An 819,973-nucleotide genomic window follows, 5' to 3' on the forward strand; every position below is an offset into this window, starting at 1 on the left:
CCTTTTTCTCATCCAATTTTGCTATGGCTGATTTGGAGGACCATTTCAAGGAAACCAAAAGTTCAATTGAACCAGTGAAGGCTGCTAGAATAATGGAAAGAATACGTTCTTTAGCAACGGAAATAGTAATATCTGGACCTAATCGACGTCACTAAGTTATAAAAGATGCAAAATAATTTGATTTTTTAATGAAAATATACTTGCATTAAAAAATTATTGGGTTATAATTAAGTCCAATGAATGAACATGTTGCAACGCAACTCAGAGAGAAAAGCATTATTCTGAAAGCTTTCATTAGCGCTTGCAATCCACTCATTCATACCTAAATTTTGATAATGGGTTAGATTCCGTTAACAATCTATAACGAGATAGTTCATTTTCTTGAACTAAATTTTGGGTGGAACCACGTTAATTAACGTCCCAGTGCTTAATTGCACTGGGATTTTTTTGTTATAAAAATTTTGGAGGAAATAATGAGTTTTTCGATTACTTTGCCTGACGGCTCAAAAAAAGATTTTACAGATGCTGTTTCAATATCTGATTTAGCACATAGCATTGGTACATCTTTAGGTAAAGCAGCTCTTGGTGCAAAAGTAAATGGTCAAATTGTTGCTTTAGACTATAAGGTGAACAAAAATGCGGAAGTTGCAATTATTACCGACAGGGATAAAGAGGGCTTAGCAATTTTGCGTGATACCGTTGCATTCGTTCTTGAAGCTGTGGCCAAGAAGGCCTATCCTGAGATTCATTTTGGTGAACATGGAGCTGACGACGAAGGCTTTTACGTTGACACTGATAAAGAAAATCAAATAAAAATCAATGAATTACCTGACTTGGAAAAAGCGATCAAAAAAGCAATTAAAGCAGGAGAAAAGATTGAATCTAACTTAATGTCTAAAGATGAATTGGCTGCTGTATTCAATGAGGATCCTTATAAGAGTGAAATGCTTAAAGCTGAAAAAGGTGACCAAGTTCAAGTATACAAACTAGGCGACTTTATCGACTTTGGCTTTGATGCATTACTGCCTAACACAGGAAAAATTAAGCAATTTAAATTATTTTCAGTTGCCGGTGCTTACTGGAAAGGGCAATCTTCAAATCCTATGCTTCAAAGAATTTCAGGTACAGCATTTTTCAAGAAGGCAGATTTGGATGCGGACATTAAAAGACGTGAAGAAATTAAAGAACGTGATCATAGAACAATTGGTCGTGATCTTGATTTATTCTTTGTTGATCCAAAAGTTGGTGCCGGTTTACCATACTGGATGCCCAAAGGTGCCACAATTCGCCGGGTAGTAGAACGCTACATCATCGACAAAGAAGTCGCTGATGGCTACCAACACGTTTATACTCCAGTTTTAATGAACGTGGATGCTTATAAGACCTCAGGCCACTGGGCACACTATCGTGATGATATGTTTCCACCAATGGATATGGGTGACGGTGAGATGCTTGAACTGCGACCAATGAATTGTCCTTCCCACATTCAAATTTACAAACATCACATTCGTTCATACCGCGAGCTCCCAATTAGGATTGCAGAACTAGGTATGATGCACAGATATGAAAAATCTGGTGCTCTGTCAGGACTGCAACGTGTACGAGAAATGACTTTAAATGACGGTCATACATTTGTGACTTTAGATCAAGTTCAAAGTGAGTTCTCAAAAATCTTGACTCTAATTTTAGACGTTTACAAAGACTTTGACATCACTGATTACTACTTCAGACTTTCTTACCGTGATCCAAAGAATACTAAAAAGTATTTTGCTAACGACGAGATGTGGGAAAGAAGTCAGTCAATGCTGAAAAAGGCTATGGACGATATGGGACTTGACTATGTTGAAGCTGAAGGTGAAGCTGCATTTTACGGTCCAAAACTAGATATTCAAACTAAAACTGCTTTAGGTGCAGATGAAACAATGTCCACAATTCAACTAGACTTCATGCTGCCTGAAAGATTTAACTTAACCTATGTTGGTCAAGATGGTGAAGAGCACCGACCAGTTATGATTCATAGAGGAATTGTTGGTACTATGGAACGTTTCATAGCTTACCTGATTGAGATTTACAAAGGTGCTTTTCCAACTTGGCTGGCTCCAGTTCAAGTAGAAATAATTCCAGTAAATTTGGATGCCCATTCAGATTACGCCAAAAAAGTTCGCGACGAACTAAATAAACGTGGCTTTAGGGCTGAAGCAGATTTACGTAATGAAAAATTAGGTTACAAGATTCGTGAGTCACAAACACAAAAAGTACCATATACTCTTGTTTTAGGTGACAAGGAATTAAAGAACAATGGTGTAAACGTTCGTCGCTACGGTACTGAAGAAGAGGTAGCCAAGAGTTTTGACGAATTTATCAGTGAAATTAAGCAGGATGTTAAATCATATTCACGTGAAGAATAATCAAGTAAAAAATAGTAAAGATAAGTTTAATTTAATAGATTGCAGGAATAATTTGATGACTTAGACCTTAAATATAAAAACCGCTAAAATTTGCACGTCGAGTAACAAAATGTAGTGTTGACGGGATGCACTTTTGATTAATTAATCAATTGCTAAAAAAAGCTTGGTTTAAATAGTTGAATTAAGACTGCTAAAAAGGAGCATTAATTATGTCAATGGTAGAATTTCATGACGTGCAGAAATTTTATGGCAAATTTCACGCGTTGCATAGTATTAATTTACAAATCGATAAAGGCGAAACTGTTGTTTTAATCGGACCTTCCGGTTCCGGTAAGAGTACGCTTATTAGAACAATAAACCGCTTAGAGTCAATTCAGGGTGGAAAGCTGATAGTTAATAATCAGGATTTGTCCAATCCCAAGACTGACTCAAATAGGTTGCGCCAGGATGTCGGTATGGTTTTCCAACACTTTAATCTTTATAAAAACAAAAATGTTTTGGAAAATGTGATGCTGGCACCACGAATTGTCAGTCATATGCCTGAAGCTGAAAATAAAAAGCAGGCAATGCATTTACTTGATATGGTTGGAGTGGCTGATAAAGCCCAAAATATGCCAGCCCAAATATCTGGTGGTCAAAAGCAGCGTGTGGCGATTGCGCGCTCTTTAGCGATGCATCCCAAGTTACTGCTTTTTGATGAACCAACTTCAGCACTTGATCCAGAGATGATTGATGAAGTTTTACAAGTAATTAAAAAGATTACTTCTTCTAGCGATATGACCTCCTTGATCGTAACCCACGAAATGGGTTTTGCTAAGGAAGTAGCTAACCGTGTCATCTTTATGGATCAGGGTCAAATTGTTGAGGATGATGACAGTTCTTCCTTCTTTAAACAACCGAAAACAGAGCGGGCGCAACAATTTTTAAGCAAGATAATAGCGCATTAAGAGGGGGCAATATCATGAAAAAATTAATTTGCTCAATCTCGCTATTTTTGGGAATGTTCCTTTTATCTGGTTGTGGCAACAGTGTCACTGACCAGTCAGCTTTGAAAAATGTGCGCTCGTCCAATACCATTACTTGGGCCGTTGAAGGTGACAAAAAACTTTTTAGTCTAATCGATATTAGAGATGATCAAGAAAAGGGTTTCGATATTGATATGGCCAAAGCTGTTACCAGAGAAATTTTAGGTCCAAAAGGGCAGGCTCGTTTTACTCTTGCCACTTCACAGTCGAGAATACCTTTATTAAAAAATGGCAACGTTGACGCTGTAATCGCTACTTTGACAATTACTCCTGAAAGAGCTCAAGTAATTAGTTTTTCTAAACCATATTTTCAGGCTGGTAAATCCTTTCTTGTCCCTAAAGGGTCGAAAATCAAAAAGCCCAGTGATCTCAATGGCAAAACTGTAATCGGTATTGTTGGCGATAACTCTGTTGAGGCAGTAAAGAAAGTTGCCCCCAGAGCAAAAGTTGTCGCTATGCAAGATTATGGTCAAGCTGTATCAGCTTTGAAATCGCATCAAGGCGATGCTTTGACTAGTGATAATGGTATTTTATATGGTTTAGCGGCACAAAGTCCAGACAGCCTTGAAGTAACTGGAGGAACTTATACTAAAGAACCTTATGGTATTGCGGTCAATAAAAATCAAGAACCTTTTCACAGAGCTATTAATAGGGCGATAGATAAAATTCAAAAAAGTGGAGAATACAATCGCTTAATTAAAAAGTGGTTCGGTCAAGTTCCTGGTTTTAACTATAAGGAGATGTATATTAAATGATTCGTATCTTCAATAATTTTAGTAGTCAACTATTCGCTGGATTTGGCTGGACTATTTTATCAAGCTTGTTAACATTAGTATTTAGCCTAATTTTTGGAGTTTTATTAGCTCTTTTAGAGGTTATTCCTAATAAAGCGGCAAATAAAATCGGTAGAATTTACGTTGAGATTTTTCGTAATATCCCACTATTGATTATAGTAATGTTCTTTTACTTAATAGTTCCGAAATATTTTGTCAAAATAGACGGCTTTACTGCAGGTACAATCGGCTTGTTCTTGTATACTTCAGCATTTATTGCAGAAATAATTCGCTCTGGCATTCAGTCTGTTTCCCAAGGTCAGATGGAAGGTGCCAGATCTACAGGAATGACTTATAAGCAAGCTATGCGCTATGTAGTTCTTCCTCAGGCTTTCAAGATTGTTATTCCCCCATTAGGCAACCAATTTGTCAATTTAATCAAAGATTCGTCAATTTTGGCTTTTGTGGCTGGTTTTGATTTAATGTACCAGGCTAATGCAATTGCTTCTGTGACTTTTGATACTTTTAACAGTTATTTTGTAATCGGTGTGCTATATTTAATAATTACTATGCCGTTAAGTTATTATATGCAATATCTAGAAAAGAAAATGGCGTAGGGAGGCGACTAAAATGCAAACATGGATTAATGCCCTATCATGGTTAAACTTTGGTTTTCTATTAAAGGGGTTAGCAGTCACATTATTCATTTCAGTTTTTGCCATTGTGCTAAGTTTTGTTTTAGGATCGATACTGGGAATAATTCGCTATGCAAGAATTAAATTTATTTCAGCAATTGTTGGTTTCATTATTGACATTGTGAGAAACTTACCTTTATTATTGATTATCTTCTTTACCTATTTTGGTTTACCAAATATTGGTTTGAGACCAGGAGCAATTTTGTCGGCGATTATTGCAATGACAATCTTTGAATCAAGCATGATTGCCGAGATTGTGCGCTCTGGTATTCAGTCGGTTGCTGTAGGTCAAATTGAGGGAGCGAGATCTACAGGAATGACCTTTGTGCAGGCACTTTGGCACGTAGTTTTACCACAGGCATATCGGCACATGATTCCTACCATCATTGGTCAGTTTGTATCTTTGATCAAGGATACGTCATTAGCAACTATTATTGTCGTTCCTGAATTAATGCAACACGCACAGGTTATTTATGGTCAAAATGCAAACTATATTGTACCAATGTTTGCGGCCTTAACACTTTTGTACTTTATTGTTTGTTTTACTTTATCAGCTATTGGTAATAGGCTTAATAAACATTTAGCATAAATCAAAGTATTAAAAACTCATCTTATTGACACATTTGCAAAAGACGAGTATAATTACGAAAGTTGAGAACAAGAAGAAGTTTCCCGCTTCTCGCCTAAGTTAAGTTAACCTCTAGGCTGATCGATATTTTCTGTTGATTAAGGGCGGGTAAAGTTTACCCGTCTTTTTCTTGTCCTCAGATTAACACGGAGGTGAAGAATTATTCCAAGGAATTTGATATTGAACGATCAAATTCGCGCTCGCGAAGTTCGTTTAATTAATGAAGATGGTGAACAAGTTGGTGTTGTTACTAAAACTGAGGCTTTACGCCAAGCAAGTGTTGCAAATTTAGATTTAGTTCTAATTTCGCCTAATGCCAAGCCACCTGTTGCTCGTATCATGGACTATGGTAAATACCGTTTTCAGCAACAAAAGAAAGTTAAAGAATCTCGGAAAAAGTCTAAGACGGTTAGTGTAAAAGAAATTCGCCTAAGTCCAACGATTGAGGGTAACGATTTTAACACTAAGTTAAAACATGCGCGTAAGTTTATCACTAAGGAAGGTGCTAAGGTCCGCGTTTCGATCAGATTCAGAGGTCGAGCAATCACTCATAAGGAACTAGGTCGTGAAGTGTTGGAAAAAATGGCTGAAGCCACATCAGATATTGCTACTGTAATTAGCAAACCCAAGATGGAAGGCCGTTCGATGTTCTTAATGCTCGCTCCGAAGAGTGACAAAAATAATTAGTTAATTTGGAGGAATTAGAAAAATGCCAAAAATGAAAACCCACCGCGCTTCTGCTAAGCGTTTTAAGAGAACTGCTTCTGGTCAATTAAAGCGTCATCACGCTTTTACCGGCCACCGTTTCCACGGCAAGACTAAGAAACAACGTCGTCATTTGAGAAAGGCTGCAATGGTTTCACGCAGCGACTTGAAGCGCATCAAACAGATGCTCTCTCAAATGCGTTAATCAATACATAAAACGATATTTAGGAGGAATTTTAGATGCCAAGAGTTAAGGGTGGAACAGTTACACGTAAACGTCGTAAAAAGATTATGAAGCTTGCCAAGGGGTACCGTGGCGCAAAGCATATGCAATTTAAGGCTGCAAGTACACAGTTATTTGTATCTTACAGATATGCATTTCGTGACAGAAGAAGACGCAAGAGCGACTTCAGAAAGTTATGGATTGCCAGAATCAATGCTGCAGCAAGACAAAATGATATTTCATATTCTAAGTTAATGCACGGCTTGAAATTAGCTGGTGTTGATATTAACCGTAAGATGTTAGCTGATATTGCTTATAACGATTCAAAGACCTTTGCAAAATTAGCAGAAACTGCTAAAAAGGCTTTAAATTAACCAAAAATGGCGCTTATGGCGCCGTTTTTTTATGTCGAAATTTAGCACTTGCAGTAGATAATTTGGTATATTAAACTAGTGCAATGATAGATAAGAAGGAAATTGAATGTTATTCAGACCACACTATACAATTGACACGATTTATCATTTAGATATTAAAGTGCTAAAGCAAATAGGTATCAAAGCTGTATTTTCAGATCTAGACAATACTCTTTTAGCTTGGAATGAATTTGAAACTGCTGCAAAAATGAATAATCTCAATAAAAAACTAGCTCAAGCTAATATTAAATTAGTCGTGATTTCTAATAACAATGCGGAAAGAGTGGGCAAAGTTTTAAATCCTTATCACATTGACTTTGTAGCCAAATCGAAAAAGCCGTTGCCCTTTGCCATAACTAAAAAGAGAAAGAGCATGGGGTTAAAAAAAGACCAGGTTATGATGGTTGGTGATCAGTTAATTACAGATATACAGGCAGGAAATTTGGCTGGTGTAGAATCCGTACTAGTAAAACCGCTTATTCAAACTGATAAGTGGAATACGCGTATTAATCGTTTTTTTGAGAAAATTATTTTTTTCTTTTTAAACCTTTCACACCCGGTTACATTTAAGGAGACATTAAAAAATGGATGACCAAATTATTTGTATTGGTTGCGGAGCAGTTCTTCAAGCTGATAATGCAGAAGAAGCAGGTTATTTGCCTGCCTCTCGTTTAAAACAGGCGCAAGAGAGTGGAGCTGACGGCAACGATATCTATTGTCAACGTTGTTTTCGTTTACGCCATTATAATGAAATCATGCCAGTCAAGGCTGACAATGATGATTTTTTAAAATTATTAAACTCCTTGTCAGAGAAGAAAGCCTTAATTGTCAATGTCGTAGATCTATTTGATTTCACTAACTCCTTGCTTTCTGCAATTAAACGTTTTATTGGAAAGAATGATTTTATTCTTGTTGGCAATAAATTTGATCTTTTCCCGCAAAATTCGCGTCAAAGCAAAATAAAGGATTGGATGCGACAAGAAGCCAATCGTATTGGTTTACATCCTAAAAAAATATTTCTGGTAAGTGCAAAACGCAAGACTAATTTGCCAGAACTGATAGCGTATTTAGATCAAAACTCACATGATCAAGATGTTTATTTTGTAGGAACAACTAATGTAGGTAAATCCACTCTTCTTAATGCAATTATTGACCAGATGGGTGAAATTCAGAACTTGATTACCACTTCCCGCTTTCCGGGAACAACACTTGATAAAATTGAAATACCTCTGGCAAATGGTCATTTCTTAGTTGACACACCGGGTATAATAACGGAAAATCAACTGGCCACGCGTTTGAGCGCTCAGGAATTGAACCTGATTTCACCACAAAAGCAGCTTAAACCCGTAACTTTTCAGCTTAATCCAGGTAACACTTTATTTTTAGCTGGATTAGGCAGAGTAGACTTTTTAAAAGGGGAAAAAGCAAGTTTTACTGTTTATGCAGCACGGGGATTATATATTCACAGGACTAAAACGGAAAATGCTGATAGTTTCTATGCAAAACACCTTGGCGAATTACTTAATCCGCCATCACAAAATGCTGAGTTGCCGCCTTTAAAAGGACAGGAATATCATACTAAAGAAAAAAGTGATTTGCTCTTTGGTGGGATAGGTTTTGTTACCATTCCCGCAAATTGTTTGGTTAGAATATATACACCAGATAAAATTGGTTTAGGTATTAGACGTGCATTAATTTAGAGGATATAATGATTGCTATTGCTAAGAATTATCAAAAAACGCCAACTGTTGAAGTAGCCGAGGAAAAAATAGAGCCTAAAAAAGGCCGTCAAATCGGTATTTTTGGTGGAACATTTAATCCAATTCATTTAGGTCATTTAATAGTAGCGGAACAAGTATTGACTAAACTCCATCTTGATGAAGTTTGGTTTATTCCGACCAATGTTCCTCCTTTAAAGGATCAGCCAGTAGTTTCTGCCCAAGATCGTGCAAATATGCTTGAGTTGGGTACCCAAGATAACCCTCGGTTTCAAGTAAAATTATTTGAATTATATCGTGGAGGAGTTTCATATACAGTTGATACCTTAAGATATTTGCGTGAATCTCAACCCGAAAATCATTATTACTTGATTATGGGCAGCGATCAAGTTAATAATTTAGGAGAATGGAAAGAGCCTACTAAATTGGCCCAACTGGCAACTCTTGTTGGAGTTCAAAGAGCCGGATACCCCCAAAAAGCCAAATTGCCAATGATTTGGGTTGATGTTCCTGCCATTGCAATTAGTTCCAGCCTTGTGAGACAAACTATTGCAATTGGGGGCTCAATCAGATATTTAGTACCTGATACAGTGAGAAATTATATTCAGAAAAAAGGCTTATATCATGAATGATTTATTTTTCAAAAAGACTTATTCAACTTTATCTAGTGCTGAAATTGTGGCTAAGGAAAAAAGTAATATGACTGAAGATCGTTTCAAGCATTGTATTGGGGTTAGCAAAACTGCTCAAAAATTAGCCGAGCTAAACCAATATGATATAGATAAAGCCGCATTAGCCGGATTTATACATGATTATGCAAAACAAGTTTCAGTTGAGGAATATCGTGAAGTTATTAAAACCAAGGGTTTTGATCAAGATCTGTTAAATTGGAATCGCAGCATTTGGCATGGTATTGTGGGTACATATTTTATCCAGAGAGATCTGAAAATTACTGATTCAGAAATTTTAACGGCAGTACGCAGGCATACAACAGCAGACGTTGAAATGACGACTTTAGATAAAATTGTATTTATGGCTGATTACATTGAACCCGGCAGGTCGTTTCCAGGAGTTGAAGAAGCGCGTAAAATAACTTATGCTAATCTTGATGAGGGAGTCGGCTATCAATTAGCACATACTCTTGGATTTTTAATTGAGAAAAGAAATAAAATTTATCCACGTACTTTAGACGCTTATAATGTTTGGGGTATTAAAGAATAAGGAGAAAAATTGACTAGTAAAGAAATTTTGGCTTTTACTCTAAAGGCAATTAGTGATCGTCATGGAGAAGATACTGCAGCTTACGATATGCAAGGTCACAGTATTTTAGCTGATTATTATGTTGTGACCAGTGCTGGTTCAAACAGACAATTACATGCGATAGCTAATGCTATCATTGATGAAGCTCACAAGGTTAATTATTATGATTATCGCGTTGAAGGCACGAGTGAATCAAATTGGCTTTTGCTCGATTTAGGCGATGTTGTTGTAAATGTTTTTACTGAAGATGCACGTGATTTTTACAATGTTGAAAAACTGTGGGTTAACGGTAAAAAATTAGAATTAAAGGAAGATTAGCTAACAATGAGTGTAGTAGGGATCATAGCGGAATACAATCCCTTCCATAGTGGGCATGAATTTTTAATGAATCAGGCTCGATATATTGCAGGCAGTAAGGACCCAATCATTGTTGTCATGTCAGGCAATTATGTTCAACGTGGGGAAATGGCAATTATGGATAAGTGGTCTCGCACGCAAGCAGCGCTTGAAAGTGGAGCTGATTTAGTATTTGAACTGCCATTTTCCACTTCGGTTGAACCAGCTGATTTGTTTGCACTTGGCAGTATAGATCAATTGGTCAAAGTTGGCGTTACTGACTTAATTTTTGGTGTTGAAGATGCTACACAAAATTATGCTTATTTAGGTAGTAAGATTGCTGAAATCCCACAAAGTCATATGGACTTTAATGATTACAGTCAAACTTATTCAACCCAATATAACCAAATGGTAGCAAGAGAAGTTGGTCATGAAGTTAGTGAGCCCAATGCGATTCTTGCTTTGGCTTATGCTGTTGCTAATCATAATCTGGGAACTCCCTTAGTTTTGCATCCAGTTAATCGGATTGGTGCCGGACATGACGATGTTTTGCAGAGCAACAAAGTTGTTCAAAGTGCCAGTGCAATTCGCAATATGATTCTCCATAATGAGACTAATTATACTTTAGAGCAATGGCTGCCTAAAAAAGAGGTACAGCTTTTATTCCAACAGAAAAATTATCCAAATTGGAATCTGCTGTTTCCCTTTTTGAAGTATAGGTTGGAATCTTCTTCAGTTTCAGAATTGAGAAGAATATACCAAATGAGTGAAGGTCTGGAGTATAAAATGAAACATGAAATTCATGCAGCACAAACCTTTACGGAATTTTTGCGAAGAGTTAAGTCAAAGCGTTATACATATTCGCGCTTGCGCCGTCTTAGCCTTTATACACTTTTAAATGTAACTCAGGAAGACATGATTGATAGCTTTAACTATGAATCGCTTCTACTTCTAGGCTACAGCAAACTTGGGAGAAAATATCTTAAAGAAATTAGGAAAAAAACATCTGCGAATATTATTTCGAAGGTTGATCAAAAAAATACTAAAAATGGTTCAATGAAATTACAATTACGGGTTGATCGCTTTTTTGAGCAACTTATGGCAGTTGATCAAAACTTTGGTCAACGTCCGCTGGAGGTCTAAATGTTAACTTTAAATTTTATTCAAATAAAAAATAGTAATGAACCTCTGACCCATATTGAATGCGAGCTTGAATTAACAGAGGAATTTATCAAGCGAAGTCATGGCTTAGTTTATCGAGTTGATAATGTGACCGTTTCAGGTGATGCATTTTACAATCAACCATATGTTACAGGAGACTTTCAAGTCCAAGCCAGTCTGATTGTTCCTTCTAGCCGTAGTTTGAATCCTGTTGAATATACAGAAAATTTTCGCTTTAGTGAGAATTATACGGATGTAGATGTGGCTAAAGAAGAAATTGCTGAAAGTGACATCCCAATCGTAAAAGTAAAAAACGAAGTTATTAACTTGCAAAAAGCAATTGAAGACAATATTTTACTGAATATTCCAACTATAATTTTGACTGCAGAAGAAAGAGAACAAAATATTTATCCTGAAGGAAAAGGTTGGGCTGTGATTTCAGAAGACGAGTTTGATAAGAAAGAAAAGGAGCAAATAAACCCTGCCTTTGCTAAATTAAAAGATTTATTTAAAGAAAATAATGAGAACCACAATTAGTTAAATAAGAATAATTAAATATAATTAGAAATCAGTATTGTTGAAATGCTGGTTTTTAATCTTGTTTTAAAAGCATTTTTAAAGTATGCTTTACTTGTTGACAAGAATTAAATTAAATTAATCAAAATTAAGTTTTAAAAGGATGACGAAAAATGGCAAGAATATTAATTGTTGAAGATGAAAAAAATTTGGCGCGTTTTGTGGAATTGGAATTAAAACATGAAAAATATGATACCGTGGTTGAAAGTAATGGTCGTAAGGCCTTAGATTTGGCTTTAAAAGAAGACTTTGATGCGATTCTGCTAGATCTTATGCTTCCTGATCTTAACGGTTTAGAAATTGCCCGTCGAGTTCGTCAAGTTAAGAGCACACCAATCATTATGATGACTGCACGCGATTCTGTTATTGACCGTGTTTCTGGTCTTGATCATGGTGCCGATGATTATATTGTTAAGCCATTTGCAATTGAAGAACTTTTAGCTCGCTTACGTGCAGTTTTACGTCGTGTCAAGATTGAAAAAGATGCTTCAGACGATTCAGTTGAGAAGAAAGTGGTTAAATTTAAAGACCTTACTATTGAAACTGCTAACAGAATTGTTCGTCGTGGCGATGGTAAAGCCGTTGATTTAACTAAGCGTGAATATAACTTGCTCATGACCTTGATTAAGAATAAAAATAACGTTGTTAGCCGTGATCAGTTGCTCGCAAAAATTTGGGGTCCGGGCTCAAATATCGAAACTAACGTTGTCGAAGTTTATGTACGTTATTTACGCAATAAAATTGACGTTCCTGGCAAACAATCATATATCAAGACGGTTCGTGGAACTGGATACATGGTAAGAGATGAGGATGATGAAAAGAAGTAAAAATAGATCAAAAGAGACCAAGCACTCATCGCTTGTATTACGGTGGGTTAGTGTCGTTGCCTTGACGATTATGGTCTCTTTTATTGTTTTTTCCGTAATAATATATTCATTTGTTGGTCAGCAATCGATGGTCCAGCAAAAGCAGACATCTAATGAGATGGTAAGCAAACTCAATAGTAGTTTGAACAGAATTCCAAATCAGTTAGAAATTGCAAATGTTGTTCCTGCATTAACACCATCGACCAGAGAAGTATTAAAAGGCAATCCACCGATAGGTTCTGACGAACGCAAAAGCAGTGCATTTAATGACGACTTGTTGTCATCACTGACGAACCCTGATTTGAGTGTCGTCGTTTATAACCTTAGACAAGAGGATGTCTTTGATAATGGTGGCAAAATTTTACCTTTTAAAAAAATAAAAAGTGACTATGAGATGACTCGCGTTAATAAGAATCATAAACAAGAATTAATTACTTATCAAAAGGTTAGAGCTGCTCATTCAGGAAAAGTTACAGGATATATTGTTGTTGCCAATAAAATGACCTACTATAACGGGTTAATGAAAGACCTTTTAAAGTGGATGGTGAGAATTTCTTTAATTGCCATCGTATTTTTTACATTAGTAGCTTATATAATTGTTCGCGACATTGTTAAGCCTGTAAAAGAAATGTCCCGGGTTGCTATGGAAGTCAATGATGATCCTAATAGTACAGCCAGAATCAGGGATTTTCACCGTCATGATGAATTGCAAGAATTAGCAGTTTCTTTTAACCAAATGCTAGATCGGATGCAACGCTATATTGATCAGCAAAAAGAATTCGTGGGCGATGTGTCTCATGAGCTACGCACACCTGTTGCGGTAATTGAAGGTCATTTAAACATGCTCAAACGCTGGGGTAAGGACGATCCGGAGATTTTGGAAGAATCAATAGATGCCTCTTTACAAGAAGCTAAAAGGATGCAACATTTAATTCAAGAAATGTTGGATTTAACACGTGCGGAACAAATTAATGTGCAGTATCCTAATGCAGTCACCAAGGTTTCAGATGTTCTAAAACGGGTCGTTGGTGATATGTCACTTGTTCACAAGGATTTTGCCATCAGGCTGGACATGGATGATTTGCCAAGTGCTACGGAAATCCAAATTCATCAAGGGCACCTTGAACAATTACTTGTTATTTTAATTGATAACGGTATTAAATATTCTACAGATCGCAAGGAAATTAACGTATCAGCTGGCTTATCACAAGATGACGTGCATATTATAGTTCAAGATTTTGGTGAAGGTATTTCCGAAAAGGAACAAAGTAAAATTTTCAATAGATTTTACAGAGTTGATAAAGCAAGAACAAGGGAAAAGGGCGGTAACGGTTTAGGTTTATCAATCGCGCAAAAATTAGTTAATAGTTATCATGGAAAAATCAGTGTTGAATCTGTTGAAGGACAGGGTAGTCAGTTTATAATGCAATTTCCGGCACTTTCAAAGTCTCAATCCGAAAAACTGCATAAACGTGAACAAGCTGAAAAAGCAAAGAAAGATCAAAAAGAAACTAATTAAAAAAGACCTTTTAAGTCTATTGATTATTTGTTCAATGTAATCAAATTTAGACTTAAAAGGTCTTTTTGCTTCTGAATTTATAAATCAACAACTAGTGTCGTTTTTGTTGTTTTCCTTTGTTACGATTACGTAACTTTTCGTGCAATTCTTTCGTTTGCTCAGACTGAACCGGAGAAGCCGTTTTAACATTAAGAAGCTCGTCTACTTTTTCTTTTGTTACTACTTCTTTGATAGGTTCACGTTTTAATTCTTCATCAACCTCTTTTTTAACTTTAGGCATAATAACGAAGGAAACGATCAGTTGCTGAATAACAGAGAAGATGTTACCAGCTGCCCAATATAAAGCAACTGACCCAGAAACCGAAAGGCAGATGAAGAGCGTCATAATAGGATTCATGAGCATCATTGACTGCATTTGCTTTTTTTGCTCCTGCGGTATGCCAACAAGTGAAAGGTAACCTTGTAAGAATGCAAAAATAGTTGCGATAACAGTTACCGAGATGGATCTGCTACTTAATGAAATGCCAAAGAATGAAGAACTAGCCAAGCTTTGTGAGTACATCACTGCATCGTAAATTCCAATCATAATTGGAAACTGGATAATTAATGGCAAACACCCCATTCCACCTGTTAACGATAAGTGGTTACTGGAATATAGTTCACGCTGCCAGCCAGCCAATGTCATTTGTTGGTCCTGGTTGAGATCTTTGCGCTTCATAGTATCCTGAATTAGCTTCATCTGCGGTTGCAGGCGTGCCATTTTTTCTTGCTGGGTAGTTGATTTCTTTTGCTGATTAAGCATTAACGGCAAGAGAATCATTCTAACTACAAATGTCATTATGATAATGGCCCAGCCAGCCCCATTAGCTCCACCTATGAGGTTAGAGAAGTAGAGCATGATATTCTGCATCGGCTTACCAATAAACTTATAAATCGACCCGTATATAAAGCCTGTTGGCGGCTTATTAACTCCTCCATTTTGTGCACAAGCAGTCACAAATAACATGACTGCTAAGCAAACAGTAATTAATCCGATATATTTGCGAAATTTTTTCATTCAATTCACCCAATTATTATTTTTTGCCAATAACTAATATAATACATGAAAACCGCTCATTTTGCTTACTTTTGTTAGTTTTTCTTTTTTAATATTTGAAATTCGCGCAAATTGAGAAATATTCTTAGGCAACTCAGAACAAAATTGATTGACTCGGCTTAATTCAGCTTGTAAAGTAATTGTGACAGTTTCATCACTGTTATTGCGAACACTGCCAGTCATCCCCATTTTTTGAGCAAGGTTTAACACGCTCCAGCGAAAACCTACACCTTGAACGATACCTGAAACAGTTAACTGCCAAGTTTCTTTTGAATCATTGGTCGGATTGCTTTTTCTTTTGTTCATGTGCTTGTTAAAAAATCCCATAATAATCCTTCCTAGTCCTGCTTTCTTGATTTTAACATTTTATCAGCTTGAAATTAAAATAATATATTGATAAAGATGAAAGAAGAGATTTAGATGTCAGAACAAATAAGTTCCGTAAATAATAAGCTAATAAAAAATTTAACTAAATTAAAACAAAAAAAATATCGCCAAGAAAATGGATTATATATGATTGAAGGCTTTCACTTGGTTACAGAGGCCTTCAAAGCAAAAAAAAGCTACGAGTATCTTTTAGGGACTGAGGAAGCTTTAGCTGAGATCAAAGATATTTTTCCCCAATTAGTGACAAGCAAAAAAACTGTCATAATCAATTTTTCCGTTGCTCACCATCTTGCAAGTACCAAAAATTCTCAAAATATTTTTATGGTATTAAAAATTAGTCAACCGCAAAATTACCATTTTAATTTTGGTAAGTGGGTATTGCTAGATCATCTGGCAGATCCTGGAAATGTGGGAACAATCATCAGAACTGCAGATGCAGCGGGATTTAATGGAGTCGTTTTATCCCCTGAAAGTGTTGACATCTATAATCCCAAGACGCAACGCGCAATGCAGGGCAGTCAATTCCATATCAATGTAATTACTGAAAACTTATCAACGGTTATAAAAGAAATGCAGGATAATACAATACCAATTTATTCAAGTATGTTAGATAAAAATGCTAAGGAATTACCAGAATTTAAAAAAGTACCACAAGTTGGTATTGTTATTGGTAACGAAGCACATGGGGTTACTTCAGAAGTAGCAGAAATCTGTGATCAGAAATTATATATTCCTATCAAAGGTCAAGCCGAATCTTTAAATGCTGCTGTGGCAGCAGGTATCATTATTTACTATTTCTCTTAACTATTAATGCTTGTTTTTAGTAAGTATATTTAATATAATAAAAGGCGAAACAGACACTTTCTTGTGGGAGGGACGGTATCATGCCTCAAGGTATTAAGGACAAAAATTGTGCTAATTGTGGTGCTCCTAATTATGAGTACTGTAAACATTTTATTAACGCATTTAAAATTATTGGTAAAAAGTGGAACGGTTTAATTATTAGTTCACTCTGTGCCGGAGATTATATGCGCTTTAAAGATTTAGCACAATGTGTGCTGCCTTGCTCTGACCGTGTTTTAGTTGAAAGATTAAAGGAATTAGAAAAAGAAGATATTGTTAACCGTTCAGTTGACGGTAAAACAAAAATTATTTCTTACAGTCTGACACAAAAGGGTGAAGAATTAAAGCCCGTTTTTGATCAAATTCATGGTTGGGCCGATAAATGGGTCTAATTTGTCTAATCCTCTTGCATGTTTTTTAAAAAAGATATATTCTAATAACTAATTACGAAGAGTAAGACTAGTAGCAGCAATCATTTAGTCAGAGAGACCTTTTTATTGAGCTGAAAGAAAGGTTTAAACGGAACTGTGAATTTCATCTTACTAGTAGAATCTAATCCATTCCGGTATTCACCGTTAGCGAATTTTGAGTGTGGGCATTTTGGTGCCCAAACTAGGGTGGTACCGCGAAGCTTCGTCCCTTTTGGGATGAAGCTTTTTTATTTGATTTGAAAGGAAAAAGTTATGGACTTGTTTGACAGGTTAAAAGAACTGCGTGAAAAAGGTTTAGCTGAGATCAGTACGGCTAAAAATGAGAAAATGCTAAATGACGTTCGCGTCAAGTTAATGGGGCGCAAAAGCGAGTTAACTGAAATTCTTCATTCGATGAAAGATGTTGCCCCAAGTGATCGTCGTGAAGTAGGACAAAGAGTTAATAAACTGCGTGATCTTTTTAACAGTAGGCTTGATGATGCAAAAACTGAGATAGTAGAGGCCTTAGTTAAAGAACAACTGGAAAAAGAAAAAATAGATGTCACTTTACCTGGACGGGAAATGCACTTAGGTACCAAGCATCCTATCAATATTATTTTGGATGACCTTGAAAAATATTTTATTGGTATGGGTTATGAAGTAGTACAAGGACCAGAAATTGAAACAGACCACTACTGCTTTGAAATGATGAATTTACCAAAAGATCACCCAGCAAGGGATATGCAGGAAACTTTTTATATTGATGCAGAAGATTTATTACGTTCACAGACTTCTGGAGACCAAGCCCGAGTTTTGGAAAAACATGATTTTGCTAAGGGTCCTTTAAAAATGGTTGGACCTGGTAAAGTTTATCGCCGCGATGATGATGATGCTACTCACTCACACCAGTTTATGCAGATGGAAGGTATGGTAGTAGACAAAAACATTACGATGGGTGACTTAAAGGGTACTTTAGAGTTAATGGCCAAGCATATTTTCGGCCAAGATCGGGAAACCCGATTGCGTCCCAGCTACTTTCCTTTTACTGAGCCATCAGTTGAAATGGATGTTTCCTGCTTTAATTGCAATGGCAAGGGTTGCTCTATTTGTAAGTATACTGGTTGGATAGAAGTTTTAGGTGCCGGTATGGTTCACCCTAACGTTTTGCAAAATGCTGGGGTTGATCCTAATGTTTATGGCGGCTTTGCCTTTGGCGTAGGCTTAGATCGTTTTGCTATTCTTAAATATGGCATTGATGACATTCGTGATTTTTACACAAATGATGTCCGTTTCTTAGAACAATTCAGCAGGGAGGAAAGATAAATGCTAGTTTCATACAATTGGTTAAAAGATTTTATTAAGTTAGATCAAGATCCCAAGGATTTAGCTGAAAAGATAACACGTACAGGTGTTGAAATAGCCGAAGTCAAACATCCTGAAGAAGGTATGAAAAAACTGGTTGTTGGCCATATTATTGACTGTAAACCTATTGCTGGCACTCATCTAAATTTAACTCATGTCGATGTTGGTGAAAGCGAGACTCATCAAATTGTTTGCGGTGCACCAAATGTTGCCGCAGGAGAAGATGTTATTGTGGCACTACCTGGAGCCAGAATTGCCAATAATGTAAAAATTAAAAAAAGTAGATTACGTGGAACTGAATCTAATGGAATGATTTGCGGTTTACAGGAAATAGGATTTCCTGATAATGTCGTTCCTGAAAAATACGCCAATGGTATTTATGTTTTTCCGCAAGATGCAGGCTTAAAACCGGGGCAATCAGCCTTTGAGCCTCTGGGTATGGATGACTATATTTTTGACTTTGACATTACACCTAATCGCGCTGATACGTTATCAATGGAAGGATCAGCCTATGAGGTTGGAGCTATCAGCGACAAACCAGTCCAAGTTGAAGATGTAACTCTCAAAGAAGATGGTCCGGACTGGACCCAAGATTTCACAGTAGAAGTGGATTCCAAGCTTGCACCCAAGTTTTATTTGCGCAAAATTACTAATGTGAAAATAGGCGACAGTCCACTTTGGTTGCAAAGACGGCTATGGAACGCCGGTATTAGACCAATTAATAATGTAGTTGACGTAACGAATTATATTATGCTTTTAACAGGCCAGCCAATGCACAGCTATGATGCCCGTGCTTTTGCCTCTAATAAGTTGGTGGTTAGAAAAGCTAATGAAAACGAAAAATTGACGCTTTTAAACAATAAGGAGGTCGACCTTGATCCTGAAGACATTGTTATTACTAATGGCAAAAAAGTTGTGATGATGGCTGGAGTTATGGGTGGCCTAAATTCAGAAATTGAAGCTGATACTACTGATGTTTTGTTAGAATCCGCTATTTTCGATCCTACTTTAATTAGAAAAGCTGCCCTGCGTCATGCTAATAGAACGGAAGCTTCTAGTCGTTATGAAAAAGGCGTCAACTGGGATGCGACGACAAAAGCATTAGATATGGCTGCTTTATTATTACGTAACGACGCTTCAGGAAAGATTGACCAGGGCGTGATTACGGGTAGTGCTGAAAAAAGACAACCAGTACAAATCAAGACAACTATTTCTTACATTAATAAAGTTTTGGGTACTAAAATTACTCCAGCAGAGATAGCTGCTATTTTTAACCGCTTGAATTTCAAGGCTGAAATAAATAGTGATGAGCTAACTGTCGATGTACCTGCGAGGCGCTGGGATATTTCTATTCCGGCTGATTTGGTTGAAGAAGTTGGGCGCCTATATGGCTATGACAATATCAAGTCCACACAACCAGTTTTAGCTGAGACCCATGGTGGCTATTCCAAGACTGAAGAAACAATTAGACACATTAAAGATATTGTTCGTGGTCAAGGGCTAATAGAAGCAATTTCATATTCATTAACGTCCCCTGAAAAAGCAATTGCTTTTACAAAGGAGCCTAAGAAACTTGTTAAAGTGCAAATGCCTTTAAATTCAAGTCGATCAACTCTAAGGCAAAATTTAATGACAGGCCTGGTTGATGCTGCTAGTTACAATATGGCTCGTAAACAAAATCAATTGGCAATTTTTGAGCAAGGACGTGTCTATGATTACGAAAACAATACCTATAATGAACACGAGCATTTGGCTACACTTTATACCGGTAACGCTTTCTTTGAAAATTGGCAACACGATAATGAAAAAATTGATTTCTTCTTTGTTAAAGGTCAACTGACAAATTTATTTTTAGCAATGGGCATTGATTTAAATGATGTTGAATATAAAGCTGAAATAATAATGGCTATGCACCCTACAAGAACAGCTGGCATATACATTAAAGGCAATTATGTGGGTATGATTGGAATGATTGGTCGCCCAGTAACTGAAACCAGCAAAACAATGAAAGGTAGTGAAATCTACGGCTATGAATTGGATCTTGATACCATCGTGCCCCTGATATTGAACCCGCAAACAACTGCACAAACCGCACCAAAATTCCCTGCCGTTGAACGTGATCTTTCAATTTTGGTGGATCAAGATACTACTAATCAAGCCGTTGAAGCTGTCATCAAAGAAAATGGTGGCAAGTATCTCCATGATTTGCGCATTATTGATGTATATCGCGGGTCTCATATTGCTGATGATAAAAAGAGTTTTGCATATCGTCTAACGTTTTTAAATGAAAATGAGACATTAACTGATTCAGTTGTTAACGAGGCAATGAATTCTATTGATTCAAGTCTCACAAAGCTGCTTAAAGCGGAAATACGTTAATGGTTGACATTAAAAGTTTAAGTTAATATTATAGACCAAGCAGAAAGAATTTTAACTTTAAGGAGTAGAAAATTTTATGCCTGAAAAATCATATCCAATGACTGCTGAAGGTAAAGAGAAACTGGAAGCAGAATTAAAAAATTTAAAAGTTGTAAAACGGCCTGAAGTAATTGAAAGAATCAAGGTTGCTCGTTCTTATGGAGATTTATCTGAAAATTCTGAGTATGATGCAGCTAAAGATGAACAAAGTCATTTAGAAGACCGGATTAGTGTTGTTGAAGAAATGCTCAAATATGCTCATGTGGTTGATGCTAACTCTAGCGATCCAGATGAAGTTGCAGTGGGTAAAACCGTTACTTATACTGAAGTTGGTGAAGATGAACCAGAAACTTACACCATCGTTGGCAGCGATGAATCTGATCCAATGAATGGTAAAATCTCTAATGATTCTCCAATTGCCCAAGCGATTTTAGGTAAGAAAAAAGGCGAAACGGTAACTATTTCAACTCCTGGTGGCAAGTTTGACGTGGTAATTAACAAGGTTGAAGAATAGTTAGCAGCCTTTACATGAATGTTTTATTATTTGCAATAAATTAAAAATTAAGACCAGAACATATACGTTTTCGTAAATGAATATGTTCTGGTCTTTTTTTATGATTATTCTAGTGACTGGTAAAGTAGCGGTAATCTTTGCTTTTATCAAAGACCACACCACGAGCATTTTCACCGTTAGAAATTGAGAATTGTGCGTCCGGATATTTTTCCCGAACTTTGTTTTCAAGAAAATCTCGCAGCATATGGTTGTTGGCGAGTACAGAGCCGGTCAATGCAATTTTCATTGGTTTAGGGTCTTCATAACGATCCATGCCAATAATAATGTCACGTGCAAGAAGTTCTGCTTGTTCCTTGATTACTTTTAAAGCAAAAGAATTGCCGTTATCGGCTTGTTGAGCTACATTAACTGCCATTGAAGCAAAGTCAGCATTTGCTGTCTTATAAAATTTAGCAGTAGCGTCGTTGAGGTTGTCAACATTGAACAATTTATTGAACATTGGAATTAGTTCGTTTTTTTCACGTTTGTCCCAACTAAGCAAGGCTGACTTCAAAGCTGATAGTGCAATGGCGTATCCAGAACCTTCATCACCTAGAATAGCGCCATATCCACCAGTGGTGATAATTCTGCCATTTTGTAAACCATTAAAAACAGAACCAGTCCCTGCAATTACTAAACCACCATCTTCACCTTCAAGGCCATTATAAAGGGCTAAAAGGGAATCAGTAATTGCCCTAGTCGGTAAGTTATTAACTTTTGCCGAAATTTCAGCTGCTACTTCAGGTGCATGACCAACTACAGATAAGCCAGCCATTCCACATAAGATACGTTGGCAATCTCCGTCAATTTCATCAATTAACTTGTTTATAGTATTGGTAATATTGGTTATTGCACTTTCATAATTTGTGTTTACCTGACCTGGTCCTGCTTTAGCACGTGCCAGTTCCTGACCTTTTAAGTCATATGCAATTGCCATAGTATGGGTTCCACCAGCGTCAACCCCAATTTGATATTTAAGTGTCATAGTTTGATCTTCTTTCTAAATTTTTTATCCCACCAATATTTTATTACAAATGGAAAATTTACAGAAGATTTTTTCATAAAGTGTTTATAACCAGTTTATTATTTGCCTTTTACACGTTATCTATTAAAGTTTTTTCAAAAAGTTAACATCTCAATAGATTTGTCATCTAGTTTTTGCTAAAATTACACTAGTTTAGTGAGGATGAGTCTAATTGAATTTTTTTAAGAAAAAACTGAAGACTAAAAATGATAATTCCAAAAAACAAGCTTCTACTCCAATTAGAATGAAGATAATTTTGGGAATTATTTTTGTCCTTTTTGCTACATTAATTGGGCAACTGGCTTATTTGCAAATTGGCTATGGTTCACGCTTCAAGGCTGAAGTGCAAAAATCTAATTCTGCTGTTGTTTCCAGTCAGGTTCCTCGCGGAGTTATGTATGACAGTAAAGGACGCGTATTGGTAGGAAATAAAGCTAAAAATGCTATTACTTATACCAAAAGTGTTTCTACTACGAGTGAAGACATTTATACAATTTCAAATTCTCTTAGTCAATATATTTCAATTAAAGACGAAAAACCGACACAGCAGCAAGTAATTGATTATTATTTGGCTAATAAAAAAAATAGTGCTAAAGAAGCTGCTAAAGTTCCTAAATCTGTCAGAGAAACTCAGGATGATAATTTAATTAATAAAAGAATACAAGAGCAAGTTAGTGCTGAACATGTTAAATTAAGTGCACGTGAGAAAACAGCAGCTCTAATTTACAATAAGATTTCTGGTGCTTATACTCTTTCTACTATTTATATTAAAAATAATCATCTGACAGACAAAGAAATTGCAGAAGTAGGTGAGCATCTTTCAGATTTGCCTGGTGTAGGTATTGGTACTGACTGGCAAAGATCATATCCCAACGGTTCTTCTATTCGCAGTATTATTGGCTCTGTATCAACGGAGAAGGCTGGTTTACCTAGTGATAATTTACAATATTATCTAACCAATGGCTATTCTAGAAATGACAGAGTAGGTACGTCATATTTGGAAGAAAAATATGAACCACTGCTAAAGGGAACGAAAGCTACGAGTAAAGTTTGGACTAAAAATTCAGGCGATATTGAACAATCGAAATCGGTATATTCTGGTCAAGCCGGTGCAAGTTTGGTTTTGACTCTTGATGCTAAATATCAAAAAGAAGTCCAAAGTTCATTGGAAAAAATTTATGCTGGAGCTGTTGGTTCCGGTGCTGCTCACTATTCAAATGGAGCCTATGCTGTTGCCATGAATCCTAAAACTGGCGCTATTTTAGCTATGGCAGGTATCAATCGTGACCCTAAAAAGAATAAAACTACTAATAATGCCTTAGGCGTAATTAATCAGTCTTTTGTAATGGGCTCAGCTGTTAAAGGTGCAATGGTCGGTGGTGGATTAATTAACAAAATAATTACTCCAACAAATAATGTAATGCCCGATACACCAATTTATTTGCCAAGTACCCCTGTTAAAAAATCAGTTTATCCAATAGGTACATTTGGTGCACTTGATGCAGAAACTGCACTCGAAGTTTCCAGTAATATCTACATGATGCATTTAGCAATGAAATGGATTAAAGCTGATTATGTTCCCAAGAGTTTTATCCATATGCCCCAAACAGCGTTCGAACCTTTACGGCATAATTTTAATATGTTTGGATTGGGACAAAAGACTGGTATTGATTTGCCGGGCGAAATTTCAGGAATTCAAGGTAAATCATTTAATGATCAAGGATTAGTTCTTTCGGGGTCCGTGTTAGACTTGTCTTACGGCAACTATGATGCTTATACCCTGATTCAAATGGCGCAGTATGTTTCTACTATTGCTAACGGCGGCTATAGAATGCAGCCATACGTTGTGCAATCAATTGGTCGAACTTCAAATAATGGCAAAAAAATTTATGTGGATTACAATAAAAAGCCAGAAGTTCAGTTACGGATACCCTGGACTTCAGATGAACTGAATATTGTCAGACAAGGCTTTTGGCGCGTTGTTCATGGCACAAATTCATGGGGTACCGCACATAAATTAAAAAACGTGAAACCTTCTATTTCCGGTAAATCAGGAACAGCACAGACATTTTATTACGATCCAGATAATCCTAACCAAAAAAATCCGCCTGAGCTGGTTAATGCAACTTTTGTCGGCTATGCGCCATCAAATAATCCCGAAATAGCAACAGCGGTAATATTTCCGGGACTTGATCCCGAACTGGAAGGTTCCTACACACTACAAATGACGAAAGCAATGGTACAAGACTACTTTAAATTACATAAAAAGTAGAATTTTGTGAATATTACTGGTAATAATAAAGGAAAAATGCTAAGATAATACAGTCAGAATAAAAGCGTAGGTGGTGAAAGAAATGGCAGATAACATCATTTTGGAATGCACCGAATGTGGCGATAGAAGTTACTTATCTAAGAAAAACAAGCGTAAGCATCCGGAACGTTTAAGTTTGAAGAAGTATTGCCCAGTTGAAAGACATACTACTCTTCATCGTGAAACTAAGTAATTAACCAATATGGCAGGAGCCTATGCTCCTGCTATTTTTTATATGGAAGAATCATGACAAAATTAAAAAAAGAAATTAGACAACAACAAGTTGAAAAATTAAGCAGCTTTGCGGAAACCGCTGAAAAGAATGCTGAAGATCAGGTTCTACTAAAGAATATTATGAATTCTGAACTCCTTGACAAATGCCAAAGCATTGGGATAACTTCTTCTCTTACTTATGAGGTAGATACCTCAGGTCTAATTGCTCAGCTTTGGGATCAAGGAAAAGATGTTTATTTAGCACGGGCTAATGATAACAGTGAACGTTCACAAGATTTTATTTATTATAGTTATATGACTAAGTTAACTAAGTCCAAATTTGGTGTTGCTGAAGTAAGTGAACCGGACGCTCAGATTAATAATGATCTTGACTTAATTATTGTGCCTGGATTAGCTTTTGCTTTGGATTCGCATCAACGTTTAGGCTTTGGTGGGGGCTATTATGATCGCTTTTTGGCAAAACATCCTAGTTCAAAGACAGTAGCTTTGGTCAATTCGAAGATGATTTTTGAAACTGCAGCTTGGAAAATAGAAGCAACTGATGTTCCAATTCAAACAATTATCACTCCTGAAGCAATTTTATCGAAATAACTGAGGCTATTATGAACCAGCGACAAAACCTGAAAAATTGTTATATAACTGTCAGTATATTGGTTATTCTTTTTTTGGTCTTTTTAATTGAAACTGCAATAGGTGGCTCCGAAAATATTTATGTTTTAATGAAAATGGGGGCTATGAAAAATGATGCTATCATTATAGGTAATCAGTGGTGGCGCCTGTTTACTGCACAATTTTTGCATATTGGAATTATGCATTTAATATCAAATGCAGTGATGATTTATTACCTAGGTGTTTATATGGAAACCATAATAGGTCATTGGCGTTTTTTAGCCATCTATTTACTTTCAGGTATTGGTGGAAATCTTTTAAGCCTGGCTTGGGGAAATGATAACGCAATTAGTGCTGGAGCTTCAACGGCTTTATTCGGCCTTTTTGGAGCAATGACTGCTATTGCATTGCAAAATCGTACGAATCCAATTCTTGTTTATCTCGGCAGACAGTCATTCTGGCTGGCATTGATTAATATAGGCCTTGATCTTTTTGCTCCTAATATCGATATCCCGGGACATATTGGCGGTTTTATAGCCGGATTTTTAATTGCTGTTATTTTGGGTGAAAAAAATTTAAGAAATTATTCAATAAAAATGCGCGTTGTTGCAGTTTGTGCTTTGATAATTTATTGTGTGGCAGCTGTCAGAATGGGTATGGTAATCAACTTATAATGAAAACTCTGTATGATGTACAACAGCTTTTGGAAAAATACGGCATTTTTGTCCATGTAGGAAAGAGAATTTGGGATATTGAACTGATGGCTCTTGAACTAGATAACATCAATCGTTCGCATTTAATCGATAAGCATGATTATTTAGTTGCAAAAATAATACTGCGACGAGAATACGAATATGAAGAACGCAGAAAAGGCAATAAGCCTGACTCTTAAGCTTGATTAAGGGTATATTGTTTTTAGAAACTTTTAGTAGGAGAAATACAATTTATGTCAACATTTTTATTTATTCTAGATGCAGTTTTAATTATTGTAATTTTAGCCTTCATTGCAGTTTGGTTATGGAATAAAATACAGACTAAGCGCCTGGGCGGTGGAGACTTGTCTAATGATGAATTTAATAAGGGAATGCGTAAAGCTCAGGTAGTGGATTTACGTGAAAAAGAGCCTTTCAAGAGAAAACACATTGATGGTGCCAGAAATTTGCCATACACGATGCTTAAGTATCAATATACTGAATTAAGGTCGGACCTTCCGGTTTATTTATATTCCGATTCTTTATCAGTTACTTTACGTGCTGCCAGATTTCTACAGAAAAAGAACTTTTCGTCTATTAAATGGTTAAAAAATGGTTTTGATGAATGGGACGGTCGTACAAAAAAATCCAAATATTGATTAGAAAACATGTTTGTTGATTTTTCAAACGTGTTTTTTCTATATTATTAATTAAATGAGGAAAAAGATGCAAAAAGTTTTGGCAATCGTTGGGCCAACCGCAATTGGAAAGACCTCTTTGGCAATTCAGCTTGCTCAAAAAATAAATGCTGAAATAATTTCGGGTGATTCAATGCAGGTTTATAAAGAGGTGGCTATTGGAACAGCTAAAGCAACTCCAACAGAACAAAAGACGATTCGACATTATCTTGTTGATACTCGATCAGTTTTTGAGCCGTATTCTGTGGTAGATTTCATTGAGCAGGCGGAAAAGGCTGTTGAGCAAATCAGTGCCCAAAATAAGCTACCACTTTTAGTAGGTGGTACCGGTTTTTATGTCAATGCACTTTTAAACAAAATGCAATTAGGAGAACCATCTCACCAAGAAGCAGTGATTACAGATAAATGGGAAAAATTTTTGCAGGAACAGGGAAAAAATGAATTGTGGGCGGAATTAGATAAGCGAGATCCAGATGCCGCTCAAAAAATTCCTTTAAATAATACCCGACGCGTTTTACGGGCACTAACAGTAATAGAGCGTACAGGGAAAAAATTTTCTCAGCAGCAAAAAAACATAGAACCAAGATATGATTACCTTATCATTGGTCTCAATTCTAACCGCACTGTAATTTACCGTAGGATCAATGAGCGTGTTGATCAAATGATGAAACAAGGCTTGCTTGAAGAAGCAAATTTTATTTATCAAAATAGGGCTTATGAATATACGATCCTGCAGGCTATCGGTTATAAAGAATTTTTTCCTTATTTTAAAAAACAAGATAGCCTTGAAAATTGCGTTTCAAATTTAAAAACAGCTTCAAGAAGATATGCTAAGAGGCAGCTGACGTATTTTCGTCATCAATTACCTGTCACTTGGTTTGATCCACTTAAAGATCCGAATTGTTTAAATGAAATTAAACAGAAAGTTGAGGAATGGTTAAATGAATAACTGGCCAGAAAAATTAAATAAAATAGTAGCTGAGACGGACAAGCAGATAGCACCCCAATTAGCAAAAATTGATCAAAATATCTTATTTAATCAAAATAAAGTTTTAGAAGCTTTTAAAGATAAGGCTGTTGCTGAATCTGATTTAATTGGCAGCACTGGTTATGGGTCTGATGACAGCGGTCGAGATAAGCTAGATCGTATTTACGCACAAATTTTTAACACTGAAGATGCTTTAGTCCGTTCGCAATTTGTTTCTGGTACCCATACTTTAGCCACTGCAATGGCAGGCAATCTGCTCCCAGGTGATGAATTAACCTATTTAACTGGGATGCCTTATGATACATTGCAACAAGTTATTGGAATTGCCGGCAACGGTCGTGGCAGTTTGAAGCAATATGGCGTTAAGTTCTCTCATGTTGATTTATTACCTGACGGCAGTGTTGATTTTGCTTCTGCACGAAATTTGTTGACAAAACACCAACCTAAAATGGTTGTTATTCAGCGTTCACGAGGCTATAATACCAGACCGAGTTTTACAGTGGGAAAAATCAAGCCAATGATTAAAATGATCAGGGAAGTTTCACCTAAGAGCATCATTTTTGTAGATAATTGTTATGGAGAATTCTCTGAACAACATGAACCTACTGAATATGGTGCCGATTTAATGGCTGGTTCTTTAATTAAAAATGCTGGCGGCGGATTGGCCAAAATAGGTGGCTATGTTGTTGGTAAGCATGAACTAATTGAGAATACTGCGGTAAGGCTCACAGCAGGTGGGATTGGTCGCGAAGAAGGAGCCAGTTTAAACAATAATCTTGATTATTTTGAGGGCCTTTTTGTATCACCAAGTGTGACTGGTAATGCAATTAAAGGTGCAATTTATGCGTCAGCTTTATTAGAAAAGATGGGCTTAGAAGTTTCTCCTAAGTGGAATGAAAACAGAACTGACTTAATTCAAACAGTAATTTTTCATGACAAGGACAAAATGATCAGATTTGCCAAAACTTTACAGAAAAACTCGCCAATTAATTCATTCGTTGATCCTATTCCAAGTAATGATACTGGATATGAAGATCAAGTAATTATGGCTGATGGTTCATTTATTGAAGGTGCAAGTATTGAATTTTCTGGGGATGGTCCAATTAGACCACCTTATGCCTTATATATGCAGGGCGGATTAACTTATGCTCATGTAAAAATTGCGATTACCAATGCAGTTAATGAATTATTTTTCGAGAATTAATCAAAGATATTTATAAATGTAAAGTAAAAGTTTGGTAAAGTTTTGCTATTTTTTGTTAGACCACTTTACAAGGTTTTAATCATTTGCTAATCTTAAGTCTAGTTTTAAACAAGAATAAAATTTCTAGTTTAGACTGTACCAATTATTGTGTGATTTTTTAGGTGGAGAAACATGACAAAGAAAATTTCAGCAGATGACATAAGGAAAAGTGTCAAAGAAGATGATGTCAGATTTATTAGACTGGCTTTCACAGATATTAATGGAACATTAAAAGCAGTTGAAGTTCCAAATAGTCAGTTAGACAAGGTTTTAGAAAATGACGTGCGCTTTGATGGTTCTTCAATTGACGGATTTGTTCGTTTGGAAGAAAGTGATATGATATTATATCCAGATTTTTCCACCTGGTCCGTTTTGCCTTGGGGTGACAGTACAGGTGGTAAAATTGGTTGCTTAACTTGTTCTGTTCATACTACTGATGGTGAACCTTTTGCAGGTGATCCACGAAATAATCTTAAAAGAGTTATTGGTCAAATGAAAGAATTGGGCTTTACTGCTTTTGATATTGGTTTTGAAGCCGAATTTCATTTACTTAAACTTGATGAAAATGGTAATTGGACTACTCAGGTTCCAGACCATGCCTCGTATTTTGATTTAACCTCAAACGATGAAAGTGCAAGTTGTCGCCGAGATATTGTTGAAACTTTGGAAAGTATCGGTTTTGAAGTGGAAGCTGCACACCACGAAGTAGGGGATGGTCAGCAGGAAATTGATTTCAGATTTGATGATGCGTTGACAACTGCTGATCGTGTGCAAACTTTTAAAATGATTGTGCGTGAAATAGCTAAGAAACATCGGCTGTTTGCCACATTTATGGCTAAGCCCTTGCAAGGTCAAGCTGGTAACGGGATGCATACCAACATGTCTTTATTCAAAGGCAATAAAAATGCGTTTTATGATAAAAATAATAAATATCATTTATCCAAGACTGCTTTATACTTTTTAAATGGTATTTTGGAGCATGCACGCGCCATTACAGCAGTTGGCAACCCGACTGTTAACTCATACAAGCGTTTAATTCCGGGTTTTGAGGCTCCAGTATATATTTCTTGGGCTTCAAAGAATCGTTCTCCTATGGTTAGAGTACCTTCTGCAGGGGAATTAAATACTCGTCTTGAAATGCGCTCTGCTGATCCTACAGCTAACCCATATTTGCTTTTAGCCGCATGTTTAAGTGCAGGAATGGCCGGAATTAAGGAAGAAAAGATGCCTATGGATCCTGTTACGTGCAACTTATTTGATTTAAGTGAGGAACAACTTAATGAGATGGGAATAAAGCCACTTCCTTCAACATTGCACAATGCCTTAAAAGCCTTTAAAAAGGATAAATTAATTCAAGCAGCTCTGGGTGAACATTTGACTCAAAGTTTCATTGATTCTAAAGAATTAGAATGGTCCCAATACACTCAAACTGTTTCTGACTGGGAAAGAAATCGTTATATGGGCTACTAAAAAATTTTGTTTTAGTTTTATAATAAGAGCGAAATTTAAAAACTGGAAATTTATTAATTAGGGAAATAATGTAAAGTCTGATAAAGAACGGGCTAATTATTTTTCTTGCATGTGCCCAATATTATAATGTCAAGCTACAATTTAGCTTGACGTTTTTTATTTTAGAAAAGTTTTTTAACTAGACCAATTAGCCATTAAGTAATTTTTCAACTAGTTGAAAATAATTAGAATAACTAATATTCTCTTTAGCCGCATATAAATGGTATTTCTCTTCACTTTTTTAGCGGGAAGTTATTAAATTTAAAAAGTAACCGATATGTAATTGCTCAAGTATTGCGATAAATTTAGAAATCGTTCAAAAATACTTAAAATTATAGATGCAAGCATTAATTTTATTTAATAACAAATTATAAATATTAATTAACTGCTATTATGTAATTATTTTTTTATTTTATTATTAGAAATAATAGTAATAAAATAAGGATTAATTAGACATACAACTTTTTGTGTGCGTTTTCAAAATAATAATAAATATTTAACTTATTTTTATTACATATAATATTATTAGCGTTATTTATAATAAAAATATATGCAATTAAACTCTATAAAATACTTATTATATTTTATATTTATTTGAAAAATATAATATTTTTTGTTATTTAAATTTTATGTAAATTTATTTATAATATTTTGTAATGAAAACATATTTTTAAAATTTAATAATTTATTGACATTTAAGACTTCATTTATTAGGATTATATTATCTAATTAATTTAACATATATTAGACATAATATTAGAGAGGTAGTGTTATTTTAAATAATTTAGGATAGATATTTGAATTTAAAATTTTAATTAATAGTTTAAGAAAGGATATGTTATGTAGTAAAAAAAGCAACCTCAATGGAGTAATCAATTGAAGTTGCTTTCCGAAATACAATGTTAGGAATAAATTTATAAAGTGTTTAATCATGCTAAAGATTATATTTATCCTTAACGCAGAAATTAGTAGCGAGAGAAGTCAAATAAGGTAAATTCAACTCACTACTATAATTACTAATATTAAAGAAAGAAGTTTAAATTTGTAAAATTTTTGCCTTAATTAAGTAAAAATATTACACACATGTAGATTTAATTATAAAATTCTTCTATGAATAAACATCTTAAAATCACATATACACTAGTTTAAAGGTTGTATTGAACTCTCATACAACCTTTTTTGGCCAAATCATATGACTTTAAAAAGGATGTCAAATATTAAGCAAAATAACTCCTGGTCACATGTAATTGCATGTTTTAACTTAAGATCGTCTTTTTAGTTCATTTTGTTATATGCCAACCTTTAAGTGATAGAATAGATAAGTCAAGTTTAAAGTAAGTGAGGTAAAAATGACAAAAGGAAAAACGGTTTATACTAAAGATGTATTATTAGTTATGGCAGCTTCATTCTTTTTTATGTTTAGTACCATGTTTGTGAACCCTCTGATTAACGGCTATGCTAAAAGTTTGGGAGCTAGTAGTGGCTTTGCAGGCTTAATTGTGGGAATTATGAGTATAGCTGCAATGTTTTTACGACCGATTGCTGGCAATTTGACAGATAAATTTTCAAAATACCGTTTATCTTTTATCGGCGGAATTCTCATAGTGGTCGGTGTAACCGGCTACGTAATAGCACCGGCAAGCAATTGGTTGCTCCTTTTTCGGTTAATTAACGGTTCAGGCTATGTTCTTTGCACCGTTTGCATGACGACTTGGCTTGCCTTTTTGGTACCACGTGCTCACGTTGGTCAGGCAATGGGATTTTATGGTCTGATGAATGCACTTGCGATGGCTGTTGCTCCGGCACTGGCTATTAGTACTTATCAAAAAACAGGATACAGAACTGCTATTATTGCTTCTGCAGTTTCGGCCCTTTTAATGGTCATTATAATTCAATTTGTTGGCAATAAGGCAAAACCTAAAAAAGTTAAACAATCAGAACAGAAAAAATCATTTTTGCATCTTAAAATTATTCAAAAAAACGTATTGCCTATAGCAATGCTCACTACTTTGTTTGCCTTCCCTTATTTTGCCACACAAGCTGATCTGGTTACTTACGTTGAAGAGCGTCATTTGAGTGTAAATGTAGGCTCCTATTTTTTAATTTATGCTGTTGTACTATTGCTTATTCGAATAGTTTTAAAAAATCTCTTTGATACTGTTAAATTTGGCACTTGGTTTTGGTTTAGTGTTGCTGCCACCCTTATTTACCTGATTTTGCTGGCAACAATGAAAAATAACTGGATAATGGCTCTCGCAGCTGCTTTTATGGCTATTGGTTATGGTCTAATGTATTCAGTTTTACAGTCAACTGCAATGCTCTTAGCGCCAATTAGTGAGCAGGGCTTAGCAAGTAGCACATTTTACTTAGGTCTTGACTTTGGCATGGCTTTCGGTCCTATAATCATGGGATTTATAAATGACTTATTACCAGTTAAATACTTTTATTTAGTACAGTTAATTTTAATACCGTTTATGATATTGGTTTATTTCCATTACCGCGTTCGTTTGAACGGTGCAATAAGGCACCATTAAACCTTTTTAAATAAAAGAAAAACTGACTAATCTTGTCTTAGTAAAAGATTGGTCAGTTTTTAATATCTCATAATATAATTGGCTTTGCTTTTTATTGGAACTTTTTACCCCATTCCCAAGGATCTTCGTGCCATGTCTTTAAAGCTTCATATTCTGTTGAAGTTATGTATTTCATCTCTTTTTCTTTTTGCAATAGTTCAGGATATGTTAACAAAGGACTATAGTCAACGTTAGCTTGAGCAAAGTTAGCTTTAGTATCTTTTAAATAATAGGTAAATATTGAGCTTACGCCGATTACATTGCCGCCTTCTTTTTCAGTTGCTTTTACTGCATTAATAACTGAGCCACCAGTTGTAATTAAATCGTCGATTAGTACAATTTGATCGTTGCTATTAAAGCGACCTTCAATTTGTTTACCTTTACCATGATCTTTTGGCTTTGGGCGTACATAAATCATTGGCAAGTGCAATTTAGTGGCTACCCAGGCTGCATGGGGAATTCCGGCAGTAGCAACGCCACCGATTATACTTACATCTGGATATTTTTCTTTAATAAGAGCTGCTAAATCTGAAGCAATCCAGTTACGCAAGTCTGGATAGGAAACAGTTAATCTTAAATCAGTATAAATGGGAGATAACATACCACTTGCATAAGTGTAGGGTTTGTCAGGTGATATCGTAATAATTTTTTCTTCAACTAACTTATTAATAATTTGATCTTGATGCATTTTACTCAAACTCCTTTTTAATTTCTCGATAAACTAAAGCGGGATCTTCAGCCTGCGTAATTGGTCGACCCACTACAAGAGCACTTGAACCAAATTCTTTTGCTTTTTGTGGTGTGGCTATACGCTTTTGATCATCAGTGGTACTATTTGACAATCTGATTCCTGGTGTGACGTATAAAAAATCAGAACCAACCTGATTTTTAAGATTTTTCACTTCAAGTGGCGAACATATCACACCATCTGCACCTGCTTTTTTTGCAGTTTGTGCCAGACTAACTACTTGCTCTGCCATTGATAATGAACAGTTTTGTTCATTTGCCAAAATTTTTTCTGAAATTGAGGTCAATTCTGTAACTGCTAGTAATTTGGGAGTTTCATTTCCAGTTGGTGTTCCATCTATCAAGCCCTTTTTTGCGGCTAAAATCATTTCACTTCCGCCCAAAGCATGTACTGTTGTGCATAAAATACCTAATTGAGCAATCTGTCTTGCAGCTTGATAAACTGTATTAGGAATATCATGTAATTTAAGATCTAAAAAAATCTGATATCCTTGTTTTACTAAACTCTTTACAAATTCTGATCCATAATGATAATAAAGTTCCATACCAATCTTTAAGTATGTTTCTTGGGGATGACCTAGCTTTGTTAGCAATTCAAGAACATCATTTTGGTTGTCAAAGTCCAAAGCTACAAATACTGCTTTTTCCATTAAAACCTCCACAAAAAAAGCCTATTTTGGTACGAGAGTGCATCAAAATAGACCTTTTATTTAATTTAAGTCTTGTTTTTAACTTGCGGTCTCTCTGTACCGTTTAAAGTTTATCATTAATGAGATTACCATTTTTGTTTATAAAATACAATAAAAATTTTGTTTTTAAAAAGTAAAGAAATTGTGTAAAATATATCCAAAAATAATTGTATTGACAGTGAGCTTACATTTTTGGAGGGTAAAATGACAAACATCAGTGTAAAATTGCCTGGACTTAATTTGAAAAACCCAGTGATGCCTGCTAGTGGTACTTTCGGTTTCGCAGATGTGCCAGCGGCAAAAAAATTTGATTTGAACGAACTGGGAGCGCTAATTATTAAAACTGCTACTCCGAATCCGCGTTTAGGAAATCCTCAACCACAAATTGCAGTTTTAGATAACGGTGTATTAAATTCAGTTGGTTTGACCAATCCCGGGATTGATAAAGTTATCAGCGAAAAGTTATCTAATTTAAAAAAGCAATATCCAGCACTACCGATTATTGCCAGTGTAGGCGGTGAAAGTGAAGAAGGCTATATTGAAGTTGCTCAAAAGCTGTCAGATTCCAAACTGGTTAATGCTCTGGAAATTAATGTTTCTTGCCCCAATGTTGCTCAAGGTGGAATGGCATTTGGTGTTCATCCAAGAGTGGTGGAGAAACTGACTGCTGCAATAAAAAATACAGTTGATTTGCCCGTTTTTGTAAAGTTGACGCCTAATGTAACTGATATAGTTGCATTAGCGCAGGCTGCTGAAACAGGTGGTGCTGATGGCTTATCTTTAATAAATACTGTAACTGGTATGAGGATTAACATAAAGACTCGCAAACCTCTTCTTGGAAATAATTTTGGTGGTTACTCTGGTCCTGCAGTGAAGCCCATTGCCTTATATCAGATTAATCAGGTAAGACGGGTTACAAATTTGCCAATTATCGGTATGGGGGGAATTGCATCGGCTGAAGATGTGGTTGAATTTATGCTTGCTGGTGCTAACGCTGTTGCAGTAGGTAGTGCCCATTTTAAGGATCCCTTAGCTTGTCCGCATATTGTCCATGACTTACCGCAGGTTTTGAATAATTTAGGAGTCAATGATATTAAAGATTTAGTTGGTCAAGTTGAATATAACTAAAAAGCTAACATTAGCAATATCCAACTTTACTATTGACAATTTGAATTCGAAACAGTATATTTAAACAGATGTCCTTTAAAATTAGTCCCGTGAGGCTAGCAAGGAAAGCTCAATTAAGTATTGACTTTTACAAAGCATTTAGTCTCAAATAGATTAAGTGCTTTTTTCATGGGCAATGTACTACAGGAGAAAAAAATGACAAAAGAAATTTGGGATGCCTCAGCAATGAAAAGAGCGTTGACAAGAATTACTTATGAAATCATTGAACGAAATAAAGGCACGGAGAATTTGGTTCTGGTAGGAATAAAAACTCGTGGTGTATATTTAGCTCAACGCATTCATGATCGGATTCAGAAGCTTGAAGGTGTTGATGTTCCACTTGGTCAGCTTGATATTACTTTATATCGTGATGATCGTCACGATGCATCATTAAAACTAGATCCCGTTGTTAATTCGAGTGAACTCGGTGTTGAAATTAACAATAAACACGTGATTTTAGTTGATGATGTTATTTTTACCGGTCGGACAATTAGAGCAGCAATGGATGCTTTAATGGATAAAGGCAGACCTAGTTCAATTGCCGTTGCTGCTTTGGTTGACCGTGGTCATCGCGAACTTCCAATTCGAGCAGATTTTGTTGGTAAAAACATTCCAACTTCATCACATGAAGAGATAGCTGTTCATGTAGAAGAAATTGATAATAAAGACAATGTGGAATTAAAACCATTGCCACAATAAAAAATTAATTCAACCGTTTAATTGGCTCCAGAGAGGGTCAGAAGGGTTTGAGTTCATTTTATTGAGTCTCTGACTATACTAAAAACCCTTTTGCTAAACCTGGAGCTGAAAAGCTTTAGGTTTATTTTTTTGGAAGAGAGTAAAAATGAAAAATATTAATCTTGTTACCCTAAAATCATTTGTAAGTGTCGAAAACTTAACAGTTGAAGAAGTAATGGCACTTATTGAAAGAGCTGAGTTCTTTAAAAAAGGTGGTGCTCGTCCACACCTAACACAACCAGTTTTTGTCACAAACATGTTTTTTGAAAATTCTAGCAGAACTCACACGAGTTTTGAAATGGCAGAAAGAAAATTAGGATTAAGCGTAATACCATTTGACCCTGCTCACAGTTCAACCAAAAAAGGTGAAACGCTTTACGATACTTCACTTATCATGGCAGCTCTCGGGATTGATCTTGAAGTTATCAGGCATACTGAAAATGAATACTATAACCAACTGATACACCCCAAGCAAAACCAACACCTTGATATAGGCGTGATAAATGCCGGAGATGGAAGCGGTCAGCACCCATCACAATGTATGCTTGACATGATGACAATTCATGAGCATTTTGGCCATTTTAAGGGCCTTAAAGTAGCTATCGTAGGAGATATTACTAATTCTCGAGTTGCTAAAAGTAATATGGAACTTTTGACCAGGCTTGGAGCCAAAGTTTATTTCTCTGGTCCTGATTATTGGTATGACACACAATACGATAAGTATGGTGAATATAAACCAATTGATGACTTGATTAATAAAATGGATGTAATGATGCTGTTAAGAGTTCAGCACGAACGACACGCTGGTGATCCTAACGAAGCAAAATTTGATGCTCAAGAGTATCAAGCAAAATATGGAATTAACCAAAAGCGATATGAGCAAATGAAAGATGATGCCATTATTATGCACCCGGGTCCGATTAACCATGATGTTGAACTTAGCGGTGACTTAGTTGAAGCTCCAAAGTGTCGGTTTGTAAGGCAAATGGAAAATGGCGTTTTTATGAGAATGGCAATGATTGAAGCAGTTATGCGTGGACGCAAATTAGGGGGATTGTCTTGATGACAACTGTGATTAAAAATGGCTATATTTATACTGATGGAGAAATAGTACATGGTGACCTTTTAATTAAAAATGGTGTAATTTCTGCAATTGGTATTGGTTTAAAAGCAGAAAATATAATTGATGCCAAAAATCAATTAGTAAGCCCAGGACTTGTTGATGTACATGTTCATTACAGAGATCCTGGACAAACTGATAAAGAAAATGTCAGAACCGGTTCGCTGGCAGCAGCACATGGTGGTTTCACTACTGTTTGTGCAATGCCGAATGTAGTACCGGTACCCAATACATCAGAACTTATGAGTAAAATGGTACAAAACAATTGTGAAAATGGTGTAGTCCATATTTTGCAATATGCACCTATTACAGTTAATGAAGATACTAATGAAATTCCTGATTATGCAGCTCTAAAAAAAGCTGGCTGTATTGCACTGAGCAATGATGGCAAAGGTGTTCAGAATGCTGGCACGATGTATTTGGCAATGCAAAGGGCGCAGGCTAATAATTTAATTATTGCCGAACATGCTCAAGATGATTCGTTGTTCAAACATGGCGTTATAAATGAAGGTCAAAAGGCTAGTGAATTTAATTTAGCTCCAATTACTGAATTAGCTGAAACAACTCAAATTGCCAGAGATTTATTATTGGCGCAAAAGACTGGCGTTCATTACCATGTTTGCCATGTTTCTACTAAGAAAGGCGTTGAATTGATCAGAATTGCTAAAAGTAAAGGTATTAATGTTACCTGCGAAGTTGCTCCTCATCATCTTCTATTAGGAGAAGAAGATATTATCAGTGATAATGCTAATTTTAAAATGAATCCGCCTTTGAGAACCAAAGGAGATCAAAAAGCACTTTTAGCTGGATTACTTGATGGCACAATTGACATGATAGCTACTGATCATGCTCCTCATACTGCAAGTGATAAGCAAAATGGTTTTGCCACGGCTGCATTTGGTATTGTTGGCAGCGAAACGGCTTTTAGTGAGCTCTACACTAAATTTGTTAAAACTGGTATTTTTACTCTTGAGCAGTTATTAAATTGGCTCACTTTGGCTCCCGCTAAAACTTTTGGTTTGGAAAAAGCTGGAAAAATAGCTTTAGGTCAACCGGCAGATATTGCAATTTTCGATCTTCACAAAAAAGAAGCTATTAATGCAGCTAATTTTAAGTCTAAGGGAAGGAATACTCCTTTTAATAGTGATGCAGTTTATGGCCAAACTGTTTTAACAATGGTCGACGGCCAGATTGTTTTTCAAAGTGAGGAAAGTAAATGAGATATTTAATTTTAGAAGATGGCAGTATATTTGCAGGCAAAGGCTTTGGTGGAAGTCAAGCGACTAAAGGTGAAGTCGTGTTTACAACCGGAATGACAGGTTATCAAGAGGCAATTACCGATCAATCGTATGCTGATCAAATTTTAGTTTTTACTAATCCGTTAATTGGCAATTATGGGATCACGCTGGCAGATTATGAATCACTTGAGCCGGGCATAAAAGGAGTGATTTGCCATGAAGTGGCACGACACCCTGATAATTGGCGCATGCAAACTACTTTACCAGATTTTTTAAAGAGTCTAGATGTACCTGGTATTCAAGGAATAGATACCAGAAAACTGGTTAAAAAATTACGTGCCTACGGTACAATGAAGGGTCAAATTTGTGATTCTAAGGAGAATGCTGCTGCGATTGCAGAGCAATTAAAAGCAAGTCAACTTTCAAAGGACGTAGTTAAAAGAGTTGCGACTACAAAATCTTATCCTGTGCCGGGCTCAAAGCGCAATATTGTTGTAGTAGATTTTGGATTAAAAAATAGTATTTTGCGTGAATTAAGCAAACGAGATTGCAACTGTATAGTTTTGCCTTATACTACTTCAGCTGAAAAAATATTATCTCTTCATCCGGATGGCGTTTTGCTGTCTAATGGACCTGGAGATCCTTTAGAAATGCAGGGTGCAGTCAAAATGGTCCGAGAAGTAGAAAAGCATGTTCCTTTAATGGGAATTTGCATGGGTCATCAAGTATTTGCTCTGGCTAATGGAGCGAATACTTATAAAATGAAATTTGGTCATCGGGGATTTAATCATCCTGTACGTGAAATAGCCACAGGAAATATTGGCTTTACCTCACAGAATCATGGCTATGCTGTTAGCCGAGATTCAATTGATCCTGATATTTTAATGGTTACTCATGTTGAAGTTAATGACGGTACTATCGAAGGTTTGCGGCACAAGAAATATCCTGCTTTTTCCGTCCAATTTCACCCTGATAGTACGCCTGGCCCTCACGATGAAGAAGGCATCTTTGATTACTTTATGCAAATGATTGACCAAAGAAAGGATGTTGAAAATCATGCCTAAAAGAACTGATATTGAAAAAATAATGGTAATTGGTTCAGGACCAATTATTATTGGTCAAGCTGCAGAATTTGATTATTCCGGTACACAAGCATGCCTTGCTTTGCGTGAAGAAGGTTATGAAGTGGTTCTGGTTAATTCTAATCCTGCCACAATTATGACTGATACCACAATAGCCGATAAAGTTTATATTGAACCATTAACTGTAGAATCAGTATCACGTATTATCCGTAAAGAATTTCCTGATGCTATTTTACCGACTTTAGGTGGTCAAGTTGGTTTAAATATGGCTTTATCATTAGCTAAAAGTGGTATTTTAGATGAACTAAACATTGAATTATTGGGAACAAAGCTCAATTCAATTGAACAAGCCGAAGACAGAGAAAAATTTAAAGAATTGTGCCAAAAATTAGGAGAGCCAGTGCCACCTTCAACTAGTGTAAAGACAGTGCAAGAGGCATTAGATTTTGGAGACAAAATTGGTTATCCCATCATTGTTCGCCCGGCATTCACTATGGGTGGAACTGGTGGCGGCATTTGCAATGACAGGGATGAACTCGCTAAAATCGCCAAAAATGGCTTGGAATTATCTCCTGTTACTGAATGTTTAATTGAACGGTCAATAGCAGGGTACAAGGAAGTTGAATTTGAAGTCATGAGAGATCATGACGATAATGCCATGATTGTTTGCTGTATGGAAAACTTTGATCCTGTCGGTATCCATACGGGAGATTCAATTGTTTTTTCACCGTCTCAGACATTATCTGATAAAGAATATCAGATGTTGCGTGACTGTTCTTTAAAACTTATTCGGGCGTTAAAAATTGAAGGTGGCTGCAACGTTCAGTTAGCCCTTGATCCAAATAGTTTTAATTATGATGTCATTGAGGTTAATCCGCGTGTTTCCCGTTCTTCTGCCTTGGCTTCAAAGGCCACGGGTTATCCCATTGCTAAGATGGCTGCTAAAATCGCGGTGGGTCTTACTTTAGATGAAATAAAGAATCCAGTAACGGGCACTACTTTTGCAGAATTTGAACCAGCCCTGGATTATGTTGTTTGCAAAATACCGCGCTGGCCCTTTGATAAATTTGCCAAAGCAAATCGTGAACTTGGCACACAAATGAAAGCGACTGGAGAAGTCATGGCTATAGGCAGAACAGCTGAAGAAGCCTTTCAAAAAGCTGTTCGCTCTTTGGAAATTGACCAAAAAGACTTTTATTCAGCTGAAGCACACGATGCAAGTGATGAAGAACTGGAAAATAAACTGGTTAAAGCTCAGGATGACCGTCTCTTTTATTTAGCGGAGGCTTTTCGCAGAGACTATGCAATGTCAGACTTACATGAATTAACCAAAATTAATTTCTATTTTCTAGATATTGTCAAGCATATTGTTGATCTAGAAAAGACTATTGAGGCTAATCCAGATGATCTGGCTGTGCTCAAAAATGCTAAGAAATACGGCTTTAGTGACCATACTATCGCAAATTTGTGGCATGAGGATGAAGACCAAGTGCGAGATTTGCGCAAGCAGAACCATTTAGTGCCAGTTTATAAAATGGTAGATACTTGTGCTGGAGAATTTATCTCACAAACTCCTTATTTCTATTCTACTTACGATACCGAAAATGAGAGTCGGAAGAATAGTAAAAAATCAGTTTTAGTTGTTGGTTCAGGTCCAATTCGTATTGGTCAGGGTGTGGAATTTGACTACGCCACTGTTCATTGTGTCAAAGCATTACAAAAAATGGGTTATGAAGCTATTGTAATTAATTCAAATCCAGAAACCGTTTCAACCGACTTTTCTGTTTCTGATAAATTATATTTTGAGCCACTTACTTTAGAAGATGTCTTAAATGTCTGTGATCTTGAGCAACCTGAAGGTGTAATTATCCAGTTTGGTGGTCAAACTTCAATTAATTTGGCAGCTGGGCTAGAAAAGCATGGTGTTAAAATCTTGGGTACCAGTGTGGAAGACCTGAACAGAGCTGAAGATCGCGAATTGTTTGATCAAGTAGTAAAAGAATTGGGCTTGAAGCAACCGCAAGGAATTACGACTACCACACATGATGGTGTTATCAAAGCAGCAGACAAGTTGGGGTATCCGGTTTTAGTCAGACCAAGTTATGTTTTGGGTGGAAAAGCAATGGAAATTGTTTATAATCAGCCAGAACTTGAAGACTATTTGCAAAATCATGTGGATATTGCAAGCAGTCATCCAATCTTAGTTGATGATTATCTTGATGGGCGCGAGTGTGATGTCGATGCGATTTGCGATGGCGAAAGGGTACTTATTCCCGGAATAATGGAACATATTGAACATGCTGGAGTTCACTCCGGAGATTCCATGGCTGTTTATCCTGCTCAAACATTTTCTCCCACAATTAAACAAAAAATAGCCGACATTACTAAGAAGTTAGCGTTAAAGCTTAATTGTCGCGGAATAATGAATTTGCAGTTAATTGAGCGCGATGGTGAAATTTATATTATTGAGGTCAATCCTCGTGCTAGTCGTACTGTACCTTTTTTAAGCAAGATTACTTCTATTGAAATGGCGCAGGTGGCAACCAGAGTAATTATGGGTGAAAGTTTACAGGAACAGGGTTATGATGATGGCCTGGCACCAGAAACTAAAATGATTAGTGTTAAAGCCCCAGTGTTCTCATTTAGCAAACTTTCTGATGTTGACAGTTATTTAGGACCAGAAATGAAGTCAACTGGTGAGGTCATGGGTAGTGATTTTAGTTTTCCTAAGGCACTTTACAAAGCTTTCTCAGGTGCAAACATGCAGATCCCTGACAGCGGCAATATTTTATTAACAATCGAAGACCGTGATAAACAAGAAATTTTGCCTATTGCCAAAAGATTTGCCCAAATCGGTTACCGTATTTTTGCTACCAGTGGCACAGCAACATTTTTAAAACAAAATCATTTACATGTTGCTTTGGTAGATAAAATTCATGAAGACACTGACACAAATATCTTAAATGAATTGAAAACTGGCAAAATCGATTTGGTAATTAATACTATGGGACATGATCTGGCTAAAACATCTGATGGCTTTGTTATTCGTCAGACTGCTATTCAGCAAAATATTCCGCTAATTACCAGTCTAGATACTGCACGTGCATTATTGACTGCACTAGAAAACAGGTCGTTTGCTACAATAAACATCAAATAAAATTTGGTAATTTAAAAAGCAACTGTGTTTTTAACACGGCTGCTTTTTATGTTTAACTTTTAAAAGTTCTGGCATAAATAAAATTAGATTTATTTAGTACTAAATTTAATGGCAGTTTCAGACAGATCAATTGTGTAATCTGTATTTTCAAGAGGTCTTTTGGTCATTCCTTGATCAGTAGAATAAATAATTAAACAAAGTTTGCTGCCAGCAGGCATTGTGTAATAAGTTGGCTGTAATTTAAACTGCAAGTCATAAAACTCACCGGCTTTAATACTACGTGGCTTTTTCATATCTGCGTAATTCTGCAGATTCATGTGGGCTTTAGTAATTAATTTAGCATGAGTTAATTTGTCAGGCATAAATTCTTGCAAAGAGTCAAGTTGAAAATGAAAACCCAGTTCTTGTCCGCCAGACATTAAAATTTTGGGAGTAGGAGTTAAGCGCTTGCGATCAGCAATTTCTACCAGGGCGACGGAAATCTGTCCTTTGTTAAGACTTGATGAAACACGCAGACGTATTTCTGGTCGACCAACGATTGTTACTGGATGAATAAATTCATCCGTAGTAAAACGCAAACTAGCTTTTGACCATTTTTCTTCACCACAAATAAATTGGTATTGCCAGTCATTTTCAGAAATTTTTGCCTTTTTAAATTCAGTTCCACCAACATCGGTAAAGGAAAGTTTTTGTTTGCTGCTAGCATCTTTGGTTAACTCATTATCGTAATTAGGGAAATAAACAGTTTCGCTGCCAATGTCATTACACCAATCCTTTTCTTTGTGCCACTTATCTGCTTTTAGGTTATCCTGAATAAGCACAGTTGGCCACTGCTTGTATGCGTTATTTTCAATGCCCAGGAGTTCATGAACCAGCCATAAGTTCATTAGATCAGTAAAATCAATTGAAACCAAATTATTCATATTATAATGAGGTCCCTGATGCAAGAAAAGGTGATGTGCAACAGGAAGGTTTTTGACCTTTTGCCAAATTTTATAGACGTTCTTAGGCTTGACGTTCCAGTCATTTAGACCATGAACGCTAATCCAGGAGCACTTAATATTATCAGTATGATGGCGGTAGTTGCGTTTTTCCCAGAAATCTGAATACTGACCAGTTTTGCGATCAGCCTTTTTTAGTAAAATTTTCTGCATTTCGTCAAACTTAGGCTTAATTTTTAAATAATCTCCAGCATCCCACAAATTAGACTGACAAGTTTCTGCAAGCATATCCAAATCTTCACCTTGGCAATCTTCTGGTGCAATCACCAAGCCATGCTCGCGGTAATAATCATACCAGGAAGAAATGGCAGCTTCAGAAATGACTGTTTTTAAGCCAGCTACACCTGTAGTAGCAATGGCTATTTGCAGAGTCCCTAAATAGGAACGACCAGTCATCCCAATTTTTTTGTTACACCAAGTTGCTTTAGTTTCGTGTTGACGTGTTCTATCAGTGTAAGCAATGCGGTCTCCGTGCAACCATTCAATTATTTCCTTGGCACTTTCGGTTTCTTCCGGAGCACCAGTAATTCTGAGACCGTCGCTGCCCCGTGTTCCGATAGCGCCAGCAAATACGCTGGCAAATCCACGAGCCAACATATATTCATTCAGACCGTAAGAAGATTTGCCGACGGCTTGTTCTACCGGCCTAGATGAGCTTTCACTATCCAGCGGCTTTTTTGCTTTAACAATTGCAGAGGCCCGATATTGTGGATTAGTCCACTCAGTGGCATCAGTCAAATTTTCATCTACGTTGTGGTTGCGCTTTTCGTTATCAATGATACCGCCAAAATAGGGACTAGCAGTGTAAAGAGCAGGAACCGGTAAAGTTTCACTTTCAATTGGACGAAAAATTGTTGTTTGTAAAAGATCACTCTTCCCATCACCGTCTGTATCCAAATCACTTTCAACATAAACGACTTCTCGGATCACCTTGCTGGTATCAAAAACAGGCATACTTTTACCATTAAAAAAGAGAAACTCATTAGGTGCAAATTCCGTTTTTCTATTGTAAAAATAGCCTTGACCCGCCATGACATCTATTAGCAGTTGTCCATTTTTGGCACGAGTATTAAGCAAACGATAAAAAGCTTGAATAAGAGATTTCTTGTCGTTAATTTTCTCAATGTAAGGTAATGCCTGCTTTCCCATAAAAGCCAAAGGGTCATTTAGTTGATAATCATAGCCAACATGGTAGCCAAGAAGTTGCAATGCAACATTATAAAATTGGCTAGAAGTGATTTCCTCGGGATTGGTATCTAAAAAAGCATTAAGAGTCTGGACATCAGAAACTGCAAACTCAGCTAATTTTGCTTTACGGGCACTTTCGTCTCGTGGGTCAATCACTGCCACTGCATTTGCAGTAAGTTCACCTAAAAGATTTGAAAAAGAGCGTTTTTCATAATTCATTGGTAAAAATTTAATTTGCAGTAATTCTTTAACTTGTGTTTTGTAATCAGTTTTCACATAAGCATATTGATTATATTTCATAAAATTCTCCTTTTTGTATTATTTTACCTGTTATGCCAAATATTAGAAAGTCAGTGGTGAGAATAAAAAAAGAGGGTTACTAAATAATTAGAACCTTCTTCTTTCTTAGTTATCATTTTTCTCGGATTTAAGCCACACCTCTTGGTAATTTTTTTCATTAAAACCACAAGTGAGCTGATCATTTTCAACCACTAATGGACGTTTAATTAACTTACCATTTTTGGACATCATGTCAGCGGCATCTTCAATAGACATATCTGCTATCTGATCTTTGAGATGTAATTGACGATAATCTTGCCCGTGAGTATTAAAAAAGTACTTTAACCCACGGTCCTGATGTTGACTCATCCATTTTACTAGATCTTCTTTTTTTGGTGGCTTTTCAACCAAATCTTGAAATTCAAATTTAACATTGTGATCGGTCAGCCATTTTTGAGCAGCTCTTGAAGTTGAGCAGCGTTTATAACCATAGAATTTGATCATTTTCATACCCTCCCTATTTAATTATAGCAACAAGTTATTAAAACAAGAAGGATAGAGATTTTAAACTAACTGAAATCTAGTTCAAAGTCTTTGCTGGTAAAAAGATGAACTTTGTTATTAAAGAGGTAATTCATTGCGATACCTAATGCAATAGGTAACACAAAGAAAAGAACAGCAATCAGTAAAATATTAACCAAATTCGCTGGGCGATTTGCCATGGCGGCAATAGGGCCAATTAATCCCGAAAAGCCAAATCCCGCACTCATCGGTGTACCTTGAATTTGAAATACTGCACCTAGAGCACCCATTATACCGGCATTAATTAAAAGCGGGATAAGTAATTTGGGATTAGTCATTAAATTAGCCATTTGCATTTTAGGAGAACCCAAGAAGTGGGCTATTGAGGTACCAAAACTATTTGCTTTCCAACCGAAAACAGCTAAAGAAAAAGCAACAGCTGTAATACCTAAATTGGCAGAACCGGAAGCTATACCAGAAATGCTTATCGCGGTGGCGATACCGACTGAAGAAATGGGGGAAACTATAAGCAACCCAAATACTATTCCCATCAACATTCCCATAATAATTGGTTGCAATGCCGTCAATTTTTCAACACCGACTCCAATCAAACTGGTTAATTGACCAACAGGGATGCGCGTAAGACAGCCAATTCCTCCGGCAATTAGCAGAACAAGCAGTGGAACTAATAGAATTGTGTATGCTTTTAATTTCTTACCAAAAAACAAAACTAGGCCGTAAGCTATCATAATAGTGATGGCCGTGTTAATAACGTCACCACTGCCCATTACTGCAACTTTACCTTTGTTCATCACAAAGTTACCAGCTCCAGCTGTTGCCGCTAAAGCAATAGATGAGGTTTGGATTGGTGTTAATTTACCAGTCATACCGACACAGACAGCACTGATTGCTGGCAACAATGCCGAAGCAAAGGTGGTCAAAGCTAAAATAAAGCTTAATTGAGGCATGCTTGGCAGCAATGCTTTTACCAATTGATTAATTAGGGCTCCAGGAATTAAAGCAACAACTATACCCGTTGATAAGCCATTTAGTGTATCTAACGTAATTTTTTTCAAAGTATTCATTTTACTCTCCCAATAAAAAACTCACACAGATGACGACAACTGTGTGAGTTTTTAGAGAAGAAAGTACTTAAGTCTTTAAAACACACAATTGTCATGAAGATTGAACTGTGTGTCTAAGACAATGACAAACTAGGCACTCAGATCAAATAGCTGAAGTACCAGAAATAATATTTTACTTGCGGTTGATTAATTTTTTGAATTGCCGTCATAATCTTTACCTCTCATAAATATTTAAGAAATATCATAACTTAACAACATAAAAAAAGCAAGACTATTTTTAAAGAAAATTTTTCATTGGTATATCAAGCTTTAAACACTTAGTAATTATCTCGTTTAAAGAAATAAGGTTAGTTAATTATTAAAAAATTGGATATTCCTTTTGTTAAAACAGCTAGCGCAAAGTTGATAATATTTTTGAATAACTTTTTAATAACTACTAGAATAATGTCGAGTAAAATATTGAATAGGTTTTACAACAAATGATTATAGAAAGAAGTGTTTATTATCTCACTGTTTATTAATTGCATCAGTTTTTTAGGAGATTGGTTGTTGTTTGCCTTTCCTCTTTATCAGGGATTAATGGAACTTTATGATTATGAATGGTTTTTGAAAGAATTTAACCAATCGAGTAAAGCACAACCAAAAATTTCTCCTTTGTACTGGATTATACCTATCGTCAAAATTTATCTTGAAAAACGGCGTGCAGTCAAAATTCTAGGTAGTATTATCAAAAATGAATCTGATTTGCGTACAGCTATGAGTTTTATTGATAAAGCTACAGCTTGGTATTTTGTTTCTCTTGGTGGTTGGTTGAAGATGGTATCTTCTCTATATGAATTTATCGGAGAACTTCATGAAGACAGCATTTTATTGCTGGTTATCGGAACAGTTGTTTTAACTTTTTTGGGAATTTTCTCAGGTTATTACCGGTTAAATCCTAAACGGCAAAGGGTGCTGATATCAAAAATCAAGAAAAATTAGTGGCAAGCTGGTTAAATAGTAGAAAAGATTCTGTTTTTGATTAAAATGACTTATTATTTAAAAGAGTCTGGGAAAAAACTAGTTCTCAGACCACGAAAAAAGAACGATGATTTCATCGTTCTTTTTTATACTTTTAGCTTCTGCCTTGATATTATTAAATCGCCACAAAATAAAAACAAAAAGAAGATGTAAAAACGCACAACTGGGTAACACATAATTTGGGGAATACAGACTACAGCGATCCTTACGACTATTTGTCAAGTTTTGCTAGCTACGGCAGCTTGGACAGCTGTCTCCTCATAGGTCTCTACAATAAAAATATCTAACAGTTTGAATGGTATTTTTTGCTTCTTTTGAAACTTATTACCACATTTGCAACTCTATATTTTCCAATAGTTGACATGTATCAATATGTTATTGATAAAATAAAAAAAGAGCAAAAAATTGAAAAAGAAAAAATGAAATTTGATCATTATAATTATTTTTAATTTTTTAAATAAAAAAACTCCCAAATGGGAGCTATAAAGTAAAAGAAGTTTGAAAGTAACTTCTAAATTAATATTAACTTTTTTTAGAAAAAATTGCAAAACATTATTTGCGATGTACTCTAAAGAATGTATTACATAATATGTAAGGAGGTGAGAGACATGAAGAAAAAAAGAAAACAAAAAAAGTTCTAAAGCTTCAACTTTAGAACTTATAGGAACAGGTGCTTCAATCATATCAGCAATAATAGCACTGCTCGAGTACTTACATTTAAACCCTAGTAGCAAGGGGAAGCCAGACACTCCCTTATTGCTATAATATAAAACACTATAGAGGAAATAGCAATGAGTAAACGTACCTCGTGGACAATAATTTTAGTATGTGCAATTATTATAATTGTTTTAAGAGTATTAATGATGTTGAGAGGATAAAATTTATGGCAACTGATGCTAGAAAACGGGCTAACAATAAGTGGGATAAAAATAATAAAGAGCGTTTGTTGTACTTAAATAAGAGGTCGACTGCTAAAAATTTTATTTTAAAATTAGCCACTGAAGAAGACCTAAATAGTAATGAAAAATATGTGATTGAACGTAAAAAATTATTAAAAAGTTGTTGACAATATACATCCATAGGTATATTTATAAGGAGGTAAGGAGATGAAGAAAAAAAGAGAAAATAAAAAGCTACTATCGAGCTCCACTTCAAAATAAATCTCAGAATAATAGCTTTTAAAATCATCTATAAAAGATGAAAAACAGGGAAAAGGTTTCTCTTCTTTGCTTTTTATAAAAACATTATATTATAGAAAAGTATCTGTTACAATGAATAAAATTTATAACTTTGAAACTAAAAAAGGAAATTTGACAATTAAAACAAAGATTGACTTAAGACGCAAAACATTCTGTAAAACAATATTAGTTACAGTTATGGTAATTGTTTTAATTTTAGGAGTGATCAAATGGCTAAACTAACTGAGGCTCAAAAGCGAGCAAATAAAAAGTGGAATGATGCGCATAAAAAAAGAATGAATTATATTAGGAGAAGGTCAGATTCTAAAAATTTCATTCTTAAATATGCAGATGAAGAAGATTTAGACAAAACATTAGAATACATCAAGATAAGAAGAGAAGAGCTAAAACAGGATAATTGATCACTTTTTTAACATTTGGAGATCTTAAAAATCCCATAATGTATATTTATAAAGGAAATAGAAAAATAGCTCTAGCTTAAATGCTAGGGCTATTTCTATGTTAGCCAAAATGTTAGCCAACTTTAAATTTAATAATAATCAATAAAAACAAAATTATTGATATAACGGGATTTATAATTAGTAAAAACCAATAAAAACTATTTAGAATGATCCGGGTGAGATTCGAACCCACGACCCACGGTTTAGAAGACCGTTGCTCTATCCAGCTGAGCTACCAGACCGACAGTTTTGCGTATTCTCGCGCAAGAACATTAACTATTATAGAGAAAAGTTTTTGTAATTGCAACCGAAAATTTCTTTTTTGTCCAACTTATTTTTAAAGCAAAATAGGTGGCAAAGTTAAGGGAGTGAAAATTGATTTGTTAATTGTATTTCATAATCTGTATAATAAAGAAAAGTGAAGAACGAAAGATAGGAAAAATATGAAACATAAAATTCTAAAACTTGTATCTCTTTTGGGAATTCTATTATTTTGTTTTGTTTCTGGACAAGAAGTAAAAGCCGATGTTGATTATGATATTGCTAAAAACATTACTACAGCTAAAGTTAATTCAGACGGCTCGTTGACGATGAAAAGGGCAATTACGTATAAATTCAACAGTTCTGCACATGGAGTTTTTTATCGCCAAAATCTGCAATCGAATCAGAAAATCGCTGATGCGTCAGTAAAAGTGGCAGATGGCAACGACAAGGGCCGCAAAACTGATGATTATGATCTTAAAAGAAATAAAAAGGGCTACCGTTTTAAAGTATTTCACAATATAAAGAGTAATAGTCGCTTTACTGTTACTTATTTTTACCGTATCACTAATGCCATTACCAATTACCGTGATGTAGCCGAACTTAATTTTAAAATTATTGGCGACGGTTGGGACACCGACTTAGACTATGTTAAAGCAAGCGTGATTTTTCCAGGACCGGTGAAAGGTTTAAAAGCATGGGCCCACGGACCACTTGATGGTCATCTGCAAGTTAATCCTCAAAAAGGAAAAATTGTCATGACAGCTGAAAATCTTGCTGGTGATACCGGGATTGAAGTGCATACTATTTTTCCTCCTAAAATCACTGCCAATAATCAAAACGTCAAAAATAAGAATCACCGCCAAGCAGTGATAAAACAAGAGAAAAAATTAGCACAGTATACTTTATTAAATCAACAAAAAAGGGCAAAAAGGAGTCTTTTGCTAATTGCTTTGAGCTTAATTGCAGGACTTTTAGGCATCATTAAGGGTTTTAGAGCCAAAAAAATTGGTTTTATGCCCCGCAAGAGTCATGAATTAGCTCATAACTATGAAATACCTGACGTGGACCCAATATTAGCTCAAATTTTGGATACTGCAAAGCAACCGGATAATCGCGCGTTTACTGCCTATTTGATGGAACTGGCAGCACGGAAAAAAATTGAGATTGAAGATTATAAAACCCATCTTAAAACTTATTATCGGATAACTGCGATAGACGAAAGCATAGTTGACGAGAGCCGTTTAATGAAAACTCTTTTTAACAAAATTGGGGACGGAACTAGTTTTACCACCCAGGCCCTAAAAAAATATCATGGTAAAAAACTAGGAAGCGACTTTGATTTTTGGGCAGGAGATTATTTTGACAGCAAGGAAAAGCAAGTATATTTGCCCGATTCGTTAATAAACCGTAAAAATAGAAATTCTGCCATTATAATTTTAATGATGGTCATCAGTTTTGCTGCTTCTGTAATAGCTCTAATGAGCTCACTTAAGTTTATTTTAGTGATAGTTTTTGGCGAAGCTTTTATCCTAATTTTGAATTTACTGGCGCTGATTTTTAATGTCAAACGTACCGGTATTTATTCTGAAAAAGGAAAGATTGAAACCGAAAAGATACGTGGTTTCAAGAAAATGCTAAAAGATATCGGTAAGTTTAAGATGAAGGATGTTGGCGACCTCATTTTGTGGGAAGATATCATGCCTTATGCCGTAGCTTTTGGTTTAGCCAATAAAGTAATGAAAGAACTGAAAATAGAATTCAGTCAAGAAGAACTGGCTCGTAGTGATTACTTTTACTATGGTTTTGTTTCTAATACCGGCAAAGATAGCTTTTCTGCTAACTTTGATTCTTGTTTTAACGACAGTATATCTACCGGCTCAAGCAGCTTTTCCAGCGGCTCATCCGGTGGCTTCGGTGGGGGTTCCGGTGGTGGAGCTTTCTAATTTCTGACTTCAAGCCTGGCATTGAGCTAGGCTTTTTTGCATTTGCTATACTTAAGTAAATAACAAAAAGACAGGTAAAAATATGTTCGATTATCGCAATAATTTAAAAAGGATTCTTAATCAGACTGGTGGAGATGAGAAGAGCCTCAAGAATGGTTTGGCCGCAATAAAACTAATCCTGGGCATGACTGATAATGCAGATCAAAAAAATTCAACTGGCAAAGTTAAAAATACCATTGAAGTTGATTTACAGCAGCTTAATTTATTACTAACAAGTCTAACGCAGCTAATTACTAATCCCGCAAACATTTCAGCTAAAAATACAGCACTTTCGGCTGTACAAAAATTAACGCTTGCCCAAGGTATCAATAAAGAATACCGTCAAAATTTAGTTGCTTTAAAAGAAGCAATTAAGTCAATTGAGGTTTCTAAAGATTTAATCAATAAAAAAGTATTTGAGCAAGCTGTCGCCACACCTAAAAGACCTACTAGAGATTACCGCAAAGGAAAGCGATATACAGTGGTTCGCTTATTGTCAGGCTGTGATTTGATTAATGATAGTAATAGGACCGTTTATACGTTAAAAGAATCGCAGATCCATTCCTTGAATTTGAAAAGTGGAGATATTGTTGAAGCTGTGCCAGAAGGAAAAAATTCTCACTATGAAGCGACCATTTTAAGGATTGTTGGCTTTCGTGAACTTCCTAGTATGGAAGTTGATTCCATTTCAACATTCAAATATGCGGTAGTTCAAGGACGACCTGGACACTTGGCCATTTCACATAATGCTCAGGGCAAGAAATTGCGAGTTCATGGTAAAGCAGTTCTTTTATCAGTAGATTCAAGTAAATACTGGGATGAAAATATTAAGCTAGTTGATGGTTCAATTGTAGATTTAGCTTGGTACGATGGGGATGTGCGCTTGAGAAAGAACCCCGCTGAAGCTATTCAAATTCGCTGGGTTTATCAACTTAACCAGCCCCAGCAAACTATTGGCACCAAAAAGAAAAAAAGTACTGCTGAATCAAAGAAAGATGATTTACCTAAACTTGCGATGGACCTACATTATCAAAGAGTCGGAATTGCGATTGGTAATAACCAAAATGAGGCCATGCTAGAAGGAATAGTTAACAGGTATAATGGAATTCCAATTCCTGTTGATGCTTTTCAGGGCAGAAAAAAAGTTATTGAAAACCAAATTAAAGATTTAGACATCGTGATCTTGGTTACGGCTTTTGCAGCTCATGACAGTACCTGGAATATCAGTGAGTTTGCCAGCAAATACCACATCAAATTTGCTGTTAGTTCTAGTAAAGGCTATCAAGCGTTTGAGCGGGCATTATACCGCGCTGAAAAAGGTTTACCAGCATATGAAGGCAATCAGACGATTAGATACCAACTTGCTGATCAATAAAATTTATAATTTCTTAATAATTTAAGATAATATCCTTTTATTTTCTTATCCGTGCTCTTTTGGAAATAATTAAGCTTAACAAACCCCGTATTTCTTGCATAATCTAGCTATTTTCCTGTAAAATATAAAATAACAATTTTATGGAAGGAAGATGAGATGGACACACAAAAGCAAACTCACACGTGGCAATACTGGCTCTTTTTCTTAGCTGGTTTGGAAATAATTACAATTTCTGTTAACTTTTTTTATGCTCCGATAAATGTTGCTGCTGGTGGCTCCACAGGGATCTCAATATTGATTGAAGCCGTTTGGGGAATTAACCGATCAGTTTCGGTATTTGTAGTAAACGGCTTAATGTTAATTTTAGCTGCCATATTTTTAGGCAGGCAAACTTTGAAAAAAGTTGCTCTGGGCAGCCTTTTAGTACCTGTTTTAATGGCAATAACCCCCAGCTTTAAATTAACCTCAAATAACATGCTGGCGGTAATTTATGGCGGGGTTTTAATGGGTATTGGTGTTACAATGCTCTACCGAATTAACGCTTCATCTGGAGGAACTACAATTCCCCCACTAATTATAAAAAAATATTTTTATGTTGATCCTGCTATATCGCTAATGGTCATTGATATGTCGGTCATTGTGCTAAATATTTTTGTTGATGGCACTGAAGCTTTTTTACTGGCAGCTTTTTCTCAGGTCATTACTACAATTACTATGCGTTATACTGAGACTGGTTTTGACAAAAAATACCAAGTCCGCATAATGAGTAACGATAAATTAGATAAAATTAGGCAGATGCTTCAGCAGGATTACGATGGCTTGACTGTTTATAACGTTGTAGGTGGATACAGTGACCAGGACAAGCAACAGTTAGTAATAATTGTTGATACTAATGAATATGGTCAATTAGTTGCCAAAGCCCGCGAAATTGACAGTGAAGCATTTATTGTTACAGAAAATATTGCTAAAGTACACGGTGGCAAGTGGCAAATTTAATACTAAACGGTCTAGTAAAAAGGGCATTTTTTATTGCCAACTAGACTTAAGAGTAGTATTATGTAGTAGTTGTATTTGTGGATTCCTCCACATCTGCAACCGCACATTTCGGGGTAATAAGTCTTTTACGGAGCACCTCGATTGGCGAGTCTAAGTAAATTTTGGAGGGTAGTAAATGTACGCAATTATTAAAACCGGTGGCAAGCAATATAAAGTTGCTGAAGGCGATAGTGTTTTTGTTGAAAAGCTTGATGCTGCAGAAGGAAAAGAAGTTACTTTTGATGAAGTAGTTCTGACTTCGGATGGCAAAGATGTTAAAGTTGGTACACCGTTAGTTAAAGGTGCTAAAGTTGTTGCTAAAGTTGAAAAGCAAGGTAAGGAAAAGAAAGTAGTTACTTTCAAGTACAAACCTAAGAAGCACTCACATTCAAAATATGGTCACCGTCAACCTTATACTAAGGTTACAGTTGAAAAAATTGAATTAAACTAGAGGTGAAATAATGATGAATATTTTAAATCTTAAATTATTAGCCCACCACAAGGGTGGAGGTTCTACTGCTAACGGCCGTAATTCAGCTGGTCGTCGTTTAGGCGCTAAAGCTGCAGATGGTCAAACCATTCATGCTGGTTCAATTATTTATCGTCAACGTGGTACAAAGATTCACCCTGGTAAAAACGTAGGTCAAGGTGGAGACGATACTTTATTTGCCTTAGTAAATGGAGTAGTTAAGTTTGAGCGGAAAGATAAATACAGAAAGCAAGTTTCTGTTATTCCGGTTGAAGAAGAAGCTAAGTAATTTAGTTCTTAAACAAGAAGACGAAAAGCATATGCTTCTCGTCTTTTTTCTGTTTTAATTTGATAAAGAATAAGTTAGTAATATCTCTCTTTTTAGGGTTAAAATTAAGGTAAAGATTGATATACAGGAGATTATGGGTATGACTGAAAAGGATGAACTATTAACGCTGCTTAACCGGCGAATAAATAAGGTTACTGAACTAATTAAAGAGCGCAATGCCGATGGACTGTTAATTTTTAATCAAGCTAATTATCGTTACCTGACCAATTTTACTGGTGAAGAAGCTCAATTGATTTTAACTTCAAAAGGAGATCGAATTTTACTTTCCGACTCACGTTTTGATGACCAGATCAAAGCAGAGGCTCCGGGGGAAATTAAAGTGGTCATGAAAAAAGAGGGTCAAGACCTTGAAATTACTAAACAATTACAACAGGCAAATTTAAAAAAAGTTTTAGTCGAAGGCGAATTTGTTTCTGCAGTTGAGTTTGCAAACTTGCAAAGATTAAATTCCGGCATCGATTTCGAAATATGCGAAGAATTTGTTGAACAAGTTCGTAATGTCAAAGACGCACTTGAATTAGAAACTTTGCGTACGGCAATTAACATCTCAATGGATAGCTTTAATGAAATATTGCCTCTGATAAAGCCAGGTGCTGTTGAACGAAAAATCGGAGCAAAATTAGATTACTATTTTAAAATTAATGGCGGCGATGGCCCTAGCTTTGATACCATTATTGCCTCTGGGATGCGTTCTGCATGGGCTCACGGTGTTGCCAGCGACAAAATGATTGAAGATGGTGATATGGTTGTGATTGATTTTGGCGCGTTTTACCATGGTTATGCTGCTGATATTACCAGAACTGTTGCTGTCGGCAAAGTTGACCAGGAAATGCACAAAATTTATGAAATTGTTCATGAAGCACAGAGACGCGGTATTGCAGCAGCAGTTGCAGGTAATCATGGTAGCGATGTTGATCGGGCAGCCAGAAGTTACATTACAGAGCAAGGGTACGGAGAGTATTTTGGTCATGGTATTGGTCATGGCATCGGCTTAGAAATTCATGAATTATGTCAACCTGCTTTGCCTTTCGGCAAACAAGAACTAGTAAATGACATGGTTCATACAGTTGAACCCGGAATTTATTTACCGAATAAAGGCGGTGTCAGAATTGAAGATGACATTTTAATTCATAATCAAACCCCTGAGACACTATCTACTTTACCTAAAGACAACTTAATTTCTTTATAAAAGATAAATAATAATTATAGTAAAATCGCTTACTAATTGGTAAGATAATATTATGGAGATGAGGTACTCAATATGACAATGATTTCAGTTAATGAATTTAAAAATGGCTTAACTATCAAGTATAATAATGACTTATGGCGTATAGTTGAATTTCAACATGTTAAGCCTGGCAAGGGTAGTGCATTTGTTCGATCAAAGTTAAAAAGTTTAAATACCGGAGCAGTTCAAGAATATACTTTCCGTTCTACTGCCAAGGTAGAAACTGCCGAAATTGAAACCAAAGCTATGCAATACTTATATAATGATGGTTCCAGCTACGTTTTCATGGATACAACAACCTATGATCAATTGGCAATTCCTAATGAACAAGTAAAAGATGAAGCCAAGTTCTTGAAGGAAAATATGAACGTAAGTGTCATTATGCATGATGGTAAAACATTGGGAATTCAATTACCGAATACTGTTGAATTGACGGTTGCCAAAACGGAGCCTAATATTAAGGGTGATACTTCATCAGGTGGTGGAAAGCCTGCAACTATGGAAACAGGCCTGGTAGTAAACGTACCTTTCTTTATTAATGAGGGAGACGTTTTAGTAATTAATACGGTCGATGGTACATACGTATCTCGCGCAAATAAATAATTTTTCGAGGTAAAAAAATGGCAGATAGTTCAAAAATTGTCTTAGATGATCAAAATAACGGCGAAGAAATTGAAATCGATCCTAGTGTTCTTGAAGTTATTATGGGCATTGCTGCCGAAAAAGTAGATGGAGTTGCCGAAATGCACGGTGACGTCAAGTCCGGAATTAACCGCGTTTTAGGAAGAGAAGATCGTGGCAGAGGTGTGTCTGTTAATATTGATGATGAGCATAACTTGATTGCTGATGTTTATGTCAGTATTGAAGCCGGAAAAAATGTGCCTGAAATAGCAATGGATTTGCAAAAGACTTTAAAGCAACAGGTTTTGCAGATGACCGATTTAACTCTTAGTGAAATTAACGTGCATGTTACTGGGCTTGAATTTCCAGATGATGATAATGAAGATGGCAGCGGAACCTCTCAGCTATTTTCCGACATAGATGAAAAGGGTAAAAATGAATCAACACGAGAGTCGTAGAGTCGCAATGCAAGCTGTTTATCTGTCTAATCAGGACTTAAAATATACAGCTAATGAAGTTGAAGCTAAAACTGTCGCAATGCTTGATTTAAAGGTACTTTCCGCCTATTCAAAAGAATTAATTGAAGGTGTAATTGAAAAACGGGATGAATTAAAGGGTGAACTCGCCAGCTATTTGAAAAAGAACTGGCGTATTAACCGTATTAATCAAATTTCGTTGGCCATTTTGGAAGTTGCTTTGTATGAAATTAAATATAGTAAGGAAATTGAGCCAAAAGCTGCGGTAAATGAAGCTTTGAACTTATGTGATGAGTTTGCTGATCCTAAAGATAAGCCATTTATTAATGGCATGTTAGCAAACTTTATCTAAAATATCTTATAGTCGGCTTTAGGCCGACTATTTTTTTAGAAGAGGAAAAAGAAAATGGGTCAACTTTTAGATGGCAAAAAGTTAGCTAATATTCGTGCAGACATTCTTCAAAAACAAGTATTAAATTTGAAAAAGTCGAAAATACAACCACTATTTTGCGTAATTAATATTGGTCAAGACCCTAGTAGCAAAATCTACTTAAAAACCAAAAAAAGAAGAGCAGATCAAATTGGTATTAAGCAAAAATTATTTCAATTACCGTCTACTGTTTCACAGAAAGAATTATTAGAACTTATTGACAAACTTAATCATGACAAAAATGTTAACGGCATTATGATTCAACTACCGGTGCCGAAACAAATTATTTTAAATGAAGCCTTGGCAGCTATTGACCCTGAAAAAGATGTTGATTGTCTGACGCCAACTAATATAGGACGCTTGTGGCAAGGAGATCATTTTGTAGAACCAGCGACAGCACATGGTATTTTAGCTTTACTAGATCACTATCATATTAGTTTAAAGGGTAAGAATGCTGTAATTATAGGTAGAAGCAGCATTGTGGGCAAACCGTTAGCTGCATTGATGCTTGAAAGAGATGCAACTGTTTCTATTCTACATTTGAAGACTAAAAATTTGGCTGAATATACTAAGAGAGCTGATATATTAGTTTCGGCAACAGGCCACCCTAAATTAATAAAGGCGAATATGATTAAAAAAAATGCAGTCATTGTTGATGTAGGAATATGTCGAGTTAATGGCAACATAGTCGGCGATGTGGATTTTGCTAAAGTTGTAGCGATTGCCAGTTTCATTACACCTGTTCCAGGTGGAGTTGGTCCCCTTACAGTTGAATCCCTGATGGAACAAGTTGTTCAGTTAACAAGGAGAAATAATGGAAAACAGTAAGTACCTTACAGTTTCTGATTTAAATTATTATATAACTCAAAAATTTAAAAACGATCCTTATTTACATAAAGTTTTTCTTCAAGGTGAATTGTCTAATTTTCGTTATCGGCGCAATTCTCACCAATATTTTTCACTAAAAGATGAAAAATCAAAAATAAATGTGGTCATGTTTCGATCGTATTTTGATAAAGTGAAATTTAAGCCTGAAGAAGGCATGAAAGTATATGTAACTGGCTATGTGAGTGTTTATGGCCCACAGGGCTCCTACCAGTTTTATGCGGAATCGATGGAGCCTGCTGGATTAGGAGCATTATATGAACAATTAAAACAGCTGCAAAAAAAGTTGGCTGGTGAGGGACTTTTTGATCAAAGATATAAAAAGTCGCTTCCTCATTATCCAGATTATATTGCTGTTGTGACAAGTGCTTCAGGTGCAGTAATTCATGACATCTTAGTAACCGTGAACAGGAGATTTCCTCATGCTGAAGTTGATTTATTTCCAGCTCAGGTTCAGGGAGATTCTGCAGCTGATTCATTAATAGCATCAATGAGGCAAATAGCTCAATTTAAAGATAAGTATGATGTTATGATCATCGGTCGAGGTGGGGGCTCGCTTGAAGATTTATGGCCTTTTAATGAGGAAAGCGTAGTACGACAGGTTTTTGATATGAAAATGCCGGTCATTTCTTCGGTGGGTCACGAAACTGATACTACACTATGTGATTTAGTTGCTGATGTGAGAGCAGCGACTCCAACTGCAGCAGCTGAATATGCTACTCCGAATTTACCAGATGAATTGGTAAATATTCGCCAAATACAAAACAGTCTGGTTTCCAGCATGCAAAATATTATTAGAGCCCGCCGTGATGTTTTAAACCGTATCGATAATTCAGTTATCATGAGAGAGCCAGCAAGACTTTATGATGAGCAAGCACAAACTTTAGACCTTTTGCGAGACAGACTTCATAATGATATGGTGCGGCAGCTGGAACGCAAAAGGCAAAATTACCAGTTGGCTAAACAAAGTCTTGTTACAGTCAGCCCTAATAAAAAAATCAAGTATTTTTTGCAACAAACAGATTTTTATGATCAAAGATTAGTTGCTAATACAGAACATTTTTTACAGGCAAAACGTAACGCTTTAGGTCAAGCGGAACAACAACTTAACGATTATGATCCCGACAGAATTTTACGTAGAGGATATGCATATGTTAAAGACCAGAAGAATAAAACGGTCAATTCTGTAAGTCAAATTGCGGTTAAAGATGAAATCAGTATCAAATTTAAAGATGGTATAGCAACAGCAGTTATCAGTTCAATAAGGAGAGAAAAAAATGGCGATAAAGAAAAATAATTTTGAAGAGGAATTGACTGAATTACAAACAATTGTTAATAACTTGGAAAAAGGCGATATTCCTTTAGAGGATGCACTTGAGCAGTTTAAAACTGGAAAAAAATTAAGTAACGATTTAAATAAAAAATTAACTGAAGCAGAAGAAACAGTTGCTAAATTGATTGATAGTGATGGAACTGAACATACACTTGATCCTAATGACGCTGCAGCACCTGAAAAATAGAGAAGATTTGAAATGACTTTTAAAGAATTCAAAGAAAAATGGACTCCGATAGTAGATAACTATTTGAAAGAGCATTTAAAAAGTGAAGTTTCTGACAGTAAAATTAGTCAGATTATGTCTTATTCAGTAATGGCTGGAGGTAAAAGGTTGCGTCCCCTGCTTTTTCTAGCAACGCTTGATGCACTTGAAGTTAAGATAAATGACGAAGAAATCAGGATTGCAAGTGGAATTGAGCTGATTCACACTTATTCATTAATTCACGATGACTTGCCGGCTATGGATAATGATAATTATCGGAGAGGAAAATTAACGAGTCACAAAAAATGGGGTGAGGCTGAAGCTATCCTTGCTGGAGATGCTTTGTTACCAATGGGCATTGAATGGATTTCTGAGGGTAGTAATTCAGCTAAATTAGTTAAAATAATTACTCGAGCTGTTGGTCCTAACGGCATGGTTGGTGGACAATATTTAGACATTGATTCTACCAATAATGATAGCGTCGCAAACGATTCTGCATTTATTAATAAAATGGAATGGTTAAAAACAGGTTGTTTAATCAAAGCCTGTGTTGAAATGGCAATTGAATATGCTAACGCTGATTCTTCTCAAAAAAAGATGCTAATTCAGTTTGCTGAAGATTTTGGACGTTCATATCAAATTTATGATGATTTAGTAGATGTGGTCGAAACTTCTGCAGAAGCTGGTAAAAAAACGCATAAGGATTTAGAGAGCGGCAAGAATAATACTTTGACTTTGCTCGGTGTTTCAAGAAGTCGTAAAGAGCTGACTGACTTAATGAATGATGCTCAAAATTGCTTAAAATCTATTGATGCAACTGTTTTGGCTGGATTTCTTGATTTATATAAAAAGGTATTATAATGGTCAAAGAAAGAGCAGATGTATTATTAGTCAAACAAGGAATGTTTAATTCCCGGACCCAAGCTCAACGGGCAATAATGGCAGGTCTGGTTTCGGATCATAACCATCAGAGAATCGATAAAAGTGGCACTAATTTACCGGTTGATGAAAAGTTTTTTGTAAAAAAATCGGATAAAAAGTATGTATCACGGGGTGGCTTTAAACTGGCTAAGGCCTTAAAATCTTTTCAAATTGACTTGACCAATAAAATTTGTCTGGACATCGGTGCCTCTACTGGAGGTTTTACTGATGTCGCTTTACAAAGTAAGGCTAAGATGGTGTATGCCCTCGATGTGGGCTACAATCAGCTTGCATGGCAACTGCGTGATGATCCTCGCGTTGTAGTAATGGAAAAACAGAATTTTCGTTACAGCAAACCTGAAGATTTTACTCATGGTCTACCTGATTTTGCAATGACTGACGTTTCTTTTATTTCCTTAGATTTGATTTTGCCACCAATGTTTCAGATTTTAAAAGATAAATGTGAGGCTGTTTGTCTGATAAAGCCTCAATTTGAAGCTGGTCCGGAACATGTTGGTAAACATGGGATAGTACATGATCATGAAGTCCACTGTGCCGTTATTAGGCATACCATTGATCAGGCAAAAGCTGTTGGCTTCAACGTTCTCGGCCTTGATTATTCACCAATAAAAGGTGGTAAAGGCAATATTGAGTTTTTGATACATTTAAAAAAAGATGAAAAAGCTGGTGGTAAAGTAATGTGGTCTGGGAATCCAGAAGAATTAGTTGCCCAAGCTGTTGCCAATCTTTAGGAGAAAAAATGTTAGTTGAACTGGATATTAAAAATTTTGCAATTATTAAAGCATTGAAGGTTCGCTTTCAAGAAAATATGACTGTACTAATAGGTGAAACTGGTGCGGGTAAATCAATTATTATTGATGCAGTTTCATTATTAATGGGTGGTCGCAGTCAAAAAGAAATGATCCGCAGTGGTGAAAAAAAAGCTGTTATTACCGGCTTGTTTGATATTGACCACGAATCTAAAAAAATTGCTGCAATCTGTGATAAGTACGGTATACCTGATGCAGATAAGCAGTTAATCATTAGCCGTGAATTAGCTGCTAAGGGAAGAAATATTGTTCGCATAAATGGGCAATTGACCACCATCAATGTATTAAGGGAACTAGGTAATTTTCTAGTTGATATTCATGGTCAAAATGATCAGCAAATATTGATGGATCAAGATCGACAAATTGATCTGGTTGATAATTATGCGCCAGACGATTTTAAAGATGAACTTAATCTTTACCAGGAAAATTTTCAAAAATGGCAAAAATTAACTTCTCAAATTAATCATTTGCATAAAGATGCCCAGGAACTGGCTCAAAAACAAGATATATTATCTTTTCAGAATGATGAATTGTCCAAAGCTGATCTGCAAGATCCTCATGAAGACGATCAGCTAGAAGAAGAATATAACGAACTAAATAATTATCAAAAAATTGTCGATACAGCTAACTATTTAATGCAATTATATGACGATGAAGACCATGGCATTGAAACTTTATTGGGTAATGCCCAAAGTGCAGCAACTGAGTTAACAGAATATGGTGCTAAATTTAAAGATATTGCTAAAACTATAGATGATGGAGTTTTTGCATTAAGTGACGCCCGCAGCGAATTATCAAATGTACTTGATGAAATGGACTTTGATGAGGAAAGATTTCAGTACGTTTCAAACAGGTTAGATTTGCTTAATTCATTGAAGAAAAAATATGGTCCTTCTTTAGAAGATGTCTTCACATTTTATGCCAAAATTCAAAAAGAACTGAGTCAGTATGAGACAGGTGGACTCGATGAAGAGAAGTTGCAAAAGCAGCTTAAAGCTCTGGAAGAAAAGCTCCAGACTGAAGCAAAACACCTCCATGAGATGAGAAAAAAAGTAGCCGCAACACTTGAAAACAGAATCAAGCAGGAATTAGCAGATTTATATATGGCTAAAGCTCGTTTTAGTATTGATTTTTCGACAACAAAAACTTTCACTAACAAAGGTACAGATGATATTGTCTTCTTAATAGCACCAAATCCGGGTGAAGAATTAATGCCATTAGTCAAAATTGTATCAGGTGGTGAACAGTCACGGCTGATACTGGCATTAAAAGCAATCTTTAGCAAAGTTGAGCCTGTGGGTACAATGATTTTTGATGAAATTGATACTGGTGTTTCCGGTCGCGTTTCTGCAGCAATAGGTCAAAAATTACATTCAATCGGAGAGAATAAGCAAGTAATCGCCATAACACACTCACCACAGGTTGCTGCAGCCAGTGATCAAAAATATTTAGTAGCCAAAAAAGTTGAAGATGGTGCTACATACACCCAAATAGGCCCATTAACTCAAGAAGAAACTGTTACTGCAATTGCCGAAATGATGGCAGGTAGTGATGTAACACAAGCAGCTAAACAAAATGCCAAGGACCTAATGAAAAGTTTTAAAAGGAAGAAGAAATGATAATCGTTGAAAAAGTAAACTTAAATGAAAGAGAACAAAGGCAGGCGAATGAATTAACAGAAAGAGTCCAAAAAGCTGATAAAACATATTCAGATTTTTATTTGAGCAATCAATTTAATTATTTTCAAGATATGCCAACTTTTATTTTGGCTTATGATGGAAATAAGTTAGTTGGATTAACTATGCTATATGCAGATGAGGGACCTGAAGAAGAGGTGGAAGTCAACTTAGAAGTTGATCCTGAATTTCGCAAACAAGGAATTGCTACAAGAATGTTTGAGCATGCGAAAAAAATCATGGTGCAGTATGGTTATTACAAATGGGAGTTTGTGTCAGAAAAAGTTTTTTTAGAAAAAAATCCAGGCTTTTTGAAAAAAGTGGGTTTAAAGATTGTTCCAGAAGATTCTGATTATTACATGCGAACTGCAGAACCAGCACTAATTGAAAAGACTGACAAATTAAACCAAGTTTTAGTGGTTAAGCCTTTAACAATGAACTATGTTGATCAAGTTGCTGCAGCACACAGTAATGCTTTTGGAGATGCCATTGCCACATCTACTAAATACATTAAAAATTCCCTGTTGGATAAAAATACAGAAAGCTTTATTTTATTAAAAGGGATTGAAGTTGCCGGTTATTGTGCTGTTGATCAGGATGAAAATGAGGACTATTTCTTCGGATTGTTTATTGATAAGCCATTTCGTGGAAAAGGCTTTGGTACTTTTTTCATCAAAAAGATGATGATAATTTTGCAAAAAGAAGGTAGCAAAGTTTTTGCTTTAAATGTTGAAGTTAGTAATAAAGCAGCTATTCATGTTTATGAAAGAGCTGGCTTCAAAATATTAAGTGAAACACTGTATTTAAAAAGCCAGGAATCATGAAGATTCCCGGCAATGCTTTTTTATAATGCAATTGATTATGCAAAATCAATCCTAAATATAGTATCAATATCAACTATCTTAATTAGTTTTTTATTTGCTAAACGTAAGATAAAACGACCTGTAGAAATACGTTTTATGACTTGTCCGATTTCACTCGTTCCATCTTGATAACTTACCAATACATAGGAGCGATGAAGCAGGGCGCTATTAAGATCAGCTAATATTTCATAGTAGTATTGACTGTAAATACTTAATTTATCTTCATCATAATCGAAAAAATAGTGATAAATTTTTTTAAGTGAGTTTTTCATCAAGCCACCCCTTAGAGTTAACCGAACATTTGTTTGACAAGTTATATTATAAGAACATTTGTTCCAAAAAACAAGTATTTAAGCAAAATTTTTAAAGAGAATTTTGCTTTATTAAAAATGTCATAACTTGAAAATATTTTCATTTTAGTGCAAACTAGATACAATAGCTTTTTTTAAGGGAGTATGGCATGGCAGAAAAAGGTTTGTTACTTGTTCTTTCTGGCCCTTCAGGAGTTGGTAAGGGTACTGTTAAAAGCGCAATTGTGAAAAATAAAGTTTTTCCGTTTGAATATTCAGTATCAATGACCACTAGAAAACCCAGGCCTGGAGAAATAAACGGCAAGGACTATTATTTTGTTACTCAAGAGCGGTTTAAGCAGGCTATCAGCCAAGATGAACTTTTGGAGTATAATCAATATGTAAATAATTTTTATGGCACTCCTAAGGCACCAGTGGAAAAAATGCTGGATGAAGGTAAGGACGTGCTTTTAGAAATTGATGTCAATGGTGCCAAGAAGGTTAGAAAACAGATGCCTGATGGCGTCTTCATCTTTTTAACACCGCCTGATTTACATACTTTACATACTAGGTTAGAAAACCGGGGTACTGAATCCGAGGATGTAATTATGGGTCGAATAAAACAGGCTCGTCAAGAAATTCTGGTGATGCAGGATTATGATTATGCGGTAGTTAATGATACAGTAGCCAATGCAGTCGATCATATAAAAGCGATTGTTGAAGCTGAGCATGTGAGTGTTAAACGTGTCATTGATACATATCGGAAAATGGTTAAGGAGGATTAAATTGAGAGTTACATATCCATCTATAGATAAATTGCTGGCCCAGGTTGATTCGAGATATTCTTTATCGGTTCTTGCTGCGAAAAGAGCACACGAACTTGAAGACGGTGAACCTGAAGCCTTGAAAAATTACAAATCACAAAAGCCAGTTGGCAAAGCTTTAGAAGAAATTGAAGCTGGTAAAGTTACCGTTGATCCCAAGCATCGTGAGGTTAATCAGTAATTAATAAAGTTTTATGACCTCCATCCTAAGAAAGATGGAGGTCATTTTTTAAGGGTGATTAAATGATTGCACAGGTTATTGTTGATGTTGCAGCTAAGCAAACGGATCGCATTTTTGAATATCATATTCCTGATGAGTTAGGTGAAGTAGAAATTGGTTCCAGGGTTTTTGTGCCTTTTGGTCCGCGCAAATTACAAGGTTTCGTTGTTGGCTTGAGTAACAAAAGTCAATATCAGGGTAAATTAAAAGACTTGCTTTTGGTGGTAGATGAAATGCCACCTCTAACCTCCGAATTAATTAAATTATCAAAAGATTTAGCTGATCATGTCTATTCTTATCGAATTACTATTCTTAAAACAATGCTTCCTAGAGTAATGCGTGCTAATTATCGTAAAATTTTAGTACCAAAATCTTCTGAAGCAAAAAAAATGTCTATTTTTCAAGGAGAGCCGTTAGATTTAAATAAGATTAATGATAATAAACAAATAGCTGAAATTCGCACGTTGTTAAGGACAAATGCGGCCAAAATTGAATATGTTGTTGAAAACCGGGCTCAGGTCAAAACTGAAAATGAATATTCACTAACAAATGACAAAAACGAATATAAAAATATATATGAATCTTTGAGAAAAAATGCTGTTAAACAAAAGCAGCTCATAATGTATATAATTGAAAATTACGATAAATTTCCCCAAATGCAGAGAGAAATCGAAAATAATGCAAGTCTCAACACTGTTTCATTAACGAATGCTGTCAAAAGGGGCTGGCTCAGAAAAAAACCGTCTGAAATTTATCGTGATCCACTAACAATATATGATAAAGAGAAAAAAGCAGATAAAAAAATTAAACTTAACCCTGAACAAAGGAATGCATTAGCTAAAATAGAACCAGCAATCATCAAAAAAAAATCACGTACTTTTTTATTAGAAGGTGTTACTGGCAGTGGTAAGACAGAAGTATACTTAAATGCTATAAGTACTACTTTAGAGGCTGGAAAAAATGCATTAATGATGGTTCCTGAAATATCCTTAACTCCGCAAATGGTAAGCCAAGTGAAAAATCGCTTTGGTCAGCAAGTAGCAGTTCTACACAGTGGATTATCAGAAGGAGAAATGTATGATGAATGGCGTCGCATACGCCGAGGCGAAGCACGCGTTGTTGTTGGTGCAAGAAGCGCAGTCTTCGCACCTTTAAAAAATATTGGTTTAATAGTAATCGATGAAGAGCATGAATCTTCTTATAAACAAGAAGATAATCCACGTTATCATGCCAGAGATGTCGCAATTTGGCGCAGCAACTATAATTCATGTCCCCTTGTGTTAGGCAGCGCAACACCATCACTAGGGAGCAGAGCTCGAGCACAAAAAGGTGTATACCAGTTGTTACAACTGCCACATCGTGCTAACCAGCAAAGTTTGCCAGATGTTAAGTTAATTGATTTGAAAAAAGCACATTTTAGTGGTGGACAATTTGACCTTTCTATTCAACTTGTTGAGGCAATAAAGAAAAGGATTGCCAAAAAAGAACAAGTCATTTTAATGTTAAATAGAAGAGGCTTTGCCAACTTTATGTTATGTCGTGAATGTGGCTATGTTATGAAATGTCCAAATTGTGATCTATCTTTAACAATGCATAAAGATACAAACAAAATGCAGTGTCACTATTGTGGCTTTTCTACTGCGATTCCTGAAAAATGTCCAAATTGTCAAAGTAAAAAAATCCGCTTTTTGGGTACCGGCACCCAAAAAGTTATGACAGAGCTTGAAAAAATAATACCAGGCTGCCGTATTCTGCGAATGGATGTTGATACTACACGAAGAAAAGGATCATTTAAAAGGATTTTAGATGCCTTTGGCAATCGTGAAGCAGATATTTTGTTAGGTACGCAAATGATTGCAAAAGGGCTGGATTTTCCCAATGTAACCTTAGTAGGCGTTGTTAATGCTGACACGGGGTTATGGTTACCAGATTACAACGCCTCTGAAAGGACGTTTGAGTTGTTAACACAAGTAGCAGGACGGGCTGGTCGAGCTAAAAAGAAAGGTGAGGTAATTATTCAAACTTTTAATCCTGATCATTATGCTATTAAACTAGCTGAAACTCAGGACTATGAGCAATTTTATCAGTATGAAATGCGTGTTCGTCATGCTGGCAATTATCCGCCTTATTTTTACACTGTGCTAGTTTCTGTTGCGGCCAGAAATGAGCAAAATGCTGCTAGAGAAGCTTTTAGAATTAAAAAATGGTTACAACCAAAACTACACCAGTCAACAATAGTTTTAGGTCCAACCCCTAGTGCAATTTCTCGCTTAAAAAATCAATATTATTATCAAATACTGGTAAAATATAAAAAAGAAGATAATTTAAACAAGTTATTACACCAAATTCAAGACTCAGCGCAAAAGGTTAAAAAATATGGTTTATCTGTTTATATTGATAATGAACCAGAGCGCATAATGTAAAGGGGAAATGTTTAATGACATCAATTATTTTTTTAGGAACGCCTAAATTTGCTGTACCAATTTTAAAGGCTCTTTCAGAGAATGATTATGAAATAAAAGCTGTGGTTACTCAACCTGATAAAAAAGTTGGTCGAAAACAAAAAGTTACTGAAACTCCGGTCAAGCTTTTAGCTAAGAAACTGAATTTACCAGTTTTTCAGCCTGAGCACTTGGGAAAGTCTGCTGATTTGGCTACTTTGATAAAAATGCACGCCGATTTAATCATCACTGCCGCTTATGGTCAGTTTTTGCCTAGTAAATTTCTGCAATCGGCAAGAATTGCTGCTGTTAACGTTCATGGCTCTTTATTACCAAAATATCGTGGTGGTGCGCCAATTCAATATGCTCTTATTAATGGTGATAAACAAACCGGAGTTACCATTATGGAAATGGTTAAGCAAATGGATGCAGGTGACATATATTCCCAGCAAGCAATAGATATTCAAAAAGAAGATAATGCAGGAACTTTATTTGAGAAATTATCTCTTTTAGGACGTGACTTGTTACTCCAAACTTTACCGCAAATTATTGCTGATCCGCAGAAAAAGACAGCGCAAGATCAAAATAAAGTGGTTTTTTCACCAAATATCAGCAAAGGACAGGAACAAATAAAATTAAATATGACTGCAACCGAAGCCAATAATTTAATTCGCGGTCTTAATCCTGATCCAGGAGCTTATTTGCTCATTGATGGTAAAAGATTTAAAATATGGCAAGCTGAAGTTGCTGCCGACACGACTACATTTCCTGCTGGAGTTGTCGTTGATAATAAAAAACGATTTGCAATTAGTTTTGCCAATCATACCGTTTTGAATTTACTTGAAGTTCAGCCTTCTGGAAAGAAGAAAATGCCAGTTAAGAGTTTTTTGAACGGTCAGGGTAAAAACTTCAGTAAAGGTGATAAGATTGTCAGTTCATAAAAGTGCGCGTTCGGTAGCACTTGCAACCTTGATTCGAGTATTTCGTGATGGCTCTTATTCAAATATTAGTTTTAGCAATAGTTTGCAGAAAACGAAGCTGTCTCAGGCTGACCAAAATTTGGCAACAAGAATCGTGTATGGCACTATTCAGGAAAAGATATATTTGGAGTATCAGTTTCACGATTTATTAAAGACTGAACTTAAAGAAGATTACCTGTTGCCATTGTTGTTGATGTCTGCCTATCAGATATTGTTTATGAACAGCATACCAGATCGAGCCGTCCTAAATGAAGCTAATATTTTGGCTAAGGAATTTGGTAGAAAGCATTCTGCTGGATTTAAGATTGTTAATGGTATTTTGCGGTCTTTCTTGAGAAGAGGCAAGATTTTGCCCGATGCTAAAGACAAGGTATATTTTTTAAGTGTTAAAGAAAGTACACCCCAGTGGCTTGTTCAGTATCTTATTAATAGTTGGGGTGAAAATAGAACGGCCTCAATTTTGTCCAGCATTAATAAACCGGCTAAAAATACTGTTAGAATTTCCGGCCTGGCTGATTCCAATTTGGTTATTGAGGAATTAACTAAATTAGGATTTTCTCCTGTCAAATCTCAAATTGCTGAAGATGAATTGGTTTTAACACATGGTGGAGTTTTTAAAACTTCTTTATTTAAAGAAGGGAAATTGACAATTCAGGACGAAGCTGCTAGTTTGGCAGTAAGTGCTTTCACTTTCTCTGGCAATGAAGAAGTTCTTGATGCCTGTAGTGCACCAGGTGGAAAAACTATTCAAATTGCTGAAAAGCTAAAACAAGGTCATGTGACTGCTCTAGATATTCACAAAAACAAATTGCGTTTGGTTATGCAAAATGGTAAAAGAATGAATGTGGAGTCAAGAATAAACGTTAAAACGATGGATGCCAGAAAAGCTGATCAAACATTTAAAAAAGAGCAGTTTGACAAAATCTTGGTGGATGCTCCATGTTCTGGTTTAGGTCTTATTAGGAGAAAGCCAGAAATTCGTTATACTAAAACATTAGTCGATCTAACCAAATTACAAAAAGTACAATTGGATATTTTAGATCATGTGAGTACATTGTTAAATCGGGATGGCGAATTTGTTTATTCTACTTGTACTATTACTCAAGAAGAAGATGAAGACGTTGTTAAGGCTTTTTTAAAAAGTCATACTCAGTTTGAATTACAACCTTTCACTGCGGGTAAGCTTAAAGCAACAAAAGGGATGCTGAAAATTTTACCTGATAGTTATGGCAGTGACGGTTTTTTTATTGCTAAGTTTAAAATGCGAGGTTAAAGTTTTGATTAGAACAGCATTTGCATCTAGTATTGGACGAATACGCAAAAGCAATCAGGATTCTGTCCAGGTTTTCAAAAATAAAAAGAACGCTTTGTTGGCCATTGTTTGCGATGGTATGGGTGGACACCAAGGTGGCGATGTAGCGTCAACTATGGCTGTGAGTCATTTAGGTCATAATTTTGGCAGTACGGATTTTTATGATTCTGACAGTGCACGCCAGTGGTTAAACGTCCAGCTCAGTAATGAAAATGAAACTATACTCAGAACCGCAGATCGTTTTCCTGACCTAAATGGTATGGGAACAACTATTGTTTTAGCTGCCATTTTTAACAACGAAGCTTTAATTGCCCATCTGGGGGATTCAAGGGCGTATGGTTATTCTGAAGGAAAATTTATTCAGTTAGTTGAAGATCATTCTCTTGTTAATGAATTAGTAAAACTAGGACAAATTACGAAGCAACAGGCCAGAAATCATCCTCAAAAAAATATTATTACGCAGTCACTTGGAGTTTCCAGTACAATTGATCCAGAGTTTAAGCAGGTCACTTTAAATGATAACGATATTATTTTGCTTTGTACCGATGGATTAACAAATTCATTAAGTGACCCACAGATTCAGCAAATTCTTGCCACGAAAGATTTATCTTTGAAAAGTCGCTGTCAAAAGTTAATTGATGAAGCTAATCGCTTAGGTGGTGAGGATAATATTACCGCTTGCCTAATTCTAAACGAAGGCGGTGACAATAAATGATAAATAAGGGCTATTTGCTAGGTGATCGTTACCGCATAATCGACACATTGGGTGAAGGCGGCATGGCCAATGTTTATCTCGCTGAAGATATAATTCTCCAGCGAAAAGTTGCGGTTAAAATTTTACGCCTTGATTTGCAAAAAGAACCGCAAACTTTAGCTCGTTTTCAAAGAGAAGCACTAGCAACAAGCGAATTGAGTCACCCTAATATAGTAATGGTTTTAGATGTTGGCACTGATCATGGCTTACCATACATGGTTATGGAATATGTCGATGGGCCGGATTTAAAAGACTATATTAGAGCAAATTCTCCATTGCACTTAGGAGATATTATCCGCATTATGGACCAAATACTGAGTGCAATGTCTTTGGCTCATAAACATAACGTTATTCACAGAGATCTAAAGCCGCAAAATATTTTAATGGATAAACATGGAAATATAAAAATTGCCGACTTCGGTATTGCTGTGGCTTTAAATCAAAATTCAATTACCCAAACGAATTCAGCGATTGGTTCCGTTCACTATATGTCCCCAGAACAAACGAGGGGTGGACTCGTTACCAAACAGTCTGATATTTATTCTTTAGGGATAATTCTGTATGAATTGATTACTGGTCATGTGCCATTTAATGGAGACTCAGCTGTTTCAATTGCTTTAAAGCATGCACAAGAGCCTATACCTTCAATCAGAAAACAAGATCCCAATATTCCACAAGCACTTGAAAATGTTGTTTTAAGAGCAACTGCTAAAGATCCACGAGATCGGTATGATTCAGCTAAAGAAATGAAGGATGATCTTGATAGCAGTTTAGAGCCAGGTAGAGCAAATGAACCGGTTTTTAAGCCCACACACGGGAATAATGATGATGAAACAATTATTTTACCTAGTTTCAAGTCTAGCCCAAATAGCAGTAAGGTAACTGAAGAAGGCAAAACTCAAAGTAACGGACCGCTGAATGAATCTAAAGCAAATCGTTCTAGTTTTGCACAGGCTTTGCGTAAACATAAATGGTGGTGGCTTTTTGTAGGAATTGCTGCGGTTTTAATTGTTGGTTTAATGTTTTTTGTTCTTAACAGTAATAATCATAAAGATGTTCGTATTCCAGATGTTACCAATATGAGTGAAAAAAAAGCAAGAAACAAACTGGAAAACGTAGGATTGAAAGTAGGTAAAATAAGACACAGAAGTTCTGACAGTATAGATCGTGGTAAAGTAATTGAAACCTCGCCCACTGCAGGAGCAGAAATAAAACGAGGCAGATTTATTGATCTTTATATTTCGGATGGAGCTGGCATGGTAAGAGTTCCTGATGTAACTGGTGATGAATATGACATTGCAGTACAAAAACTCGAAAAACTAGGCTTTGAAATAATTCGTGAAAATCAGTTTTCTTCTAGCGTTCCACCAAATCATGTGATTTCTCAAAGCGTTGCAGCTGATGTTGAAGTAAAGCCGGAGCAAACAACAATTACTTTAACCGTATCTAAAGGAAAAAGTCATCGTGCAAAAGCTCATATGATTAAATTACCGGATTTATCTGATTATTCTTTAAAAGCAGCGCAAGAATTTGCGCATAAACATGGATTGACTTTACAAGTCAGTTCCGCATACTCAAATAAAGTTAAAAAGGGTAAAATTATTTCCATGAGTCCGGCAGCAGGTACAGAAGTACCGAATGGAAGCACTATATCAGTTAATGTTTCTGAGGGTCCCAAAAAACAACGTAATCTGACGGCAATCAAAAACTTCACAGTTAGTTACGAAGATACTGATGACGATGATTCCGATGATAAACGGGGCAATCATGTTCAAATTTATATTTCAGACGATAATCATTCAATTGACAATATTTATCGGGATTTATATATTAAAAAGGATATGAATTTTTCAATTCCATTTGAACTTAAAGACGGTCCAGGTCAACTAAAAGTAGTGCGCGACGGGCAGACTATTTTGAACGAGAAGGTCAAAAATGATTAAAGAAGATCAAGGAATTGTCATTGGTCTGATTGCGGGCTTTTATGATGTTCAGACAAGCACTGATATTGTAAGAACACGTGCTAGAGGAGTTTTCCGTAAGAATAATTTAAAGCCTGTTGTTGGTGATCACGTTAAAATACAAATTGATGATCAGGGCACAAGTTACTTGGTTGCAGTTTTGCCTCGTAAAAACCTGATTGGTCGTCCTGCCCTAGCTAATGTTACTCAGATTTTACTCGTAATGTCTGCTGTCCAACCGGACTTTTCGCTACAATTATTAGATCGCTTTTTGACTTTCTTTTCTTGGAAAAACGTTCCTGTAAGTATTTTTTTATCAAAAAGAGATTTAACAAACAGACTGGAATTAGCTAAAATTGAAGCAAATTTGAAGTATTATCAGGAAATTGGCTATAAGGTCTATTATAGTCAAAAAGAAGTTGCCAGTAATTTACCTAATGATATTGGTTCCGAACAAATATGGACATTAGCCGGTCAATCTGGGGCAGGCAAATCAACGTTAATTAATTCACTTAAAAAAGGCTTGAATCAAGAAACTGGAGTTATCTCAAATTCTTTAAATCGGGGCAAGCACACCACTAGAACTGTGAACCTTTTTCATTTAGGTAAAGGTTATCTTGCGGATACGCCTGGGTTTTCTGCAATTGATTTAACTCCAATAAAAATCAATGAATTACGTAATTATTTCATTGAATTTAAAAAAGCAAGTAAATATTGCAAGTTCCGCGGTTGTCAACATCTTAATGAGCCTAAATGTGAGGTAAAAGCACTAATTAAAAAAGGTAAAATAACAAAAAGCCGCTATGATAATTATTTATTATTGCGTAAAGAAATAGAAAATGGCAAATTACCAGAATATTTAAAGTGAGGAGATAACATTGATAGCACCATCAATATTAAATATTAATAATTTAAATTTAGAAAAAGATATTCAGACAGCTGTGAATGCAGGCATAAAAAGGTTCCACATTGATATCATGGATGGGCATTTTGTAGCTAATTTATCTTTTGGTCCACAACTTGTTTCAGATTTCAAAAAAACTTTTCCTGCTAGTGAGGCTGAGATTCATTTGATGAGCAATAATCCTGATGATTTGGTACCAGCTTTCACTAAAGCGGGGGCTCAAATTATCTTGCTTCATTATGAGGCAATGACTGAAGAAAAACTAAACTACTGGTTGGAGTATTTAAGAGAAAATCAGGTTAAAGCCGGGGTGGTTCTTAATCCTGATACTCCCATTTCTGTACTTTCCAAATTTATATCTAAAATAGATCAAATTTTGCTGATGACTGTTTTTCCCGGTTTTGGTGGACAAAAATTTATTCCAGAATCTCTTTCTAGAATCAAGGAAGCTTCAAGATTAGTTAAAGGTAAAGTTCCAATTGAAGTTGATGGAGGGATCAATGATCAAACTGCTAAAAAAGCTAAGGATGCAGGAGCAGAAATTTTTGTTGCTGGATCATATCTCTTTTGTCAAAATAGTGTTGAACAACAGATTGCTGAACTAAAAGGAATATTACAATGAAGGCCTGGGCGTTGTTAGGTGCTCCTAAACAATTATGGCCGAAGGATCTTAACCAGCAACTTTTAACAGCTAAAAAAAACGGTGATTTAATAATCGGCGTTGATCGTGGAGCTTTACTTTTAAAAGAAATGGGCATGAAAATTGATGTCGCTGAAGGAGATTTTGATTCATTACAAAAAAATGAATTAAGATTAATTGAACAAAATGTCAGAGATATCAGGTATTCGCTTCCAGAAAAAGATTTGACGGATACCGAAATGGCTGTTATATGTGCGCTTATAGATTATCATGTTTCTTATTTAACCCTTTTCGGAGCAACTGGAGGACGCTTAGATCACTTTTTATCTAATTTATTTATGGTTCTCAAACCTGAATTTAACCGGTTTGCTGAAAAAATTGAACTTATAGACCAACAAAATTCAATTAGATTTTACAACTGCGGACACCATGTGATTAAAAAATTATCGACTTATAAATATTTTGGAGTAATACCGTTAACAGCAGTTAAAAATTTAAAAATAGCTGGAGCTAGATATAATTTAAATGAATTTAACGGAATCAATCCTATTTCATTTAGTTCGAATGAATTTTTACTTAATGAAAATCAGTTTAGTTTATCTTTTGAAAAAGGTGTAGTAGCCGTTATTCAATCTAGGGATATTAATCGTTTTCAAAATATAAGATAATAAAAAACAGCAGAAATCTAATAAGAGCTCTAAAATTAGGACACTATTAAGCGAGGACTAACTGCCGATATTCTCTCGGACTTGGTCCTTTTTGTTTGATTTTGGCTATTTTCTGATTGTAGTAATGAAGTTTAGTTTCTAATTAAATACAAGGTCCAAAAATTAACAGATTTTGGGAAATAAAAAAACAGAAGAAAACTTCTGTTTTTTAAAACTTTATTATTTACGTTAGGCACGGGTAACTTTACCAGATTTTAATGTCTTAGTTGAAACCCATACACGCTTTGGCTTGCCATCAACAAGAATACGAACTTTTTGAAGGTTTGGCTTCCACGCACGACGTGATGAATTCAGTGAGTGTGAACGTGTGTTACCAAAAGTGGTCTTTTTGCCTGTGATATAATCTTTTGCCATTTGCTAAACCTCCTTTATTGTGTTTTCATACTAAGTTAAGATAGCATAAGTTTAAGATCATTGCAACTGCAAAAGTATTTTTTAAAAAGGGATTTTTGTATTTAAACTTGATTACTATGATAAAATAGATTCATAATATGAGAACAATGATACGGAGGTAAACATGGCTGTAAAAATCAAAACAAAAAACGGTTTGATTGATATTTCAAATGGAGTGATTGCAACTGTTGTTGGTAGCGCAGCTACATCTAATTATGGTGTTGTCGGCATGGCTTCAAAAAATGCTATCCGTGATGGTTTCGATGGAATATTAAATCGAGCAAATTATAAACGCGGTGTTGTTGTCAAGTCTGAGGATAATAAAATTACGGTTGATGTTTATATAATAGTCGGCTATGGTTTAAAAATATCTGAAGTAAGTCGCAACGTACAAGATAGTGTTAAATTCAATTTGAAAAATCAACTTGGAATTGAAACTAAAGCTGTTAATGTCATCGTTCAAAGTGTTAAAGTGCTTGATGAATAACTCAAGCGGAGGTTAGAAATATTGGTTTTAAAGGAAATAGACAGTAAAAAATTTAGAGATATGGTTCGCGTTGCTACACATAGACTTGGTCGCAATGCAGAGTTTATCAACTCTTTGAACGTTTTCCCAGTTCCTGATGGAGACACTGGAACAAATATGAATTTAACTATTGAAAGTGGTGCTAAAGCTGTTGCCCAAAATACTAGCAATAGTGTCGGTGATTTAACAGAAAGCCTTGCTAAAGGGATGTTAATGGGTGCTCGCGGTAATAGTGGGGTAATTTCTTCTCAGCTCTTTAGAGGAGTTTATAAGGCCACTCAAGGCATGAAAACTCTTAATGCACAAGAATTGGCAAATGCTTTTTCTAATGGAGTTGCAACAGCTTACAAAGCCGTAATGAAGCCAGTTGAAGGAACTATTTTGACTGTTGCTCGGATTGGCGCGCAAGAAGGTGCCAATAAGGCCAATGAAACCGATGATGTTGAAGAAGTTATGAAAGCCATTGTTGAAGGTGCAAAAAAGGCGCTGAAGACTACACCAGACTTACTGCCTGTTTTAAAACAAGTAGGTGTAGTTGATTCAGGTGGACAAGGATTACTCTTTATATATGAGGGCTTTTTAGAAGGACTTTTAGGTGAAGAGTTTGCCGATCGCTATCAGCCTGATGAAGGTGAAATGGATGAAATGATAAATGCAATGCACCACCAGTCAGTACAATCACAACTTTCAACACAGGATATTGCTAATGGCTACTGTACTGAAATTATGGTTGACTTAACTGCTGATGTTCCTAATAAGAAAACTTTCAATTTAGATGAATTTAGAGAACATTTGTCTCAATTGGGTGACTCACTTTTAGCTGTTTCAGATGAAGAAGTGGCCAAAGTTCATATTCATACTGAACATCCAGGAGCGATTTTTGCATATGGCAGTCAATTTGGTCAATTAGGAAAAATTAAAATTGACAATATGCGGATTCAACATGAAACAATAGTAAATAATAGTGAGGAAAACCAAGAAAACGTTGATTTTGCTGTTATTGCTGTCGCTTCAGGTAACGGTATTCGTAAATTATTTGAAAGTGAGGGTGTTAACCGCATTATTTCTGGCGGTCAAACAATGAACCCTTCTACACAAGATATTATTGACTCAATCAAAAAATCAGGTGCTAAAAAAGCAATTGTGATGCCGAATAATGGCAACATTATTATGGCAGCAAAACAAGCAGCTGAAGTAAGTGATATTCCAGTTGGCATTGTTCCTACTAAAACAATTTCGCAAGGTTTAACAGCCATGCTTTCATTTGATGCCGATGATTCTCTAGAAGACAATGTTGCCAACATGACTGACGCTCTTGATACTGTTGTTTCTGGGGAAGTTACTAAAGCTAACCGTGATACAACAATTAATGAAGTTGAAATTCATCAGGATGATTATTTGGGAATAATTGATGGTGATATTAAAGTGGCTGAAACTGATATCATTACTGCGGCTTCATCAATGGTTGAAAAAATGCTGGATGAAGATTCCGAAATCGTTACTGTGATGTATGGACGAGATTCTAATAAGAAAGAAGCTCAAGAACTGGTTGAAGCTGTTAAAGAAAAGCATGATGACCTTGAATTTGAGATTCATGACGGTGGCCAACCCGTATACAATTTCTTGATTTCTGTTGAGTAGTTATGATTGCCAAAAAACTATTTGCTCCTGTTAGTGACTTAAAAGGGGTTGGAGTTAAAACAGCTGCTGCACTGGGCAGCCTGGGAATTTATAGCATTTATGATTTGTTATATTATTTTCCGTTTCGTTATGATGAGCTGCAAACGATTCCTCTTGACCAGATCATGGATGGTCAAAAGGTAATGTTAAAAGGAATTGTAGCGACTCCTGCTTTTGTAACCAGGTTCGGCTATAAAAAAAGCAGACTTAGTTTCAAAATAAGAATTGACCATGATGTAGTCATGGTCAATTTTTTTAATCAGCCGTGGCTGAAAGAAAAAATTGAGGTTGGCAAAGAAGTTGCGATTTACGGCAAATATAATATTTCTAGGCAAAGTTTAGCTGCTTTTAAGTTCATTGCTGCTAAAGAAAATGATAGTGGTATGGCTCCCATTTATTCTGTGAACCGTCACTTAAAGCAGAAAAAACTGGTTGATTTAATTAAATTGGCTTTAGCTGATTACTTAACTGGTGTTGATGATGTTGTTCCAGTTTCAATTAGGAAAAAATATCATTTGCTTAATGAATCTGATGTTATCCAAAAAATGCATCATCCCCAAAATGCTACTGAATCACAAGTTGCCAAAAGAAGTGCTATCTTTAGGGAATTTTTTATTTTTCAAGCTGAGCTTGCCCAACTAACCGAAGTTAATCCTCGAAATAAGGGCTTTGCTAAAAAGTATGATTTAAGTGCAGTAGCTAAATTAACCAAGTCTTTGCCTTTTGACTTATCAACCGACCAAAAAAATGTTATTAATGAAATTTTTGCTGATATGTTTTCTCCAATCCAAATGCACCGTTTATTACAGGGTGATGTTGGTTCTGGAAAAACGATTGTAGCTGTCTATGCACTTTTTGCAGCAGTAACTGCTGGTTTCCAAGCTGCTCTCATGGTTCCTACTGAAATATTGGCTAGTCAACATTTTAAAAAGATTGATGAATTACTCAGGCCTCTGGGCGTTCGTTGTGCCCTATTGACTGGTTCGACTAAAAGCATGGAGCGCAGAGAAATTAACATGGAGCTTGCTGATGGCACTATTAATGTCGTGATTGGTACACATGCTCTGATCCAAAATACTGTTATTTTTAAAAACTTGGGATTGGTGATTATCGATGAACAACACAGATTTGGTGTCAATCAGCGGCAATCTTTGATCAATAAGGGAAATTTGCCCGATATTTTAGCTATGACCGCAACGCCTATTCCCCGAACTTTGGCTTTGACAGTTTATGGCAATATGGCCATTTCTGAGATACGACATCTTCCAGCTGGAAGGAAAAAGGTAGTTTCTTCCTGGAAAACTAGTACGCAAATGGAGCAAGTCTACCAATTGATGCGAGAGCAGCTTGCGCAAGGATATCAAATTTACGCTGTTACTCCTTTAATTACGGAGTCAGAAGCATTAGATTTAAAAAATGCAGAACAGCTTTATGCAAAATTAAGTCAAGATTTTCCTGAAGAAAAAGTGGTATTACTTCACGGTCAAATGCCTGGTAATAAAAAAGATAAGATAATGGCTGAATTTGCTGCTGGAAACATCAATATCTTGGTAACGACTAGCGTTATTGAGGTTGGAGTTGACGTGGCAAACGCTAATATGATGGTGATTTATAATGCTGATCGTTTTGGAATTAGTCAGCTTCATCAGTTAAGAGGGCGAATAGGCAGAGGAAAAACTCAGAGTTATTGCATATTTTTGGCTGATCCTAACACACAGGCAGGTAAAGCCCGTATGAAAATCGTGGCATCAACAACAGACGGTTTTAAATTGGCTGAAGAAGACCTAAAGATGAGGGGAGAAGGAGATCTTTTTGGTAAGGCACAATCTGGTTTACCCGAATTTCAGGTTGGTGACGTAGTTAACAACTACGATACTATGGTAGTAGCACAAAAAGAGGCCAGAAAATTAATCAAAAATGATCCATTCTTGCAAAATTCAGAAAATAAAACTTTAAAAGAAGTGTTAGAATATAAACAATTACAGCAAAAGAGAACATAGTAAAGGTTGAGGATACAATGAGAACTATTGCTATTGATGCTATGGGTGGAGAAAATGCGCCTGAGGCAATTATTCAAGCAGTCTTAAGGGCCAAAAAAGAGTTACCGGAAACAAAATTCGTACTTTTTGGTGACCAAAAAAGAATAAAAAAATTATTGGGTAGTGATAGCAGTCATATAGAAGTAGTTAATACTTCTGAAATTATTTTGGATGAAGATGAGCCAGTCAAGGCCATTAGATCTAAAAAAGATTCGTCACTTGTCGTGGCCGCACAATATGTGAAGCAGGGCAAGGCAGATGCACTTTTTTCATTAGGTAACACAGGCGCCATCTTAGCTTGTGGTATATTTATTATAGGACGCATTAAAGGAGTAGCCCGCCCTGGGTTCATGCCAACTCTCCCAGTAAAAAATTCAGATGATGGATTTAATATGATTGATGTTGGTGCTAATGCCAAAAGTAAACCGGAATATCTGCTTGCTTGGGCTAAAATGGCTTCGTATTATGCAGAAAAAGTGCGGGGAATTAAAAATCCGCGAGTTGGTCTTCTTAATAATGGGTCCGAAAGCGATAAAGGTGATGATGTTCATCAAAAAGCCTACCAGCTGTTATTAGAAAGCAAAGTTAATTTTATAGGTAATATTGAAGGAAATGAATTATTAGATGGTAAAGCTGATGTGATTGCAACAGATGGTTTTACTGGTAATGCAGTTTTAAAAAACATTGAAGGAACCTCAGGTGTTTTGATTCATCTATTGAAGGAAAACTTGCTTAATAACGGCCTTTTTGTTAAATTAGGCGCATTAATGATCAAAAAAGCTTTAAAAGGTTTAGTTTCAAAATTTGATGTTGATAAATATGGTGGTGCAGTTTTACTCGGAGTCAATGCTCCCGTAGTCAAAACACATGGTCGCTCAGGTCAACGTGCTGTTTATTTTACGATTAAACAAATTGATAAAATTTTACAGGAAAAAATAATTGATAATTTTAAGGTAGAGTTTGCTGTTGAAAATAAGAGGTAAAACTATGAGTAAAGAAGAAATTTTTACTAAAATTCGAGATATACTAGCAGATAATTTTGAAGTTGAAAAAGAAAAGATAACCGATGAAACTAATTTCAAAAGTGATTTGGACGCTGATTCCATTGACTTAGTGGAATTCATTTTACAACTAGAAGATGAATTCGGCGCCGAGATTTCTGATGAAGATGCGGAAAAAATTAAGACAGTTGGTGATGCAGTTATTTATGTAGCGGATCACCAAAAATAACTAAAAAATATTCATTATTAATTTGCATACAAAATGTTTCACGGTTATAATTAGAAATTAAATAAATTTATTAAATATCTTTAATAAATTCATTGAAGATTTGAGAGGGGAAATGACCTTTGGAAAAACAAAGTGATCTCTTGCTAGATATCCAGCATTTGCATACTGCATATCGTTTACATGGAAAGTTTTATGATGCTGCAGATGATATTAATTTAACGTTGAAGCGAAATGAAATTTTATCCATCGTAGGTGAATCTGGTTGTGGTAAGAGTACAATTGCATCGAGTATTATCGGCTTGTACGACCATAAAAATACAAAAGTAACTGGTGATATTCTATATAATGAGTTAAATTTAGTCGGATTGAATGAAAACTTGTTTAACAAAATACGTGGAAATAAAATTGGTATGATCTTTCAGGATCCTTTAGCCAGCTTAAACCCGCTGATGCGTGTTGGCGATCAGGTAGCTGAAACGCTTTATTATCATACGGATATGAATGAAAAAGAGCGTCATAATCGTGTGATTGAATTATTCAATCAAGTAGGAATGCCAAAGCCAGAAGAAACTTTTGAAATGTATCCTTTTGAATTGTCAGGAGGATTAAGGCAGAGGGTCGTAATTGCTATGGCAATTGCATGTAAACCCGAAATTATCATTGCAGATGAGCCAACTACTGCTTTGGACGTTACTATTCAAGCTCAAATTTTGGACTTGCTTGAAGATATTCAAAGACAATCACAATCTGGTATTATTTTAATTACCCACGATTTAGGTGTAGTTGCTGAAACTGCTGATCAAGTTGCAGTTATGTATGGTGGACAAATAGTAGAAAAAGCCGATGTAAAAACTATTTTTGAGCATCCACTGCATCCATACACTCGCTCCTTGTTAAATTCAATGCCTCAATCAGAAGACGAAGAAGAAGATTTACATGTTATTCAAGGAACAGTCCCTTCATTGCAAAATATGCCTAGAAAAGGCGACAGATTTGCTGCTAGAATTCCATGGATTCCTGCTAGTGCGCACGAAGAGGATCCGGTAATGCATGAAGTTGAGCCTGGTCACTGGGTAAGATGTACTTGCTGGAAGACGTTCCACTTTCAAGACGAAGTAGGTGGGGAGTAGTTTATGGCTAAAGAAATTATCCAAGTAAAAAACTTAAAAGTTCATTATCCCATTAGATCAGGTTTCTGGAACAGGATTACTGATTATGTAAGAGCGGTTGATGACATTAGTATTACCATTAATGAAGGTGAAACCTATGGTCTGATTGGTGAATCCGGTTCAGGCAAGTCAACTACTGGTAAAGCCATTGTGGGTGTTGAGCCTGTGACTAGTGGTAGTATCCTTTACAAGGGTGTTGATATTACCAAATCTAGAAATCGACGCAAACTAAACTACAATAAAGATGTCCAAATGATTTTTCAAGATTCAATGTCGAGTTTAAACCCGAGAAAACGAATCGAAGACATTATTGCTGAACCTATTCGAAATTTCGAAAATTTAACCACAGACCAAGAACGTGATCGTGTTCAAGAATTACTGGATATCGTAGGTATGCCTAGTGATTCAATTTACAAATACCCTCATGAATTTTCTGGGGGACAGAGACAAAGAATTGGCGTAGCTCGTGCGGTTGCAACTAATCCTCGTTTAATTGTTGCTGATGAACCTACTAGTGCTTTGGATTTGTCTGTGCAAGCTCAGGTTTTAAACTTTATGAAGCATATACAACAGAAATATAATATTGCTTATTTGTTTATTTCTCATGACTTAGGTGTAGTAAAGCATATGTCTGAAAACTTAGCTATTATGCACCGAGGACGTTTAGTCGAAATAGGCTCAAGAGAAGATATTTATGAGCATCCAATACATATTTATACTAAGAGATTGCTCTCTGCTATACCGCAAGTTGATGTTGAACATCGTGATGAGCATAAAAAACACCGACAAGAAGTTGAGAAAGAATTTCAAAATGATCAAAGCAAATGGTATGACAAGGATGGTCGTGTATTTCCTTTGCAACAAGTTTCTGGCAAACATTTAGTAGCTTTACCGAAAAAAGAATTGAACGAAGAGAAGATAAATGAAAAGGAGGGGGCATAATCATGTGGAAAACAGTTCTCAGACGAATTTTAATTATGATCCCGCAAATTATTATCTTGAGTATTTTGGTATTTTTCTTGGCTAAGATGATGCCAGGTGATCCTTTCACTGGACAAATTAATCCAAATACTGATCCTAAGCAACTTGAAGCTTTAAAAAGAGCGGCTGGTTTATATGATCCTGCACCAGTTCAATATGCACGCTGGGTAGGAAACCTGTTTAAAGGAGACCTGGGTACAAGTTATATCCAGCATGTGCCTGTTACTTCTTTAATTGCCGATCGTGCTGTTAATACTTTCTGGTTATCATTATTATCTACGGCTATCTGCTATGCTATTTCTATTCCTATGGGAGTAACAGCAGGTCGTCACCAAGATGAATGGCAAGATCAAGCAGTTCAGATTTTTAATTATGTTACTTTCGCTATTCCGCCATTTGTATTTTATATACTAGGAATCTGGTTATTTGGCTTTACTTTGGGCTGGTTCCCTATTTCTGGCTCTGTTTCACCAGGTGCCTCTGGTTTTTGGGGAACTTTAGGAAGCCAACTTTATCACATTATTCTACCTGCTATCCTAGTGGGATTAATTACCACTACATCAATTGTGCAATATTTAAGAACGGGAATAGTTGATAATAAGGTTGAGGATTATGTTCGTACAGCACATAGTAAGGGTGTGCCGGAAAAAGTTGTATTCAATAAACACATTTTACGTAATTCCCTTTTACCAATTGCCTCTTCTTTCGGTACAGTCATTACTGGACTTTTAAGTGGCTCGATGATTGTTGAATCAGTTTTTAGTTATCCTGGAATGGGTAAGTTATTTTTAGATTCTATTGGTCAGCGTGATTACACAACTTTGACTGCCTTAATATTAATTTTTGGTATTTTAACACTATTAGGTAATCTACTTTCTGATATTATCATGAGTATAATTGATCCAAGGATCAGAATTAAATAAAGGGAGGAGAAAATATGTCCGACAAGAAAGAAATTAAGACTAATTTGAAAGATAAAAAGAAAAATGTTTCTTCTCCTGAATCAAGTTTTAAAGTAATTATTAGAGAAATTGTAAAAGATAAGGTGGCATTAACTGCTTTTGTTGTAATAGTTCTAATATTGCTGTTTACCATGGTAGGCTCCTTATTTTTAAATTCTGCTCAGGTAACTGAAACAAATATAGTAGAAGCCTACAATCCATGGGGAACTGCTGGCCATATCTTAGGAACTGACGATGGTGGACGTGATATCGTCAAGTTACTAATAATGGGTGGACGAAATTCCATTTTGATTGGTTTAGGGGTAACCGTAGTTTGTGAAACTGTTGGTTTACTTGTGGGTCTAGTATCTGGATATTACGGTGGTAACATTGACGCCATAATAATGAGAATAGTAGATTTTGTTCAGGTATTGCCAACTTTCCCAATTGAAATTGTTTTAGTTTCTGTTATTCCGAACTACAATCCTATTAGTTTAATTTGGATTATTTCACTATTTGGGTGGCCCAAAACTGCAAGGTACTTTAGGGCCTTCATACTATCTCAAAGAGAAAGAGATTATGTTTTGGCTTCCAAAACTTCAGGTTCTTCAGACCTGAAAATTATGTTTCGTGAAGTTTTACCAAATATTACCTCAATGATTATTATTGATGTTGTATTAACTATTGCTGGTAATATTGGTATTGAAACTACGTTATCTTACATTGGCTATGGTTTACCAGCAACAGTTCCATCATTAGGTACTTTAATTGGTTTTGCCAATGATCCTGTAAACGTAGTAAGTCGTCCCTGGCTATGGCTTCCGGCTACAATTTTACTGTTAGCAATTTCGCTAAGTATAAATTACGTTGGTCGTGCCCTACAGCGTGCTGGTGATGCCAGACAACGTGAGAATTAATTCAATATTAGAATACAAAGAGCTTTGTCTAAAGAGACAAAGCTCTTTTAAATTAAAAATTATTATTATAAGCTTATTAAACTATTATGATATTTTTTGATAACATTTTTTTCTATGCTAGAATATGTTTGTTAGCTTATTCCAAGAATTTAGAGTTTATTCAATAAAAGATTGGAGTATGAATTAAAACATGAATAAAACAAAATTTTTATATTCTGCCAGTATCGTCTCAACTGTTGCACTAACTTTAGCAGCATGTGGCAAAGGTAATAACACTGGTAAGAATGAAAATGCTAAAACTGCAAGTAAATTTCCTCAATCTGTTCCAGTAAAAAATACCAAAAAGGGCGGGACTTTAAAGTATGCAATTATGACAGATACACCTTTTACTGGAATTTTTTCTGACGAATTATCAACTACAGCTATTGATAGTTCGGTTGCTGAACCGGGAGAGGAAGAATTATTTGATACTGATGATAACTATAAAATCACTAATAAGGGTCCAGCTACAATGAAACTCAATCGAAATGCTAAAACAATTACGATTAAAATAAAAAAGGGTGTGAAGTGGTCTGATGGAAAGCAAGTCAATGCTAAGGATATAGAATATCCTTATGAAATTTTGGCTAATAAGGAAAGCAAAGCACAACGATACAGTAATCAATTTGAAGAAATTGTCGGAATGAAAGAATATCATAATGGCAAGTCAAAAACAATTTCGGGAATAGAAATGCCAGAAGGTCCAAATGGACTGACTGTCATTCTGCATTTTAAAGAGATGAAGCCGGGCATGGTATATAGTGGTAATGGTTATTATTGGGAATACGCAGCGCCATATCATTATTTAAAAGATATTCCATTTGCAAAATTGCAATCTTCAGATCAAATTAGAAAAAAGCCATTGTATTTCGGCCCATACAAAGTTCAGAAAATAGTTCGTGGTCAGTCGGTAACTTGGATTCCAAATAAATATTATTGGCGTGGCCAACCTAAGTTGGATAAAGTGGTTTCACAAGTAATCTCACAGAATTCAATTTCACAAGCAATTAAAAGTCATAAATTTGATATAGCTCAGGTAGTTAATTCTCAATGGAACGAAGTTAAGGATACTAAAGGTGTTAATTTTGTTGCCCAAATTCCTCTAGGTTATCACTATATTGGCTTTAGAGTTGGAAAATGGGATGCCAAGGCCGGCAAAAATGTGATGAATTCTGAAGCAAAAATGAATAATCAAGCACTTCGTCAAGCAATGTCTTATGCCATAAATATTGATGAGGTTGATCAGCACTATACTGCAGGTTTGAGTTTTAGGGTTCCAACTTTAATTCCAGCACAATTTGGAGACTATTTCGATAAAAAAGCAAAAGGTTACACTTATAATTTGAAAAAAGCCAATCAAATTTTAGATAAAGCTGGTTACAAAAAGCAAGGTCAATGGCGTGTACAACCTAATGGTAAGCCGCTAACTATCAAATTTTTAGCAATGACAGGGAGTTCAATTCAATCACCGACTGTGCAGAACTATATTCAGCAGTGGAAAAAGATTGGCCTAAAAGTGAAATTAGTTGGAGGAAGATTAACAGAATTTAATTCTTTTTATGACAAGTTACAGCACGATGATCCTCAAGTAGATATGTTTATGGCAGCTTGGTCTTTGGCCAGCGAACCATCACCTGCGTCACTTTATGGTGAGACTTCACAGATGAATTATAGCCGATTTGCGACTCCAGAAAATAATAAGCTTTTGCAAGAAATAGATTCGCAAAAGTCATTTGATCACACATATAGAGTTAACAAATTCCATGAATGGCAGGAATACATGAATAAGCAGGCATATGTTGTTCCTGTGGATAATTCGTATAAAGTTATTGCAGTAAATAATAAGGTTACAGGTTATTCAACTAAACCTTCAGATAATTCTAATGGGCATCAATTGTGGTACAAGATTGGATTTGTAAAATAGTAAAATAAATTTTTAATTAATTGTTATATAAAAACAAAAATGGCTCTTTATCAAACATACTAAAGTAGGAAGCAGATAGAAGCATGATGATACTGAAGTGACACCCAAGTTTGTTCTAAGTTTAGCGGTCACTTCATACTTTTATAGCTATTTGTCAAATCCTATTGATAGAGATTAAATGAGTAGAATCAAGCAGCTAATAAACTGCTTGGTTTTTTTCTTTCACCTTGTTTTCTGCCAACCTAATCCTGGTTAGCAGATTGTAGATATTAGTGAGCTTTCACACTGAAGAAGTATGCCTTCGTCTACCAGGTGTAATTAAGCCATTGAGCGCTTATTGCAGGTGCGACACCAGACTCGCTGCTTAAAAAGCCTAATAATGAATGGCTGACTGGCATTGGCAGCAGGATAGCGGATTTCGGTTTTCAAGCGGCCATTGTGTCCGCAACCTGCGAGCCACAGAAAGGACAGCTGGGCTGCAATAAGACAGCTTGGTAAACTTTTTGCTTATGGCCGTTAACCAGGCGCAAGAAATAATCTTCAAAAACAATGTTTTGATCTTTAATATCAAGCGCAAATTTAATATAATTATCGAGAGAGGACATAATTCAAACCTTCTATAAAAAAATATTGGGTGAAGTTAATATTTTATTACACGAAGCAAGATGAAAATGTTCTCCTTTTTTTATGCAATAAAAAACCCATTAACAGCTTACCACATAGATAAGTCATCAACAGGATAAATTATAGAGGCCATCAATTTTCTTAAACATGTTTTTTGTATTTTTGCTAATAAAATAATATGATTTTGTAGAAAACTTTAATTAAGAATTAATAAAACTATTGTTTTTCTAATCTTTTTTGTTATTATTTGATTTAAGTTTTAAATCGTGTTTGTACTTTTGTAAGGAGAGAAGAATGATGAAAGAAAAAAATTTTTTATGCTCCATCGGTATTATAGCTACATGTGCCATGGCTCTGGTTGGTTGTAATAAAGGAAATAAAAGTAATAATGAGGACAGTTCGAAGGAAGCAAGTAGATTTCCCAATGCTTTGCCAAAAAAGCAAACAAAGCAAGGAGGAACTGTTAGAGTTGCCGTTGAAACAGATACGCCTTTTACAGGAATATTTACTGATGAATTAAGCGTAACTGCGACTGATGCAGATGTTGCATCGCCAGGTGAAGAATCTTTGTTTTATACGGATGATAACTACAAAATAAATGATAAGGGCCCAGCAACAATGAGGCTGGATCAAAAAAACAAAACTATAACTATTACAATCAAAAAGGGTGTTAAGTGGTCAGACGGCAAGCAAGTAGTTGCTAAAGATATGGCATATCCTTATGAAATATTGGCTAATAAAAATACTAAAGCTCAAAGATATTCTACTAAAATGGAAGTTTTAAAAGGAATGAAGGAATATCATGAGGGTAAAGCCAAAAAAATCTCAGGAATTGAATTGCCGGATGGTGATAATGGTCGCAAAATGATCTTGCATTTTTCCTATATGACACCAGGAATGGCCTTTAGTGGTAATGACTATTATTGGGAATCAGCTTCACCCTATCACTATTTAAAGGATGTACCTTTTAGTAAACTCGAATCCTCAGATAAAGTTAGAAAAAGACCAATGTATTTTGGTCCTTATAAGTTAGATAAACTAGTTCGTGGACAGTCAGCTACATGGGTACCAAACAAATACTATTGGCAAGGCAAACCAAAACTGGATAAAATTATTTACCAAGTTGTTTCTCCCAATTCAACTTCTCAGGCAATCAAATCACATAAGTTTGATATTGCCCAAGTTATTAATGCTCAGTGGAAACAAGTAAAAGATACTAAAGATGTGAGGTTTATTGCTGAAATTCCTTTATATTACTCATACCTAGGGTTTAAAGTCGGCAAGTTTGATGCTAAAAAAGGTAAAAATGTTATGAATCCTCATAGTAAAATGAATAATAAAGCCTTAAGGCAAGCTATTGGGTATGCCATGAATGTAGAGGATGTCAATAAACGCTACAATAATAATTTAAGTTTCCGGATTCCAACATTAATTCCAAAGCAATATGGTGATGTATATAATAAAAATGTTAAAGGATTTTCATATAACTTAAAAAAGGCTAATGAACTTTTAGATAAGGCTGGCTATAAGAAAAAAGGCAAATGGCGCGTTCAACCCAATGGTAAGCCTTTAAAAATCAACTTTTTAGCTATGTCGGGTGATGCTACACAAGGACCCATTATCCAAAATTACTTGCAGCAGTGGCATAAAATTGGGCTAAATGTAGGTCTTCTAAATGGCCGGTTGACAGAACGTAACTCATTTTATGATAAAGTTCAAAACGATAATCCTCAAGTAGATATGTTTCTAGGTGCTTGGGGTCTTTCTACGGAACCATCACCCAATGGATTATATAGTGAAGGTGGACCGGCGAACTATACCAGATTTGTTACTCCTGAAAATAACAAATTGATTAAAGAGATTGATTCTGCTAAAGCATTCAACCATAAATATCGTGTTGAAAAATTTCATGAATGGCAACAGTATATGTTTGATCAGGCTTATGTTATACCTGTTTTTAATGCATATAAAATTAAAGCGGTTAATAATAAGTTAACTGGTTTATCACTAAAACCTTCTGAAACAAATAACGGTCACCCAATATGGTACAAAGTCGGTTATATTAAATAAAATTCAGATTATTATTATTTATGGCCTTGTACACATCTCTTGATTTTAATAAAGCAAAATTAACATTTTATTAGTAAAACTATTGCATTTTTAATTTTAAGTGTTAACATTTAGTTATTAACTTGCTTCCAAAATTATAAATGATGTTGGAGAAGGAGAATATTGTGTTATGAAAAAAGGTAAACTAATAGGTTCGGTAGGAGTTTTAACTGCTGCAACCTTGACTTTAGTAGCTTGTGGTAAGAGTAACACCAAGAGTAATGAAGGTGCAAAAACAGCAAGTAAATTCCCAATTCAGACTCCCGTAAAAACCGCTAAACAAGGTGGTACGCTAAAGGTGGCAGAAGTTACTAATACGCCATTTACTGGTGTCTTTAATGAAGAGCTGCAAATGGATCAACCAAGTGCTGATGTTACCAGTCCAGGACAAGAATCATTATTTGATACTGACGATCACTATAAGATCAATGATAAAGGTCCGGCTACTTTAAAATTGGATCGTAAAGCTAAAACAGCAACTATTACTATTAAAAAGGGCGTAAAATGGTCCGATGGCAAACAAGTTACTGCCAAAGACGTTGAATTTGCGTATGAAATTATTGCTAACAAGGCAACTAAATCACAAAGATACGCGACTCAATTTAATATTATTAACGGAATGGCTGATTACCATGAAGGTAAGTCCAAGACTATTTCTGGGATTGAAATGCCAGATGGTCCTAATGGACGTGTTGCGGTGTTGCATTGCAAAGAATTAAAACCAGGTATGTACTATAGTGGTAACGGCTATATTTGGGAAATGGCAGCTCCATACCACTATTTGAAGAATATTCCTTTTGCTAAGCTGGAGTCTTCTGATGAGATTAGAAAGAAGCCACTGTTCTTTGGCCCATACCAAGTTAAAAATGTGGTCCGTGGTCAGTCTGTAACTTGGGTTCCAAACAAATATTACTGGCGTGGTAAACCAAAATTAGATAAGATTGTCTACCAAGTAGTATCTCCAAACTCTGCTTCACAAGCGATTAAGAGCCATAAGTTTGATATTACCCGCGTTACTAATAGTCAATGGAAACAAGTGAAGGATACTAAGAAAGTTAATTTTATTGCCCAGATTCCTTTAGCATATAGTTACCTGGCCTTCAAGGTAGGTAAATGGGATACTAAGAAGTCAAAGAATGTGATGAATCCTCATGCTAAAATGGGTAATAAGTCGTTACGTCAAGCAATGGCTTACGCTATGAATACTGATGCTGTATATAAGCATTATACAGACGGCTTAAGTTTCCAAATTCCTACATTGATTCCGGCACCATTTGGTGATTATTTCGATAAAAGCGCCAAAGGTTACACTTATAACATTAAGAAGGCCAATCAAATTTTAGACAAGGCTGGCTATAAAAAGAAAGGTAAATGGCGTACTAATCCAAACGGTAAGCCTTTAACAATAAATCTTTTGGCTATGTCAGGTAACGCCATTCAACAACCAATTATCCAAAACTATATTCAACAATGGAACAAGATTGGCTTGAATGTTAAACTTGTTGGTGGACGCTTGACTGAATTCAACTCATTCTATGATAAAGTTCAAAATGACGATCCAAAAGTTGATCTGTTTTTGGCAGGTTGGAATTTGTCCACCGAGCCTTCTCAGGAACAAATGTATAGTGAAGGAACAATGTCTAACTATTCACGTTTTGTAACTCCTGAAAATACTAAACTTATTCAAGAGATGGATTCACAAAAAGCCTTTGATCATAAGTACCGCGTTCAAAAATTCCATGAATGGCAGAAATATATGATTGATCAAGCATATGTAGTACCTACTACTAATGCATACAGAATTGATGCGGTTAATAATCAAATTACCGGGTACTCACTGAAGCCATCACAGACAAACAACGGACACCAATTATGGTACAAAGTTGCTTACGCTAAATAAAAGTTATTTAATTAAGTAGATTAGAAAACTATTGTCATTTGAGGACAATAGTTTTCTTTTTTAATGGTAAAAACTGGTATAATTTAGATTGTTAAGGAGTTGAAGAAATGGTTAGTACCAAATTCATTAAACGATTAGATACAAAATACAAAATTAAATTTAATAATCCCAAATTATTAGAAGAAGCTTTTACTCATTCTTCTTATGCCAATGAACATCCTGAAGATGGTGTTCGGGATTACGAAAAGCTGGAGTTTTTAGGGGATGCAGTTTTGGAATTAGCAATTTCTGATTACCTCTACCGTAATTTTAGAAATCTTAATGAAGGTGAATTAACTAGAATGCGGTCAAATATCGTTGATACTGAAGGATTTGCAGAATTTGCTCAAAAATTTGGTTTTCCGGCTGAGATTAATCTAGGTCATGGTGAGGAAAAAGCAGGTGCACGTTCTCGTAAGACTCTTTTAGAAGACGTTTTTGAGGCATTCAACGGTGCGCTTTTTCTTGATCAAGGCATGGAAGCAGTCGAGCATTTTTTAAGTTTAACAGTATACCCGTTAATTGATGCTGGCAAATTCGATGCGTCAAGGGATTACAAAACAGACTTACAAGAATTATTGCAAAAAGATGGGCCGGTTAAGATCGAATATGAAGTTTTAAAAGAAGAACAACTGCCTTCTAGTTTTATTGTACAGCTGGTTGTTAATGGAAAAGTATTGTCTAAGGGACAGGGTCATAATAAAAAAGCCGCTGAACAAGAAGCTGCAAAAACAGCTCTAAGTAAGCTCAATTAGGGAGATGAGTATGTGCCACTAACAGAACTGATAATTGACGGCTTTAAATCCTTTGCCGAAAAAACTACAATTAAATTTGACACTGGTATTACTGGCATAGTTGGTCCCAATGGTAGTGGTAAGAGTAATATTACTGAAGCAATCAGATGGGTCATGGGCGAATCCAGTGCTAAATCTTTACGTGGTTCAAACATGAAAGATGTTATTTTTGCTGGGAGTGAATTCCGCAAACCGGCAAATCATGCAGAAGTTTCTCTCATTTTTAACAATGAAAAGCATGAACTCAACTTTAAGGAAGACCAGGTAATTGTTACTAGGCGGATTTTAAGGTCGGGAGATAATGAGTATTTAATTAACAAAAAGAGTGTCAGACAACGTGATGTGCGTGCTCTATTTTTGGATTCTGGAATTTCACAGGACAGTTTAGCAATTATTTCCCAAGGCCGGGTGGATCAGATATTAAATTCTCATCCGGAAGAACGGCGTTCACTATTTGAAGAAGCAGCAGGTGTACTTCATTTTAAGAGACAAAAAGAAGAAGCAAAGGTTCAGTTGGAACAGACAACTGATAATTTAGTGCGCATCAACGATCTTGTCAAAGAGCTAGAGCAGAGGATTGAACCTCTTCATGAACAAAGTTCTTTAGCTAAAGAATATCAATTTCAGAAAAAAGGCTTGGATCGAGAACTAAAAACGTTATTGGCATTTGAAATTCAGGATCTAGATAATCAAAAAGAAAAAGAACAGGAAAAGGCCGATGAAAATCAAGGCCTTTTATCTAAGCTGGATCGAGAAGTAAAAGATTCTCAAGCAGCTGTGGCGAACAAAAGAAAAGAATATCAAACTTTAAATAGTCAAAGAGATAAGGTACAAAATGATTTACTTTCTTTGACTAAAAAGCTTTCTGAAATTAATACCAATTTGCAGGTTGCGGAACAATCTAAACAATATAGCGCAGCCACAAAAAAAGAATATGAAACTGAATTGAGTGACTTAAAAAAGCAATTATCGGCAATTGAAAGTGATAGGATTGATCTGCTTGAAAAAGAAAAGAATTTAAAGGGTGAGCAAGAGAAGTTAAATGATAAAAGAACTAAACTCTGCGCTCAGCTAAAAGAAAATCCTGAACAGCTAAACCGAAAATTAGAACAGCTCCGTTCAGCTTATATTCAGTTGTTGCAAGATCAAACTTCTAATAATAATGAAATAGTTTATTTGAATTCTGAACTGAAAAAACTTTCTGATAATAGCCAGTTTCAAACAGAAAATGTTGTTGAAGAACTAAGAAATGAAACTACTGAGCTTAAACGACTTAAATCTGAAGGTAGGTCACTTAAAGAAAACTGTCAGGTTGAAAAGCAGAAGATTGCAGATCTCATTAGGGAGCAAAAATTAAGTCAAAAAAATTTGTCATCTCTTCAAGAATCATTGGCGACCAAAAAACAACGTTTTAGTCAATTAAATGCGCGTTATGATGCTCTGGAGAATATACGCAAACGTCATGAAGGTTATTTTTACGGAGTCAAAAATGTTTTAAATAATATTTCCGCTTATCCTGGAGTAGTTGGAGCAGTGGGAGAATTAGTTACCTTTCCTGCCAAATATGAAGCTGCAATGGCTACAGCATTAGGGAATGGGGTTCAGGATTTAGTCACTAAATCAAAATTGGATGCTCGGGATGCTATTAATAAATTAAAAGAAAACCATGCGGGCCGTGCTACTTTTCTTCCTCTTGACGGTTTAAGAGAATATACAATACCAACTTCAACTATCAATACAATTTCTTCTTTTTCCGGATTTCAAGGTATTGCAAGCGAAATAGTTAAAAGTTTACCTAATCAAGATATTGCGCCTGCAATTAATTATCTCCTTGGAAATACTATAATAGTTGACACAATAAGCAATGCTATGAAGATAAGACAGAGAATTTCTCGCTATCGTATTGTAACTCTTGACGGAGATGTTATTTCACCTGGTGGTTCAATGACAGGAGGAGTGCGTAATCAAAAAAGCAATTCTCCACTTCAAACAACTGCTGAACTGAGGCAATTAAGACAAAATATTAATGATTTAAAAGCAAAAATTAAGAATGAACAATCTCAGTTAGCTGATGCTGTAAGCAAGAATGAAGTTTCAACTCAGCAGTTGAATGATGTGAGATCGAAATTTCAAAATCTTAAACAAGAATTAGGTGAAGCGGTTCTTTCGTATCAAAACCAAGAAAAAGAAGTGAACAGGTTAAAGGCTGCGAATAGTTTGTTTGAACAACAAAAGCAAGAACGCAACCAGGAAATTGCTGAAACTAAGAACAAGATTAAGTCTGCCGCAAAAAAGAAGGAAGAACTGCAGGAGAAAATACTTCAGCAAAAACAGGATATTAGTGAATTGCAATTACGTATTAAGAACTTTTCAGAGTTGAATCAAGAGGTTCAGGAAAAGTTAAGCGAACTTGATCCGCAAATAGCAGTTTATGCTAATAAGTTGGAGAACGTTTCAAAGCAAAAATCCGATAAAAAGAATGAATCAAAGCAGCATCAAAATCAGATTAGTACTTTGTCCCAAAAGTTGAAGGAACTTGATGAAAAAGATGTGCTCGGTGACGAAAAGAAGATGAATTTTGAACACGAAAATAAAGAGGGCATTGCAAAAAAGAAAAATTTGCAGGAACAGCTTAATACTTTAAGTTCTAAATTAGGGCATTACGATGCTAAAATTAACCAACTTGATCAGGTAGCGAGTCGTAATTATGAACTTCGTAAAGATGCTGCTGCTGAACAAAAAGATTTTTCTGTGAAAATAGCACAGTTGAATAGCCAAATAGATCAACGTTTAGATACTTTGAATACGGAATATTCGCTAACATATGAGGCCGCATTGAATCAAGCGGAAACAGAAAATAATGAGGCCAATAGGACACAACTTCAGAAGAATGTGAAACTGCATCGCATGTCTATTGCGGACATTGGTCCAGTTAATCTGAAGTCAATTGAAGAATATGAAAATGTTAAAAAACGTTACGACTTCCTTAATGCACAACAAAACGATTTGTTAAAGGGTCGAGACAATTTAGAAAAATCGATGTCGGAACTTGATCAAGAAGTATGTAGTCGCTTTAGTAAAACTTTTACTGAGATAGCCCATAGTTTTACTGAATTGTTTCCGGTGGTTTTCGGAGGTGGCAGTGCCAAATTAGTTTTGACTAATCCTGAAGATTTATTGAACACAGGAGTTGAAATTATTGCTCAACCACCGGGTAAAAAGTTGCAAAAACTAAGTTTGTTATCAGGTGGAGAAAGGGCACTGACAGCAATTACATTGCTTTTTGCTATGCTCAAAGTCAAACCGGTACCATTTTGTGTACTGGATGAAGTGGAGGCAGCGCTTGATGATGCAAACGTCACGCGCTTTGCACATTTCTTAGAAGAATATGATATGCATACACAATTTATTGTAATAACGCATAGAAGAGGAACAATGGAAAAAGCAGACCAACTTTATGGTGTTGTTATGCAAGAATCAGGCGTATCGCAAGTATTGTCAGTGTCATTAAAAGAATTAAAAAATGAGGTGAAATAACAGTGGGTTTATTTGATAAGATAAAAAAATCTTTATTTGGTGAAGAAAATAGTAAAGCTACTGATGATTCACAGAATCAATCAGAAAAAGAGCAACAAGAATCTTCTGAGGAGCTAAAAAACAAGGAAGAGATAACCTCTGAGGAAAAACAAACTTCAGAAAAGAATGAATCAGAAAACGATAATTCGACAGCTTTTCAGGAAGAAGAATCTTTAGAGCAAGAAACTGAGGATGAGCCTGATAACGAAAAGCAAAATGAAACTGAATTATATGAAAAAGGTTTAGAGAAAACTAATCAGGGCTTTGGGGCTCGATTAAATCGCTTTTTTGCCCAGTTCAGGACTGTTGACGAAGATTTCTTTGATGACTTGGAAGAGCTGCTAATTGAATCAGATGTCGGTTACGAGACTGCCGAAGAATTGACTGACGAACTGCGAGATGAAGCAAAATTGCAGAAAGCCAAGTCGCGAGATGATTTGAAAAAAGTTATTGTTGAAAAATTAGTTAATCTTTATGACCAAAGTGGTAATTCCGAAAATGAAAAATTAAAGTCTCATAACGATGGCAAGCCGAATATTTATCTTTTTGTAGGTGTAAATGGCGCGGGCAAAACCACAACAATCGGAAAATTGGCTAAAAGATTTAAAGATGAAGGAAAGTCAGTTCTTTTAGCAGCAGCAGATACTTTCAGAGCTGGTGCAGTTGAACAATTATCAGAATGGGGCGAAAGAGTCGGTGTTCCAGTAGTAACTGGAAAAGAACAAGCTGACCCTGCTTCAGTGGTTTATGATGCGACTGATAAGGCCCTTAAAGAAAATTATGATTATTTATTAGTGGATACTGCTGGTCGTTTACAAAATAAAAAGAATTTAATGAATGAGCTGGAAAAAATTGAACGGACAATTAAAAAGCAAGCACCAGAAGAGCCAACAGAAACTCTATTAGTTTTAGACGGCTCAACTGGTCAAAATGCACTCCTTCAAGCTAAGGATTTTGATAAGACTACCAAATTAACTGGATTGGTATTGACTAAATTGGATGGCTCATCAAAGGGCGGAGTCGTTTTAGCAATTAGAAATGAGATGAAATTGCCGGTAAAATTAGTTGGTTTGGGTGAAAAAGCTAGCGATTTGGCTGATTTTGATGCCGCAAACTATGCTGTCGGACTATTTCATGATTTAATTTAAGAATAGATTTTTTAAAGGGAGATATTGAGATTTAATGAAAGAATATAGTGCATGTACAACAATTTTAGTAGGTAAAAAGGCTTCAGTTGACGGTTCGACCATGATTGCTCGTAATGATGACACTTTTCGTCCCATTACACCGCAAAAATTTATTATCAGACCCGCTGCAAAAGATGAATCAGGTCGTAAAATTAAGTCTTGGTTGAATAAGTTTGAATTAGACTTACCTGAAAATGCTCAGGCCGTTCCAGCTGTACCAAATGTTGATTACAAAAACCGTGGTTATTACGATGAGAGTGGTATTAATCAAGAAAATGTGGCAATGTCTTGTACTGAATCAACTTATGGTAATGAGAGAGCACTCGCATATGATCCACTGGTAAAAGATGGGCTTGATGAAGATTGTATGCAGTCAGTTGTTTTGCCTTATATTCATTCTGCTAGAAATGGAGTTGAATATTTAGGCAAACTGATCGCTAAATATGGTTCACCTGCAGGTAACTCAGTTCTTTTTGGCGACAAAGATGAGATCTGGTATATGGAAATTGTCACAGGTCATCACTGGGTAGCGCAACGTATTCCAGATGATGCTTATGCAATTGCTGCAAATCGGGTTTCCATTGATCAAGTAGATTTTTCTGATTCAGACAACTTTATGTGGAGCGAAGGCATTCAGGAATTTGTTGCCGATCACAACTTAAATGTTGATCATCAGGGATGGAATTTCCGTCATATTTTTGGTACTTATAGTGAACAAGATAGGTTTTATAATACTAATCGTGTTTGGTACGGGCAAAAATATTTTAATCCCGAAATTGAACAAGATCCTACCGATGGTGATTTACCTTTCATTCGGCGAGCTGCTAAGAAAATAACCAGAGAAGACATTGAATTTGTGCTTGGTAGTCATTACCAAAACACTCCCTATGATCCTTTTGGTAAAGGCACGGAAGAAGAGAAACATCGTTTCCGTCCAATTGGTTTAAATAGAACGCAAAATTCCCACATTTTACAGATTAGAAATGATGTTGACCCTGATAAAGCAGCAATAATGTGGCTTTGTATTGGTGGACCAACCTTCACGCCTTTTGTACCATTCTTTGCTAATATGAACGATACAGATCCGTCTTACAATAACACATCAATGGAGTATAATCTTAGCGATGCTTGGTGGTACTACAAATCTCTTGCGGCACTTGTAGAAACGCATTACCCACAATTTGTGCAATTAGATACTGACTATTTAAATGAGCTTAACCAATACTATCGCAGACGTGTAGAAGATGTCATTGCTCAAGCTCAAGGCAAAACAGGTGCAGAATTGACTTCATATTTGACCAAGGCCAATCAAGAAACAGTTGCTTATACTAGAAAACGGTCAGAAAAATTGTGGGCACAGATGATGATTGATTCAATCAATATGTCAAAATTAACTTTTAATATGGATGAAAATCTGTAAGTTTAATTGTATTAAAAAAGTCTGGAAAATTTCCAGACTTTTTTGTTACGTGGATAATGTCAGTTATTTAATTTTTTTATTCATGGCTGAATGACGAATACCATAAAGCAAGTAAATTATAATGCCGATTAGAGACCAAATTAGCATGTATTTCTTAGCTTGCACATCTAATCCCCAAAATACAGCAAGGGATCCCAAGAATGCCAATAAGGGCAAGACAGGATACCATGGCATTTTAAATGCCGGATCAGCAATGTCTTTGCCCTCACGTGGACGCAGGCGATAAATTCCTAGCGAAACAAACATGAAAGCAATTAGAGTTCCTGCTGAAACTAGCTGTGTTAAAAATGAAAAAGGAATAAACGCTGATATGATAATTGCAATTACCGCGACAGTCCACAGAGAATTTGCAGGACGATGATCTTTATTCAATTTACCTAGTCCTTTAGGAATCATGCCATCGCGGCCAAATGAATATACCAAACGAGAGCTTGCCATACAGAGACCAATCAAAGCAGTAAACATTCCTAAAATAGCAACAGATTGAACTATAGTGGCAATATGACCAAAGCCCGTTTTCCTTAAAGCATATCCTACAGGTTCAGCGGAATTTAAATATTGTTGGTATGGCACCATTCCCACGAGCACCAAGCTAACAGCAACAAATAGCACTACTGCAATTAATAAAGAACCAATAATTCCTCGAGGCATGGTCTTTTGCGGATTAATAGCTTCTGCTGAGTTTGAAGCAATGGTATCAAAGCCTAAAAATGAAATATAAATCATTGATACACCAGCATAAATTCCTTGCCAACCACCAAAAGGTCCATGAGCTGTTGGGCGATAGTGAGGTATAAAAGGAATAAAATTAGTTTTTTTCACTACAGTCAGACCAACAAACACAAAAAGCAAAATTGCCAGCACTTTGACCACCACCAGCACATTCTCAACTCGGGAAGCTTTAGATACTCCAAAACTGACTAAAAAAGCTGCTAGTAAAATTGCCAAAAGTGCAACTAAGTCAAACATTCCCCCATTTACACCTAAAGGATTAGCTAAAGCCGCAGGTAATTTCCAACCTAAAGGAGCAATTAATGCCCGTAGATTTGCTGAAAGACCAGAACTTATAAAAGCCATGCCAATTAAGTATTCGGCTAAAAGAGCCCAGCCAGAGAACCAGCCCCAAAACTCGCCAAAAATAACGTTGATCCAAGAATAAACAGAACCAGCAAAAGGCATTGCAGCTGCCATCTCTGCATAGGCAAAGGCTACCATACCAGCTACTATTGAAGCGACTACACAGGATATTGCGACTGCTGGTCCTGTGTGTAATGCCGCTACTTCACCAGGCAAGGTGAAGATTGAAGTTGAAACAATGGTACCAACACCTAGTGCCAAAAAATCACGAACCCTAAGAGTTCTAACTAAATGACCGTCTTTTTCCTGATATATTCCAGGATCTTCTTTTCGGTTCATCAATTTCCATAAATTCACTCTGAATTGCTCCTTAAGAATAAATTTTTTAGTCATTTTAAAAGTACTTTTTACATTTAAAAAGTTCACACGAATATCGACTAAAGTGCGAACTTGTTTAATGATTATTTGGCTTAAACAACCAGTGTCATTTAACGCTTTAAAATACTTTTGAAAAAATGGCTGTTATTAAAATAAAAGACGGTACAAAATTACAAATATTCGTGTACCGCCTAGATTTATAATTTCAAAGAATTGTTGGTCTCCATGAGAGATAATAAAATTCCTAAAAATTAATTAAATTAATGATACAGATTTTGGCTACAAAAAGCAAGAAATTGCGGCAGACCTTAAGTAAAATTTTGGTTTTCAAGATCGTCATTTTCCGACATTTTTGCTATACTTGTTCAAGGTGAGGGTAATGGATGATCTCGAAAAAAATGAAATATTGGGTGATTTATACGCCTATTATGGTGGTCTTTTAACTAAAAGTCAGCAGAGTTATTTTGAAGATTATTATTATAATGACCTGTCCTTAGGAGAAATAGCTAGCAATCATCATGTTTCACGTCAGGCAGTTTACGACAATTTACGTCGCTGTCGCAAATTGTTAAAAAATTACGAAGACAATTTACATATGCAAAGAGACTACAATATGATAGAAGACAAATTAACTGAAGTTGTAGTTGCACTGAAAAAAAGCAAATCAAGCCAAGCTTTACAAATAACTACTGATTTAATAAATCAACTGAGGGGAGAGTAATTCCATGGCATTTGAAAATTTAAGCGAAAGAATTCAAAAGGCCTTAAAGAATTTAACAGGAAAAGGGAAAATATCAGAAGATGACATCAATAGTGCTAGTCGGGAAATTAGACTGGCATTACTAGAAGCTGATGTTAACTTTAAAGTTGTTAAAGATTTTATCAAAAAAATAAAGCAAGAAGCTCTCGGAAAAGAAGTTCAGGAAAGTCTTAATCCGGGCCAGCAAGTCATCAAGATCGTTAATGATGAATTAACCAAGATGATGGGTGAAAGTGCGGTTTCTCTAAATAAATCTAAGCATATTCCTACCATTATTATGATGGTCGGTTTACAAGGTACAGGTAAAACTACCACAGTCGGTAAATTAGCCAACAGGTTAATACAAAAAGAAAAAGCTAGACCGCTGTTAATTGCTGGCGATATTTATCGTCCAGCTGCTGTTGACCAGTTGCAGCAAATTGGTGATCAGCTAAAAGTTCCTGTTTATAGTGAAAAAGATCAAAAAGATGTAGCGCAAATAGTAAAAGACGGTTTGAGTCAAGCCGATAAAAATAAAAATGATTATGTCATTATTGATACAGCTGGACGTTTGGAAATTGATGAACCATTAATGGAAGAACTTGAGCGCGTCAAAGAAGTCGCCCAACCAGACAATATTTTGCTGGTAGTAGATGCCATGACCGGTCAAGCTGCAACAGATGTAGCTAAAGGTTTCGATGAGCGCTTGGACATCACCGGAGTTATATTAACTAAACTTGATGGTGATACTCGTGGTGGTGCCGCTTTATCTATTAGAGCAGTAACCGGCAAGCCAATTATTTATACCGGTCAAGGTGAAAAATTAACCGACCTGGAACAATTCTATCCTGATCGGATGGCCTCTAGAATTCTGGGCATGGGTGACATGCTGACTTTAATTGAAAAAGCCCAACAGGATTATGATGCTAAAAAGGCTGAAGAAGTTGCTGAAAAAATGAAAGAAAATACTTTCGATTTCAACGACTTTGTTGATCAGATTGAACAAGTTGAAAAAATGGGCCCACTTGACCAGCTGATGAAGATGATTCCGGGAATGGCAAATAATCCCCAGCTTAAGAATGTCAACTTTGATAAAAAACAAATTGTTTATGTGAAAGCAATTATTTCATCGATGACAGAAGAAGAACGAGAAAATCCAGAATTGCTTAATCCAAGCCGCAGAAGAAGAATTGCAGCAGGTTCTGGTCGACCAGTAGTTGAAGTTAACAGAATGATTAAGCAATTTAAACAGGCCCGCGATATGATGAGCAAAATTACCAAGGGTAATTTTAAGGGAATGGATAATTTGCCAGGAATGAATTCTCCAATGGGCCGGATGGCTATGAGACACATGGGTAAGAAATTCAAGAAAAACAAGAAAAAGCGCATGAAGGTCAAGAGATACCATTCATAAAAATCACCTGTTAAGTAAAAACACTTTACACCTTTTTAAATAAGTGCTATATTATTTAACGTAACTTTTAGGAGGAAATAAATTTATGTCAGTAAAAATTCGTATGCGCCGTATGGGTGCCAAAAGAAAACCTTTTTATAGAATAGTTGTCGCTGATTCCAGAATGCCACGTGATGGTCGTTTTATTGAAGAAGTTGGGTATTATAATCCAGTTTCTGTTCCTAAGGAATTGAAATTAGACGAAGACAAGATTTTTGAATGGTTGAAGAAAGGTGCACAACCTTCAGATACTGTACGTTCACTTCTTTCAGGTGCAGGTTTAATGAAGAAACTGCATGATTCAAAATTCAATAAATAGTGAATCGTTTGTTAAAAGTTTGAAGTTGACTGCTTCAAACTTTTTTCTTTGACTAGGAGAAACTATGCAATTTTATGATGTTGCGCGCATTTTATCTACACATGGTCTTAAGGGAGAAGTAAAGGTTGCTTTGATTACAGATTTTCCGGAGGAACGATTTGCTGCAAAAAAAGAATTAGCTTTAAAAGATAATCAACAAAAAAAGTTGACGGTTAAAAGCAGCAGGCCTTTTAAACAATTTTGGCTAGTTCAATTTAATGAGATCTCTGATATTGATAGTGCTAAGAAATTGGTCGGCGAAACTTTAGTTGTTAGTGAGCAAAATCAACATGAACTTCCAGATGGTGCATATTATTATCGGGATATTTTAGGCTGTGAAGTGATAGATAATCATTCTGGGGTTAAGCTGGGTCAAATAACTGGTATTGAGACTCCCGGTGCAAACGACGTTTGGGAAGTTACCGAACAAAATGGTAATGAATATTTAATTCCCTATATTGACAAAGTAGTTAAGAAAATAGATGTTGCACATAAAAAGATTTATGTAGAACTTTTGGAAGGGTTACGTAATGAAGATTAACGTATTAACGCTTTTTCCTGATATGTTTACACCATTGACGACCTCAATGCTTGGAAGAGGTCTTGAAGATGATAAATGGCAACTCAATCTAGTAAATTTTCGCGATTTTACCACTGATGTTCATCATCACGTTGATGATAGTCCATATGGTGGCGGCGCTGGCATGGTTTTGCAAGTCATGCCGATTAAAAAAGCCCTTGATTCACTTAAAAATAAGGGCAAAGTAATCATTACTGCGCCACAGGGTAAAACTTTTAATCAAAAAATGGCCCAAAGTTGGTCTCAAGAAGAAAATCTTACCTTTATTTGTGGACATTATGAAGGTTTTGATCAACGCATCTATGATTTAGCTGATGAAACTGTTTCAATAGGTGATTATGTCTTAACGGGTGGTGAACTGCCAACTATGAGTATGATAGACGCTACAGTCAGGTTAATTCCAGGAATTTTGGGCAATGATGCTTCACCAGTAGAAGAAAGCTTTGCTCACGGCTTGCTGGAATATCCCCAATATACCAGGCCGGAAAATTTTCAAGGAAAAAAAGTACCGGAAGTATTAACATCTGGTAATCACCAAAAAATTGCTGAGTGGCGTCACAAGGAAGCTTTGCGTGCAACTTATTTACACAGACCTGATTTACTTGAAAATTATATTTTAAGTGAAGAAGAAGAAAAAATGATGACGGAAATAAAACGAGAAGAAGATCAAACTTGATTTTACCTGTTATTTTTGCTAGTATGATTGAGGTGTAAATTTATATTACACTAATAGTTAGGGGTATTCCGCTTACGTAGAGAACGCTAATGAATGCCGCAGAAGGAGAAAATAAAAATGGATCCATTAATTCAAGAATTAACTAAAGAACAATTACGTGACGATATTCCTGACTTTCGTGCAGGGGACACAGTTCGTGTTCATGTTCGTGTTGTTGAAGGCTCACATGAACGTATTCAGATGTTTGAAGGCGTTGTTATTAAGCGTAAGGGCACTGGGATTGGTGCCAGCTACACAGTGCGTAAAATGGCATCTGGTGTTGGTGTAGAACGTACTTTTCCTGTAAACGATCCACGTGTTGCCAAGGTTGAAGTATTGCGTCACGGTCGTGTACGTCGTGCTAAACTTTACTACTTACGTGATCGTCACGGCAAATCTGCTAGAATTGCAGAAAAGCGTCGTTAATTCACGCTTAAGTAAAAGAGAATCATTCCGTAAAGGGATGATTCTCTTTTTTGTTTATGTTAAAATCTTCAGCAATATATTTTTATTGAGGAGAAAAATTATGAATGAACCGTTTTTGTTAAATTTTGATTCTGAATCGAGGGCTGTTTTAGAACCAGATCATGAAAAAGAAATTAATAACTTTCATTTTCAGCCCAAGCTGCTGTTTGCATTTTTAACTCCCGACGTGATCAGTAGTTTCTTGGCCCGTTATCCTCATAAAAAGCTCGGGTTCTTTGACTGTTTTGAAGGAGAAACCCCAATTTATCAGGTTGACTTAGACGGACAAAAAATTACTTTTTGTCAGGCAAAGATAGGTGCTGCAGCTGCTGTAGAGCTATTAGATTGGTTAATAAGTTACGGTGTTAAACAGATTTTAGCAATAGGATCAGCCGGCTGCTTAGTTGAATTACCAGAAAACTATTTTCTAGTGCCTACAAGAGCTATTAGAGATGAGGGCACATCCTTTCATTATATGAAACCAGGAACATACATTGACTTGAAGTCCGAGTTTCTAACGAAGACAAAAAAATTACTGAGTCAAGAGGGCTTTAAGGTTGAAGAAGTAACTACCTGGACAACTGATGGTTTCTTTAGGGAAACTGTCAAGAAAGTAAAGCAAGCTAAAGAATTGGGGGCCTCTTGTGTAGAGATGGAATGTGCAGCAATGGCTGCGTGTGCACAATTCAGAGAGGCAGATTTTGCACAAATATTATTTACAGCCGATTCACTTAAAGATTTAGAAAATCATGATGACAGAGGCTGGGGTAGGGATGCTCATGAAGCAGCAATTAATTTAGCTGCCAATATCATTAGTAAAATTTAACCAAGTTTGTGAAAAATTACTGCTGTGGAACCAAAGTGAAACAGCGTTATTATTCACAATCAAATAACAAAAAAGCTTTAGAAACAGCATTTTTAAGCATAATTCCAATATAAAGATTGTGAATTGATTTAAAGCATTAGTTGTGGAAAGTCAATTTCTTGCGATTATAACAGTATTTTGAGACGTTACGCTTGACTGCTAACAGGAATTTTGCTAGATAAATATCTAAAAATACTTAAAGTTCAAGCAAATCAAAATAATAGTCAAAATTAGTCTGATAAACCAGTGAGACCAAGTGATTTGGTGCTGGAGAGAAAAACCATTTGCTAGAGCAGTAAGTAAAAGTGCTACTAGAAATATAGTAGTTAAAAGTGGTATCTTTAGAATACATCCAGCAATAATACCTAATGCAAGCAAAACGTTAATCATGATCAGCCAAATTGGTAGACTAGTAATTAATAAAAGGCTGGCGCTAATCATCGTAACACCATATATAATAGTTAAAAAGATTGTTAGATATGACATTTTAATACCTCCTGCTATAATTTAATCATCGGGGGTCAACCCTACGTCAAGGAGATAATTATGTATTTGAAAGAATTTATGCAAAAGGAAAATACTACACGTGATACAGTTAGACATTATATCTACTTAAACTTAATAACTCCTGCTCGTAAGGGAAGAAACTATTGGTTTACTGAAAACGAATGTGATATTTTTGAAGCAGTTAAAGAGTTTCAAGACTTGGGTTTTTCACTGCAAGAAATTAAGGAAATAAAAAAACTACACGATGAATCGTGTAGCACTGAAAAACAGCGTAAGCAAAACTTAAAGTTAATTAAGGATAAAATCGCTGTTATAAATGCAAAAATAAACAAATTAAAAATGCAGAAAAAAGTATTGGCAGAAGTAAAAGAAACTTTGCAGAGAAAAAGCACTATTGAATCAAGAGAAAAATAGTGCAAATTTTCAAATTAAACTATGGAACTCCGATAAAGACCAACAACTTTGCCTAGGATATGTACACTGGACAAGATGATCGGATTCATCGTATCATTTTCAGGCTGCAAACGATAGTGACCTTTTTCCTTATAAAAGCGCTTGACAGTAGCTTCATTTTCATCAGTCATGGCTACTACTATCTCACCGTTAATTGCTGAAGATTGTTTGCGGACAATTACATTATCTCCGTTGAGGATACCGGCGTTAATCATACTTTCACCATGAACTCTTAGCATAAAGAGGTCTCCGGCATCATTTGCTAAATCAGGAGGTAAGGGAAAGTAATCTTCGATGTCTTCAACAGCCAAAATTGGTTGGCCGGCTGTGACATCGCCGACTACAGGAATTTTTTTCGGCTGAACGCCTATCGCTTTTTTTCCTTCATCGGTTATTTCCAATGCTCTTGGTTTTGTAGCATCCTTTATTAATAATCCCTTATTTTCAAGCCTTGACAAATGGCCATGTACAGTAGAAGTGGAAGATAAATCTACAGCATGGCAAATTTCACGAACAGTGGGAGGAAAACCTCTGTCTTCAACCGTTTCATATATATAGCGTAAAATTTGTAATTGCTTAGTGTTTTGTTTTGTAGTCATAGTTATCTCCAGTATTTTAAACGTTCTCTTATATATTTAATTTTAGCAAAATAAATCGTATACTACAAACAAACGTTCTGAAAATTTAAAACTTTTTTTCCTGCTGATAATAATGTAGACTTTTTTAATGAGAGGTGCTTAAAATGAATGAAGATCTTGAGAAAAAAATGATAAATCGAATAAATGAACTTTATCATAAAAAGGAATCTGTTGGACTAACAGAAGCTGAGGAAAAGGAACGAAAAAAGTTACATCGGGAATTTATTAAAAACTTTAGAGCAGGCTTTAAACAAGACGTTGAAAATTTGGTCATAATTGATAAAAATGGCAATGAAATTACATCTGAGAAAGCCAAGAAAGCTCAGAGAAAAAAAGGTTTAAGAAAAGATTAACTTTGATCTTTAATTTTATTGAATTTTTAGGTAAGATATACCTATTGGACAAATTGAGGTGATTACTTTATGAACTTAGGATTAGCGATTTTTCTAATAGTTATAGCACTATTGTTAGGCCTAGTGGGTGGTTTTTACGGTGCCAGAGCGTATATGAAAAAATATTTTAAGGATAATCCGCCAATCAGTGAAGATATGATTGTTGCCATGATGTCTCAAATGGGCCAAAAACCTTCAGCCAAGAAGGTAAACCAAGTGATGAACATGATGAAGCACCAAAAGTAAAAACTTACTAGATTGAAATAGTGTGGCGGAGAACGATATCTCCGCTTTTTTACTGAATTTTTTAGGTGAATAATGGGTATATTTTTTAAATTAGGCTGGTTTTTTAAAAAAGAGAAAAAGCGTTACCTCATAGGTATTACATTTTTAGCATTAACTTCAGTTGTGAACTTGGTGCCACCAAGGATTTTAGGCCTAATGGCTGATCAATTAGATAAAGGACATATTAGTTGGCAGGAATACGGTCTACTGATTTTGGCTATCGTTTTAGCGGCCTTATTACTCTATGGCTTTCGCTATTTTTGGCGTAGTCAGATTTGGGGTGGAGCAGCTGAACTGGAACTGCAATTAAGATCAAAATTATTTCGTCATTTCATGGCTATGGATCGCACTTTTTATCAACGTCACAGAACTGGTGATTTGATGGCTCACGCCACAAATGATGTTTCGGCGGTTCAGGAAGTTGCGGGTGAAGGTGTCTTAACATTAGTAGATTCACTCATAATGAGCGTATCCACTATGGTGGCCATGATTGCTTTTGTTGATTGGCGTTTAACACTTGTAGCTCTTCTGCCTTTGCCATTTTTGGCTTGGGGAGCATGGAAATTAGGAGACAGGCTACATGATGCTTTTGATAAATCTCAAGCAGCTTTTTCCAAATTAAACAATAAAACTCAAGAATCTGTTTCAGGTATCAAAGTTTTAAAAACTTTTGGACAGGGTAAAGAAGATACAGCCGCTTTCAACCAAATGATAGACAATACTATAAAAATCAATAAAAAAGTTTTTAAATGGGATTCTATGTTTGATCCATTAGGTACATTTCTTATTGGTTTGACATATACCATAACTATCATTTATGGCGGAATGTTAGTTTTTAACAAGGCTCTCACTATTGGCCAGTTAGTTTCATTTATAGCATATATCGGCAATATGGTCTGGCCAATGTTTGCGATTGGGTATCTTTTTAATATACTAGAGCGAGGAAGTGCTAGTTACGACCGTATTGAAAAGCTGCTGGAAGAAAAATCTGAAATCACTGACAAAAATGCTGATCAAAAATTATCTGCCAAAGATATTGCTGGGGATCTTATTTATCATGTTAAATATTTTGCATACCCAGATGAACCTAAAGTTCAAGTATTAAATAATATCGACTTTACGTTAAAGACAGGGCAAACTCTGGGTCTTGTTGGTAAAGTAGGGGCTGGTAAAACTACTATCATACAGCTTTTACTAAGGGAATTTGACAAATATGATGGTCATATTACCTTAAATGGACATGATATCAGGGAGATCCCGCTTAATGTTTTATTGCGCCAAATATCATATGTGCCCCAAGATAATTACTTATTTTCAACCAGTATTCAAAAAAATATTGCTTTTTCAAAAGCAGACAGTAATGAAAGTGCTATTGTTGCTGCAGCAAAGAAAAGTGATCTGCACAATGATATATTACAAATGCCTGGTGGCTACAATACTTTGGTTGGTGAAAACGGTGTTTCACTTTCCGGAGGACAAAAGCAACGTATGTCCATTGCCCGCGCCTTGCTGAAGCAAAGTCAAATTTTAGTTTTAGATGATGCACTGTCAGCTGTTGATGCCAGAACTGAAATGGCTATTTTACATTCTTTGAAAAAAGAACGAAAAGGCAAGACAACTTTAATTGCTACGCATAGACTTACATCAGTAATGAATGCTGATTTGATTTTAGTACTGAAAAATGGTCGGATTGTTGAACGAGGAACTCATGACCAGTTGCTAAAATTAAATGGTTGGTATGCAGATATGTGGCAAAGACAAGAGTTAGAAGATAAGGTAGGTAACTCCAATGGATGATGAAAACTCATTTCAATCAGTCTGGTCGCAAGAGATTCCAGTAAAAGAACAGCTTAGCATTTTTAAACGTTTATTGCGGTTTGTAATGCATTTTAAAAATGAAATGATTATTGCTGGTATAGGTGCCTTTTTAGTAAGTGTAATCAACGTTTTACTGCCATATGGTTTACAGTATTTTTTGGATAACTTTTTGAGTAAAACTGATGTTACAACACAAATAATTTTATTTGCGGGTTTTCTTTACGCATTTGGTTCTGTTGTCAAAGGGATTTTACAATTTACCTATGAATACTTTTTTGCTTTAGGATCAGAAAAATCGCTAGAAGGCTTGCGATTAGAACTTTATAAAAAATTGCATACATTAGGGATGCGCTACTTTGACCAAACTCCAGCCGGGTCAATAGTTTCAAGAGTAACAAACGATACTATGACCTTGAGTAATTTTCTAACTGTATTATCAAGTGTGGTAATTTCATTTTTCTCAATCATTTCAGCAATGGTAGCAATGTTCTCTACAAATATAATGGCTGGACTGATAGTACTTGCTTTTTTGCCCGTACTTTTAGTAATCATATGGCAATATTCTAAAAGGAGTTCTAAACTTTATCGTAGTTATCGTGAGCGATTGAGTCGCATCAATACTAACTTAAATGAATCAATTGAAGGTGTTTCTTTAATTCAACAATTTAAGCAAGAAGAGCGCATGACTAATCATTTTGAAAATGAAAATAATGCTTTAATGAAAACAAGATTTGATATGATTAATCTTAATTCATTTTTGCTGTCACCTTTAACTAGTCTATTATATTCACTTGCATTAGCTTTAACTTTAATGTATTTTGGTTTTCCGTTAAGGGAAACATTCGTGCCAGCGGGTGTAGTTTACGCATTTTCACAATATATTTCCCAGTTTTTTAATCCAATTGCCAATATGATGGATCAGATGACTTTCTTCCAAGATGGTATTGTAGCAGGTAAAAGAATTTTTCGGATATTAGATAATACTGATTACGAGCCACAACAAAAAGCTGAGGCAGGTTTAACAATTAATCAAGGAAAGATTGAGTTTAAGCACGTAAGTTTTTCATATGATGGTAAAAACGAAATTTTACATGATATTTCCTTCACAGTTAATCCCGGAGAAACTTTAGGCATAGTTGGCCATACAGGTTCGGGTAAAAGTTCAATTATTAACGTAATGATGCGTTTTTATGAATTTTATAAAGGTGAAGTACTAATTGATGGTGTTGACATTAAAAAGTATCCAAAAGCAGAATTACGCAAAAAACTGGGATTGGTATTGCAAGAACCCTTCATGTTCTACGGAGATATTAATTCCAATATTCGACTTTATAACAAAAACATAACTGATGAGCAAATAAAAAAAGCTGCAGAAACCGTTCAGGCAGATGGCTTTATTGAGAATCTCCCTGGAAAGTACCATGCTAAAGTAGGTGAAGGCGGCAGCGAGTTTAGTCAGGGCCAAAGGCAATTGATTTCATTTGCAAGGACTTTAGTAACAGATCCAAAGATATTGGTTTTGGATGAAGCAACTGCAAATGTTGATACTGAAACTGAAACGCTCATTCAGCAGGGACTAAAGAGATTGCGCAAAGGCCGCACAACTTTGGCTATAGCGCACAGGCTTTCAACTATTGTTGATGCAGATCAAATTATCGTTTTAAATGATGGCAAAATAGTAGAAAGAGGCAATCACGAAAAACTTCTTTCACAAAAAGGTTATTATTATAATTTATATACCTTACAGAATAGCCAAAAGTGAAAAAAAGCACAAAGCTAAAAACTTTGTGCTTTTTTATATTTGGTATTGACAGCGTTTACATTAAAGAGTAAATTTATCATGTTAGCAGTAGCTAAATTATGATTTTAGTAAGAAGGGAATTATAATGGAATATCATAAAATTAATCAAACTGATCTGGATAATTTAAGTAAGTTCATTTCAGATCCAGAAAGGTTTATTACTAAACCTACTAAACACTGGGATCATGACCAATTTGGCACAGTCAAAGCTATGCCTGATTTGGTAATTCAACCAACAAGCAATGAAGAGGTAATGAATGTTGTAAAATATGCAAGTGATCATTCAATACCTTTGGTTCCCAGAGGAAATTCAACTGGTTTAATGGGAGCTAACCTTGCTGTTGATGGCGGAATTTCACTGGACATGATCAAAATGAACAAGGTTTTGGAATATGATCCAGAAAGTTTGACCATGACTGTTCAAGCTGGATTGAGATTGAAAGACTTGGACGAATATCTGGCTGATAAGCCTTTCATGTATATGCCTGCTCCAGCCATGCACTGGGCAACTATCGGTGGTAATGTTTCCACCAATGCGGGTGGACTTAAAGCTATTAAATATGGCGTTACCAGAGAGCACATTCGTGAGATCAAAGTTGTATTAACTAATGGTAAATTATATAAATTTGGTTCAAAGGCAGTTAAATCATCTTCAGGCTATTCATTAAAGGATTTGATCATTGGTTCAGAAGGAACACTGGGTGTTGTAACAGAAGTTACAATTCGTTTATACCCAAGACCTCACAAATCTATCAATGCCATTATTCCATTTCCAACTTTGAATGACGCCATTAGATCAGTACCAGCTATTCTGAAATCTGGAGTTGTACCAACTACTGTTGAGTTTATGGGACGTAAGGTTGTTAAACTCTGGGAAACTTATGCTAAAGACGAATTTCCGATTAAGCATGGTGACGGCTTTATTATCATTGGAATTGATGCCTTTACAGAAGATGAGTGGAAAGCAGAGCTTAATGAAACTTTAGAAGTTGTTAAACCTTTTAAAGCTGAAAAAGCTATCGTTTTGAGTGCTGATTCTGATGAAGCCAAGAAGATCTGGAAATGTCGTGAAGAGTTATTGCTGGCCATTCAAAACTCTACTCCAAAGATGGATGAAATTGATGTTTGTGTTCCAATCAACCACATTCCTGTTGTTTTAGACCGGATTGAGGAATTAGAAAAAGAATTAAACATTAGGATTCCAAACTTTGGTCATGCTGGAGACGGCAACTTGCATATTTATCTTTGCTCTGACAATATGTCTGATGAAGAGTATGCTAAAACCAGTGATAAAGTTATTTCTGAATTGTATAAAACCGCTAAATCTCTTGATGGTAATATGTCCGGTGAACACGGAATTGGTTATGCAAGAGCAAATTACTATGAAGACTTTTACGGTAAAGATTATACCGACTTACTACGTAAGGTTAAAAAGTTATTTGATCCTAATTATATTGTTAATCCAGGGAAGATTTTTAAACCTTAACTCGAATTCTAAATCATAGTGTGGATGTAAATTTAAATTACTAAAAAAGCTGACAAAGTCAATTTGTCAGCTTTTTTGTATGGATGAAAATATTAATACTACTTATCTAACATATACATTCTTGTCATTGGTAAGTTCTTGCCAGATGGGCCTTTAGTAATTAGATATTGCACGACATCAATGTTGCCAGATTCAAAAGAAGCAGCGCAAGCCTGCAAGTATAAATCCCACATGCGGGTAAAACGTTCACCCATATTTTTTTGGATTTGATCTCGTTTAGCATTAAAATTTTTATCCCAAATTTCAAGCGTTCTTTGATAATGCCTTCTAAGCATTTCTAAGTCTGTCAATTGCATGTTGTTTTCGACGATATGACCGATGTTTTCAGTTAAACCTGGTACATAACCACCTGGGAAAATGTACTTGTTAATCCAAGCATTCTTGGCACCGCCTTGTTGACGAGTTATGCCGTGAATAAGGGCTACGCCATCTTTCTTTAAATATTTGGCTACATCAGCAAAGTATTGGCCTAAATTTTCTTTGCCAACATGTTCAAACATGCCTACAGAGGTAATATAATCCCATTGTTCATTTCCCAGCTCACGGTAGTCTTCCAACTTAACTTCCGCAATATCTTGCAAGTTCTGGTCGTATATTTTCTTTTGCACAAGTTTATACTGCTCTTCACTCAGAGTTACACCAGTTACTTTTAAGCCGTATTCTTTGGCAGCAACCAGCATAAGAGTGCCCCAGCCACATCCAATATCAAGTAATGTCTTTCCTTTTTCAGGATGTAATTTATTTAAAATATGATGGATTTTATTCAATTGTGCTGTTTCAAGGTTGTCATTTTCATTTTCAAAATAGGCACACGAATATGTTAAAGTAGGGTCAAGCCATAATTTATAAAAGTCGTTACCGATATCATAGTGACTTTGAACATCTTTTTCACTTTGTTCTTCAGTGTGTTTTTCTTTGGGTAAAAATTTTCTAAATTTACTGGATCTCATGAAACTTCCGGCGCTTTCATAAGCCCCGCAAATTAGTTTTTGCAAACTGCCTTTAATCTCAATCCTTTTATCCATATATGCTTCGCCAAGAGCCAGTGAAGCATTTCTAGAAATAGCACTTGTCGGAATCTTTTCGTTAAAAATTATCTCTATATTTGGAGTACCGTTTCCATATACCTCGCTTTTGCCATCCCAATATGTTACTTTGACCGGGAATGGAAAAGATTTGCTCAACATAGCTCTATAAAAACTTTTTTCTAACAATTTTAAAATCCTCCATCTAACTTTTTACAGTATTATTTTAACACTTGTTTATAAAGCTTATGTTTAAAGAATGATTTTTTATTTAGGTTGATAATGAAAATCCGGATTTTGTTCGTAATCAATTTTATCCCAGGCTTTTTTCAATTTATTATCTAGCATTGCTTCATTTTCGTGTGTGAGTCTAATTTTACGGTCAACCATAAACGGTTCTCCAAAGCATACCTCCAAAGGTTGGCGTTTTAACAAACCTGTGAAAGTTAGAGGGCCTTGGTAAACTACAGGCACTATAGGCGTATTTGACAGCTTGGCAATAGCAATAGTACCGCTTTTCATTTCAGTTGAATGCCTGGTACCTGAAGGAAAAATAATTAAGGAATAATTTCCCTTTCTTAATCCATTAATGGGGGTTTTTAAAGCTGAAGGTCCCGGATGTTTACGGTCAACTGGAAATGCATGAGCGTGTTTTAAAATGAATCGTAATATTGGATTTTTAAACAATTCTATTTTAGCCATAAACATGAATTCCTTAGGACTGGCAGCTAATGCAAACAAAATTGGTTCCCACCAGGTTCTATGTGGTGCTGCCAAGATATAATTGCCTGCGGGAATTCTTTCTTTATGATTAACGTGTAAATGTCCGTTTAATAACCAGACAATAAAGCGGGCTACCGGACGAATGAAATGATAAAACATAATTTCCTCCAATTGATGTAAAATATTATAACAGAGCTGCGAGAGAGGACAAATTTTTATGGAAAAATTATTGAAAAATGAACGTATTGATTATATGTACAGTGATGATTTAAAAATAATTCAAAATAAATCATCTTTCAGCTTTTCATTAGATACTCTGCTTTTAGCGGCAACTGCAAAGGACGCAATTAAAGATAATTCCAAGGTAGCGGATTTATGTGCGGGTAATTGTGCAGCAACAATGTATATGGCTTATTTTAATCGTGCTAAATATGATGCGGTTGAAATACAAGAAGAAGTAGCTTCACAAGCTGAACGTTCTATTGCGCTAAATAATATGGAAAATCGTATCCAGGTTTTTCAAAAAAACGTTAAAGATGCTCCTGCATTTTTACGAAAAGATTCATATGATGTAATTGTCGTGAATCCACCTTACTTTAAAGTTGCACAAAATCATAAAGTAAATCCTGATCCAGCAAAGGCTATTGCCAGGCATGAAATCTTAATTAATTTAGAAGAAATAATTTCTGTAGCCAGTGCCTTACTTAAAATGAAAGGCAAATTATTTATGGTCCATCGACCAGAGCGCTTAAACGAAATTGCCTATTTTTGTCTTAAGCATGATTTGAGTATTAAGCTTGTACAGCCATATGTTTCTCATCGAGGAGAGGACTGCAATTTAATAATTATTGAGGCAGTTAAACATACTGGTAGCGACGGTCTAGTATTAAGGGATGCCATTGAGGTACATGATAAAAACGGTAATTATCTTCCTGCGATCCAACGTATAATCAGAGAAACAGAATCGGATAAAGAAAAAAGGCAAAAGAGTAGGAGATATTATTTTTATGTACTCTTATGTAAGGATAATAGCTTCTATGGTGGTTTTACTGATGATTTACATAAACGACTGAAAGCACATAACAGCGGCAAGGGTGCCAAATACACGAAATCTCGCAGACCGGTTAAATTACTTTATCATGAAGAGTTTAAAGATAAAAAGCTGGCGCTTAAAAGAGAATACTGGTTTAAGCACCATAACAGGACATGGAAAGAAAAATTTCTAAGGGAGCATAAAGTTGATTTTTAACCTTGCATCTTAAGCAATAATCTAGTATTATTTTAACGTATGCCTTTAGGCATATTGTGTAATAAACATCAAGAGCGATCAGTATTTTGGTGCCACACAATGGTGAAATACTGAAATGACCGCTTGAGAGGATTAAAACCGTAGGAGGAAGTTAATATGTCAGTAGTTTCAATGAAACAATTGCTTGAAGCTGGTGTCCATTTTGGTCACCAAACTAGAAGATGGGATCCAAAAATGGCTCCTTATATCTTTACACAAAGAAATGGTATTTACATCATTGATTTGCAAAAAACTATCAAGATGTTGGATGATGCTTATTCATTTGTTAGAGCCGTTGCTCAAAATGGTGGCGTTATCCTATTTGTTGGTACTAAGAAACAAGCTCAAGATTCAATTGCTGAAGAAGCTACTCGTGCTGGTCAATACTACGTTAACCAACGTTGGTTAGGTGGTACATTGACTAACTGGAAGACTATCCAGAGCCGAGTACAAAGATTAAAAGATTTAAAGAAAATGTCAGAAGATGGCACATTTGATGTGTTGCCAAAGAAGGAAGCTTCTCTTTTGACTAAAGAAAAGGATAAATTGGAAAGATTCTTAGGTGGTATCGAAGATATGCCTAGAATTCCAGATGTTTTATTCGTAGTCGATCCTAAAAAGGAAAAGATTGCTGTTCATGAAGCTAATATTTTAGGAATTCCTGTAGTAGCTATGGTCGACACTAACACTGATCCAGACCCAGTTGACGTAGTTATTCCTGCAAACGACGATGCTATTCGTGCTATTCGTTTGATTTCAGGCGCTATGGCTGATGCTGTTATTGAGGGTAAGCAAGGTCAAGATGATGACAATGCTGAAGCAGAGATGGCTAAGGGTGCAGAAGAAAAACAAGCAGATACTGAAGCTGATGCAGAAAAAACAGTTGAAGCTGAAGAAACTTCTGACTCAGATGAAGACTAGTTTTAATTATTAATAAGTTTTTATTTGGAAGGAAAAATAATGGCAAACATTACTGCTAAACAAGTAAAAGAATTACGTGACCGTACCGGTGCCGGCATGATGGATTCCAAGAAGGCTTTGGTTAAAGCTGATGGTGATATTGAAAAGGCAATTGACATTTTAAGAGAAAATGGTGTTGCTAAAGCTGCTAAGAAGAGTGGCCGCATTGCTGCTGAAGGTTTGGCCGAATATGCTTTTGAAGGAAATAACGCTGTTGTAGTAGAGATTAACTCTGAAACAGACTTTGTTTCATCTAATGATAAATTTATCAAATTAGTTGATGATGTGACCAAGGCAATTTTAGCGGCTAAACCTGCTAACGTTGAAGAAGCATTAAAATCACCAATGGGTGATTCCACGATCGGCGAGGAAATTACCAATCTTACTGCTGTCATTGGTGAAAAAATCACTTTAAGAAGATTTGATCTAATTACTAAGAATGATGATGAAGTCTTTGGTGCGTACAAGCATAATGGTGGTGCAATTGTTGCAGTTGTTACTTTAAAAGGTAACAGTGAAGAAGCTGCTAAGAACATTGCTATGCACGTTGCTGCAATTAATCCAGAATACTTGAACAAAGATTCAGTACCAAAGGCTGATTTTGATCGCCAAAAAGAAGTTTTCACTAAGGAAACTGAAAATGAAGGTAAGCCTGCTAAAATCATTCCTAAGATTGTTGAAGGCAGAGTAAACAAGTACCTTAGCGAAATATGTTTAGTTGATCAACCATACGTTAAAGATGGCGATATGACTGTAGCTGAATACGCTAAGTCAGAAGGTTGCGAAGTTGTTGGTTACAAGCGTTATGAAGTTGGCGAAGGTATCGAAAAGAAGCAAGAAGACTTTGCTGCTGAAGTAAAAGAACAAATGAAATAGATATACATATTTTTATTGATTCAATTAAAAGCTCTTATCTGTACAGATAGGAGCTTTTTGTTTTATTTAAAAAAGTAAATTGTATATTGACAAAATTAAACAAAAAATTAGTTAAATTTTCCTTTATCTTTAGTTTTCTAACTCAATTAATTACTAATTTTGATTTATATTTGTAATTAATATAAATAAAGAAATGCAAGAATTTGTTAATTGGAAGTATCTATGGGTTTCTGGATTATGATTTTGGCTTTGGTATCTGGAACAGTACTAATCTTTCTTAGTTTTGCTAGTCAGTTTTCAAAACTAACCAAGAGAATTTCCTTTGTGGCAGGATGCATTTTGATAGCGAGTGCTATTTTCTTGGCTACACCAAGTGGGGCAGCCTTTGTCATGGATATTACATAGTTTCTTTATATAAAAATAGACCATTTTTATACTAAAACTGCACTGTTAAAATACAGCGCAGTTTTTTAATGTCAAAAATAATAATCGAATGTACTGAATAAAATTTGCAGGGAAAAAAGTTATGTTAAAAGATTTTTCTTCTTATGAGAGCTTGCCGATCCTGATAAATTTACTACAGAAACCTATTTGGACTAATATAAAAAAACAATATTATTTTCAAAAAAATCGGAATGAATATATAGCTATTAGACTAAAAAACGTAATTATAGCAAAATTTACTAATAATTATTATTAATAAAAACAAGTTTAACAATATTCTTTTCTATAACTGTAATATGTATTCTTAATTAGATCAAATAATGTTTCCATATTAATATCATATTGTATAGTATCTAAATAGCCGAATCCGAAAATAGTAGAAATGTCAGTAGCTAAAGGCAAATATAATAATGATTTATCCGTTTTGTCTACTCCATACTCAGGCAAAATACCTAAAATATTCTCAGATTTTACTAAAAGAGCCATTATCATCATATCGTCAGCATACTCTATATATTTTCCACCAATTTGATCAATGATTTTGTCATGAAGGCTTTGTTCAGTTGGTAAATATTGTCTAATGTTGCCTAATACTAATTTTTTGCTTTTTAAATCCGAAATCCTAACAATTTTTTTATTCTTAAATTCAGATTGTGGGGAAGTAATAACAACATATCTACTTTTAAACAGTGGTAAAAACTCAATATGACAATCATTTTTAAAACAGTCTTTCTCCCCAAAAACTATCATTGAATTGCCATGAATTAACCCATTAATAGTATCATCTAAAAAAACTTCATTAACATTTATATTCCAATTAGGGTATTTTTTTAAAATATTTTTAAGCAGCAATGGCATGAATATCTTGTCGGCATATGTATTTAAATATCCAATTGTAAAGGTTTTTGTCTGCTTTTTTAAATTAAGTATAGCCGAATCAATTGAATTAACCACATTTTTTGCAATCCCGTAAAAATATTGTCCTTCAGGGGTTAATCGAACACTCCGTGTTGTTCTCTGAAAAAGCCTACATCCTAGAAAGAGTTCAAGCTCTTTAATATTTTTAGATACACTTGATTGTGACATATTAAGTTTATTTGCTGTAATTGTAAAGCTGCTATTATTAGCAACTGCTAAAAAAACTTTGAATTGTTCTATATTCATTATTTATTCCTTTGGTAAATTGTAAAATGAAGTTGAATACTTGCGCTGATTAGAAAATGAAAAAAGTCCATTGGACTTCTTTGATAGAATGTAATTACCAACCTAATTCTAGAAAGAAGTTACCAATGAACTCCCTTAATTCTACCATATCTAGTCACCAAAAAGGCCAACATCTTGCTTTGCAAGACCGAGTGACGCTCCAGATTTTAAGCAGCCAATACCAGGAACACTGGAACGAAGTCTTTAAGACCATTACCACGGATAATGGTTCTGAGTTTGCGGATTTAGCCCAGTTAGAAGAAGCTGCGCAGACGCTGGTCTACTACGCGCACCCTTATACTTCTTATGAGAAGGACGGGGTTGAGCGGCACAACCGGCTAATTCGGCGCTTTATTCCCAAAGGCAAGTACATCAAGGATTATGACTTAATGCAAATCTACGGCATTGAGGAATGTGCAATAACCTGCCCCGCAAGATCTTAGCCTACGACACACCCGATGAATTATATGAAATAAGATTAGATTGCATCTATCAGATCAAGTAGGGTGTTCAACTTAAAATTGCAATTTTCATTATTTATTCCTTTTTCAAATAATTTATTCGAATTAAGATAAAGAAAGCTCTAAAAACTATGATAACTTATTCACTGGTAAATATCTAATTTGATTTAGGAGGATATGAAAATGAATAAGAAGCAAAGATTTTATCCTTGATTGGTGACTATTGCAATGGGTTTGATAATGTCGGCTATCGTCGATACATACTCTGGTGTGATAGGAGTGTTTTTGACCCCAATTGCTAATGGAATGAAAGTAAAACTTTCAGATGTCTCTTTTTTTTACACAGTTTTAGGATTAGTGATGGCTGTCACAATACCCTTTGTAGAAAAAATTATAAAAAAATTTAATCTTAGTATTGAATTGCTAGGAGTAGTTATAATTACTGCCTTTAGTGCATTTATTATATCAAATGCTAAAAATTTGGTAATCTTCTATATAATGGCTGGCATTCTAGGCATTTGTATGGCTTTCGGTGGCTTGGTTGTTCAAGGAATTGTAATTAACAATTGGTTTGAAAAAAGCAGAAATTTAGCTTTTAGTATTAGTTCAGTAATCGAATCAATTTTTCTAGTTATAGTAACGCCAATTACGTCTTTGTTAATACAAAAATTTAACTGGAAAGTGGCCTTTTTTGTCTTGGCGATAATGACACTAGTTTTAGGAATACCATCAGCTTTAATTGTCAAACTCAAACCTGAAAACTTAGGCATGTTGCCTTATGGAGCATCTGAAGAAAAAGTGGCTTCAATTAACGATAGCGAAAAACATACTGTTAAAAAAAGTATTTCAACTAAAGCATTAATTTTTTCTGGAGCTTTTGTTATTTCTGTGTTATTTACCATACTAGTTCAGTTTCCAGGGAACATTATTCAATTGTTTCCAACATATGGTGTCAGTACTGGTATTGGTGCAACTGCTGGAGCTTTGATGGTATCTGTAGTTTCTTTTGCTGGAATAATCATTGTTCCAATAATTGGTTGGTCATGTGACAAATTCGGACCGCAAAAAGCTTTGACTTTTTGGTTGGCCACTGGAATAGTTGCTTTTTTAGTTCTTTGTTGGGCAACAAAAGCCAAATCAAAGGACATATCACTATTTGGTTCCTTATTAATATGCGCTGCATATAACTTATTTGGTTCAGGACAAGAGATATTTGCTAGATATATGTTTGAAGATGAATTTGATCAAGGGTTTTCTTTAGTTACTTCTGTCTCGTATTTTGTCGGCTCTTTTATTATGCCAATTTTAACTGGAATATTAGAAATGACAAATTCTTTTGTAGCAGTTTATTTATTTTGTGGCTTAACGACAATAATAATGATTTTCTTAGTAATTATTGGAAAAAAATATAGGATCAATGCAAAAGGATAAAAATGAAGAATAAATATGATGTAGTAATTCTAGGAGCTGGATTATCTGGCTTTTGCGCGGCAGTTGAGGGAATAGATTCAGGTTTATCTGTTTTACTTATAGAAAAGGGTAAGTCTACAGGAGGATCAGGAAATTATGTTGAAGGAGTATTGCTGTAGATTCTGAATTACAAAGAAAACAAAATATTAAGATTAATAAAAACGACGTTTTAAAAGAAGAAATGAATTATTCCCATTATCAAGCTAATCATGATATGTGGAAAAAATATATTGACAATTCTAGTGAAAACATTACCTGGCTTCAAAATCACGGAGTTGAATTTGACCAAGTTGCTAGTCTGGGAACTGGTATTAACACGTGGCATTTGTTTAAAAACCTTGGCTATAATGCGATACATTCTGGTCTTGAACAATATGCAAAATCAAGAGGAGTAGTTATCAAAACTTTAACAAAAGCTATAGATGTACATCAGAAAAATAACCATGAATATGTAATAACTTATAGAAATCTCGATAACAATGTGGAAGAAAAAGTAATAACCAGTAACTTAGTTTTTGCTACAGGTGGCTATATTAATAACGATGAGCTGATAAAAGAAACTCTTTTTAAAACAAAAACTAATATCGTACCGATGAATTCTGGTAAGAGTACCGGTGATGGCCTGAAAATGGCTTGGTCATTAGGGGCTCAAAAATATTTTACGGGAATGAAAATGAAGTTTGGCGCTCAACTTGTAGATCCCAAAATTCCACCATATAAACTATGGGAGTCAAATCTTGGAGGGTTGGTTATAAGTGCTCAACCTTGTCTCTGGGTTAATGAAAATGGGGACAGATTTATAGATGAAAATCATGGTGTTGATGATTGGGCCAGCCAAGGAAATGCAATTAGCAGACAAGAAAAAGCTTTTGTCATTTTAGATCAAAAAATAATCGATTACTTAACAGATGTTTCAATAATTAAGGATATGCATCCTTTTTATACTAAGCCAACTATACCAAACCTAAGAGCTGAAATTGATGGGTATGTAAAAACTAAAGCTCAATTTATGAATGTTGCAAATTCAATTTATGATCTTCAAGAAAAAATTGAAGCCAATAATCTGGTAAAAACTATTAACAGATATAATGAATTGGCTACTAAGAAAAAGGATTTAGATTTTGGTAAGCCAGCAAAATATTTATTTTCGTTAGAAAGAAAGCCTTTTTATGCTGTAGAAGTAGCTTGTGGAGCTTATACAACGGGTGATGGCTTAAAAGTCAATCTTGAAAACCAAGTTTTAGATGAAAATGGAAAGGTAATTGAAGGAGTTTATGCAATTGGAAGTGACGGATCAGGCATTATGTATGGTGATACTTATGGAGTTGAAGTTCCTGGTAGCCATGCTGGATATTGTGTTTTTTCTGGTCGAAATGCAATAAAATCATTACTTTTGAATAAATAATGAACTTTTAGAACAAGAACCCAAGCTGCTTCAGCCTGATAGTCTAGCTTATAAATTAAGCACGTTGAAATGCAAAATCAATGTGCTTTTTGTGTAAATAAATATTTGTTGTTATTTACTTAAAATCTCTTTTGCCTTTGTCCACCATATATGTAGAAAATATGCTGAAGTAAAAGATAGTATCCATGTCAGGATCCATGTGCCAAAAAAAGTAAGGAATGGATGATATATAGCATGGTAGCTCATGTTTAATCCGCGCCAAATTAGTTGATTCCAAAATACATTTGACAAGTATGCGCGATAGGCATAAGTTGCTAAAAAGTGAAAGACTTTTAAATAAGTTTTCAATTTATGTTTAACATTAGCTAAATACAAAGTTGCTACTAATGCAATCACAGCCAAACAGTAAAACATCATTGACGGCTTATAATACGGAGCGTTAGCTAAGAGAACTGGATGACCAAATCCGTGTAATTCAAAATTAGTCCAGAAAAAACAAACGATAAGTGCAATTAGAATTAGCCACCAAAACTGGTATAGAAATGAATTAACATAATCTCTAAGTTGCCAAGCTAATACACCATAAATGCCATAAATAAAAAAAGAAATAAATATTCGATCTAACAAATACCAATTCTTTTCATGGGGGCCATGAAAAACATAAATATCATAAAATTGCAGCCATGCAAAATAGATAACAATTGTAATAAGAGCAACCATAACACCTTGTTTGACATTTGTGCCAACAAAACGGCTAATTTTCCAAAATATTGGAATTAAGATAATAAACTGCAACATCATGGTGTTGTACCAAAGATGGGGTGCAGCGTTACCGTTAACAAATTGCCAGCAAAAGGAACTAAAATTATTAAACCTATTTATCTGTTGTAGCCAGGGCATTCCCAACAAGTAAATAAGTGTCCACCAAAATGTAGGTACAAACAAATTTGACCAGCTTGATCGCATATGTTGCTTGTAAGAAAAAGTGCCAGCTAAATCATTTGTTCGAATTGTTGAGTATAAAATACCAAAAATAAAAGCAGGAGCTGTGTATTTGACTAAATTGTACATAATACCAAAAATATCTTGCGTACGAAAAGGTTGGCCCACTTGCATAATTAAAGCCATAATTGGTTGTGCCATTACAGCAGTGCAGGCGAATACTTTCAAATAGTCTCCGATATCAGCAATATTGGCTAATTCGTATGAATACTTTTTCATTTTTAGTTTAAAAATTCACTTTCTTTTTGATAATATTTATAAAATTTTCAATTTGGTGTAATGACAGTTTTTATTATAAAACTCAAAAAGATGATATCAATCAGACGATGAAGTTTTTACAATAAGAACTAAAATAAATTTTTGAATCTATTATGTTAGTTATATTATATATGAAGAGAGTTCTCATACTTACGTATAGTATTTATTTTTACTTAAATTAAGGAGACATAATGTTATCAAAAAGAATTGACTATGATTTAGTAGTAATTGGTGCAGGATTATCTGGTCAAGCAGCTGCAGCTGCCTCTGTTGAAAAAGGTTTAACCACATTAGTAGTTGAGAAAGGTCGAACAACTGGTGGATCTGGCAATTACGTGGAAGGAATATTTGCTGTAAATAGTAAAATGCAACAAGAGCAGGGAATCAATCTCTCTGAAAAAGAAATTTTGCATGACGAACAACAATTTTCCCACTTTGAGGCAGATACAATGATATGGAAAGACTATATTGCGCAGTCAGCTAAAAATGTTGAATGGTTAAACGATATTGGAGTTAAATTCGATGGAGTTGCCACACTTGGTGCAGGACTTAACACTTGGCATATGTTTAAGGGATTGGGTAATCATGCAATTCACGATGCAATGCAGCCTTATTCTGAAAAAAACGGTGTGGAATTTATCACTTCAGCTTCTGTAGTTAAACTCATTCAAAATAGCACTGGAAAAATTACTGGTGTAGTTATAGAAGATTTTGAAACCAAAAAACAAAAAGAAATAAAGACTAAAGCGGTAATATTGGCGACCGGCGGTTACTTAAATAATAGAAAAATGCTTTTAAAGTATTTTAATTCTAATGCAAACCGCATTGTTCCTATGAATTCTGGAAAAAGTGATGGCTCAGGTCTTCAATTAGCATGGAATGTTGGGGCCAAAAAATTTGGAATGGGAATGGCAATGATGTTTGGAGGACAAATAAAGGAAGATAGTGTGCCCTCATATCAATTTTGGAAAACAGATATTGGTATTGCGAGTTGTGAAATGGCTCCTCTTTGGGTTAATGAAGTTGGGCAGAGATTCGTTGACGAAAGTGTTTTTAGAATATGGGCGCACGCTGGAAATGCTATTATCAGGCAAGAAAAGGTATACGCAATATTTGATCAAAGTATCTTAGATGAGTTTGCTGATAAAAAATTACCTAGGAGCTTAAAGCCGCTTTCAGATCGTACTAGACTAGATAAGTTGAAAAGCATGATTTCTGAGGCTGAGAAAAAGAACATGTTGTTTTTGACTAAAGCTGACTCAATTGCCGACCTTGCTGAAAAACTAAATATGTCAAGTTTAACCAAAACAGTTAAACGATATAATCAGTTGGCAAACATTAAAAAAGATGAAGATTTTGAAAAACCCGCAAACTATCTTAAGGCTATCCAAAAAGGTCCTTTTTATGCTTTTGAATTGGGTGTAGGGGCTTATTGTACAATGGGTGGCTTGAGAGTAAACCGCAAAAATGAAGTTTTAGATGAGAATGGTAGGCAAATATCCGGCTTGTATGCAGTTGGATCTGATGCCTCAGCAGTTCTTGTAGGTGACACCTATGGTGTAAATGTTCCTGGTTCTGAGGCAGGTTATTGCATTTATTCTGGCAGAACAGCTGTCGATAATATTGCAACGTTAACTAATTAGAAAATCAAATTTAAAAAGACTAATGAAGTGCTCTATAATAGTTAGCTTTATGTCTAACTTTATAGTCGCACTTCACTAATAGTGAGAATTAATATCTATTTAATGTTGATCTTTTAGATATTTATTTAGCTTTTCCAAAAAATAGTTCTAATGTTCCTATTATTTGAACTTTTTCACTATTGCATACGTTAGCTGGATAATAATAAAATACATATGTTAAAAGCGTGGAAAATGATTTTCAGTGGCAAAATATTTTCCACGTTTTTGTTTTATTTGAATGCACCATAGATCTAACAATAAAACAAATAACTGATTTTTTAATTTGAATGTCAAATAGTTGTTTAAGGTTAATATTTGAGATAATGTAATATGGTTGTTTGCAAAAGTTAGAATGAATTATGTGAAAGAGTGTAATGAAAAATTATTTAAGTATTGATATTGGCGGAACTGAAATTAAATTTGCAAAATTAGATTATGCTGGAAATATAATCGAAAAAAACAAAATTGCTACTGTTAAAAATAAAACCGAGTTTTTGGAAAAAATAGATCAAATTGTAAAATATTATATTGCAGATATTAAAGGTTTAGCATTTTGTTCTCCTGGAAAAATTGAAAACACTAAAATTAGATTTGGCGGTTCATTACCTTTTTTAGACGGAATTGACTTTGCTGAAATTTATGGTAAAAGCTACAGAATTCCGGTGGCGGTAATAAATGATGGCAAGGCTAGCGTTTTAGCAGAAAATTGGCTAGGAAGTTTAAAGGGTGAGTCGAATTGTGCTGCAATTACGCTTGGAACAGGTATTGGTGGCGGCATCATAATTAACGGTCATCTATTGCGAGGCTCACACTATCAAGCTGGTGAATTAAGTTTTATGATTAATAATTTATCCTGCCCTAAAAATATGGAAGGCGCCGTTGGAAACAATGGTTCAGGTGTGAATTTTGTTAAAGCAATTAATCGTAAACTTGATCATAACAATGAAGATGACGGATTATATGCTTTTGATGCCATTAAGTCTGGTAAAGTAGAAGCCATTAGAATTTTTAATGACTATTGTTTAAAAGTGGCAACTTTAATTCTTAATATTCAGACAGTAGTAGATTTAGATAAAATAGCTGTCGGTGGCGGAATAAGTGCTCAACCAATTTTAATCAGTGGTATCAATAAAGCTTATGACAAGTTGGTTAATGACTATAATCCGATTATTGGTGATACCTTAACAAAACCGGCAATCGTTTCAGCTCATTTTAGAAACGATTCAAATCTATACGGATCGCTTTATAATTTATTACTTCAAATTAATAAAGAAAATAAATACTAATTTCATCAAAATCTCGAAGCTCATCCACTTCGAGGTTTTTTTAAGAAATTTCTCTCTTTTATTTCTAGGTCCACATTTGCCCTTTTTATATGGTAGAATAACTAAAGTTAATAGAGGAGGTTGTCATGACTAAAGTTAAGTATAAGCGAATAGTTTTGAAAATTTCTGGTGAGGCTCTGGCCGGTGATGAAGGAACGGGTATAAATCCTACAGTCATCAGTCATTTAGCAAAGGAGATTAAATCTGTTCACGATTTGGGAGTTGACATTGGTATCGTCTGTGGTGGCGGTAATATGTGGCGCGGGGAAACTGGCGCAAAACTAGGGATGGAACGTTCACAGGCTGATTATATGGGGATGCTTGCTACCATAATGAATGGATTAGCTCTTCAAGATGGATTGGAACATGTAGGTGTACCAACTAGACTGCAAACTTCAATTGAAATGAGGCAAATAGCTGAACCATATATTAGGAGAAAAGCTATTCACCACATGGAAAAAGGACGCGTAGTTATTATGGGTGGCGGCACTGGTAATCCATATTTTTCTACCGATACAACTGCTGCTTTAAGAGCTGCGGAAATAGGTGCTGATGTGATCCTAATGGCTAAAAATGGAGTTGACGGAGTTTACTCCGCTGATCCGAAGGTTGATCCTCATGCTAAAAAATACAGTGAACTTTCTCAACTAGATATTATTTCTAAAAACTTAAAAGTCATGGACAGAACTGCAAGCTCACTTTCAATGGACACCAACATTCCTCTAATCGTATTTAATGTTAATACTGAAGGTAACATTAAAAAAGTGGTATTAGGTGAGAATATTGGAACAGTAATCGGAGGAAAGAATAATGAATAATGACGCAATTAAAAAAGCTCAAGATAATATGAAGAAGTCAATTACTGTTTTTCAAAAAAACTTGAGCTCTATTCGTGCCGGTGTTGCTAACGCAGCTTTACTTGATGGGGTAAAAGTCGACTATTATGGAGCGCCAACTCCCTTGACGCAAATGTCTAGTGTGACTATTCCAGAGCCACGCGTGTTATTAATTACACCTTATGATCAAAACAGTCTTGATGATATTGAACATGCACTCTTAGCATCCAATTTAGGTTTGACTCCCGCCAATGATGGCAAGGTCATTCGCCTTGTTATTCCGCAATTAACTGGTGAAAGGCGTCAAGAAATTGCTAAAGAAGTCAACAAAATGGCTGAAGAGAGTAAAATTGCAATCAGAAATGTACGTCGGGAAGCTATGAATAGTCTGAAAAAACAGCAAAAAGACGATGAAATTACTGAAGATGAACAACGCAATTTGGAAAAGAAGGTACAAAAAGTTACTGACGATGCTACTAAGCAGATTGACCAAATTGCAGAAGAAAAACGTAAAGAGATTACCCAGGGCTAATTAAATGGCAGATAAAAAAAATCAGTTAAATCATTTAGCTATCATTATGGATGGTAATGGTCGTTGGGCAACAAAACAAGGCAAACCACGAATTGCAGGTCATTACGAAGGTATGAATAACGTGGAAAGAATAACTTTGGCAGCCAATCAATTAGGCATCAAAGTTTTATCTTTATATGCGTTTTCTACTGAAAATTGGGGTAGGCCTAAAGAAGAAGTAGCATATCTAATGAACTTACCTGTACGTTTTTTTGACAAGTTTATGCCAACCTTAATGAAAGAAAATGTCAAAGTGAACATTATGGGCTATTTAAACGAGTTACCTTCTAAGACCTATGATGTGGTGCAGAGAGCAATGGCTGAAACTGCTAATAATAATGGCTTAATTTTAAATTTTGCTTTTAATTATGGTTCACGAAGAGAAATTACTACAGCAGTAAAAGAGATTGCTACTCTGGTTGAAACAGGTAGTATTACCAGTGATGAAATTTCTGAAAAAATGATTTCGCAGAGATTGATGACTGCAAGCTTTGGTAAATACAGTGATCCAGATTTATTAATCAGAACATCTGGTGAGCAAAGAATTTCTAATTTCATGTTATGGCAATTAGCATATTCAGAGCTTGCTTTTAGTAAGAAAAACTGGCCTGATTTTACTAGAGAAGATCTGGAAAAATTTGTTATTGATTTTCAAAATCGTCATCGACGTTTCGGTAAAGTCGATGAATCGGATAGTTAGGTAAATATATGAAACAACGTGTAATCACAGCAGTTATTGCTTTAATTTTATTTATTCCTATCGTCATAGCTGGCGGACTTTGGATGGATTGGCTCACCGTTTTGTTTGCGGCCGTTGGTATCAGTGAATTCTTTTTAATGAAAAAGCAAATATTGGTGTCAGTAAACTTTCTGCTGGCTTTACTTGCTACCATTGTTTGGGCAGTTCCTGATAGCTTTCTTAAGTCAATGCCATTTCATTGGACAAAGTATGGCATTTATTTTGCTTTGATAATGCTAATGCTGACCTGGACTGTTTTAACTAAAAATAAAACTACTTTTGATGATGTAGCGGTTTATACCTTGGGTTCATTATATGTGGGAACCGGCTTTCATTACATGGCAAGTATCAGAAACGCAAATAATGGACTTGCTCTTCTTTGCTATGTTTTTGTTGTAGTTTGGTTGACAGATACTGGAGCCTACATGATCGGGCGTAAAATAGGCAAACATAAGTTGTGGCCTGTAATCAGTCCTAATAAAACCTGGGAAGGATCACTTGGAGGCACAATTTGCGCGGTAATTTGTGCTGCAATTTATGTTTACTTTGTGAACTTGAACCATTCGCAAGTTGAAATGATTATTTTTGCTCTTGTGTTATCAATAGTCGGACAAATGGGTGACTTGGTTGAATCAGCCTATAAGAGGTACTATGGCGTGAAAGATTCTGGTAAAATATTGCCAGGCCATGGTGGTATTCTGGATCGCTTTGACAGTATGCTCTTTGTTTTACCTGTTTTTGCTGCTTTAATGGGAATCATACACTAGGAGGATTCTTGTGAAAGGTATACTTATCTTTTTAGTAGTATTTGGAATATTAGTTTTTGTCCATGAATTCGGGCACTTTATTGTTGCTAAAAAGTGCGGCATTTTAGTACGTGAATTTTCAATAGGCATGGGACCAAAGCTTTTCCAAGTTAGGCGCAACCCAACTACCTATACGATTAGATGGTTGCCGCTAGGCGGTTATGTCCGTTTAGCAAGTAAAGATGACGAAACTGATCTGGCAGCAGGGATGAGAGTAGTTTTGCAACTTAATCAGCAAAAAGAAGTTGTAAAAATTGATGCTTCTGAATCAGAAATGCCAATCGAAGGAGTACCATTACAGGTTACTAAATTTGATTTGGTCGATAAACTTTTTATTTCTGGATATGAAAATGGTGAGGAAGATCGGCTAGTTACCTATAAGGTTAATCATGATGCCACGGTTATTGATCATTCAAAAACTGAGTTAATTATTGCGCCAAGGGATACCCAGTTTCAAGAAGCTAATGTCTGGCAAAAGTTGGCTACTAACATTGCTGGACCATTAATGAATATAATTCTAGGCTTTGTTGTTTTTTTAATTTGGACATTTACTGTTCCAGGGCCTGCAACTACAGAAATAGCTGAAGTGACACCTAATTCACCAGCTGCTATTGCAAAAATGGAACCGGATTCAAAAATTGTGGCTCTTAATGGTCACAAAATAACGTCCTTCGAACAAATTTCGGAAGAAATATCTCAGAACAAAAGTAAAAAAATCAGTATTTCTGTTATCAAAGATAAGCAAAAAAAAGTGGTAAGCGTTCAACCAAAAGTTGTTAAAGTTCAAGGCCAAAAAGTATACCAAATCGGAATTAGAGCAAAAAGTGATGAAAGCATCAGTGCTAAATTTAAACGCGGTTGGAATACGGCTGTTTCTACTACGGGAATGATTTTCAATGCAGTTGGTGGCTTATTCCGTCATTTTAGTTTAAATAAACTTTCCGGACCTGTGGGCATTTATTCTCAGACATCACAGGTTTCGCAAATGGGTTTTACCTATATCTTGGCCTTTTTAGCCATGATTTCAATTAACTTGGGAATAGTGAATCTAATTCCTATACCTGGTCTTGATGGTGGTAAGTTTTTGCTTAACCTTATTGAAATAGTTCGTGGTAAACCAATTTCTGAAAATCATGAAGCCATGGTAGAATTGATAGGTTTCGGCTTACTATTAGTGTTAATTATTGCTGTAACGGGAAACGATATTTACCGTTACTTTATTAAATAAAATATAAATTTGGGAGAGAGTTTTAATGCGACAATCTAAATTATTTATGCCGACTTTAAAAGAAGCACCAGCTGATGCTGTAGCTGAAAGTCATAAATTGATGCTGCGAGGCGGATATGTTCGTCAGGTTACGGCAGGCGTTTATGCCTATTTGCCTTTAGGGTACCGTGTTCTAAGTAAAGCTGAACAGATAATGCGTGAGGAAATGGCTAAAATCAACGTGCCAGAAATGGCAATGCCTGATCTATTACCTGCTACTTTATGGGAAGAATCTGGCAGATGGCAAAAATATGGTCCGGAAATGTTTAAACTTAAAGACAGACACGGTCGTCAAAGTCTGCTGGGACCAACTCATGAAGAAACATTTACTGATATTGTCGCAAAAGATTTAAAAAGTTATAAACAAATGCCGATAGCTCTTTTCCAAATTCAATCAAAGTTTAGAGATGAAAACAGGCCTCGTTTCGGTTTACTGAGATCGCGTGAATTTATCATGCTTGATGCTTACAGCTTTGCCGCTACTAAAGAACAGCTTGATCAACAATTTGAAGATGAGAAAAAGGCTTTTACGGCTGCATACCAACGTTGTGGCTTGAAAGTTACACCAGTTATTGCTGATTCCGGAACTATGGGCGGAAAAAATTCAACTGAATTTCAGGCTCCAGCTGCCATTGGTGAAGATACTATTGCTACAAATGAAACAGGTACATATTCAGCAAATTTGGAAATGGCTTGCAGTATTGATACGTTCAAGCAGGAAGAGGAACCGTTAAAACAAGTTGAAGAAGTAGCTACTCCCGATCAAGAAACAATCTCAGACCTAGTTGACTTTTTAAAAGTTCCAGCTACCAGAATTGTTAAAAGTATACTTTATATTGCTAATGAAAATGATAAAGTATTGGTTTTAATTCGGGGTGATAAACAAGTAAACGAAGTAAAACTGAAGTACCTATTAGATGCTGATTCACTTAGAGTAGCAACAGATGAAGAATTGGAGCAAATTACTGGTGTTACTAAGGGCAGCGTCGGACCAATTAATGCCGATTGGGCTGATCAGGTAATTGCAGATAATACAGTAAATAATCTTTATAACGTGGTTGTCGGGGCCAATAAGACAGGTTTTCAATTTAAAAATGTGAATTTGAAGCGAGATTTTAACCCTGATAAATTTGGTGATGTGAGAGTAGCTAATGAAGGTGAACCAGATCCGGTCGATCATTTACCTTTAAAATTTACTACTTCTATTGAAGTTGGTCATATTTTTAAACTGGGAACTTACTATACAAAAACTATGGGTGCAAACTTCCTTGATAAAAATGGTAAAGCTCAACCTGTTATAATGGGTTCATATGGTATTGGTGTGACAAGAGTTTTGTCTGCAGTAATAGAACAGCATTTGACCAAAAATGGCGTGGCGTGGCCTAAAGAAATCGCACCATTTGACCTGCACATTGTGCAAATGAAAATGAAAGATGAAGGTCAAACAAATTTGGCTCAAAAACTTGAAGAAAAATACAGCGCTACGTATGATGTATTATATGACGATCGTAATGAACGGGCAGGAGTTAAATTTGCTGATGCTGACTTACTAGGTGCTCCAGTGCGAGTAACAGTTGGTAAAAAAGCCAGTGAAGGAGTAGTCGAAGTTAAACGGCCTACTGATGAAAAAGCAACTGAAATGACAGTGTCCGAGTTAGACGATTTTATTAATAAAGAGTTAGGATAATTTTCGTGACTGATAAAAATAAACTATTTTTAAGGTTATTGGAGCAAATCAAGTTTCCGCAAGAGTTTGCAGATAATGATTTATTGCAGAAAGGCGAAATTGAGAACGTGGATGTTTACGCTAAAGAACATAGGTGGGATATCCATGTTCTTTTTACTACGCCACTAAAATTTGAAACTTTTAATGCTTTAAATAAAGCTATAACAGCTAGTTTTTCCTCTTTTGTCAATACTCGTTTGTTTGTTCGTTCTCAAGATGGAGCAGATGACTATTTGTCTGACTATTGGCAATTCGCAGTGCAAAATTCTCATGCTTTACAACCGGTAGCACGTGAATTTATTTCTAGTCATAAGCCTAAAAAGGAAAATGGACGTTGGATTATTCCGGTAGACAATTTAGTTGTTGATGGCCTGCTCGAGCAAAAAATGCTTGATGAACTAGCAGAAGAAATGAGAAATTTTGGCTTCTTTAACTTAAAGTTTGTAACTGAAATTGATGATGAAAATTCAGTAAATAATTTGGCTAGTCTTCAGGAATTGCAGGAACAGCATGAGCAAAATATGCAGGAAGAATACGATGCAGCCCCACCCCAAGAGAAACCTAAACAAGGGACTTATCCTACTAAAAAGACTCGCTATGGTAACCGCAAGTTGGATGAGAGTTTGCCAGTTACCCAAATAAAGGAAGTAATTGACGGTAGCAGAAATGTTGTCATAGAAGGCAATATTTTTAATATTTCTAGTCGCGAATTGAAAAATGGTTCAATCATTTTTACGGGTGAAATAACTGACTACACTGATTCAATTTCATTTAAAAAGTTTGTTTCGGATAAAGAACAAATTGAAAATATGACAAAAATCAAACCGGGAACTTGGGCTAAAATGCAAGGATCGGTTGCAGAAGATCAGTGGAGTCATGACACTGTTTTTAATATTTCTTGTTTTGAAATTGTTGAACATGTTGGCAGAACGGAAAAATATCAGGGTGATGAAAAAAGGGTCGAGCTACATCTACATACAAATATGAGTCAACTTGACGCCACTAATACAGCAACTGATTTTGTTATGACAGCTAAAAAATTTGGTCAAAAAGCGATAGCTATTACAGACCATGCTGATGTTCAAGCCTTTCCTGAAGCATATAATGCTGGTAAACAGAATGGCATCAAAATTATTTACGGCTTAGAAGCAAATATGATTGACGATCATGCATTACTAGTTCTTAATCCGGCATCAATGACATGTAAAGATCGTGAATTTGTTATTTTTGACGTTGAAACTACAGGTTTGTCGTCCGTTTACGACACCATTATTGAAATCGGTGCTGTAAAGATGAAAAATGGGGAAGTGCTGGAGAGGTTTGATAAATTTATCAATCCCCATCATCCATTAAGTGAACAGACCATTAATTTAACTTCAATTACTGACGAAATGGTAGGGGCAGCTGATGATGAGGCTGTAGTTATCAAGCAATTTCAGGATTTTTATGGCGACCGTCCACTTTGTGGTCATAATGTTCAATTTGATGTTGGTTTTGTCAACGCAGCTTTAAAACGAGCTAACTTAGAAGAAATTACTCAGCCGGTAGTTGATACGCTAGAAGTATCACGGTTGCTTCACCCAGAACAAACTAGACATACCTTAGATTCTCTAGCTAAAAAATATAATGTTGTTCTTGAGCATCACCATAGGGCTAACCAAGATGCTGAAGCTACGGGCTACTTAATGTTTAAGCTCTTGGATGCCTTTACTAAAAAGTATCACGAAGATAATTTAGGTAAAATGAACGATTATGCTGCTCAAGGTCAAGTGTTTAAGAGAGCAAGACCGCAACATATGACTATCTTAGCTAAAAATCAAGCTGGACTTAAAAACATGTATCGTTTAGTTTCTATTGCCAATACCAAAGATTTTTATAGGATTCCCCGCACTCCTAAATCTGATTTGGTTAAGAACCATGAGGGACTGCTATATGGCTCGGGCTGCTCCGAAGGCGATGTTTTTGTTGCAATGATGCAAAAGGGCTATGACGAAGCGCGTAAGAAAGCTCGCTTTTACGACTATCTCGAAATTCAACCACCAGCAAATTACTCGATTATGATCGAAGATCATCTGATAGCTGATGAAGCGGAACTTGAAGAAATTCTGACAAATATTTATAAATTGGGTAAGGAACTTGATAAACCAGTAGTTGCTACTGGTGATGCACATTATATTGAAAAACATGATGCAATTTATCGGACGATTCTAATTTCGGCTCAGCGTAGTAATCCTGACAGGAACAAAAAACAACCTGATATGCATTTTTACACTACTCAGGAAATGCTGGATGCTTTTAGTTTTTTAGGAGAAGATGCAGCTAAAGAAATAGTGATTACTAATCCAAACAAGATCGCGGAATCAACTGAGGAAATTTCACCTATTAAAGATGGACTTTACCCACCTCACATTGATAATGCTGATGAAGAAATGAAGCGTTTGACTTATGACAAAGCACATGAATTATATGGGGATCCATTGCCGAAGATTGTTCAAGATAGACTTGATATGGAACTCAATTCAATCATTTCTAACGGTTATGCGGTTATTTATTTGATTTCACAAAGACTAGTGGCTAAGTCGAATAAGGATGGCTATTTAGTTGGGTCTCGTGGTTCTGTTGGCTCTAGTTTAGTTGCGACAATGTCTGGTATCACTGAGGTCAACCCATTACCACCACATTATCGTTGTCCAAAATGCCAGTATTCCCAATTCTTTGAAAACGGTGAATATGGCTCTGGATATGACTTGCCTGATAAAAAATGTCCCAAATGTGGAACAGAGTTGGTTAAGGATGGACAAGATATACCATTTGCAACGTTTTTGGGATTTCACGGTGACAAGGTTCCTGATATTGATTTGAATTTCTCGGGTGACTATCAGCCAGTAGCTCATAACTTTATTCGGGTAATGTTTGGTCCCGATAATTCTTATCGAGCAGGTACAATTGCCACTGTTGCTGATAAGACAGCTTACGGTTATGCTAAACACTATGATGAAGAAAAAGAATTGAATCTGCGTGGTGCTGAACTTGATCGTTTAGCAGCTGGTGTCAGTGGGGTCAAACGAACTACCGGGCAGCATCCAGCAGGCATAGTTGTCGTTCCTGATGATATGGATATATATGACTTCACGCCGGTACAATATCCTGCAGATGATGTAAATGCTGCATGGTTGACAACCCATTTTGATTTTCATTCTATTCATGATAACATCTTAAAATTTGATATTTTAGGTCATGATGATCCAACAATGATCAGAATGTTGCAAGATCTTTCCGGAGTTGATCCTTTAACAATTCCACCCGATGATCCAGGAGTAATGTCGCTTTTTTCTAGTCCTAAAATTTTAGGTGTAACACCCGAGCAAATTCAATCAGAAACTGGTACTTTAGGCGTACCCGAATTTGGTACAAAATTTGTCCGAGGGATGTTAGAGGAAACAAAGCCGACTACATTCTCCGAGTTACTGCAAATTTCTGGACTATCTCACGGTACTGATGTCTGGTTAGGAAACGCAGAAGAGCTTGTTAACAATGGAACTTGCAAACTGAAAGATGTTATTGGTTGTAGAGACAACATCATGATGGACTTGATTCACTGGGGAGTTAAACCTGAAGTAGCCTTTTCAACTATGGAATCAGTTCGTCATGGTCGGGGAATAAGTGATGATGATATGGCAGTTTTACAGAAAAACGATAAAATTCCTGACTGGTACATTCCGTCTTGTCTCAAAATCAAGTATATGTTTCCGAAAGCTCATGCGACGGCTTATATATTAATGGCTTTAAGAATTGCCTGGTTCAAAGTTTACTATCCTGAAATTTACTACACTGCCTATTTCTCAGTACGTGCTGATTTATTTGATTTAGTAGCTATGAGTCATGGTAAAAACACGGTAAAAAAGGCAATGTCTGATATTCAAAATCAAGGTAATGACGCATCCGCCAAGGATAAGAGTCTTCTGACAGTGTTAGAAATTGCTAATGAATGTTTAGAGCGTGGAATAAAAATTAAAATGGTGGATATTAACCAGTCAGAAGCCACTAATTTTAAAATTATTGACCAGCATACGATTCTAGCGCCATTTAACGCTGTTCCCGGGCTGGGAAATAATGCTGCCAAACAAATTGTTGCTGCCAGAACTGAGCAGAAGTTTTTGTCAAAAGAAGACTTGGCAAACCGTGGAAAAGTATCCCAGTCAATTATGGATTATTTAGAAAATAATGAAGTTCTAACTGGAATGCCGGAGCAGAATCAACTTTCACTCTTTTAAAATTTTGCAGTATTAATATAAATGTGATATACTTGCTAAAGAAGTTCGAATAAATGATTCGGAGTGAGCAGCTTTGCTCACTCTTTTTATTACGGAGGAAAGTACTTGGCGAAAGTTAAAGATTCTGTTCTTAAAGAAATTAAACCGATTATTGCAGAACGCAATGATGAGTTTGTTGATATAGAATACGTTAAAGAGAAGGGTCAAAACTATTTAAGAATATATGTTGATCGAGAAAATGGTATTGATATGGATGAAATTGCAGGGTTAAGTGAATTATTATCTGCAAAGCTTGATCAGATACAACCCGATCCGTTCCCTGATCCTTATGTTTTGGAGGTTTCTTCTCCTGGTATCGAGAGGCCAATCAAAAATGAGACTGATTGGCAAAAAGCTTTAAATGAATATGTGCATGTAAAGTTATACCAGAAAGTTGAAGGTGGCAAAGAATATGAGGGGACTTTAAAATCTTATAATGATAGCGAAATCGAACTTGAAATAAAGGTAAAAACTAAAAAGAAAGTTTTATCACTTCCCCGTAAAACAATTGCAAGCATTCGTTTCGCAATTGAGTTTTAGAAAGGTTGATTAAAATTTATGTCTAAGGAAATGCTTGAAGCCTTCGCTACTCTAGAAAAAACAAAGGGTATAAAACAAGATGTAATTGTTGAAGCGATCAAAGCAGCACTGGTTGCTGCATATAAGAAAAATTATAATCAGGCAACAAATGTCATAGTTGAATTTGATGAACGTAAAGGCGACTTTAAGCTGATGACTGAAAAGACTGTCGTTGAAGAAGTTCATGATGAAAGGTTGGAAATCAGTTTAAAGGATGCTTTAACAATTAATCGGGCATATGAACTTGGTGATAAAATTCGTTTCGAAGTTGCACCTAAAAATTTCGGTAGAATTGCGGCACAAACGGCTAAACAAGTTATTATGCAACATTTGCGTGAGGCAGAGAGAAATCATATTATTGATGAGTATTCTCAGTACGAAGATGAATTAATAACAGGCACTGTTGAAAGACGTGATAATCGTTTCGTTTATGTTAAAATTGGTAATGTTGAAGCAGTTATGCCGCGTAACGATCAGATGCCAGGTGAAAGCTATAATCCACAGGATCAAATTCGAGTTTTGGTTACTCATGTTGGTTCAGATTCAAAGGGTGCACAGATTACGGTTTCACGAACTGCCCCTGATATGGTAAAAAGGCTCTTTGAACAGGAAGTACCTGAAATTTATGATGGAACTGTTGAAGTGGTCTCAATTGCTCGTGAAGCAGGAGACAGGACCAAGATTGCTGTAAAATCTAACGATCCTAATATTGATCCAGTAGGTACATGCGTTGGTCAAAGAGGAGCCAGAGTACAAAATGTAGTTAATGAACTTGACGGTGAAAATATTGATGTAGTTAAATACGAAGAAGATCCATCAGACTACATTGCTAATGCTTTGAATCCTGCTGAAGTAATTGCCGTGCAATTTGGAGATGAAGACAATGAAAAAAGTGCTTTAGTAATTGTTCCTGATTACCAGCTGTCACTTGCAATTGGTAAAAAAGGACAGAATGTACGTTTAGCTGCCAGATTGACTGGCTATAAGATAGATATTAGACCGGAATCTGAAGTGGAATTTGTCGATGAAAGCAGTGATCAAGCTGAAAGAGAAAATGAACAAGCTGAAGCTGATGATTCAGTTGAAGATAGTTCAGATTCTGCTGCAAAAATAAATAGTGACTTTGTTGAGGACGATGAATCAGATGCAGAGTCAACAAATTCTGAAGAAACCGAATCTGAAGATGAGCTACAAGATAAAGTTACTGATGGTGAAACAGTAGATTCTACTGAAAATTAAAGCAAGAGGTGAAACTTTTGAAAAAAAGAAAGATTCCAATGCGAAAAGACTTGTTAACTAATACTATGCAGCCTAAAAAAGAATTGGTGCGTATTGTAGTTGACAAAGAAAAGAATATCTCAGTAGATCCTACTGGTAAAAAACCTGGTAGAGGAGCGTATGTTTCGCTTGATCCTAGTCAGATCAAAAATGCTCAAGAGAAAGGTTTAATTGAGCGCAGTTTAGGAACAAAAGTGCCTAAAGAGTTTTACCAGGAACTTTACTCATATGTTGACCATCAAAAGGCGAGAAAAGAATTGTTTGGTGATAAATAGATTTGCAAAATAGACAAAAAGCATTGAACTTGTTGGGACTATGTCAAAAAGCTGGAAAATTAGTTTCAGGATCCGAAATTGTTACTGTGGGCACAAAAGCCAAAAAGGTCAAACTAATTATTTTAGCTCAAGATAGTCATGCAGATACCACTGCAAAAATATCTAAAGTTGGGAAACAAAATGACGTTTTTATTATTAACGAGTTTAATAGTAATGAAATTTCCCAAGCGATAGGAAAAAAGCGAAAGGTTTTAGGAATTACTGATACTGGTTTCTGCAAAGCATTGTTACAAAAAATAGATGAAGGAGTGTGATTTGATGGCTAAAACAAGAATTTATGAATTGGCAAAAGAATTAGGCATCGATAATAAAATTGTGGTCAATAAGGCTAAGGACCTGGGCCTTGATGTTAAAAATCATATGTCATCACTTGAAGATTCACAAGTAAATCAATTAAAAGATAGTTTTCGTAGCTCCGCTCCCGCGCAAAAGCAAGAGAAACCTGCGAAAAAGAGCAGTAAAATCAAAATTTCCGTTACCTCAATTCGCAAAAATGAAAAAAAGCATGAGGAAAATAAGGGTAACAAGAACAACAAAAGAACCAACAATTTTCACAGATCTAACAATAGATCAAGACAGGCTCAAGATCGTAATAAACAAGGTACTAACCCAAGTCAAAAGGCTTCAAAGCCGGTAGCACAGGATTTATTAAAACAGTTGAAACAAAAACAACGTGTGGACGAAAAGAAATTAAACCGTCAAAGTGAAAAAGTACAGAAGTCATATAATGAAGACCAAACTAAGGCTAAAAAATCTTCTGGTGAAGATAACAAAGTTGTTTCTAAATCAGAAAACAAAGTTATCAAAACCGAGTCTACTGCACCTAAAGTAACTGGTCCAAAAATAATTAAGCCTTCACCTGCCAGAATGAAGAATAAACAAAAGGCAAGTCCAGTTAATAAGCCTAAAGCCTTAGATACAAATAGTGCACCTGAACCAGCAAAAGAAGAAAAGCGTCGTGGTAATGGTCACGGCCGTAATTCTGGTAAACCTGGCAGAAAAGGTAAAAATCAAACTTTTGGTGCCAATAATTATTCTAAGCATCAAGAAAAACGCAAACGCAAGAATAAGAAAAAGCAATTTGAACAGGTACCAAAGAAACAGCCAACTCAGAGAAAAGAACGTCCGTTACCAGAAACACTGGTGTACGAAGTTGGTATGAATGCTCAAGATTTGGGTAAATTGTTGCACCGTGAACCAGCTGAAATAGTTAAAAAACTATTTATGTTAGGTGTGATGACTAATCAAAATCAGTCACTTGATAAAGATGCAATAGAATTAGTAGCTGCTGAATATAATATCAATGCCAAAGAAAAAGTTCATGAAGATATATCTGACATTGATACTCTTTATGATAAGAGAATGGCTGCTTCTAAGGAATCTAAGCATCAGACCAAGCGTCCGCCTGTAGTTACGATTATGGGACATGTTGATCATGGTAAGACTACTTTACTTGATCGTTTGCGTCATACTCACGTGTCTGCTCATGAAGCTGGTGGCATTACGCAGAAAATCGGTGCCTATCAGGTAAGAGTTGATAATAAGCCAATCACATTTTTAGATACGCCTGGACATGCAGCATTTTCTAATATGCGTGAACGTGGTGCTGAAATCACCGACATTGTTGTACTGGTTGTAGCTGCAGACGATGGAGTTATGCCACAAACTGTTGAAGCTATTGACCATGCTAAAAGTGCTAAGGTTCCAATTATTGTTGCAATTAACAAGATGGATGTACCAGGTGCAAATCCTGAACATGTTACTGAACAGTTAATGAAATACAATTTGATTCCGGAGAATTATGGTGGTGACACTATTTTTGTAAACATTTCTGCCAAAACTGGTGAAAATGTTGATGAACTTTTACAAATGATTCTCTTACAGGCAGATGTCATGGAATTGCAGGCAGATCCTACGCAAAAGGCTATCGGCACCGTTATTGAAGCTCGGCTTTCCCGTGGACGTGGACCAGTTGCTGACCTTCTAGTTCAACAAGGTACATTAAAAGTTGGTGATCCAATTGTTGTTGGAAATCGCTTTGGTAGGGTTCGTGTTATGACGAATGACCGCGGTCGTCAGGTAGAAAAAGCGACTCCATCTATGCCAGTTGAAATTACTGGACTAAATGATGTGCCTGAATCAGCCGATAAGATAGTTGTCTTTGATGATGAAAAGACAGCAAGAAGCGTTGGTGAGCAAAGAGCACAGCAAGCTTTACAACAGTCTCGTGAAAATGTCCAACATGTTACTCTTGATAACTTATTTGACACGATGAAGAAAGAAAACATGAAAGAAGTAGACGTTGTCTTAAAAGCAGATGTACAAGGTTCAGTAGAAGCTTTACAACAATCGCTTGAAAAGATAGAAGTTGAAGGCGTTCGTGTTAATATTATTCATGCGGGTGTAGGTGCAGTAAATGAATCGGATGTTACATTAGCAGGAGCTTCGAATGCCTTTATTATTGGCTTTAATGTTCGTCCAACCGCTACTGCTAAATCTCAAGCTGAAACAGATGGAGTAGATATCCGACTGTATAGTATAATTTATAAGGCAATTGATGATGTTAAAGCTGCTATGAAAGGTATGCTTGAACCAACTTATGAAGATAAGGTAGTCGGTAACTTGACTGTACGTGAAACTTGGAAAGTTTCTAAAGTTGGGACGATTGCTGGTGCATTTGTTGATTCTGGATATGTTTCAAAAGATTCTGAAATCAATTTGATTCGTGATGGAGTTGTTATTTATACTGGAAAAGTTGCGTCACTCAAACGGTTCAAAGATGATGCCAAGATTGTTAAGCAAGGATTCGATTGTGGTTTAACTATTGAGGGCTATAATGATATTAAGATTGGTGACGAAATGGAAGCCGTCGAAAAACAGGAAGTTAAGCCTGAATAAGTTAACTGGGAGGAAAGTATGAAACACAGAATAGGTCGTGTTGAAGGAGAAATCCTCCGTGAATTGACGAAAATTTTACGCAAAAATATTCGTGACCCACGAGTTAATGATGTTACAATTACAGCGGTTGAATGTACAAATGATCTCTCTTATGCTACTGTATACTACAGTATTTTTTCTGAAGATTCTAAAAAAGAAGAAGAAGCGGCTGCCGGTTTAAATAAGGCTAAGGGAATGATGAGGCATTTGTTAGGGCAAGTCCTAACTGTTTATAAAGTTCCCGAATTAATTTTTAAACGAGATAATTCAGTTAAATATGGAAGTAAAATTGATCAGTTAATCGCTGAAGTAAAAAAGCAGGATGCAAATCGCAATAATTAAGAAAAGCGCTGTGAAGCGCTTTTTTCATGGTTAAGGTATTAAAAAATGTTAAATGGTATTTTAGTGATAGATAAGGATAAGGGTATGACAAGTGCCGACGTAGTCTATCATTTACGCAAAGTGTTGCATATTAAAAAAATGGGTCATGCTGGTACCCTGGATCCTGATGTTACGGGAGTGCTACCAATTGCAATCGGTCAGGCCACAAAATTGATTGAACTGATGCATGAGGAAAACAAAAAATACATAGGTCAAGGAATTTTAGGCTTTGCCACCGATAGTTACGATATTAGTGGCAAAAAAACAGATTTTAAAAAAATTTCTACCGAAGTTAAAGCAAATCAAATTCAAAAAGCTATGCAAGAGTTTGTGGGCAAGATAGAGCAGGTACCACCTGTTTATTCGGCCGTCCGAGTAAATGGCAAGCACTTGTATGAATATGCAAGAGCAGGTATTAAAGTTGAAAGGCCTAAAAGGCAGGTTGAAATTTTTTCTTATAATCTTACAAATGAACCTGTTTTTGATAAAGAAAATTGTCAAGAGGTTTTTGATTTTGAAATTGAATGCAGCAAAGGGACCTATGTTCGTTCTTTAATAAATGATTTGGGAACAAAGCTTGGTGTGCCAGCAGTAATGAAAAATTTGCGCCGCACCTCTAGTTCTGGCTTTGATATAGATCAAGCTGTTAAATTGACTGAAATTACCAAAAATCCTAATTTGGTAACTGCATTGCTTCAACCGATCGATTCTTTCTTTACTAGTTATGTCCATGAGGATATTGATACAGATCTGTGGGTCAAAGTTAAAAATGGTGCAACGATTTCTTTGAAAACGAATGCAAAAAAGGTGGCATTACGGTACAATAATAGCGTTAAGGCAATTTATCAGAAAGATGGTACCATGTATCGCCCTTATTTAATGCTTTTACAAAATGAATAAGTGAATGAAGGTCTTATTGTGGAAATTATCCATTTAACTTACCCGTTTAAGGAAAATATTATTCCTCAAAAAATAATTCTTGTTTTAGGGTTTTTTGACGGCGTTCATCGTGGTCATCAAGAATTAATCAAAATCGCAAAAGAAAAAGCAATTCAAAAGCATTTACCATTAGTAGTAATGACATTTGATCGGCATCCTAAAGAAATTTATCAAAATAAAGAAGTTAGTTATATTGATACACTAGCTGAAAAAGCCTATAAAATGCAGAAACTAAAAGTTGATTTTTTGCTCGTGATGCATTTCAATGATGCATTTAGCAAACTGACTGCACAGGAATTTGTTGATAAGATTATTGTCAAATTAAATGCCGATACAGTTGTAGCTGGTTTTGACTATACTTATGGTCCCAAGCAGATTGCCAATATGAAAAACTTCCCTAAATTTGCCAAAGGAAGATTCAATATTATTGATGTTCCAAAGCAGTCGTATGATGGCCAAAAAATAGGCTCTACCGAAATTAAAAGGGCCATCACCAGTGGGGATATGGAATTGGCTGCGAAGTTATTAGGATTTCCGTATGTTATGTCGGGCTATGTGGGTCACGGTTTACGTAATGGTCATAAGCTTGGTTTTCCCACTGCGAATCTCGTTTGGCCTAAGGACAAAGTTGTTCCTAAAATTGGAGTATACGCTACTAAGACCAAGATTAAAGGTAAGTGGTATGACTCTATGACAAGTGTGGGCTATAACGTCACGATTAATGAAGGTAAAAAACTTTATATTGAATCAAATTTATTTGGATTCGATCAAGAAGCCTATGATGAAGAAATAATAATTAAATGGTATAAGTATACCCGTGGTGAAATTAAATTTGATAACTTGAAGGATCTAAAAAAACAAATGAGCGCTGACGAGTCAGAAATTAAGACTTATTTTGCAAATATTGATTAGTATAATTGATTTTAAAGAGATGAATGTTTTTTGTAAAAAAGTTAGCACTCAACTTGACATTCTGCTAAAAGCTAGTATCATATTAATTGTTAGCACCTAATAGGATTGAGTGCTAAAAGTGAGGGCGATATTTATGTTGACCGAACGTCAAGAATTAATTTTAAAAACTATTATCAATGATTTTACGCAGACACATGATCCTGTTGGCTCTAAGACAGTCATGAATCAGTTGCCTATCAAAGTTTCAAGCGCAACTATTCGTAATGAAATGGCGATTTTAGAAGATAAAGGTTTGATTGAAAAAACTCATTTGTCAAGTGGTCGTGTACCTTCAACTGAAGGGTACCGTTACTATCTTGACAATTTAGTTGAGCCTTTACAAATTTCATCTTCTGTTTACAAGAAAATCATTAATCAGCTTGATCAGCCGTTTCATCAAGTAAATGACATCGTACAAGAAGCGGTTAAAATTTTGTCTGACTTAACAAATTACACTGCATTTGCGGAAGGACCTGAAAATAGTGATTTAACTATTACAGGTTTTCGGATTGTGCCTTTATTTAGCAGACAAATTATGGCTATTCTAGGTACTAGTGATGGTGATGTTCATGACCAGGTTTATAGCTTACCAAACAATATTCATGGTGATGACATTGAGCGTGCCGTACGTATGATTAACGATGAACTGGTTGGAAAAACCTTAGATCAAGTTACACCAGGTTTTCTCAAGAAGACCTTAGGAAAAAAACTAAAAGCTGCTCATGTTTCTGAATTAATAGATTTAGTTGAAGATGTGATTAGTGATGCTGCCAGCGAGCAAATGTATGTCGATGGTCAGATTAATTTACTCAATAATATTTCTTTAAGCGATGTTTCTAATTTGCGTTCATTATATGAAATGATTGAGCATAATGATTTGATATCCAGTCTTTTGGATCGCGAGCAAAATTCTAAAAGTGACCGTTATCCTGTTCGGGTTAGCTTAGGATCTGAATTGTCCAATGATCTGTTAAAGGATTATAGTCTGCTTACGGCAGAGTACAGTGTTGGTACCCATGGGAAAGGTATAATTGCTCTACTTGGCCCTGATAATATGCCGTATTCTCAAGTTATAGGATTACTTGAATATTTTAGAAACGAGCTATCTAAAAAGCTGCTTGATTATTATGGTAGATTCAAATAAAGGAGGTTAGCCGTGAGTAAAGAAGAAAATAATAGTAAAAACTCAAAAAAAGAGCAAAAGGAAGCGGCTGCATCAAAAGAAACTAAAAAGGATTCTCAAGCTAAGGCTAACGAAAAAAAGAAACCTGAATCTTTAGAAAGTAAATTACAGCATAATTTGACTCAGTTGCAAAAAGAAAAAGACGATTTGGAAGATAAGTACTTGCGCAGTCAAGCAGAAATGCAAAATATGCAAAATCGTTATAATAATGAAAGAGCGCAGCTTATTAAATATGAATCACAATCCTTAGCCAAAGATGTTTTACCAGCGATGGATAATTTAGAAAGAGCTTTGGCAACAAAGGTTGATGATGAAGCTTCAAAGCAGCTTAAAAAGGGAGTGCAAATGACACTTGATTCTCTGGTTAAAGCCATGAAAGATCACGGAATTAGTGAAATCACTGCTGAAGGTGTGAAGTTTGATCCCAATTTGCACCAAGCTGTTCAGACAGTTGAAGCTGAAAATGAGGATCAAAAAGATCATGTTGTGCGTGTTTTGCAAAAAGGATACTTATACAAAGATCGTACTTTAAGACCAGCAATGGTTGTTGTAGCACAATAATTGAAAGGAAGCATATCAATGTCAAAAGTTATCGGAATTGACCTCGGAACTACCAACTCAGCGGTTGCTGTTCTTGAGGGTAAGGAACCAAAAATTATTACTAACCCTGAAGGAAATCGGACAACTCCTTCAGTAGTAGCTTTCAAGGATGGAGAAATTCAAGTCGGTGAAGTTGCTAAGAGACAAGCTATTACTAACCCAAATACTATTTCTTCAATTAAGCGTCACATGGGTGAAGCTGATTATAAGGTCAAGATTGGTGATAAAGCATACACACCGCAAGAAATTTCTGCTATGATTTTGCAATATATCAAGAAATTCTCTGAAGATTATCTTGGTGAGAAGGTTACCGAAGCAGTTATTACCGTTCCGGCATACTTTAATGATGCTCAACGTCAAGCTACTAAGGATGCCGGTAAAATTGCGGGCTTAGACGTTAAGAGAATAATTAACGAACCTACTGCATCTTCACTTGCGTATGGTCTTGACAAAGATGCTGAAGACGAAAAAGTTTTAGTTTACGACCTTGGTGGTGGTACTTTTGATGTTTCCGTTTTGCAATTAGGTGACGGAGTCTTCCAAGTACTTTCAACTAATGGTGATACTCACCTTGGTGGTGATGACTTCGATAACAAGATTATTGATTGGTTGATTAAGAACTTTAAAGATGAAAATGGTGTTGACCTTTCTAAAGATAAAATGGCTTTGCAAAGGTTAAAGGATGCTGCTGAAAAGGCTAAGAAAGATCTTTCTGGTGTGTCTTCAACTCACATTTCATTACCATTTATCTCGGCTGGTGAATCTGGTCCATTACATTTGGAAGCTGATTTAACTAGAGCAAAATTTGACGAATTGACTGCTGATTTAGTTGAAAAGACTAAAATTCCATTTGATAATGCTTTGAAAGATGCTGAATTAACAGTTAATGATATTGACAAGGTTATTTTAAACGGTGGTTCAACTCGTATTCCTGCTGTTCAAGATGCAGTTAAGAAGTGGGCAGGAAAAGAGCCTGATCACTCAATTAATCCAGACGAAGCTGTTGCGTTAGGTGCCGCAATTCAAGGTGGTGTCATTTCTGGTGACGTTAAGGACGTTGTTTTACTCGATGTTACTCCACTTTCGCTAGGTATTGAAACCATGGGTGGCGTATTCACCAAGTTAATTGAAAAGAATACGACAATTCCAACTTCGAAGAGTCAAATCTTTTCTACTGCTGCCGACAATCAACCTGCTGTTGATGTCCACGTCTTGCAGGGTGAACGCCCAATGGCTGCCGATGATAAGACATTAGGTCGCTTCGAATTAACTGATATTCCTGCAGCTCCTCGTGGTGTGCCACAAATTCAAGTCACTTTTGATATTGACAAAAACGGCATCGTTAATGTTTCTGCTAAGGATATGGGAACTGGTAAAGAACAAAAGATTACCATTAAGAGTTCATCCGGTTTATCCGATGAAGAAATTAAGAAGATGCAAAAAGAAGCTGAAGAACATGCTGAAGAGGATAAGAAGAAGAAAGAAGAAGTTGACCTTCGTAATGAAGTCGATCAATTAATCTTCTCAACAGAAAAGACTTTGAAGGATGTCAAAGGCAAGGTATCAGATGATGATACTAAGAAAGTTCAAGATGCACTCGATGCTCTGAAGAAAGCTCAAAAGGACAACAACTTGGATGAGATGAAGACCAAGAAGGATGAATTGTCTAAAGTTGCCCAAGACTTAGCAGTCAAATTGTACCAAGCTAATGGCGGGGCTCAAGGTGCACAAGGACAAGCTGGACCTCAGGCAGGACCACAAAATCCTGGTTCCCAAGATGGTAATTCAGGCAGTGGTTCCGCAGGTGAAGGCGAGTTTCATAAGGTAGACCCAGATAAGTAAAGGGTTTATAATTGAATAAATTAGAAAAGAACTGCCAAATAGTAGTTCTTTTCTTTTGTAAAGTTAAGGAGCTTATAGATGGCACAAGAAGATTACTATAGCGTTCTTGGTGTTGATCGCAATGCCAGTGATAAGGAAATTACCTCTGCTTATCGTAAACTTGCCAAAAAATACCACCCTGATTTAAACCATGAACCCGGTGCTGAGGAAAAGTATAAGAAGGTTAATGAAGCTTACGAAGTTTTGCATGACAAGCAAAAGAAAGCACAATATGACCAGTTTGGATCCGCCGGAGTTAATGGTCAGGGTGGCTTTGGCGGTGCAGGTCAAGGATATAGTGATTTTGGCGGCTTTGGTGATTTTGGTGATATTTTCAATGACTTCTTTGGTGGAGATACTGGTGGTAGTCAGCGTCGCGCCAACCCAACTGCGCCAACTCGTGGTGAAGACTTAGACTATACTTTGTCCATTGATTTTATGGATGCTATTACTGGTAAAAAGACTCAAGTTTCATACACACGTAGTGAAACCTGTCCTACATGTAAAGGTAATGGTGCTGAAAAAGGAACGCACCCGCTAACCTGTGATAAATGTAATGGTACTGGTTATATGACTATCACCCAAAAATCTTTGTTGGGAGTTATTCGTCGTCAGACAGTTTGCGACAAATGTCATGGTAAGGGAGTAATCATCGAGCATCCTTGCCAGACATGTCATGGTAAAGGCGTAATTGATAATAAAAATACCATTGAAGTTAATATTCCCGCCGGAATTGATAATGGTCAACAATTACGTTATGAAGGCCAGGGAGAAGCAGGTAAAAATGGTGGCCCTTATGGTGACCTTTATATCAGTTATCGCATCAAACCATCAAAAGATTTCGAGCGTAAAGGAACTACTATTTATACTACTGTTCCAATATCGTTTGCGCAGGCAACTTTAGGCGATGAAATTAATGTTAAAACTGTGCATGGAGAAAAGAAGTTGAAAATTCCTGCTGGTACACAACCTAACAAGAAATTTACCATACACGGTGAAGGTGTTCCGTATTTGCGTGGCAACGGTAATGGCGATCAAATTACCACTGTTCAAGTACAGATTCCAAAATCAATTAATGAAAAACAGAAACAGGCCCTGGTTGATTTCGTTAAAGCCGGTGGTGGTTCAATAACACCACAAGAAAAGGGATTCTTTGAGAGATTAAAGGAAAAGTTGCAATAAAAATATGCTATTATTACTTTAATGATGGTTCTCAAAGTGGAGAATTATGATGTTGAGTTGCCCAAAAGGTTATAAATACTGGTGTCAAAATGATACTGGTTTGTCAATAAAATCCAGTGCTCCTTGCTGGGCAAAAAAATTCAAAGATTATATGAGACTTTTTAAAGAAAATGGCAAGCCAAATAAAAATGGCATCGCAAGATATTATTAGTATTATTTGAAAGTTTAACTAAAGGACTAATTCTTCAAAATTGGAGGGATTAGTCCTTTAAGTTTGATAAGTAATTTCTTTACCCTAATTAATTTTATAGGTGCTTACGAATTTGTTATAATAATAAAGATAGAGTAAAGGGTGCAAATTATATATGGACATAAAAAAATTACAAGATTATCAGAAGCGTATTCGCAATTTTTCTATTGTAGCTCATATTGATCATGGTAAGTCGACGATTGCCGATCGAATTTTAGAGTTGACTGATACGGTATCTGAACGCCAATTAAAAAATCAGATGTTAGACGATATGCCGCTGGAACGCCAACGCGGCATCACCATCAAGATGAACTCAGTAGAAATTAAATATCATGCTCAAGATGGCGAAGACTACATTTTTCATCTAATTGATACACCAGGACACGTAGATTTTTCTTATGAGGTTTCCCGTTCCTTAGCGGCTTGTGAAGGTGCACTGTTAGTTGTAGATGCTTCACAGGGTGTACAAGCACAAACTTTGGCCAATACCTATTTAGCAATTGATGATGACTTGGAAATTTTGCCTGTTATAAATAAAATTGATCTGCCTTCAGCTAATCCTGAGCAGGCTAAAGAGGAAATCACAGAAATGCTGGGGTTAGATGCTTCCGACGCTGTCGAAGTTTCCGGCAAAACCGGGCAGGGAATTAAGGAGTTGCTTGAACGGATAGTTAAAGATATACCAGCTCCTAATGGGGATCTCCAAGCACCGTTAAAAGCGTTGATTTTTGATTCAAAATATGATGACTACCGCGGTGTTGTTTTATCTGTGCGGATTGAAGAAGGTACGGTTAAACCCGGCGATAAAATAAAAATCATGAATACTGGTAAGGAATATGAAGTTACTGAAGTTGGGGTTTCCAGTCCACACCCGGTTAAAAAAGATATTCTAATTGCTGGGGATGTTGGTTATTTAACTGCTAACATTAAGTCTGTTCGTGAAACTCGTGTTGGTGATACTATTACTTCGGCTGAGCACCCAACTGCTGAAGCACTTTCCGGTTATCGTCAGATACCACCGATGGTTTATTCAGGTATGTATCCCGTTGATAATTCTAAATACGATGATCTTAAAGAAGCTTTGCAAAAACTGCAGCTAAATGATGCTGCTCTAGAGTTTGAACCCGAAACTTCGACCGCTCTTGGGTTTGGATTTCGTTGCGGTTTTTTAGGTTTGCTTCATATGGATGTGGTCCAAGAAAGACTAGAACAGGAATTTGACCTAGACTTAATTATGACCGCTCCTTCTGTTGATTATCATGCCATTATGAATGACGGTACGACCAAAGTAATTGATAATCCTTCTGATTTACCGTCTGCAGGTGAATATAAGGAAGTGCAGGAACCTTTTGTTAAAGCAGAAGTGATGGTCCCGAATGATTTTGTCGGTCCGGTGATGGAACTATGCCAGCGTAAACGTGGTGAGTTTGTGACTATGGACTATTTAGACAAATATCGGGTTAACGTGATTTACAATATGCCGCTAGCTGAAATTATTTATGATTTTTTTGATGATTTAAAATCTTCCACTAAAGGTTATGCCTCACTTGATTATGAAATAACGGGTTATCGGGCAACTGATTTAGTTAAAATTGATATCCTGTTGAATAAACAAGTGGTTGATGCTCTCAGTTTCATTGCTCACCGTGATGAAGCTCAAAATAGAGCAAGACAAATGACATCAATGCTCAAGAAATTAATTCCCCGGCAGAACTTTGAAGTTGATATTCAAGGGGCAATTGGAGCAAAAATTATTTCTCGTGCCACTGTTAAGCCTTACCGCAAGGATGTTACTTGGAAAATTCATACGGGAGATCCTGATAGAAGGGCAAAACTGCTTGAAAAGCAAAAGCGGGGTAAAAAACGGATGAAAGCAGTAGGTCATGTTGAAATTCCTCAAGATGCTTTTATGGCTGTTTTAAAAATGAATGATGATGGCTTAAATTCAAAATAGAAAATAAATATAAAAAGGCTGAATTAAACATATGATTGAATGGCGTGAGCGTAAAGGTGAAGAATTAGCTCCGGAATTGATTGAAAAGTATCAGCTTAGCCCTATTACGGCTAAGCTGCTTTCTTTGCGCGGAATAAATACTGCAGCAAAAATTGAATTTTGGTTTAATGCCACTGAAGATGATTTAGCAGATCCCTATTTAATGCACGATATGAAAAAAGCTGTTGACAGGATTAACCAGGCAATTGATGCGGGCGAAAAAATTACCATTTATGGTGATTACGATGCTGATGGCATTACAGCCACTACTATTATGGTGGAAACACTGGGCATTTTAGGTGCCGATGTTCATTTTTTCATTCCCGATCGTTTTAAAGATGGCTATGGACCAAATCTTGAGTCTTACAAGAAAATTGTAGCAGATGGGACTAAGCTGATTATTACTGTAGATAATGGTATTACTGGAGTTGACGAGGTTGCTTTTGCCAAAAGTAAAGGTGTAGATACAATAATTACAGATCACCATAAATTTCAAGAGCAAGTTCCTGAAAGCTATGCGTTAGTGCATTGCAACTACCCTGGCCAAAAATATCCGTTTGATGATTATTGTGGTGCTGGAGTGGCCTATACTATTTGCCGAGCTTTAATGCAGGATTCAATGCCAGAATTATTGGAACTGGCAATGATTGGCACAATTGGAGATATGGTCAAGGTTTCCGGAGAAGGTCATATTATCGTTAAACGCGGTTTAAAAATGCTTAATGAGACTGAGCGGCCGGGCTTAAGGGCTCTTATAAAAAATGCCGGTTTACAAATGGGGCACATTGATGAAACAGATGTTGGCTTTAATATTGCACCAAGATTAAATGCTGTGGGCAGACTTGCCAATGCAAGTTTAGCCGTTGACTTACTATTATGTGAGACTGACGAGGAAGCTGAAAAAATAGCGGATAAGATTGAAGGATTAAACGATGAACGTAAAAATTTAACTGCTGAAGTTTATCAATCTTGTATTAATCAAATTAAAAATAATGGTTGGCAAAGAGATAAAACTTTAGTTTTATATAATCCCAAGTTCAATGAAGGGGTTTTGGGCTTGGTTGCAAATAAATTAGTTGAGAAAACTCATAAGCCAACCATAGTCCTGACAAAGAATGAAGAGGGAATTATCAAAGGTTCGGGGAGGTCTGTAGATGGTTTTAATCTTTTTAACGCCTTAGAGCCTTTAAAGGATAAACTTTTTCTGAAATTTGGTGGTCACGATTTTGCGTGTGGCTTGTCTATGACCGAAAGCAAAATTTCCTCTTTACGCAAATCATTTGAAGATAGTTTTACGGGTACTTTTAATCAAAATATTCGTTATTATGATTGTGAACTACCTGTTTCTCATCTTGATTTGCAAATTATAGCTGATATCAAACAGGTTGGTCCTTTTGGAACTGATAATGTCAAACCCATTTTTAGCATTACTCATCCGAAAATTAACAGCTGTTTTTACATGGGTAAAGATAAAAATCATATCAAATTAAGCATTAGTAAAGACCATAATAAAGTTGATGTTGTGGGATTTAACAAGAAGTTTCTTACAAAAATTCTTTTGCCATATATAGATCAGCTATTCATAGAGCTACAAGAAAATTGCTTTCGTAATCAGATAAAATTACAAGGCATTATAAAGGGGATCATTTTTGCTGCACCAAAATTAGCAGTTCCTGTGCCAGTGGTTGATCTGCGCAATGAAAAATATGTGATGGGTTTTGCAGACAGGTATTTGTTATTTGATAAAAGAAATAAAAACTCTGCTTCTAGTCTATTTGATATTGATCCTGCAAAAATTACATTGGTAAATGATTATGACAATGAAGGGGAAGTAGCAGTTTTTCTTGATGTACCTCACAATCAAAAAGAATTGGATTTTGCGTTGAACAATAGTTACGAACAACTTTATTTACACTTTCTGATGGATCAACTGCCAGTCCAACATTTGCCGCAAAAATCAGATTTTGAAATTTTGTTAAAATATATATACTCTCACCCCGGACTTACACTGCAGGACTATCGCAAAGTAGGTAATTTTATCAAAATAAGTTACGATAGCATTCTCTTTATTTTGCGAGTATTCTTTGAACTGCATTTTATTCAATTAGAAGAAAACAAAATATTTGGTGTCACTAATCCTGTTAAAAATAAATTATCAAATTCAAAATATTATCAAGCTGCTAAGTCTCAAATATTTTTTGTAAATGAATTGCGACAAATGCCAAGTCAAAAATTACTAATGTACGTGAATGGGCAATTAAAGCAACATTAATTTTTCTTGCTTTTAATGCTTTTAAGCCCAAAATTTGTTAGAATATAAAGGTCGAATAAGCTTTAGCAAGAAAGTTAAGTTTTGGAGGTTTTTCTTCTTATGGCAAACGATTTTGAGAAACATATTGCAAGTGTAAAGGATTTTCCGAACAAAGGAATAATCTTTCGCGATATTACACCTGTGCTACAAGATGGCAAATTGTTTCAGGCAGCTACGCACAAGTTAGCTGAATACGTTAAAAGTAAAAATGCCGATATAATTGTCGGCCCCGAAGCTCGTGGGTTTATAGTAGGTTGTCCTGTGGCAACAGAATTAGGTATTGGTTTTGTGCCAGCTAGAAAGCCACATAAATTGCCAAGGGAGGTCGAGCGTGCTTCATATGACCTAGAATATGGTTCGAATAGTTTGGAAATTCATAAGGATGCCATTAAACCCGGTCAGCGTGTTGTAGTTTGTGATGATTTACTTGCTACAGCAGGAACTTTAAGGGCGTGCAAGCAATTAATTGAAAATCTAGGTGGAAAATTAGTAGGTTCTTGTTTTTATATTGAACTACCAGATCTAAAGGGAAAAGAGAAATTACCAGGACTTGATGTCTATTCTTTAGTTAAATATCATGGTGCCTAATTTTTATTGATTAGATTTTTAAGCATCAAATTTTAAAAAAATAATAAATGTGCATGAAGTGCTCTTTAATAGTTAGATTTTTGTAATCTGCTGTTAAGAGCATTTTTTCATGATTAAATATGTTTCAGCGAATAAAAACAGCAAATGCTGTAAAGTAAAAAATCTTAAAATTCCATCTAAATAAAAGCGCTTTCCGAAATATGAAAAAACTTTGATTTTTGAGTCCAAATTTTTTACAAGCTCAGGTCAGGTATATATAATGATACAGTATTTTAAAAAAAGGAGAATAGAATAATTTGCAATTAAGAAAAGCAACAATGGCCGATTTTGACCAAATTATCGCTATTTTAAAAGATGGAGCAAATCAGTTGGCCGAGCATGGTGTCAATCAATGGCAAGGAGACTATCCTTCTAAAGGTCAAATTAAAGAAGATATTGAAAATGGCTGGGCTTTTTTAGCTGTTTCCGAGGATAAAGAAACTGTTGGTGCAATTGCCATAGTAGATGGCCCTGACCATGTATATGATCATTTGGACGGCAAGTGGCTGTGTAATACAGACAAATATGTTGTTATTCATCGTGTAGCGATTCATTCTCAGCATTCTGGTAAAGGTTATGCTACCAAGCTTCTACAGGCTGTTATTAATGATATAAAAACTAACCGTGACGATATTGATTCAATTCGAATTGATACTCATGAAGATAATAAAGCAATGCAGCATTTGATTGCAAAAATGGGTTTTACAAAAGTTGGCCTTTTACATGGTGTTTATCGTCCAAATGAAACGTCATATGTGTATGAATTAAAAAAATAAAGTTAAAAGATAATTGTTATTTAAATATAAAAAAATATTGATTTAAAAGTAAAAAAGTTGTACAAAATTGTTTACTTTGGTTATTTTATGTATTAATATAAACATAACGAATGTAATTTAAAGCATTTGTTATAAACGTACAACCAGTGAAAGGGGGGATTCAAGGGTCAATTAGCAAAATAACTATCTATCTTTGTTATTGGCTCGCCTCTAATCAAAAAATTAACTTTCCTGATTAATTTAACTATTTTTTCCTATTCTAAATTATTATACCAAATAGCATATACAAAACCTTTTTACCGGTGTGATGGAAAAGTCAGGAACTCATCGGTAAACCTTAAAAAACCTGATTACGGAAATTTTCCGCAATCAGGTTTTTCTTTATTTAAATTTAAAATTAACGATTCTTCATTATTGGTTGATAGAATAAATCAATAACAATTGCGGCTATCAAGGCAATGGCAAAGGTAAGTAATATATTTGTCCAGCTTATTTTTGTCATAGCTATACCAAATAATGCCAAGATGACAGTTAGAAGGACGTCTCCTAATTGCGTCAAACCAACTGCTTTAGAAGGATAATCCTGCCAAAAGTATTTCTTAGTTCTTGTAATTAAGACGATAAACATTGCACTCAAAACCAGGTAAACATAAACCATCGTTGATACAGTACCATGACTATAGCCGTGCATATTAAGATAGGCAATAGCAGCAATCCCAATAGCAGTCCAACCGAAAGCTAATGAAAAAGCAATTTTAGCTAATTTAGCCATATTCCAGTTCTCTGGTTTATAGGTGATGTGCGTTCTATCTGTACCAATCATCATTGTTACCATATTATTCATAATTGTGTAAATGACCATAGCGTTTAAGGCCATTGGAATATAGTTAAAGAAAAGGTAGCCAAATGTTAAGAGCATTGTTAATTGTGCAGTTCTGGCTAACTTTGTTAAGGACCAGGTAGTCATTCTTTGGTACACTCTGTGTCCAGCGTCAAGTATTTTTACTATTGAAGATAAACCGTCATTTAAAAGTACCATTTTACCAGATCGTTTGGCTACATCAGCTGCATTAGAGACCGCTATACCAACTTCAGCTTGCTTTAGAGCAGGAGAATCATTCACGCCATCTCCTGTCATACCTACTATATAACCTTTCTTCTGGAAGAATTTAACCATGCGCAATTTATCTTCTGGTAAAACGTCTGCAATACCGGCCAGTTTGCTGGTATCTGTTTGGTCAGTAAAATCACGAATAGAAATTACCTCCCCTTGCAAGTCAACCTGCTTTGCCACTGCAATAGCAGTTTTCTGATTATCTCCAGTCAGCATAATCGGCTTTACTCCCCGTTTTCTGAGCTCTTCGAGGGCAGCCTTGGAATCAGATCGTACCATATCTTGCAAAATGAAAACACCAGCCAGCTTATCATCAATTAACAAGGCTACCGAACGTCCAGCGCTGAAATCTATTTCTTTTGCCTTTTCGTTAGCATCTTGATCAATTAACGAAAGTTGTTTAAATGAACCTAGTTTAATATTATGGCCATCACAGACTGCCATAGAATAGCCGGTGCTTGAAGTAAAAGGCGTAAATTTAGAAGCTGACTTGATGCTTAATCCTTGTTTTTTAACATATTCATCAATTGCAGTATCAATAAGTTTTTTGTTTCTCTGATCCGTAGCAGCTGATGCTAATTGCAGAACATCATTATTATTCATTGAACTGAAATTGATCCACTGACCGACTGCCGTTTTATTTTCCGTAATTGTTCCTGTCTTGTCTAACAGGATCAAATTAAGGTTTGCTGCATCTTGAATACCAGTCAAATCAGAAGTTAATACACCTTCTTTACTTAAACGAGTTGCTTCAAAGGAGTTAGAAAGTGCAAATGTAGAAGGCATAGCAACTGGTATTGAAGCTATAAACATCATTGCTAAAAATGGCAGCATGTTAATCAGATTATTTAGGTCACCACCCTTAAAGAAAGAAGCAATGACAATTACTAAGGTTAAAATTCCGTCAAGAATGCATAGATAATAAATAATTTTAGTTAGCAGTTGCTGCAAGTGACCAGGAGCTGCAGAATTATTAATTAGATTAATTGTCTTACCGGAACGTGAATCTGCACCTGTGGCAGTAACGACGGCCAAACCATTTCCTTCAGTTACAGTAGTACCGGCAAAGGCTGTATCTTGTGGATTTTTTCGCACAGTTCTTGCTTCACCTGTAATTGAACTCTCGTCCGTAAAAATTTGTCCATCGATCAGCTTCACATCAGCAGCCAAGACGTCACCAGCTTGCATACTGATTAAGTCACCCGGGACTAAATATTTTGAATCAATATTTTGCCACTGCCCATCTCGTTGAACAGAAATGGTAGGAGTCAATTTGTGTGAAATATTATTTAGAACACGTCTTGACTGCTTTTTCTTAGAGGCACCATTCCAGGCGGCAAAAAGAAGCATCAAAAGCACAAATAATGATTGTATCCATTTTCCTAGCACACACTCTAAAAGTAGAGCAGCTTCAAGAATCCACGCTGATAAATTCCACAACTTGGATAGAAATTCTTTAAAAAAGTTGAATTGAGGCTCAGGCACCTCATTTAATCCTTTTTTCTGCAAAAGTTTATCTGCTTCGGCTTGAGTTAAGCCTTCAATTTTTTCAGACATAATTTTACTTCCTTAGTTATTAATACTTTATTTAAAGTAGCATAAAAAACTTACTTTTGCTAGCAAATTAAGATTATCATTTACAGGATTACTTTAATTTATTATTTAAAATAATCATAAAAAAGTGTAAAATAGGCATAGTAGTGTATTAGTACACTTGAATTTAAATATGTTTCCCAAAAGGAATTTCAAAAGAAAGTCCATTCCTAAAAGTTAGATAAAAGGAGATATCATGTTCGAAAAATTTTTGGTTCCAGTTTATGTCTTTTTTCTGATTATAACTAACCAAATTCCATTAGATCACAATTCTTGGATTGATAGAGCTAATCCTGCTATTCCAGAAGTAACTAGTTATGCTAAAGTCAAAAAAAATACGCAAAATTATCTAAACGTTCAGGCCTATAATCCTGAAACTGGTAAAAAATTACCATATAAAATTGAAAGAGTAGGTGGTTTTGATCCAAGTAGACAATATATTAAGATCGACCACAAGGGACAGTACGTGAGAAAAATTGTCTATATCTCCGAAAGTACTTACTTAAAAGCAATTAGTCAAAAAGACGACTAGCCATAAAAATGGCACAAAAAAAGCCTGCATTATTGCAGGCTTTTTGAGTTTAAAAACTAATCTTTGTCAACACTGTCTGGAAAAGTAGCTAGACGCTCGCCTTCACCAAGATCTTCTTCAATTTCGAGCAAACGGTTGTATTTTTCAACACGTTCTGAACGAGCAGGCGCACCAGTCTTAAGCTGACCACCGTTAACAGCAACGGCAAAGTCAGCGATGAATGTGTCACCAGTTTCACCGGAACGGTGAGAAATCATAGTGTTGTAACCGTTCTTACGTGAAAGACGGATAGTTTCCAAAGTTTCAGTAACAGTACCGATTTGGTTTAACTTGATTAATGAAGCGTTACCGGCACCTTCCTTGATAGCTTTAGTCAAAAGCTTAGGATTAGTACAAATGAAGTCATCCAAAACAATTTGAATTCTGTCCTTGTGGCTTTGAGTAAACTTAATCATGCCGTCAACATCGTTTTCATCATATGGGTCTTCAATTGAAATTAATTCTGGGAATTCGTCAAGTAACTTGTCGTAGTATTGAGCTAATTCTTCGTCATCAAAGACTTTACCTTCAAAGTGATACTTGCCATCTTCTTTGTTGTAGAAGTATGAAGCAGCACAGTCACAGGCAATAGCAATGTCTTCGCCTGGCTTGTAACCAGCCTTAACGATAGCGTCATGTAAAGCTTGCAAAGCTTCTTCAGAGTTCTTCATGTTAGGAGCGAAACCACCTTCGTCGCCGAGGCCAGTTTCGTAACCCATGTCTTCAAGAACTTTCTTCAAAGTATGGTAAGTGTTAACGATCTTTTCAAAACCATCACGGAAAGAAGTCTTCTTAACTGGGGTAATCATGAATTCTTGAACGTCGATACCATTGTCAGCGTGCTCACCACCGTTAATAACGTTATGGAAAGTTTGTGGCATTTCAAGATCGGTGCCGCCAAGGTATCTGTATAAAGGTTGGTGGCTGTCTTTTGCTGCAGCAGCTGCAGTAGCCATTGATACGCCTAAAATAGCGTTGGCACCAAGTTCAGCCTTGTTAGGGGTGCCATCTAAGTCGATCATTACACGGTCAATGTTTGGTTGATCATGTGGATCCAAGCCTTTTAATGCCTTAGCAATTTTAGTATTGACGTTTTCAACGGCTTTGGAAACACCTTTACCGCCTACACGACTGCCGCCATCACGTAATTCAACTGCTTCGTTTTCACCAGTTGAAGCACCTGATGGAACTTCAGCTTTACCAACAACACCGTTTGATAAGGTTACAAAAGCCTCAACAGTTGGGTTACCACGTGAATCATAGATTTCCAGTGCATGAACATTTTCAATGACTGATTTTAACATCTAAAAACCTCCTAAATAATAAATGCTGTACTAATTTTTATAAGTACATACATTAGTGGAGCAACTGCTCCATATCTACATCACAAATTTTAGCCTAAGTTTGTGATTATGTAAACATTTGTAACCGATTTCTAATGTTAAAAAATATTAAAAAATTTTTTATCGCTTTTTTTTGGTATTTGATTTATTATTTAGCTATATATTTTTTTAGATATATAGTTTATTTATATAAGGATACACAAATATGGATAAAGTAAAGTTAATAATAGACTCTGGCTCAAATGACAGAGCAAATGAAAATCTGACTGTAGTGCCATTAACAATGACAATTGCAGGAAAAGATTTTGTTGATGACGAAAATCTTGATATCGATGAGTTCATCAGCAGTATGGAGAAAAATACGGAGGAAGGAAAAACTTCCTGTCCCAGCATTAATGAATGGCTAGAAGCTTTAAAAGGAACTAAATTTGCAATAATGATAACAATTACTAGTGGCCTTAGTGGCAGTTTTTCATCTGCTTTTCAAGCTAAACAAATATATGAAAAAGATCACCCTGATAGCCATGTAATTGTGATTGATTCAAGGACTGCTGGCCCAGAAATTTCAGTTATTTTACAAAAAATTCGTAAATTGGCTAATAGCAAAATTCGTTTTGTAGATTTGGAACAAAAAATATCCGATTATAAGACACACACACATTTGTTATTCGTATTAAAATCACTGCATAATTTAGCACTCAATGGGCGAGTTAATATGGCTGTGGCTAAAGTCGCTAAAGTTTTAAATATTGATGTGGTTGGTACTGCTAGTGAGGAGGGTAAGCTAGAGCCTTTGGCAAAAGTACGAGGAATAAAGCGTGCTTTTAAAGAAGTCCTGAAATTAATGAGTGAAATGAAATACAAAGGTGGTAATTTAATTATTGATCATTGTAAAAATGAAAAAGATGCTGAAAGTTTAAAAGCAAAAATTTTAGCACTTTATCCAGAAGCAGAGATCAAAATTCGCTCAATGAGGGGACTTTGCACGTTTTATGCCGAAGAAGGCAGTTTGATGGTTGGTTTTGACGATTTGTAATTTATTTGCAAATAAAAAATTCCTTTTTTACACTTGTTCTCTATATAACAGAATATAAAAAAAGGTGATTTAGCCCTAACTTAATAAAGTTAGGACTATTTTTTATTTATTAATGTAAGCGCTTTATTATAAAAGATTGTGAAGTTAAATTCATCTTCAAAAGCGCTTAACATAGTGCTATAATGAAATTAGATAGCGCTTACATCACAAACTCATATAGTGTTGTCTAATAAGTTTTATCAAGTTCTATGTTAGAAAGTGAGAGAAATCAATCTGGTTTTTGCTAAATTGATTTCGTCGGAGGAATAAAAATGGATATACTTAAAACAGTCCTTGCGATCATCCCTATCGTTTGGCTGATACTTTCCTTGGGTGTTTTTCGCATTCGAGGAGATTTGTCGTGCTTAATCGGCTTTGCTTTATCAATAATTCTCAGTATTGTCGGTTTCCACTTTTCGTTTTCAAACAGTATTACCGCTGGAATTGACGGCATAATTATGGCTTTATGGCCAATAATTTATGTTATTATTTCCGCTCTGTTTATCTACAATATCAGTAGAAAATCAGGAGGAATGGATACAATAATGTCTATGTTAACTTCAATTACTAAGGATATGAGATTCTTAGTATTAATCTTAGCATGGGGATTAGGCGGATTCTTGGAAGCCATTGCCGGTTTCGGTACTGCGGTAGCGATTCCTGCAAGTATCTTAATTATGTTGGGCATGAGTCCTATTAAAGCAGCTGTGGTTTGTTTGGTAGCAAACACTGCTCCTACTGCTTTTGGTGCCGTTGGTTTGCCTGTAACAACTCTGGCTAAAGTAACAGGTTTGGGAGTTACTGAATTAGGTTATTTAATTGCTATACAATTATTTGTTTTAATGATGATAGTTCCATTCGTTTTGGTCATGATGACTGAAGGTAAGGGACTTAAGTCATTTAAAGGAAAAGGTGTTTTGGTTTGCACCCTGGTAGCTGGTTTAACATTTGCAGTTCCAGAAATTTTCATTACTAAATATTTAGGTCCTGAACTACCATCAATTGTAGGTTCAATAGTTTGTCTGCTATGTTTAGTAGTTATTATTAAGAAATACAGCAGCAAAGATGAAACTGAATCTGCTGGTACTGAAAAAGACGATAAGGCTCCTATTTCCACTGCTGATAAAATTAAGGCTTGGGTACCATTTATTTTGGTATTTTGCTTTATCATTTTCACTTCATCAATGTTCCCAGCAATTCATAATGCACTTGCAAGCGTTAAAACCAGTTTCCACTTCTATAATGGTGCAAATGCCAAGCCAGTTGACATTGACTGGTTGTCATCACCGGGTACTTTGATTTTACTGTCAAGTATCATTGGTGGTGCTATCCAAGGTTTGTCATTTAAGGAAATGTTTTCCGTTTTGACAAGTACGATCAAGCAATTAGTTAAAACAATTATCACAGTTTGTTCTATTGTGGGCCTGTCCAAAGTAATGGGTTACAGCGGAATGATTGATGTCATTGCAGTTAGCCTCGTAACTTTAACTGGTGCCTTTTACCCAGTAATTTCACCAATCATTGGTGTTCTAGGTATCTTTATCACTGGTAGTGATACTTCAGCTAATGTTCTCTTTGGTGAATTGCAAGTACAAGCTGCCCACGCACTGAAAGTAAGTCCATACTGGCTAGCAGCTGCTAACATGGTTGGTGCTACCGCTGGTAAGATGCTTTCACCACAGAACATCGCAATTGCTACAGGAGCTACTGGTCTTGAGGGTAAAGAAGGAGTTATTCTTAAGAAAGCTTTGCCGCATTGTGCATGGTACACTGCATTATTGTGTGTGATCGTGTTTGTGTTAGGAAAGATGCTTAGTTTCCTATAATTTAATTGTATAAAATAACTGTTGATAAGCAAAAAACAACCTCAAACCAAAAGTTTGGGGTTGTTTTGTTCTTAAATAACCATTAAAAGTAATTGTTGAGAAATACTAAAACAAAAGACGGCTAGAGAAGTGGCCCCGATAATATCTGATGGAAAGTGAGCCTTAAGACTGATACGAGAAATTACAACCATCAGCCAAATTGCCAGCAAAATCCATAAAAGTCTATTTCCTAATCGTCCTGCAAAAAGTCGCCAAATGATTAAAGCCATAACAGTGCTACCTAAGACATGACCACTTGGAAAACTATAGCCTTCTTCTAAATCTGAATGTAGGATTGGCCGTTTTCTGCGCATCCATTTTTTTAAAAAGATACCAATCAGATCAGTAAAGCCTAAAGTAAATAATGCCCAAAAAGCTAGTAAACTTTCATTATTACTGATTAAAAAACTTGCCAGAAATACATCCAAAACAACTAAAAGTTTGGGATCGTTTATAAATGCAATAATCTGCCAGCCGATTCCATCGCGTCTTCTGATTAATTTATGATGAAGCCAGTGATCAAATAAATTGAAACGTCGTGAATTTCTGACATTAAAGATAAGTAGTATTAGTATTAGAGCAGACAATGTTTCTACCCAAAAGTTAATATTCAAATCGAATCCCTACCTATAATTTGTATTCGATTATATTTTAACAGTAACGAGACAAAGCGTAGAAATTAAAATCTACTCTTGAGCAAAACTTAAGATTTGTAATTTAAAGGAAATTCAGAATTTGAACTTTACTAAAATTAGTTTTAGCAAGGTAATTACTTTTAAAAAAGCTTGACTTTAATTAAAACCAACTTAAAATTATCATTATCAAGTTAGGGCGTAATTTAGGAGGAAAAAATGAATAATAATCATACTTCTAAGCAAGAGACTGTGGGTGAAGCTATACGTGATATTGCTCACCATGAACATAACTTTGCTTTAGCTGATAATTCTACTAACCATCTTGGTGATCTCGTTATTTATGGCACCCTTTATCTTTTTACACTTTTATTTTCTGATATTTGGTTTGACTGGCTGTTTGTATTGTTGGCTATTGTTGCAATCATTAGCGTAATCCGTTATCAAAACTTCTTGCGACACAAGGTTAATTCCCAAAAAATGACTTCGTTTTTCGTAAATACTAGTTTGATTTCAACTGGTGTGAGGTGTTTTGTAATAGGAAACGCACCATTATTAGCTCTTAGTATGCATACTCAGGGAAAATTTAACTTCTCCATTTCTTTGCTGGTTGGCTTAATTACTGCTTTGATTGGAACAACTTGTCAATATCATTACCTGACTAATCATCAAGTCATTGACAGGCAAAAGGAATCACCAAGCGAGACCTGCAAAAAAGCTTTTGATTTTAGTATTAAAAGTTGCAAAAAGGGTTATGTCAACCAAGGCTTTTTCTTTGATATTGCGTGTGGTTTTGCCCTTTTGGCAAATCATTTTTCTTATGAAGAATTAATCTTAGTTAAATTTGAAGCTTGGCAATTTGTTTTAATTACTATTTTGATAGTAATGGGTACAGTTCTATTTCAAAGGTTTTTACACAATAAAGTTGTTACAAATAATATAAGTAAAGGCTTTAAGTGGGGTACTTTATTAATGACGGCTGCGCGCGGCTATCTGATAAGTATTGCACCATGGGTTGCAGTGTGTCTGTTCACGGGCAATTCAATCAATTGGTTAGCGGCAAACCTGTTAGGTATATTTGTTGCACTTATTGGAACTGGATTGCAATACAAATATTTACATAAAGTCAGAGTCTTTTAAATGCAGAGCTAAGTATGAATATATTTGACCATGAGGACACTGATACAAAGATAAGCCAGTAAAAGTAATTTCTTTTACTAGCTTTTTATATGACATAAAAAAACTCCATAAAGCTTGTTTAAAGCTTGTTTTTGTGCAATGCCTTAAATACTTAGCTTGAACAAAAAGCAAATTAGACAATAGAATAAAATTATTTTCATCAGAGAAAATTATGAAAAAAGAAAAAACAAGGTTTAAAGCTCTAAATGATATTGGGCATTAAATTGCTACATGTGTTAAACCTAATTTTACTTTGAAAATAGGTAATATCTTGCGGTTATCTGCGTTAATGTGCACGGATTTTAATTTAATTTGTTTGGAGGCAAAAATCCACATAAAAATGCAAGACTAATAATTTTTTAACTTGTCTCAATTACTACAATTGTAGGTATTTTTATCTGCCCGAACCACTAAAAAATAATACTGCTTTTAAAGTCACCACGGTAATAGAATGGACGAGCATTATTATGACTATATTGAAAAATTGTTTCTAATATAGTTTTTTGCGTATAATAAATATGATTTTGTTAAAAGGGATGTAGTAAAAATGAAGTGGTTAAAGAAATTAAATAAGCCCATCTGGATGCTTCATGAATTACTTGCTATTTTTATAGCAGTTTTATTATCATTTTTAATTCTGTATAACAAGTTTACTTGCTATCTTACTTCTCAATTTATAATTGCTTTTGGTATAAATACCTGTATTTGCTTTTTAAAATTTAGAAAAAATAAGAGATTAAATCAAACTTTTTTACTCACCATATTTTTTATTTTAAGTTTAACTCTTTGTAGTCTTTTTTATGGGATTATATTTAGTTTACTTTTCTATTATTTTTTTGCAAATTATATAGAAAATATATTTGGCTATCAATTTTTGTTTAGAATATATTTTACTATAAACATCATATTTTCAGGGATTTCTGGTTACGTTTTTTTAATATTAGTAAATTTTATTACAAACATTGGATTATTTACTGGTAAAAAAGATCCTCAAAAAATGATTAATATACTAACCGTGGTTTTTGCAATTATTAGTCCGATAACTGCAAAAATTCTCACATCAAATATGCTTTATGATTTATTAAATAAAAATTTTGCTAAAATACCTGATAATTATGTCTATGACAATATAAATGTCATAGTTTGTATAATTTCAACTTTATCAATACTATATTTTCTTTTGGTTTTGTATTGTATTCTTTTATTAAAGATAGTTAAAAAAAGTTCCATTGATAAAGGTAAAATTTTTGTGGTTTTTATAAGAAGCCTTATAGTTACAATAGTTACACTTATAGGACTTTATACTATTATTCAACCAGATGCTACTCTAAATTCTTATACTTTTGTTATCAAAGATAAATTAATAGGAAATAAATCTACTAATAAAATTACAGTGATTCCTAAAGGAAGTAAAAACAGAAAATCCGTACCAACAAAATACGATGAGGAAAAATTGTCATTTACTGCTGCAGCCGCAAGTGTTTACCCAATTCTTGATACATGGCAATGTGTAAATGATGAAATTAAATTAGAACTAAAGAAGAAAAAACGAAAAAAGAAAAAAAAACGAAAAAAGAAAAAAAAACGAAAAAAGAAGCTCGATAGTAAAAATTTAAAAAAATAAAAATTTTTATTTATTATACGTTAAGATTAAATCAATACTAATTTTCCCTTAATAAATTTAACTACATTACTCATGGTAGGACTAACCACATCATTTAATGATTTTTCACAAAAGAGGGTGAAAGAATGGATACTTATTTAACCAAAAAATCTGCAATTAAAGAAGCAATTCCAACAATATTCGGCTATATTGGCATTAGTACGGCTTTTGGAATTATTGGCAAAGCCAGTGGCTTTTCTACTTTGGAAGTTTGCTTGATGTCTATTCTGATTTATGCCGGATCCGTTCAATTAACCACTCTGAATATGCTGGTTGCGGGCAGCCCGATTGCTTCAATTGTTTTAGCCGCTTTCCTGGTCAATTCTCGAGTAATTCTTATGAGCACGACTGTAGCAGGTTACTTAAAACAAGAAAATTTAAAAAGTAATATTTTGATAGGAACTTTTCTCACTGATGAAAGTTTTGCTCTCGGTATGAATAAAATTAATTATACAAATGACAAGTTAAATTTTAACTGGTTTAACACAGTAAATATTGTTTCTTACATAACCTGGCAAGTTGGAACACTTTTGGGAGCAGTATTGGGCAGTTTTATTACTGATCCTAAAAAATTAGGGCTTGACTTTGCTATTGTAGCAATGTTTATCGGTTTGCTTTATTTGCAGGTAATTGGGGACAAAAAACTAAATAAAGTACTCCAAATAATTGTGATATTGATTTCTTTTGCGCTGACATATTTACTGACTATTATTTTACCTGCCAACTTAGTGGTAATAGTTGTAACCTTAATTGGTTGTAGTTTAGGAATGGTAATAAAGCATGTCTTCTTCTGAATACATTTTAACGACAATCATTTTCTGTGGAATCACCACTTTGTTATCTAGAGTGATACCTTTTGTCTTGTTGAAAAAATTCACCTTGCCGCCAAAATTAGTTGAATTTTTGTCTTTTGTGCCTATAGTAATAATGGCTGCTCTTTGGTTTAGTAACTTATTAATAGCAAAACCAGGTCATTTGCCTCAACTTAACATGCAGTATGCTTTGGCTTCACTGCCAACATTTATTTCCGCAATTATTAGTAAGTCACTCTTAATCATTGTGATAGTTGGTATGATTTCACTAGCAGTTCTGCGTTTAATTTAAAAAACGAATGGTACTGTGTAAATTAAATACTAAAGTCGATCACCATGTGAACATTTTTTATATTTTATAAATAGTTTGTAGTTTATTTATAATGTATAGAATAAGAAAAAACATGTAAAAAAGTATTGTGCCATATTGCTCAATGCCTTTTTGTAAAACAAAAAAATATATAAGATTATTTTCATAGTAATGATAAAAGAAGGGTGCAGTTTATTTTTATAAAAATAATAGAAAATGAAATCTAGTAATTAATTTTAAAGTTGGCGAACATTTTAATATGCTATTGACGATTTTTTCGATATTATCATCTTGCTGTGCTTTATATTCATCAAGCATATAGGCATATTCGCAGTTATTGTCATGTTTGAGTTTCCCAAACGTTTTGAAATGACATATAAAGCAATTCGTTTGCTGCTATGATAGAGAATGCAAAAGGGCATAACCCTGTTGTATTTGTATTACTTCTAAGAAATCTAAATTCGAGCAGTGATTTCTTAGAAGTTTTTTATTTTCAAAATATTTAAATCTTATTTTTTACTTAAGCCAATTAATTCTATAGTAGACAATATAACTTCTCCAGCAGTTAAATCAGCCGTTACTTTGCTGACTTGACCTTTTTCAGTATCTTTGCCTAATATTTCGTTTAAATTATCATCAGACCCATCTTCTGATATCAAGTTACCTCTGCCTTTTATTGGCCGTATGACATACCTTCCGGGTTTAATATCAAGTCCTACTAACCATATACCAGCATTTATTTTTGTTTTATATGTATATTTATCTGGTGTTGGCGTGAAGCTTGTAGACTCTATCCAGTCTAACTTGATTTTGTCATTTTTTACTAAGTTGGTAGTAAAAGAAGTTAACTGATCTCCTTTATCATCGTTTCCTAAAATAACGTTAATAGTGAAATCGCTGTTAGATAAATTACCACTGCCCTTGACAGCTTTAATAACGTATCTGCCCGGCTTTATATCTCTACCGACCTTATACTTACCAGCGCCTAAAGTAACTGCTTTAGCTGTGTTCTTCACTGGTATAAATTTGGAAACCTTTTTGGAAGCATAGGCAGAAAGCTTTTTCCTCTTTTTTACAGGAGATGGTTTTATTGGATGAGGTACGGTAGTTTTGTATGTTTCATTATGACTCTGGGCTTTATTTGAAGTTGATACAAAGAAACCACAAATTAAAACTAGTATTAGTCCCCATACCAACCAACGTTTCACTAATGGCTCATTTGATGGATTTTTACTTGGTGTTGGTGCTTCTTTATAATCTTTTCTATTTTTTAATTTTCTTTCACTAATAATCATGTAAATAACAAATATTATTAGTGCAATTACCCATAAAAATTTCATTTGCCTTCTCCCATTATATTTGTATCAGTATATTTATAATTTACCATTTTTATAAATGTCTTAAAAGAATAAATTTACATATGTTTTCAAGTACTATTGAACATCGTATTCTACTGGGATAACTTTACCTAAAATTTTTCCCGGCGTATCTTTTTTTAAAACAATCTAAATCATAGTCATTATTTTCAAAAATTAAGATGACTTTATCTCCAACAAGCTTTACATGTTTTATCGTAGCCTCATTATCTATTAAGATAGCTGTCAAATCAGCATTTTCAACAGTTGGTTTTTTTATAGGCGTTACTAATGAGACATCAGGAATAGTGGCGGCATGAAATTGCCTTTGCAATATAACATAAACAGCTTACAGAGGGCACATAGTCAAAAGCGTATTTTAATAAATCTTCCATTGTTTACTTTGATATCACTGTCCATTAAGTTACATATAACATCAAAACGCTATATAAGAAATTACAGCCTGACAATGTAAGACTGGTTAAAAGTTATGAGGGAGCATAAAATTGCTATCGTCGATAATGAAATAAAGTTAAGTAATACTAATCATATTGAAATACAATAAGCTTTTAAGTTAAACATTGGTTTATTAGGAATAAAAGAGCAGTTTTTATAACTGCTCTTTTATATTGGATCCTGAATTACTATAATTAAAAGGTTGGCGAACATTTGGCGATCACATAAATTAAAAATCCTAATATATCAAGCTCCAAGACAATATATTTAAGGAGAGTACAGGATTTGAACCTGCGCGCCAAGGAAAAACTTGGTTCGCCGGATTTCGAGTCCGGTGCATTACCACTCTGCCAACTCTCCATAACGAATAACATTATACCTTAACTGAAATTTTTTTCAACTTACCACTTACTCTAAATTGAACAAGTGCGTGTTTGTTGTGTATTTGCTTAATATAATATCGGAAAAAACAATTAAATCAGTATTCACATTAGATAGCAATATTACTCTTTTAAATCTCCAATTGTCTTGAGATAGGTTTTAATTTTTTGTTCTACAAACTTGATATTATTGTCAATCTTCTTTTCTTGTTCATGTAAATCATCGAGCTGATTAAACAGTAAAACTAGTCGTTCAGGGATGGTCTGGTCGCCTTTGTAGCGTAATTGGGCATATTTTTGCATTTCTCTAATACTCATGCCAGTCTTTTTTAAGCGAGAAATGAAACTAATCCAGGCAACATCTTTTTCAGTATAGATGCGACGATTATTTTCATCCCGATTTGGGAAAAGTAATTTTTGCTTTTCATAATAACGCAGTGTGTCAATTGAAAAGCCACTAAGTTTGGAAAATTGACCAATCGAATATTTCATCGTATTTCCTCCCTACAAATTCCAGCCAAATAAATGATACATTGTCATATTTTACCACTACCAAAAAATTTTAAAATAGTGGTTGACATGGACTACACTCCAGCAATTATTCTGAAAACTGTTGAAAATTAGATTACAGAATAAAAGGAGAAAACTATGACAAACGATGAACGCTATCAAAAAGGATTAGCAAATTTAAAAAAAGTTGACCGGGAAGGTGGCCAATCAGTTATTGATTCACTTGCTGGTTTATCTGAAGATGTAGGGCGCTACATTATTGAATTTGCATTTGGTGATGTATACGATCGTGGTGTCCTTGATCTGAAACAAAGAGAAATGATTACCATTACAACTTTGCTGACACAAGGTGACACTGAACCGCAGCTGAATGTTCATATCAATGGTGCCTTAAACGTGGGTTTAACGCCAGAAGAAATAATTGAGACATTTATTCAAACTATTCCTTATGTGGGTTTTCCGAAAGTGCTAAACGCGATTAATGTTGCTAAGAAAGTTTTCAAGGACCGAGGGATCGATTTCACAAAGACATCTAAAAGTGAATAATGTCATGATTAAACTAGTTGCTTGTAATAGGTAAACTAGTTTTTTAATCTAATATTTTAAACAGGGAGAGGACTTGGTTTTCAATAAACTAAGTCCAGCTTACGAAAATTTAAGTTAAAATTTTTTATTAAAGAAGTGTTATATGAAAAGTTCATTATCTAAACGTGCAGCCGTGACTGACACAATTCCAACTGTTTTCGGGTATTTAGGAATTGCGACAGCTTTTGGTGTAATCGGCCGTGCGACCGGCTTTTCGACCATTACCGTAATTTTAATGTCGATCATAATTTATGCCGGATCAGCAGAATTTACAGCTGTTAGTATGTTGGCAGCAGGTAGTCCGATTATTTCAATTATCTTTGCTACATTTATGGTCAATTCAAGGATGATTTTGATGAGTACGACCGTTGCACCCTATTTCAAAAAAGATAGCTTGGGCAAAGGTGTTTTAATTGGCACACTTCTAACTGATGAAAGCTTTGCTTTAGCGATGAATAAAATTAATTATACTAAAGGCAAAATGAGTTTTAGCTGGTTCAATACCGAAAATATGATTTCATATAAAACTTGGATATTTGCCACAGCGATTGGCGCCATACTGGGCAACTTTATTAAAGATCCAAAACAATTAGGACTCGATTTTGCAAATGTGGCAATGTTTATTGGTTTGTTATATTTGCAAGTAAATAGTGATAAATCTTTAAATAAGCTGTTACAAGTAATAGTAATTTTGTTGACATTGGTGTTGACTTACATTTTGACAATGATTTTGCCAGCTAGTCTAGTTATTATTGCTGTAACACTTATTGGATGTACATTGGGGATGGTAATAAAAGGTGTCTTCTTCTAATTATATATATTTAACAATTATCGGTTGTGGCGTTGCAACTTGGCTTTCACGGGTTTTGCCCTTTTTTCTATTAAAAAAATTCTCATTACCGCAAATAGTGGTTGATTTTTTATCTTTTGTACCAATTGTTATAATGTCTACTATGTGGTTTACTAACTTATTCGTAGCTCAACCAGGCCAATTACCAAAAGTTGATATTGAATATTTAATCGCGTCAATACCAACTTTGATAGCAGCCATTACCAGCAAGTCACTTTTAGTGATTGTGATAGTTGGAATAGTTTCATTAGCTCTATTAAGGTTAATTTTGTAAAGCTGCTAGTTGATTTACGTTTCTAAAAGTTTATCTTAAGAGAATTGTGAGTTATACTAGTAAAAGTTGTTAATTCATAACTATTAATCAAATTTGTTATTAAAAATAATATAAATATTTTGGTTGGAGTGAAAGACTTTCAAGAATTGTTCTCAGGTTTGGGTTGCCTGAGCAATTTTGAAGGCCTTTTTTGCTGTAGAAGGCGGGAATGTAAATGAAATTTTTAGGAATGCTAGTTGTTATCTTAATAGCTACCTTAATTGGCGGACAATTTAGTGCAAGGTTAAAATTACCAGCTGTTGTAGGAGAATTATTAGCTGGGATAATAATTGGCCCGGCTGTTTTTAATCTGGTGCAACCTAGCGGTATCATCAAAGTTTTCTCAGACATCGGTGTGATTTTTTTGATGTTTTTAGCCGGTCTTGACAGTGATATTAAAACACTAAAAAGGCTTTTACGTCCTAGTGTACTGGTAGCTGCCTTTGGTATGATAGTACCAATTATTATCGCTTATATGACTGGTATTCTTTTTAAATTTTCACTGGTTGAAAGTTTATTTTTAGGCTTAACTTTTTCAGCTACCTCAGTATCAATTTCTGTTGCTGTTTTGCAGGAGATGGGGCGTCTGGAAGGAAAAGAGGGCATGACAATTTTAGGCGCTGCAGTAGCAGATGACCTGCTTTCAATACTGCTTTTGAGCATTGTTAGTGGACTAACAGGTGTTTCTGAACCCGGATCAAATATGGGAAAAGATCTGGCTTTGAGCTTGCTTATTCAGGCAGCCTTTCTTATTTTATTAGTCCTTCTTAGCGTTTATGTCATACCTCGGTTAATCAACTTAAGTCAGCGTCTGACATTGCCCGTTCCAGAGACCTTAGTAACAATGATAATTGTGGCATTTGCTTCATGGGGAGCTGAAGAAGTGGGGCTTAGTAACGTAATTGGCGCCTTCTTTGCCGGATTAGCCCTAAATCGTACTTCAGCACAAAAAACACTCAAAAAGAATTTTACAGTAATTGGCTACAGCAGTTTTATTCCCATCTTTTTTGTCAGCATTGGTTTAGACATGAGCATTAAAGGAATATTGCACGACTTTATTTTATTTATTGTTTTGGTAATTGGCGGTGTTTTTTCAAAATTAGTTGGCGCAGGCTTGGGAGCAAAGATTGCGGGTTTTAGCAATTCAAGTTCTTTGTTAGTCGGGACAGGAATGGTTTCGCGTGGTGAAATGGCACTCGTCGTTGCACAAATAGGTTTAACCAACCATCTACTAGCGCCAGCAGCTTATTCAACAGTCATTGGAGCAATAATTATGACAACCGTAATTTCACCCTTTCTGCTCAAATGGTCAATATTAAAAATGGATAAGATGGATAAGAATGAATAAAGCAAAACAAGATACCTAAGATTAATATAGCGATCTGACCTTCTAGTTAAATTTCTTAAAGTCATTTAGAAGTTATGCTATGATTAAAACCGTGTTTTTTCACTGTTAAACTTAAACAGAAGGTAGGAAGGTCTGATGAAAATAAAGCCGAGTGCTGGGATCTTTAAATTAAGATGGTATATAGAACAGATGCGAGGTTGGAGCTTTAAAACATATTTATTATTAATGTTGGGAATAGGCATTATTGTTGGTACTACTGTAGCAGCACCCGTTACTCAAATTTCTTTGTTAACAATGGTAGCTGCAATTTTGGGATTTACATGTACACTTGCCATTACTAATGCCAGACAAATCAATGGTATTTTAGGTTTAATTTCTTCTGCGATTTATATTATAGTTTCCATATACGCCAAAAATTATGCCAATGTGATTTTGCAAGCTATTTATATTTTGCTGTTAGATTTACCTGTATTAATGTTGCCGTCTTGGTCTAAAGATACGGAAAAACATATTCATGGTTTGACACTGATAAAGTGGCTTCTTACTATTATCTTTTTTGCCATGGTGCTAGTTTTACTTTATCTGCTAGATACTAAACTTTTCACTAGTCCAAGACCCCTAATCGATGCAACAGCTGGAGCAATTGGAATTACTGGATCTCTTCTTTGTATGTTACATTTTCGCGAGCAATACTATTTTTGGACTATTCAGGGAATACTTTCAATTATTTTGTGGGGAGTTACCGCATTTCAAGGGGATGCTAATCTAACTTTATTTTTAACATATATTTTGTATTTAACTAATGATTTACTAGCATTTACCGATAAGCATATTAGCTGGTTTCACTAACAAAAAAGGAGTCTTTTATGTAAAGTGACCCCCAAATTTAGAACAAATTTGGGAGTTCACATCAATGTAAAAGACTCTTTATTTTGCTAAATGCTTTTTAACAATTCTGCTTAATATCTTGGTTGCACCTTTGCCAGCCTTATCATCATAATAAGATTGATAGCGAGTATCATTATCGTAAGCATTGACTATTCCTAAGTGGATTTTGCTGGAATAATTAGGCATAATAATTCGCAGCCAATTTTGATGCTTTGTAAAGACATCATCACTCAAGTCGGCTTCTTTAGAGGGATCTTTAACAATTGCTTGTAAATCTCGTACTAGATCAGCTTCAGTTTGCTTCATTTTATTATATTTTGTTTCAGTAAATTGACTTTTTTCCGCCATGACTTCCTCCTGTAATTTATTAAGATACTTAAATAACTATAGCAATATTATCTTGAAAAATCATGTCTAAATTTCTTCGTGGGAAAAAGCTGAATTTAAAAAGGCACAATTGGTAAAGTGGGGCAAAAGACAAGAAATCTCATAAATAAAGCGCTATAATTAAGGTAGAGGAGAACTAATGATCACTTTTGTTTGGGCAGAAGATGAAAAACACCAAATTGGTATAGATGGACATTTACCTTGGAAACTGCCTGCCGACTTACATCATTTTAAAAAAATAACATATGGACATCCCATTGTCATGGGGCGAAGAACTTTTATGAGCTTGCCTCATATTCTACCTGGTCGCAAGCATATTGTTTTAACAACTAGTCATGAATTGAAAAATAAATTTCATGCTGATCAAAGAGTTTTAATAATACCTACGATCAGTGAATTACAAAGTTGGATTGATAGACACAAAAATCTGGAAATTTGTGTTATTGGTGGTAACTCGGTTTTTGGTGCTTTGAAAAATCAGGTAGATTGCCTGGAAAAAACTGAAATCAAAGCCACTTTTACAGCTGATGTGACAATGACAAAACTTAATTATAGCGATTTTAAGCTAGTAAAAAGGGAATTCCAGCAGCCTGACAATTTAAATTTGTATTCCTATGAATTTTTAACTTATATGAGGAAGGAGAAGTAACATGAAACAAGTTATTACTTCAACCGTCGTTTTGATAATTTGTATATTAACTTTGATTAGCAGTTTTTTACTTGCAGAAAACTTAAATCATAATTATTGGTGGCAGGTAATTGGTATGGCCATTGTAACTTTTGCTGTGGGACAATATTTTTTAAAAATAATAAAATCATATCAAGCAACTAAAAAATAATTTATTTTTTGGTTGACAGGAAAATTTTTAGATGTTAAATTAATAAACAATTAAATAAATAATACATCTTGAAAAGCAGAGTAGCTATTATTTTTACTAATAAAGAGAGCTGATGTTTGGTGAGAGTCAGTTAGTAAGGTGTAGTGAACATGGGCTTGAAACGATGACTGCTAGTGATATTTAGCTAGTGGCGGAGTTGCATCCGTTAACTTTGCAAGCTATTGTTAGATAGCTGTTGAGGTTTATTACGTGAGTAATAAGCAAATTAAAGGTGGTAACACGAAGCACTCGTCCTTAGTTTAGGATGAGTGCTTTTTTTATTGAAAAATTGGGAGGTTTTTCTAATGACTAAAAAAAGTCGCAATATAATTATTGGAGTAATTGCAGCCATTGCAATTATTGCAATTGCCTGGTTTAGCTTTGGCAAAAAAGGGGATAGCAATCAAAAGAACCATGTTGTTACTGTAGGTATAGTTAGTGAGTCAAAACCAAAAGAGGTTATTTGGGATCACGCTGCGGCCTTGGCCAAGAAAAAATATGGTATTACGATTAAAATCAAGAATTTCACTGATTACAATCAACCAAATAAGGCCGTAAAAAGCGGTGATATCGATCTAAATGCTTTCCAACATTATGCTTTTCTTAAAGCTTGGAATAAAGCCAATCATGGTGGATTAGTAGCTATCGGACGCACAGATATCAATCCAATTAGGCTATATTCAAAGAAATATCATAAATTGAGCGAATTGCCAAAAGGTGCCACAATAGCTGTGCCAAATGACGCAAGTAATGAATCCCGTTCTTTACTCGTTTTGAAAAATGCCGGATTAATTTCATTACGCAAAGGTAAAGCTCTTGTGACTGTTGCAGATATTGTGAAGAATCCTAAAAACATCAAAGTTAAAGAAATTAGTGCCGATCAATGCGGACGGGTAATTAATTCAGTAGATGCAGCAGTTATTAATAATGACTTTGCTCGTCCTGCAGGTTTGGGTGAAAAACAAACAATCTTTGTTGAACCGGTAAATAAAGATTCTTACCAATGGATAAATATCATTGTAGCTAAGAAAGATCAAGCAAAGAATAAGGACTACCAGGCAGTAGTCAAATGTTATCAAACTGCTGAGACTAAACGGATACAAAAGAAATATTATGGAAACATGACTAGAAGTGCTTGGGACATTAAATTGAAGTAAAAATTTTAATGATCGGAGAAGATTGTAATGGGTATTATTGATTTAGAACACGTAAGCGTAGATTTTCCTGATAAGAAAGGCAAAATTGTACAAGCAGTTCATGATGTTAGTTTAACTGTAGAAAAAGGTGATATATACGGAGTCGTGGGCTTTTCTGGAGCTGGTAAGTCTACTTTAGTCAGAACAGTCAACCTTTTACAAAAGCCAACAGCCGGCAATATTAAAGTTAACGGAACTGATTTTGTTAAAGACGGTAAGCAGGTAATAGCTAATAAAGACTTACAACTAGCTCGCAGAAAAATTGGCATGATTTTTCAAAATTTCAATTTATTAAATGAAATAAGCGTCGTTGACAACGTGTCCTTTGCCCTGAAACATTCTGGATTAAAAGAAAAAGAAATTAAGGAAAAATCATTAAAATTATTAGACTTAGTAGATTTAAGAGACAAAGCAAATTTTTATCCGGTACAGCTTTCAGGTGGCCAGCAACAAAGAGTTGCGATTGCCAGAGCTTTAGCGAATGAACCAGACATTCTAATCTCTGATGAGGCTACCAGTGCTCTTGATCCCCAAAATACTCTCCAGATTCTGACACTGCTCAAAAAGCTCCAACAAGATCTTAATTTAACTATTGTCTTGATAACTCACGAAATGGCAGCTATTAAGAAAGTTTGTAATAAAGTCGCATTAATGCAGTCTGGGCAAATTGTTGAAAAAGGCAGTTTAAGGGATGTTGTGCTACATCCTAAAAATGATTTGACCAAAAGTTTCGTGGGTGGCTCTTTGGAAGTAATCAACACTTTGAAGTCTCTTAATATTGATAAACTAGACAATGATAATGAAGCCATATATCAACTTGTTTATAGTATGGCTAATGTCACTAAAACAATTGTTGTTGATTTGTATCGTGAAGTAGGGGTTGAAGCCAGCATGTTATACGGCAATGTTGAATTGCTTGATGATGAGCCAATTGGCACTTTACTTGTTCAAGTCAAAGGAGACAAGACAAAACAGCAGGAAACAGTTGCTTATTTAAGAAAAGCAGAAGTTGCTGTCACTCGTTTAAACGAAAAGGGGGATCTATATGAGTAGTTGGTTTAGCAAAGTTTTTCCCAATGTTGTGCAATTAGGTTGGCTAGGAGACACAGGCTGGGGCACCAGCATTATTCAAACTCTGTATATGACTTTTTGGGCCGGAATTTTTGGTGGCATTCTAGGAATGGTTTTTGGTATAGTTTTAGTCTTGACAAAGAGTGACGGCATCAGGCCTAATAAATTTTGGTTTAACCTTTGTGATAAAATAGTTTCAATTTTTAGAGCTATTCCATTTATAATTTTGTTAGCATTTATAGCTCCGGTAACGCAAAAAATTGTAGGTACCCAAATTGGCATTCAAGCGGCTTTAGTTCCTCTTACATTGGGCTGTTTCCCGTTTTATGCACGTCAGGTTCAAGTAGCACTAGAAAGTGTTGATCACGGGAAAATTGAAGCAGCACAGAGTTTAGGGGCAACGATCTGGGATATTATATTTAGCGTTTATTTAAATGAAGCCAGATCGGAACTTGCTCGTGTTTCTACCGTAACGGTTATCAGTCTAATTGGTTTGACTGCAATGGCAGGTGCAATTGGAGCTGGTGGATTAGGTAACACAGCAATTTCATACGGATATAATCGGTTTAATAATGATGTTACTCTTATTGCGACAATTTTAGTTATTATTTTAATATTTATTGTTCAAGTTATTGGTGATTTTTTCGCCAACAAATTAAATCATCAAAATCGTTAGAAATTTTGAAACAAAATAAAAACAACGAGTTGAATCTCGTTGTTTTTTCGTATTTAAATGTAGAGTTATTTAACTGCATCCTTCAATGCTTTACCTGGCTTGAATGCAGGTACTTTAGTTGCAGGAATAGTTAAAGTTTTACCAGTTTGTGGGTTTCTACCTTTTCTAGCTGCACGATTACGTACTTCAAAAGAGCCAAAACCTATGATTTGTACTTTTTCGCCTTTAGCCAAGTTATCCTTGATTGATTCGATTAAAGCATCGATAACTTTTTCTGCATCTTTTTGTTTAAGATCTGTCTTTGCTGAAACTTCTTTAGTAAGTTCAGACTTGTTAATTGAAGCCATAATTCTTCTCTTTTCTATAAAAAATATTACACATTCAATGCTATTAAATAGTTTGAACTTTTTCTATACCAATCCACCTAAAGCATTGTGTCGCTTGATATTCGGCAACTTTTATTATTTTAGCACAGATAGGGCAACCTTCAACAGTAAAAAGCTAAATGTTAGCTTAATTTTTGTTGTTTTAACAAGCGGTTGACCATTTGCAAATAATTAAGATAAAGTGGTTTAAACCGGGAATGTTTCTCCTTTTGCCACGGTTTTGGTTTACCGCAAAAGTGTAAAATTGAGGTGTTTTTCATGACCCACTCGGTATTGATTTCGCCTGTGCTCCTTGTTAAGTAAACTGAGAAAGCTCTGGCATCGTAATTCCAGCGAGTTTCTGGAATTTTTAAAATATCTTCGCCATATAAGTAATTGAGAATATCTTGATCTGGCAAAATTAAAGTATCATGATGCTCTTCAATTGCCTGAGTAATTTCTTCAATTTTAATTTTTGTACGCATTTGATCTAAATCCATTAACATTATTCCAGAGTTAAAGTAGCCGGTTGATGTGCCCAGCCTGATATTATTAATTGAACTCATAATGTCTGTTAACCCTTCATGAACTGAAGCTGCAAACATTTTTCCTTTAAGGTCTAACTCCCATAAAGGCACTATTGAATTAATAACTAATATGTCAGGATCAAGATAAATAATACGATGTAAATCAGGTGGCAAAATTTTACTTGAAAGTAATCTGAAATACATTTCTTTCGGATAATCATGCAAGTTGAGTAATGAATCAGGAAATTTAATATTCTTATTCATAGTTAAGGTGGATACTTTAATTCCTATTTTTAGCCCAAATTTTTTTAATTTATTCAGAGCGTGCTGGTTGATGTTATCGTAAATTAGCCAGACATGAAACTCTTCAGTCATATTGTTAAGCCTAAGGGAATACATCATAACTTCGAGTGGTTTGATATAGTTTTGGTCAATAGTGACTAGTATTTCAATTGGTTCTTTTTGCGACTTTTTCATGAATTTCTTCCTTTAATAACATTATTATGTTTTCACTATTTCTTAGTATAAAGCAAAAGTATGTAATGTACCTCATAATATAAGTTATGAAAATGATATATCACAAATCAAAGACGTAAATTAATTGTTTCGATTTTGTAAAAGAAATTATTTATTCAAAGTAGTAGAATGTATATAAATAAGTTTTTCAATAATGAGGTGTCAAAATGAAGAAAAAACTTTTGTTAAGTCTAGCTGGAATTGCATCTTTGACTTTGGGATTAAGTACCACTAAGCCAGTTTCGGCTGCAGAAACTGATGCAAATTCAACTAATCAAAGTCAGACTAATAATACAACTTCTAATACTACAAAGGGAGATTCGAATACGTCAAACACTACAGATCAAAGTAAAACCAATAATGAACAATCCAATACAACTAACAGTACAAATAAGCCTTCTATAACAGATACGACAAAGAAGCCCAAGAAAAATAATACTAATTCAAATAATGCAATAAAATATTTAGGCAAAACTGTCAAATTAAAGAGAAATGCCTATATATATGACAGTAAGGGTAAAAGAATTAAAAACAAAAAACTGAAAAAAGGAACAATTCTTTCGGTTATCGGTTTTACTACAGTTAAAAATAAGAGTTATCTGCAAATATCATTAAATGGCAAGAAAACTAAGAAGAAAGAATACGTAAAGCCAGGTAATGTAAAGCTTTTTAAAGTTGCCAGCTATAAAGTAAAACGCAATGCTAAAGTTTACGATAGCAAAGGCAAGCTTCTGGTAAAAGGAAATAAATATTCATACGTTAAAAAAGGTACAACAGTTTTTGTATATAGTACTAAGAAGATTAAAGGTAAAAAGTTAGTAGGAATATCTGAAACACAGTTTTTAAAATGGTCTGATTTAGTTCATAAGACTGGTAAAGCTGTCATTAAATAATTTGGGTTTTGTTTTTCATAGGGGGGAACATAAATGACTGATCCTGTTTTAAAAAGAGTAGCTATCAGAAAATATACGACTGAAAAAGTTGCTCAAGATGATATTGCTAAGTTGATCAACGCTTTTCAAGCATCTCCTTGTGGCATGCACCAAACTGACGTGATGCAGATGACCGTGGTTGAGAGTGAAGAATTATTAGCACAAATAGAACAAGTTACAAGTAACGCTTGCTATGATGCTCCTTTATTATTTGTCATCAATGTCAAAAAGAATAATGAGTTTGGTGAAAGAGACGCTTCTGTTGCTGCAGAAAACATAATGGTAGAGGCGGCAGAACTCAACCTGGGTTCGGTTTATCTAATGAATGCGGCTAGTGTACTCAATTCTGCTAAAAACTTGGAAGAAAAGTTAGGTCTTCCGCAGAATTTTGAAACCTGTGTTATTGTTGCCTGCGGTCATGCTGCTGAAGAACCAGACGATGATAGATCAAATAGATATAAAGTAGTAAGAAGATAAGATTTTAAGTATAAGAACCAAAGACTTTAGCTATCAGCTGTATTTTAATGATGCTAGCTAAAGTTTTTTATTTTGAACAAAATATTCAATTTATTGCAACACAAATGGTTTATATAAAGGTTACTTGGTATAATAGTTATGTAAGCGTTACATTTATTTATTGAAGGAGCTAATTACATGAAAAAAATTATTAATGATCCTGCTAATGTTGTACCAGAAATGGTTAAAGGTATGGTGAGATCTTATCCACAATTTATAACAAAAATAGAAGATGCTGAGGCTGTGATGAGAGCAGATAAAGAATCTATGACTGGTAAGGTAGGTATTGTCAGTGGGGGAGGTTCTGGCCACGAACCTACTCATGCTGGTTTTGTGGGTAAAGGGATGTTAAGTGCAGCTGTTTGTGGAGAAGTGTTTACATCCCCAACGCCGGATCAAATATACGCAGCAATCAAAGCAGTTGACCAAGGTCAAGGTGTCTTTTTAGTAATTAAAAATTATTCTGGAGACGTCATGAACTTTGATATGGCAAAAGATATGGCTGATATGGACAACATCAAAGTTAAATCAATTGTGGTTGACGATGATATAGCTGTTGAAAACAGTACCTTTACGCAAGGTAGACGTGGTGTAGCCGGTACTTTGTTTATGCATAAGATACTTGGCGCCATGGCTCAAAATGGTGCAAGTTTAGACGAAATTGCTGCAGCAGCTAAAAAAGTTTTGCCTAATATTAAAACAATTGCGGTAGCCCTATCAGCTGCTACCAATCCTGAAACAGGCAAACCTGGTTTTGTTTTAAAAGATGATGAAATTGAATATGGCGTAGGCATTCACTCAGAGCCTGGATACCGCCGTGAAAAAATTAAGCCTGCTAAAGACTTGGTTTCTGAATTGGTAGGTAAATTAAATGATGAAATGCATTTGGATCACAACAAGAAATATGCGGTATTGGTTAACGGCATGGGTGCAACTCCATTAATGGAACAATACATTTTTAGCAATGACTTGCTTGATAAATTGGCGGAGTTTGATGTTAAACCAGCTTTCATGAAAGTTGGTAATTACATGACATCATTGGATATGGCCGGTATTTCGCTCACATTTTTTGAAATAGCTGATGAAAAATGGCTCAAGTACCTTAATCAGCCCGTTGAAACCATTGCTTGGTAAAAGAAGGGAAGAATAATATGGGATTGACTGTAAACAATTTAATTGACTGGATGAATAATTTTTCTGCCAAAATCGAACAAAATAAGCAATATTTAAGTGACCTTGATACAGCCATCGGTGATGGTGACCATGGTTTTAACATGAGTCGCGGGATGATCGCGGTTAGTCAAAAACTTTCCACTAAACCTGAAACTATCACTGACGTATTCAAGCAAATTGCCATGACTCTAATTTCGACGGTTGGTGGAGCTTCAGGCCCGCTGTATGGCACCGCTTTTTTAGAAATGGCCAAGAAAAGCGCTACTAGTGATGACATTGGTGAATTACTGGATGCTGCTTTAGCTGGTATTAAAAAACGTGGCGGTGCTGAACCAGGAGACAAAACGATGGTTGATGTTTGGTCAGTGCTCGTACCTGAAGTAAAAGCGCATAATTTAACTCAAGAAAAAATTGATTCTGCTGTAACTGCAACTAAAGATTTGATTGCTAAAAAGGGTCGTGCTTCATATTTAGGAGAGAGATCAAAAGGTCATGTTGATCCCGGCTCGCAATCTAGTGGCTATCTCTTTGAAGCTTTACTAGAAACTGAAGGTATACTATGAGTTTAGGCATTACGTTAGTATCACATGTTCCTGAAATACCGACTGGATTGACTAAACTTTTAGATCAAGTTGCAAAAGATGTATCAATCACAACTGCTGGCGGAACAAATGAAGAAGATATAGGGACTAGCATGGACAAGGTTTTGCAGGCTTTTTCTGACAATAAAGCCGATGAAATTTTGGCTTTTTATGATTTAGGCAGTGCCAAAATGAATATTGAATTGGCTACTGAAATGACTTCCAAAAAAATTCACTTATATGATGTTGCCTTCATCGAAGGGGCATATACAGCAGCCACTCTGATTGAAGCCGGAGTTAATTTATCTGAAATAGAAAAACAGCTTGAGTGCTTAAAAATAAAAAAATAGGTTTAAAACAATATAATATTCCGCTTTGTCCTAATTTTTGGGTCATATCAAAATTTCATAGCTTACTTTTTTTATAAAAATAACAGATGCAAAAATATAGTGGCAATTTTTAAGAAGCAGAATACAAATATGCTAAAAGCAGGAATATTAAATAACAATTATCAAAAAAGGATTGCATTCACCATTTTATTTAAAGAAAGGGTTTACACAAGCAAGATTTTATAATATATTTTGTTTGGGAGTAATTTGCTACTAAACATTATTTTAGGTTTATTTAACCTAATAATCGAAGTAGGAGATTTTAAAAAATGAATAATAGCTTATCAATGCAATTAGTGGGAGAGTTCATCGGAACTATCATCTTAGTATTGCTTGGAGATGGCGTTTGTGCTGGTGTCAATTTGAACAAGTCAAAAGCAAAAGGCAGCGGCTGGATCGTTATTTCTTTTGGTTGGGGTTTCGCTGTAACTTTCGGTGTATTTTGTGTTAGTTGGCTTTGTCCGGGACACTTTAATCCAGCGGTTTCATTAGGAATGGCTATTGCAAATAAATTGCCTTGGTCTTCAGTTTTGCCATATATGCTGGCACAGACTGCCGGTGGCTTTATCGGCGGTATCTTAGTTTGGTTAACTTATTTTCCTCACTGGGAAGAAACAACTGATCAAGAAGGCATTCTAGGTTCTTTTGCAACTACACCAGCAATTAGAAACTATACGTGGAATTTCTTTACAGAAATGATTGCTACATTTGTTTTGGTTTTCGGCTTGCTCGGACTAACTAATACTAAATTGGCAGCGGGTCTCAATCCATTACTGGCAGGATTTTTGATCACAGCGATTTGTTTGTCCTTGGGAGGACCAACTGGTATCGCTATTAATCCAGCTCGTGATTTAGGACCAAGACTTGCTCACCAATTTATGCCAATTGCCAATAAAGGCGGTTCAGATTGGGCTTATAGTTGGGTGCCAGTCTTTGGGCCACTTTTAGGTGGAGTAATTGCAGCATTATTATTCAATGTGATTGCTTAGTTAAAAAGGCTTACGTTAAAAGGACGTAAGTCTTTTTGTTTGCCCAGAATTATTGATAGTCATCTGGTTTAAAATGTCGCAGTATCTCAATCCCTTTGCGCTGATACTTATTAGGTATAAAGCTTTTTCTCATTGCAATCTGCATGTATGCCCACAGTTTTTGACCCGGTTTTAACCGAATGACATGAATATCAGAAACCTCTTTTAAGCTGCTTTCCATAGCAAGAGCAATACCTACATTGCGTTTAACTAATTCAATCATCATTCTCATTGTAGTAGCAGTGTATGAAATCTGTGGCGTAAAATCCCCCAATTTCGCTTCCTGCTCCAAACATTCTCTAGTTAAATAGCCTCTTTTGCGAGCGACAAACTTGCGGTTGCGCAAGTCGGAAGCACTAATTTGATGGACATCCCGCCACTTGTCGCTCGTACTGGTAATAATGACTAGTTCAGTTCTTTGCAAGTTATGAATAAAATATTCAGGGTCATTGATAGGAACCATCCACGAATATATTGCTACATCGACGGTACCGTTAGTTAAGTCGGAAAACGCGTTAGCCGATCTTTCAATTCTCGAATCAATTAGATTGGCAATATTTGCTTGATAAAATTTTTGAATAATATCAGCAATGTAAAGGCTACCAGCTTCTCCAGAAAAGGCAAGCCGAATTTTCTTGTCACTGGCATGCATCACATCATAATTGATGCTTGCGATGTCCTGCAAAAGTATTTTCGCTCTTTTATAAAGCAAGTCGCCGGCATCGGTCAAAGTTATTTTACTTTTGCGATTTTTTTGCAATATTAGTGGATCATCGAACTTATCTGCCAACCGCTTTACTGCCATGGAAATTGTGGGTTGAGTAACGTCAAAGAATGCGGCTGTGGTCGTATAGTTACCAGTTTCGACTAATTTACAAAAATATAATAAGTCTTTTTCATTCATGAGTACTTCCTAAATAAATAAAATTTATAAATATATCTGATTAAATTATATTAAATTTAACTTTAATGTACAATAACAAGTTGCTGCAATAGCACTTTGTATTATGAAACTGTACTATTTCCTTTAAAAAATTTAATTAGACTTAAAAAGTTGGTCAAGATATATTTACGTTAAGAAAAGTTTATAAGAAAGTGATGGTGAAAAATTTGATCTACGATTCAACTCTCAAATGGGACGCCGTTTACGACGTAATTGTAGTCGGATTCGGTGGAGCTGGCGCTGGTGCAGCAAGATTTGCAGCAGATAACAATGCGCACGTTCTCCTAATTGACTCAGCTCCCGAAGGTCATGAAGGTGGCAATACCAGGTATGCTGGTGGTGCTTTTGCTTGGAGCGATAATTTTGATGATCTCCGTGAATATTACAAGCAAACTTATTATCCCTTTAAGTATGATCCAAAAGATTTAGACGCTTTTGTCAATAATGTTTTGAAGATGAAGGAGTACTCTCAAAAATATTTTGGCATTGAAGCACAATACACCGGCAGAAGACCTCAAGGAGAATATCCGGAATACAAGCATGCAGAAACTATGCGCTCACAAAGCATGACTGCTGGTATGTATAATGGCGGATTCTGGAAATTATTACGTAAAAAAGTTTACGAGCGTTTAGATAAAATCAATGTTTGGTTTGAAAGTCCTGCACAACATTTAATTCAGGACTCCAACACTAAAACCATTTTGGGTGTGCAAATTAAACATCAAGGTATAAATAGAAATGTAGCTGCCAGAAATGGTGTAGTTCTATCATGTGGTGGCTTTGAAAATAACCAAGATATGGTTCAAACATTTTTAGGTCAAGGTTCTTTAGCTCCAATTGGTACTTTATATAATCAAGGTAAAGGAATTGATTTAGCAGTTGAAGCTGGCGCTAGACTGTGGCATATGTCCAACTATGATTCACATGGTTTTTCTTTAAGAGAAGGGCAGCCAAGAGAAAAATTTGCCTATATGATCAACTGGAAAAGCTTGTTTAATGGCAGTATTTTCGTTGCTGGCGATGACGGCACACGGTATTACCGTGAAGACGAAGAGGACCGTCATGGATACAAATATAACCACGGCAACTGGATTATGCAGCCTAATCAAAATCATCCACATATCATCATGGATCAAAGGCAATTTGAGCAACTAGCTCATGACGATTCAGATAAGGCTGAACAAATTAAGAGCCTGATCACCTATGCCATAAAAGCTGAAACTATTGCCGAATTAGCTGACAAGATTGCCGCACCAAAATTGGCTGAAGCTGTCAGTGATTTTAACTTTTTAGTTAATGAAAAAAAGCGCGATATGTTTTTAAATCGCAAAATTGAAACAATGCGTGCCTTTGGAGCAGGCCCATATTATGCTATCCCAATTCGCCACAACATTCTGCACACGCATGGTGGCGCTCGTCGTAATGAAAATTGCGAAGTTTTGGACATGGAGAATAATATTATTCCTCATTTATATGAAGCCGGTGAATTAGGAGATATTTTTGCTACCAAATATGTTGGTGCAAACAGTATTGCTGATTTGTTAATTTCTGGCAAAATTGCGGGAGAAAATGCTGCATGGCCAAAAAGAAAAATTGCTGAAGTTGATGTAGTTACAGGTGCTTCAGAAAACCCTGATCTAAAATCTGACGCTCATGCTTCTTCAACTGATTTTGAAGCTGGACCCAATCAGGGAATCGGAATTAGTGAAAATGGCATTAATGATGTTCCAATTGTAGTACGCGTCACGATGTCAGGTGATAAGATTTCTCAAATTGAAACACTGCAAGAAAAGGAAACTCCTTATTTGGGAGGCAAAGCAATTCCCGTTCTAACTAATGAAATGATTGAAAAGCAAACTACAGAGGTTGATGCGGTCAGTGGCGCAAGTACAACTAGTGCTGCTTTTAAAGAAGCGGTCAACCAAGCAATTGAGAACGCTGAAAAGCAGTAAAGAAGTGCAAAAATGAAAATCAACGAAAAAACTAAGTGGAATGGTGTGTATGATGTAGTCGTTTTAGGTTTCGGTGGAGCCGGAGGCACGGCAGCTCGTTTTGCTGCAGAAAATGGTGCTCAAGTCTTATTAGTTGACGCTGCTCCTTATGGTCATGAGGGTGGTAACACTCGTTATTCAGCACAGCATGTTGCTATGGCACATGATAGAAAGAAGATTGCTGAATATTATGAGCAGCTGGCAGCGCCATTTAATTTTGATCAGAAAACAATGGCTGCTTATCTTGATGGCTTTGTTAATATGCCGCAATATTTTAAAAAGTATTTTGGTATTGATCCTTTTATCTGGTCACGTGATAATCAACCGGGTGACCATTTAGCAAAGAAAAAGAATTTATGTGAGTATCCTGAATATCGCGGCTCTGAAACCTTTGATTTTGCCCTGGTTCATAACCAAGACTTTGATGCTGAACTATGGAAAGTAATTCGTGCTCAAGTCGTCAAAAATGCTGCCAACATTGATGTCTGGCTTAATTCTAAAGCAGAGCATTTATTGCAGGACGAGGCAACTGGTGAAATAGCTGGAGTAAGTATTAATCGTAATAAGAAACAATATTATATTCATGCTCGCAAAGGAGTAATTGTTGCTACAGGTGGCTTTGAAAATAATAAACAGATGCAGCAGGATTACCTGCACGTCACTAAATTAACCCCGCTGGGCACTCTCTATAATAAGGGTGACGGGATTAAAATGACTGCAGAAGTGGGAGCAAAAATGTGGCACATGAGCAATTATGAGTCATTAGGCATCGTTCCCAGCTATGTAATTGCTGAAGGTGAAAATGAGCGTGGTCGGCAGGTTAGCGGTTGGCAAAATGTCAAATCAGGTGCAATTTTTGCGGTGGCAGATGACGGCACCCGCTTTATGCGCGAAGACGCTAAATTCAGACATGGTCATATAGCTGAACACGGGGACTATTTATTGCCTCACGCTTACGACAATGCATGGCTAGTCTTTGATAATCAGCAATATCAAAAGTTTGTCTTAGAACAAAAGCAAGGAAAGCTCAAGTACGGTAAGTTCTTTGACAAGGTTGTTAGTGCAGGTTCACTGACTGAATTAGCCCAAAAGATGAATGTACCAGCCGCAAATCTGGAAAATACTGTTTTGCAATTTAACGAGTTTGCCACTAACGGCAAGGATCTGGAATTTGGTCGTGCACCTGAGTCAATGACTAGTTTCGATTTAAAAGATGACGTCCATGCAGTTAAATTGGCTCCTGCAGTGCTTAATACCCAGGGTGGACCAGAACATGATGAGTTTGCCCGTGTACTTGATGTCAACAATCAACCAATCAAACGTCTCTACACAGCTGGTGAGCTTGGCGGAATGTGCGTCAATCGTTATCAGGGCGGTGGCAACTTAGCTGAATGTTTGATTTTTGGCAAAATTGCTGGAGAAAATGCTGCCAAGTTAGAGCCAATTGAGTATTCGATTAATTTAACGGAGAAATTGCCGCGAATTAATGATCTTTTGGATGGAGAAAAGGACGATCAAATTGAGCTGGGACAAAATCAGTTTCTAGGATCTTCTGAAGCAGGTATTGGCGGCAGGATTTTGGTTCGTGTTACTTATTTTGATAATAAAATCAAAAAAATCGAAGTACTGGAAAATCATGAAACGGAAGGAATTGGAGCTGTAGCCATTGACCGTATACCCCAAGAAATGGTAAGCAATAATTCTACGGATGTTGATGCAGTTTCAGGAGCTTCTACCACAACTAATGCTTTAAAGGAAGCCGTGAATGCGGCGATTAAGAAAGCACAAAATAGCTCTAAAGGAGAATAAAGAAATGTTAGATAAAATACAATGGAAAAAGTGGGTTTTGCCACTAGCTATTGGCATTGGCTTATGGCTGTTAACTCCATTAAAACCAGCGGCAATTAACGTTCAAGCTTGGCATCTTTTCGCCATATTTATTGCAACTATAATTGCCTGTGTAACTAAACCATTACCAATGATGGCAACTACTATAATAGCGGTAGTGATTGCTACATTAACCGGTATTTTTAAGATGGAAGAAGTCACTGCCGGTTTTGGTAATTCCACGGCATGGATGGTCGCTATGTGTATGTTTATGGCGGCCGGCTTTATTAAATCAGGTCTTGGTAAAAGAATTGCCTACTTCTTTGTCAAAACTTTTGGCAAGAGAACTTTAGGTTTGGCTTATGCCTTATCGTTAGTGGAAACTGTTTTGGCAATCGGTATCCCAAGTAACAACGCTCGTGTCAACGGTATTATGTACCCAATTATTGATAATTTATCAAGAGAAATGGGTTCAGATCCTAAAAAGGGAACTGAGCGTGACATGGGTTCATTCTTGGTCTTTACGGAATACGAAGTCAACATCGTTACATCCACAATGTTTCTAACTGGTTTAGCCGGTAACATGGTGGCATTAGGAATAGCAAAGACCCAAAACGTTACTATTTCCTGGATGCAATGGTTTGTAGCTGCAATCGTACCGGGCATAATTTCCTTAATATTAGTACCTTTTATTCTATATAAAATTTACCCGCCTAAGATCAAAGAAACACCTAATGCTCATGCTTGGGCAGACAAAAAATTACAAGAATTAGGCAAAATGACAGCTGCAGAAAAAATTATGGGTGTGGTTTTTGTCCTGTCAGTTGCATTATGGCTAATAGGTTCTAAGTTTGGCATTGACGCTACTTTAGTCAGCTTTATTGCAGTTGCATTACTATTGGTATTTGGCGTCATCAATGTTAAGGATATTTTAGGTCAGAGTTTTGCTTGGAACATCTTAACTTGGCTTTCAATTATCATGTTGATGTCTCAAAAATTAATGACTTTGGGCTTTTTCCCTTGGTTCTCAAAGACTTTAGGTAGTGCACTTCATGGTATGAACTGGGTTTTAGTACTGGTAATCTTATTCTTGGTTTACTTTTACCTCCATTATTTATTCCCAAGTGTTTCTACACAAATTTCTGCTCTATATGCAGGATTTCTCTCAATTGCGATCGGTGCCGGAGTGCCACCTATGATGGCAGCGTTAATGCTAGCTTTAGACGGTTCTTTATACTTGTCAACTTCAAGCTATTCGGCAGGTCCTGCCGCTTTGCTTTCTTCAACAGGCTACGTTTCTAATAAAGATTGGTGGAAACTAAGCGCCATAATTGGTGTTGTACTTAACATTATCTGGTTAGGCGGCGGTCTGGTTTGGACTAAAGTTATCGGCATGTGGTAATCAAAAGGGCTTTGATCTTGACTCAAGGCCTTTTTGTTATTCTCTAAATTTTTAGCGTTAGGTAGTTGTTAGTTTCACGACTCTAGTTTACTATTATTACTATACTGAATAAAAAGGAAGATCATAATGAAAAATTGGGCTGCAATATCTACTTGGAGTATGTCATATGATGGGCTGGTAAAAGCAGGTAATATGCTTAAAAAAGGCGCAAATGCTGGTGATGCTGTTGAAAATTTGATTATGGAAGTAGAATCATATCCCTTGTATAAATCTGTAGGTTATGGCGGTTTGCCGAATGAGAATGGTGTCGTCCAAATGGACGCGGCTTTTATGAATGGAGATACCTTGGCTCAAGGTTCAGTAGCAGCAATTGAAAATGTCAAACACGCTGTTTCAGTAGCTAGAAAGTTAAGTTTAAATAAGACTAACAGCTTTTTAGTAGGAGAAGGAGCTACAAAGTTTGCGATGAAAAATGGTTTTGAAATGACCAATATGCTGACAGAAAGAGCAAAGGCAATTTGGCAAGAAAAAGTCAAAGAGCAGGCTCAGCCTGGACTGCACCCTTATGATGGTCATGATACTGTTGGGGCAATAACACTTGATCAAAATAATTCAATGGCTGCAGCCACTTCAACTTCAGGTTTATTTATGAAAAAAGAGGGTCGCATTGGTGATTCGCCTTTGTCAGGGTCAGGTTTTTATGCAGATAGCAATATTGGTGCAGCTGCAGCCACTGGTTTAGGTGAAGATATAATGAAAGGGTGCCTTTCATATGAAATAGTGCGAAAAATGTCAGAAGGTATGTCTCCACAGCAAGCTTGTGATGCTGCGCTTTATCCTTTTTGCCATGATTTAAAACACCGCTATGGTCAGGTAGGAGAAATTTCTTTAATCGCCTTAAATAACAAAGGTGAATGGGGAGTAGCAACCAATGTTGAATTTCCATTTTGCGTTGCCTGTAATGACCAGGATGCAAAGATTTTAATGGCTAATCCTGGTAAAAACAATAAAACCCAAATTGAGCCTATATCGCAAACATGGCTGGATAATTATCAAAAAGAAATCAATGCTCCAGTCGGTGAAAAATTTTAAGAGATGGTTTTTTGATGCTTAAAGAAGTATGTGTAGAGAATTTTACTAATATTCCGCATGTTATTGAAAATGGTGCTGACAGGATAGAATTGAACAACGACCTTTCATTAGGTGGAACTACACCAACATTTGGTGTCATAAAAAGGTCAATAATTTATGCTAACAGGGTAAAAATTCCAGTAATTGTGATGATTAGACCTAGAGGCGGCAATTTTATTTATAATGAAGATGAAATTGCGATTATGGCTGATGATATGGCTGTTGCTGCTAAATTAGGCGCTCGAGGAGTCGCTTTTGGCTGTTTAACTGATCAGAATCAGTTAAATCGAGCTCAAATGGAACAATTAATTGTTTTAGCTCATTCCTTAAATCTTACTGTGGTGATGCATATGGCTTTTGACCAAATATCTGAAACAAGACAAAGAGATGAACTAAACTGGCTAATTGAGCAAAAAGTAGCAAGGATTTTGACACATGGGGGAGATTTGAAATTTCCCATTGAAGCCACAATTACTCACCTTAAGCAGATCCTTGACTGGTCAAACGGAAAGATAGAAATTTTACCAGGTGGCGGTATTACGACTAAAAATAGGGATGAAATAGCTGAAGCATTGCATGTTAATCAACTTCATGGGTCAAAAATTGTCTAGATTGGCCCTGAGAAATAATAAAGTTTAATAGAGTATACTAAAGCACTCTGACCTGTGGTATAATTTTGGCGCATTTAAATTGGTCTCCGATCTATTTGAGTTTGGTTAATAAATAATATCAGGGCTAAGACAAAATGTATACGAAAAAAGGCGTTGAATTCAACGCCTTTTTTGGTCTGGAAATACTTTTTTTCCAGACTTATTCTGTAGATATTTTTAAAGATTTTGGATATATTTCTCTGCGTTTTTAGCTGCTTGGCGTCCTGAATTGACGTTGTGTGCACAGGCTGAACCACCTAGAGTTATTGTGTAAACATCTCTATACTGCATGGTTGAATCCATACCAGAAGCATATAAACCGGGAATTTTTTCAAAATCATTGTTTATGACTTCGAATTTTCTGTTAGAACCAATGCCTCCTAGACCAATCAAGTTGGAAGGATCTAATCGAGCAATATAATACGGGCCTTCTTTCATCGAAATAAGCATATCTTGATCTTTATTAAACTCTAGGTCTTTACCATTGTCACAAAACGAATTATAATCATTCACTGTTTTTACTAATACATCTGAAGGAAGATTTACTTTTTCAGCTAATTCTGCTGTTGAATTTGCTTTAAATAATGAATTACCTTCGTTTTCTTTTAGTGCTTTAGCTAAAATTTCATCGGCTTTTGCAACATTCTGGGTTAGTTTGTCAAAAATTTCTTGTGTAAATATTTCATATGATACTTTGGTAGCTTTAATTGCCATTCTTTGATAAAGCAAATTATATTTTTTAACATTTTCATTTACAAAACGTCTACCATCTTGATTGACAAAAATTACCGGTCCTCCTGATGGCAAAGACATAAATCCGTTTATTGGATCTAGATACAAATGAACTCCTTCATGTGGGAAAGCTTGAATATAGTTCATCATGAATTCTGGTGATTCTTTTAGCATGTCTTTTGCACCGACTGACATAGCCATTTGGTAACCATCACCAGTGTTGCTAGGCATTGAACAGTAATGAATATTCTTTGTTGACCAACCCTGTTGTTCCAAAAGATCAGGGTTATGACCAACACCTCCAGTAGCCAATAGGGTTGCCTTTGCATTGATTTTTATATATCCATTTGGTGTTTTGGCATATACTCCTTTAATAGACCCGTTTTCTTCAATAATGCTCGTAGCTGATGTTTCCAGCAGAAATTTTACATTAAGCTCATCGGCCTTCTTTTTCATATAAGGTACGTATCCAACAGATGCAAAACCACCTTTAAACCAATGAAAAGTAGGAAACATGCAAGTACCATGATAATCGTCAACCTTTGTCAATTGCACTCCCAGATTAACCAGCCAATCGATATTAGCAGCAGAATTATTGATTAAATCAACCCAAAACGAACCATCAGCTCTATATTGTCCCAGTTCAGCTTCTTTGGCAATTATGTCTTCTTTTTCAGCGTGTATGCCCGCTGCTTGTTGCATTTTGGTATTAATTCCAAAAATACCTTCAACGCCGCCACCGTTTCCAGCTACAAAACCATTTTTGTCAATAACAATTGTATCCATTTTGAGTTGGCGAGCTTGAACTGCAGCAGCTAATCCAGATATGCCGGCACCGACAATTAAAAAGTCCGTACTATATTCTTTAATAATATGATTTGGCTTTTTTCGCCAAAATGAATAGCTATTATCTAAACGCTTTTTTGTGTTTACCTCTAGTGGTACAACTTTTTGATCAGCTTCAGTTTTAAAATCTTGGGGATTTCCTCCAGCCTGCTCAATTACCTTTTCGACTGCATCTAGTAAACCGTTAACTGAATGTGTCGCTCCTGAGATAGCATCAACTGATAAGCTCTGCTCATTTATAATTTCCTTAGGAATTTTTGTAAATACTGTTTCTTCCAAACTTCCTGGAATCATTGCTTTTTGAGTCTTAATTTTACTAATTTTGTTATTACTTATTTCTACCTTTATTGGCATTTGCTCATTTTCATATTCATGAGCAACAACTTGATAAGTACCTGATGTTAGATTTTTCACTTTAAATAACCCCTTTCAATAATCTATTTAAGCTACTATCTACAAAATTAAATATAACATTGTTCATTTGTTTACAAATAATCTAAAATATGATTGATTATCAGTTTCACTTATTAAAGAAAGAGAATAAAAAATGAATCTTGAACACTTAGAAGTATTCGTAAATTTAGCGGAGACTTTAAATTTTTCTCGAACGGCCATTGAAATGAACCTTTCACAATCAGCAGTATCACAAATAATTTCATCAATGGAAAAAGAGCTTGACTTTTTATTATTTAAAAGAAGCAGAAAGCAAGTGGATTTAACAGAGAGTGGCAAAGAGTTTTACTATTCTATAAAACCGCTATTAAGCGTTTATGATAAGTCGGTACAAAAGGCAAAATCAGCTGCAGCTAAAAAAAGAAATAATTTAACTATCGGTTATAGCGGAACGCCATATGAAATTTCAATATTACCAAAGATAATTAAATATTATGAAAGAACTCATAAAGAAAATGCCTTATCTATTTTTTTAGAAAATTACGCACACAATGAATTAAAAGACAGACTAATTAATGGTGATTGTGACATTATATTTACGATGCCGGATATCATAGCCAAAATGGAAAACGTTAAGTATATAAATCTAGTTACGGGGCAGTATTGTGTTAACTTTTATAAGCCTGTTTTTGATAAACAGAACTGCTTTAAAATTTCAGGATTAAGCAATTTTAGGTTAGTTTTTTCTGATAGTAAGTGGTGTCCACCGTCACAAAATGCTTTACAGAAATATATTATTGCCATGAATGAAAATGTTAATATTGCATATGCCAATAATATTTTAAGTGCTTATTTGATGGTCAAAGCAGGGCTGGGAATTGGCATTTGGGCAGATTTTGTCAATGCTTATCATGATGAAACAATTGTTAGTGTTCCTTTAAAATATGCTATTAAGCCCAATTATGGAATTGCTATGCTAAATTATGGTGAACCAATAAGTGCTAAACGTTTTGCCAATTGGCTCACTCAAAACTTTTCAGATTTTTGTTGACATGAAATAAGACATTGATTAAAATGTTATTAATATTGATAAAGCGATGAAAAGATAAGTAAACTTGCAGGTAGCGTCAAAGAGAGTCCTGTAGCTGTGAATGGACCGTGATGGCAAGTTGAAAGTAACTTTGAGCTATGTAGTGAATGAAGTAGCTATAATTGGTGACACCCATTATCGTGTTAGCGTATCGCATATTTGCCGTACGTGAAGCGACTGCAGTTATTTTAAGTAACCAAAGCAGTAATTTAGGTGGTACCGTGCCAAAGCACCCTTGATTTATTTCAAGGGTGCTTTTTTATTCCCTTAATAATGACCAGAGTTTTTTATCAATTTTAATTTATGCTTTATTTCATTTAGGAGGAACTAAAATGAAAGAAAATGAACAAGATCTTAATACTAAACCATTATCATGGAAACAGTATTTAATAGTTGCATCATTGTTATTTGGATTGTTTTTTGGTGCTGGTAACTTAATTTTTCCAATTCATTTGGGGCAATTATCCGGGGCAAACTGGGGAATGGCTACATTTGGCTTTTTAGTAACTGCCGTTCTCTTACCTTTGCTTGCTGTTTTAGCAATAAGTGCCAGCCATGCCAAAGGCGTTTATGATATCGGCACTCCACTAGGAAATAAATTTGCCCTTTTTTTTATGGTACTAATTCACTTAACCTTAGGGCCCTTGTTTGCGACACCAAGAACAGCAAGCATTTCCTTTTCGGTTGGCTTGCAGCCAGTGCTGCCTAAAGCTGTCGCTAAACCTGCATTACTGATTTTTTCAGCAATATTTTTTATCTTAGCTTTTATTATTTCTTACGAGCAGTCGACAATTTTGGATAGTATTGGACGAATTTTGAATCCTTTATTTTTATTATTATTGTTTTCTGTGTTTTTATTAGCTGCTATCTCACCGATGGGTGCTGCTAAAGATCAAACTGTTACTGCGGCTTATCAGAGTGCTTCCTTTTTTAACGGTTTTTTAGAGGGCTATAACACAATGGATGCTCTAGCAGGATTGGCCTTTGGATATACTATTGTTTCAGCTGTCAGGCAACTAGGAAAAACTTCAGCTAAAAGTAATGCAAAGGTTACTGCAAGAGCTGGGGTCTTGGCAACGGGTGCAATTGGAATTATTTATATTGGTTTAATCTGGCTAGGAGCAACAACACTAAATCATTTTAAAATTTCGCAAGAGGGTGGCACAGTTTTCAACCAAATTGTTACCTATTATTTGGGCGATTTTGGTCATGCTTTACTTGCCACACTAGTTACTCTTACTTGTTTAACAACTGCAGTTGGTCTAATAGCTGCTTTTGCTCAGGACTTTCATCGTAGTTTTAACAAAATAAGTTATCATGGCTGGTTGACTATCATGACTATTGTTTCCTTTATCACCGCTAATTTTGGCTTAGATACAATTATTTCCTGGTCAACGCCAATGCTCATGTTTTTATATCCAATTGCCATGGTTTTGATTATTTTGTCAATTTCTGGTTCTTTGTTCGACCGTGACGCAATCGTTTATTTTTGTGGGATACTTTTTACAATTGTACCTGCGATATTAGATATGATAGCTTCTTTTCCACCTATAATTAGTCACCAATCTTGGGCTCTACAGTTAAAAGCATTCCAACTAAAATTTTTGCCTTTTGCTGATATCGGCATGGATTGGGTTATTCCTGCGGTTATCGGCTTAGTTATCGGTTTGATTATTCATTTTATGAAAAAAGCAAAGAGCAAAAGCTAATATCAATATATTCTAGCTATTTCAGTTAAATTTTTTGACAACCTCTATTTATAAAAGTAGATTAAAGAAAAGAGCAATCTTGAGTATTATAAATAGATGGGACTGAGTAATTTGAATAATATGAACATGAACCATAATGAAAATATGAATCACTCAATGGATAACACATCGTCAATGAATATGGGTGGTCAGGATATGATGATGCATGGCGGACATATGATGCATATGAGAAACCTGAAGAAAAAATTTTGGGTATCAGTCGTTTTATCCTTGCCAATCATATTTTTATCACCAGCAATGGGTGTACATTTACCATTCCAATTTTCTTTTTCCGGTTCAGAATGGGTAGTTGCACTTTTTGCTACAATTCTCTATTTTTATGGTGGACAACCATTTTTATCTGGTGCTTATTATGAAATTAAGGCTAAAAAGCCTGAAATGATGACACTGATTTCTTTAGGCATTACTACAGCATATATTTACAGTCTATATGCTTTTATTAAAAATGATTTATTAAACAGCAAAGTTCATGTCATGGATTTCTTCTGGGAATTAGCTACTTTAATTTTAATTATGTTACTAGGTCATCTGATTGAAATGAATTCGGTAATGAATGCCAATAGTTCAGTGCATGACTTAGCCAAACTTTTACCCGATAAGGTTCACGTACAACATAATGGTCAAACAATGGACATGGCAATAAACGATGTTCAAAAAGATGCAGTAATTCTAGTCAAAGCAGGAGAAAGTATTCCTCTTGATGGTGTCATTCTAAATGGTTCCAGTCAGGTTAATGAATCTTTGGTTACTGGTGAATCGCGTGAAGTAACGCGGCAAAAAGACGATAAGGTTATTGGGGGTTCAATTAACGGCTCTGGAACGCTAACAGTTAAGGTTACTAATTCTGCTAATTCAGGCTTTTTAGCCAGTGTTAATAAACTAGTTCAGTCATCCCAGATGAATAAGTCTAAACTACAAAATTTGGCAGATCGGGTTTCCAGCTGGTTATTTTATGCAGCGCTAATTTTTGGTATTATTGCTTTACTCGTTTGGACAAGTTTACGTGGTATAGCTGGTGGTCTCGAAAGAATGGTGACAGTGTTGGTAATAGCTTGTCCCCATGCTCTGGGTTTAGCTATTCCATTAGTAAATGCTAAAAGCACATCAATTGGTGCCCAAAATGGCTTACTAATTAGAAATCGTAATGTTATTAGCATTAGTTCTAAAATCAATTATTTGCTCTTAGATAAGACCGGAACTTTGACGCAAGGTAAGTTTCAGGTGCGCAAGTATAATACTTTAAGTAAATCCTACAATGCGGATGAAGTTATTAAACTAATTGCATCATTAGAACAGGATTCCAATCATCCGATTGCACAAAGCATTTTACAATTTACTAAGGAAAAGAAGATTGAATTATATGCTTTATCCGACAGTAAAACATTGGCCGGAAAGGGCGTTTCAGGAACAATAAATGGACAAGAATATCAATTAGTAAATGAAAAAACTGCCAGAGAAATAGTTAAAAACTTTCCTCAGGTTGATTCCTTAAATTATACTTCAAGTTACTTGATTAAAGACAATGAGCTTTTGGGCTATGTTGCCGTTGGTGATGAAATTAAAAAGAATGCAGCATCGTTAATTAAACAGATTAAGGCTCTCAACATTACACCGGTAATGTTGACTGGTGATAACGAAAAGGTAGCGCAAAACATTGCCCAGAAGTTAGGTATTACAGAAGTGCATTCTGGTCTGATGCCAGCAGATAAGCAAAAAATCGTAGCTACTTTGCAAAATCAAGGTAATAAGGTGATGATGGTCGGCGATGGCATTAATGATGCACCTAGTTTGGCCAAAGCCGACATTGGAGTTGCCATTGGAGCTGGAACAGATGTGGCGGTGGACTCTGCGGATGTCATTTTGGTTAATAGTGAACCTTTAGATATCATTAGTTTTTTAAAATTGGCCCAGCACACCCAAAGAAAAACAGTCCAAAATCTCTGGTGGGGAGCTGGCTACAATATTGTGGCTTTACCTCTAGCTGCCGGTATTCTGGCTCCTGTGGGAATTTTGCTTTCACCTGCAGTTGGAGCAATTCTAATGTCATTTTCTACTATAATAGTTGCTATTAATGCAGAAACTTTAAAAATATAATACTTTTGCTTGAGCACTCATAAGGAGTGCTTTTTATATTTTTTAATAAAGTTTAAATTTTTAAAATGGTAGCCCTTTTATTTAAAAATATTGAAAAAAGTCTGGAAAAACTGTATTATGAATGAAAGAGTAATATAAAAGTTATTGTCAGAGAAATGTCAGCATTAAATAAGGAGACTGAACATGAGCAAAAAAGAATACCGTGTTGAAAGTGATACCATTGGCCCAGTAAAAATACCCAAAGAAGCTTTATGGGGACCCCAAACTGAACGCAGTCGCAATAATTTTCCTAGTGGCGAATTAATGCCTCTTGCAATTATCCGAGCATTTTTGCATTTGAAGAAAGCTGCAGCTGAATCAAATGTCGAAGTGGGGGATGAAACAGCTGATAAAGGTGCGGCAATTGAAGAAGCTATTGACCAGTTGCTAAAATTGAATGATAGCGAGCTTCGTAAAGATTTTCCGCTTCATGTCTTGCAAACAGGATCGGGAACCCAAAGTAATATGAACGTTAATGAAGTCGTTGCTAATTTAGCTAATAGACTTCATCCAGATTTAAACATTTTACCAAATGATGATGTCAATCGGGGACAATCTTCAAATGATACTTATCCTACTGCTATGAATATTGTAGCTGTTGAAGCACTGGATAAACTTGAACCGGCTGTACAACATCTTATTGAAGAACTTAAAATTAAACAAAATAAATATTGGAAAACTGTCAAGGTAGGCCGTACTCACTTGCAAGATGCTACGCCTATTACTTTTGGTCAAGAAATTTCGGGCTATATTTCCGCGTTAAAGCACGACTTGAATTATATTCAAGAACTCAAGCCAACATTGTATGAACTGGCAATAGGAGGGACAGCTGTTGGTACAGGACTTAATGCTGCGCCTGGAATGACTGCCAAAATTGCCAGTAAATTGTCTCAAGTATATGGACATGATTTTAAAGTTAATACCAATAAGTTCTGGGGCCTAGCTCATCATTCTGGTTTAGACGTTGTTCATGGTGCTTTAAAAACTTTAGCTGCTGATATGTTTAAAATTGCTCAAGACATCAGGTTTTTGGCTTCTGGCCCAAGAGCTGGCTATCATGAGCTTAATATACCAGCTAATGAACCCGGGTCTTCAATTATGCCTGGTAAAGTCAACCCCACGCAAGCTGAAGCTGTAACCATGGCAGCCGCAAAAGTTTTTGGTAATGATACTACTATTACTTTTGCGTGTTCACAAGGCAATTTTGAAATGAATGTCTATAAAACAGTAATGATTACAGCTTTTCTTGATTCTTGTGATATTTTAACTGGTACTATTACGGGGTTTGCTGATAAAATGATTGCTGGCTTAACAGTTAATGCAGAGAAGATGGATGATCTGCTTGAAAGCTCATTAATGACAGTTACGGCATTATCGCCTCATATAGGTTATCATGCAGCTGCGAAAATTGCTCAAACTGCAGATAAGGAAGGAACCACTCTTAAGGAAGCAGCGCTTAAAAGTGGTAAATTAACCAAAGAAGAATATGATAAATGGATGGATTATATGGCGATGACCAATATATCACAAACTAATCCTGAAAAATAATTTTTTAACATTTTAGAGGAGAAATTAAATGGGAAAATTTGTTTTTAGGCCTAACGGCAGTGCAGAAATTAAAGACCGTTATGATGCAGTAATCGTTGGAGCCGGTGGCGCCGGTTTAACGGCCGCAATTCAAGCAAAAGAACTAGGCTTGAATGTCGCAGTTTTTGAAAAAAATGCTGATCTTGGTGGAAATACTAACAGGGCTTCATCGGGCATGAATGCTTCTGAGAGTTTGGTTCAACTTAATGAAGGAATTATAGATAATAAAGAAGATTTTTATCAGGAAACCTTAAAGGGAGGAGGCAAATTAAATGACCGTGACCTCTTAAGATATTTTGTTGACCACTCTGCAGTAGCAATTGACTGGCTAATGAACCATGGGATTGAGCTTACAAATCTAACAATAACAGGTGGTATGAGTAAAAAGAGGGCTCACCGGCCTGCCTCAATGGCACCGGTTGGCAGTTATTTAGTTACAGGGGCTTTGAAGCAAATTCAAGAAAAAAATATTCCTATTTTTAATAATTCTCGTGTAATTAGTTTATTACAAGATAAGAAGAAAAAAGTTGTAGGAATTGAAGTTGAAACTGATTCAGGAATTAAAAAGGTTCAAGCTACAGCAGTTTTACTTGCCTCTGGTGGCTTTGGCTCTTCAAAAGATTTAATACAAAAATACCGTCCAGACCTTGCGAATTACAAAACAACTAATCAACCCGGAGCTACAGGTGATGGTTTAATGTTAGCTGCTAAAATAGACGCTCAATTAGAGCAAATGGAATTTATTCAGGTTCACCCTACTGCTCAAACAGATACTGATCACGTCTATTTAATAGGTGAAGGTTTACGTGGCGAAGGTGCAATTTTAGTTAACAAATCTGGTCAGAGATTTGTCAATGAGCTTAATACCCGAAAAATTGTATCGGATGCCATCACTGGTTTAGACGAAGATGGCGCATACCTCCTGTTTGACCAAACAATTCGTAATAATTTTACTGCTGTTGAATTTTATGATCACGTAGGATTAGTTAGCCAAGGTTCTTCTATTGAGAAGTTGGCGGAAAACATCGGTGTGAATAGTGATAACCTTAAGGAAACAATCGCAAAATGGAATGAGGCTGTGAAAAGCAAAAATGATAGTGAATTTCAGCGTACTACTGGGATGGATCGCACTATCAAGCAAGGTCCTTTTTTTGCTATTCATATTAATCCAGCTATTCATTATACTATGGGTGGAATTCATATAACTCCAAAAACTGAAGTTTTGGATTCAGACGGAAATATTATTTCAGGACTCTATGCCGCGGGTGAAGTTTCAGGAGGATTGCATGGCAATAATAGAATCGGAGGAAACTCAATTGCTGAAACAGTGGTATTTGGAAGGCAGGCCGGGATACAAATGGCAGAGTTTACTAGACAATATAAATAAATATTTGAAATGCTTAGAATTTCTAAGCATTTTTTATAATTTTAAAAATTAAAGTAATTTTATATTTTTAAAAAATTAAAATTTAAATTATTTATTTTAAATATTGAAAAATACTATAATAAATTTTATAATTATAAATGTAAAGGATTACATTTTTAAAAATTGAAAGGAAATGACGTTATGAATAAAAAGGTTTTACTAGTTGGTGATGGAGCAGTAGGTTCAACTTTTGCCAATGATTTATTACAACATACCAGAGTTGACGAGCTGGTTATTTGCGATGTGGTAAAAAAACGTCCACTGGGTGATTCAATGGACTTAGAGGATATACTGCCTTTTACCGGAGAATGTGATATTCATTCCGGAGAATACTCTGATGCAAAAGATGCTGATGTTGTTGTGATTACAGCTGGTGTTCCCCGCAAGCCGGGAGAAAGCCGTCTGGATCTGGTTAATAAAAACGTTAATATTTTAAAGAGCATTATTCAACCTGTAGTTGAATCTGGGTTTTCTGGCATTTTTGTTGTCTCTGCTAATCCAGTTGATATTTTAACAACGCTGACTCAGAAATTATCTGGCTTCCCTAAAAATAAGGTTATTGGCACGGGTACTTCCCTTGATTCAGCACGTTTAAAGGTTGACTTAGCCAGAAGACTACATGTTCCTGTTGCTGAAGTAAATTCAATGGTTTTAGGAGAACATGGTGATACTTCTTTTGAAAACTTTGATGAGTCAACAGTTAGTGGCAAGCCACTTAAAGATTTTGACGGTATTGACAACTCTGTGCTGGATCAAGTAGAATCAGGTATTCGTAAAAAGGGAGGAAAAATAATTGAAAATAAAGGTGCTACATTTTATGGCATTGCGATGATGTTGACCCAGATAGTTACTGCTATATTAACTAATCAATCAATTGCCTTGCCTTTATCAGCACCAATTAAAGGTGAATATGGAATTAAAAATGAGCTTTATCTAGGAACACCTACTGTAATAAATGGTGTTGGAATTAGTCAGGTGCTTGAGACTAAGCTTTCTGAAGCTGAAAAAACTAAGATGCTGAACTCTGCTTCCAAAATGCAGGAAGTCTTAGATAATATTACTTTAGATTAACCAAAAAGAAGGCATAACGAATGCAGGTTGGAAAAAGGATTTTTTTAAAAAGAAACCTTCCGCAAAAAGAAGTTATTGCTGCATACAAAAAATTGCCCTCATCAAATGTGGCTGATTGTATGAACAGAACCGGTGCAATGGCACCAAGAATTAAGCTTATGTCTAATCCTCACGAGGAAATGTGTGGTCCCGCTTTTACGGTTCATAATCGTCCAGGTGATAATCTAACAATTTATGCAGCTTTAAAATATTGTCATGAAGGCGACATCGTTGTCATTGATAATGAAAATGATAATACCAGGGCAGTTATTGGCGAAGTAATGATGACTTGGCTGCGCGATCAAAGACATGTTGCTGGAGTCGTAGTTGATGGACCTATACGCGACATAGATAGTTTGCGAAATTGGGATTTGCCTATTTATGCAGTTAGCACAACGCCCGACGGACCTTATAAAGAGGGCCCGGGAGAAATAAATGTGCCAATTTCTTGCGGGAACGTAAGTGTTAATCCGGGCGACGTAATTTTGGGTGATGCCGATGGAGTTATTAAAATTGCTTTAGAAGAAGCAGGAGAATTGCTTCCAGTGGTCCAAGATTTTCATAAAAAAGATGACGCAAAGGCGGCAAGTTTTCATGATGGCTCGGGAAATATTAATTGGCTAGATGAAGAACTGAAAAATAAAAATTATGAGATTATCGACGATGTCTATCGTCCGGAAAATTACAGGTAATTATAATGAAAACACTTGAGAAAGTTAATTACAGGGGGTTTATATTACCCTTAGCAGTTGGTATTATCCTTTGGTGCATCACGCCTTTGCGTCCTGCCGGTTTATCTGCTCCAGCCTGGGAAATGTTTGCGATTTTCGTAGCTACTATTGTTGGCTGTATCACTAAGCCTTTACCAATTGGCGGTACTACTTTAATTGGACTTATAACAACAGTTTTAGTTGGATTAGCCCCAGTTAAAGATATTGTTGATCCTAAAACGGGTAAAGTGACTACTGGAATTCTTAGTGCCTTTAGCAACTCAGCTTCATGGTTAATTGCTATGGCTTTCATCATGGCCTATGGTATTAGTAAAACTGGGTTAGGTAACCGTATTGCTTATTGGATGATTAAACGTTTTGGCAAGAAGTCCATTGGTATCGGTTATGCCATTACAGGTTTGGAATTAGTATTAGGGGCTTTGATTCCCTCAAACAGTGCTAGAACTGGAGGAGTCGTTTGGCCTGTAACTGAATCAATATCTAAAGATTATGATTCATACCCTAACGATCCTTCGCGAAAGAAAATCGGTGCCTATCTCAGCTTTATGGCTTTTCATGCTAATGTTCTTTCAACAGCTCTCTTTATTACTGGTGCAGCGCCTAATATGGTTGCTTCACAAATGGCAGAGCAGAAAAGTTATAACATGACTTGGATTAGTTGGTTCTCAGCTGCTGTAGTTCCTGTTCTCGTTGCAACTATTGTTATTCCCCTTGTAATTTATAAAATTTTTCCACCGGAAATAAAAGAAACACCTAATGCTGAAAAATGGGCTACTGATCATCTTAAGGAAATGGGGCCAGTTACTAAACCTGAAAAGATTATGTCAATGGTATTTCTACTAGCCATTATTCTATGGGTCTTATCAGGAGTTTTCAATATACCTCAGTTAGATTCAACTTTTGTTGCCTTTCTAGCAGTCGGTTTGTTGCTGCTAACTGGTGTTTTAACTATGAAAGACGCTTTAAACCAGACTGGAGCCTGGAATATCTTAATTTGGCTCTCAATTTTGGTTTTTATGGCAAGTAAACTTATTTCATTTGGTTTCATTGACTGGTTTTCAAAGACTATTCAAACGAGTCTTCACGGCATCAGCTGGCAAATAGTATTAGCGGTTTTGGTAATATTAATGTTTTATACTCATTACTTCTTTGCTAGTGGTACTGCTCATATGACCGCTTTATATTTACCATTCTTATCAGTAGCAGTTGCAACCGGTGCTCCCTTAGGGCTTTCTGCAATGCTGCTTGCATTTACAGGAGCCATCAATGCCTCAACCACCCACTATGCCAATGGGCCAGCTTCAATTTTAGCTACTACAGGTTACATTAAACAAGGTGAATGGTGGAAATACAACTTTATTTTAGGAATTATCTATTTACTGATTTTTGGTGTAATTGGAACTTTATGGATGAAAGTTATCGGAATCTGGTAAATGCTTAATGAGAAGAGTTTTATCACTAATGATGGTATACGATTAGTATATTATGATACTGAAAGAAGCGGACAACCTATATTGGCAATTCCCGGTATAGGAAGCACAGCAATATTATGGGAAGAAGTTGCTAAACTTTTCGCAGCTGATTATCGTTTTATTGTAATAGATCCGCGTAATCAGGGACGTTCACAAAGAACATTTAAAGGACAGCGTATCAGTCGTCATGCGGCTGATTTAGAGGAACTGATTACCAAGTTAAACTTGAAAGATATTATTACTATTGGCAATTCAATGGGCGCAGCAAATATTTGGGCTTATGTTTCATTGTTTGGCTATGATAGGCTACAGGCAATTATCGATTTGGATCAACCTCCCAAGATGATCAGAGATAGCTCTTGGGAGTACGGTTTTAAAGATTTAACTTGGCAGAATTACCCGGATTATTTAAAGGCGGATTTTGGCAATGGCATTTATGCTCATATTAATGATGAGATGTTTAAAAAAGCAAAAGCAGAGTCTGAAAAATTTCCTTATTTTGCTGAAGAGAATTATCTTTGCCGTATAGAACATGCAATGCAAGATTGGAGAGATGTTTTAATTGATTTAAAAATCCCAATGCTGGTTTTAGCAGGACAGAATTCTCCCTTTTTTGACTATCACTTCGCCTTTGCCATGGAAAAGTTAAATGCAATAATTAGCGCAAAAGTTATTAAAAATTGTGGACACTTAATTCAGGCTGAACAGCCTCCTAGCATGTATAAAGAAGTTACGAATTTCTTAAAAAAGATTTAACTCAAAGTGAGAATGAAACAAATGGATAAAACCGTAGAACTTTTTTTAACCTTGCCGGAAACCAAAAAAAGGTGGCAAAAATTCCTGATTAGTCAAGGAATTAACAATTTTAGCTCTCGTGAAGTTGCTGTGATTGATCATACAGTTGGCCTAATTGATGAAGATGGTCAGTTGGTAGGCACAGGTAGCATTGCTGGAAATGTTCTCAAATACATTGCGGTTTCAAATGATGAATCTATTCAGGGAGCAAGATTTAATCAAATAGTTTCAGCACTAGAAGAATACCTTTTTAGTCAAAAAATTTATCATTCGTTTGTATTTACTAAGGCAAAATATTCTGTCAGTTTTTCTCATTTAGGATTTAAGGAACTAGCTCATACTAATGAAGCAGCTTTTTTAGAGAGTGGCACGCCTAATGTTCAGGATTTTATAGCAAGGATTCCCAGAATAAAAGACCAAAGTCATAAAAAAGTTGCAGCAATTGTCATGAACGCTAATCCATTTACTTTAGGTCATCAAGGGCTGGTAAAACTTGCTAGTAGCGAGAATGATTTGGTATACGTGTTTGTTGTTGCTACGGATGCTTCGTTATTTAAAACGAATGAAAGAATGGAACTTGTAAAAAAAGGAACCTCTGAATACAAAAATGTGTTAGTAGTTAGTGGTGGAGACTATTTAGTTTCTCAATCAACTTTTCCGGCATACTTTTTAAAATCACCTGATGAACTGATCGCTACGCAAACAGAAATTGATGCATTAATTTTTAAAAATAAAATTGCACCGAAATTGGCAATAAAAAAGCGTTATTTAGGTACTGAACCATTTTCAAGAACAACTAATTTCTATAATCAAAGCTTAAAAAACACACTTAGTCCCAAAATTGACGTTGAAATTGTTAAGCGCTTTTGCAATAACGATCAAATAATTACAGCTACACGAGTCCGTCAGCTGATCAAAAGTAATAATTTAAAAGACATTTCAAATTTAGTTCCACCAACTACTTTTGATTTTATTAATAAAAACTATCAAATTTTACAGGAAAGAATAAAGAAAGGAATGAACATCAATGGAAATTAAAACTGTTGGAGTGGCAGGAACTTTAGAATCTTCAGATATTCAAATAATGGTATCCGCCGGTCAAAATGGTATTGAAATCGATTTGGAATCCGAAGTAGCCAAATCATACGGAGATCAGATTAAAAAAGTAATAGCTGATACTCTTAATAAATTCGGACTTGATAATGCAAAAGTCAAAGCTACTGATAAAGGAGCCCTTGACTGTGTGATTGCAGCACGGACATTAGCGGCAGCCCAAAGAGCAACCGAAACTACAGATAAACCAAGATTGGAGGTACTACAATAAATGACTTACGTAAAAAATCGTTTACGGCGAACAATGATGTTTGTACCGGGAAATAATCCAGCTATGGTTAAGGATGCCGGTATCTATGGTGCTGACTCTATTATGTTAGATTTGGAAGATGCAGTTTCCCTAACTGAAAAAGATGCGGCGAGAATGTTAGTATTTAATGCTATTAAAACTGTTGATTTTGGTGGTGCAGAAGTAGTTGTCAGAATTAATGGGCAAGATACGCCTTTTTATGACGAAGATGTAAAGGCAATGGTTCGAGCAGGAGTTGATGTTATTCGTCTGCCAAAAACAGAATCAGCTGCCATGATTAAAAAATTAGTAGCAGATATGGAAAAGGCAGAAGAAGAATATGGCGTCGAAAAAGGTTCTATTGGCGTAATGGCTGCGATTGAAAGTGCTAAAGGTGTTCTTAATGCACCGGAAATTGCAACGGCCACACCATTAATGATGGGCTTGGCAGTTTCTGGTGAAGATTATACTGCTGATATGCACACTCACCGTTATCCTGACGGACGTGAACTTGAATTTGCTCGTAATATGGTTTTACAAGCTGCTAGAGCTGCAGATGTTTATGCCTTCGATACAGTTTTTTCAAATATGAACGACACCGAAGGATTTTACCGTGAGACAAAATATATTTATGAACTTGGGTATGATGGTAAATCTTTGGTCAATCCACGTCAAATTCCAATGGTTAATAAAGTATTCAACCCAACTAAAGACGAAATTGAAAATGCACTTGCTGTCCAAAATGCAATTCAGGAAGCAAAAGCAAAGGGTTCTGGAGTAATTTCGATGAATGGTAAGATGGTTGACAAACCTGTAGTTGAAAAAGCTGATCGTGTTATTGAAACAGCAAAAGCTTCGAATTTAATTGATGAGGAGGGTAATTACATTGGAGAATAAAGTAAAGCGCAATTTGCCGGATGATTTGATGACTGATATGAATCTTAAACCATTTAAGTCTGTTGTAGTTGGCAATCCTGAAGTAAAGAGAGTTGCACCCAAAGTACAAGTTACCACCGGTGAATCAAAAGTGGTCGATTCTTTAGAAGAAGTTATCAAAAAGACGCTAAAAGACGGTATGACTATCTCGTTTCACCATCACTTTAGAAATGGCGATTTTGCTTTTAACAAAGTAATGGATTTAATCATTAAAATGGGTTACCAAAATCTGACTTTAGCTCCTTCTTCTTTAACTGGTGTTATGAATGATAAAGTAATTGAAGCTATTAAAAAGGGTGTTATTACCAATATTACTTCTTCTGGAATGAGAGGAAGCCTAGGAGATTTTGTATCCCATGGTGGACTGAAGAATCCGGTGATTTTCCGTTCTCACGGCAATCGGGCTCGTTCAATTGAAGAAGGTGAAATCAAAATTGATGTTGCCTTTTTAGGTGTCCCTAATTCTGATCCCGCTGGAAATGCTAATGGGCAAGAAGGAGATGCTGTATTCGGTTCTTTAGGATACGCATTGATTGACTCTCAATATGCTGATAAAGTAGTTTTACTGACAGACAACATTGTTGATTACCCGAATACTCCAGCTTCTATTAAACAAACGCAGGTCGATTACGTTGTTAAGGTTGATCAAATAGGTGACGCAGATAAAATTGGTTCTGGAGCTACTCGCTTTACTAAAGATCCGAAAGAGCTGAAAATTGCGCAAACTGTTAATCAGGTAATTACCAATTCACCTTATTATAAACAAGGATTTTCTTTTCAGACAGGATCTGGTGGAGCTGCTCTTGCTGTGACCAGGTATTTGAGAGAATCTATGTTAAAAGATGGCATCACAGCGTCATTTGCTCTGGGTGGCATTACCAAGCCCACAACAGACCTACTTGAGGAAGGCCTGGTCAAAAAAATTATGGATGTGCAGGATTTTGATAAAGGTGCTGCGGCATCAATGGCCAAGAATAAAAATCAACAAGAAATTGATGCCTCTTGGTATGCTGATCCTCATAATAAAGGGGCAGTAGTTAATAATTTAGATGTTGCCATTCTTTCGGCTTTACAGATTGATACAGATTTCAACGTTAATGTAATGACTGGCTCTGACGGTGTTATTCGTGGTGCTATTGGTGGCCACCAAGATGCAGCTGCAGCCAAAATGACTATTATTACTGCTCCATTAGTACGCGGACGAAATGCAACTGTTGTTCCAGCAGTTGAAACAGTTGTAACCCCTGGTGATTCAATTGATGTTTTGGTTACTGAAAGAGGAATTGCAATTAATCCACGCCGTAAAGATCTTATAGATGCTTTTGCCAAAGTGCCTGAACTAAAAGTGGTTGATATTAAGGAACTGCAAAAAATGGCTCAAGAGCAGGTTGGAGTACCAAAGCCACTGGCATATACTGATCGGACTGTTGCTCTTATTCAGTATCGAGACGGCACCATTATTGATACTATTAAGCAAGTAAAAGACTAATTATTTATTTTAAAAAAAGTGTGAGAATGAGCTGGAACTTGTTCTCACATTTTTTAGTTATAATATAAAAAGAAGTGAATACCAAAATGATAAAATCAATTTTTGATAAGGGTCAGCCTCAGAGTATAGATGAAGTACTGGAAAATAAAGACGAACGAGTCAAGCTTCAACAAGAAATCTTGCAAAAGTTTCCAAAGATTACACTATTGGATGTTAAATTGAATATTCCTGGACCTATTAAAAACAATTGTTATTTAGAAAAAATATTTGCCGAAGGTATTTTTGATTTAGAAAAAATTTTTCAAAGCAGTAATTTGCCTTTTATTCTTTATGAACACTGGGAAAAGGAAACGGGTCCCGAAAATTTTTACCTTGTTAATCGTAATTACAGAGTTGTAAAAGAAAAAGCAGTTGAATTTGAAGAGCATCAAAAATTAAATAGACTTTTTGATGCTGATGTGTTGATTAATAAACAAAAACAGGCTATATCCCGCAAAGAATTGGGTATGCCTGTTCGCAGATGTTTTTTATGTTCAAGACCTGCCAAAGAATGTGCTCGTTCAAGAAGACATTCGGTCACAGATTTACAAAATTATATTACTAATTTGTATAAGCAGGAGATATCCTCTGATTAAAACTAAAGAGTGTCATTCTTATGTAAAACTCTTTCGGCTATTCCACTAGTAGTAATCAAGTGAGTAATTACTCCAGTTCTTAAAGCTCCTAAAAGAGCGTCTTCTTTGAAGCGATTCCTGACAATTACAAAGCGATCAGGAACTGCAAAAATATTGGCAAGACTGATTCCTGAAATATGTGTTTCAATAGGACTATAAAAACGCCCCTTAATATCATAAGGCCTGCCAAAAATAATTCCCGCTAATTGATTTTTCTCTAGACCTGTAAATAGTTTATCTGCATAATAATCCATAAAGAATTGGCCTGATTCTAACGACTGGAATGTTCCGATACTTGCAAATACTAAGTCGAGCTGAGAAAAATATTTCTCTATATATTCATAGTATGGTTCTTTATGAACCTTTTTTACTAAAGTGGGATCAATCGCATAAAGAGGGGCAGGAAAAGTTAGACATTTTGCGCTGAACTTGTTTGCTGCGTGCTGAATTAATGGTTGTTTACGTTTACTGGCATTTACAACTTGGCCTAATAACTGCACAAATGTCAAATCATCACGTGTTTCCGTTGCAAAATCATCAATAATGTCTCTTAAGAGAGTTCCCCAAGTTAAGCCGACAACATGAGCTGAGTTAATATAATGCTGTATTTGTTTAGCTGCAAAGTTAACAATCATTTCATTATCTTGGTTTTTAGTCTCTTTATCTTCTAAAATATAGACTTCCTTTAAATCAAAAAGTCTTTGAAATTCACGCTCAAGTTTTTGTGATCGTTTAGGGCTTTGATAAATACTAATTTTTACAATTCCCTTATCTTCGGCTTCTTCTATTGCCTTAGCTATCAGATAACGAGAGAGATTATACTTTTTCGAGATTTCTGCAATGTTCAGCTTGCTCAAAAAATAGTCATGTGCGATATTCGCAAGTTGTTCATCTGTTAACAATGTCATTTGCTTTTTCCTATTCTTTATACTTTTTATTTGTTTTAATTATATTAGAAAGAACGTTTTAATACTATAACTTAAGCAACTTTTTAGAAGAAAAATTTTCGGAAGACGAAATTTAAATTCTGTTTTTATTCCAGTAAATCACAAAATTTTGCATGTGTAATTTTTTGCAAATCTTGAGGATCTAGAAACACGCTACGCCCGATTTTGCCACTGGAAACAGCAATTTCTTTTTCGCTGACCATGCTATTATCAAGGAAAATGGGAAAATGATGTTTAAAATAGATGCCGATGGGAGTATTTGCCCCATGTACATAACCGGTGGTTTTTTCTAAATCTTTTAAGGGTAACATTTCGCATTTTTTATTACCTGAATTTTTTGCTAATTTTTTCATGCTCAAATGCTCGGTTACTGGTATTACAGCTACTAAAGTGGGCGTCTTATTTCCCCAGCACACCAAAGTTTTGTAGACCAAATGTTCATTCTCGTTTAAAATGGATGTATCCATTTTTGCCACACCACCCGAGTCTTCATGTGTAGCAAACTCTGCTTGCCGATATGAGATTTTATCCCTATCTAATATTTTTTCGACAAGCGTCTTTTCAATCTTATTTTTCTTTTTTGACATAATGATCACCTTTTTAATGATAGCATTGATAAAAGGGAAAATAAAAGGGAGTTAAAAAAATAATGAAATTGTTAATTATTAAAATAGAAACTAGTCATGAAGTTGAAGATGCATTAAATATATATAGTCAGGATGTACTGCACTGTTTGGGCACAGAAACGCGGAAGCGTTCAGACTTCGAACAAGCAGGTTGGGAATCCGATTCAACAATTGTTAAACTTGACGAAATAAAAGACTTACCTGAAGATTTGGAATTTTTAGCATATTTTGATATAGAACAAGACAAGGCAGAATTAGTTAAAAAGTACCAAAAAAAGTTGTCTGAACTAGAGGGTTACGGTTTGAAAATAGGTGAGGCTGAAGTGAGTGCCTCTTATATCAAAGATGAAGACTGGAATACAGTGTGGCAAAAATTTTATCATCCAATTGACTTTTCCAGGCACCTGGCAATAGTTCCTGAATGGGAACAATATAAGCCGGCTTTTAAAGACCAAAACATAATTAAACTTGATCCAGGTTTGGCATTTGGCACTGGTTCGCATAAGACTACTCAACTAGCATTGTTAGGACTGGAACAGATTTTGGTCAGGCCAGAGACTGTTTGTGATGTTGGCACTGGTTCTGGAATCTTAGCAATTGCTTCGTCTATTTTAGGAGCGAGATCAGTTTTAGCAACGGATATATCTGACGAGGCAATAACTGCTGCTAATGAGAATATATCTTTAAATAATTTAACTAATATAAAAGTGCAGAAAACGAACTTATTAAATAAAGTTAAAGATAAGTATGATATTATTGTAGCAAATATTTTGGCTGAAATTTTACTTGATTTAATTCCAGAGTTGGATGAGCACTTGACTTCTAACGGAAAAGTGATTTTTTCTGGAATAGATTGTGATCAAATAAAAAAAATCAAGAAAGCTTTGACTGCAAATGGATTCCAAATTATATTATCAATGCAACAAGGACGTTGGATTGGGTTAATTATTGAAAGAAAAGATAACTAAATAGAGTTATAATAGATAATTAAATTAGTAAGGAACTGACAAGTTGATTGATAAACTAAAAAATATTCCTTTTTTTAAAAAGTTAAATAGCTATAAAATTACACCTGTAATCAGCTGGAGTATGTTAGTCATGATTTTGCCACTCATATTTAGCCTTTTTTCAATAAGGACTATTTATCGCGTGGGACTGTTATTTATAATGCTCAACAGCATAATCAGCTATCACATTGGCAAATTGATTAAAGCACTTAATTTAAGGCACTATTGGCTCTTGTTTATGCCAGGCTGTTTTTGCTTAATTGTTTTATTGAAATATGCTAATTATAACTTTTTGTTTGCGTTAATTTATCTCATTTTGGAAATATTTGGTTTAATGGATAATCAAATTTACGGTTAGTGCTAGAAGGGGCGATATTATATGTCAAAGTACATCGAAATGACACATGAACAGGTGATAGATACCTGTAAAAAATATATGAATGATGATCAAATTGCGTTTGTTGAAAAAGCATATAAATTTGCTGCAAATGCCCATAAAGACCAAAAAAGAGCCTCCGGACAGCCATATATTGTTCATCCCACCCAAGTTGCTGGTACTCTTGCAAAATTGAGTCTTGACCCCGATACAATTGCAGCAGGATTCTTACATGATACGGTAGAAGATACACCAGTTACCAATGATGATATCAAGGAAAAGTTTGGCAAAGATGTTGCTTTTATAGTTGATGGCGTTACTAAATTAAATAAATACCAGTATAAATCACACCAAGAATTTTTGGCTGAAAATCATAGAAAAATGTTAATTGCAATGGCAAAAGATATTCGAGTGATTATGGTCAAATTAGCTGACAGACTGCATAATATGCATACTTTAGAGCATTTGCGCCCTGATAAGCAGCGTCGAATTGCATCCGAGACTATGGATATTTATGCTCCCTTAGCTGACCGTTTGGGTATCGGAACAATTAAATGGGAACTCGAAGATATGAGTTTTCATTATTTGAACCCAAAGGCATATTACCGGATTGTTAATTTAATGAGTCTTAAACGCAGCCAAAGGGAAAAATATATCCAAGATGCAATCAAGACACTTAAGGAGAGTTTGGATAGTCTGGGCATTAAGTACGAAATATACGGTCGGCCAAAGCATATTTATTCTATTTATAAAAAAATGGTCAACAAGCATAAAGATTTTAATGAAATTTATGACTTGTTGGCAGTACGCGTAATTGTTAAAACAGTAAAAGACTGTTATGCAGTTTTAGGAGCAGTCCATACTAAGTGGAAGCCGATGCCTGGCAGGTTCAAGGACTATATTGCTGTTCCTAAGGTCAACGGCTACCAGTCACTTCATACCACTATTATTGGTCCTGGGGGCAGACCCCTGGAAATACAAATCAGAACCGAACAGATGCATGAAGTTGCGGAATACGGTGTCGCTGCTCACTGGGCATATAAGAGGGGTAATTTTAAAGGTGTAGAACAAACCAGCTCAAATGAAAAATTGGATATGGTTCGTGAAATTTTAGAGTTAAAAGATGAAACATCAGACGCTGATGAATTCATGAAAAGCGTTAAAAGCGAAATCTTCTCTGATCGCGTTTATGTTTTTACTCCTAAAGGTGAAGTTTATGAACTGCCAAAAGGGTCAGTGACCTTGGATTTTGCTTATGAAATCCATACTCAAGTGGGTAGCCATGCGGTCGGAGCCAAAGTCAATGGTAAGTTAGTACCTCTTGATTATAAATTGAAAAATGGTGATGTCATCGAAATAATGACGCAGTCAAACGCAAGCCCATCACGCGACTGGGTCGATTTAGTTAAGACCTCGCGCGCACGAAACAAAATTCGCAGATACTTTAGAAATCTTGATCGTGACCATAGTATTGAGCAGGGCGAGCAAATGGTTGCTGACAAACTGCGTGAGCAAGGACTTTCACCCAAAGTATTTATGTCAAAAGAACATATTGAGCCACTATTGGAGCAAATTAATTATCACACAGCAGATGAAATGTATGCTTCAATTGGTTTTGGTGATCTCTCCGCGATTGGTGTGGTCAACAGATTAACTGCAGATATACGGCACGAGAATGAAAAGAAGAAGCAAAAGCAGCTTGAAGAAGAAATTCTGAATTCAGGACAAAAAGCAGTTTCGGAAAATCCACCAAGTAAAAAAGATTCTAAGGCAATGAAGATCAAGCACAAAAATGGTGTCATGATTCAGGGCATAAGTGACTTGATGCTTCATTTGGCCAAGTGTTGCAATCCAGTTCCAGGAGACGACATTGTCGGCTATGTTACTAAAGGCCGGGGCGTGACAATTCATCGAACAGACTGTCGCAATATAGTAAATAATGACGAAAGTAAGGGCAGGCTGATTGAAGTTCAATGGGAGAATGTTGCAGAAAACAGTGCCCAAGCATTTAATGCTAATATTGAAGTTTTCGGTTACAACCGGGGCAAATTACTCACTGATGTCATTACAAAGTTGAACACGTTAACCCCAAATATTAATAATATCTCAGGCAAAGTCAACGAAAATAATATTGCACATATATATGCTACAGTGGCGGTGAACAATTCAGCAAAACTAGATGATATTTTAACCAAGTTAAGAGATATACCAGATGTATATCAGACAAGGAGAGCTGATAATTAATGCGGATTGTAATCCAAAGAGTAAATCGAGCCAGTGTCAAAATTGCTGGAAATAGAGTAGGACAGATCTCTAAGGGTTTGTTATTGCTGGTTGGGTTAAAAGAAGGTGATGAAGCCGATATTGTTAAAAAGGCAGCTGCTAAAATTGCCAAAATGCGTATCTTTGAAGATGAAAAGGGTAAAACTAATTTGGCAATTAAAGATGTTGGCGGACAAATATTAAGTGTTAGTCAGTTTACTTTACTAGCAGATACCAAAAAGGGTAATCGACCAAGTTTTATCAAAGCTATGAGGCCACCAAAATCAAAAGAGTTATGGGAACAGTTTAATAAAGAATTGGAAAATTTAGGATTAACCGTAGCAACAGGTGAATTTGGTGCTGACATGCAGGTTGATTTAGAAAATGATGGACCTTTCACAATCGTGTTGGATCTGTAAATATCGTGCATAAATAGTACTACAGGTTGACTTTTAACTGTGAAAACTATATTCTAAAAAAGAATTATCAATGACAAAGACTGAAGTTTAGTATTTTTATTCAGAGACCGCCTATTTTTGGTGAAAAGGTGGAAAAAAACTAACTGTGACCCCTTTACCAGATAATAATCGCATCGCGAGCGTTATTCGCAGCAGGTAAAAGGTGGTACCGTGCTAAATCAGAGCGCCCTTGATTTATTCAAGGACGTTTTTTTATTAAAAGGATGATTAAATGAGAGTTCAAAGACCTAAAGGAACAGTTGACATTTTGCCAGATGAATCTGGTTCATGGGAAAAAGTCGAACAAATATTACGCGACTTTTTTAAAGGGGCAAATTACCGCGAGATTCGGACACCCAGTTTTGAAAACTACAATGTTTTTTCACGTTCGAGTGGTGAAACTTCTGATGTAGTTGAAAAAGAAATGTATGACTTTAATGATAAAGGCGGCAGACATATTGCTTTAAGGCCTGAAGGAACAGCGGGGGTAGTGCGAGCTTACGTTGAGGATAAACTTTATGCACCAGAAATTGTTAAGCCTTTAAATGTTTATTATATTGAATCGACATTTCGCTATGAAAGGCCCCAAGCAGGGCGTCAACGAGAGTTTCACCAAATTGGCATTGAGAGTTTTGGTTCCGCAAATCCTTTGGCTGACGTGGAAACAATAGTTCTGGCTCATGATTTACTGGCCAAGCTAGGTGTGAAAAATTATGAATTGCATATCAATACATTAGGAAATTCACAAGTACGGCAAGATTATCATGATGCACTAGTTAATTATTTTAAACCAGTTAGAGACCAGCTTTCTGATGATTCAAAAAGACGGTTAGAAAAGAATCCTTTGCGTATTCTAGATTCCAAAGATGAACAGGATAAGCAATTTTTACCAAATGCTCCTAAAATAGTTGATTATTTGGATCCAGAATCAAAGGAAAATTTTGACCAAATTTTAAAGATGCTGCATCAATTAAAGATTAATTATGTGATCGATAATGATTTAGTTCGTGGACTGGACTACTATACTGGTGTAATTTTTGAATTCATGGTCGAAGATAAAAGCATTTGGGAATCTGCTTCAACAATTCTTGGCGGCGGTCGTTATGATAACTTAGTAGAGGAATTTGACGGACCAAGTACTCCAGCAGTTGGTTTTGGCATTGGAGAAGAACGCTTGATGCTGGTATTACAAAAACAAAATCCGGAACTTTTTGCAGATCAGGGCATTGATTTCTTTATAGCCAATATCGGTCAAGAAACAGAAGTAAAAACAGTTGAAATTGCTCGTTTATTGCGTAAGCAAGGGCTGAAAGTTCAATATGATGTTGAGCAAAAAAAGTTAAAAGCTCAATTCAAAAAAGCGGATAGAGCAAAAGCAAAGTTCGTTATTACACTTGGCGGTAAAGAATTAGCTGACAAAGTTTTAAATGTTAAAAGACTTGCTGATGCTAAAACTTTTAAGTTTAGTTTTAATGATCTCGAAAATATGAATGCGGTAATGGAACAATTAAAGGAATAAAAATGAAAAAAATGGAAAAAAGAACTGACTATTGTGGCAATATCACTCAGGACTACCTTAATCGGGATGTAAATTTATATGGCTGGGTTCAGAGAGTGCGTAATCTGGGTAATTTGGTTTTTATCGATTTACGCGATCGTGAAGGCCTTGTCCAAGTAGTAGTTAACCATGATTCAGGTCAAGAATTAATGGCTATTGCAGATTCACTAGGAAATGAATATGTAATTCAAGTCAAAGGAAAAGTAGTCAAACGTTCAAGTATTAATCCTGATATGAAAACGGGAGAGGTCGAAGTTGAGGCTGAAAAAATAATCATTTTAAATGAGTCTAAGAACCCACCATTTGAAATTAAAGATGACGTTGAGGTTGCTGAACAGACTCGGCTAAAGTATCGCTATTTGGATTTGCGTAGACCAAACTTGCAAAATGCTATCATTTTACGGTCAAAAATATTACGAGCCACACACGAATTTTTTGATCAAAATGGTTTCATTGACATTGAAACACCAATTTTAGGAAAGTCTTCACCGGAGGGTGCACGTGATTATCTAGTTCCATCCAGAATTTATCCTGGCAGTTTTTACGCTCTGCCACAATCTCCCCAGCTTTTCAAGCAGCTATTGATGGGAGCCGGTTTCGATAAATATTATCAGTTAGCTAGATGCTTTAGAGACGAAGATTTGCGGGGTGACAGGCAACCTGAGTTTACGCAGATTGATATGGAAACCTCTTTTACTGATGAGCAGCAAGTGCAGGACTATACAGAAGGTCTGCTCAAGAAAATCATGAAAGACGTAATGGGAATTGATCTAAAAACTCCAATTGACCGCATTTCTTGGACAGATTCAATGAATAATTACGGAACAGATAAACCAGATACCCGTTACGGCATGTTAATTCATGATCTAAGTGCAATCTTTAAAGATAGTTCTTTTAAGGTGTTCTCTGGTGCCATTGCAGATGGTGGTTTTGTTAAAGGGATTGCCGTTAAAGATGGTGCTCAAAAATATTCACGCAAACAAATTGAGAAAAAGCAGGACTATATTAAGCGTTATCACGCAAAAGGTTTGGCTTGGGTCAAATTTGAAGATGGTGAATTCTCCGGTCCCGTTTCTCGTTTCTTAACTGATGAAAATAAAGTTGCTTTAGTTAATGAATTTAACTTGCAAGGCGGCGAATTAGTCGTATTTATTGCTGACAAATGGAAAGTTTGCTGCGACTCACTTGACCATTTGCGTCGTGAATTCGCTAAAGAAACAAATATTATTCCAAAACATGTATTTAACTTTGTGTGGGTGGTTGATTGGCCATTATTTGAATATGATGAAGGATTCGGTAGATGGATTGCAGCACACCATCCATTCACTATGCCCGATGATGAAGGTATTAAATTATTGGATACTGAACCGCACAAGGCTCATGCTCGCAGCTATGATATAGTTATGAACGGTGATGAATTGGGTGGAGGTTCAATACGTATTCACAAGCGTTCAATTCAGGAAAAAATGTTTAAGGCCCTTGGTTTTACCAAAAAACGTGCTTATGAACAGTTTGGCTACCTTCTTGAAGCTTTGGATATGGGCTTTCCACCACATGCGGGACTTGCTATCGGGCTTGACCGTTTTGCAATGCTGCTTGCTGAAAAAGATAATATCCGTGATGTATTGGCATTCCCGAAAAATGCCAATGCTTCAGAACCAATGATGCACGCGCCTGCTCCTGTATCTGAACAGCAATTAACTGATTTGGGTATTGAGGTCGAAGATAAGTATCAAGACGATGTAGCTAAAATTGAAGCAAACTTGAAAGCACAAGCCGAAAAAGATGCTGCACAAAATACCACGTGGGATTAGGAAAGTTTAAAAGTATTTTTAACTAAAGCAAAAGAGCTGTGAAAATTATACACAGCTCTTTTGCTTTTTTATTTGTCCTCATTCAATTTTGATTGGGGACATTTTCTTATGATGTAGCGCTTACACAGACTTATATAATAAAAATGTCGGAAGGAGAAAAGAAATGGTTAAAGATTTGAATCAATCCATAATCAACTATTTAAAAGTAAATCATGGTTTCAATTCTTCGGCTAAAATTTCGCAAAAATTAAACGTCTCACGTAAAACAATAATTAGGAGGATCAATCAATTAAATCAGAATTTTCCAGAAAAAATAATTATTTCTAAAAGAAGTAAGGGATTTGAGTTAGTTTATCAAAATTATTTAAAGTACGAAAATAAAAAATCTGCTGCTTTTTCGGAAATCAATGAACGTCAAGAAAATATTTTAACCAGACTCTTAATTGCATCTCCCAAAGCAGTTTCAATTACAGATATCATTAATAGTTTATATGTTAGTGAAGCAGTGATTCAAAATGATGAAAAAATGATTTCTGCAAAAATTAAAAGATGGAATCTGTCATTAATTCGCAAGCAACGTTTTTTAAGCATCAAAGGAACAGAAAAAATATTAGAAATGCCATTATTGAAGTAGTTTTACATGTTAACAATACAACAGAAATTAGTAGTTTGCGAAATAGTATTGGACAATACGATGACCAAGATTTTGACTTCGCCTTAGAACAATTAAAACTGGCAATGAAATCTCTAAATAACAATCTTCCTTATCCTTATAATATTAATTTTTTTACACATATTTATATTCTGTTAAGCAGAGCAAGAAAATTTAAATCAGTAAACTATTCAGTTGAGTCAAAGTCCAGTATAACAAGAAAATCGAAGGCAAATCCTGAAATTTTCAAGATTTGCCAGAAAATTATTCAAAACATTGAAAATTATTTAAACGTACAGCCATTATCTTTAGAAGTTGAAACTTACTACTTATTTGAATATCTAATATCCTCAAGATTTAGTGAGAAAAAAAGTGAAATAACTTCTGATGATCATAAATTAGCGGAACGAGTTTCTCAAGAATACATTACATTGGTTTCACAATTTCTGAATACCGGTTTTAGCAAATATATATTAAATGATATTAAAAATCATATTTTTTCAATGATTATTCGTTTGAAAATGCAAGTTTCCTTGCCAAATGCTTTATTAAATGACATTAAATTGGAATATGAGAAAGTTTTTGAAGCTACTAAATTAGCTTCAAAACAGGTGGAACGTGAATTTCAGTTACCAGCAATTTCAGATAATGAAACAGGTTTTATATGCCTTTACTTCGTTAAATATTTAGAAGCTCAACCACATAGAAATAAAATGGTACGCGTTTATATTATTTGTACAACAGGGATTGGTACTTCAGAAATAATTTCAACAAAAATAAGAAAATTAATGCCTGATTTAAAGGTCATAGGCTTAGGTTCCAACCTCGAGATAGAAGACATACTAAAAAAACATAAAAATATTGACTTGCTGATAAGTACAGTTCCATTATCGGTAAAAACCAATGTACCAGTTGAACTAGTTAGTGCTTTTTTAACAAAAGAAGATGAAAAAAATGTTAGACAAGCAGTCTACAGAATCCAAAAGCAGCGATGATTTTTTTATAAAAATAAATGTTGACCAAAAAATTACTAAAAAAGAACTTTTTTCTCTGATATCCAAAAGCGTTGCCAGTCAAAAAAAATTATCACAAAAAGAACTTTTTAAAAGCTTGCAGGCCAGGGAACAGGTTAAAAACACTTCTTTTGGAAATGGTATTGCCTTTCCTCATATCATCTTAGAAGAAAATGTAATTCCTAATTTAATAATTTGTAAGTTAGCTCAGAAAATAGATGAATGGAAATGTCCAGATAGTACTGCTGTAGATACTTGTTTTATTTTATTGATTAGCCGTAAATCTCAAAAGAATAGTCCGAGAATCAAAAGATTGATCAAAATTTTCCGAAAATTTGCAGATAAAAACGTCATTTCCAAAATAAGTCAATGTCAAACAGCAGAAGAAATAGAAAAATACTTGTAAAGGAGGAAGATCATGAAAAGTGGACCATAAAAAGTTTGTTTTTCAGAAAATATAATTTATTAATTTTTGGAGGTAAAAATGGTTTTAGTAACAGGAAAAAGATTATTGGATGTAGCACATAAAAATCACTTTGCAATACCAGCTTACAACGCTGGATCTGGACAACTTTTTACAGCAACTCTGGAAAAGTGTATTGAAGATCAAACACCTTTTATAATGGCGATTCATCCCACCGAGCTGGCATTTCTGCGTGATAACTTTGTGGGGCAAGTTTTACAGGGCATTAATAAAACAGATTTGCCAATTGCTTTACATTTAGATCATGGTGCTAGTTATGAAGACTGCATTCATGCTATTCATCTAGGCTTCACTAGCGTTATGATTGATTGCTCTATGAAACCATATGATGAAAATATTGCCACTACAAAAAAAGTGGTTGAGGCAGCTCATGCCACTGGAATATCAGTTGAAGCTGAAATAGGAACAATAGCTGATACTGGTTATGATGTCAACGGCCATTTAACAAACGATGTACATTACACTACACCTGAAATGGCTAAGGATTTTGTTGAGAAAACAAATGTTGATTCTTTGGCAATTGCAATTGGTACTGCCCACGGTCTTTACCCTAAAGATGTACAGCCTAAATTGAAACCGGAAATTGCAAAACAAGTTTCAGAAGCTGTAGATGTACCGTTAGTTTTGCACGGAGCTTCGAATAATCCTGACGATAAAATTCAAGAAGCAATTGACAATGGTATCAATAAAATAAACATTTCAAGTGATATCAAAATTGCGTTTGCAACCGGTTTGCGTCATTTGCTAGATAACAGTGATCCAAATGAAATGCGCGAGCCAAAATTAATGTTTCCGGAAGCAATGATTGAAGAACAAAAAATTGTACATCATAAGAATGAACTCTGCAAGGCAACTAATAGAACCCATCTATATTTTGAACACGAAGAACCAGTTGAAGTACCTTACAAAATCGAAAACTTCCAGACTGAAACATTTAAGGCATAAAAGTATTTGGTTTTACATATGGAAAATATTACTTCTGTTTTGGATCCTAAGGTTATAAAAATTGGGCTTAATGCTAGAAATAAATATGAAGTTATAGTGCAATTAGCAGAGTTGCTCAAAAATGCAAATTATATTGATAAAGTTGACCCCTTTGTCCAAGATATTTATTTACGAGAAAAAGAAGGCTTAACCGGAATAGGTCAAGGCATAGCAATCCCTCATGGAAAAAGTGATGATGTCAAACGAATAGGTGTTGCTATTGGAATTTTGAAACATGGCATTGAATGGGAATCATTGGATAACGAGAAGATTAGAATAGTTATTTTGTTTGCTGTAAGCAATGATACCAATTCAGCAAAGAATCAATTAAAACTATTGTCAATATTTGCTGGGAGATTAGGACATAGGCAAGTTGTTGACAAATTAAAAAAAGCTGAAAGCATTCAGGAAGTGATTGATGCTTTTAAAGAATAAAGGAGATGTTTATGAATGAAAATTGTTGGCATAACAGCTTGTTCTGCGGGAATAGCTCACACTTATATTGCAAAAGAAAAACTGGAACAGGCTGCTAAAGATTGTGGGGACACAATTCATATTGAAACTCAGGGTACTATCGGTACTGAAGATGCACTGAAACCAGAAGATATTAAAGAAGCTGATGTTGTTTTACTAGCAGTTGATGTAAAAGTAACTGGAAGAGAAAGATTTAAGGGCAAAAAAATTGTCCAAATTTCCACTGATACTGCAATACAAAGTCCAAACAAATTAATGAAAAAATTGCATTCTGCATTAAATGTTAAATAGAGGTTTAAAAATGGCTGAAAATAAGATTATAGTCAAAATTAAAGAACCGGCTTTGACGGCAATCTCATATTTGATTCCCGTTGTTGTTGCGGGAGGATTGTTATTAGCAGTTGGAAATATCTTTGGCGGTAAAAACATTACCAACTTTACTGGTACTATTGGAATATGGGATGCTTTTAGTACAGCCGGGAGCTTAATTTTAGGACTTCTTCCTGTTGTTGTTTCAACCGGAGTTTCTTTTGCAATTGCTGACAAGCCAGGAATAGCTCCAGGATTTTTAGTTGGTCTTATTTCAAATATGATTAAAGCTGGGTTCCTGGGAGGTTTAATCGGAGGCTATGTTGCCGGTTGGTTTACAATTTTAATTGTAAAAACAATAAAAGTACCTAATTGGGCACAAGGTCTAATGCCGACTTTGATAATACCATTTTTATCATCAATTTTGTCAGCTGCCGTCATGTTTTACATATTAGGCGCGCCAATTGCCGAAGGGCAAAAAATGCTTACCAGATATCTAACTCAATTACCATCGAGTCAAAAATTCCTTTATGGTGCTATTATTGGCATTTTGGCATCAGTCGATTATGGTGGAGCCATTAACAAGACAGTCTTTGCTTTTGTATTAGCAATGCAGGCAGAAGGAGTCAATGAGCCAATCACTGTTCTAATTTTGGCTTCTATGGTAACGCCATTTGGTTTTACTTTTGCATATTTCCTTGAAAAACTATTTCATAAGAAGATTTACACACAAACGGAAGTAGACACACTAAAAACAGCTTTTCCCATGGGTATATGTGAAATCACCGAAGGGAGTTTACCTATTGTTTTAAACGATTTGTGGAGATCAATAGTTTCAACTGCTTGTGGTGGAGCAATAGGTGGCGGACTTCAATGCTATGGGGTGCAGATTCAAAAATTCCTGCTTCTGGAATATTTGCAGTTCCTACTATGTCGAAACCTGTTCAATTTTTAATTGCTCTTCTCATAGGTAGTTTAGTCACCGGTATAGTTTTCTTCATTTTAAAAAGACCTGTTAGCGCAGAAAATGAAAAGAAAGAAGAAAAAGATGTCGATTTAGGAGATATAAGTATAGGGTAAATGAAAAACGAGAATTCAGAAATATATATTGGCAATAAGGCTCAACTAAACTCTGTCAAATATATTCAATTTCTTGAGGGAAAAGCTACTGGATTAAAGGCTTTTGAAATAGCCACTGCCAGTGGCTTTTCACTTACAGTGGCATTAGACAGAGGCATGGATATAGTAGAATTAAAGTTGAATGGAAAAAACATATCGTTTTTATCGGCAACAGGTCTTGTAAACAGTACTTACTTTAATGAGGATGAAGATAAAGGATTTATGCGCAATTTCAATGTTGGATTTTTAACAACAGGTGGATTGGCATATATGGGAAGCTCTGATAGTAGGCGCGGTTTACACGGTACAGTTAGCAATACGCCTGCATATAATTTTAGTTATGAAATTTTAAAAAACAAAATTCAGGTTGAAGGTAACATTGCTGATTCAGTCATGTTTGGGCCACACTTAATATTACACCGCAAAATCACCGTAAGTACTAATGAGACAAGTATACGTATAGATGACACTTTAGTAAATGCCGGAGACGACACTGTACCATATATGCTTTTGTATCATAATAATTTTGGTTATCCATTTTTAACACCCGACACTGAAATATTTTTCCAGCCAGAAGAAAGTTTCAACCGTAAATATCAGAGAATAAAAGGTAGTTATCCGTTTAAATTAAAGAAACCTAATATAGGTGAGCCTGAACAGGTATATTTTCATACTTTAAAAAAATCTGAATATAGTTTAATTAGTCCAAGAACAAACCTTTCATTAAAAGTTAAATTTAGTAGTAAAACACTCCCGATTTTGAATGAATGGCGTTTGGAAAGAAACAAAAACTATGTTTTAGGATTAGAGCCTGGTACAAACGATGTGAATGGTTTTAGCCAAGCTAATAAAAATAATAAATTAAAATATATCAAACCAGATGAAAGAATTGAATTTAACCTACAATTTGATTTTAGTGAGGTAAAAAATGAAAAGATCGCAAATAAATAAAATCCTTCAAAAAAATATTGATTTTGCAAAAAAGCACCAAGTTTATTTTCCTCAGTTCGCAAGTTGGAATATTAATGATTGGACTGGACTCAATGAACGTTATCGCGAAATTGTTGATAATATGTTGGGGTGGGATGTAACCGATTTTGGCAGTAAAAATTTTGCAAAATATGGCCTAGTGGCTTTTACGTTTAGGAATGGCAATTATGAGCATACTGACATTTACCCAAAACCTTATTGTGAAAAAATATTATTCTTAGAAGAAGGACAAGAGCTGCCGTACCATTTTCATAAGCTAAAAGAAGAGGATACTGTTAATCGTGGTGGAGGAAATTTATTAATTAGAGTCTGGAATTCGACAAAAACTGGTGAAATTGATCATAAAAGTGAAGTTAAAATAGTTAAAGATGGAGAAAAACTAGTGGTTCCCGCTGGTGCAACCATCAAGTTAGAACCAGGTGAAAGTTTAACTGCAACACCCGGAATTTACCATAAGTGGGATGTTGAAGCAGGAACTGGCAAAGTTATGGCTTGGGAGGTCTCAAAAACCAATAACGATAATTTAGATAACCATTTTTATAAACCAATTCCTCGGATCCCAGAAATAGAAGAGGATGAGCTTCCTTATCGATTGCTATTCGGTGACTATCCAATTTGGTCAAAAAAACTAAATTTTCAGTTTAAACCATACGAGAATAAATGATGGAAAAATATGTATTAGGAATTGATTTAGGCACAAGTGCCGTAAAAGTCAGTTGTCTAGATCAATTAGGAAGAATAGTAGATCAAGAAATAGAAGATTATCCAGTCTATAATCCGGCAGAAGGTTTTAGCGAACAAAATCCAAATGATTGGGTTCATGCAACTTTAGATGCTGTTAAAAAAATTATGAGTAAGCTAAAAGACTTGGCTAAAATAGACGGGATATCATTTTCTGGTCAAATGCACAGCTTGGTAATTTTGGATAAAAATAAACAAGTAATCCGACCAGCAATATTATGGAACGACAGCAGAACAGCAAATGAGGCTGATTACATAAACAAAAATTTTGGAAAAGAAATAGTAGATATTACCGGTAACAAAGCTACTGCAGGTTTTACGTTACCAAAATTGTTATGGTTGCAAAAAAATGAACCTGATAATTTTGCAAAAATTAGATACTTTATGATGCCTAAAGACTATGTTAGATATAAAATGACCGGAAAAATAAATATGGATTATTCAGATGCTACCGGAACAATAATTTTAGACATTGCACAAAACCGCTGGAGTAATAAAATTTTGAATTTTTTTAATATTCCTAAGTATTGTTGTCCCACTCTCGTAAATTCCACAGACTTTATTGGATTTCCCTTGAAAGAAGTTTGTGAGCAAACTAGTCTGAATACAGACGCAAAGATTTTTGCTGGGGGAGGAGATAACGCCGTTGCAGCAATTGGATCCGGTATTTTAAATTCTCAAAATTTACTTTGTAGTATTGGTACATCAGGAGTTGTTTTAGCTGATGAGCAAAATCCTCACACACCATATGAGGGGACGTTGCAAATGGAACATCACGCGGTTGCTGATCATTTTTACTCTATGGGAGTAACATTAGCAGCAGGAGAATCCTTAAGCTGGTTTAAGGATACTTTCTTTCCCGAAAAATCTTTTAATGACTTGCTTTTAATGGCTCAGAATTCAAATTTAGGTGCAAATAAACTTTTTTTTACACCTTATATTAATGGTGAAAGGACTCCTTACTCGGATTCTTATATCCGCGGAAGTTTCACAGGAATTAGTAAAATATTGACGAAAAATGATTTTTGCCGAGCAGTGATAGAAGGAATTACATACAGTTTGCGAGATTTAATATCGATTTACGAGCAAAATAATAAGACTATTGAAAAAATCGTTTGTATTGGTGGAGGTGCAAAAAGTAAATTTTGGCTGAAACTGCAAGCTGACGTATTCGGTAAAAAAATTATTTCATTAAAAAATGAACAAGGACCTGGAATTGGAGCCGCTATGATTGCAGCAATGGGATGCCAATGGTTTAAAAATTGGGAAAGCTGTATTAATTTATTTGTGAGATATAATGATATCATTGTACCCGATCAACATAATTCTGTACTTTATAATAAATATTATAATCTTTATCAAAAAATATATTCATCCACGGCACCTTTAGCGAGAGCAGCAGCAGAGCTTTAAAAGCCTATTACTGAATAATTTAAAATTGCTTGCTTTTAATAATAAATAGTGAGAAAATTATAATCCATTCTCATTTTGATATTAGGAGGAAATCATATGACTGACAGGTTTCATCGAGCTTTTGGCTGTTATGGCATTATTGGTGATCAACAAAATCTAGTTGTAATCAAAAAAGAGGGTGGACTTTATATAAATCGCTACGACTTACCAGGAGGTAGTTTAGAAGACGGGGAATCATTAAACCGTGCAGTTATGCGTGAAGTAAATGAAGAAACAGGTCTAATAGTTCATGATTACAGGCAAATTGGTGTTACTTCATTTAAATACCCATGGGATTACAAACAATGGCATTTGAATCAACATATTTGTGTTTTTTATGAAATAAAGAAAGCAGTTGGCAAGGTTCAAGGAGAAGTTAAACAATTTACCGGTCAAGACTCATTAGGAGCAGTCACGATACCATTAGCAAAAATAAGTATTGCAAACTCTTCGCCTTTAGTAGTTAAAGCCAAGGAATTTTTATTAAACCCAGACAAATTTGATTTAGCAGATCAAACATTTGATAAGTGGACTGTACTTGATAAACCTGTTTTTTAAAGAAAAAAAGCGGTTAAGGAAATAACATCCTTAACCGCTTTTAACTAGATTATTTTAAATTTTGTAAAAAATCTAAAGCCTTATCATAATTAGGCTCGTTAGTTAGTTCCTGAATAAGTTCTTGATACAAAACTTTTTTATCTGCATCAACGATCCAAACGCTTCTGGAATCTAATTTATTAGCTTCAATAAATAAACCCATACTTTTACCAAAATCAAAAGAATCATCTGACAAAAGTTTCATTTTAGAAACGCCTTCTGCTGCACACCAGTTTTTTTGCTCGTCTGGAGTATTGGTAGAAATAGTATAGAAATTGATACCGTTAAACTTATCAACTTCACCACTAAACTTTTTAGTAGAAATACTGCAGACACTGGTATTAATATTAGGTACCACACTGATTAAAGTAGGCTTGTCCACTAATTCTTCCATTGAAACAACAGAACCGTCTGCCTGTTTTACCTTGAAACTTGGTAATTGTTCGCCCACTTTTGGTGGCTCACCATTTGTTGACAGAGGTTCATTTTTCATTGTTACTTGCATAATCTTAACCCTTTCTCTTGTTAAAAATATAAACGACTACTCTTTAAATTTTAAACTACTAGAGTTGAAAATCCCAAGAAATTAGCTTTTTAGTTATTATTAGTATAATCAGTTATGCGCTTGATAGCCTCTTTGAGCTTCTCTTCAGAAGATGCATATGAAAAGCGAACATACCCATGACCACCTGCACCAAAAAAACTGCCAGGGGTTACTCCAACTTTGGCTTTTTCAGCTAAATCTTTGGCAAAGGCGACATCGTCACAGCCGAATTTAGTTGGTATTTTAGCAAAAATATAAAAAGCTCCTTCTGGTGTAGCCATAGTATAGCCATTCTTCTTTAGACCATCTTGAAGAAGATACAAACGCTTTTGGTATTTTTCCCTGGCTTCAATATAGTCTTGATCACCGTGTTCTAATGCCTCTGATGCCGCAATCTGAACATTATCAGTTACAGAAGAAATCAAAAATGAATGTATTTTGATCATTGATTTCATTAGCTCGGCAGGCCCCGCGATATAACCAATTCTCCAACCTGTCATTGCAACGCTTTTTGATAACCCTGATAACAAAACAGTTCTTTCCGGAATAATCTGTGTCAGAGAGTAATGCTTTTTTTCACCGTAAATTAATTCCGCATAAATTTCATCACTTACAGCAAATATATCATATTTAGTGATAACCTCTGCTAACTCTTGTAAGTTTTGCTTTGAGTATACTCGACCTGTTGGGTTAGAGGGGTCAGTAATGATAACAGCTTTTGCTCCTTTACCTTCATTTTCAAGTGTTTCAGTCAGTTTTTTGGCTGTCAAAAGAAAATTATCCGCAGAAGTATCAACTTGTACAGGTATACCACCAGCCATTTTTATAATACCAAAATAAACTTCCCAAACCGGAGTAGGAACAATGATTTTCTCTCCCGGATTTAGCAAAGCCATGGCGGCAATATTTAGTCCCTCTGAGACACCTACAATAGCACAAATTTCACTTTTAGGATCATAGCTTACACCCAAACTCTTTTTTAAATATTTGCTGACGGAGCTTAAGTATTTTTCCTTACCAGCTTCTGGAGCATAATGGGAGTCGTTACTATTAATATCATCAATTGCCGCTCGTTTTATATGCTCAGGAGTATTTAAATCAGGCTCACCAATTGTTAATTTTATTATCCCGGGAATTTGAGAAATTTTTTGACTAAAAGATCTGATTTCAGAATTAGGCAAGTTTCTAATTCTAGAATTTATTTTTGCAGATAAGTTTTTTGCTAAATGTGGCATAATAAGATCCTTCCTATTTTTCTTGAAACCATATTATAACCCAGCCTGACCATAAATAAAATTAAGAAAAAGTATTATTTTAGTGAGTTTATAGTTAGTCCATGCTATTTATTTTTGTTATATTGAATATATCAAGTAAGGAGTGTGTGATTTATGGATCAAAATGAGAAAAATAAGAGATTGAAGCAGTTAACTCCGGATCAGTACCAAGTGACTCAGCAAGCTGCAACTGATTATCCATTCAAAGGCAAATACGATGATTTCTATCAAAAAGGAATTTATGTTGATATTGTATCAGGTGAACCATTATTTTCGAGTGAAGACAAATATGATGCAGGGTGTGGCTGGCCAAGTTTTACACGACCTATTAAAAAATTAGTCTACCACCGTGATCAGTCTCATAATATGGAGAGAACAGAAGTCAAAAGTCCTGAAGGTGACTCTCATTTAGGACACGTTTTTGATGATGGGCCATCAGATAAAGGGGGACTTAGATATTGCATTAATTCTTCGGCTTTAGAGTTCATCCCTTATGAGCAATTAGAGCAAAAAGGTTATGGAGAATATAAAAAGCTCTTTAAATAATAAAAATTATGTAAAAAAGAACATGGCTCTTAGTCATGCTCTTTTTGAGTCCCTATTAAACTATTTCTTGTTCCTTAAAACTGCCGTAAACCCGTTCTACTTCTGTTACACTCATAAAAGCGTAGGGGTCGCTTTTTTTAACAATATGTAATATGTCATACATATCATAGCGGTCAATCACAGTGATCAGTACTTTTTTCTCATTATGACTGTAAGCCCCTTCAACATCATGGAAAATCGTAATGCCGCGGTGCATTTTTTCCTGAATGCCATCAATAATAGCATGAGGTTGTTCAGTAACAATAGTCACCTGCAGCTTTTGGTGTTGAGTATAAACAGCATCTATTACGCGGCCGTTGATAAAAATTGTCAGAGCAGAGTATAATGCACGTGTCCATCCAAAAGCAAATCCAGCAGCAGCTATAATTATCAAATTTATTAAAATACTGATTTTACCGTAACTCGTCCCTGTTTTTCTTTGAATGACAATGCCTATGATGTCAAGTCCACCTGTAGATATACCGTTCTTAAGTGCAAAACCTGTTCCCAGGCCATTGATCATACCACCAAAAATTGCACAGACAAGTGGATCCAGATGCATGTTTAGTGGTTGAACTACCCGCATCATAATTGATCCCAGTATGACCGTAATGATGGTAAAAAACGTAAATTTATGTCCAATCTTTATCCAGGCAAGCAAAAGCAGAGGCAAGTTCAATACGAAATACAAAGCCGAAGTTGATAGAGTAACGGGTAAAAAGCGCTCACTCATGGTATTAATTAATTGGGCAAAACCGGTTATTCCTGAGGAATACATGTGTCCTGGAGTCCAAAAGAAGTTTAGAGCTACAGCTACGGCTAGCGAATAGAAAAATGAGGCAGAAATTTTAGAGAGTAGGTTATACCGTCGATTGAATGCGTCAAGCTGATCCATTATTTAATTATTCCTTTGCGAAAAATTGCTAATTAAAAATAATAAATACTAGTTTCTATATAAAAATAAAAACTAGTATTTTTCTTAAGTATACTAACACATTTCCGTGAAATTTAAAGAGTTTTTAATCTATCTTCGACTAATTTTGCCAATGTTTTTTGATGAAATCTTCTCTACCACCAGATTCTTCAAGACTATAACGTAGGGGATTTTTTTTGTAAAAATCCTGATGATAATCTTCAGCAGGATAAAATGGCTTGGCTGGTTCAATTTTTGTAACTATTGGCTCATCAAACCTGCCACTATTTTGGAGAGCTGTTTTTGACTTTTCCGCAGCTTCTTTTTGAGCAGGAGAATTGTAAAAAATTACGGGACGATAGTTATCACCGCGATCTTGAAATTGTCCTGAAGCATCTGTTGGATCAGTTACTTGCCAATAATAGTCAAGCAAGTTTTCATAAGGCATAACCTCGGGATCATAAGTGATTTCGACAGCCTCAGTATGTCCTGTCGTTCCTGTACATACTTGTTCATAGGTTGGGTTGGGCACATGTCCACCGGTATAACCCGAAATTACTTTTTTAATTCCAGGTAGGGAATCAAACGGTTTAACCATGCACCAAAAGCAACCTCCTGCAAATATTGCAGTATCTAAATTAGCCATTTGTTCATTTTTACTCATTTATTACACCTCTTTAATTTTTATTTAAACATAAATACCATAATTAGATGCCTCATTTGCTTTTAGCTTTGAACACCTAAATGATTCATAATAATTGCTGCAGTCTCTTCGATCGAGCGGTGAGCAACGTTTATTACAAAACAACCGAGTTGATCATAAAGCTTTTGGGCTGAATCCAATTCTTTTTTTATGGCATCGATATTAGAGTAAGAGGTATCGGGATTTAGACCATAAGAAATCATTCTTTCACGTCTGATTTCATTTAAGACAGAGAGGTCATTTGTCAAACCAATAATTTTTTTAGGATCAATTTGATAAATTTCTTTAGGAATATGGGTATCAGGTACCAAAGGTAAATTAGCTACTTTTAAATTTTTGTTTGCTAAAAAAAGCGACAAGGGGGTTTTGGATGTTCTTGAAACTCCTAAAAGTACCACATCGGCTTCTAAAAAGCCCTTAGGGTCTTTACCATCGTCATACATAACTGCAAATTCCATGGCTGAAATGCGATCAAAATATTTTTGATTCATTTTATGTTGGGCACCAATTCTTTGTTGCGGCTTAAGACCAGTCAATTTTTGAATCGATTCGATTGCTGGTGATAAAATATCCACACTTTGAATATGATGTTCTCTAACAAAACGAATAACCGGAATCTGCATTTCATCTTTTACCAAGCTATAAATAAGCAGTAAATTTGGATATTGTATTATTTCTGCAAAAGTATCTTCTAATTTCTCTTTATTAATAATGAATGGATATCTCCTATAATTAATCTGCGCATCAGGAAACTGGGCGGCTGCGGCAACAGCATTGTTAAAAGCAGTATCACCAGCAGAATCTGAAATTATTATTATGTTAACTTCTTTTTTTGGTGTTTCTTCAGCCATTATTTACTCCTTTTTTTCTTTAATTATACAATTTAACCAAAATCATTAACAGATTAAGTTTTTCCTGTGAAAAATTTGAAAAATATTGTTCGTTTGTATTGACCCACCGGTGATGTTTGATATAATTTAGTTAAATGTATGACGGTAACGTCAAGAAATGGAAGGAGGGATCACATATGGCCAAGACAGTCGTTCACGAAAACGAGTCTATTGATGATGCTCTTCGTCGTTTTAAACGTTCCGTTTCTAGAAGTGGTACTTTACAGGAATACCGCAAGCGCGAGTTTTATGAAAAACCTAGCGTTCGTAGGAAGCTGAAATCCGAAGCTGCTCGGAAACGCAGACATTATTAATTTAAAAGCGACTTTTATCAAGCTGATAGAAGTCGTTTTTTATTAACAATAATTAAAGTTTAATGTTTTATTTAATTTAAACTAGGGTGTAAATTTGTTATAATTTAGCTAGATTTTGTGAAGAAAGAGGGAATTCATTTGAGTTTATCTGAGCAAATAATGTCAGATATGAAAGAAGCGATGAAAGCTCGTGACAAAGTTAGACTGAACACCGTGCGCATGATAAAATCCGCATTGATGAATGAAAAAATTAAAGCTGGTCACGATTTAACCGCCGAAGAAGAACTGACGGTCCTTAGCCGAGAAAAAAAGCAGCGTGAAGAATCAATTGCAGAATTTACCAAGGCTGATCGTAAAGACCTGGCAGATGAAACTAAACAGGAACTAACAATTGTTGAAAGCTATTTGCCTAAGCAAATGACCCCTGAAGAGCTCGATCAAGCTGTTTCTTCAGCAATTGCAGAAGTGAATGCTCAAGGTAAGTCAGATTTTGGAAAAGTAATGAAAGTATTAATGCCTAAAATCAAAGGTAAAGCTGATGGCAAAGAAGCTTCTGCAGTCGTGCGCAAACAACTGAATTAGGCATAAGAAAAGGAGCAGAGTTATTTGGCCCAAACCAATTTTATTCCTAAAAATCCTGAGAATATCCAGAAATTAGTTGGTATTAACGATAACAATTTAAGCCTTTTATCTACCGGTTATAATGCTAGTGTAGTTGATACTGGCAATAGTATAGCTATTCAAGGTAATGACAATGACATCCAAAAAGTTTCAGCTGTCCTGAAAGCTTTAGACAACGTTGTTAATGCTAATATTAACATTGGTCCAGCTGACGTTGTTAGTGCGATGAAAATGGCAGATAAAGGAACAACAGAATATTTTCCTGATCTATATAAAAAGATTTTGATTCGGGATGCTAAAGGCAAGCCGATTAGAGTCAAAAATATGGGGCAGAAAAAATATGTCGAAGCCATTGAAAAAAATGATGTTGTATTTGGGATCGGTCCTGCTGGTACCGGTAAGACATTTATTGCCGTTGTTTGTGCTGTTGCTGCTTTTAAAAAGGGCGAAGTATCCAGGATTATTTTGACTAGGCCTGCAGTTGAAGCTGGAGAGTCACTGGGATTTTTACCTGGTGATCTCAAAGAAAAAGTTGATCCTTACTTAAGGCCCATTTATGATTCGCTTTATGCAATTTTAGGCAACAATACTACCGATCATTTAATGGAACGCGGTGTTATTGAGGTCGCTCCATTGGCGTACATGCGTGGACGTACATTGGATGATGCGTTTGTTATCCTTGATGAAGCACAAAATACTACTGACGCGCAGATGAAAATGTTTTTAACCAGGCTTGGCTTTAATTCGAAAATGATCGTTAATGGTGATATGACGCAGGTTGATCTTCCCGGTAAACAACGCAGTGGTTTAATAGATGCTGAACGTATTTTGAAGAAAATTGAACAAATTAAATTTATTTGGTTTTCAGCTAATGATGTTGTTCGCCACCCAGTTGTTGCTAAAATTATTAATGCCTACGAAAAGGAAGAAAAATAGATTTAATGGATTCAATAGACATTACTTTTAATGATGAAGTTGGTTTTCTTGACAATGAAAAACGTGATTGGCAAAAGTGGATTACCAATCTCCTTTTGCTTGCTAAAAAGGAAATAAATAAAAAGAACGACTTGGAAATGAGTATTAACTTTATTAATGAAAAACGCAGTAATGAAATTAATAAAAAATATCGCGGTAAAGATAGGCCAACTGATGTAATTTCTTTTGCTATTGAAGATGGGGAAGATCAAATTGATTTTAGCACATTTGATAATCCTGAATTCATTGAAGATATTGGTGACTTATTTATGTGTCCCAGCGTTATTATGCGACACAGTAAGGAATATGGTACCGGTTGGGACCGTGAATTTGGTTATACTCTAGTCCATGGCTTTTTGCATCTTAGCGGGTATGATCATATTGAACCAGGCGAAGCAAAAACCATGTTTAAAATACAAGGAAAGGTATTAGAAAAATATGGATTGCCCTTGTATCCCGATCAGTTAGATGAAGGCAGAGGTAAATAGTAAATAATGGTAGAAGAGAAGAAAATTAAGTCAGGCTTTGTTGCTCTGCTAGGAAGACCGAATGTTGGTAAGTCTACGCTCATGAATTATTTAGTGGGTCAAAAGGTAGCCATTACTTCTAGCAAACCGCAAACTACCCGTAATAAAATCTCTGGAATTTTAACAACTGGTGATATGCAGGCGATTTTTATTGATACTCCCGGTATATTTAAGCCGCACCTAGATTTAGATGATTACATGGATAAAGCCAGCTTGTCTAGCTTGAACGATGTTGATCTCATTTTGTTTATGGTTGAACCAGAAAAAATGGGCAAGGGTGATGCTTACATAGCAGAGTTATTGCAAAAAGCGACGGTTCCAGTTTTACTTCTAATTAATAAGGTAGATACAGTTAATCCCAACGAGCTTTTACCAATAATTGATCAATATCGTAAGCTAAACATTTTTAGGGAGTTTTTACCAGTTTCGGCAACTCAGGGAATTGGAATTAGTGATTTATTTCAGGTTTTACACCAGTATTTGCCTGAAGGGCCCAAGTATTATGGCACTGATCAAATTACGGATCGACCAGAATACTTTATGGTTGCAGAATTAATTCGTGAACAAATTTTAAAGCTTACAGCTGAAGAGGTGCCCCATGCTACCGCTGTTTGGGTGGAACAAATGAATAAGCATGAAAACAATAAATTGCAGATTGAAGCAACAATTTATGTTGAAAAAAATGGGCAAAAAGGCATAATTATTGGCAAAGGCGGTAAGATGCTCAAGCAAATTGGTATCAATTCCAGACTCCAAATAGAAGATTTATTAGGTGAAAAAGTTAATTTGCATCTTTGGGTAAAAGTACAGCACAATTGGCGTTCTGACCCGCAATTTTTAAGAAGAATAGGTTATAATCCAAAGGATCTAGCCTAATGGTTCGTGAACTCGAGGAAGTTAATGGCATAATTTTTAAAAGACAAAAGTATCATGAGGCTGATTTGCTGGCTAAAATTATGACTGAAAAAAATGGCATAATCACATTGCTTGCTCGTGGTGCACTAAAAGCAAAGTCTAAATTAGGTGCATCATTGCTTAATTTCTCTTATGGAACTTATGTCATTTATTCTTCTGGCCATGGCTTGAGTACTTTAAGGACATACAAAAATGTAAAACAATTTGATGGATTATATGACGATTTAATTAAAAATGCTTACGCTTCTTTTATTCTTGACCTGATAGATCACGCATTTATTGAATATCAAAATTTAGGCAGGTATTACGATCTAGCAAATTTTGCTTTGCAAAAAATTAACTCTGGTACTGATCCTGAAATGATAACTCAGATAGTACAAATGCAATTGTTAGCAGCTTACGGAGTAGAGCCAGAACTGAGAAGCTGTGTGATCTGTGGAGAAAAGCAGGGAGAGTTTGATTATTCAATCAGAAAAGGCGGTATTTTATGCAGTAAGCATTTTTATGCTGATCCAGCTCGTTTACATTTGAAACCAAAAGAAACAGCTGTTTTGAGAACTATTTTTTTACTCCCCTTTAACAGATTAGGTGATATTAAAATTAATTCTATTACCAAAAAAGCTACGCGCAGAGCTATTGATCGTATTTATCAGGAAACGATTGATCTCAATCTCAAAACTAAAAAGTTTTTGGATGAGCTGAAATTAACTGACTAGCTCTTCTGATTGAATACTTTTTATGATAAAATAATAATATGTATTAGCTATAATGAGGATAAAAAAGTACCAGTTAAGCGAGTGTTGAAGGTGAAAGAGCACCTGGGAAAAGGCACCTCTAGCTAAATTAATTAAGAGCAGGAACTATTTCCTGAATTAGGGTGGAACCGCGACTAAATCTCGTCCCTATGCATGTTTTGCATAGGCTTTTTTTATGGTCTTATGCAGGAAGGAAATATAAATGGCAAAGAAAAAATTAACTATTCAAGATATGATTTTTAAATTAGAAAAGTTTTGGTCTTCTAAAGGATGCATGGTAATGCCTTCTTATGATGTTGAAAAGGGTGCAGGAACTATGAGTCCTTATACTTTTTTGCGTGCTGTTGGACCGGAGCCCTGGGCAGCTTGTTATGTAGAGCCTTCAAGACGTCCAGCTGACGGCAGATATGGGGAAAATCCTAATCGTTTGTTTCAACACCATCAATTCCAAGTAGTAATTAAGCCAGCACCAGAAAATATTCAGCAGTATTATTTGGATAGTTTGAAGGAACTTGGGATAAATCCTTTAGAGCATGATATTCGCTTTGTCGAAGACAACTGGGAAAATCCTTCGATGGGCTGCGCTGGTGTTGGTTGGGAAGTTTGGCTTGATGGCATGGAAGTAAGTCAATTTACATACTTTCAAACTGTCGGCGAACTCGATGTTAAGCCAACAATGAGTGAAATAACTTATGGTGTTGAACGACTAGCTTCTTATATACAGGATGTTAATTCTGTTTTTGACCTTGAATGGGGAGATGGGGTTCTTTATCGCGACATATTTAAAGAAGCTGAGTATGAGAACTCTAAATATGCTTTTGAAGAATCAAACCAGGAAGATCTCTTAAAGTTTTTTGACACTTATGAAAGAACAGCCCAGGAATTAATTGGACTTAATTTGGTGCAGCCTGCTTATGACTATATTTTGAAATGTTCACATACTTTCAATTTGCTCGATGCTCGTGGAGCTGTATCAGTTACTGAAAGAGCAGGATATTTGGCCAGAATTAGAAATATGGCACATGAAGTAGCTGTATGTTTTGTAAAAGAACGTGAAAAAAGAGGTTTTCCTTTGTTAAAAAATGCAGAAGATAAGAAGGCAGGACTAGAAAATGGCTAAAGATTATTTATTTGAAATTGGTACTGAAGAAATGCCGGCCCATGTCGTTGAAAGGAGTGTTAAGCAGTTAGCTGAAAAAACCAGCAAGTTTCTTAAAGAAAACGGACTCAAATTTAAAAGCATTAAAACATTTTCAACACCTCGAAGGCTAACTATTTTAGTAGAGGAGCTTTCTGAAAAACAGGCCGATATTGATGAAATAAAAAAGGGGCCTGCCAAAAAAATTGCACTGGATCAGGATAAAAATTGGACTAGAGCTGCTCAAGGATTTGCTCGTGGTCAAGGAATGACTACTGATGATATTTATTTTGAGGAATTAAAAGGTACTGAATATGCTTATGTGCATGTTCAAAAAGAAGGTAAAAAAGCCACTGATATTCTTTTAGGTATGAGCGACATTGTCAAAGCTATGACTTTTCCAACCAAGATGCGGTGGGATTCTCATGATTTTGAGTTTGTTCGCCCTATTCATTGGCTAGTCTCACTTTATGGCAATGAAGTAGTACCAGTCAAAATTTTAGATATCACAGCTGGACGAAAAACTGAAGGTCATCGTTTTTTAGGAGACAGTGTTGTTCTAGCTAACTCTAGTGACTATGAAGATGCCTTAAAAGATCAGTTTGTAATTGTTGACTCAACAAAACGTCGCACAATGATAGTTGATCAAATGAACAAATTGGTTAAAAAGAATAATTGGCAAATTAAGCCAGATAAAAGTTTACTTGAAGAAGTAACAAATTTGGTTGAATATCCTACAGTTTTCACCGGCTCTTTTGACAAAAAATATCTGGAAATGCCTAAAGAAGTTTTAATAACATCCATGAAGGACAATCAACGTTACTTTGAAGTTTATGATCAAGATGATAAATTAATCAATCATTTTATAGCTGTACGAAATGGTAATAAAGACTATTTGGAAAATGTTGTTTCAGGTAATGAAAAAGTGCTAGTAGCACGGCTTGATGACGCGCAATTCTTTTACGATGAAGACCGTAAATACCCTCTGAGCCATTTTGTTCAAAAACTGGATAATGTTTCGTTTCACGATAAAATTGGATCAATGTCAGAAAAGATGAAACGCGTTCGGATTATAGGTGACTTCTTGGCTAACAAATGGCAACTAAATGACCAAGTGGTCAAAGATTTTGATCGTGCCAGTCAGCTTTACAAGTTTGATTTAGTTACCCAAATGGTGGGAGAATTTGCTGAACTTCAAGGAGTAATGGGAAAGCACTATGCCAAATTAGCGGGTGAAAAGGATGATGTTGCCGATGCCATTGAAGAGCATTACATGCCAACTACCTCTGAAGGAGAATTACCTCAAACAACGGTAGGTTCATTATTATCCGTTGCTGATAAATTAGATACTATTATTACTTTCTTTGCTGCTGGTATGATTCCTACTTCTTCAAATGATCCCTATGCACTTCGTCGCTATGCCTACGGCATCGTGCGCATTTTATTGAATCAAAAATGGTCATTACCATTTAACGAATTTCTACCGGAAATTGTTTCAGCTCTTGAAAATAAAACACCAGCTAAACTGCCTAAAAAAGCTGAACAGGAAGAGGAAATTTCATCCTTTATTCGTGATCGCATTAAACAGTATTTACAGAAAAATAACTATAAATATGACATCATTGATGCGGTTCTGGCTTCAAGTCAACAAGATCCCATCCAAATTTTGGCTGCAGCAAAAGTTTTGCAATTACATCATGATGATGATAAATTCAAACCAGTTGTTGAAAGCTTAATCAGAATAAATAATATTTTGCAAAAAGCTAAGTACAAGGGCCAAAACATAGTAAAAACGGAATTGTTTGAAAACGATACTGAAACTGAACTTGCTGATGGAGTTAGCAGCTTGAGCAAAGTTAATGATCTCTCAAAACTTTATGATGGCTTTGTAAAGCTGCAACCTATCATTGATGTTTACTTTGAGACAAATATGATTATGGATAAGAATGAAGCTATTAAAAATAACCGTTTAGCACAGCTTAATGGGATAGCACAACTTGCAAAACGGCTCGGTGATCTAAGCAAATTAGTTATTAAATAAAAGTAGGTGGAAAGATGGCTGGTCTTATACCTGAAGATACAATTGCTAAAGTTCGTAATAATGTCAATATTGTCAATGTCATAAGTCAGTATGTTTCACTTGAAAAGAAGGGCAAAGATTTTGTCGGTCTCTGTCCTTTTCATGAAGAAAAAACGCCTTCATTTACCGTTAGCGAAGGAAAACAATTTTTTAAGTGCTTTGGTTGCGGTAAAGGTGGCAATGTTTTTTCATTTCTGATGTATAAGGAAAATTTAACTTTTCCGGAAAGTGTTCAAAAAGTAGCTGATTTTGCTCATATTGATATTGGAGAATATTCCAGTCAAAAGCCAAAATTTTCTAATGTACTTATCAAAATAAATGAAGAAGCAGCCGACTTTTATCACAGAGTACTAATTTCTACTAACGCAGGAAAACCAGGGTATAGTTACGCAGAAAAACGTGGCCTTAATCAAGACATAATTAATCATTTCCGGATTGGTTATGCTCCCAAACAAAATAATTTACTTTTAACTTACCTTCGGGGACAAGATTTTAAAGATGAGGATCTGATCAAAAGCGGTCTGTTTGTTCAATCGCAAAATGGAGAATTATTCGATCGTTTTAGGGAAAGGTTAATGTTTCCGCTTAGTAACGAAGGAGACTATGTCGTTGGTTTTTCTGGCAGAAGGCTTTCTAATGATAAAACGGAAGCTAAATATATTAATAGTCCAGAAACCGAAATATTTACCAAATCAAAGACTCTGTTCCATTTTGCGGAAGCAAAAAAGGAAGCTCGAAGTGAAAAGCATTTAATTTTGTATGAAGGCTATATGGATGTAATTGCAGCATATAAAGCCGGAATAAAGTCTGGCATTGCTTCAATGGGGACCAGTTTGACAGATCAACAAGTATATATGTTACGCAGGATTACTAAAAATATCATTATCAATTATGACGGCGATGATCCGGGAATACATGCTGAAGAACGAGCAACTAGAATGTTTAATCAAGTTGGGGGCTTTAACTTAGGAATTGTTGTTTTGCCTGAAAAACTTGATCCTGATGAATATGTCAAAAAATATGGTGCTGCAAAATACCAAGACGAAGTCAAAGGTGCGTTGACACCGACAGATTTTTTCCTTAAAAGTCTAAAGCAGAAATACAATCTGGCAAATGATAGAGAGAAATTGGCTTACTTGGATGAGGCTATGAAAGAAATAGCTCAGTTATCAAATCCAGTTGAACAAGATTTATATTTGAACAAAATTGCCAAAGAACAAGGTGTGGCGCAAGATTCACTGAAAGTGAACTTGACAAAATACCGCAGGCAGCAAAACAAAGCAAAGAGGCATCAAGGCTATCCAGCTTCGAAAGAGCATGAGTCCTTTAATAGTTATGCTAATGCACCTATAGCTAAGGTTCAAAAAGAGGAGGTCAGCGATCCTATTCAAACACGCTTATTATATTTATTTATTCATTCAAAGCATGCTCAAGAATATTTACTTTCCCATCAATTTTTATTTCCAGATTCCAAATTTCAAAGATTAGCGGAATTATGGTTAAATTTTAGTGAAAATCAAGAAAATCCGACAGTTAATAGTTTCTTAGATTTTATTCCCAGCGAACTTCAAGGTATAATAGTTAATGCTGAAATGACAAACATGCCCCAGGATTTTTCAGACCGCGAAATTGATGAGCAAATAAACGCATTAAATATGCGCAAGATTAATATTAAACTGCAACATTTAATGAATGATTTACAAGACGCAAAACGAAAAACTGACACAGACGAAATATTAGATATTACTCGCAAAATTTTGCAGTTAAAAAGAATTCAGGGTTAAAGGGGGGCTTATTGTGGCAGATAAGGAAAAAGCAGCTAGCAACGAAAAATTGTCTTTAGACAAGATGGTTAAAAAGGTTGTTAAAGATGTTAAAAAAGATAAATCTATTACGGAAAAGGACTTTGTTGCTCAATTGATAAAGCCCTATAAACTACAGGGAAAAGCAGTTGACCAATTAGTTCAAGAATTTGAGGATAACGGCATCAGTATTGTTGATGAAAAAGGTAACCCATCGAGATTAGCCTTGAAAAAGCAAAAAGATGTTGAAAAAGCTGAATTAAAAGATATGTCAGCACCTTCAAGCGTTAGGATGAATGATCCGGTCAGAATGTATCTGAAAGAAATAGGTCGGGTACCCCTACTGAATGCAGATCAGGAAATTTCTTTAGCAAAAAGGATTGAAAAAGGTGATGAAGAAGCTAAGCAGGAGCTGGCAGAAGCTAACTTGCGTTTAGTTGTTTCTATTGCCAAACGTTATGTAGGTCGTGGGATGTCTTTTCTTGATCTCATTCAAGAAGGAAATATGGGGCTGATGAAAGCTGTAGACAAATTTGATTACAGCCTGGGTTTCAAGTTTTCAACTTATGCAACTTGGTGGATCAGGCAGGCAATAACTCGTGCGATTGCGGACCAGGCTAGAACCATTAGAATTCCAGTTCACATGGTAGAAACTATTAATAAGTTAATCAGGATTCAAAGACAATTACTGCAAGACTTAGGACGTGAACCAACTCCAGAAGAAATAGGAGCAGAAATGGACATGCCTACGTCTAAAGTTCGTGATATCTTAAAGATAGCTCAAGAGCCGGTTTCCTTGGAAACTCCAATAGGTGAAGAAGATGATTCACATTTAGGAGATTTTATTAAGGATAAAGATGCAACTAGTCCAGAACAACATGCTTCTTATGAAATGCTCAAAGAGCAATTAGAAGAAGTGCTTGACACCTTAACAGACCGTGAAGAAAATGTTCTTCGCTTACGTTTTGGACTTGATGATGGTCGCACGAGAACTCTAGAAGAGGTTGGTAAAGTATTTGGAGTTACAAGAGAGCGAATTCGCCAAATTGAAGCTAAAGCTTTACGTAAATTACGGCATCCAAGCAGATCAAATCAATTACGTGATTTCTTAGATTAACAAGATAAAATAAAGGCTATTTGGCAAACATCCTAAAGTAGGAAGCAGATAGAAGTATGACGATACTTTTATGGCTATTTGGCAAATCCTGTTGAATTAGAAACAAGCAGCTAATAAACTGCTTGTTTCTTTTTCTTTTGCCTTGTTTTCTGCCAATCTAATCCTGGATAGCAGATTGGAAAAATTGGCGTAGCCAAAAGCTGTGCGCTCAATTTGTTTAATTTTACGATTAAATCCTTCTAAGCAGCCGTTGGAATAATTCGATGTTATCCCGTTGATCACTGTTTTTAGATTATGCTTAAAAATTAACAGTGTTTGATGCATTTGCCAGCCAACATATGAATGACTTCTATAATTGCCTGCGGATCTTTGGCGGCTAAAGCATCATAAAATGACTGCAGCAGGTTGTAGGCATTAGTGAGATCCGTGCTGCAGCTCCTGCGAGCCACAAAAGGGACAACTGGGCTGCAATAAGACAGCTTGGTAAACCTTCTGCTTATAGCCGTTAACCAAACGGAAGAAATAAACTTCAAAAACAATGTTTTGATCTTTAATATCAAGCGCAAATTTAATATAATTATTGAGAGAGGACAAAATTCAAACCTTCTATAAAAAAATATTGGGTGAAGTTAATATTTTATTACACGAAGCAAGAGGAAAATGTCTTCTTTTTTTATGCGATAAAAAACCCATTAACAGCTTATCACATGGATAAGTCATCAACAGGATAAATTATAGAGCCGAAAAAAGTTCGAAAAGATTATTTAAAGACCTAAATCGTTCATGTAAATTCTTACTCTATTTCTACCTTCTGGAGTTGAATGTGTATAATGTCTCGTCATTGAAACATTAGCATGTCCCATTACGGCTTGTACATCAGTCATATCTTCTCCTTTATTAAGGGTAGCATAAGTGTGTCTAAAGCCATGAACTGTAATATGTTTTTTTAATTGAGGGTTAGCGGCACAACCGGCTAATCCAGCGCTTCATTCCTAAAGGCAAGTGCATCAAGGATTATGACTTAAGGCAAATCTATGGCATTGAGGAATGGTGCAATAACCTGCCCCGCAAGATCTTAGCCTACCACACACCCGATGGATTATACGAAAGAAGATTAGATTGCATCTATCAGATCAAGTAGGGTGTTCAACTTAAAATTGCAATTTTCGAATTTAAAAAATTGCAGTTTTTAAATTAAAAGTTTTGCTTAACTTAATGACATTGAACCCTTGTTTTGTCTAATTATACGTTGAAACGATAGATTGCCCCTCATCCGGAATTAATGTTTTGATGGCCGGACTAATCTTTTTACCTACTTGCTTTTGTTTAATAAAAATGTATTTTGAATCATTAGTAAGATTAAAATCTGAAAAAGCTACTGTCATGTCATGAGAATTTGTTTTATTCATTCTAGTTGTATAAATTTTCTTCCCATTATAATAAAAAATAAGAGTACTATTTTCATTGGCATTCACGTCAAAATAAATTGTACCATTTTTTTGTTCAATCTTATTGATCATCGGTTTAGGTGAAGCATAATTTTTACTGCTTAGTTTTCGTCTAGTTACTATTTCTTTACCAGACTTATTTAAACCACATAAGATAACATCTTTATAGCCACTAAATTTCAGATTTGAAGAAAAGCGTCCTTTTTTACTAATATTAACTGTTTTAATTACATTTCTATTATATAGTACCTTTAACTTTTTGATACCTTTAGCTTTACCTTTTAGTTTAGCTTCATTGTCATTCTTATTGAAAGTCAAAGTCGTTTTACTTATTTGAGGAACTGTTTTTGCATGAGATATTTGACTCCCAAAAATGCATAACCCTAAAAATATTATACATCCTAATACTAATTTTTCTTTGCTCAGTCGCATATTATTTTCAACTCCCTTCTGAAACCAACATAAAATTACGACTTTAAAAATGTCCTATAGTTAAATGCTTAATTAAGGGACAACGTGTGTAAAAGTAATTAAAAATCAATTAACCCATTACACTTACACTAACGATTGCTCTTTGGGACAATTTTCATATAAGTAATAACAGTTATAATATCTTCTGAATCTCTCACGGAGAATAGGGCAGATGTAGAATAGATTGCATTCATACCACGAACATCACAATCTTGAATACTATAAGATCTGTTAGCAGGGTTCACGTCACTATAGGCCTCTTTTTTGATCTGAAATTATTTTCAAATTACTTTTACAATCATATTTTAACACACTTATTATTATGCTATGAATAAAACCGGCAGAACTACTACTGCTCCAAGTCTACTCTTGGTTAGGGGGTTGATTTTGAAAAATAGCACAAGTGCCACAATAAGCAAAATTCTTGAACAATTATTTGTCCAGGGTGCCATCGTCTAATTAATTTATCAGAAAGCATTTCAAATACTCCTTAAAATAATTCGTCTCGCTCACCATCTAAGATATGCTCATCAATGTTTTCATTAAAATATACTAGCAAGTCGCGGTCAAAATTATATGCCAATTTATGTTTGAAAAGTTCTTCTTTAGTCATCCAGGTTAATTTACCTTCTCTTGAGGCCTTGACTTTACCGGTGAATTTAGTGGCAATATAAAAAAAGACAAGATAGCGGTGGTCGTTTTCATCATAAAATTGTTTAATTCCACAAAGACGAGGATTTTTAATATCTAAATTCGTTTCCTCCTTAACCTCGCGCACTACTGAGTCATAAAAAGATTCGTGATTTTCCACATGACCACCCGGAAAAGTCAATCCTGGCCAATAAGGGTCATTACGATCCAAAACTAAGATATTATCGTTTTTTTTAATCATGCACATATTTGTCAAAGTAACAGGTTCAGTTCTATCCATTAAGTCAAAAATCTCTTTCTTTTAAATCTTATTATCAATTATAAAATAGCAATTTAGAAAGAAAAAGAAAATTTTTCTCACTTTTTTGCCGGCAAATTAAAATTATACTAGGGATTTTGTGGCATTTATTAATTTGTTCCATTATACTTGTAATACTGTTTTAAGTTTTAGGAGGATAACATGGCTATCAAATATGCAAAGAAATGGAAACTTTTTCTTTTTCTAATTATTTCAATTCTTGATTCATTTCAGTCAGTATTTTTAGCTTATCTATTAAAAGTATTCATTTCCTTTGCTCAAAAGCCTACGGGAAATTTGCTCGGATTAACTTTATTCGCCATTAGCGGATTAATTATTTTCAGTATAATTGGAATACTTTTTCAGTATTCCTTTTTAAATTTGATCCATGATATTAACATCAAAATCAAAGAGATAGCAACAGATCATATCGTTAATATTAATGATCAAGCTAAACTTGATACTTCATTTATGACAAACGACCTTAAACAAATTGAGACTAGTAAAGTTGTTGCCGAATTAAAAATTTTTAATTACATCTTAAAATTTTTGACTGCTATTATCACTGCAGTGATTACATCTTGGTTTATTTCTTTGGTTTTTTTTATTGCAGCAATAATTCCAGCCTTAGTTCAAAATTTTGCCGGTAAAAAAATTTCTGCTAATTCTAAAAAATGGGAAAGGGCAAATAGTAATTATACCGCTACCGTTACGGAAACGATTAACGGCACAACCTTTTTTTCTTTATATAATTCAGAAAATTCTATTGCTAAGCGTTTAATAAAAAGCGCTCGCAAAATGGAGGACGCCTTACAATCAACGAATTTATCCAAGGGCATTGCAAACGAATTAACCTCTTTTGCCGCATATTGTTTTGGCATGATTATTCCATTTAGTGTTGGAGTTTATTTGATAACTATAGGAAATATTGCTTTGAGTACTTTTATGATGATTGTGCAGCTATCGAATAATTTCGTGAATCCGATAGTTAATATTTTTATGTGCGTTAATGATATTAAAACAACCACTCCCATTTGGACTAAATTTATAAAAATACAAAAGTATAAAAGACAAGCAAGCGATAATAGTTCAATCCCTGTTTTCAATAATTTGAGTTTAAGCAATGCCACAATCTATTTTGATAAACAAACTATTTTTCAAAAAGTAAATTTGGTAATCAAAAAGGGGGAAAAAATATTATTACAGGCTCCTTCAGGTTGGGGAAAATCAACTTTGCTCAAAGTCTTGATAGGAAAATATAAGCTGGATTTAGGCTCTTACCTGATAAATGGAGAAAAGGCTAGTGGTAATTGGAATAAAGACCATGAACTTTTTGCTTTAATCAATCAACAACCTTTTATTTTAAATGACACGATTGAATACAATATTACTTTAGGACAAAAGGCTACCAAACAAGAACTGAATAAGGCCGTTTCTAAAGCAGGCCTAGAAGAACTGGTAAGAAAAAAAGGGTATCAGTATCAAGTTGGTCTTGGAGGCAAAAATTTGTCAGGAGGACAAAATCAGCGCATAGAAATTGCCCGCGCATTACTCAAGAAAAGGCAAATTTTGTTAGCAGACGAAGCTACTGCCTCATTGGACACAAAATTATCTCGAAGAATTCACGCTACTTTTTTAAAAGAATTTTCCGGAACAGTAATCGAAGTTGCTCATCATATATCTACAGATGAAGCAAGCATGTTTGATCGTAAGATCGATTTAGAAGCTAATAAAAAAAGTATTTAAAATCGTTATTTTATCTTTATCTAATAAAAATTCATTATGCTAAAATTTTATTATGAAGAAAGTAGGATATAAATGAACTTAAGATTGAACTCATTGGCACAAATGGTTGACCAGAGTGCACGCATTGCAGATATTGGTACAGATCATGCCTATTTACCAATTCAACTAGTGAAAGAAAATAAGATTCAGTTTGCTATTGCTAGTGATGTTGCAGCTGGACCATTGGAGAATGCGAAAAAAGACATAGCAGCTGCTGGTTTAGATGGGAATATTGAAACTAGGCTTGGGGCAGGACTTGATACTATTAATTCTGCTGATCAAATTGATACAGTAATTATTGCCGGAATGGGCGGCAAGTTAATAACGCAGATTTTAAATGATGCTTGGCTAAAAGATTCTATTTTCAAAACTTTAATCCTTGAGCCAAATATAGGTGAGCCGGGTGTCCGAAACTGGTTAATGAATCATAATTATCAAATAAAAAGAGAAAAAATTATTTCTGAAGCAGGACACACATACGAACTAATTAAGGCAGAAAAAACTAATAAAATTGTCAAATTGACAGAAAAAGAATTATTTTTTGGTCCAGAAATCTTAACAAAAAAAAATGAAGTTTTTTATCAAAAATGGCGAGGTCAACTTGCATATCACAAGAAATTACTGCTTAATTTAAATAAGGCTAAAGAAAAAGATTTGGTCTATATGCACAAAATTGAGTCAGAAATAAAAATGATCGAGGAAGAAATAAATGACTAAAGTAGAAGATATAATAGCTGTTTTACAGCAACATTTTCCAGAAGAAATAGCTAGTAAAGGTGATCCAGTTGGTCTTCAAATCGGCTCGATGAAGCAAAAAGTGACCAAGGTTCTAACTACCTTAGATGTCAGACCGCAGGTAGTTGACGAAGCAATACAAAAAGGGGCAAATTTAATCATTAGTCATCATCCGTTAATGTTTCGTCCGGCTCAAAATCTTGATTTTGCTAATCCCCAATATGCGATGTATGGCAAAATTATTGCTCATGGAATTACCGTCTATTCTATTCATACTAATTCTGATAAAGCAGAAGATGGATCAAGCGACTGGCAAGCTGAAGAACTGGGATTAAAAGATATTGAACCATTTTGTCCTGATGAAGATGGCATAGCTATAGGGCGTAAGGGTAGACTAGCCCAGCCTCTTTCTGCTAGGGAATTTGCTTATTATGTCAAAGACAAAATGCACGTAAAAATGGTAAGATTAATTACTGCTGATAATGAGCAACTGATTTCTTCTGTCTGCTTTATTTGTGGTGACGGCGGAAAATATTGGCATCAAGCAGTAGAAGAAAAAATAGATGCATTTATCACAGGCGATGTATACTACCATACGGGACATGATATGATTTCAGCAGGTTTGACAGTAGTTGATCCAGGGCACTATACTGAAAAAATATTTAAACAAAAAATTTTTCAAAAGTTGCTTAAATGGAACAAAGAAAATTCATGGGATGTTGATGTCACAGAATCAAAAGTTTCTACAAACCCATTTCAAGATTTATTTTAATTAAGGAGAGACAATGAAATATCCAAATTTATTACCTAGATTTTTAAAATATGTCAAAGTTAATTCACGCTCTGATGAGCACTCTGATCGTTTTCCTTCGACAAAGCGACAAGAAATTTTTCAAAAAGAATATATTCTGCCTGACCTGGAAAAATTGGGTTTATCTGATGTGCATTATAATCAAAAATCAGGCTGCGTCATTGCTGAAATACCGGCAAATGTTGATTATGATGTTCCAGTAATGGGACTTTTAGCGCACTGCGATACTGCAGACTTTAATGCGGAAAATGTTAAGCCGCAAGTTCATGAAAATTATGATGGCAAATCTAAAATTCAATTAGGCGACTCTAATTTTTATCTGGATCCTGCCGAGTTTCCTAACTTAAAGAAATATGCGGGACAAACTATTATTACAGCTTCCGGAGACACACTGCTTGGCGGCGATGATAAGTGTGGAGTAGCAGAATTAGTTACTGTAGCAGAATACTTATTAGACCATCCAGAAATAAAACACGGTAAAATTCGCTTTGGCTTTACTCCTGATGAAGAGATTGGAATGGGCGCACAGCATTTTGATATTGATGAATTTGGAGCGGACTTCGCTTTTACAGTTGATGGTGGTGCTCCGGGTAAGTTAGATTGGGGTACCTTTTCTGCTGCAACCTTTACCCTTGATATTCAAGGGGTTAATGTTCATCCATCTGTGGCAAAAGATCAAATGATTAATGCAATTCAGATTGGTATTAACTTTCAAAATCAGCTTCCGCAAAATGAGGTTCCTGAAAAAACAGCTGGACGAGAAGGATTTTACCATTTAACCCATTTTGCTGGTACGGTTGACAATGCGCAAATGGAATACATTGTTCGTGACTTTGAAAGAGACGGTCTTGAAAATCGCAAAAATAAGGTTAAAACAATCGTTAACCAAATGAATAAGGAATTTGGCACCGAAAGAATTAAACTCGAAATGAGGGATCAGTATTATAACATGGCTGATGTGCTAAAAGACCATATGGAAATTGTTAACTTAGCTAGAAAAGCATATGAGGCTGAAGGACTTACGATCAACGAGGACCCTGTCAGAGGTGGCACTGATGGTTCACTTTTAACTTACAGAGGTCTACCTTGTCCAGATCTTTTTTCCGGACAAGAAAATATGCACGGACGCTTTGAATATACCGTGCTTGAATCTATGGCAAAAGCAGTAGATGTAATGATTAAAATGATAGAGTTGAATGCAAATAGCAATAAATAGTGAAACAAAAACGACTGTTTTTATTATTTCTTATTAAAATAATTAAAAGCTTAAATCTTGTTCTGATGGAGAAAATTTAACTTCTAAAAAGTTAGTAAAATTATGCACAATTAATAGAAATTTAAATTTAGGTACATAGGATCATTATCAAAAATGGTTTTATGTGCCTTTTTTCTTTTTAAAATTTTATATTGATAATTTGTGAAACACTTAAATTTTTCTAAGACAAAAGGCAAAAGACTCCTTGCAAAAGTTGATTATTTATTTTATTATACTAGTGTATTAGATAAATAGTTCACTATTATAATATAAGAGAAAGGATGAGTGATCATGCGAAGTTCTATTGCACTAAAAGTTGATAATGTTTGCACTTATGTGGGCAAGACAGTGCTAGTAAATAATGCTACTTTTGATGTTAAAGCTGGTGAAATAATAGGTCTAATAGGCCCAAATGGAGCTGGAAAAACAACTATTATGAAAACCATTTTAGGGTTAATGAAATTTAAAGGAAAAATAGAGGTTAATGGCAAAAATGTGTCTGAAAATGACCATCATGCTTTAACAAAGGTTGGAGCATTAATTGAACATCCAGCAATTTACCCATTTCTTACTGGTATGCAAAATTTGACCCTTTATGCTCACGATCAAAAAGATATGGCAAATTTGATTTCTGAATTACAAATGGATTCATATATTAATAATAAGGCTAAAGGATATTCACTAGGGATGAAGCAAAAATTAGGCATAGCCATCGCCTTATTAAATCAGCCCCAAGTTGTAATTCTTGATGAACCAATGAACGGACTCGACATTGAATCAACGATTCGAGTAAGAAAATTAATCAAAAGATATTCTGATCAAGGAACAGCTTTTTTAATTTCAAGTCATATTTTAAGTGAATTACAAAAGGTAATGACGAGAGTTGTCTTAATCTCCGGAGGACAAATTATATTGAATAAAGAGGTCAAAGAATTTGAAAAAATTAGTCACCAAAAATACCATTTGACTACTGAAAATAATAAACTTGCCAAAAAGATTTTTGCTGCTTACCAGATCACATTTACAGAAAATGAAAATTATTTGATAGTAAGTCAAAACGACATATACAAAATAGAAGATCTGCTATTTAACGAAGGTGTTCACTTAAAAGAAATTTTGCCGCTTGAAGCCAACCTTGAACGAATTGTAGTTGATGTCTTGGAAAAGAAAAGAGGCTAGACAAAATGCTTATAAGCTTTAAACAGGAAATCTATAAGTTCAGGCATGAAAACATTGCTCTGTATGGTCTGATTATTCTCATTGTAACAATGATTTACAACTTTTTTACTAATCCTATTACACGCCAATCCCTTGGCTACGGATTTGGTGCAAATGAGTGGATTTCTTTAATAGTTATTACCGTAGCATCTGCAATTTTTTCAATGGAATACAAGAATAACACGATTATCATGCTGGAGTATAAGACTTCCAGCAAGTTTCAAATTTACTTTTCCAAGTTTTTGGTTGTCTTAGTCTATAGTTTTCTCCTAACAGTGATTGCATTTTTACTTACCTTGATTTTAAGCATGTTCTTTAATAATGTCAGATATGATTGGTTAGTTAACAAAAATGGTAATAATCTTTTAAATGATCTGGTAACTAACCTGGCAGGAGCATTGATTTATTCTTTTTTTAGCATTGGCTTATCTTTTATGCTCATTATGCTGGTTAAAAATAATGCTGTAGTAGTTTGTTTTGGAATTGTACTAGCATTTTTTGGCGCCAGCTTTTCCAAAGGATTAATGCAAACCTTTCCCCATTTTATAAGTACTATTAAATGGAACTTTTTAAATATGATTTTTATTTCCCAGCAACTATCAAATTCAAGCCTTAGCTTAAAATCGAATTTATCAAGTCTTGAACTAATTATAGCCAATATCGTTTATGGCATAGTTTTTATGGTTCTAGGATATTATCTATTCAAACATCGACGAGTATAAAGAGAGGAGATCACTAAAATGATTTATAGTATTAAGCAGGAATTATATAAATTAGTGCACCGCAAAATTACTTGGATCGCAGCTATCATATTATTTTTTCTAATGCTTATTACCGGTTTCGCTTTAGCAGATGAAAGTAAAAAGCTAATTTTAACATTAACTTTTGATTCTTCTGATTTTATAATGTTTATCCTAGTGATAGTAGGTGCCACGTATTTTTCAATGGAATTTCAAAACAATACGATTTTAACACTTTTATATAAGTCTTCGAATAAAATATATGTCTACTTATCGAAGTATATTGTTTTGTTCTTATACGATGTTTTTCTGCATTTGCTAGCTCTTTTTTATACCATTTGTCTGCGTTATACCATATTTAATTATCGAGTTAATTGGTCAGAACTTTATCTATACCATCAGCCGGTATGGCTAAACATGGTAACTGCTTCTCTAGTAGATTTAGTAACTACAATGTTAATTATTGCTATTGTTTTTTTACTCTCGTGTCTAATTAATAGTAGTGCAATTGTAATTACAGCAAGCCTTCTAATTACATTTATGGGTCAAAGTATTTCTTCGGACCTAATGAATGGAGGCAAACTGGTGAATATTATGAAATGGAACCCTTTTAATATGGTGGACTTGACCAGGCAATATGGTAATTATGGCATGTATGTTTTAACTACCCACCTTAATAACCAAGAGCTTTTAGTGGGTAGTCTAGTCTATATTCTTATTTTTGTGATTGCCGGCTATTTAATCTTTCGCAGAAAATGATTTTAAGTAATTAATTGCATAACTTTTAAGTTTATTGTAATATTATAGTGTATTATAAATGTAATACAGTTAGAAGAAAATTATGAATTTTAGAGACGATTTACCGATATATATACAAATAAAAGAATATCTATGTCGCCAAATAATCACCGGCAAGCTTGAGCCAAATCAGAGGATTCCCTCTGTACGCCATTTAGCAACGCAGTTGACAGTGAACGTTAATACTATTCAAAAAGCACTCAAACAAATGACTACGTCAGGGCTTTTAATTACTAAAAGAGGAGAGGGTAATTTTGTTACTAGCGATAAAAAATTATTGGAAAAAATCAAAAGAGACATGATAGTTGCTGAACAACGTAAGTTTGTTCAGAACATGAAAAGCTTAGGAATCACGCCAAAACAAACTAATCTTATTTTGGCTAATCACTTAAAGTAGGGAGTAAAAAAATGGATAATCTTTTAGAAATCAGAGATTTAACTTACAAGAAAAATCTGAAGACGATTTTAAATAATATCAACTTAAATTTACAACCAGGAAAAATAGTAGCACTTTTAGGCGAAAACGGCGCTGGTAAAACGACCTTAATGAGGGTAATTAGTGGGATGGCTAAAAACTATCGTGGAACCGTAAAAATTTCTGGTGAAAGTAAAGAGGCTCAACGAAAAGCCCGGCTATCATTCACTGATAGTCTAACGGGTTTTAACAACTCAACTAAAATCAAAGATATTGTTAAATTTTATGAAATTATTTATCAAGATTTTGATGGTAAACAATTTGAGCAACTTCGTCAGTTTATGAAATTAGATCCTGAAATGCGGTTATCTGAGATGTCAAAAGGGATGCGAGAAAAATTAATTATTGCACTTGCATTTTCGCGCAAAGTTGATCTTTACCTATTGGATGAACCTTTTTCCGGTATTGATGCTATGGCTCGTAAAAAAATTATTAACTCAATCATTTTATGGAAACCAGAAAAATCAACAATTCTCGTTTCAGATCATTTTGTCAACGAAATTGCCAGTATGTTAGACGAAATAGTCATAATCAAAGACCAAACCATTTATACTCATAAATCAACTGAAGAGATACGCGAACACCATAAGAGCGTTGAAGACTACTATGAAAGTTTATATGAGGCGGAGGATGAATAATGGCTACTTTCAACCACTTATTTGGCAAACTTTTTGAAAAAAAAGCCAAATATGTTCATCTACTAGTTGTCCTGCAATTTATCAGTTCTCTGGCATCAGCGTTTTTTACTTATTTTAGTTTTTATTCTGGCAGGTTTCACTTAAATTTGAACAATAACCTTGAATTTTTTCCAGGATGGATGGCCTTATTTGCTTCTTTTACTTTCCTGTTTGGACCTATTTTATATATTTTAACTGTCGTTCAGAATGAACGCTTAAATAGAAGTCAGACATGGCGTTTGGCACCAATCAGTGATGGCAAATTCTATGCTGCTAATATCTTAAGTTCATTTGTTTCATTAATTTATTTTGTGTTTTTAGATTTTTTAATTGCAATTGGTTTTTTCCTTTTGTCATTAATAATTTACCCCCAATTTGGCAAAAATCTGCGGTTTGAACTCAATTTAGATACTGACACATTTCTTACCTTTATTTGTATCATACTGTTGGTAATTCTAACTTCTCTTTTTATTTATTTTTTGGTTAGTTTCCTCAACTTTTCCAGTCAGGCAATTTTAAGTTTTTTACCACAAGCATCAAGTCATATTTTAATTTCTTTTATTCGTATATTCATCATTATCATATTAATGGGACTGCTTGTTAAGCTCTATAGAGTATTGATAAACTCTTTTGTAAATCTTTTTTTACTAAAAGCTACTGATCTTGCGGGATTAGAATATGTTGTAGGTATGATGTTTGTTGCTAATTTGATAATGCTTGGCATCAACGTCTTTTTAATCAATCATTTCTTTGAAGCAGAAGAGAAGTAAATCATAATATTTTTTACAATATTTTCATAGTAGGGAGGAAGAGTATGACTTCATTTAAAAGTTTGTTTGGCAGATTCTTTGTCGAAAAAGCAAAAAATGTTTATTCATTTTTAATTATTCAAACAGTTGGTGCCCTTGCATTTTCTGTTTTTGGTCTGCTAATTGGGACAGGTAAGATAGGTGAATTTTTAAATTCTTATACTGAGCTTTTACCTGACTGGTTAATGGGCTTTTGTCTATTAGGTGTCTTTTTTGTCATTTTCTTTTTTATTTATATTATTGTTAAAAATGAAAAGATTAACCATAGTCAAACATGGCGTTTAACTGCGATTAGTAACGAAAAATTTTACATCGCTAACAGCTTAAGTACATTTGCAACGTTTGTTTATTTCATTATTCTTAACATCATTGTTGCTGGTATCTTGCTAACCGCTTCATTTTTTATGGACAAGGCTTTTCGTAATTCTTGTGAAAGAATGTTTAAGCAATTTAGACCAAATTTTGAACTAAATACAATTCGTTTTATTTTTGATATCACGCTACTCATACTTTTATGTTGCTTTTTCATTTCGTTATTGATCAGCTTTTTAAATTTTTCCAGTAAAGCCATCATGGATTATCTTCCTGTAGCTTCAAACGGCTTAATTGTGAAACTATTACATATTTTTATTGTTATTGTAATAGCATGGCTTTTTACTAAAGTAGAAAAAATTTTTGTCGATCAAGTTTTAGGCAGCCTCTTGAATTTTTTAAACTTAAATCCGGCTTATAACAACGCTTTACCATATGTTAATGTAATTGTTGTAGTTGTTAATTTAATAATGTACGTTATTAATATCTTTTTATTTAAGTATTTCTTTGAGGCAGAAGAAAAAAGTAGCTAGTAAAACAATATTTGTCACCAGTTAGAAATAAAAATAAGGAGTCAAAATGTCGGAATTTAGCAGACTATTCAATAGATTTTTTAAAATTAAAGCAAAAAAATTAAAAATATTACTGTCTTTTCAGCTAATTGCAGCTCTAGCATGTGCCTTTTTTACTTATTATGAAGTTACAAATTGGCATATTCAAAAAAATCTAAAAAATAATGTCGGTTTGATACCAGAATGGGCATTATATTTTGTCATCTTAGCCTTCTTTGTCATATTATTTGTATTTATTTTAACTCCTTTGCAAAGTGAAAAATTTAATCGAAGTCAAACCTGGCGTTTAGCTGGAATAAGTGATAGTCAGTTTTATCTAGATAATGTTTTGAGTACATTTGTATCTTTTATTTACATGCTTTCGCTTGAAGTAGTTGCTGCAGTTATGCTAGGTTTCTTATCTTTTTTGGTTGATAAAGATTTTCAACGAGGACTTCATGATTTCCTAATGGATCTACATCCTAATTTTGATTACAATGTTTTCTGGACTGTAATTGGTACGATTGTCTTAGCCATTTTAAGTTGTTTCTTTTTATACTTTGTTATCAGTTTCTTTAACTTTGCTAGCCAGTCCATAATAGATTTTGTACCCGCCAACGTTAATGGAGCACTTGTAAAGATATTCCATTTATTCATAATTTTTGTACTAATCTGGTTCTTTTTTAAAATTCAACATATATTTGTCTACAAAATTCTTTTATCAGTATTTAACCCAGCTAATTACGGACTTGCTTTTTCTAGTAATTTACCTTTTGCAATTTTGTCAACCACAATTTGCGATCTTATTTTGTTGGTCAGCAACGTTTTCTTATTCAATCATTTTTATGAAGCTAGTGAACGTAAATAGGTAGGCAAATAAAAAAATTAGTTTTACAATCTTGTAATTTCTCACAAAAAAGTAAGTTATTACAACAATTAAAAGGTTTGCGGAAAAAATAAATCTGGTTTATGATAGTGTATTATAGGTGTATTACGGCCAAAGGATGGTGGACTTGTGGAATTTAAAGATAACATTCCCATTTACTTACAAATTAAGCAATACCTATATCGACAAATAATTACCGGCAAATTGAAGCCAGGTAAAAAAATCCCTTCTGTACGTGAACTAGCAGTGCAACTCACTGTAAACGTCAATACGGTACAACGTGCCTTACAACAAATGAACTTTGAAGGCATTTTGTATACCAAGAGGGGAGAAGGTAATTTTGTCACTGAAGATACTACTTTACTTGAAAAAACGAAAAGGGAATTAATTGACGCTGAACTAGACAAATTTGTTCAGAGCATGAACTCCTTAGGGGTTTCTGATGAACAAATTCTCAAATCTTTAACTGAATATCTTAAAGAGGAGCGTAAATAATGGGCAATCCCTTAGAAATAACAGACTTAGTTTACAAAAAGAACCAGAAAAAAATTATTACTGACTTAAATTTAACCCTTAAACCAGGAAAAATTGTTGCTCTTTTAGGTGAAAACGGAGCGGGCAAAACTACTTTAATGCGAATAATTAGTGGCGTAGCTAAAAACTATCGAGGCACTGTTAAAGTTGCAGGTTTTGCCAAAGAAGCTGACAGAAAGGCACATCTTTCTTTTACTGATGGCCTGACAGGATTTGCTAATTCAACTAAAATCAATGATATCGTCAAATTTTACCAAATTTTATACCATGATTTTAGTCTAAAGCAATTTGAGCAGTTAAGAAAATTCATGAATTTAGATTCTGACATGCGCTTATCTGAAATGTCTAAAGGAATGAAAGAAAAGCTGGTAATTGCTTTAACTTTTTCCAGAAAAACAGATTTATATCTTTTGGATGAACCCTTTTCCGGCATTGATGCTATGGCTCGCAAAAAAATTATTAAGTCGATAATTTTATGGAAGCAAGAAAAATCCACTATTTTAGTTTCAGATCATTTCGTAAATGAAATCGCTGCGGTTTTGGATGAAGTTGTTATTATTAAAAATAAAACTGTTTGTATGCAAAAGTCGACTGAAGCAATTAGGGCTGATAATCAAAGTGTAGAGGAATTTTATGAGAGTTTTTATCAAAGAGAAGAGGATGAATAATGGCTATTTTTAATCGCTATTTTACGGTGCTTTTCAGATTAAAAACCAAATGGATTTCTATTTTGTTAATTATCCAGACTGTAGCTTCATTTGCGATGTCTTTTTTCAATTTTAATAACGGCCATGTATACATTAATAGAACTATTTTTTCTAATTTCTTTACCTTATGGCTGACTATTTTTGTGTTGTCAGCGTGGCTTTTTACCGGGATATTTTATTTAACCACCTGTTTTCAAAATGAACGTGTCAGTAAAAGTCAGACTTGGCGTTTAGTACCAATTGATGATAAAAAGCTGTATTTCGATAATATTTTAAGTTCGTTTGGTGCATTGCTTTTCTTTGTGATACTCGAAATAATTTGCACATTAATTTTAGGCGTTGTTACTTTTACTTTTGATAGTCAGTTTCACACTGTCATAATCGAAATGTTTACTGATATTGGAAGGCATTTGCAACAAGTTGATCTGGAAATTATGTTTAACTTCTTTGGTGCAATTATGATGGCTATTCTTTGCGCATTTTTTGGTTACTTCATTATCAGTTTTTTAAACTACTCCAGTCGTGCACTTTTGGATTTTCTTCCCCAAGCACTTAGCAAAGCTTACTTTCGGGTAATTGCAGTGTTTGTGATTATTTTAGTTGCCTGGCTTGCAATCAAAGCCAGTAACATTGGCCTACAAATAATTTCATTTCCGTTTAGATTTATGATGGGAGAAACCACAGGTACAAATGACGATTTAGCCCTAGCACTAATCTTAATGCTCGTAATCAATCTATTCTTTTGGCTCTTGGATACAATCCTCTTCAGTAAATTCTTTGAGGCTAGAGAAGGAAAATAAAAATTCGTATACTAAAAGACGCTAAAAATTTTTTAGCGTCTTTTTAACGGCCAAAAAAGACTCATGATACAAACAGCAAAAATACCAATGCGAATAAAGACAAAATGCAATAAAAGTTATAGCAGCAATTTTCTCAGCTATTAAACTACGCAAAAGCAAGATAATTAATTATTTTTTCGCAACACCGAAAATAAAAAGCCTGCAATGAAATGAGACGCATTGCAGGCTAAACTTTATAAATAACTTTTTAATGATTTGCAGCAAGGTAATCGTACAGCTGATTAATTTCTTCAGGAGTAAACTCGCCTTCGCCAGTTTTCATTGCGTGAATTTTTTCAACTGACAAATGACTTGCAAAAGCTAAATCCGTATCAGTAACATGATGTTTTACTTGAAAATCGATAATTGCATCGGATAATTCTTCTAATTGCTGATTCATAATAAATTCTCCTTTACAATTTATTTTAACGGAAAAATATTAAAATTCAAAGGAAATTAAAAACCCTGAATTTTATTAAATGGCCAATATCTGAATTTGACTTTGCCAACTAAATTTTGTCGTTTTACGGGACCAAATATATGTGAGTCCTTTGAAATGTCACGATGGTCGCCCATTACCCAATAATAACCCTTCGGAACTTTATAAGTAAAATTCGTCGTATATGTCTGGCCTTGAGCATTATTAGCTTTTTTAAAATGATTTTCTAGATATGGCTCAGGTAAAAGTTTGCCGTTGACATACATTTTATCATTTTTAGAAACAAGCTTATCACCAGGAAGACCAATTACACGCTTGATATAATATGCCCCGGGGACATCATTAGCTGCCTTAGGAGCAAGCAAAACAACAACATCATTGCGCTTAGGAGTAAAATTACGCACAGCAATCAAACGGTCATTATCTTCAAAAGTCGGTTGCATAGACGGTCCAGAAACTCTATCATTAGAAAGTACAAAATGGAATAAAACATAGAATACACCTAAAATAACTGCCATCATTATGACAACATCAAGAATAAATTTACCTAAGCTTTCTTCCTCTTCGTCTTGCTTTTTTGTTACTTTTTTCGCCATAAAATTTTTCTCCTTTATTATGCTACCTTTTATTATAACTGAAATCCTTCAGTTTGAATGTTAAAATCATTATAGGGATTTGATAATGATAAATTTTTTAAGTAAAATTAACCACTTAGATGATCAACTTAATATTAAACAAGTACATCATCAAGTTAAGGAAATTAATGATATTATTTCTATCGTGAGCCAAAGACAAGTTTTGAAGAAAGCGCCAGAGAAACTGGGGTTTTTACCGGACATATTTGAAGAAATGTGTGCTAGTCTTGCGCAAACTGAAATTAGACAATTTAGAACTATTAACCACATAATCAACAATTTTAGACAATTTCTGGCTATCAATTTTGGCGTTTGGTCGCTGCCTAATTTACAGACAGCTAAAGCAATTAAGGACAGGTTAAACATTAAAACCGGACTGGAAATTATGGCAGGTAATGCCTATTGGAGCAAGGCTTTATCTGATGTAGGTGTTAAAATGACAGTCACAGATAACTTAGATTGGTCAAAAACTTCAAACACTGGTTCCAAGTCATTTATGCCAGTCGCAAATTTTGATGCGGCTAAGGCCGTTGAAATGTTTGGTAATGTTGATCTAATAATATGCTCTTGGGCCCCCAATTTTGGCAACAGCGATACCAAAGTTGTTTCAACTTGGCAAAAGCTGAATACGCCAAGCCATCTGCTCTTTATAGGAGAAAAAAACGGAGCAACCAATTCAGAGGCTTTTTGGCAAAAAGGATTAGTACATCATTCAAAAGAATTAAAACAAATTAATCAAACTTTTCCTAGTTTTGATTTTATTGACGAACACATTTTTGAGATAGCACATGAAATTTAAAAAAACCATTTTAATCTTTATCATATTTTTATCTTTTTTAGGTATTGGCAGTATGTTGTCAAATGTTCAGTCCCGTGAAGCGAACCAGCTACTTGAGGCATATGGTTTAAGCAATAATACTCGCTATATTGAAGTTAAAAATGATCAAGAAGTTAGATCTTTTTTGATCTATCTGAAAAAGAAATTTCCCCATAATAAAATTCAAGTTCATATGACTTCTAAAGCTAAGAAAAATCAAACTCTCGTATGGTCAAATCATGATGTGTTAAAATTACCGACCGAATCTGGAAGGTACTTTACCAAAGATGATTTTAAAGGTCATGTTTCTTTTGCTGTACTAGGTTTAAATGCAGAGGTTCCTACTTTAAAAACACAAGGAAACGAATATATTTATATAAACCAAAAATATTATACAGTGATAGGAACTTTAAAGCATTATCGTCAAATGAAGCAAAACGGTTACTATTTGACTACTAGTCCAAAACAGCCAACAGGCAAATTTAAACTGCGTGATTATCAAATTATAATAGACAGTTCAAATAAAGTGATTCAACAAATCGCTAAGCATTATAAGGTAAAAGCTAAGACACCGGTTTTTGTAAAAAATCATCAAATACACCAGTTTTCAATTATTCGAGAAATTTTATTTATATTGTTGTTTTTGTTAATTGCTGCGGCAAGTAATATACTCTTAGCCTTTATGGACTGGAAAACTGTTAAACAAACAAACCTGAAGGGAAGTCTATTACGCAATTGGCTAATCAATCATGGTGTTAGAATTTTGCTTATTGAGCTTGTAATTACTTTTGGTGCTTATCTTTTTTTGATTTGGCGCAAATTCATTTCCAAACCACAACATTTAATATGGCTCTTAATGATAAGTTGGATTATAATTTCTATTCTGTACGGCATAGGTATTCTGCACTTATTACGAAAGGAACAAAACAATGCCAAAACTGCCTGAAGATTTCATCAAAAAATATACTAAGCTTTTAGGTAAGCAAAAGGCTGATCAACTTTTTAAGGCAATTAGTGAAAATTCCAAAAACGCATATCGGATTAATTCATTAAAAGAAAATCAAACTCTTTCTTATGATCAACGTGAAAAAATCCCATTAGTTCCTGGTGCCTATTACGGCAAAATAAGTGGAAAAGATCCTGAATGGGTAAGTGGAACAGTGTATTCACAAGAACCAGCTGCAATGTTTCCTGCTTTTTTTCTTGAAGCTCAACCTGGAGAAAAAATTCTCGATTTATGTGCAGCTCCTGGTGGCAAAAGTACTGCAATTGGCGCGCAACTAAAAGGTCAGGGACTTTTGTTAGCAAATGAAATTTCTCTTAGCCGCGCAAAAATTTTACGTGAAAATCTAGAACGTTGGGGAGTAACCAATGCACTAATCACGAGTGAAAAACCAGAAAAATTAACAAAATATTTTTCGCGGTATTTTGATAAAATTCTAGTTGATGCTCCTTGTAGCGGTGAGGGCATGTTTCGCAAAGACCCTCAAGCCATTGAGTATTGGTCACAGGATTACGTAATTTTTTGTCAGCAACGACAAAAAGAGATTTTATCTGCTGCAGTTCAAATGCTTAAGCCAGGAGGAGAACTAATTTATTCAACTTGTACATTTGCTCCAGAAGAAAATGAACAAATAGTTGCTTGGCTAACTAAAGCTTTTGGTTTTACAATATTGCCACTAAAAATAAACGAACAAAATATTGACCATGGTCATCCTGAATGGTCTGATAATAATATTGAGTTAGTTAAAACAGCACGATTTTGGCCTACTGCTAATATTGGAGAAGGACAGTATGTGGCAAAGTTAAGGCTTGATGAAAAAATTAAGGATCAAACTTTCACGTCGACAAGCAAAAAGTCAACACACAAAAAGAAACAAAGAAATGCTTTAACCAAATCGGATATGGATTTGATTTCAAGCGTGTTAGATAAATTTAAATTGCCTCCTGAGATCGAGAACTGGCAAGTAAGTTGTCAGGTACGCAATAATCACGTTTTTATTCCGGCCATAAATACAAATTCTGATACTCATCTTAGGATTTTAGCCAATGGTGTTGAGTTAGGTGTTTTAAAGAAAAACCGGTTTGAACCAGGACATCAACTGGCGATGGTTTTAGCAGAACAAAAACAAAATAGAGTAGTTGACTTAGATAATGACAATTATTTGAAGTATTTGCATGGAGAAACTATTAAAACTGACTCAGCTATAACTGGTTTTATTCTGGTCAGTTTTAAAAACTTTATCTTAGGCTTTGGCAAAATCAGCAATCATATTATTAAAAACTATTATCCTAAAGGATTACGAATTTAGAGAAAGAAAAAAGAATGATTAAACTAATCGCTACCGATATGGATGGAACTTGGCTAACAGACCAAAAAACTTATGATCAAGACTTATTTTTGCAAGAATTTCAAATAATGCAAAAAAGAGCTATAAAGTTTGTCGTTGCAAGTGGAAACCAATTTGAAAATTTATACTCCCGGTTTCCCCAAGTGGCTAATGAGCTTTATTACATCGCTGAAAATGGGGCACTTGTAGCTCAAGGAAGACAAGTAATTCATGTTGACTGCCTTTCTGAAAAGGACTGGCGGACAATTTTACAAATCATTCAAGAATATGATGAAAAAGTAACGGTTTCCGGTCTTGCCAGTGCATATATTTTAAAAAGTGATGGTCCTGAATATGCGGAAGATTTGACAAAATATTATGAAAAACTGACAGTTGTTGAGAGTTTTGATCATCTCGATGATCAAATCTTTAAGGTCACTTTTGATGTTCCAGAAAATAGAATGGTCAAGCTTTTAGAAGAACTAAAACGGAAATATCCGCAAATTGGTTTTGTTTCCGGTTCAGCGACATCCATAGATATGTCCACAAAAGGCATGAATAAAGCCCGAGGTTTGCAATATTTGGGCAGCAAATACAAGATTAGTCCAAAGGAAATGGTATCTTTTGGTGATAGTGGTAACGATGTGGGAATGTTAAAATATGCTGGCAATAGTTATGCCACTGGAACAGCTCTTCCGAGTGCCAAAAAAGCTGCCAACCACATAATAGGATCAAGTAATGATAGCGCTGTTCAAAAAGAAATATGGCGTTTATTAAATTAAATTATTGTCAAAATAAAAATGAGTACCGTAAATACTTCAAAATTTGGTACTCATTTTTATTTATAATAACTGCTCAATCATATTTTTCAGTGGTAAGTCATAATATTTATCAATCTTGATCAAATTAGAGAGATCGTTTTGGCCGTAAATTGCAAGAAGACAGGCAAGTTCGTATTGCCATTCTTCAATAAGATTTTGCAGGTAATCTGCATCGTGCTCAACTAATGCCTGTAAAAATACATTGGAAATTCCGACAAATTTTCCACCTAGGCAAAGGCCCTTAAAAACATCTAACGGATTGCGTACGCCACCAGAGACTGTGAATTCGACTCGCTCTTTGGCCGCCATTAAACTGGAAATAACAGTCGGCAAGCCGATATTATTTAAATAAGAAACATTATTAGTATTACGTGCATTTTCTATCTGGGCGAAATTAGTTCCGCCACTTCCTGCAACGTCATAAAATCTAAAGCCTTCTTTTTTTAATGAACGAATTGTTTCTCTGTCTAACCCAAAACCGACTTCTTTTATAATAATTGGAACTGTTACTTTTTGACGCAGCGCTTTTAAGTTATCAAGCCAATAAAAATTGCGATCTCCCTCTGGCATAGCTATTTCCTGTACCACATTTAGGTGTATTTGCAACGCATCAGCTTCTAACTCTGTCACAATTTTTTCAGCTTGTTCAGCTGAAGTCTTTGCATTTACGTTTGCTATTAAAGTGCCATCAGGATCTTGCTGCCTTGCAATCAAAAAGCTATCTAGTAAATCGGGTTCTTTGGTTAAAATACTGGCAGACCCTAATGCTAATGCGATATTTGTCTTATGGGCTATTCGACCTAATGCTTTATTAATCAGATATGATCTGTGAGATCCACCAGTCATTGCATTAATAAAAAAGGGGGCTGCAATCTTTTTACCAAACATTGTAGTTTGTATTGACCGAAGATCAACTTTAGTTTCTGGTAGTGCAGGGCGTACTAAGTGCATTTTATCAAAACTATTTGGTTTTTCATTTTGATAAAATTTTTGTGCCAAAGCTAAATGTTCTTCTTTACGATTAGATCTAATCGACATATTTTTCCTCTGTTTTTCTAATCAGCAACTCGAATTTGGTGTACACGAAAGTCCAAAGGCATGATACCGTTTTGACGCCATTTATCTTCAAGAAAAGCAGTATCTGTATTCCTGTCTGCAATTACAATGCCACAATCACCATTGCCGGCACCTGAAGTTTTTGCCGCACCACCAAATGATTCAGCAATGTTAATTAGTTTAGAAAGACGCGGTATCTCAATCGCAATTTGATTTATTTGTGCAAAATGTTGCAACAACTTCCGATTGACGCGTATTTGCTTTTTAATTAACTGAATATCATTATGTTCAAATCCGGCAATCATTTTGAGAACACATTTGCGAGAAAGCTTGAGAAATTCTTGGTATTGACCGTTTAAAGCGGCTTTATTTGCGTTAGTTTCATCAACTAATCTTGAGGTGGATGCTGGTTTTTGACTCCAACCAATCATTAATCTGAGACCGGCGGGAGGGGTCAAAAGCTGAATTTTCAGTCCAGGCCAAGCCTCGTTCAGTACTGCAGATAATGATTTATGTGCTAATTCATCAGCAAGCCATTGCTTATCAAAAGTTTGAAATGCAATCCAGCCACCATAAACGCTTGCAGCAATGTCACCAGCAGACCCATTACCTTGCACAGAATAATGTGAAATGGCTGATAGCTTATAAACTAATTCGTTACTGAAGGGCACGTCATAAAAACGGAGTATTGCTTTAACTGTGGCTACAGTCACAGCAGCGCTTGAACCTAAACCATACTTTTTGCCATCAGAAGAATCTAGATCAGAATTAACATATAAATCATAAACCTTCATCTTGACTTTTTGTTCTAAACAAAAACGTTCCGTGTAAGAAATTGCGGCCAAAATATATTCAAAAGGATTATCACGGTTGTCGATTACCATTTTGGCTCCCCGTCTAACCCAGTGAATCGAACTCTGAGAATATTGTTTAGAATGGATTAATCCAGTTTTCGATTTTGACTTAATAATTGAAACACGGATAAATTGATTAACTGCGACCAAGATAGCGGGACAATCCTGTTCCAGTACCGCGTATTCGCCAGCTATGTATAATTTTCCGGGTGCTTGTTCTGTTATCAAAAGAATTAAATCTCCTAATCAATTAATTTATATTAATTAGTTCAGACATGAAATACCTGGACCAAAACTTGCATTTATTATGTTAACATTATGAAATTCGGATACAAACCTATTAGTAATATCTTTTACATTTTTTAATTGACTTAAGATTTTTATATTAGGTCCGGCATCGATTGTAAAATAACATTCTATACCTAGTCGCCGTAAATCGGCTACCAGTTTGATTGCTTTAATAGTTGCGGGTTCAAAATATGTAAAACCTGGTTGGGCAGTTAAATTGACTGCATGCATCTCACAAGCATTCAATTCTGCCAGGCTGCCGATAGTTGAAAAATCATTTGCTTTAATTGCTGCAATCATTTGTTCCAATTCTGTTTGGTTACGCGCTATCCAAGGCATAAAAAAGGGCGATGTTTGCGCCTGCTTCATCCCTTGAGTGGAAGACAAATCTTTTTGGTGGTTATTCAGCTCAACCACAAGCAGCTGCAAATCTATGTCAGGCTTTTCATCTAAAGCATAGGCATAAGATGATTCATCATCGTGTCCTTTTTGCCAAATAGCAAAACCACCGTAAATTGACCTGCTGGCTGACCCTGAACCTAAACGAGCCAAACGAGAAAGTTCAACAGGGGACAAATTAAAACCATAATGTAGGCAAAAAGCTCCAGCTAAAGCCGCAAAAGCTGAACTAGAAGAGGCTAATCCTGCAGCTGTTGGAACATGATTATATGATTCAACTTTTAATTTGCCGGTCACAGCAAATTTATTTTGTAGCAATTTTAAGAAAGAAAAAACGCGGCTGCTGCTTTGTCCATTTTGTTTGACGCCATTTAGCCAAAATTGATTTTCTAAACTATCTGAAATTTTGGTATCAGTATAAAATTTATCAAGTGTCATTGACAAACTGGTCATCAGAGGTAACCGTAAACCTGAATTTGCTTTGCCCCAATATTTGATCAACGCAATATTTGTATGGGCACGAACTGTTTTTTCCATAAAAATTATATTTCCTCAATCCAACTATTTGCAGCTATTTTTTGACATTTATCGGCTATTTTGACAGCATCTTCATGCTCTGGGCACAAAGCAATTACAATTCCGCCCAGGCCGCTACCAGATAATTTAAAACCTAAAGCACCATTTGCAAGAGCAATTTTTTGCAAACGATCGATTTTGACAGTCGAAAGCTTAAACGAATGGAGTATCTCTTGTGCCCGATTAAAATATGAACCTATCTTTGCAGCATCTTTGTTCAACCAGGCGATTTTAGTCTCGTCTGCCAGTTTGCCTAGTTCTTTAATATTTTCTTTAACACGGGGAACTTTTATCATCAAATCATGAACCTGACTAACCGCTTTTTTGGTACTGCCTAATTCACCCGTATCCATTATAAGCAAAGTTGCGCCTAATTTAGCTTTAAGCGGTTTGGGACCTTCTTTTTGATTAAAAAAGATCAGATAATCTGAATTAACAGTTGCAGCATCAAGACCTGATGCTTTACCGTGATTGATCATTTCCGCATGATTAGTAATTTTAATTATTTCTTCTTCAGTTAAGTTAAGCTTGAAATAGGTATTCATTGCTCTGGTTGTAGCAAGAGCAACTGTTGCGCTTGAACCAAGACCACGTTCGATTGGAATCTCTCCTGTATAAGTTATTTTCAGAGTTTCATTACTGGCAGCTTTTGTGAGCATAGTTTTAACAACATATTTTAGTCCATCATATTCAGATGGAGACATAAAAAAAGGCCCCTGATAATGAGCCGTATCCATCCACATTTGTTCTGCCGGTTCAACAGTAGTTTTGATATGCAATGATTTGATTGGCAACGCTAACGCATCATAGCCGTAAACTACTGAATGTTCACCTATCAGAATAACTTTTCCGTGTGCTAAAAAACTTGATTTCATTTTATTTAAGATCCTTATTGTTTGTAAAAAATTTTGGTTCCTATGCTAAAATAATGACAAAGGAGAAGAGAACAGATGATCAAGATTTTAGTCGGTCGCCAAACCGATCCCATGCAAGAAAAAATTTTACAGGAAGCAGTACAAAATTATCAGCACTTTCCTGATCATAAAACTTTTGTCATCGTTCCTAACCACATTAAGTTTACCACAGAAGTCAGGGCAATAAATAGAGTGGCTACTAGTCAAAAGCATACTGAACAGTCTGTCAAAAATCTACAGGTTCTGTCATTTTCTCGCTTAGCTTGGTTTTTCTTAAAAGACGCAAAAAAAGGCTTGCCAACAGAACTTGATAATGCCGCTGCGGCGATGCTGCTTGCAAAAATCATTGACCAAAACAAAGAGCAGCTGCACCTTTTTCAAACTACCGACTTAAATCCAGGCTTACTAAAACAATTATACGACACCATTTTACAAGTTCGCGAAGGTAATTTGAATCTCGATGATATTGAGCTGGATACGCTTGAACTTGAAACCAAAAATAAAATTTCTGATCTCAAAGTTATTTATTCGGCTTTTATTGAAGCCATTACGGGCAAATTTTCTACCTCAAACGAGATACAGCTGCAATTAAATGAATTTTTAGCTACACAAAAAAATTTAGATCAAGCAGACTTTTACTTTAGTGATTTTTCTCATTTTTCGTTGCAAGAATGTTTAACTGTTAAATTATTGATGACCAAAGCCCATAGCGTCACATTGGCTTTTAAAACAAAACTGGGTGAGATTAACCCTAAGCCTGAACCGGGGGATTATGATTACGTCATTCAGAATACTATCAGTAAACTTTTACAGTATATTAAAAATCATAATCTTGTACATCAAATAATAAATACAGCTGTCAATTCCAGACCCAGTAAAAGAGAACTGCTCAACGAATTTTGGACTGGAGCTGTTAGCAATATTGGTGAGCTTAAGCAAGTGCAGCTCGTGCGTGCAGATAACAGGTATGCAGAGGCGTATTATGTAGCTCATACCATTTACCAGCAAGTAGCTTTACGGCACTACCGCTACCGCGACTTCTTGGTTCTGGCACCTAATCTGCATGAATATGAAACTTATTTAACCCCAATTTTACGACAGAATCAAATTCCTTTCTTTAATGATTTACAGCAAGAAATGAAGTATCATCCTCTAGTGGTCTTAATTGAGAATATTGCCCAGTTATTGACTAGACCTATGCAGACCCAAAACTTGCTGGCCATAATGAAAACTCGTTTAATAATACCTGACTGGTATCAAGATGAAACGGCTTATGTATATGATGTTGATCAATTAGAAAATTTTGTCCTCGCCCATGGCATCAACCATAATTTATGGCGGAGAAACTTTGCGGAATATATGGCAGCAGATGTCATAGGCTTAGATAAAATTCCTGAAGAAGTTAATAAAATAGAAAAATTAAAGAATTATTTTGTCAAACAACTTACCCAGCTTTTTCACAATTTAAAAGAAGAAAAGGATACCCAAAAGGCTATTACGACATTTTTTAATTTTTTGATTAATAATAGGGTCAATGAAGTTTTAGAAAAATGGCGTGCCGATGCCCAAGAAAGTGGTGCTTTACAAGAAGCTAGGCAGTCAGAACAGGTTTGGGATCTTTTGATCAATCTGCTGCACGATTATCTCTTGATTAACCCTGATGATTTTGATCTGGCAGGCTTTTTTGCAGTATTAATTAACGGTTTTAAGGAAGCTACATTTTCTCAAATTCCAGCTACTCTGGACGCTGTAAATTTATCCGAAATGGGTATTGTTCAAGTTAGTGGCTACAAACAAGTTTTTATTATGGGAACAACAGTTAACGGCTTACCACAAATGCAGAATACTCCGGGCTTTTTAAGTACTGAAAATCTGGATGAATTAAAAAAAGATTTTGGCGAGGACTCCTATATTGAAGACAAACAACAGCTAAGCAATTGGGATCAAAATTATCAGTTTGGTAATTGCCTGGCTTTAGCACAAGATAAGGTTTATTTATCGTATTCTTTAGCGACTGATGAGGGTAGCACTGCGCAGCCTTCAATTTATTATGAAAGGTTTAAAACAGCAGGTGCAGCAGAATTTTCGCAACACAATTTACCTGAAGAATACAGTCAATTGTTATCTTTTATAACCAATCCCCAAGCAAGTTTAGGATACTTAAGTTACCTTAACCGGGCAAAAAAAGACGTTGATGTTAAAGAATTGTTAAGGCTAACCGCTAAACTTTTACCGCAAAAAACCGCTAAAGTTATGGCGGGAAGTAGTTTCATAAACGAGCCCCAAAATATCGGTCCTGATTTGGCACAAGAATTATACGGGTCAAACCTCAATTCTTCAGTTTCTCAATTGGAAACTTTTTATGAAAATTCCTATGAATATTTTTTGACATATGGCTTACACCTTCATAAGAGATTTGAAAACGAATTTGATTTTATACAAGCTGGCAATTATTTTCACGAAACTTTTGACCGCTTAGTTAAGGAGTTAAATGACCGTTCACTTGATTTAAAAGAAATTGATGATGACACATTAGAGCAGTTACTTACAATTGCACGTACCAAAATGAAAAGTGAAGCCAGATACCAGCAATTATTAAATGACCCATTTAATGAGTTTTTATTTAAATGCCTTGATCAAACTACCAGTAAAGTAGCAAGTAACTGGCACCATGCAGTTGCAAAAACACCTCTGCGTGCTAAATATTCGGAGCTAAGTTTTGGAAAAGGTGAGCAGGTACAGGGACTTAACTTTAAGGTGCCGGACATTGAAGGCAATCATTACGTTAATTTAAGAGGAAAAATAGATCGAGTTGATTTGGCTCAGGTTCCTGATCAAAACAAATTAATTGCTCAAGTAATCGACTATAAGTCCTCCGCTAAAAAATTTGATCTGGGATTATTTTACGAAGGTATTTCGTTACAAATGGTTTCATATCTAGATGTGTTGATGCAAAACCACAAATTCTTTGCTGGTTCTGAGCCACTTTCACTTTTAGGTGCTTTTTACCAAACGGTTACCAGACAAACTGAAAGGCTAAATAGCAATAAATTGTATGACAGTAATTTGCAGATCAGAGATGCTTACTTAGACGGTCAAATTAAACTTAAATATACTGGTTTAATTAATGATGACCAGCTATTAATGCTCGCGGCTGAGCCTGACTTAAATAAAGCACGTAGTACTTCTTCCCTTTATGCTGGAGTCAGTACCACAAAAGATGGCTCTTTAAAGTTTGGCGGCAGTTATTTCAATAGTGATGAACTTGAATTATTGCTGAAATACGACGAAGAGCTTATTAAAGATGCCTCTAGTCAAATTTTAGCAGGAAAAATAAAGCTGAATCCCTATAAATATGGGAATGTAAAAAATGCCTTAACTTATTCAGATTTTCGTGATATTTTCTTTTTTGACGCCATGTTGAAAGAAAATAAATATCATCAAGTAGGAAGCCTGAAAAGGGAAGAACTACTGGCAAAGATAAAAAAACGGCTAAAGGAGAGCAATTAAAAATGGTTCAAGAAAAAGAAAAAACCCCATTTACAGCCGTTCAAGAAAAAGCTATTAATGATCATGGCCGCGACATACTGGTGTCAGCTTCCGCAGGTAGTGGCAAAACCACCGTTCTTGTGCAGCGCTTAATGAAAGAAATTCTTTCTGGCGTCAGTGTTGATCAACTGTTAGTAGTTACATTTACAAAAGCAGCTGCAGCGGAAATGAAAAAACGGATTAAAGAAGTATTAACAAATGAAATGCAGAAGTCTGCAAACAATTCATATTTGCGTCAACAGTTAAATTTGATTGACTCTGCTAATATCTCTACAATTGATGCCTTTTGTCTGGATGTGATTCATCGCTTTTATTACATAATTAATCTTGACCCCAGCTTCAGTATACTAACTGACGAGTCACAAGCGGAATTAATGCGTGAACGGGCATTAAAAGAAGTTGAAGGAGAGTTTTTAGAGAAAAAAGATAAGGACTTCATAGCATTTTATGACAATTTTGCGGGTGACAGGGACGCGGAATCACCACAGAATTTATTGTTAGACTTATATAATTACGCAATGGCTAAACCTGATTATCGCGAATGGCTGCAAGGGCTAGCCTCAAAATATCAGATGGGAGAAGAAGTAAGCAAATCTTCTTTGTGGCAGAATGAAATTAAGCCTTATTTAGTCAATCTTTTTCAAAATCTTGCTGATAAGTTAGAGCATCTGTGTCAAAATGCGGTCATGACTACTAAAGAACTGCATAAAGTTAAAGAAAGTTTTGACTTGTTTGAAAAATGTCTTAGCAGCTATTTGCATGAACTGAAAAATGACAGCACATATGATGATCAGCGAGAAAAACTACGTGCTTGCATTTTCAGGGGCAATCCGCGTAAAACTAAAAAATGGGACGAAGATATTATAGCTTTTTATGACAAGTGCTCGGATTTTAAAAAAGAGGCAAGAGAACAGATTTTTACTGCCTTTACCTCTTTTTATGCCACTGACGAAAAAGAGCAATTGTCGATGATGCAAAAAGGCCAGCAGATAATGACTGCAATCGTTAAAGCAGAACTGGCACTGATTGACCGTTTCAATGAGCTTAAAAGAGCAGAAAACCTGCTTGATTTTAGTGACATGGAACAGTTGGCCTACCAAATTCTCGGCCAAGACACTTCTGCATCCCAAATGGCACGAAACTTTTATCAAAATAAATTTAATGAAATTTTGGTCGATGAATATCAGGATATCAATCCGCTGCAAGAAAATATCTTGCAATTAATTAAAAAAGATGGTCAAAACAATCTTTTTATGGTTGGTGACGTTAAGCAGTCAATTTATGGCTTTAGGCAGGCTGAACCAAGTTTGTTTTTACACAAATATCAAGAAGCAGCCCTTAAAGAAAATCAAGCAAAAGAAGAAAGAATTTTATTGTCGGACAATTTCCGTTCTTCTCAGCCAGTTATTTCTGTAGTTAATCAAATATTTAAAAATATTTTGACAGCTGATTTTGGAGGTATTGATTATAACAATGAGAGTCAGTTGACTTATGGCGCTAAATATTACCCCGCAAATCTTCCTGATGCGACAGAAATACTACTTCATGAGAAAAATAAAAACGAAACCAACCCGCAAGATGAGGATCCTGATGATATTGATTCAGCTGAAATTGCAATGGTTATTAATCGAATTAAAAAATTCACAGAAGAAAATTTGTTAATTTATGACAAAAACTCCCAAAATAATAATCATCTAAGACCTTTTAAATACAGTGATATTGTTATCTTAACCCGAAGTCGCAGCAATAACCTTGAAATTATGCAAGAGTTTGCCAAAAGTCATATTCCGATAATGGTTACCGATGCGAAAAATTATTTTCAAACTTTAGAATTAACTATTATCATGAACTACTTGAGAATCATTGATAACCCAGATCAGGATATTCCGCTTGTTGCTGTATTAAGGTCACCTCTTTTTAATTTTACAGAGCCTGAGCTTAGTACTATTAGAATTCATACGCAGAATGCCAGTTATTACAATGCTTTAACTTCTTATGTTGCCGCGGGTGATGAACTAAGTCAAAAAGTTAAAGATTTTTTGAATCAACTCGAAGAATTGCGTAAATTCGCTGCAACACATAGAATTTCAGAATTGATTTGGAGTATTTATGAAAAGACCAGCCTGCTTGAAATTATGACCTCACTACCTAATGGCAAGCAGCGCAGAGTCAACTTAGAGGCTTTATATGAAAGAGCTGCTTCGTATGAAAGCGCTGGTTTTAAGGGCTTATATCAATTTATCAATTTTATTGAGCGAATGAGACGTAGCCAAAAGGACCTGGCGCAGCCACTTTTAACTAAAGAAGCTGGCAACTCTGTGCGTTTAATGACTGTACATAGTTCCAAGGGCTTGGAATTTCCCATTGTTTTTTACTTAGGCTTGCAACATCAATTTCAAAAGCGGGATTTAAGTGGCAATTACATTATAAATTCAGGTTCTGTAGGTTTAACTATCAAGCAAAAACATTATCGTGCTGATACCCTTGTTAAATCTATCGCCAATATATCCAAAAAAAAGCAGCTTTTAGAAGAAGAAGCTCGCATTTTATATGTAGGGATGACCCGAGCAAAGCAAAAGTTAATTTTGGTAGCTGATTTAAAAAATCTGCCTCGAACAATTGAAAATTGGCAAAATGAAGCTGATCAAAATGGACGTCTCACGTTGAGCAGTAAGCTTAACGCTTCAAATCCGATGAGTTTGATTGGTCCATCAATCAAATGGGACAAGCTTTTAAGTCAAAAAATTAATGATATAAATTCAGCGTTGGAAACAAGTCAGGAACTGCTTTATATCCAGTACCAAGATGAAAAGGTTTATCCTCAAGAAGATGCTGGTCCAGAGGAGAACAAAACTGAGAACATTTCATCATTAGAAGAATATACAAAAAAACTATTTAATTTTAATTATCCTTTTCAAGATGCCAGTCAGACAACTGCTTATCAATCAGTATCTGAAATTAAAAAAGCATTTAGCGATCCTCTTGATACCGAACTGGAAAATGCGCACCTAATTTCTTCAACTAATCGTTACTTGCAGCCAATAGATACTAAACCTGATTTTCTGTTTAAAACACGGTTTACAGGAGCAGAAATCGGTACTGCAATGCACCTGATCCTGCAATACTACGATTATCATGGATCGGGAAACATCGACCAAGTTAAAGAAGAAGTACAGGAACTAGTTAAGCAAAATAAACTTAATAACAATATTGTTTCCAGTTTAGATTTAGAAAAAATAAATTGGTTTGTTCATAGTGATTTTGCAAAGAAATTTTGGCAAAAGCCAGAAAACTTGCACCGTGAAATTGAATTTTCGAGTCTGTTGCCAGCCGATAGTCTATTTGATAATTTCAGTGATGCAGACGCAAAAATTTTAATTCATGGTACAATAGATGGTTATTTTACCGAAAAAGATGGCATAATATTATTTGATTATAAAACCGATCATATTGATCAAACTCATTTGCAATTAGCTATCAAAAACATAAAGCAAAAATATTTAGGTCAGCTGCGTCTTTATGAAAGAGCTCTTAATTCCTTTGCTGACAAAAAAGTTAAAGCAAAATACTTGGTTTTGTTAGATGCATGCAAAATTGTTGAATTAAATTAACAGAAAGGAGGGTAATTGCAAAATGAAATCATTCGAGCATACCGTTTTTGCTGTAGTGGATTTAGAAACTACGGGAACACAACGGGAAGAAAATAATCATATCATTCAGTTTGGCTGCGCTATTATTAAGAATATGAAAGTTGTCAAGACTTACTCTTTTATGATTAATCCTCACCGCGAAATTCCGATAGCGGTGCAAAATTTAACCCATATACACAACAAAGATGTAGCTCAAGAAAAAGATTTTGCTTATTATGCACCCAAGATTGTCAAAATCTTGAAAAATACTGTCTTTGTAGCTCATAATGTTAACTTTGATTTGCCATTTTTAAATTTTGAATTAGTGCAGCACGGCTATGAACCACTAACTAATCGCGCAATAGATACGGTAGAGCTGGCAAAAATTGCATTTCCTACTGAACCATCATACAAGTTAAGCGATTTGACAACTCGCCTGCAGATTAGACATTTAAACCCTCATAAAGCAGATTCTGATGCCTACGGCACCGCTGTTTTATTAATAAAAATAATTGAACGACTTGAAAATCTTCCTCAAGCTACATTAAATACGCTAAGTTCTTTGGCTCACGGCTTAATTCGTGACACTTCCTGGATTTTTACTACCATTGCTGATGACGCACGCAAGGAAAAACGACCATTACCGGCTCAATATCAACAAGTACGGCAAATAATTTTACGAAAACAGGAAAATGTAATTAATTCTGAGAATCAACAGTCTGGTCTTTTTCCTAAAAGTGACGCGGACAAGAAGAGATTATTTAAAAATAAGATTAATTACCGCCAGCCTCAGGTAGATCTCATCAATCGCATTGAGCAATTTTTGAATGCTCCTAAGCAAAAAGCACTATTGATTGAAGCACCTAATGGTACTGGTAAAACTTTTTCCTACCTGTTTTCATATTCCTATCAATTATATACAAATAGAAAATTAGTAATTGCCACTCCCACCAAAGTATTGCAAAGGCAGATAATAGAGCAGGAAATTCCCCAATTACTGAATGTAACCAAGTTGGATTTGAAAGCAGAAGAAGTAAAGGCCAGCAGCCATTACCTTGATTTAGATGGTTTTTACCAAAGTCTGTATCAGGGGACTCCCAATAAACTAACTCTGGTGTTGCAAATGCGCATTCTGGTTTGGTTAACTGAAACTCGAACGGGTGATCTAGATGAATTGCAGCTAACTAATTATCGTGCTCCTTTATTTGCCCAAATTGCTCACCCGGGAGATGCTCGTGTTGGCAGCATCTTTGCTGATGTTGATTTCTGGAATTTGGCCAGACAAAGGCAAGAGCAAGCTGACATTTTAGTCACGAATCATGCCTATTTAGCCAATCATTATAATGATACAATTTGGGGTCAAAATCCCTACCTCGTTATTGACGAAGCCCATCGCTTTGTGGACAATGTAATTACTTCAAGGAATGACTCATTTCAATTTGAATCATTGTGGGGCCTTCTTACTCACCTGCGTAATTTGCTTTATTATGCTGATGACAGTGTATTTAATCAGTATGGTAATGATGTACAGTTTAATTTTCTCTTAGAAAAATTAGATCCGGCAATACTTGATCTGATCAAAGTGATTAATCATTTGCAACGTTTGCTCTGTTCGAAAAAGAAGAAAGCTGTCAGTCAAAATACTCTAGCTAATGGCAATTTACTTCTCAGTTTTAGAGGTAAAGACCTATTTCCCAAGAATAGTCAATTTTTAACTAAACTGGCGGAATTACAACGAAAATTAGAAGGCATTAGGCAAAATACCAATCAAATTCTATTTAAGCTTTACAATGAAACTGACAATTCGAATATCGATAGGGATGCTATTTTAAGTGAAGTTTCGGATCAAATAGATCAACTTGACGACTATATTACTAAAAGCTATCAATTATCGGATCTGCTTCATAAAAAAGCTTATGTGGATTCGGAAGGGTTTATCATTACTTTAACTAATCCGCAAGATCCTTTAAGTGCCAACTTAAGCTGGTTAATGCTTGATGCAACGCCCGAACTTCATAAGATATATGATCGCTTCGACCATATTTCATTTGTCAGTGCTACCTTAACTAGTGGAAAAGGTTTTGATTTTATCACTAAGCTTCTCGGATTAACTGATTTAGCGCCACAAAAGTATATCGGAACAAGCACATTTAAGCTGGCAAAACATCTTGAAGTATTGTCTGTGACTGACTTTCCCGATATCACCGACCCAAAATATGATAAAAGTCTAACCCAGATTTTGGAGAAAGATCTGGCAAATAAAAATCATGTTTTAGTTCTTATGACAAACCTAGAACAAATAAAAAAAGTTTTTAGTGCCATTATAAATTCACCTAGTTTACGTGATTTTGAAATTTTAGCTCAGGGCGTTTCCGGTTCAAATAATCGGATTATTAAGAGATTTGCAATTGCTAAACAAGCACTTATTTTAGGAGCAGATAGTTTTTGGGAAGGAATTGATTTTCATGAATGTGGTGTTGATTTGGTAATAGCAACTAAGTTGCCTTTCGAATCACCTGATTTGCCAGAAGTTAAGTTGCGTCAAAGACAACTTGTTGACAGGGGTATAGATGTTTTCCATGCCGATACAATGCCGCGAGCAATTATTCGCTTTAAGCAGGGAATGGGCAGGCTAATTCGTGGAGAACAGGATAAAGGTCAATTTTTAATACTGGATTCAAGAATCTGGTCAAAAGATTATGGTCCGGTTTTTCTGGCAGCCGTTCCAGTTAAAGTCAAAAAAACATCTTTAAGTAATTTACAGGAAAAGCTAACAAACTATGATACAAGATGATACAAAGCAAACTTTTAAATTTTTAGCATGGGTATTTATAATTCTGATTTTTTTATACTTTGCTTTCATTGTTATTTTTTACAAGGCAGGTAATCCGGAACGTTCAGAAACTCGTGAACTCAACAGAATAGCCGTCGAAAAGACTCCTATCAAATATACAGAAAAAAACTATCATTTAAATCGCGGAGTTAATAGTTATGCACTTAAGGGTCTAACTAAAAACCATAAGACTTACTACTTTATCTATTTACCAGGATCTAAAAAAGCGTATCTTTATTCAGCAAGCAAAGGCGTAAATGAAGGGCTTATTCGAAATAAATATAGTGCAAAAGAGCCTAATGAAAAAATTACGGAAGTTAATCTGGGCTGGTATAAAAATAAACCCGTGTGGGAAGTAAGCTCTAAAAATATAGCTGGTGAATATCATTATCAACTTTATAATTTTAAAGATGGAAAATTAGTAGGTTAAGTCGCTAAATTGATCAAACTTTGGTATCATTAATTTGATTACGATAAGGAAAGTGGAATAAAAGTTTATGACAGAATTAATTTCAATAGAAGATTGCCGCAAGCATGTTGACCAAGAAGTAAAAATGCACGTTTGGTTGACTGACAAACGTTCAAGCGGCAAAATAGTATTTTTACAATTACGTGATGGTACAGCCTTTTTTCAAGGCGTAGTTCGTAAAAATGCGGTTTCTGATGAAGTGTTTGAAATAGCAAAATCTCTGCATCAAGAGGCCAGTTTTTATATTCAGGGAACTGTACACCAAGACGAGCGTTCTCATTTTGGTTATGAAATTCAAATTTCCGATTTAAAGCTGATAACTAACAATGAAGGCTATCCCATCGGCAACAAGGAACACGGGATCGAATTTTTGCTTGACCACAGGCATTTATGGCTTAGAAGCAAACGTCCTTTTGCAATTATGCGCATTAGAAATACTATTTTCAAAGCTACGGTTGACTTTTTTGAAAATGAAGGCTTTGTAAAATTTGATGCTCCTATTTTTATGCATTCAGCTCCTGAAGGAACTACCGAGTTATTTCATACGGAGTACTTTGGTGGGGATGCTTACCTATCACAGTCTGGGCAACTATACGGTGAAGTTGGAGCAGAAGCATTCGGTAAAATTTTTACTTTCGGTCCCACTTTTAGAGCTGAAGAATCAAAAACTCGTCGTCATTTAACTGAATTTTGGATGATGGAGCCAGAAATGGCATGGATGCATCAAGATGAATCTCTTGATTTGCAAGAACGTTTTTTGTCATACGTGACCGGACAGGTTCTCAAGCATTGTCAATATGAATTAGGAATTTTAGGTCGTGATCCCAAAAAATTAGAGCCTGCGGCTCAAGGTAATTACACTCGCTTGTCTTATGATGATGCAGTAAAAATTTTGCAAGACGATGGTCGTGACTTCAAATGGGGCGATGATTTTGGTGCTCCTGACGAGGCTTTTATTTCTGAAAAATTTGATCGTCCATTTTTCATTGTTAATTACCCGACAAGTATTAAACCATTTTACATGAAGAAAAATCCCGATAATCCTAAGGAATACTTGTGTGCAGATGTTTTGGCACCAGAAGGTTATGGCGAAATCATGGGTGGTTCTGAACGTGAAAGTGATTATGAAACTTTGCTTAAACAAATACATGAGGCTGGTTTAAATGAGAATGATTACAGCTGGTATCTAGATTTGCGCAAATACGGCAGTGTACCTCATTCTGGTTTTGGGATGGGATTTGAACGTGTTATTGCTTGGATTTGCAAATTGGATCATGTCCGCGAAGCTATTCCATTCCCGAGAATGATTAATCGTTTGGAACCTTAAATTAAAGTGAATAGTATAGTTGAAAGTTGAACTAAAGATTGATTTAGTTCAACTTTTTTAAAGGGAGAAGTTAATATGCGCTATAATGATTACCGCTTTTTAGGTTTCACTACCTTATCAAATGGTTTACTAGCTTATTATCCGCAACTTAATATTGATGATGCAGAAATGATGGTCATTATTCAGTTGGAATTGTTTGCTCAGAAAAACATTTTTTTCCCCACCAATGAACAGATTGCAGGAAATACCAACTTTTCTGTTACAGAAATCACTGCTTTAATCCAAAAATTGATTGAAAAAGATTTAATTGTGATTGATCAGGTTACTGACCAGAATGGCATGATTGGAAACAAATATAATCTGAATCCATTATATGATAAGCTGGATCAATTGCTGGAAAATAAAACTTTGGCAGCTAATAAAAAAATACCTGTTAAAAAATCAGAAACTGTTATTGATAACAGTCCATTAAATCAGTTAGTGCGGCAATTTGAAATTGAATTTGGCCGCTATTTAAGTCCAATAGAACGAGAAGAAATTGCCGCTTGGCTCAATGTAGATCACTACGATCCGGCCATTATTAAGCTGGCCCTACGCGAAGCAGTCTTATCTCAAGCATATAGTCTGAAGTATGTTGATCGTATTTTGCTCAATTGGCAAAGACATAATCTAAAAACAAGCAGTGAAGTCCAAAAGTTTTTGAGGAGGAACCGCTAAATGAAAGCAGAAAAAATACTTAGTAAAAATGAAGCTAGAAAGGTGCTAGAGTGCATCAACCGCATGTATCCTGATGCCAAAAGTGAATTGGTTTGGGACAATAAATTTCATTTATTATGTGCAGTGTTAATGAGTGCTCAAACCACAGACAAGATGGTAAATCGAGTGATGCCAAAATTTATGGAAGATTATCCAGAACCCAAGAATTTAGCCTCGGCAACAATTTCAGAGATAGAAAATCATATTTCCCAAATTGGACTTTATCATTCTAAAGCTAAGCACTTAAAAGAGACAGCAGAAATTTTGGTTTCAAAATATGATAGTCAAATTCCACCAGATAAAAAGGAGTTAATCTCTTTGCCTGGAGTTGGCGAGAAGACTGCTAATGTTGTTTTAGCAGAGGGATTTGGGATACCGGCGATAGCAGTTGATACACACGTGTCACGAATTTCAAAACGATTCCATATTGTGCCACAAAATGCCAAACCTCTTGAAGTAGAAAAAAGGTTAGAAGAAATTTTACCAAAAAACGAATGGATTCATACTCATCACGCAATGATTCTATTTGGTCGCTATTCCATGACAGCACGTGATAAAAACGATCCTTACAGTTATTTAAAAGAAAAATAGGGTTTAAAAAAGTTTAGTATAATTTCTTTATCAAAATAATATTAAAGGAATCTATACTATGAATAGTTGGCAAACGACTAACTTTAAAAGATTTTTGTAGGTTCTGCTTTATTCTTATTACTTCATCCCTATGATAGAACAGGCGTTCCTAATACTATGTATGTTAAATTTATTTACTTAACTGTTTTAGCAATGTTTTATGGCTTTGAAAAGCAGTTTAAAAATCTCACTGAACTGGAAGATGCGATTAGAGACTACATTGAGTATTACAACCAGAAAAGAATCAAGATCAAACTAAAAGGACTAACTCCGCTTGAATATCGGCAGTTAGTCCTCAGTTAATAGCTAATATAAAGTGTCCTAATTTGGGGTTCACATCAATTTTTCGACGTTTTTCTTAACTAATGGTCATTATTTTCATTGTTGGTATTTGTATTATTGCTTTCACCGCCAGGTTTGTTAGGCTTTTGCTCATGATCAGAACTGGTACCCGAATCGGAATTATTAGAGTCATTATTTTGACTTGAATTTGGTGAATCATTTTCACTTGTATGATTTTGCTTCTTATCTTTTGAACTTTTGGCTTTTCTTTGATTCTTATCAGGTTGCCTGGTTGAACCATTTTGATTATGTTGAACTGAATATCTTCCTTGAGTATTTGTTGAAGAAGAATCATTAGTATTAGTTTTCTCATCATCTTCATCATAATCGCTGCTATCATCAACTATACCAATAGGAGAATGACCACGAACAAACAACTGCCATTCACCTGTAGACGACACTTCAGGCGGATTTGAGTTTCTAGCAATTTTTGCTCGGATCACAGAGTCAGGCTTTTGCCAATCGACATTTTCTTTATTTCTCATCAGATAAGTCATCATGTTCTTGTAAAAAAGCTGTGCCGATTGCTGACCGATGCCGGAAATGGTTCCGTCTTTCAGATTATCATAGCCTGTCCAAACACCAATTGAATAACTAGGCGTATAACCTACAAACCAGGAATCTTTAGGTGTTGCAGCGTATGCTGGGTAGCGTGCTAAATCCTGTTCTGAATATTTAACAGAACCAGTTTTTCCAGCCTGATGCAAACCTCTAATTTGAGCGTTGGTACCAGAACCACGTTTAATTACTCCTTTCAGCATGTCCGTAATCATGTAAGCTGTAGACTTACTCATCACTCGAATGCCTTCAGAATCATAATTTCTGGTAAGTCCATCAGGAGTTTCAATTTTAGAAACAAATTGCGGTTTATGATAGATTCCCATCGTAGCAAATGCACTAAAAGCACCGGCCATCTGCAAGCTTGACGCATTGGCACCAATTGCCACTGACAAGCCTGAGTCCTTAGGAACATTGATATCCATTTTCCCAGCAAATTTTGCTGCTCGTTTAACACCAACTTCTCTCAAAGTTTTGACTGCAGGAACATTACGTGACTGTTCCAAGGCATGTCTCATTGTCATCATGCCATCATATTTATTATCCCAGTCATAGAGTTGCACATTCGTTCCTGGATATACATACTTGCTGTCATCTAGCATTTTTGCTGTTGACCAATTTAGATATTCAATTGCCGGACCATAATCTAAGACCGGTTTTATTGAAGAACCAGTAGATCTAGTGGTTTGTACTGCTCGGTCTAAGCCCAATTGAACTGAAGAGGGTAAGTGCCTGCCACCAAGTATAGCTACTACGTGGCCGTTACTTGGATCGACTACGGAAGCCCCAATCTGCATCTTGTCATTTGTGAAAGGAACTTGACCATTATTAGCCAGTTGATAAAGTTTCTTTTGAGCCTTTTGATCCATATTAATGGTAATCTTTAAGTTATCGCGGAAGGGGTCAAATCCCTTAGCTCTAACTTCGGCAATTGCTTCTTTAATGTAAGGATCATTAATTTTGCGTAAATTAGATTGTTTACGTTGATTATGAGGTTTTAACCCCTTTTTTATGCTTTCCTTCCTAGCTTCATCATATTGTTCTTGAGAAATTTTTTTATTGTTTAACATTGCTTTGAGAACAATATTACGCCGATATTTTGCATATTCTGGGTAGGTGTAGGGATTATAAACGGTTGGTCTGTTAGGCATTCCTGCAAGCATAGCTGTTTGGGCCAGGTCCAAATCTCCAATCTTTTTACCATAATAAAAGTTAGCAGCAGTGCCAATTCCAGTATTACCGTAATTCATGTAAACCTTATTAATATAAAACTCCAGAATTTCATCATGACTGTATTCTCTTTGAACTCGCATAGCCAGCCATGCTTCTTGTGCTTTTCTGCGTAATGTTCTTTGAGAGGCAGAAGTTGAAAATTTTGTCAATTTAACTAATTGTTGGGTAATGGTAGAGCCACCAGCAGAAATACTCTTGCTTTTAGCATTGGTTAACATTGAGCCTGCAATTCGAATAGGGTCAATTCCCAGCTTATCTCTATAAAAGCGCTTGTCTTCAACTGATACAATAGCATCTTTTAGTAGTTGCAAATCTTTGCTGTCTTTAACATACAACCTTTTTTCAGTTCCAAGGGACATGATAAATTTACCATTGGTATTATATAACCCTGAAGAGCCACCACTTTCAAGATCAGCTCGACTAATGTTAGGAGCATCTTTAGCATAAAAGGCAAACAAACCTACGCCAGCTACCAAAATTAAAAAAACACCTAAAAATGTCCACTTAAGTATTCGACGCCACAATGGTTTGGGCAGACTTTGCCTGTAGTCCTTACGTGATTCACGTCCATTATTTGAGTTTGAATTTTTATTTGTCATCGTGTATTTTCCTATCCGAGATGAAAGAATCTACAGCTTTCAGGTATGGCAGAGTGGGTTGAAAGCCGTTCTTAATCTCTACTGACCAATCCTCGACTTCTTTTAATGTTAACGAACTTTTATCTTTGGTCCACCAAGCTTTAATGATTGCGCTTGCTGGTGTTACAAAATAGCGGTTTAAACTTGTAAATCCTATTATTGTAAAGCATATTCCTTTTTGCTTCAAGCATTCTGCTAAGTGAATTATCTGATGCTCGTGAAAATTTTTTAAAGGAAAACTAGTTTTATTTTTGGTCTCTTTTGCTTCGAAGTCGAGATAGTATCCTTTATAAACACCATTATAATCCGTAGTTGATTCCTGGCGGAAATATGCTTCTTTTATTACTGCACGTGACCTTTTAGGGTAGTCTACCTTAACTATTTGAATTGGCGTTGGCTTTTTATGCACCACTGCAATTTCTTTGGTACGATAATATTTATTAGATTCATTAATCATCTGCTCAAGATTCATTCCCCGGTCAGAAAAATTAATATTTTTGTGTCTTCTTTTTTGGTGCTTTGCTTGAGGACTATAATTTAATTTACGAAAAGCGGCAGAACTGCCGGTTGGATATTTGACCATAAATATCACTCCTGCTAGCATTATAGCAATAAAGAAAAAGTTTTTGAACAAGGAGCTATCTGTTTCATTATGCAAAGATTGTGGGTAACTGGATATCGCAACTACGAACTTAATACGTTTGGAGACAAAGATCCTAAGATAAAAATTATTAAGTTGGTTTTAAAGAAACATATGGTTAACCTATTGGAAAATAATCAACTCGACTGGGTAATAACTGGAGCTAACCTTGGGATTGAGCAGTGGGCAAGCGAAGTGGCAATTGATTTACGACAAAAATATCCATTACGAGTATCCATTATTGTTCCCTATGAGGAGTTCGCTAGTAGATGGAACGAAAAAAATCAGGAAAAGTACCTTACTTTAAAACAACAAGTTGATTTTTTTGCCTCCACTTCTAAAGAAAAATATCAAAATCCTGTTCAATTGCGCAACTACCAAAATTTTATGCTTATGCATACCGATAGGGCCCTAATGATTTATGATCCGGAAAATCCGGGAAAACCAAAGTTTGATTATAATTTAATCAAAAAATACCAAGAGACAACAGCATATCCTCTGGAGTTAATTGATTTTTATGATCTGCAAGATGAAGCAGAAGAATTTCAAGAAAATCAAGATGACGAATTTCGAGAATAAGATAACTTTGATTTAAAATTAACATTTTAGTTTTAAGCCAGTCCAGTTTTTGCTAGAATAAAAGTGATAAAAAAAGGAGTTGTATATTATCATGGCAGATTTAAATGATATTCAACTATCCACTCAGGATATTTTAAAAAAACAATTTAGAACAAAGGTTAAAGGTTTGGATCCAGATGAGGTCGATGCTTTTTTAGATAAAGTGATTGCTGATTACGATACCTTTGAACAAATAATTGAAGATCTTTATGGCCAAATTGGTAAACTTCAGGGTGAACTAATGGAAGACCAACATAAAGAAGAATCCGTCCAAGCGCAAAAAACTAGAAGGGTAAGTCCAGCGGTTACGCAGGAAACCGTCAGAACTTATAAACCGACTAAAGAAAGTTCTACTCATAGCTTTAATTCAACTACCGAATCGGATTATCAAACGGAAAGTTCTACTAATATGGCTATCATTCAAAGAATTTCAACCCTTGAACGAAAAGTTTATAATCTGGAACAACGAGTTTATGGGTTACAAAAAGAGTAAGCTTTGATATAATTTTAAATGGTGCAAATTTTGAGCAGTCGCGGTTTGACCTGTAAAAAGGTCAGGCTGAGGAAAGTCCACGCACGCACGAGCTGCGATGCTTGTAGTGTTCGTATTTAGCCCAATAAGCTAAAGAATTTTTAATTACGGCGAAAAAAGTGCTAAATCATACGTAAATGACATGCATGAATATTCTGAAAAGTGCCACAGTGACGTAGCAGAGGTGGAAACGCTTCTGGTGGAACGAGGTAAACCCTGCGAGCGTGCAACCCAAACTTGGTGGGGGCGTTTCAATCTATGAAAATGAACTAAAGATTGGAGTTGCTAGTTATAGCAAAGATAGATGGCTGCTAAGGGTATTTATGCCACAAATACCTTAACAGAACGTGGCTTATAGAAATTTGCATTGGCAGCGTTGAGCTTTTCAAAGGGCTCAACGCTTTTTTTAAGAAAAGAAAGAATTAAGATGGAAAAATATCAACTATATACAACTATGGGCGCAGGATTTGAAAGTGTTGTCGCCAAAGAATTGCAGGCAATGGGCTATCAAACGCGTACTGAAAATGGCAGAGTATTTTTTGAAGGCGCGCAAAAAGATATTGTCAAAACCAATCTTTGGTTAAGAGCGGCAGATCGCGTTAAAATTTTATTGAAAGAATTTAGAGCAACTGATTTCGATACTCTTTTTAATCAAGTTTATGACATTGACTGGGCAGAATTACTACCTGTTGACGCGAAATTTCCTGTGAAAGGTAGATCAGTCAGGTCTAAATTGCACTCTGAGCCGGGTATCCAATCAATCGTAAAAAAGGCGATTGTAAATAAGATGTCAGATCAATATCATCGACGTGGCTTTTTGCCAGAGAATGGTAATGAATATCCTCTTGACATTCATATTAATAAAGATGTTGCCAGAATTTCATTGGATACTACTGGAGACAGCTTATTCAAAAGGGGCTATCGTATTGAACACGGTGGAGCACCACTAAAAGAAAACTTTGCAGCAGGACTATTAAAACTAACTCCATATGACGGCACTCATCCTCTTATAGATCCAATGACAGGTTCTGGTACTCTTGCTATTGAAGCTGCGTTAATAGGTAAAAACATCGCTCCTGGCAGTTGGCGCAAATTTGCTTTTGATGGCTTTGATTGGTTTGACAGTTCTATTCATCAGGAATTGCTAGCAGAAGCCAAGAATGAAATCAAACCACTTGAACAACCTATATGGGCAAGTGATATTGATCAGTCTATTCTTGAAATTGCCAAATTAAATGCCAACAATGCTGGTGTTTTACAAGATATTTATTTTAAGCAAGTTGCAGTAAAGGACTTTGCTACTGATCTACAAAATGGAGTTATAATTGCAAATCCACCATATGGTAAACGGCTAAAAGATCGAGAATCAGCTGAAAACCTTTATAAACAAATGGGCGAAACGTTGTTAAAATATGATAGTTTTAGTCAATATTATTTAGTTGGAGATCCTGCTTTTGAGAAATTTTTTGGTAAGAAAGCCACCAAAAAGCGAAAATTATTTAACGGCAACCTAAGAGTAGACTTTTATCAATATTGGGCAAAGAAAAATGATTACTGAAAAATCAAATACGGAATTTTGGGTTATTACGGACACACACTTAATTGCTGATAGCTTGCATGATGATGGGCAGGCATTTCAGAATATTCAGAATACTAGTCAGGGTAAAGATTTGGCTTATCAAGAAACAGCCTTACGTGCATTTGTTGACTTCGCCAATAAAAAGAAACCTGCCGCAATTATTGTCACTGGTGACGTAACTTTTAACGGGGAGTTAGTTTCAGCACAAAAATTTGCTGAAATATTTTCTCGTTTAAAAGCCACAAAATTACTTGTCATACCTGGTAATCATGATATTTATGATGGCTGGGCACGTGCTTTTAAAGGTCCCAATCAGCTCTATGCTCAACAAATAAGTCCAAAAAGTTGGCAGGAAATATTTAAAAATTCATATGACTGTGCACTGAGCATTGATCCTGATTCATTAGCATACAGTGTCCAACTAAATCAACGTTATCTTTTAATACTGCTGGATTCCAATATTTACGGTAAGCAGGAGTCTAATGGCGCACCGATGACCGAAGGACAAATAAATGAAGAAGAAATTATCTGGTTAGAAAAACAGTTGGAAAATGCTAAAAGAAATCATCTAAGGCCTTTATTATTCATGCATCATAACCTATATATTCATAATCAGGCCGTAAATCGAGGCTTTGTCCTAAATAATGCTCAACTTTTATGCCGCTTATGTCAGGACTACAATATTAAACTTGCCTTTTCCGGACATATACACGCTCAAAACATAGTTGGACCAGTAGGAAAAACGCCTGCAATAGAAATAGTAACTTCCAGTTTTTGTTCATATGATCAGGGGTATGGGGTAATCGATGTAAGTCCGAATCATATTAAATATCAACGTCATACATTTAATATGAAGCCGTTTCTAACTAAAAGAGAGCTGGAAGAAAAAAATTTGGCCCATTTTCACCATTATTTGAAGGAAATTCAGATTAAAAATTTGCAAGGAAATTCCAATAAGAAAGATCATTTGCATAGTGAACAATCTGAGTTCTTGCAAAAGGTAAATCATTTGTTTATAGAAATGAATTATCAATATTTTACTGGACATAATCATATCGAAAAAGAGCAACTGAAAAAGTTATATTCTTCTCCTGAATTTAAAATTTTGCTCAAACAAAGACCACGTTTTAGCAATTATATGAGAACTTTATTTGATACGACTAGTCATAGCAACCTTGAAGCAGAAATTTGGTATTGAAAAGGAGCCTTTATGAGAAAAAAGCATTTCATTATTTTAGGTCGCAGTGGATTAATTTATTTTAGCTGGGTATTAATAGTTCTTTTTTTATGTCTTATTTTCTTATATGAAAGTACAAAAGTTTTCAACTGGCCGGCTTTAATTTGTGCTTTAGTTTTCTTAATGTTATTAGTTAATACTTACTTTAATTCATATTGGACCGATGAAATATTTAAGCTGCCATTTCGTGCTAAAGCAAAATTGACATCTGAACCAGCAATTATTTTCGACTGGCAGCTGCTAAAAATTTACAAAATCAAAATTGCAGAATTTGGCCAGTACTATTTATTAAGATTTGAAAAATAAAAAAGGGCAGTTTCAGAAAATGATGTAACCTCAAAGGTTGGTAGTCATACTTAGTGGTGAGACTGTCTTGCCGTTTCAGAAGATTAAATTTAACATAATTCTTAATTTATGGCTGGCAATGCATAAAAATAGATCAATGTTTGTTATAATGACAATTGATTAACTAAAAGGTGGGACCTAAATTCTAATATGAAAAGGATATTATTTAAAATGAAGAGTTAGACTTTAAAATTTAAGAATATAGAAAGAGGCATGCGCAATGAAATCAGATATTCAAATCGCACAAGAAGCTCACGCATTACCCATTAAGGAAATAGCCGCTAAGGTAGGCTTAAGTGAAACAGACATTGAACCATATGGCAATGACAAGGCTAAAATTAACTGGCAGGCAATAAAGCATATAATGGCCAAAAAACACCTTGCTAAACTTATATTGGTTACCTCTATTTCACCCACTCCAGCTGGAGAGGGCAAGTCAACAATGACAATTGGTTTAGGAGATGCCATAAACAATCAATTACACCAGAAAACCATGATTGCTTTGAGAGAACCGTCAATGGGACCAGTTTTTGGCTTAAAGGGCGGCGCAACTGGAGGAGGCCAGGCACAGGTAATTCCGATGGAGGATATTAATCTCCATTTTACCGGAGATATGCATGCTTTAACTGCCGCTATTGATACTTTAGCAGCACTAGTAGACAATTATATCTATCAGGGAAATGAACTTAAATTAGATCCTGAGAGAATTCTTTTAAAGCGCGGAATTGATGTAAACGATCGCAGTTTAAGAAATATTACCGTTGGGCAAGGCTCAAAGTTTAATGGTGTTGAACATAAGTCCAGTTTCGCAATTACTGTTGCCAATGAATTAATGGCTATTCTTTGCTTGTCGACTGATATCGATGACTTAAAAAAGAGAATTGGATTAATGCTCGTTGGTTATACCATTGATGATCAACCTGTTTTCGTTAAGGATCTTGGGTTTGAAGGTGCAATTGCCGCTCTTCTTTCCAATGCCTTAAAGCCTAACCTTGTTCAAACAATTGAGCATACACCTGCTTTAATTCATGGTGGTCCATTTGCCAATATTGCTCATGGTGCCAATACAGTAATGGCAACAAATTTGGCTTTGCATCTAAGCGATTATGTTCTGACTGAAGCAGGATTTGGTAGTGACCTTGGTGGCCAAAAATTCATGGACTTTGTCTCCGAACATCTTGATAAAAAGCCAGATGCCAGTGTAGTTGTGGCTACTGTCCGTGCCTTGAAATATCAGGCAGAAGGGACTACTGATAACTTAAGTAAGGAAAATCTGTCTGCTTTACGCGACGGTTTTGGAAATCTTAAGAGACATATGAATAATATGCGCAATTATGGTATTCCTGTTATTGTTTTGATTAATCATTTCGCAACAGATACTGAAAATGAACTTAATCTTTTACAAAAGCTGATCAAAGAGCAAGGAATTGACTCTGTTGTGGTAGATTATCATGAACAGGGCTCAAAAGGTGGCATAGAAGCAGCAAAAGCAGTCCTTGACTTAGCAAATTCTCAAAGCGGTCATCTTATTCCTACTTACCAAAAAGATGATGACGTTAAAACTAAAATCGCAAAAGTTGCCCAAAAAATATATCATGCCGCACGAGTAGAATATAGTGAAAAAGCGGAAAAAGATATTCAAGAACTGGAAAAAATGGGGAAGGATAAGTTGCCTGTAATTATTGCCAAGACACAATATTCATTCACTGATAATCAAAAATTATTAGGTGCTCCAACTGATTTTACTTTACACGTTAAAGGCGCTAGTTTGAAAAATGGAGCTGGCTTCATTGTCATAACTACAGGCCATGTTTTAGACATGCCTGGACTACCTAAGCATCCTGCTGCATTAGATATTGATGTTGACAACAATGGCAAAATTAGTGGCCTATTTTAAGAGTAACAATGCAATTTTTATATTTAATTATTTCATTATTAATAGTGATCTCCGATCAGTCTTTAAAATCTTTTATTGCTGGTAATTATAAATTGGGTGAATCACACCAAGTTTTACCTCACATTTTCTCATTTACTTATGTGCAAAATGAGGGCGCAGCTTGGAATATTCTTCCGGGTCAAATGGGACTTTTTTATCTAGTTAGCATTATTGCTATCATAGTCTGTTTATATTATCTGTTTAGTAAAAAATTTCATAGTAAACTTTTTAGTATTGGGGTCGCATTAGTTCTTGGAGGAATCATAGGTAATTTAATTGACCGAATTCATCTAAAGTATGTCATTGATATGATTCAAGTAGACTTTATTCACTTCAATATATTTAATATTGCAGATTCTGCAATAACAGTAGGGATAATACTCGTTTTTATTTATCTTCTGTTTTTTGATGAAAGTGAAAAAAAATAATGCCTGATAAATATCAACTTGTCATTCAAGATGAAAAAGGCAGAATAGACAAAGTTCTGGCGACTAAAATTCCAACTTTATCTCGCTCAAGGATCCAAGAATTAGTACAAGACAAAAATATTCTAGTTAATGGCAAAAGGGTTAAAACTTCTTATAAAGTTCAAAAAAATGACTTAATTTCAGTTTTTATACCCAAATTAAAGCCTTTGGCCGTAACTCCAGAGGACATACCACTAGATATTGTTTATGAAGATCAAGATGTAATAGTTGTTAACAAGCCTCAAGGTATGGTAGTTCATCCAGCTGCCGGACATCCGGACCACACTCTTGTCAATGCATTACTTTTTCATACTAAAAATTTGGCTGAAAGTCCTGAGGGCTTTCGTCCGGGAATTGTGCATCGAATTGATAAAGACACATCTGGTTTGTTAATGGTAGCCAAAAATGCTTTTGCGCGTGAAAGCTTAGAGAAACAATTAGCAGAAAAGACAAACAAAAGACTTTATTTAGCAATTGTGCATGGGAATTTTTCTGAAAAATCTGGAACAATTGAAGCTCCGATCGGACGTGATCATTATAATCGTAAAAAAATGGCTGTAGTTGAAAATGGTAAAAATGCAGTCACTCATTTTACTGTCCTAGAACAGTTTCAAAAATATAGTTTAATAAAATGTCAGCTTGAAACAGGACGTACACACCAGATCAGGGTGCATCTTGCGTATATTGGACATCCCGTTGCAGGAGATCCATTATATGGACCACATCATACCTTAAACGGTAATGGTCAGTTTTTGCATGCTCAAGTTCTGGGCTTTAAGCAGCCACGTTCAGGTAAATGGCTGGAATTTGATGTGCAGCCTCCACAAATTTTTTTGGAACAATTGGCTGACTTAAGAGAAAAAAGTGATTAAATGAAACGATATTTGATTCTGGAAAATGGTCAATCATTTCCAGGAGAAGGATTAGGAGCTTCAATAATTTCCACAGGGGAACTAGCTATTCAAACCGGTAATTTTGGTTATCAGGAAGCTTTAACTGATCCAACAAACACAGGTAAAATTTTAGTTTTTACTGCTCCTATGATCGGTGGCAATGGCATTAACGCAATAGATTATGAAAGTATTAATCCAACTGTAAAAGGAATTATTGCCAATGATGTAGCTCAAAATATTTCAGATAGTGAAAACTTTCAAGATTTAGCTTCTTTTTTAAAGGAAAAAAACATACCGGCTATTTATAACGTTGACACCAGGGCTCTAGTTCATCTTTTAAATAAAGAGAAAACCATAAAAGCCTCAATCATGGACACAAACGACGAACATGCTTTTGATCAAATCAAAGCTTTAGTTTTGCCTAAAAACAAGTCTGCCACTGTTTCAACTAAAAATGCATATGCGGTACCTAACGTCGGTAAAACTGTGGCTATTATCGATCTGGGATTAAAGCATTCTATGCTTAGAGAATTATCTTTACGAAAAGTAAACGCTACTGTTTTACCTTATAACGTGTCAGTACCCGATATTAAAAATTTGCGGCCGCAAGGAATTATTATTTCGGGTGGTCCAGGAAAAGTGGAAGAACTCAAAGAGAATCTAAATCCTATTATGGCCGCATTTTATAGAAAAATTCCTCTTTGGGGAATTGGTCTGGGCTTTTTAGCCTTAAGTGAATTTCTTAATTTTGAATTAGTTGCTTTGCCGCAGGCCTATAACGGTATTAATTATCCTGTTATTGACCAAAATACGAATGAGATTTGGCAAGTGGCGATGAATATAGATCAATTAGTACTGCCAAACAGCGTCCAATTTGAAATGGAAAAAGAATTATACGATCTCCATAGTGAGTTATTAGCTGGTTACAGTAATAAAGCCAATAAGGTAATTGGTACAGCTTTTAATGCTGAAGGTGCGCCTGGAAGCCTTGATGCTCTTCCTATTTTTGATAATTTTGTAGAGATGATGGTGTAAAAATGCCTTTAGAAAATGACTTAGATAAAGTTTTAATCATTGGATCAGGCCCAACCTTGGTTGGTAAAGTGTCTGAAACTGATTTGTTAGTTGAAGATGCAATTCGAGCACTTTTTGAAGAAGATATTCAAGTAGTTTTGGTTAATCCTAATCCGGCAACTGTTTCTACTGACAAAAAGCCCGGTTTAACCGTCTATCTGGAACCAATGACATTGGAATTTCTTAAAAGAATAATTCGTATGGAGGAACCAAATGCTATTATTTCTGCTTACGGTTCAACTACAGGCTTAAAAGTTACCAGAGAATTGGTTCAAGACGGCATATTGCAAAAAATGGGAGTTAGGTTGCTAACACTGAATAAACAAACTCTTGCAATGGACAATCACCAAAAACTAAACGCCTTTTTGTCTGAGAACCAGATTGAAAGCAATAAATATTGGAATCTAACTGACTTTAATGCTGTTGATATTCAGAAGCAGCTATCTGAAAAAGTTCAGTTTCCAGTGATGCTTATCAAAGAAAATACCTCGACCAATAATACACAAATTATTTTTGATAACGTTTCCGATTTAAATGAATATTTAACAAAAGAAAGGCAATCTGAGAACTTTTCTTTTAGTAATTACCATTTGTCTGAAGATCTTTCTTCTTGGGGAGAAGTCATTGCTAACATAATTCGTGACAGCTCTGGAAATGTACTTTTCACAAATTTAGCTGATACTCTTGAATCCGTAGCTATCAATGCTGGCGATTCTGCTACTGTAATGCCAGCTTTAACGCTTAATAATGACCAAGTACAAAAAATTCGTGCCATTGCTAAAGTAATTGCTAACAAATTAAAAATAGTGGGAATATTAAATATTCATTTTGCTGTCAAACATGACGGCACCAAATTCTCAGTAAAAATTTTATCAATCAAGCCTCGGTTGACACGTAGTGCGATTTGGTCAAAAAGAGTAGGTTTGTATAGTTTAGGCTATATTGTTTGTAAAATAGCCATTGGCTATCGTTTAGATGAAATAACAGATCCATTATCAGGTCTTAATGCTGCTGTTGAACCAACTTTAGATAAAGTCGCAGTTAGAATGCCTTTCTGGTCCCTAACACAATCTGGCAGCAACCACTATTTATTAGGTACCAAAATGCAAGCCAGTGGGGAAGCCATTGGCTTAGGAACAAATTTTGAATCAGCTTTTTTAAAGGGACTTGCGTCAACAGTTAATCTGAAAATGGCACTTAATGTTTTTAAAACTGAAAAAGCAAAAGAAAAAAGTGAAATTGCAAGTGATTTAAAGCATCCCGATGAGTCACATTTAATTAAGCTTTTAGCCGCAATATCCAAGGGTTTTGATTATCATGAGCTGCAAAACATTATTCATATCCATCCCGTTTATTTTCAAAAACTGGCTCATATCGTGGCAATAGGTCAAAAATTAGCAGCTGGAAATTTAACAGATGAACTATTGATTGAAGCTAAAAAGAGAGGATTTCGCAATGCATTAATTTCTGAACTTTCTAATACTGATGCCAATGCAATTAAAAAGAAGCTTATAAAATTACATTTGAAGCCGGCTTATCAACAAATAGACGGATCTGCCGGAACAATTAAGCCTCTAGTTAAGGCATATTACAGCTCATATGGAGTTCAAGATGAAAGCCAAGCTCTAACTGCAAACAAAAAAGTGCTTGTGATCGGAATGTTACCTTCACAAGTTTCAGTTACAAGCGAATTTGACTACATGATTAGTCATGCAATTGACACTTTACATAATAATAATTATGCCACTGTTTTATTATCCAATAACGATGAATCTGTGGCAATTAGCTATAAAAGGGCAGATAAGGTTTATTTTGAACCTATAACTCTTGAAAGCATCCTTCACATTGCCGAAAAAGAAGATATAAAAGATGTTTTAGTTCAGTTCTCCGGCAAAGAAATGAATGCTTTATGTAAAAAATTAATAAAAAATGGCTTAAATATTTTAGGCAGTAAAAATATTAATCCGAAGGATCGTATTGACCAAGTTTTAAATAAACCATTGAAAAATTTAGGGCAAAATAAGCTTTTAACAACAGTTGATAAAACCGAAGCTAAGAATTTTATCAACGAACATGGTTTTCCAATCCTCATTGGCGGATTTAATAATATGGGCGTTAAGCAAAAATCTGCTGTTGTCTATGATTTGCCAGCTTTAAAGAAATATTTAAAGGAAAATCAATTATCCAAGGTCAGTTTATCTCATTTTATCGAAGGAAATAAATATGAAATTACTGCCATTTCAGATGGTAAAAATGTCACAATTCCCGGTATTATTGAGCATTTGGAACAAACAGGTTCTCATGCGTCAGATTCAATAGCTGTTTTTAAGCCACAAAATTTAACAAAAACAGGCAAAAAACTACTGCTTGAATATGCTACTGAATTGATTAAACGTATAAATATGCGTGGAATTTTTACCTTACATTTTTTAATTGTTGATAAGAAAATATTTTTATTACAAATTAAGCCCTATGCCGGACATAATATTGCTTTTTTATCTAAGGCACTGGGAAAAGATATTACCAAATGCGCAACGGAAGTCCTTATTGGCAAGAATTTACCTGATTTAGGCTATAAAAACGGTTTATGGCATTCAAATAATTTTATTTTTGTCAAAATGCCAGTTTTCTCATATATTGATTACCAAAGTGAAAATACGTTTGATTCAAAAATGAAGTCATCTGGATCCGTCATGGGGCGAGATACTGAGCTTGCAAAAGCTTTATACAAAGGATATGAAGCAAGTGGAATAAGAATACCTAACTTTGGTACAATTTTTATATCTGTTCGTGACGAGGATAAAAAGAAAGTGACAGAACTAGCTCAACGATTTTATCGTCTAGGTTTCAAAATAATTGCTACTGAAGGTACTGCTAATGGCCTAGCAGAAGCTGGAATAACCACAGGAATTGTTTCCAAAATTAGTCATGGTTCGCACAGTCTGTTAGATAAAATACGACAACATAAAATAGATATGGTGATTAACATTACTAACTTATCCGATTCTGCTAGTGACGATGCAACCAGAATACGTGATGAAGCTTTGAATCAGAATATACCTGTTTTTTCAAGTATCGAAACCACAGAACTTATTTTGGGTGTTCTAGAATCGCTGGCGTTAACTACACAGCCAATTTGACAATAAAGCGAAAATGAAACGAGGATGAACAAATCATCCTCGTTTTTTAGTTTATTCTTTTGCTTAATACTCGCTTTTTTTCAGGGGTTACCTCAATTGAATTTTGTCCAGTATAAATTACGAAACCAGGTTTCGCGCCATTAGGTTTTTTTACTCTTTTATCCTGCACATAATCAACCTGCACATGAGCTGAATTTTTAGCTTTAGAAAAATAGGCCGCAATTTCCGCAGTTTCTAAAATATCTTTTTCTGTTGGTTGATCAGATTGCAAAATGACATGCGAACCAGGAATATTTTTTACATGAAACCAAATATCAGTTTTATTAGCTTTTTTTAAGGTGAGCCAATCATTTTGTAAATTATTTTTACCAACTAAAACAGTTTTACCAGATGAAATGCGAAATTTATTGAGGTTTTTCTCAGTGATTTTCTTTTTACGTTTCGGTTTCTGGGGCTTTTTAATGTAGCCTTGATTAATTAATTCTTCGTTAATTTGATCGATATCTTGTGGTTCAGCATTATCGATCGCGGTTTGAATAGTATCAAAATAATTTAAATTGTCTTGAGCTATTTTTATTTGTTCTTTAACGTGTTTAATTGAATCGCGCAGCTTTTTATACTTGGTGAAATATTTTTGACCATTTCGAGCAGGAGAGAGTGCCGCATCAAGCTTAATTTTTAGTGGTTGATTATTATCATAATAATTAGGCAGGTCAATTTCAGTCATTCCCGGTTTAACTTGGGACAAATTTGCATTAAGAATTTCACCTCTAATTCTATACCCTTCAGAATTTTCAGCTTGGTCCAATTGCTTTTGGAGCTTAACTATTTTTTTGGTTAATTTTTTATGCTCGTTTTTTACAACGCGTTCAATTTGACTTGACTTTTGTCTCACCCAATCCTGATTTGATTGATATTGATAAAATTTATCTAAAGCATGATTAATATCTGGATCAGAACTTTCTTTAGTCAGGTTAAGATGGTACGGCAAATAAGGGAAAATTTTCCGTTTATTATTTGGTGTTTTCAGAATAAAAGCACCTTTTTTATTAAACTGACCCATAAACGTTTTAAAAGATGAATAAGAAAAATCGTCTTCCAAATAACCTGCAAGTTCTTGACGATCGTCTCGATCAAGCCCCCCAATCTGACCGGCGAATTTTTCAGGATCGGAATTCGAAGCCCTTTTATTAAACTCTGTTTCCGTCATCTTGAAACCATCAATACCAGATATAAGAGGAGGTAACTCATATTTAGCTTTAGGTAAGAGCAACCGCACTCTATTTTCATCAGGATTAATTCTTTTGAGCAAATCAATTATACGTCCATTTTTCTGGTCATAAAGAATAACATTGCTATGTCTGCCCATTAGCTCCAACGATAAGACTAACTGAACTTGATCTCCAAGCTCATTACGATTACTAAAATAAAAATTGACAATACGGTCAACTCCTAGTTGGTCAATTGACTGTAGAATTGAGCCTTCTAAATATTTACGTAACACCATAACAAAAGTTGGTGCCTTATCAGGATTAGCAATAGTTTGCTCAGTAATATAAAAACGTGGATACTGAGCATTGGCAGATAATAGTAATTGTATATTTTTTCTGTCTTTTCTAAAAGTTAGCACTAGATCTTGTTCAAATGGTTGATAAATTTTGGAAAGCCTGCCACTTTCTATTTTTGGTTTAACATCATTTAGCAGGCTATGTATAAACAAACCATCAAAAGCCATAATATCACCTCAAAACACGCTTTCTATTATACCAAGTATTAGGCGATAAGTGCTTGTTTAAAATATATTTTATTTATAATCTTAAAATAGAGTACCACTAATTATATAGTAATCATTTTTGAAATAACTAAAGAAATCATTGCAAAAAACTGATATACTGGTAATATAGATTTAAAGTTATCAGTATAAATATTTATAAGCTAAAAATAATAGTAGCAGTCAAATGTGAATGTTTCACAACTTTGCTTGGCATTTTTTATGTTCTTAATGTCACTTAAATTTTAGTTTATAAAATATTTTTATGATTTTGTTTAATCAGAAAAGGTAGTTAAATGGATGTTTTATCTTTTAGCACAATTGCTGGAATTATTAAAAACGAAATAAACAAAAAGTGTGGGTTAAACCTTTCGCAAACTAGAATTTTGCTTTATTTTTACCATAATGGCAATACAGCTTTAAAAATGGGAGATTTAGCTGAAAAATTAAAAATATCGCTTTCAACATTAAGCAGACAGTTGCAGCAGAAGAAAACAATGAGCTTTGTAACAATTAAAAGGTCAGAAAGTGACTCAAGTAAAACAGTTTTGTTAAATGATCAGGGATTGGAGAAAATTTCTGAATTGCGAAACGTTTTAAAAGAAATAGAAGAATCACTTTTACATGGTCTTACAGAGCAAGAAATAAAAGCATTTGACCAAATATTTACTAAATTAGTGCAGAAAACAGAACAAACAAGTTCTCTATAGTTGATAGTCGAAACACTTATTTTTTTATGCTATAATTCTTGTATGTTGTACAGACAAAAGCGAAAGGTAAATTAGATGAAGATTGCTTTAGTTACTGATAGTACCAGCGCCATAACAAAACAAGAGGCTGAAAAAAATAACATTATTGTTGTTTCAATTCCGATTATTATAGGTAAAAAAGAATATTTGGAAAATGTTGATATAACCTCTGATCAGCTTTTTAAAATGCAGAGGGAAGGAGCAGATTTTCCTAAAACTTCTCAGCCAAGTACTGGTGATTTAATTCGTCTTTTTGATCGCCTGAATGAAGAAGGCTATGAGGCAATTATTGCTATTACACTTTCCAGCGGGATATCGGGTTTTTATCAAACATTATGTAATTTTGCAGAAAATCACCCAAAATATAATTTACATGCGATTGATTCTAGAATGACTGTTCGTTTACAAGGAAATTTGGTTTTGGCAGCAGCCAAAATGATAAAAAATGGTCTAGATTTGGATACCATTTTAACTCGACTTGAAAAAATTCGTTCTACTATTGATGAAATATTTGTAGTTAATGATTTAAAAAATTTAAGTCGCGGGGGACGTTTAAGCAATGCTGGTGCTTTTATTGGTTCAATGTTAAACATTAAGCCATTGCTTACTTTTAAAGACGGCAATATAGTAGCTTTTGATAAGATCCGTTCTATGAAACGTGCGTTTATCAAAATTAAGAAATTAACTGTAAAGAAAATAGATCAGTTGCCTTATAAAGATAAAATCAAACTTTTTATTATAGATTCCAACGATAGTAGTCAGGTAGATGAGGCTAAAGTGTTTCTAAGAGAAAAGTTTCCGGAGCAAAATATTTCTGTTACCAAATTTAGTCCTGTTATTGCTACACATTTGGGAGAAAAGTCTTTTGCAATTGGTTGGATGATTGATATAGATAAAATTGATTTAACAAAATAAAAGCAACCCCTTGTAAGGTTGCTTTTTTTGACTCAAGAATGTGAGAATATATATGAAACAAATGGATCAAATAACAGAATGGGCAGTAGAATTGCAGAGCATTGCTCAAGACGGCATACAATATGGTCACGATCGCTTTGATAGGGAACGCTACGAACAGGTAAGAAAGATCGCTACTGAAATGATGGCAGCCAAAACTGGATTATCAATAAATGTTGTTAAAGGCTTGTTCAGTAGTGATGATGGTTACCAGACACCTAAAGTTTCTACTAGAGCAGCAATTTTTAATAAACAAAAAATCTTACTGGTTAAAGAGACTACAGATAATTTATGGTCAATGCCTGGTGGTTGGTGTGAACCTAATATAACCGTTAAAGAAAATTGTATAAAAGAAGCCGCAGAGGAGTCCGGGCATAAAATTGAAGTTGAGCGAATTATTGCAGTAACCAACCATTCAACTAACGTTTATGATAAAGAGCGAATTGAAAGAGCTATTAATGTTTGTAATGTCATTTTTTTGTGTAAAGACCTGGGTGGTAAATTTTCCCAAAATACAGAAACTGACAAGTGTTCATTTTTCGAATTCGATAATTTACCACCTTTGTCATTGCCACGAAATTCTTTAGCAGAAATAAAAATGTGTTTTGAAGGGAATCAAAATCCTAATTGGCAAACAAAATTCGACTAAAACAGACTCTGTACTATGCTTGGTTGTGATCACTATTCTTTTTATCGGCCTCTGAAATTTCATTCAATGCAGCACGTTGCTTTTTTTGATCAACGTGAGTATATAAATCGGTTGCTGAAGTTCCTTTTTGGCCCAGTTGCTGAGCTACCAGCACTTGGTCTTTGGTTACGCCATACAGTTCAGAAGCCACTGTATGGCGCAATTTATGGGGAGTGAGCGGGTGACCAAAAGCTGCTGAATATTTGTTGACCATTTTCTCAATAGCGCTTGTGGTGATCCGACGTGTTTTGTTATGCCAGCGAGTCAGAAAAAAAGCTGAATCTTTTTTTACCGCCAAATAGCGTTGTTTTCTGATCTTTTTATAGTCCTTGATGTAACCCAAAGTCCATTCAGCAATTGGTACGCTGTCTCGTTGGCCACCTTTACGGGTTACGTCCAATGTAGCCTTTTTAAAATTAATGTCAGACAAGTCAATTCCTGCACATTCAGAAACTCTGATTCCAGTTCCCAGAATTAAAGCAATGACTGCCATGTCGCGTTCTTTATTTGCTTTAAATCCCGGTAAAGCATGTTTATTGCATTTAAATTCATAATTATTTGCAATAAAATCCAAAAATTGGTATTTTAATTTTCCTGTGTACATGTGTGATTCAAGAACATGGGCCCGATAATTTAAAGTTTTTGTATTATTAAGAGAATCAATTTTGAGCATAACATTGCGCTCAAAGTATGGTTTGCCATTAATATTATCAGCAGTAATAGTTAAAAACTTAAAAAGAGACCTCAGGGCATTAATAGACCGATTGATTGTAGTAGGCGAATTCAAGTTGCCTTGCTTATTCTTAGTATGACCTAAATAATTAATATAAAGCATGATGTCGTTGCGTTGCAGGTGAGCTAAAGTTTGGGTTTCAATGCTTTTGTTATTTTCAGCTTTTGAAATACCTTCATGACGGAGCCAATCAAAAAATCTTCTGATTTCTGTCAGATACTGATAGGAGGTAGCTAAAGAGTGACTAGTACCAAAATTGTATTCTTTAACAAAATCTGGCATTTTGCTTAATTCTTCGTCAATTAGATCTAAATACTTTTTTGTTTCCACGTAATAAATTTCTCCTAGCTTAATTTAATAAGTTACATGCTTTATTATAAAACAAAACTAGAATGTATGTTTGAGTCGCATATACTTATTATGGAATGGAGAAGGGGGAAGCAAAAAACGGCTTTGTTATTTTTTAGGATAAATCTTTTAAAAAGTTTTAAATAGAAATTTCGGCTTTAATTTAAACTTATCAAAAAATTACATCCAGTTTTGCAAAAATCAATCAATGAATAAAAATATTTGAACTCGTTGATAATTTTAATATCTTTCATTAAAATTATAGTTTTAATGAAAGCAACTGAAAAAACTTCATAGCTGACCGTATTCAAAACCTAAACCAAATTATTCGATCAAACTTTAAATTCTCAAATTAAAACAATGTTGCTCAAATTGCTTATAGCTGCTTTTGATACAAAATCTACCAATGTTATCACTTTTAAAGTACTAATATTGGCTGATTCAAACTACTTGTTAATAAAAAATATTAACTAAACGAAAATTAGCTCTAATAATAATTCCTGGGAGACTCACAGGCAGCTAAATGATCAATTATACACTCATTCAGTTTTTAACGAACTCTCAGATGACTTGTGTCAATCTAAAGAATTAGAAATTCATTTAAACAAAAGAATTTCTAATTCTTTTTTACACGCTCTCCGTAATTTCTATTTTACTTTACATAATATATATTATACGAAGTTATATCTTACTAAGCTGCAACTACCTCTTATCAAAATTTCTTACTTTATCAGCTCCATTTAGATAGCTAAATCAATAATTTATAAGTACGATTTTTTATTTTGAATTTCTTCAAAAGTTTATTACGACAAACAAAAGTTGCCATTATTCCAAAAACTATAATTTTATTTTGTATAATGTAAAATGATTTTTATTACTTATAACTTTTTAAAATTAATATGATTAGCCAGCCCTTTTCTTATCCAGATTAATTGATTTATTTAAAAATAATACTTTATAAGTGTAAAAATATAAATAAAAGCGCTTTCTAACATTGATAAATATATAAAACAATTGAAGTTTAATTTTTTTACATAAACACTTTTCTACTTGCCTATCCAGCAAGCGAATACACGCTTTGATATAATATTTGCCACTCTTTCCTTTTTCACTTTAAGTTTAATTATTTGGAGCTTTTTTATTTTATTTTTCCAAAAAATAGCTTACAATACTATGTGGGGTATAGTTTAAAACATTTAGTTTGAGTATAATTTTGCCAAAAGCAAGTGTTTTATTCATTATTATTTTTGTTTTACTGTTTATTTCTATAATTAATCTGTTATTATAGAATATGGAATTATTTTTTTGAAAGGGTTGAATTTATTCCATGAGTATAAATTTAGGAAAAGAAATATGTCGCAGGCGGCGTGAACAAAAGTTGACCCAGGAAGATCTTGCTGAATTAAGTGATCTATCAGTTAACTTTATTTCTCGCCTTGAACGTACAAAAAATCAAAATATTAGTATTCAAAAGCTTGACTCAATTGCCAGAGCTTTAAATACAACTACGCCAGATATTATCATGAATGCTTACCGCTTTAAGGAAGTTAAGGTGGAAAATCACCAAGATAATACTCCTGTATTTATTAAGAAGGTTCTTAATGAACTTAGAAAAATGTCACCTGATAAGGCTGAAAGAGTATGTAAATCATTCATTATTTTGGCTAAGGAAATTAACAAAGATTAGAAAAAGCACGAAATAGATTTTAACTATTTCGTGCTTTTTAAATTACTTAAATGCTTCAGTTAACGGTGGAACAACTTGCTTTTTCCTTGAAACAACTCCAGGTAAGCTAATTTCTGAATCTTTAACTTCACCAAATGCTTTTTCAAATGATGCTAAAGCTTCATTTGAACCTATAACTAATGCGGTTGAGTCTGAATCGAGTACATTAGTTATAAGTAACATAAACAAATCATATCCCTCTGAATTTGCTGAATCTTTCATCGTCTTCAAGAAGGCTTCTTTGCGTTCCAGAGCTTCTGGCAAATCAACCACATTAATTTGAGCTACTCGTACATTTTTGCCATTTAATTCAAATGATTTGGCGTCTAAATCAATTAGTTCTGCTTCTGATTTGCTTGCTATGTTAGTCCCAGCTTTTAATTCTTCCAAGCCATATTTTTCGTAATCTACACCAGCAATTTCTGCAAGTTCCTTAACGGCTTTTTTATCTCTATCAGTAGTTGTAGGAGATTTTAGCAATAATGTGTCAGAGATGATGGCAGAGAGCATGATGCCAGCAATATTCTTAGGAATTTCAACTTTAAAATGCTTATAAAGACTAAACATAATGGTACTAGTGCAACCTACCGGTTCGGCAAGATAAAATAAAGGCATACTAGTGTTAAAATTCATAATTCTGTGGTGATCAACAACATGAGTTACAGTAACCTGATCAATGTCTGATACACTTTGCTGTGGTTCATTGTGATCAACGAGCATTACTTCTTTAACTTCATTTGCTGCGGTCTTGATTACTCTTGGTGCTTTAAAACCAAACTTTTTTAAAGCAAAAGCTGTTTCATCATTAGGTTCGCCTAAAGCAACCGCCTCTGTATTGTAACCAAGCTTATTTTGTAAATATGAATAAGCTATTGCTGTACCAATTGCATCTGTGTCAGGATTTTGATGACCAAAGACCAATTCTTTTTCCATTAGATTTCCTCTTTTTCTTTTTAAAATTTTACTTAATTATAGTTTACCTAATAAAGGTTATTCTTGACAGAATAAATTACAAATTTTTTGTCTGGCAGCAAAATTTTTACAAAATTATTTGACAACGTCAGTCTTCTAAGAATTTCTTAAATTCCTTCAAAAAGTTCTGTATGCGGGGAACCTCTTTTTTCCCCTTGCGATAGATAAGCGAAATAGTGAATTTTTTGACGCCTTTTAAAAATACAGGTACTAAATTAATTTGACTTTGATTTAAGCTATAGTAGGAGTTACTTACAATTGTGTCATACCCCGTGTCTTGTGCTGTATCAACCATTTCTTTAGTGGAAGTGAAAGTTAATGGAACATTCAGACCGTTTCTCGCATTCATCTTATTGCCCAGTTTTCCTTTAAGTATTTGAGTTAAATAAAAACTATCAGGATAAAGAACCCACTTTTTTCCTAAAAACTTAGAAACTGGATATGAATTACCTGCTTCAAGATTTTTATCATGAGTTAGAATAGTTAACCTGTCTTGAGTAACTTTCATTAATTCATACTGGCTTTTTATATTTGACTGACTCTTTTTGGTGGTTTCAGGGAGATAAAGCATTGCTAAATCAATCAAATTATTATCAAGATTATACCAAAGATCTTTACGATTAAAATATGATACGCTGATGGTTATATTGGGATAATTTTTATTGAAATCAACCAAAAATTTCCTAAGAAGATCAGAATTAATACTTTCTAAAACGCCAATTGCAATATTGCCTTTATCAGCTTGGGTAAACTCTTGTATATCACTAACAACAGAATTAATAGTCCCGAGCAGTTTGATTGCCCCAGTTTGCAACTGCTTTCCTGCTTCCGTTAAGTAAAGCTTTTTACCCATTTGGCCAAACAACGGGGTGCCAATTGCATGTTCAATTTTCTTTATTTGCTGAGTTAAAGCCGGTTGGGTAATACCAAGTATCTGAGCAGCTTGGGTGTAGTTCATGGTATCAATTAATTGCAAAAAATAATGTAAGGATTTGGTCGAGAGTATTGTATCTGTTTTAGGCATAAGATGATTCCTTCTATCTTAACAATAATATTGCTCTATTTATATGCTATTATCAATCAAAAACCCCTTTGTGTCAAAGTATTATTTAAAGCTGTTAAAGCACTTCCATAAATTATTGATATCATTAAATAAATAAAAAATTATTCAGCACTTAAAGGCACTCCCAATTTTATATTAACTGGCTGGCCATCACTTGTCGTATCCAAGACAAAGGAGCCATTAGAATACCTATCACCGAGCGGATAATCTTTAGTTGAAAGTTTTATGTGACGTTTACTTGTTGTTGTGATCAGCAAGGTATGTTCTTGACCATATGAAACAACAGCTGCAATACGGTGAGGCTTAGTTTTGAGTTCTCTTAAAACTAATAGCCCTCGTTTGGCACGAGATACTTTATTGACTAAGCCGGCTTTAAGCTGCTTGAATGCTCCCCTTTGAGTAATTATACCGACACGAATCAAGTCAAGATAATCAGGATTTATTACAACATATGAAACTACATAGTCGTCATCTTTTAAATTCACGGATTTTACTCCAAATGATTTGGCGCCTGATGCAGGAATTTCAGCTAAATTATAACGAACCGCATAAGCTTTATGCGTAAATAAAATGATTTCATTATTGCTATCAGGTTTTACTAAATCAACACGAACAATCCTACTGTCAGCTTTTTTCATTTTCATCGCAGTAATTGCGCGTGAACGATAAGTTCTAGTAGGCTGAAGATTACTTAGTTCCAATTGTTTTATATAACTATCATTAGTTGCCATTAAAAAGTTTAGTTTTTGATCTAATTGTTCAAAATCAAAGACACGAATGATATTTTCATCCCCGCTTAAGCCAATTTCTTGAGATAAGTGTTGGCCTGTTTCTTTCCACTTAGTTTCCACTAACTCATTTACTGGTCTATAAATGACATTACCGCGGTCAGTAAACAAGTATAGATTTGTTAACGTGGACAATGTCTTTTCAAAAACGACCTCATCCCCACTCGGCAAACCATTATCCTCATCATCACTTGACTGCCAGGAACGAAGAGACGATCTCTTCAAGTAACCATCACGACTGATTAAAACACGTACTTGCTCATCTGCCACTAGTGCTTTTTCATCAATTTGAATCTTAGCGGTTTCAGATGAAATTTCAGTGCGCCGCGGATTACCAAATTCTTTTTTGACTGTCGTTAATTCCTTAATTATCTCTTTATCTAAAGTCTTTTTATTAGACAAAAGTTCTTTAAAACGAGCTATTTTTTCGTTTAGTTCGCTTTGCTCTTTAACCAAAGCATCAACGTCAGTGTTAGTTAATCTATACAGCTGCAAAGAAACAATTGCTTCTGCTTGCCGGGCAGTAAACTTGAATTTATCTGAGATATTTTTCTTTGCTTCTGCTTTATTTTTAGATGCTCGAATTACCTTAATTACCTTGTCCAAAATATCCATGGCATGAATCAAACCCTGAATAATTTCCAGACGTTCTTCCGCTTTATTTAAATCAAACTTCGTCCTCTTGATTACTACATCTTTTTCATGTTCTAAGTAAGAAGACAATATATGCTTTAAACCAACTTGCATGGGAGTCATATGATCAATGGCAACCATATTAAAGTTATAGGAAACTTGCAATTCAGTATTCTTGAATAAATAATTCAGAATATTTTGTGCATCAGCACCCTTTTTTAACTCCACTACGATTGATAAACCATGACGGTCAGTTTCATCACGCACTTCCGCTATGCCATCAATCTCCCTGTTAAGACGAATTTCATCCATCTTTTTAACTAACAAAGCTTTATTAACAGCAAAAGGAATCTCAGTAATAACAATTTCTTCGCGATGGCCTCTAATTTCCTGAATTGAACTTTTTGCTCTTACCTGAATGCGTCCTCGACCCGTTTCATAGGCTTCACGTAATCCTTTTTGTCCTAAAACAATGGCACCTGTAGGAAAATCAGGGCCTTTAACAAAATGCATTAAATCATCAAGACTTGCATCAGGATTCTTTAACAAATAAATAGTAGCATCAATTACTTCTGCTAAGTTATGCGGTGGAATCTCGGTAGCGTAACCAGCCGAAATACCTGTAGAACCATTAACTAATAAATTAGGAAACCGAACTGGTAAAACCGTTGGCTCATACTCAGTATCATCGAAGTTCAAGACCATATTGACTGTATCTTTATCAATATCTTGTAACAACATATTGGAAATCTTGCTTAGACGTGATTCGGTATAACGCATTGCAGCGGGACCATCGCCATCCATTGAACCATTGTTACCGTGCATTTCAATTAGTGGTTCGCGCATTTTCCAGTCTTGAGAAAGGTGAACCAGGGCACCATAAATGGAACTGTCACCGTGGGGATGAAAATTACCCATGATATTACCCACCGCTTTAGCCGCCTTTTTGAATGGCTTGTCATATGTATTATTATCTTGAAACATAGCGTAAAGGATTCTTCTTTGCACTGGTTTCAAACCATCACGAATATCTGGCAAGGCACGCTCTTGGATAATATATTTGGAATATCTGCCAAATCGCTCACCCATGACTTGCTCAAGGGGCATTTCACGAATTCGTTCTTTTGTAGCCATTAATTAAAAACCTCTTTATTCATTTTCTTCTTCCAAAATTGAAGTATTATCCCCAAGTCTGAACTTAACGTTTTCTTCAATCCACTTTCGCCTTGCACCTGCTTTGTCACCCATTAATGTGGTCACACGACGCTCAGCCAAGGCAGCATCGTCAATTTTTACCCGAATAAGCAGCCTTGTTTGTGGATCCATTGTTGTTCGCCACAACTGTTCAGCATTCATCTCTCCCAGACCTTTGAACCGTTGTAAAGCATAACCACGACCCATTTTCTTTTCATCGGCAGCAAGCTCTTCGTCAGTCCAGGAATATTTTATCTGCGCCTTTTTGCCACGACCTTTTTGCAAGCGATAAAGAGGAGGCAAAGCAATATAAACTTTGCCATGCTCGATCATTGGTCTCATATAGCGGTAGAAAAAGGTTAATAATAAAATCTGGATATGGGCACCGTCATCATCGGCATCTGTCATGATGATTACTTTATCGTAATTGGAATCTTCTACTTTAAATTCAGCGCCTACACCGGCACCAATGGTGTAAATCATGGTGTTGATTTCTTCATTTTTAAATATATCTTGCAGTTTTGCTTTTTGGGTGTTTAAAACCTTTCCCCGTAATGGCAATATTGCCTGGAACTTACGGTCTCGTCCCTGCTTTGCGGAGCCGCCGGCAGAATCCCCTTCCACCAAGAAAAGCTCATTTCTTTTAGGATTACGTGATTGTGCCGGTGTTAGTTTACCAGACAGGACTTCTTTTTTACGACGCTTTTTGCCATTTCGGCTTTCGTTACGGGCTTTTTTGGCAGCTTCACGGGCATCTCTTGCTCTTTGTGCCTTTTTCACCAGCTCTTGCGCCAGTTCACCCTTTTCCATCAGGTAATAAGACATTTTTTCATAAACAATCGCGTCAACAACTGATCTAGCTTGAGGGGTACCCAGTTTACCCTTAGTCTGCCCTTCAAACTCCAGTAACTCTTCTGGAATTTTAACTGATAAAACAGCACTTAAACCCTCGCGATAATCGGAGCCGTCGATATTTTTGTCTTTTTTGCCTAACAATCCCTGCTTCTTAGCATAATCATTAAAAGCACGCGTAAAACCGGTCCTTGCACCTACTTCGTGAGTACCACCATCCGACGTACGCACGTTATTTACAAAAGAAACCAGGTTTTCTGAATAGCTGTCACTATACTGACCACTGAATTCAACTTCAATTTCGTCTTGTTTACCCGAAAAGTAAAAAATGTCGCTTAAAGAATCTTTACCTTCATTCAAATAGGAAACAAAAGCTTTAATACCTTCATCATACTTAAAATCATCATGATGTTGCGGTTCACGCTCATCTACTAAGACAAAGCGCACACCTTTAAGCAGAAAAGCCGACTCACGTATGCGTTCTTGAATAGTTTCATATTTATATTTAATAGTCGAGAAAATTTTTTCATCGGGTTTAAAAGTAATGGTGGTACCTGTAGGTTCCTTAGTTTTGCCTAAACGTTTTAAGGTACCAATAGGGTGTCCGCCATCTTTAAACTCTTCTTCGTAAGCGATCCCATCTCTGACTACCTTAACATCCATATAACTGGAAAGAGCATTAACGACAGAGGAACCTACTCCATGAAGTCCACCGGAAGTTTTGTAATTTTGTTCAGTAAACTTGCCACCGGCATGCAAGACAGTCAGGATAACTTCAATTGTGGGCTTGCCTGACTTATGCATACCTGTGGGCATCCCTCGACCAAAATCACGTACCGTCACACTGTTATCTTCATGAATCGTCACGTCAATTTCTTTACCAAATCCGGCCATTGCTTCATCTACTGAATTATCTACGATTTCATAAATAAGTTGATTAAGACCATGAACATCAGTTGATCCGATATACATACCCGGACGCTTGCGTACAGCTTCCAAGCCATGTAGAATCTGAATTGATGAGTCATCATAAGAATTTGTTTTTTTACTTGTTTTAGCCAAATAGACTCCTCCAGTTAAAAATCATTTATTATTTTCATCCTCATATTTTGTAAACTCTGATAAAATAGCATTAGACTTTAAGAGAGCAGGATATCAATGATAAACTTAAATTTAATTCTGATATTTATTCTAGCATATTTAATAGGTTCGTTTCCCACAGGCGTGATTGTCGGCAAGGTATTTTTTGCGGAAGATATTAGAAACTATGGCTCTGGCAATATCGGAACTACTAACTCTTTTCGCGTTTTTGGACCACTTGCAGGTAGCCTGGTCTTAATTGTTGATGTTCTCAAGGGAACATTAGCCACAAATTTACCCAGAATTTTCCATATTAATGCTCCTAAATATTTTTTGTTAATTTCAGGAGGCTTAGCAATTCTGGGACACACATTCTCCATCTTTCTCAAATTTAAAGGTGGCAAAGCCGTAGCAACCAGTGCTGGACTTTTTTTAGGCTACAACCTTAAATTCTTTGGTGTCTGTGCCCTTATTTTCTTGCCATTGGTTTTTATCACGTCTTATGTCAGCCTGTCCAGTTTAATTGCCGTAGTCTTAATATTCATTGTAACCTTCTTTTTTCATGATGTTTTTCTGGAGCTAATTGTGGGCTGCATCATGATCATCTTATTTATCCGTCACAGAAGCAATATTAAACGATTATTGCATCACCAGGAGAATATCATTCCTTTTGGATTATGGTACTGGTATAAGAAAAAGCATCATAAATTATAATTACATATCAGATAAAATGGCTAGCAATTTCAGCTAGCTATTTTATTATAATCATAAGAACATTTGTTCGCAAGAATTATTTTTGGTGAAATTAATAAGAACTGTAAAAAAGGAAGCCCGAGAGCTTCCTTTTTTAGTTTACTGATTAAAGCTTATTCATCTTGATCATGAAAGGCCATACTAAAGCCAGCAGTAAAAGTATCACCAGCTTCAAGGTGATTCATGCCATATTTGTCTTCCAATTTTTGATTAGTATCAGTGCGATCTGCAATGCCCCACCATGGTTCAATACAAACATAATCAGCGGTTTTGGGGTATTGGGACCACACACCTACAAAGGGCGCATCCCTCAGCCAAACGTTGACATGAAAATTGTTGGCATCCGTTCTTAAAGATACCCGGTTGTCATGACCCCGCATTTGAAAAATCAAAGCATCATCTTTAAACAGATGATCACTAAGGGTAATCAAACTATTGGTTGAAGCCAGCGAACGATTGGGCCAGTCTAAAAATGCTCCTTTAAGAGGAATACGAACGCGAGCACGAGAAGGTTTAGTACTAAAGTAAAAATCTTCCTTAGACAAGGTCTTGCTAGTAGGGATGTTAAAACCGGGATGTCCCCCAATACCAAAAATCATTGCGCCATCTGACTTATTAACGACTGAGAAATTTTCTTCCAGCAAATTATTAAGCAAGTTATAGTTCACACGCAACTCAAATTTGAACGGGTAAACTTCTCTGGTTTTGGCAGAATCCGTCAGCAAAAAAGTAATGCTTTCGTCCGTATGTCGCTCAACTTTAAACTCTGAATCTCGCGCAAAACCATGCTGAGTTAAGTGATAGGTTTTGCCCTGATAAGTATATTCATCATTTTTAAGTTTCCCCACAATGGGAAAAAGTACGGGAGCATGTCTTTGCCAAACTTCAGGATCAGCCTGCCAAATATATTCGTATCCGCTATGTAAACTTTTCACACTTTGCACTTCAGCACCCTTACTGGCAATTTCAACCTGTAAGATGCTATTTTTAATAGTGTAATTCATGCTTAATCATCACCTTTGTTAAAGAATGAACTTAGTTAAATCTTTATTTGTTATTATATCACTAAGTTTTTCGTTAACGTATGCCTCAGTTACTGTAATTTCGCCCATAGACATATCTGGACCCTCATACAAAACATCTTCCAGCAACTTTTCAAGAATTGTTGACAATCTTCTAGCACCAATGTTGTCAGTTCCCTGGTTTACGTCATAAGCAATTTGAGCAATCCGATCAACTGCTTCTTGTGTAAAGACTAATTTGATTCCGTCAGCTTTCATTAAGGCGACATATTGTTCTAAAAGTGAATCTTCTGGATCCTTGAGAATTTTAACAAAATCGTCTTTAGATAAGGCATTAAGTTCAACCCTAATTGGAAAACGACCTTGCAATTCGGGAATTAAATCGCTTGGTTTGGATTCAGAAAAAGCTCCAGCTGCAATAAAGAGTATGTGATCTGTTGCTACAGGACCATATTTAGTTTGAACCGTCGAGCCCTCTACAATTGGCAAAATATCTCTTTGCACACCTTCGCGTGATACTTCACCTGAAGTTTTCTTATTGCCGGCAGTAATTTTATCGATTTCATCAATGAAAATAATGCCGTTATTTGCCGTACGCTCAATAGCTTTTTGATAAACGGAATCATAATCAATCATCTTGCGAGATTCTTGTTGAATTAATACTTCCCGGGCATCTTTAACTGCCAGGGTACGTTTAATTTTCTTTTTAGGAACCAAATCATTAAGCATTGAGCTCATATCAATTCCCATTTGTCCCATCATGTCACCCATGGGATTGACTTTGGGAGCTTGTTCAACTTCGATAGTGACCTCCCGATTTTCCAGTAAACCTTTACTTAATTGCTCTGAAACAGTAAGACGCTCATTGCGGACATCATCGGTTATTTCTTCCTGGTCTGCTTCAGAAGACTGATCATTGTTTTGACCTCCTGACATGATCATTGACATCATATCTTGCCATTCCTGCATCTGATTTTTTCTTTTATCTTTTTTGATTCCGGGAACAAGCAGACGTACTAAAATTTTGTTGGCCTCTTTAGTTGCCTGAGCACGAACACGATCAAATTGGTCTTTTTCTTCCATGCGCACTGCTTCATTTACCAAATCGCGCACCATTGACTCAACATCACGACCGACATAACCAACTTCAGTAAATTTTGTTGCTTCCACTTTGACAAATGGCGCATTAACAATCGCTGCTAATCTTCTGGCGATTTCTGTTTTACCAACACCAGTGGGCCCCGCCATTAACAGGTTTTTAGGTGTGATATCTTCTTGCATTTTCTTAGGCAGCTGCATTCTGCGATAACGATTATAAAGAGCCACTGCAACTGCTTTTTTAGCTTCATCTTGGCCTATAATGTATTCATTAAGTAAATTAACAATTTGCTTTGGTGTTTTCGTTTCCATATTGTTTATCTGCCTCGTTTTTTACAATTCGTCAGTGATAATCTGGTTATCAGTAAAGATATCAATTCCGGAAGCAATTTCAACAGCTTCATGAGCAATTTCACTGGCACTCATATTGGACGAATGTCTAGTCATTGCGATGGCTGCAGCCTGAGCAAAGTTGCCACCAGAACCGATCGCAACCACATTTTCATCTGGTTCGAGCACTTCACCATTGCCGGAAATTAATAAAAGGTCCTTTTCGTTAAAAGCAATGAGCATGGCCTCCAGTTTTTGCAGGGTGGCGTCTTTTCGCCATGCCTGTGCCATTTCCACAGCAGCCCTGCGCAAATCGCCCCCAAAAGCTTCCAATTTACCTTCAAGCATATCTTGCAGACTGACTGCATCGGCTACGCCACCAGCAAAACCAATTACAACCTGGTCGTGATAAATACGTCTAATCTTTTTAGCTGTAGCTTTGGCGATTACTTTTTCACCTAAGGTTACCTGACCATCTCCCGCAATTGCGGTTTTTCCATTAAATTTGACTGAACATATTGTTGTCATTTTTTTGCCTCATCTTTCTTATCATTGCGAGTAAAGTACTTTTCATAATTTGCCTGTAAGTGGCTCATAGTCACATGTGTATATATTTGGGTAGTTGATAAATTATCATGACCTAAAAGTTCTTGTACACTGCGTAAATCTGCACCGTTATTCAACATTGCCGTAGCAAATGAATGGCGCAATTCGTGCGGGTGTACCTTACCATTAATGCCAGCCTTATTAAAAACCCTTTGCATAATATACTCGATGCCACGATCCGTTAATGGTTTGCCTTTATTATTTAAAAAGACATAATCTGAACTATCATCACCTTTTACAAGTTGATCACGACTGTTTCCCAAATAATTAACCAAAGCCGCTTTAGTTTTATCATCAAACGCAACGTACCTGTCTTTATTACCTTTACCGTGTACCAGAATTATCTTTAAATCTAAATCTACTTGCTTTCTTGTTAAGTTGCTTACTTCGCTAACCCTCATCCCAGTAGTATAAAACAATTCAATTAATGCTAAATTACGTAAAGTCAAGGGTTCATTCCCACTTAAAGAGTCAAATACCTGCTTCATTTCTGGTGCATAAAAAAACTGGGGTAACTTTCGTTCTTTAGTGCGCAAAACAATTGTTTGCGTTGGATCTATTTTAACAATTTTTCGTCTAGTTAAAAAGTGATAAAACGACCTGAGGCTAGACATTTTACGCGACTGCGTCGAGCGCGCTAAATTGCGTTCTGTTAAGTTTTGTAAAAAAATTTCAACATCACGTCTGTCTATTTTTGTCCAACCATTAAAGCCGCCATTTTCTTGCCAAAATTTTTCAGCCTCAAGCAAATCTGTTTGATAAGCCTTTATTGTTTTAGAACTATACTGTCTTTCATTACGCAAATAGGATGTGAACAGGTTTAGCAGCTCATCTTTTTTAGCGTCCATTATTGCAGCACTTCCAGTTGAAATTCCTTCAAACATTCTAAGCCGCGTTGACTAATCTTTAAGTGACGCTCTTTCTTATTGCGCACTTTAGGACCTTCAAGTCCTGGAATTAATGCAAAACTGGCATTCATAGGTTGAAAATGCTTAATGTCAGCAGTAGTTACGTAATTAGCCATTGATCCTAAAGCTGTTTGTTTAGGAAAAGCAACCGGTTCTTGGCCAATTGCTCTTCTAGCAGCGTTAATCCCAGAAACCAGGCCACTGCCAGCACTTTCAACATATCCTTCAACTCCAGTCACTTGTCCTGCAAAGAATAGACCTGGTTGCTTTTTGGTTTCATATGCGGCAGATAATACCGCTGGAGAAGCCATGTAAGTATTGCGATGCATTTTGCCGTATCTGATAAAACGAGCATGAGCCAGACCTGGAATCATGCCAAAAACTCGCTTTTGTTCACCATATTTTAGATGAGTCTGGAAGCCAACGACGTTATACATTGAAGCTACAGCATTATCTTGTCTAAGCTGAACAACAGCGTAGGGAGTCTTTCCAGTAGCTGGATTTTCTAGTCCTACAGGTTTAAGAGGACCAAAAAGCATAGTTTTCATACCTCTTTGAGCCATAACTTCAATCGGCATACAGCCCTCAAAAACGTCACTGTTTTCAAAGCTGTGAACTTCTGCAGTCTCCGCATTAACCAATTCCCGAGCAAATTTTTCATATTCTTCCTTTGTCATAGGACAATTTAGATATGCAGCTTCACCTTTGTCATAACGAGATTTCTTATAAACGATATCCATATCAATCGAATCGGCAGCAATTATAGGTGCCGCTGCGTCAAAAAAGTGCAGACTTTCATTACCTGAAAACTTCTGTATCTCTTCGGCCAGTTTATCACTAGTCAATGGACCCGTAGCAATAATTGCAATTCGATCGGTTGGAATCTGGGTAATCTCTTCAGTATGAAAATTAATATTTGGCAGTGCGTGTAGCTTATTTGTGACATAGTCACTGAATTGAGTTCTATCAACTGCTAATGCTCCACCAGCAGGTACCTGGGAATGGTCAGCAGCTGTCATAATCAGTGAATCAAGCTGACGCATTTCTTCTTTTAATAAACCTACAGCATTAGATAACTGATTTGAACGCATTGAATTCGTGCACACCAGTTCAGCCAGCCGATCTGTTTTATGCGCCGGGGTCATTTTTTTAGGGCGCATTTCGTATAAATCGACAGTGATACCACGTTTTGCAAGTTGCCAGGCTGCCTCACTTCCGGCCAAGCCGCCACCAATTACAGTTACTCTTTCTGGCATATGATCATATTCCTTTACTAAAATTATTTTACTTTATATACAAGAATATCATCAAATCATGACTGATCTGATGATATTAACATAAATTTAACTTTCTACAGTATCTTTTTCAGCACTCGTTTCTTCTTTATAATCGCCATTTGGACAAAGAACAACAGGTCCTTTTTTATTTCGTTTTTCAACTAGAAAATGACCACAGTTAGGGCAATTTCGGTTAATAGGCTTGTCCCAAGAAACAAAGTCACAATCAGGATAACGGGAACAGCCATAGAACTTGCGGTTACGTTTTGATTTTTTCTCAATCACGTCACCTTTGCCACATTTTGGACAAATAACGCCAACCTTTTTTACAATTGCCTTTGTATTGCGACAATCCGGAAAACGTGAACAGGCGTAAAATTTACCATAGCGTCCCATTTTAATAACCATCGGCGCCCCACAGATATCACAATTAAAACCAGCAGGTTCATCTTTAATCTGCACCTTTTTGATATCAGCATCGGCTTTATCTAGTTCTTTTTTAAAGGGATGGTAATAATCATCAATTACTTTGACCCAATTTTTCTTGCCCTCTTCAATACCGTCGAGATCATTTTCTAGTTGCGCTGTGAAGTCAATGTTGACAATATCCGGGAAAAATTTCTCAATTAAATTGTCTACAATTTCTCCCAGTTCAGTTGGGACAATTGATTTACCATCCAATTTGACATAATAACGACGTTGAATCGTATCAATAGTTGGTGCATAGGTCGAAGGACGACCAACACCATTTTCCTCAAGCGAATGAACTAAGCTGGCCTCCGTGTATCTGGCAGGTGGCATAGTAAAATGTTGTTTATTATCAGATTTGGCTAATTTAACCATATCTCCGTCATTTAATTCAGGTAATTCAACATTTTTTTCCTGTTGATTATCATAAACTTTAGTAAAGCCGGCAAATTTCATTTTTGAGCCCGTAGTTCTGAATATCACTCCATTTTGCGTAATATCTGCTCTTACTGTGTCGTAAACAGCGGGAGTCATTTCACTGGCCAAAAATCTAGACCAAATCAACTTATACAAACGATATTGTTCAGTAGTTAAAACAGACTTGAGAGACTCTGGGGTGCGATAAACACTAGTTGGCCTAATAGCTTCATGGGCATCTTGAGCATCCTCTTGATTTTTAAAATGGCGTGCTCCTTTGGCAGCATATTCTTTACCATAATTTTCATTTAAAAATTTAGATGCTTCGGCTTGAGCAACTGGGGATGTGCGTTTGGAATCAGTTCTCATATAGGTGATCAAACCAACAGTTCCCTGTTTGCCTAAACTAATCCCTTCATACAGTTGCTGCGCAATACTCATTGTTCTGCGGGTGCGATAATTTAAGCGTTTATTTGCTTCCTGCTGCATCGTTGAAGTTGTAAAGGGAGCGGCAGGCTGCCGCCTGCGCTCACGTTTAACCACATTTTCGACTTGAAAGCTTTTCTTTTTATCAATTTTAGCCAAAACTTTTTGGACAGAATCATTATCGGATAAATCCGTCTTTTTGCCATTAATACCCCAAAACTGGCCATTGAAAGTCTTTTTTAATTTCTTAAATTCTGCCTCAATTGTCCAATATTCCTGTGGCTTAAAGTTTTTGATCTCTTTTTCGCGATCAATGACCAATTTTAATGCGACTGATTGAACACGTCCGGCACTCAGTCCTTTTTTGACCTTTTCCCACAAAATTGGCGAAAGCGAGTAACCAACGATTCTGTCTAAAATACGGCGGGCCTGCTGTGCATTGACAGTGTCCATGTCGATTGTTCTTGGGTTTTTAAAGCTGTTTTTGACAGCGTCCTTTGTTACCTCATTAAAGGTAACGCGATTTTTATCTTTTTGATCTAAATTGAGCACATGAGCAACATGCCAGGCAATTGCTTCACCTTCACGGTCCGGGTCAGACGCCAAATAAACATCTTTGGCTTTTTTAGCTTCCGACTTAAGTTCCTTAATAGTGTCGCCCTTACCTCTAATAGAAATATATTTTGGCTTATAATTATTATCAAAATCAATTCCCATTTGCGACTTTGGCAAGTCACGAATATGACCTTTAGAAGCAATTACACGATAATTACGTCCTAAATATTTTTCAATTGTTTTAGCCTTAGCCGGAGACTCAACTATTACTAGTGTCTTCTTACGTTTCTTTGGCTTTGATTTAGTAGGCATCAAAAGCCTCCTCATTAAATTCTTTTTTTAAATACTCATTTGAGAATAGAATATTTAACTACTAATTGTCAAATCTTTCAAGTTGCAAATCAAAATCAGTGATCGGATAAGCACCTGCTTGAATTAGTTTATTGGGTCCTTGAGATAGTTCACTGGTAATAGGACCAGGTAAAGCATAAATGTCCCGATTTTCTTGTAGAGCTATGTTTGCTGTAATTAGAGAGCCTGACTTCTGCTTTGCCTCAGTAACAATTACACTTTCAGCTATCCCAGCCAAAATTCTGTTTCGCTGGGGAAATCTATAAGGCTTTGGTGGAGTATCAGGCAAATATTCACTCACTAATAAGCCTTTTTGAGCAATTTCTTCTTGCACCTGATGATTTATCTGCGGATAAAAATGGTTTAAACCATTGCCCACCACTGCAATTGTTTGACCATTAAATTTCAGTGCTGCCTTATGTGCCATAACGTCCACACCTTTAGCCAGTCCACTGGCAATAATAAAATCATCTTTTATTAGATTGGGCACAAGTTTATTCAAAACTACTCTGCTATAATTAGTGGCTTGACGGGAGCCGACAATTGTTATGATTTTTTGTTGAAGTAGTTCCCGATTCCCCTGTAAAAATAAAATTAAAGGTGGCTGGTATATTTGTCGTAGTTTTTCGGGATATTCTGCGTCAAAAAAGCTAATAACCCGACATTGCTTTTCTATTCTTCTGATCATTTTATCCGCATATCTGTCATTATAAGCATTCAGACAGACATTTATCAAATTACTGGTCAAATTCAAGTTTTTAATAGTTTGAATATCAATATCAGCAACTTGCAATTGACTAGCAACTTGTAACATCTTAACATATCCAATACCTTTTTGTAATTTTAAGCGCAAAAGAAAATTGGTAATCTTCATAAAAAACCTCCTAAATACAAATACGTAAAAAGGAGGAATATTTTTTATTTATAAAAAGAATTCACTGGTGCAAAAGTTTTACGATGAATTGGCGTTGGTCCATATTTTGCCAGTGCTTGAAGATGAGCTTGAGTGCCATAGCCAGCATTTTCATCAAAATGATACTCGGGATAAATTTTGGCATAGTCTGCCATCAAGTTATCCCTGAATACTTTGGCAACAATTGAAGCAGCAGCAATTGAATTTGATTTAGCGTCACCTTTTATTAACCGAACCTGCGGCAATTTAACCGGTACTTGCATAGCATCAACAAGCAAAGCATCAGGCTTAACGTCTAAATTCTTTACAGCCTCAGCCATTGCCAAACGATCTGCTTCATAAATATTTATTTCATCAATCACTTGCGGACTTTTTAAGCCGATTGCCACACTAACTGCTTCCTTTAAAATTAAGGGATATAATTCTTGGCGGCGACTGGCGCTTAATTTTTTAGAGTCATTGACATCAGTCAAATCAAAGCTGTCATCAATGATTACGGCGGCTGTCACAACAGGACCGGCTAACGGTCCTCTGCCGACTTCATCTACCCCTGCAACAATCTCTTTTTTTGCCCAAAAAGTTTTTTCATAGGCAAATCTTTTTATGAATGCGGCTTTTTTCTTGGCTAATTTTTGCTGACGATTATGATAACTTAGTAAGAGCTTTTGGACACCCACACGAGTATCATTTTCTAAAATACTCAAATCTTCATTATTGAGTGAGCCCTGTGCCAGTAATTTTTTTATTTCACCAATTGTCATAATCGATCCAAAGTAATCCTTCCCACTTTTCCTTTACGCAATCTTTGCAATAAATACATAGAAAACCGATCATAATCGTCACGCATACCATATTCTTCCGTTAGTCCCAGTAACAGATCAGTATCATTAATGTGTTGAATTTCTTCTTTGGAAGTTCTAGCAAACTTGCTTAAATCATTTAAATAGTGTTTACGTAAATTTGCTAATAAAAATAAGGCAACATCATCAGCGCTGAAAACAGTATCCTTAATTGCTCCAAGTGCCGCAAGCTTTAATCCGACTGTTTGATCTTCGAATTTAGGCCACAGAATGCCGGGAGTATCTAAAATCTGAATGTTATCGGCTGTTTTGAGCCAATTTTGCCCTTTGGTTACGCCTGGCTTATTACCAACCTGAGTCACATTGCGACCAACAAGACGGTTAATAATTGTGGACTTGCCACAATTGGGAATTCCAGCTATTGCAACTCTGATGACAGGACTAGTTGCACCTTTTTGTTGTAATTTTTTAATTTTCGCTGCAGCAGCTTTTTTGATCATCTTCACTAGCACTTGCATATTGGTATTATGAAGAGAATCCAGAGCCATCACAAACTTTCCTTTAGTGGTAAACTTTTTCTGCCACCTTTTAGTCATCACTGGATCTGCCAAATCAGCTTTATTTAAAATAATTAAATGCGGTTTGTCACCTACAAGTTTTTCGATCATCGGATTGCGTGACGATTGAGGAATACGTGCATCTAAAACTTCTATAATGACATCAATTAAATTCATTTTATCTTCAAGCTGATTCCGCGCTTTGTTCATATGCCCGGGATACCACTGAATATTAACCATTTTTTGCCTTTCTTACGTGAAAAGGGCCCCATAGCACCTAGGAGCCCTAATTTAATACGTCATCTTTTCACGATACATTTGATATGCTTTGTCAAAAATGCTCATGCTTGGTAAATAGCCAGCATTAAGTTCAAGATAATCAGATAATTTTTCATAATTTTGCTCTTGCTTAGGAAAAGTCTGATCATTTTGTGCATTGTTTGCAAACTGCGCAACTTCATCATTTGAATCAGCATTGCGCTGAGTCATTAGATAGCGATAAAAGCTTTCTCTATATGCCAATTTTTACTCCGTATAATACAAAACTGCATAAGCACCCATCCCTGCATGCGTTGCAATAATAGGACTGGTTTCTCGCACTAAAACGTCAATTTTGGAATTAATATCTTTAATTTTTTGGGCAAAATCGAGTAGCTTTTGCGGTGTGCTGCCTGTTGCAACGTATGAGATACCAACTTCCTTAATTTTTTCTTTGTTGGCCTCAATTTCATCTAAAATGCGCTTATCAAAAGCTAAAGAAAATTTTTTGCCTCTGCCCTTTTTAGCAATTTTCAAATGACCATTCGGCATCTGCAATTCAATGTGTATATTAAGCATGTTGACAATTTTACCAGCCAAAGGACCTAGGCGTCCACCTTTAACCACATTTTCTAAATTGACAATAAGTAAATGCAAACGCTGAGTTTTTTTAATTTTTTCAATATGAGCCAAAATTTCAGGAATACTTTTGCCAGCGGCAATATCTCGCGCGGCTGCCAAAACCTGAAATCCTTCAGAACGATCAGTTAATTCAGAGTCAACTATATGTACCAGATCTGATTTACCAGTTAGCTTAACTGCCTGACGAGCCGCATCAATTGTGCCGCTTAATACCTTCGCCAAAAATATGCCAATGACTTCGCTACCATCTTTAGTTAACTCATTAATCGTATCAACCATGGTTCCTATAGGTGGTTGACTCGTAGTTGGCAACTTTTTAGATTCACTCATTTTTTGGACAAATTGCTGTCTGGTTATTTCCACTCCGTCAAGATAAGTATCACCATCGATTGTGACCGATAAAGGCACAACGGTGATATGATATTTTTTTATTTCTTCCGGTGTTAATTGCGCGGAAGAATCAGTCAAAATTTTTATTTCTGACAACGTACTCGCCCTCAATTCTGATTTGATGTTCTCATTTATGATAGAATGTGAACTGTATTAATTATAATTATTATAGCAAAAAAACTAGTAAAAAAAAGAAAGCGAACAAACTGTTTCATAATGAAATTGCAAAAAATTTGGCAGGAACCTGCGCAGAGATCAAAAACATATTACTTAGTAGATAACATTCTTAGTGCTGTCACGCATGGAATTGGCTTTTGCCTAGCAGTTGCAGGATTAGTGCTACTAATTATTAAAGCCGTTTCAACTCATAGTCCCCTGAGAATTGTTACATTTACTATTTATGGTTCATGTTTGCTGCTGCTTTATCTTTTCTCTACACTTTTTCATAGTCTCATCTTCACTCGAGCCCGCAATGTTTTCCAAATTTTTGATCATTCATCAATTTTTTTGCTGATTGCAGGATCATACACTCCCTTTTCCCTGGTAGCGATTGGTGGCAAATGGGGCATAATGTTGTTTACTCTAGTTTGGCTAATTGCAATATTTGGTATCATTTACTACATTTTTAACCGAGGTAAACATGTCATATTAGATACTATTTTATATGTAGCCATGGGTTGGCTAGTAATTTTAGCTGGTAACCATTTGTATGTTCGGCTCAGTCCTGTTGGATTTTGGCTTTTAGTTAGCGGCGGTGTAGCTTATACGGTAGGTGCCCTATTGTATACAATGAAAAGAATTCCCTTTATTCACGTAATTTGGCACCTATTTGTCATTTTAGGCTCAACTTTAATGTTTTTCTCTGTGCTATTCTACGTCTAGGTTAATCTATTTGCTGCAAATAGTCTTGAATATCATCCTCAGAGTTGTTTAACTCACCTGCAATAACTTTTTGCTTAATTTGATTGAGGATTTGGCCCAATTTCGGACCAGGTTTTATACCGTTTGCAATTAAAAATTGTCCGTCAACAGCTAATTCTGACATTGACTTGATTGGCAAAGCAGTATAGCGGTCGACCAATGCTTCGGAATTGACTGGCTGTCCTAAAATATGCGCCACATCTATTGTGTTTAGCAAGATTTCCTTGCCAGCATTAAACAGTTCAAGATCAGAAGGCGATTTCTCAGAAATCAAATCAAACAGAGCCACAATTTTTCTAACTTTTTCTGTCATAGCATTTGAATTTTTCCAATCACGCATGAAACGAGCTATTTGGTCATCTGAAATTTTTAACAAAATAATAATTATAGACCATAGGCTAGTTTCCATACTGGGATTAAATTTCAATTTTGGATATATTGCCAATAAATCACTTTTACCAGCAAAATCTGGCACACTTTCACTTAATTTAGTTTGTAAAAAGATTTTGAAGGCATCCCGGGAATTTATTCCAGTACCCATTTTGACAAATTCATCACGAATTCTTTCGACTGAAATCTTGGACAATAACTGATGTAAGTCACTTACTGCTTCTTTAGTTTGAGATTCAATATCAAAATTAAGCTGACTCATGAAGCGGACTGCTCTCATCATACGTAAAGCATCTTCATGAAATCTTTTCATAGGATCTCCTACTGCTTTAATAAGGTGCTTTTGCAAATCCCCTAATCCATTAAAAAGATCGATTACTTCACCGGTTCTATTCATTGCCAATGCATTGATGGTAAAATCGCGCCTTTTCAAATCTTCAGCCAGATTTTGCACAAAAGTGACATGATCCGGTCTGCGAAAGTCTTGGTAGCCTGATTCTGTTCTAAACGTGGTAATTTCATAACTAGCGCCATCATTTAAAACAGTAACTGTACCATGTTTAATTCCCGTATCGATAGTTTTGGGAAAGAGTCTTTTTACTTCTTCTGGATATGCGCTACTAGCAATATCAATGTCATGAATGGGTCTGTTTAAAATCAAATCACGGATTGACCCTCCAACAAAATAAGCTTCATAGCCAGCTTGTTCTAATTGCTTAAGCACTGGAAACGCGGCTGTAAAAATCGGTGGTAAATTATTTATTTTTAACATTATTTTATCAACTCATTTATCTGTGTTTTTATTTTTAATTTGTGGTAGTTTTAAAGTACTAATTTAAAGGAAAAGTTCTATTATGCAAAAAAACAACAAAAGAATTATTTTTGAACTTATAATGATTATGATTGGCTGTGGCATTTATGGCCTCAGTCTTGACATGATCTCAGTGCCAAACCAGCTCACAGATGGTGGCATTAGTGGCATTACTTTGCTTTTGAGACACTTCTGGGGCATTAATATGGGCCTGTCATCTCTGTTATTAAATATCCCTTTAATTATTTTGGGCTATCGTTTCATGGGGAAAAGACTCTTAGCCTATACTATCTGGGGAACCTTATGGCTGTCATTTTTCTTATGGTTCTGGCGCTTAATTCCTATTATATATCAATTGAACTTAGAACACGACCTCTTCTTATCCGCGATACTTGCCGGAACACTTTCTGGTCTTGGTCTGGGCCTGGTTTTTCGATATAACGGCACTTCCGGAGGGACAGACATCATTGCCCGCATTATGCAAATGAAATATGGCATGTCTTCTGGCAAAGTTTTATTGTTCTGTGACACGATTATTTTATTGTCATCTCTATCATATTTAGACCTTAAGCATATTATGTATACCCTGGTAGCTGCATTCATTCTTTCCAGGGTGATGGATGCAGTGCAACAAGGAGCCTATTCTGCACGTGGCTTAATTATTATTTCGGATAATTATCAGCAAATAGCCAAAATGATAGACCTTAAATTAGACCGAGGCTTTACTTATTTTGAAGCTCGCGGTGGTTATAAAAAAACTAAGCGCCCTGTAATCTATCTGGTAGTTTCTCCACGAGAAATTCCATTAGTAAAAGAGTTAATAGCTGCAGAAGACCCTCAGGCTTTTGTAAGCGTCATTGAAGTACATGAAGTCTTAGGAGAGGGTTTTACTTATAAGCAAAAAAGCCATCATCTTTTGATTAGAAAATAATTTTTAACTTCAAGCTAATTCAGTGAGAGCTAGTAAAAAACAACAGGCTAATAAACCTATAATGATCTATTAGCCTGTTAAATTTTTAAATAGTGAAATTTGAACAAAAGTAAGAGATATTTTTTATCTGCTAACTGCTTGTGTACTTCCCATTATGTCCGTAATTCATCATATAAATCCTGCATTTCAGTATCTTCGGGTTCAAGTTTCAAATACGAATTTAGTAACTCACTGACAATCTCTTTAGCATTCGGTTCAGTATTAAAAAAGCGTATCATTTGCTTTAAAAAAGTACTATTGTTTTTAAATTCAGGATATGCCAGTAAAAATTCACTTTTGGCTTTTGCGCTCTGGTCTAAATTTTGGTAAGAAAGAGCTAAATTCCAATGAACTTGCGGCTCTAAATCTTCATCGTCAACTTTAGCAAAAAGAGCAATATTTTCTTCATTCTTATTTTCTTTAACATAAAGATTAGACAACTGGATGCGTAAGTCAAAACTTTCAGGAATATTTTTAATCCCCTTTTTTAGCAAGTTTTCAGCAGTATCTAATTCGTTTAGTTTAATTGCTGCTTGTGCACCCTTTTTGTATAAAACTGGATCTAGTTCATTGTAGGCAAGACCGGCCTGAGCAGAACGTAATTCCTGTTCATTATTGTTCTTGTGCTCGTATGCTGTAGTTAGCAAGCGGTACGCATTTACATAATCGGGACTCTGATCAATTACCTCATTTAAGTATTTAATTGCCTGATCGTCTTTATGTAAAGTTAACATAACTAATGCAGCCTGATATTTACTATCAATATCGAGAATATCATTGCCATTTTTAGAAATGATTTCGCCGGCTTCTTCATAACGTCCTAATTTTGCAAGAGTTTGAAAAAGGCGATCATTTAAATTCACTTCACTAAAGGTTTTATGTCGTTTTATTAAATCTTGGTATCTATTAAGAGCCCGTTCATAGTTACCACTAAGATAATCCAGTTCAGCTAAACCAAACTTGACGACATCCTCATCTGGGGCAATTTTTTCTGCTTCTAACAGTTTTTGATAGGCCGTCTCAACCAATCCATTGGTTTGATAATAATCGGCTTGAACTAATAGGCTGTCAAGATAAGAGGAAGAATCAGGAGCAATATTATAGAGCAAAGTTAGACCATCATCATCTTTGCCATCATTTAATAAAATCTCAGCTAAATAAATTTTAAATAGATCCTCTTGGGGAAAGCGTGCAATTAAGCTGCGATATATTTCTTTAGCTAAATCAGAAAAACCCAATCCCACTAAATTTTCAGCTAATGATGCTAAAATTTCAGGTTTATCATTCTCCAAAGCCTTTTTTAATAATATTTTTTCTTGAGAAAAGTCCTGCTGCTCAATTGCATCAAGAAGCTGTTCAGAGTAGCTCATTCTCATTCCTCCATTTTTTTGATCTAAGTATGCCAATCATTGTGGCAATTAATCATTATTAAATGATAACACAAAAAAAGATGATAGCGAATTAGCCACCATCTTTTTAGATAAAACTATTAAGCTATTTAACAGCTTCTTTAAGAGCTTTACCAGGTCTAAATGCTGGCACAACACTTGCTGGAATTTGAATTTCTTTGCCAGTTTGTGGATTACGTCCTTTACGGGCTGCACGCTTACGCACTTCAAAAGTTCCGAAACCAATTAATTGTACTTTTTTGCCTTTAGAAAGGTCATCTTGAATAGAACTAAAAATTGCATCAACAGCTGTAGCCGCATCTTTTTTGGTTAACTTAGTTTTTGATGCAACTTCAGTGACTAATTCTGCTTTATTTGCCATTGGGAATTCACCTCCTGAAACTTGAACCTTACTTTAAGATTCCTGATTAGTTCCTCAAATAAGGAACAAGGAATAAATGATTATTCAAATCACTATTTCCTTGATTTCAAAATAGCACAAAACCCTTGATACAACAAGCAATTTAATCTAAAAATGTGATTTTTATGCATTTGGTAGATACAAACTATTTTCTTTTTCGTGCAATTATCTTAATTGGGGTGCCCGTAAAATCAAAATTTTCCCGTAACTGATTGATCAAAAAGCGTTGATAAGAAAAATGCATTAATTCAGGATCATTTACGAAAACTACAAATGTTGGCGGATTAGTAGACACTTGGGTCATATAATAAACCCGCAATCTTTTACCTTTAATCATTGGTGTAGGCACCAATTTGCTTGCTTCTAATAGGAGATCATTTAATACACTGGACTTAATTCTCTGTTGTTGATTTCGATAAACTGTTTGTACTAGTTTCGGAATCTTTTCTATATTTTGACCAGTTTTAGCCGAGACAAACAAGATTGGAGCATAATCAAGATACTGAAATTCAGTTCGAATAGTTTCTTCAAAGTCTTTGCCACTATTGCTGGTTTTCTTTGGTAAGTCCCATTTATTAACCAAAATAATAAGGCCGCGTCCAGCATCATGAGCATAGCCGGCAACATGTTTATCCTGTTCCCTGATACCTGTACTGGCATCAAGAACCAAGCAGACAACATCAGAATGTTCAATTGCCCCCATCGCTCTCATTACTGAATATTTTTCAGTTTTTTCATAAACTTTTCCTCGCCGTCTGATACCTGCCGTATCTACAATTCTGAATTTTGTGCCGTCTTTAGTTTTAAACGGTGTGTCGACAGCATCTCGGGTGGTTCCTTCTTCGTTATTAACGATCACCCTTTTCTCGCCTACCAAACGATTAACAATTGAAGATTTACCTACATTGGGCCTACCAATAACACTAAATGATATCTGCTCATTATCGTTCACGCTCATATCTTTAGGCAAGCTAGCTACTATTTGATCAAGTAGATCTCCAATACCCGTTCCATGTACACTGGAAATTGGGATTGGATCACCAAAACCTAAACTGTAAAAGTCATAAATGTCCATGCGTTGTTCAGGATTATCTGCTTTGTTAACTGCTAAAATCACTGGCTTTTTAGTTTGATAAAGCATTTGAGCTATCCGTTCATCAAGATTAGTAACATGATTAGTAACATTAGTTAAAAAAACAATGACATCAGCTTCTTCAATCGCTATTTCTGCTTGCGCCCTGATTTCTTCTTCAATATTACTATTTGCCCATGTAATTCCGCCAGTATCTATTAGATCAAACTTATGTCCTAGCCACTCAGCTGGAGCATAATTTCGGTCTCTGGTTACACCTGGTTTATCTTCTACTATTGCTAAACGTTGATTAATAATACGGTTGAAAAGCGTTGATTTACCAACATTAGGCTGTCCTACAATTGCAACTACGGGTAAAACCATTTTTCAGCCTCCTTTTACAAATAAAAAAACCGACTCAAAAGTCGGCTTTTTTTATTAAATTAACGACGATCCTTTAATTGGTCACCAATGATGTCACCTAAAGCAAAGCCACTGTCATCATTATTCATATACTTCTTGTTAACAGAATTGTGATTATAAGAATTACGTGAACGATTTCCTTCATTTTCAGAATTCTTAGGTTCAGCAGCTTTCATAGAAAGTGAAATGCGATGTTCATTAGGGTCAATATTTAAAACTTTAACTTTAACTTTTTGACCAACTTTTAAAACATCACTTGGCTTGTCTACGTGTTTATATGATATTTCTGAAACATGAACTAAACCTTGAATACCATCAGCAACTTCAACAAAAGCGCCAAAGTTAGTTAAAGACTTAACTTCACCTTCAAACACATCACCTTCGTGTAAGTCAGCTGTAGCTTGTTCGAATGGAGAAGGTTCGGTCTGCTTAATTGAAAGGGAGATGCGATGTCTATCATCATCAATACCTATTACTTTAACTTTTACATCTTGGCCAGCCTTTAAAACATCGCTTGGCTTGTCAACATGTTTATATGAAATCTCGGAGATATGAACTAAACCGTCCACGCCGCCTACATCAACAAAAGCGCCAAAGTTAGTTAGACGAGAAACTTTACCTTCAACAACATCACCCACAACTAGTTGTGATGCAACCTTATCAAAAGCTTCTTCACGTTCTTCTTCAATCAAGTCTTTATGAGAAAGGATTAAACGATTCTTACTTGGATCAATCTCTGTAATCTTAAGTTTCATTGTTTTACCAATGAATGGCTTAAGGTCTGAAACGTAACGATTTGAAATTAATGAAGCAGGCAAAAATCCTCTTGTGCCTACATCAACTAATAAACCGCCACGAACAGAAGAGGTTACCGTACCTTCGATTGTTTTGCCTTCTTCAAAGTCTTTTTGCAACTCGTCGTAAGCTTCTCTTTCCTTTAAACGAGTAACTGAAAAGAAAAATTCACCATTTTCCTTATCACCGCCAGCTTTTCTTAAGACTAAAGCTTTGAGTTTATCACCTGGCTTAACTGCCTCACGTAGGTCAACGTTGCGATCCGAAGTGTATTCACGACGCGGAATTACACCTTCAATACCGGCATTTTCAACACCAACATCGATTTGACCTTCTTCAACGTCTAATACTTCAACATCTACAATATCTCCGACCTCAACTCCTTGCATTTGCTTTAATGCATCTAAAAATTGATTACTGTTTTCTGACATTATTTACCTCCCAATATCATACTCTAATTCTAAATGAAAGTTTGATATTTTTCTACTGTTTTATATTCTTTTTTATAGTTTTTTTTGACTTTTTTTAATTTCAGATAAAATTGCCTCGACGACCTGATCAATACTCATAGAAGTTGTGTCTATTTCAACTGCATCCTGTGCTTTTTTTAAAGGTGAAATTTGACGGTGTGAATCCTTGTAATCTCTTTCTGAAATGTCGTGCTCAATTTCTTCAAGAGTTTGACTGGTTTCAATCCCTCTTTCCTTAAAATCGAGCATTCTTCTCTCAGCGCGAGAGTGAACTGAAGCAACCAAAAAGATTTTAACTGCAGCGTGAGGTAAAACAGTAGTGCCAATATCACGGCCATCCATCACCACATTCATTTCACCAGCCATTTGCCTTTGGAGACTAACCATTTTTTCCCTGATGCCGGCTAATGCTGAAACTTGAGACACATTAGCTGAAATTTCAGGAGTACGTATTGCTTGAGTTATATCTTTATTACCGGCATATATTTTCTGCTGGCCATTGTTAAACTTAAATTCAATCTTTTCATGGTCAATTGCAGTCAAAATTCCCTTTTCATCACCATATTTAATGTTATTTTCTCGTGCAATCCAAGTCGATGCTCGATACATTGCGCCAGTATCAATATATGTAAAATTAAGCTTATGGGCAATAATTTTTGCTACAGTACTTTTTCCAGCTGAAGCTGGACCATCAATTGCTATTTGCATTCCAATAAAAAAGGGACCTAAGTCCCAATCCTTTCTAAATTATCTGATTCGTAAAGTTTGTCCTGTATCAACCTGACTATTAGGATCGAGTTGGTTCAATTCTGCTAAATGACCAACTGAAATGTTAAAGTGCTGGGCAATACTAGTCAAAGAATCCCCGTCTTGTACGACATATTGTTTAATCGTAACGCGTTTCTTTTTAGGCTTAGTTGGAGTTTTTTTGGATGATTTCGGCTTCGGCTTAGCCTTGGCTTTAATTTCTTTGTTTTTTACAGGCGCAACCTTAGCTTTTGTCTTAGTATGTGCTTTTTTGCTAGTCTTACGTACTTCGACTACTTTTTCATGTGAATTATTGTTTGCTGCCAAATGATGAACCACAGGCACAAGACTAATAAGAACAACTATAATCAGTATTATCAAAGCAATCCAGCCTTTTGATACAGAAGAATAAGTTTCTACTCTTGGCTTTTGTGGACGCTCATAGTGCTGATATGGTCCCTTAGGGTAATTATTCATCTAAAAAACCTCCTTACCTAACCTGTTTAATTTTAGCATATTTAACATTTAAGTGGACAAAAAAATCGGTCATTTACTAGACCGATTTGCAATATTTTAAAATTTAGTTTTTAAGATTGAAATTTTTTCTGACAAAAGGTTTGAAAGTTCTTAAAACGGTTTCAAACAGCAAATAAACTACAACACCGTTAATAGTTCCTTTTAACAAATTAAACGGGACTATTATGCCAAAAATGTATGCGCTCATTGAAGGAATATGCAATAATTTACCCAAGTAAACTTTTTCAGTAAAAGAAAGCAAACCAGAATATCCATGGATTGCCGGCAGGTTTGGCACAGTAGTTACTGCATAAAACGGTGTCAAAACTAATGCATTTAGTACGGATAGCACGAAGGCCATTGCTAAAATACCGAGAACAATACCTACAATTGGTTTTAAATATTTTTTAGAAAAATTTTTCTCATCTTTGCTAATATTTTTTGTTAAATAATAAAATGGCAAAGCAAAAGATATTGATGCCAGAAAAGCCGCAGACTGACCCACTAAACTAGGTAAAGCAAAACCTTTATAAATTAAATTAATCAGCATTCTGACAAAAGCAATAAAGATACCAGGTCCAGGCCCGAATAAAAATGTCCCAATAGTGATTACGACATCCGAGAAGTCAAATTTTAAAAAACTAGTTATTGGCAATGGTATCTCCAATAGCATTAATACATAGGCAATTGTACCAATTAAAGTATAAGCCAATATATTTACCAAATTATTTCTGCTTTTTTTTTGCAAAATTCTTACCTCCAAAAAACTCGGTCTGTTGCTTCTAGCAACAGACCGAGTAAAAGTAAGCTTTAGATCTTGGCTTTTAGTTTAGTCTGTCTTCTTTCATCTAGACTCTAACTATCGGTATCTCAATAGATTCCACCACTTGCGTGGGTCGTGGACTTGCACCACCGGTCGGGACTTTCACCCTGCCATGAAGACAACAAACTTATTTATCAAATTTCACATACTATACTAATCTACGTTTTTTAATCTGTCAACTTCCTCATGAGACAATTCTCGGTACATTCCTGAAATAAGAGAATCAAGTGTAAGAAAAGCATATTTCTCGCGAGCTAATTTCTCTACCTGGTGGTGAACAGCCTTGAACATTCTTTTTACCTGGTGATACTGGCCTTCATGAATTGTCAATTGCACTATTTGATTATTCTTTTTACGATCTGTTCTAATAACCTTAACTTTTGCGGGAGCACAGCGATGGCGATCAATTTTAACTCCATGCTTCAGCTGACTGATTTCATCAGGCGTAAGAATGCCAGAAATCTTAGCAACATAAACCTTAGCAACATTGTTTCGCGGATGCATCAGTAAATTGGCTAATTCACCATCATTGGTCATTAAAAGCAGCCCTGAAGTATCATAATCCAGTCTACCAATTGGATAGAGACGATAAGGCAAATTTTTAAAATAATCAACCACCGTTTTTCTGCCTTTATCATCATTAGCAGTTGAAACTACTCCTCGTGGTTTGTAAAAGAGATAAGTATGCAAACTCTCTCGTTCAATTGGTTCACCATCAACCGTGATGTTACTGAAGGTATCCACTTTAGTACCAAGTTTAGTTACCACGTTACCATCAACAGTGACTCGGCCTTCCGTAATCATTTTTTCAGCCTTGCGCCTGGAAGCAATACCCGCTTCAGCAATTACTTTTTGCAACCGTTCTAAAACCATTATTTTTCTCCTTTTTGAGTTTTGGCAATATTTTTATCAGCTTGACCCTTAGCTGCAAACAAATCTATTTCGCCTTCACTATTAATGCTATCATCTTCAAAATCTTCTATTAGTGGTAAATCAGCTAAACTATGATACCCGAAATACTGCAAAAAATACTCACTCGTTATGTATAAATTAGGATGACCGGGAGCATCTTTTTTTCCATTAATTTTTACCAGTCCACGCCAAATCAGCGTCTGTAAGGCTCCAGATGAATTAACACCCCTGATGTCATCTATTTCTACACGAGTGATCGGCTGGCGATAGGCAATAATAGATAAAATTTCTAGCGCTGATTGGCTTAAGCTCTTAGATAAATCTTTTTGAAAAAAGTTTTCAATTATCTTGCCTGCCTCTGGCCTGGTGGTCAGTTTGTAAATATCATTGAGATGCTGGATTTGTAACCCTGAATCAGGATTTTTTTGTAGTTTTTCCCGTAAATTTTTGCTGAGTTCGCGCAATGCAGGTTTACCAACCTGCAAAAGTTCGCATAAGTTGCTGGTGTCAATACCATTATCACCGGCAACATATAATAGCGCTTCTAACTGCGCCATTTTATTTATCATTACTTCCAACTCTTTCCAAATTCAGGTCACCAAACGTCCTCTTTTGTTTTACCCGAATTTCCTGATTTTTACAAAGTTCAAGCAGGGCCAAAAACAGACCAATAATATCAGATAAAGTTTCCATTTTTTGACAACAAGCAAAAAAGCTTATCTGCTTATTCCTCATCAATTCTTTTCGCAAAAAGGCACTCATTTCTTTGACAGAAGTTTCTTTAACTTCAACTGAAACAATATCAGGCTGTCTAATTTTCATCCTTTGTAAAACAATAACGAAAGTATTAGCTAACTCTATCGAAGTAATTTGTCCTTTGGGCAATGGCTGAATTTTTTTACTTTCTGGTACGCTTTCCTCTTTAGCGGCAGTGATCGGTACTTCCTCATTGCGCTTTTTAAAGTATGCTGATACTTTTTTAAAAACTGAATAAGTAATAAGCTGCTGCACTAACTCATCCCTTGGGTCTTCTTGTTCATCATTACCCTCAGTAAAGTCATTTTGCGGGAGAAGAGATTGAGATTTGATTCGCAAGAGCATTGACGACATAACAAAATATTCACCGGCAATTTTTAAATTAAGCCTTTGCATTTGATGTAAATAAGCCAGATATTGGCTGGTAATTTGAGCTATGGGAATATCATAAATATCAATCTTTTGCACTTTTATTAAATGTAACAACAAATCCAAGGGTCCTTCAAAGTTAGGCAGCTCAAGAGTAAGACTATCACTCATTTTTCAGTACCTTTTTTCAAATACTTAATAAGATAGATATATTCCGGAACAGCCGTAATAACTTTGCTGGGACTGTTTTGTGCCAACTCTTGAACGGCTCTGGCTTCGTATTTAGCTTGACGATAATCGGGAGCAAAAGAGATGTAACGAATAATTACAAAGTGTTTGCTTATCTGTGTACCTATTACACCGATAAAATTGGGAGCTTTATAACGATAGAGATACAAGCAAAACTCAGCGCTACTTTTGTTTAATTGAATTTCATCCTTGAGATTGGCCAGGTTTTTAAAATCAGGCAAATAAGATAGTAATCCCATAGCTACCTTTTCTTTATCATTTTTGCATTCAATTAGCATTTAATCACCTTATGTCCGCGGATGCGTTTTTTCGTAAACTTGTAAAATATGTTTCTGGGACAAATTTGTATAAATTTGAGTTGTACTGATGTCTGAATGCCCTAAAATTTCTTGGACAACACGTAAATCTGCCCCATTTTCCAGTAAATGTGTTGCAAATGTGTGTCTTAAAGTGTGTGGAGTGACATTTTTTTGAATACCAGCCATTTTACAGTAGTGCTTAATAATTTGCCAAACTGCTTGTCTTGTTAATGAAGTACCTCTGCTATTAAGAAAAATAAAATCATTATTTCTACCGCTCTTTAATATTAAAGGGTCACGAACCTTTTCTTTATAACTGTCAATCCAAGATAAAGCTACTTCGCTAATTGGAATCAATCGCTCTTTTGATCCTTTGCCAAAAATTTTGACCAATTTCAGTTCTTCATGCAAATCGGTAAATTTAAGATTAATTAATTCACTCACTCTTATTCCCGTAGCATACAGAGTTTCAAGTAAAGCCCTATCACGCAAGCCTAACTTCTTTTTAGTATCAGGTTGCTCAAGCAAATTATTAACTTCACTAACTGTCAAAGCCACGGGCAAAGTATGACGCTTTTTAGGAGAATCAATTTCGAGCATTGGGTTTAACTTTTGAATATTTTGTCTCACCAGCCACTGATAGAATTTACGCAAACTGGTTATTAAACGGCTAATAGAACTTGTGGCTTTATTTTGATCGCGCTGCTCTGCCAAAAAAGCATCAATGTCAAGGGCTTGAGTCGGCCAAGAAGTAAAATTTTCCTGTTGAAGAAAACGAATGAAAGAAGTTAAATCCTGCCTGTAGGCTGTTATCGTATTATTACTAAGGCCACGTTCAACCTGACTATATCTCAAATAATCTTCAACTTGCTCTGATAAATTAATCTTTTTCGGCATTTTCTGGATCCTTTATCAGGGAGATAGAGCCAGCAGCCTTATCCTCCACTATATATTTAGCTTTAAGTAAATGGCCTAAAGCTCGCTTAAAGGCCGATTTAGAAATACCAAAATAATTTTTGATATCCTGTGCGTCAGATTTATCGTAAAAAGGTAAGGTTTTATCTTTTTTCCTGCGCAAACTCATTAAAATCATTTGTGCATCATCATCAATTTCCTCGAAAGCTCGTGGCAAAGTACTTAGATTCAAGCGACCATATTGGCTAATACCAACCACCCTGCCACTGAATTGCTCGCCTAAACGCAAGGGACGCGTCATTTGTGTTGGATGGACAAAACCTAAATAATATTCTTTAGTGATTATAAATGCCCCTACTTCACGAGACGCATATACGGTACCAAAAATATCTTTATTTTTCATATCGTCAGGAAAATGAGCTGCTAACTGTTCGAAAATATTTTCGTCTGCCAGTTTTGCCCAAATACGATTTTTCTCATCTGTTTCCAGGTGAACCAAAAGCTGATCTTCAGGTTGGGGCCAACACTCTTTATCATAAGGTAAGTCGTCCATTGAAATTACAACATCTTTATCGGGTAAGCCAATATCTACGAAAACACCCAGGTTATATTTTACTTCAGTGACTTTACTCCAGCCATATTGATCTTGTTGAGCAAAAGGCAAAAATTGCGTCATTTCTCGATTGTGCTGCTTATCATCGTATAAAAATCCCCTGATTTGATCTCCAAGCTGTGGCTTTTCTTCCTGTGTAATTTCTTTTTTCTTCAGTTCATATGTAATTCCGTCAATTTGAACAAAAAAAGAATCTTCGTTTTGGTCTATTATTTTTCCAGTTGCAATTGTGCCAAGCATGATTTTTCTCCTACATCTAGAATGGGATCTGATAACAAGTATATCATTTTAAAGGAATAAATTGACATTAGTCAATCTAAATTTGCTTCTGATTTTTCCTAAAATTTAAATCATACAAAAATAGCCAGTAACAAGCACTGGCTATTTTAATGCTTAATTTTTAATTAAAGGTTTGAAACTTCACCTTGATAGATTGCGCCGCGACGAGCATCAACAGTAATAGTAATACCACTGCCAATCTTTTCTGTTGCATCAGTAACTCCAACTACAACTGGAATACCTAATGATAAACCGACAACAGCAGCGTGTGAAGTCAAACCAGATGCTTCAACAACTAAACCTGAAGCCTTCTTAATTGCAGGCATGTAATCAGGATCAGTAGTTTTTGCTACCATGATATCTCCCTCTTTAACCTTGCTAATAGCTTCTTCAGCACTGTTAACCACAACTGTCTTACCGACAACAGAGCCATTACCAACGCCAAGTCCCTGAGCTAACTTGCTACCGATAATCTGCAGCTTCATCAAGTTGGTGGTACCTGAGTCGCCAACAGGTACACCGGCAACGATAATAACAAGATCACCATCTTTAACGTAGCCTTGTTCTTTAGCAACTTTAGCTGCTACATCAAACATATCATCAGTAGAAGCTGGTTTATCAGTCAACAGAGGCTGAACACCCCAAGAAATACCAAGTGAGTGTTGGATCTTTTCATCAAAAGTTAATGCCAAAATGTTTGCGTTCGGACGATACTTGGAAATCATTCTCGCAGTGTAGCCAGAATTAGTAGCTGTAATAATAGTCTTAACGCCTAATTCTTGGGCTGTCCGCACAACTGATTCACCAATAGCCTCAGTAACGTTTGAACCTTTATATTCTTCAAATCTTTGAAGAGCTAAAGTATTACGCTTAAGAAGTTCTTGTTCAGTTCTTTCATCAATTTCAGCCATTGCAGAAACAGCTTTAACCGGGTACAAACCATTAGCGGATTCACCAGAAAGCATAGTGGCATCAGTACCATCAAGTACAGCGTTAGCTACGTCTGAAACTTCAGCACGAGTTGGACGAGGATTTTCTTGCATTGAGTCAAGCATTTGAGTAGCGGTAATTACTGGCTTACCAAGTGCGTTTGCCCTCTTAATTAAATCTTTTTGAACAAACGGCACATCAATAAATGGAATCTCAACACCCATGTCACCACGAGCAACCATCAAGCCATCTGAAACTTGTAAGATTTCATCGGCATTATCAATACCTTCTTGTGATTCAATCTTAGGATAAATCTTAACATAATCACAGCCAGCATCTTCACAGAGCTTACGGATATCAAGAATATCTTGCGCCTTGCGTGCAAACGAAGCAAAGATAAAGTTAATGCCGTGAGCCAAACCAAACTTGATGTCATCAGCATCTTTTTCGGTAATTCCTGGGAGGCGAATTTCTACGCCAGGTGCATTAACACCCTTCTTAGAACCGATAACACCCGTGTTTTGGGCTTCACAAACTAATTCTTTCTTTTCTTCATCTTTTTCTTTAATTAATAAGTCAACTAAACCATCATCAATTAAAACGTGACCACCAACGTGAGTATCACCATAAAGACCTTCGTATGTAACGTGAATCATGTCCTTGTTACCAGGCTTAGAATCATCCATTGACACCCGAATTTGATCTCCAGTATTAATGGTAAACTTGCCACCTTCTTGATCAGTGGTTCTAATCTCAGCACCTTTGGTATCCAATGCTATACCAAGTACTAAACCAGTTTCTTTTTCAACTTGGCGAACCATTTTCATCCGTGATAGGTGTTCAGCGTGGTCACCATGTGAAAAGTTGAAACGAAATACATTTACGCCTGACTTAGCCAAAGCTGTAATAGTTTCAATATCATTTGAAGCTGGCCCTAAGGTACTAACAATTTTAGTTTTCTTCATTATGTAAAATTCTCCTCAAAATCGACTAATTATTTAGTCATTTCTTCATTTATATCAATTAACGATTCTTCACTGGCATGTTTTTCATCAAAAAGATCAAGAATATCATGGGTTTCTAATTTTCCATTCTCCATGCCGACAGCTAAACCGCCTTTACCATCAAGAAGTAACTTGACCGCATAATTTCCCATCTTTGTGGCATTAATCCTATCAGTAACCGTTGGTGCACCACCACGCTGCATGTGACCAATTACATTTGCCCTGCAATCGAATTCGCCGTATTTTAAAAGTTCAGTTCTAAAATCAGCGGCATCCATCACACCTTCAGCTAATATGATAATGCCATTGTCTTTGCCATCTTTAAAACCGCGCTTTAATCTTTCAGCAATTGCTTTAATGTCATAACTTCTTTCTGGAACAACAATTGCATCTGCACCACTTGCTAAACCTACACGCATAGCAATGTCACCACAATTGCGTCCCATAACATTAACAACAAAAACGCGGTGATGACTGCTGGCAGTATCACGAATTCTGTCGATAGCTTGCATTGCCGTATTGCAGGCAGTATCAAGTCCAATAGTATACTCAGTATATGGAATATCATTGTCAATGGTTCCTGGCAAACCAATTGAGTTAATTCCCAACCGAGTTAATGCCAGCGCACCATGATAAGAACCATCACCGCCGATAACAATTACAGTATCAATGTCATGCTTTTTTAACTGTTCCACCCCTTTTTCTTGCACTTCTTTTTGTGCAAACTCAGGGTAGCGGGCACTGTAAAGAAAAGTACCACCAGCGCTAATCATATGGTCAACATTTTCGCTAGTTAAGGTAACAAAGTCACCTGCTACAAGCCCAGCATAACCATAACGGATACCAACAACACCAAGTCCGTGATGAATAGCAGTTTTTGTAACAGCCCTTACAGCTGCATTCATACCAGGAGCATCGCCACCGCTCGTTAAAATTCCAATTCGCTTCATGAATTCACCTCATCAAGATTTATTGTGTAATTTCTCACATCCACTAAATTTTAACATTCTTTCATGAAAAAATCTCACAAAAAATGATTAAAATTCTTGATTTGACGGTCTTTTTCAATGTTAGCGTTAACATCAACTATTTGTTTACGCTTACTCAAAAAATTACTCTTTTAAATTTACAACCTTTAAATTAGTTAGAATATATTGTTTTTTACTCGAGTCGAAACGATCATTTTGAACTTTAATACCTAATAGATAAATATTACCCTCCTTTAAATTCGATTGAATTTTATCATAAACATTAGGAAAGATTACAATATCCTGCTTACTGTTTGTATCAGCAAAACTACCAAAAGCCATTGTTTGACCTTTTTTGGTCCTCACAAGTTTTAATGACATCAGTTTGCCGACAGCTATTCCCCCATCATTTATTTCAAATTCATTTAGCGGCTTAGCATTAAACTTCTGAGCATATTTTTGCACGGTAATTAATGGAGAAGTGAGTGTAGAAAAACCTAAAGTTTTTTCTTCCATCAGAGCCATTTCTTGTTTGCTGGGTTCCTCAGCGGGCTTAATGGGAACGCCACCTAAGCCTTCTGATAAAGCAAGATTTTCTCCAGTTAATTTAACGTTCTCAATTATTTCAGAGCAATTTTGTAATAGCTCGTTACGATTTTTGTTAAGGCGGTCAAAACATCCCGATTTGATTAAAGATTCAACCACATTTGTAATGCTGTTGGTTTTAATAAATTTGGGATCAATCTGACGTAAAAAACCGCTAAGAGAATCAAAGGGTTGAGTTTGCCGCTTGGCAATTATTTCTTTAAGAAAATCTATTCTAATTCCTTTAATTGCACGCAAGCCCACTAAAATTCGCCCATCAATTACCTGATAAGCTAAGTCACTTTTGTTAATGTCAGGTGGCATAATTTTAACGCCATCTTCTTGAGCGCGCATTATATATTCATTCGCCTTATTTTGATTACCAATATTAGAATTAAGCATAGAGGCATAAAATTCAGCTGGATAATGAACTTGTAAATATGCAAGCCAAAATGCGATCATCGTATAAGCAACAGCATGTGATCGGTTGAAACCATAATTGGCAAATTGCTCAATATAGTCATATACACGGGTCGCAACCTGAACAGTCCTGCCGTTTTTTACTGCACCGTTGATAAATTTAGATTTTTCCTGTTCAATAACCTTTTGCTCTTTTTTTGACATTGCTCTACGTAAAATGTCGGCTTCTCCTAAAGAAAAGCCAGCCAGAACTCGGGCAGTTTGCATGACTTGCTCTTGGTAGACTAAAATGCCGTATGTTGAGGACAAAATAGGTTTTAAGCTGGGGTCAGGATATGTGACTTTCTGTGTGCCTTTCTTGCGTGCAATAAAATTCTTAATATTCTGCATTGGACCTGGACGATAAAGTGCATTGACTGCTACCAAATCTTCAAAATTATCTGGATGCAATTCACGCAGAACATTGCGAATTCCACCTGATTCAAATTGAAAGACGAGTTCTGTTTCACCCTTTTGAAAAATACTTAAAGTAGCTGGATCATCTAGAGGGATCTGACTAACATCGATCTTTTTTCCTTGCTCGCGGATCATTTTCTCCGTATCACCAAGAATAGTTAAATTTCTTAAACCCAAAAAATCTATTTTTAACAATCCCAATGACTCGACATATTTTTTGGTTTGCTGAGTTATGGGTATTCCCAATTGTCCTGATTGCAAGCCAGCAATAGCAGCAATAGAATTATCGCTAAGAACTAAACCGGCAGCATGGATTGAATAGTGGCGGGGCAAGCCTTCCAAGCCACTTGCAGTTTCATAAAGCAACTTATTGATATCATTTGCGTTCACCAGCATTTGCATTTTTTTGGATTCTTTATAAGCCTGAGCAAGACTAATTTTGCCCTTTGCAAAAGGTACGCTTTTAGACCATTCACTTAATTGCATTTCTTGGAGACCAAATACTCTGCCTGTATCTCGCAAAACTTGCTTAGCTGCCAGAGTCCCAAAAGTGAGGATCTGAGCAGCATGATCCATGCCATATTTATTAAACATATATTTTATCACGTCATCACGACGATTATCTGGTATATCCAAATCAATATCAGGCATTTCATGTCTGGCGGGATTTAAAAAACGCTCAAAAAGCAAGTTATATTTAATTGGATCAACCTCTGTAATATTTAAAGAATATGAAACTAACGAGCCACAAGCTGAACCCCTGCCTGGGCCCATCGTAATCCCTACTCGATGACAGTAGTTTACAACATCCCAAACAATCAAAAAGTAATCATTAAAACCCATTTTATCTATTACTTGTAATTCATAATTTAGCTGTTTTTGATAATTAGCAGGAACTTTATGTTGACCAAAGCGTCTTTGTAAACCCTTTTGAGCCAAAAATTGCAGATAATCTTTGGAAGTTGAAAATTGGTCTTGCTTAAATTTAGGCAAAACTGGTGTTTGAAATATAATTTTTGCATTGCACATAGAAGCAATTTTTTCTGTATTTTCTAAAGCTTCATCTAAACCTAATTTATGGTAGCGTTCGCTCAATTCCTCAATAGCAGGCAAATAATGTGAGCCAGATTGTTTAGCTAAATCTGTGATATCTTGCAAAACTGCGCCTTTTTTAATAGCTTGTAAAGTTTTTCGCAAGAATTGGTCACGAGGTTTTAAATAACAGGTATCCTCAACGCTAACTAATGGTAAATTAAACTGCTTTGACAGAGCTTTGATATAGTGAATATAATTTTCCTGCTTTTCACTGCCATATACTCCGATATATAAGGAACTAGATTTAGGAATCAAGTCAACTAACTGACGCAAAAAATCTGTTCCTAAAGACTCATTCTGCATCTGCAAGTTTAATAACTCACTGTGCAAATTTGCCGGTATAATAAATATCAAATCATTTAAATCCTTGGTCAAATCTACCATAGTTAAAATTTTTTGCTTACTGCCATTGTCTGTCAAAAGGTTAATTCTGCTGGATAAACGCAAGATATTGCGGTAACCCTCATCAGTCTTTGCTAAAGCAATAAGATCATATTGGTGAGCACTGTCAATTAATCCGTTTAATCTTAATTGCATCCCTAAGAGTGGCTTAATACCAACTTTTTGAGCAACTTCAAAAAAATTAACTAGTCCATAGGTTACATTAATATCAGTTAAACCCACAGCCCCATAACCTAATTTTTTTGCAGTAGTCAGTAAGTCCTTAATTTTTATTGGACTGTCTAAAAGCGTAAAAGAGCTAAGGTTTTGCAATGCAGCGAATTTCATATTCAGGTCACCTTCCATATAAATAAGTATACCAAAAACCTGTCTTTTGGATTGAAAACGTGCATAATATTTGTTAAAATTCAATGGTATGAAAGAAGGAAACGCTATGGGTCGTTATATCGTAACTATTTGCTGGAGCGTTGTTTACATGCTAATTGTAGGTTTTATTGCCGCTCCTTTAACCCAACATGTTTTTAATCTAAGTGAAGCTGCCGTTGTCGGTTTGATTTTTGGTTTGTTATTTGCAGCCATCATCCCCACAATTACGGCTCATTCTCATAAAGACAAAAGTAAGTATTCAAAACTTAAATAACTAAAAAAGTCATTAGCTGATAGCTGATGACTTTTTAATTATCTAAAACGATAATTTCGTGAAAAATTAACTTTTGGATGACCTTTAGTCAGAAACTCTTTGAACATTTCCACATAATCTTTAGCCAAAGTTTTTTCAATCTTGTTAACGCCGTATTCTGGATAGAAACCGCCTCCCATAGCACGATAATTATTAACGGCCAGGCGATATTTTTTTTGCTCTAAAATTGGTTGTCCGTTTAATTCAAACTTAGTTAAGCGATTCCCAACAGGTCTTAGAATATCCGCTTCATAATTAAGCGGGTAAAAAACATCAAAGTTAAAAAGCTGATTGCGATAATGAGGGTCAAACGTAATGTTGCCCCTGTTATCCTTGATTAAAAATTTTAGTGAATATTCGACAATATGGCGTAATTCTTTCCCGGTTACTTTAACTATACACAATTGATTAGCAAAAGGATAATTTAGCAAAATATCACGCATTGAAACATTTTTATTAAATCCATGAGCAGTTTCACTCATCAAAGCTGTTGCTGAAACATCAGCCTTTGTAAAATAAAGTTGCAGGTCTTGTAATAAATTAATAAATGGTGAACCCTTAATTCTTGCTTCATTTGCATTCAAAATAAGAGCAGGTTCATCTAAATAAGCAATTGGCTGGTCAAGCCATTTTTGTGCTTGCCGCTCCACAGATAAACTGGAAATATTAATTTTGCGATCGGGTTCATAGTCTTGAGCGTCAATTAATTCAGTAGACATTGACTTTATTTCTTTACTTTGCTGGTCAAAATCCAGCACTATCTTGCCAATGGCTTCCCCGCGATAACCTGGTTGCACAATGGCAGTTTTGCGTGCGACTAGACTTAGTCTACGGTGTTGATGTCCTGTCAGCATTACATCAATATCAGGAATTTTCTGTAAAATACGATATCCTTCATTTTCTCCTGTGTGTGGCTCCTTGCGTGTTCCTGTGTGAAGATCAGCTTCAAAGCCGCCATGATAAAGCACAGCCAAGACATCAACTTTAGGCCTTAAAAAAGCTGCTATCTGCTTAACCTGCTCAAAAGCAGATTTAAATTTTAATCCCGCAACGTGGTCTGCTGGCTCCCAAAACGGTACCCGTTGGGTAGTAATACCAACAATTCCCACCTTTATACCGTTTTTATTGATAATGATATAATCTTGTCCAAAGGCCGGCAGATCATTTTTTTCAGCCAATATATTGCTATTTAAAAAAGTAGCTTTACTATAAGCTAAATATTTTTTTAAATAGCCTAATCCAAAATTAAAGTCATGATTGCCTAAACATCTGACATCGTACCCGATGAGATTATAGCAATCTGCAAATGCTTTTAAATTAGCATCATTATTTGACTCATGTACATAAGCCGCTAAAGGTGAACCTTGAAGACAATCACCTGAATCGGTCACAATTACATTTTCAGCCCCATATTTATTGCGCTGCTGTTTTATTATGCTACTTACTCTGGCCAGTCCATAAGGAGCAGCATAACTATTTTTTTCTTGATAGTCCGTGGGAAAAATAAAGCCATGAATATCACTTGAATGTAAGAATACGAGTTTCATTTCACCTTTTCCTCTTGCTAGATAGGGAATTACTTGATTTTTTAGAATAAAAAAAGACACCCGCTTTTGGTGTCTTTTAATTATTGATTGTCATTTGCGTTAGTTTGACTAACAACTTGACGACCCTTGTAATATCCTTTAGGTGAAACGCGGTGGCTTAAGCGATATTCACCAGTGGTTGCATCATAGTGCATTGCTGGTACAGTTAACTTAATATGACCACGACGTGAACGTTTCTTTTGCTTAGAAGTATGTCTTTTAGGAACTGCCATTTAACTGATCTCCTTTTTTGTAGAATTACGATTTTAGGTTACTTAAAAGTACCCAAAATACTTCACGTTTGTTAATGATACTATTGTATCCCAAATAAATCAAGCTATATTAGTTATTCTTGTCTTGATTATGACCATAAGAACCCCAAAAATAGCCAATTAAAACTCCAATAATGATCATAACTACTAAAATAATGATCAAAGGTAATTTAAATTGGAATAAACCAAAATTAATGGCAACATTGTTAGTATTTAAAACCACGAAAATTACTGCCAATAAGGTTAAAATTAACGTAAAAATGAGCTTAATCTGTCTAGTTTTACTTTTCATACCTTGCACTACTTTCTAGAAGCAAACTTAAGCGACAATTTATCACCTATTGTTGGAAACAGGTTATATAATTTAGCTAATATTGCTAAACTAACTGGTAAATTAAGCTCGCGCTTATTACTGCCAAAGAAATGAACTACTTGCCAGGCAACATCATCTGGATCCAGTATAAATTTTTGTACGCTGTCAGCATAATGCCCGCTTTTATCAGCAATATTAAAGAAATTAGTGTAAACAGGGCCCGGATTAACCGTCATGACCTTAACTCCAAATGGCTTTAATTCTAAACGCAAAACGTTTGAAAATTGGATTACAGCTGCTTTTGATGCACTATATGCAGCTGACTTTACAGTCGGAACTTTTCCTGCAATTGAACCAATATTAATAATTTGACCAGACTTTTGTTCCATCATTAATCGACCAACAAGTCGGCTAAAATACATTAAGCCTAAAACATTAACTTGAAACATGGCTGTAACTTCCCGGCGGTTTGATTCCACAAAGTTTTCAAATTTGCCAAAACCCGCACAATTAACTAAATAGTCTACGTGTTTAGTTAATTTAATAATTTTTGTAAAAGCAGCATCTATCTGGTCGCTTTGACTCATGTCAGTCACTATAGTATAAGAGTCAGCTCCTGACAACTCATGTGCTTCAGAAGCAACTTTTTCCAGCTTTGCCTTATTTCTGGCAATTAAAATAACTGTTGCTCCTCTGCCGGCACTTTCCAATGCGATAGAATGGCCTATTCCACTTGAAGCTCCTGTTATTACAACTACTTTATTTCTAAGAGAATCACTCATCTTTTTCTCCTTTCATCGGGATTACAATTCGGTCGAAATCATTAGCTAATCTTGTATTTGCAAATATTTTTCGTGCCTGGTTTTCCAATTTTTTGGCTTTAACACCTAAATATCTAGCGGAAATATGATTTAAATATAAGCGTTTTACATTGTTATCACGCGCGATCTTCGCTGCTTCAACTGCCGTAGAATGATAATATGAATGAGCTAAATCAGCCTCATTACCGGCAAAAGTAGATTCATGTACCAAAACATCCGCATTCTGTGCAAGTTGAGCTATTGCAGGAGTGGCACGCGTATCATAAATAATAGTAACAATTCTACCTTTTTTGTTAGGACCCAAAAAATCATTTCCATCTAATATAGTACCATTATCCAGAGCAATTTTTTCACCATTTTTAAGTTTACCAAGTAAAGGACCATTAGGTACATTATATTGCGCTAGTTTATCCATTAAAAGTTCTCCTGGATGGTCAGCTTCAACTACCCGAAAGCCAAAACTAGGAACGCGATGGGCTAATTTTTCTGTATAAACCCTAAAACCTTTTCCCTGATAGATTAATCCGCCTTCATCTAGCACAACAAATTTAATAGGATAGCTAATTTTTGTTCGTGAAATTTTTAAAGCTGTCCTTACAAATTGCTCTAAGCCTGCTGGACCGTATATAGTAATCGGCCCAACATCCCCTTGAAATGATCTTGTTGCGAGCAATCCTGGCAAGCCAAAAATATGATCCCCATGATTGTGAGAAATAAATATTTTAGTGACTTTACGCAATCTAATATTTGTTCGTAAAATTTGATGCTGTGTTGCTTCTCCCACATCAAATAACCAAATTTCATTGATCTCATCAAGCATTTTTAGCGCAATACTTGATACATTACGTTTCTTTGAAGGTTGTCCTGCTCCAGTTCCTAAAAATTGTAACTCCATACTCTACCTATCTAATACTTAGCATTTTCCACTATTTTTTTGACAATTAAAGCACTGTAGTGCTTTGATCCTATTGGTGTTGGGTGCGTTTTATCTTCGTAAAACCAATTTGGGTGCTTTTCAGCATATGAATGCCAATTAATCACCTTAAAATTATGGTATTTTTTCGCAGCTTCATTCAATAAGTTATTAACCTGATTTTGCCATGGTTTGGCCGGTACATAGGTGTTTATCCAAAATACTTGTCTTTTATGTCCTAACTGTTTCATTAAATCATCTATATCAGACATTTTAAAGGGGCCATTGGTACCCAAACCTATTAATACATTCTTTCCTAAAACATTTTCATTCTGATAATGCTTTAATAAAGCGAACGAAACATTCAGTTGACGTGAAATAGCCGCATCAATCACAGCCTTAGGCATTAGATCTTTTAAATCATTGCTAGAGCCGGCCATAACTGAATCACCAATAGCAGTTAAATCAATTTTACGTGCTAATTGAATTTCAATTTGCGAAATACCAAATTGCTCAAAAGACTTTTTTATTGGATGTTTCTTGGCTGCTTGTTTAGCTTCCTTTATTAGTTTAGCCTTTTTTTGCTCTCTCGGACTAATCTTGTGGTATTCCTTAATTAACTCATTATTATCTTTTCTTTGTTGCTCGCGATTTGCTCTAATCCTGCGTGCCAACTGGCTTTGATTGAAATTTTGGGCCTTTGCAGCAGGAGAAATTAAAATTGCAATGCTACCGGTTAAAAAAATCAAACCTGCAAGAACCGCTTTCGCTTTTTGAAAATAATTTTTTGATTTTTCATCAAAAATTTGCTGCAGATATATTTTGATTTTTGACCAGGAAATTTTGCCACATGGTCGTTCTACCAATCTGTATGCCAGCTCACTTAAAATAACTATTAAAACTAGCTCAATAAAACGATAAAGTAAAACATGATCTGCCATATTAGAAACTTTATCCTCAAAAAAGATCATTACTGGAAACTGATAAAGATAAATTTCGTAACTTCTCGAACCAATCCAATTAAAAACAGGATTCGTTAACCATTTATTCCAGTGACTTCCTGGATGAGCAATCACACCCACCAATATTGTTGTAAACCACGTGAACAAAAACATTCCGCCCAAATAAGTAAATGCATTCTCTGCATTCATTACGGGAGAAAGAAATAAAAATATCATTTCACAAAAAGAAATCAGACCAATAATATCTAACGTAATAGAATCATTACGCTTGATATTGCTCTTCAACTTATCCAGTGGCCAAATCACAGCAAGTGCAGCACCCAGGCCCAAAGAAAAGAATCTGGTGTCTGTCCCATAATAAATGTGATTAATATCAACTCCAGTGCTAAACATTATTGCCATTTCAACTGCTGAAAGCACAGATAAAATTAGTAAAATACTAAAAATATTTTTTCTCTTTTTGCCATATTTCACTAACAAAAAAATAACTATCGGCCATAGTATGTAAAATTGACCGTTAATTGACATTGTCCATAAATGGACAAATGGAGATTCGTTAGCGGCAAAGCGTTCAAAGTAACTCTGACCATTTAAAATCTGCCAAAAATTATAAACGTTAAGCAGGTTGGCCATAACTATTTGACCAAGTTTGACAAGCAAATTACGTTGAAATAAAACAATATATGCTGCAGAAAGCCATAGTACTGCAATCAATGGTGGATATATTTTTTTAATTCTACTCAAATAAAACTTTTTATTGTTATAAAAGCCCTTTTCTTCATATGACTTTAGTATTTGGCAAGTTACCAGGTAACCTGATAAAACAAAAAAAATCGGTACGCCAAGATATCCGCCCACAAAAGTATTAGGATCGAAGTGATAAAGAATCACGCCGATTACTGCCAAAGCTCTAAGTCCAGAATATCCTGTAATATATCGATTTTTTGCCATTTTTTCAAAACTTTTCTATTTATTATTGGACAAATTCAAAGTTGAATGAGCCAATTATTACATCATCGCCGTCAACGGCTCCTTTTTCACGCAGAGCATCATCTACTCCCAGATTTTTAAGTTTCCGAGCTAATCTCATAACACCATCTTGATAGTCAAGATTGGTCCTTTCCACTAGCCTTTCCAGGTTTTCACCTTTAATCTCAAAAACATGTTCTTCCAGTTTGGTGATAGTAAAATCATTCTTTCGCCTTGCTTGATATTTATATTCTTTTACCTCTTGAACAGGCTTTGGTTTCTGCTTTGCTCGTTCTTTTTCAACCTGCTCTACCACAGTTGCAGTATCCTGCATTAACTGCTCAATTCCTTTATGCGTCACACTTGAAATAGCATAAACAGGTGTTTGAATTTTCTCAGTTTGCAAATCTTTCTTGAATTGCTTTAATTTTTCATTTGCACCGGGAATATCCATTTGAGTTGCGACAATTATTTCTCTTCTATTCTTTAGATCTTTGTCATAAGTCAATAGTTCCCGCCGAATTGTCTGGTAATCTCGCAGTGCATCCCTGCCATTAGCAGGATCCATCGCAACCAAGTGCAAAATGACCTTTGTTCTTTCAATGTGACGTAAAAACTGGATACCAAGACCAACGCCATGACTTGCTCCTTCGATTAAACCAGGTAAATCAGCCATCGAAAAGTCACGACCGTCAGGTAAAATAACCATGCCCAAATTTGGCGTTAAAGTCGTAAAAGAATATGCAGCTATCTTGGGTTTAGCTTTAGTTACAACTGATAACAACGTTGACTTGCCCACAGAAGGAAAGCCAACTAGACCAACATCTGCCAAAACTTTTAGTTCTAAGCGCAATACTCGGTCTTCACCAGGTTCACCATTTTCAGCTATTTCAGGAGCTGTGTTAACACTAGTTGCAAAGTGAATATTACCACGTCCACCTTTACCACCATGTGCTACAACCAGTTCTTGTTTATTTTCGGTTAGATCACCAATTTCTTCATTGGTTTCAAAGTCATAAACAGTCGTCCCAACTGGAACTTTAAGATACAAATCCTTAGCTCCCCGACCATATTGAGACTTTATGCGACCATCTTCACCATTTTCTGCCTTGAACTTACGGCGATAGCGAAAGTCCATTAACGTTCTCAAACCGCTATCAGCAACAAAAATAATACTGCCGCCGCGACCACCATCGCCACCGGCAGGTCCACCATTAGGAACATATTTTTCATGGCGGAAAGCAACCATGCCGTCTCCGCCTTTACCAGCTTGGACTTCAATCTTAGTTTGATCGACAAATGTAGGCATCTAGATTCTCCTTCCGTCTTTCTTAACCATATTACTATACCACAAAAAGTTTGGTCAATTGCGGTAAAAATCAATATTACAAGGTCAATTTAACTGTCTGAGCCTGGGGCAATGTTAAACCCGCAGAACGTAATTCATCAATTGAGGCCTCTTTAATTTTTTTCAAAGAGCCAAATTTTCGTAAAAGCTTATTTCTGCTTTTGGGACCGATTCCTTTAATTGAATCAAGTTTGCTCGATAAAGCATTTTTAGCATGAGTCCTTCTATGAAACGTAATTGCAAAGCGGTGTACTTCATCCTGAATTCTAGTCATTAAATAAAAGCCTTGAGATTTGGGATCTAAAGGTATTAATTTCAAAGGCACACCATTAATCGGATCCCCATACAAAAGATGGTTTGTTCTGTGCTTGTTATCCTTGACCATACCAGCAACTGGAATATTAAGGTTCAGCTCATTGCGTAAAATATCTTCACAAGCATCTACTTGAATTTGACCGCCATCCATCAAAATTAGATCTGGCATTGGTTTATGTTCCTTAAGTAGTCTGCTATATCTTCTGCGCACTACCTCACGAGTATTACGAACCTCATCGCCACCATTTTGGTGCTCAACTTCACCCTTTAATTTATATTTCCGATAAGAGTTTTTATCTGGTTCACCATCTTTAAAAACGACTAAAGCTGAAACCGGATCAGCCCCTTGGATGTGTGAATGGTCAAAACTTTCAATAACATGACCATAAGGTAAACCTAAAGAAGCAAAAATTTCTTTCTGTGCTCCTTTAGTTTTTCTATTGCCTAATTCCAGCAAGCGAAATTTTTCGTCCAGCTTGAGCTTGGCATTGTCTTTTGCCATATTTAATAAAGAGCGTTTTTGACCCCTCTTTGGCGTTCTCACAGGGACATGCAAAACTTCACTCAGTGCCTCATTGTCAATTTTGGCTGGTATTAAAACTTCTTTTGGCAGTATTCTATTCTTTTGCCCGTAAAATTGCACAATAAAGGAAGCAAATGTATCCTCAGGATCGTTAGTATCTGTCAGTGGATACATTCTAGTCTCACTTCTAAGCAACTTGGCTTGCCGTAAAAAGAAAATTTGAATAGCAATCCATGATTTATCAACATAAAAATTAAATATATCACGCTGAGTATTGTCATTCGAGATGATTTTTTGCTTTTCGACAGTTTCTTCAATGTAATTAAGCTGATCACGAATTTCAGCTGCCCGCTCAAACTCAAGATTTTTAGATGCAACTGTCATTTTTTCGTTAAGATCTTTCTTTACCCAGCCTATATCACCGTTTAAAAAGCTTTTAATCTTTTTTATTTGAGCATCATAAACTGATTTTGGTACCGTTTTAAAACATGCTCCCAAGCATTGTCCCATATGATAGTACAGACAGGGTCTGCCCTGTTTGCCATGACAACGTCTTAGAGGAAAAACTTTTTGAATAAACTTAAGGGTCGCCTGTGCGGCATAGACATTAGGATAGGGTCCAAAATAGTAGCCCCCATCTTTTCTAATAATACTGGTTAATTTAGTTTGTGGATCACGTTCATTAGTAATCTCAATATACGGATAGCCGGTTCCCTGTTTTAGCTGCACATTATAATATGGCTGGTATTTCTTGATGAGCGTGACTTCAAGCAAAAATGCCTCTTTATCAGTTGAAACAGTGATAATATCATAATCACGAATGTTTTCTACTAATTCAGCTCTTCTGCCAACTTGAGTACTTTTAAAATAAGAGCGCACTCTGCTTCTAAGATTTTTCGACTTGCCAACATAAATTACCTTACCATTTACATCTTTCATTAAGTAACAGCCAGGTTTAGCCGGCAAAAGCTTTAATTTATTTTCAATTAACTGAGTTGCCAAAAAATCACTCCCCAAATTCGCTATCATATTTTAACATACAATTTATAATTTGAAATTTGCTTTTGCTTAGTTGGACTTTGATTATTATAAAATTATAATTTCAAAATATAGCTTTACATAATTAAATTTATTTAGAATTAATAAATTAACGTATTTTCTGGCTTGTGCTTTAGTTTTTTATTATAATTAAGATCAGAAAGGAAATAATATTATGGGTTTAACTTTTAAAAAACAAGACGAATTAGAAAAATTATTCGACAAATTTGCCACTGTGCCTGAAGACAAAAAGAAAAAATTAGCAAAAAACAAAGATAAAGTAGTCAAAGATAAAAGCAATTAAAAATGGTTCTCCAATGAGAACCATTTTCTCTTGCAAATTTTACAGATTTTGTTCAATCCATTGCCACACTTCTTGGACATGCAATTTTTGGACAGAACTAAAAGTAAGAACAGCAACGTTATCATGATTTAAATCAAGTTTTCGTTTCAATATAGCAAGTGCTTTGTTTTGCTGACTTTTCTTAACTTTATCAATTTTAGTACAAACTACCAGAATGGGAATATTTAGATATAGTGCATAGTTATACATAGCTACATCATTTTTTGTAGGTTCATGTCTAGCATCCACCAAGATAATTATTCCCTGCAAGTTTGCCCTGGTTTCAAGGTAATCTTGAATCATCATACCAAACTGTTCGCGCTTTTTTTGCGAAACTTTGGCATACCCATACCCTGGCACATCAACCAAATAAAAGTCTTGATTTACTAAATAAAAATTAAGTGTTTGCGTTTTTCCGGGTTGTGCCGAAGTTCGCGCTAAATTTTTACGATTCAATAATGTATTTATCAAACTTGATTTACCAACATTAGAACGACCAGAAAGTGCAATTTCAGGCAAATTATCAGTTGGATATTGATCCTCACGTACAGCACTAACTGCATATGAACTATCTTTAATGATCATTAGCTGCCTTTATTTCGTCATTATTTTCCTGATCATCAGCTTTACGTCTTGTCACATTTGGTTCGGCATTTTTTTCAATGACATCTTTAGTAACTTTCACGTTCTCAATATCAGGCTCACTGGGCGTTTTATACATGATACCCATCATTGCATTTTCAATTATAGTTCGCAAGCCACGTGCCCCCATATTACGGTCAATGGCCAAATCTGCAATAGCTTTTAAAGCATCCGGTGTAAATTCTAAGTTAACCTGGTCAAGCGCCATCAATTTCTTATATTGCTTTACTAGTGCGTTTTTAGGTTCGGTTAAAATTCTAACTAAATCGTTTCTGTCTAACTTATCTAGGGTAGCGATAATAGGAATACGACCAATAAATTCTGGAATCAGCCCAAACTTAACCAAATCCCCTGTTGTTAAATGCTTAGTCCAAGAATCATCTTGCACTTTATTAAGCTCATTTTCAGCACTAAAACCGATTACCTTTTTACCTAAACGACTTTTGACAATTTGCTCTATTCCATCGAAAGCTCCACCAACTATAAATAAAATGTTGGTAGTATTTATTTGTATTAATTCTTGTTGAGGGTGTTTACGACCGCCTTGTGGGGGAACGGAAGCAATAGTACCTTCCAAAATTTTTAATAATGACTGCTGAACGCCTTCACCGGAAACATCTCTAGTAATTGAAACATTTTCAGACTTTTTAGAAATTTTATCAATTTCGTCAATGTAAATTATTCCCCGTTCTGCACGTTCAATGTCATAATCCGCATTTTGCAATAATTTAAGTAAAATGTTTTCAACATCTTCACCGACATAGCCTGCCTCAGTTAAGGTAGTTGCATCAGCTATTGCAAAAGGCACATCTAAAATACGGGCTAAAGTTTGAGCCAAGTATGTTTTACCTGAACCAGTTGGTCCAATCAAAGCAATATTTGATTTTTGCAATTCAGTCGAAGAATCTACATCCATTTGTGTAACACGCTTATAATGATTATAAACTGCAACTGATAAAATCTTTTTGGCACGCTCTTGGCCAATAACGTACTGGTCAAGCTGCTTTTTAATTTCCATTGGTTTAGGTAAATCCTGTGCCTTCTTTAAAGAATCAGATTTTAATTCATCGTCAATAATTCTTTTTGATAAATCTACACATTCATTACAAATATAAACCCCGTTGCCAGCAATCATTTTTTTAACTTGATCTTGTGTTTTGTCACAAAAGGAACATTTAATAACCTCTTGATCAGTAAATTGTGATGCCATTCTATTCCTCCTTGTATCTACAAGTCTAAGGTTAGCATAAAATACGGGTTGTATATGAATTATATGCTTATAAAATAAAAAGGCAGTATGACACCACCTTTTTACTAGGATTTTAAAACTCTACTTTTTATCAGACTTGTTTTCGTCCTTTTTAGTCTTAGATTTAGAAACTTGTTTTGCGTTGTCAGCGACAATATTAATAGCCTTACGTACATTAATGTCATGTGAAAGCATATCATCAGTCAGAGTATTACGGACAGTTTTTTCGTCCATGTTATATTCACTAGCCAAGTTTTTTATTTCCTTGTCAATTTCTTCTTTAGTGGCTTTAATGTCCTCTTTTTTGACAATTGCTTCAAGTACTAGGTTAGTTTTAACTCTTTCTTCAGCATCTTTACTGAATTGTGAACGTAATTGGTCTTCTGTAGTATTAGTTATCTTGTAATATGTCTCAGGGCTAATACCTTGACGCTGCATATTTCCTAAATATTGATTCATTTGCGTATTGATATCTTCTTGAATCATAGCATCAGGAATTTTATCAATAGTAGCATTGGCAACAGCACCTTCGATAGCTGCTTGTTCAATTTCGTCTTGTGCTGCTTCTTCCTTTTGGGCCTTTAAGTCTTTCTTGATCTTTTCTTTTAAATCATCAAGAGTTTCGACTGAGTCATCTACATCTTTAGCAAATTCATCATCTAATTTTGGCAACTGTTTTGATTTAACTTCATGAACCTTAGTAGCAAAATGAGCTTCCTTACCAGCTAAATCTTTTGCACCATAATCTTCTGGAAATGTTACAACTACATCTACATCGTCTCCTGCCTTGTGACCGATTAATTGATCTTCAAAACCCGGAATAAATGTATTAGATCCTAATTCAAGAGAGTAGTCCTCTGCTGAGCCACCATCAAAAGCTTTGCCATCAACTGTTCCTTTATAGTCAATGGTAACCGTATCACCCTTAGCTGCTGCACTCTTCTTCAATACTAATTCGGCGTTCTTTTCACGCTCTTCTTTTAATTTAGCATCAATATCTTTGGCATATACTCGGGTATTTTGTTTAGGTACTTCAATACCTTTATATTCGCCCAGTTTTACCTCAGGTTCAACAGTAATAGTGGCTTTCATTTGCCAATCTTTACCCTTTTCCATTGAAACAGGTAAAATTTGGGGTTGACCTACAGCCGCAATATCAGCTTCTTTAAGTGCTGACTCGTAAGCATCAGGTAAAACAATATTCAATGCATTTTCATACAATGATTCTTCACCATAATATTGGTCAAAAATCACGCGCGAGACGTGTCCCTTTCTAAAGCCAGGAACACGCAAACTGTTCTTTACCCTCCTAAATGCTTGATCTAGCCCACGTTTTACATCAGTTTGGGGAATATCAAAAGTAAGTTCACCGGTAGTTTTATCGGTCTTATTCCATTTTACAGACATTAATTAAATACCTCCAATGTCAAGTTAAATTGCATCTTTACATACTAAATTATCTTACATTAAACGGTCGCAAAAAACAAACTTAGGCAAAAAAAGATGTACTTCTATGAAGAAGTACATCTTTTTAAACTGTTTTTAACGAACTAGTCAAGAATTTCAGTAACCTGACCAGCACCAACAGTACGACCACCTTCACGGATAGTGAACTTAGTACCCTTTTCAATGGCTGCTGGTTTGATTAATTTAACAGTAAACTCTGTGTTATCGCCAGGCATAACCATTTCAGTACCCTCTGGTAATTCAATTTCACCAGTGATATCAGTAGTGTGGAAATAGAATTGTGGACGGTAGTCTGAGAAGAATGGGGTATGACGTCCGCCTTCCTCTTTCTTCAATACGTAAACTTGTCCTTTAAATTCGTGGTGAGTTTGAATTGAACCAGGTGCAGCTAAAACTTGTCCACGAACAACTTGATCACGGTCGATACCACGAAGCAATACACCAACGTTATCTCCGGCTTCACCTAAGTCCAAAGTCTTGTGGAACATTTCCAAACCAGTAACAACTGATTTGAGAACTTTGTCTACCAAGCCGACAATTTCAACTTCATCACCAATCTTAACTGTACCACGATCAATACGACCAGAAGCAACAGTACCACGACCAGTAATAGTGAAGACATCTTCAACTGGCATCAAGAATGGCTTATCAGTTTGACGTTCAGGAGTTGGAATATATTCATCAACTGTGTCCATCAACTTCATGATAACTTCTTCTTGTTCCTTGTCACCTTGTAAAGCTTTTAATGCTGAACCACGGATAACTGGAATATCATCACCTGGGTAATCGTATTCAGTCAACAAGTCACGAACTTCCATTTCAACTAAGTCAATCAGTTCTGGGTCGTCAACTAAATCAGTCTTGTTCAAGAAAACAACGATATAGTTAACACCAACTTGACGAGCAAGTAAAATGTGTTCACGAGTTTGTGGCATAGGACCATCAGTTGCGGCAACAACTAAAATAGCTCCATCCATTTGGGCAGCACCGGTAATCATGTTCTTAATGTAGTCGGCGTGACCTGGGGCATCCATGTGGGCGTAGTGACGATTTTCAGTTTCGTACTCTACGTGAGCGGTATTGATAGTAATACCACGTTCCTTTTCTTCTGGGGCTGCATCGATTTCTGAATAATCTTCTGCTTTAGCCAAGCCCTTTTCTGATAAAACTTTAGTAATAGCCGCTGTTAAAGTGGTCTTACCATGGTCAACGTGACCGATAGTACCAATGTTTACGTGTGGCTTTGTTCTAACGTAATGTTCTTTTTCTGCCATTAAAATGACCCTCCTGTAAATTTGCAAGAAGTCCGTTGAGTAAGTAACGGATAGTTCTCTGTTGAATATTGTACTACTTTCATTGGCAAATGCCTAGTATTTTAATGCATAGAGCCATGCCTAATGAAAACGTCCTTTGCTATTATACTAAATACTTTGAAAAAGTAAAGGCATTTTATCCAATTTTATTCGGATATATTATTATCGATTTTCTCAAACAGCTTTTGATTGCTTCTGCCATCGTGATTATCAATATAAGAAGCAATGTCACTAGCAAAACTGTCGGGATCATCAACATACTTATTTAGTTTAGGATAAAGGCTTCCTAAAATCAAATTAACTTCGCCTAACACAGCCGGAAGTTGACTGGGCTTATGGTAGTAACGTGAACCAATGCCTGAAATAGCTTCACGATATACCGGTTCCTTTTCAAGTAAATTTATTTTTCGGGGAATAAATTCCTCTTCCTGCCCTAATACCAGTACCTTAAATTTATCTTTTAGTCCAAGTCTGAATAAATCCTCACATAAAACCAGTCGCACCGCAAAATTTAAACTCGGATCGATCAATAAGCTCTGGGCAAAATTTTTAAAATTCGACAAATCAAGCTTAAATAGCTGGTCGTAGTCGTATTTTGTCGGTTTAGCTTTTTGCCTAAAAGTAACCATTATTTTCTGTTGAACTGATGAATTAACTGGTTCTACCGAACATGGTAATTCATAGTCAGTTATATTTTTAACTTCTAAAGCTTCAATAAAAAAATGATTTTCACTTAGAATTTTACTATATTTAGCAAAAATTTCAGAATCAGTGAAAAGGTCTTTTTCTTCTTTAATTAATTCATAGGCAGAATAATTCTGCTTGTTCTTAATATAGAAATCACACAAATTAAGAATAACTTCGTCACTGTGACCATCCCTTAAAGCTTCTTCAAGATTTTGAATGGCCTGCAGCAAATCGCCATTTGCCTCATTTCTTTTTGCCAAATTAATTAAATTTTTTTGACTTAGTGAAGTCATCATTGATCTTTCTTGATAATTCTTTGACCGGTCTTATTAACATCAACTGGGTGATGTATTTCCTTTTTTGGTGCATCATTTTTACTATTTCTCTTTTGCATTGCCCGATGCCGGTTTTGGTTTACTTCCATTACTACCGGCAAAACTACTGGCCGTCTATTTGTTTTGCGATAAAGAAACTTTTCCAAATCATTGCGTACATCTTGTTTAATCTCTGTCCAGTCAAATTTTTTGTGCTCGAAATTATTATTGATTGTCTTTTTAATCAGCTCAATGCTGTCACGCATTAATTGCTGATTGGCCTTAATATATACAAACCCTCTACTGGTAACCTGAGGCTGAGCAATAATTTTTTTCTTGCGCCGATCAATAGTCACGACTGCAATAAAGATGCCATCATCGGACAAAACTTCGCGATCGCGTAAAACAATATTACCGACATCGCCAATGCCGGAACCATCAATCATGGTGTCCTCTCCGGGAACAGGATCTGTCAAATAAAGTCGTTTTTGATTAAAGTCATAACTTAAGCAATCACCATTTTTAGTGATAAAAATATCATCTTTTTTGAGTCCTGCCCTGATTGCCAAATCTTTGTGAATTTCCAGTAATCGATATTCGCCAATTACCGGTATTAAAAATTGTGGCTTTATAATGTCAATAAGCAGTTGTAAATCACGGCCCGTCGCATGTCCACTAGTATGTTTTGCTTTACCTAGTTGAATTACAGTACCACCAGCGCGGTAAACCATATCACTAGTTTGAGCTACAATAGTCTCTACTGCGTGAGAAGGCGTTGTGGCAATGAAAACCAAGTCTCCCTTATGAATTGTAATCATACTGTGACGTTTTTTGGCCATCTTTTGTAAAGAATTTAAAGGCTCACCCATTTGACCGGTTTCAAGAATAACCGTTTTTTCATCAGGAGTCTCTTTTAAATCTTTAACGCGCATCAACAAGCCTTTAGGAACATTCAAATAGCCAAGATTCATAGCGGTGCGGACTATTTTGGCCAAATCCCTGCCCGTCAACAAAACATGTCTGCCAGTTTTATTAGCGGCATTTAGCACTTCCTGAATTCTAATCAGGTTAGAGGCTTTGGCAGCGACGATTACTCTGCCCTTGGCATTACGAAAAACATTTGTGACGTAATCGCCAATCTCCTGCTCGGCAACATTGGGCAAGGATGCCTCTGCATTTGAGGAGTCACTTAAAAGTGCCAAAACTTTCTTTTGTCCAATTTCTGCCAATCTGTCTAAATCCGTCCGGTATTTAGGGGCTGCTGAAGGATCAAACTTAAAGTCTCCAGTATAAACAACCTCTCCTGCAGGAGTATGTACATCTATTCCCAATGAATCAGGAATAGAATGAGTGGTCGGGAAAAATGAAATATTGGCATTTTTGAAATCAATCTCTGTTTCCGCATCAATAACATGAAAAAGATTGTTTTTACAACGCTTATTCTCCCTTTTAACTGTTATTTTTGCCAGTTCGATTGTGAGTTGTGACCCAAAAACAGGTATATCATACTTTCTTAAAATATAAGGCAAAGCTCCTATCGAATCAGCGTGTCCGTGTGTCAAAAAGATGCCGACCACCTGATCACCATATTGCTCAAAAAAGTCCAGATCCGGAATAACCAGATCAATTCCAAACAATGTGCTGTCAGGATATTTAAGACCAGCATCAAGAACAAAAATTTCATCATTAACTTGAACAGCGAACATGTCTTTTCCTTGTTCACGAACGCCGCTCAAAATCATAATTTTAACTTGATCAGTCATTATATTTCCTTTTCTTTAATTTGCTATTCAGTTGTTATTTATGGATCATGTGATCACAACGTAAAAAGTATCTTTTTTTATTCTAGCATAAAAAGGTATTTTGACAAAAATAAAAAAGCCGATTCCTAATTTGAACCAGCTTTTTTGACATTTCAATTAATTAACGACGCAAACCTAGCTTCTTGATTAATTCACGGTAACGATTAATATCCTTATTTTGTAAATAACGAAGTAAGTTACGACGGTGACCTATTTTCTTCAACAAACCAACATAAGAATGATGATCGTGTGAATGATTCCTCATATGTTCAGTCAGGTTGTTAATATCTGTAGTCAAGATGGCTACTTGAACCTCAGTTGAACCTGTATCACCTTCGTGAGTCGCAAATTTTTGAATTATTTCATCTTTTTCTGCTTTTGAAATTGCCATATTATTTTCACCTTTCACTAGAATAATTGCCGTTAACAACGTTAACCGTCAGGTGTGAGCGCGCAAACAGCGTTAACGGTTCACAACAATAGTATAATACAGACAATTTTTTTAAAAAGCAAGTATTATTTATCTTGCATCTACAATTATCTTTCAGTATAATCTATAAAGTAGAATTACGATCAATGGAGGTGAAATTTATGCCACAAATTAAATCAGCTATTAAGCGTGTTAAGACTCAAGATGCTACAAGAAAGCGCAATGCTGCTCAAATGAATCAGTTAAGAACTGCTGTTAAAAAGTTCAAGACTGCTCAAGCTGCTGGTGCTGATAACGCCTCCGAATTACACGTAGCTGCTGCTCGTGCATTAGATAAAGCTGCTTCTAAAGGTCTTATTCATAAGAATAAAGCTAACCGTGATAAGAGCCGTTTAGCAAAACTTGCAAAATAATGATCTTGCTTAATTAATAATCAAAAAGACAGAAATGAAATCATTTCTGTCTTTTTATTTACATAAATTTATACACTGAGAATAAATAGTTTTAAAAAATTGTTTTCTTGGTATTGTCCGCTCTTATAATTAAAATCCAACTTAATTGCTTGTTTTAATAGTTTTGCTACTTTGTCCAGTGCTAATCTATTTTTAAGAGCTAACTTCACGCGATAAGGATGAACTCCCAAAGTTTGCACAATCTCAGCTTCACTGCGGCCTCTCTCATTAAGTACCTTAACAATCAAAATCAATTCCAACTGATTTTCAAACACCGCAAGAATCTGTATTGGATTGTTGCCGTTGTGCAGCTGATTACTTAATCTTGCCAAAGCTTCTTGATAATTGTTGCTTAAAGCTGAATCCAATATAGCAAAAATATTTTGTGCCAAAGACAAATCAACATTTTTTTCGACTAATTCAGTCGTGATTTTTCTATTGTTCGCAACCATTTTCAGTTTATTGTAATTACTTAAAACAGTGTCTAGTACTTGATCGCTGCGTTCTAATAAAAGATTCAGAGCAGAACTCGTAATTTGATACCCTTCCATGGAAATCAAATTTCTGACAGTTTTACCCATTTCAAATGGTCTGATTTTGGTTTCCACCACATTGAAATTTTTGATAATAAGCTTAGTAATTTTCTTTCGCCGATCAATTTTTTCATATGAGGCAACAATTACTAAAACATCATCCAACTCTGCAATGTTTGCAAAAACATTCTGCAACTTTGAAATTTGCTTTTGGAATTTTTTAGGAGCTTTTGCAGTTAAAAAAAATGGGTTTTTAATTGTTATTATTTTTTTTTGACTAAAAAGGCTCGACTCAGTGAGATCAGCAATTAATTCATCTAAGCCATCTGAATCACAATCAACAGAAACTTTTTCATATTCAGAAAATTCTGCTTCATGAATATATGAATCAGCAAGATATTCATTTAAGAAAGCATCGTCGCCATTAATCAGCGTATGAGCAATTTTCTTATTAGAACCTTTAAACAAAGAAAGTAATGTCATTTTTTAATCACCGGTAAAAATCTCTTAAATTTGGGCCTCGTAAAAACACCATAAGTCCAAGTAATCATACCACAGTCTTGGGTCGATGCCCACGGAATATGTTGCTCCTGCAAAGTTTCAATTGTCTCCATGTGGGGATGACCAAAACGATTTTTGCGACCGGCAGAAATAAAAACTTTTTCTGGATGTAGTGCTTTTAAGAATTCTTTATTTGAAGCAGTACGACTACCGTGATGACCTAGTTTAAAGTAATCTGCATGCAAAGGATATTGATTTATAATTTCCAGTTCACCTTCTTGACCTAAATCGCCAGTAAAAAGCCACCTTTTACCTGCCAATTTAAATGTTAGAGAAAGAGAATCTTCATTTTTGCCTAAACCTGGCTTAAAAGGATAGACAGTCTGAAAAGATATTTGAGAGTCATTAACTCTATTCCCAGCTAATAATTGTATGATTTGGCTTTTCTTGATTTTACCAATGATCCTTTTTTGAAAAGAAGGATTTTGTATTAATCCTCGAGCTATATATAATTTTTTTACTTTGATTTGACTCAAAAGTGGTCTCAAATCACCTACATGGTCTGCATCTTGATGCGTAATAAATATCCCGTTAATTTTGCTTATGCCTTGAGCCTTCAAAAATGGCAACGTAATTTTATTAATTTGAGGGTTTATTTTCTTGCCGTTAAAATTAAGTTTTCCGCCGACGTCTATTAAATAAACTTTTCTGAAAAACGGAGTAGAAATAAAAATACTGTCACCTTGACCAACATCAATAAAAGTCACCTGTCCCTGCAACGGAAAATGAATTGTTAAAAATAGCAATCCATACATCAGTAAAAGGCAGCCTATGATATTCTTTTTTACTTTTTGATTGTCTGGCTTTTCATTTATCCAAATCAATATGATAGATGTCAACATTAATAAGAATAGGCATTGCCACCAGTTTATTTTGCCAAATGTTAAAAGACCAATTTTGCTGTTAGAAATTTGTGCAATTGCTTTTTCTCCTTGTTCAAGTATTCTTTCAAATAAAAAACTGCATTTTGGACTAAAACTAAAGAGAAACAAATTCAAAAAAGTTAAAGGCATTACGACCCAGTTGAAATATGGCACAATTAGTAAATTGAAGAAAACGGTTAATAGATTAAATTGAAAAAAATAAAATAGAAGCAAGGGCAATAAAAGACTATTTAAAGAAAATGACTGCTTAAATTTAGTCATATGGTTAGTCATTTCCAAACCCAAGGCTAAAATATAGCTTAAAATTGCACCAGTGTTCATCATCAAACGCGGAGCGAAAATTAAGTGCAAAACAGCAGTTAGACCAAGTAAATCACTCTTGTTAATTTGTAATTTATTTATACTAAGGAGCTGACCTAAAATATAGGTCAAACTTGCTCTGATAAAACCAACTTGACCATTACTGAGAAAAATTCCTATAAGTAAAATAATTAAACAAAAAACAAATGTCTCTTCTTGTGTTAATTTTAAAAAATAACAACATGTACTGATTAACAGAGTATAAATACCAACATGCAGACCGGAAATACTCAGAATATGAATTACACCAAGGTCACGATAATTATTTAGTATTGATTGAAATCTTTGACTGGGATTCTCACCTAATATCAGTTCACTACTGAAAAAAGATAAGATTGGTGGCATTTTTTGCAAAAACACTTTTAATTTGAACCGCAAATGATGTAAATAATTCCAGATGCCACGCTTTTCAATTTTAACTTTATAGTTGGTCAGTTTGACTTCTTGAGTAATATTTTTAAAGCGATAGAACCTTTGCAGATCAAATTGGCCATAATTAGAAGCAGGTTCAATCGGATTTACATCACCAGACAAATTATAAAGTACAACTTTGTACCCTAATCGTAATTGTTTTATTTGGCTAGATTTTATTTTTCCAGAAACTTTTATTTTGCCGTTTGCCACTTGACCATCAACTGTGAACCAATCGTCAAAAATTTCAACCTGGTCAGGATAAAAAACTATTACTGTCTTGGGACGGATGGTAAAGTTAGTTTGCTTTTTATCAATGTAAGAAACAAAAAAAGTTATGAAAAGAACGACGAGAGAAAACCATTTTAAAGAATTAAACTTATAAAAAAGTAAATATGAAAGATAAGATCCTATTAATAGACAAACGAGCTTTTGCATTAAGGTATTGCACTGGTAGTACAAGAAACTTAAATCAACCAGTAATAAAGCTAATACAAGAAAAAAGCCGGGTTTTAGGACATCAAACTTCCAATTGCTCTTTAAGGGCGACAAAAGTTTTTTCCCCAATTCCAGATACTTGTTTAAGTTCCTCTATGGATTTAAATTGACCGTTTTTTTGACGATAAGCAATAATTTGCTGTGCTTTTTTCTCTCCAATACCATTAAGTTGTTGTAATTGTGCTACATTTGCGGTATTAATATTTACTTTGTTGCTGGCAGTCGTTTGATCAGCTTTGTTATCACTATTTTCAGCAGAAACCGAGCCAGAGGAAGTAGATGAAACTGACTCTACCACTTGTTCTGCTTTAATTTTTTCACCTTTATAAGGAATATGAATTTTATCCTGGTCTTTTAATATCAAAGCTCGGTTAACCCTTTTCAACTGAGCGTTGCTTTTAATACCTCCTGCTGCAGCGATCAGCTCATTTAATCGTGCTCCATTTTTAAGTGTGTACACTCCTTGATGATTAACGGCACCTGATATATCACAAGTGACATTTTTGGGCTTAGCTGCAGCGATTTCTTTTGTTTTTGTTTTCTCTGAATTTGTTTTGTCTAACAAATTGTCAGTATTGTCTTTTTCACTTTGCAAAAGCTCAGTATTTTCATCGTCAAAATCATTAATATTTTCATTAGATTCCGATTTTTTTATTTCAAACACAAAAACAACCATTAAACATGCTAATCCAATGAAAAAATACGTTTTATGCTTATCAATAAAAGTTTTTAATTTTTCCCAATCCATGTTTTCAACTCCTATTTTTAAGTACGTAAAAAAGCCCAAAAACATTTGGACTTTTTTGATATTTATCAATAATTTTTTTGTAAATAATGGAGTGCATCCTCAAACGTGCGCACAGGAACAATTTTCATCTTTGTTCCAATTTGCTTGGCCGTCTTTTTAGCAAGCAGATAATTACTTGCACTTTTTTTCATTCCTGCCGTATCAGTAGGTGCAAAAAAGACCTCAGCACCAGCACGATCAGCAGCCACAACTTTTTTATCAACGCCACCAATCATACCCACTTTGCCTGATGGACTGATTGTTCCAGTTCCAGCAATCTTATGGCCTTTAGCTAGGTGCTTGCCTGAAAATACTTCATAACTAGTCAAAGTGAACATTAATCCGGCTGATGGTCCCCCTATTGCACCGGCGTTAATTGTAACTTTTGGCTTTGTCTCAACCTGTATATGTTCTACCAGCTGTATTCCAATGCCAGGTTTGCCTGTTCCCTCAACCTTAACAATTTTTCCTTTAAAATTGATCTTTTTCTGTTCTCGCAAGACATTAATTTCCGTTTTAGAGCCTATTCTCTTTTTTTGAAAATAACTGATCATTTCTTCTGTAGAGTGAAATTGATGACCGTCAGCGCCTAAGACAGTATCTCCTACTTGCAATTTGCCATTAAAGCTTGAACCTTTTTGCACCTGCATAACGTAAACACCTTTATAGTGGAGTTTAGGCTTTAGTCCCGCCTTTTTGGCCGCATAATAAATTGCATTTTGTTGACTAGTTTGCATATACCAATTTTGTAATTCTTGGTATTGACTGCTGTTTGAACCACCCAACAACTCAGTTTTTGGAATACGACTAGCATGCTTTTGAGTAAAACTGAAAAGATATTCCCATACTGTTGCCGGCTGACTTGTTTCACTGACTGTCACTAAATAAAAATTACTTGGCGGCTTAACCTTACTTTTTACAAATTGACCAATTGAAACAGCACTGCCTGGCATTTCAATATAATAATTGGTTGGCCAGTTTAAGCCAATAAAAACCAGAAAAAATGCCAAAATAATAAATAGCCATTTTCGAGCTTTTGAAAACTTCTTGAGTGGTTTCTTTTCATTATTCATGTTTGTTATAACCTATTTTTTCTTTTAAAGCCTGTGCTGCTTTAGTCGGCAAAAAACTAGCAAAATCACCATTAAACTGCGCAATTTCTTTTATAATACTTGAGGCAACAAAGCTATTTTCTGGCTCAGTAAAAAGCAAAACGGTACTTATGTCACTAGCCATTTTTTTATTCATTTCTGCAATCTGCTGTTCGAATAAAAAGTCTGTAGTATTTCTTACGCCACGTACAATTGTATTTGCTCTTAAATCGCGTGCAACATTAACAGTAAGCTGGTCAGGCTTTAGCAGCACTTGAACATTTTTCAGATCTTTGACGGCATCATTAATCAAGTCTTCTCTTTCTTCATTTGTGAAAAGATATTTTTTTGCCGTATTGACCATGACCACTACGTAAACTTTATCAAATATCGCAGCAGCCTGATTAATTATATCAACGTGACCGTTAGTGATGGGATCAAAACTCCCAGGAAATATTGCTACACTCATTAGTATTCCTTTCGATAAAAACGAACGATGGTTTTACCCAGGTGCTTTTCTTTAATTAGCTGAAAATTACTGCTTGTTTTTAAAGCCGTTTGATCATCAGTTTCAGCCACTACTACTGCCCCATTATTCAATAACTCAAGGTCAACCATTTTTGCCATATCCGCCGCAATTTTTTGCTTGGCATAAGGTGGGTCTAAGAAAACAAGATCAAATTTCTGCTTTTCTTTGGCAAATTTACTTAAAGCTGCATTACTCGGCATTTTATAGACTGCAAAACGTTCAGGCTCCTTTGTTAAAGCCACATTCTTGCGAATAACATTAACAGCCTGATAATTAATGTCAACTATAACTGCGTGAGAGCATCCCCGAGAAACAGCCTCAATTGCCAGAGCGCCACTTCCCCCATATAGATCTAAAACTGCTCCACCGTTAAAAAATTGACCTAACGAATTAAACAGAGATTCTTTAACCTTGTCACTTGTTGGTCTTGTAATTTGGCTTTTAAGAGTAAATAAATTGCGTTTAGCATACTTTCCGGAAATAATTCTCATAATAGCTGTTCAGTATCTTCCTGACGTTCTTGTAATGTTTTTTCGGCTTCTTGGGCTAATTCTGTAATTTGCTTTTCAATATGATCGCTTGAGAGATCGATTTGATTCCGATTTGATTTTTCCACTTTTTCAACAAAATCAAGTGAATTCAAATCTTGGCAAACTTGTTCAATGTCTTTTTTATTGACATATAAAATACAATAAGCAAATTTCTTAGAAAAATAAACAATATCGCCATATCGTCGCAATTTATATTGATCACTAATTGAATTCAAATAAACAGTCAGACTTTGCCTTTGAATAATATTTTTATTAGCTAAATCTTTTTCAACGCCCATTTGCAAACCTTTCTTCATTTTTAATTCGTTCATTTGCTGAAATATTCAACACAATTCCGATAGCAGCTGACAAAATTATTAAAGATGATCCACCATAAGAAATAAACGGTAGCGTGACCCCAGTTATAGGCAATAAGCCAAGCACAGCACCCACATTAAAAACTGTCTGGGTAAAAATAATTGTCGTTACCCCAAAACATACTAAGGCATTGAATTGGGAACTGGCATGAATACCAACTTCCATAATACTCCATATTAAATAAAAAATTAGACCTATTACTACTAGAGCACCAATAACCCCTATTTCTTCTGCAATTACTGCTAAAATGAAATCCGTATAAGGCTCGGGCAGATAGCCTCTTTTTTGCATGCTATTACCCAGACCTACACCAAATAAACCGCCATTATGAATAGCGTAGTATGAGTTAACCAGTTGTGCTCCTCCCTTTTGCTCCAGTTCAAACGGATGAAGAAAAGAAAGAAAACGACGATACTGATACTTATTTTGCAGAAATTCAGGATTCCATTTGATAATCAGAAAAACCAGCAGGTAAACTCCAACCGCTATTCCAATAAGACATAAAACTGCGTTTTTAGCGGGCACACCAGAAACTGAGAACATGACGATGACAATCATTGCTAAAACAGCGGTACCGCCAAAATCAGGCTCAAGGATAACCAAAAACATCATAAAAGCAGCTAAAATTGCAGGTCTGGACAAGTTTTGAATAATTTGGCCTTTGTTAAAAGAACCATCATGACGATCTAAAAAATAAGCCAAATAAATTATCAAGGATAATTTGGCAATTTCCAGTGGCTGAATCTTAATTATTTTTAAATCAATCCAACCTACAGAGCCATTGACCGCAGCAGCAGAGCCCTTGAAAATTTTTAGACAAATTAAATAAAAAAGTAATAAAATACTGATCCCGAGAAACCAAACAACAAACTTCCGACTCTTGAAAATATCAAGTTTTAAAAAAAAGCAGAGAGCACCAAAAACAAAAACCGCAAAAAAAGCGTACACGGCTTGGCGTTTACCGTAAAATGCCGGATTAAAGCCATTCACCAGCAAAATATCCGAGCTAGCAGAATAGACCATCACTATTCCAAAGACCACTAACAGGATATATGGTAAGAAAATATTGTAATTTAAATGGTGAAGTTTTTGCCGCACAAGCCGACCTCTCCTTCTATAATAAATTAACCTTTATTATAAGCATTATAAAACAAAAAGAGCACCACTTCATCAGTGAGTGCCCTTCTTAAAAAATTTATTTATTTCTTATTACGTCTTTTATCGGCTTTTTGTCTCTCAGAAGTGTTCAGAATTTTCTTTCTTAATCTGATTGAATCAGGAGTTACTTCACAATATTCATCATCATTTAAGAATTCAATAGCTTCTTCAAGAGTTAAAGTCTTAGGAGTTCTAATTGCAGCAGCGTGATCTTTCCCAGCAGCACGAGTATTAGTCAGGTTTTTACCTTTGATAACATTAACTGCGATATCACGGTCACGAGAGGATTGACCGACAATCATTCCTTCATAAACTTCGACTCCAGCACCAATAAACAATTCACCACGTTGCTCAACTGTTTGCAAAGAATATGTGGTTGATTTACCCTGGCTAATGGAAACTAAAGCACCATTTTGCCTTCCCGGTTCCCAGTTCTTAACAACGGGCTTATATGAATCAAAACTATGATTCATAATGCCGTAGCCACCGGTTTGGGACATAAATTCATTGTTATAGCCAATTAAGCCACGAGAAGGAACTAGGAAGTCAAGCCGAGTTTGATTGTTACCGGTAGATGCCATGTTCTTCATTTCGCCTTTTCTCTGAGAAAGTGAATCGATGACAGAACCAACATATTCATCAGGAGTATCCACTTGAACAGCTTCAAATGGTTCACACATTTTACCATCAATTTCACGATAGATAACTTTTGGTCTTGATAATTGCAGTTCAAAACCTTCACGCCGCATTTCTTCAACCAAAATTGAAAGGTGAAGCTCACCACGACCTGAAACTGTCCAAGCATTTAATTGGTCGGTTGGATCAACTTTCAATGAAACATCGGTTCTGGTTTGCTTAATTAAGCGATCTTCCAACTTCTTTGGTGTTACTTTATCACCTTCGCGACCAGCAAAAGGTGAATCGTTAGCGACAAAATCCATTTGCAGTGTAGGTGGATCAATCTTAAGGAGAGGCAAAGCTTCAGGATTTTCAGCTGAAGCAATAGTTTCACCAACAAAAATATCATTAATCCCACTAATGGCAATGATATCGCCTGCTTTAGCTTCCGTAATCTCGTTACGCTTTAAGCCAAAGAAACCGAACAGTTTGGTAACTCTAAAGTTTTGGGTAGATCCGTCACGTTTCATAACAGTGATATTATCGCCAACTTTAACTCGCCCGCGATAAATACGACCAACACCTATACGGCCAACATAGTCATCCCAGTCAAGCATCGTAATTTGGAATTGCAAAGGCTCATCCGAATTATCAATTGGTGCAGGAATTGATTTAATAATCGTGTCAAAAATAGGGTTCATAGTTTCTTCCTGCTTTGACGGATCAGGATCATAAGAGGAGGTACCATTTAAAGCAGATGCATAAACTACTGGGAAGTCAAGCTGCTCATCGTTTGCTCCTAATTCAATAAATAATTCCAGCACTTCGTCAAGAACTTCTTTAGGACGAGCACCAGGACGGTCAATCTTGTTGATAACGACAATTGGCTTAACTCCTGCTTCTAATGCCTTTTTAAGTACGAAACGAGTTTGCGGCATAGTGCCTTCATAAGCATCAACCAATAATAAAGCACCGTCGACCATATGCATGATTCTTTCAACTTCGCCACCGAAATCGGCATGTCCTGGAGTATCCAGAATATTAATGGTTGTATCACCATATTTAACCGCAGTGTTTTTAGATAAAATAGTTATACCACGTTCACGCTCAATATCATTTGAATCCATCGCACGATCTTCCAAAGCCATATGTTCAGGGAGAGTGTCGGATTGTTTCAACAATTGGTTAACCAAAGTAGTTTTACCATGGTCAACGTGCGCTATGATAGCTATATTCCTAATATCGTCTCTTCTTTTTTCTGACAAAAGTATTCCTCCTCCACTCCTCAATAAAAAAACTGTGACGTGGTCACAGTTTCGGCGGCACGTCAAAAACATGCTGATCGAAGTGTTTCATATCTGTATATTTACGCTCATTGATTTTACCACCTAACAGTTTAAGGGTCAACGTTTATCCCTCTTTTTCAAATTAAAAATTTAGTATAGAATAAAAAGCAGACAAATTAGTTTATTTTATGTTACAAATATAAATATAAACTTTTATGAAAGAGTGAATGTAATTGATTTTAATGAAAGATATTACCCGTGACGGTAACCCAGTATTGCGCAAAGTAGCTAAACCATTAACTTTTCCTTTAAACGAACATTATCAAAATTTGGCTAAAGAAATGATGGAATATCTAGTTAACTCGCAAGATCCTAAAATTGCAGAAAAGCACCAATTGCGTGCCGGAGTTGGTTTGGCCGCACCACAGGTTGGTGAAAGCGTTCAAATGGCCTCATTACTGGTTCCAAATGACAAAGGTGATATTGTTTTTAAGGAAACTTTTGTTAATCCTGAAATTTTATCTGAATCAGTCAAGCAAGCTTGCTTAAGTGAAGGTGAAGGATGCCTGAGTGTTGATAAAGTAATTGATGGTTATGTGCCACGACCTGACAAATTAAAAATTCATTACTATACTGTCTCCGGTGAAGAAAAGACCATTCGCTTAAAAGACTACCCAGCTATTGTTGCATCCCATGAAATCGAACACTTACGGGGACATCTTTTTTATGACCGTATCAATAAGCAGAACCCATTTAAATTAGATGAAGATACAGTAATAATTTATTAATTTTAGTAAAAAGATTTTTAGCCGTCATTTTATTGCTTTGACGGTTTTTTTAATAAAGCTGGCAAAACTTGATTCTATACTTGTTTTTGCATGTATGGTAAAATTTTACTAGCTATTGGATGCTTTATGTTATCCAAAATTTGAACGTTTTATTAACTGAATAAGGAGAATACAAATATGATCTATAAAGTTTTGTATCAAAAAGACAAGGTTGTCAACCCTAGACGGGAAACAACCCAAACTCTTTATCTTGAGGCCGACAACATGGTGGCCGCAAGAACAATGGTTGAGGAAAATACCCCCTATAATATTGAACTCATCCAAGAATTGGCTGGCAATTCGCTAACTTACGAAAAAGAGCATGCCGATTTTAAATTAACCACTTTTGAGAGTAAGAAGTAGTCTCTGTGCGTATTAAAAATAATGAAGTCGCTGTAGTTGCAATCGGGGGGTTGCACGAAATCGGCAAAAATATGTACTGTGTACAATACCAAGATGAAATCATCATTATGGATTGTGGTATTAAATTTCCTGAAGATGATCTTCTTGGTATTAATTATGTGATTTCAGATTATTCTTATTTAATAAAAAACCGCAAAAAAATTAAAGCTCTAGTTGTTAGTCACGGACACGAAGACCACATTGGCGGGATCCCCTTCTTACTAGAAAAGATCCCTGAAATTCCAGTTTACGCCACCCCATTTGCTTTAGCTTTAATTAAGGGTAAGCTTGAAGAGCATGGTATTTTAAGAACGACTGAGCTTCATGAAGAACATGAAGATACTGTACTAAAATTTAAGAAATTGACGGTTACCTTTTTCAGAACCACTCACTCTATTCCTGATACATTGGGTATAGCTGTTCATACACCACTAGGTGCAGTCGTTTTCACTGGTGATTTTAAATTCGATTTAACTCCGGTTATGAATCAACCAGCTCCAAACTTCCAGAGAATAGCAAAATTGGGCAACGATGGCGTTTTAGCACTACTATCTGATTCAACCAATGCTGAAGTCAGCCAGTTTACTAAATCCGAACGGTTCGTTGCTAAATCTTTACACGACATTATTACCGGAATACACGGAAGAATAATTTTTGCTACTTTTGCATCTAACTTGTACCGTGTTTCAACTGCCATTGAAGCTGCTATTGACACTGGAAGAAAAGTTGCTATTTTTGGTCGTAGTATGGAAAATGGTGTGCAAAACGGGATTGATTTAGGTTATCTCAATGTTCCTGATGGTTTGATTGTAGATGCTAATGAAATTAACCATACACCAGCAGAACAAGTAATGATTTTATGTACCGGTTCTCAAGGTGAACCTTTAGCCGCCCTTTCTCGCATTGCCAACGGAACACACCGGCAAATTAGTTTACAACCAGGCGACACAGTAATTTTTTCATCGAACCCAATTCCTGGAAATACATTAAGCGTTAACCACTTAATCAACAAGTTAATGGAAGGCGGCGCGAATGTTGTTCATGGCAGAATAAACAACGTTCATACTTCTGGACATGGCGGTCAGGAAGAACTTAAAATGATGGTTCGTTTGACCAAGCCGAAGTACATGATCCCTGTTCACGGTGAATACCGCATGCAAGTCATTCATACTGAATTAGCACAAGCAGCAGGCGTCCCTGCAGAAAATACTTTTGTCCTTGAAAACGGTGAAGTAGTTTGTTTTGGTCCTGAAGGATCAAGAATAGCCGGACATATTCCTGCGGGTGATGTCTATGTTGATACTTCAGGTACAGCTGATGTTGGCAATGTTGTGGTTCATGACCGTCAAGTCTTGTCTGAAGATGGCTTAGTGGTTGTAGTGGCAACGGTTGATTACAAACACAAACGAGTTTTGGCTGGTCCAGATGTTTTAAGTCGTGGATTTGTCTATATGCGGGAATCAACCGAATTAATTAATCAGGCCCAAAAGCATATTTATCACGTTATCAAATCTGAAATGGACAAGGTAGATCATCCTAAAGATAGTGTGATCCGTCATGCAATAGTTGATAATCTTTCAGACTTTTTATATTCAAAAACCAAGAGACGGCCAATGATCTTACCAATGTTAGTTGAGAAAAAATAGTAAAAGCCCGTTTTGAGGGACTTTTTATGTAACGAATGAAATTATATGGATAATAAATTAAAAATACATCTTTTAGTCAATGAAGTAGCTGGTAACGGTCGTGCTAAAAAAGTGCTTGAGCAGACAACTTCTTTGTTAATCAACCAAAATATTAACTTTGACCTGCAAAAAAGTAATTATGCTGGTGAAGCCATTCGTCTCGCCCAACATTATGGCAATCAACACCATTTGTCAAATGAAATTTTATTAGTGATTGGTGGCGATGGCTCACTAAATGAAGTGTTAAATGGGATTAAACGCTCGGAAAATCCTAGTACTCCTATTGCATACTTACCAGCAGGCACTGGCAATGATTTTGCCCGTGCCGCTGATCTGACCTCTGATCCTAAAGTATTACTAGATCACTTTAAGGAAAATTTTGAGCCAGATGAGATAGACTGTGGCTCATTTACCCTACCCAAAATAACAGCTGAACAAAAATATTATTTTGCTAATAGTTTTGGGGTTGGTTTTGATGCTTTTGTTAACCATAATAGTAATATTTCCAAGCTTAAAAAGCTCTTAAACCATCTTAGCGAGGGAAAATTTATTTATGGCCTTAACGTTGTGGCGAGTGTGACTAAACAAGATACTTTCGGAGTTGAAATTGAACGAAATGGTCAAAAAATCTACTTTGATGATGCTTTTATGGTTACTACAACTAATCACCCGTTTTTAGGTGGCGGCCTTCCCCTCTTGCCCAGTGCCAAAATTGATAGTCACAAAATTGACACTGTCGTAGTAGAAAAATTTAGTTTAGGCAAACTGATAAAGTTATTTATTAACTTATTAAAAGATGGCTCACACGTTAATGATCCACAATTTCATTATTTTGAAGCTGACAAAATTAAGGTTACTACCATGAAAAAAGAATATGCTCAAGTAGACGGAGAGGAAATTAAGCCAAACCTTTTTAATATTGAGTTTTCTGTCTCGAGCTTTAACCTTTTACGCTAATCATAAGAATTAAAATTTTTTTATTATAATAATTTAACAAACCAAGCAAGAGATGACTTGGCTTTTTTTGTATCTGAATTACATAATTAATTCACTTTTGTTAGTAAAAACAGATATATTAAAATAATTTACTAAAAGTTAATTTTTATTTATTATATTTAAAATTTAACTTTAATATGATATTATTGAAATTGTTACATCATTATAAATTAGTACTCATAAGGGATGAAAAATCATGAAAAAAAGCAATGTTTTAAGCTCAATTGGTATTTTGGCGGCCACAACCCTAACTCTTACGGCATGTGGTAAAAGTAACAATAATCAGGAAAATAATGCAAAAGAAGCAAGCAAGTTTCCTGCAAAAATGCCTGATAAGCCAATTAAACGGGGTGGTACGCTTAGAGTAGCACTGCAGACCGATACACCTTTTACAGGTATCTTTTCTGATCAATTACAAGTAACTGCAACTGATGCTGACCTTTCCTCTCCTGGATCTGAATCCCTATTTGATACAGATGATAACTACCGTTTCACTAATAAAGGACCTGCAACTTTGAAAATCAATCAAAAGAATAAAACTATTACGATTGAGGTTAAAAAGGGAGTAAGGTGGTCTGATGGTCAACAGGTAACGGCTAAGGATGTAGAATATCCCTATGAAATATTATCTAATAAAGGCACCGATTCTCAAAGATATTCCAGCCAGTTTGAACTTATTAAAGGCTTAAAAGAATATCACGAAGGAAAAGCTAAGTCTATTTCAGGCATTGAAATGCCTGATGGTGAAAATGGCAGAAAAGTCATTTTGCATTTTAAGCAATTAAAACCAGGAATGTACAATAGTGGAAATGGCTATTTTTCAGAATATACCGCTCCTTATCATTACTTAAAAGACGTCCCTTTTAACAAATTACAGTCATCTAATAAGATTAGGAAAAAGCCTTTGTATTTCGGAGCCTATAAGTTAGAAAAATTAGTTCGTGGACAATCAGCTGTTTGGGTGCCAAACAAATATTATTGGCGCGGTAAACCCAAACTGGATAAAATTATTTATCAGGTGATTTCTCCTAACTCATCATCGCAATCAATAAAGAATCATAAATTCGATGTCATTAATGTTGTAAATTCCCAATGGGATGAAGTGAAGCATACTAAAAAAGTTAAGTTTATAGCAGAAATCCCTCTTTCATACTGGTTCATTGGCTTTAAATTAGGTAAATGGGATGCCAAACACAATAAGAGCATTATGAATCATAATAGCAAGATGAACAATAAATCTCTGCGTAAAGCAATTGGTTATGCCATGAATGTTGATGAAGTTACCAAACATTATACCCACGGGCTAACTTTTCATATAACCACCCTAATTCCGCCTCAATTTGGTGACTATTTCAATAAAAATATTAAGGGTTATGATTATAATCTGAAAAAGGCCAACGATATTCTTGATAAAGCCGGATATAAGAAGAAAGGTAAATGGCGTGTTCAACCCAACGGCAAACCTTTAAAGATTACATTTATGGCCAAAGCTGGTGATCCAACACAAGGTCCAATTATACAAAATTATCTTCAGCAATGGCATAAAATAGGACTAAATGTTAATTTATTGAATGGTCGATTGACGGAAACAAATTCATTTTACGACAAACTTAACAAAGATGATCCGCAAGTCGATATGTTTGAAACCGGTTGGTATATGTCTACTGAACCATCACAGGATGGAATGTACGGTGACAGCACCGCAGCCAACTATGATCGTTTTGTGACACCAGAAAATACTAAATTACTAAAGGAAATGGATTCACAAAAAGCTTTTGATCATAAATACCGTGTTAAAGTTTTTCATGACTGGCAACAATATATTTTTGATCAAGCTTACATGATTCCAACAGTTAACTCATACAAAATCAGAGCGATCAACGACCACATTTCAGGTTATTCCCTTAAACCCTCTGAAAATAATAATGGGCATGTCTTATGGTATAAAGTCGGATACATTAAATAAATTTAAAAAGGATAATCAATAACTCAAGTTATTGATTATCCTTTTAATTTTTAAAATATTAACAAGCTATGGTATACATCAAAATAAACGTGTAATCTTTGTCAAAATAACTGTTTGTTTAATTATCTAGAAACAATTTTAAACTTATAGCAATTGAAACTCATTCGCTCCAGTAATTGACTTAAATTACGCTTTTTAAAGCTTTCATCAGAGCTTAAAATCGAATAGTGACCACCTTCATCGACTAAATTATCTTGAGTCAATTTGAAGCCATTATGCTTGTAAAATAATAATCTATTGATTCTCTGAGAATAATTCTTTGCTGTTTTTATAACTGGTTCAATGTCTAAAACAATTTCCTGGTTTGGATGGTTTTGTTTCATCAAATTTAAAATCTGACTGCCATAGCCCTTGCCACGCCAGATTGGGGCAACTGCCAAATAACCAATATAAATAATTTTTTCTGCATAAGTCCAAAAAATTAAACCAATAAAATTATCATGGTCATAGACAGCCTGCAAATTAACTCTTTTCTGCAGTGCCATCGCTAGCAACCCAATAAATGGAAATCGTTCATTTTTGGGAAATGCACTCAAATATAATTTTTTTACTTTAAAATATCTCTTTGTTCCCCATTTAACATTTTTGAACGTTAAAATAAATATCACCTTTCTTTAACTTAAAAAGCATCAAACGAGCCGTTTTTGCGCTCTTTTTTAATACAATAATTGAAAATCAAAATACCAACTAAGAACCAAACGACATTTACTACTATAAATATTAGCAGTTTTGGCAATGAAACTCCATGGCCCAGAAATATTTGCCGCACTATTTCCACACCACCGACATAGGGAATGAGCTCTTGAAACGCATTATATACTGGTAAATAAACATTTGACAACATTAATAATAAAGCCTGCAGTATAGTAGCCCACTGACCCATTCTTTTAAATCTAATTGAACCAGAAGCAAAAATCATTCCAATGCCAAACATTCCTAAATTCGAAATTAAAGAAAATACAAAGGTTAATAACAAAGCTTTTAATAATTCAACTACCGTGAATATTGAAAAAAATGAAGCTACGAAGCCTATGATTAAAAGATAGATCCAAACAAATAAGTTTTCTGCCAAAGTTTTGATAAAGTACAGAACCCATAAAGGAAAGATAGACTGAGTTTCACTTTCAAGCAGACCAGTTTGCTCATCAGTCTCCACCCCATTACTACATTCACCTAATGAAGAGATACCAATACTCCAAAACAAAAAGCCGACAATAGTAAATAGAACACCCTGCTTGGTACCATAAGCTCGGCCCAATTGGGCAGGCTGGGTGAAAAGGACAACAATTAAAAATGCACCGGCATATAAAACTAGCGAACTAATAGCTGAATTAACATAACGAACTTGCAATTTTAGCTGTAAATATAATTGCACCCAGAAAATATTAAATAGCTCTTTAACTTTTTTCATTTTGCTTCCTACCTTTACTTATAAATTTCACGGTATTCAGAAATCAGATCATTTTCAGCCATTTTATTTCCAATATTTTCCGCTATTTGCCCATGCTTTAAAAACAGATAATGATCAACAACTCCAGAAAGCATTTGAGTGTCGTGCGATGAAATAAAAATAGTATTCCCATATTTATTTTTTAAATCTAGAATAAAGGACGCTAAATCTTCTTGTGCAGCTATGTCAAGACCGTTTGAGGGCTCGTCCAAGAGTAAAACCTCTGTTTCCATTGCTGCTCCCACCAAGATAGCAGCCTTTTTCTTCAAGCCAGTAGACAAATTTTGAAAATAAGTAGCAAGTTCATTTGAAAAATTGAAATCCTGCGCCATTTTTCGAATATTGTTTTCTGTCTTTTTTATACTAATTCCTTTAAGTGAAGAAAAATACATACCGTTTTCAAGAGTATTTAGTCTGTACATGAGGCCTCTTTCACCTGACGCCACAAAACTAGTATGCAAGCTAGCCCATTTAACATACGGTTCATTAGCCTGGTCATTTTTGATCAAACCCGCGGTTGGTTCCAATACCCCTGCAAGCAACCTTAACATGGTTGACTTGCCCACACCGTTAGGCCCTACCAAACCAATTACTGCTGGTTCTAAAGGAATTTTAAAATTTAGGTTATAAAAAACAGGCTTCTTACCGTAATTTTTCTTTACCTTATCAAAGATAATTGCCATAGGCTCTTCTTCCTTTTATTTAAAATGATACCAATAATTTAATCATTATTTTTTAAAATTAGCAATAAAAAATAGTATTTAGTGATAGCTTTTTAATTAAGATATGAAACTTTTACTGCTAATTGTCCTAATTGCATAATGTTTTCAGCCAAAGTTTGCTCATCACTTTCACAGCTGATCACTCCATTTTCGACATTAAAAGAAAAGCCGCTAGCTGTGACTAAATCTTCGCTGGCAGCAATCAAATCCTCGTCACTTGCGCTAGGATCTAATTTAAAAAGAGTCCGACCATCATCAGTAACATTATAGGTTGCAAACCCAGTTTTTTCGATAAAGCAATATACAGCTTCGTCAAATGAATCTTTAAAAATAGTTTCAATTTCAAGAGTATCTGGACCAAAATTTAAAATATGAGTCTTAGTGGTAATCCATTTTACAATTTCTTTTTGCAAATTAATATAAGATTGTTCCTTTTTTATCTTTGCCATTGTTTAAAAAAGTCCCTTAATTTGTTCTTTCTGTTAATTTAATATCTTGCATCCCAATCATAGGATCAATTCGACCTGAATAAATCAACTCCGGTGTTAAGATATGATCCTGACTTAGATCTTCGAGCCTATCAGAATTTGCTTCTTCTGGCTCACTTTTACCAGGAATTTTTTCTGAGTCATCTTTATTTGGCACATTTAGTATTTTTTGTAATTTAACAGTTAATCCTGTCTGACGATCATTACCAGAAGTATTAAAAGCCATTTCATAAGCGCGAGGATCACCAATTAAAACCAAATTTTGCTCTGCGCGAGTAACAGCAGTGTACAATAAGTTACGTTTAAGCATGACATAGTTTTGCATAGTCAGACTCAAAATAACTAACGGAAATTCAGAGCCTTGAGCTTTATGGATGGTGATTGCATAAGCTCTGGTTAAATCAAACAGATCTTTTTTACTGAAAGTTATTTCTCTGTCATCAAAATCTGCCACCATGCATTTTTGAGAATTATCATTATCAATTGTCAGGATTTTACCGATTTGTCCATTATAGATATCTTTTTCTGGATTATTTTGCAATTGCAAAATGCGGTCACCAATGCGAAAAATTTCGTCGTGCACCTCTAAAGTTTTACTATTTTCCTTAGGTGGATTAATAATTTCTTGAATAACATTATTCAAATTGTTAACCCCACCATCGCCCTGGTACATTGCTCCTAGTACTTGAACGTCATCCGGATTAAAACCCTTTGCCAAAGCACGCTGGACTATTTGACTGACAACATGGGAAACTTCATGCGGTGGACATGAAATAAATGAGTAGTTTTTCGTCTTTTTAAATAATTCTTGGGGATTCTTTCCTTCATTAATGTCGTGCGCCAACGTAATAATGCTGGAATCGTCTCCTTGACGGTGAATTTGCTTAAGAACGGTAGTAGGAAAGGCCTGTGATTTGATTAAATCAGCAAATACATTTCCGGCACCAACTGATGGCAGCTGATCCTTATCACCTACGAAAACTATGTGCTTAGTTTCATTGATGCAGGAAACCAGTTGCCTAAACAAAAACATATCTACCATCGACATTTCATCAATAATTAAAATTTCACCGTTTAATTCATTCAGATCAGTTGCATCATTTTCACCAATCCCTAAACCCAGCAACCGATGGATAGTTTTAGCTGTGATTCCAGTAATTTCTTCCATTCTCTTGGCTGCACGACCAGTGGGTGCAGCAAGTAAAAATGGTGGATCTGTACTATAAAGAGACGATGATGGTATTTCTGCTAGCTCTTTCAATGCTAACAAAATACCGTTAATGATAGTAGTTTTGCCAGTTCCGGGGCCACCAGTTAAAATTGAAATTGGATTCGTCAGTGCGTTTTTAATCGCTGCTTTCTGTGTGTTATCATAGTGAATTTTCAACTTGGTTTCAGCGTGAGTTATTGCAAGATTTAATTCTTTTTCATTGTAACTTGAACTCTTTTGCTTTTTTTCCACCAAGTTTTTCATTGCGTTGGCAATATCAGTTTCAGTTTCATAAATTTCCTGTAAAGCCGCATTTTCTCCCATTACCACAACTTTACCTTGATGCTGGAGATTATTAACGCAAGTTGCTATCGTATCGTACTCATCAATTTGCAGTAGCTTGCTCGCTTCTTGCAATAGCTGCTCAAGTTTGACGTAAGTATTGCCTTCTTTAGCTACTTCATCAAGTAAAATTTGAAAAACAGCGCCATTAACTCTTTTGGGATCATCGAGTGCCATTCCCAATTTACTGCCGATTCGATCAGCACTCTTAAAAGCATAGCCTGTAACTTCCGCAATAGAGGCATAGGGATCCTCTTCAAGTTTAGCTAAAGTTTCACCATGATAAAGTTGATACAGTCTACTTGCTACTTTTTTGTTCAAGCCAAATTGAGCCAATTTTAATACAGTTTCAGAGTATGAATCCATTGAACTGACGCCGTTTAACAAACTTTCTTTTTGCTTTTTTGAAAGAGACAAAGTACCAATTTTTTCAGGCTTTTCCTTTAAAACTGTCAGTGCATCCATTCCCAAGTCTGAAATTATCGTATCAGCTGCTTTTTTGCCGATTCCGGGAAACTTGCTCGAACTTAAAAAATTAATTAGGCTCCCCTTTTCATGAGGTAAAGCTAATTTATAATTATCGCAACGAAATTGCAGGCCAAATTTATTATGCACAATTAACCTTCCTGAAAAGGTATAAGTTGCACCAACTTGGACATCTCCAAAACTGCCGGTCACTTTAATATCTTCACGATCATATTTTTCTAATTTTCCAATTATGGCAACATCAAGTATTTTATAAAGGTCTTGATCGTTTTCAAAAACTATTCGGTTAATTTTACCAGTAAATTCAGTCATTTTTCTTTCTCGCATCATTCACTAATTTTAATATTGAAGCATATTTTTTTTGCTCTTGTGCAAAAATTTTAGGATCTTGTTTTTTTGACTTTGCCAGATATTTTTCAGCTTCTTGGCGATTTCTGGATAAAATTGTGATACCCAGCATGAAATTTATTTTGGCCGACCTCTTTTTATGAGCTATTTTTTTATAAGCTGACTCTGCTTCCTGAGTTTTACCTAGGCTTAACCAAATATCCCCTATTAATTCCGAGACTTTTGCATCAACATTCTTAATTGTTAAAGCGTATGCCAATGCTTTTTGGCTTTGGCCAACTTTAAAAAAAACGAGTGCTTTTTGATATAAAACTAAATCATCATTAGGAATTTGATTAAGTATATTTAATGCTGTATCAAATTTGCCCTGTAAATAATAGCAAACTGCCAAATCATAATCTAAATCTTGAGGATGAGTAACTAACTTTTGGGCTTTTTCTAATAGTTCAGTGGCTTGGTCACTGCTGCCTTGCTCTATTAAAAAGGTTGCTAATTCTAAATAGTTCTCACTATTATGTGGTTGTTCATCAATTTTCGTTATTAATTCATGTACCTTTTTGTTTACTGCGCTTGTTTTAGCAGTCTTTTCTCTTTTTTTTATCATAATGAATCCGAGTCTTCCATTTTCCTGTCCAAAAATTTCGTTTCATTCCATACCAGAGCTTTAAAGGTTTTACCACTATCTTTTGTTTCCAAAATAGTCAGGCTGGTATTACTTAAACCACCATTCTGGCGGATGTCTGGTAAAGGATAACCTAATAATCCACCCATAATCGCTCCCAAAGCTGCCCCATGGCTCACTGCTAAAACTTTGTCGTCTGGTTTAAATTGTAAGCCAACGTCTCGACCAAAGTCTTTGCCACGTGCAATTACCTCAGGATAATTTTCACCTCCGATGCTGTGGCCATCGTATTTATCAGGTTTATCCCAAATATCAGTTACTTGCTCAGGATATCTGGCTTTGGCTTCAGTAAACGTAAGTCCTTCCATAGCTCCTAAATCAAATTCTCGCAAACGTTCATCTATTTTGATGGCAAAGGGATAACCCATTTCTTTAGCGAGTCTTTCTGCTGTTGTCCTGGCCCTTTTTAATGGACTTGAATAAATGCTTGCAAATTTAGTTTCACCTAAAAAACTACTTAATTTTTGAATATCAATTAAGCTTTGCTTTAAAAGTGGCGAATCACCGTGAGCTCCTTGAAAGCGCTTCTGTAAGTTCCATTCTGTTTTACCATGTCTGATGAAATAAATCTGCATTCATTAAATACTCTTTTCCGTAACTGTTATTTTCTAGTTTATCATTTAATAGTTTAAAAGAAAAAAGAACACAAATAAAAAAAGAAAATGCACATAAACATTTTCTTTCAAGTTTCTATTAAACTAATTGAAGCTGACGATCATTTTGATAGGCACAATCAATATTGCCACCACCAAGACATTCCTCACCCTGATAAAGAACAAGAGCTTGCCCAGGAGTAACGGCACGTGCTGGCTCATCAAAGTAAACTTTCGCCTTGTTTTTTGCTGCATCATAGGATACTGTTACCCCAACATCGGGTTGACGATAACGAAACTTGGCACTGCAATGAATTTTAAAATCGTGATCAGGCTGTCCGGTAAAGAATGACATATCACTAGCTTCCAATTCGGTGGCGTAAAGCAATTTGCTGTCATATCCCTGCTCGACGATCAATTGATTTTTTTGTAGATCCTTACCGACCACAAACCAGGGAGCAGTTGATTCTTTCGTTGAACCAAGTCCTAATCCCGATCTTTGACCAATTGTATAGTACATTAAACCAGCATGATGACCGACTACTTTTCCATCTGGTGTGACCATGTCTCCAGATTGGGCAGGCAAAAATTCACTCAAAAATTTACGAAAATTTCTTTCACCAATAAAACAAATGCCTGTAGAATCCTTCTTTTTGGCGGTAGCCAGGTCGTTTTTAAGCGCAATTTCGCGCACCTGTGGTTTAGTTAAATTAGCTAACGGAAAAATAACTCGACTAATCTGATTTTGGCTTAATTGGCTTAAAAAGTAAGTTTGATCCTTATTGCCATCTTTAGGGCGCATCATATGAGTGATACCATTTTTGTCAGTTATAGTTTTCGCATAATGACCCATTGCAATGTAATCTGCATCAAGATTAAGTGCAAATTCTAAAAATGATTTAAACTTTATCTGACTATTGCACATCACATCCGGATTAGGCGTATGGCCTTTTTTATATTCATTTAAAAAATACTCAAAAACGCGATGCCAATATTCTTTTTCAAAATTGATTGAATAGTAAGGAATCCCGATTTGATCTGCTACTCTTTTTACATCTTCGTAATCATCAGTAGCAGTGCAGACACCAGAATCATCAGTGTCATCCCAATTTTTCATAAAGACGCCAATTACATCGTATCCCTGTTCTTTTAAAAGGAGTGCCGAAACGGAAGAGTCCACTCCCCCACTCATGCCAACTACAACTCTGGTTTTTTTCTTTACCAAATTAATCAATCCTTCACAGCAACAATAATATTGCGCTCTTCTAAATCCTTTAATATATAATCTAAAAGTTCAACAGTAGGAGCTAATTTTTCGTTCTTAAAAATGTTGACCTTTTGTAAACCATTTTTGTCTGTGACAACCATGGTCAGATGAGTCATTTCTTTATTTATGGTCATCTTCAGTTTAGTTGGAGCATTATACGGCGAATCATTATAAAGTGGATGCTCATAATTAAAATTACCCTTAACTGTTTTAACAAAACCTGCATCAATCAATGCGTATAGTTTTAGTTCTGGACTAAGGGTAAACTTCCGTTTATCCCCATTAATAATAACTGTATTTGCCATAATTCTACCTCACTTACTAATAATAAGCATATTTAACTAAAAAAGCAATTAAATTTATTTATTTTGGATTTTACTTACAATATCAGTCAGTTCCTTTGCAAAGGCTCTAACTTCTTCTTCAGTGGTATAACGTCCAAAAGAAATGCGAATAGATTCATTTATTCTCGCAGAATCTTTACCAAAACAAGCCACTAAAACATGTGATGGCTCAATTGAACCTGCAGTACATGCAGAGCCTCCAGAAACTGCAAAACCAGCTAAATCCAAATTTGTCTGCAAAACAGTCGTTGAAACTTTATTAAAGTGCAGATTCAATACGTGATGAGAATCAAATTTTTGGGTTCCACCATTAACCTGATATTCAATTTTAGCTTGACTAAGTTCATGCAAAATAATATTTTGCAAGTTCTGATATTTAGTTTGCAAACTTTTTTTATCTATAGCTGCAATTTCACTAATTGCTTCACCGAAACCAGCAATTCCCGGTACATTTTCCGTTCCTGCTCTGCGCTTAGTTTCTTGTTCTCCACCATAAATAAGAGGTGGCAAATTGAGCGAGTTTTTTTCATATAAAAAGCCAAGGAATTTCGGACCATTAATTTTATGAGCAGAAGTTGATAACAAATCGATATTCATCTTAACAACATCAAGATCTATATTGCCCAGTCCTTGTACAGCATCAACATGAAAATATGCATTGCTTTTCTTTACTATATTGCCAATTTCAATAAGTGGATTAATTGTGCCCAATTCATTATTAACGGCCATGACGGAAACCAATGTGGTTTGCGGAGTTAGTGCATCTTCCAAATCTGCTAATGAAATACAACCATTTTCATCAACATCAAGGTAAATGACTTCATAACCCTCACTTTCTAAACGTTGCATTGGTTTTAAAACAGATGGATGTTCAATCTTAGTAGTAATTATACGTTTACCAATACTTTGGCGACTATGAGCAGTTCCAAAAATAGCAGTGTTATTACTTTCTGAACCACCAGATGTAAAAATTATTTCATTTTCCTTGGCGTTAATTGCCCTGGCAGCTTTTTGCCTTGCCTGATCAATCACATGACGAGCTTTGCGTCCCAGTTCATAGGTACTTGAAGCATTACCAAAATTGTTTTTCATTTCCTCAGTTATCACGTCGATTACATTGGGCGACATTGGTGTTGTAGCTGCATTATCCAGATAAATTTCTGTCATCTATTAATTCATCTTCTCTATGTAAGTACAAATAATTTTAGCAGCTTTTGCTCCTACCTTTTGAGCGAAATGATCAAAGTCACCGTTTGCATCTTGATTACCATTGTCAGAAATAGCCCGTAAAGCTATCAAAGGTTTTTTAAAATGATAAGCTACCTGAGCAAAAGCGGCTCCCTCCATTTCGACACCTAAAGCATGAGCAAAGTTTTGTTTAATTTCATCTTTTTGCTTCTGCGAGCCAATAAAGGAATCACCGGTAACAATTAATCCCTCTTTAAATTCAATCTTGTTTTCTTGCAAGAACTGTGCAAATTGCTTTCTTGCAGAAGAATTTAAGTCAAATTGGGCTGGTTCACCGGGTATTTGCCCTTCAACATAATCACCTGCCAACGTATTGTGAGCATCATGATATGCAAATGAATCAGCTAAAATCAAATCTTCTTTATGAACTTCTTTTTGCAAAGATCCTGCTGTTCCTGTCATGAAAACTAAATCAATATCGACTTTGCTTAACAAACTAGCTAAGTTCATAGCAGCCTGCACTTTGCCAATTCCGCTTAAACTAATATATAAATCATTGTGGTTAACGCAAAAATGCTCGAATGTAGTAGATCCGAACATTTCTTTGCGACCAGAGTGAAAATACTTATGATAATATTCAGCCTCAATTTCCATTGGGACAATAATTGCTATCTTCATTTTTACCCTCGTTTTTATTTTATAAGTGAAATAACGCTAATAATACCAAAACGATTAAAGCAGTGACAATCATAATTGCACGATTAAGTTTACCTTTCAGCTTTAATGCTTTTTCTTGACTAGTAGTTAACTGAGATTGAGATTTGTCCTCTTCTCTTCTCGGAGCCTGCTCCTGCTTTTTTACCCCATCGTTTTTAAAATCATTTGTTTTTACAATTTCATCATCATCGCGGGTAAAATCAGGGTTAACATCAACCTCTTCTTCACTATCGTCAAAAGCAGATTTTATTGTATTTAAAAAGTTTTTACTTTTTTTATGCTTTAATTTTTTTCGGTAATCAGATCGTTTTTCAGTCATTTTAATCCTTTGAGTCAGCACCCGTAAGTAGCATGTTTTCCCAGACACTCATTGCATATAATGTCTTGGCATCAACGATTTTACCTTGTGCCGAAAGTCTTTTCAATTCTTCCAAACTATACCAATGACTTGTTAAAAATTCATCGGGATCAAGTTCCCTTTTATCACTCAGCCTAGTTAAAGTGTCGCAATAGAATAAGTAGAGTTTTTCATTAGTAAAACCAGGAGACGAATAAAATTCAGTTATTTTTTCCCAGTATTCAGCACGATAGCCACCTTCTTCATTTAGCTCTCTTTTCATCGCATCCAGTGGACTAGCATCAGTTTCATCTATTAAACCTGCTGGAATTTCTAAAGTTAATTCTTTGATCGGTTCACGCCATTGTTCGACTAGCAGCATTTCCTGTTTATCATTTACTGCGATAGCAGCTGAAGCTGGTTGATGCTTAACTATTTCCCGCGAGGTAGTTTCACCATTAGGCAATTTAATCGTTCTTACGGAAAGATCGACAATACGACCCGTAAAAATTTGTTTTGAAGAGATTTCAGTTTCTGTTAAATCCATTATTCACTTTCCTGCTAATCAGCTAAATATACGTTGACACATTGTAAGCCATTTTTACCTTGAGCAAGTTGGTATTTAACTTTTTGACCAACTTGCAGGCGGCGATAACCTTCTTCTTTGATAGCTGTATAAAAGACAAAGTAAGATTTTTGATTCTCATCATCAGTGATAAAACCAAAACTGCTGTTTCGGTCAAACTGTTTTACTTTACCGTAACGCATTATTCTTCTAAACCTTCTTGCACTGCTTCGGGGTAATCTTCTTCAACTATCTTAGCACATCTGCCGCAAAGCATTGGAACTTCGCTATCAGCTCCAATATCGGTTCTAATCATACGGCAACGAGGACAAACTTCACCTGCTGCGTGTTCAACCACAAATGCACCATTCGGTAATTCTTCAGCATTTGCCGGTGCTTCACCGTCAGCAATAGTTAATTTAGAAACTATTAAAATTTGTCTAAAGTTTGCATCCAGATTGGCTAAGACTGCTCTCATCTCATCCGTCGGATAAACTGTGACTGCAGCTTCAAAAGACTTACCGATTAACTTTTGATCACGCGCTTCTTCTAAAACTTTCAAAACATCATCGCGGAAATTCATAAATTTCTTCCAGTTGTCAATGAGTTCATCATGATTTGCATAATGCTCAATTTCAGGCATTTCAGCAAGTTGGACATAATCTTCCTTTTCCTTTAAGAAAGACCAAACTTCCTCCATGGTATGTGGCAAGATTGGTGTCAAAACCTTAGCTAACTTAACGGTTGCGTCATAAATCACAGTTTGCATTGATCTTCTGGCATGACTATTTTTACTCTCAATGTAAAGAACATCTTTGGCAAAGTCAAGATAAAACGCTGACAGATCATTAGAAATGAAGGCAAATAACTTTTTATAAACATTATTAAAATCGTAACGTTCATAACTGTCAAGACAAATTTTAACCAAATCGTTAAGTTGAACTTCCATATACTGGTCAATAGAGTTTAAATCTTCATAAGCGACCCTATCTGTTTGCGGGTCAAAATCAGAAGTATTAGCCAGCATATAACGGAAAGTGTTTCTTATTTTGCGGTAACTCTCTGAAGTTTGACGCAAAATATTTTGCGAAACAGCAACATCAGAAGTAGTGTCTACAGAAGCTACCCACAAGCGAATAATTTCTGCTCCCATTTGTTTGATGACATCATTTGGTGAAATTACGTTACCTAATGATTTAGACATTTTATGTCCTTTTTCATCCAAAACAAAACCTTGAGACAAAATACCGCGATAAGGTGCTTTACCCGTGGCAGCTACAGCTGTAATCAGACTTGAATTGAACCAGCCACGATACTGATCACTACCTTCAAGGTATAGATCACATGGGAAATTCAAGTCTGGTCTTTTAGCCATGACAGCTTGATGAGAAGACCCAGAGTCGAACCAAACGTCTAAAATGTCGTTTTCTTTAGTAAATTTGCCATTTGGTGAATGCTCAGAAGTAAAGCCTTCTGGTAACAATTCCTTAGCACTTCTTCTATACCAAGCGTTTGATCCTTCTTTAGCAAAAATCTGCGCAATATGTTCAATAGTTTCCGGTGTGACAATTGCAGTGCCATCTTCTGCGTAAAAGATTGGTAATGGAACGCCCCAAGCCCGTTGTCTTGAGATTACCCAATCGCCACGATCCTTAATCATATTATGCAGGCGTAATTGACCCCAGGATGGCGTGAATTTAACCTGATCAATTTGATCAAGAATCTGTTGGCGGAATTTTTCAACCGAAGCAAACCATTGAGTAGTAGCCCGATAAATTACGGGTTTCTTCGTGCGCCAATCATGCGGGTATGAGTGGGTAAAGAAACTAAGTTTAAGTAAATTGCCAGATTTCTTTAATTTTTCGCTGACGACTTTATTGGCATCATCGTAAAACAACCCTACTAAATCGGGATCGTTAATATCTTCAGTAAAACAACCTTTATCATCCATGGGACTATATACCGGCAGACCATATTTTTGAGCAACATTATAGTCATCTTCACCAAAGCCGGAAGCCGTATGTACTAAGCCGGTACCATCACTAGCAGTAACATGCATCGCATTCATAAGCAGAGAATCACGGTCATATAAAGGATGCTTGGCTACCATATGATCCATTTCAGTACCCTTAAGGTGCTGAACGACTTGATAGTCTTCCCAACCCAATTCTTGAGCAACTGCTTCTAGACGGTCAGTGCCAACGACATAGCGCTTTGGACCCACTTGAACTACTGAATAATCAAAGCCCGGATTAACCGTGATACCTTGGTTAGTAGGAATTGTCCATGGTGTAGTTGTCCAAATTAAGAAATAAGTATTTTCTGGATCGAGAATGCCCTTACCATCTTTCACTGGAAAAGAAACATATATTGAAGGTGATTTAATATCATGATATTCAACTTCAGCTTCAGCTAACGTTGACTCACTTGAAGGGGACCAATAAACAGGTTTTTTACCTTTATAGATGTAACCTTTTTCATACATTTTACCAAAGACACGAATTTCTTCAGCTTCATATTCAGGCTGATAAGTAATATATGGATGATCCCAGTCCCCCATTACTCCCAAACGCTTAAAGTCAGTCATTTGCTTTTTTACTTCTTTACTGGCAAAATCTTGACAAAGCTGACGGTAATCCGCAAGATTCATTTTCTTACGGTCAACACCCTGTTTGGTCAACTGTTGTTCAATTGGTAAACCATGAGTATCCCAACCTGGAACATAGGGAGCATAATAGCCATTCATGTTCTTAAAACGAACAATTATGTCTTTTGAAACTTTATTCATAGCATGGCCAATGTGAATATTACCGTTTGCAAAAGGAGGCCCATCATGTAAATCAAATCTTGGTTTTCCTTTATTCAGTTTTAATCTTTGTTCATATAATTTATTTTCTTCCCACTCTTTTTGCCATTGTGCTTCGCGAACTGGCAAATTGCCCCGCATCTTAAATTTGGTTTTACCCATATTAAGTGTATTTTTCACTCTCATTTTTTAATCCTCCCTATAAAAAAATCCTCGTCCTAAAATTAGGGCGAGGTTAATATCGTGGTACCACCTAAATTGAGTTTTAAACTCCACTTATGAGTTACATATCGTGCAACTAACGTAACAAACCATCTCAAACAGCTGATCAACCTTTGAGCTCTTATATTAGCCTTACACCACCGCTAATTCGCTGAATTGCTCTCGAGTTTTACTGTCAGTTTGTTATTTGTGATTTTTATAGTCATTGGGAAAAATAACAGTAGGTCCAGAGCCGTTGTTAGAATCGTTAACATTTTCCGTGTTAACCGTTTCAGTATGCGGACTGTCACCCGACATCGGTTGGGGACTATCATTATTTTCATCAATGTTATGTTCAAAGTTTACTTCATCATCAATGTCATTGTCAAGTTCATCGTCAACTTCTTCGTCTTCATCAATATCATCATCGTCTTCATCAACATCTTCTTCTTCATCAGTAAGCATTATTGGTTCAGCCCCATCTGGAGGATAAAAGCGCTCAGTATCAAAGTATTGATCAAGTGCCTTTTGCCACTTTTCATCATTGAGATTTTCAATTGCTTTTTGTAAAAGATCTTGAATATAAGAGCGATAACCAGAAGCTTCTTTTTTCACACGTTCGTAATCAGACTTAATAGTTTCAAGCTGCTGACGTTGATAATCAGTGTCGATTTTTGCTTGTTCGGTAGCATTATTAGCTTGGACTGTAGCATCATTGATAATTCTTTCAGCCTTAATTTTAGCGTTACCCACTGCTTCTTTTGTAGCATTTTCGTTCTGCTTGAATTGTTTAACTTGCTTTTGTAAGTCTGAAACTTGTTCTTGTAAATGCACAATTTCATTTTTCAAGTCAACTGTTTGGTCTAGCGCATCACCATAATCGTTGATAATTTGATCTAAAAAACTGTCTACTTCATGCCTGTCATAGCCACTTAGGCCTCTCTTTTTGAATTCTTTGTTATGAATTTCAAGCGGAGTCAATTTCTGCGATTCCTTCTTTTCGTCTGCCATAGTTTATACACCACCTTATGTTTACCTTTTCTCGTAGTTGAAATATCCGTAATTTTGCATCTGCCAAAATGTCTTAAACTAAGGACATCATCTTCACAAATCATTATATTAGAATCTTTGACACTATGCCAATTTAATTTAACCAAATTATTAGAAATATTTGCTTTTATTTGTTGCCTGCTTTCATGTGTGATTGAAGCTAAAACTGCATCCAGTCTGAGTGATGAAACAATAGCAGTCGACACTTCACTTTCATCATCAACTATAATTACTTTTTGATTTAAACTGGGTCTTATCCTAACTTTTGTTTTGCCAATATGGTTTATTTCATGTTGAAAAAAATCTTTCAGCTCACTTTTTGCAAAAAATTGCCAGCGACCATCTCCATCAGTAATAATGTCACCAAAGGTTGAAGTTTCTATACCTGCATTAGCTAGACTTCCCAATATAGCGCTATGTGTTAAACAGGCAAATTTTTGAGGATATTCAATATTAAAAACAGTAATCTGATAAGAAGAAGGTGCAATAGTATTCCAATCTTCAGTTATAAATACTCTCTTTTTTTCAGCGTTTGAGTATCCTCCAAAGCTTTGTAAACAAACTTCAGTCCTAGCTATTTTTTTAAGAATATCTCTTTCGCCAGGATCCAAAAAATCTGTTAAAACTTCTTCATGTTTGCCAAGAACATTATTTATAATTCCGTTCATCTTATCCACTGTTTTTTGGTCAGACAAATCATCTTTAAATAAAACATTCTTGGCGTAAAAACTTCGTTTTGCCATATTTTTTGTCTTCACACAATTCCCCCTGCTAATGAAGGTGAAAGACAGATTGGCCTTTTCTTACACCATTATAGCATTAACTCTAAAAGTCATTCATCATAAAATGAACAAGCAATTTGTATTATTTAACAATAAATAAAGAGCTGATAAATCAATTTAGCGCTCTAAGGAAATTTATCAGCCCTTTATAAAAAATCAAATCAAACAAACAACCTAAATAAGATGTTTGCAACCCATTTTAAGACATAATATTGCACAAAATAAAGAAACAATAAGCCAATTAAAAATGAAATATCCAATCCAGTAGCATTAGATAGTCTGGCAATCGGTCCTTTACGAAAAAGGTTTAAATATGGATCAACTAACAAGTCGATTATGCGTCCAACAGTCGAATCACGTAAGGAAGGAACCCAACTTAAAATTGCATCGATTACCATAATGATGCTATAGATCCATATTATATAATCTAGAATATAAATGCCGTAATATATGATATTTGCTGCCATTAACTTAAAGTATCTTTCTTATCAACTAGGTCACTAATTTTGCCATTAGTAACGAATTTAGGAGGTGTTGCTAAAAATATTTTATCGCCAATACGCTGTATTTCACCATTTAGGGCATAAACTGTCCCTGTAATAAAATCAACAACTCTCCGAGCCGAAGCATCTTCCATTCTGCTAAAATTAATAATCACCGCTTTGTTATTCAACAAATTTTGTGCTACATCTTTAGCATCAGAATAAACCCGTGGCTCATAAAGAACAATTTTGCTTTTAGCTGCATTCATGCCAGATTTTATTGAAACTACATTATCACGATCAACAGCACCAGCAGAATAATTGTCCTCATTATTTAATTGTTGCTCTTCTGCATATTCGTCATCCAGCATTTCATCGTCATCGTTTGCAACACCGAAAAACTTACCTATTTTACTAAAAGCCATTTCTCTTGCCTCCCATTAGTTTTCACCACGATGCCTGAAAAATGGTATATCATCAGTATCATCGTCATCGAAAGCGTTGGTTTCGATTTGTGAAATACTACTTTGATCGTCGTCATCAAATGAACTTGATCTTTGCTCTTGATTTGAAGCAGAAGGAGTCGAGCGACGATTTCCTTCGTTATCATTGTCCAACCCCCAAACGCTTGTTGGATCAACCATGGGCCTATGCTTGGGCGCGGTTTGAACAGTTTGGGTGCCATCATCAGTTGAAGGCTTAGGTTCAATTGGTCTTTCAGCTGAATTTGTTCTAGGCATAGATGAATTAGTTTGACTAGGTTGTGACTTTATCTGGTGACTGTGACCAGGAAGCTGCTTAGAAGCTTCCTCCTCTGCTTGTGAATTTATTCCTGTAGCAATAACAGTGACAACAACCTCATCCCCTAGATTAGGATTGATGGATGTACCAAAAATAATATTAACATCATCGCCTGCAGCCTTAGAAACAATTTCAGAAGCATCCTGTGCTTCAAATAATGTCAAATCTGGTCCACCAGTGATGTTCAGGAGAACCTGCTTGGCACCATCAATTGAAACTTCAAGCAATGGTGAGGAAATTGCCAGCTTAGTTGCTTCAACAGTTCTGTTTTCTCCACTGGCACGACCGATACCCATTAACGCTGCTCCCTGATTTGCCATAACAGTTTTAACATCAGCAAAATCAAGGTTAACATAGTCAGTTGAAGTAATTAAATCAGAAATGCCTTGAACACCTTGTTTCAAAACATTATCAGCTTCTTTAAAGGCATCCATCATAGGCGTCTTTTTATCAACCATTTCTAATAAACGATTATTGGCAATGATAACAAGCGTATCAACATACTGCTTTAGTTGGGCAATGCCTTCGGCAGCATTTTTGGACCTTTTTGGACCTTCGAATGTAAAAGGACGAGTAACAACGCCAACAGTCAAAGCACCAGTTTCGCGTGCAATTTTGGCTACAATTGGTGCAGCACCAGTTCCAGTACCGCCACCCATACCGGCAGTAATGAAAATCATATCTGCACCTTTTAGTGCATCTTCAATGGTTTGCTCACTTTCTTCAGCCGCTTTTTGACCTACTTCGGGATGAGAACCAGCTCCAAGTCCCCTCGTCAATTTTGGCCCTAACTGAATTTTATTTTCAGCTTTATTACTATTTAATGCCTGTACATCCGTGTTAGCAGCTACAAAGGATACTCCCTGCACGCCATCATCGATCATTCGATTAACAGCATTACCACCAGCACCGCCGACACCAATAACTTTGATGACAGCATTTTTATTGTCGTCAGAATCGAATGTAAAATCCATCTAATTAACCACCTTTAATCAAAGAACTTTTTGAAGAAGTTCTTAAAGCCTTTATCTTTATTTTGTGTATTTTTTTTCGGTTTACTTTGCGTAGATCTTTCCCGCTTTAGTAACTCATGTCTATTATATTCTTCTTTTCTTTTAGTTTCATTAACAGCAGCTGTTCTTTTCGAAGTTTTTGTCTTTTCTTGAACAGTTGCTCCTTCTTGACCGAATGAATCCTTGCCATATATGGCGCTAATTACTAAAAAATCTATATCAGACATTTTATATGCATAGTTAACGACACCATATGCGGCTGAGTAGATTGGATTGCGCATTCCAATCTGGTCAGGTTGATAAATTCTGGCTTTTACATTTAAGGTATTGGCTATTATGCTATCAAACCCTTGTAATAGGCTGCTTCCACCAGTAATAATGACACCGCCAGGCAATTTTAAAGCATCATGCTTATCTAATCCTTTTTCAATTCTATCAATAGTCTGCATAACCCTGGCATTGATAATTTCACTTAAATAGCTTTCGTCAACCATCTGTTGACCATTTGAACCCACACTATTAACAGCAAATTTATTTTTAGCAGAAGCTAAACTCGGATCCGCATAGCCATAATCAAGTTTTATTTGTTCCGCATCTTTTTTGGACGTACTAAGAACAACAGAAATGTCATTGCTAATGTCGCTGCCACCCTCAAAATCAATATTGGCATATTTAATCTGATTATTGTGAATAACAGTAGCTGTAGTCACACCACCGCCTAAATCGAGAATAATTGAGCCAAAGTGCCGCTCACTTTCAGTTAAAGCTACGCTGGCAATAGCAAGTGGTGTTGGAACAAAAAAGTTATTAGAATAACCCGCACGCTCTATCGCCTTTTTAATATTATGCAAAGGACTTGCCGGAGCTGTTAACATGATGCCCTGTACCGACAGAGAATGGGCAATCATTTTACGGGGATCATCAACCTCAGTTTCACCATCAATTAAAAAGCGGCTTGGCAAAAAAGCAATAGGTTCACGTTCGTTTTTTACTGCAGACCTGATTGCAGCGCCCACTACGCGTCTGACATCATGGTTGCCAACTTCTTGACCATTATCGCTTACATTAACCAAATCGCTTGCAGTTTCCAGTTGAAGCATACCTACCGGTATGCCTGTTACAACCCGATAAATCTTTGCGTTTGTTTTTTTGGCTATTTCCTTTAAGGCTCTGCTGATAGCAGCTGCTGTTTCATCAATATCAACTATATTGCCATGGCGCATTCCTCTATTGGGAACTGCTACAGCTCCGATAACTTTTCCAGAATCTGCTACAACCGCTTTCACGCTCGTGGTGCCAATATCTAAGCCCACTAATAAATTTGTATTGTCCAAAATTTACCCCCTGTCGGTCCTCTTTACAAAAATTTTACCATAAAAGTAGCTTAAATTCAGCCTAAGTTAAGCCATAAGCTCTTTTTTCACTTGGTGTAAGCGGTCTGCTAAACGCGCCTACTTCCAAATCAATTAAAGTATTTTTCCCCACTTTAGTTTTTATTTTATTATAGTACTTTAATTTGCTTTTGAGGGTAGAAACGTTGCCAATGACTACATTTCCGTTTTTCATCAGAAAAATAACTTGTGACTTTCTCCTTGTGTTGCCACTTAATAATTTTATCTGCCTTTGGAAACTGACAGGCAGACTATTAAATAAATGAAGAGTTTCTTGCAACGACAATTCATGGTTATATCCCACAAAAACCGGCTTATCAGGACTTACTTTTGACCATGGAATTACCTGCGTACCTAATTTGCCAGGTGAAAGTATCTTCCGGTAGCCTTTGGCATTTTTAACGTAGCCGATCGTATGGTATTCGTCAATATTAAGAACTAAATTGTTAAAATTCTTAACATGGACATTTGTGTTTTTTATCTCAGAGTATCTTGAAGACAGCTTATGATCTATGCTGTTCTTATTCAACAGATGGTCAATTACTTTATCACTGGCTTTAATATCAGCTGTTTTTACTACTTCCCTGATTGGTAAATCATTTTCTCCTTTTATTTGAATACTTTTCACATTTGCCAAAGGAGAAATATAATACCCTAGTCCCAAAATAGCCACAACTGATACACCAACAATAAGTCCTAGACGCTTAAACAACGCAGACTTACGCTCACTACGTAATTTTGATAACGAGGCAGAGACTTTTGCTTTAGCTTTGAACTTTTTCTTCTGATTAGTTTCGTGGTCTAAATAAGGCGATAACTTTTCTTTGGGATCAATTTTTGTTACTCGCTTCTTAGTCAACTGCCTCACCTTCTTCTTACTTAGATAAATCTTGCATTACTTTAATTACTTCATCAGAAGCATCTGGAACGCCTAATTTCTTTGAAGCCTTGCTCATTTCTGTATAATATTTACGGTCTAAAACGATATGATCAATTGAGGAAATAAAATTATTGATATTAAGGTCGCTTTCTGCAATTACCGTGGCAGCGCCTGCTTTTTCCAAGTCAAGAGCATTTTTCATTTGATGATTATGAGTAACGTTTGGACTGGGAATTAATATGGCGGGAACACCTAAAGCCGTAAATTCCGCAATACTGGTTGCTCCGGATCGTGAAACCACACAGATCATTTTAGGCAAAAGTGCTGGCATGTCCTTAACATATGGCAAAATTTTAATAGTTTTACCATAATCTATTTTAGCCAGTTTTTCTTGGATTTCCTTATAATAATATGTTCCGGTTACCCAGATTATCTGATACGGCTTTTTTTGTAAACGAGTCAACGACTTAAGCATAATTCGATTGATAGCTAAAGCTCCACGAGATCCCCCAAAAACTAATACTGTAGGTATAGTTGGATTTAAATCCCATTTACTTTGCATGTCAACTTTTGTCGACGATAAGTTCAGTACTTGCTGAGAACGAGGATTTCCTGTTTTTACCAATTTTTTCTTCTCAGAAAACTGTTTAGCAGCGTCATCAAACGTATAGCAAATCTTATCTACATAGTGGCCCAAAAACTTATTAGCAACCCCAACTACTGAATTCGATTCATGAATCAAAGTTGGTATTTTCATTTTAGCTGCTTCGTAAACTACGGCACCACTTACATAGCCTCCAGTGCCCATGACAATATCAGGCTTAAAATCACTAATTATTTTTTGTGCCTTTTTAGTAGCTTTAAGAAACAACCTAATTGTAGCAAAATTACTCATTATATGTTTACGAGAAAACCCACGCATTTCGATTGTTTTGAAATTCACTCCAGCCGCCGGAACAATTTTTGCCTCCAAGCCATTTTTAGTGCCAACAAACAGAATTTCATCAGTTGTAGCTAATTTGCGCTCTTTTAAACGTTCAATGATAGCCATAATAGGGTAAATATGACCACCGGTTCCTCCACCAGTAAATATTATTCTCATTTTATTTCGTCTTCAATTCCTTTATAAAATTAACAAAATAGTCGCCACGTTCTTCAAAGGTCCTAAATTGATCCCATGACGCACAAGCTGGCGAAAACAACATTACATCACCAGGTTTGGTTAATTCATAAGCTTTCGGCACCGCCTCTTGCAACGTATTTTCAATTAAAATATGTTTAATCCCAGCTTTGCGTGCTGCATCAGCCAGGAGATAACGTGTTTGCCCGTACAGTACGACCGCTTTCACGTGCTTTTTTAAAAGAGGAATTAAAGAATCAAAAGTAAATCCTCGATCTAAGCCGCCAGCGATCCAGACTTCTGGATCTTCAAAAGCAGGAATTGCAACAGAAGCTGCTTCAATATTTGTAGATTTGGAATCGTTATATATTTTGCGGCCTTCTAGTGTCATCACGTATTGCAAGCGGTGCTTTGCACCAGCAAAAGTTGTTAAAACAGCTTTAATGTCATTGGTATCTGCACCCATTATTTGAGCAATTGCACTGGCAACCAAGGCGTTCTGCTGGTTATGGATTCCAGGTAATTTCATGTCAGAAGTCTTCATTATCTTTTCATGCTGATTTTGCAAATATCCATCAGCAATAAAATAATCAGCAGCTTGATCATTTTCAGAAAAAGTTATGAATTTAGCTCTAGTAGTTTTCCTCTCCTTTTCCAAGATATCTTTTTGATCAAAATTAGCCAAAAAATAATGATCTGGGCTCTGCGTTCTAGTAACATTCAATTTGGCATTAACATAATTTTCAAAAGTTTTATGATAATCCAAGTGAACATTGTGGTAAATATCGATGATTGTTGCTACCTTAGGATTAATATCTGTGACACCAAGCAACTGAAAACTGGAAGTTTCACAGACTAAAATATCATCCTTAGTTGCTTTTTCAACCACTTCGGATATAGGTACGCCAATGTTCCCAACTGCGTATGCATGATGACCCTTTTTAGACAAATGATGATCAAGAATTTTCTGGGTCAACATTACTGTAGTCGTTTTTCCATTCGAACCTGTAACGCAAATGTAAGGGGCCTCACTAACACTCAATGCAATTTCTGGCTCGGTAATAATAGGCAAGTTTAGTTTTTGGGCCTCTTGTACCATTAGATTTTCATAAGGGATGCCGGGATTCTTTACTAAATAATCAAAACTTTCTTGACTTAATAATTCAATTGGATGCCTGCCGTCAATCACTCGGACACCCCTTTTTTTCAATTCCTCTGCATTTTGGTTGTTACTCAAATCAGCCTGGTCATTTAAAGTCAGCTTTGCACCAAGTTTAAGCAGCAATATACTAACTGCAAAACCGCTTTTACCCAGACCTAAAACCAAAATATTTTTATTTTGATAAGTTTTAATCTGCCTCATTTACCTATTTTATCCCCATATTATTAAATATAAAAAACTACCAATTAATCCAACTATCCAGAATATAATATCTACTTTCCATTCAGAATACCCCAACATTTCGAAATGATGATGAATTGGGGTCATTTTAAAAATCCTTTTGCCTGTGGTCTGAAAAGAAATTACTTGCAGAATTACACTTGCAGTTTCACAAACAAACACAATTCCTATTAGCAAAAGAGACCAGGGTCTGTTTAAGAAAATGCTAACAGCAGCCAATCCACCGCCCAATGCCAATGATCCTGCATCACCCATAAAAATTTTAGCAGGTTTATGATTAAAAATAAAAAATGAAATTAAACCACCTATAACACTCATACAAAAGATCAAAACAGCAAAGTTCTTTTGTTTAAATGCAATATAAGAATAAGTCGCATAAGCAATAATTGAAAGTCCTGTTGCTAACCCGTCTAATCCATCTGACAAATTGACAGCGTTGGAAAAGCCAACTAACCAAAAAACTACAAAAATAGTAAATAAAATAGCGCTGTTCACAATACCAAAAAAAGGTATAAAAAGTTGCAATTGAAAATTATCTGTAGCAGCGATAATGACGATTAAAATAGCAACTAGTATTTGTAAGGAAAATTTTTGCCAAGCACGCAGACCTAGGTTGCGCTTAAAGAACAATTTAATACCGTCATCTAAAAAGCCAATTATTCCATAGCCTAACAAACTTATTAGTAAAATCCAAATTAATTTTGAAGTTTCATGTTGCCAAAAACTAACCCAAATAGTAGATACTGCAGCCGCTAGAACAAAGACTACTCCACCCATAGTAGGCGTTCCAGATTTCTTTTCATGCCATTTAGGACCTTCATCACGTATTTCTTGCCCTTCGTGATGCGTCCTCATGAAGATAATCATCCAAGGCAGAATGATTCCAGTCAATGCTAATGAACTTACTAATGCGATAATGCTAATGATCAGCATAAAAATGCTACTCCTTTAATTGTATTTTTATTTTTGTATCCGGTTTAACAGTCTCACCTTTAGCCAGACCTTGCTTAAAAACTATTCCTGTGCCTTTGATCCGTAATTTAGCTCCTGTTAAAGCTGCAAACTGATGTAACTCATCAATAGACCAGCCCTTCATATCTGGACATTTAATACTTCCACTAGTACGTACAAGCATTAATTTACCTGATTGCTGTTTTTGACCTGCTGAATATGACTGTTCAGTTATTTTATCACCCGTACCAATCTTAGCAAGTCTTAACCCAACACGCTGTGCTACCTTTTCGGCCTCTTTGTAGTTTAATCCTTTTAGGTTAGGTGTTTTAACAACCGTCGAACTGCTTAGACCATTTTTAGACATGAGAATTACTCTGTTCATCATTGGTTTGAAAATTGATGAGAGAATGACTTCAGCCGGTTTACTCATTTTACGCGGCTGTTTAACAGTGATATAAATGCAGTACCGCGGATGCTTAGCAGGGGTCACACCAACCACTGAAAAGATATAATTATTGTTACCTTTAAGATAGCCTCCGCCTTTAAGGTTTGCAATCTGAGCTGTCCCCGTCTTAACTGCAATGCTTTGACCTTTCATTTGGTAAGCCGCACCTGTGCCAATGCGTTTATTTAAAACTCGACGCATATTTTCAAGCACAGTAGCTGCAGTTTCTTTGGTATAAACGGGTTGGCCGACATTTTTAATTTGATAGCCAGTGATAGTGTGATTATCGGCATCCGTAATTTTTTCGACAAATTGCGGTTTAACCATTTGACCATCATTGGCTAGACTGCTAAATGCTTGCATCATTTGCATGACATTAACATCAACACCTTGGCCAAAACTAGTTACTGCTTGATCAATCGGAGAATTGAAAGCTATGGTTCCTGGTTGTTCACCGGGTAAGGTTACTCCCGTTTTTTCTCCAATATGAAATTTTTTTAGATACTTTTTCCAGGTCTTAGCACCCATTTGCTGCTCAATATGAACGAAGCCAGTATTGCTTGAACGTGGAAAAGCCTGTGAAAATGGGATACTTCCCCAGCCGTGAGGCTGCCAATCGTGAATTACGGATCCATTAACAGAAACAGATCCTGAATTATAGTATTGGTTAGGATGGTAATTCCCACTATTTACAGATGATGACAGCGTTAGAACTTTAAAAACAGAACCCGGTTCATAAGTATCTTGTACCAAAATGTCACGATATGAGTTTTTTAACCCTTTTTTCGTTTGCGGATTAAAAGTTGGCCTTTGAGAGGCAGCTAAAACTTTTCCCGTTTTAATATCTTCAACAACAGCTGTCATGGAAACAGGATTAAACGCATTTTGAACATAGGAAAGCCTGCTTTCAAGATACTCCTGCAGCTGAGAATCAATGGTTAGATAAATATTGTTACCATCGACTGGTGCCTTATAGGTATGCGTACTATTTGGTGTCTGAAAATTAGAAGCATCTACTGCTGAAACCTGATAACCATTTTTTCCAGTGAGTACGTCATCATACCAAGCTTCAAGTCCCATTGTGCCTTCGAGATTCTGCTGCTTGGTTTTTTTATCATATACTGGTGAAGCCATTCCTATTACATGTGAGGCAAAATTACCATTAGGATAAAGCCGAGACTGAGTTTCAAAGAATTTAATCCCAGGCAAATTCATCTTTTCAATTTTATCTTTTTGCTGTTTGGACAAATTAGAACCTGCAGTACCAAATTGTACCTGAAAAACAGGACGAGCAGGATTAAGATATTTTAAAATTTCACTCGCTTTAAGAGGTAAGACTTGGGCTAATTTATTAGCAGTTTTATTTTTATTAACAACATATTCAGGTTGATTTTTATAATTGATAGAAGATTTATCTAAAATAGCATAAATAGTATATAAATGAGAATCTTGAGCAACTGCCAAGCCATTGCGATCATAAATTGTACCGCGATTAGCCTTTAATACCTGATTACGCATGTATAATTGCTCAGTTTTAGCAGTTAGATTTTGACCATTAATAGTCTTGGATATGCCAATATATAAAAATCTTCCTATAAATACGAGAAAAACCAAAGCAACAGCTACCTCGAGAAATCTCCCGACTGTAAAACGGTATCCGTGAGCTTTGGAATTAGAGTTACTTATCTTACTAATGTGCTTTTTCATCAGCGTATAGTCCTAATATTTTTCTCATTCAAGGCTAACCCCTTGCTACGTGCAATTTTGTTCATGCGAGAGCTTGAGGTTAACTCACCTAATTCTTGATGCAAATCTCCAACTTGACTTTGCCCTTTTGCAACTGCACGTTGCACATTGGTAAGTTCATGTTGAGCTGAAGTAGCAGAAATACTGGAAGAAACTAGCATTGTCATTAAGCCAATGGTTATTATCGTTCCCAATACAAGCAAGGACTTTTCAAAGCCGGTCCAAGCAACGTTGTGATGATTGAGAACTTGACGTTGTCTCTTCTTTGGATCTCTTTGCTCATTAGGATTAAACTCTACTTTTCTTGCTAAATTATCAGCCATTGTTTTTCCTCTTTACAATTTTTCTGCAACTCGCAACTTTGCACTGTGTGAGCGATTATTATTCTTTAACTCTTCAGCTGAGGCAACAATGGGTTTGCGGTTAACTAAACGAAGCATTGGCTTCAAGCTGTCAGGTATAACAGGCATTCCCCTGGGAACATCAACTTCAGAGTATTTTTTAAAAATGTTTTTTACAATTTTGTCTTCATCAGACTGAAAGGTAATCACACTAATTCGACCACCAGGTTTTAACAAATGAACCGCTTCTTCAAGTGACTCACTTAAAACATCAAGCTCGTGATTTACAGCAACACGCAAAGCCTGAAAGGTCTTTTTTGCTGGATGCCCACCAGTCCTTCTTGCAAACGCAGGAATCGCTTCCTTAATTATATCAACAAGTTCAAATGTTGTTTCAATCGGCTTTTTTTGTCTTTTTAGGACAATTTTATGAGCAATCTGGCGAGAATATTTTTCCCCACCAAATTTATACAAAATATTTGCCAATTCTTTTTGACTTGAGTTATTTACTAGTTGATAAGCATCAAGACTTTGCTCCTGATCCATTCTCATATCTAATCTAGCATCAAAACGGTAAGAAAAACCCCTTTGTGCCTGATCAAATTGTGGTGAAGAAACTCCCAAATCATAGTAAATTCCATCTATACCATTATGATAACCCAGCTCAACCAGATTCTCTTTTAAATGGCTAAAATTATCGTGTACCAATTGTAATTTGGGATCAGCATTTTGAACAAGTAAATCAGCAAAGTTTAACTTAGCCGAATTTATTGCATATTCATCTTGATCAAAGCCAATTAAAGTGCCACTAGCAAGTTTGCTCAATAAATATTTTGCATGACCGCCACCGCCAAAAGTTGCGTCTACATAAAGACCACCATTTTTTAGTTTTAAATTATCGATTGTTTGGTGTAAGAGTACACTGGTGTGTTTGAATTCCATAATTATAGTTCAATATCGTCCAAATTTTCTGCAATATCATCATAGTTTTCATTGGCTTCATCACTAAAGCTTTCCCAACGTTCCTTAGACCAAATTTCAATTCGATCAGAAACTCCTACAATGACACATTCTTTGACAAGGGAAGCGTGTTTCTTCAACGTTGTGGTCAGATTCACACGACCTTGTTTGTCAAATTCGCATTCCATCGCACCAGAGTAAAACAAACGCGTAAAACTGCGCGCATTTCTCTTAGTTAGTGGAAGTTGCGCTAGTTTAGCTTCAATTTTTTGCCATGCCTCTGTGGTATAGCCAAAAATGCAGCCTTCCATTCCGCGAGTAAATATCATTTTGTCACCAATCTGACTACGCAAACGGGCAGGTATAATTAACCGCCCTTTGCTGTCGAGATTGTGATGATATTCACCCATGAACATGGCTTAGCCCCCTTCCACTAAATAATTTACCACAATTCACCACTTCCTACCACTTTTTAGTCAAAAAAGTTAAATATTTATTTTTTAATGACACAAAAAGAAAAAATCGCAAACCAATTCAGGTTTGCGACTAGACTTTTTTAAAAATTTTTATTAAAAAGTTTGACTATATCATCAAAAATAATAGACCCAGATACCAAAAAATAGTATTTACAGTTAAGTAATCCCAGATTTTACGCAGAGTCTTACTTAAAGAGAGATTTTTATTTTTAACAGCATCAGATATTGCTACGACTATAACCAGGAAGAAAAAGACAAAAAAACCATAAGGCAGAAACTCAGGCCTTTTTTGGTGCAGTGTAATTAAGTGACAGGCATATATAAAAAAGAAGGGTAATAAATCATATCCCCTAAATTGAGCCTTAGGAAACATCTTATTGACAATATATGCTAAAGCAAGACCTAGAACAGGTATCAATATAATTAAAAGCATTACTTACATCCTCTATCATTTAATATCTATTTTATCTTACTCTGCGATTGAAAAAAACTATTAAGTAGCATAAAATATTGTTCAAGTAGGAGGTCAATCAATGACACGTAGACATAAGAAAAAGAGATCTAAATTTCAAAAATTAACAATTGCCATGGCTTGGCTAATGGCGATTATTACTTTAGTGGCAATTGTGATGCAGGTTGTTGGTGCATTATCAAGCTTTGGCTTTTTTGAGTAAAAAACGTGAGATACAAATCTCACGTTTTTTATTTATTGTCGATAATTGTCTAAGTTAACCATAAAAGGATAGTTAAGAACCAAGTTCCACCATAATTTATAGGTAGCACAAACAAATATAAACACCCAGCACAATGTTGGCAAAATACTTTGCACCAACTTTAAGATACCTATGCTTGATAAGCCCGTCATATTTAAAATCAGCCATGTGTAGGCCTCAATTAGAACAGAAGCAATTAAAACTGCCAGAAGTTTGGCCCAAAATACTTCAGGCAGAATCCGTGCAGATTTTTGCAATAACCATGAAATTATCGGCAGGCTAATTGCATAGATGCCTATAATGCCAAAAAAATAAATATCACTAACTATCCCTGCACCTAAGGCCAGCCAAACTTCCTTGCTATTGGTATCATCAAAAAGTGCAATTAGCATCATACTAACAGGTACTAATAAGTTCGAAGCTTTACCAATTGAGAAAAACTGATGCAGATAAAAAGATAAGCTACCACTGATAGCCAAAGCAACGTATAATGCTAAGACAAGAGTAAATTTCCGCAGTGTCTTCATTAGTCGCTCACTTTCCTTTTGATAACTGTGACAATGGAAGGATCGTTCAACTCGCCAGCCGGATTGATCTTGATCAAATCAGATAAGCCAAAAGAATCATGTGTTGTAGCAGAAATAGTTCCTATCAGCAAACCTTTGGGTGAATTACCACCCATTCCACTAGTATATATTTTGGTACCACGCTTGAGCTTTTTACTATCAATTGCTTGGGTAAAAGCTAAAGTTTTGTCGCCAATTACTGTAATAATTCCATGAACTTTTTTACCATTTATGGCTTGTGCTTGTACTGCAAAGCGGTTTGCTGACTTGTCACTGGTAGTAATTAACTCCACTTTTGCCGAAGCTGCACTGACTTCTATTATACGACCGATTACTCCACCGCCTGACATCACAGCCATATTCTTGCGCAAACCGGACGTAGTTCCTTTGTTGATAACTAGAAGGTCTGTCCAGCTGTCAGGCGAACGCGAAATCACGGAGGCTTGAACCATATCATAGTCCGTTAACGTTTCTTTTAATTTTAAAGCAGATTTAAGTTGCTTATTTTCAGCTTCAAGACTTGAGTTACGAGCTTTTGTTTGTTCCAAATCGGTTATTTGGCTCTTAAGATAGTTATTTTCATCTTGCGTATTCAGTAAATCATGTACATTATTTAAACTGCCGGACACAAAACTAAGAGGAAAATCAATAATTCTTGATCCAACGGCGACTATATCATTACCAAAACTTTGGATAATCAATGGGGTGTTACGCTTGTTGCGCAAACTAACACTACCACCTAAAATTGTAAAAACTAAAATAACTGCTACAACTGCTGACAACAGTTTTTTATTCTGTAAAAATTTCTTCATTTGGAAACAGTCCCTAAAGAAAAATCGGCAATACCAGCCGACTTTTTATATTATCTGCGACTTTTACGCATTACTTCAATATTTTTCAGAGACTCACCTGTACCGACCGCAACACAATCTAATGGATCTTGCGCTATAAACACCGGAACTTTAGTTGCTTCGGAAATAACATCGGGTAAATTCTTAAGTAAGGCTCCTCCACCCGTTAACACAATGCCATGATCAATTACATCTGCTGCAATTTCAGGAGAAGTTTGTTCTAAAGTTTCTTTGATAGCAACAATGATATCTTGAACGACATCTTGAATTGCTTTTGAGACATCAACTGCTTTAACATCGACTGATTTTGGCAATCCTGTAACCAAATCACGACCACGAATATTGACAGATTCAATGCCTTCTGCTTTTTCAACCGAGGCGGAACCGATTTGGATTTTAATGTCTTCGGCAGTTCTTTCCCCAATTAAAAGATTAAAATTAGAATGTACATAATTCACAATTGCAGTATTAAACTTATCACCAGCTTGGCGAATTGATGTAGATGATACAATGCCACCTAGTGAAATAGTAGCGACATCTGTAGTTCCACCACCAATATCCACGACCATTGAACCAGTAGGATCCATTACTGGCAATCCAGCTCCAATGGCGGCTGCAAAAGGTTCTTCTATTACAAAGGCTTCACGCGCACCAGCTACACGAGCAGCATCAATAACTGCCCGTTTTTCAACTTCAGTTACTCCCGAAGGTACACAAATCATAGCTGAAGGTTTGGAGTTGCCTACAGTCTTTTCTATAAAATACTTAAGCATAGAGGCAGTTGTATCATAATCAGCAATTACGCCATCTTTCATTGGCCTGATAGCCACTATGCTTTCCGGTGTCCTGCCGATCATTTCTCTTGCTTCTGACCCTACCGCAATCACTTTTCCAGTATGGGTGTTTTTAGCCACAACAGAAGGCTCTCTTAAAACAATTCCTTTACCTTCCATATAAACAAGAGTATTGGCCGTCCCTAAATCGATGCCAATATTTTTTGCTCCTAATCCAAACACGTAAATCTCTCCTTAATTATTGCAGTCTCTAAATCTTGAATAATTATAGCATAAAGTGCAACTTAAAAAAGAAAATGAAATGTAACTTTAAGATGAATTTAAAATAATTGCCGTTCACGCAAACTCACATATTGTCCCTTCCCCACAATAAAATGATCAAGAAAGTCAATATGAAATAATTCAGAAGCTGCAAAAAGCATTTTAGTTAGCTCTATATCGCTTTTTGATGGAATTAAATTGCCACTTGGATGATTATGAACCACAAAAAAGCCTGCACAGGCATAAATTACTGCCCAACGGAAAATTTCCCGTGGATGAGCAATTGATTTATCTAAAGTTCCTTGAAATAATCTTTTTTCAGCAACAATGTGATTACTGTTATCAATATAAACTGCCCACAATTCTTCTTGTTTACGGCCCGCCAATTTGTCCAACAGATATGTGCCGACTTCATCACTTGAGGTCATAATGAGTTCACGGTCGGGAACCGCCGACCTTAGTCTTTCAAATAGTCCCTCACAAAGAACGGCTAAATTATTATCACATTGACTGCCTGAAATATATTTAAGCAAGTCATTAAAGTTTTCGATTTTTAGCTCTGTGAGTTTTGTAAAAAGTTCATCGAATTTCTCTATGCCATGTTCTTTCAACTCATCAAAAAAGTTGCTTAACATTTCCCAGTCAGTTTTCATTAAATAGTGATTAGATTTTATCAATTCCATAAAACCCTTCCTTTCACTATTAAATACGTGGAAAACTAGCAAACCTTTTTCAGAAATTCATAAAAATCGTGACAGACAAATACAGCATTCTGGTAATCTTTTTTACTTGCTGGAATTAAATCAGGCACCATCACGCATTTCAAATCGGCATTGACAGCAGCTAAGAGTCCTGGAGAAGAATCTTCGAAAGCTAAAATATTATTTTGAGGGACCTGTAATTTTTTAGCAGCCAAAAGATAAATATCTGGAGCTGGTTTAGGCTTAACGTTATTCTTTTTAACATCGTCATAATTTAGGTGAAATTGAAAATAATTGCGGCTGCCAGTTGCCCACAAGTTATGCTCTACCACATCTTCTGTATTGCTGGTAACTACTGCCATCGGCAAACCAGCTTTTTGAAAAAGATCAAGAGCTTTTTGCACGCCAGGACGCAATTTTAATTTACCTTCCTCAGTCCACTCCCAGACCAAGTCATCCGTACGCTTAATAAATTGGTCCCGCTGCTTCCTATTTTTAAAGTATTTGAGATAAAAATCGTCCATATCAGTAGTTGTCGAGCCGACTAATTTAAGATAGATATCATCAGGAGTACCTAAATCCGCCTCTTTTGCCGCCTGAATATTGGCTTCCCAGTATAAATTTTCAGAATTGACCAGCAATCCATCCATATCAAATAAAATTCCCTTAATTTCATCATCAATACCTTGAACCCGCATTTTTTGTCTCCATTTGTAAAATATTACCAACTAAATAAAAAGATCCTGTCACTAGCAGTATATCATTTGTCTGACTCTTCTGCTTTAAATTCTCATAAGCTGCCTGCCAATCAGACATAAATTGGTATTTTTCCTGAATCCATTTGGGAAAGTCTTTTTTCTTAGCTGCACGCGGATAATCTATTGTAGTTAAGTAGACTTCATCAGTAGCTTGGAGCTGGTCAAACACCTGTTCAATATCCTTATCTTTCATCATCATGATTAAAACTCTAAATTGGCCTTGCCTTTTCTTTTGTTCACAATGAGCATAATTAAGCAGGTTTTGCACAGCTTGAATATTATGTGCACCGTCAAGAACTATCAAGGGATTGTTTTGCATTACTTGATAGCGACCGGGCACAACAGTCCGATTAATTGCGTCACTAATATTATTTTGAGATAGTGGAAGACCTAACATGCTGAAGGCCTCAACTGCAATGCCTACATCGTAACCTTCAACAATAGGCCTAGGTAAAAAAGAAAATTTTTGGGTTTGAGTTTTCAAAGTTAAGCTTTCATTTTGGCTAATTTTAAAATCCTTTCCCAGTTGTTTAAGCGGTGCACTTTCTTCTTGGGCTTTTTGCTGAATAATGGACAGCACCTCTTTAGGAACATTGCCGATAATCACAGGACGATTTTTCTTGATCACCCCACTTTTTTCACGCGCAATATCCTGAAGTGTGGGTCCGATAATTTGTTCATGATCTAAACCAATCGTGGTAATTACGCTGATTTCAGGTGTAATCACGTTTGTCTTGTCATGCTCGCCACCTATGCCAACTTCTATGACAGCATAGTCACATTTTTTTCTTGCAAAATAGAGAAAAGCCATGACCACTTCATATTCAAAAGTTACCAAAGAAAAAGCCGGATTTTCTCTACGAATTTTTGCCAAAGCTGATTCTATGGCATTAGCTGTCTTTACTAAATCTGCGTCACTAATATTTTGCCCATTTAATTGAATACGTTCGTTAAATTCAAACACATATGGCGAAACAAAAAGGCCAGTCTTCTGACCGGCCTTTTGCAGCAAGCTGCTCAAATAGTATGAAGTAGATCCTTTACCATTAGTGCCCGTAACGTGAATTGTTTTAACTTTATCTTGGGGATTATTTAAAAAAGTCAGTACTTTCTTTATATAAGATAGATCTGCTTTTTCATGTAATTTTGGAAGTGAATATAAATAATTAATCACATCTTGAGCTTTAGTAAAAGTCACATTATTCACTCTTCTTTAATTCTTGAATTCTTTCCTGAACGCTTTGCAGTTGGTTTTCATAATCAGCCTTTTTAGCTTTTTCCTTATTGATTACCGCCTCTGGTGCGTGAGCTACAAAGCCCTGATTATTCAGTTTTTTGGTTGAGCGTTCAACTTCAGCTTGGAGATCTTTCTCCTCTTTTGTCATGCGCTTGATTTCGTCATCAATATTAACTAAATCGGCTAATGGAACAAAAATTTGTGCTCCTGCAATCACAGCAGTTTTAGCTAATTTCGGTGCTGTAACATCAGTTGCAATGGTCAAATTCTTTGGGTGCAAGAAATTCTTGACGTATTCTTCATTTTCGGTCAAAATTCGTTCGTTATTGCTATCTTCCAGTTGAATCATAATGTCAATCGGTGAAGAAAGTGGCGCATTAACTTCCATTCGAATATTACGTACAGCTTTAATAATTTCAATCAAGAAAGCCATATCGCGCCTTGCTTGGTCATTAACAAATTCAGCATGAGGTGTTGGGTATTTCGCAACCATGATAGATTTACCTTCATGAGGCATCGACAACCACAGCTTTTCAGTCACAAATGGCATAATTGGATGAAGCAAACGTAAAATTTGATCAAGAATCCAAATTAAATTGTCTTGCTTTCTAGTCTTCAGTTCTGTATCCGAACCATTGAGAGCAACTTTGGCCATTTCGATATACCAATCGCAGAAATCATTCCAGATAAAGTTATAAAGTTCGCGCCCAGCTTCACCAAATTGGTAATCATCAAATAAACGAATTACTTCGCTTACAGTATGATTTAAGCGGTCAAAAATCCAGCTGTCTGACAAATCAAACTTGCTAGTATCAGGCATATGAGCTGCTTGTGCATCTTCTGGTAAATTCATAATCACAAATCTGGCAGCATTCCAAATCTTATTAATGAAGTTCCATGCAGATGCCAATTGCTTAGGATTATAACGTGTATCTTGTCCCGGCGCTGTCCCATTGAGCAAGAACCAGCGTAAAGCATCTGCACCATATTGATCAATAACGTCCATTGGATCAACACCGTTACCCAAAGATTTACTCATCTTGCGACCTTGTTCATCACGAATCAAGCCGTGAAGAACAACATCATTAAATGGTCTCTTGTGGGTAAAATGCAGACTCTGGAAAATCATCCGTGAAACCCAGAAAAAGATAATATCATAACCGGTAACTAAGGCATTGGTTGGGAAGTAGCGTTTGAAATCAGCAGAATCTTCATCAGGCCAGCCTAATGTTGAAAAAGGCCATAAAGCACTTGAAAACCAGGTGTCTAGAACATCTGGGTCCTGTTTCCAGTTTTCAATGTCTTTTGGTGCTTCTTCGCCAACATACATTTCACCGGTCTTCTTGTTATACCAAGCTGGAATCCTGTGCCCCCACCATAGTTGACGTGAAATTACCCAGTCATGAACATCTTCCATCCAGTGATCTAAAGTTTGTTCAAATCTCTTTGGTACAAAATTGACTTTGCCTGCAGTTTTTTGGTTTTCTAAAACTTTATCTGCTAAAGGTTTCATCTTAACAAACCATTGAGTTGACAGGCGCGGTTCAACTTGAACACCAGAACGTTCAGAGTGTCCAACTGAGTGCACAATCGGCTTAACTTTAATTAAGTAGCCTTGCTCCTTTAAATCTTTAACCAATGCTTCACGGCAGGCAAAGCGGTCCATGCCTTCATACTTACCAGCATTTTCGTTCATAGTACCGTCGTCATTCATTACATTAATCCGTTTTAAGTTATGACGATTACCGACCAAGAAGTCATTAGGATCATGAGCTGGAGTAATTTTTACCAAACCAGTACCAAATTCTGGATCAACGTGTTGATCCTCAATAATTGGAATATGACGTCCTACTATTGGCAAAATTAGTTCCTTGTCCACTATATCCTTGTAGCGTTCATCCCCAGGAGCCACAGCAACGGCCGTATCACCGAACATGGTCTCGGGACGAGTAGTAGCAATCTCAACAAAACCGGAACCATCAGCAAAAGGATATTTAATATGGTAAAAAGCACCCTTATCGTCTTGGTGAACAACTTCAATATCACTTAAAGCCGTTTGCAGCTCTGGATCCCAGTTAATAATATATTCACCACGGTAAATTAAACCTTCATTATATAATTGTACAAAAACGCGACGAACTGCTTTAGATAAGCCTTTATCTAAAGTGAATCTCTCTCTAGAATAGTCCAGAGACAGACCTAATTTTGCCCACTGACTCTTGATAATAGCAGCGTATTCATCTTTCCAGTCCCAAACTTGCTTAACAAAAGCTTCACGACCCATTTCATGTCGGTCTTTGCCTTGTTTGCGTAATTTGGCTTCAACTTTAGCTTGCGTGGCAATTCCTGCATGATCCATCCCTGGAAGATACAAAGTATCGTAACCCTGCATTCTTTTAAGTCGAATTAACGTATCTTGAATTGCAGTATCCCAAGCATGTCCTAAGTGAAGTTTGCCCGTAACATTTGGTGGCGGAATAACAATAGAATATGGGTGTGCTTTTTTATCCCCAGATGGCTTAAATAAGTCTTGATCAAGCCACTTTTGATATCTGCCTTGTTCGACCTCTTTGGGGTCATATTTTGGTGCTAAATCTGTCATAATTCTCCTCCCAATAAAAAAGTCCTAGACAAAATGTCTAGGACGATATAATTAACCGCGGTACCACCTAAGGTTAAGCAGAATAAATTCTGCTTCTCTTAAAAATGATAACGGCACATTTGCCGGATTAGCTTACTCTCAGTTCAGCCAACCAGTCCAATCGAGCTACCAATTAACCTTCATTCGGCTTTTCACCATCAACGAGCCTTTCTCTATCTATAAGGTTAATACCTCTCAATTATTGCTTTGGGCGTATTATAACATACTTTTTAAAGTAGTGAAGCATCTTCTTCTGCTTTATCAGCTAAAAACTTATCATTTGGATAAATCGAAGTCACTTGTATGCCCGCCAGTGCACGTTCAATTAAGCCATCGACATCCAGGCGATTTTCAAATTCACGTGCTTTTTCAATTTTTGGTTTTGTTTTTGGACGAGGAGGTGCGAAAATTGTACAACAATCTTCAAATGGCTGAATTGACAAGTCAAATGTGCCAATCTTTTCTGCTAAATTGATGATTTCGGTTTTATCCATTGTAGCAACTGGTCTGACGACCGGTGTAGTGGTTACATCGTTAATTGCTGCCATTGACTCTAAAGTTTGTGAAGCGACTTGCCCAACAGACTCACCATTAAAAATAGCCAATCCTCTTCTTTTAGCCCTGATTTTGTCAGCCAGCTGTAACATAAATCTTCTCTGCACAGTCATCAAATAGCCTTCGGGAATTTTTTCCTTAATGGTTTCCTGAATTTCTGCAAACGGTACTGCAATGAAATTAATTTTACCAGCATAATTAGCCAAAATACCGGTTAATTCTTTAGCTTTATTCAAAGCTTTTTCGGTAGTATATGGCGGACTGTAAAAATGCACCATATCAATATCGACACCACGTTTTAAGGCCAGATAGGAAGCCACTGGCGAATCAATGCCTCCTGATAGCATCATGACGGCTCGACCACCAGTACCAACTGGCATCCCCCCAGCACCATGAAGCAGCTGGTTAGAAATGTAAACTGCATCTTTACGCACTTCAATTCTGAGTACAATGTCAGGATGTTTCATTTCTACTTTTAGATCATCCATGTGTGAAAAAAGGTAGTCACCCACCATTTTATTCAATTCATTAGTATCATATAAAAACTGGTGGTCACTGCGCTTAGTGTTAACTTTGAAAGTCATTCCTTTTTTAAAAGTTTCCTTCATTAAAGCAAGTGCAGTTTTTTCAATTTCCGCCAGCGTTTTTTCTACTTTAATTGTTGGTGAATAAGTTTGGATGCCAAAAACTTTTTTTAACCGTTGGTCGACTTCTTCAAAAGGAGCATCTTTTAAAACAATATGCATCCGATCATGGCGTGGGTGAATTTCAACCTGTGGAAATTCACGCAGCACTTTAGTAACGTTACCGGCTAAGCGACCGATAAAATCTTTTCGGTTCTTTCCTTTTGTTGAAAGCTCACCGTAACGCACCATTATTTCAGTATATTTCATAAAATCTATTCTCCTAAATGATTAATTGGGGCAAAATGACGGTAAATTTTGTCAAAAACTTTGATAAACTCATCGGCTTCCGCAAGAGTATTGGATTCATCAAAACTGAGACGAATTGCACTGGTAGCAATTTTATCATCAACATGCATTGCTACTAATGTGCTGGCTTGATCAACTTTAGTTGAAGAACAGGCCGAAGTAGTGGAAGTGTAGATGTCATATTCTTCAAGTGTGTGAACTAAAGTTTCTCCCCTGATACCTTCAAGTGCAAAACATAAAATATGGGGCGCAAAATTGTCATTGACAGGAGAAAATATAGTAATGCCAGGCTTGCCCTGCAAATAATTTACTATTTTTTCTTTAATAGCAGCCTCTCTTGCAGCCTTTTCCTGCTCATTTTCTAAAAGTAAACGTACAGCCTTAGCCATTCCTGCTATCGCTGGCAAATTTTCTGTGCCAGATCTAAGACCTTTTTCCTGTCCACCACCATCATGCAAAGGATCCAGCATTTTGCCCTCTTTTTTATAAAGAACACCGGTACCTCGTGGTGCGTGAAATTTATGGGCGGAAAGGCTGGAGAAATCAACTCGAGGAGTAAAAACTCGTGACCAAATATTTTTACCCAGTGCCTGGACATTATCAACGTGAAAACTTACAGTTGGATAGTTAGACAATAAATCACTGATCTCATCAATCGGCTGAATTGAACCAATCTCATTATTGACACCCATTATTGAAACTAATGTGGTGTCAGAATCAAGAGCGTTGCGCAAATCATTGACATTGACACGCCCTTCTTTATCAACTGGCAAGTGAGTTACGCGAAAGCCGATGTATTCCAGCGCATTAAAAGCATTAGCCACAGAAGCGTGTTCAACACTCGATGTAATGAGATGCTTGCCAAATTGCCGTTTTTGAAATGCTGTGCCTTTTATAGCCCAATTGTTTGATTCTGTACCGCCGGAAGTAAAGAAAATTTCATCCTGCTTTGTTCCCAAAAGATTAGCAATCTGTTTACGCGAGCTTTCCAAAAGTTGATAAGCACGGTCTCCCAATTTATGTAAACTAGATGGATTACCCCAAATAGTTTGTGCTACTTTATCATAAGTCGCTAAAACAGCAGGATCAATTTTGGTCGTGGCGCTGTTATCAAAGTAAATCACGGAATTTCTCCTCCAATACACTACAAGGTCAGCTATTAACTTATAAATTGTAACTTAAAATAAACTCAGCTTCAATTATTTATTCATTAGCAATAAAAAAGCCTTAAAATCATTTACAAATTTTAAAGCTGAAATCTTTCAACAAAAAGTTAGCAGTATTTATTCATTGTTTTTCTTATCAGAATAATATAAATTTTCTAAACGCTGATACGAACCCGGTTCCACTTTTTCAATAGCAGTTGCAATGGTATCAAGAGCATCCTTATAATTATAATCTTGCTCATAAAGATCCATTGCTTTTTTCTGAGCATTTTGTATTGAACCATTGTCAGAATATTTGTTTGAATACTGCAAGGTTAGTTGAACTAAATCTGCAGAATTAATGATGTCATCTGCTTCTCTTTTTAATCTTTCAACGTCATCAGAAATTTGGATTAATTCCTGAGAAATTTTTTCCATATTCAGACGAACTTGACCCAATTCTTTTGCTACATGGCCGATTTCATTAACAACTAACGTATACATTTGAACAAAAGCATCTGGATTACCCGGCAAATTTTTACGTTCTAACCGCCGGTAAACTAAAGACACTTCTTGTTTAAACCGATTGATTGAATCATTAGCGACATTTTCTGAATCATAAAGACCATCGACGTCTTGCGACATTGTCTTTTGCTGGTTGCTAATTTCACGTAGACGGTCGAGCATACTTAGCCATGATGCTTTAATTTGTGAATAAACGCCCTTGCCATCAGCAACATTCTGCGTGTCAACTGTATATTGCCGCTCCATGTCGTTGACTTCCTGCTCTAGTTGCCTACTGGTAGCAAGCTCATTATGCGTAAGCTCGTAACTCTCATCAATATGACGCAATTTAGCCACCAAGTTTTTGGACTCAACCTGTTCATGAGCAAGCAGTCTTTGGATTTTGTCCTGATTTTCTTCTACAAAAGGTCTTGCCTTATATTCATTAGCCAAAGTATCGTAAAGAGTAGCAATCTCTTTTTTAATTTTTGCGATTTCTGTGTTCAAATCAGATACTTTTAATTCCGTCAATAATTTGCCTGCATCGGCCACTTGACCGCGAATTTTTTTAATCTCGGCTAAAACGTCAACTTGAGTTATATAATATTTTGAAGACATCATCTTCTTATAACTATTAGAAAGTTCATCCAGTTGGTCTTTAAAAACAGTATCAATTTGGTGACGCCCATTTCTAACTTCAGGTAAAACTGAACTGATATTCGTCAAAGCTACTTTAATCTTTGACAAAATGCGTTTTGCTTCAACCTGGTCTCCTTGAGCAGTCAGACTCTTAGCTTCAGAAAAGTCAGTTTCCATATTAGTCAAATCAGTTTCAATTTTATCAAGTGCAGTGCCGTATTCGTACGAATTGGCCAAAACACCCTTACGCAATTCTTTAAACTGACTGAATAAGTCATTATACTGTTTTTGGTTTTCACGGTTGGATTCAAGCAATTCGGTAAAAACTTCCTTTGTGTTTTTAGCGTCTTTATAGGTTGAACCCATGATTTTCTGAGCCTGTTTGATATTTTGGTGGGCTTTGAAGAGCTGATAGTGTGAGGTTTGGTCAGCAGCTTGTTCAAGAAAATTCTGTACAGCAGGAATTTTTTTAGTGGATGCCTGCTCATAGCTTTTACGCCAGGTAGTCAGCGTGGTCAGACTCTCACCAGCTAAATCCATTTTATCCAGATTAATAATATCTGTTTCTAAATGCATTTTATCAATTTTAGTAATCAAATCGTCCAATTCAAGAATCTGCCTTAATTGGCGTCGATTGACTATGATCATAAGTGCTATAATTATAATAATGATTAAAATTGCAATGATTACAACTATGGATTGAGTCGGTGACATATTTTTCCTCCAAAACTACTCCAATTATACCAAACTTCTACATTATTGTGGGCATGAGTTTTTCGAACTAGTTCATTTCATTATTTTATAAGAATTGATATGTAGTATTGATAAATGCTATTTTACTTTTAAACAAATATTGACTTTTATATGTCTTTATAAACCAAATTTTCTTTTTCTTCCTATAATAATTAAAGCAATCAATGTTTTCCTTGCTTTAATAAGTCAATACAACTATAATATAGAACGTGTAAAATATTTGCAGCTATAAGTGGCAAGAACGTCAACATCTTAATACGTTTTAGTGAACGAGTAACCGACGCTGCAATAGGCGAAAATGAAAATTAAGATGCACGAATGTTAAGCTTATACGTAATTATTTTACTCCAAAAACTGTTATCAGATTTTATTGGAGGATTTTATGTCAAGATATACAGGTCCAAGTTGGAAACGTTCCAGAAGATTAGGAATCTCACTTTCAGGTACCGGCAAGGAGCTTAGCCGTCGTAACTACGCTCCTGGTCAACACGGTCCTAATTCACGTGGTCGTTTATCAGAATACGGCGAGCAATTGCACGAAAAGCAAAAGTTACGTTGGATGTATGGTTTAAACGAGCGTCAATTTAGAACTTTGTTCAAGCGCGCTGGTAAGATCCGTGAAGGTGAACACGGTACTAACTTTATGGCTTTGCTTGAATGCCGTTTAGACAGCATTGTTTACCGTTTAGGTTTTGCTACTACAAGAGAACAAGCAAGACAATTGGTTAACCACGGTCACATTACTGTTGACGGCAAGCGTGTTGATATTCCTTCATACGAAGTCAAGGTTGGTCAAACCATTGGCCTCAAGGAAAAGTCAAAGAACTTGCAACAAGTTAAGGATGCATTAGAAGCAGTTGTATCCCGCCCATCCTTTGTTTCATTTGATGATAACAAAGTAGAAGGTTCGCTTGTTCGTCTTCCAGAACGTGATGAAATGGAACCAGAAATTAACGAAGCTCTAGTTGTTGAATACTACAACAAGTTACTTTAATTTCTACATTTTCACAAAACCCCTTTCCTACTTGGAGAGGGGTTTTTTGCTACCCGAAAGGAAATTTCACTGATGACTGAAGATTTAAACACCAGAGTTTCAAATGCTGCACAAGGCATTACGCCACAGACAAAACCGGATGAACGCAGAAGATTTTTAGGGTCTCTGCGAGAACGAGTTTTGGTTAGAATGACTAATGCTGAAGTGCAGGATCCCAAATTAACCAACCTTTTTTTACAACATTTCAAGGACTATGCCGGTTACAATATCCTGATAAACGGTAATTTACATGATAATTTTGTTAATCAGGTAGAAACTTATTGTAGCAAATACGAAACTTCTTTTACCATTGTTAATAACGAGACAGCTAAAACGGGGCCTGATGATTCAGCAATTTTAGTGGTAGCTTCCAGTGCCATTAATAAAATGCGCATTGAAATAAGTCAAGTTTATCCACCAGAAATGCCTAAAGCCCAGCTTGCTGATCCAAATCAAAAAAAGGCTGGCTTTTGGCACCGGCTTTTCCACGGAGACAATTAAATGAAGCCATTAGCTTATAGAATGAGACCGCAAAATTTGAATGAAGTTGTTGGTCAACAACATTTAATTGGTCCCGGAAAAATTATTCGGAGAATGGTCGAAGCCAAAATGCTATCTTCTATGATTCTTTATGGCCCCCCTGGAATCGGCAAAACAAGTATTGCCAGTGCTATTGCCGGCTCCACTAAATATGCCTTTCGCCAGCTTAACGCTGCCACTGATAGCAAAAAGCAGTTAGAACAAGTAGCAGCTGAAGGAAAATTAAGTGGAACTGTCATACTGTTACTAGACGAAATTCATCGGTTAGATAAAATGAAACAGGATTTTCTCCTGCCACTTTTAGAATCAGGACAAATTATTTTGATAGGAGCGACAACTGAAAACCCCTATATTGCTATCTCCCCCGCTATTCGTTCTCGCTGTCAGATTTTTGAACTAAAACCACTGGCAAAAGAAGACGTAAATAAGGCAATTGACCGTGCGCTTATTGATGATAAAAATGGTTTGGGGAAATACCATGTAAAATTAACTAATGATGCCAAAGAATTATTGGTGCAAAAAGGCAACGGTGATTTACGCGCCACATTAAATGGACTGGAACTAGCAGTGCGCTCAACCAAGCAGGAAATGATTGCTGCTGGTAAAAGTGATAAAGATGAAATAACTATTAGTCAGGACGAGATGGCTAATTCGATTCAGTTACGCAGTCAAAACTTTGACGCCAAAGGTGACGGTCATTACGATTTAGTATCTGCTTTTCAAAAGTCAATTCGTGGTTCTGATACGGATGCAGCTTTGCATTATTTGGCCAGATTAATTGAATCAGGAGATTTAGTCGCAATCTGCCGACGATTAAGTGTAATTGCCTATGAAGATATCGGTCTGGCAAACCCTGCTGCCGTGCAACACACACAAATTGCCATTCAAGCAGCAAAGAATCTGGGATTTCCAGAAGCCCGCATCCCCTTAGCTAATGCAGTAATAGAATTGGCATTATCGCCAAAGAGCAATAGTGCTATTAGTGCCATTGATTCAGCCTTGCAAGATGTAAAAAATAAAGATTATGGCGCAATACCAGCAGACTTAAAAGATACTCATTACTCTGGTGCCACAAAATTAGGTCATGGCAAAGGTTATATTTACCCTCACTCTTTTGCAAGCGATTGGGTACCACAACAGTATCTACCAGATAAACTGGTTGGGAAAAAATATTTTCAACCTAAAGGTAATTCTAAAATTGAAAAAGGATTAAAAAAACAATACGAAACTTTGCATGAAATGCAAAAAAATGGTTTAAAATAATATAATTTTTTCTATAAAAAAATGCCGCAATTGTTATCTCAAACAATTGTGGCATTCTTTTTTAGTTAGGGAATTAACTATCCTTTAACATTTGCTTTCTTTATAAATTTACTGGTAGTAACAGTATAATACTTTTTACCTTTAATCCTGACTGGTGTTCCGTAAGTATTTACAGACTTATTCTTCTTCAGTACTTTCTTACCTAGACGATTACCATATTTACTGTATACATAGGCATTATGCTTCAATTTCAGTTTCTTGGCATCGATATTTCCTGCAGCTATATACAAGCCATTTTCTAGTGCATAATATGCTCTCTTATTTATAACTTTTTGGGTCGAAACATCAACCGTGGAACCAGCATTTATTACCAAGCCGTTTGCCCGAACACCATTTTCATCATAAAGATAGGCATTGTGCATTACCTTTTTGTTGATAATTACTTGAGATTGATCAGCTGCAGCATCTTCTTTTGCTTTCTTTACAGTTGTTTTTGCCTTATGACTTGTGAAGTTTGCTGCCTTGACGAAACGATTTTTGGCAACAATATAGTATTTCTTGCCTCGAATCATAACAGAGCTGCCATAAGTCCTAACTGCCTTACCGGCTTTAAGCTTACCATATTTTCCGACACGTTTGCCGTATTGATTATAAATGTAAGCATTATGATGTAATTGTTTAGCGGTACCTTTGACATTGCCAGCCGCAACATAGTATTTCTTACCGTTTGCTCCCTGGTCTACTAAAACATAATATTGTCTATTATTGATTGTCTCAGTACCAATCGTTTCAAGTATCGAACCAATCCCTAAGATAACTCCATTGGCACGATGAGCGCTATTATCATACAGATAGGCATTGTGGTTTAGAACAACTCTTACTGTCTTAGCTGTTTCCTTGCCGTTTTCTAGCGTATTAGGAGTCTGGTTGTTTTGATTGTTATCAGGATTAGTATTAGTTATATTCGTGATCTGATTGCTACCGCCACCCGAATTAATAATGTTGGTAACATTCACATTTGTATCAGTTGCATCACGATATAGTTGATCTATACCATCATTACGCTTTTGGGTAATGAGTTCGCTTACTGCTGGACTTTCTTTTATGCGATTATATGCTTCATCAAAATCTTTTTGAATTTGCTGCTTTATCTTATCCTTAACAGTGGAACTGTAATCAGTATTACTGTCTACAATATTGTCAGCAGCTGTCTTTGCATCAGATAAAGCTCCGTTAGCAATTAATTTTTCACCAGCGAGTTCAGTTGCTAAATCTGTTGGATTAGAATTAAGATCCTTTTTGGCTTCTTCATAATTCTTATCGGTCTGATCATGATTAACATTTGAACCAAATTTTTGTAACTTGTCAATTGCAGACTTATGAGCTTTAGCAAGACGTTCAAGCAAAACATCCGGATCATGCTGCAGAACATTTTCACCTTCTTGACTATCAGCAATCGATTCACTGATAATCTTGTTGACGGCATCATTACGGATAGTATCTATACCTTCTGTATCCGAAGGTTTATCTAATGTACCCGACTGATTTTTAGATCCGTTTGCTTCAAGTACATCTTTTTCAATTTGATTCTTTAAAGCCTTCTTTTCATTATCGGTATAATCAGTACCATCCTTATGTTTTAGACTATCAACTCGTGTTTTTGCGTTTGTACCGGTATCACGAACCTCGCCTTTAGCTAATTCCCTTTCGGCTGCTATTTCTTTTGCGTTAACCTCTTCAACCGATTTACCAGTGATGTCCTTATTAGAGTTAAATGCCTTATCAACTTCGGTGGTCGTAGCGCTATCACTGAATTCCTTCTTCAGTCTGGCAACAGCTTCTTTGTATTTTTTCTCAAACTCATCATTTGCATACTTAATAGCATTTTCTAAGTCTGTCTTTTCACTATCCTGAATTGCTTTTATCTTGTTAATTGCATTTTCAGTAATTTTTTCAATTTTTGCAACAGTTTCTGCGTCTTCAATATCACTATTAGCTTGAGTTACAATATCTGTAACGGCAGCTTGTCCCTTAGGACTTAAGACTTTATTTGCCTCTACAGCAGCATCGTGAATCTTATCTTTACCTGCTATTTTTGCAAAAGAGACCTCGGCATTAGTAGCAATTGTATTGAAATCTTGTTTTGCGTTACTTACTGCAGCATTAATAGCATCTACATTTGTAGCATTATCAATTTTATCTTCTGCAGCAATCCTGGCATCATTGATAGCTTTAATAGCAGCATCGTACTCATCTTTTTTAGCAGTTCTTTCAGCTTCGGTTAATTTTTCATAAGCTTTTTTGACACGATCAAGCGCGGCAGCTGCATCTACTTCAATTGTATCTCTGCCACTGCTTTTAGCATTAGACAAGTCATTATTTTCTTTATTGTCAGCTGCATTTTTAATTTGCTTAATTTCGTCGATAATATATTCCTGAATCTTGGTCACATCGTGAATGGTTTTAGCCCAGTCAACGGTTGTCTCCTTAATAACCTCATCAACAGCATTCCGATCTTTCGGGTCCTTTAAATTCTGTTTGACAATATCACTTATTTGTTGAATAATTTCTTTTGCTGCCTCCTTGGCAAATTCTAGTGAAGTATCATCTGCTACACCATTAATCTTATCAATTCCGGTTTTAGATATAGTGCTTACAGCATTTTTATCTGTAGCACTTGAAATTGCTGTTTCAGCATCATTTTTAACTTTTTCAATAGTTTCTAATGCAGTTTCAAGTTTGTCTTTTTCTTTATCTAGGCCATTAGTGTCCAAGTGATTAAATTCATCTCCAACTTTATTCTTGGCATTTTCGGCTGCATTTTCAACTCTTATTTTCTCAATAAGTTTAGCCCTTTCAAGATCAGTTAAATAAGCTGCTTGCTCAATCGCATCAATAGCAGCTTCTCCGGCTTTTTTAGCCGCATCCACCCTCTCAACAGTAGGTTGCTGTTCAACTATATTTTTGGCATCATCACGAGCCTGACTGATTGCATTTTTTGCTTTCTCTTTATCATCTTCTGATAAATTAGAATTATTGATATTTTCAGTTGCTTTTTGTGCATAATCATCAAGTTGCTTTTGGTCTGACGCAATTTCTTTATTCAGATTTTGAGCATCTAAATATACCGAATTTATTTTAACAATGCCATAATTTTTTTCCTCATCAGCTAAGCCTGAATCACCAGATTTTTCTATATTATTGATAGCAGTCTGATAATAAAGGTTAACTTTATCTTTCAGAGAACTCTTTCTTTCAGCACTAATATTTGGTAAATTGTCAATAGTCTGATTAACGTAGGTTTGAGCGGCAGTTAGTTCTTTAATATCAGCTTCTTTAATTGCATTCAATTCTGCTTGGTCAGCATCTGATTTTACATTATTAATTGCGTTAATAGTGTTATTTTTGATTGTTGTAACTGTGATTAGGTCAGTCGCTTTATCGATTGATGCATTAGCCTGCGTTAACAAATCACTAACTTTATTCTGGTCTTCACCACTTAAACCAGGAGTGACTTCATCAGCTGCTTCTTTGATTGCTTCTTTAGCATCCCCTTGGGCAAATGATAAGTAAGCTTGATTTTCTGAAGCAGTAATTTGTTGAAACCCACTATCTGCAGCAGCAACAATGTCTTTAACAGCATTGGCTGAATTGATATTCGCATCAGTTTTTGTTTTAGTCTGTTCGATATCTGATATAGCCTTGTTCAAAGCATCTTTTACTTTAGACTGCGTGTTTGCAGGCAAATTATTATAAGCATCATTGATTCTTTTTTCAGCGGCTGCAGCAGCTTTATCTATATTAGCAGTTTGATTAATTTTGCTAGTATCAATTTCTGCTTTTCCCACTGCATCGGCAACATCTTTAACATTATTTAACTCATTAATTGTTTTGTCCTTAATACTATTTACTGTTTCAACATCAGTAGCTTTTTGCAAATCTTGATTAGCAGAATTAACGATTTGTTTTACTTTTTCTTTATCAGTATCCTTTATTAAGGCTTCTGTTACTTCTTTTGCTTTACTTGTAATAGTATTAGTAGCTTTCTTTTGGGCAAAATGTAGTTCTGCAGCCGATGCAATATTTAAAAGGTCCCTTATAGCAGTTTCTGCTGTTGAATTTATTTCTTCAACACTTTTACCTGCATTGAGTTTAGCTAAAGCTTCATTATCAATTTTATCAATCTGAGCCAAATAATCATTTTTAGTGTTCAAGTCGTCTTGATCTTTTGAGGAAGAACTATATGCATTATTTACTCTAATTTGTACAGTTTGAACTGTAGATGTTATATCAAATTTTCTATTATTTCGTATTGATTCAATATCACCTTGATCGGATTCATCTTTTTTTAAGTGTTCTTTAGTAAGACTATTTTTTGCATCCTGATCAGTATCAGCTTTTTTAGCAACGTCTGTTTGAACACCTGAAACAGTATTATCAGATGCAGACTTTTGGACAGTGGAAGTGCTTGCGGCACCTTTCTTGTCACCATCAGTCCCAGTATTTTTACTAGAACCAAGTTTGATAACATTATCATTGACATGAGGTTTATCTGAAACTGATTCTATTTTATCATCGGCCTGCTGTGCAGTTGATTCAGTATCAGCTTTAACTGTTTGACTACCAGCTCCGAAAAAAGTGAATCCCAATAAAACAGAAGCCACTCCAACTGTTAATTTGCGAATTGAAAAATGATCCTGCTTTGCTTGCAATTCCCTTTTTCTTAATTTCTCATTATAGTTATTTTTACTTAGCATTATTAGTCCTTTCTTGTTATTTAAGCACATCCATATTGTATAACAATCGTTATTTGTTGTAAATATAATACATATTTTTAAGTATTAAATTATAAATAATATTTATTATAATATAAGTAGTACTACATCTGTTATATTTATTTTATCTTTTATATCAAAATTTAAAGTAAAGACAGCAGTTTTAATAATCGTATAAACATGAAAATTTGGTTTTTAATAAATATATTTATACAAAATTTTGTTATAAATTATATTAACATATAGATATATTTAATTTTTATTTTTAAATTTTTTTAGCTGATTTTTTAGTGTTAAAAAACCAGCTGAAATAGTGGGTTGTAGTTTTAAGGCGTTATTTATTGCTAAGTAAAAAATAATTAGCAAAAGAAAAAGTGCCACAATTGTTTTTTTACAATTGTGGCACTTCTCTCGTTATCAGCTAGTTAAACTAACCTTTAACATTGGCTTTTTTAACAAATTTACTTGTTTTTATAGTGTAGTACTTCTTACCTTTAATCTTTACTGGATTACCGTAAGTCTTAATTGATTTACGTTTCTTCAGTACTTTCTTACCTAGGCGATTACCATATTTACTGTATACATAAGCATTATGCTTCAATTTCAGTTTCTTGGCATCGATATTTCCTGCAGCTATATACAACCCGTCTTCAAGAATATAATATAGCTTCTTGTTGACAACTTTTTGCGAAACTACGTCAACCTTTGAACCAGCATTTATTACTAAGCCATTTGCACGAATACCATTTTGATCATAAAGATATGCATTGTGCATTATCTTTTTATTAATGATGATATGAGATTGGTCTCCTGCTTCAACAGCAGCAGTTTGATTAGCCGTTGCCGTCTTTAAAGGTACATTTTGGCTTGAGACATTTGCTGCTTTGACATAACGATTCTTGGCAATGATAAAGTACTTCTTACCACGAATCTTAACGCTACTGCCGTATGTAGCAATGACCTTACCTGACTTCAGTTTACCTGATTTCTTAACCCGCTTGCCGTATTGGTTGTAAATGTAAGCATTATGTTTCAACTTCTTAGCTGTTTTCTTAACATTGCCGACTGAGACATAGTACTTCTTATTATCGGCAACTTTGTCAACTAAAACATAATATTGTTCACCGTTAATTGTTTCAATACCGTAAGTATCAAGAATTGATCCGGCTCCCAAAGTAATGCCATTTGCACGTTTACCTTTACTATTGTACAGGTAGGCATTATGCATTAAGATTACTCTTTCAGAGTCTTCAGTCTTCTTATCAGTTTCCTTATCTTTATCATCAGTCTTATCAGGTTGAGCAGGTGCTATCGGTTGAACTTGCTGTCCGCTACCACCGTTTTCTATAATATTGGTTACATTAACATTAGACTCCGTGGCATCGCGTTTTAATTGATCAATACCAAGGTTACGCTGCGCAGAGATTACCTCACTGACTGATGAACATGCATTAATACTGTTCAAAAATTCATTGTAATCCTTCACAATATGCTCTTTGATTTGCTTTTTAGCATCAGAATCATAATTAGAATTACCATCAACAAGCTTATTGGCTGCCTTTTGTGCATCAGCTAAAGCTCCTATGGCAATTAACTTTTCACCTTCAAGTTCAGTTGCTAAATCGGTTGGCTTTGCGTTAAGTTTGGCAAGCGCATCTTCATATCTTTGCTGAATGGTACTATCATCAGTGTCAGGACCAAACTTCTTATCTTTCAAATATTTTGAAGCAGCTTCACGAGCTGCGGCTAGTCTTTGACTGAGAACGTCTTTATCTTGATTTATGATGTTGTTGACTTCCTGACTGTCAGGAACTGTTTCACCAATTATCTTGTCGATTGCATCCTTACGAGCTTTATCCACACCGGCTGAATCACTTGTTTGATCAATAGTACCATTCTTATCAATAGCTTCATGAATATCTTTATCAATTTGGTTCTTGATAGCATCTTTTTCAGCCTGAGTATAGTCAGTACCATCCTTGTGCTTTAAATCGTCAATTTTATTCTTAGCATTAGTGCCAGTGTCTTGAACTTCGCCTTTAGCCAATTCCCTTTCGGCTGCCAATTCGTGCTCTTTAACTTCATCAACCGATGTACCAGTGATGTCCTTATTAGTGTTAAATGCCTTATCTACTTCAGTGGTATCTGCATCTTTGCCAAACTTATCCTTCAGTCTTGCTACTGCATCATCATGCTTTTTACTCAATTCTGCTTTGGCATTTGAGATAGCTTGAGCTAAGTCTTTTTCATCATTACCTTTTAAGGCATTAATTTTATCAATAGCGGTTTGCTTAATTCTATCAACATTGGTAACAGTTTCAGCTGAATCAATATCAACACTTGCCTGTTTTGCTATCTCATCTACTCGATCCTGATTATCTTTACTCAAGCTTGGCTTAGCTGTAGAAGCTGCTTTATTGACTTCATCTTTGGCAGCCACTTTGCTAAAGGCCAATTCAGCTGTTGTCGCCGCAGAATCAAATTGTCTAGAAGCATTGTCAACTGCTGCTGCAACCGCGTCTGCATTAGTAGCACTGTCTATCTTAGTTTCGGCTGCTTTCTTAGCATCCTCAATAGCAGCTAGAGCCTTGTTATAATCAGCTTGAGTAGTTGCTTTTTGAGTGATATCAAGCTTGTTATAAGCTTCATCAACACGGTTTTTAGCTTTAGTTGCTGCCTGGTCAACATTTGTTTTATTAGTTGACTTGATAGCAGCTAAGTTATCTTTATCTGACTGGTCAGCAGAATTCTTAATACCCTTAATTGCAGTAATCGCTTGGTCACGAGTGCTATTTACAGAATCAATTGTAGTTGCAGCGTCAATTTCTTTATTAGCTTGAGTAACAAGATCGTCGACCTTGTTCTTATCCTCTTGTCTATTTAAGGCACTCTTGATATCTTCAGCAACTGCTTTAACTGCGTCCTTAGCTGCAGCTTGAGCAAAGGCTAATTCGGCATCGTTCTTGGCCTTGTCAATGTCAGTCTTAGCTTTATCAGAAGCATTGTTGACATCTTGCTTGGAAGTTGCTGAATCTATTGCTTTTTCGGCATCAGCTTTAGCCTGATCAATATCTGCTTTAGCTTTGTCATACTTATCTTTAACTTCCTTCTGCTCATCAAGAGTCAGCTTATTATAGTCATCATCAAGTTGTTTCTTAGCATTATCTGCCGCAGCATCGACTTTGGTCTTTTCGGTAAGTTTAGAATTTCCTAAATCTGTATCTGTAGCCGTTTTTTCAGCTGTATCAATTGCACTCTCTCCAACTTTTTCGGCTGCGTCTGCCTTTTCAACAGTTGGCTGTGAAGCAACAGTCTCTTTAGCATCATCACGAGCTTTATTGATTGATTCAATAGCCTTTCCTTTGTCAGCGTCAGATAAATCAGACTTATTAATCTTGTCAATTGCTGCAGAAGCATGATCATCTAATTTCTTTTGATCATTTGCAATAGCTGTGTCTAAGGACTTGACATCATCAAGAACTTTGCCCATGTTATCGATGCCTTCTTGTTTAGCATTGTTAACCTGGTCAGAAGTAGTTGTCCCTGCGTCTTTGATCTTATTAACTGCATCTTGGTAATAGCGATCTACTTTATCTTTTAGAGCAGCCTTGTTTTCATCACTGATGTTTTTCAAGGAGTCGATGCCATTTTTAACTTCAGTTTGTTTGTTAGTTAAAGCATCAATTGCAGCTTTCTTGTCATTATCAAGCTTAGTAGCAGCAGTTTGATCTGCGGTTGTCTTAACAGTATCAATGTTACTGATGGCTTGATCTCTAATATCATTGATCTTTTGCACTGTATCAGCTGTATTTAACTGAGTATTAGCTTCGTTGACAATGCCTTCAACTTTAGTCCTATCACTTTCAAGGCTCAAGCCTTTTTCGATCTTATCTGATTCATTTCTAACATCGTCTTTAGCAACTACCCGTGCAAAAGCGACTTCAGCCTGAGTGGCTGCCTGATCAAAGGCAGTATTTGCAGTTGAAACAGCTCCAGCTACTGCACTCTTGTCTTTTGCTTGCGCAATAGCATCATTTGCTGCTTTTTGTGCATTTTTAATAGCTGTAATAGCTGCATCATGATCTGCTTTAGTCTTGGTTTGTTGCTGCGAACTAAGCTTATTATATGCATCTTCAACCCGTTTTGTAGCGGCTGCAGCTGCAGCATCAACACTTGCCTGACTGTTGTCTTTAGCTTCTTCTAACTTAGCTTGTTCAGCGGTATCAACAGTATTCTTCACCTTATCAATATCATTGATGGCTTGATCTCTGATGTCATTGACCTTTTGCACTGTATCAGTTGAAGCATTGTCAATATTTGTCACTGCATCGTCAGCGATTTTCTGAACTGTTTCCTGATCCTTTTCATCTTTCAGATTCTTAATCACATTTGCAGCTTCAGCCTGAACCGCATCTTTAGCAGCTGTTTTTGCAAAAGCTACCTCTGCAGTAGTTGCTGCTTCGTTAATCTTGTTAACTCCCCCATTAGCTGCTGAAGTAATAGCATCTTTGCTTGTTGCTGCATTGACTGCATCAATGGCTGCAGTTTTGGCATTTTCAATTGCAGTAATTGCATTATCATGATCCAGTTTTGTTGCCGCCTGTTGACTTGAACTTAGTTTTTCATAAGCATCATCAACTTGCTTCTTAGCTGCTTCTGCGACATTAGTGATATTCTGAGTGCTGTCTTTGCGAGCTTGATCTAGCAAAGCCTTGTCTACTGCTGATGCAGTATTTGTAACAGCATTAATGGCATTTATAGCGTTTTCTTTGATGCTGTTTACTTTGTCTACCGTATCTGTTGCAACATCATCAAAAGCGGTATCTGCTTGATCAGAAATGTTTTGAACTTTTTGTTTATCATCAGTGTTCTTTAACTGACTTTGGGCATTAGCGGCTTCTTTGTGAACAGCATCTTTAGCTGCTACTTTTGCGAACGCTACCTCTGCTTTTGTTGCTTCCTGATCAAATTTTTGGTCTGCTGTTGCTGCTATGGCTACCGCAGCATCTTTAGTTTCAGCATTTTGAATATCGGCAATTGCTTTTTGAAGTGTATTGTCAATGGCAGTAATAGCATCATCATGAGCCTGCTTAGTTTTTTGTTGTTGATCTTTTTCTAGATCTCCATAAGCTTTTTCTACTCGAGCTTTAGCTGCGTCTGCCGCACTATTCACATTACTCTTTTGATTATTCTTAGTTTCTTCTAAGCTTGCTTGTTCATTACCATTAGCTGCGTCTTTAACAGCATCAATATCATCAATTGCTTTATCTCTAATGCTGTTTACCTCTTGCACTGTATCCGTATCGCTATCGTTAAACTGGATATTAGCTTGGTTAACAATACCATCAACCTTGCTTTTATCAGCTTGAGACTTCAGATCATTCTTAATCTTTGTTGCTTCCTTTTGAACAGCAGCTTTAGCTATCACTTTAGCAAAGGCTACTTCAGCTTGGGTTGCAATATCATTAAACTTGGTCTTAGCATTATCTACTAACCCATTAACTTCGTCAGCAGTTTGGGCTTGACCAATTTGGATATTTGCTGCATCTGCAGCGTTGTCAATTGCAGTAAGAGCATTTTGATATGCTTGATAATTATCATTCTTTTGGTCAGAATTAAGATTATTATAAGCATTTTCCACACGTTTTTTAGCATCTGCAGCAGCACCGTTAACATTGGACTTACCATTATCCTTAGCTTGATCCACAGTTGCCTGGTCAACAGCAATAGCAGTCGCTTTAACAGCATCGATGTCGCTAATTGCTTTATCTCTTAATTTATTAACAGTTGTTATATCGGCAGCAGCATCAATAGCTGTGTCAGCTTGCTCTGAAATTGCATCTACTTTTTTCTTATCAGTATCTTTACTTAAACTGCTCTTAACAGTATTTGCCTCATTTTGAACTGCTTCTTTAGCTGCTGCTTTAGCAAATGCTAATTTAGCGTCTGTTTCGGCCTGTGTGAAAGCCTGATCGGCATCTCCCGCAGCCTTACTTACGGCATCCCTATCCGTTGCTTTTTCTATAGCATCTTTAGCTGCAGCTTGAGCATTAGTAATAGCTTGAATTGCCTTGTCATAATCCGTCTTGGTTGCTGACTGTCCATTTGCACTAAGACTATTATATGCATCATTAATTCTTTGCTTTGCAGCTGCGGCAGCTTGATCAATACTCTGCTTAGTATCATCCTTAACTTTAGCAAAATCCTTTTGCTCATTTTCTTCAGCAGTATCTTTAACGGCGTCAATGTCTTTAATAGCTTGAGCTGCAATAGTATTTACATTATCTACGCTTACAGCTGCAGCAAGATCATTTTCTGCTCGTAACACTATGTTATCGACTTTTGTTTGATCAACTTCCTGCTTCAAACCTTTTTTGACTTTATCAGCCTCAGCTTGGATTGCAGTCTTAGCTGTCACTCTGGCAAATGCTACTTCAGCTGTTGTAGCAGCCGTATCAAGGGCAGTAGATGCTGTTCCGACCGCTTTAACAATCGCATCAGCATTTGTAGCGGCACTAATCGCATCATTTGCTGTTGCTTGGGCTTGAGTAATAGCATCCATGGCTTTACTGTAATCACTTGCAGCTAAAACCTTTTCGTCTTTTCCAAGATTGTCATAAGCATCTTGAACACGTTTTTTAGCAGCTGTAACTAAATCATCAACACTAGTCTTATTATTTTCCTTTGTTTTCTCCAGTTCTTTCTGTTCATTGTCATCCGCAGTTGCTTTTACATTACATATATCGCTGATTGCTTTATCTCTAATGCTGTTTACTTTATCTACAGTATCCGTTGCAACTGCGTCAATATCTTTATCTGCTTGATCAGAAATTGCTTGTACTTGCTTCTTATCATCAGTTTTATTCAACTGATCTATGATTGAATTGGCTTTTTCATGAACTGCATCTTTAGCTGCTACCTTGGCAAAGGCCACTTCTGCTTCAGTTGCTGCTGCATTAATCTTATTAATACCCTCAGTTGCTGCCTGAGTAATTTCTGCTTTTGAATTTGATGAAGAAATTGCATCGTTAGCAGCTTTTTGGGCACTTGCAATTGTGTTAAGGGCATCATCATGAGCCTGTTTGGCAACTGCTTGCTCATTTTCCGTCAGCTTACTATATGCTGCTTCAACTCTCTTCTTAGCTGTTTCAGCTGCTTCATTAATATTCTCAGAGCTGTCTTTGCGAGCTTCGTCAACAATAGCTTTATCTACTGCATTTGCTGTATTTTTAACAGCCTTAATAGCACTAATTGCGCTGTCTTTAATGCTGTTTACTTTGGCAACAGTATCTGTCGAATTTTGGTCAATTTCTGTAATAGCATTGTTAGCGATGTTCTGCACAGAAGTCTTATCTTCTTGACCTTTCAGATCGGCAATAGCACTCTTTTCCTCGGTCTGAATCGCGTCTTTAGCAGCTGTTTTGGCAAATGCTACCTCTGCTTTTGTTGCTTCTTGATCAAGTTCCTGCTCAGCTGTTGCTGCTATATCGCTTACTGCATCCTTAGTTTCAGCACTGGCAATATCGTTATTTGCTTTAAGGCGCGTATTTTCAATAGCAGTAAGAGCATCATTATAGGCCTGCTTTGTTGCATCTTGTTCAGCAGGTGTCAGCTGACCGTAAGCCGTATCAACCCGGGTTTTAGCGTTTGCTGCTGCTTTGTTAACATCACTAGTCCGATTATTCTTAGTTTCTTCCAGACTGGCTTGTTCACCACCATTAGCTTCAGCTCTAACAGCATCGATATCTTTAATGGCCTGATCCCTAATACTGGTTACTTTAGCTACAGTATCAGTATTAGTGCTATTAATACTGGTAGTAGCAGTGGTAGCAATATTGTCAACCCGATTCTTATCAGAATCAGCCTTTAGGTCTTGTTTAACCTTATTAGCTTCATTCGAAATATCTGCAACAGCTGTTATCTTAGCAAAAGCTACTTCAGCTTTTGTGGCTGCATTATCAAACTGAGCTTTAGCAGTGTTAACTATCTCCGATATCTGATCACTTGACTGTGCCAGTGCAATTTGATTATTCGCACTAGTTGCAGCATTGTCAATCGCATCATAGGCGTTTTGGTAAGTCTGATGATTGGCATTCTTTTGAGAATCATTTAATTTGTTATATGCATCATCGACACGTTTTTTAGCAGCTGTAGCAGCTTCATTAACATTAGCGGTGTTGTTTTTCTTGTTTTCATTTAGCTGTGCTTCTTTAACAGCATCTGCCACAGCTTTGACACCATTAATATCATTGATAGCCTGGTCCCTAAATCTAACCACGTCAGTTATAGTAGTAGCACTGTCAATGTTAGAATTTGCTGTAGTTACTATCTCTTGTACCTTTTGCTTTTTTTCATTATCAAGACCGTTAATGACAGCATCTGCTGCTGCTTTAACTGCAACTTTAGCTCCCAATTTTGCAAATGATAGTTCAGCTTTGTTAGCAATATCATTAACTGCAGAAATTCCTGTTGTAGCGGCACTGGTTGCATCATCTACTGTCTTTGCAGCTTGAATTGCCGCATCCGCAGTATTCTTTGCGTCATTAATATCGCTGAGAGCTTTATTATATTCTGACTTAGCCTCCTCTTTTTCAGGTGCATTTAACTCGTTATAAGCATTCTGAACGCGTTGCGTTGCATCAGCTGCAGCTTTATCAATATTAGCTTTATTAACTGTTTGGGAATTGTTAATTGCTGCATCAGCTGTAGCTTTAACGTTATCAATATCTTTGATTGCCTGGTCTTTAATGAAGTCAACTTTGGTAACACTGTCAGCATTGTTCAAATCAGTTTGAGCTCTGCCTACTATACTGTCTACTTTATTGAGATCAGCTGTTTGCTTTAAGCCTTGCTTGACATTGTCCGCTTCACCTTGAACTGCATCTATCGCAGCCACCTTGGCAAAGGCCAGTTCGGCGTCAGAAGCTGCCTGTGTAAAGGCTTTATTAGCATTATCAACAGCTGTCGTAATTTCTGCATTAGATTGTGCAGCAGCTATTGCAGTCTCTGCTATAGTCTTAGCTTTATCAATGGCATTATTAGCTGCGTTATAAGCAGTTTGGACTGCCGTTGTCTTTTGCTCATCAGAAGTGAGCTTATCATAAACATCTTTGACCCGCTTCTTAGCGGCATCTGCTTGGGCATCAACACTCGCCTTGCTTAATTCTTGTGCTTTTTGAATTGTTTGCTCTGCATTACTTTTAACGTTGTCAATTGCCTTGATTGCATTCTCTTTTATTCTATTTACATTATCAACGTTCTCAGCAGCACCAATGTCATCTTGTGCTTGACTAACAATTTCATCTACTTTATTTTGATCGGCTGTTTCTTTGAGGTTAGGTTTTACTTTTGCCGCTTCAGCTTGTACCGCATCGTTTGCAGTGATCTTGACAAAGGTTAATTCAGTTGCATCTGCCAGCTTATTAATGTTTGTTGTACCTTCACTGGCTGCGGCAGCAACTTCAGTTTCAGTAGTTGCGGCTGCAATCTTTGCTTCAGCTGCAGTTTGGGCATTCTTAATATCTGCAACAGCTTGGTCATGTGTGCCCTTATTGGCTGCCTTTTCAGCAGTTGTTAAGTTGTTGTAAGCAGCATCCACCCGTGCAATCGCTGCTTGAGCTGCTCCATCAATACTAGTCTTATTTAGCTCTTTTGCTTTATCAACTTTTTCCTTTGCACTTGAATCGGCTGTGGTTTTAACCTGGTCTATATCTCTGATTGCCTGATTTTTGATATTATTAATTGTTGACACATCAGTAGCAGCGTCTATCTTGCCATTAGCTGCAGTAACAATGCCATCAACCGTTTGTTGATCAGCTGTGCTTAAGCCAGGCTTAATCTTAGCAGCTTCATTTGCGATGGCTTCTTTTGCATCAGCTTGAGCAAAAGTAACTTCTGCTTTTGTTTCAATAGCAGCGATTGCCTGTGTGCCTGTTCCAGCTGCAGCTATAATATCTGCCACATTTTGTGCGTTCTGAATATTGTTTTTAGCAGTTTTAGCAGCTTTGTCTATATCATCTAAAGCTTTCTGTAACGACTGTTGGCAACTAGTTTGATTATTCGTTGACAGTTTCTGGTAAGCATCACTTACACGCTTTTTAGCTGCAGTGGCTGCCGCATCAATATTAGCTGTCTGAGCATCCTTGTTAGCCTTGATTTCGGTTTGCTTAACTACATCAGCAGTAGTTTTAACATTATCAATATCTTTAATTGCCTGATCTTTGATGCTGTTGACCTTGTCGACTGTAGTTGCTTTTTGGAAATCGCTATTAGCTGTTGCAACGATACCATCAACTGTCTGCTGATCAGTTGCACTTAAATTCGGCTTGACACTGTCAGCTTCTTTCTTGACAGCATCAACAGCTGCTATTTTGGCAAAAGCAACTTCAGCTGTGGTTGCCGCGTTGTCAAACTTGTCTTTAGCAGCATTAAAGGCATTAATAATTGCATCTTTGGTTGTAGCAGAGTTAATTGTTTCGGTGGCAGCGTCTTTAGCCTGATTAATAGCTGTAATTGCAGCCGCTTTATCGGCATCAGCTCTTTGCTGCTGACCAGCTTCTGTCAAACTATTATAAGCTTTATTCACACGCTCAATTGCGCTATCAGCAGCAGCGTTAAGGTTAGCAGTGTTAGAAGTTTTAATAGCTTCAATGTTGGCTGCATTTGCGTTGTCTTCAACTGCTTTTATCGCGTTTTCGCCATCATCTGCAGCCTTATCTGCATTTTCAGCCGTTAATTGTTTGCCCACATTTATCTTGGCATCATCACGAGCCTTGTTAATATCGTTTACCGCTTTTTGCTTGTCTTCATCAGACATGTCCGTCTTATTGATTCGGTCTGCTGCAGCTTGGGCGTAATCATCAAGTTTTTTCTGGTCAGAAACAATTTCCTTATCAAATGCCGTAGCTTTGTTCCAAACACTGTCAATGTTTCTAATCCCAATGTTCTTCTCAATGTCTACCTTTTCAAGACTTGCTGGCGTCGGATTATTAACTTTGTCAGCAGCATCTTGATAATAATCCTCAACTTCCTTATTTAATGCAGCTTTAGCATCAGTACTGATGTTTTTTAAATTAGCAATGTAATCTTCAACGTTTGCTTGTTCAGCTCCTAATTCTTTCAAAGCATTTTCTTTGGCAGTCTTTAAATCACTTGCAGCCTTATCAATAACTTGTTGCGCCTTAGCAACTGTTAAAGCCTGATCAATGTTTGCTACACCCTTACCTTGCTCTTTAGTGATTTCATCAAAACTTTCACAGTCATCAATAGCTTTCTTTGCAGCGTCATATGCTTTTTGAGCCTGATCTTGATATATCTTAACGTTGTCCTGAGTTAAACCACTATTTGTTAAATCGGCGATTTGGTTAACTACACCCGGCATCCCGGAAGTGCCATTACCATTGAGCTCATTATCAAGTGCTTGTTTAGCAGCTTCTTTGGCTGCAGCTAATTTATTTTGCTCATCTGACTCTTCATTAGCAATTTGCAAAGCTTTTTTTACAAGGTCAAGAGCCGTTTCTTTACGTCTATTGACCTCGGCAATGGTATCTGCACCATAAACTGTTGTGTCTTTATTAGTTTCAGTGACTGAATCTGCCATTGCCAATGCTTTAGCCAGATCATCTTCAAAGGTCTTTGATTGACTTTCTTTTAAATTAGTTGGCTTTTTACTTTCGGCATCTTTTACCGCATTTCTAATCGTAGTAGCAGCATCGTCTTGAGCTTCTGACAAAGTAAGAATATCTAAACTCTTTTGCACCGGACGAGCACCCGCATCAATGAGCGTTGGACTGTACTCAACAAAGTTGGCATCTGGTATTATTTCGACTTTATCACCCTTTTTCATGTTTAGGGTAACATCAGCCGGTATTGTTACTGCAAAGGTTCCATCTGGATTAATTTCAGAGGAGAATACATTGGGCAACTTGCTAATATTATCCTCAATACTTCCTCGATAGGTATCGGTAGTATTTACATAGGGTTTCAAATTTTCATCTTGGAGAATTTGTTTATCATAATTTGGATTGCTACTAATATATTTAACAATGACATACCCCTTAGTACCTTTCGGGAAATACTTATAAAAGGCATTGACATTACTTGGGCCATCTACCTCTTCACTGTAATTTGATACCTTTCCTGTGATAGTCCTAGAGCCATCATCATTTTTGATAACTTGCAAGCCATCTTCATCAATATCCAAGAAGCCGCTTGGGTTTGCCGGAACAAAAGCTATATTATTGTAGCTACTAGTATCTTTACTACTCAAAGCACTCTCTAAGGCATTTTTAACAATATTATCTAATGTACTTGTTTCTGGATTTTTAACGGCAGCTTCAGCGGCAGTTAAGAATGAAACAAAGCTCTTGTCATTGACAATGTTTTTTATTTCAGGGTCATTTTTAATCTCATCTAACTGCTCTTGCGATAAAGTTTTATTCCCATCCAGCATCTCAATCGTGTTTATAGTAATACCGGTATTAGTTTTCTGCATTTGCAAAACATGGAATGGTGGTAACGTAAAAGCTTTACCCGTACTGTTTTGTAGTTGTTGTCGCACATTGGTAATCGTGATCTTGTTATTACCGATAACGCTTGTATTAGTATTTTTGTTATTGTGGGCATCCAAAACAAATGATGTCGGGTTATTAACTTTGAATGTTCCTCCAGAGACATCAAGCAAAGTAATGTTTCCAGAACCAGCATTATCTCCCAATCGAATATTAAAGCTGCCGTTCTCAACGTCAGCTGTCCCCGTAACATAAACTAAGGTACCTGAATAATCACCCATGTCATTTCCCAAAATGTTCATTTCACCATTGGGATTAATAGTCAAATTGCCATTGTCAAAAAATAAATTATTGGTATCGCTATCACTGATATTACCATTAGTTTTTATGTTAACTTGACCATTTTGCATAACGTTAAACGTTGAACTAGCATCATTCAAATATACCGCTCTTGATCTGGCACCATTCCTCGTGTCTTTATAAGGCATGACTGTGTTATCACCAATGTTAATATTTAAGACGCCGGCAACCTGTATAGTTCCTGCGCCTTCCATATAGATGGCACTGTAAGGGAAACCATATTCACCGGTGGTAGCATTGCCATCATATGTTTGAGCAGGAATAAGATTTACTGTGGCGCCTCTATGAATTTTAAGAGTGTTGCCATTACTTTTCATCTCAATTATGGTTCCGCCATATGTTGAACCAGTAAATTCGCCATCCAGGAAGTCAATACTATTATTTTTTGTGTTTCTAAATTCAAACAGCTGTTGCTGATTATTATATGCGTTTGATGTCTTAATATTTTGACAATCATTATTACCCGTGAAGTAAATATGGGTATTATCACCAGAATATATTAATTGTGTACCTCTAAAAGTGCAATTGTTAAAAACTATATTAGTATGAAAAGAACCACTTACATATAGTGTATCCCAAACACCGTAAAAGTCGTTACTCTTGATATTTATATTTTGAAAAGTAACATTTGCGTTTGTTCCAGCCGTTTGTATAGGTGCATATCCAGTAAAATTCAAAGTATACTTGTTATTAGCATCAGATCTAATTAATAAATCACGTCCCGGAACGCTAAATGTAGTGTTCCAAATACCTGAAGCTGCACTAATATCATTCATTAAAACAATTTCAGTAATTTTTTGATTATACAGTGCATTTTGGAAATCTTGCCAGCTACTTACTTTATATGATATTCCATTACCAGCATCTTTTAATATTGGAATTTTATCATTTGCAACCGCTGTTTTATCTATATCACCATTTTGTCCGCCCTCAGAACTGGCATCATTATCAGGTTTATCAACACTACTCTGTGAATCTTCTGGCAACTTACTATCACTTGAAACATTATTTCCAGCCGTAATATTAGAGACAGTGTCTTTACTAATTGAGTCATTTTTTTCTGGGGCTGTCACGCTTGAATCATTTGCATTAGTTTCCGGTTGTTCAACAGGATTGGCTTGACCAGCGTCTTTAACATCTTTCTTTTCCTGATCTTTTGCAGTTTCCGTTTTGGTTACACTTTTTGAGGCCTGATCATTACTCTTCAAAAATGAAGTTAAACCGGAAAAAGTGGACAATTTTGGTTCTTTTTCTGTCCTCTCAGTTTGATTATCAACTTTATTAGATTTAAGTGTAGTTTCTTCTTTATTATCTGTCGCAGTTGTCTTCAAATCAGATTCGTTTGATTTGGTTTCAACTTTAGACTCTAAATTTTGAGCAGGAGTATCAGTATCGGCCTTTACTGTCTGGCTACTTAAACCAAGAAAAGTGAAGCCGAGCAAAACAGAAGCAGCACCGATTGTCAATTTTCGAATTGAGAAACGGTCTTGCTTTGCCTGCAACTCCATTTTTCTTAATCTCTCTTTATAGTTATTTTTACCTAACATAAGTTATCCTTCCTTGAAAATTTAAATACATTCAAATTTTATAACCATTGTTATTAATTGTCAATATAGTACATTAAGTACAATAATCAACTATAAATAACTGTTATTTAAATATCTATTATTTTCAAAAATAAATAACAAATATTCTATAAAATTATCCGTTAAATGCAGTATTTTATACTATTTAATAAAAATAACTAAAAAGTGATGTATAGATTTATTTTTTTGATTTTTTATTTTTATTACATTTTATATACAAAATTTCGAATTTTATTTTTAATTTAAAATAACATGAAAATAATAAATTAGCTATAATTAATATATCTATTTTTTATTTTTATGTTATGTTTAATTGGATTTATGCTATGCAAAAAGAAGCATCAATTATGATGCTTCTTTCATCTTATATGAATATATTGTATTTAAGCAAAGTTTATTAGAAGTTTGCCTTCTTGATAAACCTTCCTTTAGCTATAATAAAGTACTTTTTATGACCAATTTTGACTGGATTGCCATAAGTCTTAACAGCTTTATGTTTACGCAAAACTTTTTTACCTAAACGATGACCATACTTATTGTATATATAGGCGTTATGTTTCAGCTTTAATTTCTTGGCATCAATATTGCCGCTATTTACAAGCAATCCATCTGTTAAAACGTAATAGGTTTTACCGCTAATAGTTTTCTTAGCAACTGTTTCAATTTCTGAACCCAAGTTGATAATTAACTTGTTAGCACGCTTGCCATTTTCATCATATAGATAAGCATTATGCATTAGTTTCTTAGTCGTAGTCTCAACAGTTTGAACTGCAGCATTAATAGTTGCTGCAGCAACTTCTTCACCCGCTGATCCCGTAGCAGTTACTAATTTTACATTTCCTGCTTTGACAAAGCGGTTCTTTGCAATAGTGAAATATCTTTTACCACGAATCTTAACGACTCCACCGAACGTATTAAGCAGTTGACCCTTCTTGTAAACGCCAGTCTTCTTAACCCGTTTACCTAGCTGGTTATAAATATATGCATTATGGACCACTTTTTGCTTAGTGGCCTGGCCATTTGTTGCAGCAACATAATACTTCTTATTGTTATCATGTGTGTCAACTAGTACATAGTATTCACGGCCTCCAATAGAAACTGTACCATAAGTAGTAAGGATTGAACCGGCACCGAGTGTAACTTTGTTAGCACGTTTGCCAGAATTATCATAGAGATATGCATTATGCATTAAGGTCACATTAGTGCTTTCGCCTAAATCATTTGGCGCACCATTTGTTCCATTTTGTTTATCAGTTGATGGTTGATTAACAGGGTTAATAGGAATAGATGAAGTACTACCATTACTATCAGAATTAGAATTGCTGCCATTGTTGTCAGAATTATTATTGGTATTGTTTCCGTTATTATTGCCATTATTATTGCTGTTGGCACTATCTTTAATAATCTTATCAATGACAGTTGAATCTGATGAAGCCTTATTAATCGCTTCAATACCATCGTCACGCTTGCCGTCAATATCAGTTAAAGTATTATTTTGATTAATCTTTTCCTGAGCATCAGCTAAAATGCGGTCGATTTCAGTCTTAATTGCAGCTTTTTCATCGTCAGTATAGTTATCACCGTTTTCATGCTTGACCCTGTTATTATCAATTTTCTTCTTAGCATTAGTAGCAGCATCTGAGACAGCAGCTTTGGCAATCTCCCGTATCCCAGTTATTCTATTATTCAGAACTTCATCATAAGAATTACCAGAGATATCTTTATATTTGTCATGCTCACTATTAGTTGCATAAATCCATGCGGAATCACCAAAATATTTCTGGTTCTGGGCAACTGCACCTTTGTATTCAGCCTCAACATCCCTATTAGCAGAACTCTTAACTGCATATAATGCTTGCTGCATTAACTGATCAATTGCTTGCCTTGCCATGTCTATATCATGGTTCATCTGATTTGCAATATTCTCGTAAGATGCGTCAGCTTGAGCATCTTGAGTAAGCACACTATCTATACTTCCATGTATGCCATCAAGTCTATTTTTGAAATGATCTCTATCCTGAGGAAGTAGACTATCTATATTGTTAAGCTTGTCCTTTGCCTTATTGAACAAATCATTAACTTTTTCTTTACCCATTAGCTCATTATAGGCATTGATTCCATTGCTATACGCTTGAGATGTAGAGCCAATGTTGGTCGAATGCTTAATTGCATCAATTGCATCCTGGATAGCTTGAATGTTCCTTTGATAATCAGGATTGGCTTTTTGTGCTTCAGTTAAGCCATTGTATCCAGCTTCTAGGCCTGTTATTTCATTTCCGGCACCCTTCAAGGCATTAGCTTGATTATAATCAAACCATTCAGAAGTATTTTGATAAGTATCAGTTAATTTAGTACCAATTTGATTTTCGTCAGTCGGAATTTTGTTAATGTCAGTTTGTTGTTCTATACTTGCTTTTTCACTTGCATATAGATCATCAACTATCTTGTTTAATGCTTTCTTTTGATCAGCAGTTAGTTGAGATGACCCAATAATGTTGTGAGTTGTTGAATATTTTCTTTGTAAAATATCCTCTGCCTTTGCTTTGGCAGCAGCAAGATTAGTATCTTTTTCGACATCAGCAAAGCCAGGAATGTGACTGCCAGAATTGTTATCAGAATATCCTTGGGTTGCATTGTTAACAATCTGATCAACGTCTTTTTGGATGTCAGCACTAGAACGATCATTTCCGTTCTTATCTGTTGTCGGAACTGCGTTAATCTTTGCCTTGCTCTGATCATAAATATCTTGAAGCCTCTGTTTTTGCTTTTGTAAATCAGAGTTTACTAAGCCAGAGCCTTCAAGTTTTTTATCAGCTTCTGCTTTTTGCTCAAGAAGATTATTAATAGCATTTTGCTTAATTTGATAGATTTCTTCTTTATTTTGGGCTGTTTGGTAAAGCTGGTCAATCCCAGTTTCACCTAAATTGGTTGAGTGTCCCTCGCTATCCAGACCCTTCTCAATGTTTTGCAATTTTTGTTTAGCATTTTCGAGATCCGTTGTTGTCGGACTGCTTGGTAAAACAACTTTACTAATTTCATCCTTAGTCTTTTGAACCAACTGATTAAGTTGATCCTGTAAGTCAGCCTGTTGTTGATCAGTTAAATGACTTGCAACTTGACCAATACTGCCCTTATCTTTGACATACTTATCAATAGCAGCAATTTGTTTGTTCTTTTCACTTAGTACATTGGCTGGAATACCTGCTTGATCTATAGCGGCCTCACCAGCTTTTTCAACTTGACTTAAGTTTGCATTATCATCAGCGCCATATAAGTCGCTAATGCCTTTTTGCATTGCGTCATTTATTGCAGCTTCATTTTGACTTATTTCCGTTGGATCAAGTCCTGAACTTGGCAATTTTGTCTTAGCAGCTTCAGCATATTCTTTCAGAGTATTAATTTGTTTGTTCTTTTCTTCGAATCGCTGAGTTAAGCCACTAATTGCATCATTACCAGCTTGCGCTGCTTGATTAATTGCACTATTTGCATCAGTCGTATTGTTTTGAGCAGTTTGAATATTTTGAGCAGCTTTATCACGTTCTGACTTAATGCGATCTCTCATCTGATCTGCCAAACTAGGATTATCTTTAGCAATCTTATCTGCAGCTTCATTTGCCTTGTTCACTGCATCTTGCAACTTAGTTAATGCGTTATTGACAGATTCTGCCTTGACAATCTCATTATTAACTTTATTCAAATCAGCATTATTCTGACCTTTAGCATCAGACAATTGGTCCTGGTTGGTAGCAGAGTTAACTCTGGTTTCACCAGACTGGCGAAGTTGATCAATTTTATTCTTCAAATCATTATACTGGTCTTGACCTAATTTTTTATCGGCCAAATCTTGATCAATTTGCTGTTGTAATTTATTTGTTGAATTATCAAAATCATTTTTAGCAGATGTCTTAGCGTTAGTGAGGCTGGTATCCTTTGCTGTATCAACAATCGCTTCTATTGCTTTATTACCCTCATCTTGAGCCTTTTGCACATCATCTTGATTTTGAGCTTTATCAATATTTTCTTTTGCTTTATCCCGCTCGCTTTCAATCGTAGATTTATCATTAGCGTCACTAGCAATTGAAGTTTGGGCTTTATCATCTAAAGCAGATTTTGCCTTATTTTTAGCTGCTTGCAGTTTAGCATCAGACAAGGCCTGGTAAATATTGCTTAGACCGGTATTCTTTTCTGTATCAATGTTCTCTGCTAGAGCGCCACTGATGCTTGAAACGGCATGATCATAAGCATCCTGTGCTTGCTGTTTAAACTTAGCTAACTGATCTGAAGTTAAACCAGTTAACCCATTAATTTCTGGCAGAACACCGGTATCAGTTGAGCCTTTTCCAAGAGCTTTATCAAGTTCTTTAATTGCTTGATCTCTTTGGTTACGAATATCCTCTGCATCACTCTTACTTGCATTAGCAACTACGTTACTAATTCCCTGTAAGGTATTATTTTTGATTTTTTCAACTGTAGCGCTATCATTGGCCGCGCCAATATCTTTAATGCCTAAATCAGCCACTGCAAAAACTGCATTTTGGTCTCGTGAATCATTTAGTTTAGCTCGAGCCGCGTATGCTGTATTTTTAATCAAATCAGTGGCGACAACTTTATCACTAGCTAACTTGGCAGCAGATTCAATGTTATTAATTTTATTTAATGCATCTTGATAAATTCCAGTTAGTTGTTCTTTATTTGTGGCTGCGTCAATTTTACTATTTGCATCCGTTGGGATTGACTCAAGCTGACTAATTACATCATCAAATTGCTTTTTTACTTCATTTCTTTGGTCATTCGATAATTTGCTATAAATGTCACTTAAACGATTCTTGGCACTGCTTGCAGCATTGGCAATATTATTTTTAGTATCAGTTTTAGATGTATTAAAACCATTACCTGCAGCTTCTGCAGCATCAATAGCTGATTCGCCCTTTTTCTCAGCTGTATTAGCATCAGAGACAGCATTTGTAGAATCAATTATTGATTTTGCATTATCGCGTGCAGATGTAATGTTATTAATAGTTGTGGTCTTGGCATCATTTGTAATATCTGACGAACTATTAATTCGGTCAATCGCCTTTTGTGCATAATCATCAAGCTTTTGCTTATTAAGGATCTTATTAACATTTACGTCACTAATCACATCATCAATTGATGACTTACCATTTTGGACAATTTTATTAAGTTGCTCATTGGTAGTGGTGCTTTTATCATTAATGCCATTAACACCAATATCATATGTAGCATCCACTTTTGCACGCAATTCATCTTTGTTGGCACTGGTAATCTGATCCATATTGCCAATTTGCTCTTTTACTTTATTGCGCTCATCCATTAGAGCTGTTAAAGCCTGGTCTTTTGCAGATTGCAAGTTCGCTGCAGCTTGAATGTTTGCTAAATCATTTTTACCTTTAGTTAATGCTGCATCTATATCATCTTTACTTGCACCTTGAATGGCAGTTTGAGCCTGATTGAAGGCATTGGTAATCTGATTATAGTAGTCATTCTTTTCGGTTACTCCTAAATTAGGATCATTAGTAATCTGACTGCTTGCAGAATCACGCGCATCTTTTAATTTTCCAATTGCAGTTTGACGCTGTTGTTCTAAGGCCTGAGCTTCGAGATCAGGAGAAAGGGAATTAATAACAGAATTAATGGCATCAATTCCTGTTTGAGCATCAGTGTTAATATCAGTTACTGTATGGTCATTAGTGATCGCCTGGATTGCTTGATCATAACCTGCATCAATCTGATCCTGTTTTGCTTGAACTATTGCCGGATCAAGATGAGAATTTGCAAGAGTATTTTTGGCATTAGCCTTGGCCTGTTGAAGTTTGCTAATTGCCTGCGCCTTAGTGGCCGTGATTTGAGCAGCACCTAAATCTTTTAGAATATTGTTTTGACCATCTTGCTTAGCCGAAGTGATATCAGATACATTTTGAGCTGAAGCAATTTTGGCCTTCGCAGCCTGGGCATCTTGATCAATTTGGTCCTCATAATACTTCTTATTTGAAGGACTGAGTTGACTATCATCAATGCTTTCAATTTTAGCTTTTGCATCATTAACAGCTGTATCAACGTCTTGAGCTGCCTTGGTTCTAGCTTCTTCTACCTCTTTATTGGCAGTTCCTTGAGCATCGCTTACAATATTATCTATACTGTTTTTAGCGTTAGTGACTGTCTCAGCGATTTTAGAACTATCGACCTTGTTTAAGGTATCAATACTATCATTAACTACCTTGCTGATTTGATCATGATATGCTTTCTTTTGTTCAGCAGTCAGATTGTTGGTTTGATCGATTTGGTTATCAGCATTTGTTTGCGCTTGTCTGATCTGCTTGATAGCATCATCTAAGGACTGGTTACGTTCACCCTTAGCTTTAGCTGAAGCCAGTAAGCTGTTTAAGGCATTGATACCATCATTACGCGCTGAATCAATTGCAGTTAAACTATCTGCCTGATCAATCCGCTGGTTATAGCCAAGAGGAGTGCTTGAATTATTGAGCAGTTTCTGTGCATTTGCTACACTATCGTCAATATCATTTGCTGACAAGCCTGGCAAGCTACGCAATTGGCTTTCAATATTACTTTCAACTTGGGCAAGTTTAATCTTAGAAAGCTGTCTTAAAATTGACCGCTTAGTTGACTCCTCGGTTGTCGAAACAGTAGCAGAATCGCTGGCTTGATCAATATTGGTTAAACCATCAGTTACCGTTTTTTCGATTTCAGAGTTTGAAGGAATGCCTAGCGAGCTCTCATTAGCATTTGCATATCCCAAAATTTCAGCTTTTGCAGCATTTTGATCAAAAATAGTTTGTGCAGCTGCTTCTCTTTGTTTGATCGCAGTGTCGTCAGAAGTGCCATAAATTGACTTTTGCTCATCATACTTAGCACTTCCTGGTTTAGCAGTTGCAACTTCTGCTGCTTGATCAATTGCGTCTAGTAAAGGAGTTTGTTGATCTAAACTAATGCCTGAATTCTGTACTCGCTCTTTGGCAGCAGCTGCTGCAGCATTAATTTTGCTTGCTTCTTGATCAGCATTTATATCCTTAATAGACTCCTTACCCTTAGAACCATCAGGATCATCACCAGTGATAATGTCGTGAACTGCTTTATTATAGGAATCCTTTATTTCTGTAGTCTTATCGGCATGGTTTTTAATTTCATCTTGAGCAACAGCTTGTAAGTCTTTCAGTGCTTGAATTGTTTTATTAACTTTATCAATTATACCTTGTGCTTCTTTTTGGTGCCCATCTACTGATACTTGGTCAAGATCTTTTTCAATATCGCCTTCTGGTTGAGCGATAGCCTGAGCACGAGCCAGACGAGTAGGTAAATTAACTATTTCATCCTTCTCTTCTTTACTCAAGTTAGGATCGTTTGCTAGTTTGTAAGCGTCAACATAGACTTGATCAATTTTTTGCTTAAGATCAGTTTCAATACTCTTCTTATAACCATAAGCAGCTTGATCAATCGCATTGATGCCATTCTTCTCTGCTTCAGTAATATCTTTATCAGCTTGAATACCTTTAATAGTATTAATTGCTTTATCACGTGCAGCATTAATCGCATCCGTCATTGTAGGAAATCTCTTTGACTGCAACGTGGCTTCATTATTTAAATTTGTAATTGCATTATTACGAGATGCCTCAATCGTTGAAGAATTTTGTGCCTGACTTACGATATTCTTAATTGCATCAAGGGCAGCATTCTTACGATTGTTAACCTCTGTTAAAGTGTTAGCACTTGAAGCATAAACCGAAGTTTTTTCGTTGTCGGAAGTAATTGTCTTAGATGCAGCCGAAGCAATTTTATCTAGCTGATCATTAAACTCTTTGATCTGTGCATCAGATAAATTATTAGGCCTGTTTATTTTTGCATCACTAATAGCATCAGTGATTGCCTTAGCAGCCTGATCTTGCGCATCTGTTAAAGTTAGAATATCCAAGTTTTTAATTATTGGACGACGTCCAGCAGCAACACTAGACGGATCATAGCTAACAAAGTTAGCATTTGGAGTTAATTCTATAGAGTAGCCTTTATCAAACTTAATCGTTTGATCGGCTGGAATAGTAAAACTAAACGAACCGTCATCATTTACAATTGTTGCAAATTGTGTTGGTAAAGGATTTAAAGAACTGTTGCTTGAATCTCTAGTGGTGTCTTTTGTTTGTGCGTATGGATTGTCGATTATATTTTTACCATTTTGATCCTTTGGTGTCCATGCAGTTTTTACACCCATACTATCAATTAAATTGGCTATAATATATGCTTTAGTGGCAACAGGTAAAATCAAACTAAACGGGTTTTTCAAATTTTCTGGATCTGAATCTGGTCCATCAGTAGCAGAATTATAATTAATTACGCTACCTGCCTCACCGGAAATTGTTTGTGAGCCATCATCTTTTCTAGTGATTTTGACCTTTCCCGGATCAATATCTAAAAAGCCACTTGGATTGGCCGGAATAAAACTAATGTTGTTATAGCCAAAATTATTGCTATTATTGAATGCTTTTTGAATAATATCCGAAAAGATTTGATCGTAAGTCCAACCGTTCTTAATACCATCAGCTAAGGAATTCTGAACGTCAGCTGGTAATTTATCAAGTGAAATATGAGCCTTAGCAGCCTGTGCTTTAATTTCTGCTAATTTATCTGCTGTTAGCTTTTCTTGACCATTAAGCAACTCAATATTATCGACTGCAATTGTATTGTCAGTTTTCCTAACAGTTAAAACGTGAAATGGTGGCAATGTTACTTTACCAACCCCAGTTTGCGTTGAGCTCAAATCAAACTGCTGACGCACATTTGTTAAGGTAATCGGCATGGTGCCGATAATACTCGTAGCAGGATTGGTATTGCCCTGGACATTCAAAATTAATGAGGTAGGATTATTAACAAATAATTTTCCGCCTTGCACATCTACCAAAAGTATTTGGCCATTACCGCCATCTACGTATCTACCATTTGGACCTGGCTTTCCAAGAATGATGTTAAAACCACCGTTTTCAATATTGGCCGTACCCCTAATTAGGACCAAAGTACCAGAATAGTCGCCCATATTTGAACCATTAATGTTTAACGATCCCCTTGGCAGAATGTTAAAATTACCACCATCATAAATCAGGTTTCTGTTGCCCCAGTTATTAGCTATATCACCATTAGTAGTAATATTGACTTTCGCATCACTATTAATGTTGAAAACGGAGTTGCCATCATTGATCAGGATTGCACTGGATTGATCGTTATCATTTGTACCATTATAGTGATCGCTACCAGTTGTGATATTCAGCTCACCATCAACATTAACGGCTTCATTATTGCCTAACATGGCGATAGCTAAAGGAAGCCCGGTATGCTCAGCAGCGTTAGAGCCTAAGCTATTATTAGGAATATAGATCCGCGGTGAAAGTGATACCTTAGCGTTCTTTTCAATGTTAACAACATTGTTGTTACCCGCCATTTCTATCACATTACCACCAACGGTTTTACCAGTAAAAGTCCCACTAAAATCAAGTGAATTATTTGAACCAGTAAATTCAAAAAGTTGTTGAACATCACCACTTGAAATGGTAATTCCTGGATAAGGTGTATGCGTTACTTCCCCGTAGTTTGTTCCTGTAAAGTAAATTTTAGTATTATTTCCACAGTGAACCATTTGCGAACCATGGAAATTAACATTATTGAATGTGATTTTTGAAAAATGACCATCTTGGTTGTAATCATCAGTCATGATGACGCCCCAGATATCTGCACTCCATAAGTCAAGGTTGTCGTAGGTTATATCTAAATCCTGCGTACTGCCACTATTTAATTGGAGATGGTTACCTTTCAAATCAACTTTATACCTAGTACTACTGTCACCAGCGGATTTAATGAGCATTTTCCTGCCGTAAAAGTAGAACGCTTGTGATCCATTCTCTGGTCCGTCAGTAATATCGTTCATAACGTCAATTTCTGAAATACTATCATTTTGAAACGCACCTATAAGCTCATCAAAGGTATGGACCTGTGCTACACTAGCATCCCTAGTATTTATTTCTGTGTTTTCAGCAGCATTTGAATCATTAGCCACTGCAGCTGTTGAATCGACAGGCTTTGTTGTATCACCTTTAGCGGATGAGTCAGCAGCGGTATCCTGATTATGACTAGACTGTTGATCAGAATTATTCGTCGACTCGGGCATTGTCTTTTCTGATTCTGCTTGACCAGTTGCAAAACTGTGACTAGTCTTTGAGTCACTATCTTTTAAAAATGAACTTAAGCCAGAAAAAGTGCTTAAATCGTGCTTCGTATTATCTTGAAATGATTGCTTTTGTGTAGTTGCAGTTTTTGCCTTAGTCGCAGTTTGTTCAGTATTAGTTGTTTCATTTCCATTAGTTTGGGAATCTACTTCTTCACTTGCTGGATCAACTGTATCAGCTTTAACTGTTTGATTGCTTAAGCCAAAGAATGTAAAACCAAGTAAGACAGAAGCAGCACCAATAGTCAATTTACGAATTGAGAAGTGGTCTTGCTTTGCCTGCATTTCCATTTTACGTATTCTTTCCTTATTATTATTTTTACCTAGCATAATAATCCTTTCTCGAAATTATGATTACATATTAATTGTAAGTCCTGTTATTTTTACTGTCAATTTAGTAACACTATTATGCATTTTAATAGGTAATGAAATTCAAAAAAATATAATATAAAATAACCTTAATTTTAAGTTTTATGCTGATTCAATAAGTATAATATATATATAAATAACAATAATTTAATCAATAGAAATAAAATGTTTATTTTAAATATAAATTAATTTTACTGTTTTTATAAACATATTTATATATAATATACAAAATATAATTTGTACTATATATACATGAATATGTTTGTGATCTGATTAACATAGTCAATTAAGTAAATATAACTTTTTTCGGACTTGCTTAGATATTTAGATAGTATGGAAGATATGCCTGCTAGAGTTTTTCTCGCAGAAAAAAGGAGGAGACTCAGCCCCTCTTTTTCTAAAACTATAGATGATTTGAAAATGCAAAAGAAGTGCCACAAATGTGACACTTCTTTTGTGATATTTAAGCTGTAAATTCTAGAGTTTTTAATAATTAAAAGTTTGCTTTCTTAACGAACCTCCCTTTACTTAATGTGTAGTATTTTTTATGACCAATTTTGACTGGATTACCGTATGTATTCACGGATTTACGCTTCTTGAGTACTTTCTTGCCTAGACGATGACCATACTTATTGTATATATAAGCATTATGCTTCAGCTTTAATTTCTTGGCATCAATATTACCACTAGCTATATAAAGTCCATCAGGCAAAGCATAGTATTTCTGACCATTGATTGTCTTCTTACCAGTAGTTTCAACAACTGAACCTGCATTGAAGATCAGCTTATTTGCACGCCTGCCGTTTTCATCATAAAGGTAAGCATTATGCTTTAAGCTCTTAGCAACAGTGACAACAGGTTGTTCAGTAGTATTGGTATTCGTTGGCGCAACTTCTTCATTGGCTGATTTTGCAGAAGTTACTATCTTAACATTTGCGGCTTTGACGAAGCGGTTCTTACCAATAGTAAAGTATCTCTTACCACGGATCTTAACGACTGCGCCATAGGTATTTAGCAGTTGACCCTTCTTGTAAACGCCTGTCTTCTTAACTCGCTTGCCAAATTGATTGTAAATATAAGCATTGTGAGTCAATTTTTGCCTAGTAGCCAATACATTTGCTGTAGCAACAAAGTACTTCTTATTCTTAGCACCTTGATCAACTAAGACGTAGTATTCTTTACCATTGATCGTTTGTGTGCCATAAACAGTAACTATTGAACCAACACCTAAAGTGATCTGGTTAGCACGCTTGCCATTTTCATCATACAGGTATGCATTATGCATCAATTTGACTTGTGATGAATCAGACAAATCAACATCATCACCATTTTGAGGCTTGTCTTTACCTGCATCAACTGAGCCAGTTCCTGGTTTATTTCCAGGTCCTGGAGTTACTGTAGAACCGCCACCAGTGTTTCCACCGTTGCTAATGTTTTCAGTGTTTCCACCATTACCATTATTATCGCCGCCGTGAATAACCTTATCAATTGTTGTTGGATCGGAGCTATCCTGATGAATGACATCTATACCGTTATCACGATTCTTGTCAATATCGTCTCCGCTACCAGCGTGATCTATCTTATCTTTGGCATTATCTTTTTGATGATCAATCTCATCCTTGATCTTTTGTTTTTCATCATTAGTTAAATCACTGCCATCTTGGTGCTTGCCCTTATTATTGTCGACATCTTTTTTGGCATTCTTAGCAGCATCATCAACGGCACCCTTAGCAATTTCTTTTTCGGCTTCAAGCTTATTCTTTTGAATTTCATCATAAGAATTGCCCTCCGTGTTTTTATGTTTATTAAAAGCATTTTGGATTGAAGAAGTATCAGCGTTATCACCAAATTCTTTATGAATTTTATCGATAGCTTCTATTGCTTTATCAGCAACTTCCTGATCAGCTTTCTTCTTGCTGGCATCAATTGCCTTATTGACCTCAACTTGAATATCACCTTTAGCTGTGTTAGCAGCCTTGTCAATATTAGTCTTCTTACCGGCAGGATCATCACTAGGAGCATTAACTTGATCAATTGCTTCGTTACCTTCTTTAACATGTTCATTAACATTATTAATGAGGTCCAACTTAGTTTGACTATCGATATCTTTATTATTGATAATCTCAGTTTTAGCCTTATCAGCAGCGTTCTTAATTTCTTCCTTAGCTTTGAGTTTGTTCAAAGCTGTAATGCCTTGATTGTATGCAGAACTAATATCCGGAATATTGTCAGCTTTGTTGATATCGGCAAGACCTGCAATTATATCTTTAATATAGTCTTGATAGTCTGAATTTGCTCTCTGGTCACTAGTTAATTTATCATATTCACTTTGTAAACCATTAGTGCCGACTGTAGCATTCTGTTTATCTTTAACAACCCATTCAGAAGAATTCTGCCAAATCTTATCAATGCTAGTTCCAACGTGATCCTTATCTTTCGGAACTGTATCAAGGTCAGTAATAGCTTCAATGTTTTTCTTTTCAGTATTATAAGCATCATCGATAGCTTGGTTAGCTTCCTGCTTTTCGGAATCGGTTAACTGAGATTTGTTAATGATATCATGAGCCTGATTCTGCTTTTCTTTCAAATAACCTTCTGCCTTGGTTTTAGCACCAGCAAGAGCTGCTTGATCAATAACACTTGAAGTACCAGGCATCTGTTCTCCAGTTGTAGGATCTTTATAGCCATTCTTGGCCTTATTAACTATAGCTGCAGCATCTTGTTTGACATCATCAGCGGTCCTGTCTTTACCATCTTTTTTATCAGGAATATTATTAACATCAGTCTTACTCTTGTCAATGATATCCTTGATCTTTTGTCTTTCAGCTTCTTGATCTGTTCCTGACAAGCCAGAATCTTCAATCTTCTTATTAGCTTGATCCTGGATATCTTGTAACTGCTTAATAGCATCTTGCTTAGCTTGATAGATATCCGCTCTGTTCTTAGCTACATCGTAAACATTATCTACGCCTGCTTGACCGAAGTTAAGTGCTTCATTATTTTCTGGAACACCCTGTTCGATATTAGCCAACTTCTTCTTTGCGGCTTCTAAGTCAGACTGAGTTGGGTTATCAGGTAATTTGACACTGCCAATCTTGTCTTTAGTGTTTTGCACTACTTGATCGAGCTGCTTTTGCAAATCAGCCTTTTGATCATTAGTTAAATTAGTAGCAACTGAACTAATATCACCTTTATTTTTGACATAGTCATCGATAGCTGCAATCTGCTTGTTCTTTTCAGCTAGCAGATCGCTTGGCAATTTAGCTTGGTCGATGGCCTTTTCTCCGGCTCCTTCAATATCATCTAAATTGTCAGTATCTTTAGCACCATAAATGTTGCTGGTTGCATTTTGCAAAGCAGTATTGATAGCACTTTCACCTTGACTAATTTCATTAGCATCAAGATTATTGCCTTGCAGACCCTTCTTTACAGTTTCTGCATAGCCCTTTAACTTATTGATAGCGTCATTCTTAGCTTCATAACGGTCAGTTAAGCCAGTAATCGCTTTTACACCATCTTGTGCAGCCGTATTCATAGCATTATTAGGGTCTTGTGCATCATTTTTAGCATTTTGAATGATTTGAGCAGCTTTATCACGTTCAGATTTGATCTGTTCTCTCATTTGCTCAGCCAGATCTTTATTGTCCTTAGCAATTCCGTCTGCCGCAGCAGAAGCCTTATTGACGGCATCTTGCAGCTGAGTTAAAGCATTGGTCAATGATTCTTCTTTACCAATATCAGTACTGATATTATTGAGATCATTGTTGTTCTGACTCTGGGCACCAGTCAAACTATCCTTATCTTTGGCTGAGTTTATCCTGGTCTCACCATCTTTACGAGCCTGATCAATTTTTTCTTTTAAATCATCATATTGGTCTTGACCCAGTTTCTTATCAGCTAGGTCTTGATCAATCTTTTGTTGTAGCTTGTCTGCAGCATTTTTCAGATCATTTTTTGCTGCAACTTTATCATTGGCAAGTTGAGTATCCTTGCCTGTCTGCTCAATACCGTTAATAGCATTTTGGCCTTCATCTTTAGCTTTATTGACTTCATCGGTATTTTTAGCCTGATCAATTTTGTCTTTGGCTTTGTCACGCTCGTTATTGATTGAATCCTTGTCGTTAGGATCATTTTTACCAGCATCAGATGCTGCTTGATCCAAATCTGATTTAGCCTTGTTTTTGGCAGCTTGCAGCTTAGCATCTGTCAATGCCTGATTAATGTTGACTAAGCCCGCATTCTTTTCGTTTTCAATTTGATCTTTAGACGCTCCGCTGACCTTAGCAACAGCACGATTATATGCGTCTACAGCTTGTTTTGTGAAAGCAGTCTTTTGATCGTCAGTTAAATCATTCAGTCTATTAATTTGATCACGAACTCCAGCAAGATCGTCCTTCCCGTCTAAAGTATCCTTTAGCTCTTGCAGTGCTTCATCCCGTTGATTTCTAATCTGATCAGCTTGCTGAGAGGCAGCAATATCAAGAATGTTTTGTATGCTTTGAATAGTGTTGCCTTTGATCTTATTAACAGTTGCAATATCACTGGCAGCATTAATGTCATTTTGACCAAGATTCGTAACAGCTTTGACTGCGTCCTGATCTTTCTTATTTGTTAATTGGGTATTTGCTTTAGTACTTGCTTCATTAATTGCAGTTATTGCGGCAGCTTTGGCAGCAGCTAAGTCTGCACCTGTTTCTGCCTTATTAATAGCAGCTATTGCATCTTTAGTATAGCCATCTACCTGATCTTTATTAGTAGCCTTCTTAACGTTTGCAATTGCTGTGGTGGAAGCCTGCTGAATAGCATTGTTGGCCTGATCAAATACGTCCTTAACTTTTGCCTTATCATCATCGTTAAGTCCATTATAAATTCCTTGCAAACGTGAAGTGGCATTAGCTGCAGCAGTAGAAATTTGATCAATTGTGCTGTTCTTATATCCTTCAAGGCCATTGCCTTTGGCAGCAGCCGCGTCAATTGCCAGTTCACCATTTTGTTCTGCAAGATTAGAAGCTGGGATATCTTCTTGCTTATCGACCTTATCGACATTAGCCTTCGCCTCATCACGAGCAGCTTTAATTCCAGCAATAGTGGAATCCTTCACAGCTTGAGTAATATCGGTTGAGTTGCTAATGCGATCAATAGCTTTTTGAGCATAATCATCAAGTTTTTGCTTGTTAATAACTTTATTAATGTTTAAATCACTGATGACATCATCAATAGCTGCTTTGCCTTGTTGAGCTGCTTGGGTAACTTGTTGGATAGAAGATGTACTTGCAGAGTTAATATTCTTGACTGCTTGATTGTATTGCTCGTCAACTTTAGCTCGTAAATCGTTCTTATTGGCACTTGTAACTTGATCCATATTGCCAATTTGCTCTCTAATTTTGCTTCTCTCAGTAAGCAAGTCATTTAGAGCTTGATCCTTGGCAGATTGCAAGTTTGCAGCTTCCTGAATCTCAGTCAGTTTCCTAGTGCCATTGGTAAGAGCAGTATCAATATCGTCTTTGCCTGCTGCTTGAATAGCCGACTGAGCATTATTAAAGGCATTTGAGATTTGGTTATAGTAATCGTTCTTTTCGGTAACGCTTAAATTAGGATCAGTAGTTATTTGGGTATTCGCATTATCGCGAGCTTCTTTTAGTTTATTAATAGCATCCTGACGCTGTTTTGCTAAAGCTTGTGTGGCTTCGTTATCCGAGATACTGTCAACTATACTTTGGATACTCTTTTTGCCTTTATCCGCATCATTATTAATATCTGAAACATTAAAGTCGCCCGTTACAGCCTGAACAGCTTGATCATAGGCATTGTCAATCTGGTCTAATTTATCTACCCAGTCTTTGTCGTTAAGTGATTCTTTATCATGAGCGGTAGAAATGGTCTCTCTGGCTTCATTCTTAGCAGTTTGTAAATCAGATATTGCTTTGGCACGTGCTGCAGAAACCAGAGCATCGTTCAAGTCCCTGGTAATATTGTTTTCACCGTCCTGAACAACAGATTTGATACTGTCTTCATCTTGAGCTGCAGCAATCTTATCTTTAGCTGATTGTGCATCCTGATCAATCAAATCTTCATAGTGCTTTTTGTTTGATTGACTGAGTTGACTGTCAGGTATGCTTTCAATCTTAGCTTTAGCAGCCTTTGCTGCATCATCAACTGCTTGTGAAGCTTTTGCCCGTGCATCTTTGATCACACTGTTACCCTTATTTTGGGCATCAGCGACTATACTGTCTATCTTTCCTTTGGCTGTTGTAACAGCATCATCAACCTTTGAAGGGTCAATGCTGTTTAAACCGTTAATACTGTCATCTGCAACTTTTTTAATTTGGTTATGATATGAATCCTTTTCGGCGTCACTGAGATTTGTTATAGCATCAATAGCTTTATCAGCATCCTGTTGTTTCTGCCTAATCTGTGCGGCAGCATCAGTTAGTTGATTATTGCGTTTACCTAACTCTTGCTGCTTAGTCAACAGATTGTTAAGAGCTGTAATACCATCATTTCTGGCTCCGTCAATTGCTGCAAGTGAATCAGCTTGATCAACCTTCTGAGTATATCCCAGTGGATTAGTATTATTACTTAAAATCTTCTGAGCCTGCGTTTTAGCATCATCAATATTCTGAGCAGTTAAACCAGGAATATTGCTGATTTGATTTTCAACATCTGCTTCAACATCGACTAACTTCTGCTTGGAGATTGCTTTAAGCACATTCTTTTTAGCAGTATCCTCTGCAGTTGCAACTGCATTAGAGTCAGCAGAATTATCAATACTTGCCAAACCGTCACTAATTGCTTTGGCGATAGTGGTGGTTGAATTAACCGACAGACTATCCTCGATAGTAACAGCATATCCTGAAACTTCAGACTTAGCAGCAGCCTTATCAAAAGCAGTTTGCGTTGCTGCTACTCTTTGATCGATACCTGTAACATCTGAGGTACCATAAATTGATTTATTAGCATCATAATTTGAATCACCCGGTTTGGCAGTAGCTACTTTAGCAGCATTATCAATTGCATTTAAGTAAGCTACTTGATCTGCAGGAGCAAGACCAGAATTTTGGACTCTCTTCTTAGCTGCTGCAGCTGCCTTATTAATAGCGTCTGCTTCCTGATTTGCGTAAACTTGTTTGATTGCTTCTAGACCATTTGAACCGTCAGGATCGTCACCATTGATGACTTTATGTACGGCATCATTTAAAGAATCCTGAATATCAGTCGTTTTGTCACTATGCTTGGCAATTTCATCTTTGGCTGCTGCCTGTAATTTCTTAATTGCAGCGATAGTATTCTTAAGAGCGTCAATGGTATCTTGAGCTTCTTTTTGGTGATTTTTGACTGAAGCTTCATTAGTATCTTTATCGATGTCACCTTGAGTAGCGACGATTGCATCCGGACGTTTCAACCTGTCAATTAAGCCATTGACTTCATCTTTTTCTGTATTATTCAGGTTAGCATCTTTAGCAAGGTCAGCTATATCAGATTTTACTTGACCGATTTGCTGGTTAAGACCTGTTTTCACGGTGTTCTTATAGTCAAGACCAATCTTGTCAATTGCCTTTATTCCGTCATCCTTAGCTTTAGCAACATCAGTACTATTTTGTGCTGCCTTAACTTGGCTAATTGCACTATCCCTAGCGCCATTAATTGTCTGCGATTGTGAAGGATAGTATCCAGCTTGCTTGCTTGCTTCGTTATTCAGAGCATTGATGGCACTAGTCCTATCAGTTTCAACTTGAGCCGAATTTTGTGCTGCTGTAATGGCATCATTAATAATCTTTAAAGCATCATTTTTGCGTTGATTTACTTTAGTAATTGAGTCTGCACTAGGGTCATAGACTGAAGTTGACTTGTTAGCACTATTAATGGTCTTGGAAGCAGCAGCAGCAGCCTGAGCCAGCGCATCATTAAATGCCTTATTCTGATCGGCGGTCAGATTATTTGGCTTATTCGTTTTAGCAGTATTAATTGCATCAGTAATTGCCTTAGCTGCTTGATCACGGACTTCACTCAAGGTCAAAATATCCAAATTCTGTCTGACAGGTTTTGAAGTATCAGTTGGATCATAGCCAATGAAGTTAGCACTAGGTGATAATTCAATACCATAATTTTTATTAAATTTGACAGTTTGATCTGCCGGAATGGTAAAGGTAAATGAACCATCATTGTTGACCTCAGCAGCATACTGGGTTGGCAGCGGATTTAGTGAGCTATTCTTAGAGTCTCTATACGTATCATCAGTTGCAGCATAAGGATTGGGAACTCCATGATTCTTATCATCCTTATCTGGCCACGGAATTTTTTTGCCCTTATCGTCAATAATATTGGCGGCAATATAAGCTTTAGTAGCTACCGGCATAACCAAACTAAACGGATTCTTAATGTTTTTTGGATCGCCTTTAAGGTCATCTGGACCATCTGTATCAGGGTTATAACCTATTACGCTTCCTGCAGCACCTGTAATAGTATTTGATCCATCGTCATTTCTCTTGACAGTCACCTTGCTAGTGTCAATATCCAGAAAGCCACTTGGGTTGGCAGGAATAAAGGCAATATTGTTATAGCCAAAGTTCTTACTATTATTGAAAGCTCTTTGAATAATATCAATAAAGAGATCGTCAAAAGTTTTATTGCCCTTAGCAGTTTCAGTTAAAGATTCTTTCACATCGGTTGGTAATTTATCATAATCAATACCAGCATTCGTTACATTGGTTATTAATTCCTGTAATTTTTCATTATTTAGAGGCATTTTCCCATTCAGCAACTCAAGTTTGTCTACAAGAATGGTTCCTCCCCGTTTTTTTCTAACATTTAAAACATGAAATGGCGGTAAAGTGACTTTGTCAATTCCAAGTCCCAAGCCAGTAAGATCAAATTGTTGCCGGACGTTAGTTATAGTAATGTTATTTGTACCAATAATACTGGTGTCAGGATTTTTGTTAGCCTGCGCATTCAGAATTAATGAAGTAGGGTTATTGACAATTAAGGTACCACCCTGAACGTCTACTAATGTAATAGCTCCTTTTCCGGCACCCGTCCCGGCACCTTTTCCAGGACCTGCAGGTTTGGAATCGTCAAGACTGATGTTAAAAGCACCGTTTTCAATATCTGCTTTACCCTTAACTAAAACTAATGTTCCGCTATAGTCACCCATATCGTTACCAGTGACATTCAAGGTCCCTTTTGGTCTAATTGTGAAATTACCAGCATCATAAATAAGGTTACCACTGTCTGCATCACTAATGTTACCGTTAGTAGTGACATTTACTGTACCATTAGTTCCAATATTAAAACTGGAGTCATTATCCTTTAAAAATATAGCCCTACATTTGTTGCTATTGCGACTACCTTGATATGGATGTGAAGTAGAGTTATCGCCCATAAAAATATTTATCGTACCCGAAACATCTACTTTGCCCTTACCTTTAATGTAAATGACGGAGAATGGATACCAATGTTCACCATATGTTCGAGAAGCGTCATAATTTACAAGGGGCGTGAGATTAACAACGGCACCTTGATCAACTTTAACAGAAACATTATCACCTGTCATTTCGATCATACTGCCACCATATGTTGAGCCATTAAATACACCATCTACAAATTCAACGCTGCAATTTTTGCCATTGAACTCAAATAATTGTTGGTCGTTAGACTCAGTTGGTCCACCATTATAAGGTGTTTTAATCGTATTTATATGATTTGTACCATAAAAGTAGATGTGAGTATTTGCTTGAGCATATATTAACTGTGAACCGTAATAATCAACATTTTTAAATCTAATATTGACATTAACATTTTGGGAACCTCCCGTTCCAGAAAGTCCATAAGTGGAAAGAACGCCCCAATAGTCTGCACTCCATAACTCTAAATTTTCATAAGTTATGTCTGTTGAATTTCTCTTATCACAATCAGGATGATTCTGCTTAAAATCAATTTTATATTTTGTAGTTCCTGCGGATTTGATTAATAATTTCCTTCCCGGAACTGTAGCTAAAGTAGTATGCCAGCCATTACTGTCGGCAGAAATGTTATTCATGATATCGATTTCGCTGACGCTTGCATCACTATAAGCATTTTTTAGCTGTGTCCAATTTGTGACCTTTGCAACTGTACCAGTAGTAGCATCCCTCTTAGCATCTTTATCGACTAATGTGGGAGTCTGAGAATCAGTTTTTCCAGCACTATTTGTTTTTGAATTATCCTGATCTGTTGCACCATCAGCTTTAGCTGGATCCTTTGTGGCACTTTGATCCTTATCAGGAGTCTTTGCATTGTTATCAGCAGTATTCTCCTTGTCTTTTTGACCATCAGTCTTGGAATCAGTAGTTTTAGCTGTAGAATCCTTGGTAGAAGTGGTTGAATTTTCAGTATCCGTACTCTTTAAAAAAGAACTCAGACCGGAAAATGTACTTAAATTAGCATCTTCCTTCTTCGAACTCGTTTGTTTATTTGCGTTTGCAGAATCTGCTTTGTCTGCAGTCTGATCAGATTCAGTCTGGGACTTATTCGTTTCAGAACTAATTTCTTCCTTTGCAGGATCAATAGTGTCAGCCTTGGCAGTCTGGCTATTCAGGCCAAAGAATGTAAAACCAAGCAAAACAGAAGCAGCACCAATTGTCAATTTTCTAATTGAGAAGTGGTCCTGCTTTGCCTGCATTTCCATTTTACGAATTCTTTCCTTATTGTTGTTTTTACCTAACATAAATTAATCCTTTCTCAAAAATCATATTTACAGCAATATTCTAGTTCCAGGCATTTTTATTGTCAATATAGTATTTGATATTTACTTGTTGCAAATAACTTATATTTAAAAAATAAACTATTTAATTTATAAAATAACTTATATTTTATTATAAAATACACTTATATCATATTTAATTAGGATATAAAATAACATTAATAAGTTTTAAAAAAACAATAATTTTTGAATATTTATGTATATAAGAAATATTTCCAATAATTAATCTTTTCATATATTTTTATATACTATACAGTAGTTAAAACACTTTTTACTATATATGAATATTTTTATAAACCTTATACTAACTTGATTTGTGGGATTAATTTTAATATTTGAAAAAACACTATATAAAAGAATAGTTATATACTATGAGTTTTAAAAAAGCGCAAAAAAAGTGCCGGAAAATGTTAGAAATAACATTTTCCGGCACTTTATTTAAGCTATTTCAATTTAAAAGTTAGCTTTTTTAACGAAACGTCCTTTTGAAATAATGAAATATCTCTTGCCGTTTATCTTGACTGAATTACCATAAGTCTTAACTGACTTACGTTTCTTCAATACTTTCTTGTTTGCACGATGACCATATTGGTTGTAAACATAGGCATTGTGCTTTAACTTCAACTTCTTGGCATCGATATTGCCGGCTGCAATAAACATACCATCTGGAAGTTCGTAGCAAACCTTACCGTTGACTGTCTTCTTACCAACAGTTCCAACTTGAGAACCTGCTTGGAAGATCAACTTGTTAGCACGGTTACCATTCTTATCATAGAGGTAAGCATTGTGCATCAAAGTCTTTTCAACAGTAACTTGAGGCTTTTCAGCAACTGCACTGGTTGGAACTACTTCAGCCTTTGCAGTACCTACAGCTACGACACCTTTAGCAAAATTAGCAGCTTTAACAAAGCGATTCTTGCCAATGATGAAGTACTTCTTGCCACGAATCTTGACAACTGCACCAAAGGTCTTAATTAGTTTGCCCTTCTTGTATACACCAGTCTTCTTTACCCGTTTGCCAAATTGATTGTAAATATATGCATTATGCTTCAGCTTACGAGTTGAGTGATCAATGTTACCAGCAGCAACATAGTAGACCTTGTTCTTAGCACCTTTATCAACAAGGATGTAGTAGACTTTACCATTGATGGTCTTAGTACCATAAGTAGTCAAGACTGAACCAGCTCCAAGAGTAATCTTGTTAGCACGTTTACCAGTTTCATCATAGAGGTAAGCATTGTGCATCAGAGTTACATCTGAAGGGTCGCCAATAACACCTTTTCCACCATCATCCTTATTCGTGTTAGAAGTGTTGTCTACAGTTGGGTTCTTTGCTGGTATTACTGGTTGAATTGGAGTAGCTATTCCACCACCATTATTGTTGTTATCACCATGAAGAATCTTATCGATTGTAGAAGTGTCAGAGCAATCTTGGTGGATTTGGTGGATGCCATTATCACGAATATTATCAATATCAGTTACATTCTCAGCTTTATCGATCTTATCCTTGGCATCTTTAGCGTCCTTATCAATCTGCTCATTAATCTTATTCTTATCAGCATCAGTGTAATCAGTGCCGTCGTCATGCTTCAGATGGTTGACTTTATCTTTAGCAATATCAACTGCATCGTCAATTGCGCCTTTAGAAATTTCCTTATCAGCGTTGGTCTTATCAGAGTTGATACCATCTTGCGATGAACTATGAACATGCTTGTTCTTTTCATAAGCATCATCAGTCTTAGGCGTCTTGCTGTCATCACCAAACTCATTGTGAATCGTATCTACCGCATCACTATGGTTCTGGGAAATTTCGCTGTTAGCGTGAGAAACATTCGGATCACTTTCAGCATCAGCATCATTAATTACAACATTGATATCATTATGAGCATCTTTGTTAATCTGATCAATCTTATCTTGGTTAGATGCGGCTGTACCATTAGAAGAATCGATCTGGTTGAGCTTGTCCTTGGTGTCTTCAACAACCTTATCAACGTCACCCTTTAGACGATCCTTGGTATTTTCATCCAACTTATCATTCTTATCAATCTTATCTTTAGCCGTATTAGCTTCGTTCTTAACTTTTTGAAGAGCATTCAACTTATTAAGAGAAGTCATACCCTTGTCGTAAGCTGAACTTGCATCCTTAATGTTCTCAGCTTTATTAATTGCTGCAATAGCATTATTAATATCGTCGAGGTAGTCTTTGTAATCAGGATCAGCCTTTTGACCAGAGGTTAATTTATTAAGACCAGCTTGTAAACCAGCTACATCGTCTTTACCTGACAAAGCATTCTTTTGTTCATCATCGAACCATTCACTAGGTTTAGTGCAGATATCATTGATTGCTTTACCAATCTCGTCCTTATTAGTTGGAACATCCTTAATGTTAGTCTTACCATCAATTTCAGACTTCTCATCGGTAAAGGCCTTATCAATTGCTTCAGTGGCTTTTTGCTTCTGATCTGCAGTTAACTGTGAGCCCTTAATAATATCATGAGCTTGAGCACGTTTATCATTAAGTATGGTTTCAGCTGTTGTCTGAGCACCCTTAAGTTTAGCGTTATCGACAATATTGTTAATTCCTGGTACTTCTTTACCATCATTGTCTTGATCTTTAAAGCCATCAACAGTATTGTTAATAATTGTTTCAGCTTCTTCTTTTACCTGCTCAGGAGTCTTAACATTACCGTTATCATCTGTGTCAGAGATATTAATAATCTGATCCTTAGCTTTATCAACGAGCTTTTGTACTTGATCCTTCAAAGGTCCTTGATCAGCAGGAGACATGCCAGAGTTTTCGATATCGTTATTGGCATCTTTCTCTTTCTGCTCAAGTTCAGCAATTGCGTCATTCTTAGCCTTAATAATATCGGCTTTTTGCTGAGCAAGTTTCGTAACTTTGTCAATTCCAGCTTCACCAAAGTCAACTGTTTCGTTACTTTCAGCAACACCTTTTTCAGCCTTATCAACCTTGTCCTTAGCTTTGTCAAAGTTATCTTGGCTTGCGCCTTCAGCTAAAGTAACACCATTAATCTTAGAAATAGCCTTTTTCTTGGCAGCTTCAACTTGCGCCTTAAGTTCTGCGATAGTGTCAGCTGGTAGACCATCCTTATTCTGATCGGTTTGAGCAAATTTATCAATATCACTTTCAGCAGCAGTAGCATACTTGTTGATAGCATCAATCTGTTTGTTCTTTTCTGCAAGAAGCTTAGTTGGTAATTTAGCTAATTCAACAGCGTGTTCGGCATCCTTTTCAATTTTATCTAGATCATCGTCAGCAGATGCTTGATAAATATTGCTAATTCCATTTTGAACTGCATTGTCGATATCAGTTTCACCTTGAGCAAGTTCGTTTTCATCAAGGACATCATTGCCATTTTCATCCGTCTTAAGTTTGTTAAGGTCATCCTTAGCTTTATTAGCAGCATCCTTCAAAGTCTTGATGTGGTCAACCTTATTGCCGTAATTATCAGTCAGACCGGTAATAGCGTTGACACCGTCTTGCGCAGCATTTTCAATTGCTTTTATTGGATCTTTAGCATCATTTTGAGCATTTTGAATGTTCTTAGCTGCTTTAGCACGCTCTTTTTCGATTGCGTCCTTCATTTGTTTAGCAAGATCTTTATCATTCTTGCTTAGTTCGTCAGCTTTTCCATTAGCTACGTTAACTGCATCTGTTAGCTTGCCCAAAGCCTTGTTAACGGCTTCCGTCTTTTCTACATCTGAAGTGATTTCGTTTAAAGCATTATTACCATCATTTTGGGCTTTGTTAATAGTAGTTGGATCTCCAGCTTGGGAAATAGCTCCTTTGGCTTTATCAACAGCCTCTGTTACCTTATCCTTAAGAGCTTTGGCTTGATCGTGATTTAACTTACCATCTTTTTCATCTTTATCTATACGATCGTTGATCTTATCGGCAGCAGTCTGAATTTTGTCTTTAGCAGTTTGCTTGTCTTTAGCTATCTCTTTATCAGTATCTGTACCATTGTCACCGTTGTCACCGTGATGATTGATTTCTTTATTGATATCATCTTTACCATTTTGTTGAGCATTGTTGATATCGTCAGGCGTTTCGGCATGATCAATCTTGTCTTTAGTATTGTCACGATCTTTGTTGATATTAATAATAATATTATCTTTATCATCTTTACTAATAGTATTGTCTTTATTAACTTGATCAATGGCATCATCGGCAGTCTTGTCAACGTCTGCTTTAGCAACATTCTTAGCAACTTGTAGTTTCGCATCTGAAAGAGCTTTATCAATATTATTCTTGCCAGTGACTTTTTCAGAATTGATTTGATCTTCAGTAGCACCTTCAATTCTGATATGTGCTCTATCGTGAGCAGCTTGAGCTTGATCTTTAAATTGCTTCTTTTGATCAGAAGTTAGATCAGTCAGTTTGTCAATAGCAGAGTCAATATCGGCAAGTTCTTGAGCAAGTTCCTTATTAGCAGCATTCTTTTTATCCCAGAGAGCATTATCTTTATCTGTATCACCAGTACCAGAATCTTTGATGTTCTTAATGCTGTTAAGAGCATTATCTTTGATGTCAAGTACTGTTGAACTGGTAGTTGCCGCATTAATATCCGCAATTCCCAAGTTAGCAACATCATCAACACCGTCTTTGTCTCTCTTGTTGGTCAATTTATCCTTAGCGGCTTGAGCGGCATCCTTAACAGCTTGAACAGCGACGACTTTGGTTATTGCTACGTTAGCCGTGTCACCAGCTGAGTTAATTGAATTGATGGCATCGTTGGTTAAGTCACTGATAGCACCTTTGTCATAGGCATTATCAATTGCAGACTCAGCTTGTTCAGCAAGTGCCGGAATATCTTTAACAGCTTTATCGTATGCATCCTTAGCTTGCTTCTTTTCATCGTCAGTTAAAGTATCATATGCATCCTTTAAGTTCTGTAAAGCTTTGTCTCTGGCACCATTAATTTTGGCCTTTGCTTCTCCTTTGGCATTGTCCATATCAGCTTTATTAGCCTTAGCTTCGGCTTGTAAGATACTGGTTTCACCGTCTTTTTCAGCTTTATTAGCATCTTCAACTGTAAGTTGCTGGCCAACTAATGCTTGAGCATCATCACGAGCTTTTTGAATATTTGTAGTGGCTGCACTCTTGTCAGCATCTGACATAGTTGAACTATTGATACGGTCAATTGCTTTTTGAGCATAGTCATTTAACTTTTGCTTATCGTCTGATATTGTCTTGTCTAAGCCCTTTGCTTTGCCCAGGATATTCTCCATATTGGTAATCCCGGCATCACTTTGAGAATTAATCTTAGCAACAGTATTAGAAGTTGGGTCTTTAACTTTCTTGACAGCATCGTTATATGCATTTTGCAGGTCAGTCTTAATACCAGCTTTACCAGCGGTACTGATATTGCCTAAGCCGTCAATAGCTGCATTATCTGTATTGAATTCATGTTGTAAGTCAGTTAGAGCTTTATCTCTAGCGGATTGTAAGTCAGCATTATTTCTAATGTCGTTTAAGTCTTCAATACCTGCATTGTGAGCTGAGTTAACAGTATTCTTATCAGCAGCGCTAACAGCTTGCTTAGCATTATTTAAAGTAGAAGAAATCTGGTCATAGTAGTTATTCTTTTCAGTGTTAGACAAGTTAGGATCTGCTTGAATATGGTCATGCAGAGCTTGAGCTTGATCTTCCAAATCTGCGATCGCTTTATTCTTATCTGCTGCTAATTTTGCTTTGTCTTTATCTTGAGAAACGCTGTCAGCAACTGCATTCATAGCATTGATACCAGTGTTCTTGTCAGTAACAACATCTGCTGGAGTATGGTCATTAGATACAGCAGTTATTGCAGTGGTGTAGGCATTATCAATAGCATCAAGAGCTTTTTCCCAGTCATCGTCAGGAAGTGTACCATTCTTATGAGCTTCATTAACAATTCCCTTGTCATCAGTCTTTGCCTTATTCAATTCTGCAATTGCTTGTGCTTTAGCAGCTGTAACTTGGCCTAAAACAAGGTCACCGTTGATGTTGCTTTCACCGTCTTTTTCAGCAGTATCAATATCATCTTTGTTACTTGCTGAGTTGATGGCATTAGTTGCGGAAGCAGCATGCTTATCAATCAAATCTTTGTAGTATTGCTTGTTACTTGGGCTGAGGTACTTGTCATCAATCTGGTCAATAGCATCCTTAGCATTTGTAGCTGCATCTTGCAATGCTTTAAGTTGAGAGCTCTTCTCCTTATTAAGACCTGCTAAATCTTTGCTTGAAGCAGTGGCCTTAACACTATTAATCTTGTCAATTGCTGCCTGTTTATCAGCTGTGATCTTAGCAGGGTCAGTATCTTTATTGACATTGTCAACACCCTCAGTAGCATCGTCTTTAATAGTGTTAATTAATGAGTTTCTATCCTCATCAGATAAGTTAGGATATTTGGTTTTATCATTAATCTCTTTGATAGCATTGTCTCTTGCCTGATTAATAGCGTTGATAGCATCGTTCTTGTTACCAAGTGAAGACTTATTTATCAGTAAGTTGTTTAAAGCGTCGATACCATCTTTAGTGGCAGTATTGACATCTTCAAGAGTGTTAGTCTTAGGATCATCAATCTGGTCCTTGTAACCAGTCTTGTTGTCATTAGTTAGTAAATCCTTAGCTGCTTGCTTAGCTTTTTCAATATCATTAGCAGTTAAGCCCTTAACTTTTTCAAGTTTACTTTCAACATCTTTTTCAGCTTGATCAAGTTGTTTCTTAGCAGATTCCTTGTAAGCAGCTAAAATAGCTTCCTTTCCGTTAGTAATATCAGTACCAATGTCGCTTGCTGCGGTGTGACCAGCTATAGCATCTTTAGCCGCCTTAGCAGCATCATCAATACCAGCATCTGAATCAACACCAAGGTTACTCTTAGCTTCATCAGCATAATCTTGAACTTGATTCTTAGCAGAGTCCTTGAAATTGTTCCCTATTTTTGTCTTACCATCACTTAAGTTGTCGGTAACCATTTTAATGGAACTTGACTGACCAATTAGACTGCTTGCATTATCAAGAGCTTGGTCAATATTAGAGTCAGATTCTACACCAAGTGCTCCTTTATCGGTCTTAGCAATATCAGTAAGCTGTTTCTTAGCAGCCGTCTTATAGTTGTTTAGGACATTGGTCTGACCATTAGTCATATCGTTCTTGATATCATCAAAATCAGTGTGACTATCAATAGCATCTTCAGCAGCTTTAACGGCTTTATCAATGTCTGTGTTGGATTCAACTCCAAGACCACCCCTGGCAGCTTTAGCATCATTTTCAACTTTAGCTTTAGCTGAAGCCTTTAGTTTGCCTAATATATCATCCTTAGCATGCTGTTCAGTAGCATCTATATCAGTAGCATTGTCAATAGCCTTAAGTTGAGCAGACAAAGCTGGATCAATAACATCATCTGGTGAAGAAATGCCTAAAGCATTCTTTCCCTTTTCAGTATAACCAGCTACTTCGGCTTTTGCTGCTTCTCTATTAACTAGGTCATTAAATGCTTGTTGAATATTTGTAATGGCAGTTGCTGAATTGTCAGGATTATAAATTGAATTCTTGTTAGTCGAAGGATTTTGCAGAGCAACATTCTCAGCGCTATTAATGGCGTCAATGTATTGTGCTTGTTCCGATTCAGTTAAGCCTGACCTATTCACACGACCTCTTGCTTCTTGTGCAGCATTACTAATGTTAGTTTTTGCTTTTGTTTGAGTATCCTTAATAGCATTAGCCTTTTCAGAAGCTTCTTTTGCTTTTTCATAAGCTTGTTTAAGTTTACTTAAAGCATTATTTTTACGGTCGTTAACTGTCTTAATATCGTTAACATCACTTGCATAAATGGAAGTATCTTTTTCACCTGGTTTAGCAATTGCAGCTTCACCGGCAGCTATTGCATTATTTAGTTGTGTTCTTTCATCATCCGTTAAAGTAAGTTGTTCACTTTGAATTTCCTTTAATTTATTTTGAATTTCTTGTGCAGCAGTATTTTGAGCAACTTGCAGAACATCTTTTATTATTGGACGATAATCTGGTGAGTTTGTATCTTTTATTTGCAAAGCCAGTGGATTATATTGAACGAAGTTAGCATCTGGATATAATGTAATCTTATAGTTTTTCCTTAGGGCATCTGTATCAGCCTTTGGCATAGTAAATTCAAAAGTACCATCCTCTTTAACCTCTGCAGCGAAATCATGCTGTAATGGCCTTAGAGATTTATCTGAATAGGTATCGTCTGTTGCTGCATACGGGCTAGGAATTTTCGATTCAGGTGTCCAAACCTTTTCATTTCCGCTCGGGTCCTTAATAAATGCCTGAACATAAGCTTTAGTACCACCAGGAAGAATTAAACCAAATATTCCATCACTACTTTCACCATCAGTTTCTTCTTTGTAATTCAATACACGTCCACTAATTGTACTAGAACCATCAGAATTGTATGTTACATGAACCGAATCAGGATCAATATCTAAGAAACCATCTGGGTTAGCTGGTCCAAAAGCGATATTGTTGTATCCAGGATATTTTGCATCAGAGAAAGCAGTAGTAATAACTTCTTTGAAAATATCATCATATTTTTTATTACGCCAGCCTGGTATCTTTGCTTGAACATCTTTGTAATTATCTAATATTTTTTTAATTTCAGAATAATTTGGAATATCCTTACCATGTTCATCTTTTCCAGTAAGTAGTTTAGCTAGTGTCGTATCATCTAAAGTTGTCTTTCCATTCAATAGTTCCAGATTGAGAACGTTCATATTGATACCATTGGATGTTGTTCCACTATTTTGAACTTGCAAAACATGGAAAGGAGGCAAAGTAAGGTTTTCGTTTGGTTTTGTTGCACCAGGTGGTGTTAATATTTGCCGAACGTTAGTTATTGTAATCTTATTTTGACCAATGATACTTGTGCCTGATGCAGTATTTAAATGACAATCCAAGACTAATGAATAAGGATTATTAACAATTAAGTTTCCTGGTGCATCAACTAGAGTTATTTTCCCTGTTCCTGCACCATAGATTTGAGCATCTTTATTTTGAGCACTAGTTGGATCGTTTTTATCATAAGGATGGTTTGGATCTGCTTCTAGTCTGATTTCGAAAGTACCGTTTTCAATATCAGCCACATTATTGATATAAACCAAAGTACCACTATAATCACCCATATGTTTACCAGTAATTATTAATTTACCATTAGGCTTAACAGTAAAATTACCACCGTCATAAATCAGGTTGTTACCATTATTGCCTGAAATATCACCGTTTGTTGTAACATTAACGGAACCACCGTTTTCAACAGTAAACTGAGCAGATGAGTCATTTAATCTGATGGCTTTAGCTCTATTTCTATCAAGTGTTCCTTGATATGCGTTATCTCCTTTCTCAATTCCGACGTTAATATTTAATTTACCTTTAACATCAACTGTTCCGGCACCTGAAATATATATTGCGTGAACTGTAGATGTATTTTCTGCTGGATCATTTCCTAATGAGCCGTCTGAATTATGTCTTGGATTTAAGGTTACTTTTGCGCCTTTTTCGACTGTGACGTTGCAATTACTGCCCCGCATTTCGATAACGTTACCACCAAATGTCGTACCAGTAAAGTCACCTTCAAAATTGATACTATTATTACTACCTCCAAATTCAAATAGTTGTTGGTTATCGCTACTGCTTGCTCCCCCAGTTTTATACGGAGTATGGATTGTTTCAGCAGTATTAGTTCCTTTAAACGTAATATGAGTATCCGAAGCAGAGTGAACCATTTGAGAACCATGAAATTCAATATTTTCAAATGTCAGATTAGAAACACCAACTTTATCTCCACTATTATCATGAGGCTTATTTGAACTACTATTGCGGTCAGTCATAATAATGCCCCAATAATCGGCGCTCCAAAGTTCGAGGTTACTATACGTTAAGTTAGTAACTTCGGAACTATTATTTCTAATTCTGGGGTGCCAACCGTTAAAGTCTACTTTGTATTTATTCTTACTACCATCGGCATCATAAGATTTTATCAATAAAGTTCTACCATATACGTCTAATCCGTTCTGACCTGATACCTTATCACCTACGATATTATTCATGATATCTATTTCAGAAATACGTTTAGTCTCATCAGGGTTTTGTGCATCTTTATCAAAACACTCTTTATTATCAAGAGCGTAAACAAGCTGATTCCAATTATAAACATGTGCAACCCCATTTATAACAGTTGGAGTGTCACCAGTTTTATCGTCAAGAATCGTATCATCAAATGCTAATTTCTTAGATTCATTAACTTTTGAATCTTGAGTAGTATCAGTATCTTTATCTGAATTAGTATCACCAGCTACATCAGTTGGCAACTTAGTATTGTCAGAGTTGTGATCATCTGAACTAGTTATATCAGTTGGAGTTTTGGCAGTAGTGGTATCTTGATTGCCTTCATCTGATCCGGTTACAGGAGTAGTTGCACTATTGCCAGTTGAATTAGCTGTAGTGGTTTCCTGCTTATCTTTATCTACAGTATTCTTATGAGCTTTATCTTTAGCAGTATCAGCCTTGTCCTTAGCTGCAGTATCTTTCACCTCACTAGCCTTTGAGTCTTTTAAGAACGAACTCAAGCCTGAAAAAGTTGACAAGTCTGTTTCTGTCCTCTTTTTAGAAGCAGTGGCCTCAACCTTAGTTGTATCCTTAGTACTTGTTTCCTTAGTTTCAGTAGTAGAGTTGTCCTTATTAGACTCCTCACTTACTTGTTGTGCAGGTTCAACAGTGTCGGCTTTTACGCTTTGGCTATTCAAGCCAAAGAAGGTGAAACCTAACAAAACAGAAGCAGCACCAATACTCAATTTACGTATTGAGAAATGATCCTGCTTGTCCTGCATCTCCATCTTTCTTAATCTTTCATTGTAATTATTTTTACCTAGCATATTTATCCTTCCTAAAAAGTATGTATGATTAGTATGTTCGAATACTATTTTAGGATTGATAATAGCAATTGTCAATATAATATCTAAGTCAAATATAGTATTTATAAATAACCATACTATAAAAATGGATAAATTTTAAAAATTAAAAAACGTTATAAACATTAAAAATTTTATTAAGCTGTAACTTTTTATACTAAAAATAACATTATGAAGAACATAAAAATTGACTTTTATTTCCTTTTCTGAAACAAATAATTAGTATAAATAATTTAGTGAAATTAATAACTATGTTTTTTTGAATAAGTTAAAACGCTAAAAAGCACTTGGCAACAACTGCAATTTCGTTATTCAAATGGGATCTGGAAAATAATAAAATATTTTTCTTTTCTTAACTGGGAAAAACATAAAAATTGCTTGGTTTGAATTAATCTCTAATGTTCGATAACAAATTTATTTTTTTAACTTGAAAAATTTGTAATAAAAAACTTGCTTTTGTAATATATTTGTACAATTTTTGCGACTATAACAAAGAGCTAGCAAAAAAATAGCATTAAATATATAGCACTGATTTTGGACAAATAAAATATTTTATTTTTGTTGAAACAGATATTTAGTTTCTATCTTGACAAAAGTTATGATGCTTAGTACTATAATAATTGATCTGAGTCGATCGAATAGCTTAATTGTATAAGGTTGACCGGTCAAACATAAGACATGCGAGATAGTAAATAACTTTCGAATCGGAAGACTATCTTTTGCGATAGGATCCACATTCGTTGCGATACATCTCATTTTTTGAACACTGCGGGTTCAACAAGCATTGTTTTGCTATGTTTCGATGACTCGGATTTCTTGAGAATATTAGGAAACGGTCTGCGGACCGTTTTTTTGTTTGGAGATTTTATGGCTATAAAAGTTGTTATCACTATATATCTTGCAATATTACTTTTGACTGCCTTTTATTTATGGCATAATCGCCACAGTCATTTTTTAATCTATGATAGTAAAAACATTTCTAACTTCAGTTCTATAATGTCCTGGACTGCGATTATCTTGGGTTTAGAAACTTTATTGGGTCTAGTTTTAGTATTTCAGGCAAATAAGTATCTTAATTTAATTACCCTAGCTCTCAGCAGCATCACGATTTTAATTTTTAGTCTTTTACTTAATCAAAAGGGTGATTAATTGCACTAAAATTTGGTAAAATAGTGGTAAGAGAGGTGTTTTAAATGATGAAACAATATCACCGTATTCAAGTCGCAGTTGACGGCTCCAAGGAAGCCGACTTAGCTTTTAAGAAGGCTATCTCTGCTGCTAAACGGAATGATGCTGCATTGGAAATTCTGCATGTCATTGATACCAGATCTTTCCAAAATGTTTCTAGCTTTGATTCAGAGATGGTTGAGCAAGTATCAAATGATGCTAAGGAAAAATTGCAGAATTACTACAAGCAAGCTTCGGAAGCTGGCGTCAAGGAAGTTCACTATTCAATTGAATTTGGGGCTCCCAAGGCAATCATTGCCCACCAATTTCCTAAAAAGCACCAAATTGATTTAATCGTATTAGGAGCTACAGGCCTGAACGCTGTTGAGCGCATATTAATCGGCAGCGTGACAGAATATGTTACCAGAACTGCTGATTGTGATGTCTTAGTCTGTCGTTCAAACGAAAACTTAACCAAGTAAAAAAGAGCATTTCATCGCTGAAATGCTTTTTTTGTGTGTTATTAAATTTTTAGAAATCGCCTGCTTGGCTGAACATGTAGTCTTTATTATGAAACTTCATGGACAAAATCATCCCAATACCAATCATATTTCCAATTAGGGCTGAACCACCCTGAGAAATAAACGGCAATGGAATACCTGTAAGCGGCAATAGATCAATACTCATGCCTATGTTTTCAAACACATGGAAAAGTATCATCATAATTACGCCGGTTGAGACATAAGAATAAAAGGCGTTTTTAGTATCGAATGTGATACGAACCATCTGCACAATTAAGTATAAGTAAAGCAGAATGACGGCTACACTACCAACAAAGCCGAATGATTCACCAATTACTGAATAAACCATGTCAGAGCCCCGCACTGGTACGTAAACACTCAGCTTGCCAAAGCCATTGCCAAAAATTTGTCCAGAACCAATCGACTGCATACTTTGCCACAATTGATAGGCAGCTTTGGAAGTATCAGTAGATGGATTCAGCCAAGACATAATACGTCTGAACTGGTATGGCTGGAAAAAGTGACTTAAAATTGATTGTCCTCCGGGCGTGGTAACCATGTAAATGACCACAACTCCCAAGACAAAAACTGCCGCAAACATTGGTGCAATTATCTTCCAGGAAATACCGGAAACCAGCACCACGCCACCAACAATTGCAATGAAGACCAGCATCGTACCGAAGTCATTTTGCAATTTTAACAGTATGGCAATCGGTAACAGCCAAGCTAGCATTTTACCGATTAAAATCCAGTCATTTTTGATAGTATGAGCAAACTTATCGTTATGTTCACGCACGACCCGCGCCAGCATTAATATAAAGGCTGGTTTCATGACTTCAGATGGCTGAAAAGAAATTGGCCCGAGCTTAAACCAGCTTTTGGCACCGGCATCTGCAGCAATACTACGATTATAAAAGAACAAAACCGCAATCAAGAGCAAGATGCCAAGTCCATAAACATACGGCGCGATGCGGAAAAGTTGCTCAGCATCAAACTGAATTACAAACACAACGATGGCCACCGAAATAATATACCAAAGTCCTTGCATTGCCACAGCTTTAACCGGGCTACCCATGTGACTGGGATCGTCAACCGCCGCAAAATAAATGGAATAAAGGCCCACTGCTGCCAGCAGCAACACAGGGACAACAATATTCCAAGCAATGCGATCAAAAAGACTAGATTTATTTTGTATTTTGACCATTAATTATCACAACCTATTATTTTTCATGTAAAGCAAAGTATGAAAGCAAATCGTTAATGCTGCTTTCTAAGCTTTTGGCATACAAGATACTATTGGTTTTGCCAGTTGTAGCCCGGTAACGACCAGCAATTTTTTCAATCACTCCAATAGATTTTTTCTGAGGAATTACTACTTCCCAGGTAGGGTTTTCTTTACCCTTTACTTCATTAATTTCAACGTTAATATTTTCAGGTTTTTTTGACATAAATTCTCCTACTTTATATTTGGATGAAACTTTTTCGCTATAATTTCATCTTCATATCGTTCTGGATGAGGATTGCGAAAAATTGTAAATTTATCTGGTACCGGATCAACTCCACCGCGCACAAAAGGATTGCAACGCAATATCCGGCAAATTCCCATTATTAGTCCTAAAAACGGCCCAAATTTGGTCAATGCATCAACCATATAAGTTGAGCAGGTCGGATAATAACGGCAAGACTTTGGCAAAGCTGGAGAAATAAATCTCTGGTAAATTCTAACTAAATAAATCAGTATTTTTCGCAAATCGAGCCTCCAAAAAATTAGTGGCGCTGATGCTTTTCGATGTTCTTGAGCAAAATCCCAGTACCAAGTGCTACAGCTTCAAGTGGATGATCAGCTGTAAGTACCGGCACTTTAAGGTAATATGAAATCAGCTTGTCAATATTTTTCAAAAGTGCCCCACCACCAGTGAGCATGATGCCGCGATCAATGATATCCGCTGAAAGCTCAGGTGGTGTTTTTTCTAAAACTTCTTTAGTAGACGCAATAATAGTCATTAAGCCGTCGTGGAGTGCTTCCTGAATTTCAGGTGCAGTCACGGTAGCCTGTTTTGGCAGACCATCAACCACGTCACGTCCACGAACAGTGATTGTTTCGTCCTTGTCTGGTTCAAAGGCACTACCAATTTCAATTTTAATTTGTTCAGCGGTGCGTGAGCCAATCAGCAAGTTATGCTTATTTTTGATATAAGAAACAACTGCCTGGTTCATATGATCACCGGCATAGCGCAATGATTGACTGGTAACAATTTCACCCATGGACAGCACAGCAATATCAGTAGTACCACCGCCAATATCTATTACGATGTTGCCTTGAGGTTTAAAAATATCAAGACCAGCACCGACAGCAGCAACTTTAGGCTCAAAATCAAGGTAGACTTTGCCTCCACCAGATTTTTCAGCAGCCTGAATAATCGCCTTCTGTTCAATTGATGTTACTCCTGTAGGAGCACAAATCAAAATATTTGGCTTGGACATAAAGCCCTTGACGTTCAGCTTTTCAATAAAGTAGGACAGCATCGCTTCAGTAATATCAAAATCGGCAATAACACCATTTTTTAAAGGACGAATTACACGGATGTTGCCCGGAGTTCTCCCCACCATCTTGTAAGCTTCTGTCCCAACAGCTACTACTTTATTTGTACTTGTATTAACGGCAACAACTGAGGGCTCATTTAAGACAATTCCCTTGCCGGAAACATTAATGAGCACGTTTGCTGTTCCTAAATCTATTCCTATATCTCTTGCCACGATAATCCTCCATCATATTCAATGTATATTTTACCATAAAGATTTCAAGTTTGTTTGCGACTTTATCCGCTTTACCAAGTCTTAAAAGAAATTACTTAATTGCAAAGAAGTATCAATTAATGTGATTAAAAAATTACCAACAAGAAAACCTAGAGCAATCGCAGCAAAAATCAGCAGCAGCTGTGCTTCAAAGACCCTGTTTTTACGAATTATTTTTTCAATGTGGACACTTTTCATAATCTGAAAGGACAAGCCGATCGTAATTAAATAAATTACTATACTAATTAAGGCATGGACGCCAAGTTGAAACATATTCTTTCTCACTTTTCTTAAGTCACAATAAAAGCGGACGCACAAAGCAGTGCATCCGCTTAAAACTTTAATTCTAATTGTCTGAATTGTAAACACTTATTCGATTGATGGCTCTTCTGAGTGCAACCTGTGCCCTCTCAAGTGATCGCTGGTCATGAGCAGCTTGAGCCTTTTTCAGTGCATTTTGTGCACGTTCTCTAGCTGCCTTAGCCCGAGATACATCAATATTGCCAGCTCGTTCAGCACTGTCAGCAATTATTGTAGCTACGTTATTGGAAAATTCAAAGTAGCCACCGCTAACAGCAATGTGATTGACAACATTATTCATTTCGCGGCTTCTTTTGACTTTAATCTCACCTATCGCCAGTGGAGTCAAAATCGGCAAGTGATTATACATCACTGAACGTTGACCATCAATGGCCCGCATTTCCACAATACTGGAGTGATGAGAAAAAATCAGGCCATCTGGAGTTACAACATTTACCATAAAAAGTTTTTCTGGATCTGCCATTTGACATCACCTTACTTTTCTAATAATGCTTTAGCTTCTGGATCACTAGGAGTTACACCCATTTGCTCAGCCTTCTTTAAAACATCTTCAATTCGGCCTACACTACGGAATGCATCTTCAGGAAGATCATCTAAGTGACCATCCAAAATCATCTTAAAGCCTTTAATTGTTTCCTTAATGGGAACATAAGAACCAGGCACACCAGTAAATTGCTCTGCCACAAAGAAGTTTTGTGATAAGAAAAACTGTACCTTACGAGCACGGCTAACAATGACCTTTTCCTCGTCAGACAACTCATCCATTCCCAAAACGGAAATGATATCTTGCAATTCGTGGTAACGCTGCAAAATATGCTGTACGCCTGTTGCCACTTCATAATGTTCTTGACCGACAATTTCTGGGTCCAAGGCACTGGAAGTCGATTGCAAGGGGTCAACGGCTGGGTATATACCTTGCTCAACTAAGCTACGTTCCAAGTTGGTAGTAGCGTCAAGGTGAGCAAAAGTAGTAGCTGGAGCCGGGTCAGTATAGTCATCGGCCGGCACATAAACCGCCTGAATCGAAGTAATAGAACCCTTCTTAGTTGAAGTAATTCTTTCCTGCAACTGCCCCATTTCAGTAGCTAAAGTTGGCTGATAACCAACGGCACTAGGCATACGTCCTAACAGAGCGGAAACTTCGGAACCAGCCTGAGTAAACCGGAAAATGTTATCAATAAAGAGCAACACGTCTTGGCCTTCAACGTCTCTGAAGTATTCAGCCAAAGTCAAACCAGTCAGCGCTACACGCATTCTGGCACCAGGCGGCTCATTCATCTGACCAAAGACCATGGCTGTTTTGCTTAAAACACCAGATGCTTTCATTTCAAAGTAAAGGTCATTACCTTCACGAGTTCTTTCACCGACTCCGGTAAAGACTGAAATACCACCATGTTCTTGGGCAATGTTGTGAATCAGTTCCTGAATGATCGTGGTCTTACCGACACCGGCACCACCGAACAATCCAACTTTGCCGCCGCGAACATAAGGTTCAAGCAAATCAATAACTTTAATACCAGTTTCAAGAATTTCTTGACTTGTAGTTAGTTCATCATATTTAGGAGCATTCTTATGAATACTGTCACGAGCATGATCTTTGTCAAATTTAGGGCCATTATCAATAGGTTCCCCTAATACATTGAAGACGCGACCCAAAGTATCATTACCAACAGGTACTGAAATAGGGCCACCTGTGTCTTCAACTTTCATGCCCCGTCTAAGGCCATTGGTAGATTCCATGGCAATTGTTCTTAATATACCGTCGCCAAGTTCCAATGTAACTTCCAGAACAACAGATTCATCGTCCGACTTAACGACGCGCAAAGCATTGTCAATATCAGGCAGATTTTTGTCAAGCGGGAATTTGACATCGACAACTGGGCCGATTACTTGAACAACTTCACCTTCACTCAAAACATCTACCTCCTTTTCTTAATTATTTCAAAGCATTAGCACCACTGACAATTTCGGTAATTTCAGTAGTGATTTCTGCTTGTCTTGCACGGTTTAATTTAGTAGTTAAACTCGAAACCAAATCATCAACGTTGTCCGTAGCACTCTGCATTGCAGTCATTGAACTGGCATGCTCTGCAGTTTTAGCATCCAGAATAGCACCGTAAATGGTAGAGCGGGCATATTGAGGAATTAGTGTTGTTAAAACGGCATTAACATCAGGTTCGATATCGTATTCTAAGTCTTTATGAGCTTCAGCTTCTTTGACACCAATATCAATGTCAACGATCGGCAACATTTTTTCAACCCGAAATGCAGATGATAACGAGTTAATGTGGTGGGTATAACAAACATACAGCTCATCATAAACTCCGTTCAAATACATTTTGATCGCAGTTGAAACAATAGGCAAAACTTCATCAAATGTAGGTACATCAGAGATACTGTCATTTTCATAGACAACATTGAGATTGTTTTTCTTGAAAAAGTCAGCACCTACTGACCCAACAGCTAAGACTTTAATATCTTTATGTTCAGTTTTTGAATCCTCAAACAGACCCATCATGTTTTTAATGACAGCACTGTTATAAGATCCGACTAGACCACGGTCACCGGTAATAACCAAATAACCGGTAGAGTTGATCTTTTTGCGTGCCTGGACCATATCGGAAACAATCCCTAAACCAAAGACATTTTCATAGTCAATTTTGCCAATGCTGTCTTCATCAATTGCCACATGCGCTTTACGCAAGTGATTGACTACCTCAGCACTCATCAAACGCGATAAAGTTTGCCGCACATGATCATTATAGATTGTGTAGCCTTTGTCCCGCTTCTCAGTTTGGTTTAACTTTGAAGCCGAAACCATTCTCATGGCCTCGGTAATTTTACCAGTTTGTTTAACTGAAGCTATTTTTTTCTTCAACGCAAGTAAAGATGCAGGCATATAATTACCTCCTATTTATTACTTGGTGAAAAACTATCCGCAAATTTAGAAATTGCTTCTTGTAATTTCTTTTCATCTGGCAGGTCACCAGTCTTACGAATATGTTCTAGTAAATCTGCGTGATTAGTATCGAAGTTGTCGTATAACTCTTTTTCAAACTTGGCAATATCATCAACTGGAACAGAATCAAGATAACCGTGAGTCAAAGCATAAAGAATGACAACTTGTTTTTCAACCGGAATTGGCGTATGCAAAGGCTGTTTCAAAACTTCAACAACTCTTCGTCCACGATTCAGTTTGGCTTGAGTTGCCTGATCCAAATCGCTGCCGAATTGAGCAAAACTTTCCAGTTCATGGTAAGCTGCCAGGTCAGTACGAAGCGTACCGGCAACTTTCTTCATAGCCTTAATTTGAGCACTACCACCAACACGAGAAACTGAGTTACCAGCATCAATCGCTGGACGGGTACCCGCAAAGAACAAATCACTTTGCAGGAAAATTTGGCCGTCAGTAATTGAAATGACGTTAGTTGGAATATATGCTGAAATATCTCCTGCTTCAGTTTGGATAAATGGAATAGCAGTCATCGAGCCGCCACCAAGTTTGTCACTCAACTTGGCACTACGTTCTAGTAAACGAGAGTGCAAATAGAAGACATCACCAGGATAGGCTTCACGACCAGGCGGACGACGGAGAAGCAAAGAAAGTTCACGGTAAGCAACGGCTTGTTTAGACAGGTCATCAAAGACCACCAGGACATCCTTACCATTGTACATGAATTCTTCGCCCATAGCTGTTCCGGCATATGGTGCTATATACAACATCGGGGCCGGCTCACTTGGTCCAGCTTCGACAACAATTGTATAATCCATTGCGCCAAAGCGTTTTAATGTTTCTACTTGTGATCTGACAGTTGATTCCTTTTGACCAATAAAGACATAAATACAAATAACGTCTTGTCCTTTTTGACTCAAAATTGTATCAATTGCCAAACTTGTTTTACCAGTCTTACGGTCACCAATAATTAACTCACGTTGACCGCGACCGATTGGCACCAAAGCATCAATGGCTTTGATACCTGTTTGCAGCGGCTGATTAACTGACTGGCGTTCCATAACACCCGGTGCCGAAGCCTCGATTGGACGAGTCTTTGACGTTTTTATTTCGCCAAGTCCATCAACCGGCTGACCTAGTGGGTTCACAACGCGACCAATTAGTGCGTCTCCAACCGGCACACGCATAATTTCACCGGTTCTTTTGACTTGGTCACCTTCACGAATATCATCAAAATTGCCCAAAATAATGATACCAACATCATTTGATTCCAGGTTTTGTGCAATGCCATAAGAACCATTGTCAAATTCCAATAGCTCGTTGGCCAAAACATTGTTCAATCCGTGAGCCCGGGCGATACCATCACCTATGTATGTAACAACTCCAACTTCATTAATGTCGAGCTTATCATCATAGTGTTCAAGCTGCTGCTTGATTAAAGAGCTAATCTCTTCTGCTTTTATGCTCAATGGTTTCACCTCTTTTAATTTTTATTAATTAACTGCGCACGAATCTTTTTCAGTTTGTTTTTGACTGACCCATCGATTACGCAATCGCCAACTTTTAAAATTACGCCGCCAATAATGCTTTGGTCAACCACATTAGTGAGAATGACTTTTTGCAAATTATATTTTTGGGCGTAACCAGCACCTAATTTTTGTAATTGCTCTTGATCAAGTGGCACTGCCGAAACAGCAACACCAGTTTCGATCTTTTGACTTTGGTTATATAAGTCATTGAAACATTTTATTATTTCCGGCAATTCCAAAAAATGATCATAGTCTAACAATAAATTCAAAAAATTTTGAACTTCTTTGGTCAGACCTTGCTCAATCGCAGAAAGCGATTTTACTTTTTCAGCACTGTTAAAAATCGGGTCGCTAAAAGCTTTCAAAATCTGCGGATAATCTGAGATAGCTTGTGCCAGTTCTTGCAAATCTGCATGAACGGTCTCCAAGGCACCCATATCTTCTGCATAATCAAATAGTGCAGTACCATAGCGTGCAGCAATCTCTTCTGTACTTAAGGCCATTATTTATTCAGCCCCTTAATAAACTGATCAACCAAATCTTTTTGGTCATCAGCAGATAAATTCTTAGAAATTACTTTTTCCGCAATCGTTACAGAAATATCTGCTACTTGTGCACGGGCTTCATCTAAAGCATCAGCTTTTGCCTGAGCGGCAGCAACCTTTGCCTTTTCATGAATTGAAGCCGCGTTATCATTTGCTTCTGCCACAATCTGCGTACTGGTTTTTTCAGCATTCGCCTTTGCATCAGTAAGAATTTGCGTTGCTTCTTGTCTTGAGTTCTTCAAGGCAGCTTCACGCTCATTAGCCAAAACTTCGGCCTTTTTGCGATTGTCTGCAGCCGAATCAAGATCACTGATTACCTTTTGGCGTCTTTTTTCCATCATGTCGGAGACAGGGCCCCAAGCATAATGCTTAACCAAAAGAAGCAAAATTGCGAAAACAATTAAATACCAGAGGGTATTTCCCAGGTAAATATGACCTGCTGAGGCCGCAAATAAAATTTGAAATGTCATTTACTGCCCTTCTCTCTTTTACCTAAATTATTTTAAATAAAATTAAACGAAGAGAATCAGGAAAGCAACAACAATTGCCAAAATAGGAACGGCTTCAATCAAACCAACACCGATGAACATTGTTGATCTCAAGTTACCAGCGCTTTCTGGTTGACGGGCCATGCTCTCAACGGTCTTAGTGATAACTTTACCATTACCCCAAGAAGCTGCTAAAGCAGCAATACCAGCTACGATAGCTGCTGAGATATATTTAAAAGCTTGTGACATATTTAAACCTCCAATAAATTATTCTTTTGTAACCTTTTTTCCAACATAAACCATGGATAAGGTTACGAAAACATATGCCTGGATAGAGCCAATGAAGACAGAGAATCCTTGCCAGATCATAGCAAGCGGTGCTGCTAAAACCAAAGTGACAACACCAAAGCTAGGAGCAAAGCTGTTACCTATTAAAGTTAACAACACTTCACCTGCATAGATATTACCATATAAACGCAAAGATAATGTCAAGAAATTAGTGACCTCTTCAATCATATTAATGGGAAACAGGAAACTAACAGGTTCGGCATAATTGCGCCAATAGCCACCAGTACCGAATTTTTGCATTCCAAATGTAAATGAAAGAAGCAAGGTCATCATTGCAAATGACATTGTCGTCACTGGGTCCGCAGTAGGAGATTTAACAAAGATATTATCTCCTGCTTTAACCTCTAAGAAGAGGCCTAACTGGTTCATAAACCAAATATAGATGAATAGAACAAAAGCATACAAGGAAAGGTGCTTTCTAGCATCCACATCACTGACATTGTCTTTAACAATACCATCAGTGAAGTCTATCAAATATTCCATGATATTTTGCTTTTTATTCGGTTTCATCTCAACTTTGCGTGATAGCCAGATGCAGACAAACAATACTACAGCAGCCATTAACGTCGAGCCTATGATCCCAGACAGATCAAATGTTAAACCCAGAAATTTAAAAACAAATGATTGCTCCAATTCTTCGTGACCTCCCTTCTCGTGTCCAAATTATCGAACACTCATACAATATTAACACCATTCAATAATTTTGTGAAAAATGTAAGCGAATTTTGCGACTATTTTACCTAAAAACAGTTATTTAGTACCAAATAGCCTGTCGCCGGCATCCCCCAAACCTGGTGTAATATAGCCGTTTGGCAGCAATTTTTCATCTTCTGCAGCAGCATAAATATCAACGTCTGGATTTTCTTCTTGAATAGCTTTAACGCCTTCAGGAGCAGCTACCAGTACAGCCAGCTTAATAACTTTGACGCCGCGCTTTTTAAGCGCACCAATCGCCATATTAGCAGAACCACCAGTAGCAAGCATTGGATCTACGACCAAACATTCACGTTCGGCCACATCTTTTGGCATTTTACAGAAATACTCATGTGGCGTAAGGGTTTCTTCATCCCGGTACATGCCAATTACTCCCACCTTAGCTGACGGAATCATTTCCATAACACCATTAAGCATACCAATACCGGCACGTAAAATTGGCACAATCGTCAATTTTTTGCCGGCAATCTCTTTTTGAGTGGTCTTGCCAATCGGTGTTTCAATTTCAACATCTTTTAGCGGCAAATCTCTGGTAATTTCATAAGTCATCAGTCCCCCGATTTCACCGACTATCCGCCGAAACTCGTTGGAACTCGTCTCCTTACGCCTAATAATTGTTAACTTGTGTTGAATTAACGGATGATTCAAAACCGTAAATTTGCCCATCTTTTTCCTCCTATAAACATAATTACGTTTACGAGTATTTTAATAAAAAAAACAAAGGGTTTAAAGTCCTTTGCTAGTAAATTTTTATTTTGTCTGATAATGATGACCCGCAGCTGCTTTATTTAGCCGGTTCATGTAGGCTAGGGTGTCTTCGCTGCCGTTAAATCCCTGCACAAAAATTTGTTTAATCTCCGGCTTATCGTCGAAGTAACGCAAGCCCCCAAATAGGTTATGATCGGCATCTGCTAAATTTTTGCCTAGATTAAATTTATTAACTGCTGGCAACTTGATTTTGTTAAGCACATCAGCTAAAGCCATTACGCCAGTCGCACTAGTTAATTCTATATTTGCAAAGTCCTGCGGATCATCTACAACGACTACAGGAGCGCTAGGAGCATAATGACGATATTTCATCCCCGGAGCTTTGGGCACATCCTTATCAGAAACTTTGCCACTGTTAATTAAAACTTTTTCACCCAAGGCATTACTCAACTCCTCTGGTGTGATTGCACCAGGACGTAAAACGACTGGCGTGGGAACAGAGAGGTCAATAATTGTTGATTCCAACCCCACTTCTGTAGGTCCGCCATCAATAATCCCGGCAATTTTACCTTTTAAGTCATGATAAACATGCTGGGAAGTAGTTGGACTAGGTTTAGTTGAAGTATTGGCTGAGGGGCCGACAATAGGATAGCCTAATTTACTGATCAATTCATGAGTCAGAGCATCATGAGGGCAACGAAAAGCCACGGTGTCAAGACCACCGGTGACAGCTTTAGGCAAACTGTCAGGTTTAACATATAGCAAGAGAGTTAGCGGACCCGGCCAAAATTTTTTAATTAATTTTTGAGCACGTTCCGGAACTTCTTTGGCATATTTAGACATCATTTGAGCATCAGAGACTGTCACAATTAACGGATTGTCACTAGGACGACCTTTAGCTGCGTAAACATTTTTAACGGCTTGCTCATTTGTAGCAATCGCACCTAAGCCATAAACGGTTTCAGTGGGAAAAGCAACTAACTCCCCTTCAGCAAGCAATTTTACTGCTTCATCTATTTGATCCTGTGAAAAAATTTTGGTTTCCATCATTTATGCCACTTTCCCTTAACCATACGCGGTTTCCCGGCTAAATCTTTTTTAAATTCAATTGTAAAATCAGGCAATTCCTGAGCAAATAATTCAGCCAGCTGGTCTTTTTCACTAAAGCCAAACTCCAGGAAAAATTCGCCACCACTATTTAAATGATCGCGTACCTGTTTGACAAATTTCTGATAAAACTCAATGCCGTTTTTACCACCAAAAAGCGCTTCTTTTGGTTCATTTTGCAGAACGTTCTGGTCCATCACGTCTTTTTCTGTTTCCTTAATATAGGGAGGATTAGAAATTATTTTATCGAATTTTTCCAGTCCGATTAAGATATTGGCTTTGCGGACAGTGACATCGACTTTATGAATCAAAAAGTTTTCTTCGCTTGTTCTTAAGGCAGCATCGGTGACATCGGAAGCATATAAATCAAGATCTGTAATTTGTTTTTTGGCAGCTTCTTTAGCTAGAGCTACAGTAATGCATCCAGAACCAGTACCTAAATCAAGCACCTTGTCACCATTAGCTAGATCCTGCAGAGCCCATTCGACTAATTCTTCTGTTTCAAAACGGGGTATTAAAACGCCACGCTGTACTAAAATTTTGTAACCAAAAAACCAGGAATAACCCAAAATATACTGCGGTGATATCCCTTTAGCCAGCTGGCGCACATCTTTTTGTGCCTGCTTAACCTGCTGCGGTGTTAGCTCCATATCTTGTTTCAATTGAAACTCACTGGGACTCAGCTGCAATCTTTCGGCCAGCAAAAAAGCGATGTCTTCCGGCCTTTCTTCTGGTGCCGTTTCCGCAGCCCAGATTCTCAGACTCTTTAAAGTGTCAATCTTAGACATTTTGTTCAGCCAGCTCCTCTAGTTGCTTAGTTTGGTTATACAAAATCAAAGCATCAATTATTTCGTCAAGTTCACCGTTCATTACCCTGTCAAGTTTATTAAGCGTCAAGCCGATACGATGATCAGTCACACGATTTTGCGGGTAGTTATAAGTTCTGATACGCTCTGACCTGTCACCAGTCCCGACAGCATTTTTGCGTTTAGCATCATATTGATCCCGATTTTGACTTTCATAATAATCATAGACACGAGATTTTAAAATCTGCATCGCTTTTTCTCGATTTTGCTGCTGACTACGTTGATCCTGCATTGCGACAACGATTCCTGTCGGCAAGTGCGTCATACGCACAGCACTCGATGTTTTGTTAATATGCTGACCGCCGGCACCACTAGAACGGTAGACATCAACTCTAATATCTTTGGGATCTAAATCAAGGTCAACCTGCTCATATTCGGGCATTACGGCAACTGTTGCCGTTGAAGTATGAACACGACCTTGAGATTCAGTTACAGGAACACGTTGTACGCGGTGCGCTCCGTTTTCATATTTAAGTTTTGAATAAACCTTGTTGCCAGTAATCATAATGGCAACCCGTTTGTAACCGCCAACTTCGGTTGGTTCACTGTCGACAATAGAAACCTGCCAGTTTTGTCTTTCTGCATATTTTTCATACATTCTGAGCAAATCACCGGCAAATAAGGAAGCTTCATCCCCACCAGCTGCTCCCCTGATTTCCATAATGATATCTTTGTCATCATTAGGATCCTTTGGCAGCATTAAAATCTTGATTTCATCTTCCAGTTTGTCAATATCCTGCTCTAAATCTTCATTTTCTTCTTTGGCCATTTCTACCAGATCAGAATCATTTTCATTAGCAATAATATCCTTGTTATCAGAAATTTCTTTTTTATCAGCCTTATATTTGCGGTATTTTTCAACTACATCTCGCAAATCTGCTTCTTCTTTAGAAACCTCCATGTACCTTTTAGTATCATTGATAACTTCTGGGTCAGCCATCATTTCCTGTAATTCATCATAATGAGCAACAAGACTTTCAAGCTGTGCCATAATCTTATCCATGTTGTTCTAATTCCTTCCTATCTTTCTTGCTCCGGGTGAAAATAATGAAACCGACAAACCGGGTAATAACTTTCATCCCCGCCAATTTGAACCTGTTCGCCTTCATAAACCGGTTTACCATTGTGTATCCGCTGATTCATTGTAGCCTTTCTACCGCAGTAGTGGCAAATCGTTTTGATCTCTTTTATTTTATCAGCAAAAATCAATAAATTCTTGGTTCCTTCAAATAAATTATTTTGAAAGTCGTTTTTTAAGCCAAATGTCATTACCGGAATACCCAAATCGTCCACTATTTGTGCGCATTCCACCACATGATGACGCTCCAAAAACTGAGCTTCATCAACAAACACGCAGGCAATCTCACCATCTCCACGTGCTTTTTCCTGCTCATTCAACTTTTTTATATAAGCAAAAATATCAAAATCATGGTCAATTGGAACTGCATCTCTGTGAAGTCCAATTCTTGAGGCCACAGTTCCAACTCCGCTGCGATCATCAATTCCACTGGTTAACAAAGCAATTTTACGACCTTGAGCTTCATAGTTATGAGCATCCTTTAGTATCTCTAAAGTTTTGCCACTGCTCATCGTGCCATACTCGAAAAATAATTGTGCCATTTTTGCTCCTTTGATTCATTTAAATTCACCTAACTAATCTAGTATAATGTAAAAATTAAATATGTGTAGTTAAATGGTTAAAAACTCGTTTTCAGTTTGTGGCTATGCTATAGTTGATAATGATTTTAAAGCGAGGGAAGAAAATGAGTTTTAAGTCTGTAATAGCAAAAAGCGCGGGTAAATCAAGTTACTGGTTTTTACATAATGTTTTAAAGGGCGGTACTAGTTTTCCCGGCAAGTTGGCAATGGACCTGGATCCTGAAATTTTAAAAACACTGGCTGATGGCTATGAAACCGTTATTGTTACCGGTACAAATGGCAAGACCATGACTACAGCTTTGATCGTTGCTGCACTAAGAGAAAAATACGGCGATGTTTTGACCAATCCATCGGGTTCCAACATGCAGCAAGGAATTGTGACAGCCTTTTTAGCACACAAAAAGAAAAAATCTTCAAGACCAATTGCAGTGTTAGAAGTTGACGAAGCAAATGTCAAAATGGTAACGGAACTGCTTCATCCCAGCGTTTTTGTTTTAACCAATATTTTTCGCGACCAAATGGATCGCTATGGTGAAATCTATACTACATACGATAAAATTGTTGAAGGAATCAAACTGGCACCCAAGGCTACTATTATTGCCAATGGTGATGCCAGTATCTTTTCTTCAGTCGACTTGCCTAATCCGAAAATTTTTTATGGCTTTAAACTGCCAAGTGATGAGCCGCAAAATGATAGCAAGGCTCCTGTCAATACAGATGGCATCTTATGCCCTAAGTGTGATCACATTTTACATTATCATGAACGTATTTATGCTAACTTGGGAGATTTTTTCTGTCCTAACTGCAACTATCACAGACCTGAATTAACATATTCTGTTAACAAAATCATTGAGCAGTCACCGAATAAACTTGAGTTCCAAATGGGTAGTAAAAACTATACTATTAACATTGGCGGAACTTACAATATTTATAATGCCCTAGCTGCCTATTCTGTGGCACGTTATTTTGACCTGAGTGAAGAAGAAATTGCTCAGGCTTTTGCAAAAAACAAGCGGATTTTTGGCAGACAAGAATTAATTAAATATGAAGGAAAAGAAATTGACCTGATCTTAGTTAAAAATCCGGTTGGTCTAGATGAGGTGCTGCACATGCTTAACACTGAAAAAGATGATTATTCATTAGTAGCCTTGCTTAATGCCAACCACGCTGACGGCATTGACACTTCCTGGATTTGGGATGGTCAGTTTGAAGATCTCAACCATAAGCAAATTAAAAAAATTCTGGTTGGTGGAGAACGCTGGCACGACATGGGCTTTCGTCTGGAGGTTGCCGGTTTTGATCCGGGTAAAATGGTTACCTGCACCGACAATGAGGAAGTAATTGCCAATATTGCAAATTTACCAACGAAAAAGGTTTACATTTTGTCTACCTATACTGCTATGCTCTCTTTACGCAAGACTATGGCTGAGAAAAAGATGATTAAGGCTGGGATGTAAAAAGTAACAATAAAATAAATTAAAAACCCGCAAAGTGTGCAATGAAACATTTTGCGGGTTATTTTTATTTTGTATTTTTCGCTAAGTTAAAGATCTTGACGTTGTTTTCTTGTGCTATTTTTTCGTTAAAGTTGTGAGCCACTTCAATAACAATTGAAGGCAGTTGGTAAATTAAGCGGTGTACTTCATCAGCATTTTGATGATCAAGGCTAGAGGTAATTTCATCTAGTAAAAAGATCTTCTTATGACGCAGCAGTCCTCTGGCAACAGCCAGTCTCTGCGCTTGCCCACCTGAAAGGTTTTTGCCTTGTTCTTTAATTTCAAAATCCAGTGCCTTGCTCCCTAACTCTTTGTCTAAACCTACCTTTTTCAGAGAAGCAACTAATTCTTCGTCTGTGAAATTTTGCAAAAGAGAAAGATTTTCCCGAATCGTTCCTGCAAATAACCAAATATTCTGTGAAATAAACACAAAATTTGAATATTTCAATTTGTGCCCGCCAAATTTCACATCACCCATTTCAATTGGAATGTATCCTGCTATGGCATTTAGCAAGGTCGATTTGCCAATACCTGAGGGTCCAGTAATAATCATTTTGTCGTTTTCATTTAGGCTTAAAGACAGGTTTTTAAAAATTTCCCGGTCACCACGTTTAACCGACAGGTTTTCAACAACTAGTCTATGGTCAGCTCCTGGCTGAGAAACTTCTTGATCTGTTTTTGTTTCAGTCCAAGAAATCTTTCTAATTCCTTCTGTACTTTGAATTTGAGTTTCAAAATTAGTCAGTTGCCGAAAGCCACCAACCACGTGATCCGCAGTAAGAGTCAAGGTAAGAATCGTACTTACTGTGACCCCTAAGAAGTTGTTTTTGGCCATCCAAAGCCCTATGAAAATCGGTGTTAAAGTTATTAATATGGCAAATAGCCAAGAAATAAATTGCAAGACATATTGGAAAGCATTCAATTGGTAATATCTTTGTTCCTCATCGTGCAAAGAATGATCAAATTTCTCCATAAATAGTTTTTTAACGCCAAAATTCATAATTTCAAAACGCCCTGCAAATAAGTCACGCGTAATCGCTAAAAAATTGGAATTAGAATGACTCCACATGTCTGTCTTAATTTTCATCTTTTCTTTACCCATATAACTGGGAAGAAGCGACATGAACGAAAGAGCCAAATAAATCAGACCTAAAACCGGATTAGTCATTAATACTACAACTGTAGAAGATATGACTGTCATGAGACTTTGAAAAAGCAATAAAAGCGGTTCAAAATACTTTTCTTCTATCTGTTTGGAAATACTAGTCATGTTGTTCAAAACTTCAGATGAATCCAAGTTAGGATTGTTAAATGAACTGGCAAAATTTGCCCTAAAATAAATGCCTTTTATCTTTTCATTTAAAATCTGAATTGCTTTTTGCATTAACAGGCTAAATAAGAAAAGAGAAACATAAACGGTTAAATATGATAAAACTGCGACTAGGCCAAATACGATCAAACTGTTTCCGTCTTTGACGTTAAGCCTGGGGATATAACCTAAAATATAACCATTTAATACTCCTTCAAAAGAACTGGTAACACCAAAGATAAATAAACAAAGCATCATCCAGGGATTAAGATTGCTCAAAACCCATCTTAGTGTGACATTTACCTCTTTCTTGTTCATGCTTTTACCTCATATTAGCTTAAGTTATTTAGTTTGTAATTATAGCAAGATTAAAAACAAATGACTATCAGATGTGAGTAAGAGGTTAATTTTTTCAGGTAAGTGGTTTAAAAAAGGATGTGGTACATATAACATTTGTTAGATCTGATGGATGTTTTGTGGATTTTAAAAGCTAAAGTTACAAAAAAACGATAAATTCAAATTAAAATTTATCATTTTATTATTATAAGAAAATTAAATTTTTTAAATAACTATATTGAAGTTAGACTCAAGAAGTGTGGTTTTATTAAAAGTTTGCTTTCTTAACAAATCTATTTTTATCTACAATGTAATATTTTTTATTTTTAATTTTGACGGGATCACCATATGTTTTTACAGTTGAACCTTTTTTTAAAACTTTCTTATTCTTGCGATCACCATACTGATTATAAAGGTAGGCATTATGTTTTAATTTACGGACAACAGGATCAACATTACCGGCAGCAATGTAATATTTTATGTTGCTATTGGCCTTATCATTTAGAACGTAAAAATTGCGTCCGCTGATAGTCGTTTTACCACAGGTCATTAGTTGCGAACCAATTTTTAAAACAATTTGGTTTGCACGATTACCAGTATTGTCATAAAGATAAGCATTGTGCATCAACACTACAGTCTTTTCACTGCTTGAATCCTTATTATTGTTTTCGTCTTTGTCCTTATTTTCATCATTATTCTCCACTGGATTTGTCGGCTCAACCGGAACGGGATTAGGAGCAGGATTATTATTGTCGGTATCATCTGGTGGTGTTACTAGTTTCTTCCAAGTATAAGCACCCGGCTTGAGAGATCCATCTTGACTTTTTTGAATTAATTCAGCAGTAGTTAGTTGAGGCTCGTTATTATTATTGGTTAATCGCCATTTGTTGATAAAATTTTCTTTATTTGGTGTTTTTTCAGGATTTGGTTGCCCCAAAGCCACATCGGTACTTAACTTTGTTTTTGAGCCTAAAACTAAAGTAGTTATACCTGGTGCGTATTGGTATACTACCTTGCCGTTCACAATAGCCCCCACTGGTAGAGTCAAATCATTTGCCAGCATATTTTTCATATTGGGACTTTGGATAGTATCAAACGAACTCAAATCCAAGTAGTTGAGGCTGATCAAATAACTAAGCATATCTGCCATGTCAGTCACTTTTTCAGTATTGAAATGACTTAAATCAAGTTCAGTTAAATTATAATCACCATGAAACATATTTTTCATTGAAGTTACAGAACTGGTATTAAGATTTTTGACTCCATCAATTTTAGTAAGATTTGCACAGCCATTAAACATAAAAGTCATATCTTTGACATTTTTTGCATTGGAAGCAAAATTACCGCCAATATTTAATGATCCGTCATCACCATCTATGAACATATCCGTAAACATGTAACTCATATCAGTAACTGCAGAAGTGTCCCAGCTTGATAAATCAAGAGACTTAATTTTACTGGCATAAAACATCCCTTTCATGCTAGTTACTTCTGAAGTATCAATGTTACTTAGACCACTAATCTCCGTGAGATTTATTAAACGCTCATCTTTTACAAATCGAAGCCAATAGCCAAAGTCGCCTATTAGTTTTAAATGCTGGTCAAATTGGATCTTCTTTACGTTTTTTAAAATATCTGGGTCTGCAAATGCACCCGCGCCATTGTCTGTACCCTTAATTGTACCGGCACCCACTTTTAATGTGTTATTTGAAGGATCATAACTCCATTCAGGACCGTCAGCACCCCATTTGCCAGACTTGACAACAGTTGATTCATCTTGAGTTTGTACAGAATTTTTTTGTATCTGAGAATCATCATCTACTCTTTTATCCAGTTCTTGATAACCAATTTTAATAGATCCAAATGTGTTTTTATTGCCCGCTGACGGCATTTTATTTGCAAGAGTTTGGTTTGACTTTCCCGCTGAATCATTAGCTTTGACAACATTATTGTTAGCATAAAGAAAAATACTTAAGCCTGCAAAAGCCATACTGCAACTGATAAAAATTTTCTTGTATTTGCTTGTAATCATATTTATATTCCTTTAATTTAATAATTTAAAAACTATTATTTTATATTCAATTTTAAATATATCACAAGAACTATAAAAAGCACTGAATCTGCTTAATTATGCATTTAACCAAACAGCATATAGATATTCACAATATTATATACCCCTAAAAACTATAAAAATTATAGCAACTATAAACTTAAATATTAACTGTAGTTATAAAAGTAGTACTTTTTATTTAATATTTATAATTTGCTAATTCATCAGTTAAGTTTTTTAGAAACATATCATTTCTATATTGATTAAAATACTACAGCAACTGGAATTTAAGAATTAAAACTTCTCCAATTTGGCCGTAAATAAGATTAGTGAATATCATTTACGGTATTAACAATGTACGATAAAATTAAAGTATACTTGATTAGAACTTAATTATAAATCTAAAAATCGTCAATAATTTTTGCTATCAGGTATTTCTGTCCACCACGCCAATGACAACAAACCTACGGCAATATCGCTTCAGGAGGAAGTAATGGCTAAATTTAAGAAAACCCTTTCAATTGGCACCACTATTTTAGCGGCACTGACAATTGCAGGTTGTTCTAGCAATAAAACTAGTAAGGGAAGTGCTAACAAACCTGTTAAAACCACTCACCAGCAAAAGAAACCGAAGCCAAAAGTTGCAGACTATCCCAATATTAAAGACGCGGAAGCTGAGCTCAGTAAAGGTAAAAATTTAAAAGGTAAAACGGTACAATTCAAAATTAAAAAATTTGAACCTCAAAGTTCCTTTGGTTACAACATGGAAACCGGCAAGCATCTTAATTTTGTTAGTCCAGAAAATCCCAACGCTAAAAAGGGAGATACTGTTTTTCTAAAAATCAAAAAAGTAAAATCGGTACTTGGGTCCTTTGTCATCACCTATTCTGATCTATCTAAAGTAAATTAATGATTACAATCTCGAAAGCTCCGCAAAATTATTAAAGACCTGAAAAATATAGGAGGAAGTAATGAAAAAACGTAAGAACATTTTGTCAGTAGCTACTATTTGCTTAACAGCCTTATTCTTAGTTGGTTGCTCTAACAATAGCAATGGTAATAAGTCTGACAGCAATAAGCCAAAAAGCAGCCAAAAAGCGAAGAAAACAAACACTCAAAAAACTTCTTTTAGGAAATCTTTTGACAAAATCCAAGTCGGTGACGTCATGCAACAAGGTAATGGTGGAAGCACTCTTAAAGATGTGAAAAACATTTTGGGTCAGCCAAATTCGATTTCATCAACTGAGGTTAAAGGCTTTAAGGTAAAATCATATTCTTGGAGTAAATATGGAACTACAATAATAGTTCAATTTAGTCATAAAAAGGCTATCACCAAAACAGTCTCGGGCTTTAAATGGAGCCGCAACAGCACTAAGCTAACACTTAAAGCATTTAATTCAATAAAAACAGGCAGTTCTTACAGTACACTTGTCAAAACTTATGGTGAACCCGATGGATTGAACGAAAATGTCGTTTTAGGAAAGAAAAATGTAACCGCGGTTTACTTCACTGGAATTAAAGCAAAAAGTGCAGGAGCAAATGCCAGTTTCACATTTGCCGATGATAAACTAGTGTCTAAAACTGAAACTAATTTAAAATAAAGCAGTTTTTATTAAAAGAAAAATAAAACTACAAAAGTTGTCTAGCTTTTGGTGCTTAGTACATATGGTTTGTATGAACTGTAGCAAGAAGTTTAGAAATAAGGGTAAATTAAATGTCAAATGTCCATTACAATAGCGACACTTGTCCTACAGCAAATTTATAAAAATATTAAATTTTAATAAATTTGCTTCAAGATATATAACTTTTTTATTTATAGCTATTATGTGAAAAAATACAAGATGTTGTGTAATCTTCTCTATTTTTGGTGATTTTTGCAGAATAACTACCAAATATTGTATATTTACTATAAAAATAAATTTGCTATAATACGAGTATGGATCAAGTTCGAAGGGCCCGAGGAGTAGGTGTCGAACTAACAAAGCCTCATATTCTGTATTATTACAGATATGGGGCTTTTTGTTTTACCAAAATATTTTTTAAGGAATACAAATGTCAGTAAATGATTTTATTAATAAAAAACCGTTTAAAAGTCATAATCAACAAATGAAAATTCTTCGCAAAAGAGGTCTTACGGTAAAGTCTAGTGATAAACGTGCTTTAGAAGAACATGGTTACTATTCAATAGTTAATGGATACAAGCCATTATTCTTACAGAGGGATTCCAGTGGTACTCCTGTATCACCAGAAAAATATTTAAAGAATGCTAGTTTTAAAGAAATAAAAAGTTTATACGATTTTGACAAGAACTTGCGTAAAATTCTATATACACCATTAATGGAATATGAAAGCAACTTGGGCTCCGAAATATCTTATAGGTTTTCTGAAGAATACAAAGAGCCTCATTCCTATCTAGCGATAGATAATTATTCAAATGATAAGGAAAAAATAGTTTCTATAGTAAAAACAATAAGTAATTTGTCTAACGAAATTAAAAAAAACGCCAATAAGAAGAATGCCATCAGTCATTATGTTAATGAACACAAACATGTGCCTCTTTGGGTACTTGTAAACTATTTAACTTTTGGAGAATTAAATTATTTTTATAGCGTTTGTACAGATAAAATTAAAAGAGTTATAGCTAGCGACTTTTCACTAAAATATAAGCGTAACTATAAAACTGAAATTAAAATTCAACCTCAATCTATTGAAACTTTAAACATCTTAGTAAATTATTTTAGAAATTCTGTAGCCCATGATGAAATTACCTATAACAAAGTAATTTTAAAAACTAAAAAATTTAGATTGATAAAGCAGGATTTAAAACTCAATGATTTTATTGTTAACAGCCAAAGTGGTGTTTTCGAATTAATAGTTGCCCTAAAATTAGTTCTAAGTAAAAAAGAATACTACGATTTTGTCAAACAACTTTATAAATTATTTGACAAATATGAGCTATGTTTTCAATCTGTAAGTTTTGATGCAATTTTACATGATATGCATTTTCCAAAAAACTATCGTGCAATCCTGAAGGTAAAGTGAACTATACAAAAGGCTTAAGAATTCCCTTGGAACCAAATCTCAAAGTTTAATTATGATAAGAAACAGCGAAGCATTAATACCCTTTTTTAGCTAGAAATCAAAGACGAAATAGGTATGTTAGTAAAAGCATGGTAAATACTGATCCGCTATAATTAATTGTCTAGACACTAATGCTCGATTCCTCTAAATTGAAAACGATGTTTCAATACCATAGTTGAATTTGAACAATATCCTTTTGAGCAAAAATGCTTACATACCAAAAGAGTAGATATTGAGATGACCCCAGTTTTTGCCGATTATTTCTATGAATAGTTAACTACCTTTTAAAAAGACGTATTGGATATAAAACACAAAAGCATTATGAAATAAATGATAAAAATAGAAAAAACGCTAGATGAGCAATTCATCTAGCGTTTTGTAACAACTCTGATGGGCAAATGATGGACATATAGCTATCGCCAGCACTGCCGTTGAGCTATTTTTATTGGGATATCCGGGCTCGAACCGAAACATGCAGGAACCAGAAACCTGTGCCTTACCATTTGGCTATATCCCAGTGTTAAATCACCCGCACGAGAATTGAACTCGTAACTCCACCTTGAGAGGGTGGCGTCTTAACCATTTGACCAGCGGGCAAAATCAACAGTAATTATTATGCTTGAAGAGACAGTTATTGTCAAGTACTTTCAGTTCAAAAACTAAATTTAACTAATGAGTATTTTTAGCACAAAGAAAAACTTCCGAAAAGCTTTTCAATCCGGAAGTTTCTGTTATTGCCCCAATTTTTTACCAATTAAACTTTTTTGCAGTTTTCTTCAACTACTTTGTGCAAATGAACAATTAAGTATATTTTCTCCTGTTTAGTAATCCTCAAGTTAATTCTTTTCCTAATAAACTCATCAAAAGCATTAATAATTTCAACTTCCTTGGGCATTTTTGCAGCCAAGTCTTGGTAAAGTCCCTCTTGATCTTCATCTGAAAACAGTTTGTTTTCATAAACTCTTTCACAAAAATAATTTAGATGAGTCAAAAAACGCGAATAAGTGAAAGTATTTTGGTCGATTTTTCCCCCGATAATCCTTTGAGCTATTTTCTCGAGACTACTCACTAAATCAGCTATTTCCCTGTTTTTCTGTTGGTCACCAACGTCAACTTCCGCATCCACAAAATGTAGGCCAATGCCCGTTGCTTCGCTATTTGGTAACGAAACATGCATTTTTTTATTAATCAAATTAACTGCAAATAACCCTACCTGATATTCGTTTCTATGGTGAAGCAAAACATCAGGATAGTTGAAATTTTCGCCAATATTTTCCTCTTTAACTCGCTTTACCACAAAAGAAATATGGTCAGCCAAGGATAAATAAAGGTAATCTTTTACTTTGATTTGATATTTATCGGCGGCAAAATCTATTATTTCCCTAACCATATTTAGATAAGTTTCGTCTATCGTACTGGCTAGCTGAATAAAGTTTTTTAGCATTTTATTATCGGTTAAGACAAAAATCTTTTGAATTTCTTCTTTTTTAACAGGATAACCAATTGCTTTATGGTAGCCCAGACCCTTTCCCATTAGGATACACTCTGCACCTGATTCATCTAATGCCAAAATAAGCGAATTATTCAAAACTTTTAGCACTTTCATCAGCTCACCGCCTAATTGCATAAATTGCTTAGTTGACCAATCCGTTATTTGCAATAACTTTTTGGTACCAGTAAAAACTGTCTTTGGGAATCCGACGTAGATCTTTTAGATCATTGTCAGTTCTATTGACGTAAATAAAGCCATAACGCTTTTTAAATCCCTGATGTGAACTTAACAGATCCATAACTGACCAAGGACAATAACCGATTAGCTTTACCCCATCCTGAATTGCATCATAACAAGCCTGAATATGATCTGCAAGATATTTTATGCGGTATTGATCATGAATCTTGCCATCCTTTGCCATAATGTCTGGCGTACCTAAACCATTTTCAGTAATAATCATTGGCAAACGAAACTGACGATAATATTCATTCAGTACAATTCTCAACCCCATAGGATCGATTTGAGCACCATATTCCGTTGCGGGCAAGTTATTATTTTTTTCGATCTTAAAATAGCCATAGAGATCAAAATCCACATCATTTTTCCTTGTACCAAATGGGTGCTTGGCATCACTCGGTAAGTAACTGGCAACGAGAGTACGATAATAATTGACTGCTATGAAGTCAGGCCTAGCATCGCGCAATACTTGCTCATCTTGATCTTGCATTGATGGCAAAATGCCCACTCTTTTAAGGTAATTGCTATAGTAACCTGGATATTGTCCGTAACAATACATTTCCAGGGCATAATTAGTTTTAAAATTGTCATTCATTTTAGCAGCCCAAACATCTAGTGGCTTGGTAGATGCCGGATAAGTCATGGTGGATGATATTGCAGGTCCTATTTTACCGTTTGACACCATCTTATGACAATCTTGCATAACACAGGCACTTGCTACAAACATATTGTAATCCATTTGCGCTCTGACACGTTCTTTATTCTTAGCTTCAACATGATACATGTTTAAGCGCTCGTCTACACGAACCATCAGGTTTTGTTCGTTGATCACCTGCCAGTTCTTGACTCTGTCACCAAATTCCTTAAAACATATTTGGGAGTATCTTCTAAAAGCCGAAATGCAAGATCTGTTTTCCCAACCGTTGTATTTTTCTACCAAGGCTAGGGGCAAATCAAAATGATATAGAGTTACAAACGGCTCAATCCCATTTGCAATCAGGCAATCAATCACTTTATTGTAAAAGTCTATCCCCTTTTGGTTAACCTGACCATCACCGTCAGGAATAATTCTCGACCAGGCAATTGAGAAACGGTATACTTTAAGACCTAATTCTTTCATTAAAGAAATATCTTTTCGATAATGATGATAAAAATCACTGGCCACTTTGGTATCAGCTTGCTGGGGACCAGCATGAACAAAAGAATTATAATCTGCTACTGATTCTCCCTTACCATTTTCGTTCCACCCGCCTTCAATTTGAAAGGCTGATGAAGATGCACCCCATAAAAAGTCTGGGTTAAATTTTTCCATATTTACTCCTCTAATAATCATATCTTAGATTTCGAGATTATGATTTCGATAACAGGTATAACAACTGATCGTTATTAGTGACGTTATCCTTATTTGTCGAACCAATGGCTGCATAGTTTTTCGAATTAGTCACTACAACGGTTGTGGTTAAGTCATAACCTGCCTGCTCAATCTTTTGCATGTCAAATGAAACTAGCAGTTGCCCCTTCTTGACATGATCTCCATCTTGAACGTGCTTTTCAAAATACTTTCCATTTAGTTTAACAGTGTCGATGCCAATATGGATCATCATTTCAATTCCACTGTCTAATATTAAACCAATTGCATGTAAAGTCGGATATATCATGCTGACTGTGGCATCTGCAGGAGCTAAAATTTTTCCTGAAGTAGGTTGAACTGCAATACCTTTACCCAAAACTCCGGATGCAAAGACATCATCTGAAACCTGAGTTAGAGGTATCGTTTTACCTTCAACAGGAGAATTTACAGATAAGTCGCAGTCATCTGCAACTAAATCTTCATCAATGGTTTTAGCAGGATTTTCTTCCTGATTATCCTCAATTTGGTCCGTCTTTGGACTACTCTTTTTTACAGGAACTTCATCACTAGGTAAATCATTAAAACCTAATATAACTGTTAAAATGCAAGCTCCACCAAAGGCAATTAAGCAACCCAAAATGTAACAAATGAAAGCTTTAGTTCCGGCAGAAGCATATACGGGAATTGTCAAGACACCTTGATTGGCAAAAGCATTCCCATAAGAGCCTCCCCAGCCCATTAAGGCACCGCCTAAAGCACCACTAATTACTGCATAAACCATAGGCTTTTTCAGACGCAAGTTAGCACCATAAATAGCCGGTTCGGTAATACCAAACAATGCAGTCACTGTAGCTGAAGCTGCCACAGTTTTCAGATTTTTATTTTTAGTTTTGAAGAAAACTCCCAAAGCCGCACCAGCTTGTGAAAAGTTTGCTGCACCAGCAAAGGCAAGCAGGTTTTGCCGTCCCGTTTTAGCAACATCGTTTATACCAATCGGAATAATTGCTCTGTGAGCACCAAAAATAACCAGTACACACCAAATACCACCAACAAAGGCACCCAACAAAATTGGACTTAAATTCATGATATAGTGGTATGCCCAGTTAACTGCGTTACCAATATAAATACCAATTGGACCGAAAATCATTAAAGTGGCCGGTACCATAATAAGTAAAGACAAAGTTGGTACCATAATAATTTTGAGCACATCCGGCATTATTTTTTTAACAAATTTTTCAACGTATGCCAGTACAAAAACCGCTATTATGATGGGAACAACCGAGGAAACATAATTTGCTTTGGTAATTCCGATCCCAAACAACGTTACTGCTTTGTTTCCCGTCATCAACTCTACCAAAGTGGGATAACATAGCGTTGCTCCCAGAGTCATAGCTATGTATTCATTTGTTTTAAAAACTTTAGCAGCCGATCTAGCCAAAATCACTGGCATAAAATAGAATAGAGCATCCGACGCAGCATTCAAAATAATATAAGTATTAAATGTCTTTATATCAACGTGGTAGACATTTAAGCCAATTAATGCTGCAACAGCCAAAATACCCTTTAACATTCCCGAAGCGGCAATGGCCGGAATAGTTGGCGTAAAAATGGCAGTTACAACGTTTAAAATCTTTGTACCAATACCAACTTTTTTGTCTTGCTCATCATCTTCCGTAGCGGTACTTTCAAGCAATGGCATGATTTCATCATAAATTGCTTCCACTTTATTACCTAAAACGACTTGAAACTGACCACTGGCCTCTACAACCTGAATCACTCCCTCTATACTGGAAACTTTGCCTTTGCTTGCTTTACTTTCATCCTTTAAAACAAATCTCAATCTGGTAAAACAATGCGTTAAACCAGAGACATTTTCTTTTCCGCCCACTCCATCTATGATTTGTAGCGCGATCTTATGATTATCCATAATTTTCCTTCTTTTATTTAAATAAAAAAGACCAAACATACGTAAATAAAACCGTCCATCTCGGTTATTAATTACATACATTTGATCTTGCCTGCATTACCAGTAACACGTCAAATAAAAGTTCTTTTATTTTACAAAATTAAATTTAACATTAGAAATCAATTTATGCAAGCGATTACATAAAATTTACCATTAAATCTATTTTTTAACATTTAAAATTTCATTCGCACTTATTTGGAAAAATAAACCAACGAATTGTATATAATATAATTAGAAATATTAACTGAAAGACAGATTTTATGATTGACTACTCAAACACCCAAAATTTAATTGAATCAATGGTTATGGAACGCATTGTACCGGGCGTAAACTATGCTTTTTTTAAAAATGACCAAGTTTTCACTTCAACCGTCGGCTTTGCAAGTACCTATCCGACAGTTACTCAACTTAGCCCCTTTGCTATTTATGATTTAGCCAGTCTGACCAAAGTAATTATTACTGAAAATATTTTGCTTAAATTATATCAAGATGGACAGCTCAATTTTACTGAACCACTGCACGACTTTATTCCCGAATTTAAAGATGAACGTGTCCGCCTTTTTCATCTGCTTACCCACACCAGCGGAATCCGTGGCTGGATTGAAAAGCGTGATCAATTATCCCACGACGAATTAATCAACGCCATCATTCATTTACCTGTCACAGACGAGTTTGGACATAAAATGCGCTATGCCGATACTAATTTTATCTTGTTGGGGTTGGTTGTTAAAAAAATATTTGATCAACCAGTTCAAGAAGTTGGTCAAAAATTAATAATTGAGCCTTCGGGTTTAAAAAACACGACATTCAATCCCCCTAAGAACTTATGTGTGCCCACCGCTGTTTACCAGGGGAAAGTTTTGCAAGGTGAACCGCACGATCCTAAAGCACGCCAGCTTGGCAGTGATTGCGGTTCAGCAGGGCTTTTCTCCACAATGAATGACTTGGTTAAATTAAGCAAAGGTTACTTGGGCTTGGATAAACACATTCTGCCCTTCAGTCAAGAAATTGTCGCAATGTTATTCGATAATAAAAATCCGGCGGGTGTCAAACCACGCTCATGGGGCTGGGACTTACGCTTTGACCCTCAGTTGCATTATCCCCTGATTCTGCATACTGGCTTCACTGGTGTTCTTATGCTTCTTGACCGCGTAAAAAAGTCTGGCTTAATTCTTTTAACCAATCGTATTCACCCTACTGGTCATAATCAGGTCTTTCTAACTATGAGAGAAAGAATTATTCAGAGTTTTTTAAAAGAAAACGACGAGTAAAAAGCAGCTTCATATAATAGAAGCTGCTTTTCTAGCACTTTTTACGATTTGGCCAAAAATGATAGACAAGGTCAACTACTGCTTGTGCCAGCATACCGCCTGCCATCCAGTACATCCCCATCATCATATTGCCGGTAAAGGTATAATAAGCGGTAATAGCGTAAACGACTACCCACAAAATTTTGAAAAACAAATTATCACACATCATTTGTAAAAAAACTCCCTTCAATTCATTTCAAATTATACCTTTTTTTAGGCAAAAATTGGGGCTTTTTTTAGTTATTTAATCGCTGAAAAGCATATTTATCGAAATTATTTATTATAATTGTTATTGTTGCAAAATGTTTACATTCGTAAGCATTAGTAAACTTTATTGAGAATTATTTTTTTGATGAAAGCATTTTAATGCTTTTTATTCGTTATGTAATTTAATTGCTTTTCAAACTATAAAAAGGACTTTAATTTCATTCTTTTGAAGTCCTTTTATTGTTATGCAAAATAATTAGATTGTCGTAACTCTCTTCGACGTGATTCAAATATTGTTTAAAAAACTTTTTATCAAATTACAATCAAAGTCTACTCATCAATTTCCATTTTGGTCACATTTTTTCCGTTCGTAGCAATTACTTTTTGATAAAAGTAGAAACTATCCTTTGGATATCTCTTCATATCAAGCATTGACTGATTGTTCCTGTTAACATAAACCAAGCCGTAACGCTTGTCCATTCCATCGTTAACACTTAACAAATCTAAAAATGACCATGGGTTAAAAGAAATGACATTAACTCCGTCTTTAATAGCTTCACGTAATTCAAAAATGTGACCATTGAGATATTTAATCCGTTTTTGGTCATGCACCTGACCGTTTTCCAATTGGTCACGTTCTGGCCAGCCGCATTCGGTAATAATAATTGGAATATCGGGATAACGATCATTGACTTTTTGCAAAGCAAAACGCAAACCGACAGGGTCATAAGAAAAGTCCCATTCAGAGTTCATCAGTCGGTCATCTGTTACTTTTTCTACATTGGAGATGACGCCGGCAAGCATTTTAGGGCTTTCTTCATTGCTCAGCTTAAATACTGACGTTGAATACCAATTTAATCCTAAAAAATTAGCACGACCGTTTTTTAAAATATCTGCATCCCCTTCATGGTAATCAAGGGTTATGTTGTTGTCCTTCAAGTACCGTAAATAGTAACTTGGTAGTTCTCCCCTTAAAGCCACGTCCATATCAATAAATGAGATTAAATCTTCCATGTTCTTACTTTTGAGTGCATTTTTAGAAGTATGATCATAAGGAAAATTAGTCATATAGGATACTGCTGGCCCAATCATTGAGTTAGGAAACATATTATGACAAAGCCTATATACTTTTGCCTGAGCTAAAAACATATTGTAATTAGAATTTTCACCTTTTTCCCTTAAATGGCGCAAATTCTCATCTTTAATGCCATTCATTTCAGGTACATTAGCTAGCAAAGATTGTTCATTAATCGTTAACCAATATTTAACTCTATCTCCAAATTCATTAAAGAGCGTTTTAGCATAGTTATAAAAATCATTAATGGCTTTACGATTAGCCCAACCACCATACTGCTCCACTAAAGAAATGGGGCAATCAAAGTGAAACATTGTTACAATGGGTTCAATTTGATTTTTGATTAGTAAATTAATCAGTTTATTATAAAAAGCAATTCCTTTTTGATTCGGTTTTTTGTCATTGCCATGAGGAAAAATTCGCGACCACGAGATTGAAAAGCGATAGCTTTTCAATCCGAGCTTTGCCATTAAAGCAACATCTTCTTCAACATGATGATAATGATCAACAGAAACAGAAGTATCTAAAAATTTGCTTTTTTTAGATCTTAAATCAGCAATTGACATTCCCTTCCCATCTTCATTTGCGGCGCCTTCAACCTGGAAAGCCGAAGTACTGGCTCCCCAGAGAAAATTTTCAGGAAAGTCATCTTGAAGATGAATTTTATTACCCATATTTACTTATTCTCCTCTTCAAATGCCTGCTTATCTACAACCTTAAAGAATGGCAGATAAATCATAAACATCAATAAAAAGTTAATTAACCAAACTACTGCCCCTTGCCAACCCATAATCATTGTATCAGCAATTATTTTAGGCATTGTCCATGGCATTCCCATTCCTAAACTGGGATTGTAATTGGTAATAAAACCAATCTTTACGGCTAACAAACCAATACCACCGGAAACAAAGGTTGATAAAACAAAGGGTACAAACATCAGTGGGTTTAAAACGATTGGCATACCAAAGATAATGGGTTCATTAATATTGAACAGATTTGGCAAAGCAGAAACCTTAAAAAATTCCTTGTACCGCTTGGACTTACTTAATATCAAACCCATTAAAACCAAACTAAGCGTTGCTCCAGCTGCATCATTATTAGCAAAAGCAAAGACTACCAGGTTATTCAAATAAGGAATTCTTTTTCCAGCTTGAAAGGCAGGCGTGCTACCCACCATCATTGAGATTACTAAAGGAATAATTACTGATTGAATAGCAGCCGGATGAATACCAAACGTAAATAAGATATTTGAGAGAGCAAAAACCAAGATTAAAGTTAACGGTGAACCACCGACGTGCATTAACGGTGCTGTTATTAACTTATTAATAAAGTCAAATACGTTATTAAACGGAGAAAAATCAAATATTGCCCTAACGATAAAGACAGCAATAAATATGATTATGCCAATTATTAGTGGCTCAATTGACGAACTGACCATACTTGGAACTGAATCTGGCAGTTTAATAGTTAGTTTCTTATTCTTGCTTAATTTTACATAAAATACACCAATTAAAATTGATAAAATAATTGCCACAATTATGCCTTCGCTACCCAAATAGGTCATTTGAAAAGCATTAACAGGCTTTTTACCGGGAACAGTTTGCGGCATCAGCACGAAAAAGCTGGCCAAGCCGAACAAACCAGCGACAATTCCGTTTTGCTTGCAGCTTTTGGCATAATTATAAGCAATGGTAAAAGCTATAAAAACAGCCAAAATGTTCATCGTACCATTAACAATGGCAGACATTGACGGGGTTATTCCTACCTTAGCAAACCAACCTGCCACAGGTTTGATTGGAAAGCTGGCAAATATTGAGAACACCGAGGCACCAATAGTGACTGGTAATGTCATTACCATGCCGGAAGATATACTTTGCAGGACCTTATTTTGTCCTAATTTATTTGAAAACGGGACCAGATATTTTTCCAGCCATTTTTGAAAATTTTTCATTTTCTACGCTCCTATCCTATTAATTCGCTTTCATTTCTTAAAGTATATGTTCATTGAAATAAGCGAACAATATGCAAAAGCTAGACAATCTATGTTGATTTCACAGATTTTAACGAAAAAAGAAAACACGAAAAAAATCCCTTATCTGGTATTAGAACGGTATTTTGCTGGAGAAATACCAAAGTAATGTCTGAAAATTTTATAAAAATAGGACGCATTTTCATATCCTACTCTGCTAGCAATTTTTTCGATTGAAGCCTTAGTGTAGGTTAAGTATTTTGCAGCGACATTCACCCTTTGTAACTGAACTAGTTTAATAAATGACAATCCGGTTTCATTTTTTAAATAATCTGATAGATAATTTGGATTAAAGCCAAAATGCTGTGCCATCTGTTCCAATGTGATATCAGAATAATTTTTCTCAATATAAAGTAACAAGGAAAGCAAATTATTGTTTTTCTTTTTTGAGTCTGTGACTTGAGCCTCACGATAATAAGTTTTTCGGATCAGCAAGGAAAACATAGTTAGCATTTCTAATTTAATGATCTGGTCTGATTGCACCCGGGCACCATAATATTCATCAATAATGTCATAAATAATTGCAGTTATTTTAGGGTCATGATCAACTTCAAACAAACTATATCGCCCTTCACCGTAATCTTCATCTGACAACAAAGAAAAAAGTAAATTGGAAATCGAAATCCCCTTTCCCTTTGATTGTAAAAAATCAAGTTCATTAAGAGAAAAAGCGGAAGTGCGTAATTCAATGTTTAAAACCACATCATTTTTACCAATTGGTTCTACTTTGTGGGGTGTTTTGTAACCGACAAAAATCATATTATCCTGATTAACTTTAATACGCTCATGCTCAGTTACTACGACACAATTACCCACTAAAGGTATGTTAATTTCTACATAATCGTGAACATGAAAAGGAATATATGATTTTACAGGTTGAACAGAAATAGTAATAGAACTACTGTTTAAAACAAAGTTATCTGAATATGTATCATAAAATTCATAGATCGGATCACTATTGATAGTACCGACAACTTTAATTGAATCATTTTGCGATTTTAGGTTAGCCAATAAAGTTTCCCAATCACGAAAGCCATTATTCTGGCGTAACATTTGAATTATTTTTTCATGCATTTTTGATCCCTTTTAATCAGTGACTTAAATTCTGTGAAATAGACAGTATTATCATGTAATTTAACAATAGTTTACTTTTTTACATTAAGTTAAAATGAAGAACAAAGCAAGACATTTCAAAATTTGGGAGGAAAAGATGACGGATTTAACTCAAAGTCCTTACAACATAACAGCTGCAAAGATTAATTTTGTAAAAAATAAAGTAAATAATATGTCACTTGCTGCTAAAATAGGACAACTTTTCTTTGTTATTGGTGAAGATGAAGATAAAAAAGACTTAACTAAATTTATTCAGAAATATCAACCTGGCGGGATTATGTACCGTCCTGATAAAGCTCAAAAATTGCATCGTGAAATAGCAGTTTCGCAGAAAGCAAGTCAAACTCCCCTTTTTGTTGCTGCCAACTTGGAAGCCGGAGGGAATGGATTATTAAGCGAAGGGACTTGGTTCGGCAGACCTTTGCAAATTGCTGCTACCAACAACGAAAAGAATGCATATAATTTAGGCTATGTATCGGGCTATGAGGCTAAACAAGTCGGTGGCAACATGGCTTTTGCACCAATTGTAGATCTTGATTTAAACTTTCGTAACCCAATAATGAATGTAAGAACATATGGCAGCAATAAAGAACGTGTAATTAGAATGTCTGACGCACAAATCAAAGGTTTTAATGCTAATCATATTATTCCAGTAGCAAAGCACTTCCCTGGTGATGGCGTTGATGAGCGAGACCAGCATCTTTTGAGTTCAATTAACTCGTTATCTGCTGACAAATGGATGGAATCATACGGGCAAATTTATAGTCACTTAATTCAAAATGGTTTGCCTGCCATAATGATCGCCCACATTATGCAACCAGCCTGGGAACGCCGTTTACAACCAGGTATTGAAAATAAGGATTTACGCCCTGCCTCTACTTCCAAACTATTAGCTGATGGACTTTTACGGACTGTTTTGCATTTTAACGGTCTCACAATTACTGATGCCACGCCAATGATAGGATACAATGCAATTTTGCCACGCTCAGAAGCATTACCCGCCACCATTAACGCAGGAATCGACATGATCTTATTCAACAAGGATATCGATGAAGACTATCAGTTTGTGACTGATGCAGTCAAAAGCGGCAGGATTTCAATGACTCGACTCGACGAAGCTGTTACCAGAATAATTGCCACTAAAGTTGCACAAGGCGTGATGGATACAGAAAATAATCTTTGCGAACCTGCATCGCCAGATATTGATTTGAAATTATCTGCACATAAAAAGATGGCAAAAAAAGTAGCACAAGAATCTGTTACCTTAGTTAAAGACCGCGATAAACTTTTGCCTATTACTCCAGAAAAATATCCTCGAGTAAGGTTAGTTGTTTTAGGAGATACCGATGATGGCGGCTTCAAAGAAGGCGGCAAAGTAACCACTAAATTCAAGGAAAAGCTTGAAGAAAAAGGATTTAAAGTTACTGTTTTTGACCACAAAAATCTTGATTTTAAAGAAGTTTTCGAAGGTGGAGTGCAATACGAAAATGATCAATTTGACCTGGCCTTTTATGTGGCTAACGTTGAAACGGCAAGTAATCAGACCACAACCAGACTTGATTGGATTCATCTAATGGCAGCTGACGCTCCCTGGTTCATGAAGAGCATCCCTACAGTTTTTGTTTCTACTTGCAATCCCTATCACCTCTTTGATATTCCAATGGTTTCAACTTACATTAATGCTTATACAGGCAATGATGTCACAATTGATGCTCTTCTAGAAAAAATGATGGGACATGAAAAATTTACCGGGCAAAGCCCAGTAGATCCGTTCTGTGGCCATTTTGAAACTCATTTATAAAGAGGAAAATCAATGTTAAAAATCAAAGATATTTTAGTCAACCACTATAACGAACCTCTTGGTTATGACTTAGACAATCATTTAAGAATTGAATTCAGTGCTGAAACTAATCAAAAGGCAGGTGATGTACAAAAGCGTTTAACAATAAATGCCCATAAACCTGTTTATGATAGTCAGTGGCAACAATACAACAATAATTATTTTGACTTAGAACTGGAGCTAAAGCCCCGAACCCGTTATGAAATAACAATTTTTCTAAAAGATAATAATACTCAAACAAGTAAAAATAGCTTCTTTGAAACTGGTAAAATGTATGAACCTTTCACTGCAGAATGGATTGGTAATCAAAATAAAGACATTCAAAATACCTTACTAAAGAAAGCCTTTGTTTTAAACAAAAAGGTGGTAAAAGCCCGCCTCTATATCAGCGGTTTAGGTGTTTACGAGGGTTTTTTGAATAAGAAAAAAATTGGTAATGAGTTCCTTGCACCGGGAGTCACAGCCTATGACAAACTAGTACAGATTCAAACTTATGACGTAACTGAGATGCTGAATGAAAAATCACAACAGGAACTTTTAATTTCCCTAGGGGACGGTTGGTATAAGGGCAACTTTGGTTTTGACGGCGGTCAAAATTGCATCTATGGTGACCAACAAATGGCTATTGCTGAGTTGCATATCGCATATGATGATGGCGGTAGTCAGATAATAAACACCGACGCCTCATGGCAAACTTCTGCTGGCAAAATAACCAAATCAGCTATTTATTATGGAGAGGACTTTGACGATACCAAAAAAATAACTAATTGGCAGCCTGCAATTATATTGCAGCATTCTAAAGAAATATTGCATGATCGTCTAAGCTTGCCCTTAAAAACAAAAGAATATTTACCTGTTAAAGAAATTATACGTACTCCTAAAGGTGAAACAGTCCTCGATTTCGGTCAAAATCATGCTGGTTGGCCAGAATTTTACAATCACGAATCAGCTGGCAAGGAAATTGACTTACAAACGGGAGAAATACTCCAAGACGGCAATTTTTACAGGGATAATCTTCGTCAGGCTCGTGCAGCGTTTCATTATATTTCAAACGGTGAACAAAAATGGATCAGACCACATTTCACCTACTATGGTTACCGTTATGTCAAAGTTTCCGGTAATTCTCAGCCATTAAGAAAAGAAGATTATAAAGCCGCGGTAATCTATTCTGATCTTGAAATTACTGGTGGTATCAAAACCTCTAATACCAAGGTTAATCGCTTGCTCCAGAATGTTTTATGGAGTCAAAAAAGCAACTTCTTTGATGTTCCAACAGACTGTCCGCAACGAGACGAGCGTCTGGGCTGGTCAGGTGATGCCGACATTTTTGCCAGCACTGCAATTTTAAATATGAATGCATACCCTTTTTTCAAAAAGTATGCTAAAGACATGAAAATTGAGCAGGCTGCCCATCAGGGCATGTTAACAATGTACGCGCCAGCTATGGGAAATGACAATGGTGGTGCAGCAATTTGGGGAGATGCAGCGACTGTTATTCCCTGGACAGCATTTCAGGCTACTGCCGATCCGGCTATCTTAAGACAAAATTATTCTAGTATGAAAGCTTGGGTAGATTGGATTGGTCAAGCGACCACGACCAAGAATCTTTGGACAGGATGCTTTCAATTCGGTGACTGGCTGTCTTTAGACGGTGAAAACCCAGCTATGCCTAGTGGAAAAACTGACGAAGACTATATTGCCTCAATTTATTACGCTTATTCCAGTTGGATTGTTGCTCAAGCAGCTCGCATTTTAGGTAATACCACTGATGCTCAAGAATATGACCGACAAGCTCAAGCAATTAGAAAAGCTGTTAGAGACGAGTTTATTACTAAAAATGGCCGTCTAGCAATTGACACCCAAACAGCTTATGCATTAGCTCTTCATTTTGATTTAGTACCAGAAGAACAGAAAAAACGCGTTGTTAGCGATCTCGTTCAGAGGCTAAAAAAAGACCACAATCATTTACAAACTGGTTTTATTGGAACGCCCTTTATTTGTCAGGTTCTGTCAGAAAATGGCGAACATAAATTAGCAACGCAAATTTTTCTAAACGAAGACTTTCCAAGCTGGCTCTATGAAGTTAATTTGGGTGCCACCACTATTTGGGAACGCTGGAATTCAGTCTTGCCTGATGGCTCAATGAATCCCGCAGGAATGAACTCACTGAACCACTATTCAATCGGTACAATTATGCAGTGGGTTTATCAACAAGTTTTGGGCTTAAGGAAACAAAATAATGGCTATCAAAACGTGCTTTTTGCTCCCCAATTTGATTATCGGTTTAAAAAGATTTCAGGACACTATCACAGTTCTTATGGCGATCTCAAAATGGCTTACCAACTTGAAACTGATGCCCAACACACTATCAAGGTCAACTTAAGCATTCCTTTTGGTCAAAGAGTAACCGTAAAATTACCTAGAGTGAAGGATAAAGTAGAAATTAACGGCAGGCAATCATCTTTGCCATTGGAATTAACTAACGGTGATTTTACAATTTCTTATGTGCCTGAAAAAAGTTATATTGAATACTACAATATCAATATGCCCGTAAAAGAACTAATGAGCGATGCGGAACTTGTTAAAGAGCTAAGACCAATCAACACTGTTTTTGACTTTTTGCAAGATCCCGATAATCTCAAAAAATTTGGTGAAAATTCTATGGTAGAATTGAATAGTCTGTTGCCATTTATCAATATTTCAGACGAAGATTTTAACCAAATTAACAAAATACTTGATACTACGCCAGTAACAAGTGAAAGGAAGTTTTTAAATGAAAGGCGTTCTCTTTGATTTAGATGGAGTCATTGCAGATACATCCGTATACCATTTCCAAGCTTGGAGACAATTAATCAAAAATCATTTTAACCTTGAATTGCCGGATGAACTTGAAAAGCAAACAAAAGGTGTAAGTCGAACAGATTCTTTAAAGGCAATCTTAAAATTTTTAAATATCTCCGTGTCACAAGAACAATTTAATGAAATGACCACTGAAAAAAATAATATTTTCCGCAATTTGTTAGCTAGTTTAACTCCCGCAAATGTCTTACCTGGAATTAGTGAATTAATTTCATCCCTAAAGAAAAACAACGTCAAACTATCTTTGGCTTCTGCTAGTTTAAATGGTCCATTTATACTAGAAAAATTACAATTGACTGATGCATTTGATGCTATTGCAGATCCCAGTAAAGTTGCCGCTGGCAAGCCAGCACCAGACATTTTTATTGCGGCAGCTGAAGCAATTAATCTTAAATCACAAGATTGCGTAGGCATTGAAGATTCAATTGCAGGTATTACTGCTATCAACAAGTCAGGTGCTTTATCGGTTGGCGTTGGCTCTAAAATAGATCTAAAAGATGCTAAACTACTTTTTCCTAAAACAGCAGCATTAAATTATGATCAAATCGAAACTGCATGGGAAAAATTTAATTTAAATTAGGAATCAGTTTACAAATAAAAACTCGTGAATAAAACAAAATTTGTTTTTCACGAGTTTTTTTGATGTTTAAAATAAATTGGTGTAAGTAAGGATTTGTTTTTATGACAGATTTAAGTAATTACAATTATTCACCTAGATAGGCAAAGGCTACCTTTTCATCATAAACATGAAATACTTTTTCAAAGAGAAAACGGCAAGCCATTGCTATTACAACTGGGAATACAATCCAGACAATCAACGCCATCACAATATTAATACTTGCTTTGCCAGCATCTAAGGATGCTAGAGGGCCCACTAGGCCAACGAGACCGAAGCCTGCAGAAGCCGGCGTGCCACTAACATGAAATAGAGCCACTGGAATAGCGGAAAGCGCTGCTGTAATTAATGTTGGTAAAACAATAACTGGATGCCTGAAAAGATTGGGCATCATCATCTTCATTGCCCCTAATGCAATTGCAATAGTAACTCCTGATTTATTAGTTCGCCAAGAATGAACGACCAATACCAGTGTCGTTGCCGCGACTCCCATTGCTGCTGCACCTGCAGAGATACCATTTAATTGAATAGCCATTCCAATTGCCACAGTGGATATTGGTGAAATGATTAAAATTGCAAACATACAGGAAATTAAAATACACATTAATATTGGCTGTAAATTAGTAAAGGAATTAATTACTGACCCAAGCCAGGTGGTGATTTTGCTTACATATGGCAAAATCAGCATGCCAATCCAACCGGCTCCACCACCAACAATAATCGGTGCGGCAACAATTTTGACAGAGCCAAAATGTTGACCGACTAATAATAAAAGCCCCACAGCTAAGCCAGCTGTAATCATGGTGTTAATGAGATCACCTGTCCCTGCTGAAACAAAGACGCCTTGAGCTTTAGTAGCAGGGTTCACAATTTGTGGTACGAATTTTGTAACACCAGAACCAACATAAGCAGCGGCACCTACAATGGCAACATCCAGTGGGACCATTTTAAATTGGATGGCAATTAACGCACCAATTAGCAAAGGTGTAGCACATTGAAAAATCAGTAATGCCTGGTTAATAGATGCCGTCACCGGATTTTGACCAAAAAGTTTTAAAATTGCACTGACTACTGCATTTGGAATCAAACCTACGATTATTCCCGTTGCAGTCCCTGCCAAAATGTTGTTAAGAAATGTTTTTACTGTTAGTTTGTTAGTATTGGTTGTATCAGCCATATTTGTACTCCTTTAATAAAATAGTGCTTAGGTATACATTGTCAGCAAAATAATTTGTGACAAAATCGAAATATGCTGATTGCTAATTCGCCTCATTGCTTTTTCCTCCTTAAAATTAATTATTAAGTATTTTATCATCTTATTTAAAAATGTACATATAAAAATTAAAAATAATTTAATCTTAATCGATTGGGTAATAAAAAAAGTAACTTCATCCTATTGCTAATGAAGTTACTATTACAGGTGTTTTTAACAATTTATTTCAATTTCTTCTCAAGTCTGAATAAGTTTAAATAACTGAGCAAAATTATCACACTGACAAAAGTCAGAAATAAGAATGCTTCCTGACTGCCCTGGGCCGTAAGTGCTGCATAATTACCAGGTCTTTTTTGCCAAGATGAAATAATAGCTGCCATTACTGTTGTTCCCATTGATCCAGCATACTGTTGACCAGTTTGAAAGACTGCGGTCGCATCGGTATGCAATTCTTCTGGTTGTAATTTCGATGCTTCAGCCATAGTATTGTTAAACGCCATCTGGCGACCAATAATCATAATGCCATAAAAAACACCAACCATCAGCGTACTGATTTTCAAACTAAACAATGAAAAAAGCAAACAGGCCGTTAAGCAGAATGCTGTTCCAGTAAGTAGTGGCAATGGTGCACCCTTTTTATCATAAATATGACCAAACCAAGGGTTTAAAATACCACTGATAATACAACCCGGAAGTAAAACCAAGCCTCCGATTAAAGAACTGGCATGATTAACAATTTGCACATAATTCGGTATCGCAAAGCTGGTGCCAATATTGATAAACTGCAATAGTAGATAAGATATCATGGCAAAAATAAAGGGTTTGTTTTTGAAAATGTTCAAGTTAATCAGCTTCTTTTTGCTAGACCGTGACAGTTTTATAAATGCGTATACCAAAATTACCACGATAATCATGCTGAGCCAAAAACCGATATCTGTAAAACCATTACTGATTCTATTGAAACCTAAATTAAAAATTACCATTGCACTAGCAATAACAATATAACTTAGCCAGTCAAAACTCGGATGTTTTTTCTCATGGTATTGTTCAATTACGAATAAACCCAAAATCATAATAAATACAGCAATTACCGCTACAATCTCAAAAATTAGTGGCCAGCCAAAATAGTAAACAACTGTACCGCCAAATGTAGGGCCTAAAGATGGTGCAAGAATAATGACTAAACCAGTCAAGCCCATATAGAAGCCCCATTTTTCTTGCGGCATTAGTTCTACAACCATATTAAACATTAATGGTATTGATAATCCTGCTCCGATTGAAGAAATTATCCGACCTGCAAGTAAGATCCAGAAATTAGAGGCAAAAGCAGCTACAATTGAACCGGCAATGAATGCAATTGCGGCAGTTAAAAACAGTTGCCTTGCTGAAAAACGCTCATTTAAATAAGAACTTGCAACCATAATTACAGAAATTGTTAGTAAATACCCTGTTGTCGTCCACTGTACTAAACCCAAACCAATGTGAAATTGTTTCATCAATGTGGGAAAAGTAACGTTTAAACTTGTTTCTGTCAAAATGGAAACAAAAGCCATTAAAGCACAACTGATAATTGCCAAAACCCGCTTGGGTGTTTCTTTCTTTTCTGCCATAAAATTAAATCTCCTTAATAAAAAAGGCTAAAAGCCAAAAACTTTTACCCTTTCCATAATGGTTAATATGAATAAATACAATGTACAGGATGATATGTCTTTTTCTGATATAAACATAACTCATGTAAAGTAAGCATATATTTATCTTAATCTTATTTTAAAAAAGTTTCAATAATTAAAAATTATTTTTCCTGCTTAAATCTATTTGCTAGGTCATCGTGTAATTCTTCGTAACCCGGTTTATTAAGCAAACCAAACATATTACGCTTGTATTCTTCAACACCAGGTTGGTTGAATGGATTAATGCCATTAACATAGCCAGAAACAGCAATTGCCAGTTCAAAGAAGTAAATTAAGTAACCTAAAGTGTGTTCCGTTTGATCAGGAATATTAACTGTCATAACAGGAACACCACCATCAGTGTGAGCAAGAACAACTCCTTCATAGGCACGTTCATTTACAAAGTTTAAGCTTTTACCAGATAAGAAATTCAATTGGTCTAAATTACGATCGTCAGAAGGAATTTTGACATCATTTGCTGGATTTTCAACTCTAATAACTGTTTCGAAAAGATTTCTGCGGCCTTCTTGAATATATTGACCCAATGAGTGCAAATCAGTCGTAAAGTTGGCACTGGCTGGCCAAATACCTTTATTATCCTTTCCTTCTGATTCTCCCATTAATTGTTTGCACCATTCACTAAACATTCTTAAAGTTGGTTCATAGTTTTCAACAATTTCAGTGGTGTAGCCTTTGCGATAAAGAATATTACGCAAAGCAGCATATTGATAAGGAGTCGCGTTACTTAAATCTGTATTGGTATACTCTGCTCTGGCATCAGCAGCGCCTTTCATTAATTGGTCAATATCGGCACCAGAAACTGCAATCGGCAACAGACCAACAGCTGACAGTACGCTGTAACGTCCACCAATATCATCCGGCACAACAAATTCTTCATAACCTTCAGCATCTGCTTCAGTTTTTAAAGCACCTTTAGCACGATCTGTTGTAGCAAAGATTCTATTCTTAGCCTCATCTGCGCCATACTTTTCAATTAATTTATCTTTAAAAATGCGAAAAGCAACAGCTGGTTCAGTAGTAGTACCAGATTTAGAAATAACATTAACACTAAAGTCCTTGTCACCGAGCCATTCAATCAAATCATGCAAATATGAGCCTGATAAGGAGTTGCCGCAGAATACAACAGTAGGATATTTTTCTTTACCCTTGCCATAAAATGCACCATTTAAAAACTCAATAGCTGCTTGAGCGCCTAAATATGAACCACCAATACCGATACAAACTAAAACTTCAGAGTCACCTTGAATCTTTTGGGCTGCTTTTTTGATTCTGGCAAATTCCTCTTTGTCATAATTAACCGGCAAATCGACCCAACCTAGAAAATCATTGCCTGCACCTGAACCATCTCTAAGTTCTTTATCGGCAACGTTAACTAAAGCTTGCATCTCGCCTAGTTCATTATCGTGAACAAATGGTGTCAGTTTTGTACCATCAAATTTAATTAAACTCATAATCACGCTCTCCTTACTGAATTAAATATTCATTTCACAAGAACATTTTAGCAATCTTATTTTACAAATACCAGTGCTTTTAGTTAGTTTTACCCGTCTTTCTCCTAATTATCATTACCAGCCAATAGCAGAAATATCCAATTACCGTTCCGCAACTGTTAAAGAACACATCATCAATATCTGTAACTCCAGTTTCCAGTAAAAACTGCATCCCTTCAATAAATACTGAAAAAATGATACCAGCGAGAACAACACGCCAAAAGGTTTGTTTTTTTGAAAAAACAAAGGGCGATAAAAATCCAAATGGAATAAAGCACAGGATGTTACCCAAAGAATTGTATACAAAATCTAGCCTGCTAGGGGCATGATACATTTTCCATGTTTCCCTCAAAAAGACAAAATTTATTTCGTTTAAAGGCCTGTGCAGATTAAAAGTCAGGTTCCAGGGAAAATAAGTGTTACGAAAAGTAGTCAACATCAGTACTAAAATTAAATAAAAAGCAAATAACCATACTGACGCCTCGGATTTAATTGTACGCCGACTCCTAATAGTCATTAGCCAGATTAAGCGTATTACCATAAAAAACAGAAAATAAAAAATAGTTTTATCCAGTGCCAGTACAATTAACTTAATCAAAGCAAAATGATTGATTTTAGTAGCGTAAAGTTGCGAAAGCAGGTTATATAATGGTCCTAAAAATATCATTCTGATTCAATTCCTAAAATATAGTTCATTTAAATTATACTCAAGTTTCCGCAATTAATTATTAAAAAAGGTCTAACAAAACGGAAAAGATTGTCTAAAAGCACAGAAACTTTTAAAATAGTCTGATAAGGGAGAGTTCATTTTGAATAAAAAAAATCTGACTAACTTCATTCAGACTCGTATAGGCTTTTTCTGCCTTCTGGTTGTTTTATTTGCGCTCAAATACATTTTTGCCGCCTACCATGATTTCAATTTGGGTATTTCAGATCCTTACCAACATATTATCATGTGGTTAAGTCCTGTTGGTAGTGCAATTTTATTAATAAGCATCGGATTATATTTTTCCAAGCCTGTCATTTCATATTGCGCAATGGTCCTGCTTGATGTAGCAAATTCTGGCCTGTTATTCGCTAATGTTCTTTATTATCGGCAATTTTCCGATTTTATTACCGTAAAGACTATTACTAATGCTGGAAAAGTTGCTCCTGGTTTAGGAAAAAGTGCAGTCGCATTGCTTCAACCTTCTGACTTGTTATTGTGGCTTGACCTTATCATCATAATCATATTACTGATTGCTCACAAAATCAGAATTGATCAAAAATCCTTTGGCCTTCTTACACCTTTTGCTGTTACTTCAGTTGGTGCTTTAATTTTAGTGCTGAATGTCTTTTTGGCTGAATCTTCTAGACCACGCTTGCTAGGTACCACATTCGATCGTTCATACATTGTTAAATATCTCGGTATTGATACCTACACGGTTTATGATGCTGTTAAAAATGAACAAACTGAGCAGGTAAATAAAAATGCCAATACAGCTGATTTAAATAAGATTTTGGCTTATACTCAAAAAAACAAATTACCCGTAAATACAGAATATTTTGGTAAAGAAAAGGGCAAAAATGTAATAATAATCCATTTAGAAAGCTTTCAACAGTTTTTAATTGATTTAAAAATTAATGGTAAGGAAGTTACTCCCTATCTCAATTCACTTTATCACAATAAACATACATTAAGTTTTGCCAATTTTTACCACCAAGTTGGAATTGGCCGCACCAGTGACGCAGAAAACATGCTGGAAACCAGCACCTATGGTATTTCTGACGGGTCTTTATTCACTGCCATGGGCAGCTCAAATACTTTTCAGGCTGCTCCTCAAATTTTGCGTCAACATGGCAACTATACTTCTGCCGTATTTCATGGCAATGTTGGCACGTTTTGGAACCGTGATGATGTTTATAAAAACATGGGTTATAACTATTTCTTTGATCAAAATTACTTTAGCCATGATAAAAATGATCATATTGGCTATGGCATCAAAGATAAAATTATGTTTGCTGAAAGCATCAAATATTTAGAAAGGATGCAGCAACCTTTTTATACCAAGTTTATTACCGTTACAAATCATACCCCCTTTGACATGGATGAAGAGGATCTGGATCCGAGCTTCAAAACCAGTGATAGCTCAGACAATTCAATTAACAATTATTTTGAAACTGCTCATTATCTGGATCAATCTATTCGCGAGTTTTTCAATTACTTGAAGAAATCAGGTTTGATTAAAAATACCATGGTTGTAATCTATGGCGACCATTACGGATTAACTAATTCTGAAAACGAAACTTTGGCACCAATTGTAGGTGAAAGTTCTGATACTTGGAATGTTTATAATAATGTCCAGATGCAACGTGTACCTTTCATGATTCATGCTCCAAATTTAAAGGGAAAAATCAAACAGGAAGTCGCAGGCGAAATAGATGTTTTGCCGACTTTGCTCCATCTTCTAGGAGTTTCAAATCGCAATTATATTCAGTTTGGCAGTGATTTGCTAGCGCCAAAATATCGCCCCTGGCTTACTTTTAGAAACGGCACTATTGTTAGTCAAAAATATATTATTATTGGTGGTAAAGGCTTAAAAGGCGTTGTTTACGACCGCCAAAGCGGCAAGCAGATCATTAATTTTACTGAACAGGAAAAATATGAAATCACAAAATTGGCCAAAGAAGGCAAGAAGTCACTGAAATACTCTGACTTGTTAAATAATCATAATTTGTTACGTTTTTACACTCCGAGCGGATTTAAGCCTGTCGAACCCACACAGTTTGACTATTTAACCAATTACAAACAGATGGAAGACATCAGACAACAATTAAAAAACAAGTCAACAGCACTGATAAGCAAGCAGCGTAGATCTACTACCAGACTATACAAAACAGATGCTACAGAGCTTAAGGGTCGTGAAGAAGAAATCACAACAATTCCGGAATCTGTTTCTGGCAATCATTTAACTGAAAAGCAGATTAAGCCTAGTAAAAATCGTAAAAAGTCATATAATTAAGAAATAATCATTATTTTTTAATTTTGGAGGTTAAGATGAAATATTTCATAATTGTTGTGCTAATTTTGCTTTTATTATTTTCTATGTGCCGTGTTGTCCCGCAAAACAATGAAGGTTTAATAGAAACATTGGGAAAATATTCCAGAACAGTAAAAGCTGGTTTAGTAATAATCATCCCCGTAATACAGAGGTTACGCAAAGTTTCCCTAGCAATGTTTCCGGCAGAAATTTCGAAGTATTCAATTATCACCAAAGACAACGCAGAAATTACTACCAGCTTAACCTTAAATTACTTGGTAACTGATTCCTATAAGTATTTTTACAATAATACCGACTCGGTAAAGTCAATGGTGGAACTAATCCGTGGTCATTTAAGAGATATTATTGGACGGATGGATCTAAATGATGCTCTAGGTTCAACAAGTAGCATTAATAGTCAGCTGTCCGATGCTATTGGTGATTTAACGGACATTTATGGCATTCGTGTAGTCAGGGTCAACATTGATGAGCTTTTGCCCAGCACTGAAATTCAAAAAGCTATGGACAAGCAGTTAACTGCCGATCGTGAAAAAATAGCAGCTATTGAAAAAGCTGAAGGTGAAGCTAAAAATATTGAACTGACTACAAAAGCCAAAAACGATGCTTTAATTGCAACCGCTAAAGCTAAGGCGGAAGCTGTCAAAACAGAAGCAGATGCTGAAGCATATCGGATAGATCAATTGCAAGCCAGCCTGGCTAAAGCAAGTGACGGCTATTTTAAAAATCAGAGTTTGGACAGTTTTAATAATTTAGCTAAAGGACCTAACAACTTAATCGTAGTTAATAAAGACGACCTTACCAGCCTGGGAACCATTCCAGCAACGGCAAAGGTCTGGCATGAGGCAACAAAAGATAGCGAATAAATTCTAAGCAGCAAAAAATCATTTCCAAACTCGGAAATGATTTTTTAGTTTTCGAGATATTGTTCATATCCACGATCAAATAAAATAATTGTAAATTCAGCTCCATGATTTATTTCTGACTGCACAGTAATTTTGCCACCATGTTGTTTGATCAAAGAAGAAACTATCGACAGTCCTAAGCCATATTCTCCTCTTCCTGAGCGGCTACGAGACGGATCGGCTTTAAAATATCTTTCAAAAACATATTTAATTTGTTGTTGATTCATCCCAATCCCATTATCTTCAACAATAATAGTTGTTGCATGAGCCACCCGATAGCCACTTATTTGAATTTCGCCATCAGAAGTGAACTGAATTGCATTCTGGACCAAATTGACCATTATTTGAGTAAAGCGATCTTTATCAGCATAAATTGGTAAATCTCTTGGTGCATTGATAGTAATAGTATCATTGACCTTAGCAGCATTTTGTTTAAGCTGCATTGTCACATCATCTAGCGTTTTTCTAGCATTAAAGGTGGTTTTGACTAAGTTTATTTGATTATTACGAATTTTTTCATAATCCAAATTTTCATTAACTAATCTGATCAGACGCTTAGTTTCCCTATTCATCAGGTCAATAGATTTAGGCTTTGCTTTATCAGGAATAGCATCATATTGCAAGCCCTCTAAAATACCATTAATGGTAGTCAGAGGAGTACGCATTTCATGAGCCGCATCAGCCATAAATTGATCACGTCTTTTTTCTTGCTCCTTAACTTCTTGGTTTGATTTCTTTAAAACGCGAACCATTTGATTGAAGTTGTCAGCAAGCTGGGTTATCTCATCATTGCCACTATAATTTGTTTGGACGTCAAAATCTCCAGCAGCAACTTTCTTAGTAGCTCGTGACAGCTTTTTTATTCTGTCAGTTGCATAAAAAGAAAGAATAAAGCTAAGCATCAAGCCCACAATTATTGCCGAAACAAGAGCACTAAATAAATTTTGCTTGGCTATAGTCACTGGCTTTTCAACCTTGGCAACTCGGACACCTAACCAAATCGCACCAATAAATTTACCTTTGTCTTTCCATGGTAAAAGAACACCGGTACAAGCATCTTTTTTATGCCCTAAGCTGGAAAGAGCCTCATTATTATTTTTGATGTGAAGCTTCTTTCCCTGTTTTAATTGCATAACGCGCTTTGAAGTTAGGCGTATGTCTTCATTTTTCTCAGGATAGATTTGAGTACCATGCTTGTCAAAAACACTAAGATAAACCCTATCGCTATGAAGAACGAATTCCAATTTATGCAAAAATTTGGGGTTTAACATGGCTGAGCCATTTTTTTCATCGCTTGCGGCTAAAGTACCTAAAGCTGAGGCAAAATCCTCCATTCTCTGATAATTATATTCATATGATTGTTTAGTTGCATTATTTATTTCAGAAAAACCGATTATTGATACCGTAGTAAGAATGATTAGTAAAAAACTAAGCATATGCTGATAAATTAACTTCATGTTAAAACCTACGAATCATCAAATTTATAGCCAACGCCCCAAACGGTTTGGATGACATTTGCACCTACTTTTTCCAATTTTTGGCGCAGTTTTTTAATATGTGCATCCACGGTGCGATCTTCACCATAATAATCATAACCCCAGACAGACTCTAATAATTGTTCACGAGAAAATACTTGTTTGGGCTTCTGTGCCATAGTATAGAGTAAATCAAACTCTTTAGGTGTAATATTTTCAACATATTGACCATCATAAAGCACCTCACGCCGACTTTTAGAAATTTTGATGTGATCAGTTTCAACATCAAATTTTTCAGTATTTTTTACCGCTTTCGTTTGTTCCTGCTTATCATCAATTCTAATCCTACGTTGTAAAGCCTTAATGCGGGCTATTAAAGCTAATGGACTAAATGGTTTAGACACATAGTCATCAGCACCAGCATTAAATCCTTGAATCTGCTCTTCCTCACTACTTCTAGCAGTCAACATGATAATTGGTATGGTAGGTGAAATTGCACAAACTTCTTTAGCAACTTCTATGCCATCTTTTTTTGGCAAGTTAAGATCTAATGTTATTAAATCATACTGATCTGGATTTTTAGCAAACATTTTAACGGCTTGTTCTCCATCAGTTGCAATATCCGTGGTCCATCCTTCTTTTTCAAAGAACATCTCCATCATTTCTGCAACTGACTGATCATCCTCGACCATTAAAATTTTCAGTTTCATTTCCGGTCCCTAAATCCTTTTGTTCTCTCCTTTTTTACTTTGTCAGGGTCTATGTAATCTGCTGGCAGTTCATGACGCTTTTGCAAAAAGCTTTTTAAACTTTTCTCTGTAGCCATGATTGGAAAGATAATGAAAAGATAAAATGTCAGCAGCCAAAGTAAAAAATATCGATCCCATTTAAGTAAATGGATTCCAATCCCCAATACTAATTGGATTAAACCAAATATAATAAAATAGTAACTTGCTTTGTGTTGAGCAAATTTGAAACTAGCTTTATTAACTTGGGCCAAGTAGGAATAATAACTATAAAATGGACGTGGTCTTTTTGGAGGCGATATCAGCCATAACAGTCCAACTACCATAATAATCGAACCGCACGCAATATAAATCATTCTCTTTTCCTTTCCACCTTAAGAATTAATCCTGATTACCAGGAGTAGAAATAACCATTTTCATATTACCTGAAAATTTAAATTCCTTAATATTATTCGGAATTATCATATTTGTGCCAATAGATAAATTAAAAGTCTTGTTTTCACACTCAATTGTACCTGAACCATTAATAATTGTTACTAATAAGAAAGGATGCCCATTTAAGCCAGTATTCCACTGTCCATTTAAATCTATTTGCCACAGATAAAAATGAGGAGACAATGGTGGCTCCACCAAGGTTTTAATGATGGCATCTTGATTTCTTCTAGATGTTATTTTAAGTTTAGGATCCACATGAGGTACTTGAGTGACGTCAATTGACTTCTGCGTGTGCAGCTCCCTTTTTTTACCAGTCTTTTGATCTACACGATCATAATCATATAAACGGTAGGTAACATCACTTGACTGCTGCGTTTCAATGACTAAAATCCCTTTAGTCAAAGCATGTATCGTTCCCGAAGGGACATAGAAAAAGTCTCCGGCTTTGACAGGAACCTTGCGCAACAATTTTTCCCACTCGCCCTTGTGAATCATATCCGCAAGTTCAGAACGTGTTTTAGCAGTATGACCATATATTAGATATGAGCCTGGATCTGCCTGTAAAACATACCAGCTTTCTGTTTTTCCACTGTCATTTTCTACTTTGCGGGCATAATCATCGTTGGGATGAACCTGTACAGATAGATTATCATTGGCATCCAGAAATTTTACGAGAAGTGGAAACTCCTTACTCTTGGGGTTACCAAACAGTTCCGGATTTTCATAATACACTGTACGTAAACTCTGTCCTTTAAAGTCACCATTTGTAATAGTTGAAGCATCATCCTTATAACCGGAAATAACCCAAGCTTCACCTACTTTACCATCTGGTATATCGTAATTAAAAATGGTTTTTAATTTGCGTCCGCCCCAAATTTTGGGTCTAAAATATGGGGTAAGAAAAAATGGTTCCATTATGATCACCTCACTATTAGTTTAAGCTTTTAAACTATAAATTTAAAACTATTTTTTCAAATATGAAAACAATTGTTATTATTTTAAGAGTTAATATCCTTATAAAATACTTATAATAAATAATCTCGTTTATTTTAATATATTGCTTTAAAAAGGCCAAAGAAAAAGCCTGTCAGATTGATTTGACAGGCTTTTTAAATGGGGAATAATTTACTACTATTTTTAATGTTTTCTGCTACTTTCTCTTACTCTTTAATCCCTCCAGTCTTGATTCTGCAATCTCATGTTCCAACTCGTTTTCATATTTTTCTCTTTGAGCTTTATCCCAGCCATAATAATCAGACATGTGTTTAATCACGCCATTCTTTATTTGGTCTAATGTATCACTCTTGAATAAAATATGATAAGTACGTCTTAATAGATAGTCAACTGGTGTTAATGTCATTTCCTCTGCCAGCGAGTAATCAAGAGCTGCAGTTTCACCAATACTCAATCCTTCTTCTGGTTTGATTGTTTGGGCATAATCGTAAATTTGCTCCGCCTGAGAGCCAAATAGGTTTGCAATCTCTTTTGCATCATCAGCTGCAAGGCCGGCAGCCACACCATCTTTAGCAATACGAGCAAGTTCTGCTTCTGCATTGTCAGAATCAAAATCGCCACCAGCAACTTTAATTTCAGCTGAATCTTGCAACGTAAAGTTTTTAGAAAACTCATCATGAAACTTTTGCTGGATTTTCTTCATTGCACCATTGGCCATGATGCGGTAATCTGTCAGCTTACCGCCGGCTAAGGTGATCAATCCATCTTCTGCTTCGGTTAACGAACTACCACGTGATACTGCAGATGGCGCTGAAGTACTATCAGAAACGCTGGCACCTGTTGCCGCATCTGCAGCTTCGTTACCCTCAACTTCAACTTCAATCAGAGGCCGTACGCCAGCCCAGCTGGCTTCAATATCGTTAATTGTTAAATGAGCCGCAGGATACTTTTTATTAATGATATTTAACAAGTAATCTACATCGCTTTGTTCTACTGTTGGATGAGCATAATCACCGGAAAAATCAGTATCTGTAGTACCAAAGTAAGTTTTGCCTTCTCTAGGAATGGTAAAAATCATTCGGCCATCAGCCGTACCAGAGCCAAAATATGTTGGTTGTGGCACAGTCAAGCGGGATTGGTCAACTACCAGATGCACACCTTTTGTAGGACGCAAACGCGGTTTCTTGTAAACTTCTTTATCTTCTTGTCTTACCAAGTCTGACCAAGGTCCTGAAGTGTTAATAACAACATCAGCATGAATATCAAATTCTTCACCAGTTAAATTGTCATGAACCCGAACGCCATTAACTTGTTTTTGATCATTATGTAAAATTGCTATACACTTCAAGCGACTAACAGCCAGACATCCTAATTCATGCGCTTTTTTAACATTTTCTACTACTAAGCGGGAATCGTTATTTTGATAGTCCAAGTAAACACCTGCACCCTGCAAGTTCTCACTATTTAATTGTGGCTCTCGTTTTAATGTTTCTTCCTTATCCATCATGTAGTTGGCATATTTAATTAAAGGTGAGTTTCCTTCAATACCTGCTAAATGATCATAAAGATCCATTGCTACTTTTACCGAGAACATAGTAAAAGTTGTCCCTGGTTCGTCATAAATTGGCAAAATCATAGGATCAGGTTGGGTCATATGCGGAGCAATATGCTGGATAACCGCACGTTCCTTGACTGTATCAGAAACGACTTGGACATCAAAAGTCTTCAGATAGCGAATACCACCGTGTACAAGTCTGGTAGACCGTGATGAGGTACCTCCACCAAAGTCTTGCATATCAATCAAGCCTGTCTTCATTTTAGCTGCACTGGCCTGAAGAGCAACGCCTGCTCCGGTAATGCCGCCTCCGATAACCAGTAAATCTAATTTTTCATTTTTTAAACGTTCAATTTCTTCTTTTCTGGTTTCAATTGAAAACGCCATGATTTAGCCTCTTTCTTTTTAATAAAAATTTCTAATTATTTTTCTGATATGGCTTATATGAAAAGCTCTGAGCAGCTTTAACAGCTGATTTCCAGCCTTCATAAAGGTGATCTCTTTCTGCACTGCTCATTTGCGGTTTAAAGGTTTTACCTACTTTTTGAATTTTCTTGATTTCATCAAAGTCCTTCCAAAAGCCAATAGCTAAACCAGCTAGAAAAGCTGCACCTAATGCCGTTGTCTCGAGGTTGGCAGCACGCTCAATTTCGATACCCAAGATATCAGCTTGGAACTGCATTAAATAGTCATTATTGGCAGCACCGCCATCGACCTTTAACTTAGGAATTTTAATTTTAGTATCTTCATGCATCGTGTCAATAACGTCACGGCTTTCATAAGCTAGAGACTGCAAAGTAGCTTTTGTAAAGTCATCACTGGTTGTGCCCCGAGTCAGACCGAAAACAGCTCCGCGGACATTAGAATCCCAGTAAGGAGCACCTAAGCCGGTAAATGCAGGGACAACGAAAACCTCATTATTGTCTTTTGAGCGCTTGGCAGCTTCTTCTGATTGAGGAGCATCGTCAATAATTCCTAGTTGATCACGCAGCCACTGAATAGCAGAACCAGCTACATAAATACTACCTTCCAAAGCATAATTTACTTTGCCGTTGATGCCATAAGCCACAGTAGTTAACAAATTATTAGCTGAAAATTTAGGCTTTTCACCAGTGTTCATAACAGTGAACGCACCTGTGCCATATGTGTTTTTAACCATTCCAGGCTCAAATGCCAACTGCCCAAACAAGGCTGACTGCTGGTCACCTGCCATGCCGGCAATTGGTACTTGACTGCCATAAAAGTGAAATTCAGCTGTAGTGCCATAAATTTCAGAATTAGACCGAATTTCAGGCAAAATTTTTCTTGGAATGTTTAATAACTTAAGAATTTCATCATCCCAATCAAGTTTGGTAATATTAAACAGCATTGTCCGACTGGCGTTCGTGTAATCTGTCACATGAACCTTGCCACCAGTCAATTTCCATACCAGCCACGAATCAATGGTACCAAATAATAATTCGCCGTTTTCTGCACGTTCCTGAGCTCCTGGAACATGATCAAGAATCCAGCGAATTTTGGTAGCTGAAAAGTAGGCATCAGGAATTAATCCCGTTTTTTCATGAATCATATCTGAATAGCCATCAGCAATAATTTTATCGGCAATATCCGAAGTCTGACGCGATTGCCAGACAATAGCATGGTATATCGGCAAGCCGGTCTTCTTATCCCAGATAACGGTCGTTTCACGCTGATTTGTGATACCGATAGCTGCTATTTGGTTAGGTTTAATCCCTGAGTTAATAAATGAATTGGCAATTGTGGACAAAACTGAGTTCCAAATTTCATTGGCATCATGTTCTACCCAGCCAGGTTTAGGAAAATATTGATTAAACTCTTTCCGTGAGTCAATTACTTTTTTACCAGAATGGTCCAAAATAATTGCTCTTGTACTAGTAGTACCCTCATCAATCGCTAAAATATATTTTTCAGCCATTATACTTTCTCCTTTTTAGTCTTAAAACTAATTTAGTAAAGGTAACTGTCGTTACAAATTCAATTTTACCCTCGCTTTTTGGGAAGCGCTAACATATAATGATGATAACTTATTAGTTAAAGTTATAAGCAAAAGGACATAATGTGATGAAATACAGTTTATTAACATATAAGTACTTTATTGACGTCGTTGAAACTCAAGGTTTTACCCCCGCCGCTAAGAGAAATTTTGTCTCCCAAACAGCAATTAGCAATGCAATTAAAAATTTAGAAAAAGACCTGGGCGTTCAACTGATTGATCGGTCAACTTCTCATTTCAAAGTCACTTTGGCCGGAATTAATTTGTACCATTGTGCAGTGCCAGTGTTAAATAAATACTATGAATTTAGCGAAAAAATCAGTCAATTGAATAATTCTTTTCAAACGTTAAGAATACATTACTTACACGCTTTTGATTATTGGGCTGTTGAACTAGCACATTCTCTTGCAAAAAATAATCCTGATTTACAATTACAACTCGATACTGAAAATTTTGCCGCTAGCATCCCTAAACTTGATGCAGGCGATTATGACGTATTGATTGGGTTTTCCACTGCCGTCAGTAAAATTAAAAATATCCATGTTAGAAAAGTTGGCACTGCCAATTTTGGCATTTTATTGAATAAGAATTCTTTTGATTCTAACGAAAAGTTTAAAAAAGACCTACTAAAAAAACAGCCCCTTTTTTTACAAAAATGGACTGCTACTGATAATAACGACGTACAAACAAAAATTAAAAATATTCTGGAAAAAATGAATATCAGTTATGACCAAATAATTTACTTAGACAGTTTCGATGCCGCTCTAGCCAACGTTGTGTTAGATCACGGTATGGCAATTTATCCGGAGGAATTGCCCTTGCCAAAAATATATGATAGTTATGTTACTTTTTTACCAAACTTGCCTAAACTAAAATACGATGTTGTTGCGATATATAAAAATCCAGCTATTACCAATATTTTAGGTCACACACTTGATTAATGGACTTTTACAGTAACCGATAATCATAGTTACTACCATTTAAATAATAATTAACCTGTTATTTTTATTGCAACTTGCCTAATTTGCTTAAGCCGCTAAACAAAGTGATTAATATGGAACCTGACATACAGACAGCGGCAACAACGAATATTGAATGTACTTCTGCTTTGATTAAAAACCCACTAACTAAAGACATAATTGGTCCTATAATCCTGGTTAACGAAGTTGAAATCGAAGTTATGGTGCCTTTGAATTTAGATGGAGTTTCTGCTTGAATAACAGTAAAGAAGTTGGCTTGCGACCATACGCTACCAAACGAAACCAATGCATAACCAAAAGTAACCCAAATAAATGACTGGACATCAAGCATAATTAGGAAGCCTACCATTATCAACAAGGCTATCAGAATCATTTGCGTACCTAGTCTCATATTTTTATTAATACGTAAAAAAATAAAATTGCCTAGAATACTTGCAATCGCTGCTACCGTGAAAAAGATGCTGACCAAATTAACAGAAACTTTCATTTCTTGTTTTAACAAAAAAGTAAGCATGGGAACAACTGCTTGAAAGCCAATATTTGCCACGAAAAAACTTGCAATCAGCCATTTAATATCATGATTTCTAGATAAAAAAGTGATTCCCTCTTTTGCACTTTTATTAAATGACTTTTCACCTTTTACTGACTTTTTTTCTATATGTAAAGGTTCATAATCTTTAATAACATAAGTTAAGTAACCAAAGCTTAAGGCATCCAGTAAAAAGCCACCAAGATAATTAATTAAATTAATAATGACAGCAGCAATACCTGGACCAAAAGTTTTTTGAATCGACGAAATTAATCCCATTTGTCCTGAAACAGATGAAAGTTCTTCTTTTTTAACCGACTCGGCTATGAATATTTGATATCCAGTCCAAGTAATTAAATCAAATGTACCAAGTATAAAGACTACTAATAAAAGCCAATATAATGAAATGTTTTTTATAGCCAAAAATGGTGCAATTATAATTAGCACCATTTGCATTATTAAAGAAAAGAGCATGATTTTCTTACGAGAATATATATCAAAAATGGGTCCAATTGTTAGTCCAAATAGAGCTGTCGGCAGATATTCAACTGCAGTTAACAGTCCCATTATGACTGATGAATGGGTTCTAGACAGCATCAGCAATGGAATTGCAAAAGTGTAAAATTGATCACCCAGTCCTGAAATGGCATAGCCTAAAAGTAGTTTGTTTTTTTGTGTTAAATTTTTCATTGTGACTTCTTTTTTAAATTTACGACAAACTATGTGCTTAACTATTATAATGCACATATTTTTCTTTTTTTAGTTTAAATTAAATTGAGTAGTTTTATTGTTAGTAAAATAGTTTTTAAATCAGATCGTTTTTTGATTTATTTTTAGTATAATAAATATATATAAATAGAATAACTTATTTGAAAAGTGATAAAACATGAGTAATTAAACAGGTAAAAGTTGGGGCAAGTTGGACAGCCCTTTTCTTTGGTGCGTGGGTACCAATTTTCAGAGGAGATTGGAAGTTTGCCATTCTTTTTGGAATTATTCATTACTTGAATTTTGTTCTTTTGGAATTATAGGATTAATTATAAGAATTGTAACCTGTGTCAAATATAATTCTTGGTATATATCAGAACTACTAAATAATGGTTATTTTCCTGCTGATAAAACATCTGAACAGGTATTAAGACAAAAAGGTCTTTACCTAATTTGAGAGGATTTTAAATAAGCGGATTTATAATTACAAGTGGAATGGTAAACTTTAATACAACTAACTAAAATTAAACTATTCAATTAAAATACAATTATTACAAAATGTGACCTCAAAACTCAAAAAATATTTGGAGGTTATATTTTTTGATTAACAATTTATTTCTTGATTTCACACGCACTCACAATTTCTGAGATGCGAACTTCATTTTCTTCAGATCCTCCTATAAATGTTAATTCTGGTTCATCATCTTCTTCATTCATAATATCTTGGACAAATATTGTTTTCTTTTTACCATTTTTTAAATTAAATTGAACTGTTCTACCATAAAAAAGTTTTCCTAACTCTTGCAATGTCATTTTGTGTGGATCCATTTCATCAACTTCCTAGTCATTAAACAATTATTATATAATTTTGATACTGAAATAAATAAGCATATAAATTATCATTTTTAAACACTCGGTGAATAACAAGTAACAATTATTTTCACTTTTTTAACTTTATAACACTTACTTATTTTTTTACTGCTTTCCTTCATCATAATACTCTATTAATTCCTTTGTCTATATAGTTAATAAGCATTTTTACTACACGATTAATTGTTTCATATTATTTTTACTGAATAATCTTTCACAGAAAATGTTTATCAAAATGGATTGTTATCCATTAACAAATGCTTCAATCTAATTTCCGTATTCAAAGAATAAAATAATTAGATTATTTATTCTTTTATGCAGTGCAAATACCGTTCGCAGACAAAATAAAGAGTCTGGGAAAAAAGTGTTCTTTGAAGTTAAATTAAAAAATTTCACAATTTAAAAAGACCGACAAATCAACGTTTTATTGACGTGATTTGTCGGCCTTTTTTAGTTAGGTTAGAGTTTTTTCCCAGACTCTATATTTAAATATTTATGGAGGTGAGGGGCGTAAATAGAGAAAATAAATAAAAATGGTTGAAACTGATTCCTTCATAGATCAACAATTTTTGACAATTTTCATACTTATTAAAATTATAAAATATAAAGTTGGCGAACATTTTGGCGAGCATTAATTAATTTCAATATGATTAATATTACTTAGCTCAACTTCTGTATCCCCAATGACAATTCTATCTCCATCATAACCCTTAACAAGACCAACAATGTCAGGCTGTATCTTCTTTTCAAGAGTTTTCTCTTTAAGCTGAACTGCAACAACTTTGTTATTCGCGAATGCCTGAAATAAAACCTGACTAACCTCAGTCTCAGACATAGTATCTTTTTCAGAATATACTCTAGCCTTTTCTTCTTTATCTCGATTAAGAGTTGCAATGTGGTCGCTCAACATGAAGCCCTGCCATTTTTTCATGCCACGATCTTGATAGTTCTTAAAAAAATTGTTGACCGTATCGTTAAAATTATTTTTCATTTTGACCACCAAACATTTGTTTGCTTTTATTATAAAGAGTTGGTGCTGAGAGAGCAATTTTAAGCACTTCAAATTTTTTTTGACAAATAATAAAAAAAATAAATAAACCGTCCTAGCGGTTAACTAGAACGGTTTTATATGGTTTTGTTTTCTTTCTTAAAAATTTCAAGCAGATCTTTCGATTTAATCTTCTTCCTTAAAAAATTGGGATATGTTTTTGCAACCTCTTTATCAAAGTTCTCAATATCCATGTATTCTGGATTGCCTATCTCATCTGGATCATTTATAGGGAAATAGTCGAAATAGATTTCCTGACCATTCTCCATAAGCTTCCAGTATGCCCAAACATCAGTATTGCCAAATTCAGCAATATCTTTTTCTAATTCATTAATTAAACTTGTTGAGTCAAATGAGTAGTACATGGATATTACCTGATAGCGTCTGTGTATTCATCGATTAGAGCGGATAGATTACTATCGTTTAAGTTTAGATCGCGAGTCCAGAATTCGCTCATATCGAATTCTTCAGGTAGACCATCACCTTCAGTATTCATCTTAAAGGTAACGTCAACACGTTGACCTGAAGGATAATCTTTAGAATCATCATCAAAAATGGTTATTACATCTCTCTGATCGGCATCATTTAAACCGTAGTCAGCAACAAATTGATTAATCTCATCTGCGTATTTCTTACTAATTGTTCTTAATTCTGAATTTTTCATTTTAAAATTCCTTTCTTTCTCATTTACCTTACATCATTATAATATACGTTTTAACGTATAAAGTCAAGCATTATTTTGCTTTTTTTCAATTAATTTTTTTAGGTTTTCTAAATCTTCTTTTGTGGCTAATTTGGTTACAAATCTTTTAGCCTGTGATCTAGCAACGATGTATTTTTTTCGCTCCTTATGGGCTTCATCCCATTTTTTGCTAGCTTTTAGCTGAGCCTCGCTAACTTTAGCCATTAAATTATCTCTCCTAATCTTTGGCGACTAAAACTAAATTATCTTCACTAATCATTTTTTGCTGAGATTTAGCAATATTTAATGCGTCATCCCAAGTTGACATATCGCCATCACTAGCCATATCTTCAAATGGCTCTTTAGCATCTGCAATTTTGAAGTATTTTTTGTCTAAAATTACATAAGTGCCATAGTAGCCATCGAAGTATTGCCAGTTTTTCAGAAACATGCAGTGGTTACGATCTAATTTAAGCACGTAGTTTCTCCAACCATTATTATAGTTTACGTAGCTAAATACGTTGTCATGGTTAATTCTGATAAGAACCTTGCTTTCATCATCGTTAACCTGTTCTTTGAAGTCCCAATATTTGTGAGATTGATCTTGAAATTTGAATCCTTTGAATCTGTATTGATTAAAACTTGTAGTTGACATTTTTGAAGTTCCTTTCTTTCTTCATTCACCTTACAACATTATAATATACGTTTTAACGTATAAAGTCAACTACTTTTTGCAATTTTTTCTAAAAAAAGTTAAAATTATTTTTGAAGTTTCGATCTAACTTCATTTACCTTATGCTCCCATTTGGGAGTTTTTTTATTGCAAAAAATAAGCCACTTAGACAACTTACATCTAAGTGACTTTTTAATTATAATTATATAAATCATATTTATACTTCTCTTTTTCTCGCGTGTTAAATTCGTCAATTTCTGAGCGTACATAAGTATACATATCGATAAATGGGTAAAATGAATTTATAATAATATTAATAACTTGATAAATTAATTTTTTAATACTATCTTGTCCTAATAATGAATCAATAATTATAGCAGCTGAGAAACAAACTAATACAGCACTTAACATTGGCTTAATCATTTTCACTAAAAAGAGATGCCAGTTTTCTTTGATTTCATCAATCACTATTTTGCAACGAAACAGATAAATTAGCCAAAAATACACTAAAAATAAAAGAATGGATATAACTGTAAAAACCACATGCTCTTTTAATAGTTTATCTACTACTTTTTTCCCTTTTCCAATTACCAAGACAAAAAATAGTTGAGCTAAAGGAAAAAGAACCAAAGAACATAAACCAAGAGAATCTCTATCAAATTTTTCTTTTTCATTAAAGAAGGTTATGATTAAAATGCCTGTAACAAAAAATAAGCACAGTATGGCTTCTATCGGAACAAGAATTTTAAATATAAAATCTTTTTTTATTAGTATTGAAACTAAAAAGTATAGAACAATAGTTACTGTATCTATCATTTTCCAATTCAATTTTTTTATTCTATTTACTAAATTCATATTTGCTTACCTCTTTTCTCATTTAAATTATAGCATCAAAATAAGCCACTCTGGAGCATTGCTCTGGAGTGGCTTATTTAAATTATTTAAATTGTCCCATTGCTTTACCATATTTGTCCTTGCCAACTATATAGCCATAGCCATTAGCTCGTGGCTGTCTTAGCCATAAACGTTTCGGGCCTTGCAGAACTGCATCGTACTTAATGGCACTACCCTTTGGCAATGTAGCAATTGCAGGGGCATTAATATGTGGCGAGGTATGCAGTTTCAAAGCTTTACCTAAAACAAAAGTACCAGGTTTCTTAATCCAAGATGATTTCTTACCTGAACTTCTAGCTGGCTTTTTCGCTGAATCCGCTTTGCCACCTATACCATGAGCAACGTCATGTGCAAATTGTTCCTTGCTAATGCCGATGCTTGAAAGATAGCCGTAAGGATCAGAATGGTCAGTGTTACCTAAGTGCTGAGTGATCCAGTTATGAGTTTTGACTCCACGTTTAGCACTCGTATCTAGTGTTAAAGGAATGCCATATTTCTGAGCATATTCACGGATCAGACCAATATAGTTACGGTAGGCTTTCAATGCTCGTGTCTTATTAGAGAACTCGCACAGTTCGATTTGCATTGGCGAAAGTTGATTACCATAGTAGCCACAGCCCCAGGCAACATAGCCTAAGCCACCTACCAGGTAGCATTCTTTATCGTCCACGACTAAATGCACGTAGGTTTGTGCAGTGTTAATGCCAGCCTTCATGTTATGGGCAATTGCCCAGGCTTCACCATTTGGCGTAGCTGTTGAATGAACTACAATAATATCTCTTTTAGCCAAAGCAGATGAGCCTTCATTAACCGACAATGCATACTTTTTATTTAGTTTCATTTCTTACACCTTCTTGATAGGCTTTCTCAACCATGCCTTCAGCTGTTTCTTTGGTTAGTTTAGCCTTTGAAGCTTTCGCCTGTTCGAGCAGTGCATCAGTAGCTGCCTGCTTTTTCTCAGCTCCTGAAACATCGGTATGTGTTGCCTGTTGCGTAACGATATATTGCGCTACGTCATACAGCCACTTCATCTTGTCTGCAAAGGCTGGATTGTGTTGTTTAGCGTATGGATAAGCAGCCACAATACCAACAGCCAATATGACAATGTATGGGAATAACTCTTTTATAAAATTAATAAATTGTGCCAATTTAAAAATCCTTTCAATAAAAAAAGAACACTACACAGTGTTCTCTAGCTTCTTTTTTAATTCTTCGTACTTCGCTTCGAGTTCTAACCGTCTTTTTCGTTCAAAAAGATAGTCTTGTTTAAAGTTATCACGTTCGACTTTAAGGTTTTTGATAACATCATCCGTGTCCTCTTTGTGCGATGTGTGTGTTGCCGCTAAAAAGGTAGCAGCTGCTTCGATTAGTGTCCCTAAAACATAGATAAGGATAGTCACATCATGCACGCTACCACCTCTCTAGCTTTGGTAAATGCCATATAGGCATAATATTGATATCACAGCTTCACCAATTACTGTTAAATCCATACGGAATTCTCCAGCACCTATAGCATGTCCTAGCTGTATGCAGATCAAGCACCACATAGTCCAGGCACCTACTATTAAGATAAACATACGCCAGCCCCTATGCCTTTTTATTAACATAGAATCAAAGGCAATCAAAAGACCTAGTATTATTATTGCTAGGTCTAGTCTTTTATCGTTCATGAAAAGCGTCCACTCTGGTGGCCAGAAAAAGTAGTTCCTATCTCGGAGCAACGCAGTACCTATTGTGGCAATGGCTATGCCTGCTATGGTCTGGTCATGGTTTTCATTTAAATTTCTAAGCAGACGGTGCCACATAGTCATCACCTGTTATCCTTTTGTACGCATCTGCGTCAATGGTCTTCCCCACATATCCAGCAATCGTTGCTTTGGTGTATACATTGACGCTAAAGAGGTATTGGTAAAGTGATTCAAATGCATTCATTATGTTCATTATTTATCGCCTCCATCAGATTTAGCTGTACTGTCATCAGTGTTTGGTTGTTCTGCCTGTTGTGCAATAGCACCTTGCGATACTATGCCTACAAGTGTTCCGAGCTGTTGGTTTAGAGCCTCATCACTTACTTTACCGTTAGCTACGTCATCTTTTAATTGATTTACTTGTTTAGCAATTTCTGCTAATTGTTGACCTTGAACAGCTCCATCAGTTTCATACCATCGATAATTATTCCAGTCATATTTAGGTGACTTTAATTTAGGATCAGGTGCTTCTTTAACAAAAGGGTATGCAATTTCTGCATCCGCAGGTGCAAACCATGGTTCACATGGCACCGTATTGGTTGATTTATAAACCTGAATAAAGCCTTTAGTTTCCTTATTTTCTGCCATTTTTAATCTCCTAACTAATCTATAAATTTAACATCAGCTGGATCAACCCACGCTACTCCAATGCAAATATATTTTCCCAAAGTTGTCAGGATAGTCCATGTTGAGCCACTTGACACGTATTTACTAGGGTAGGGGTCAGTAAGATGTAATTCATTATTTTTATCTATAGCTAAATATGTTCCATCGTAATAGTTTTTTAAAAGCATAACTTTTCTGCCAGCCAAATCATCTCGTGTAAATCTGTGACCGCCAATTATCAAGTTATTCACTTCTTTGCCATTTAACAACATGAAGGAGTCACCTCCTCCACGTTATATATTATTAGTAAACAGGAGGGACTATTTACCCCCCCACTTCACTTTTGATGGTAATATCCGACAGCCTTATATAACATGGCGTTGAGCTATAAATTACTTTATTACTCTCATCTGAAAAAGTGATGCCAATCTGAATCCAATACTCTCCATCTTCGAGTTTATCAGTTTTTATTAAGTACAAGCACTGCTTAATCGGTACTATTTCATCCTTAACAGCTGATCCTATTGAAAACTGCCCTGCCGAAGTGGTGTTAACATTTCCAACATAATAAACTTTTTGACCTTTTTTTGTTTGAATTTTAGTCCCAATGAGTGTACTTTTTACAGCTGAAAACCGTTGTCCAGCAACAATCAAATTGTTAACTTCTTTGCCATTCATTAGCATTTGTCAACCTCCTCTTATGGTGTTGCCACGAAAACATTAGGATGGGCTTTAGAGTAAGCAATGCCACTATCAAGGTCATCACATTGATGGACAATTTCCTTATTTTCCTGGATCTCTATTCTAGAAATCAGATCATTATGACGCTTATCAGATTCAGCTTTTGTGTAGTGGTCAGTATTCACATTGCCATTGCTGTCAGGAGCTGTGTTGTCAACCTTTGTGACAACCTTAAGATTCGCTACACCATCGTCATCAGGACGGATTGCCGTGCCATTATTAAGGCTGATCTGCCTCAACTTGCCAAAGATATCTTTCATGTTAACAAAGCTAACCGTATAGTAAGCATCACTGCCATATTTATAACCTGCCCTATACCAGCACTCAAAGTTAAATTTTGTTGCCTGAAACATAAACTGTTGGTAGTAATTTAACGAGTACCCTGGGTTCTCACCTTCCAGAACGAATATATATGTCTTGCCATCACTCCGATAGTCATCTGGTATGTCATTTTTAGCGAAATTAAAGCCATTTTTAGAATAATAAATCCCTGATTCTGTAAGTGAGTCAGGGTTAGTTTTATTATCTTTTAAAATTGGATTTGAAATTGTGTGAATGTTGCCTAAATCTTTGTCAGATGCAATTTTGAGAAAGTCTTCCTTGCTTGTACTATCAGCTTTGGTACGCACGTATGTTAGGCTCCCTTGACCATAATCGCTAATATAGACAATCTGCTCGTAGGTTTGAGCACCGTTCCACTTAGGTATATCGAATATCCAACCATAAAGGCTTCCTTGCGTTGCATCAAAGCCTGCCATTGCGCCATCAGACTGTAATTGGCACCCAAGAAACTTGCTTATCCCAACCGTTGAGAATGTATCAAGGTTAATTTTCGTATTATAAATATTATTGCCACTATCGCTGTTGAGCGCGGTAAGGCTTTTAATATTATTGTCAATCGTTTTATGAAGCGATTTAATGTCTATATCAATTTTGTTAAACAGGTTGGTAATATCCTGCTTTTGTGGCAATGCCTGAACAGCCTTAGCTAATTGTTCCTGGGTAACGACTCCATTGTCAGTAACATCAACAGTTACATTATCTGTCTGTCCCACTACAACGAACATTGTCAGATTAAACTTGAATAATACTTTATCCTTGAAGTCAGGCATAGTTTCTGGTTCCAAAGCCGTAGTTAAAGCATAAAGGAACTCTTTGTCGCTACCATCTTCTTTTGCAAACAAACCAATAGTGTTGACATTATAGCCTGTGGTCAAATCTTTGTTGTTAAATACTAGCTCTGTCCCAATGACAATGCTTTTATCCTGAGCAGAATCTGCGACATTGTTAATTTCGCCATACTGCATCAAACTTGGCAGTGCCGTTAATTGTTGCAATTCACTAATACTTTTATCTGCCAATTTTTCAGTAGATGTCGCAGCCCTGGTAATCGTAAACTTGGCTTTGCCTGAGCTGGCTTTAGCAGCTAAGTCTAAACCTGCGTTAGTTAATATTGTTTTATTGTATTTCGACAAATCTTTGCTCCTCCTTTCTAATTGATAAACTGCGATACATTGGCTTGCACTGCAGTTGTTGCTTTGAGCCAAGTCCCCAGACCGACTTTAAAATCATTACTAATTTCAGCTCTGTTCAATGCTACTCTGATTTCATAGATCATGTTTGCGGGTAAATAGATGTTAAGCAGATACTTGATATTTTCAATTTGACTACTATTAATGTCGGCACTTTTGGCTTCTACTATTGCATACCTCTGCATAACTGTGATTGTGGCAGGTATTTTAAGTGTCGCAAACAAGTCGCGCAAGTACCAAATAGTAATTGGTCTCGGTGGCAACAAACGCATTAATACTTTGTTTTGTCGTGTCTCTAAATCATCGCTTGGAGCAGGTTTAATCCCTACCTGATCTTCAAAGACAGAAATACCCTTTGCATCTGTCTGTGTGACAAACTGATTTAAAAGCAGTCGGAACTGCTCACTTTCTGCCTTGTCTAAGACGTCTTCTTGTGCATGCATGATTGCCTGCATTTCGTAAACGTCATTGTAATAGTCAGGAAGATAGTCCATTAAATTATTAGCCATCTAACTTTACCTCCCCTAAAACTGGCAGTTGTGAAGTCTGATTATCAAACACAAGTGCAATATCTTGGTCGGCTCCATTCAAAGTCGGTACAGACGCATTGATTACCCCGTCAACCATCATAATTTGTGACAGTATTTTTGAACGGTAAATCGTCTGTGAGTAACCTCGCCCAGTTTTAGCATCAATATTGTTCCAACTTTGCCGTAGCAATTTAAAATATTCTTCGATTGCAGTTTTGATTTTTGCTTTAACTAGGTCTGTACTATGTGTACCGTCAATATTGACTGTTGCTGCTATATTAACTGTCAAAGGTGTTGGCGCAACTACAGTTACTTGATGGTCAATTGGCGCTAGACCATAACCTTGACTCTCATTGTCAGTAGGATCAATTATGTTCTTTACTTTCTTGATCAAGTCGGCACTGGCAGGCATTAGGATATTGTCAACTATAACCAATTTAACTGTACCCGCACCATTCCACACCGGATACACTTGCCCTGCTCCAACTTCGCTAATTTTGCTAAGCATTGCCAAGTAGTCCGTAATATTGCCACCGTAAGCAATCCAGTCATCTGCTTTTAACAAACGGTCACGCAAGTGGTCATCTGTTTCTTCATCCCTTGCAGGAGCAACTATTTCAGTGATTTCAGCCCATGATAGGCTGTCGTTACTGGTTACTGGCAGTATCTGCCCAATGTAAGAGTTGGCCGTCGTTCCAGGGTCGTCTGCAGTTAATTCGCCTGTTAAATCATCATTGATTTTTTGCACGGTATAAAAAATAGGCGTTTCACCAATGCTTGCGAATTGGTCGCCTATCTGAACATTATTAATCGTGTTACCGTCAGAATCTAAGAATTTAGCCTTAACTTCCGTTTGGGTTGCTGCATATCTGCCTGTGCCGTGTTCAGCCGCTCGGTAATCAAGAAATTGCCCTTGAGCTGTCTTTACATAAGTCTGTTTAATGATGTTAGCTCTTGCCAAAGAATGTTGAGCTAAAACCATAGCTGTAGGTGCTAATGCGTCATAGATTACTGAACCTTCTCGCTGATCAATATCATCAGGAACATTTTCTAGCATTAAATCAAGCCAATAGTCATAATCTTCTGCCATGTAGCTTTCAGCTAACTCATCTGGTGTCATCAACACTCACCTCACTATCTATATTAATATTGCCGTACACCGTAACGCAGGTGCCTTTAATTTCTAGGGTATCTCGGCTTACTTCATTAACTGTGTCAATATCAACTTCAACCACTCGATCATCAGCTAATAATGCCTCTTTAATCATCCTTTCAGCCTCTACCTTGGCATAGCCCATGTCTTTGCCAATAAGATCGTTTAAATCATTGCCATATTGGTCGGAATAGATCGGATAGACAAGACGTTCAGTCCGCAATATCTTGTCTACTGCTTGAATTATGGCTTGTTTTTCATCAACTTTGCCACGAATGCGTCCATTTTCAATTTTAAAAGTCAAAGTTGGTTCATCGTCCAAAGTCTCATCATCATCGCCGTCAGTGTCAATATCGGTATCTTCCAACTCGGCACTCTCATCGTCCATGTTGTCATCGTCAGTCACAATAATGTTGTCATCATCGTCCATGCTATCCCTCCTCTCGCTCGAATAGGTAAAACTGCTGTCCGCCATCCATGCGGATCATGGTTACCTTGTCATTCTTTTTTAAACTGTTATCAAATTCCATGTCTTTAAAAGAAATTTTTTCGGTTTTAATAACATCACTACCAGTAATAGTTGCTTTGCCAGGTAATTTGAACTTGCCAATATGCTTCCCCAATACGATAAAATTATCGTCAATAACCATATTGTTGGACAATTGCACTTTCAGTGGTTCAGTGCTGGTCACAACTCCATAAACCACATCAGCATAGTCACTGTCTTTACCGCCGCGACTTTGTAACATCTTAATTAAGCGTTCTCCAGCCATTCCGCACCTACTTTCATTGTTAAGTGGCACATGTAATCTGTGCCAAAATCATGCTCAGCCTTTAATATTGGGCAATTCTTCAAGGTCTTGTTAATGTCATTAATCTTGATAGTCACAGCATTGCCAGCAACAAGGTCAACGTTGCCGATACAATCAACAGTTAGTTCCTTGTTGGCTTTGTTGCGCTTGCGTAGCTCATCCTTTGCCTGTTTAACCATCTGCGCATGGTTAGCTTTGTTCTTCTTATTTACAGTGACTTGCAATTTGCCCCACTGCTCTGTTGAATCACCTTTGGCACTAGTTGATTTAAAGCTGGTGCGTTTAGCTTCATCCTTTTTACTGGTTTTAGCTTTAGCTCTAGTTGTTTTCTGATTCTTACCATTAGCCTTCTTTCGCTTGGCAGTGGCTGATTTAGACTGAGATTTTTTAACATCCTTTTGGATGACCTTAACCACGTTTGCTGTGTTGTTAATATCAACGGCATAAGAAAAGCCCGTCATTGCGGACTTACTACCAATTATGATTTTTAGTTTCTTATAAGGTGCTCTTCTTAACTCAACCACATCGTAGTTGCAGTACACATAGTACATGTGCTTTGTTGCTGTCTTTGTCTTGGTGATCGCGCTCTTGAGCATGTCAAAGTAAGTTTTTCCGTCACAGACTTCAGCAGCTACTTTGTGCTTTGGCTTATTAACTACTTTATGCTTGATTCCAGCTCGCTTGCATACATTGTTAAAACGGTCTGCAATAGTGCCAGACTTCCAAACAATTGAGTCTTGGTTTTTTAAGTACCGTTCCTTGTCATAACAAGTGACACTAACCGTATCGTCTTCTTTTACTTTGTAATCAAAGACATAACCGTAAAAGATTTTATGGTGACTCCATCTGAACTTAATGATATCGCCTGTGTAAGGGATAATTGGATGTGCTTTCTGAATTAAGTCAAACGTCAATTCGCCAGCACTAAAGTTAAGGTCAGTTGTCCATTTAACGTTTGCCACTATCTTACGCAAATCGTAAGTGGTTCCCTTGCCATTTTTCTTAGATTTACGATACATGTTGCTACGACGCACTAACTTAAATGTCGTTATCATGCCTTTTTCACTTCCGATTTTTTAACCCAACCACGAGCAATGCCATTAATGCCAACACAGATTGGGTACTTATGCCCTTTGGCAATGTTAATTACTTGGCGCTTGGCGTTTTTTTCATACGCACCTGGACCATTGCCGTTCGAATCTAAGTGTAAACGTCCATTAACTATCACGGTAGAATGAATGCCAAATTTTTTAGGTGGCGCGACTCGCTTCTTGCCTTTTTTCGACTTATGTTTTTTCTTCTTTTTAACTTTTTCAGCTTTAAAACTGCGATACTGTTTTAGTTCAAGCGTGTACTTGTACTCTTCATCAAAGCCATCTTCAAAACCATAATTAAATCCGGCAATTGTCATGCACATGCTTATTTTAGTGTTGGCGACAACTAGTCTGACTAGACCTTTAGCTTTTTGGATTTTTTTGATCCACTTAATGTAATAATCAGGCTTTTTAGGCGAATCATCCGCTAGATAGGTCGTTTTGTATTTTGGGAAAACGGAATCGATAGTTACACCAACTAACTTTAAATTACCCAGTCGATTTATTTCGCCTAAGTTGACTATCGTTTCGCTCTGGTCATCATTTTCATACTTAAGCTTTAGTTCAGTTGGATTGACTGGCAATTGGATAGTTTTACTAGTTTTATAACTAGTTAAAAAGACGCCAAAGCCGTCCATATAATTCACCTCTCTAACTTAATGCTTTTTCGCTCTGAGCAATTAACCGATCTTCAATCGCTGCTAAAATCTTGTCAGCGTCATAGTCGGCATTGCCTGTGCTATTAATCTGAATAGCGCCACTTTCAATAGTGACGGTCGAACTACGATTGTCATTATTTGCGCTGCTACTGCCGAATTTAGTTCCAATTAAATTCGAACCATTAGCGTCATTGCTACTGATTGAAGTTTCTAATTGATCTTGTTCATTAATACCAATTCCTGCTGTAGCTCCATCCAATCCGTTTAGTGCATTGGCAACACTATTTACAGCAGTTGCGGCACGGTCAAAGCCATTAGCAAGCAAATCTCCTGCATTAGTTTGACCCATTACCAAAGGATTAAGCGTTGGTGTCATATCTGATGCAGCGGCGACTACACCTTCTGCCATGCTCGCTGAGGCATTTGCAGCTATATCCGCGTCATGATTTAAACCAATCGCAAGCCCCTGGTCTAACCATCGACCAAATTGATTAAACAGTTTAGAAGGTGACCCCAAATGGAAGAAACTCTTAGCTGCACTAACAACTTTTCCTGCAACATTTGATACTGCATTAACTGCAGCACCAATCATGGATTTGATCCCATTAACTAAGCCTTGAATCAAGTCTCTACCAACACTTACTAGTGAGCCAGCAAAACTTCTTGCTGCATTAACTGCATTTGAAATACCATTTCTGACACTATTTACGACGTTACTCATTGCACTCGTGATAGCTGTAACCATCATGGTTCCTGCCATGATAAACATAGTGACTAACATCATCACTGAAACTCCGACGGCTGCTAAGCCACTGGCAACAACCATCAATGCAGCACCTACTATTAGTAGACCGGCTCCCAGAACAACGGCTGCTACACCTAATAATAGTGTTGCAACAGCGGCTATCATAAGTAATGGTGTAGCTAACATTAACGCCATAGCAAACAACATCATTCCCACTGCCGCAATGATAGCAACAACAGCTAATATTGCTATACCAGCTCCCATTAAAACTAATCCTACTGCCGCAATAATTGAAAATACTGCAAGTAAAGCAACACCAACTGCCAACATAATAATGCCAACTGCTGCTACAATTGCAAAAACACCTAATATTAATAGTCCTGCGCCCAATAAAACAGCTCCAACTGCTGCAATTACTAGTGATACAGATAAAACTACAATAGCTAGGGCTAGAGCAACTATGCCGATTGCTCCAATGATTGCTGCTACACCGAAAACTGTAATTGCGACTGCTAATAAAAGAATATTTAAGGCAGCTTGAGCGCCATAGGTGGCAATGTTAGGTAATTGCATCCCTAACAGTGCCAAGCCTGCCGTAGCTATAAAAATGGCTACCCCAATCAATAGGAGCGCGGCTCCAAAGATAAGAAATCCTGCCGCTGAACTAATAAAAGCCGGTCCAAGCAATTTAACTACTACAGCTAAAGCGCCTATTGCAACTAACATTCCAAAGAACACAGCAATGGACGCACCACCGCCACTTGCTAAAGAATTTGCTGCCTGAGCAAGTATCCAGAAACCACTAGCCACTAATACGACAGCAACACCGACTTCCATCAATGCAGCACCTAGTTTTAAAAAGGCTCCTGCACTTTGCATAATTCCTCCCGATTCAGGAACACTATTTGTTGGCAATTTAGGAGATTTTACTTTTTTAAATGCTCCAAATACTTTTGCTATACCTGAAATTCCTTTACCAAGAGTATTTATTACTTTGAAAGCCGCAAAAGCTATTGCAAGGTTTTTAATAGCCCCTGCAATATTATTTAGTGTACCAGGCTTAAGTTTGCTAAGTTTATTTAGACCATATACAACGGTTGTAAATATTAGTCCCCTAGTTCCTGTTTTCAGAATAAAGAATGCAGTACCTAAAGTCTGCAAACTACTTGGATCTAATTTACCAATTACTTTTGCGATTGCGCTGATTGCCTTGGCTATTCCCGAAATACTTCTACCAGAAATTGAGCCTAAAGTCGTAAAAAAGCTAGTCTTGCCATCTCCTTCGCTCATCGTGTCAATGACATCACTAACAGCGTCAGCTATAGTTTGAAACATTTTACCAACTTCTTTACCAGCGCCAGTACTGTTAAAGCCATCGAATACATCTTGCAAACCTAATTTAAACTTGTCAAAAATTGGTTTAACGTAATTAATGGCATTAATGATGCCATCTCCAAAGGAGTTCCAATTTAACTCACTCATTTTATTGGTTATTCCTTCAATTGCACTAATTCCAATTTTACTTAATTTTTGAAATTGTGGCTGTAAACCGTTGGATAAAGTTTCTTTCAACCCATCCATTGCCTGACCTACAGTTTTATACTGTGTAGCCATTTTACTGAAATTAGCATTGGTACCAGTTTTGGCAACAGCATTAAGAAATTCCTGGGTTTTTATTTTCCCGTCTTGCACATTTTTGACAAGATCCTGTGTTGACATATGCATAGACTTAGCAACTGCAGCCATACCTGCTGGTGTTTGTTCAAGCATAAGTTTGAAGTCTTGCCATTGAACTGTAGGCTTTGCAGCCATCTGTGTTGCCTGTTGACTCAAAGTTTTCATAGCCTGCTTTGGATCAGTAGCAGCTGCAGCCAATCCACCAAATCCTTTGACTAGCCTCGTAGTATTCTTAACCCCTACAGCTGCCAATTGGCTATATGTAGAGGACATGTCTGATGCAGAATAAATTGTGTCTTGGGCAAATTTTTGCATCGAGCTTTTGGCTGCTGCTATCTGTGCCGGTGACCTGCCTAATTGACGCATGTTGCCGTCAAATGTTTGCCAGGAAACACTAGCCTCATTTAGTTCATCAATCATTGAATGAATTCCGGTAGTAGCAGCACTTGCAGCGGAACTAATCATTCCGCCAAAGGCAGTTCCTGCAATGATCTGTTTAAGTCCAATTCCTGCAGATCTAGCGCCATTTCCAAGAGATAGCATTCCATTACTACCTCCATTTATTGCATTTTTAAGACGGGAACTCCAGCTAACACTACGTTGTACACCAGCATTAAACTTATTTAATACATTACTGAAAGCATCATTTATTTTTAAAGTACTGCCTATTGTAGCCATTAGTTACCTCCCTTCTATATATGTTTAGACCTGGCTTTACGTTTAGCTTCTCGCTCTTGCTTTTTCTCTTCTTTCTGCCTAATTTGAATAGAAGCTACTACTAGTGCTTTTTCTTTTTGTGTCAATTCAGCCCATTGTCCTGGAGTCCAATGATATTCATTCAAGCAGTAATAATAAATGCTGAAATCGCCATAAGACTCATTAATTAGTTTTTTGCTTGTTCGACATAGTTGTTAATACTGTCAATATCAAATCCTGATATTTCTTGGATTGATTGTCCAAGGTCAGCATACTGACCAGCATTTAGCATTTTCTTTAGGACACCAGCTGGATCTGCAATACAACCCCATGACTTTTGTAATTTTTCATTATTTAAATCTGGTTGTATAACTGCTTCAGCCATCATCAAATCAACTAGCTTGCCTTGGTCAGTTTCTTGAATTCTTTGATGTGTTTTTTTGTTAATATAGCTAGTTGTTGCTTGTTTTTGCATTTCATTAAATTCATCCGCTGTGAGTGCTTTAATGATAAATGGTGATTTAAAACCTTTTATTTTTACTTCCTTAGTTTCATTTTTTGGTTTGACATTTTCTGCTAAAAAATCTTCGACATTATAAGCCATTTTTATTTCCTCCTAATTACAAATCGAATCCATTAAAACCGGTAACTAAATTTACCTGTTCAAAGGTAAAGTCTGATTCCCAATCCATAACGCCATCATCTGCTTCAAAGTCAGCAAAAGGGACATCATCTAGGTTTACTTCGCCAAAGTGCAAAGTTTGTGTACCTGCTCTACTGGTAGGATCATTAATAGTCATTGTGATTTCAAAATATAAATCTTTGCCGCCATTGATATATGGCAAAGCGTATTTTGTCCAATTTGAACTTATCAAGTAACCTCCAAGTGTGCCAGTACCTTCTACTGAAGTAACTTTTTTGTGTTTCCAGCGACTGCCTAATGTCTGAACGTCTTCCTTGTTCTTTTCTAGTTTTGCACTAAATTTTTTGCATTCGATTAATGGAATAACTTTGCCGTCAATTGTGACGTATACTTTGGCATCCTTTGTTGAGATAGTGTCTCTTCCGTTTAAAAAACTGCCAACTGTGCTTACTGTTTCATCTGCCATTACTTTTACCTCCTAATTATTGAACGACCATTGTCATGTAAAGCTTTTCCATTGAATCTAAAGGCTTTACTGCTAAATTAACGAGAATTGAATCACGATCATTACCAGCTTCAATAGAAATGTCGTCTTCTTTGAAATCACTGATAACATTGGCATCGTCTAAACTTTGCAGATAGCTTACACGGTTAGCTTTAAACAAGTCTCGTCCTGTTGTACTATTAGTGATCTTACCGATAAACATATCTTCAAATGTCCGCTTAGTGTTGGTTACAATCGTATCCATTGTCCGTACTACACGGTTTTTGCTGAAGAAGACTGGCTTTTCTGCAGTGACTTTGGTTAAAGAATTAATATCTTGCTCAATTACAACAGTTTCGTTGCGCTTAGTCGTAAAGACAATTTCGCCATTTTCCAAAGCTTCAATTGTCCGATCATTGCTGAATTTCGGATATGCGCTAATTGCATCTGGATATTCAACGTAGGTCAATGATTTGGCTGCATCAGCTGAACTTGAAGCACCTGCAAAGAAACCTGCAGCTACTGTGGCATCTAATTCTGTGCCGTCCCCTAAAACAACACCATTAGCTACGGTAGAAATACCTTCATAGTTAATCTTGTCGCTAGTGTATGGAATAACACCACGTACTTTGATGTCATTGTCCTCACGTAAATGCTTAATCTCATCAGCCAATTGCTTATGTATCGGGCTATCAGCTGGGAAGCCTGCAGTAGTGGCTACATCGTAGTCTTCGGTTTCAAGTGCATCATTTAATAAGTCGCTAATGTCTACTGGGGTAGTTGTTCCGCCTGTCAAATCAACAGTCACATCATGCTGTAAATCAGCCAATGGATTAAGGCTTGTTGGTTTAACAATTGGTGCCTTAGAATTGTCATCACTGTCCTTAGTGTCAGGGCTTGTTGGCGAAGTTCTGTCAGTCAATTTAACGAGGACATAGTCATTTGACATTAGTGTTTCTGGCTTATCCACATTAATATCCTGTTGATCAACGATCCTAGTATTTAGCAAAGTTGATACGATCACCTTGCTATCGCTTTTTTGTACAGTTACATGCAAATTATTGCCGACTGTGCCAGGGTATTTTGCTGTAAACGCCCATGGCAATGACTCATCGTTTGCTGTTGCCGCAATACCGTCATTGTTGTTAAGTAACAATACTGTATTTGCGCCCTTAAGCACTTCATGCAAAGTTTGCAACTCTGGCTCCTCAATATCATGCCCTAACAGTGCCTTAAAGTTTGAGTCACTATTTAGTTTAATAATTCCTTTAGCTCCCCAGTTAAGTTGTGTGCTAACTGGTAGTAATGTCCGCCCAATGTCTGTGCCATTGTTGTTATTGCCTTTGCCGACAACATTAAAATAGGCACCAGGACGGCGTTTATTCTGTGTTTTCCAACTCATTTATTTAATTTGTCCTTTCACTTCTTGATTTTGTAATTTAATTTCATCTTTCTTATCTGGGTAAAATCTTCCCCAAACTTCAAATTGATAGATTAGCGTGTTGTCTTCCTGCTGAGTTACTTGAATGTGCCTTAACGGAGCGTAGTCTTTTAGCTCTAGCAAACCGCTTAAGAGGTAATCTTCCACTCGCTCCATGTCTGTTTTAGGATAGTCTGGTTCAGGAAAATAGATTACCTGATAGGCATACTTGCGATATTGTCTGTCAAACACTTCAGGAGCTGCGCTGGTATCAATTTTTTCGATAAAAAAAGACGGTTCTTCAAAACCGTCTGATTGATTTTCAGTATAAATTGTTGCCTCAGGGAATAGCCGTGCTATCTCGTCAGCAATACGTTCAATTATCGTCAATCCAATAGCCTCCTTAGAATATCATCCATTACTGGCGTAACCAGCTGTGGTATCTGCTTTTCAGTTTCAGAAGTAGCTTTTTGGAGAAAATGTTGACCAGATACCCAACTTACCTTTAGCCGCTTACCAATTGTCGGTACATACCTGCCTGGTGTCTGTCTATGTCCATTTTCAACAAATGAAGCATAGTTTTTGCTATTTCTAAGCTCGATCGAGATTTCAGCCCCTGCAAAATTCGGACCATTTAATTGCCAACTCCGTCTTAAATCACCAGTTTTGACTGGCGTGTTAGCTTCTGCATTGCGCTTATAGGTCTCTCCCACATTCTTAACGCTTTTTTTGACCTCGTTTTTTAACTGACCACCTGATATCTCAGCATTTACATGCTTGGCAAATTCTTCAAATTGGCTGTTGTCAAAGTCTCCAAATGAGCTCATGCTTTTTCATCCCTTGTCATTGCAATTTCCTGATGACTGACATAACCAGAATAACCTTTGCTACTACGCTTATACTTCGTCACCTTGCCATTAACATCAGTAACAATAATAGTCGCACCTGCTGGCACATCTATTCCTGTTCTAATTAGTAATGTGGCATCGTATTCATCTGTGCCAAAAAACGACTGCTCACTGGCTTTTAATCCTTTGAGTATAACCTTAGCTGGTTCATCTGTAACTATCGTCACAGGCTCACTGGTGGTAATATGATGTTCGTTAACTACTTTCTTGGTTGCTTGAATAGTTACCTTGTCAGTCCACAGTATAGGCGCCACTTCTTTTAGCTTGTTAAATGCATTAATCATTGTGGCAACCTCCTGAAATGAATTAAGTCAGTGATAAAATCATCGGTAACCGGGTTAAGCTTTTGCACCTGAGCATAAAGCTCTGCTGGCGAGCCGAAGTTAACCGACACATCACCTTCACTAATTGAATTGACGGTATCATTACTAGTCCAGCTGTGCGTCTGAATTAACTGCAGGCACATTGCCGTAATAGTGCTGTCTATTTCTTGTGGCAGTTCTCCAACTGGAATGTTGGTAAAGTTAGCCACTGACTGAATTACTCTATCTAAACTGAAATCTATCAGATCATTATTTGCCTTGTCACCCAATAATTGGGCGACCTTATCTTTAATCTCCTTTTTTCTTTCATCGTTCATTTTTACTTCCCACTCTTAGCTGCTGTCTTAGTTGATGGAGCTTGCGGAGCCGTTTTATCTGTAATAACGAATTGAATACCAGCTGTCTTAGTCTTTAACAAAAGCACATCGTTATATGATTGTTCATAGTAAAGCCAATTTCCGTTAGTCTTGGCACATGGTGAGTCAAACCCTGCAAAAGTGTATTTTTCTGGTGCAATTTGAACGCCGTTATAAATCAACATCATTTCAATTTGCTTAGAATCATCAATTGTTTTTGCACCTACAGTGAAATCATATGCTGTATGCATTAAATCCGATGGAATAACTACGATTGTAACTGAGTCTAGGCTGTAAACTCTACGTTCAACTGAATTAGGATCTTTAAGAACCAATTCTCTGTTCATTATTTCCGCACGCTTTAAAATAGCGTTAACTTCTGGTGTGACATACAAAAATCGGTTTTGTACTGGAATACGTGCTTCATCAAAATCAAGCATCATATTATCGAAAGCCGTTAAAATGTTCTTCTCATCAAGAGTATCTGTTGTAATTCCTCTACCACTATCTAATTGCTCTTTTTCTTTGAACAATTTGCTGAACATGAACTTGTCCATTTCAGGCATTTTTTCATCAATATTGAATTGACGAGTAATGTTAGCCAATGTAGTAACGTAATTGGTTTCATCAATATCTGATGGGTCAACTAACGTACTCCAGTAACGTTCATTTGTAATTTCATATGAATCCCAATCGTTGGTGTAGTTCGCCTGAATATCTTCCATTGTTCTACGTTTTCTATCACGGCGACCTTCTTCAATGGTCAATCTTGGAAGCTTGATGTGTTTGGCACCGTCAAACTTGATTAAACTATTGCTTGGTGATTGCCATAATGGAGCAGTATACAAGTGTCCGTCATAGAATGCTTGTTGTACTGCTTGTTGATATGCTTCTGCGTAATTTACTGTTGCCATTATTTATTAATTTCTCCTTTGAATATATTTGTCATGGTGGCTACTGGGTCAGGATCAGCCTTACCGCCACCACCTTGTGGTTGATATGGTTCTTTACTGCCCTGGTCGAACAGGTAGCCATCTGATTTCTGTAATGAACTAATTTGATCGTCTAAGCCTTCAAGTTCGCCTTTGTCGTTGAACTTTACCTCATCCATATTGAGCAGAGCTTTAGCGGCCTTGGAATTGCGCACCTTTGCCTTACTTAATGCACTGTCGACTGCGCTATTGAGCTTGGTTTGTTGCAATTCACTAGTTAGGTTTTCTGTGTCCTGCTTGTACTTGTTCTGTAACTCTTTGAATTGATTAGTGAGTTCTTCATTATCGCCTGCTTGCTTTTTGAGTGTTTTTAAATCCTTGTCACGCTCTGCAATCTGCGACTGCAAAGACTCGTTAGTCTTATTCAATTCGTCAATCTTGGACTTTGAGTTTTCAACATCGGCGCCATGTAGGCTCATAACTTTGTCAATTTGTTCATCTGTTAGATTTAATTTTTTTAATTCTTCACGTTTCATATTTGTTTCCTCTCTCGCTTTTTTTACGTGTGGCGAACACAAATCAAGGTATAAAAAATAAGCCTTTTTACGCCATGCTCAGGGCAATAAAAAAGCAGCTTAATTGCTGCTTTAACTTCGAGTTATAAATTTTCGTCTTCTGGCAAACCATATTTTTTGTTTGCCGCTCTTATTTGCTCTCTCAATTTTTTGTGGTGTTCATTATCAAAAGCTGATTTAGGTAGTTTCCTAGCAAACTCGATTAGTTCTTTTGTCTGCTTTTTTTCTTCCTCGGTTTCTGGATGATCTCTTCCAATTACCTTGCCACCACTAGGTAAGTGCCAGCGCAGGTCTGAATATGGCTCTTTCTTATTCAATTTCATCAACCTCCAATATTATCTGTTCACCTTTGGTATAACCTTTTAGAATTTTGAATTTTGTGTTACGTCCAAATAGTACCTCTTTTTCTTCTGCCAATCCATAATCTGATAAATCAACGCCATTTTTGCTATTTCTAATAATAATTTGAACGTTATCATTTTCATCGTAGATTACTTTGCTTGCAGAAATGTAACTGGGTTCTACTAATATTGCACCTGGCTTTCTTTCTTTCAAAAAATCAGTCAGTTCTTCTTCGCTCCAAAAGTTTAATGAGCGGTGCAACGGCTTATTCGATTGATATTTAGGTAATTTACTTAAAGCTGAATCAAGGTTGGTAATATTTTCCTTATCATAATCACTCAGTTCTGAGCCTTTTCGCAATTTATCATTAATCTTGTAAGACCAAGATGAAAGATAATTTACTAAGCCCTTTTTTTCAGATTCGGTTAATTCATTTGTTGTTTCAATTTGCCGATTGTTACTACCATATTGCTTTTTCCATTCATTAAATGTCATGTCATCAACATACATACCTTTGCCAGTTTCAGGATCACGTGTCCATCGTTCAGAACTGTCTGGTAAACCCTTAATATATGGCATTGTTGTACATCTACAATAGGGATGTATTAAGGGATAATTCAAGCCTTCAACCTTGTCTTTCAAATCGAAAACTTTTTGATCTAAGTGAGCGCACTCATCACACGTATGTGCCTCCAGTGTCGCTAAATATTGGTATTGCTCAACTCCTTCTTCTTTATAGGCATCGGCTGTTGCAGTTTCAGCAATGTGTCCCATCTCGGTAATAACAAGCCTGTGCAGTTGATAATCTTCAACGTCTTTTAATCGCTGTCGCATCATTTTAAATATCTGCTCGTTGGAATGACCTAAAACAGAACCACGTAACAGTGCATCACCTAACTCATTCGGTAACACTTCAGTGTAGTTTTTCCAAATCCGCTTCGAGAAATCACTGCCTCGCCATGGTTTATGAACTATTTGCTTTATTTGATACTCATTAACATTAGCAAAGCTACTCGATAATTTAGCCTTCTCTATTTGCGTTAAATAGATGCTGTGCATGTAGGTTTGCTGAAACTGGTTAGATAGACTATTCTCCATTTTATCCGTTTCAGATGTAGCGTATTGAGCTAACAGACTAGTTAATTGCTCGTCTATGTTCTCTAGTCTTGATAATTGGCTACGAAAATACTCAGCATCTAGCTCTTTATCAAAACCGCCAGCTTTAGCCTTAGCCTTAAACTCTTTTAGCGTCATGTGCCAGTCACGTGTGCCAATGGTTGACAGTATCTTGCGAGCATCTTTGATGGTTATCTCCTGATTAGCTGCATAACGTTTTAACCAATAATCAACTTCCTGCTCTAATACCTGCTCGACCTCTTTAAGTCTGGCACGCATTGCCACTTCATATTCAGCAGTATTTTGCAATTGTTGCTGTTTCTCATACAAAAAACGACGTTTCCAATAATTAACTTCTCTCTTGGTCGTCATTATTGTCACCGCCGTTTAGGTTGTCGGGATTACCATATTCATCATTACGATTCTTAAGGTCTTCCTGTTCGTCCTTGAGCTCTTGCTGCCAATCTTCAACAATTGGATTTGCCTTAGCAATTGCTTCTTTACTTGTCCAATTTGCCAGTTGACTGACCACTTGCGCTTTTTCGACATCATTCTGAATGGCTGTTCTAGTCCAAGTTTGTTCGATTGGTCTGCTATCAGCGTCAGGCACATGTAGCCAGTTCATAATTGCTCTAACTAATTCAGTCAGTGCATCCCTGAAATAAGCTTCCGTCTTGGCTGCTTTTAATTCCAAATGTGAATACAGCATCTTAATTGCCGTACCCGTAGCATTGTTTGTCTTAAAGTCTGTTGGATCAATTCCTTGTGCGTGAACAAAGATATTAGTCTTAGTTGTTTCCAACATTGAATTTCTAGCTTCCGTTGGAATGTCAATTGCCATCTGGTCTACTCCAGAAGCATCAGCATTGCCCAAATTTGCGATTTTAATTGCCTTATATTTCAGCAGGTCTTTTCTAAATTCATCAATGTCCTGACCACCATAATTTTTCAGGATTAAAAATACCTGTTGAATATCATCCAGGTCATTAACATAGCCGTTATAAATTTTGTCATAAACGTCAATTAAGCCCTTGTAATGATATAGATCGGGTTGTTGCTCTTTATTTTTAGGAAAAGCAATAAACGGAATTCTACCAAGTCCATGATGGTTGACACTTGATGTACCTGTTTCTACACCTGTCGTTGCATCATAAATTGTAAATCTATCGTCCAGTGGTTGAAGATCAGTAAACTGTTCATCTCTCGACTTGAAGGCTGTAACTGTATCCTTGTCCCAATACTCATGCACCCAATGATACTTGGCTGTGTCTGGATTTAGCTCTTTATATGAACGTCTTAGTGCCACTAGCTTACGGTTTAGGTCAGTAGAATAAATCGGCGTAATCTGATCAGGAGACACAATAGCGTATCTGAATTGTTTGTTATCATCTATCCAGTAGTGCAGCCATGCTACACCTGCATTAGCTGCATCTACTACTAATTCATTTAACCTCAAGCCAAAGTTATCACCCAACGTATTTTTGATTTGCTGATTAATTTTATCGTCATCAACATCTATTGTTGGTGGCTTGGTAGCTAAGTAGCCTGCTTCTTGGTCAACTAGCAATTGGTGGAAGTTAGAACTTACCCTGTTATCAGCTGATCTAAAAGGGTTTTTGCTTTCTTTCCCAGCATCTTCTTCCTTTGTTTTGGACTCGCCATTGTTCTTTAAAGTAATATCATTCTCGTTTAAATAATATCGTTTGGATGTACTGTATTTTGATATAAATTGCGTACGTCTTGCTTGCGTATTTTGCAATAGCTTTTTCATCGCTGTTACTTCCAAGGCTCGAAACCTCCTTTCTGTATTAATCTCTCTAGTGCATATCGTGTAGCATCCATTGTGTGGTCATTACCGTCTGGATAACCCGATTTATAGTTGCCGTTCAAGTCAAGCTCAAACTCGTACCCAGTAAATTCTCTCCATGCATCCGGACATCTTGCAGGATCAATGACAATTTCTCGTAAGTCTTCTAACCACTTATAGCCGTGATCTCTTGAGCCTTGTCCTTTTCTAGCGCCATAAATGTTTAAGCCTAAATCACGGTACTCGGCTATTGTTCCAGGGGATGCAGAATCCGCAATTACCGGCTCATTTAATGGGTTACGCTTTTTAATCATTTCAACGGCATCTCTGTTTTTTAAGCCAACTCGCTCAAATTCATCGAAAATAAAAATACGGCGTCTAGCCGTATCCCAATAGATTTTTACGTAAGCTGTAGGGTCGTGTGCAAAACCGAAGTCTAGGCCATGATATATCTTGTCAAATCGGGCAATTTCATCATCGGTTATAGCCCGTGTAGTAATATTGTAGAACACTTCAGCACCAGTACCTGTGACTTCACCAAGATACTCATGACGATACGCTTTCTCATTGTCCTTTTTAAGTTGCTCTGCATCAGCTAAAAACTCAATACCAAGCCATGACTTCGGAACAGAACGATAATCAGACAAATTAACCAACGTATCAGCTCTCATCTGTTCCTGATCTACCGCTTGGTTTACCCAATTAGATTGCCTTGCTGGTGGGTTATATGAATAGAAGGTAATGATACCTGAACCACCACGTCCAAGAGATTGGTTGATTGACCTGATTTCTTCCATGCCTTTAAACTCTGTCACTTCTTCAAAATGTTTGAACTTCGTGTATCCTTGGCGGAACGTTTGCGACTTGATCTTACGTGGATCGTCTGCGCCCTTGAATCTAATTTGTTGCCCAGTTGGCTTAAACGTCAACTGCATTGGACTAACAGATGATTGCCAGTATTCATCAACATGTAATAGGTCTATTGCCCATAAATACTGTTCAAATACCGAATCGCGTAATGTGTTTGCAACTTTACGCAAGACAATAGCATTAGCATTTTTATCTTGCATAACGCCTAAAACAATCATGAGCGAAATAAAAGAGGACTTGGTGCTTCCACGTCCTCCCTTGAGCCAATAGTTAGCATGTTTTTTATTATGAACGTCCCAAAACAGGTCATAAAACGCAGGTGAGATGTTGTTTTTAAGACTTACTTGCATTATTGTCCTCCTTTGGCACGTCAAAATTGATGTTTACTGAAGTATCATTGTCATCTGATGTTAACTGCTCAGCCTGATGTTCAGCAATTGTTGCATCAGCTTTAATTTTACGCAACTGTGCTTTTGCCAACGGATCAACTGGATATCTTTTAAGCAATTCCTTTGCTGCAGTTATCCTATCTTTGGCTGAAACTTCTATATTTTTATAAAGTCCTTTAGCAGTTACCACAGTCTCTGTTTGCTCACCTCGCATAACTGATGACAAGTATTCGAAGATCTCTTTCTGCTTAGCAATCTTTTTGCTTTCAATTTCTTTTTTTCGCTCTTCCATGTAAGAAATAATTTTAGGTTTTTTAAGGTTTTCAGCACCAATAACCCCAGCCGTTTTTTTGCTGTAACCAGCTTTAATTGCGGCGTTTGTGGCATTACCAGAAATCAAATATTCATCTGCAAACTTTTGCTGTTTTAAGTTTAACTTCAAGTACTTATCACCTTCTTTCTGGGCACTAAAAAAGAGCACCACCGGGATGCTCTTTATTTATTTGACTAGTTCGTACGTTTTCTTAAAGATGTCTGGCTTGCACGGATAAAACTCACCATTTACGCCTTTTATGATGTAATCTCCAACGTTGGCAATCATCATACCCTCTAATGTCTCTATCTTTAAGACGGGATGCTTAGGATCTTTATAATCTACTCTAACCGGATCAATTCCTAATTCCTCTTGTAATTGGTTCATTACATCAACATCATCCAAAAATTGAATTGCATTAATAATAACTGGTTTCTTTCTATATTTCATATTTTCCTCCAAACAAAAAGACGGTTGATTAACCCGTCTTTGATATTATTTAATTATATGTAATCCTTTATATTCAACATCAATATTTTCATTATCACAATTGCTGATACCCATAAAACTACATATTTTATTAAAAGCTATTCCCGTATTGTCAGAAATCTTGTCAATGTATTTTCTAACATTAAATGATAAATAATTTAAAGCACTTTTTAAAAATGTAGGCTTTTCTATTGGAATATCATCGTCATATGGTTCCTTATGTCTGTACCCATTTCTAGAAATAGTTTGCCTCAAAAATAATGTTTGCTGTTCTGATATTAGTCCAACTTCATTTCCACGATAAATTAAAGCTTGTATAGAAACTAACCAATGAAGTTTTAATTCCTTCAAATGTTCCATATTAGTAGCATACATATCAGTTGCTAATCCCTCTTCTGGCATTAACAATGCACCAGCAAAATGTTGAGCTTCAGACTCTATAACTTTATGGTTACTCGAATCATCAATATCATTTTTAGAATAATTTGAGTGCAGAAGAATATGTCCTAGCTCATGAGCTATGTTAAATCTCACTCTAACACTAGATGATATTTTTGAATTTATTAAGATATAAAAGTGATTATTATATCTTACAGTAAGTGCATCAATTCCTTCATCATCCAAGTCAATAAAACAAACTCTGATACCCATTTTTTCAACCAATAATGTCATATTGGATATAGGTCCATTCCCCAGCTTAAAATCATTCCGAACTGAATTGGCAACAGAATCTATTTCCCAATAATCTAATATTTTAAATTTATTACTTGTATTTGCATATTCAGGAAGTTCAAAATAACTTAATCCATATTCCAAACTAATTCGAGTCTCTAAATATATAAAAAGGCGTGCCTTTTGGACAGCTTGCTTTTGCTTTCTTTTAGTCACAACAGATTTTTTTCTAAAAAATTGCACCTCATCAAGTTCTGGAATGCTATCAGTGTTTAACAAGAATTTATGTGAAACATCAAATATTTTAGATACTTCAAGGATTGTTTTAAAATCTATTCTTCTTTTATTATGTTCTAATTGTGAAACATTGGCTGACGTGACATTTAACTTACTTGCTAAATCTTTTACTGTCATGCCTTGTAGTTCTCGTAAAAAAGTAAGACGAGAACCATCTACTGCTTCTCTAATAGCCTTTACTTTCCCCATAACTTTTCCTAACTAATTAACTTTTCTGTTTATTTTCTATGAATAACCCAAAATCATCTTTATTGAATTTAGATATTTCGTTAGTAACTGTACTAATCTCTTCACGTTCAATATCTGTATAACGCTCAAAAACGCTTGAAATATTTTCTTTTGTAATCCACTTACCCTTAGAATCCGGAATTCCTAAAACAACAAACTGAGGTTTCTCACTTTGATAGCCATGCGTTAATTCAAAATACAATTCTAGCATACTTGTATCAGCAATAGAAGAATTTGTATCAAATAAACTCAATTGATTATTATATTTATGTCTTAAATTTATTCTAAACTTAGCATTTCGACTACTTCTATTAGTGTCACTAACTTGATTAACAGTTAAAATTGCTCTGTTATCTGACGAAAAAAGTCTCAAATTATTACCTGTTTTCTTATAATTTTCTACATATTTCGTAGTAAACGGTAATGCACCCTGTTTACAGGCTTTAATTATCATAAATTCTACAGCAAGATTTTTCAATTCTGGTTTAACATTCTTATTTCTAAAATAATCCAACTTTAATAATTCACACAAAAAAGAATTTTTATCTTTAGTTAATCCATTAATTTGTTTATATCCTATATATGTGCACCTATTCAAAATAGCTTTATTAACATGACTAAAATATTCATCCACTAATTCACTAGCTGATTTAGTATTGTCAAAATCATTTTTCATTTAAGTACCTTTCTGTGAATTATAATTCACAATTAAAATTTATAATTTTCTTAAGCAGATTGTACAAAATCGCTTGTTTATTAAAGTGTATCATATAATTAACAGTTTTACAATTATAGCTGTATTTATTAACAATGTGATTTTTTCACTAATATTTAAAAATTTTGCTTAATATAAAAAGGTACTCTTACGAATTCCTATAACTATTAAGAATATAAAGTGCTGCAGGATTCGAACTTGCCTAGATCCATTACACTACGCTGCGATTGGAGTCGAACCAATTCTATCCGGTACAGCAATAGCGGTTACAGGAATCCATCATCGCAGCAAATTTACGTTGCTTAACAGTTAACTTATCTTTCAATACTCATCACCCCCTTTTATTGAGCAATAAAAAAAGCACCTAATTGGTGCCTATAAATCATTATTTTCAAAATTTCTTAAACTAAATTGCAAAAAGTGCTATTTTGGTCATTTACAGCACCAAAAATTCACCCTAAAACACAAAAAACGCCATTTTTGGTATTTATCACTTAATTACTTTGTGACAAACGTTTAAAAACAGCGTTTTTTATTTAAGCCGGTCTATTACGGCACTGGTATCGGGACCCAGTTACAAATATTGCCGTAATTCTCACACCAGTTTATTAACTGAATGGATAGGAGACTAGCTAAATTATTTATACAGTTTTTAGTTTAACGTCGTTTCGGACGTCTATTATTTAAACCATGCACTGTAAACAGCTTTATAAAGGTTTGTTATTGCTGACAATCTAGAAGGATCAATGCTTTCTGGTCTCTCCATTTGTGCTTCTAAAGCTTTCTTGCAAAAGTCCATTGCTATGCCAGAGAAATCAACAACCTTTTTTGACACATCAGAAACGCTCATCATGTCTCCTGATTGCTCTTTTTCTTTCTTCTGCTTATTAGCAATACTTGCAATTAATACTTTCTTGTCATGATCTTTAATTAAGTCTGTCAAATTTTTAACTAATTCATCATTATAATATTCCATAGCTTATTTCTCCTAATCTTTCGACACTACCAATATAGCACCTTGAAACTCCGACAATTCTCCGTTTTACTCTGATTTCAAATTTTCCAACAAGTAATTAATGTAATCAGCTTTAATCTTTTTAGCACTCATTTTGCCATTGGTTAAATACGCATCTTGCCAAGCACTATCTTGCCTTGACCTTTGAATTAATCCAAAATCATTAACCTCGTTAATCTGATCCACTAAATTTTTTATAAATAAGATTATTTCTTTCTTTTCAAATTCACCAGTAGAAATTCTATCTTGAATTTCGTTTGAATTTAGTTTCTTAATTTTATCGCCTTTATAAGCCGCATACACTTTATTTATGACTGGACCGTATCTCCATGCTTCAAAATCAGGCTCAAACAGCTCTGGAGGATAGGCACCATCTTGCAGGTCAAACTCGCTTTGATCATCTGGACTGTAATGAATATTGCCGTATGTAGCTGAATAAAAAGCCCACAAAAAATACAAAGTTTTTTGAATTTTCAGCGGTGTGGGATTATCCAGTCTATTTTTAACATACCCAGCTAAATCTATTACGTTGTCAAAAACAAATTTTGCTGCTTTCATATTTTAGGTACCTTTAATTCTGGGATATCGACATCATAGATTATTTTCCATAGCTTATTTCTCCTAATCTTTTGACACTACCATAATATAGCGTAAACACTTCGCTCGGACTTCGCTCATTCTTCGCTCATTGTCCGCTTTTGGAAATTTTCAGTTGGCTCATCTTCAAAAATTCTTAGGTCTTCAATCGAAGTATGATCTCTCTTCCGGTATAGTTCCATTCGTTCCGCAAACTCAACTAAAGCCCTATTTTTTAGCTCATAATATCGTGTCGTTTGATAACCTAATCGTTGAGCTATAGCATAATTGCTAATATTTTTGATGTAAGACAAGTAAAGAATAGTTCCGTAAGGCTTGTCGCCTGAATTACTGCAACTGCTAATGGTGTGATCAACTGCCAATACACAGTTATCTGCATCAATATTAACTGCCATACTTTCGTCCTGATGATTAATGCCATTGTGTGCTGTAATGCCCGTAATATCCATTTTAGGGCTGGACAAATCCGAGCGATGTTTGCCCGAAAGGTTCAAATAATGGTCAAAGTCATGCTCAAAAAAGTCTTTGACGTTCTGCGCTGTTCTGACTGTATCAATTTTGGTGCTTTTAAAAAAACTCAATTGAACAACTCCAATCATTACTATCAACCTTACTTTAATTTCTTTACAAAAACTTCAGTGTCATTCCCAGCTACCATGTACTTTTCACTGGGCTTTATATCGCACCAATGATATTTTTTCACGATAAACTCATGGTGAGTCTTCCTCTTAGCTACTTCAGTATTCTTTGCTACAATTCCCCAATATTTTAAATTGCTTAAATTAACGATATAAACATCATCGTATTTGCCCTTAAATATATCCCTAGGCTTAATTTTATAGTAAAGCAATATCTTGTTTATTGTTGATCTAGTGTGGCCTAATTTTGTAGCAATCTCACCTACAGAATAGCCCATCTTAGTCAGCCTGATAACTTCATCATCATAATAGTGTGGTGTAAACTGCTGACCAGTTGCACTTGTCTTCATTTTTAAACGAGGTTCTGCTCCTGTTGCTTTGTGCAATTTTATCATTAACGGATTATTATCTGGTATTGCTAGCGTGCCGTATTTAGCTTCTATTTCATGGATAATGTTATAAGGTATATTAGCCACCTTGATCACTCCAAATCGCTGTTATCTCCACTCTTGGTTTGTCAGAGTAATACTTGTCCACCTTGAGCGACACCACCTGCTTATCGTCCCGATATAGTCCCTCGTGGACACATACTGCCTTATGTTGCGCATGATCCACTTTCATCTTTGGATTAAGTCCATCTAAGACGATTTTTGCGATATTGTCGCTGTCAGGCTTCTTGCTCGGTCTCTCTTTGCCATTAAGGCACCTTTCTTTGCGCTTTTTAGAATATGTTTTAGGTATTTTAAAATATGCCTTGATACCCAAGCTAATGTCAGCTGAGATAGGCTTCTTAATGCCATTTTTCTGTCTTACTCGCAAAGCACTGTATCTTATCAGCTCTTCATACTTCTGTGTTGTAGACGGTGTATATGTGCTAACGAGCCTGCCCCTACGAGCAAATCTTGGCCTAGCCTTACCTTGTGGATCACCCAGGATGCCAAATACTACGCTATGATAGTTTGATTTATCATGTTGCATCATTTGGCCTAAATTTTACTTTTTCGAATAGAATTTATTTCTTTAGCAAAAACTGAGTCATGATTTATTGGACTTACATAATTTTCAAATTGCCATTCATCATTTTCACAGGTAGCTAAATTATTTGTTTTTCTTAAAGCTTCTTTTTTAGATGAGAATATCATCCCACCATTTTTAATATCTTCAAAAACTGGCTTTCTTGTTTTGGTATAGTTATCAGTAATGATGTTACTTAGCCATAACTCTTTTGTCTGATTGTATGCAATTACTCTTTTCATTTTTTTACCTCAGCTAAAATTGATATCGTGTAAATTCAAAATGTTGAGCAATATATTTCTTTGCTCATTTGTTTTAATTAAACTCTCTCAAATATTCATCGACTGTCATTTCTTCTAAGTCTTCATAATTTTTCAAATTCTGAATTAAACATTCGGGACTGCAGAAAATGTCAGAGTCAAAAACAATAACACCATCTTCACCGGATAGGTCACGTTTACATGTTTGACAATATACGTTTTCAGCCATTTTGAACCTCCAACTTTCTGCCACAAACTGGGCAATAGTTAATCTTTTGACTATCTCTAATTATTAAATGATCGTAATAAGTCTCTTCAACCAGTATCAATTGACATTTTGCCGCATCAATCTTAACGGTCGAATCAGCAGACCATAATAGGTTTGAGCCATATTGGCAATATTCACACATGGTATTTGCCGCCTTACTGTGTAACCTGCTCTATCTTTTTAGTTTTAGGGTTAACTTCAAACAGATCTATCTTTTCTCCGTCATCGTTGTTATCGTCTTCGGGTTCAAAGTTGCTATCTGCTGAGACATCATCAATATCCACTGGCTCTTCAGGCTCATCCGGCATTTGCTGCTTGAGGTTTTCATACAAGTCTTCTGTTAGGCCATAGACACTGCCATCGTTAGTTGTTACCGTGTATTTGGTCTCTCGTTGACCATTAGCATCTATCCTGTGTAACTTGTCTAGCATTGCTATGTCGCTAACTTCAAATTCACCATCTAATTCTTCGATTAATTCAAGTTGACTTGACTCTAGATATACCGTGATCTTTCCGTCAGCAATGTCGTTAAGCTTGTCTAGCGATAGATTGTCTGTCGTTGTCTTAATCTGGATAGTCACGCCCTTATCCTTAGTTTTAAAGTTGTCCAAGTCACCGTTAAATGTTATTTTTTTGCCGTTCATTTTTATACCTCTACTTGTTCTTCTCTATTCATAAACTTGTCAATAAAGTATTGTTGCCCTATCCCCGTAACCTTAGGGGTCTTCCTAATCGAGGGAATGCCATCAGCATGGTTAATCACTGTTTCTTTAATTTGAAACAATCCTAATTCCATTGAACGTTGGGTAGGCATATTACGGTCGCTACCTCTGCGACTAATTAAGTAGCCGTTCTCTCTTAACCAATCGAATAACCGGTTTTGTCCTATTTGAATACCTTTGCCTCTTAATATCTTTGCCAATTCGCCAATTAAAATCGTGTCGTCACTTGCTGAAACAGTATCCGCAAATAAGGCTTTAGGCTGCATTTTCTTGATTTGTATATCCTTTTGCTCTAGTTGATCGGCTGCTTGCTTTAACAAACTAGCCAATCCTTCTTTGTTAGTAGTAATGTCAATAGCTTTCTGGTCTGTCAGATAAGCGCCATTTTTTCTAATTGTCGGTAAAACTTCACTGGTAACCCACCGCTTGAATTTTTTAGCATTGGGTAATTTGCTACTAAGTATCAGGCTATAGAGTCCCGACTCATTGATAATCGTTACTTTCTGCGTTCCACCAAGGGGGCCCTGAATTGGGGCGTCCTTTTTGTCAAAATCATCAACATGATTAGCAATAGCATTTCTTGATTTTTTGTAACCAAGAATGGTCGCTACATCTTTAGCCACAAAATAAGGCTCATCATCAATAGTCAGCGTTCTGACTTTGTGATTTTCAAATCTAAATAACTGAATATTTTGCATTTTTGGACTCCTTAATACCAAACATCAGGATGTCTGCCTATGGTGTAAATAGGTTGTCCGTTATAATCACTGCATATTTCTAATCCACCGTTTTGTCTGGCAACTGTGTCCCAATATTGCTGGTTTTCCATGTAATCTGATTCTAAAATTTGTTCCATTTTTGCTTCTCCTTAATTAATAAATATTACTGGTAACTTGTTGTTACAATTCTTTTGTTCAAATTCCACGAAGAATTGATGTAATTCTTTTAGTTGTTCTTTTTCTTTTCTGTCAAAGGCTCCAATACCGTTGACAATGTCATAGTTAAATCTCTCTACTGCTCGCTTTTGGAACATCTGGTTATAGATGCTATTCCAATCGGTAGCTATTTCTGTCTTCTTAATCTTCATCATCATTTTTAATATTTAATGAGTTAAGTAGTACTTGTGACCTTTTGAGTAAAAGTGGTATATCTTCTTCATGCCTTCCGGTTTTAATATCACTTTTGATTTCTTTTAAATCGCTAATTACAATATCAAGCATGCCAGTTATATCAGCGTTTAAATTTAAATTAGTATATTCTTCCATTTTGTATTTCTCCCTAAATTCTCGGTCTTTTATCTGCTATTTTTGAAAAGTCGATAACCTTGCGTCTATCGCTTTCTTGCATCCGACTAACTAGCCGTGAGTGATATGTTCTGTATAATTCATCCAAACTCAAATTTGTCGTTGTAATAATTCGCTGATTACTCTCGTAAATATCGAATATGGTATCCTGCACAAAGCTAGTAGCCATATTGTTGGCACTCTCTGCTCCTAAATCATCAAGGACAACCAGGTTAGCTTTACTGACAACATCAGTTACGTGCTTAGGCGACCAGATACCAGTTTTATCCTGAAACCAGTTTTTCATCTCTCGAATTAGCTTGTTAACGCTGATAAACAAACACCTAACCATTGGATCTGCATTATCGTTAACTGCATTAAGGATTGCCATAGCAAGATGTGTTTTTCCTGATCCTGCATTGCCGTAAAAGATACAGTTACCTTTTGCATCTGGGTTTCTTAAGTAATCTTTAGCAATATCATGTGCACTGCTTTTAGCCAAGTACTCAAAAGTTTTAGGCTGGGCTTTAAAATTTTTAAAGGTGTAATTAAACACTTCATCCCTATCGACTAACGATTTCCGCTTAAGATAGCCTCTAGTTTGGTTTGTCCTTAAGTTCTGTGCCATCTTTTTTAATTGAGCCTGATTTTTCTCGTATTGACATTGCTCGCAGAAAGGCTTCATTTTTTTAAAGCCGTCTAAGTAAACCAGGTGCACATGGTGTTTAGGACAAATCTGATCAGTTTTTCTTGTGCGATGTGCAATTATATTTACTGCTTTGCCATTTATTTTCATAGCTCCTCCAATTGCCTAAAAGGGTAGGTCATCTTCATCCACACCATCCATTGTCCCGTTTGCGTAGGCTTCTACTCCAAAGCTTGCATGTGCTGGCACACTGGGCGCTCGTTCATTCAGGTAGCTCTCAAACTTCGTGCCAAACAATGTCTGGGGTCGCAGATATTTGCTCATTTTCTGGTCTTGCGACCAACTGAACACCTTGTTGTCTATTACTCGCTTGAAATCGTCTAATGTGTAGCCCTCTTTCACTCGTGCATCAATTAGTCGTTTGTTAATAGCAGAGCTTGCTTTATACCTTGCTCCAATTTTGTCATTAAGATAATCAATGACATCTTTGTGGATAGTGCTAGGTTCTGTTTTAGCTGAACCATTATTTCTTTTATTTGATATTTCTTTATATTGATAATTCTTATTATTGTTATTACTTAGTCGGAGGTTTTGCGCTGGACGCTTTTCACGCTGAGCGCTTTTTACGTCAGGCGTGTTTTGGCGGTTTTTTGGCGGATTTGTCGACATTTTACCGTTAACGCTGTTTTGTGCTTGACGGTTAAGTCTACCTGTATCATCTAGGATCCAATCCAAACCATCGAAACTGCCATTTTTTGAATGACGATTAACTCTTTTCAAATAGCCATGCTCTTCTAACTCTTGTAGTCCTGATTGCAGAGCCTTTTCTCCATCTTTTGAGTGACTGGCTATTTCTTTCATATAAAACTGCCATTCATTCGCTTGACTCCAAAGGTAATTAAAAATTCCTCTAGCTTTCCAGGTTAAATCGTCATCTCTTACTAGCTGATTATTAGTATTGGTGTAATTGCCATTATCTTTTTTAATTAAACGCACCATGTTAAAATCCTCCTAAAAGAGATTAAGTGTCTGTGTTTCGTCATCAGTAGTATCACCATCAACTAATTTCTTAATTTCGTTGTTTTTTTCTGTCTCAGTTTCCTCTTTTGTACCAGTTTCTTTTTCATCAGCTGGCTCTGCTTCCTGGGCTTTTTTTATCTTTTTTTCTTTTGCTTTATCTAAAAGCTGTTTCATTTTGTACTGATCATTAAATTGTTTGATTGCCTGCAATGTTTGAGGGTCTTTCTGATCCATTAACCATTGCAACGTCTCACGATCTTGATTTTCTATGTAGTCATTCCAGATATCTTTTAGCAAATAGCTTTTGCCCAGGACGTTAACCTTGAAACTGTTAAGCTCATCAACATCTAATACCATTACACGTTTCCGATTATCTTGTGGTTTAAGGTTACGAGCATCGTCATCTTCTTCACTAGCAATTCCAAAGGCAGCACTTAGGCTGTATCTTTTTGCGTAGCTGATTAAGCCTGCCGTCTGTTGTGCATCACCACTGTTAGTGTTGCTAAACCAAATCTTATCTGTTATCATTTGTGCTCCTGATGTATCGACCATTACTGTTTGAACACATACGCCATCATTGCTGTTGTCAATGTCGAAGTAGTAAGCAAACACAACATTGCCATCTTTGTCTTTAACAGCTCTACAAGCGTCCATCACTGCTTTATCAACATCTGCAAGGTCAGCGTAGCTGTAACTGTAAGAGCTACCTTTTCTGGTAGCCACTTTAACGTTTTTAGTTCGCTTAGGCTGTTTTATCTTGCTTTTAACCTGAATAAAATGCTTATTCCAAGTAGCACGGTTCTGTTCATCTCCAATAAACTCCATTAGTTCACCTTCTCAATTTTGAACCCCATATCTTTAAGGTATTGCATCAATTGGTTAAATTGGTAGTTGGTACCGCCTAGCTTAATTCTTGCCTTTTTAGTAATCAGGTAGGCTATGTGATAGTCAGCTATAACTTCACCAGTGTTCTTATCAATAGCTTTACCGTTCTTCTCAACAATGTTTTTGTTTGCCTCGGTTTTAGGCTTTTTCTCACGTTCAGCGGCTTTTTCTACTTCTTTGGCATAATTATCCATTTCGCTTAAAACATTGCTTAGAGAGGAATTATTTAACTGCTCAACCCAATGTTGATAAGGTAGCCCTAATTCATCCGCTTTAGCAGTAACAACTTTGATATTCTCCGCTAATTGCTCTTTTTCTTTGGTTAAAAGATCAATTTGCTGATTAACTTCTTTTTCAAACGTGGCATAAGGTTCCGATTTGTTGTACCATTGCTGATTAATTTCAATTTTTGATGGATCAACTCCAACCTCTTTGCAACGCTTATTAATATCAGCATTAATATTTGCTTCACGCTGTTTCTTAGCATTGTCTTCAAACACTTTAATCTGATTACCAATGTGATCGGAAGCCTGACTTATTTCATCCAGTAGGGCTTTAATTTGCTTTTTGAAGATCAAGACTGGCTTGTCAGCTTCTTTGACAATGTCTATCTTCTTGTCATTTAGTGCTTTGGCTAGTTTATTAAGTCTTGCTCTTGCTTCTTTAGCTGACTTAAAGTTGTTGGTATCAACATCGTATTTCATAAATTCAGTGTTAATGGCATCAACACTGCTTTTCATTTTTTCGTATTCAGGAAAATCTATTTTTGCAGGAGTAAAGGCAATGCCATATTGCTTACTACCTAGTGCAATTATTTCTTGTTCCTTTTTTAATTTTGGGTTATCAACCATCACAGTGCCTCTCTTTCTTTGTCAGTTATTTCATGACCTTCAAAATAGAACATTGCTACTTCGTACCACCATTCACCGTCAGGATCATCCCACCAATCAGAAAAGTCTTGCAACATATCCTCGTATGTTTGCATTCCTCTGGGATTCTTTGGCGAGTAGCCAACTGCTTCAGTATATTTTTTGAGGTCATTCATTAGAAAAGCCTGCGCTACGACAAAGTCCCTAGCCGTGCTGTAGTCACAGCCATACTCACCATAGGTAGCTAAGCCACCATTAGCCTCTGTACCTATACACTCCATTTGTGTTATAATCTCCTTAGTATTCTTTATATGCTTTCATTGAATACATACCCGATTTTTGTCGGGTTTTTTTGTGTTTTAAATCGTCCCTGGCAGAAAGGGCGGTATACTTAGCACGTAAATCGTTGATACCAGCCCAGCAATTGCTAGAAGCAATGATGCGATTAACAATCCTTTGCTTTTCGGATAAGTGCCGAAACATATGCATAATATGTGCTGCCATTTTTCTAATGTCCTTTCTACTATTGCGGTAATTTTGCGTTCCAATCTATTTCACCTCGATGTTTGTCCATCCACTCAGCAGCTGGCTTTTCAAAAATAATAGTTTTGCTGCCCTCTTCCGTTCTCCTTGGATTAACCACCCATCCACCGTTTTTCACGTTAACTTCTGGAAATTCATCAAAAATGAATAACCTAATCCAGTTTGGAGCTTTCTTACCGCAGTATTTTTCGGAAAACTCTTTCATTTTTATTGTTTTTCCTACTAAGGACTCTGCGGGGACGTAACCCCGCTTTTCCATAATTTGATCAACTAAACTTGCCAAAGACTCAACAGGTATTGGCAAATCTAATACTTTCATCATTATTTATCCGCTCCTTTAAATAATATAAATACATTTAATTGTTTTAAATTTTCTTGATATAATCATCCTTAAAGGAGATGATTATATGAAAATAGACGATTATAATTTGACCAATGACGCTAAATTCTTAATTAGTTCAATGTATAAAGAATATCTTTCTCGTCTAAAAGACAACTCACCCAAACGATCAGCTGTTTTATTTGGAAATTCAGAATCAATTCACCGATTAATGCCTGAATGGTCTAAAGAAGACACCGATTACACCGTCGAGGAACTAATTGACAAAGGTCTTTTAAAAGGACATCCAGTATTAGGTGGTTATTTGGATATAACTCTTACAACTGATGCGGTCGCAATGTTACAAATGTCTTTCAAAGATAAAATTGATATCGTTCTTGACTATGCAACTAAAATTAAAAATTTGATAATTCCTTAATTTGGTCGCCCATTACATACCAATCAGTTGCAATTAAGTCTTCCAAAGTCGGCATCCATCCTGCATAAGCTCTGTTAGGATCACTTTTGGGAATAATAAAAATTCCCTTAGTTAAGTTGGTGCAGATAAAAACTGCTGGTCGTGGACCATCACTTTTTCTGGCAATACCTCGACCTAATTTTTGTGCCTTAAGTGCTGCGTCTCTAATATCCATTAGCTAATTTTTTCCTCCATCCCTAACACCTTATATACTTTTTTCCTAACTGATATATCACGTGGTGTGGTTCCACCATGAATTGCATAGCTAAGTGTCGGTCTATTAACATTTAATAGATCTGCCAAACTTGAAACTGTATACCCTTGTCGTATCATTTCAATTTTGATGTCACTAAAAATCTTTAACTTTGCTTCCGCTAAGGCCTGCTCTGCTGGCAACATAGCTCACTCCCTTCTTCCTAAAAACAAAAATGTAAATAATTTTGTCAATAAATTACTAAATTTTGTTGACATATATTAGGAAATATCCTAATATGAAGACATAATAAATAAAGCAATTGAACTGGCTATCCCCACTAATTCAATACTTTTTTGTTTATACAAAAGTTTAAATAATTCAATTGACAATTACATATTACTAATATTTCCTAATTTTGTCAACTAAAATACGGAAATTTTCTAATTTAATTTGTCAAGGACTGGAGTTACCTTGATATGAATACATTTGAAATTGTTAAAAAATTATGCGCACAAAAACATTTAACGCTTGCGCAAGTTAATGATAAAGCTGGTTTAGGAAAGAACTCTATATACAGTTGGAAAACTAGTAAGCCGGGAATGGAAAACTTAAAAAAGGTTGCTAATGTATTACACACTTCAGTAGACTACTTACTAGGAAATACTGATGATCCTTCTCCTTCTTCTAACAAAGGTCATTCAGCTATTGATATAGAAAACGATGAATTGTTATCTTATCGTGGTCGTCCTATTCCAGATGATTATCTAGATATTATTAAAAAACTAATGGACTCCGATATTGAAAGGGGCAAAAGGCGTGAATGATTTAATTAGATATCTTTTTATTTTTGCTTTTGATCACGATATCGGTGTTCTATTAATTAGCACCTGCGAAGAATATAATTCACTAGCAGATAAAACTAAAAAAACAATTATTATTAATACAAACTGGAAAAAACAGAATGAACTTCCATTCATTATCGGTCACGAAATTGGTCACATCATGAATGGCGATACTAATAATGATATTGAATACTATTGTGGCAGTCCGATTACATCTGTGGAACGTAAGGCTGATCTATATTCGCTTAATCTAATATACAAGTATGCATCCAGTCAGTTTGAAACATTTGATGAGCCTGGCATTTTTATGGAACAGTTTGGCATCCCTTATCGTATGAAATTCGATGTGTACAGACTGTTTAAAGAAAATGATGATCTAGTATTCTAATCTCAATGAAAACGTTATAATACATAAAACTTAATTTAGGAGGAATATTATGAGCAAGACATGTGCAATATGTGGTCAAAAACTATCTTTCAATAATCAAGGATATTCCGTTGGTAAAGAAAAAATATGTTCTGATGACAATAACTATTTAATCAAAGCACTAGGCTATAAATTACCTTTGGGCATAAAAGATACTGTAAAGGTTGAACTTGATAAAGGGAGATTACCTTTCAAAGAAGCCAAAAATTTAATTGAACAACAAAAGCTAAAAGATTCCATTGAACACCAGAAAACTTTAAATCAATTAAGACAGCAGTCCGAGATAGTTAAAAAAGAAGCTGTTGTTACCTCTGCTCCTAAAAATGTAGGACCTATTTCTGAACCTGAGCCTGAAGCCGTGGATAATGCTAACCAAGAGCTCAAATCAGAAAACAATACTTATAGCAGTCAGACTGACGAAACAGCTAACGTTACCGAACAATCAGTACAAGAAGAAAAAACAAGCAAGTTAGAAAAGGCTGTAAAAGTTACAAGCATGATAGGATCTGTTATAAACTCCATGCGACAACCACATTGTCCAAAATGCAGATCAACAAATGTTCAAGCCGTAGGTCAACATCGTAAAGGCTTTTCTGTTGGTAAAGCTGTTGCTGGTACAGCATTATCTGGAGGACTTGGTGCTATAGCAGGATTTGCAGGTAAAAATACCAAAAAGGTAGATATGATTTGTATGAACTGTGGTAAAAAATTTAGATTCTAAAGAAAACACATTGTCCATTAAATAATCGACAAATCTAATGTGATTTACAAAGAAGACAAAAATAATAGTTACAAACGAATACAAAACAAAAAAAGCTATTAAGAATCTGCTTGGAAAACTAGTTCTTAATAGCTTAATATCACAACAGGGTTATGCCCTTTTGCATACCCTATTATAGCATAGGAGATAAAATTTAAAATGGCTTATATTAAAAAGCGTGGTAAATCTTGGCAGGCACAGGTATCTTGGTATGATGAGCAAAATAAACGTAAATATAAGACTAAAAGTGGCTTTGCAACAAAAATGCAAGCCAAAAAATGGGCTAATGAATTTGAAGTAGCTAAAGACAAAAACCTAATATCAGATCAAGATCCAATTTTTGCAGATTATTTTGAGGAATGGTATAAACGTTACAAAGCTCCAGGAAAATCGAATAACACAAAAAGTAGATACGCCCATATTTACCTGCTTTTAAAAGAAACCTTTGGCAAAACTAAGTTATCAAAAATGTCCCGTAATAAATATCAGGACTTTCTTAATGCTTATGGTAAAAATCATGCAAAAGATACAGTTCAGAAAACTAACGGTACAATTAGAAGCTGCGTAAAGGATGCTGTAAGTGATGGCTTAGTTAGAATTAATTTCACTGATAGAATTAATTTAACTTGGAACGAAGACAAAACAAGAAAAATAGAATATCTCAATTTTAAGCAAGTTCAGCAATTAAAGACTCTGTTACTTAAAGATATTAAGCCATCATATGTCAGTCGATATATGCTATTAACAATTATCTACACTGGCATGAGACCAGGAGAAATAAGAGTTTTAACTTGGGACGATATAGACTTTAATCATCTTGAAATACATATAACCAAGTCTTGGGATTATGATAATAATAAAATTATTAATTATGATTCTAATGAGATTAATAAAGAAACCAAAAATAAAACTTCAACTAGAGTAATCAAAGTTGATCAGAAACTATTAGACATATTAAAACAATTAAAAGTAAATAATCATCAAAGATTATTTATTGATAGTGCAGGTACCATTCCTACTTCAAATGCAGTTAATAAAGTTTTACGAAAACAATTAGAGAAATTAGGAATTAAGAAGAAAGGTTTCCATTTCCACAGCCTAAGACATACTCATGTAGCATTGCTTTTATTTAAGGGAGTAGATCTATACTCTATTTCTAAGAGATTAGGTCATTCAAATATGAGTATTACAGCTAATACATATGCTTACATGCTGGATGAACTTAAACAGAAATCTGATAGTCAAATTGTCAAAGTGCTGGATGAAATATAGCACTTCAGCGAGCATTTGGCGAACATCAATACATAAAAAGCCTTTAACCACAATGGTTAGAGGCTTTTATTTATGGAGGTGAGGGGAATTGAACCCCTGTCCAAACGCATTCCGTCACTGACATCTACGATCATAGTTATATTATTTGAACTTCACTAGTCCAAAACGCCATATAACAGGGCTAGTATGGACTAGCTAACCTGGAATGACTCTTTTTAACTATTCAGATGAGGTAGTTAAACGTAACTCACTAAGTTGATACTTGAATTCAGACGTGAGTAATCCGAAAACAAGCAACACATGCGCCTAAATTAGGCAGCTAATGCGTAAGAATTTTCTTTATTTGCAGTTATAAAACTGTGACGTTTTTACGTAGACGTGACCTACGAACCGCAGTCAATGCGAATCTACGCCTGTCGAATCCCAAAACACCCCCGCTTTGGGTAAAAACAATTATAGCATAATATAGCAAACTTGCCTAATATTATAAAATCCTTTCTTATTTATCAAAAAACAAATTTTTCAAAAGCCAAGGCTATACCATCTTGATCATTCGATGCAGTTTCAAAGTCAGCTTGTTTTTTTGCTTCTGCAGAACCATTATCCATGACTACTGAAGTTCCAGCTACTTGAAACATTGGTATGTCATTTCGTTCATCCCCAATTGCCATTATTTCTTCCGTTTTGTAATTTAACTTTTGTGCTAAGTACTGTAATGCAATACCTTTATTAACATTGGCATGCATTACTTCTAAAAAATTAACGGCTGCTCTGACAACATAATTATCTTGACCAAAAACATGCTTAACTTCAGCTTCAATTTTATCTAGTTTTTCTTTTTCATCGCCAAAAACGGCTTTGATAACAGTTTCATTACTTGATAAATCTTGTGGTTTCCTAATCAATAATCCGGCATTGTTTTCCCATGCCTGCGTTACTGTTATTCTACCCACATTCAAATTGCTGGTAATAATTTGACTGTCAGCATTCACAATATTATAAAAAACTTTGTTTTTCTGACTAAATTTGTCAATTGCTTCATAAGTTTTTGCAGACAAACATTTCTCAAGTAATTTTACGTGCAACCCTGTTTCAATTACGGCACCATTAAAAGTTATTACATATTGATTATTGTTATTCAACGCTAATTCATCAATGAATTTTTTAACTCCAGCATAGGGTCTTCCTGAACATAAGACCACTTTAACATTTTTGCTAATTGCTTTTGTAATTGCTTCTCGAGAAGATTCTAGAATCTTACCTTGACTATTTAATAAAGTATCATCAACATCAACAGCTACTAATTTAATCATTTATGTTTCTTTCTAACAGTTAGTTATTATATATCGTGGCTTCTAAGCTTACTTTTCATTATACAGAAATTTTAAAAATAAAAAATTGTATATCTAAACGATTTTAAACATTTATTTATGTTAACTGTTAACACAAAATATGTAAATTCTATAACTAAGTCACTTCTAAGATCAGCAAATCTACCGCATATTAGCTCATTTTCAAAGCAAAAGAAAAACCGTTAAGAAACTTTCTTAACGGTCCATATATTTTTCTAAATATATTAATCTAAATGTGCTAATCGAACAACATCACGTTCAATCATCAATTCTTCATCAGTTGGAATAATTAGAGCTTTGATCTTTGAATCTGGTTTAGTAATAAACTTCTCGCCATTGGATTTATTAGCTTCTAAGTCTGGCTTTAAGCCGATGAATTCAAAGGATTTCATAACATTTTCACGAATACCTGAATCATGCTCCCCTACACCAGCGGTGAAAATAATCGCGTCTGCACCTTTCATTTCCACCATATAAGAACCAATATATTGGATGACACGATTTACAAAAATAGCTCTTGCAAGATCAGCTTTTTTATCAGAATTATTCTCTAGGTCTCGCATATCAGAAGAAATTTCAGAAATTCCCAGCAGACCAGACTTATCATTTAAAATGTCAATCATTTCGTTAATATCAATATGATCTTTATTCATGATATATTGCAAAACAGACGGGTCAACGTCACCTGAGCGAGTACCCATCGTAATGCCAGCTAATGGAGTGAAGCCCATAGATGTATCAAAAGATTTGCCATCTTTAACTGCAGTAATTGAAGCTCCTGAACCAAGGTGACAAACAATCAGTCTCAAATCTTTGGCATCCTTACCAAGCATTTGAGCAGCACGACCAACAATATAACGAACGGAAGTGCCATGAGCACCATACTTGCGCACACCATATTTTTCATAATATTGATAGGGAATTGAGTACATATAATGTACGGGATCCAAAGTCTGATGGAATGAAGTATCAAAAACGCCTACTTCTGGAACACCAGGCAGTAATTTCATAAAGGCTTCAATACCTTTACCTTCAGCTGGATTATGAAGTGGTGCATATTCCTTCAAATCATAAACTTTTTGTAGATTTTTCTTATCAATTAGAGCAGAATCTTTAAAGTCTTCTCCTCCCGCAACTATTCTATGACCAACCCCTACAATTTCACTCAAATCGCTAATCACATGATATTCTTTTAAAGCCTTAAGCAGCAAATTAACAGCAGTTTCCTGATCTGGAATTGCCACATCCTCAGTGTGTTTTTCACCATTAGCCAATTCAATTTCAAAGGAAGAGCCATCAATACCAACTCTGTCAGCAAGTCCACTAGCTAAGACCTTTTCTTCAGGTAACGCAAACAACTTATATTTAAATGAAGAACTGCCTGAGTTGATTGCTAAAACTTTTTTCATAAATCTAATTCCTCCATAAACATGACTTTATAAATTTCACAAATCAATTAATGTTTTTAGTATACCACTCATTTAGTTTGACATTAAGCTTTATTAGGTCCTGTTCACTCTTAAATGAGTCTAACTTTGTGAGAAAAACTTCACTATTTCTGGCATTTTTTCCATGATTTTGAAAAACTAAAATTGATTTTTGATTAAATTTATTCTGAAAGGCACTATCAGGTAACTCAATTATTGCACGCAAAAAAACCTTATCACTTAGCCATGGCATAAAGTCACTACCACCCTTGCCAGACAAAATATTTTGAGGCACTATCAGGAAAGCATAGCCACCGGCTTTAAGATTTTTAATGATCTGTTCAATAAATAAAAGGTGAGCAAGCGAGTGACCATTTTCAGATTTGGTAGCAAAATTTTTAGCATTTTTATCAAGTGGATAATAGCCAACTGGCAAATCGCTTACTACAACATCAGGGCTTTTAAACATCCATGGAGTTAAAGCATCCTGGCAAAACATTTCAATATTAATATCATTCAAATGAGCTTCAATATCAGCAAAACTTAACATTTCTTCATCATTGTCAATACCATAAAGTTCAAAATTAGACTTTGAGTGATTAGCACTTTTTAACTGACTGATTACAGAAAATAATAAATTCCCAGTTCCAATTGCAGGATCAACAATTGTCAATTTTTCTTTTGGTAAAAGTTTTAACATAAACATTGCAATTACTGTTGAAATCGCAGGCGGTGTTGGCATTTGATTGACATCCAATCCATCCTCATTAACCGCTTTTAAAGTTAAATAGGTAAAAATCTGCAGCTTTAATTTATTGGAAAGTTTATTATAATTTAATTTTGCATATTTTTGACTCAATTCTTGAACAGCTTTTTTATCGGGAGCACCCAGCTCAACCTTAATTTGATTATTTTCAAGGTTATCAAAAGTTTCCGTCAGAGCATCTCCAAACGAGACATTTAATGCCTCTTGTAAACAGTTAACACAGTCTAAGAAATCATTAAACAGTTTTTCAATTTTATCCATTGCTTATTCCCCTTATCTCTTAAACATTTTAATAGAAAAAAGGTAATTAGAGCAAGAGAATCAATCATTAATTAAATATTCAATTAATAAAAAATCATTTTCCATACTCTCTTGATAAATATCCAGATAAAATTGAATAAAAATTAAACAAGTGATTAATACCAGAATACTGCTCAGAAACGCATTAGCTTTTAGTCTTATGCTTTTGCTTTTGATCATTTAATTCCTTCTCTTTATTCTTTGGTCTAGAGCCAAATTTAAAATACAACTCTGATGTTCTGCCATCTGCTTCCGTAACTTTTATTTTCAACAATCTATTTGCAGTGGTAAAACTAGACTTATTTACATTTAATAATAGCGGCATGTGTCCGCCTTCAGGAGTAGTAACGCGCAACATCTTTTTATATTGTGTCAAACGATATATTGTATCTTTTCCCTGCGCATCGCTCTTTTTAAAAACTGCCTTTTCAGAATTGGATCGCTCTGGTAAAGTATATATTCTTTCATTTTGTTTCTCTTTAATAAACCGGTTGAGCTGCACATAAGAAAATACAACGTCATCTGTTCGATGCTGAACTTTATTTGCTAGAGTAAGACTTTTTACTAAATTTTGTAAAATGAGAACTACTAATATCGTCACAAAGACTGCAAATACAGCTTCTGCCAAAATAAAACCTTTAGTATTTAATTTTGTATATCTTTCTTTCTGATTCATCATAAATGCTATTATTACCATAAAGTTTATAAATATGATCGTGGATTAATATTCTTTTAATTCCATGCTTTTTCAAAACACTCCAAGCATATGTTCGGTCAGTTTTTTGCTCTATTCTGCGTTCGATTACTCTACTTTCTCTAATAGTTAATGCTAAAGTTGTAACACTAACTAATGCAATCATTAAACCGACCATACTCTCTGCCATCATAAAACCGCTTTTTTTCTTATTTATCATCAATTGCTCGTCCCCAGGTCATTTGCAACTTCACTCTTCTTGTGTATTGATGGTTAGTAACAGTAATTGTGTGAGGCGGTAACGAGCCACTAATTGAAATTTTTAATAGACTTAAGTTACTTATACTTATTTGCGGTTTCATTTTTATTATCTGCGGCTTTTTTCCACCAATAATTATCAATTTTTTTGACGGAGGATAATATCTGACTATACTTGTGCGATTTTGTATAGCTGATCTTCTTGCTGCATGTTCAATAGAGCTCTTAATTTCTTTAACTGTATTTTCCAGTATTAGTTTTTCTCTATATTCATTTATTTTTATAGCACCTAAACCGGCTAAACCAAGCGTAATAGTGAGGGTAACAACCATTTCAACTAGAGTAAAACCCTGTAACTTAGACTTATTTAGCATTTCTTTCAACTACACCATCAGTAACCGTATAGTTTTTAGACTTTGAGAATTGTTTCTTCGTTAAGTAGCCATCATCAAACATATTTTGAAAGTTAATTTCTTTACCATTACGGTCTTTATCATCCTCATAAAGTGTAGCTTGAGTTTGCAAGGTTGTTTTAAAAGCATCATTAGTCCTTTCATTTGCACTATTTTTCTGCTTAGTTAAATTTGGTGCAATGATTATAAGCAGCATCACTATGATTGCAACCACTACTACCATTTCAATCAAAGTAAAACCTTTTACCTTACGTTTATCAGTTGTAGATTTTGTTATGATGTTTTTCACTTTTTCCTCCTATATTTCCTGCATCATTGCATACATTGGCAATAAAAGTTTCAAATATAATCCAATAATGCATAAACCAATTAAAATAAAACAAATGGGTTGAACATTTACTATTAGTTTTTCTATTTTTTGTGTTAGATCGTTAAAAAAAGAACGTCCTAATAATAAAAACTTCTTACTCAAGTCATCTCTTGTTGATCCGGCTTTTAATAGCAATAAAATTTCATTAGGCAAAAATTGCTCTTTTTCTATGATTTCTTCAGGATTCATCCCCTTAGCCAGCTGTTTTCCAACCTTTTTTCCTACATATTGCTGTAAAGATCCCTTAACTTGCATAGCTGAATAGTCACAAATCTTTTGCAAGGAAAAGCCACTAGCCAGTAGTAGTCCGGTGTCATAGATCAAGATATATTTCACATAAATTTGAATTAACGGCCCAACAATTGGAAAGCTACTAAGTCTCTTCAAAGAGCGATAATCTTGTTTTCTCAATAAGAAAATCATTCTACACATGAAATAAACTAAACTTAAACTCAAAATTAATAAAAGCAATAACAGGTAGTCTCCAGTATGTTCGCCAGATTCAGCAAACTGATTAGATACAAAAGTTTGCATAAATAACAGAAGAAAAATCATCATTAACACTAAAATGAAAGGGTATGTCATTTCAGATTTCAACTTTTTTATTTGCTCCTGTTTCAAACGAGTAAGAGTCGCAATTTGGGTTAAACATTCAATTAGGTTTCCCTGTACCATTGATAGCTCAATCTGAGTAGCAATAGTCTTGGAAAAACCCAAATTCAACATTTCAGAACTTAGTTTCTTTCCAGACCTAATTCTTTTACTTAACCTATTAAATAAAATCTTCTTTTTAGGCCATATTATTGGCATCATTTCCAAACTCGTATTTAATGAAAAACCATTTGACAAACTATTTTGCAAATATTCAAGAAATTCTAAGCGCTCTTTATTTGATAATTTATCCTGCCTGAAATTTTTCAAAGACTTGTTCACTAATTTTATTCCTCTCCCTTAACGTGACCATATTGTGATGCCAATTAACATAATCACCTCGCTTATGCTTGCTTATGTCCGCTTGTAATCGGCGGCCACTATCAATGTCCATTAAGCAGGCAAAACCCTTATCAGTTGGTAATAGTCGTTGATAACTGACCGCGGTCAGGCAGTTATAAAGATCTGCCGTGTTAATCTGTAGACTTTCTAATCTCGAAATGGTCTGCAGAGTACTCTTAGCATGGACAGTTGCTAAAACAAGATGACCACTTAAAGCCGCATCTACTGCAAGCCTGGCCGTTATTGCATTTCTGATTTCACCAATTATTAAAATATCTGGTCTATGACGTAATGCTGCCTCAAGCAATTTGGAATATGTAATTTCTGCTGTGAGATTAACCTGCGTTTGCAAAAAATTTATTTCATGTATTTCCACTGGATCTTCAATTGTCATGACCATCTGGTTTTGCCCAATCATTTTTGCCAAGTTATACATAGTTGTAGACTTACCAGAGCCAGTTGGACCACTGGTGACTATTAAACCTCTTTGCTGTGCCAAAGTTTTCAGAATTTCTATTTGCTCATTAAAAAAATATTCACCTGTATTTATCTGATAAATAATTCTAATTACCAGTGATTCACAGTCATTAAAGTCTCCAATACTGGATAAACGCAGATAATATATTTGATCATGAAAATGATACTCAAAAGCTCCTACCTGTGGCCTACGATGTTCGGCAATATCCATTTGAGCAGCAAATTTCAAAAAATTGATAATTTCCTTGCCTTCATTTATAGAATATTCAGCCTGATTTTCTAAACCTGTTATTGTGCGGAATTTAACAACCAAATTATCACCAACTATTAAAAAGAAAATGTCACTCGAATGCTCATTTATCGCGTCTTCAATTAAAGAATTAGCAGCTTCTTTGATTTTCATAAAAAACCTCCTTTCCTTGCGACCATAATTAATTACGCAAAAAAGCAAACTTTTTTCAGATATATTCAAAAAAACTAGAAAACTTCTAAAATAAGCTTTATAAAATATAATATAGGATTTATATTTCATTCTTTTGAAGATAAATTAATAAAAAGTTATTTATGCTTTGCTTATATTAAGCCTAAACAAGCAAAAAAATTCTCTAGAACCGAAATTTCGATTCTAGAGAATCCATTAAATTAAATGAATATTTTCTTATTCTTCGTCAGCTGCAGCCGTATAGACATTCTGAACATCATCGTCATCTTCTAGAGCATCAACTAAATGGTCAAATTGCTCTTTTTTATCATCTGGAACAGGCGTTGTGTTTTCAGGTATCATTGTCAATTCTGCATTGGCTAACTTATAGCCATCTTTTTCTAATGCATCCCGAACTTGTGCAAATTGTTTTGGATCTGTATAAATTTCATAAGCGTCATCGCTGGTTTGCAAGTCATCTCCACCAGCATCCATCACGTCAAGTAACATCTGATCTTCATCAGCATCAGTAGTTGTGCGATCAATGACAATATAACCTTTACGATTGAACATATAAGCAACAGAACCAGTTGCTCCTAAAGAACCACCGTTACGAGTAAAGGCTACTCTAACTGCAGAAGCTGTCCGGTTCTTATTATCAGTCAGTGCTTCAACAAAGACAGCTACACCACCTGGTGCGTATCCTTCATAAGTGATTTCATCATAATGCTCTTCTGAATTGCCCTCTGCCTTTTTAATAGCACGGTCAATATTCGACTTAGGCATATTGTTAGCATGAGCCTTGTCCATAACCATACGCAAGTTAGGATTTCCGGAAGGGTCAGGACCACCGTTCTTTGCAGCCATGTAAATTTCACGAGATAATTTTTGGAAAATCTTACCCCTCTTTGCGTCTTGTGCATTCTTGCGGCCTTGAATATTGTGCCATTTTGAGTGTCCTGACATTTAAGAATCCTTCTTTCTTTTCTTATCATTAACGTAATTATCTTACCGCAGAGGACCATAAATTTCAATACAAGCAACTATTTCTCCTGCTTTTTTAATTAAATATGAATGTGCTTTCATTAAAATAAGTTTATCTAGCCTCTGGTCATCCTTTTATTTAATTAGTAAAATAAAAACATTAGTTGTTTTTCAAAGGAGAGAACTTTAGTGGAAGAAATAAATTCAAACAAAAAATATATTTCTTGGCCCGTTTTAACCTTAATGGCTTTTTGTACCGTTATTGGGTTAGACGATATAATGTACAACTTCCAAAACCAGGGAATGCCGGTTGTAACTTCATGGATTATCATGTGCTTATTCTATGTTATTCCTTATTCTTTAATGGTTGGGCAACTAGGATCCGTTTTTAACAGTGAAGGTGGAGGTTTATCTTCTTGGGTTCGTGGGACTAATGGCGAATTTCTGGGATATTTTACTGCCTGGACATACTGGGCTGCTTCTATTCCCTATGCTGTTGATTCTGCTAATGAAATTATAGTTGACATTGGTTGGGCGCTGACAGGTTCGGAAAAATTTCAAAGCCAAATCTCTAACACAAAATTTGCTTTGATGACATTTGCCATGTTTATTATTTTCATTATTGTTGAACATTACTTTTCTCACTCAATGGAAGTCTTATCTACCATTGGTGGTGGACTCATGCTTATTATGACCTTGATGTTTGTTTTCCTGGCATTTCTAGGACTGGCAAAATCAGGTGGTCATATGGCTACACAGCCATTTACCTGGCGGACATTAATTCCCAAGTTTGACATGCATTATTGGACAACTATCGCAATGCTCATTTATGCCTTAAATGGCTGTGAACTTGTTGCTCCTTATGTAACCAAAATGAAAAAGCCTAAGTCTGACTTTCCTAAAGCCATGATCGCACTTGCCTTAATGACTATTTTTTTAACAGTTTTCGGTTCATTTGCTCTGGGAATATATTTCAACAGTTATCATATTCCAAACGATTTAAAAATGAATGGTGCCTACTATGTCTTTGATATGGTTGGGCATCAATACGGTTGGGGCAAAACTTTGCTTTATGTATGGGCTTGGACTTCTGTTTTCTACAATGCTGCTTTATTAGCAGTGCTGCTTGACGCCATGACCAGAATGCTTATTTCTGATACTGGTGATAAGTACATGCCTAAATTTTTACAGAAAAAAGATAAAAACGGCCTTCCTATCAATGGCTACGTATTAACCGTTTCTTTATCAGCATTTATCATGCTCTTGGGTATCTTTTTACCAGACATGAACGACATTTTTAATTGGCTATTGAACTTAAATGGCATCATCTCACCAGGAGTAACTTGCTGGATATTTTTCTCCTTCATGCAAATTAGGAAAAACTCTAAAAAATTTACTTCAGACTATGTCTTTATTAAAAACGATAAATTAGGATATCTTGCAGGACTATTTTTACTAATAGTTACTGCTGCAGCTACTATTTTAGGCATTGCACCACAAGACATTAAAAAATTCAGCGGTTATTGGTGGTATGAACTAATTATCAACATCGTTGCCATTATTGTTTTAATTGGCCTAGGTGTAATATTACCAAGCATCAGACGTCGTGAAGAAGAATATGGCATTGCATTTAACCGTAAACAATGGATCACTATGTTCATCTTAATCATTGGTTCAATTATCTTTGACCTTTATTTAGGCGAAAAAAATGCTTTATTTAATAATGCAGTTATTAATTTTGGTCAGGTAAAAATTGGTATAAATATCTTCCTGATTATTATCGAAACAGTATTCGCAATTTTAATCTGCTGGCTAGTTGGCAAAAGAAAACCCATTACAACTAAATAAATATAGATAAAAGCAGGAATGTTGCTAATAACGTTTCTGCTTTTGCTTTTATTTTGCTTTTAAATTAATGAATATCTGGAGTTAAACCTGACGCTAATTACTATATAATATACCTGAGAACTTATATTAAGGAGATTAAAATGACACATATTCCCTTTAAAGCAGTAGCAGTAGACATGGACGGTACTTTTGAAAATGATGACAAACAATATGATCATCAACGCTTTGAAAAAATTTTAACCAAGTTGAGACAACATCACGTTCATTTTATAGTTTCCAGTGGTAGGCCATTATCACGTTTGCGCCAAGATTTCTATGATTTCTTGGACAGGATAGATATTGTAGCTGATAATGGTTCAATTCTCACTCAAGACAATAAAATAATTGTTCGTCACGTTTTTACCTATAAAACTGGTATTAAACTGATCAGTTTTATTGAAAATAATTATCCACAAGTACATATTGCCGCTAGTGGGTTAGATCATTCTTATATTAACAAAAAAGCCCCGACTCAATTTAAAAATATGATGCATTTCTTTTACCCCAATGTAGTAGAGATTGCAAAATTAGTTGACATACCTACAAGCGATAGTTTAACAAAGCTAACTCTAAACTGTTCCTCCAAGCTCGCTGGCGAACTAGAAAAAAAGTTCAATCAAACAAACCCTGAACATATTCACTGTACTACTAGTGGCTTCGATAATATTGATGTTATGCCCAACAATGTTAATAAAGGGCAAGGTATTAAATATTTTTTGAGATATTTCAATGTTAAACCAGAAGAACTCATAGCGTTTGGAGATGGCATGAATGACCGTGAAATGATTGAATTGGCTGGGTACAGTTATGCGATGAAAAACGGTCATGAAAAACTTAAAAAGATTGCAAAATATGAAGCACCATCAAATAATGAAATGGGCGTTTTACAAGTATTAGAAAGTTTTCTAGATTAAAATAAGTTTATATCAGTTATTTTAAAATCAATAAGGACAGATTTTCATGAGTTATATTGACGTAAGACACAATTATAAGCGCTATCAAACTGGAGATACTGAAATATTAGCCAATAATGATGTCAGTTTTACTGTGGAAAAAGGTGAATTGGCTATTATTTTAGGTGCTTCAGGAGCAGGTAAATCCACGATTTTGAACATTCTGGGCGGAATGGATACTAATAGTTCCGGGGATGTTATTATCGATGGCAAAAATATTGCTAAATATAATAAAAGACAACTAACCAGCTATCGCCGCACTGACATTGGTTTTGTTTTCCAATTTTATAATTTAATTCAAAATCTAACTGCAAGAGAAAATGTGGAATTGGCATCTGAAATAGTTCCAGATGCACTTGATCCGGTCAAAGCTTTGATAGATGTTGGTCTTAAAAATCGCATTAATAACTTTCCTGCAGAACTTTCAGGGGGTGAGCAACAAAGAGTGGCAATTGCTCGAGCAATAGCTAAAAACCCTAAAATTTTACTTTGTGACGAACCAACTGGCGCACTTGATTATCAAACCGGTAAAAGTGTTTTGCAAACCATTATCAATATGAGTCGTGAGAATGGTACTACAGTAGTCATAGTTACTCATAACAGTGCTTTAGCTCCCCTTGCAAACCGTGTGATTCACTTCCATGACGGCAAAGTTACGCAAATTGAAGAAAATAAACATCCAGCAGATATTGCCAGCGTTAAATGGTAGAAAAGGCTAATCATGAATAAAGTTATTCTGAAAGATTTTTGGCGATCAATTAAACATACTAAGGGACAATTTGTTTCTATCATGGGATTAATGATGATTGGTGCATTTGCTTTAGTTGGTTTAATGGTGACAGGACCTGACATGCGTGATACCGGCAATCACTACGCTCAAAAACTAAAAACAGCTGACCTCACTGTTATCTGTAATTATGGACTAGACCAAAAAGATAGCCAAAAAATAAAACAAACTAAAGGTTTGCAAACCGTTGAATTTGGCTACATGACAGATACAGTTGTCAAAAATAGTCAAGAAAGTTTTCGTATTTTTTCAAAACCAAAATCAGTAGGAAAATATGAATTGCGTAAAGGTCGTTTGCCAGTAAAAACAAATGAAATTGCTTTGGCAGACCATTATTCACATAAATATAAAATTGGCCAAAATATCAGTTTTACAGAGAAGAAGAATATTTTAGGAAGCACTCTGCTAAAACGAAAAAGCTTCAAAATCACAGGTTTCGTTCGGTCCAGTCAAATTTTATCAAATGTAAACTTAGGTCAAAGTAACAGTGGTACTGGAGAACTTAAAGGTTATGCAGTAGTCAGCCCTGATGCTTTTAATCATACGGTTTATACAGTGGCTAACCTAAGATACAAAGACTTGCGTGGTCTTGACTCTTATGGCAAAGTCTACACTAGTAAAGTTAAGCACCATAAAAAAGTTTTACAAGATAACTTAAAAAACACCGCACATCAAAGGCAGAAAAGAATAATGACTGCCGCTAACAAAAAAATTGCACCTCAAGAAAAGAAAATTCAACAAGCAGAGCAGAAATTACAGGCTGCAAGTGAGCAAATTAGTTCCGCAGAAAAACAACTAACCCTCCAAAAAAGTAAATTAAATGCGCAAATATCACAGACTGAAGCTGCAGGAGCTAATTTACCTCAAGCAGCAAGATTGCAACTACAACAGGCTCAGCAAGAAATTGCTGCAGGCGAGCAAAAATTAAAACAAGAAAAAAAGATCTTTGCTCGTAAATCTGCGAGAATCAATAATAAAATTAAAAGTGGCAAAGAAGAAATCAGAAAATCTAAAAAGCAATTGCGGAAATTGGCTCTGCCAAGCTATAGCGTATACAATAGGCGCGAGGTACCAGGCGGTGAAGGCAATTTAGTTTACACAACAGTTGCGCAAGTAGTCGAAGATTTAGCTAAAGTATTTCCTATTTTTCTTTATTTTGTTGCCGCTTTAGTTACCTTTACTACAATGAACCGCTTTATTGATGAAGAAAGAATCAATTCTGGTACAATGAAAGCCTTAGGCTATAATGATCAGGTCATAATTAATAAATTCATCGCTTATGGCTTTATTTCAGGTACAATCGGCACTATTTTGGGCGTTTATTTGGGACACACTTTGATGCCACAAATTGTTTATCATGCTTATTACAAGTCTCTGACCATCCCGCCCATTGAATTACACTTTCATTGGCAAATCAGTCTGATCGCTTTATTATTGTCCTGGATCAGCTCCGTTTTGCCTGCATACTTAACTGCTAAAAATGAATTTAGAGAAAAACCGGCCGCATTACTATTGCCTAAGCCTCCTGCAGCAGGCTCTAAAATCTTGCTGGAAAGAATTCCTTTTATTTGGAACCATCTCAGCTTTACTCATAAAGTTACTGCCCGTAATATTTTTCGTTATAAAAAGCGCATGCTGATGACTATTTTTGGTGTTTGTGGTGCTGCTACTATGCTCTTTGCCGGTTTTGCTGTAAAAAATTCGATTACTAATATGAATAACAGGCAATTTAATGATCTCATTCACTACAACATGATCGTTGCCCAGAAGCCTGATATTTCAAAGCATCAGCACAAAGCTTTAAATAGCAAATTAAAAGAAGACAGTATTAAGTCAGAAACACCAATTTATTATGAGTCAATGTCTAAAACTGCTGGTAAAACTGGTGATACACAAGATATTACCTTAATTGCTCCTTCTTCTAGCAAAGTACTGAAGAACTATGTTCATTTAAATAATCGTAAAACCAAGCAGACATTGCACTTATCAAACAACGGGGTTATTATTTCAGAACGATTGTCCACATTGCTCAAAGTGAACAAAGGTGACTATATATCTCTAATGGATAAAAATAATCAATCTAGGAAAATGAAGGTAGCTGGCATCACTGAAATGTACATGGGACATTTCATTTTCATGAACAAAACGCAATATCAGAAAATTTTTAACAAACGCTTCACGTCAAATGCATACCTTGTTAACTTAAAAAATTCCACTAGCAAAAACACGAGAAAAATTGCTGCAGAATTTATGGCTCTTAATGGTGTGGCAGGAGTGGTGCAAAACACTGCAGTTAGCCAAGAGCTGGACGTGGTGGTAAAATCTCTTAACTTGATCATGGTTGTTTTGATTGTAGTTGCCGGACTTTTAGCAATTGTAATTCAATATAATTTGACCAACATCAATATTGCCGAAAGAATTCGCGAACTCTCAACCATCAAAGTTTTAGGTTTCTACGATAATGAAGTAACGATGTATATTTATCGCGAAACTATTCTTTTAACAGGTATTGGCATTTTAGTCGGCTATCTTACAGGAGATTTGCTTTACCGCTATATTCTTTATGTGGTGCCACCTGACAATGTCATGTTTAATCCGGCATTATCTGTTTCAAGTTTTCTGTGGCCGTTAGGAGTTATCGGTATCATTACAATAGTTCTAGGATTTATTGTTAACAAAAAATTAAAAGACCTTGATATGCTTGAAGCTTTAAAATCAGTTGATTAAATAAATAGAACTGCTCTAATAAGAACAGTTCTATTTATTTCTGCAAAAATTAAAAACTAAATAAAAATATGTTATACTTTACTCATTAGATTTAATGCTCACAACAAGATCTTCAAATTAACGTGTATAAAGAACTTGATCATCCTTCCTTTTTAATTGATGAAGTTCCAACAAATTAATTTTGGAGATAAAATTGAATAATATTTTACAAGTTAAACATTTAATAGAAACATATAAAGATAAAAACCAAAAGTTTCAAGCTTTAGACGATGTTTCTTTTACAATTGATCAAGGAGAAATATTAGCTCTATTAGGACCTAATGGTGCGGGGAAAACTACCACTGTCTCAATTATAGGTGGCTATTTGCTCCCTACTTCTGGTCAGGTAATTTTAAACGGACAGGATATTACTACTGCTCGTAAAAGACCCAACATAGGCGTTTCTTTTGGTGGAGATCTAGGGTTTTACCGTAACGCCACAGCAAAGCAAAATTTACAATTTTTTGCGGATCTGGCCAAAGTACCCTTTCGTAAGCAAAAAAAAGAAATAAAGCGAGTTCTGTCTATTGTTGAGCTGGATAATGTCGCAAATAAAAAGGTAGGGAAATTTTCTAAAGGAATGACGCAGAGACTACATATCGCTCGTTCCTTGTTAAATAATCCAAGTTTATTACTTTTAGATGAACCTACTAGTGGTTTAGATGTTGAAATAGCGCAAAGCGTTCAGAAGACTATTAAAAAATTAGCAGATTCCGGCATTAGTATTTTATTAACAAGTCACACCATGTCAGAAGTTGAAAAGCTAGCTAAAAATGTAGTTATTCTAGGTGCAGGAAAAGTTTTTTTCACTGGCACCGTTTCTGCTGTTTTGGGTTTGGCTGAAAAAGAAATCAACCAAAAACCTAAAAATTTGGAAGAAGCTTATTTGGCAATAGCTCCTAAACTAAGGAGGAATTAGATATGCGTTTTATTCGTCTTTTCCTCTTTCATGTAAAAGATTATCTTTCCGATCAGTACTTTGTCTGGTTAACAATCACTAGTACTGTTTCCATTTTTTTGATGCAATATATTATGGCCTATGCTTCTCACGATTTGAATAATCCACAATTGTGGCTGCAAAGTGGTATTTTTGGCATGTGGACTTCGTGTACAACCGTTGCCGGTTGTATCGGTTTTGAACGTTACAAAGGAACGCTGCCATATTTGCTAAACAGTCAATATGACGAGCGAGCTTCTTTAATTACTTTACTTTTACCTGCTTCGAGCTATGGTTTATTTTCATTTCCTATTGCTTATATTCTTGCAAAAATTTTAGGAGTAACTACTGGTAAAATTTCTCTGTACCAGATTTTGCTAATTTTTCTACTGTGGATCGGATGCTCAGTAATGGGAATTTTAATTTCTTCATTTCTTACTCTTTCACCTAATGCAATGGTTTATGAGGGATTAATTGGCACCCCTATTTTGTTATTAGCGGGATTATTTGGCAATGAGACCATTTTGAATCCCTTAACCAAGTTTTCTCAGTGGTTTATTCCTATAACTGGACCAATTGCTTCTTTGTCCCATAATAAAAGTCTCAACTGGACTGCTTATTTTTGCAGTTTACTTCTTTGGCTTTTGTTAATTGTTATTATTGTGAGAAAAATTAACGACCTTGTCAGAAAGAAAGGAGCTCTGAAAATTATCTAATGTTTGCTACACAATTCTCTGGCCTTTCTTTTCTCAATAATTGGCGTACCAAACTAACTTATTTCTTTATCACGCCAATGATAAATCTGGCCCTGTTAGTATTAATCAATATGCAGTATTCTAATCAATTTAACTGGGATGTTGCGATCAGTTCAATTGCAATAGATGCTGCGGTACTTGCTCTTGAAACATTTTGTTCCGCTGTGATTAATGATGCAGACTTAAAAATTGACTTTGAATTAATTGCCAAAAGACCTTTTAGTATCATGTATTGGCTTTCTAAATGCATTGTTGCCATCATTATAGGTTGCATTTTAGCATTAATTAACCTATTTTTATTGTACTTAGCCGGCTCTCCCATAGTCATTATTGAACGAGCTTTGCTCATGCTACCGCTTTTATGTATTTATGGCTGCGTTTTAGGTTTTGTATCTTGGGCCATCTCATGGCAAATGAATGATCCTTACTTTTTGGAGAATATTTTTAGCAGTTTAGCCCAATTAGTATCAGGAGTCCTAGTTGTAATTTCAGCTTATCCTGAATGGTTAAAAGAAATTGCTTTATTATTTCCTTTTGCAGAACCTGTTACTTACATCAAAACTGGTAGCGCCAATTTGATGTACAGTGCATTAATTACATTTATTTGGCTCATTATTGGAATTTTAGCTTATATTAGCCAAATCAAGCCAGTTCTGGCTAAAGGTAAACACCATTATTAAAGCTTACACAGTAAAATAGCAGTCGCAAGATTTGCGACTGCTATTTTTATATCTATATTTTTGTTTTTCCTAACAAAACTGAACTGATTACAACCGATAATGAACTAAAGGCCATTGCTAATCCTGCTATTTCCGGACTAAGTGTGAGACCCACACCTGCAAAAACACCAGCGGCAACTGGAATACCCAGTACATTATAAATGAAAGCCCAAAACAGATTTAGCTTTATCCTATTAAAAGTCTTGCGACTAAGCTTCAAAGCGCGAACAACATCTTCCAGGTCATTTTTGATAAGCACGATACCACCCGCATCGATGGCAACATCCGTACCCGAACCCATGGCAATTCCAACATCTGCCTGGGTTAGAGCTGGCGCATCGTTGATCCCATCACCAACAAATGCGACATGGTGCTTCTCTTGTAATTTTTTAATAACTGCTGCTTTATCAACCGGCAAAACCTCAGCAATTACCTGATCGATATCCACCTGTTCTGCAATAGCCTGGGCTACTTGCTGATTATCTCCAGTTAACATGACAGTTTTCAAGCCCAAACGATGTAAGTCGTTTATCGCATTTTTGGCATTCACTTTAGGAGCATCCTGAATTGCAATTAGACCCAGCACTTGATTATCTTGAACAACAGACACTACTGTTTTTGCCTCATTTTGCAATGCCACTATTTGCTCTTCTAATTCTGGAGCAATTTTAATTTCTTCTTGTTTTTTGGGACTGCCGACCGCAACATTTGTACCAGAAATTTTACCAGTGACACCCCATCCCTCAATTACAGTAAAATTTTCTACCGTTTTTAACTGCAACTTTTCCTTCTTAGCCGCAGCTAATATAGCTGGAGCGAGAGGATGTTCAGATAATTTCTCTAAACTGGCAGCATATTGTAGGACATTTTCTTTATCTCCAACAATATCTGTTACTTGTGGTTGACCTTTTGTAATCGTTCCCGTTTTATCAAAAACTATAGTATCAATGCTGTTTGCAGCCTCTAAAATTTCTCCATTTTTAATTAGGATTCCCATTTTGGCACCACGACCAGTTCCAACCATTAATGCAGTTGGTGTTGCCAGCCCTAAAGCACAAGGACAGGCAATAACCATAACCGCAACGGCAAAAACTAACGCAGTTGCTATGCTTTTATCTAAAAAAATATACCAAACTAAAAATGTTACAATTGCAATAATCAAAACTGTGGGAACAAAAATATTTGCAACCTTATCAGTTAATTTTTGAATCGGTGCATGACTGTTCTGTGCCTTTTTAACAATCTCAATAATTTGCGCCAGCATAGTTTCATTACCAACTTTTTGGGCTTGCATTACAAATGATCCCGTTTGATTGATTGTAGCTCCTATTACCTGATCGCCTGTCACTTTTTTAACTGGCATACTTTCGCCAGTTACCATAGATTCATCAATGCTTGAATTGCCAGAAACAATTTTGCCATCAACTGGCACTTTTTGTCCAGGCATTACTTGTATGTAGTCGCCCTTCACAACTTCAGTGATAGGAATACTGACAAATTGATCATCGCGCTTTACTAAGGCATTTTTTGCACCTAAATTAAGCAATTTCCCCATAGCGTCAGAAGCAGTTGCCCGCATTTTTTCTTCTAAAACCTGCCCTAATAAGACGAAAGTAATAACAAAAGCAGCACTTTCAAAGAAAACAGGTCTTTTAGTAAACATCGCATAAATACTGTAGATATAAGTTATCGATGTTCCTAAAGCAACGAGGGTATCCATATTTGAATGGTGCTTTTTAAAGGCAGACCAGGCACTAGTAATAAATGGACCTGCTGAAATCAACATAATTATTGTTGTAAAAATAAGCATGGTCCATTCGCCACCTGGCAACATCCATCCAGTAAAAGGATGAATAATCATTTCCAGAAGCATTGGCAGTGATAATATTAGCGACGTCCAAAAACGTGTTGTAATTTTCATTGTTTTTCCTTAGCTATTTGACAATTACCTTACCATGAAACATGTTCATACTGCATTCCCATTGATATTCACCTGGTTTTGAAGTATCTATTTTAACCGTTTCTACTTTGCCTTCAGGTAATTTCTGATTTATTCCAAAATCTGAAAATACAACATGATCTAAACAATTGGAGGAGTCTGTTCTCTTAAAGTTTAAAGTAGCGGGTACTCCCCTTTTAAGAACAACTCTTTCTGGTGAATAACCACCTTTAACTTCAATATCAACACTCTGTTTGTTTGACTTCATAGTGGCTTTCTCCTCTTCTACTTGATGGCTACCAAAGAACCACCATGCAATAAAAGCTATTAGTGCAAGACCCAAAGCTAAGATAATAATTTTATTCATGATAATTCCTCCCCGATGAAGCTTATTATTAATGTCTACATTTGTAAACTAAGTTTAGTATAAATTATGTATCTACAAATGTAAACATAAATGCTCAAAAAAAACTTACTGATTTTTTTCAGTAAGTTTTACCTTATTAATCTGCATCTAATCGCTTTAACCAATGAGTCAGATCATTTTTGTCCACCATTATTTGCTTAAGTTCGGCCTTATTATCAGCGGCCAAAAACAGCATTAACTGTAGATACTTTGCCACAGAAAGTCCATAATTTTCCAGATTAGCCTTAGCTGCTTTTACTACTGTATCATTTAAACTAATTGTAAGAAGTTCGTCTTTCAAAGTCTATCCCATTTCCTATATTCTAAATATAAACTAACAGGATTATTTTAGAAAAACCTCTAATGCTATGCAAGTATTTAATTCAAAATCATAATTCTTTTTATCTACCTGCTCCATTATATTTCCTCAAGCCTAAATTCCATACCCAATGGTCTAAGAAAAGGAATAGTGAAGCTATCAAGAGTTGCAATAACATTATTTGCCATTGCCGTGGTCTTATTAAAATAATTGTTGCAGGACAAGCAATTAGTCCAAAAGGCAGGATGAAATTAAAAATAATATTACCCAGTCCCCTGTAAATACTTGCAGGGTAGCGACTCATTTGTATCATACTTAAAAACAAATCATTTCTGCCAAAATTTGTTGGAAACCAAAATGCCGAAATTGTCCATAAATACCAAAGAGAATAGTATAAAATGCAGCCAAAAACGCAAGAAAGCAAAAATAACAACACCTGGCCTATATTAACACTTATACCCTGACATGCATAAATAATTACAAATAGTCCCAGCACCGAATTAATTAATTGTGTAAATTCAATTGCACTAAAAAAGTAATATACCTTAGCGTTAATTGGTTTTAATAAAATTGAATCTAAGGTTCCTTCTCTAATGTCTTTTTCCATTTTAGGCATTGATTTGACCAAGAAAGCCATTAAGAAGCCGTCAAGCATAGTATAAACGCCAACCAACAACAGACATTCTTTGTAGGTCCAACCACCGATAGTATCAACATTTAGATAAATTACCTTAAAAAAAGCTATAGGAATGCCTAACCACAATATAGAAGAGATTATCCCAAACAATGTGTCTAACCTGAAACTAATAGTTTGCAATAAGGCAATTTTAATTAACGATTTGACTACTTTAAGTTTACTTTTCATAATCAACCCATTACATCAGAGTATCTCTGAAGCCCTTCTTTATTAACTATTTTTACTATTAAATAAAAAACTATCATCCATACAATTTCAATGATTGTGTTTTTAAGCCATATATTTAATGGTAACGCTTTAACAAGCGTATCAATTGGAAAAGAGCTGAAATACTGAAATGGCAGTAGTTTAATTATTTTTACCAAAAAAGGCGGCAAAATTTCTAAAGGAAAGTAAAAACCTGCCAGCAGATTGACTACAACTTCTTTTACCAGTAAAACAAAGAAAAGATTGTCAAACCAGTAAGCTACACTACCAATAATATAAGAAAAAAGAAACCATAATATGGCTGCCATAATTAAACTAAATGCAAATTCAAGTAACACGAGTAAAGAAATATGAATTAAATTACGCGCAACTATATAGATAAATCCAATAATTAAAATCGGAGCAAGCAAAATTAAATTTGCCAGTCTATCGCCCAGCATTTTAGCAAAATAATATTTTTCAATTGTAATTGGTCTATGTATGATATTAGACAATTCTCCTGAATGGATATCATCATTCAATTCCCAGTCAACTGCATACCATACAAAAGAATTAATAAAATTAACCCCAATATAATAAATTACCATTTGATTTTTGCTAAAACCACCAATAGTTTGACCATGATTCAATATTAATGACCACAAATAAAACATCACTAAACTTGGTACCAGTGCTTGCAGAAGCAAAATTATGACGCTGCTCTTATTGGCTAATATAGACTTCAATGAGATCTTGCTTACTGAGAAATAGGTTTTTATCATTTTTCTTTCTCCTCAGCAAATAGCTCTAAGATAATATCTTCAAGCTTCAGGTCATTTATTTGATAGTCGGAGCCTTGATTATCCCGTGCCAACTGAGCGATCTGGTCATCTACCTTTTCTACAGGAACTTTAATTGTCACGGTCAAATCATCCTGATCAATAATCTTGGCGCCCAATTTACTTTCGTTGAAGTTCTCCGATTTAATAAAAGTAATATATTTATTCTGATTAAACCTCTCTAATAAATCTGTTTTTGGTCCATCCCACATTATCTGACCGCTATTTACAATGATCAGGTGATCACAGATAGTTGCAATATCTTCCATATCATGAGAGGTAAGAAAGACAGTCAATTTTTCTTCCTGATTCAGCCTTAACAAAAACTTGCGTATATCCCTTTTTGCCAAAACGTCTAAGCCAATAGTCGGTTCATCTAAAAAGAGTATTTTTGGTCTGGTTGCTACGCCGGCCAGAAATTCTACTTTCATTCGTTCTCCCAGTGATAATTTGCGGGTTTGTACATCTAATTTTGAAGTTACATTTAATATCTGAGCCAGATCATTGACCGTTTTTTGAAAAATTTCTTCCGGTATATCGTACATTGACTGCAATAATTTCAAATAATCTCTAGGGGTTAAATCAGGAAAAAGTTGCGATCTATTTCCCATAACGACTGAGATTGACTTTTTGAAATCATTTATCCTTTTTGTAGGATCATAGCCATTTACCCTGCAAGTTCCAGCTGATGGAAACAAGGTTCCAGTAAGCATCTTAATGGTCGTGGTCTTACCTGCCCCGTTTTTGCCAATAAAGCCAACTTTTTCACCGTTCTTGATAGTAAAATTGAGCGATTTTACTGCTTGCACTGCCGTCTTTTCAGGCTTAAAAATATTTTTAACAACTGCACGCCAGTTTTCACCCCTGCTGCTAATAAAATAATCCTTAGAAAGATTATGAACTTCAATCGCATTTTCGTTCATTTTTGACCTCATTTAGTTATCTAGCCAGCACAAAAAAGCAATTTTTAAAAGGACAATCCTTTTTACAAAATTGCTTTAAGTTTTGAACACCTATCATCATACATTTAGAAACTGTCATTGGTTTAACCTTATTACTTATAGTTTTTAAATCAGCAACAATTAGATAAATTCTACCACATTTTTAGCAGTTTTTAAATATAATTTAATTTTTGGCACAAAATATATTTTCTATCTAGAAAATATCACCTTTTACTTGAGATGTATTCTTCTATTTGGGCAAGATAGTGTTCTTTTTCCTGCTGACTGATCCAAGAGGTTTTAAATGAGTTTTGTGCTATTCGGATCAGTTCTTTTTCACCCCAATCGCACTTTTGGGCAAATTTATAGTAAACATCATTAATATAATTACTACCCTTATAAGCTGGATCATCGGAATTAAAACTAATCAGTGCGCCGCTATTAAAAAGCTTATTAATGGCCTCTTGTTCCATAACTTTGCGGGTGTAAAAATAAGCCATGGGACATGCTGTAATACCAATTTTTTGGTCTATTAAAAATGCCATTAAATCCGCATTTTCAACTATATTTAAGCCATGATCCAAACGATCCACCGTAATAATTTCTAAAGCTTGTTTGATATGATCAACTGAATCAACTTGGTGTAGATCACAATGCATTGTTAAATAGTAACCTTGAGCTCGGGCCTTAGTAAAAACCAGCATAAACTTCAACGGTGGGTTATGATGTTCATCTGAATCAAGACCAATACCTAATATCCAGCCTTTTTTATGATATGGCTCAGCTTCTTTTAAAGTTTGCATTGCTGATTCTTGTGAATACTCTCTTAAAAAGCACATTATTAACTGTACATCAATGTCTAATGATGCTGCATCAACAATCGCTTCATGAATGCCCTCAATTACTGTAGCAAAAGGGATACCCCGACTAGTATGCGCTTGAGGATCAAAAAACAGTTCAAGGTGCTTAACATTGCTGTCAGCTTCTTTGCGCAAAAAAGCTGCAGTTAAATCATAGAAATCTTGTTTTGTCCGCAAGACCTGCATCCCTTTATAGTATGCCTTTAGAAATTCCGGCAATCCTACTCCATAATTCCTGTCAATATCCGCTGGAGTCTTAGCACCGATATCAATCTGGTTTCTCTTAGCGATGGCAAATTCCATTTCGGCTTCAAGTGTTCCTTCTATATGAACATGCAGTTCAGCCTTAGGCAATCCGTCAACAACCTTACGAGATAATTTTTGGATCATCTTTTTCTCCTTAACAAAATAATTTTAAATACGAACATTTTAAGTGAAGTCTAATTACCCTCTTTATCATTTAAGCTTTTATATAGCTATAAATCAATATTAAAAATCATAACATTTTTATTTATCACTTACAATATCTATTAATATTGTGATTTTGTTCGATTTTTACATTGAAATACTTCGCTAGTAATACTATAATTTTAACAATACGATCTATAATTTTATCTTGACCAAGATTAAAATCACTAGTAAAGTGTAATCAATTTAACTTTAATATTTTTGAAAAGGAGAGTGCATTAAATGTCAAATTGGACAACAAAATTTGTTAAAGAGGGCTTAACGTTTGACGATGTGTTATTGATTCCAGCGGAAAGCCATGTATTGCCAAATGAAGTGGATCTTCATACTCAATTAGCGCCTAATCTGAAACTCAATATTCCTATTATTAGTGCTGGAATGGATACCGTAACTGAAGGCGCAATGGCAATAGCAATCGCTCTGCAAGGTGGTTTAGGAGTGATCCATAAAAATATGTCCATCACTGCCCAAGCTGGCGAAGTTGCAAACGTCAAAAATGTTGTTGTTCCATCTAACATTACTAAAGCAGCTGTCGATGATGACAATCATCTGCTCGTCGCTGCTGCTATTGGCGTGACCAGTGATACTTTTGAGCGGGCTGAAGCACTTATTGAAAAAGGTGCAGATGCAATTGTAATTGATACTGCCCATGGTCACTCAGCTGGTGTTTTGCGTAAAATCAAAGAAATTAGGGATCATTTTCCTAATATTACGTTAATTGCCGGTAATGTTGCTACAGGCGATGCTACCAGAGCACTTTTTGATGCTGGTGTGGATATCGTAAAAGTGGGTATTGGCCCTGGGTCTATCTGCACAACCCGCGTAGTAGCTGGTGTTGGCGTACCGCAAATCACTGCAATTTATGATGCTGCTACTGCTGCCAGAGAATACCACAAACCAATAATTGCAGATGGTGGAATAAAGTATTCAGGTGATGTTGTTAAGGCGCTCGCAGCGGGTGGCAATGCTGTCATGCTTGGGAGCATGTTGTCAGGTACCACTGAAGCACCGGGAGAAATATTTGAAAGCGATGGTCAAAAATATAAGACCTATCGGGGTATGGGATCTGTCGGAGCAATGGCTCAAGCCCATGGATCCTCTGACAGATATTTCCAAGGTGGTGTCAATGAAGCTAATAAATTAGTTCCTGAAGGTGTTGAAGCACGCGTAGAATACAAAGGTGATGTTTCTGATATTATTTTCCAAATTATTGGTGGTTTGCGTTCAGGTATGGGCTATGTGGGTGCAGCCACTATTGATGAACTACGTGAGAATGCTCAATTTGTGAAGATTACCAATGCTGGTTTAAGAGAATCTCATCCACATGATGTCCAAATTACAAAAAAAGCACCTAACTACGAAAGATAAAAACTCAAATTAAAAATAGTTATTGCATGAAAGCAATAACTATTTTTTTAATCTATTTTTCAGATATGGCTTCATTCAGCTTCTGTAGTTTTTTTACCAATTCTTTCTTCGTATCGGCTCCTAAAATTTCGGCATAACTATTCTCAGAATTGACAAAATAATTAGTTATTTTTGGTCTTAGCTTGACAGCTTTCTCAGTTAGGATTATTGCCTTTAATCGTGTATCATGTTGATCAACTTTTTTGGTAATTAAGTCTTTTTTTTCCATTAAGCGTAATACATTAGTAGCAGTAGACTTCCTAATGTTAAATTCATGCTCAATATCCTTCTGATAAATTGACTTGTTTTGGGCAAATGAAGCCAAATATTCAATGATCAACATCTGTGTTCCAGTTAAGCCAATTTTTCTGGCGTAGTAATCAGCATTACGATTAAATGTATTTTGTACACGCTGTAAGGCTAATCCTAATCTGTTCATTAATCTTACTCTATTCCTTTGCTTTTACTGATTTTGTAGCTTGATAAAGTAAGTATACACCAACAAGAACAATAATAAGAATAAAAATAAAACCTACCTGAGCAGCTTCAATATATTTTCCAGTAGTGGAGCTTTGACCACTCATCTGTTCTACAAATTGCATAATAGCTGAAATAATTGCCGTGCCGACAGCTCCAGCAAATTGCTGTGCCATATTGAACAGCCCATTGCCATCTGTATTTTCTTTTTCATCTAGTTGACCAATGGAAGCAGTCATTGTGTCCCCCATTACCAGACCTATACCCATCATTGTAATAGCATAGAACAGAATAATTTTGCCAGATGATAGTGAGGAAGCAAATAAACAATAAAGAATGCCGCCTATTATTTCAAAAAAAGCACCCGTCATAATTGGCTTTCTGGGACCGTAATTGTCGAGCAATCTGCCACTAATTGGTGAGAGCACCGCTCCAACAAGTCCACCGGTTAAAAGCAGAAGACCTGCAGTCATTGCTGTAGAATGATTAACAATTTGAACATAATTAGGCAAGATAAACGACAATCCTAAAGTATTAACTTGAAAAATAAAATAAGCTGTTATGCCTTGAGTAAATTTAGTGTTTTTAAAAACTCTAATATTAATTAACGGAGTAGCGGTATTTAATGAATGCTTGATAAAAATAATTAAACAAATAACACCAACTGCCAGAGGCAAAATGAACATTAATGGTTTTTGTAATATGGTAGACAAATTGCTAAAAGCAAAAATAAAACCTATGAATGTTAAAGCAATACTCAGAAATCCTGCTGTATCGAGTTGAGTATGTGCAATTTTTTTGGATTCATCATTAATTGAAGCTATACCCATTAGTAGAGAAATAATCATCACAGGAATGATAAAAATAAATATGTAGCGCCAACCTAAAGTATTGACGACTAATCCGCCAAATGTTGGACCTAAAGCTGGAGCAACCGCCGTAATCATTGTTCCTATTCCCATAAGCAGTCCAATTTTATCTAATGGCGTCCGTTCCAAAATAATATTAAACATTAATGGAATAGCTATTCCTGCACCTGCTCCTTGGATGACACGACCAAGTACCAGAAAAATAAATTGATTTGCTACTGCATCAATTACTAAACCACAAATAAATAAGGTAGCGGCTGTCACAAAAAGTTTTCTTGAACTAAAATTTCTTTTTAAATATGCAGATAATGGCATAATAATAGAAGCAACTAACAAATAACCAGTTGTCATCCACTGTACGGTAGCCATATTAACATGAAAATCATTCATTAAAACGGGAAAAGTAACGTTTCCTGCTGTTTCAATTAGCACACCTGAAAAAGACATTAATCCGGCTGCGAAAATTGAACAAATTAATTTTGCATCTAATTTTCTTTGCATTCAAATTCCTCCTAAAATTTAGTTAGCAAGCTAACTAATTAACCATAGTAACTCACATTTTTTTGAAATGCAATAAATTTAAAGCAAAGAAAAACCCACCTTAAACTTCAAGGTGAGCAATTTTTTAAAATACTTATTTATCTGTGTCAATCACATATTTTTGCCAATAACGCCAAACGCTTTCGCTTGAAAAACGCTTGGCATTTTCATATGCACCATCGTTCAGTTTCCTGCGTATTTTAGGACTAGCAAAAAACTCAGTAATTTTGGCAGCTAAATCATCTATATGACCACTTGGTACGATAAAGCCACTCTTTCCGTCAGCGATTAAATCCTCTACTCCATAATTAATATTATATGAAGCTACTGGAACACCGTGAGATTGAGCTTCAAGTACAGAAAGGTTAAAGCCCTCATACCGGGAAGTAACAACAGCAAGCTGCGCATCATCATAAATATAATTCATATCTTTCGCATAACCCATAAAATGGACTACATCTTCCAAACCCAGGTCCTGCACTAATTTTTTTAACTTTTTTTCTTCCTTGAAATTATCAGCGCCATTTCCGTAACCATAAATGTCTAAAGTCAACGAGTCGTTATTTTGATAAGCCTGATTGAAAGCTTTGATGGCATCATCAATCCGTTTTTCATAAAATATTCTAGCCACTACTATTATTTTACCTTTTGTGCGCTCACTCATTGGTATATGTTCAGCATGTAGCTGCTCATCTGGCACTATTCCAACAGGAATAGCAACGATTGGTACTTGCGTCCTCAGCCTTTTACGCATGTCATCTGCTTGTTGTTTTGTAGGAGTAATTACTAAATCGGTTTTACTAAGTAGCTCATTATTAGAAATTGAGTTGTAGGTAAGAGGTGAAGTAGGATCCCAGTAATCTCTAAAATGAATACTGTGAAAATGCTCAATTTTTCTGGCAGGCGTCTTCATATTAATCATTGGTACATTAGTAATATTGCTACGATCCGAAATAAATGTTGATCTTTCATCCCCATCTTGCTCATTCAATTCATCGAGCATAATAGTAAAGGCCTGACCATTATTCATTAGTGAATGGACAATGCCATGAATATCGGTCATTTGAATGTTAGTAGCAGGATAGACATTTGGTTTTCTTTCATATGAAATTTCATAGTAAATGGTATTGTTCGGACGAAAGAACAATTCATAAATCAAATGACCGTCAACTGTATCATAAATTTGGGTCATACTCTTAAATCCACGTGTATCGTAAAATTCCTGCTTAATACAGTGGACATCAGCATTAAAATATTTTATTGTATCAATGCTGCCATTAGGCAACATATTAACGGTCATTGTTTTACGTTGACCTTCATAGACTTCATAACCATTGTCAATTTGTTTCACATTATTATCACTCGGAATCGGCAAATCTTTTATAGTTACAATACGACTAGTAAATTTTACTGTGCCGGCAAAAAAGTCGAACTTATTGACATAATCATCATCTGTCATGTTATACAAAGGTAAATTACGATGAGCAAACCGGTTATATTCTGATGTCACTATTTTTGCCTTAACGTGATTGCGTTTGAAAAGCATTAATCTTTTGACTTCTGCGTGCTCTATTCCCGAACTATTCGCATCTAATCTATTATCTAAAAAGTAATACATAAATTGTCCTTTATTCCTATATTCAAACTATCATAGTCAATTTTAGCATATATTTTTTAAATATAAATAATGGATTTAAATGCAAAAAAGCATTAACCGATCAATATTCGGCTAATACTTTAGTTGAATTATAAATTAATTACTGCTGCTTTTTAGTTAATTTTAAAATTAAAGGCCAGATAATTGCAGCAATTATCCCCAAGGCTAACCCGGACCACAAAATCGGAGAGGTAGTTAATGAAATTCCACTAACAACATTGTTCTGTAGCCATTGAACTAATTGGTTTGCTAAAAACTGTAGTGCTCCAAATGATCCTATGGCCGCAACCAATAAAATAATTGAAGCCCAATATTTACCAAATAACATCAACAAAGCAGCTAGAATAAAAACTAATATTGTTGCAAAGAGGCAATAATGAAAAATACTAATAGTTTGGTTAACTTTATCCTTGTTTTCATTCAAGCCATTGTTAATCTTATTTAACAGCAGGTTGCTTACAGCTTTTTGTACTTCATTATTTTCTGGGAAAGACAAATTCTTAGCAGATACTTCTCCATTTTCTTGATAAGTAACACCGAGATTATATAGACTAACATAAGACATATCCTTATGATATTTTTTGGGTAATTGCTCTAAAATTTTATCTTCTACACCAAAATCCTTAGCCAGTTTCAAGGTACCCTTTAGTCTTGAATCACCAGTATCATTTACACTTTTTTTAATTACTTTCTGTGCCATGCTACGAACATTTTGCACATTAATAGTTATTGGAGATTCCAGTAACAGAAAGCCAGAAATACAAACCACTGCAGTAAAAATCACTCGGAATAGAATACTAGCAAATTTTTTCATTAAATCAACCTCCACATTAATATTAACTATTTAATCTAGCAGTCATGTTGACCCGAAGCTAAACAGTTACAATTAACCATTTCAGGAGCACTTTCTTTTTTATAAGCAAGTTCTTTTTCTATTTTAGCAATGTCACCCTGAGCAAGAGGCATATCTTTAAGAATAGCTATCATTACCTGACCTTTATGCATATCACACATATGGCTCATCACTTCTTTTGTGACCTCAATCATCATTTCAATCTGAGTAACAGTAGCTGAATAAACAAAACGGCGGCCATCTTTACGGGTTTTTAACAGACCCTTTTTGACCAAACGTCCCATCAAAGTTTTGATAGTAGATTCAGACCAGTTCTTTTTTGCCTGAAGCTGTTGAATCACTTCACCAGTGTGAATTTCTCCTAAAGTCCACACTATTCTCATAACTTCCCACTCAGCTTCGGAAATATTATGTTCTCTATTTTTTTCTACCATAATAATCAACTCAACTTTATTTTACTACAGAACAAACTTTTTTATTGCTTTGGCAATTCCATCATGGTCATTATCTTCTGTTACGTAATCGGCATAATCTTTTATCTCTTCGATTGCGTTACCCATGGCTATTTTCATAAAGTCGGGATTCGTAAACATTGAAACATCATTGCCTTGATCGCCAAACACCATAACTTGACTTGGCTTAATTTTCAATCTGTCAGCCAGCTGTAAAACAGCATTTCCCTTGGAAGCATCTTTAATGTTGATTTCAACAATTGACGAAAAACTGCGAACAATATCATATTTTGCAAAAGCCCACTGAGGAATATTATTCCATAGTTTATCAACTTCTCGCTCATCATCAAGGACGCTAAGACCCACTTTATTAAAAGCAAAATCTTGTGTTATTTCTTCAGCTTTACGTACTTTAAGCACATTATTAGTAAAAGTTGCATTTCGTGCCAGGTTAACTCCTATATCACGATCACATGTCCAATAGCATTCTGGGGTTTCAAAATGAAGGTTAACCTGAGCTAATCTTTGTAATTTCCTCATGTTAGTAAAATCGCGATAGTTCATTTCTTCATTCATTAAGATATTGCCCGCCAAATCTTGGATCACAGCGCCATTGAAAACAATGTCATATTGCCTTTTACCCTGCAAACCCAACTGTTTATTAAATTCAATTGTACCAGACAATGGTCGACCTGTAGCCAGAACCACTTTTATACCCTGACTATCTGCTTGTTTAAGAACTCTTTCAGTTTCCGGTAAAATCTGCTTTGTAGTTGTCAACAAAGTGCCATCTAAGTCAACCGCAATCAACTTTATTGCCAAAATAATATCCTCCTACACTTTTTCACTATTTTCTTTATTATACAAAAGTGTCCGGGAAAAAAGTAGGTCATTGTCCATACTAAAAAAGTAGACAAGTCTCAATTTGATATAACTATCAAATTTGAGGGTCATATCATTTTGAGTGGTTTGCCTACTCTTTTATTTGTCAAGGATTATTTAATAATGTAATTTAATTTTCGAAGGTAATTTTTTAACCCTTCTTTTCTGCCAATATCTTTTCCAAAAAAGGCCAAAATATTATTCTACCGTTACGCTTTTAGCTAAATTTCGTGGTTTGTCCACATCCAACCCCTTATCTTTTGCTGCAAAATAAGCAAATAATTGTGCTGTTACCACACTAACAAGTGGCGACAGATAATAATTAACTTCAGGTAAAACAATATCGTCACTAGCTTTAGCTAATGATTTACGCGCAATAGTAATAACTGTTGCTCCACGAGCAATCACTTCCTGAATATTACCCCGCATCAAATCCGCTGTGACAGGATCATTAATCAATGCAATTACTGGCGTGCCTTTTTCAATCAATGAAATTGTTCCGTGTTTTAGTTCTGCTGCCGCAAAACCTTCAGTTTGGATATAAGAAACTTCTTTAAGCTTTAACGCCGCCTCTAAAGCAACTGGATAATCAATCCCCCTGCCAATATAAAAGGCATTACGACTTGGTATAATATCCTTTTGAGCGAGCTGCTCAATTTTTTCCTGGCTGGAAATTACTTGTTCAATTCCTTCAGCAGCCAAAGCAAAATTCTCTTTTAATTCAAACGCTACGGCGTCTTTAATACCTAAATTTTCTCCTAATGCCTTGGCAACTATAGCTTGAACGGCAACCTGGGCAGTATAAGCCTTAGTTGAAGCTACAGCAATCTCCGGACCTGCTTCGAGTGACATAGCATAATTAGCTTCGCGCGCCAGAGTCGAATTAGGCACATTTGTCAAAGTCAGACTGGGAATGCCACGTTTAATCGCCTGTTGCAAGACAACGCGTGAATCAGCAGTTTCACCTGATTGCGATAAGAAAATAAAGAATGGGTGTTTTGACATCATTGGAAAATGATAGCCCGCTTCTGAAGCAAAACCTACTTCAGTTGGAATCTTAGTCAGCTTTTCAAAAAGTTGTTTACCAATTAACCCCGCATGGTAACTTGTACCGGCAGCAAAGATATATAATCTATCTGCCTTTGATAAAGCATTAATAATTTTAGCATCTACTTTTGGGTCACCATTTTGATCAAGATAATATTGATCTAAGTGCCGTAAAACACTTGGCTGCTCACATATTTCTTTAAGCATGTAAAATTCATAAGTGCCTTTAGAAGCGGCATTTTCGTCAATATTTAACTCATAAGGTTGATGCTCAACTTTTTGACCAGTAATAGTTTCAAGCTGATAATCGTTTTTAGTAATATCTCCAACTTCACCATCTCGTAAATCAACGAAAGTTTTGGTTTGATCCAATACTGATAATGCGTCAGATGCGATTACATTAAAACCGTTACCAAGTCCCAACATCAAAGGAGATTTATTTTTAGCAATAAAAATATGGTCTGGATTTTGATTGTCTATTAATAAAAGGGCATATGATCCCTTTATTACTTGTAGGGCCTGTTTTAAAGCAGTAAAAGCATCTTCATTCTTTTCACGAGCAAATTTGCTAATTAATTGAACAATCACTTCAGTGTCTGTGTCAGATTTAAAGGAAACATCTTTGAGATATTGCTTTTTTATGTCCTGGTAATTTTCAATTACACCATTATGAACTAAATAAAAGCGTTCGGTTTCATCAAATTGGGGATGAGCGTTAGCTTCAGTGGGCTTACCATGTGTTGCCCAACGAGTGTGGCCAATTCCAACCATGCCCTGCTCTTGTGGGGTCATCTTGTTCTTCAAGTCCTCAATACGGCCAGCAGTTTTAGTTAAATATTCTTTTCCTGCCAAATCATTGAGATAAATTCCTGCAGAATCATATCCGCGATATTCAAGCTTTGACAAGCCATTTAAAACAATTTCTCTAGCAGATTTTCCAACAATGCCAACAATTCCACACATATATTTCTCCTTTGGTCTAGTAAAATTTTTTTTATTTGGGCTAATCAATTAATCCAACTTACGTATGGAATATTAGCCTTTTTAACAAAATTGGTCAAGCCTTATTTTTATAATTGGTCTATACTATAACGTGAAACTACTATCGCTAGTACAAAAAAAGGCAAAAATAAATGATAAAAGCTACAAATTGAGAACAGTTAAATAGGTATAATTTTGAATAAATATAAGCTATCGTATAAAAAATAATAATATTTAAGTATTATGCAAAAGGAAGAGGTCTTCTTCCTACTTTTGATGCTTTAGGTGAAATTGTTAGCCTTAATAGACAATTAACCAGATAGCTATTAGAATTTAAGGATAAAGGAGTAATTACAATGAAAATTAACAAAAAATTGTTTATTAGCTTATTAGCTGGAATATTGACAATAGCATCAATAGCAGTTACTACAACTAATATTGCTCAAGCTCAAACTACTACATCAAATGTAAATTCTGAGCAAGGCAAGCTAACCTTGAATCATAAGACTCGTGTTTATAACAAAAAGGGTAAGAAAAAGTATTCTTATCTTAAAACGAATGGGCTGCTAAAAAAGGGTGCTTTAGTAAGATATGTTGGCAAAATTAAAGCCCTATCTGTTCCAGATACCAAGCGTTATTCCTTTAATGACAAAGATATGAACTGGTATTATCTACCATATAAAACAATTAAAGGTAAACAATACTACAACATCGGTCATGGCGGTTATATTAAAGCTATAAATGTTGATAGTATAAATGGAAATAAGTTATTTACTAATTATGCTACTGTTACAATAGCATCATCGCCATTTTCTTCTGATAAAGATTTTACAAAAGCAAATCTTGTTAATAATAAAGGTGAATTTACCAATAAATATGTCAAAAAGGGTACGAAACTAGTGGTTGATCGTCGCAGTAATAGAGAAGAACTAGCAGGGACGACTAAAATTGATATGCTTGATAATAGAGTTCTAGAAGTATTCCGCATAAAAAACAATAAAAAATTGTTTGTTTTAAGAGACGACCTTAAAACGCAGCCTCGTCAGCAACTAATACCGTATACTAATATCATGCATGTAAGATTTGTGAATGACGCATATCTTTATAATATAAAAGGAGAATTTGCGGACGATTCATGGTTTAGTTCAGGTGATACGGTTTCGGTTACAGGATTAAGATATATATGGGTTCCAGCAGATAAAAAAGCAGAACTATTTTATGAAGTTTTAGATTCACCTTCATCGATGTCAAACTGTAATTTTGTGAAAGCTTCGACTGCTAAATATACTTTTGGCAATCATTTAAAGCCAATAAATACAGCAGCTGATGTCACGCCAGCCAACATAGAAAAAGAGTAAAAAGATAAAATAAGACCCTCAAATTTGCCATAAATTTGAGGGTCTTATTACTATTACTGTTTAACTGCTTTCTAACTCAAAGACACAGTAAGTTTAATTTATTTATATGCCCATTTCTGCTTCCACTACATCGGTTATTCTTTTAACGTAAGCGTCAGTTTCCTCTTGAGTAGGTCCTTCAGCCATCACCCGCAAAAGCGACTGTGTACCGGAAGGACGAACTAATACCCGTCCTTCATCACCCATTTCATTTTCAACTTCTTTAATGACGTCTAAAATTGGTTGGTGCTCTTTCCAAGATTTTTTATCTTTAACCGGAACATTAACGAGACACTGAGGATATTCCTTAAAATCAGTCAATAATTCTGTCAAACTTTTTCCAGTTCTTTTCATTACCAACATTAGATGTAAGCCAGTCAACATGCCGTCACCTGTATTATGATAATCACTCATGATAACATGACCTGACTGCTCTCCGCCTAAATTATAACCGTTTGTTCGCATTTCTTCTGAAACATACCTGTCGCCAACTTGGGTACGAACATTTTTAATACCACGCCTTTGTAATGCCTTAGTAAAGCCCAGATTACTCATTACAGTAGTGACAATGGTATCTTTTTTTAGTCGGCCGCCATCTTCCATATAGCTGCCCAGAATATACATGATGTGGTCTCCATCAACTTCGTGACCATTTTCATCAACAGCAATGCAGCGATCAGCATCACCGTCAAATGCAAGGCCAAGTTGTGCGCCCTGTTTTACCACTTCTTCCTGCAATTTTTTGGTATGAGTAGCACCAACATGATCATTAATATTCAAGCCATCAGGATGAGTAGCAATAGTAGTGAAATCAACGCCGCAATCCGCAAATAACCGCGAAATCAAACTGCTAGCAGCACCGTTAGCACCATCAATAACCACTTTGATACCACCAAGGTCTTCGGGAATAGTATTTTCAATAAATTGCAAATATTTGGCACTGCCTTCATGAAAGTCAGTGACTGAACCCAATCCTTTAGCAGAAGGTCTAGGCAAATTATCTTCTGGAGCATCAATTAGTTTTTCAATTTCGCCTTCCATTTCGTCTGACAATTTCAAACCATCACTACCAAAAAATTTAATACCGTTATCATCCACAGGATTATGTGAAGCGGAAATTTGAACACCGGCATCAGCGCCCTGAGCGCGGACTAAGTACGACAAACCAGGGGTAGTAATTACACCAACTTCTAAAACTTCAATCCCAACGGAAAGAAGTCCGGATATCAAAGCGTATTCCAACATTTGCCCCGAAATTCTGGTATCACGAGAAACTAAAACTTTTGCCTGCTCTTCCTTAGCTTTATTTTTGGTTAAAACATAACCACCATCACGACCCAGTTTAAAAGCCATTTCTGGAGACAAATCTTGATTAGCCACCCCACGTACACCATCAGTGCCAAAATATTTCAACATTAGTAAACAACCTTTCTATCTTAATTATTTTTATTTTTTGAATCGTTTGTATTTTCCACTTTTACATCAACAGTAATCTGCCTGGGATTTGATCTCACAACCCCATCAGGTAAATTAAAAGTAATTGTTTTGGTAGTAGAAGTTGTAATAGTTCCCAGGTCGACCGGAACTTTTAAATGCTTCACCTTAGCCAAGTCTTCTTCACTACCATATAAAGTAACATACTTAGTTTTAGCAGTTAGAGAATATATTTTATTCATTTTCTCATGTTCTGGCTCAAGCTTTATTTTAACCGCTTTTTTGGCCGTTGTAACGGGAATTGATACTTTAGCCGTTGCGGGATCAATGACTACGTTTAGTTGCCTGCCTTTATGATCTTCGGCTATTAAATTGACCTGCCGCTCATAAGTGTGGTCGATCCCATTTGGTAAAACTACTTTAGCTACTATTTGGTCAATTTGGTCTACTTCAGAACGAGCTCCCGTTACCTCAACCTGCTGCGGATAAACACTAGAGTGACCCAGTTGATAGCCATGAGCAACAGCACTCTTATTATACTCTATTTGTATAGGCATTGTAGTAGATTTTCGTCTTTGAATATCAACTTCAACACTACGAGGATTAATCGAATAAGATATTTGCCTGTTAATACCGTTAACATGAATTTTAACGTTATGTTTGCCAATACTTTTATTAGTCAAATCAATGTAGGCTCTGAAGTTTTGGGTATTAACAGTTGAGGTAACCAGTGCAGTTGAACCTTCAAGTGTGACGCTCACTTTCTCAGGATAGCCAACTACATAATACTTATCAGTATCAACCGAAACTTGGAGGGGAACCTTAATGGTTTGGGTTTTATTTGCAGTTTGCCTTGTTTTTTCTGCTTGTCCTTGAGATAAAAAACCGCCCTGAGTAGAGTTAATATAAATGACCAGTAAAACAGCTATCAACAAAGACACTAACTTAATAAACCAAGACTTTTTCCAAAATTCTCTCATCGATCAGCACCCCACTTCCAGAGCTTGCGGATAATTTTTTGATACCACTTATCGTTATCATTTTTCTTTGGAACCAATTCTGCATTGAGATATTTTAGATATTCATCACGAGTTAAATCAACCATAAAACGACCATTACGGGTAATTGTAACCCCTCCAGTTTCCTCTGAAACAACTACAGTAATTGCATCCGTCACTTCGGAGATACCTACAGCAGCGCGATGGCGTGTTCCCAGTCTTTTGGGAATCATACTGTTATCTGAAAGTGGCAAATAGGCCGCAGCAACTGCAATTTGATGATCATTGTTGATGATAACCGCACCATCATGTAACGGAGTATTGGGAATAAAAATGTTAATTAGTAATTCCCCCGTAACATCTGCATTTAACTTAATTCCAGTTTCAATATAATCTTCAAGACCGGTTTCCTGCTGAATTGTAATTAAGGCTCCAATTCTTCTTTTTGACATGTACTGAATAGCTTTATCAAGCTCATTAATAAATTTGATTGATTCATCCCGAGCACTGTCCTCACGTCCACCAAAAATAGGCAAACGACCCAAATGTTCAAGTCCACGTCTGATTTCTGGCTGAAAGATCACTATAATACCTACTACGGACCAGGAAACGATTTGATCAATTAACCAGGTAGTAGCATGCAATTGCAAGATGCCAGCAATAATGCGTACAAGAAATATCAGCACAATGCCCTTGGCCAGTTGAACAGCTTTTGTTCCTCTGATCAAAACCACCAGGTGATAAACAACAAACCAGATAATTAGAATATCAAGAATTGTTGAAAAGGTGCTCCAAGTAAAAATATGGGTCCCAATATTTTGCATAAATTCTCCTTCCCATTATGTGTAAACATAATACTTTAATCATTGGGCTTACCAATAATTCTAACTTCTGTTTGTAAGTCAAGTCCAAAACTTGACTTGATTTTCTTTTGAATTAAATGAATTAAATTTAAGTAATCCGTAGCAGTGGCTCCACCTTTATTCACGATAAAACCAGCATGTTTAGTTGAATCTTGAGCACCACCAATTTGTTTTCCTTGAAGTCCTGCCTTAATAATCATAGGTCCAACATAATGACCAGCTGGGCGCTTGAAAACACTCCCACATGATGGATATTCTAGGGGCTGCTTATACTTACGCAAAGCGTTGAGATAATTCATATTTGCCAAAATTTCCCTTTTATTTCCATTTTTTAACGTAAAAGCTGCTTCTGTTACAATATCACCATTTTCTTGCACCAAAGAGTGACGGTAGGAAAATTTCATTTCTGCTTGAGAATAATTTTTATATTCGCCTGCTCGTGTCAGCACTTTTACACTTTGGACTACATTGCAAGTTTCTCCTCCATAAGCACCAGCATTCATGAAGACTGCCCCACCAACACTGCCTGGTATTCCAGCTGCAAATTCCATACCACTTAGACCATGATGAGCAGCAGTAAAAGCCGTATCAACGATAGTGGCTCCTGCTTGGGCAATAACGCAATTTCCTTTAACTTTTATTTTTTCCATCTTGGTTAAAATTATAACCAAACCATCAATTCCACCATCTCGAATAATTAAATTGGAAGCATTACCTATTACCGTTAAGGGAACATTATTTTCATTAGCAGTAATTACTAATTTCCTTAATTCACTGTCATTACGAGGAAAGGCGAGAAAGGCAGCTGGTCCGCCAGTTTTAGTAAATGTGTACTTACTAAGCGGAACCTGCTTTTTTATTTCAATACCATTTTGGGCTAAATCCGCTAATTTCAAAACAAAAATCCCCTTTTTTACTAATCTTTTACTATTTTACCGCATTCAGTTAATTGCTTCATCATATGTTATACTAAAATTAAAATTTAAAGGAGATAAAATGAATTTCATCGCGATGGATTTTGAAACAGCCAATCGGCATCCAGAGAGTGCTTGTTCTTTGGCACTGGTGATGGTACGGGACAATCAAATTATAGATCGTTTTTACACGGTAATTAATCCGCAAATGCCTTTTGATGCGCGCAACATTCAAATTCACGATATCACTGCAGCAGATGTCAAAGATGCCCCAACGATGGCTGAAGTTTGGCCTAAAATTAAGGATTTATATCAACCGGGAATGTTAGTTACGGCTCATAATGCCCGCTTTGATACTAATGTCATGAGGCAGAGTTTGGCACGCTATGATATACCTGAACCACACTATTTTGTTATTGATACTTTACGCACCAGCAAGTTATTTGAACCCAAATTACCTAACCATAAACTCGACACTGTTTCAAATGCTCTTGGCGTAGAATTATGGCACCACCATAATGCGTTAAGTGATAGTGAAGCATGTGCCGGTATATTAATAGCGCAGGATAAACAATATGGTGACGAAGCGCTGAAAAACTTGGTTTACCAAATATAGCATAAAAAATAGGGCCTTTTAGGCCCTATTTTTAACTTACTTTTTCTATAATCTTTTCTGCCCACTTTTCATTCCTACGGCCTTTTGGCACGAATTCAACTACTCGCTTAGTCGAATTCCAGCTATCATCTACTCTTTTGATAATAATTTGTAAATATTCTTCAGGTAGTTGCTCTTGCACAATTTCCGGCCATTCAATCACAACCAGGCCGGGTTCTGCCATATAAGCACTTAAATCAATTGATGATAAATCATCATTTTCCAAACGATAAAAATCCATATGAAATAAAGGAAGTCTAGCCTCAGGGTATTCTCTAACGATGGTAAACGTTGGACTTTTCACAGGTCGTTTAATTCCCAGTTCCCGACCAATACCCTGAGTTAAGGTTGTTTTACCTGCTCCCAAATCACCATTTAACAGTAACAAATCATGGGCTTGTGCAGTTTGAGCTATAACTGCACCTAAATGTTGCATTTCCTGTGTCGAATTGACATCAAGCTTCATTTTCTTCATCCCTTATTAGTGCTTGTGCAGCAGTTAAAACGGCAATATTATAAACATCTTGCGTATTTGCCCCGCGCGAAAGATCATTAACAGGTTTGCGCAATCCCTGCAAGATAGGCCCAATAGCCGCAAAGTTGCCAAGGCGTTGAGCAATTTTATAAGAAATGTTACCTGACTGCAATTCAGGAAAAATAAAAATATTTGCTCGTCCCTTAATGACAGATTCCGGAGCTTTTTTAGCAGCTACTTCGGGCACAAAAGCAGCATCAAATTGTAACTCACCATCTGCAAGAATATCTGGATGTTGCTGTTTAAAAATTTCTACAGCTCGTTCAACTTTGGTAACCGTATCTGCCTGGGCTGAACCTTTAGTTGAAAAGCTTAAAAATGCGACTTTAGGATCAATATTAATCATTTGTGCAGTTTTAACTGACTGATACGCAATTTCAGCTAAAGTTTGGCTATCTGGATCTAGATTAATTGCACAATCAGCAAAAATATATTTTTCATCGTGCCGCTCCATAATAAAGCTGCCAGAAACTCGTTTCATTCCTTTAGCGGTGTGGATCAGTTGCAAAGCCGGTCTTACCGTTGCAGCAGTCGAATGAGTTGCTCCTGAGACCATGCCGTCGGCCAGACCCATTTCAACGAGCATAGTGCCAAAATAATTTGGATCCTTTACTATTTCTGCTATTTCAGTGGGGGCAACTTTTTTCCCTCGTGCATTGATAAAGCTCTGCACCATAGCTGCCTTGTTCTCATAGTGAGCTGGATCAATAATCACTAACTCCCTAAAAGTTAAATTTTGTTCTTGTACCAACCTAGTAATCTTTGCAGAATTGCCTAATAAAAGGGGCTTGACAACATTATCCAAAGATAATTGGCTGGCTGCGTTTAAAATGCGGAGGTCATCTCCTTCAGGAAAAACAATCTGATACTTTCTGTGTGACTTTTGTACTTTATTTTTTAATAAATCAAAAACGCTCATTTACTTCCTACCTATGCTAAATCTGCTTGTGTAACTTTGGCCGGTAATTGCCAATCAATGGGAATTTCGTTAAAATTTTTTAGTGCTTCGTTGCAACGTGAAAAAGGTCTTGAACCAAAAAATCCTCTGTCTGCGGAATACGGACTTGGATGAGCTGATTTAATCACAAAATTTTTATCTTGGTCAATCAAAACGATTTTATTTTGAGCATAGCGACCCCATAGTATGAAGACCACTTTGCCGCGATCACTTAATGCCTTAATTGCGGCATCAGTCACTTCTTCCCAGCCCTTTCCCTGGTGACCATTTGCGTGACCGTATGGGACCGTTAAAACAGCATTTAATAGCAAAACTCCCTGATCTGCCCATTTTTTTAAATAACCATGATTGACGGGTCTACAACCCACATCATCATAAAGTTCTTTATAAATGTTTTGCAGAGAAGGTGGCAATTTTACACCGGGATTAACTGAAAAACTCATCCCTGTTGCCTGACCAGGATTATGATACGGATCCTGTCCCAAAATGACTACTTTAGTATTTGCAAATGAAGTTAACTTAAAAGCGGTAAAAATATGATACATATCAGGATAAATCTTCTTTGTCGCGTATTCTTTTTTTAAAAATTCATGTAATCGCTGATACTTTTCACTTTTAAACACTGGAGCTAATATTTCGTCCCAGTCGTTCCCAATAAATTTTTTCATTACCTAAACAGCCTCTCTTTCATTAACTTTTATGTTATCATGAAATTAATAATGAAAGTGGGACAATTAATACTTTTAATTTCTCTTAATTTTCATGTGTAGTTGATGAAGATTAAAGGTAGGGTTTTCTTCATATATGTTAATATGTAAATAATCATTTAAACAGCAAAATTGGAGGAGGAGTAATTTTACCATTGATTAAATTAGTAGCTTGTGATTTAGACGGAACTCTTTTTAACAGTGATATGGCTATTTCGGACAAAAATGTCGCTGCAATTCATGCAGCACAAAAAAACGGTATTGAATTTTTAGTGGCAACCGGACGTGCACCACGACAATCTCGTAAAACCATGCATGATTATGGTCTTAAAACTGGCTTTATCAACATTAATGGTGCATTAGTCTATGATGCAGATGCCAATTTAAAGGTAAAGCATAAACTGCCAAATGAAAAAGCCAGCCTCATTTCAAAAATCCTTAGGAAAAATAATATTTATTTTGAATTAGTCACTGCTGAAAAGATTTTCTCAACGGATACTAGTAAACGAATAGTTAATTTGGCTCGTTCCTTAATGTTACTTGATCCCAAGGCTAATTTTAAAAAAGCAGTAGCTACTGCTGCAGGTAGTGATGCTATGTTGAGCATGACTTTAGTAGACGATTATGATCACTTATTGACAAATCCCAAGATTGAAATCATGAAAATTATTGCATTTGATGGACGCGGACAAGCTGCTTTTACTCAAGCTAAAAAAGAGATCAATGCTTTAGGTGACGTTGTTGTGACTTCAAGCTCTGCTGCGAATATTGAGATTAATGATGCTAAAGCACAAAAAGGACCTGCGCTTCTTGATTATGCACGTCAAAAAGGTATTAAACGTGAAGAAGTAGCTGCTATAGGCGATAATTTAAATGATGCCAGCATGATTAGAGATGCAGGAACAGGGGTGGCTATGGCAAATGCTGTTCCTGCAATAAAAGAATTAGCACAAGTCAAAACTAAGTCAAATAATGAAGATGGAGTCGCACATGTTTTAAGAAAGTTTATCAAGGATAATGCAAAAGAATAGAGGTGCTTAGATGCGCTACTTACTCGAATTAACTCAAAAACAGGAATATGGTCAAATTCCTGTAGCCAACAGGCAGAATAAAATTCAGTATATAATTCAAGGCAATTTAGATAATCCTAACCATACTCTGTACTTGAAAAAAATTAATGGTGAAGAAATCGGACGTCTTTATACTGATGGCAATGGATTTATTTCCTCCTACACAATTGACGTTATCAACCATTCCTTAGTAAAGGTTAAACGCTTAAACAATAAATTAGCAAATCTTTTTTATATTACTAGGTTAAATTACATAGTTTCTGGCAGTATCAAAAAAGGAAGTTATAAGTTCCTCTTTGGTATCAAAAAAGTCGCAACAGTGCGTACTGTTGTTCAAACTGAAGGGGTGGTCCTCATTTGCGACATTGAACGGCCTGAAGACGTTCCTTTTATTTTATTATGTGCTACTCTTTTTACCCAGTGGCATACTACACCATTGAGACTGCCAACTTTTCCACCTATTGGTCGTAAATATAATGTTAACTTTAATTAATATAGTTACCAGTTAATCAGACAGACTTTGCTGGTAACTTTTTTCGCTTAAAACTAATTTAATGACAAATTTGTAAAAGTTAAATCGGCAATTTCTTCGGCGCGATGGGAAACTACTACTGCCGTTTCTACTCTTCCAAGTAATTTCTGCAATAATTTTTGTGCTGTTTTTAAGTCAATGCTCGAAAGGCTTTCATCAAAAAGGTTAATTTTACAGTTTCGACAATTTCCTAAATTTCTTTAAAATCCCTTATTAGATTAATAAAGAGCATATGCCTTGGAGTTGATTCTATAGCAAATCAAAAAATTCCTGTAAAAACAGGAATTTTATTTATATATATAATAGTTACCCTTTTTGGTAATAGTTGTCTATAGTCTGTCGTATTTTTGCTGCACTTTGAGCAATATCTTCAACAGTTCCTTTTGTAAGGGCACTACCAATTCCCAAGACTTCAGCTCCTGCATCAAGCCATTCATGAATATTGTCAACATTTATTGATCCTGATTGGAGAACAGGCATCCACGGTATTGGTGTCTTGATTGTTTTTATGACTTTAGGGCCTTCAATTCCTGAATATGGAAACATCTTGATAAATGTAGCACCTGCACGCATTGCTGTGACAGCTTCAGTTACAGTTGTACAACCAGCAGCGTAAGGAATCTGATACTCATTTGCAATTTCTGCAACTCCTTTATCAAACATCGGTGAATATAAAAATCCGGCATCATGTGAAATTGCATCTCTGGCGGTTGGAGCATCAAGAACGGTCCCGGCTCCAACTAAAACTTTTTCTCCGAGCTTTTCGTGTACCAAGTCAATCGCTAATGGTGCATCGTTATTAGTGTAGCTCACCTCCATAACATCTATTCCACCTCGACTTATTCCTTCAGCCACTTCTAAAACTCTTTTTTTTGGAGCCCTAACAACAGCTAAAGCACAACTATCTAAAATTCTTTTCATGTTATTAAATTTACGCATTTTTTCTCCTATTTGAAATTGTATTCAACAATAAGTTCTTTTATTTCTTGATTCAAGATTACGCTTGGTGCTACCTCAGGTTTTCTAGCATCACCTACATTAGCTATTCCAGCAAGTGTTACTGCACGTTTTAAAACTGATGGTACTGGAGCTTTATGCATTATTTTTCTTAATGGGTTAAGACTTTCTTGCATCTTTTCTGCCGTTACATTATCTCCTGAACGCAGAGCATTATTTAGCGCGACTACATTTTTAACTAATAAATTGCTTGTACCTGCAATTGCTCCGGTAGCTCCTTTTCCAAACGCATAAGAAATTTTAGAATCAGAGCCAATTAAAAAATGTAAATTTTCATGTTTTTGTACCACTTTTAAGTAAGCATCTATGCTTTCTTTATTGCCACTACTATCCTTAATCCCAGCCACGTTTGGAATTGCAGCTAATTGGTCTAAAATTTTCGGATTAATATTGTTTTGCGTGTTTCCGGGAATATTGTATAAGATAATTGGAATTTTAACGCTTTCAGCAATTTGCTTATAATAATTATAAATATCTTCATCACGTAATTTGAAAAAGTAAGGAGTAATTACTGAAAGGGCATCAGCTCCTAGTTCTTCCGCTTTTCGAGATAAGTACACCGCTTCATTAGTGCTACAGGATCCTGTACCTACATAAACCGGTACTCTGTGATTGACATAATTAATGACATGAGAAGCAAACTCATTTCTTTCTTTTATAGTAAGAACATTGAATTCTCCATTGCTTCCCAACGGAAATATCCCATTAACACCATTTTTTATCAAATAGTCGATCAGTTGATCAGTTGCCTGATAATTAATAGTTTGCGTTTCATCATCATTAAATGGAGTCACTATTGGCGTAATAATTCCGTTAAACATTTTTATTGTTCTCCTCCAATTTTTCATTTGTAATCACTACTGAGTCTTGGCCTGTTTTATGCTCTTCAGCAGTTAACTTAGCTAAATTTGTTTCTCCACTCTGAATTTTTAGATAAGCATCAATGAGCATTGGCAAATTTAAACCTGTAATAACGTTCATCTGAAATTCTTTAGTTAAGGCAGTCATTGTATTGGATGGAGTACCACCAAAAAGATCAACAAAACATAATATTTGTTCATCTTTATTTTTATTCAAACTATCTCTTGCTTCATTCACAAAATCCTCAAAAGACATTCCGGGCATTAACGAAAGTGATGTAATTTTCGAGATATCTCCTACAAGCATACTTGCAGAGTTAATAATTTCTTTGCCAAAGTTACCATGAGTAGCTACCACTATTTTTATTGCCACTCTTCTCACCTCCTAAGTGTCTTTAACATGAAATTAGTGGAATATTCACATGTCCTTAACTCAGCTTCTTTAGTTCTGGCTGCAGTGTGTGCTGTTAAATAAAAATTCGGTTGACTTAACAACTGATCATTCTTAGCAGGAGGCTCACTGCTAAAAACATCAAAATAAGCACTTCTGATCATATTTTTCTTTAGTGCATCCAATAAAGCTTCTTCGTTGACAATACCACCCCTAGCAGCATTTATTAAACAAGCACTGCGTTTCATCTTTTTAAATTCATTACTATCAATTGTGTTTCGAGTTTTTTTGGTTAATGGCAAATGTAACGTTAAGTAATCAGAATTTTTCAAAAGTTCATCAAAAGAAACTTGTTTAATACCAAAAACTTTTTGAGTTTCAGGATCAATATTAAAAATGTCGTGAACTAGTACAGTCATTCCTAACTGGCTTGCCTTTTTTGCTAAAATTTTACCAATTGCTCCGAAGCCATCAATGCCCAATACTTTTCCCTCAATTTCAATACCGGTAGGCTTGTCCCACTTTCCAGCTTTTACTTTAGAAAATGTATCAAATAAATTTTTGGCATCTGCAAATATAAAAGAAAGAACATGCTCAGCAACCGAATTAGAATTTGAACCTACTGTCCTGCCTATTTCAACTTTTTTCTTTTTTGCTTCTGTTACATCGATGTTATCAATACCAACACCAAATTTGCATATAGCTTTTAAATTGTGAGCCGCATCAAGAACTTCACTGTCAACCTTATCAACACCCACTATGATTCCATCTGCATCCGTTGCTTTTTCTTTAAATTGTTCATATGAATATTGAGCACCGGTTTTGTTATAGTCTACCGTAAAACCAGCATCGATTAGTTCTTGAATATATTTCTGGCCCACATTTGCAAAACCCCTTGGAGTTATTAAAATTTTCATTTTATACCTTTCTAAGCCATAATTCCTGTTGCTGTTAAAATTATGGCTAAAATCATTGTTACCAGCAGAATTCTAATAAATTTCGGTCCTTTTTTATCAATATAAAAGTACATACCCATCGTTAATAAAAATGGCAACATACCGGGAAGTATCTGATCTAAAATCTGTTGAATACTCACTCCACCAGCTTTTAATGCAATTGGAAATTTTACGTAAGATGCTGATAAACAACCTATCATAAACAGTCCCACAATACTTGCTACATCAATAACTCTTTGAAGTAACCCAGATTTCAGCAGCTTCATAACAGAATTACGACCTAACTTATAACCTTGATTTATCAAGAAAAATGACCAGCAATAACTCCAAACAAGGTAGATAATACCGGGAACAAAAGCTGCCCAAACTGCACCTTTTAGGGCCATAGGAACAAAAATTGCCAGCGGAATTGTTGCAACAATACCTTGATCTACACTGTCTCCTATCCCGGCCAAAGGCCCCATTAAACCGACTTTCAATGACTCTATCATTTCAGGTGTAACATTCTTGTTTCCCTGGGCCCTTTGTTCTTCCAAAGAAATAGTAATGCCGTGAATGATACTTCCCCAATCACAATTGGAGTTAAACATTTGTACATGACGAATCATTGCATTTTGATATTCTTCGGGATCATCACGATAAACTTTTTTTAGTATATGACTGATCGAAAAACTAAATGCCAATGCCTGCATTCTATCAAAGCTAACCGGTACTTCTACCGCTAAGCACCACTTTGCCCATGCCTTAACTATATCTAGTTTAGTTATTTTTTTAGCTTTTTCTTTTAAGCTATCCATTTTTATACCTCCTCTTTTTCTTCAGCATCATCATTTTGTTGTAACAATGAGAAAATTAAAGCGATTGAAATTGCAAATACCGCTCCCGTTAGCATTGAAAATTTCATAGTGGCAAACATAAAATATCCTAAAACAAAGAACGGAATATATTTTTTCTTTCCCATAACAACAATTGTTAAGGCAAAGCCAAGGGCTGGAAGCATCATTCCTGCATTATTCAAACCATTCATCAGCCATACTGGAATAATGTTTACAAATGCTTTTAATACTGATGGACCAAATAAGGTAGCCACAAATACTGGAGTGAAATATAAAACAAAGTTACAAGCCCAAGGAATAAGAAACTCCCATTTGTTAACTGCATCAAACTTTTTTTCAGAAATAAGTTTGTCCACTCTGGTATTAAAAAATGAGTTAAAAGTCCTGCGTAGGTTATTAATTAAGACTCCTAATACACTGAAAGGAACAGCTAAAGCAACAGCTGCTCCTGGTTTAATACCACTTAAAATTGCTGCAGGGACTGCTATACATGTTGCTAAACTTTGGTCTGCAGGAATATTCCCTCCGGCTTCAATACCGCCCATCCACATTAATTGAATGGTAGCACCATATAACAAGCCAGCTTGAACATTACCATATATTAAACCAATTAAAGTTCCAGTAACTACAGGCTTTCTTAAAGCATAGGCAACATAATATTCTGCTCTGCCCATGCCCAGCCAATACAAAATACCAACTAAAATAGCCTTTACAATCATTTTCTTATCCTCCCTTTAAAGCTTTTTCAAAGCTTCATCAAGTTCTATTGATGGATAATCAGGTGTTGTTTGAAGATAAATATGAATGCCTTTTTGCTCCATTTCCTTCAGCTTTTGTCCATCTTCTAAATTAAGTGTGATTGCATTGTTTACTGCCTTTCTGTCCTTACCTCCGCCTAAGCCACCAATTTGAATTTCATTCAGTTTGAAACCCTTCATAACAGCTTCATAAATTGAGGGCACAGTTTTAAAAAGCAATAGACAATGTCTTTTATCAAAAGCATCTTCCTGCTGTGCTTTTATTGCTTCATCTACTGAAAAAATTTTGATTTTAACACCTGCTGGTGCAGCCATTTTGAAAACTTCTTGCATGAACTCGTCATTACTCAATGCTGTGTCGATAGCATCAATTTCATTGATATCACACTGTTTAATCCATCTTGTAATAACTTGGCCATGGATCATTCTATAATCTACTCTCGTTAATCTTACTGACATTATTTTTCCTCCTTTTACTTCAATGATATTTGAATACGCTTTCAAAATGTACGTAATAAAGTACAAAAATATTAGAAATTATTTGTGCATTTGTACGAATACAAATTTCTTTATTCTTATTAAGCTAACAATAAAAAAAGATAAGGAGGAATTGATAATGACAAAAGCAATTGAAACTATGAAACGAGTTTTAGACAATGAATCAGAAGCAATCGAGCAAGTTAACAAGCAAATTGCAAAAAATATGAATGACTATCAAGCAGTAATAACAGCTTGTCAAAATTGCCAAGGAAGAATAATTTTTATGGGAGTAGGTAAAACAGGACATATCGGTCAAAAATTGGCTGCAACTTTTTCCAGCCTAGGAATTCCCTCACTTTTCGTACATGCCGTAGAGAGTATGCACGGAGATCTAGGTATGATTACTAAAAATGATATTGTTATTATCTTGTCAAATAGTGGTGAAACTAAAGAGACTCTCGCACCTATAAAATTTATTAAAGAAATTGGTGCAAAAACTATAGCAATGACAGGTGGTGCGACTTCAACCCTAGCCAAAGAGTGCGATTACAAATTAATAATTCATGTTAAAAATGAAGCTGACAATTTAAATTTGGCACCAACTTCCAGTTCTACGGCTGAACTAGCAGTCGGTGATGCATTGGCTTGTGCTTTATCTGAGAGTAAAAATTTTACTAGAAAGGATTTTGCTAGTTTTCATCCAAATGGTGCTTTAGGAAAGGAGTTATTTGGAGACAAAAGCTGATTGTTTTTAAGACACAATATAAAAGAAAAAGGGTTCGCAAATACTGCTACATCGGTATTTACGAACCTTTTCTATATTCTTTAATTTTAGGTCAATTTTTAAATATTTAATTGCCCTACAGTTTGCTAAATGGACCATAATTCTTGTCTTCATACGGTGTTGTCTGAAAGTAGAATTTGGCTCCTAATTTCTTGCATAATTTAATTAAGTCTAAATCTGAAGTAGCAAATTGCTTGTCTAATCCAGCCATTGTTAATCTGCTGCTTCTGTATGGAACTTGAATATCTTTATATGACATTCCCTTTTTAATTGATTTTAAAAGAGTTTCATAAGAACTAAAGACTAAAATTATATTATACTTTTTACTTGTTTTTTTTAATTTATTTAGCGTGGAGTTCAAAGATTCACTTGAAACTATTTTTAATTCTTTATTTTCAGGAATTCCCAGTTTTAGGATGTTATAGTAAAATCCATTAATATGTTCGTTATCATCAACTATTAAAAAATAATTTATATTTAAAAATCTACTCCATGTTAAAACAATTGTTGAATGCAAAAGTCGATTATCAACTCTGACTAATTTTACGTTTAATGACATTTTATTTACCTAATTTTGATATATTTTATGTAATTTAAGAAAGAACCAACAAAAACTTTATTTTGAAAATTATTTCGGATATTAAATCCAAAAATATTTTGTTCCAACTTATTAATTCGGTACAATAATGTATTTTTATGAATAAACATTTTTTTCGCAGTAAGAGATAAATTAAAATCACAATTAATCAAATTTTCCAAAATAGACTTTACTTGTTTCAAATCCATATTTTCTTGCTCAATTTTTTCAATGTAATTATCAAAAGGATTATAAAATTCCTTACTGGTCATTATTAAGTACGTCAAATAATAATCTTTAAAAAATACTACAGAACCAATTTTGGGAGTAATATAATCCTTTAGCCAAAGTGCTTGCAAGTAGCTTTGTTCATAATCATTAATATTATTTACTAATGTGCCTACATAAAACGTTGTATTTTCTAATCCCCAATCTTCAAGATCTTTTAGCATAGCTGTTAAAAATTCTTCATAGCCATCAAATTGTTTATTATTTATGTGCATAAATAAAATGATGGTATTTTCATTTATTTCAGAATAAAAAGTTTGATTATCATTAATCCTATATTTTAAATTAATTAGTACATCACTAGCAAATGGATGTAAATTCACACAAATTATTGGAATTCGATAAATATTACTTTTTAATAAAACTTGTTTCATCAAGGATAAACTAATGTTTATACTATTTCCATAAATAATCGATTCTATCAATTTTTCATTTGCAGAAAGAATTCTATCCCTTTGTTGCTTTTCTTTTTCCAACTCTATTCGAGTTTTAAAAGTTTCAAACAATACAGAGCCAACATCATCCAAATATTTATATGCTTCTCTGGTTTTTACCACCAAGTAACCATAAAAAATATCCAAAACTTCAATTTTATATATCGCAACGTGTGAATTATTTTTATGTAAAAGCTTTAAATTAAGATCTGATGTATCTTCTTGACTACTATCGATTAATTGACCTTTGGTATCAAACAAGCTAATAGAAATATTTGAATCCTTTTTAACCACTTTCTCGAAATCTTGAAAAATAGCTTTTAAATCCATTTTTTATTCCAGTTTAACCTTTAAAATAACCTATTCATTCAACCTTATTTTCTGTAATCACAATTTTCAGTGAAACAGTATAGCACAAGGAGTTGAAAAATGCTGAAAACTTTTAGTCATTCAATAATTCTTTTACCAGTAAATCTGACAACAACTTGTATCCTTCTGTTCCAAAATGCAAGCCATCATTTAATTGTCCCTGACAAAGAGTTTTTAAGTCACCATGTTTAATCATAGCTTGAAATAGGTTAATAAAATGCAAATTATAAGTTTCGGCTAGCTTTATTAATTCTGCAGTATAAATAGCTATTTCATGATTGTTTCTCTTTTTTTGTCTGGTCTCATCAACTGCAGGTGGCGAAATTAAAATTACATTCTGCGGATAATATAAACAAATTACGCTGGAAATTATGAGAGACATATTTTTACTAAATTGTGTAAGAGGAACTTTTTTGTGCAGGGCCAAATCATTAGTTCCCAAGAGTAAAATTAATTTGTCACAACGCTCAACTTTTAACACTAAATCTGGCAATAATGCGTAAAATGCTCCTGAGTTAATACCAGAGACTGCCGTATTAACTAAATTTGTGCCTGGCATTTTTTCTTTTATTTCTGCATTAATACGCGGTTCTTTTAAGCCTTCTTTGCGTGCAATAATGCTATCCCCTGTTAACAGTAGTTTCACGACTACCTCCTAACTTTTCATAAAAAAACTGCAATCACAAAGAGTTGGGACTACAGCTTAATATCTTAACGTGGATTAATTTTACTATACTTCATGTTTTTAAATTCATGAGCACTATACTTATTGGTTAAAGTTTTAGATTTAAAGCATTGATTTATTACCAACCCATTTTGTTGATTACCTTGAAATAAAATTTTATGATTTTTACCAGCTAATTTTTCATTTTTGATTGTGAAAGCAAAACCGTTTTTAAAAGATTTCTCTTGAACTGGGCTTAGAATAATCCATTTATTACCATTTATTTTTTTAGTTGTAACACGCATGTATTTAGCAAGTTCATTTTTATTACTCTGTTTCCATCCATTAGGCATTTGCCAGGGATACTTTTTTGTCCCTTTAACAAAACCTGTTTTCACAACTTTAACATAATCATTTGCCCAAGGAGTATTAAAAGCAGACTTGTGGATAAACATGGGACTCGGTGTAAGATTATTGTTGCTAAACCACTTGCCCCTCCATGATTGTGGAAACTTGAAATCCCTTTTAAAGCCATACTTAGTTTGATTACTGATTTTCTTAACGGATTTTTACACCTTAGTAGTCTGAGCATGATTTGTCTGGCTAACAGTAATTCCACCTGTCGCAACTAAAGCAATTATCATTGTTGTCCAAATGGCAGTTTTACGAAGTTTCAGAGTATTGCCTTTCTTACTAGAACCGTTTTCTTGTATTATGGACACGCATTGTCTTTAATGCAAGCGATATCTTTGAGAATAAATAAAAAAGCCACTATGAAAGTGACTTCGATTACTTAGGAAAAATGCATGAAATTACCATTCTCCGTATCTTTTAAGCTCTTTAGGCTTATGACCTCCATATTTTTTAGCCAGCTTGCGCGTTTTCCAATAAACATTAGTAATTCTAAATGAAGAGGTAGTTCTATCAATTAAAACCTTATGTCCTTTGTAATGATATAAGCCAAGACTCTCACCAGATAAAACCGGACTTACCCACGGATACAAGGATATATATTTTATCCCCTTATCTTTTTTAAACTTTACTGGATAAACTACTCTTAACCAGTTTCGAGCCGCCTTGGGTATTTTGGTACCTTTAAAATTAGCTTCTTGTTTATGCAATGAATGCCCAGCAATTGTGTGGGCAGTAATCTTAATCTTATCAACTTTCTTTGCTTTAATGCCATTGATGTCGAAATACTTGCCATACCATGTGCCGCGCATTTTTTTAGGTACAGTAAATTTTCCTAAGTCTCCCTTAACATGTTTTGCGTCTACAGTATTACTAAAACCAGTAAAATTGTTACTATCTTGAATACAGAATCCTAAAATTAGCACACCCAAGAGTGCTACCAATATTTCTGCTAGTTTAAAATTAACTTTCTTTTTCATTTCACTGCCTCATTTTATTATTTATATATTCATTACTTATGAATTTATAGTATTTTATATTTTATTACAAATCAAGCATAAAATAATTATATTTTTCGGTTAAACAAAAAAGTTTCTGCAAATTGATGTGAACCCTAAAATTAGGACACTTTATATTAGCTATTAACTGAGGACTAACTGCCGATATTCAACCGGAGTTAGTCCTTTTAGTTTGATTTTGATTCTTTTCTGATTGTAATACTCAATGTAGTCTCTGATTGCGTCTTCCAGTTCAGTGAGATTTTTAAACTGCTTTTCAAAGCCATAAAACATTTCGCGTTTGAGTATCCCAAAGAAGCCTTCCATTAACCCATCATCAAGCGAATTGCCCTTGCGTGACATTGACTGGCTAATGCCATGGTTTTTCAGCCACGCTTGAAACTGACCATTTTGGTATTGCCAGCCTTGATCGGTGTGGAAGATCAAGCCATTCAGTGCCGGATGCTTGCGCCAAGCTTGCCTTAACATGTCCATGGTCTGCTTAAGATTAGGGCTGCGGGAAATAGTATAGGAAACAATCTCTTGGGTGCAGCCGTCAATGATCGGTGATAAGTAAGTCTTTTACCCCTTGAGCTTAAACTCCGTCACATCTGAATACCATTTGTGATTGGGGTAAACCGCACTAAAGCTGCGTTTAATTAGGTCAGGCTTAATCGGACCCTGAGTGCCACGATAGCTGTTGTATTTGTGCCAGCGTTTACTGACTATGCCAAATAATTTCATTTTGTTCATTAAGCGCTGCACCTTTTTATGGTTGACTAGTAAACCGCGACGTCTTAGTTCTGCAGTAATGCGGCGATAACCATAGCGGTGCTTGTGTTCTTCATAAATAGCTTTGATTTCAGCCATTATTTCTCGATTATCCTGCTCTTTATCCTTCTTCTTTAAAGTGTAGTAGTAATTACTGCGGGATAGATGGGGCAGATCAGGATTGGCATTAATGGTATCAAGAATAAAAGTTACGCTGACTTTAAGCTCGCGTCTTAGTTGGGTAACTGCCTGGGCTATTTCCGCGGCTTGCAGTTCTTGGTCCGCTGGTCGACTAAGACGCTCAATTTTTTTACAAATTCGTTCTCGATTTTCAGCTTTAAGTTCTGCTGGCGTAAGCGCTCGTTTTCTTGCTTGAGTCGATGATTTTCCTGTTTGATCAGCTGCTCTCTTTTGGTCATGGGGCGGTCGTCCTCTCTGCTTGTTAACGATATTATACCCATTTTTACGGTATTCGCGCAGCCAATTGTACAACATGCCACTACTTTTTAAGCCCAAGTCAATAGATACTCGACGGGCAGGCTCATGGTCAACTATGATTCGCTTGAGAGCTTGCTCCTTAAAATTACTGGTATAAGCAGTGAAAGGCTGATCTAAAATGGCTAGACCGTGACGGTCAATTAAAGCTAACAAGTAACTAATATTAGTCCTGCCAACCTGATAACGCTGACTTAACTCAGTAGAACCGATTTGATAATCATGCCAAAGATGATAGATTTCAATTTTATCTTGTTTAGATAATTTAGACATAAAAATAACCCCCAAATTTGTCCTAAATTTGGGGGTCATATCAAATCGCAGAAACTTTTTGCTAAATTACATTTAAAACTAACCTTGATAGTTTACTAATTCTAAGAATGAATCAGGCTTAAGTGAAGCACCACCAACTAAACCACCATCAATGTCTGGTTTAGCCATTAATTCTTTAACATTGCCAGGATTTACTGAACCACCATATTGAATTCTAACGTTCTCAGCAGTTTCTTCGTTGTACAAATCCTTGACAGTATCACGAATAGTCTTGCACATTTCTTCAGCTTGATCTGAACTGGCAGTCTTACCAGTCCCAATAGCCCAGATTGGTTCATAAGCAATAACTAAACTAGCAACTTGATCGGCTGATAAGCCGGCAAGGGCAGCCTTGATTTGACTAACAACCCAATCTTCTTGCTTATTAGCTTCACGTGTTTCAAGTGATTCACCACAGCAAATAATTGGGGTAATGCCATTAGCAAATAAAGCCTTAGCCTTCTTATTAATGTCGTCGTCTGTTTCGTGGAAGTAACCGCGACGTTCAGAGTGACCAATAATGCAGTAATTCATGCCCATTTCTTTTAAAACTTTGGGTGAGGTTTCACCAGTAAAGGCACCCTCATCCTCAAAATAAGCATTTTCTGCACCGACACGCAATTCAGAGCCGTTTGCGGCTTGAGCTAAACTTTCAAGATCAACAGCTGGAGCACAAATCAGAGCTTCAACTTTACTTGCTTCTGGCAACTTGTCCTTTACAGCAGCAACAAATTCCTTTGTTTGCTTAGGATTCATATGTAATTTCCAGTTACCAGCAATAATTGGTGTACGCATGTAAATAATGTCCTTTCTTAAAGTTTACTTGTCTGAAATGCAGGCAATTCCTGGTAATTCCTTACCTTCAAGGTATTGTAAGGATGCTCCACCACCAGTAGAAATGTGGGTAATCTTAGGAGCGATACCAAGTTGCTTAGCGGCTGCTGTTGAGTCACCACCACCAATAATAGTAGTAGCGTCGGTTAAATCAGCAAGAGCCTTACCAACTTCTAGAGTACCTTCAGCAAAGTTTGACATTTCAAAGGCTCCCATTGGTCCGTTCCAAACGACTGTCTTGGCATCTTTTAAAACATCTTTGAACTTGGCAACAGTCTTAGGACCGATATCAAGACCCATCATGTTTTCCGGAATGTCATCACCGACAACTTTACGAGCAGCATCATTTGAAAATTCAGTTGCTGCAACATTGTCAACAGGTAATACAATTTTGCCATCAGCGTCTTTCAACAATTTCTTAGCAAGGTCGACTTTATCTGGTTCAAACAATGATTTACCAATTTCATGACCTTGGGCTGCTAAGAATGTGTAAGCCATACCACCACCAATTAAAATGTGGTCAGATTTTGGAATAAGGTTAGTGATAACATCGATCTTATCTGAAACTTTAGCACCACCCAAGATAGTAACAAATGGATGGACAGGGTTAGCAACAGCATCGCCTAAGAACTTGATTTCTTTTTCCATTAAGAAACCAGCAGCAACAGGCTTGCCGTCCTTCTTCATGGCTTCAGCAATACCAACATTGGAAGCATGGCTTCTGTGAGCTGTACCAAAAGCATCGTTAACATACATGTCACCTAATGAAGCCCAGTATTCACCCAGTTTAGGATCATTTTTGCTTTCACGCTTGCCAAAGTCATTGTCAATATCTTGGAAACGAGTGTTTTCTAAAACAGCAACATCTCCGTCTTGCATCTTGGCAACGGCATCTTCAACTTCTTTACCTTCGTTAGTTGGAATAAAAGTTACAGGTTTCTTCAAAAGTTCGCTTAAACGTTCTGCAACTGGTTTTAATGACAATTCTTTCTTATCGTCATCAGACTTTACACGGCCCAAGTGACTAAGCAATATTGCCTTACCACCATTTTCAATAATGTATTTGATAGTAGGAAGTGCAGCAACAATTCTGTTATCATCTCCAATAACACCATCTTTAATTGGCACGTTAAAATCAACACGGACTAAAACCTTTTTGTCTTTTACATCAAGGTCAGAAACAATTAATTTAGCCATCTATATCCTCCGATAACTTAATTATTTTAATTTTGAAAAAAAGGCGGAAGGAAGAATTTCCCTCCGCCTTCTCTTTCACCACTTAACAGTAATCAAATATTACAGATTAAAGAGTAGCAAATTTCAACAAAGTACGAACCATTTGGCAAGTGAATGAGTATTCATTGTCGTACCAAGCAACAGTCTTAACTAATTGATTGTCACCGGCAGTAGTTACCATAGTTTGAGTTGGGTCAAAGATTGAACCAGCAGTCATACCAACTACATCACTTGAAACGATTTCATCATCGTTGTAAGCAAATGATGGGCTTTCGTACTTCTTCAATGCTGAGTTAACTTCGTCAGCAGTAACTTTCTTGTCAAGGATTGAAACTAATTCAGTTAATGAACCATCAGTAACTGGAACACGTTGTGCGTGACCGTTAACTTTACCGTTCAATTCTGGAACAACCAGACCAATAGCCTTAGCAGCACCAGTTGAGTGAGGAATAATGTTAACTGCAGCAGCACGTGCTGAACGTTTGTTACCACCACGAACAGGTCCGTCCAAAAGCATTTGGGTTGAAGTGTAAGCGTGAATAGTAGTCATAGTAGCTACCTTGATGCCAAATTCTTTTTGCAAAGCGTCAACCATTGGTGCTAATGAGTTAGTAGTACATGAACCAGCTGAAACGATCTTGTCGTTAGCATCTAAAGTGTCATCGTTTACTGAGTAAACAATAGTCTTTAAGTCATTACCAGCAGGAGCTGAAATCAAGACTCTCTTGGCACCTGCGTCAAGGTGAGCTTGTGACTTAGCCTTGCTTGTGTAGAAACCAGTACATTCAAGAACAAAGTCAACACCATCATTCTTAACCCAAGGAATGTTTTGAGCTTGAGGTTCTGCGTATACACGGTATTTCTTACCATCTACAACGATTGAATCTTCAGTAGCTGAAACTTCGTGGTCAAAAGTACCATGAGTTGAGTCATATTTTAACAGGTGTGCTAAAAGTGCTGGGGTAGTCAAGTCGTTAATAGCAACAACTTCAATATCCTTTGACTTCTCGCCCAAGTCCATAATGCGACGGAATGCCAAACGACCAATACGGCCAAAGCCGTTAATACCAATTTTAACTGTCATATTCTAAAGTCCTCCTTAAGAACTATGTAAGAACTGTAAACATCAATTTATTTTAAATGAGAATTACTTCTCCTTTAAAATCTTCTCTGAGGCTCCCTCATCAGTAATTAACCAGGTTTGATGAGGAGCATTGGGCATATAAGCCTTGATTGCTTTAGCCTTGCGACCGCCACAAGCAAATGCAAATATGTGAGGTATTTTATTTAGATTCTCAAACTGCAAGCCAACCTGATGCACGCGGTCAACAATCTTCCCTTCGCCATCGAAGAAACACCCAAAACACTCGGTGACTACTTTTTTTTCACGCAACTCGGACAAACGAACTGAATCGTATCCTCTGCGCCTTGCCATGTCGTGAGCTAGTCCAATTCCGTGAATTACAACATCAGTTTGTGAAATATCTTCAAGGACATCAGTAAATGTAGATTCACGAATTAAAGATTTGTATGCAGCTGATGAAATCTGTTCTGGTAAATATAACGTTTTATATTTACCACCTGTTTCAGCAGCCATTTCTTGAACGATAGTATTACTTTGAATAGCAACATTTTCGCCCAAAGCTCCACGACCCGGTACAAATACCAGTTGTCGATTTTTACTTAAACTTTTAGACAAATTCCTAGTCGATTTTGCAAGAGCTTCACCGCCAAGAACAGTAATAATTGAATGTCCTAACGGCAAAAGAAGATCCAGAGCTGCATTAAGCTCTTCGCCCATTCTCTCATAAACCAAGTCCTGTAAATCGCTGTCACCCGGTACAATAATTGTCCGTTCGATACCAAGTTTACGCGCCAAATCAATTTCTGTTTTGCGAGCGTTAAACAAACGATCTATCAGAGGAGCAGCCTCCTGCAATATCTTTTTGCCCTTTTCTGTCATAAACATGCCAAAACTTTTAATTTCAATCAAACCATGATCACGAAGATATTCAGTTTCTGTTCGCACATTTCTTTCAGAAAGTCTTAGCGACTGAGCCACACTTCTGCGTCCTACTGGTGCATTAAGTGATATTTGCTCAAGAACAAGATATCTTTGTCGAAAAACTTTTAAGATGTCAGGAACGAGAGCTTCAAGCACGGGAAATTCCGAGTACATCAATATCTCTCCTTCTTCTGGGACCAAATTGACCCATCTATTGTCATTAGATGTCCCAGATTGTCTAAAAATATATGAGAAACGTGACTTGACGCTAATCAAGTTACTCATTTCTCAATCGACAACTATAGTATAGCAACACACAAAAAATAATTCAAGTGAAATCAAACCAATTAGAAAGTCTTAATATTTTTGACCAACTCTTATTCTTAAAATATTATACTGTCTTTTCTTTTCGCTAAAGAAAAAACAATTCAATTTTTAGTTTTTTTCTGTTATACTTGTTGTTGTGTCAATTTGGGTCCTTAGTGTAATGGATCGCACGTAAGATTCCGGTTCTTAAAATCTGAGTTCGACTCTCAGGGGACCCATAATTTGAAAAAGAGTACTTGTTGCAATTTTCCAGCAGGTACTCTTTTAGATTTAAGCTAATAAATTTTGTAAAGCCTTGTGGCCGTCATTATTAAGTTGGTCTTTAAGCAAATACGTAAATACTGCTCTCATTGCTGTTTTTTTGTTTGCAGCTTGCTGCCAGATAATAGATTTTTTGCCATCAAGAACAGCAGCCGTTACCTCTTCGCCCCGGTTTGCTGGTAAGCAATGCATAAACTTAACGGACGGATTTTTTGTTTTAGCTAATAACTTATCATTAACCTGATATTTAGGGTAAAAAATCTTCATGTATTCTTCCTTATTAAGCTCTTGCTCATACAGACCATACCAAACATCTGTATATACAAAATCAGCACCTTCCAAAACTTTTTCATCTTCTGATAGTGTAATTGTGCCACCATTTTCTTGAGCAATTTTTTCTGCTTTTTGCAATAATTTTGAAGATAATTGCTTTTCTTTAGGACCATATTGGACAAACTGCATCCCCATTTGAGCACACAAAAATAATGCTGAAACAGTAATTTGGGTTGCATCTCCCACAAAAACCAGCTTCACATCAGATAGTTTTTTCCCTTGAGGCAAAAATTCCTTGATTGTAATTAAATCTCCTAGGGCTTGTGTTGGATGATCATTATCACTCATAAAATTAACTACGGGTGCAGGCGAATTTTGAGCAATTTCAACAATATCCTCATGACTGGCAGTCCTAACCCCGATGATATCAACCAAGTCACCTAGGGCATGACTGGTATCAGCTAAGCCTTCATGACCATTTTCTCCTAGTTGTATTTGACCCGGAGCCAAATACAAGGCATGTCCACCTAGTTCAGTCATGGCTGTTTCAGCTGAACAACGAGTTCTGGTAGAAACCTGATCAAAAATCATTCCCAAACTTTTTCCTTTTAATAACGATGGATAATCTCCATGATTAATAGTTGCTTCAATTTTAATACCGAGTTCAGCTAAATATTGCATCTCGTCTTTTGAAAAGCTACAAGTATCAATAAAGTCTCTTTTAACCAAAAAATTCTCCTTAAAATAACTTCTATTTAGGTTGTTGCGTACCATAATACAGGAAACCGGCTTTTTTTGAAATCAATGGGGGTCGAATATAGAAAGTCTTAATTACTTTTAAAACATTTTAAAGTAAAAGTTGAAGTATAAATTTTAGCACTAAATTCATAATTGATAGTATTTTTCATTTATATCAAGTTCAAAAATGATAGACAAAAAAAGCAGCTTGATAATCAAGCTGCTCAGTAAATAATTTTAATTCGTGTTACCGGCTGTTAATTCTCCCCTTTGAGCAAACTCAACATAAAGCTTATTGCCATATGAGGATAGCCCTTCAATTTCACGTCTAACATTCAAATGATGGGTCTTCTTAAATGTACCATCTTTATCAACTTTGAAGATGTAATCATTAAAGCCAACATAGAATTGACTGTGCTTTTGATCATAAGTGAATCCTTGAACTGGCGAATGATTGCTTACAAAGTTGCCTTTCGTAGCGCCAACTTCAACTGGAGTCCAGGTATCACCACTGCGGGTAACTTTCCAATATTCATAATAACCGTGGCCACCATTATGGAACAGGCAATACATTGTATTGTCACCGGCAAATGTAGCATTATGAATATATCTTGGATTACCGTAATTAGAAATTCTAAAGGTCCAAATTTGATTTATCTTCATATCTGACTTACGTATTTGCAAGATTTCTTCAGAAGCATCTGAATTGCTTGAAGTATTATTATTTGCAATTACGTAAACATATTTAGAAGATGAACCAATAGCCTGACCATGTCCTAGTTTGATATAAGGACTAACTTTAATATGCGATGCATATTTCTTAAAAGTTGACCAGTTTAGGGTTAATAAGTTTTGAGCCTTAAACTTGTTAATGTGTTTTAAGTCATAAGAAACTAAATGACCGTTTTGTGCTTTGCTTGAGTTAAAGACTGCAACAGTGAAGTTCGAGCCATGAACAGTAATTCCTTCAGGAATTACACCTACCTGACCCATTTTGTCGCCAGCCTTGTGGTAGTCAAGACTTACAAACCGAGGCTGGAACAACTTAGTTTTTAACGTTAACCCATTAGCTCTAAAAGTATTGGATCTGGTTTCTGGGGTATAGTGATGAGCCGCATTCCAATTTCTGGATGAAGACTTGGAACTACCTTTCCACGTCGTAACTTCCTTTGGACCCTTTTTAGGAGTTTTATTGGCTGCTGCGATACCTTCGTTCTTATCAGAGCGAACTGTTACAGCAACACTAGCCTTAGCTTTGCCATAACTGTAATTGACAGTTGTTTTTCCTGGTGTGCCCGAATTAATCTTAGATTTGGATACATTAACTTTACTTGCGTCAACAGCTGTTCCGGCACTATCAGTCACATAATTAATCGCATCTTTAGTATTAAAAGAATATCGATTATTTTGTACTAAACTAACTTTGTTAGCTACTGAAATCTTATTTCTGGCAAAAAAGTTTTGGTTAACCCAGCCAACTGTACGACCATCAACAATTATTTTCCAAAACTTGCCCTTTTTAGTATTTATTGACTTTTTAGACTGAATCTGAGCGTGTTTGAAATACTTTGTCGAAGTAAATTTTCCAGATGGTCCTTTCTTTGAAGCATGATGATAAACTGCATAATTGCCATTACCAGCTATCTTAGTGACAGCCTTATGATAACTTTTAGCAGAAATGTATGAATTATTACTCCCAACAAATAAACCAACTGCGGCTATCGTTCCAGCAACCAGCAGCGTGTTTTTAAATCTTTTTTTCATTAAAGCTTACAACCCCTTCTTTTTAATATAATAACAGTTTTGCACTTTTTCAGGCATAAATCAATAATTACCGCCGTTATAAAAATAAATTACTTTTTATTAGATTTTTAAAACCATTTAAGCTAAAATAATAAAATTGTTATCTTAAAATAAGGGAGTAGTTTCATGGGTGAAACACCAAACAATTCTAAAAAGATGATGTGGACAACGCTTGCTACTATGGCTTTTTCTATAGTATGGAGCTTCGGCAACGTTGTTAACGGATTTATATATTTTGATGGTACAAAGGTAATATTCAGCTGGATTGTTATTTTCCTGCTTTTCTTTATTCCTTATGCCTTAATGGTTGGTGAACTAGGATCTGTTTTTAAAGATTCTGAAGGCGGCGTAGCTTCTTGGATTAACGCCACCATTGGACCTAAATGGGCTTATTATGCTGGCTGGACCTTTTGGGCCGTTCACGTAGTTTACATTTCCAGTAAAGGTACAGGTGGCTTGAGAGGCATGGCCTGGGGTATCTTTGGAAATACAAACTGGTATGACAGTCTGCCAACAGCTTGGACACAATTAGCTACACTAGTAGTCTTTTTATTCTTTTGCTGGGTAGCCAGTCGGGGAATTCCAGTAATCAAAACTTTGTCAACAATCGCTGGTACTTCAATGTTCATCATGTCAATTTTATTTATTATCATGATGTTTGCGGCTCCAATGATTAATCCGCACGCTACTTTCAATACTGTAAACTGGAATTGGCAAAACTTTGTGCCAGATTTTAACATTAAGTATTTTACTTCTCTTTCTATTTTGGTATTTGCTGTTGGTGGAGCGGAGAAGATTTCACCATATGTTAATAAACTGAAAAATCCATCAAGAAATTTTCCTAAAGCTATGTTAGGTTTAGCCGGAATGGTGATGATTTCAGCTATTTTGGGCACAATAGCTTTAGCATTAATGTTTGATCCAAAGACCGTTAATGGCAATTTGAATGAATACATTTCAAACGGTCCTTACATTGCCTTTCAAAAATTAGGTGAATATTACGGAGTTGGTGGATTATTCCTCTACATTTATGCCTGGTGCAATGTGATAGGTCAATTTTCCGCATTGGTTATAAGTATTGATGCTCCTCTTAGAATGCTGTTAGGAGGCAAAGAAGCTAAAGACTTCATTCCTAAAAAGCTCTTAAAAGTTAATAAGCATGGTGCCTACATTAATGGTATTTGGATGATTGTTATACTTTCGGGTGGAATTATAGCACTTCAAGCCGTTATGCCTGATGCACAAGCAGTAATGGCGCAATTAGTCAAACTCAATTCGATTGTAATGCCAATGCGTTATCTATGGGTTTTTATTGCATATTTGGCTTTACGAAAACAACATGAAAAGTTCCACAAGGGTTTTGACAACTACCAAATGACCAAGCATCAATGGCTGGCATATATAGCTGGCCTTTGGGGATTGGCAGTTACTATTGCATGCTGTTTAATGGGTATGTACTCATCTGATCCATTTACATTATGTCTAAATATCGCTACCCCTGTAGTATTACTGTTACTTGGTTTGATTATGCCAACTATCAGAAGACATCAAGAAGAAAAATAATAATTAAATAAAATCGCCTTGCTTAAGACGGTTTTTTCTTTACCAAAAATGCTAAACTATAACTAAATAATAAAGGAGATGAGAACTTTGCCTAATTTTCATGATGATGCTGAAAACTTATTGCGTAACCATCACTTAAAAGCAACTAAGCCCCGTTTAAAAATATTAGAATACTTAATGGCACATCATAATCATCCTACTGCAGCTACAATTTTTTCAGCAATTAGTGGTGATGAGCCTACTTATCGTGCTACGGTTTACAATACTCTAAACAAATTAGTTGATACCGGAATTGTAATTGAAATAAAAAATGGTGATGATTCTCTACACTACGATTACTTTGTCAAACCCCACTTCCATATTATCTGTAAAAAGTGTGGCAAAATTGCTGACGTCTATTATCCTGAATTCGATACAATTGAAAACCGCATGAGAACAGAAGCAGAAAAGCAAACTGATTTTATTACATCTTCTAGTCATGTTGAAATATACGGTATCTGTCCAGACTGCCAAAAGAAAGAAAAAAAGAGCTGAGGCTCTTTTTTATTTATGCCTGGAATTAGTCGGGTCACCTTCTCTATTGAGGTATCTTAGGGTTAAATACGCTTGCTTTTTGGAGCCTGAATTACATATTAATTTATTAGTAAATAAGCAAAAAAATAAGAGCTTTTCAGCTCTTATTCAAATTATTTTGTCTAATTAATATTCATACTTACGAGTAATTCAGCTCTTTGAGCTAGATTTACATATAGCTTATTATCGCTAACTGTGATACCCTCGATTTCTCGACCAGTATCAAATGAGTAAGTATCCTTTATTTTACCATTACGGCCGATTTTAAAAATCAAATCATTAAAGGCTAAATAAAAGTTTTTATGCTTGGGATCATAAGTAAAACCCTGGACAGGTGAATTGTTATTAACGAAGTTGCCATCAGTTTTTCCTACTAATTTTGGATACCAGTTATCACCGGTACGAGTAAATTCCCAGTATTCATAACAATTATTTTCAGTATCATGATAAACGGTGTACATATCATAATCAGAAATCATCACGCCATTATGGAAATAGCGGTTAGTCGTGCCGTCATCAATCCACGTTTTGATTGTCCAAATTTTATTAATCTGCAAGTCGCTTTTACGTATTTGAATTAATTCTTCAGAATCATTTGTGTCTTTTAAAGTATTGTCGTTGTTTAAAACATAAATGTATTTGTCACTTGAGCCCATAGCTTGGCCGTGGCCGATTGGAATATATGGACTAACTTTGATATGTTTAACGTAATTGTTAAACTTCTTTTGGGTCATATCAAGTAGGTGCTGTGCATTATATGGACTAGTTAATTTGTTCAAATCGTAACCTACAATATGCCCAGACATCACATCGGTATGACTCAAAAGACTAGTATAGGCCCAACCATCAGAAACGGTTACTCCTTCTGGGATATGGCCGACACGATTAATATTATCATCTGTTGGATCTGCAACACTTAATAAAACTGGTTGATAAAACTTAGTTTTCAGTGTCAAATTACCGCTGGTTAAAGTATGTTTACTATCTTCAGGACTATACTCTGTGGGACTAACATAGTTTAAGGATGAACCATAATGAGTTTTCCAAGCTTGATAATCATTTGTGCCTGGTTGAGCTGGGAAGGAATTAAAAGTATCAGCATTAACAATCCCTTCTTTAGTGCTCTTTCTAACCGTTACTTTAACGGTGGCAGTTGCGTCTCCATATGTATATTTTACTTTATATGTTTTAGGAGTACCACAATTTATACTATCTTTAGAAACAATTACCTGACTATTGTCAATTACGGTTCCCATACTATTTGTAACATATGAAATTGCATCTTTTGTTGAAAAGTCATAAAACTCATTGCGAACCAAAGTAACAGTCTTAGGAACGGCGATTCTGTTTCTGTCAAAGTAATTTTCATTTACATAACCTACTTCACGACCATTGACATAAATACGCCAATAGCGATATTTCTTGGTTTCGATCAGTTGATCCGACTGAATATGACTATATTGAAAATTAATACCGTCGGCTACTTTGGTATTAACTTTGCCGTCTTTAACTTCTTTCCAAACCTTATAGTTTTTATTACCGGCAACTTTTGTCATCATAGCAAAACCAGTAACAACCTGTTTTGGCTTTGGCTTAGGTTTAGTATTATCCTGATCATCTGTGCCGTTTTGATCAGTTTGACCAGACTTATTGGCATCAGTATTATCAGAATTTGCATCAGTTGAGCTATTCGATGATTTATTACTATCATCTTGAACTGGCGGCTGAGTGCTACTGGAATCTGCCGCAACTGATGTAGTTGAAAAACCGGTATAGATCAATAGTCCGGCAACTAGAGTCAGTAAATAGGTTATTGTTTTCTTATAAAGCTTCAAAATATATCCTCCAATATTTAAGTTTACATCTAAATTATATAATAAAAACCTTATTAAAAAGAATACAATTTTAATACACTTTCATTGACAGCAAGTAATGTAAGTGATTTAATTAGCACTGTACTTGATAGAGTGCTAATTATATTTAGGAGGTAGAAAAATGCTTGTACCTACAGTTATTGAACAAACTGCACGTGGCGAACGCGCATATGACATATATTCACGTTTATTGAAAGACAGAATCATCATGCTAAGTGGTGAAATCAACGATGATATGGCAAATTCAATTATTGCACAATTACTATTTCTTGATGCTCAAGACAACACCAAGGATATTTCACTTTACATTAACTCACCAGGTGGTGTAATTACTTCTGGTTTGGCAATCATGGATACCATGAACTTTATTAAATCAGATGTTTCAACCATCGCTATTGGTATGGCAGCCTCTATGGCTTCCATTTTACTTACTAGCGGTGCAAAAGGTAAACGTTTCGCATTACCTAATTCAACGGTTCTAATTCACCAACCTTTAGGTGGTGCTCAAGGTCAGCAAACTGATATTCAAATTGCAGCCAATGAGATTCTAAAGAGCCGTGAAAAGATTAACCGGATTTTACATGAAACTACTGGTCAACCTTTAGAAAAGATTCAAAAGGATACTGAGCGCGATAACTACATGACCGCTCAGCAGGCTAAAGACTATGGTTTAATTGATGAAATCATGGTTAACCAAAAGAAATAAAACTTATCATCAACCAAAAAATTGATGCTCTTTAAGAGTAAAAAAGGAAGTCACTTCAATCTGACTTCCTTTTTGCTTGAATAGATATTTACTTTTATCCTAGAATTTCAACTTACCATACCATCAGTACTTTGGCCACGTGATTGATATTGATCTATAATTCCTAATTTCTTAAAGATCGCCTGTTTATATGCAATCTCTGCATTCCACTCAACTGTTTCTAAAACTTGTGCTGCAGCATGCAAATCTGTTTCAGTAATTAAAACCCCGTGGCTGTTTAATAGAAAAATATTTTCTTTTGCATTATCACCAAGCTTTACCAGTTCATCATGCACTAAATCTGCAAGTTCTTTACTGCAGGCTACTCGGTATGGTAAACATTTAATTTTACCAAGAGGAACATTAAAAGAGGTAATCTCTGTTAAATTAGGCATATCCTGACCCAGTGTTGCCCAAAACATGCTTTTCGGAGCATGAGAATGGTAAACTACTCTAATATCCTTATTTGCTTTATAAGCTCCTATATGCATGTTGATTTCACGGGTTAATCGGCCTTCACCAGCCATTTTTTTGCCTGTTTCCAAATCAATGACTAAAATTTGAGAAGCATTTAGTTTTGAAAACCACGCTTCTGACATAAAAGTAGGAGTCATTAGTAAGTAATCGTGGTTAGCATAATAAGTCTGGTTATCATAAGAGAAAGTTTCATCTGGAGTAATTTTTACGGAAATATTTCCACCAGCGATATTTGTCATCTTCCGATTAAACATTTCACGTGCTACTTCAGCAATATCTTTACGTTCATTTTCAAAAGGAAGTCTTTCCTTAGTTATATTGTAATTCTCTATCATCTAATTATCTCTTTTCTTTACTTCATATTCTTTGCGTTTTTTATAGGCAGCCTGATACTTAATTTCTTTTTGGCGATTATAATTTTCAAAAATTACTGGATCACCATATTTAGCTATAAAAAGACTAAACAAGGTTACGCTGATACAACCCATAATATTTTGGGTCAAAATTGCTTGAATCGTTAAAATGATGTTAATGAATAAAGCAAACGACCACCATATTTTGGTTAGTTTTTTCGTTTTTGGAGTTTTATCTTTCATTTGATTACTCCGTTTTACTTGTTAAAGTTCGTAAAATCTACGTCATTAATATCGTTGATTGTGAAGTTGCCTTTTGTTGCAGGACTCGAAATCTTTTTATGCACATTAGCAAAATCAATGCCGTCTATACTAGAAATACTCCATGATTTATCTTCTTCATTAACCTCAAGATCATCTTGAGTACTTTCTTCATTGTTAACCTGACCATTATTTAGGGCATAACGCTTGCTTGGCAAGGCAATTTTATTTTGATCTTTATAAAGCCAAACAAAAATTAATAACCATACTAAAGCTGCAGCTATTGCCCACCACTTGCCATTAAAGGCTTGGGCAAAAAACAATCTAAAATCTGGTCCTTCAAAAGTTGACCAAGACAGCTGCTGACCAGGATTAACATGAACTGCTCCCGTCGATTTAGCCAAATTGGTAATAACTGGAGCAAAATAAGTTGCTCCGTAAAGGAAAATTGGGGTTGTAATGATACCTAATGTCAGCATTCTCCACAGGTTGGCTCCTGTTAAAAGCAAGGCTGCGACCACAAATGACAGATTTATTATTCCGGCAAACGGTAAAACTGTGTTACCAGGTAAAACCATCGCCATAATTAACATAACTGGTACTAAAATGATTACTGTAACCCATAATTCATTTCTTCCTGCAAGAATTGGCCAATCTAATCCAATGAATACTTGGCGACCTTTGAAGTGCTTCTTCATCATTTCGTTCATAGCATTAGCAATCGGATTTAAGGCTTCCATGAATAATTTTGAAATCATTGGAAACATTGTCATGGCTGCTGCGGCTTCAATGGCAAGTTTCAAAGAACCTGAAACAGAATAGCCTGCTCCAAAACCTAGTAATAAACCAATAATCGCACCCATCACTGAGTTATCGGCGAAAATACCTATCTTCTTTTGAATTGCGTTAGCATCGGCTGGCTTATTCATTATTGGAATAAAGTCTAAAAGTTTATTTAGTGGCATTAATACCACTGCAAACAATGTAACAAAATGAGGAACAGTAACTCCTGGAATTCCCGTCAAATCCTGAATGTGGCGTTGCCACATGTCTCCTGCTTTTAGTTCTAAAACTATTTGAATGCCGGCAACAATAAAGCCATAAAATGCATTATGCGTGAAGTATAAAACAACTACATAAGTGAAAATTTTGTTCCAAACATTCCACATATCTACATTCAAAGTTTTTGTCCAATTAAATGTCAGCATGACAAAATTAATTAGTAGCAAGAACGGAAAGAACAAAAAAGCTGCTTTGTATGACCATGTGATTGCAGCTACACCTGGCCACCCTTGGTCAATAGCATTCAAGCTTAAGTGCAACATCTTAGACATTGCCTTAGCAGCTGGTGATATTGAATCAGTCATGTAGTTAACAACTAAAGTCATTCCGCTAAAAGCAACACCTAGTGTAAGTGAAGCTTTAACCGCTTTGCTCAATTTTAATCTTGCTATGATAGAGATGATGAACATAATCAATGGTACAAAGACCGCTGCTCCTAAGTTAAGAACATAATTGACTACGTTTTTTAATATCTCCATTTAACTCATCTCCTTTCATTATGCCTTACTTTTTAATGACATCATGGCATTGACCAATTCTAGATAAGTTTTGTCACCTTTCGACCCTGTCAAAATATCAACTCCGTTCACTTCCGGAATCCCCTCTTTTTTGCAAATGTCATGAATCTCCGGTGTGGGTTTTGCTAACCAAACATAAATATCATAATTTGGCAAAACACTGGCTAGTTGTTTAAAATCTGTTGCTTCAACCTCTACTCCTTTTACTGAGTGGTCCTCCAAAAAAGACTTTACAGTACCTACAACTGTTTCACTGGTAGCAATACCACTACCGCATGCAACAACAATTTTTAACATAATAAACTCCTTTAAAATCTATTTACTAAAAATTCATAAACTTCTTCTGGCTTAGACAGCTTTTTAAATGATTTAACGAAACTTTCGTCATTCATCAGCTGCATAAATCTTTGTAATAACTTGACTTGTAAATCTTGTTTTTCTTTAACAATTCCTAAAAAGAAAAAATAATTTGTTTCCATATCCTCATTAGTTCCCATTTGCTTCATCTTGATTTGTCCTGCCGTTTTCACAACAGCGATAAACGCCTTTTTGACATTTTCAGGATTAGCATGTGGTAAGGCAATAGGTAAATACTGGGTGTTTAAACCAGTAGGAAATTCTTTTTCTCTTTCTGTTAAAGCTTTAAAATAACTTGATTCAACTACATTGAATTTTTCAAGCTCTTTGGCAATTTTCTGATATAATTCAGTGCAATTGCTTGCATTTAGGTCCCAGAATACGAGATTACGGTCAAATAAATCGGAATAACTACTCATTAAATCCTCCTTTTGTTCAATTGTTCGAACATTTTTGAACTTTCAAATTACAAGTATGATTATAAAACGCTTTCATGCACATTTCAAGTTTTTTATGTAAAAAAATATATTATTTGTTCACAAATGTTCAAATTTATGAACTCAGAATAAAAAATATGTAAAATATATTTCTACGTGCTCAAGCCTTGTAAACGTTATAATTAAAGCTGTTAAGATATATATAATTTATCAGCCATTTTGTTCAAATCTAAAACTATAAAAATCTTTATTATCTTCATATTCATTTTCTTTTGATAATATGATATTTGAATTATTGGGTAAACAGGAGGAGCAAAGTTGAATGTTTCAAAAGCAGATCGGTTACAGCAAATAATCGAAATTTTAGCTAAAAATAAAAGAATAAGTACAAAAGAATTGCAAAAAAAATTAGGAATAAGTATTTCAACCTTAAGAAGAGATCTAATAAGTCTCCAAGCGACAAATACAATTAGTCGAACACACGGTTATGTCAGTTTGCTTGAAAATTCCAACGTAGAAATTGCTTATGCAACTCGAAGAAGTGAAAATGTGGCAGTTAAGAATAAGCTTTGTAAATATGCAGCAGATTTGATTACTAATGGAGCTGCTATATTTTTGGATGGGTCTTCAACCTTAACTTTTTTGCCCAAGTATTTTGCTGGAAAAGAAAATCTGCATATTATTACAAATAATATAAATATTGTCGATGAAGTTACACAATTAAAGAATATTGACATCTCTGTATTGGGAGGACAAATTTCTAATCGCTCTAATTCAATACTAGGTCCAAAAGCAATCTATGATCTTAACAATAATTATCGACCAAATTTAAATTTCATCTCTTGTAGTTCAATTGATGAAAATGGGATATATATGGCCGACGAAAGCCAAACATACATGAAGAGAGCAGCAATTGCAAAATCAGAGAAGACAATATTACTAATTGACCATACAAAGTTTGGAAAAAAAGATTATATTCTTTTATCGGATTTCAATTCAAAAAAAATAAAGACCATTATTACTGATAAAACCCCATCTATTGCTATTGCTAAAAATATAACTAATAGTGGCATAGACCTTATCGTCACTTCAACACAATAAAAGAAACCCATCCGCATGGATGAGTTTCTTTTTTATTTCTGGATGTTTTCTGCTATATCATGAATTTTTTTAAAACGATGATTGACTCCTGATTTTGATATCGGACCGTCCGGGACTTGCTGTGCTATTTCTTTGAGTGAAAGTTCTGGTTCCTCTAATCTTAGTCTAGCCAAACCCTGCAATTTTTCAGGAATATTTTCTAAGCCAATTTTGCGCTCAATTAGTTCTATGTCTTCAACCTGTTTCGCAGCAGCATTTGCCGTCTTTTTTAAATTGGCTGTATCACAATTAACAAGCCGATTGACAGAATTACGCATATCACGCATAATACGCAGGTCTTCAAAAGACAACATTGCATTTAATGCCCCAACAATATGTAAAAAGTCACCAATTTTTTCGGCTTCTTTTAGGTATACAATGTAACCCCGTCGCCTTTTCGTACTTTTAGCATTCAAATTAAAGCGATCATTCATAATCTTAAGTAAATCATCGTTATGATCTTGATAAATAGAATAAATCTCTAAATGGTACCTACTAGTGTTGGGATTATTCACACTACCGCTAGCTAAAAACGCACCCCTAAGGTAGGACATTGCTCCTTCACGTGATTTAATAATTCTGTCTGGAATTCTAGTAATTAAATTTAACGTAGGCGTTAAAATTTCTAAATTATTCAGTATCTCTTTAACGTGATTTTGCAATCGTACCAAGTACTGGTTATTTTTCTTAAGCTTCATTTTTCGTGAAACTATTAGTTGTGGTTCAACTTTATATGCGGTCTTTATTAAAGAAAATATCCGTCTAGCAATTGCAGGGTTTTCAGTAGTAATATCAAGGCTAAACTGATGCTCGTGAAAATTTAAAACACCATTCATACGCAAAAAAGCAGCTAATTCTGCTTTAGCATGTTCAGGATGAATTGGCAATGAGGTCAATTCTTTTTTCACATTACTTGCATAGCTTGCCATTATTTGTTAATCCTTTCTGCGAGTCATTGCGGCATATGCCAAGTTGATGATTTCTTTAGCTACTTTCATGCCATCATGAAAAACCAAGCCACTATGTTGGTCAATAAAATCATCAGTAATCACGCGACAGCCCTGCTCACGTAACCCCTTGAAATCGTTTTTAACAGGCTCAAGGTAGGCATCATAATCTTTAGGATTAAACTTAGACATATCTATTTTGGCACCATTGACCAATGTCGTATTAATATAATGTCCGCCGAGATGGGCATTGATTACTCTAACGTGATCACAATCTGAAAAGTGATCCGTTTCGCCTAGCTGAGTCATGATATTGCAAATATATATTACTTCTGCTTTAGTTTTTTTGACAGCTTCCCCTAAATTAGGAATCATCAGATTAGGCAAAATTGAAGTAAACAAACTCCCCGGGCCCAAGACTACGGCATCAGCATTTTTAATTGCATCTAAAACAGGTAGTACGGCTTCTGGTTCCGACTTGGAGTTTGTATCAGTGACCCACACCCGTTTAATTCTTTTATCCTTATCAGTAATTTCTTTTTCACCAGCTTGAATGGAGCCATCAACAAACTCAGCGTTAAGCGTTAAGGGTTCATTAGAAGCTGGGAAAACATGTCCGTCCACTTTCATCATTTTAGATAAAGACTGGACAGCATCAAAAATATTTCCGTGCATTTCATTCAAAGCAGCAATAATTAAATTGCCAATGGCATGACCAGAGAAAAAGGAATCGGAAGATTCAAAACGATATTGAAAGACGTCTTTTTCTTCTTGGGAAATTTCACTTAACGATACTAAGACATTACGGATATCACCAGGTGGAACAACATTAATAAAGTTGCGAATTGAACCAGAAGACCCACCGTCATCTGATACTGTTACAATTGCTGTAATATCAGCATTTTTCTCTTTTAGTGCATTCAAAACAACAGGTAGACCTGTACCGCCACCAATAACTACAACATGAGGTCTCCTGCTTTTACTGGTATGATTTGCTTTTTCATCAAATGTCATATAATCACCTATTTCTAGTGTAACGACTAATTTCACGATGGGTTAGGTCAACCGTGTAATCTTCAGCCAAATCTTTGGCTAATTGCTTTGCAATTGCTACACTGCGGTGCTGTCCACCTGTACAACCGATAGCAATAGTCAACTTGCTTTTACCCTCTTTGATATAGCCTGGTAAAGCATCTTTTAATAAGTCCAAAAATTTTTGATAAAAGCTGCGCGTTTCCTTTTTCTCCATCACATAATTAAAAACTCTCTTATCAAGACCAGTAAAAGGGCGCAATTCCGGTATATAAAACGGATTAGGCAAAAATCTAACATCCATTACAATATCAGCGTCAATCGGCATACCATATTTAAAACCAAAAGATAATACTTCAATTGAAAAGGGTTGTTTATGCTGTTTACTAAACCTATTTGCCAATTCTTGTTTTAATTCTTTGGGACTTAAATTAGAAGTATCAATTATGTCATTTGCCCGACTCTTAATACCAGTTAAAATTCGTCTTTCTTCCTGAATACCATCAAGTAAGCGACCATTATTGGCCAATGGCGGAACACGTCTTGTTTCTTTATAACGTGCTACTAAAGTATTATCTGCCGCATCTAGAAAAATAATTCTAGTTTGGACAGTACCATTGTCTTCCAGGGAATTAATTTCATTATCAAGATCTTTATAAAATCGTTTAACACGCAAATCAATTACCACTGCTACTTTAGTAAAATCATCCGAGTTAACAATTAAGTCCCAAAAACTAGATAAAAGCGATGGAGGTAAATTATCAACCACAAAATAGCCCATATCCTCTAAAGCATGAGAAGCCACGGTTTTCCCTGCACCACTCATGCCTGTAACAATCAGTAGCTGCTTTTTATGCTTAGCCATTTTTGCTGACCTCCTATTACTAAAATTATAACATACCAGGTGTTTCATTACTTTTTTTGGCAAAAAAAAAGTTCAAATGAACTTTTTAAATTTATCTGTTGACAAATGCTGCAATTATCTGATTAATACCAAAGATTAGCAACCAGAAGGAAACTAGCCAAATTAATGTTAAAGCTGACAACGCAGGATTAAACATCAAACTAATTGCTATCAGTAATCCCAAGATATTTAATATTAAATTGAGCCAAAAGAAAAAGGTAGAAATCTTTCTCATACTCCATGAAAAAATGATCCCGGTAATTGAATCAAATAAGAACCAAAAGGCAAACAAATAAGCGATTGTTAAGCCAGCGGCATCGTAGGAATAGAGAAATAAAATTCCGACAATAATATCAAGCACCCCTGAAACAATCGACAACCAACTGGAAGGGATAAAATACCGAAAACGACTGTAGAATACCAGCCACACGAATCCCTGAACAATTGACACAATAGCAAAAAGCAATACAAAGGCATGGAGTGCTTTACCAGGATGACGCAACAAGAACAATCCGGCAATTACCATTAAAATACCAGAGATAAATGCTGCCCAATTAAACCCGCGATTTTCTCTGTAACTAGAAAAATTATCCATTTCTATTCCTCCTTGCGCTTTATTGTACACTTTATCGCAATAAATTAATACTATTTACTTGCTTTTTTACTAGCCTTTTCAGTTAATGCTGTGTCACGCTTAAGCACAGGTTTTAAGTACTGACCAGTATAACTTTCCTTAACTTGTGCCACCTGTTCCGGCGTTCCCGTAGCAACTATTTTGCCACCACCTTCTCCTCCTTCGGGACCAAGGTCAATTAACCAGTCAGCATTTTTTATCACATCAAGATTATGTTCAATTATCAAAACGGTATTTCCTTGATCAACCAATCTTTGCAAGACTTCTAGCAGTCGCTTGATGTCATCAGTATGAAGTCCAGTTGTTGGTTCATCGAGAATATAGAAATTCTTTCCCGTGGATAACTTTTGCAGTTCAGCAGCCAACTTCATTCTTTGAGCTTCCCCACCAGAAAGAGTAGTCGCAGATTGCCCCAATTTGACATAGCCTAGGCCAACATCTACAATCGTTTGCAATTTGCGGGCAATTTTAGGGATATTTTTAAAAAAGTTGCAGGCTTCGCTGATAGTCATATCCAGCACTTGTGCGATATTTTTCTTGCGGTAGGTAACCTCTAAAGTTTCAGAATTATAACGACTGCCATGACATACTTCACAGGGAACATAAACGTCTGGTAGGAAGTTCATTTCAATCTTGATAATGCCATCACCATGACAGGCTTCACAACGACCGCCTTTAACATTAAATGAAAAACGTGCCTTAGTATAACCCCGAAGTTTGGCTTCATTTGTCTGGGCAAATAAAGCTCTAATGTCATCAAAAACACTGGTATAAGTAGCAGGATTACTACGAGGGGTCCGACCAATTGGACTTTGATCAATATCTATAATCTTTTCAATATTTTGATAGCCACTAATGGATTTGTATTTGCCAGGCTTTGTTTGGTTACGATTTAATTTTTGCGCTAGAGCCCGCTTTAAAATCATATTAACTAAAGTTGACTTGCCGGATCCAGAAACTCCGGTAACCACAATTAATTTGCCTAATGGAAATTCTACCTTCAGATTTTTAAGGTTATTTTCCGCTGCACCCGTAACAGTAATTTTTTTACCATTACCTTTACGCCTTTTTAACGGAACAGGAACAAACTTTTTGCCAGCCATATATTGCCCTGTCAGGGATTTTTCATTCTGTTCAACCTCTTCTGGCGTACCGGCTGCCATGACTTCACCACCGTAAGTACCAGCACCAGGTCCCATGTCAATCAAATAGTCTGCTTGCCTCATAGTTTCGTCATCATGTTCGACAACGATAAGTGAGTTTCCCAAATCACGCATGCGCTTCAATGCAGCAATTAACCTGTCATTATCACGTTGATGCAAACCAATTGATGGCTCATCTAGAACATACATTACACCTGAAAGATTAGAACCAATTTGAGTCGCAAGCCTAATTCTCTGAGCTTCGCCGCCAGATAAAGTATTAGCAGAACGCGACAGGGTCAGATAATCCAGGCCTACACTATTTAAGAAAGTGAGTCTGTCACGGACCTCCTTTAATATTGGCTTGGCAATGACAGATTCCTGCTCATCAAGTTTAATATTATTGAAAAATTCGAGAGCATGACTGATTGCCAATTCTGATGCCTCAGCAATATCCTTGCCATTAACTTTAACAGCTAATGCTTTACGATTTAACCTTTTGCCATGACAGGTTGAGCAAGTAAGTTCAGTCATGTATTTGCCCATAACATCACGCATGAACTTAGACATCGGATGATAATAGCGCCTTTCGACGTTTTCCATAGCACCCTCAAAAGGTGCAGTAGTATCATTGACACCAAAATCACCAGTGACATGAAATTTGATTTTCTTGGCCGAGCCATGCAAAATCGTCTCTTTTTGCTTTTTGGTTAGCTTACCAAAAGGTTTATTTAGAGGAATTTTCAATGCCGCACAAGCTTGTTCAAGCATTTCCCCATAATACTTCGAATTCTTCCATGGTGCGACTGCACCTTCAGCCAAAGTTTTGTTTTTATCTGGAACAACCAAATCTTCATCAACTGATAACTTAACGCCCAAGCCATCACAGTCTGGACAAGCGCCAAACGGTGCATTGAAAGAGAAAAGCCGCGGTTCCATTTCTCCTACAGTAAAACCGCATTTAGGGCAGGCATAGTACTCTGAAAAGTTGATTGTTTCTCCACCGATAACATCAACATTCATATAACCATCTGATAAGCGCAAGGCAGCTTCTACTGAATCAAAAAGGCGTGAGCGAATACCTTCTTTAACAATCAAACGGTCAACCACAATATCAATTGAATGGCGCTTATTTTTTTCTAAATCAAATTTTTCACCAATCTCATGCATATCGCCATCAACGATGACGCGCACATAACCAGCCCTTTGGACACGTTTAAAGACTTCTTTATGTGCTCCTCTTTTAGCTCTAATTACCGGTGCTAAAATTTGAATGCGACTACGTTCTGGCAAAGCCAAAATGCGATTAACCATTTGTTCAACCGACTGTCTTTCAATTAAAGTACCATCGTTAGGACAGACTGGGTGCCCAACTCGAGCCCACAATAATCTGAGATAATCATTTATCTCAGTAACTGTGCCCACAGTTGATCTGGGATTATGTGATGTCGTTTTTTGATCAATCGAAATTGCAGGATTTAAGCCATCAATTGAATCAACATCAGGCTTATCCATTTGTCCTAAAAATTGGCGGGCATAACTTGATAGCGATTGGACATATCTTCTGCGCCCTTCAGCATATAAAGTATCAAAAGCCAAAGAACTTTTTCCAGAACCTGATAGGCCGGTAATAACAACTAATTTATCTTTAGGAATTGACAGGTTAATGTCTTTTAAATTATGTTCACGTGCACCACGAATAACAATTTTATCATTTACCATTTAAAGCTTTTCCTTTTTTCTTAATTGGACTTCTAGTTGAACTTTCCAATTCCATGATAGCATCCCGCAAGGTCGCAGCACCTTCGAAGTCAAGCTTCTTAGCAGCTTCTTGCATTTGCTTACGCAAGTCTTTAATCATGGTTCTCTTTTGTTTTACTGTTAATTCGTCAAAATTCAAATCGGCAAAACTATCAGTTTGTGCATCCTCATCAGCAACCTTAGTGGCAGAAATAACATCTCTGATCGGTTTAACGATCGTTTTCGGTTTCATACCGTGCTCTTCATTAAACTTAATCTGTAATTTACGCCTTCTCTGCGTGGCATCAATAGCCTCCCGCATCGAATCTGTGATTGTATCAGCATACATGATTACAGCACCATCAGAGTTTCTAGAAGCACGCCCCATTGTTTGCACTAGTGGTCTGTAGGCACGTAAAAAGCCTTCCTTATCAGCATCTAAAATTGCAACAAGTGAAACTTCCGGGACATCAATACCTTCACGCAATAAGTTAATACCAATTAGGACATCATACTTGCCTGTCCGCAAATCACGTAAAATTTGCATCCGTTCCAAAGTTTTAACATCTGAATGCAGATACTGTACTTTAATGCCTAGATCCTTCAAATAATCTGTCAGATCCTCAGCCATTTTTTTCGTTAATGTCGTAACAAAAACACGTTCGTTCTTGTCAATGCGTTTGTTAATTTCAGCAACCAAATCATCGATCTGTCCTTCAACAGGTTTAACCTCAATTTTAGGATCAAGTAGTCCAGTCGGCCTGATAATTTGTTCAACTTTGTGATCAGTCCGCTCTAATTCATAGTCGCCCGGAGTGGCTGAAACATATAATATTTGGTTAACATGCTTTTCAAATTCAGCCAGTTTTAGAGGTCTGTTGTCAAGAGCAGACGGTAAACGAAAGCCATAATCAATCAAAGTCTTTTTACGATTGCGGTCGCCATTATACATTGCTCTAATTTCCGGCATGGTGGCGTGGGATTCATCAATTAAAATCAAAAAGTCATCGGGGAAGAAGTCAAGTAAAGTATAGGGCGGTTCTCCTTCTTTACGGCCTTCCATATGACGAGAATAGTTTTCAATACCGTTGGTATAGCCGACTTCGCCCATCATTTCCATATCAAAGGTAGTGCGCTGCTTAATCCGTTCAGCTTCCAGCAACTTGCCCTCGCCCTCAAACTTTTTCACTTGAATATTCATTTCTTGTGAAATTGCCTTTAGGGCACGTCTCATTTGTTCTTCATTGGTCATAAAGTGCGTTGCTGGAAAAAGTGAAATACTCTCTCTTTCACCAACTACTTCACCTGTTAAGGCATCAACTTCTACTATTCTGTCAATTTCATCACCGAAAAATTCGATCCGATAAGCGTGGTTAGAATTGCCCGCAGGAAAAACTTCTACAACATCTCCGCGAACGCGAAATCGGCCACGTTGAAAGTCAATATCATTGCGGTCATATTGGATATTGACCAAATCACGCAGCAAAGTATTCCTGTGATATTCTTCACCTTCATGAACAGTAATCACACTTGCAGCATATTCTTTAGGATCACCTAAGCCATAGATGCACGAAACTGAAGCAACGACAATGACATCGTTACGTTCCATTAAATCGCTGGTAGCTTGGTGACGCAACTGGTCAATTTCATCATTAATTGCCGAGTCCTTTTCAATATAAGTATCAGATTGCGGCACGTAAGCTTCAGGTTGATAATAATCATAGTATGACACAAAATAGTCAACGGCATTGTGAGGGAAAAACTCTTTAAATTCTCCGTAAAGCTGACCAACTAAAGTCTTATTATGAGAAATAACTAAAGTGGGTTTATTTAATTTTGCAATAATATTGGCCATTGTGAAAGTTTTACCTGTACCAGTAGCACCTTCTAAAATCTGTTCCTTATAGCCTTTTTTAAAACCAGCAGCTAATTTGTCGATAGCTTGTTGCTGATCGCCTGCTGGATTAAATTTTGAAACCAGATCAAATTTACGTTCTTCTTGTCGTTTAATCATCGAAAAACCTCTCGTAGAAAAAGTTGGACAAAACAGCCCAACTCTTATTTTGACTTATTATATTTTACACTCTCGAACGTATTTTCGCATCCTTTTTGTTTTATTTTAACAGTTTTGCCAATGCTTTTTGATAACTTTCAGCAGCTTCATGTGCAGTCGCGATATCTGGTTTATTTACTCCAACATAAGCCTTAATTACAGGTTCCGTCCCTGAGGGCCGCAAAGCCAGCCAAGTTTCATCAGCTAAAAAGTACTTCAATACGTTTGATTTAGGTAAGCCCGTCATCGGTTTAACGCCATCTTCATTAGATTCCTGTTGCTTTAAAAAGTCTTGAATTTTAACGACCTGCACTCCATTTATTTTTTTTAAGTTTTCAGAACGCAAGTTTGCCATCAATTCAGCCATTTTCTTTTGTCCGCCAATTCCTGGCATTTCTATAGCCTTGGTAATTTCATAGGACGTGCCATATTTTTGCCAGATTGCACTCAAACCATCTAAGACTGTCATATTCCTTGAGGCATAATAAGAGGCTACTTCAGCAAACATTAATGCTCCTTGCATAGCATCCTTATCTCGAGCAAATGGCTTAAATAGATAACCATAACTTTCTTCAAAGCCCATTAAAAATTTGCCGTCATGCATTTTATTCATGCGGTCAATTTCTTCGCCAATAAATTTAAAACCTGTCAAAACAGATTTTGTCTTGATACCAAAGTCATCCGCAATTTTAAGTGGCATACTACTGGAAACAATTGAAGTAATTAATTCATAATCACTTCTGAGTTGACCATTATTTTTCAAATTAACCAATAAATAGTAAATCATTAGCGTGGCAATTTGATTACCTGTTAAAACTTGAAAGCTACCATCTTTTGTTCGCACACAAGCACCCATACGATCTGCATCAGGGTCAGTGGCAATGATTAAATCAGCATTTTTTTCATTTGCCAGCTTAATCCCTGGATCAAAAACATCACGGTATTCCGGATTTGGTTTTTTAGTAGTGGGAAATTCCGGGTCGATAATTGCTTGACTAGGGACAGGTATTACATTGGTAAAACCATTTTGCCTAAAAGCCCGTTCATAAAGTATTTTGCCTGTGCCATGCAAAGGAGTGTAAATAATTGTTAGCCTGTCGGCATTTTGCTTTATAAGTTCAGTATTAACATTTACTGTTTTCAGTTCTGCTAAATAAGCTTCATCAATGTCTTCACCAATCAGCTGCAAGGTCTTTTGTGCACGCAGCTGTACTATTGGAGCTGCTTCAACGTTAAAAATATCTGTTACTTTTTGAGAATAATCAAAAACACGATCTGCATCTTCAGGTCCCATTTGTGCGCCATCAGCACCATAAACCTTGTAACCGTTATACTGTTTGGCATTATGAGAAGCAGTGATATTAATTCCTGCATAAGAATGCAAATATCTTACAGCAAATGAAAGCTCAGGAGTTGGTCTCAAATCATCGAAAAGATAAACACGAATATCATGAGCTCCTAAAATTTGTGCTGCATGCTCTGCAAACTCGCGAGAGTGGTAGCGGGAATCAAAAGAGATCACCACGCCCCTTTTTTGAGCTTTTTCACCTTTTTCATCGATCAGTCGGGCCAATCCTTCAGTCACTCTACCTACAGTGTATAAATTAATACGATTGGTCCCGGGCTCAAGTCTGCCACGCATCCCAGCAGTACCAAAGTTAATGTCCTGGCCAAATGCATCCTCAATCCATTTGGGATCCTGACTCAGCTTTGCTAACTGTTCTTGCAAGTAATTTGGCATGTTGCGTGCATTTTGCCATTCTAGAAATATTTCTTCAGCTTTCATTTCGGTAAAGTACCCCTTTTTTTCTAGCAATAAATTCGGTTTCATAGATTCTATTCTAGCATTTATCATTATTGCTAGCCGTAAAAATAAAAAAGAATTCAATTAAGATGAATTCTTTTTTTAATCTTTATATTTAACGATCATTTAAGTCTTGGAGATAATTATAAGCTTCTTGACCAGCAATGCTGCCATCACCAACTGCATTAGCAATCTGACGCAAATCTTTAGCACGTACATCACCTAAAGCAAAGATGCCAGCAACTTTAGTTCTCATATGTTCATCAGTTGGGATCCAGCCCTTTTCGTCAGTTATGCCTAAGTCTTTAAATGGTGCTGTTTGAGGAATAACCCCAACATAGATAAAGACACCGCGAGTTTGCAAATGCTTTTCCTCTCCTGTTTCTTTATCTTTGTATGTCACCCCAGTAACTTTTTCACCATCGCCATCAATAGACTCGGTCAAGCCATTCCAAATAAAGTGCATTTTAGAATTTGCGAAAGCACGTTTTTGTAAAGTCGGCTGAGCCCTTAATTGATCACGACGATGAATAACCGTGACTGATTTAGCACTTTGTGCCAAATAAATTCCTTCTTCAATAGCGGAATCGCCACCACCTATAACAGCAATGTCTTCATCCTTAAAAAAGGCTGCATCGCAAACTGCACAATAAGAAACACCTTTACCGGAATATTCGTCTTCACCTGGTACTCCTAAATGACGATGATCAGCTCCTGTAGCAATTATTAATGCAGGGGCACTATATTCACCAGCATCTGTTTTTACTATTTTTTGGTCACCATCTATAGTTACTGTTTGAACATCGCCATACTCAAATTTTGTACCAAATTTCATGATTGAATTATACATTTTTTCACCTAGTTCAGGTCCTTTTATTTCACTGAAACCAGGATAATTATCAATCGCATCGGTATTATTCATTTGCCCGCCATACAAACCGCGATCAAGCATTAGAACTGATAAATTTGCACGAGAAGCATAAAGAGCAGCAGTTAATCCGCCTGGTCCTGCTCCTATAATGATCACATCATATTTTTCCGTCATAGTTTTACCCCCAGTACTTTCTTATTTTTCGTAAGTAATGTTACAACGAATTGCCTGCTAAAGTCTAATTTCTTGTTTAGGACTCCTGCCCATCATCCTGGTAATTTCATCATCAACATTGGAATTTTGGTATAAAACTCGGTAAATTGCTTCACTGATTGGCATATCTATTTGTTTTTCCTGACATAATTCATGCACAGCTTTTACCGTTGTAGCACCCTCTACAACTTGACCCATATTCTGCAATATGTAGTCAAGACTTTTACCTTCACCTAGTTGCTTACCACAGCGCCAATTACGCGAATTAACAGATGTACAAGTAACAATCAGATCACCAATTCCGGAAAGACCACTAAAAGTCATCGGGTCAGCACCAAAGTAATTGACTCCTAAGCGCGTAATTTCAGCTAAACCACGCGTCATTAAAGCCGCCTTAGCATCATCACCGTAGTGTTTTCCTACTAAAATACCCGCAGCAATGGCAATAACATTTTTAACTGCTCCCGCGACTTCAACACCAATCAAGTCGCTGTTGGTATAAAGGCGGAAATAATCATTTGAGAATAACTGCTGGACTTTTTGGGCATTTTCCCTGCTTGTTGAAGCACATGAAATTGCAGTTAAATCTTTTTGAGCTACACTTTCTGCATGACTCGGTCCTGAAATTGCTACAATTTTGTCTTCATCATCAGGATAAATTTCTTCTGTCAAAATTTCAGAAATGAGCTTTTTGGATCCCGGTTCAATACCCTTAGTAGCTGTGACTATGAGTGGCTTAGCATTAGTCTTTTGTAATACTTTACTTACATTTTGGGCAACACTGCGAATAGCCTGAGTAGGCAGAACAAATAGAACGATTTCTACACCTTTTAGTGCTTGATTTAAATCACCCGTTGCGGTAACTGTCTCATTTACCTGCCAATTCTTCATGTAATGTTCATTAGTATGATGCTGATTAACTTCGTTATTAACTTTTGCGTTATTACCATACAATACGATTTCATAACCTTTATCAGCAAGCATCGATCCCAGAACCGTGCCCCATGAACCTGCTCCTAAAACTGCAATTTTTGTCATTTCTAACTCTCTTTCACTTAAAACAATTATTTAGTCTCGACTATAAGGATACTTCAAGCCGCTGCCGTCAAGATACCATTTCGGTTTAACTACTTTTCTGCGATAAATAAATAACCCTACGACCACAGCAAATAGTATTAAACTAAGCATTTGTGAAACGCGTATCGAACCCATTAAATAAAGGCTGTCAGTCCGCATCCCTTCCACAAAAAAGCGCACCACAGCATACCACGCCAAATAAAGCATGAATATTTCACCCTGTTTGAATAAATGCTTTTTATGTCTCAAAAACAATATTATTAACAAACCAATCAAATTAAAAAAAGATTCGTACAAGAAAGTAGGTTGGTAGTAGATGCCACCAATTTTCATTTGGCTAATGATAAAATTAGGCAAATGCAAGCTTTGTAAAAACGCTAAGGTTGTTTGTTCACCATGGGCTTCCTGGTTAATAAAATTCCCCCAGCGTCCCAATATCTGAGCCGCCATTACACCTGGGGTAATAACATCCAACATCAAAAATGGGGGTAGCATTCTTTTATAACAAAATACCAAAAGAACCGCCAAACCGGCCAACAAACCACCATAGATAGCGATACCGCCATTCCAAATAGCAATTATCTGATCGAGATGCTGTGAGTAATAATCCCACTCAAAGATAACATAATAAATACGTGCGCCAATATATCCGATTGGAACAGCCCATAATAGCAAATCCATGAAGTCGTCACTTTCAATTTGTCGCTTGCGTCCCTCAATAATTGCCATTGATACGGCTAAAATAATCGCCACCGCCATGATAACGCCATACCATTTGACACTTAAGTTTCCTAATTTAAATGCTACAGGATTAATGGTCAATGTCATTTATTCTTATCCTTTGCTGAATCCTCTTTAGAGTTTTTCTTAATTAACTTCGTTAAGTTATTATCAAAAGTTTTCGTGGCGTTATAACCACTTCTTTTGGCACGGAAATTCATTGTGGCAATTTCAATAATGTCTTCCATGTTGCGGCCTACTTTAACTGGAATAGTAATTTGTGGCACTTCAACATTGCAAATATCACGTTTGCTCTCTTCAAAGCCTAAACGATCGTAATTTGCCTTATTATCCCAATTAACTAGCTTGATTACCAGTTGAATACTTTCACGGTTTTTGACGGCACCAACACCAAACAAATCCATGACATCAATTATGCCAATGCCGCGAATTTCCATTAAATGCTTCAAAATGGCCGGTGCTTCGCCCATCACCGTTTCAACATCTTTTTGATAGACATCGACCCGATCATCGGCAATTAAACGATGACCACGATGAATCAAACCCAAGGCAGTTTCAGATTTCCCAACACCGGAATCACCAGTTAAAAGGACACCCATACCCTTGACTTCAATCAGAACACCATGAATAGTATCGCGAACGGCCAGACGTTCTCGCAAATATTCCGTTAATATGCTCGAAACATAAGTGGTTGATTCAGGTGAAGAAAGGATTGGGATTTGGGCATCATCAGCAGCTTTAACTAATTCAGGCGGTACACGCAGAGAACGTGACACAAAAAAGCACGGCGTATCAGGTGTGCAAAGCTTAGTAAAAACATCGACCAAGCTATCGTGATCTAACCTGGCAGCATAAGAAATTTCTGTTCGACCCAATAACTGAATACGCTGACGCGGATAAAAATCAAAGTACCCTGTCAATTCCAATCCTGGTCTGTAAATATCAGATACTACAATCTCTTTATCCTTGATGTATTGCTTACCTTGCACAACGTGGACAATTTTATTATCTCGAATTAAATTTTTTAATTTGACCGCATTTGTCATTTTAAAATGCCCCTTTATTACTTGTCGACATCTTTAGTTTTAGCATCACGTACTTTTTTACGCTTTGGTCTGGCTTCATTATTTTGGTTCCAGTTTCCCCAGTTATAAGGACCAGGACCAGAATTTCCGCTCTTATTTTCATCATTTTTAGTAAAATGATTAATCAGCCATATAATGCCAATAATAACTAAAGCTGCGGGCAATAACAAAATAAAGACATGAAACATGGCGTAAATAATACTCAAAATGACTACAGCAAGTAAAACTAAACCAATAATTCCCCAAAAACTCATCTAATCACCTACTCCGGATTTTCCTGACTTAAAAGCCACTGCAAATACGCATAAACGAATGGTTGCAACTTACCATCCATTACACCATTTGTATCAGAAGTTTCATAGCCTGTGCGCAAATCTTTAACCAAATTATAAGGATGAAAAACATAAGACCGAATTTGAGAACCCCAGCCAATTTCTTTTTGGTCACCTTTAAGTTCCTGCTTATGCTGACGCTTTTTCTCTTCTTCTAAATGAAATAATTTTGCCCGTAATTCATTCATTGCAGTTTCCCTATTTTGCAGTTGAGAACGTTGTGCCTGAGATGTTGTTACAATTCCTGTGGGTAAATGAGTGATTCTAACAGCACTTGAAGTTTTATTAATATGTTGTCCTCCTGCACCACTTGAGCGGTAGACATCAATTCGAAGGTCCTTGGGATTAATATCAACTTTAATACTATCATCAATTTCTGGAATAATTTCCACGGAGGCAAAAGACGTATGCCTTCTTTTAGCTGAATCAAAGGGTGAAATTCTGACTAACCGGTGAACGCCATTTTCCGACTTCATTAGGCCATAAGCATTTTTGCCAGTAATTTTAGCACTGACGCTTTTAAGACCAGCTTCTTCTCCAGGTTCATAGTTATTAATTTCAAACTTGAAATTTCTAATATCAGCATAACGCTGATACATCCGCAAGAGCATTTGTCCCCAGTCCATAGCCTCGGTACCACCTGCTCCTGGATGAATTTCAATCAGCGCATTATGACTATCATATTTACCAGATAAGAGCAAATCTAATTCGTAATCATGAAATTCAGTCTGCAGCTGTTGTAAATCTGCTTCAACTTCCTTTTGTAAGTCATTATCTGGTTCTTCTCTCAGCAACTCTACTGCAGTTATTTCATTTTCATAATCAGACTTTAATTTGTTAAAAGAATTGCGTTTCTCTTTTAATAAATTTGTTTCACTGATCAAGCTTTGGGCTTTTTCTTGATCATCCCAAAAAGAGGGATCCTGCATCTTATTCTCATTAACAATAATATTTTCAGTTATTGAATCTAAGTCAAAGAGACCCCCTAAAGTGGTCTAACCGCTTATTTAAACTATCTAATTCATTTTGAATTTCACTTATTTCCATCTTTTAGCAATAGCTCCTTTATTTTAATAAAATTTCAGTAAAAAAGAGAAAGCAGCTGCTTTCTCTTCATCTTAACTATTAACGACTAAGATTTTGTCTAATTTCAGCTTTCATAAATAAACGAGTTACGTCAAACTCAATATTTGAAATCATTTCTTCAAACATGTTGTAACCAGAATCCTGATATTCAACTAACGGATTAAGTTGACCGTAGCCGCGCAGACTAATTGATTGCCGTAATTGGTCCATTGCATCTATATGATCAGTCCAGCGATCATCAACTACTCGCAATATAACAACTTTTTCAAATTCAAGCATTTCTGAAGGATCAGCTAAAATCTCTTCTTTTTCTTCGTAATTGGCTTCAACAAGATCATATAATTTTTGCTTTAAGTCAGATACAGTAATTGTTTTGAAATCAATGGCATCTGTTTCTTCTTCATTGGTTAAGCTGGAAGAAATAAAGTCACGCAGTGAATCAAGCCGCCACTTGCTGCGATCACCCTGTGTAAACATGTCTACTTGACTGTTAATGGTGCGCCGAATCATCGGGATTAAAACATCCTTAAGTGAATTTTCTTCACCGATAACTTGCATCCGTTCACCATAAATAATTTCACGTTGAATACGCATAACATCATCATATTGCAAAGTTTGCTTACGAGTATCGTAGTTATTACCTTCAACTCGTTTTTGTGCTGATTCAACCTGTCTGGTGATCAAACGACTTTCAATCACTTTATCATCATCATTATCTGATAAGCGGTCAAGGAAGTCTTTGACTCTGTCGCCACCAAAACGTTTCATCAAGTCATCTTCAAGTGAGAGATAAAAGCGTGTAACACCGGGGTCACCTTGACGACCCGAACGTCCACGGAGTTGATTATCAATTCTACGTGATTCATGACGTTCAGTACCAATAACTGATAGTCCGCCTAACTCTTTAACGCCCGGCCCTAATTTAATATCGGTACCACGACCAGCCATGTTAGTAGCAATAGTGACTGCTCCACGCTGACCAGCATTCATGATGATTTGCGCTTCCTTAGCGTGGTTTTTAGCATTCAAAACTGCGTGAGGAATTCCTTCTTTATCAAGTAATTTACTCAATCTTTCAGAGCTTTCGACTGCAACAGTACCGACTAAAACTGGCTGTCCTTTTGCATGACGCTCTTTTATTTCATTGACAACTGCCGCAAACTTGGATGACAAAGTAGGATAAAGAATATCCGGATTATCCTTCCTGATCAAAGGACGGTTAGTCGGAATCGTAATGACCTGCATATTGTAAATTTCACGGAACTCTTCTTCTTCAGTTTTAGCAGTACCAGTCATCCCCGCAAGTTTTTTGTACATTCTAAAGAAGTTCTGGTAGGTAATTGTAGCCTGCGTCTTGGACTCTTCTTGAATCTTAACGCCTTCTTTTGCCTCAATAGCTTGGTGTAAACCATCAGAATAGCGCCGTCCCTGCATTACACGACCAGTAAACGAGTCAACTATTAAAACTTCGCCATCTTGAACAACGTAATCAATATCTTTAAGCATAATATAATTTGCTTTCAGGGCCTGATCAATATGGTGCACCAATTTTTGATTCTCAACATCGTATAAATTTTTAAGTCCAAAATGATCACAGGCTTTTTGAATACCTGTTCTGGTTAACGAAATAGTCTTAGTAGGCCAGTCAATCTTATAATCACCATAGTCTTTGTCATCGTCTGCATCATCATCACTCTTATCCTCTTGAAGAGTTTTGACAAAACGGTCTGCACGAATATAGTCACCATTAGCTTGTTCGGCTTCGCCAGAAATAATCAATGGCGTTCTGGCTTCATCGATTAAAATTGAGTCTACCTCATCGATAATAGCATAGTTAAGTTCACGCTGAACCATTTGTTCTTTGTAAACAACCATGTTATCACGCAAATAGTCAAAACCAAGTTCACCGTTAGTCGAATAAGTAACGTCACATCTATATGCTTCTCGTTTTTCATCTGGAGACATTGCGTTCAAATTAAGACCAACAGTTAAACCGAGCCATTTGTAAAGCTGACCCATTTCTTCTGCATCACGACTGGACAAGTATTCGTTGACAGTAACAACATGAACACCTTTTCCAGTTAATGCGTTCAAATATACTGGCATGGTCGCAGTCAAGGTCTTACCTTCACCGGTCATCATCTCAGCGATGTTACCATAATGCAGGGCAATTCCACCTAGAACCTGCACATGAAATGGATAAAGGCCTAAAACTCTTTTAGCTCCTTCACGAGCAACTGCAAAAGCTTCTGGCAAAAGTGAATCTAAGCTTTCACCATTTTTTAGCCGGTCACGGAATTCAGGCGTTTTTGCCTGCAATTCTTCATCAGCAAGTTGACCATACTCTTCTGCATGACTTTCAACTTTACTAGCAATTTTTTCAAACTTTTTCAGTTCTCTTTTATCGTTATTGTATAGTTTCTTTAAAATGTTTACCATTTAATCGATCCTTATATGTAGTTAAAGTATAAAAACACATGATAATTTTACCATGATTGACGCCAAATGAAAAATAAACAAAACAAAAACCTCACACTAAATGTGGGGCCCTTGCTTGATAATACTATTTTTATTTTGTTTCAATCAAACCATAACGGCCATCATTTCTGCGATAGACAACACTTGTGCCGTTAGTTTCACCGTCTTGAAAAACAAAGAAGTCATGCTCAAGCATATTCATTTGCAAAATAGCTTCTTCAGGACTCATGGGTTTTAAGCCAATTTGCTTATTGCGCACAATAGAAAATTCGTTACTCTCTTTGCCTTTGGTCTCTTCTTCAGCACTCTCAACAAAGAAGTCATTAATGCCTTTTTCACGACTCTTACGATTCACACGGGTCTTATATTTTCTAATCTGTCTTTCAAGTTTTTCAGAAACAAAATCAATACTGCGGTACATGTCGTCAGTAGTTTCTTCAGCTCTCAATACTAAGTATGGTAGTGGTATAGTTACCTCAACTTTAGCCTTGTGATCACGATACACCTTTAAATTAACATGGGCAATCATATCTTGATTCAAATCGAAATACTTCTCCAATTTTTTCAGGCGCTTTTCAACGTAACTTCTTAAAGCATCAGTTACCTCAATATTTTCACCACGGACATTATACTTTAACATATGAGATTCTCCTTTCAACTGCTTTTGCAGTCTTATGTTACCTATATTATAGCAAAATTATAGCAAAACATGAAAGCGCTGAACAATTTAGTTTTATCTGCATAAGGTAAAACTACTAATTTTTGCATTAGGAAAAACTTCTGCCAGTGCATCCCGTGCATGATAAAGCGTTCTGCCCGTAGTATAAATATCATCTAATAAAAGTATCTTGCATTTCTGAAAGCTAATCGTAAAGTTTTTCTTAACAAAAAAGCTTTGCTCACTACTTAACCTTTCCGCGCGGTTTTTTTCTCCTTGTGCACCAAGTCCTGCCTTCTTCTCCAATACATGGGTTAATGAAACAAGATTACCATATATTGAGCTGACAGTATCAAATTGCCTTTGTTCAAGATGCTCTGGAGAAGTGGGCACAGGAATATAGAGATCAGCTTTAAACTTAGCCAAATCTTCCTGACATAAATCATATAATACTCTATGCAAAGCATAATCGCCATACCGCTTATAATTAACCATTAGGTCATGAAAAGCCCTATTATATAAATATACGGAATGGTTTTTCAATAATTTTGGGCCATAGATTTTCTGCCAATTAATGCAATCTGAACAAATTTTATCTTGGCTCAATTTGCCAAAACAAATTGGACAGTGTTTATCAGGAATCCGCATATATTTATTTTGGCAATTAGAACAGATGCATTTAGTTTCCTGTTTGTTCCAAGAGAATAATTGGATAAATGACACTTTAGCAACAAAAAACTGACCACACAGTAAGCATTTTTTCATTTATTCATCTCACGAATTTGTTTCATAGCATCACGAATACTTTTAGTATATTTATGATAACAAAATAAAACTAAACCACTGGGATCTGTTTTAGCTCGACCCACTCTACCAGCTATTTGTACTAAGCTCGAAGCAGAATAAATTTTATCATCTGCTTGAACAACAATTACCCAGACATGATTAAAAGTAACCCCTCGTTCCAATATTGTAGTCGTCACTAACAGCTGAATTTCTCCTGCTCGAAACTTTTCAACTTTATTAATTCTATTAATATCATTTGCATGAACTCCAGAAATCTTAATTTGACTAAATTTTGGCTCTTTTTTCAGGGCATCAATATAAAAGTTTATTTGATCAACACGAGGTACAAAAAGCAGTAATGGATGGCCTGCTGCTATAACTTTTATAATTTCTTTAATGAGCCTAACATTGATCTTGTTTTGGCGCAGAAAAGGACGAAGAAACAATTTTTCTTTTGGTACAGGTAAAAGATTTCCATGGAATCTTCTTTTCAACTTTAATTTTCGTAATTTACCTTTTTCTACAGATACCAATAAATCTTTAGTAGGCGTTGCAGTTAAGTAAACGCGTTGACCGCTATCATTAACTGCATTTTTCGCTGCAAAATGTAATTCCGAATTATGGACATAGGGAAAGGAATCAGCTTCATCGATAACAAGCAGATCAAAAGCATGGAAAAATTTTAATAATTGGTGTGTTGTACAAATGGTTAATTGTTCCAGTCCAGGCTCTTGATACTCACGCCCATGATATTTACCGATTTTAATCTCACTAAAAGCTTTTTGAAAACGCGGGTATAACTCGTTTACAACATCAATTCTAGGCGTGGCTATACAACATCTTTTTCCTTTTGCCAAACAGTGTGCTATTAACGGGAATAACATTTCTGTTTTACCTGCACCGGTTACCGCATGGACTAATGAATCTCGACCATATACATAATTTTCAGTTAATTTATGTGCAATCTCAGCTTGTAGTGAGGTTAGTTCACCCTTCCACGTTAATCCACCATTTGCTTTTATCGAGAAATTTATTTTTTGTTCATTGCGAATTAAATAATCACCCTCCACAATTCTTCCCAGACCAATGCATGCTCTGCAATATTTTTTGCCACTTGGCAGTTTGGCATAAACCCTGGCATTGCAGCGTAAGCAGCGACCATTTTTAATTGCCTCGATTTTGGTTAAGCCAGCCTTTGTGCTAAAATCCATTTGACTACTAAGCCATTGGCGGCCTGCAAGATTTGAAATATCTTCCATTTTGTCCTCCAATAATACATACGCAAAAAAGGGCTGATTTTTTTGAATGAAAAAGAAAATTATTTGACCATTAAAGAAAATGGCAATCACAAATTAACGATTAAAAAAAGTCGTTTTATTACGACTTTAATACGGACCCCAACTATTGAAGAAGCTGAAAAGGCAATTGCCGCTGTGTCTGACAAATACCGTGATGCCACTCATAATACGTTTGCTTATACTATTGGTCTCAACGATGAGCATGTTAAAGCCAGCGACAACGGCGAACCTTCTGGTACGGCCGGAGTTCCAGAACTAAAAGCCTTGCAGTTAATGAAACTTAAAAATGTCACTGCAGTAGTTACGCGCTATTTTGGCGGAATAAAATTAGGGGCTGGAGGTTTGATACGTGCATATTCTAATAGTGTGACTAAGGCAGTGGAAGCCATAGGCGTAGTTAAACGAGTTCAGCAACAGGGGGTTAAATTTCAAGTCGATTATAAAAAATTTGATGAAATCCAACACTATCTTAATCAACAAAAAATCTTTATTGACAATATTGATTATGGCGTCAGCGTGACAATTTCAATTTACATTGATGAAGGCAAATTAAAGGAATTGGAAAATGATCTCACTAATATTTTGTCCGGAAAAATACAGTTTATTTTTCTGCCTAAAAGATATAATGAGGTTCCCATTACTCAGCACAATTATCATGATCAATAAAAGCGTAATTCAATAACTATATAAAAGAAGAAGACAATCCACATTTAAAGAAGTTGTCTTCTTTTTTCTTGCTAATTTTGGCAATAGTCAAATTAACTTTTAAACTAAAATCTCTTGTCAGTATCTGCCAAGTTTAATCTTTCTTTTTCTTCTTTAATTGTTCAGGCTTGTCTTGCCCGAGGTGCCAAACTTCCACCGTAGGATCTTTTTTACTGCGAGAATTAATCAGTTTTTGGGTCAAATTCATCAGCGGTTTATATTTTTCTCCTAAAAGACCAATAGATTCCACAAAAAACTCTAAGGCAACTGCCAGACCAGCAATTAAAACCCACATTCCCCACATTGGTGACAACAAAAACAAGAGAGAAATGAATGAAAAAATAAGCGATAAAGCATAAATGGTTAAAACAGTTTGTCTGTGGGTCAAACCCATTTTCATTAGTTGATGATGCAAATGGTGCTTATCGGCTTGCGAAACGGGACGGTTATTTAATTTGCGCCGAATCATGGCATAAATTGTATCTGTAATGGGAACGCCTAAAATAGTGACCGGTACTAACAGAGAAATAAAAGTTACATTTTTTAAACCTTTAAGTGAAAACACCGCAATCATAAAGCCAATGTATAACGCCCCTGTATCACCCAAAAATATTTTTGCAGGATGAAAGTTATAGGGCAAAAATCCCAATAGACATGCTGCAAGCATAAAACAGCCAATAGGTATGTATAATTGACCGGTATGCAGGAAGAAATAACCAACGATCCCCATGGTAATAAGTGAAATCATTGAAACCCCATCGGCCAGGCCATCAAGACCATCAATTAAATCAACTGCGTTAGTTAAGGCTAATATCCAAAAAATAGTAATTGGTAAGCTCCACCAGCCTAATTGTATTTGTTTATTAAGAAAGGGCAAATTCAAGACGTTCATCCTGATGCCGGCAAGAAAATAAATTACTAAAGCACCAATAAATATACCCAACATTTTTTGCCTTGGCTTTAGCTCCATAATATCGTCAATTATGCCGGTTAAGACAATCACACTGGATCCTAAAAGTATGCTAAAAGCCTCATGTGTTGGAAATTGCTCACGCAATAAAACAAAAGCGCCAATATTGAAGGTCACAAAAATACCCAATCCGCCTAAAGTTGGCATTGGTTTTTTATTTACCCTTCTTTTATTTGGAATGTCGACTGCCCCTAATACAAAAGCCAATCTCCTAATAAAAGGCGTGATCGAAGCTTGTATAATCACTAAAAAGAATAATTCAACAATAATTTTAAACATAGTCGGCTACTTTCATTTATAGTTGTCTTAATTATACAAGCTCGAATAAAAATGCACAAATTAGGTTAATTGAATACTGGTTTTTTTAACAAAAAATTGTTATTTATAATATAAAAAGAACTAGGTTCAAATGAATCCAGTTCTGATTAATTAACAAAATATAAAAACTACATGTGAGAGGCAGTTGAACTTGCATCAGCCCCTACTTTGACATTAGTTGCAGCACTTTCTCCAGCTATTCTTCCAAAAACAACAGCATTAGTAATGCCCATCCCACATCCAGGATAAGTCATTCCGCGCCAACCACCTGTAGTACTTCCTGCAGCATAAAGATTGTTTATCTTTTTATCAAAATTGTCCAGAACTTCTGCTTTTGTGTTAATAGCTAATCCACCTGCCATGTCTGGTGTTGAGGGAGCTAGTTTAGCAGCATAAAATGGTGCTTTGAAAGCTGTTAAATCTTTTTGACGACCAAATTCTGTATCTTCACCATTAATAACGTCATTATTCCACTTTTTAATTGTTTTCTCTAATACCTCTTGGTTTAGGTTAATCTGTTGAGCTAATTCTTTTATCGTATCAGCTTTCTTGAAGTAACCATCTTCTACCTCACGTTTTAAATGTGGTGACGGAGCTGGTGCTGAAAAAGCAGCTGGCATTTCATTTGCCATGCCTTCATCAAAAATTAACCAAACGTAGCCTTGATCAAGACTTGCGATTTTTTTAGAGGCATATTCAAAATACATATCTTCCCTAAAGTGTCTTTTAGCATCTGTACCTACCCAAATGTAAGGCTTTGTCCAGGCAGTACACAGAGGACCGATACACACATTATCGCCGGATTGAGTACCAATTGAGTTTGCTATTGGCATCCACATATCTTTTAACTTAGCGCCAATTTCAGCACCCATAGTGATACCATCACCCATTTGTCTGATTGAACCATATGATTCTCCAACTGCAAAATCAGGCGCAAAACTCTTAAGCATTTCTTTATTACGAGAAAAGCCTGCTGTAGCAATAACAACACTTTGAGCTTTGTAGTTACCCTTATTAGTATGTACACCAACTACATTATTATTCTCGTCAGTTATTAAGTTCTCAGCGGTGATATTAAAAATAAATTTTGTTCCAACTTCTTTTGCCCTCTTGTAAAGCGGCTTTGACAGACCATAGCCACTTTTTTCGACAGTCAAATGCGATCTGGCTGCTGGAGTGGCATGGTCTTTCATTGCTTCTTCATTGCCAATTTCTTGGACTTCTTGAAAATTGACACCAACTTCACCAGCCAGCCATTCATAATCTTCTGCACCATGTTCAACGATTGTTTCTCTCATGCCCGCATCTTCATAGCCTTGACCAACTGCTTTTAAATAATTATTCCAGTTTTCCTTGGTATCTTTTATTCCCTGAGATTTTTGCAAACTAGTGCCCCCACCAGCGTTGTAATAACCGCCAGACAGAGTCATATCGGACAGCATGTAACTTGAAGTATATTCTAAACAAATTACTGAGGCACCTTTTTGCCTTGCAGAAATAGAAGCTGAAAGACCAGCGGCACCTGCACCAATTACTAAAACATCAGTTTGATCTTCAAATTGCAAATCATCTGGATTAACGTTACGGTAGTCCTCACCATTAACCTTTTTTGCAGTATTTCTCAAATCTACTTTTTTATCAAGACCACTAGGATCGCCAGCCTTTGAAACTGCATCTCTGACTGCTTTTTGGACGGCTTGAAAACTAATAGTTGCTCCAGTAACTGCATCAATGTTATATGACTGATGCTCAACAATTAGCTTTGGTGCCTTTTTCAATGCAGCAGTGCTTATACCAGAAGTTTCATCTTGCTTATCAATTGTTACATCCGTAATTTTATTGTCTTTGACTGTTACCGAAACCTTGACTTCACCTCGATTACCAGAACCTTGTCCTTGATAAACGCCATCTTTTAAATTTGCCATTTCTTATCCTTTCGTCAAAATCTATGCCTGCTTCAACGCAGATTCTACTGCTTCTTTAAATGCGCGACTTGATGCAGAAGCTCCAGAGACAGCATCTACGTTAGCTGTTTTGTTAGTCAACATTTCTTGTTTCATTTTCTTAATCGCTTTTTCACCGTAGTCGGGCGATTCGCTTTCTTTTAAAACTTCAATATTGGTTGGACGCTTATCACTGTCAACTGTTACTCGCACTACAATTTCATTGCCCATGCCACTTGTTGATTTGCCAATATATTGATTTTCAGCAGTTGAATAGCTTTCTTCTTTAACATCTGATTCAGGAAATGCAACATCAGCATTATTTTCACTGACACTGGCACCTGAGACTACTTGATCATCTTTAATTTTGGCGGCATTTTCTCCAGCTATCTTACCAAATATTAAGCAGTCAGCCATGTCACCCCCGCCATTGTATTGATTTGCACCTATATGACCCAGTTCACCAGCAGCATATAAGTGTGGCAAAACTTTCTGATCTGTATCTATGACTTCAGCATTTTCATTTCGACGGGGACCACCTTGGGTGTTTAACATGGTATGTTGTTGAGCTAACGAATAGAACGGACCTGTAAGTGAAATTTTGACCATTGATTCTGGCTTACGTCCACACTGATAATCGACTCCCTGATCAACAAAGAAATTATATGTGTTCAAAGTATTTTCTAAAACTGCTGGATCAACTTTAATTTCTTGAGCTAAATCTACGATAGTTTCTGACTTAACTACTTTACTTAAAGCTTCTTTTTGAAATTCATCATTATCAGCTGAGAATAGTTCATCGTATTTCTTCTGGTCAAAAATCATATGAGGATGTATTTGAGCTAAAGGAATTCTCCAAAGACCATGATTATAGCGATGACCATGACGAGTTGGATCGTCTTCTGCTACATAACGCGTACCATCATCACCAACTGTGATCAAGGATCCAGCAAATAATGCTTTCCATGCCATAATGTTATGAGCTCTTTGGCCTTTAGGAGCAGCTAAATTAACAGTCCCACCGGGTTCATAATTATTCATATGCCATAAATCTGCACCAACTTCTATAGCCATTTTGATGCCATCGCCATTGTTATAAAGCGTACCGTATGGTAATAAATTAGTTTCACCTAAGTAGTCCTGCACCATTTGTTCGTTATTTTCAAATCCACCAAGAGCTAAAACTACACCATTTTTTGCTTGAACATTAAACAGCTTGCCTTTATTTTCAATCTGTACACCTACAATTGTCTTATCCGTATTCTGAATTAAATGCTTTGCTGGTGTTGAATAAAGTACATCAATCTTGTCGCTGCGATCCAGCACATTCTGTCGCAATTTTTTCCAAAGAGCAGCATCAAATATCTGATCATGCACTAACAAGTCATCATTGGTGTCTGCACCTTCAAATTCAGGATATTCAGCACTCATATAAGCCAGCATAGCAACATTTTTGTTTCCTGGATTGTTTTTAACGCTGAATGCTTTACCACCCAGATATTTTTCAAAGTAATCTGGTAAATTGACCATCCCTTTTACAAAAGTTTCAAGCACCTGCTCATCTAAATCCAGTGGGGCAGTCATTTTTTGATAATACTTTTTGAGCTTGTCATAATCATAACCTGCTTCAACAATCTGACCACAGTATCTGGTATTACCACCTTCATGTCCTTCCGGCGCACTGTCAACTAGAAGAACTTTTGCTCCTTTATCTGCTGCAAAACGCGCTGCTGTAGCACCTGCTCCGCCAAAACCTATTACAACAACATCATAAGTCGCATTCCAAGATTCATTATCTTTTAAAAACATTTTGTTTTCTCCTCAATTAAATTGCATTAATACTATTTGCCTGTAAAATCTTTTGCAGTCTATATTCTCTGACCGTAACTCCAGACCACTTTTTAAAAGCCTTATAAAATGAAGCAACACTATTAAAACCGACTAAAAAACTTACCTCAGCAGTATTTAAAGTCTTATCTTGAAGCAGGTTTTGTGCCAAAATCTTTTGCACAATACTGAGTTGCTCTTTAAATGTAGTACCTTCATTTTGCAGCCATCTTTGCAAGGTCCGTGAAGAAATACCCAGTTTATTTGCTACATCGTTTAGCTGAAAATTACCCCCAGCAATCAGCTTAAACAGAGTGTTTTGCACAACGGCTGAAATTGGAGGATTGATATTTAATTTTTTGATGTACTTTTTTAAACCGGGTTCAATAAAGTTCCACATTACATCATTTTTAGTTATAAATGGTTGTTCTAAATCACGCTTTCTAAACACCAAATAATTGTCTAAACTATTTTGACCTTTAATGCCTAAATAATCGTTAATTTTTGATCCATATTTGTATTTGCTACCAATAGACACGGGAATAATAGTTTTATTCGTTCCTGCTCTAATCAGACTAACCAAAGATATTTGATCAACCAGTAAACTAAATCGTGAGTATTTACGATATTGATCTAAATATCTAATATGGATTCTTAAATTTTCACCTTCTTTAAATCTGCCCATTTCGATTGGTCCTATAAGTTGCTGGTAAGTCGCCAAACGGGAAATCGCCTGTTTTCCGTTTTTACTTGACAGTGCAGCAAAGTATGGAGGAACAAACTGGTAAAAATTGCGGACATTGCTGCAAGCCAGCAACTGTTCATCACTTGCTTTTCTATCAAGCACCTGAAATACATGTGAATTCTTAATCCACTTAGCATTGAGATATTTATCCATAACACTGGAATCAAGTAAACCAGAAATAGAATCAAATGGATACCCTAACTCTTGCAAAAAATCTTTCAGCTCAATTGTTATTTTTGGATTCACAGCAGTTTCCTCCATTCAATTTTAATTGTATACCCTTTCATTTTAGCAAAATATGTCTATTTACGATAATATATGTCGAAATGCGCCACATTTTATTTGTTTTTATAAAAATAAAAAAGGCTGAATTTTTTAGAATTCAACCTTATACTTTTATTTTGCAATAGTTACAGCACGCTTTTCACGAATAACTGTTATTTTAATATTACCCGGGTAATCAAGTTCTTTTTCAATTTGATTACGAATGTCTCGTGCCAGTACTGTAATACGATCATCTGAAATCTTATCAGGTTCAACCATCACGCGAACTTCACGTCCAGCCTGAATAGCATATGCCTGCTTAACCCCTTCATACCTGTTAGCTATTTCTTCCAGGTCAGTAAGTCTTCTAATGTAATTTTCCAAACTCTCGCTTCTGGCACCAGGTCTTGCAGAAGAAATTGTATCCGCTGCAACTACCAGTTCAGCAATAAATGATAACTTCGGCACATCCCCATGGTGTGCTGCAATTGCATTAACAACCACATCCGGCTCGTGATATTTCCTGGTCAATTCCACGCCAATTTCAACGTGTGACCCTTCAATGTCATGGTCGACTGCTTTTCCAATATCGTGTAATAATCCCGCGCGAACCGCTAATTTTTCATTTAATCCAAGCTCCGCAGCCATTGTTCCAGCTAGTTTTGCAACTTCAATCGAATGACCCAAAACGTTTTGACCGTATGATGTACGGTACTTGAGTCTACCCAATATTTTGACCAACTCCGGATTCATTTTGTGAATCCCCAGTTCCATTAGAGCGCTTTCGCCAGCTTCGTAAATATCATCATTAACTTCTTTACGAGCTTTATCAACTGTCTCTTCAATTCTAGCTGGGTGAATTCTTCCGTCTTTAATTAAACGCTCCATTGCTCTTTTAGCAATTTCACGCCGAATTGCATCAAAACCACTCAGTGTCACAACTTTAGGTGTATCATCAATAATTAGATCCACACCCGTTAGTGCTTCAAAAGATCTGATATTACGCCCTTCACGACCGATAATTCGGCCTTTCATTTCCTCATTAGGTAAATCAACTACTGATACCGTAGTTTCGGCTACCGTATCAGCGGAACTGCTTTGAATAGCATCAATAATTATTTTACGTGCATAGTGATCCGCCTTGGCTTTCACTTCTTGATTACTATTACTAATCATTTCTGCTCGTTCTTTAACTAATTGGTCTGACAATTGATTTAAAACAAGCTTTCGCGCCTGCTCCTTGTCTAAATGAGCAACTTCATAGAGCTTTTGTGTAGTCTGTTCGACTAATTCATCTGCCTTTTGCAACTTAGTGGTCAATTCATTTTGCTTATTTTCTAGCTGTTCGTCTTTTTTAGCTAAATCATCCTCTTTTTCTTTTAGCAAAGAGTTTTTATGATCAAGAGTATCCTCTCGTTGAGTTAAGCGATTTTGATCACGTGCTATTGTATCACGTTTGTCGTTTAATTCATCTTCAACTTTTTGTCGATAATCTTGAATTTGTTCTTGGGCTTCAAGAATTTTTTCTTTTTTGGTGTTTTGCGCACTTTGTTTTACAGCGTCAGCTGCCTGCTTTTGTGCATTGACTTCTGCTTTAGCAGCATCGACTCGTGCTTTTGCTTCGGTTAAAATATGATCGGCATCGTTTTGAGCATTTTGGGCTTTCTTTTCCCAGATATTTTTACGTATAGCGTATCCTACAACTATGCCTACTATAATTGAAATAATAGCAATCGCGACGGGAATCAAAAATTTACTCATCATGATTTCTATCGCCTTTTTTATTTTTTTAGATTATTCACACAATATTAATGATAAAGAACCACGGGGATTATGTCAAACGTCATGAAAAAAACCTCGACCAGTTTTCACAGGTCAAGGTCTATTTCCTCATAATTAGCTTTTGCTGTCAGCTTCTTTTTTATCAGAAGCTTCCTTTTCTTTGCTTGCAGCCTTTTTAGCTTTCTTCTCTTTTATTTTTTCTGGATCTTCTCTTTCAGCTACGGATTCTTCATCAATGCCGAAAGCCTGACGAACTTGCTTCTGAACATCATCATAAACATCAGGATGATCTTCAAGATACTTTTTGGCATTTTCTCGTCCTTGCCCAATTCGTTCATCATGATATGAATACCAAGAACCAGCTTTAGCAATAATGTCCTTGTCAGCAGCCATGTCTAGAAGTTCACCACTTTGAGAGATACCTTTGCCGTACATCATATCAACTTCGGCAACTTTAAAAGGCGGAGCAACTTTATTCTTAACAACTTTGATTTTTACGCGGTTACCAGTGATTTCACCACCAGTTTGTTTAATTTTTTCTGCTCTTCTAATTTCAAGTCTAATAGTTGCGTAAAACTTAAGTGCACGACCACCTGGTGTAGTTTCAGGATTGCCAAACATGATCCCCACTTTTTCACGGATTTGATTAATAAAAATTGCTATGGTTTTAGTCTTATTAATATTACCTGAAAGTTTACGCAATGCTTGACTCATTAAACGAGCTTGCAGTCCAACGTGGCTGTCGCCCATTTCGCCGTCAATTTCAGCTTGAGGCACAAGTGCTGCAACCGAATCAACTACTAAAATGTCAATCGCACCACTCGTAATCAATGTATCCGCAATCTGCAATCCCTCTTCACCAGTGTTAGGCTGGGATAAAATTAATGAATCAACATCAACACCTAAAGCTTCCGCATATGCCGGATCCATGGCATTTTCAGCGTCAATATAAGCAGCCGTGCCACCTCTTTTTTGCACTTCAGCAACCGCATGTAAAGCAACTGTCGTTTTACCAGAAGACTCTGGTCCATAAATTTCTACAATTCTACCACGGGGATAGCCGCCAACTCCTAAGGCCGCATCAAGAGCAAGCGAACCTGAAGGAACAGTTGAAATTTTGGTGTCGGCCTTATCGCCCATTCGCATGACGGCGCCTTTACCAAAATTCTTTTCAATTTTCTTAAGTGCATTTTCCAATGCAGCTTGTTTTTCATCTTTGGCCAAGACTCTTGTCCTCCTATAAATAGTTTCATCATTTTAATACGTAATAATTATACTTTGCTTTAGTGTATATTTGCAAGAAAAAAGGCGAACAAATGTTTATTAATTTTATTCACAATAATAATTACGTAAAAATTGCCAAAAACTTTTTTAGTTTGCCTTTTTTAATCCCTTGGGTTGTAATATTTTCTGCAAAAAATTCAAAATGACGTCTGCTAAAATTGCCATTAATGCTGTAGGAAGAGCTCCGGCCAGTATAATTGCACTGCCGTTAGTAGCATTAGTACCACGAATAATAATGTCACCTAAACCGCCAGCACCTACAAATGAACCAATTGATGTAATACCAATAGCTATGACTAAAGCATTTTTTAAGCCTGCTATAATAACTGACATTGATAAAGGCAAACGAACCATGTAAAGTAGCTGCAATTTTGTCATACCCATCCCTTTACCAGAATCAATAACATTTTTATTAACATTACTCATACCAGTATATGTATTTTTAATAATAGGTAAAAGTGAATAAAGTGTAACAGTTACAATAACAGTCATAACGCCCAAACCCAAGCCAATCATTACAATGGATAAAAGTGCCAAAGATGGAATTGTTTGGATAAAATTGGCAATTTCAACAACAAAATCACCTAAATGACCATTGCGAGAGATAAAAATTCCTAGAGGAATACCTATAATTGCAGCAAATAGAACCCCATAGATTGAAATGAGGAAAGTGCGATTAAATTGTTCTAATACATAACTGCCATTATGGGCATAATAATAAATAAATTGCTGCCACAATGATAAATGAGACATTATTTCTCCCCCTTAAAGTAATTATGTTTTACTAAAAATTGATGTGCAACAATAGACGGCTCAAGCAACTTGTCATCAACTTGAAAATTCATTTTACGAATATCATGCACACTCACATTGCCAACTAGTCTGGTCAGTATTGGCTTTAATTCAGGATGCTCACGCAATAAATAATTATTGATTAACATCCCACAATTATACGGTGGAAAGAAATGTTTATCATCTTTGAGGAGATGTAAATTATAGCTGTCAATTCGACCATCTGTTGAATAACCCAAGATAACATCCATTTTTCCACTATTCAAAGCAGAATAAACTAAACCAATGTTCATAGGATGGGCTTTAGCAAAAGTCATTCCATAAGCTGTTTGAAAAGCCGGATAACCCACTCCTGGAGCATTAACCCATTCAGATGCTACACCAAAAGAAAATTTGTCTTTAACTTTCTTTAAATCTGAAATTTTATAAAGATGATATTTCTTTTGATCTTTTGCTCTAACCATAAAGGCATAATTATTAGCAAAACCATAGGTATGCAAATAGGTTTGGTCCCATCTCTTTTTTACTTCTCTGCGAACTGTATCATTTGCCTTCTTGGAATCTTTAATCGCAGGTAAGAGCAGATTGGCTGTTAACTCACCACCATCATACGCGGCTGCTTGGATATCAGCATCATGCCGAATTAGAGCTTGGTGCTGCATCGGTGCAGAACCCAAATTATTAACAATAGAAGTCTTATATGACGTCTCGTGCTCAATTAATTGGGCAACAATATTTGCCATAATTTGAGACTCAGTCGTTGTCAGTGCCGTAATTTTAATATCTTTTTCACTACCTTGACTGTCAGAAAGTCCTGGTAAACCACAAGCACTAGTAGTAAGCAGTATGAGCAAGGTGGTTATCATCAGCAATATTTTTTGCAAATACTTTTTCACGATGAACACCTCCTTATATTCCCTTTGGCGTCAGCTTACGTTCCAGCTTACCCAATAGGTAATCCGTTAATAGAGCCAAAATGATTACAGGAATCGTTCCTCCAAAAATGAGGTCTGTTTGGTAGAGGCTAAGTCCATTAAAAATAAAGTCTCCTAAGCCGCCAGCTCCGATGTATGAAGCAAGTGTCGCCCAGGCAATTACATAAATAGCAGAAAGTCTGATTCCTGCCATGATTACGGGCATAGCTAAAGGAATATCAACTTTTAAAATAAGCTGCATATTAGTCATGCCTAACCCGCGTGCTGAATCAATTGTATCTTGATTAACATCAGTTAGCCCTACATATGTGTTGCGTAAAATGGGCATTAAACTATAAAGAAAAAGAGCTATGATTGCGGGCAGTTTCCCAACACCAAAAAACGGTATCATGATTGCCAGCAAAGCCAAAGCTGGTATAGTTTGCAGCATACTGGCTATTGCTATTACTACTTTAGCAATTCGCTTAAATTTCATTAATATAACGCTTAAGGGAACTGCAACAATTATTCCTAACCCTAAAGAGATAGCAGAAATATATATTTGTTGCCAAGTTTTTACTAATAATTCTGAACCGTGTTGTGCAAAAAAGGCTGACATTGTTATTTCGCCTCTTTTTCTGAAGAATTTTGCAGGCGACTTTTATCGCCCCATATTTTTTCATAAACAACATTTACTAAACTAGCACGAGTGACTATACCTACTAATTTTTTATCTGAATCCGTTACGGGTATGTAGCTCTTATTCCGACTCATGATCCGACTAAAATTGTCACGCAAATATTCCTCAGGACCGACAGTGCTCAGTTTAGTAATCAAAATATCACTGACACTACTTACTTTAGGGTAATTGCGTTGCAAATCATCAATTGAAATGTAGCCTTTAAGATGGTCCCCATTATCAACGACTAAAAGCGTATCAACTCTATGCTCCTTCATCATGGTTAAAGCGTCAGTGAGCGAAGCTCCTAAATCAATTTTAGTTGGGTTAGTCAACATCACGTTTTTAACTTTTACAGTTTCATATTTTGCTTCTGACAAACGCTCTTCACCAATCAAGCTCTTAACGTAATCATTTGCAGGATGATGTAGAATCTGGTCAGGTGTTCCTACTTGAATCAATTGCCCATCATGCAAAACAACTACTTTAGTGGCAAGCTTTAATGCCTCATCCATGTCATGAGTGACAAAAACAATTGTTTTGCCTAATCGCACTTGTAAATTTTGAATTAAATTCTGCAAACTTTCACGAGTTATTGGATCCAGTGCGCCAAAGGGCTCATCCATTAATATCAAGTTTTGGTTTGCAGCTAATGCACGCACAACTCCAATTCTTTGTTGCTGACCGCCCGATAACTCTGAAGGATATCTGTCTAAATATGACTCAGGTAATTCAGCCATTTTAATAAGTTTTTGCGCCTCACCAGCCAGCCTGTCCTTAGGCCATTTTAGTAATTTGGGTACTAAAATAATATTTTCCCTGATGGTCATATGAGGCATTAATCCATTATTCTGAATAACATAACCTATGTGCCGCCGTAAATTAACTGGGTTAAAACTTTTAACATTTTTGCCGTCAACAAGCACTTCACCCTTAGTTACACTATTCATGCGATTTATCATACGCATTAAAGTAGTTTTTCCTGAGCCGGAGGTACCAATCAGGCAGCAAAAATCACCTTTTTCTATTTTAAAACTAATATGTTTTACAGCTGCATTTTTCATCTTAGGATATATTTTTGATACATCCCTAAATTCAACTGCTGGTACTTTTTCTACCATAAAATTTCCTCCTTTTCCAATATTTCCTTAATCTAATCCTAACAAGTAAATGGAACTTAATCAACAATCAGCATTTTTTGGAGACTTTTATATTAAAAATCACGCACAAAAAAGCACCACTTATAGTAGTGCTTTTTTATAATTTATCCTATCATTAAATTTACATTGAACCTTCAAAAACATCCCATGAGCTGTGGAAATAGTCCCAGCCTGAGTAAATAGTAAAAATTAGTGCAATATATAGTAAAATAGTTCCTATATGATAGAAATCTCCAATTAATAAAAAGATTATTGATAGCATTTGACAAGTCGTTTTAATCTTACCGGGCATAGCTGCAGCCATAACCTGACCCTTATTTTCTGCCAGTATTAAACGTAAACCTGTTACTGCCAATTCACGACAAACGATAATAGCGATAACCCAGGCAGGAGCCAGATTTAGCGAAATTAACATTATGAAAGCAGTCATAGTCAACATTTTATCTGCCAGCGGATCAGCAAATTTACCAAAATTGGTAACCAGGTTACGTGCTCTCGCTATATGCCCATCAAACCAGTCAGTTGCAGATGCCACCGCAAAAACAACGGCAGCAATGACTAATTTCCAATAAACTGTTGTTCCTGCTACTTTAACGCTGGCATCGCCACCAAAGATGACAATTAACATAAAAACTGGTATTAATAATATTCTAAAAACCGTTAACTTATTAGGTAAATTCATTCTTAACTTTTCCTCCCAAAATAGTTATCTTTCATTACTTTCATTCCCACTGGAAGAATTACTTCCAGAATGACCAGATTCACTACTATGATCATTATTATTTGACTGATTGTCGTCATGACCTGACTGACCATTTTGATTACTCTGGTTATTATTTTGATTATTTTCTTGGCTATTGGTCGAACTAGAATGATTATTGTCATTAGCATTATTGTTATTGCTATGACCGCCAGTTTGATTATGACTCTGATTTTGATGATTTGAGTTACTATGTTCAGAATTATAATTAGTGGTTCCAGAATTATTCTGGCCACTCTGTGTTTGACTATTATGACGTTTACCAATATAAAATGTCAAAGAAAGATTCGAATTCTGAGCAGTGTATGGAACTTTTTTACCACCAATTGTAACTGAAGTCCCGACAGCATTACTGAAAGTAACAACGACAGTTTGAGCAGTTTCAGGAATCCTCAATGTGTGCTTTTGACCAGCAGTTAAAGTCTGACCACTTTGGTTAACGCCATTCATAGCAATAGAAACCGTAGTAGCCTGATCACCAGCTCGCACAACCAAATTGCGATTATTTTTTAGACCAGTAATCTGAAATTGGTTTGCTGCCAATTCTTTAATTTTTACGCTTTTCTTTTTAGGCTTTTTAACCTTCTGATGACGTTTGCCATTATCTGAAGAAACAGAAACATCCCCTGTTGTATTGTTATTTTGATTGCGACTAGAAGAAAAATGAGCATAAACAACATAGCATACCAAAACAACAACGATTATTCCCAGACCAACAATAATCCGTGGAAGGTAATCCTGCCATATTTTTTTCTTGTTATTAGTAGTTTTACGGATTTCTTCACTTTTGTTGTCAATCGAATCTTCGACAAATTCATCAGGCTCTGCCTTAGGAATATCTTCATGATATTCACTTAAAAGCTTTTTACCATCCAAACCGACTATTTGGGCATACTGCCTGATAAATGCTCTTACATAAAAATCTCCAGGAAGTTTATCAAAATCGTTTTGCTCGATCGCCGTCAGATATCTACCTTGAATTTTGGTTGCTTTTTCAATATCTTCAATTGAAAGTCCCTTAGCCTCTCTGGCACTGCGTAATTTATCTCCGATATCTGCCATAGTTACCTCTTTAAATTCTAAATTTACTCTTTGAGTATAACATATACTACATATTATTTTTACATTTATATAAGCCAGCCGCCACTAACATATATTGTTTGTCCAGTTAAATATCCTGAATGGACGTCAAGTAGTGTCCTAACCCAATAGGAAATATCTTTGCCTTCTGCTAAACGGCCAACAGGTATTTCGCCTCTAACTTCTTCCATTGCTTCAGGTGCTAATATTGAATTCATTGCTGTATTAACAGCACCAGGTGCTACAACATTTACCGTAAGATTGGCTGAAGCAACTTCACGGGAATATGCTTGTGCGAAACGTTCAAGACCTGATTTAGAAGAACTGTAAACAGCTTCCATAGCACTGCCTGAACCACCATAAACCGAACCTAAATAAACGATACGACTATAATCATTTTTTATCAAATGGGGTTCTAATAATCCTGTTAGTTTAATTGGTGTAATCAAATTAATGTGCAAAATATCATCAATTTTTGCCATATTTTGACTACTTACAAAATTATAATCTGTAATTCCCTGAGCAAACACAACAGCATTTACTGGCAAAAGATTATTAACAAATTCTTTTAACTCATCATTTTTAGCCAAAAAATTCAATTTTATAGGAATAAAGTCCTGATTAGGATATTTCTGACTCATTCCTTCAGCCATAGTATAGGCTTCCTGCCAATTTTGACTGCAATGAACATAAAGAGACCAACCAGCTTGGGCTAAGTCAGCACAAATAGCTTGACCAATGCCACCTGTTGCACCAAATACAAGCGCTCGCTGCAATTAAAACATTCCTTTTATTTTAAAATTGTATGAAGATGACCATATAGCTAAACTATTTTTAGAAAATAAATTCAGTTATGCATTCATATTCAATTATATTTTAACATTATTTTTTGGCAAGTTTGAACTAATAAAGCGACTTGATAAACTTTCTTAAAAATTAGCTTTTGTCTTCATCTTTTTTGGGTGGTAATAATACTTGACGAGGTTTTGAACCTTCAGACGGTCCCACAATGCCTTTTTCTTCCATTGCATCAACAATTCGGGCAGCACGATTATATCCTATGCGAAACCTTCTTTGTAAGAGTGACACACTAGCTGTTTGCTGCTGTCTGACCAGTTCAACAGCCTGATCATAATATTCATCCTCTGGTTCGTCATCTTGTTTCTCAGAATTTTCTTGACCTTTTTGTGGAATCATACCTTGATCATATTCAGGTTTTTGTTGTTTCTTTACCCAAGAAATTATTTTTTCAACTTCACTAGAAGAAACATAAGCACCCTGAATACGCTCAGGTTTAGACGCTCCGACCGGCATGTACAACATGTCACCTCTGCCAAGCAGTTTCTCGGCACCAGTTTGGTCTAAAATTGTTCTTGAATCAATACCACTCGAAACGGCAAAAGAGATTCGCGATGGTACATTTGCCTTAATTAAACCGGTGATAACATCAACACTCGGCCTTTGAGTAGCCAGAATCATATGAATTCCTGCAGCACGAGCCATTTGCCCTAGGCGGACAATTGCACCTTCAACATCGCGGCCACCAACCATCATCAGATCACTAAGCTCATCAACTACGACCAAAATATAAGGTAATAGTTTCATTTTCGGCTTTGACTTATCCTGATTATTAAGTAGAACCTTATCATTAAATTCGCCAATATTACGAGCACCACTTGCGGCAAATAATTTATAGCGTCGTTCCATTTCTTTAACAGCTTTACTTAGAGCATTTGCGGCCAGCTTGGCATCTGTAACTACCGGTATCAACAAATGCGGAACACCGTTATAAACAGAAAGTTCCACCATCTTGGGATCAATTAAAATCAGTTTAACTTGATCCGGCAGTGCCTTCATTAATATACTCGTTAAAATAGTATTGATTGCAACAGACTTCCCCGAACCTGTTGAACCAGCAATGAGAAGGTGAGGCATTTTAGTTAAGTTTGCTGAGATAGTTTGACCACTAACGTCTTTTCCCAAAGGTACTTGCATAGGGTCTTTCTTAGCTTTATTATCTTGACTTTGCATTACATCTTTAAAAGCAACAACTGAAGTATTTTTGTTAGGTACCTCTATACCAATATATGGCTTACCCGGAATAGGTGCTTCTATTCTGATATCTTTTGCAGCCAAAGCAAGAGCCAAGTCATCTGCTAAATTTACAATTCTACTAACTTTAACCCCAACAGCAGGCTGAACTTCATACCGTGTAATTGTTGGTCCTAAAATTGCTTTTTTAATAATAACTTTGACCCCAAAACTTTTAAAAGTAGACTGCAAGGTTTGCGTATTTTTGCGAATGAGAGCTTTATCAGTACTTTGGTCAATATTCTTAATGCTATCAAGTAAGGCTATTGGCGGCTTTTGATAATTAGGACTAACTTTTTGGTCTTGCTTAAGTTCGCCATGATCTACAGATCCTAATTCTTGTTTAATTTTTCTGTCTTCTTCAGCAAAAGAATGAGATTTGGGTAAATTGCTACTAGAACTAGTTGCTTTTCTCCCTTTTTCATTATCATTTTGACTGGCCACCTGAATCTGCGGCTCAACTGGGGCATGCTCTGGCATATCACCAAATTCAGATTCGTTTGCAACTGCATCGTCTGTATCCTGAGTATCTGTGAATTCTTCAGAAGACTCGTCATTAACGGCAAAATCATCAACATCGGGAAAAACCATATTTTTAGATTTTGATGTCTCCTGTGAATTCTGAGATTGTTCGTCTGAGATTTTCTGTTTCTTTTTCTCTCTAAAAGAACCATATTTATTTTTTATTTTCGTGCCGGCTGCCTTATTTTTATTAATAAAAAGCTGACTAACCTTCTGAAATTTTTGGATTATCGTGGCCAATTTTACATCAAAGAACATTAAAATGCCGCATGGAATCAGTAAAATCGCAACTACACGCAATCCTATATGGCCTAGTAAGGGATAAAATAATTGGTAGCATAATGCGCCAATGACTCCTCCCCCAACATGTTTAGTAACAGCCATGCGACCAAATTCAGCAGAAATTTCATGCCAAAAGGCATTCATAAATGCATTGTTTACAAATTCACTTTCAAAATAAACGCTGCTTTGGATTAATAAAAATCCCAGTATTGCAAAAAACAGGCCACAACTGCGTTTAAATTTAAAGTGCATTGGCTTATTGTAAATTAGCATGACCAAACCAAAAATAATGCAAATTCCAGCTGCTAATAAATAGGAATCTCCAAAGAAGAAACGAAAAATATTAGCAACTTGTTTTCCTAAAATTCCGTATTTAACAAATGCCAAGACTGATATAAGAATTTGTATCAGTCCAATGATTGCCCAGGTAATTCCAGTATTTTGTTTTTTCTGATGAGCCTTGGTGGTTTTTCTCCTTTTCTTTTTAGGCATAATACTACCTAATCAGCAATTAAAAATTTGCTTGGAAGTTCAAATTAACTGGCTCATCCAAAGTAATTTGAGTAACTTCATAAGTAAGGGTTTCAATATATTCAACTAATGGCCGACTAAGCAACTTATAGTCACTTTTTTCCAGATCACTGCCATCACCAAAATAATCTTTAATTTTAACGATTTGACTAATCATTCCGCTTACAGAAAAATCTCCTGGCGCAGGTGCCACGTCAAAAACAACGGTTACATCAAAATAATTGCCGTCAGTACCAGCATCAGTTGTGCCATCATCATTTTGTTTTTCAACCTTTTTCAAGCCAAAATTTACCTGATCTTTAGTTTCCGGCTCTTCATTAATATCATAATGAAAGTTTTTGACTATAACAGGAGTTTCTTTTTCAAAATCCATCTTAGTTTCCTCCTAAATTTCTTTCATACCGCTCTGGGCGATTATAGCTATCTTTTAATTTATCATTTTCATAATGATGTGTAGTTTCTAAATCAGGAAAACCCTGCTGACGCAATGCTTCAAGTAAAACTATCGCTACCGAATTGGCTAAATTGTAGCAACGAATATTATTAGACATTGGTATTCTCAAATTGCGGTCATAATATTCGCGCATAAATGTTTCAGGTAAACCAGTTGTTTCTTTACCAAATACAAAATAGTAATTTTTTGCAGAATCTGTATAGTCTACTTCCGCATAATTTTTGGAAGAAAACTTAGAAATAAGATACATTTCATCTTGGGGACCAAGTTGCTTCAAGAATGCATTAAGATCTTCATGTACGTGAACATCAACCTTATCCCAATAATCTAAACCCGCTCGCTTCATTTTTTTATTATCGATTTGAAAACCTAATGGCTCAATTAAATCAAGAACTGTATTAGTTCCAGCACAAGTCCGAGCAATGTTACCAGTATTAGCCGGCATCAGTGGTTCGTATAAAACTACGTGATTTGTCAATCTTTTTCTCCTTCACTAATTTTTTCACAAATAAGAATTATTTTTTTGGCGCCTTTTCTTCTGATTTCCCGCTTAAATTATTCGAGTTTTCAGCCACAACTTGGACGTTTTCTTCATCTTCCTTAAAAACTTGCGAAACCTTCCGGTAATAATTATAAACACGTAAAATGATGATTTTTAAAATAGCATAAATGGGGATACCAAAAATGACGCCCCAAAGTCCCCAAACAGCACTTGAGCCTATCAATAATAAAATAGTAGTAACAGGATGCATTTCCATCTTATTTCCCATTACCAAAGGACTAATAACTCTAGACTCAATGGTCTGTTCGATTGCAAAAACTACCAAAACTTTAATTACCATTGGCACAGAAAGCATAATAGCAATTACGATTACAGGTATAAAGGAAATAAAAGTACCAAAATATGGAATAAGGTTAAGAATACCGCTTAAAACGGCAAGGGCAATGCCATACGGAAGTCCAATGATACTGTAACCAATGGCAAACATGATTCCGACCCAAAAGGCAACAGTAAGTTGTCCCCTAATATAAGATGCTAGAGCAGTATTAATGTCGTAAAGAAGCTCACCAAAACTTTTTTGCCAGCGTTTCGGTGCAAATTGTGTTAAATATGGCCTCAGATTATGAGCATCTTTTAACATAAAGAAAAGAATAAAGGGTGCAGTAAGCAAAGTCATAACAATAATGGTTACAACACTTATTGCCGAAGAAATATTGCTTAAAGTTGCATTGATAGCTTCGTGACCTGATTTAAAGAGCATATCTTGAGCACGATTGATAGCATCATTAATATTGCCCTTTACACTATGCAGTTGCGGATTACTCAGCCAATCCTGTACCGCATTTGTTGCATCCTTCCAGATATGAGGCCAATGTACAATTAACGAGTTAATTTGACTTTGAACAATTGGCAATAAAGTATTAACTATCCAAACGAGCAAAACTGCTACCAAAACAAATAACCCAAGAATAGTGATAATCCTTGGTACTTTAAACTTCCGCTCTAAAATATCTACCAGCGGATTCATAATATAAAACTGAATCAAAGCCAGCATCAGTGGGGGAAGAATTGCACTTACAAAGACCTTAGCGGGATTTAAAACAAATGATATCTTGTTGAACAACCAAATCACAAGGAAGAACAACAAAATGTTTAGTAGCGCAATACTAAAACGATTATTCAAAAACCATTTCTGAAATATGGTTCTTTTTTTATGCTTCTTCTCGTAGTCCATCAAATCATCCTAATCAAATATGCTCATATATTATGTCATCACCGATATTGAATTCAGGTATTGTCTGTTTATCCTCTAAAGTGAAATACACACCGTTAGCTAGTGGATTTTTTGACTTTTTCTGATTAAAAAATAAGGTAACGTGACCCAGAGCTCTCATATCGCTGGCAACCATGGAGCCAACAAAGTCAGCAACATAGGTCTGGCCATCAATAGTAATTGTATCGCCCTTTTTCATAATAAAACCAGTGGGAAGAGTTTGGGGATCAAACTTTTGAATAACTGAAACATCGACTAATTCTGGAGTGACATTTTCACCAAATAAAATCACCATATTACCCTTAGGTTCAATAGCTTGTTTACCAATTTTTGTAATAGTTGCTGTCCATTTCATAATTGTTCTCCTTAAGCTTTAATTTTAGCATAACAAAAACCGCTTAACTAATATATAGGCGGTTTTTTTGTTACTTCTTTATTTTTTATGGTAAAGTAGCCATTTTTTAATTTCATCAATAATAACTAACGGTATTGGCAAACAGAATAGGAATAGCCAGTCAACCGGCAATAATCTTGTCGTATTGAATAACTGCTGCAAGCCAGGTGTAACCGTTAAAGCTAAAAACAGTAGTATTTCAAATACAATACCGTACCAAATGTTCCGGTTACTAAATATGCCTTTCTTAAACAGTGAAACTTTATTTGTTCTGCAATTTAAGACATTTGCGATCTGCGTAAAAATAATTGCTCCCAAAACCATTGTGGTTGCACGCATATAAACTGGACCATTAGCTGCTAAAGGCACATGCGGCCAACCGTTTTGGAAATTCACGAAGAAATATGCGCCAATGGAGATAGCACTGGAAATCAAACCGTACCACAAAAATGCTTTAATGATGACACTTTTATTGAGCAAATGCTCATTACGCTTTCGCGGTGCTTGTTTCATAACATCTGGATCAACCGCTTCCCCGCCAAGTCCTAATGCTGGCAACATATCCGTTCCCAAGTCGACTGTTAAAATCTGCATTACAGTCATCGGCAAAGGAATCATGCCTCCAGAAAATAGGAACAATATTGAGGGAAAGGCTTCTGGTACATTGGAAGTCAAAATATAGGTTAAGAACTTACGGATATTACTATATACGGCACGGCCTTCTTCAATCGCGGCAACAATTGAAGCAAAATTATCATCAGTTAAGATAATATTAGCAGCATCTTTAGCTACATCAGTGCCAGTCAGGCCCATTGCTATACCAATATCTGCCTGCTTCAAAGCAGGAGCATCGTTAACTCCGTCACCGGTAGAAGCTACAATTTCACCATTTTCCTGTAAAGTCTTGACAACTTTATATTTTTGCTCTGGAGCTACCCGCGCAAAAATTACTTCTCCTTTTAAAGCTTCGCGTAAATCTGCATTACTCATGGTTTCCAGTTCATCGCCAGATATGACTCGTGCCTTGTCTGATGTTAAACCAATTTGGACAGCAACAGACTTGGCTGTCAACTTGGAATCCCCAGTTACCATGATAATTTTAATTTTTGCTTGGTGACAACGTTTAACAGCGTTATATATTTCTGGCCGAGGTGGATCACTCATTGTGGTCAAGCCCACAAATACTAAATGTTGTTCAGCTGTCTCAATAGTCAACTTGGTAACATCAGTATTTTCTTTTTCTACAATTCGATAAGCCATGGCCATACTGCGAAGTCCTTTAGCAGCATAGTCAGCATTATGTTTTTCGGCTCGTTTCTTATCATCGTCAGTCAGGGCTCGAACTTTACCGTCTACTTGAATTTGGTCACACTGCTTAATCACATCACTAAAAGAACCTTTAGTAAAAATGATATATTGGTGATCATTCCAGCGGTGAATAGTTGACATCCGCTTTCTATTAGAGTCAAAAGGCAATTCTCTTAATCGGGGATATTTTACTAAAACCTTTTGGCGATCAAAGCCTGCTTTTTCCGCCATAATAATTAAACAAGCTTCAGTTGGGGTGCCCAAAATCTTAGGTTTGCCCCCTTTAACCTTGCTGGGTTGAACAGCTGTATCATTGTCGAGAGATGCTATCTGCACCAACTTGTGCAAGTCGGGGTTTTCCTCATACCACAACTGTTTATTGTTTAACTCAATTTGGCCATTATTGACATAGCCGTTGCCTGTGACCTTGTATTCATTTTGCGGAGTCCAAATGTAATGAATAGTCATTTGGTTCTGAGTTAAGGTACCCGTTTTGTCGGAACAAATAACTGTAGTTTCGCCTAGTGTTTCAACAGAATTTAATTCCTTAACCAGTGCATGTTTTTTGGCCATGCGTTTAACACCCTGGGCTAAGCTAAGAGTTACAGTAGGTAATAATCCTTCTGGGATAAAAGCTACAATCATCCCTAAAGCAAAAATAAATGCTTTAGCAAACGGATATTTCACAAAGAAAATTGCTGCAATCAAGAACAAAATGCCTATCGAAACAGCAATAATTGATAATTGCTTGGTCAGACGGTTTAGTTCTTGGGTTAGTGGACTATCTACTTTATTTTGCTTTTGAGTTAACTGTGCTATTTTACCGAATTCAGTATTCATTCCCGTAGCAAATGCTATTGCACGAGCGGTACCTGAGCCAACTGTTGTTCCGGAGTAAACCAAGTTAGCTTCCGCGTAGCTGCCTTCGCCCGGTGCGTAATCCGTAGTTTTTGATTCAGGCACAGATTCACCATTTAAGGCACTTTGGTCAACCTGCATCGAGCTGGCAGTAATTAGCCTGGCATCTGCTGGAATAGCATTACCTGCTTGAAGAATAAATACGTCTCCAGGAACCAGTTCTTTAGCATCAATCTGCGTTTTTTTACCGTCACGAATTGCCTGAACATAGGTTGGCAACATGTTATTCAAAGCATCGGTTGCTCTTTTGGCAGCTCTTTCTTGCCAAAAACTAAACAAACCGTTAATAATATTAACCAGCCAAATGGCAATTCCCAATTCAAGGGTGCCACTGAACATTGCTACAGCTCCGGAAATCCATAACAAGATTGCCATCATACTTATAAAGTTCTTAAAAAAAGTCTTCCATTCAGACTCTTCTTGAGATTTTTTAATTTCATTACGACCATATTTAGCCAATCTTGCGGTTGCTTCTGCAGTAGTTAAACCTGCAGAAGATGAGTGAAGATTAGTATAAACTTCAGAAATATCATTCTTAGCATAAAGCTCTCGAATTTTATTTTCTTCCATTCCCAACATACCTCTTATTTCAAAACTTTCAATTTTAAACTAATAAAGCCGACACCATACTTTACCACTTTTTAAAATGTTAAAGTCACTCAATATTTTTACAATTGCGTGTCATGCTATACTAATTGTTGAGACAATTATAAATGAAATTGGAGGCTTTTCAAGCATGAAATTATTAATCGGAGGATACACCAAAAAAAAGTCAACGGGAATTTATGAATTACCACTTACCCGTGCAGAAAATGGATTAGAAATGCAGATGGGACCAGCTAAAGAGGTAATAAAAGTTGGAGGTCCAACTTATTTTGTCCAAGACGGCAAATTCATTTTTACTATTAATAACGCAGGGGATAAAGGAGGCATCAGCTCATTTGAGCTCGTTGACGGTAAGTATCAAGAAAAAGATTCTTACTTAACTGCCGGTTCGTCACCCGCTTACATTGGCATTAACAGTGAAAAAAAATTACTCTATACAGCAAATTATCATACAGCTGTTCTTGCTGTATTTGCATATGATGATGAAGGTAAATTAAGTTTGCTCGATTCTGTTACACACACTGCTGATTCTTTGGGGCCGTGTCCCGAGCAAGCTGATGGTCCCCACCCGCACTTTTTTGATCAAACACCACAAGGCAATTTAGTAAGTTGTGATTTAGGTAATGACTGCCTTGATTTTTACAGTTTTAAAAATAATAAGCTGCATCACCTAGCCAAGTATCAAAACGAACCCGGTTTTGGCAGTCGCCACATTGTTTTCAGTCCTGATGGCCATTATTTTTATGTTGTTGGTGAGCTTTCAAGTAAAATTAATTTAGTCAAGTTTGATGAAACTAACTGGCAATTTGAGAATTTTGCCACTTATTCAACCATCCCTGATGACTATTCAGACCACAATGGCGCAGCTGCTATTAAAATTAGTAAAGATGGTAAATTTATTTATGCTTCCAATCGTGGCCACGATACCATTACTGTTTTTGCAGTCAATGATGATCACACATTACAGCTACGCCAAAGAATCTCAACCTTTGGTGAATTTCCGCGAGATTTTAACTGGGATAAAGACGAAAAATACGTGGTGGCAACTAATCAAAATTCAGATAATGCTACTTTATATACCCGTGATTCTAAAAATGGCTGTTTGACTCCTGTGCAAAAGAATATTTTTGTTCCAGAAGGAACCCGCGTACTTTTTAGTGAATAATTTCGGAAAACGAAAGAGAGTTGTCCTGATTAAAGGCAACTCTTTTATTGTATATATTTTTAAAAATTATTTAGGAATACCCTGCCACAATTTTTGCATATCTGGTGGATCAGGGATCTCAATATTAACTTGCCTTTCTTTCCTGAAAGGATCAGAAAATTCTAAGTAAAAGCAATTTAGTGCTTGCCTGTTAAAATTATCTTTTTCCCCATATAATGGATCCCCATATAGCGGATGACCGATAAACTGCATGTGCAAGCGAATTTGATGAGTTCGCCCGGTATAAAGACGCAATTCTACTAAGCTGGCATTGGGCTTTTGTGCAATCACTTTATAAACTGTTTTTGCCTTCTTACCTGAAGAATCAATACTGCGCACGATAGAAGTTCCCTTGCGCCCAATGGGCTGATCAATGATACCCGTTAGTTCATCTAAGTCAAAATTTCCATGAACAATTGCGTGATATTTTTTAACAAATTTGTCCTTAGGAATTTGACTAAAACGTGCATGAGCAATAGCATTTTTACCAACCAAAACTAAACCAGAAGTGTCGCGATCAAGTCGCGTTACAATGTGCGGCTTGGTACGCACACTTTTTTTGCGCTCAAAATAACCTAAAATTTGGTTAACGAGCGCGTTATCATCGTAGCGAGAAGGAATCGATAAAATCCCTGCAGGTTTGTTGACAACGAGGTAATTTCCTGTTTCTTTAACAACTTCAAGAGGTTCTGGTGAAGGTACCAGCCACGGATTGCTTTTTTCCTGACCTGGAATGAAAATCACTTCATCACCGGTATGTAAAATGAAGTTTGTATAGCGCCTTTTATGATTAACAAGAATCATTCCACCCGCATTTTTAGCATTATTGACAGCTCTTTTTGAAAAACCATTCTTTAATAAAAAAATCCCCAATTTTTTGGGGGCTTTTTCATCCACAGTAACTTTAAATAGTGTCATCGTTATCTCCGATAAATGCACTTTGAACTCTTGACCAAAAATGGGTATGTCCAAACCTGTCAAAATGGATTTCCTTACTAGAAATACGGTAATCAATCTTTTTGGCATTGCGAATGTTAATCCGACGACCGTCAATAGTCATCACAAAGTGATCAGCTTTAGGAACTATGGTAATCCACTGCTCGGGAGCGAGTACAATTGGTGATGACAAGGATCTAAAAATACGATTATTGATAGAAGCTATTTCCGCCATTTGCAACGCTTTAAGTCTCGGATGGATTACTGCACCACCAAGCGATTTATTATACCCTGTTGAGCCAGTTGGAGTTGAGATACACAATCCGTCTCCCCTAAAATTCTCAAATAATTGATCATCAATATAAACTTTAGCTTCAAGAGTGTGTGATACGCGCTTTACTGCTGACTCATTTAAAGCTAAAAAATGCTTTTTTTCATTAGCTTCAGTTAAAAGTTCCACCTCTAAGAGCGGATAGCTGGCAGATTCAGGTTCCCTTAAAAACAATGCGTCTACCATTTTATCAACTTCTGGACCACGCCAATCAGTATAAAAGCCCAAGTGTCCAGTGTGGATACCGATAAAGCGAATTGAACTAATTTGATTTTCATATCGGTGAAAGGCATTGATCAAAGTGCCATCACCGCCGACAGTAATCACTACATCTGGATATTTGGCATCAAAGACAACGCCCTCTTTGGTTTCTAACAATTTTCGCAAGTGCGCTACCACCTTTAAAGTCTCTTGATTGGTGTTATGGGCAATTGTAATTCTCATTATTTTTCCTTACCCTTGTTTTTAGTAAAAACCTTCTGCGCTTCTTGTACTTCATCTTTTATCAAAGACATTTCTTCATCAAGTTTATAAGCCGTTTCTGCAGTAGATTTTAGTCTTTCAGAAATATCTTTTGGATAAGAACCCTGATATTTATAATTAAGAGTATGCTCAACAGTAGCCCAAAAATTCATTGCTAGAGTCCTAATCTGAATTTCGGCTAATAATTTTTTGGGTCCTGTTGGCAAGTAAACCGTATAAGAAATAACCATATGATAAGAGCGATAGCCTGAAGGTTTAGCATTTTTAACATAATCACGTTCTTCAATGACTTCCATATCATCACGTGCATGTATTAAGTCTACCACCTTATAAATATCATCGACAAATTGACAGACTATCCTTATTCCGGCTATGTCTTGCATATCAGTCTCAATCACATCTGGACTGATAACACGCCTTTGCATTTTTTCCTTAATTGAGTCAACAGTTTTTACTCTGCCGACCACAAATTCAATCGGTGAATGTTCTTCTTGGGTCAAAAAACTTTGTCTCAAAGAACGAAACTTCACCTTTAATTCTCGCACGGCCTCTTCATATGGCCATAAAAAATTATCCCAATCATAATTCATAGAAATAACCCTTTCTCAAACAGCATATTCATTTTAACATAAATTATATGATAGCAATTTCATGTAATCATTTGCCTTAATAAAATGGCATTTTCCTATACAGAAACTAGAAAAGTTATTATAAGGTCTTATTTCTTGCACATTGAACCTTTTAATAATATGATAAATTTATTAATTTCAATTAGGCTATACTATCATAGCTTTAGCGCTTTTTTCACTAATTTAGGGGAATTTTAAAATCTAACTGCAGTTGCTTTTCATTTTTAGAGGGTAGTTCTTAAAATAAATATAGACTTCGGCACGAAATGTTAAAGGGAATTCTTTGATAGCCACAATATTGAATGGAGTATTATAAAATGTCACAAAACAATGAAATTGAAGCTAAAATCATTTTACCTAAGGCAATATATCTAAAACTTTGTCATGATTTTCCACTAAAACACAGTTTTAACCAGGAAAATTATTATTTTGATACCAGTGACGGTTTGCTAAAACAATCTAATATAAGCTGCCGCATTAGGCTTTTTCGTGACCATGCAGAGCAAACTCTTAAGGTTCCAAATAAGAATCCCATACAAAACGATTTCCATGAAGCAATAGAAATTAATGATTCCTTAAAATTAAATGAAGCAAAAGCATTTATTAAGCAGGGAGCCACTGGATCGCCTATAATTTTTAAGTATAGTGCAGGAAAATATTTGAATCAGAAATTTTCACAGAAATTAAGCCTTCATTTACAGACTTATTGCAAAACTCATCGCATATTAGCAAATGGACCAAAAAATTGTGAGTTAACTTTTGATGATAACACTTATCCAGACAACTACGAAGATTTTGAACTTGAGATTGAAAATCGCAACCCAGACTTGATAGCAGAAACTCTGGCAAAATTAAAAAAAGAATATCAGTTTACACAAAATTATGCTAACACTAACCAGGCGAAAATTGCACGCGCTTACAGACATCGTGTTAGAATATAATTGAAGGTAAATTTTCAAAGGATAGATATTTAAAAATTTTATACTTAATAATCAGTATTGGAGGAGCCTGATCATGTTCGAGATTTTTCTTTTTGTTAATCCCGTTGGTATATATTGTTATAATACGGAAGTTTTAATCAAAGACGCAATTAATGAACTTAATATCAACTCTTCATTTCATTTTGTTCCGATTATAAATACTAAAGTAATCAAAGAGGACATTATTAGAAGAAAAAATGATGGACAGAAAATAAAAGACGTACCGCAATATACAATTGTTTCTTTTCAGGTCTTACGGCATTACAATGCGATTAAGATAGAATATGGTAACAAAAAAGCACGTGCTTATTTAGTTGCTTTGCAGCGTGTTATTAGCACCGATTTCAATAAATATTCAGAAAATTTGCCTAGACAAATTGCAGAAAGTTTAGACTTGGATTTTGATCGTATAAATGATCGCAAAATTGCCCACTATGTTGATGAATCTATCCAACAAGACAAGGATCTTGCACGTAAATTTAATGTTCGCAATTTCCCTACAACTATTATTTTTAATGAAAGTGGCAATTATAATGGCGTAATGCTAGAAGGCATTCTTGCACATGACAAACTAATAAAGCTTCTTAAGGATAAGGGTTGTGTCGCCAGTGACCCAAAGGGCTATTATCCGGTGCGACATTTACGACTGATTTAAATATTTACTTACATTATCTGGTGAATCTATTTTTCGAAAACTGGTAAAAACCCAAGGCGGCAAATCATCTATGGTTTGCCTTTTTTTATATAGCAAATTTGCAATTTGCATGCCCTTCAAACTCATATGTTTTAGCTGCATTTGCAGATATCGCTTTTGCTCTTTAGGATTAACATGATATTTTTGCAATAAAGGGTGAAAATGCCACAAGCTTTTTAAACCTTTTGCACTGATAGCGAATTTTTCCTTTTGGAAATGAACCTTGTTTGTTAATGGCTCAAGCAAAACGTTATATTTTAGCCTAATAATTTTTTTAAAAGGATCAATCTCTAAATAATAATCTCGCCAAAAATTGTTTCTGCGAAAGAAAATAAGCTGCGACTTTTTTAAGTTTTGTCCTAAAAAATGTCTCTTGCCCACTATCCATATATCTTTAACGCCTATTTGCCTATACAAAAAATGGCGGTGGCGAAATTCTGACTTATTTAAAGGAGCGCACTGAATCTCGAAGGCTAAGTTTGAGGCTGCTAATATATCAGCTCGTAACTGTCCATTAGCAAGATTAACTTCTGTTTGCGCATTAAAATGTACTTCTCTCAGTGCTTGTGTCAGTATTCTTTTACTCTGGGCATGTTCCTTATTTTCCCCGCATAAGTTTATTTTAGAAGGTATATGTTTAAAATAGGACTGCTTATCTTTACATACTAATTGCATTTCTCGTTCACAATGAGGGCAAAAATAATGTTTCTTTACTTCGTTATTCCTTTTGGTCAATTTAGCTTCCTCAACAGCTAAAACCAAAGTATTATTTAACAGTGCTGCGTACATATTTATCACCTAAAAATAAGTACGCAAAAAGGCAGGAATTAACCTGCCCTTTTTATTCAGCTATTATATTATTTTATTTAATGCCGCTAAAATAATGCCGCAGTTGATCTAATGCATCATTAGTTAGCAAACATTTACCATTAGTTCGCACACGAGCCATTTCACTTGTTTTTACTTTAATACCATATTCATTTGCAATTGCCCATGCATCAGCGGGCTTTATTTCTGCATAGTCTTGACTAGTAAAAATCAGCTCTAAGTAAAATTTCCCCCGCTCAAAATAAAGACTGGAAGACAAATCATTAGCTTCAAGACTATCCGCTAATTCAGTTACTTGATCAAGGTCAGTAAAACTATATGCCTGCTTTTTCTGCAATTTCCAAAACTGCTTCTTAACTTTAGGTTGAGAAGAATCTGCTGGTTCATTTGAATCATCTTTATCTGTTTCTTCATCTTCAGGCTCAAGGTCAAGAAAAGATTTACGAGCATCATTATTCTTTTTATGGTTGTCAATAAAATCATTATCAAATAATTGGGCAAGATTATTACGATCTTTCTCTGTCACTTTAGTGATTAATAAATCAAGCCCACCGTTATTAGGCATTACTTGAAAAGTTACCGGTGCATCCTGACTAAAAGAATGATCAGTGTCAATTTCATCCAAAATTGAATAAAAGAAATGCTGGATTTTATTTTTATCACCTAGTAAATCTAAAACTTTGAGACCACGATTAGCTAATTCTTGTTTACCTATTCTCACGCGAATCGTATTATTGTTTATATGATCTACTTGCATGAGTTCTCACCTCCATCAGATTCTTTGTTCTATTGTAGCGTACTTTACTCATAAAATAAAAGCGTTAGTTTAAAAACTAACGCTTTTATTTTAAACTTACCTGAATTTTATAAATCAGCTATCTTTTGCATTTCTTCAAGCTCAAGACGACGCACTTTTCTTGGTAAAAAGCGCCGAATTTCATCTTCATTATACCCCACTTGCAAACGCCGATCATCCATAATAATTGGACGTCTTAATAAACTAGGATTTTTTTCCACTAAGTCAAGCAGTTGGTCTATCGACAGATCATCAAGATTAACTTTAAGTTGTTGAAAGGCTCTTGAACGCGTAGAAATAATTTCTTCCGTACCGTTTTCAGTCATTCGCAAAATTTGCATCAGCTCGTCTTTTGTCAAGGGCTCTGAAAAAATATTCCTTTCCTTAAAGGGAATGTCATGTTTCTTTAACCAAGCCTTTGCTTTGCGACATGATGTACAGCTCGGAGATATATATAAGTTGACCATATATTTCACGCTCCTTTAAATTGTTTTCTAAATTATTATAACATACTACTTCTTTTTTGTAAGTAGTGTTTTCCACAACTGACTATATTCTTATGTTAAGTTCAAAAAATGAATATTCTGTGAATTTTTTACCAAGAAAGATTAAAGAAATTAAAAAAGGATACACAAATTTTAAAAATTGTACCCTTTTTAAAAAATATATTTAATTGTTCACTTTTTTCATTAAATCGCTAACCAATTTTTCGTTTTCTTCAGCAGTTTCTGAAACATAACAAGCTTTATTAGCTAATTCCTTGATATCATTAGTGTCAAGTTTCTTCATCAAACTTCTGATTCGTAAAATTGAAGTAGCACTCATTGAATACTCGTCTAAGCCCATTGACAAGAGAATTGGGAACATGGTACTGTCACCAGCAGCTTCACCACACATGCCACACCAAATACCGTTTTCGTGAGCTGCATCAATTGTATGTTTTATTAAACGTAGAACTGATGGATTTGCAGGTTGATACAGGTAAGAAACATTGTCATTACCACGATCAGCAGCCATTGTATATTGGATTAAATCATTAGTACCAATTGAGAAGAAGTCAACTTCTTTTGCTAATTGGTCGGCTAAAACGGCAGCAGCTGGAACTTCAATCATCATTCCTACTTCTAGGTCTGAACCGATTTTAACGCCCTTTGCCTCCAGCTTGTCTTTTTCTTCAGCTAAAATTGCTTTAGCCTTGCGTAATTCATTTAAGGTACCAATCATTGGGAACATGATGCCTAACTTACCATAAGCTGACGCACGTAATAAAGCACGAAGCTGAGTACGGAAAATATCCTCATTTTGCAGTGAAAGTCTAATTGCACGTACACCTAAAAATGGGTTCATTTCTTCTGGTAAGTCCCAGTAATCAAGATGCTTATCTCCACCAATGTCCATGGTTCTGATAATAACCTGCTTACCATGCATGCCTTCGATAACTTCCTTATAAGCCTCAAATTGTTCATCCTCTGTTGGGAAATCCTTTGAGTCCATATACAAGAATTCAGTTCTATAAAGACCAACAGCCTCAGCACCGTTGTCATTTACCCCTTGCATGTCATTTGGCGTACCAATATTAGCTGCAATTGTGAATTTTTTACCATCTGCAGTTACTGATGGTTCATTCTTTAATTTTTCCCATTCAGCTTTCTGCTTCAAGAAGTCGGCACTCTTTTGCTTATATTCCGCAATTTCACTGTCAGTCGGCTTAACGACAACATCACCATTCAGGCCATCAACAGCGACTGTATCACCATTTTGGACATCCTTTGTGATTGATTCAGTACCTACAACAGCTGGTAATTCTAAAGAACGAGCCATAATTGCTGAATGCGCAGTTCTACCACCAATGTCAGTAACAAAGCCCTTAACAAACTTTTTATTTAATTGAGCAGTGTCACTTGGTGTCAAGTCATGAGCTACCACAATTACTTCGTGATCAATTGATGCAGGGTTAGGTAATTCTTTGCCCAGCAAATGAGCCATAATTCTCTTAGAAACGTCTCGTACATCAGCTGCACGTTGCTGCATGTAAGTGTTATCAGTCATTCCTTCAAAAATACTGATAAATTTTTGTGCAGTTTCGTCTAGCGCAGCTTCACTATTAACTTTTTGTTCCTTAATTTCATTCTCGATGGCACCAGTAAATTCAGGATCATTTAAGATCATCAGGTGAGCTTCAAAAACTTGAGCTTCATCTTCACCTAAACTCTTTTTTGCGCTATCACGGATTTTTTCAACTTCAGCAGTTGATACTGAAATTGCCTTCTTATAGCGTGCTAATTCACTTTCAACATCGCTAACCGTAGTTTTTGAAAATGAAAGATCAGGTTCAACCAAGAGATAGGCTGGTGCTACAGCAATACCATCACTTGCAGCAATTCCTTTTAAAGTCTTGGTCATTATTCAGCTAAACCCTCTTTTTTCATTGTTTCAGAAATAGCGTTGATTGCGTCTTTTTCATCATCACCATCAGCACTGATCGTAACGTCAGCATTTTTGCCAACTCCGAGTGACATTACACCCATGATTGACTTCAAGTTAACTGATTTACCATTGTATTCCAAGTTGATATCTGAACCAAACTTAGAAGCTGCTTGTACTAGCAAAGTAGCTGGACGAGCATGAATACCTGTTTCTGCAACAACATGAAAATCGCGTTTTTCCATTATATATATCTCCTTTTAATTCAAAAAATCAAAACGGTAGTAAATACCTATTCGCTTACTTAGACTATCATTTTTTTGTGAATTAGACAACATAAATGTAACAGTTTACATCATTAAACTCCAGTCTTGGACTGCGAATAAATTATTTTACCGCCCCGCAAGGCCTTTCCCGTTATGTTTTGCCTTTTACCAAAAGACCTTAATGCAGATTGAAATTCAAAAGCATCTTTAGGATCAACCTCATAATGATCTAGTTCACCATCTGCCAACTGCTCAAGAATTTTTTGATAATCCAAATTTACCACCGCTTTTAATCTATATTATTTCAGCAACATTTTTGATTTTTGCCTACATGTATTTTAGCATATTTAGCATACTTACAAATAATAAGATCCAAGTTTTAGCACTTGATTATTCCGAGTGCTAATTATATAATTTAGTAAACTGATATGAAAGGCGGTAATACAATGCTTTGTCAAAACTGTCAAAAACGACCAGCTTCCATTCACTTATTTGCAAAGGTCAATGGACAAAGTCGCGAAATTAATTTATGCGGACAATGTTATCAACAACTTAAACAACAAGGAAATATTAATATGAATAATGACAATAATGGTTTTTTTGGTGATTTTAGTGACCTGTTTAATTACAATGGCAACGCTGGAAACCCAGGAGATCCAAGAATGAGTAATGGCGGACCCGGCAATGCCAATGGAAACAATGGTGCTGGCGGTGGTCGTTCACTTTTAGATCAATATGGAACAGATCTAACTGCACTGGCAAGAAAGGGCAAGATTGACCCGGTCATTGGACGCGATAAAGAAATCGCACGTGTGATTGAAATTTTAAACCGCAGAACAAAAAACAACCCAGTTTTAATTGGTGAAGCCGGTGTCGGTAAAACTGCTGTAGTTGAAGGCCTGGCCCAACAAATTGTCGATGGCTCAGTTCCTGCCAAGCTGCAAGACAAAAGAATAATATCATTAAATGTTGTTTCTTTAGTGCAAGGTACAGGCATTCGTGGTCAATTTGAACAGCGTATGCAGCAACTTCTTAAAGAAGTGGAAAATCACGATGATATTATTCTCTTTATTGATGAGATTCACGAAATAGTCGGCGCAGGCAATGCTGAAGGCGGAATGGATGCAGGCAATATTATCAAACCGGCTCTTGCCCGAGGTGATTTACAACTAGTTGGTGCGACAACTTTAAAGGAATATCGTGAAATTGAAAAAGATTCTGCTTTAGCAAGACGTTTCCAACCCGTTGACGTTAAAGAGCCTTCGGTTAAAGAAACTATCCAGATCTTAAAGGGTATTCAAAAGCGCTATGAAGATTATCATCACGTTCACTACACTGATGATGCCATTAAGGCTGCTGCTGAACTATCTGAGCGTTATATTCAAGATCGTTTCTTACCTGATAAGGCAATCGATTTGCTTGATGAAGCAGGTTCACGCATGAATCTGACAATTCCATACGTTGATAAAGATAAAATGAAAGAACGAATTGATGCAGCCCAAAAACTAAAGCAGGAATCCTTAAAGAACGAAGATTATGAAAAAGCTGCCTACTACCGCGATCAAATTGAAAAATATAATAAGATGAAAGACCAAAAGGTTGATCCGGATAAATCGCCAGTGATCACTAGTAAAATTATGAATAAAATCGTGGAAGAAAAAACTGGCATACCCGTTGGCGACTTGCAAAAGCAAGAAGAAAACCAGTTACAAAACTTGGCACCGAATCTTAAAGCTCATGTTATTGGACAAGATAAAGCTGTTGACAAGCTGGCACGAGCAATAAGGCGTAATCGGATTGGCTTTAATAAGTCAGGTCGTCCAATTGGCTCCTTCCTCTTTGTTGGACCAACTGGTGTCGGTAAAACTGAACTGGCTAAACAGTTGGCCAAGCAAATGTTTGGTTCAGAAAATGCTCTAATTCGTTTCGATATGTCAGAATATATGGAATCATATTCAGTTTCCAAATTGATTGGTTCGGCACCTGGTTATGTCGGCTATGAAGAAGCTGGTCAATTAACTGAACGTGTACGTCGTCATCCGTATAGTTTGATCTTGCTGGACGAAATTGAAAAAGCCGATCCAGCTGTTATGAATCTTTTCCTGCAGATATTAGATGATGGGCGCTTGACCGATTCTCAAGGCAGAACGGTATCATTCAAAGATACAATTATTATCATGACTTCTAATGCTGGTCAGGGTATTAAAAATGCCAGTGTAGGTTTTGCTGCTGAAAATGCTAAAGATAAACCTGATACTGCTAGAAACTCAATGAGTCAATTCTTTAAGCCTGAATTCTTAAACCGTTTAGATGACGTGATCGAATTCAACGAATTAACTAAGGACGACTTAGTGAAAATTGTCAACTTAATGCTCACCGATGTTAATGACATGGTTAAGAACCAAGGTTTACAAATCACGGTTAGTGAAGATGCTAAGAAGAAACTAGTTGAGGAAGGTTACAATCCTGCTATGGGTGCAAGACCATTACGTAGAACTATTCAGGAGGAAATTGAAGACAAGGTTGCTGACTACAAACTTGATCATCCAACTGCCAAGAACTTACTTGCCAGTGTTTCTGATAATCAAATTATCATTAGTGAAGATAATAATGAAAACAGTGCCAGTGAGTCAGTTGATCAATCTACAAATAATTAGTTAAAGTAACTCTTCATTAAGCATGATTATTACAGATAATAATAATCATGCTTTTTATTAAAGAAAAAAGTGTTGATAAGTTGTATACTAAAATAAAAAGAACTACTAGAAGAAACGGGTGAAATCCATGCATTTAATAGATGTAACCAATAGCTATAGGGACCTAGTTCACAGTCAATTAAATTCGACCAATGTAAATTATGTTAAGGTTTACTCTTTGGGTAATACCTCTGTTATCTACACCGAAAGTGATAAGGCGATCGGAATTGTTTTGGAAAATCACAATCGCCGAGTGCGCAAAGAGGAAACAGATTTTGTGATTGAACGCTTAATTAAAGAAAAAGACCCTTCATATATGTTGACCTTTGATAAAAGTCAACATGTCATTGAAATCCATATTGATAAATAAAAAAACTGGCTTCAATGCCAGTTTTTTTATTACAACTTTTCAGTTAGTTTAACATCAGGATATTTGTCTTTGAAAAACCGCTCTGCAAATTGATTTTCAAACAAAAATAGTGGTTGACCATAACGATCTTTAACTAGCAGATTTCGGCTATTTGCCATAGCTGGATCAAGCTGTTCAGGAGCAATCCAGCGCGCTACGCGATGACCAATATTGGTCATCTCAACATCTGAATTGTACTCATTTTTCATTCTGAATTTGAAAACTTCAAATTGCAATTGACCAACAGCACCCAAGATATACTCATCGGTTTGATAATTTTGGTATAACTGAATCGCACCTTCTTGAACCAGTTGGACCATTCCTTTATGAAATGATTTCTGTTTCATCACATTTTTTGCAGTGACTCTGACAAATAATTCAGGAGTAAATTCTGGTAGTGGTGGATAAACCACTTTGTTTTTACCAGCATAAATGCTATCACCAATTTGAAAATTACCGGTATCATATAAGCCAACTATATCCCCGGCAACTGCATCTGAAACTTGCATCCTTTCACTCGACATAAACTCGGTGGCATTATTAAGTCTAATCGGTTTACCAGTCCGAGCCAAAGTTACATCCAAGCCTTTTTTAAATTCGCCACTGCCAATACGGACAAAAGCAATACGATCACGGTGATGAGGATTCATATTAGCCTGAATTTTAAACACAAAACCAGAAAACTCAGGATCATCAGGAGCCAGGTCTTCAGTTTCATTAACTGTATGACTTGCAGGAGCAGGAGCCATTTTGACAAAGCTTTGCAGGAAAGTTTCAACACCAAAATTGGTTAAGGCAGAACCAAAGAATACTGGGGTTTGATCACCTTTAGCAATTTTTTGCAAGTCAAATTGGTTGCCAGCTTCTTTAATTAATTCAATTTCTCCTAGGGTATCTTGAAACTGCGGGTTCTGACTAAAGGGTTCACTGTCTGGCAATTTACCATCTTTATCTAGTGGCAAAAAGCGGTCAGGGCCATCTTTATGATACATTTCAATTTGGTTATTAGCGATATCATATAGTCCTTGCAAGGTTTGGCCCGAGCCAATAGGCCAATTCATGGCCACACCTTCAATGCCTAGCAGATCTTCAAGTTCAGCAATCAAATCTAACGGCGGTCTGCCGTCACGATCCAACTTGTTCATGAAGGTAAAAATTGGAATCCCCCTTTGTTTTACGACCTTAAATAATTTTTTAGTTTGAGGTTCGATACCTTTAGCAGAATCAATCACCATGACTGCTGAGTCAACTGCCATTAAAGTACGATAAGTATCTTCGGAAAAGTCTTCATGCCCAGGAGTATCAAGAATATTAATTCTCTTTCCCTGATATTCAAATTGCATGACGGAACTGGTAACTGAGATACCACGTTGTTTTTCAATTTCCATCCAGTCACTAGTAGCATAATGGCCGCTTTTACGCGCTTTAACCGTCCCGGCACTGCGAATCACACCACCAAAAAGAAGCATTTGCTCCGTGATCGTAGTCTTCCCTGCATCTGGGTGCGATATGATAGCAAATGTTCTTCTTTTATTTACCTTATCTAACAGTTCATTACTCATTAAGTATTTTGTTCTTCTTTCTTTTTAGGTTTTTCTTCAGGTATAGTTAATAAAACGGTCATCAATCTCGAACGCATCATTCTTCTGGTAGTTAAAACCATGCCGTTATTTAATTTAACCGATAGTTTTTCTCCTTTGGCAGGAATTATGCCTAATTTAGTGATCATGTAGCCGGCAATGGTATCTACGTCTTCCATTTCCAGATTTGTGCCGAATTGTTCGTTAAAATCATCAAGAGGCATTTTACCATAAATGACATACTTATTAGGGGCAATTTGATGCACTAAAACTTCGGTTTGGTCCACTTCATCATCAATATTACCGACTATCTCTTCGATAATATCCTCAATGGTTGCAATTCCGACCACCCCACCATATTCATCGGTTAAAATAGCTAATTGCTGCTGTGTTTGCTGCATCTCAACTAGTAATTCTCTAAGTTCGGTTGTTTCCGGCGCAAAAAGTGGTGGATTCATGACATCATCATAGGTAATCTTATCAAAGCCTTTTTCCCAGGCCTTACGCAAAACAGTACGAATATGAATGATACCAACTATTTTATCCTTATCATGTTGATAAACCGGTATTCTGGAATATGGTTCACGCAGTATTTCTTTGAGATGATCCTGCAAACTTTCCTGGCAATCAACCATAAAAGCATCAATTCTGGGTACCATCACTTCACGTACCATCCGTCCCTGAAAATCCAAAACTGCATTTAACATTGAAAATTCATTGTCATTAATTTTCTTATTTTTATGTAAATCTTCAATTTCTGAAATTAAGTGCTCTCTTGTTTCTTCATCGTTTGTAGGGGAAAATTTATTCTTGAAACGCTCAAATAAATTCCCCTTGTCGGGGTCGCTAGCCATTTTATTGCTCTCTTTCTTAAAATAACGTATTAAATACCAACATTATATCATGTACGCACACAATATGTTAGAATAGCACGTAAGAAATGAGGTCAAACTATGAAAAAAAGTCATGTTATACTTGTTTTCACCTTTCTGCTGTTAATTCCCTATCTGTGTAGTCTCACCATTATTGGTATCGGCTATGATGCTTTGGTTTTGCATTCGGCTGATTTTTTGCGCACTACTATTGGCGCAACAGTCGGTGCCTTAATTATGTTTGCCATTAAGGCAACGATTCAAAGACCGGTCGACTTGCTGGCAGTAGAAATAAACGATGGCTTCTTGAAGCAATTGCTACGTTTTTTCAGTATCAGACGACGCTACCTTTTGCAAATTGCTAACGTAATTTTGGATTTCATTCTCTGTTTTGCTGCTACTTTTGTGGTTCGTGAATTTCTAACTCTTGACCAAATTGTGGGTAAATCAGTCGGAATTGTGATGCTGATTATGCTCTTGTCAACTTGTCTGGGTGCATATGTTGAATACGACAACCTATCAATTGATCCCAAGCAACACTAATTTTTAAGACTGTCTTCAAGATATAATTCTTGGGTCAGTTTTTTTGTGTCTAAATTCAAGTTTTGCAAAACGTAGGGAGTTAAACTATCTCCCGGATTTTGATAAATTTTAATGCCCTCATCCGCAACAGCAGCTAAAAACTGTGAAATTACCACATTTAAAGGTTGACTAAAAAAGGAAATATTTTGATCAGTTTTTTCTTCAATTGCTACTTGAGTTTCAGGCAAAACAAATCTCATTAAACCTTGAGGAACTTCAACATCATTTGGTGCAACGACACCATACCAATACATAAAGTTTTCAGGTCCAAAAACTATTAGGCTGCTCCTAGTATTTTTCAAATTGTTTTTGCTAATAAAATCTTGAAAAGCTTGATTTTGTTCCATTTCCATGTTTGCCTGATTAAAAGTTTTTTCTTCATCCATCACTTGATCTGGAAAAGGATGACCAACAAATGTTATTTTTTCTTGCAGTTTTTTCATAAATTCTCCTAATACTCAGCTAGTTCATCTAAAGGAATAATTTCACCGGCCAGAAAGGCATCAATTTCATTGCTGGCAAAACCATGTGTAAAAAGATAATTGCGTATTTTATTCTGTCTTTGGCTTTCAGGTAAGCGGCGAAAACGTTTATATGCTTTTATGCCCTGCTTTTTTAAGGCTGCGATTTGATCTTCATCATTTTGAGCAAAATCCATTTGCCCAATTATTGCACTTGCCAGAGCACTGGAAAAGCCATGGTTTAACAACTTAGTTGTCATTTTGCGTTCCAATTCTCGCTGTGACAACTTACCTACCTTGCTTTTCATTGATTTGAGTACTCTTTTGCCAGCATCCAGCCATTTATCGTCAGCTATTTCAGCTAAAGTGTTGTCGATTATTTCAGGATCAATCCCCTTTTGCTTTAGTTTATTACTGACGCTAAGAGGGCCATCGGTGCCAATGCGCAGATTTTGTCTGACCAATAATTGGGCGTACTTGGCGTCGTCTAAAAAGCCCATTTCTGTCATCTGACTAACCGCAGCCTGGGCAGATTCATTATCAATACCATGTTTATTGAGGTATTGTAAAACTTCAAAAACAGTCCTAGGCTCGTAACTCAAATAATTAGCCGCAATATTTGTTGCCTTGGCATCAGCATCAAATTGCTTAATTGCCACAATTTGTTCTTCAGACAGTTCCTGCCCTTTTAAGAGCACGAATTCAGCTACAGTTTGTTCAGTGGCCGAAAAAGAGTACTTACCGTCTAAAAAGATATTAAAACGGCCAGGTCTTTTCTGACTGCTGACTTTAGTAATAATTGGCATTAAAAATCACCTTTCTCTCGCTTAATTCCATGCTAGCAAATTTTGCTCTTTCTTGCTAAATACTTTTTACTGGGAGTACAATTAATTATTAACATTTAATATTTTATTGTAGAAAGAAAATTATGTACAAGAAATTTAATCAAAATCAACCAAAAGAAAAAGATATTATTATTACAATTAAAAGACTGGGTATTAATGGTGAGGGCATCGGCTATTACCGTAAAAAAATAATTTTTATTCCTGGTGCCTTGCCTAATGAAGTAGTTGTTGCCAAAATTATTACAGAATACCCCCGCTATATTGATGCAGAACTGGTTCGTATTAAAGAAAAAAGTCCTGACAGAGTACCTTTCCCCACTAATGTCAATCCAGAAATTGGTGGACTCGAACTGGCTCATTTAGCTTATCCTAAGCAGTTAGAATTTAAACGGGACAATGTTCTTGAAGCCCTCAAGAAATTTCATCCCCGTGGTTACAGCAAGTATAAAGTCAAAAATACCATTCCGGCTCCAGAAGAATGGCATTATCGCAATAAAGCGCAATATCAAATTGAACGATCACATGGTCAAATTAGCTTAGGACTTTTTGCCCCTAATTCGCACGAACTCTTTGATTTGCCCGAAATGCCAACGCAAAGTCAGGCAACCCAAGATACTGAACGCAAAATTAAAATTCTAGTTGAAAAGCTGCACATTAGAATTGCCGATCCTTACCGTCACTTTGACGGACTTAAAACTATAGTTGTTCGTCAAGCTTATGCCACTCACGAAATTCAAGTAACTCTAATTACAGTTGGCCACAGTCTTAAAAATCTGGAGCAACTTGCAAAAGAAATTATGAGGCTTCCTGATGTAGTCAGTGTTTTTCAAAATGAAACTGATTGGCGTAATCCTCAAGTCTGGGGCAATAAAACCACTAAATTAGCAGGTAAAAACCAAATTACTGATGAAATTTTAGGAAAAAAGTTTGCCTTATCACCGCGAGCATTCTTCCAGTTAAATCCGGTGCAAACCATTACTCTTTACTCACGGGCGCTAAAATTTTTAGATTTAAAGCCAGATGAAACCCTGATTGATGCCTATAGTGGTGTGGGAACGCTGGGAATTTTAGCGGCAGATCAAGTCAAACAGGTTATTGGTATTGAAACTATTCCTGAAGCAATTGCTGACGCCAATCATAACGTGGAACTCAATCATATTAAAAATGCTAATTATATTCAGGGGAGTGTAGAAAAAGTTTTACCTGAACTAGCTCAAAATGGAATTCCAATTGACGCGCTGATTGTGGACCCACCACGAACTGGTCTGGCCAAAAGCTTGATCAAAACCCTATTGAGAGTAAAACCTAAAACCTTTGTTTACATTTCCTGTAACCCATCTACTCTCGCACAAGATCTAGTCCTTTTGACTGAAGCTTACAATGTCAGACTGATTGAAAATGTCGACATGTTGCCGCAGACTCCAAGGTGTGAATGTGTCGTTAAACTAACTTTAAGATAAATAAAAAGCAAAATAGTTGTCGCAATTAGCGACAACTATTTTTGTGGATCGGGTGTCAATTGAGATTATTTTCTTTTGAGATAAAACCATCATATACAAATATATAAAACTATAAAAACTTCGCGATAAAATTGTCATTTCAAAAGTAGATAACAAACATATTATGGAGATAGAAATCTTGTTAACCTTGACCACACTTTTATAATAGCAAATAAATGTAAGCGCTAGCAAATAAAACGCATAGCTTATTTTACATATTTGGCTAAAAATGTTGCTACCCGTCTTTTATATTCTTTGGGATGCTTTGAAAATGACTTGGCATGTTTGGCTCCAGGAGCTACCCATATTTCCTTTGGTCCTCTAGTAGCCTTATAATTAGGATAGACCATTCTAGTAGGCACAAAATTATCACGGCTGCCGTGAATAAACAGCATTGGTCTATGATTTTTATGTAACTGTTTAACACTAGAGGCATTACCCATGAAATAGCCAACTTTTATCTTATTAATGCCGCTTAGAATTTCAACTAGTGGAAAGCGAGGAAAGGCAGGCATATTGTACAAGACTCCTGCTTCATGCTCAATTTCATCCTTGACGCTGCTATAACCACAGTCTTCTACAAACGCTTTAACTTGATGAGGCAGTTTAAGTCCACTGGTCATCATGGCAGTTGCCGCACCCATACTCAAGCCGTAAATCACTACCTGCTGGTTCTGGCCATATTTTTGCAATAAATATGAGATCCATTTTTTGACATCATCTTTTTCCGGCCAACCATACCCAATGTATTTTCCTTCGCTCTTGCCTTGGGCTCTTGGATCTGGGGTTAAAGTATTATAGCCTAACTGATGAAACAAAGCGTCATATTCTCCCATATCCTCCTTCGTATCCATATAACCAGGTAAAATAATAGCTGTCTTATTGGAACTTTTATAGGGAATGAAATTCGCATCCAATTTAAACTTTTCGTCAGCGGATTCAATATACCACTTTTGTTTAGCAGTTTTTTTAAACCAAATTTTTTCACGGTAAAGAGGATCTGACTTCTTGATCACGTCACTGGAAGAACTTAAAAAACTTTTTTTACCTGGAACACATGCCACTTTAAAGAAATAGTAACCGGCTCCGGTAAACAATAAGCATACTAGTAAAATAATAATAATTGATGAAAGCCACAGCTTTTTATGTTTTAATTTTTTCAATTAGTTTTGCCACCCTCACTAAAATAATATCTTATAGTATAGCATTTTTAATTTGTATAGGAATAATAAAAAATGAGATTAACAGACTTATTACAATTAACCAATGATTTAAGCAACCAAACTAACTTGTATCTGACTATTAACCAGAAAAATATTCCTTTGGCAAAAGTAAAAATTTCAAGCAGTGAATGTTTGCTTTTTCCCGGAAAAAAGCCTCTAACAAAAGGCAAACTAATTAATTTGGTTAAAAATATCCACGGTCGCAGTATTCCCATATTTATTTATAACCAAAAAAAGAGAATTGCTGTTTATGGTATTCAAATTTTGCCTGATCAAAATGGAGTTAGGCTAACCTAAAAAAGCTGCCGCTTGGCAGCTTTTTCTAACTATTTTTGCAAATATTGACGAATACGGTTTTTGGTCCCAGCAAAATACCAGGTGCCGGTTTGTTCGTCACTTTGAAGCTCTATGTCATCTTGCGGAGATTCTAAAGCTTGATTAAAAATTTGTTCATATTCAGGAATAGTTAATTTTTGGCGGCGAGCAATCATTTTTTGATCTGCATTTTTATGTAGATTCTTGTCATAGCCCTCAACTATTCGTCCTGAATAAAACTCACCCATTGCCCCTGAACCATAAGAAAATAAACCGATCTTTGCCTTCGCGGGCAATTTAGCATTTTCCAGTAAACTCAAAAGGCTTAAATATAAAGAAGCAGTGTAAATATTACCGACTTCCTTGCCATAACGAGCTGCAGCAGTAAAATTCTCTGTCAATCGCTTTTTAGTCTTTTCATCCTGATCGGCAACAGCCCACTCATTTGCCTTAAAACCCATTTTCACAAAAGGTAAATGATAAAGTAATGCTGTGAAATCACTAGTTTTTATTCCAGTTTGTCTAAGATAATCCTTGAATGTGTGTTTAAAAAAGTCTAAATACACGTTTTTAGAATATTTACCATCAACTACGGCAACTGCTGAATCATTAGGGCGCCAGAAGTCATTAATATCCTCACTGTATGAGCTGTGTCCCTTATTGATAGCCAAAATTTGGGGATCAGCCTTAATTAGCGTGCTAATGCTGCCAGCTCCTTGTGTCACCTCACCGCCAGTGTTAACGCCATAGCGAGCAATATCAGAGCCAATTACTATTGCACTATGATGGGGATGAAGGCGGACGTAATCCCGAGCGATCATGATGCCTGCAGTCATACCAAAGCACGCTTCTTTTACTTCAAAAGTTCTGACATTTGCCGGTAATTCCAAAGCCGATTTGATGAAAAGCGAAGCTGATTTAGACTGGTCAACACTGCTTTCTGTTCCAACGATTAATAAACCGACTTTTTTACGTTCAATTTGATCTAAATATCTAAGTGTTGCATTAATTCCCATTGATACTGCATCTTGAGTTTGATCAGCCACGCTCATTTTATTTTGTCCAATACCAATCAAAAATTTATTAGGATCTTCATTGCGCGCTTTTGCTAAATCTACCATACCAACGTATTTGTTTGGTGTATAAAAACCAATTTGATCAATTCCGACTTGCATTATTTTCCTCTCTGATTTCTTTTAAAAATTCTTTGGCTGCAGATTGACTGTATTTTTTGCTATTTATAATTTTTTGAAATACTACTTTTTTCTCGGCAGTAGTAGCATCTAAAACTGCCACAATATTTCTGGCTTGCAGTTTCATGTGTCCTGCTTGTATTCCCTTGGTAGAAATTGCCAGTAGTGCTGCTAAATTATTGGCTAAACCAATGGCAGCAATAATATTAGCTAATTGTTCTGCAGTAATTTTTTCGCCCAAAATACGGTAATTTTGCCTAACATCTTTTCTGGTATTAATTGAGCCGCCCACAGTTCCAATTGGCAAGGGAATGCTGAGTTTTCCGACAAGATTTTCATTTTCAAGCTGCCATTTGCTGAGACTGGCGTAGGTGCCTTTTTTACTTGCAAAAACACCACAAGCTGCCTCTACTGCGCGAGTATCGTTTCCAGTTGCCAGTAAAACAGCATCAACTCCATTCATGATCCCTTTGTTATTGGTAACGGCTCTCATTGGATCGTCCTGACCAATTCGACTTAATAAAACAATTTTCCGAGCAGTTTCTGTTCCACCAATTAAATTAACAGGAATTGCAGCCTTGACCGTTGTGATTTGGCTAGGATAATTTGACAAAATGGCAAATAATTTTTGTTTAATGCCAGCAAAATCGTCTAACTCATTTGCCATAAATTCTAAAATAGAATTTACCTTGTTGGCGCCCATCGCCTCCGCGGGATCAACTAATACTTTTATATAAAGCAAATCATTTATTTGCTTAAGTTCTATTTTACGGACTCCACCGCCATGACTTACAAGACTGGCAAAATAGGTATTTGTCTTTTTTATAAGAGCAGGCAATATTTCTTGCAAGTTAGAGACCTCGAAATTTTCAGCCACCTGCATCACAATTTGACCCCAAATACCGTCTCGCTGACTGGTTCCCGTAAAACCACCAGCTTTTGCAACGATACCAGCGCCATTATTAGCCGCAGCAACTACCGAGGCTTCTTCGGTCACCATTGGCACTTGGTAATTTTGACCATTAACCAATAAGTTTTGTACCAAACCTACAGGTAAACGTAATTGACCAATTACATTTTCACTTAATAAATCCAAATCTCGTAAAACCTGGGGATCAATTTCATCCAGTTTAATTCCCTGTTTTTGCAGCATTTCTCGTCTTTTTTCTGGTGCTAACTTATAAAACTTCATTTACAATTTCTCTATTTCATATGCAATTGCTTGTCCGCCACCAATACAAAGAGTTACCAAAGCCTTGTGACCATTGATATGATTCATAATATTGACGGCTGTTCCTACTAAACGGGTTCCGGTAGCAGCAAGAGGATGACCTAGTGCAATTGCTCCACCAAAAATGTTTAGTTTGGCAGGTGGAATTCGGAGTTCTCGAGCTAAGACAACGCTAGGTGCAGCGAAAGCTTCATTAACTTCGATTACATCATAATCATTAATGGTATTGTTTGTTTTTTGTAATAATTTTTCCACTGCAAAATATGGTGCTACACCCATGTATGCCGGATCAGTACCAGATTCAGCAAACGATCCTAACCGTGCCAGAGGGTGCAAATTCAGTTCCTTAACTTTTTCTGCAGTTGCCAAAATAACCATGCTGGCACCATCACTTAAGGGCGAAGAATTGCCAGCTGTAACTAAACCATTTTTCTTAAAAACAGGTTTTAACTGGCTCAGTGCTGCTAAATTAGTATCAGCTCGAATTGTTTCGTCCTGCTGGATCATTTTACCGTCTACTTCTACGCCAATTATTTCATCTTGAAAAAAGTTTTGCTGAACAATTTCAACTGCTTTGCGATGCGAATTTAGACTATATTCATCCATTTCTGCGCGCGTAACCCCATATTTTTCTGCCACATTTTCAGCCGTTAAACCCATATGCTCATGAGAAAAAGCATCAATGAGGCCATTTTGCAGCATTTCACTTTGAAAATGCGGCTTTTCTTTGTCCTCTGTTAAATAAACAGCATTCGACATGCTTTCGGCACCACCAACAGCTACCAGATCAAAGTCGCCCAGTTCCATCTGTCCTTGAGCCAGTCTGAGAGCTTTTAGACTTGAACCACAGACTTCATTAATTGTCACGCTGCTGCTTTTAGGGCTCATACCCGTATTCAAAGCAATTTGCCGCGCCATATTTTGTCCTAAACCAGCACCCAAAACATTACCCATAAATAAGGCGTCTAGTTTTTCAGCAGGCAGATTAATGCTTTTTAACGTTTCTCTTAAGGCTAACTCTCCTAAATCTATTGCATTTTTTTCAGCCCATAACCCATGATAGCGACCAAAAGGGGTTCTTTTAGCTGCAACAATGTATATATCTTTCATTTAACCTATCCCCTAGCTAAAAGTTTCAAGTCGCATGATACAAAAATTTTCTACTCGAAGACAGTAATTAGTCCGACATTAAGAAAAATTTTACATAAAAAAAGAAACCATTAAATGATGGTTCCTTTAATTGCATAATTTATTTGTTATTGTTGATTTTGTTCTTCTAATTTCTTTCCTAAGTCAATTATGTATTTACGCAATGCATCCTTAGTTTCCGGATGTTTTAAGCCATACTCAATTGAGGTTTCCAAGTAACTTTCTTTATTACCGACATCGTGACGGGTTCCCTTAAAGACATGGGCTAAAACGCGTTGCGTTTTATTCATGGTATCAATCGCATCAGTTAATTGAATCTCCCCACCTTTATCTGGTTTTTGCTTAGCCAAAATTGGAAAAATTTCTGGAGTTAAAAGATAACGACCAATAATGGCATAATCACTCGGAGCCTTGTCTACTTCTGGCTTTTCTACAAAAGATTTAACATTTATTAAGCCAGGTGCAATTTCACTATCCGGTTCAATTATGCCATATTTATAAACCTCTTTATGGGGTACCGGCATAACGGCAATTGTTGACGCATTCGTATCGTTATAGCGGTCAATCAATTGCTTGGTTAACGGTTCTTTGTCCATCATCAGGTCATCGCCCAGCATAACAACAAATGGTTCATTCCCAATAAAACTACGTCCACGGGCAATTGCATCCCCCAAACCTGCTGGATAAGGCTGACGAGTATAATAAATATTAATTCCCAGGTGAGTAATTTCTTGCGACATTTTAAGCAGACTAGTCTTACCTTTTTCCTGCAGATTTTGTTCAAGTTCAGGATTGGAGTCAAAATGATCTTCAATCGAGCGCTTATTTTTTCCAGTGACAATCAAAATGTCTTCAATACCAGATTTTTTGGCCTCTTCAACAATAAATTGAATAGTTGGTTTGTCGACAATCGGCAACATTTCCTTGGGCATTGCTTTAGTTACCGGCATAAACCTAGTACCCAGACCAGCTGCAGGAATAATTGCTTTTCTTACTTTCATATTTTTTACGCTTTCTTTAAAATCATAAAACTAATATACCAAAATAAAATTGAATGCGCCAATTTTTAATGACTGCGCTTTCTTTGAATATATTCAGCTAAGCGACCCACTGAATAGTGTACTTCTCCATAATTTAGTGTCACTATTGCAGCATTTACACATGTCCCCAGTAAAAAGAGAATTGAGGAAATATTCAACCACAACATAAAAATAATAAAAGTACCGATAATGCCATAGTTTTCCCAGCTAATACGAAAATGATGCAGATAGAAACTAAAAAGCCAGGAAAGAATGATCCACCCGCATAAAGTAGTAAAAACACCTGGCCAAATAACTTTTTTCTTTAATTTGATGTTAGGTAAAAAGTAATTGACGTAATATAACGAACCCATCATCGTGATTATAATGACAGGATAGCGATAACTAAAAATTTTCTCAATTTCGCCAACAGAAAAGGAGAAAATTGGTCGTAAAAATTCCAGCACCTGCTGACCAAAAATCAAAGTTAAATTAAGTAAGGCAAATACTATAATCATGAGGTTGGTCAACATAATAGTAATAGATCTTGTCCAAACAGTAACCTGCCATTTTTGCTTTAATTCTTGTGCACGAACACCATAAACCCGATTCATACCAATTCTAATAGCATTAACTAACGAAGAAACTGACCATAGAGCCAATATAATACCAAAAGAGATATACCCACTTGATTTTCTTTTCAATAATGAGTTAATTATCGGCATAATAAATTTAGCAATTTTATCTGGAAAAATTAGTTTTAAATAACTGGCAATCGGTTCAGTATTAATATTAAATAACGGCAAAATATTTCCGATAATAATAATTAATGGAAATATTGAAAACAAAACGTAGTAGGCAATCGCAATTGCGCTTGTCAAAACTTCACCTTGAGTAAATTTCAAGGAAACAGTTTTATAAAATAAAAAAGAGCGTTTCCTGATTGCCTCAGCTTTTTTACCCATGCAATTTAGTCATCCATTTCGTCAAAATGTGGTAAGTACTTTTCGTAGCCGTCATATGGCTTTTGCAGCGTTAAAATTTTAGGACCGTCTTTAGTAATTGCAAAAGTATGTTCAAACTGCGCGGATTTTGAGCCATCCGGTGTAGCGTAAAAGACCCAATCATCTTTAGGATCAGAAACGCTTTTTTCTACAATGCGCCAGTCACCACCGGCTTCAACCATTGGTTCACAAGTAATAGTCATTCCTTCACGCAGTCTTAATCCGTGCCCTGCCTTACCCCAATGTGGTACTTCCGGATCTTCGTGAATACTTGGCTGGATGCCATGACCGACTAATTCTTTAACGTCGCCATAGTGATGTTCATCTTCTACAAAATGCTGTATTGCGGCTCCGATGTCTCCAATGCGATTACCTAAAACTGCCTGATCAATACCTAAGTACATGGCTTTTTTAGTTGTATCCATCAAATCTTGATCGGCTTGAGAAATTTCACCTACTGGGTAAGTTGTGCAAGAGTCTGTTTCAAAGCCATTGAGATTGCAAGTCACATCAACCTTAACCAAATCGCCTTCTTTTAAAACTGTGTCTTTACGTGGCGTAGCGTGGGCTATTTGATCATTAACAGAAATACATGTCCCATATTTGTAGCCTTCAAAGCCTTGCTCTGACAACCTGCCACCACGACTTTTGACAAAATCTTGACAAAATTCTTCAATTGACCAAGTGGTAATTCCAGGTTTAATCACGTCTCGCAGGCCCTCAAACATTGATGCTAATAATCGGCCTGAAGCCTGCATACCCTTTAACTCTCTAATGGATTTAATTGTAATCAAATTTAAATTCTCCTCTATTAAATGATGTTTGATTACATTATAGCGTTTTTTAAAAGTTTACTAAAGAATTTCATTAATTACGCAAAATTAGGTATAATGTTTTGATGAATTAGTTTTTGTGAAAGGTATGAATTTAATGAAAGCTAGAATAGTCTATGCAAGTATGACTGGCAACGATGCAGATATGGCAGATATTCTGGAAGAAGATTTGCAGGATTTGGGCTTTGATGTTGAAACAAGCGAAGCTGAATTTACTGACGCCAGTGATTACTTATCAAGTGATTTGTGCATCTTTATTACTTATACCTATGGCGAAGGCACTATGACCGACGACATTGCAGACTTTTATGATCAACTAAAAGATTTAGACTTAAGTGGGAAATATTTTACCGTGATGGGTAGCGGTGACATGATGTATGCCGATCATTTTTGCGAAAATGTTTTTGATTTTGAAAAAATGTTTAAGCAAGTTGGAGCAAAAGAAGTGACAAAACCTGTTACAATTGAAAATGCCCCGAATGATGATGATATAAAAGCAATTGATAATGCAGCTAAGGAAATGGCTGATCTATTAAATGGTTAAGAATAAGAAAACGGATTCACAAAAATTCGACTCAATGTCTGATCCTAAAATTCACCGCTTAGCACAAAATGTAGTCAAAAGACATCGCAATTTATTTGTTTACATGATCTTTGGTTTTATAGCGGCTCTAATCAACACTGTGGTGTTTATGATTTTGCATAAATGGTGGCACAGCATTGTTTTAGTATCAAATACTATTGCATTTATTGTTTCTAACCTCGCCTCTTTTGTATTTAACCAAAAGGCCGTCTTTATCAATAACGTCGATGAGGAACATTCAACTTGGCAAAAGTTGGTCGTCTTTTTCACCTATAGGATTATTAGTCTTATCCCTGACAGTTTGATTATGTTGGTTGGATTGTCCTGGCTTCATTTAGATGCCTTGTTAGTAAAAATTGTTGATCAAATTTTAGTGGGTATTTTTAATTACCTGACTACGAGATCAGTTTTTCAAGCTCAAGAAACTACCATGATTGCACGAGCAAAAGAGAAAATTAAATCACGTAAAGAAAAAAACGATAAATAAAAGCCAAGAAAATTTTTCTTGGCTTTTTGTGTAATAAAATTTAGACGGCTCATTTAAAATCAGCTGGTCTTTCACCCTTATTTTGAGCAAAATAGTAGGCAATAGCATCCATTATTCTTTCTGATGCATAACCATCACCATAAGGGTTCTTGGCATTGGCCATCTGGTCGTAAACTTTTTTATTTTCAAGTAATTCCAACATTGCGTTTCTGACATTATCAACTTGCGTTCCCACTAATTTGAGTGTACCAGCTTTAACACCTTCTGGTCTCTCTGTAGTATCTCTTAAAACTAAAACTGGCTTGTTTAAAGCAGGAGCTTCTTCTTGAACTCCTCCAGAATCTGTCATAATGAAGTAACTTAATTTGGCTAAGTTATGAAAATCAACCACATCTAATGGGGCAATCAAATGAATACGCGAGTCATTACCTAAAATTTCGTTTGCGACTTTTTGCACACTTGGTGATAAATGAACAGGATAAATAATTTCAACATCATCATGGTTGTCTACGACCTGTTTCATTACCTTAAAAACTCGTCTCATAGGTTCACCCTGATTTTCCCGCCTGTGCATGGTCACAAGAATTATCTTGCTTCCGGGTTTAATCAAATCTAAAACCTCATGGTGGTAATCATCTTGAACTGTTTCTTTCAAAGCATCAATAGCTGTATTACCTGTGATAAAAATATTGTCAGAATTGTGGTTTTCTTTAATCAAGTTTTGCTTGCTAACCGCAGTTGGTGCAAAATAAAGATCAGTTAAATCATCAGTCATTTGCCTATTCATCTCTTCAGGAAAAGGTGAGTACTTATTCCATGTTCGCAGTCCCGCCTCGACGTGACCTAAGGTACATTTATTATAAAAGCTGGCCAAACCGGCAGCAAAACTGGTAGTTGTATCTCCATGGACCAAAACAATATCTGGTTTAACTTCTTTTAAGACTTTTGTCATGTCGATTAATACCTTGGCTGTGACGCCCTCCAAAGTTTGGTTTTTCTTCATGATATTAAAGTCATACTCCGGCTTGATTTTAAATATATCAAGAACTTGATCCAACATCTCCCGATGCTGTGCTGTCACCACCGTAACTTCTTCAAATCGATTATCTTTTTTTAGTCTCTGTACCAACGGCGACATCTTTATGGCCTCCGGTCTGGTACCAAAAACCGTCATTACCTTAATTTTGCTCATAAATTCCTCCATTTTATTAATATATTAGTAAATTAGCTGCAAAAAAACAAGCTAATATTATTCAACATCTTTCCCTGAACTGAAACCGGTGAAAAAAATGAATTATAATTTTAGATTATTGTTAATTACAGGCTTACTAATTATCGTAGCCTCTTTTTGCTTTGTCTTTGCTTTTGACAAGAGAAGGACAATCAAATGCAGAAGAATTTTACTTGGAATAGCATTAATCCTATTCATAATAATTATTTTATTAGTTATCCGGATTTTGGAATCGCCTTTATATTAAATATATAGCAGCAATTGCTCTAGATCAGCAATTCAACACATAATTACTTTATAAAAGTGTTTATTCTTTCACTTTATATATTGATTCGCTGTATAATGATTTTGAAAAGAGGTGAATAAATTATGGGTAAGGCGGAAGTCATTAAAAATGTTTGGGTCACTACTCACGGCGATAAATGGGCTGTTAAAATTGCCGGGAGCGACAAAATCTCTAAAACTTTTGACCGAAAAGCTGACGCTTTAGAATATGCAAAAAGTTTGGCACAAAAGGAAAAGACCGAACTAATTAGTCAAAAAAGAAACGGGCGTATTAATCTTAAAAATTCATACGGTCATGACAGTCCCAAAGCTGCAGGCTAATATATCGATACATTGTTATTACTACTATTTTCATATATTTTATCTATTCTGACATTTTAATTAATCTATATTTCTCAAACTAAAATATAAACTTTATTTTATTCATATTTACATAAATAACAAATCTTTCAAATTCTGGTCTGATTATCTTCTTGATAGTCAGACTTTTATTTGTCTGCAATTATTTTTACCCCTAATATATCTGAACTATCAATACTATCTTCTTTTTTGTTACCAACAAATGTGAAGTTTGACTTTGTTGTGTTTTTGATTAAAACATTGGTTACAATAAAAGTTTTAATTGCACCATCTTTAAGTTTAAATGCAACTTTTTGACCTTTTAGGACAAATTTTAATTCACAGTATGGCATTTGATGTATATCCAAAGAAAAATTGGCACTGCCTGGAATTGCATCAACGACTTGAGAGATAAAAACATCATCTTCTGGATCATCAGCCATAAAAATCATTTCAGGTTGGTCATCATCTTCGTCCTCAATTTCATTAACAAAGATTGTTCTTTTAGTACCATCTTTTAATTCAAAAGTTACATTACGAGCCCGAAAATTATCTAAAACTTCGGGCAAAGACATTTTCTGTGGATTCATTTTTAAAAATTCTAATTAAGCTAAAAAAGCCAATCTTGTTTAAAACAGGATAGTTAAGCCGAAAATGATCCTGCTACAAAAAATTAGCAACTGTTTTCTAATAAATTTAAATGCAGTAAAATTTGCATTTTAATTATACCTTATATGACCCCGGTGAGATTCGAACTCACCTCTACGGTTTAGGAGACCATTGTTCTATCCAGATAAACTACAGGGTCGCAATAGATTAACTTTACCAAATTTGAGTGATAAAAGCCAACTTTTTTAGTAATTAATATTGACGAGTAAAATATGGTTTCGGTGCATTAGAATCAGCAATTTTATCTGCCGCAAAAACAAAGGGTGTCCAAATGGCTAAAGCTATCAGCATGTTGACAATTGACAATACGATAGCACGCCAATCATAATTACAGGCTAAAAATGGCCCGATGATTGGTGGCACAACGGCAGGAACTGCTACTTGTACAGGATTAACTAAATTCATCATGCTGACACCGTATGAAAAAGCCACATTGACTAAAGGGGCAACGACAAAGGGAATAAAATAAACGGGATTGAGCACTACAGGCAGACCAAAAACAATTGGTTCATTGATATTAAAAATTCCCGGTGCAAGTGCAACTTTAGCAATTGTTCGGTAGTCACTCCGTTTGGAAAACAGCAATATGGCTACAATCAGCATTAACGTTCCCCCTGCTCCTCCGAACCAAGCAAATGCGTCAAATGATCCGCGAACCCAAATAAAAGGTGCTTCTTTTCCTGCACGAGCAGCTGTGACATTGACATTCTGGGCAGTTAACCAAATTGAATCTAAAATTGGAGCCCAGACACTTAAGCCATTAAAACCAAAAAAGCTGAAAATCTGGACTAATAAGGTAACAAGCATTACCATGCCGAAGCCTTGACCTAATTTTACTAAAGGGGTTTGAATCGAATTGAGCAACCAGTTGCCAAAAAAAGTTCCTGTGATTGTCTGAAAGACAAAATTAATCATACCAACACAAAATATCGCAATAATTGCGGGAATGAGTGAATCAAATGCCATCTGCTCTGCATAAGGCAAATTGGCAGAAAGATGAAGCCTGATTCTAGCTCTAAAACAAAGTGCAAAAATAGCAACACCGATTGAACCAAATAAAATCGCAGTAAAAATGCCAGTAGTTGAAAATTGTGAAATATTAAAAACCTTATGAACAGGAACTACTTTGCCGTTAATTTTAAGTTTAGTTAAATTAGCAATGCTCATGGCCAGAGAAGACAGGGAAACAATTGCTCCAGCAACTGGATCAACTTCCATGCTTTTAGCTAAATGATAGCCCAAAGACATTGACAAAAAGAGAGCAAATAAAGCAAAGGTACCGCGCCAAACCACATTACACACTAGTGAGAGTGGTTGCATTGCCCAAGCAAAAGTTTGCCAGCCTAATTCAGTTTTAGCTGCAGCAATCAGGCTTTTGACCAACACAGCAAGAGAACCGGCAATAGTAATAGGCATTACTGAGACAAATGCATCCCTTAATGCCACAAGCCAGTGAGTTTGCCCTATTTTGTTAGCTACAGGCAAAATATAGTCTTCAAGCCAAGTAACTAATCGACTCATTTTTGCTCCTTTCTCTTCAAATAATGGGGATGATAGCCCTTGTTTTTATTCTTATGCTTTTTATGTTTTTTGCTTGATCCACTAAACTTCTTTTCTTTAGTTGGATCTTGCTTTTTATTCTCCTTTTTACGTGGCATTTTGGTAGTCAAATGAAAGCCGGCAAAATATACACGTTCAATTTTAACACTCTGTTCAAGCAGTTTCCTGAGATCGCGCAGATCATGATCATCACCCAAAGTTACCACAAATCCTTTGGCACCCATGCGACCAGTTCGTCCAGCACGATGCATGTAGGTGTTAACTTCACCAGGAATGTCGTAGTTCACCACATATGTTACCCCTGCAATGTCTAAACCGCGAGCAGCCAAGTCTGTGGCCAGAAGCAATTTGATTTTGCCAACTTTAAAACTATTGAGAGCCGCCTCTCTTTTCTGTTTGCCAAATTCATTAGCTAAAATACCAAATTTAGTCTTAGTATGTGCCAAAATACCGGCAAAACGCATCATTGTTTGGTTTGAATCAAAAAATAGGATACCTTTAAAACCATCAAGGCGCATCAACCGCTGAATAAAATCAACTTTATGCGCATTGTTTATTTGCAAAAAATAATTTTTAACAGTTGTTTTCTGTTCTGGTCGCACATCTATCGTGATAAATTTGCGGGCAAAAATATCTTCTGCCTGTTTGGTTATATCGGATTCCGTAGCACCAAAAAGCAAGATCTGCGCATCAGCTGTCATATTTTGCCCTAAAGAACTTAATAATTCCATTTTATTGAATTCTAAAACGTCATCCGCTTCATCTATTACCAGAGTTCTTATTTGATTAACTTTGATGCGATTAGCGGAAAAGAAATCGAAAAATCTTCCGGGAGTGGCAACGACAATTTCAGGGTGTTTCTTTTTTAAATTATCTTCTTGACGTTTGCGATTTCCTGCTCCAACAAGTGTAATTCCAGTTAAAGCGAGAGCATGAATAAAGGGATTAATGGCATGGCGAATTTGCACCGCTAATTCTGTTGTTGGTGCAATAATAATTAAACTATTGGGTTTGCCTTTTTCTACTTTTTCCAGTGCAGGTAAAGCGTAAGCCAAGGTCTTTCCGGTTCCCGTTTTTGCAAGTGCGATACAACTTGCACCATTTAAAATTGGAGTTTGCGTTTCTTGCTGAATCAAAGTTGGTTCAGCCATTTTTAATTTTGTTAAAACTGCTTGAATTTCTTGTTTCATTATTGTGTTAATTGTCCGTATTTCTCCTTGTACTGGGTAACTGTACCATTATAAGTTAACATAACTACCCCACTTTCCAGATTTCTCACAGACTTTACCCGTCCGTCATTGTTATAGCGCCAAAATGAATATTGCAATTTGTTCGGAGCCTTTTTGCCACCAGTAATGAACTGCACATCATGGGGAAAATACTTTTTATATTTAACCGGGACATCTACCATGACGCGTTTATTTAATCCTTGAAGCATACTAGCAAATTGAGCCATTTGTTTAATATATGCTAAATCATAGTTATCAATAGCTGGTTCTATCCAAATCGGCAAACTACCGGTGTCAGTGCCCACCTTTTTCAAAAAATACTGATAGTGCTGCAATGGCGTTGACTCATTGCTGTAGGCAACAATAGTACCAAAAGCCAGTTTAGTTCCTAATATTTGATCACGATATGACAGATAATCATCGTCGAAGTATGAACGTCCCTGTGTACTTCTCAAATAGACAAATGAAATACCATTAGCCTGTAGTTCATGTAAATCAACATAACCGTAATCCTGGTTTAATTCGACGCCAATTGCGCTTGAATTACCATTTGGCGGCAATGTCGTCTGGTTATGCATATTGGCGATACCAGTGACAAGAAGTCCAATTGCAACAACTAGTAAGATTAGAATTGCAGGTAGCGTAAACTTATGATGAAACCTTTTCATCTTTTTCTCCGTTTATTTTTTCTACACCTGTACATTATAGCAATTTTTCCACTACAGTTGCTAACTACAATCTTAGCAATAAAAAAAGTGATCGACCATAAAGTCGATCACTTAATAAACAAAAATTATTCTTCAACTAAATATACTGGCTTTTGACCATTTAAAACGCGCTTAACATCAGTCATACTGTGTTCAATCATATTCTTGACAGAGGTCTTCGTGTAGTATGCGGAATGCGGTGTAAAGACAACGTTAGGCATTTTTGCTAATTCCTGGTACCCAACTGGCAATTCGGAAATATCTTTAAATTTCTTCATAACAATTGCCTCTTCACCAGTCATCACATCCAATGAAGCACCAGCAATTTCTTTGTTCTTCAATGCATCAATCAAGTCTTGAGTGTTAACCAATGGACCTCTAGCTGCATTAATCAGATATGCGGTGTTTTTCATTTCTTTAAATTGCTTGGCACTAATCATGTTTTCCATTGAAGGCTCAAGAGGCGTATGCAACGTCAAAATGTCTGCGTTTTTAACTACGGTATCAAAATCGGTATATTCCAAAAATGCCTCGTTGGCAGGATTTTCAACCAAGTCATAACCGAGTACTTTGGCTCCTAAAGCATGAAACATTTCTGCAACGCAAGAACCAATACGACCAACACCAATAATACCAACTGTTTGGTTATAGATTTCATCACTCATCAAATCTTCAGACCGAACAAAATTGAGGTGTTCTCTTTCATTATCTAAAATAGGACCCCACTTTCTCAACAAGTACATTGCAGAAGTCAAAGTGTTCTCCGCCACTGCACGTGGAGAATATGCCGGTGTGTTCGTTACAATCATATGATACTTGTGCACAAAATCAAAATTAACAATGTTATACCCAACAGACCTTAAAGCTATTTGCTTAATTCCATATGAGCTCAATTTACGATAGACCTCTTCCTCATCTATATCGAAGACCTGCAAAACGCTGACAACATCATAGCCTTGCGCCATCTCAACAGTCTTAGCATCAAGCTTGTCTTCAGTTGAAACCAAATCATCTTCAGGATGATCTTTATTCCACTTGTCAGCATAAACCTGTTGCTCCGGGGTCATATTGTAAAGTAAAGCTTTCATTATTAATCCTCCTTTTTGGATAAAAAATTTATATCTCTTATTGTATCTAAAATTAGAATAAAATTAAAGATAAATTTTAAAAAATAATAATTAATAATTTAAGCCTAATCATATGAAAGCTAATAAGACCATCAGATTTGCACATTATTTTAAAGTGCTAAATTAAATTTTTTGTTCAATTTGGTTGATATTAACCCGTAAAACCTCTCTTAACCAGGGAAAACGTGCCTGCATTTCAGAGAATTCTGGTCCTTCTGCCAAAAATTTTCCGGTTCCTTTAACATGAAAGCCAGCTCCTGGGCCAGCTGTACCCTCTACTTTTTTTGAACCCATAGTTAATAGGACATGATTATCTTGGGCAAAATCATTCTCAATACTGTGCATTCCCGCTGCAGGGATATAAAGGCAATTATTTGCCTCGTCGACTTTTACATACGACATCCACGTATTTACTACACTAGCAGGGTTAGCATTAATAGTAACAATGGTGACCGGTCCTTCATCATTCATGACATCTAAAAACTTCTGATTCATTTTTGTCCTCCTAAAAAATAAAAGAAGCTGCTTTTCTAGTAGCTTCTTTTATTATGGAACACTTGTTCGAAATTGCAAAATCATTTGCTTTTATTTAGTAAGCTCTTTTGCCCTTTTTGTAAACCACTTTGTCTTTTTGGACAACCGCACTGATCTTCTCTAACGGATTTTCATCCAATACCAAAAAGTCAGCGTATTTGCCCTCTTCTAAAGAACCATATTCTTTATCTACTTTTAGTAGCTTAGCAGAATTATAACTGGTTTCTAAAGCTTCAAAATTAGTGAAACCTTGTTCTACCAGTAAAGGTAATTCTTGCGGAGTCATCGTGAAGTCATTAAATGGTGTGCCGGCATCAGTACCCAGAGTGATCTTAACACCAGCATTTTTGGCCTTAGTAATATTACCGCGCAAATCTTTCCAAGCTGCCGCAATTTTATTCATTTCCCAGTCTGGAATTTTACCCGGTGCATATTCGATAAATGCCCAAGCTCCAACTATCGTTGGCGTCAAATATGTTCCTTTTTCAATCATCAGCTTAATTTCTTCATCATTAACGTAGAAGCCGTGCTCAATGCTGTCAACGCCGGCCTTAATCGCATTCAAAATTCCCGGATTGCCTTCCGCATGTGCGGCCACAGTTAAACCCTTGTGGTGAGCTTCTTCCACTGCAACGTGCATTTCAGCTTCACTTAATTGAGGATCATCAAGAGAATCGTTTTCAGTCATGACGCCACCTGTGGCCATGACTTTAATTGCCTTGGCACCGGCCTTAATTCCTTGGCGAACTGCTTTGCGCATTTCATCTGGTGAATCAACCAGCACACCAAAATTAGGCAAATCACCGTGACCACCAGTCATAGAGAATGGGTGACCTGCTGGCACGATTTCTGGCACCTTGGTTAACTTATTTTTCTTAATTAAATTATTAAGAGCAATATCGATATTATAAGTGCTGCCACATTCACGAATATAGGTAACACCAGATTTCAATAAATCATGCAAATGTTTTACTGCACGAACCGTAGAAGATACAACATCAGATTCACTGCCACCGTCAGGGGTCAAAGGATCCATAATTATATGAGTATGGCAGTTGATTAAGCCAGGAATCACATATTTATTGTGTAAATCTACCGTCTGATCAGCCTCAGGTGCAATACCCTCATCTATTTTGGTAATCTTGCCACTTTCATCATCAACCACTAACGTTGTATTAGACTTAATTTTATCATCAATCCCGTTAAACAAATTAACGTTAGTATAAGCAGTTTTAGTCATCTAAAAAACCTCCAAATTTTTGTATAAAAAAAGCACTCATCCTTTTCTTCTTAAGGACGAGTGCTCGCGTTACCACCTTTTATTCATTTATTACTCACGTAATAAACCTCATTAACTATCAAACAATAGCTTGCAAAAATAACGGATGCAACTCCGCCACTGGCTGATTATCACCAATGGACATCAATTAGAAGCCCATGTTCACTACTTACTGCTAACTGATTTTCACCAAATATCAGCTCTCTTTATCAGCAACAAAATAGTTACTCTGCTTTGCAAGATGTTGTTTATTTAATTGACTTTTAATCTATCATTATTTATTAATTATGTCAACACCATGAAGTAAAAATGAAGAATCGGCAGTTCACTTGGGGGTATAGCATTAACTATTTGGCTAAGAATGGTAAAAAATTTTATCATCTTAGCCTTACTTTTCTGATGTTTTTATAATAGTTATTTTGTTTAACCTGATGATATTGCTTTTTTTAAGTTTATGCTAGGTAAAATTTTAGTAACAGGTAATCGATAACTGCTTTGATGCCACACCTCCAATTACGACTTTAAATTAGTTTTGATTACCACTGTTTTTAGTCGTTAAGCCAGAATGCTAATAATTAATCTATCCCTACTCATATGCGTTTTTTCTACTAATTTGTAACTAGTATTAGCTTAATTGATCAACTAACAATCCTTTTTCCTGAAAGATGTAAAAGGCAAGAGCCTCAACTTTTTGCTTTAATCAAACGCTATTTTATTTCAACGTTGATGAGATATTAGCAAATTCAAATAAAAACTAAACTGATGAAATCCATCACCATTCAATGATTAAATGAATATTAATTATTCTAACTAAAACAACAGTTTATTGAGAAATTAGGTTTATACACAAGAAAGAAAGATACTTAATTAACAATGATTTAAATGTTTAATTAATGTCAGGATTAAACTGATAACTACATTTTTAACATCAGATTCGTTACCATTATTGGCTGCGTTCAGGTCTTAATTTCTTGGTGCTTTTAAAAGCAATATCCTAGTCCTGACCAGAGATTAACGGCAACGAAAAAGATTCTACAATGAAAGTTGATATAATTTAACCAATTACATTCACGAATAAAAATATTTACCTTTTGTTAATAATTTAGTGGTATTTATTTGATAAATATATACAAATAAATTACCGTATGCATTTGCTATAAAAAAGACACAAATCACTGATTTGCGTCTTAATATTACATGCTTTTTAACTTATTGATAGTTACATTTTTACTACTTTAACAGGATTTCCCAAACCTTTTATGACTTTTAGCAAGTCTTGCGGATTTAGCCAAATAGTGGCTATATTGTCATTGGGATGAACAGCGATTCTCGGCTGGTCACTAAAATATGAGTCAAGGTAAAACGGTATTTCATGCTCAGGATCGTTTAACAGACCTAAAGGCGTGACCGACCCGGGTTCTAAACCTAATTTTTCTTTTAGGTCTTGCGGTGAGGCAAAACTAAGTCTGCGGGTACCATTTTCCTCACGAAATTGCTGTAAGTTGACTCTTTTATCGCCCTTAATAGTCAAAAGATAGTAGTTACGTTTTCTATCATCCCTCACAAACAGATTTTTAGCATCTGCTTCAGGATGAGGCAGTTTAATCTGCTCCATTTCTGCCATATTGTAAACAGCTTGATGCTCCACTATCTCATATTTAATTCCAAGTTGATCTAAGTAATGTAATGTCTCGTTTTTGTTCATTTGATAAGCGTCTTCCAAAGTAATATTAACATTATATCACTAGAGTTCACTTAAAAATTACTAACTATTAGTTTCATCCAAATCAGCACCATTTGTTTTAATAACTTTTTGATACCAATAAAAACTATCTTTCTTTAATCTCTTCAATGTTCCGTGACCTTTGTCGTCACGATCGACATAAACAATGCCATATCTCTTTGACATTTGTCCGGTTCCATTACTTACTATATCAATTGGACCCCACATAGTATAACCACGTAAATCTACTCCATCTGCAATCGCGTCTTTCATAGCTTGAATATGCTTTTTCATATAATCAATACGGTAAGTGTCGTGTATTTGACCATTTGGAGTAACTTCATCCTTGGCACCAAGACCATTTTCAACTACAAACATTGGTTTTTGATACCTATCCCACAGATCATTTAATGCTAGTCGAAGCCCTGTTGGATCAATAGACCATCCCCAGTCAGTTTTTGGCAGATATGGATTTACCAATCCCTCCAATGAGTCTGTCGTTTTCTCTGCTGGCTCCTCATAATCTGCAGATATAACACGTGAACGGTAATAACTAAAAGTAATGAAATCAACTGTATACTTCTTAATTAGTTCCTCATCACCTTTTTCCATCTGCACTTTTATATTATTTTCTTCGAAATATTTCCAAATATAGTTTGGATATTCTCCTCTGACTTGCACGTCAGAAAAGAAATATTCTTTGCGATTATCCATTTTTGATGCTAAGACATCTTCAGGCTTGCAAGTATAAGGATAAACAGTTTTATAAGCAATCATAGCTCCAACTTTACATTGAGGAGCATTTTCATGAATGTATTTTACAGCTAGTGAACTGGCAACGAACTGATGATGTGCTGCCTGATACATTCTTTGTAATAAATTATCACTTTCTGGGTCTATGCAAGCTGCATCCCAACAAATAGGCTTAACTGCGGCATTACCAATTTCATTGAAAGTCAACCAAAATTTCACTTTGTTTTTATAACGATCGACAATTGTTTTAACAAATTTCATATAAAAATCAATAAATTTTCGATTATCCCAGCCACCGTAATGGTCTACCAAATATAATGGCGTTTCGTAATGAGAGATTGTAATCATAATTTCCATGCCATTTTGACGAATTGAATCGAAAAATTGATCATAAAATTTCAAACCCGCTTCATTTGGCTTATCTTCTATGCCTTTAGGATATATTCTTGTCCAATTAATTGAGGTTCGAAAAATATTAAAATTTGCTTCTTTGAATAAACTAAAATCCTCTGGATATCGGTGATACATATCAATTGCATCATGAGTAGGATAAAAATCAGCATTCCGTTTCAATCCTCCAAAAAACCCGCCAGCTTTGATATCTGCTGTTGAAGCTTCCTTACCATCAACATTCCAAGCACCTTCAGCTTGATTAGCTGCAATGGCACCACCCCAATAAAATTTTTCTGGAAAATTGTGTCTTACTTCTTTTATCATTTTTACTCCTTATTCTTAATTCTTCCAACTATACTTCTACCAGCAATAACTTTACTTCGACTATTTTCTTTTTCTAAACACCAGTCGTGTAATTCTGGAAATATTAACATTGTTGTCAAATCAACTTTTGAAGATAACAGATCTTTATCTAATTCAATTAATATATCTCCACGTTCAACTTTTTGTCCGCTAAAAACTTTTTTAGTGAAGCCTTTTCCCTTCAACTCAACCGTGTCGATTCCTATATGAATAATCGCCTCGACACCTATATCTAAACTTAAATTAACAGCATGTCCTGTAGGATATACAGAAGTTATCTTTCCATGAGCAGGTGCAAGTATTTTTCCTCCAGTAGGTATTATTGCAATGCCATCCCCCATCATTTTTTGACTGAAAACTTCATCTTTTACATCTTCAATTTTAATTAACTGCCCAGTTACCATCGCAGTTAAATCAGATGCGGTTAAATCATCTTTTTTCTTTTTGATAAAATTATTAAAAAATTTCATATTACGACTCACTCATCCAGGAATCATCAAAGCCAAAAATAGCAGTTGTCAACATAGATAATAAGATAGTAACTGTAATCGCAATTGACACAGCAACAATAGTTTTTCCAAAAATTGGAATAGCTAAAATACTGGAATAACCCATTGCAAACGCCTTAGCTCCTAAAAAGCCAGCTAGAATGCCACCAACTGCTGCACTTCCAATAACATATTTTAAAGTGCCACATTTCAATGTAATACCATATAAAGCAGGCTCAGTAACACCAGAAATAATAGCGCTAATTGCGCAACTGATAGCATTAGTCTTCAGTTCTTTATTTTTTGTTCTAATTGCAACACCTAAACAAGCTCCACCTTCTGCCATATTATGCATAATGAAAGCTGGACGAAAGATTGAATCATAACCTAATGAGGATAGGTTCTGTACCATAAAGGGTGCAAACATCATATTCATTCCACCTATAATGATAAAAGGCAATGAACCCGCCAAAAGGCCTAAAGTTATACCACCTAAGTGAGCATAGAGCCAAACAAAGAATTGAACCACATAATTACCCAAAATTGAGCCTAAAGGTGCCAAGACTAAAAATGCGATTGGCATTGCTACTGCTAAGGTCAACATTGGTGCAAACACTGCCCTAAGAACTCCGGGAACCACTTTATTAAAGAATCTTTCAAGATAGACTACTAATATTGAAACTAATAAAGCTGGTAGCAATGAACTGGCATAACTGTTTGCCATAACTGGAATTCCAAATAGTGTCAGCGTTTTGCTAGAACCAATATACTTCATAAATTCAGGGTATAGCAAAGCGGCAGTGACAGTCATCGAAAATACTGGGTTACCTTTTAAGTATTTTGCAGTACCGTATGCGATTAATATAGGCATAAAATAAAATGCAGTTTGTGCTAACCAATAAAACATCATATAAGTATCATTAGTCTTAATGGAAGGCCAAATTGAAGAAGCGAGTGAAAGAAAAACTTGAAGCATACCTGCTCCATAAATTACTGTAACAAAAGGTGTTACAGAACTAGAAATGAATTCAATCACTCTTTGAAAAATATTTTCATTTCTCTTTTTATCTTCCTTTGCCACAGCTTCTTGATCCACTCCCTGCAACTCTTCACTTTTAATGCCATAGTTTTTTTCAACATAGTCAAAAACAGGTCCGACATTTTCACCTAAAACTACTTGATATTGTCCCATTTTATAAAGTGCACCAAGAACACCATGAACTTTTTTAATTTCTTCGGTTTTTGCTTTGGCTGGATCCTTTAAATAAAATCTCAGTCTGGTTAAACAATGAGTAAATGACGATATGTTATTTACGCCGCCCACAAGGTCTATAATTTTGTCACCTGTCTGCTTTACATTTATTTTCATCATTCGTCTCCTTCTTTAGTCTTTGACGTGTCAAATGAATACTTAAAAACAATTTATCTTCATTTGAAAGTGAATAATTTAATTCTTTCTTTAAATAAAGTGAAATATCATGAATAATGTGCTTAATTCGTTCATCACTGAATGAGGTCAATAGTTCTTTTGTTTTTTCTGAAGTGAGTCCCGGGTCTGTAACAGATTTATCTTGTAATATACTTGTAACTAAATACCTAATATGTACAACCATTCGGGAATAACTAATTGACTTTTGATCAATTTGGTTTTGGTAGTGATTTTCAATTATTGTCATGATACCCGAGGTAATATTAAAAATTTGTTTAGTATTAGTGATATCTTTTTTATTAGTATTTGAATCAATAATAAGAGAGTTAACAAAATGAAAAGTTATTGCTACAGCCTCACTATCTTTTAAGTTAACGTCAAACTTTTTATTTATTGACTTAACCGTCTTTTTCCCAAACTTATAAATATCTGGGAAAAATTGCTTTATTTCTTCATTATCTAGATAATCAAAATTTTCATTCTTTTTACATCTTTCTACAGCAAAACTAATGTGATCTGCTAATGTAAAAATTAAACCGTTCGAAAAATTTAAACCTAATTTACATTTAGCCAAATTAACCGTGTTAATAGTAAACTGCACAAATTCAAATGGAATTTCATTGATGAATTGCTCATATCTTTGTTTCTCAGTTTCAGTTTGAGGTGAAAAAACCTGGACATCATTCAATCTGACAACTATTTTATTTTTACCTTGAAAACCTATTCCCTGTTTTACTAAAATCACTTCCTCCCTTTTAAGATTTGTTGCAAAAACTGCATTATTATTTAAAACTTGAGTAATTTTATAAATTTTTTCCATTATTCACCTCCTTAAAGCAAAAAAGGCAACATCGAACAAATATTTGTTCGATGTTGCCTGAAAAATCAGTTACAACTAATTAATATAATTAAGTATATGATATTTTTTATATATATGCAAGCGCTATTTTACCTTTCTAATGATTATTTAGAAGTGTAACATTAAGATTTATTCTTTGCTGCCTCTTTTAATGCATCTTGTAATTCTTGATCAACAGCATAAATATAGAGACCATGAACTCCTCTAGTCATTAGAACATTAAACTCATTTTTTAATAATTCTTTTGCATAGCTTGTCTTGGAATTTCTTTTATTGATTGCTTTTCTATTTTCACTGCCTTGATAATCATGAATTATCTTACCATCTCGATATTTTACAGATGGACCTAAAACTACTCCAACATAGTTAAGATCGAATCCCTGAACCGTGTAGAGAGATCCTATTTCATTAATAGTGTAGTCTTTTTCAGCCCAAGGTAAATCACCATACTTTACTGTTTTTAAACGAGATTTATTTACGCTTTTTGCCTTATCTTTCCCTCTAATTCTTTTTTCTATATGATCTCTTCTATTAATTTCATAATTCCATGGCATGCTCCAATTACCAGTCCTAACTTCCCAATACCTTTGTCCTTCTGGTAATTCTTCCTTACCACCAGAATATTTCCAATCAAAAGTCGCCACCATGCGACTAATGCCATGAACTTGTGAACGATTTTTTTGCTCAATTGCATTTTGCATTAACCTTGGAGAATCAAATATTTTTATTTCATATTTTTTATCTGTTGGAATTTGTCCTATTATTCCTTCGTCAATTAGCCTGTGAATCCAATCAATAGTTTGATCATTGGCATCTATCCTTAATTGATCTTTTAAGTATGTAGTTTCACCACCTGTTTTTTCAACTAAAGTTTCTAAATATTGATTATCAACTATTGAGGCAATTGATAAAACTTGTTGTGGATCAAAAACAGCTACCACAACTCTTGCTCTTTTCAAAATATCATCGATCATTTTGTCGCCATGTCCATGATATGCTTGACTTTTTTGAGTTAATAACAAATGCGCTTCATCAATAATAACAATATCATCCTTTTGGCTTACTGATGTTTTGTCAATAAATGTAGATGGTTTCATTACCTTAACATCAGAATCATTTGGAAAAAGTTTAGCCGCAATTTCTTCATAAACTTTTAACTGCTCATTTTGGTTTACTAATAACGTTATCTTTAAGTGGTGAATATGATTTGTCTTCTTCTTAACAGAAGAATCATCTAATCTATCTTCATGAATCAAATCATAAAAAATATTACTTACCAAGACAGTTTTTCCAGTTCCAGCTTTACCTTCAACCAAAATCAATTTTGCTTCATCAAGACTAGTGGCTGATCTAAGGGCCTGATCAATTTTAAAAATTACTTCCGTTTTAACTTTAAGTTGTTCATTTGTAAGTTTATTAAATGGAGAAGATTTAAAAATAGCCTTTGTTTTTAGGTCTTCAGCATCTGGGAATAGATCCTCGTCTTTTTTATGCAGCTCCGACCATATTCTTTTGAATAGGTCATCAAATTCTTCGGAATCATAATATTTATTCTGTTCATTAAAACGGCGATTATTTAGCCTTGAAACAGCTGAAACACTGCTTAGATATTGCATAAGCCTATTTTCAATATCCAATGTCATAGATTTATTAAAGTGCTCTTGTCCTATGACATACATTTTTGCATTATTTGAATGTTTAAAATCCGCAAAGTCAACTCTAACTTTAGGATCTTCACCTAGATGTTCAATCGTTCTTCTTTGGATATCATTAGTCTCACCAACATAAACTGAATATTCCTTGTTTCCCGAAATTTTTGAATTAATAATGTAGACAGTTGGATATTCTATTAGTAATTTTTCTGCTAATTTATTATTTTTATATTCATCATGAATTTTATTTTCAAGTTCATTAGCACTTTCTACATCGTATTTTGTGTCAAAAATTACAGGTTCTTTAATTAAATCTTTTGACAAAACGATTCTCCTAAATAATAAATTTTAATAACATGGTTTAATTATAAATTTTATGAAAGATTATTTTTAAATATTCATTCAATAGACTAATAGACTATAGAGCATGATATTTTGAATTAATTTTCCTTTATTTTAAATTTTATCTCAAGAATATCTTTTTCTAAAGAATTAAAATGTAACAAATTACCTTTTCCAATATCGTTTTTAACAAACCGATATTCATGTTGATATTTATATTTATTAGTTTTGTAAAACATAAGGTGATTCGTCGAAACTTTATTTATTTCATAATTATTAGGATCATAATAAATGACTGAACCATGTTCTATTTGGTATTCGTTACTCTCTCTAATTAAACCTTTTACATTTTTAACGACAAATAGTTTCCTATCACCATCTTTTAACTTTTGAAGATCTTCTATAACTTTAGGTTTAATTCTATACACATTCTCATTATCTTTGTCTTTCTCTAAATCTCTAAAATAAACCGCAAAGAAACTACAAATTCCACAGTTATCCTTATCAATGGAATTCATTTCAAAATCCAAAGACATATCAGTAATGTCTTCTAAGTTTACCTTGTAATCAGCTATAGTTATAGACTTTATATCATTCATCTCCCTATGAAATCTACTTTCATTTTTATCGCCAGTTTTATTATTATTTTCTACATTCTCTAAATCAATAAAATACTGTAATTTTGTAAAATATAAATTGCCATTTTTAAAATCATTGATATATTTCGGCTTGTTTTTAATGTATTTTAGAAGAAATACTATTGTATCTGCTTTATTTTTCGTCATCAATATTTCCATATTTCCATTCTAAACTAAATCTATCTTTTTTTCTGGTAATTATTTTCACTATAGTCTTTTTCTAAAGAAGCTATGTCAAGAAAATTTTGATCTAAAAGATGTTTTAAAATTTCAGAGTCAATATCATATAAATCATAGTTTGCTAACCCGTTAACATATTTTCAATATTACTTTTAAGCTAATTTACCTGCGTTGATAATTCTTACATTAACAGAAAAATCTACCTTAAATGAAAGTTTATTTGTTGGAATTATCATAAAATTGAACAATTAAAATGGCTAGCCAAATGATAATTGAAGTGAGTATTATATGCAGCGTTCTTTTTTGTTTCAGCGCACAATCTAACCTTAATTCATTAATTTCTCTAATCATCTTCATCCTTTTAAGTAAAACAACTTTTCTTTTAATTTACACTTTAGTATATTCACGCACTCAAACCCTCTTTTAATTATAAATGATAAACTTTAGCCAGAAACACAAATTTTGTAACCATTAATGACACTTATTCCACCATTTGCAGTAATCTAGGATAAAAGCAAAATTCATCTACTATACTTATTAACAGAAAGGAGCGCCAGGAATGAAAATTAATTGTCACATCGATCTTAATATTAGTGAAGAGCACGGTGAATTATGGATCAAAAAAATGACACCAGCAATTAATGAACTTTTGCAAAAATTAGCACAGTCAGAAAATTCATTATGGTGCCATTATCAATCTCAAATTTATCCGATTAATTTTGAAGATATTTATTCACTTGAAGTTGCTAATAGAGATATTAATGTTTATACAGAAAAGCAGCAACTTACATATAATGATCGTTTATCAAATTTGAAAGCAGATCTACCGAACTATTTTATTGAAGCTTCACGCAGCGCTATATTTAATTATCAACACATCGACCACCTTGAATTACTTGATAACGGATTAATTGATGTAGTTTTGACTAATAATCATAGAGTGCAGATATCTAGAAGAAATATTAAGAACCTGAAAGAGAGGTTAGGAATATGAAAAACACCAAGAGATTTATCAATTATTTGTTTACTTTTGCTACTGAAGGCATCTTCATTGGCTTAATGATTTCTATCTTTTGCAGTTACGCATCACATAGCGCAGTTTATGTTCCATCCAGTCCATCTTTTTCGACAAACTTTAGCAATATGCTTAATGCTTTTACCGCCTCAATTATTCTTTGGGCAGTGACTGGAATATTTTTCGGTTTTGGCAGTTTTATCTTCACTATTAACCATTGGTCATTATTAAAGAAAACAGTTATAAATTTCTTTACCTACTATTTTGGGTTTGTTTTTTTGGCCCTTTTAGCTGGTTGGGTTTCGTTAGACTTGATTAACTTCACAAAATTTACTGTGATTTTTGTCATCATCTACTTAATTTGCTGGTATTATAATTACCATAAAATTGCAAAGGAAATTGCAAATATTAATCATAAAATCAAAAAAAAGTAATCTAATTACAACGGCAGAAAAGTTGAGCATTCATATCACAGTGCTCAACTTTTTTACTTGCGCTTCTTAAAAAAGAGATTTAGGAAAATATCATCATTCAATGTTAATCTTCGGCTTTTTAACAAACCAAACTTAATATAAATCTATTCCTTTTTGGTGCAAATTATCTAAGCAACTTTGTAAATATTCATCGTCGTGCTCTGGATATATTGGGTCAGACCACGGAATAGCTGGTAAATTTTCGTACTTAGGACAATATTGTCCTCTATAATAAGGATCAAACCATTTAACATCTGGATGATAATGGCGCCGTTGCATCTCAGCTAATACTAACAAATGAAATTGATACAATTTATATGGTGAATACTGAAAAACATAATTAACGGTGTCATGTGGTTTGCCCCAGCCACGTCCGCGCAAAGCGGCAATTTCTCGATGTTGCCCCAATAGTTGCTGCCTTGGCAAACGCCAAATTAAGTCTTGATGCCATAATCTCATAATTTTTCTTTATTCTCCTGAATTAAACGTGAATTTAATAAGTAAGAAACTTGATACCTTTCAGCTAAACGACTTAAAAATGGACCCAATTCATCTTCTGTTGGTAATAATTCTTGCAATAACTGTAAGTAAGTTTGTTTTTCCTCTTCCGTACAAATTTTCTTAAAATAACCCCAGACATGTTGATAGGCGTTGGTTAAAGTTTTAACTGTTGGAGTTTGACTGGCCGCTTTTTCCAATAAGTTCTTGAATTCAATATTCTTTTGTTCCGACCATTCGTTGTCCTTAGCCAGCAGCCTAATCTGCTCATAGCACTGTTGCGAATGAGCCATCACCCAATATTTATTATAGGCCCATTCTCCTTGCCATTTTTCCATTTTCATTTGTCCCGCTTTTTATGCATTTACATGAATAGTTTTATTAATAATAAATTCTTCCTAACTAAATTTTATTACTAAATACTATTTCACAACAAATGATTCAAACTAATTAATTAAAACAACTTATCTAAAGTTAATAACTGTTCCATGTATCGTTTTTGAACATTTTTATTCTTAGATTTACTCTTAAGTTGCTGTAAATCGCCAGTAACAGTTTTTCTTTGTCCAAATTCAATATCCAGCACATCATAGTCTTCATTAACAAAATCTTTGAAGTGCATTTCATTAACGAATTTTGGAAAGTCACCAGCAAATGTATCTAACCATATTTTGGTATTATTGTTTTGATAGGCTTTTTGCATCGGTGTTTTCCCACCCATAAAGTAAAGTTTCAGATCATATAATAAATAATCAATGCGATCGTTATATTTTAAATAGCGAAGGGTATTTATAGTTGGTGTTTCATGCTGTGGCCATAAAAAATGTAATTTTGTACTTGATCTGAGTTTTTTATAAGCGCATAAAAACTCTTGCTCGTCTGAAATCACGCCTTTTATGCTTTTATACCCACAAATAAAATCGGCTGACATTTTTATCTCTTGGTTTTCGGCGACTATAAACAAATTATACGGATTTTCTTCTAAAGTTCTTAAAGTCTTTAAATTATTATATTTCTTCAACAAACGTTTGTATAACTCGGCATCACATCCATCTGGATCATCATATAAAGCATCTTCGACTTTTTTCATTTTTCCAAAGCAATCTTCGGGATCATGATCTTTCAACCAACGATAATAATCGCTTTGATAGAAACTATTTAAACGTTCAATGTTTTTTAAGTATACTTTCAAAATTTGTTCCTCTTTTCTTAAAATAACTTTTGATAAGCTGTTAGAAATTTGTTAAATATTTATATTTTTTTAACAGTCTAATCCATTTATAACAAGTATAATAATACAGCTTCATCTATAATTTACTACACTTTTACTTCTATTGTCACCTATTATTTTCAAAGTAATAAATAATTTGATTAAATTTTCTAAGAATTTTAAAATTGTCAATAACCAAATCTAAAACATTCTTTCAATAATTGAAAATTAATTTATGATAATAAGATACTATTAAATATATAGATCATTAGATTCTAGAAAAAATTAGAAGGCAATCTTGACTACCATGATTACATTCAAAATTTTCAAACAGTAAAATTAATTTGTCATTTTCATAAATTAAACTAAAATATATAAATCTTAGGAGATAAATTACGCATTCCCTATGAACAAAATGCCACCCTAATCTGGGTGACATATAACTTTCTAATTTTGCTGTTGAATAAATCTGAAAAGTCCTAGCCTATCTAGTGCAGTCAATTTACCAATCGGCTTTTGACTAAAAACCAATTTTTTGTTTAAACGATAAAGTTTATGAGTGTCAACATAGGACTGCTTTTTTAACCCTGCTTCTGGCCAGTTTTGAATAGAATAGTACAATTGCTTAATCTGTACTGACTTATGCTGATATTGGCTAGTAATCTTAAAAACCATGACGTATTCTCGACCAACTTCAATTACTAGAGCTGGGCGTACTTTGCTACCATGTATCTCGTCAAAAGGTACGTTAGCAATATAAATGTCCATTGGCTCCATTAACCATTAACCATCCAGTCATGAAAATCAGGTGATTTTTTAGGATCATAATGTCCATTTTCATCAATATCAACATTCTCAACCGGTATTTGCTTAACCAAATTAGCCCAATCTAATGCTGTTGGTAGTTTTTTAATAGTAATTTCGCCATTCTCTAATTTGAATGATACTTCGCTTCCTCTTTTCAAATCTAGAGCCTTCCTGATTGGTGCTGGAATAACAACTTGTCCTTTTTGTGACACTTTACCAGTTAAAGCATTTTCCATAACAATTTCTCCTTTTAGTTTTACGTCTTACTTCTTACAAATATTTTACTAAAATTATTGATTAATGCCAAGGATTTGAATCAATGAATTTTACTAATAAATTTTTCACACCAATATAATATCATTCAAAAATTAATTATCTAGTACAAATTTCTCTTGTTTGTTAAGCAGGTGAACCAAATATAGCTAATTATATAATAATTGCTTTTCTCTTATCATGAAAGCAATGTTGTGTAGATGAAAGCAAAAAGCGTCCTAATTCCTATTTTAAAAATTGGAATTAGGACGCTTTTATTCTATTAAAATACCACTATACAAGCATTTAGTATTTATTTCCTAGCCCGTTCCAGCACCGTCACCGCTTCAACATGCGGTGTTTGCGGAAACATATCAACAGGATCGATTTGACTGAAGATGTAGCCTTCATTCATAAATTCTTGCAAATCACGAATCATGGTTGCAGGATTACATGAAATATAGACAATCTTCTTTGGACTAGTTTTTACTGCTGCTTCAATAAATTCTGGTGTTAAACCTTTTCTTGGTGGGTCGACAAAGATAACATCAGCCTTCATCCCCTTAGCAGCCCATCTTGGCATCACTTCTTCAGCTTTACCAGTCACATATTTGGCATTATTGATATCATTCAACTTAGCATTATTATTGGCATCTTTCACCGCGTCAGACACGCTTTCAATTCCGCGAACAGATTTGACGTGTTTAGCAACACTTAATCCAATAGTTCCAATACCAGAATAGGCATCAATTACGATATCATCAGGATGTAAATCAGCTTTTTTAATAGCTAAATTATATAAGCGGGGAGTTTGCAGTGAATTAATTTGAAAGAAACTCTCAGGGGAAATCTTAAACTTAACATCACCAATTTTGTCTGTAATTTGTGGTTTACCAAAGATCAAGTAATCAACTTTACCTAAAATAACGTTGGTCTTCTTCGGATTATAATTCAAGACAAGACTAGTTACATCCTCGATTTGTTTAATTGCCTCAGCCACTTTAGGTAACTGCTGAAAATCCTTGTGCAGACAAACCAAGATGACCATGATTTCACCAGTCGCTTTACTACGTCGAACGTCCAAGTACCTGACTTCACCTTGATTATGAATTTCATCGTAAGCTGGAACACGATATTGTCTTAAAATGTCACGCACAGCAACTAAAACGCGGTCAATTTCAGGATCAGTAGTAAAGAAATTAGTCAGTGGCACTAAATCATGTGAATGTTTTCTGAAAAAGCCAATTTCAAGCTGGCCCTTAACTTCACGAACAGGCACTTGTGCCTTGTTACGATAGCCAGTTTGTTCTGGACTAGGCAAGGTCTCGCCCACTTTTACATCATCTAAATGGGCTTTCTGCAGTAAATTTACCACTTGATTACGTTTAAACTCGAGCTGCTTATCGTATTTGATATGTGCTAAAGAAGCTAAGCCGGTTTGGACCCACTGGTTAAGTTTAATGTTAACCCGGTCAGGGCTTTCCTTAATAATTTGTTCGATTTTAGCAAAAGCAAAGTGTTTCTTTACTTTTAAAATCTTAGCTTCTACCGTTTCACCCGGTAAGGCATTGTTGACAAATACCGTCATGCCCTCATAATGAGCTACTCCCATAGCTTCATATGATAAATCTGTAATTTCAAGTTTGATAATTTGATTCTTTTCCATATTTTGTCCTTTTTTACAAACACTAATTAATATATCTATTTTACTAAAAATCCTAGCAAAAGTAATGCACATACCGGTTTCTTAATATTGGATTAATTTCAGCTTTATCCCTTCACACTTAGTATTGTCTGTGTTACTTTTAATACTAATCAATTAAAGAAAGGACGTTTTTCATGAATAATTATGATACTAATTCAGATAGGCGCCAAATCCACACCATCTCCGAAACCAATACTTTTTTAACTAAAATGTATGCTCTCATGGGTGGTGCCGTGCTGATTTCTGCATTAGCAGCTTACTTAACAATGACCGTATTCAGAAGCGCTGTGATGAACATGCCAGTGGCCATGATGTGGCTCATTTTATTTGTACCTTTTGGCTTATCAATGGGAATTAGCTTTAAGGCAGACCGTAGTCCAGTTGCCAGTTTAGTAATGTTAACAATATTATCAGCAATTTACGGCTTTGAGTTTGCCTTAATTGCCGGCTTTTATACCGGCACCCAAATCACCACTGCTTTTGTTTCAGCATCTGCCGTGTTTATTGCCATGGCCTTGTTTGGTACTTTTACTAAAAGAGATCTTAGCAACTGGAATTCATACTTGAGTGCCGCTTTACTTGGTTTCGTTGTTGCTTGGGTGGTTAATATGTTTTTACGTAGCCCTGCCGTTACCTATGTCTTCTCATTTATCGGTGTCATTCTTTTCACCGGCTTAGTTGCCAGTGATGCTAACAGAATGAAAACAATTTACAGCAATTACGGTGATCAAGTTTCAACCAATGGCTTAGCAGTGCTTGGCGCATTACAACTTTACCTTGATTTCATTAACATTTTTATGTTCCTGTTGGAAATCTTTGGTGGCAGTGGCAATAGCCGCAACTAATAGATTTTATTAACAAGTAAAAAGAGCAGCTACTATTAACAGCAGTTGCTCTTTATTTGTGTTTTAATTACTCACCAACGAAAAATTCAATTCGTTGTTGTAAATTTTTAAAGGTAACAGGACAATAATCGCCAATTTCACCGTCAAGGTTAACCGGCAACTTCTCTCCCTTGCTTTTACCAATTAACTCAATCTTTAAACTACGCGTCTTGGTGTAAATAATGTCAGGATCATCAACGTGTTTGCCGTTTAAAGCTAAAGCCATTAATTTTAACAACTTTACTGGATCAGAAGGTTTAACAATTATCAATTGGAATAAGCCATCACTTAACTCAGCATCAGGCATTATTTGTTCAAAACCACCAATAGAATTAGTCATTCCGAGCAATAACATTGAAAGCTTGCCCTCATACACGCCCTCATCATAAGTCAGACGCAGTTCGTTTTCTGTAAGATGCGGCAACATTTCCGCACCTTTAATTAAATAGGCGGTATAACCCAGGGCAGACTTTACTTCCGATGGAACTCCATAAGTTAATTCTGTTAGTGAGCCACAAGCGGCAATATTGACGAAATACTGGATATCTTTGGCAAAAGTCGCTTGCCCAATGTCCATCTTACGAGTTTTATTTTTAAGGACAACTTTGATTGCTTCAGAAATATCATTTCGCGGAATGTGTAATGCTCGCGCATAATCGTTGGTAGTGCCAGCAGGAATTATTGCCATCTTGGGTCTTTTCTCTAAATAAGCAATCCCATTTACCACCTCATTGATTGTGCCATCACCACCAGCAGCGACAATCAGGTCAAAACCTTCATTCGCAGCACGGGTAGCTTCTTTTTGAGCACTCTGCTTTTCTGGTGTAGTTCTGAAAGCACTTGCCTCATATCCAGCTTGTTCCAAAACGTCCAATATATCCGCGACATTTTTAGGCATCTGTTCGTGACCAGATACAGGATTATAGATCAATCTTGCTTTTTCAGTCATAATTTCTACCCTTATTACTTCAAAACTTACTTAACGCTTTTGCAATTCTTCATTCAGCAACTTATTAATTATCTTTGGATTGGCCTTGCCCCTGGTTTGTTTCATTAACTGACCGACAAGATAACCAATTGCCCGATCCTTACCATTCTTAAAGTCTTCTACCGATTGTGGGTTATTATCAACAACTTCTTTAACCATAGGTGCCAAGACGCTGGTATCAGATAACTGCACCATACCTTTGTCTTCAACATATTTCTTAGGATCGGTACCATTAGCAATTGTCTCTGCAAAGACCTTTTTAGCTATCTTAGAAGAAATCGTACCATCTTTAATCAGTTTAATCATGGCAGCTAAATGCTCCGGTGTCAACTTAATATCAGCCAGTTCAACCCGATTATCATTCAAATAACCATTAACCTGAGTGTTCATCCAGTTAGCAGCAAGCTGCGGATCAGCTCCAGCAGCAACCGTCTGATCAAAGAAGTCTGAACTTTCTTTGGTTTGCAGAAGAACATTTGCGTCGTATTCTTTCAGACCAAAATCATTCACGTATTGGTTGTATCGTTCTTCAGCTGATCGTGGCAAGGTAGATTTAATTTCATCAATCCACTCTTGGCTGATATGATCAGGTGCGATATCAGGTTCAGGGAAGTAACGGTAATCAGCATCGCCTTCTTTGACACGCTCCAAAACTGTTTTACCAGTAGCTTCATCAAAACGGCGAGTAGAAAGTTGCACGCGACCACCAGAAAGGAGAACTTGAGCTTGACGCTTTTCTTCATATGCCAAAGACTTACGAACATGTTCAAAAGAGTTCAAGTTCTTCATTTCAACTTTGGTACCCAGTTCCTTTTGACCGGCAGGTCTAATGGAAATGTTGGTATCAACACGCATTGATCCCTCTTCCATCTTAACGTCGGAAGCACCGGTAAATTGCACTATCTTACGCAATTTTTCAAGGTAAGCATAGCCTTCATCAGGATCAGCAATTTCGGGCTCAGAAACAACTTCAAGTAGAGGAACACCCTGCCGGTTTAAGTCAACGTAAGAATAACCGTTGGTCCCATGAGTATTCTTGCCGGCATCTTCCTCGATGTGCATTTCATGAATGCCGATACGCTTTTTCTTACCGTGAGATTCAATTTCAACATAGCCATCACGAGCTAGTGGTTGGAAAAATTGGGTGATTTGGTAAGCCTTAGGGCTATCTGGGTAGTAGTAATTTTTTCGGTCAAAATGAGTTGTTGGCAAAATATGAGCATGTGTGGCTAATGCAACCATAATGCCTAAACGGTAAACGTCCTTGTTAACGTAAGGTAAAACACCCGGCATCGCCCAATCAATGACATTTGTTTCCGTGTTGGGTTTAGCACCATAACTTACTGGCGAAGGTGAAAAAATCTTACTTTTAGTTTTTAATTCAAAGTGAACTTCGAACCCAATTGTTGATTTAAAATTCATCAGTTAATCCTCCATTCCAGTTGGTGTTTTTTCATAAAACTTATTAGTTCTTTCGATAAAGTCAGCAACTTGGAAAATGCTGCCTTCATCAAAGCGTTTGGCCATAATCTGCAACCCTACAGGCATCCCGTCAACTAAACCAGCTGGAACGCTGGCAGCAGGAATTCCAGCTAAGTTGGCTGAAATTGTCAAGATATCGTTGTTGTACATTTTAATTGGGTCGGAAATTTCACTACCGATGCCGAAAGCAGGAGTTGTTGTCGTTGGTCCCACAATCACATCATTTTCAGCGAAAATCTTATCAAATTCGTCACAAATTAACGTTCTTACTTTAGATGCTTGTCTAAAGAAACGATCATAAGATCCAGCCGAAAGAGCAAAGGAACCCAGCATAATCCGGCGTTTAACTTCTTCGCCAAAGCCTTCTGAGCGCGACTTAACGTATACATCTAATAGGTTCTTAGTATCTTGAGCACGGTAGCCGTAGCGAATACCATCAAATCTTTGCAAGTTTGACGAAGCTTCACTTGAAGCAATGATGTAGTAGTCGGGAACTGCATATTTTGTTAAAGGTAAAGATACCTCGGTGATAATAGCACCTGCTTTTTCCAAAGCATCAATTTGTTCTTGAATTGCCTTGCGCATATCGCCATCTACTGCAGCCATATATTCTTTAACTACTGCTACATGCATACCCTTAACATCTTGACCAATGTACTTGGTAAAATCAGGCACTGCTCTAGTTGAAAGAGTAGAGTCGTGCTCGTCACTACCCGCAATAACATTCAGAACTTGAGCTGAAGTTTTTGCTCGCTTACTCATCACACCAATTTCATCTAGTGAAGAAGCAAATGCAATTAAACCCCAGCGAGAAACTCGACCATATGTTGGCTTAATACCAAAAATGCCGTTAAATGCAGAAGGCTGTCTGATTGAACCACCAGTGTCTGAACCTAAAGCAGCTACAACTTGTCCAGAAGCAACAGCAACAGCTGAACCGCCCGATGAACCACCCGGTACTTTGTCCAAATTCCACGGATTATGGGTGATGCCAAAGTATGAGTGTTCCGTAGAAGAACCCATCGCAAACTCATCCATGTTGGTTTTACCTACAAAAGTCACTTGCGCCTTTTTCAATCTTTCAATAACCGTCGCATCATACATCGGAATATAATTATCCAGAATGTGACTAGCTGCCGTTGTTTTAACACCGTTAGTAAGAATGTTGTCCTTAATGGCAATGGGAATACCAGCAAGTTTGTTTTGGTCAAAATCAAGATCACTTGCAGGTTTTGCATCCTCTTGAACAGTAATCCAAGCATTCAACTTGTCATCTGTTTTTTTAATATTATCAATTGTATCTTGCGCTAATTTGTCAGCAGACAAAGTTCCTTGGGCAAGCTTTTCATTTAAAGAGTCAATATCTTCATTTAAATAATTCATTACTCGTCCTCATCCTTATTAATAATTACTGGAACCTTAATGAAGCCATTGGCTTGGTCAGGAACATTTTTCATTAATTCATCTCTGTCTTGCCAGTGTTCAGGCTTATCTTCTCTAAAAACAGTATCGCGATCAACAACCTGCACTGTCTCCTTAACGCCATCGGTATTAACTTCTGACAATTGATCCGCCATATTAATAATCGAACTCATTTGTTCGGTTACTTTGCTGATATCTTTTTCATCGATTTCAAGTCGCGACAAAGTCGCAACGTGTTTAATTGTATCTTCTGTAATTTCCACGCAAATATACCTCCTTATTCGCCACCATAAATATGGACTTGATAACTACTATCCCCTGTTTCCTTGGCAACTAAAGCTTGGATGTCATTAACAGAGCCAATTTTAATTTCAATGGGCACGTTGCCAGCCAAATACTTCTTTGCAGTTGACAGAACCAGTCTCGTGAAACTTTGGATTTGCTCATACCCATAAAACTGGGTTGTAATTGAAATATTTTCCTGAGCCAATTTGCCATCTTCATATCGTAAAGTTGCCGTTACACCACTGATATTAGGGAAATAATTTTGAATAGATTCTTTAAAACTATTGAAACTGGAAGCATCACTGCTGTTGATCGCTTTTTTTCCACCAACTGTAGGTAAAACTTCAGACTGAGTATTAATAGTTTTCCATTTAGTTATTTTACTACTATTAGCAGTCGCTGTCCCGCTCAAAAAGTAAGTTCCGGCAACTAACGAGTCTTTGCTTTCCTTAGCAAAAAGTCCAACTGTAATTGGAATTTTCTTTAATGACTTCTTTTTTCGCAAACGAGCTACTACTTGTTCAGCAGCTTTTTGACCATATTGCTTTTGTTTAGCACGTGATATTTGGGCTTGATATTCAGGACCATCCTTTTTCTTTTGGTAGTAATCAATGGAATTAAGAGCAAGACCAACGCTAATACCACCAATACGATAATTTGAACCTGATCCTGTCAAAAAATCTTGTTCAAGTATTTCCTCTAAATAATATGGCTGATAATTTTTCTTAGTTCCAGCTGCAGGATTCAGACCATTGGGATTTGACTTTGACTTGCGTCCTAACCATTCGTTAACCATATTGGCAGATATATACTGACCTTCTTGAAATACGTAAGAATTGGTTGAATAAACACCCTTAGAAATCTGAACCAAGCCTCGTTCTAATTCTCTGGTATCCACAGAATTATCATTATTAGTTGCCGTTAAACCAGATATTGGGCTAGTTACATAGTGCCCGTTTTTTAGTAAAACAGTATAGCCATTATTACCAGTATCAGTAGTTTGATAAGTTTTAGAATTGGAATTAGAAGATGTTTTAGCATTATTCGCCAAGTCAGAATTTTTCAAGTTTCCACAAGCTGTTAAACTTAATGATATTCCTAAAAGCGCTAATATATGCAAGTATTTTTTCACTTTAAATGGTCCTTTATTTAACTTGAGCAATTGCTTCTTCCTCAGTCAATAATGGTACGCCCAGTTTCTGAGCCTTTGCGTATTTGGAACCAGCATCCTGACCATAAATGACATAGTCTGTTTTACCAGAAACAGAACTAGTTACTTTTGCACCCAAAGATTGTAATTTTTTAGTAAATTCACTTCTGGTATAGTGAGCCAAAGTCCCTGTTAAAACAACAGTCTTATCTTTAAAGTAATTATCTGGAATAGACTCAGTTTCTTCTGGACCAGCACCCAGATAATCCATATTAAGACCGCTGTTTTTAAGTTCATTGACTAACTCTACGACTTCATCCTGAGCAAAATAAGTTGTTAAAGATTCTGCAATTGTCATGCCTATTGTATCTATTGCAGCCACATCTTGCACGTCCGCTGCCATAATCTTTGCCATATTTTTAAACTTTTGTGCAATCAAACGTGCAGCTTTAGCACCAACATGATCAATACCCAGCCCTGTTAACAATAATTCCACTGAATTTCTTTTCGAATTATTTATTGCATTTAATAAATTGCTGATGGATTTATCTTTGAAATGATCTAGTTTTGCTAAATCAGATGCATTTAAATGATATAAATCAGCCACATTATGTACCAAATCGTTCTTAATTAGCTGTCGCACAATTTTGGGTCCTAAACCATCAATATTCATTGCAGGTCTTGAAGCAAAGTGAGTAATTCCTTCTTCAATTTGAGCGGGACAAGACGGATTAACGCAACGCAAAGCCACTTCATCTTTTAGATGAATCAGTTTTTCACCACACGATGGGCACTTTGTCGGAATTGGATACGGCTGGGCATCCTTAGGCCGTTTAGCTAGCACCACTTCTGAAATTTCAGGAATAATGTCACCCGCTTTATGCAGCATAACGGTATCACCAATACGAACATCTTTTTGTTGCAACAAATCGGCGTTATGCAAAACTGCATGAGAAACTGTGGTACCAGCAAGTTGCACAGGATCCATGATAGCAGTCGGCGTTACGACACCAGTACGACCAACGGTCCATTTGATTTCATGAACCACAGTTTCTTGCTCTTCTGGTGGGAACTTATAAGCTATTTCCCAACGAGGCACTTTAACCGTGTTTCCCAGTTCTTGTTGTAAATCCAGATCGTCAACTTTTAAGACGATACCATCAATGCCATAATCAAGTGAATTTCTTTTTGCAGTAAATTCATCAATAAAAGCAAAAATGTCAGACATTTTAGCAATTCTGCGCCCAGTTTGGTTGGTATGAAAACCAAGCTGAGTCATTTTTTCAATAGCCTGGTGTTGACTGGTAATTTCTGCTGGTGGATTAACCCAAGTATAAATAAACGTACTTAAATGACGATGCTTGGTAATACTGGCATCCAGTTGCCTCAAAGACCCAGCTGCAGCGTTACGCGGATTGGCAAAAGTTGTTTCTCCCTTTTCATCACGTTCTGCATTAAGCTTAGCAAAAGGCTCTTTGCCCATATAACATTCGCCCCGTACTTCCGTTGTCAATTTTTCAGGTAAAGTTTGGGGAATATCTGCAATATAGCGAGCATTAGGTGTAACGTCTTCACCTACTTGACCGTTACCTCTAGTGGAAGCTCTGGTTAATTTACCGTTAGTATATTCAAGTGCAATTGATAAACCGTCAATTTTTAATTCGACGTTATAAGCAACTTCATGACCAATCTGTTTTTGTACTCTGTCATCAAATTCTTGTAATTCTTCTTTTGAAAAGACATCACCCATTGATAACATCGGAATTTCGTGATTAACCTTAGCAAACTGATTGTCAATCTGACCCCCAACCTTTTGGGTAATTGAATCTTGCGACACCAGCTGCGGAAATTCCTGTTCAAGTTCAACTAAACGATTATAGTTTTTATCATACACATTATCTTCAACTTCAGGTGTGTCTTTTGTATAATATGCATTTGCCCATTCATCTAGCTTATCTCTTAGCGCAGAAACTTCTTTTCTGGCCTCATCAAGAGTTAAATCTGCCATTTTCTTCCTCCTGATTAAAAAATAGTATTTTTTACTTCTACTTTAATTATACCTTTTTAATTGGTGCAAATGCTGCTAGAAGCCGCTTAATTCCTTTGCCACTGAATGCAATATCTAGCTCCATGTCTTCGCCTTTACCATTAACCTTAGTTACAACGCCTCTTCCCCAAGACTTATGTTCTACTTGATCACCAACATTCCATCCCTTTTTCTCAGCTCCAACTGCACCAGCGGGTTTGATTTTAGGAGTGTAAACCTGTGCACGGGCTCGTTCATCGCTATTAGCAAAGGGAGCAGTTTGTGTCTGGTAATTGTCATTTGAAAAAGTAATTGGAACTGAATTTTCAATATCCAGATCATCTTGATCAATTTCTTCCAAAAATCTGGATGGCGGATTATTCTGCATCCGACCATACATCATACGCGAATATGCATTAGTTAAGAATAGTTCGCGCTTAGCTCTGGTAATTCCAACATATGCCAATCTACGTTCTTCTTCTAACTGGTCGTCTTCCATTAATGAACGTGATAAAGGAAAAAGTCCATCTTCCATCCCCACTAAAAAGACTACAGGAAATTCCAGTCCTTTGGCAGCGTGTAATGTCATTAATGCCACCTGATCATCATTATTAGCTAAATCATCTTGGTCACTTAAAAGAGAAACTTCCGCTAAAAAGTCACTAAGAGCATTTTCGGTCTCATCACTGTCATCATTTTCTTCATATTCATCATCAAAACGTTTCGTAACAGACAAAAATTCATCCAAGTTTTCTAGTCTAGTTTCAGCTTCAATTGTGTGTTCTGCCTTAAGAGCAGCTGTATAGCCAAAATCCTGCAGTATTTTTTCTGTTAGACCGGTAACGCTATGATCTTTAGCAAAATTAATCGCATCGCGTAGTTTAGCGCCAAAATCACTCAGTTTGGCCGCTGCCCGAGCAGTAACGCCCGACATATTAAGGTGATCAAAAGCTCCTAGAATCGACAAATTATTTTCACGGGCAAAATCTAGAAAACGTCTGACACTAACTGGTCCAATACCACGTTTAGGGGTATTAATAATGCGGTTAAAACTCATTGAATCGCTCGGATTAGCAACCAATTTCAGATAAGCCATAACATCCATGATTTCTTTTCTGTCATAGAACTTATGACCACCGACTATTTGGTAAGGCACGTTTGACTTTACGAATGACTCTTCGACCGTTCGAGACTGGGCATTAGTACGATATAATACCGCAAAATCATGGTAAGAACGTTTTTTCTCTTCTACCTCTTCTTGAATTTTAGCAATAATAAAGTGCGCTTCATCGTCGCCACTTTGAGCACGGTAGTAAGTTACTTTTGCTCCTTCACCTTGGTCTGTCCATAATTTTTTAGCCTTACGGTTGCTATTATTCTTAATGACTGCGTTAGCGGCAGACAAAATATGGCCAGTTGAACGGTAATTTTGCTCCAGTTTAACGGTTTGAACACCTGCATCATGATAATCTTTTTCAAAATTCATGATATTTTCCATATTAGCACCGCGCCAGCCATAGATAGACTGATCCGCGTCTCCCACAACGCAAATATTTTTATATTGTGCAGCTAATGCATGACACAATTCATATTGTGCCTGGTTGGTATCCTGGTATTCATCAACTAGCAAATAGCGAAACTTATTTTGATAATAATGCAAAACAGTAGGATCAGTTTTAAACAGAACTAAGGTCTGCATGATCAAATCATCAAAATCCATAATTTGATCATTCTTTAAGCGTTTTTGATATTCCTGATAAACTTGGGCAGTTACTTTTTCAAAAGGTGAAGAAGCGCTGGCAGAATATGCATCTGGAGTAAGTAAATCGTTTTTGCCATTAGAAATAGCAGATAAAATCCTGCGTGGTTCGTACATTTTAGGATTAATATTTTGTTCTTTTTGAATATGCTTAATTAAAGTAAGCTGTTCCGCCGAATCAGCAATAGAAAAATTACTGGTATAACCAATTTTTTCTGCATCTCGCCTTAATATTCGCACACAAAGAGCGTGAAAGGTAGACATCCAGATACTGTCAGCCTGTTGTCCCAATAATTTATGCTCACGCTCTCTCATTTCAGTGGCAGCCTTATTGGTAAAAGTGATAGCCAAAATATTCCACGGCGCAATTCCTTTTTCAGCAACAAGGTAAGCAATTCTTCTGGTTAAAACGGAAGTTTTCCCTGAACCTGCTCCTGCAACAACTAATAATGGTCCTTCAGTAATCTGCACTGCCTTTTTTTGCTGTGGATTTAAACCCGCTAAAATTGATTCTGCGCTCATTTTGAATTCTTTCACCCCAAAAATTTTTTAACTATTCTATTGTACCAAAAATCATGACCATATTTTGAGTTGATTGCATTCTATTTATCAAAACGTGCAAGATTGTATTCTTCGATTAACTTAATTAATTTGTCGGCATAATTGGGGTCTGTTGCGTAACCGTCTTTAACTAAAGCATGAGCCTGCGTTTGATAGTTCTTAGCAGCCAGAACGTGACGATATTGATTTGCATCCCAAGTTGTCCCCTTCTGAAATAGCCTGGCATGAGCCCTTATAGAAGCTTCATAGGAATCATAAATTTGAAAACGAGCTTTAACAACTACCCATTTATCTTTTTCAAACTCTTTGGTTTTTAGTACTGCCGAAGTATTAGGATTATTTCCTTTGACGCCAAATAGGTTATTGTATTTTTGTGAAAGGTCGCTTTTGCCATAATCACTTTCAAGGCAGGCCTGAGCAATCGTGATGCTTGGCAAGAGATCGAAGGATTTATCTACTTCTTTAGCTATCGGACCTATTTCTCTGATAAAAGCTTTATGTTGCCTGATGATCTTCTGCCTTGCCTGTTCTCGAGCAAGCTGCTCCTGTCTAATCTGCTCTGATTGAATTGCCTGTCTGCGATAATAACGAAAAGTTGCAAAAGCAATAATCAATAAAAATAGAATTATAAATGTTCGAATGATGATCGCTGTATTAGATAATTTTTTGCTTTTTCGTTTTCTCGCCATTTGTTTTCCCTTGCTTTAAAAATCTCTTCTTAAGTATAACCTCTCTTGAGTATAAATTATGCAATGTAATTAATTTTTAAAATAAAAGTAGTAAGCTAACATAACAATTTTGCTCATTTATAATTAAGTATACAAAAAAATGGAGCCAAAGCTCCATTAAAAAATGCGGGCAAGAAGACTCGAACTTCCACGATCTAAAAGCGATCACAAGATCCTTAGTCTTGCGCGTCTGCCATTCCGCCATGCCCGCAACACATTCAATACTATAACCCAAAATTAAATTTAACACAAGACTTTTCTTACTCATTTTGTCTAAAAAGGTTTAATCGACCATTTGCTCATTTACATACTTGGCATACAAACTGTGATTTTGCATTAATTCGTGGTGAGTACCATGACCTGTAATTTTACCGTTCTCTACAAAATAAATTTGATCAGCATTAACTATCGTAGCCAGGCGGTGTGCGATAACCAATGTGGTTCTATTGACCATTAGTTTATCAAGAGCTTGTTGCACCTTCCCCTCAGATTCTGAGTCCAGACTTGCCGTTGCTTCATCCAACATTAAGATTTTAGGATTACGCAAAAAGGCTCTGGCAATAGCTAAACGTTGTTTCTGACCACCAGATAGTTTAATTCCACGTTCACCAATTTCAGTTTCCATTTGATCAGGAAATTCACGCACAAATTGATCGGCGTATGCCAATGCAAGCCCATGCCAAAGATCATCGTCAGTCATATCTCTGGTCAAACCGTAAACCAAATTTTGCCGGATCGTTCCGGAAAAAATAGCACTGTTCTGAGAAACATAGCCTATTTGGGAGCGCCAATTTGCCAGGTCAATATCCTGAATATTTTCATCCCCAATAGTGAATTTGCCACTTTCAGGCTGATAAAAGCGTTCTAATAAGGCAAAAATGGTAGATTTGCCACCACCACTAGGTCCCACAAAGGCAATTACAGAGTTGGGTTTTGAAACAAATGAAATAGATTGTAAAACGGGTTCGTTTTTAACATAACTAAAACTAACGTTTTGTGCCGTCAACGTTTTATTACTCAAATCAAAAGTATGATGACTTAAATTCTTTTCAGGTTCAATTTGTAAAATTGCTTGTATGCGTTCAGTTGAACCCAAGGCTTTTTGTATCTGTGAAAAGAAAGTTGCAAAATTAGCAACTGGTGCAATCACGTTAAACAGATATAGCAAGAATGCTACAAGAGAACCACTGGTCAAAGAACCCTGACCTACGCGAATAATGCCAAATGCCAGAATGCCTGCAAAAGCCGCCATCATTAAAGTCATGATAATCGGCTGCAAAATAGCTTCAACACGAGCATCTAGTACGCCAATAGTAAAAATCTTCTTGATCCTGTGGTTTCCCGATTCTTGTTCATACTTTTCGCCATTACTGGATTTAATTAAACGTACTTCAGACAATTTTTCACTGACATCACCGTTAAATTTAGCTGTTTCTGACTGCAATTTACGACCAAGTCTCACCATAATGCGACCAATTGGCAATAAAATTACTACCACAATAGGAATTACAGTAAACATTAAGGTAGCCATTTGCCAATCCATCACAAATAAAATGATTAATGAGAAAAAGAGTTGTATTGCGCCAGTAATAAAGTTAGGAAATTGAGAAGCCAGCAAATCTTTAATAATTCCCGTATCATTAACCAAGCGAGAACTGCTTTCACCTACTTTGGTAACATCAAAATACGTAACAGGTAACTTTAAAAGATGTCCCCATAAGCGTTCCCGAAGGCTCTTAACTACGCTTTCACCAAAATAGCGCAGAACAAATCCTCCAAGTGTTCCTAAAATTAATTGTAGGACAAAAACAATGATAATAATAATTAAGCTCGAATAATTAAAGTTATCCCACTTGCTCGTATCCACTAATTCTCTTGTTAATAGTGGTAATACTAAATTTGCTACACTTGTGATCAGACTGAGAAACAGCCCAATTGCAAATAACGATTTTTTAACATTCAAACTTTTTAACAAGTTTAAAAAATCACTGAATTTAACACTTTGTGTTTTATCTTTAAGTGACTTGAATGCCATAAAAATACCGGCTTTCCTTAGTTAGACTAAATAAAAAAGTTTTTCAATAATTGAAAAACTCTTTATCTTATCTTGCTAATTATAATTCTTCATTTTCATTATGCCAGAATTTACCCCAAAAGTCCCGATCATATTTGTGCATTTTATCATAATTGTAACAATTTTTGGTAAAGTCACGTGATTCAAAGTCATGACGGCAGTGATGCTTCCTATACATGTGGCGACACATGTCTCGCATATCAGACTTGGAGAAGTCATGGTCTTCAGCATATTTACGCCATTTTTTAATCCTTTCCATGCGGTAAGCAGGATCAACAAAATCAGTGGCTTTTTCCTTAAAATCTTCATCCCAGCCAGCAGCAATTTTTTGCAGATATTGACCAAATTGCTCCTGCTCTTCCGCAGTCAAACCGGCAAAGAAAGGCTCGGTATCTTGCTTGTCTTTTAATTCAGCCAGCTTGGCAGCCTTTTCTTTCCCAGTTGCTGTTAGATAAACACGTTTAACTCGTTTGTCCTGCTCATCAACTTCACGTGAGATATCACCTTTTAGTTCCATTTTTTTCAATAATTCAGCTAAAGACCCTGGTTTTAAAGCCAAAATTTCAGCTAAATAGTTTTGGGTTAAACCGTCTTCAAGTTTTAAAACAGCCAATACCCGTTTTTGTCCCGATATCGGTTCTTTGTTTTGAAACATATAGTAACGACTAGCCCGCAAAATAAAATGAAGTTGTTTCATTAATTGATCACTTGTTTGACTCATAATTATACTCCTTTTATGTAATAAAAAGTTAGGTACCTAATATAATTTACAATTAAATTATAGTTTGGTACCTAACAATTTGTCAAACAAAATATGTTAATTAGCTTTTATTTAACTTCTTTATAACTGACTAATTTTAACCTACCGCCGCATCTACCACAGCCATAGCGACGTAAATTAATGCGCCGAACCCGCACAAACTGTTGTCCGCATATAGTGCAAACATACAAATATTTTGCTTTTCTTTTGCGTTTGAGACCTATGTCTGGGGCATATCGCGAACCACCTACTTTATCAAGCAAAATCTTGAAATCTTGATCTTTGTGGCAATATCCTTTATGAGTTAAGTGCAAATGATAATGTGTTAATTCATGCTTAATAATGCCAATCAATTCTTGATAATATTGCGGCACTAAAAAATGCGCATTAATTTCAATGTGGCGATCATCTAAATGATACCGACCACCAGTTGTTGTCATGCGCTTATTAATTTTTACTTGGTGCTTAAACTGTCTGCCAAAATACTTAAGAGAAACTTCTGCCACCAGGTTCTGTAATTCTTCTTCAGTCAGATTATCTGAAAACTTTGGCATATAGTGCTGCCTCTTTTTTCGTTTTGATCCTGACTTTTAAAGCCGTCACTATTTTTCTTTTCAGTGGCTTAGCTCCTTCCATCCATGTTCCGGTAAAAACATGGATGGTCTTTGACTGCGCAGAAGGATTACAAAGTACGCCATCCGGATAAACGTGTATACCGGTCTGCAATTGCTGCTCCTTGTTATTAGGCTGAGCACCATATTTATTTTTTAAAATGTCAGACACCGATACAGTATTGACTCCCGCCAATTGGTCCTGCTTATCAAATGTAAAATCTCGGTCATCATAATAAGAAAGCATGTCTTTAATCAGTGGATGACCTTTTTCAGCGCCAAATACTGCTGTAAAAGGATTATCCTTATTTTCAAAGCCGACAAAAGCTTTATTATTTAACAAATCGTGTAAATTATCCAAGACTAAAACATCCGTATCCATATAGATACCGCCCATTTCATAGACTGCTTTAGCTCGAATGTAATCTGAAACAAAGGCCCATTTTTTAGCTTGATATGCTTGTTCTACATATTTATTTTCGTGAATATCAAAGTTGTGTTCGTTCCATTCAATAATTTGATAATCCTGCAAGTGCTTTGACCAGGTCTTCATGCAACGCTGAATATTTTGTGGCTTAGGGTTACCCCCTACCCACACATAATGAATTATTTTGGGAATCATTTATTAACCTCTGGTAAAAAATTTTTTCAATAACAAAATTATGTCTTGATTAAAATCAAGTTTTAACAAAAACATTAACGTGATATATAAAACAAACATAATGATAGATTTGACTAGCATGTTCAGAAATGCTGATGAAAATAGTTGTGGCAGAAGCATCCCTGCTGCCAAAACAATAATCGCAATTAGGAAATATTTAGGAATTTCACGAAAAGAATATTTAAAATCATAGCCATCACGAACAATCCATAAACGCAAAAGCAAAACTATAAATTCTGTTATTAAAATTGCAATCATTGCTCCTGTTGCACCGTACAGTTGATCCAGAAAATAGCTTAATATTACTTCCAAGAAAGCACCAACTATGACAGGAATGGCATAATCTCGGTCTCGATGATTGGCAAGAGCAAATTGATTGGCAAAAACCCCACCAGTTGGAATCATTATGATAGTCAAAGTGAAGAAAAACATTAACGGCGTCATCGGGATAAATTTATGTCCAAAAAAGAAAGGCACAAATTCTTTAGTATTCGCCATAATAATAACTGCAAACAAAGTTCCCAGCATCACTGTCGCTTCCAGGGATTTTTTTAAAACTATCCGTTGTTCTTTTTTACCTTCACCCGCCATTTTAGGCATAATCACTAAGGAAATACTGGTTACAATTCCCAAAACCATGTTAGAAATTCTTTGGGAATTGTCATAAAAGGCAACCTGCGTCGAATTTTGAAAGAGGCCCAAGATAGGTTTATCGAGAGAAGTATAAATTTGGGTTGCAATTTGCGGAATCAAAAGGGTAATAATTGCTTTAACAGTCGCGCGATATTGGTAAAAATGTTTGACCGGCCCACCAACATAGCGGTGAATGTCAAACCAAAAAACAAATGACCCTAACATAGTTGAAACCGACATAATCAACATATACTTCCAAAGATCACCCGGATTTTTAACCCATAATAAAATCAATATAACAGATACTAGCTTAACGGCAGTATTTTTTAAAACCACCCGGCCAAAATCGGCCAGTCCCTGAAAGAACCAGGAAATATCCACTTGAGCTGAAATAAGATATGGCACCATTAATAACAAATATTGACCGTACTTAATATGGAAAAAACTGGTAACAGCAATCACTATCACTATTGTGACGAATCCAGCTATGGCCTGAAAGTACCACAATCCCCAAAACGCTTTGGTTAAATCTTGACCACTGCCAAAAGCTCTAATCTGCGAAATGGTCCTCATACCAATATATGACACAGACAGGGTACAGAATATCATTAAGAACTGAACAATATTATTCACATTACTATAAATACCATATGTTTTAGGGCCCAAAATTCGGGAAAGGTAAGGCACGGTTATTAGTGGTACTAATACCAAAAAAATTTGGTAAACCGCATTATATAGAATGTTTAAAAATGTTCTTTTCACAACTTACCCTCTATTTTTAACAATTTAAATACATTTTCACAGTTTGAATCGGTCTGCACTTCATTAGTTAGATTTAGCCAGTAGTGCCGCTTCTGACTGAATTGATCTGGCATTATAAGTGCCTTAATAAGTTCCTGCTGTGTTTTCACGCACACTCCAGGCACAATTTCTTCATAAGGTCCCATTAAAAGTCCCCGTTTTTTTTCGTATTGCCGCAAATAATTGGTAATAAATATGATTGGTTTGTCAATATTTAAATAATCAAAATAAATCGAAGAATAATCAGTAATTAAAAAGTCTGTATTACCTAAAAGTTCATACAAATCAATATCAAGTTGATACAAGTAGTCGTTATTGAGAAAGGCAATATTTGAAAAGTCACTTTGCAAGTGTTTAAAAAGGTTCATTTCATAAGGATGCAACTTTACTATTAAATACTGATGGTTCTTTTTTAAAGAATTATTCAGCTTCACAGCATCAAAATCAGATATTGTTAAGAAATTGCCCTGCTTAATCTGCGTCATAATTTGTCGATCATCCATTTCGTAGCGAAAAGTGGGCATGTAAATTCCAATTTGAGCGCCTTCATCTTCAGCTTTAAATAAGTCAGCTAATAATTTCTTTTTACTAATAGCAGGATTTTTCAAAGCGTCTAGACGAGGAAAACCAGTTTTTTGATATTTCTTAGCTTCAATCGCGCAACAAGCACTCATTAAACTTTCATATAAATCGCTGCTCGAGCACACGATATCCGCATTTTTTTGCCATAAATTAGCATTACGCTGATCAGTTTTGAGACTAGTATTATTAGCCATAAATCCCATGCGCTTGAGTGGAATACCATGCCAGAATTGAATATTGATTTGACTAGCATGAACTTTAAATGGTTGGTGTGTCGTTAACACAAACTTTGCTGCACCAATTTGGCGCCAAGTTTTTAAAGATAAATGTGAAGACGGCCAGGGCTCTACAAGGGTAACCTCGTATTCGGGATGATTCTTTTGCAAATATTTACCAAACAAATAACCATTTGACCCTGACCTACCTGCGCCATTAAGAATCACCACTTTATTATTTTGCACTGGTGTAAAACGAGCAATTAACTTCATTGCCGCTAAATATAAACGAAACAAAAAATTTTTCATTATTCAACTTCCCAATTTTTTACCTAGTATAAGGGTACAGAAAAAGCCTGAGAGAACTCAAGCTTTTTTGCTTTATTTTTTAGTTTTTTAATGATTCTAACTATATAGAACTCTCGAAATGCTTATACTTGTAATAAAAACCATTTTGCCAATTTAGTATCAATCTCATAGTTTCTGATTTATCAGGAACGGTTTCTGAAAAATTATTTGGCTCGTTATCAGCAAATGTTGCCACTGGACCAACAATTAATAAGTCCAATGTATGGCTAATTTTTATCTATTATAGTTTTTAAAGAAAAGTTTGATATTATAGTAGGACTTGTTCTATATTTCAAAATATTTTACAAATGTTATTTTTACTCTTGCGAAACTCTTAAAATTTAGAAAAACAAGAAGCCTGTCAGATAATTACTTTGACAGGCCCTTTTTGTTACAAAATTAAGTTTTTTATTGCATAAAACTAAGAAATAAAATTACTATTTAGCAGCATACTGACCTGCTAATCTCCCAAAGGTTTGAGCATGACTGCATGTTAAACCAGGGACTCTGTCTTCGTACGAACCCCAGAAAAATCCTCCTGAACAATTACCGGCAGCATACAAGCCTGGAATTGGTTGATTAGTACTATTAAGCACTTGCATGTACTTATTGATATGCAATCCATCTAAAGTTGCTAGTAAAATACCGCTAAACCACGCACCATAATATGGTGCACCTTCGATCGGCAGCAAACGTGATTTTTCCTTGCCGAAATCCTCATCTACACCTTTATGAGCCAGTTCATTATATCGAGCGACAGTCTTTTCTAATTGATCTTGAGGCAATTGCAGCTTTGTAGCCAGTTCAGAGATTGTATCTGCTTTTTGCACCAGACCTTCTTGAATCTTTTCTTCATTTTGTTTTTTGCGACCAGCTATCTCTTTATTCCCCGGCCAGCCAACACGGGAACAGCCTAAAGTATGAAACTCTTTTAAACGATTCATAGTTTCTTCATTCCAGATTAAAACTTCAATATTACCCGGCTGATGCATTAAAGCATTCATGTCAAACTGATAAGGCGCACTCTCATTGAAAAATCTTTGACCATTTAAGTTGACCTTTAAAAAGGGGAAGGACCCAATATTGTATTGATTATTTCTCCAGTCAATGTGATACGTGTCCTTGGTGTTTGTACCTACGGGAACGGCACCTCGATCAAAAATAATTGATGCTGCCTCATCATCCTTAACAGCTCCTACCTCTAGAGCCGCAATAATACCAGAACCATCATCACGAGGACTTTGGGTAAAGCAACATTTCTTCAAAATTGTAGGATTCCATTTTTGCAATAGTGCTTTATTGGCCCCATAACCTCCGGTACATAAAATAACGCCCTTTGTTGCACTTATTTCATAAACTTCATTTGTCTTAGTATCTTTTACCTGAACACCAACGATTTTTCCATCACTTGCAGTTAGTAAATGTTCAAGTTTAGTATTAAATCTATATTCAACACCTAATTTACGTGCGTAATCAATGAGGTAATTGCCATAATCCTTATCATCGGAGTGATCATCTTTAGTTACATGATGTTCAGTTGGAAAAGCCTTATTGATCAAGGTTTCATAATGCGCATCTTTTTCACTGTACAAATGTGCCCCATTTGGTTTTAGAACTTTTTCTTCCAGCCAATCCATGGTTTTACCAGAATTTTCTACCCATGTGCGTATTAAGGATTGGTCAACATTATCTTGGGTAAAAGCAGTTAAAAATTGTACTAAGTCTTCTTTGTCAATATGAACCCCCGCCTGATTTTGAGCTTTAGAATTTACTCCTCCAAGCCAGTGACGAAATAGGTGCTCGACCGTACTGCTTTTATCAATTACTAAAACTTTTGTTCCTGCTTCAGCTGCTGCCGTTGCAGCAAAACTACCTGAATTAGAGCCACCTACTACAATAATATCAAATTTATTTTTCATTTTTATCTCCTTATAACGGGTACATTAATTGTGTTACTACGCAGCCTAAAATACAAAGTATGACGGCTAGAGGTAATCCACACTTTAAAAAATCATTTAATTTATAACCACCTGCATCCATTATTAGTGGCAAACTATGCCCACCAATTGGTGTTAAGAAACTAAAAGAACTTGCGGTAGCAGCAGCCAGAACTGCCCCTCTGGGATCAAGTCCCATTCTTAAACAAGTCAGTGTCCACAAAGGTACCAAGATTGAAACAGCAGCTAAACCACCAATCAAATTTGCTATAATGATTGCCACTAAGAAAAACAGACCCATCATTAAAAATGGATTACTGATGCTCTTAGCAACGTTTGCCATAGCATTGCCTACCATTTTGCCGGCACCAGTAGCTTGTAAAGCATCAGCTAATCCCAGCATTCCAGCAATTAATAAAATAATATTCAAGTTTAAAGCATTTAGAGCTTCTTTATTACTTAAAACACCAGTTAATACCATCAGTAATGCACCTGCTAAGGCTATAATATATGAATCAACATGGATGTATGATGAAAAGATCATTAAAATTATGGTAACAGCACTAATTGAAATTCCTAAAATATTCTTACTTTTTGGTAAGACTTTCTCCTTTTTATTTTTTGAATACTCGGGGGAAGATTTTTTAAGATCATCATTGCTCTTATTCGGCAGCAATTTTGGGCCAATAAAAGTCATATAAAGAATAACGGCTACCAAAAAAGGTATTCTGGCAATCAAGAAATCGTTGATATTAACGGGAGCTTTAGCTCCTAACTTCATCATGACACTTGACCAAGACATATTTAAGGCACCTACGCCTAAAAACCAAGAGCCAGCGGCAGAAACCGCAGTGACTTCAAAGGGATATAAAATTTTACTTCTCGATAGACCAATATCGTCGCAAATGCCACAAAGTATCGGCAGCATAATAACTAAGGCAATTGTACCGTTTGATACTATGGCTAAAAGCGCTGCAATTATACAAGTAAAAAAGGTTAACAATCTTGGATTATCTTTAAATTTTTCGACAAATTTCGCGGCTGTTGTAATAAGCGTGGTTTTCTGTATTCCCTTTCCTATTACAAACATTGCAGCAAACAAAATTACGGATGTATTAGTAATATTTCCAAACGCTCTTTGAGGTGGTAATACTTGAAAAATTGCTAAAGCAAACATAACTATGACGCCAATTAATGAAATTGCAATTTTCCCAGAAATGAATGCTATAATAACGGCTAACATTATGAGTAATGTTATAGTCATTGGATTCATGATATTCTCCTTATCTTCTATGTAATTGAACTGAAAATTTTTTATTTTTACTACATCTCAATCACTGCCTTCGTTTTATTAAGATTGTTTTCGCTTACAGAATTGAGTTTATCATCGAGAAAATTGTATGATTAATATGAAAGAGAATAGATGTATAGCAAATTAGAATAAATAAAATGAACTCCACACAAATTAAATGCTTCCTATCCCTAGGAAAAACCTTAAATTTTACTCAAACAGCTCAGGAATTATATCTCGCGCAACCTACAGTATCTAAAAATATTCACAATTTAGAAAAAGAAATTGGAGTTACCTTGATATGGCATAATCATAGGCAAATTCAACTTACAAAAGAAGGACAATACTTTTATCAAATACTGTTAAAGTTGACAACTGAAATGGAAAATGCAATCAAAAAAATGCAAGATAGCAAAATAACTACTCTTCATACCATTTCAATTGGTTATTCGGGATTGCCTTTTGAAAAACAATTCTTGCCTATTTTTATTCAACTCATGCAACAGAGAAGCAAATGGAATATTGAACTTAAAGAAATCAGTCTAAGTCAGCCTGGAATTTTAGATAAAATAGCAAAACATGAAATTGATTTTATGATTTATCAGTCAGACTTTTTCGCACAAAATAGTCTGCCATACTCACCGATGATCGAAGCAGGTTTTTCGGTGATCATCCGTAGAGATAGTCCGCTGAAAAAATACGCTCAAGTGCCAATTTCTGCATTAAACAAAAAAATTTTTCTCTGGGATGGTAAGACTCCCTTATCTTCTGTAGCAAAATTAAAAAGAGCATTAAAAGAAAAAATTTCTGATAATGCTCTTGAAATTCAAATTATTCATAAAGTTTCGCTAGCTACAATGCTGGTTCAAGCAAAAGATGGCATCGCCATTGTCCCCAGTTTTGCCTATGATTACAATAATCAAGATGTGTTTTATCGCTATCTTGATTGGGATTATACAACTAAATATGGTCTGGGATATGTCAAAGAGAAAGAAAGCGCGCCTTATTTTAAGGACGTGATAATTAATATGCGCAAGGCAATAAATTTGATCAAAGAGAAATGGAATAATTAAACTTAAGTCTGATAGTATTTCTTAATTGTCACAACCATCAAAGTTGTTTTTTTATTTTACTAATTGTCTCGGTTTACTTGCAAACAAAATTTTTCCACTCTCTTATCCAGCATACGATTCAATATCAATAACCAAATCAGCTTGACCAATTAAACATAAATTATGTTCGACGATGATTATAGTTAAATCGCCTTCTGCAATTGTGTTTTGCAAAAAATCAATTAAATTTTGAATATTATATTCTTGTAAACCACTTGTGAGCTTATCCAAAATTAAAATTTTACTTGTTTATTTTATAAAAATTTGACTAATTTGGGACGTTGCAGTTTACCATCGAAAAAAGTATCTAAAGATTGATTCAACTTAATATAATTAAGACCTATTTTTAAAAACAGTCATTGGAGATTTAAGAGTAAGACAGCTTGCAGCTAAAAAGGTGTCCTAATTTTGGGGTTCACATCACCTTGCACTATTTTTTAATATATTGCTAGGGGCTCTTTATGATCGGGCTTCGGATAAGCTTGTTCCAAAACTTGTAAGTCTTCCGGAGTTAACTCAATATCTAACGCTTTCAGATTAGATAATAAGTGCTTTGAACTACTACTTTTTGGTATCGCCATAACATCTGGTTGTTGCATTACCCAAGCAAGCAAAATTTGATAAGGACTTGCCTCGTGTTTCTCAGCAACTTGTAAAACAGCCTCGTTTTTCATCATTGTGCTGCCCATTTTTGGTCCACGTCCTAAAGGACTATAAGCAATTAGTGGAACGTGATGCTCTCTTTGCCAAGGTAAAAGACTATATTCAATTCCCCTGGTTTCTAAATTATATAAGTCCTCATTAACTACACAATTTTGGCCTTCCGGCAGTTGCCATAATTCTTCCATATCATCGATGTCGAAGTTTGATACGCCCCAAGACCGAATTAGTCCTTCATCCTGCAGTGACTGCAGTTCTGAAACAGTCTCTGCCAGAGGTACCATACCGCGCCAATGATAAAGGTACAGATCCAAATAATCAGTTTGCAATCTTTTTAGACTGGCTTCTAAGCTTTGTCGCATTTTATGGCTAGAAGCATTTTGCGGCAAAACCTTGGAAATTAGGAATATTTGTGATCTTTGATAGGGCTTTAGCGCCTCAGCTACTAATTCTTCCGAACGACCGTTACCATACATTTCGGCTGTATCAATCACCTTTAAACCTACATTAAGTCCTGCTCGAATAGCTTTGATTTCCTCTTTTCTAACTTTGGGATTGTCCCCCACTTCCCAAGTTCCAATACCTAAAGCTGGCAAGACCTGATTATTGATAGTAACTTTTTTCATAAGTTGCCTCCTTATGTTTCCATCTTAAACTATTGTGCATATATGATTATTTAAATTTTAGCGTAAAACTCAATTTTATATAACCTACACTATAAATTTTCAAACCTAATATAATTAATTGTAACACTTGTTCCACTAGTCTCTATTTGTGCAAATCCACCTTTAAGTTGAAATATCAAAACATTAGCAAAAACTTAGGTAAAATCATATTGTATTATTTTTCACAAGCTTTGCGATTGTATTTTTTAGAGTGGCAATATAGAATCAAAAATAAAAAGGTGAATTTCAATGAAAAATAATTTAACAAATTCATTTCACTTATCTGGTAAAAAATGGTTACTAATATTATTAGCGAATATAATTGCCTACTGTTGTTTAATCATGCCTGGTATACAAGTGCCAGACTACTTGGTCTTTGATGAAAATCATCCCTCTTTAGCAGCTGCTTGTTTTCAATTGTTAATTGTAACCATTTTTTTAGTAATTCAAATAATCGGTGTACAAATTGCTACTGACAAAAGATGGCACCAATTATTTCATGTACCACATGCTAAAGAATGGCTTTGGATTCTTATCTTTTTTATCTTTGCCTATATCGTATCCGTTTTATCGGGAACTATTTCTCAAAAATTATTTGGCTCTGTTTCGGGTAATGCAGCTGCAGGATTGACTATGAAGACGCCTCATGTTTGGTTAATTTTCCTTTATCAACGCTTTAGCAGCGCTATCCAAATACTGGGTGAAGAATTCTTAGCGATTATGCCTTTATTAGCTGTAACCCAGTTAGCTAATTCTTACCATATGCCTCACCCTTTATTATGGGGTAATATTGTTTCGGCTTTAATATTTGCCCTACTGCACTTGTCAACTTATGACTACAATTTTGGTTATGTCATATTAGGATTGGCATTTACACGTCTAGTTTTAAATTGGGCTTTCATCAAAACCCATAATATTTGGGTCAGCTTTTTAGTCCACTTCTTATTTGATACATTAGCTTTCCTAATTTTATTGTTAGCGACAAAGTAGAAAAGTATTTTTGAATAAATTTAAAATCATAACTGAAATTTTTTAGGTTATGATTTTTATTTTCGCGCTAAATTAGATCTTCTTAGGAAAAAGAAATGATACTCAGTTAGAGGCTTAGATGCCTACTTTACGGCAACTCAATATTGCTTACAAGTCTACTATAGAATAAAAAATAGTTTTAATTTATAGTAGTGGATTTTTAACACAATAACAAATGTGATTATGTGTTTTATATTTGGCGCCTTGTTAGTTAATGTGATAATTGTTACAATTAGACACAAGCAGTCAAAGTTGAATATTCAAAAGTTGAGTTAAGGTGGGTAGTCAAAATGAGCGGTGATGTTGAACAAAGAATCTTATTAGCTTTTTCACAATTATTAATTCACAATGGCTATCAAAGAACCACTACTAAAAAAATTGCTCAAGTTGCTCGAGTTAACGAAAGCACCTTGTTTAGGCATTTTAAAGATAAACACGGCATTTTACAGCAACTTGTATCTGAGTACCATAATGATATACAACTAATCGGTAAAAACTATCAGTTAGTCGGCGATTTAGAAAAGGACATTATAAATTTGTCTATTATATGTCAAAGCTTCATAGAGCAACATCTAGCATTGTTTTTAACCGGTATTCGTGAATCTCAAAATTTACCGGAACTGCAAACAGTGATAAAAAAACTACTTGATTTACTCAGAGAAATTTTAACTGAAGAGTTTGAGCAAATGCAGCAGAAAGGAGAAATTGCTAAAGATATAGATAAAAAGATTGAGATTGACAACTTAGTTTTACTCAATTTAGGTCAAGCTATCATGCAGCATTCTTTTCCTAATTCTGTTTTTCAAACTCAGTCAAACGCTTTTGTGCAAAATAATATTCGCACCTACGCTCACCATTTAAAGCCTGGAAATTAACAAAACAGTCAGTTGAATTTATTGTCCAACTGACTGTTTTTTATAATGAAAAATTTGCAAGTATATGATCACTTTTTGTTATTAAGATAAATATTGCTGTCATTTTTGGAGTCGATAGTATAAACCATTTTATCTCCTCTTACCACATAATGTGAAAACTCTAGTGGTTGATCAAATTGATTATAAACAGTCTTGTTCACATCAAATAGTGGCACTACATTTGTTAATGCCAATAATCTAGCTTGCTCACTGCTGGGTAAGATGGTACTAATTTCACGATATGAACTTGCTAAAGTTTCATGATACTTATCTGCTAGGTATTGGTATAGTGAAGTGTCTTCATGAATATTTGTGAGCAAATCAGGAAAACGTTCACCTGATAACCACGCCTCATCAATTGCCATCGGCACGTTTCCTGTTTGGGATATTCTTTTAATGTAGACTAAATCTGCTTGTTCAGGCAATTGTAAAATCTTAGCAATTTGAGCATTTTGTAATATTTCTCTTCTTAAAATGACCTTTTTATTTGTCTTAGATCGCGACTCAGCAAATTCAGAAAATCCTTCAATTTGTTCCAGCCTCCCCGTCAACTTTTTGACATTAACATAGGAGCCTTTACCCTGGATAGTAACTACCAGTCCTTCATCGGTCAGTAATTTCAGGGCTTTACGCACTGTTATTCTGCTAACCTGATATTTTTGACATAAATATTGTTCACTTGGCAATTTTTCGTCAGTTTTTAAGATGTTTTGCTGAATCTTTTGTTTAATATCTAAGTAAATTTTTTTGTAAAGTGGTACACCAGCAATTGTTTTGACAGAATTCATTATCACACTTCCTTAATCATTCAATATTACTAAATTAAAATAGAAATAACAAACTCAAAGATTAGTATAACAGTATTTTAAGTTTAAACCTGTATGAAAAGTTTGGGCGATTATAGTAATTAAATAACTCTAAAATTATTTTAAATGCTGTAATATTGACTTAGAGCCTAAGCTGTATATTTTTTTACCAGAATTTTTTATGAATAAGTGGTCAAACTTTTGATTTATTTAAATAAGTGGCTCATTCACAACAAAAACCGTCAGCTTTTATGCTAACGGTTTTCATGAACCCTTATTTCAAGGATCTTTGATATTTTCGTAACTTCTTTAAAGCCCATTCATAATGACTGCTAGTATTTGCAATGAAGTAAGTACCCAATGCATTATTACCAGTCCAAGGAATAACATTTTTTTGAAAGAGTTGTTCTTCCGTAAAGGTATCAAGCAAAGCCATCGTTTGTGTATGACTAGTTGCCAGCAGCTTTTCTGCTTCTGCAAGTGAGGTAGATTGGTGCTTTTGCCAAAATCCTTGATTCATTTCACCATAATTGCGCCAATTATACCCTTCAGGCAGAAATTCTTTGCTTTTACCGGATTGATTACTCTCAACCCATTCTAGCAACAATTTTTGCCATTCATATAAGTGCATCAAAACATCACGTACATTATGATCTCTCTTCCAATGAGCTTCTTTTAATTTACTCGTATCAAAATTGAAACTGCCAGTGCGAGCTTTTTCCGGCAACTTAGCAATTAAGTCAACTATCTTTTGGTATGACAAATTACTTGCATCAACTAATTCTTGCTTGCTTTTAGGACGTGGCATCTGTTTTTCCTTTTCTTGATAATATTAAAAATTAATTATCAATATTTTATCATAAAGGGTTTTACTTAGTCCACGACCCATCGTCTATTACATAGTGACCATTGCCTAAATCTGCCATTTCCTTATTTTCATATTGTTGCCTAAAAGCATGATAATTTGATAATTTTTTATTTTGTTCAGCTACTGGATTAGTAGTGGGGATAGCAGTTAATAAACTTTTAGTATACGGGTGTACAGGATCGTCAAAAATTGCTTCTGTTGGTCCAATCTCGACAATATGTCCTAAATGAATTACTCCTATATGACTTGAAATATGTTTGACCATTGCCAAGTCATGGGCAATAAAGAGCATGGCACTGCCACTTTCTCTTTGTATTCTTTGGAGTAGATTGACAACTTGAGCTTGTACTGAAACGTCCAAAGCAGAAATAGCTTCATCCGCAATAATAAGTCTAGGATGCATGATAACTACTCTGGCAATACCAACTCTTTGTCTTTGTCCACCCGAAAGTTCTTGGGGGTAACGATTGACAAAGGATGAATCAAGCCCTACTACTTTCAGCATTTCAATAACCTTTTGCAGTTTTTCATCCTTAGATAATTCTGGGTAATGAATATCTAACCCGAGCTTGACTATATCACCGACTTTTTTACGAGGATTTAGTGAAGACATAGGATCCTGAAAAATCATCTGCATGTCTTTGCGCAATTTAGCAGTCTGCTTTTTACTTAACTGACCTGCTATTTGTTCACCTTCAAAAATCACCTCGCCTGCAGTAGGCCAATAAAGACGAATAATAGAGCGGCCAATAGTGGTTTTTCCACTTCCTGACTCACCTACCAGGCCAAAAGTTTCACCATTAGTAATATTAAAAGAAACATCATCTACCGCTTTAACTACTTTTTTATTTGCAACGGGAAAATATTGCTTCAAATGATGAACTTCAAGGATATTTTTAGTCATTGCTTATGATGCCCCCTTCATTTTTAAAATTCGCTTTTGCAAAACTGCCGGAATTGGTACTTTGGGAGCCCTCTTATCTAAGAGCCAAGTTGCAGCGTAATGGTGGTCATTAATTTTAAACATTGGTGGTTGCTTTTTAAAATCAATGTTTAAGGCGTACTTATTTCTCGGAGCAAACGCATCACCAACAATCGGCTGTGTCAAGTCTGGAATCGTGCCTGCAATAGTTGGCAGTTCGTCAACTTTTTCATTGATATCAGGTACTGATTCAAGCAGTCCCCAAGTATATGGGTGGCGAGGTTCAAAAAAGATATCTTGACTTGTTCCTGTCTCAACTATTTTTCCAGCGTACATGACGTTCACATAGGTTGCAATATTAGCAACTACTCCCAGATTATGAGTGATAAAAATGACAGATAATTTCCTACTCTTCTGGATATCTTTAATCAGGTTCAAAATTTTAGCCTGGATAGTAACATCCAAACCCGTAGTTGGCTCGTCACAGATCAGTAAACTGGGATTTCCAGCCAAGGCTATGGCAATAACAATTCTCTGTCTCATCCCTCCAGAAAGCTGATGCGGGTACTGGTTTTGCACAACTTTCATGTTTTGAATACCAACAGTTTCAATTAAGTTAAGCACTCGTTCATTGATTTGCTCCTTGTTCATTTCAGGATGAGAAGACTTAACTGCCTCAGCAATTTGTTTGTTAATTTTCATGGTGGGGTCAAGAGAGGTCATCGGGTCTTGAAAAACCATTGCTATTTCTTTGCCCTTAATGCGATTTTGCATAATCTTAGGACTAAGTTTTAATAAATCAACAGTTTGCGGACCATTTTCAGTCTGATAGGTAAAATTGATCTCACCAGATTTAATTATTTGATTGGCCTCTTTTTCGCCCATGATTGGTTTGACACTGGCCGACTTACCACAACCGGATTCACCAACTAAAGCAACTGTTTCTCCCTTTTTTACCTGATAACTTATCCCTCTAACAGCTTGTACTTCTCCATGCTCGGTATGATAGGCCACCTGTAAATTTTTTATTTCTAAAACTGTTTCAGTCATAATCTTACCTAACTTCCTTCAATAGCATCCCGTAAGCCATCTGCAATAATATTAAAACTCAGCATAATTAGTGCTAAAAATAAAACTGGGAAAATAACCATGTACGGGTAAACGATAGCTTGGGTATAACCATCATTGATCATCGTTCCTAACGATGCTAATGGTGCCGGAACACCTAAACCGATAAAGGCCAAGAATGCTTCCAAAAAAATTGCGTTCGGAATAGATAACATAAATGTGGTAATTATTTGTCCTAATGTATTGGGTAAAATTTGAGAGAAAATAATTTTAATATCAGATTCTCCCATTGTCTTTGCTGATAAAACATACTCGCTGGTTTTCAGTTCCAACACCTGTGCGCGAACTATTCTACTCATATTAATCCAGCCGACAATCATCATGGCCGTAATTATGCTTACTAGACCTGGTTTCATAACCAGAACCAGCAATGTAACAATAATGATCATAGGAATAGTACTGAGAATTTCTGTTATTCTTTGCATGAATAAATCGATTTTGCCACCAAAATATCCTGAAATTAGACCATAACTAGTACCAATAACCAGATCAATTGCCATAGCCACTAATGCAACCCTTAGTGAAACTGACGTACCAGCCGCAACTCTTACAAAAATGTCTCTGCCTAGGTTATCCGTTCCAAACCAATGACCATTAACACCAGGAGCTAAATTAGACTGGTTAGGATACGGCGTAGTGGGTGAGTATTGACTAAGGTGAGGTGCCAGAATAGCTATTAAAGCAATAATAATTAAAACAACTGCGCTAATCACTGCACCTTTATTTTTCAAAAAGCGATGCCAAACCAACTGCCCATATGAATAAGATTTACCAGAATAATGGTCAACTGTTTCCGATTTATGGGCAAAATCAAAATCATTATTTTCTATATTAGTCATAATTACTTGCCCTCATCTAGTCTAATACGTGGATCTATCAATCCATAGAGAATATCAACAATTAGCATAATGCTGATAAAAAGCACTGCATAAAAGAAGGTTATGCCTAAAACAACATTATAATCATTAGCCTGAATAGCACTAATATACAAAGTACCCAGGCCTGGGATAGCAAAAGCTTTTTCAATTACCATACTTCCAGCAAGTAGGTCAATCATCAGTGGTGCTAAAACTGTAATAACTGAAATTAAAGTGTTTCTGATAACATGATGTCCGATCAATTGGAACTTCTTAATACCCTTTGAATCCGCTAAACGATAATAATCGGAATTCATAATATCAATCATGTCGTTTCTGACGTACCTTTCAATACTTGCCATAGTAAAAGTACTCAATGCTATCGTTGGCAGAATGCTGGAAACAAATGGCTGACTGGGTTGGTATGTACCTGGGAAGACCATCAACTTGTAAGAAAATATGATTGAAACAATCAGAGCTACTACAAAGTTAGGAAGACTTATTCCTAAAACAGAGATGCCAGTCATTAAGTTATCCCAAATTGTACCTCTTTTGATCGCTGCCAAAATTCCCATCAGAAAGCCTAAAACCGAGCCTAGTACAGTAGCCTGTAAACCTATTTGGAGTGAAATAATAAAATGTTGCAAAATCATTGTAGTAACCGGTGTATTAACCTGAACTGTGTACGAAACACCAAAATCACCAGACAACATATTTTTCAAGTAATTAAAAAATTGTAATGGCACTGGACCATCTAAACCATATTTATGATAAAGTGCCGCTACTTGAGCATGTGACATTTTTTCATCATTAAATGGCGAACCAGGCATTGCCTTTTCCATAATAAAAAGAATCAAAGTAATCAAAAATAATGTAATCATTGCAATTAAGATTCTTTTCAAGACATACTTTTTCAAGTTTTTCCCTCCTATCTTCTTCTATAAGCAAACAGAGCTGAGATTGTATCCCAGCCCCGTTAATACTTATAGTGAAATTATTTAATTGAAGCATATTTGAAGAAGAATGGTACACCTGCAATATGCATCGGTAAATCTTTAATATTAGATCTTTCCAAAACTGGTGCGCCAATTTGATAAAGTGGTGGGCAAGAGGCACTGTCAATTAGGATATTATTTGCCTTGAGAAGCAATTTGTATCTCTTAGCTTGATCAGTTGTTTGATCAGATTGAGCCATTAACTTATCAAATTCTGAATTTGCCCAGCGACCGTAATTACTGTCGTTCTTAGATTGATACATACTCAAGATCGCTGTTGGATCTGCATAATCTGGTCCCCAACGAGTTAAAGTAGCGTCATAAGTAGCTTTTGACATCTTATCAGTTCTGGTCTTCTTTGCTACTTGTTGCAGTGTCACTTTCATGCCAGGAAGATGTTTTTCAACTTGTGCCTTGATATAAGCAGCTACGTTAGCATATGAAGGATCACTGTCATCATAAAGTAAGGTAAATGACCTTAGATTAGTTGCTTTTTTGGCCTTATTCCAATACTTTTTAGCTTGAGCTGGTGAATACTCGTAAAGATTAGTAGTTGATTCATCTGCAAAATCTTTGCCTGTTGTCGGATTCTTAACCAAATCTTTCATAACCATAGAATGAGAAGGAATTGAACCATCTTTTAGGATGTGAGTTGTTATTTCTTTACGATTAATACTGCAAGAAATTGCCTTACGCAAATCAGCATTATCTAATCCCGGTTTTTTCAGATTAAACATAATGTACTGGGTAAAATTACCAACATCATTGACAAAGTTCTTATCTTTTCTATATTTAGAAACAAGCTGACCGCTTAAGTGAACATAGTCTGCACTGCCGTTTTCGAAGGCAATTGCGGCTTTTTCTGGATCGGTAATAATATCAAGCTTAACATTCTTTATTTTGACATTTTTGGCATCCCAATACTTCGGGTTTTTAACCAACTGGATAGTATTGTCACCTAATTTCCAGCCCTTAATTTGATACGGTCCAGAATAAATTAAGTGATTAGAATCTTGTGCAAATTTCTTTCCTGCTTTTTCAAAATATTTTTGATTAACGGGGGCAAAATCACTAAATGCCAGCAATTTGTTCATGTAAGGTACAACATGATCAAGTTGCACTACTAGAGTTTTAGGACCTGCAGCTTTAACACCTAATGACTTAACCGGCTTCTTGCCAGCAACAATGTCATTGGCATTTTTTATTCCGGCCGCACCTGGCTGGAAGTTAAAGGCTGAGGCAATCTTAGGATCTGATAACCGTCGCCAGGCAAAAACAAAATCATTAGCAGTTACTGGATCACCATTTGACCATTTAGCATTCTCACGAATTGTATATGTCTTGGTTAATCCATGATTACTCGTTTTAACTTTAGAAGCCAATGCCAATTGGGGCTTATCGTGGGCGTCAATAGTATAAAGCCCTTCTGTTGTATTAGCAACGACAGTTGAGGAAGTGTTTTGATACGCTAAAATTGGGTCAAGAGAGTCAACCGTGGCATTTTGGACAACAGTGATTTTATCTTGATTTTTAGTACCAGAACTAGAATTTTTCTGGCATCCTGTTATTAGCAAACCTACACATGCAATTGCAGTAGCAAACAATGCACTTTTTTTCATAATTATCACTCTTTTCTAAAAAGATTTCTGATGACCAAAGCCACCAGATAGTTGGCAAGTAGCTGCAGCATTTTTACTAGCAGCTAAAGCAGCTTCTTGCAGATTGTTTTGATTTAAATAGGAAACTAGAAAGCCGGCAATAAAGCTGTCACCTGCTCCCATCGTATCGACAATCTTCACAGTTTGTGGTTCTTGATAAAGGGACTCTTGCGATGTCAACAAGAAAGCTGGCTTGGCACCGCGTGTTATAACAATGACTTCTGGTCCTAAAGTGAGATATTTTTTGGCAAAACCTTCTACCTGTTCATCAGACATCTCCGAACCAGAAAAGAAAGCGTAATCTACAAAAGGTAAAACACGTTTAAAATAACTTTCATTGCGAGAATCTGAAAAATCAAATGATACTTTGGCAATATGATGCAGTTCATCAAGATAATTTTCAATTCCTGAATCAATTCCAACGTGAGCTACATCAAATTTTTTTATTTCAGCAAAGTCTGTTGGTGTAAGCCTTAAAGATAATAAATGCATTACTGAATTTTTAGGACCAGGGGCAAAAGTTCTATCACCATCATCTGTGAGAATAACCCGAGGCTGAGCTGTAGGTGCATAGACCTTACGACAGTTAATAAGTTCCACTTTTTCTTCAGTTAAAGATTGCTTGATATGCTGTGCGCGATCGTCATCCCCAAACATTCCTAGGTAAGCTGATACATCAGCTCCTGCCTTTTTGGCGTCGACTGCTACATTGACACAATTTCCGCCTGGAAAAAATACCTTTTGCTTGATGTATGTGTCAGCCACATTGTCACCAACTGCAATTATTTTCATGAGTTGCAGCCCTTTTTAATAATCCAGATGTCCCATATAACGACGAACATCTAACGAGTGGCCTCTTTCATAAGCAAATCCTTCAGCTAGTTGACGGAAAGCAACTCCTGAAAGAATCTGAGAATAGTATTCTTTAAAGTCGTCGTCTACTTCATGCATATCAAAGTCAGCATCGTCAATTACATAAACTTTTTGACTGTGCTTTTTGGCAAAGTCAATTACGCGCTGATCCATTTTTCTAGTTACGCCTAATCCTTTGCAAATGATAAATGGCACATCAAAATCTGTTACTTCGAATGGACCATGGAAATACTCGGCAGAATTGATGTAACCACTATGAATCCATTGCATTTCTTGAAGCCAGCATGCTGAGAATGAATATGTTTCTCCAGTATTAATACCTGAGCCTACAGCATAAATTAATTTTTCACGTTTTAATTCACTAGTCCATTTCTTAGCAGTTTCGCCAAATTGCTTTCTCACCCTATCAGCCATAGTTTCTAAACTAGCCAAAGCCTGCAAGCCTTTTTCATATTTATTATCACCAGTTACAGACTTCAATAGGCTAAACAAGAAACCATATAAAACCCCATTATTTAAATCAGAAGCATCTGTTCCTTTGCCCCAGCTATAATGCAAAGTGAAATCTGAGTTCTTTTCTAAGTCAGAACCTGCCGTGTAGGTAATGCCGACTGTTAAAGCCCCTTTACTTTTGGCAAAATTAACTGCCTCATTTGTTTCTGGTGTAGTACCTGAATGAGAACAAGAAACTACTAAACTATGTTTGCCTAAATCATGAGGATTACGAGTTGTGAATTCTCGTGCAGGTAAAATTGTAGCAGGGATATCGCATTCGCGATTGAAAATATATTCAGCTGGCTGCATAAAAGCCATTGATCCTCCACAAGCTACAAAGTAAACATGATTAATGCCATCAAGCTTTTCTGTAGCGGCAAGTGCATTTTTAATTTCTTGTTGATATTCTTTTTTCATTTTTAACCTCTCAATCATTCTTGTTATATGATGTTATATTATAAGATAATCGCTGGATTTTAATATGTCAAGCGTTTTCTTAAAATTAATTAAGAAAAATGATCAATTAGTAAAAATCTGATAAAAAGTTTGTGAACTGGTATAAACCAATTGCCTATATATCAAAGCACGCAAAAAAAGCACTTCACAAACTCGTGAAATGCTTTAAATAATTATTAATAAATATCTTACTTTATGACAAATGTTTACCAATCACACTACCAATAATTGACAGTGTAAAACAAACTGCAAAGTACAATACAGCTAAGGCAGCAAACATCGGCAAAATATAATTTGCATTTTGACCATAAATAACTTGTGCGTGTTGCATCATTTCCGGCACAACAATGATTGTTGCCAAAGAGGTGTCCTTAATTAGAGAAACAAACTGACTGATAATCGTTGGAATCATGTTTTTATAAGCCTGAGGTAAAACGACATGCCATAAAGCCTGAACAAAGGACATGCCAGTTGATCTTGCACCTTCCATCTGACCGATAGAAACAGATTGAATACCAGAACGCACAATTTCAGCAATCATGCAGGATTCAAATACTGTCATGGCAATAATCGCCGCCGGTATAGTTTCCGGTCTTAAGCCAAAGTTTGGCAATCCAAAATAAGTAAAGAAGATAATTAGCAACAAAGGAATGTTACGAATAATATCAATAACGAAACCTACAATTGCTGAAACATATTTAATTTTAGAATATCTGATTATTCCTAAAATGGAACCAATAATAAAACTTAAAATGACTGAAATTACGGAGATGTAAATAGTTACCCAGAGGCCCATCAACAAAAAGCGTACATTAAGCCACGAAAAGGCGTTAACCCAATTTTGCATTTTCTAGTACCTCCTTTTAACCTAATTTCTTTTCCAAGTGCCGCATATAATAACTAATAGGCAGAGTAACAATCAGATATAAAACACCTACAACTAAATAACTGTTAATAGTGTCAAAAGTAGTAGACGCAATTGAATTAGCTTGGTACATTAAATCAAATCCTGCCACAAAGGCTAAAACTGAAGAGTTTTTGACCAAGTTAACAAACTGATTTCCTAAAGGTGGTATTACTATCTTGAATGCTTGAGGCAAAATGATATAGCGCATTGCCTGCCAGTAGGTCATACCAGTTGATCTTGCACCTTCCATTTGACCGCCGGAAACAGACTGAATTCCTGAACGAATTGTTTCGGCAATAAAAGCAGAAGTATACAGTGTTAAGCCAATAGTCCCTGCAGTAAACCCATTGATTTTGACCACATACATCGGAATTACTAGATAGAAAAACATAGTGATTACAAGCAAAGGAATGTTACGCATTATTTCCACATAGGTATGTCCAATTACACGCATTACTTTACTTGGAACAACTTCCATAATTGCAAATATAGTTCCGATTATTAAACTGAAAAATAAAGCAATTACACTAGATAGTATTGTCCAGCCCAAACCAACAAACAGCTGGCTGCTGAATTTTGAAAAAATATTAATCATCGGCGATACAGCTCCTTATACTTAAATCCTGGAACATCGCCAAACCACTTTTTAATTAAGCGATTATATTCACCATCATGCTGCATCTCAAGAACTGCCTTGTCTACAGCTTCAGTAAATGAGGTTTGTCCCTTATTAACCGCAACACCGTATGGTTCAACAGTAAAGGTACCGCCACGAACTTCGTAGCCCGGATTTTGCACCGCTAAACCAAATAAAATTCCGTTATCAGTAGTTAGAGCATCTCCTTGATGTGACTTCAGTGCATTCATTGCTTGGGCATAATCCTGCAATTCAATCACTTTTGCTTTAGGAGCCACCTTTTTAATGTTTTGAACTGAATTTGCGCCTACAACACCGATAACTGTTTTACCGTTTAGATCCTTAGTACTTTTAATTGAAGAATCTTTAGGAACTAAAAGTGACTGACCCGCATCAAAGTATGACTTTGAAAAAGATATAATCTTTTTACGCTCGGGAGTGATTGACATCGTGGCTATAACGGCATCCACATTTCCGTTCTTTAAAAGCGGAATTCTGGATTGAGATGTTGTAGTAACAAACTCAGCTTTTCCTTGAGGTCCTAATATATGCTTTGTAATATGCTTTGCCATATCAACATCAAAACCCTTTTGCTGACCATCCTTAACGTCAATTAAGCCAAAAAGTTTAACATCACCTTTAACACCCCAAACAATAGTATTTGCTTGTTTGGCATTATTTAAAACGGATTGATCACTAAGACTTTTACCACAACCAGTTAACATCAAAATACACGCTAATAAAGGAAACAGCCAAAATTTCTTTTTCATAATTGGCCTCCTTAGTGAGAAATAATTTTACTCAAAAATTGTTGTGCCCGCTCCGTCTTAGGCTGCTTAAAGAAGCTTTCGCTATCATCATCCTCAACAATTCGACCCTGGTCCATAAAGATAACTCTATTTGCTACCTCTTTAGCAAAGCCCATTTCGTGAGTAACAATTAATGAAGTCATACCACTTTCATTGGTAACTTTCTTCATAACTTGTAAAACATCATCAATCATTTCCGGATCAAGAGCAGAAGTTGGTTCATCGTATAAAATCAGTTTTGGTCTCATTGCCAATGTTCTGGCAATAGCAACACGCTGCTTTTGACCACCAGAAATTTGTGAAGGCATATTATGTGCCCATTTGCGTAACCCAACCATATCAAGTAAATCTAACGCCTGTTTTTTATTTTCCTCTTCAGGCATGTGGCTTACTATTCTGGGAGCCAGCATAATATTTTCCAATACATCTTTGTTTTTGTATAAATTAAAGTGCTGGAAAACCATCCCAACATCACTTCGTAAGATGTTGAGGTTCGTCTTTGGATCTGAAAGATCGTGACCGTTAACTACTAACTTACCTTTCTGGATTGATTCAAGTCCGTTTACGGTCCGTACCAAAGTACTCTTACCCGAACCAGATGGTCCAATCAGAACCACCGTTTCACCTTCATCAATCTCTAAATTAATGTCGTGCAGTGCATGAAAATGGCCATAAAATTTTTGCACGTCATGGAACTCTATCATCGACATTGTCATCGCCCCTTTCATAATCAATGCATGAAATAATAAGTTGTAGAATCTATTTTACTATAACCGTTAAGAATTTTAAAAGTAATACAGTGTTTTTAATAAAAATTTATAGAAAGATCTGCTTAATTCACATTGACTTGAAAGTCACCTAGTTAGCGTTATGACGGGAAAGTATAGTAATAAAAAGCTTTTTTGTATGTTCATTAATAATAATTTAATGTCAAAAAATGCCAGTTATAATTAAAAATATCTGTGAAAAATATACTCTTATTTGCATTTTTTCTTCCAAAAATAGTTTGACTGGCATACACTCTAATTAAGGAGAAAACTTATGGATAAAGAAAAAACTTATAAATTACTTTTAAAACAGGCTGGCAGCCTTCTTCAAGATGAACATGACTTAATTGCCAACATGAGTAACATTAGTGCACTGCTTTTTAATGGCTTACCCGAAGTAAGTTATGCTGGATTTTATCGCTTCCAAGAGCAAGAGCTCATTTTAGGACCATTTCAAGGGCCAGTCGCCTGCATGCGTATTCAATTAGGAAAAGGCGTATGCGGCACAGCTGCACAAACCGGTCAGATTCAAATTGTTCCCGATGTTCACAAGTTTAGTGGTCATATTGCCTGTGATGCCAATACCAATTCAGAAATCGTTCTTCCCATTATCCACGATAAAAAACTTGTCGCTGTTCTTGACCTTGACAGCAATGACTTTGCCAGATTCGACCAAATTGATGCTCAATATTTAGCAAAAATAGCAGAACTGCTATTTAATTAAATGCAAGAAATAAAATAAAAGACCAGTAAATCAACTATTAGATGACTTATTGGTCTTTATAAATTCTAAACTCTCTTAAATCTCTGACTAAAAGTTATTCCGTTAAACTTTTTTACTTTTTACCGGCTAGACGCTGAAATCCCTTCACAATTTCTACTATTAAAATCATACAAATTCCCGCTCCTAAAACAATTAACCATTGAGTCGAGTTAAGTTCGGTTACATCAAAGAACTTGGTCATAAACGGTAGTTCAACTGCCGCCATGACAACAGCAGAAATTAGTATCGCCCAATTAAACCATTTATTAGCAAAAGTCCTTTTAGAAAAAATTGATTGGTGAATATACTTAGAATTAAAAGCATGAAACAGTTGAATTAGGCCTAAAGTGAGAAAAGCCATTGTCAGAGCATCAGCATGTTGCAGATTGGCATTACCCATATGAGGGCCAAAATTTAAGCCTAGTTGATAAGTGGTTAAAACAATGGCACCTTCTAAAATTCCTTGATAAATAATTGAGCTGGCAACACCACCACTGAAGAAGTTTGATTTTTTACCCCGTGGTGTCCGTTTCATAATACCTTTTTCAACTGGTTCAAGTCCCAAGGCAATAGCTGGTAAAGTATCTGTCACCAAATTAATCCACAACAATTGCACTGGAGCTAAAATATCCCAACCTAGCATGGTCATCATAAATACTGTTAAAACTTCCCCGACATTACAACTCATGAGGTAAAGAATGGCTTTTTGAATATTGCTAAAGACCTTGCGCCCTTGTTTAACAGCTTCAACAATCGTAGCAAAGTTGTCGTCTGCTAAAACCATATCGCTGGCACCTTTTGATACTTCAGTACCGGTAATGCCCATGCCAATTCCAATGTCAGCTTGCTTTAAACTAGGTGCGTCATTAACGCCATCGCCTGTCATAGCCACAATTTTGCCCTGAGCTTGCCAAGCCTTAACAATACGAACTTTGTGTTCTGGTGAAACCCTGGCATAAACATCAAAGTCTGCCACATGTTTTTCTAAATACTCATCGCTAAATTCATCAAGTTGAGCACCGGTGACTACTCGTTCATCTTGTCCGGGCTTTAAAATTCCCAGCCTTTCCGCAATTGCCTGCGCGGTTACTTGAAAGTCTCCTGTAATCATAACTGTTCTAATACCGGCACTGTGAGCTTCTTTAATAGCCTCTTTTGCTTCAGGGCGTTCTGGGTCTATCATCCCTACCAAGCCAGCAAAAATCAAGTCCTGCTCCACATTATCAGTTGTAGGATCATCATATAATTGTTCAACTGTTTTATAGGCTAACCCCAAAACTCTCAACGCATTTTTAGCCATATTTTGATTTGAAAGCATAATTTCATCTTTTTGCTTCTCAGTGATCTCACTGACTTTACCATCAAGTTCAATCCGCGTTACTCGCTTAAGCAGTTGATCTGGAGCTCCTTTAACTGCTACAAAATATTGTCCATTGTTCTCATTAATAGTACTCATTAATTTACGACCGGAATCAAATGGCACTTCCTGGAGTCTCTGATGATTTGCAAGCAAATTATGCACATCAATTTTTTGATCAAGCGCATACTGAACCAATGCAGTTTCAGTTGGATCACCCAACAATTGATTATTATCATCAAGTTTTGAATCATTAGCTAAAACCATTGCCATTAAAGCATGATTATCATGATTAATGCTATTTGAAGATTGATGAATCTTGTTATCATAATAAACCTGTTCAACTGTCATTTTATTTTGAGTTAAAGTACCGGTTTTATCAGAACAGATGATATCCGTTGCTCCCAAAGTTTCTACTGCTGGCAACTTACGTACAATCGAATTGTGCTTGGCCATTACCTGAGTACCTAGAGCCAAAATAATAGTTACGATTGCAGGTAAACCTTCCGGAATTGCTGCAACAGCAAGTGAGACAGCTACTAAGAACATATCGATTGCTAACTTATCAGTGGGTTCCGTACCCTTTTTAGTGAAAAAGCCTACAACGAATACTACCGCGCAAATGATTAAAATCATTATAGTCAGTGTCTTACCCAATTGGTTGAGATTACGCTTTAATGGTGTATCCGTTTCATCAGTGTTGTTAAGCATTGTCGCAATTTTACCGACTTCAGTATTCATACCTGTTGCGGTAACGATACCTTCACCGCGACCATATGTGACATTGGTATTAGCAAATGCCATATTATCCTGGTCGGCTAAAGCTACCTTTTTTTCATTCACAGGTTCACTATTTTTATCAACCGGAACAGACTCGCCAGTCAAAGCAGATTCTTCGATTTTAAGACTTTTAGTAAGAGTTAACCGCAAATCTGCCGGTACAACATCGCCTGCTTCAAGTAAAACCACATCTCCTGGGACTAATTCAGTACTTGGTATTTCCACAATCTGACCATCACGCCGAACATGGGCATTAGGAGTGGCCATTTTTTTCAAAGCATTAATTGCTTCTTCAGAACGTGTCTCTTGAAAAACGCCTAAAACTGCGTTCAAGATGACCACGATCATGATAATTGCCGCATCTGTCCATTCCTGAGCCACAAAGCCGGAAAGTAACGCTGCAACTATCAAAACAATGATCATGAAATCCTTAAATTGGGCTAAAAAGCGTTGCCAAATGCTAACTTTCTTTTTGCTAGTCAAACTATTAGAACCATATTTTGCTCGTAATCCATCTATTTGACTCGCCCTTAAACCACTGGATACAGACGTTGCAAAGTCCTTTGCAACATCCTCAATTTTTTGATTGTAAAAATTTTGGGGCATCTTTACCTCCTAATAACAAAAAAGAGACTTATATGTACAACACACACAAGTCTCACTATTTAAGATAAGTCCAGAAGTATTTCTTCGGGTGTTGGGCTTATCGCAAGTAATTGCTGTTACTCCCTTATGATGCTTCTTATTATAAATAAATTTTTTACTTTTAACAAGAATAAGGCTATTAAATTAGTTAAATAAAAACACATGGCTTCATATTACGAGAAGTCATGTGTTTAATAAATAATAATATTTACTTAAGACCTGTCCACTTCCATTCAGTAACTTCAGGCATATCTTTACCATTGTCACGAATGTATTGGTGGTGTTTTGCAAGTAATCTATCCATTTCCGCTACAAAGCCTGCACTCTTTTCAGCATATTGAGGAACACTTAAAATAGCATCTTTTGCCAAATGGAAACGATCAAGTTTATTAACTACCCGCATATCAAACGGTGTAGTAATATCCCCTTCTTCTTCATAGCAGTGAATATGAACATTGCTGCGCTTGCGACCAAACCAAATGGATTGCATCATTGCTTTATAGCCATGCCATGCAAAGATTACTGGCACATCGCTTGGGAATAATTGCTCAAATTCTTCATCAGAAATTGCTTCTGGATTATCCTTAGTATTCATTAATTTCATAACGTCAATGACGTTAATATAACGAATCTTGAGATCAGGGAAATTCTTATGCAAAATATCGATTGCAGCAAGTGATTCCATTGTCGGTTCCGTTTCAGTTGAAGCAAAGACAACATCAGGCTTAGCATTTTGGTCAGTTGATGCCCAATCAATGTATGATAAGCCGTGGTTGGCAATACGAGTTGCTTCATCAATCGAGAACCACTGAGGTCTTTCTTGCTTAGAAGTAACCAAAATATTGATGCACTCACGATCGGTGAAAGCTTTTTGCGAAACTGCCAAAAGAGAATTAGTATCAGCTGGTAAATACTCATGAACTAAATCAGGACGATTCTTTTCATACATGTGAGTCAAAACACCTGGGTCTTGGTGAGTATAACCGTTATGGTCTTGTTGAAAGACAGTTGAAGTTGCAATAAAGTTAAGTGAAGGATAATCCTTACGCCAGTATTGTTCCTTAGCCTTTCTTAACCATTTCATGTGTTGAGTCAACATTGAATCTACAACACGACCAAATGACTCATAAGTAGCAAAGAAACCGTGGCGACCAGACAAAACATAGCCCTCAAGCCAGCCTTCATCTTGGTGCTCAGACAATTGTGAATCGATCAACCGACCACTTGGCGCCAAGTTTTCATCATTAGGCGTATGAACGGAACTTTCCCATTGCCGTTTTTGCTCATCAATAAATTTAAATAAACGGTTTGACTTAGTTTCATCTGGTCCAAAGCCGCGGAAAGTACTTGGATTGAGTTCAGCAATTTCGTTTAAGTATTTAGCCCATTCGGTCATGTCTTCAGCTTCAATAGAACCTGGTTGATCAAATTTCAACGCATACTTGCGATAATCCGGCAGACTAAGACGTTTAGCTTTTTCTCCACCCGCATTAGTGATTGGATTCATGGCCATCCTACTATCACCAGTAACATTATCAGCTGTCACGATTTCTGTTGGGACGCCATTTTCATCGAATAACTCTTCCGGTTTATAGCTCTTTAGCCAGTCCACCAGCATATCTTTATGTTCCATGTCATCTTGAGCAACAGGAATTGGAATCTGGTGAGCTCTAAATGAGTTTTCAATTGGATTACCATCAAGATCCTTCTTTGGACCTGTCCAGCCCTTTGGCACCCGGAAAATGATCATTGGCCAGTGTGGTAAAGTTTCATCATTATTTTCACGAGCATTCTTCTGAATTGCCTTAATTTCTTCAATTACGGTATCCATTAATTTGGCCATTTCTTCATGAACCTGCATATGATCTTTGTAACCGTCAAACTCGCCACCGTTATATGCAGAAATAATATAAGGATGCCAACCCATGCCTTCAAAATACTTGGTCAATTCTTCATCCGACATTCGGGAAACGATAGTTGGATTGGAAATCTTAAAACCATTAATTTGCAAGATTGGCAAAACTGCCCCGTCCTTAATAGGATTAATAAATTTGTCGCTAAACCAGCTAGCTGCAAGAGGTCCAGTTTCTGCCTCACCATCACCAATTTCAACTGCGGCGATAACATCAGGATTGTCTAAAATTGCACCTGTGCCATGGGAAAGTGAGTAACCTAACTCACCACCTTCGTGCATCGAACCGGGGGTTTCAGGTGCAGCGTGCGAAGCAGAACCACCTGGGAAACTGAAACGCTTGAAGAGCTTAGCCATTCCTTTTTCATCTTGTTGAATTTCAGGATAAAGCTCGCTGTATGAACCATCAAGGTATGAATTAGATACCATAACCTGACCACCATGACCTGAACCTTCAATATAGAACATGTTCAAACCATACTTTTTGATAACTCTATTTAAATGAGCATAAATAAAGTTTTGAGGTGAAATAGTGCCCCAGTGACCAATTGGTTTTGGTTTAACTTCATTTGCCTGCAATTCATGCTTTAATAACGGATTGCTCATTAAGAAAAGTTGGCCTACAGATAGATAGTTTGCTGCACGCCAGTGAGCATCAACACTTTTGAGAAATTCTTTTGAGTCGTAATCAACTGCCATTTTTATTCTCCCTTTTAAATATTTGCTAAAATTCATTTTATAAACATATTATAGCAAGTTTTTGGTAAAGTTCAACCATTTTAAAAATTGGTTCGTCCCAATTATAAAAGTACGCGTTTGGCTCTCACACAATACTAAGAAAAGCTGCTATCACTATATTTTTTATTTACAGATCAGCATATTTATGTTCAAATACTGATAAACACTTATTTTTTAACACAAATACAGAAAAAAAGATAAAGTAATATTGACTATGATGCTAAATTAATGGGAGGAGAAGTAATATGACACAAGAAGAATGTCTGCGGCAAATTAAGCAAATGCTTAATCAAGAAAATCATTTGAGTACTCGCAAGTTAGCAAATTATTTCAACATTTCTTTTGACACAGCCCGTCGTGATGTAGTGCGGTTAACTTCAACTGGCCAAGCTATCAGAGTTCACGGTGGATTAGTCGCAATAGATCGAAGTGATGTGCCCAACTTTCTCACGAGAAGTCAAATCGATTCCCCGGTCAAAACCAAGATGGCAAAAATGGCTCAAAGGTTTGTCCATTCTAATCAATGCGACTTTATTGGTCCATCTACCACTTTAAAAAAATTGTGCAAATTAATTTGTGGTACTGATCTCCAGATAGTCACTAATTCAATCGACAACTCTTTAGCATTGTTGCAATCTAAATTACCAAGGGTAAGGCTTCTTGGAGGCAAAATGGATAAGGAAGACAGGTTTAATTACTCTGTTGATTCACTTGAACTTTTGCATCGACTGAGCTTTAATACTGCCTTTATTGGCACATCGAATGTTAAAAGTGATGGCATTTATTCCGCAAAAATGGATGATTCAGAAATAATCAAAGTTGCCTGTTCCAGAGCAAAACAAGTGATCGTCGTCGCAGAAAAATACAAATTTGATAGTCAAAATACTTCTCCTTACATGTCAATTCCGCTTAATAAGATTGACGTTCTAATCACCGATTTGCCTTTGCCCAAAAAATTTCAGAATTGTTTTTCGCCCAAAACGCAAATCATTTCAGTATTAAGGAAGTGAGGTTATGCGCAGCTTTTTAGCTAGTTTGTTTTCAACAAAGCAGCAACAGCTAATCGAAGAAGTTTATCAAGATTTAGACCAATTTTATAACAGTTTTTTTAGTAATATATACAATGAATTGAATATCAAAAAATATAAGCAAATTCGTGATGCCGTTGGTATGGTAATGCGCAAGTTTGACAGTAAAGATCACCCATTAGATTATACTGGCAAATTAGTATTGTATATTGAGGCATGTGTCGCAATGCAGCATTTGCATTTAACGACCTTGCAGCAAAAACTTTTACGTGACTTAAGTGATAAAACCAGAAAAATCAACTTAAACTTTGTTTATACTGGACGGATTATGGATCTGCAACAATTCAAGAATGTTTGATTTTCTTTTTTAAATAGAATGTATCCCAAAAAAGCAGGCTTAAGCCTGCTTTTTCTATTTATTCAAATTAACAAATGTATTGAATTTCATATATTGATAATGAATTCGCATTGTAGAAACTTCAAATGGAGTTCCATCATCCAAAAAGAAGATACCTTCCATTACTCCTACTGGTTCACTCTTTTTTAAATTAAGTCGAGACTGGTCTTCATCATTTGAAGGTTCAACCGTAATATTCAGAAACGCTTTGGTAACGACTTTATTTTGCGAATCTTCTAAGTAATTAAAAAGTGATTTTTTCAAGTGTTCTGGTTTGAGTTCAGGAACAATTTTAATCGGTACATAGCCTGTTTCTATTAAAAATGGTTGTTCATCTAAAAAACGCAGCCTTTTAAATTGGTACACAAAGTCATTTTCTTTAAGAAATAAGTCTTGTGCTATCCCTTTGGGAGTCTTGATTACGCTAAAAGAAAGCAATTTGATCCCCTGCTTTTTGCCTGGAACCTTCAAACTATCAGTCAAACCTAGGTTAGACCCTTCATAACGAAACAAAGATTGATTTTTTAAATATAAAGGGTTAATAAATGTTCCACTACCCCTTTTTTTAAAGACAATCCCTTGTTGAGAAAGCAGCTCCATCGCCCTTTTCATTGAGGAACGACTTACTTGATAGTGTTCAGCTAGACTACGCTCGTCTGGAAGGCGCATCCCCTCATATTTATTATCTAAAATATTCTGTTTAATATCGCGCATTACAGTACGATAAACGAAATCAGCCATTATCTACCTCAATTATTTATATTCTTGACGGCAGCAATTAACCATTCTGAAAATTGCTTGCGGTCAACTTTCACTCCAACTTGAACATTTGCTGGTTTATTAAAGAAGTTATTAAAATCAATCAAAGAAGCACCATAAGCGCTTGGACTTTTGGTATCAACTAGAACATATGCAGGCTCAAAAATAAACATTTCGGGTTTTACCAGCATGCCTGCTGCCAATGCATCGTATACTTCACGGCCATTGGTTTCAGTATGATCATGTAAATTACTCATAATATGATAGAGCATGTCTCCCGTTCTGCCTAATTGCTTAATTTGGGCCAAAACATCTGAAGTCACATATGCTTGATGTCCTAATTCAAGAGGTGCCAACAAAATTTTTACACCACTTGAAAAAACAATCTGGGCTGCTTCAGGATCTCCTGCCACATTATATTCTGCATAAGGTCCCCAATTGCCGCGACCGATTGCACCACCCATAATTACAAGTTGCTCAATTTTATCCAGATCTTCTGGAAATTGTCTAAAGTAAAGTGCAAAATCTGTTGCTGGTCCAATTTGCATTAACGTTACTTTTTCAGCACTGCCCGCAACAACTTCATGAATTGCCTCTGCAGCAATACCTGGTTTTAACAAACTCATATCAGGGCTAGGAAAGTCAAACCCAGCCAGTCCACTCTTTCCGTGAACATCCGAAGCATCAATTTGATCTCGCAATAATGGTCTGACAGCACCACTTACAACGGGGACAGTGGTTTTTAAAAATGTTTCCAATTTTAAAGTATTATCCAAAGTATTTTTCAATGGTACATTGCCCCAAGTTGCTGCTATTAATTTAACATCAAATTCAGGAGCAAATAAGGCAGCGGTAATTGCTACAACATCATCAATTCCGGGATCAGTACTAATTATCAAAGGTTTTTTTAACATGAGTATCCTCTTTTTAAAAAATAGTTATAAAACAATAATACCAAATTTAGCCTTTTCTTGCTGTAAAAATAAAAAGAGTTAACCAAATAGACAAACTTGGGTCAACTCATAAATTTACTTTTTACGATCTTCTATCTTACCATTTGAATGAGCAATAATGGCTTCATCGCACATTCCCAAAAAAAGCCCATGTTCTACCACGCCTACGGTATGATCCAAATAATCAGCTAAACCACCAGGAACAGGAATAGGATCAATATTCAAATCGATAATAAAATTGCCATAATGAGTTACAAAGCGTTCATTTCCTGACATGCGCCACTGCGGATTTAAGCCTTCAGCTTGAAAAAGTCTAAAATTTTGTTCACATGAAATAGGTAAAACTTCAACAGGCAAAGGAAAACCGCTTAAACGCTCAACCACTTTAGATTCGTCTACAATCCAAATTATTTTGCGAGAATTAACTGCAACGTTTTTTTCCATGGTTAAAGCGCCACCGCCACCTTTAATACCATCAAAATTAGCTGCTAATCTGTCTGCACCGTCGATGGTCAAATCCAGTTGGTCTACTGCTTTCAAGTCATCAACATGAAACCCGTAGCTTTCCATTTGCTTCTTGCTTCTACTTGAAGTCGTTACCACGGCTGCTAAATTAAGTCCTTCTTCTTTTTTTCTTCTGCCCAATTCATCAATTAAAAATGCCACTGTTGAACCAGTACCTACTCCTAGTTTCATTCCAGGTTTTACTAATTCAGCAGCTTTAATTGCAGCCTGCTTTTTTAACTTATCCTGTTCTTCTTTATCCATGATTCATGCTTTCTAAAATACGTAATTGATCTGTGACTAAAATTATTATAGCAAAAATATTAGAAAAAGAAGATACAAAAAAAGCAGCTATAAACTGCTTTTAAACTTGACTTTATTATTCCGGATCAATTTCAGGAGCCTTGTTAATTTCGCCTGACATCATCCAAATTCTCTTTTCTACATCAGTGTGGAAACCAGTTAACATATCATTAGTTGAATAGTCTCCTTCTTCATCACTGACTTTAATGCCTTCTTCATAGAGTTGATCAAGGTAATGGTAATCTTCAATAATTTTTGCATAACGTTCATCTATTGTTTCGTTCCAATTGCCCTTTTCATCAGGAATCTTAGTTTTAGCTGCTATTTCACCTAAGGTTGAAACTGGAGAACCATCAAGAGTAATTAAACGTTCAGAAACTTGATCCAGTTGGTCAGCTAATTCGTCCATTACCTTATCTAAATATGGATGTAATTTCAAAAAACGATTACCACGCATGTACCAGTGATGTTGATGAACCACCATGTGTAGTTGAGTCAAATCAGCAACTAATTGGTTTAAAACTTCTTTAGTCTTTGGATATTTCATATAAAAGTGCCTCCAAAATCTATTAACATTGTTACACTTTTATTATAGCCAGTAAGCGCTATTAATACTAAAATATTGTTTAGCATTTTTTACTCCTACTATAATCTATAATAAAAAAATCTGCCTTTACCAGACAGATTTTAAATAATCTATTTTTTATGCAACATCTGGGGTTGCATTGTTCTTCTCTTTCTTTAGAGTGACATTGTCATAATGCTTAATAAACGGATACCAGATTAGAAATGCAACTATTGCACATATAATTGCGAGGATCCCTCCTTGCCAACTTGTCGTAGCTAAGTAGCCACCAATACCAACTGGTGTTGGCCAAGGCTGTTGTACTCTAATGACCGGAACTATCCTTGCCGCAATAGCTAAATAAGCTACCAGACCGGAAGCCATTGGAGCACAAATAAACGGCACAAATAAGTCAATATTATACACAATAGGCAACCCGAACAGAATTGGTTCGTTTATATTGAAAATTGCTGGTACAATTTCAACTTTACCTAATTCTTTCAACTGTGTTGAACGTGCTCTTAATACCAGCCAGATAGCAACACCTAATGTGGCACCTGAACCACCAATTGTAACAAACGCATTTAAAATTTCACCAGCAAAAACATGGTGAGTACCTTGATTAACATTTGCCTGCATATTAGCTAAAACTATTGGTGAATAAAAGGAGCTAATAATTGTTGCGCCATGAATTCCAAACCACCATAAAAAGTGAATTAAAAAGAGTATGATCAGGAATCCCCACCAAGTATCTGCAATATTGCTGATGAAAGAAAACGGGATAAATAACACATTGAATAAATCAGTTCCTGCCAAAACTAAGGCCATATTAATTGCCGACATCACTACAGCAACACAAAAACCAGGTATCATGGCACTAAATGAGTTTGCCACTCCTGATGGGACTGAATCTGGCATTTTTATTTGCCAGTTGTGCTTAATTGTAAAGCGATAAATCTGAACGGTTATCCACGCAACCACTAATCCAATAAAAATACCTACAGCACCTATACGATAAATACCAGTTAATGGACCTGCTTGGTATCCGCCAGCAACCATTTTGTCTTTAGTAAATATGGTTATAAATTCTACTCTGCCATTTTTCCAAACTAATTCAGCTACGGTAATAAAGAACCCCATTAAGAACATCATCAAGCCATCTATAGGTATCAAGTTTAAATGTTCTTCATCACGGTAAATTTTTGTATAAGAGTAAGCAAAAGTACCAGAGAAAACTAGTGCGATGATGCCCATAGTAGCATTATAAACAGACTGAAACAGATTAGTAAGACGACCTATTGTTCCCGCATACCAAGTAGCAAACCCGGGAGCGGGAATTGCTTGCGGCAATACAGTCAAAATTAAGAAAATGGACCCAATTATCGAAAATGAAATAACGCTATAACCCGCATCCATAATCGACCTTACAAATCTTGTGGCAGCAAATTTACCGGCCACTTCAGCAATTCGATCTTTTATTGGTTTTTGATTTGGTTCAGCCATAAAATATACTCCTTTCAAATAGTAATACATAATCAATTACTATTAACAAATATTGTAAGCGTATTCAAATAAAATGCAACTATTTGTCTTTTATTGCAGTTTCGATTGCATTTAAATATTTATCTTTTCCAATAATAATGTTATGTATTCTACGTTCACAGAAATAAGCTAACAAAATGCCAGCTAATAAAATAGCAATCATAAAATAACTTGAACTTGTACTGGTTATAAAAGGGAAGATTTGCAATTTAAAAGGTAAAAACAGACAAACGATCAGAAAAGTATTAGCAACAATTTGTATCCAAAAATAAATTCTTGTAATTGGTACATCACTCCTGTGGTTGTACATTTTTGTTATCTGTTCTATAGCAGCAATGCTGGAGAAGAGAGTTAGTATACCAGATAAAATTATCCCTAAGAGTTTTTTATATTGAACTAAAATTAACAGCCAAAAAAGGTTAGCAAACAAAAAAATGACAACACAATAACGGACCATTAGATAACGGCTAAAATAAAGATATTTGATCTTATCATTATGTTTTTTACGTTCAACTTTATTTTTCTCTAAAGAACTATTCATTTTAAGCTTCATTCCTTTACTATATTATATTAACAAGTATAGTCTAAATTAATCAAATAATGATAATAATTGTACGCCTTGAACTATAGGTAATAATTGTTATAAAATATATCTGTTAACGCTATCACAATTAACTAAAAAGGAGATAAAAATGTATTCAGCAAAAATGCCAGATGGATTTTTATGGGGAGGAGCCGTTGCTGCTCATCAGTTAGAAGGTGCTTGGAACGAAGATGGCAAAGGAATGTCAGTTGCTGACGTCATGACTGTAGGTTCTGCTTCTAAGCCACGCGAAATCACTGACGGAATTGTTGCAGGCAAAAATTATCCTAACCATAGTGCAATAGACTTTTATCATCACTATAAAGAAGATATAAAATTAATGGCAGAAATGGGTTTTAAAGCCTTCAGGACCTCCATAGCCTGGACTAGAATTTTTCCCAACGGTGATGATGAACACCCAAACGAAGCCGGTTTAAAATTTTATGATGACTTGTTCGATACTTGCCATCACTACGGCATTGAGCCAGTAATTACTTTATCTCACTTTGAAATACCATTTAATTTAGTTAAAAAATACCACGGCTTTACTAACCGCAAATTAATTGATTTCTTTGTTCGCTTTGCCACAGTTTGTTTTAAACGGTATCAGAGTAAAGTGAAATATTGGATGACATTTAATGAAATTGATAACCAATCTGCATACAATGATGACTTTTTAATGGCTACAAATTCTGGAATTATTCTTAAGAACATGACGGATAAAGAAAAAGAAGCTGCAATGTACCAAGCGGCTCATTATGAATTAGTTGCTTCAGCTTTGGCTATTAAAATTGGACATAAGATTAATCCAGATTTTCAAATTGGTTGTATGATTAACTATTCTCCAGTAAGACCTTTGACCTCTTCATCTGCTGATATGCTCCTAGCAGATAAGTTTGAACAAAGGCGCGACTGGTTCTCAGACGTTCATGTTTTTGGTGAATATCCCAAAGAAGTTGAAGCATATATTGAACGAAACGGCTATCGTCCTGATATTACTGATGAAGACAGAATTGTACTGAAAGAAGGTACAGTAGACTATGTTGGCTTCAGCTACTATCAAACAACAACTGTCTCAGCCCAAAATGTAAAAGCTGATGAATTGAGTGACTTAGCTAAGGCAAAAGCTGCTAATCCAACTTTAGAAAAAAGTGATTGGGGCTGGGAGATTGATCCCGCTGGTTTGAGAATTGCTTTAAATCATTTAACTGACCGCTATCACAAACCACTTTTTATTGTGGAAAATGGTTTAGGTGCATATGACAAAGTTGAAAAAGATGGCTCTATTCATGATGATTACAGAGTAGATTACTTAAGAAAGCACATTTCTGAAATGGAAAAAGCTGTGGAAATTGACGGGGTTGACCTAATGGGCTACCTGCCATGGGGGCCAATTGACCTGGTATCCGCTGGAACGGGGCAAATGGATAAACGGTATGGCTTTATCTATGTTGACAAAAATGATGCTGGTGAAGGTACTTTGAAACGATCACGCAAAGATTCATTTGACTGGTATAAAAAAGTTATTAGTTCAAATGGTCTAAATTTAGATTAGAATAATATTTTAAACAATCATAAAATAAGCGATTCCGCCAATCAGCAGAAATCGCTTATTTTTTAAGTATTCAATTTTTTTACTATAGACCCCGAATAGCCCTTAAAAATAACTGCCAGTCACAAAAAGCATGACTATACTGTTACATTAACTTCGTAACTATTCTTTAAAAGTTACTAAATAATTGATCTATTTTTTGATATTCGTCTGAAGTTAAATCAACTTTCATAGCGGCCGCATTACTCTTAACCTGGGCAGCATTACGGGCACCTGGAATGACAACGCTAATTGCAGGATTCGCCATATACCATGCTAATACGGTTTGTGTAACTGTCGCTTGATGATCAGCAGCAATTTTTCTGATGCCGTCAATACCTTTCATTGCCTCATCATATTGCTTTTCACTGAAATCTCCCAGTAATTTTCCCCCATCACTATTTTTAAATTTTTCCCAGTCTTTTGAATAATATTTACCGGTCAAAAGTCCTGATGCTAATGGGAAGAACGGTACAAAGGAAATATTATTTTCTTGTAAGTACTTTAATTCTTCTTTAACCGGAGCTTGGTGAACTAGGCTAAACTGGTCTTCAACAATGTCAACTTTGCCATTTTTGTTTGCTTCTTTAATTTGAGCTAAAGAAAAATTGGAAACACCAATTGCTCTTATCTTACCCGCTTTGCGAATCTCATCTAAAGTTTCGATTGCTTCATCTTTAGGCGTATCCTTGTCCGGAAAATGAATGTAAAAAATATCAATATAATCTGTTTTCAATCGTAACAAGGCTTCATCGACTGCTTTTTTAATAAACTCAGGTCTATTATTGATAGCCATATCGTGTGACTGGTCTTGAGCTGCCTTGGTAGCAATAATTACTTTGGACCGATCATAGTCTTGCAGCACATCACCAATAATTTCTTCAGATCTTCCCAGACCATATACATAAGCTGAATCAAAAAAATTAATTCCTTGTTTTAAAGCTTCTCTTAAAAGATCATAGCCATCTTGTTCATTTAAATTCTGAAATAAGTTATGTCCACCAACTTTGTTAGTTCCTAAACCTAACGGAGTAGTATAAACGTCACTTTTACCAATTTTTATTTGTTTCATTTTGATTCTCTCCTAAATAAATGACTTGAGAGGCTCAAGGCAATAATTTTGTAATTTATACATATAAGAAAAAAGCAGACCGCATTTCATTAAAGCTAAATCAGTTAAGTCAATTCAGTGTTTTTTACCTAGGTAATTTATAAAAAATTACCTATTTATTAACTAATTGAAATTATTGTAGAAATAAGTTTTAACTACTTATTAGCAGTTTCTTTCTTTAACGCACCTGCTTTAAAAAGCTTTTCATAAAGGTCTACCATTTCTCCAGCCAAATCCCTAAAGGTAATGGCATTCATCAAATGATCTTGTGAATGGACTACCAGAAGGGTAACCTTCGTGTGATCTCCTTGAGCCTCTTTCGTCAACATCCCTGTTTGAGAGTTATGTGCTTCGTTCAAAGATTGATCCGATTCTTTCAATTTAGCACGTGCACCTGCAATGTCACCCTTTTTCGCAAGACGAATAGCTTCAAATGCAAGGCTTTTAGCGTTACCACCATTGGCAATAAGTCCCATGGCTGCTTCTAAAGTTTCTTGTTCTTTTTGTTCAGGTGTTTCCTTTTCAGACATCGTAATCCCCTTATCCGTTAATTAAGTCTTCTGCTTGTTGTAAAACCTTTTTACCATCCATCATGCCATAAGCACGCATATCAATAACTCCAAGAGGAATGTCCTTACCTTCTTTTCCTTGACCTTGGACTTTATTCTTAAAGTCATCTTCCATATACCGAATTTGAGGTCCAAGCAACACACAGTCGGGATGATCTTGTTCAATGTGTTGTGAAGCTTCTGAAGCTGGACACGCAAAAATATGTGCGTCAATACCCTGATCCTTCGCAGCTTGCTGCATTTTGGTAACCAATAAAGATGTACTCATTCCGGCACTGCAGTTAAGCATAATAGTTTGTTCTGCCATAATAATACTTTCCTCCTAAAATGTATCCTAATATTAATATCTTCTATTATAGCACGTTTAAAATAGCGCTTACTAATATATCCATTAATTTTTACATTATTCGAAATTTATAATTACATCTAATTTTTTCTAATTAAAAATAAATATTCGTGGTTATGCACTACTTTGCTTACCACGAATATTAATATAATATAGTCTAAATGTATCTTTTAAAAATTTACATAATAATTGCCTGTGGTCTTTTAAAGAATCAGTTAAAATCCCCTAAAAGCCATCACAATGCCAGCTATACCAATAATTAACAATGCCAAACCAATAATTAGAGAAGTCCACATTGCCACTGGCATAAAGCCGTTATTAGTGCCCTTATGCAAGATTCCACGGATATAAACGACACTATTAACTATTTGATAAGACCCTAAAGCCATCATAATCACAGCAATGATCATTAAAAATGCTGCACTTGTTAAAAAGTTTGTCATTTTAACACCCTCTTTTAAATTAGCTCACTATATTATAAAGTAATTTTACCACCTTTTGAAATTAAAGTGGCCAAAATTTTATCATGTTTTTTAACTCTAAATTCAAAAAATGATAAAAAAAGGAAATGAAACCGCTAATTAGTAAAACTAAGCCAACAAGTAACTCTTATTAGACTGTCCCACCCGATAACGCTGACTGAGTAAAGTTACACAAACTCCATAACTATGCCAAAGCTGATAGATTTCAATTTTATTTTGTTTAGATAATTTAGACATAAAAATAACCCCCCAATTTTGTCCTAAATTTGGGGGTTATATTATGGGTCATATCATGACCGCTATACTTTTTGATACTTAGAATTCTTCGTCATCAGCAGATGGCTCGACCTCTTGATAACGATAAATCCCAGTTTTACCAGCTGTCATTATTCCAGAAAGCAGCTCTTCTTTCTTTAGCTGACTACGATTGATGAACAGTTCCAGCAACATGGGAATATTAACACCCGTGATAATTTCCATTTCCGGATTACTTTTTAGTAATCTGACCAGCGTATTAAAAGGAGTTCCTCCCTTTAGATCTGTTAAACAAAAAACTGTTCCTTTTAGCTGGCTGATCTTTTCACTTATTTCAGACTTTAATTGTTCTAAAGATTCGCCATCTGTGAAACACACGGTTTGGCAATTTTCTTGTTTACCGCAAATCATCTCTGCTGACTTTAATAATTCAGGTGCTGAATTACCATGTGTACAAATAATTACTCCAACCATATAATCACGCTAAAATTAATAATCTAAGCAGCGGTAATAACGGCGAATATCCATCGGGTGACGGTTAATATGCTCAATATGAACATCAATTCTGTTATTAATCGCATGGAAGACAAACGGCGACAAGGTGCCACGATATTTTTCTGAAAAACCCGGCAGGTCATAGTCTTTAGAATCAATAATAGTATAGTTACCACAAATTTCTGGTAAAAATTTAGCAACACGTTCACTTAATGGCCGTTGACTGTCTTCACCGACATAAACGGTAACTGGAGTATCCCGGTCAACAATTTCAAACATCCCATGGAAAAATTCTGCTGCTTCCACTGCGCGCGTTCTAATCCAGTGCTGTTCTTCCCAATAGCACATTGCATATGAATAAGTGGCGCCCCATTGATTACCGGCACCGACGAAATAATGAATTTCATCGTCATGGTGTTTCTCGGCAAATTTTTGGGCAAAATCATCTGCATTTTCTTCAATGTCAGCAATGTCTTTTGCAAAATGTTGATCCATTTCTTGATAAAATTCGTCATAATCTGGAAATTCACCATTCAAATACATTAAGCGATCTGCGACCATAAAGAATTTTAACTGTTCATTTTCAGGATAAGAAATACAATATGTTAGCATTGAAGCTAACTTAGCTTTCGGATCGTCCATAAAACCTAAAATGATTGCACCAACTTGGTTTAAGTTTTTAACTGCATCAACCATTTCTTTAGTATTTCCAGTAACTGAAGATATCACCACCAAGGTCTTATCTGTAATACGTTTATTACCAGTTACATTATATTCAGCAGCATTTTGATAAAAAGTTTCTAAAGCACTTTTTTCCTTCATGTGGATATTAGCCTGCATCCCTGAAGCATAGGTGCCACCAATTCCTAGCCAGCAAATGTTGGTTATGCCTTTTTTAAATAGTGGATCAATCACATTGTTAATTTGACCTCGCAGTTTAAGAGCACCAGTCATACTATCAACTAATTTTTGTTTATTAAACTTACGCATTTTTCTTCCTCTTTTTTTAAAATTATTCTATATTTTTGAAGCCGTTATTTCATCAAAATCAGGGTACGCAGAATGTTGCAAATCTATCTTCTTCACTTGTGATAACTTATAAGCCAGCAAGTGAACGGGTACAGTCATAAATAAAGAAGCCAAAAGTTCGCTTGTTGTAATACCTAGACTAAGGCCGTCAGCTGTTTCACTTTCATCTTCACCTGCATATATCGTGTAGACATTTTTAACATGCTTATTTAAGAACTGCTTTAAAAGCGCCATTCTGTCATGTAATTTTCCCAACGGGTCTAAACAAATGATAAAGTCATCCGCGTTCAACCCCAGATAAGGACCGTGCATGTATTCTTCCAGTTCTTTTCCCCAAGCATTAATGCGAACCGCTTCTGTCGTCTTGGTTTCACCTTCGCGGCTGACGCCATAAGCTGCGCCGTAACCGATAAAGACTAATCTCTTCGCGGTGGCAAATTTACTAATGTTATTTTCAACCCAACTACTTGCACAATTAATTACTTCAGGCATCTTCTGAACTATACTTTTTATTTCAGCTAAAATTTGTGTAAATTCGACAGACGAAAGTTTGCCTGTTTTTTCTGCAATTAACATTGCTAATAACATTAAATCTAAAATTTCTACGCTATAGCCAGCACTAACATAAGGCATTTCTTCAACTGGCATTCCCATATCTAAAACGTGATGGCAAGCTTTTCCAACTGGACTGTCAAGCTCACTTGTTAAAGCAAAAACTGTATTACCGGCATCTTGTAATCGCTTAATAATTTTTACTACAGAGTAGCTGTGACCGCCTTGAGATATCGCAATACATAAAGAATTTTGCTCAACATGAAGCAAATAATTTTCAGCTATAGACGGCTCTTCAATTTTTACCGGCATTTTTAAAATATTGCTCATGAATGGCAATGCACCATATGCAGCATTAGAACTGGAACCAGTTGCATAAATAACAACATTAGTAATATTATTATTTATTTGACCTATCTGCTTAGCAAACAAGTCCTCATAATTTTGCAAAACTGCTTCATAGTATTTTGGTTCTAAGTGGACATAATCTTCTATACTTTTCACAAGAGTCTCCTTAAATTATTGACCCAGCAATCCTGACCAGGCACCAAATATTCCGATTGCTGCTATCAGTAACAAAATATATTGTGATTTCCAGCCTTTTTTATCAAGCCAGAAAATAAAGAATGTGAATAGTAATGGTAAAATACCGGGAACAATGCCATCACAAATTTTTTGAACAGTAGTCGCTTCAGCACCACTACCAATTTTCAAAGGCATTTTCAACGTTACCATGGTTGCAACCATAGCTCCGACAACAGCAAGTCCTAAAACAGAAGCACCATAGGTTAATTTATCCATTAACCCAGTCTTTTGCACTTTATCAATAAATGATGAACCGATATTGTAGCCAATAAACAAACCGTAGTATCTAGTGATAATAGCTGGAATATTAAAAATCAATAAGAACAAAATTGGTCCTAAAATATTTCCTTGCATTGCTAGAGAAGTACCAATTCCCGTGGCAATAACCCTTAACGTACCCCAAAAGAATGAATCACCGATACCACTCAAAGGACCCATTAGTGCAACTTTAATGTTATTGATTGAAGCTGCATCAAAATCAGGATCAAGTTCGTTTTGCTCCTCCATTGCAATTGAGATACCTAAAGGAAAAGTACTGAGCCATGGCGTAACATTATAAAATTCCAAGTGCCGTTTATAGGCTTCTTTTAATTTTTCCTTGTTTTTGCCATAGATCTTTCGTAAAGCTGGAACCATGGAGTAGGCATAACCAAGATTCATTTGGCGTTCATAATTCCAAGCCCATTCCATCGTGAATGAGCGCCAGAATGTTTTCATTAAATCTTTTCTGGTGAGTAACTTAGAATTCTTCATCTTCATAATCTATGCCTCCATCATCTGAATCTTTTTCACTTGTATCATTAGAATTAGCAGCAGTATTTACTAACGGTTGACCTTTAAATGCGGAATAGCCAGTTAGAATAAGAGCCAAACATGCGCCGAAAATGGCTACGCCAGTTACCGATACTTTGAGATAGACTGCCAAGGCGAAACCAATAATAAAGAAAGTGACATTATTCTTGTTGACCATCATCTTAAGCAGCAAAGCAAAACCATACGCAGGTAAAAGTCCTGTGGCAATGCCCAAGCCATTAATAATAAACTGAGGAATAACGGCTAAAATTGCTTTAATTACTGGGCTACCTAGCACATAAGAAATGCCAACTACTAACCCTATTGGCAAGTTAACTGAGAAAAAGCCGCCCAGTACGTTCATCCGACTTACACCGCTACCATCAGCTTCTTCGGCATATTTATCAGCGCGGTGAACGAAGAACGGCAATATGAAAATAAAACACAAATTTTTGATTACCAAAACCAGGGATGCAATGGGAATGCCCAAGGTTAAAGCAACCCCAGTGCTCTTCCCCGCTCCGATGGCAAAAGCAGTTCCCAAAACACTACCGGAAATTATTTCTGGGGGAATTGCAGCACCAATAGAAAATGAACCTACAAAGGCTAACTCCAAAGTTGCCCCCATAATAATTCCTTGATGCAGGTTACCCAACACCAAGCCAGTTAGCGTACAGGTTACAAGTGGCCTTGACAGCATGGATGAACCAACAAAGTATTCACCATTACCCATCATCGCAATTAAAGCCAAAATAATTGCGGTTAAATATACATTCATTATTTACCTCCAATCATTTCTTATGAAATTCTTGTTTCTCATCATTTGGCACCTGCTGAATCCAGACATCTACTCCCTTTTGCTGCAACTGAGCTAATTCATTAGCTTCTTCTGCAGTTAAATTAATAGTTTTAGAGTAGTTTGCTGTTCCTTCTCTGGGCTTAGTGCCACCAAGATTAAGGCCAGTTATTTTGTCTCCAGTTCCCTTAATTAATTCAACAGCATCAGCAACCGATTCCACTACGATCAACATTTTATATTTATCTGTTACACCCGAATTAATTGCTTTAATACTGTCTGCTACAGATTTCATTACTAGCTTTGACTTTTCTGGTTTTGCCAATCTGATGGCCGACTTGCGAAAATCATCATGAGCAACATCATCATTTACTACAAATATTGTATTAACGTCTAAGCTATTAAACCAGGAAACAGCCACTTGTCCATGGACCAAGCGATGGTCAACTCGCACTAGTTTAATCATTTTTCTTTCCTCCATTAACTAAAATCTATTGAGTACCTTGTTTTTACAGCATCCTGCAGTCTGTACTCTAGGGCTACAATTTTACCTTGCCTAGTTGAAAACAGGTTCGTAATTTTAAACACAGGATCTTTTTCCTGGATATGAAATTGCTTGCTAATTTCTTCCGTTGCTTTAATTAACTGAAAGTCTTGGTAAACATCATCCGGCTTCTGGGTACCGGTATTGACTGCTTCAATTATTGACATTACTTTTAAGCAATTTGAATCAAATCCCGGAAAATTATCTAAAAGTAACAGTAAATGTTCGCAGGTAATTTCACCCTTAATTTCCGCTGTAAAAGAGATATCATATAACAATTCGTGTGAGCTCACATTAAAAACTGCAGCATAATATGAACCAACTAGCCTTAGATAAGTATCCTTAAATTTTATTTTGTCCGATGACTCCAAATATAACGGCTTAATAATGCCAGTCATTTCCAAAATATTTTGTTTTGAAATTATTGGAGCAACAAATAAACCACTTCCTTTTTTACGCACAACTTTATTTTCAGCTACTAATTTATTAACAGCCTTTCTAATTGTGGTTCTACTAACATCATATTTTTTTTGCAATTCAGCTTCATTTGGCAGCGTGCTGCCGGGCGGATAACCGCCATTATTGATTCTTTGAGCCAAATCAGCATATATATCTTTAAAAAGCAAAACTAATCCTCTTGATAATCATAAATATTATTGGCATTAAAATGATATTTAAATTTATTTCCTAATAAATATTGGGTAGTACTCTCAATTGGCAGATCATCGTCTTGATAATTAAAGCTGTTTACCTGATAAAGGGGAGTCCCCTTTTTGACCCGCAATAGACTGCCTATTTTTTTATCAGCCAAAAAGCAACAGATACTCTCCCTACCATAGGTTGGCCTGATTTGATATTCTTTTTCCAATACTTCATAAAGTGACTTATTGGTAAAATCAATATTAGCCATTTTGGTAAAATCTGTTTGATTAAAATATGTTATTTCATAGGTTAAAGGAATATCTTTGACAAACCTAACTCGTGCAATTTTGATAACCTGTCCTTCAGGTGCATTAAAAAAATCCTTTAATCTCCCAGGCATTTTTTCAATGGTAGTTGCCAAGTGCTTAATTTTGACAGTTTTATTCCTAAGTTCAGTTGTCATTGAGTCCATGCCCAGCATATTAATGTCAATTTTCTTGTTAGAAATTATTCCCGCCCGTTCTTTGGCTTGTATTTGACCTTCATTTTTCAGCCTGTCTAAAGCATGTTTAACTGCATTACGACTAACTTGCAATTTTTCTGAGATTTCCCGTTGGGAGGGTAATTCACTCACCTTTTTAAAGTGAATTAAAAATTCTAAGTACTCTTGTACTTGTACTGCAGCAGTTCTTTCTTTAAATTCCATGATATCTTCTTCATTCTGGTATCATTATCTTATTTTATTGCTTCTTTTTTTAAAAATTTCCCATTTCAATGGGCTATAATCAAGGCAATTTATATTTAAAAATATATCTTCATTAATTTTGGTACCAGACTTATAGTAATCGCTTCCACTTACCTTGTCAATGGTTTTTTATTTATTTCGCATTCTTTATCTACTTGAGGGCGTTTTAATAGTAGAATTTGCCTTAACTGTTGGTAATTAACTGCAAAGTAAAGTAAAATATTTAAGGATTAAAAAAGGAGTGGCATAATGTCGAGACTAGAAAGGCCTGTCGTGATCGGTATTACTGGTGGCTCAGGCAGTGGAAAAACCACAATTGCTCAAAAAATTGTTGCACAAATGCAAGAAAACGAACATGTCCTGATTATGACGCAGGATTCTTACTATAAAGATAATACCGGTATCCCCATGGCTAAAAGAATGAAGATCAATTATGATCATCCCGATGCCTTTGATGTACCTTTACTAGAAAAGCAACTGCTTGATTTACTGGCATACAAGCCAATTGAGATGCCTGTTTATGATTTCAAGGAGCATACACGCAGCCAAAAAACAATTCACAAGGAGCCTGCCGATATCATTATCCTTGAAGGAATTCTGGTTTTAGCTAACAAAGAGATTCGCGATTTAATGGATATCAAAGTATACGTTGACACAGACGACGATATTCGTTTTATTAGGCGTTTAGAACGGGACTTAAATGAAAGGGGCCGCTCTATTGAATCTGTAATTGACCAGTATCTGAGTACCGTTAAGCCAATGTATCATCAGTTTATTGAACCGACTAAGCGTTATGCTGACATCATTGTTCCAGAAGGAGGCAAAAATGATGTGGCTATTGATATGCTGACTACTAAAGTTCATTCTATTTTAAGTAAAAAAGAGCAATAAAAAAGGAGTAAACGCACTGAGCCCCAAAAGCTTGACAACTTTTGGGGTTCAGTACAAAGTGCATTACTCCTTTTTACGTATTTAATCAACTTTAGGCTTCAAGGCATTGTCAAATAAATTAGTAATTAACTTCACTAAAACGCCATCGAAAACTAAAGCAGAAATGATGTTAGTAATAAACATCACAATTTGAACCTGCATACTGAATTTACTCCAACCATATAAAATATATGAAGGAATAAAACAGCCAAATGAAGCAAAGAATGCACCAGTTAATACGCTTTTCCAAGTGAATTTTTGGTAACGTTCTTTCTTAGGAAAAAAGCCAATTTCATTAGTGGCACCTTGAATGACTCCTGAAAGAATGGTAGTAGCTCCCCACTGTCCACCGATTGCCATTTCAACGACAGAAGCAAGTAATTCACCGATTGTTCCAGAGCCGGCTGTGGGAACAAAGTACATTGCCAGTGGTCCCGCCATAAGCCATAAGCCAGAAAACACAGTGTCTGTTACCGGCGCAAAACCTGTGGGTACCAAGAGCATCTTAACTAAATTAAAAGCCCAGTTAAAACCATAGGTATAAATTACACCCATAATGATACCAATCAGTGCAATTAAAATAATTGACTTCACATTCCATTTTGAAGATCTTGTAAACATAAAAATACTCCTAACTTTATAAGTCATTAGGAGCATCTTTTGTAACTAAATTTAACACTTCCCTAACGCAGGTATTGTCCCGTTCAGGTTCAGAGGGTATTTCTCAGCTATTTGGCACCCCTAGTGACTGATATTCATTTTTTACTAGTATATCACATTTTAACTAGTTTTTCTGCATTATTCAAAAGAACAATTATTTTTAAAACTGACTAAAACTCACTAACTTATCTTTAGTAAGATCACGAATAATAGCAAGTGTCAGATCTACGGATGCTTTAAAGTCAGAATAAGCGCTAAAGCAATACGGCGAATGTTCATAACGCACTGGGATGCCAATCACAATAGTAGGTGCTCCGTTTTCATAATATATGGCAGCACCATCCTGGCCACCACCAGTACGAACCGAACGAGTATATGGTATATGATTCTTATCAGCTAAATCACAGGCATATTGCTGGAATTTAGGATTAGGCAAAAAGGAAGTATCCATGTCACGGAGCATTGGTCCTCGCTTTAACCCTGTTTGTGATAGCCATTCTGGAGTAAAGGTATCATCAGCAGGACATGATTCCAAAACGATAGCTAAATCAGGTTTTACGGCTCTAGCTGTAACATATGCACCCCGCAAACCAACTTCTTCCTGACTTGAAAGTGCAGCCACAACGTTAAAATCGCATTGTTCGCCCTTTAAATTGTCTAGGACATCTGCCATAGCAGCTGCGCCAAAACGATCATCAAAATCTTTGCCAAAGAATAAGCCACTTTTGTCGTTGTATTCACATTTGACATCAACAAAAATTGGACAGCCAGTATCAATTTGATAGTCATTAATAGTTTCAGCTCGAGAACCGGAGCCAACATCAATAGACATATCGGCTACATCTGGTACATTATTTTTTTCAGCTGCTGTCATAAAGTGCGGGGGTTTAGTTGCAACTACTCCAGGCACATACTCCCCTGCACGATTTTTTATTTTGACGCGTAAAGCAGGGATATTGTACTTGACCCAGCCACCCAATGGTACGAATTTAATCATTCCATTAGGCCGAACAGCCTGTGTAATAAAGCCAACAGAGTCAGAATGAGCATCTAATTGAATTACCGGTTGATCTTTTTTATTTTCTTTCTTAGCTGCATATACATTGAGCATGCCATCAACTTTGACATTAGCAAAATCACGCACTGTTTCAGTAAACAATTTAACAAATTCCTCTTCAAAACCTGAGGTAGAATTGGCGTCGGAAAAATCTTTGAGCATTTTTATTTCTTGTTGTTTATCCATTTGTATACCTTTCACTTAAATATCTTATTCTTCAATTTTACCAAAAACTTGCATTACAAGTTTAAAAAATAAGTAGGTTCGTAAATAATCTTACTGCTTTTGGTAATATATATACTTTTTGTACGTAATTTACACCTTAATAACATAAAATAGTCTAAAATAATCTGTTTTTTTGCTCAAAAAATGATATAATCGAAAATATTAGGAATTATAATTGTTTTAAATGAAGGGTAGATAAATGCCAAAAAACGACAATATTAATAATATTATTGATCATAAATTGTTTAGTGAAGATGACATTCATCAGATGTGTGTCAAGTTAGGAAAGCAGCTTACTACAGATTATGCTGGTAAAAAGCCTTTAATTGTTGGGGCTCTTAAAGGTGCCATCTTCTTTTTAACCGATTTAGTCAGAGAAATGGATGTTAAAGCTGAAATTGATTTCCTGGACGTTTCTAGTTATGGCAACGAAATGGAGTCTTCTGGCAAAGTTAAGCTCGTTTCTGATTTAGCAACCGATGTTAAAGATCGTGATGTTTTAATTGTTGAAGATATTGTTGATACTGGATTAACTCTAGATTTTATGAAAGAATTGCTTAAAAAGCGTGGCGCCAAAAGCGTTAAATGCTGCGTTCTGCTTAACAAAGAAGCAAATCGTAAAGTAGATGTTGATATTGAGTACTTTGGTTCAAAAGTCGGAAATGAATTTGTAGTGGGCTACGGACTTGATTTTATGAATTTTTACCGCAACTTAAAATATATTGGTGTGTTAAAACCTGAAATTATTAAATTAGTTAATAATAAATAAAAAGGAGTTGTCTCTTGGACAACTCCTTTTCAAGTGTCTATCATTCTTTAGACACCTTTTTTTCTTTATCTACAGCTTTAACTATAAACCAGCGCATAAATCCCTGCTCTATATCGTCAAGTTTGAATTCAAATCCTTCTAACTCAACTTTTTCACCTTTTTTTAAATCTGGATAATGTTCCATCATGTAGCCACCAATTGTAATAATGTCACTATCCTGGAAACTTTTTAAATCCTTTTTAAAATAGCGGGCAAAATCATATAAAGTCGTTTTGCCTGATACATGAATATTACCTTGCTTGTCTTTAATTATATAATCATCAGAAACATCATCAATTTCATCTTTGACAGTACCAAATAATTCTTCATAAATATCCTTATCAGTAACTATTCCGCTGGTACCACCGTATTCATCCACAACAAGGACAATTGGCGTATGCTTCTTAATCATTAATTGAAGAATATCTTGAATTGGCATCGATTCAGGTACAGTAATCATCGTTCTAATAATACGCGTAACTGGTACATTTTCGTCAATCTGACTCTGCTGAATAACATCAAAAGCATAGATATAGCCAACAACATCATCTTTATTGTTTTCGCGCACAACTGGAATTCGGCTTGAACCTTCATCTAAATACATTTTAAGAGCTTGCTTAATTGTTTCAGTTGAATTAATAACTACTAGCCGTGTTCTATCAGTCATAATGTCTTTAGCTATTTTGTCATTCAGTTCAAAAGCACGTTTCATATAGGTCAGGTCGTTTTTATCAAGTGAACCCCCATGAACAGCTTTACGTGATAATTTAATGATTTCTGATTGAGAATAAACCTGATTTTCCTCATCAGCCGGCTCAAAGCCTAACATTTTCAGTAAACCATTTGAACTAGCATTAAGTAACCAAACGAAAGGATAAACCAAAGTATGAAATAACTGTAAAGGTGTCACTATTTTTAGCAAAATCTTCACGGGCATGTCAATTGCAATATTTTTGGGCACAATCTCTGTAACCACAACTTCTAAATAAGTTAGAAGAATAACGCCTAAGATTGCACTGATAGAGCGAATGACAGAATGGTTAAGATCAACTAAATTAAACATTCTTTCAAATATCGCAGCTAAAGTATCAGCTGAAAACCAACCCAAGACTACACCAACTAAGGTAGTCCCAACCTGTGTGGTAGAAAGATACTCATTTAAATTATGAGTCATATGCAAAGCGCGCTTAACTTTGCGCTGGTTGCCAATTTTATTTGACAGCATATCTTCAAGTTGGCTGGGCCTAGTTTGAACTAAAGCAAATTCTGCAGCCACAAAGAAAGCTGCAAAAACAAATATAACTAAAGTTGCTATTAAATTAGTAACTATTTGGGCCGTACTCAAAATTTATATCACCTTTATTAGTTTATCGTTTAAATTAAATTCCCTCATTTAACATTTTATCATTAATAGCGCTTTATTTTAATTAGATTACATACTTATTTAACTAATTTATAAATTTTCTTAAACGGTAAACGATCAGGATAAAACTTGGGATCATTGACTTCTGCTGCATTATCCTGGTAACCAAGCGCAATTGCCATACCCACAAGTTCATCCTCTGGTATTTTACAATACTTACGTACCAGCTCAGGATAAGATACCATTGAATGCGCAGGCATAATTGCTAGTCCCTCATTAAGCGCAAGCAACATGATACTTTGTGAAAAAATCCCTAAATCATAAACTGACCAAGCTGGAGAGGTTCTTGGGATCGTAAGGAAAGCGACATCCTGAGCATTGAACATATTGTTATTTGATTCCGAGAATAGTTCCATTTTGTTATTAAAAAAATAAGGCTGGGAAGCCCCAACAGCAGCCATATTTTGACTAGGATATGAATCCCAATTGAGTGACAACATTTTGACAAAATCTTCGTGAGGCTCAACATTGTTATCAATTTGAGTTTTCACTTCTTTTTTTAGACCAGAAAGCGCATTACCAGTTAACATATAAACCTTCCAAGGCTGTGAGTTAAGTAATGACGGAGATAACTGTGCCCTTTGAATAATCTTAGCAAGTAATTTTTCGTTAACTTTTCTACTAGTAAACTTGCGAGTTACTCGTTCATGGTTATAAACTTTATTAAATTCCATTCTGATTCAAATCCTTACATATTAAAGAGAATATATGAAACACTCTACTTTTTAAAACAAATTTCTCTAGAATTTCAAATACAGGTAGAAATAATCAAAAATACTCTATCTTTTTAATACTCACTTGTTTACACTTCTACTAAAGTTACAAATTGAAGCATTACTATCTAATAAAATCAGTCATATACACATTAATAATATTAATAAATTATACGCAATATTGCAAAGGTATTTGGCAAAGATAACAAAAAAATTTATAAAGAAAGATTAATTTATTTGCAACTTTGTGTATAAATCACAAAGTTACTTTTATTATTTTCCTGGTTAAATCAGTATTATTAAATTATATACGGAGGTTTTTAAAATAGATATTTATAATTTGTTCAGTTTTAAACATATGCAAAATTAAAAAACAGTTTAACTATAAAACAAATTAAACCGCCCCTTTATATTTTATATTGTCTGCGTATTTCTCGTTCTTGATCCCGTTTCTTAATTGCCTCCCGCTTATCATATTTTTTCTTTCCTTGACCAACACCAATAAGAACTTTGGCAAAACCATGTTTCAGATAGACCTTCAAAGGAATAATTGCAATTCCACGTGCAGACTGGTCCTTAGCAAGTCTTGCCAGTTCCTTTTTATGTAAAAGCAACCTTCTTGAACGAAGTGGTTCATGGTTATAGCGATTACCTTGCTTATATTCGCTGATGTGGACATTTTCAAGAAAAGCAGAGCCGTTAATAATTTGTACATAGCCATCGCGTAAATTAATACGGCGTGCTCTCACTGATTTTATTTCCGTGCCCGTTAAAGCAATACCTGCTTCATAAGTTTCTTTAATGAAATAATCATGATGTGCTTTTTTATTTTGAGCAATTAAATTTTCATTTTTTTCTTTTTTCAATTTTCTAACCTAATGTTTATATCTACTTAAATGTGGATGATTACCATTTTTTTGAAAATTGTTGCGGTAGTGACCCTTATGTGCGTGATCGTTGCGAAAGCCCCGATTACCGCGTCTTTCGTTTTTCGTACCACGATTATTATGAGACCTCTTAGGTGCATTAGGATCATAAATTTCAAAGTCAAGCTGATGCTGCTCAACGTTAGCATTCGTAAGGGTTACTTTAAGAGGCATCCCCACATGATATTGTTTATGAGTACCGCGTCCAGTCAGGGTCATGCTTTTTTCATTATAACTGTAGAAATCATCCGTCAAATTTGAAATATGAATTAAGCCTTCAACTGTATTGGGCAACTGGATAAACATTCCAAAACTAGTCACAGAAGAAACAACAGCATCAAAGTGTTCTCCAACTTTATCCGCCATATATTCTGTCATCTTTAAGTCATTTACTTCTCTTTCAGTATCAACAGATACACGTTCCTGAGTTGAAGTCTGATCTGCAACTTCAGGTAAATAGCTGGCAAAATGATCCTGTACTTTTTGATTAATACCCTTTTCACTATAGGCGTGAATCATTCTATGCACCATTAAATCGGAATAGCGCCTTATTGGTGAAGTAAAATGAGTATAAAACTTAGCTGCTAAGCCAAAGTGTCCCAGTGGTTCTTCTGAATAATGTGCCTGCTTTAAACTACGCAGCATCATCATTTGAACTACTGCTTCTTCAGGCGTATCAGTTGTTTTAGCCACAACTTTTTGTAAATCAATTGGCTTAACGTGATTAGGATCAGCGGTAATATGCAATCCAAAAGCACTGCAAAATTCAAAGAAGCCTTTAATGCGTTCACCATCTGGAGTTTCGTGCACACGATATAGAAACGGAACGTGTTTGCGATAAAAGTCTTCAGCCACAGTTTCATTTGCCATCAACATAAATGATTCAATCATTTTTTCAGCTATTCCACGATTGTGTAACACAATATCTGTGGGTTTACCTTGGTCGTCGACAATAATTTTTGCTTCTGGTTCTTCAAAATCTATTGCACCACGCTGATGTCTTTGCTGATATAACACGTTATGTAGTTCAGCCATATCTTGCAACATAGGTGCCAACTTAACGTATTTGTCTTCAAGCTTTTCATGATTATCTGGATCTAAGACCTTGTTGACATTGTTATAAGTCATTCTGCCGTGTGATCTCATAACAGAGGGGTGAATACGATAATCAACCCGTTTTCCTTCAGGAGAAATTTCCATTTCACAAGACAAAACAAGACGATCTTGCCCTTCGTTTAAAGAGCAGATGCCGTTAGATAATCTAAAGGGCAACATGGGAATAACACGATCAACAAGATATGTACTATTACCCCTGGTAAAAGCTTCCTTATCCAACGGAGAGTTTTCTGTCACGTAGTGAGCCACATCAGCAATATGAACCCCTAAATGATAGTTACCGTTAGGAAGTTTCCATAAAACCACGGCATCATCGAAGTCTTTAGAATCATCCCCGTCAATGGTAACTGCGGGTTGCTCCCTAATGTCCTCACGATTCGCCATTTCTGCCTCTGTCACGTGATCAGGAATGGCATTAGACTGCTCAAGTGCAGCTTCAGACCATTCTGTACGAACATCATGTTCAGACACAATAGCCATAATATCGACGCCTGGTAAATTTTTGTTGCCTATAATATTGGTAACAACACCTGTCATCGAATCTGGATTATCTTTGTCAGGATAGTTAGCAAGCGATACTTTGACAATATCTTGTTTTTGTGGATGCAAACTGTCCTGACTAATATAAACGCGATAGTTTGCCAGTTTTTTATTTGAGCTGAGAACATAACCAATAAAATGACTGGTTTTTATTTGAGCATCAGTCATTGAATGAAATTCACCAACAAGTGTTTTCGTGCCACGTTCGAGAATTTCTTCTACTTGTCCTTCAGGCCCCTTACCATTCCATGGATTACCACCAGCAGTGATTTTGACCTTAACACGATCACCATCCACGGCATATGCTGTATAATCGCGAGCAATAAAAATATCATCAGCATCTTCGTCCTCGAGTTTGACGAAGCCAAAGCCCTTGCTGTTAGCCTTAAAAATGCCTTCCACTTCGGTATTTTCTTCAGCTAATTGATATCGACCATTGCCATCAGTAATTATTTTCTTTTCCTGTTCCAAATAGGATAATGCTTTGACCATATCTGAAAAACTGCCAAGTCTGTCTCGGCGTAATATACGATCAATTTGTTCAACTTGATATTGTTTTTTAGGATTGTGACGAAAAATCTCTAAAACATTGGCTAGGATATTCTCGTTTTGTGCCATGCACTTAACTCCGTTTCGTTAGTAAAAAGATAAAAAAAGTCCTCCCATCACTTGATCGGGAGGAACCATTAGTTATTTTGAAGACAAATAAGCTAATACAATAGCAAAAGCGAAAAAGAGCACCAGTAAAACAGATGTTACTTTTTCCATAAATGCCTCAAAACCACGTTTCTTCGTTTGACCACTAAAAACTGCACCGCCAGAGAGTGCATTCAATGCATCTTGCTGCTTTTGCGGCTGCATCATTGTCGCAATAACGATTAAGATTGAAACAATAATTAGTAGCGTCATAAATAAATTGTACAATGCGCTGCCTCCAATATACAAATACGTTACTGGTAAATTTTAGCACAAAATAGATTTAATTTCGAGTTTTATTTTTCGAGTTCAGGTGCATCGGTTTTAAATTTATTTTGCGTTGATTTTTGATGATTTTTATACCATAAAGAAGTTTTATTTTTTGCATATAAATTCTTTAAAGCTTTTTGCTCATTATAATCATAATCTTGTGGCTTAACCTTTTTAAACCACTTTGGATGATAAAAACGTAGAAGATTACCCGCTATAACGCGATCAGATAAGGAAAGCTGCGTGGTAACCTTGTTTGAAATTGCCACCAGCTCAGTCTTTAATTTTTTGTCTGGCTTAATTATTTCTTCACCTGTCTTAGTATCATAATAGGTACTGCCTACTTTCGCATATAGCGGTGTTATAAAATCACCATTTCGCTGGGCAACAATTTGTGGTGCTTTGTTACTTAATAAATCATGACCAAATTGTATAGTGCCCTTGTTCGTAATTCCCAGTAAATTTAACAAGGTTGGCAACACGTCAATTTCTCCACCATAAGTGTTTTTAATGCCGCCTTTTAACCCCTTCATATGAAACATTAAGGGAACACGCTGAAATTTCAGGTTATCAAAATTAGTAAATTCATCCTGATCAAGAAGTTCTGCACTTGCCTTATGGTGGTTGCCGGAAATACCATAATGATCACCATAAAAAACAAGTAGTGTATTTTTATCTAAACCAGTTTTTTTCATCCACCGCATTAATTGTCCTACGGCTTGATCTAAATAATGAGCCGTTTGGACATAACCATCGACCGTTTCATCACCAGTGTCAGTTTTGTCAATTGATTGATTTTTCTTATCCAAATCATAGGGATAATGATTAGTTACAGTAATTAATTTAAGATAAAAAGGTTGCGGCAAGCGTTCAATATACTTAATTGATTGCGAGAAAAAAATTTTGTCTTTTAAGCCATAACCTATGTAATACTTAGGTTTATTTTGATAATAAGAAAGCGGCATAAAATACTCATAGCCAAATTGCTTGTAGGCATTATTACGATTCCAAAAAGACCCGGCTCCACCATGCATAACGGCAGTAGTATATCCACCCTGCTGTTTTAATATTGCAGGAGCGCTTTCAAACGTATTTGAAGTGCCATAACTAGACATTGCTGAACCTGATTGTAAACCAAAAAGAGAATTTTCCAGCATCATTTCGGCATCCGAAGTTTTGCCTTGGCCAACTTGATTATAAAAATTGGAGAAGCTAAGCGTATTTTTGGCGTGATACAGTTTATTTAAATTAGGAGTGACCCCCTTGCCCTTCCACTTGTACCCAATCAAAAATTGCTGAAAGCTTTCAAGATGTATGACCATAACATTTTTGCCCTTGGCAACACCCGTATAAGCACTATTTGGTTTAACGTAATTAACCTTTAAATACTTTTTAACCGATTGCAAGTCAGAAACATTAGCTTTGGCCATTTGCTCACTTGTTTGAGCTGTTTTAAAAGCATCATATACCGCATATTCATTCATACCCAAATATTTAACAATATAACTGTTGTCAAAAGTTCTGGTTAACAAACCTGAGCGGTCCTTTTGAGCCATCAACAAATTAATGCCAATAAGCAGAACAGCAATACCTTCAAGCAGAAGATTAAATCTTAACTTTAACGGGCGTAAATCATATTTAACGACTTTACTAACCATTAAAAAGATGATTAGCGCTATGTCCATAAAGGCTAAAAAATCTGTTACCCGAGTTATTCCTACAATGCTTTTACCCAAGTTATCAGCAGTCGAGCCTGAAGTTTTAATAATAGACAAAGACAAAAAATTTGAAAACTCGCGATAATAAAGGATATTGGCAAATAACCACAAGCTGAGCAGAAAATCAATTGCAATCATGATCCAGTATGATTTTCTGCCCTTAAAGAAAAGACCAATTCCCAGCAAAAGTAGTCCTGAAGGCAAAGGATTTAAAAATAACAGAAAATTCTGCATTGCACCTTCGGCACCCAGATTAAACTTGGTTAGATAAATTAAGTATGTCTTCAACCAGAAAGTCACTAAAATAATAGTAAAAAAGCCTAGTTTGGTTTGGGTCAGCCATTGCAGAAAAGACTTGATACGTGTCATCTTATTCTCCTCTCACTAAGCCTATATCTTACCCTTAACTGCTGTTAAGTGCAGGGATTTTAATAAAAATTAATCATTCTGTGGGCTGAGCAATTTTTGCGGTTTAAAAATCCAAGCAAAGATTCCTAAAATCATACCGAAAAAATACGTGACAAAGCGCCACAAGAACATCCCTACGATTAAGGTACCATTAGATGAAATAAAGGTAGAAAATAAAGTTTGAAAGCTATATTCTGCCCCACCTGATGCTCCGGGAATAGGTATAATCGCCATGAACATGATAATCATAATGTTCATTTGAGTTACGCTTGCCCAGTCAGCAGAAACATTTAAAGTGACCAATGTCATATAGGGAATGGAATAAAAGCACAACAGTTGCAATACAGTGAGTACCACACACACTAGCAATTTCTTTTTTTCCCTTTTTAGCTTTTGGCTTTCCTCATAAAATGTTTCAATTTTATCAAGCGTGTTTTTACGCCATATATCGACCCGCTTTTGATTAATAAATTTTGCTAGTAAGTTCATTATCCAGTTGGCAGCATTTTTAGTCCAATTATAGGCAAACAAAATTGCCAGCAAAAAAGCAATAGAGCCGACATGAATTAAAAAGCCGATTGCAATGAAAACAGCTAGTCCTGCAAACTTGGTTGCTACCATATGAAAGCCGGTAATAATTGTAGTGACGTAAGCTAAAAAAACTACAATTTGATAAATAATAAACTTCATCAGTAGTAAGGATGTTGCCCGACCGCCTTCTATTCCCATTTGAACCATAGCAGCTAATTGTGAAGGCTGTCCACCAGTTGACATAGGAGTGATGGCATTAAAAAGCGCTTGAATCAAGGGAATTCTAAAAAAAGACCATTTTGAACGGCTAGGTTCATTTTTGCGCTTGGTAAGAACTGCCAAAATGCTGGCTTCAAAAACATAAGAAAGAAGCATTAAACCAAAAACAGCGACTAACCCAATCAAGTTAATATTGCGAGCTGCTTGCTCCAATTGTGCAATCGGAGTTGATCTTAAGTCAACATATAAAACTATGCCACTTATTACAAGAACTATGGCAACGCCCCACAAGTGTTTTTTATTCATTAGCGAATTTGTCCCAAGTTACGACCAATTTCATATTGCTCTTGATAAAAATCATCCCATATGTGGGCTAAATTATCTTCAGAATATTTTTCACTGGCTTCATCGGATAACTGGCTGTATTTATTTAAAATGGCCGGATCTTGCGCTGCTACCCGCAATTGCTGATTCATTTCAGTGAAATTACTGCCCTTCATGTAATACCCACTGATTATTGCCTGATATAAATCGAGATCACGCAACAAAACTGGGGTAGCGCAACTAAAGGCTTCCAAAACAGACATAGGAAATAACTCATCATAAGATGGCAAAACAAATAGATCTGCAATGTTGAGGTAATCAACTAATTTCTGCCGATCAATGATTCCCGTAAATTTAAGATTTTGTGGTGGATTTTCGACCAGTTTTTTAAAATGATCATAACCATCAGTTATTTTGCCAAAAGAAAAGCCTCCGGCCCAGATAAATTGCATCTCAGGATTTGCCTTAGCTAATTTGGCAAAGTCATCAACGCCTTTACGAGCCTGTACTTGACCATCACCGAAAACCACAAATTTATTAAGTGGAATACCTAATTGATGCCTAAATGAATTCTTTTTTTCCTGACTTTCTGAATAAAACTCATTCTTAGATACAAAGTTGGGAATATACTTCACATTTTCACGCTTAATACCATATTTAACTAACTTATCAATAAAAATCGGATTAACAACTACGATCTCATCCATCCGTTTATAAAAATCAATTACATACTTATAAAAAATATTTTTTGCCAATGATGGCAATTTAACCGATCCTTCAAGCGTTTCCGGCAAAAAGTGAACATAACCAATTTTGCGTCCTCGTGCCGGTGAAAAACTATTAGCAAAATAAGTTGGGTTCACTGTATGATAATGTGTTAGATCGCTTTTACCATATCTGTTATTAGTGACATAAAATTTGTCAACCAAGTGTGTTCTAAGTAATCTTATCAGCTCTGTATATACAGATCCGACTCCCTGCCCTTTTACCGAGGCAGCTTGTGAAAACATATTAATTCTAATCATTTGTCTCCTCTTGAAGATCCTTTTGCGAATCTGAAATTGTATCTTGATAAAATTGATAAACTGAACTAGCAAATTTTTGAGCAGAAATTTGTTCCATTTTTGCAGACAATTTATCAGGCTGAATGCTTTTTCTCCCTTTTCTTAAATAGAATAATATTTCATTGAGCATTTCACCAGGGCCGTTAAAGACTTTGCCAAATTCTTCATCATCAAAAACATGTTCAGTATAGTCAGTATCATAAACGACACATTTCGTACCTGAAGCTAAGGCTTCAATATACGTCAAACCTTGAGTTTCAGTATCACTAGCTGAAACAAACAGGTCTGCCATTTTATAATAGGAGCCAACATCATCATGGGGTATATCTCCAGTAAATATTACACTATCTTCCAATGTTAATCGTTCCACCTGCTCTTGCAAAACTTCCATATCTGGTCCATCTCCAGCAATCACTAGACGTGTTTGAGGAAACTCATCAAGAATTTCCGGCATTGCATTTAGGATGCGATCTATCTTCTTTTCTTCTGCAACTCTACTCAAAGTTAATAATACCGGGACCTCGTCTGGTATGTCTAACTCTTTGCGAACATCAACTGTTTCTGGCTTATTTAAGCTATTTATATCCACTCCAGTTGGAATAACCCTCATAGGTATATTTACCTTATAACGCTTCAAAAGAGCCTCTACGCGCTTACTAGGTGCAATAACGCCATCCATATTTTTTAAGTAAGCATTGGTAAATTGCTTAACATGATATGGTCTAAGCAAATGTCCATTTAAAACGTAGTGCAGGTAATCTTCATACATTGTATGATAAGTATGTATTGCCGGAATTTTCAATTGGTGGGCAACATACTTCCCTATCATACCCAAAGCAAACTCAGTTTGGGTATGAACAATATCCAATTTAACTTCACGAGCAACCTTTGTAGCTTCAAAAAAGCCTCTAAACGCAACGCGTCTATCAGTAAACGAAATAAAGGGAACACTGCTGAAACGGAATATGTTAGCCTCAACTGTTCCTTTTTTTATATGAGGATCGGTAGTAGTAAAAATAAAAACATTATGACCTTGCTCCTCAAGAGCATCTTTTAAGGTTTTAATTGATGTTGCTACACCACTTAATTGTGGAAAATATGAATCGGTAAAGATACCTATATTCATCTTAAATACCTCCATAAAAGGTATTATAAAGATTACACATAACTTGTGCAATTTTTATAAAAAAACTTACAATACAAAAGCAGCCCTCGTATGAGGGCTGCTTAGTAATAGCGGTGATCGGGGTCGAACCGATACGTCCTAAACGGACACCAGATTTTGAGTCTGGCGCGTCTGCCAATTCCGCCACACCGCCATAATATGTTTTAATTTACAGTTCAATGAGTGAACCGATAAAGGCGGGGATCGGATTTGAACCGACGATTAAGGTTTTGCAGACCTCTGCCTTACCACTTGGCTACACCGCCATCGAATTTTTATTAAAATAGATTGGGATAGCTGGATTCGAACCAGCGCATAATAGAGTCAAAGTCTAGTGCCTTACCGCTTGGCTATATCCCAATGCTAGGGCGGAATATGGGATTCGAACCCATGTATGCCGGATCCACAAACCGGTGTGTTAACCCCTTCACCAATTCCGCCATGAAGGTAAACAGGGATAGTAGGAATTGAACCCACACTAGCGGTTTTGGAGACCGATGTACTACCTTTATACGATATCCCTATTATGGAGGAGGGTGGATTCGAACCGCCGAACTCAGAGAGAGCGGTTTTACAGACCGCCGCGTTTAGCCACTTCGCTACTCCTCCAGGCTGATGGCGCGGGACGGAATCGAACCGCCGACACAAGGAGCTTCAATCCTTTGCTCTACCGACTGAGCTACCGAGCCATCCTACGGTCCATATCAGATTTGAACTGATGATCTTCTCCGTGACAGGGAGACGAGATAAACCACTGCTCCAATGGACCATATTGCGGGAGGTGGATTTGGACCACCGACCTTCGGGTTATGAGCCCGACGAGCTACCAGACTGCTCCATCCCGCGATTTTAATAAAGGAGGATGTGGGATTTGAACCCACGCACGGCAAGACCGTCTAACGGTTTTCAAAACCGTCCCCTTAAGCCACTTGGGTAATCCTCCAAATGTAAATATACCAAGAATGGTAATGACCCGTACGGGATTTGAACCCATGTTACCGCCGTGAAAGGGCGATGTCTTAACCACTTGACCAACGGGTCATATTTATCGTTCCTACGCCATAAGACGCTTAATTATGATACCTAACTTATTGTAAAAAGTCAACTGTTTTTTATTTGTTTAACCTAACAAATCCTGTTAAGTTGCTGAATCACAACGTTATTAATAATACAGGATTATGGTTCATCATGCAAGACTTTTGTGCAAAAAGTTGAACTTTTTTCGTGTGGTTGCCAGCTAAAAATACTTTTTCCAGCAATCACAGTATTTTTACATTATATCGTGAAAAAGGTTGTATCATCCTCTTTTGAAAGAATTAGCAAGTCAATTAAAGCCAACTCTACCAATTAAAAAGGACCGCAGATTAAATTCTAACGGTCTTTTTAATTATATAAGCGGAGACTGAGAGATTCGAACTCTCGCACCAGAATAACCCGATCTACACCCTTAGCAAGGGCGCCTCTTCAGCCACTTGAGTAAGTCTCCACAATGGGCCTAAATGGACTTGAACCATCGACCTCACGCTTATCAGGCGTGCGCTCTAACCAGCTGAGCTATAGGCCCCAAAAAGCGGGTAACGAGAATCGGACTCGCGACTAAAGCTTGGAAGGCTTTCGTTTTACCACTAAACCATACCCGCACTAATAAATAAATGGCGCGGGACGGAATCGAACCGCCGACACAAGGAGCTTCAATCCTTTGCTCTACCGACTGAGCTACCGAGCCATCCTACGGTCCATATCAGATTTGAACTGATGATCTTCTCCGTGACAGGGAGACGAGATAAACCACTGCTCCAATGGACCATATTGCGGGAGGTGGATTTGGACCACCGACCTTCGGGTTATGAGCCCGACGAGCTACCAGACTGCTCCATCCCGCGATTTTAAAATATAAAAGTACAAACAAACTCCATACTTTATGGACCTTGTAGGACTCGAACCTACGACAGGACGGTTATGAGCCGTCTGCTCTAACCAACTGAGCTAAAGGTCCAAGCTCTGGGAAATAGCGGCGGGGGGGATCGAACCCTCGACCTCCCGGGTATGAACCGGACGCTCTAGCCAGCTGAGCTACACCGCCAATAATGTAACCATTTTACAAAGATTACAATCGGGAAGACAGGATTCGAACCTGCGACCCCCTGGTCCCAAACCAGGTGCTCTACCAAACTGAGCCACTTCCCGTTATTATGCGCCCTGAAGGATTTGAACCTTCAACCTTCTGATTCGTAGTCAGACACTCTATCCAGTTGCGCTAAGGGCGCATCACTAAATGCCGAGGACCGGAGTCGAACCGGTACGGTTGAAACCAACCGCGGGATTTTAAGTCCCGTGCGTCTGCCAATTCCGCCACCCCGGCAAGTAATGAAAGCGGAAGACGGGATTCGAACCCGCGACCCCCACCATGGCAAGGTGATGTTCTACCACTGAACTACTTCCGCATAATATGTAATGCCGATTATACGATTTGAACGTACGACCCCCTGTTTACAAGACAGATGCTCTACCAACTGAGCTAAATCGGCAAAATGTAAATATGGTATATATTATTGGCGAATACGGGTGGTGGGACTTGAACCCACACGTCCGAAAACACTAGAACCTAAATCTAGCGCGTCTGCCAATTCCGCCACACCCGCAAAATGGGGCCATGAGTCGTGACGGGCTTGAACCGTCGACCCTCTGATTAAAAGTCAGATGCTCTACCAACTGAGCTAACGACTCGGAATGGAGGATACAGGGCTCGAACCTGTGACCTCCTGCTTGTAAGGCAGATGCTCTCCCAGCTGAGCTAATCCTCCATAAGCACGGCAGCGTCCTACCCTCGCAGGCAGTCTCCCACCAACTACTCTCGGCGTGAAGAAGCTTAACTGCTGTGTTCGGCATGGTTACAGGTGTTTCCTTCTTGCTCTTGCCACCGTACTTTTTCT

756 protein-coding genes, 33 tRNA genes, 1 rRNA gene, 2 other RNA genes, 9 pseudogenes, 2 riboswitches and 5 other annotated features (1 of these 808 running past the window's edge) are annotated in these 819,973 nt (G+C 35.9%); of the genes and pseudogenes, 316 read left to right on the plus strand and 485 right to left on the minus strand.

What is annotated here, in order from left to right; translation table 11 throughout:
- The 18 genes from dnaI to AAA926_RS00385 all read left to right on the plus strand — a co-directional run.
- Positions 1-155, plus strand: partial view of a primosomal protein DnaI gene (gene dnaI, locus AAA926_RS00300; protein WP_265892448.1) — the 3' end only. 745 nt of this gene lie to the left of the window's left edge; the window shows 155 of its 900 coding nt (coding positions 746-900); its start codon lies beyond the left edge, outside the window; it ends in the stop codon at positions 153-155.
- A gap of 318 nt (positions 156-473) precedes the next feature.
- Positions 474-2,408 carry a threonine--tRNA ligase gene (thrS, locus tag AAA926_RS00305; protein ID WP_338211657.1) on the plus strand — a complete coding sequence of 645 codons (1,935 nt, stop codon included), beginning with the start codon at positions 474-476 and terminating at the stop codon, positions 2,406-2,408.
- A 209-nt stretch (positions 2,409-2,617) separates the two neighbouring features.
- Positions 2,618-3,355: an amino acid ABC transporter ATP-binding protein gene (locus AAA926_RS00310; RefSeq protein WP_045928316.1), complete on the plus strand. Its 738-nt coding sequence runs from the start codon at positions 2,618-2,620 to the stop codon at positions 3,353-3,355.
- A gap of 14 nt (positions 3,356-3,369) precedes the next feature.
- The gene (locus tag AAA926_RS00315; protein ID WP_198178849.1) at positions 3,370-4,188 is read left to right on the plus strand and encodes a transporter substrate-binding domain-containing protein; all 819 of its coding nucleotides are present in this window, start codon (positions 3,370-3,372) and stop codon (positions 4,186-4,188) included.
- Positions 4,185-4,823 (plus strand): amino acid ABC transporter permease, encoded by a 639-nt coding sequence (locus AAA926_RS00320; RefSeq protein WP_338211658.1) that lies wholly within the window; start codon positions 4,185-4,187, stop codon positions 4,821-4,823. The genes AAA926_RS00315 and AAA926_RS00320 overlap by 4 nt, the downstream gene beginning before the upstream one ends.
- Before the next feature lie 13 nt (positions 4,824-4,836).
- A complete protein-coding gene (locus tag AAA926_RS00325) occupies positions 4,837-5,490 on the plus strand; it encodes an amino acid ABC transporter permease (protein WP_338211659.1) in 654 nt (217 codons plus the stop codon).
- A 64-nt stretch (positions 5,491-5,554) separates the two neighbouring features.
- Positions 5,555-5,666: a sequence feature (ribosomal protein L20 leader region), on the plus strand.
- A gap of 37 nt (positions 5,667-5,703) precedes the next feature.
- Positions 5,704-6,216: a translation initiation factor IF-3 gene (gene infC / locus AAA926_RS00330; protein ID WP_034980154.1), complete on the plus strand. Its 513-nt coding sequence runs from the start codon at positions 5,704-5,706 to the stop codon at positions 6,214-6,216.
- Positions 6,217-6,238: 22 nt separating this feature from the next.
- Positions 6,239-6,439, plus strand: a complete 201-nt coding sequence (gene rpmI, locus AAA926_RS00335) for a 50S ribosomal protein L35 (RefSeq protein ID WP_034980158.1) — start codon at positions 6,239-6,241, stop codon at positions 6,437-6,439.
- A 35-nt stretch (positions 6,440-6,474) separates the two neighbouring features.
- On the plus strand, positions 6,475-6,831 hold the full coding sequence (gene rplT, locus AAA926_RS00340; protein WP_034980161.1) for a 50S ribosomal protein L20: 357 nt from the start codon (positions 6,475-6,477) through the stop codon (positions 6,829-6,831).
- Between the two features lie 106 nt (positions 6,832-6,937).
- Entirely contained in the window at positions 6,938-7,462 is a 525-nt protein-coding gene (locus AAA926_RS00345) for a YqeG family HAD IIIA-type phosphatase (protein ID WP_338211661.1), read from the plus strand.
- Positions 7,455-8,570 (plus strand): ribosome biogenesis GTPase YqeH, encoded by a 1,116-nt coding sequence (yqeH, locus tag AAA926_RS00350; RefSeq protein ID WP_338211662.1) that lies wholly within the window; start codon positions 7,455-7,457, stop codon positions 8,568-8,570. The genes AAA926_RS00345 and yqeH overlap by 8 nt, the downstream gene beginning before the upstream one ends.
- Positions 8,571-8,578: 8 nt before the next feature.
- Positions 8,579-9,220, plus strand: a complete 642-nt coding sequence (locus tag AAA926_RS00355) for a nicotinate-nucleotide adenylyltransferase (RefSeq protein WP_198178860.1) — start codon at positions 8,579-8,581, stop codon at positions 9,218-9,220.
- Positions 9,213-9,809: a bis(5'-nucleosyl)-tetraphosphatase (symmetrical) YqeK gene (yqeK, locus tag AAA926_RS00360; RefSeq protein ID WP_338211664.1), complete on the plus strand. Its 597-nt coding sequence runs from the start codon at positions 9,213-9,215 to the stop codon at positions 9,807-9,809. The genes AAA926_RS00355 and yqeK overlap by 8 nt, the downstream gene beginning before the upstream one ends.
- A gap of 9 nt (positions 9,810-9,818) precedes the next feature.
- Positions 9,819-10,166 carry a ribosome silencing factor gene (rsfS, locus tag AAA926_RS00365; protein ID WP_045928307.1) on the plus strand — a complete coding sequence of 116 codons (348 nt, stop codon included), beginning with the start codon at positions 9,819-9,821 and terminating at the stop codon, positions 10,164-10,166.
- A 6-nt stretch (positions 10,167-10,172) separates the two neighbouring features.
- Complete coding sequence (locus AAA926_RS00370) at positions 10,173-11,327, plus strand: nucleotidyltransferase (RefSeq protein WP_198178863.1); 1,155 nt, start codon at positions 10,173-10,175, stop codon at positions 11,325-11,327.
- Positions 11,328-11,882 (plus strand): YceD family protein, encoded by a 555-nt coding sequence (locus tag AAA926_RS00375; protein ID WP_338206364.1) that lies wholly within the window; start codon positions 11,328-11,330, stop codon positions 11,880-11,882.
- A 152-nt stretch (positions 11,883-12,034) separates the two neighbouring features.
- Positions 12,035-12,748 (plus strand): response regulator transcription factor, encoded by a 714-nt coding sequence (locus tag AAA926_RS00380; RefSeq protein ID WP_034980187.1) that lies wholly within the window; start codon positions 12,035-12,037, stop codon positions 12,746-12,748.
- On the plus strand, positions 12,726-14,306 hold the full coding sequence (locus tag AAA926_RS00385) for a HAMP domain-containing sensor histidine kinase (RefSeq protein WP_338211665.1): 1,581 nt from the start codon (positions 12,726-12,728) through the stop codon (positions 14,304-14,306). The genes AAA926_RS00380 and AAA926_RS00385 overlap by 23 nt, the downstream gene beginning before the upstream one ends.
- A gap of 91 nt (positions 14,307-14,397) precedes the next feature.
- Here AAA926_RS00385 and yidC read toward each other — a convergent pair whose 3' ends face one another.
- On the minus strand, positions 14,398-15,363 hold the full coding sequence (gene yidC, locus AAA926_RS00390; protein ID WP_198178867.1) for a membrane protein insertase YidC: 966 nt from the start codon (positions 15,361-15,363) through the stop codon (positions 14,398-14,400).
- 33 nt (positions 15,364-15,396) lie between these two features.
- Positions 15,397-15,729, minus strand: coding sequence for an acylphosphatase (locus AAA926_RS00395; RefSeq protein ID WP_232347672.1), 333 nt, complete (start codon positions 15,727-15,729; stop codon positions 15,397-15,399).
- A gap of 93 nt (positions 15,730-15,822) precedes the next feature.
- On the opposite strand from AAA926_RS00395, the gene AAA926_RS00400 reads away from it, so the two are divergent.
- The 5 genes from AAA926_RS00400 to greA all read left to right on the plus strand — a co-directional run bounded on the left by AAA926_RS00400 (position 15,823) and on the right by greA (position 21,336).
- Positions 15,823-16,593, plus strand: a complete 771-nt coding sequence (locus AAA926_RS00400) for a TrmH family RNA methyltransferase (protein ID WP_338206366.1) — start codon at positions 15,823-15,825, stop codon at positions 16,591-16,593.
- Positions 16,594-16,673: 80 nt separating this feature from the next.
- Positions 16,674-17,024: a winged helix-turn-helix transcriptional regulator gene (locus AAA926_RS00405; protein ID WP_198178870.1), complete on the plus strand. Its 351-nt coding sequence runs from the start codon at positions 16,674-16,676 to the stop codon at positions 17,022-17,024.
- A 48-nt stretch (positions 17,025-17,072) separates the two neighbouring features.
- Positions 17,073-17,276: a binding site (T-box leader), on the plus strand.
- A gap of 39 nt (positions 17,277-17,315) precedes the next feature.
- Positions 17,316-18,365 (plus strand): phenylalanine--tRNA ligase subunit alpha, encoded by a 1,050-nt coding sequence (gene pheS, locus AAA926_RS00410; protein WP_198178872.1) that lies wholly within the window; start codon positions 17,316-17,318, stop codon positions 18,363-18,365.
- Complete coding sequence (gene pheT / locus AAA926_RS00415; protein WP_198178874.1) at positions 18,366-20,783, plus strand: phenylalanine--tRNA ligase subunit beta; 2,418 nt, start codon at positions 18,366-18,368, stop codon at positions 20,781-20,783.
- A gap of 76 nt (positions 20,784-20,859) precedes the next feature.
- A complete protein-coding gene (gene greA, locus AAA926_RS00420) occupies positions 20,860-21,336 on the plus strand; it encodes a transcription elongation factor GreA (protein WP_034980198.1) in 477 nt (158 codons plus the stop codon).
- A 109-nt stretch (positions 21,337-21,445) separates the two neighbouring features.
- Here the strand turns inward: greA and AAA926_RS00425 are convergent, their stop codons facing one another.
- Positions 21,446-22,360, minus strand: coding sequence for an N-acetylglucosamine kinase (locus AAA926_RS00425; RefSeq protein ID WP_198178876.1), 915 nt, complete (start codon positions 22,358-22,360; stop codon positions 21,446-21,448).
- A gap of 211 nt (positions 22,361-22,571) precedes the next feature.
- On the opposite strand from AAA926_RS00425, the gene AAA926_RS00430 reads away from it, so the two are divergent.
- The 10 genes from AAA926_RS00430 to AAA926_RS00475 all read left to right on the plus strand — a co-directional run bounded on the left by AAA926_RS00430 (position 22,572) and on the right by AAA926_RS00475 (position 33,217).
- Positions 22,572-24,671 carry a peptidoglycan D,D-transpeptidase FtsI family protein gene (locus AAA926_RS00430; protein WP_232347671.1) on the plus strand — a complete coding sequence of 700 codons (2,100 nt, stop codon included), beginning with the start codon at positions 22,572-22,574 and terminating at the stop codon, positions 24,669-24,671.
- An 82-nt stretch (positions 24,672-24,753) separates the two neighbouring features.
- Positions 24,754-24,903 (plus strand): 50S ribosomal protein L33, encoded by a 150-nt coding sequence (rpmG, locus tag AAA926_RS00435; protein WP_081945351.1) that lies wholly within the window; start codon positions 24,754-24,756, stop codon positions 24,901-24,903.
- Positions 24,904-24,956: 53 nt separating this feature from the next.
- Complete coding sequence (locus tag AAA926_RS00440; protein WP_198178878.1) at positions 24,957-25,535, plus strand: 5-formyltetrahydrofolate cyclo-ligase; 579 nt, start codon at positions 24,957-24,959, stop codon at positions 25,533-25,535.
- 11 nt (positions 25,536-25,546) lie between these two features.
- On the plus strand, positions 25,547-26,227 hold the full coding sequence (locus AAA926_RS00445) for a rhomboid family intramembrane serine protease (protein WP_198178880.1): 681 nt from the start codon (positions 25,547-25,549) through the stop codon (positions 26,225-26,227).
- The gene (locus AAA926_RS00450) at positions 26,227-26,445 is read left to right on the plus strand and encodes a YqgQ family protein (RefSeq protein ID WP_198178882.1); all 219 of its coding nucleotides are present in this window, start codon (positions 26,227-26,229) and stop codon (positions 26,443-26,445) included. Before AAA926_RS00445 ends, AAA926_RS00450 begins: the two co-directional genes overlap by 1 nt.
- 54 nt (positions 26,446-26,499) lie before the next feature.
- Positions 26,500-26,904: a rhodanese-like domain-containing protein gene (locus AAA926_RS00455; RefSeq protein ID WP_198178884.1), complete on the plus strand. Its 405-nt coding sequence runs from the start codon at positions 26,500-26,502 to the stop codon at positions 26,902-26,904.
- A gap of 67 nt (positions 26,905-26,971) precedes the next feature.
- Complete coding sequence (miaA, locus tag AAA926_RS00460) at positions 26,972-27,892, plus strand: tRNA (adenosine(37)-N6)-dimethylallyltransferase MiaA (RefSeq protein WP_198178886.1); 921 nt, start codon at positions 26,972-26,974, stop codon at positions 27,890-27,892.
- The gene (locus tag AAA926_RS00465; RefSeq protein WP_198178889.1) at positions 27,885-29,135 is read left to right on the plus strand and encodes a methionine gamma-lyase family protein; all 1,251 of its coding nucleotides are present in this window, start codon (positions 27,885-27,887) and stop codon (positions 29,133-29,135) included. The genes miaA and AAA926_RS00465 overlap by 8 nt, the downstream gene beginning before the upstream one ends.
- Positions 29,136-29,306: 171 nt before the next feature.
- Positions 29,307-30,644 (plus strand): type I glutamate--ammonia ligase, encoded by a 1,338-nt coding sequence (gene glnA, locus AAA926_RS00470; protein WP_198178891.1) that lies wholly within the window; start codon positions 29,307-29,309, stop codon positions 30,642-30,644.
- Between the two features lie 1,388 nt (positions 30,645-32,032).
- Positions 32,033-33,217 (plus strand): MFS transporter, encoded by a 1,185-nt coding sequence (locus AAA926_RS00475; protein WP_198178893.1) that lies wholly within the window; start codon positions 32,033-32,035, stop codon positions 33,215-33,217.
- Between the two features lie 91 nt (positions 33,218-33,308).
- Here the strand turns inward: AAA926_RS00475 and pyrE are convergent, their stop codons facing one another.
- Positions 33,309-33,944, minus strand: coding sequence for an orotate phosphoribosyltransferase (gene pyrE / locus AAA926_RS00480; RefSeq protein ID WP_198178895.1), 636 nt, complete (start codon positions 33,942-33,944; stop codon positions 33,309-33,311).
- A 1-nt stretch (position 33,945) separates the two neighbouring features.
- A complete protein-coding gene (gene pyrF / locus AAA926_RS00485) occupies positions 33,946-34,653 on the minus strand; it encodes an orotidine-5'-phosphate decarboxylase (RefSeq protein WP_198178897.1) in 708 nt (235 codons plus the stop codon).
- A gap of 243 nt (positions 34,654-34,896) precedes the next feature.
- Here pyrF and AAA926_RS00490 point away from each other — a divergent pair, with 243 nt between their 5' ends.
- The 6 genes from AAA926_RS00490 to carB (AAA926_RS00515) all read left to right on the plus strand — a co-directional run bounded on the left by AAA926_RS00490 (position 34,897) and on the right by carB (AAA926_RS00515) (position 43,194).
- On the plus strand, positions 34,897-35,820 hold the full coding sequence (locus AAA926_RS00490) for a dihydroorotate dehydrogenase (RefSeq protein WP_198178899.1): 924 nt from the start codon (positions 34,897-34,899) through the stop codon (positions 35,818-35,820).
- Between the two features lie 195 nt (positions 35,821-36,015).
- Complete coding sequence (gene pyrR / locus AAA926_RS00495; protein ID WP_198178901.1) at positions 36,016-36,558, plus strand: bifunctional pyr operon transcriptional regulator/uracil phosphoribosyltransferase PyrR; 543 nt, start codon at positions 36,016-36,018, stop codon at positions 36,556-36,558.
- Positions 36,559-36,703: 145 nt separating this feature from the next.
- Positions 36,704-37,660, plus strand: a complete 957-nt coding sequence (locus tag AAA926_RS00500; RefSeq protein WP_198178903.1) for an aspartate carbamoyltransferase catalytic subunit — start codon at positions 36,704-36,706, stop codon at positions 37,658-37,660.
- Positions 37,660-38,937, plus strand: a complete 1,278-nt coding sequence (gene pyrC / locus AAA926_RS00505; protein WP_198178906.1) for a dihydroorotase — start codon at positions 37,660-37,662, stop codon at positions 38,935-38,937. Before AAA926_RS00500 ends, pyrC begins: the two co-directional genes overlap by 1 nt.
- A complete protein-coding gene (locus tag AAA926_RS00510) occupies positions 38,934-40,019 on the plus strand; it encodes a carbamoyl phosphate synthase small subunit (protein WP_198178908.1) in 1,086 nt (361 codons plus the stop codon). The genes pyrC and AAA926_RS00510 overlap by 4 nt, the downstream gene beginning before the upstream one ends.
- Positions 40,012-43,194: a carbamoyl-phosphate synthase large subunit gene (gene carB, locus AAA926_RS00515; RefSeq protein ID WP_198178910.1), complete on the plus strand. Its 3,183-nt coding sequence runs from the start codon at positions 40,012-40,014 to the stop codon at positions 43,192-43,194. The genes AAA926_RS00510 and carB (AAA926_RS00515) overlap by 8 nt, the downstream gene beginning before the upstream one ends.
- An 89-nt stretch (positions 43,195-43,283) precedes the next feature.
- Here carB (AAA926_RS00515) and AAA926_RS00520 read toward each other — a convergent pair whose 3' ends face one another.
- From AAA926_RS00520 to AAA926_RS00530, 3 genes are all read right to left on the minus strand, one after another.
- Positions 43,284-45,683: a Xaa-Pro dipeptidyl-peptidase gene (locus AAA926_RS00520; RefSeq protein WP_198178912.1), complete on the minus strand. Its 2,400-nt coding sequence runs from the start codon at positions 45,681-45,683 to the stop codon at positions 43,284-43,286.
- A 105-nt stretch (positions 45,684-45,788) separates the two neighbouring features.
- Entirely contained in the window at positions 45,789-46,166 is a 378-nt protein-coding gene (locus AAA926_RS00525) for an arsenate reductase family protein (protein WP_198178914.1), read from the minus strand.
- Positions 46,167-46,231: 65 nt separating this feature from the next.
- Complete coding sequence (locus tag AAA926_RS00530; RefSeq protein WP_198178916.1) at positions 46,232-47,269, minus strand: PTS sugar transporter subunit IIC; 1,038 nt, start codon at positions 47,267-47,269, stop codon at positions 46,232-46,234.
- A 549-nt stretch (positions 47,270-47,818) separates the two neighbouring features.
- Here AAA926_RS00530 and AAA926_RS00535 point away from each other — a divergent pair.
- From AAA926_RS00535 to AAA926_RS00545, 3 genes are all read left to right on the plus strand, one after another.
- Positions 47,819-48,250 (plus strand): hypothetical protein, encoded by a 432-nt coding sequence (locus tag AAA926_RS00535; protein ID WP_052060376.1) that lies wholly within the window; start codon positions 47,819-47,821, stop codon positions 48,248-48,250.
- Between the two features lie 922 nt (positions 48,251-49,172).
- Positions 49,173-49,355: a hypothetical protein gene (locus AAA926_RS00540; RefSeq protein WP_198178918.1), complete on the plus strand. Its 183-nt coding sequence runs from the start codon at positions 49,173-49,175 to the stop codon at positions 49,353-49,355.
- Positions 49,356-49,697: 342 nt separating this feature from the next.
- A complete protein-coding gene (locus tag AAA926_RS00545; RefSeq protein ID WP_198178920.1) occupies positions 49,698-49,889 on the plus strand; it encodes a hypothetical protein in 192 nt (63 codons plus the stop codon).
- A gap of 207 nt (positions 49,890-50,096) precedes the next feature.
- Here AAA926_RS00545 and AAA926_RS00550 read toward each other — a convergent pair.
- Positions 50,097-50,170 (minus strand) — tRNA-Arg (locus AAA926_RS00550).
- A gap of 201 nt (positions 50,171-50,371) precedes the next feature.
- Here AAA926_RS00550 and AAA926_RS00555 point away from each other — a divergent pair.
- The 16 genes from AAA926_RS00555 (at position 50,372) to AAA926_RS00630 (ending at position 64,831) form a co-directional block, all read left to right on the plus strand.
- The gene (locus tag AAA926_RS00555) at positions 50,372-52,135 is read left to right on the plus strand and encodes a DUF2207 domain-containing protein (protein ID WP_198178922.1); all 1,764 of its coding nucleotides are present in this window, start codon (positions 50,372-50,374) and stop codon (positions 52,133-52,135) included.
- Between the two features lie 82 nt (positions 52,136-52,217).
- Complete coding sequence (locus tag AAA926_RS00560) at positions 52,218-53,549, plus strand: DUF2325 domain-containing protein (protein ID WP_198178924.1); 1,332 nt, start codon at positions 52,218-52,220, stop codon at positions 53,547-53,549.
- A gap of 156 nt (positions 53,550-53,705) precedes the next feature.
- Positions 53,706-54,545, plus strand: a complete 840-nt coding sequence (locus AAA926_RS00565; RefSeq protein WP_198178926.1) for a YitT family protein — start codon at positions 53,706-53,708, stop codon at positions 54,543-54,545.
- 87 nt (positions 54,546-54,632) lie between these two features.
- Positions 54,633-54,707: a sequence feature (ribosomal protein L21 leader region), on the plus strand.
- 13 nt (positions 54,708-54,720) lie between these two features.
- Positions 54,721-55,035 carry a 50S ribosomal protein L21 gene (rplU, locus tag AAA926_RS00570; RefSeq protein ID WP_046332289.1) on the plus strand — a complete coding sequence of 105 codons (315 nt, stop codon included), beginning with the start codon at positions 54,721-54,723 and terminating at the stop codon, positions 55,033-55,035.
- Between the two features lie 7 nt (positions 55,036-55,042).
- Complete coding sequence (gene rpmA / locus AAA926_RS00575; protein ID WP_327059488.1) at positions 55,043-55,342, plus strand: 50S ribosomal protein L27; 300 nt, start codon at positions 55,043-55,045, stop codon at positions 55,340-55,342.
- A gap of 139 nt (positions 55,343-55,481) precedes the next feature.
- Positions 55,482-56,591 carry a M24 family metallopeptidase gene (locus AAA926_RS00580; protein WP_198178928.1) on the plus strand — a complete coding sequence of 370 codons (1,110 nt, stop codon included), beginning with the start codon at positions 55,482-55,484 and terminating at the stop codon, positions 56,589-56,591.
- Positions 56,592-56,663: 72 nt separating this feature from the next.
- Positions 56,664-57,233, plus strand: coding sequence for an elongation factor P (efp, locus tag AAA926_RS00585; protein ID WP_198178930.1), 570 nt, complete (start codon positions 56,664-56,666; stop codon positions 57,231-57,233).
- Between the two features lie 17 nt (positions 57,234-57,250).
- Positions 57,251-57,709 carry an Asp23/Gls24 family envelope stress response protein gene (locus AAA926_RS00590; protein ID WP_045928272.1) on the plus strand — a complete coding sequence of 153 codons (459 nt, stop codon included), beginning with the start codon at positions 57,251-57,253 and terminating at the stop codon, positions 57,707-57,709.
- The gene (nusB, locus tag AAA926_RS00595) at positions 57,687-58,079 is read left to right on the plus strand and encodes a transcription antitermination factor NusB (RefSeq protein ID WP_046332286.1); all 393 of its coding nucleotides are present in this window, start codon (positions 57,687-57,689) and stop codon (positions 58,077-58,079) included. Before AAA926_RS00590 ends, nusB begins: the two co-directional genes overlap by 23 nt.
- Before the next feature lie 54 nt (positions 58,080-58,133).
- The gene (locus AAA926_RS00600; protein WP_198178932.1) at positions 58,134-58,985 is read left to right on the plus strand and encodes a bifunctional 5,10-methylenetetrahydrofolate dehydrogenase/5,10-methenyltetrahydrofolate cyclohydrolase; all 852 of its coding nucleotides are present in this window, start codon (positions 58,134-58,136) and stop codon (positions 58,983-58,985) included.
- Positions 58,972-60,339 (plus strand): exodeoxyribonuclease VII large subunit, encoded by a 1,368-nt coding sequence (gene xseA, locus AAA926_RS00605; protein WP_198178934.1) that lies wholly within the window; start codon positions 58,972-58,974, stop codon positions 60,337-60,339. The genes AAA926_RS00600 and xseA overlap by 14 nt, the downstream gene beginning before the upstream one ends.
- The gene (locus AAA926_RS00610) at positions 60,320-60,562 is read left to right on the plus strand and encodes an exodeoxyribonuclease VII small subunit (protein WP_198178936.1); all 243 of its coding nucleotides are present in this window, start codon (positions 60,320-60,322) and stop codon (positions 60,560-60,562) included. Before xseA ends, AAA926_RS00610 begins: the two co-directional genes overlap by 20 nt.
- A gap of 12 nt (positions 60,563-60,574) precedes the next feature.
- A complete protein-coding gene (locus tag AAA926_RS00615; protein ID WP_198178938.1) occupies positions 60,575-61,441 on the plus strand; it encodes a polyprenyl synthetase family protein in 867 nt (288 codons plus the stop codon).
- On the plus strand, positions 61,441-62,253 hold the full coding sequence (locus tag AAA926_RS00620; protein WP_198178940.1) for a TlyA family RNA methyltransferase: 813 nt from the start codon (positions 61,441-61,443) through the stop codon (positions 62,251-62,253). Before AAA926_RS00615 ends, AAA926_RS00620 begins: the two co-directional genes overlap by 1 nt.
- Positions 62,254-62,261: 8 nt before the next feature.
- Complete coding sequence (gene recN / locus AAA926_RS00625; RefSeq protein ID WP_198178942.1) at positions 62,262-63,950, plus strand: DNA repair protein RecN; 1,689 nt, start codon at positions 62,262-62,264, stop codon at positions 63,948-63,950.
- Entirely contained in the window at positions 63,947-64,831 is an 885-nt protein-coding gene (locus AAA926_RS00630) for a GNAT family N-acetyltransferase (RefSeq protein WP_198178944.1), read from the plus strand. Before recN ends, AAA926_RS00630 begins: the two co-directional genes overlap by 4 nt.
- A 35-nt stretch (positions 64,832-64,866) precedes the next feature.
- Here the strand turns inward: AAA926_RS00630 and AAA926_RS00635 are convergent, their stop codons facing one another.
- Positions 64,867-65,142 (minus strand): hypothetical protein, encoded by a 276-nt coding sequence (locus AAA926_RS00635; protein ID WP_198178946.1) that lies wholly within the window; start codon positions 65,140-65,142, stop codon positions 64,867-64,869.
- Between the two features lie 188 nt (positions 65,143-65,330).
- Here AAA926_RS00635 and gmk point away from each other — a divergent pair, with 188 nt between their 5' ends.
- The 10 genes from gmk (at position 65,331) to AAA926_RS00685 (ending at position 75,864) form a co-directional block, all read left to right on the plus strand.
- Positions 65,331-65,945, plus strand: coding sequence for a guanylate kinase (gmk, locus tag AAA926_RS00640; protein ID WP_198178948.1), 615 nt, complete (start codon positions 65,331-65,333; stop codon positions 65,943-65,945).
- A gap of 1 nt (position 65,946) precedes the next feature.
- Positions 65,947-66,165: a DNA-directed RNA polymerase subunit omega gene (gene rpoZ, locus AAA926_RS00645; RefSeq protein ID WP_046332276.1), complete on the plus strand. Its 219-nt coding sequence runs from the start codon at positions 65,947-65,949 to the stop codon at positions 66,163-66,165.
- A gap of 62 nt (positions 66,166-66,227) precedes the next feature.
- Complete coding sequence (gene priA, locus AAA926_RS00650) at positions 66,228-68,627, plus strand: primosomal protein N' (protein WP_198178950.1); 2,400 nt, start codon at positions 66,228-66,230, stop codon at positions 68,625-68,627.
- 14 nt (positions 68,628-68,641) lie between these two features.
- On the plus strand, positions 68,642-69,586 hold the full coding sequence (gene fmt, locus AAA926_RS00655) for a methionyl-tRNA formyltransferase (RefSeq protein ID WP_198178952.1): 945 nt from the start codon (positions 68,642-68,644) through the stop codon (positions 69,584-69,586).
- Positions 69,573-70,898, plus strand: a complete 1,326-nt coding sequence (gene rsmB / locus AAA926_RS00660; RefSeq protein WP_198178954.1) for a 16S rRNA (cytosine(967)-C(5))-methyltransferase RsmB — start codon at positions 69,573-69,575, stop codon at positions 70,896-70,898. The genes fmt and rsmB overlap by 14 nt, the downstream gene beginning before the upstream one ends.
- A 4-nt stretch (positions 70,899-70,902) precedes the next feature.
- Entirely contained in the window at positions 70,903-71,652 is a 750-nt protein-coding gene (locus AAA926_RS00665) for a Stp1/IreP family PP2C-type Ser/Thr phosphatase (protein WP_198178956.1), read from the plus strand.
- Entirely contained in the window at positions 71,649-73,634 is a 1,986-nt protein-coding gene (gene pknB, locus AAA926_RS00670; protein WP_198178958.1) for a Stk1 family PASTA domain-containing Ser/Thr kinase, read from the plus strand. Before AAA926_RS00665 ends, pknB begins: the two co-directional genes overlap by 4 nt.
- On the plus strand, positions 73,630-74,520 hold the full coding sequence (gene rsgA / locus AAA926_RS00675) for a ribosome small subunit-dependent GTPase A (protein WP_370466779.1): 891 nt from the start codon (positions 73,630-73,632) through the stop codon (positions 74,518-74,520). The genes pknB and rsgA overlap by 5 nt, the downstream gene beginning before the upstream one ends.
- A gap of 10 nt (positions 74,521-74,530) precedes the next feature.
- A complete protein-coding gene (gene rpe, locus AAA926_RS00680; RefSeq protein WP_198178962.1) occupies positions 74,531-75,178 on the plus strand; it encodes a ribulose-phosphate 3-epimerase in 648 nt (215 codons plus the stop codon).
- Complete coding sequence (locus AAA926_RS00685; RefSeq protein ID WP_198178964.1) at positions 75,175-75,864, plus strand: thiamine diphosphokinase; 690 nt, start codon at positions 75,175-75,177, stop codon at positions 75,862-75,864. The genes rpe and AAA926_RS00685 overlap by 4 nt, the downstream gene beginning before the upstream one ends.
- 228 nt (positions 75,865-76,092) lie before the next feature.
- Here AAA926_RS00685 and rpmB read toward each other — a convergent pair whose 3' ends face one another.
- A complete protein-coding gene (gene rpmB / locus AAA926_RS00690) occupies positions 76,093-76,278 on the minus strand; it encodes a 50S ribosomal protein L28 (RefSeq protein ID WP_038523104.1) in 186 nt (61 codons plus the stop codon).
- A gap of 163 nt (positions 76,279-76,441) precedes the next feature.
- Between rpmB and AAA926_RS00695 the strand changes: the two genes are divergently transcribed.
- From AAA926_RS00695 to AAA926_RS00740, 10 genes are all read left to right on the plus strand, one after another.
- Positions 76,442-76,804: an Asp23/Gls24 family envelope stress response protein gene (locus tag AAA926_RS00695; protein WP_034981534.1), complete on the plus strand. Its 363-nt coding sequence runs from the start codon at positions 76,442-76,444 to the stop codon at positions 76,802-76,804.
- A gap of 21 nt (positions 76,805-76,825) precedes the next feature.
- Positions 76,826-78,484: a DAK2 domain-containing protein gene (locus AAA926_RS00700; protein WP_198178966.1), complete on the plus strand. Its 1,659-nt coding sequence runs from the start codon at positions 76,826-76,828 to the stop codon at positions 78,482-78,484.
- Positions 78,485-78,486: 2 nt separating this feature from the next.
- Positions 78,487-80,523: an ATP-dependent DNA helicase RecG gene (gene recG / locus AAA926_RS00705; RefSeq protein WP_198178983.1), complete on the plus strand. Its 2,037-nt coding sequence runs from the start codon at positions 78,487-78,489 to the stop codon at positions 80,521-80,523.
- 17 nt (positions 80,524-80,540) lie between these two features.
- The gene (gene plsX, locus AAA926_RS00710) at positions 80,541-81,545 is read left to right on the plus strand and encodes a phosphate acyltransferase PlsX (protein ID WP_198178985.1); all 1,005 of its coding nucleotides are present in this window, start codon (positions 80,541-80,543) and stop codon (positions 81,543-81,545) included.
- A gap of 4 nt (positions 81,546-81,549) precedes the next feature.
- On the plus strand, positions 81,550-81,792 hold the full coding sequence (gene acpP / locus AAA926_RS00715; protein WP_198178987.1) for an acyl carrier protein: 243 nt from the start codon (positions 81,550-81,552) through the stop codon (positions 81,790-81,792).
- 119 nt (positions 81,793-81,911) lie between these two features.
- Positions 81,912-82,922 (plus strand): ABC transporter ATP-binding protein, encoded by a 1,011-nt coding sequence (locus AAA926_RS00720; RefSeq protein WP_198178989.1) that lies wholly within the window; start codon positions 81,912-81,914, stop codon positions 82,920-82,922.
- 3 nt (positions 82,923-82,925) lie between these two features.
- Positions 82,926-83,903, plus strand: coding sequence for an ATP-binding cassette domain-containing protein (locus tag AAA926_RS00725; protein ID WP_198178991.1), 978 nt, complete (start codon positions 82,926-82,928; stop codon positions 83,901-83,903).
- Between the two features lie 2 nt (positions 83,904-83,905).
- Entirely contained in the window at positions 83,906-84,865 is a 960-nt protein-coding gene (opp4B, locus tag AAA926_RS00730; RefSeq protein WP_046332260.1) for an oligopeptide ABC transporter permease, read from the plus strand.
- Positions 84,866-84,879: 14 nt separating this feature from the next.
- On the plus strand, positions 84,880-85,800 hold the full coding sequence (locus AAA926_RS00735) for an ABC transporter permease (protein ID WP_046332259.1): 921 nt from the start codon (positions 84,880-84,882) through the stop codon (positions 85,798-85,800).
- Between the two features lie 190 nt (positions 85,801-85,990).
- Positions 85,991-87,763 carry an oligopeptide ABC transporter substrate-binding protein gene (locus AAA926_RS00740; protein ID WP_338206398.1) on the plus strand — a complete coding sequence of 591 codons (1,773 nt, stop codon included), beginning with the start codon at positions 85,991-85,993 and terminating at the stop codon, positions 87,761-87,763.
- Between the two features lie 321 nt (positions 87,764-88,084).
- Here AAA926_RS00740 and AAA926_RS00745 read toward each other — a convergent pair.
- Positions 88,085-88,368 (minus strand): annotated as a pseudogene (locus tag AAA926_RS00745) (ISL3 family transposase); the annotation flags it as partial.
- 316 nt (positions 88,369-88,684) lie between these two features.
- Between AAA926_RS00745 and AAA926_RS00750 the strand changes: the two are divergent.
- The 6 genes from AAA926_RS00750 to AAA926_RS00775 all read left to right on the plus strand — a co-directional run bounded on the left by AAA926_RS00750 (position 88,685) and on the right by AAA926_RS00775 (position 99,412).
- On the plus strand, positions 88,685-90,457 hold the full coding sequence (locus tag AAA926_RS00750; RefSeq protein ID WP_198179568.1) for an oligopeptide ABC transporter substrate-binding protein: 1,773 nt from the start codon (positions 88,685-88,687) through the stop codon (positions 90,455-90,457).
- Between the two features lie 169 nt (positions 90,458-90,626).
- Positions 90,627-92,396 carry an oligopeptide ABC transporter substrate-binding protein gene (locus AAA926_RS00755; protein WP_198178997.1) on the plus strand — a complete coding sequence of 590 codons (1,770 nt, stop codon included), beginning with the start codon at positions 90,627-90,629 and terminating at the stop codon, positions 92,394-92,396.
- Between the two features lie 107 nt (positions 92,397-92,503).
- A complete protein-coding gene (gene rnc / locus AAA926_RS00760) occupies positions 92,504-93,190 on the plus strand; it encodes a ribonuclease III (RefSeq protein ID WP_198178999.1) in 687 nt (228 codons plus the stop codon).
- A gap of 12 nt (positions 93,191-93,202) precedes the next feature.
- Positions 93,203-96,766: a chromosome segregation protein SMC gene (smc, locus tag AAA926_RS00765; RefSeq protein ID WP_198179001.1), complete on the plus strand. Its 3,564-nt coding sequence runs from the start codon at positions 93,203-93,205 to the stop codon at positions 96,764-96,766.
- Between the two features lie 2 nt (positions 96,767-96,768).
- A complete protein-coding gene (gene ftsY / locus AAA926_RS00770) occupies positions 96,769-97,953 on the plus strand; it encodes a signal recognition particle-docking protein FtsY (RefSeq protein ID WP_198179003.1) in 1,185 nt (394 codons plus the stop codon).
- Positions 97,954-97,987: 34 nt separating this feature from the next.
- Positions 97,988-99,412, plus strand: coding sequence for a C69 family dipeptidase (locus tag AAA926_RS00775; RefSeq protein ID WP_338211674.1), 1,425 nt, complete (start codon positions 97,988-97,990; stop codon positions 99,410-99,412).
- Positions 99,413-99,475: 63 nt separating this feature from the next.
- Here the strand turns inward: AAA926_RS00775 and AAA926_RS00780 are convergent, their stop codons facing one another.
- Positions 99,476-100,906 carry an APC family permease gene (locus AAA926_RS00780; RefSeq protein ID WP_265892500.1) on the minus strand — a complete coding sequence of 477 codons (1,431 nt, stop codon included), beginning with the start codon at positions 100,904-100,906 and terminating at the stop codon, positions 99,476-99,478.
- 400 nt (positions 100,907-101,306) lie between these two features.
- Here AAA926_RS00780 and ylxM point away from each other — a divergent pair, with 400 nt between their 5' ends.
- The 7 genes from ylxM (at position 101,307) to AAA926_RS00815 (ending at position 106,063) form a co-directional block, all read left to right on the plus strand.
- Positions 101,307-101,648 (plus strand): YlxM family DNA-binding protein, encoded by a 342-nt coding sequence (ylxM, locus tag AAA926_RS00785; RefSeq protein WP_265892501.1) that lies wholly within the window; start codon positions 101,307-101,309, stop codon positions 101,646-101,648.
- A gap of 4 nt (positions 101,649-101,652) precedes the next feature.
- Positions 101,653-103,080, plus strand: a complete 1,428-nt coding sequence (ffh, locus tag AAA926_RS00790) for a signal recognition particle protein (RefSeq protein ID WP_338211675.1) — start codon at positions 101,653-101,655, stop codon at positions 103,078-103,080.
- An 85-nt stretch (positions 103,081-103,165) separates the two neighbouring features.
- A complete protein-coding gene (gene rpsP / locus AAA926_RS00795; RefSeq protein WP_038523039.1) occupies positions 103,166-103,438 on the plus strand; it encodes a 30S ribosomal protein S16 in 273 nt (90 codons plus the stop codon).
- A 64-nt stretch (positions 103,439-103,502) separates the two neighbouring features.
- Positions 103,503-104,018: a ribosome maturation factor RimM gene (gene rimM / locus AAA926_RS00800; RefSeq protein ID WP_198179014.1), complete on the plus strand. Its 516-nt coding sequence runs from the start codon at positions 103,503-103,505 to the stop codon at positions 104,016-104,018.
- Entirely contained in the window at positions 104,008-104,733 is a 726-nt protein-coding gene (gene trmD / locus AAA926_RS00805) for a tRNA (guanosine(37)-N1)-methyltransferase TrmD (RefSeq protein WP_338211677.1), read from the plus strand. The genes rimM and trmD overlap by 11 nt, the downstream gene beginning before the upstream one ends.
- Before the next feature lie 117 nt (positions 104,734-104,850).
- Positions 104,851-105,198 carry a 50S ribosomal protein L19 gene (gene rplS / locus AAA926_RS00810; RefSeq protein ID WP_034981588.1) on the plus strand — a complete coding sequence of 116 codons (348 nt, stop codon included), beginning with the start codon at positions 104,851-104,853 and terminating at the stop codon, positions 105,196-105,198.
- Between the two features lie 100 nt (positions 105,199-105,298).
- A complete protein-coding gene (locus tag AAA926_RS00815) occupies positions 105,299-106,063 on the plus strand; it encodes a nucleoside phosphorylase (protein WP_338211679.1) in 765 nt (254 codons plus the stop codon).
- A 225-nt stretch (positions 106,064-106,288) separates the two neighbouring features.
- On the opposite strand, the gene AAA926_RS00820 is transcribed toward AAA926_RS00815, so the two are convergent.
- Entirely contained in the window at positions 106,289-106,588 is a 300-nt protein-coding gene (locus AAA926_RS00820) for a hypothetical protein (RefSeq protein WP_338211681.1), read from the minus strand.
- 60 nt (positions 106,589-106,648) lie between these two features.
- Here AAA926_RS00820 and AAA926_RS00825 point away from each other — a divergent pair, with 60 nt between their 5' ends.
- Complete coding sequence (locus tag AAA926_RS00825; RefSeq protein ID WP_338211682.1) at positions 106,649-107,023, plus strand: MerR family transcriptional regulator; 375 nt, start codon at positions 106,649-106,651, stop codon at positions 107,021-107,023.
- Between the two features lie 14 nt (positions 107,024-107,037).
- On the opposite strand, the gene lexA is transcribed toward AAA926_RS00825, so the two are convergent.
- Complete coding sequence (gene lexA / locus AAA926_RS00830) at positions 107,038-107,661, minus strand: transcriptional repressor LexA (protein ID WP_338211683.1); 624 nt, start codon at positions 107,659-107,661, stop codon at positions 107,038-107,040.
- A 143-nt stretch (positions 107,662-107,804) separates the two neighbouring features.
- Here lexA and AAA926_RS00835 point away from each other — a divergent pair, with 143 nt between their 5' ends.
- From AAA926_RS00835 to AAA926_RS00855, 5 genes are all read left to right on the plus strand, one after another.
- Positions 107,805-108,053 carry a DUF896 domain-containing protein gene (locus AAA926_RS00835; RefSeq protein WP_265892509.1) on the plus strand — a complete coding sequence of 83 codons (249 nt, stop codon included), beginning with the start codon at positions 107,805-107,807 and terminating at the stop codon, positions 108,051-108,053.
- Between the two features lie 69 nt (positions 108,054-108,122).
- Positions 108,123-108,338 carry a YneF family protein gene (locus tag AAA926_RS00840; protein ID WP_046332244.1) on the plus strand — a complete coding sequence of 72 codons (216 nt, stop codon included), beginning with the start codon at positions 108,123-108,125 and terminating at the stop codon, positions 108,336-108,338.
- 72 nt (positions 108,339-108,410) lie between these two features.
- Positions 108,411-110,174, plus strand: coding sequence for an ABC transporter ATP-binding protein (locus AAA926_RS00845; protein ID WP_265892510.1), 1,764 nt, complete (start codon positions 108,411-108,413; stop codon positions 110,172-110,174).
- On the plus strand, positions 110,167-111,957 hold the full coding sequence (locus tag AAA926_RS00850) for an ABC transporter ATP-binding protein (RefSeq protein ID WP_338211684.1): 1,791 nt from the start codon (positions 110,167-110,169) through the stop codon (positions 111,955-111,957). Before AAA926_RS00845 ends, AAA926_RS00850 begins: the two co-directional genes overlap by 8 nt.
- 124 nt (positions 111,958-112,081) lie before the next feature.
- Complete coding sequence (locus AAA926_RS00855; RefSeq protein WP_198179029.1) at positions 112,082-113,482, plus strand: FAD-binding oxidoreductase; 1,401 nt, start codon at positions 112,082-112,084, stop codon at positions 113,480-113,482.
- A gap of 98 nt (positions 113,483-113,580) precedes the next feature.
- Here the strand turns inward: AAA926_RS00855 and AAA926_RS00860 are convergent, their stop codons facing one another.
- Both AAA926_RS00860 and AAA926_RS00865 read right to left on the minus strand, forming a co-directional pair.
- Positions 113,581-114,756: a class I SAM-dependent methyltransferase gene (locus AAA926_RS00860; RefSeq protein ID WP_338211685.1), complete on the minus strand. Its 1,176-nt coding sequence runs from the start codon at positions 114,754-114,756 to the stop codon at positions 113,581-113,583.
- Positions 114,757-114,834: 78 nt separating this feature from the next.
- On the minus strand, positions 114,835-115,449 hold the full coding sequence (locus AAA926_RS00865) for a lysophospholipid acyltransferase family protein (protein ID WP_198179031.1): 615 nt from the start codon (positions 115,447-115,449) through the stop codon (positions 114,835-114,837).
- 58 nt (positions 115,450-115,507) lie between these two features.
- On the opposite strand from AAA926_RS00865, the gene AAA926_RS00870 reads away from it, so the two are divergent.
- The 4 genes from AAA926_RS00870 (at position 115,508) to AAA926_RS00885 (ending at position 118,819) form a co-directional block, all read left to right on the plus strand.
- Positions 115,508-116,539, plus strand: coding sequence for a GIY-YIG nuclease family protein (locus tag AAA926_RS00870; RefSeq protein WP_198179032.1), 1,032 nt, complete (start codon positions 115,508-115,510; stop codon positions 116,537-116,539).
- Positions 116,540-116,695: 156 nt separating this feature from the next.
- On the plus strand, positions 116,696-117,499 hold the full coding sequence (gene rpsB / locus AAA926_RS00875; protein ID WP_034981617.1) for a 30S ribosomal protein S2: 804 nt from the start codon (positions 116,696-116,698) through the stop codon (positions 117,497-117,499).
- Between the two features lie 39 nt (positions 117,500-117,538).
- The gene (gene tsf, locus AAA926_RS00880) at positions 117,539-118,414 is read left to right on the plus strand and encodes a translation elongation factor Ts (protein ID WP_034981620.1); all 876 of its coding nucleotides are present in this window, start codon (positions 117,539-117,541) and stop codon (positions 118,412-118,414) included.
- Between the two features lie 222 nt (positions 118,415-118,636).
- Entirely contained in the window at positions 118,637-118,819 is a 183-nt protein-coding gene (locus AAA926_RS00885) for a hypothetical protein (RefSeq protein ID WP_198179034.1), read from the plus strand.
- A 306-nt stretch (positions 118,820-119,125) separates the two neighbouring features.
- Here AAA926_RS00885 and AAA926_RS00890 read toward each other — a convergent pair whose 3' ends face one another.
- The gene (locus tag AAA926_RS00890) at positions 119,126-120,022 is read right to left on the minus strand and encodes a LysR family transcriptional regulator (protein WP_198179036.1); all 897 of its coding nucleotides are present in this window, start codon (positions 120,020-120,022) and stop codon (positions 119,126-119,128) included.
- Between the two features lie 206 nt (positions 120,023-120,228).
- Here AAA926_RS00890 and AAA926_RS00895 point away from each other — a divergent pair.
- The 4 genes and pseudogenes from AAA926_RS00895 to AAA926_RS00910 form a co-directional block, all read left to right on the plus strand.
- A pseudogene (locus AAA926_RS00895) lies at positions 120,229-120,566 on the plus strand (IS30 family transposase); the annotation flags it as partial.
- 196 nt (positions 120,567-120,762) lie between these two features.
- On the plus strand, positions 120,763-121,953 hold the full coding sequence (locus AAA926_RS00900) for an MFS transporter (protein ID WP_338211686.1): 1,191 nt from the start codon (positions 120,763-120,765) through the stop codon (positions 121,951-121,953).
- Between the two features lie 2 nt (positions 121,954-121,955).
- Positions 121,956-122,111, plus strand: a complete 156-nt coding sequence (locus AAA926_RS00905; RefSeq protein WP_338211687.1) for an FAD-dependent oxidoreductase — start codon at positions 121,956-121,958, stop codon at positions 122,109-122,111.
- Positions 122,112-122,173: 62 nt separating this feature from the next.
- On the plus strand, positions 122,174-123,397 hold the full coding sequence (locus AAA926_RS00910; protein WP_338211688.1) for an FAD-binding protein: 1,224 nt from the start codon (positions 122,174-122,176) through the stop codon (positions 123,395-123,397).
- 111 nt (positions 123,398-123,508) lie between these two features.
- On the opposite strand, the gene AAA926_RS00915 is transcribed toward AAA926_RS00910, so the two are convergent.
- Positions 123,509-124,618 (minus strand): acyltransferase family protein, encoded by a 1,110-nt coding sequence (locus tag AAA926_RS00915; RefSeq protein WP_198179042.1) that lies wholly within the window; start codon positions 124,616-124,618, stop codon positions 123,509-123,511.
- A gap of 230 nt (positions 124,619-124,848) precedes the next feature.
- Here AAA926_RS00915 and vprA point away from each other — a divergent pair, with 230 nt between their 5' ends.
- The 25 genes from vprA to AAA926_RS01040 all read left to right on the plus strand — a co-directional run bounded on the left by vprA (position 124,849) and on the right by AAA926_RS01040 (position 156,125).
- Positions 124,849-126,300, plus strand: a complete 1,452-nt coding sequence (gene vprA, locus AAA926_RS00920) for a vinyl phenol reductase (RefSeq protein WP_198179044.1) — start codon at positions 124,849-124,851, stop codon at positions 126,298-126,300.
- Between the two features lie 413 nt (positions 126,301-126,713).
- A complete protein-coding gene (locus AAA926_RS00925) occupies positions 126,714-127,625 on the plus strand; it encodes an ROK family protein (RefSeq protein ID WP_198179046.1) in 912 nt (303 codons plus the stop codon).
- A 125-nt stretch (positions 127,626-127,750) separates the two neighbouring features.
- Positions 127,751-128,482 carry a UMP kinase gene (pyrH, locus tag AAA926_RS00930; RefSeq protein WP_045928215.1) on the plus strand — a complete coding sequence of 244 codons (732 nt, stop codon included), beginning with the start codon at positions 127,751-127,753 and terminating at the stop codon, positions 128,480-128,482.
- Positions 128,475-129,032, plus strand: a complete 558-nt coding sequence (frr, locus tag AAA926_RS00935) for a ribosome recycling factor (RefSeq protein WP_045928214.1) — start codon at positions 128,475-128,477, stop codon at positions 129,030-129,032. Before pyrH ends, frr begins: the two co-directional genes overlap by 8 nt.
- A gap of 4 nt (positions 129,033-129,036) precedes the next feature.
- Positions 129,037-129,771, plus strand: a complete 735-nt coding sequence (gene uppS / locus AAA926_RS00940; protein WP_198179048.1) for an undecaprenyl pyrophosphate synthase — start codon at positions 129,037-129,039, stop codon at positions 129,769-129,771.
- Positions 129,772-129,779: 8 nt separating this feature from the next.
- Positions 129,780-130,577 (plus strand): phosphatidate cytidylyltransferase, encoded by a 798-nt coding sequence (locus tag AAA926_RS00945; protein ID WP_198179050.1) that lies wholly within the window; start codon positions 129,780-129,782, stop codon positions 130,575-130,577.
- A gap of 10 nt (positions 130,578-130,587) precedes the next feature.
- The gene (gene rseP / locus AAA926_RS00950) at positions 130,588-131,844 is read left to right on the plus strand and encodes an RIP metalloprotease RseP (RefSeq protein ID WP_198179052.1); all 1,257 of its coding nucleotides are present in this window, start codon (positions 130,588-130,590) and stop codon (positions 131,842-131,844) included.
- 25 nt (positions 131,845-131,869) lie between these two features.
- On the plus strand, positions 131,870-133,570 hold the full coding sequence (locus tag AAA926_RS00955) for a proline--tRNA ligase (RefSeq protein ID WP_338211689.1): 1,701 nt from the start codon (positions 131,870-131,872) through the stop codon (positions 133,568-133,570).
- A 5-nt stretch (positions 133,571-133,575) separates the two neighbouring features.
- Entirely contained in the window at positions 133,576-137,883 is a 4,308-nt protein-coding gene (locus AAA926_RS00960; RefSeq protein WP_338211690.1) for a PolC-type DNA polymerase III, read from the plus strand.
- A gap of 105 nt (positions 137,884-137,988) precedes the next feature.
- On the plus strand, positions 137,989-138,462 hold the full coding sequence (gene rimP, locus AAA926_RS00965; RefSeq protein WP_198179058.1) for a ribosome maturation factor RimP: 474 nt from the start codon (positions 137,989-137,991) through the stop codon (positions 138,460-138,462).
- An 18-nt stretch (positions 138,463-138,480) separates the two neighbouring features.
- Positions 138,481-139,740 (plus strand): transcription termination factor NusA, encoded by a 1,260-nt coding sequence (gene nusA, locus AAA926_RS00970; protein ID WP_198179060.1) that lies wholly within the window; start codon positions 138,481-138,483, stop codon positions 139,738-139,740.
- A gap of 17 nt (positions 139,741-139,757) precedes the next feature.
- Positions 139,758-140,054, plus strand: a complete 297-nt coding sequence (gene rnpM, locus AAA926_RS00975) for an RNase P modulator RnpM (RefSeq protein WP_141639320.1) — start codon at positions 139,758-139,760, stop codon at positions 140,052-140,054.
- A gap of 2 nt (positions 140,055-140,056) precedes the next feature.
- Positions 140,057-140,368 carry a L7Ae/L30e/S12e/Gadd45 family ribosomal protein gene (locus tag AAA926_RS00980; RefSeq protein ID WP_198179062.1) on the plus strand — a complete coding sequence of 104 codons (312 nt, stop codon included), beginning with the start codon at positions 140,057-140,059 and terminating at the stop codon, positions 140,366-140,368.
- Positions 140,369-140,372: 4 nt separating this feature from the next.
- Positions 140,373-143,012, plus strand: a complete 2,640-nt coding sequence (gene infB / locus AAA926_RS00985; protein WP_338211691.1) for a translation initiation factor IF-2 — start codon at positions 140,373-140,375, stop codon at positions 143,010-143,012.
- Positions 143,013-143,030: 18 nt separating this feature from the next.
- Complete coding sequence (locus AAA926_RS00990; protein WP_338211692.1) at positions 143,031-143,393, plus strand: ribosome-binding factor A; 363 nt, start codon at positions 143,031-143,033, stop codon at positions 143,391-143,393.
- A 45-nt stretch (positions 143,394-143,438) separates the two neighbouring features.
- Entirely contained in the window at positions 143,439-144,332 is an 894-nt protein-coding gene (truB, locus tag AAA926_RS00995) for a tRNA pseudouridine(55) synthase TruB (protein WP_265892528.1), read from the plus strand.
- Positions 144,333-144,350: 18 nt separating this feature from the next.
- On the plus strand, positions 144,351-145,283 hold the full coding sequence (gene ribF, locus AAA926_RS01000) for a riboflavin biosynthesis protein RibF (RefSeq protein WP_265892529.1): 933 nt from the start codon (positions 144,351-144,353) through the stop codon (positions 145,281-145,283).
- Between the two features lie 133 nt (positions 145,284-145,416).
- A complete protein-coding gene (hrcA, locus tag AAA926_RS01005) occupies positions 145,417-146,466 on the plus strand; it encodes a heat-inducible transcriptional repressor HrcA (RefSeq protein ID WP_198179070.1) in 1,050 nt (349 codons plus the stop codon).
- A gap of 12 nt (positions 146,467-146,478) precedes the next feature.
- Positions 146,479-147,066, plus strand: a complete 588-nt coding sequence (gene grpE / locus AAA926_RS01010) for a nucleotide exchange factor GrpE (RefSeq protein ID WP_265892530.1) — start codon at positions 146,479-146,481, stop codon at positions 147,064-147,066.
- Between the two features lie 18 nt (positions 147,067-147,084).
- On the plus strand, positions 147,085-148,947 hold the full coding sequence (gene dnaK, locus AAA926_RS01015; protein ID WP_265892531.1) for a molecular chaperone DnaK: 1,863 nt from the start codon (positions 147,085-147,087) through the stop codon (positions 148,945-148,947).
- 78 nt (positions 148,948-149,025) lie between these two features.
- Complete coding sequence (dnaJ, locus tag AAA926_RS01020; RefSeq protein WP_265892532.1) at positions 149,026-150,168, plus strand: molecular chaperone DnaJ; 1,143 nt, start codon at positions 149,026-149,028, stop codon at positions 150,166-150,168.
- Positions 150,169-150,533: 365 nt separating this feature from the next.
- Positions 150,534-152,372: a translation elongation factor 4 gene (gene lepA / locus AAA926_RS01025; protein WP_265892534.1), complete on the plus strand. Its 1,839-nt coding sequence runs from the start codon at positions 150,534-150,536 to the stop codon at positions 152,370-152,372.
- A gap of 34 nt (positions 152,373-152,406) precedes the next feature.
- Entirely contained in the window at positions 152,407-154,683 is a 2,277-nt protein-coding gene (gene recJ, locus AAA926_RS01030) for a single-stranded-DNA-specific exonuclease RecJ (protein ID WP_265892934.1), read from the plus strand.
- A 99-nt stretch (positions 154,684-154,782) separates the two neighbouring features.
- Positions 154,783-155,310 (plus strand): adenine phosphoribosyltransferase, encoded by a 528-nt coding sequence (locus tag AAA926_RS01035; RefSeq protein ID WP_198179081.1) that lies wholly within the window; start codon positions 154,783-154,785, stop codon positions 155,308-155,310.
- Between the two features lie 296 nt (positions 155,311-155,606).
- Positions 155,607-156,125, plus strand: coding sequence for a GNAT family N-acetyltransferase (locus AAA926_RS01040; protein ID WP_198179083.1), 519 nt, complete (start codon positions 155,607-155,609; stop codon positions 156,123-156,125).
- 397 nt (positions 156,126-156,522) lie between these two features.
- On the opposite strand, the gene AAA926_RS01045 is transcribed toward AAA926_RS01040, so the two are convergent.
- Positions 156,523-158,796: an HAD-IC family P-type ATPase gene (locus AAA926_RS01045; protein ID WP_265892535.1), complete on the minus strand. Its 2,274-nt coding sequence runs from the start codon at positions 158,794-158,796 to the stop codon at positions 156,523-156,525.
- 232 nt (positions 158,797-159,028) lie between these two features.
- Here AAA926_RS01045 and AAA926_RS01050 point away from each other — a divergent pair, with 232 nt between their 5' ends.
- Positions 159,029-159,364 carry a YxeA family protein gene (locus AAA926_RS01050; protein WP_198179087.1) on the plus strand — a complete coding sequence of 112 codons (336 nt, stop codon included), beginning with the start codon at positions 159,029-159,031 and terminating at the stop codon, positions 159,362-159,364.
- A gap of 56 nt (positions 159,365-159,420) precedes the next feature.
- Here the strand turns inward: AAA926_RS01050 and eno are convergent, their stop codons facing one another.
- The gene (gene eno, locus AAA926_RS01055) at positions 159,421-160,707 is read right to left on the minus strand and encodes a phosphopyruvate hydratase (RefSeq protein ID WP_198179089.1); all 1,287 of its coding nucleotides are present in this window, start codon (positions 160,705-160,707) and stop codon (positions 159,421-159,423) included.
- 244 nt (positions 160,708-160,951) lie between these two features.
- Between eno and AAA926_RS01060 the strand changes: the two genes are divergently transcribed.
- Both AAA926_RS01060 and AAA926_RS01065 read left to right on the plus strand, forming a co-directional pair.
- Positions 160,952-161,782 carry a DegV family protein gene (locus AAA926_RS01060; RefSeq protein ID WP_198179090.1) on the plus strand — a complete coding sequence of 277 codons (831 nt, stop codon included), beginning with the start codon at positions 160,952-160,954 and terminating at the stop codon, positions 161,780-161,782.
- A 311-nt stretch (positions 161,783-162,093) separates the two neighbouring features.
- On the plus strand, positions 162,094-163,647 hold the full coding sequence (locus AAA926_RS01065; RefSeq protein ID WP_232347667.1) for an L-lactate permease: 1,554 nt from the start codon (positions 162,094-162,096) through the stop codon (positions 163,645-163,647).
- Positions 163,648-163,718: 71 nt separating this feature from the next.
- On the opposite strand, the gene AAA926_RS01070 is transcribed toward AAA926_RS01065, so the two are convergent.
- A complete protein-coding gene (locus tag AAA926_RS01070) occupies positions 163,719-164,294 on the minus strand; it encodes a phosphatase PAP2 family protein (protein WP_370466780.1) in 576 nt (191 codons plus the stop codon).
- 243 nt (positions 164,295-164,537) lie between these two features.
- Here AAA926_RS01070 and AAA926_RS01075 point away from each other — a divergent pair, with 243 nt between their 5' ends.
- The 4 genes from AAA926_RS01075 to AAA926_RS01090 all read left to right on the plus strand — a co-directional run bounded on the left by AAA926_RS01075 (position 164,538) and on the right by AAA926_RS01090 (position 168,264).
- Positions 164,538-165,458 (plus strand): hypothetical protein, encoded by a 921-nt coding sequence (locus AAA926_RS01075; RefSeq protein WP_198179092.1) that lies wholly within the window; start codon positions 164,538-164,540, stop codon positions 165,456-165,458.
- 586 nt (positions 165,459-166,044) lie between these two features.
- Positions 166,045-167,121, plus strand: a complete 1,077-nt coding sequence (locus AAA926_RS01080) for a hypothetical protein (protein ID WP_338211693.1) — start codon at positions 166,045-166,047, stop codon at positions 167,119-167,121.
- 125 nt (positions 167,122-167,246) lie between these two features.
- On the plus strand, positions 167,247-167,954 hold the full coding sequence (locus AAA926_RS01085) for an AzlC family ABC transporter permease (RefSeq protein ID WP_198179094.1): 708 nt from the start codon (positions 167,247-167,249) through the stop codon (positions 167,952-167,954).
- Complete coding sequence (locus tag AAA926_RS01090) at positions 167,941-168,264, plus strand: AzlD domain-containing protein (RefSeq protein WP_034979597.1); 324 nt, start codon at positions 167,941-167,943, stop codon at positions 168,262-168,264. The genes AAA926_RS01085 and AAA926_RS01090 overlap by 14 nt, the downstream gene beginning before the upstream one ends.
- A gap of 527 nt (positions 168,265-168,791) precedes the next feature.
- Here the strand turns inward: AAA926_RS01090 and AAA926_RS01095 are convergent.
- The 4 genes from AAA926_RS01095 to AAA926_RS01110 form a co-directional block, all read right to left on the minus strand.
- Entirely contained in the window at positions 168,792-169,622 is an 831-nt protein-coding gene (locus AAA926_RS01095) for a hypothetical protein (protein ID WP_198179096.1), read from the minus strand.
- 124 nt (positions 169,623-169,746) lie between these two features.
- A complete protein-coding gene (locus AAA926_RS01100) occupies positions 169,747-169,971 on the minus strand; it encodes a LexA family transcriptional regulator (RefSeq protein WP_198179098.1) in 225 nt (74 codons plus the stop codon).
- Between the two features lie 392 nt (positions 169,972-170,363).
- A tRNA-Ser gene (locus tag AAA926_RS01105) sits at positions 170,364-170,453 on the minus strand.
- 143 nt (positions 170,454-170,596) lie between these two features.
- Positions 170,597-170,965, minus strand: coding sequence for a MerR family transcriptional regulator (locus AAA926_RS01110; protein ID WP_338211694.1), 369 nt, complete (start codon positions 170,963-170,965; stop codon positions 170,597-170,599).
- Between the two features lie 156 nt (positions 170,966-171,121).
- Between AAA926_RS01110 and AAA926_RS01115 the strand changes: the two genes are divergently transcribed.
- The 5 genes from AAA926_RS01115 to pnuC all read left to right on the plus strand — a co-directional run bounded on the left by AAA926_RS01115 (position 171,122) and on the right by pnuC (position 174,928).
- Complete coding sequence (locus tag AAA926_RS01115; RefSeq protein WP_198179102.1) at positions 171,122-171,529, plus strand: carboxymuconolactone decarboxylase family protein; 408 nt, start codon at positions 171,122-171,124, stop codon at positions 171,527-171,529.
- Between the two features lie 142 nt (positions 171,530-171,671).
- Entirely contained in the window at positions 171,672-172,379 is a 708-nt protein-coding gene (locus AAA926_RS01120; RefSeq protein ID WP_198179104.1) for an AzlC family ABC transporter permease, read from the plus strand.
- Positions 172,366-172,692: an AzlD domain-containing protein gene (locus AAA926_RS01125; protein WP_338211695.1), complete on the plus strand. Its 327-nt coding sequence runs from the start codon at positions 172,366-172,368 to the stop codon at positions 172,690-172,692. The genes AAA926_RS01120 and AAA926_RS01125 overlap by 14 nt, the downstream gene beginning before the upstream one ends.
- Positions 172,693-172,906: 214 nt before the next feature.
- Positions 172,907-174,079, plus strand: coding sequence for a cation:proton antiporter (locus AAA926_RS01130; protein WP_338211696.1), 1,173 nt, complete (start codon positions 172,907-172,909; stop codon positions 174,077-174,079).
- Between the two features lie 135 nt (positions 174,080-174,214).
- Positions 174,215-174,928: a nicotinamide riboside transporter PnuC gene (gene pnuC / locus AAA926_RS01135; RefSeq protein ID WP_338211697.1), complete on the plus strand. Its 714-nt coding sequence runs from the start codon at positions 174,215-174,217 to the stop codon at positions 174,926-174,928.
- A 78-nt stretch (positions 174,929-175,006) separates the two neighbouring features.
- On the opposite strand, the gene AAA926_RS01140 is transcribed toward pnuC, so the two are convergent.
- Positions 175,007-175,315: a TipAS antibiotic-recognition domain-containing protein gene (locus tag AAA926_RS01140; protein WP_198179108.1), complete on the minus strand. Its 309-nt coding sequence runs from the start codon at positions 175,313-175,315 to the stop codon at positions 175,007-175,009.
- A gap of 178 nt (positions 175,316-175,493) precedes the next feature.
- On the opposite strand from AAA926_RS01140, the gene AAA926_RS01145 reads away from it, so the two are divergent.
- The 5 genes from AAA926_RS01145 to AAA926_RS01165 all read left to right on the plus strand — a co-directional run bounded on the left by AAA926_RS01145 (position 175,494) and on the right by AAA926_RS01165 (position 179,175).
- On the plus strand, positions 175,494-176,003 hold the full coding sequence (locus AAA926_RS01145; protein ID WP_198179109.1) for a dihydrofolate reductase: 510 nt from the start codon (positions 175,494-175,496) through the stop codon (positions 176,001-176,003).
- A 1-nt stretch (position 176,004) separates the two neighbouring features.
- A complete protein-coding gene (locus tag AAA926_RS01150) occupies positions 176,005-176,193 on the plus strand; it encodes a hypothetical protein (protein ID WP_198179110.1) in 189 nt (62 codons plus the stop codon).
- A gap of 59 nt (positions 176,194-176,252) precedes the next feature.
- Positions 176,253-176,492: a binding site (T-box leader), on the plus strand.
- Between the two features lie 45 nt (positions 176,493-176,537).
- On the plus strand, positions 176,538-177,389 hold the full coding sequence (locus tag AAA926_RS01155; RefSeq protein ID WP_198179112.1) for a MetQ/NlpA family ABC transporter substrate-binding protein: 852 nt from the start codon (positions 176,538-176,540) through the stop codon (positions 177,387-177,389).
- A 27-nt stretch (positions 177,390-177,416) separates the two neighbouring features.
- Positions 177,417-178,481 (plus strand): methionine ABC transporter ATP-binding protein, encoded by a 1,065-nt coding sequence (locus AAA926_RS01160; RefSeq protein WP_198179114.1) that lies wholly within the window; start codon positions 177,417-177,419, stop codon positions 178,479-178,481.
- Positions 178,474-179,175 (plus strand): methionine ABC transporter permease, encoded by a 702-nt coding sequence (locus tag AAA926_RS01165; protein ID WP_198179115.1) that lies wholly within the window; start codon positions 178,474-178,476, stop codon positions 179,173-179,175. Before AAA926_RS01160 ends, AAA926_RS01165 begins: the two co-directional genes overlap by 8 nt.
- A gap of 65 nt (positions 179,176-179,240) precedes the next feature.
- Here the strand turns inward: AAA926_RS01165 and hbs (AAA926_RS01170) are convergent, their stop codons facing one another.
- On the minus strand, positions 179,241-179,522 hold the full coding sequence (gene hbs / locus AAA926_RS01170) for a non-specific DNA-binding protein Hbs (protein ID WP_034979630.1): 282 nt from the start codon (positions 179,520-179,522) through the stop codon (positions 179,241-179,243).
- A 161-nt stretch (positions 179,523-179,683) separates the two neighbouring features.
- On the minus strand, positions 179,684-180,544 hold the full coding sequence (locus tag AAA926_RS01175) for a glycosyltransferase family 8 protein (RefSeq protein WP_198179116.1): 861 nt from the start codon (positions 180,542-180,544) through the stop codon (positions 179,684-179,686).
- Positions 180,545-180,750: 206 nt separating this feature from the next.
- On the opposite strand from AAA926_RS01175, the gene AAA926_RS01180 reads away from it, so the two are divergent.
- From AAA926_RS01180 to AAA926_RS01205, 6 genes are all read left to right on the plus strand, one after another.
- On the plus strand, positions 180,751-181,476 hold the full coding sequence (locus tag AAA926_RS01180) for an SLAP domain-containing protein (RefSeq protein ID WP_265892548.1): 726 nt from the start codon (positions 180,751-180,753) through the stop codon (positions 181,474-181,476).
- Positions 181,477-181,509: 33 nt separating this feature from the next.
- Positions 181,510-181,992 carry a nitroreductase family protein gene (locus AAA926_RS01185; protein WP_265892549.1) on the plus strand — a complete coding sequence of 161 codons (483 nt, stop codon included), beginning with the start codon at positions 181,510-181,512 and terminating at the stop codon, positions 181,990-181,992.
- Between the two features lie 177 nt (positions 181,993-182,169).
- Positions 182,170-183,165 carry a dihydroxyacetone kinase subunit DhaK gene (dhaK, locus tag AAA926_RS01190; protein WP_198179119.1) on the plus strand — a complete coding sequence of 332 codons (996 nt, stop codon included), beginning with the start codon at positions 182,170-182,172 and terminating at the stop codon, positions 183,163-183,165.
- Between the two features lie 17 nt (positions 183,166-183,182).
- On the plus strand, positions 183,183-183,767 hold the full coding sequence (dhaL, locus tag AAA926_RS01195; RefSeq protein WP_265892550.1) for a dihydroxyacetone kinase subunit DhaL: 585 nt from the start codon (positions 183,183-183,185) through the stop codon (positions 183,765-183,767).
- Positions 183,764-184,135 (plus strand): dihydroxyacetone kinase phosphoryl donor subunit DhaM, encoded by a 372-nt coding sequence (gene dhaM / locus AAA926_RS01200; protein WP_198179121.1) that lies wholly within the window; start codon positions 183,764-183,766, stop codon positions 184,133-184,135. The genes dhaL and dhaM overlap by 4 nt, the downstream gene beginning before the upstream one ends.
- 308 nt (positions 184,136-184,443) lie before the next feature.
- Positions 184,444-185,163, plus strand: a complete 720-nt coding sequence (locus AAA926_RS01205) for an MIP/aquaporin family protein (RefSeq protein WP_265892551.1) — start codon at positions 184,444-184,446, stop codon at positions 185,161-185,163.
- A 49-nt stretch (positions 185,164-185,212) separates the two neighbouring features.
- On the opposite strand, the gene AAA926_RS01210 is transcribed toward AAA926_RS01205, so the two are convergent.
- Positions 185,213-186,106: a LysR family transcriptional regulator gene (locus AAA926_RS01210; RefSeq protein ID WP_265892552.1), complete on the minus strand. Its 894-nt coding sequence runs from the start codon at positions 186,104-186,106 to the stop codon at positions 185,213-185,215.
- A gap of 206 nt (positions 186,107-186,312) precedes the next feature.
- Here AAA926_RS01210 and AAA926_RS01215 point away from each other — a divergent pair, with 206 nt between their 5' ends.
- From AAA926_RS01215 to AAA926_RS01235, 5 genes are all read left to right on the plus strand, one after another.
- A complete protein-coding gene (locus AAA926_RS01215; RefSeq protein ID WP_338211919.1) occupies positions 186,313-188,097 on the plus strand; it encodes an FAD-binding protein in 1,785 nt (594 codons plus the stop codon).
- 12 nt (positions 188,098-188,109) lie between these two features.
- Positions 188,110-189,945 carry an FAD-binding protein gene (locus tag AAA926_RS01220; protein ID WP_338206440.1) on the plus strand — a complete coding sequence of 612 codons (1,836 nt, stop codon included), beginning with the start codon at positions 188,110-188,112 and terminating at the stop codon, positions 189,943-189,945.
- A gap of 4 nt (positions 189,946-189,949) precedes the next feature.
- Positions 189,950-191,365: a DASS family sodium-coupled anion symporter gene (locus AAA926_RS01225; RefSeq protein ID WP_338206441.1), complete on the plus strand. Its 1,416-nt coding sequence runs from the start codon at positions 189,950-189,952 to the stop codon at positions 191,363-191,365.
- A 126-nt stretch (positions 191,366-191,491) separates the two neighbouring features.
- Positions 191,492-192,457: a glycosylasparaginase gene (locus tag AAA926_RS01230; protein ID WP_338206442.1), complete on the plus strand. Its 966-nt coding sequence runs from the start codon at positions 191,492-191,494 to the stop codon at positions 192,455-192,457.
- A 14-nt stretch (positions 192,458-192,471) separates the two neighbouring features.
- Positions 192,472-193,107, plus strand: a complete 636-nt coding sequence (locus AAA926_RS01235; protein ID WP_338206443.1) for a copper homeostasis protein CutC — start codon at positions 192,472-192,474, stop codon at positions 193,105-193,107.
- Positions 193,108-193,323: 216 nt separating this feature from the next.
- Here the strand turns inward: AAA926_RS01235 and AAA926_RS01240 are convergent, their stop codons facing one another.
- Positions 193,324-195,138, minus strand: coding sequence for an FAD-dependent oxidoreductase (locus AAA926_RS01240; RefSeq protein WP_338211698.1), 1,815 nt, complete (start codon positions 195,136-195,138; stop codon positions 193,324-193,326).
- 133 nt (positions 195,139-195,271) lie between these two features.
- Here AAA926_RS01240 and AAA926_RS01245 point away from each other — a divergent pair, with 133 nt between their 5' ends.
- From AAA926_RS01245 to citX, 14 genes are all read left to right on the plus strand, one after another.
- Positions 195,272-196,168, plus strand: coding sequence for a LysR family transcriptional regulator (locus tag AAA926_RS01245; protein ID WP_338206445.1), 897 nt, complete (start codon positions 195,272-195,274; stop codon positions 196,166-196,168).
- Positions 196,169-196,539: 371 nt separating this feature from the next.
- Positions 196,540-197,916, plus strand: a complete 1,377-nt coding sequence (gene brnQ / locus AAA926_RS01250; RefSeq protein WP_338206446.1) for a branched-chain amino acid transport system II carrier protein — start codon at positions 196,540-196,542, stop codon at positions 197,914-197,916.
- A gap of 120 nt (positions 197,917-198,036) precedes the next feature.
- Positions 198,037-200,070 carry a copper-translocating P-type ATPase gene (locus AAA926_RS01255; protein WP_338211920.1) on the plus strand — a complete coding sequence of 678 codons (2,034 nt, stop codon included), beginning with the start codon at positions 198,037-198,039 and terminating at the stop codon, positions 200,068-200,070.
- Positions 200,071-200,253: 183 nt separating this feature from the next.
- Complete coding sequence (locus AAA926_RS01260; protein WP_338206447.1) at positions 200,254-201,657, plus strand: class II fumarate hydratase; 1,404 nt, start codon at positions 200,254-200,256, stop codon at positions 201,655-201,657.
- Positions 201,658-201,685: 28 nt separating this feature from the next.
- On the plus strand, positions 201,686-203,083 hold the full coding sequence (locus AAA926_RS01265) for a flavocytochrome c (protein ID WP_338206448.1): 1,398 nt from the start codon (positions 201,686-201,688) through the stop codon (positions 203,081-203,083).
- A 180-nt stretch (positions 203,084-203,263) separates the two neighbouring features.
- Entirely contained in the window at positions 203,264-204,193 is a 930-nt protein-coding gene (locus tag AAA926_RS01270) for an L-lactate dehydrogenase (protein WP_338206449.1), read from the plus strand.
- A 20-nt stretch (positions 204,194-204,213) separates the two neighbouring features.
- Positions 204,214-204,924 carry an RraA family protein gene (locus tag AAA926_RS01275; protein ID WP_265892564.1) on the plus strand — a complete coding sequence of 237 codons (711 nt, stop codon included), beginning with the start codon at positions 204,214-204,216 and terminating at the stop codon, positions 204,922-204,924.
- Positions 204,925-204,929: 5 nt separating this feature from the next.
- Positions 204,930-206,396: a DASS family sodium-coupled anion symporter gene (locus AAA926_RS01280; RefSeq protein WP_265892565.1), complete on the plus strand. Its 1,467-nt coding sequence runs from the start codon at positions 204,930-204,932 to the stop codon at positions 206,394-206,396.
- Positions 206,397-207,191 carry an alpha/beta fold hydrolase gene (locus AAA926_RS01285; RefSeq protein WP_338206450.1) on the plus strand — a complete coding sequence of 265 codons (795 nt, stop codon included), beginning with the start codon at positions 206,397-206,399 and terminating at the stop codon, positions 207,189-207,191.
- A gap of 21 nt (positions 207,192-207,212) precedes the next feature.
- Positions 207,213-208,268 (plus strand): [citrate (pro-3S)-lyase] ligase, encoded by a 1,056-nt coding sequence (gene citC / locus AAA926_RS01290; protein ID WP_338206451.1) that lies wholly within the window; start codon positions 207,213-207,215, stop codon positions 208,266-208,268.
- Positions 208,258-208,554 carry a citrate lyase acyl carrier protein gene (gene citD, locus AAA926_RS01295; RefSeq protein WP_265892568.1) on the plus strand — a complete coding sequence of 99 codons (297 nt, stop codon included), beginning with the start codon at positions 208,258-208,260 and terminating at the stop codon, positions 208,552-208,554. Before citC ends, citD begins: the two co-directional genes overlap by 11 nt.
- Positions 208,555-209,469, plus strand: a complete 915-nt coding sequence (locus tag AAA926_RS01300) for an aldolase/citrate lyase family protein (RefSeq protein ID WP_109586341.1) — start codon at positions 208,555-208,557, stop codon at positions 209,467-209,469.
- Positions 209,459-210,997 carry a citrate lyase subunit alpha gene (gene citF, locus AAA926_RS01305; RefSeq protein ID WP_338206452.1) on the plus strand — a complete coding sequence of 513 codons (1,539 nt, stop codon included), beginning with the start codon at positions 209,459-209,461 and terminating at the stop codon, positions 210,995-210,997. The genes AAA926_RS01300 and citF overlap by 11 nt, the downstream gene beginning before the upstream one ends.
- An 86-nt stretch (positions 210,998-211,083) precedes the next feature.
- Positions 211,084-211,632, plus strand: a complete 549-nt coding sequence (gene citX, locus AAA926_RS01310) for a citrate lyase holo-[acyl-carrier protein] synthase (protein ID WP_338206453.1) — start codon at positions 211,084-211,086, stop codon at positions 211,630-211,632.
- 2 nt (positions 211,633-211,634) lie between these two features.
- On the opposite strand, the gene AAA926_RS01315 is transcribed toward citX, so the two are convergent.
- Positions 211,635-212,579: a sugar-binding transcriptional regulator gene (locus AAA926_RS01315; protein WP_265892570.1), complete on the minus strand. Its 945-nt coding sequence runs from the start codon at positions 212,577-212,579 to the stop codon at positions 211,635-211,637.
- 125 nt (positions 212,580-212,704) lie between these two features.
- Positions 212,705-213,205, minus strand: a complete 501-nt coding sequence (ybaK, locus tag AAA926_RS01320; protein WP_265892571.1) for a Cys-tRNA(Pro) deacylase — start codon at positions 213,203-213,205, stop codon at positions 212,705-212,707.
- A gap of 62 nt (positions 213,206-213,267) precedes the next feature.
- On the opposite strand from ybaK, the gene prmA reads away from it, so the two are divergent.
- The 16 genes and pseudogenes from prmA to AAA926_RS01400 all read left to right on the plus strand — a co-directional run bounded on the left by prmA (position 213,268) and on the right by AAA926_RS01400 (position 229,495).
- Positions 213,268-214,212 carry a 50S ribosomal protein L11 methyltransferase gene (gene prmA, locus AAA926_RS01325; RefSeq protein WP_338206454.1) on the plus strand — a complete coding sequence of 315 codons (945 nt, stop codon included), beginning with the start codon at positions 213,268-213,270 and terminating at the stop codon, positions 214,210-214,212.
- Between the two features lie 418 nt (positions 214,213-214,630).
- On the plus strand, positions 214,631-216,871 hold the full coding sequence (locus AAA926_RS01330; protein WP_198179164.1) for a RelA/SpoT family protein: 2,241 nt from the start codon (positions 214,631-214,633) through the stop codon (positions 216,869-216,871).
- The gene (gene dtd, locus AAA926_RS01335; protein ID WP_338206455.1) at positions 216,871-217,308 is read left to right on the plus strand and encodes a D-aminoacyl-tRNA deacylase; all 438 of its coding nucleotides are present in this window, start codon (positions 216,871-216,873) and stop codon (positions 217,306-217,308) included. Before AAA926_RS01330 ends, dtd begins: the two co-directional genes overlap by 1 nt.
- A 271-nt stretch (positions 217,309-217,579) precedes the next feature.
- A complete protein-coding gene (gene hisS / locus AAA926_RS01340) occupies positions 217,580-218,866 on the plus strand; it encodes a histidine--tRNA ligase (RefSeq protein ID WP_338206456.1) in 1,287 nt (428 codons plus the stop codon).
- Positions 218,867-218,868: 2 nt separating this feature from the next.
- Positions 218,869-220,719 carry an aspartate--tRNA ligase gene (aspS, locus tag AAA926_RS01345; RefSeq protein WP_338206457.1) on the plus strand — a complete coding sequence of 617 codons (1,851 nt, stop codon included), beginning with the start codon at positions 218,869-218,871 and terminating at the stop codon, positions 220,717-220,719.
- Between the two features lie 163 nt (positions 220,720-220,882).
- Complete coding sequence (locus AAA926_RS01350) at positions 220,883-221,353, plus strand: HTH domain-containing protein (RefSeq protein ID WP_338206458.1); 471 nt, start codon at positions 220,883-220,885, stop codon at positions 221,351-221,353.
- Positions 221,269-222,366 (plus strand): BglG family transcription antiterminator, encoded by a 1,098-nt coding sequence (locus AAA926_RS01355; protein ID WP_338206459.1) that lies wholly within the window; start codon positions 221,269-221,271, stop codon positions 222,364-222,366. The genes AAA926_RS01350 and AAA926_RS01355 overlap by 85 nt, the downstream gene beginning before the upstream one ends.
- Positions 222,326-222,790, plus strand: a complete 465-nt coding sequence (locus AAA926_RS01360) for a PTS sugar transporter subunit IIA (RefSeq protein ID WP_338206460.1) — start codon at positions 222,326-222,328, stop codon at positions 222,788-222,790. Before AAA926_RS01355 ends, AAA926_RS01360 begins: the two co-directional genes overlap by 41 nt.
- A gap of 78 nt (positions 222,791-222,868) precedes the next feature.
- Positions 222,869-223,813, plus strand: coding sequence for a ketose-bisphosphate aldolase (locus AAA926_RS01365; RefSeq protein ID WP_338206461.1), 945 nt, complete (start codon positions 222,869-222,871; stop codon positions 223,811-223,813).
- A gap of 18 nt (positions 223,814-223,831) precedes the next feature.
- Positions 223,832-224,287: a PTS sugar transporter subunit IIA gene (locus AAA926_RS01370; RefSeq protein ID WP_338206462.1), complete on the plus strand. Its 456-nt coding sequence runs from the start codon at positions 223,832-223,834 to the stop codon at positions 224,285-224,287.
- Positions 224,288-224,302: 15 nt separating this feature from the next.
- Complete coding sequence (locus AAA926_RS01375) at positions 224,303-224,617, plus strand: PTS fructose transporter subunit IIB (protein WP_045928133.1); 315 nt, start codon at positions 224,303-224,305, stop codon at positions 224,615-224,617.
- Between the two features lie 10 nt (positions 224,618-224,627).
- Positions 224,628-225,715 (plus strand): annotated as a pseudogene (locus AAA926_RS01380) (PTS fructose transporter subunit IIC).
- Complete coding sequence (locus tag AAA926_RS01385; RefSeq protein ID WP_338211699.1) at positions 225,716-226,705, plus strand: aldose 1-epimerase family protein; 990 nt, start codon at positions 225,716-225,718, stop codon at positions 226,703-226,705.
- Positions 226,683-227,408 (plus strand): D-lyxose/D-mannose family sugar isomerase, encoded by a 726-nt coding sequence (locus AAA926_RS01390; protein ID WP_034979740.1) that lies wholly within the window; start codon positions 226,683-226,685, stop codon positions 227,406-227,408. The genes AAA926_RS01385 and AAA926_RS01390 overlap by 23 nt, the downstream gene beginning before the upstream one ends.
- Complete coding sequence (xylB, locus tag AAA926_RS01395; RefSeq protein ID WP_338206464.1) at positions 227,408-228,898, plus strand: xylulokinase; 1,491 nt, start codon at positions 227,408-227,410, stop codon at positions 228,896-228,898. The genes AAA926_RS01390 and xylB overlap by 1 nt, the downstream gene beginning before the upstream one ends.
- 96 nt (positions 228,899-228,994) lie before the next feature.
- The gene (locus tag AAA926_RS01400) at positions 228,995-229,495 is read left to right on the plus strand and encodes an NUDIX hydrolase (RefSeq protein WP_338211700.1); all 501 of its coding nucleotides are present in this window, start codon (positions 228,995-228,997) and stop codon (positions 229,493-229,495) included.
- 49 nt (positions 229,496-229,544) lie between these two features.
- Here the strand turns inward: AAA926_RS01400 and tpx are convergent, their stop codons facing one another.
- Positions 229,545-230,039 carry a thiol peroxidase gene (gene tpx / locus AAA926_RS01405; protein WP_338206466.1) on the minus strand — a complete coding sequence of 165 codons (495 nt, stop codon included), beginning with the start codon at positions 230,037-230,039 and terminating at the stop codon, positions 229,545-229,547.
- 89 nt (positions 230,040-230,128) lie between these two features.
- The gene (locus AAA926_RS01410; RefSeq protein WP_198179170.1) at positions 230,129-231,313 is read right to left on the minus strand and encodes a pyridoxal phosphate-dependent aminotransferase; all 1,185 of its coding nucleotides are present in this window, start codon (positions 231,311-231,313) and stop codon (positions 230,129-230,131) included.
- Between the two features lie 153 nt (positions 231,314-231,466).
- Here AAA926_RS01410 and msrB point away from each other — a divergent pair, with 153 nt between their 5' ends.
- Positions 231,467-231,898 carry a peptide-methionine (R)-S-oxide reductase MsrB gene (gene msrB / locus AAA926_RS01415; protein ID WP_265892579.1) on the plus strand — a complete coding sequence of 144 codons (432 nt, stop codon included), beginning with the start codon at positions 231,467-231,469 and terminating at the stop codon, positions 231,896-231,898.
- A 55-nt stretch (positions 231,899-231,953) separates the two neighbouring features.
- Here msrB and AAA926_RS01420 read toward each other — a convergent pair whose 3' ends face one another.
- From AAA926_RS01420 to AAA926_RS01430, 3 genes are all read right to left on the minus strand, one after another.
- Entirely contained in the window at positions 231,954-232,832 is an 879-nt protein-coding gene (locus AAA926_RS01420) for a YitT family protein (protein ID WP_198179172.1), read from the minus strand.
- Positions 232,833-232,971: 139 nt separating this feature from the next.
- Positions 232,972-233,514 carry a peptide-methionine (S)-S-oxide reductase MsrA gene (gene msrA, locus AAA926_RS01425; protein WP_265892580.1) on the minus strand — a complete coding sequence of 181 codons (543 nt, stop codon included), beginning with the start codon at positions 233,512-233,514 and terminating at the stop codon, positions 232,972-232,974.
- A gap of 62 nt (positions 233,515-233,576) precedes the next feature.
- Positions 233,577-234,404: a pyruvate, water dikinase regulatory protein gene (locus tag AAA926_RS01430; RefSeq protein WP_265892581.1), complete on the minus strand. Its 828-nt coding sequence runs from the start codon at positions 234,402-234,404 to the stop codon at positions 233,577-233,579.
- A 176-nt stretch (positions 234,405-234,580) separates the two neighbouring features.
- On the opposite strand from AAA926_RS01430, the gene rpsU reads away from it, so the two are divergent.
- The 10 genes from rpsU to rpoD all read left to right on the plus strand — a co-directional run bounded on the left by rpsU (position 234,581) and on the right by rpoD (position 244,687).
- A complete protein-coding gene (gene rpsU, locus AAA926_RS01435; RefSeq protein ID WP_009560161.1) occupies positions 234,581-234,757 on the plus strand; it encodes a 30S ribosomal protein S21 in 177 nt (58 codons plus the stop codon).
- Positions 234,758-234,895: 138 nt separating this feature from the next.
- Positions 234,896-235,339 carry a GatB/YqeY domain-containing protein gene (locus AAA926_RS01440; protein ID WP_338206469.1) on the plus strand — a complete coding sequence of 148 codons (444 nt, stop codon included), beginning with the start codon at positions 234,896-234,898 and terminating at the stop codon, positions 235,337-235,339.
- 24 nt (positions 235,340-235,363) lie between these two features.
- On the plus strand, positions 235,364-236,314 hold the full coding sequence (locus AAA926_RS01445; RefSeq protein WP_198179175.1) for a PhoH family protein: 951 nt from the start codon (positions 235,364-235,366) through the stop codon (positions 236,312-236,314).
- A 5-nt stretch (positions 236,315-236,319) separates the two neighbouring features.
- Positions 236,320-236,841 carry an rRNA maturation RNase YbeY gene (gene ybeY / locus AAA926_RS01450; protein WP_198179177.1) on the plus strand — a complete coding sequence of 174 codons (522 nt, stop codon included), beginning with the start codon at positions 236,320-236,322 and terminating at the stop codon, positions 236,839-236,841.
- Positions 236,842-236,847: 6 nt separating this feature from the next.
- Entirely contained in the window at positions 236,848-237,756 is a 909-nt protein-coding gene (era, locus tag AAA926_RS01455) for a GTPase Era (protein WP_198179179.1), read from the plus strand.
- On the plus strand, positions 237,756-238,511 hold the full coding sequence (gene recO, locus AAA926_RS01460) for a DNA repair protein RecO (protein ID WP_198179181.1): 756 nt from the start codon (positions 237,756-237,758) through the stop codon (positions 238,509-238,511). The genes era and recO overlap by 1 nt, the downstream gene beginning before the upstream one ends.
- A 241-nt stretch (positions 238,512-238,752) precedes the next feature.
- Complete coding sequence (gene glyQ / locus AAA926_RS01465) at positions 238,753-239,670, plus strand: glycine--tRNA ligase subunit alpha (protein WP_198179183.1); 918 nt, start codon at positions 238,753-238,755, stop codon at positions 239,668-239,670.
- Positions 239,663-241,729 (plus strand): glycine--tRNA ligase subunit beta, encoded by a 2,067-nt coding sequence (glyS, locus tag AAA926_RS01470; RefSeq protein ID WP_198179185.1) that lies wholly within the window; start codon positions 239,663-239,665, stop codon positions 241,727-241,729. Before glyQ ends, glyS begins: the two co-directional genes overlap by 8 nt.
- Before the next feature lie 14 nt (positions 241,730-241,743).
- On the plus strand, positions 241,744-243,552 hold the full coding sequence (dnaG, locus tag AAA926_RS01475; protein WP_198179187.1) for a DNA primase: 1,809 nt from the start codon (positions 241,744-241,746) through the stop codon (positions 243,550-243,552).
- 13 nt (positions 243,553-243,565) lie between these two features.
- The gene (gene rpoD / locus AAA926_RS01480; RefSeq protein ID WP_198179189.1) at positions 243,566-244,687 is read left to right on the plus strand and encodes an RNA polymerase sigma factor RpoD; all 1,122 of its coding nucleotides are present in this window, start codon (positions 243,566-243,568) and stop codon (positions 244,685-244,687) included.
- Between the two features lie 96 nt (positions 244,688-244,783).
- On the opposite strand, the pseudogene AAA926_RS09845 reads toward rpoD, so the two are convergent.
- From AAA926_RS09845 to AAA926_RS01495, 3 genes and pseudogenes are all read right to left on the minus strand, one after another.
- Positions 244,784-245,118 (minus strand): annotated as a pseudogene (locus AAA926_RS09845) (transposase); the annotation flags it as partial.
- The gene (locus tag AAA926_RS01490; protein WP_198179190.1) at positions 245,102-245,281 is read right to left on the minus strand and encodes a hypothetical protein; all 180 of its coding nucleotides are present in this window, start codon (positions 245,279-245,281) and stop codon (positions 245,102-245,104) included. The gene AAA926_RS01490 and the pseudogene AAA926_RS09845, both read right to left, overlap by 17 nt.
- A 170-nt stretch (positions 245,282-245,451) precedes the next feature.
- Positions 245,452-245,628 (minus strand): annotated as a pseudogene (locus AAA926_RS01495) (tyrosine-type recombinase/integrase); the annotation flags it as partial.
- A gap of 20 nt (positions 245,629-245,648) precedes the next feature.
- On the opposite strand from AAA926_RS01495, the pseudogene AAA926_RS01500 reads away from it, so the two are divergent.
- A pseudogene (locus tag AAA926_RS01500) lies at positions 245,649-245,828 on the plus strand (IS30 family transposase); the annotation flags it as partial.
- Between the two features lie 97 nt (positions 245,829-245,925).
- On the opposite strand, the gene AAA926_RS01505 reads toward AAA926_RS01500, so the two are convergent.
- Complete coding sequence (locus tag AAA926_RS01505) at positions 245,926-246,567, minus strand: hypothetical protein (RefSeq protein ID WP_198179191.1); 642 nt, start codon at positions 246,565-246,567, stop codon at positions 245,926-245,928.
- Between the two features lie 529 nt (positions 246,568-247,096).
- Positions 247,097-247,537: an 8-oxo-dGTP diphosphatase gene (locus AAA926_RS01510; protein WP_198179192.1), complete on the minus strand. Its 441-nt coding sequence runs from the start codon at positions 247,535-247,537 to the stop codon at positions 247,097-247,099.
- A gap of 180 nt (positions 247,538-247,717) precedes the next feature.
- On the opposite strand from AAA926_RS01510, the gene AAA926_RS01515 reads away from it, so the two are divergent.
- From AAA926_RS01515 to AAA926_RS01585, 15 genes are all read left to right on the plus strand, one after another.
- The gene (locus tag AAA926_RS01515; protein WP_338211701.1) at positions 247,718-249,301 is read left to right on the plus strand and encodes an ATP-binding cassette domain-containing protein; all 1,584 of its coding nucleotides are present in this window, start codon (positions 247,718-247,720) and stop codon (positions 249,299-249,301) included.
- 72 nt (positions 249,302-249,373) lie between these two features.
- Positions 249,374-250,057: a tRNA (adenine(22)-N(1))-methyltransferase gene (locus AAA926_RS01520; RefSeq protein ID WP_338211702.1), complete on the plus strand. Its 684-nt coding sequence runs from the start codon at positions 249,374-249,376 to the stop codon at positions 250,055-250,057.
- On the plus strand, positions 250,050-250,847 hold the full coding sequence (locus AAA926_RS01525; RefSeq protein ID WP_338211703.1) for a Nif3-like dinuclear metal center hexameric protein: 798 nt from the start codon (positions 250,050-250,052) through the stop codon (positions 250,845-250,847). The genes AAA926_RS01520 and AAA926_RS01525 overlap by 8 nt, the downstream gene beginning before the upstream one ends.
- Before the next feature lie 13 nt (positions 250,848-250,860).
- Positions 250,861-252,102, plus strand: a complete 1,242-nt coding sequence (pepT, locus tag AAA926_RS01530; protein WP_338211704.1) for a peptidase T — start codon at positions 250,861-250,863, stop codon at positions 252,100-252,102.
- Between the two features lie 330 nt (positions 252,103-252,432).
- The gene (locus AAA926_RS01535; protein WP_338211705.1) at positions 252,433-253,320 is read left to right on the plus strand and encodes an ABC transporter ATP-binding protein; all 888 of its coding nucleotides are present in this window, start codon (positions 252,433-252,435) and stop codon (positions 253,318-253,320) included.
- A 5-nt stretch (positions 253,321-253,325) separates the two neighbouring features.
- Complete coding sequence (locus AAA926_RS01540) at positions 253,326-254,081, plus strand: DUF2705 family protein (protein WP_338211706.1); 756 nt, start codon at positions 253,326-253,328, stop codon at positions 254,079-254,081.
- An 18-nt stretch (positions 254,082-254,099) separates the two neighbouring features.
- The gene (locus AAA926_RS01545) at positions 254,100-254,858 is read left to right on the plus strand and encodes an ABC transporter permease (RefSeq protein WP_338211707.1); all 759 of its coding nucleotides are present in this window, start codon (positions 254,100-254,102) and stop codon (positions 254,856-254,858) included.
- A gap of 82 nt (positions 254,859-254,940) precedes the next feature.
- The gene (locus AAA926_RS01550) at positions 254,941-255,294 is read left to right on the plus strand and encodes a GntR family transcriptional regulator (protein WP_198179204.1); all 354 of its coding nucleotides are present in this window, start codon (positions 254,941-254,943) and stop codon (positions 255,292-255,294) included.
- Between the two features lie 11 nt (positions 255,295-255,305).
- On the plus strand, positions 255,306-256,010 hold the full coding sequence (locus AAA926_RS01555; RefSeq protein ID WP_198179206.1) for an ABC transporter ATP-binding protein: 705 nt from the start codon (positions 255,306-255,308) through the stop codon (positions 256,008-256,010).
- Complete coding sequence (locus AAA926_RS01560) at positions 256,010-256,819, plus strand: hypothetical protein (RefSeq protein ID WP_198179207.1); 810 nt, start codon at positions 256,010-256,012, stop codon at positions 256,817-256,819. Before AAA926_RS01555 ends, AAA926_RS01560 begins: the two co-directional genes overlap by 1 nt.
- A 44-nt stretch (positions 256,820-256,863) precedes the next feature.
- Complete coding sequence (locus tag AAA926_RS01565) at positions 256,864-257,703, plus strand: hypothetical protein (protein WP_338206474.1); 840 nt, start codon at positions 256,864-256,866, stop codon at positions 257,701-257,703.
- A gap of 46 nt (positions 257,704-257,749) precedes the next feature.
- Positions 257,750-258,589: a hypothetical protein gene (locus tag AAA926_RS01570; protein ID WP_338211708.1), complete on the plus strand. Its 840-nt coding sequence runs from the start codon at positions 257,750-257,752 to the stop codon at positions 258,587-258,589.
- 147 nt (positions 258,590-258,736) lie between these two features.
- On the plus strand, positions 258,737-259,102 hold the full coding sequence (locus tag AAA926_RS01575; protein WP_046332134.1) for a GntR family transcriptional regulator: 366 nt from the start codon (positions 258,737-258,739) through the stop codon (positions 259,100-259,102).
- Complete coding sequence (locus AAA926_RS01580) at positions 259,102-259,809, plus strand: ABC transporter ATP-binding protein (protein ID WP_338211709.1); 708 nt, start codon at positions 259,102-259,104, stop codon at positions 259,807-259,809. Before AAA926_RS01575 ends, AAA926_RS01580 begins: the two co-directional genes overlap by 1 nt.
- Positions 259,809-260,648: a hypothetical protein gene (locus AAA926_RS01585; protein ID WP_338206477.1), complete on the plus strand. Its 840-nt coding sequence runs from the start codon at positions 259,809-259,811 to the stop codon at positions 260,646-260,648. The genes AAA926_RS01580 and AAA926_RS01585 overlap by 1 nt, the downstream gene beginning before the upstream one ends.
- A 247-nt stretch (positions 260,649-260,895) precedes the next feature.
- On the opposite strand, the gene AAA926_RS01590 is transcribed toward AAA926_RS01585, so the two are convergent.
- Together AAA926_RS01590 and lepB are read right to left on the minus strand one after the other, a co-directional pair.
- The gene (locus tag AAA926_RS01590) at positions 260,896-261,087 is read right to left on the minus strand and encodes an LBP_cg2779 family protein (protein ID WP_046324857.1); all 192 of its coding nucleotides are present in this window, start codon (positions 261,085-261,087) and stop codon (positions 260,896-260,898) included.
- A gap of 56 nt (positions 261,088-261,143) precedes the next feature.
- Positions 261,144-261,722, minus strand: a complete 579-nt coding sequence (gene lepB / locus AAA926_RS01595) for a signal peptidase I (RefSeq protein ID WP_198179213.1) — start codon at positions 261,720-261,722, stop codon at positions 261,144-261,146.
- An 85-nt stretch (positions 261,723-261,807) separates the two neighbouring features.
- Here lepB and AAA926_RS01600 point away from each other — a divergent pair, with 85 nt between their 5' ends.
- Genes AAA926_RS01600 through AAA926_RS01615 form a run of 4 tightly spaced genes read left to right on the plus strand, consistent with a single transcriptional unit; the run spans position 261,808 to position 265,690 of the window.
- Positions 261,808-262,560 carry an SAM-dependent methyltransferase gene (locus AAA926_RS01600; RefSeq protein ID WP_338206478.1) on the plus strand — a complete coding sequence of 251 codons (753 nt, stop codon included), beginning with the start codon at positions 261,808-261,810 and terminating at the stop codon, positions 262,558-262,560.
- The gene (locus AAA926_RS01605) at positions 262,550-263,524 is read left to right on the plus strand and encodes a hypothetical protein (protein WP_198179215.1); all 975 of its coding nucleotides are present in this window, start codon (positions 262,550-262,552) and stop codon (positions 263,522-263,524) included. Before AAA926_RS01600 ends, AAA926_RS01605 begins: the two co-directional genes overlap by 11 nt.
- Positions 263,508-264,890, plus strand: coding sequence for an RsmB/NOP family class I SAM-dependent RNA methyltransferase (locus AAA926_RS01610; RefSeq protein WP_198179216.1), 1,383 nt, complete (start codon positions 263,508-263,510; stop codon positions 264,888-264,890). The genes AAA926_RS01605 and AAA926_RS01610 overlap by 17 nt, the downstream gene beginning before the upstream one ends.
- 14 nt (positions 264,891-264,904) lie before the next feature.
- Positions 264,905-265,690 (plus strand): HAD family hydrolase, encoded by a 786-nt coding sequence (locus tag AAA926_RS01615; RefSeq protein ID WP_265892602.1) that lies wholly within the window; start codon positions 264,905-264,907, stop codon positions 265,688-265,690.
- Between the two features lie 60 nt (positions 265,691-265,750).
- Here AAA926_RS01615 and fni read toward each other — a convergent pair whose 3' ends face one another.
- From fni to mvk, 4 genes are read right to left on the minus strand one after another with little or no spacing between them, the layout of a single operon-like run.
- Complete coding sequence (gene fni, locus AAA926_RS01620; protein WP_338206479.1) at positions 265,751-266,767, minus strand: type 2 isopentenyl-diphosphate Delta-isomerase; 1,017 nt, start codon at positions 266,765-266,767, stop codon at positions 265,751-265,753.
- Positions 266,768-266,784: 17 nt separating this feature from the next.
- Entirely contained in the window at positions 266,785-267,867 is a 1,083-nt protein-coding gene (locus AAA926_RS01625; protein ID WP_338211710.1) for a phosphomevalonate kinase, read from the minus strand.
- Between the two features lie 36 nt (positions 267,868-267,903).
- Positions 267,904-268,863 (minus strand): diphosphomevalonate decarboxylase, encoded by a 960-nt coding sequence (gene mvaD, locus AAA926_RS01630; protein ID WP_338206480.1) that lies wholly within the window; start codon positions 268,861-268,863, stop codon positions 267,904-267,906.
- Between the two features lie 5 nt (positions 268,864-268,868).
- Complete coding sequence (mvk, locus tag AAA926_RS01635; RefSeq protein ID WP_338211711.1) at positions 268,869-269,777, minus strand: mevalonate kinase; 909 nt, start codon at positions 269,775-269,777, stop codon at positions 268,869-268,871.
- A 75-nt stretch (positions 269,778-269,852) separates the two neighbouring features.
- On the opposite strand from mvk, the gene AAA926_RS01640 reads away from it, so the two are divergent.
- The 8 genes and pseudogenes from AAA926_RS01640 to AAA926_RS01675 form a co-directional block, all read left to right on the plus strand.
- Complete coding sequence (locus tag AAA926_RS01640; protein ID WP_338211712.1) at positions 269,853-273,326, plus strand: PD-(D/E)XK nuclease family protein; 3,474 nt, start codon at positions 269,853-269,855, stop codon at positions 273,324-273,326.
- Positions 273,327-273,328: 2 nt separating this feature from the next.
- Positions 273,329-276,976 (plus strand): helicase-exonuclease AddAB subunit AddA, encoded by a 3,648-nt coding sequence (addA, locus tag AAA926_RS01645; protein WP_338211713.1) that lies wholly within the window; start codon positions 273,329-273,331, stop codon positions 276,974-276,976.
- A 22-nt stretch (positions 276,977-276,998) separates the two neighbouring features.
- Positions 276,999-279,788, plus strand: coding sequence for a helicase C-terminal domain-containing protein (locus tag AAA926_RS01650; protein ID WP_338211714.1), 2,790 nt, complete (start codon positions 276,999-277,001; stop codon positions 279,786-279,788).
- On the plus strand, positions 279,775-280,257 hold the full coding sequence (locus AAA926_RS01655; RefSeq protein ID WP_338211715.1) for a hypothetical protein: 483 nt from the start codon (positions 279,775-279,777) through the stop codon (positions 280,255-280,257). The genes AAA926_RS01650 and AAA926_RS01655 overlap by 14 nt, the downstream gene beginning before the upstream one ends.
- A 67-nt stretch (positions 280,258-280,324) precedes the next feature.
- Positions 280,325-281,623 carry an asparagine--tRNA ligase gene (gene asnS, locus AAA926_RS01660; RefSeq protein ID WP_338206482.1) on the plus strand — a complete coding sequence of 433 codons (1,299 nt, stop codon included), beginning with the start codon at positions 280,325-280,327 and terminating at the stop codon, positions 281,621-281,623.
- Positions 281,624-281,698: 75 nt separating this feature from the next.
- On the plus strand, positions 281,699-282,340 hold the full coding sequence (locus tag AAA926_RS01665; RefSeq protein ID WP_338211716.1) for a DnaD domain protein: 642 nt from the start codon (positions 281,699-281,701) through the stop codon (positions 282,338-282,340).
- Complete coding sequence (gene nth, locus AAA926_RS01670) at positions 282,341-282,970, plus strand: endonuclease III (protein WP_198179228.1); 630 nt, start codon at positions 282,341-282,343, stop codon at positions 282,968-282,970.
- Between the two features lie 189 nt (positions 282,971-283,159).
- Positions 283,160-283,312: pseudogene (locus tag AAA926_RS01675) on the plus strand (IS3 family transposase); the annotation flags it as partial.
- A gap of 59 nt (positions 283,313-283,371) precedes the next feature.
- Here AAA926_RS01675 and AAA926_RS01680 read toward each other — a convergent pair.
- The gene (locus AAA926_RS01680; protein WP_338211717.1) at positions 283,372-285,741 is read right to left on the minus strand and encodes a transglycosylase domain-containing protein; all 2,370 of its coding nucleotides are present in this window, start codon (positions 285,739-285,741) and stop codon (positions 283,372-283,374) included.
- Positions 285,731-286,363 (minus strand): Holliday junction resolvase RecU, encoded by a 633-nt coding sequence (gene recU / locus AAA926_RS01685; protein WP_338211718.1) that lies wholly within the window; start codon positions 286,361-286,363, stop codon positions 285,731-285,733. The genes AAA926_RS01680 and recU overlap by 11 nt, the downstream gene beginning before the upstream one ends.
- Positions 286,364-286,432: 69 nt before the next feature.
- Here recU and AAA926_RS01690 point away from each other — a divergent pair, with 69 nt between their 5' ends.
- The 11 genes from AAA926_RS01690 to carB (AAA926_RS01740) all read left to right on the plus strand — a co-directional run bounded on the left by AAA926_RS01690 (position 286,433) and on the right by carB (AAA926_RS01740) (position 298,241).
- Positions 286,433-286,999 (plus strand): SLOG family protein, encoded by a 567-nt coding sequence (locus AAA926_RS01690; protein WP_198179234.1) that lies wholly within the window; start codon positions 286,433-286,435, stop codon positions 286,997-286,999.
- Between the two features lie 91 nt (positions 287,000-287,090).
- Positions 287,091-287,531 carry a DivIVA domain-containing protein gene (locus AAA926_RS01695; RefSeq protein WP_265892613.1) on the plus strand — a complete coding sequence of 147 codons (441 nt, stop codon included), beginning with the start codon at positions 287,091-287,093 and terminating at the stop codon, positions 287,529-287,531.
- A gap of 26 nt (positions 287,532-287,557) precedes the next feature.
- Positions 287,558-287,930: RNase P RNA component class B (gene rnpB, locus AAA926_RS01700), an RNA gene on the plus strand.
- Positions 287,931-287,997: 67 nt separating this feature from the next.
- Positions 287,998-289,128: a THUMP domain-containing class I SAM-dependent RNA methyltransferase gene (locus AAA926_RS01705; RefSeq protein ID WP_338211719.1), complete on the plus strand. Its 1,131-nt coding sequence runs from the start codon at positions 287,998-288,000 to the stop codon at positions 289,126-289,128.
- On the plus strand, positions 289,118-290,347 hold the full coding sequence (locus AAA926_RS01710; RefSeq protein ID WP_198179240.1) for a metallophosphoesterase family protein: 1,230 nt from the start codon (positions 289,118-289,120) through the stop codon (positions 290,345-290,347). Before AAA926_RS01705 ends, AAA926_RS01710 begins: the two co-directional genes overlap by 11 nt.
- 12 nt (positions 290,348-290,359) lie before the next feature.
- Positions 290,360-290,692: an acyltransferase gene (locus AAA926_RS01715; RefSeq protein ID WP_198179242.1), complete on the plus strand. Its 333-nt coding sequence runs from the start codon at positions 290,360-290,362 to the stop codon at positions 290,690-290,692.
- 259 nt (positions 290,693-290,951) lie between these two features.
- A complete protein-coding gene (locus AAA926_RS01720; protein WP_198179244.1) occupies positions 290,952-292,628 on the plus strand; it encodes a formate--tetrahydrofolate ligase in 1,677 nt (558 codons plus the stop codon).
- An 8-nt stretch (positions 292,629-292,636) separates the two neighbouring features.
- Positions 292,637-293,095, plus strand: a complete 459-nt coding sequence (lspA, locus tag AAA926_RS01725) for a signal peptidase II (RefSeq protein ID WP_198179246.1) — start codon at positions 292,637-292,639, stop codon at positions 293,093-293,095.
- Positions 293,095-294,006 (plus strand): RluA family pseudouridine synthase, encoded by a 912-nt coding sequence (locus AAA926_RS01730; protein ID WP_198179248.1) that lies wholly within the window; start codon positions 293,095-293,097, stop codon positions 294,004-294,006. Before lspA ends, AAA926_RS01730 begins: the two co-directional genes overlap by 1 nt.
- Entirely contained in the window at positions 294,007-295,062 is a 1,056-nt protein-coding gene (locus AAA926_RS01735; protein WP_198179250.1) for a carbamoyl phosphate synthase small subunit, read from the plus strand.
- A 2-nt stretch (positions 295,063-295,064) separates the two neighbouring features.
- Positions 295,065-298,241 (plus strand): carbamoyl-phosphate synthase large subunit, encoded by a 3,177-nt coding sequence (gene carB / locus AAA926_RS01740; protein ID WP_338211720.1) that lies wholly within the window; start codon positions 295,065-295,067, stop codon positions 298,239-298,241.
- A 46-nt stretch (positions 298,242-298,287) separates the two neighbouring features.
- Here carB (AAA926_RS01740) and AAA926_RS01745 read toward each other — a convergent pair whose 3' ends face one another.
- Complete coding sequence (locus AAA926_RS01745) at positions 298,288-299,976, minus strand: Rqc2 family fibronectin-binding protein (protein WP_338211721.1); 1,689 nt, start codon at positions 299,974-299,976, stop codon at positions 298,288-298,290.
- A gap of 332 nt (positions 299,977-300,308) precedes the next feature.
- Between AAA926_RS01745 and AAA926_RS01750 the strand changes: the two genes are divergently transcribed.
- From AAA926_RS01750 to AAA926_RS01760, 3 genes are all read left to right on the plus strand, one after another.
- Positions 300,309-300,722, plus strand: a complete 414-nt coding sequence (locus AAA926_RS01750; protein ID WP_198179256.1) for a MarR family winged helix-turn-helix transcriptional regulator — start codon at positions 300,309-300,311, stop codon at positions 300,720-300,722.
- Between the two features lie 75 nt (positions 300,723-300,797).
- Positions 300,798-301,676 (plus strand): DegV family protein, encoded by an 879-nt coding sequence (locus AAA926_RS01755; RefSeq protein WP_198179258.1) that lies wholly within the window; start codon positions 300,798-300,800, stop codon positions 301,674-301,676.
- A 52-nt stretch (positions 301,677-301,728) separates the two neighbouring features.
- On the plus strand, positions 301,729-302,364 hold the full coding sequence (locus tag AAA926_RS01760) for an NUDIX hydrolase (protein ID WP_198179260.1): 636 nt from the start codon (positions 301,729-301,731) through the stop codon (positions 302,362-302,364).
- Between the two features lie 13 nt (positions 302,365-302,377).
- Here AAA926_RS01760 and xerS read toward each other — a convergent pair whose 3' ends face one another.
- Positions 302,378-303,466: a tyrosine recombinase XerS gene (gene xerS, locus AAA926_RS01765; RefSeq protein ID WP_198179262.1), complete on the minus strand. Its 1,089-nt coding sequence runs from the start codon at positions 303,464-303,466 to the stop codon at positions 302,378-302,380.
- Positions 303,467-304,811: 1,345 nt separating this feature from the next.
- Between xerS and AAA926_RS01770 the strand changes: the two genes are divergently transcribed.
- Positions 304,812-305,171, plus strand: coding sequence for a helix-turn-helix domain-containing protein (locus tag AAA926_RS01770; protein WP_034979176.1), 360 nt, complete (start codon positions 304,812-304,814; stop codon positions 305,169-305,171).
- Positions 305,172-305,213: 42 nt separating this feature from the next.
- Here AAA926_RS01770 and AAA926_RS01775 read toward each other — a convergent pair whose 3' ends face one another.
- From AAA926_RS01775 to parE, 4 genes are all read right to left on the minus strand, one after another.
- Positions 305,214-306,143 (minus strand): manganese-dependent inorganic pyrophosphatase, encoded by a 930-nt coding sequence (locus tag AAA926_RS01775; RefSeq protein WP_198179265.1) that lies wholly within the window; start codon positions 306,141-306,143, stop codon positions 305,214-305,216.
- A gap of 127 nt (positions 306,144-306,270) precedes the next feature.
- Positions 306,271-307,206 carry a LysR family transcriptional regulator gene (locus tag AAA926_RS01780; protein ID WP_198179267.1) on the minus strand — a complete coding sequence of 312 codons (936 nt, stop codon included), beginning with the start codon at positions 307,204-307,206 and terminating at the stop codon, positions 306,271-306,273.
- 140 nt (positions 307,207-307,346) lie between these two features.
- A complete protein-coding gene (gene parC, locus AAA926_RS01785) occupies positions 307,347-309,800 on the minus strand; it encodes a DNA topoisomerase IV subunit A (RefSeq protein WP_198179268.1) in 2,454 nt (817 codons plus the stop codon).
- Between the two features lie 15 nt (positions 309,801-309,815).
- Entirely contained in the window at positions 309,816-311,774 is a 1,959-nt protein-coding gene (gene parE, locus AAA926_RS01790; RefSeq protein ID WP_198179269.1) for a DNA topoisomerase IV subunit B, read from the minus strand.
- A gap of 96 nt (positions 311,775-311,870) precedes the next feature.
- On the opposite strand from parE, the gene plsY reads away from it, so the two are divergent.
- Positions 311,871-312,506 (plus strand): glycerol-3-phosphate 1-O-acyltransferase PlsY, encoded by a 636-nt coding sequence (plsY, locus tag AAA926_RS01795; RefSeq protein ID WP_198179270.1) that lies wholly within the window; start codon positions 311,871-311,873, stop codon positions 312,504-312,506.
- Between the two features lie 152 nt (positions 312,507-312,658).
- On the opposite strand, the gene AAA926_RS01800 is transcribed toward plsY, so the two are convergent.
- The 11 genes from AAA926_RS01800 to AAA926_RS01850 all read right to left on the minus strand — a co-directional run bounded on the left by AAA926_RS01800 (position 312,659) and on the right by AAA926_RS01850 (position 323,659).
- A complete protein-coding gene (locus AAA926_RS01800) occupies positions 312,659-313,549 on the minus strand; it encodes an aldose 1-epimerase family protein (protein ID WP_198179271.1) in 891 nt (296 codons plus the stop codon).
- 18 nt (positions 313,550-313,567) lie between these two features.
- Complete coding sequence (gene hslU / locus AAA926_RS01805) at positions 313,568-314,977, minus strand: ATP-dependent protease ATPase subunit HslU (protein WP_198179272.1); 1,410 nt, start codon at positions 314,975-314,977, stop codon at positions 313,568-313,570.
- A gap of 21 nt (positions 314,978-314,998) precedes the next feature.
- Positions 314,999-315,523, minus strand: coding sequence for an HslVU peptidase proteolytic subunit (gene hslV / locus AAA926_RS01810; protein ID WP_046332086.1), 525 nt, complete (start codon positions 315,521-315,523; stop codon positions 314,999-315,001).
- Complete coding sequence (xerC, locus tag AAA926_RS01815) at positions 315,520-316,449, minus strand: tyrosine recombinase XerC (RefSeq protein ID WP_198179580.1); 930 nt, start codon at positions 316,447-316,449, stop codon at positions 315,520-315,522. The genes hslV and xerC overlap by 4 nt, the downstream gene beginning before the upstream one ends.
- On the minus strand, positions 316,449-317,765 hold the full coding sequence (gene trmFO, locus AAA926_RS01820; protein WP_198179274.1) for a methylenetetrahydrofolate--tRNA-(uracil(54)-C(5))-methyltransferase (FADH(2)-oxidizing) TrmFO: 1,317 nt from the start codon (positions 317,763-317,765) through the stop codon (positions 316,449-316,451). Before trmFO ends, xerC begins: the two co-directional genes overlap by 1 nt.
- 87 nt (positions 317,766-317,852) lie before the next feature.
- Positions 317,853-319,964 (minus strand): type I DNA topoisomerase, encoded by a 2,112-nt coding sequence (gene topA, locus AAA926_RS01825; protein WP_198179276.1) that lies wholly within the window; start codon positions 319,962-319,964, stop codon positions 317,853-317,855.
- 61 nt (positions 319,965-320,025) lie between these two features.
- Complete coding sequence (gene dprA, locus AAA926_RS01830; RefSeq protein WP_198179278.1) at positions 320,026-320,877, minus strand: DNA-processing protein DprA; 852 nt, start codon at positions 320,875-320,877, stop codon at positions 320,026-320,028.
- 44 nt (positions 320,878-320,921) lie between these two features.
- A complete protein-coding gene (gene rnhB, locus AAA926_RS01835) occupies positions 320,922-321,677 on the minus strand; it encodes a ribonuclease HII (protein ID WP_198179280.1) in 756 nt (251 codons plus the stop codon).
- Positions 321,674-322,513, minus strand: a complete 840-nt coding sequence (gene ylqF / locus AAA926_RS01840) for a ribosome biogenesis GTPase YlqF (protein WP_198179282.1) — start codon at positions 322,511-322,513, stop codon at positions 321,674-321,676. The genes rnhB and ylqF overlap by 4 nt, the downstream gene beginning before the upstream one ends.
- Positions 322,514-322,564: 51 nt before the next feature.
- The gene (locus tag AAA926_RS01845; RefSeq protein WP_046324806.1) at positions 322,565-322,795 is read right to left on the minus strand and encodes a YozE family protein; all 231 of its coding nucleotides are present in this window, start codon (positions 322,793-322,795) and stop codon (positions 322,565-322,567) included.
- A 3-nt stretch (positions 322,796-322,798) separates the two neighbouring features.
- A complete protein-coding gene (locus AAA926_RS01850; protein ID WP_034979218.1) occupies positions 322,799-323,659 on the minus strand; it encodes a DegV family protein in 861 nt (286 codons plus the stop codon).
- A 120-nt stretch (positions 323,660-323,779) separates the two neighbouring features.
- On the opposite strand from AAA926_RS01850, the gene trhA reads away from it, so the two are divergent.
- Entirely contained in the window at positions 323,780-324,445 is a 666-nt protein-coding gene (gene trhA, locus AAA926_RS01855) for a PAQR family membrane homeostasis protein TrhA (protein ID WP_198179284.1), read from the plus strand.
- Between the two features lies 1 nt (position 324,446).
- Here trhA and AAA926_RS01860 read toward each other — a convergent pair whose 3' ends face one another.
- Positions 324,447-325,646 (minus strand): CCA tRNA nucleotidyltransferase, encoded by a 1,200-nt coding sequence (locus tag AAA926_RS01860; RefSeq protein ID WP_198179286.1) that lies wholly within the window; start codon positions 325,644-325,646, stop codon positions 324,447-324,449.
- Positions 325,647-325,728: 82 nt separating this feature from the next.
- On the opposite strand from AAA926_RS01860, the gene AAA926_RS01865 reads away from it, so the two are divergent.
- Positions 325,729-326,616: a YitT family protein gene (locus AAA926_RS01865; protein ID WP_198179288.1), complete on the plus strand. Its 888-nt coding sequence runs from the start codon at positions 325,729-325,731 to the stop codon at positions 326,614-326,616.
- A 152-nt stretch (positions 326,617-326,768) separates the two neighbouring features.
- On the opposite strand, the gene AAA926_RS01870 is transcribed toward AAA926_RS01865, so the two are convergent.
- From AAA926_RS01870 to AAA926_RS01945, 16 genes are all read right to left on the minus strand, one after another.
- A complete protein-coding gene (locus tag AAA926_RS01870; protein WP_198179290.1) occupies positions 326,769-328,025 on the minus strand; it encodes a tetratricopeptide repeat protein in 1,257 nt (418 codons plus the stop codon).
- 124 nt (positions 328,026-328,149) lie between these two features.
- Positions 328,150-328,425 (minus strand): non-specific DNA-binding protein Hbs, encoded by a 276-nt coding sequence (gene hbs / locus AAA926_RS01875; protein WP_198179292.1) that lies wholly within the window; start codon positions 328,423-328,425, stop codon positions 328,150-328,152.
- A gap of 184 nt (positions 328,426-328,609) precedes the next feature.
- A complete protein-coding gene (gene der / locus AAA926_RS01880; protein WP_198179294.1) occupies positions 328,610-329,920 on the minus strand; it encodes a ribosome biogenesis GTPase Der in 1,311 nt (436 codons plus the stop codon).
- A gap of 59 nt (positions 329,921-329,979) precedes the next feature.
- Positions 329,980-331,185, minus strand: coding sequence for a 30S ribosomal protein S1 (gene rpsA / locus AAA926_RS01885; protein ID WP_046332073.1), 1,206 nt, complete (start codon positions 331,183-331,185; stop codon positions 329,980-329,982).
- A gap of 72 nt (positions 331,186-331,257) precedes the next feature.
- Positions 331,258-331,932, minus strand: a complete 675-nt coding sequence (gene cmk / locus AAA926_RS01890) for a (d)CMP kinase (RefSeq protein ID WP_198179296.1) — start codon at positions 331,930-331,932, stop codon at positions 331,258-331,260.
- Between the two features lie 39 nt (positions 331,933-331,971).
- Positions 331,972-332,448, minus strand: a complete 477-nt coding sequence (locus AAA926_RS01895; protein WP_198179298.1) for a LysM peptidoglycan-binding domain-containing protein — start codon at positions 332,446-332,448, stop codon at positions 331,972-331,974.
- 103 nt (positions 332,449-332,551) lie between these two features.
- Complete coding sequence (locus AAA926_RS01900) at positions 332,552-333,238, minus strand: ECF transporter S component (protein ID WP_198179581.1); 687 nt, start codon at positions 333,236-333,238, stop codon at positions 332,552-332,554.
- 81 nt (positions 333,239-333,319) lie between these two features.
- Positions 333,320-333,434, minus strand: a riboswitch (FMN riboswitch).
- Between the two features lie 29 nt (positions 333,435-333,463).
- The gene (locus tag AAA926_RS01905; RefSeq protein ID WP_198179299.1) at positions 333,464-334,183 is read right to left on the minus strand and encodes a pseudouridine synthase; all 720 of its coding nucleotides are present in this window, start codon (positions 334,181-334,183) and stop codon (positions 333,464-333,466) included.
- The gene (gene scpB / locus AAA926_RS01910) at positions 334,183-334,791 is read right to left on the minus strand and encodes an SMC-Scp complex subunit ScpB (RefSeq protein ID WP_338211722.1); all 609 of its coding nucleotides are present in this window, start codon (positions 334,789-334,791) and stop codon (positions 334,183-334,185) included. Before scpB ends, AAA926_RS01905 begins: the two co-directional genes overlap by 1 nt.
- Entirely contained in the window at positions 334,781-335,518 is a 738-nt protein-coding gene (locus AAA926_RS01915) for a segregation and condensation protein A (protein ID WP_338211723.1), read from the minus strand. The genes scpB and AAA926_RS01915 overlap by 11 nt, the downstream gene beginning before the upstream one ends.
- Positions 335,515-335,874, minus strand: coding sequence for a reductase (locus tag AAA926_RS01920; protein WP_198179302.1), 360 nt, complete (start codon positions 335,872-335,874; stop codon positions 335,515-335,517). Before AAA926_RS01920 ends, AAA926_RS01915 begins: the two co-directional genes overlap by 4 nt.
- Positions 335,875-335,883: 9 nt before the next feature.
- The gene (xerD, locus tag AAA926_RS01925; protein ID WP_198179303.1) at positions 335,884-336,792 is read right to left on the minus strand and encodes a site-specific tyrosine recombinase XerD; all 909 of its coding nucleotides are present in this window, start codon (positions 336,790-336,792) and stop codon (positions 335,884-335,886) included.
- Positions 336,776-337,663, minus strand: a complete 888-nt coding sequence (locus AAA926_RS01930) for a CvfB family protein (protein WP_198179304.1) — start codon at positions 337,661-337,663, stop codon at positions 336,776-336,778. Before AAA926_RS01930 ends, xerD begins: the two co-directional genes overlap by 17 nt.
- 164 nt (positions 337,664-337,827) lie before the next feature.
- On the minus strand, positions 337,828-339,597 hold the full coding sequence (pyk, locus tag AAA926_RS01935) for a pyruvate kinase (protein WP_198179306.1): 1,770 nt from the start codon (positions 339,595-339,597) through the stop codon (positions 337,828-337,830).
- Between the two features lie 29 nt (positions 339,598-339,626).
- Entirely contained in the window at positions 339,627-340,586 is a 960-nt protein-coding gene (gene pfkA, locus AAA926_RS01940; RefSeq protein WP_198179308.1) for a 6-phosphofructokinase, read from the minus strand.
- A 162-nt stretch (positions 340,587-340,748) separates the two neighbouring features.
- Positions 340,749-343,889, minus strand: a complete 3,141-nt coding sequence (locus tag AAA926_RS01945; protein WP_198179310.1) for a DNA polymerase III subunit alpha — start codon at positions 343,887-343,889, stop codon at positions 340,749-340,751.
- Positions 343,890-343,995: 106 nt separating this feature from the next.
- Between AAA926_RS01945 and AAA926_RS01950 the strand changes: the two genes are divergently transcribed.
- On the plus strand, positions 343,996-344,202 hold the full coding sequence (locus AAA926_RS01950) for a YjzD family protein (RefSeq protein WP_198179312.1): 207 nt from the start codon (positions 343,996-343,998) through the stop codon (positions 344,200-344,202).
- A gap of 38 nt (positions 344,203-344,240) precedes the next feature.
- Here AAA926_RS01950 and AAA926_RS01955 read toward each other — a convergent pair whose 3' ends face one another.
- The 8 genes from AAA926_RS01955 to uvrC form a co-directional block, all read right to left on the minus strand.
- On the minus strand, positions 344,241-345,788 hold the full coding sequence (locus tag AAA926_RS01955) for a bifunctional metallophosphatase/5'-nucleotidase (protein WP_198179314.1): 1,548 nt from the start codon (positions 345,786-345,788) through the stop codon (positions 344,241-344,243).
- A gap of 80 nt (positions 345,789-345,868) precedes the next feature.
- Entirely contained in the window at positions 345,869-346,060 is a 192-nt protein-coding gene (rpmF, locus tag AAA926_RS01960; protein ID WP_198179316.1) for a 50S ribosomal protein L32, read from the minus strand.
- Positions 346,061-346,169: 109 nt separating this feature from the next.
- Positions 346,170-346,391, minus strand: coding sequence for a lipopolysaccharide assembly protein LapA domain-containing protein (locus AAA926_RS01965; RefSeq protein WP_046332059.1), 222 nt, complete (start codon positions 346,389-346,391; stop codon positions 346,170-346,172).
- 8 nt (positions 346,392-346,399) lie between these two features.
- A complete protein-coding gene (locus tag AAA926_RS01970; protein ID WP_338206506.1) occupies positions 346,400-347,194 on the minus strand; it encodes an SDR family NAD(P)-dependent oxidoreductase in 795 nt (264 codons plus the stop codon).
- Positions 347,187-348,128 carry a ribonuclease Z gene (gene rnz, locus AAA926_RS01975; protein WP_338206507.1) on the minus strand — a complete coding sequence of 314 codons (942 nt, stop codon included), beginning with the start codon at positions 348,126-348,128 and terminating at the stop codon, positions 347,187-347,189. The genes AAA926_RS01970 and rnz overlap by 8 nt, the downstream gene beginning before the upstream one ends.
- Positions 348,129-348,139: 11 nt before the next feature.
- Positions 348,140-350,059, minus strand: a complete 1,920-nt coding sequence (locus AAA926_RS01980) for an acyltransferase family protein (RefSeq protein WP_338206508.1) — start codon at positions 350,057-350,059, stop codon at positions 348,140-348,142.
- A 22-nt stretch (positions 350,060-350,081) separates the two neighbouring features.
- A complete protein-coding gene (gene obgE / locus AAA926_RS01985; protein WP_198179323.1) occupies positions 350,082-351,386 on the minus strand; it encodes a GTPase ObgE in 1,305 nt (434 codons plus the stop codon).
- A 76-nt stretch (positions 351,387-351,462) separates the two neighbouring features.
- Positions 351,463-353,265 (minus strand): excinuclease ABC subunit UvrC, encoded by a 1,803-nt coding sequence (gene uvrC, locus AAA926_RS01990; RefSeq protein WP_198179324.1) that lies wholly within the window; start codon positions 353,263-353,265, stop codon positions 351,463-351,465.
- Positions 353,266-353,476: 211 nt separating this feature from the next.
- Between uvrC and AAA926_RS01995 the strand changes: the two genes are divergently transcribed.
- On the plus strand, positions 353,477-353,605 hold the full coding sequence (locus AAA926_RS01995) for an SPJ_0845 family protein (RefSeq protein WP_255528827.1): 129 nt from the start codon (positions 353,477-353,479) through the stop codon (positions 353,603-353,605).
- A 39-nt stretch (positions 353,606-353,644) separates the two neighbouring features.
- On the opposite strand, the gene yihA is transcribed toward AAA926_RS01995, so the two are convergent.
- The 7 genes from yihA to rpsO all read right to left on the minus strand — a co-directional run bounded on the left by yihA (position 353,645) and on the right by rpsO (position 361,509).
- Positions 353,645-354,229 (minus strand): ribosome biogenesis GTP-binding protein YihA/YsxC, encoded by a 585-nt coding sequence (gene yihA / locus AAA926_RS02000; protein ID WP_198179325.1) that lies wholly within the window; start codon positions 354,227-354,229, stop codon positions 353,645-353,647.
- Complete coding sequence (gene clpX / locus AAA926_RS02005; RefSeq protein WP_198179326.1) at positions 354,219-355,496, minus strand: ATP-dependent Clp protease ATP-binding subunit ClpX; 1,278 nt, start codon at positions 355,494-355,496, stop codon at positions 354,219-354,221. Before clpX ends, yihA begins: the two co-directional genes overlap by 11 nt.
- A gap of 120 nt (positions 355,497-355,616) precedes the next feature.
- Entirely contained in the window at positions 355,617-356,942 is a 1,326-nt protein-coding gene (gene tig / locus AAA926_RS02010; protein WP_198179327.1) for a trigger factor, read from the minus strand.
- 143 nt (positions 356,943-357,085) lie between these two features.
- A complete protein-coding gene (tuf, locus tag AAA926_RS02015) occupies positions 357,086-358,276 on the minus strand; it encodes an elongation factor Tu (protein WP_045928030.1) in 1,191 nt (396 codons plus the stop codon).
- Positions 358,277-358,461: 185 nt separating this feature from the next.
- Complete coding sequence (locus AAA926_RS02020; RefSeq protein ID WP_198179328.1) at positions 358,462-359,295, minus strand: tetratricopeptide repeat protein; 834 nt, start codon at positions 359,293-359,295, stop codon at positions 358,462-358,464.
- Positions 359,295-361,079 carry a ribonuclease J gene (locus AAA926_RS02025; RefSeq protein WP_198179329.1) on the minus strand — a complete coding sequence of 595 codons (1,785 nt, stop codon included), beginning with the start codon at positions 361,077-361,079 and terminating at the stop codon, positions 359,295-359,297. Before AAA926_RS02025 ends, AAA926_RS02020 begins: the two co-directional genes overlap by 1 nt.
- A gap of 160 nt (positions 361,080-361,239) precedes the next feature.
- A complete protein-coding gene (gene rpsO / locus AAA926_RS02030; protein ID WP_034979304.1) occupies positions 361,240-361,509 on the minus strand; it encodes a 30S ribosomal protein S15 in 270 nt (89 codons plus the stop codon).
- Positions 361,510-361,709: 200 nt separating this feature from the next.
- Here rpsO and rpsT point away from each other — a divergent pair, with 200 nt between their 5' ends.
- Complete coding sequence (rpsT, locus tag AAA926_RS02035) at positions 361,710-361,961, plus strand: 30S ribosomal protein S20 (RefSeq protein ID WP_198179331.1); 252 nt, start codon at positions 361,710-361,712, stop codon at positions 361,959-361,961.
- 68 nt (positions 361,962-362,029) lie between these two features.
- Here the strand turns inward: rpsT and holA are convergent, their stop codons facing one another.
- The 9 genes from holA to typA all read right to left on the minus strand — a co-directional run bounded on the left by holA (position 362,030) and on the right by typA (position 371,603).
- Positions 362,030-363,016, minus strand: a complete 987-nt coding sequence (gene holA / locus AAA926_RS02040; RefSeq protein ID WP_198179333.1) for a DNA polymerase III subunit delta — start codon at positions 363,014-363,016, stop codon at positions 362,030-362,032.
- Positions 363,013-365,301, minus strand: coding sequence for a DNA internalization-related competence protein ComEC/Rec2 (locus tag AAA926_RS02045; protein WP_198179334.1), 2,289 nt, complete (start codon positions 365,299-365,301; stop codon positions 363,013-363,015). Before AAA926_RS02045 ends, holA begins: the two co-directional genes overlap by 4 nt.
- The gene (locus tag AAA926_RS02050) at positions 365,270-365,995 is read right to left on the minus strand and encodes a ComEA family DNA-binding protein (RefSeq protein WP_198179335.1); all 726 of its coding nucleotides are present in this window, start codon (positions 365,993-365,995) and stop codon (positions 365,270-365,272) included. The genes AAA926_RS02045 and AAA926_RS02050 overlap by 32 nt, the downstream gene beginning before the upstream one ends.
- A 65-nt stretch (positions 365,996-366,060) precedes the next feature.
- Positions 366,061-367,107 (minus strand): SepM family pheromone-processing serine protease, encoded by a 1,047-nt coding sequence (locus tag AAA926_RS02055; protein WP_198179336.1) that lies wholly within the window; start codon positions 367,105-367,107, stop codon positions 366,061-366,063.
- Entirely contained in the window at positions 367,100-367,594 is a 495-nt protein-coding gene (gene coaD, locus AAA926_RS02060; RefSeq protein WP_198179337.1) for a pantetheine-phosphate adenylyltransferase, read from the minus strand. Before coaD ends, AAA926_RS02055 begins: the two co-directional genes overlap by 8 nt.
- Positions 367,594-368,145: a 16S rRNA (guanine(966)-N(2))-methyltransferase RsmD gene (gene rsmD / locus AAA926_RS02065; protein ID WP_198179338.1), complete on the minus strand. Its 552-nt coding sequence runs from the start codon at positions 368,143-368,145 to the stop codon at positions 367,594-367,596. Before rsmD ends, coaD begins: the two co-directional genes overlap by 1 nt.
- Entirely contained in the window at positions 368,142-368,483 is a 342-nt protein-coding gene (locus AAA926_RS02070) for a DUF2129 domain-containing protein (protein ID WP_198179582.1), read from the minus strand. Before AAA926_RS02070 ends, rsmD begins: the two co-directional genes overlap by 4 nt.
- Positions 368,473-369,660, minus strand: coding sequence for an FtsW/RodA/SpoVE family cell cycle protein (locus tag AAA926_RS02075; protein ID WP_198179339.1), 1,188 nt, complete (start codon positions 369,658-369,660; stop codon positions 368,473-368,475). The genes AAA926_RS02070 and AAA926_RS02075 overlap by 11 nt, the downstream gene beginning before the upstream one ends.
- Positions 369,661-369,761: 101 nt before the next feature.
- A complete protein-coding gene (gene typA, locus AAA926_RS02080; RefSeq protein ID WP_198179340.1) occupies positions 369,762-371,603 on the minus strand; it encodes a translational GTPase TypA in 1,842 nt (613 codons plus the stop codon).
- Between the two features lie 254 nt (positions 371,604-371,857).
- Between typA and def the strand changes: the two genes are divergently transcribed.
- From def to AAA926_RS02105, 5 genes are all read left to right on the plus strand, one after another.
- The gene (gene def, locus AAA926_RS02085) at positions 371,858-372,412 is read left to right on the plus strand and encodes a peptide deformylase (RefSeq protein ID WP_198179341.1); all 555 of its coding nucleotides are present in this window, start codon (positions 371,858-371,860) and stop codon (positions 372,410-372,412) included.
- 177 nt (positions 372,413-372,589) lie between these two features.
- Positions 372,590-372,814: a DNA-dependent RNA polymerase subunit epsilon gene (locus AAA926_RS02090; RefSeq protein WP_034979341.1), complete on the plus strand. Its 225-nt coding sequence runs from the start codon at positions 372,590-372,592 to the stop codon at positions 372,812-372,814.
- 5 nt (positions 372,815-372,819) lie between these two features.
- On the plus strand, positions 372,820-374,499 hold the full coding sequence (gene rnjA, locus AAA926_RS02095; protein ID WP_046332037.1) for a ribonuclease J1: 1,680 nt from the start codon (positions 372,820-372,822) through the stop codon (positions 374,497-374,499).
- Between the two features lie 45 nt (positions 374,500-374,544).
- Positions 374,545-375,495 carry a diacylglycerol/lipid kinase family protein gene (locus AAA926_RS02100; RefSeq protein WP_198179342.1) on the plus strand — a complete coding sequence of 317 codons (951 nt, stop codon included), beginning with the start codon at positions 374,545-374,547 and terminating at the stop codon, positions 375,493-375,495.
- A 235-nt stretch (positions 375,496-375,730) separates the two neighbouring features.
- On the plus strand, positions 375,731-377,500 hold the full coding sequence (locus AAA926_RS02105) for an oligopeptide ABC transporter substrate-binding protein (RefSeq protein ID WP_198179343.1): 1,770 nt from the start codon (positions 375,731-375,733) through the stop codon (positions 377,498-377,500).
- A gap of 122 nt (positions 377,501-377,622) precedes the next feature.
- Here the strand turns inward: AAA926_RS02105 and AAA926_RS02110 are convergent, their stop codons facing one another.
- From AAA926_RS02110 to AAA926_RS02255, 30 genes are all read right to left on the minus strand, one after another.
- Positions 377,623-378,045, minus strand: a complete 423-nt coding sequence (locus AAA926_RS02110; RefSeq protein ID WP_198179344.1) for a GNAT family N-acetyltransferase — start codon at positions 378,043-378,045, stop codon at positions 377,623-377,625.
- Between the two features lie 134 nt (positions 378,046-378,179).
- Positions 378,180-378,971: an ABC transporter permease gene (locus AAA926_RS02115; RefSeq protein ID WP_198179346.1), complete on the minus strand. Its 792-nt coding sequence runs from the start codon at positions 378,969-378,971 to the stop codon at positions 378,180-378,182.
- A 14-nt stretch (positions 378,972-378,985) separates the two neighbouring features.
- Complete coding sequence (locus tag AAA926_RS02120) at positions 378,986-379,693, minus strand: ATP-binding cassette domain-containing protein (RefSeq protein WP_198179348.1); 708 nt, start codon at positions 379,691-379,693, stop codon at positions 378,986-378,988.
- Positions 379,694-379,785: 92 nt separating this feature from the next.
- Positions 379,786-380,181, minus strand: coding sequence for a DUF1828 domain-containing protein (locus AAA926_RS02125; RefSeq protein ID WP_198179349.1), 396 nt, complete (start codon positions 380,179-380,181; stop codon positions 379,786-379,788).
- Positions 380,182-380,197: 16 nt separating this feature from the next.
- Complete coding sequence (recD2, locus tag AAA926_RS02130; protein ID WP_198179350.1) at positions 380,198-382,570, minus strand: SF1B family DNA helicase RecD2; 2,373 nt, start codon at positions 382,568-382,570, stop codon at positions 380,198-380,200.
- Positions 382,563-383,210 carry a tetratricopeptide repeat protein gene (locus tag AAA926_RS02135; protein WP_198179351.1) on the minus strand — a complete coding sequence of 216 codons (648 nt, stop codon included), beginning with the start codon at positions 383,208-383,210 and terminating at the stop codon, positions 382,563-382,565. The genes recD2 and AAA926_RS02135 overlap by 8 nt, the downstream gene beginning before the upstream one ends.
- Positions 383,207-383,863 (minus strand): histidine phosphatase family protein, encoded by a 657-nt coding sequence (locus tag AAA926_RS02140; protein ID WP_338211724.1) that lies wholly within the window; start codon positions 383,861-383,863, stop codon positions 383,207-383,209. Before AAA926_RS02140 ends, AAA926_RS02135 begins: the two co-directional genes overlap by 4 nt.
- Before the next feature lie 118 nt (positions 383,864-383,981).
- Positions 383,982-385,106, minus strand: coding sequence for a tRNA 2-thiouridine(34) synthase MnmA (gene mnmA, locus AAA926_RS02145; RefSeq protein WP_255528828.1), 1,125 nt, complete (start codon positions 385,104-385,106; stop codon positions 383,982-383,984).
- A 5-nt stretch (positions 385,107-385,111) separates the two neighbouring features.
- Positions 385,112-385,453, minus strand: coding sequence for a DUF1831 domain-containing protein (locus tag AAA926_RS02150; RefSeq protein WP_034979365.1), 342 nt, complete (start codon positions 385,451-385,453; stop codon positions 385,112-385,114).
- A 54-nt stretch (positions 385,454-385,507) separates the two neighbouring features.
- Positions 385,508-386,659 (minus strand): cysteine desulfurase family protein, encoded by a 1,152-nt coding sequence (locus AAA926_RS02155; protein WP_198179354.1) that lies wholly within the window; start codon positions 386,657-386,659, stop codon positions 385,508-385,510.
- A gap of 3 nt (positions 386,660-386,662) precedes the next feature.
- Positions 386,663-387,358 carry a 5'-methylthioadenosine/adenosylhomocysteine nucleosidase gene (locus AAA926_RS02160; RefSeq protein WP_198179355.1) on the minus strand — a complete coding sequence of 232 codons (696 nt, stop codon included), beginning with the start codon at positions 387,356-387,358 and terminating at the stop codon, positions 386,663-386,665.
- A 19-nt stretch (positions 387,359-387,377) separates the two neighbouring features.
- The gene (locus AAA926_RS02165; RefSeq protein ID WP_338206510.1) at positions 387,378-387,716 is read right to left on the minus strand and encodes a hypothetical protein; all 339 of its coding nucleotides are present in this window, start codon (positions 387,714-387,716) and stop codon (positions 387,378-387,380) included.
- 1 nt (position 387,717) lies between these two features.
- Positions 387,718-388,281 (minus strand): NUDIX hydrolase, encoded by a 564-nt coding sequence (locus tag AAA926_RS02170; RefSeq protein WP_265892672.1) that lies wholly within the window; start codon positions 388,279-388,281, stop codon positions 387,718-387,720.
- 14 nt (positions 388,282-388,295) lie between these two features.
- Entirely contained in the window at positions 388,296-388,502 is a 207-nt protein-coding gene (locus AAA926_RS02175) for a cold-shock protein (protein WP_038522352.1), read from the minus strand.
- Positions 388,502-391,291 carry an isoleucine--tRNA ligase gene (gene ileS / locus AAA926_RS02180; RefSeq protein WP_338206511.1) on the minus strand — a complete coding sequence of 930 codons (2,790 nt, stop codon included), beginning with the start codon at positions 391,289-391,291 and terminating at the stop codon, positions 388,502-388,504. The genes AAA926_RS02175 and ileS overlap by 1 nt, the downstream gene beginning before the upstream one ends.
- Before the next feature lie 219 nt (positions 391,292-391,510).
- Positions 391,511-392,317 (minus strand): DivIVA domain-containing protein, encoded by an 807-nt coding sequence (locus AAA926_RS02185; protein WP_198179359.1) that lies wholly within the window; start codon positions 392,315-392,317, stop codon positions 391,511-391,513.
- Positions 392,284-393,099 carry a YlmH family RNA-binding protein gene (locus AAA926_RS02190; RefSeq protein ID WP_268741151.1) on the minus strand — a complete coding sequence of 272 codons (816 nt, stop codon included), beginning with the start codon at positions 393,097-393,099 and terminating at the stop codon, positions 392,284-392,286. Before AAA926_RS02190 ends, AAA926_RS02185 begins: the two co-directional genes overlap by 34 nt.
- A 200-nt stretch (positions 393,100-393,299) precedes the next feature.
- A complete protein-coding gene (locus AAA926_RS02195; RefSeq protein ID WP_198179360.1) occupies positions 393,300-393,605 on the minus strand; it encodes a YggT family protein in 306 nt (101 codons plus the stop codon).
- Positions 393,605-394,045, minus strand: a complete 441-nt coding sequence (locus tag AAA926_RS02200; RefSeq protein ID WP_223901842.1) for a cell division protein SepF — start codon at positions 394,043-394,045, stop codon at positions 393,605-393,607. Before AAA926_RS02200 ends, AAA926_RS02195 begins: the two co-directional genes overlap by 1 nt.
- Before the next feature lie 15 nt (positions 394,046-394,060).
- Positions 394,061-395,395 (minus strand): cell division protein FtsZ, encoded by a 1,335-nt coding sequence (gene ftsZ / locus AAA926_RS02205; protein WP_265892676.1) that lies wholly within the window; start codon positions 395,393-395,395, stop codon positions 394,061-394,063.
- A gap of 14 nt (positions 395,396-395,409) precedes the next feature.
- Positions 395,410-396,768, minus strand: coding sequence for a cell division protein FtsA (ftsA, locus tag AAA926_RS02210; protein ID WP_198179364.1), 1,359 nt, complete (start codon positions 396,766-396,768; stop codon positions 395,410-395,412).
- A 61-nt stretch (positions 396,769-396,829) separates the two neighbouring features.
- Positions 396,830-397,684 carry a cell division protein FtsQ/DivIB gene (locus AAA926_RS02215; RefSeq protein ID WP_265892677.1) on the minus strand — a complete coding sequence of 285 codons (855 nt, stop codon included), beginning with the start codon at positions 397,682-397,684 and terminating at the stop codon, positions 396,830-396,832.
- Positions 397,685-397,700: 16 nt separating this feature from the next.
- Positions 397,701-398,807 (minus strand): undecaprenyldiphospho-muramoylpentapeptide beta-N-acetylglucosaminyltransferase, encoded by a 1,107-nt coding sequence (gene murG, locus AAA926_RS02220; RefSeq protein WP_265892678.1) that lies wholly within the window; start codon positions 398,805-398,807, stop codon positions 397,701-397,703.
- A 1-nt stretch (position 398,808) separates the two neighbouring features.
- Positions 398,809-400,188, minus strand: coding sequence for a UDP-N-acetylmuramoyl-L-alanine--D-glutamate ligase (murD, locus tag AAA926_RS02225; RefSeq protein WP_338211725.1), 1,380 nt, complete (start codon positions 400,186-400,188; stop codon positions 398,809-398,811).
- A gap of 9 nt (positions 400,189-400,197) precedes the next feature.
- A complete protein-coding gene (gene mraY, locus AAA926_RS02230) occupies positions 400,198-401,160 on the minus strand; it encodes a phospho-N-acetylmuramoyl-pentapeptide-transferase (RefSeq protein WP_268741142.1) in 963 nt (320 codons plus the stop codon).
- Between the two features lie 7 nt (positions 401,161-401,167).
- Positions 401,168-403,333, minus strand: a complete 2,166-nt coding sequence (locus AAA926_RS02235; RefSeq protein WP_265892680.1) for a penicillin-binding transpeptidase domain-containing protein — start codon at positions 403,331-403,333, stop codon at positions 401,168-401,170.
- Entirely contained in the window at positions 403,333-403,695 is a 363-nt protein-coding gene (ftsL, locus tag AAA926_RS02240; RefSeq protein ID WP_198179370.1) for a cell division protein FtsL, read from the minus strand. Before ftsL ends, AAA926_RS02235 begins: the two co-directional genes overlap by 1 nt.
- Positions 403,696-403,707: 12 nt before the next feature.
- Positions 403,708-404,655 (minus strand): 16S rRNA (cytosine(1402)-N(4))-methyltransferase RsmH, encoded by a 948-nt coding sequence (gene rsmH, locus AAA926_RS02245; protein ID WP_338211726.1) that lies wholly within the window; start codon positions 404,653-404,655, stop codon positions 403,708-403,710.
- Between the two features lie 2 nt (positions 404,656-404,657).
- Entirely contained in the window at positions 404,658-405,089 is a 432-nt protein-coding gene (mraZ, locus tag AAA926_RS02250; protein WP_046332010.1) for a division/cell wall cluster transcriptional repressor MraZ, read from the minus strand.
- 166 nt (positions 405,090-405,255) lie between these two features.
- Entirely contained in the window at positions 405,256-405,582 is a 327-nt protein-coding gene (locus tag AAA926_RS02255) for a DUF3397 domain-containing protein (RefSeq protein WP_265892681.1), read from the minus strand.
- 100 nt (positions 405,583-405,682) lie between these two features.
- Between AAA926_RS02255 and AAA926_RS02260 the strand changes: the two genes are divergently transcribed.
- Positions 405,683-405,823, plus strand: coding sequence for a DUF4044 domain-containing protein (locus tag AAA926_RS02260; protein ID WP_084605719.1), 141 nt, complete (start codon positions 405,683-405,685; stop codon positions 405,821-405,823).
- 32 nt (positions 405,824-405,855) lie between these two features.
- On the opposite strand, the gene mreD is transcribed toward AAA926_RS02260, so the two are convergent.
- The 10 genes from mreD to ezrA all read right to left on the minus strand — a co-directional run bounded on the left by mreD (position 405,856) and on the right by ezrA (position 418,160).
- Positions 405,856-406,389, minus strand: a complete 534-nt coding sequence (gene mreD, locus AAA926_RS02265; protein WP_198179376.1) for a rod shape-determining protein MreD — start codon at positions 406,387-406,389, stop codon at positions 405,856-405,858.
- Positions 406,389-407,240 (minus strand): rod shape-determining protein MreC, encoded by an 852-nt coding sequence (mreC, locus tag AAA926_RS02270; RefSeq protein ID WP_338211727.1) that lies wholly within the window; start codon positions 407,238-407,240, stop codon positions 406,389-406,391. Before mreC ends, mreD begins: the two co-directional genes overlap by 1 nt.
- A 50-nt stretch (positions 407,241-407,290) precedes the next feature.
- Positions 407,291-408,295 carry a rod shape-determining protein gene (locus tag AAA926_RS02275; RefSeq protein ID WP_198179380.1) on the minus strand — a complete coding sequence of 335 codons (1,005 nt, stop codon included), beginning with the start codon at positions 408,293-408,295 and terminating at the stop codon, positions 407,291-407,293.
- A 98-nt stretch (positions 408,296-408,393) separates the two neighbouring features.
- Positions 408,394-409,017, minus strand: a complete 624-nt coding sequence (locus AAA926_RS02280) for a JAB domain-containing protein (RefSeq protein WP_338211728.1) — start codon at positions 409,015-409,017, stop codon at positions 408,394-408,396.
- A gap of 35 nt (positions 409,018-409,052) precedes the next feature.
- A complete protein-coding gene (locus tag AAA926_RS02285) occupies positions 409,053-409,733 on the minus strand; it encodes an HAD family hydrolase (RefSeq protein ID WP_265892683.1) in 681 nt (226 codons plus the stop codon).
- On the minus strand, positions 409,714-410,991 hold the full coding sequence (locus AAA926_RS02290; RefSeq protein ID WP_265892684.1) for a bifunctional folylpolyglutamate synthase/dihydrofolate synthase: 1,278 nt from the start codon (positions 410,989-410,991) through the stop codon (positions 409,714-409,716). The genes AAA926_RS02285 and AAA926_RS02290 overlap by 20 nt, the downstream gene beginning before the upstream one ends.
- A 1-nt stretch (position 410,992) precedes the next feature.
- Entirely contained in the window at positions 410,993-413,632 is a 2,640-nt protein-coding gene (locus AAA926_RS02295; RefSeq protein ID WP_265892685.1) for a valine--tRNA ligase, read from the minus strand.
- A 269-nt stretch (positions 413,633-413,901) separates the two neighbouring features.
- A complete protein-coding gene (gene thiI, locus AAA926_RS02300; RefSeq protein ID WP_338211729.1) occupies positions 413,902-415,119 on the minus strand; it encodes a tRNA uracil 4-sulfurtransferase ThiI in 1,218 nt (405 codons plus the stop codon).
- A gap of 5 nt (positions 415,120-415,124) precedes the next feature.
- Complete coding sequence (locus AAA926_RS02305; protein WP_198179392.1) at positions 415,125-416,282, minus strand: cysteine desulfurase family protein; 1,158 nt, start codon at positions 416,280-416,282, stop codon at positions 415,125-415,127.
- A gap of 159 nt (positions 416,283-416,441) precedes the next feature.
- Positions 416,442-418,160, minus strand: a complete 1,719-nt coding sequence (gene ezrA, locus AAA926_RS02310; RefSeq protein WP_265892687.1) for a septation ring formation regulator EzrA — start codon at positions 418,158-418,160, stop codon at positions 416,442-416,444.
- 421 nt (positions 418,161-418,581) lie between these two features.
- Between ezrA and rpsD the strand changes: the two genes are divergently transcribed.
- From rpsD to AAA926_RS02325, 3 genes are all read left to right on the plus strand, one after another.
- Positions 418,582-419,193, plus strand: a complete 612-nt coding sequence (gene rpsD / locus AAA926_RS02315) for a 30S ribosomal protein S4 (RefSeq protein WP_265892688.1) — start codon at positions 418,582-418,584, stop codon at positions 419,191-419,193.
- Positions 419,194-419,265: 72 nt separating this feature from the next.
- Entirely contained in the window at positions 419,266-419,733 is a 468-nt protein-coding gene (locus AAA926_RS02320; protein ID WP_198179396.1) for a YueI family protein, read from the plus strand.
- Positions 419,734-421,035, plus strand: a complete 1,302-nt coding sequence (locus AAA926_RS02325) for a replication-associated recombination protein A (RefSeq protein ID WP_198179398.1) — start codon at positions 419,734-419,736, stop codon at positions 421,033-421,035.
- Positions 421,036-421,112: 77 nt separating this feature from the next.
- On the opposite strand, the gene AAA926_RS02330 is transcribed toward AAA926_RS02325, so the two are convergent.
- The 5 genes from AAA926_RS02330 to AAA926_RS09850 all read right to left on the minus strand — a co-directional run bounded on the left by AAA926_RS02330 (position 421,113) and on the right by AAA926_RS09850 (position 472,520).
- Positions 421,113-425,792: an SLAP domain-containing protein gene (locus AAA926_RS02330; RefSeq protein ID WP_338211730.1), complete on the minus strand. Its 4,680-nt coding sequence runs from the start codon at positions 425,790-425,792 to the stop codon at positions 421,113-421,115.
- Between the two features lie 448 nt (positions 425,793-426,240).
- The gene (locus tag AAA926_RS02335; protein ID WP_265892690.1) at positions 426,241-440,226 is read right to left on the minus strand and encodes an SLAP domain-containing protein; all 13,986 of its coding nucleotides are present in this window, start codon (positions 440,224-440,226) and stop codon (positions 426,241-426,243) included.
- A 436-nt stretch (positions 440,227-440,662) separates the two neighbouring features.
- Positions 440,663-450,835, minus strand: coding sequence for an SLAP domain-containing protein (locus AAA926_RS02340; RefSeq protein WP_338211731.1), 10,173 nt, complete (start codon positions 450,833-450,835; stop codon positions 440,663-440,665).
- 532 nt (positions 450,836-451,367) lie between these two features.
- A complete protein-coding gene (locus AAA926_RS02345) occupies positions 451,368-461,576 on the minus strand; it encodes an SLAP domain-containing protein (RefSeq protein ID WP_338211732.1) in 10,209 nt (3,402 codons plus the stop codon).
- Between the two features lie 489 nt (positions 461,577-462,065).
- A complete protein-coding gene (locus AAA926_RS09850) occupies positions 462,066-472,520 on the minus strand; it encodes an SLAP domain-containing protein (RefSeq protein ID WP_198179408.1) in 10,455 nt (3,484 codons plus the stop codon).
- Between the two features lie 903 nt (positions 472,521-473,423).
- Here AAA926_RS09850 and AAA926_RS02355 point away from each other — a divergent pair.
- Both AAA926_RS02355 and AAA926_RS02360 read left to right on the plus strand, forming a co-directional pair.
- Positions 473,424-473,705 (plus strand): hypothetical protein, encoded by a 282-nt coding sequence (locus AAA926_RS02355; protein WP_046331989.1) that lies wholly within the window; start codon positions 473,424-473,426, stop codon positions 473,703-473,705.
- A 44-nt stretch (positions 473,706-473,749) separates the two neighbouring features.
- On the plus strand, positions 473,750-474,205 hold the full coding sequence (locus AAA926_RS02360) for a universal stress protein (RefSeq protein ID WP_198179410.1): 456 nt from the start codon (positions 473,750-473,752) through the stop codon (positions 474,203-474,205).
- A gap of 49 nt (positions 474,206-474,254) precedes the next feature.
- Here AAA926_RS02360 and AAA926_RS02365 read toward each other — a convergent pair whose 3' ends face one another.
- The 18 genes from AAA926_RS02365 to AAA926_RS02450 all read right to left on the minus strand — a co-directional run bounded on the left by AAA926_RS02365 (position 474,255) and on the right by AAA926_RS02450 (position 488,239).
- Positions 474,255-475,448, minus strand: a complete 1,194-nt coding sequence (locus AAA926_RS02365) for an FtsW/RodA/SpoVE family cell cycle protein (protein WP_198179412.1) — start codon at positions 475,446-475,448, stop codon at positions 474,255-474,257.
- 16 nt (positions 475,449-475,464) lie between these two features.
- Positions 475,465-475,692: a DUF2969 domain-containing protein gene (locus AAA926_RS02370; protein WP_046331982.1), complete on the minus strand. Its 228-nt coding sequence runs from the start codon at positions 475,690-475,692 to the stop codon at positions 475,465-475,467.
- A gap of 8 nt (positions 475,693-475,700) precedes the next feature.
- Positions 475,701-475,994, minus strand: coding sequence for a membrane protein insertion efficiency factor YidD (gene yidD, locus AAA926_RS02375; protein ID WP_046331981.1), 294 nt, complete (start codon positions 475,992-475,994; stop codon positions 475,701-475,703).
- Between the two features lie 17 nt (positions 475,995-476,011).
- Positions 476,012-477,001, minus strand: coding sequence for a rod shape-determining protein (locus AAA926_RS02380; protein WP_045927967.1), 990 nt, complete (start codon positions 476,999-477,001; stop codon positions 476,012-476,014).
- Between the two features lie 81 nt (positions 477,002-477,082).
- Positions 477,083-477,313, minus strand: coding sequence for a DUF1146 family protein (locus AAA926_RS02385; RefSeq protein ID WP_198179414.1), 231 nt, complete (start codon positions 477,311-477,313; stop codon positions 477,083-477,085).
- Between the two features lie 73 nt (positions 477,314-477,386).
- Positions 477,387-477,824 carry a F0F1 ATP synthase subunit epsilon gene (locus AAA926_RS02390; RefSeq protein WP_046331979.1) on the minus strand — a complete coding sequence of 146 codons (438 nt, stop codon included), beginning with the start codon at positions 477,822-477,824 and terminating at the stop codon, positions 477,387-477,389.
- A gap of 11 nt (positions 477,825-477,835) precedes the next feature.
- Positions 477,836-479,275, minus strand: a complete 1,440-nt coding sequence (atpD, locus tag AAA926_RS02395) for a F0F1 ATP synthase subunit beta (protein ID WP_046331978.1) — start codon at positions 479,273-479,275, stop codon at positions 477,836-477,838.
- 22 nt (positions 479,276-479,297) lie between these two features.
- Entirely contained in the window at positions 479,298-480,260 is a 963-nt protein-coding gene (locus AAA926_RS02400; RefSeq protein ID WP_198179416.1) for a F0F1 ATP synthase subunit gamma, read from the minus strand.
- Between the two features lie 11 nt (positions 480,261-480,271).
- Positions 480,272-481,783 carry a F0F1 ATP synthase subunit alpha gene (gene atpA / locus AAA926_RS02405; protein WP_265892699.1) on the minus strand — a complete coding sequence of 504 codons (1,512 nt, stop codon included), beginning with the start codon at positions 481,781-481,783 and terminating at the stop codon, positions 480,272-480,274.
- A gap of 14 nt (positions 481,784-481,797) precedes the next feature.
- On the minus strand, positions 481,798-482,346 hold the full coding sequence (gene atpH / locus AAA926_RS02410; RefSeq protein WP_198179420.1) for an ATP synthase F1 subunit delta: 549 nt from the start codon (positions 482,344-482,346) through the stop codon (positions 481,798-481,800).
- Entirely contained in the window at positions 482,346-482,858 is a 513-nt protein-coding gene (gene atpF, locus AAA926_RS02415) for a F0F1 ATP synthase subunit B (protein ID WP_046331974.1), read from the minus strand. Before atpF ends, atpH begins: the two co-directional genes overlap by 1 nt.
- 42 nt (positions 482,859-482,900) lie before the next feature.
- Positions 482,901-483,125, minus strand: a complete 225-nt coding sequence (atpE, locus tag AAA926_RS02420) for a F0F1 ATP synthase subunit C (protein ID WP_034981200.1) — start codon at positions 483,123-483,125, stop codon at positions 482,901-482,903.
- Positions 483,126-483,143: 18 nt separating this feature from the next.
- Positions 483,144-483,857 (minus strand): F0F1 ATP synthase subunit A, encoded by a 714-nt coding sequence (gene atpB / locus AAA926_RS02425; protein ID WP_046331973.1) that lies wholly within the window; start codon positions 483,855-483,857, stop codon positions 483,144-483,146.
- Between the two features lie 117 nt (positions 483,858-483,974).
- On the minus strand, positions 483,975-484,604 hold the full coding sequence (upp, locus tag AAA926_RS02430) for a uracil phosphoribosyltransferase (RefSeq protein WP_198179422.1): 630 nt from the start codon (positions 484,602-484,604) through the stop codon (positions 483,975-483,977).
- 84 nt (positions 484,605-484,688) lie between these two features.
- The gene (locus AAA926_RS02435) at positions 484,689-485,693 is read right to left on the minus strand and encodes an L-threonylcarbamoyladenylate synthase (protein WP_338211921.1); all 1,005 of its coding nucleotides are present in this window, start codon (positions 485,691-485,693) and stop codon (positions 484,689-484,691) included.
- Entirely contained in the window at positions 485,693-486,541 is an 849-nt protein-coding gene (gene prmC / locus AAA926_RS02440) for a peptide chain release factor N(5)-glutamine methyltransferase (RefSeq protein ID WP_338211733.1), read from the minus strand. Before prmC ends, AAA926_RS02435 begins: the two co-directional genes overlap by 1 nt.
- On the minus strand, positions 486,534-487,622 hold the full coding sequence (gene prfA / locus AAA926_RS02445) for a peptide chain release factor 1 (protein ID WP_034981210.1): 1,089 nt from the start codon (positions 487,620-487,622) through the stop codon (positions 486,534-486,536). Before prfA ends, prmC begins: the two co-directional genes overlap by 8 nt.
- Before the next feature lie 17 nt (positions 487,623-487,639).
- Entirely contained in the window at positions 487,640-488,239 is a 600-nt protein-coding gene (locus tag AAA926_RS02450; RefSeq protein ID WP_338211734.1) for a thymidine kinase, read from the minus strand.
- A gap of 143 nt (positions 488,240-488,382) precedes the next feature.
- Between AAA926_RS02450 and AAA926_RS02455 the strand changes: the two genes are divergently transcribed.
- Complete coding sequence (locus tag AAA926_RS02455; RefSeq protein WP_338211735.1) at positions 488,383-489,735, plus strand: MurT ligase domain-containing protein; 1,353 nt, start codon at positions 488,383-488,385, stop codon at positions 489,733-489,735.
- Positions 489,736-489,799: 64 nt separating this feature from the next.
- On the opposite strand, the gene AAA926_RS02460 is transcribed toward AAA926_RS02455, so the two are convergent.
- Together AAA926_RS02460 and AAA926_RS02465 are read right to left on the minus strand one after the other, a co-directional pair.
- Entirely contained in the window at positions 489,800-491,401 is a 1,602-nt protein-coding gene (locus AAA926_RS02460; RefSeq protein WP_338211736.1) for an ATP-binding cassette domain-containing protein, read from the minus strand.
- Positions 491,402-491,687: 286 nt separating this feature from the next.
- The gene (locus AAA926_RS02465) at positions 491,688-493,451 is read right to left on the minus strand and encodes an SLAP domain-containing protein (protein WP_338211737.1); all 1,764 of its coding nucleotides are present in this window, start codon (positions 493,449-493,451) and stop codon (positions 491,688-491,690) included.
- A gap of 511 nt (positions 493,452-493,962) precedes the next feature.
- Here AAA926_RS02465 and AAA926_RS02470 point away from each other — a divergent pair.
- The 3 genes from AAA926_RS02470 to AAA926_RS02480 all read left to right on the plus strand — a co-directional run bounded on the left by AAA926_RS02470 (position 493,963) and on the right by AAA926_RS02480 (position 496,511).
- A complete protein-coding gene (locus AAA926_RS02470) occupies positions 493,963-494,379 on the plus strand; it encodes a YgdI/YgdR family lipoprotein (RefSeq protein WP_338211738.1) in 417 nt (138 codons plus the stop codon).
- 61 nt (positions 494,380-494,440) lie between these two features.
- A complete protein-coding gene (locus AAA926_RS02475) occupies positions 494,441-495,070 on the plus strand; it encodes a DUF3862 domain-containing protein (protein ID WP_338211739.1) in 630 nt (209 codons plus the stop codon).
- Between the two features lie 451 nt (positions 495,071-495,521).
- Positions 495,522-496,511, plus strand: a complete 990-nt coding sequence (locus AAA926_RS02480; protein ID WP_338211740.1) for an Abi family protein — start codon at positions 495,522-495,524, stop codon at positions 496,509-496,511.
- 484 nt (positions 496,512-496,995) lie between these two features.
- On the opposite strand, the gene AAA926_RS02485 is transcribed toward AAA926_RS02480, so the two are convergent.
- The 5 genes from AAA926_RS02485 to AAA926_RS02505 all read right to left on the minus strand — a co-directional run bounded on the left by AAA926_RS02485 (position 496,996) and on the right by AAA926_RS02505 (position 501,557).
- Positions 496,996-497,067, minus strand: a tRNA-Gln gene (locus tag AAA926_RS02485).
- Between the two features lie 8 nt (positions 497,068-497,075).
- Positions 497,076-497,147 (minus strand) — tRNA-Glu (locus AAA926_RS02490).
- Positions 497,148-497,304: 157 nt separating this feature from the next.
- A complete protein-coding gene (locus AAA926_RS02495; RefSeq protein WP_338211741.1) occupies positions 497,305-498,156 on the minus strand; it encodes a PRD domain-containing protein in 852 nt (283 codons plus the stop codon).
- A gap of 28 nt (positions 498,157-498,184) precedes the next feature.
- A complete protein-coding gene (locus AAA926_RS02500) occupies positions 498,185-499,591 on the minus strand; it encodes a glycoside hydrolase family 1 protein (RefSeq protein WP_338211742.1) in 1,407 nt (468 codons plus the stop codon).
- A 37-nt stretch (positions 499,592-499,628) separates the two neighbouring features.
- Positions 499,629-501,557: a beta-glucoside-specific PTS transporter subunit IIABC gene (locus AAA926_RS02505; protein ID WP_338211743.1), complete on the minus strand. Its 1,929-nt coding sequence runs from the start codon at positions 501,555-501,557 to the stop codon at positions 499,629-499,631.
- Positions 501,558-501,856: 299 nt separating this feature from the next.
- Here AAA926_RS02505 and AAA926_RS02510 point away from each other — a divergent pair, with 299 nt between their 5' ends.
- Positions 501,857-502,867, plus strand: coding sequence for a serine hydrolase domain-containing protein (locus AAA926_RS02510; RefSeq protein WP_338211744.1), 1,011 nt, complete (start codon positions 501,857-501,859; stop codon positions 502,865-502,867).
- A 31-nt stretch (positions 502,868-502,898) separates the two neighbouring features.
- Here AAA926_RS02510 and AAA926_RS02515 read toward each other — a convergent pair whose 3' ends face one another.
- The 4 genes from AAA926_RS02515 to AAA926_RS02530 all read right to left on the minus strand — a co-directional run bounded on the left by AAA926_RS02515 (position 502,899) and on the right by AAA926_RS02530 (position 507,291).
- Entirely contained in the window at positions 502,899-503,075 is a 177-nt protein-coding gene (locus tag AAA926_RS02515; RefSeq protein ID WP_162833769.1) for a hypothetical protein, read from the minus strand.
- A 368-nt stretch (positions 503,076-503,443) separates the two neighbouring features.
- Positions 503,444-504,862, minus strand: a complete 1,419-nt coding sequence (locus AAA926_RS02520) for a glycoside hydrolase family 1 protein (protein ID WP_338211745.1) — start codon at positions 504,860-504,862, stop codon at positions 503,444-503,446.
- Between the two features lie 2 nt (positions 504,863-504,864).
- On the minus strand, positions 504,865-506,139 hold the full coding sequence (locus AAA926_RS02525; RefSeq protein WP_198179445.1) for a PTS sugar transporter subunit IIC: 1,275 nt from the start codon (positions 506,137-506,139) through the stop codon (positions 504,865-504,867).
- Between the two features lie 141 nt (positions 506,140-506,280).
- Positions 506,281-507,291: an AraC family transcriptional regulator gene (locus tag AAA926_RS02530; protein WP_198179447.1), complete on the minus strand. Its 1,011-nt coding sequence runs from the start codon at positions 507,289-507,291 to the stop codon at positions 506,281-506,283.
- A gap of 136 nt (positions 507,292-507,427) precedes the next feature.
- On the opposite strand from AAA926_RS02530, the gene AAA926_RS02535 reads away from it, so the two are divergent.
- From AAA926_RS02535 to pgmB, 3 genes are read left to right on the plus strand one after another with little or no spacing between them, the layout of a single operon-like run.
- Complete coding sequence (locus AAA926_RS02535) at positions 507,428-509,131, plus strand: glycoside hydrolase family 3 protein (RefSeq protein ID WP_338211746.1); 1,704 nt, start codon at positions 507,428-507,430, stop codon at positions 509,129-509,131.
- A 12-nt stretch (positions 509,132-509,143) separates the two neighbouring features.
- Positions 509,144-511,963, plus strand: a complete 2,820-nt coding sequence (locus tag AAA926_RS02540; protein WP_338211747.1) for an alpha-L-rhamnosidase — start codon at positions 509,144-509,146, stop codon at positions 511,961-511,963.
- Entirely contained in the window at positions 511,944-512,609 is a 666-nt protein-coding gene (gene pgmB, locus AAA926_RS02545; protein WP_338211748.1) for a beta-phosphoglucomutase, read from the plus strand. Before AAA926_RS02540 ends, pgmB begins: the two co-directional genes overlap by 20 nt.
- Before the next feature lie 124 nt (positions 512,610-512,733).
- Here the strand turns inward: pgmB and AAA926_RS02550 are convergent, their stop codons facing one another.
- The 4 genes from AAA926_RS02550 to AAA926_RS02565 all read right to left on the minus strand — a co-directional run bounded on the left by AAA926_RS02550 (position 512,734) and on the right by AAA926_RS02565 (position 517,706).
- On the minus strand, positions 512,734-513,822 hold the full coding sequence (locus AAA926_RS02550; protein WP_338211749.1) for a PTS sugar transporter subunit IIC: 1,089 nt from the start codon (positions 513,820-513,822) through the stop codon (positions 512,734-512,736).
- Positions 513,823-514,079: 257 nt separating this feature from the next.
- Complete coding sequence (locus tag AAA926_RS02555) at positions 514,080-515,468, minus strand: MFS transporter (RefSeq protein ID WP_338211750.1); 1,389 nt, start codon at positions 515,466-515,468, stop codon at positions 514,080-514,082.
- 182 nt (positions 515,469-515,650) lie between these two features.
- Entirely contained in the window at positions 515,651-517,000 is a 1,350-nt protein-coding gene (locus AAA926_RS02560) for a glucose-6-phosphate isomerase (protein ID WP_338211751.1), read from the minus strand.
- 79 nt (positions 517,001-517,079) lie between these two features.
- Positions 517,080-517,706, minus strand: coding sequence for a VanZ family protein (locus AAA926_RS02565; RefSeq protein ID WP_338211752.1), 627 nt, complete (start codon positions 517,704-517,706; stop codon positions 517,080-517,082).
- 142 nt (positions 517,707-517,848) lie between these two features.
- Here AAA926_RS02565 and AAA926_RS02570 point away from each other — a divergent pair, with 142 nt between their 5' ends.
- Together AAA926_RS02570 and AAA926_RS02575 are read left to right on the plus strand one after the other, a co-directional pair.
- Entirely contained in the window at positions 517,849-520,041 is a 2,193-nt protein-coding gene (locus AAA926_RS02570) for an LTA synthase family protein (protein WP_338211753.1), read from the plus strand.
- Positions 520,042-520,076: 35 nt separating this feature from the next.
- Entirely contained in the window at positions 520,077-520,943 is an 867-nt protein-coding gene (locus AAA926_RS02575) for an SPFH domain-containing protein (RefSeq protein ID WP_338206567.1), read from the plus strand.
- A gap of 44 nt (positions 520,944-520,987) precedes the next feature.
- Here the strand turns inward: AAA926_RS02575 and AAA926_RS02580 are convergent, their stop codons facing one another.
- The 6 genes from AAA926_RS02580 to glpK all read right to left on the minus strand — a co-directional run bounded on the left by AAA926_RS02580 (position 520,988) and on the right by glpK (position 528,083).
- The gene (locus AAA926_RS02580; RefSeq protein WP_338211754.1) at positions 520,988-522,439 is read right to left on the minus strand and encodes a sensor histidine kinase; all 1,452 of its coding nucleotides are present in this window, start codon (positions 522,437-522,439) and stop codon (positions 520,988-520,990) included.
- Positions 522,440-522,447: 8 nt separating this feature from the next.
- On the minus strand, positions 522,448-523,167 hold the full coding sequence (locus AAA926_RS02585; protein ID WP_198179474.1) for a response regulator transcription factor: 720 nt from the start codon (positions 523,165-523,167) through the stop codon (positions 522,448-522,450).
- Complete coding sequence (locus AAA926_RS02590; protein ID WP_045927923.1) at positions 523,164-523,559, minus strand: SdpI family protein; 396 nt, start codon at positions 523,557-523,559, stop codon at positions 523,164-523,166. Before AAA926_RS02590 ends, AAA926_RS02585 begins: the two co-directional genes overlap by 4 nt.
- Positions 523,560-523,584: 25 nt before the next feature.
- Positions 523,585-524,553 carry a mannose-6-phosphate isomerase, class I gene (gene manA, locus AAA926_RS02595; RefSeq protein WP_198179476.1) on the minus strand — a complete coding sequence of 323 codons (969 nt, stop codon included), beginning with the start codon at positions 524,551-524,553 and terminating at the stop codon, positions 523,585-523,587.
- A gap of 235 nt (positions 524,554-524,788) precedes the next feature.
- A complete protein-coding gene (locus AAA926_RS02600; RefSeq protein ID WP_338211755.1) occupies positions 524,789-526,534 on the minus strand; it encodes an FAD-dependent oxidoreductase in 1,746 nt (581 codons plus the stop codon).
- Between the two features lie 31 nt (positions 526,535-526,565).
- On the minus strand, positions 526,566-528,083 hold the full coding sequence (gene glpK / locus AAA926_RS02605) for a glycerol kinase GlpK (RefSeq protein ID WP_338211756.1): 1,518 nt from the start codon (positions 528,081-528,083) through the stop codon (positions 526,566-526,568).
- Between the two features lie 146 nt (positions 528,084-528,229).
- Here glpK and AAA926_RS02610 point away from each other — a divergent pair, with 146 nt between their 5' ends.
- Complete coding sequence (locus AAA926_RS02610) at positions 528,230-529,102, plus strand: LysR family transcriptional regulator (protein WP_338211757.1); 873 nt, start codon at positions 528,230-528,232, stop codon at positions 529,100-529,102.
- A gap of 64 nt (positions 529,103-529,166) precedes the next feature.
- On the opposite strand, the gene AAA926_RS02615 is transcribed toward AAA926_RS02610, so the two are convergent.
- From AAA926_RS02615 to AAA926_RS02920, 61 genes are all read right to left on the minus strand, one after another.
- Complete coding sequence (locus AAA926_RS02615; RefSeq protein WP_338211758.1) at positions 529,167-530,360, minus strand: MFS transporter; 1,194 nt, start codon at positions 530,358-530,360, stop codon at positions 529,167-529,169.
- A 630-nt stretch (positions 530,361-530,990) separates the two neighbouring features.
- Positions 530,991-531,206, minus strand: coding sequence for a hypothetical protein (locus AAA926_RS02620; RefSeq protein WP_198179490.1), 216 nt, complete (start codon positions 531,204-531,206; stop codon positions 530,991-530,993).
- Positions 531,207-531,879: 673 nt separating this feature from the next.
- Positions 531,880-532,239: a hypothetical protein gene (locus tag AAA926_RS02625; RefSeq protein WP_338211759.1), complete on the minus strand. Its 360-nt coding sequence runs from the start codon at positions 532,237-532,239 to the stop codon at positions 531,880-531,882.
- A 134-nt stretch (positions 532,240-532,373) separates the two neighbouring features.
- The gene (locus tag AAA926_RS02630; protein WP_338211760.1) at positions 532,374-532,661 is read right to left on the minus strand and encodes a hypothetical protein; all 288 of its coding nucleotides are present in this window, start codon (positions 532,659-532,661) and stop codon (positions 532,374-532,376) included.
- A 5-nt stretch (positions 532,662-532,666) separates the two neighbouring features.
- The gene (locus tag AAA926_RS02635) at positions 532,667-532,960 is read right to left on the minus strand and encodes a hypothetical protein (RefSeq protein WP_338211761.1); all 294 of its coding nucleotides are present in this window, start codon (positions 532,958-532,960) and stop codon (positions 532,667-532,669) included.
- A 63-nt stretch (positions 532,961-533,023) separates the two neighbouring features.
- On the minus strand, positions 533,024-533,203 hold the full coding sequence (locus AAA926_RS02640) for a hypothetical protein (RefSeq protein ID WP_338211762.1): 180 nt from the start codon (positions 533,201-533,203) through the stop codon (positions 533,024-533,026).
- A 13-nt stretch (positions 533,204-533,216) separates the two neighbouring features.
- A complete protein-coding gene (locus AAA926_RS02645; RefSeq protein WP_338211763.1) occupies positions 533,217-533,633 on the minus strand; it encodes a hypothetical protein in 417 nt (138 codons plus the stop codon).
- A gap of 210 nt (positions 533,634-533,843) precedes the next feature.
- A complete protein-coding gene (locus AAA926_RS02650) occupies positions 533,844-534,506 on the minus strand; it encodes a hypothetical protein (protein ID WP_338211764.1) in 663 nt (220 codons plus the stop codon).
- A gap of 82 nt (positions 534,507-534,588) precedes the next feature.
- The gene (locus AAA926_RS02655) at positions 534,589-535,386 is read right to left on the minus strand and encodes an N-acetylmuramoyl-L-alanine amidase (protein ID WP_338211765.1); all 798 of its coding nucleotides are present in this window, start codon (positions 535,384-535,386) and stop codon (positions 534,589-534,591) included.
- The gene (locus AAA926_RS02660; protein ID WP_338211766.1) at positions 535,373-535,693 is read right to left on the minus strand and encodes a phage holin, LLH family; all 321 of its coding nucleotides are present in this window, start codon (positions 535,691-535,693) and stop codon (positions 535,373-535,375) included. Before AAA926_RS02660 ends, AAA926_RS02655 begins: the two co-directional genes overlap by 14 nt.
- Before the next feature lie 30 nt (positions 535,694-535,723).
- Complete coding sequence (locus AAA926_RS02665) at positions 535,724-535,945, minus strand: hypothetical protein (RefSeq protein ID WP_338211767.1); 222 nt, start codon at positions 535,943-535,945, stop codon at positions 535,724-535,726.
- A gap of 21 nt (positions 535,946-535,966) precedes the next feature.
- Positions 535,967-536,356, minus strand: coding sequence for a hypothetical protein (locus AAA926_RS02670; RefSeq protein WP_338211768.1), 390 nt, complete (start codon positions 536,354-536,356; stop codon positions 535,967-535,969).
- A gap of 129 nt (positions 536,357-536,485) precedes the next feature.
- A complete protein-coding gene (locus AAA926_RS02680; protein ID WP_338211770.1) occupies positions 536,486-536,881 on the minus strand; it encodes a hypothetical protein in 396 nt (131 codons plus the stop codon).
- A 14-nt stretch (positions 536,882-536,895) separates the two neighbouring features.
- Positions 536,896-537,171, minus strand: a complete 276-nt coding sequence (locus AAA926_RS02685) for a hypothetical protein (protein ID WP_338211771.1) — start codon at positions 537,169-537,171, stop codon at positions 536,896-536,898.
- Between the two features lie 52 nt (positions 537,172-537,223).
- Positions 537,224-537,577: a hypothetical protein gene (locus AAA926_RS02690; RefSeq protein WP_338211772.1), complete on the minus strand. Its 354-nt coding sequence runs from the start codon at positions 537,575-537,577 to the stop codon at positions 537,224-537,226.
- Between the two features lie 20 nt (positions 537,578-537,597).
- Positions 537,598-539,115, minus strand: a complete 1,518-nt coding sequence (locus AAA926_RS02695) for a hypothetical protein (protein ID WP_338211773.1) — start codon at positions 539,113-539,115, stop codon at positions 537,598-537,600.
- Between the two features lie 17 nt (positions 539,116-539,132).
- Positions 539,133-539,681, minus strand: a complete 549-nt coding sequence (locus tag AAA926_RS02700; RefSeq protein WP_338211774.1) for a putative phage tail protein — start codon at positions 539,679-539,681, stop codon at positions 539,133-539,135.
- Entirely contained in the window at positions 539,674-540,822 is a 1,149-nt protein-coding gene (locus AAA926_RS02705) for a baseplate J/gp47 family protein (RefSeq protein WP_338211775.1), read from the minus strand. The genes AAA926_RS02700 and AAA926_RS02705 overlap by 8 nt, the downstream gene beginning before the upstream one ends.
- The gene (locus AAA926_RS02710) at positions 540,809-541,243 is read right to left on the minus strand and encodes a DUF2634 domain-containing protein (RefSeq protein WP_338211922.1); all 435 of its coding nucleotides are present in this window, start codon (positions 541,241-541,243) and stop codon (positions 540,809-540,811) included. Before AAA926_RS02710 ends, AAA926_RS02705 begins: the two co-directional genes overlap by 14 nt.
- Positions 541,244-541,286: 43 nt before the next feature.
- Positions 541,287-541,628: a DUF2577 domain-containing protein gene (locus AAA926_RS02715; protein ID WP_338211776.1), complete on the minus strand. Its 342-nt coding sequence runs from the start codon at positions 541,626-541,628 to the stop codon at positions 541,287-541,289.
- Positions 541,610-542,722: an XkdQ/YqbQ family protein gene (locus tag AAA926_RS02720; RefSeq protein ID WP_338211777.1), complete on the minus strand. Its 1,113-nt coding sequence runs from the start codon at positions 542,720-542,722 to the stop codon at positions 541,610-541,612. Before AAA926_RS02720 ends, AAA926_RS02715 begins: the two co-directional genes overlap by 19 nt.
- Positions 542,719-543,399 (minus strand): hypothetical protein, encoded by a 681-nt coding sequence (locus tag AAA926_RS02725; RefSeq protein WP_338211778.1) that lies wholly within the window; start codon positions 543,397-543,399, stop codon positions 542,719-542,721. Before AAA926_RS02725 ends, AAA926_RS02720 begins: the two co-directional genes overlap by 4 nt.
- A 13-nt stretch (positions 543,400-543,412) precedes the next feature.
- On the minus strand, positions 543,413-546,520 hold the full coding sequence (locus AAA926_RS02730; protein WP_338211779.1) for a tape measure protein: 3,108 nt from the start codon (positions 546,518-546,520) through the stop codon (positions 543,413-543,415).
- A 14-nt stretch (positions 546,521-546,534) separates the two neighbouring features.
- On the minus strand, positions 546,535-546,684 hold the full coding sequence (locus AAA926_RS02735; protein WP_338211780.1) for a hypothetical protein: 150 nt from the start codon (positions 546,682-546,684) through the stop codon (positions 546,535-546,537).
- A gap of 41 nt (positions 546,685-546,725) precedes the next feature.
- Positions 546,726-547,142 (minus strand): phage tail assembly chaperone, encoded by a 417-nt coding sequence (locus AAA926_RS02740; RefSeq protein ID WP_045927898.1) that lies wholly within the window; start codon positions 547,140-547,142, stop codon positions 546,726-546,728.
- Positions 547,143-547,158: 16 nt separating this feature from the next.
- The gene (locus tag AAA926_RS02745; RefSeq protein ID WP_045927897.1) at positions 547,159-547,647 is read right to left on the minus strand and encodes a phage tail tube protein; all 489 of its coding nucleotides are present in this window, start codon (positions 547,645-547,647) and stop codon (positions 547,159-547,161) included.
- A gap of 16 nt (positions 547,648-547,663) precedes the next feature.
- On the minus strand, positions 547,664-549,067 hold the full coding sequence (locus AAA926_RS02750; RefSeq protein ID WP_338211781.1) for a phage tail sheath subtilisin-like domain-containing protein: 1,404 nt from the start codon (positions 549,065-549,067) through the stop codon (positions 547,664-547,666).
- The gene (locus tag AAA926_RS02755; RefSeq protein WP_338211782.1) at positions 549,068-549,475 is read right to left on the minus strand and encodes a phage tail terminator family protein; all 408 of its coding nucleotides are present in this window, start codon (positions 549,473-549,475) and stop codon (positions 549,068-549,070) included. It lies immediately after the preceding gene.
- Positions 549,472-549,912, minus strand: coding sequence for an HK97 gp10 family phage protein (locus AAA926_RS02760; RefSeq protein ID WP_338211783.1), 441 nt, complete (start codon positions 549,910-549,912; stop codon positions 549,472-549,474). Before AAA926_RS02760 ends, AAA926_RS02755 begins: the two co-directional genes overlap by 4 nt.
- Complete coding sequence (locus AAA926_RS02765; RefSeq protein ID WP_338211923.1) at positions 549,909-550,274, minus strand: hypothetical protein; 366 nt, start codon at positions 550,272-550,274, stop codon at positions 549,909-549,911. The genes AAA926_RS02760 and AAA926_RS02765 overlap by 4 nt, the downstream gene beginning before the upstream one ends.
- Positions 550,274-550,633, minus strand: coding sequence for a head-tail connector protein (locus AAA926_RS02770; RefSeq protein WP_338211784.1), 360 nt, complete (start codon positions 550,631-550,633; stop codon positions 550,274-550,276). The genes AAA926_RS02765 and AAA926_RS02770 overlap by 1 nt, the downstream gene beginning before the upstream one ends.
- A 2-nt stretch (positions 550,634-550,635) precedes the next feature.
- Positions 550,636-551,586: a capsid protein gene (locus tag AAA926_RS02775; protein ID WP_338211785.1), complete on the minus strand. Its 951-nt coding sequence runs from the start codon at positions 551,584-551,586 to the stop codon at positions 550,636-550,638.
- A complete protein-coding gene (locus AAA926_RS02780) occupies positions 551,586-552,140 on the minus strand; it encodes a phage scaffolding protein (RefSeq protein WP_338211786.1) in 555 nt (184 codons plus the stop codon). Before AAA926_RS02780 ends, AAA926_RS02775 begins: the two co-directional genes overlap by 1 nt.
- Before the next feature lie 122 nt (positions 552,141-552,262).
- A complete protein-coding gene (locus tag AAA926_RS02785; protein WP_338211787.1) occupies positions 552,263-552,496 on the minus strand; it encodes a hypothetical protein in 234 nt (77 codons plus the stop codon).
- The gene (locus tag AAA926_RS02790; protein WP_338211788.1) at positions 552,489-554,009 is read right to left on the minus strand and encodes a minor capsid protein; all 1,521 of its coding nucleotides are present in this window, start codon (positions 554,007-554,009) and stop codon (positions 552,489-552,491) included. Before AAA926_RS02790 ends, AAA926_RS02785 begins: the two co-directional genes overlap by 8 nt.
- Positions 553,987-555,423 carry a phage portal protein gene (locus AAA926_RS02795; RefSeq protein ID WP_338211789.1) on the minus strand — a complete coding sequence of 479 codons (1,437 nt, stop codon included), beginning with the start codon at positions 555,421-555,423 and terminating at the stop codon, positions 553,987-553,989. The genes AAA926_RS02790 and AAA926_RS02795 overlap by 23 nt, the downstream gene beginning before the upstream one ends.
- Positions 555,414-556,664 carry a PBSX family phage terminase large subunit gene (locus AAA926_RS02800; RefSeq protein ID WP_338211790.1) on the minus strand — a complete coding sequence of 417 codons (1,251 nt, stop codon included), beginning with the start codon at positions 556,662-556,664 and terminating at the stop codon, positions 555,414-555,416. Before AAA926_RS02800 ends, AAA926_RS02795 begins: the two co-directional genes overlap by 10 nt.
- Positions 556,648-557,145: a terminase small subunit gene (locus tag AAA926_RS02805; RefSeq protein WP_338211791.1), complete on the minus strand. Its 498-nt coding sequence runs from the start codon at positions 557,143-557,145 to the stop codon at positions 556,648-556,650. The genes AAA926_RS02800 and AAA926_RS02805 overlap by 17 nt, the downstream gene beginning before the upstream one ends.
- Positions 557,146-557,202: 57 nt before the next feature.
- Positions 557,203-557,466, minus strand: a complete 264-nt coding sequence (locus AAA926_RS02810) for a hypothetical protein (RefSeq protein ID WP_338211792.1) — start codon at positions 557,464-557,466, stop codon at positions 557,203-557,205.
- A 45-nt stretch (positions 557,467-557,511) separates the two neighbouring features.
- The gene (locus tag AAA926_RS02815) at positions 557,512-558,663 is read right to left on the minus strand and encodes an ImmA/IrrE family metallo-endopeptidase (RefSeq protein ID WP_338211793.1); all 1,152 of its coding nucleotides are present in this window, start codon (positions 558,661-558,663) and stop codon (positions 557,512-557,514) included.
- A gap of 16 nt (positions 558,664-558,679) precedes the next feature.
- Positions 558,680-559,378, minus strand: coding sequence for a hypothetical protein (locus AAA926_RS02820; RefSeq protein ID WP_338211794.1), 699 nt, complete (start codon positions 559,376-559,378; stop codon positions 558,680-558,682).
- Between the two features lie 718 nt (positions 559,379-560,096).
- On the minus strand, positions 560,097-560,393 hold the full coding sequence (locus AAA926_RS02825; protein ID WP_338211795.1) for a hypothetical protein: 297 nt from the start codon (positions 560,391-560,393) through the stop codon (positions 560,097-560,099).
- A gap of 66 nt (positions 560,394-560,459) precedes the next feature.
- The gene (locus AAA926_RS02830) at positions 560,460-560,990 is read right to left on the minus strand and encodes a type II toxin-antitoxin system antitoxin SocA domain-containing protein (protein ID WP_338211796.1); all 531 of its coding nucleotides are present in this window, start codon (positions 560,988-560,990) and stop codon (positions 560,460-560,462) included.
- Between the two features lie 116 nt (positions 560,991-561,106).
- The gene (locus tag AAA926_RS02835) at positions 561,107-561,610 is read right to left on the minus strand and encodes an ArpU family phage packaging/lysis transcriptional regulator (protein ID WP_338211797.1); all 504 of its coding nucleotides are present in this window, start codon (positions 561,608-561,610) and stop codon (positions 561,107-561,109) included.
- 29 nt (positions 561,611-561,639) lie between these two features.
- Positions 561,640-562,143, minus strand: coding sequence for a hypothetical protein (locus tag AAA926_RS02840; protein ID WP_338211798.1), 504 nt, complete (start codon positions 562,141-562,143; stop codon positions 561,640-561,642).
- Positions 562,136-562,648, minus strand: a complete 513-nt coding sequence (locus AAA926_RS02845) for a RusA family crossover junction endodeoxyribonuclease (RefSeq protein ID WP_338211799.1) — start codon at positions 562,646-562,648, stop codon at positions 562,136-562,138. Before AAA926_RS02845 ends, AAA926_RS02840 begins: the two co-directional genes overlap by 8 nt.
- Before the next feature lie 5 nt (positions 562,649-562,653).
- Positions 562,654-562,923 carry a hypothetical protein gene (locus AAA926_RS02850; RefSeq protein ID WP_338211800.1) on the minus strand — a complete coding sequence of 90 codons (270 nt, stop codon included), beginning with the start codon at positions 562,921-562,923 and terminating at the stop codon, positions 562,654-562,656.
- Between the two features lie 73 nt (positions 562,924-562,996).
- The gene (locus tag AAA926_RS02855; RefSeq protein ID WP_338211801.1) at positions 562,997-563,170 is read right to left on the minus strand and encodes a hypothetical protein; all 174 of its coding nucleotides are present in this window, start codon (positions 563,168-563,170) and stop codon (positions 562,997-562,999) included.
- Positions 563,163-563,351 carry a hypothetical protein gene (locus AAA926_RS02860; RefSeq protein ID WP_338211802.1) on the minus strand — a complete coding sequence of 63 codons (189 nt, stop codon included), beginning with the start codon at positions 563,349-563,351 and terminating at the stop codon, positions 563,163-563,165. The genes AAA926_RS02855 and AAA926_RS02860 overlap by 8 nt, the downstream gene beginning before the upstream one ends.
- 13 nt (positions 563,352-563,364) lie before the next feature.
- Positions 563,365-563,853: a hypothetical protein gene (locus AAA926_RS02865; RefSeq protein WP_338211803.1), complete on the minus strand. Its 489-nt coding sequence runs from the start codon at positions 563,851-563,853 to the stop codon at positions 563,365-563,367.
- 2 nt (positions 563,854-563,855) lie between these two features.
- Positions 563,856-564,629 (minus strand): phage antirepressor, encoded by a 774-nt coding sequence (locus AAA926_RS02870; RefSeq protein WP_338211804.1) that lies wholly within the window; start codon positions 564,627-564,629, stop codon positions 563,856-563,858.
- 11 nt (positions 564,630-564,640) lie between these two features.
- Complete coding sequence (locus AAA926_RS02875) at positions 564,641-564,787, minus strand: hypothetical protein (RefSeq protein WP_338211805.1); 147 nt, start codon at positions 564,785-564,787, stop codon at positions 564,641-564,643.
- Between the two features lie 12 nt (positions 564,788-564,799).
- Positions 564,800-565,018 carry a hypothetical protein gene (locus AAA926_RS02880; protein WP_338211806.1) on the minus strand — a complete coding sequence of 73 codons (219 nt, stop codon included), beginning with the start codon at positions 565,016-565,018 and terminating at the stop codon, positions 564,800-564,802.
- The gene (locus AAA926_RS02885) at positions 565,008-565,196 is read right to left on the minus strand and encodes a hypothetical protein (RefSeq protein ID WP_338211807.1); all 189 of its coding nucleotides are present in this window, start codon (positions 565,194-565,196) and stop codon (positions 565,008-565,010) included. The genes AAA926_RS02880 and AAA926_RS02885 overlap by 11 nt, the downstream gene beginning before the upstream one ends.
- A 13-nt stretch (positions 565,197-565,209) precedes the next feature.
- The gene (locus tag AAA926_RS02890) at positions 565,210-566,010 is read right to left on the minus strand and encodes a DnaA ATPase domain-containing protein (protein WP_338211808.1); all 801 of its coding nucleotides are present in this window, start codon (positions 566,008-566,010) and stop codon (positions 565,210-565,212) included.
- A 15-nt stretch (positions 566,011-566,025) separates the two neighbouring features.
- Entirely contained in the window at positions 566,026-566,859 is an 834-nt protein-coding gene (locus tag AAA926_RS02895; protein ID WP_338211809.1) for a conserved phage C-terminal domain-containing protein, read from the minus strand.
- A 12-nt stretch (positions 566,860-566,871) separates the two neighbouring features.
- Positions 566,872-567,705 (minus strand): ERF family protein, encoded by an 834-nt coding sequence (locus AAA926_RS02900; RefSeq protein ID WP_338211810.1) that lies wholly within the window; start codon positions 567,703-567,705, stop codon positions 566,872-566,874.
- Positions 567,705-568,616, minus strand: a complete 912-nt coding sequence (locus AAA926_RS02905) for a DUF1351 domain-containing protein (protein ID WP_338211811.1) — start codon at positions 568,614-568,616, stop codon at positions 567,705-567,707. The genes AAA926_RS02900 and AAA926_RS02905 overlap by 1 nt, the downstream gene beginning before the upstream one ends.
- Complete coding sequence (locus AAA926_RS02910) at positions 568,616-568,915, minus strand: hypothetical protein (RefSeq protein WP_338211812.1); 300 nt, start codon at positions 568,913-568,915, stop codon at positions 568,616-568,618. Before AAA926_RS02910 ends, AAA926_RS02905 begins: the two co-directional genes overlap by 1 nt.
- Positions 568,916-568,931: 16 nt before the next feature.
- A complete protein-coding gene (locus AAA926_RS02915) occupies positions 568,932-569,138 on the minus strand; it encodes a hypothetical protein (protein WP_338211813.1) in 207 nt (68 codons plus the stop codon).
- A 19-nt stretch (positions 569,139-569,157) separates the two neighbouring features.
- Positions 569,158-569,499 (minus strand): DUF771 domain-containing protein, encoded by a 342-nt coding sequence (locus tag AAA926_RS02920; RefSeq protein ID WP_338211814.1) that lies wholly within the window; start codon positions 569,497-569,499, stop codon positions 569,158-569,160.
- An 85-nt stretch (positions 569,500-569,584) separates the two neighbouring features.
- Here AAA926_RS02920 and AAA926_RS02925 point away from each other — a divergent pair, with 85 nt between their 5' ends.
- A complete protein-coding gene (locus tag AAA926_RS02925; RefSeq protein ID WP_338211815.1) occupies positions 569,585-569,935 on the plus strand; it encodes a hypothetical protein in 351 nt (116 codons plus the stop codon).
- Here AAA926_RS02925 and AAA926_RS02930 read toward each other — a convergent pair.
- Together AAA926_RS02930 and AAA926_RS02935 are read right to left on the minus strand one after the other, a co-directional pair.
- Positions 569,913-570,149 (minus strand): Thoeris anti-defense Tad2 family protein, encoded by a 237-nt coding sequence (locus AAA926_RS02930; RefSeq protein ID WP_338211816.1) that lies wholly within the window; start codon positions 570,147-570,149, stop codon positions 569,913-569,915. The genes AAA926_RS02925 and AAA926_RS02930 overlap by 23 nt on opposite strands.
- A complete protein-coding gene (locus AAA926_RS02935; RefSeq protein WP_338211817.1) occupies positions 570,149-570,373 on the minus strand; it encodes a transcriptional regulator in 225 nt (74 codons plus the stop codon). The genes AAA926_RS02930 and AAA926_RS02935 overlap by 1 nt, the downstream gene beginning before the upstream one ends.
- A gap of 273 nt (positions 570,374-570,646) precedes the next feature.
- Between AAA926_RS02935 and AAA926_RS02940 the strand changes: the two genes are divergently transcribed.
- The 4 genes from AAA926_RS02940 to AAA926_RS02955 all read left to right on the plus strand — a co-directional run bounded on the left by AAA926_RS02940 (position 570,647) and on the right by AAA926_RS02955 (position 573,471).
- Positions 570,647-570,994, plus strand: a complete 348-nt coding sequence (locus AAA926_RS02940; protein WP_338211818.1) for a helix-turn-helix domain-containing protein — start codon at positions 570,647-570,649, stop codon at positions 570,992-570,994.
- Complete coding sequence (locus AAA926_RS02945) at positions 570,987-571,400, plus strand: M48 family metalloprotease (protein ID WP_338211819.1); 414 nt, start codon at positions 570,987-570,989, stop codon at positions 571,398-571,400. Before AAA926_RS02940 ends, AAA926_RS02945 begins: the two co-directional genes overlap by 8 nt.
- Positions 571,401-571,449: 49 nt before the next feature.
- Complete coding sequence (locus tag AAA926_RS02950) at positions 571,450-572,160, plus strand: hypothetical protein (protein ID WP_338211820.1); 711 nt, start codon at positions 571,450-571,452, stop codon at positions 572,158-572,160.
- Positions 572,161-572,358: 198 nt separating this feature from the next.
- The gene (locus AAA926_RS02955) at positions 572,359-573,471 is read left to right on the plus strand and encodes a site-specific integrase (protein WP_338211821.1); all 1,113 of its coding nucleotides are present in this window, start codon (positions 572,359-572,361) and stop codon (positions 573,469-573,471) included.
- A gap of 70 nt (positions 573,472-573,541) precedes the next feature.
- Here AAA926_RS02955 and ssrA read toward each other — a convergent pair.
- The 11 genes from ssrA to AAA926_RS03010 form a co-directional block, all read right to left on the minus strand.
- Positions 573,542-573,907: a transfer-messenger RNA gene (gene ssrA / locus AAA926_RS02960) on the minus strand.
- A 70-nt stretch (positions 573,908-573,977) separates the two neighbouring features.
- Complete coding sequence (locus AAA926_RS02965; protein WP_198179492.1) at positions 573,978-574,784, minus strand: Cof-type HAD-IIB family hydrolase; 807 nt, start codon at positions 574,782-574,784, stop codon at positions 573,978-573,980.
- A gap of 263 nt (positions 574,785-575,047) precedes the next feature.
- A complete protein-coding gene (locus AAA926_RS02970) occupies positions 575,048-576,232 on the minus strand; it encodes an acetate/propionate family kinase (protein ID WP_198179494.1) in 1,185 nt (394 codons plus the stop codon).
- Between the two features lie 43 nt (positions 576,233-576,275).
- A complete protein-coding gene (locus AAA926_RS02975; protein ID WP_198179496.1) occupies positions 576,276-577,277 on the minus strand; it encodes a class I SAM-dependent methyltransferase in 1,002 nt (333 codons plus the stop codon).
- A 184-nt stretch (positions 577,278-577,461) separates the two neighbouring features.
- A complete protein-coding gene (locus tag AAA926_RS02980) occupies positions 577,462-577,944 on the minus strand; it encodes a competence type IV pilus minor pilin ComGF (protein WP_338211822.1) in 483 nt (160 codons plus the stop codon).
- A gap of 10 nt (positions 577,945-577,954) precedes the next feature.
- Positions 577,955-578,230 carry a hypothetical protein gene (locus tag AAA926_RS02985; RefSeq protein WP_338211823.1) on the minus strand — a complete coding sequence of 92 codons (276 nt, stop codon included), beginning with the start codon at positions 578,228-578,230 and terminating at the stop codon, positions 577,955-577,957.
- On the minus strand, positions 578,220-578,642 hold the full coding sequence (locus tag AAA926_RS02990) for a pilus assembly FimT family protein (RefSeq protein WP_198179502.1): 423 nt from the start codon (positions 578,640-578,642) through the stop codon (positions 578,220-578,222). The genes AAA926_RS02985 and AAA926_RS02990 overlap by 11 nt, the downstream gene beginning before the upstream one ends.
- Positions 578,632-578,970, minus strand: a complete 339-nt coding sequence (comGC, locus tag AAA926_RS02995; protein ID WP_370466769.1) for a competence type IV pilus major pilin ComGC — start codon at positions 578,968-578,970, stop codon at positions 578,632-578,634. Before comGC ends, AAA926_RS02990 begins: the two co-directional genes overlap by 11 nt.
- Before the next feature lie 9 nt (positions 578,971-578,979).
- The gene (locus tag AAA926_RS03000) at positions 578,980-579,984 is read right to left on the minus strand and encodes a type II secretion system F family protein (protein WP_338211824.1); all 1,005 of its coding nucleotides are present in this window, start codon (positions 579,982-579,984) and stop codon (positions 578,980-578,982) included.
- A complete protein-coding gene (gene comGA / locus AAA926_RS03005) occupies positions 579,950-580,924 on the minus strand; it encodes a competence type IV pilus ATPase ComGA (RefSeq protein ID WP_338211825.1) in 975 nt (324 codons plus the stop codon). The genes AAA926_RS03000 and comGA overlap by 35 nt, the downstream gene beginning before the upstream one ends.
- A gap of 255 nt (positions 580,925-581,179) precedes the next feature.
- Positions 581,180-581,908 carry a YebC/PmpR family DNA-binding transcriptional regulator gene (locus AAA926_RS03010; RefSeq protein WP_338211826.1) on the minus strand — a complete coding sequence of 243 codons (729 nt, stop codon included), beginning with the start codon at positions 581,906-581,908 and terminating at the stop codon, positions 581,180-581,182.
- A gap of 261 nt (positions 581,909-582,169) precedes the next feature.
- Between AAA926_RS03010 and AAA926_RS03015 the strand changes: the two genes are divergently transcribed.
- The 7 genes from AAA926_RS03015 to AAA926_RS03045 all read left to right on the plus strand — a co-directional run bounded on the left by AAA926_RS03015 (position 582,170) and on the right by AAA926_RS03045 (position 590,691).
- Positions 582,170-583,774, plus strand: coding sequence for an APC family permease (locus AAA926_RS03015; RefSeq protein WP_370466784.1), 1,605 nt, complete (start codon positions 582,170-582,172; stop codon positions 583,772-583,774).
- 140 nt (positions 583,775-583,914) lie between these two features.
- Positions 583,915-584,727, plus strand: a complete 813-nt coding sequence (locus tag AAA926_RS03020; RefSeq protein WP_338211828.1) for a Cof-type HAD-IIB family hydrolase — start codon at positions 583,915-583,917, stop codon at positions 584,725-584,727.
- A 46-nt stretch (positions 584,728-584,773) separates the two neighbouring features.
- Entirely contained in the window at positions 584,774-585,475 is a 702-nt protein-coding gene (locus tag AAA926_RS03025; RefSeq protein WP_034977613.1) for an ABC transporter ATP-binding protein, read from the plus strand.
- Positions 585,476-585,487: 12 nt separating this feature from the next.
- Entirely contained in the window at positions 585,488-588,280 is a 2,793-nt protein-coding gene (locus tag AAA926_RS03030; RefSeq protein ID WP_338211829.1) for an ABC transporter permease, read from the plus strand.
- 193 nt (positions 588,281-588,473) lie between these two features.
- Positions 588,474-589,238: an ABC transporter ATP-binding protein gene (locus AAA926_RS03035; RefSeq protein ID WP_338211830.1), complete on the plus strand. Its 765-nt coding sequence runs from the start codon at positions 588,474-588,476 to the stop codon at positions 589,236-589,238.
- Between the two features lie 2 nt (positions 589,239-589,240).
- A complete protein-coding gene (locus AAA926_RS03040; RefSeq protein ID WP_338211831.1) occupies positions 589,241-589,972 on the plus strand; it encodes a multidrug ABC transporter permease in 732 nt (243 codons plus the stop codon).
- Positions 589,972-590,691 (plus strand): antibiotic transporter permease, encoded by a 720-nt coding sequence (locus AAA926_RS03045; RefSeq protein WP_338211832.1) that lies wholly within the window; start codon positions 589,972-589,974, stop codon positions 590,689-590,691. The genes AAA926_RS03040 and AAA926_RS03045 overlap by 1 nt, the downstream gene beginning before the upstream one ends.
- A 52-nt stretch (positions 590,692-590,743) precedes the next feature.
- On the opposite strand, the gene AAA926_RS03050 is transcribed toward AAA926_RS03045, so the two are convergent.
- The 7 genes from AAA926_RS03050 to add all read right to left on the minus strand — a co-directional run bounded on the left by AAA926_RS03050 (position 590,744) and on the right by add (position 597,307).
- Complete coding sequence (locus AAA926_RS03050) at positions 590,744-592,651, minus strand: copper-translocating P-type ATPase (RefSeq protein ID WP_338211833.1); 1,908 nt, start codon at positions 592,649-592,651, stop codon at positions 590,744-590,746.
- Positions 592,652-592,664: 13 nt separating this feature from the next.
- A complete protein-coding gene (locus tag AAA926_RS03055; protein WP_187154408.1) occupies positions 592,665-593,036 on the minus strand; it encodes a cupredoxin domain-containing protein in 372 nt (123 codons plus the stop codon).
- A gap of 136 nt (positions 593,037-593,172) precedes the next feature.
- A complete protein-coding gene (locus AAA926_RS03060) occupies positions 593,173-593,376 on the minus strand; it encodes a hypothetical protein (protein ID WP_223897011.1) in 204 nt (67 codons plus the stop codon).
- A 100-nt stretch (positions 593,377-593,476) separates the two neighbouring features.
- Positions 593,477-594,259 (minus strand): ABC transporter permease, encoded by a 783-nt coding sequence (locus AAA926_RS03065; protein ID WP_338211834.1) that lies wholly within the window; start codon positions 594,257-594,259, stop codon positions 593,477-593,479.
- Positions 594,260-594,261: 2 nt separating this feature from the next.
- Positions 594,262-595,059 (minus strand): ABC transporter permease, encoded by a 798-nt coding sequence (locus AAA926_RS03070; protein WP_338211835.1) that lies wholly within the window; start codon positions 595,057-595,059, stop codon positions 594,262-594,264.
- On the minus strand, positions 595,056-596,039 hold the full coding sequence (locus AAA926_RS03075) for an ABC transporter ATP-binding protein (protein WP_198213739.1): 984 nt from the start codon (positions 596,037-596,039) through the stop codon (positions 595,056-595,058). The genes AAA926_RS03070 and AAA926_RS03075 overlap by 4 nt, the downstream gene beginning before the upstream one ends.
- A 242-nt stretch (positions 596,040-596,281) precedes the next feature.
- Positions 596,282-597,307: an adenosine deaminase gene (gene add / locus AAA926_RS03080; RefSeq protein WP_338211836.1), complete on the minus strand. Its 1,026-nt coding sequence runs from the start codon at positions 597,305-597,307 to the stop codon at positions 596,282-596,284.
- A gap of 300 nt (positions 597,308-597,607) precedes the next feature.
- Between add and guaB the strand changes: the two genes are divergently transcribed.
- Positions 597,608-598,753 (plus strand): IMP dehydrogenase, encoded by a 1,146-nt coding sequence (guaB, locus tag AAA926_RS03085; RefSeq protein WP_338211837.1) that lies wholly within the window; start codon positions 597,608-597,610, stop codon positions 598,751-598,753.
- Positions 598,754-598,805: 52 nt separating this feature from the next.
- Here the strand turns inward: guaB and AAA926_RS03090 are convergent, their stop codons facing one another.
- The 7 genes from AAA926_RS03090 to glmS all read right to left on the minus strand — a co-directional run bounded on the left by AAA926_RS03090 (position 598,806) and on the right by glmS (position 606,532).
- Positions 598,806-599,231: a MarR family winged helix-turn-helix transcriptional regulator gene (locus AAA926_RS03090; protein WP_338211838.1), complete on the minus strand. Its 426-nt coding sequence runs from the start codon at positions 599,229-599,231 to the stop codon at positions 598,806-598,808.
- A 10-nt stretch (positions 599,232-599,241) separates the two neighbouring features.
- Positions 599,242-600,639, minus strand: a complete 1,398-nt coding sequence (locus AAA926_RS03095; protein ID WP_338206593.1) for a DHA2 family efflux MFS transporter permease subunit — start codon at positions 600,637-600,639, stop codon at positions 599,242-599,244.
- Between the two features lie 133 nt (positions 600,640-600,772).
- On the minus strand, positions 600,773-602,296 hold the full coding sequence (locus tag AAA926_RS03100; RefSeq protein ID WP_338206594.1) for a glycosyltransferase: 1,524 nt from the start codon (positions 602,294-602,296) through the stop codon (positions 600,773-600,775).
- A 139-nt stretch (positions 602,297-602,435) separates the two neighbouring features.
- Positions 602,436-603,149 (minus strand): hypothetical protein, encoded by a 714-nt coding sequence (locus AAA926_RS03105; RefSeq protein ID WP_338211839.1) that lies wholly within the window; start codon positions 603,147-603,149, stop codon positions 602,436-602,438.
- A gap of 35 nt (positions 603,150-603,184) precedes the next feature.
- On the minus strand, positions 603,185-603,622 hold the full coding sequence (locus tag AAA926_RS03110; RefSeq protein ID WP_198179545.1) for a CopY/TcrY family copper transport repressor: 438 nt from the start codon (positions 603,620-603,622) through the stop codon (positions 603,185-603,187).
- Positions 603,623-603,646: 24 nt separating this feature from the next.
- Entirely contained in the window at positions 603,647-604,462 is an 816-nt protein-coding gene (locus tag AAA926_RS03115; RefSeq protein ID WP_198179548.1) for a Cof-type HAD-IIB family hydrolase, read from the minus strand.
- A gap of 258 nt (positions 604,463-604,720) precedes the next feature.
- Positions 604,721-606,532: a glutamine--fructose-6-phosphate transaminase (isomerizing) gene (gene glmS / locus AAA926_RS03120; protein ID WP_338211840.1), complete on the minus strand. Its 1,812-nt coding sequence runs from the start codon at positions 606,530-606,532 to the stop codon at positions 604,721-604,723.
- Positions 606,533-606,906: 374 nt separating this feature from the next.
- On the opposite strand from glmS, the gene AAA926_RS03125 reads away from it, so the two are divergent.
- Positions 606,907-607,908: an SLAP domain-containing protein gene (locus tag AAA926_RS03125; RefSeq protein ID WP_338211841.1), complete on the plus strand. Its 1,002-nt coding sequence runs from the start codon at positions 606,907-606,909 to the stop codon at positions 607,906-607,908.
- A gap of 102 nt (positions 607,909-608,010) precedes the next feature.
- Here the strand turns inward: AAA926_RS03125 and glmM are convergent, their stop codons facing one another.
- The 4 genes from glmM to murB are packed head-to-tail and all read right to left on the minus strand — an operon-like array spanning position 608,011 to position 612,138.
- A complete protein-coding gene (gene glmM / locus AAA926_RS03130; RefSeq protein WP_338211842.1) occupies positions 608,011-609,363 on the minus strand; it encodes a phosphoglucosamine mutase in 1,353 nt (450 codons plus the stop codon).
- A gap of 20 nt (positions 609,364-609,383) precedes the next feature.
- Positions 609,384-610,361 (minus strand): CdaR family protein, encoded by a 978-nt coding sequence (locus tag AAA926_RS03135; protein ID WP_198180794.1) that lies wholly within the window; start codon positions 610,359-610,361, stop codon positions 609,384-609,386.
- On the minus strand, positions 610,358-611,203 hold the full coding sequence (gene cdaA / locus AAA926_RS03140; protein WP_198180795.1) for a diadenylate cyclase CdaA: 846 nt from the start codon (positions 611,201-611,203) through the stop codon (positions 610,358-610,360). Before cdaA ends, AAA926_RS03135 begins: the two co-directional genes overlap by 4 nt.
- A 35-nt stretch (positions 611,204-611,238) precedes the next feature.
- The gene (gene murB, locus AAA926_RS03145; RefSeq protein ID WP_338206598.1) at positions 611,239-612,138 is read right to left on the minus strand and encodes a UDP-N-acetylmuramate dehydrogenase; all 900 of its coding nucleotides are present in this window, start codon (positions 612,136-612,138) and stop codon (positions 611,239-611,241) included.
- A 100-nt stretch (positions 612,139-612,238) separates the two neighbouring features.
- On the opposite strand from murB, the gene AAA926_RS03150 reads away from it, so the two are divergent.
- Positions 612,239-612,772, plus strand: coding sequence for a 3'-5' exonuclease (locus tag AAA926_RS03150; protein WP_187154423.1), 534 nt, complete (start codon positions 612,239-612,241; stop codon positions 612,770-612,772).
- 31 nt (positions 612,773-612,803) lie between these two features.
- On the opposite strand, the gene tsaE is transcribed toward AAA926_RS03150, so the two are convergent.
- From tsaE to AAA926_RS03165, 3 genes are read right to left on the minus strand one after another with little or no spacing between them, the layout of a single operon-like run.
- On the minus strand, positions 612,804-613,277 hold the full coding sequence (gene tsaE / locus AAA926_RS03155) for a tRNA (adenosine(37)-N6)-threonylcarbamoyltransferase complex ATPase subunit type 1 TsaE (protein ID WP_338211843.1): 474 nt from the start codon (positions 613,275-613,277) through the stop codon (positions 612,804-612,806).
- Complete coding sequence (gene pta / locus AAA926_RS03160; protein WP_338211844.1) at positions 613,267-614,265, minus strand: phosphate acetyltransferase; 999 nt, start codon at positions 614,263-614,265, stop codon at positions 613,267-613,269. The genes tsaE and pta overlap by 11 nt, the downstream gene beginning before the upstream one ends.
- Positions 614,266-614,276: 11 nt before the next feature.
- Positions 614,277-614,972, minus strand: coding sequence for a uracil-DNA glycosylase (locus AAA926_RS03165; RefSeq protein WP_198180799.1), 696 nt, complete (start codon positions 614,970-614,972; stop codon positions 614,277-614,279).
- 194 nt (positions 614,973-615,166) lie between these two features.
- Here AAA926_RS03165 and AAA926_RS03170 point away from each other — a divergent pair, with 194 nt between their 5' ends.
- Positions 615,167-616,042: a Cof-type HAD-IIB family hydrolase gene (locus tag AAA926_RS03170; RefSeq protein WP_338211845.1), complete on the plus strand. Its 876-nt coding sequence runs from the start codon at positions 615,167-615,169 to the stop codon at positions 616,040-616,042.
- A gap of 10 nt (positions 616,043-616,052) precedes the next feature.
- Positions 616,053-616,574, plus strand: coding sequence for an LURP-one-related/scramblase family protein (locus AAA926_RS03175; RefSeq protein WP_198180801.1), 522 nt, complete (start codon positions 616,053-616,055; stop codon positions 616,572-616,574).
- A 345-nt stretch (positions 616,575-616,919) separates the two neighbouring features.
- Here AAA926_RS03175 and AAA926_RS03180 read toward each other — a convergent pair whose 3' ends face one another.
- Genes AAA926_RS03180 through AAA926_RS03210 form a run of 7 tightly spaced genes read right to left on the minus strand, consistent with a single transcriptional unit; the run spans position 616,920 to position 621,890 of the window.
- Positions 616,920-617,552 (minus strand): beta/alpha barrel domain-containing protein, encoded by a 633-nt coding sequence (locus tag AAA926_RS03180; protein ID WP_338211846.1) that lies wholly within the window; start codon positions 617,550-617,552, stop codon positions 616,920-616,922.
- An 8-nt stretch (positions 617,553-617,560) separates the two neighbouring features.
- A complete protein-coding gene (locus tag AAA926_RS03185) occupies positions 617,561-618,451 on the minus strand; it encodes a dihydrodipicolinate synthase family protein (protein ID WP_338211847.1) in 891 nt (296 codons plus the stop codon).
- Complete coding sequence (locus AAA926_RS03190; protein ID WP_338211848.1) at positions 618,444-618,863, minus strand: PTS sugar transporter subunit IIA; 420 nt, start codon at positions 618,861-618,863, stop codon at positions 618,444-618,446. Before AAA926_RS03190 ends, AAA926_RS03185 begins: the two co-directional genes overlap by 8 nt.
- Before the next feature lie 5 nt (positions 618,864-618,868).
- Positions 618,869-619,798 carry a phosphoglycerate dehydrogenase gene (locus tag AAA926_RS03195; RefSeq protein WP_338211849.1) on the minus strand — a complete coding sequence of 310 codons (930 nt, stop codon included), beginning with the start codon at positions 619,796-619,798 and terminating at the stop codon, positions 618,869-618,871.
- Positions 619,799-619,809: 11 nt separating this feature from the next.
- A complete protein-coding gene (locus AAA926_RS03200; RefSeq protein ID WP_338211850.1) occupies positions 619,810-620,634 on the minus strand; it encodes a PTS system mannose/fructose/sorbose family transporter subunit IID in 825 nt (274 codons plus the stop codon).
- Between the two features lie 2 nt (positions 620,635-620,636).
- On the minus strand, positions 620,637-621,392 hold the full coding sequence (locus AAA926_RS03205; protein ID WP_338211851.1) for a PTS mannose/fructose/sorbose/N-acetylgalactosamine transporter subunit IIC: 756 nt from the start codon (positions 621,390-621,392) through the stop codon (positions 620,637-620,639).
- Positions 621,393-621,407: 15 nt separating this feature from the next.
- Complete coding sequence (locus AAA926_RS03210; RefSeq protein WP_338211852.1) at positions 621,408-621,890, minus strand: PTS sugar transporter subunit IIB; 483 nt, start codon at positions 621,888-621,890, stop codon at positions 621,408-621,410.
- A 157-nt stretch (positions 621,891-622,047) separates the two neighbouring features.
- Here AAA926_RS03210 and AAA926_RS03215 point away from each other — a divergent pair, with 157 nt between their 5' ends.
- Positions 622,048-622,656 carry a KpsF/GutQ family sugar-phosphate isomerase gene (locus AAA926_RS03215; protein ID WP_370466771.1) on the plus strand — a complete coding sequence of 203 codons (609 nt, stop codon included), beginning with the start codon at positions 622,048-622,050 and terminating at the stop codon, positions 622,654-622,656.
- A gap of 115 nt (positions 622,657-622,771) precedes the next feature.
- Here AAA926_RS03215 and AAA926_RS03220 read toward each other — a convergent pair whose 3' ends face one another.
- The 13 genes and pseudogenes from AAA926_RS03220 to AAA926_RS03280 form a co-directional block, all read right to left on the minus strand.
- The gene (locus AAA926_RS03220) at positions 622,772-623,254 is read right to left on the minus strand and encodes a PTS sugar transporter subunit IIB (RefSeq protein WP_338211853.1); all 483 of its coding nucleotides are present in this window, start codon (positions 623,252-623,254) and stop codon (positions 622,772-622,774) included.
- Positions 623,255-623,259: 5 nt separating this feature from the next.
- Positions 623,260-624,324: a PucR family transcriptional regulator gene (locus AAA926_RS03225; protein WP_338211854.1), complete on the minus strand. Its 1,065-nt coding sequence runs from the start codon at positions 624,322-624,324 to the stop codon at positions 623,260-623,262.
- A 112-nt stretch (positions 624,325-624,436) separates the two neighbouring features.
- Positions 624,437-625,009 carry a GDSL-type esterase/lipase family protein gene (locus tag AAA926_RS03230; RefSeq protein WP_338211855.1) on the minus strand — a complete coding sequence of 191 codons (573 nt, stop codon included), beginning with the start codon at positions 625,007-625,009 and terminating at the stop codon, positions 624,437-624,439.
- Between the two features lie 65 nt (positions 625,010-625,074).
- Positions 625,075-625,425 (minus strand): hypothetical protein, encoded by a 351-nt coding sequence (locus AAA926_RS03235; protein ID WP_338211856.1) that lies wholly within the window; start codon positions 625,423-625,425, stop codon positions 625,075-625,077.
- A 171-nt stretch (positions 625,426-625,596) separates the two neighbouring features.
- A complete protein-coding gene (locus AAA926_RS03240; protein WP_198180805.1) occupies positions 625,597-625,749 on the minus strand; it encodes a hypothetical protein in 153 nt (50 codons plus the stop codon).
- Positions 625,750-625,839: 90 nt separating this feature from the next.
- Positions 625,840-626,418 carry a hypothetical protein gene (locus AAA926_RS03245; protein WP_338211857.1) on the minus strand — a complete coding sequence of 193 codons (579 nt, stop codon included), beginning with the start codon at positions 626,416-626,418 and terminating at the stop codon, positions 625,840-625,842.
- Between the two features lie 162 nt (positions 626,419-626,580).
- Positions 626,581-627,975: pseudogene (locus tag AAA926_RS03250) on the minus strand (IS3 family transposase).
- Between the two features lie 78 nt (positions 627,976-628,053).
- Positions 628,054-628,809 carry a triose-phosphate isomerase gene (gene tpiA, locus AAA926_RS03255; protein WP_338211858.1) on the minus strand — a complete coding sequence of 252 codons (756 nt, stop codon included), beginning with the start codon at positions 628,807-628,809 and terminating at the stop codon, positions 628,054-628,056.
- A 24-nt stretch (positions 628,810-628,833) separates the two neighbouring features.
- The gene (locus AAA926_RS03260) at positions 628,834-630,045 is read right to left on the minus strand and encodes a phosphoglycerate kinase (RefSeq protein ID WP_338211859.1); all 1,212 of its coding nucleotides are present in this window, start codon (positions 630,043-630,045) and stop codon (positions 628,834-628,836) included.
- A gap of 106 nt (positions 630,046-630,151) precedes the next feature.
- Positions 630,152-631,168: a type I glyceraldehyde-3-phosphate dehydrogenase gene (gene gap, locus AAA926_RS03265; protein ID WP_046331890.1), complete on the minus strand. Its 1,017-nt coding sequence runs from the start codon at positions 631,166-631,168 to the stop codon at positions 630,152-630,154.
- Positions 631,169-631,231: 63 nt separating this feature from the next.
- Complete coding sequence (locus AAA926_RS03270) at positions 631,232-632,263, minus strand: sugar-binding domain-containing protein (protein WP_265892743.1); 1,032 nt, start codon at positions 632,261-632,263, stop codon at positions 631,232-631,234.
- A 423-nt stretch (positions 632,264-632,686) separates the two neighbouring features.
- Positions 632,687-633,679: an ornithine carbamoyltransferase gene (gene argF / locus AAA926_RS03275; protein ID WP_338211860.1), complete on the minus strand. Its 993-nt coding sequence runs from the start codon at positions 633,677-633,679 to the stop codon at positions 632,687-632,689.
- Positions 633,680-633,925: 246 nt separating this feature from the next.
- A complete protein-coding gene (locus AAA926_RS03280) occupies positions 633,926-635,452 on the minus strand; it encodes an LBA0864 family S-layer associated protein (protein WP_265892745.1) in 1,527 nt (508 codons plus the stop codon).
- Between the two features lie 165 nt (positions 635,453-635,617).
- Between AAA926_RS03280 and AAA926_RS03285 the strand changes: the two genes are divergently transcribed.
- Both AAA926_RS03285 and AAA926_RS03290 read left to right on the plus strand, forming a co-directional pair.
- Positions 635,618-637,054: an APC family permease gene (locus AAA926_RS03285; RefSeq protein WP_338211861.1), complete on the plus strand. Its 1,437-nt coding sequence runs from the start codon at positions 635,618-635,620 to the stop codon at positions 637,052-637,054.
- An 87-nt stretch (positions 637,055-637,141) separates the two neighbouring features.
- Positions 637,142-637,588, plus strand: a complete 447-nt coding sequence (locus tag AAA926_RS03290; RefSeq protein WP_338211862.1) for a Fur family transcriptional regulator — start codon at positions 637,142-637,144, stop codon at positions 637,586-637,588.
- A 161-nt stretch (positions 637,589-637,749) separates the two neighbouring features.
- Here the strand turns inward: AAA926_RS03290 and AAA926_RS03295 are convergent, their stop codons facing one another.
- Positions 637,750-639,462: an SH3-like domain-containing protein gene (locus AAA926_RS03295; protein ID WP_338211863.1), complete on the minus strand. Its 1,713-nt coding sequence runs from the start codon at positions 639,460-639,462 to the stop codon at positions 637,750-637,752.
- Between the two features lie 160 nt (positions 639,463-639,622).
- On the opposite strand from AAA926_RS03295, the gene clpP reads away from it, so the two are divergent.
- Positions 639,623-640,207: an ATP-dependent Clp endopeptidase proteolytic subunit ClpP gene (clpP, locus tag AAA926_RS03300; protein ID WP_034977497.1), complete on the plus strand. Its 585-nt coding sequence runs from the start codon at positions 639,623-639,625 to the stop codon at positions 640,205-640,207.
- Positions 640,208-640,314: 107 nt separating this feature from the next.
- On the opposite strand, the gene AAA926_RS03305 is transcribed toward clpP, so the two are convergent.
- From AAA926_RS03305 to AAA926_RS03325, 5 genes and pseudogenes are all read right to left on the minus strand, one after another.
- Positions 640,315-641,058, minus strand: coding sequence for a class II aldolase/adducin family protein (locus tag AAA926_RS03305; RefSeq protein WP_338206615.1), 744 nt, complete (start codon positions 641,056-641,058; stop codon positions 640,315-640,317).
- Entirely contained in the window at positions 641,059-641,319 is a 261-nt protein-coding gene (locus AAA926_RS03310; RefSeq protein ID WP_265892757.1) for a hypothetical protein, read from the minus strand.
- 217 nt (positions 641,320-641,536) lie between these two features.
- A pseudogene (locus AAA926_RS03315) lies at positions 641,537-642,878 on the minus strand (PTS galactitol transporter subunit IIC); the annotation flags it as partial.
- Positions 642,879-642,896: 18 nt separating this feature from the next.
- Positions 642,897-643,214, minus strand: a complete 318-nt coding sequence (locus tag AAA926_RS03320) for a PTS sugar transporter subunit IIB (protein WP_109586088.1) — start codon at positions 643,212-643,214, stop codon at positions 642,897-642,899.
- Between the two features lie 11 nt (positions 643,215-643,225).
- On the minus strand, positions 643,226-643,693 hold the full coding sequence (locus tag AAA926_RS03325; RefSeq protein WP_265892759.1) for a PTS sugar transporter subunit IIA: 468 nt from the start codon (positions 643,691-643,693) through the stop codon (positions 643,226-643,228).
- Between the two features lie 336 nt (positions 643,694-644,029).
- On the opposite strand from AAA926_RS03325, the gene AAA926_RS03330 reads away from it, so the two are divergent.
- The gene (locus AAA926_RS03330) at positions 644,030-644,812 is read left to right on the plus strand and encodes a DeoR/GlpR family DNA-binding transcription regulator (RefSeq protein WP_265892760.1); all 783 of its coding nucleotides are present in this window, start codon (positions 644,030-644,032) and stop codon (positions 644,810-644,812) included.
- A 32-nt stretch (positions 644,813-644,844) separates the two neighbouring features.
- Here AAA926_RS03330 and whiA read toward each other — a convergent pair whose 3' ends face one another.
- The 17 genes from whiA to AAA926_RS03415 form a co-directional block, all read right to left on the minus strand.
- Positions 644,845-645,780 (minus strand): DNA-binding protein WhiA, encoded by a 936-nt coding sequence (gene whiA / locus AAA926_RS03335; protein ID WP_338206619.1) that lies wholly within the window; start codon positions 645,778-645,780, stop codon positions 644,845-644,847.
- Positions 645,781-645,786: 6 nt separating this feature from the next.
- Positions 645,787-646,812, minus strand: coding sequence for a gluconeogenesis morphogenetic factor MgfK (gene mgfK / locus AAA926_RS03340; RefSeq protein WP_265892762.1), 1,026 nt, complete (start codon positions 646,810-646,812; stop codon positions 645,787-645,789).
- Positions 646,813-646,816: 4 nt separating this feature from the next.
- Positions 646,817-647,695, minus strand: coding sequence for an RNase adapter RapZ (gene rapZ, locus AAA926_RS03345; RefSeq protein ID WP_198180824.1), 879 nt, complete (start codon positions 647,693-647,695; stop codon positions 646,817-646,819).
- 91 nt (positions 647,696-647,786) lie between these two features.
- The gene (locus tag AAA926_RS03350; protein ID WP_198180825.1) at positions 647,787-648,329 is read right to left on the minus strand and encodes an HdeD family acid-resistance protein; all 543 of its coding nucleotides are present in this window, start codon (positions 648,327-648,329) and stop codon (positions 647,787-647,789) included.
- A gap of 50 nt (positions 648,330-648,379) precedes the next feature.
- Positions 648,380-651,232 (minus strand): excinuclease ABC subunit UvrA, encoded by a 2,853-nt coding sequence (gene uvrA, locus AAA926_RS03355; protein ID WP_338211865.1) that lies wholly within the window; start codon positions 651,230-651,232, stop codon positions 648,380-648,382.
- Positions 651,222-653,264, minus strand: a complete 2,043-nt coding sequence (gene uvrB / locus AAA926_RS03360) for an excinuclease ABC subunit UvrB (protein WP_338206622.1) — start codon at positions 653,262-653,264, stop codon at positions 651,222-651,224. The genes uvrA and uvrB overlap by 11 nt, the downstream gene beginning before the upstream one ends.
- A gap of 100 nt (positions 653,265-653,364) precedes the next feature.
- The gene (locus AAA926_RS03365; protein WP_338211926.1) at positions 653,365-655,089 is read right to left on the minus strand and encodes a phospho-sugar mutase; all 1,725 of its coding nucleotides are present in this window, start codon (positions 655,087-655,089) and stop codon (positions 653,365-653,367) included.
- Positions 655,090-655,222: 133 nt separating this feature from the next.
- Positions 655,223-656,152, minus strand: coding sequence for a thioredoxin-disulfide reductase (gene trxB, locus AAA926_RS03370; protein WP_338211866.1), 930 nt, complete (start codon positions 656,150-656,152; stop codon positions 655,223-655,225).
- A 57-nt stretch (positions 656,153-656,209) separates the two neighbouring features.
- A complete protein-coding gene (locus AAA926_RS03375; RefSeq protein ID WP_198180830.1) occupies positions 656,210-657,229 on the minus strand; it encodes an NAD(P)H-dependent glycerol-3-phosphate dehydrogenase in 1,020 nt (339 codons plus the stop codon).
- 30 nt (positions 657,230-657,259) lie between these two features.
- Positions 657,260-658,096, minus strand: coding sequence for a prolipoprotein diacylglyceryl transferase (gene lgt, locus AAA926_RS03380; RefSeq protein WP_198180831.1), 837 nt, complete (start codon positions 658,094-658,096; stop codon positions 657,260-657,262).
- Entirely contained in the window at positions 658,093-659,055 is a 963-nt protein-coding gene (hprK, locus tag AAA926_RS03385; RefSeq protein WP_198180832.1) for an HPr(Ser) kinase/phosphatase, read from the minus strand. The genes lgt and hprK overlap by 4 nt, the downstream gene beginning before the upstream one ends.
- Before the next feature lie 17 nt (positions 659,056-659,072).
- Entirely contained in the window at positions 659,073-659,348 is a 276-nt protein-coding gene (locus AAA926_RS03390) for a hypothetical protein (RefSeq protein WP_109586077.1), read from the minus strand.
- An 8-nt stretch (positions 659,349-659,356) separates the two neighbouring features.
- Positions 659,357-660,473, minus strand: a protein-coding gene (gene prfB / locus AAA926_RS03395; protein WP_198180833.1) for a peptide chain release factor 2 whose coding sequence is annotated in 2 segments (ribosomal slippage) — positions 659,357-660,400 and positions 660,402-660,473 — 1,116 coding nt in all. Because the reading frame shifts where the segments join, the coding sequence is not laid out codon by codon here.
- 78 nt (positions 660,474-660,551) lie between these two features.
- The gene (secA, locus tag AAA926_RS03400; RefSeq protein ID WP_198180834.1) at positions 660,552-662,951 is read right to left on the minus strand and encodes a preprotein translocase subunit SecA; all 2,400 of its coding nucleotides are present in this window, start codon (positions 662,949-662,951) and stop codon (positions 660,552-660,554) included.
- A gap of 130 nt (positions 662,952-663,081) precedes the next feature.
- Entirely contained in the window at positions 663,082-663,630 is a 549-nt protein-coding gene (gene hpf, locus AAA926_RS03405) for a ribosome hibernation-promoting factor, HPF/YfiA family (protein ID WP_198180835.1), read from the minus strand.
- A 93-nt stretch (positions 663,631-663,723) separates the two neighbouring features.
- Complete coding sequence (locus tag AAA926_RS09785; protein WP_370466773.1) at positions 663,724-664,143, minus strand: ComF family protein; 420 nt, start codon at positions 664,141-664,143, stop codon at positions 663,724-663,726.
- Positions 664,144-664,409: 266 nt separating this feature from the next.
- The gene (locus AAA926_RS03415) at positions 664,410-665,693 is read right to left on the minus strand and encodes a helicase-related protein (protein ID WP_198180837.1); all 1,284 of its coding nucleotides are present in this window, start codon (positions 665,691-665,693) and stop codon (positions 664,410-664,412) included.
- Between the two features lie 42 nt (positions 665,694-665,735).
- Here AAA926_RS03415 and AAA926_RS03420 point away from each other — a divergent pair, with 42 nt between their 5' ends.
- Positions 665,736-666,398 carry a YigZ family protein gene (locus AAA926_RS03420; RefSeq protein WP_198180838.1) on the plus strand — a complete coding sequence of 221 codons (663 nt, stop codon included), beginning with the start codon at positions 665,736-665,738 and terminating at the stop codon, positions 666,396-666,398.
- Positions 666,399-666,531: 133 nt separating this feature from the next.
- Here the strand turns inward: AAA926_RS03420 and AAA926_RS03425 are convergent, their stop codons facing one another.
- The 19 genes from AAA926_RS03425 to AAA926_RS03515 form a co-directional block, all read right to left on the minus strand.
- Positions 666,532-667,686 carry a glycosyltransferase family 4 protein gene (locus tag AAA926_RS03425; protein ID WP_198180839.1) on the minus strand — a complete coding sequence of 385 codons (1,155 nt, stop codon included), beginning with the start codon at positions 667,684-667,686 and terminating at the stop codon, positions 666,532-666,534.
- A gap of 167 nt (positions 667,687-667,853) precedes the next feature.
- On the minus strand, positions 667,854-669,650 hold the full coding sequence (locus tag AAA926_RS03430) for an FAD-dependent oxidoreductase (protein WP_338211867.1): 1,797 nt from the start codon (positions 669,648-669,650) through the stop codon (positions 667,854-667,856).
- A 21-nt stretch (positions 669,651-669,671) separates the two neighbouring features.
- Positions 669,672-671,477 carry an FAD-dependent oxidoreductase gene (locus tag AAA926_RS03435; protein WP_265892774.1) on the minus strand — a complete coding sequence of 602 codons (1,806 nt, stop codon included), beginning with the start codon at positions 671,475-671,477 and terminating at the stop codon, positions 669,672-669,674.
- Between the two features lie 16 nt (positions 671,478-671,493).
- Positions 671,494-672,486 carry a helix-turn-helix transcriptional regulator gene (locus AAA926_RS03440; protein ID WP_338211868.1) on the minus strand — a complete coding sequence of 331 codons (993 nt, stop codon included), beginning with the start codon at positions 672,484-672,486 and terminating at the stop codon, positions 671,494-671,496.
- 150 nt (positions 672,487-672,636) lie between these two features.
- Positions 672,637-674,265 carry a ribonuclease Y gene (rny, locus tag AAA926_RS03445; RefSeq protein ID WP_370466785.1) on the minus strand — a complete coding sequence of 543 codons (1,629 nt, stop codon included), beginning with the start codon at positions 674,263-674,265 and terminating at the stop codon, positions 672,637-672,639.
- 135 nt (positions 674,266-674,400) lie between these two features.
- On the minus strand, positions 674,401-675,510 hold the full coding sequence (gene recA, locus AAA926_RS03450) for a recombinase RecA (protein WP_198180844.1): 1,110 nt from the start codon (positions 675,508-675,510) through the stop codon (positions 674,401-674,403).
- 147 nt (positions 675,511-675,657) lie between these two features.
- Complete coding sequence (locus AAA926_RS03455; protein WP_198180845.1) at positions 675,658-676,323, minus strand: ABC transporter permease; 666 nt, start codon at positions 676,321-676,323, stop codon at positions 675,658-675,660.
- Complete coding sequence (locus tag AAA926_RS03460) at positions 676,323-677,228, minus strand: osmoprotectant ABC transporter substrate-binding protein (protein WP_338211927.1); 906 nt, start codon at positions 677,226-677,228, stop codon at positions 676,323-676,325. The genes AAA926_RS03455 and AAA926_RS03460 overlap by 1 nt, the downstream gene beginning before the upstream one ends.
- A 43-nt stretch (positions 677,229-677,271) precedes the next feature.
- Entirely contained in the window at positions 677,272-677,895 is a 624-nt protein-coding gene (locus AAA926_RS03465) for an ABC transporter permease (RefSeq protein ID WP_198180846.1), read from the minus strand.
- 2 nt (positions 677,896-677,897) lie between these two features.
- Complete coding sequence (locus tag AAA926_RS03470; protein WP_198180847.1) at positions 677,898-679,076, minus strand: ABC transporter ATP-binding protein; 1,179 nt, start codon at positions 679,074-679,076, stop codon at positions 677,898-677,900.
- 160 nt (positions 679,077-679,236) lie between these two features.
- On the minus strand, positions 679,237-679,797 hold the full coding sequence (pgsA, locus tag AAA926_RS03475; RefSeq protein ID WP_198180848.1) for a CDP-diacylglycerol--glycerol-3-phosphate 3-phosphatidyltransferase: 561 nt from the start codon (positions 679,795-679,797) through the stop codon (positions 679,237-679,239).
- Positions 679,798-679,821: 24 nt separating this feature from the next.
- A complete protein-coding gene (locus tag AAA926_RS03480) occupies positions 679,822-680,937 on the minus strand; it encodes a helix-turn-helix domain-containing protein (protein WP_265892778.1) in 1,116 nt (371 codons plus the stop codon).
- 65 nt (positions 680,938-681,002) lie between these two features.
- A complete protein-coding gene (ymfI, locus tag AAA926_RS03485; protein WP_265892779.1) occupies positions 681,003-681,731 on the minus strand; it encodes an elongation factor P 5-aminopentanone reductase in 729 nt (242 codons plus the stop codon).
- A 160-nt stretch (positions 681,732-681,891) separates the two neighbouring features.
- Positions 681,892-684,342 (minus strand): FtsK/SpoIIIE family DNA translocase, encoded by a 2,451-nt coding sequence (locus AAA926_RS03490; protein ID WP_338211869.1) that lies wholly within the window; start codon positions 684,340-684,342, stop codon positions 681,892-681,894.
- Positions 684,343-684,361: 19 nt separating this feature from the next.
- Positions 684,362-684,754: a DUF1149 family protein gene (locus AAA926_RS03495; protein WP_198180852.1), complete on the minus strand. Its 393-nt coding sequence runs from the start codon at positions 684,752-684,754 to the stop codon at positions 684,362-684,364.
- A 1-nt stretch (position 684,755) separates the two neighbouring features.
- The gene (locus AAA926_RS03500) at positions 684,756-685,313 is read right to left on the minus strand and encodes a tRNA (cytidine(34)-2'-O)-methyltransferase (protein WP_198180853.1); all 558 of its coding nucleotides are present in this window, start codon (positions 685,311-685,313) and stop codon (positions 684,756-684,758) included.
- Between the two features lie 37 nt (positions 685,314-685,350).
- The gene (locus AAA926_RS03505; protein WP_198180854.1) at positions 685,351-686,571 is read right to left on the minus strand and encodes an AI-2E family transporter; all 1,221 of its coding nucleotides are present in this window, start codon (positions 686,569-686,571) and stop codon (positions 685,351-685,353) included.
- Between the two features lie 13 nt (positions 686,572-686,584).
- Positions 686,585-686,965 carry a PTS glucitol/sorbitol transporter subunit IIA gene (locus AAA926_RS03510; protein WP_198180855.1) on the minus strand — a complete coding sequence of 127 codons (381 nt, stop codon included), beginning with the start codon at positions 686,963-686,965 and terminating at the stop codon, positions 686,585-686,587.
- A gap of 78 nt (positions 686,966-687,043) precedes the next feature.
- Complete coding sequence (locus AAA926_RS03515; RefSeq protein ID WP_265892783.1) at positions 687,044-689,800, minus strand: cation-translocating P-type ATPase; 2,757 nt, start codon at positions 689,798-689,800, stop codon at positions 687,044-687,046.
- A gap of 166 nt (positions 689,801-689,966) precedes the next feature.
- Here AAA926_RS03515 and AAA926_RS03520 point away from each other — a divergent pair, with 166 nt between their 5' ends.
- The gene (locus tag AAA926_RS03520; protein ID WP_265892784.1) at positions 689,967-691,001 is read left to right on the plus strand and encodes a lactonase family protein; all 1,035 of its coding nucleotides are present in this window, start codon (positions 689,967-689,969) and stop codon (positions 690,999-691,001) included.
- A gap of 66 nt (positions 691,002-691,067) precedes the next feature.
- Here AAA926_RS03520 and AAA926_RS03525 read toward each other — a convergent pair whose 3' ends face one another.
- The 3 genes from AAA926_RS03525 to yjbM are packed head-to-tail and all read right to left on the minus strand — an operon-like array spanning position 691,068 to position 693,380.
- Positions 691,068-691,958: an RluA family pseudouridine synthase gene (locus AAA926_RS03525; RefSeq protein WP_265892785.1), complete on the minus strand. Its 891-nt coding sequence runs from the start codon at positions 691,956-691,958 to the stop codon at positions 691,068-691,070.
- Positions 691,945-692,751, minus strand: coding sequence for an NAD kinase (locus tag AAA926_RS03530; protein ID WP_198180859.1), 807 nt, complete (start codon positions 692,749-692,751; stop codon positions 691,945-691,947). The genes AAA926_RS03525 and AAA926_RS03530 overlap by 14 nt, the downstream gene beginning before the upstream one ends.
- Positions 692,751-693,380 (minus strand): GTP diphosphokinase, encoded by a 630-nt coding sequence (gene yjbM / locus AAA926_RS03535; RefSeq protein WP_198180860.1) that lies wholly within the window; start codon positions 693,378-693,380, stop codon positions 692,751-692,753. Before yjbM ends, AAA926_RS03530 begins: the two co-directional genes overlap by 1 nt.
- Positions 693,381-693,736: 356 nt before the next feature.
- Between yjbM and AAA926_RS03540 the strand changes: the two genes are divergently transcribed.
- Positions 693,737-694,360 carry a CYTH domain-containing protein gene (locus AAA926_RS03540; RefSeq protein WP_338211870.1) on the plus strand — a complete coding sequence of 208 codons (624 nt, stop codon included), beginning with the start codon at positions 693,737-693,739 and terminating at the stop codon, positions 694,358-694,360.
- A 73-nt stretch (positions 694,361-694,433) separates the two neighbouring features.
- The gene (locus AAA926_RS03545; RefSeq protein WP_198180862.1) at positions 694,434-695,054 is read left to right on the plus strand and encodes a DsbA family protein; all 621 of its coding nucleotides are present in this window, start codon (positions 694,434-694,436) and stop codon (positions 695,052-695,054) included.
- Here AAA926_RS03545 and AAA926_RS03550 read toward each other — a convergent pair.
- The 6 genes from AAA926_RS03550 to ykzS all read right to left on the minus strand — a co-directional run bounded on the left by AAA926_RS03550 (position 695,040) and on the right by ykzS (position 699,682).
- The gene (locus tag AAA926_RS03550; protein ID WP_338211871.1) at positions 695,040-695,882 is read right to left on the minus strand and encodes a competence protein CoiA family protein; all 843 of its coding nucleotides are present in this window, start codon (positions 695,880-695,882) and stop codon (positions 695,040-695,042) included. The genes AAA926_RS03545 and AAA926_RS03550 overlap by 15 nt on opposite strands.
- Before the next feature lie 73 nt (positions 695,883-695,955).
- Positions 695,956-696,678, minus strand: a complete 723-nt coding sequence (locus AAA926_RS03555; protein ID WP_265892787.1) for an adaptor protein MecA — start codon at positions 696,676-696,678, stop codon at positions 695,956-695,958.
- Positions 696,679-696,785: 107 nt separating this feature from the next.
- Positions 696,786-697,184 (minus strand): transcriptional regulator SpxA, encoded by a 399-nt coding sequence (gene spxA / locus AAA926_RS03560; protein ID WP_034977372.1) that lies wholly within the window; start codon positions 697,182-697,184, stop codon positions 696,786-696,788.
- A 202-nt stretch (positions 697,185-697,386) separates the two neighbouring features.
- Positions 697,387-699,120, minus strand: coding sequence for a phosphoenolpyruvate--protein phosphotransferase (ptsP, locus tag AAA926_RS03565; RefSeq protein WP_265892788.1), 1,734 nt, complete (start codon positions 699,118-699,120; stop codon positions 697,387-697,389).
- Positions 699,120-699,386 (minus strand): phosphocarrier protein HPr, encoded by a 267-nt coding sequence (locus tag AAA926_RS03570; RefSeq protein ID WP_034977366.1) that lies wholly within the window; start codon positions 699,384-699,386, stop codon positions 699,120-699,122. Before AAA926_RS03570 ends, ptsP begins: the two co-directional genes overlap by 1 nt.
- Before the next feature lie 113 nt (positions 699,387-699,499).
- Complete coding sequence (ykzS, locus tag AAA926_RS03575; RefSeq protein ID WP_046331841.1) at positions 699,500-699,682, minus strand: protein YkzS; 183 nt, start codon at positions 699,680-699,682, stop codon at positions 699,500-699,502.
- A gap of 171 nt (positions 699,683-699,853) precedes the next feature.
- Here ykzS and AAA926_RS03580 point away from each other — a divergent pair, with 171 nt between their 5' ends.
- Both AAA926_RS03580 and AAA926_RS03585 read left to right on the plus strand, forming a co-directional pair.
- Positions 699,854-702,064 carry an ATP-dependent Clp protease ATP-binding subunit gene (locus AAA926_RS03580; protein WP_338211872.1) on the plus strand — a complete coding sequence of 737 codons (2,211 nt, stop codon included), beginning with the start codon at positions 699,854-699,856 and terminating at the stop codon, positions 702,062-702,064.
- Positions 702,065-702,191: 127 nt separating this feature from the next.
- On the plus strand, positions 702,192-702,473 hold the full coding sequence (locus AAA926_RS03585) for a DUF1827 family protein (RefSeq protein WP_198180867.1): 282 nt from the start codon (positions 702,192-702,194) through the stop codon (positions 702,471-702,473).
- A gap of 29 nt (positions 702,474-702,502) precedes the next feature.
- Here the strand turns inward: AAA926_RS03585 and AAA926_RS03590 are convergent, their stop codons facing one another.
- Both AAA926_RS03590 and AAA926_RS03595 read right to left on the minus strand, forming a co-directional pair.
- Positions 702,503-704,074: a peptide chain release factor 3 gene (locus AAA926_RS03590; RefSeq protein WP_198180868.1), complete on the minus strand. Its 1,572-nt coding sequence runs from the start codon at positions 704,072-704,074 to the stop codon at positions 702,503-702,505.
- A complete protein-coding gene (locus AAA926_RS03595) occupies positions 704,074-704,946 on the minus strand; it encodes a hemolysin family protein (RefSeq protein ID WP_338211873.1) in 873 nt (290 codons plus the stop codon). The genes AAA926_RS03590 and AAA926_RS03595 overlap by 1 nt, the downstream gene beginning before the upstream one ends.
- Before the next feature lie 99 nt (positions 704,947-705,045).
- Here AAA926_RS03595 and AAA926_RS03600 point away from each other — a divergent pair, with 99 nt between their 5' ends.
- Entirely contained in the window at positions 705,046-705,507 is a 462-nt protein-coding gene (locus AAA926_RS03600; RefSeq protein ID WP_338211874.1) for a hypothetical protein, read from the plus strand.
- Here AAA926_RS03600 and AAA926_RS03605 read toward each other — a convergent pair.
- Entirely contained in the window at positions 705,504-705,989 is a 486-nt protein-coding gene (locus AAA926_RS03605) for a hypothetical protein (protein WP_338211875.1), read from the minus strand. The two genes, AAA926_RS03600 and AAA926_RS03605, sit on opposite strands and share 4 nt — an antisense overlap.
- Positions 705,990-705,997: 8 nt before the next feature.
- Positions 705,998-706,813 (minus strand): recombination regulator RecX, encoded by an 816-nt coding sequence (gene recX, locus AAA926_RS03610; RefSeq protein ID WP_338211876.1) that lies wholly within the window; start codon positions 706,811-706,813, stop codon positions 705,998-706,000.
- A gap of 122 nt (positions 706,814-706,935) precedes the next feature.
- Here recX and rlmD (AAA926_RS03615) point away from each other — a divergent pair, with 122 nt between their 5' ends.
- The gene (rlmD, locus tag AAA926_RS03615) at positions 706,936-708,312 is read left to right on the plus strand and encodes a 23S rRNA (uracil(1939)-C(5))-methyltransferase RlmD (protein ID WP_338211877.1); all 1,377 of its coding nucleotides are present in this window, start codon (positions 706,936-706,938) and stop codon (positions 708,310-708,312) included.
- A 245-nt stretch (positions 708,313-708,557) separates the two neighbouring features.
- Here the strand turns inward: rlmD (AAA926_RS03615) and AAA926_RS03620 are convergent, their stop codons facing one another.
- Positions 708,558-709,514 carry an alpha/beta hydrolase gene (locus AAA926_RS03620; RefSeq protein WP_265892794.1) on the minus strand — a complete coding sequence of 319 codons (957 nt, stop codon included), beginning with the start codon at positions 709,512-709,514 and terminating at the stop codon, positions 708,558-708,560.
- A 72-nt stretch (positions 709,515-709,586) separates the two neighbouring features.
- Here AAA926_RS03620 and AAA926_RS03625 point away from each other — a divergent pair, with 72 nt between their 5' ends.
- Complete coding sequence (locus tag AAA926_RS03625; protein WP_198180875.1) at positions 709,587-709,871, plus strand: hypothetical protein; 285 nt, start codon at positions 709,587-709,589, stop codon at positions 709,869-709,871.
- Between the two features lie 29 nt (positions 709,872-709,900).
- Here the strand turns inward: AAA926_RS03625 and AAA926_RS03630 are convergent, their stop codons facing one another.
- The 6 genes from AAA926_RS03630 to map form a co-directional block, all read right to left on the minus strand.
- Positions 709,901-711,064 (minus strand): hydroxymethylglutaryl-CoA synthase, encoded by a 1,164-nt coding sequence (locus AAA926_RS03630; protein WP_338211878.1) that lies wholly within the window; start codon positions 711,062-711,064, stop codon positions 709,901-709,903.
- Positions 711,048-712,274 (minus strand): hydroxymethylglutaryl-CoA reductase, degradative, encoded by a 1,227-nt coding sequence (locus tag AAA926_RS03635; protein ID WP_338206634.1) that lies wholly within the window; start codon positions 712,272-712,274, stop codon positions 711,048-711,050. Before AAA926_RS03635 ends, AAA926_RS03630 begins: the two co-directional genes overlap by 17 nt.
- Positions 712,275-713,423 (minus strand): thiolase family protein, encoded by a 1,149-nt coding sequence (locus tag AAA926_RS03640; RefSeq protein ID WP_338206635.1) that lies wholly within the window; start codon positions 713,421-713,423, stop codon positions 712,275-712,277.
- A 146-nt stretch (positions 713,424-713,569) separates the two neighbouring features.
- Positions 713,570-714,463 (minus strand): UTP--glucose-1-phosphate uridylyltransferase GalU, encoded by an 894-nt coding sequence (gene galU, locus AAA926_RS03645; protein ID WP_265892798.1) that lies wholly within the window; start codon positions 714,461-714,463, stop codon positions 713,570-713,572.
- 65 nt (positions 714,464-714,528) lie between these two features.
- On the minus strand, positions 714,529-715,446 hold the full coding sequence (locus AAA926_RS03650; RefSeq protein ID WP_198180880.1) for a YihY/virulence factor BrkB family protein: 918 nt from the start codon (positions 715,444-715,446) through the stop codon (positions 714,529-714,531).
- A 5-nt stretch (positions 715,447-715,451) separates the two neighbouring features.
- A complete protein-coding gene (map, locus tag AAA926_RS03655; protein ID WP_265892800.1) occupies positions 715,452-716,279 on the minus strand; it encodes a type I methionyl aminopeptidase in 828 nt (275 codons plus the stop codon).
- Between the two features lie 136 nt (positions 716,280-716,415).
- On the opposite strand from map, the gene AAA926_RS03660 reads away from it, so the two are divergent.
- A complete protein-coding gene (locus AAA926_RS03660) occupies positions 716,416-716,862 on the plus strand; it encodes a flavodoxin (RefSeq protein ID WP_338211879.1) in 447 nt (148 codons plus the stop codon).
- On the plus strand, positions 716,855-717,388 hold the full coding sequence (locus tag AAA926_RS03665) for a GtrA family protein (RefSeq protein ID WP_198180883.1): 534 nt from the start codon (positions 716,855-716,857) through the stop codon (positions 717,386-717,388). The genes AAA926_RS03660 and AAA926_RS03665 overlap by 8 nt, the downstream gene beginning before the upstream one ends.
- A gap of 49 nt (positions 717,389-717,437) precedes the next feature.
- On the opposite strand, the gene wecB is transcribed toward AAA926_RS03665, so the two are convergent.
- Positions 717,438-718,580 carry a non-hydrolyzing UDP-N-acetylglucosamine 2-epimerase gene (wecB, locus tag AAA926_RS03670; RefSeq protein ID WP_338211880.1) on the minus strand — a complete coding sequence of 381 codons (1,143 nt, stop codon included), beginning with the start codon at positions 718,578-718,580 and terminating at the stop codon, positions 717,438-717,440.
- Positions 718,581-718,988: 408 nt separating this feature from the next.
- Here wecB and AAA926_RS03675 point away from each other — a divergent pair, with 408 nt between their 5' ends.
- Entirely contained in the window at positions 718,989-719,225 is a 237-nt protein-coding gene (locus AAA926_RS03675) for a DUF2188 domain-containing protein (protein ID WP_338211881.1), read from the plus strand.
- 167 nt (positions 719,226-719,392) lie between these two features.
- Here AAA926_RS03675 and AAA926_RS03680 read toward each other — a convergent pair whose 3' ends face one another.
- From AAA926_RS03680 to AAA926_RS09855, 16 genes are all read right to left on the minus strand, one after another.
- Positions 719,393-719,833 (minus strand): hypothetical protein, encoded by a 441-nt coding sequence (locus AAA926_RS03680; protein WP_338211882.1) that lies wholly within the window; start codon positions 719,831-719,833, stop codon positions 719,393-719,395.
- Between the two features lie 145 nt (positions 719,834-719,978).
- Positions 719,979-720,051: transfer RNA gene (locus tag AAA926_RS03685), tRNA-Arg, on the minus strand.
- A gap of 53 nt (positions 720,052-720,104) precedes the next feature.
- Complete coding sequence (locus tag AAA926_RS03690; RefSeq protein ID WP_338211883.1) at positions 720,105-721,433, minus strand: PTS sugar transporter subunit IIC; 1,329 nt, start codon at positions 721,431-721,433, stop codon at positions 720,105-720,107.
- A complete protein-coding gene (locus AAA926_RS03695) occupies positions 721,430-722,665 on the minus strand; it encodes a DEAD/DEAH box helicase (protein WP_338211928.1) in 1,236 nt (411 codons plus the stop codon). The genes AAA926_RS03690 and AAA926_RS03695 overlap by 4 nt, the downstream gene beginning before the upstream one ends.
- Positions 722,662-723,369 carry a GH25 family lysozyme gene (locus AAA926_RS03700; RefSeq protein WP_338211884.1) on the minus strand — a complete coding sequence of 236 codons (708 nt, stop codon included), beginning with the start codon at positions 723,367-723,369 and terminating at the stop codon, positions 722,662-722,664. Before AAA926_RS03700 ends, AAA926_RS03695 begins: the two co-directional genes overlap by 4 nt.
- A gap of 125 nt (positions 723,370-723,494) precedes the next feature.
- A complete protein-coding gene (locus AAA926_RS03705) occupies positions 723,495-724,496 on the minus strand; it encodes a D-2-hydroxyacid dehydrogenase (protein WP_338211885.1) in 1,002 nt (333 codons plus the stop codon).
- Between the two features lie 162 nt (positions 724,497-724,658).
- Positions 724,659-725,030: a hypothetical protein gene (locus AAA926_RS03710; protein ID WP_046331814.1), complete on the minus strand. Its 372-nt coding sequence runs from the start codon at positions 725,028-725,030 to the stop codon at positions 724,659-724,661.
- A 94-nt stretch (positions 725,031-725,124) separates the two neighbouring features.
- Entirely contained in the window at positions 725,125-726,309 is a 1,185-nt protein-coding gene (locus tag AAA926_RS03715; protein WP_338211886.1) for a metal-dependent hydrolase family protein, read from the minus strand.
- 49 nt (positions 726,310-726,358) lie between these two features.
- Positions 726,359-726,597: a binding site (T-box leader), on the minus strand.
- 970 nt (positions 726,598-727,567) lie between these two features.
- Positions 727,568-728,053: a prolyl-tRNA synthetase associated domain-containing protein gene (locus AAA926_RS03720; protein ID WP_338211887.1), complete on the minus strand. Its 486-nt coding sequence runs from the start codon at positions 728,051-728,053 to the stop codon at positions 727,568-727,570.
- Between the two features lie 60 nt (positions 728,054-728,113).
- A complete protein-coding gene (locus tag AAA926_RS03725) occupies positions 728,114-729,541 on the minus strand; it encodes a glycoside hydrolase family 1 protein (protein ID WP_338206650.1) in 1,428 nt (475 codons plus the stop codon).
- A gap of 2 nt (positions 729,542-729,543) precedes the next feature.
- Positions 729,544-730,050, minus strand: coding sequence for a PTS sugar transporter subunit IIA (locus AAA926_RS03730; protein WP_338206651.1), 507 nt, complete (start codon positions 730,048-730,050; stop codon positions 729,544-729,546).
- 1 nt (position 730,051) lies between these two features.
- Positions 730,052-731,437 carry a PTS transporter subunit EIIC gene (locus AAA926_RS03735; protein WP_338206652.1) on the minus strand — a complete coding sequence of 462 codons (1,386 nt, stop codon included), beginning with the start codon at positions 731,435-731,437 and terminating at the stop codon, positions 730,052-730,054.
- On the minus strand, positions 731,409-732,317 hold the full coding sequence (locus AAA926_RS03740) for a PRD domain-containing protein (protein ID WP_338206653.1): 909 nt from the start codon (positions 732,315-732,317) through the stop codon (positions 731,409-731,411). The genes AAA926_RS03735 and AAA926_RS03740 overlap by 29 nt, the downstream gene beginning before the upstream one ends.
- Before the next feature lie 161 nt (positions 732,318-732,478).
- Positions 732,479-734,332: a DUF2075 domain-containing protein gene (locus tag AAA926_RS03745; protein WP_338206654.1), complete on the minus strand. Its 1,854-nt coding sequence runs from the start codon at positions 734,330-734,332 to the stop codon at positions 732,479-732,481.
- A gap of 116 nt (positions 734,333-734,448) precedes the next feature.
- Entirely contained in the window at positions 734,449-735,135 is a 687-nt protein-coding gene (locus AAA926_RS03750) for a hypothetical protein (protein WP_338206655.1), read from the minus strand.
- Positions 735,136-735,384: 249 nt separating this feature from the next.
- Entirely contained in the window at positions 735,385-735,525 is a 141-nt protein-coding gene (locus AAA926_RS09855) for a DUF7010 family protein (protein ID WP_420915078.1), read from the minus strand.
- A gap of 202 nt (positions 735,526-735,727) precedes the next feature.
- On the opposite strand from AAA926_RS09855, the gene AAA926_RS03755 reads away from it, so the two are divergent.
- Both AAA926_RS03755 and AAA926_RS03760 read left to right on the plus strand, forming a co-directional pair.
- On the plus strand, positions 735,728-736,162 hold the full coding sequence (locus AAA926_RS03755; protein WP_338211888.1) for a LytTR family DNA-binding domain-containing protein: 435 nt from the start codon (positions 735,728-735,730) through the stop codon (positions 736,160-736,162).
- Positions 736,159-736,617, plus strand: a complete 459-nt coding sequence (locus AAA926_RS03760) for a DUF3021 domain-containing protein (RefSeq protein WP_338211889.1) — start codon at positions 736,159-736,161, stop codon at positions 736,615-736,617. Before AAA926_RS03755 ends, AAA926_RS03760 begins: the two co-directional genes overlap by 4 nt.
- Positions 736,618-736,749: 132 nt before the next feature.
- On the opposite strand, the gene AAA926_RS03765 is transcribed toward AAA926_RS03760, so the two are convergent.
- From AAA926_RS03765 to rlmD (AAA926_RS03790), 6 genes are all read right to left on the minus strand, one after another.
- A complete protein-coding gene (locus AAA926_RS03765) occupies positions 736,750-737,115 on the minus strand; it encodes a TIGR02328 family protein (RefSeq protein ID WP_338211890.1) in 366 nt (121 codons plus the stop codon).
- Entirely contained in the window at positions 737,112-737,492 is a 381-nt protein-coding gene (locus tag AAA926_RS03770) for a YbgA family protein (RefSeq protein ID WP_338211891.1), read from the minus strand. The genes AAA926_RS03765 and AAA926_RS03770 overlap by 4 nt, the downstream gene beginning before the upstream one ends.
- A 116-nt stretch (positions 737,493-737,608) precedes the next feature.
- Positions 737,609-738,346: a DUF6994 family protein gene (locus AAA926_RS03775; RefSeq protein ID WP_338211892.1), complete on the minus strand. Its 738-nt coding sequence runs from the start codon at positions 738,344-738,346 to the stop codon at positions 737,609-737,611.
- 465 nt (positions 738,347-738,811) lie between these two features.
- A complete protein-coding gene (locus AAA926_RS03780) occupies positions 738,812-739,132 on the minus strand; it encodes a type II toxin-antitoxin system PemK/MazF family toxin (protein ID WP_338211893.1) in 321 nt (106 codons plus the stop codon).
- A gap of 8 nt (positions 739,133-739,140) precedes the next feature.
- A complete protein-coding gene (locus AAA926_RS03785; RefSeq protein ID WP_338211894.1) occupies positions 739,141-739,407 on the minus strand; it encodes an AbrB/MazE/SpoVT family DNA-binding domain-containing protein in 267 nt (88 codons plus the stop codon).
- Between the two features lie 329 nt (positions 739,408-739,736).
- Entirely contained in the window at positions 739,737-741,089 is a 1,353-nt protein-coding gene (gene rlmD, locus AAA926_RS03790; RefSeq protein ID WP_338211895.1) for a 23S rRNA (uracil(1939)-C(5))-methyltransferase RlmD, read from the minus strand.
- 173 nt (positions 741,090-741,262) lie between these two features.
- Between rlmD (AAA926_RS03790) and AAA926_RS03795 the strand changes: the two genes are divergently transcribed.
- Positions 741,263-741,973, plus strand: coding sequence for a Bax inhibitor-1/YccA family protein (locus AAA926_RS03795; RefSeq protein WP_338211896.1), 711 nt, complete (start codon positions 741,263-741,265; stop codon positions 741,971-741,973).
- A gap of 67 nt (positions 741,974-742,040) precedes the next feature.
- Here the strand turns inward: AAA926_RS03795 and AAA926_RS03800 are convergent, their stop codons facing one another.
- The 17 genes from AAA926_RS03800 to AAA926_RS03880 all read right to left on the minus strand — a co-directional run bounded on the left by AAA926_RS03800 (position 742,041) and on the right by AAA926_RS03880 (position 762,308).
- The gene (locus tag AAA926_RS03800; RefSeq protein ID WP_338211897.1) at positions 742,041-742,961 is read right to left on the minus strand and encodes a diacylglycerol kinase family lipid kinase; all 921 of its coding nucleotides are present in this window, start codon (positions 742,959-742,961) and stop codon (positions 742,041-742,043) included.
- A 30-nt stretch (positions 742,962-742,991) separates the two neighbouring features.
- Entirely contained in the window at positions 742,992-744,422 is a 1,431-nt protein-coding gene (gatB, locus tag AAA926_RS03805; RefSeq protein ID WP_338211898.1) for an Asp-tRNA(Asn)/Glu-tRNA(Gln) amidotransferase subunit GatB, read from the minus strand.
- A 3-nt stretch (positions 744,423-744,425) separates the two neighbouring features.
- Positions 744,426-745,865 carry an Asp-tRNA(Asn)/Glu-tRNA(Gln) amidotransferase subunit GatA gene (gene gatA / locus AAA926_RS03810; RefSeq protein ID WP_338211899.1) on the minus strand — a complete coding sequence of 480 codons (1,440 nt, stop codon included), beginning with the start codon at positions 745,863-745,865 and terminating at the stop codon, positions 744,426-744,428.
- Positions 745,865-746,167 (minus strand): Asp-tRNA(Asn)/Glu-tRNA(Gln) amidotransferase subunit GatC, encoded by a 303-nt coding sequence (gene gatC, locus AAA926_RS03815; protein ID WP_198180909.1) that lies wholly within the window; start codon positions 746,165-746,167, stop codon positions 745,865-745,867. The genes gatA and gatC overlap by 1 nt, the downstream gene beginning before the upstream one ends.
- Positions 746,168-746,181: 14 nt before the next feature.
- Positions 746,182-747,321, minus strand: coding sequence for a CamS family sex pheromone protein (locus tag AAA926_RS03820; protein ID WP_338211929.1), 1,140 nt, complete (start codon positions 747,319-747,321; stop codon positions 746,182-746,184).
- Between the two features lie 13 nt (positions 747,322-747,334).
- Positions 747,335-749,347, minus strand: coding sequence for an NAD-dependent DNA ligase LigA (ligA, locus tag AAA926_RS03825; RefSeq protein WP_338211900.1), 2,013 nt, complete (start codon positions 749,345-749,347; stop codon positions 747,335-747,337).
- Positions 749,348-749,393: 46 nt separating this feature from the next.
- Positions 749,394-751,646 carry a DNA helicase PcrA gene (pcrA, locus tag AAA926_RS03830; RefSeq protein ID WP_338211901.1) on the minus strand — a complete coding sequence of 751 codons (2,253 nt, stop codon included), beginning with the start codon at positions 751,644-751,646 and terminating at the stop codon, positions 749,394-749,396.
- An 80-nt stretch (positions 751,647-751,726) separates the two neighbouring features.
- Entirely contained in the window at positions 751,727-752,374 is a 648-nt protein-coding gene (locus AAA926_RS03835; protein ID WP_338211902.1) for a glycoside hydrolase family 73 protein, read from the minus strand.
- A 164-nt stretch (positions 752,375-752,538) separates the two neighbouring features.
- Positions 752,539-752,624 (minus strand) — tRNA-Leu (locus AAA926_RS03840).
- Positions 752,625-752,696: 72 nt separating this feature from the next.
- Positions 752,697-754,448, minus strand: a complete 1,752-nt coding sequence (locus AAA926_RS03845; RefSeq protein ID WP_338211903.1) for an ABC transporter ATP-binding protein — start codon at positions 754,446-754,448, stop codon at positions 752,697-752,699.
- 79 nt (positions 754,449-754,527) lie between these two features.
- Positions 754,528-755,208 carry a MarR family winged helix-turn-helix transcriptional regulator gene (locus AAA926_RS03850; RefSeq protein ID WP_338211904.1) on the minus strand — a complete coding sequence of 227 codons (681 nt, stop codon included), beginning with the start codon at positions 755,206-755,208 and terminating at the stop codon, positions 754,528-754,530.
- A gap of 107 nt (positions 755,209-755,315) precedes the next feature.
- On the minus strand, positions 755,316-755,780 hold the full coding sequence (locus tag AAA926_RS03855) for a SprT family protein (RefSeq protein WP_338211930.1): 465 nt from the start codon (positions 755,778-755,780) through the stop codon (positions 755,316-755,318).
- Between the two features lies 1 nt (position 755,781).
- Positions 755,782-756,480 carry a glycosyltransferase family 32 protein gene (locus AAA926_RS03860; protein WP_338211905.1) on the minus strand — a complete coding sequence of 233 codons (699 nt, stop codon included), beginning with the start codon at positions 756,478-756,480 and terminating at the stop codon, positions 755,782-755,784.
- A 3-nt stretch (positions 756,481-756,483) separates the two neighbouring features.
- The gene (locus AAA926_RS03865) at positions 756,484-757,914 is read right to left on the minus strand and encodes an oligosaccharide flippase family protein (protein ID WP_338211906.1); all 1,431 of its coding nucleotides are present in this window, start codon (positions 757,912-757,914) and stop codon (positions 756,484-756,486) included.
- Positions 757,911-759,059, minus strand: a complete 1,149-nt coding sequence (locus AAA926_RS03870; RefSeq protein ID WP_338211907.1) for a CDP-glycerol glycerophosphotransferase family protein — start codon at positions 759,057-759,059, stop codon at positions 757,911-757,913. The genes AAA926_RS03865 and AAA926_RS03870 overlap by 4 nt, the downstream gene beginning before the upstream one ends.
- A 476-nt stretch (positions 759,060-759,535) precedes the next feature.
- The gene (locus AAA926_RS03875) at positions 759,536-761,017 is read right to left on the minus strand and encodes an FAD-dependent oxidoreductase (RefSeq protein WP_338211908.1); all 1,482 of its coding nucleotides are present in this window, start codon (positions 761,015-761,017) and stop codon (positions 759,536-759,538) included.
- Between the two features lie 10 nt (positions 761,018-761,027).
- Complete coding sequence (locus AAA926_RS03880; protein WP_338211909.1) at positions 761,028-762,308, minus strand: SLC13 family permease; 1,281 nt, start codon at positions 762,306-762,308, stop codon at positions 761,028-761,030.
- Between the two features lie 176 nt (positions 762,309-762,484).
- Between AAA926_RS03880 and AAA926_RS03885 the strand changes: the two genes are divergently transcribed.
- Positions 762,485-763,399: a LysR family transcriptional regulator gene (locus AAA926_RS03885; protein ID WP_338211910.1), complete on the plus strand. Its 915-nt coding sequence runs from the start codon at positions 762,485-762,487 to the stop codon at positions 763,397-763,399.
- A 102-nt stretch (positions 763,400-763,501) separates the two neighbouring features.
- Here the strand turns inward: AAA926_RS03885 and AAA926_RS03890 are convergent, their stop codons facing one another.
- A complete protein-coding gene (locus AAA926_RS03890) occupies positions 763,502-763,669 on the minus strand; it encodes a hypothetical protein (RefSeq protein WP_338211911.1) in 168 nt (55 codons plus the stop codon).
- Positions 763,670-763,875: 206 nt separating this feature from the next.
- Positions 763,876-764,724, minus strand: coding sequence for an aldo/keto reductase (locus tag AAA926_RS03895; protein ID WP_338211912.1), 849 nt, complete (start codon positions 764,722-764,724; stop codon positions 763,876-763,878).
- A gap of 288 nt (positions 764,725-765,012) precedes the next feature.
- Between AAA926_RS03895 and AAA926_RS03900 the strand changes: the two genes are divergently transcribed.
- Together AAA926_RS03900 and AAA926_RS03905 are read left to right on the plus strand one after the other, a co-directional pair.
- Positions 765,013-765,753 carry a CPBP family intramembrane glutamic endopeptidase gene (locus tag AAA926_RS03900; RefSeq protein ID WP_338211913.1) on the plus strand — a complete coding sequence of 247 codons (741 nt, stop codon included), beginning with the start codon at positions 765,013-765,015 and terminating at the stop codon, positions 765,751-765,753.
- A gap of 329 nt (positions 765,754-766,082) precedes the next feature.
- Entirely contained in the window at positions 766,083-766,667 is a 585-nt protein-coding gene (locus tag AAA926_RS03905; RefSeq protein ID WP_338211914.1) for a TetR/AcrR family transcriptional regulator, read from the plus strand.
- A gap of 68 nt (positions 766,668-766,735) precedes the next feature.
- Here AAA926_RS03905 and AAA926_RS03910 read toward each other — a convergent pair whose 3' ends face one another.
- From AAA926_RS03910 to AAA926_RS03970, 13 genes are all read right to left on the minus strand, one after another.
- Positions 766,736-767,494 (minus strand): GntR family transcriptional regulator, encoded by a 759-nt coding sequence (locus AAA926_RS03910; protein WP_338211915.1) that lies wholly within the window; start codon positions 767,492-767,494, stop codon positions 766,736-766,738.
- A gap of 292 nt (positions 767,495-767,786) precedes the next feature.
- Positions 767,787-768,320, minus strand: a complete 534-nt coding sequence (locus AAA926_RS03915) for a ClbS/DfsB family four-helix bundle protein (protein WP_338211916.1) — start codon at positions 768,318-768,320, stop codon at positions 767,787-767,789.
- Between the two features lie 61 nt (positions 768,321-768,381).
- Positions 768,382-769,284, minus strand: coding sequence for an ATP-binding cassette domain-containing protein (locus AAA926_RS03920; RefSeq protein WP_338211917.1), 903 nt, complete (start codon positions 769,282-769,284; stop codon positions 768,382-768,384).
- Between the two features lie 3 nt (positions 769,285-769,287).
- A complete protein-coding gene (locus tag AAA926_RS03925; RefSeq protein WP_370466786.1) occupies positions 769,288-770,355 on the minus strand; it encodes an ABC transporter ATP-binding protein in 1,068 nt (355 codons plus the stop codon).
- 5 nt (positions 770,356-770,360) lie between these two features.
- Positions 770,361-771,269 carry an ABC transporter permease gene (locus AAA926_RS03930; RefSeq protein ID WP_198180926.1) on the minus strand — a complete coding sequence of 303 codons (909 nt, stop codon included), beginning with the start codon at positions 771,267-771,269 and terminating at the stop codon, positions 770,361-770,363.
- Between the two features lie 2 nt (positions 771,270-771,271).
- Positions 771,272-772,204, minus strand: coding sequence for an ABC transporter permease (locus tag AAA926_RS03935; protein ID WP_198180927.1), 933 nt, complete (start codon positions 772,202-772,204; stop codon positions 771,272-771,274).
- 77 nt (positions 772,205-772,281) lie between these two features.
- On the minus strand, positions 772,282-773,901 hold the full coding sequence (locus AAA926_RS03940) for a peptide ABC transporter substrate-binding protein (protein ID WP_198180928.1): 1,620 nt from the start codon (positions 773,899-773,901) through the stop codon (positions 772,282-772,284).
- Between the two features lie 15 nt (positions 773,902-773,916).
- Entirely contained in the window at positions 773,917-774,732 is an 816-nt protein-coding gene (locus AAA926_RS03945) for a PfkB family carbohydrate kinase (protein ID WP_198180929.1), read from the minus strand.
- Positions 774,733-774,747: 15 nt separating this feature from the next.
- Positions 774,748-775,725 (minus strand): SIS domain-containing protein, encoded by a 978-nt coding sequence (locus tag AAA926_RS03950; protein WP_198180930.1) that lies wholly within the window; start codon positions 775,723-775,725, stop codon positions 774,748-774,750.
- Between the two features lie 232 nt (positions 775,726-775,957).
- Positions 775,958-776,611 carry an amino acid ABC transporter permease gene (locus AAA926_RS03955; RefSeq protein WP_198180931.1) on the minus strand — a complete coding sequence of 218 codons (654 nt, stop codon included), beginning with the start codon at positions 776,609-776,611 and terminating at the stop codon, positions 775,958-775,960.
- 16 nt (positions 776,612-776,627) lie between these two features.
- Positions 776,628-777,266 carry an amino acid ABC transporter permease gene (locus AAA926_RS03960; RefSeq protein ID WP_198180932.1) on the minus strand — a complete coding sequence of 213 codons (639 nt, stop codon included), beginning with the start codon at positions 777,264-777,266 and terminating at the stop codon, positions 776,628-776,630.
- Positions 777,263-778,078 (minus strand): glutamate ABC transporter substrate-binding protein, encoded by an 816-nt coding sequence (locus AAA926_RS03965; protein ID WP_198180933.1) that lies wholly within the window; start codon positions 778,076-778,078, stop codon positions 777,263-777,265. Before AAA926_RS03965 ends, AAA926_RS03960 begins: the two co-directional genes overlap by 4 nt.
- A gap of 11 nt (positions 778,079-778,089) precedes the next feature.
- Positions 778,090-778,827: an amino acid ABC transporter ATP-binding protein gene (locus AAA926_RS03970; protein ID WP_034977167.1), complete on the minus strand. Its 738-nt coding sequence runs from the start codon at positions 778,825-778,827 to the stop codon at positions 778,090-778,092.
- A gap of 331 nt (positions 778,828-779,158) precedes the next feature.
- Here AAA926_RS03970 and msrC point away from each other — a divergent pair, with 331 nt between their 5' ends.
- A complete protein-coding gene (msrC, locus tag AAA926_RS03975; protein WP_198180934.1) occupies positions 779,159-779,608 on the plus strand; it encodes a free L-methionine (R)-S-oxide reductase MsrC in 450 nt (149 codons plus the stop codon).
- A 112-nt stretch (positions 779,609-779,720) separates the two neighbouring features.
- Here the strand turns inward: msrC and AAA926_RS03980 are convergent, their stop codons facing one another.
- The gene (locus AAA926_RS03980) at positions 779,721-782,390 is read right to left on the minus strand and encodes a calcium-translocating P-type ATPase, PMCA-type (RefSeq protein ID WP_198180935.1); all 2,670 of its coding nucleotides are present in this window, start codon (positions 782,388-782,390) and stop codon (positions 779,721-779,723) included.
- A gap of 247 nt (positions 782,391-782,637) precedes the next feature.
- Positions 782,638-785,040 carry a phosphoketolase family protein gene (locus AAA926_RS03985; RefSeq protein ID WP_198180936.1) on the minus strand — a complete coding sequence of 801 codons (2,403 nt, stop codon included), beginning with the start codon at positions 785,038-785,040 and terminating at the stop codon, positions 782,638-782,640.
- A gap of 284 nt (positions 785,041-785,324) precedes the next feature.
- On the opposite strand from AAA926_RS03985, the gene AAA926_RS03990 reads away from it, so the two are divergent.
- Positions 785,325-786,089 (plus strand): DeoR/GlpR family DNA-binding transcription regulator, encoded by a 765-nt coding sequence (locus AAA926_RS03990; protein ID WP_198180937.1) that lies wholly within the window; start codon positions 785,325-785,327, stop codon positions 786,087-786,089.
- A gap of 4 nt (positions 786,090-786,093) precedes the next feature.
- The gene (locus tag AAA926_RS03995; RefSeq protein ID WP_198180938.1) at positions 786,094-786,465 is read left to right on the plus strand and encodes a bacteriocin immunity protein; all 372 of its coding nucleotides are present in this window, start codon (positions 786,094-786,096) and stop codon (positions 786,463-786,465) included.
- A gap of 54 nt (positions 786,466-786,519) precedes the next feature.
- Here AAA926_RS03995 and AAA926_RS04000 read toward each other — a convergent pair whose 3' ends face one another.
- The 6 genes from AAA926_RS04000 to AAA926_RS04025 all read right to left on the minus strand — a co-directional run bounded on the left by AAA926_RS04000 (position 786,520) and on the right by AAA926_RS04025 (position 791,671).
- Positions 786,520-787,245, minus strand: coding sequence for a GntR family transcriptional regulator (locus AAA926_RS04000; RefSeq protein ID WP_198180939.1), 726 nt, complete (start codon positions 787,243-787,245; stop codon positions 786,520-786,522).
- An 8-nt stretch (positions 787,246-787,253) separates the two neighbouring features.
- Positions 787,254-788,177, minus strand: a complete 924-nt coding sequence (locus tag AAA926_RS04005; protein WP_198180940.1) for a nucleoside hydrolase — start codon at positions 788,175-788,177, stop codon at positions 787,254-787,256.
- Positions 788,178-788,291: 114 nt separating this feature from the next.
- Positions 788,292-788,984, minus strand: coding sequence for a ribose-5-phosphate isomerase RpiA (gene rpiA / locus AAA926_RS04010; RefSeq protein WP_198180941.1), 693 nt, complete (start codon positions 788,982-788,984; stop codon positions 788,292-788,294).
- Between the two features lie 115 nt (positions 788,985-789,099).
- Positions 789,100-789,570, minus strand: coding sequence for a Dps family protein (locus AAA926_RS04015; protein ID WP_034977145.1), 471 nt, complete (start codon positions 789,568-789,570; stop codon positions 789,100-789,102).
- 156 nt (positions 789,571-789,726) lie between these two features.
- Positions 789,727-791,091: a PTS cellobiose transporter subunit IIC gene (gene celB, locus AAA926_RS04020; RefSeq protein ID WP_034977143.1), complete on the minus strand. Its 1,365-nt coding sequence runs from the start codon at positions 791,089-791,091 to the stop codon at positions 789,727-789,729.
- A gap of 79 nt (positions 791,092-791,170) precedes the next feature.
- Entirely contained in the window at positions 791,171-791,671 is a 501-nt protein-coding gene (locus AAA926_RS04025; protein ID WP_198180942.1) for a PTS cellobiose transporter subunit IIA, read from the minus strand.
- A gap of 151 nt (positions 791,672-791,822) precedes the next feature.
- Between AAA926_RS04025 and AAA926_RS04030 the strand changes: the two genes are divergently transcribed.
- Positions 791,823-793,268 (plus strand): 6-phospho-beta-glucosidase, encoded by a 1,446-nt coding sequence (locus AAA926_RS04030; RefSeq protein ID WP_198180943.1) that lies wholly within the window; start codon positions 791,823-791,825, stop codon positions 793,266-793,268.
- Positions 793,269-793,434: 166 nt separating this feature from the next.
- Here the strand turns inward: AAA926_RS04030 and AAA926_RS04035 are convergent, their stop codons facing one another.
- The 13 genes from AAA926_RS04035 to AAA926_RS04095 all read right to left on the minus strand — a co-directional run bounded on the left by AAA926_RS04035 (position 793,435) and on the right by AAA926_RS04095 (position 802,208).
- Positions 793,435-794,376 carry an aldo/keto reductase gene (locus tag AAA926_RS04035; RefSeq protein ID WP_198180944.1) on the minus strand — a complete coding sequence of 314 codons (942 nt, stop codon included), beginning with the start codon at positions 794,374-794,376 and terminating at the stop codon, positions 793,435-793,437.
- Positions 794,377-794,570: 194 nt separating this feature from the next.
- Positions 794,571-794,945 (minus strand): PTS lactose/cellobiose transporter subunit IIA, encoded by a 375-nt coding sequence (locus tag AAA926_RS04040; RefSeq protein ID WP_198180945.1) that lies wholly within the window; start codon positions 794,943-794,945, stop codon positions 794,571-794,573.
- 10 nt (positions 794,946-794,955) lie between these two features.
- The gene (locus AAA926_RS04045; RefSeq protein WP_034977128.1) at positions 794,956-795,291 is read right to left on the minus strand and encodes a PTS sugar transporter subunit IIB; all 336 of its coding nucleotides are present in this window, start codon (positions 795,289-795,291) and stop codon (positions 794,956-794,958) included.
- A 254-nt stretch (positions 795,292-795,545) separates the two neighbouring features.
- Positions 795,546-795,773 (minus strand): hypothetical protein, encoded by a 228-nt coding sequence (locus AAA926_RS04050; RefSeq protein WP_198180946.1) that lies wholly within the window; start codon positions 795,771-795,773, stop codon positions 795,546-795,548.
- Between the two features lie 147 nt (positions 795,774-795,920).
- The gene (locus AAA926_RS04055) at positions 795,921-796,049 is read right to left on the minus strand and encodes a hypothetical protein (protein ID WP_255528837.1); all 129 of its coding nucleotides are present in this window, start codon (positions 796,047-796,049) and stop codon (positions 795,921-795,923) included.
- A 78-nt stretch (positions 796,050-796,127) separates the two neighbouring features.
- Complete coding sequence (locus AAA926_RS04060; RefSeq protein WP_198180947.1) at positions 796,128-796,541, minus strand: PTS sugar transporter subunit IIA; 414 nt, start codon at positions 796,539-796,541, stop codon at positions 796,128-796,130.
- A gap of 15 nt (positions 796,542-796,556) precedes the next feature.
- Positions 796,557-797,552 (minus strand): SIS domain-containing protein, encoded by a 996-nt coding sequence (locus AAA926_RS04065; protein ID WP_198180948.1) that lies wholly within the window; start codon positions 797,550-797,552, stop codon positions 796,557-796,559.
- A 27-nt stretch (positions 797,553-797,579) separates the two neighbouring features.
- Positions 797,580-798,647, minus strand: a complete 1,068-nt coding sequence (locus tag AAA926_RS04070; RefSeq protein ID WP_198180949.1) for an SIS domain-containing protein — start codon at positions 798,645-798,647, stop codon at positions 797,580-797,582.
- A 15-nt stretch (positions 798,648-798,662) separates the two neighbouring features.
- Positions 798,663-799,487: a PTS system mannose/fructose/sorbose family transporter subunit IID gene (locus tag AAA926_RS04075; RefSeq protein ID WP_109585973.1), complete on the minus strand. Its 825-nt coding sequence runs from the start codon at positions 799,485-799,487 to the stop codon at positions 798,663-798,665.
- Entirely contained in the window at positions 799,468-800,298 is an 831-nt protein-coding gene (locus AAA926_RS04080) for a PTS mannose/fructose/sorbose/N-acetylgalactosamine transporter subunit IIC (protein WP_198180950.1), read from the minus strand. The genes AAA926_RS04075 and AAA926_RS04080 overlap by 20 nt, the downstream gene beginning before the upstream one ends.
- 13 nt (positions 800,299-800,311) lie before the next feature.
- The gene (locus AAA926_RS04085) at positions 800,312-800,782 is read right to left on the minus strand and encodes a PTS sugar transporter subunit IIB (RefSeq protein ID WP_198180951.1); all 471 of its coding nucleotides are present in this window, start codon (positions 800,780-800,782) and stop codon (positions 800,312-800,314) included.
- A gap of 14 nt (positions 800,783-800,796) precedes the next feature.
- Positions 800,797-801,486, minus strand: a complete 690-nt coding sequence (locus tag AAA926_RS04090) for a GntR family transcriptional regulator (protein ID WP_198180952.1) — start codon at positions 801,484-801,486, stop codon at positions 800,797-800,799.
- Between the two features lie 2 nt (positions 801,487-801,488).
- A complete protein-coding gene (locus AAA926_RS04095) occupies positions 801,489-802,208 on the minus strand; it encodes a GntR family transcriptional regulator (protein WP_198180953.1) in 720 nt (239 codons plus the stop codon).
- A gap of 288 nt (positions 802,209-802,496) precedes the next feature.
- Between AAA926_RS04095 and udk the strand changes: the two genes are divergently transcribed.
- Positions 802,497-803,138: a uridine kinase gene (udk, locus tag AAA926_RS04100; protein WP_198180954.1), complete on the plus strand. Its 642-nt coding sequence runs from the start codon at positions 802,497-802,499 to the stop codon at positions 803,136-803,138.
- Positions 803,139-803,219: 81 nt separating this feature from the next.
- Here the strand turns inward: udk and AAA926_RS04105 are convergent, their stop codons facing one another.
- Both AAA926_RS04105 and AAA926_RS04110 read right to left on the minus strand, forming a co-directional pair.
- On the minus strand, positions 803,220-803,798 hold the full coding sequence (locus AAA926_RS04105; RefSeq protein ID WP_198180955.1) for an ECF transporter S component: 579 nt from the start codon (positions 803,796-803,798) through the stop codon (positions 803,220-803,222).
- A gap of 42 nt (positions 803,799-803,840) precedes the next feature.
- A riboswitch (TPP riboswitch) is annotated at positions 803,841-803,930 on the minus strand.
- A 67-nt stretch (positions 803,931-803,997) separates the two neighbouring features.
- The gene (locus AAA926_RS04110) at positions 803,998-805,080 is read right to left on the minus strand and encodes a M42 family metallopeptidase (RefSeq protein WP_198180956.1); all 1,083 of its coding nucleotides are present in this window, start codon (positions 805,078-805,080) and stop codon (positions 803,998-804,000) included.
- A gap of 238 nt (positions 805,081-805,318) precedes the next feature.
- Between AAA926_RS04110 and hpt the strand changes: the two genes are divergently transcribed.
- Entirely contained in the window at positions 805,319-805,888 is a 570-nt protein-coding gene (gene hpt / locus AAA926_RS04115; RefSeq protein WP_198180957.1) for a hypoxanthine phosphoribosyltransferase, read from the plus strand.
- Between the two features lie 40 nt (positions 805,889-805,928).
- Here the strand turns inward: hpt and AAA926_RS04120 are convergent, their stop codons facing one another.
- The 37 genes from AAA926_RS04120 to rrf all read right to left on the minus strand — a co-directional run bounded on the left by AAA926_RS04120 (position 805,929) and on the right by rrf (position 819,965).
- Entirely contained in the window at positions 805,929-807,272 is a 1,344-nt protein-coding gene (locus AAA926_RS04120; RefSeq protein WP_198180958.1) for a hemolysin family protein, read from the minus strand.
- A 95-nt stretch (positions 807,273-807,367) separates the two neighbouring features.
- Positions 807,368-808,024, minus strand: a complete 657-nt coding sequence (locus tag AAA926_RS04125; RefSeq protein ID WP_198180959.1) for a nitroreductase — start codon at positions 808,022-808,024, stop codon at positions 807,368-807,370.
- 446 nt (positions 808,025-808,470) lie between these two features.
- Positions 808,471-808,929 (minus strand): SsrA-binding protein SmpB, encoded by a 459-nt coding sequence (smpB, locus tag AAA926_RS04130; protein ID WP_045927674.1) that lies wholly within the window; start codon positions 808,927-808,929, stop codon positions 808,471-808,473.
- A 9-nt stretch (positions 808,930-808,938) separates the two neighbouring features.
- A complete protein-coding gene (gene rnr / locus AAA926_RS04135; RefSeq protein WP_198180960.1) occupies positions 808,939-811,263 on the minus strand; it encodes a ribonuclease R in 2,325 nt (774 codons plus the stop codon).
- Positions 811,264-811,335: 72 nt separating this feature from the next.
- Entirely contained in the window at positions 811,336-811,569 is a 234-nt protein-coding gene (secG, locus tag AAA926_RS04140; RefSeq protein ID WP_034977075.1) for a preprotein translocase subunit SecG, read from the minus strand.
- A gap of 68 nt (positions 811,570-811,637) precedes the next feature.
- Complete coding sequence (locus AAA926_RS04145; protein ID WP_198180961.1) at positions 811,638-813,698, minus strand: LTA synthase family protein; 2,061 nt, start codon at positions 813,696-813,698, stop codon at positions 811,638-811,640.
- Positions 813,699-813,767: 69 nt separating this feature from the next.
- Positions 813,768-814,793, minus strand: coding sequence for a lysylphosphatidylglycerol synthase transmembrane domain-containing protein (locus tag AAA926_RS04150; protein ID WP_198180962.1), 1,026 nt, complete (start codon positions 814,791-814,793; stop codon positions 813,768-813,770).
- Positions 814,793-815,836 (minus strand): glycosyltransferase family 4 protein, encoded by a 1,044-nt coding sequence (locus AAA926_RS04155; protein ID WP_198180963.1) that lies wholly within the window; start codon positions 815,834-815,836, stop codon positions 814,793-814,795. Before AAA926_RS04155 ends, AAA926_RS04150 begins: the two co-directional genes overlap by 1 nt.
- Complete coding sequence (locus tag AAA926_RS04160) at positions 815,829-817,001, minus strand: glycosyltransferase family 4 protein (protein ID WP_198180964.1); 1,173 nt, start codon at positions 816,999-817,001, stop codon at positions 815,829-815,831. Before AAA926_RS04160 ends, AAA926_RS04155 begins: the two co-directional genes overlap by 8 nt.
- Positions 817,002-817,109: 108 nt before the next feature.
- Positions 817,110-817,194: transfer RNA gene (locus AAA926_RS04165), tRNA-Leu, on the minus strand.
- 41 nt (positions 817,195-817,235) lie between these two features.
- A tRNA-Cys gene (locus tag AAA926_RS04170) sits at positions 817,236-817,306 on the minus strand.
- A gap of 22 nt (positions 817,307-817,328) precedes the next feature.
- A tRNA-Gln gene (locus AAA926_RS04175) sits at positions 817,329-817,400 on the minus strand.
- A 7-nt stretch (positions 817,401-817,407) separates the two neighbouring features.
- A tRNA-His gene (locus AAA926_RS04180) sits at positions 817,408-817,480 on the minus strand.
- A 12-nt stretch (positions 817,481-817,492) separates the two neighbouring features.
- Positions 817,493-817,563 (minus strand) — tRNA-Trp (locus tag AAA926_RS04185).
- 4 nt (positions 817,564-817,567) lie between these two features.
- Positions 817,568-817,649 (minus strand) — tRNA-Tyr (locus AAA926_RS04190).
- A 7-nt stretch (positions 817,650-817,656) separates the two neighbouring features.
- Positions 817,657-817,729 (minus strand) — tRNA-Phe (locus AAA926_RS04195).
- Between the two features lie 6 nt (positions 817,730-817,735).
- Positions 817,736-817,809 (minus strand) — tRNA-Asp (locus AAA926_RS04200).
- Positions 817,810-817,812: 3 nt separating this feature from the next.
- Positions 817,813-817,886: transfer RNA gene (locus tag AAA926_RS04205), tRNA-Met, on the minus strand.
- A gap of 10 nt (positions 817,887-817,896) precedes the next feature.
- Positions 817,897-817,983: transfer RNA gene (locus AAA926_RS04210), tRNA-Ser, on the minus strand.
- Positions 817,984-818,009: 26 nt separating this feature from the next.
- A tRNA-Glu gene (locus AAA926_RS04215) sits at positions 818,010-818,081 on the minus strand.
- 355 nt (positions 818,082-818,436) lie between these two features.
- Positions 818,437-818,526, minus strand: a tRNA-Ser gene (locus AAA926_RS04220).
- A 4-nt stretch (positions 818,527-818,530) separates the two neighbouring features.
- Positions 818,531-818,604 (minus strand) — tRNA-Ile (locus AAA926_RS04225).
- A gap of 5 nt (positions 818,605-818,609) precedes the next feature.
- Positions 818,610-818,680: transfer RNA gene (locus AAA926_RS04230), tRNA-Gly, on the minus strand.
- A gap of 13 nt (positions 818,681-818,693) precedes the next feature.
- Positions 818,694-818,766 (minus strand) — tRNA-Phe (locus AAA926_RS04235).
- Between the two features lie 6 nt (positions 818,767-818,772).
- Positions 818,773-818,846: transfer RNA gene (locus tag AAA926_RS04240), tRNA-Asp, on the minus strand.
- Between the two features lie 3 nt (positions 818,847-818,849).
- Positions 818,850-818,923: transfer RNA gene (locus AAA926_RS04245), tRNA-Met, on the minus strand.
- Positions 818,924-818,962: 39 nt separating this feature from the next.
- Positions 818,963-819,036: transfer RNA gene (locus tag AAA926_RS04250), tRNA-Ile, on the minus strand.
- A 13-nt stretch (positions 819,037-819,049) separates the two neighbouring features.
- A tRNA-Met gene (locus tag AAA926_RS04255) sits at positions 819,050-819,123 on the minus strand.
- Between the two features lie 30 nt (positions 819,124-819,153).
- Positions 819,154-819,227: transfer RNA gene (locus AAA926_RS04260), tRNA-Pro, on the minus strand.
- A 6-nt stretch (positions 819,228-819,233) separates the two neighbouring features.
- A tRNA-Arg gene (locus AAA926_RS04265) sits at positions 819,234-819,307 on the minus strand.
- A gap of 9 nt (positions 819,308-819,316) precedes the next feature.
- A tRNA-Leu gene (locus AAA926_RS04270) sits at positions 819,317-819,402 on the minus strand.
- 10 nt (positions 819,403-819,412) lie between these two features.
- Positions 819,413-819,484: transfer RNA gene (locus AAA926_RS04275), tRNA-Gly, on the minus strand.
- A gap of 11 nt (positions 819,485-819,495) precedes the next feature.
- A tRNA-Thr gene (locus AAA926_RS04280) sits at positions 819,496-819,568 on the minus strand.
- 32 nt (positions 819,569-819,600) lie between these two features.
- A tRNA-Leu gene (locus AAA926_RS04285) sits at positions 819,601-819,682 on the minus strand.
- 12 nt (positions 819,683-819,694) lie between these two features.
- Positions 819,695-819,767 (minus strand) — tRNA-Lys (locus AAA926_RS04290).
- Positions 819,768-819,771: 4 nt separating this feature from the next.
- Positions 819,772-819,844 (minus strand) — tRNA-Val (locus AAA926_RS04295).
- A 4-nt stretch (positions 819,845-819,848) separates the two neighbouring features.
- Positions 819,849-819,965, minus strand: a 5S ribosomal RNA gene (gene rrf / locus AAA926_RS04300).
- Positions 819,966-819,973 lie beyond the last annotated feature (8 nt).

This window comes from Lactobacillus juensis, assembly GCF_036246285.1.
In the GTDB taxonomy this organism is placed as follows: Bacteria; Bacillota; Bacilli; order Lactobacillales; family Lactobacillaceae; genus Lactobacillus; species Lactobacillus juensis.

Excerpts from the sequence above, each read along its gene's own strand:
- galU (WP_265892798.1), bottom strand. The coding sequence starts at position 714,463 with ATGAAAGTAAGAAAAGCAATTATTCCTGCAGCTGGTCTGGGTACTAGG.
- AAA926_RS09785 (WP_370466773.1), bottom strand. The coding sequence starts at position 664,143 with ATGGTTAATTATAAGCGGTATGGCGATTATGCTTTGCATAGAGTATTA.
- lepB (WP_198179213.1), bottom strand. The coding sequence starts at position 261,722 with ATGGCGAAAAAAGTAACAAAAAAGCAAGACGAAGAGGAAGAAAGCTTA.
- AAA926_RS02200 (WP_223901842.1), bottom strand. The coding sequence starts at position 394,045 with ATGGCTTTTAGTAAAATAGGTAAGTTTTTCGGTGTTGCAAACGATGAC.
- clpX (WP_198179326.1), bottom strand. The coding sequence starts at position 355,496 with ATGGCATCACAATTTACTGATCAAGAGGTTATTAAATGTTCCTTTTGT.
- AAA926_RS03875 (WP_338211908.1), bottom strand. The coding sequence starts at position 761,017 with ATGAAAAATAAATTTGATATTATTGTAGTAGGTGGCTCTAATTCAGGT.
- AAA926_RS00815 (WP_338211679.1), top strand. The coding sequence starts at position 105,299 with ATGAATGAACCGTTTTTGTTAAATTTTGATTCTGAATCGAGGGCTGTT.
- rimM (WP_198179014.1), top strand. The coding sequence starts at position 103,503 with ATGCAATTTTATGATGTTGCGCGCATTTTATCTACACATGGTCTTAAG.
- AAA926_RS02100 (WP_198179342.1), top strand. The coding sequence starts at position 374,545 with ATGGATAATAAATTAAAAATACATCTTTTAGTCAATGAAGTAGCTGGT.
- pyk (WP_198179306.1), bottom strand. The coding sequence starts at position 339,597 with ATGAAGAAAACTAAAATTGTTAGTACCTTAGGGCCAGCTTCAAATGAT.
- AAA926_RS02600 (WP_338211755.1), bottom strand. The coding sequence starts at position 526,534 with ATGGCGTTTTCAATTGAAACCAGAAAAGAAGAAATTGAACGTTTAAAA.
- AAA926_RS02820 (WP_338211794.1), bottom strand. The coding sequence starts at position 559,378 with ATGAAAAATGATTTTGACAATACTAAATCAGCTAGTGAATTAGTGGAT.
- uvrB (WP_338206622.1), bottom strand. The coding sequence starts at position 653,264 with ATGATTAAACGACAAGAAGAACGTAAATTTGATCTGGTTTCAAAATTT.
- AAA926_RS02110 (WP_198179344.1), bottom strand. The coding sequence starts at position 378,045 with ATGGCACTGCAGAAAAGAGTTAATTTGCAGGCTGTCTATGACCATGAT.
- xerC (WP_198179580.1), bottom strand. The coding sequence starts at position 316,449 with ATGGACGCTAAAAAAGATGAGCTGCTAAACCTGTTCACATCCTATTTG.
- mraZ (WP_046332010.1), bottom strand. The coding sequence starts at position 405,089 with ATGTTCATGGGTGAATATCATCACAATCTCGACAGCAAAGGGCGGTTA.
- AAA926_RS01155 (WP_198179112.1), top strand. The coding sequence starts at position 176,538 with ATGACTAAAAAAAGTCGCAATATAATTATTGGAGTAATTGCAGCCATT.
- atpF (WP_046331974.1), bottom strand. The coding sequence starts at position 482,858 with ATGACATTTCAAATTTTATTTGCGGCCTCAGCAGGTCATATTTACCTG.
- pfkA (WP_198179308.1), bottom strand. The coding sequence starts at position 340,586 with ATGAAGCGAATTGGAATTTTAACGAGCGGTGGCGATGCTCCTGGTATG.
- pcrA (WP_338211901.1), bottom strand. The coding sequence starts at position 751,646 with ATGAGCGCAGAATCAATTTTAGCGGGTTTAAATCCACAGCAAAAAAAG.
- AAA926_RS03705 (WP_338211885.1), bottom strand. The coding sequence starts at position 724,496 with ATGAAAGCTTTACTTTACAATATGACCCCGGAGCAACAGGTTTATGCT.
- AAA926_RS01995 (WP_255528827.1), top strand. The coding sequence starts at position 353,477 with ATGGGTTTAACTTTTAAAAAACAAGACGAATTAGAAAAATTATTCGAC.
- pyrF (WP_198178897.1), bottom strand. The coding sequence starts at position 34,653 with ATGGAAAAAGCAGTATTTGTAGCTTTGGACTTTGACAACCAAAATGAT.
- pgsA (WP_198180848.1), bottom strand. The coding sequence starts at position 679,797 with ATGAATTTACCTAATAAGTTAACGGTTTTTAGAATATTATTAATACCA.
- AAA926_RS01865 (WP_198179288.1), top strand. The coding sequence starts at position 325,729 with ATGCAAAAAAACAACAAAAGAATTATTTTTGAACTTATAATGATTATG.
- eno (WP_198179089.1), bottom strand. The coding sequence starts at position 160,707 with ATGTTAAAATCAGTCATTGAAAATGTTCATGCACTGGAAATCTATGAT.
- AAA926_RS03720 (WP_338211887.1), bottom strand. The coding sequence starts at position 728,053 with ATGAACAAAAACGAGACATTACATTACTTAGATCAACTTGGAATTAAA.
- AAA926_RS03270 (WP_265892743.1), bottom strand. The coding sequence starts at position 632,263 with ATGTACTCGGAATTTCCCGTGCTTGAAGCTCTCGTTCCTGACATCTTA.
- AAA926_RS01930 (WP_198179304.1), bottom strand. The coding sequence starts at position 337,663 with ATGCTTGGCACAATTGCAACTGGAAAAATAATAGACCAAAACGAAGAT.
- AAA926_RS00310 (WP_045928316.1), top strand. The coding sequence starts at position 2,618 with ATGTCAATGGTAGAATTTCATGACGTGCAGAAATTTTATGGCAAATTT.
- AAA926_RS09850 (WP_198179408.1), bottom strand. The coding sequence starts at position 472,520 with ATGCTAGGTAAAAATAATTACAATGAAAGATTAAGAAAGATGGAGATG.
- AAA926_RS03390 (WP_109586077.1), bottom strand. The coding sequence starts at position 659,348 with ATGAGTTTTTGGGGAATTATTGGTTTAGTTTTACTTGCTGTAGTCATT.
- AAA926_RS02590 (WP_045927923.1), bottom strand. The coding sequence starts at position 523,559 with ATGATTTATATTGCGTGCGGTTCGATTATTATGGTAGTTGGACTGTTA.
- AAA926_RS03550 (WP_338211871.1), bottom strand. The coding sequence starts at position 695,882 with ATGTACGCAGCACTGTTAAATAATACTTTGGTTTTAGCTGTTGAGGAA.
- ftsZ (WP_265892676.1), bottom strand. The coding sequence starts at position 395,395 with ATGGATTTTACATTCGATTCTGACGACAATAAAAATGCTGTCATCAAA.
- AAA926_RS01360 (WP_338206460.1), top strand. The coding sequence starts at position 222,326 with ATGTTAGACAAGCAGTCTACAGAATCCAAAAGCAGCGATGATTTTTTT.
- glnA (WP_198178891.1), top strand. The coding sequence starts at position 29,307 with ATGACAAAGAAAATTTCAGCAGATGACATAAGGAAAAGTGTCAAAGAA.
- hrcA (WP_198179070.1), top strand. The coding sequence starts at position 145,417 with ATGTTGACCGAACGTCAAGAATTAATTTTAAAAACTATTATCAATGAT.
- AAA926_RS00825 (WP_338211682.1), top strand. The coding sequence starts at position 106,649 with ATGTATTTGAAAGAATTTATGCAAAAGGAAAATACTACACGTGATACA.
- AAA926_RS03455 (WP_198180845.1), bottom strand. The coding sequence starts at position 676,323 with ATGTCTCATTTATCATTGTGGCAGCAATTTATTTATTATTATGCCCAT.
- AAA926_RS03285 (WP_338211861.1), top strand. The coding sequence starts at position 635,618 with ATGGGTGAAACACCAAACAATTCTAAAAAGATGATGTGGACAACGCTT.
- AAA926_RS00375 (WP_338206364.1), top strand. The coding sequence starts at position 11,328 with ATGTTAACTTTAAATTTTATTCAAATAAAAAATAGTAATGAACCTCTG.
- AAA926_RS00560 (WP_198178924.1), top strand. The coding sequence starts at position 52,218 with ATGTTCGATTATCGCAATAATTTAAAAAGGATTCTTAATCAGACTGGT.
- AAA926_RS03785 (WP_338211894.1), bottom strand. The coding sequence starts at position 739,407 with ATGGAAAATGCTTTAACTGGTAAAGTGTCACAAAAAGGACAAGTTGTT.
- AAA926_RS01510 (WP_198179192.1), bottom strand. The coding sequence starts at position 247,537 with ATGGATAGAACTGAACCTGTTACTTTGACAAATATGTGCATGATTAAA.
- truB (WP_265892528.1), top strand. The coding sequence starts at position 143,439 with ATGTTAAATGGTATTTTAGTGATAGATAAGGATAAGGGTATGACAAGT.
- rplS (WP_034981588.1), top strand. The coding sequence starts at position 104,851 with ATGGATCCATTAATTCAAGAATTAACTAAAGAACAATTACGTGACGAT.
- AAA926_RS02630 (WP_338211760.1), bottom strand. The coding sequence starts at position 532,661 with ATGTACTACTCATTTGACTCAACAAGTTTAATTAATGAATTAGAAAAA.
- mreD (WP_198179376.1), bottom strand. The coding sequence starts at position 406,389 with ATGAAGACACTGCGGAAATTTACTCTTGTCTTAGCATTATACGTTGCT.
- recU (WP_338211718.1), bottom strand. The coding sequence starts at position 286,363 with ATGGTCAAATATCCAACCGGCAGTTCTGCCGCTTTTCGTAAATTAAAT.
- mgfK (WP_265892762.1), bottom strand. The coding sequence starts at position 646,812 with ATGACATTTGATGAAAAAGCAAATCATACCAGTAAAAGCAGGAGACCT.
- AAA926_RS01565 (WP_338206474.1), top strand. The coding sequence starts at position 256,864 with ATGACTTCATTTAAAAGTTTGTTTGGCAGATTCTTTGTCGAAAAAGCA.
- AAA926_RS03580 (WP_338211872.1), top strand. The coding sequence starts at position 699,854 with ATGCTTTGTCAAAACTGTCAAAAACGACCAGCTTCCATTCACTTATTT.
- frr (WP_045928214.1), top strand. The coding sequence starts at position 128,475 with ATGAATAATGACGCAATTAAAAAAGCTCAAGATAATATGAAGAAGTCA.
- AAA926_RS03010 (WP_338211826.1), bottom strand. The coding sequence starts at position 581,908 with ATGTCAGGACACTCAAAATGGCACAATATTCAAGGCCGCAAGAATGCA.
- AAA926_RS02525 (WP_198179445.1), bottom strand. The coding sequence starts at position 506,139 with ATGAAAAATTTTCAAAAATGGCTGGAAAAATATCTGGTCCCGTTTTCA.
- hbs (WP_034979630.1), bottom strand. The coding sequence starts at position 179,522 with ATGGCTTCAATTAACAAGTCTGAACTTACTAAAGAAGTTTCAGCAAAG.
- AAA926_RS03165 (WP_198180799.1), bottom strand. The coding sequence starts at position 614,972 with ATGAAAAAATTTATTGGGAACGACTGGGACGAAATATTAGCTCCAGTG.
- pyrE (WP_198178895.1), bottom strand. The coding sequence starts at position 33,944 with ATGCATCAAGATCAAATTATTAATAAGTTAGTTGAAGAAAAAATTATT.
- AAA926_RS01145 (WP_198179109.1), top strand. The coding sequence starts at position 175,494 with ATGATCACTTTTGTTTGGGCAGAAGATGAAAAACACCAAATTGGTATA.
- rnz (WP_338206507.1), bottom strand. The coding sequence starts at position 348,128 with ATGGAGTTACAATTTTTAGGAACTGGAGCAGGACAACCTTCAAAGAAA.
- hisS (WP_338206456.1), top strand. The coding sequence starts at position 217,580 with ATGAGAGTTCAAAGACCTAAAGGAACAGTTGACATTTTGCCAGATGAA.
- AAA926_RS03200 (WP_338211850.1), bottom strand. The coding sequence starts at position 620,634 with ATGGATAGCTTAAAAGAAAAAGCTAAAAAAATAACTAAACTAGATATA.
- AAA926_RS03205 (WP_338211851.1), bottom strand. The coding sequence starts at position 621,392 with ATGATTGTAAAGGCTATTTTAGTTGGTATTTTGTATTGGCTGGGCATG.
- AAA926_RS01285 (WP_338206450.1), top strand. The coding sequence starts at position 206,397 with ATGCTTAATGAGAAGAGTTTTATCACTAATGATGGTATACGATTAGTA.
- AAA926_RS03640 (WP_338206635.1), bottom strand. The coding sequence starts at position 713,423 with ATGAAAGATATATACATTGTTGCAGCTAAAAGAACCCCTTTTGGTCGC.
- AAA926_RS02880 (WP_338211806.1), bottom strand. The coding sequence starts at position 565,018 with ATGAAGATTAAGAAGACAGAAATAGCTACCGATTGGAATAGCATCTAT.
- AAA926_RS01605 (WP_198179215.1), top strand. The coding sequence starts at position 262,550 with ATGAAATTTAAAAAAACCATTTTAATCTTTATCATATTTTTATCTTTT.
- rpiA (WP_198180941.1), bottom strand. The coding sequence starts at position 788,984 with ATGGATAAAGAAGAACAGGATAAGTTAAAAAAGCAGGCTGCAATTAAA.
- add (WP_338211836.1), bottom strand. The coding sequence starts at position 597,307 with ATGATCCAAAAATTATCTCGTAAGGTTGTTGACGGATTGCCTAAGGCT.
- AAA926_RS03710 (WP_046331814.1), bottom strand. The coding sequence starts at position 725,030 with ATGAATCAGAAGTTTTTAGATGTCATGAATGATGAAGGACCGGTCACC.
- trmFO (WP_198179274.1), bottom strand. The coding sequence starts at position 317,765 with ATGCCAGAAAGAGTAACTGTAATTGGTGGCGGCTTGGCCGGAAGTGAG.
- dprA (WP_198179278.1), bottom strand. The coding sequence starts at position 320,877 with ATGAAGATTACCAATTTTCTTTTGCGCTTAAAATTACAAAAAGGTATT.
- AAA926_RS03970 (WP_034977167.1), bottom strand. The coding sequence starts at position 778,827 with ATGTCGATGATAGAGTTCCATGACGTGCAAAAATTTTATGGCCATTTT.
- AAA926_RS00380 (WP_034980187.1), top strand. The coding sequence starts at position 12,035 with ATGGCAAGAATATTAATTGTTGAAGATGAAAAAAATTTGGCGCGTTTT.
- AAA926_RS01150 (WP_198179110.1), top strand. The coding sequence starts at position 176,005 with ATGAAACAAGTTATTACTTCAACCGTCGTTTTGATAATTTGTATATTA.
- AAA926_RS01355 (WP_338206459.1), top strand. The coding sequence starts at position 221,269 with ATGGAATCTGTCATTAATTCGCAAGCAACGTTTTTTAAGCATCAAAGG.
- AAA926_RS03995 (WP_198180938.1), top strand. The coding sequence starts at position 786,094 with ATGCGCAGCTTTTTAGCTAGTTTGTTTTCAACAAAGCAGCAACAGCTA.
- xylB (WP_338206464.1), top strand. The coding sequence starts at position 227,408 with ATGGAAAAATATGTATTAGGAATTGATTTAGGCACAAGTGCCGTAAAA.
- AAA926_RS03665 (WP_198180883.1), top strand. The coding sequence starts at position 716,855 with ATGGTTAAGAATAAGAAAACGGATTCACAAAAATTCGACTCAATGTCT.
- AAA926_RS03470 (WP_198180847.1), bottom strand. The coding sequence starts at position 679,076 with ATGGTAGAAAAAGTACCAGCAGTTGAATTTAGGGATGTATCAAAAATA.
- AAA926_RS00315 (WP_198178849.1), top strand. The coding sequence starts at position 3,370 with ATGAAAAAATTAATTTGCTCAATCTCGCTATTTTTGGGAATGTTCCTT.
- scpB (WP_338211722.1), bottom strand. The coding sequence starts at position 334,791 with ATGATAAATAAAATGGCGCAGTTAGAAGCGCTATTATATGTTGCCGGT.
- priA (WP_198178950.1), top strand. The coding sequence starts at position 66,228 with ATGATTGCACAGGTTATTGTTGATGTTGCAGCTAAGCAAACGGATCGC.
- AAA926_RS03365 (WP_338211926.1), bottom strand. The coding sequence starts at position 655,089 with ATGAAAGCTGAAGAAATATTTCTAGAATGGCAAAATGCACGCAACATG.
- AAA926_RS02390 (WP_046331979.1), bottom strand. The coding sequence starts at position 477,824 with ATGGCAGATCCAGAAAAACTTTTTATGGTAAATGTTGTAACTCCAGAT.
- AAA926_RS03950 (WP_198180930.1), bottom strand. The coding sequence starts at position 775,725 with ATGAAAAAAGAATATCAACAAGAAATTAAAAATGCACTTGCCGCTACA.
- AAA926_RS02560 (WP_338211751.1), bottom strand. The coding sequence starts at position 517,000 with ATGAGTTTAATTAAATTTGATGGTACAAAACTGACACCATTTGTTCAC.
- cdaA (WP_198180795.1), bottom strand. The coding sequence starts at position 611,203 with ATGCAAAATATTGGGACCCATATTTTTACTTGGAGCACCTTTTCAACA.
- AAA926_RS01870 (WP_198179290.1), bottom strand. The coding sequence starts at position 328,025 with ATGAGCTACTCTGAACAGCTTCTTGATGCAATTGAGCAGCAGGACTTT.
- AAA926_RS02745 (WP_045927897.1), bottom strand. The coding sequence starts at position 547,647 with ATGGCAGATGAAACAGTAAGCACAGTTGGCAGTTTTTTAAACGGAAGA.
- AAA926_RS01720 (WP_198179244.1), top strand. The coding sequence starts at position 290,952 with ATGAAATCAGATATTCAAATCGCACAAGAAGCTCACGCATTACCCATT.
- AAA926_RS00440 (WP_198178878.1), top strand. The coding sequence starts at position 24,957 with ATGACAAAATTAAAAAAAGAAATTAGACAACAACAAGTTGAAAAATTA.
- AAA926_RS00545 (WP_198178920.1), top strand. The coding sequence starts at position 49,698 with ATGGCTAAACTAACTGAGGCTCAAAAGCGAGCAAATAAAAAGTGGAAT.
- AAA926_RS03690 (WP_338211883.1), bottom strand. The coding sequence starts at position 721,433 with ATGAGTCGATTAGTTACTTGGCTTGAAGACTATATTTTGCCTGTAGCT.
- AAA926_RS01275 (WP_265892564.1), top strand. The coding sequence starts at position 204,214 with ATGCAGGTTGGAAAAAGGATTTTTTTAAAAAGAAACCTTCCGCAAAAA.
- AAA926_RS02020 (WP_198179328.1), bottom strand. The coding sequence starts at position 359,295 with ATGACTTCACTAAGTCAAAAAAATTTAATTAATTTGGCAAAAAGAAAT.
- AAA926_RS00540 (WP_198178918.1), top strand. The coding sequence starts at position 49,173 with ATGGCAACTGATGCTAGAAAACGGGCTAACAATAAGTGGGATAAAAAT.
- AAA926_RS03880 (WP_338211909.1), bottom strand. The coding sequence starts at position 762,308 with ATGAATCCAATGACTATAACATTACTCATAATGTTAGCCGTTATTATA.
- rpsT (WP_198179331.1), top strand. The coding sequence starts at position 361,710 with ATGCCACAAATTAAATCAGCTATTAAGCGTGTTAAGACTCAAGATGCT.
- AAA926_RS02830 (WP_338211796.1), bottom strand. The coding sequence starts at position 560,990 with ATGAAAGCAGCAAAATTTGTTTTTGACAACGTAATAGATTTAGCTGGG.
- AAA926_RS03040 (WP_338211831.1), top strand. The coding sequence starts at position 589,241 with ATGCGTTTTATTCGTCTTTTCCTCTTTCATGTAAAAGATTATCTTTCC.
- AAA926_RS09855 (WP_420915078.1), bottom strand. The coding sequence starts at position 735,525 with ATGAAGATGATTAGAGAAATTAATGAATTAAGGTTAGATTGTGCGCTG.
- AAA926_RS02930 (WP_338211816.1), bottom strand. The coding sequence starts at position 570,149 with ATGGATATTAGAGACGCAGCACTTAAGGCACAAAAATTAGGTCGAGGT.
- AAA926_RS04065 (WP_198180948.1), bottom strand. The coding sequence starts at position 797,552 with ATGCGTAAGTTTAATAAACAAAAATTAGTTGATAGTATGACTGGTGCT.
- trhA (WP_198179284.1), top strand. The coding sequence starts at position 323,780 with ATGAAATTGCAAAAAATTTGGCAGGAACCTGCGCAGAGATCAAAAACA.
- AAA926_RS02910 (WP_338211812.1), bottom strand. The coding sequence starts at position 568,915 with ATGGAGTGTATAGGTACAGAGGCTAATGGTGGCTTAGCTACCTATGGT.
- AAA926_RS01330 (WP_198179164.1), top strand. The coding sequence starts at position 214,631 with ATGTCAAAGTACATCGAAATGACACATGAACAGGTGATAGATACCTGT.
- ftsL (WP_198179370.1), bottom strand. The coding sequence starts at position 403,695 with ATGGCTGATAATTTAGCAAGAAAAGTAGAGTTTAATCCTAATGAGCAA.
- AAA926_RS03910 (WP_338211915.1), bottom strand. The coding sequence starts at position 767,494 with ATGAATTCTGTCAAAACAATTGCTGGTGTACCACTTTACAAAAAAATT.
- AAA926_RS01110 (WP_338211694.1), bottom strand. The coding sequence starts at position 170,965 with ATGAAATATTCGATTGGTCAATTTTCCAAACTTAGTGGCTTTTCAATT.
- AAA926_RS02465 (WP_338211737.1), bottom strand. The coding sequence starts at position 493,451 with ATGATTACAAGCAAATACAAGAAAATTTTTATCAGTTGCAGTATGGCT.
- AAA926_RS03480 (WP_265892778.1), bottom strand. The coding sequence starts at position 680,937 with ATGGCAGATATCGGAGATAAATTACGCAGTGCCAGAGAGGCTAAGGGA.
- AAA926_RS03780 (WP_338211893.1), bottom strand. The coding sequence starts at position 739,132 with ATGGACATTTATATTGCTAACGTACCTTTTGACGAGATACATGGTAGC.
- AAA926_RS01550 (WP_198179204.1), top strand. The coding sequence starts at position 254,941 with ATGAATTTTAGAGACGATTTACCGATATATATACAAATAAAAGAATAT.
- AAA926_RS03055 (WP_187154408.1), bottom strand. The coding sequence starts at position 593,036 with ATGAATAAAATTATTATCTTAGCTTTGGGTCTTGCACTAATAGCTTTT.
- rlmD (WP_338211877.1), top strand. The coding sequence starts at position 706,936 with ATGTACAAGAAATTTAATCAAAATCAACCAAAAGAAAAAGATATTATT.
- AAA926_RS04160 (WP_198180964.1), bottom strand. The coding sequence starts at position 817,001 with ATGAATATAGGTATCTTTACCGATTCATATTTTCCACAATTAAGTGGT.
- ffh (WP_338211675.1), top strand. The coding sequence starts at position 101,653 with ATGGCATTTGAAAATTTAAGCGAAAGAATTCAAAAGGCCTTAAAGAAT.
- AAA926_RS03045 (WP_338211832.1), top strand. The coding sequence starts at position 589,972 with ATGTTTGCTACACAATTCTCTGGCCTTTCTTTTCTCAATAATTGGCGT.
- AAA926_RS02935 (WP_338211817.1), bottom strand. The coding sequence starts at position 570,373 with ATGTTGCCAGCAGAGCAGGCCTTAGCGGAAGCAAAGTTAAAGATTTTT.
- wecB (WP_338211880.1), bottom strand. The coding sequence starts at position 718,580 with ATGAGCAAAATTAAGGTAATGACGGTTTTTGGTACCAGACCGGAGGCC.
- AAA926_RS03770 (WP_338211891.1), bottom strand. The coding sequence starts at position 737,492 with ATGGAAAAATGGCAAGGAGAATGGGCCTATAATAAATATTGGGTGATG.
- nusB (WP_046332286.1), top strand. The coding sequence starts at position 57,687 with ATGAATCAACACGAGAGTCGTAGAGTCGCAATGCAAGCTGTTTATCTG.
- topA (WP_198179276.1), bottom strand. The coding sequence starts at position 319,964 with ATGCCTACTAAATCAAAGCCAAAGAAACGTAAGAAGACACTAGTAATA.
- AAA926_RS01350 (WP_338206458.1), top strand. The coding sequence starts at position 220,883 with ATGGTTAAAGATTTGAATCAATCCATAATCAACTATTTAAAAGTAAAT.
- AAA926_RS02500 (WP_338211742.1), bottom strand. The coding sequence starts at position 499,591 with ATGGAAAAATTTAACCCAGACTTTTTATGGGGTGCATCTTCATCAGCC.
- AAA926_RS02710 (WP_338211922.1), bottom strand. The coding sequence starts at position 541,243 with ATGGACGATGAGAGTGCCGAGTTGGAAGATACCGATATTGACACTGAC.
- AAA926_RS03635 (WP_338206634.1), bottom strand. The coding sequence starts at position 712,274 with ATGAAGTTTTATAAGTTAGCACCAGAAAAAAGACGAGAAATGCTGCAA.
- AAA926_RS02155 (WP_198179354.1), bottom strand. The coding sequence starts at position 386,659 with ATGACAGAAATTTATCTGGATAATGCAGCTACAACACCAATGTCGCCC.
- manA (WP_198179476.1), bottom strand. The coding sequence starts at position 524,553 with ATGGAACCATTTTTTCTTACCCCATATTTTAGACCCAAAATTTGGGGC.
- AAA926_RS03495 (WP_198180852.1), bottom strand. The coding sequence starts at position 684,754 with ATGGATTTTGAAAAAGAAACTCCTGTTATAGTCAAAAACTTTCATTAT.
- yjbM (WP_198180860.1), bottom strand. The coding sequence starts at position 693,380 with ATGAATTATGATTGGGATAATTTTTTATGGCCATATGAAGAGGCCGTG.
- AAA926_RS01165 (WP_198179115.1), top strand. The coding sequence starts at position 178,474 with ATGAGTAGTTGGTTTAGCAAAGTTTTTCCCAATGTTGTGCAATTAGGT.
- AAA926_RS00590 (WP_045928272.1), top strand. The coding sequence starts at position 57,251 with ATGGCAGATAGTTCAAAAATTGTCTTAGATGATCAAAATAACGGCGAA.
- fmt (WP_198178952.1), top strand. The coding sequence starts at position 68,642 with ATGACATCAATTATTTTTTTAGGAACGCCTAAATTTGCTGTACCAATT.
- AAA926_RS03530 (WP_198180859.1), bottom strand. The coding sequence starts at position 692,751 with ATGAGAATTACAATTGCCCATAACACCAATCAAGAGACTTTAAAGGTG.
- AAA926_RS01600 (WP_338206478.1), top strand. The coding sequence starts at position 261,808 with ATGATAAATTTTTTAAGTAAAATTAACCACTTAGATGATCAACTTAAT.
- dtd (WP_338206455.1), top strand. The coding sequence starts at position 216,871 with ATGCGGATTGTAATCCAAAGAGTAAATCGAGCCAGTGTCAAAATTGCT.
- AAA926_RS02090 (WP_034979341.1), top strand. The coding sequence starts at position 372,590 with ATGATCTATAAAGTTTTGTATCAAAAAGACAAGGTTGTCAACCCTAGA.
- AAA926_RS01245 (WP_338206445.1), top strand. The coding sequence starts at position 195,272 with ATGAATCTTGAACACTTAGAAGTATTCGTAAATTTAGCGGAGACTTTA.
- AAA926_RS02345 (WP_338211732.1), bottom strand. The coding sequence starts at position 461,576 with ATGTTAGGTAAAAACAACAATAAGGAAAGAATTCGTAAAATGGAAATG.
- AAA926_RS02070 (WP_198179582.1), bottom strand. The coding sequence starts at position 368,483 with ATGGGCGTTGAAAAAGATTTAGCTAATAAAAATATTATTCAAAGGCAA.
- AAA926_RS01640 (WP_338211712.1), top strand. The coding sequence starts at position 269,853 with ATGATCAAGATTTTAGTCGGTCGCCAAACCGATCCCATGCAAGAAAAA.
- AAA926_RS01775 (WP_198179265.1), bottom strand. The coding sequence starts at position 306,143 with ATGGAAAAAGAATTGGTCTTTGGTCATCAAAATCCTGACACAGATGCA.
- infB (WP_338211691.1), top strand. The coding sequence starts at position 140,373 with ATGGCTAAAACAAGAATTTATGAATTGGCAAAAGAATTAGGCATCGAT.
- AAA926_RS02340 (WP_338211731.1), bottom strand. The coding sequence starts at position 450,835 with ATGCTAGGTAAAAATAATAATAAGGAAAGAATACGTAAAATGGAAATG.
- AAA926_RS04080 (WP_198180950.1), bottom strand. The coding sequence starts at position 800,298 with ATGAATGTATATTTAACCGCAATTATTTTGGCTTTAATTGCGATGATG.
- dnaG (WP_198179187.1), top strand. The coding sequence starts at position 241,744 with ATGGCTGGTCTTATACCTGAAGATACAATTGCTAAAGTTCGTAATAAT.
- AAA926_RS02700 (WP_338211774.1), bottom strand. The coding sequence starts at position 539,681 with ATGGCTAATAATTTAATGGACTATCTTCCTGACTATTACAATGACGTT.
- AAA926_RS00725 (WP_198178991.1), top strand. The coding sequence starts at position 82,926 with ATGGCTAAAGAAATTATCCAAGTAAAAAACTTAAAAGTTCATTATCCC.
- AAA926_RS04155 (WP_198180963.1), bottom strand. The coding sequence starts at position 815,836 with ATGATTAGAATTAATATGTTTTCACAAGCTGCCTCGGTAAAAGGGCAG.
- AAA926_RS02625 (WP_338211759.1), bottom strand. The coding sequence starts at position 532,239 with ATGAAAAATAATTTTAACGATACGGTCAACAATTTTTTTAAGAACTAT.
- AAA926_RS04145 (WP_198180961.1), bottom strand. The coding sequence starts at position 813,698 with ATGACACGTATCAAGTCTTTTCTGCAATGGCTGACCCAAACCAAACTA.
- gatA (WP_338211899.1), bottom strand. The coding sequence starts at position 745,865 with ATGAATTATTTAAATGAAGATATTGACTCTTTAAATGAAAAGCTTGCC.
- hprK (WP_198180832.1), bottom strand. The coding sequence starts at position 659,055 with ATGACAAATGCGGTCAAATTAAAAAATTTAATTCGAGATAATAAAATT.
- AAA926_RS03350 (WP_198180825.1), bottom strand. The coding sequence starts at position 648,329 with ATGGATAATTTTTCTAGTTACAGAGAAAATCGCGGGTTTAATTGGGCA.
- AAA926_RS02505 (WP_338211743.1), bottom strand. The coding sequence starts at position 501,557 with ATGGATAATCATAAGATCGCGCTACAAATCATAGATGGAGTGGGCGGA.
- coaD (WP_198179337.1), bottom strand. The coding sequence starts at position 367,594 with ATGAGTGTAGCAATATTTCCTGGGAGTTTTGATCCCATCACTAACGGT.
- AAA926_RS03715 (WP_338211886.1), bottom strand. The coding sequence starts at position 726,309 with ATGACTAAAACTGCTTATACTAACGTTAATTTGTTTAACGGGATTGAT.
- AAA926_RS03545 (WP_198180862.1), top strand. The coding sequence starts at position 694,434 with ATGTTCGAGATTTTTCTTTTTGTTAATCCCGTTGGTATATATTGTTAT.
- AAA926_RS02670 (WP_338211768.1), bottom strand. The coding sequence starts at position 536,356 with ATGACTATGTGGCACCGTCTGCTTAGAAATTTAAATGAAAACCATGAC.
- AAA926_RS03800 (WP_338211897.1), bottom strand. The coding sequence starts at position 742,961 with ATGACTGAAAAAGCAAGATTGATCTATAATCCTGTATCTGGTCACGAA.
- AAA926_RS03490 (WP_338211869.1), bottom strand. The coding sequence starts at position 684,342 with ATGCCTAAAAAGAAAAGGAGAAAAACCACCAAGGCTCATCAGAAAAAA.
- AAA926_RS00990 (WP_338211692.1), top strand. The coding sequence starts at position 143,031 with ATGAAACACAGAATAGGTCGTGTTGAAGGAGAAATCCTCCGTGAATTG.
- glpK (WP_338211756.1), bottom strand. The coding sequence starts at position 528,083 with ATGGCTGAAAAATATATTTTAGCGATTGATGAGGGTACTACTAGTACA.
- AAA926_RS03735 (WP_338206652.1), bottom strand. The coding sequence starts at position 731,437 with ATGAAAATAAATGTAAAGCAGACAGGTGACAAAATTATAGACCTTGTG.
- AAA926_RS02190 (WP_268741151.1), bottom strand. The coding sequence starts at position 393,099 with ATGGCAAAACGAAGTTTTTACGCCAAGAATGTTTTATTTAAAGATGAT.
- efp (WP_198178930.1), top strand. The coding sequence starts at position 56,664 with ATGACAATGATTTCAGTTAATGAATTTAAAAATGGCTTAACTATCAAG.
- AAA926_RS02825 (WP_338211795.1), bottom strand. The coding sequence starts at position 560,393 with ATGGAATATTATAATGATGAATTAGTTAAAAATTTGACAGACTTAATT.
- AAA926_RS03180 (WP_338211846.1), bottom strand. The coding sequence starts at position 617,552 with ATGCGTAAATTTAATAACATGAAAAGAATTTTAGATAGTTGTGCTTTA.
- AAA926_RS02400 (WP_198179416.1), bottom strand. The coding sequence starts at position 480,260 with ATGCCTGCATCTTTACTTGCGTTGAAGAAAAAAATAGCTTCAGTTAAA.
- AAA926_RS02450 (WP_338211734.1), bottom strand. The coding sequence starts at position 488,239 with ATGGCACAATTATTTTTCGAGTATGGCACGATGAGCAGTGGCAAAACT.
- AAA926_RS03590 (WP_198180868.1), bottom strand. The coding sequence starts at position 704,074 with ATGAGTAATGAACTGTTAGATAAGGTAAATAAAAGAAGAACATTTGCT.
- tig (WP_198179327.1), bottom strand. The coding sequence starts at position 356,942 with ATGTCTGTAAAATGGAATAAGACCGATAAAACTACCGGTGAACTTACT.
- AAA926_RS02890 (WP_338211808.1), bottom strand. The coding sequence starts at position 566,010 with ATGAAAATAAATGGCAAAGCAGTAAATATAATTGCACATCGCACAAGA.
- AAA926_RS00910 (WP_338211688.1), top strand. The coding sequence starts at position 122,174 with ATGAATTATTCCCATTATCAAGCTAATCATGATATGTGGAAAAAATAT.
- carB (WP_198178910.1), top strand. The coding sequence starts at position 40,012 with ATGCCTAAAAGAACTGATATTGAAAAAATAATGGTAATTGGTTCAGGA.
- AAA926_RS01615 (WP_265892602.1), top strand. The coding sequence starts at position 264,905 with ATGATTAAACTAATCGCTACCGATATGGATGGAACTTGGCTAACAGAC.
- AAA926_RS04110 (WP_198180956.1), bottom strand. The coding sequence starts at position 805,080 with ATGGATAAACAACAAGAAATAAAAATGCTCAAAGATTTTTCCGACGCC.
- AAA926_RS02135 (WP_198179351.1), bottom strand. The coding sequence starts at position 383,210 with ATGATAAAAAAAAGAGAAAAGACTGCTAAAACAAGCGCAGTAAACAAA.
- AAA926_RS01180 (WP_265892548.1), top strand. The coding sequence starts at position 180,751 with ATGAAGAAAAAACTTTTGTTAAGTCTAGCTGGAATTGCATCTTTGACT.
- AAA926_RS02480 (WP_338211740.1), top strand. The coding sequence starts at position 495,522 with ATGTCAGTAAATGATTTTATTAATAAAAAACCGTTTAAAAGTCATAAT.
- trxB (WP_338211866.1), bottom strand. The coding sequence starts at position 656,152 with ATGACGGAAAAATATGATGTGATCATTATAGGAGCAGGACCAGGCGGA.
- uppS (WP_198179048.1), top strand. The coding sequence starts at position 129,037 with ATGGCAGATAAAAAAAATCAGTTAAATCATTTAGCTATCATTATGGAT.
- rsmD (WP_198179338.1), bottom strand. The coding sequence starts at position 368,145 with ATGAGAATTATTTCCGGAAAGTATGCTAAACGCAATTTATTTACTCTT.
- pyrH (WP_045928215.1), top strand. The coding sequence starts at position 127,751 with ATGACTAAAGTTAAGTATAAGCGAATAGTTTTGAAAATTTCTGGTGAG.
- AAA926_RS03625 (WP_198180875.1), top strand. The coding sequence starts at position 709,587 with ATGAGATTAACAGACTTATTACAATTAACCAATGATTTAAGCAACCAA.
- AAA926_RS01130 (WP_338211696.1), top strand. The coding sequence starts at position 172,907 with ATGAAATTTTTAGGAATGCTAGTTGTTATCTTAATAGCTACCTTAATT.
- AAA926_RS03675 (WP_338211881.1), top strand. The coding sequence starts at position 718,989 with ATGGGTAAGGCGGAAGTCATTAAAAATGTTTGGGTCACTACTCACGGC.
- AAA926_RS01385 (WP_338211699.1), top strand. The coding sequence starts at position 225,716 with ATGAAAAACGAGAATTCAGAAATATATATTGGCAATAAGGCTCAACTA.
- dhaL (WP_265892550.1), top strand. The coding sequence starts at position 183,183 with ATGGGATTGACTGTAAACAATTTAATTGACTGGATGAATAATTTTTCT.
- lepA (WP_265892534.1), top strand. The coding sequence starts at position 150,534 with ATGGACATAAAAAAATTACAAGATTATCAGAAGCGTATTCGCAATTTT.
- AAA926_RS01050 (WP_198179087.1), top strand. The coding sequence starts at position 159,029 with ATGTTCGAAAAATTTTTGGTTCCAGTTTATGTCTTTTTTCTGATTATA.
- AAA926_RS00320 (WP_338211658.1), top strand. The coding sequence starts at position 4,185 with ATGATTCGTATCTTCAATAATTTTAGTAGTCAACTATTCGCTGGATTT.
- AAA926_RS03215 (WP_370466771.1), top strand. The coding sequence starts at position 622,048 with ATGACAAAAGCAATTGAAACTATGAAACGAGTTTTAGACAATGAATCA.
- AAA926_RS02160 (WP_198179355.1), bottom strand. The coding sequence starts at position 387,358 with ATGAAGATAGCAATTATTGTCCCAATGGAAATTGAGGCTGAATATTAT.
- AAA926_RS01210 (WP_265892552.1), bottom strand. The coding sequence starts at position 186,106 with ATGAATGAAAAAGACTTATTATATTTTTGTAAATTAGTCGAAACTGGT.
- dnaK (WP_265892531.1), top strand. The coding sequence starts at position 147,085 with ATGTCAAAAGTTATCGGAATTGACCTCGGAACTACCAACTCAGCGGTT.
- hslU (WP_198179272.1), bottom strand. The coding sequence starts at position 314,977 with ATGGAAACGAAAACACCAAAGCAAATTGTTAATTTACTTAATGAATAC.
- atpH (WP_198179420.1), bottom strand. The coding sequence starts at position 482,346 with ATGGCCTTAAGTACAGAAGAGATTGCTGCACGCTATGGTACTGCACTA.
- AAA926_RS03245 (WP_338211857.1), bottom strand. The coding sequence starts at position 626,418 with ATGAAAAAGAAAGTTAATTTTAAACTAGCAGAAATATTGGTAGCACTC.
- AAA926_RS02460 (WP_338211736.1), bottom strand. The coding sequence starts at position 491,401 with ATGAACAAGAAAGAGGTAAATGTCACACTAAGATGGGTTTTGAGCAAT.
- AAA926_RS01255 (WP_338211920.1), top strand. The coding sequence starts at position 198,037 with ATGAACATGAACCATAATGAAAATATGAATCACTCAATGGATAACACA.
- yqeK (WP_338211664.1), top strand. The coding sequence starts at position 9,213 with ATGAATGATTTATTTTTCAAAAAGACTTATTCAACTTTATCTAGTGCT.
- AAA926_RS00905 (WP_338211687.1), top strand. The coding sequence starts at position 121,956 with ATGAAGAATAAATATGATGTAGTAATTCTAGGAGCTGGATTATCTGGC.
- lexA (WP_338211683.1), bottom strand. The coding sequence starts at position 107,661 with ATGACTACAAAACAAAACACTAAGCAATTACAAATTTTACGCTATATA.
- nusA (WP_198179060.1), top strand. The coding sequence starts at position 138,481 with ATGTCTAAGGAAATGCTTGAAGCCTTCGCTACTCTAGAAAAAACAAAG.
- AAA926_RS02645 (WP_338211763.1), bottom strand. The coding sequence starts at position 533,633 with ATGTCAACTACAAGTTTTAATCAATACAGATTCAAAGGATTCAAATTT.
- AAA926_RS01515 (WP_338211701.1), top strand. The coding sequence starts at position 247,718 with ATGGCTATCAAATATGCAAAGAAATGGAAACTTTTTCTTTTTCTAATT.
- nth (WP_198179228.1), top strand. The coding sequence starts at position 282,341 with ATGAAAGCAGAAAAAATACTTAGTAAAAATGAAGCTAGAAAGGTGCTA.
- miaA (WP_198178886.1), top strand. The coding sequence starts at position 26,972 with ATGCAAAAAGTTTTGGCAATCGTTGGGCCAACCGCAATTGGAAAGACC.
- AAA926_RS00635 (WP_198178946.1), bottom strand. The coding sequence starts at position 65,142 with ATGAAAAACTCACTTAAAAAAATTTATCACTATTTTTTCGATTATGAT.
- AAA926_RS04040 (WP_198180945.1), bottom strand. The coding sequence starts at position 794,945 with ATGTCTGAAAAGGAAACACCTGAACAAAAAGAACAAGAAACTTTAGAA.
- AAA926_RS00450 (WP_198178882.1), top strand. The coding sequence starts at position 26,227 with ATGAAAACTCTGTATGATGTACAACAGCTTTTGGAAAAATACGGCATT.
- rapZ (WP_198180824.1), bottom strand. The coding sequence starts at position 647,695 with ATGGCTAAGCATAAAAAGCAGCTACTGATTGTTACAGGCATGAGTGGT.
- AAA926_RS00945 (WP_198179050.1), top strand. The coding sequence starts at position 129,780 with ATGAAACAACGTGTAATCACAGCAGTTATTGCTTTAATTTTATTTATT.
- AAA926_RS02475 (WP_338211739.1), top strand. The coding sequence starts at position 494,441 with ATGAAAAAACGTAAGAACATTTTGTCAGTAGCTACTATTTGCTTAACA.
- AAA926_RS03125 (WP_338211841.1), top strand. The coding sequence starts at position 606,907 with ATGAAAATTAACAAAAAATTGTTTATTAGCTTATTAGCTGGAATATTG.
- AAA926_RS00755 (WP_198178997.1), top strand. The coding sequence starts at position 90,627 with ATGAAAAAAGGTAAACTAATAGGTTCGGTAGGAGTTTTAACTGCTGCA.
- AAA926_RS01915 (WP_338211723.1), bottom strand. The coding sequence starts at position 335,518 with ATGAGTGATAGTCTTACTCTTGAGCTGCCTAACTTTGAAGGACCCTTG.
- AAA926_RS03305 (WP_338206615.1), bottom strand. The coding sequence starts at position 641,058 with ATGATAGAGAATTACAATATAACTAAGGAAAGACTTCCTTTTGAAAAT.
- AAA926_RS04030 (WP_198180943.1), top strand. The coding sequence starts at position 791,823 with ATGTATTCAGCAAAAATGCCAGATGGATTTTTATGGGGAGGAGCCGTT.
- plsY (WP_198179270.1), top strand. The coding sequence starts at position 311,871 with ATGATAAACTTAAATTTAATTCTGATATTTATTCTAGCATATTTAATA.
- AAA926_RS03895 (WP_338211912.1), bottom strand. The coding sequence starts at position 764,724 with ATGAAAAAAGTTACTATCAATAATCAGGTCTTGCCAGCTTTAGGTATT.
- AAA926_RS01800 (WP_198179271.1), bottom strand. The coding sequence starts at position 313,549 with ATGAATTACACTATTAAAAATAGCATCTTACAGGTTGAAATTGCCAGT.
- lspA (WP_198179246.1), top strand. The coding sequence starts at position 292,637 with ATGCAATTTTTATATTTAATTATTTCATTATTAATAGTGATCTCCGAT.
- AAA926_RS04005 (WP_198180940.1), bottom strand. The coding sequence starts at position 788,177 with ATGTTAAAAAAACCTTTGATAATTAGTACTGATCCCGGAATTGATGAT.
- AAA926_RS03525 (WP_265892785.1), bottom strand. The coding sequence starts at position 691,958 with ATGACACTATTTAAAGTTACTGTGGATGAAAAAGCCCCCAAAAAATTG.
- AAA926_RS02470 (WP_338211738.1), top strand. The coding sequence starts at position 493,963 with ATGGCTAAATTTAAGAAAACCCTTTCAATTGGCACCACTATTTTAGCG.
- xseA (WP_198178934.1), top strand. The coding sequence starts at position 58,972 with ATGGAAAACAGTAAGTACCTTACAGTTTCTGATTTAAATTATTATATA.
- AAA926_RS01690 (WP_198179234.1), top strand. The coding sequence starts at position 286,433 with ATGCAAAGATTGTGGGTAACTGGATATCGCAACTACGAACTTAATACG.
- ezrA (WP_265892687.1), bottom strand. The coding sequence starts at position 418,160 with ATGTCACCGACTCAATCCATAGTTGTAATCATTGCAATTTTAATCATT.
- AAA926_RS03570 (WP_034977366.1), bottom strand. The coding sequence starts at position 699,386 with ATGGAAAAACGCGATTTTCATGTTGTTGCAGAAACAGGTATTCATGCT.
- guaB (WP_338211837.1), top strand. The coding sequence starts at position 597,608 with ATGTCAAATTGGACAACAAAATTTGTTAAAGAGGGCTTAACGTTTGAC.
- AAA926_RS04150 (WP_198180962.1), bottom strand. The coding sequence starts at position 814,793 with ATGAATAAAAAACACTTGTGGGGCGTTGCCATAGTTCTTGTAATAAGT.
- AAA926_RS02725 (WP_338211778.1), bottom strand. The coding sequence starts at position 543,399 with ATGGACGGCTTTGGCGTCTTTTTAACTAGTTATAAAACTAGTAAAACT.
- AAA926_RS00525 (WP_198178914.1), bottom strand. The coding sequence starts at position 46,166 with ATGATCAAATTCTATGGTTATAAACGCTGCTCAACTTCAAGAGCTGCT.
- AAA926_RS02535 (WP_338211746.1), top strand. The coding sequence starts at position 507,428 with ATGACGGATTTAACTCAAAGTCCTTACAACATAACAGCTGCAAAGATT.
- AAA926_RS00870 (WP_198179032.1), top strand. The coding sequence starts at position 115,508 with ATGGAAAAATTATTGAAAAATGAACGTATTGATTATATGTACAGTGAT.
- AAA926_RS02330 (WP_338211730.1), bottom strand. The coding sequence starts at position 425,792 with ATGCTAAGTAAAAATAACTATAATGAGAAATTAAGAAAAAGGGAATTG.
- AAA926_RS00490 (WP_198178899.1), top strand. The coding sequence starts at position 34,897 with ATGACAAACATCAGTGTAAAATTGCCTGGACTTAATTTGAAAAACCCA.
- AAA926_RS00750 (WP_198179568.1), top strand. The coding sequence starts at position 88,685 with ATGAAAGAAAAAAATTTTTTATGCTCCATCGGTATTATAGCTACATGT.
- AAA926_RS00475 (WP_198178893.1), top strand. The coding sequence starts at position 32,033 with ATGACAAAAGGAAAAACGGTTTATACTAAAGATGTATTATTAGTTATG.
- AAA926_RS03660 (WP_338211879.1), top strand. The coding sequence starts at position 716,416 with ATGAAAGCTAGAATAGTCTATGCAAGTATGACTGGCAACGATGCAGAT.
- AAA926_RS02705 (WP_338211775.1), bottom strand. The coding sequence starts at position 540,822 with ATGACACCAGATGAGTTAGCTGAAAGCTACATGGCAGAAGATTATGAC.
- AAA926_RS01265 (WP_338206448.1), top strand. The coding sequence starts at position 201,686 with ATGGGAAAATTTGTTTTTAGGCCTAACGGCAGTGCAGAAATTAAAGAC.
- AAA926_RS01120 (WP_198179104.1), top strand. The coding sequence starts at position 171,672 with ATGAAAAGTTCATTATCTAAACGTGCAGCCGTGACTGACACAATTCCA.
- AAA926_RS03375 (WP_198180830.1), bottom strand. The coding sequence starts at position 657,229 with ATGACAAAAATTGCAGTTTTAGGAGCAGGTTCATGGGGCACGGTTCTG.
- AAA926_RS00510 (WP_198178908.1), top strand. The coding sequence starts at position 38,934 with ATGAGATATTTAATTTTAGAAGATGGCAGTATATTTGCAGGCAAAGGC.
- AAA926_RS03510 (WP_198180855.1), bottom strand. The coding sequence starts at position 686,965 with ATGAAATGGACAGCAACTATTACAAAAATTGGTAAACAAGCTATTGAA.
- AAA926_RS02815 (WP_338211793.1), bottom strand. The coding sequence starts at position 558,663 with ATGGGGAAAGTAAAGGCTATTAGAGAAGCAGTAGATGGTTCTCGTCTT.
- mvaD (WP_338206480.1), bottom strand. The coding sequence starts at position 268,863 with ATGGAAAAAACAGTTCGTGCCCATACAAATATTGCGTTGATCAAATAT.
- AAA926_RS03940 (WP_198180928.1), bottom strand. The coding sequence starts at position 773,901 with ATGAAAAAAAGTGCATTGTTTGCTACTGCAATTGCATGTGTAGGTTTG.
- AAA926_RS03075 (WP_198213739.1), bottom strand. The coding sequence starts at position 596,039 with ATGAACGAAAATGCGATTGAAGTTCATAATCTTTCTAAGGATTATTTT.
- AAA926_RS01980 (WP_338206508.1), bottom strand. The coding sequence starts at position 350,059 with ATGGCAAAAAATCGATATATTACAGGATATTCTGGACTTAGAGCTTTG.
- AAA926_RS03860 (WP_338211905.1), bottom strand. The coding sequence starts at position 756,480 with ATGATTCCCAAAATAATTCATTATGTGTGGGTAGGGGGTAACCCTAAG.
- prfA (WP_034981210.1), bottom strand. The coding sequence starts at position 487,622 with ATGGATAAGATTATGGCACAGCTTGAAAGTCTTGTTGCTCATTATGAT.
- glyQ (WP_198179183.1), top strand. The coding sequence starts at position 238,753 with ATGGCAAAGAAAAAATTAACTATTCAAGATATGATTTTTAAATTAGAA.
- AAA926_RS02125 (WP_198179349.1), bottom strand. The coding sequence starts at position 380,181 with ATGGCAAAGATAAAAAAGGAACAATCTTATATTAATTTGCAAAAAGAA.
- whiA (WP_338206619.1), bottom strand. The coding sequence starts at position 645,780 with ATGGCAAGCTATGCAAGTAATGTGAAAAAAGAATTGACCTCATTGCCA.
- murD (WP_338211725.1), bottom strand. The coding sequence starts at position 400,188 with ATGAGGCAGATTAAAACTTATCAAAATAAAAATATTTTGGTTTTAGGT.
- AAA926_RS00850 (WP_338211684.1), top strand. The coding sequence starts at position 110,167 with ATGGATGATGAAAACTCATTTCAATCAGTCTGGTCGCAAGAGATTCCA.
- AAA926_RS01370 (WP_338206462.1), top strand. The coding sequence starts at position 223,832 with ATGGAAAATATTACTTCTGTTTTGGATCCTAAGGTTATAAAAATTGGG.
- AAA926_RS03760 (WP_338211889.1), top strand. The coding sequence starts at position 736,159 with ATGAAAAACACCAAGAGATTTATCAATTATTTGTTTACTTTTGCTACT.
- AAA926_RS03955 (WP_198180931.1), bottom strand. The coding sequence starts at position 776,611 with ATGCAAAATTGGGTTAACGCCTTTTCGTGGCTTAATGTACGCTTTTTG.
- AAA926_RS02150 (WP_034979365.1), bottom strand. The coding sequence starts at position 385,453 with ATGGCAAATACAGTTATTATTAATGGGGATAAACGGAAGTTTACCCTT.
- AAA926_RS02685 (WP_338211771.1), bottom strand. The coding sequence starts at position 537,171 with ATGTTGTTAAATGGCAAAGAAGTGAATAACTTGATAATTGGCGGTCAC.
- AAA926_RS01060 (WP_198179090.1), top strand. The coding sequence starts at position 160,952 with ATGGATAAAGTAAAGTTAATAATAGACTCTGGCTCAAATGACAGAGCA.
- glmM (WP_338211842.1), bottom strand. The coding sequence starts at position 609,363 with ATGTTGAAATATTTTGGCACTGATGGTGTACGTGGGGTGGCTAATCAA.
- AAA926_RS01950 (WP_198179312.1), top strand. The coding sequence starts at position 343,996 with ATGGGTCGTTATATCGTAACTATTTGCTGGAGCGTTGTTTACATGCTA.
- AAA926_RS03435 (WP_265892774.1), bottom strand. The coding sequence starts at position 671,477 with ATGTTTTTAAAAGATAATGAATCTTGGAATGCGACTTATGATGTTGTT.
- uvrA (WP_338211865.1), bottom strand. The coding sequence starts at position 651,232 with ATGGTAAATGATAAAATTGTTATTCGTGGTGCACGTGAACATAATTTA.
- AAA926_RS01755 (WP_198179258.1), top strand. The coding sequence starts at position 300,798 with ATGAAGATTGCTTTAGTTACTGATAGTACCAGCGCCATAACAAAACAA.
- AAA926_RS01560 (WP_198179207.1), top strand. The coding sequence starts at position 256,010 with ATGGCTACTTTCAACCACTTATTTGGCAAACTTTTTGAAAAAAAAGCC.
- AAA926_RS03945 (WP_198180929.1), bottom strand. The coding sequence starts at position 774,732 with ATGAAAATAATTGCAGTTGGTGACAATGTGGCTGACACATACATCAAG.
- AAA926_RS02975 (WP_198179496.1), bottom strand. The coding sequence starts at position 577,277 with ATGGATAAAATTGAAAAACTGTTTAATGATTTCTTAGACTGTGTTAAC.
- AAA926_RS02285 (WP_265892683.1), bottom strand. The coding sequence starts at position 409,733 with ATGCGGGTTCAAGGTATTGATGATGAAATTAAGGGAATTTTATTTGAT.
- AAA926_RS02195 (WP_198179360.1), bottom strand. The coding sequence starts at position 393,605 with ATGGCAGCAAATATCATATATTACGGCATTTATATTCTAGATTATATA.
- glyS (WP_198179185.1), top strand. The coding sequence starts at position 239,663 with ATGGCTAAAGATTATTTATTTGAAATTGGTACTGAAGAAATGCCGGCC.
- AAA926_RS03505 (WP_198180854.1), bottom strand. The coding sequence starts at position 686,571 with ATGGACTACGAGAAGAAGCATAAAAAAAGAACCATATTTCAGAAATGG.
- AAA926_RS00395 (WP_232347672.1), bottom strand. The coding sequence starts at position 15,729 with ATGGGATTTTTTAACAAGCACATGAACAAAAGAAAAAGCAATCCGACC.
- AAA926_RS03280 (WP_265892745.1), bottom strand. The coding sequence starts at position 635,452 with ATGAAAAAAAGATTTAAAAACACGCTGCTGGTTGCTGGAACGATAGCC.
- AAA926_RS01715 (WP_198179242.1), top strand. The coding sequence starts at position 290,360 with ATGAGAAAAAAGCATTTCATTATTTTAGGTCGCAGTGGATTAATTTAT.
- AAA926_RS03025 (WP_034977613.1), top strand. The coding sequence starts at position 584,774 with ATGAGTTATATTGACGTAAGACACAATTATAAGCGCTATCAAACTGGA.
- AAA926_RS03650 (WP_198180880.1), bottom strand. The coding sequence starts at position 715,446 with ATGGGTAAAAAAGCTGAGGCAATCAGGAAACGCTCTTTTTTATTTTAT.
- AAA926_RS02140 (WP_338211724.1), bottom strand. The coding sequence starts at position 383,863 with ATGCAGATTTATTTCATCAGACATGGTAAAACAGAATGGAACTTACAG.
- AAA926_RS02540 (WP_338211747.1), top strand. The coding sequence starts at position 509,144 with ATGTTAAAAATCAAAGATATTTTAGTCAACCACTATAACGAACCTCTT.
- hbs (WP_198179292.1), bottom strand. The coding sequence starts at position 328,425 with ATGGCAAATAAAGCAGAATTAGTCACTGAAGTTGCATCAAAAACTAAG.
- AAA926_RS00465 (WP_198178889.1), top strand. The coding sequence starts at position 27,885 with ATGAATAACTGGCCAGAAAAATTAAATAAAATAGTAGCTGAGACGGAC.
- AAA926_RS03835 (WP_338211902.1), bottom strand. The coding sequence starts at position 752,374 with ATGGCGAGAAAACGAAAAAGCAAAAAATTATCTAATACAGCGATCATC.
- spxA (WP_034977372.1), bottom strand. The coding sequence starts at position 697,184 with ATGGTCAACTTATATATATCTCCGAGCTGTACATCATGTCGCAAAGCA.
- citD (WP_265892568.1), top strand. The coding sequence starts at position 208,258 with ATGGAAATTAAAACTGTTGGAGTGGCAGGAACTTTAGAATCTTCAGAT.
- msrB (WP_265892579.1), top strand. The coding sequence starts at position 231,467 with ATGGATCAAAATGAGAAAAATAAGAGATTGAAGCAGTTAACTCCGGAT.
- AAA926_RS03540 (WP_338211870.1), top strand. The coding sequence starts at position 693,737 with ATGTCACAAAACAATGAAATTGAAGCTAAAATCATTTTACCTAAGGCA.
- cmk (WP_198179296.1), bottom strand. The coding sequence starts at position 331,932 with ATGCAAATAGCAATTGATGGTCCAGCTTCAGCTGGAAAAAGTACTGTA.
- AAA926_RS03465 (WP_198180846.1), bottom strand. The coding sequence starts at position 677,895 with ATGTCAGCCTTTTTTGCACAACACGGTTCAGAATTATTAGTAAAAACT.
- AAA926_RS02565 (WP_338211752.1), bottom strand. The coding sequence starts at position 517,706 with ATGATATTTTTAGGACCATTATATAACCTGCTTTCGCAACTTTACGCT.
- AAA926_RS02680 (WP_338211770.1), bottom strand. The coding sequence starts at position 536,881 with ATGGCAGAAAATAAGGAAACTAAAGGCTTTATTCAGGTTTATAAATCA.
- AAA926_RS02635 (WP_338211761.1), bottom strand. The coding sequence starts at position 532,960 with ATGAAAAATTCAGAATTAAGAACAATTAGTAAGAAATACGCAGATGAG.
- der (WP_198179294.1), bottom strand. The coding sequence starts at position 329,920 with ATGGTTTTACCCGTAGTTGCAATTGTAGGACAGCCTAATGTTGGTAAA.
- thiI (WP_338211729.1), bottom strand. The coding sequence starts at position 415,119 with ATGAAATATACTGAAATAATGGTGCGTTACGGTGAGCTTTCAACAAAA.
- AAA926_RS03020 (WP_338211828.1), top strand. The coding sequence starts at position 583,915 with ATGACACATATTCCCTTTAAAGCAGTAGCAGTAGACATGGACGGTACT.
- AAA926_RS00840 (WP_046332244.1), top strand. The coding sequence starts at position 108,123 with ATGAACTTAGGATTAGCGATTTTTCTAATAGTTATAGCACTATTGTTA.
- rplT (WP_034980161.1), top strand. The coding sequence starts at position 6,475 with ATGCCAAGAGTTAAGGGTGGAACAGTTACACGTAAACGTCGTAAAAAG.
- AAA926_RS02175 (WP_038522352.1), bottom strand. The coding sequence starts at position 388,502 with ATGCGTTACGGTAAAGTAAAACAGTTTGACCGAAACAGCAGTTTTGGT.
- pnuC (WP_338211697.1), top strand. The coding sequence starts at position 174,215 with ATGAAAATAAAGCCGAGTGCTGGGATCTTTAAATTAAGATGGTATATA.
- AAA926_RS01080 (WP_338211693.1), top strand. The coding sequence starts at position 166,045 with ATGAAGTGGTTAAAGAAATTAAATAAGCCCATCTGGATGCTTCATGAA.
- AAA926_RS00900 (WP_338211686.1), top strand. The coding sequence starts at position 120,763 with ATGTCGGCTATCGTCGATACATACTCTGGTGTGATAGGAGTGTTTTTG.
- AAA926_RS04095 (WP_198180953.1), bottom strand. The coding sequence starts at position 802,208 with ATGGAATTTAAAGAAAGAACTGCTGCAGTACAAGTACAAGAGTACTTA.
- AAA926_RS00405 (WP_198178870.1), top strand. The coding sequence starts at position 16,674 with ATGCCTCAAGGTATTAAGGACAAAAATTGTGCTAATTGTGGTGCTCCT.
- AAA926_RS03850 (WP_338211904.1), bottom strand. The coding sequence starts at position 755,208 with ATGAGTCAAACAAGTGATCAATTAATGAAACAACTTCATTTTATTTTG.
- AAA926_RS04075 (WP_109585973.1), bottom strand. The coding sequence starts at position 799,487 with ATGAAGATGAAGAATTCTAAGTTACTCACCAGAAAAGATTTAATGAAA.
- AAA926_RS03110 (WP_198179545.1), bottom strand. The coding sequence starts at position 603,622 with ATGGTAGAAAAAAATAGAGAACATAATATTTCCGAAGCTGAGTGGGAA.
- AAA926_RS00615 (WP_198178938.1), top strand. The coding sequence starts at position 60,575 with ATGACTTTTAAAGAATTCAAAGAAAAATGGACTCCGATAGTAGATAAC.
- aspS (WP_338206457.1), top strand. The coding sequence starts at position 218,869 with ATGAAAAAAATGGAAAAAAGAACTGACTATTGTGGCAATATCACTCAG.
- tsaE (WP_338211843.1), bottom strand. The coding sequence starts at position 613,277 with ATGAAGCTTGATGTCAATTCGACACAGGAAATGCAACATTTAGGTGCA.
- brnQ (WP_338206446.1), top strand. The coding sequence starts at position 196,540 with ATGAAAGAAAATGAACAAGATCTTAATACTAAACCATTATCATGGAAA.
- rpmF (WP_198179316.1), bottom strand. The coding sequence starts at position 346,060 with ATGGCAGTTCCTAAAAGACATACTTCTAAGCAAAAGAAACGTTCACGT.
- AAA926_RS00740 (WP_338206398.1), top strand. The coding sequence starts at position 85,991 with ATGAATAAAACAAAATTTTTATATTCTGCCAGTATCGTCTCAACTGTT.
- AAA926_RS03905 (WP_338211914.1), top strand. The coding sequence starts at position 766,083 with ATGAGCGGTGATGTTGAACAAAGAATCTTATTAGCTTTTTCACAATTA.
- mvk (WP_338211711.1), bottom strand. The coding sequence starts at position 269,777 with ATGAAATCAAGTTTTTTAGCACACGGAAAAGTTATTCTGATAGGTGAA.
- rnr (WP_198180960.1), bottom strand. The coding sequence starts at position 811,263 with ATGGCACAAAACGAGAATATCCTAGCCAATGTTTTAGAGATTTTTCGT.
- AAA926_RS02985 (WP_338211823.1), bottom strand. The coding sequence starts at position 578,230 with ATGATAAATAAGAAAAAAAGCGGTTTTATGATGGCAGAGAGTATGGTC.
- AAA926_RS00355 (WP_198178860.1), top strand. The coding sequence starts at position 8,579 with ATGATTGCTATTGCTAAGAATTATCAAAAAACGCCAACTGTTGAAGTA.
- AAA926_RS02650 (WP_338211764.1), bottom strand. The coding sequence starts at position 534,506 with ATGAATTTAGTAAATAGAATAAAAAAATTGAATTGGAAAATGATAGAT.
- AAA926_RS02355 (WP_046331989.1), top strand. The coding sequence starts at position 473,424 with ATGGCTATAAAAGTTGTTATCACTATATATCTTGCAATATTACTTTTG.
- AAA926_RS01225 (WP_338206441.1), top strand. The coding sequence starts at position 189,950 with ATGTTAGATAAAATACAATGGAAAAAGTGGGTTTTGCCACTAGCTATT.
- prmA (WP_338206454.1), top strand. The coding sequence starts at position 213,268 with ATGAAATTGTTAATTATTAAAATAGAAACTAGTCATGAAGTTGAAGAT.
- AAA926_RS01895 (WP_198179298.1), bottom strand. The coding sequence starts at position 332,448 with ATGAATAATTACCCTAAGGGACCATATCAGCACTATGAGCGTCCACAA.
- AAA926_RS02955 (WP_338211821.1), top strand. The coding sequence starts at position 572,359 with ATGGCTTATATTAAAAAGCGTGGTAAATCTTGGCAGGCACAGGTATCT.
- AAA926_RS00580 (WP_198178928.1), top strand. The coding sequence starts at position 55,482 with ATGACTGAAAAGGATGAACTATTAACGCTGCTTAACCGGCGAATAAAT.
- AAA926_RS04025 (WP_198180942.1), bottom strand. The coding sequence starts at position 791,671 with ATGAATAGTTCTTTAGAGAAAAATAAAGTTGAACGTAAAAAACATAAT.
- AAA926_RS01970 (WP_338206506.1), bottom strand. The coding sequence starts at position 347,194 with ATGAGTGATTCTCTTAGAAATAAAGTAGTTGTAATAACAGGAGCTTCA.
- AAA926_RS02235 (WP_265892680.1), bottom strand. The coding sequence starts at position 403,333 with ATGAAAAAGCACATTAGTAAGATAAGTAACTCTAATTCCAAAGCTCAC.
- AAA926_RS02760 (WP_338211783.1), bottom strand. The coding sequence starts at position 549,912 with ATGAGCTCATTTGGAGACTTTGACAACAGCCAATTTGAAGAATTTGCC.
- AAA926_RS01580 (WP_338211709.1), top strand. The coding sequence starts at position 259,102 with ATGGGCAATCCCTTAGAAATAACAGACTTAGTTTACAAAAAGAACCAG.
- AAA926_RS00695 (WP_034981534.1), top strand. The coding sequence starts at position 76,442 with ATGGCTGTAAAAATCAAAACAAAAAACGGTTTGATTGATATTTCAAAT.
- AAA926_RS02720 (WP_338211777.1), bottom strand. The coding sequence starts at position 542,722 with ATGATAACGACATTTAAGTTAGTGCGTCGTAGCAACATGTATCGTAAA.
- AAA926_RS03050 (WP_338211833.1), bottom strand. The coding sequence starts at position 592,651 with ATGAAAATTACAACACGTTTTTGGACGTCGCTAATATTATCACTGCCA.
- rny (WP_370466785.1), bottom strand. The coding sequence starts at position 674,265 with ATGAGTAAATTTTTGATTCCCGTCGCGATTGCTATTATTTCAATTATA.
- AAA926_RS02750 (WP_338211781.1), bottom strand. The coding sequence starts at position 549,067 with ATGAGTTGGAAAACACAGAATAAACGCCGTCCTGGTGCCTATTTTAAT.
- AAA926_RS01115 (WP_198179102.1), top strand. The coding sequence starts at position 171,122 with ATGACAAACGATGAACGCTATCAAAAAGGATTAGCAAATTTAAAAAAA.
- AAA926_RS01410 (WP_198179170.1), bottom strand. The coding sequence starts at position 231,313 with ATGCCACATTTAGCAAAAAACTTATCTGCAAAAATAAATTCTAGAATT.
- AAA926_RS03225 (WP_338211854.1), bottom strand. The coding sequence starts at position 624,324 with ATGGATTTAAAAGCTATTTTTCAAGATTTCGAGAAAGTGGTTAAAAAG.
- AAA926_RS01235 (WP_338206443.1), top strand. The coding sequence starts at position 192,472 with ATGCTTAAAGAAGTATGTGTAGAGAATTTTACTAATATTCCGCATGTT.
- AAA926_RS03030 (WP_338211829.1), top strand. The coding sequence starts at position 585,488 with ATGAATAAAGTTATTCTGAAAGATTTTTGGCGATCAATTAAACATACT.
- AAA926_RS01750 (WP_198179256.1), top strand. The coding sequence starts at position 300,309 with ATGGATGTTTTATCTTTTAGCACAATTGCTGGAATTATTAAAAACGAA.
- AAA926_RS04015 (WP_034977145.1), bottom strand. The coding sequence starts at position 789,570 with ATGAAATATCCAAAGACTAAAGAAGTTTTAAACCAATTAGTTGCTGAT.
- rplU (WP_046332289.1), top strand. The coding sequence starts at position 54,721 with ATGTACGCAATTATTAAAACCGGTGGCAAGCAATATAAAGTTGCTGAA.
- AAA926_RS01695 (WP_265892613.1), top strand. The coding sequence starts at position 287,091 with ATGGCAGATTTAAATGATATTCAACTATCCACTCAGGATATTTTAAAA.
- carB (WP_338211720.1), top strand. The coding sequence starts at position 295,065 with ATGCCTTTAGAAAATGACTTAGATAAAGTTTTAATCATTGGATCAGGC.
- AAA926_RS00530 (WP_198178916.1), bottom strand. The coding sequence starts at position 47,269 with ATGAATACTTTGAAAAAAATTACGTTAGATACACTAAATGGCTTATCA.
- AAA926_RS02495 (WP_338211741.1), bottom strand. The coding sequence starts at position 498,156 with ATGAAAGTGCTAAAAGTTTTGAATAATTCGCTTATTTTGGCATTAGAT.
- AAA926_RS00820 (WP_338211681.1), bottom strand. The coding sequence starts at position 106,588 with ATGTCATATCTAACAATCTTTTTAACTATTATATATGGTGTTACGATG.
- AAA926_RS01860 (WP_198179286.1), bottom strand. The coding sequence starts at position 325,646 with ATGTTAAAAATAAATAATTTACCACCGATTTTTACAGCCGCGTTTCCA.
- AAA926_RS03175 (WP_198180801.1), top strand. The coding sequence starts at position 616,053 with ATGCGCTACTTACTCGAATTAACTCAAAAACAGGAATATGGTCAAATT.
- AAA926_RS04050 (WP_198180946.1), bottom strand. The coding sequence starts at position 795,773 with ATGACAAACTTTTTAACAAGTGCAGCATTTTTAATGATCATTGCTGTG.
- AAA926_RS02620 (WP_198179490.1), bottom strand. The coding sequence starts at position 531,206 with ATGGATCCACACAAAATGACATTGCAAGAGTTAGGAAAACTTTTTTAT.
- dnaJ (WP_265892532.1), top strand. The coding sequence starts at position 149,026 with ATGGCACAAGAAGATTACTATAGCGTTCTTGGTGTTGATCGCAATGCC.
- AAA926_RS02730 (WP_338211779.1), bottom strand. The coding sequence starts at position 546,520 with ATGGCTACAATAGGCAGTACTTTAAAAATAAATGATGCTTTCAGTAAT.
- AAA926_RS00565 (WP_198178926.1), top strand. The coding sequence starts at position 53,706 with ATGGACACACAAAAGCAAACTCACACGTGGCAATACTGGCTCTTTTTC.
- AAA926_RS00925 (WP_198179046.1), top strand. The coding sequence starts at position 126,714 with ATGAAAAATTATTTAAGTATTGATATTGGCGGAACTGAAATTAAATTT.
- pheS (WP_198178872.1), top strand. The coding sequence starts at position 17,316 with ATGGACTTGTTTGACAGGTTAAAAGAACTGCGTGAAAAAGGTTTAGCT.
- AAA926_RS03600 (WP_338211874.1), top strand. The coding sequence starts at position 705,046 with ATGAAAAAAAGTCATGTTATACTTGTTTTCACCTTTCTGCTGTTAATT.
- AAA926_RS00455 (WP_198178884.1), top strand. The coding sequence starts at position 26,500 with ATGTCAACATTTTTATTTATTCTAGATGCAGTTTTAATTATTGTAATT.
- AAA926_RS02865 (WP_338211803.1), bottom strand. The coding sequence starts at position 563,853 with ATGAACGGCAAAAAAATAACATTTAACGGTGACTTGGACAACTTTAAA.
- AAA926_RS02610 (WP_338211757.1), top strand. The coding sequence starts at position 528,230 with ATGAAATACAGTTTATTAACATATAAGTACTTTATTGACGTCGTTGAA.
- AAA926_RS02920 (WP_338211814.1), bottom strand. The coding sequence starts at position 569,499 with ATGATGAAAGTATTAGATTTGCCAATACCTGTTGAGTCTTTGGCAAGT.
- citX (WP_338206453.1), top strand. The coding sequence starts at position 211,084 with ATGATAAAATCAATTTTTGATAAGGGTCAGCCTCAGAGTATAGATGAA.
- AAA926_RS02365 (WP_198179412.1), bottom strand. The coding sequence starts at position 475,448 with ATGGTCAAAATACAAAATAAATCTAGTCTTTTTGATCGCATTGCTTGG.
- AAA926_RS02655 (WP_338211765.1), bottom strand. The coding sequence starts at position 535,386 with ATGAAACTAAATAAAAAGTATGCATTGTCGGTTAATGAAGGCTCATCT.
- AAA926_RS01905 (WP_198179299.1), bottom strand. The coding sequence starts at position 334,183 with ATGGTTTTAGAACGGTTGCAAAAAGTAATTGCTGAAGCGGGTATTGCT.
- AAA926_RS03220 (WP_338211853.1), bottom strand. The coding sequence starts at position 623,254 with ATGTCATTAAACGTAAAATTAGTCAGAGTTGATAATCGACTTTTGCAT.
- asnS (WP_338206482.1), top strand. The coding sequence starts at position 280,325 with ATGACAGAATTAATTTCAATAGAAGATTGCCGCAAGCATGTTGACCAA.
- AAA926_RS04000 (WP_198180939.1), bottom strand. The coding sequence starts at position 787,245 with ATGGCTGATTTCGTTTATCGTACTGTAATGCGCGATATTAAACAGAAT.
- AAA926_RS01665 (WP_338211716.1), top strand. The coding sequence starts at position 281,699 with ATGCGCTATAATGATTACCGCTTTTTAGGTTTCACTACCTTATCAAAT.
- rnc (WP_198178999.1), top strand. The coding sequence starts at position 92,504 with ATGGTTAGTACCAAATTCATTAAACGATTAGATACAAAATACAAAATT.
- AAA926_RS03845 (WP_338211903.1), bottom strand. The coding sequence starts at position 754,448 with ATGGCATTCAAGTCACTTAAAGATAAAACACAAAGTGTTAAATTCAGT.
- AAA926_RS02360 (WP_198179410.1), top strand. The coding sequence starts at position 473,750 with ATGATGAAACAATATCACCGTATTCAAGTCGCAGTTGACGGCTCCAAG.
- AAA926_RS02370 (WP_046331982.1), bottom strand. The coding sequence starts at position 475,692 with ATGTCAAAAAAACCTGAAAATATTAACGTTGAAATTAATGAAGTAAAG.
- AAA926_RS01205 (WP_265892551.1), top strand. The coding sequence starts at position 184,444 with ATGAATAATAGCTTATCAATGCAATTAGTGGGAGAGTTCATCGGAACT.
- AAA926_RS00555 (WP_198178922.1), top strand. The coding sequence starts at position 50,372 with ATGAAACATAAAATTCTAAAACTTGTATCTCTTTTGGGAATTCTATTA.
- AAA926_RS03425 (WP_198180839.1), bottom strand. The coding sequence starts at position 667,686 with ATGTTTAAAATTATTGTTGAATTATTCTTTTTAGTGATTATACAAGCT.
- recO (WP_198179181.1), top strand. The coding sequence starts at position 237,756 with ATGGTTCGTGAACTCGAGGAAGTTAATGGCATAATTTTTAAAAGACAA.
- xerD (WP_198179303.1), bottom strand. The coding sequence starts at position 336,792 with ATGCCGAAAAAGATTAATTTATCAGAGCAAGTTGAAGATTATTTGAGA.
- AAA926_RS01140 (WP_198179108.1), bottom strand. The coding sequence starts at position 175,315 with ATGGCGGAAAAAAGTCAATTTACTGAAACAAAATATAATAAAATGAAG.
- hpt (WP_198180957.1), top strand. The coding sequence starts at position 805,319 with ATGCCAAAAAACGACAATATTAATAATATTATTGATCATAAATTGTTT.
- AAA926_RS00845 (WP_265892510.1), top strand. The coding sequence starts at position 108,411 with ATGGGTATATTTTTTAAATTAGGCTGGTTTTTTAAAAAAGAGAAAAAG.
- AAA926_RS01365 (WP_338206461.1), top strand. The coding sequence starts at position 222,869 with ATGGTTTTAGTAACAGGAAAAAGATTATTGGATGTAGCACATAAAAAT.
- AAA926_RS03555 (WP_265892787.1), bottom strand. The coding sequence starts at position 696,678 with ATGCAAGTAGATCATATAAACAATAATACGATTCGCGTGAGAATAGGT.
- AAA926_RS03700 (WP_338211884.1), bottom strand. The coding sequence starts at position 723,369 with ATGAAAAGGTTTCATCATAAGTTTACGCTACCTGCAATTCTAATCTTA.
- AAA926_RS00400 (WP_338206366.1), top strand. The coding sequence starts at position 15,823 with ATGTCAGAACAAATAAGTTCCGTAAATAATAAGCTAATAAAAAATTTA.
- AAA926_RS02255 (WP_265892681.1), bottom strand. The coding sequence starts at position 405,582 with ATGCTTTTAATTATATTGATACCTGTTCTAGGTCTTGCTTTAGCATAT.
- AAA926_RS02435 (WP_338211921.1), bottom strand. The coding sequence starts at position 485,693 with ATGGAAACCAAAATTTTTTCACAGGATCAAATAGATGAAGCAGTAAAA.
- AAA926_RS01400 (WP_338211700.1), top strand. The coding sequence starts at position 228,995 with ATGACTGACAGGTTTCATCGAGCTTTTGGCTGTTATGGCATTATTGGT.
- AAA926_RS01680 (WP_338211717.1), bottom strand. The coding sequence starts at position 285,741 with ATGACAAATAAAAATTCAAACTCAAATAATGGACGTGAATCACGTAAG.
- AAA926_RS03095 (WP_338206593.1), bottom strand. The coding sequence starts at position 600,639 with ATGCAAAGAAAATTAGATGCAAAATTAATTTGTTCAATTTTCGCAGCC.
- AAA926_RS00610 (WP_198178936.1), top strand. The coding sequence starts at position 60,320 with ATGGCGATAAAGAAAAATAATTTTGAAGAGGAATTGACTGAATTACAA.
- vprA (WP_198179044.1), top strand. The coding sequence starts at position 124,849 with ATGTTATCAAAAAGAATTGACTATGATTTAGTAGTAATTGGTGCAGGA.
- rpsU (WP_009560161.1), top strand. The coding sequence starts at position 234,581 with ATGGCCAAGACAGTCGTTCACGAAAACGAGTCTATTGATGATGCTCTT.
- AAA926_RS03915 (WP_338211916.1), bottom strand. The coding sequence starts at position 768,320 with ATGCCACGTCCTAAAAGCAAGCAAGAATTAGTTGATGCAAGTAATTTG.
- AAA926_RS02860 (WP_338211802.1), bottom strand. The coding sequence starts at position 563,351 with ATGTGTGAATATTGCCAATATGGCTCAAACCTATTATGGTCTGCTGAT.
- AAA926_RS01505 (WP_198179191.1), bottom strand. The coding sequence starts at position 246,567 with ATGCGACTGAGCAAAGAAAAATTAGTATTAGGATGTATAATATTTTTA.
- msrC (WP_198180934.1), top strand. The coding sequence starts at position 779,159 with ATGGATAAAGAAAAAACTTATAAATTACTTTTAAAACAGGCTGGCAGC.
- AAA926_RS02295 (WP_265892685.1), bottom strand. The coding sequence starts at position 413,632 with ATGACAGATTTAGCACCAAAATATGACCCCAAAGAGGTCGAACAAGGC.
- era (WP_198179179.1), top strand. The coding sequence starts at position 236,848 with ATGGTAGAAGAGAAGAAAATTAAGTCAGGCTTTGTTGCTCTGCTAGGA.
- ptsP (WP_265892788.1), bottom strand. The coding sequence starts at position 699,120 with ATGACCAAGACTTTAAAAGGAATTGCTGCAAGTGATGGTATTGCTGTA.
- AAA926_RS03980 (WP_198180935.1), bottom strand. The coding sequence starts at position 782,390 with ATGCCCCAAAATTTTTACAATCAAAAAATTGAGGATGTTGCAAAGGAC.
- AAA926_RS03900 (WP_338211913.1), top strand. The coding sequence starts at position 765,013 with ATGAAAAATAATTTAACAAATTCATTTCACTTATCTGGTAAAAAATGG.
- AAA926_RS03680 (WP_338211882.1), bottom strand. The coding sequence starts at position 719,833 with ATGAATCCACAGAAAATGTCTTTGCCCGAAGTTTTAGATAATTTTCGG.
- addA (WP_338211713.1), top strand. The coding sequence starts at position 273,329 with ATGGTTCAAGAAAAAGAAAAAACCCCATTTACAGCCGTTCAAGAAAAA.
- ylxM (WP_265892501.1), top strand. The coding sequence starts at position 101,307 with ATGGATGATCTCGAAAAAAATGAAATATTGGGTGATTTATACGCCTAT.
- recG (WP_198178983.1), top strand. The coding sequence starts at position 78,487 with ATGATTGCCAAAAAACTATTTGCTCCTGTTAGTGACTTAAAAGGGGTT.
- AAA926_RS02800 (WP_338211790.1), bottom strand. The coding sequence starts at position 556,664 with ATGCAAGTAAGTCTTAAAAACAACATCTCACCTGCGTTTTATGACCTG.
- AAA926_RS01610 (WP_198179216.1), top strand. The coding sequence starts at position 263,508 with ATGCCAAAACTGCCTGAAGATTTCATCAAAAAATATACTAAGCTTTTA.
- rpsP (WP_038523039.1), top strand. The coding sequence starts at position 103,166 with ATGTCAGTAAAAATTCGTATGCGCCGTATGGGTGCCAAAAGAAAACCT.
- AAA926_RS03870 (WP_338211907.1), bottom strand. The coding sequence starts at position 759,059 with ATGAAAAATTTTTTGTTTCGTTTATATTTAGCGGCAATGAAGTTAATT.
- AAA926_RS03070 (WP_338211835.1), bottom strand. The coding sequence starts at position 595,059 with ATGATAAAAACCTATTTCTCAGTAAGCAAGATCTCATTGAAGTCTATA.
- ybaK (WP_265892571.1), bottom strand. The coding sequence starts at position 213,205 with ATGTCAAAAAAGAAAAATAAGATTGAAAAGACGCTTGTCGAAAAAATA.
- murG (WP_265892678.1), bottom strand. The coding sequence starts at position 398,807 with ATGAGAATAATATTTACTGGTGGAGGAACCGGTGGTCATATTTACCCT.
- AAA926_RS00955 (WP_338211689.1), top strand. The coding sequence starts at position 131,870 with ATGCGACAATCTAAATTATTTATGCCGACTTTAAAAGAAGCACCAGCT.
- AAA926_RS04085 (WP_198180951.1), bottom strand. The coding sequence starts at position 800,782 with ATGATTAAACTAGTGCGAGTTGACCATCGCTTGGTCCATGGACAAGTG.
- AAA926_RS03195 (WP_338211849.1), bottom strand. The coding sequence starts at position 619,798 with ATGAAAATTTTAATAACTCCAAGGGGTTTTGCAAATGTGGGCCAGAAA.
- AAA926_RS00500 (WP_198178903.1), top strand. The coding sequence starts at position 36,704 with ATGAAAAATATTAATCTTGTTACCCTAAAATCATTTGTAAGTGTCGAA.
- AAA926_RS04055 (WP_255528837.1), bottom strand. The coding sequence starts at position 796,049 with ATGTCTAAATTATCTAAACAAAATAAAATTGAAATCTATCAGCTTTGG.
- AAA926_RS03150 (WP_187154423.1), top strand. The coding sequence starts at position 612,239 with ATGAATTTCATCGCGATGGATTTTGAAACAGCCAATCGGCATCCAGAG.
- hpf (WP_198180835.1), bottom strand. The coding sequence starts at position 663,630 with ATGTTAAAGTATAATGTCCGTGGTGAAAATATTGAGGTAACTGATGCT.
- plsX (WP_198178985.1), top strand. The coding sequence starts at position 80,541 with ATGAGAACTATTGCTATTGATGCTATGGGTGGAGAAAATGCGCCTGAG.
- AAA926_RS01300 (WP_109586341.1), top strand. The coding sequence starts at position 208,555 with ATGACTTACGTAAAAAATCGTTTACGGCGAACAATGATGTTTGTACCG.
- tuf (WP_045928030.1), bottom strand. The coding sequence starts at position 358,276 with ATGGCAGAAAAAGAACATTACGTTAGAACAAAGCCACACGTAAACATT.
- AAA926_RS02925 (WP_338211815.1), top strand. The coding sequence starts at position 569,585 with ATGAAAATAGACGATTATAATTTGACCAATGACGCTAAATTCTTAATT.
- AAA926_RS04105 (WP_198180955.1), bottom strand. The coding sequence starts at position 803,798 with ATGTTTACAAGATCTTCAAAATGGAATGTGAAGTCAATTATTTTAATT.
- AAA926_RS03730 (WP_338206651.1), bottom strand. The coding sequence starts at position 730,050 with ATGAAATTTTTTAATAATTTTATCAAAAAGAAAAAAGATGATTTAACC.
- AAA926_RS00600 (WP_198178932.1), top strand. The coding sequence starts at position 58,134 with ATGGGTCAACTTTTAGATGGCAAAAAGTTAGCTAATATTCGTGCAGAC.
- msrA (WP_265892580.1), bottom strand. The coding sequence starts at position 233,514 with ATGAGTAAAAATGAACAAATGGCTAATTTAGATACTGCAATATTTGCA.
- AAA926_RS02580 (WP_338211754.1), bottom strand. The coding sequence starts at position 522,439 with ATGAAGTTAATTTATCAGCATATGCTTAGTTTTTTACTAATCATTCTT.
- obgE (WP_198179323.1), bottom strand. The coding sequence starts at position 351,386 with ATGCCTACATTTGTCGATCAAACTAAGATTGAAGTCCAAGCTGGTAAA.
- pknB (WP_198178958.1), top strand. The coding sequence starts at position 71,649 with ATGATAAATAAGGGCTATTTGCTAGGTGATCGTTACCGCATAATCGAC.
- AAA926_RS02520 (WP_338211745.1), bottom strand. The coding sequence starts at position 504,862 with ATGGGTAATAAAATTCATCTTCAAGATGACTTTCCTGAAAATTTTCTC.
- AAA926_RS02885 (WP_338211807.1), bottom strand. The coding sequence starts at position 565,196 with ATGGAAGAATATACTAATTTAAATTTAAACGCTGATATAACTGGCATG.
- rpmB (WP_038523104.1), bottom strand. The coding sequence starts at position 76,278 with ATGGCAAAAGATTATATCACAGGCAAAAAGACCACTTTTGGTAACACA.
- AAA926_RS01390 (WP_034979740.1), top strand. The coding sequence starts at position 226,683 with ATGAAAAGATCGCAAATAAATAAAATCCTTCAAAAAAATATTGATTTT.
- dhaM (WP_198179121.1), top strand. The coding sequence starts at position 183,764 with ATGAGTTTAGGCATTACGTTAGTATCACATGTTCCTGAAATACCGACT.
- AAA926_RS01945 (WP_198179310.1), bottom strand. The coding sequence starts at position 343,889 with ATGAAATTCGCTGCATTGCAAAACCTTAGCTCTTTTACGCTTTTAGAC.
- AAA926_RS04045 (WP_034977128.1), bottom strand. The coding sequence starts at position 795,291 with ATGGCAGAACAAACTATTATGCTTAACTGCAGTGCCGGAATGAGTACA.
- AAA926_RS01770 (WP_034979176.1), top strand. The coding sequence starts at position 304,812 with ATGAGTATAAATTTAGGAAAAGAAATATGTCGCAGGCGGCGTGAACAA.
- AAA926_RS00885 (WP_198179034.1), top strand. The coding sequence starts at position 118,637 with ATGGGTTTCTGGATTATGATTTTGGCTTTGGTATCTGGAACAGTACTA.
- AAA926_RS02170 (WP_265892672.1), bottom strand. The coding sequence starts at position 388,281 with ATGGATTTAACAGAAACTGAAATCTCTTCAAAACAAATTTTTACGGGT.
- holA (WP_198179333.1), bottom strand. The coding sequence starts at position 363,016 with ATGACATTACTTTCTTTGTTTAAAGGTTCTAATAAGAAAATTGCTCAT.
- AAA926_RS03320 (WP_109586088.1), bottom strand. The coding sequence starts at position 643,214 with ATGTTAAAAATTGTTGTTGCATGCGGTAGTGGTATTGCTACCAGTGAA.
- AAA926_RS01590 (WP_046324857.1), bottom strand. The coding sequence starts at position 261,087 with ATGAATCAGCAATTAGAAGAATTATCCGATGCAATTATCGATTTTCAA.
- ileS (WP_338206511.1), bottom strand. The coding sequence starts at position 391,291 with ATGAGAGTGAAAAATACACTTAATATGGGTAAAACCAAATTTAAGATG.
- AAA926_RS03185 (WP_338211847.1), bottom strand. The coding sequence starts at position 618,451 with ATGTTTAACGGAATTATTACGCCAATAGTGACTCCATTTAATGATGAT.
- pgmB (WP_338211748.1), top strand. The coding sequence starts at position 511,944 with ATGAAAGGCGTTCTCTTTGATTTAGATGGAGTCATTGCAGATACATCC.
- AAA926_RS02320 (WP_198179396.1), top strand. The coding sequence starts at position 419,266 with ATGACTGAAGATTTAAACACCAGAGTTTCAAATGCTGCACAAGGCATT.
- celB (WP_034977143.1), bottom strand. The coding sequence starts at position 791,091 with ATGGCTGAACCAAATCAAAAACCAATAAAAGATCGAATTGCTGAAGTG.
- AAA926_RS02185 (WP_198179359.1), bottom strand. The coding sequence starts at position 392,317 with ATGGCAGACGAAAAGAAGGAATCGCAGAAATTGACTCCGCTTGAAATT.
- AAA926_RS01730 (WP_198179248.1), top strand. The coding sequence starts at position 293,095 with ATGCCTGATAAATATCAACTTGTCATTCAAGATGAAAAAGGCAGAATA.
- comGA (WP_338211825.1), bottom strand. The coding sequence starts at position 580,924 with ATGAAAATCAAAGAAGCTGCTAATTCTTTAATTGAAGACGCGATAAAT.
- AAA926_RS02810 (WP_338211792.1), bottom strand. The coding sequence starts at position 557,466 with ATGAAATATAGAAAGAAACCAGTTATTATTAATGCAATTCAATTTTTG.
- AAA926_RS02850 (WP_338211800.1), bottom strand. The coding sequence starts at position 562,923 with ATGAAAAGAGTAATTGCATACAATCAGACAAAAGAGTTATGGCTAAGT.
- AAA926_RS03100 (WP_338206594.1), bottom strand. The coding sequence starts at position 602,296 with ATGTATTACTTTTTAGATAATAGATTAGATGCGAATAGTTCGGGAATA.
- AAA926_RS02845 (WP_338211799.1), bottom strand. The coding sequence starts at position 562,648 with ATGATGCAACATGATAAATCAAACTATCATAGCGTAGTATTTGGCATC.
- lgt (WP_198180831.1), bottom strand. The coding sequence starts at position 658,096 with ATGACATTGACCATTAATCCTGTAGCATTTAAATTAGGAAACTTAAGT.
- AAA926_RS01535 (WP_338211705.1), top strand. The coding sequence starts at position 252,433 with ATGCGAAGTTCTATTGCACTAAAAGTTGATAATGTTTGCACTTATGTG.
- AAA926_RS03740 (WP_338206653.1), bottom strand. The coding sequence starts at position 732,317 with ATGGAAAAAATTTATAAAATTACTCAAGTTTTAAATAATAATGCAGTT.
- AAA926_RS01065 (WP_232347667.1), top strand. The coding sequence starts at position 162,094 with ATGGATATACTTAAAACAGTCCTTGCGATCATCCCTATCGTTTGGCTG.
- AAA926_RS02510 (WP_338211744.1), top strand. The coding sequence starts at position 501,857 with ATGATTGACTACTCAAACACCCAAAATTTAATTGAATCAATGGTTATG.
- tpiA (WP_338211858.1), bottom strand. The coding sequence starts at position 628,809 with ATGCGTACACCAATTATTGCTGGTAACTGGAAATTACATATGAATCCT.
- pepT (WP_338211704.1), top strand. The coding sequence starts at position 250,861 with ATGAAATATCCAAATTTATTACCTAGATTTTTAAAATATGTCAAAGTT.
- gmk (WP_198178948.1), top strand. The coding sequence starts at position 65,331 with ATGGCAGAAAAAGGTTTGTTACTTGTTCTTTCTGGCCCTTCAGGAGTT.
- hslV (WP_046332086.1), bottom strand. The coding sequence starts at position 315,523 with ATGACAACAATATGTTCAGTCAAATTTAATGGAAAAACCGCAATTGCG.
- AAA926_RS00620 (WP_198178940.1), top strand. The coding sequence starts at position 61,441 with ATGGTCAAAGAAAGAGCAGATGTATTATTAGTCAAACAAGGAATGTTT.
- pyrC (WP_198178906.1), top strand. The coding sequence starts at position 37,660 with ATGACAACTGTGATTAAAAATGGCTATATTTATACTGATGGAGAAATA.
- AAA926_RS02970 (WP_198179494.1), bottom strand. The coding sequence starts at position 576,232 with ATGAAAAAAGTTTTAGCAATCAACTCAGGCAGTTCTTCATTTAAATAT.
- AAA926_RS02615 (WP_338211758.1), bottom strand. The coding sequence starts at position 530,360 with ATGAAAAATTTAACACAAAAAAACAAACTACTTTTAGGCTATGCCATT.
- AAA926_RS02715 (WP_338211776.1), bottom strand. The coding sequence starts at position 541,628 with ATGGCTGGAGAACGCTTAATTAAGATGTTACAAAGTCGCGGCGGTAAA.
- AAA926_RS03090 (WP_338211838.1), bottom strand. The coding sequence starts at position 599,231 with ATGAACAGATTAGGATTAGCCTTACAGCGTGTACAAAATACATTTAAT.
- opp4B (WP_046332260.1), top strand. The coding sequence starts at position 83,906 with ATGTGGAAAACAGTTCTCAGACGAATTTTAATTATGATCCCGCAAATT.
- AAA926_RS02790 (WP_338211788.1), bottom strand. The coding sequence starts at position 554,009 with ATGACGACCAAGAGAGAAGTTAATTATTGGAAACGTCGTTTTTTGTAT.
- AAA926_RS02690 (WP_338211772.1), bottom strand. The coding sequence starts at position 537,577 with ATGAATGGCAAAGAAGTTAACAATTTGATTGTTGCTGGACAACGGTTT.
- AAA926_RS01705 (WP_338211719.1), top strand. The coding sequence starts at position 287,998 with ATGGAAAAATATCAACTATATACAACTATGGGCGCAGGATTTGAAAGT.
- AAA926_RS03965 (WP_198180933.1), bottom strand. The coding sequence starts at position 778,078 with ATGAAAAAGAAATTTTGGCTGTTTCCTTTATTAGCGTGTATTTTGATG.
- recN (WP_198178942.1), top strand. The coding sequence starts at position 62,262 with ATGTTAGTTGAACTGGATATTAAAAATTTTGCAATTATTAAAGCATTG.
- AAA926_RS02555 (WP_338211750.1), bottom strand. The coding sequence starts at position 515,468 with ATGGCAGAAAAGAAAGAAACACCCAAGCGGGTTTTGGCAATTATCAGT.
- gatB (WP_338211898.1), bottom strand. The coding sequence starts at position 744,422 with ATGAATTTTAAATCAACAATTGGGTTCGAAGTTCACTTTGAATTAAAA.
- AAA926_RS02280 (WP_338211728.1), bottom strand. The coding sequence starts at position 409,017 with ATGGAATTGATAAAATCTAATCACTATTTAATGAAAACTGACTGGGAA.
- AAA926_RS01220 (WP_338206440.1), top strand. The coding sequence starts at position 188,110 with ATGAAAATCAACGAAAAAACTAAGTGGAATGGTGTGTATGATGTAGTC.
- AAA926_RS00890 (WP_198179036.1), bottom strand. The coding sequence starts at position 120,022 with ATGAATATAGAACAATTCAAAGTTTTTTTAGCAGTTGCTAATAATAGC.
- AAA926_RS02875 (WP_338211805.1), bottom strand. The coding sequence starts at position 564,787 with ATGGAACAAATTTTAGAATCAGATTACATGGAAAACCAGCAATATTGG.
- AAA926_RS02455 (WP_338211735.1), top strand. The coding sequence starts at position 488,383 with ATGAGTTTTAAGTCTGTAATAGCAAAAAGCGCGGGTAAATCAAGTTAC.
- AAA926_RS00345 (WP_338211661.1), top strand. The coding sequence starts at position 6,938 with ATGTTATTCAGACCACACTATACAATTGACACGATTTATCATTTAGAT.
- AAA926_RS00915 (WP_198179042.1), bottom strand. The coding sequence starts at position 124,618 with ATGAAAAAGTATTCATACGAATTAGCCAATATTGCTGATATCGGAGAC.
- AAA926_RS02855 (WP_338211801.1), bottom strand. The coding sequence starts at position 563,170 with ATGGCTGAAAACGTATATTGTCAAACATGTAAACGTGACCTATCCGGT.
- rpsD (WP_265892688.1), top strand. The coding sequence starts at position 418,582 with ATGTCAAGATATACAGGTCCAAGTTGGAAACGTTCCAGAAGATTAGGA.
- AAA926_RS02965 (WP_198179492.1), bottom strand. The coding sequence starts at position 574,784 with ATGATTAAATTAGTAGCTGTTGATGTTGATGATACTTTATTAAATAGT.
- AAA926_RS02915 (WP_338211813.1), bottom strand. The coding sequence starts at position 569,138 with ATGGCAGCACATATTATGCATATGTTTCGGCACTTATCCGAAAAGCAA.
- rpmI (WP_034980158.1), top strand. The coding sequence starts at position 6,239 with ATGCCAAAAATGAAAACCCACCGCGCTTCTGCTAAGCGTTTTAAGAGA.
- AAA926_RS00445 (WP_198178880.1), top strand. The coding sequence starts at position 25,547 with ATGAACCAGCGACAAAACCTGAAAAATTGTTATATAACTGTCAGTATA.
- AAA926_RS02770 (WP_338211784.1), bottom strand. The coding sequence starts at position 550,633 with ATGAACGATGAAAGAAAAAAGGAGATTAAAGATAAGGTCGCCCAATTA.
- AAA926_RS02335 (WP_265892690.1), bottom strand. The coding sequence starts at position 440,226 with ATGTTAGGTAAAAATAACTATAAAGAGAGATTAAGAAAAATGGAGTTG.
- thrS (WP_338211657.1), top strand. The coding sequence starts at position 474 with ATGAGTTTTTCGATTACTTTGCCTGACGGCTCAAAAAAAGATTTTACA.
- ylqF (WP_198179282.1), bottom strand. The coding sequence starts at position 322,513 with ATGGTTAATATTCAGTGGTATCCCGGGCATATGAACAAAGCGCGGAAT.
- AAA926_RS02105 (WP_198179343.1), top strand. The coding sequence starts at position 375,731 with ATGAAAAAAAGCAATGTTTTAAGCTCAATTGGTATTTTGGCGGCCACA.
- pyrR (WP_198178901.1), top strand. The coding sequence starts at position 36,016 with ATGACAAAAGAAATTTGGGATGCCTCAGCAATGAAAAGAGCGTTGACA.
- AAA926_RS00425 (WP_198178876.1), bottom strand. The coding sequence starts at position 22,360 with ATGACACTTAAATATCAAATTGGGGTTGACGCTGGTGGAACCCATACT.
- AAA926_RS03595 (WP_338211873.1), bottom strand. The coding sequence starts at position 704,946 with ATGGCTAGCGACCCCGACAAGGGGAATTTATTTGAGCGTTTCAAGAAT.
- AAA926_RS02115 (WP_198179346.1), bottom strand. The coding sequence starts at position 378,971 with ATGAAAAAAGTTAAAGAGCTATTTAATATTTTCTGGGTGCAATTATAT.
- AAA926_RS02950 (WP_338211820.1), top strand. The coding sequence starts at position 571,450 with ATGAGCAAGACATGTGCAATATGTGGTCAAAAACTATCTTTCAATAAT.
- AAA926_RS01745 (WP_338211721.1), bottom strand. The coding sequence starts at position 299,976 with ATGGCTTTTGATGGTTTGTTTATACATAGCCTGCTAAATGATGTTAAA.
- rpsB (WP_034981617.1), top strand. The coding sequence starts at position 116,696 with ATGTCAGTAGTTTCAATGAAACAATTGCTTGAAGCTGGTGTCCATTTT.
- AAA926_RS02585 (WP_198179474.1), bottom strand. The coding sequence starts at position 523,167 with ATGAAACTGAAAATTTTAATGGTCGAGGATGATCAGTCAGTTGCAGAA.
- AAA926_RS02260 (WP_084605719.1), top strand. The coding sequence starts at position 405,683 with ATGACACGTAGACATAAGAAAAAGAGATCTAAATTTCAAAAATTAACA.
- AAA926_RS02905 (WP_338211811.1), bottom strand. The coding sequence starts at position 568,616 with ATGGTTGATAACCCAAAATTAAAAAAGGAACAAGAAATAATTGCACTA.
- AAA926_RS03065 (WP_338211834.1), bottom strand. The coding sequence starts at position 594,259 with ATGAAAAGTAAACTTAAAGTAGTCAAATCGTTAATTAAAATTGCCTTA.
- yqeH (WP_338211662.1), top strand. The coding sequence starts at position 7,455 with ATGGATGACCAAATTATTTGTATTGGTTGCGGAGCAGTTCTTCAAGCT.
- AAA926_RS03105 (WP_338211839.1), bottom strand. The coding sequence starts at position 603,149 with ATGAAAAAATTTGCTAGTATTCTATTCCGAGTGATTTTTACTGCAGTG.
- atpE (WP_034981200.1), bottom strand. The coding sequence starts at position 483,125 with ATGTCACAAGCTTTTAAATATATCTCAGCAGCTATCGTAGCTGGTATT.
- AAA926_RS01090 (WP_034979597.1), top strand. The coding sequence starts at position 167,941 with ATGTCTTCTTCTGAATACATTTTAACGACAATCATTTTCTGTGGAATC.
- yihA (WP_198179325.1), bottom strand. The coding sequence starts at position 354,229 with ATGATCATTAAAGATAGTTCATATGCAGTTAGTGCTGTACGTGAGGAT.
- AAA926_RS02575 (WP_338206567.1), top strand. The coding sequence starts at position 520,077 with ATGAAATATTTCATAATTGTTGTGCTAATTTTGCTTTTATTATTTTCT.
- AAA926_RS00855 (WP_198179029.1), top strand. The coding sequence starts at position 112,082 with ATGGAATATCATAAAATTAATCAAACTGATCTGGATAATTTAAGTAAG.
- AAA926_RS02640 (WP_338211762.1), bottom strand. The coding sequence starts at position 533,203 with ATGGCTAAAGTTAGCGAGGCTCAGCTAAAAGCTAGCAAAAAATGGGAT.
- AAA926_RS03605 (WP_338211875.1), bottom strand. The coding sequence starts at position 705,989 with ATGAAAAAACTGCAAGAAAAAATAACATTTGTTGGTCATCCTTTTCCA.
- AAA926_RS03585 (WP_198180867.1), top strand. The coding sequence starts at position 702,192 with ATGCATTTAATAGATGTAACCAATAGCTATAGGGACCTAGTTCACAGT.
- rpsO (WP_034979304.1), bottom strand. The coding sequence starts at position 361,509 with ATGGCAATTTCAAAAGCAGAAAAAGATGAAATAATTCAAAAATTTGCG.
- AAA926_RS04035 (WP_198180944.1), bottom strand. The coding sequence starts at position 794,376 with ATGAAACAAATAAAAATTGGTAAAAGTGACGTTTATACTACTCCGTTA.
- AAA926_RS02775 (WP_338211785.1), bottom strand. The coding sequence starts at position 551,586 with ATGGCAACAGTAAATTACGCAGAAGCATATCAACAAGCAGTACAACAA.
- AAA926_RS01185 (WP_265892549.1), top strand. The coding sequence starts at position 181,510 with ATGACTGATCCTGTTTTAAAAAGAGTAGCTATCAGAAAATATACGACT.
- ligA (WP_338211900.1), bottom strand. The coding sequence starts at position 749,347 with ATGGCAGATTTAACTCTTGATGAGGCCAGAAAAGAAGTTTCTGCGCTA.
- AAA926_RS00325 (WP_338211659.1), top strand. The coding sequence starts at position 4,837 with ATGCAAACATGGATTAATGCCCTATCATGGTTAAACTTTGGTTTTCTA.
- AAA926_RS00865 (WP_198179031.1), bottom strand. The coding sequence starts at position 115,449 with ATGTTTTATCATTTCATTCGTCCGGTAGCCCGCTTTATTGTCTGGTTA.
- AAA926_RS00835 (WP_265892509.1), top strand. The coding sequence starts at position 107,805 with ATGAATGAAGATCTTGAGAAAAAAATGATAAATCGAATAAATGAACTT.
- AAA926_RS02550 (WP_338211749.1), bottom strand. The coding sequence starts at position 513,822 with ATGGCTGATACAACCAATACTAACAAACTAACAGTAAAAACATTTCTT.
- rlmD (WP_338211895.1), bottom strand. The coding sequence starts at position 741,089 with ATGGAAAAGAATCAAATTATCAAACTTGAAATTACAGATTTATCATAT.
- rpsA (WP_046332073.1), bottom strand. The coding sequence starts at position 331,185 with ATGTCAGAAAACAGTAATCAATTTTTAGATGCATTAAAGCAAATGCAA.
- AAA926_RS03750 (WP_338206655.1), bottom strand. The coding sequence starts at position 735,135 with ATGACGAAAAATAAAGCAGATACAATAGTATTTCTTCTAAAATACATT.
- AAA926_RS03795 (WP_338211896.1), top strand. The coding sequence starts at position 741,263 with ATGAATAATTATGATACTAATTCAGATAGGCGCCAAATCCACACCATC.
- AAA926_RS02050 (WP_198179335.1), bottom strand. The coding sequence starts at position 365,995 with ATGGATTGGGAAAAATTAAAAACTTTTATTGATAAGCATAAAACGTAT.
- AAA926_RS02740 (WP_045927898.1), bottom strand. The coding sequence starts at position 547,142 with ATGGCTTATAATGTCGAAGATTTTTTAGCAGAAAATGTCAAACCAAAA.
- AAA926_RS01555 (WP_198179206.1), top strand. The coding sequence starts at position 255,306 with ATGGATAATCTTTTAGAAATCAGAGATTTAACTTACAAGAAAAATCTG.
- pta (WP_338211844.1), bottom strand. The coding sequence starts at position 614,265 with ATGAGCGTTTTTGATTTATTAAAAAATAAAGTACAAAAGTCACACAGA.
- AAA926_RS02385 (WP_198179414.1), bottom strand. The coding sequence starts at position 477,313 with ATGTTTCAACTTGGCGTCCATGCCTTAATTAGTATAGTAATTTATTTA.
- clpP (WP_034977497.1), top strand. The coding sequence starts at position 639,623 with ATGCTTGTACCTACAGTTATTGAACAAACTGCACGTGGCGAACGCGCA.
- AAA926_RS01780 (WP_198179267.1), bottom strand. The coding sequence starts at position 307,206 with ATGCCTAAAACAGATACAATACTCTCGACCAAATCCTTACATTATTTT.
- AAA926_RS01965 (WP_046332059.1), bottom strand. The coding sequence starts at position 346,391 with ATGAAAAGTAAAACTAGACAGATTAAGCTCATTTTTACGTTAATTTTA.
- AAA926_RS01545 (WP_338211707.1), top strand. The coding sequence starts at position 254,100 with ATGATTTATAGTATTAAGCAGGAATTATATAAATTAGTGCACCGCAAA.
- AAA926_RS01270 (WP_338206449.1), top strand. The coding sequence starts at position 203,264 with ATGAATAAAAAGGTTTTACTAGTTGGTGATGGAGCAGTAGGTTCAACT.
- AAA926_RS03960 (WP_198180932.1), bottom strand. The coding sequence starts at position 777,266 with ATGATTAATATTTTTTCAAAATTCAGCAGCCAGCTGTTTGTTGGTTTG.
- rpmG (WP_081945351.1), top strand. The coding sequence starts at position 24,754 with ATGGCAGATAACATCATTTTGGAATGCACCGAATGTGGCGATAGAAGT.
- AAA926_RS01540 (WP_338211706.1), top strand. The coding sequence starts at position 253,326 with ATGCTTATAAGCTTTAAACAGGAAATCTATAAGTTCAGGCATGAAAAC.
- AAA926_RS02780 (WP_338211786.1), bottom strand. The coding sequence starts at position 552,140 with ATGAAACGTGAAGAATTAAAAAAATTAAATCTAACAGATGAACAAATT.
- AAA926_RS02895 (WP_338211809.1), bottom strand. The coding sequence starts at position 566,859 with ATGGTGCGTTTAATTAAAAAAGATAATGGCAATTACACCAATACTAAT.
- AAA926_RS02165 (WP_338206510.1), bottom strand. The coding sequence starts at position 387,716 with ATGACTGAAAAACGATCTGATTACCGAAAAAAATTAAAGCATAAAAAA.
- AAA926_RS03460 (WP_338211927.1), bottom strand. The coding sequence starts at position 677,228 with ATGATAACCACCTTGCTCATACTGCTTACTACTAGTGCTTGTGGTTTA.
- AAA926_RS03630 (WP_338211878.1), bottom strand. The coding sequence starts at position 711,064 with ATGCAAGTCGGAATTGATCAAATTGGTTTTTATACACCAAACAAATAC.
- trmD (WP_338211677.1), top strand. The coding sequence starts at position 104,008 with ATGAAGATTAACGTATTAACGCTTTTTCCTGATATGTTTACACCATTG.
- AAA926_RS02325 (WP_198179398.1), top strand. The coding sequence starts at position 419,734 with ATGAAGCCATTAGCTTATAGAATGAGACCGCAAAATTTGAATGAAGTT.
- AAA926_RS01280 (WP_265892565.1), top strand. The coding sequence starts at position 204,930 with ATGAAAACACTTGAGAAAGTTAATTACAGGGGGTTTATATTACCCTTA.
- parC (WP_198179268.1), bottom strand. The coding sequence starts at position 309,800 with ATGGCTACAAAAGAACGAATTCGTGAAATGCCCCTTGAGCAAGTCATG.
- tpx (WP_338206466.1), bottom strand. The coding sequence starts at position 230,039 with ATGCAAGTAACAATGAAAAATGAACCTCTGTCAACAAATGGTGAGCCA.
- yidC (WP_198178867.1), bottom strand. The coding sequence starts at position 15,363 with ATGAAAAAATTTCGCAAATATATCGGATTAATTACTGTTTGCTTAGCA.
- AAA926_RS01375 (WP_045928133.1), top strand. The coding sequence starts at position 224,303 with ATGAAAATTGTTGGCATAACAGCTTGTTCTGCGGGAATAGCTCACACT.
- AAA926_RS03310 (WP_265892757.1), bottom strand. The coding sequence starts at position 641,319 with ATGAAAGATAAAACTCCAAAAACGAAAAAACTAACCAAAATATGGTGG.
- mreC (WP_338211727.1), bottom strand. The coding sequence starts at position 407,240 with ATGAAGAAATTTTTACAGAATAAAAAACTGTTGTCAGCAGTTGTAGCA.
- AAA926_RS04125 (WP_198180959.1), bottom strand. The coding sequence starts at position 808,024 with ATGGAATTTAATAAAGTTTATAACCATGAACGAGTAACTCGCAAGTTT.
- AAA926_RS01585 (WP_338206477.1), top strand. The coding sequence starts at position 259,809 with ATGGCTATTTTTAATCGCTATTTTACGGTGCTTTTCAGATTAAAAACC.
- AAA926_RS01095 (WP_198179096.1), bottom strand. The coding sequence starts at position 169,622 with ATGAAATTTTTATGGGTAATTGCACTAATAATATTTGTTATTTACATG.
- AAA926_RS00775 (WP_338211674.1), top strand. The coding sequence starts at position 97,988 with ATGAAAGAATATAGTGCATGTACAACAATTTTAGTAGGTAAAAAGGCT.
- AAA926_RS00735 (WP_046332259.1), top strand. The coding sequence starts at position 84,880 with ATGTCCGACAAGAAAGAAATTAAGACTAATTTGAAAGATAAAAAGAAA.
- glmS (WP_338211840.1), bottom strand. The coding sequence starts at position 606,532 with ATGTGTGGAATTGTTGGCATTGTTGGAAAATCTGCTAGAGAAATTGTT.
- AAA926_RS02530 (WP_198179447.1), bottom strand. The coding sequence starts at position 507,291 with ATGCATGAAAAAATAATTCAAATGTTACGCCAGAATAATGGCTTTCGT.
- mraY (WP_268741142.1), bottom strand. The coding sequence starts at position 401,160 with ATGCTGATCATTAGCATTATCGCATTAGTAAGTTCATTAGCATTGACT.
- AAA926_RS00370 (WP_198178863.1), top strand. The coding sequence starts at position 10,173 with ATGAGTGTAGTAGGGATCATAGCGGAATACAATCCCTTCCATAGTGGG.
- rnhB (WP_198179280.1), bottom strand. The coding sequence starts at position 321,677 with ATGACAATTGGTGAAATAAAAAAATTACTGGCACAGGGCTCACTCAAT.
- AAA926_RS03885 (WP_338211910.1), top strand. The coding sequence starts at position 762,485 with ATGAACTCCACACAAATTAAATGCTTCCTATCCCTAGGAAAAACCTTA.
- AAA926_RS00685 (WP_198178964.1), top strand. The coding sequence starts at position 75,175 with ATGAAGGCCTGGGCGTTGTTAGGTGCTCCTAAACAATTATGGCCGAAG.
- AAA926_RS02900 (WP_338211810.1), bottom strand. The coding sequence starts at position 567,705 with ATGGAGTTTATTGGAGATGAACAGAACCGTGCTACTTGGAATAAGCAT.
- AAA926_RS01075 (WP_198179092.1), top strand. The coding sequence starts at position 164,538 with ATGAATAATAATCATACTTCTAAGCAAGAGACTGTGGGTGAAGCTATA.
- AAA926_RS04060 (WP_198180947.1), bottom strand. The coding sequence starts at position 796,541 with ATGGTTGGAGTAATTATTTGTACACATGGTAATTCAGCACCTGAATTA.
- AAA926_RS01160 (WP_198179114.1), top strand. The coding sequence starts at position 177,417 with ATGGGTATTATTGATTTAGAACACGTAAGCGTAGATTTTCCTGATAAG.
- prmC (WP_338211733.1), bottom strand. The coding sequence starts at position 486,541 with ATGTCTAAGATTGACACTTTAAAGAGTCTGAGAATCTGGGCTGCGGAA.
- AAA926_RS00385 (WP_338211665.1), top strand. The coding sequence starts at position 12,726 with ATGAGGATGATGAAAAGAAGTAAAAATAGATCAAAAGAGACCAAGCAC.
- rsmH (WP_338211726.1), bottom strand. The coding sequence starts at position 404,655 with ATGGAATTCAAACACACCAGTGTACTCTTACACCAAACAATCGATAAT.
- AAA926_RS03930 (WP_198180926.1), bottom strand. The coding sequence starts at position 771,269 with ATGACTAATATAGAAAATAATGATTTTGATTTTGCCCATAAATCGGAA.
- AAA926_RS03985 (WP_198180936.1), bottom strand. The coding sequence starts at position 785,040 with ATGGCAGTTGATTACGACTCAAAAGAATTTCTCAAAAGTGTTGATGCT.
- AAA926_RS01920 (WP_198179302.1), bottom strand. The coding sequence starts at position 335,874 with ATGCTAATTGAATGCAAAAATGATAAAGAAAAGGTAGCTATGGGATTA.
- AAA926_RS03920 (WP_338211917.1), bottom strand. The coding sequence starts at position 769,284 with ATGACTAAAAATATCCTTGAAGTTCATCATTTGAAGCAATATTTTCCC.
- AAA926_RS01420 (WP_198179172.1), bottom strand. The coding sequence starts at position 232,832 with ATGGATCAGCTTGACGCATTCAATCGACGGTATAACCTACTCTCTAAA.
- AAA926_RS03210 (WP_338211852.1), bottom strand. The coding sequence starts at position 621,890 with ATGTCAGTAAGATTAACGAGAGTAGATTATAGAATGATCCATGGCCAA.
- tsf (WP_034981620.1), top strand. The coding sequence starts at position 117,539 with ATGGCAAACATTACTGCTAAACAAGTAAAAGAATTACGTGACCGTACC.
- AAA926_RS03755 (WP_338211888.1), top strand. The coding sequence starts at position 735,728 with ATGAAAATTAATTGTCACATCGATCTTAATATTAGTGAAGAGCACGGT.
- greA (WP_034980198.1), top strand. The coding sequence starts at position 20,860 with ATGCCTGAAAAATCATATCCAATGACTGCTGAAGGTAAAGAGAAACTG.
- AAA926_RS01175 (WP_198179116.1), bottom strand. The coding sequence starts at position 180,544 with ATGAAAAAGTCGCAAAAAGAACCAATTGAAATACTAGTCACTATTGAC.
- AAA926_RS01260 (WP_338206447.1), top strand. The coding sequence starts at position 200,254 with ATGAGCAAAAAAGAATACCGTGTTGAAAGTGATACCATTGGCCCAGTA.
- AAA926_RS03015 (WP_370466784.1), top strand. The coding sequence starts at position 582,170 with ATGGCTTTTTGTACCGTTATTGGGTTAGACGATATAATGTACAACTTC.
- AAA926_RS02515 (WP_162833769.1), bottom strand. The coding sequence starts at position 503,075 with ATGATGTGTGATAATTTGTTTTTCAAAATTTTGTGGGTAGTCGTTTAC.
- AAA926_RS03415 (WP_198180837.1), bottom strand. The coding sequence starts at position 665,693 with ATGGAAGATATTTCAAATCTTGCAGGCCGCCAATGGCTTAGTAGTCAA.
- AAA926_RS01430 (WP_265892581.1), bottom strand. The coding sequence starts at position 234,404 with ATGGCTGAAGAAACACCAAAAAAAGAAGTTAACATAATAATAATTTCA.
- udk (WP_198180954.1), top strand. The coding sequence starts at position 802,497 with ATGTCGAGACTAGAAAGGCCTGTCGTGATCGGTATTACTGGTGGCTCA.
- AAA926_RS03520 (WP_265892784.1), top strand. The coding sequence starts at position 689,967 with ATGAAATTATTAATCGGAGGATACACCAAAAAAAAGTCAACGGGAATT.
- AAA926_RS00630 (WP_198178944.1), top strand. The coding sequence starts at position 63,947 with ATGATAATCGTTGAAAAAGTAAACTTAAATGAAAGAGAACAAAGGCAG.
- AAA926_RS01650 (WP_338211714.1), top strand. The coding sequence starts at position 276,999 with ATGAAATCATTCGAGCATACCGTTTTTGCTGTAGTGGATTTAGAAACT.
- AAA926_RS01035 (WP_198179081.1), top strand. The coding sequence starts at position 154,783 with ATGGCAAACGATTTTGAGAAACATATTGCAAGTGTAAAGGATTTTCCG.
- AAA926_RS01710 (WP_198179240.1), top strand. The coding sequence starts at position 289,118 with ATGATTACTGAAAAATCAAATACGGAATTTTGGGTTATTACGGACACA.
- AAA926_RS00520 (WP_198178912.1), bottom strand. The coding sequence starts at position 45,683 with ATGAAATATAATCAATATGCTTATGTGAAAACTGATTACAAAACACAA.
- AAA926_RS01230 (WP_338206442.1), top strand. The coding sequence starts at position 191,492 with ATGAAAAATTGGGCTGCAATATCTACTTGGAGTATGTCATATGATGGG.
- fni (WP_338206479.1), bottom strand. The coding sequence starts at position 266,767 with ATGTCGATTAGATCTAATCGTAAAGAAGAACATTTAGCTTTGGCACAA.
- AAA926_RS03515 (WP_265892783.1), bottom strand. The coding sequence starts at position 689,800 with ATGGAAGAAAATAAAATTCGAGAGCTTTATGCTAAGAATGATATTTCT.
- AAA926_RS01315 (WP_265892570.1), bottom strand. The coding sequence starts at position 212,579 with ATGACATTGTTAACAGATGAACAACTTGCGAATATCGCACATGACTAT.
- AAA926_RS01570 (WP_338211708.1), top strand. The coding sequence starts at position 257,750 with ATGTCGGAATTTAGCAGACTATTCAATAGATTTTTTAAAATTAAAGCA.
- AAA926_RS03260 (WP_338211859.1), bottom strand. The coding sequence starts at position 630,045 with ATGGCTAAATTAATTGTTTCTGACCTTGATGTAAAAGACAAAAAGGTT.
- AAA926_RS01760 (WP_198179260.1), top strand. The coding sequence starts at position 301,729 with ATGAAACAAATGGATCAAATAACAGAATGGGCAGTAGAATTGCAGAGC.
- upp (WP_198179422.1), bottom strand. The coding sequence starts at position 484,604 with ATGGGCAAATTTACGGTTTTGAATCATCCGTTAATTCAACACAAGTTA.
- AAA926_RS01955 (WP_198179314.1), bottom strand. The coding sequence starts at position 345,788 with ATGAAACTCGTATTCTTACATTCAAGTGATATTCATGGCTTTATTTTT.
- dhaK (WP_198179119.1), top strand. The coding sequence starts at position 182,170 with ATGAAAAAAATTATTAATGATCCTGCTAATGTTGTACCAGAAATGGTT.
- ybeY (WP_198179177.1), top strand. The coding sequence starts at position 236,320 with ATGGATTCAATAGACATTACTTTTAATGATGAAGTTGGTTTTCTTGAC.
- AAA926_RS02025 (WP_198179329.1), bottom strand. The coding sequence starts at position 361,079 with ATGACTGATCAAGTTAAAATTATGATTTTGAGCGGCGTTCGTGAACAA.
- AAA926_RS01045 (WP_265892535.1), bottom strand. The coding sequence starts at position 158,796 with ATGTCTGAAAAAATTGAAGGCTTAACTCAAGCCGAAGCAGATAAACTT.
- pheT (WP_198178874.1), top strand. The coding sequence starts at position 18,366 with ATGCTAGTTTCATACAATTGGTTAAAAGATTTTATTAAGTTAGATCAA.
- recD2 (WP_198179350.1), bottom strand. The coding sequence starts at position 382,570 with ATGACTGAATTTACTGGTAAAATTAACCGAATAGTTTTTGAAAACGAT.
- AAA926_RS03765 (WP_338211890.1), bottom strand. The coding sequence starts at position 737,115 with ATGAGATTATGGCATCAAGACTTAATTTGGCGTTTGCCAAGGCAGCAA.
- secA (WP_198180834.1), bottom strand. The coding sequence starts at position 662,951 with ATGGTAAACATTTTAAAGAAACTATACAATAACGATAAAAGAGAACTG.
- AAA926_RS02870 (WP_338211804.1), bottom strand. The coding sequence starts at position 564,629 with ATGCAAAATATTCAGTTATTTAGATTTGAAAATCACAAAGTCAGAACG.
- AAA926_RS03725 (WP_338206650.1), bottom strand. The coding sequence starts at position 729,541 with ATGATAAAAGAAGTAAGACACAATTTTCCAGAAAAATTTTATTGGGGT.
- AAA926_RS02055 (WP_198179336.1), bottom strand. The coding sequence starts at position 367,107 with ATGAATAATGAAAAGAAACCACTCAAGAAGTTTTCAAAAGCTCGAAAA.
- AAA926_RS03990 (WP_198180937.1), top strand. The coding sequence starts at position 785,325 with ATGACACAAGAAGAATGTCTGCGGCAAATTAAGCAAATGCTTAATCAA.
- AAA926_RS01735 (WP_198179250.1), top strand. The coding sequence starts at position 294,007 with ATGAAACGATATTTGATTCTGGAAAATGGTCAATCATTTCCAGGAGAA.
- gap (WP_046331890.1), bottom strand. The coding sequence starts at position 631,168 with ATGACAGTTAAAATTGGTATTAACGGCTTTGGCCGTATTGGTCGTTTG.
- AAA926_RS03325 (WP_265892759.1), bottom strand. The coding sequence starts at position 643,693 with ATGAGTAGTTATTCCGATTTATTTGACCGTAATCTCGTATTCTGGGAC.
- AAA926_RS02940 (WP_338211818.1), top strand. The coding sequence starts at position 570,647 with ATGAATACATTTGAAATTGTTAAAAAATTATGCGCACAAAAACATTTA.
- AAA926_RS03135 (WP_198180794.1), bottom strand. The coding sequence starts at position 610,361 with ATGAGAGAATTTTGGAAAAAGTCTTGGTTTATTAAGTTAGTGTCTTTG.
- AAA926_RS02120 (WP_198179348.1), bottom strand. The coding sequence starts at position 379,693 with ATGGCAATTATCTTTGATAAGGTAAAGAAAAATTACGGTAAGAAGCCT.
- AAA926_RS01525 (WP_338211703.1), top strand. The coding sequence starts at position 250,050 with ATGACTAAAGTAGAAGATATAATAGCTGTTTTACAGCAACATTTTCCA.
- AAA926_RS01085 (WP_198179094.1), top strand. The coding sequence starts at position 167,247 with ATGGATACTTATTTAACCAAAAAATCTGCAATTAAAGAAGCAATTCCA.
- AAA926_RS01655 (WP_338211715.1), top strand. The coding sequence starts at position 279,775 with ATGATACAAGATGATACAAAGCAAACTTTTAAATTTTTAGCATGGGTA.
- recX (WP_338211876.1), bottom strand. The coding sequence starts at position 706,813 with ATGCCAATTATTACTAAAGTCAGCAGTCAGAAAAGACCTGGCCGTTTT.
- acpP (WP_198178987.1), top strand. The coding sequence starts at position 81,550 with ATGAGTAAAGAAGAAATTTTTACTAAAATTCGAGATATACTAGCAGAT.
- AAA926_RS02990 (WP_198179502.1), bottom strand. The coding sequence starts at position 578,642 with ATGCTAAATAAGTCTAAGTTACAGGGTTTTACTCTAGTTGAAATGGTT.
- AAA926_RS03430 (WP_338211867.1), bottom strand. The coding sequence starts at position 669,650 with ATGGCAAATTTAAAAGATGGCGTTTATCAAGGACAAGGTTCTGGTAAT.
- AAA926_RS01520 (WP_338211702.1), top strand. The coding sequence starts at position 249,374 with ATGAACTTAAGATTGAACTCATTGGCACAAATGGTTGACCAGAGTGCA.
- citC (WP_338206451.1), top strand. The coding sequence starts at position 207,213 with ATGGATAAAACCGTAGAACTTTTTTTAACCTTGCCGGAAACCAAAAAA.